Origin of the sequence: Selenomonas sp. AB3002, from assembly GCF_000702545.1 — a bacterium.
GTDB lineage: Bacteria > Bacillota > Negativicutes > Selenomonadales > Selenomonadaceae > Selenomonas_B > Selenomonas_B ruminantium_A.
This window is the reverse complement of the sequence record NZ_JNIO01000008.1, coordinates 52,218-974,963: the sequence shown is the minus strand read 5'-3', so window position 1 is coordinate 974,963 and position 922,746 is coordinate 52,218. Positions and strand designations below refer to the sequence as shown.

884 protein-coding genes, 3 tRNA genes, 2 rRNA genes, 2 other RNA genes, 7 pseudogenes and 2 riboswitches (2 of these 900 running past the window's edge) are annotated in these 922,746 nt (G+C 51.4%); of the genes and pseudogenes, 342 read left to right on the top strand and 556 right to left on the bottom strand.

Annotation, left to right across the window (positions count from 1 at the left end):
- The 12 genes from P159_RS0112425 to P159_RS0112370 all read left to right on the top strand — a co-directional run.
- Positions 1 to 469 carry the 3' portion of a hypothetical protein gene (locus P159_RS0112425; protein ID WP_029544507.1) on the top strand. 29 nt of this gene lie to the left of the window's left edge, so only the last 469 of its 498 coding nucleotides appear in the window; its start codon lies off the left edge, out of view; it ends in the stop codon at positions 467 to 469.
- Between the two features lie 794 nt (positions 470 to 1,263).
- Positions 1,264 to 2,247 (top strand): IS30 family transposase, encoded by a 984-nt coding sequence (locus P159_RS0112420; protein WP_029544505.1) that lies wholly within the window; start codon positions 1,264 to 1,266, stop codon positions 2,245 to 2,247.
- 113 nt (positions 2,248 to 2,360) lie between these two features.
- A complete protein-coding gene (locus P159_RS0112415; protein WP_029544503.1) occupies positions 2,361 to 2,789 on the top strand; it encodes a hypothetical protein in 429 nt (142 codons plus the stop codon).
- A gap of 13 nt (positions 2,790 to 2,802) precedes the next feature.
- A complete protein-coding gene (locus P159_RS0112410) occupies positions 2,803 to 4,104 on the top strand; it encodes a hypothetical protein (protein WP_029544501.1) in 1,302 nt (433 codons plus the stop codon).
- 13 nt (positions 4,105 to 4,117) lie between these two features.
- Positions 4,118 to 4,846 carry a VWA domain-containing protein gene (locus tag P159_RS0112405; RefSeq protein WP_029544499.1) on the top strand — a complete coding sequence of 243 codons (729 nt, stop codon included), beginning with the start codon at positions 4,118 to 4,120 and terminating at the stop codon, positions 4,844 to 4,846.
- 26 nt (positions 4,847 to 4,872) lie between these two features.
- A complete protein-coding gene (locus tag P159_RS0112400) occupies positions 4,873 to 5,823 on the top strand; it encodes a protein phosphatase 2C domain-containing protein (RefSeq protein WP_029544497.1) in 951 nt (316 codons plus the stop codon).
- Positions 5,820 to 6,713, top strand: coding sequence for a hypothetical protein (locus P159_RS0112395; RefSeq protein ID WP_029544495.1), 894 nt, complete (start codon positions 5,820 to 5,822; stop codon positions 6,711 to 6,713). Before P159_RS0112400 ends, P159_RS0112395 begins: the two co-directional genes overlap by 4 nt.
- 10 nt (positions 6,714 to 6,723) lie before the next feature.
- Positions 6,724 to 7,137, top strand: coding sequence for a YkvA family protein (locus P159_RS0112390; protein ID WP_029544493.1), 414 nt, complete (start codon positions 6,724 to 6,726; stop codon positions 7,135 to 7,137).
- Positions 7,138 to 7,207: 70 nt separating this feature from the next.
- Positions 7,208 to 7,837 (top strand): hypothetical protein, encoded by a 630-nt coding sequence (locus tag P159_RS0112385; RefSeq protein WP_029544492.1) that lies wholly within the window; start codon positions 7,208 to 7,210, stop codon positions 7,835 to 7,837.
- A 705-nt stretch (positions 7,838 to 8,542) separates the two neighbouring features.
- Positions 8,543 to 9,853 carry a radical SAM protein gene (locus P159_RS0112380; protein WP_029544490.1) on the top strand — a complete coding sequence of 437 codons (1,311 nt, stop codon included), beginning with the start codon at positions 8,543 to 8,545 and terminating at the stop codon, positions 9,851 to 9,853.
- Between the two features lie 633 nt (positions 9,854 to 10,486).
- On the top strand, positions 10,487 to 11,242 hold the full coding sequence (locus P159_RS0112375) for a DUF4097 family beta strand repeat-containing protein (RefSeq protein ID WP_029544488.1): 756 nt from the start codon (positions 10,487 to 10,489) through the stop codon (positions 11,240 to 11,242).
- Positions 11,229 to 11,864 (top strand): methyltransferase domain-containing protein, encoded by a 636-nt coding sequence (locus P159_RS0112370; RefSeq protein ID WP_072004151.1) that lies wholly within the window; start codon positions 11,229 to 11,231, stop codon positions 11,862 to 11,864. The genes P159_RS0112375 and P159_RS0112370 overlap by 14 nt, the downstream gene beginning before the upstream one ends.
- A gap of 63 nt (positions 11,865 to 11,927) precedes the next feature.
- Here the strand turns inward: P159_RS0112370 and P159_RS0112365 are convergent, their stop codons facing one another.
- Positions 11,928 to 13,613, bottom strand: a complete 1,686-nt coding sequence (locus tag P159_RS0112365) for an NERD domain-containing protein (RefSeq protein WP_037377053.1) — start codon at positions 13,611 to 13,613, stop codon at positions 11,928 to 11,930.
- Positions 13,614 to 13,750: 137 nt separating this feature from the next.
- Between P159_RS0112365 and P159_RS0112360 the strand changes: the two genes are divergently transcribed.
- Positions 13,751 to 13,912 (top strand): HNH endonuclease signature motif containing protein, encoded by a 162-nt coding sequence (locus P159_RS0112360; protein ID WP_080705992.1) that lies wholly within the window; start codon positions 13,751 to 13,753, stop codon positions 13,910 to 13,912.
- 9 nt (positions 13,913 to 13,921) lie between these two features.
- On the opposite strand, the gene P159_RS0112355 is transcribed toward P159_RS0112360, so the two are convergent.
- Together P159_RS0112355 and P159_RS0112350 are read right to left on the bottom strand one after the other, a co-directional pair.
- A complete protein-coding gene (locus P159_RS0112355) occupies positions 13,922 to 14,203 on the bottom strand; it encodes a type II toxin-antitoxin system YafQ family toxin (RefSeq protein ID WP_029544481.1) in 282 nt (93 codons plus the stop codon).
- On the bottom strand, positions 14,200 to 14,472 hold the full coding sequence (locus P159_RS0112350) for a type II toxin-antitoxin system RelB/DinJ family antitoxin (protein WP_029544480.1): 273 nt from the start codon (positions 14,470 to 14,472) through the stop codon (positions 14,200 to 14,202). Before P159_RS0112350 ends, P159_RS0112355 begins: the two co-directional genes overlap by 4 nt.
- A 175-nt stretch (positions 14,473 to 14,647) precedes the next feature.
- Between P159_RS0112350 and P159_RS0112345 the strand changes: the two genes are divergently transcribed.
- Both P159_RS0112345 and P159_RS0112340 read left to right on the top strand, forming a co-directional pair.
- A complete protein-coding gene (locus P159_RS0112345) occupies positions 14,648 to 15,676 on the top strand; it encodes a PilT/PilU family type 4a pilus ATPase (protein WP_029544478.1) in 1,029 nt (342 codons plus the stop codon).
- A gap of 15 nt (positions 15,677 to 15,691) precedes the next feature.
- The gene (locus tag P159_RS0112340; protein WP_029544476.1) at positions 15,692 to 16,942 is read left to right on the top strand and encodes a type II secretion system F family protein; all 1,251 of its coding nucleotides are present in this window, start codon (positions 15,692 to 15,694) and stop codon (positions 16,940 to 16,942) included.
- Between the two features lie 7 nt (positions 16,943 to 16,949).
- Here the strand turns inward: P159_RS0112340 and nadE (P159_RS0112335) are convergent, their stop codons facing one another.
- Positions 16,950 to 18,848 carry an NAD(+) synthase gene (gene nadE / locus P159_RS0112335; protein ID WP_029544474.1) on the bottom strand — a complete coding sequence of 633 codons (1,899 nt, stop codon included), beginning with the start codon at positions 18,846 to 18,848 and terminating at the stop codon, positions 16,950 to 16,952.
- Positions 18,849 to 18,985: 137 nt separating this feature from the next.
- On the opposite strand from nadE (P159_RS0112335), the gene ybaK reads away from it, so the two are divergent.
- The 4 genes from ybaK to P159_RS0112315 all read left to right on the top strand — a co-directional run bounded on the left by ybaK (position 18,986) and on the right by P159_RS0112315 (position 25,477).
- Positions 18,986 to 19,471, top strand: a complete 486-nt coding sequence (gene ybaK, locus P159_RS0112330; protein WP_029544472.1) for a Cys-tRNA(Pro) deacylase — start codon at positions 18,986 to 18,988, stop codon at positions 19,469 to 19,471.
- Positions 19,472 to 19,633: 162 nt separating this feature from the next.
- Positions 19,634 to 20,428 (top strand): 4-hydroxy-tetrahydrodipicolinate reductase, encoded by a 795-nt coding sequence (dapB, locus tag P159_RS0112325; protein WP_029544470.1) that lies wholly within the window; start codon positions 19,634 to 19,636, stop codon positions 20,426 to 20,428.
- A 57-nt stretch (positions 20,429 to 20,485) separates the two neighbouring features.
- Positions 20,486 to 21,517 (top strand): aspartate-semialdehyde dehydrogenase, encoded by a 1,032-nt coding sequence (locus P159_RS0112320; RefSeq protein WP_029544468.1) that lies wholly within the window; start codon positions 20,486 to 20,488, stop codon positions 21,515 to 21,517.
- Between the two features lie 126 nt (positions 21,518 to 21,643).
- Positions 21,644 to 25,477 (top strand): PolC-type DNA polymerase III, encoded by a 3,834-nt coding sequence (locus tag P159_RS0112315; RefSeq protein WP_029544466.1) that lies wholly within the window; start codon positions 21,644 to 21,646, stop codon positions 25,475 to 25,477.
- Between the two features lie 66 nt (positions 25,478 to 25,543).
- Here the strand turns inward: P159_RS0112315 and surE are convergent, their stop codons facing one another.
- Entirely contained in the window at positions 25,544 to 26,296 is a 753-nt protein-coding gene (gene surE, locus P159_RS0112310; RefSeq protein WP_029544465.1) for a 5'/3'-nucleotidase SurE, read from the bottom strand.
- 167 nt (positions 26,297 to 26,463) lie between these two features.
- Between surE and typA the strand changes: the two genes are divergently transcribed.
- From typA to pepD, 3 genes are all read left to right on the top strand, one after another.
- On the top strand, positions 26,464 to 28,281 hold the full coding sequence (gene typA / locus P159_RS0112305) for a translational GTPase TypA (RefSeq protein WP_029544463.1): 1,818 nt from the start codon (positions 26,464 to 26,466) through the stop codon (positions 28,279 to 28,281).
- Between the two features lie 188 nt (positions 28,282 to 28,469).
- Complete coding sequence (locus P159_RS0112295; protein WP_051650483.1) at positions 28,470 to 29,006, top strand: cell division protein SepF; 537 nt, start codon at positions 28,470 to 28,472, stop codon at positions 29,004 to 29,006.
- A gap of 74 nt (positions 29,007 to 29,080) precedes the next feature.
- Positions 29,081 to 30,532 (top strand): beta-Ala-His dipeptidase, encoded by a 1,452-nt coding sequence (gene pepD, locus P159_RS0112290; RefSeq protein WP_029544459.1) that lies wholly within the window; start codon positions 29,081 to 29,083, stop codon positions 30,530 to 30,532.
- A gap of 55 nt (positions 30,533 to 30,587) precedes the next feature.
- Here the strand turns inward: pepD and P159_RS0112285 are convergent, their stop codons facing one another.
- Positions 30,588 to 31,436 (bottom strand): polysaccharide deacetylase family protein, encoded by an 849-nt coding sequence (locus P159_RS0112285; protein WP_029544457.1) that lies wholly within the window; start codon positions 31,434 to 31,436, stop codon positions 30,588 to 30,590.
- 213 nt (positions 31,437 to 31,649) lie between these two features.
- Here P159_RS0112285 and map point away from each other — a divergent pair, with 213 nt between their 5' ends.
- The 3 genes from map to P159_RS0112270 all read left to right on the top strand — a co-directional run bounded on the left by map (position 31,650) and on the right by P159_RS0112270 (position 35,219).
- A complete protein-coding gene (gene map / locus P159_RS0112280; protein WP_029544455.1) occupies positions 31,650 to 32,522 on the top strand; it encodes a type I methionyl aminopeptidase in 873 nt (290 codons plus the stop codon).
- Positions 32,522 to 33,832, top strand: a complete 1,311-nt coding sequence (locus P159_RS0112275) for a DEAD/DEAH box helicase (protein WP_029544453.1) — start codon at positions 32,522 to 32,524, stop codon at positions 33,830 to 33,832. The genes map and P159_RS0112275 overlap by 1 nt, the downstream gene beginning before the upstream one ends.
- Positions 33,833 to 33,893: 61 nt before the next feature.
- Positions 33,894 to 35,219 carry a replication-associated recombination protein A gene (locus tag P159_RS0112270; RefSeq protein ID WP_037377171.1) on the top strand — a complete coding sequence of 442 codons (1,326 nt, stop codon included), beginning with the start codon at positions 33,894 to 33,896 and terminating at the stop codon, positions 35,217 to 35,219.
- A 57-nt stretch (positions 35,220 to 35,276) separates the two neighbouring features.
- Here the strand turns inward: P159_RS0112270 and P159_RS21260 are convergent, their stop codons facing one another.
- A complete protein-coding gene (locus P159_RS21260; RefSeq protein WP_318253574.1) occupies positions 35,277 to 35,693 on the bottom strand; it encodes a hypothetical protein in 417 nt (138 codons plus the stop codon).
- Positions 35,694 to 35,908: 215 nt separating this feature from the next.
- On the opposite strand from P159_RS21260, the gene P159_RS0112255 reads away from it, so the two are divergent.
- From P159_RS0112255 to P159_RS0112100, 32 genes are all read left to right on the top strand, one after another.
- Positions 35,909 to 37,258 carry a nucleoside recognition domain-containing protein gene (locus tag P159_RS0112255; protein WP_029544446.1) on the top strand — a complete coding sequence of 450 codons (1,350 nt, stop codon included), beginning with the start codon at positions 35,909 to 35,911 and terminating at the stop codon, positions 37,256 to 37,258.
- 175 nt (positions 37,259 to 37,433) lie between these two features.
- A complete protein-coding gene (locus P159_RS19545; RefSeq protein WP_051650341.1) occupies positions 37,434 to 39,434 on the top strand; it encodes a PAS domain-containing hybrid sensor histidine kinase/response regulator in 2,001 nt (666 codons plus the stop codon).
- A gap of 164 nt (positions 39,435 to 39,598) precedes the next feature.
- On the top strand, positions 39,599 to 40,312 hold the full coding sequence (gene rpsB / locus P159_RS0112245) for a 30S ribosomal protein S2 (RefSeq protein WP_029544442.1): 714 nt from the start codon (positions 39,599 to 39,601) through the stop codon (positions 40,310 to 40,312).
- Between the two features lie 258 nt (positions 40,313 to 40,570).
- Positions 40,571 to 41,443, top strand: coding sequence for a translation elongation factor Ts (gene tsf, locus P159_RS0112240; RefSeq protein WP_029544441.1), 873 nt, complete (start codon positions 40,571 to 40,573; stop codon positions 41,441 to 41,443).
- Positions 41,444 to 41,566: 123 nt separating this feature from the next.
- The gene (gene pyrH, locus P159_RS0112235; RefSeq protein ID WP_029544439.1) at positions 41,567 to 42,292 is read left to right on the top strand and encodes a UMP kinase; all 726 of its coding nucleotides are present in this window, start codon (positions 41,567 to 41,569) and stop codon (positions 42,290 to 42,292) included.
- Complete coding sequence (gene frr, locus P159_RS0112230) at positions 42,292 to 42,855, top strand: ribosome recycling factor (RefSeq protein WP_029544437.1); 564 nt, start codon at positions 42,292 to 42,294, stop codon at positions 42,853 to 42,855. Before pyrH ends, frr begins: the two co-directional genes overlap by 1 nt.
- Positions 42,855 to 43,085, top strand: a complete 231-nt coding sequence (locus P159_RS0112225; protein WP_029544436.1) for a hypothetical protein — start codon at positions 42,855 to 42,857, stop codon at positions 43,083 to 43,085. Before frr ends, P159_RS0112225 begins: the two co-directional genes overlap by 1 nt.
- Positions 43,086 to 43,089: 4 nt before the next feature.
- Complete coding sequence (locus tag P159_RS0112220) at positions 43,090 to 43,263, top strand: 4Fe-4S binding protein (RefSeq protein ID WP_029544434.1); 174 nt, start codon at positions 43,090 to 43,092, stop codon at positions 43,261 to 43,263.
- A 109-nt stretch (positions 43,264 to 43,372) separates the two neighbouring features.
- Positions 43,373 to 44,164: an isoprenyl transferase gene (locus P159_RS0112215; protein ID WP_029544432.1), complete on the top strand. Its 792-nt coding sequence runs from the start codon at positions 43,373 to 43,375 to the stop codon at positions 44,162 to 44,164.
- A 12-nt stretch (positions 44,165 to 44,176) separates the two neighbouring features.
- Complete coding sequence (locus tag P159_RS0112210) at positions 44,177 to 45,010, top strand: phosphatidate cytidylyltransferase (RefSeq protein WP_029544431.1); 834 nt, start codon at positions 44,177 to 44,179, stop codon at positions 45,008 to 45,010.
- A gap of 14 nt (positions 45,011 to 45,024) precedes the next feature.
- A complete protein-coding gene (locus tag P159_RS0112205) occupies positions 45,025 to 46,176 on the top strand; it encodes a 1-deoxy-D-xylulose-5-phosphate reductoisomerase (RefSeq protein ID WP_029544430.1) in 1,152 nt (383 codons plus the stop codon).
- Between the two features lie 154 nt (positions 46,177 to 46,330).
- Positions 46,331 to 47,371 (top strand): RIP metalloprotease RseP, encoded by a 1,041-nt coding sequence (rseP, locus tag P159_RS0112200; RefSeq protein ID WP_029544428.1) that lies wholly within the window; start codon positions 46,331 to 46,333, stop codon positions 47,369 to 47,371.
- 1 nt (position 47,372) lies between these two features.
- Positions 47,373 to 48,452, top strand: a complete 1,080-nt coding sequence (gene ispG, locus P159_RS0112195) for a flavodoxin-dependent (E)-4-hydroxy-3-methylbut-2-enyl-diphosphate synthase (RefSeq protein ID WP_029544426.1) — start codon at positions 47,373 to 47,375, stop codon at positions 48,450 to 48,452.
- Complete coding sequence (locus P159_RS0112190) at positions 48,449 to 50,164, top strand: proline--tRNA ligase (protein ID WP_029544424.1); 1,716 nt, start codon at positions 48,449 to 48,451, stop codon at positions 50,162 to 50,164. Before ispG ends, P159_RS0112190 begins: the two co-directional genes overlap by 4 nt.
- Positions 50,165 to 50,262: 98 nt before the next feature.
- Positions 50,263 to 51,690 (top strand): hypothetical protein, encoded by a 1,428-nt coding sequence (locus P159_RS0112185; protein ID WP_051650340.1) that lies wholly within the window; start codon positions 50,263 to 50,265, stop codon positions 51,688 to 51,690.
- A 107-nt stretch (positions 51,691 to 51,797) separates the two neighbouring features.
- Entirely contained in the window at positions 51,798 to 52,706 is a 909-nt protein-coding gene (locus tag P159_RS0112180) for a DUF1919 domain-containing protein (protein WP_318253641.1), read from the top strand.
- 273 nt (positions 52,707 to 52,979) lie between these two features.
- On the top strand, positions 52,980 to 53,957 hold the full coding sequence (locus P159_RS0112175; RefSeq protein ID WP_029544419.1) for a radical SAM protein: 978 nt from the start codon (positions 52,980 to 52,982) through the stop codon (positions 53,955 to 53,957).
- A 72-nt stretch (positions 53,958 to 54,029) separates the two neighbouring features.
- Positions 54,030 to 55,181: an N-acetyl sugar amidotransferase gene (locus P159_RS0112170; RefSeq protein ID WP_029544418.1), complete on the top strand. Its 1,152-nt coding sequence runs from the start codon at positions 54,030 to 54,032 to the stop codon at positions 55,179 to 55,181.
- Positions 55,182 to 55,218: 37 nt separating this feature from the next.
- On the top strand, positions 55,219 to 56,217 hold the full coding sequence (locus P159_RS0112165) for an NAD-dependent 4,6-dehydratase LegB (protein WP_029544416.1): 999 nt from the start codon (positions 55,219 to 55,221) through the stop codon (positions 56,215 to 56,217).
- On the top strand, positions 56,214 to 57,386 hold the full coding sequence (locus P159_RS0112160; RefSeq protein WP_029544414.1) for a LegC family aminotransferase: 1,173 nt from the start codon (positions 56,214 to 56,216) through the stop codon (positions 57,384 to 57,386). Before P159_RS0112165 ends, P159_RS0112160 begins: the two co-directional genes overlap by 4 nt.
- A 136-nt stretch (positions 57,387 to 57,522) precedes the next feature.
- Entirely contained in the window at positions 57,523 to 58,020 is a 498-nt protein-coding gene (locus P159_RS18745; protein WP_221174096.1) for an acetyltransferase, read from the top strand.
- Positions 58,021 to 58,064: 44 nt separating this feature from the next.
- A complete protein-coding gene (locus P159_RS0112150; protein ID WP_029544411.1) occupies positions 58,065 to 58,964 on the top strand; it encodes a methionyl-tRNA formyltransferase in 900 nt (299 codons plus the stop codon).
- Positions 58,965 to 58,979: 15 nt separating this feature from the next.
- Positions 58,980 to 60,149, top strand: a complete 1,170-nt coding sequence (gene neuC / locus P159_RS0112145; RefSeq protein ID WP_029544410.1) for a UDP-N-acetylglucosamine 2-epimerase — start codon at positions 58,980 to 58,982, stop codon at positions 60,147 to 60,149.
- Positions 60,146 to 61,228 (top strand): N-acetylneuraminate synthase, encoded by a 1,083-nt coding sequence (neuB, locus tag P159_RS0112140; RefSeq protein WP_029544408.1) that lies wholly within the window; start codon positions 60,146 to 60,148, stop codon positions 61,226 to 61,228. Before neuC ends, neuB begins: the two co-directional genes overlap by 4 nt.
- Before the next feature lie 15 nt (positions 61,229 to 61,243).
- The gene (locus tag P159_RS0112135; RefSeq protein WP_029544406.1) at positions 61,244 to 62,311 is read left to right on the top strand and encodes a nucleotidyltransferase family protein; all 1,068 of its coding nucleotides are present in this window, start codon (positions 61,244 to 61,246) and stop codon (positions 62,309 to 62,311) included.
- Between the two features lie 90 nt (positions 62,312 to 62,401).
- Entirely contained in the window at positions 62,402 to 63,400 is a 999-nt protein-coding gene (locus tag P159_RS0112130) for a Gfo/Idh/MocA family oxidoreductase (RefSeq protein WP_221174095.1), read from the top strand.
- Positions 63,397 to 64,332: a Gfo/Idh/MocA family oxidoreductase gene (locus tag P159_RS0112125; protein WP_029544402.1), complete on the top strand. Its 936-nt coding sequence runs from the start codon at positions 63,397 to 63,399 to the stop codon at positions 64,330 to 64,332. The genes P159_RS0112130 and P159_RS0112125 overlap by 4 nt, the downstream gene beginning before the upstream one ends.
- On the top strand, positions 64,329 to 65,102 hold the full coding sequence (locus P159_RS0112120; protein WP_029544400.1) for a hypothetical protein: 774 nt from the start codon (positions 64,329 to 64,331) through the stop codon (positions 65,100 to 65,102). The genes P159_RS0112125 and P159_RS0112120 overlap by 4 nt, the downstream gene beginning before the upstream one ends.
- 52 nt (positions 65,103 to 65,154) lie before the next feature.
- A complete protein-coding gene (locus tag P159_RS19540) occupies positions 65,155 to 67,179 on the top strand; it encodes an adenylyltransferase/cytidyltransferase family protein (RefSeq protein ID WP_051650339.1) in 2,025 nt (674 codons plus the stop codon).
- Between the two features lie 34 nt (positions 67,180 to 67,213).
- Entirely contained in the window at positions 67,214 to 68,458 is a 1,245-nt protein-coding gene (locus P159_RS0112110) for a hypothetical protein (protein WP_029544396.1), read from the top strand.
- Positions 68,459 to 68,462: 4 nt separating this feature from the next.
- Positions 68,463 to 69,884: a glycosyltransferase family 52 gene (locus P159_RS19535; RefSeq protein WP_051650338.1), complete on the top strand. Its 1,422-nt coding sequence runs from the start codon at positions 68,463 to 68,465 to the stop codon at positions 69,882 to 69,884.
- A gap of 63 nt (positions 69,885 to 69,947) precedes the next feature.
- A complete protein-coding gene (locus tag P159_RS0112100) occupies positions 69,948 to 70,325 on the top strand; it encodes a hypothetical protein (RefSeq protein WP_029544393.1) in 378 nt (125 codons plus the stop codon).
- A gap of 157 nt (positions 70,326 to 70,482) precedes the next feature.
- Here the strand turns inward: P159_RS0112100 and P159_RS0112095 are convergent.
- Positions 70,483 to 71,157, bottom strand: a pseudogene (locus tag P159_RS0112095) (hypothetical protein); the annotation flags it as partial.
- Positions 71,158 to 71,238: 81 nt separating this feature from the next.
- Between P159_RS0112095 and P159_RS0112090 the strand changes: the two are divergent.
- The 16 genes from P159_RS0112090 (at position 71,239) to P159_RS0112015 (ending at position 93,252) form a co-directional block, all read left to right on the top strand.
- Positions 71,239 to 74,427 carry an ATP-binding protein gene (locus P159_RS0112090; RefSeq protein WP_029544389.1) on the top strand — a complete coding sequence of 1,063 codons (3,189 nt, stop codon included), beginning with the start codon at positions 71,239 to 71,241 and terminating at the stop codon, positions 74,425 to 74,427.
- A 127-nt stretch (positions 74,428 to 74,554) separates the two neighbouring features.
- Positions 74,555 to 75,721 (top strand): nucleotide sugar dehydrogenase, encoded by a 1,167-nt coding sequence (locus tag P159_RS0112085; RefSeq protein WP_029544387.1) that lies wholly within the window; start codon positions 74,555 to 74,557, stop codon positions 75,719 to 75,721.
- A 20-nt stretch (positions 75,722 to 75,741) separates the two neighbouring features.
- Positions 75,742 to 77,289 (top strand): glycosyltransferase family 4 protein, encoded by a 1,548-nt coding sequence (locus P159_RS0112080; RefSeq protein ID WP_029544385.1) that lies wholly within the window; start codon positions 75,742 to 75,744, stop codon positions 77,287 to 77,289.
- 81 nt (positions 77,290 to 77,370) lie between these two features.
- Positions 77,371 to 78,933, top strand: a complete 1,563-nt coding sequence (locus P159_RS0112075) for a glycoside hydrolase family 99-like domain-containing protein (protein WP_051650337.1) — start codon at positions 77,371 to 77,373, stop codon at positions 78,931 to 78,933.
- Complete coding sequence (locus tag P159_RS0112070) at positions 78,920 to 80,566, top strand: glycosyltransferase family 9 protein (protein WP_080705987.1); 1,647 nt, start codon at positions 78,920 to 78,922, stop codon at positions 80,564 to 80,566. Before P159_RS0112075 ends, P159_RS0112070 begins: the two co-directional genes overlap by 14 nt.
- A gap of 81 nt (positions 80,567 to 80,647) precedes the next feature.
- Positions 80,648 to 82,507, top strand: a complete 1,860-nt coding sequence (locus P159_RS18740) for a glycosyltransferase (protein ID WP_037377051.1) — start codon at positions 80,648 to 80,650, stop codon at positions 82,505 to 82,507.
- Between the two features lie 25 nt (positions 82,508 to 82,532).
- Positions 82,533 to 83,693, top strand: a complete 1,161-nt coding sequence (locus tag P159_RS19530) for a class I SAM-dependent methyltransferase (RefSeq protein ID WP_185753725.1) — start codon at positions 82,533 to 82,535, stop codon at positions 83,691 to 83,693.
- Positions 83,694 to 83,750: 57 nt separating this feature from the next.
- The gene (locus P159_RS19525; protein ID WP_029544377.1) at positions 83,751 to 85,007 is read left to right on the top strand and encodes a glycosyltransferase family 2 protein; all 1,257 of its coding nucleotides are present in this window, start codon (positions 83,751 to 83,753) and stop codon (positions 85,005 to 85,007) included.
- A gap of 2 nt (positions 85,008 to 85,009) precedes the next feature.
- Positions 85,010 to 85,726 (top strand): IspD/TarI family cytidylyltransferase, encoded by a 717-nt coding sequence (locus tag P159_RS0112050; RefSeq protein ID WP_029544376.1) that lies wholly within the window; start codon positions 85,010 to 85,012, stop codon positions 85,724 to 85,726.
- An 11-nt stretch (positions 85,727 to 85,737) separates the two neighbouring features.
- A complete protein-coding gene (locus P159_RS0112045; RefSeq protein ID WP_029544374.1) occupies positions 85,738 to 86,805 on the top strand; it encodes an NAD-dependent epimerase/dehydratase family protein in 1,068 nt (355 codons plus the stop codon).
- Positions 86,806 to 86,829: 24 nt separating this feature from the next.
- Positions 86,830 to 88,305: a CDP-glycerol glycerophosphotransferase family protein gene (locus P159_RS0112040; RefSeq protein ID WP_029544373.1), complete on the top strand. Its 1,476-nt coding sequence runs from the start codon at positions 86,830 to 86,832 to the stop codon at positions 88,303 to 88,305.
- Positions 88,306 to 88,318: 13 nt separating this feature from the next.
- Positions 88,319 to 89,620, top strand: a complete 1,302-nt coding sequence (locus P159_RS0112035; RefSeq protein ID WP_029544371.1) for a glycosyltransferase — start codon at positions 88,319 to 88,321, stop codon at positions 89,618 to 89,620.
- A 19-nt stretch (positions 89,621 to 89,639) separates the two neighbouring features.
- Entirely contained in the window at positions 89,640 to 90,800 is a 1,161-nt protein-coding gene (locus P159_RS0112030; protein ID WP_029544369.1) for a glycosyltransferase family 2 protein, read from the top strand.
- A 60-nt stretch (positions 90,801 to 90,860) separates the two neighbouring features.
- On the top strand, positions 90,861 to 91,526 hold the full coding sequence (locus tag P159_RS0112025) for a ribulose-phosphate 3-epimerase (RefSeq protein ID WP_029544367.1): 666 nt from the start codon (positions 90,861 to 90,863) through the stop codon (positions 91,524 to 91,526).
- Positions 91,523 to 92,227 carry an IspD/TarI family cytidylyltransferase gene (locus P159_RS0112020; protein ID WP_029544365.1) on the top strand — a complete coding sequence of 235 codons (705 nt, stop codon included), beginning with the start codon at positions 91,523 to 91,525 and terminating at the stop codon, positions 92,225 to 92,227. The genes P159_RS0112025 and P159_RS0112020 overlap by 4 nt, the downstream gene beginning before the upstream one ends.
- Positions 92,224 to 93,252 (top strand): galactitol-1-phosphate 5-dehydrogenase, encoded by a 1,029-nt coding sequence (locus P159_RS0112015; RefSeq protein ID WP_029544364.1) that lies wholly within the window; start codon positions 92,224 to 92,226, stop codon positions 93,250 to 93,252. Before P159_RS0112020 ends, P159_RS0112015 begins: the two co-directional genes overlap by 4 nt.
- A gap of 754 nt (positions 93,253 to 94,006) precedes the next feature.
- Here the strand turns inward: P159_RS0112015 and P159_RS19520 are convergent.
- Positions 94,007 to 94,450 (bottom strand): hypothetical protein, encoded by a 444-nt coding sequence (locus P159_RS19520; RefSeq protein WP_051650335.1) that lies wholly within the window; start codon positions 94,448 to 94,450, stop codon positions 94,007 to 94,009.
- Positions 94,451 to 94,588: a hypothetical protein gene (locus P159_RS20690; RefSeq protein WP_185753723.1), complete on the bottom strand. Its 138-nt coding sequence runs from the start codon at positions 94,586 to 94,588 to the stop codon at positions 94,451 to 94,453. It abuts the gene before it with no gap.
- A 267-nt stretch (positions 94,589 to 94,855) separates the two neighbouring features.
- Here P159_RS20690 and rsmH point away from each other — a divergent pair, with 267 nt between their 5' ends.
- From rsmH to P159_RS19515, 18 genes are all read left to right on the top strand, one after another.
- Positions 94,856 to 95,953, top strand: a complete 1,098-nt coding sequence (gene rsmH / locus P159_RS0112005) for a 16S rRNA (cytosine(1402)-N(4))-methyltransferase RsmH (protein ID WP_029544362.1) — start codon at positions 94,856 to 94,858, stop codon at positions 95,951 to 95,953.
- A gap of 86 nt (positions 95,954 to 96,039) precedes the next feature.
- Complete coding sequence (locus P159_RS0112000) at positions 96,040 to 97,083, top strand: extracellular solute-binding protein (protein WP_029544360.1); 1,044 nt, start codon at positions 96,040 to 96,042, stop codon at positions 97,081 to 97,083.
- Positions 97,084 to 97,158: 75 nt separating this feature from the next.
- Positions 97,159 to 98,490, top strand: a complete 1,332-nt coding sequence (gene rimO, locus P159_RS0111995) for a 30S ribosomal protein S12 methylthiotransferase RimO (protein WP_029544358.1) — start codon at positions 97,159 to 97,161, stop codon at positions 98,488 to 98,490.
- Positions 98,491 to 98,521: 31 nt separating this feature from the next.
- Positions 98,522 to 98,995: a nicotinamide-nucleotide amidohydrolase family protein gene (locus tag P159_RS0111990; RefSeq protein ID WP_029544356.1), complete on the top strand. Its 474-nt coding sequence runs from the start codon at positions 98,522 to 98,524 to the stop codon at positions 98,993 to 98,995.
- 81 nt (positions 98,996 to 99,076) lie between these two features.
- Entirely contained in the window at positions 99,077 to 100,660 is a 1,584-nt protein-coding gene (locus P159_RS0111985; protein ID WP_029544354.1) for a DEAD/DEAH box helicase, read from the top strand.
- Positions 100,661 to 100,709: 49 nt separating this feature from the next.
- Positions 100,710 to 101,387 carry a hypothetical protein gene (locus P159_RS0111980; RefSeq protein WP_029544352.1) on the top strand — a complete coding sequence of 226 codons (678 nt, stop codon included), beginning with the start codon at positions 100,710 to 100,712 and terminating at the stop codon, positions 101,385 to 101,387.
- A gap of 209 nt (positions 101,388 to 101,596) precedes the next feature.
- Positions 101,597 to 101,955, top strand: an RNA gene (rnpB, locus tag P159_RS19730) — RNase P RNA component class A.
- Between the two features lie 122 nt (positions 101,956 to 102,077).
- Positions 102,078 to 102,743 carry an NlpC/P60 family protein gene (locus tag P159_RS0111975; RefSeq protein WP_029544350.1) on the top strand — a complete coding sequence of 222 codons (666 nt, stop codon included), beginning with the start codon at positions 102,078 to 102,080 and terminating at the stop codon, positions 102,741 to 102,743.
- A gap of 236 nt (positions 102,744 to 102,979) precedes the next feature.
- Positions 102,980 to 103,342 carry a dihydroneopterin aldolase gene (folB, locus tag P159_RS0111970; RefSeq protein WP_029544349.1) on the top strand — a complete coding sequence of 121 codons (363 nt, stop codon included), beginning with the start codon at positions 102,980 to 102,982 and terminating at the stop codon, positions 103,340 to 103,342.
- A gap of 149 nt (positions 103,343 to 103,491) precedes the next feature.
- Positions 103,492 to 103,932, top strand: coding sequence for a hypothetical protein (locus P159_RS0111965; protein ID WP_185753722.1), 441 nt, complete (start codon positions 103,492 to 103,494; stop codon positions 103,930 to 103,932).
- A 13-nt stretch (positions 103,933 to 103,945) separates the two neighbouring features.
- Positions 103,946 to 106,858 (top strand): non-ribosomal peptide synthetase, encoded by a 2,913-nt coding sequence (locus tag P159_RS0111960; RefSeq protein WP_029544345.1) that lies wholly within the window; start codon positions 103,946 to 103,948, stop codon positions 106,856 to 106,858.
- A 260-nt stretch (positions 106,859 to 107,118) separates the two neighbouring features.
- Positions 107,119 to 107,346 carry an AMP-binding protein gene (locus tag P159_RS0111955; RefSeq protein ID WP_029544343.1) on the top strand — a complete coding sequence of 76 codons (228 nt, stop codon included), beginning with the start codon at positions 107,119 to 107,121 and terminating at the stop codon, positions 107,344 to 107,346.
- A gap of 48 nt (positions 107,347 to 107,394) precedes the next feature.
- On the top strand, positions 107,395 to 107,571 hold the full coding sequence (locus tag P159_RS0111950; RefSeq protein WP_185753721.1) for a hypothetical protein: 177 nt from the start codon (positions 107,395 to 107,397) through the stop codon (positions 107,569 to 107,571).
- A 2-nt stretch (positions 107,572 to 107,573) separates the two neighbouring features.
- Positions 107,574 to 110,489 (top strand): AMP-binding protein, encoded by a 2,916-nt coding sequence (locus tag P159_RS0111945; protein WP_029544340.1) that lies wholly within the window; start codon positions 107,574 to 107,576, stop codon positions 110,487 to 110,489.
- Positions 110,490 to 110,493: 4 nt separating this feature from the next.
- Entirely contained in the window at positions 110,494 to 111,897 is a 1,404-nt protein-coding gene (locus P159_RS0111940; RefSeq protein ID WP_029544338.1) for a hypothetical protein, read from the top strand.
- Positions 111,898 to 111,909: 12 nt separating this feature from the next.
- Positions 111,910 to 112,983, top strand: coding sequence for an LD-carboxypeptidase (locus tag P159_RS0111935; RefSeq protein WP_221174093.1), 1,074 nt, complete (start codon positions 111,910 to 111,912; stop codon positions 112,981 to 112,983).
- A gap of 7 nt (positions 112,984 to 112,990) precedes the next feature.
- A complete protein-coding gene (locus P159_RS0111930) occupies positions 112,991 to 113,212 on the top strand; it encodes a hypothetical protein (protein ID WP_185753720.1) in 222 nt (73 codons plus the stop codon).
- Between the two features lie 107 nt (positions 113,213 to 113,319).
- Positions 113,320 to 113,853, top strand: coding sequence for an NlpC/P60 family protein (locus P159_RS19515; RefSeq protein ID WP_185753719.1), 534 nt, complete (start codon positions 113,320 to 113,322; stop codon positions 113,851 to 113,853).
- A gap of 57 nt (positions 113,854 to 113,910) precedes the next feature.
- Here P159_RS19515 and P159_RS0111920 read toward each other — a convergent pair whose 3' ends face one another.
- Entirely contained in the window at positions 113,911 to 115,821 is a 1,911-nt protein-coding gene (locus tag P159_RS0111920) for a calcium-binding protein (protein ID WP_185753718.1), read from the bottom strand.
- Positions 115,822 to 116,166: 345 nt separating this feature from the next.
- On the opposite strand from P159_RS0111920, the gene P159_RS0111915 reads away from it, so the two are divergent.
- The 7 genes from P159_RS0111915 to codY all read left to right on the top strand — a co-directional run bounded on the left by P159_RS0111915 (position 116,167) and on the right by codY (position 126,141).
- On the top strand, positions 116,167 to 117,978 hold the full coding sequence (locus tag P159_RS0111915) for an IS1634 family transposase (RefSeq protein ID WP_029540396.1): 1,812 nt from the start codon (positions 116,167 to 116,169) through the stop codon (positions 117,976 to 117,978).
- Positions 117,979 to 118,433: 455 nt separating this feature from the next.
- Positions 118,434 to 119,537 (top strand): DNA-processing protein DprA, encoded by a 1,104-nt coding sequence (dprA, locus tag P159_RS0111910; RefSeq protein WP_029544329.1) that lies wholly within the window; start codon positions 118,434 to 118,436, stop codon positions 119,535 to 119,537.
- The gene (topA, locus tag P159_RS0111905; protein WP_029544327.1) at positions 119,509 to 121,797 is read left to right on the top strand and encodes a type I DNA topoisomerase; all 2,289 of its coding nucleotides are present in this window, start codon (positions 119,509 to 119,511) and stop codon (positions 121,795 to 121,797) included. Before dprA ends, topA begins: the two co-directional genes overlap by 29 nt.
- Positions 121,794 to 123,137 (top strand): methylenetetrahydrofolate--tRNA-(uracil(54)-C(5))-methyltransferase (FADH(2)-oxidizing) TrmFO, encoded by a 1,344-nt coding sequence (trmFO, locus tag P159_RS0111900; RefSeq protein WP_029544325.1) that lies wholly within the window; start codon positions 121,794 to 121,796, stop codon positions 123,135 to 123,137. The genes topA and trmFO overlap by 4 nt, the downstream gene beginning before the upstream one ends.
- 52 nt (positions 123,138 to 123,189) lie before the next feature.
- Positions 123,190 to 123,726, top strand: a complete 537-nt coding sequence (gene hslV / locus P159_RS0111895; RefSeq protein WP_029544324.1) for an ATP-dependent protease subunit HslV — start codon at positions 123,190 to 123,192, stop codon at positions 123,724 to 123,726.
- A 17-nt stretch (positions 123,727 to 123,743) separates the two neighbouring features.
- Positions 123,744 to 125,135 (top strand): ATP-dependent protease ATPase subunit HslU, encoded by a 1,392-nt coding sequence (gene hslU / locus P159_RS0111890; protein WP_029544322.1) that lies wholly within the window; start codon positions 123,744 to 123,746, stop codon positions 125,133 to 125,135.
- Between the two features lie 223 nt (positions 125,136 to 125,358).
- Positions 125,359 to 126,141: a GTP-sensing pleiotropic transcriptional regulator CodY gene (gene codY, locus P159_RS0111885; RefSeq protein ID WP_029544320.1), complete on the top strand. Its 783-nt coding sequence runs from the start codon at positions 125,359 to 125,361 to the stop codon at positions 126,139 to 126,141.
- A gap of 62 nt (positions 126,142 to 126,203) precedes the next feature.
- Here the strand turns inward: codY and serC are convergent, their stop codons facing one another.
- The gene (gene serC / locus P159_RS0111880; RefSeq protein WP_029544319.1) at positions 126,204 to 127,295 is read right to left on the bottom strand and encodes a 3-phosphoserine/phosphohydroxythreonine transaminase; all 1,092 of its coding nucleotides are present in this window, start codon (positions 127,293 to 127,295) and stop codon (positions 126,204 to 126,206) included.
- A gap of 243 nt (positions 127,296 to 127,538) precedes the next feature.
- Between serC and serA the strand changes: the two genes are divergently transcribed.
- The 7 genes from serA to tnpB all read left to right on the top strand — a co-directional run bounded on the left by serA (position 127,539) and on the right by tnpB (position 137,414).
- Positions 127,539 to 129,122 carry a phosphoglycerate dehydrogenase gene (gene serA / locus P159_RS0111875; protein WP_029544317.1) on the top strand — a complete coding sequence of 528 codons (1,584 nt, stop codon included), beginning with the start codon at positions 127,539 to 127,541 and terminating at the stop codon, positions 129,120 to 129,122.
- Positions 129,123 to 129,357: 235 nt separating this feature from the next.
- Entirely contained in the window at positions 129,358 to 129,864 is a 507-nt protein-coding gene (locus P159_RS0111865) for a hypothetical protein (RefSeq protein ID WP_029544315.1), read from the top strand.
- Between the two features lie 87 nt (positions 129,865 to 129,951).
- Positions 129,952 to 131,235: a hypothetical protein gene (locus P159_RS0111860; protein ID WP_185753717.1), complete on the top strand. Its 1,284-nt coding sequence runs from the start codon at positions 129,952 to 129,954 to the stop codon at positions 131,233 to 131,235.
- Positions 131,236 to 131,269: 34 nt separating this feature from the next.
- Entirely contained in the window at positions 131,270 to 134,452 is a 3,183-nt protein-coding gene (locus P159_RS0111855) for a DEAD/DEAH box helicase (RefSeq protein WP_029544312.1), read from the top strand.
- A gap of 36 nt (positions 134,453 to 134,488) precedes the next feature.
- The gene (locus P159_RS0111850) at positions 134,489 to 135,637 is read left to right on the top strand and encodes an aldo/keto reductase (RefSeq protein ID WP_029544311.1); all 1,149 of its coding nucleotides are present in this window, start codon (positions 134,489 to 134,491) and stop codon (positions 135,635 to 135,637) included.
- A gap of 240 nt (positions 135,638 to 135,877) precedes the next feature.
- On the top strand, positions 135,878 to 136,288 hold the full coding sequence (gene tnpA, locus P159_RS0111845; protein ID WP_029544309.1) for an IS200/IS605 family transposase: 411 nt from the start codon (positions 135,878 to 135,880) through the stop codon (positions 136,286 to 136,288).
- A 4-nt stretch (positions 136,289 to 136,292) separates the two neighbouring features.
- Complete coding sequence (gene tnpB / locus P159_RS0111840) at positions 136,293 to 137,414, top strand: IS200/IS605 family element RNA-guided endonuclease TnpB (RefSeq protein ID WP_029544308.1); 1,122 nt, start codon at positions 136,293 to 136,295, stop codon at positions 137,412 to 137,414.
- Between the two features lie 204 nt (positions 137,415 to 137,618).
- Here the strand turns inward: tnpB and P159_RS0111835 are convergent, their stop codons facing one another.
- Entirely contained in the window at positions 137,619 to 138,224 is a 606-nt protein-coding gene (locus P159_RS0111835; RefSeq protein WP_051650333.1) for an NADAR family protein, read from the bottom strand.
- A 219-nt stretch (positions 138,225 to 138,443) separates the two neighbouring features.
- On the opposite strand from P159_RS0111835, the gene P159_RS0111830 reads away from it, so the two are divergent.
- Positions 138,444 to 139,187 carry a DeoR/GlpR family DNA-binding transcription regulator gene (locus tag P159_RS0111830; protein ID WP_029544304.1) on the top strand — a complete coding sequence of 248 codons (744 nt, stop codon included), beginning with the start codon at positions 138,444 to 138,446 and terminating at the stop codon, positions 139,185 to 139,187.
- Between the two features lie 14 nt (positions 139,188 to 139,201).
- Here the strand turns inward: P159_RS0111830 and P159_RS0111825 are convergent, their stop codons facing one another.
- On the bottom strand, positions 139,202 to 139,993 hold the full coding sequence (locus P159_RS0111825) for a glycyl-radical enzyme activating protein (RefSeq protein WP_185753716.1): 792 nt from the start codon (positions 139,991 to 139,993) through the stop codon (positions 139,202 to 139,204).
- 190 nt (positions 139,994 to 140,183) lie between these two features.
- Between P159_RS0111825 and P159_RS0111820 the strand changes: the two genes are divergently transcribed.
- The 4 genes from P159_RS0111820 (at position 140,184) to P159_RS0111805 (ending at position 145,220) form a co-directional block, all read left to right on the top strand.
- A complete protein-coding gene (locus P159_RS0111820) occupies positions 140,184 to 142,598 on the top strand; it encodes a glycyl radical protein (protein ID WP_029544301.1) in 2,415 nt (804 codons plus the stop codon).
- A 17-nt stretch (positions 142,599 to 142,615) separates the two neighbouring features.
- Positions 142,616 to 143,293 carry a transaldolase family protein gene (locus P159_RS0111815; protein WP_029544299.1) on the top strand — a complete coding sequence of 226 codons (678 nt, stop codon included), beginning with the start codon at positions 142,616 to 142,618 and terminating at the stop codon, positions 143,291 to 143,293.
- A 213-nt stretch (positions 143,294 to 143,506) separates the two neighbouring features.
- On the top strand, positions 143,507 to 144,820 hold the full coding sequence (locus tag P159_RS0111810) for an ammonium transporter (protein WP_037377049.1): 1,314 nt from the start codon (positions 143,507 to 143,509) through the stop codon (positions 144,818 to 144,820).
- A 13-nt stretch (positions 144,821 to 144,833) separates the two neighbouring features.
- Positions 144,834 to 145,220 (top strand): P-II family nitrogen regulator, encoded by a 387-nt coding sequence (locus tag P159_RS0111805; protein WP_029544295.1) that lies wholly within the window; start codon positions 144,834 to 144,836, stop codon positions 145,218 to 145,220.
- 76 nt (positions 145,221 to 145,296) lie between these two features.
- On the opposite strand, the gene P159_RS0111800 is transcribed toward P159_RS0111805, so the two are convergent.
- Positions 145,297 to 146,523 carry an RsiV family protein gene (locus tag P159_RS0111800; RefSeq protein WP_029544294.1) on the bottom strand — a complete coding sequence of 409 codons (1,227 nt, stop codon included), beginning with the start codon at positions 146,521 to 146,523 and terminating at the stop codon, positions 145,297 to 145,299.
- A 169-nt stretch (positions 146,524 to 146,692) separates the two neighbouring features.
- A riboswitch (TPP riboswitch) is annotated at positions 146,693 to 146,797 on the top strand.
- A gap of 77 nt (positions 146,798 to 146,874) precedes the next feature.
- Here P159_RS0111800 and thiM point away from each other — a divergent pair.
- Genes thiM through thiD form a run of 3 tightly spaced genes read left to right on the top strand, consistent with a single transcriptional unit; the run spans position 146,875 to position 149,150 of the window.
- The gene (thiM, locus tag P159_RS0111795) at positions 146,875 to 147,702 is read left to right on the top strand and encodes a hydroxyethylthiazole kinase (protein WP_029544292.1); all 828 of its coding nucleotides are present in this window, start codon (positions 146,875 to 146,877) and stop codon (positions 147,700 to 147,702) included.
- Positions 147,689 to 148,330: a thiamine phosphate synthase gene (gene thiE / locus P159_RS0111790; RefSeq protein WP_029544290.1), complete on the top strand. Its 642-nt coding sequence runs from the start codon at positions 147,689 to 147,691 to the stop codon at positions 148,328 to 148,330. The genes thiM and thiE overlap by 14 nt, the downstream gene beginning before the upstream one ends.
- Before the next feature lie 4 nt (positions 148,331 to 148,334).
- Entirely contained in the window at positions 148,335 to 149,150 is an 816-nt protein-coding gene (thiD, locus tag P159_RS0111785; RefSeq protein WP_029544288.1) for a bifunctional hydroxymethylpyrimidine kinase/phosphomethylpyrimidine kinase, read from the top strand.
- 44 nt (positions 149,151 to 149,194) lie between these two features.
- Here thiD and P159_RS0111780 read toward each other — a convergent pair whose 3' ends face one another.
- Positions 149,195 to 149,377: a hypothetical protein gene (locus tag P159_RS0111780; RefSeq protein ID WP_029544286.1), complete on the bottom strand. Its 183-nt coding sequence runs from the start codon at positions 149,375 to 149,377 to the stop codon at positions 149,195 to 149,197.
- A gap of 125 nt (positions 149,378 to 149,502) precedes the next feature.
- Between P159_RS0111780 and P159_RS18720 the strand changes: the two genes are divergently transcribed.
- The 5 genes from P159_RS18720 (at position 149,503) to P159_RS0111755 (ending at position 155,919) form a co-directional block, all read left to right on the top strand.
- Positions 149,503 to 150,030 (top strand): hypothetical protein, encoded by a 528-nt coding sequence (locus P159_RS18720; protein WP_185753715.1) that lies wholly within the window; start codon positions 149,503 to 149,505, stop codon positions 150,028 to 150,030.
- A gap of 187 nt (positions 150,031 to 150,217) precedes the next feature.
- Positions 150,218 to 150,850, top strand: a complete 633-nt coding sequence (locus tag P159_RS0111770) for a TetR/AcrR family transcriptional regulator (protein WP_029544282.1) — start codon at positions 150,218 to 150,220, stop codon at positions 150,848 to 150,850.
- A gap of 340 nt (positions 150,851 to 151,190) precedes the next feature.
- Positions 151,191 to 151,424 (top strand): alpha/beta hydrolase, encoded by a 234-nt coding sequence (locus P159_RS0111765; RefSeq protein ID WP_318253573.1) that lies wholly within the window; start codon positions 151,191 to 151,193, stop codon positions 151,422 to 151,424.
- Positions 151,425 to 151,566: 142 nt separating this feature from the next.
- On the top strand, positions 151,567 to 154,674 hold the full coding sequence (locus P159_RS19510; protein WP_051650332.1) for a response regulator: 3,108 nt from the start codon (positions 151,567 to 151,569) through the stop codon (positions 154,672 to 154,674).
- A gap of 105 nt (positions 154,675 to 154,779) precedes the next feature.
- The gene (locus P159_RS0111755) at positions 154,780 to 155,919 is read left to right on the top strand and encodes a DUF362 domain-containing protein (protein WP_051650331.1); all 1,140 of its coding nucleotides are present in this window, start codon (positions 154,780 to 154,782) and stop codon (positions 155,917 to 155,919) included.
- 387 nt (positions 155,920 to 156,306) lie between these two features.
- Here the strand turns inward: P159_RS0111755 and P159_RS0111745 are convergent, their stop codons facing one another.
- Both P159_RS0111745 and P159_RS0111740 read right to left on the bottom strand, forming a co-directional pair.
- Positions 156,307 to 156,753, bottom strand: a complete 447-nt coding sequence (locus P159_RS0111745) for an Hsp20/alpha crystallin family protein (RefSeq protein ID WP_029544275.1) — start codon at positions 156,751 to 156,753, stop codon at positions 156,307 to 156,309.
- Positions 156,754 to 156,957: 204 nt separating this feature from the next.
- Positions 156,958 to 157,641 (bottom strand): hypothetical protein, encoded by a 684-nt coding sequence (locus tag P159_RS0111740; protein ID WP_029544273.1) that lies wholly within the window; start codon positions 157,639 to 157,641, stop codon positions 156,958 to 156,960.
- Between the two features lie 347 nt (positions 157,642 to 157,988).
- Here P159_RS0111740 and P159_RS0111730 point away from each other — a divergent pair, with 347 nt between their 5' ends.
- The gene (locus tag P159_RS0111730; protein ID WP_029544270.1) at positions 157,989 to 158,921 is read left to right on the top strand and encodes a DMT family transporter; all 933 of its coding nucleotides are present in this window, start codon (positions 157,989 to 157,991) and stop codon (positions 158,919 to 158,921) included.
- A 312-nt stretch (positions 158,922 to 159,233) separates the two neighbouring features.
- On the opposite strand, the gene P159_RS21255 is transcribed toward P159_RS0111730, so the two are convergent.
- Entirely contained in the window at positions 159,234 to 159,611 is a 378-nt protein-coding gene (locus P159_RS21255) for a hypothetical protein (protein WP_318253571.1), read from the bottom strand.
- A 357-nt stretch (positions 159,612 to 159,968) separates the two neighbouring features.
- On the opposite strand from P159_RS21255, the gene P159_RS0111710 reads away from it, so the two are divergent.
- From P159_RS0111710 to P159_RS19500, 8 genes are all read left to right on the top strand, one after another.
- Positions 159,969 to 160,586, top strand: coding sequence for a flavodoxin family protein (locus P159_RS0111710; RefSeq protein WP_029544267.1), 618 nt, complete (start codon positions 159,969 to 159,971; stop codon positions 160,584 to 160,586).
- Between the two features lie 311 nt (positions 160,587 to 160,897).
- The gene (locus P159_RS0111705) at positions 160,898 to 161,434 is read left to right on the top strand and encodes a flavodoxin family protein (RefSeq protein WP_029544265.1); all 537 of its coding nucleotides are present in this window, start codon (positions 160,898 to 160,900) and stop codon (positions 161,432 to 161,434) included.
- 245 nt (positions 161,435 to 161,679) lie between these two features.
- A complete protein-coding gene (locus P159_RS0111700) occupies positions 161,680 to 162,486 on the top strand; it encodes a carboxymuconolactone decarboxylase family protein (protein ID WP_349254363.1) in 807 nt (268 codons plus the stop codon).
- Between the two features lie 290 nt (positions 162,487 to 162,776).
- Positions 162,777 to 163,841, top strand: coding sequence for an amidohydrolase family protein (locus tag P159_RS0111690; protein WP_051650328.1), 1,065 nt, complete (start codon positions 162,777 to 162,779; stop codon positions 163,839 to 163,841).
- A gap of 33 nt (positions 163,842 to 163,874) precedes the next feature.
- Entirely contained in the window at positions 163,875 to 164,075 is a 201-nt protein-coding gene (gene dmpI / locus P159_RS0111685) for a 4-oxalocrotonate tautomerase DmpI (RefSeq protein WP_029544259.1), read from the top strand.
- Between the two features lie 14 nt (positions 164,076 to 164,089).
- A complete protein-coding gene (locus P159_RS0111680) occupies positions 164,090 to 164,644 on the top strand; it encodes a flavin reductase family protein (RefSeq protein WP_029544258.1) in 555 nt (184 codons plus the stop codon).
- 111 nt (positions 164,645 to 164,755) lie between these two features.
- Positions 164,756 to 165,442: an antibiotic biosynthesis monooxygenase gene (locus P159_RS0111675; protein ID WP_080706065.1), complete on the top strand. Its 687-nt coding sequence runs from the start codon at positions 164,756 to 164,758 to the stop codon at positions 165,440 to 165,442.
- 433 nt (positions 165,443 to 165,875) lie between these two features.
- A complete protein-coding gene (locus P159_RS19500) occupies positions 165,876 to 166,901 on the top strand; it encodes a hypothetical protein (RefSeq protein ID WP_051650327.1) in 1,026 nt (341 codons plus the stop codon).
- 145 nt (positions 166,902 to 167,046) lie between these two features.
- Here the strand turns inward: P159_RS19500 and P159_RS0111660 are convergent, their stop codons facing one another.
- From P159_RS0111660 to P159_RS0111635, 6 genes are read right to left on the bottom strand one after another with little or no spacing between them, the layout of a single operon-like run.
- Positions 167,047 to 167,979, bottom strand: coding sequence for a M14 family metallopeptidase (locus P159_RS0111660; RefSeq protein ID WP_029544253.1), 933 nt, complete (start codon positions 167,977 to 167,979; stop codon positions 167,047 to 167,049).
- A complete protein-coding gene (locus tag P159_RS0111655; RefSeq protein WP_029544251.1) occupies positions 167,976 to 168,905 on the bottom strand; it encodes a M14 family metallopeptidase in 930 nt (309 codons plus the stop codon). The genes P159_RS0111660 and P159_RS0111655 overlap by 4 nt, the downstream gene beginning before the upstream one ends.
- 2 nt (positions 168,906 to 168,907) lie before the next feature.
- On the bottom strand, positions 168,908 to 169,684 hold the full coding sequence (locus P159_RS0111650; protein ID WP_029544249.1) for a transglutaminase family protein: 777 nt from the start codon (positions 169,682 to 169,684) through the stop codon (positions 168,908 to 168,910).
- A 31-nt stretch (positions 169,685 to 169,715) separates the two neighbouring features.
- A complete protein-coding gene (locus tag P159_RS0111645) occupies positions 169,716 to 170,387 on the bottom strand; it encodes an alpha-E domain-containing protein (protein ID WP_029544248.1) in 672 nt (223 codons plus the stop codon).
- Positions 170,369 to 171,679: a circularly permuted type 2 ATP-grasp protein gene (locus tag P159_RS0111640; protein WP_029544246.1), complete on the bottom strand. Its 1,311-nt coding sequence runs from the start codon at positions 171,677 to 171,679 to the stop codon at positions 170,369 to 170,371. Before P159_RS0111640 ends, P159_RS0111645 begins: the two co-directional genes overlap by 19 nt.
- Before the next feature lie 28 nt (positions 171,680 to 171,707).
- Positions 171,708 to 172,103 (bottom strand): hypothetical protein, encoded by a 396-nt coding sequence (locus P159_RS0111635; protein WP_029544244.1) that lies wholly within the window; start codon positions 172,101 to 172,103, stop codon positions 171,708 to 171,710.
- Positions 172,104 to 172,507: 404 nt separating this feature from the next.
- On the opposite strand from P159_RS0111635, the gene P159_RS0111630 reads away from it, so the two are divergent.
- The 20 genes from P159_RS0111630 to nadC all read left to right on the top strand — a co-directional run bounded on the left by P159_RS0111630 (position 172,508) and on the right by nadC (position 193,178).
- The gene (locus P159_RS0111630) at positions 172,508 to 173,962 is read left to right on the top strand and encodes an aminotransferase class I/II-fold pyridoxal phosphate-dependent enzyme (protein WP_029544242.1); all 1,455 of its coding nucleotides are present in this window, start codon (positions 172,508 to 172,510) and stop codon (positions 173,960 to 173,962) included.
- 4 nt (positions 173,963 to 173,966) lie between these two features.
- Positions 173,967 to 174,827 carry a polyamine aminopropyltransferase gene (speE, locus tag P159_RS0111625; RefSeq protein WP_029544240.1) on the top strand — a complete coding sequence of 287 codons (861 nt, stop codon included), beginning with the start codon at positions 173,967 to 173,969 and terminating at the stop codon, positions 174,825 to 174,827.
- On the top strand, positions 174,824 to 176,083 hold the full coding sequence (locus P159_RS0111620; RefSeq protein ID WP_029544239.1) for a saccharopine dehydrogenase family protein: 1,260 nt from the start codon (positions 174,824 to 174,826) through the stop codon (positions 176,081 to 176,083). The genes speE and P159_RS0111620 overlap by 4 nt, the downstream gene beginning before the upstream one ends.
- 9 nt (positions 176,084 to 176,092) lie before the next feature.
- Positions 176,093 to 177,262, top strand: a complete 1,170-nt coding sequence (nspC, locus tag P159_RS0111615; RefSeq protein WP_029544237.1) for a carboxynorspermidine decarboxylase — start codon at positions 176,093 to 176,095, stop codon at positions 177,260 to 177,262.
- Positions 177,259 to 178,380 carry an agmatine deiminase gene (aguA, locus tag P159_RS0111610; protein WP_029544235.1) on the top strand — a complete coding sequence of 374 codons (1,122 nt, stop codon included), beginning with the start codon at positions 177,259 to 177,261 and terminating at the stop codon, positions 178,378 to 178,380. The genes nspC and aguA overlap by 4 nt, the downstream gene beginning before the upstream one ends.
- Before the next feature lie 10 nt (positions 178,381 to 178,390).
- Complete coding sequence (gene aguB, locus P159_RS0111605; protein WP_029544234.1) at positions 178,391 to 179,266, top strand: N-carbamoylputrescine amidase; 876 nt, start codon at positions 178,391 to 178,393, stop codon at positions 179,264 to 179,266.
- A 113-nt stretch (positions 179,267 to 179,379) separates the two neighbouring features.
- The gene (locus tag P159_RS0111600; protein ID WP_029544232.1) at positions 179,380 to 180,336 is read left to right on the top strand and encodes an alpha/beta hydrolase; all 957 of its coding nucleotides are present in this window, start codon (positions 179,380 to 179,382) and stop codon (positions 180,334 to 180,336) included.
- Positions 180,337 to 180,339: 3 nt separating this feature from the next.
- Positions 180,340 to 180,798, top strand: a complete 459-nt coding sequence (gene dtd, locus P159_RS0111595; protein ID WP_029544231.1) for a D-aminoacyl-tRNA deacylase — start codon at positions 180,340 to 180,342, stop codon at positions 180,796 to 180,798.
- Positions 180,795 to 181,475, top strand: a complete 681-nt coding sequence (locus P159_RS0111590; RefSeq protein ID WP_051650326.1) for a hypothetical protein — start codon at positions 180,795 to 180,797, stop codon at positions 181,473 to 181,475. Before dtd ends, P159_RS0111590 begins: the two co-directional genes overlap by 4 nt.
- On the top strand, positions 181,472 to 182,407 hold the full coding sequence (locus P159_RS0111585) for a YitT family protein (protein ID WP_029544228.1): 936 nt from the start codon (positions 181,472 to 181,474) through the stop codon (positions 182,405 to 182,407). The genes P159_RS0111590 and P159_RS0111585 overlap by 4 nt, the downstream gene beginning before the upstream one ends.
- The gene (locus P159_RS0111580; protein WP_029544226.1) at positions 182,408 to 183,652 is read left to right on the top strand and encodes an aminopeptidase; all 1,245 of its coding nucleotides are present in this window, start codon (positions 182,408 to 182,410) and stop codon (positions 183,650 to 183,652) included. It abuts the gene before it with no gap.
- Between the two features lie 41 nt (positions 183,653 to 183,693).
- On the top strand, positions 183,694 to 184,260 hold the full coding sequence (locus P159_RS0111575) for a peptidylprolyl isomerase (RefSeq protein WP_029544224.1): 567 nt from the start codon (positions 183,694 to 183,696) through the stop codon (positions 184,258 to 184,260).
- Entirely contained in the window at positions 184,261 to 184,509 is a 249-nt protein-coding gene (locus tag P159_RS0111570; RefSeq protein ID WP_217634593.1) for a GIY-YIG nuclease family protein, read from the top strand.
- 50 nt (positions 184,510 to 184,559) lie between these two features.
- Positions 184,560 to 185,030, top strand: coding sequence for a transcription elongation factor GreA (gene greA, locus P159_RS0111565; RefSeq protein ID WP_029544221.1), 471 nt, complete (start codon positions 184,560 to 184,562; stop codon positions 185,028 to 185,030).
- Positions 185,031 to 185,051: 21 nt separating this feature from the next.
- Positions 185,052 to 186,569, top strand: a complete 1,518-nt coding sequence (lysS, locus tag P159_RS0111560; protein WP_029544219.1) for a lysine--tRNA ligase — start codon at positions 185,052 to 185,054, stop codon at positions 186,567 to 186,569.
- A gap of 151 nt (positions 186,570 to 186,720) precedes the next feature.
- Positions 186,721 to 187,407 carry a Crp/Fnr family transcriptional regulator gene (locus P159_RS0111555; protein WP_029544217.1) on the top strand — a complete coding sequence of 229 codons (687 nt, stop codon included), beginning with the start codon at positions 186,721 to 186,723 and terminating at the stop codon, positions 187,405 to 187,407.
- Between the two features lie 57 nt (positions 187,408 to 187,464).
- Positions 187,465 to 189,576: a cytochrome c biogenesis protein CcsA gene (ccsA, locus tag P159_RS0111550; RefSeq protein WP_029544214.1), complete on the top strand. Its 2,112-nt coding sequence runs from the start codon at positions 187,465 to 187,467 to the stop codon at positions 189,574 to 189,576.
- Between the two features lie 162 nt (positions 189,577 to 189,738).
- On the top strand, positions 189,739 to 190,668 hold the full coding sequence (nadA, locus tag P159_RS0111545) for a quinolinate synthase NadA (RefSeq protein WP_029544212.1): 930 nt from the start codon (positions 189,739 to 189,741) through the stop codon (positions 190,666 to 190,668).
- Entirely contained in the window at positions 190,653 to 192,302 is a 1,650-nt protein-coding gene (gene nadB, locus P159_RS0111540; protein WP_029544210.1) for an L-aspartate oxidase, read from the top strand. Before nadA ends, nadB begins: the two co-directional genes overlap by 16 nt.
- Positions 192,303 to 192,338: 36 nt before the next feature.
- On the top strand, positions 192,339 to 193,178 hold the full coding sequence (gene nadC, locus P159_RS0111535) for a carboxylating nicotinate-nucleotide diphosphorylase (RefSeq protein ID WP_029544208.1): 840 nt from the start codon (positions 192,339 to 192,341) through the stop codon (positions 193,176 to 193,178).
- Positions 193,179 to 193,214: 36 nt separating this feature from the next.
- Here the strand turns inward: nadC and P159_RS0111530 are convergent, their stop codons facing one another.
- Positions 193,215 to 193,838, bottom strand: coding sequence for a transposase (locus P159_RS0111530; protein WP_051650325.1), 624 nt, complete (start codon positions 193,836 to 193,838; stop codon positions 193,215 to 193,217).
- Between the two features lie 34 nt (positions 193,839 to 193,872).
- On the opposite strand from P159_RS0111530, the gene P159_RS19495 reads away from it, so the two are divergent.
- The 8 genes from P159_RS19495 to P159_RS20685 all read left to right on the top strand — a co-directional run bounded on the left by P159_RS19495 (position 193,873) and on the right by P159_RS20685 (position 203,843).
- The gene (locus tag P159_RS19495; protein ID WP_349254358.1) at positions 193,873 to 194,136 is read left to right on the top strand and encodes a hypothetical protein; all 264 of its coding nucleotides are present in this window, start codon (positions 193,873 to 193,875) and stop codon (positions 194,134 to 194,136) included.
- A gap of 161 nt (positions 194,137 to 194,297) precedes the next feature.
- Positions 194,298 to 194,783, top strand: a complete 486-nt coding sequence (locus P159_RS0111520; protein ID WP_029544204.1) for a NapC/NirT family cytochrome c — start codon at positions 194,298 to 194,300, stop codon at positions 194,781 to 194,783.
- On the top strand, positions 194,776 to 196,098 hold the full coding sequence (locus P159_RS0111515; protein WP_029544202.1) for an ammonia-forming cytochrome c nitrite reductase subunit c552: 1,323 nt from the start codon (positions 194,776 to 194,778) through the stop codon (positions 196,096 to 196,098). The genes P159_RS0111520 and P159_RS0111515 overlap by 8 nt, the downstream gene beginning before the upstream one ends.
- 168 nt (positions 196,099 to 196,266) lie before the next feature.
- Positions 196,267 to 199,386 carry a glycoside hydrolase family 2 TIM barrel-domain containing protein gene (locus P159_RS0111510; RefSeq protein ID WP_029544200.1) on the top strand — a complete coding sequence of 1,040 codons (3,120 nt, stop codon included), beginning with the start codon at positions 196,267 to 196,269 and terminating at the stop codon, positions 199,384 to 199,386.
- Between the two features lie 13 nt (positions 199,387 to 199,399).
- Positions 199,400 to 201,655 (top strand): alpha-galactosidase, encoded by a 2,256-nt coding sequence (locus P159_RS0111505; RefSeq protein WP_029544198.1) that lies wholly within the window; start codon positions 199,400 to 199,402, stop codon positions 201,653 to 201,655.
- 151 nt (positions 201,656 to 201,806) lie between these two features.
- Positions 201,807 to 203,327 carry a threonine synthase gene (gene thrC / locus P159_RS0111500; RefSeq protein ID WP_029544196.1) on the top strand — a complete coding sequence of 507 codons (1,521 nt, stop codon included), beginning with the start codon at positions 201,807 to 201,809 and terminating at the stop codon, positions 203,325 to 203,327.
- An 84-nt stretch (positions 203,328 to 203,411) separates the two neighbouring features.
- On the top strand, positions 203,412 to 203,660 hold the full coding sequence (locus tag P159_RS0111495; protein ID WP_029544194.1) for a Uma2 family endonuclease: 249 nt from the start codon (positions 203,412 to 203,414) through the stop codon (positions 203,658 to 203,660).
- Positions 203,661 to 203,693: 33 nt separating this feature from the next.
- Positions 203,694 to 203,843 carry a hypothetical protein gene (locus P159_RS20685; RefSeq protein WP_185753714.1) on the top strand — a complete coding sequence of 50 codons (150 nt, stop codon included), beginning with the start codon at positions 203,694 to 203,696 and terminating at the stop codon, positions 203,841 to 203,843.
- A gap of 69 nt (positions 203,844 to 203,912) precedes the next feature.
- Here P159_RS20685 and P159_RS0111485 read toward each other — a convergent pair whose 3' ends face one another.
- Positions 203,913 to 204,320, bottom strand: coding sequence for a PIN domain-containing protein (locus tag P159_RS0111485; RefSeq protein ID WP_029544192.1), 408 nt, complete (start codon positions 204,318 to 204,320; stop codon positions 203,913 to 203,915).
- Complete coding sequence (locus P159_RS0111480) at positions 204,313 to 204,516, bottom strand: type II toxin-antitoxin system VapB family antitoxin (protein WP_029544190.1); 204 nt, start codon at positions 204,514 to 204,516, stop codon at positions 204,313 to 204,315. Before P159_RS0111480 ends, P159_RS0111485 begins: the two co-directional genes overlap by 8 nt.
- Before the next feature lie 213 nt (positions 204,517 to 204,729).
- Between P159_RS0111480 and P159_RS20680 the strand changes: the two genes are divergently transcribed.
- The 3 genes from P159_RS20680 (at position 204,730) to recG (ending at position 208,944) form a co-directional block, all read left to right on the top strand.
- A complete protein-coding gene (locus P159_RS20680) occupies positions 204,730 to 204,924 on the top strand; it encodes a hypothetical protein (RefSeq protein WP_185753713.1) in 195 nt (64 codons plus the stop codon).
- Between the two features lie 225 nt (positions 204,925 to 205,149).
- Positions 205,150 to 206,766, top strand: coding sequence for a phosphoenolpyruvate carboxykinase (ATP) (gene pckA / locus P159_RS0111470; protein WP_029544187.1), 1,617 nt, complete (start codon positions 205,150 to 205,152; stop codon positions 206,764 to 206,766).
- A 102-nt stretch (positions 206,767 to 206,868) separates the two neighbouring features.
- The gene (gene recG, locus P159_RS0111465) at positions 206,869 to 208,944 is read left to right on the top strand and encodes an ATP-dependent DNA helicase RecG (protein ID WP_029544186.1); all 2,076 of its coding nucleotides are present in this window, start codon (positions 206,869 to 206,871) and stop codon (positions 208,942 to 208,944) included.
- Between the two features lie 431 nt (positions 208,945 to 209,375).
- Here recG and P159_RS0111455 read toward each other — a convergent pair whose 3' ends face one another.
- Positions 209,376 to 210,719 (bottom strand): MFS transporter, encoded by a 1,344-nt coding sequence (locus tag P159_RS0111455; RefSeq protein ID WP_029544182.1) that lies wholly within the window; start codon positions 210,717 to 210,719, stop codon positions 209,376 to 209,378.
- A 182-nt stretch (positions 210,720 to 210,901) separates the two neighbouring features.
- Here P159_RS0111455 and P159_RS0111450 point away from each other — a divergent pair, with 182 nt between their 5' ends.
- The 53 genes from P159_RS0111450 to P159_RS0111190 all read left to right on the top strand — a co-directional run bounded on the left by P159_RS0111450 (position 210,902) and on the right by P159_RS0111190 (position 258,606).
- Positions 210,902 to 211,303 (top strand): thioesterase family protein, encoded by a 402-nt coding sequence (locus tag P159_RS0111450; protein ID WP_029544180.1) that lies wholly within the window; start codon positions 210,902 to 210,904, stop codon positions 211,301 to 211,303.
- A gap of 88 nt (positions 211,304 to 211,391) precedes the next feature.
- On the top strand, positions 211,392 to 212,123 hold the full coding sequence (locus tag P159_RS0111445) for a YebC/PmpR family DNA-binding transcriptional regulator (RefSeq protein WP_029544178.1): 732 nt from the start codon (positions 211,392 to 211,394) through the stop codon (positions 212,121 to 212,123).
- Between the two features lie 67 nt (positions 212,124 to 212,190).
- Positions 212,191 to 212,688 (top strand): crossover junction endodeoxyribonuclease RuvC, encoded by a 498-nt coding sequence (gene ruvC, locus P159_RS0111440; RefSeq protein ID WP_029544176.1) that lies wholly within the window; start codon positions 212,191 to 212,193, stop codon positions 212,686 to 212,688.
- A gap of 35 nt (positions 212,689 to 212,723) precedes the next feature.
- Positions 212,724 to 213,320, top strand: a complete 597-nt coding sequence (ruvA, locus tag P159_RS0111435) for a Holliday junction branch migration protein RuvA (RefSeq protein WP_029544175.1) — start codon at positions 212,724 to 212,726, stop codon at positions 213,318 to 213,320.
- A 29-nt stretch (positions 213,321 to 213,349) separates the two neighbouring features.
- Complete coding sequence (gene ruvB, locus P159_RS0111430) at positions 213,350 to 214,357, top strand: Holliday junction branch migration DNA helicase RuvB (protein ID WP_029544174.1); 1,008 nt, start codon at positions 213,350 to 213,352, stop codon at positions 214,355 to 214,357.
- Between the two features lie 16 nt (positions 214,358 to 214,373).
- Positions 214,374 to 215,000: an epoxyqueuosine reductase QueH gene (locus tag P159_RS0111425; protein WP_029544173.1), complete on the top strand. Its 627-nt coding sequence runs from the start codon at positions 214,374 to 214,376 to the stop codon at positions 214,998 to 215,000.
- A complete protein-coding gene (locus P159_RS0111420; protein WP_029544172.1) occupies positions 214,997 to 216,154 on the top strand; it encodes a SpoIID/LytB domain-containing protein in 1,158 nt (385 codons plus the stop codon). Before P159_RS0111425 ends, P159_RS0111420 begins: the two co-directional genes overlap by 4 nt.
- Before the next feature lie 30 nt (positions 216,155 to 216,184).
- Positions 216,185 to 217,261 carry a tRNA preQ1(34) S-adenosylmethionine ribosyltransferase-isomerase QueA gene (queA, locus tag P159_RS0111415; RefSeq protein WP_029544170.1) on the top strand — a complete coding sequence of 359 codons (1,077 nt, stop codon included), beginning with the start codon at positions 216,185 to 216,187 and terminating at the stop codon, positions 217,259 to 217,261.
- A gap of 62 nt (positions 217,262 to 217,323) precedes the next feature.
- On the top strand, positions 217,324 to 219,183 hold the full coding sequence (uvrC, locus tag P159_RS0111410; RefSeq protein ID WP_029544168.1) for an excinuclease ABC subunit UvrC: 1,860 nt from the start codon (positions 217,324 to 217,326) through the stop codon (positions 219,181 to 219,183).
- Positions 219,167 to 220,030, top strand: coding sequence for a PHP domain-containing protein (locus tag P159_RS0111405; protein WP_029544167.1), 864 nt, complete (start codon positions 219,167 to 219,169; stop codon positions 220,028 to 220,030). Before uvrC ends, P159_RS0111405 begins: the two co-directional genes overlap by 17 nt.
- Before the next feature lie 68 nt (positions 220,031 to 220,098).
- A complete protein-coding gene (locus tag P159_RS0111400; protein WP_029544165.1) occupies positions 220,099 to 220,257 on the top strand; it encodes a rubredoxin in 159 nt (52 codons plus the stop codon).
- A gap of 183 nt (positions 220,258 to 220,440) precedes the next feature.
- Positions 220,441 to 221,313 carry a phosphoribosylaminoimidazolesuccinocarboxamide synthase gene (locus P159_RS0111395; RefSeq protein ID WP_029544163.1) on the top strand — a complete coding sequence of 291 codons (873 nt, stop codon included), beginning with the start codon at positions 220,441 to 220,443 and terminating at the stop codon, positions 221,311 to 221,313.
- A gap of 77 nt (positions 221,314 to 221,390) precedes the next feature.
- On the top strand, positions 221,391 to 221,876 hold the full coding sequence (gene purE, locus P159_RS0111390) for a 5-(carboxyamino)imidazole ribonucleotide mutase (protein WP_029544162.1): 486 nt from the start codon (positions 221,391 to 221,393) through the stop codon (positions 221,874 to 221,876).
- Between the two features lie 53 nt (positions 221,877 to 221,929).
- A complete protein-coding gene (purF, locus tag P159_RS0111385) occupies positions 221,930 to 223,369 on the top strand; it encodes an amidophosphoribosyltransferase (RefSeq protein ID WP_029544160.1) in 1,440 nt (479 codons plus the stop codon).
- A gap of 59 nt (positions 223,370 to 223,428) precedes the next feature.
- Positions 223,429 to 224,481, top strand: coding sequence for a phosphoribosylformylglycinamidine cyclo-ligase (gene purM / locus P159_RS0111380; RefSeq protein ID WP_029544159.1), 1,053 nt, complete (start codon positions 223,429 to 223,431; stop codon positions 224,479 to 224,481).
- Complete coding sequence (purN, locus tag P159_RS0111375) at positions 224,474 to 225,100, top strand: phosphoribosylglycinamide formyltransferase (protein ID WP_029544157.1); 627 nt, start codon at positions 224,474 to 224,476, stop codon at positions 225,098 to 225,100. The genes purM and purN overlap by 8 nt, the downstream gene beginning before the upstream one ends.
- On the top strand, positions 225,101 to 225,706 hold the full coding sequence (locus tag P159_RS0111370) for a hypothetical protein (RefSeq protein WP_029544155.1): 606 nt from the start codon (positions 225,101 to 225,103) through the stop codon (positions 225,704 to 225,706).
- Positions 225,703 to 226,983 (top strand): phosphoribosylamine--glycine ligase, encoded by a 1,281-nt coding sequence (gene purD, locus P159_RS0111365; protein ID WP_029544153.1) that lies wholly within the window; start codon positions 225,703 to 225,705, stop codon positions 226,981 to 226,983. The genes P159_RS0111370 and purD overlap by 4 nt, the downstream gene beginning before the upstream one ends.
- A 245-nt stretch (positions 226,984 to 227,228) precedes the next feature.
- The gene (locus P159_RS0111360) at positions 227,229 to 228,464 is read left to right on the top strand and encodes an OFA family MFS transporter (protein ID WP_051650323.1); all 1,236 of its coding nucleotides are present in this window, start codon (positions 227,229 to 227,231) and stop codon (positions 228,462 to 228,464) included.
- A 119-nt stretch (positions 228,465 to 228,583) separates the two neighbouring features.
- Entirely contained in the window at positions 228,584 to 228,964 is a 381-nt protein-coding gene (locus P159_RS0111355) for a PH domain-containing protein (protein ID WP_029544149.1), read from the top strand.
- 3 nt (positions 228,965 to 228,967) lie between these two features.
- Positions 228,968 to 229,720 carry a nickel pincer cofactor biosynthesis protein LarC gene (gene larC, locus P159_RS0111350; RefSeq protein ID WP_029544147.1) on the top strand — a complete coding sequence of 251 codons (753 nt, stop codon included), beginning with the start codon at positions 228,968 to 228,970 and terminating at the stop codon, positions 229,718 to 229,720.
- A gap of 136 nt (positions 229,721 to 229,856) precedes the next feature.
- The gene (locus tag P159_RS0111345; RefSeq protein ID WP_029544145.1) at positions 229,857 to 230,108 is read left to right on the top strand and encodes an IreB family regulatory phosphoprotein; all 252 of its coding nucleotides are present in this window, start codon (positions 229,857 to 229,859) and stop codon (positions 230,106 to 230,108) included.
- On the top strand, positions 230,105 to 230,533 hold the full coding sequence (ruvX, locus tag P159_RS0111340; RefSeq protein WP_029544142.1) for a Holliday junction resolvase RuvX: 429 nt from the start codon (positions 230,105 to 230,107) through the stop codon (positions 230,531 to 230,533). The genes P159_RS0111345 and ruvX overlap by 4 nt, the downstream gene beginning before the upstream one ends.
- A 62-nt stretch (positions 230,534 to 230,595) precedes the next feature.
- On the top strand, positions 230,596 to 230,919 hold the full coding sequence (locus P159_RS0111335; protein ID WP_029544141.1) for a DUF1292 domain-containing protein: 324 nt from the start codon (positions 230,596 to 230,598) through the stop codon (positions 230,917 to 230,919).
- Positions 230,920 to 230,991: 72 nt separating this feature from the next.
- Positions 230,992 to 232,125, top strand: a complete 1,134-nt coding sequence (gene mltG, locus P159_RS0111330; protein WP_051650322.1) for an endolytic transglycosylase MltG — start codon at positions 230,992 to 230,994, stop codon at positions 232,123 to 232,125.
- Positions 232,126 to 232,143: 18 nt separating this feature from the next.
- Positions 232,144 to 232,758, top strand: a complete 615-nt coding sequence (locus P159_RS0111325) for an O-methyltransferase (protein ID WP_051650321.1) — start codon at positions 232,144 to 232,146, stop codon at positions 232,756 to 232,758.
- Positions 232,758 to 233,984 (top strand): U32 family peptidase C-terminal domain-containing protein, encoded by a 1,227-nt coding sequence (locus tag P159_RS0111320; RefSeq protein WP_029544135.1) that lies wholly within the window; start codon positions 232,758 to 232,760, stop codon positions 233,982 to 233,984. Before P159_RS0111325 ends, P159_RS0111320 begins: the two co-directional genes overlap by 1 nt.
- A 31-nt stretch (positions 233,985 to 234,015) precedes the next feature.
- Complete coding sequence (locus P159_RS0111315; RefSeq protein WP_029544133.1) at positions 234,016 to 234,300, top strand: acylphosphatase; 285 nt, start codon at positions 234,016 to 234,018, stop codon at positions 234,298 to 234,300.
- A gap of 12 nt (positions 234,301 to 234,312) precedes the next feature.
- A complete protein-coding gene (aroQ, locus tag P159_RS0111310) occupies positions 234,313 to 234,750 on the top strand; it encodes a type II 3-dehydroquinate dehydratase (RefSeq protein WP_029544131.1) in 438 nt (145 codons plus the stop codon).
- Positions 234,751 to 235,209: 459 nt separating this feature from the next.
- On the top strand, positions 235,210 to 235,632 hold the full coding sequence (locus tag P159_RS20675) for a 4'-phosphopantetheinyl transferase superfamily protein (RefSeq protein WP_318253639.1): 423 nt from the start codon (positions 235,210 to 235,212) through the stop codon (positions 235,630 to 235,632).
- Between the two features lie 91 nt (positions 235,633 to 235,723).
- Complete coding sequence (locus P159_RS0111300) at positions 235,724 to 237,094, top strand: FAD-dependent oxidoreductase (RefSeq protein WP_318253638.1); 1,371 nt, start codon at positions 235,724 to 235,726, stop codon at positions 237,092 to 237,094.
- Between the two features lie 51 nt (positions 237,095 to 237,145).
- Complete coding sequence (locus P159_RS0111295; RefSeq protein ID WP_051650319.1) at positions 237,146 to 238,750, top strand: C69 family dipeptidase; 1,605 nt, start codon at positions 237,146 to 237,148, stop codon at positions 238,748 to 238,750.
- Positions 238,751 to 238,919: 169 nt separating this feature from the next.
- Positions 238,920 to 239,999: a Xaa-Pro peptidase family protein gene (locus P159_RS0111290; RefSeq protein WP_029544123.1), complete on the top strand. Its 1,080-nt coding sequence runs from the start codon at positions 238,920 to 238,922 to the stop codon at positions 239,997 to 239,999.
- A 69-nt stretch (positions 240,000 to 240,068) separates the two neighbouring features.
- Positions 240,069 to 240,626 carry an elongation factor P gene (gene efp, locus P159_RS0111285; protein ID WP_029544121.1) on the top strand — a complete coding sequence of 186 codons (558 nt, stop codon included), beginning with the start codon at positions 240,069 to 240,071 and terminating at the stop codon, positions 240,624 to 240,626.
- A 193-nt stretch (positions 240,627 to 240,819) separates the two neighbouring features.
- The gene (locus P159_RS0111280) at positions 240,820 to 241,221 is read left to right on the top strand and encodes an Asp23/Gls24 family envelope stress response protein (protein WP_029544120.1); all 402 of its coding nucleotides are present in this window, start codon (positions 240,820 to 240,822) and stop codon (positions 241,219 to 241,221) included.
- A gap of 39 nt (positions 241,222 to 241,260) precedes the next feature.
- Positions 241,261 to 241,830: an alkaline shock response membrane anchor protein AmaP gene (gene amaP, locus P159_RS0111275; protein ID WP_029544118.1), complete on the top strand. Its 570-nt coding sequence runs from the start codon at positions 241,261 to 241,263 to the stop codon at positions 241,828 to 241,830.
- Between the two features lie 14 nt (positions 241,831 to 241,844).
- Positions 241,845 to 242,138 carry a DUF2273 domain-containing protein gene (locus P159_RS0111270; RefSeq protein WP_051650318.1) on the top strand — a complete coding sequence of 98 codons (294 nt, stop codon included), beginning with the start codon at positions 241,845 to 241,847 and terminating at the stop codon, positions 242,136 to 242,138.
- Between the two features lie 11 nt (positions 242,139 to 242,149).
- Positions 242,150 to 242,590 (top strand): transcription antitermination factor NusB, encoded by a 441-nt coding sequence (gene nusB, locus P159_RS0111265; RefSeq protein ID WP_029544115.1) that lies wholly within the window; start codon positions 242,150 to 242,152, stop codon positions 242,588 to 242,590.
- Between the two features lie 79 nt (positions 242,591 to 242,669).
- Positions 242,670 to 243,872 (top strand): exodeoxyribonuclease VII large subunit, encoded by a 1,203-nt coding sequence (gene xseA, locus P159_RS0111260; RefSeq protein WP_029544113.1) that lies wholly within the window; start codon positions 242,670 to 242,672, stop codon positions 243,870 to 243,872.
- 5 nt (positions 243,873 to 243,877) lie between these two features.
- Entirely contained in the window at positions 243,878 to 244,117 is a 240-nt protein-coding gene (gene xseB, locus P159_RS0111255) for an exodeoxyribonuclease VII small subunit (RefSeq protein WP_029544111.1), read from the top strand.
- 1 nt (position 244,118) lies between these two features.
- Positions 244,119 to 244,994, top strand: coding sequence for a polyprenyl synthetase family protein (locus P159_RS0111250; protein WP_029544110.1), 876 nt, complete (start codon positions 244,119 to 244,121; stop codon positions 244,992 to 244,994).
- A 14-nt stretch (positions 244,995 to 245,008) separates the two neighbouring features.
- Positions 245,009 to 246,892 (top strand): 1-deoxy-D-xylulose-5-phosphate synthase, encoded by a 1,884-nt coding sequence (gene dxs, locus P159_RS0111245; RefSeq protein WP_029544108.1) that lies wholly within the window; start codon positions 245,009 to 245,011, stop codon positions 246,890 to 246,892.
- Positions 246,893 to 246,906: 14 nt separating this feature from the next.
- Positions 246,907 to 247,716 (top strand): TlyA family RNA methyltransferase, encoded by an 810-nt coding sequence (locus P159_RS0111240; RefSeq protein ID WP_029544107.1) that lies wholly within the window; start codon positions 246,907 to 246,909, stop codon positions 247,714 to 247,716.
- A 31-nt stretch (positions 247,717 to 247,747) separates the two neighbouring features.
- Positions 247,748 to 248,599 (top strand): NAD(+)/NADH kinase, encoded by an 852-nt coding sequence (locus P159_RS0111235; RefSeq protein WP_029544105.1) that lies wholly within the window; start codon positions 247,748 to 247,750, stop codon positions 248,597 to 248,599.
- A gap of 21 nt (positions 248,600 to 248,620) precedes the next feature.
- Positions 248,621 to 249,070: an arginine repressor gene (gene argR / locus P159_RS0111230; protein ID WP_029544104.1), complete on the top strand. Its 450-nt coding sequence runs from the start codon at positions 248,621 to 248,623 to the stop codon at positions 249,068 to 249,070.
- 47 nt (positions 249,071 to 249,117) lie between these two features.
- A complete protein-coding gene (gene recN / locus P159_RS0111225; protein ID WP_029544102.1) occupies positions 249,118 to 250,830 on the top strand; it encodes a DNA repair protein RecN in 1,713 nt (570 codons plus the stop codon).
- 19 nt (positions 250,831 to 250,849) lie between these two features.
- Positions 250,850 to 251,392: an NUDIX hydrolase gene (locus tag P159_RS0111220; protein ID WP_029544100.1), complete on the top strand. Its 543-nt coding sequence runs from the start codon at positions 250,850 to 250,852 to the stop codon at positions 251,390 to 251,392.
- 16 nt (positions 251,393 to 251,408) lie between these two features.
- A complete protein-coding gene (locus tag P159_RS0111215) occupies positions 251,409 to 252,035 on the top strand; it encodes a site-2 protease family protein (RefSeq protein WP_029544098.1) in 627 nt (208 codons plus the stop codon).
- A 2-nt stretch (positions 252,036 to 252,037) separates the two neighbouring features.
- Complete coding sequence (locus P159_RS0111210; RefSeq protein WP_029544096.1) at positions 252,038 to 252,781, top strand: segregation/condensation protein A; 744 nt, start codon at positions 252,038 to 252,040, stop codon at positions 252,779 to 252,781.
- Positions 252,774 to 253,409, top strand: coding sequence for an SMC-Scp complex subunit ScpB (gene scpB / locus P159_RS0111205; RefSeq protein ID WP_029544095.1), 636 nt, complete (start codon positions 252,774 to 252,776; stop codon positions 253,407 to 253,409). The genes P159_RS0111210 and scpB overlap by 8 nt, the downstream gene beginning before the upstream one ends.
- Before the next feature lie 57 nt (positions 253,410 to 253,466).
- A complete protein-coding gene (locus tag P159_RS0111200) occupies positions 253,467 to 254,708 on the top strand; it encodes an adenosylhomocysteinase (RefSeq protein WP_029544093.1) in 1,242 nt (413 codons plus the stop codon).
- Positions 254,709 to 254,722: 14 nt separating this feature from the next.
- The gene (locus tag P159_RS0111195; RefSeq protein WP_029544091.1) at positions 254,723 to 256,000 is read left to right on the top strand and encodes an amidohydrolase; all 1,278 of its coding nucleotides are present in this window, start codon (positions 254,723 to 254,725) and stop codon (positions 255,998 to 256,000) included.
- 98 nt (positions 256,001 to 256,098) lie between these two features.
- Positions 256,099 to 258,606, top strand: a complete 2,508-nt coding sequence (locus P159_RS0111190) for a DNA translocase FtsK (RefSeq protein ID WP_029544090.1) — start codon at positions 256,099 to 256,101, stop codon at positions 258,604 to 258,606.
- A gap of 71 nt (positions 258,607 to 258,677) precedes the next feature.
- On the opposite strand, the gene P159_RS0111185 is transcribed toward P159_RS0111190, so the two are convergent.
- The 3 genes from P159_RS0111185 to mnmA form a co-directional block, all read right to left on the bottom strand.
- Positions 258,678 to 260,048, bottom strand: a complete 1,371-nt coding sequence (locus tag P159_RS0111185) for an acetyl-CoA carboxylase biotin carboxylase subunit (protein WP_029544088.1) — start codon at positions 260,046 to 260,048, stop codon at positions 258,678 to 258,680.
- Positions 260,049 to 260,315: 267 nt separating this feature from the next.
- A complete protein-coding gene (locus P159_RS0111180; protein WP_185753711.1) occupies positions 260,316 to 260,870 on the bottom strand; it encodes a hypothetical protein in 555 nt (184 codons plus the stop codon).
- 84 nt (positions 260,871 to 260,954) lie between these two features.
- Positions 260,955 to 262,055: a tRNA 2-thiouridine(34) synthase MnmA gene (gene mnmA / locus P159_RS0111175; protein WP_029544084.1), complete on the bottom strand. Its 1,101-nt coding sequence runs from the start codon at positions 262,053 to 262,055 to the stop codon at positions 260,955 to 260,957.
- A gap of 210 nt (positions 262,056 to 262,265) precedes the next feature.
- On the opposite strand from mnmA, the gene P159_RS0111170 reads away from it, so the two are divergent.
- The 8 genes from P159_RS0111170 (at position 262,266) to hisA (ending at position 268,428) form a co-directional block, all read left to right on the top strand.
- Positions 262,266 to 262,565 (top strand): YerC/YecD family TrpR-related protein, encoded by a 300-nt coding sequence (locus P159_RS0111170; protein WP_029544082.1) that lies wholly within the window; start codon positions 262,266 to 262,268, stop codon positions 262,563 to 262,565.
- 149 nt (positions 262,566 to 262,714) lie between these two features.
- Positions 262,715 to 263,893, top strand: coding sequence for an ATP phosphoribosyltransferase regulatory subunit (hisZ, locus tag P159_RS0111165; protein ID WP_029544080.1), 1,179 nt, complete (start codon positions 262,715 to 262,717; stop codon positions 263,891 to 263,893).
- 8 nt (positions 263,894 to 263,901) lie between these two features.
- A complete protein-coding gene (locus P159_RS0111160; protein WP_318253569.1) occupies positions 263,902 to 264,453 on the top strand; it encodes an HD domain-containing protein in 552 nt (183 codons plus the stop codon).
- Positions 264,454 to 264,470: 17 nt separating this feature from the next.
- Entirely contained in the window at positions 264,471 to 265,139 is a 669-nt protein-coding gene (gene hisG, locus P159_RS0111155) for an ATP phosphoribosyltransferase (protein ID WP_029544077.1), read from the top strand.
- Positions 265,136 to 266,482: a histidinol dehydrogenase gene (gene hisD, locus P159_RS0111150; protein ID WP_029544075.1), complete on the top strand. Its 1,347-nt coding sequence runs from the start codon at positions 265,136 to 265,138 to the stop codon at positions 266,480 to 266,482. Before hisG ends, hisD begins: the two co-directional genes overlap by 4 nt.
- A gap of 8 nt (positions 266,483 to 266,490) precedes the next feature.
- Entirely contained in the window at positions 266,491 to 267,081 is a 591-nt protein-coding gene (gene hisB, locus P159_RS0111145) for an imidazoleglycerol-phosphate dehydratase HisB (protein ID WP_029544074.1), read from the top strand.
- Complete coding sequence (gene hisH, locus P159_RS0111140; protein ID WP_029544073.1) at positions 267,081 to 267,689, top strand: imidazole glycerol phosphate synthase subunit HisH; 609 nt, start codon at positions 267,081 to 267,083, stop codon at positions 267,687 to 267,689. The genes hisB and hisH overlap by 1 nt, the downstream gene beginning before the upstream one ends.
- A 13-nt stretch (positions 267,690 to 267,702) precedes the next feature.
- Positions 267,703 to 268,428, top strand: coding sequence for a 1-(5-phosphoribosyl)-5-[(5-phosphoribosylamino)methylideneamino]imidazole-4-carboxamide isomerase (gene hisA, locus P159_RS0111135; protein ID WP_029544071.1), 726 nt, complete (start codon positions 267,703 to 267,705; stop codon positions 268,426 to 268,428).
- 40 nt (positions 268,429 to 268,468) lie between these two features.
- Here the strand turns inward: hisA and P159_RS0111130 are convergent, their stop codons facing one another.
- A complete protein-coding gene (locus P159_RS0111130; protein ID WP_029544070.1) occupies positions 268,469 to 268,786 on the bottom strand; it encodes a helix-turn-helix transcriptional regulator in 318 nt (105 codons plus the stop codon).
- A gap of 400 nt (positions 268,787 to 269,186) precedes the next feature.
- Between P159_RS0111130 and glpA the strand changes: the two genes are divergently transcribed.
- From glpA to P159_RS0111095, 6 genes are all read left to right on the top strand, one after another.
- Positions 269,187 to 270,800 carry an anaerobic glycerol-3-phosphate dehydrogenase subunit GlpA gene (glpA, locus tag P159_RS0111120; RefSeq protein WP_029544068.1) on the top strand — a complete coding sequence of 538 codons (1,614 nt, stop codon included), beginning with the start codon at positions 269,187 to 269,189 and terminating at the stop codon, positions 270,798 to 270,800.
- Positions 270,797 to 272,044: an anaerobic glycerol-3-phosphate dehydrogenase subunit GlpB gene (glpB, locus tag P159_RS0111115; protein ID WP_029544067.1), complete on the top strand. Its 1,248-nt coding sequence runs from the start codon at positions 270,797 to 270,799 to the stop codon at positions 272,042 to 272,044. Before glpA ends, glpB begins: the two co-directional genes overlap by 4 nt.
- A 21-nt stretch (positions 272,045 to 272,065) precedes the next feature.
- The gene (locus P159_RS0111110; RefSeq protein ID WP_029544066.1) at positions 272,066 to 273,292 is read left to right on the top strand and encodes an anaerobic glycerol-3-phosphate dehydrogenase subunit C; all 1,227 of its coding nucleotides are present in this window, start codon (positions 272,066 to 272,068) and stop codon (positions 273,290 to 273,292) included.
- Positions 273,293 to 273,358: 66 nt separating this feature from the next.
- Positions 273,359 to 273,667 (top strand): PTS lactose transporter subunit IIB, encoded by a 309-nt coding sequence (locus P159_RS0111105; protein ID WP_029544064.1) that lies wholly within the window; start codon positions 273,359 to 273,361, stop codon positions 273,665 to 273,667.
- A gap of 110 nt (positions 273,668 to 273,777) precedes the next feature.
- Entirely contained in the window at positions 273,778 to 275,280 is a 1,503-nt protein-coding gene (gene glpK, locus P159_RS0111100; RefSeq protein ID WP_029544063.1) for a glycerol kinase GlpK, read from the top strand.
- A 112-nt stretch (positions 275,281 to 275,392) separates the two neighbouring features.
- Positions 275,393 to 276,160 carry an MIP/aquaporin family protein gene (locus tag P159_RS0111095; protein ID WP_029544061.1) on the top strand — a complete coding sequence of 256 codons (768 nt, stop codon included), beginning with the start codon at positions 275,393 to 275,395 and terminating at the stop codon, positions 276,158 to 276,160.
- A gap of 153 nt (positions 276,161 to 276,313) precedes the next feature.
- Here the strand turns inward: P159_RS0111095 and P159_RS0111085 are convergent, their stop codons facing one another.
- A complete protein-coding gene (locus P159_RS0111085; RefSeq protein ID WP_029544060.1) occupies positions 276,314 to 278,077 on the bottom strand; it encodes a diguanylate cyclase in 1,764 nt (587 codons plus the stop codon).
- Positions 278,078 to 278,526: 449 nt separating this feature from the next.
- On the opposite strand from P159_RS0111085, the gene P159_RS0111080 reads away from it, so the two are divergent.
- From P159_RS0111080 to P159_RS0111025, 12 genes are all read left to right on the top strand, one after another.
- Positions 278,527 to 278,745 (top strand): hypothetical protein, encoded by a 219-nt coding sequence (locus P159_RS0111080; RefSeq protein WP_029544058.1) that lies wholly within the window; start codon positions 278,527 to 278,529, stop codon positions 278,743 to 278,745.
- A 684-nt stretch (positions 278,746 to 279,429) separates the two neighbouring features.
- On the top strand, positions 279,430 to 280,218 hold the full coding sequence (locus tag P159_RS0111070) for a 5-oxoprolinase subunit PxpA (RefSeq protein ID WP_051650317.1): 789 nt from the start codon (positions 279,430 to 279,432) through the stop codon (positions 280,216 to 280,218).
- A gap of 74 nt (positions 280,219 to 280,292) precedes the next feature.
- On the top strand, positions 280,293 to 281,066 hold the full coding sequence (gene pxpB, locus P159_RS0111065) for a 5-oxoprolinase subunit PxpB (RefSeq protein ID WP_072004147.1): 774 nt from the start codon (positions 280,293 to 280,295) through the stop codon (positions 281,064 to 281,066).
- Complete coding sequence (locus P159_RS0111060; protein ID WP_080705980.1) at positions 280,982 to 281,572, top strand: hypothetical protein; 591 nt, start codon at positions 280,982 to 280,984, stop codon at positions 281,570 to 281,572. The genes pxpB and P159_RS0111060 overlap by 85 nt, the downstream gene beginning before the upstream one ends.
- Before the next feature lie 5 nt (positions 281,573 to 281,577).
- Positions 281,578 to 281,997: a biotin/lipoyl-containing protein gene (locus tag P159_RS0111055; protein WP_221174092.1), complete on the top strand. Its 420-nt coding sequence runs from the start codon at positions 281,578 to 281,580 to the stop codon at positions 281,995 to 281,997.
- 6 nt (positions 281,998 to 282,003) lie between these two features.
- Complete coding sequence (locus P159_RS0111050; RefSeq protein ID WP_051650315.1) at positions 282,004 to 283,110, top strand: biotin carboxylase N-terminal domain-containing protein; 1,107 nt, start codon at positions 282,004 to 282,006, stop codon at positions 283,108 to 283,110.
- A complete protein-coding gene (locus tag P159_RS19490; RefSeq protein WP_051650314.1) occupies positions 283,082 to 283,348 on the top strand; it encodes a hypothetical protein in 267 nt (88 codons plus the stop codon). The genes P159_RS0111050 and P159_RS19490 overlap by 29 nt, the downstream gene beginning before the upstream one ends.
- The gene (locus tag P159_RS21350; RefSeq protein WP_349254362.1) at positions 283,332 to 283,418 is read left to right on the top strand and encodes a hypothetical protein; all 87 of its coding nucleotides are present in this window, start codon (positions 283,332 to 283,334) and stop codon (positions 283,416 to 283,418) included. Before P159_RS19490 ends, P159_RS21350 begins: the two co-directional genes overlap by 17 nt.
- Before the next feature lie 120 nt (positions 283,419 to 283,538).
- Positions 283,539 to 284,939 (top strand): sodium:solute symporter family protein, encoded by a 1,401-nt coding sequence (locus P159_RS0111040; RefSeq protein ID WP_029544048.1) that lies wholly within the window; start codon positions 283,539 to 283,541, stop codon positions 284,937 to 284,939.
- A 215-nt stretch (positions 284,940 to 285,154) separates the two neighbouring features.
- A complete protein-coding gene (locus P159_RS0111035; protein ID WP_029544046.1) occupies positions 285,155 to 285,637 on the top strand; it encodes a hypothetical protein in 483 nt (160 codons plus the stop codon).
- A gap of 61 nt (positions 285,638 to 285,698) precedes the next feature.
- Complete coding sequence (locus tag P159_RS0111030; RefSeq protein WP_029544044.1) at positions 285,699 to 286,280, top strand: peptidoglycan recognition family protein; 582 nt, start codon at positions 285,699 to 285,701, stop codon at positions 286,278 to 286,280.
- Between the two features lie 145 nt (positions 286,281 to 286,425).
- Complete coding sequence (locus tag P159_RS0111025; protein WP_029544042.1) at positions 286,426 to 287,409, top strand: YeiH family protein; 984 nt, start codon at positions 286,426 to 286,428, stop codon at positions 287,407 to 287,409.
- A 54-nt stretch (positions 287,410 to 287,463) separates the two neighbouring features.
- On the opposite strand, the gene P159_RS0111020 is transcribed toward P159_RS0111025, so the two are convergent.
- Entirely contained in the window at positions 287,464 to 288,063 is a 600-nt protein-coding gene (locus tag P159_RS0111020; protein WP_029544040.1) for a class I SAM-dependent methyltransferase, read from the bottom strand.
- A gap of 656 nt (positions 288,064 to 288,719) precedes the next feature.
- On the opposite strand from P159_RS0111020, the gene P159_RS0111005 reads away from it, so the two are divergent.
- From P159_RS0111005 to hisIE, 4 genes are all read left to right on the top strand, one after another.
- Positions 288,720 to 289,664: an alpha/beta hydrolase gene (locus tag P159_RS0111005; RefSeq protein WP_051650313.1), complete on the top strand. Its 945-nt coding sequence runs from the start codon at positions 288,720 to 288,722 to the stop codon at positions 289,662 to 289,664.
- Positions 289,665 to 289,997: 333 nt separating this feature from the next.
- The gene (gene glpK / locus P159_RS0111000) at positions 289,998 to 291,491 is read left to right on the top strand and encodes a glycerol kinase GlpK (RefSeq protein WP_029544035.1); all 1,494 of its coding nucleotides are present in this window, start codon (positions 289,998 to 290,000) and stop codon (positions 291,489 to 291,491) included.
- Between the two features lie 36 nt (positions 291,492 to 291,527).
- Positions 291,528 to 292,298 carry an imidazole glycerol phosphate synthase subunit HisF gene (gene hisF / locus P159_RS0110995; RefSeq protein WP_029544033.1) on the top strand — a complete coding sequence of 257 codons (771 nt, stop codon included), beginning with the start codon at positions 291,528 to 291,530 and terminating at the stop codon, positions 292,296 to 292,298.
- Positions 292,295 to 293,011 (top strand): bifunctional phosphoribosyl-AMP cyclohydrolase/phosphoribosyl-ATP diphosphatase HisIE, encoded by a 717-nt coding sequence (hisIE, locus tag P159_RS0110990; protein ID WP_029544031.1) that lies wholly within the window; start codon positions 292,295 to 292,297, stop codon positions 293,009 to 293,011. Before hisF ends, hisIE begins: the two co-directional genes overlap by 4 nt.
- A gap of 84 nt (positions 293,012 to 293,095) precedes the next feature.
- On the opposite strand, the gene P159_RS0110985 is transcribed toward hisIE, so the two are convergent.
- The 4 genes from P159_RS0110985 to P159_RS0110970 form a co-directional block, all read right to left on the bottom strand.
- Entirely contained in the window at positions 293,096 to 294,148 is a 1,053-nt protein-coding gene (locus tag P159_RS0110985; protein ID WP_080705978.1) for a tyrosine-type recombinase/integrase, read from the bottom strand.
- Positions 294,149 to 294,315: 167 nt separating this feature from the next.
- Complete coding sequence (locus P159_RS0110980; RefSeq protein WP_029544027.1) at positions 294,316 to 295,560, bottom strand: methionine gamma-lyase family protein; 1,245 nt, start codon at positions 295,558 to 295,560, stop codon at positions 294,316 to 294,318.
- Between the two features lie 21 nt (positions 295,561 to 295,581).
- The gene (locus P159_RS0110975; RefSeq protein WP_029544025.1) at positions 295,582 to 296,583 is read right to left on the bottom strand and encodes a nucleoid-associated protein; all 1,002 of its coding nucleotides are present in this window, start codon (positions 296,581 to 296,583) and stop codon (positions 295,582 to 295,584) included.
- A gap of 5 nt (positions 296,584 to 296,588) precedes the next feature.
- Complete coding sequence (locus tag P159_RS0110970) at positions 296,589 to 297,290, bottom strand: hypothetical protein (protein ID WP_029544023.1); 702 nt, start codon at positions 297,288 to 297,290, stop codon at positions 296,589 to 296,591.
- A 225-nt stretch (positions 297,291 to 297,515) separates the two neighbouring features.
- On the opposite strand from P159_RS0110970, the gene P159_RS0110965 reads away from it, so the two are divergent.
- Positions 297,516 to 299,534: an alpha amylase C-terminal domain-containing protein gene (locus P159_RS0110965; RefSeq protein ID WP_029544021.1), complete on the top strand. Its 2,019-nt coding sequence runs from the start codon at positions 297,516 to 297,518 to the stop codon at positions 299,532 to 299,534.
- Between the two features lie 78 nt (positions 299,535 to 299,612).
- Here P159_RS0110965 and recO read toward each other — a convergent pair whose 3' ends face one another.
- The 8 genes from recO to P159_RS0110925 all read right to left on the bottom strand — a co-directional run bounded on the left by recO (position 299,613) and on the right by P159_RS0110925 (position 307,576).
- Complete coding sequence (gene recO, locus P159_RS0110960; RefSeq protein ID WP_318253568.1) at positions 299,613 to 300,344, bottom strand: DNA repair protein RecO; 732 nt, start codon at positions 300,342 to 300,344, stop codon at positions 299,613 to 299,615.
- The gene (locus P159_RS0110955; protein ID WP_051650312.1) at positions 300,322 to 300,942 is read right to left on the bottom strand and encodes a DUF502 domain-containing protein; all 621 of its coding nucleotides are present in this window, start codon (positions 300,940 to 300,942) and stop codon (positions 300,322 to 300,324) included. The genes recO and P159_RS0110955 overlap by 23 nt, the downstream gene beginning before the upstream one ends.
- Complete coding sequence (gene era / locus P159_RS0110950) at positions 300,935 to 301,852, bottom strand: GTPase Era (protein WP_029544016.1); 918 nt, start codon at positions 301,850 to 301,852, stop codon at positions 300,935 to 300,937. The genes P159_RS0110955 and era overlap by 8 nt, the downstream gene beginning before the upstream one ends.
- 35 nt (positions 301,853 to 301,887) lie before the next feature.
- On the bottom strand, positions 301,888 to 302,352 hold the full coding sequence (ybeY, locus tag P159_RS0110945; RefSeq protein WP_029544014.1) for an rRNA maturation RNase YbeY: 465 nt from the start codon (positions 302,350 to 302,352) through the stop codon (positions 301,888 to 301,890).
- Complete coding sequence (locus P159_RS0110940; protein ID WP_029544012.1) at positions 302,353 to 303,354, bottom strand: PhoH family protein; 1,002 nt, start codon at positions 303,352 to 303,354, stop codon at positions 302,353 to 302,355.
- Between the two features lie 161 nt (positions 303,355 to 303,515).
- The gene (gene lexA / locus P159_RS0110935) at positions 303,516 to 304,142 is read right to left on the bottom strand and encodes a transcriptional repressor LexA (RefSeq protein WP_029544010.1); all 627 of its coding nucleotides are present in this window, start codon (positions 304,140 to 304,142) and stop codon (positions 303,516 to 303,518) included.
- 218 nt (positions 304,143 to 304,360) lie between these two features.
- Positions 304,361 to 306,433 carry an elongation factor G gene (fusA, locus tag P159_RS0110930; protein WP_029544008.1) on the bottom strand — a complete coding sequence of 691 codons (2,073 nt, stop codon included), beginning with the start codon at positions 306,431 to 306,433 and terminating at the stop codon, positions 304,361 to 304,363.
- Positions 306,434 to 306,631: 198 nt separating this feature from the next.
- On the bottom strand, positions 306,632 to 307,576 hold the full coding sequence (locus P159_RS0110925) for a hypothetical protein (RefSeq protein ID WP_029544007.1): 945 nt from the start codon (positions 307,574 to 307,576) through the stop codon (positions 306,632 to 306,634).
- A gap of 200 nt (positions 307,577 to 307,776) precedes the next feature.
- Here P159_RS0110925 and P159_RS0110920 point away from each other — a divergent pair, with 200 nt between their 5' ends.
- The 7 genes from P159_RS0110920 to P159_RS0110890 all read left to right on the top strand — a co-directional run bounded on the left by P159_RS0110920 (position 307,777) and on the right by P159_RS0110890 (position 316,507).
- Positions 307,777 to 309,297 carry a hypothetical protein gene (locus tag P159_RS0110920; protein WP_029544005.1) on the top strand — a complete coding sequence of 507 codons (1,521 nt, stop codon included), beginning with the start codon at positions 307,777 to 307,779 and terminating at the stop codon, positions 309,295 to 309,297.
- Positions 309,294 to 311,471 carry an RNA degradosome polyphosphate kinase gene (locus P159_RS0110915; RefSeq protein WP_029544003.1) on the top strand — a complete coding sequence of 726 codons (2,178 nt, stop codon included), beginning with the start codon at positions 309,294 to 309,296 and terminating at the stop codon, positions 311,469 to 311,471. The genes P159_RS0110920 and P159_RS0110915 overlap by 4 nt, the downstream gene beginning before the upstream one ends.
- Positions 311,472 to 311,582: 111 nt before the next feature.
- Entirely contained in the window at positions 311,583 to 312,524 is a 942-nt protein-coding gene (nikB, locus tag P159_RS0110910) for a nickel ABC transporter permease (protein WP_029544001.1), read from the top strand.
- Positions 312,521 to 313,375 carry an ABC transporter permease gene (locus tag P159_RS0110905; protein ID WP_029544000.1) on the top strand — a complete coding sequence of 285 codons (855 nt, stop codon included), beginning with the start codon at positions 312,521 to 312,523 and terminating at the stop codon, positions 313,373 to 313,375. The genes nikB and P159_RS0110905 overlap by 4 nt, the downstream gene beginning before the upstream one ends.
- 3 nt (positions 313,376 to 313,378) lie before the next feature.
- The gene (locus P159_RS0110900; protein WP_029543998.1) at positions 313,379 to 314,158 is read left to right on the top strand and encodes an ABC transporter ATP-binding protein; all 780 of its coding nucleotides are present in this window, start codon (positions 313,379 to 313,381) and stop codon (positions 314,156 to 314,158) included.
- Positions 314,159 to 314,162: 4 nt separating this feature from the next.
- Positions 314,163 to 314,918, top strand: coding sequence for an ABC transporter ATP-binding protein (locus P159_RS0110895; protein WP_029543996.1), 756 nt, complete (start codon positions 314,163 to 314,165; stop codon positions 314,916 to 314,918).
- Between the two features lie 32 nt (positions 314,919 to 314,950).
- Positions 314,951 to 316,507, top strand: coding sequence for an ABC transporter substrate-binding protein (locus P159_RS0110890; RefSeq protein WP_029543995.1), 1,557 nt, complete (start codon positions 314,951 to 314,953; stop codon positions 316,505 to 316,507).
- Positions 316,508 to 316,666: 159 nt separating this feature from the next.
- Here the strand turns inward: P159_RS0110890 and P159_RS0110885 are convergent, their stop codons facing one another.
- The 7 genes from P159_RS0110885 to P159_RS0110855 all read right to left on the bottom strand — a co-directional run bounded on the left by P159_RS0110885 (position 316,667) and on the right by P159_RS0110855 (position 325,252).
- On the bottom strand, positions 316,667 to 316,849 hold the full coding sequence (locus P159_RS0110885) for a hypothetical protein (protein WP_029543993.1): 183 nt from the start codon (positions 316,847 to 316,849) through the stop codon (positions 316,667 to 316,669).
- Between the two features lie 158 nt (positions 316,850 to 317,007).
- Positions 317,008 to 319,632: a 3'-5' exonuclease gene (locus P159_RS0110880; protein WP_029543991.1), complete on the bottom strand. Its 2,625-nt coding sequence runs from the start codon at positions 319,630 to 319,632 to the stop codon at positions 317,008 to 317,010.
- Between the two features lie 24 nt (positions 319,633 to 319,656).
- Positions 319,657 to 320,424 (bottom strand): glucosamine-6-phosphate deaminase, encoded by a 768-nt coding sequence (gene nagB / locus P159_RS0110875; protein WP_029543989.1) that lies wholly within the window; start codon positions 320,422 to 320,424, stop codon positions 319,657 to 319,659.
- Between the two features lie 69 nt (positions 320,425 to 320,493).
- Complete coding sequence (locus P159_RS0110870) at positions 320,494 to 321,315, bottom strand: transporter substrate-binding domain-containing protein (RefSeq protein WP_051650311.1); 822 nt, start codon at positions 321,313 to 321,315, stop codon at positions 320,494 to 320,496.
- A gap of 524 nt (positions 321,316 to 321,839) precedes the next feature.
- Positions 321,840 to 323,282 carry a hypothetical protein gene (locus tag P159_RS0110865; protein ID WP_029543985.1) on the bottom strand — a complete coding sequence of 481 codons (1,443 nt, stop codon included), beginning with the start codon at positions 323,280 to 323,282 and terminating at the stop codon, positions 321,840 to 321,842.
- A 32-nt stretch (positions 323,283 to 323,314) separates the two neighbouring features.
- Positions 323,315 to 324,475: a glycerate kinase gene (locus P159_RS0110860; RefSeq protein WP_029543984.1), complete on the bottom strand. Its 1,161-nt coding sequence runs from the start codon at positions 324,473 to 324,475 to the stop codon at positions 323,315 to 323,317.
- A gap of 33 nt (positions 324,476 to 324,508) precedes the next feature.
- Positions 324,509 to 325,252, bottom strand: coding sequence for a class I SAM-dependent methyltransferase (locus P159_RS0110855; RefSeq protein WP_051650310.1), 744 nt, complete (start codon positions 325,250 to 325,252; stop codon positions 324,509 to 324,511).
- 126 nt (positions 325,253 to 325,378) lie between these two features.
- Between P159_RS0110855 and P159_RS0110850 the strand changes: the two genes are divergently transcribed.
- The gene (locus P159_RS0110850) at positions 325,379 to 325,927 is read left to right on the top strand and encodes a hypothetical protein (RefSeq protein ID WP_029543980.1); all 549 of its coding nucleotides are present in this window, start codon (positions 325,379 to 325,381) and stop codon (positions 325,925 to 325,927) included.
- A 220-nt stretch (positions 325,928 to 326,147) separates the two neighbouring features.
- Here P159_RS0110850 and pyrE read toward each other — a convergent pair whose 3' ends face one another.
- The 22 genes from pyrE to P159_RS0110735 form a co-directional block, all read right to left on the bottom strand.
- Positions 326,148 to 326,723 (bottom strand): orotate phosphoribosyltransferase, encoded by a 576-nt coding sequence (pyrE, locus tag P159_RS0110840; protein ID WP_029543979.1) that lies wholly within the window; start codon positions 326,721 to 326,723, stop codon positions 326,148 to 326,150.
- Between the two features lie 2 nt (positions 326,724 to 326,725).
- Positions 326,726 to 327,445, bottom strand: coding sequence for an orotidine-5'-phosphate decarboxylase (gene pyrF / locus P159_RS0110835; RefSeq protein ID WP_029543978.1), 720 nt, complete (start codon positions 327,443 to 327,445; stop codon positions 326,726 to 326,728).
- 19 nt (positions 327,446 to 327,464) lie between these two features.
- Positions 327,465 to 328,385, bottom strand: a complete 921-nt coding sequence (locus P159_RS0110830; RefSeq protein WP_029543976.1) for a dihydroorotate dehydrogenase — start codon at positions 328,383 to 328,385, stop codon at positions 327,465 to 327,467.
- Positions 328,382 to 329,206, bottom strand: coding sequence for a dihydroorotate dehydrogenase electron transfer subunit (locus P159_RS0110825; RefSeq protein ID WP_318253567.1), 825 nt, complete (start codon positions 329,204 to 329,206; stop codon positions 328,382 to 328,384). The genes P159_RS0110830 and P159_RS0110825 overlap by 4 nt, the downstream gene beginning before the upstream one ends.
- Positions 329,193 to 332,420, bottom strand: a complete 3,228-nt coding sequence (carB, locus tag P159_RS0110820) for a carbamoyl-phosphate synthase large subunit (protein WP_029543973.1) — start codon at positions 332,418 to 332,420, stop codon at positions 329,193 to 329,195. Before carB ends, P159_RS0110825 begins: the two co-directional genes overlap by 14 nt.
- A 3-nt stretch (positions 332,421 to 332,423) precedes the next feature.
- The gene (gene carA / locus P159_RS0110815) at positions 332,424 to 333,500 is read right to left on the bottom strand and encodes a glutamine-hydrolyzing carbamoyl-phosphate synthase small subunit (protein ID WP_029543971.1); all 1,077 of its coding nucleotides are present in this window, start codon (positions 333,498 to 333,500) and stop codon (positions 332,424 to 332,426) included.
- 14 nt (positions 333,501 to 333,514) lie between these two features.
- Positions 333,515 to 334,804 carry a dihydroorotase gene (locus tag P159_RS0110810; protein ID WP_029543970.1) on the bottom strand — a complete coding sequence of 430 codons (1,290 nt, stop codon included), beginning with the start codon at positions 334,802 to 334,804 and terminating at the stop codon, positions 333,515 to 333,517.
- Positions 334,801 to 335,748, bottom strand: a complete 948-nt coding sequence (locus P159_RS0110805) for an aspartate carbamoyltransferase catalytic subunit (protein WP_029543969.1) — start codon at positions 335,746 to 335,748, stop codon at positions 334,801 to 334,803. Before P159_RS0110805 ends, P159_RS0110810 begins: the two co-directional genes overlap by 4 nt.
- A 369-nt stretch (positions 335,749 to 336,117) precedes the next feature.
- Positions 336,118 to 337,923, bottom strand: coding sequence for an aspartate--tRNA ligase (aspS, locus tag P159_RS0110800; protein WP_029543967.1), 1,806 nt, complete (start codon positions 337,921 to 337,923; stop codon positions 336,118 to 336,120).
- A gap of 19 nt (positions 337,924 to 337,942) precedes the next feature.
- Complete coding sequence (gene hisS, locus P159_RS0110795) at positions 337,943 to 339,202, bottom strand: histidine--tRNA ligase (RefSeq protein WP_029543965.1); 1,260 nt, start codon at positions 339,200 to 339,202, stop codon at positions 337,943 to 337,945.
- Positions 339,203 to 339,228: 26 nt separating this feature from the next.
- Positions 339,229 to 340,746: a coproporphyrinogen dehydrogenase HemZ gene (gene hemZ / locus P159_RS0110790; RefSeq protein ID WP_029543963.1), complete on the bottom strand. Its 1,518-nt coding sequence runs from the start codon at positions 340,744 to 340,746 to the stop codon at positions 339,229 to 339,231.
- The gene (locus P159_RS0110785; RefSeq protein WP_029543961.1) at positions 340,736 to 341,194 is read right to left on the bottom strand and encodes a Fur family transcriptional regulator; all 459 of its coding nucleotides are present in this window, start codon (positions 341,192 to 341,194) and stop codon (positions 340,736 to 340,738) included. Before P159_RS0110785 ends, hemZ begins: the two co-directional genes overlap by 11 nt.
- 122 nt (positions 341,195 to 341,316) lie before the next feature.
- Positions 341,317 to 342,084, bottom strand: coding sequence for a 23S rRNA (guanosine(2251)-2'-O)-methyltransferase RlmB (gene rlmB, locus P159_RS0110780; RefSeq protein ID WP_029543960.1), 768 nt, complete (start codon positions 342,082 to 342,084; stop codon positions 341,317 to 341,319).
- A gap of 134 nt (positions 342,085 to 342,218) precedes the next feature.
- Entirely contained in the window at positions 342,219 to 342,908 is a 690-nt protein-coding gene (thyX, locus tag P159_RS0110775; protein WP_029543958.1) for an FAD-dependent thymidylate synthase, read from the bottom strand.
- 39 nt (positions 342,909 to 342,947) lie between these two features.
- A complete protein-coding gene (locus tag P159_RS0110770) occupies positions 342,948 to 343,448 on the bottom strand; it encodes a ribonuclease III domain-containing protein (protein WP_029543956.1) in 501 nt (166 codons plus the stop codon).
- Positions 343,445 to 344,872: a cysteine--tRNA ligase gene (gene cysS, locus P159_RS0110765; RefSeq protein WP_029543954.1), complete on the bottom strand. Its 1,428-nt coding sequence runs from the start codon at positions 344,870 to 344,872 to the stop codon at positions 343,445 to 343,447. Before cysS ends, P159_RS0110770 begins: the two co-directional genes overlap by 4 nt.
- A gap of 227 nt (positions 344,873 to 345,099) precedes the next feature.
- Positions 345,100 to 345,963 carry an ROK family protein gene (locus P159_RS0110760; RefSeq protein WP_029543952.1) on the bottom strand — a complete coding sequence of 288 codons (864 nt, stop codon included), beginning with the start codon at positions 345,961 to 345,963 and terminating at the stop codon, positions 345,100 to 345,102.
- Between the two features lie 244 nt (positions 345,964 to 346,207).
- Positions 346,208 to 346,474, bottom strand: a complete 267-nt coding sequence (locus P159_RS0110755; protein WP_029543950.1) for a cell division protein ZapA — start codon at positions 346,472 to 346,474, stop codon at positions 346,208 to 346,210.
- A gap of 14 nt (positions 346,475 to 346,488) precedes the next feature.
- On the bottom strand, positions 346,489 to 348,927 hold the full coding sequence (pheT, locus tag P159_RS0110750) for a phenylalanine--tRNA ligase subunit beta (protein ID WP_029543949.1): 2,439 nt from the start codon (positions 348,925 to 348,927) through the stop codon (positions 346,489 to 346,491).
- A gap of 17 nt (positions 348,928 to 348,944) precedes the next feature.
- Entirely contained in the window at positions 348,945 to 349,985 is a 1,041-nt protein-coding gene (gene pheS / locus P159_RS0110745; protein WP_029543948.1) for a phenylalanine--tRNA ligase subunit alpha, read from the bottom strand.
- Between the two features lie 364 nt (positions 349,986 to 350,349).
- Positions 350,350 to 351,210: a shikimate dehydrogenase gene (locus P159_RS0110740; RefSeq protein ID WP_029543947.1), complete on the bottom strand. Its 861-nt coding sequence runs from the start codon at positions 351,208 to 351,210 to the stop codon at positions 350,350 to 350,352.
- 10 nt (positions 351,211 to 351,220) lie between these two features.
- A complete protein-coding gene (locus tag P159_RS0110735) occupies positions 351,221 to 352,681 on the bottom strand; it encodes a nicotinate phosphoribosyltransferase (RefSeq protein WP_029543945.1) in 1,461 nt (486 codons plus the stop codon).
- 191 nt (positions 352,682 to 352,872) lie between these two features.
- Between P159_RS0110735 and hypF the strand changes: the two genes are divergently transcribed.
- Positions 352,873 to 355,218, top strand: a complete 2,346-nt coding sequence (hypF, locus tag P159_RS0110730; RefSeq protein WP_029543943.1) for a carbamoyltransferase HypF — start codon at positions 352,873 to 352,875, stop codon at positions 355,216 to 355,218.
- Positions 355,219 to 355,315: 97 nt separating this feature from the next.
- Here hypF and ftsY read toward each other — a convergent pair whose 3' ends face one another.
- From ftsY to dapF, 21 genes and pseudogenes are all read right to left on the bottom strand, one after another.
- Positions 355,316 to 356,236 carry a signal recognition particle-docking protein FtsY gene (gene ftsY / locus P159_RS0110725; protein WP_029543941.1) on the bottom strand — a complete coding sequence of 307 codons (921 nt, stop codon included), beginning with the start codon at positions 356,234 to 356,236 and terminating at the stop codon, positions 355,316 to 355,318.
- 1 nt (position 356,237) lies between these two features.
- Positions 356,238 to 359,249, bottom strand: coding sequence for an AAA family ATPase (locus tag P159_RS0110720; RefSeq protein ID WP_029543939.1), 3,012 nt, complete (start codon positions 359,247 to 359,249; stop codon positions 356,238 to 356,240).
- The gene (locus P159_RS0110715; protein WP_029543937.1) at positions 359,250 to 360,179 is read right to left on the bottom strand and encodes a LysR family transcriptional regulator; all 930 of its coding nucleotides are present in this window, start codon (positions 360,177 to 360,179) and stop codon (positions 359,250 to 359,252) included.
- Positions 360,180 to 360,344: 165 nt separating this feature from the next.
- Positions 360,345 to 361,298 (bottom strand): magnesium transporter CorA family protein, encoded by a 954-nt coding sequence (locus P159_RS0110710; RefSeq protein WP_029543935.1) that lies wholly within the window; start codon positions 361,296 to 361,298, stop codon positions 360,345 to 360,347.
- A gap of 310 nt (positions 361,299 to 361,608) precedes the next feature.
- Positions 361,609 to 362,817, bottom strand: a complete 1,209-nt coding sequence (gene tyrS / locus P159_RS0110705) for a tyrosine--tRNA ligase (RefSeq protein ID WP_029543933.1) — start codon at positions 362,815 to 362,817, stop codon at positions 361,609 to 361,611.
- A 70-nt stretch (positions 362,818 to 362,887) separates the two neighbouring features.
- Positions 362,888 to 365,002 (bottom strand): penicillin-binding protein 1A, encoded by a 2,115-nt coding sequence (locus tag P159_RS0110700; protein WP_029543931.1) that lies wholly within the window; start codon positions 365,000 to 365,002, stop codon positions 362,888 to 362,890.
- A 66-nt stretch (positions 365,003 to 365,068) separates the two neighbouring features.
- A complete protein-coding gene (locus P159_RS0110695; protein WP_029543929.1) occupies positions 365,069 to 367,450 on the bottom strand; it encodes an endonuclease MutS2 in 2,382 nt (793 codons plus the stop codon).
- 104 nt (positions 367,451 to 367,554) lie between these two features.
- On the bottom strand, positions 367,555 to 368,421 hold the full coding sequence (locus tag P159_RS0110690; protein ID WP_029543928.1) for a hypothetical protein: 867 nt from the start codon (positions 368,419 to 368,421) through the stop codon (positions 367,555 to 367,557).
- Between the two features lie 508 nt (positions 368,422 to 368,929).
- Positions 368,930 to 369,643: pseudogene (locus tag P159_RS21250) on the bottom strand (amino acid ABC transporter ATP-binding protein); the annotation flags it as partial.
- A gap of 6 nt (positions 369,644 to 369,649) precedes the next feature.
- A complete protein-coding gene (locus P159_RS18705) occupies positions 369,650 to 370,315 on the bottom strand; it encodes an amino acid ABC transporter permease (RefSeq protein WP_051650308.1) in 666 nt (221 codons plus the stop codon).
- A gap of 116 nt (positions 370,316 to 370,431) precedes the next feature.
- A complete protein-coding gene (locus tag P159_RS0110675) occupies positions 370,432 to 371,307 on the bottom strand; it encodes a transporter substrate-binding domain-containing protein (RefSeq protein ID WP_029543923.1) in 876 nt (291 codons plus the stop codon).
- A gap of 142 nt (positions 371,308 to 371,449) precedes the next feature.
- Positions 371,450 to 373,942, bottom strand: coding sequence for a U32 family peptidase (locus tag P159_RS0110670; protein WP_029543922.1), 2,493 nt, complete (start codon positions 373,940 to 373,942; stop codon positions 371,450 to 371,452).
- Positions 373,943 to 374,110: 168 nt separating this feature from the next.
- Complete coding sequence (locus P159_RS0110665) at positions 374,111 to 374,470, bottom strand: VOC family protein (RefSeq protein ID WP_029543920.1); 360 nt, start codon at positions 374,468 to 374,470, stop codon at positions 374,111 to 374,113.
- A gap of 31 nt (positions 374,471 to 374,501) precedes the next feature.
- Complete coding sequence (locus P159_RS0110660) at positions 374,502 to 375,587, bottom strand: HlyD family efflux transporter periplasmic adaptor subunit (protein WP_051650307.1); 1,086 nt, start codon at positions 375,585 to 375,587, stop codon at positions 374,502 to 374,504.
- Positions 375,588 to 375,626: 39 nt separating this feature from the next.
- The gene (gene alaS, locus P159_RS0110655; protein WP_175463327.1) at positions 375,627 to 378,251 is read right to left on the bottom strand and encodes an alanine--tRNA ligase; all 2,625 of its coding nucleotides are present in this window, start codon (positions 378,249 to 378,251) and stop codon (positions 375,627 to 375,629) included.
- Between the two features lie 230 nt (positions 378,252 to 378,481).
- The gene (gene metK, locus P159_RS0110650; protein ID WP_029543915.1) at positions 378,482 to 379,672 is read right to left on the bottom strand and encodes a methionine adenosyltransferase; all 1,191 of its coding nucleotides are present in this window, start codon (positions 379,670 to 379,672) and stop codon (positions 378,482 to 378,484) included.
- Between the two features lie 100 nt (positions 379,673 to 379,772).
- Positions 379,773 to 379,877, bottom strand: a riboswitch (SAM riboswitch).
- A gap of 74 nt (positions 379,878 to 379,951) precedes the next feature.
- Positions 379,952 to 381,190 (bottom strand): bifunctional phosphopantothenoylcysteine decarboxylase/phosphopantothenate--cysteine ligase CoaBC, encoded by a 1,239-nt coding sequence (coaBC, locus tag P159_RS0110645; protein ID WP_051650476.1) that lies wholly within the window; start codon positions 381,188 to 381,190, stop codon positions 379,952 to 379,954.
- 4 nt (positions 381,191 to 381,194) lie between these two features.
- Complete coding sequence (gene rpoZ / locus P159_RS0110640; RefSeq protein WP_029543912.1) at positions 381,195 to 381,431, bottom strand: DNA-directed RNA polymerase subunit omega; 237 nt, start codon at positions 381,429 to 381,431, stop codon at positions 381,195 to 381,197.
- Between the two features lie 25 nt (positions 381,432 to 381,456).
- On the bottom strand, positions 381,457 to 382,050 hold the full coding sequence (gmk, locus tag P159_RS0110635; RefSeq protein ID WP_029543910.1) for a guanylate kinase: 594 nt from the start codon (positions 382,048 to 382,050) through the stop codon (positions 381,457 to 381,459).
- 29 nt (positions 382,051 to 382,079) lie between these two features.
- Positions 382,080 to 382,343 (bottom strand): DUF370 domain-containing protein, encoded by a 264-nt coding sequence (locus P159_RS0110630; RefSeq protein WP_029543909.1) that lies wholly within the window; start codon positions 382,341 to 382,343, stop codon positions 382,080 to 382,082.
- 28 nt (positions 382,344 to 382,371) lie between these two features.
- The gene (gene dapF / locus P159_RS0110625; RefSeq protein ID WP_029543907.1) at positions 382,372 to 383,208 is read right to left on the bottom strand and encodes a diaminopimelate epimerase; all 837 of its coding nucleotides are present in this window, start codon (positions 383,206 to 383,208) and stop codon (positions 382,372 to 382,374) included.
- 177 nt (positions 383,209 to 383,385) lie between these two features.
- On the opposite strand from dapF, the gene P159_RS0110620 reads away from it, so the two are divergent.
- Both P159_RS0110620 and P159_RS0110615 read left to right on the top strand, forming a co-directional pair.
- On the top strand, positions 383,386 to 385,152 hold the full coding sequence (locus tag P159_RS0110620; protein WP_029543906.1) for an NFACT family protein: 1,767 nt from the start codon (positions 383,386 to 383,388) through the stop codon (positions 385,150 to 385,152).
- A 27-nt stretch (positions 385,153 to 385,179) separates the two neighbouring features.
- Positions 385,180 to 385,959 (top strand): tRNA 2-thiocytidine biosynthesis TtcA family protein, encoded by a 780-nt coding sequence (locus P159_RS0110615; RefSeq protein WP_029543904.1) that lies wholly within the window; start codon positions 385,180 to 385,182, stop codon positions 385,957 to 385,959.
- 143 nt (positions 385,960 to 386,102) lie between these two features.
- Here the strand turns inward: P159_RS0110615 and P159_RS0110610 are convergent, their stop codons facing one another.
- The 5 genes from P159_RS0110610 to P159_RS0110590 form a co-directional block, all read right to left on the bottom strand.
- On the bottom strand, positions 386,103 to 386,900 hold the full coding sequence (locus tag P159_RS0110610) for a DUF116 domain-containing protein (RefSeq protein WP_029543902.1): 798 nt from the start codon (positions 386,898 to 386,900) through the stop codon (positions 386,103 to 386,105).
- 26 nt (positions 386,901 to 386,926) lie between these two features.
- Entirely contained in the window at positions 386,927 to 387,877 is a 951-nt protein-coding gene (fmt, locus tag P159_RS0110605; protein ID WP_029543900.1) for a methionyl-tRNA formyltransferase, read from the bottom strand.
- Positions 387,878 to 387,879: 2 nt separating this feature from the next.
- Positions 387,880 to 388,341: a peptide deformylase gene (gene def, locus P159_RS0110600; protein WP_029543896.1), complete on the bottom strand. Its 462-nt coding sequence runs from the start codon at positions 388,339 to 388,341 to the stop codon at positions 387,880 to 387,882.
- A gap of 177 nt (positions 388,342 to 388,518) precedes the next feature.
- Positions 388,519 to 389,769, bottom strand: a complete 1,251-nt coding sequence (pepT, locus tag P159_RS0110595; protein ID WP_029543895.1) for a peptidase T — start codon at positions 389,767 to 389,769, stop codon at positions 388,519 to 388,521.
- A gap of 135 nt (positions 389,770 to 389,904) precedes the next feature.
- On the bottom strand, positions 389,905 to 390,852 hold the full coding sequence (locus P159_RS0110590) for a ribose-phosphate pyrophosphokinase (protein WP_029543894.1): 948 nt from the start codon (positions 390,850 to 390,852) through the stop codon (positions 389,905 to 389,907).
- A gap of 251 nt (positions 390,853 to 391,103) precedes the next feature.
- Here P159_RS0110590 and P159_RS0110585 point away from each other — a divergent pair, with 251 nt between their 5' ends.
- A complete protein-coding gene (locus P159_RS0110585) occupies positions 391,104 to 393,224 on the top strand; it encodes a Crp/Fnr family transcriptional regulator (RefSeq protein ID WP_029543892.1) in 2,121 nt (706 codons plus the stop codon).
- 64 nt (positions 393,225 to 393,288) lie between these two features.
- Here P159_RS0110585 and ribF read toward each other — a convergent pair whose 3' ends face one another.
- The 10 genes from ribF to P159_RS0110535 all read right to left on the bottom strand — a co-directional run bounded on the left by ribF (position 393,289) and on the right by P159_RS0110535 (position 401,979).
- Complete coding sequence (ribF, locus tag P159_RS0110580) at positions 393,289 to 394,227, bottom strand: riboflavin biosynthesis protein RibF (protein WP_029543890.1); 939 nt, start codon at positions 394,225 to 394,227, stop codon at positions 393,289 to 393,291.
- 21 nt (positions 394,228 to 394,248) lie between these two features.
- Positions 394,249 to 395,130, bottom strand: a complete 882-nt coding sequence (gene truB / locus P159_RS0110575; RefSeq protein ID WP_029543888.1) for a tRNA pseudouridine(55) synthase TruB — start codon at positions 395,128 to 395,130, stop codon at positions 394,249 to 394,251.
- Positions 395,130 to 396,119, bottom strand: coding sequence for a bifunctional oligoribonuclease/PAP phosphatase NrnA (locus P159_RS0110570; protein WP_051650306.1), 990 nt, complete (start codon positions 396,117 to 396,119; stop codon positions 395,130 to 395,132). The genes truB and P159_RS0110570 overlap by 1 nt, the downstream gene beginning before the upstream one ends.
- Complete coding sequence (gene rbfA / locus P159_RS0110565; RefSeq protein WP_029543884.1) at positions 396,116 to 396,499, bottom strand: 30S ribosome-binding factor RbfA; 384 nt, start codon at positions 396,497 to 396,499, stop codon at positions 396,116 to 396,118. Before rbfA ends, P159_RS0110570 begins: the two co-directional genes overlap by 4 nt.
- Positions 396,500 to 396,581: 82 nt before the next feature.
- The gene (infB, locus tag P159_RS0110560; protein ID WP_029543882.1) at positions 396,582 to 399,089 is read right to left on the bottom strand and encodes a translation initiation factor IF-2; all 2,508 of its coding nucleotides are present in this window, start codon (positions 399,087 to 399,089) and stop codon (positions 396,582 to 396,584) included.
- Between the two features lie 22 nt (positions 399,090 to 399,111).
- Positions 399,112 to 399,429 carry a ribosomal L7Ae/L30e/S12e/Gadd45 family protein gene (locus tag P159_RS0110555; protein ID WP_029543880.1) on the bottom strand — a complete coding sequence of 106 codons (318 nt, stop codon included), beginning with the start codon at positions 399,427 to 399,429 and terminating at the stop codon, positions 399,112 to 399,114.
- Between the two features lies 1 nt (position 399,430).
- Positions 399,431 to 399,724, bottom strand: a complete 294-nt coding sequence (locus P159_RS0110550; protein WP_029543878.1) for a YlxR family protein — start codon at positions 399,722 to 399,724, stop codon at positions 399,431 to 399,433.
- Between the two features lie 3 nt (positions 399,725 to 399,727).
- Positions 399,728 to 400,870, bottom strand: coding sequence for a transcription termination factor NusA (nusA, locus tag P159_RS0110545; RefSeq protein ID WP_029543876.1), 1,143 nt, complete (start codon positions 400,868 to 400,870; stop codon positions 399,728 to 399,730).
- Positions 400,871 to 400,915: 45 nt separating this feature from the next.
- Positions 400,916 to 401,377 (bottom strand): ribosome maturation factor RimP, encoded by a 462-nt coding sequence (gene rimP / locus P159_RS0110540; protein WP_029543874.1) that lies wholly within the window; start codon positions 401,375 to 401,377, stop codon positions 400,916 to 400,918.
- A gap of 221 nt (positions 401,378 to 401,598) precedes the next feature.
- Positions 401,599 to 401,979, bottom strand: a complete 381-nt coding sequence (locus tag P159_RS0110535; protein ID WP_029543872.1) for a universal stress protein — start codon at positions 401,977 to 401,979, stop codon at positions 401,599 to 401,601.
- A 137-nt stretch (positions 401,980 to 402,116) separates the two neighbouring features.
- On the opposite strand from P159_RS0110535, the gene P159_RS0110530 reads away from it, so the two are divergent.
- Positions 402,117 to 402,193 (top strand) — tRNA-Pro (locus tag P159_RS0110530).
- Between the two features lie 43 nt (positions 402,194 to 402,236).
- Here the strand turns inward: P159_RS0110530 and cobS are convergent.
- The 16 genes from cobS to P159_RS0110450 form a co-directional block, all read right to left on the bottom strand.
- The gene (gene cobS / locus P159_RS0110525; RefSeq protein ID WP_029543871.1) at positions 402,237 to 402,980 is read right to left on the bottom strand and encodes an adenosylcobinamide-GDP ribazoletransferase; all 744 of its coding nucleotides are present in this window, start codon (positions 402,978 to 402,980) and stop codon (positions 402,237 to 402,239) included.
- Positions 402,981 to 402,993: 13 nt separating this feature from the next.
- Positions 402,994 to 403,950, bottom strand: coding sequence for an adenosylcobinamide-phosphate synthase CbiB (gene cbiB / locus P159_RS0110520; protein ID WP_029543869.1), 957 nt, complete (start codon positions 403,948 to 403,950; stop codon positions 402,994 to 402,996).
- The gene (locus P159_RS0110515) at positions 403,944 to 405,494 is read right to left on the bottom strand and encodes a cobyric acid synthase (protein ID WP_029543867.1); all 1,551 of its coding nucleotides are present in this window, start codon (positions 405,492 to 405,494) and stop codon (positions 403,944 to 403,946) included. Before P159_RS0110515 ends, cbiB begins: the two co-directional genes overlap by 7 nt.
- Before the next feature lie 188 nt (positions 405,495 to 405,682).
- Entirely contained in the window at positions 405,683 to 407,011 is a 1,329-nt protein-coding gene (locus P159_RS0110510) for a DUF3298 and DUF4163 domain-containing protein (RefSeq protein WP_029543866.1), read from the bottom strand.
- 58 nt (positions 407,012 to 407,069) lie between these two features.
- On the bottom strand, positions 407,070 to 407,717 hold the full coding sequence (cobU, locus tag P159_RS0110505) for a bifunctional adenosylcobinamide kinase/adenosylcobinamide-phosphate guanylyltransferase (protein ID WP_051650305.1): 648 nt from the start codon (positions 407,715 to 407,717) through the stop codon (positions 407,070 to 407,072).
- A complete protein-coding gene (locus P159_RS0110500) occupies positions 407,699 to 409,090 on the bottom strand; it encodes a cobyrinate a,c-diamide synthase (protein WP_029543862.1) in 1,392 nt (463 codons plus the stop codon). Before P159_RS0110500 ends, cobU begins: the two co-directional genes overlap by 19 nt.
- A 12-nt stretch (positions 409,091 to 409,102) precedes the next feature.
- Positions 409,103 to 409,738 (bottom strand): precorrin-8X methylmutase, encoded by a 636-nt coding sequence (locus P159_RS0110495; protein ID WP_029543861.1) that lies wholly within the window; start codon positions 409,736 to 409,738, stop codon positions 409,103 to 409,105.
- A gap of 3 nt (positions 409,739 to 409,741) precedes the next feature.
- Positions 409,742 to 410,521, bottom strand: coding sequence for a precorrin-6A reductase (cobK, locus tag P159_RS0110490; protein WP_029543859.1), 780 nt, complete (start codon positions 410,519 to 410,521; stop codon positions 409,742 to 409,744).
- Positions 410,522 to 411,280 (bottom strand): precorrin-3B C(17)-methyltransferase, encoded by a 759-nt coding sequence (gene cobJ / locus P159_RS0110485; RefSeq protein ID WP_029543858.1) that lies wholly within the window; start codon positions 411,278 to 411,280, stop codon positions 410,522 to 410,524.
- A gap of 335 nt (positions 411,281 to 411,615) precedes the next feature.
- Positions 411,616 to 413,010 carry a hypothetical protein gene (locus P159_RS0110480; protein WP_185753710.1) on the bottom strand — a complete coding sequence of 465 codons (1,395 nt, stop codon included), beginning with the start codon at positions 413,008 to 413,010 and terminating at the stop codon, positions 411,616 to 411,618.
- A 185-nt stretch (positions 413,011 to 413,195) separates the two neighbouring features.
- Positions 413,196 to 413,960, bottom strand: coding sequence for an NAD(+) synthase (gene nadE / locus P159_RS0110475; protein ID WP_029543855.1), 765 nt, complete (start codon positions 413,958 to 413,960; stop codon positions 413,196 to 413,198).
- 18 nt (positions 413,961 to 413,978) lie between these two features.
- Positions 413,979 to 415,196 carry a nicotinate phosphoribosyltransferase gene (gene pncB, locus P159_RS0110470; protein ID WP_029543854.1) on the bottom strand — a complete coding sequence of 406 codons (1,218 nt, stop codon included), beginning with the start codon at positions 415,194 to 415,196 and terminating at the stop codon, positions 413,979 to 413,981.
- A 39-nt stretch (positions 415,197 to 415,235) separates the two neighbouring features.
- Positions 415,236 to 415,793 carry an isochorismatase family cysteine hydrolase gene (locus P159_RS0110465; RefSeq protein WP_029543852.1) on the bottom strand — a complete coding sequence of 186 codons (558 nt, stop codon included), beginning with the start codon at positions 415,791 to 415,793 and terminating at the stop codon, positions 415,236 to 415,238.
- Entirely contained in the window at positions 415,783 to 416,583 is an 801-nt protein-coding gene (locus P159_RS0110460; RefSeq protein ID WP_029543851.1) for an NUDIX domain-containing protein, read from the bottom strand. The genes P159_RS0110465 and P159_RS0110460 overlap by 11 nt, the downstream gene beginning before the upstream one ends.
- A 365-nt stretch (positions 416,584 to 416,948) precedes the next feature.
- Positions 416,949 to 417,674: a SprT family zinc-dependent metalloprotease gene (locus tag P159_RS0110455; protein ID WP_051650303.1), complete on the bottom strand. Its 726-nt coding sequence runs from the start codon at positions 417,672 to 417,674 to the stop codon at positions 416,949 to 416,951.
- A gap of 12 nt (positions 417,675 to 417,686) precedes the next feature.
- The gene (locus P159_RS0110450) at positions 417,687 to 418,175 is read right to left on the bottom strand and encodes a QueT transporter family protein (RefSeq protein WP_029543848.1); all 489 of its coding nucleotides are present in this window, start codon (positions 418,173 to 418,175) and stop codon (positions 417,687 to 417,689) included.
- Positions 418,176 to 418,308: 133 nt separating this feature from the next.
- Between P159_RS0110450 and P159_RS0110445 the strand changes: the two genes are divergently transcribed.
- Entirely contained in the window at positions 418,309 to 419,124 is an 816-nt protein-coding gene (locus P159_RS0110445) for a YdcF family protein (protein ID WP_029543846.1), read from the top strand.
- 56 nt (positions 419,125 to 419,180) lie between these two features.
- Here the strand turns inward: P159_RS0110445 and P159_RS0110440 are convergent, their stop codons facing one another.
- A complete protein-coding gene (locus tag P159_RS0110440; RefSeq protein ID WP_029543845.1) occupies positions 419,181 to 420,062 on the bottom strand; it encodes a fructosamine kinase family protein in 882 nt (293 codons plus the stop codon).
- A 45-nt stretch (positions 420,063 to 420,107) separates the two neighbouring features.
- On the opposite strand from P159_RS0110440, the gene P159_RS20670 reads away from it, so the two are divergent.
- Entirely contained in the window at positions 420,108 to 420,239 is a 132-nt protein-coding gene (locus P159_RS20670; RefSeq protein ID WP_318253564.1) for a hypothetical protein, read from the top strand.
- A 52-nt stretch (positions 420,240 to 420,291) separates the two neighbouring features.
- Positions 420,292 to 420,420, top strand: a complete 129-nt coding sequence (locus P159_RS21245) for a hypothetical protein (RefSeq protein WP_318253563.1) — start codon at positions 420,292 to 420,294, stop codon at positions 420,418 to 420,420.
- A 3-nt stretch (positions 420,421 to 420,423) separates the two neighbouring features.
- On the opposite strand, the gene P159_RS0110425 is transcribed toward P159_RS21245, so the two are convergent.
- The gene (locus P159_RS0110425) at positions 420,424 to 420,810 is read right to left on the bottom strand and encodes a VOC family protein (RefSeq protein ID WP_029543843.1); all 387 of its coding nucleotides are present in this window, start codon (positions 420,808 to 420,810) and stop codon (positions 420,424 to 420,426) included.
- Between the two features lie 195 nt (positions 420,811 to 421,005).
- On the opposite strand from P159_RS0110425, the gene P159_RS0110420 reads away from it, so the two are divergent.
- Positions 421,006 to 421,428, top strand: a complete 423-nt coding sequence (locus P159_RS0110420) for a hypothetical protein (protein ID WP_029543842.1) — start codon at positions 421,006 to 421,008, stop codon at positions 421,426 to 421,428.
- Between the two features lie 135 nt (positions 421,429 to 421,563).
- Positions 421,564 to 422,007 (top strand): Hsp20/alpha crystallin family protein, encoded by a 444-nt coding sequence (locus P159_RS0110415; protein ID WP_029543840.1) that lies wholly within the window; start codon positions 421,564 to 421,566, stop codon positions 422,005 to 422,007.
- Positions 422,008 to 422,132: 125 nt separating this feature from the next.
- On the opposite strand, the gene P159_RS0110410 is transcribed toward P159_RS0110415, so the two are convergent.
- From P159_RS0110410 to P159_RS20660, 5 genes are all read right to left on the bottom strand, one after another.
- The gene (locus P159_RS0110410; protein WP_029543839.1) at positions 422,133 to 422,633 is read right to left on the bottom strand and encodes a hypothetical protein; all 501 of its coding nucleotides are present in this window, start codon (positions 422,631 to 422,633) and stop codon (positions 422,133 to 422,135) included.
- Between the two features lie 153 nt (positions 422,634 to 422,786).
- Positions 422,787 to 425,252, bottom strand: a complete 2,466-nt coding sequence (locus tag P159_RS0110405) for a hypothetical protein (protein ID WP_029543837.1) — start codon at positions 425,250 to 425,252, stop codon at positions 422,787 to 422,789.
- Positions 425,236 to 425,406, bottom strand: a complete 171-nt coding sequence (locus P159_RS20665) for a hypothetical protein (RefSeq protein ID WP_185753709.1) — start codon at positions 425,404 to 425,406, stop codon at positions 425,236 to 425,238. Before P159_RS20665 ends, P159_RS0110405 begins: the two co-directional genes overlap by 17 nt.
- Position 425,407: 1 nt before the next feature.
- The gene (locus P159_RS0110395; protein ID WP_029543835.1) at positions 425,408 to 426,073 is read right to left on the bottom strand and encodes an ArdC-like ssDNA-binding domain-containing protein; all 666 of its coding nucleotides are present in this window, start codon (positions 426,071 to 426,073) and stop codon (positions 425,408 to 425,410) included.
- Positions 426,057 to 426,212: a hypothetical protein gene (locus P159_RS20660; protein WP_185753708.1), complete on the bottom strand. Its 156-nt coding sequence runs from the start codon at positions 426,210 to 426,212 to the stop codon at positions 426,057 to 426,059. The genes P159_RS0110395 and P159_RS20660 overlap by 17 nt, the downstream gene beginning before the upstream one ends.
- A 267-nt stretch (positions 426,213 to 426,479) precedes the next feature.
- On the opposite strand from P159_RS20660, the gene P159_RS0110385 reads away from it, so the two are divergent.
- The 6 genes from P159_RS0110385 to P159_RS0110360 all read left to right on the top strand — a co-directional run bounded on the left by P159_RS0110385 (position 426,480) and on the right by P159_RS0110360 (position 431,016).
- Positions 426,480 to 426,815 carry a hypothetical protein gene (locus P159_RS0110385; RefSeq protein WP_051650302.1) on the top strand — a complete coding sequence of 112 codons (336 nt, stop codon included), beginning with the start codon at positions 426,480 to 426,482 and terminating at the stop codon, positions 426,813 to 426,815.
- Between the two features lie 13 nt (positions 426,816 to 426,828).
- Complete coding sequence (locus tag P159_RS0110380; RefSeq protein ID WP_029543831.1) at positions 426,829 to 427,176, top strand: single-stranded DNA-binding protein; 348 nt, start codon at positions 426,829 to 426,831, stop codon at positions 427,174 to 427,176.
- 273 nt (positions 427,177 to 427,449) lie between these two features.
- On the top strand, positions 427,450 to 427,920 hold the full coding sequence (locus P159_RS0110375) for a hypothetical protein (RefSeq protein ID WP_029543829.1): 471 nt from the start codon (positions 427,450 to 427,452) through the stop codon (positions 427,918 to 427,920).
- 119 nt (positions 427,921 to 428,039) lie between these two features.
- Positions 428,040 to 429,665, top strand: a complete 1,626-nt coding sequence (locus tag P159_RS0110370) for an IS1182 family transposase (RefSeq protein ID WP_029542724.1) — start codon at positions 428,040 to 428,042, stop codon at positions 429,663 to 429,665.
- A 261-nt stretch (positions 429,666 to 429,926) separates the two neighbouring features.
- Positions 429,927 to 430,532: a sugar O-acetyltransferase gene (locus P159_RS0110365; RefSeq protein WP_029543827.1), complete on the top strand. Its 606-nt coding sequence runs from the start codon at positions 429,927 to 429,929 to the stop codon at positions 430,530 to 430,532.
- 100 nt (positions 430,533 to 430,632) lie between these two features.
- The gene (locus P159_RS0110360) at positions 430,633 to 431,016 is read left to right on the top strand and encodes a hypothetical protein (RefSeq protein ID WP_029543825.1); all 384 of its coding nucleotides are present in this window, start codon (positions 430,633 to 430,635) and stop codon (positions 431,014 to 431,016) included.
- 93 nt (positions 431,017 to 431,109) lie between these two features.
- Here P159_RS0110360 and P159_RS0110355 read toward each other — a convergent pair whose 3' ends face one another.
- The gene (locus P159_RS0110355) at positions 431,110 to 431,517 is read right to left on the bottom strand and encodes a pyridoxamine 5'-phosphate oxidase family protein (protein WP_185753707.1); all 408 of its coding nucleotides are present in this window, start codon (positions 431,515 to 431,517) and stop codon (positions 431,110 to 431,112) included.
- 503 nt (positions 431,518 to 432,020) lie between these two features.
- Here P159_RS0110355 and P159_RS19980 point away from each other — a divergent pair.
- A complete protein-coding gene (locus tag P159_RS19980) occupies positions 432,021 to 432,629 on the top strand; it encodes a transposase (protein ID WP_185753706.1) in 609 nt (202 codons plus the stop codon).
- Between the two features lie 565 nt (positions 432,630 to 433,194).
- On the opposite strand, the gene P159_RS0110335 is transcribed toward P159_RS19980, so the two are convergent.
- From P159_RS0110335 to P159_RS0110260, 16 genes are all read right to left on the bottom strand, one after another.
- Positions 433,195 to 433,440, bottom strand: coding sequence for a DUF2624 family protein (locus P159_RS0110335; RefSeq protein WP_029543819.1), 246 nt, complete (start codon positions 433,438 to 433,440; stop codon positions 433,195 to 433,197).
- Between the two features lie 130 nt (positions 433,441 to 433,570).
- The gene (locus tag P159_RS0110330; protein WP_029543817.1) at positions 433,571 to 433,939 is read right to left on the bottom strand and encodes a hypothetical protein; all 369 of its coding nucleotides are present in this window, start codon (positions 433,937 to 433,939) and stop codon (positions 433,571 to 433,573) included.
- Positions 433,940 to 434,007: 68 nt separating this feature from the next.
- Positions 434,008 to 436,206 (bottom strand): SpoIIE family protein phosphatase, encoded by a 2,199-nt coding sequence (locus P159_RS19485; RefSeq protein ID WP_051650300.1) that lies wholly within the window; start codon positions 436,204 to 436,206, stop codon positions 434,008 to 434,010.
- A gap of 53 nt (positions 436,207 to 436,259) precedes the next feature.
- Positions 436,260 to 436,721, bottom strand: a complete 462-nt coding sequence (locus P159_RS19480) for an ATP-binding protein (protein WP_080705976.1) — start codon at positions 436,719 to 436,721, stop codon at positions 436,260 to 436,262.
- 15 nt (positions 436,722 to 436,736) lie between these two features.
- A complete protein-coding gene (locus P159_RS18690; protein WP_051650298.1) occupies positions 436,737 to 437,072 on the bottom strand; it encodes an STAS domain-containing protein in 336 nt (111 codons plus the stop codon).
- Between the two features lie 147 nt (positions 437,073 to 437,219).
- Positions 437,220 to 437,441: a hypothetical protein gene (locus tag P159_RS19475; RefSeq protein ID WP_029543810.1), complete on the bottom strand. Its 222-nt coding sequence runs from the start codon at positions 437,439 to 437,441 to the stop codon at positions 437,220 to 437,222.
- A 28-nt stretch (positions 437,442 to 437,469) separates the two neighbouring features.
- On the bottom strand, positions 437,470 to 439,323 hold the full coding sequence (locus tag P159_RS19470; protein ID WP_029543808.1) for a hypothetical protein: 1,854 nt from the start codon (positions 439,321 to 439,323) through the stop codon (positions 437,470 to 437,472).
- Between the two features lie 68 nt (positions 439,324 to 439,391).
- Positions 439,392 to 439,577 (bottom strand): hypothetical protein, encoded by a 186-nt coding sequence (locus tag P159_RS0110300; protein WP_029543806.1) that lies wholly within the window; start codon positions 439,575 to 439,577, stop codon positions 439,392 to 439,394.
- 18 nt (positions 439,578 to 439,595) lie between these two features.
- Positions 439,596 to 441,182 carry a radical SAM protein gene (locus P159_RS0110295; RefSeq protein WP_029543804.1) on the bottom strand — a complete coding sequence of 529 codons (1,587 nt, stop codon included), beginning with the start codon at positions 441,180 to 441,182 and terminating at the stop codon, positions 439,596 to 439,598.
- Positions 441,163 to 441,351 carry a hypothetical protein gene (locus P159_RS0110290; protein ID WP_029543802.1) on the bottom strand — a complete coding sequence of 63 codons (189 nt, stop codon included), beginning with the start codon at positions 441,349 to 441,351 and terminating at the stop codon, positions 441,163 to 441,165. Before P159_RS0110290 ends, P159_RS0110295 begins: the two co-directional genes overlap by 20 nt.
- A 26-nt stretch (positions 441,352 to 441,377) precedes the next feature.
- Complete coding sequence (locus P159_RS0110285; protein WP_029543801.1) at positions 441,378 to 441,662, bottom strand: hypothetical protein; 285 nt, start codon at positions 441,660 to 441,662, stop codon at positions 441,378 to 441,380.
- A 93-nt stretch (positions 441,663 to 441,755) separates the two neighbouring features.
- On the bottom strand, positions 441,756 to 442,328 hold the full coding sequence (locus P159_RS0110280; protein ID WP_029543799.1) for a sigma-70 family RNA polymerase sigma factor: 573 nt from the start codon (positions 442,326 to 442,328) through the stop codon (positions 441,756 to 441,758).
- A 40-nt stretch (positions 442,329 to 442,368) separates the two neighbouring features.
- Positions 442,369 to 445,089 carry an NHLP bacteriocin export ABC transporter permease/ATPase subunit gene (locus P159_RS0110275; RefSeq protein ID WP_051650297.1) on the bottom strand — a complete coding sequence of 907 codons (2,721 nt, stop codon included), beginning with the start codon at positions 445,087 to 445,089 and terminating at the stop codon, positions 442,369 to 442,371.
- Positions 445,090 to 445,104: 15 nt separating this feature from the next.
- On the bottom strand, positions 445,105 to 447,309 hold the full coding sequence (locus P159_RS0110270) for an NHLP family bacteriocin export ABC transporter peptidase/permease/ATPase subunit (protein ID WP_051650296.1): 2,205 nt from the start codon (positions 447,307 to 447,309) through the stop codon (positions 445,105 to 445,107).
- A 4-nt stretch (positions 447,310 to 447,313) separates the two neighbouring features.
- Positions 447,314 to 448,270, bottom strand: a complete 957-nt coding sequence (locus P159_RS0110265) for a biotin/lipoyl-binding protein (protein ID WP_029543793.1) — start codon at positions 448,268 to 448,270, stop codon at positions 447,314 to 447,316.
- Positions 448,267 to 449,448, bottom strand: coding sequence for an efflux RND transporter periplasmic adaptor subunit (locus tag P159_RS0110260; protein ID WP_029543792.1), 1,182 nt, complete (start codon positions 449,446 to 449,448; stop codon positions 448,267 to 448,269). The genes P159_RS0110265 and P159_RS0110260 overlap by 4 nt, the downstream gene beginning before the upstream one ends.
- Positions 449,449 to 450,822: 1,374 nt before the next feature.
- Between P159_RS0110260 and P159_RS0110250 the strand changes: the two genes are divergently transcribed.
- A complete protein-coding gene (locus P159_RS0110250; RefSeq protein WP_029543790.1) occupies positions 450,823 to 451,383 on the top strand; it encodes an ArdC-like ssDNA-binding domain-containing protein in 561 nt (186 codons plus the stop codon).
- A complete protein-coding gene (locus P159_RS0110245) occupies positions 451,337 to 451,696 on the top strand; it encodes a zincin-like metallopeptidase domain-containing protein (protein WP_185753705.1) in 360 nt (119 codons plus the stop codon). The genes P159_RS0110250 and P159_RS0110245 overlap by 47 nt, the downstream gene beginning before the upstream one ends.
- Before the next feature lie 160 nt (positions 451,697 to 451,856).
- Here the strand turns inward: P159_RS0110245 and P159_RS0110240 are convergent, their stop codons facing one another.
- The 4 genes and pseudogenes from P159_RS0110240 to P159_RS20300 form a co-directional block, all read right to left on the bottom strand.
- Positions 451,857 to 453,077 (bottom strand): transposase, encoded by a 1,221-nt coding sequence (locus P159_RS0110240; protein WP_029543787.1) that lies wholly within the window; start codon positions 453,075 to 453,077, stop codon positions 451,857 to 451,859.
- 81 nt (positions 453,078 to 453,158) lie between these two features.
- Positions 453,159 to 453,389, bottom strand: coding sequence for a DUF2624 family protein (locus P159_RS0110235; RefSeq protein WP_029543785.1), 231 nt, complete (start codon positions 453,387 to 453,389; stop codon positions 453,159 to 453,161).
- Positions 453,390 to 453,404: 15 nt separating this feature from the next.
- Positions 453,405 to 453,656 (bottom strand): Nif11 family protein, encoded by a 252-nt coding sequence (locus P159_RS0110230; RefSeq protein WP_029543783.1) that lies wholly within the window; start codon positions 453,654 to 453,656, stop codon positions 453,405 to 453,407.
- Positions 453,657 to 453,862: 206 nt separating this feature from the next.
- A pseudogene (locus tag P159_RS20300) lies at positions 453,863 to 454,549 on the bottom strand (IS5 family transposase).
- 297 nt (positions 454,550 to 454,846) lie between these two features.
- Here P159_RS20300 and P159_RS19970 point away from each other — a divergent pair.
- Positions 454,847 to 455,092: a DUF1653 domain-containing protein gene (locus tag P159_RS19970; protein ID WP_072004141.1), complete on the top strand. Its 246-nt coding sequence runs from the start codon at positions 454,847 to 454,849 to the stop codon at positions 455,090 to 455,092.
- A gap of 136 nt (positions 455,093 to 455,228) precedes the next feature.
- Here P159_RS19970 and P159_RS0110215 read toward each other — a convergent pair whose 3' ends face one another.
- From P159_RS0110215 to P159_RS21235, 5 genes and pseudogenes are all read right to left on the bottom strand, one after another.
- Complete coding sequence (locus P159_RS0110215; protein WP_029543781.1) at positions 455,229 to 455,714, bottom strand: DUF3368 domain-containing protein; 486 nt, start codon at positions 455,712 to 455,714, stop codon at positions 455,229 to 455,231.
- Entirely contained in the window at positions 455,695 to 455,961 is a 267-nt protein-coding gene (locus tag P159_RS0110210) for a UPF0175 family protein (RefSeq protein ID WP_029543779.1), read from the bottom strand. The genes P159_RS0110215 and P159_RS0110210 overlap by 20 nt, the downstream gene beginning before the upstream one ends.
- Before the next feature lie 124 nt (positions 455,962 to 456,085).
- Positions 456,086 to 456,850, bottom strand: a complete 765-nt coding sequence (locus P159_RS0110205) for a hypothetical protein (RefSeq protein ID WP_029543778.1) — start codon at positions 456,848 to 456,850, stop codon at positions 456,086 to 456,088.
- Between the two features lie 56 nt (positions 456,851 to 456,906).
- Positions 456,907 to 458,187 (bottom strand): type IV secretion system protein, encoded by a 1,281-nt coding sequence (locus P159_RS21240; protein ID WP_349254361.1) that lies wholly within the window; start codon positions 458,185 to 458,187, stop codon positions 456,907 to 456,909.
- Positions 458,188 to 458,223: 36 nt separating this feature from the next.
- Positions 458,224 to 458,601, bottom strand: a pseudogene (locus P159_RS21235) (M23 family metallopeptidase); the annotation flags it as partial.
- Between the two features lie 262 nt (positions 458,602 to 458,863).
- Here P159_RS21235 and P159_RS0110195 point away from each other — a divergent pair.
- Positions 458,864 to 459,100, top strand: a complete 237-nt coding sequence (locus P159_RS0110195) for a hypothetical protein (protein ID WP_029543774.1) — start codon at positions 458,864 to 458,866, stop codon at positions 459,098 to 459,100.
- A 181-nt stretch (positions 459,101 to 459,281) separates the two neighbouring features.
- Here the strand turns inward: P159_RS0110195 and P159_RS0110190 are convergent, their stop codons facing one another.
- The 12 genes from P159_RS0110190 to P159_RS0110135 all read right to left on the bottom strand — a co-directional run bounded on the left by P159_RS0110190 (position 459,282) and on the right by P159_RS0110135 (position 471,215).
- Positions 459,282 to 460,931 carry a type IV secretion system protein gene (locus P159_RS0110190; protein WP_029543772.1) on the bottom strand — a complete coding sequence of 550 codons (1,650 nt, stop codon included), beginning with the start codon at positions 460,929 to 460,931 and terminating at the stop codon, positions 459,282 to 459,284.
- A gap of 29 nt (positions 460,932 to 460,960) precedes the next feature.
- Entirely contained in the window at positions 460,961 to 461,743 is a 783-nt protein-coding gene (locus tag P159_RS0110185) for a hypothetical protein (RefSeq protein WP_029543771.1), read from the bottom strand.
- Positions 461,744 to 461,810: 67 nt separating this feature from the next.
- Positions 461,811 to 462,356 (bottom strand): lytic transglycosylase domain-containing protein, encoded by a 546-nt coding sequence (locus tag P159_RS0110180; protein WP_185753704.1) that lies wholly within the window; start codon positions 462,354 to 462,356, stop codon positions 461,811 to 461,813.
- Positions 462,346 to 464,865, bottom strand: coding sequence for a conjugal transfer protein TrbE (locus tag P159_RS0110175; RefSeq protein ID WP_185753703.1), 2,520 nt, complete (start codon positions 464,863 to 464,865; stop codon positions 462,346 to 462,348). The genes P159_RS0110180 and P159_RS0110175 overlap by 11 nt, the downstream gene beginning before the upstream one ends.
- A 13-nt stretch (positions 464,866 to 464,878) precedes the next feature.
- Positions 464,879 to 465,874: a hypothetical protein gene (locus P159_RS0110170; RefSeq protein ID WP_029543766.1), complete on the bottom strand. Its 996-nt coding sequence runs from the start codon at positions 465,872 to 465,874 to the stop codon at positions 464,879 to 464,881.
- Positions 465,875 to 465,883: 9 nt separating this feature from the next.
- The gene (locus P159_RS0110165) at positions 465,884 to 466,150 is read right to left on the bottom strand and encodes a VirB3 family type IV secretion system protein (RefSeq protein WP_029543764.1); all 267 of its coding nucleotides are present in this window, start codon (positions 466,148 to 466,150) and stop codon (positions 465,884 to 465,886) included.
- A 12-nt stretch (positions 466,151 to 466,162) separates the two neighbouring features.
- The gene (locus tag P159_RS0110160; RefSeq protein ID WP_029543762.1) at positions 466,163 to 466,519 is read right to left on the bottom strand and encodes a TrbC/VirB2 family protein; all 357 of its coding nucleotides are present in this window, start codon (positions 466,517 to 466,519) and stop codon (positions 466,163 to 466,165) included.
- A gap of 870 nt (positions 466,520 to 467,389) precedes the next feature.
- On the bottom strand, positions 467,390 to 468,478 hold the full coding sequence (locus P159_RS0110155; RefSeq protein WP_029543760.1) for a haloacid dehalogenase-like hydrolase: 1,089 nt from the start codon (positions 468,476 to 468,478) through the stop codon (positions 467,390 to 467,392).
- 2 nt (positions 468,479 to 468,480) lie between these two features.
- Complete coding sequence (gene tsaA / locus P159_RS0110150; protein ID WP_029543759.1) at positions 468,481 to 468,882, bottom strand: tRNA (N6-threonylcarbamoyladenosine(37)-N6)-methyltransferase TrmO; 402 nt, start codon at positions 468,880 to 468,882, stop codon at positions 468,481 to 468,483.
- 11 nt (positions 468,883 to 468,893) lie between these two features.
- Positions 468,894 to 469,736 carry a TIGR02452 family protein gene (locus P159_RS0110145; protein WP_029543757.1) on the bottom strand — a complete coding sequence of 281 codons (843 nt, stop codon included), beginning with the start codon at positions 469,734 to 469,736 and terminating at the stop codon, positions 468,894 to 468,896.
- Between the two features lie 121 nt (positions 469,737 to 469,857).
- Positions 469,858 to 470,430: a cob(I)yrinic acid a,c-diamide adenosyltransferase gene (locus tag P159_RS0110140; RefSeq protein WP_029543756.1), complete on the bottom strand. Its 573-nt coding sequence runs from the start codon at positions 470,428 to 470,430 to the stop codon at positions 469,858 to 469,860.
- A 119-nt stretch (positions 470,431 to 470,549) separates the two neighbouring features.
- A complete protein-coding gene (locus P159_RS0110135; RefSeq protein WP_029543754.1) occupies positions 470,550 to 471,215 on the bottom strand; it encodes a Crp/Fnr family transcriptional regulator in 666 nt (221 codons plus the stop codon).
- A gap of 113 nt (positions 471,216 to 471,328) precedes the next feature.
- On the opposite strand from P159_RS0110135, the gene P159_RS0110130 reads away from it, so the two are divergent.
- Both P159_RS0110130 and P159_RS0110125 read left to right on the top strand, forming a co-directional pair.
- Positions 471,329 to 472,858, top strand: coding sequence for a DUF438 domain-containing protein (locus P159_RS0110130; RefSeq protein ID WP_029543752.1), 1,530 nt, complete (start codon positions 471,329 to 471,331; stop codon positions 472,856 to 472,858).
- Positions 472,855 to 473,058, top strand: coding sequence for a DUF1858 domain-containing protein (locus tag P159_RS0110125; RefSeq protein ID WP_029543750.1), 204 nt, complete (start codon positions 472,855 to 472,857; stop codon positions 473,056 to 473,058). The genes P159_RS0110130 and P159_RS0110125 overlap by 4 nt, the downstream gene beginning before the upstream one ends.
- A gap of 287 nt (positions 473,059 to 473,345) precedes the next feature.
- On the opposite strand, the gene P159_RS0110115 is transcribed toward P159_RS0110125, so the two are convergent.
- The 4 genes from P159_RS0110115 to P159_RS20650 form a co-directional block, all read right to left on the bottom strand.
- Positions 473,346 to 473,534 (bottom strand): hypothetical protein, encoded by a 189-nt coding sequence (locus P159_RS0110115; protein ID WP_029543748.1) that lies wholly within the window; start codon positions 473,532 to 473,534, stop codon positions 473,346 to 473,348.
- A 129-nt stretch (positions 473,535 to 473,663) separates the two neighbouring features.
- Complete coding sequence (locus tag P159_RS0110110) at positions 473,664 to 474,242, bottom strand: hypothetical protein (RefSeq protein WP_029543746.1); 579 nt, start codon at positions 474,240 to 474,242, stop codon at positions 473,664 to 473,666.
- A gap of 181 nt (positions 474,243 to 474,423) precedes the next feature.
- Entirely contained in the window at positions 474,424 to 474,771 is a 348-nt protein-coding gene (locus tag P159_RS0110105; RefSeq protein ID WP_074698284.1) for a hypothetical protein, read from the bottom strand.
- 144 nt (positions 474,772 to 474,915) lie between these two features.
- Positions 474,916 to 475,065, bottom strand: a complete 150-nt coding sequence (locus P159_RS20650) for a hypothetical protein (RefSeq protein ID WP_175463458.1) — start codon at positions 475,063 to 475,065, stop codon at positions 474,916 to 474,918.
- A 202-nt stretch (positions 475,066 to 475,267) separates the two neighbouring features.
- Here P159_RS20650 and P159_RS0110085 point away from each other — a divergent pair, with 202 nt between their 5' ends.
- Entirely contained in the window at positions 475,268 to 475,453 is a 186-nt protein-coding gene (locus tag P159_RS0110085) for a hypothetical protein (RefSeq protein ID WP_029543742.1), read from the top strand.
- A gap of 89 nt (positions 475,454 to 475,542) precedes the next feature.
- Positions 475,543 to 475,896, top strand: a complete 354-nt coding sequence (locus P159_RS0110080) for a hypothetical protein (RefSeq protein WP_029543740.1) — start codon at positions 475,543 to 475,545, stop codon at positions 475,894 to 475,896.
- Between the two features lie 452 nt (positions 475,897 to 476,348).
- Here P159_RS0110080 and P159_RS0110070 read toward each other — a convergent pair whose 3' ends face one another.
- Genes P159_RS0110070 through P159_RS0110060 form a run of 3 tightly spaced genes read right to left on the bottom strand, consistent with a single transcriptional unit; the run spans position 476,349 to position 477,905 of the window.
- Positions 476,349 to 476,588, bottom strand: coding sequence for a hypothetical protein (locus P159_RS0110070; RefSeq protein ID WP_029543736.1), 240 nt, complete (start codon positions 476,586 to 476,588; stop codon positions 476,349 to 476,351).
- A gap of 23 nt (positions 476,589 to 476,611) precedes the next feature.
- Positions 476,612 to 476,872: a hypothetical protein gene (locus P159_RS0110065; RefSeq protein ID WP_051650292.1), complete on the bottom strand. Its 261-nt coding sequence runs from the start codon at positions 476,870 to 476,872 to the stop codon at positions 476,612 to 476,614.
- 10 nt (positions 476,873 to 476,882) lie between these two features.
- A complete protein-coding gene (locus tag P159_RS0110060; RefSeq protein WP_029543733.1) occupies positions 476,883 to 477,905 on the bottom strand; it encodes a hypothetical protein in 1,023 nt (340 codons plus the stop codon).
- Between the two features lie 110 nt (positions 477,906 to 478,015).
- On the opposite strand from P159_RS0110060, the gene P159_RS0110055 reads away from it, so the two are divergent.
- The gene (locus P159_RS0110055; RefSeq protein ID WP_029543731.1) at positions 478,016 to 478,360 is read left to right on the top strand and encodes a hypothetical protein; all 345 of its coding nucleotides are present in this window, start codon (positions 478,016 to 478,018) and stop codon (positions 478,358 to 478,360) included.
- A gap of 16 nt (positions 478,361 to 478,376) precedes the next feature.
- Here P159_RS0110055 and P159_RS0110050 read toward each other — a convergent pair whose 3' ends face one another.
- The 30 genes from P159_RS0110050 to P159_RS0109885 form a co-directional block, all read right to left on the bottom strand.
- Positions 478,377 to 478,703, bottom strand: a complete 327-nt coding sequence (locus P159_RS0110050) for a hypothetical protein (protein WP_029543729.1) — start codon at positions 478,701 to 478,703, stop codon at positions 478,377 to 478,379.
- Positions 478,704 to 478,745: 42 nt separating this feature from the next.
- Positions 478,746 to 479,252, bottom strand: coding sequence for a hypothetical protein (locus P159_RS0110045; RefSeq protein WP_029543727.1), 507 nt, complete (start codon positions 479,250 to 479,252; stop codon positions 478,746 to 478,748).
- A gap of 30 nt (positions 479,253 to 479,282) precedes the next feature.
- Positions 479,283 to 479,762, bottom strand: a complete 480-nt coding sequence (locus P159_RS0110040) for a hypothetical protein (RefSeq protein ID WP_029543725.1) — start codon at positions 479,760 to 479,762, stop codon at positions 479,283 to 479,285.
- 38 nt (positions 479,763 to 479,800) lie between these two features.
- Complete coding sequence (locus P159_RS20295; RefSeq protein WP_074698271.1) at positions 479,801 to 480,025, bottom strand: hypothetical protein; 225 nt, start codon at positions 480,023 to 480,025, stop codon at positions 479,801 to 479,803.
- Positions 480,026 to 480,094: 69 nt separating this feature from the next.
- The gene (locus P159_RS0110030; RefSeq protein WP_029543724.1) at positions 480,095 to 480,595 is read right to left on the bottom strand and encodes a MazG nucleotide pyrophosphohydrolase domain-containing protein; all 501 of its coding nucleotides are present in this window, start codon (positions 480,593 to 480,595) and stop codon (positions 480,095 to 480,097) included.
- A gap of 304 nt (positions 480,596 to 480,899) precedes the next feature.
- Positions 480,900 to 481,982 carry a flavodoxin gene (locus P159_RS19460; protein WP_080705974.1) on the bottom strand — a complete coding sequence of 361 codons (1,083 nt, stop codon included), beginning with the start codon at positions 481,980 to 481,982 and terminating at the stop codon, positions 480,900 to 480,902.
- Between the two features lie 12 nt (positions 481,983 to 481,994).
- The gene (locus P159_RS19965) at positions 481,995 to 482,207 is read right to left on the bottom strand and encodes a hypothetical protein (protein WP_072004140.1); all 213 of its coding nucleotides are present in this window, start codon (positions 482,205 to 482,207) and stop codon (positions 481,995 to 481,997) included.
- 144 nt (positions 482,208 to 482,351) lie between these two features.
- Entirely contained in the window at positions 482,352 to 482,558 is a 207-nt protein-coding gene (locus tag P159_RS0110010) for a hypothetical protein (protein ID WP_029543719.1), read from the bottom strand.
- A gap of 48 nt (positions 482,559 to 482,606) precedes the next feature.
- Complete coding sequence (locus P159_RS0110005) at positions 482,607 to 483,197, bottom strand: DUF1349 domain-containing protein (RefSeq protein WP_029543717.1); 591 nt, start codon at positions 483,195 to 483,197, stop codon at positions 482,607 to 482,609.
- 24 nt (positions 483,198 to 483,221) lie between these two features.
- Positions 483,222 to 484,157, bottom strand: a complete 936-nt coding sequence (locus P159_RS0110000) for an aldo/keto reductase (protein WP_221174091.1) — start codon at positions 484,155 to 484,157, stop codon at positions 483,222 to 483,224.
- A gap of 204 nt (positions 484,158 to 484,361) precedes the next feature.
- Positions 484,362 to 485,438, bottom strand: a complete 1,077-nt coding sequence (locus P159_RS0109995) for an HAD family hydrolase (RefSeq protein WP_029543713.1) — start codon at positions 485,436 to 485,438, stop codon at positions 484,362 to 484,364.
- Between the two features lie 23 nt (positions 485,439 to 485,461).
- Positions 485,462 to 486,040, bottom strand: coding sequence for a peptidoglycan recognition family protein (locus P159_RS0109990; protein WP_029543712.1), 579 nt, complete (start codon positions 486,038 to 486,040; stop codon positions 485,462 to 485,464).
- Positions 486,041 to 486,118: 78 nt separating this feature from the next.
- Entirely contained in the window at positions 486,119 to 486,877 is a 759-nt protein-coding gene (locus tag P159_RS0109985) for a hypothetical protein (protein WP_029543710.1), read from the bottom strand.
- 126 nt (positions 486,878 to 487,003) lie between these two features.
- Entirely contained in the window at positions 487,004 to 487,729 is a 726-nt protein-coding gene (locus tag P159_RS0109980) for an AAA family ATPase (RefSeq protein ID WP_051650474.1), read from the bottom strand.
- 1 nt (position 487,730) lies between these two features.
- Positions 487,731 to 488,321, bottom strand: coding sequence for a hypothetical protein (locus P159_RS0109975; RefSeq protein WP_221174090.1), 591 nt, complete (start codon positions 488,319 to 488,321; stop codon positions 487,731 to 487,733).
- Between the two features lie 223 nt (positions 488,322 to 488,544).
- A protein-coding gene (locus P159_RS0109970; RefSeq protein ID WP_318253476.1) for an IS3 family transposase occupies positions 488,545 to 489,704 on the bottom strand; the annotation gives its coding sequence in 2 pieces (ribosomal slippage) (positions 488,545 to 489,449 and positions 489,449 to 489,704; 1,161 coding nt in all).
- Between the two features lie 30 nt (positions 489,705 to 489,734).
- Positions 489,735 to 490,142 (bottom strand): hotdog fold domain-containing protein, encoded by a 408-nt coding sequence (locus P159_RS18670; protein WP_051650290.1) that lies wholly within the window; start codon positions 490,140 to 490,142, stop codon positions 489,735 to 489,737.
- Between the two features lie 11 nt (positions 490,143 to 490,153).
- Positions 490,154 to 490,636, bottom strand: coding sequence for a hypothetical protein (locus P159_RS0109955; protein ID WP_029543702.1), 483 nt, complete (start codon positions 490,634 to 490,636; stop codon positions 490,154 to 490,156).
- A gap of 20 nt (positions 490,637 to 490,656) precedes the next feature.
- Positions 490,657 to 491,001, bottom strand: coding sequence for a helix-turn-helix transcriptional regulator (locus P159_RS18665; RefSeq protein ID WP_037377044.1), 345 nt, complete (start codon positions 490,999 to 491,001; stop codon positions 490,657 to 490,659).
- A gap of 112 nt (positions 491,002 to 491,113) precedes the next feature.
- Positions 491,114 to 492,628 carry a hypothetical protein gene (locus P159_RS0109945; protein ID WP_029543700.1) on the bottom strand — a complete coding sequence of 505 codons (1,515 nt, stop codon included), beginning with the start codon at positions 492,626 to 492,628 and terminating at the stop codon, positions 491,114 to 491,116.
- Between the two features lie 12 nt (positions 492,629 to 492,640).
- Entirely contained in the window at positions 492,641 to 493,009 is a 369-nt protein-coding gene (locus P159_RS0109940) for a hypothetical protein (RefSeq protein ID WP_185753702.1), read from the bottom strand.
- Positions 493,010 to 493,067: 58 nt separating this feature from the next.
- Positions 493,068 to 493,784, bottom strand: coding sequence for a DUF169 domain-containing protein (locus P159_RS0109935; RefSeq protein ID WP_029543697.1), 717 nt, complete (start codon positions 493,782 to 493,784; stop codon positions 493,068 to 493,070).
- Positions 493,785 to 493,961: 177 nt separating this feature from the next.
- On the bottom strand, positions 493,962 to 494,381 hold the full coding sequence (locus P159_RS0109930) for a GNAT family N-acetyltransferase (RefSeq protein WP_029543696.1): 420 nt from the start codon (positions 494,379 to 494,381) through the stop codon (positions 493,962 to 493,964).
- The gene (locus tag P159_RS0109925; protein ID WP_029543694.1) at positions 494,368 to 494,757 is read right to left on the bottom strand and encodes a DUF488 family protein; all 390 of its coding nucleotides are present in this window, start codon (positions 494,755 to 494,757) and stop codon (positions 494,368 to 494,370) included. Before P159_RS0109925 ends, P159_RS0109930 begins: the two co-directional genes overlap by 14 nt.
- Before the next feature lie 66 nt (positions 494,758 to 494,823).
- Positions 494,824 to 495,573, bottom strand: coding sequence for a signal peptide peptidase SppA (gene sppA / locus P159_RS0109920; RefSeq protein ID WP_318253636.1), 750 nt, complete (start codon positions 495,571 to 495,573; stop codon positions 494,824 to 494,826).
- 117 nt (positions 495,574 to 495,690) lie between these two features.
- A protein-coding gene (locus tag P159_RS0109915; protein WP_318253476.1) for an IS3 family transposase occupies positions 495,691 to 496,850 on the bottom strand; the annotation gives its coding sequence in 2 pieces (ribosomal slippage) (positions 495,691 to 496,595 and positions 496,595 to 496,850; 1,161 coding nt in all).
- 160 nt (positions 496,851 to 497,010) lie between these two features.
- Positions 497,011 to 497,337, bottom strand: a complete 327-nt coding sequence (locus P159_RS0109900) for a hypothetical protein (protein ID WP_029543691.1) — start codon at positions 497,335 to 497,337, stop codon at positions 497,011 to 497,013.
- A 34-nt stretch (positions 497,338 to 497,371) separates the two neighbouring features.
- Entirely contained in the window at positions 497,372 to 497,638 is a 267-nt protein-coding gene (locus tag P159_RS0109895) for a hypothetical protein (RefSeq protein ID WP_029543689.1), read from the bottom strand.
- 23 nt (positions 497,639 to 497,661) lie between these two features.
- Positions 497,662 to 498,105 (bottom strand): EFR1 family ferrodoxin, encoded by a 444-nt coding sequence (locus tag P159_RS19455; protein ID WP_318253635.1) that lies wholly within the window; start codon positions 498,103 to 498,105, stop codon positions 497,662 to 497,664.
- Positions 498,106 to 498,273: 168 nt separating this feature from the next.
- A complete protein-coding gene (locus tag P159_RS0109885) occupies positions 498,274 to 498,678 on the bottom strand; it encodes an Rrf2 family transcriptional regulator (protein ID WP_029543686.1) in 405 nt (134 codons plus the stop codon).
- 165 nt (positions 498,679 to 498,843) lie between these two features.
- Between P159_RS0109885 and P159_RS0109880 the strand changes: the two genes are divergently transcribed.
- From P159_RS0109880 to P159_RS0109845, 8 genes are all read left to right on the top strand, one after another.
- Positions 498,844 to 499,983: an amidohydrolase gene (locus P159_RS0109880; RefSeq protein ID WP_029543685.1), complete on the top strand. Its 1,140-nt coding sequence runs from the start codon at positions 498,844 to 498,846 to the stop codon at positions 499,981 to 499,983.
- The gene (locus P159_RS0109875; protein ID WP_029543683.1) at positions 499,980 to 501,002 is read left to right on the top strand and encodes an ATP-binding cassette domain-containing protein; all 1,023 of its coding nucleotides are present in this window, start codon (positions 499,980 to 499,982) and stop codon (positions 501,000 to 501,002) included. The genes P159_RS0109880 and P159_RS0109875 overlap by 4 nt, the downstream gene beginning before the upstream one ends.
- Positions 500,999 to 501,658: a methionine ABC transporter permease gene (locus P159_RS0109870; protein WP_080705972.1), complete on the top strand. Its 660-nt coding sequence runs from the start codon at positions 500,999 to 501,001 to the stop codon at positions 501,656 to 501,658. The genes P159_RS0109875 and P159_RS0109870 overlap by 4 nt, the downstream gene beginning before the upstream one ends.
- A gap of 51 nt (positions 501,659 to 501,709) precedes the next feature.
- On the top strand, positions 501,710 to 502,534 hold the full coding sequence (locus P159_RS0109865) for a MetQ/NlpA family ABC transporter substrate-binding protein (RefSeq protein WP_029543681.1): 825 nt from the start codon (positions 501,710 to 501,712) through the stop codon (positions 502,532 to 502,534).
- A 1-nt stretch (position 502,535) separates the two neighbouring features.
- Positions 502,536 to 503,675 (top strand): PLP-dependent aspartate aminotransferase family protein, encoded by a 1,140-nt coding sequence (locus P159_RS0109860; RefSeq protein WP_029543679.1) that lies wholly within the window; start codon positions 502,536 to 502,538, stop codon positions 503,673 to 503,675.
- A gap of 3 nt (positions 503,676 to 503,678) precedes the next feature.
- Positions 503,679 to 504,851, top strand: coding sequence for a MalY/PatB family protein (locus P159_RS0109855; protein WP_029543676.1), 1,173 nt, complete (start codon positions 503,679 to 503,681; stop codon positions 504,849 to 504,851).
- Positions 504,852 to 505,150: 299 nt separating this feature from the next.
- Positions 505,151 to 505,594, top strand: a complete 444-nt coding sequence (locus P159_RS0109850) for a hypothetical protein (RefSeq protein ID WP_029543675.1) — start codon at positions 505,151 to 505,153, stop codon at positions 505,592 to 505,594.
- Positions 505,595 to 505,708: 114 nt separating this feature from the next.
- Entirely contained in the window at positions 505,709 to 506,539 is an 831-nt protein-coding gene (locus P159_RS0109845) for an Rpn family recombination-promoting nuclease/putative transposase (protein ID WP_029543673.1), read from the top strand.
- Positions 506,540 to 506,732: 193 nt separating this feature from the next.
- Here P159_RS0109845 and P159_RS0109840 read toward each other — a convergent pair whose 3' ends face one another.
- From P159_RS0109840 to P159_RS20290, 3 genes are all read right to left on the bottom strand, one after another.
- Positions 506,733 to 508,130, bottom strand: coding sequence for a sodium:solute symporter family protein (locus P159_RS0109840; protein WP_029543670.1), 1,398 nt, complete (start codon positions 508,128 to 508,130; stop codon positions 506,733 to 506,735).
- Positions 508,131 to 508,373: 243 nt separating this feature from the next.
- Positions 508,374 to 509,201, bottom strand: coding sequence for a hypothetical protein (locus tag P159_RS0109835; protein WP_185753699.1), 828 nt, complete (start codon positions 509,199 to 509,201; stop codon positions 508,374 to 508,376).
- Between the two features lie 448 nt (positions 509,202 to 509,649).
- Positions 509,650 to 510,066 (bottom strand): hypothetical protein, encoded by a 417-nt coding sequence (locus P159_RS20290; RefSeq protein ID WP_051650288.1) that lies wholly within the window; start codon positions 510,064 to 510,066, stop codon positions 509,650 to 509,652.
- 160 nt (positions 510,067 to 510,226) lie between these two features.
- On the opposite strand from P159_RS20290, the gene P159_RS0109820 reads away from it, so the two are divergent.
- Positions 510,227 to 511,386, top strand: a protein-coding gene (locus tag P159_RS0109820; RefSeq protein ID WP_318253476.1) for an IS3 family transposase whose coding sequence is annotated in 2 segments (ribosomal slippage) — positions 510,227 to 510,482 and positions 510,482 to 511,386 — 1,161 coding nt in all. Because the reading frame shifts where the segments join, the coding sequence is not laid out codon by codon here.
- A gap of 1,013 nt (positions 511,387 to 512,399) precedes the next feature.
- Here P159_RS0109820 and P159_RS0109805 read toward each other — a convergent pair.
- Complete coding sequence (locus P159_RS0109805) at positions 512,400 to 512,648, bottom strand: fructosamine kinase family protein (protein WP_029543660.1); 249 nt, start codon at positions 512,646 to 512,648, stop codon at positions 512,400 to 512,402.
- 45 nt (positions 512,649 to 512,693) lie between these two features.
- Here P159_RS0109805 and P159_RS0109800 point away from each other — a divergent pair, with 45 nt between their 5' ends.
- The 3 genes from P159_RS0109800 to P159_RS21010 are packed head-to-tail and all read left to right on the top strand — an operon-like array spanning position 512,694 to position 514,235.
- Positions 512,694 to 513,533, top strand: a complete 840-nt coding sequence (locus P159_RS0109800) for a deoxyribonuclease IV (protein ID WP_029543657.1) — start codon at positions 512,694 to 512,696, stop codon at positions 513,531 to 513,533.
- Positions 513,534 to 513,554: 21 nt separating this feature from the next.
- Positions 513,555 to 514,070: an RNA 2',3'-cyclic phosphodiesterase gene (gene thpR / locus P159_RS0109795; RefSeq protein WP_029543655.1), complete on the top strand. Its 516-nt coding sequence runs from the start codon at positions 513,555 to 513,557 to the stop codon at positions 514,068 to 514,070.
- Positions 514,071 to 514,079: 9 nt separating this feature from the next.
- Complete coding sequence (locus P159_RS21010) at positions 514,080 to 514,235, top strand: 5'-methylthioadenosine/S-adenosylhomocysteine nucleosidase (protein WP_139283724.1); 156 nt, start codon at positions 514,080 to 514,082, stop codon at positions 514,233 to 514,235.
- Positions 514,236 to 514,523: 288 nt separating this feature from the next.
- On the opposite strand, the gene P159_RS0109785 is transcribed toward P159_RS21010, so the two are convergent.
- The 4 genes and pseudogenes from P159_RS0109785 to P159_RS18655 all read right to left on the bottom strand — a co-directional run bounded on the left by P159_RS0109785 (position 514,524) and on the right by P159_RS18655 (position 516,925).
- Positions 514,524 to 515,600 (bottom strand): HAD family hydrolase, encoded by a 1,077-nt coding sequence (locus P159_RS0109785; RefSeq protein WP_051650287.1) that lies wholly within the window; start codon positions 515,598 to 515,600, stop codon positions 514,524 to 514,526.
- 64 nt (positions 515,601 to 515,664) lie between these two features.
- Positions 515,665 to 516,168: pseudogene (locus P159_RS0109780) on the bottom strand (DUF2284 domain-containing protein); the annotation flags it as partial.
- Positions 516,169 to 516,188: 20 nt separating this feature from the next.
- Positions 516,189 to 516,599 carry a hypothetical protein gene (locus tag P159_RS0109775; RefSeq protein WP_029543649.1) on the bottom strand — a complete coding sequence of 137 codons (411 nt, stop codon included), beginning with the start codon at positions 516,597 to 516,599 and terminating at the stop codon, positions 516,189 to 516,191.
- A 20-nt stretch (positions 516,600 to 516,619) separates the two neighbouring features.
- On the bottom strand, positions 516,620 to 516,925 hold the full coding sequence (locus P159_RS18655; RefSeq protein ID WP_080705970.1) for a DUF169 domain-containing protein: 306 nt from the start codon (positions 516,923 to 516,925) through the stop codon (positions 516,620 to 516,622).
- A 198-nt stretch (positions 516,926 to 517,123) separates the two neighbouring features.
- On the opposite strand from P159_RS18655, the gene P159_RS0109765 reads away from it, so the two are divergent.
- Positions 517,124 to 517,804 (top strand): esterase, encoded by a 681-nt coding sequence (locus P159_RS0109765; RefSeq protein ID WP_029543647.1) that lies wholly within the window; start codon positions 517,124 to 517,126, stop codon positions 517,802 to 517,804.
- Positions 517,805 to 517,941: 137 nt separating this feature from the next.
- Here P159_RS0109765 and P159_RS0109760 read toward each other — a convergent pair whose 3' ends face one another.
- From P159_RS0109760 to treP, 3 genes are all read right to left on the bottom strand, one after another.
- Positions 517,942 to 518,418 (bottom strand): pyridoxamine 5'-phosphate oxidase family protein, encoded by a 477-nt coding sequence (locus tag P159_RS0109760; protein WP_029543645.1) that lies wholly within the window; start codon positions 518,416 to 518,418, stop codon positions 517,942 to 517,944.
- Between the two features lie 293 nt (positions 518,419 to 518,711).
- A complete protein-coding gene (gene treC / locus P159_RS0109755; protein ID WP_029543643.1) occupies positions 518,712 to 520,352 on the bottom strand; it encodes an alpha,alpha-phosphotrehalase in 1,641 nt (546 codons plus the stop codon).
- Between the two features lie 57 nt (positions 520,353 to 520,409).
- Positions 520,410 to 522,353, bottom strand: coding sequence for a PTS system trehalose-specific EIIBC component (gene treP / locus P159_RS0109750; protein WP_072004137.1), 1,944 nt, complete (start codon positions 522,351 to 522,353; stop codon positions 520,410 to 520,412).
- A 182-nt stretch (positions 522,354 to 522,535) separates the two neighbouring features.
- On the opposite strand from treP, the gene treR reads away from it, so the two are divergent.
- On the top strand, positions 522,536 to 523,261 hold the full coding sequence (gene treR / locus P159_RS0109745; RefSeq protein WP_029543640.1) for a trehalose operon repressor: 726 nt from the start codon (positions 522,536 to 522,538) through the stop codon (positions 523,259 to 523,261).
- 75 nt (positions 523,262 to 523,336) lie between these two features.
- Here the strand turns inward: treR and rbsK are convergent, their stop codons facing one another.
- From rbsK to P159_RS0109715, 6 genes are all read right to left on the bottom strand, one after another.
- Positions 523,337 to 524,245 (bottom strand): ribokinase, encoded by a 909-nt coding sequence (rbsK, locus tag P159_RS0109740; protein ID WP_029543639.1) that lies wholly within the window; start codon positions 524,243 to 524,245, stop codon positions 523,337 to 523,339.
- A gap of 50 nt (positions 524,246 to 524,295) precedes the next feature.
- Positions 524,296 to 524,577 (bottom strand): DUF1294 domain-containing protein, encoded by a 282-nt coding sequence (locus P159_RS0109735; RefSeq protein WP_029543637.1) that lies wholly within the window; start codon positions 524,575 to 524,577, stop codon positions 524,296 to 524,298.
- Positions 524,578 to 524,764: 187 nt separating this feature from the next.
- Complete coding sequence (locus P159_RS0109730; protein WP_185753698.1) at positions 524,765 to 525,433, bottom strand: hypothetical protein; 669 nt, start codon at positions 525,431 to 525,433, stop codon at positions 524,765 to 524,767.
- A gap of 75 nt (positions 525,434 to 525,508) precedes the next feature.
- Positions 525,509 to 526,405, bottom strand: a complete 897-nt coding sequence (locus tag P159_RS0109725) for a DUF1848 domain-containing protein (RefSeq protein WP_029543634.1) — start codon at positions 526,403 to 526,405, stop codon at positions 525,509 to 525,511.
- Positions 526,406 to 526,432: 27 nt separating this feature from the next.
- Entirely contained in the window at positions 526,433 to 526,657 is a 225-nt protein-coding gene (locus P159_RS0109720) for a hypothetical protein (RefSeq protein WP_029543631.1), read from the bottom strand.
- A 13-nt stretch (positions 526,658 to 526,670) separates the two neighbouring features.
- A complete protein-coding gene (locus tag P159_RS0109715; RefSeq protein WP_029543630.1) occupies positions 526,671 to 527,132 on the bottom strand; it encodes a YbaK/EbsC family protein in 462 nt (153 codons plus the stop codon).
- A gap of 280 nt (positions 527,133 to 527,412) precedes the next feature.
- On the opposite strand from P159_RS0109715, the gene P159_RS0109710 reads away from it, so the two are divergent.
- Complete coding sequence (locus P159_RS0109710) at positions 527,413 to 528,228, top strand: amidohydrolase (RefSeq protein WP_051650285.1); 816 nt, start codon at positions 527,413 to 527,415, stop codon at positions 528,226 to 528,228.
- 196 nt (positions 528,229 to 528,424) lie between these two features.
- Here the strand turns inward: P159_RS0109710 and P159_RS0109700 are convergent, their stop codons facing one another.
- Together P159_RS0109700 and P159_RS0109695 are read right to left on the bottom strand one after the other, a co-directional pair.
- Entirely contained in the window at positions 528,425 to 529,498 is a 1,074-nt protein-coding gene (locus P159_RS0109700; RefSeq protein ID WP_051650284.1) for an HD domain-containing phosphohydrolase, read from the bottom strand.
- A gap of 107 nt (positions 529,499 to 529,605) precedes the next feature.
- Complete coding sequence (locus P159_RS0109695) at positions 529,606 to 530,145, bottom strand: hypothetical protein (protein WP_029543624.1); 540 nt, start codon at positions 530,143 to 530,145, stop codon at positions 529,606 to 529,608.
- Between the two features lie 130 nt (positions 530,146 to 530,275).
- On the opposite strand from P159_RS0109695, the gene P159_RS20285 reads away from it, so the two are divergent.
- On the top strand, positions 530,276 to 530,590 hold the full coding sequence (locus P159_RS20285) for a TSUP family transporter (protein ID WP_029543622.1): 315 nt from the start codon (positions 530,276 to 530,278) through the stop codon (positions 530,588 to 530,590).
- Between the two features lie 130 nt (positions 530,591 to 530,720).
- On the opposite strand, the gene P159_RS0109685 is transcribed toward P159_RS20285, so the two are convergent.
- Positions 530,721 to 531,215: an SH3 domain-containing protein gene (locus P159_RS0109685; RefSeq protein ID WP_051650283.1), complete on the bottom strand. Its 495-nt coding sequence runs from the start codon at positions 531,213 to 531,215 to the stop codon at positions 530,721 to 530,723.
- Between the two features lie 196 nt (positions 531,216 to 531,411).
- On the opposite strand from P159_RS0109685, the gene P159_RS0109680 reads away from it, so the two are divergent.
- On the top strand, positions 531,412 to 532,020 hold the full coding sequence (locus P159_RS0109680) for a hypothetical protein (RefSeq protein ID WP_029543618.1): 609 nt from the start codon (positions 531,412 to 531,414) through the stop codon (positions 532,018 to 532,020).
- Between the two features lie 84 nt (positions 532,021 to 532,104).
- On the opposite strand, the gene P159_RS0109675 is transcribed toward P159_RS0109680, so the two are convergent.
- The 3 genes from P159_RS0109675 to P159_RS0109665 all read right to left on the bottom strand — a co-directional run bounded on the left by P159_RS0109675 (position 532,105) and on the right by P159_RS0109665 (position 534,380).
- Positions 532,105 to 532,587, bottom strand: a complete 483-nt coding sequence (locus P159_RS0109675) for a MazG nucleotide pyrophosphohydrolase domain-containing protein (protein ID WP_029543617.1) — start codon at positions 532,585 to 532,587, stop codon at positions 532,105 to 532,107.
- 32 nt (positions 532,588 to 532,619) lie between these two features.
- Entirely contained in the window at positions 532,620 to 533,399 is a 780-nt protein-coding gene (locus P159_RS0109670) for an SDR family NAD(P)-dependent oxidoreductase (RefSeq protein WP_318253559.1), read from the bottom strand.
- A gap of 135 nt (positions 533,400 to 533,534) precedes the next feature.
- Positions 533,535 to 534,380 carry an alpha/beta fold hydrolase gene (locus tag P159_RS0109665; protein ID WP_029543615.1) on the bottom strand — a complete coding sequence of 282 codons (846 nt, stop codon included), beginning with the start codon at positions 534,378 to 534,380 and terminating at the stop codon, positions 533,535 to 533,537.
- 232 nt (positions 534,381 to 534,612) lie between these two features.
- Here P159_RS0109665 and P159_RS0109660 point away from each other — a divergent pair, with 232 nt between their 5' ends.
- Complete coding sequence (locus P159_RS0109660; RefSeq protein ID WP_029543613.1) at positions 534,613 to 534,795, top strand: hypothetical protein; 183 nt, start codon at positions 534,613 to 534,615, stop codon at positions 534,793 to 534,795.
- 34 nt (positions 534,796 to 534,829) lie between these two features.
- Here P159_RS0109660 and P159_RS0109655 read toward each other — a convergent pair whose 3' ends face one another.
- The 12 genes from P159_RS0109655 to P159_RS0109595 all read right to left on the bottom strand — a co-directional run bounded on the left by P159_RS0109655 (position 534,830) and on the right by P159_RS0109595 (position 544,547).
- A complete protein-coding gene (locus P159_RS0109655; protein WP_029543612.1) occupies positions 534,830 to 535,813 on the bottom strand; it encodes a P1 family peptidase in 984 nt (327 codons plus the stop codon).
- A gap of 6 nt (positions 535,814 to 535,819) precedes the next feature.
- The gene (locus P159_RS0109650) at positions 535,820 to 536,602 is read right to left on the bottom strand and encodes an EFR1 family ferrodoxin (protein ID WP_318253634.1); all 783 of its coding nucleotides are present in this window, start codon (positions 536,600 to 536,602) and stop codon (positions 535,820 to 535,822) included.
- Between the two features lie 404 nt (positions 536,603 to 537,006).
- Positions 537,007 to 537,177 (bottom strand): hypothetical protein, encoded by a 171-nt coding sequence (locus tag P159_RS20640; protein ID WP_185753696.1) that lies wholly within the window; start codon positions 537,175 to 537,177, stop codon positions 537,007 to 537,009.
- Between the two features lie 38 nt (positions 537,178 to 537,215).
- The gene (locus tag P159_RS0109640; RefSeq protein ID WP_221174089.1) at positions 537,216 to 537,650 is read right to left on the bottom strand and encodes an EamA family transporter; all 435 of its coding nucleotides are present in this window, start codon (positions 537,648 to 537,650) and stop codon (positions 537,216 to 537,218) included.
- 12 nt (positions 537,651 to 537,662) lie between these two features.
- Positions 537,663 to 537,911 (bottom strand): hypothetical protein, encoded by a 249-nt coding sequence (locus P159_RS0109635; protein WP_029543607.1) that lies wholly within the window; start codon positions 537,909 to 537,911, stop codon positions 537,663 to 537,665.
- A gap of 18 nt (positions 537,912 to 537,929) precedes the next feature.
- On the bottom strand, positions 537,930 to 538,256 hold the full coding sequence (locus P159_RS0109630) for a hypothetical protein (protein WP_029543605.1): 327 nt from the start codon (positions 538,254 to 538,256) through the stop codon (positions 537,930 to 537,932).
- A 160-nt stretch (positions 538,257 to 538,416) separates the two neighbouring features.
- Positions 538,417 to 541,311, bottom strand: a complete 2,895-nt coding sequence (locus P159_RS0109625) for a DEAD/DEAH box helicase family protein (protein ID WP_185753695.1) — start codon at positions 541,309 to 541,311, stop codon at positions 538,417 to 538,419.
- A gap of 548 nt (positions 541,312 to 541,859) precedes the next feature.
- On the bottom strand, positions 541,860 to 542,012 hold the full coding sequence (locus tag P159_RS0109615) for a hypothetical protein (protein WP_185753694.1): 153 nt from the start codon (positions 542,010 to 542,012) through the stop codon (positions 541,860 to 541,862).
- Between the two features lie 232 nt (positions 542,013 to 542,244).
- The gene (locus tag P159_RS0109610) at positions 542,245 to 542,607 is read right to left on the bottom strand and encodes a hypothetical protein (RefSeq protein ID WP_029543600.1); all 363 of its coding nucleotides are present in this window, start codon (positions 542,605 to 542,607) and stop codon (positions 542,245 to 542,247) included.
- Between the two features lie 234 nt (positions 542,608 to 542,841).
- Complete coding sequence (locus P159_RS0109605) at positions 542,842 to 543,381, bottom strand: RNA 2'-phosphotransferase (RefSeq protein WP_029543599.1); 540 nt, start codon at positions 543,379 to 543,381, stop codon at positions 542,842 to 542,844.
- A gap of 1 nt (position 543,382) precedes the next feature.
- Positions 543,383 to 544,057, bottom strand: a complete 675-nt coding sequence (gene sfsA, locus P159_RS0109600) for a DNA/RNA nuclease SfsA (protein WP_029543597.1) — start codon at positions 544,055 to 544,057, stop codon at positions 543,383 to 543,385.
- 37 nt (positions 544,058 to 544,094) lie between these two features.
- Positions 544,095 to 544,547 (bottom strand): MarR family transcriptional regulator, encoded by a 453-nt coding sequence (locus tag P159_RS0109595; protein WP_029543595.1) that lies wholly within the window; start codon positions 544,545 to 544,547, stop codon positions 544,095 to 544,097.
- Positions 544,548 to 544,762: 215 nt separating this feature from the next.
- Between P159_RS0109595 and P159_RS0109590 the strand changes: the two genes are divergently transcribed.
- Positions 544,763 to 545,095, top strand: coding sequence for a hypothetical protein (locus P159_RS0109590; RefSeq protein ID WP_029543593.1), 333 nt, complete (start codon positions 544,763 to 544,765; stop codon positions 545,093 to 545,095).
- 84 nt (positions 545,096 to 545,179) lie between these two features.
- Positions 545,180 to 545,722 carry a rubredoxin-like domain-containing protein gene (locus tag P159_RS0109585; protein ID WP_029543591.1) on the top strand — a complete coding sequence of 181 codons (543 nt, stop codon included), beginning with the start codon at positions 545,180 to 545,182 and terminating at the stop codon, positions 545,720 to 545,722.
- A gap of 365 nt (positions 545,723 to 546,087) precedes the next feature.
- Here the strand turns inward: P159_RS0109585 and P159_RS0109575 are convergent, their stop codons facing one another.
- Together P159_RS0109575 and P159_RS0109570 are read right to left on the bottom strand one after the other, a co-directional pair.
- Complete coding sequence (locus P159_RS0109575; RefSeq protein WP_185753692.1) at positions 546,088 to 546,969, bottom strand: 5'-methylthioadenosine/S-adenosylhomocysteine nucleosidase; 882 nt, start codon at positions 546,967 to 546,969, stop codon at positions 546,088 to 546,090.
- Positions 546,970 to 547,031: 62 nt separating this feature from the next.
- On the bottom strand, positions 547,032 to 547,361 hold the full coding sequence (locus P159_RS0109570; protein WP_029543587.1) for a DUF4870 domain-containing protein: 330 nt from the start codon (positions 547,359 to 547,361) through the stop codon (positions 547,032 to 547,034).
- Positions 547,362 to 547,655: 294 nt separating this feature from the next.
- Here P159_RS0109570 and P159_RS0109565 point away from each other — a divergent pair, with 294 nt between their 5' ends.
- A complete protein-coding gene (locus P159_RS0109565; RefSeq protein WP_029543585.1) occupies positions 547,656 to 548,099 on the top strand; it encodes an Hsp20/alpha crystallin family protein in 444 nt (147 codons plus the stop codon).
- A 94-nt stretch (positions 548,100 to 548,193) separates the two neighbouring features.
- On the opposite strand, the gene P159_RS0109560 is transcribed toward P159_RS0109565, so the two are convergent.
- The 51 genes from P159_RS0109560 to P159_RS21230 form a co-directional block, all read right to left on the bottom strand.
- Positions 548,194 to 549,273 (bottom strand): cobalt-precorrin 5A hydrolase, encoded by a 1,080-nt coding sequence (locus tag P159_RS0109560; RefSeq protein ID WP_029543583.1) that lies wholly within the window; start codon positions 549,271 to 549,273, stop codon positions 548,194 to 548,196.
- A gap of 156 nt (positions 549,274 to 549,429) precedes the next feature.
- Positions 549,430 to 550,200 carry a precorrin-4 C(11)-methyltransferase gene (gene cobM, locus P159_RS0109555; RefSeq protein WP_029543581.1) on the bottom strand — a complete coding sequence of 257 codons (771 nt, stop codon included), beginning with the start codon at positions 550,198 to 550,200 and terminating at the stop codon, positions 549,430 to 549,432.
- A 25-nt stretch (positions 550,201 to 550,225) separates the two neighbouring features.
- Complete coding sequence (cbiT, locus tag P159_RS0109550; RefSeq protein ID WP_051650279.1) at positions 550,226 to 550,849, bottom strand: precorrin-6Y C5,15-methyltransferase (decarboxylating) subunit CbiT; 624 nt, start codon at positions 550,847 to 550,849, stop codon at positions 550,226 to 550,228.
- Between the two features lie 13 nt (positions 550,850 to 550,862).
- Entirely contained in the window at positions 550,863 to 551,513 is a 651-nt protein-coding gene (gene cbiE / locus P159_RS0109545) for a precorrin-6y C5,15-methyltransferase (decarboxylating) subunit CbiE (RefSeq protein WP_029543576.1), read from the bottom strand.
- Entirely contained in the window at positions 551,495 to 552,622 is a 1,128-nt protein-coding gene (gene cbiD / locus P159_RS0109540; protein WP_029543574.1) for a cobalt-precorrin-5B (C(1))-methyltransferase CbiD, read from the bottom strand. Before cbiD ends, cbiE begins: the two co-directional genes overlap by 19 nt.
- Before the next feature lie 21 nt (positions 552,623 to 552,643).
- Positions 552,644 to 553,633: a lysylphosphatidylglycerol synthase transmembrane domain-containing protein gene (locus P159_RS0109535; RefSeq protein WP_029543572.1), complete on the bottom strand. Its 990-nt coding sequence runs from the start codon at positions 553,631 to 553,633 to the stop codon at positions 552,644 to 552,646.
- A 23-nt stretch (positions 553,634 to 553,656) separates the two neighbouring features.
- A complete protein-coding gene (folE2, locus tag P159_RS0109530) occupies positions 553,657 to 554,445 on the bottom strand; it encodes a GTP cyclohydrolase FolE2 (RefSeq protein ID WP_029543570.1) in 789 nt (262 codons plus the stop codon).
- Positions 554,445 to 555,134 carry a 7-cyano-7-deazaguanine synthase QueC gene (queC, locus tag P159_RS0109525; RefSeq protein ID WP_029543568.1) on the bottom strand — a complete coding sequence of 230 codons (690 nt, stop codon included), beginning with the start codon at positions 555,132 to 555,134 and terminating at the stop codon, positions 554,445 to 554,447. Before queC ends, folE2 begins: the two co-directional genes overlap by 1 nt.
- Positions 555,135 to 555,148: 14 nt before the next feature.
- The gene (gene rpe / locus P159_RS0109520) at positions 555,149 to 555,811 is read right to left on the bottom strand and encodes a ribulose-phosphate 3-epimerase (RefSeq protein ID WP_029543566.1); all 663 of its coding nucleotides are present in this window, start codon (positions 555,809 to 555,811) and stop codon (positions 555,149 to 555,151) included.
- Positions 555,812 to 555,839: 28 nt separating this feature from the next.
- A complete protein-coding gene (gene rsgA, locus P159_RS0109515; protein ID WP_029543564.1) occupies positions 555,840 to 556,739 on the bottom strand; it encodes a ribosome small subunit-dependent GTPase A in 900 nt (299 codons plus the stop codon).
- A gap of 69 nt (positions 556,740 to 556,808) precedes the next feature.
- A complete protein-coding gene (pknB, locus tag P159_RS0109510) occupies positions 556,809 to 558,569 on the bottom strand; it encodes a Stk1 family PASTA domain-containing Ser/Thr kinase (RefSeq protein WP_037377043.1) in 1,761 nt (586 codons plus the stop codon).
- 52 nt (positions 558,570 to 558,621) lie between these two features.
- Positions 558,622 to 560,019, bottom strand: a complete 1,398-nt coding sequence (locus P159_RS0109505; protein WP_029543560.1) for a penicillin-binding transpeptidase domain-containing protein — start codon at positions 560,017 to 560,019, stop codon at positions 558,622 to 558,624.
- A complete protein-coding gene (locus P159_RS0109500) occupies positions 560,012 to 561,262 on the bottom strand; it encodes an FtsW/RodA/SpoVE family cell cycle protein (RefSeq protein ID WP_029543558.1) in 1,251 nt (416 codons plus the stop codon). The genes P159_RS0109505 and P159_RS0109500 overlap by 8 nt, the downstream gene beginning before the upstream one ends.
- 65 nt (positions 561,263 to 561,327) lie before the next feature.
- Positions 561,328 to 562,050, bottom strand: a complete 723-nt coding sequence (locus tag P159_RS0109495; RefSeq protein WP_029543556.1) for a Stp1/IreP family PP2C-type Ser/Thr phosphatase — start codon at positions 562,048 to 562,050, stop codon at positions 561,328 to 561,330.
- 4 nt (positions 562,051 to 562,054) lie between these two features.
- On the bottom strand, positions 562,055 to 562,513 hold the full coding sequence (locus tag P159_RS0109490; protein WP_029543554.1) for an FHA domain-containing protein: 459 nt from the start codon (positions 562,511 to 562,513) through the stop codon (positions 562,055 to 562,057).
- Position 562,514: 1 nt separating this feature from the next.
- On the bottom strand, positions 562,515 to 563,240 hold the full coding sequence (locus tag P159_RS0109485; RefSeq protein ID WP_029543552.1) for an FhaA domain-containing protein: 726 nt from the start codon (positions 563,238 to 563,240) through the stop codon (positions 562,515 to 562,517).
- Positions 563,241 to 563,413: 173 nt separating this feature from the next.
- Positions 563,414 to 564,565, bottom strand: a complete 1,152-nt coding sequence (locus tag P159_RS19445; protein WP_029543550.1) for a DUF6765 family protein — start codon at positions 564,563 to 564,565, stop codon at positions 563,414 to 563,416.
- A 93-nt stretch (positions 564,566 to 564,658) separates the two neighbouring features.
- Complete coding sequence (gene rlmN / locus P159_RS0109475) at positions 564,659 to 565,702, bottom strand: 23S rRNA (adenine(2503)-C(2))-methyltransferase RlmN (protein ID WP_029543548.1); 1,044 nt, start codon at positions 565,700 to 565,702, stop codon at positions 564,659 to 564,661.
- Positions 565,703 to 565,719: 17 nt separating this feature from the next.
- Positions 565,720 to 567,057, bottom strand: a complete 1,338-nt coding sequence (gene rsmB / locus P159_RS0109470) for a 16S rRNA (cytosine(967)-C(5))-methyltransferase RsmB (protein WP_029543546.1) — start codon at positions 567,055 to 567,057, stop codon at positions 565,720 to 565,722.
- Between the two features lie 108 nt (positions 567,058 to 567,165).
- Positions 567,166 to 568,401: an HD domain-containing protein gene (locus P159_RS0109465; RefSeq protein ID WP_029543544.1), complete on the bottom strand. Its 1,236-nt coding sequence runs from the start codon at positions 568,399 to 568,401 to the stop codon at positions 567,166 to 567,168.
- An 81-nt stretch (positions 568,402 to 568,482) separates the two neighbouring features.
- A complete protein-coding gene (gene thrB, locus P159_RS0109460; RefSeq protein ID WP_029543542.1) occupies positions 568,483 to 569,409 on the bottom strand; it encodes a homoserine kinase in 927 nt (308 codons plus the stop codon).
- A gap of 4 nt (positions 569,410 to 569,413) precedes the next feature.
- Positions 569,414 to 570,715: a homoserine dehydrogenase gene (locus P159_RS0109455; protein WP_029543541.1), complete on the bottom strand. Its 1,302-nt coding sequence runs from the start codon at positions 570,713 to 570,715 to the stop codon at positions 569,414 to 569,416.
- A 30-nt stretch (positions 570,716 to 570,745) separates the two neighbouring features.
- Positions 570,746 to 571,192, bottom strand: a complete 447-nt coding sequence (locus P159_RS0109450) for an ACT domain-containing protein (protein ID WP_029543539.1) — start codon at positions 571,190 to 571,192, stop codon at positions 570,746 to 570,748.
- 180 nt (positions 571,193 to 571,372) lie between these two features.
- Complete coding sequence (gene plsY / locus P159_RS0109445; protein ID WP_029543537.1) at positions 571,373 to 571,969, bottom strand: glycerol-3-phosphate 1-O-acyltransferase PlsY; 597 nt, start codon at positions 571,967 to 571,969, stop codon at positions 571,373 to 571,375.
- Positions 571,969 to 573,291 carry a ribosome biogenesis GTPase Der gene (gene der, locus P159_RS0109440; RefSeq protein ID WP_029543536.1) on the bottom strand — a complete coding sequence of 441 codons (1,323 nt, stop codon included), beginning with the start codon at positions 573,289 to 573,291 and terminating at the stop codon, positions 571,969 to 571,971. The genes plsY and der overlap by 1 nt, the downstream gene beginning before the upstream one ends.
- 30 nt (positions 573,292 to 573,321) lie before the next feature.
- Positions 573,322 to 574,719, bottom strand: coding sequence for a DUF512 domain-containing protein (locus tag P159_RS0109435; protein WP_029543534.1), 1,398 nt, complete (start codon positions 574,717 to 574,719; stop codon positions 573,322 to 573,324).
- Positions 574,720 to 574,829: 110 nt separating this feature from the next.
- Positions 574,830 to 575,933, bottom strand: coding sequence for a 30S ribosomal protein S1 (gene rpsA / locus P159_RS0109430; protein WP_029543532.1), 1,104 nt, complete (start codon positions 575,931 to 575,933; stop codon positions 574,830 to 574,832).
- Positions 575,930 to 576,760: a 4-hydroxy-3-methylbut-2-enyl diphosphate reductase gene (locus P159_RS0109425; RefSeq protein ID WP_029543530.1), complete on the bottom strand. Its 831-nt coding sequence runs from the start codon at positions 576,758 to 576,760 to the stop codon at positions 575,930 to 575,932. The genes rpsA and P159_RS0109425 overlap by 4 nt, the downstream gene beginning before the upstream one ends.
- A gap of 268 nt (positions 576,761 to 577,028) precedes the next feature.
- Positions 577,029 to 577,625 (bottom strand): lysophospholipid acyltransferase family protein, encoded by a 597-nt coding sequence (locus P159_RS0109420; RefSeq protein ID WP_029543528.1) that lies wholly within the window; start codon positions 577,623 to 577,625, stop codon positions 577,029 to 577,031.
- Positions 577,626 to 577,629: 4 nt separating this feature from the next.
- Positions 577,630 to 578,298, bottom strand: coding sequence for a (d)CMP kinase (cmk, locus tag P159_RS0109415; RefSeq protein ID WP_029543526.1), 669 nt, complete (start codon positions 578,296 to 578,298; stop codon positions 577,630 to 577,632).
- Between the two features lie 39 nt (positions 578,299 to 578,337).
- On the bottom strand, positions 578,338 to 579,651 hold the full coding sequence (aroA, locus tag P159_RS0109410; RefSeq protein ID WP_029543525.1) for a 3-phosphoshikimate 1-carboxyvinyltransferase: 1,314 nt from the start codon (positions 579,649 to 579,651) through the stop codon (positions 578,338 to 578,340).
- A gap of 63 nt (positions 579,652 to 579,714) precedes the next feature.
- Complete coding sequence (locus tag P159_RS0109405; protein WP_029543523.1) at positions 579,715 to 580,983, bottom strand: NAD(P)/FAD-dependent oxidoreductase; 1,269 nt, start codon at positions 580,981 to 580,983, stop codon at positions 579,715 to 579,717.
- A complete protein-coding gene (locus P159_RS0109400) occupies positions 580,983 to 581,714 on the bottom strand; it encodes a pseudouridine synthase (protein WP_029543521.1) in 732 nt (243 codons plus the stop codon). The genes P159_RS0109405 and P159_RS0109400 overlap by 1 nt, the downstream gene beginning before the upstream one ends.
- Complete coding sequence (locus P159_RS0109395; protein ID WP_080705966.1) at positions 581,714 to 582,940, bottom strand: D-alanyl-D-alanine carboxypeptidase family protein; 1,227 nt, start codon at positions 582,938 to 582,940, stop codon at positions 581,714 to 581,716. The genes P159_RS0109400 and P159_RS0109395 overlap by 1 nt, the downstream gene beginning before the upstream one ends.
- 123 nt (positions 582,941 to 583,063) lie before the next feature.
- The gene (locus P159_RS0109390; RefSeq protein WP_029543517.1) at positions 583,064 to 586,453 is read right to left on the bottom strand and encodes a DNA polymerase III subunit alpha; all 3,390 of its coding nucleotides are present in this window, start codon (positions 586,451 to 586,453) and stop codon (positions 583,064 to 583,066) included.
- Between the two features lie 157 nt (positions 586,454 to 586,610).
- Entirely contained in the window at positions 586,611 to 587,738 is a 1,128-nt protein-coding gene (gene ald, locus P159_RS0109385) for an alanine dehydrogenase (protein ID WP_029543515.1), read from the bottom strand.
- Positions 587,739 to 587,908: 170 nt separating this feature from the next.
- Positions 587,909 to 589,573, bottom strand: coding sequence for a ribonuclease J (locus P159_RS0109380; RefSeq protein ID WP_029543513.1), 1,665 nt, complete (start codon positions 589,571 to 589,573; stop codon positions 587,909 to 587,911).
- A gap of 303 nt (positions 589,574 to 589,876) precedes the next feature.
- Positions 589,877 to 590,827 carry a malate dehydrogenase gene (gene mdh, locus P159_RS0109375; RefSeq protein WP_029543511.1) on the bottom strand — a complete coding sequence of 317 codons (951 nt, stop codon included), beginning with the start codon at positions 590,825 to 590,827 and terminating at the stop codon, positions 589,877 to 589,879.
- Between the two features lie 208 nt (positions 590,828 to 591,035).
- Complete coding sequence (locus tag P159_RS0109370) at positions 591,036 to 591,650, bottom strand: lytic transglycosylase domain-containing protein (RefSeq protein WP_029543510.1); 615 nt, start codon at positions 591,648 to 591,650, stop codon at positions 591,036 to 591,038.
- The gene (gene coaE / locus P159_RS0109365; RefSeq protein WP_029543508.1) at positions 591,634 to 592,242 is read right to left on the bottom strand and encodes a dephospho-CoA kinase; all 609 of its coding nucleotides are present in this window, start codon (positions 592,240 to 592,242) and stop codon (positions 591,634 to 591,636) included. Before coaE ends, P159_RS0109370 begins: the two co-directional genes overlap by 17 nt.
- Positions 592,239 to 593,078 carry a DNA-formamidopyrimidine glycosylase gene (gene mutM, locus P159_RS0109360; protein ID WP_029543507.1) on the bottom strand — a complete coding sequence of 280 codons (840 nt, stop codon included), beginning with the start codon at positions 593,076 to 593,078 and terminating at the stop codon, positions 592,239 to 592,241. The genes coaE and mutM overlap by 4 nt, the downstream gene beginning before the upstream one ends.
- 18 nt (positions 593,079 to 593,096) lie before the next feature.
- Positions 593,097 to 595,697: a DNA polymerase I gene (polA, locus tag P159_RS0109355; protein WP_029543505.1), complete on the bottom strand. Its 2,601-nt coding sequence runs from the start codon at positions 595,695 to 595,697 to the stop codon at positions 593,097 to 593,099.
- A 31-nt stretch (positions 595,698 to 595,728) separates the two neighbouring features.
- Positions 595,729 to 596,931, bottom strand: a complete 1,203-nt coding sequence (locus P159_RS0109350) for a L,D-transpeptidase (RefSeq protein ID WP_029543503.1) — start codon at positions 596,929 to 596,931, stop codon at positions 595,729 to 595,731.
- Between the two features lie 126 nt (positions 596,932 to 597,057).
- Positions 597,058 to 597,699 (bottom strand): histidine phosphatase family protein, encoded by a 642-nt coding sequence (locus P159_RS0109345; RefSeq protein WP_029543501.1) that lies wholly within the window; start codon positions 597,697 to 597,699, stop codon positions 597,058 to 597,060.
- Position 597,700: 1 nt separating this feature from the next.
- Entirely contained in the window at positions 597,701 to 598,795 is a 1,095-nt protein-coding gene (gene cobD, locus P159_RS0109340) for a threonine-phosphate decarboxylase CobD (protein ID WP_029543499.1), read from the bottom strand.
- 15 nt (positions 598,796 to 598,810) lie between these two features.
- Positions 598,811 to 600,163 (bottom strand): MATE family efflux transporter, encoded by a 1,353-nt coding sequence (locus tag P159_RS0109335; protein WP_029543497.1) that lies wholly within the window; start codon positions 600,161 to 600,163, stop codon positions 598,811 to 598,813.
- A gap of 14 nt (positions 600,164 to 600,177) precedes the next feature.
- Positions 600,178 to 601,086 carry a serine O-acetyltransferase EpsC gene (epsC, locus tag P159_RS0109330; protein ID WP_037377041.1) on the bottom strand — a complete coding sequence of 303 codons (909 nt, stop codon included), beginning with the start codon at positions 601,084 to 601,086 and terminating at the stop codon, positions 600,178 to 600,180.
- 189 nt (positions 601,087 to 601,275) lie between these two features.
- The gene (locus tag P159_RS19440; RefSeq protein ID WP_051650278.1) at positions 601,276 to 601,638 is read right to left on the bottom strand and encodes a helix-turn-helix transcriptional regulator; all 363 of its coding nucleotides are present in this window, start codon (positions 601,636 to 601,638) and stop codon (positions 601,276 to 601,278) included.
- 11 nt (positions 601,639 to 601,649) lie between these two features.
- Positions 601,650 to 602,114: a helix-turn-helix domain-containing protein gene (locus tag P159_RS0109320; RefSeq protein WP_029543492.1), complete on the bottom strand. Its 465-nt coding sequence runs from the start codon at positions 602,112 to 602,114 to the stop codon at positions 601,650 to 601,652.
- Between the two features lie 31 nt (positions 602,115 to 602,145).
- Complete coding sequence (locus P159_RS0109315; protein WP_029543490.1) at positions 602,146 to 602,760, bottom strand: hypothetical protein; 615 nt, start codon at positions 602,758 to 602,760, stop codon at positions 602,146 to 602,148.
- A gap of 8 nt (positions 602,761 to 602,768) precedes the next feature.
- The gene (locus P159_RS21230; RefSeq protein WP_029543488.1) at positions 602,769 to 603,023 is read right to left on the bottom strand and encodes a sugar phosphate nucleotidyltransferase; all 255 of its coding nucleotides are present in this window, start codon (positions 603,021 to 603,023) and stop codon (positions 602,769 to 602,771) included.
- A gap of 150 nt (positions 603,024 to 603,173) precedes the next feature.
- Between P159_RS21230 and P159_RS0109305 the strand changes: the two genes are divergently transcribed.
- Positions 603,174 to 603,542 (top strand): type II toxin-antitoxin system HicB family antitoxin, encoded by a 369-nt coding sequence (locus tag P159_RS0109305; protein ID WP_029543487.1) that lies wholly within the window; start codon positions 603,174 to 603,176, stop codon positions 603,540 to 603,542.
- Between the two features lie 32 nt (positions 603,543 to 603,574).
- Here P159_RS0109305 and gmd read toward each other — a convergent pair whose 3' ends face one another.
- Complete coding sequence (gene gmd / locus P159_RS0109300) at positions 603,575 to 604,597, bottom strand: GDP-mannose 4,6-dehydratase (protein ID WP_029543485.1); 1,023 nt, start codon at positions 604,595 to 604,597, stop codon at positions 603,575 to 603,577.
- Positions 604,598 to 604,763: 166 nt separating this feature from the next.
- Between gmd and P159_RS0109295 the strand changes: the two genes are divergently transcribed.
- Positions 604,764 to 605,738 (top strand): hypothetical protein, encoded by a 975-nt coding sequence (locus P159_RS0109295; RefSeq protein WP_051650277.1) that lies wholly within the window; start codon positions 604,764 to 604,766, stop codon positions 605,736 to 605,738.
- Between the two features lie 474 nt (positions 605,739 to 606,212).
- On the opposite strand, the gene P159_RS19435 is transcribed toward P159_RS0109295, so the two are convergent.
- The 8 genes from P159_RS19435 to P159_RS20630 all read right to left on the bottom strand — a co-directional run bounded on the left by P159_RS19435 (position 606,213) and on the right by P159_RS20630 (position 614,167).
- On the bottom strand, positions 606,213 to 606,572 hold the full coding sequence (locus P159_RS19435; protein WP_051650276.1) for a helix-turn-helix transcriptional regulator: 360 nt from the start codon (positions 606,570 to 606,572) through the stop codon (positions 606,213 to 606,215).
- 16 nt (positions 606,573 to 606,588) lie between these two features.
- Complete coding sequence (locus P159_RS0109285; RefSeq protein WP_029543480.1) at positions 606,589 to 607,053, bottom strand: helix-turn-helix domain-containing protein; 465 nt, start codon at positions 607,051 to 607,053, stop codon at positions 606,589 to 606,591.
- A 362-nt stretch (positions 607,054 to 607,415) separates the two neighbouring features.
- Positions 607,416 to 608,447 (bottom strand): dTDP-glucose 4,6-dehydratase, encoded by a 1,032-nt coding sequence (rfbB, locus tag P159_RS0109275; RefSeq protein ID WP_029543479.1) that lies wholly within the window; start codon positions 608,445 to 608,447, stop codon positions 607,416 to 607,418.
- A complete protein-coding gene (rfbC, locus tag P159_RS0109270) occupies positions 608,447 to 609,022 on the bottom strand; it encodes a dTDP-4-dehydrorhamnose 3,5-epimerase (RefSeq protein WP_029543477.1) in 576 nt (191 codons plus the stop codon). The genes rfbB and rfbC overlap by 1 nt, the downstream gene beginning before the upstream one ends.
- An 18-nt stretch (positions 609,023 to 609,040) precedes the next feature.
- Positions 609,041 to 609,916, bottom strand: coding sequence for a glucose-1-phosphate thymidylyltransferase RfbA (gene rfbA / locus P159_RS0109265; RefSeq protein WP_029543476.1), 876 nt, complete (start codon positions 609,914 to 609,916; stop codon positions 609,041 to 609,043).
- A gap of 332 nt (positions 609,917 to 610,248) precedes the next feature.
- On the bottom strand, positions 610,249 to 611,325 hold the full coding sequence (locus P159_RS0109255; protein ID WP_029543472.1) for an AbiH family protein: 1,077 nt from the start codon (positions 611,323 to 611,325) through the stop codon (positions 610,249 to 610,251).
- A gap of 289 nt (positions 611,326 to 611,614) precedes the next feature.
- A complete protein-coding gene (locus P159_RS19430; RefSeq protein ID WP_051650275.1) occupies positions 611,615 to 613,711 on the bottom strand; it encodes a glycosyltransferase family 92 protein in 2,097 nt (698 codons plus the stop codon).
- Positions 613,712 to 613,897: 186 nt separating this feature from the next.
- Positions 613,898 to 614,167, bottom strand: a complete 270-nt coding sequence (locus tag P159_RS20630; protein ID WP_185753690.1) for a hypothetical protein — start codon at positions 614,165 to 614,167, stop codon at positions 613,898 to 613,900.
- Between the two features lie 266 nt (positions 614,168 to 614,433).
- Between P159_RS20630 and P159_RS0109245 the strand changes: the two genes are divergently transcribed.
- Positions 614,434 to 615,807: a transposase gene (locus P159_RS0109245; protein WP_029540897.1), complete on the top strand. Its 1,374-nt coding sequence runs from the start codon at positions 614,434 to 614,436 to the stop codon at positions 615,805 to 615,807.
- On the opposite strand, the gene P159_RS19425 is transcribed toward P159_RS0109245, so the two are convergent.
- From P159_RS19425 to P159_RS0109205, 9 genes are all read right to left on the bottom strand, one after another.
- Complete coding sequence (locus tag P159_RS19425; protein ID WP_029543468.1) at positions 615,775 to 617,040, bottom strand: glycosyltransferase family A protein; 1,266 nt, start codon at positions 617,038 to 617,040, stop codon at positions 615,775 to 615,777. The two genes, P159_RS0109245 and P159_RS19425, sit on opposite strands and share 33 nt — an antisense overlap.
- A 420-nt stretch (positions 617,041 to 617,460) precedes the next feature.
- On the bottom strand, positions 617,461 to 618,573 hold the full coding sequence (locus P159_RS0109235; RefSeq protein ID WP_185753689.1) for a tetratricopeptide repeat protein: 1,113 nt from the start codon (positions 618,571 to 618,573) through the stop codon (positions 617,461 to 617,463).
- Positions 618,574 to 618,778: 205 nt separating this feature from the next.
- On the bottom strand, positions 618,779 to 619,465 hold the full coding sequence (locus P159_RS0109230) for a hypothetical protein (protein WP_029543464.1): 687 nt from the start codon (positions 619,463 to 619,465) through the stop codon (positions 618,779 to 618,781).
- Between the two features lie 71 nt (positions 619,466 to 619,536).
- A complete protein-coding gene (locus tag P159_RS20625) occupies positions 619,537 to 619,803 on the bottom strand; it encodes a hypothetical protein (protein ID WP_185753688.1) in 267 nt (88 codons plus the stop codon).
- A gap of 59 nt (positions 619,804 to 619,862) precedes the next feature.
- A complete protein-coding gene (locus P159_RS19420; RefSeq protein ID WP_080705963.1) occupies positions 619,863 to 624,653 on the bottom strand; it encodes a glycosyltransferase in 4,791 nt (1,596 codons plus the stop codon).
- Between the two features lie 54 nt (positions 624,654 to 624,707).
- Positions 624,708 to 626,255, bottom strand: coding sequence for a hypothetical protein (locus tag P159_RS0109220; RefSeq protein ID WP_080705962.1), 1,548 nt, complete (start codon positions 626,253 to 626,255; stop codon positions 624,708 to 624,710).
- Positions 626,256 to 626,331: 76 nt separating this feature from the next.
- Positions 626,332 to 627,651: a UDP-glucose/GDP-mannose dehydrogenase family protein gene (locus P159_RS0109215; protein ID WP_029543458.1), complete on the bottom strand. Its 1,320-nt coding sequence runs from the start codon at positions 627,649 to 627,651 to the stop codon at positions 626,332 to 626,334.
- A 101-nt stretch (positions 627,652 to 627,752) separates the two neighbouring features.
- Positions 627,753 to 629,159: a glycosyltransferase family 2 protein gene (locus tag P159_RS19415; RefSeq protein WP_029543457.1), complete on the bottom strand. Its 1,407-nt coding sequence runs from the start codon at positions 629,157 to 629,159 to the stop codon at positions 627,753 to 627,755.
- A 12-nt stretch (positions 629,160 to 629,171) separates the two neighbouring features.
- Complete coding sequence (locus P159_RS0109205) at positions 629,172 to 630,455, bottom strand: DUF4422 domain-containing protein (RefSeq protein ID WP_029543456.1); 1,284 nt, start codon at positions 630,453 to 630,455, stop codon at positions 629,172 to 629,174.
- Positions 630,456 to 630,582: 127 nt separating this feature from the next.
- Between P159_RS0109205 and P159_RS19410 the strand changes: the two genes are divergently transcribed.
- Entirely contained in the window at positions 630,583 to 630,942 is a 360-nt protein-coding gene (locus tag P159_RS19410; protein WP_051650273.1) for a helix-turn-helix transcriptional regulator, read from the top strand.
- A 236-nt stretch (positions 630,943 to 631,178) separates the two neighbouring features.
- Here P159_RS19410 and ndk read toward each other — a convergent pair whose 3' ends face one another.
- The 25 genes from ndk to cobO form a co-directional block, all read right to left on the bottom strand.
- Positions 631,179 to 631,616, bottom strand: a complete 438-nt coding sequence (gene ndk / locus P159_RS0109195; RefSeq protein WP_029543453.1) for a nucleoside-diphosphate kinase — start codon at positions 631,614 to 631,616, stop codon at positions 631,179 to 631,181.
- Positions 631,617 to 631,652: 36 nt separating this feature from the next.
- A complete protein-coding gene (locus P159_RS0109190) occupies positions 631,653 to 632,171 on the bottom strand; it encodes a gamma carbonic anhydrase family protein (protein WP_029543450.1) in 519 nt (172 codons plus the stop codon).
- Between the two features lie 111 nt (positions 632,172 to 632,282).
- On the bottom strand, positions 632,283 to 633,125 hold the full coding sequence (locus tag P159_RS0109185; RefSeq protein ID WP_029543448.1) for a hypothetical protein: 843 nt from the start codon (positions 633,123 to 633,125) through the stop codon (positions 632,283 to 632,285).
- A 3-nt stretch (positions 633,126 to 633,128) separates the two neighbouring features.
- The gene (locus tag P159_RS0109180; RefSeq protein ID WP_029543447.1) at positions 633,129 to 635,198 is read right to left on the bottom strand and encodes a polyribonucleotide nucleotidyltransferase; all 2,070 of its coding nucleotides are present in this window, start codon (positions 635,196 to 635,198) and stop codon (positions 633,129 to 633,131) included.
- Between the two features lie 127 nt (positions 635,199 to 635,325).
- The gene (gene rpsO, locus P159_RS0109175; protein ID WP_029543446.1) at positions 635,326 to 635,592 is read right to left on the bottom strand and encodes a 30S ribosomal protein S15; all 267 of its coding nucleotides are present in this window, start codon (positions 635,590 to 635,592) and stop codon (positions 635,326 to 635,328) included.
- A 151-nt stretch (positions 635,593 to 635,743) separates the two neighbouring features.
- The gene (trmD, locus tag P159_RS0109170; protein WP_029543444.1) at positions 635,744 to 636,487 is read right to left on the bottom strand and encodes a tRNA (guanosine(37)-N1)-methyltransferase TrmD; all 744 of its coding nucleotides are present in this window, start codon (positions 636,485 to 636,487) and stop codon (positions 635,744 to 635,746) included.
- Positions 636,477 to 637,040, bottom strand: a complete 564-nt coding sequence (gene rimM / locus P159_RS0109165) for a ribosome maturation factor RimM (RefSeq protein ID WP_051650272.1) — start codon at positions 637,038 to 637,040, stop codon at positions 636,477 to 636,479. Before rimM ends, trmD begins: the two co-directional genes overlap by 11 nt.
- Positions 637,012 to 637,434, bottom strand: coding sequence for a YlqD family protein (locus P159_RS0109160; RefSeq protein WP_029543441.1), 423 nt, complete (start codon positions 637,432 to 637,434; stop codon positions 637,012 to 637,014). Before P159_RS0109160 ends, rimM begins: the two co-directional genes overlap by 29 nt.
- Before the next feature lie 72 nt (positions 637,435 to 637,506).
- Positions 637,507 to 637,734, bottom strand: coding sequence for a KH domain-containing protein (locus P159_RS0109155; protein WP_029543439.1), 228 nt, complete (start codon positions 637,732 to 637,734; stop codon positions 637,507 to 637,509).
- Between the two features lie 14 nt (positions 637,735 to 637,748).
- The gene (rpsP, locus tag P159_RS0109150; protein ID WP_029543438.1) at positions 637,749 to 638,024 is read right to left on the bottom strand and encodes a 30S ribosomal protein S16; all 276 of its coding nucleotides are present in this window, start codon (positions 638,022 to 638,024) and stop codon (positions 637,749 to 637,751) included.
- 57 nt (positions 638,025 to 638,081) lie between these two features.
- On the bottom strand, positions 638,082 to 639,467 hold the full coding sequence (gene ffh / locus P159_RS0109145; RefSeq protein WP_029543437.1) for a signal recognition particle protein: 1,386 nt from the start codon (positions 639,465 to 639,467) through the stop codon (positions 638,082 to 638,084).
- A 3-nt stretch (positions 639,468 to 639,470) separates the two neighbouring features.
- Complete coding sequence (gene ylxM, locus P159_RS0109140) at positions 639,471 to 639,827, bottom strand: YlxM family DNA-binding protein (RefSeq protein WP_080706059.1); 357 nt, start codon at positions 639,825 to 639,827, stop codon at positions 639,471 to 639,473.
- A gap of 134 nt (positions 639,828 to 639,961) precedes the next feature.
- Complete coding sequence (locus P159_RS0109135; RefSeq protein WP_185753687.1) at positions 639,962 to 641,560, bottom strand: hypothetical protein; 1,599 nt, start codon at positions 641,558 to 641,560, stop codon at positions 639,962 to 639,964.
- 138 nt (positions 641,561 to 641,698) lie between these two features.
- Positions 641,699 to 643,582 carry a glutamine synthetase gene (locus tag P159_RS0109130; protein WP_029543432.1) on the bottom strand — a complete coding sequence of 628 codons (1,884 nt, stop codon included), beginning with the start codon at positions 643,580 to 643,582 and terminating at the stop codon, positions 641,699 to 641,701.
- Positions 643,583 to 644,192: 610 nt separating this feature from the next.
- On the bottom strand, positions 644,193 to 644,924 hold the full coding sequence (locus P159_RS0109125; RefSeq protein WP_029543430.1) for a 7-carboxy-7-deazaguanine synthase QueE: 732 nt from the start codon (positions 644,922 to 644,924) through the stop codon (positions 644,193 to 644,195).
- A gap of 3 nt (positions 644,925 to 644,927) precedes the next feature.
- On the bottom strand, positions 644,928 to 645,305 hold the full coding sequence (gene queD, locus P159_RS0109120; RefSeq protein ID WP_029543428.1) for a 6-carboxytetrahydropterin synthase QueD: 378 nt from the start codon (positions 645,303 to 645,305) through the stop codon (positions 644,928 to 644,930).
- A gap of 56 nt (positions 645,306 to 645,361) precedes the next feature.
- Complete coding sequence (locus P159_RS0109115; protein ID WP_051650470.1) at positions 645,362 to 646,603, bottom strand: glycosyltransferase family 2 protein; 1,242 nt, start codon at positions 646,601 to 646,603, stop codon at positions 645,362 to 645,364.
- A 30-nt stretch (positions 646,604 to 646,633) separates the two neighbouring features.
- Complete coding sequence (gene pssA, locus P159_RS0109110) at positions 646,634 to 647,341, bottom strand: CDP-diacylglycerol--serine O-phosphatidyltransferase (protein ID WP_029543425.1); 708 nt, start codon at positions 647,339 to 647,341, stop codon at positions 646,634 to 646,636.
- A complete protein-coding gene (locus tag P159_RS0109105; protein WP_029543424.1) occupies positions 647,341 to 647,979 on the bottom strand; it encodes a phosphatidylserine decarboxylase family protein in 639 nt (212 codons plus the stop codon). The genes pssA and P159_RS0109105 overlap by 1 nt, the downstream gene beginning before the upstream one ends.
- Positions 647,980 to 648,114: 135 nt before the next feature.
- On the bottom strand, positions 648,115 to 648,840 hold the full coding sequence (locus P159_RS0109100) for a WecB/TagA/CpsF family glycosyltransferase (RefSeq protein ID WP_318253555.1): 726 nt from the start codon (positions 648,838 to 648,840) through the stop codon (positions 648,115 to 648,117).
- Positions 648,841 to 648,954: 114 nt separating this feature from the next.
- Positions 648,955 to 650,571, bottom strand: a complete 1,617-nt coding sequence (locus tag P159_RS0109095; protein WP_029543421.1) for an MBL fold metallo-hydrolase — start codon at positions 650,569 to 650,571, stop codon at positions 648,955 to 648,957.
- A 112-nt stretch (positions 650,572 to 650,683) separates the two neighbouring features.
- Positions 650,684 to 651,601 carry a UDP-N-acetylmuramate dehydrogenase gene (gene murB, locus P159_RS0109090; RefSeq protein ID WP_029543420.1) on the bottom strand — a complete coding sequence of 306 codons (918 nt, stop codon included), beginning with the start codon at positions 651,599 to 651,601 and terminating at the stop codon, positions 650,684 to 650,686.
- 19 nt (positions 651,602 to 651,620) lie between these two features.
- A complete protein-coding gene (locus tag P159_RS0109085; RefSeq protein ID WP_029543419.1) occupies positions 651,621 to 652,103 on the bottom strand; it encodes a tRNA (cytidine(34)-2'-O)-methyltransferase in 483 nt (160 codons plus the stop codon).
- A gap of 136 nt (positions 652,104 to 652,239) precedes the next feature.
- On the bottom strand, positions 652,240 to 653,892 hold the full coding sequence (gene ilvD / locus P159_RS0109080) for a dihydroxy-acid dehydratase (protein ID WP_029543418.1): 1,653 nt from the start codon (positions 653,890 to 653,892) through the stop codon (positions 652,240 to 652,242).
- Positions 653,893 to 654,020: 128 nt separating this feature from the next.
- Entirely contained in the window at positions 654,021 to 654,560 is a 540-nt protein-coding gene (cobO, locus tag P159_RS0109075; RefSeq protein WP_029543416.1) for a cob(I)yrinic acid a,c-diamide adenosyltransferase, read from the bottom strand.
- Between the two features lie 80 nt (positions 654,561 to 654,640).
- On the opposite strand from cobO, the gene P159_RS0109070 reads away from it, so the two are divergent.
- On the top strand, positions 654,641 to 656,263 hold the full coding sequence (locus tag P159_RS0109070; protein WP_029543410.1) for a GDSL-type esterase/lipase family protein: 1,623 nt from the start codon (positions 654,641 to 654,643) through the stop codon (positions 656,261 to 656,263).
- 49 nt (positions 656,264 to 656,312) lie between these two features.
- Here P159_RS0109070 and P159_RS0109065 read toward each other — a convergent pair whose 3' ends face one another.
- From P159_RS0109065 to cpaB, 11 genes are all read right to left on the bottom strand, one after another.
- The gene (locus P159_RS0109065) at positions 656,313 to 658,007 is read right to left on the bottom strand and encodes a Tad domain-containing protein (RefSeq protein ID WP_029543408.1); all 1,695 of its coding nucleotides are present in this window, start codon (positions 658,005 to 658,007) and stop codon (positions 656,313 to 656,315) included.
- A 14-nt stretch (positions 658,008 to 658,021) separates the two neighbouring features.
- Entirely contained in the window at positions 658,022 to 658,819 is a 798-nt protein-coding gene (locus tag P159_RS0109060; protein WP_029543406.1) for a hypothetical protein, read from the bottom strand.
- Positions 658,820 to 658,832: 13 nt separating this feature from the next.
- Complete coding sequence (locus tag P159_RS0109055) at positions 658,833 to 659,813, bottom strand: type II secretion system F family protein (RefSeq protein ID WP_051650271.1); 981 nt, start codon at positions 659,811 to 659,813, stop codon at positions 658,833 to 658,835.
- Positions 659,814 to 659,815: 2 nt separating this feature from the next.
- Entirely contained in the window at positions 659,816 to 661,138 is a 1,323-nt protein-coding gene (locus P159_RS0109050; RefSeq protein WP_051650469.1) for a CpaF family protein, read from the bottom strand.
- Positions 661,139 to 661,389: 251 nt separating this feature from the next.
- The gene (locus tag P159_RS19405; RefSeq protein ID WP_051650270.1) at positions 661,390 to 661,821 is read right to left on the bottom strand and encodes a TadE family protein; all 432 of its coding nucleotides are present in this window, start codon (positions 661,819 to 661,821) and stop codon (positions 661,390 to 661,392) included.
- Positions 661,822 to 661,928: 107 nt separating this feature from the next.
- Complete coding sequence (locus P159_RS0109040) at positions 661,929 to 662,150, bottom strand: hypothetical protein (RefSeq protein WP_029543399.1); 222 nt, start codon at positions 662,148 to 662,150, stop codon at positions 661,929 to 661,931.
- 44 nt (positions 662,151 to 662,194) lie between these two features.
- The gene (locus P159_RS0109035) at positions 662,195 to 663,160 is read right to left on the bottom strand and encodes a type II secretion system F family protein (RefSeq protein ID WP_185753686.1); all 966 of its coding nucleotides are present in this window, start codon (positions 663,158 to 663,160) and stop codon (positions 662,195 to 662,197) included.
- 4 nt (positions 663,161 to 663,164) lie between these two features.
- Positions 663,165 to 664,271 carry a MinD/ParA family protein gene (locus P159_RS0109030; protein ID WP_029543395.1) on the bottom strand — a complete coding sequence of 369 codons (1,107 nt, stop codon included), beginning with the start codon at positions 664,269 to 664,271 and terminating at the stop codon, positions 663,165 to 663,167.
- A gap of 17 nt (positions 664,272 to 664,288) precedes the next feature.
- Positions 664,289 to 665,149 carry an AAA family ATPase gene (locus tag P159_RS0109025; protein ID WP_051650268.1) on the bottom strand — a complete coding sequence of 287 codons (861 nt, stop codon included), beginning with the start codon at positions 665,147 to 665,149 and terminating at the stop codon, positions 664,289 to 664,291.
- A 7-nt stretch (positions 665,150 to 665,156) separates the two neighbouring features.
- Positions 665,157 to 666,659, bottom strand: a complete 1,503-nt coding sequence (locus P159_RS18635) for a pilus assembly protein N-terminal domain-containing protein (RefSeq protein ID WP_037377040.1) — start codon at positions 666,657 to 666,659, stop codon at positions 665,157 to 665,159.
- Positions 666,660 to 666,703: 44 nt separating this feature from the next.
- Positions 666,704 to 667,618 (bottom strand): Flp pilus assembly protein CpaB, encoded by a 915-nt coding sequence (cpaB, locus tag P159_RS0109015; protein WP_051650267.1) that lies wholly within the window; start codon positions 667,616 to 667,618, stop codon positions 666,704 to 666,706.
- A gap of 541 nt (positions 667,619 to 668,159) precedes the next feature.
- Between cpaB and P159_RS0109010 the strand changes: the two genes are divergently transcribed.
- The 3 genes from P159_RS0109010 to P159_RS0109000 are packed head-to-tail and all read left to right on the top strand — an operon-like array spanning position 668,160 to position 673,001.
- Positions 668,160 to 669,740: a GGDEF domain-containing protein gene (locus tag P159_RS0109010; RefSeq protein ID WP_029543382.1), complete on the top strand. Its 1,581-nt coding sequence runs from the start codon at positions 668,160 to 668,162 to the stop codon at positions 669,738 to 669,740.
- A 54-nt stretch (positions 669,741 to 669,794) separates the two neighbouring features.
- Positions 669,795 to 671,375, top strand: a complete 1,581-nt coding sequence (locus P159_RS0109005) for a GGDEF domain-containing protein (RefSeq protein ID WP_029543380.1) — start codon at positions 669,795 to 669,797, stop codon at positions 671,373 to 671,375.
- Between the two features lie 42 nt (positions 671,376 to 671,417).
- Positions 671,418 to 673,001, top strand: a complete 1,584-nt coding sequence (locus P159_RS0109000; RefSeq protein ID WP_029543378.1) for a sensor domain-containing diguanylate cyclase — start codon at positions 671,418 to 671,420, stop codon at positions 672,999 to 673,001.
- A gap of 33 nt (positions 673,002 to 673,034) precedes the next feature.
- Here P159_RS0109000 and P159_RS0108995 read toward each other — a convergent pair whose 3' ends face one another.
- Positions 673,035 to 673,649: an A24 family peptidase gene (locus P159_RS0108995; protein ID WP_029543377.1), complete on the bottom strand. Its 615-nt coding sequence runs from the start codon at positions 673,647 to 673,649 to the stop codon at positions 673,035 to 673,037.
- 58 nt (positions 673,650 to 673,707) lie between these two features.
- Here P159_RS0108995 and P159_RS0108990 point away from each other — a divergent pair, with 58 nt between their 5' ends.
- Positions 673,708 to 674,058, top strand: a complete 351-nt coding sequence (locus P159_RS0108990) for a DUF192 domain-containing protein (RefSeq protein ID WP_029543373.1) — start codon at positions 673,708 to 673,710, stop codon at positions 674,056 to 674,058.
- 69 nt (positions 674,059 to 674,127) lie between these two features.
- Here P159_RS0108990 and P159_RS0108985 read toward each other — a convergent pair whose 3' ends face one another.
- On the bottom strand, positions 674,128 to 674,481 hold the full coding sequence (locus P159_RS0108985) for an ASCH domain-containing protein (RefSeq protein ID WP_029543371.1): 354 nt from the start codon (positions 674,479 to 674,481) through the stop codon (positions 674,128 to 674,130).
- A 237-nt stretch (positions 674,482 to 674,718) separates the two neighbouring features.
- Between P159_RS0108985 and P159_RS0108980 the strand changes: the two genes are divergently transcribed.
- Positions 674,719 to 675,873 (top strand): acyltransferase, encoded by a 1,155-nt coding sequence (locus P159_RS0108980; protein WP_029543370.1) that lies wholly within the window; start codon positions 674,719 to 674,721, stop codon positions 675,871 to 675,873.
- Between the two features lie 73 nt (positions 675,874 to 675,946).
- Here the strand turns inward: P159_RS0108980 and P159_RS0108975 are convergent, their stop codons facing one another.
- The 61 genes from P159_RS0108975 to P159_RS20615 form a co-directional block, all read right to left on the bottom strand.
- On the bottom strand, positions 675,947 to 676,507 hold the full coding sequence (locus P159_RS0108975) for a UbiX family flavin prenyltransferase (RefSeq protein WP_029543366.1): 561 nt from the start codon (positions 676,505 to 676,507) through the stop codon (positions 675,947 to 675,949).
- Between the two features lie 23 nt (positions 676,508 to 676,530).
- Complete coding sequence (locus tag P159_RS0108970) at positions 676,531 to 677,166, bottom strand: MBL fold metallo-hydrolase (RefSeq protein WP_318253550.1); 636 nt, start codon at positions 677,164 to 677,166, stop codon at positions 676,531 to 676,533.
- Positions 677,167 to 679,398: a bifunctional (p)ppGpp synthetase/guanosine-3',5'-bis(diphosphate) 3'-pyrophosphohydrolase gene (locus tag P159_RS0108965; protein ID WP_029543360.1), complete on the bottom strand. Its 2,232-nt coding sequence runs from the start codon at positions 679,396 to 679,398 to the stop codon at positions 677,167 to 677,169.
- Between the two features lie 15 nt (positions 679,399 to 679,413).
- Positions 679,414 to 681,390: a single-stranded-DNA-specific exonuclease RecJ gene (gene recJ, locus P159_RS0108960; RefSeq protein ID WP_029543359.1), complete on the bottom strand. Its 1,977-nt coding sequence runs from the start codon at positions 681,388 to 681,390 to the stop codon at positions 679,414 to 679,416.
- Between the two features lie 160 nt (positions 681,391 to 681,550).
- Positions 681,551 to 682,465 (bottom strand): protein translocase subunit SecF, encoded by a 915-nt coding sequence (secF, locus tag P159_RS0108955; protein ID WP_029543358.1) that lies wholly within the window; start codon positions 682,463 to 682,465, stop codon positions 681,551 to 681,553.
- A complete protein-coding gene (gene secD, locus P159_RS0108950) occupies positions 682,458 to 683,708 on the bottom strand; it encodes a protein translocase subunit SecD (RefSeq protein ID WP_029543357.1) in 1,251 nt (416 codons plus the stop codon). Before secD ends, secF begins: the two co-directional genes overlap by 8 nt.
- Positions 683,709 to 683,759: 51 nt before the next feature.
- Positions 683,760 to 684,128, bottom strand: coding sequence for a hypothetical protein (locus P159_RS0108945; protein WP_029543355.1), 369 nt, complete (start codon positions 684,126 to 684,128; stop codon positions 683,760 to 683,762).
- Positions 684,129 to 684,156: 28 nt separating this feature from the next.
- Positions 684,157 to 684,867 (bottom strand): PP2C family protein-serine/threonine phosphatase, encoded by a 711-nt coding sequence (locus tag P159_RS0108940; protein WP_029543351.1) that lies wholly within the window; start codon positions 684,865 to 684,867, stop codon positions 684,157 to 684,159.
- Between the two features lie 31 nt (positions 684,868 to 684,898).
- Positions 684,899 to 685,480, bottom strand: coding sequence for a 5-formyltetrahydrofolate cyclo-ligase (locus P159_RS0108935; RefSeq protein ID WP_029543350.1), 582 nt, complete (start codon positions 685,478 to 685,480; stop codon positions 684,899 to 684,901).
- Between the two features lies 1 nt (position 685,481).
- Entirely contained in the window at positions 685,482 to 685,763 is a 282-nt protein-coding gene (gene yajC / locus P159_RS0108930; RefSeq protein ID WP_185753685.1) for a preprotein translocase subunit YajC, read from the bottom strand.
- Positions 685,764 to 685,777: 14 nt separating this feature from the next.
- Positions 685,778 to 686,905, bottom strand: a complete 1,128-nt coding sequence (tgt, locus tag P159_RS0108925; protein ID WP_029543341.1) for a tRNA guanosine(34) transglycosylase Tgt — start codon at positions 686,903 to 686,905, stop codon at positions 685,778 to 685,780.
- A gap of 295 nt (positions 686,906 to 687,200) precedes the next feature.
- The gene (locus tag P159_RS0108920; protein WP_318253549.1) at positions 687,201 to 688,787 is read right to left on the bottom strand and encodes a recombinase family protein; all 1,587 of its coding nucleotides are present in this window, start codon (positions 688,785 to 688,787) and stop codon (positions 687,201 to 687,203) included.
- Positions 688,787 to 690,019, bottom strand: coding sequence for a recombinase family protein (locus tag P159_RS0108915; protein WP_051650266.1), 1,233 nt, complete (start codon positions 690,017 to 690,019; stop codon positions 688,787 to 688,789). The genes P159_RS0108920 and P159_RS0108915 overlap by 1 nt, the downstream gene beginning before the upstream one ends.
- 209 nt (positions 690,020 to 690,228) lie before the next feature.
- Entirely contained in the window at positions 690,229 to 690,603 is a 375-nt protein-coding gene (locus P159_RS19945; RefSeq protein ID WP_037377039.1) for a hypothetical protein, read from the bottom strand.
- A 105-nt stretch (positions 690,604 to 690,708) separates the two neighbouring features.
- A complete protein-coding gene (locus P159_RS0108905; RefSeq protein WP_029543335.1) occupies positions 690,709 to 691,092 on the bottom strand; it encodes a phage holin family protein in 384 nt (127 codons plus the stop codon).
- The gene (locus P159_RS0108900; protein WP_029543334.1) at positions 691,079 to 692,254 is read right to left on the bottom strand and encodes a hypothetical protein; all 1,176 of its coding nucleotides are present in this window, start codon (positions 692,252 to 692,254) and stop codon (positions 691,079 to 691,081) included. Before P159_RS0108900 ends, P159_RS0108905 begins: the two co-directional genes overlap by 14 nt.
- Before the next feature lie 4 nt (positions 692,255 to 692,258).
- Complete coding sequence (locus P159_RS0108895) at positions 692,259 to 692,477, bottom strand: hypothetical protein (protein WP_029543332.1); 219 nt, start codon at positions 692,475 to 692,477, stop codon at positions 692,259 to 692,261.
- On the bottom strand, positions 692,474 to 694,657 hold the full coding sequence (locus P159_RS19395) for a hypothetical protein (RefSeq protein ID WP_051650264.1): 2,184 nt from the start codon (positions 694,655 to 694,657) through the stop codon (positions 692,474 to 692,476). The genes P159_RS0108895 and P159_RS19395 overlap by 4 nt, the downstream gene beginning before the upstream one ends.
- Positions 694,654 to 695,541 (bottom strand): hypothetical protein, encoded by an 888-nt coding sequence (locus P159_RS0108885; RefSeq protein ID WP_029543326.1) that lies wholly within the window; start codon positions 695,539 to 695,541, stop codon positions 694,654 to 694,656. Before P159_RS0108885 ends, P159_RS19395 begins: the two co-directional genes overlap by 4 nt.
- A 13-nt stretch (positions 695,542 to 695,554) precedes the next feature.
- Positions 695,555 to 695,971, bottom strand: a complete 417-nt coding sequence (locus P159_RS0108880; RefSeq protein ID WP_029543324.1) for a hypothetical protein — start codon at positions 695,969 to 695,971, stop codon at positions 695,555 to 695,557.
- A gap of 3 nt (positions 695,972 to 695,974) precedes the next feature.
- Positions 695,975 to 696,313, bottom strand: coding sequence for a phosphoribosylformylglycinamidine cyclo-ligase (locus tag P159_RS0108875; RefSeq protein WP_318253633.1), 339 nt, complete (start codon positions 696,311 to 696,313; stop codon positions 695,975 to 695,977).
- Positions 696,297 to 698,900, bottom strand: coding sequence for a hypothetical protein (locus tag P159_RS0108870; protein ID WP_029543321.1), 2,604 nt, complete (start codon positions 698,898 to 698,900; stop codon positions 696,297 to 696,299). Before P159_RS0108870 ends, P159_RS0108875 begins: the two co-directional genes overlap by 17 nt.
- Before the next feature lie 184 nt (positions 698,901 to 699,084).
- A complete protein-coding gene (locus P159_RS0108860) occupies positions 699,085 to 699,399 on the bottom strand; it encodes a hypothetical protein (protein ID WP_029543319.1) in 315 nt (104 codons plus the stop codon).
- Positions 699,400 to 699,413: 14 nt separating this feature from the next.
- Positions 699,414 to 700,001 carry a major tail protein gene (locus tag P159_RS0108855; RefSeq protein ID WP_029543317.1) on the bottom strand — a complete coding sequence of 196 codons (588 nt, stop codon included), beginning with the start codon at positions 699,999 to 700,001 and terminating at the stop codon, positions 699,414 to 699,416.
- Positions 700,001 to 700,372, bottom strand: coding sequence for a DUF3168 domain-containing protein (locus P159_RS0108850; protein WP_029543315.1), 372 nt, complete (start codon positions 700,370 to 700,372; stop codon positions 700,001 to 700,003). The genes P159_RS0108855 and P159_RS0108850 overlap by 1 nt, the downstream gene beginning before the upstream one ends.
- Positions 700,369 to 700,752, bottom strand: coding sequence for an HK97-gp10 family putative phage morphogenesis protein (locus P159_RS0108845; protein ID WP_029543313.1), 384 nt, complete (start codon positions 700,750 to 700,752; stop codon positions 700,369 to 700,371). The genes P159_RS0108850 and P159_RS0108845 overlap by 4 nt, the downstream gene beginning before the upstream one ends.
- Entirely contained in the window at positions 700,745 to 701,083 is a 339-nt protein-coding gene (locus P159_RS0108840) for a head-tail adaptor protein (RefSeq protein WP_029543307.1), read from the bottom strand. Before P159_RS0108840 ends, P159_RS0108845 begins: the two co-directional genes overlap by 8 nt.
- Complete coding sequence (locus P159_RS0108835; protein ID WP_029543306.1) at positions 701,083 to 701,358, bottom strand: head-tail connector protein; 276 nt, start codon at positions 701,356 to 701,358, stop codon at positions 701,083 to 701,085. Before P159_RS0108835 ends, P159_RS0108840 begins: the two co-directional genes overlap by 1 nt.
- A 69-nt stretch (positions 701,359 to 701,427) precedes the next feature.
- Entirely contained in the window at positions 701,428 to 702,660 is a 1,233-nt protein-coding gene (locus P159_RS0108830) for a phage major capsid protein (protein WP_029543305.1), read from the bottom strand.
- Positions 702,661 to 702,682: 22 nt separating this feature from the next.
- On the bottom strand, positions 702,683 to 703,480 hold the full coding sequence (locus P159_RS18620; protein WP_037377038.1) for a head maturation protease, ClpP-related: 798 nt from the start codon (positions 703,478 to 703,480) through the stop codon (positions 702,683 to 702,685).
- A complete protein-coding gene (locus P159_RS0108820) occupies positions 703,392 to 704,729 on the bottom strand; it encodes a phage portal protein (protein ID WP_029543302.1) in 1,338 nt (445 codons plus the stop codon). The genes P159_RS18620 and P159_RS0108820 overlap by 89 nt, the downstream gene beginning before the upstream one ends.
- 68 nt (positions 704,730 to 704,797) lie before the next feature.
- A complete protein-coding gene (locus P159_RS0108815; protein ID WP_029543299.1) occupies positions 704,798 to 705,124 on the bottom strand; it encodes a hypothetical protein in 327 nt (108 codons plus the stop codon).
- 108 nt (positions 705,125 to 705,232) lie between these two features.
- On the bottom strand, positions 705,233 to 706,834 hold the full coding sequence (locus P159_RS0108810; protein ID WP_029543297.1) for a terminase TerL endonuclease subunit: 1,602 nt from the start codon (positions 706,832 to 706,834) through the stop codon (positions 705,233 to 705,235).
- Positions 706,835 to 706,913: 79 nt separating this feature from the next.
- A complete protein-coding gene (locus tag P159_RS0108805) occupies positions 706,914 to 707,123 on the bottom strand; it encodes a hypothetical protein (RefSeq protein WP_029543296.1) in 210 nt (69 codons plus the stop codon).
- A gap of 174 nt (positions 707,124 to 707,297) precedes the next feature.
- The gene (locus P159_RS0108800) at positions 707,298 to 707,480 is read right to left on the bottom strand and encodes a hypothetical protein (protein WP_029543294.1); all 183 of its coding nucleotides are present in this window, start codon (positions 707,478 to 707,480) and stop codon (positions 707,298 to 707,300) included.
- A 150-nt stretch (positions 707,481 to 707,630) separates the two neighbouring features.
- A complete protein-coding gene (locus P159_RS0108795) occupies positions 707,631 to 707,837 on the bottom strand; it encodes a hypothetical protein (protein WP_029543292.1) in 207 nt (68 codons plus the stop codon).
- Positions 707,838 to 707,989: 152 nt separating this feature from the next.
- The gene (locus P159_RS18615; protein ID WP_037377037.1) at positions 707,990 to 708,214 is read right to left on the bottom strand and encodes a hypothetical protein; all 225 of its coding nucleotides are present in this window, start codon (positions 708,212 to 708,214) and stop codon (positions 707,990 to 707,992) included.
- A 149-nt stretch (positions 708,215 to 708,363) separates the two neighbouring features.
- A complete protein-coding gene (locus tag P159_RS0108785) occupies positions 708,364 to 708,801 on the bottom strand; it encodes a hypothetical protein (protein WP_029543290.1) in 438 nt (145 codons plus the stop codon).
- A gap of 155 nt (positions 708,802 to 708,956) precedes the next feature.
- Positions 708,957 to 709,220 carry a hypothetical protein gene (locus P159_RS0108780; RefSeq protein ID WP_029543289.1) on the bottom strand — a complete coding sequence of 88 codons (264 nt, stop codon included), beginning with the start codon at positions 709,218 to 709,220 and terminating at the stop codon, positions 708,957 to 708,959.
- A gap of 109 nt (positions 709,221 to 709,329) precedes the next feature.
- Positions 709,330 to 709,788 carry a gamma-glutamylcyclotransferase family protein gene (locus tag P159_RS0108775; protein ID WP_029543287.1) on the bottom strand — a complete coding sequence of 153 codons (459 nt, stop codon included), beginning with the start codon at positions 709,786 to 709,788 and terminating at the stop codon, positions 709,330 to 709,332.
- Positions 709,789 to 709,875: 87 nt separating this feature from the next.
- Positions 709,876 to 710,835 carry an amidoligase family protein gene (locus P159_RS0108770; RefSeq protein WP_029543282.1) on the bottom strand — a complete coding sequence of 320 codons (960 nt, stop codon included), beginning with the start codon at positions 710,833 to 710,835 and terminating at the stop codon, positions 709,876 to 709,878.
- Between the two features lie 114 nt (positions 710,836 to 710,949).
- Positions 710,950 to 711,198: a DUF4314 domain-containing protein gene (locus tag P159_RS0108765; RefSeq protein ID WP_029543280.1), complete on the bottom strand. Its 249-nt coding sequence runs from the start codon at positions 711,196 to 711,198 to the stop codon at positions 710,950 to 710,952.
- A gap of 4 nt (positions 711,199 to 711,202) precedes the next feature.
- Positions 711,203 to 711,961: a hypothetical protein gene (locus P159_RS0108760; protein WP_029543279.1), complete on the bottom strand. Its 759-nt coding sequence runs from the start codon at positions 711,959 to 711,961 to the stop codon at positions 711,203 to 711,205.
- A 92-nt stretch (positions 711,962 to 712,053) separates the two neighbouring features.
- Positions 712,054 to 712,326, bottom strand: coding sequence for a hypothetical protein (locus P159_RS0108755; protein WP_029543278.1), 273 nt, complete (start codon positions 712,324 to 712,326; stop codon positions 712,054 to 712,056).
- The gene (locus P159_RS0108750) at positions 712,323 to 712,880 is read right to left on the bottom strand and encodes an N-acetylmuramoyl-L-alanine amidase (RefSeq protein ID WP_029543277.1); all 558 of its coding nucleotides are present in this window, start codon (positions 712,878 to 712,880) and stop codon (positions 712,323 to 712,325) included. Before P159_RS0108750 ends, P159_RS0108755 begins: the two co-directional genes overlap by 4 nt.
- A 3-nt stretch (positions 712,881 to 712,883) precedes the next feature.
- Positions 712,884 to 714,146, bottom strand: coding sequence for a DNA methyltransferase (locus P159_RS0108745; RefSeq protein WP_029543276.1), 1,263 nt, complete (start codon positions 714,144 to 714,146; stop codon positions 712,884 to 712,886).
- 3 nt (positions 714,147 to 714,149) lie between these two features.
- Positions 714,150 to 715,130, bottom strand: a complete 981-nt coding sequence (locus tag P159_RS0108740) for a hypothetical protein (protein ID WP_221174088.1) — start codon at positions 715,128 to 715,130, stop codon at positions 714,150 to 714,152.
- 117 nt (positions 715,131 to 715,247) lie between these two features.
- Positions 715,248 to 715,781, bottom strand: a complete 534-nt coding sequence (locus P159_RS0108735; protein ID WP_029543273.1) for a P27 family phage terminase small subunit — start codon at positions 715,779 to 715,781, stop codon at positions 715,248 to 715,250.
- A 243-nt stretch (positions 715,782 to 716,024) separates the two neighbouring features.
- Positions 716,025 to 716,378, bottom strand: coding sequence for an HNH endonuclease signature motif containing protein (locus P159_RS19940; protein WP_029543272.1), 354 nt, complete (start codon positions 716,376 to 716,378; stop codon positions 716,025 to 716,027).
- Positions 716,379 to 716,541: 163 nt separating this feature from the next.
- A complete protein-coding gene (locus tag P159_RS0108725) occupies positions 716,542 to 716,946 on the bottom strand; it encodes a DUF1492 domain-containing protein (protein ID WP_029543271.1) in 405 nt (134 codons plus the stop codon).
- 1 nt (position 716,947) lies between these two features.
- Positions 716,948 to 717,298: a hypothetical protein gene (locus P159_RS0108720; protein ID WP_029543270.1), complete on the bottom strand. Its 351-nt coding sequence runs from the start codon at positions 717,296 to 717,298 to the stop codon at positions 716,948 to 716,950.
- A 27-nt stretch (positions 717,299 to 717,325) separates the two neighbouring features.
- The gene (locus P159_RS0108715) at positions 717,326 to 717,793 is read right to left on the bottom strand and encodes a RusA family crossover junction endodeoxyribonuclease (protein ID WP_029543268.1); all 468 of its coding nucleotides are present in this window, start codon (positions 717,791 to 717,793) and stop codon (positions 717,326 to 717,328) included.
- A 159-nt stretch (positions 717,794 to 717,952) separates the two neighbouring features.
- Positions 717,953 to 719,959, bottom strand: coding sequence for an AAA family ATPase (locus P159_RS0108710; RefSeq protein ID WP_029543267.1), 2,007 nt, complete (start codon positions 719,957 to 719,959; stop codon positions 717,953 to 717,955).
- Positions 719,960 to 719,975: 16 nt separating this feature from the next.
- Positions 719,976 to 721,550, bottom strand: a complete 1,575-nt coding sequence (locus P159_RS0108705; RefSeq protein ID WP_029543266.1) for a DEAD/DEAH box helicase — start codon at positions 721,548 to 721,550, stop codon at positions 719,976 to 719,978.
- Positions 721,551 to 721,564: 14 nt separating this feature from the next.
- Positions 721,565 to 722,065, bottom strand: a complete 501-nt coding sequence (locus P159_RS0108700) for a hypothetical protein (RefSeq protein WP_029543265.1) — start codon at positions 722,063 to 722,065, stop codon at positions 721,565 to 721,567.
- Between the two features lie 15 nt (positions 722,066 to 722,080).
- Positions 722,081 to 723,040: an ATP-binding protein gene (locus P159_RS0108695; RefSeq protein ID WP_029543264.1), complete on the bottom strand. Its 960-nt coding sequence runs from the start codon at positions 723,038 to 723,040 to the stop codon at positions 722,081 to 722,083.
- 15 nt (positions 723,041 to 723,055) lie between these two features.
- Positions 723,056 to 723,565, bottom strand: a complete 510-nt coding sequence (locus P159_RS0108690) for a siphovirus Gp157 family protein (protein ID WP_029543263.1) — start codon at positions 723,563 to 723,565, stop codon at positions 723,056 to 723,058.
- 73 nt (positions 723,566 to 723,638) lie between these two features.
- Complete coding sequence (locus P159_RS19385) at positions 723,639 to 724,190, bottom strand: sigma-70 family RNA polymerase sigma factor (RefSeq protein ID WP_185753684.1); 552 nt, start codon at positions 724,188 to 724,190, stop codon at positions 723,639 to 723,641.
- 1,013 nt (positions 724,191 to 725,203) lie between these two features.
- Positions 725,204 to 725,362: a hypothetical protein gene (locus P159_RS20620; RefSeq protein WP_185753683.1), complete on the bottom strand. Its 159-nt coding sequence runs from the start codon at positions 725,360 to 725,362 to the stop codon at positions 725,204 to 725,206.
- Between the two features lie 180 nt (positions 725,363 to 725,542).
- The gene (locus P159_RS0108665) at positions 725,543 to 726,406 is read right to left on the bottom strand and encodes a hypothetical protein (protein ID WP_029543254.1); all 864 of its coding nucleotides are present in this window, start codon (positions 726,404 to 726,406) and stop codon (positions 725,543 to 725,545) included.
- Positions 726,407 to 726,464: 58 nt separating this feature from the next.
- The gene (locus tag P159_RS20615) at positions 726,465 to 726,656 is read right to left on the bottom strand and encodes a hypothetical protein (protein ID WP_185753682.1); all 192 of its coding nucleotides are present in this window, start codon (positions 726,654 to 726,656) and stop codon (positions 726,465 to 726,467) included.
- 41 nt (positions 726,657 to 726,697) lie between these two features.
- On the opposite strand from P159_RS20615, the gene P159_RS21005 reads away from it, so the two are divergent.
- Positions 726,698 to 727,015, top strand: a complete 318-nt coding sequence (locus P159_RS21005) for a hypothetical protein (RefSeq protein WP_221174087.1) — start codon at positions 726,698 to 726,700, stop codon at positions 727,013 to 727,015.
- Positions 727,016 to 727,280: 265 nt separating this feature from the next.
- On the opposite strand, the gene P159_RS0108655 is transcribed toward P159_RS21005, so the two are convergent.
- Positions 727,281 to 728,513 carry a dicarboxylate/amino acid:cation symporter gene (locus tag P159_RS0108655; protein WP_029543251.1) on the bottom strand — a complete coding sequence of 411 codons (1,233 nt, stop codon included), beginning with the start codon at positions 728,511 to 728,513 and terminating at the stop codon, positions 727,281 to 727,283.
- 671 nt (positions 728,514 to 729,184) lie between these two features.
- Here P159_RS0108655 and budA point away from each other — a divergent pair.
- Positions 729,185 to 730,030: an acetolactate decarboxylase gene (gene budA, locus P159_RS0108650; RefSeq protein WP_029543249.1), complete on the top strand. Its 846-nt coding sequence runs from the start codon at positions 729,185 to 729,187 to the stop codon at positions 730,028 to 730,030.
- A gap of 310 nt (positions 730,031 to 730,340) precedes the next feature.
- Positions 730,341 to 731,780 (top strand): protein O-GlcNAcase, encoded by a 1,440-nt coding sequence (locus P159_RS0108640; RefSeq protein WP_185753681.1) that lies wholly within the window; start codon positions 730,341 to 730,343, stop codon positions 731,778 to 731,780.
- A gap of 70 nt (positions 731,781 to 731,850) precedes the next feature.
- Here the strand turns inward: P159_RS0108640 and P159_RS0108635 are convergent, their stop codons facing one another.
- The 21 genes from P159_RS0108635 to P159_RS0108535 form a co-directional block, all read right to left on the bottom strand.
- Positions 731,851 to 732,414, bottom strand: coding sequence for a sugar O-acetyltransferase (locus P159_RS0108635; protein WP_318253548.1), 564 nt, complete (start codon positions 732,412 to 732,414; stop codon positions 731,851 to 731,853).
- Between the two features lie 53 nt (positions 732,415 to 732,467).
- Positions 732,468 to 732,866, bottom strand: coding sequence for a hypothetical protein (locus P159_RS0108630; protein ID WP_029543240.1), 399 nt, complete (start codon positions 732,864 to 732,866; stop codon positions 732,468 to 732,470).
- A gap of 70 nt (positions 732,867 to 732,936) precedes the next feature.
- The gene (locus tag P159_RS19380) at positions 732,937 to 735,090 is read right to left on the bottom strand and encodes a SpoIIE family protein phosphatase (protein WP_029543239.1); all 2,154 of its coding nucleotides are present in this window, start codon (positions 735,088 to 735,090) and stop codon (positions 732,937 to 732,939) included.
- 18 nt (positions 735,091 to 735,108) lie between these two features.
- A complete protein-coding gene (locus P159_RS0108620) occupies positions 735,109 to 737,307 on the bottom strand; it encodes a SpoIIE family protein phosphatase (protein ID WP_029543238.1) in 2,199 nt (732 codons plus the stop codon).
- 70 nt (positions 737,308 to 737,377) lie between these two features.
- On the bottom strand, positions 737,378 to 739,603 hold the full coding sequence (locus P159_RS19375; protein WP_051650260.1) for a SpoIIE family protein phosphatase: 2,226 nt from the start codon (positions 739,601 to 739,603) through the stop codon (positions 737,378 to 737,380).
- Complete coding sequence (locus P159_RS19370) at positions 739,600 to 740,088, bottom strand: ATP-binding protein (protein WP_051650259.1); 489 nt, start codon at positions 740,086 to 740,088, stop codon at positions 739,600 to 739,602. The genes P159_RS19375 and P159_RS19370 overlap by 4 nt, the downstream gene beginning before the upstream one ends.
- A gap of 13 nt (positions 740,089 to 740,101) precedes the next feature.
- A complete protein-coding gene (locus tag P159_RS0108605; protein ID WP_029543230.1) occupies positions 740,102 to 740,434 on the bottom strand; it encodes an STAS domain-containing protein in 333 nt (110 codons plus the stop codon).
- Between the two features lie 41 nt (positions 740,435 to 740,475).
- Entirely contained in the window at positions 740,476 to 742,488 is a 2,013-nt protein-coding gene (locus tag P159_RS0108600) for a RiPP maturation radical SAM C-methyltransferase (protein WP_029543228.1), read from the bottom strand.
- 60 nt (positions 742,489 to 742,548) lie between these two features.
- Entirely contained in the window at positions 742,549 to 742,863 is a 315-nt protein-coding gene (locus P159_RS0108595; RefSeq protein WP_051650258.1) for an NHLP leader peptide family RiPP precursor, read from the bottom strand.
- 116 nt (positions 742,864 to 742,979) lie between these two features.
- Positions 742,980 to 743,333, bottom strand: coding sequence for an NHLP leader peptide family RiPP precursor (locus P159_RS0108590; RefSeq protein WP_051650257.1), 354 nt, complete (start codon positions 743,331 to 743,333; stop codon positions 742,980 to 742,982).
- A gap of 69 nt (positions 743,334 to 743,402) precedes the next feature.
- On the bottom strand, positions 743,403 to 743,726 hold the full coding sequence (locus tag P159_RS0108585; RefSeq protein WP_029543221.1) for an NHLP leader peptide family RiPP precursor: 324 nt from the start codon (positions 743,724 to 743,726) through the stop codon (positions 743,403 to 743,405).
- A 65-nt stretch (positions 743,727 to 743,791) separates the two neighbouring features.
- Positions 743,792 to 744,739 carry a GNAT family N-acetyltransferase gene (locus tag P159_RS0108580; RefSeq protein ID WP_029543220.1) on the bottom strand — a complete coding sequence of 316 codons (948 nt, stop codon included), beginning with the start codon at positions 744,737 to 744,739 and terminating at the stop codon, positions 743,792 to 743,794.
- Between the two features lie 18 nt (positions 744,740 to 744,757).
- Positions 744,758 to 746,110 (bottom strand): hypothetical protein, encoded by a 1,353-nt coding sequence (locus P159_RS19365; RefSeq protein WP_185753679.1) that lies wholly within the window; start codon positions 746,108 to 746,110, stop codon positions 744,758 to 744,760.
- Entirely contained in the window at positions 746,076 to 747,392 is a 1,317-nt protein-coding gene (locus tag P159_RS0108570) for a radical SAM protein (RefSeq protein WP_080705956.1), read from the bottom strand. The genes P159_RS19365 and P159_RS0108570 overlap by 35 nt, the downstream gene beginning before the upstream one ends.
- A gap of 14 nt (positions 747,393 to 747,406) precedes the next feature.
- Positions 747,407 to 747,616 (bottom strand): hypothetical protein, encoded by a 210-nt coding sequence (locus P159_RS0108565; RefSeq protein WP_029543212.1) that lies wholly within the window; start codon positions 747,614 to 747,616, stop codon positions 747,407 to 747,409.
- Between the two features lie 90 nt (positions 747,617 to 747,706).
- Positions 747,707 to 748,216, bottom strand: a complete 510-nt coding sequence (locus tag P159_RS0108560) for a sigma-70 family RNA polymerase sigma factor (RefSeq protein WP_051650255.1) — start codon at positions 748,214 to 748,216, stop codon at positions 747,707 to 747,709.
- Between the two features lie 40 nt (positions 748,217 to 748,256).
- Positions 748,257 to 750,962, bottom strand: a complete 2,706-nt coding sequence (locus P159_RS0108555) for an NHLP bacteriocin export ABC transporter permease/ATPase subunit (protein ID WP_051650254.1) — start codon at positions 750,960 to 750,962, stop codon at positions 748,257 to 748,259.
- A 16-nt stretch (positions 750,963 to 750,978) separates the two neighbouring features.
- Entirely contained in the window at positions 750,979 to 753,192 is a 2,214-nt protein-coding gene (locus P159_RS0108550; protein ID WP_051650253.1) for an NHLP family bacteriocin export ABC transporter peptidase/permease/ATPase subunit, read from the bottom strand.
- 4 nt (positions 753,193 to 753,196) lie between these two features.
- Complete coding sequence (locus P159_RS0108545) at positions 753,197 to 754,153, bottom strand: hypothetical protein (RefSeq protein ID WP_029543208.1); 957 nt, start codon at positions 754,151 to 754,153, stop codon at positions 753,197 to 753,199.
- 14 nt (positions 754,154 to 754,167) lie between these two features.
- Positions 754,168 to 755,340: an efflux RND transporter periplasmic adaptor subunit gene (locus P159_RS0108540; protein WP_029543206.1), complete on the bottom strand. Its 1,173-nt coding sequence runs from the start codon at positions 755,338 to 755,340 to the stop codon at positions 754,168 to 754,170.
- Positions 755,341 to 755,723: 383 nt separating this feature from the next.
- Entirely contained in the window at positions 755,724 to 756,320 is a 597-nt protein-coding gene (locus tag P159_RS0108535) for a recombinase family protein (RefSeq protein ID WP_029543204.1), read from the bottom strand.
- Between the two features lie 193 nt (positions 756,321 to 756,513).
- Here P159_RS0108535 and P159_RS0108530 point away from each other — a divergent pair, with 193 nt between their 5' ends.
- Both P159_RS0108530 and P159_RS0108525 read left to right on the top strand, forming a co-directional pair.
- Complete coding sequence (locus P159_RS0108530; protein ID WP_029543199.1) at positions 756,514 to 756,771, top strand: helix-turn-helix transcriptional regulator; 258 nt, start codon at positions 756,514 to 756,516, stop codon at positions 756,769 to 756,771.
- A 63-nt stretch (positions 756,772 to 756,834) separates the two neighbouring features.
- The gene (locus P159_RS0108525) at positions 756,835 to 757,674 is read left to right on the top strand and encodes an Rpn family recombination-promoting nuclease/putative transposase (protein ID WP_029543198.1); all 840 of its coding nucleotides are present in this window, start codon (positions 756,835 to 756,837) and stop codon (positions 757,672 to 757,674) included.
- A gap of 210 nt (positions 757,675 to 757,884) precedes the next feature.
- Here the strand turns inward: P159_RS0108525 and P159_RS0108520 are convergent, their stop codons facing one another.
- The 3 genes from P159_RS0108520 to P159_RS0108505 form a co-directional block, all read right to left on the bottom strand.
- Positions 757,885 to 758,448, bottom strand: a complete 564-nt coding sequence (locus P159_RS0108520; protein ID WP_051650252.1) for an O-acetyl-ADP-ribose deacetylase — start codon at positions 758,446 to 758,448, stop codon at positions 757,885 to 757,887.
- 21 nt (positions 758,449 to 758,469) lie between these two features.
- Positions 758,470 to 758,982, bottom strand: coding sequence for an AAA family ATPase (locus tag P159_RS0108515; RefSeq protein ID WP_029543195.1), 513 nt, complete (start codon positions 758,980 to 758,982; stop codon positions 758,470 to 758,472).
- 727 nt (positions 758,983 to 759,709) lie between these two features.
- Positions 759,710 to 760,642, bottom strand: a complete 933-nt coding sequence (locus P159_RS0108505; protein ID WP_029543190.1) for a DUF4268 domain-containing protein — start codon at positions 760,640 to 760,642, stop codon at positions 759,710 to 759,712.
- A gap of 399 nt (positions 760,643 to 761,041) precedes the next feature.
- On the opposite strand from P159_RS0108505, the gene P159_RS0108500 reads away from it, so the two are divergent.
- The gene (locus P159_RS0108500; RefSeq protein WP_029543189.1) at positions 761,042 to 761,920 is read left to right on the top strand and encodes an Rpn family recombination-promoting nuclease/putative transposase; all 879 of its coding nucleotides are present in this window, start codon (positions 761,042 to 761,044) and stop codon (positions 761,918 to 761,920) included.
- Between the two features lie 150 nt (positions 761,921 to 762,070).
- Here P159_RS0108500 and P159_RS0108495 read toward each other — a convergent pair whose 3' ends face one another.
- The 8 genes from P159_RS0108495 to P159_RS0108460 form a co-directional block, all read right to left on the bottom strand.
- Positions 762,071 to 762,430 carry a macro domain-containing protein gene (locus P159_RS0108495; RefSeq protein WP_051650251.1) on the bottom strand — a complete coding sequence of 120 codons (360 nt, stop codon included), beginning with the start codon at positions 762,428 to 762,430 and terminating at the stop codon, positions 762,071 to 762,073.
- Between the two features lie 41 nt (positions 762,431 to 762,471).
- Complete coding sequence (locus P159_RS0108490) at positions 762,472 to 762,849, bottom strand: hypothetical protein (protein WP_029543187.1); 378 nt, start codon at positions 762,847 to 762,849, stop codon at positions 762,472 to 762,474.
- Between the two features lie 18 nt (positions 762,850 to 762,867).
- Positions 762,868 to 763,329 carry a hypothetical protein gene (locus tag P159_RS0108485; RefSeq protein ID WP_029543185.1) on the bottom strand — a complete coding sequence of 154 codons (462 nt, stop codon included), beginning with the start codon at positions 763,327 to 763,329 and terminating at the stop codon, positions 762,868 to 762,870.
- A gap of 71 nt (positions 763,330 to 763,400) precedes the next feature.
- Entirely contained in the window at positions 763,401 to 763,994 is a 594-nt protein-coding gene (locus P159_RS0108480) for a type IV toxin-antitoxin system AbiEi family antitoxin domain-containing protein (protein WP_029543183.1), read from the bottom strand.
- Between the two features lie 500 nt (positions 763,995 to 764,494).
- Entirely contained in the window at positions 764,495 to 764,821 is a 327-nt protein-coding gene (locus P159_RS0108475) for a cytochrome c biogenesis protein (RefSeq protein WP_029543182.1), read from the bottom strand.
- Positions 764,808 to 765,269: a YaiI/YqxD family protein gene (locus P159_RS0108470; protein WP_029543181.1), complete on the bottom strand. Its 462-nt coding sequence runs from the start codon at positions 765,267 to 765,269 to the stop codon at positions 764,808 to 764,810. Before P159_RS0108470 ends, P159_RS0108475 begins: the two co-directional genes overlap by 14 nt.
- Positions 765,269 to 765,682, bottom strand: coding sequence for a peptide deformylase (locus P159_RS0108465; protein ID WP_029543180.1), 414 nt, complete (start codon positions 765,680 to 765,682; stop codon positions 765,269 to 765,271). The genes P159_RS0108470 and P159_RS0108465 overlap by 1 nt, the downstream gene beginning before the upstream one ends.
- A 141-nt stretch (positions 765,683 to 765,823) precedes the next feature.
- Complete coding sequence (locus P159_RS0108460; protein WP_029543178.1) at positions 765,824 to 766,480, bottom strand: vWA domain-containing protein; 657 nt, start codon at positions 766,478 to 766,480, stop codon at positions 765,824 to 765,826.
- A 220-nt stretch (positions 766,481 to 766,700) separates the two neighbouring features.
- Between P159_RS0108460 and P159_RS21000 the strand changes: the two genes are divergently transcribed.
- Both P159_RS21000 and P159_RS0108450 read left to right on the top strand, forming a co-directional pair.
- Positions 766,701 to 766,931: a hypothetical protein gene (locus tag P159_RS21000; RefSeq protein ID WP_029543176.1), complete on the top strand. Its 231-nt coding sequence runs from the start codon at positions 766,701 to 766,703 to the stop codon at positions 766,929 to 766,931.
- A gap of 137 nt (positions 766,932 to 767,068) precedes the next feature.
- Positions 767,069 to 768,553 carry a monomeric [FeFe] hydrogenase gene (locus P159_RS0108450; protein ID WP_029543175.1) on the top strand — a complete coding sequence of 495 codons (1,485 nt, stop codon included), beginning with the start codon at positions 767,069 to 767,071 and terminating at the stop codon, positions 768,551 to 768,553.
- A gap of 3 nt (positions 768,554 to 768,556) precedes the next feature.
- On the opposite strand, the gene ispF is transcribed toward P159_RS0108450, so the two are convergent.
- The 13 genes from ispF to P159_RS0108385 all read right to left on the bottom strand — a co-directional run bounded on the left by ispF (position 768,557) and on the right by P159_RS0108385 (position 782,665).
- On the bottom strand, positions 768,557 to 769,033 hold the full coding sequence (gene ispF, locus P159_RS0108445) for a 2-C-methyl-D-erythritol 2,4-cyclodiphosphate synthase (RefSeq protein WP_029543171.1): 477 nt from the start codon (positions 769,031 to 769,033) through the stop codon (positions 768,557 to 768,559).
- Positions 769,034 to 769,726 (bottom strand): 2-C-methyl-D-erythritol 4-phosphate cytidylyltransferase, encoded by a 693-nt coding sequence (gene ispD, locus P159_RS0108440; protein ID WP_029543169.1) that lies wholly within the window; start codon positions 769,724 to 769,726, stop codon positions 769,034 to 769,036.
- Between the two features lie 58 nt (positions 769,727 to 769,784).
- Entirely contained in the window at positions 769,785 to 770,942 is a 1,158-nt protein-coding gene (locus P159_RS0108435) for a PIN/TRAM domain-containing protein (RefSeq protein ID WP_029543167.1), read from the bottom strand.
- A gap of 109 nt (positions 770,943 to 771,051) precedes the next feature.
- Positions 771,052 to 771,546: a CarD family transcriptional regulator gene (locus P159_RS0108430; protein WP_029543166.1), complete on the bottom strand. Its 495-nt coding sequence runs from the start codon at positions 771,544 to 771,546 to the stop codon at positions 771,052 to 771,054.
- A gap of 200 nt (positions 771,547 to 771,746) precedes the next feature.
- Positions 771,747 to 772,988 (bottom strand): radical SAM protein, encoded by a 1,242-nt coding sequence (locus tag P159_RS0108425; RefSeq protein WP_029543164.1) that lies wholly within the window; start codon positions 772,986 to 772,988, stop codon positions 771,747 to 771,749.
- On the bottom strand, positions 772,985 to 773,623 hold the full coding sequence (gene pth / locus P159_RS0108420; protein WP_029543162.1) for an aminoacyl-tRNA hydrolase: 639 nt from the start codon (positions 773,621 to 773,623) through the stop codon (positions 772,985 to 772,987). The genes P159_RS0108425 and pth overlap by 4 nt, the downstream gene beginning before the upstream one ends.
- Positions 773,624 to 773,681: 58 nt before the next feature.
- Complete coding sequence (locus P159_RS0108415) at positions 773,682 to 774,533, bottom strand: undecaprenyl-diphosphate phosphatase (RefSeq protein ID WP_029543160.1); 852 nt, start codon at positions 774,531 to 774,533, stop codon at positions 773,682 to 773,684.
- Between the two features lie 185 nt (positions 774,534 to 774,718).
- Positions 774,719 to 776,716, bottom strand: coding sequence for a transketolase (gene tkt / locus P159_RS0108410; protein ID WP_029543158.1), 1,998 nt, complete (start codon positions 776,714 to 776,716; stop codon positions 774,719 to 774,721).
- A 108-nt stretch (positions 776,717 to 776,824) separates the two neighbouring features.
- A complete protein-coding gene (gene aroH / locus P159_RS0108405) occupies positions 776,825 to 777,184 on the bottom strand; it encodes a chorismate mutase (protein WP_029543156.1) in 360 nt (119 codons plus the stop codon).
- 32 nt (positions 777,185 to 777,216) lie between these two features.
- A complete protein-coding gene (locus P159_RS0108400; protein ID WP_029543153.1) occupies positions 777,217 to 778,827 on the bottom strand; it encodes an AarF/UbiB family protein in 1,611 nt (536 codons plus the stop codon).
- Positions 778,828 to 778,868: 41 nt separating this feature from the next.
- A complete protein-coding gene (locus P159_RS0108395; RefSeq protein WP_029543152.1) occupies positions 778,869 to 780,491 on the bottom strand; it encodes an ATP-binding cassette domain-containing protein in 1,623 nt (540 codons plus the stop codon).
- Positions 780,492 to 780,539: 48 nt separating this feature from the next.
- Positions 780,540 to 781,181: a glucosaminidase domain-containing protein gene (locus P159_RS0108390; RefSeq protein ID WP_080706056.1), complete on the bottom strand. Its 642-nt coding sequence runs from the start codon at positions 781,179 to 781,181 to the stop codon at positions 780,540 to 780,542.
- 218 nt (positions 781,182 to 781,399) lie between these two features.
- Complete coding sequence (locus P159_RS0108385; RefSeq protein ID WP_029543148.1) at positions 781,400 to 782,665, bottom strand: hypothetical protein; 1,266 nt, start codon at positions 782,663 to 782,665, stop codon at positions 781,400 to 781,402.
- 296 nt (positions 782,666 to 782,961) lie between these two features.
- On the opposite strand from P159_RS0108385, the gene P159_RS0108380 reads away from it, so the two are divergent.
- A complete protein-coding gene (locus tag P159_RS0108380; protein ID WP_029543146.1) occupies positions 782,962 to 783,642 on the top strand; it encodes a TVP38/TMEM64 family protein in 681 nt (226 codons plus the stop codon).
- Between the two features lie 16 nt (positions 783,643 to 783,658).
- Positions 783,659 to 784,678, top strand: coding sequence for a metallophosphoesterase (locus P159_RS0108375; protein WP_051650250.1), 1,020 nt, complete (start codon positions 783,659 to 783,661; stop codon positions 784,676 to 784,678).
- Positions 784,679 to 784,760: 82 nt separating this feature from the next.
- Here the strand turns inward: P159_RS0108375 and P159_RS0108370 are convergent, their stop codons facing one another.
- The 3 genes and pseudogenes from P159_RS0108370 to P159_RS18600 form a co-directional block, all read right to left on the bottom strand.
- On the bottom strand, positions 784,761 to 785,093 hold the full coding sequence (locus P159_RS0108370) for a helix-turn-helix transcriptional regulator (RefSeq protein WP_051650249.1): 333 nt from the start codon (positions 785,091 to 785,093) through the stop codon (positions 784,761 to 784,763).
- A 160-nt stretch (positions 785,094 to 785,253) separates the two neighbouring features.
- Positions 785,254 to 786,600, bottom strand: a pseudogene (locus P159_RS18605) (phosphomannomutase/phosphoglucomutase).
- 50 nt (positions 786,601 to 786,650) lie between these two features.
- Positions 786,651 to 787,007, bottom strand: coding sequence for an NAD-dependent epimerase/dehydratase family protein (locus tag P159_RS18600; RefSeq protein WP_349254357.1), 357 nt, complete (start codon positions 787,005 to 787,007; stop codon positions 786,651 to 786,653).
- 254 nt (positions 787,008 to 787,261) lie between these two features.
- Here P159_RS18600 and P159_RS19360 point away from each other — a divergent pair, with 254 nt between their 5' ends.
- Entirely contained in the window at positions 787,262 to 787,501 is a 240-nt protein-coding gene (locus P159_RS19360; RefSeq protein ID WP_051650248.1) for a hypothetical protein, read from the top strand.
- Complete coding sequence (locus P159_RS18595) at positions 787,467 to 788,036, top strand: hypothetical protein (RefSeq protein ID WP_051650247.1); 570 nt, start codon at positions 787,467 to 787,469, stop codon at positions 788,034 to 788,036. The genes P159_RS19360 and P159_RS18595 overlap by 35 nt, the downstream gene beginning before the upstream one ends.
- A 347-nt stretch (positions 788,037 to 788,383) precedes the next feature.
- Here P159_RS18595 and P159_RS0108350 read toward each other — a convergent pair whose 3' ends face one another.
- From P159_RS0108350 to P159_RS18590, 12 genes are all read right to left on the bottom strand, one after another.
- Positions 788,384 to 789,265 (bottom strand): NAD-dependent epimerase/dehydratase, encoded by an 882-nt coding sequence (locus P159_RS0108350; protein WP_318253546.1) that lies wholly within the window; start codon positions 789,263 to 789,265, stop codon positions 788,384 to 788,386.
- A gap of 57 nt (positions 789,266 to 789,322) precedes the next feature.
- Positions 789,323 to 790,648 carry a lipopolysaccharide biosynthesis protein RfbH gene (rfbH, locus tag P159_RS0108345; protein WP_029543138.1) on the bottom strand — a complete coding sequence of 442 codons (1,326 nt, stop codon included), beginning with the start codon at positions 790,646 to 790,648 and terminating at the stop codon, positions 789,323 to 789,325.
- Positions 790,641 to 791,702: a CDP-glucose 4,6-dehydratase gene (gene rfbG / locus P159_RS0108340; RefSeq protein WP_029543136.1), complete on the bottom strand. Its 1,062-nt coding sequence runs from the start codon at positions 791,700 to 791,702 to the stop codon at positions 790,641 to 790,643. The genes rfbH and rfbG overlap by 8 nt, the downstream gene beginning before the upstream one ends.
- Positions 791,699 to 792,478: a glucose-1-phosphate cytidylyltransferase gene (gene rfbF / locus P159_RS0108335; RefSeq protein WP_029543134.1), complete on the bottom strand. Its 780-nt coding sequence runs from the start codon at positions 792,476 to 792,478 to the stop codon at positions 791,699 to 791,701. Before rfbF ends, rfbG begins: the two co-directional genes overlap by 4 nt.
- A gap of 161 nt (positions 792,479 to 792,639) precedes the next feature.
- The gene (locus P159_RS0108330; RefSeq protein ID WP_185753678.1) at positions 792,640 to 794,820 is read right to left on the bottom strand and encodes a hypothetical protein; all 2,181 of its coding nucleotides are present in this window, start codon (positions 794,818 to 794,820) and stop codon (positions 792,640 to 792,642) included.
- 219 nt (positions 794,821 to 795,039) lie between these two features.
- Positions 795,040 to 797,034, bottom strand: a complete 1,995-nt coding sequence (locus tag P159_RS0108325; RefSeq protein WP_029543131.1) for a glycosyltransferase family 61 protein — start codon at positions 797,032 to 797,034, stop codon at positions 795,040 to 795,042.
- A 348-nt stretch (positions 797,035 to 797,382) separates the two neighbouring features.
- A complete protein-coding gene (locus P159_RS0108315) occupies positions 797,383 to 798,588 on the bottom strand; it encodes a hypothetical protein (protein WP_029543127.1) in 1,206 nt (401 codons plus the stop codon).
- A gap of 241 nt (positions 798,589 to 798,829) precedes the next feature.
- Entirely contained in the window at positions 798,830 to 801,058 is a 2,229-nt protein-coding gene (locus tag P159_RS0108310; protein WP_029543125.1) for a hypothetical protein, read from the bottom strand.
- Positions 801,059 to 801,091: 33 nt separating this feature from the next.
- Positions 801,092 to 801,619: a hypothetical protein gene (locus P159_RS0108305; protein WP_029543123.1), complete on the bottom strand. Its 528-nt coding sequence runs from the start codon at positions 801,617 to 801,619 to the stop codon at positions 801,092 to 801,094.
- Positions 801,609 to 803,339, bottom strand: a complete 1,731-nt coding sequence (locus P159_RS0108300; RefSeq protein WP_029543121.1) for a hypothetical protein — start codon at positions 803,337 to 803,339, stop codon at positions 801,609 to 801,611. The genes P159_RS0108305 and P159_RS0108300 overlap by 11 nt, the downstream gene beginning before the upstream one ends.
- Complete coding sequence (locus tag P159_RS0108295; RefSeq protein WP_221174086.1) at positions 803,336 to 804,022, bottom strand: hypothetical protein; 687 nt, start codon at positions 804,020 to 804,022, stop codon at positions 803,336 to 803,338. The genes P159_RS0108300 and P159_RS0108295 overlap by 4 nt, the downstream gene beginning before the upstream one ends.
- A gap of 75 nt (positions 804,023 to 804,097) precedes the next feature.
- Positions 804,098 to 804,319 (bottom strand): adenylyl-sulfate kinase, encoded by a 222-nt coding sequence (locus tag P159_RS18590; protein WP_029543117.1) that lies wholly within the window; start codon positions 804,317 to 804,319, stop codon positions 804,098 to 804,100.
- Positions 804,320 to 804,458: 139 nt separating this feature from the next.
- Between P159_RS18590 and P159_RS21345 the strand changes: the two are divergent.
- Both P159_RS21345 and P159_RS21340 read left to right on the top strand, forming a co-directional pair.
- Positions 804,459 to 804,574: pseudogene (locus tag P159_RS21345) on the top strand (transposase); the annotation flags it as partial.
- Between the two features lie 117 nt (positions 804,575 to 804,691).
- Positions 804,692 to 804,889, top strand: coding sequence for a PD-(D/E)XK nuclease family transposase (locus P159_RS21340; protein ID WP_029543115.1), 198 nt, complete (start codon positions 804,692 to 804,694; stop codon positions 804,887 to 804,889).
- 67 nt (positions 804,890 to 804,956) lie between these two features.
- On the opposite strand, the gene P159_RS0108280 is transcribed toward P159_RS21340, so the two are convergent.
- A protein-coding gene (locus P159_RS0108280; RefSeq protein WP_318253469.1) for an IS3 family transposase occupies positions 804,957 to 806,116 on the bottom strand; the annotation gives its coding sequence in 2 pieces (ribosomal slippage) (positions 804,957 to 805,861 and positions 805,861 to 806,116; 1,161 coding nt in all).
- A gap of 74 nt (positions 806,117 to 806,190) precedes the next feature.
- On the opposite strand from P159_RS0108280, the gene P159_RS18585 reads away from it, so the two are divergent.
- Positions 806,191 to 806,463 (top strand): hypothetical protein, encoded by a 273-nt coding sequence (locus tag P159_RS18585; RefSeq protein WP_051650246.1) that lies wholly within the window; start codon positions 806,191 to 806,193, stop codon positions 806,461 to 806,463.
- A gap of 23 nt (positions 806,464 to 806,486) precedes the next feature.
- On the opposite strand, the gene P159_RS0108265 is transcribed toward P159_RS18585, so the two are convergent.
- The 15 genes from P159_RS0108265 to argC form a co-directional block, all read right to left on the bottom strand.
- Positions 806,487 to 807,518 carry a hypothetical protein gene (locus P159_RS0108265; protein WP_185753676.1) on the bottom strand — a complete coding sequence of 344 codons (1,032 nt, stop codon included), beginning with the start codon at positions 807,516 to 807,518 and terminating at the stop codon, positions 806,487 to 806,489.
- A 365-nt stretch (positions 807,519 to 807,883) separates the two neighbouring features.
- Positions 807,884 to 810,586, bottom strand: coding sequence for an adenylyltransferase/cytidyltransferase family protein (locus P159_RS19355; protein WP_051650245.1), 2,703 nt, complete (start codon positions 810,584 to 810,586; stop codon positions 807,884 to 807,886).
- 498 nt (positions 810,587 to 811,084) lie between these two features.
- Entirely contained in the window at positions 811,085 to 814,696 is a 3,612-nt protein-coding gene (locus P159_RS19350; RefSeq protein WP_051650244.1) for a glycosyltransferase, read from the bottom strand.
- A 106-nt stretch (positions 814,697 to 814,802) separates the two neighbouring features.
- Entirely contained in the window at positions 814,803 to 818,189 is a 3,387-nt protein-coding gene (locus P159_RS19345) for a glycosyltransferase family 2 protein (protein WP_185753675.1), read from the bottom strand.
- 58 nt (positions 818,190 to 818,247) lie between these two features.
- On the bottom strand, positions 818,248 to 819,564 hold the full coding sequence (locus tag P159_RS0108235; protein WP_029543108.1) for a UDP-glucose/GDP-mannose dehydrogenase family protein: 1,317 nt from the start codon (positions 819,562 to 819,564) through the stop codon (positions 818,248 to 818,250).
- Positions 819,565 to 819,665: 101 nt separating this feature from the next.
- Positions 819,666 to 821,072, bottom strand: a complete 1,407-nt coding sequence (locus P159_RS19340; RefSeq protein ID WP_029543106.1) for a glycosyltransferase family 2 protein — start codon at positions 821,070 to 821,072, stop codon at positions 819,666 to 819,668.
- Between the two features lie 12 nt (positions 821,073 to 821,084).
- A complete protein-coding gene (locus P159_RS0108225; protein ID WP_029543104.1) occupies positions 821,085 to 822,404 on the bottom strand; it encodes a DUF4422 domain-containing protein in 1,320 nt (439 codons plus the stop codon).
- A 239-nt stretch (positions 822,405 to 822,643) separates the two neighbouring features.
- Entirely contained in the window at positions 822,644 to 824,122 is a 1,479-nt protein-coding gene (locus P159_RS0108220; RefSeq protein WP_051650242.1) for a nucleoside kinase, read from the bottom strand.
- A 148-nt stretch (positions 824,123 to 824,270) separates the two neighbouring features.
- A complete protein-coding gene (argH, locus tag P159_RS0108210) occupies positions 824,271 to 825,689 on the bottom strand; it encodes an argininosuccinate lyase (RefSeq protein ID WP_029543100.1) in 1,419 nt (472 codons plus the stop codon).
- Positions 825,686 to 826,903: an argininosuccinate synthase gene (locus P159_RS0108205; RefSeq protein ID WP_029543098.1), complete on the bottom strand. Its 1,218-nt coding sequence runs from the start codon at positions 826,901 to 826,903 to the stop codon at positions 825,686 to 825,688. The genes argH and P159_RS0108205 overlap by 4 nt, the downstream gene beginning before the upstream one ends.
- 53 nt (positions 826,904 to 826,956) lie before the next feature.
- Positions 826,957 to 827,889 (bottom strand): ornithine carbamoyltransferase, encoded by a 933-nt coding sequence (gene argF, locus P159_RS0108200; RefSeq protein ID WP_029543096.1) that lies wholly within the window; start codon positions 827,887 to 827,889, stop codon positions 826,957 to 826,959.
- A gap of 14 nt (positions 827,890 to 827,903) precedes the next feature.
- Positions 827,904 to 829,115, bottom strand: coding sequence for an acetylornithine transaminase (locus tag P159_RS0108195; protein WP_029543095.1), 1,212 nt, complete (start codon positions 829,113 to 829,115; stop codon positions 827,904 to 827,906).
- A gap of 12 nt (positions 829,116 to 829,127) precedes the next feature.
- A complete protein-coding gene (gene argB / locus P159_RS0108190; RefSeq protein ID WP_029543094.1) occupies positions 829,128 to 830,015 on the bottom strand; it encodes an acetylglutamate kinase in 888 nt (295 codons plus the stop codon).
- 14 nt (positions 830,016 to 830,029) lie between these two features.
- A complete protein-coding gene (argJ, locus tag P159_RS0108185) occupies positions 830,030 to 831,241 on the bottom strand; it encodes a bifunctional glutamate N-acetyltransferase/amino-acid acetyltransferase ArgJ (RefSeq protein ID WP_029543092.1) in 1,212 nt (403 codons plus the stop codon).
- A 33-nt stretch (positions 831,242 to 831,274) separates the two neighbouring features.
- Positions 831,275 to 832,309, bottom strand: a complete 1,035-nt coding sequence (gene argC, locus P159_RS0108180) for an N-acetyl-gamma-glutamyl-phosphate reductase (protein WP_029543090.1) — start codon at positions 832,307 to 832,309, stop codon at positions 831,275 to 831,277.
- A gap of 213 nt (positions 832,310 to 832,522) precedes the next feature.
- Between argC and P159_RS0108175 the strand changes: the two genes are divergently transcribed.
- Positions 832,523 to 833,377 carry a biosynthetic peptidoglycan transglycosylase gene (locus P159_RS0108175; RefSeq protein WP_029543088.1) on the top strand — a complete coding sequence of 285 codons (855 nt, stop codon included), beginning with the start codon at positions 832,523 to 832,525 and terminating at the stop codon, positions 833,375 to 833,377.
- 62 nt (positions 833,378 to 833,439) lie between these two features.
- Here P159_RS0108175 and P159_RS0108170 read toward each other — a convergent pair whose 3' ends face one another.
- The 13 genes from P159_RS0108170 to P159_RS0108110 all read right to left on the bottom strand — a co-directional run bounded on the left by P159_RS0108170 (position 833,440) and on the right by P159_RS0108110 (position 854,623).
- On the bottom strand, positions 833,440 to 834,009 hold the full coding sequence (locus P159_RS0108170) for a hypothetical protein (protein WP_029543087.1): 570 nt from the start codon (positions 834,007 to 834,009) through the stop codon (positions 833,440 to 833,442).
- 102 nt (positions 834,010 to 834,111) lie between these two features.
- Positions 834,112 to 834,999: an L-serine ammonia-lyase, iron-sulfur-dependent, subunit alpha gene (gene sdaAA / locus P159_RS0108165; protein WP_029543086.1), complete on the bottom strand. Its 888-nt coding sequence runs from the start codon at positions 834,997 to 834,999 to the stop codon at positions 834,112 to 834,114.
- A gap of 13 nt (positions 835,000 to 835,012) precedes the next feature.
- Complete coding sequence (gene sdaAB, locus P159_RS0108160) at positions 835,013 to 835,675, bottom strand: L-serine ammonia-lyase, iron-sulfur-dependent subunit beta (protein ID WP_029543085.1); 663 nt, start codon at positions 835,673 to 835,675, stop codon at positions 835,013 to 835,015.
- Between the two features lie 72 nt (positions 835,676 to 835,747).
- Positions 835,748 to 836,635, bottom strand: coding sequence for a 4-hydroxy-tetrahydrodipicolinate synthase (gene dapA / locus P159_RS0108155; RefSeq protein ID WP_029543083.1), 888 nt, complete (start codon positions 836,633 to 836,635; stop codon positions 835,748 to 835,750).
- Between the two features lie 126 nt (positions 836,636 to 836,761).
- On the bottom strand, positions 836,762 to 839,677 hold the full coding sequence (locus P159_RS0108150; RefSeq protein WP_029543082.1) for an insulinase family protein: 2,916 nt from the start codon (positions 839,675 to 839,677) through the stop codon (positions 836,762 to 836,764).
- Positions 839,678 to 839,829: 152 nt separating this feature from the next.
- Positions 839,830 to 843,360 carry a pyruvate:ferredoxin (flavodoxin) oxidoreductase gene (nifJ, locus tag P159_RS0108145; protein WP_029543080.1) on the bottom strand — a complete coding sequence of 1,177 codons (3,531 nt, stop codon included), beginning with the start codon at positions 843,358 to 843,360 and terminating at the stop codon, positions 839,830 to 839,832.
- Positions 843,361 to 843,588: 228 nt separating this feature from the next.
- Positions 843,589 to 844,983, bottom strand: a complete 1,395-nt coding sequence (locus P159_RS0108140) for an amino acid permease (protein WP_029543078.1) — start codon at positions 844,981 to 844,983, stop codon at positions 843,589 to 843,591.
- A gap of 51 nt (positions 844,984 to 845,034) precedes the next feature.
- Positions 845,035 to 846,609, bottom strand: a complete 1,575-nt coding sequence (locus P159_RS0108135) for a hypothetical protein (protein ID WP_029543076.1) — start codon at positions 846,607 to 846,609, stop codon at positions 845,035 to 845,037.
- Between the two features lie 8 nt (positions 846,610 to 846,617).
- Entirely contained in the window at positions 846,618 to 846,773 is a 156-nt protein-coding gene (locus P159_RS20610) for a hypothetical protein (protein WP_175463386.1), read from the bottom strand.
- Positions 846,774 to 847,036: 263 nt separating this feature from the next.
- Positions 847,037 to 850,106 (bottom strand): 23S ribosomal RNA (locus P159_RS0108130).
- Positions 850,107 to 850,391: 285 nt separating this feature from the next.
- Positions 850,392 to 852,046 (bottom strand): 16S ribosomal RNA (locus P159_RS18570).
- Together the 16S and 23S rRNA genes form the textbook arrangement of a ribosomal RNA operon.
- A gap of 524 nt (positions 852,047 to 852,570) precedes the next feature.
- On the bottom strand, positions 852,571 to 854,358 hold the full coding sequence (locus tag P159_RS0108115; protein ID WP_029543073.1) for a methyl-accepting chemotaxis protein: 1,788 nt from the start codon (positions 854,356 to 854,358) through the stop codon (positions 852,571 to 852,573).
- Between the two features lie 43 nt (positions 854,359 to 854,401).
- Positions 854,402 to 854,623 carry a hypothetical protein gene (locus tag P159_RS0108110; protein ID WP_029543071.1) on the bottom strand — a complete coding sequence of 74 codons (222 nt, stop codon included), beginning with the start codon at positions 854,621 to 854,623 and terminating at the stop codon, positions 854,402 to 854,404.
- 179 nt (positions 854,624 to 854,802) lie between these two features.
- Here P159_RS0108110 and P159_RS0108105 point away from each other — a divergent pair, with 179 nt between their 5' ends.
- The gene (locus tag P159_RS0108105) at positions 854,803 to 855,363 is read left to right on the top strand and encodes a hypothetical protein (RefSeq protein ID WP_029543069.1); all 561 of its coding nucleotides are present in this window, start codon (positions 854,803 to 854,805) and stop codon (positions 855,361 to 855,363) included.
- 122 nt (positions 855,364 to 855,485) lie between these two features.
- Positions 855,486 to 855,560: transfer RNA gene (locus tag P159_RS0108100), tRNA-Arg, on the top strand.
- Between the two features lie 191 nt (positions 855,561 to 855,751).
- On the opposite strand, the gene groL is transcribed toward P159_RS0108100, so the two are convergent.
- From groL to tsaE, 7 genes are all read right to left on the bottom strand, one after another.
- A complete protein-coding gene (gene groL / locus P159_RS0108095; protein ID WP_029543067.1) occupies positions 855,752 to 857,377 on the bottom strand; it encodes a chaperonin GroEL in 1,626 nt (541 codons plus the stop codon).
- 30 nt (positions 857,378 to 857,407) lie between these two features.
- Entirely contained in the window at positions 857,408 to 857,689 is a 282-nt protein-coding gene (gene groES / locus P159_RS0108090; RefSeq protein WP_029543066.1) for a co-chaperone GroES, read from the bottom strand.
- Between the two features lie 306 nt (positions 857,690 to 857,995).
- Positions 857,996 to 858,589 (bottom strand): ANTAR domain-containing protein, encoded by a 594-nt coding sequence (locus P159_RS0108085; protein WP_051650241.1) that lies wholly within the window; start codon positions 858,587 to 858,589, stop codon positions 857,996 to 857,998.
- Positions 858,590 to 858,621: 32 nt separating this feature from the next.
- Entirely contained in the window at positions 858,622 to 859,656 is a 1,035-nt protein-coding gene (gene tsaD, locus P159_RS0108080; protein WP_029543062.1) for a tRNA (adenosine(37)-N6)-threonylcarbamoyltransferase complex transferase subunit TsaD, read from the bottom strand.
- A gap of 13 nt (positions 859,657 to 859,669) precedes the next feature.
- Positions 859,670 to 860,128: a ribosomal protein S18-alanine N-acetyltransferase gene (gene rimI, locus P159_RS0108075; protein WP_029543061.1), complete on the bottom strand. Its 459-nt coding sequence runs from the start codon at positions 860,126 to 860,128 to the stop codon at positions 859,670 to 859,672.
- Positions 860,125 to 860,847, bottom strand: coding sequence for a tRNA (adenosine(37)-N6)-threonylcarbamoyltransferase complex dimerization subunit type 1 TsaB (gene tsaB, locus P159_RS0108070; protein WP_029543059.1), 723 nt, complete (start codon positions 860,845 to 860,847; stop codon positions 860,125 to 860,127). Before tsaB ends, rimI begins: the two co-directional genes overlap by 4 nt.
- Positions 860,828 to 861,304 (bottom strand): tRNA (adenosine(37)-N6)-threonylcarbamoyltransferase complex ATPase subunit type 1 TsaE, encoded by a 477-nt coding sequence (gene tsaE, locus P159_RS0108065; protein ID WP_029543057.1) that lies wholly within the window; start codon positions 861,302 to 861,304, stop codon positions 860,828 to 860,830. The genes tsaB and tsaE overlap by 20 nt, the downstream gene beginning before the upstream one ends.
- Positions 861,305 to 861,611: 307 nt before the next feature.
- On the opposite strand from tsaE, the gene P159_RS0108060 reads away from it, so the two are divergent.
- Complete coding sequence (locus tag P159_RS0108060; protein WP_029543055.1) at positions 861,612 to 862,157, top strand: NADH peroxidase; 546 nt, start codon at positions 861,612 to 861,614, stop codon at positions 862,155 to 862,157.
- A gap of 58 nt (positions 862,158 to 862,215) precedes the next feature.
- On the opposite strand, the gene P159_RS0108055 is transcribed toward P159_RS0108060, so the two are convergent.
- The 4 genes from P159_RS0108055 to P159_RS0108040 all read right to left on the bottom strand — a co-directional run bounded on the left by P159_RS0108055 (position 862,216) and on the right by P159_RS0108040 (position 865,302).
- Positions 862,216 to 863,340 carry an HD-GYP domain-containing protein gene (locus P159_RS0108055; protein WP_051650240.1) on the bottom strand — a complete coding sequence of 375 codons (1,125 nt, stop codon included), beginning with the start codon at positions 863,338 to 863,340 and terminating at the stop codon, positions 862,216 to 862,218.
- A 62-nt stretch (positions 863,341 to 863,402) separates the two neighbouring features.
- Positions 863,403 to 863,714, bottom strand: a complete 312-nt coding sequence (locus P159_RS0108050; RefSeq protein ID WP_029543051.1) for a hypothetical protein — start codon at positions 863,712 to 863,714, stop codon at positions 863,403 to 863,405.
- A gap of 207 nt (positions 863,715 to 863,921) precedes the next feature.
- Complete coding sequence (locus tag P159_RS0108045; RefSeq protein ID WP_029543049.1) at positions 863,922 to 864,116, bottom strand: hypothetical protein; 195 nt, start codon at positions 864,114 to 864,116, stop codon at positions 863,922 to 863,924.
- 19 nt (positions 864,117 to 864,135) lie between these two features.
- Positions 864,136 to 865,302 (bottom strand): type III PLP-dependent enzyme, encoded by a 1,167-nt coding sequence (locus tag P159_RS0108040; protein WP_029543047.1) that lies wholly within the window; start codon positions 865,300 to 865,302, stop codon positions 864,136 to 864,138.
- Positions 865,303 to 865,633: 331 nt separating this feature from the next.
- Between P159_RS0108040 and P159_RS0108035 the strand changes: the two genes are divergently transcribed.
- Positions 865,634 to 865,720, top strand: a tRNA-Leu gene (locus P159_RS0108035).
- Positions 865,721 to 865,788: 68 nt separating this feature from the next.
- Positions 865,789 to 866,496 carry a hypothetical protein gene (locus P159_RS0108030; RefSeq protein WP_029543046.1) on the top strand — a complete coding sequence of 236 codons (708 nt, stop codon included), beginning with the start codon at positions 865,789 to 865,791 and terminating at the stop codon, positions 866,494 to 866,496.
- A gap of 142 nt (positions 866,497 to 866,638) precedes the next feature.
- Here the strand turns inward: P159_RS0108030 and rpmB are convergent, their stop codons facing one another.
- Both rpmB and thrS read right to left on the bottom strand, forming a co-directional pair.
- Positions 866,639 to 866,830: a 50S ribosomal protein L28 gene (rpmB, locus tag P159_RS0108025; RefSeq protein ID WP_029543043.1), complete on the bottom strand. Its 192-nt coding sequence runs from the start codon at positions 866,828 to 866,830 to the stop codon at positions 866,639 to 866,641.
- A gap of 245 nt (positions 866,831 to 867,075) precedes the next feature.
- Positions 867,076 to 869,001 (bottom strand): threonine--tRNA ligase, encoded by a 1,926-nt coding sequence (thrS, locus tag P159_RS0108020; RefSeq protein WP_029543041.1) that lies wholly within the window; start codon positions 868,999 to 869,001, stop codon positions 867,076 to 867,078.
- 434 nt (positions 869,002 to 869,435) lie between these two features.
- On the opposite strand from thrS, the gene P159_RS0108015 reads away from it, so the two are divergent.
- Positions 869,436 to 869,696, top strand: a complete 261-nt coding sequence (locus tag P159_RS0108015; RefSeq protein WP_029543040.1) for a hypothetical protein — start codon at positions 869,436 to 869,438, stop codon at positions 869,694 to 869,696.
- Positions 869,697 to 869,714: 18 nt separating this feature from the next.
- Entirely contained in the window at positions 869,715 to 871,106 is a 1,392-nt protein-coding gene (locus tag P159_RS0108010; RefSeq protein ID WP_051650239.1) for a protein O-GlcNAcase, read from the top strand.
- Here the strand turns inward: P159_RS0108010 and P159_RS0108005 are convergent.
- The 6 genes from P159_RS0108005 to P159_RS0107980 all read right to left on the bottom strand — a co-directional run bounded on the left by P159_RS0108005 (position 871,103) and on the right by P159_RS0107980 (position 876,862).
- On the bottom strand, positions 871,103 to 871,555 hold the full coding sequence (locus P159_RS0108005) for a hypothetical protein (RefSeq protein WP_185753674.1): 453 nt from the start codon (positions 871,553 to 871,555) through the stop codon (positions 871,103 to 871,105). The two genes, P159_RS0108010 and P159_RS0108005, sit on opposite strands and share 4 nt — an antisense overlap.
- A 44-nt stretch (positions 871,556 to 871,599) precedes the next feature.
- Entirely contained in the window at positions 871,600 to 872,604 is a 1,005-nt protein-coding gene (locus P159_RS0108000) for a hypothetical protein (RefSeq protein WP_029543033.1), read from the bottom strand.
- Between the two features lie 7 nt (positions 872,605 to 872,611).
- Positions 872,612 to 873,094 (bottom strand): hypothetical protein, encoded by a 483-nt coding sequence (locus P159_RS0107995; RefSeq protein WP_029543031.1) that lies wholly within the window; start codon positions 873,092 to 873,094, stop codon positions 872,612 to 872,614.
- An 82-nt stretch (positions 873,095 to 873,176) separates the two neighbouring features.
- Positions 873,177 to 874,196: a macro domain-containing protein gene (locus P159_RS0107990; protein WP_029543028.1), complete on the bottom strand. Its 1,020-nt coding sequence runs from the start codon at positions 874,194 to 874,196 to the stop codon at positions 873,177 to 873,179.
- 257 nt (positions 874,197 to 874,453) lie between these two features.
- On the bottom strand, positions 874,454 to 876,265 hold the full coding sequence (locus P159_RS0107985) for a DUF262 domain-containing protein (protein ID WP_051650238.1): 1,812 nt from the start codon (positions 876,263 to 876,265) through the stop codon (positions 874,454 to 874,456).
- A gap of 72 nt (positions 876,266 to 876,337) precedes the next feature.
- Positions 876,338 to 876,862: a hypothetical protein gene (locus tag P159_RS0107980; protein ID WP_029543025.1), complete on the bottom strand. Its 525-nt coding sequence runs from the start codon at positions 876,860 to 876,862 to the stop codon at positions 876,338 to 876,340.
- 390 nt (positions 876,863 to 877,252) lie between these two features.
- On the opposite strand from P159_RS0107980, the gene P159_RS0107975 reads away from it, so the two are divergent.
- Both P159_RS0107975 and P159_RS0107970 read left to right on the top strand, forming a co-directional pair.
- Positions 877,253 to 877,486 carry a hypothetical protein gene (locus P159_RS0107975; RefSeq protein WP_029543023.1) on the top strand — a complete coding sequence of 78 codons (234 nt, stop codon included), beginning with the start codon at positions 877,253 to 877,255 and terminating at the stop codon, positions 877,484 to 877,486.
- Complete coding sequence (locus P159_RS0107970; protein ID WP_029543021.1) at positions 877,483 to 877,935, top strand: aspartyl protease family protein; 453 nt, start codon at positions 877,483 to 877,485, stop codon at positions 877,933 to 877,935. The genes P159_RS0107975 and P159_RS0107970 overlap by 4 nt, the downstream gene beginning before the upstream one ends.
- Positions 877,936 to 878,010: 75 nt before the next feature.
- On the opposite strand, the gene P159_RS0107965 is transcribed toward P159_RS0107970, so the two are convergent.
- The 7 genes from P159_RS0107965 to dhaM all read right to left on the bottom strand — a co-directional run bounded on the left by P159_RS0107965 (position 878,011) and on the right by dhaM (position 885,786).
- Positions 878,011 to 878,937 carry a SufD family Fe-S cluster assembly protein gene (locus P159_RS0107965; protein WP_029543019.1) on the bottom strand — a complete coding sequence of 309 codons (927 nt, stop codon included), beginning with the start codon at positions 878,935 to 878,937 and terminating at the stop codon, positions 878,011 to 878,013.
- Between the two features lie 12 nt (positions 878,938 to 878,949).
- Entirely contained in the window at positions 878,950 to 879,678 is a 729-nt protein-coding gene (locus P159_RS0107960) for an ATP-binding cassette domain-containing protein (RefSeq protein WP_029543017.1), read from the bottom strand.
- A 252-nt stretch (positions 879,679 to 879,930) separates the two neighbouring features.
- A complete protein-coding gene (locus tag P159_RS0107955) occupies positions 879,931 to 882,327 on the bottom strand; it encodes a DNA internalization-related competence protein ComEC/Rec2 (RefSeq protein ID WP_029543015.1) in 2,397 nt (798 codons plus the stop codon).
- A gap of 60 nt (positions 882,328 to 882,387) precedes the next feature.
- The gene (locus tag P159_RS0107950) at positions 882,388 to 882,963 is read right to left on the bottom strand and encodes a xanthine phosphoribosyltransferase (RefSeq protein ID WP_029543013.1); all 576 of its coding nucleotides are present in this window, start codon (positions 882,961 to 882,963) and stop codon (positions 882,388 to 882,390) included.
- Positions 882,951 to 884,327, bottom strand: a complete 1,377-nt coding sequence (locus P159_RS0107945) for a nucleobase:cation symporter-2 family protein (protein WP_037377035.1) — start codon at positions 884,325 to 884,327, stop codon at positions 882,951 to 882,953. The genes P159_RS0107950 and P159_RS0107945 overlap by 13 nt, the downstream gene beginning before the upstream one ends.
- A gap of 177 nt (positions 884,328 to 884,504) precedes the next feature.
- Positions 884,505 to 885,410: a phosphatidylglycerol lysyltransferase domain-containing protein gene (locus P159_RS0107940; RefSeq protein WP_029543009.1), complete on the bottom strand. Its 906-nt coding sequence runs from the start codon at positions 885,408 to 885,410 to the stop codon at positions 884,505 to 884,507.
- Positions 885,388 to 885,786, bottom strand: a complete 399-nt coding sequence (gene dhaM, locus P159_RS0107935) for a dihydroxyacetone kinase phosphoryl donor subunit DhaM (RefSeq protein WP_029543007.1) — start codon at positions 885,784 to 885,786, stop codon at positions 885,388 to 885,390. Before dhaM ends, P159_RS0107940 begins: the two co-directional genes overlap by 23 nt.
- A 286-nt stretch (positions 885,787 to 886,072) precedes the next feature.
- Between dhaM and P159_RS19335 the strand changes: the two genes are divergently transcribed.
- Genes P159_RS19335 through P159_RS0107910 form a run of 5 tightly spaced genes read left to right on the top strand, consistent with a single transcriptional unit; the run spans position 886,073 to position 892,967 of the window.
- Complete coding sequence (locus P159_RS19335; RefSeq protein ID WP_051650237.1) at positions 886,073 to 887,383, top strand: HAD family hydrolase; 1,311 nt, start codon at positions 886,073 to 886,075, stop codon at positions 887,381 to 887,383.
- A gap of 33 nt (positions 887,384 to 887,416) precedes the next feature.
- The gene (locus tag P159_RS0107925; protein ID WP_029543003.1) at positions 887,417 to 888,787 is read left to right on the top strand and encodes a cytochrome ubiquinol oxidase subunit I; all 1,371 of its coding nucleotides are present in this window, start codon (positions 887,417 to 887,419) and stop codon (positions 888,785 to 888,787) included.
- On the top strand, positions 888,787 to 889,797 hold the full coding sequence (gene cydB, locus P159_RS0107920) for a cytochrome d ubiquinol oxidase subunit II (RefSeq protein WP_029543002.1): 1,011 nt from the start codon (positions 888,787 to 888,789) through the stop codon (positions 889,795 to 889,797). Before P159_RS0107925 ends, cydB begins: the two co-directional genes overlap by 1 nt.
- Before the next feature lie 3 nt (positions 889,798 to 889,800).
- Positions 889,801 to 891,423: a thiol reductant ABC exporter subunit CydD gene (gene cydD, locus P159_RS0107915; RefSeq protein ID WP_029543000.1), complete on the top strand. Its 1,623-nt coding sequence runs from the start codon at positions 889,801 to 889,803 to the stop codon at positions 891,421 to 891,423.
- Positions 891,420 to 892,967 carry an ATP-binding cassette domain-containing protein gene (locus P159_RS0107910; protein ID WP_029542998.1) on the top strand — a complete coding sequence of 516 codons (1,548 nt, stop codon included), beginning with the start codon at positions 891,420 to 891,422 and terminating at the stop codon, positions 892,965 to 892,967. Before cydD ends, P159_RS0107910 begins: the two co-directional genes overlap by 4 nt.
- A gap of 1 nt (position 892,968) precedes the next feature.
- Here P159_RS0107910 and P159_RS0107905 read toward each other — a convergent pair whose 3' ends face one another.
- Positions 892,969 to 894,702, bottom strand: a complete 1,734-nt coding sequence (locus P159_RS0107905; protein ID WP_029542996.1) for a sulfatase-like hydrolase/transferase — start codon at positions 894,700 to 894,702, stop codon at positions 892,969 to 892,971.
- A 175-nt stretch (positions 894,703 to 894,877) separates the two neighbouring features.
- Here P159_RS0107905 and P159_RS0107900 point away from each other — a divergent pair, with 175 nt between their 5' ends.
- From P159_RS0107900 to P159_RS0107880, 5 genes are all read left to right on the top strand, one after another.
- Positions 894,878 to 896,671 (top strand): methyl-accepting chemotaxis protein, encoded by a 1,794-nt coding sequence (locus tag P159_RS0107900; protein WP_029542995.1) that lies wholly within the window; start codon positions 894,878 to 894,880, stop codon positions 896,669 to 896,671.
- Between the two features lie 76 nt (positions 896,672 to 896,747).
- Positions 896,748 to 897,647, top strand: a complete 900-nt coding sequence (locus P159_RS0107895; protein WP_029542993.1) for a LysR family transcriptional regulator — start codon at positions 896,748 to 896,750, stop codon at positions 897,645 to 897,647.
- A gap of 191 nt (positions 897,648 to 897,838) precedes the next feature.
- Positions 897,839 to 899,680, top strand: coding sequence for an FAD-dependent oxidoreductase (locus P159_RS0107890; RefSeq protein ID WP_029542991.1), 1,842 nt, complete (start codon positions 897,839 to 897,841; stop codon positions 899,678 to 899,680).
- Position 899,681: 1 nt separating this feature from the next.
- Positions 899,682 to 900,629: a succinate dehydrogenase/fumarate reductase iron-sulfur subunit gene (locus P159_RS0107885; RefSeq protein ID WP_029542989.1), complete on the top strand. Its 948-nt coding sequence runs from the start codon at positions 899,682 to 899,684 to the stop codon at positions 900,627 to 900,629.
- 1 nt (position 900,630) lies between these two features.
- Positions 900,631 to 901,494, top strand: coding sequence for a CoB--CoM heterodisulfide reductase iron-sulfur subunit B family protein (locus P159_RS0107880; protein WP_029542988.1), 864 nt, complete (start codon positions 900,631 to 900,633; stop codon positions 901,492 to 901,494).
- Positions 901,495 to 901,644: 150 nt separating this feature from the next.
- Here the strand turns inward: P159_RS0107880 and ssrA are convergent.
- From ssrA to P159_RS0107770, 24 genes are all read right to left on the bottom strand, one after another.
- Positions 901,645 to 901,993, bottom strand: a transfer-messenger RNA (tmRNA) gene (ssrA, locus tag P159_RS19925).
- Between the two features lie 92 nt (positions 901,994 to 902,085).
- Positions 902,086 to 902,922, bottom strand: a complete 837-nt coding sequence (nudC, locus tag P159_RS0107875) for an NAD(+) diphosphatase (protein WP_029542986.1) — start codon at positions 902,920 to 902,922, stop codon at positions 902,086 to 902,088.
- A 20-nt stretch (positions 902,923 to 902,942) separates the two neighbouring features.
- Positions 902,943 to 903,422 (bottom strand): hypothetical protein, encoded by a 480-nt coding sequence (locus tag P159_RS0107870; protein ID WP_029542984.1) that lies wholly within the window; start codon positions 903,420 to 903,422, stop codon positions 902,943 to 902,945.
- A 54-nt stretch (positions 903,423 to 903,476) separates the two neighbouring features.
- A complete protein-coding gene (locus tag P159_RS0107865; protein WP_051650236.1) occupies positions 903,477 to 904,616 on the bottom strand; it encodes a HipA domain-containing protein in 1,140 nt (379 codons plus the stop codon).
- 105 nt (positions 904,617 to 904,721) lie between these two features.
- Positions 904,722 to 905,774 carry a tetratricopeptide repeat protein gene (locus P159_RS19330; RefSeq protein WP_051650235.1) on the bottom strand — a complete coding sequence of 351 codons (1,053 nt, stop codon included), beginning with the start codon at positions 905,772 to 905,774 and terminating at the stop codon, positions 904,722 to 904,724.
- A 23-nt stretch (positions 905,775 to 905,797) separates the two neighbouring features.
- Positions 905,798 to 906,262, bottom strand: a complete 465-nt coding sequence (locus tag P159_RS0107855) for a hypothetical protein (RefSeq protein ID WP_029542979.1) — start codon at positions 906,260 to 906,262, stop codon at positions 905,798 to 905,800.
- 34 nt (positions 906,263 to 906,296) lie between these two features.
- Entirely contained in the window at positions 906,297 to 907,241 is a 945-nt protein-coding gene (locus P159_RS0107850) for a hypothetical protein (RefSeq protein ID WP_029542978.1), read from the bottom strand.
- A gap of 18 nt (positions 907,242 to 907,259) precedes the next feature.
- The gene (locus P159_RS0107845) at positions 907,260 to 908,132 is read right to left on the bottom strand and encodes a hypothetical protein (protein WP_029542977.1); all 873 of its coding nucleotides are present in this window, start codon (positions 908,130 to 908,132) and stop codon (positions 907,260 to 907,262) included.
- Positions 908,133 to 908,172: 40 nt separating this feature from the next.
- Positions 908,173 to 909,198 carry a tetratricopeptide repeat protein gene (locus P159_RS0107840; RefSeq protein ID WP_029542975.1) on the bottom strand — a complete coding sequence of 342 codons (1,026 nt, stop codon included), beginning with the start codon at positions 909,196 to 909,198 and terminating at the stop codon, positions 908,173 to 908,175.
- 33 nt (positions 909,199 to 909,231) lie between these two features.
- Positions 909,232 to 909,816: a hypothetical protein gene (locus P159_RS0107835; protein ID WP_185753671.1), complete on the bottom strand. Its 585-nt coding sequence runs from the start codon at positions 909,814 to 909,816 to the stop codon at positions 909,232 to 909,234.
- A 33-nt stretch (positions 909,817 to 909,849) separates the two neighbouring features.
- Positions 909,850 to 910,449 (bottom strand): hypothetical protein, encoded by a 600-nt coding sequence (locus P159_RS0107830; RefSeq protein WP_029542971.1) that lies wholly within the window; start codon positions 910,447 to 910,449, stop codon positions 909,850 to 909,852.
- A gap of 117 nt (positions 910,450 to 910,566) precedes the next feature.
- Complete coding sequence (locus P159_RS0107825; protein ID WP_029542969.1) at positions 910,567 to 911,175, bottom strand: hypothetical protein; 609 nt, start codon at positions 911,173 to 911,175, stop codon at positions 910,567 to 910,569.
- A 123-nt stretch (positions 911,176 to 911,298) separates the two neighbouring features.
- The gene (locus P159_RS0107820) at positions 911,299 to 911,922 is read right to left on the bottom strand and encodes a hypothetical protein (protein WP_029542968.1); all 624 of its coding nucleotides are present in this window, start codon (positions 911,920 to 911,922) and stop codon (positions 911,299 to 911,301) included.
- A gap of 24 nt (positions 911,923 to 911,946) precedes the next feature.
- Entirely contained in the window at positions 911,947 to 912,822 is an 876-nt protein-coding gene (locus P159_RS0107815; protein ID WP_029542967.1) for an LPP20 family lipoprotein, read from the bottom strand.
- 298 nt (positions 912,823 to 913,120) lie between these two features.
- A complete protein-coding gene (locus P159_RS19920) occupies positions 913,121 to 913,339 on the bottom strand; it encodes a DUF1016 N-terminal domain-containing protein (RefSeq protein ID WP_072004131.1) in 219 nt (72 codons plus the stop codon).
- A gap of 25 nt (positions 913,340 to 913,364) precedes the next feature.
- Complete coding sequence (gene clpB / locus P159_RS0107810; RefSeq protein WP_029542965.1) at positions 913,365 to 915,938, bottom strand: ATP-dependent chaperone ClpB; 2,574 nt, start codon at positions 915,936 to 915,938, stop codon at positions 913,365 to 913,367.
- 325 nt (positions 915,939 to 916,263) lie between these two features.
- The gene (locus P159_RS0107805; protein WP_029542963.1) at positions 916,264 to 916,719 is read right to left on the bottom strand and encodes a hypothetical protein; all 456 of its coding nucleotides are present in this window, start codon (positions 916,717 to 916,719) and stop codon (positions 916,264 to 916,266) included.
- 128 nt (positions 916,720 to 916,847) lie between these two features.
- Complete coding sequence (locus P159_RS0107800; RefSeq protein ID WP_029542961.1) at positions 916,848 to 917,423, bottom strand: aminodeoxychorismate/anthranilate synthase component II; 576 nt, start codon at positions 917,421 to 917,423, stop codon at positions 916,848 to 916,850.
- A complete protein-coding gene (trpE, locus tag P159_RS0107795; protein WP_029542959.1) occupies positions 917,404 to 918,900 on the bottom strand; it encodes an anthranilate synthase component I in 1,497 nt (498 codons plus the stop codon). Before trpE ends, P159_RS0107800 begins: the two co-directional genes overlap by 20 nt.
- Positions 918,901 to 918,911: 11 nt before the next feature.
- On the bottom strand, positions 918,912 to 919,214 hold the full coding sequence (locus P159_RS0107790) for a hypothetical protein (protein ID WP_318253543.1): 303 nt from the start codon (positions 919,212 to 919,214) through the stop codon (positions 918,912 to 918,914).
- A 75-nt stretch (positions 919,215 to 919,289) separates the two neighbouring features.
- Positions 919,290 to 920,084 (bottom strand): tryptophan synthase subunit alpha, encoded by a 795-nt coding sequence (trpA, locus tag P159_RS0107785; protein ID WP_029542956.1) that lies wholly within the window; start codon positions 920,082 to 920,084, stop codon positions 919,290 to 919,292.
- Positions 920,084 to 921,268: a tryptophan synthase subunit beta gene (gene trpB, locus P159_RS0107780; RefSeq protein ID WP_029542954.1), complete on the bottom strand. Its 1,185-nt coding sequence runs from the start codon at positions 921,266 to 921,268 to the stop codon at positions 920,084 to 920,086. Before trpB ends, trpA begins: the two co-directional genes overlap by 1 nt.
- Positions 921,269 to 921,294: 26 nt before the next feature.
- Complete coding sequence (gene trpC, locus P159_RS0107775; protein WP_029542953.1) at positions 921,295 to 922,104, bottom strand: indole-3-glycerol phosphate synthase TrpC; 810 nt, start codon at positions 922,102 to 922,104, stop codon at positions 921,295 to 921,297.
- A gap of 85 nt (positions 922,105 to 922,189) precedes the next feature.
- Positions 922,190 to 922,746: the 3' portion of a phosphoribosylanthranilate isomerase gene (locus P159_RS0107770; RefSeq protein ID WP_029542952.1), read on the bottom strand. 58 nt of this gene lie beyond the right edge of the window; 557 of the gene's 615 nt are visible here — the last part of the coding sequence; its start codon lies beyond the right edge, outside the window; the stop codon is at positions 922,190 to 922,192.

Sequence of the window (922,746 nt, the reverse complement as noted above, 5' to 3'; positions counted from 1 at the left end):
GGATAGGGACGCTGAATTTGATTTTACTAGGACACCGTATGACCCTAGTATAACGTCGGATTTGCTATTGTATGACTACGGGTGGATGAACTATAAATTGATTTCCTTTCTTCCAACAAGGAAATATGGAGATTTAGAGTTGTGTTTCAACTATTGTTGTGGAGCCGTATTATATATCAGGCAGACTATGGGCAATAAGGTGCGCTCTCATCGTATCACTTTTGATGATGATATATTTGCAAAATATATCACTATGTATATGGAAAAGCATACCACACAATGGAAGCGAGAATATGCGTTTTTTGGAGGAGAAATTGTAGTAGATTTTTATAATTATGTTCTTATGAACCATATAAAGCATGAAGTGGGACCGATTAGAGCTTTCAAGAAAAAGAGGAGAAATAAACGTTTTCGCAGTCGTAGCAGGGCTGAAAAACTGCAGGACGTGTTTGAATCGGTTTGTTTCTGATATGTGCAGCATATGATAAAAGCGATAATTATAAAAAAGCTATAAGAGGTGCAAGCACTATGCGACGAGCTATCAATATTCGGGTTGATCACCGCTGCGCCTTCTGCCAGCATTGCTATGATTCCACTAACACTGCAATAAAGCCCATACGTCCAAAGAATGCTGTATGGGAATACGATGATACGGTCGTTAACTACTGCTAGAAGATGCGATTGGACAGGAACGCTGATAGGTGCTGCAAAGAATTCATAGGGAAAATCCAGCCATAAAAAAATATTTTGCAAATTGTCCCCGCAGGATAACAATTTCTGCGGGTGTTTTGTTATGCTTTGATAAAGGATAGCTTGCAGAGACGCTTGTCGTGGAAAATAAATCCAAAGGTTTCCTGACAGGCAACCTTTAGCTATAAAATCTGGATTATACTGAACTCAAGCAAGATTGGATGCAGTGCCGCAGATGAACTAATGGTGACTTAGTGAGGAGGAAATTGGCTTCTCCGGCTGTAAATATCATTTTGGGGGCTACAGTGGATAATAACCTAGGTGACACCGTCAAAGCCGTTGTAATTGCTACCGGTTTTGAGGGCGTATAGAAAAGAGAGAAGATTTGATAAGCATGGTTGTGGTATTAAAAATGTGCTATGGGGGAGGGAAGTTCCATGGCTAAAAATCTGCTTGGAACGTATTATAGTGGCGGATTTACAATCTAAGTGCAACAGCACATAGCTCAAAATAAAATAACGCATAGACCTCTGGTATAATGGTGTTTGCGACAACCCATTTCCAGGAGGAGCTATGCGTCATTACAAACATCTTACACTATATGAGAGAGAAAATCTACTATTTCTTAGGGCCAAGGGCTATTCCATTACTGCCATAGCCGAAAGTATGGGGCGCAACAAGGGAACCATATCCCGAGAGCTTCGCAGAAACTCTGTTGGCAGCCAGTATATGCCTGTAGTGGCACAGCACCAGTATCATGCACGCCGTGCATATTGCAAGCCCCATAACAGGCTGGAACACACCAGTCTCTTGGAGCATGTAAAGCACAGGCTGCTCGAATGTCAGTGGTCTCCAGAGGAAATCGCCGGACGGCTGAGAGCCGAATATGGCCAGTGTGTAATAAGCACCACGACCATCTACCGTGCGATATACAGCGGATGGCTTAACGCCCCAAAAGCTTCTACGGCAAGCGTCATAAAAAAATTGAGGCACCGTGGCAAGCGCAGGAGGAAGCGTTCCGCTGAGGAGAAGCGTGGCAAAATCCAAATCAGCCACGATATTACAGAACGCCCGGCAGGAGCCGAAAACCGCTCAGAATTAGGTCACTGGGAAGCTGATACCGTTGTTGGCAAGCAAGGAAAAGCCTGCCTTTTAACCCTTGTCGACCGAAAAAGCCGCTACCTTATGTGTGGCAAAGCTGACAAGAAAAATGCTCAGGCCGTCAGCAGGACAATGATTGACCTGCTTCTTGGTGCCACAGCCCTGTCGGTAACGCCTGACAGGGGCAAAGAATTTGCCCGCCATGCAGATGTGACAGAATACCTGGATGGCCTGCCTTTCTATTTTCCGCAGCCTCACCAGCCGTGGCAAAGGGGTTCCAACGAGAATACTAACGGCCTGCTTAGAGAATATTTCCCAAAGGGCAAGGACATAACAGAAATCCCTGATGACTACATACAGAGAAAAGTCGCTATGATGAACTTGCGCCCAAGGAAATGTCTTAACTACAGAACACCATATGAGGTCCATTTTGAGAAAGTGTTGCACTTAGCTTGACAATCCGTCGTATATTAGCAGAGTATATGGAAATTTGTTTCAAATGTTGAATGCCAGGCAACCTTTTGGAGTTAGATAGGGTATATCATAAGCAAAGATTGGAGGAGATTTATATGACATGGTGGAAAAATGGTTTGCTGCTGGCTGCAGGAGGGGTAGCTGGTCTGGCCCTGGCGGCTTGGCTGGAGTCGGAGTGCGAGAATAGCCGTGAAGGGAAGGATTCTCAGGCAGACGGCATGGAGCTTCTGGTGGAGAAGGTGCGGAAGGAAGCTGAATGGGCTATGGAGGAATGCACTACCGATGAGGAGCGGGAGAAGGTCTATGAAGAAGTGGCAAGTTCTATCCGTGACCTCCAAGCAACGCTGAAGCAACGGGGGGATGAGATTATAGCCGACCTCAAGGAACAGGCTCTCAGCGGCAGTGAGGATGATGAGGAAGAAGATGGGGAAGATGCAGTGCGAAAGTTCAAGAGCAGCATGGAAGATCTGACCAAGGCGCTGGATGAAACTCTGGCCTCTATAAAGCCTGCGCCATCTGTTTGAGGGAGAAAAGCTTATGCAATTGAAAAGAAATCAGCAAGTCATGCTGCGGGACGGCAGAAGCATCACTGTAATGGACAGGCTTGGCATCGGCGGTCAGGGCATTGTCTACAAGGTGCGTCTGGAGTCAGGCGGGACGAGGGCGCTCAAATGGTATTTTGGCGATAAGCTTGGCAACCCCGAGGTATTCTATCGTCATTTGGCCCAGAACATTGAAGCGGGAAGCCCGTCACCTGCTTTTATCTGGCCAGAGGAACTTACGGAGTGGAGCAATGGCACCTTTGGCTATATCATGCCCCTCTATCCCCAGGGTTACGAGGGCTTTTCCAAGTTCATTACGGCAAGGGTGAACTTCAGGAGCATTGACGCCATGCTGGACGCTGCCCTGAACATCGTCACAGCCTTTATGGACCTGCACAACAAGGGCTACAATTACCAAGACCTGAACGATGGCAACTTTTCCATCAATCCTGCCACTGGCCACGTGCTGATCTGTGACAATGACAACGTAGGCGGCCACGGTTTTGAATCCGGGATATTGGGCAAGGCCCGCTACATGGCTCCGGAAGTGGTGCGGAAGGAGAAGAAGCCGGACAAGCTGACGGATAGATTCTCCTTGGCAGTGGTGCTTTTCATCCTTCTCATGGGTGACCATCCCTTGGAGGGGAAACACACCAATGTACCGGCTCTGACCAGCAAATACGAAAAGCGGTTCTTTGGGGAGAATCCCCTGTTCATCTTTGATCCCAAGGATGAAAGCAACCGCCCGGTACCGGGGCTTCATCGCAATGCCATAGCCAAGTGGCCCTATTTCCCCAGCTATGTTCAGGAAGCTTTCACGACCTCCTTCAGCCAGGAAAGCCTGAAGGAAGGGAAGGGCCGTCTGCTGGAAGCCATGTGGAAGCATGTGCTGATGAGGCTGAAAGCGTCACTGGTGAAGTGCCCCCATTGTCATGAGGCAGTTTTTGCCGAGAAAGGCGAGTTTGCATGTCCCGCCTGTGGCCAAGGCATAAAGCCAGCCGGGTATATCAAATTCCCCAAGCGGGCTAATACGGAAGTCCTGGTTCCCGTCATGGGTGGAGCAAGGCTTTTCGAGTATCACCTGGACGAGAACGCCAAGGAGGAGAGCAAGGTGGCGGCCCATGTGCTGGAGAAGCCGGGCAAGATTGGACTCAAGAACGAATCCGGCAGCAAGTGGACGATTACGGCTCCCGATGGCTCACAGGCCGTGAAGAATCCTGAGGAAGTGGCTGTCATCGGTGATGGCTTCAAGCTGGATTTCGGTCATGGTGTAGTCGGCGAAGTAGTGAAAGGTTAAGGAGGACATAATCATGGCAGGTATTTTGGATAAGGTAGAAATGACCAGGCGTATGTGCCCAGTGATTTTTCTGGTGGATACTTCCGGCAGCATGGACGGAGCGCCTATCGGAGCAGTGAATTCGGCCATAGAGGGAGTGCTTCCTGAGCTTTGCGCTATGAATGATGAGAATGCGGATGCGGAAATCAAGACAGCCATCATGAGTTTTTCCGGGGGCGCAGACTGGGTGACAGGGGACAAGCTGGTCTCCCCGCAGAATGTAGCCTGGAACGGCATGGATGCCATGGGCCCCACCGAAATGGGAGCAGCTTTCCGGGAACTGGACAAAAAGCTTTCCATAGAGACAGGCTTCATGCGCCGTGCCAGCGGCTCCGTAGCCCCGGTGCTGTTCCTTCTCTCCGACGGGGCGCCTACCGATGATTATCAGTCGGCGCTGGCCAAGCTGAAGGAAAACAACTGGTACAAGGTGGCAGTCAGAGTAGCTATTGGCTATGGTGATGCAGATGATAATATCCTGGCGGAATTCACGGGGAACAGGGAGACTGTGCTGCACACAAATTCACCTGAGGATCTGAAGAAGATGATTCGCTTCGTTTCCATTACTTCTTCCATGGTGGCCAGCCGCAAGGTGGCAACCAATGCTGCCGAGGAGGCTTCAGATGACAATACAGCCGCGCTGGCTGAAGAACTTGAAGCCCAGGGCGGCGAGATGACTGCAGCTTCTGCTGATGAAGATTGGTAAGGAATAGCAGGAAGGAGGGGCGAAAGGTGCCATATAGAATCTTTTCCCTGTCCAGACCGGGCGAGAAGTATGCCAGGCGAGGCTTCAGATGCCAGGACAGCTCTGGTACCTGCACCAAGAACGGCATACAGATTGTGGCTGTAGCAGACGGCCATGGGGCTGATGACTGTTTCAGAAGTGAAATCGGAGCCAGTATTGCCATTGACACGCTAATAGCTGAGGCCCTTCCTTTATTATATGAAGAAAGCCTTCCTTTCAGCGAGCAGGGCATAAAAAGCTTCAAGTACAAGCTCTGGCAAAGCTGGCGAGAGGTGGTGAGGCGTGACTGGGATAGCAAGCTGGCTATAGGTGCCATAGGCGATAATGAACCCAGGTATGAATTTGTCAGCGAGAAATACAGGCTGCGCTATCAGAACGAGAGTAAGAACTATCTTTATACTGCCTACGGAACCACCCTGCTGGCAGCCATTGCCATAGAAAATGAATTGCTGCTGATTCAGATAGGCGATGGTTCAGCTGTTGTGCTGTGCGCCAATGGACTTTTTGATATGCCGGTGCCACAGGACGAGGAAAACTATCTTAATGTCACCACCAGCCTGTCAGATGAGAACGCCGACCAGAAGATTCGACATGCAGTGCTGTCCCTTGATAAAGGAGCCTGCAATTGCCCGGTGTCAATATTCCTGTCCACCGATGGCGTGGATGATTGTTTTCCTGCTTACAAGAATGAGGAATACCTTTTCAAGTTCTACAAGGTACTGGCAGAAACGGCCATCAGGGAGGGCACAGAGGCACTCTTTGATGAACTGGCTCGGGAGACATTGTCAGAGATGTCCGCCAAGGGAAGCCACGATGACATATCCCTGGGGTTGATGGTGACTGATGACAAGGAACTTTTGCAGAATGCCTTTGAAAGCATAAGCTTGCCCCAGAGCATTATGGATAATGAGGAAACGGAAGCGGGTGAGGAAGAATGATGCTGGCCCTGTCAGATTTGGGAGAGTACCTAAGAAAGAATCCGGCTGTCATGGAAAACCGTACCATGCTGCAGGGCATACTAAGGGATATCTTCCCCCAGGACAAGCTGACGGTGAACCTCCTCCTTATGGGATTCGATGAAGGAATCTTCTCCCTGGTGGGCGAGAATTGTTCAGAGGCAAGGCTGACAAAGTTTGCTAATACCATCGTGGACAACCACGGCATCAGGGAAGAAAATGCCATCTATATCATTGAAACGTGGCTGGGGGAGGTATTCAAGGAGAATCTCCCCCCTGGCTTTGGGACAACTGGCAGACAGCAGGGGTACAGCATGCCCGGACAAAGGACGGGAAAACCTGCAGGCTCCATAATTATGAATATGTCCGTACCGTCTACCAGGCTGCGTAACTCCCGCCTGTCTGTAGCTGATGTAAGGGAAGTTTTCTTTCGGACTAAAGAAAAGCTCATGAAGAAGTGCAAGATTACCAGAAGCCAGGATATGGGCACCTGGGATGTGGTCGACATGCGCAGCAATGAGCACTACAGCAGGAGCCTTGGCCAGAGGGAAAAGAGTCTCATAGTGAAGAAGTTGGGCAAGGGGCACTATCAGGAGGGAGACTTTGCATATATCAGAACCAGCACCGATATGACCCGCTCTTGGGGTGTCACCTATGAAAGCCTCGTCGTATCAGCAGGGGAGGATTGGCTGATTCCCTTTGCTGACATCGACTATGTGGAGTCAGAACGGGGATTTTTCACGGACACCATGACAATCTACTTAAAAAATGGCATGAGCTATGAGACAGATGAAAATAAGATGCTGTCCACCCCGGTGTATGACAATATTTGCGACCTGGCGGGGTTCTTGAACGTTATAAAGGATATGTGAGGGCTAGACTATGAAAATTGTAAGCGAAAACGACTTTCAGGATATTGATATGGGCAAATATGCAGATGAGTACACGGAGGTGGGGCTCTGGGAAAAGATTCGGGACAATGTGACCAGCATTGGGCTTAAGCTTATCTACAAGGCCCTGCAGCTTTACTATGTGGCTCAGTCGCCCAATTGCCCCACGAAGGTCAAGGCTGGCATCTATGCAGTTCTGGGGTACCTCATTTCACCCATTGATATCATCCCTGACTTTACGCCGGTCATGGGATATGCCGATGATGCCACAGCCATTGGCATGGCGCTGTTCCTGGCACAGATGTATATAACCGAGGAGGTCAAGGCCCAGGCCAGGAATAGAATCCATGGCATGTTCGGAGGAGAGGCTGTGGCGAGGCTGGATGAAGAGGAAAAATCTTCATAAAATGCAAAAAAAGGCAGGATTTTCAATGTTTATGTCGAAGATACACACATGATTATGGGGAGGAAACATCATGAATCTGAAAGAAGCCTTTCAAGCACAGAATAAGCTCAACAGTTTAATGGCGTATGTTGTCAGGTACCTAAACGATGAGGATAATGTCATGACTGTCACGGAGAAGCATCTCCGCAGCAAGGCATTGGCAGGGCAGCAGGATGAGTCTGTAGATGTCAGTGAACGGTCAGAGGAAGGGTTCGATGTAGCAGGACTGCTCACTATATGGCAGAAACTGATGAAGGAAAAGGAAAGTCTGGGGGCAGCTATCGGCAAGGCCAAGGCCGGAATGGACTTCAACCTGGATGCAGCTGTGGATGCCAACAAAAGCAAACGCATGTTCCTATCCACTCTCCAGGAGATGGCAGGACGCAAGAGCAGCCACAGGCTTCAGAAAGGTGAAGGCCGGGGCTATGTATTTAATAACGATGGCAACCAGACCTCGTATTGCTATGACATAGACCGCATTATGACTATTGACTACGATAGGAATAAAGTTCGTGACCTAGCCAAGAAGCTCCACAGCGAGGCTGAGGAGATTTCCCTCAAGATTGATGAGGCATTGCTCCATACCCAGGTGGACTATCAGTTGGAGTTCGACCTTTCAGGTGAGGACAGGCTTATCATTGAGGAAATGCTGGAGAGCTAATAAACAAGCGGCATTCGGCCGCTTGAACAGGGACAGAGATCGGAGGGAATCTGGTTCAGGTGCAGATGAACTATGAAGCTGCATGAAAAGAACGGTCGCAGGGCTTGGTTCAATTACATGAAGAGGAAAAACGGCAACGGATCCGTATGTGGCAAAGACCCATGAAATCCGCCGCTAATCGTTTCTTCATGACGTTATGACCATCTTGCGACATACGCTATATCGATAATTCGTCAGACACCAGTTCACCAATACGATTCGGTAAAACAGATATGGCTTTCTGATAGGGAAGCAAGAAAATCTTTAGGCTGGCATGTCTTACAAGGTGAGGCATGCATTGCAGACGGTGGCCTATGGCCATCAGAAGCACAGCAATGGGAGGAACGACGGTGTCTGTCTCTGTTTAAACGTGCTGAGGTCATATATGGAAAAGTGTTTTTCTGTAAGCATAATAATGGGGACATAAGAATAGGATATGTGAATCTGTATAAGCTAAAAAAATTTTTTTTTCAGGAGGAAATAGCTCAGATATGTAGAAACTATCATAAAGAGTTATTTTAGATAACTTAGTATGAAAAAATTCATTTTTTTGTTCAATATGAATATATAGCAGAATATTCATGTGAGATTAGCGGTTTTTTGTGCGAATATTCTCTATTGTAGATTAAAATAAATAATAGGACAACTTGGATTGGGGAGAGAGTATTGAAACTTTCACGTTTTAACTTTCTGGAGGATTATAAAGGAAGAAAAATTTTTTTTAATGCTCGTACATGTGCGCTTGCTGTCGTAAACCAGGATTTTACAAGAATCTACGAATCAGTAAATCAGGGGTGTTATGAACCGATACCTAAAGATGAGGCATTATTGAAGGACATGTTGCGTTCAGGATGCTTAGTGGATGATGAGGTAGATGAATTAAAGTATTTAGAGTATAGAAGGGGGCTTTCTGTATACAGTCCATTAGGGTTGTCGTTGACGATTGCACCGACTTTGGCTTGCAATTTTCGTTGTACCTATTGCTTTGAAAAGCATGTAAATAATAGTATGAACATAGAAACGCAAAATGCTATTATAATGTTTATTGAAAAGAAAGTGCAGTATTTAAAGGAGCTTGCTGTTACTTGGTATGGCGGAGAGCCTTTTCTGGCAAAGGAGACTATAGCTGACCTTTCAGATAAAATTATGGAGCTTTGTAAGAAGCATGGGGTAAATTATCGTTCGGCAATGATTACCAATGGCAGTTTAATTACAGAAGACGCTGTAGATTTCTTGAAAAAGAATAGAATACATTTTATACAAGTCACTCTGGATGGCCCACAGGTTATTCATGATAGCAGAAGAATTTCTTTGAGTGGGAAGAGTACGTTTAAAACAATAGTTAAAAACGTTGACATGCTATTAAAAAATGACATAGAAGTATCGATAAGAGTTAATATAGATCAGAAAAATGAAAATCATATACCAGAATTGTTATCATCTTTAAAAGAAGATATGGAATATTATAAAAAAGTAAAACTTGGTTTTGCTCCAGTTATGCCAATAAATGAAGTTTGTCAATCTGTTCATGAGGCATGTTTTGGAGCGGATCAGTTTTCTGAAAAAATATTGCCTTTATACGAATTGGCATTTGAGGAAGGGTTCTCTAATTGTAAGATGATGCTTTACCCTTCGTTGAAACAGAATTATTGTGGAGCTGATCAAGCAAACTCCTTTGTTATTGATCCAGAAGGAGTTTTATACAAGTGTTGGAGCATTGTAGGTGATAAAACACAAAGCTGTGGAAATGTAAAAACAGGCTGCAATACAAAGCATGATAATTATCTTTCATGGATGGTGCGTAGTCCTTTTGCTATCGAAAAATGCCGTGAATGCAATCTTTTGCCTGTTTGTATGGGAGGATGCCCACAAATGGCACGGCAGAATTCGAAAGATGGGGCAATATGTGACAGCATCAAATATAATATACGGCAAGTGATGAGGTTTTATTACGATCATTTGCAAGGAGGATCTTAAGTTATTGCATGGAGGTGTATGTTTATGGTTTTTCTGATGTTTTCAAATGATTTATTTGAAGATGGTGTATTTTTAGCTGGTTGTAATGGTAGATGTACTTTTAGTTTTTAATAACTATTATTAATGGAGGTGAAAAAAATGGAAATGCTGATTGCTTCTGTTGTTTGTGAGGAAGAGTTTGTAGCAGTTGCTTTTTGTAATGCAAATTGCCGGTTTAGTTTTTAAGTGTAAGGACAATATAATGCGGAGGAACTATGTTAGTTTTAGTATGTCCCATTGATTACGATGAAGATGTTATTATGGAAATTTGCAATTTTGATTGCTCATTTCGATTTTAACTTATTTTGTTGTGTATATTTGTCAGGAGTGTGATTTTATGGAATTCTTGATTCAGCCTGAGGTAAAGAAATATGACTTGATGAGTATTTGCGAATTTTCCATAGGTCTTTGAGAGGAGTGTTTCTTATGGAATATTTGGTATTACCTGAAGTTGAAGTTTGTAGCTATGTGTTCGCATGTAAGTTTCATATAGGTATATAAATTGTAATGTACAACGAAAAGCGACGTAGATGGTAATTTATGCTGGCTGCGTCGCTTTTTGTTGGTAGAATTTTAGGACAGGAGGTAATTGAAGTGAATGATTCCTTAAAAAAAATTGTATCTTCGTTTGCGGAAAAAGCAATTGAGCATATGAATAATCAAAAGTCTATTACCAAATGTATTAATTTGGAAAAAGACTTTCATGAAATAGATTTACTTTCTGAAAATGGAGATATAAATATATTACATAAAAATGATATCGAAAATGCAACATTAAGATTAGAAATTACCACTTGTAATCCTGATAATGATTTGTTTGATTTAAGTTGTGATAATGGAATTTTAAAATTGCGTCCTTTGAAAAATGTAGTTGATGGAATGGATGTTTTTTTATATTTGCCGTTTAGAAAGGCTGATACAGCTACATTAAAAACGGATAATGGAACTGTGGACGTGAAGAATATTGCTGTTAATAAACTTAAGGTTAAAGCGTCTAACTCAAAGATAAAATTACAGGGGGTAGGCATAGAAGATATGAAGATGCGTGGAGATAATGGAAGTGTTTCATTGGAAGATATATATGCTATAGGGAATGAGAATTTGATTGATTGTAAGTGTAGAAATGGTAGAATTAGTTTAAAGCTCAGGCCGGATGATATAGCTTCTCATTATATTAAAGGGGAACTATCAAGTTCAAATGGAAAATGTATAGTAAAATTACCTAATTTAAAATTAAAAAAAGAAAGTGGGCTAGAGTTTGATTATGGTGATAAAACAGGGAAGTGTATTAACGTCAAACTGAGTTCTGAGAATGATAATGTTAAGGTTGGGGTCTATGGTCAAGAATAATGGAATAATAGATTCTAAAGTGTATAGAGAAGGGGAATGTTGGGATAAAATCCTTTCTATTCAAACAACTGGGAAGGAGAAAATTCCTTATATGCATGGGGATGCTCCTTATGAACCTACAAATTATAAAGTGTTGAAACGATTGGCTGACAGTGGATATATTACATCTGGAAATACTCTTTTAGATTACGGTTGCGGAAAAGGGCGTGTATGTTTTTTTTTGTCATACTTAATAAAATGTAAGACTATTGGAATCGAGTATAATCCTACCCTTGTGTCTAAAGCTTATGAGAATCTTTCTAGTAGTGTGATATCAGATAATGTATCTATAGTTCAAGAAGACGCTGCTAATTTTAAAGTTCCAGTTACAGTTGATCGTTTTTATTTTTTTAGACCGTTTTCACTAACTGTATTTAAAAAGACAATACTTAATATTTTTGAATCGTATGAGAAAAGTATGCGTCAAATGTTAATATTCTTATATTATCCGGCGACAAGTTATATAGAGTATTTAAATAGTAGACGTACCTTGGAACAGTTGGATAGCATAGATTGCAATGATTCTATGCTTTTAAAAGATCCTTACAAAGTAATTTCAGTGTTCCAATTCAATAGCAATTAAAGGATGATAACTTGCCACTAAATTTCATTTCTAGCTATTGAAAGAAGTTTTGTGTTTATATCCTCAACGCTTTGTTAGTCTTTTATGCATGCCGAGCTTTTTCATAAGCTCGGCATCTTTTATTTCCTCTGTATCCTTGTATAGCGCCACCTGCAGATGGGCGTTGGCTCTGGAGCAGCCGACGTAGAAAATACGTTTGGACAGTTCACTGTCAACTTCGCTGAACCTGAAATCCACGATAAGCACCGCCTGGGCTTCCAGCCCCTTGAATTTTCGTATGGAGGTGAACCATATTTTGCCTGGTTCCCTTTTCTCGGAAATTGGAATTCCGGCGAGTGTTATTATCTCGTGAAGAGGATTGGTTTCTGTGCGGTGGATGCTGAGGATTACGATGTCTTCAACCTTGATACCGTTTTTCAGCATATCCTTGACGAAGTTGGCAGCAATGGTCTGAAGGTCCTTGCCATCCCTGTAGATGGAGCACTTTGGCATGGTGCCATGGATGTCGTTGATATAGCTTTCCTCCCGCACTGGCACGAGGCCGCTGATGAGCTTGGCTATTTCTGAGGTGTTGCGGCAGTTGCGATAAAGTACCAGGCGGCAGTCGGCGTGCTCGTCAATCCACTTGGAGGGCTCTTTCTTCATAATGGCCTGATTGCGGTCGTAGAAGGTGTAGAATACGCCACCGCTTATTTCCATGAGATAGGCCAGGTGCTCCAGCAGGGTATCGCTCAGATCCTGGGCTTCATCCACGATAATGTTGGGGTAGGGCCACAGGCTGTCATCGTACTCCTCATCCAGATAGCTCTCAAAGGTAGACACTATCTTCTCAATGGGTATATCATCCCGACCCAGAATCTCCTGTCCGAGGGTGCGTACGTTGTGGAAAGTGATGTACTTATCGTTTGGATATGCTTTTCGCAGGGACTCCAGCAGAAACTCGTTGAAGCAGAGATAGAGGGTTTTCTGTCCCGTAGCAGAGAGCATACGGGCTTTTTCTACGGCCAGAAGTGTCTTGCCTGTCCCGGCTGGGCCGTGGATTGAAGCGGTAGGTTGCTCTCCAAGAAATTCCAGTATAGCGGACTGTTGGCCGGTCATGCGCACATATTGCTGACGGTTCTCCCTGATAATGCTGCTGATGGCGGGGGCTATACGGAAACTTGGCATAAGGGTATCGACTACCTGGGTGAATTGAGCAGCAGAAAGGTCTGTCTTGCCTGCCCCAAGGTTTTCTTTCCAGAAGTCAAAGACTTTCTTTAGTCCTTCTTCAGGGGTGTCTAGGTCTGTCTCATCCAGAAGTATAGCCGGGGAGGCCGATGGGGGAAGAGGCAGTTTCCTGTCCAGAATCACCGAGGTGAACCAGACTGCTCGGCCTACGATGGGGCGGGGGGAGAGGTTCGGCAGCTTTTGGCGCAGCAGGTTGATGATGTGGTGCTGGCTCTCCGCTGCCTGCCCCAGAGGGTCAATAATTTTCTCTTCACCTGTATGCCGGTTGATTTGTATCCAGTTCCCTTCCGTGTAAGCAATGCCGCCGGCCTTCACTTCGATGGCAAGGATACCGAGCGTCGGGTGCAGGATGACAAAATCGGCCTCACCTTCGCTTCTCCGCTGTTTTTCATTGCCCAGCCATACGAAGGAGTGGAAGACAGTGTAGCTGTCGGGAAGGTTCTGCCTCAGTGCCTCATAAACTATCTGTTCACCGTCGCTGCCGTGGAAGTTCTGGTCCATAGTGGGGTAGAATTTAGCCATTTTCACCGCTCCTCTGCATATATATGTTTCTACGGTTCAACATTCTATGAGGGCAAGGTGTTTCCTGCTTCAGATGCTATTTTGCAATAGAAAAATCAAGATCCGTAACGCATGGTGCAATAACGAGAATTGTTCCCATGTTTGTGATGCTGTTGTCGACGGTGAGTCTGTTCGCTAAGGTCAGGCTGGTGCATCACATCAAGTTACTGGCAAAAGGGGGCACCCATGACGAGAGCAACCTGCAGATTCTTTGCATCAGTTGCCATGAGAAGATTTACCAAAGAAAAAAGCCGTCCTAAATGGACAGCTTATTCATCGAATAGTTCTGCGTGGGTTCCGGTTTCTACCAGGGTCAGAGTAAGGATATCGTTCTCGACCAGGTAAATCAAAAGCCAATCCGGCTGGATATGGCACTCACGAAAACCGGCCCAATCGCCATGGAGTTCATGGTCGCGGTATTTGGCATCAAGTTTATGTCCCTGCCGGAGTTCCTCGACAACGTCATCAAGCAGCTGAAGGTTTAAGCCACGCTTCTTGGCTCGTTTGTAGCCCTTCTTGTAGGCACTGGTAAATTTTACGTGGTAGGTCATTCTTCAAGTGCCCTCTTCAATTCATCCATGCTGTCATAGCTAGGTACGCTGGGGTCACGGGAGATGCGTCGTGCTTCTTCCATAGCAGCCAAGGTACTTTGCCTGTAGCGGGGCATTTCGATGGAAAATGGAATGCCTCCACGAAGGACGCACTGGTGCAGAAACATATTCACGGCACCGGACATATCTAGTCCCAGGCCAGAGAAAAGAGCACTGGCTTGTTCTTTGATATCACGGTCAATTCGTATCTGAGTAGGTACAGTTGCCATGATAAACACCACCTTTCAACTCAATTATAAACAATCTGGTTTACGATGTAAAGTAAATTGATTATATAGATGGGGAGGAAAAGCACTTCCGGCGGAGGTGCTTATTTTTTTGCAGGTATTAAGCTGTGTATGTAGAAAAAATACACCATCATTAGAAATTTAGAGGTGATGGTGTATGTGTAGTGATGCAGATTGGCAAGGACTCATAGGCAGAGTCATAGAAAACGAAGCCTCAGATATACACATGACAGTGGGGCAGAGGCCGTATATGCGGTGCCAGGGGATACTGAGTTCCATGGATACTGACCCGCTGACAGAGCGATTCATGTCGGATTTTTGTGCGGTCATCTTAAGCGAGGCTCAGCGGGAACGGCTGGCAAGGGACAGGGACATTGACCTTTCCTGGACCTATGCGGGGCGGCGGTTCCGGGTCAATGCTTACTACCAGCAGGGGTTTCCCGCTCTGGCTATCCGCCTGCTGCCGGAGAGGATTCCGAGCCTGGCGGAGTTGGGGGCGCCGAAGGCCTGGCAGAAGCTGAAGGAAGTGGACCATGGGCTGATTCTGGTGACTGGCAGGACAGGTAGCGGCAAAACAACAACGCTTGCAGCCTTTATTGAGGAGCTGAACCGGGAGAAATCGTATCATATCGTCACCTTGGAAGACCCCATAGAGTACGTTTTCACTCCCAGGAAATGCTTTTTCAGCCAACGTGAGCTGGGCAGAGATTTTCTGGATTTTTCGCAGGCTTTGAAAAGTGCACTGCGGGAAGCACCAGATGTGATATTGGTGGGAGAGATTCGCGATGCCCTGACCATGAAAACAGCTATGATGGCGGCTGAAACAGGCATTTTGGTGCTTGCGTCCCTGCATACGCCCTCTGCGGAGGAAACAGCCCTGAGGGTGGAGGGGCTGTTCTCTTTGGCGGAGCAGGAAATCGTAAGGGCGGAGTTCTCTGAAGTGCTGGCAGGGATAGTCAGTCAGCAGCTCTTGCCGGGGAACGGGGGCGGCAGGGTGAATGCCAGCGAGGTCTTGCTCAGAGATCCTGCGGTCAGGAATATCATCAGGCAAGGCAAATATTCTCAGTTGAGCAGTGTCATGCTCAGCCATCAGCAACAGGGCATGCAGACAAAAGACAGGGCGCTGGATAAGCTGCTGCAGGATGGCCGTATCAGCCAGGAGATTTGGAGAAGATACCATTGCTAAGAGGAAGGTAATATTGTGGGGATATTTCATTATCGTGCCAGAAATAATCATGCAGAGCTTTTTACAGGAGAAGTCACTGCCAAAGATATCCATGCGGCGGCTATGCAGATACGGAGCAAGGGCTTGTGGGTGGTTCAGCTTGAAGAGGAGGTGCCCCGGCGTCCCTGGTGGGAAAAAGTGACGGCTTTTCTGATGCAGGACATCAGCATACCTGGGATTTCTGCCAGTTTGGGCAGGGAGGAGGAAGCCCTTTTCCTCAGCCAGCTTTCCTCTATGCTTCAAGCCGGCCTGCCTTTGCCTAAAGCACTTTGTGCCATGGGCAGATATGGGGAGCAGGAATCATATCAGAAACTCAAGAAGCAATTGGAGCATGATGTGTCAGCTGGCAGGAGCCTGTGGGAATCCATGGCCCGCTATCCGCAGGTGTTTTCGGAAACAGTGCGCGCCTGCGTGAAAGCAGGTGAAGCCAGCGGTTCTTTGGGAGAGATACTCCAGCAGCTGTCATGGTACTTGAAGAAAAGTCTCAAGGCCAGGGGAAAGCTGAAGTCAGCTCTTGTATATCCGGCTATCCTGCTTGCCATGATGGTTATCTCAATATCCATTGTGGCAGTGTTTGTCCTGCCTACCTTTGCGAATCTGCTGGAAAACCTTCAGGGGGAATTGCCCTGGTCTACTGCTTTGATGTTGGAAGCTGCGAATTTCCTGGGTGGCTGGCAAGGGAAGGCACTGCTCCTGGGACTGATGCTGGCATTGGTTTGTGGTGTGGCAGCAATGCTTAAGGAACAGCGCTGCCGGCTGCGGATTGACAGGACATTGCTGTCTCTGCCTGCTTTGGGCAGGCTGATTGTGCATTTGGAATGGCTGCAGATCTTGGGAACGCTGGCCGTGCTGTTGAAAAGCGGCATACAACTGGCAGCAGCCTTGAAGATGGTCAGGGCAGTGCCGCAGAATTCATACCTCAGGAACTGCCTGGATAAGATAGGGCGGAAGGTGGAGCAGGGACAGACTTTCATGGACTCCCTGACTCTTTGCCAGTACGTTCCCTGGCAGGTCCAGGAACTCATTGCGGCAGGCGAGGAAGCAGGCCGTTTGGAGGAAATGCTATCAGAGTCAGCGGCCCTCTGCCAGGAACAAGCTGGTCAGGAAGCAGAGAGAATGATAGCTCTGGTTGAGCCGGCGCTGACTCTGGTTATGGGGTTGCTGCTGTTGTTTCTGGTGATGGCAATCATCATGCCGGTTCTGAATGTGATGGATGTGCTGGTATGAGAGGGGGTTATAAGGACAAGAGCCTTGCTTTCAGTTCCCTGTATTTGCGGGTATAGTAAGGTCCGTTCTGTGCTTCCCGGTGGTCAAAGCCATAGGCCCGGCGGCTCACAGCCAGGATGGGGGGAGCCTGTATGCGCTTGGCCACAGCCATGCCGGTGAAGAGGTTCCACCAGCGTTCAAGGTCGGCAATGAACTCAGCCGGGGTGGGGAAGTATTTATCCACCAGTCCTTTTTCGCAGCCCAGTTCTTCTTCCAGCCGTCCTTCGCTGTACCAGGTGAGTATGTCTTCCGGGGCAGCTTTCTGCCAGCGTTCTACGAAGGAGCGGAAGAGATAATCGTGGTAGGGGTACTTGATAGGATCACCCTTGCCCTCGTCTACGTTCTGGGCACTGGAGAGCTCCGCACTGGGCACGATATCGATGATGCCCTGGGGGATGGCTTCCTTATGGAAGACTTCCTCATTGAGGTAATAAGCCAGAGCGTAGACCTGATGCTTCCAGAGGTCGGCCAGAGCTGCCAGGAAGCCGGACTGGTCACCGTAGAGGGTGGAGTAGCCCACGGTGGTCTCCGCCTTGTTGGCATTGCAGGTGAAGCCTGCCCCGAAAGCTGCTGCAGCTCCTGCCAGGACTCTGGCGCTGCGGTCACGGGCCTGGATGTTTTCGGCTACGAAGGAGGAAACTTTCAGGCTGGTCTCCGTGCCTTCCTGCAGGAAGGTCATTGGGGTGCCCTCCAGCTGTTTTATGGTATGATCCACGGAATGCTGGATGGGGACTACCATGTAGCGGCACCCCAGATTATTTGCCAGCTGGGCAGAGAGTCCCTTGGTGGTTTCGGAATTGTAGACGCTGGGCATATTCACCAGCAGCACCTTGTCAGGTCCCAGGATTTCCGTGTAGAGGGCGGCGGCCACGGCAGAGTCGATGCCGCCGGAAATGCCAATGACGACTTTTTCCATGCGGATGTTGCGCAGGAAATGGCTGACGCCGTATTTCAGGGCGCGGTGAATCTGGGCCATTTCCGTGAGTTTTTCTTCTTCCTGCACAGGCATGGCTGCAAGCTGGTCGAAATCCAGCAACGTGAGTTTTTCTTTGTATGCGGGAGTCATGGCAACTACCTGGCCTGCGGCATTGTAGGCGGTGCTTGCTCCGTCAAAGGTATAGATGGTCTTGCCGTTGTTCTGCAGGCCGATGGCGTTCACATAGAAAAGAGGGGCCTGGTTTTCTTCCGCCTGCTTGCCGAAGACTACATTGCGGCGGTGGTTCTTGCCCAGGGTGTAGGGGGAGGCGGAGATATTGACCAGGAAATCCACCTTTTCGCCATTGGTGAGTTCTGAAAGCGGCGTGATTTCGTAATTGTCGCTCCAGCCGTCCTCACAGAGCAGGCAGCCTATCTGGTAATCCCTGCCCTTGAGCTTCAGGCTGATGGGAGACAGCAGCTTGCCCGGGGTGGTGCCCAGCTCACGGGCCAGCTTTTGGAGGCTGAAGAAATGGCGGGTGTCGTCAAACTCACGGTAGTTGGGCATCAGGGTCTTGATTACAAAGGGGTAGGGCATGCTGTCAGGCTGGACAAGCTTGCCGCCCTGGGCAATGAAGAGAGCATTGTATTTCCGCACCCGGCCGTCGTTGTTCTTCTTTTTCCAGTCCACGGCGATATTGCCAAAGATGATCGTAAGCTCCGTGTCTTTGGTGGCGGCGATGATATCTTCTCCGTAACTTTCGCAGTCGGCCAGAAAGGAACTCTGTTCCCAGGTATCTCCCAGGAGGTAGCCGGGGACAGACATTTCCGGGAATATCACAAGGTCGGTGCCCTCCTGGCGGGCATCTTCCATCATCTGCAGGATTTTCCCGGTGTTCAGGTCAGGACGTCCGGGGATGACTTCCATCTGGGCCATGGCGATTTTCAGCACAAAAAACACTCCTTAAAGTATATGAAGACTTAAGGAAACACTGATTAATTCAGTGTTTCCTTTGCTTACGGCGAAATTTGAACAATGGTGCTATAATTATATCAGATAATATATGATTAGAAAGACATGGTGACAAAATGGCAAAGAAAAAACAGCAAAAGACCAACGCTGCCCGTATCCTGGACAGGTTGGGCATTGACTATGAACTGAAGGAATACGAGGTAGACGAGTCAGACCTCTCTGCTGTTCACGTGGCAGCTTCTGTGGGCATGCCCATTGAGCGGGTCTATAAGACCCTGGTGGCCAGGGGAGACAAGCATGGGATTGTCATGGCCGTCATACAGGGAGATCTGGAACTTGACCTGAAAGCTCTGGCAGCAGCCTCTGGCAATAAGCGGGTAGAGATGGTGCATCTGAAGGAGGTTTTTGCCCTTACCGGCTATATCCGAGGCGGCTGTTCTCCTTTGGGGGCCAAGAAGGAATACCCTGTTTACCTTGATGCGAGGGCCCGGGCTCAGGAAACTATAGCTATCAGCGCCGGCAAGCGGGGAGAGCAGATTATCCTGAAACCAGATGATCTGGTTTCAGCTACTGCTGCCACTGTGGCCCAAATTGCCAGATGAGCTTCCTGAATAGTGTACTACTCACCAGCCAGGGCTGTCGAGGTGTTTTCCTATAGAAAGAAAAAGTTGTAGCAAGTATTTATACAAATATAAACAACTTGACACGGAGCGTGGACATAGTATACAATACTTCCAGAAATATTCAGGTGGAGGCGGTTAATTTTGCTTAAAGTATTGGTAAATGGCGCCTGTGGGCGCATGGGGCAGATGGTAGTCAAGACCGTGCTGGCCGATGAGGAAATGGAACTTGTCGCGGCTGTTGACATCAAGGCCCAGGAAGATGTGGGCGCAGTGGTTGGCGCCGGGAAATGCGGTGTGGCTGTCAGCGACAATCTGGATAAGGCTCTGGAGGATTCCGGGGCTGAGGTGATGATTGATTTCACCCGTCCTGATGTGGTGTATGGCAATGTGATGACGGCTTTGAAGCATCATGTGTCTCCTGTGGTGGGCACCACGGGGCTCAGCAAGGAACAGCAGGAGGAAATCAGGCAGGCAGCGGAAAAAGAGAACACGCCTGCCTTTATCGCTCCCAACTTTGCCATCGGTGCAGTGCTGCTGATGGTTCTCTCCGCCCAGGCTGCCAAGTATATGCCGGAGGTGGAGATCATCGAGCTGCATCATGACAAGAAGCTTGATGCTCCTTCCGGCACGGCTGTGCAGACGGCCAATATGATTGCCGAAGTCAGGAAGGCTCATGTGCAGGGCAATCCTGATGAGAAGGAAAAGGAAGGCTATGAGGGGGCCAGAGGTGCTGACCAGGAGGGCATGCACATCCACAGTGTGCGCCTGCCGGGCTATATCGCCAGCCAGGAGGTCATCTTTGGCGGACTGGGCCAGACCCTGACTCTTCGCCACGATACCACCAGCCGCGAGTCTTTCATGCCCGGGGTGGCACTGGCTGCCAAGAAAGTCAGGAGCCTCAAGGGGCTTACCATAGGGCTGGATAAATTGCTCTAAGCAAAAAAGCAGTATTTGTCAGGGAAGTGTATTCATCGTTTAGGGGAGGATCACCGCATGAAAAAGTATAATGTAGCAATCTTGGGCGCAACCGGCGCTGTTGGCAAGGAATTCCTGAATCTCATTGAAGAACGCAATTTTCCTTTTGCAGAGCTGAAGATGCTGGCTTCCAAGCGTTCTGCGGGCAAGGTGATAAACTTCATGGGCAAGGATTACACCGTGGAAGAAACCACGGCTGACTCCTTCAAGGGTGTGGATATTGCTCTCTTTGCCGGCGGTGCTGCCAGCCAGGAATTTGCGCCTGCTGCTGTCAAGGCTGGTGCTGTGGTTATTGACAATTCCAGCGCCTTCCGCATGGATCCTGAGGTGCCTTTGGTAGTGCCCGAGGTGAACCCTGAGGATATTGCCAAGCACAAGGGCATCATTGCCAACCCCAACTGCACCACCGCTATCCTTCTGATGGCCCTGAAGCCCCTTCATGATATCGGCCATGTGAAGCGCCTGATCATCTCCACTTATCAGGCAGCCTCCGGTGCCGGCAAGGAAGGCATGGAGGAACTGGAAATCGAGTCCCAGCAGCTGGCCAAAGGTGAGGCTGTTGAGCCTAAGATTTTCCCCGTGGGCAAGCTGCCCAAGCATTATCAGCTGGCCTTCAATGCCATTCCCCAGGTGGATGTGTTCCTGGAGAATGGCTATACCAAGGAAGAGATGAAGATGGTCAACGAGACCCGCAAGATCCTCCACGAGCCCAACATGCCTGTGACGGCTACCACCGTGCGCATTCCTGTTTACCGTAGCCATGCCGAGTCCATTACGGTAGAGTTTGACAAGAAGGTAACTTTGGAAGCTGCCAGGGCCGCCATCGACAAGTTCCCCGGCGTGATCCTCCGTGACAATACTGCTGAGCAGGTCTATCCCATGCCCCTGGATACTTCCGGCAAGAACGATGTGGAAGTGGGCCGCCTGCGCTATGACGAGTCCGTTGAAAATGGCTTGAACTTCTGGGTTTGCGGTGACCAGATCCGCAAGGGGGCTGCACTCAACGCCCTGCAGATAGCTGAATACATGATTGAGCATGATATGGTGTGATTTCCTCAGGAAATCCTTTTTCGGGCTGCGTCCTTCCGGGCGCAGTCTTTTTATTTTACTTGTTGCTATCCCCCTGCACGTGAGATAAAATAGAGGCACAGTTTTTTTTGGAAAGGAAGGCAGCACATGCAGAAGTATCGGATTGTGCCCAAGCAGGGGAATCTCCTTTGGGAATTGGTCCAGGGAATGAGGCTGGAGCCTGAGCAGAAGGAGCTCTTCAAGAACAGTGCCATACAGCATGTAGAGGTGCAGGGATCCAGCTGGGAGATTGCCATGATTTCCCAGAGCCTGATACCTGAAGGCCTTCTGGCAGACGCTTCGGCCCATATCGCTCAAAAGTGCCAGTTGGGGGAAGTGATCTTCTACCAGGATGTGGTAAACCTGGAAGATGAGCTGAACAAGGTCTGGGGGAAGCTCATCAATATGTCTGCCGATGGCAATGCCACGGTATTCCAGCTCCTGAAGCGCTCCAAACACAGTGTGGACGGCAGCCAGGTGGTGCTGGACGTACCCGGTGAGCTGGCAGGGGAAATCATGCGGGCCCATGCGGTAACCCAGATGATGGGCAAGGCCATCAAGAAGCTGCTGGGCTTCTCCTGCCATGTCATCTGCAATGCCAGCGACGAGGTGCTGCCGGATATAGAGGTGGACTGCGCCTTCAATACCCCTGACTATGTGCAGGCGGTGAGAAATGAGCGGCAGGAGTCTGCTGTGCATGAGAGTGCCACAAACTACAGCCAGCCTGTCAAGGCATCTGAGGCCAGTGCTGCCAAGCCCCAGGAGAAGAAGGAAGCTGCCAAGAAACCTGCACCCAGGGCTGGGCAGCAGAAGCCTGTGGTCATACAGGGGGCGGGCAAGCTCATCTTTGGCCGTGGTGTCATGGGCGAGTCCATGCCCATTGCCGAGCTGGAGGGCGAATCCAAGAACGTCATCCTGGAAGGTACGCTGCTGTCTCTCAAGACCATGGAATTCAAGACCGGCACCAAGATGCTGACCTTTGCCCTGGCAGATAACACCAACGGCATCAGCTGCAAGAAGTTCTTCAAGCCCAAAAAGGGCAACAGCGAGGAGGAGGACTTCGAGCAGATTGCAGCTTCCCTGAAAGAGGGCATGGAGGTGCGTGTCCGGGGCTCTGTCCGCTTTGATACCTACATGAATGAGTATGCCCTTTTCGTGGACAGCCTGGCGAAGAAGGACAAGGCCAAGCGTGAGGATCATGCCGAGGTGAAGCGGGTGGAGCTTCATGCCCATACTACCATGAGCAGCATGGATGCCGTGGTGTCCGTTAAGGATCTCATCAAGACCGCTGCCTCCTGGGGCTGGCCTGCCATTGCCGTTACTGACCACGGCGTGGTGCAGGCTTTTCCTGATGCCGCCAAGACCGTGAAGGAAAACAAGCTGGACATCAAGGTCATCTACGGCATGGAAGGCTATCTGGTAGGTGATGACTTCGAGCAGAAGCGGGCCAACCATATTATCCTTTTGGCCAAAGACCCCAATGGCCTGCGCAACCTCTATCAGCTGGTTTCCCTGTCCCATCTCAAATATTTCCATCGTCAGCCCAGGCTGCCCAAGTCCATCATCCAGGAATACCGGCAGGGGCTGCTCATCGGCTCTGCCTGCGAGGCGGGGGAGCTGATCCGGGCCATTGTGGCGGGCAACAATGATGATGAGCTCATGGAAATCGTGGAGTTCTACGATTATCTGGAAATCCAGCCCATCCACAATAATGACTTCCTGAAGCGCAAAGACGAATTTGCCAATGTGAATACCGATGATGACCTGAGGAAAATCAATCTCAAGGTGGCAGAACTGGCGAAAAAGGCCGGCAAGCTGCTGGTGGCCACCTGCGACGTGCATTTCCTGAATCCTGATGATTCTATTTACCGTGCCATCCTCATGAAGGGCAAGGGCTTTGATGATGCGGAGATGCAGCCGCCCCTTTACCTGCGCACTACGGAAGAAATGCTGGCAGAGTTCTCCTATCTGGGAGAAGAAGAGGCTTATGCGGCGGTGGTGGAGAATCCCCGGAAGATCAGCGAGATGATAGAGAAGTTCAAGCCTATCCCCGATGACCTCTATTCTCCCATGATTCCGGGGGCGGACGAAGAAATCCGCTCCATGTCCTACAACAAGGCCAAATACATGTATGGGGATAATTTGCCAGAAATCGTGGAAGCAAGATTGCAGCAGGAGCTCAAGCCCATCATCGGCCACGGCTTCTCCGTGCTGTATCTCATTGCCCAGCGGCTGGTAAAGAAGTCGAATGATGACGGCTATCTGGTAGGCTCCCGTGGCTCTGTGGGTTCTTCCTTCATAGCCACCATGACGGGCATCACGGAGGTCAATCCTCTGCCGCCGCACTACCGCTGCCCCCACTGCCAGTACAGCCACTTCATCAATGACGGCTCCGTAGGCTGCGGTTACGACCTGCCTGACAAGGAGTGTCCTGTCTGCGGCACCAGGCTCCTGAAGGACGGCCATGATATTCCCTTTGCGGTGTTCCTGGGGTTTGACGGGGACAAGGTGCCTGATATCGACCTGAACTTCTCCGGCGTCTATCAGCCTGTGGCCCATAAGTACACGGAAATCCTCTTCGGCAAGGACAATGTCTACAAGGCAGGCTCTATCCAGACTGTGGCGGACAAGACCGCCTTCGGCTATGTGAAGAAGTTCTTCGAGGAAAAGGGGGAGAGACGTCACATCGCCTATATTGACCGCATGGCCAAGGGCTGCATGGGTGTCAAGAGCACCACCGGGCAGCACCCGGCAGGCATCATGGTTGTGCCCCGCAATATGGACGTGCATTTCTTTACCCCCATCCAGCACCCTGCCAATGATATGAACTGCGGCATCATCACCACCCACTTCGACTATCACTCCATCAGCAGCCGTCTGGTCAAGCTGGATATACTGGGACACGATGATCCCACGGTGATAAAGATGTTGGAGGATCTCACCAACCGGGACCCCAAGACCATACCCTTCGATGACCCGGCCACCATGTCACTCTTCAATTGCACGGATGCCCTGGGGCTTACCCCGGAGGAGCTTGGGGCCACCTCCGGCACCTTCGGCATTCCCGAGTTCCGCACTCCCTTTACCCGGCAGATGATAGATGATACCCATCCGGACTGCTTCTCAGACCTGGTGCGCATCTCCGGTTTCTCCCACGGTACGGACGTGTGGCTTGGCAATGCCCAGGACCTCATACGCAGCGGCCAGTGCACGCTGAAAAACGCCATCTCGGCCCGTGACGATATCATGATGTACCTGATTCACAATGGCATCGAGCCCCTGCTTTCCTTCAAGACCATGGAGAAGGTGCGCAAGGGGAAGGGGATAGCAGAGGATGTGGTGGAAAAACTCAGGGCAGGTGGCATACCCGAGTGGTATATCGAATCCTGCCAGAAAATCAAGTACCTTTTCCCCCGTGCCCATGCTACGGCTTACGTCATGATGGCTTACCGCATAGCTTTCTGCAAGGTGCACTATCCCCTGGCTTACTATGCAGCGTATTTCTCCATTCGCGCAGACGAGTTTGATGCCAACGTGGTGTCCCGGGGCAAGGACTTTGTGAAGCAGCAAATCGATGAACTGGAGGCAATCTCCAAAGAGCAGAAGCTTGATGCCAAGCAGAACGCCACCCTGATTGTGCTGCAGCTGGCCTGGGAACTTTATCTCCGGGGCTTTGACTGCCAGCTGGTGGACATCTACCGCAGCGATGCGGAAAAGTTCATCATCGAGGGTGATTCCCTGCTGCCTCCTCTGGCTTCTTTGGCAGGCATGGGGACCAAGGCAGCTCAGGGCATTGTGGAGGCCAGGAAGAACGGCGTCTTTACTTCCATAGAGAATCTGCGCCGCCGTTCAGGCATTTCCAAGACCAATATCGAAATCCTGCGTGACCACGGGTGCCTGGCAGGCATGAGTGAAAGCGACCAGGTTTCCCTGTTTGGGTGAAATGGCATAGAGAAAAGGCTTGCTTCCTGAAAGAAAGGAGGCAAGCCTTTTCCTTATGTCTGACCCTTATAATGAAAGTCTTTCGTCCAGTATCTGGTAATTTGTCAAATCAGTAATCAGGGGAGTGACGGAGATGAAGCCCTGTTCTGCAGCATAGATGTCTGTGGCTTCGCCCTTGTCCGTGTCGTAGATTTCTCCTGCCACTGAGTAGAAGACCCGGTCGTCACGCTCTTCCCTGATAAAGGCGTTCAGGTAATCACGGCGTCCCTGGCGGCTGAAGAGAAATTGCGGCTGGCGTCCCCGGAAGGATTTGGGGAAGTTGATATTGTAAAGGAAGGGATGAGTCATTCCAGCCATGGTTTTTTCCAGATATGCCTTGAAGATGCCAGCAGCCTCATCAGCTGTGATTTCGCTGTGGACATCAAGGGAAACGGCAAAGGAGGGGATATCGTGCAAAAAGCCCTCCCGGGCAGCTCCCACGGTGCCGGAGTAAAGTATATCCGTGGCGAGGTTTGCGCCGTTGTTGATGCCTGAGAGCACCACATCTATCTGCCTGTCTTTGCCCAGCTCCTCAACGTAGAGCTTGATTCCATCCACGGGAGTGCCACCCACACCCCAGGCCTCAATGCCATAAAGGGATGCAAGCCGCTCATTTCTTACCAGTTCCATGGTATCACCGATGGTCAGGGCATGGGACATGCCGCTCTGCTGGTGCAGGGGGGCAGATACGATCACTTCATGCTCCTTGCACAGGGCTTTCACCAGCGCCTCCAGCCCCGGTGCCTCAACCCCGTCATCATTGCCTATGAGAATGCGCAAAAGGATACCTCCTTGAAGATTTCATATTAGAATACTACTATACTAACATATCCACAATAATATGTGAAATAGTTATTGACATGAAAAACCGCATAAGCTAATATTGTATTTATTGTTGAAAACGAGAGGGATCAACCCGCTATTTTATAGGAGGCATATTAACAAGAATGAGCACGAATGAAAAACTCAGGAACATTGCCATCATCGCCCACGTCGACCACGGCAAGACTACCCTGGTTGACGCTATGCTGAAGCAGAGCCATGTTTTCCGCTCCAACGAGAAGGTGGAGGAGCGCGTCATGGACTCTGGCGATATCGAGCGTGAGCGCGGCATTACCATCCTGTCCAAGAACACGGCTGTCATGTACAACGACATCAAGATCAACATCGTTGATACCCCGGGCCATGCTGATTTTGGCGGCGAGGTGGAGCGTGTCCTGAACATGGTGGACGGCGTGCTCCTGCTGGTAGATGCCTTTGAGGGCCCCATGCCCCAGACCAAGTACGTGCTCCGCAAGGCTCTGGAGCAGGGCCTGAAGCCCATCGTGGTCATCAACAAGATTGACAAGCCCAACCAGCGCGTGGACGATGTCTATGACGAAGTGCTGGAGCTCTTCATGGAGCTGGATGCTGATGATGAGCAGCTGGATTTCCCTGTCATTTACGCTACGGCCCGTGACGGTATTGCCAAGTACAACATGGACGATGACAACGACAATCTGGAGCCCTTGATGGAAACCATCATCAAGGAGATTCCCTGCCCCCAGGGCAACGCTGATGCTCCCCTGCAGATGATGATCACCACCCTTGAGGCTGATGCCTTCGTGGGCCGCGTGGCTATCGGCCGCATCATCCGCGGCAAGGCCCGTGTGAACCAGAATGTGGTCATCACCAACGGCGATCAGGAGTACAAGGCCAAGATCGGCAAGGTCTTCACCTATCAGGGCCTCCAGCGCGTGGAGACTGATGAAGCTATCATGGGCGAGATTGTGGCCCTCACCGGCCTGGGCGATGTGAGCATCGGCTACACTGTGGCTGACGCCGAGAACCCCGAGGCTCTGCCCACCATCAACATCGATGAGCCCACTCTTTCCATGACCTTTGGCGTCAACACCAGCCCCTTTGCCGGCCGCGAGGGCCAGTTCGTCACCTCCCGCCACCTGCGTGACCGTCTCTTCAAGGAAGTGGAGACCAACGTGGCTATGCGTGTGGAGGAGACTGACTCCGCTGATGTATTCAAGGTTTCCGGTCGTGGCGAGCTCCATCTCTCCATCCTCATCGAGCAGATGCGCCGTGAGGGTTACGAGCTGCAGGTAGGCAAGCCGGAGGTTGTGTATAAGACCATCAACGGCCAGCTCTGCGAGCCTATCGAGAACCTCACCGTAGAGGTTCCCCAGGAGTACATGGGCACTGTCATGGAAGCTCTGGGCACCCGCAAGGCTGAGCTGTCCAACATGACCGAGACGGCAGGCTACATGCGCCTTGAGTTCACCATTCCGGCCCGCGGCCTCATCGGTTTCCGTTCCGAGCTGCTCTCCAGCACCAAGGGCAACGGCATCATGAACCACATCTTCCACGGCTATGCGCCTTACAAGGGGGATATCCCGGGTCGTACCCGCGGTTCTTTGGTGGCTTTCGAGCAGGGCGAGACTACCGGCTACGGCATTTACACCCTGCAGGATCGTGGCACCATGTTCATCTCTCCGGGCGAGAATGTCTACGAGGGCATGATTGTGGGCGAGAACTCCCGCGAGATGGATATCGACATCAACCCCTGCAAGAAGAAGAACGTTTCCAACATGCGTACTTCCTCTTCCGATGAGGCCATCCGCCTGGTGCCGCCCCGCATCCTTTCTCTGGAGCAGGCACTGGAGTACATCAACAAGGACGAGCTGGTGGAGGTCACTCCTGAGCACGTGCGCCTGCGCAAGGCTATCCTTGACCGCACCATCCGCGGCCGCGCTGCCAAGAATGCACGCAAGTAAGAACTTGGATAAGTGAATCTGAAAAAATCCTGAGGGAAATTGATTTTCCAGCAGGATTTTTTTTGCTTTTTGCGAATAACTATGGTATCATGAAGAAAGGTTTATGGGTGAACTTAGACTTAGAATTAGAGAATATGTGGAATCATATATGGATACTGTGACAAAAACGTTGGAAGGACGAGATGGCAATGAGTGCATGGGCTAGCGTACAAAAGAAATTTGACGGATTGGTGAACATCCTTATGCCTCCCGAGGCTTATGTCGAGGACGAGGTACAGGAAGAAGAAGAGGTGCAGGCAAAGGCTGAGGAGAAGGTGCAGCCTTTGCAGCAGAGTGCCCGCAAGGTGGTGAACGGTGCCCCCGCCTACAGTGAGGAAAGTGCAGGCAGGATGAGCCGTTATGAGAAGGCTGCCGCCCGCAGCCATGAGGAGCGTCCCAAGCTTACGGTGCACACCACCAAGACCCCCAGCCTCAAGGTGCGCATTTATGCGCCGACCAATTTCGACCAGGTTACCGCCATTGCCGATGACCTGAAGGCTGGCAAGGCTGCTGTGGTGAACTACGAGCGCATTGAGGCAGAGGAGCAGCGCCGTATCTGCGATTTTGTCAACGGTGTCTGCTATGTGCTGGACGGCTGTGCCAAGCGCATTTCAGAGCAGATCGTGCTGTACGTCCCCGAGGGCGTGGATGTGGACGAAGCCATGTCCGTAGCGCTGCCCTATTGATTCTTTGATTTGGTTTTGGTCAGGCAGTCTCATGCAGGCTGCCTGTTTTTATATTGTTTTTTGGAGGTTTCAAAATGGCTAAGAAAAATGAAATCCTTGAAAGTGTGCTTGATGAGTTCAAGCAGCTGGCTGCTATTCCCCGCCAGTCGGGCCACGAGCAGGCAGTCAGCGACTTCTTGAAAAAATACCTCACGGAGGCAGGCTTTTCCGTTCATCAGGATAAGGTGAACAACATCATTGCTGATGCCCCCGCATCTCCCGGTTTTGAAAAAGCCCCTCTCACCATCCTGCAGGGGCACATGGATATGGTCTGCGTAGCAGAAGAAGGCTACAGCTTTGACCCCCAGAAGGATCCCATCAAGCTTGTACGCGATGACAAATATCTTTCTGCCGAGGGCACCAGCCTGGGAGCAGATGATGGCATCGGGGTGGCAGAGGGCATCTACGTGCTGAAAAATGCCAAGGACCATGGCCCCCTGCGCCTTATCATTACCGTGGATGAGGAGAGAGGCATGACAGGTGCCATCAATCTGGAGGAAAAATATCTGAAGGATGCCAGCTTCCTCATCAACTGCGATTCGGAAAACTGGGATGAGCTCACCGTGGGCAGCGCTGGCAGCGTGAATCTTGATTTCTCCCGGAAATTGAAAAAGGCAGCGCCTCAGGGGAAGACTGCCTGGAAGATCACCGTCAGTGGGCTTCTCGGCGGCCACTCTGGCGAGCGCATCGGCGACGGCCGGGGCAATGCCATCCGCACCCTGGCCCTGGCGCTGCAGGCGCTGCAGGATAAGGGTCTGGTGGAAGTAGCAGACTTCAGGGGAGGCAAGGCCCGCAACGCCATCCCTGACAGTGCTGTGGCAGTAGTGGTTACGGATTTGCCGGAAAAAGATATCAGGGAGGTTCTCTCTGCAGAAGAGGAACGCTTCGGGAGGATTTACGGCTCCGTCGATCTCCAGGGGAAGATCCAGGCAGTCAAGGCAGAACTCCCTGGTGAGGTGCTGACCGCAGGGGATGCCAAGCGCCTGCTGACCCTGCTCACTACCCTTCACACGGGTGTCTTTGCTATGTCCACTGTCATTCCAGGGTTGGTGGAAACCTCTGCCAACCTGGGCGTAGTGGAAATGGACGGCGAGGAAGCAGCCATTCAGTATTTCCCCCGTTCTGCCGTGGATCAGAAGCTGGACGAGTTCCGTCATCTGGCTCAGCAGATGGCAGAGCTTACGGGCTTCACTGCTCATATCGGCACCCAGTCCCCTGGCTGGAAAGAGAACAAGGACAGCCGTCTGGCCAAGATCATGGCTGAGACCTTTGAAGCGCAGAATGGCCAGCCCATGAAGGTGGAAACCATCCATGCCGGTCTTGAGTGCGGCTGGCATTTCCGCAAGAATCCCGAGCTGGACATGGTGTCCATTGGCGTCACCACCATGGATATCCACAGCCCCAAGGAGAGACTGGAACTGGCTACCGTGGAGCCTCAGGTGAACCTTATTCTTGAAACCTTGAAAAGAATTGCTGCCCTGAAGTAAGGCAAGCAAAAATCCCTGCAAGCGTAAAAGCTTGCAGGGATTTTTGCTTATGAAGTCAAGGCACCAGCAGCAGGCGTGCCAGGAACTCATGCCCGTCAGCGCGCAGGTTCCTTTGCAGTTCGTCCAAAGGAGCAAAGATAGGAGCGCAGCTCAGGCGCAGCTTGAAGCGCAGCAGGGTGTGGGAGTTGCTGCCGAAGACCGGCACACGGTCAAGCTGCAGCCGGTTCTGGTCAGGTTCTGCCAGGCCGTAGTGGACAGTGAAGGCGCCCTTGTAGCCGGCGGCCAGGGAGCTTTCCTCAATCTCCTCGTTGAAGGCACCGCAGGGGTAGGCGATGAAGCGCACATCCTTTTTCAGATGCCAGTCGATGGCCTGCTTCGATTCCTTCAGCTGCTTGTCCAGTTCAGCCCGGGAGGGCAGCTGGTCAAGCTGGGCATGGGACAGGGTGTGGCTTTCGATATCGATGATGCCGCTGTCGTGCATTTCCTGTGCCATGGCCCAGGTGAGGTAGTTGGGGTAGGTCCCCAGGTAGTCAGAAATGACGAAGATGGTACCTTTGAGGTTATACTTCTTCAGGATGGGATAGGCGTTCTTGTAGTTGTCGGCGTAGCCGTCATCGAAGGTGATGATGACGGGCTTCTCCGGCAGCTCCCTGCCTTCGTCCCAGGCTTCCAGCATTTCTGCCGGGGTGATGGCGTGATAGCCGTTATCCGCCAGATACTTCATCTCGGCCTCGAACTGGTCAGTATGTATGGTCAGGGAATTTTCATCACGGTCATTGATCTGATGATAGTTCAGCACCGGCACGCCGCCTGCGTGCTTGTGCATTTGGTATGCTCCTGTCAGTACAGCCAGCAGCAGGAGCAGGATAGCGGCAAGAATCAGCCGCTTGAACAGTGCTTTCAATGAAGACACTCCTTTGATATATTTCCTTTGTGTTGTTCACATAAAGACAAATATATAACAACTGTTTATGGGTGTCAAGGAATGCTGAAAATTTTATGGGCATTGAGAGATTTTTTCATTGGCAAAAGCACGGCAGCTGGGGTATAATATAGGATACTGTATTGCATGGGACGCGGGAGAGTCGTGTCAATGATAAAGGAGATATTGAGATTCATGTCAAGAAATGACCTTTGCTGGTGTGGCAGCGGCAAGAAGTACAAGAAGTGCCATGAGGCGTTTGATGAGCGTCTTGACGAGATAAAATTTGATTTTTTCAAGGGTCAGGTGCGCCCGCCCAAGAAAATCATCAACAATAAGGAAGATATTGAGGCCATCAGGGCTGCCGGCGTGATCAATGACGGTGCCCTGGATCTGGCGGTGAGCATGGCCAAGCCCGGTGTTTCCACCTATGAGATAGACAAGGCTGTCCATGACTACATCATGGATGCCGGCGGCTATCCTTCCTGCCTGGACTATGAGGGCTTCCCCAAGAGCATCTGCATTTCCATCAATGATGTGGTATGCCACGGCATTCCTTCCAAGAAGACCGTTCTCAAGGAAGGGGATATTGCCAATATCGACATCACCACTACCCTGAACGGCTACTATGCGGATGCTTCCCGCATGGTCATGATTGGCGAGGTAAGTCCTGAGGCAGAGCGCCTGGTGCGTGTGACCAAGGAGTGCATGGAATTGGGCATCGCAGCTGTGAAGCCCTGGCATTTCCTGGGAGATGTGGGGGCTGCCTGTGGCGCCCATGCCCACAAGAACGGTTATTCTGTAGTGACTGACCTGGGGGGCCATGGGGTAGGCAAGGACTTCCATCTGGAGCCCTTCGTTCCCCATGTGGGCCAGGTAGGCACGGGCATGCTGCTGGTGCCGGGCATGACGTTGACGGTGGAGCCCATGATCAATGAGGGCAGCTACCATGTGGTGGTGGACCAGGGCGATGGCTGGACAGTGCGCACCAAGGACCACAAGCTCTCTGCCCAGTGGGAAAAGACGATCCTGGTGACGGAAACAGGTACGGAGGTGCTTTCTTCGTAATGGAATTCAAAGATTTGGGCATATCCCAGAGTATCTGTGAGACTCTGCGCTATCAGGGCATCAAGGAAGCTACGCCTGTGCAGGAGCGGGCCATTCCCGTGGTGCGGGCTGGCAGGGACTGCATTGTGAAGGCTCAGACCGGTACGGGCAAGACGCTGGCCTTTCTCTTGCCCATCATGGAAAAGATCAAGCCCCAGGCTGAAGTGGCCCAGGCTTTGATTGTCACTCCCACCAGGGAGCTGGCTATACAGATTGCCAAGGTGGCTGGCCTCCTTGGAGAGGCAGCCGGCATTTCCTCCCTGGTGATTTACGGCGGGCAGGACATTGAGCGGCAGAAGCAGAAACTCAGGCGCCATCCGCAGATCATCATCGGCACCCCGGGGCGCCTGCTGGACCATCTGCGCCGCGGCACCATCGATATTTCCAAGGTGAACAAGGTGGTGCTGGATGAGGCGGACGAGATGATGAAGCTGGGCTTCATCGAGGATGTGGAGGTGCTGCTGAGGGCTTCTGCTTCCGACCGTCAGTTCATGCTGTTTTCCGCCACCATGCCCGACAGGGTGAAGGCTCTGGCAGCCCAGTACATGAAGGCGCCTGAGCGCATAGAGATCAGGAGCGGGCAGGTGACGCTGGAGACCATCGAGCAGGTCATCATAGACACCACCGAGGATACCAAGGTGGACAAGCTCTGCGAGATCATCAACGGGGAGCAGCCTTACCTCATGATGGTTTTCTGCCATACCAAGGCCCGCGCCCATCAGCTGACCATGGCTCTGGCAGCCCGGGGCTATCTGGTGGATGAGCTCCATGGCGACCTGTCCCAGGTGCAGCGCACGCTGGTGCTGAAGCGTTTCCGCAAGGCAGAGCTGCAGATTCTTTGCGCCACGGATATCGCTGCCCGGGGGCTGGATATCGAGGGTGTCACCCATGTGGTGAGCTACGATATTCCCCATGATACGGAAAGCTACATTCACCGCATTGGCCGCACGGGCCGTGCAGGCCAGCAGGGCAAGGCCATTACCTTCGTGAATGCCCGTCAGTATGAGCTCCTGCGCCGCATCGAGACAGGCATCAAGGAGCGCATCAGGAAGCAGCGTTCAGAGCGCAGCAGCCATAAGGAAAAGCAGGAGAAGATCCTCAAGGAAATCAAGGAACAGAGAGAGGCACAGCAGCCGAAGAAAAAGCCTCTTTCTAAATACGCCAACCGCAAGGGGGCTTCCCACAAGGGACGCAACGGCCGCAGCCGCAGGGCAAAGCCCGGCAAGACCGTTACCAACCTTGGAGGACGTTCCAAGATGGGCAGGCATTAAGTTGTAGAATAAAGGGGCATTAGGCCCCTTTTTCTGTCATAAGGAGGCAGGCATGGAAAATATGGACTTGTTTTCTGCGGCAGCCATGTCGGGGGGAGAGGCCAGGAGTTTTGAGCCTCTGGCTCAGCGCATGCGGCCCAGGAATTTTGATGAGCTGGTGGGCCAGGAGGAAGCAGTGGGCAAGGGCCGCTTCCTGCGGCAGATGATTGAGAAGGACCAGATTCCCTCCCTGATTCTCTACGGTCCTCCCGGCACAGGCAAGACCACCCTGGCCCAAATGATAGCCAGCCTCACAGGCAGCAGCTTCCATCGCCTGAATGCCGTGGCGGCGGGGATACAGGACATACGTGCCATTGTCAAAGAGGCGGAAGAGCAGAGAAAATATTACAGTAAGAGAACCATCATCTTCATCGATGAGATACACCGCTTCAACAAGAGCCAGCAGGATGTGCTGCTGCCCTATGTGGAGGACGGACGGCTGGTGCTCATTGGCGCTACCACGGAAAATCCTTTTTTCGAGGTGAACCATGCCCTGCTTTCCAGGGTGCGCATCGTGCGCCTGCAGGCCCTGGAGGGAGGCCATCTGAAAGATATCCTTCGTCGTGCGCTCACGGACAGGGAAAGAGGGCTGGGAGAGCAGGCTTTGAAGGCCTCTGATGAAGTCCTGCTGGCCCTGGCGGAATTGGGAGGCGGCGATGCCCGCATGTGCCTGAACCTCTTGGAAAATGCCGCCGCCATGCTGCCGGAGGGGGGAGAACTCACCGTAGGACTGCTGGAGCAGATTGTGGGGGAGCGGGTGCAGCGCTATGACAAGAAAGGTGACAATCACTACGATATAGTGTCTGCCTTCATCAAGAGCATGAGGGGCAGCGATCCGGATGCGGCCCTGCACTACTTAGCCCGCATGCTGGCGGCAGGGGAGGATGTGAAGTTCATCGCCCGCCGGGTGGTTATCTGTGCCGCTGAAGATGTGGGCAATGCCGACCCTATGGCCCTGGTGCTGGCCAATTCCGCTGCCCAGGCTGTGCAGTTCCTGGGCATGCCGGAAGCCAGGATTCCCCTGGCCGAGGCCGTGACCTATATCGCCTCTGCTCCTAAGAGCAATGCTGCCTACATGGGCATAGACAGTGCTTTGGCAGATGTGCGCAGCAAAAATTGCGGCGAGGTGCCTGTGCATCTCAGGGATGCACACTACAAGGGTGCTGCCAAACTGGGTCATGGCATAGACTATATCTATCCTCACGACTACCCGGGTCATTTCACCAGGCAGCAATACCTGCCTGGGGAAATGACAGGCATCCGCTATTACCGGCCTACAGAGAATGGTGCCGAGAAGCGCATGGGCGAGTACCTTCGCCGGTGCTGGCCGGAGCGGGAAGATAAATGATCAGACTTTGCAAGGCATATAAAAAACGCCCCGGCTTGGGGCGCTTTTTATATGAAGTCATGACATTATCAAAAGTTCTATGCAGCCATACTCCAGCAGGGGGCTGGCATCAGTGGGGGTGCCGTTCAGGATGGCGTCTCTGATAGCTTCCATATCGGAGGCTTTGATTTTGCCAGCGGCCAGTTCTGTCTCGATTTTTGCCAGCAGGGCTTCCCTGCCGGAGACAGAATCGATGTAGGCTTCATCATTGAACCTTATGTTCATGGAAGCAGGAGCTTTTTCGGCATCACAGTTGAAGAAGATATAGGCATTCTTCGCTTCAGCAGAGGCGGTTGAGCCTGCATCTTCGACAGCCTGAGGCGCAGCTTCCACTTCCTTGGACTTGCCCGTGATGGTCCTGACGGCATCCTGCACGGCCTTCCTGGCAATATCAGCGGCTAATTTCTCTATATATGAAGAATTTTTCCTGGTCAAATTCAATCCCTCCCAGGGGAGATTATATCATGTATTGCCGATTATGACAAAGTTGGGAATTATGATGTCGTCTGGATAAATATTCATTGACAGGCAATAAATATTCAAAAAAATCCTTGACAAAATGATCGTCTCCTCCTATCATGGGAAGGGTGTCTATATACACTATGACAAAATAAAAGAAAACCATAACAAATAAGATGAGGAGTTTTTGCATGGAGAAGGAGATGACATCCTCCGGCCTGAATAGCCGGAGCAGCAGCCTGAAGTTTTTTGGCTGTTCCATTTTCGGCCTCGCCATGTTCCTGTGCCCCATGGGGGGCGGGGAGGGGTTCAATACCCCGTTGAGCGTGCTGACGGATTCGCTGGACAAGTGGATTGGAGCGAATGCGCCCTGGCTGCTGGTGTGCCTGGTTGTGGCGGCGGCGCTGCTGGCCTTGGGTGGGCTTTTTATGAAGCCATCAGAGCGTGGCGGGTATAAATTGCTCAGGGAAATTGCCTGTGTCTCCAAGGTCTATCTCCTGACCCGCCTGGCGGCGGCTGTGATTGCCCTGGGCGTGTTTTTCGGCTTTGGGCCTGAGTGGGTTATCGGCGATGACGTAGGCGGCAGCATGATGGGGCTGGGCCAGACCCTGATTGCCCTGGCAGTGACTTTGAGCTTCATCCTGCCCTTCCTGACGGACTCAGGAATCATGGAGTTTGTGGGCATCTTGCTGAAGCCTTTGGTGCGGCCCCTGTTCCATGTGCCCGGCCGGGCTTCCGTGGATCTCATTGCCTCCTGGCTTTCGTCTTCCAATACTGCCGTGCTGATCACGGCGGGGCAATATCAGGGGGGCTTCTACAGTCGTCGGGAAGCGGCCTGCATCATGACCAATTTCTCACTGGTGTCCATTCCCTTCTGCCTGGTGGTGGCGGAGACCCTGAAGGTGGCTGACCACTTCCTGCTGCTCTATGCTTCCGTCACTGCGATTGGCCTTCTTTTGGCGGTTATCGGGGTCAGGTTGTTTCCGCTGGCTGCAGTGCCAAATGACTATCGGGGAGAGAAACGCCTGGCGGAGGAAGTGCCGCCAGAGGCCACGCTGCTGCGCTGGGCTTTCAGGGCGGCATTGGAGCGGGCCGGTGAATTCAGTTTCAGGAAGGCATTCGAGCAGGCCACGGCCATGACTCTGGGCATAATCTTTGACCTTATCCCTGTGGTGGTCGCCTGGGGAACCATTGGTTCAATCCTGGTGAATGAAACGAGCATTTTCCACTGGCTGGCCTATCCCATGGGCATGTATATGCAGCTTTTGGGAGTAGAGGGAGCCTTCCAGATTGCTCCTGCCACTTTGGTGGGCTTTATCGACATGTTCATCCCTGCCCTGATCACCAGTACCGACCTGCCTTATGCCACACGCTTTGTGGTGGCTGCCCTTTCGCTGGTGCAGATCATTTACCTCACGGAGGTGGGCAGCATCATCGTCAAGAGCGAGGTGGGGCTGGATATGAAACGGCTCTTCCTCATCTTCATCGAAAGAACCTTGATTGCTTTGCCCTTGATTGTCCTGGTGACCAAATTGCTTTAATTCTGTATACATACCGCATCTGTCGTCTGGCAGGTGCGTTTTTTCTTTTGCGCTGGCAGGCATTTTGGCAGTTGAGGCAGAATACTAGTAAGAGAAATATTTTGCCTATCGGGAAGTATTTGGAATAATGGACTTTGAATATAGTTATTGACAGAAGAACAAGGTGGGATGGACGATGGCAATGGAATGGGAGAACATGGCGGCATTGCCGGTGCCGATATTCATTTATTCATATGAGGAGGACGAGGGCAGACAGTGCCTGAAGGTTTCCAAGGGGCTTTGTGATTTCCTCAGGCTGGAGGAAGAGGCAGCTTGCCATTATTTGTCTCAGTCGCTGGATTTGGTGACACACCCTGAGGATACCCAGCGGATCAGACAGGCTACCCAAAGGGCTTTGGATAATGGGGAAGAGCAGTGGCGACTGAGTTTCCGTATGCTTCGACCTGATGGCACTTATGCTTGGGTTATCTGTCATACTGTGCAGGTGAATCTGCCAGAAGGAGGCAGGCTTTTTTACAGCAGTCTCATGGATGTGGCCCAGGAACATGAGCAGAATGAGCGGCGCCGGGCAGAGCAGAAACACATGAACCTGCTTTTGGACAAGATACTGGAGACTACCCAGATCGGCATTTTCTGGAAGGATAAGGACCGCAGGTTCCTGGGGGCGAATAAGGCGTTTCTGGAGTATTACGGTTTTCCCAGTGAGTCCGTCATCATAGGCAAAACCGATGAGGATATGGGTTGGCATGAGGAGGACGGTCCCTACAAGAATGATGAGCTTTGGGTGCTGGAGACAGGCCATTCAACTCACAGGGTACGCGGCAAATGCCTGAGCCACGGGGAAATGCGTGATATCGTTGCCAGCAAGAGCCCCCTGATTGAAAATGGAGAGATCGTGGGGCTGGTGGGCAGCTTTGAGGATGTCACCGAGGAGTACCGCCAGCAGCAGAAGATCGTGGAACTGAATGACAGGCTGCTGGCCTCCCTCAAGCGCACGGAAATGGCAAACCGGGCCAAGACAGCCTTTCTTTCCAATGTGAGCCATGATATGCGCACGCCTCTGAACGGCATCCTGGGCTTTGCCCGGCTGGCGGCGGCTTCCAACAATATGGAGAAGGTGCAGAATTACCTGCAGAAGATACTCAAGTCTGCGGAGCTGCTCCAAAGCCTGATTGATGATACTTTGGAGCTTTCCAGGATTTCCGCTGGCAAGCTGCGGCTGGAACCGGAAATCGTCGAGGCAGAGAACATGTTCGATGCCTTGCTCACCACCATCAGCTCCATGGCGGAAAATAAAGGGTTGCATTTTGAGACGAAGGGAAGCCTGGCTGAGATGGGGACGGTGAAAGTGGATGCCCTGAAGCTCAACAAGGTTTTCCTGAATCTCCTTTCCAATGCAGTCAAGTTCACCCATGTGGGAGGGACGGTGACTTTTGCTGCCGAATGCCTGCCTGAAAGGCAGGGGGGGCGGCGGAAGTGCCGTGTCAGCATCAAGGATACGGGCATAGGCATGGAGGATTCTTTCCTGCCCAAGATGTTCGAGCCTTTTGTCCAGGAGCACAGGCTGCCTGTGCAGGGGACGGGACTGGGGCTGGCTATTGCCAAGCAGCTGGTGGATATGCTGGGGGGCAGCATAAACGTGTCCAGCAGGGTAGGCGAGGGCACGGAGTTCAAGGTGGAGTTCTATATGGAGCAGGTGATGGCTCCTGTGCCGGGCAGAGGGAACGAGGTCATTCCCAAAGACTTCTTTGAGGGGCGGCGGGTGCTGCTCTGTGAGGATAATGCTCTCAATCAGGAACTGGCCAAGACCTTGCTGGAGGATGAGGGCATGGCGGTGATCTTGGCAGAGAATGGGCAGATCGGTATAGAGATTTTCAATGATTCGGATCTGGGCAGCATAGATGCTATCCTGATGGATATCCGCATGCCGGTGATGGATGGGCTGCAGGCTGCCAAGCTCATACGTGCCATGCCCCGCAAGGACAGCAGGGCAGTGCCCATCCTGGCTCTGACCGCCAATGCCTTCAGGGAGGATGCGGAGAAGTCCAAGGCAGCCGGCATGAACAGCCATCTGACCAAGCCCCTGGAGCCGGAAAAGCTCCTGCATGACCTGGCTCACTATATGGAAGCTTATGACGAGGCCAGGACGGGCTGGCCGGAACTTGATAAAAGGTAGCGAAAAAAATTAAAAAACATATTGCCAAGTTTCCAGGGCTTATGATATACTTTTCCACGGTGTAAAAATAAACATGCTGGCCCGATAGCCGTACTGTGCCGCGTAAAAGCGTGGTGACGCGGAGGATGAGGGCAGCAGAAGTACAAAACAGGAGGTGCACCACTATGTCAGTTATTTCTATGAAACAGCTTCTCGAGGCAGGTGTCCACTTCGGTCATCAGACTCGTCGCTGGAACCCGAAAATGGCCCGCTACATCTTCACCGAGCGCAACGGTATCTACATCGTTGATCTCCAGAAGACCGTGAAGAAGATCGATGAGGCATATGCTTTCCTGCGCAGCGTTGCAGAGGAAGGCAAGTCCGTGCTCTTCGTGGGCACGAAGAAGCAGGCTCAGGAAGCTATCCGTGAGGAGTCTGAGCGTGCAGGCCAGTTCTATGTCAACGAGCGTTGGCTGGGCGGCATGATGACCAACTTCCAGACCATCCAGAAGCGTGTTGCACGCCTCAAGGAGCTGGAGGCTATGGAAGAGGACGGCACTTTTGAGGTCCTCACCAAGAAGGAAGTCCAGGTTCTTCGTCATGAGATGAACAAGCTGGAGACTTACCTCGGCGGTATCAAAGAGATGAACAAGCTGCCGGGCGCACTCTTCGTGGTTGATCCCCGCAAGGAGCGCATAGCTGTGGCTGAGGCTCGCAAGCTGAACATCCCCATCGTGGCTATCGTTGACACCAACTGCGATCCTGATGAGATCGATTATGTCATCCCCGGCAACGACGACGCTATCCGCGCCGTGCGCCTGCTGACTGCCAAGATGGCTGACGCTGTGCTGGAAGGCCGTCAGGGCTCCGATGCTAGCGAGGCTCAGGCTGCTGAGTAATATCGCTTGATATTTGACAAATGACCTAGACGGGGTAAGGGAATCGTTATCCCTTGCCCCGTTATTTATTCTAAGGCGTTCGGGTCACAGACACAGCAACGCTTCACTTGGAATTTTACGATCGAGTCTATGCTCCCACTGCGCCTTTCGGCTTGTGTTCGCTAAGACTCATCGTAAAATTCCACACGTTCCGCTTATGCTGTATCTGTGCCCCTCACTCACGCACATTTTATAAAAAGGTTTTAGGAGGAAATATAAATGGCAATTACTGCTGCTATGGTAAAGGAACTGCGCGAGACCACCGGCGCAGGCATGATGGACTGCAAGAAGGCTCTGACTGAGGTAGGCGGCGACATGGCAAAGGCCATCGACTTCCTGCGCGAGAAGGGCATTGCCAAGGCTGAGAAGAAGGCTGGCCGCGTGGCTGCAGAGGGTGCTGTCGGTGCTTATGTTTCCGAGGATGCCAAGAGCGGCTGCGTAGTTGAGATCAACTGCGAGACCGACTTCGCTGCTGGCAACGACCAGTTCAAGGCTCTGGTGGCCAAGGTTGCCAAGCACATCGTGGAGGCCAAGATTGCTTCCGGCGATGTTGATGCTCTGAACAACAGCGAGATCGAGGGCAAGAAGGTTTCCGACCTGCTCATCGAGGCTACTGCTACCATCGGCGAGAAGATTTCCCTCCGTCGTTTCGCTCGCTATGAGAGCGCTGGCCAGGTTGCTTCCTACATCCACATGGGCGGCAAGATTGGCGTGCTGGTTGACCTCACCGGCGGCAGCGAGGAGCTGGCTCACGATGTGGCTATGCAGATTGCAGCTGCCAACCCCACCGCTATCGACCGCAGCGGTGTAGATGCTGCTGACCTCGAGCACGAGAAGGAAGTGCTCCGCAAGCAGGCTCTGGAAGAGGGCAAGCCCGAGAAGATCGTGGACAAGATGGTTGAGGGCCGCATCAACAAGTTCTACAAGGAAGTCTGCCTGAACGAGCAGATTTTCGTGAAGGATTCCGACAAGACCGTTGCTGACGTGCTTGGCAGCGAGAAGGTCAATGCTTTCACCCGCTTCCAGCTGGGCGAGGGCATCGAGAAGAAGGAAGAGGACTTCGCTGCAGAGGTTGCTGCACAGATGAAATAAGAAGGGGCTTCCCTTTTATGAGAGGACATCTTAACTGATGTCCTCTTTATTTTTTTATGGAAAAAGGCTATACATTTATGTTATAATGGCAGATAGTGAAACTTGATAAATGGAGGGTTTGCTTTGGAAACAGCTAAATATAAACGTGTGGTTCTGAAATTGTCCGGCGAGTCCTTGGCTGGTGACCAGGGCTTTGGCATCAATCCTGAAGTGGTAGAGGATATTGCCAGGCAGATCAAGGTCATCCGCGACCATGGCGTGGATGTGGCTATCGTGGTAGGAGGCGGCAATATCTGGCGCGGCCTTTCCGGCAGCGCCAAGGGCATGGACCGTGCCTCTGCTGATTATATGGGCATGCTGGCTACTGTCATGAACTCTTTGGCCCTGCAGGATGCTCTGGAGAAAATCGATGTGGACACTCGTGTCCAGACTGCCATCGAGATGCGCCAGGTGGCAGAGCCTTATATCCGCCGCAAGGCCATCCGTCACATGGAAAAGGGCCGTGTGGTCATCTTTGGTGCAGGTACGGGCAATCCCTACTTCTCTACCGATACTACTGCTGCCCTGCGGGCTGCTGAGGTAGAGGCAGACGTGATCCTCATGGCCAAGAAGGGCACTGACGGCATCTACGATTCTGACCCCAACAAGAACCCCGACGCCAAGAAGTACGACCATCTGGCTTATATCGACATCCTGAACCAGGGTCTGGCTGTGATGGACTCCACGGCTACCAGCCTGTGCATGGACAACAAGATCCAGCTGGTGGTCTTCAACATCGACGACCATGAAAACATCGCCCGTGCGGCTTTGGGCGAGGAGATTGGCACCACCGTAGGAGGGAAAGAGTAATGGCTACCGTAAAAGAAATCCTGGCAAATGAAGAAGAACGCATGAAGAAATCCCTGGAGGCTGTGAAGCGTGAGTTCGGCACCCTCCGTGCAGGCCGCGCTACTCCGTCCCTGCTGGACAAGGTCATGGTGGAGTATTATGGCACGCCTACCCCTGTGAACCAGGTGGCCAAGGTCTCAGTGCCCGAGCCTCACATGATTGTCATCCAGCCTTGGGAGAAGACTATCCTCCACGACATCGAAGTGGCTATCATGAAGTCTGACCTGGGCCTGTCTCCCAACTCTGACGGCACTGCCATCCGCCTGTCCATTCCCCAGCCTACCCAGGAACGCCGCAAGGAAATCGTCAAGACGGTGAACAAGAAGGCCGAGGAGGCCAAGGTGGCTATGCGCAATGTGCGCCGCGATGGCAACGAGGCTATCAAGAAGCTGGAGAAGGCCAAGGAAATCACCGAGGACGAGTCCAAGAAGGGGCAGGAAGATGTCCAGAAGCTGGTGGACAAGTACATCAAGCTGGTGGATTCTGCCCGGGCTGCCAAGGAAAAAGAGGTCATGGAAGTCTGATGGACTGCCAATCGCTTGTCGCCCTGCCCTGGGAGGAGGCAGAAGCTCTCCTGCAGGATTCGGGTGTACCTTATGAACGGGAAATTACACGCCCCGTGCGTGATTTTTTCAAGACAGACGAGCAGCGTCTGTACGTCCTGCGTGTGCAAGAGCATGGGCAGGGCATCAAAGTGACACTGGGGGCCAAGGTAATACCTAGTGTCCAGGGTCACCAAGATAAGGAGGTGTAAGATAATGGCATACAAGATCGGTGATGACTGCATTTCCTGCGGCGCTTGCGCGGCTACTTGCCCCGTGGAGGCTATCAGCGAAGGCAGCGCTCATTACGAGATCGATCCAGATAAGTGCGTCGAGTGCGGCGCCTGCGCAGCAGGCTGCCCTGTATCGGCCATCTCTGCTCCGGAATAATCGTCAAGATTAAGGAGAAGCTGGACGAAATCCTGCAGGGCAGGCCCTTCTCATTCAGAGGGGCCTGCCTTTATGCTATTTAGAGATTAAATCCAAGAGGTTCACATATATGTGGAAAAAAATATTTGGCAGCGCAGATGCCTACAAGGAAATCCCCAAGCGGGATGACCCACTTTTTGCTCCCATTGAATGGGAGAAGCTGCCCCGCCATGTGGCGGTGATCATGGACGGCAACGGCCGCTGGGCCAAGGGCCAGGGGCTTATCCGCACTGCCGGCCACAAGGCCGGGGTCAAGACCCTCAAGGGCATTCTCAGCACCGCCATCGGCCTGGGGCTGGATGCTTTGACGGTGTATGCTTTCTCTACAGAGAACTGGAAGCGCCCCACAACGGAAGTGGACTTCCTCATGAAGCTCTTTGCCGAGTATCTGGAAAAAGAGCTGCAGGAAATGCATGATGACAATGTGCGCATCCGTTTCCTGGGAAAAAAGGAAGGCATGCCCAAGAGCCTGCAGCGTCAGATGAGCGATGCCGAAAGGCTCATGGCAAACAATACAGGCATCCACTTCAATGTGGCGGCCAACTACGGCGGCCAGGACGAACTGCTCCGGGTCATGCAGAGGGTGGCTGCCCAGGCAGCCGCCGGCAGCCTGAAGCAGGAGGAAGTGGATGCTGAGCTGGTGGAGAGCCTGCTGGACACGGCAGGGGACCCGCCAGTGGATCTCATGATCCGCACCAGCGGCGACCAGCGCCTCAGCAATTTCCTGCTGTGGCAGTCTGCCTATGCGGAGTTTTATTTTACGGACAAGAACTGGCCTGAGTTCACCCCGGCGGATTTTGTGGCGGCCATGACGGATTTTGCCCATCGGGACCGCCGCTTCGGGGGACTTAATAAGAAATAAGGAGCTGTTCATTTGTTAGTTAGAATCATCACCGGCGTCATCGGCATTGCCTTGGCGGCTTTGGTCATACAGACGGGAGGGCAGCTCTTTGCCCTGTTTGCGCTGCTGCTGGCCATCCTGGCCTGGGTGGAGTATGTGAGAGCCTTCAGGCAGAAGGGGGAGCACCTTTCCTTCCTGGTGGGCACCCTGGGCCTGGTAGGTCTTTGGGGCTGTGCCTGGCTTGGCAAGGCAGAGGTTATGGGCGCCGTCATAACACTGGCTGTGCTGGCTATCTTTTTGGAAACTGTTCTCCTGCACGGCAAGGTCAGCTTCCCGGCGGCGGGCCTGTCGGCGGCGGGCATCATGTACCTGGGGCTGCCCTTTGCTCATCTTGTTTCCCTGCGGGGGCTGGGAGCAGGTCTGCCGCCTATAGAGACATCACTGGGAGCCTTTGAGCCCGGCTGCGCTCTGGTCTGGGTCATGTTTATTGGCACCTGGTCCAGCGACAGCTTTGCCTATTTCGTGGGCTCTGCCATCGGAAAACACAAGCTCTGCCCTGCCATCAGCCCCAACAAGACCATTGAGGGGGCTGTGGGGGCAGTAGTTGGTACCACCGCCATGACTGTGGCCTTGGGAGCCTTCTTCGGCCTGCCGCTGCCTCTCATGGCTCTACTGGGTGTGCTGATTGCCATTTTCGGCACTTTGGGGGACTTGGTGGAATCCGTGGCCAAGCGCCATACGGGCATCAAGGATTCCGGCAATATCATCCCGGGACACGGCGGCATTTGGGACCGCTTTGACAGCGTGCTCTTCACTGCGCCGCTGGTGTATTTCTTTGCCCAATTTTTCGAGTTGCTCGGCCGCTAAGGAGGAATTCTTTCATGAAGAATATAGCCATACTAGGCTCCACCGGTTCCATCGGCACCCAGACTCTGGATGTGGTGCGGGAGCATCCGGAGCTTTTCCATGTGTCCGTGCTGGCAGCCAATGCCAGCGATGAATTGCTGGAAAAACAGATAGAAGAATTCCAGCCTGAGCTGGCGGTGCTTTCCGATGAAGCTGCCTATCAGAGGCTGAAGGAGAGATACAAGGGCAGGACCCAGCTGGCAGGCGGTCGTCAGGCCTTTGTTGACGCAGCTGCCTACGATGATGTGCAGACGGTGGTCACTTCTATGATGGGCTTTGCCGGCCTGGAACCCACCATGAAGGCTTTGGAAGCGAAAAAGGACATTGCTCTGGCCAACAAGGAAACTCTGGTAGTAGCCGGCGAGCTGGTGACCCGCAAGGTGAAGGAGCAGGGGGTACGCCTCCTGCCCGTAGACAGCGAGCACTGTGCTTTCTTCCAGTGCCTGCAGGGGGAGCAGAGCTCCAAGATTGAGAAGCTCCTGCTCACCTGCTCCGGCGGTCCCTTCCGCGGCAAGAAGCGGGAGGAAATAGGCAATGCGACGGTAGATCAGGTGCTGGCCCATCCCACCTGGAATATGGGCAGGAAGATCACGGTGGATTCCGCCAGCCTGGTGAACAAGGGGCTGGAAGTCATCGAGGCCAAATGGCTTTACGATGTGGACTACGATAAGATTCAGGTAGTGGTGCATCCCCAGAGTATCATCCACTCCATGGTGCAGTTCGTGGATGGTGCGGTGATGGCTCAGCTGGGCAGCACGGATATGCGGCTGCCCATCCAGTACGCCCTGACTTATCCCGAGAGGCAGCCCGCCTCCTGGCCCCGCTTGGACTTCTGGCAGATGAAGGACCTGACCTTCAGTGAGCCTGATATGGAGACCTTCAAGGGGCTGAAATTTGCCTACGAAGCCGGCAAGATCGGCGGCACCATGCCCTGCGTCTTCAACGCTGCCAATGAAGTGGCGGTAGCGGCTTTCCTGGCCGGGGATATTTACTTCCTGGATATCTACGACATCATTGAGGAAACCATGCTGAAGCGGGAAACCATCCTGGAGCCGGAGCTGGAAGAGCTCTTCGAGGAAGACCGCTGGGCCAGGGAGTTTGCAAAGGGGCTTTTGAAAAAGCAGTAATACTAATTCCTGCCTTCCCCTTGAGGGGAAGGGGGACCGCGAAGCGGTGGATGAGGTGTCTCGCTGGGGTTGAGTTTCCATAGGAGGCCACCTCATCCGTCAGCCTTGCGGCTGACACCTTCCCCTCAAGGGGAAGGCAAAGGACGGTGAAACAATGTTAATTACTATAGCGGCCACTATCTTCGTTTTAGGCCTGCTGGTGCTGGTGCATGAGCTGGGCCATTTCATTACGGCCAAGCTGGCGGGCATGCGGGTGGACGAATTTGCCATCGGCTTTGGGCCTAAGCTCTGCTCTTTCAAGAGGGGAGAAACGGTATATTCTATCCGCGTTGTGCCTTTGGGAGGCTTCAACGACATCGCTGGCATGAACCCAGAGGAGAATGATGCGGGGGAGCGGGGCTATTGTGAGCGCCCCGTGGGCCACAGGATGGTAGTCATCCTGGCAGGTGTCTTCATGAACTTCCTGCTGCCTATCTTCCTTTTCTTCGGCATTTTCTTCTTCTCCGGCGTTTCCACGCCGAACCCGGAGCCCATCCTGGGCACGGTGCTGGCGGACAAGCCTGCTTATGAGGCGGGACTGAAGGACGGGGACAGGGTGCTCTCCATAAACGGCGAGGCCATTGCTACCTGGACTGAATTCACCGAGGCTGTTCAGGCCAGTGAGGAGGGAAGGCCTCTCTACCTGACTGTGCAGCGGGGAGGCGAGGAACTGCAGGTTTCCGTTGCACCCACCTATGATGCCAGTTCCAAGCGGAATGTAGTGGGGGTTATGAGCGCCCTTGAGCACAAGGACGTAGGTTTCGTTGATTCCGTGACCATGGCAGTGCAGAAGACGGGCTACCTCATGTACATGATGGTGGATGCCCTCTACAGGCTCCTGCTGGAGCTTTCCGGCAAAGACCTGGCAGGTCCCATCGGCGTGGCTCAGATGGCTGGAGAAGTGGCCCAGATGGGCATTGTGCCCCTGCTTAATTTCACGGCCTTTTTGAGCATCAACCTGGGATTGGTGAACCTTTTCCCCATTCCGGCTCTGGATGGCGGCCACTTCATCACACTTTGCATCGAGGCAGTGAGAGGCAAGCCCCTTTCTCCCAAGGCGCTCTACTATATGCAGAGCGTGGGCGTGGGGCTCTTGATTCTCCTGATGCTCTTTGCTACGGCCAATGACATCATGCGGGTATTCGTGGGAGGCTAAGATGGTGTTTGAAAGAAAGAAAACCAGACAGATACATATAGGCAGCGTGGCCATCGGCGGCGGCGCTCCCATCTCTGTCCAGTCCATGACCAATACCAAGACGGCGGACACGGAAAGCACTGTGCAGCAAATCAAGGCCCTGACGGCTGCAGGCTGCGATATCGTGCGCCTGGCGGTGCCTGATATGGAAGCCGCCGCTAATCTGGGCAATATCATCAAAGAGGTGCAGGTGCCCCTGGTGGCGGATATCCACTTTGACTACAAGCTGGCCTTGGAGGCCATCAGGCAGGGAATTTCCGGCCTGCGCCTGAACCCCGGCAACATCGGCGGGGAGGAAAAGGTCAGGGCCGTGGTGCAGGAGGCCAAGGCCCACGGCATCCCCATCCGCATCGGGGTCAATGCCGGTTCCCTGGACAAGAAGATCCTGGCCAAATACGGAGACAAGGTCACGCCTGAAGGCTTGGTGGAGTCCGCCCTGCAGCATGTGCGCATCCTGGAGGAGCAGGGCTTCTACGATATGAAGATCTCCCTGAAGGCCCATGATGTGCCCATGACCCTGGCGGCCTACCGGCTCATGAGCGAGAAGGTGGATTATCCCCTGCATCTGGGCATCACCGAGGCTGGCACCCCCAATACGGGCATCATCAAGTCAGCTGTGGGCATTGGGGCCCTTTTGGCTGAGGGGATCGGCGACACCTTCCGCATTTCCCTCACCGGGGACCCGGTGGTGGAAGTGAAGGTGGCCAATGAGATACTGAAGGCACTGGGGCTGAAGGAATACGGGCCTACTTTGGTGGCCTGCCCCACCTGCGGCCGCACCAGCATCGATCTGCCCGCCATTGCAGAGCAGGTGGAAAAGAAGCTGGAGGGCATGGCAGAACCCATCGAGGTAGCTGTCATGGGCTGCGTGGTGAACGGCCCCGGGGAGGCCCGTGGTGCCGATGTTGGCATTGCGGGGGGCAAGGGCGAAGGCCTGGTCTTCCGCAAGGGGGAAATCGTCAGGAAGGTCCCCGAAGAACAATTAGTCACTGAGCTTTTCAAGGAAATAGATGCAATACTGGAGGAACGGAAAAAGAAATGAGAGCAAGCAATTTATACGCACCCACCCTGCGCAACACTCCTGCCGAGGCTGAGATTGTCAGCCATCAGCTCATGTACCGCGCAGGCCTGATGAGAAAGTCTGCCGGCGGCATGTACAACTTCCTGCCCCTGGGCTGGCGCACCATCCGCAAGATCGAGGAGATCATCCGTGAGGAAATGGACGCTGCCGGCGGCCAGGAAATCATGATGCCCATCCTGCAGCCCTCTGAGCTGTGGGAGGAGAGCGGCCGCTGGGCAGCTTACGGCGCTGAGATGATGCGCATGAAGGACCGTCATGGCCGTGAGTTCTGCATGGGCCCCACCCATGAGGAGATGATCACCGCTCTGGTGAGGGATGAGGTGCGCTCCTACAAGCAGCTGCCGGTCATGCTCTACCAGATTCAGGACAAGTTCCGGGACGAGCGTCGTCCTCGTTTCGGCCTCATGCGCAGCCGTGAGTTCATCATGAAGGACCTCTATTCCTTTGACAAGGATGTGGAGGGCATGAACGAGTCTTATCAGAAGATGTACGATGCCTACAGCCGCATCTTCACCCGCTGCGGCCTGGAGTTCCGTCCCGTAGAGGCGGACAATGGCGCCATAGGCGGCGGCCATTCCCACGAGTTCACCGTGCTGGCTGAGGCCGGTGAGTCCAGCATTGCCTGCTGCACCAAGTGCGAATACGCTGCCAGCGACGAGAAGGCAGAGCTGAAGGCCATCGTGGCTGAGCAGGAAGAGATGCTGCCTTTGGAGAAGGTGGCCACCCCTGGCACCAACACCATCGAGAAGCTGGCTGAGTTCCTGAAGGTGCCCACGGCCAAGACCATCAAGGCCATTGCCTACCAGACTGACAAGGGCGAGCTGGTGCTGGCCTTTGTGCGTGGCGATCATGAGGTCAATGAGGTGAAGCTCATCAACCTTATCGAGGATGCACAGGAGCTCAACATGGCCGAGGATGAGGCCATCAGCGCTGCAGGCGGCTGCCCGGGCTTCATGAGCCCCATCGGCATCAAGGAGGGCATCAAGGTCATTGTTGACCACACGGTCATGCACATGTACAACGCCGTCACCGGTGCCAACGAGGTGGATGCCCACTACAAGAATGTGACCCCGGAGCGTGACTTCAACATGGAAGCCATCACCGTGGCAGATATCCGCATGGTGGCTGAAGGCGATGCCTGCCCCAAGTGTGGCGCGCCTCTCACCATGAGCCGCGGCATCGAGGCAGGCCAGGTCTTCACTCTGGGCACCAAGTACAGCGAGGCCATGGGGGCCACCTTCCTTGACGAAGCAGGCAAGGAGCAGCCCCTGGTCATGGGTTGCTACGGCATCGGCGTAGGCCGCACCATGGCTGCCGCCATCGAGCAGCACAACGATGAGGACGGCATCATCTGGCCCCGTGCCATTGCTCCCTTCGAGGCAGTGGTGGCCGTGGTCAATGCCAAGAAGGATGACCAGCTTCAGTACGGCGAGGAAATCTACGCCGAGCTGAAGAAAGAGGGTATCGACGTCCTGCTGGATGACCGCAAGGAGCGGGCTGGTGTGAAGTTCAAGGACTGCGACCTCATCGGCTACCCCCTGCGCGTCACCATCGGCCCCAAGGCCGTGGAAGAGGGCGTCATCGAGCTGAAGGTACGCAAGACCGGCGAGGTCATCACCTGCAGCAGGGAGGAGTATCTGGAGAAGGTCAGGGAGATCCTCAAGACCCTCTAAAAACAAATAAAAGCAAAGCTCAGAAGCTGGGAAGGAATCCGGTTTCTGAGCCTTTGTTTTGCCCCACTTGAAACTTTTCTATTTTTAGGGAGGAAATAATGCTCTTGTTGTGGAATATTATTTCAAAAGCTGTATCTTTTGAGATAATTCCTGCGACACAGTTGGTGTGCAGTGATTTCATACCATTTGAGAGGGGTGAGACTATGGCTATAAAAAGCAGACTCTTATCCAAGTTGAGATCCGCATATGCATTTCTGAACATGGCTGGGAATGCGCACCCTCAGAAAATGAATCCTATCCTTCACCAATTGACGGAGGCCAGAGACCTCTGCCAGCAGGGGCTGACGGAGAGCAACTATGCCAGGTATGGGGAAGTGTATGATGGCCTTATCATGGCTATGAAGCAGATTCTCTCAGGGAAGGCTGGGGATGATGCAAAAGAGATAATAGCTCTTTGTAAGGATCTGCTTCAGCACATCGTGCAGGAGACCAGCAAGGAAGAGAAGTTCAAGAAAGAAATGGTGTTCCTGCCCTACAAATATTCCATGTGGGACAGCCTGGAAAGTGTGTGGCGGGCAGCGTATGAGGATAAGGACAACTGCATAGCCTATGTGATTCCGATTCCATACGCTGACAGGAACCCGGATGGCACTGCCAAAGAGTGGCATTGCGAGAGGGAGTTTTTTCCGGCAGATATTCCCACTCTGGACTGGCAGGAAGTGGATTTGAAGACCATGCATCCGGATGTGATATTTATCCATAACCCTTATGATGACTGTAATTCTGTAACATCGGTTGATGAGATTTTTTATAGTAGGAATATAAAACCATGTACGGATAAGCTGGTTTATATTCCTTATTTTGTGCTGGAAGAGCCAGAGTTGGATTATGATGCCCCGGAGAAGGAAGAGGAAGTTCTGGAATATGAGAATAAAAGGGCACATTACATATTGGAGCCAGGGATATTCAATGCTGATCTTTCGATTGTCCAGTCTGAGGCTATGAAGAAGCTTTATGTGGATGTGCTGACCAAGTATACCAATGCACCTCGGGAGTATTGGGAGGAGCATATTCTCGGGCTGGGGAGTCCGAAGTTTGACAAGGTGACTTGTAGCAAAAGAGAGGATTTTGAGTTGCCAGAGGCATGGGCAAGGCTGATAAATGGCAGGAAGGCTGTCCTTTATAATACAAGTCTCAGTGCTATGCTGAAGTATACGGACATGTACATGGATAAAATTCGTTCAGTGTTGAAAGCGTTCAAGAATCAGAATGAGGTGGTGCTTTGGTGGCGTCCCCATCCTCTTTTACGGTCCACGCTCGAGTCAATGCACCCGGAGCTGCTTGCTGAATATGACGATATTGTCAGTAAGTATCGTAGCGAAGGCTGGGGGATTTTTGATGATACCGCAGATATGAACAGATCTGTTGCTTGCACTGATGGGTATTATGGGGATCGGAGTAGTGTGGTAAAACTTTACGAAAAGAGTAAGAAGGCGATGTTGATACAAGATGCACAACTTCTTTGAAATATTACAAGCATTGTATCGGCAGTATTGGGGCTAATGTTTTTTCGGATATGTTATATGCAAGTATGATTGTGCTTGCGTGAATAATTAGGAGGTGTAACCAATTGATGAAAATTTTGCTGTGGGGATCTGGAAGACAATATAATAATATCTCGAATAAAATTGTTAGCCAGTTGTTGGGCGGTGCTGAGATTGTCGGAATAACAACAAATGATTGCATTCATGGAAGCATTGATGGGATTCCAGTCATTCCTAAAGAAGAAATAAAGAATATGACTTTTGACTATATTGTGGTAATGACAGATAACTTCCCATACTCTAAAGTGTGCAAGGAAGCAAACTTATTGGGAATCGATATGGACAAGTTGCTTTCAATAGATGTTCTGTTTTTACCAGGGTTCACCATAGAAAAATATAACAAGTTGAGGAAATCTAAAATCACTATTATAGCACCTTGTTGTTTGGGAGGGTATATTTATCATCGTTTTAGATTGCCATTTTTGTCTCCGACTATTAATTTATGGTTTTCTGAAAGTGATTATATAAGACTTCTCAAGAATTTCAAGAGGATTATAACATCTGATTTAAATTTCTATGGCATAAATTACGACGATAGGCAAGGAAGGGTTTATCCAATATTCTCATTGGATGATGCCGTTTTAGTGCATATGAACCATACATCAGATTCAATCGAAGCAAAAAACAAATGGGATAAGAGAGTAAAAAGAATTAACTATGACAATCTTTTAGTAATGAATTATACGAGTAATGAAGAGGTTTTGAGTGAATTCGATAGTTTGCCATTTTTAAAGAAAGTTTGTTTTGTGCCATTTAAATCAAATATAAGTTCGGCTTGGTATCTTCCGGATAACATTATATCTATTCTTAATTATCCAAAGGATTTGCACTTGGGACATTCAGTTAATAGATGGGCTGATGGTAGATTGTCGGCATATGATATGTGGGATTTATTGTTAAGTTACAAAAAAACTTCTAGGATGAGTGCGTTGGAATAGTGGGGGATATAAACAGAGTGATGATTGATTAGCTGCTTTAGAATAGGAGAATAACAAATGGATTATGTATACCGATATCGTTCGACAGAAAATATACTAGGAAAATATAAAGAGTTGAAGAAATAAGATGTATTTTTTGCAAAATCGTCAACCTTGAATGATCCGTTCGAGGGGGTTATTGTGCCGTTCTATAGAGGCACAGACACACATTGGTTAGCATTAATGAGGTGCAATCAGTCAAATGGAATTTATACACTTCTTGAGGTGTGATAAATGGAACTGTTAAAGCAAAGAATAAATGCAAATGCTAATTTTGAACAATTAGCAACCCCTTTATTTCCTAAAAAGAATTTACTTGTTGAAGTAACAAATTATTGTAATCATGCATGCGTCTTTTGTTATAATTCTAAAATGACAAGAATTAAGCGCTTTATAGAGAAGAAGTTAGCGTATGATGTATTAAGACAAGCATATGATTTGGGGACTAGAGAAGTAGGATTTTACGCAACTGGCGAACCGTTGATGAATAAAAATATTGCTGAATTTGTTAGTTATACAAAATCCCTAGGATTTGAGTATGTATACATTACTACAAATGGCGCGTTGTTATCTAAAGAAAAAACTATTGAACTGACAGCAGCAGGTATTGATAGTATTAAATTTTCAATCAATGCTGGAACTGCGGAGACGTACAAAAAGATTCATGGTCGTGATGATTTTAAAAAGGTTATTGATAATCTTCGTTTCTTTGATGAATATAGAAAGCAAAAGAGAATAAAGGTTAATCTCTTTGTTTCATATATCGTAAATAAATCGAACGTATCGGAAATTGGGAGTCTTCGTGATAAAGTCGGTACGTTTGCTGATGATGTTGTGTTTATTAACATGGTTAATCAAACAGGACTTATGTATGAAGAGACACAAAGAATGAAACTCTCTAATGAACAACTAAAAAAATTTGAGGGTATTAAATCGGCTATACAAATACCATGTGCGCAATTATTTAACGCAGCAACAATATCGTGCGAGGGATACCTTACGGCGTGTTGCGCTGATTTTCAAAATTATCTTGCTGTAGCTGATCTTCATGAGATGACCCTCAAGGAAGCGTGGGAGTCAAAGACATTCGCTGAACTAAGGGAACGTCATTTAAACGGAAATGTTGAAGGAACAATTTGTTATAACTGTGCATATGATAAAAATACACCAATTTATCCTATAGATTGTCGATATGCAACGTTGATAAAGTAATATAAACCTACATGTATAATATGCGTTTTATTAAAAAGTTGGCATAATTAAGTTTAGATAGAGGGGGAAAATATGCGTTATTGTAAGAAATGTACGATGCCAGATACACGGCCGGGGATTGTTTTTGATGAGAATGGTGTGTGTAGTGCATGCAATAATTATGCAAAGAGAAAAGAAATTGACTGGGATAAGCGCTTTAAGGAATTTGAGGAATTCTGTGATAAATATCGGAATTGCAATGGGAAAGGGCAGTATGATTGTGCAGTAGCTGTTTCTGGTGGCAAGGATAGTCATTTTCAGGTGCATATGCTGAAAGAGGTTATGAATATGCACCCTATACTTTTTACTGTTGAAGATAATTTTACAATGACTGAGGCGGGAAAGCATAATCTTAGAAATTTAAGCGAGGAATTTGGATGTACATTGATTTCTTGTAAGCCGAATATTAAGGCACAAAAAGCATTAACGAGAATGTTTTTTGAAAAGTATGGCTCTCCGACATGGTATATAGATAGATTGATTTATACATTTCCACTGTATATGTCTATAAAATTCCATACACCAATGCTTTGCTATGGTGAAAACGTAAGTTTTGAGTATGGCGGTGTAGATGCAGAGGAAACATATAGTGCAAGGAAACAAATAGAAAATGGTGTGGCTGTCAGTTATAGTGATGAAGAACTCCATATTGAAGGAGTGACAGAGGAAGATCTTTCACTAATAAAAGCACCGCCGCAGAAAGATTTAGATATGCTTGACCCTTTTTATTTGAGCTATTATGTTCCATGGAACTCATATGCAAATTATATATTTGCTAAAAAACGAGGATTTCATGACCTTATAGGTGAGTGGGATAGAACACATTGTGCTGAGAATTTTGATCAAGTGGATTCTATGGCATATTTGGTTCATGCATGGTTGAAGTATCCTAAATATGGTCATACATCTGCAACTGATTATACAGCAAGATTTGTTAGATATGGCATGATGTCAAGAGAAGAAGCGATTGATATTGTTCGCAGGAAAGATTCGGCTTTAGATTCACGTTGCGTAAGAGACTTTTGTAGTTTTTGCGGATATCGCGAATCGGAGTTTTATGAAATAATTGACAAGCTTTATAATCGAGATATTTTTGAAAAAAATGAATTTGGTGAATGGGCTTTAAAAAAACCTATTTGGGATGAAAGGACCAATAAAAGAGATGTAAATAGTGTAGAAAAGTAAATTGTGAGAATATATTGTACAGGAGCTAGTATGTGATATGAAGAAGATTTTAGTAACTGGAGCAGATGGCTTCATTGGTTCACACTTAGTGGAGAAGCTAGTTTGTGATGGATATGCAGTGAAAGCATTTGTTCTTTATAACTCTTTCAACTCATGGGGCTGGCTAGATGAGTCACCATTAGATGTAAAAAACGAACTGGAGGTCTTTGCTGGAGATATCCGTGATGCTCATGGGGTAAAGACGGCCATGGAGGGTTGCGATGCAGTGCTAAATCTGGCTGCATTGATTGCTATTCCATACTCATATCACTCTCCTGATACTTATGTTGATACCAATGTGAAGGGTGCTCTTAATGTTGTGCAGGCTGCTAGGGAGTTAGGCATTGAAAAGGTTGTGCAGACTTCTACATCGGAGGTGTATGGCACAGCACGGTTTGTACCCATTACAGAGGAGCATCCTCTGCAGGGACAGTCACCTTATTCAGCCAGCAAAATTGGAGCCGATCAGATTGCCATGTCATTTTATCGCTCCTTTGGCACGCCGGTAGCGCTGATTCGCCCATTTAATACTTATGGCCCTCGTCAGTCAGCACGTGCAGTGATACCGACGATTATCACTCAGTTATTGAATGGGAAAAGGAAGATTAAGTTAGGCGCACTTACTCCAACACGCGATTTCAATTATGTGAAGGACACAGTACAAGGCTTTATTTCAGTTATGAATTCGCATAATTCTATCGGCGAGGTTATCAATATAGGCAGCAACTTTGAAGTATCCATTGGGGACACAGCAAAAATTATCGCTGAGGCTATGAATGTGGATATTGAAATTGAGACTGATGAGATTCGCCTGCGTCCAGAAAAAAGTGAAGTTAACCGCTTGTGGGCAGACAATAGCAAGGCTAAAAGACTTCTTGGATGGGAACCACAGTATGGGGGACGCGAAGGCTTCAAGCGAGGCTTGAAAGAAACCATAGACTGGTTTGCTGATAAAGATAATCTCAAAAAGTATAAAGCGGATGTGTATAACATATGATGGATGAAGTGAATAAACTAAGCAATGTGCTGGATACGTTGCAGGCCGTCCTTCCTACAGAGCATTTTCTGCCTTTGCACGAGCCGTTGTTTAGGGGCAATGAAAACAAATATGTCAAAGAATGTATTGATACGGGATGGGTTTCCTCAGTAGGGAAATTTGTTGACCGCTTTGAAGAAGACCTGGCTGCCTATACTGGTGTAAAAAGAGCAGTGGCGGTGGCGAATGGCACTTCTGCCTTGCATATATGCTTAATCTTGGCGGGGGTAAAGCCTGAAGATGAGGTCTTAGTTCCAGCGCTGACATTTATAGCTACAGCCAATGCCGTGGTTTATTGCCAAGCGGTGCCTCATTTTGTTGATAGCTGCTATGAAACATTAGGGTTGGATCCAGATAAGCTAAGAGACTATTTGCGAGAGATTGCTGAAATAAAGAACGGAGCATGCTACAATAGAAAGACAGGCAGGCGGATATCTGCTGTGGTACCAATGCATACCTTTGGTCATCCTGTGGATATGGATAAGGTAAATGCCCTTGCCGAAGAGTACCATCTGGTGGTAGTAGAGGATTGTGCTGAGTCTATTGGTTCTTTCTACAAGGGCAAACATACGGGAAATTTCGGCCTTGTGAGTGCCATGAGCTTTAATGGCAACAAAACAATCACCACCGGTGGTGGTGGTGCTGTGCTTACTAATGATGATGACATGGGCAAACTGGCCAAGCACTTGACTACTCAAGCTAAGATTCCGCATAAGTGGGAATTCCGTCATGATATGGTAGGATATAACTATCGTATGCCAAATATCAATGCGGCATTGGGATGTGCCCAGCTGGAAGAATTGCCAGAGTTCCTCGCAAAGAAGCGCGCTTTGGCAGAAAAATACAGAAAGGTCTTTGAAGGAAATGAATCCGTTGACTTTTTCATAGAACCGGATTTTGCCAAGAGCAACTATTGGTTTAACGCCTTGCTTTTAAAACCGGAGCTGGCGCACATGCGAGACAGGCTGCTGGCACTTTTGAATGACAGCAACATTATGAGTCGCCCTATCTGGAATCTTATGTACACATTGGAGATGTACAAAGACTGTCCGCGTATGGAATGCAGCACTGCAGAAGATGTTGGACGAAGGTTGGTCAATATCCCGTCTAGTGTAGTATTGGGAGAATAAGTTCAATGGATAAACCTGTAATAATCATCGGTGCTGGAGGCCATGCCAAGGTGCTATACGATAGCTTGAGACTGCTGGGGGTAGAGATGCTGGGTATGCTTGACAAGTGCCCCCCCCCAGTAGACAGAACGGTGATTTGCCCATCATAGGAGATGACAGTGCGATTTCTGCCTACTCCAATGATGCGGTGGAGTTGGTCAATGGGCTGGGATCTGTAGGAGATACAGCCCTTCGTGCAAGCATCTATTACAAGTTCAAAAAGCTTGGCTACGGCTTTCGTCAGGTGATACATCCAGCTGCGATAATTGCATCGGATTGCATCCTTGGGGAAGGTGTACAAGTCATGGCGGGGGCTGTGGTGAACACAGGCACTAGGATTGCCGAGGATTCTATCATCAACACCGGGGCTGTGGTAGACCATGACTGTGTCATTGGCAGTCATGTGCATATTGCATCGGGAGCTATCTTGTCTGGTGGTGTGCAGGTAGGTGATGGAAGCCATATTGGCACTGGGGCAACGGTAATTCAAGGGATATCCATTGGCAGGAATGCGCTTGTGGGAGCTGGAGCTGTTGTCCTGAAGGATGTGCCACCAGGTGCTAAGGTAGTGGGCGTTCCGGCGAAAGCTATGTAACCAGGCATAAAATACCGCATCACAAATTGTGTGAGGTGGTTTACGTGAAGATTGGTTACTTTGCAGATGGCCCTTGGGGCCATAGGTCGTTCGAGAAGATAGTTGCTGACAAAAGCTTGGAAATTGTTTTCGTGACTGTGCGTTACGACAAAAAAGATCCTGTGTTGATAAAGATGGCTGAGGAACAGGGCATACCTGTTGTTCTTCACGAGAATATCAATACACCAGAAGCACGGAAAGAATATGCTGGCTATGGAGCGGATATTTTTGTCTCCATGTCCTTCAATCAGATTTTCAAGAAGGACTTTATTAATATCCCGCCTATGAAAACCATCAACTGCCATGCAGGTAAGTTACCCTTCTATCGGGGGAGGAATATTCTGAACTGGGCTCTCATCAATGATGAGAAGGAATTCGGAATTACCGTCCACTATGTGGACGAGGGCATAGATACAGGGGATATTATCCTGCAAAATACATATCCCATCACAGATGATGACACTTATGCAACCTTGTTGGAAAGAGCTTATGCTGGGTGCGCGGACATTCTCTATGAGGCCATTAAGAGCCTCCAGGAGGGAACGGCTGAGGTTACTCAGCAAAAGGATATCGACCCAGTGGGTTTTTACTGTGGTATGAGGCAGATAGGAGACGAAATCTTGGACTGGAACCAGAGAAGCCGGGATGTGTTCAATTTTGTCAGGGCTATCTGTCCTCCTGGTCCTGCAGCGAGAACCTTTTTGGATGGGGCGGAAATGCGCATCAACAAGGTTCGTGAAATAAAAGGTGCGCATGTTTACAAGAATATTCCTGGACAGGTGCTTGGGAAAACGGAGCAGGGGTTCTTAGTGAAAACGCAGGATACCATGGTGGAAGTAGTAGACTATGATTTTGCTGGGCGCGTACGAGTAGGCGACCGGCTGGGCAAAAGGAAGCAGGTTTGAAGGGACTGGGTGGATATGCGAAAGATATGCGTGGTGACAGCCACCAGAGCGGAATATGGCTTGCTCTCTCCGGTAGTCAGGGCACTGCGTAAGGGAGAAAGCGACACATTTAGGGTGGAACTGATAGTTACCGGCACCCATCTGAGTGAGCAATATGGTATGACTGTACAAGAGATAGAAGCGGCAGGGCAACGGATAGATAAGAGAATTGAAATTTCGGTCAAATCTGATACTGCTTTGGATATATCTTTCAATCAGGCAGATGCATTAGTTAAATTCACAAGATTGTTTGCCACAGAGAGATACAGCGGCGTGGTGTTATTGGGAGATCGCTATGAAATACTGGCAGTGGCTATGGCCGCAGGGAATACGCAAATGCCAATATTTCATATTTGCGGAGGCGACACCACCGAAGGAGCCATGGATGAGTGGATCAGGCATTCCATATCCAAGATGAGCTATCTTCATTTCACGACCAATGAGGAAAGCCGCAGAAGGGTTGTGCAACTGGGAGAAAGCCCAGACAGGGTTTTCAACTATGGCTCCACCAGCATAGACAATATATTGTCAGTGGCAGATATGGAAAAGGCTGAAGCGCTGAAAAGCATTGGGCTGGATGACTGCGAATACGCGCTTTGTACCTATCACCCTGTGACAATGGAAGAGGAGCAGGTCGAGCAGAATATAGATGATTTCTTGGAGGCCATAAAAGCATTTCCACATATGCAATTCATCGTCACTAAGTCAAATGCTGACCAAGGTGGAGCGAAAATCAATGCCTTACTGGATAAGGCAGGCTTGTCTAATCTGCATGTCTATACTTCCTTAGGCGTACGGCGTTACCTATCACTTATGAAACATGCCAAGCTAGTGTTAGGGAATTCTTCCAGTGGTATTATCGAAGCTCCGGCTTTGCATGTTGCTACAGTAAATATTGGTGACCGCCAAAGAGGGAGGCTTCAGTATGCAAGTATTGTAAACTGTGGCTCGTCAGCAGCAGAGATTGTGCATGGTATAAAAAAAGCTATGAGCCCCGCGCATCAGGCGATTTGTCGAGAGGTTATCAGTCCGTACGGAACTGGCCATGCGGGTGAAAGAATTGCCCAAAAGATTATGGAAGCATTGCAAGGCCACATAGATTTGAAAAAGAGATTCTACGATTTGCCGGGAGGCGCGAGGACTTGAGTAAGAAGCATGTATATATCATAGCCGAAGCTGGCGTGAACCATAATGGTGACATGGAACTGGCCAGAAAGCTGGTTAGGGCTGGGGCAGAGGCTGGAGCAGACGCAGTGAAGTTCCAGACTTTTCACCCGGAGAATTTAGTAACCAAGACAGCAGAAAAAGCGGCCTATCAGAAGGTGACTACGGGAATGCAGGAAAGTCAGCTGGAGATGTTGCAGAAACTGACATTGAAGGATGAGGATTACATAGAGCTGGAAAAACTATGCAGAGAGTGCGGCGTGGATTTTATATCCACACCTTTTGATAGTGATAGCCTGCATTTTCTGACTACAGCGCTGAATATGCCATTCATCAAGATTCCTTCGGGCGAGGTAACTAACGCGCCCTTCTTGATAGAGATTGCACATTCCCAAAAGCCCGTAGTGCTGTCCACGGGCATGGCGACTTTGGGAGAGATCGAAAAGGCCTTGGCGATGCTGGCCTACGGATATATAAAGTCAGATTTTCCGGCCAACTACCAGGCTGCTCAGGATGTGTATGTATCAGAGGAAGGCCAGAACATCCTTAGGGAAAAAGTGCAGCTTCTTCATTGCACTACCCAGTACCCCGCACCTGCATCCCAGGCTAATTTGAAGGCTATGGAAACTATGAAAAGAGCTTTCGGCCTGCCGGTAGGGTATTCCGATCATACTAAAGGAATAACTATTCCTGTGGCGGCAACAGCGCTGGGGGCTGTCATTATAGAGAAGCATTTCACTCTGGACAAAGATATGCCTGGCCCTGACCATAAGGCTTCCCTGGAACCAGAGGAGCTGCAGGCCATGGTGCAAGCCATTCGCACGGTGGAGCAGGCCATAGGGTGTGGCGTGAAGATTCCAGCTGCTGATGAGGTTGCAAACATCAATATAGTGCGAAAAAGCATGGTGGCAGCTTCGGAAATTTCAGAAGGAGAAAATATTACTCTGGAAAAATTGACAGCTAAGAGAGCAGGAGCAGGTATCAGCCCTATGAATGTATGGCACATACTGGGTAAGAAAGCTGGTCGTGCTTATGGAATAGATGAGAAGATTGAGTGGTAGAGGGAAGTAATGACTATGAATACATGGAAAAATTGCTGCATATCCAGAGATATGTCAATCATAGATACATTACGGGTTATAGATAGGGCGGCCCTGCAGTTTGCTCTAGTAGTTTCGGAAGGTAATCATCTGCTGGGAGTAGTAACTGATGGCGATATAAGGCGTGGGTTATTGCGTGGTTTAGAGCTTTCTGCTCCTGTGGTTGATGTCATGAATACAAAACCCCTAGTAGCAACTATAAACCAAGAAAAGAGCTATGTAGCCAACATCATGCGCAAATCTACGCTGCACCATATTCCTGTGGTAGATGAGAACAATGTGCTGATTAACCTTTACACACTAGAAGATGTGCTTTATAAAAAGGTGCGGGACAATGTTGTCATACTTATGGCAGGTGGCCTGGGCACCAGGCTTCGACCACTGACAAATAAAGTTCCCAAACCGCTGCTAAAAGTTGGGAATAAGCCCATTTTGGAAACAATCATAGAGAACTTTATTGAGAGCGGTTTCCATCGTTTTTACCTATGTGTAAATTATAAATCGGAAATGATTGAGAAACATTTCGGCGATGGCAGCAGATATGGTGTGGAAATTAATTATATTCACGAAAGAAAACGCATGGGGACGGCTGGTGCTTTATATTTTCTGCCTGAAAAGCTGTTGGAACCTGCCATTGTGATGAATGGAGATTTGCTTACGAAAGTTGATTTTGGTGAGTTTGTAGACTTTCACAAGGAAAAGCAGGCTTTGGCTACAATGGGGGTACGTGAGTACAGCTATCAGGTACCGTATGGTGTTATTGACTACAATGGAACTGAAATAGTGCAAATTCGTGAAAAACCGTCGCAGCAGTATCTTGTAAATGCTGGTATGTATGTTCTTTCGCCTGAGGTGCTGGACTATATTCGAGAGGAAAAGTATCTTGATATGCCAGATTTATTCAATCAGCTGATTGAGGGCAAGGAAAAGACCACTGTGTATCCTATTCGTGAATATTGGATGGATATAGGCAGGATAGATGATTTCGAACAAGCACAGAGGGACTATGAAGATGTCTTTTCCACTTATGAGGAGGCGAATTGATAATTTGAGATTTCTTGGTGGCAGAGTCTATGCTGAAACTGGAGTATATCTCGTTGAATGGTGGGTAACCACTTTGAGGGAGGCTAAACAGTGGAAGAACTGAATGTGGTTATCATTGGCTTGGGATCAATGGGGAAAAGGCGAGCCAGGATTGTGCGTAGGTTGTATCCTGGGTTTCATGTAGCAGGCATCGACATCCAGGAAGAGCGGCGGAAAACTTTTGCAGAAGAATTTTCTGTGCCTGTATTTGCCAGTCTGGCAGATGCATTGGCGAAAATACCTCTGGATGCATCCATAATCTCTACCTCTCCGCTATCCCATGGGGATATAGCGCATGAGTGTCTGTCTGCCGGACTTCATGTCTTTACAGAACTTAATCTGCAGCCTTATAGGTATGAAGAAAATATGCAATTGGCGCAAAGCAAAAATCTGAGGCTGTTCCTTTCTTCAACCTTTTTATATCGTAAAGAGATACAATACACAATTCGCAAGGCCGTCATGACTGAATATCCACTCTCTTATCTGTATCATGTGGGACAGTATTTGCCGGATTGGCATCCTTGGGAGGACTACCGTAATTACTTTGTAGCCAAACGGGAGTCCAATGCTTGTCGGGAATTGTTTGCCATAGAACTCCCATGGCTCACTTCGGCATTTGGTGCCATAGAGGAGGTTCATGTGGTATCAAGTAAGATGACGCAGTTGGAACTGCCATACCATGATAATTATATGGTGACAATTCATCATCAGGGAGGATGCAAGGGTGTGCTGACAGTGGACGTAGTGTCACGGGAGGCAGTACGTGATTTGTGCGTCTATGGTGAAAACTTGTTTATACAATGGGATGGCACTCCTGCTGGCCTTAAAGAGAAGAATCTCGATACGAAGGATTTGGTATCGGTGGAACTATATGGAAGCGAGGCAGTCCGCCATGATGACAATTATAGCCGTAACGTCATCGAGAATGCTTATGAAAATGAAATAGAGGCCTATGTTGCTTGTATTACCAGAGATGAAAAGCCTGTCTATGGTTACAAAGAAGATTTAAAAATTTTGTCCTGGATTGATGAAATAGAGGGGATAAAATGATGAAGGTGCTGTTTTGTGGTCTGGGATCCATGGGTTCTCGTCATTTGCGGAATATGAGTCAGGTTATGGCTGAGAGGCAAGTGGGACTGGTGTGTCATGCTCTGCGCAGCACTAAAAGAGTCTTGGGTGAGACCGAGCAGAAGGCCTTGAGCAAGGAGATATCCTCCTGGGGCGAGGTAGATGCCTGTTATGACTGCATTTTTATCACTAATCCCACAGCCTTCCACTACAAAACGTTGCAACAGGCAGTTACGCACACCAAGAGAATTTTTATTGAAAAACCGGTATTTTTAAGCGGGCAGGAAGATATGTCAAAACTGGGGCTAACCCCGGAGCACATCTGTTATGTGGCGGCTCCCTTGCGTTATACAAGGATTGTGCAGTATCTGAAGGATTATCTGCCTGGCAAAAGAGTTTACAGCCTACGTGCTATCTGTTCCAGCTATCTGCCGGAGTGGAGACCAGGCATGGATTGGAAGAAATGCTACAGTGCTAATGAATCCATGGGAGGTGGAGTGGACATAGACCTCATCCATGAGTGGGACTATATTTCTTATCTCTTTGGTCTGCCGGAGGAGGTATATTCTCTTCATGGCAGATACAGTGATGTTACTGTTGATAGCTGTGATAACGCTCTCTACATAGGAGTGTATCCAAATATGTCCGTGAGCCTTCACCTGGATTACTTCGGGCGCTCGGCTTGCCGTGAAATGGAAATATTTATGGAAGATGATGTCTTGAAGGCCGATTTTATTAAGGGAAGGATATCTTTCTTTAAAAGCGGAACATGCATTGATCTTCCACAGGAGCGGGACGAGATGCAGAAAGCAGAACTCAGGTACTTCCTTTCACTAACAAGCAATCAGGAGAATACCAATAGTATAGAACACGCCATGCGTGTTTTGCGACTGGCAAGGGGGATGAAGCAGTGAATCTTTTGTTTACCGTCTGCGGCAGGGCAGGCTCTAAGGGCATAAAGGGGAAGAACTTTAGAGAATTCTTGGGGCATCCCTTGCTATTCTATACCTTTGCAGCGATTGTCCTTTATCGTGATAAACATCCTGAGCATCATATAGACATAGCACTCAATACCGATAGTTCGGAAATGAAAGATATGATTGAGGGCAATACGCAAATAAATGCGCTGATTGTGCCCCGTAAGGAGGATTTGGCAGGAGACAGAGTGGCCAAGAAACTGGTCATATGGGATACTCTGAACGAAATTGAAAAAATTACAAGAGTAGAATATGACTTAGTAGTGGATTTTGATATCACATCTCCGATTCGGACAGTAGAAGATATTGAAGCCTTAGTTGACAAGGCAAAGACGCTTGAATATGATGTTGTTTTCTCTGTGGTCGATGCTAGACGTAATCCTTATTTTAATATGGTCAAGGAAAATGAGGATGGTACAGTGTCATTGGTGTACCCCAGTGAATGCACAGCTCGACAGCAATGTCCCCCAGTTTATGATATGGATGCTTCTATCTATGCTTATAAGCCTGAGTTTCTTAGAGATGATGCTATGTTGCTGGCAGGTAAGTGTGGGATTATAAAGAGAAAGGATACTGCTGTATTGGATTTGGATCATGAAATGGATTTCGAGTATATGCAGGTTATAGCTAAATATTTGATTTATGAGAAGCAGGATGCTGGTTTAATCGAAGTTATAAATAAGACCGCAGAATTAAATTCAGACTAATTAAGAAATTTTTACGCGTAATCAAATGCATTATCTGAGGAGTGAGTACGGCATGGATGGGGCTGTGAACTCATATGATTTATTCATTAGAAAACTGAAAAAAGAAAAAGATTTTGAAAGATATTTGAATCTGTTAAAAGTAGCAAAAGAGACATTTGTTGTTTTTATTGCAGTGGGGGATACTGGAGCTGGAGTATCGTTCACGCCTGATCTATCCCACCATTTCATGAGATGCCTTGGTACTTCAGTGAATATGGCTGACAAATTTCGCAGACCATATGTGGTTGTTTTGGATAAGGGAACGGTATTGCAGGAAATTTGTTCTGAAGAACTGGATAAACCAATTGTTTTAAGAGGAAATATCGGCAGACATACATTTGAAGTTTATAGTGCAGGATTTGGATGTAATACTGGATTCGGTATGGGCGCTTATTTGCAAATTGATGGTGCAAATTATTTGCATGGAGGTAGAGGCTTTAATTTTCTGGTTTTTGATTTAGAAGGAGATTACTTGATTGATACAAAAACTTTCGATACTTTCGATAACTGTATCTGCCATAGTGAATTGAATCCGGTTGATAATGCACTAAGGCAATATTCAGAAATTGGGGGGGTGACGCTGTGTGTATTGCGTATGCCTCGTCGATTTATATCTAAGCATAATATTGATTTGAGTCTTCACGAGAAATTCATACGTTTACAAGAGAGGGAAAATCCAAAGTGGCTGGATGCGCTGGGGGCGGATACTCAGTTATTAAAAGAGGTGTGGAAGGAAAAAGCATTTCATTTTTGTGGTGATTTCGACTCATTTGATGAGTTTAAGGATTCGTTTATAGTGCCTAATTCGTATTTGAATTTGGATGGGTCAAGAAGATTTGAAGAGTGTGAAAGTGCTTCTGTGAATACTAGAAATGGTATAAGGGTTACCACAAATCAACCAAAGGAAATACAAAGATCTATATTTTTTGTAGGCCCTTCTACGGTTTTTGGTCAATATGTGTCGGATTTTAACACGTTTGAGTCCTTTCTTCAAAGGAAATTAAATGAACTAGTGCCAGATAAACAATTTGCTGTGTGGAATTATGGATTTCCAGGACCTGATTATGTTAGGGACGTGGCTAATTTGAAATCACTGCCTTGCAAACAAGGAGATATCGTTTTTTTTGTTGCACACCCATGCTGGGGATTGCCAAACTACGGTGTGTGGGGGATTCCTTATTGCGACTTGTATCTGAAATCTATTCGTCCACATGATTATGGAGAAATATATACAGATGGTCACTTCTCAAAGAATGGAAATCGCATGGTTTCAGATGGAATATTCGATTTTTTGGATAGAAATAATTTTTTTGGAAAAAATATTGGTGAAGAAGTACCTATCGTTAATGATAAGAATAAACATTGTGGCCTATTAGGTGTTGAATCCGATGATTTAATATATTTCTATAAGAAAAAACTTAAAATAATATATGATGAGTATCTTCGGCCTAAAATAGGATCAGTAGTCATGAATTGTAATCCGTTCACTAAAGGCCATCGTTATTTGGTTGAAACAGCATTGAAACAATGTGATTACTTAATTGTATTTGTTGTTGAGGAGGATAAGTCAGAGTTTTCATTTGTAGACAGATTCAAGATGGTTGAGGATAATCTTGCTGATTTAGATCGTGTACTAATAATGCCAAGTGGCGAATTTGTTATTTCTACTAAGACTTTTTCCGAATACTTTAATAAAGAAAAATTGCAGAACAAAATAATTGATGCATCGAAAGATATAATTGTTTTTGCAAAAGAAATTGCACCTTGTCTTGATATTACAGTTCGTTTTGCTGGAGAAGAGCCTTTGGATAATGTAACACGTCAGTATAATGATGATATGCGTAAAATTCTACCACAGTATGGTATACAGTTTATAGAGATACCTAGATTGAACAATGATGTTGGTGTAATTAGTGCATCAAAAGTTAGAGAGTTGGTGCATAAACAGAAATTCGAAGTGCTGGAAGGGTTTGTAACGGATTTGACATTTAAGTATTTAATTAATAGGTTTAAAAAAGTAGAAACGAGTATGATATGAGTATTCATGTGGTATCAATCGGAGGAAGTTGCAAATGGAGAAAGCTTTACAAATAGATGCTACATGTTTTGCGGTAGATAATGATGACTTATGGTTTGTTCCACAAAAAAATTATTTTTATGGACTTTATAAGATGAGTTTGTCTGATGATAAAGTTGTATGCTTGGCTCAATTGCCTTGTGATGAAGAAGGTTTAAAAAAAGGTCGTCCACAGTATGGGGTGTTGGCAAAAGTCGGTGATAAAGTAATAATTGCTCCTAGATTTATAAAAAAACATAGTGATTTTTTGGAATTTGATACGAACAATGGAACTTTTGATGAGATTTCATTGGATGTGCCATATATAGATTCTCCATTTGTTGATTCAAAGCAAGCATATGATTTAGTGGTTAACTACCATGACAAAGCATTCTTTATTTGTTCATTTAATGGGTATATTGTTGAGTATAATGGTAATTCAAAATCGTATAAAATTCATACACGGTGGAGTGATGATGTAGAAGACATAATTCCTAAGAGAAAATTGTTCTTCAATCGTGATTCGTTTGTTGTAAAAGATCATTATTTATATTTGACTCCGTACGAAACAAATAAAATTGTTATTATTGACCTAGATATAATGCGTAGCGATGTAGTAGAGATGCCATTCGAATTTAAATCATTATCTTTAGTGGCTATGAATGATAATGTTATCGTGCTTAGTGCTGATGGTGATGATATAGTATTTTGGAACCCAGCAATTAATGAATTTAAAAAAATAGAATTACCTACAGATAACAGTTTATATCCTCGTTTTTTTGGGGGGGTCACCTACGGTGATAATCAAGTTTTGTTTCCGTGTTATGGAAATAAAATTTTGACAATTAATCCCCGGAATGGAATTTCTTCTGTGGATATCATGGATTTTTTATCAGAGAATGATGAAACGGGCATAGAGATGCCATCAAAATATTTTAGGTTTCCTGTTATTACTCATGATATATTGAATAACCGTTGCTTTGTACTTCATAGCAGGCAAGGAATACTATACGAAGTGGATTGCGTAAATGGACGAGTTAAGCAGCATAAGAAAAATACAATGGAGGATAATGAAGTCGAATTATATATCAAGTCAGGCATGAGACAAAATGAAATTTTACCAGAGATGTCGCAACGAAGTTTGCCTGTTTTTATTAAGTGTATAATAAATTTAGAATTTGCTTTGGATAAAATAGATAGAGAGCATAGTGAGAATATAGGAGAAAATATATACAGTATGGTATTGGAAGGAGTCAAATAACAATATGGGAATAAGACAAGATATTCAAAGAAAAAATATCCATCATTACTTGCGGACGAAAGTTCATAAACTGGATATAGGTACATTGTTCAATAAGAAGCAACAGATTGTTATATATGGTTGCGGAGACTTAGGGAAATATCTGTGTGATGACATTTTTGAAATCTATGATATACTTTGTTTTATAGATAATGCTTCAAAAGCAGAAATGTATCATAATATTCCAATATATTCTTCATTTTCCTTGGATTTAAGAGAGGTGTTAATTAATTCTGAACATCTTATAGTCATTGTGACGCCTGTATGGGATTTTTCAAATATATATAATTATTTAATGTCAATTTCAGATAAGAATGAAATATTACCCGTTAATCTGCTGTTTACAGCACTTGAAATGGGCATTGATTTTAGCAAGTATAGATTTGGTAGTATTTATGATGAAGCATTGCGAACTATGCTTCATAGTCATGTAACAATTAAGGAGATTATGTGTGCTAGTTCTGCTTATATGTTTCTTCAATACTTGCTTTTGAAAGATGACTGGGAGAATACCTATTTCTTCCTTAGTGATGTCTTTCCCAATAAACTGTATCATCGGATGCAAGCAATAGGAATTAATTGTTGTAAAACAGCATCGTATGATAAAGAGGAAAAAGCTCGTCTGTTTGATTGTATTAGATTGTTGGCTTTGTATGCATCGGTGCGTCGCTTAGAAGTTTACGCACCAGATGGGATGCCAGAAGATGTTTATTTTAGTCGGGATAAATTTACTGTATTGGAAGATGGCACTACAAATTATTTGCCTAAGTATGTAAATAGATTTAGATTTATGTTGCCTGTGCTAGGTGATTGGCAGAATGCTACAGTTTATGGATATAATCAGTATGCAAAAAAAATAATCCTTACTGGAAGATTGAGTATTCCTGAAGTGATAAAGGACAAAGTAGAAGTAAAAAACTTAAAATCTTTGTGGTATGCAAAAAATGAAGGCGTCAAGGAAAAAATCTTGGAACTTTTTGATGTTCCTATTGAAGATATCAGAAAATATGTAAAAGATGGTTTTGATTATATTTTGCTTACACAACCGATGAAAACATTTGTATATTCTTTTACTAATGATGAACAGTTGACAATGTATAAAAAAATATTAAATAAATATGATTGTTCTCGAGTGTTGATAAAACCTCATCCAAGAGATGATTTTGATTATAAAAACGCATTTCCAGAGTGTGAAGTTATTCGTAGTGATTTTCCGTTTGAATTTTTCTATTTTTTAGATGTTCCGCTAGAAAAGATTATAACAATACAATCGAGCGCAGCTATGGGACTATATCCTAAGGAGAAAGTTGATATGCAATTTGAATATATAAAAATGTTTGATGAGGATTTATATGACGAGTTAACTGATATATATAATCGTTCGTAGAAAATGTATGGTTTTGGAAAGCCCTCTGAGAAAGAATGTTTGTAATTATGGGGAGTGTTCACATTGAAGATTACAGTAGCAGGTGCTGGTTATGTAGGGCTTGCAAATGCTTTAGTTTTAGCCCAGAGAAATGAAGTGTCTGTACTGGATATTTCAATTGAAAGAGTTGCCAAGATAGAGAAGGGTGTATCTCCAGTATGCGATGATGGAATGGAGGATTGGTTAGCAAGAGGACGTGTGAAGCTTTCTGCTTTTACGGAGGTTGATAAGTGTATGCAGGGCGCAGATTTGGTGCTCATTGCTACGCCTACTGACTATGATGCGGAGAGAAATTTTTTTGATACGTCTTCTATAGAGTGTGTTATTGAAGAAGTGCTAGAGTTTGCTCCTGCGGCAGACATACTTATTCGATCCACTGTGCCAGTGGGCTATACTATGTGAATTAGAAAACCTCGGCAATCTAAATGAGAATTGGCAATCATCGGTATTGAGGTGATGTGAAATGCCCTTATACAAGGTTGGAATACCGTAGCTTGAAAGTGTATGGAAAAATTGGCGCAGGATACCCAGCCCTGAAAAATTGAATTTTTTTCAGGGTTCATGCACTCTCACATTTGCGCTCATGCCAAGCATCTATGTGAATGACGGACAGTATGGCGAATAATCGAATATACCACATCATGGATGAGCGATGGCGCCCTTCTTCCAGCAGTCCGTCAATCTTTATGCGTTTGTTGGCCCGTTCAGCAGATGTGCGCTTGTTGTAGGCTTGCTTCCATTGAGGCGAACCTCGTGGAGGGTCGCAGAAAAGCCGTGGGTCATCCTTGAGGTTTATATTTACAACACGTCCATAAGTGGATTTTGTGCAGCGATTGTCGCACAGGCACAGCCTTTCAGCGTATTTTGTCTTCGGGCAAATATATTTGGCTCTGTGCCGCTTCTTGTCAGTGCCATTGGGCTTCATGGGAAGTCCCAGAGGGCAGATTGGCACACCGTCATCTCCAATGGTATATCTCTTGTCCTCAGCAGATTTCGTACCGCGAGGGTTCAAGTCTATGAAGGGTGTTATGCTGTTTTTGCTGCACATCTCGTACACAGCTGCTGCATTGTGTGCAGAATCAAGGATCAAAGCGGAAATATTCCAGTCCGTGAAGAATGTCTTGATGCAGGCAAGTCCGTGCAGCATGGCAGGAAGGTCGTGGCGGGAAGCACGCTCCAGGACAGGGAAGACAGGCAGTCCAGAGTTGGTATCTGTGAAGAGATAGAGGTTATAGCCGTAGTAGAAGAAATTTCTGGACGTTACGGGTTGATTAAATGCTTATGATGTAGAATGCTGAATGTGAAGGTGTATATTATGTACTTAGAAGATAGATTAGAATTTCTTAGTCAAACTAACCCTGACGTCCAAGATAAAGTGAATCAGTGGAATGTTATTAAAATGGTGACTGCGAAGAAATTGGAGACTGTTTGTGTTCATTTTCCACATTTTAGTAAACATGATATATCTCATTCAAGAAAAATAGGAGAGCATATAAGTAAACTGTTGGGGGTAGAGAGAATAGAAAAACTATCATGTTCTGATCTTATGATGATGTTATCAAGTTTTTATTTACATGACATAGGAATGGCTTTAAAATATGAGGAAATTTATTTTAAATTAATATCTGAAGAATTTCAAAGATATCTAAATGATTTAGCTAATGATTCTGAGTCTGAATTACAACATATTGCTAGGAGGCTATGTAATTTTACAATTAATGATAATGATTACGAACATTCGATTGAAGTATATAATGATGTGATAGAAGTAATAGAACATGTATATAGATCGGGTCACGCTGAGCGTAGCGCCGGATATATAATAAGTAATGAAGCAATAAAGCATTGCTTCGGGATTCGTAACCAGAAACTGTTAGCATCAATTTGTAAGCAGCATCAAAAATCAATTAAACATATTATGGATATCCCTCATAAGGAAAACGGAATATTTGATGATTATATGCATCCACGTTTCATAGTTGCTATGCTTTGCTTGGGGGATTTATTAGATTTAGACACGGATCGATTTAATGAATACTCTTTGGAATCATCAACGCCTATGCCTCATTTATCAAAATTGCATTTAAAAAAACATGAATCAGTTGAGAGATTTCTGATAGATTATAATGAAATCTATATAAAATCTAATGTTGAAAATGATGAAGTATATAGGATAATGCGGCAATGGATGGATTGGATACAGAATACTTGTGAATACATTGCACTACATTGGAGTGAGATTGCACCGGAAAATTTTGGAAACTCTCCTCGGTTGGTTCAGCGTGAAATTATGTTTAAGGGAAGTAATAAGTGGGCTGAGTTAGCCAATCTTAATTATCATATATCTAGTAAAAGAATGTTTCAGCTATTTGCTGGTGGCGGTATTTATCGAAATAAGTTGGTATGTATACGTGAGATTATACAAAATGCTGTAGATGCTACAATTTTTCGATTATATGATGAGAAGATACTTGATGGAACACCGGAAGATATAATTAAAAAATTAAAAGATAATTATATTGATTGGAAAGCATATCAAATAAAGGGGTATGTAAAAGAAATCGATAATACACATGTGGAAATATGTATACGCGATAATGGAATTGGTATTTCTGTAGAAGATATTCATAGAATTGCAGAGGTCTCTAATAAAAGATCGGCATATTCTAGGAACCTTTTACGCAAAATGCCGGATTGGATGCGTCCATCAGGCGCTTTTGGTATGGGGATGCAATCTATATTCTTGCTAGTTGACCAATTTGTTATTGTAACTAAAACAATAAATGAAGCCCCCAAGAAACTCACATTTCAAAATGCTACGCGTGATGCTGGCTATATAATCGTAGAAGAGTATAAGGAACGTTTTGCGCAAGGGACGGAAGTTAAGTTAATAGTGGATTTGACAAAACTAAATGCAGATGAATTGGGATGTCCTAATTATTATTATTGCCATAAGATATTGAGTCCGTGGTTTCTTAGAAAATTGAGGGCTGAATATGGTGATTTGCATCCGTCACAACATATGCGTGGTCTGGAAATGAAAAAGAAGAAATGGGATGTTGTCCCTATAGATATAAGTATTACTGATCATAGAAATGGCGAAGATATACCTTTGTTAAATATTCCGCCTTTTTTTTCGAATGGTTTAAAAGAAGTAGATATAAAAAATGGTTGCGTGAAAACAAGCGTTTTTTTTCCTGCTTTAAATTGTCACTTAATGTGTAAAATATTATTGCAGAATGAAGTTGATAGGAAACATCAATATGGAACCATTAACGATTCGATAGAACTGCCTTATAATGTAATTTTTTATAGGCATTCTCACGTGTGTGATTGGATGTTTGGACAACAAAATAATATCCCATTTTTGCCTTATGTGACTTGGTGCATTGATTTGATGGGGGAGAATGCTGACAAAGTTGTTAATATTAATCGTAATACGATAAGAGAGGAATATTGTGGTTATATTTGGAGAATACTACTGACATCTCTAGAGGAAACTGCAAAATTACTTATAGATTATTTATTGGATGATAAAATTGGTAGAAATGAACGTCCTCAAATTAAAGATACAATTTTATTAGTATATCAATTTGCTAAGCAATATTCGTATAAATCTGATGAATTATGGCATGAGTATAAGGATTTGCTAAAAGATATTTCAATAGGAAATTATTATTCGTTTGAATCAGAGGAAGAAATATATGTAAAATGTTGTGATCTTCGTAATCAAAAAGTCTTTTTTGTATCAGAAAAATTGGATGAAATAAATTTACCAAATAAACTAGTTAGCAAAATAGAAAAATATAGCAGTAATAGTATGCGTGTATTTAACTTAAATGGAGCATTAAAAAATCATATTTTAAATCATCGTGCTGAAAAAATAATTGTTGCTAAAGTGGACGAAGAATTTGTGGAACTAGTGCAAACTGAGCCTTTTTCCTATGCGGATGTTTTGAAAAATGCACCGAAAATAGATGATTTAGTGCTGCTCAAACAAACTTTACGTATGTTACTTAGGGAAATGAGAGGGTTGCCTGTATTTAATGGGTATGAGATTCTAGCTACGCCGGTTGATAGAGAAAGCCCGTCATTTAACTCTTATATATCGGAAATATCTTATTTGATTGAATCTCCATTTGTTGATTATGTTGATGTTTTTTGTGATATAATCAACAAAAATTATTTCATTAATAATGCAATGGATGAATATTATCAGAAGATAATAGATTCAGATGGGTTTAAGCATAATCTTAAGTATATTTTAGTGTGTCACAATAATGAAAAAAATAAAGTGGAAAAAGCCTATAAAAACCTTGTAGAGAAAATTTTGAGATTGCTTAGCTCGGAAGAATATATAGAGTTAAACAAGTTTTATGTACGTAAGTATATTAATCCTGATGTAGATGGCTATATTTATAATGTTAGAGATATATTGGAGGATAACAGATACTTGTCAACGTTTTCCTTTAAATATGCGCATAAAAAACATAATCCAAAATGAGAATTGTTGATTGTCTTTAATGAGACTATGATAAGGCACTGCGAATTATATTACATAATAACGCAACAGATAAAAAATAATCAAGGAATGACTGTGATTAGATGTTATGTTCTAGGGAGTGTTGGGGTTGAAGATAACGGTAGCAGGTGCTGGATATGTAGGTATGGCCAATGCATTAGTGCTGGCACAGCATCACGAAGTATCAGTTCTGGATATCTCTGCTGAGCGGGTAGCTATGATTAGGCAGGGGAAGTCTCCAGTGCGGGATGAGGGCATGGAGAGGTGGCTATCGGAAGGCCTGGTGAAGATTTCTGCTTTTTCGGAGGCGAGTACGGCTCTGTGTGGAGCCGAATTGGTGCTCATTGCTACACCTACCGACTACGATGCGGAGAAAAATTTCTTTGATACTTCATCAATTGAGTGCGTCATTGATGAGGTGCTGGAGTTTGCGCCTGGGGTGGATATCCTGATACGCTCCACTGTCCCCGTGGGCTACACTTTGCGACTGCGGGAACGGTATGGCAGGGAAAATATCTACTTCGCCCCAGAGTTCCTGCGGGAGGGGCATGCTCTACATGACAGTCTGCATCCGTCACGCATCATACTTGGCGACAAGGGCGAGGCGGGCAGGCGGCTCTCAGGACTTTTCCTGGAGGCAGCAGAGAGTGATGAAGTGCCTGTGTTGCTGATGGGGCCAACGGAGGCCGAGGCAGTGAAGCTTTTTGCCAACACTTATCTGGCCCTACGTGTGGCGTATTTCAATGAGCTTGATTCCTACGCTGCCATCAGGAATTTGTCTACGGAGGAAATCATTCGGGGAGTGTGTATGGATCCTAGAATAGGTGACCACTATAACAATCCATCCTTTGGTTATGGTGGCTATTGTTTGCCCAAAGATTCCAAGCAGCTATTGGCTAACTATGAAGATGTACCACAAAATCTAATTACTGCCATAGTGCAGGCTAACAGGACTCGTAAGGATTTTATAGTCGGAGAAATCATAAAATGGAAACCAAAGACTGTAGGAGTTTATCGCTTGACTATGAAAAAGAACTCGGATAATTTTCGTTCTAGTGCTGTGCTAGATGTAATAGAAAAACTGCAGGAGTATGGAGTTGAGTGCCTTATATATGAACCTACGATTGGAGAACCTAAATTTAGAGGTTGCAGTATTGTGAATGATTTAGTTCTATTTAAGAGATTGAGCGATATCCTTATTGCCAATCGTTGGCATAAGGACTTGGAAGATGAGAGGGATAAAGTTTATACTTGCGATGTGTTTGGTCGAGATTGAGATGAATGGAGAAGATCTAGATGGAAATTCAAGTTGGAATAAATAAAATAGAAGAATGCTTGAATTCATCTGTTCGTGTGTTTGGTTATGGCGCTGGCCATTATGGACATGCTTTGGCATGGATGTCAAGACAAATGGAATGGAATTTAACTGGATTTCTAGTATCGAACGGAGAAAAGCATCCAGATGAAATATCTGATTACCCTGTCATGCAAGTATCAGAAGCAGGAGATTTAAGCGATGTTTCTATTATTTTAGCTGTAAATGAGAAAAATAAATCTGCAATATTATCATCTTTATCTGAAACTGGACTAAAGATAGTAATTTTATCTAGTGCTTTTTTTGACGATTTAATGTATAGATATAGAATTATGGATGATTCCTTTGCGCTGACAGCACAAAAGTTAAGATTTTGGCGGGAGGGGATATCTTATGAATCTATGAGAGTGTTGTTTTTTACTCATGGTTCAGAACTTTTGGGAGCTAATAGGAGTTTGTTACAAAATTTGCTATATTGGCAAGCTATGGGAATGGAATCTTTGATTGTATCTCCTAATGCAGGTGATTTAAATAAGGTTCTTAATAAACATAATATTCCTAGTTTGGTAGCACATTTTTTATGGTGGGTAGGAGATTGTGATGGGGGTAAGATTCCTGATAATACTCTAGTAGTGGATAAACTTGATTCGTTGCTGAAGAATTGCTGCTTTAATCTCGTCTACTCTAATAGCAGTGTGATTAATATCGGTGCCAATATGGCTCGGAAATTAGACCGGCCACATATCTGGCATATTCGGGAATTCGTTGAGGAGGATTTTGGCTGGCATTTTTTTCTAGGCCGAAAGGAAGCTTTAGAATATATTTTGAATAATAGTAATAAGGCTATCTGTATATCAAAAGCGTTAATGTCTAAATGTGAAGATGTTGTAGAACAGAAAAATGTATTTTGCCTAATACCGAATGGAGTTAGTCTTGACTATGCAGGAACACATAAGAAAGATGAATTCTATCAAGATGTTTTACGGATCGGTATGTGTGGCTTTGTTAAAGAGTGTAAAAACCAAAAAGAGGTTCTAGAAGCATTGAGTTTATTACCCAAAGAAGTGTTGAAACATTATGAAGTTGAATTCTATGGTCCGCAGGATCCTATATATCAAGAAGTACTAAATGAATATGCTAATTCGAATTTATTAAAAGATAGAGTTAAATTTTTGGGGTATACGACTGATGTAGCAAGTCATTTATGCAACTGTCAAATTGGTGTGATGGCGTCGCGCATGGAAGCTTTTGGCCGAGTAACTGTTGAGTATATGCTATCAGGGTTGTTGACGATAGCATCTAATACTGGAGCAAATCCTGAATTGCTAGAAAATGGTAAGTATGGATTGTTGTATGAGTTTGGAAATCCCAAAAAACTTGCCGAATGCTTGATATGGTGTGAAAAACATCGTTCAAAAATGCAAAAAATGGCCAGGCAGGCACAGGGAGAGGCATTAAAAAGATTTGATCCTCAAAGAACGGCAATGTCAGTATACGATGTTATCGCTAATGCTATAAATAATAAATAATATATTGAGATAGAAAGTATGATATTAAATTATGTTGGTTCGTTAAGTGACAAATGTTAAAAATCATAGGAGAAATAGAGAATGGACAAGAATGATGAAATTAAGAATATTAACCAATCATCACCACGTGTTATAGCGATGTACTTGCCTCAATTTCATCGTGTGAGGGAGAATGATGATTGGTGGGGAGAGGGATATACCGAATGGACTGCGGTGAAAAAAGCATGTCCTATGTTTAATGGGCATTCACAACCCAAAATTCCACTAAATAGTAATTACTATGACTTAATGGAAAAAGATGTAATGGTTTGGCAAGCTTATTTGGCGAGGAAGTATGGGGTAAATGCATTTTGTTTTTATCATTATTGGTTTAAAGATGGGAGACGCATTTTAGAAAGACCGGCAGAAAATCTGTTAAAATGGAAAGATATAGATATGCCGTTCTGTTTTTGCTGGGCGAATGAGACGTGGGCTAGAACATGGGAGGTTATGAATGTAGAGGTGAATTCGTGGACATCAAAAAATAACAAAATTTTTGATAATGAAATTCTTTTGATGCAAAATTATGGAACGAGAGGTGTGTGGGAAAAACATATTGAATATTTAATTCCGTTCTTTAAAGATTCACGTTATATTAAAATAAATAATAAACCTGTGTTTGTGCTGTATTATCCGCACAATATTCATTGCTTAGTAGATATGATGGAGGTTTGGAATGAGGTTTTGAAACGAGAAGGATTTGATGGGGTTTATTTAATAGGTGATATAAAGGAGTCTATGCCAGTAATAGATATTAATGATATAAATTCATGGATGATACGTTACCCTATAGCAGCTAAACATAAAATCAAAAAGCATGTTGAAGATGTTGCTACGTTGGATTATGATGAAATGTGGGATTCTATACTATCATATGATGATATTCAAGGTATGAATAAGCCTTGCTATTGTTGTGCTTGTGTTAATTACGATGATACTCCTCGTCATGGGGATTTAGGAACTGTATGTATAAATTTTAATGATGAAAAGTTCTACAGATATTTTCGTAAATTATATGGATACTGTAAGTATAAGAAGTTAGATTTTATTTTCCTTAATGCATGGAATGAATGGGGGGAGGGAATGTACTTAGAACCAGATGAACAAAATGGATTCGGCCTTTTAGAAGCTGTAAGGAGAACTGTATACAATGATGAAATAGAAGATAATCCCGGCATAAATAATGGTAGAATATCTGAAAATAGTGGAACTGATGGAAGATATTATCTTGATATGAAAAAACAAGGTCTTGTAATTAATGCGTTGAGTCAATGGTTGAGAATAAACGAGAAGGGAGAGGAGGTAAGGAGTTTTTTTTATAGGAATAAATATAGGAGAATAGCTATTTATGGAGGTGGAAGGCTAGGTAAGCATCTAATTGCAAATTTGGTTGGCAGTGATGTTGAGATAAAATATATTATTGATAAAAATAAATCTTTAAAAATATGTTCTTACCCTACATTTACACTTGAAGATAAGTTGCCTCCAGTAGACGCTGTTGTTATTACTCCGATTGGAATGTATGAAGCATTAAGGAGTGAATTGCGGAAATATGTAGATTATGATACTGTTTCGTTAGAGTATATTCTTTATGAGTTCTGTTAAAGTGATTTATGATAATTATGCCAGTGATGATGTGGTGTTTGTCCATAGCGGGAGGCTTATGATGATAGTTAACCCGAGAAGATTTATAGAAAAAAAAGAAGAGTTGATTAATTCATTGACAACATTCGCTGGCAGTCATGAGGAGGTTTATCTTTGGGGGGCGGGAAAACTTGGCAAATATGTAAAAGATTTTCTAGAAGAAATAAATATTCATCCTAAGGGATTCATAGTGTCTAAAGTGAGTAATGAAAGGTTTTATTTAGATTTACCTATAATGCAATATGATGAGATGAGTATATATGGAGGAATAGGAATAGTTTTATCTTTGGGGAATCAATACCATGAAGAAGTGTTGTCAAATAGTAACCTTGATTTAAGTCATATGTTTATTCCTAGTCAAGAAATGTATGAAATTATGGGGGCTTCTCAGCGTATTATATCAGACTACAGAGTTTCAGCATTAGAAAAGTTATTTCCATATAAAATTAAATTAGAGAATATTTCTTTACGGGATTGGAGGGAAATACTGATAATTTGTATTGAAAATATAGGCGATGTGATAATGTATTTACCGTTTATAAGAGAACTCAGAAAGAATTGCGCTCTTGATGTAAATATTACTGTGGTTGTGCAACCGCAGGTGAAAATATTTATGGAACTATGTCCTTATATTGATACGGTTATTGTTTATGATTATAGGAAATATTTTGCTTCAGATATACATGGAGCTATTGAAATAAGCAAAATGTTTTCTGAAGCACATTTATGTCAAGTGCAATATGATGTTGTTTTTATACAAGGATGGTATAATATACATATAGAATCTCTATTACTTGCGGTCTTTAGTAGTGCAACCGTGAGAGTTGGTTTTTCTGAGACAAATATGCCAGCGAAGGCTATATTAAATAGGAATTTTGATAAATTCTTATCTGTAGCTATCAAATCAACTGCTCCTATGCATGAGGTAGAACGTAATTTATATATTGTAAAATTTTTAAGGGGAAAAGTATATTCTAGTGGATTAGATTTTTGGCATACTGCTGAAGACGAAAGGCTGGCAAGTAAAATTTTAAGCGGTGTAAAACTGGGTGATGAAGGTAAAATGATTGCCATAGTTCCCTATGCCAATGATCCGAGACGGGTTTGGGATAAACATAATTATCTTGAGCTGTTGCTTGCTCTTCATGGAATAAATCAGAAAAATTATTATTTGATTTTAGGAGGTGTTGAAACGGTTAGAATAGGGGATTACCTGATTAAAGAGTCTAATATTAATAATATAATAAATTTGGCTGGCAAGACATCTTTGGGAATAGTATCGGCTGTTATAAAAAGGTGTTCTTTATATATAGGGAGTAATACTGGATTGACACATATAGCCGCTGCATGGAAGGTTCCGGTGATTGAGATTATTTGTCATCCTGTAGGTGGAGATCCATTAGAGTATTCATCACCAATTAGATATCATGCTTGGGAAACAAAATACTCTATAGTGCGTCCTGATCACGCTTTGCCAGGATGCGGAGCTACCTGCTATTCAGAGACGCCACATTGTATAAATCTAATAAAGGCTGATGATGTGTTAAGTACAATAAAATGTGAACATCCTGGAATTATAAATTCCAAGCTATAGATTGGAATTAAGTGGGATGTGTGAATGGAGATTTTTCATGAAATCATATGAAAGGTAATGTTGATTCTTAGGGGGGGTTGCATGCAAAGGGAGTTTATCATATGGGGGACTGGGAGAGAGGCATCAAGACTCATAAAATGGATATCTGAGGCTAACTTTTTAGTTGAGGAAATTTTAGGTGAGAAAGCCTGTGAAGTTCCTTGGTTCTTAGATAGTAACGTAGAAAAAAAAGGAAAGAAGTTTTACGGCAGGGAAATAAAATTGCCAAAAGATATCTGGCATGAAAATAGATATCCTATTGTGATAGCTGTTGCACAAAATGCTGCTATAGTGGCTGAACTGGAGCAGCATAGCTATTGCAAGTTGTCTGATTACTTAACCTTAGTAGATTTTTATGCTTGGCTTTGGCGAGAATCAGGCTTGTTTTGGCAGTTGGCAGAAGCCTTAGGTTTGCGGTCTGAAGGTAGCGTTGGTGATTGGTGGGATTGTAGAGTACCTGAGGAAATTTCTGCTAGATTCCATAGTTTTAGGCAGGATTTGCGTGCTGCGTGTGAGTTGCGGGGGCATGCTGATTGGATTGAACCTATACAAGATATGCTGGCGATGTGTGTACTTTTTGCAGATAATGCATGGACTAACAGTCAAGTTGTTGGCAGTCAACTGCTAGATATGGTAGGTATTTCTAAATACGTTGATTTTTTGGAACTTGTCTTTAGAGAGAATGTGGCCACTGCTACTGAGTGGATGCCTCTTGCTAACAAAAGAACTATGGAAGATAAATTGCCTAGAACAATTGGAATATATTATATGCGTTATTACAACGGTGGCATTGAGAGGGTAATATCAAAACTTTTGCAATTATTTCATGTACATGATTATCAATTAGTGCTGTTCACTGATGAAATCAAGGAGGATATGGAATATTCGTTGCCGGATGAAGTAAAGCGCGTATTGCTGGCGCATGAGTGTGGACGGCAGGGGCGTTGCGAGCAATTGCTTAAGGCACTACAGGATTATCATGTGGATATCTTTTGTAGTCATGCAAGAGGGACAAATGCACTCTATGATTTATTGTGTGTACAACAGGCTGGTGTACCTGTGGTGCTGGAACTGCATAATAATTTCAGCTTTATTGAAAATATGCCGAATGAAAATATTTTATCTATAGGGCGAAGGGTGGATGTTTTGGTTACTCTTTCCAAGGTAGATGAAATGTTTTGGCGTTTGTTGGGCTGTAACAGCGTGTATGTACCTAATCCTATAGATCCTCCAGTAGAAGTAGATACAGAACCTATGCCTTATACTATCCTATGCTTGCAAAGGATAGATCAGACGCAGAAACAAGTGCTTGAGTTACCTGCAATTTTGGAAAATGTTGTTCAGGTATTGCCGGAAGCCAGGTTACAGATAGTAGGAAAGGCTGACAATCCAGAAATTGAAGCACGCCTGCGCAAAATGTTCGAGGAACGTGGCCTATTGGGCAATGTTGACTTCTTAGGATTTCACACTGATGTAGAGAGATACTATCGACAAGCTTCAGTCATGTTGATGACCTCTAAGTTCGAGGGATTCCCCATGAGTGTGGCAGAAAGCAAAAGATACGGCACACCTTTGGTCATGTATGAATTGCCCTACCTAGAGCTTTTAAGAGATGGGCGTGGATATATTGCTGTACCACAGAATGACCAGAAAGGGGCTGCGGATGCTTTGGTGAGAATACTTAGTGACAGTGAGCTTCGAAAGCAACTTTCTAGTGAAGCAAAATCAAGTTTGGAAGTGTTTTCAAAGGTCAACCTTATGAAAGTGTGGGAGAATGTTTTTTCAGTAGCTATTCGTTTAAATCAGCCAGGGTTATTATCAGAAGAAGAAAGGACTTTCAGTGAGATTGAACGCTTGCTTATGCAGCTTGCAAAGAGGGTTAAATCTGAACGATTAACTTAATAGAAGCATGGATGAGGAGAGTATTATGGACGAAGTGTTTTATGGAAATCTAATACATAAGATGAGACAAAACGGGGTAGCAATTTATGGTGCGGGGGATCGTGGTGAACTCTTGTTTGATATATTAAGTGAAAATGGATATGTAGTTAAGTGTGTTGTTGATAGAGTGGTAGGAAAGAAGTTCAAAGGTTTAATGACAATTGGTTTAGGAAGTTTGGAAAAAGGCAATGATTACGTGTGTATTATAAGTCCGAATCTTTCTAAGCAGGAACTTGATGCTATTAGAAATGAGGTGTCAGAGGTTTTTAAAAATGTTTTATATATGAATGAAATAGAGTGGATGTATCATTTTCATCCAGAGTTTACTGATGATATGGATTATAAAGCGGCAAAACCGTTTAACTTTTATGAATCGCCTTATGCAAATAAAATGGAGTGCGAACTATCTAAAAAGTGGAGAGGTAATTCAATAAAGAATGTTGCAATGAATATAGAAGGCCAACTTGCGTTCATGAAAGTGATAGGTGCTTTTGCTAAAGAATTTTATAAACATTATAGTGATAAATTTTTTAGGTATAGACATAATGATATGTTCGAATATGGAGATGCCATTGTATATCACTCTATGATAAGGCATTACAATCCTAAAAGGATAATTGAGATTGGTAGTGGTTATTCTACTGCTGTAGCGCTTGATACTATTGAGTTTTGGGATTGCAGTGCTGATATGACCTGTATAGAACCTTATCCAAATAGATTATATTCAATTATGAAGAAGGGAGATGAGCAGAAATTAAAGATAGTCGATGACTTTGTACAGAACATCGATTTGAGTGTGTTTGATGAACTCGAGAAAGACGATGTGCTATTTATAGATTCCTCACACGTTTTGAGAAGTGGTGGGGATGTTGTGATGGAGTTTTTGCAAATTCTTCCTCGTTTGAAGAAAGGTGTAATTATACACGTTCATGACATCTTCTATCCGTTTGAGTATCCATCAGCATGGATAAAAAGTGGCCGTCCATATACAGAGGCATTTTTGCTACATGCACTGCTAATGGATAATCCGAACTATGAGTTGCTTTTTTGGGAGGATTACATTGGTAAATATCACAAAGATGAATATGAGAAAGAACGCGGTGGGGTTTCTGATGTTGGGAGTAGTTTTTGGATGAGGAAAAATTGAAAGGTGTTATGTTTTATGAAAACATGGTGGATATTTCAAGAGGTTAGGTGATGCTAAATGAACATTTGCATTAGCATAATTATACCTATGTATAATGTGGAAATGTATATAGAAGAATGCTTAGGCAGTATTATAAATCAGACGCTGTATGATATTGAAATTTTGTGCATCGATGATGGTTCTTTTGACAAAACTATCAGTATTGTTGAAGAAGTTATAAAAAAGGATTATAGGATAAAACTGTTGAAACATTCGCATGAAGGCGTATCTTTTGCAAGAAATGCCGGTATAGAAATTGCTTGTGGCAAATATATAATGTTTGTGGATGGAGATGATATATTATGCGATTCGTCTGTTTTAGAAACATTATATGTGAATGCGGAAGTTAATAAAGTCTCCATCTGTGGTGGGAATATAATACAGTTTGAAAAGGAATGGGTAAAGGGGGTGAAGTATCCTTTTAACAAGGTTCCTATATTTATTAGGAATGAGGAGAAGTCGTTTGATACATACGGAAATCCGTATGGTTTTACGCGCTTTATTTACAATAGGTTATTTTTATTAAGGAATAATGTGCGGTTTCCTTATTATGATAATTGGGAAGATCCTGTATTTTTGGCAATCGCTTTGTCAAATGCGGAAAGGTTTTATGTGATTAAACAATATGTATATTGTTATAGAAAAGGAATCCATAAAAAGGATTATCGTGTGAAGGATATTGTTGATTATTTAAGTGCTTCGGTTGATTTGATGAGAATCGGATATGAAAATAATAACGATGCTCTGCAAGAAAATACATTAGATGTTTTACATATGAATGAATTGAAACTTTTGCAAATATATAAATATAATCCATCTATTTTACAAGAAAAATTAGATCGGATGCAGAAGTGGGTTCTTTGTTCGGTTAGTGATAGTGAAAAAAGTGTTTTTTTGAAGGAGGGTTATTACAGGCGTAAAATGGAGGATTTTAATAGTTGTGAAAAAAAATTTATAGATAAATGTGTTAAGAGAAAAATAGTAATATACGGTGCTGGAGATTATGGAAATAGACTTTTTGGATTGTTAAAAAAGTATGAGATAAAAGTGGATGGATTTAGTGTAACTTGTATGGAGAAGAATGTAGAGTACTCATACGATGTACCTGTAAAGAGCATTGATATATGGCTTAGAGATAGTGATATTCATGAAAAATCATTTGTTATAAGTATTTATGATGATATACAAAGAGAAAAAATCAAGAGCAGATTGATGAGTGAGAATTTGAATGTGATTGATATGAACGTTGATCTACTTGAAAAATTAGAGGTGTGAGAATGGCTAATATAGCACTTTTGATAGCCGGCGGCTCTGGTAGCCGCATGAAGCAGGATATACCCAAACAGTTCCTTACTGTCAATGAACGACCTGTCATCGTCTATACGCTGGAAGCTTTTGAGAAGCATCCTGAGATAGACGAGATTGCAGTAGTTTGCGTTGAGAGTTGGGAGAATGTCCTGTGGGCTTATGCGAAGCAGTTCAATATCAATAAGCTAAAATATGTTATGAAAGGTGGGAAAAACGGTCAGGACTCTATACGCAACGGCGTGTTCGAGTTGGAGAAGCATCATGCGGCAGATGATATCGTCCTGATCCATGATGCCATCAGGCCAATGGTCTCGGCGGAAATTATTTCAGATAATATCCGTGTGTGCAGGGAGTATGGTAATGCCATCACAGTCATTCCTTGTGCAGAGGCTATGCTTCGGACTGAAGATGGGATAGAGTCCTCGGCTCTATATCCGCGTGATAATCTGAAGCGGACACAGACGCCGCAAGCCTTCAGGCTTGGTGAGATCTGTGATCTTCACAGGAGGGCCTTGGAGGCGGGGATTACCAATTCTGTGGCTTCATGCACGCTGAAGGTAGAGATGGGAGAGAAAGTGTACTTCTCCAGAGGCTCCGAGAAAAATATCAAGTTGACTACCGTGGAGGATATAGATATCTTCAAGGCCCTCCTGATGGCGAAGCGTTCTGATTGGTTGAAGGGATAATAAGGGATAATATGGAACTTTATAATAATAAGCAATGGATAGCAGATATCGATGAAGTGCTGCAGACTTTGCCGGAACTGGTGGAACTGGCAGGCAGCAGGGTATTGGTGACAGGCAGCACCGGTCTTATCTGTTCGGCACTGATAGAATTGCTGGCCAGGTGGAATGATACCCATGAGACGAAGATAGCCATCATTGCCACAGGCCGGATGGAAGCGGGAGTGAGGGCGAGATTCGCGCCATTGCTTGACAGGTCTTGGTTTGATGTGGTGGTCTTCGATGCGGTATCAGGGGAACTGAAGGGTGATATCACCTGCGACTATATCATCCACGGCGCGGGGAATGCTTCGCCCAATAAGATTGTCAGCGAACCGGTGGAAACCATGCTGGGGAATTTCATGGGCACATATAGCCTGCTGGAATATGCCAGGGCAAATCACATCAAAAGGCTTCTGTATATTTCCAGTTCTGAGGTTTATGGCCGCTCGGAGAGCAATGAGCCTTTCAAGACCACAGACTATGGATATGTAGACCTTTTGCAGCCGCGCAGTTCTTATGCCGTGGGGAAAAGAGCTGCAGAGACGCTGTGTGTGTCTTACGGGGCTGAGTGGGGCGTGGATTCGGTGATAGTAAGACCGGGGCATATTTACGGACCTACGGCTCGGGAATCGGATAACAGGGTTTCTTCTGCCTGGGCTTATGCGGCAGCCAGGGGGGAGAATATCGTCATGAAGAGCGACGGCTCGCAGATCAGGAGCTATTGCTATGTGCTGGACTGTGTGACGGCTATCCTCAAAGTGCTGCTCAGAGGCAAGGCTTTGCAGGCCTACAATATCTCAAACATTGAGTCTGTCATCACCATCAGGCAGATGGCGGAGATTTTGGCCAAAGCCGGGGGGTGCGAGGTTCGTACTGAACTGCCAAGTGAGAAGGAGAAACGGGGGTTCAATCCCATGCTGAATTCTTCCCTGGATGCCTCTGCCTTGATTGCCCTGGGCTGGAGTGGCTGTTTTGATGCTTATAGAGGTTTTGATCATACGGTTAAAATCATTAGGGAAACCAGTTTGAAAAAGCTTTGATTTTCGTTTTGCAAAGGAGAAACCATGACAGTTGAAATTCTTCCAGATAGATTTTATGTATATGGAGCAGGACATTACGCCAGAATCTTTATGAGCTGGCTTCAAATGAACAAAATGGAGAATCGAGTCAAAGGGATTGTTGTAACTGATAAAGCAGAAGGGGAAACGGTATTTTGTGGATGTCGTGTATATGGGCTTCAGGATATAAAAACTTATTTGAATAGGGAAATGGTGTACATTGCTGTATCGCAGGACATTTCGCATGGCATTATAAATGAATTGGATATGCTTGGGGCAGAGAATATTCAATTGACAGATTTGGATTTTGAAGATATGGAAGCTGATTTATTTGCTTTTTTTTCTGAAGAAGGAAAATTGTATAATCAAATTGTTGTGTGGAATTTTTGGGGTATGGGATATTATGATCAGTGCAAATATATCATAGAGGAGGTGCATAAGAGGGATAAGGATATAAAGGTTTATTGGGTGCTAAAAGAAGAAAACACAGCGTTGCCAGAATGGATTGAGCCGATAATAATTGGTTCTTATGAATATTATATGGTGATGAGCAGGTCGAGACTCTTGGTAACAAATGTAAATTCGCCGAGCAGTTGCAAATTTAAGCAAAAAAATCAATATTATATATATACTTGGCATGGCATGGGGCCTTCAAAACGACTTGAGTGGGATAGCCCTCTGCACAGAGCGAAAGCTGGAAATGACAAGGAGGTTGTAAAACGACGGTGGAGTGGTGCTGATGTAATGATAGCAGGCTCAAATTTTTGTCATGAGGTGTATCGAAACTCCTTTTTATATGATGGTGTGATAGAAGATTGGGGATACCCGAGAAATGATATTTTTTTCAAAGGAGTATCATTTGAGGATGCAATTAAGGATAGATATAATATAGGAAAAGAAAAGAAAATCATTCTTTATGCACCTACATTCAGGAATGAGCTTATGGAAAGCAGAGACACTGACAGGTTGCAAGAGATTTATGATATAGATCTTTCACTGATCCGTGAAGCAGCTGAAAAACGATTTGCTTCAGAATTTGTTGTTATGTATAGATTTCATAATTATGTTTATAGATATGTCGATATATCTTCATATCAGCAAAATGGAATTGATGTAACTTATTATCCCGATATGCAGGAATTGCTGTCGGCGATTGATATATTGGTTACAGACTATTCTTCATCTATGTGGGATTTCTCATTAAAACGTAAGCCAGTATTTTTATACTATCACGATGCGGAAGAATATGAAGAGAAGTATCAGGGTTTTTATGTGTTTCCAGATAATTATCCATATCCTAAAGGCCATACTACAGAGGAACTCTGTAATGAAATATTGGCTTTTGATGGTGATGTTTATCAAAAAAGACTTGATGAATGGTTTGGAAAATATGGGACCTATGATGATGGCCATGCTTCGGAGCGTGTTGCAGGCAGAATATTAGATGTCATGAAGAATCCAGCTAAATACGGCAAAGGATAAGGAGGGGGGCGCTATGCCTAAAATTTCAATCTTGATGCCAGTTTATAACACATCAAGATTTCTCAGGCAATGTCTGGATAGTGTCCTGTCTCAAACCTTGTCTGATATTGAAATCATATGCATAAATGATGGCTCCACAGATATGTCTTTGGAAATATTGCGAGAGTACGAAGTAAGATTTGCCAATATGCATATTATAGACAAAAAAAATACTGGCTATGGCAACTCACTGAACAGGGGGATTTCTCTGGCAACAGGTGACTACATAGGTATAGTGGAAAGTGATGACTATGTTGATGCTGGCATGTTTGAGCATCTTTACTCGCTTGCAAGCCAGCATGGTTGTGATGTTGTGAAATCCAACTATTTTGAGAATCTCAATGATACTGACGTGTACATCAACAATCTGCATGGCTGCAAAATGAGGCGACCTCTTAGTCTGTTGGATAATAGTGAGCTGCTCTATTGCTCACCGAGTATTTGGTCGGGAATATATAGAAGAGATTTCTTGATCAAGAATGGCATACTCTTCAACGAAACTTCTGGGGCATCATACCAGGATACAGCGTTTTATTTCAAGTGCATTATGATGGCAAAATCAATTTGTCTGACACCTGAAGCATTCCTGCATTACCGTGTGGATAATGCAGATTCATCTGTGAACAGTAATAATAAAATTTTCTGCGTGTGTGATGAATTTGACAATTTAAATGCATATTTAAAAGATAGGGATTTCCCTGTTTCGATTCTTGCGAAACTATGTGAAGTGAAGCATTCTATTTATTGCTGGAATCTGAGGAGAATTTCATCTGATTATAAGGATGAATTTTATCAGCGATTCATAAAAGATTTCAGCAGTGTGGACGATTCAGTCCTGGCTGACTTTTCCTCGTGGAAAAATGCTGAGGCTTTGATGGAGGTAATTAAAGCAAAACACTTTTCAAAGCAATTCAGTGTAGACACTTTCATCAAGCATAGAAGTAATATTTTCATTGCTGATAAAATTATAGATTACTTGGCTCATAGAGGTTTTTGTATATACGGCGCAGGATTGGTTGCACAAAAAGCTATGAGAATGTTAAAGAAGGAGGGGCTTGTTCCAGATAAGGTGGTTGTTACGCATACGGAACGGCATGAAAGTATCTATGGGGTGGAAATTGTCGCCATAAGTGATGCTGGAATCCAGAAAGATGAAACTATGCTTGTGGCTGTGAGCGACAGATATAAATATGAAATTGCAGATATGTTAATAAATGAAGGGTTTAAAGATGTAATACTGATGGATGAAGATGTTATTGCTTGTATGAATATGTAGGATACATATGGAGGTATTTATGGATATAATTACAGTTATTATTCCTGTATATAATATGAGTAAATATCTGGATAAATGCCTTGAATCATTGATGAACCAAACATATAAGGATTATAAAATCATTATGATAGATGATGGCTCTACTGATAATTCTATGGAAAAATGCATGAAATGGAAGCGGCGGGACGAGCGTATCACCGTGGTAAGCCAAAAAAATATGGGACAAGGAGCTGCGCGTAATCTTGGTGTCAGGATGGCTGCATCAGAATATATTACCTTTTTAGATGCGGATGACTGGTGGCATCCTAAGTATATTGAACTCATGCTCAAAGGGACAGAATATGGCAAGCATGATATAATATTGTGCGATATGGTATTTGCATACGCAGATAACTCAATGATTAGTCAAAAAATATCGAGGATAAGGTTGCCAGCTGGGATTGTAGATATTGCAAATGAAAGAAATGTTTTGGGCAGGATTCGCACATTTATGTGCGGAAAAGTTTATCGCAGAAGCTTGCTTACATCATATGGCGTGGAGCAACCGGACTATCCATATGAAGATCTTGCAACAATTCCTTATGTTGTTTCAAAAGCAAAATCAATTTATTATGTACCTCAAGGGTTGTATTATTATCTAAGGAATAGAACAGACAGTACAATAAACAATTTTAAGGCTTTGTCTTTTTTTCCAGATGCTTTGATGGCACTATATAAAAGATTTGAATTAGACAGGACTCTGGACAAGAATTATAATCACCTTAGGCATTTGTTTTGGGGGCAGCTAGCTTTTATTTTCCATAAGATAGATGGTTCTTTCTCATTTGAAAACGAAGGCAAGGCTATAAAGAATCGTACGGTTGAAGTTGTGTGTGGATGCTTTCCGGAACTAAAGAAGATAATGAATGCAAAGTTTATAGTTCCATCGCATAATCATTATCTTTTGGGTGCACTTAAAAAATTGGCTTTGGCTGATGAGGCAATAATTGCTGATGAAACAATAAACAGTGCTGACTATATTATTCGCTTCCGAGGTGAAGATAGTAGCAATTCAAAATATGAAGGAAGAGAGGTATGTATAGATTCTCCAACTGATTTTGCAGATGATGAAGAAAAAATAATGTGGGATTTGGCTGATGACATTTTTTATAATGTAGCCTTGATGGAGTTTCTTCCTTAATTGTTATTGTTTTTGATTTTATTATTGCGGCCTCTTAGGGGCAAGAAGGGACTGAGGTATATGAGTTTTCAGCTGATGGCCTCTATGATGTGCGCAGATTATCGTAATCTGCAGCGGGAGGTAGAGGCGCTTGATGAGGGAGGGATAGATTCCTTCCATATAGATATCATGGACGGAAGATATGTGCCGAATTATGCCATGTCGCTGAATGACCTGCGGTGCATACGTTCGCTTACGGATAAGCCTTTGGATGTGCATCTCATGGTAGAGCACCCAAGCAATACCATTGATATCTTTATCAACAGTCTTCGTCCTGGGGACACTATTTATATACATCCCGAGGCAGAGTATCATCCATCTACAGCATTGCAAAAAATTATCAATGCGGGTCTGATACCTGGCATAGCCATTAATCCTGGCACCAGTTTTGAGACTGTGCATGAGATGCTGCGGATTGTGAACAGCGTCCTGGTGATGGCTGTGAACCCAGGAAACGCGGGGCAGATGTTCCTACCTTATGTGGGGGATAAGATAGAGACACTTTTGTGTGTGAAAGATGATATGAAGTTTGATTTGTATTGGGATGGCGCTTGCGGGGCTGATAAGATCAAAAAGTTTGCGCCCATGGGAGTGAAAGGATTCGTGCTTGGTACGACCTTGCTTTTTGGGCAGTCAAGGTCTTATGGAGAAACATTGAAGGCTATCAGGGAGATGAACTTTTCATGAATATTGTAGTCTTATTGGCAGGAGGCATGGGGAGCCGCATGGGGCAGGATATACCAAAGCAGTTCATCCATGTGAATAATATACCTATCATTATCTATACCTTGCTGGCTTTGGAGCATCATGCCGAGATTGATGCTGTCCAGGCGGTGTGCATCGAGGGTTGGGAGCAGGTGCTGTCCGGCTATGTGAAGCAGTTCAATATCTCGAAATTAAGAGGCATTGTGCCCGGGGGCGCTACCAGGTTTCTTTCTACCAAGGCAGGCATGATGGCACTGGGAGAAGTGGCGGATGATGATGTGCTTATCGTCCACGATGCAGTGCGACCTCTGGTGGCGGCGGATTCTATCTCAGATATGATTCGTGTATGCCATGAGCATGAAAATGCCATGACGGTGCTGGACTGCGCGGATACTATGTACCTGCGCCAGTCACCTGATTCTACGAGCCAGGTGGTGGAAAGGGCAGGGCTGGTGCGGGGGCAGACTCCGGAATGCGTGTCAGGCAGGCGTATGAAGGAGATGTATGCCCTGGCAGCTGAGCAGGGGGTGGAAATAGATTCCATCTCTGCCCTGCAGGTGGCCCTGGGCTGGCAGATTTACTTTGCCAAAGGCAGCGAGAGGAATATCAAGCTGACCCGCACGGAGGATATAGATATGTTTAAGGCCATGCTGGCTACGGAAAGGGATGAGTGGCTGAAATGATGGCATTGAATCTGCACGGTGTGGGGGATTTGCGCTATGAGGAGGTTCCCCGTCCGGAGCGCAAGCCGGGAGAGGTGCTGCTGAAAGTCAAGGCTGTGGGCATCTGTGGTAGCGATATACCAAGAGTGTTTTCCAAGGGAACTTATCATTTTCCTACCATTATAGGGCATGAGTTCGCTGGGGAGATTGTGGAGGCGGAGGACAGTGCCTTAGTTGGGCGTGGCGCTTCCGTGTTCCCTTTGCTGCCCTGTGGACATTGTGAAGCATGTAATCAGGAGCAGTATGCCCGTTGCGCTAACTATGATTACTACGGCTCTCGCCGGGATGGGGCTATGGCAGAGTATCTGGCGGTGAAGCAGGAGAACCTTTGCCTGCTGCCGGAAGGTGTAAGCTATGAAGAAGCTGCCATGAGCGAACCTGCGGCAGTAGCTCTCCATGCTTTTCGCAAGAGTGGCGTGGGGCAGGGGGACACTCTGCTGATTTACGGCATTGGCGCCATTGGCTTGATAGTGGCACAGTGGGCGAAGGCGGCAGGGGTGAAGAATATCATCCTGGTAGCCAGGACAGATGACAAGGTGGAGTTTGCTAAGAAACTCGGCTTTTCTTTGGCAATCAATGCAAAAAAAGAAGACCTTGGCAAACTTGTAGAGAAAGTCACCGAAGGTCGGGGGGCAGACACTTGCATCGAGGGCACAGGTGCGTCGGAGTCTTGGGCAGAGTGCATCTGCCTTGCCAAGCCTGGCGGCAGGGTAGTTTGCATGGGCAATCCCCTTGGCGGCATGAGTCTTCCCCAGGATACTTATTGGAAAATCCTTAGGAAGGAACTAACATTGGTCGGTACTTGGAACAGCAGCTTCGGCAGCCGGGAAAACGACTGGCGAGAGGCTGTACAGGCCATGCAGGACAAGCGGCTGGATTTGGAGAGTCTCATTACCCATAAGTTTTCTTTGGATGAGTACAAGGAGGCATTTGCCCTCATGCACGAGCGCAGGGATATGTACTGCAAGGTTATGTTTGTTATGTGAATGGCTGGAGATTGACTATCAACTATTGAAAATTGCATCTATTTACGTTATAATACGGAGCATAGTTAAGCCTATGGGCATTACTTACATTATATCGTTATTGGCTTCTTTTACCGTTGAGTTACTAAAATTTATATGGGGATGTTCTCTCTCTGATATAACAGTGAGTTCTTTGGTAGGAGTGGTTATCATGTTACACTTTGCTAAATATGTTTTTGTGTGGGCATATCATGGGGCAGTTGCATTGGCATTAGCCCACACATCTAGGACATTTTTATATGGAGTGGAGCTTTAAGCGATTCTTGTGGTAATGGTTGGATGATATGCCCCACCAGAAGATAATGACCAGCGAAAAGGACAATTTTTTGCTGGTTTTTATTTATAGTAAAGTTAGAATACGATTACAATAGCGTAAGAAGACGCTTATAATTAAGTGAAAAAATTCCCCACTCAGCCGCTTGATAGGGCGGAGGGGGAGATAGCTACTTAAAGCATGCCCAAGTTGTGCGCCAGTTCCTTGATGCGCGGCAACGACAGATGGGAGGCTCTCCACTAGAGACAGGTCCATATGGTCGAGAATCATGTTCGTGGCATGTTCTTTAGTCTCTGCCAAGGCTTTAAGGCTATCTTCTTCGCGTGCATTTTTCTATACCAGCGCTAAAATTGCACATATCAGCCATTACTTTCTCAAGTTCTGGGGTAATTTCAATGTGGAACTAAGCGATGGCAGTTTTAGCAGGAAGAATCTACATTGTCAGGCGATACCGTATTTCTTGTATAGTTCATTGCGTAGCTTTTCGCTTTCGGTAGCTGCCTTGATTTCATCGCTTTTACCTATCGAAAGTAGGTGAGATATAAGCCTGGCGAGGCGGTTCTCACCCTCGACCCGGCCTTTCTCAATCCCTCGTCTCTCTATACCAGCACTAAGATTGCACATATCAGCCACTCCTTTCTCAAGTTCCGGAGTAATCTCAATATGGAACTCATTAGCTAATTTCTCTCGCTTTTCTGCAGCAGTGAGATCGTTATCCTTAAACACAAGATTTAGCATGCCAAGCAGTCCGGTCAGCTCGCTGTACTTCTTCGGCCCCAGGCAGACCATGACAACATCCAGAAGGTCGTAGTTTGCCTTCTTTGCTTTGACCTTGCCTTCGATGTTCTCCTCCGTCATCTTGTAGCGGGTGATGGTGTATTCCATCTACTGGCTGGGATTGGTGCAAATCCAGATGGAGTAGACCTTCTTGATCTTGCCGTAGTCGGACTTGACGAATACCGTGCCGTACTGGCTGGAAATCATACGACTGCAGTAATAGATACCACGTTTCGTATAGGGCACCTTTTGGGTCTTTGGATGTAGGTTCTGCCATTGGAGGCTCCTTTCTTTCCTATAGGGATATTCTACCATAAGAAGAAGGTTCAGACAACGAAATGGTGCACTATGAAGCTGGATAATAACTTATGAAGCAAATAAAGTAAGGGTATAGTGCTTAATGAGATGCCCGATAGCTATGGCCTGCCTTTTATATTGCAAGGTGTCCTTGTATTTTCCTGCATCATGTAGTAATATCTACCAATACATATGAAAGAATCTGGAGGTAAGCAAATGTCCGAGACCCATAAGCGCCGTCCTCACTACAGCGGCAAGTATCCCCGTCGCTTCGAGGAGAAGTACAAGGAACTGCAGCCGGAGAAGTACGGCGGGGAGATAGAGCATGTGATAGCCAAGGGCAATACTCCTGCAGGGATGCATATTCCCATCATGGTGAAGGAGATATTGGAGGTGCTGGCCATCAAGCCCGGGGAGAAGGGCTTTGATGCAACCTTGGGCTATGGCGGCCATACCAGGGCTATGCTGGAGGCCTTGCGGGGGCAGGGACATCTTATCAGTGGGGATATTGACCCCCTTGAGTCGGCCAAGACTGAGAGGCGCCTTCGCGAGGCGGGCTTTGGACCTGAGCTTTGGGAGCTTCGGAATATGAACTTTTGCCAGATTGATGAATTGGCAGAAGAAGCAGGGGCTTTTGATTTCATTCTGGCAGATCTTGGCGTGTCCTCCATGCAGATAGACAATCCGGAGCGGGGCTTCAGCTATAAGGCCGACGGGCCCTTGGACCTGCGGCTGAATCCTGAGGCAGGGCTTACCGCTGCCCAGCGGCTGGCTGAAGTGGGCAGGGAGGAACTGGTGGGCATGCTCTATGAGAATGCTGATGAACCCTATGCTGAGGAAATTGCCCGTCAGATCATAAACAGCAGGAAAAAGGGAAAATGCCCCCGGACAACGAAAGAACTCTACGATGAAGTAGCAATTGCTTTGGCAAAGATTGACCTGCCTAAAGAGGTGTTCGAGCGCACAGGCTACAGCAGCAAGAAACAGGAAGCTGCTCGCAGGGATATGGTAAAGAAGAGTGCCACCCGCGTATTCCAGGCTCTGCGCATAGATATCAACCATGAGTATGAGGTGCTCTATGAGTTCATGGAGAAACTGCCTTATGCCCTGGCTCCGGGAGGAAGGGTGGCTATCCTTACTTTCCATTCCGGAGAAGACCGCATTGTGAAGAAAGCTTTCAAGGCCTTCAGGCAGCAGGGCCTGTACAGCGAGGTGGCAGATGAGGTGGTACGGCCTGGCAGGGAAGAATGCAGAGCCAATCCCCGGGCCCACTCCACCAAGCTGCGCTGGGCCGTGCGGGCTGATGATTTATGACTTTTCCTTGCCTGTCGCTTCTGGCAATGGTACAATGAAATGTACTAGTTATGTAAGTGTTCGTTTTATTGAGAGGTATGTTTAGCATGAGACGCTATACATCACTGCTGGTGACAGCCTTCCTGCTTTTGATAGTGGTGGTGCTGGGCTCCGGCTATCTGGCGGTGGCTGACCATGACGGGGGGAAGAAGCCCCTCAGGGAAATCACTGCCTATACCAATCTGCCTACGGAGACGGCGGTTGTGCTGACCAATGCCTATGAGTCTGCCAGCGGCGTCAGGGTGAATTTCGTGCCTCTGGGCCGGGAGGAGATACTGGACAGGCTCAAGGCTCAGGCAGAGGGAGAAGGGGCTGGACAGGCTGCTTTGGTGCTGGGGGACAGCGAGCTCCTTTACAGGGCGGCTGCTATGGGCTACCTTTTGCCCTACATGTCGGAGCACGGGGATCAGGTGCCGGAAAAGTTCCGCCAGACGGAAGGATACTGGATTGGTGTCTGGTATGACCCCATAGTCTTCTGCGTCAATCAGGATTACCTGAAGGCCAGGCAGCAGGTGCCTGATACCTGGCAAGCTCTGGCTGCGGCGCCCAATGTGCGGGTGGGGGTGACGGATTTCCTGGCGGCAGATGCCTCAGCCAATCTTCTCCTCAGCATGATTGCCCAGTTTGGCGATACGGCAGCCTATGATATCTGGCGGCAGATTCATCCCAAGGTGGTGCAGTATGCCCATTACCTTTCCAATCCTGTGCGCCAGGCAGGCATGGGCGAGGTTGACGTGGCGGTGGCAGTGGAGAGCGAGACTTTGCGCTATATCCATGATGGCTACCCCTTGAAAGTCATCTATCCTGCCGATGGCACGTCTGCCATGGTGACGGGCACGGGCATTGCTTTCAAGACTTCGGCTCAGGATGAGCAGGCTGCCAAGGCCTTTGCTGACTGGCTGCTGTCCGATGAGGCCCAGCTGGCCTTGCAGAGCCAGGGCTTCTATTTCCTGCCCACCAATCCGGGCACTATGGCTTACAAGACCTTTGCGGGAAAGAATCTCCTGCTGTTCAGCGTTCGTCCCCAGTTCAATGCCCAGCAGAGGCATGATTTGCTGGACCGTTGGGTGAAGGAAGTTCGGTTCAATTGACAAGAGGGCTGCTTGCGGGCGGCCTTTTATTTGCATGATAGTTTTATCGATAGTTTTTAGGAGGTTTATCAGAAAGTGAAAGCAGGTTTCATCAGTCTTGGCTGTTCCAAGAACCTGGTAGATACAGAGATGATGCTGGGCATCCTCAAGGAGCACGGCATTGAGATTACGGCAGATCCTTCGGAGGCAGATATTCTCATTGTCAATACCTGCGCCTTTATCCAGTCTGCCAAGGAGGAGTCCATCACCACCATCCTCAATATGGCGGAGTACAAGGAAAGCGGCCGCTGCCGCAGCCTGATTGTGGCAGGATGCCTGGGCCAGCGCTATGGGCAGGAACTGCTGGATGATATGCCTGAGGCAGATGCCATCATCGGCACCGGTGCCTGCAAGGAAATAATGACGGCGGTGGAGGAGTCCCTGAAGGGGCGCCGCCTGGTGATTGCCGGGGAGGACAAGCTCCTCTATGATGCCAAGAATCCCCGCATCCTCACCACTCCCAGTTACACGGCTTATGTGAAGATTGCCGAAGGGTGCGATAATCACTGCGCTTTCTGTGCCATTCCGCTTATCCGCGGCAGATTCCGCAGCCGCCGCATCGAGGATATCAAGGCAGAGGTGGAGCAGCTTTGCGAGAACGGGGTGAAGGAAATCATCCTCATTGCCGAGGACAGCACCCTGTACGGCAAAGACATCTACGGCGCTCCGGCACTGGCTGAGCTTTTGCGCGAGCTGGTGAAGGTGGAGAAGCTCCAGTGGGTGCGTACCCTTTACTGCTACCCCAAGTTCTTCACTGATGAGCTCATTGACCTTTATGCCAAAGAGCCGAAAATCTGCAAGTACATCGACATGCCCCTGCAGCATGCCCATGACGCCATGCTGAAGTCCATGCGCCGCCCGGACACCAGGGCGCAGATTGTGGCACTGGTGAAGAAGATAAGGGAGCGCATTCCAGGGGTTACCATCCGCTCCACTTTCATTGTGGGCTGCCCCGGAGAGACCGATGCCCAGTATCAGTCTCTGCGCAATTTCCTGGAGGAGATGCGCTTTGACAAGGTAGGGGTGTTTACCTACTCCCGGGAAGAGGGGACACCTGCCTACGATATGCCCAACCAGGTGCCGGAAGACGTCATGCAGGAAAGATATCATGACCTCATGAGCCTTCAGAGCAAGATTTCTGAGGAGATCAACCAGGAACTGGAGGGGCAGGTCATCGAGGTCTTGGTTGAGGGGCGTGATGAGGAACAGAATATCATTGCCGTTGGCCGTTCTTACCGTGAGGCTCCGGATGTAGACGGTCAGGTCTACATTGAAGGCGATACTGACAGCCAGCCCGGGGACATCATCAAGGTGCGTGTCCTCCAGGGATTCACTTATGATGTGGTAGGGGAGAAAATCAATGAGTGATTACTATCTTGTCATCAAGAACCTGCAGACCATGAGGGATTTGTCCACAGCTGCGGGCAAGGCTCTCCTTGAGCGGGAGGCTACTATCTCCTGTGCCGAGTCCTGCACAGGAGGGCTCCTTTCCAGCCTGCTGACGGATGTGGAGGGCAGTTCTGCCTACATGCAGGGAGCAGTGGTGGCCTATGCCAACGAAGTGAAGGAAAAGCTCCTGGGCGTGAAGCATGATACTCTGGAGAAGTACGGTGCTGTGTCCGAGGAGACAGCCCGGGAAATGGCCCGGGGGGCGGCAAAGCTCATGGGCACCGATATCGGCGTGGGTATCACGGGCATTGCAGGCCCGGGGGGCGGCACGGAGGAAAAGCCTGTGGGACGGGTTTACATTGCCGTGGCAGGTCCCCAGGGAGAGCAGGTGCGGGCGAATGATTTCTGCGGTGACCGGGACGAAGTGAAACTGCAGGCTGTTTCCACGGCCCTGCGCATGCTGGTGGATTACTACACACTTTAATGGAATTCTAATTTGTTTTTCAGCTTTTTTAGATAAAAGCAAGATATACTTAACATCGTCAACTTATTCAGGAGGATTTATTTGAAACAGGAATTAAAGTCATTCGGAGATATCGAACTCAGCCGCAAGGTGCTCCACGCCATTGCCGACATGGGCTTTGAGGAGCCCTCTCCCATCCAGGCAGGGACTATACCCCTGGTGTTGGAAGGCCATGATGTGGTGGGGCAGGCTCAGACGGGCACTGGCAAGACGGCTGCTTTCGGTATCCCCACGGTGGAAAAGATCGTGGAGGGCGTCCATGAAGTGCAGGCGCTGGTGCTGACTCCCACCCGGGAGCTGGCTATCCAGACGGCAGAGGAGCTCAACAAGATTGGCCACTACAAGCGGGTGCGCACGCTGCCCATCTATGGAGGCCAGTCCATTGACCGCCAGATTCGCGGCCTGAAGCGCGGCGTCCATCTGATTGTGGGCACGCCGGGCCGACTGATCGATCATCTCCACCGGGGCACCATCAGCCTTGACGGTGTCCGTACCCTGATCCTTGACGAAGCAGACGAAATGCTGGATATGGGCTTTATCTCGGATATCGAGGAAATCATTGGGGCTATCTCCAACGAAGAAAGGCAGACCCTGCTTTTCTCCGCCACCATGCCCGCGCCCATTGAAAAGCTTTCCCAGCGGTACATGAATCACCCCCAGCGGGTGAGCATTACCAAAGAAAATCTCACGGTGCCCCTGATTGACCAGGTCTACTATGAGACCAGGGAGAAGTTCGAGGGCCTGTGCCGGGTGCTGGACATTGAGGAGACGGGCAAGCTCATCATCTTCTGCCGCACCAAGCGGGCAGTGGATGACCTGACGGCTTCGCTGGAAGCCCGCGGCTATCTGGCCGGCGGCCTCCACGGTGACCTGTCCCAGGTGCAGCGCGACCGGGTCATGAAAAAGTTCCGTGACGGTCGCATCGACACCCTGGTGGCTACGGATGTGGCTGCAAGGGGCATCGATATCGACGACATCACCCATGTCATCAATTACGATATTCCCCAGGACCATGAATCCTATGTGCACCGCATCGGCCGCACTGGCCGGGCAGGCCGCAAGGGGGTGGCTATGACCTTCATTTCCCCCAGGGAATACCGCCAGCTGCGTCTGATCATGAAGCTGGCCCATACCAAGATCCAGCGCAGGGAGCTTCCCACGGCTTCAGATGTGCTGGAGCGGCAGAAGGAACTGGTGACGGAGCGCCTGCTGAAGGTCTTGAAGCAGGACCGCTATGATGATTACCACACCATTATCTCCGATGTGCTGGAAGAGGGCTATGATCCGGTAGATGTGGCTGCTGCTGCCCTGCAGCTTTCCCTGGAAGGTGAGGCGGGGAGCCGGGAAGAGGAACAGGCGTCCTTTGAGAATACCGGCGGGGCTCCGGGCATGGTGCGCTTCTTCTTCAATATCGGCAGGGCACAGAAAATCCGTCCGGCTGATATTGTGAGAGCCATTGCCAGCGAAGCTGACATTCCCGGTGATACCATCGGGGTTATCAATATCTATGAGAAGTTCTCTTTTGTAGAGGTGCCGGAAAAGGTGGCAGAAAGGGTGCTGAGCACCATGCACCGCAATACGGTGAACGGCTTCAAGGTGAATGTGGAGCCTGCCCGCAAGAGATAAGTTTTTTCTTATTTGGTGATTGCATACTATGTAATAGGAGTTGAAGATTATGTTAAAGAAATCTTTCCAGACCTTCGTAGCAGCTTCGGTGGCAGCCGGCCTGATTTTTGGCGCAGTACAGCCTGCAGATGCCGCCAAGAAGGCAAAGCAGCCCCAGGTTGAAACCCAGTCAGAGAAGTCTGCCAAGAATGTGCAGGCTCCGGCAGAACTTCCCTATACTTATAAGAGCCAGGAGTATGGCTACACCATCCAGTGCCCCAAGAAGCCTCAGGTGATTCCCGCCAGCGCTCTCTATGAGGACAGGCAGGGAGAGGTGCTGATTTTTGACAATGAAGGCTATGATATCAAGAACGCCTGGGTGATTGTGAAGGATGCCTTCGCAGATCAGAGTGTGCCAGACCTCAACAAGATCAGCGATGAGGAGGCAGGCAAGCTTTTGCAGAGCATCATACGCAGCAACGGCTATGAGGCTATTGAGCTGGTGCCGGTAAATGACCACAACAAGGGCATTTACGCCATCACTGCCAAGGTATTGGAAATCGATACCGATGGGGACGGCCAGCCGGACACCACTGCTGAGGCCAACAGCCAGAGTGCAGTGACCTTCTTCCGCGGGGACAATGGGGAGCGCTACAGGATAGAGCTCATTGATAACCCTGAGCTGAGGGATGAAGCTGTGGATCTGTACCAGAAGGGTATAACTACTTTTAATACTGCAAAGAAATAACAAGCAAAATCAGGTGCTCCCGCCTCGGCGGGGGCATTTTTGCTGTGTGTGCGCGCGCATAAAAATGTTTATAACGAGGAATACCTTCCTCGTTGAAACGTTAAGAGGTAGTTTTGCCTTTGGCAAAACTGGAACAACGACGTTATAAGCATATTTAGTACCTGATTTGACATGACATACTAAATGTGTTATAATCGTCAACGTTGGTGTAAGTTGTCAGGATGATCGCGGCTGTGCCTTGTGCACAGATGAGGAAAGTCCGGGCTCCACAGGGCAGTGTGCTGGATAACGTCCAGCGAGGGTGACCTTAGGGAAAGTGCCATAGAGATTTAGACCGCCGGAGGATTCCGGTAAGGGTGGAAAGGTGCGGTAAGAGCGCACCAGCAGTCAGGTGACTGGCTGGCTTTGGTAAACCCCACACGGAGCAAGACTGAATAGGGAAGGGTTGATGCGGCCCGCGGACCTTCCGGGTTAAGTCGCTTGAGCGAGGGAGCAATCCCCCTGCCTAGATAAATGATCATCACCGCCATCCGGCGGCACAGAACTCGGCTTATTGATTGCTTACGCTGACTTATATTTGCTTGAAATATGGACTGGCTGCTCCTTTTGAGGCAGCCTGTTTCTATGTTTGAAGCAAATCTGAAAATTGTCTGAAACAAATGAATGTAGTGTGAGGAAGGGAGAGGTTTTTTGAGTAAGGCGTTTCGCATTATGACTTTATCGGTTGTCCTCATGTGCTGGTTTACAATGGTGGCAGCGGCTTCCGCATTCCGCGTGGGAGATCAGGGCAGCGATGTAGCAGAAATCCAGGGACAGTTGGCTAGTTTAGGGTATGATGTTGCTGCGGATGGTGATTTCGGGCCGGCGACGGCCGAGGCCGTCAAGGCATTCCAGGCTTCACAGGGGCTGGAGGCTGACGGACTGGTTGGTCCTACCACTTATACCGCACTTTTGGGCAAGGCAATGCCTGAGGTAAGCCGTGGTTCTAACTATATTTCCCGCCGTGTAGTGGCGGACTCCATGCAGTATATCGGCGTACCTTATGTCTTTGGCGGTACGACGCCCAGCGGTTTTGACTGCTCCGGCTATGTGCGCTATGTATTTGCCCAGGCAGGCATTTATCTGCCCCGCATGGCGGACGAGCAGTATGAATGCGGCTATCCTGTCTCTACCGATGAACTGGTAGCAGGTGACCTGGTATTCTTCTCTACGTATGACTATGGTGCTTCCCATGTGGGCATCTATCTGGGGGATGGCAGCTTCATCAATGCCTCTTCCAGCCGTGGCGTTGCCATTGACTCTTTGTACAGCTCCTATTGGGGTTCCTGCTACATTGGGGCACGCCGTGTAATGTGATATTGCGTTTTAGGAGAGGCGGTAAGCCTCTCCTTATTTTCTTTTAATCTGAGGAAGGAATAAGCTTATGGGAGACCTCTTTCTTTTGGCACTGGTTGGTCTTATGGCCGCCTATGCTTTTTGGGATAAACTTTTTACGAACTAAGCAGGATTTTTGCCCAATGTAGCGAAATATGCAGGTAGTTAAGCAGGATTCTCAGCTTCCAAAATAATTGCTTGTATAAGGAGTGACCGTAATGGCAAAGATCAGGATTCACAACATGATGTTCTATGGTTTCCATGGTGTTTACGAGTATGAGCGTGAGCAGGGGCAGAAATTCTACATTGATGTAGAGGTTGAGACCAAGGATGACAAGGTGGCTGAGACTGATGCCCTGAGCGATGGTGTGGATACAGCCGCCATCTATGATATTGTAAAGGATGTCACTGAGAACAAGCGCTTCCAGATGCTCCTCACCCTGGCTGCTCATATTGGTGACAGGATCTTGGCTAAGTATGCTCATTTTGCATCGGTGAGGACCACCATCAGGAAACCTTCTGTGCCTATTTCCGGACCTATCGATTATGTAGAGGCAGAGATTACCCGTCATGCCAAATAAATAAGTTTTGTGAAGCTCCGGCAGCTTATGTTGCCGGGGCTTTTTTACTATGAAATCTTAGTGAATCAAGCCCGACAGGGCGCAGATGAACTTAGATTTCGTGTAAGGGCGCAGCGACACGAAGTTAGTCCCTTTAGGGATGCGAAACGTTGTTTCGCACGAAGTTTTGTAGTGCCAGCCAGGAAAAGGAAAAAAGATATTGTTGTCGAAGTAAGGACAAAGAGATACGCTCATCCAGTGAGCCAGAGGTCATTTCCCAGGTTTCGGAGGAGGTTTCCAGGAGGCTGAAAAGGGCTGGCTTGCCGGAGAACAAAGCGAATATTGCGGGTCTGGCCGTGGAGGAAATGGCTGTCTATACCAGCCAGTATCAAAAGCAGGGCCAGCCGCTGGATGTGCTTTTGCGGCTCTATGAAGACAGGGTGGAGATAGATTACCGCAGCCTGGGTGAGTCCGGCAATCCTACGGAGTACAGCGAAAAGGATAATCTGGTGAATCTCTGCCTGCTGCAGAAGCTGGCCAGCCAGATCACTTATGACTATATCATGGGCATGAACAGCACTCATATAGTGCTAGATACCAGGCATTCCTGAAGGAGGAGGCAGCATGGGGGATTTCATGCAGCACGCCGCAGGCGTGATGAAAAAATACGCGGATAAAATTGCCCTGCTTGATGAAAACAGGGCAATGACCTATGGGGAGCTGGACGAGGCTTCCGGCAAGATTTATGGCTGGCTGAAAAAACAGGGCATAGGCCGGGAGGACTTCGTGCAGCTGGTCATGCCCCGGGGGGTGACGGGCCTTGCGGCCATGCTGGGCGTGTGGAAAGCAGGGGCGGCCTTCGTGATTTCGGAGCAGGATTATCCTGCCCACCGCATTGAGTTTATCCGTAAGGATATGGGGGCGAAGGTGGTTATTGACGAAAAGGCCTACCAGCGGATTATGGCGGAAGAAGCCATGCTTGACGGTTTCCAGGAGACTGACTCCCATGATGCGGCCTTGGCCATTTACACCTCTGGTTCTACGGGGAATCCCAAGGGCATCTTGCATGAGTATGGCAATCTGGACCTCATCGCCCTGTACGATGAGCGGCAGCAGGAGTACCACCAGGAGCCGGTGGCTCTGGTGGCACCTTTTTCCTTTATGATCACCATTATTTATACTGTCAACTGCTTCAACCATCTGCGGCCACTGTTGATTGTTTCTGCAGAACTGTTGCGTGATTTTGCCGGTCTGCAGGCCTTCTTCAGGGAAAAGAAGGTTTACAATCTCTTTGTCACCCCGTCATATCTGCGCATGTACAAAGACCCCAGCCCCTATCTGGATTACATTGTCATCGGCGGAGAAAATGCCAGCGGTATCTATTATGAAGGCGGCAAGCCAAGGGTGCGGGTCCTTTACTCCCTTAGCGAAGCAGGGTTCTATGTGCTGCAGAAGGATTTGGACAGGAGCTACGACAACGCACCTCTGGGCAAGCCTGTGATTGCCAGTCTGGACGTGCATCTGGAGGACGAGGAGGGCAACCGCATAGAAGGACCTGGCGAGGGAGAAATCTGCTTCAAAAACATATATATGCGCGAGTATATGCATCTGCCGGAGAAAACCGCCGAAGCTTTCCGGGGGGGATATTTCCATACGGGGGACCTGGCCAGGCGGGATGCGGATGGGATGTACTATTACATTGGCCGCTCTGACGATATGTTCAAGATCAACGGCAACCGGGTGGAGCCGGGAGAAATCGAGTCAGCTTTCCGCAAGGTCACAGGCCTGTCCACCGTGATGGCCAAATGCTTTGAGGAAAAAGGCCGCTCCTATATCTGTATGTATTATCTCCGTGGCGAAGCGGAGACGGCGGGAATCTTCCATGCAGGCGAGCTGACGGTGAGCCTGTCGCAGCTTGCGGATATACTGCCACGCTATATGCTGCCCACTTACTATCTGCCTTTGGAAAAGATGCCAGTGAATGACCACGGCAAGATTGTGCGCCGCCTGCTGGAGCCGCCCAAGGTGGAAGCGGAACAGCAGGCCTATGCAGCCCCGGCCAGCGAAATGGAAAGCATTATCTGCCAGCTTATGTCAGAGGTGCTGGGACTGGATTGTATAGGCGCAACTCACGACTTTTACCTGATGGGTGGGGACTCTTTGCGCACTATCCGTCTGGTGGCCCTGGCAGGGGAGCGGGGCTATGCCCTGAAGGCGGGGGATATCTATGCAGCCCGCACCCCCAGGAAACTTGCCCGGCTGTTGGAAAAGGGCAGCGGTACAAGTCCGGAAACACTGCGGAGGCTGGCGGAAATCCGGCAGCATTTTGCCGGGGACTATCAGCAGTATCTGGCCACCGGGAAATTGGATTCCTATACAGGCAGCTTCTTCACCCGGAACAAGGACGAGGTCATGTCTGCTGCCGCAGGAATCAATTTCAAGTTTACCCTGCGGGAAGAAGTGGACGGAGAAAGGCTGGAGCAGGCTGTGCGGAAGGCTGTGCAGGCCTGCCCATACATTGCCTTTGGACTGGAGTTCCACGAAAATGTGCCCCGTCTGACGTTCAAAAGGCTGGATGACATGATTCCTCTTTTCCATGGTTATCTGCCTCAGCGCTTTGATGAACCAGAGCTGCAGGGACACTTCGCCTTTGCCAGCTATCGGGGAGGTGAACTGACTCTCTGCGTATGTCATGCCATCACCGATGGACATGGCTTTATGAAGTTCGCCCAGGCCCTTTTGGAAGCTTTCAAAGGCAGGGAAATCAGCTTCGGGGACGCTCAGGAAGGCGCGTCGGCTGATGTGATGAAGTACGAATGGCCTCTGCCGGAAGGATTCAAGCTAGAAGATACAGGAGCAGGGGACATCTTCATGGTTTCAGAACCGCAGGAAAACGGGGGCAGTCTTTGCCGGGACTTCCTGATAGACCGCCAGTCCTTCGAGGCCTGCCGGGGGAAAATGGGTTTGTCGCCCCAGAGCTTGTCAGCTTATATTTTGGCCAGAGCTTTGCAGATGGTATCGCCGGACAATGACAAGACCATCAGGATTCGCTGTCCCATTGACACCAGAGATATCCTGGGGGTGAAGGAAACCTTCCAGAATGCCAGCGTGCCCCACATGTATCTGGACTTTTATCCCGATAAGCTGCTGCCCGGCCTGCCCCGGGAAGAAGCTGAGAGAATCAGCGCGTCTTTCTATCGCCAACTGTCCTATGAGCATATCGCCCATGAGACCAATCTTCTGGCCGGAGCGGCCAAGGGTGATGCGGCAGAATTCACGAAGGTAATCCTTGACTATGTAGGAAGAAGCAATCTCTGCGTCAGTTACATCGGCGGTGCAGCAGGGGAGGATATGAGCAAGGCTGTGGTGAAGATGGAGCCAGCCTACAAGGACCAGCCGCCTTTCCCTGTGATGCTTTATTTCTGGGAAATGGGAGAGAAGATAAGCGTCCAGTATGCACAGGGATTTGCTGGTGAAGATTACTTTAGGGCGATTGAAAAGACTTTTGTAGAGTTGGGAATAGCTTTCGAGCAGTGAATTATTACATTTAGGAGAGCTACGTTACTAGCAGATATTACCTCCACCGCTTGCGGGGGAGGGGGACCGGCGAAGCCGGTGGAAGGGGGAATCGAAGCCGTTACGCTCTCTTTCGCCCCTTCCACCGCCTAGCGGCGGTCCCCCTTCCCCGTTTCACGGGGCAGGTAAGGTCTACGATTTACGGGGTAATTCTAAAATCAGCTATACATACTAGCGAGCATAAATTATCTATGAAAATACAGGTCAAAGGAGGACAACCCATGCGGCCCTTTATGGAACAACTTGCCCGCAACTGCACGAAGTTTGCCGGGCGTTTGGCCTTTGCGCTTGATTATAGGGAGGAAACTGATCCTCATGATGCCTGTTTTGCCGTATACACTTCTGGAACCACGGGCAACCCAAAGGGGGATTTGCACGAGTATGGCAAGATTGAGATGGTCATTGACAGCTATCATGTAGAACCTGATTTTGCGTACGATGCAGGGTGAAGTTTTACCAGACTGAGGAAAATTGTTATCTGCTGCTCCATGCCCATCATGCCTATATGGATGGCGGGGGCCTGGCCCTTCTTCGTGGCTTCGGTGGTGGACGATGCGGAGGAGGAGATGCTGCGCCTTTGCGTGATCTGCTCCCCGGAGCGTTTCTCCGAAGCAAAGGTGGAGAAGTTCCAGAAGCTTTACCTGGAAGCAGTGGCTTATTTGAGTGAGGGATAGGCATGGGAGATTTTATGCAGCACGCCGCAGGCGTGATGAAAAAATATGCGGACCGAATAGCCCTGATTGACGATAACAGGGAAATGACTTACGGGGAACTGGATGAGGCCTCAGGGAAAATCTATGCCTGGCTGAAGGGCCAGGGCATAGGACGGGAGGACTTTGTGCAGCTGGTCATGCCCCGGGGCGTGACGGGGCTGGTGGCCATGATGGGGGTGTGGAAAGCCGGGGCGGCCCTGGTGATTTCGGAACAGGACTATCCTGCCCACCGCCTTGAGTTCATACACCAGGATACGGGAGCGAAGGCCCTTGTTGACGAAACAGCTTATAACCGTATCATGTCGGAAGAAAAGGTGCTTGAAGGTTTCGAGGAGACTGCCCCCCATGATGCTGCCCTGGCCATTTACACCTCCGGCTCCACAGGCAATCCCAAGGGCATCCTGCATGAGTATGGCAATCTGGACCTCATCGCCCTGTATGAAGAGCGTCGGCAGGAGTACCATGAGGAGCCTGTGGCCCTGTTGACACCTTTTTCCTTTGTGGCCACCATTATCTATACAGTAAATTTCTTCAACTACCTGCGCCCATTGCTGATCGTTTCTGCAGAACTGTTGCGCGACTTCGCAAGGCTGCAGGCTGTCTTCAAGGAAAAGAAGGTATACAATTTCTTTGTCACCCCCTCCTATCTGCGCATGTATAAAGACCCCAGCCCCTATCTTGATTACATTGTCATCGGCGGGGAAAGTGCCAGCGGCATCTATTATGAGGGTGGCAAACCACAGGTGAGGATTCTGTACTCCCTCAGCGAAGCAGGATTCTGTGTACTGCAAAAGGAGCTGGACAGAAGCTACGACAACGCCCCTCTGGGGAAGCCTGTAATTGACAGCCTGGACTTGCATCTGGAGGACGAGGAGGGCAACCGCATCGAAGGGCCCGGCGAAGGAGAGATTTGCTTCAAAAACGTATATATGCGCGAGTATATGCACCTGCCGGAGAAAACTGCCGAAGCCTTCCGGGGAGGTTATTTCCACACGGGGGACCTGGCCCGGAGGGAGGCAGACGGTATGTACTATTACATGGGCCGCTCTGATGATATGTTCAAAATCAACGGCAACCGGGTGGAGCCGGGGGAAATCGAGTCAGCCTTCCGCAAGCTCACGGGTCTTGATACCGTCATAGCCAGGTGCTTCGAGGAAAAAGGCCGCTCCTATATCTGCCTGTACTACCTTGAGGGCGAAGCGAAAGCGGCGGGTATCTTCAAGGACGCGGACTCAAAACAGTCGCGTCACGCTCCTGGGTCCGCACTAGCGCATCCTTGCGCATCAGGTGCTCTGACGGTGAACCTGGCACCCCTGGCGGATATCCTGCCCCACTATATGCTGCCCACTTATTATGTGCCCTTGGAGAAGATGCCCACCAATGCCCACGGCAAGATTGTGCGCCGTCTGCTGGAGCCGCCCAAGGTGGATGCTGGCAGTCAGAAATATGTTGCGCCTGTAGGTGAGGCAGAACAGGACCTTTGCCAGATCATGGCAGAGGTTTTGGAACTGGGCGTGGAAGACTTTGGCGCAGAGCATGACTTCTATTTGCTGGGGGGAGATTCCCTGGGCACTATCCGCCTGATTGCCCTGGCAGGGGAAAGGGGCTGGACTTTTTCCGCAGCAGATCTCTACAAGGCCAGAACTCCCCGGAAACTGGCTCCGCTGATGAAAAAATCGGCGGCAGATATAGAGGAGAGGGAGAGGAAGGCGCGGCAAAAGGATATGCCCCTGCTGCAGCTGATGTGCCTGTGGCAGGACAGGCTGGGGACGGAGCTGAATTACCCCATTGCCAGAGTTCAGACACTCCTGAAATTGAAGGAGTCTGTGGAAATGAACAGATTCCTTCGGGCAGTGGATCAGGTCTACCGCCATCATCCAATTCTGCTGACCAGGCTGGTCAAAACGGAAGCAGGCAGCTTCGTGCAGCGCTATGACCCGGAACTCTTTGCGCCTACCGAGGTGGAGGAAGTGACGGAGGCAGAGATGTGGGAGCTGGTGCAGGGAGGCAGTTACGCCTTTGATATGGCTAAGGGGTTGCTGCATCACCGGCGCATCTTCAAGACGGAGCAGGGCATTTACTTCTATATGCTGTTCCACCATGTGCTGATGGACGGCACAGGCCTGCAGGTAATCCGGGACAATATCTGCCGTGCCTATGAGGGCGAGGAACTGCCCCCGGACTATTACTACTATCTGCTGGAGCAGGAATTCAGCGAGGACAGGGAGGCTGTGCTGCGGGAATATGAGGAGAAGTATGGCCTGGAAAATTGCAGCGGCCTGCTGGAGCCTGACCTGCCCGGTCCGGATGCAGCGCCCCATGTGCTGACGGAAACATTTTCCCGTTATAATGCTGATGAAAACACCTGCCATCTGGCCGCGGCGGCTATGGCTGTTGCCAGGTGCAACGGGGAGGATAGAGCTGCTGTTTACTGGACTTACAATGGCCGGGACGATTACCTGCGCAGCAATAGCGCCGGGGGCTTTGTGAAGTACTTGCCCCTGCAGCTGGAAGTGGAGCCAGGGGCTTCCCCTGGGGTTATCAAGGGCCGGGTGCAGGCCCAGACTGCCTTCACCCTTTCCCATAACAGGGCCTTCCAGGGAGGGCTTTTCAAGGATAACCCGACGGTCAATAGCCTGATTTACCTCTACCAGAAGGATATCTTTTCCCTGGGGAAAATCGCCGCTTTGGCGGAGGAAGTGACCATCCCGGCTGACCGCTCCCAGCCTATGGGGGTGCTGCTGCTGACTTTGGTGGATACGGAGGGGGAGGAGAAGCTCACCCGCCAGTTCGTCTATTCAGGGGGCTTTTACTCTGAGGAGAAGGCTGAGGCCTTTGTCAGATACCTGCGGGAAAGCCTGGCTTATTTGGGAGGTTGAGACGATGCTCAAAATCGTACCCTATGACAAAAATAAATCCTACCGCATGATTCCTCATAGCCCGCTGGTATTCCATGCGGCTCAGGAGGGCATCATGGATGGGGAAAGATTTTTCCATGTGGAGCGGGAAAACGGCGAAATGTATGACCTGGAGTATGTGGACAATCAAGCCTGGGCTGAGGCCTCTCCTGACTATTCCACTGCTGAGCTTTTCCGCACCTATTACTCCTTCCCCCCATACCACGATTACGATGAACACAGCCACTTGCTATGTTTCACCCTGCTGGAGGGAAAGGACAGGGTATGGTTTGAGGAAGCCAATGAATACACTGTGGCGCTCACGTTGATTTTCCTGCGGGATACGGAAGTGAAGATTTTCTGCCAGGATGAGCGTATGATGTGGTTTTATCCGGCTTCTGACAGGCTGCAGGTGGGAGGGAAGATGCCGGAGAAGGATGAGCCGGGGCTTCTGAGGGTGATAGCCACCTACTTTTCCTCCATGTTCAACAAGAACTATGACACGGTGGATTCCATCACCTGCTTCCACCATGTGATGCTCCATCAGTGGATTGCCAAGGGCAGGCACAGGAGCGCCCGCTATTTGGAACTGAATCTGCCCAGGGATGAGGGCATCGGCTCCATCCTGGGCACCTATACGGATCTGGTGAATTTCATGAAGCCCACGGGGCTGAAGGTCACCGCCCGTCCCGGCACCTCCCGCTACAGCGACAGGCTGCTGTCAAAGTATTTCAATGTGAAAATGACGCCGCTGGATGCCTACAGCAGGAACAGTGTCATCAGCATCGAGAATTTCCTGCCCCTGCTGATTTGCAAGGACTTTGGCGGCAAACGTGTCACCAGCTTCAAGCTCAGCACCTTGAGCCCCACCTTCCTGGAACATCTGCGGGAGTACGAAAGCTTCGTGTTGCAGGGCAGGAGGATGCTTGGAGTGCTCCTGCGTGGCTCGGACTTCTTCAAGGCCAATTTCGAGGGTGGCGCAGCTGCCATTCCTGCCGAAACTGCTATTCCCATTATCAGGAAATTTTTTGAAGAGGGGGGATATGATGGCATTATGCTGGCCACGGAGGACAGGGATCTTCTCCATGCCACGAAGGAAGCATTTCCCGGCAAGGTCATCACCGTAGCCCAGGAGCGTTATAGTGTCTCGGATTTCGAGGTGGCCCAGACCATAAGCGAGCTGGAAACCATGCGCAGAAGCCCGGAGGAATACGAGCGTTATGTGGAAGACACCACGGTGAACTATTTCTACGGCATTTATCTTGTCTCCCGCTGTGATACCTTCATACACTCCAACAACTGCTGTGGGGCACAATTGGTCAAATCCTTCGGGGAAGGGATACTCAAGCGGACCTACTGCATTGCTGAGGAACTGATGAAGAAGAAATAAGAGAGGTCACTTATGAAAAAAATGTTTTTGGCTGCTTCTATGGGAGTGGCTATAACCTTGGCTCCCGTACCTGGCATTTCCTGCCTGCCTCAGTGTCAGACAGCGTTGGCTGCGCCACAGACGGAGAAAATGGAGGTGGTGCGAGGGTGTGCCCTGAGCCCTGGAGACACCATCGGGGTATTGGCCCCGGCTTCCAATACGGATGTAGATGAACTGAAAAATGCTGTCAGGTATTTGGAAAAATTGGGCTACAAGGTGAAGCTGGCTCCTTCCTGCAAGGCCCAGTACGGCTATTTTGCTGGCACAGATTCACAGCGAGCCGCTGACCTCAATCATTTCTTTGCTGATGATGAGGTAAAGGCCATTCTTTGCCTTCGGGGGGGCTACGGTTCCTCCCGGGTGCTGGACAAGCTGGACTATGAAGCCATCCGCCAGCATCCCAAGCAGTTCATAGGTTATAGTGATGTTACGGCTCTGCATATCGCTTTGGGAGAAAAGAGTCGTTTGTCTACGGTGCATGGTCCCATGCTGACTTCTTTTGAAGACAATACTTCCCAAAAGGCTTTCACCAGGGAAATTTTCGCCAAGGGTGTAAGCGGCAGCCTTTATCCCGGAGAAATACCGCTGCCAGCTGGCAAAAGCTTGCAGGCTATAAGCGCAGGGCGGGCTGAAGGGCCTGTCATCGGCGGCAATTTGACCATTGTGCAGTCCCTGATTGGTACTCCTTATGAACTGCAGGGGGAGGGAGCTATCCTGTTCCTGGAGGATGTGGGGGAGGCCACTTATGGCATTGACCGGGCCTTGCAGCAGCTTTGGCAAAGCGGACTGCTCTCACGGGTGAACGGCGTTGTTGTGGGTGATTTCACAGGGGCAGATGATGATTACGAGGAAGGGGATTTCCGTCTGGATGAAGTGCTGGCCTATTATGCCAGACTTTCCGGCAAGCCCTGGCTGAAGGGGGTGCCCGCAGGCCATGACAAGGACAATATTTACCTGCCCTTTGGGGTCAGGGCTGTCATGGAGGCCCATGAGGACGGCACCGCCAGCTTGTGCATAAATGAGATTCCAGTTAGCAGGCAAGAGTGATGAAAATATGCGTGAGGCACTTTACGTCAAAGGAGAGACAATGAGAGTGAAAGCAAAAAGCGTTTTAGCAGCTGCAGTCATAGGTGCCGTGAGCGTGAACATATTTTGTGCTATGCCCGTTACAGCCGCACAGGAAAGTCCGATGGCAGCAGTTGGCAGTGTTATTGACTATGGACTGCTTGTAAACAAGACCCATAAGCTTCCGGATGATTATGAATCAAACAAGTGATGAATATCTGCAGTGGGAAACACCTTATCATAAGATGCACCGCAAGCTGGCAGAGCACGGCTTCATTCTCAGCTCTGAAGGTGAACGGCATCCTTCAGGAGGCGGAAGTGGCTGTGCCGGATGATGAGACGGTTCACAAGGGGTATCTACCCTTTTCCGAAAACAACCTGATTCGTCAGGCTTTCCGTTTCTATATGGACCTTTACGGCTGGGGCGGCCTGGAAGGGGGCGTTGACTGCTCCCTGCTCACGGCTGATGTGTACCGCAGCCTGGGCCTGGATATTCCCGGTGATGCCAACAGACAGCGTGACTTTGTGCCGGCCAAGGTATCTTTTGCCGAGGGAATGAGCAGGAAGGAAAGGCTGCAGGCTTTGGGGCAGCTGCGTCCTGGGGATATGCTGTTCAGCCCGGGGCACGCCATGATGTATTTGGGAACCGATGACAGGGGAGAGCCCTATATCATACAGGCGGGCAGCAGCCGCTGCTTCCCCGGCGAGGGTGATGAAGGAGCGCTGAAATATTATACGCGCCGGGTTACGGTAGATGATTTTTACTTTTACAAAAGGCCGGACAAGCAGCTGATAGATGCAATTGTAAGCGCCAGTGGATTTTTGTCGCATTCAGAAAATACCTTTTTCTAAACTAAAAGAAGCAGACACACATCAAGTATGTCTGCTTTCTTTAATCTTACGGCTGCTTTAGGCTGGCATCCAACCCTTAGACTTGCTGTTATGTTTGAATGACTGTCCGTTGGACAGCACGAAGGTGGCATTGTCATCTACATGGTTCAGCGTAAGGGTGCCGCCGTCAACCATGGTGACGGTCATGCTGGCGCCATGGTCATCGATGCCTGCTATGCCTTCCAGTCCCGTGTTGTAGAGCATAATCTTATCGTTAGCATTGGCAGCGGTGATGACATCCCTGCCGTCGCCCAGGCCATAGTAATAATCGTTGGAGCCACGCCCCCCGGTGAGTGTGTCTGCTGAGCTACCCTGACCGCCCCACAGGCTGCTGGAGGCCGCGCCACCTATGATGGTTTCGTTGACATTGCCATTGCCGGCCAGGAGGACGTTGTTGGCGGCAGAGCCGTCAAGCTTGGTGATGCCGTCAAAGACTTTGCCCTGGGTACCGTTAGCCCAGACCTGGGGGCCGTTGCCGGTCACCTTCAAGGTGCTGTTGCTGCTACCCAGGTAGACATCCACATTATCCTCGTAAGTGATAATGCTACCAGCCTTGCCAAATTTGACATGATGGGTAGTTTGGTTATCTGTGGTGAAATCTACCACATTGGAACCAACTCCTTCTATGGTCAGTTGGTCGCCGCCAAGTTGCAGATCGACATTGTTGCCATTGATGCTGTAGCCAAAGCCGTGGTTGAGGTCAAGATAAAGCTTGTCCTTGCCTGCCCCCCAGTTGCCGTTCCTGATGGTATCATGGCCGTCGCCACTGAGGAAGAAATATTCGGCCTGTCCACTCTTGTTGCCTATCAGAACATCAGAAGAAGCCCCGCCTCCCCAGAGGCTGGTCTGGCCGGTGCCGGCTTGTATGACATCATTGGTAGAGCCGTTGCCGATCAGTTTGCCGCCCTCCTGGATAGGCGTCTGGGAAAACTGTATCAGTTCATTTGAATAATAGACATTCAAGCCGGATATTTTTGAGAGGTTGCCGCCCAAGGCTTGCCAGCTCACCGGGCTGGTGTTTTCCGGCACTACGCTTTCCACTGTCTGCACCGGACCGCCGTAATCAGAGCCGGTAATAGCTCCAGTATCATCATCGTCTAAATTGATACCACAGGTCTGGCGCAAGAAATCATGCCATTCGCGGCGATATGTGTCTCTCATATTTGGGTTGCCAGCAGGGGTATTGCAGGCATCCTGCACAAAATTACCTACGTCATTTTGATTGGTGACCACGCCGTTAGTGATTGTTTTTAGCATGTCATCGACAAGCAGGCCATTGACAGTAGTATGGCTATTGCTAAGGAAGGCAACTGCATCACTCAAAGTCTGCTGGGGTGTTTTACCCCAAAGATGGCTATAATTGAGCAGTGATTTCATGTAGAGATAACCGCCAGCATCTTCTCCTTTGAATGGACGGCCAAAGATGTCATGCTGCACCTGGTCTATAAGAAAAAGCGAAGCGTTCTCCAGCGTGGGACCATCTGCACCTACCAGCATCTCACCGAAACCATCGGCAATGAGGCTCTCCAAATCATTGGGATTGTCGGTGCGGTGCATATTGGCATAGGCAAGAGCCTTGCCAATAGCAACGGTTATATCTTTGTCCAAGGCACGTGTGCGGTCAAAGGTAAGACCGCTGGTTGTGCTTGTATCAATCTTATCCAGATGCGCCGTATTGATGACCAGATGCATGTCCTCATGAATGTAGGAGCTAAGGGGCAAAGTAGCATAATACGGATTGCCGTTTAGATAGGCCAGACGACAATCGTTGGGGTCGTTGGCTGTAGATATGCTGATTCTGTTAAAATTGACTCCACGGTTTTCAAAAGACCAACCGTATACGCTCTTTGCCTTGGCCAAGGCTTGTGGAATCCACTCGTTGTTCAAGCCCCGCAAAATGTAACTCGCGATTTGTTCCATACTTGCCATAGTATCTCTCCTTGAAAATTTTTCCTTTAAAAATGAGCGTTAGCACGCCTGCTCACCTGAAAACATCTATATCCTGGCATATAGAATGTAAAACATCAAGCAGGCTGGCTTCGCACGTGGGCTATTATAGCATAGGCTACTGTAGATGAAAAGGTCGTAAGCGTCAAAGCTGCCAGAATGCCATAAAACTCCGTGCAAAACAAAGTTTTGCACCTACCCGACTTTGCCACGAAATTTAAAATCATACACCTAAAAAAGTAAGGAATTTCAAAGGTTTTCCTTGCTTTTTTATTGCTTTTATGTTATAATTATTTAGTAGGTATATATTTACATAAGGAGAGGACTATGTTTGTCGAGCTGTGCAAGAACAATGGCATCCCTTACCTCCGTCTGATGCAAAGCTGCCGGGTTGAAGACAGCCAGGGGCGCAAGGTCTCCCGCAAGAAGACCGTCATGAACATTGGCCCCTTGTCCCGCTTCGATGACGGCAAGCCGGATTTCGTGCAGCGTCTGAAGGATTCATACAAGAACGGAATCCCCATCATTGATTCTCTGCTTCCTTATGTCGATTCCCCACTGCCGCAAAAGCATGTCGTAACTTACGTCGAAGGAGAGGCTGCCTGTATAGGCGCGCCAAAACTCGTTGCCCAGTTTCTGCTTGACCGACTGTTTGGGCAGCTGGGGCTGGACAAGCTTTGTGCAACTTTGAAGCACTCATTGGGACTTACATATGACCTGGCCGGATTCATACGCCTGCTCATTTTCGGGCGCATACTGCAGCCTGCTTCCAAGTGGGAAACCGCACAGCAGAACGAGCAGTATTTTGCCCCGTTGGCAGATGTTTCCTATCCCTACCATATCTACGATGCACTGGATGTGCTGGCGGAGCACAAGGAACAGTTCATCCGCCGGATGCATTCTTCCATCTGCAAATCCGTAGGACGTTCCACGGCGCATATTTACTATGATGTCACGAACTTCTTCTTTGAGATAGAAGATCCAGATCCTGATGAGCGCGTAAACGGTGATACGCAAAAAGGCCTGCGGCAGAAAGGCGTTTCCAAGGAGAATCGCAGAGAGCCAATCGTGCAGATGGGGCTTTTCCTTGATGACAACGGCATCCCCATAACCATTGAGTCATTCCCCGGCAATACCCTTGACCAGGCTACGCTGCGTCCTGCCCTGAAGAAAAGCATGGGGAGACTTGAGACGGAACGTTTTGTTCTGGTGGCTGACCGAGGCATGCATTCTTTCTACAACCTCTGTCATCTTGTCAGGGATGGACAGGGCTACATAGTAAGCAAGAGCATACGCAAGACCCCGAAGGCTGAGAGACATTGGATTCTGGAGCAGGAAGGCTATACATCCAAGGGCAGTTCCTTCCGTCTGAAATCACGTATTCTGACCCGCAGGGTAAAGGATGAGGACGGCAATACCGTGGAACTCAAAGAGAAAGTTGTTGTCTACTGGAGCGAACGCTTCTACAAGCGCGAGTACCACGAGCATAAGAGATTCCTGGATTTTCTGGAGAAACTGCGCAATAACCCGTCAACATTCCGCGTGACGGCAACACAGTCCCGCCAGCTCAAGAAATATTTCAAGAAAGAGTTTGTCCACAAGGAAACCGGGGAGATGATCGAGTCCGGCAAACTGCTGGGCATGCTGGATGAAGAAAAGCTTGAGGAACTAACGGCATACATGGGTTATTACCAGATTGTGACTTCGGAAACAGACATGGCCGATGAAGATGTTGTGGAGGCTTACCACGGGCTGACGCAGATCGAAGACCAGTTCAGGGAAATGAAAGGAACGCTGGCCACACGCCCAATATATGTCTCAACCAGGGAGCATATACAGGCGCATCTCCTGGTATGCATGATGGCATTGACAATGCTCCGCCTGATTCAGAAAAAAGTTTTATCTGCTACCCCTGGCGGAAATGCTGACAGCCTGTGGAGTTACGGCCTTTCTGGCAGACGTGTCCAGTCAGCCCTGCAAAAGTGGCAAATTGACAAACTGCCCGGAGACCTTTACCGATTCAATAACACAATGGATGATGACCTAAAGAAGATACTGTCTGCGTTCTCACTGGATATTGTCCCGAAGCTTTACACAAGAGGTGATTTACGAAAGATGAAGGCTGATATGGACCTTTGAAGTGTAGGTGTATATTATTTTCGAAAAAATAAGCACGAAGCCATATGTACTGTGGCTTCGTGCATTTTTTACGTGGCAAAGTCGGGTTATAGCATAGGCTACTGTAGATGAAAAGGTCGTAAGCGTCAAAGCTGCCAGAATGCCATAAAACTCCGTGCAAAACAAAGTTTTGCACCTACGCCCTTAAACGAAAACAACCAATCAATCTGCGTCCTGTGGACTTGATTTCTTGGGTTTTCATAATAAAATAAGCCAGTTTTCTAGAATGTCTTGACTTGTCTGCAAGCTGTCTGCATGATATACTGTGAACTTGGAATAATGGGAAATGGCTTCAGACAAAAACATTGAAATATTAAAGGAATTTTTAGACTGAACTGATAGTATCTGATACAGATAGCTAGAGGATTGAAACGTATAGACAAGCATGGAAGGCTGAAGCGGGGATGGTGAGGCAGATGGAGGGAATGGAACCCTTTTACGGCGCAGCGGTATCCCGTTGCCCGGGGGTGGGCGGCAGCAAATTGCAGGCGCTGGTGACGTGCCTGGGATCTGCCCGGGCGGTCTGGGAGGCTGAGCCTGCAGACTGGCAGGTGCCTGGCATGGGTGAGAAGCTCATCAGGCGGCTGGCGGAGTTCCGCAAGGAGGAACCCGGACTGCCAGAGAAGCTGCAGGAAGAGTGCAGCCGCCTTGGCGTCAGGCTGCTCACCATCTGGGATGAGGATTATCCCCCCATGCTGAAGGAGATTTACGAGGCTCCCGCCATCCTCTATGTGAAGGGAACTATCCAGAAGGAGGCTGCCCGCATTGCCATGGTGGGGGCCAGGAAGTTTTCTCCCTATGGGGAGGCCGTGGCCAAGAGTTTTGGCATGGGTCTTGCCAAGGCCGGGCTGACAGTGGTCAGCGGCGGCGCCAGGGGCATTGATACCGCCTCCCACAAGGGGGCGCTGCAGGCTCCAAATGGCAGGACTGTGTCGGTGCTTGGCTGCGGGGTGGATGTGGTCTATCCTCCCGAGAATCGCCGCCTTTTTGAAACCATCGTGGAGCGGGGCGGGGCGATTATTTCGGAATATGAGCCGGGCACTCAGCCTTTGCCAGCTTATTTTCCTGCCAGGAACCGCATCATTGCCGGCCTTTCCAGAGGCACGGTAGTGGTGGAGGCGGCAAAGCGCTCCGGTTCCCTGATTACGGCGGAACTGGCCCTGAGCGAAGGGCGGGAGGTGTTTGCCGTGCCTGGCAGCATTTTTTCCAGCACGAGTGAAGGCTGCCATCATCTGCTGAGAGAAGGGGCCAGCATGGCTGCTTCGGTAGAGGATGTGCTGGAGGGACTGGGGCTGGCTGCAGAGGAAAAGAAGCCCCGCCAGGAGCCAAAGCTCACCCCGGAGCAGCGCCGTGTGTATCAGGTGCTTTCTTTTGAGCACCCTTTGACTATGGATGAAATAATAGAATGCCTGCCGGAAGGGGAGGTTTCCACCTTGTCCTTCCTGCTCCTGCAGATGGAGATGGAAGGCATTGTGGTAGAAAACGAACTGCATGCCTACAGGCGTGCGGAGAGGGAGTGACAGTTTGGCTGCAGCAGTTGCGGAAGCAGAAGAGAAGAAAAAGGTAAGGCCAAAGAAGAAAGCTACGGCCAGCAAAGTGAAGAAGACCCTGGTGGTGGTGGAGTCACCGGCCAAGGCCAAGACTATAGAGAAATACCTGGGCAAGAAGTACATGGTGCGTGCCTCCATGGGACATCTCAGGGATTTGCCCAAGAGCCAGTTCGGCATCGATGTGGAGAACGATTTCGAGCCCAAGTACATCAATATCAGGGGCAAGGGTGACCTCATCAAGGCGTTGAAGAAAGATGCCAAGAACGCCAGCAAAGTCTATCTGGCAAGCGATCCTGACCGCGAAGGTGAGGCCATTGCCTGGCATCTGTCCTATATTCTGGGACTGGACCCTGCCGGGGACTGCCGCATTGTCTTCAACGAAATAACCAAGCCTGCCATCCAGGAGGCAGTCAAGCATCCCCGCTCTATTGACCTTGACCAGGTGGATGCCCAGCAGGCCCGCCGCATGCTGGACCGCATTGTGGGCTACAAGCTGTCTCCTTTGCTTTGGCGCAAGGTAAGGAAGGGGTTGTCTGCGGGCCGCGTCCAGTCTGTGACGGTGAAGTTAATCTGCGACAGGGAAAAGGAAATCCAGGCTTTTGAATCTGTGGAATACTGGACAGTAGGGCTGAAGCTCAGGAAAGCCAAGTCCACCCAGTTTGAAGCGGAACTGGTTCAGGTGGACGGCGAGAAGCTGGAACTCCATACAGAAGCTGAGACTATGGCTTTGGTGTCTGACCTGCAGAAGCAGGACCTTGCCGTGCAGGCCATCAAGAAGAGCGAGCGCCGCAGGAAGCCGTCAGCGCCCTTCACCACCAGCTCACTGCAACAGGATGCTGCCCGCAAGCTGGGCTTCACCTCACGCAAGACCATGATGCTGGCCCAGCAGCTCTATGAAGGTCTGGAACTGGGCCACAAGGGGCCCGTGGGTCTTATCACCTACATGCGTACCGACTCCACCCGCCTTTCCGAGGTGGCACAGAATGAGGCCCGCAGCTACATTGAGGCGAACTTCGGCCAGGATTATCTGCCAGAAAAGCCCAATGTCTATGTGGCGGGCAAGAAGGCCCAGGATGCACATGAGGCCATCCGTCCCACTCAGGCGGAGCTGACTCCTGAGGCGGTGGAAAAGTATCTGAGCAAGGACCAGCTGAAGCTCTACACCCTGATCTGGCAGCGGTTCATTGCCTGCCAGATGGTGCCGGCAGTGTACGATACCATGAGCATTGCCATTCAGGCCGGCAGCCGCTACGGCCTCAGGGCTGCAGGCTCCCGCCTGAAATTCCCGGGCTTCACGGCAGTCTATGCCGGGGCAGATGCCACCAAGAAGGAAAAGGATGTCATCCTGCCGGAGCTGGCGGAAGGGGATGCTCTGGATCTCGTGAAGACACTGCCCCAGCAGCACTTCACGGAGCCGCCTCCCCGCTACAACGATGCTTCCCTGGTCAAGACCCTGGAGGAAAAGGAAATCGGGCGCCCCAGCACCTATGCCCCAATCATTGAGACCATTCAGGCCCGGGGCTATGTGCAGCGCATTGACAAGCACTTCCAGCCCACGGAGCTGGGCTTTGTGGTGGTGGATATGCTGGAGGAGTATTTCCAGGATATCGTTGATGTGAAGTTCACGGCAGACCTGGAGAACGAGCTGGACGGCATTGCCGAGGGCCAGGTGAAGAAGAACGACCTGCTGGGGGGGTTCTACGGCCCCTTTGAGGAGACTTTGGAAAAGGCTGACGAGGCCATAGGTCATGTGGAGCTGCCGGTGGAGGTTTCCGATGTGCAGTGCGATCTCTGCGGCCGCATGATGGTGGTGAAGCAGGGGCGCTTTGGCAAGTTCCTGGCCTGCCCGGGTTTCCCCGAGTGCCGCAATACCAAGCCCCTGCTGAAGGACACCGGTGTGACCTGTCCCAAGTGCGGGGGACGCATCGTGGAGCGCCGCACCCGCAGGGGCCGTACCTTCTACGGTTGCGAGAACTACCCTGAGTGTGATTACAACACCTGGGACCAGCCCTTGCAGGAGAAGTGCGAGAAGTGCGGTGCCTTTATGCTGAAGCATCATTATAAGAACGGCAGGGGCATCACTTATTGCAGCAACGACGATTGCGAGAGTCGCATCAATCACCCCATCAACAAGGAGCTGGAGAAGATTCGCCAGCGGGCCGAGGCCAAGCGGGCCAAGGAATTGGAAAAAGCTGAGGCGGAGGCCGCAGCCGAAGGAGAAAAGGCATGAAGAAAGTTATCATCGTCGGCGCAGGCCTGGCAGGGGCGGAAGCCGCCTGGCAGGCAGCCAAAATGGGCGCTGAGGTGACCTTATATGAGATGCGCCCGGAGAAATCCACTCCGGCCCACAAGACTGCAGGCTTTGCGGAGCTGGTGTGCAGCAACTCTTTGCGTGGGGCTGGCATGGAAAACGCCGTAGGCGTATTGAAAGAAGAAATGCGCCGGCTGGGCTCCATCATCATGGAGGCTGCTGATGCTACCAAGGTGCCCGCTGGGGGCGCCTTGGCGGTGGACCGGCACGGCTTCAGCGATTACATCACCGAAAAGGTAAGCAACCATCCAAACATAACGGTGATTCATGAGGAAGTCACTGCCATCCCCGAAGAAGAGGGGTCGGTGACCATCATTGCCAGCGGCCCCCTTACGGAAGGAGCCTTGGCGGAAGATATTGCCCGCCGCACGGACAGTGATTCCCTGTATTTCTATGATGCGGCAGCGCCCATCGTGAGCCTGGAATCCGTGGACATGACCAAAGCCTACCGTGCTTCCCGCTACGGCAAGGGAGAGGCTGCCTACATCAACTGTCCCATGACTGAGGCAGAGTATCGGGCCTTCTGGCAGGAACTGGTAAATGCCGAGAAAGCTCCCACCAAGGATTTTGAGAAGGAGAAATTCTTCGAGGGCTGCATGCCTGTGGAGGTCATGGCGTCCCGTGGCGAAGATACGCTTCTTTTCGGTCCCTTGAAGCCTGTAGGGCTGGAGCACCCGGAGACCGGGGAACTGCCCTTTGCCGTGGTGCAGCTGCGTCAGGATAATGCGGGAGCCACCCTTTACAATATCGTGGGCTTCCAGACTCACCTGAAGTGGCCTGAGCAGCGCCGTGTCTTTGGCATGATACCCGGCCTGGAGCATGCAGAGTTCCTGCGCTACGGCGTCATGCACCGCAATACCTTCCTGAATTCTCCCCGCCACATGCGCCCTACATATCAGCTGAAGGGCAATGACAATCTCTTCTTTGCCGGGCAGATGACGGGAGTGGAGGGCTATGTGGAAAGCGCTTCCTCAGGACTGGTGGCAGGCATCAATGCCGCCAGGGCAGCCATGGATTTGGAGCCGCTGGTGTTCCCGGAGGAAACCTGCCACGGAGCTCTGGCTCACTATATCACCACCAGCGAAGCCAAGCATTTCCAGCCCATGAATGTGAATTTCGGGCTTTTGCCGGATGCGGGGCTGACCAAGCAGGATTTGAGAGCTATCCCCCGCAGTGAGCGGAAAAAATACAAGAAAGAATGGCTGGCCAAACGAGCTTTGGAAAGCCTGGAGAAGTTCAAGTCCCAGCTTAATATCTGACACATCAATATCTGACACAGCCTTACTAGGAGTTGATCTTATGGAAAGCAGAATGGAATTTCATGCTACTACTATCTGTGCCGTGCGCAAGAATGGCAAGACTGCCATTGCTGGTGACGGCCAGGTGACCTTTGGACAGAGCGCCATCATGAAGGCCAATGCGCGGAAAGTGCGTACTCTCTATCACGGCAAGGTGCTGGCAGGTTTTGCCGGTTCTGTGGCTGATGCCTTCACCCTCTTCGAGAAGTTCGAGGGCAAGCTGGAAAGCTACAATGGCAACCTGCAGCGGGCTGCGGTGGAGCTGGCCAAGGATTGGCGCACGGACAGGGTGCTCAGGAAGCTGGAGGCCCTGCTGCTGGTAGCTGACAAGGAGAAAATCCTCATGCTCTCAGGCAACGGCGAGGTCATTGAGCCGGACGGGGATGCAGCAGCTATCGGTTCCGGCGGCTTCTACGCCCTGGCAGCAGCCCGGGCCATGGTGCAGCATACGGATATGGAAGCCAAAGAGGTGGCCAAAGAGGCTCTTTCCATTGCCGCAGACATCTGCGTCTACACGAACCATAATATCAAGGTGGAGGAACTGGCATGAGCGACATCGAGAAGAAGATAGAAGAAATTGGCGTGAATGAGCAGACTCCCCGGGAAATCGTGGCGGAGCTGGATAAATACGTAGTGGGGCAGGGGGAGGCCAAGCGTTCCGTGGCTATCGCCCTGCGCAACCGCTGGCGTTCCCGCCAGCTTACGGGAGCCATGAAGGAGGATATCATACCCAAGAACATCCTCATGATCGGCTCCACCGGCGTGGGCAAGACGGAGATTGCCCGCCGCCTGGCGAAGCTGGTGAAGGCACCCTTCATCAAGGTAGAAGCCACCAAGTTCACCGAGGTGGGCTATGTGGGCCGTGATGTGGAATCCATTGTCCGTGATTTGGCGGAGACTGCTGTGCGCATGGTGCGCCAGCAGCGCATGGAAGCCGTGCAGGACAAGGCCAAGGAACTGGCAGAAGAGCGCATCCTGGATGTCTTCGTGCCCCAGCCCAAGAAATCCCAGAATCCTCTGGGCAAGCTCTTCGGGGCTGCCGAGGAGGAAGAGGAGAAGCCAGCAGAACCAAAATATCCTGCCGGACGCGAATGGGTGAAGAAGCGCCTGGACAAGGGCGAGCTGGAGGAGGAGACCATCGAGATAGATGTGGAAGAGTCCTCCAAGCCCATGGTGGGCATGTTCGCAGGCTCCAGCCTGGAGGGCATGGGTGACAACCTGCAGGATATGATCGGCAGCCTGATGCCCAAGAACCGCAAGAAGCGCAAGGTCACCGTGGCCCAGGCCCGCAAGATCTTCGCCCAGGAAGAGGCTGCCAAGCTCATCGATATGGAAGCTGTGGCAGAAGAGGCCGTGAAGGTAGCCGAATATACCGGCATCGTGTTCCTGGATGAGATTGACAAGGTGGCAGTGAAGAACGGCACTTCCGGCGGCGCTGATGTGTCCCGGGAGGGCGTGCAGCGTGATATCCTGCCCATCGTGGAAGGCTCTACGGTCATGACCAAGTACGGCCCCGTGAAGACTGACCACATCCTCTTCATCGCTGCCGGCGCTTTCCACACGGCCAAGCCCTCCGACCTGATTCCCGAGCTGCAGGGCCGTTTCCCCATCCGCGTGGAGCTGAAGTCCCTGCGCAAGGAAGACTTTGAGAAAATCCTCACTGAACCCCAGAATGCCCTGCTGAAGCAGTATGAGGCTCTGCTGGCTACTGAGGGCGTGACCATTGAATTCAGGCCTGATGCCATCAGCCGGGTGGCTGAGCTGGCCTGCGATGTGAACGAGCAGGCTGAGGACATCGGTGCCCGCCGTCTCCACACTCTTCTGGAGAAGCTCCTGGAGCAGGTGAGCTTTGACGCTCCCGACCTTACCGAGAAGCATGTGACCATTGACGCATCCTATGTGGATGAGAAGTTATCAGATATTGTGGTGAACAGGGACCTTTCCCAGTTCATACTTTAAGTAACTATTTCAGAAAGTTTATGGCAGACGGCAGCTTCTTTGGCTGTCGTCTTTCCTTTTCTGTCTTTGAAAGTGAGTAAAAGCAGAAAATTTAATTAAAAAAATTTCCTTGCCATCTATGATAATTGTGAAAAATATGATAAAATAACAATGGTATGTAAAAAGTGCGAAAATACAGCTATTGTGTTTTAAAGTTTCAAAAGTCAGAAAGGGAGAGGCTTACATGTCATCATTGCTGGAAAAAACAAGGAAGATCAACCGTCTGCTGCAGCGTTCCGAGAACGTGGAGTACGATGGCATCTCCCGTGTCCTTAGCAACGTGCTCAATGCGAATGTCTATATCACCAATAAGAAGGGCAAGATTTTTGGTTATGCCTTTGTGGACGATTTCGAATGCGACCTGATGGTGGACAAGGTCATCAACCAGGGCGAGTTCCCCAAGCACTATGTGAACTGGCTCATGCGCATGGACGAGACCAATGCCAACTTGCGCTCCAAGACTGGCATGTGCGCATATTCTGAGAACAGCCGCTGCCTGTTCAATGGCAAGAATACCACAGTTGTCCCCATTTATGGCGTAGGAGAGCGCATTGGCACCCTTATCATCGCCAAGTACGATGAAGAGTTCACCGATGATGACCTCCTGCTCTGCGAGTATGGCGCAACCGTGGTGGGCATGGAGATGCTCCGCGACCACGCCCAGAAGATTGAGATCGAGGCACGCAAGAAGGCTACGGTGCAGATTGCCCTGAACACCCTGTCCTTCTCCGAGCGCAAGGCAGCCATCGCCATCCTGTCTGCCCTGGACAGCACCGAGGGCCTGCTGGTGGCTTCCAAGATTGCAGACGAGGTGAAGATCACCCGTTCTGTCATCGTCAATGCCCTGCGCAAGTTCGAGTCCGCCGGTGTCATCGAGTCCAAGTCCCTGGGCATGAAGGGCACCTACATCAAGGTCCTCAACGAGTACCTGCTGGATGAAGTCCAGAAACTGAAGAACGAACAGTAATGATAAAAAGGCATCTGCCGACCATCTCATGATGGTTGCAGATGCCTTTTGCATTGCTTTTTTTACTTGTGAGCCTTGCGGAAGCTCTCCATGAACTCTGCCAGCTTGGCTACGCCCTCATAGGGCATGGCATTGTAGATGGAAGCTCTCATGCCGCCGACGCTGCGGTGGCCCTTGACGCCGCCCAGGCCAACCTTTCCGGCCTCAGCTACGAATTCCTTCTCCAGCTCCTCACTTGGCAGACGGAAGGTGACGTTCATGAAGGAACGGCTGTCCTTGTCTGCATGTCCCTTGTAGAAGCCTTCGGAGCTGTCGATGGCCTCATAGAGCAGGGCTGCCTTCTTGGCATTGCGCTCTGCCATGACGGAGAGACCGCCCTGGGCCTTGATCCAGGCTGCCACCTTGCCTACCATGTAGATGCAGAAGGCAGGGGGGGTGTTGTAGAGGGAGTTCTTTTTATAGAAAGTGTCATAGCGCAGCATGGTGGGCAAAGTTTCAGGGCTCTTTTCCAGCAGGGACTTCTTTGCTACTACCAGCACGGTGCCAGCCGGGCCGAGGTTCTTCTGGACACCGGCGTAGATAAAGGAGAACTTGGAAAAGTCCAGGGGGCGGGAGAGCATGTCAGAGGACATGTCTGCAAAGAGGGGCACGCCATTGGTCTCAGGGATGTAATGGTACTCAGTGCCGTAGATAGTATTATTGTAGCAGAGGTGCACGTAGGCAGCCTCAGGGTTTATCTTCAGCTCATCCTGGGTGGGGATGTGGCGGAAATCCACGTCCTTGCTTGAAGCAGCTACTTCGCCTACGCCAAGGATTTCGGCTTCCTTATATGCCTTGCTGGCAAAGCTGCCGGACAGCACATAAGAACCCTTGTGTTTTTTGGTGGCAAAATTCATGGGAATCATGTCAAACTGCAGGCTGGCGCCGCCCTGGATGAAGAGGACTTCGTAATCATCGCCCAGGCCCATCAGCTCTTTCACATCTGCCTTGGCTTTCTCCAGTACTTCGTCAAACTGCTTGGCGCGGTGGCTGATTTCCAGGATGCTCATGCCGCTGTGGTTGAAATTCAGGAATTCGCCCTGGGCTTCCTTCAGTACTTCCAGGGGCAGCACAGCCGGCCCCGGATTGAAATTATAGATACGATCTGCTTCCAATGATAATACCTCCTAAAACAAAGAGATTCATGGGACTTCTTGCTTTTGGCGACACTGTTTTATTTAGTGTAAACAGCGCCGTTTTTAATATTGTAACTGTAATTTTGACTAAAAGCAAGGATGAAAATAAACTTTGTTTTTCTCAAGAGAACACTTGACGTTCGAAAGAGGATGGCTTATAGTATTGTTAGTCTGAAAAAGAATATTGTATAATCTATAAAAAGGAGAGTCGGAGAGATGGGTATGAAGGTTTTGGCAGCTGATGGCATTTCCCCAAAGGGCATTGAGCTCCTGCAGAAGGAGTTCGAGGTAGTGGTGAAGGACAAGATTTCCGCAGAGGAACTCTTGGAAATTATCCCTGAATTTGACGCCCTGATGGTGCGCTCTGCTTCCAAGGTTACGGCAGAGGTCATTGAGAAGGCAGAGAAGCTGAAGATCATCGGCCGTGCAGGCGTTGGCGTGGATAACATTGATATCCCTGCGGCTACTGCCAAGGGCATAATCGTCATCAATTCCCCGGGTGGCAACACCATTGCCGCTACGGAGCATACTATGGCCATGATGCTCTCCATGTCACGCAATATTCCCGTGGCCAACGAGACCATGCAGAAGGGCGAGTGGAATCGCAAGAAATATGTGGGCGTAGAGCTCAGAGGCAAGACCTTGGGCGTGGTGGGCCTGGGCCGCATCGGCAGCGGCGTGGCCAAGAGGGCTCAGGCCTTCGATATGGATATCATTGCCTATGACCCCTATGTTACCGAGGAGCGTGCCAAGGCGCTGGACGTTAAGGTGGGCACTTTGGAAGATGTCATCAAGGAAGCTGATTTCATCACCGTGCACATGCCCCTGACCCCGGATACCAAGGGCATGATCGGCTATGAGGAAATGAAGAAGATGAAGCCTGGTGTGCGTCTGGTGAACTGCGCCCGGGGCGGCATCATCGATGAAGAGGCTCTGGCCAAGGCTGTGAAGGAGGGCATCGTGGCAGGGGCTGCCATCGACGTCTTCACCAGCGAGCCCATCCCCGCTGACCATCCTCTCATTGGCGTACCGGGCATCGTGCTGACCCCCCATCTTGGTGCTTCCACCGTTGAGGCACAAATTGGCGTGTCAGTGGATGTGGCCGAGGGCATCTGGGCAGCTCTCCACGGCGAGCCGGTGGCTACTGCCGTGAATATGGCTCCTGTATCCCCCCAGGCTATGAAGGTCATAGAACCTTACCTCACGCTGGCAGAGCGCCTGGGCGGCACCCTGTGCCCCCTGGCCGAGGCTCCCATCAAGAGCGTGGAGGTCACCTACAACGGCGAGATCACCGAGGTCAATACCAAGCTCCTCACTACTGCTGTGATGAAGGGCATGCTGAACCCCATCATGGAGAGCGAGGTCAACTATGTCAACGCACCCAGCCTGGCTAAGGAGCGCGGCGTGAAGGTGACGGAAATCAAGGACAAGGAGCCTGTGGACTTTGCCAACCTCATTACGGTGAAAGCCAAAGCAGGGGACAAGGTGCTTTCTGTTCAGGGTACTCTCTTCGGTCAGGAAGGACGCATTGTTTCCATAGGCGACTTCCGCGTAGATGTGGCGCCCCATGCCCGCATCCTGATTTGCCCCCACATCAACCGCCCCGGCATCATCGGCAAGGTGGGCTCCATCATGGGTGGGGATGGCATCAACATCTCTGCCATGCAGGTGGGCAAGACGGATAAGGAAGGAACCAACCTTATGGTGCTCACCATCGACAACGACCTGCCTGCTGCTACCCTTGAAAAGGTCAAGGCCGTGGATGGCATCTTCGATGCCAAGCTGGTCAACTTCTACGCTGTGTAAGGTTTTAACCTCCACCGCTTGCGGGGGGCGCGAAGCGCGGAAGTCCGGTGGACTCCCTGGATGGGGGACCACCGAAGGTGGTGGAAGGGGGAAATGGCAACGATGCCAATATCCCTAACTTAGCTAATTATATTGCAACATTCCAGGCCCGCCAAATTATGGCGGGCCTGTTTAAGTATGGGCAGCTTTCTGACGATAACAAGTATATAGACAGCATTGAGAGGAGGCACCCTTTATGATAAGCAGCGCTGAAACCCTGAAATACCTTCAGCAGCTCCAGAATCTGGCCAATAATGCCGTGTCGTCAGCCACAAGTGCACGAAATGCGCAGAAGCAGACAGATGATGAAGATGATTACCAGAGCATCTTTACCAGGATACAGAAAGAGCAGGAGGACTGGGATGCCAAGATGAAGGAACTGGACATCGCCCAGTACAAGATACAGGCCATGGACAGCTTTTGGACCGGCAGCCACAAATACCAGAACCTGGCCTACAAATACGCCATGCGGGAGCAGCAGAATCAGAACCAGCAGGCCATCAACAGCCTGGTTTTCCACATTTCCGACCTCCAGCGCATGAACTTTGCAGACCTGGCTAACGGCAATATAGATGCCAAGTCTGCCGTGGAATTGCACAAATCCCTGAACACCGCCCTGCAGAGCGCTGTCATGCTGTCCATGATGAACAGCACAGTTATGCAAAGCATGCAGGGAAGCAACAGCGGAGGATTTTACTTTTAAAAGTTCATAAATGCCCTCAAGTTTGTAGCAAAACATCTTAAATGTTATACTATAACAATAAGAGCTACGAAAATGAGGGCATTTTTCATGAAAATACAGTTGGCAGATGTATTTGCACCTGGTTCCATGCCGGACCATACATATATCAACCGTTCCTCAGAAGAGAATGGTGTCACTTATGAGGCGCGGCTTGAGAAAGCCTTGATGAAGAAAGGCAATCTGATTTCCATTACTGGCGGCACCAAGACAGGCAAGCGTGTCCTTTGCATTAAAGTAGTGGGAGCAGGACAGTGCGTAGTTATCAACGGTTCGGAGGTAAATAAGCCTGAGGACTTCTGGCAATATATTGCAGAGGCTTTGGAAATACCTGAGGAAATACAGGTAAGCCTGTCACAGCAGGAGTCGGAAGGAACGAAGTTTGCCGCTTCGGCCAAAGCCGCCTTGTTCAATCTTTTATCCACAAGTATTGCTACCGGACAGGACAGCACCCAGACCAGTGGGCAGAATACGTTGAAAAAGTTAAGGCGCAGCAATGCGCTTATTATGAATGCCCTCATAAAAAGCGGCATTACGCTGGTTATAGATGATTTCCATTACATCGATAAGGAAACTCAGCTTTATCTTGCAAGGGTGCTGAAAGCCCAGATATTCCATGGCCTGCGGGCGGTCCTTTTGTCCCTGCCGCATCGTGCAGACGAGGCTATTCGCCTGAATCCTGATTTGATTGGCAGAGTGTCCTTCATAGAGCTGGCTCCCTGGTCAAAGAGCGACCTTGAGCAGATCGGCAGAAAGGGCTTTGCTCTTTTGGGAATGGAAATAGGCGATGAAGCGCTTGATATGCTTGCCAGCGAAAGTGCCCTGTCACCTCAGCTGATGCAGGAGAATTGCTTCAATCTGGCTTTTGCCATGAGAGGGCAGGAGCGGGCAATAACTCTAGAGGATGTCAGGGCAGCTTTCCATGATACAGTAACGGAATACAAGCATTATCAGGATGTGGTGGCACAAATTCTGGAAGGCCCCAGCAAGGGCCGAAGCCGCCGCAGGTTGTATAAGAACAAAGATGGCAGGGAAGGAGATATCTACGACATCTTCCTGCTGGGCATAAGCGATGACCCGCCTATGCTGAAATTCTCCCTGGAGGAGATTCAAAGGCGGATCAAGAAGGTTATAGCGGAAAATGAAGCAATGCCTGCTCCCTTGAATTTGAGCAAGACGGCCAAGAATGTGGAAAAGATTGTCAAAGAAGCCATGCCCAATGCGGACACTTTGGATTGGAAGGAGGGGGAACTTTATATACTCGACCCGTTTTTGCTGTTTTATCTTAGGTGGAGTAGGGAGTGGAAGAGCGGATTGAGGGATATTTCCTTATAAAGCTAATTGGAGAAGATGTGTAGGGGGCAGGGCAATGGGGAAAGTTTCTGTAGGGCTGTATGAAAAAATTGTCAGCAAAGCATTAAAAGAGAAACTTCAACAATATCCAGAATTGGAACCTACATTTGAAAAATTAGACGTACAGGAAGGTACACGTTACCTGGCAGAGTATGTTCAGAAATTGTTGAAGCTTCATCTTAGTGATTTGACGGAAAAGTCTGATGACGAAGAGGAGAATCGCACTGAGATAGTAAGCTTTGCCAATAGAGTTATAAAAATGATGGCAAGTGAGGATGGGATTGGACAGCAGGATGAGGTGGAAGAACCGGGGCGGATTTTATTGCAGGTTCTGTTCAAGTATAATTCAACCCTGGCCTTGCAGGGAAAAAGCGACATTTCGCGTCCCCTGACGTCTATTACCAGACCATATCTTTTCACCGGCAGCAAGAAGGAACCACAGGTGGCTTCGGAACTAACCAGGGAAATATATTCTTCGGACAGGATAGATTTTCTGGTTTCCTTTATCAGATGGACAGGCTTGCGGATAATTTTGCCGCAACTTCGCCGCTTTACTGGACAGGGTGGCAAGCTTAGAATTATCACCACAACTTATATGGGGGCTACAGAGGCTAAGGCAATTCGTGAGCTTTGCCAACTGCCAAATACGGAAATTCGCATTTCTTACAATGTCAAGGAAACACGTCTGCATGCTAAGGCATATATTTTCCACAGGGATACAGGCTTTTCTACGGCCTATGTGGGTTCGTCAAATCTTTCCAAAGCCGCTATCAGCGAAGGGCTGGAGTGGAATGTAAAGGTGACGGAACAGATGATGCCGGAAATCATGCGTAAGATGTGGGCAACCTTTGAGACATATTGGCATTCAGGCGAGTTTACTCCCTTTATGGGTTCTGAGGAGGAAATAAAAGAACTAACCGAAGAACTTCAGCGGGCCAAGGGGGAGAAATTGGGCCATGAAGTGGTGGGAACCTATAGCTTTGACATTCAGCCGTATCCCTTTCAGCAAGAAATATTGGATGAATTGGCAGCAGAGCGGGAAATCCGTGGTCACATGCGGAACCTGGTGGTGGCAGCTACAGGTACGGGCAAGACAGCCATTTCAGCTTTTGACTATCGCCGCCTCTGCAAGTTGCGCCGCCCTGAGCCTACAAGATTGCTGTTTATTGCGCATCGGGAAGAAATACTGCAGCAAAGTCTGATGGCCTATCGTCAGGTTTTGAAGGACAGAACTTTTGGCGAACTTTGCGTAGGTGGCTCCAAGGTCCGCCAGACTGAACACTTGTTTATGTCTATTCAGACCTTTATGTCGAAACGCTTTTGGGAAGGAATGACACCTGACTACTACCACATGATTGTGGTGGATGAATTTCATCATGCCAGTGCACCGTCTTATCAAAAGTTATTGAATTATTTTCAGCCACAAGTCTTTTTAGGGCTTACGGCCACCCCGGAGCGTATGGATGGCGTGTCTGTACTAAGTTACTTTGACAATCATATTGCGGCTGAGATAAGATTGCCTGATGCTATAGAAAGAAGGCTTCTCTGTCCTTTTCATTATTTTGGTGTGGAAGATGCTGTAGACATAAGTCAGGTGCGGTGGGTAGGTACGGGCAATACAGGGCACTATGATGAAAAGGAACTGAGCAATGTTTATGCCATTGATCAATACACTGCAAAAAAGCGTGCCAATGCCATTTTCAGAGCCGTAGATGAATACACGGCAGACTGGTTAGGGATAAAGGGGCTGGGCTTTTGTGTCAGCAAGGTTCATGCTCATTTTATGGCGGATTACTTTAATGAGATTTACGCCTCACAAGGTTTGCGGGCTATAGCCCTGGATGCAGATAGCAAGGAGCAGGAGCGGAAGTCTGCCCAAAGAAAACTGGAGCAGGGAGAACTTAAATTCATTTTCGTAGTAGACTTATACAATGAAGGTGTTGATATTCCTGCGGTGAATACAGTGTTATTCCTGCGGCCTACGAACAGTTTGACGGTGTTTTTACAGCAGTTGGGCAGGGGGCTGCGGCTGGCTGAGGGGAAAGATGTCCTAACGGTGCTGGATTTCATCAGCCCTGCTAATCGCAACTATGATTTTGTCTCAAAACTTCGGGCACTCTTCACCAGAAAAGATGTGGCAGTAAAGGATGAAATAAAAGCGGGCTTTGTTCATATACCCAAGGGATGCTATATCCATTTGGAGGAAAAACCGCAAAAGGTTATTCTGGATAGTATCAGACAGCAGTTGAGAAATCAGAATTTCTATCTGGAAAGACTTAGGGAATTGTATGCTGTTTCTCATAGGATTCCACGACTTAGTGAGTTCCTTAGTTCTGTAGGGCAATCTGTAAATGAATTTTACAAGGGGAAGAATACCTACACTGAGATATTGATGGATGCAGGTCTCATTGGCAGATGTGATTCTGAAAAGGTACAAGTTTTGCAAAAGGCTATGCCAAGGATTTGTCACATTGATTCAGTTAGCTGGCTTAGGTATCTAAAAGAAGGACTGTCTCAAGGAGACGGCCCTAGAAATGAACTTGAAGAACAGTATTTGCGCATGTGGCAGTACACTGTTTGGCAGAAGGAATATGATGCCATGGGGTTCAAGGAGGAAAGTGAGGCCTTGACATATTGGCGGGATTCACCTTGGCAGACAGAAGTGGAAGATGTAATAGATATTCTTTATGGAAATATCAATCTTGCCACGAAAAAAGTAGCGTTGCCATATCCCTGTGCCTTGGAAGTTTATGCTACCTACTCCCGGGATCAGATATTTGCAGCATTGGGGCTCAATAATCCGCAGGCGGTTCGCGAAGGGGTTAAGTATCTGAAGGATTTACATACGGATGTGTTTTTGGTTACCTTGAATAAATCCAGCAAGGAGTTTTCTGACACAACCAGATATGAGGATTATTCTATCAGTGAATACTTCTTCCACTGGCAAAGTCAGAGTACCACGTCCGTTGAATCAATGACAGGACAGCGCTATATCAATCAGCTGAAAAATGGCAATCATGTCCTTATTTTTGTGCGAGAGCAAAAGAGTTCCAAGGGACAGGCTTTACCCTATACGTTTTTGGGTACGGCTAAATACGTTGAGCATAGGGGAAGCAGGCCCATCAGTATTATCTACAAATTGGACCAGCCAATACCGGCCAGATATCTGCAGACTACTGATAGTAGTGGGGTAATGTGAAGATATGGATATGTGCTTCATAGGAGGGTGGTAGCTGTGAAATATAGAGAGCTTGGAAATACCGGAATTATGGTCAGCGAGATTGGCATGGGCTGTGAAGGGTTCGGAGAAAGCAATTGTGCCATGACCAGGAAGCTCTTTGATTTGGCGGAGGAGCGCGGGGTCAACTACTTTGACCTATATACCAGCAATCCTGCTATCAGAAGGGCTGTAGGGGAGGCCATGAAAGGGCGCAGGGAAAAGTTCATCGTGCAGTCCCATATTTGCTCTGTCTGGCAGGATGGTCAGTACAAGCGCACCCGCAAAATCGCTGAAGTGAAGGCTGGCTTTGCAGAAATGCTGGAGCTTTTGCAGACGGATTACATTGATGTGGGCATGATACACTATTGCGATGCCTTGTCTGACTGGGATGAGATAGTAAGTGGTGGCGTGCTGGACTATGCACGTCAGCTGAAAAAGGAAGGAAAGATACGTCATATAGGACTTTCCAGCCATAATCCTCAAGTGGCTCTCAAGGCTGTGGAAAGTGGCGCCATTGAAGTTTTGATGTTCAGTGTGAATCCCTGCTATGACCTTCAGCCAGCCAATGAGGATGTAGAGGAACTGTGGGCGGCCAAGAACTACAGCGGCACCCTGACAAACATGGATCCGGAGCGGCAGAGGCTCTATGAAACATGCCAGAGGCTGGGGGTAGGCATCACGGTCATGAAATGCTTTGGTGGCGGAGATCTGCTGGATGCCAAGCTGTCTCCCGCCGGTGCTGCGCTTACCGTGAATCAGTGTATACACTATGCCTTGACACGTCCCGGGGTAGCAGTGGTGCTGGCAGGTGCCCATTCCATAGAGCAGCTGAAGACGAGCCTGGCCTATGAAGAGGCCTCAGAGGCAGAAAAAGATTATGCCGAGGCGTTTGCCTCCTTCCCGAAGATCAGCTGGACAGGGCATTGCATGTATTGCAGCCACTGTGCTCCCTGCCCACAGAAGATAGATGTGGCATTTGTCACGAAGTTCTTGAACCTCACTGTAGCCCAGGGAGAGATTCCGGAGACAGTGCGGGAGCATTACAAGGCGCTTGAGCACCATGCGGGGGAGTGCATAAAATGTGGTATCTGCGAAACCAGGTGTCCCTTCGGTGTGAAGGTTCGGGAGAATATGGAGAAGGCTAAGAGCGTGTTTGGATACTAATCAATGAGGGCTGCTGAGGGGCTGGGATACTAAGGGAACAAAGCAGGATACAAAAATAAAAGGGGTTGTCGCATGGTTTGTGCAACAGCCCCTTTTGTTATTCTGTTATTCAAACCGCCGTAAAACCCCTAGCTTCAGCTATGGGGATATAAGGCGGGTCTGGCGAATTTGCGAAAGCAATTGAAGCCAGACAACCTAGATAGTGTTGTATTAGTTTCCTTGGAGTAGTATAATACGAATATGGGAGAAATCAAATACCACTCGAGTCACAATGTAGTATATTCATGCAAATACCATATTGTGTTCTGCCCCAAATACCGCCGAAAAGTCTTGGTCAATGGCGTTGACACCAGACTGAAGGAGCTGGTCAAGTCAATCTGCGAAGAAATCCAGGTCGATGTAATCGAAATGGAAATCATGCCAGACCACGTACACCTTCTGCTGGAGGTTCACCCTCAATTCGGCATACACAAAGCCGTAAAAACTATAAAAGGGAAGACCTCTCGTATCTTGAGGCAGGAATTTCCATGGCTTACTACTAAGTTACCAAGCTTGTGGACAAACAGCTATTTCTGCTCTACTGTCGGCGGTGCTCCGCTTAACATCGTGAAGCAGTATATCGAGAGCCAGAAAACATCGCAAAGGAAGTGAGAAAATGGACAAGTACACAATGGGCTTCAAATTCAGAATATATCCGAACCATGCCCAGCAAGAACTAATTAACCGTACTCTGGGCTGTTGCCGATTTGTGTTCAATCATTTTCTCGCCATCCGTAGAGATGAATGGACTGCAAACCATAAGTCTGTAACCTACAATCAGACAAGTGCTATGCTGACAGACTTGAAAAAGTATGAGGAGTATAGCTGGCTGAAAGAGGTGGACAGCATGGCATTACAGGAGTCCTTGAAAAATCTCGATATAGCATACCAGAATTTCTTCAAGCACCAATCAAGATACCCACGCTTCAAGTCTAAGCATAACCATAGCCAATCCTACCGCACCAGGAATCAGGGAAACGGTATCCGTATCATAAGGAATCGAATCAAACTGCCAAAAATCGGAGCTGTGAAAATCAAGCAAAGCCGTGAATTTGACGGGCGAATCCTCAATGCTACGGTCAGCCGTGCTGCTTCTGGCAAATATTTTGTGTCTTTGTGTGTAGAATTGGACAGGGGAAGTTTGCTCAAGAACAATGACGGCGGAGAAATAGGCATTGATGTAGGTTTGAAAGAGTTCTATTCAGACAGTAATGGAAATACTGTTGCCAATCCCAGAATCTTGCGGTGTTTGACTAGAAAGTTGGTTCGAGAGCAAAGAAAGCTTTCTCGAAAAATGCCAAGGTCTGCAAATCGCGGCAAAGCCAGAATCCGTGTTGCCAGAGTACATGAGCGTATATCCAATATCCGCAGGGACTTCCTGCACAAGACATCAACTGTATTGGTCAGGCAGAATAAAACTATAGCCATAGAGCACTTACAAATCAAGAATATGCTGAAGAACCATAAATTGGCTCGTGCCATATCAGATGTAAGCTGGTCTGAGTTCTTCCGTCAGCTTGAGTATAAGGCAGAATTGCATGGCTCTGAAGTTCTGAAGGTAGATACATTCTACCCGTCTAGCCAAACCTGTTCTGAATGTGGCTATCAGAACACGGAAACTAAAAATCTTGGTATCAGGGATTGGACTTGCCCTGCATGTAGCTCACACCATGATCGAGATACCAATGCCGCAATAAACATACTGCGAAAGGCAATAGAGCAAAAACAGATTGCCTAACATAAATCAGTACCGTGGGACACACGGAAATTCACGCTTGGGGAGAACGTGTAAGTCGGAATAACTACGGTTAGGCCGCAGTGTTCAGCGAACCAAGAATCCCCTGCGTTTACGCATGGGGAGTGTCAATCTTCTAAGAAACTTTCTTTAACGACCTGTAGACAAGCAGAATGGAGCGATTGCGATTATTGATGCAACAGTTCCTTATTCCAGGCTGCGCAGCTTCTCCCTGACCTGCATCAGGGCATAGCCAAAGAGATTTCTGCCCAGCCAGCGCTCCGGGTGGGTGGCGTCCTCGTCAAGTCTGTCCAGGCCAATGCCACCTGTCCTGTCATAGGGACTGGCTTCAGCCAGGGTAGCGTCCCCCGTGCTCAAGAGATATGCCTTCATGTCCGGGTGCTGGCTGAATTTCAGGAAATTGCCTGTACAGGATATGCTATGGCTGAATTCCTGCCAGACTGCATTGTCCACTCCCTGGATGCGCATACTGATGATCCTGAGGTCCTTTGGGTCGGTATTGACCCTGATCTTCCTGAGATTGACGCGATCGCCGAAGAGCATTGCTTTCTGGGCGACAATATACTGTTCCACTAAGGAATATGTCACGCCGTCAGCCTCGAATTTGCGCGCGAACCAGGGCGAAAGGCATTCCTCGGCCAGCTTGCCATCCGAATGGGGGCGGCTGCGCCAGAACATCACGAATTTCTCGCCCTCACCGTGTACAGGTTCCACGAAATCCCAGCGCGGGATGCTGTACCCTTTATGCGTAAGCACTTCCATATCCTCCAGGCCTTTGATTTCCGCAGCCATGCAAATCACCCTCCTCGTAAAGCTCGACAGCATATATTCCACTTTCTTTTACTTCGCTCTGCCCCAGCCGATTTCCTGCTCTATGCTAAAGATGATATAGCGCATTATTCTCCCCAAAATAAGAGGATAAAATAAACGATAAAATACTTTCATACGAAAACATAATGCTTTTGTAAAAGCCCCCTTTATGCTATACTTAACACAAAGGGGGCTTTGGCTATGAATGAGCGTCAAATAAAAATCCTGAATATTGTCAACAAGGAAAAGCGCAGTGCTGTGACTGAGCTGGCGGCAGCTGTTGGCGTGTCGGAGGTCACTATCAGGAAAGACCTGTCCGTTTTGGAGGACAAGGGACTCCTGAAGAGGGAACATGGCTTTGCCACTATGGTGGAGATTGACGATGTAAGCAAGCGCATGGCCATAGGCTACGAGGTCAAGCGCCGTATCGCCAAGTGCGCTGCGGCTTCTGTGGCTGATGGGGAGACTGTGATGATAGAGTCGGGGTCCTCCTGCGCTCTGTTGGCAGAGGAACTGGCAACTGTCAGGAGAGATATCACCATTATCACGAATTCGGTCTTTATTGCGGGCTTTGTCAGAGATAAGCCGGGGGCACGCATCATCCTGATGGGCGGGGAGTTCCAGAAGGAGGCCCAAGTGATGGTAGGGCCGCTGGTCCGGAAGTGTGCCGAGTCCTTTTATGTGGACAAGCTTTTTGTTGGCACGGACGGCTTCAATGAGCGAGGAGCCATGTCCGGTGACCTTATGCGCACCGAGGCGGTGCGGGCCATGGCGGATAATGCCAAGGAAGTGAATATCCTGACTGAGTCTGCGAAATTTTCCCGGACCGGGGTGGTGTCCCTCTTTTCCTATGGAGAGATTTCTGCTGTATATACGGATGAAAATATTGATCAGGTTTATCTGGAGGTCCTGCGGGAAAAGGGAGTAGACGTGCATACGGCTTAGGTTGTTGGGCACCCTCAGAAGAAGGCCTCTATTCCCGCTGCCAGGAACACCTGCCTGTATTCCTCCAGGTCCTCCGGGTACAGGGCCTTGACGTTTTCGAAGGCGTAGTTCCTGCCCAGCATGCGGTATTTGTTCTCACCGAACTGGTGGAAGGGCAGGAGCTGGACTTTGTTTGCTCCTGCTTCCTGCAGGCGGAGGACAAAATTTTTGGCATCCTCCAGGTCTGCATTCACGCCGGGAATCACCGGCAGGCGGGGCAGGACTTCCTTGCCTTGCTGGATGGCGTATTTCATATTGGCCAAAATGGGAAGATTGGATACGCCTGTATATTTCTTGTGTGCCCCTTCGTCCCAGTGCTTGATGTCAAAGAGCAGCAGGTCCAGATAGCCGATGACCTGCTGAAAGACGGCTGGGGAGGCAAAGCCTGTGGTCTCCATGGCAGTATGGAGGCCTTTTTCTTTGCAGGCTTGCAGCAGGGCTATGGCAAAATCCGGTTGCAGCAGGGCTTCGCCTCCGGAAAGGGTGACGCCGCCCCCGCTCTTCTGATAGAAGGGCTCATCCTGCATGACGATGCGGACAATTTCATCTACACTTTTGCGCTCCCCCTTGAACTTCAGAAAATGAGGGGGAGCTTTCTTTTCGTCCCAGGGAATCTGCAGGTCGGCAGACTGGCTCTCAGGGTTGGCGCACCAGGTGCATCTCAAAGGGCAGCCCTTGAAGAACACCACTGTGCGTATGCCTGGCCCGTCGTTGAGGCTGAACTTCTGTATATTGAAGATGGTGCCAAACTTGCCTTTTTTGTCCATTATCATCATTCCTTTTTCGAGAGAGTATCGTTCCTGTCTTCTTTTGTATAATAGCATATAAAAAGAATACTTTCAAATGAAAGTATGAAGACTTCTTATAGAATAAAAATCTTGACATATGGTTAGTATTAATATATTATTAGGTTACAAACGAAAGTAAAAATCTTGTTATCAAAGAGGAGGCTGTGCCATGGAAAACAAGGAACACTTTGGCGCGTTGACAGAGCGCATGCAGGCCTTCCGGGAGGAAGTGCTGGATGAAAAGCCTTATATAGATGCAGAGCGGGCTCTGCTGGCAACGGAGGCTTACAGGGCCAACCAGAACCAGCCCCAGGTGATGAAGCGGGCGCTGATGCTGCAGAAAATACTGGAGAATATGTCCATCTATATCGAGGATAAGACTCTTATAGTGGGCAATCAGGCCACCAAGAACTGCAATGCCCCCATTTTCCCGGAGTATACCATGAAATTTGTCATGGATGAGCTTGATAAGTTCGAGCAGCGGGATGGGGATGTTTTCCATATTACCGAGGAAACCAAGGAGCAGCTGCGCTCTTTGGCGCCTTTCTGGGAAAACAACAACCTGCGGGCCAGAGGAGAGGCTTTGCTGCCGGATGAGGTGGCTGTCTTCATGGAGACCGGGGTCTTCGGCATGGAGGGGAAGCTCAATGCCGGGGATGCCCATATCGTGGTGAACTATGGGCGGCTGCTTTCTGAGGGTTTGCGTGGCTATGAGCAGCGCACCCGGGAAATGAAGGCTGCCCTTGACCTCACTGACCCTGACAGCGTGGATAAGTACGTTTTCTATAAGGCAGTGCTTATTGTCATCGAGGCTGTGAAAGGCTTCACACTGCGTTATTCCCGTCTGGCGGCAGAAATGGCGGACAAGGAGCAGGAGGGGGCACGCAAGGCAGAGCTTGCGGAAATCTCCCGTATCTGCGCCAGGGTTCCCTATGAACCAGCCGCTTCCTTCCGGGAGGCAGTGCAGGCAGTCTGGTTCATCCAGCTGATCCTGCAAATCGAATCCAATGGCCACTCCCTTTCCTATGGGCGCTTTGACCAGTATATGTTCCCCTATTACAAAAAGGATATGGAAGAGGGGAAAATCACCCAGTCAGAGGCCTTGGAACTCCTGACCAATCTTTGGATCAAGACACTGACTATCAACAAGGTGCGCTCCCAGGCTCATACCTTCAGTTCTGCCGGCAGCCCCATGTACCAGAATGTCACCATCGGCGGTCAGACCACTGACAAAAAGGATGCGGTGAACGACCTTTCCTTCCTGGTGCTGAAATCTGTGGCCCAGACCCGGCTGACCCAGCCGAACCTGACAGTGCGCTACCACGAGCATCTGAACAAGGCCTTCTTTGACGAGTGCATCGAGGTCATGAAGCTGGGCTTCGGCATGCCTGCCCTGAACAATGATGAGATCATCATACCGTCCTTCATCAAGTGGGGAGTGAAGGAGGAAGATGCCTACAACTACAGCGCTGTGGGTTGCGTGGAGACGGCAGTGCCCGGCAAGTGGGGCTATCGCTGCACGGGCATGAGCTATATCAACTTCCCCAGAGTGCTGCTCTGCGCCATGAACAATGGCGTGGACATGACCAGCGGCAAGCGCTTCACCAAAGGCTATGGCTATTTCAAGGACATGAAGTCCTATGAGGAACTGCTCTCTGCCTGGGACAAGACGGTACGGGAGATGACCCGCTACAGTGTCATGGTGGAAAATGCCATTGACAAGGCTTCGGAAAGGGATGTGCCGGATATTCTCTGCTCGGCCCTTACGGACGACTGCATTGGTAGGGGCAAGACCATCAAGGAAGGCGGCGCGGTCTACGACTTTATCTCCGGCCTGCAGGTGGGCATTGCCAATATGGCAGATTCCCTGGCGGCCATCAAGAAGCTGGTCTTCGAGGAAAAGAAGGTCACCCCGGCTGAGCTTTGGGAGGCTATAGAGGACGACTTCCAGTCGGAGAAGTCACGCAGGATTCAGGAGATGCTCATAAATGATGTTCCCAAGTACGGCAATGACGATGACTATGTGGACAGCCTGATTGTGGAGGCTTACGACTCCTATCTGGACGAGATCCAAAAATACCCCAATACCCGCCACGGACGCGGGCCCATTGGCGGCATCCGCTACGGCGGCACTTCTTCCATCTCTGCCAATGTAGGGCAGGGCATGGGCACCATGGCCACCCCGGACGGCAGGCATGCTCATGAGCCGTTGGCAGAGGGCTGCTCACCAGCCCACAGCGCCGACAAGAACGGTCCCACGGCTGTCTTCAAGTCTGTGGCCAAGCTGCCCACGGAGAAGATCACCGGTGGGGTGCTGCTGAATCAGAAGATGACGCCCCAGGTGCTTGCCAAAGAGGAGAACAAGCAGAAGCTGGAGATGCTGATTGCCACCTTCTTTGACACCCTTAAGGGCTATCATGTGCAATACAATATCGTCTCCCGGGAGACCCTGATAGATGCCCAGAAGCATCCTGAGAAGCACAAGGACCTCATAGTGCGGGTGGCGGGCTACAGCGCTTTCTTCAACGTGCTTTCCAAGGCTACCCAGGACGATATTATCGGCAGGACGGAACAGAGTATTTGACTTAGGAGGATGAGACCATGAAGCTTATCATCGACGATGCCCATATTGACCAGATCAGGAAGATTTACGAATATTATCCAGTAGATGGTGTCACTACCAATCCCACCATCCTGGCCAAGAGCGGGCGGCAGCCCTATGAGGTGCTGAAGGAAATCCGCGCATTCATCGGCGAAGAGGCGGAGCTTCATGTGCAGGTGACGGCCCGGGAGGCAGAAGGTATGGTGGAGGATGCCCATCGTATTATCAAGGAACTGGGAAAGAGCACCTTTGTGAAGGTTCCCTCTGTCCCCGAAGGGTTCAAGGCCATGATGGCCCTGCACCATGAAGGCGTGAGACTAACTGCCACCGCCATCTACACCCCCATGCAGGCCTTCCTGGCGGCCAAGGCCGGGGCTGACTATGCCGCACCATATATCAACCGCATTGACAATATGGGCTACAATGGCGTGAAGGTGGCCAAGGATATCCACGACATCTTCCGCAACAACGGCCTCCAGACCGAGGTGCTGGCTGCCAGCTTCAAGAACTCCCAGCAGCTCCTGGAACTCTGCGAGTATGGGGTAGGGGCTTCCACCGTGTCCCCGGACGTGATCTTCGCCCTGGTGAAGAACAAGGCCATCACCTCTGCCATAGACGATTTCATTGCAGACTTTGAGGGACTGGTAGGAGCCGGCAAGACCATGAAAGATTGCTGACTAATTGCAGCATTGTCTATTTGCGTATACTTGTATACATGCAAATCTCTGTTGACAACATTACAACTGCTTGCTATAATTTCCACATCGACATGAACTTGAGGCAATGAGGCCCCATGCAGTCAGGTACCGGACTGCGTGGGGCTTTTTCTATTCAAGGGCTTGTTGACGTCATTATTCAAGGGTGAATAATTTTGGAAGGGATTTGATTTTATGCTTAATACAGGAGATACCGCCTGGGTGCTCATAAGTGCAGCCCTGGTGTTCATAATGACTCCCGGCCTGGCGCTGTTCTACGGCGGCATGGTGCGGAGCAAGAATGTACTGACTACCATTATGCAGAGCATGTTTGTGCTTGGACTTATTTCCGTTGAGTGGGTTATCTTAGGTTATGCCATGGCCTTTGGCACGGATATCAATGGCTTTATCGGCAGCCTGGACAAGGTTGGCCTTGAGGGTGTGGGCCTGGCCATCCTGGAAGGCGGCACTATCCCTGAGCTGGCTTTCGTGGCCTTCCAGTGCATGTTTGCCGCTCTTACCCCGGCCCTGATCACCGGTGCTTTTGCCGAGAGGCTCCGCTTCTCCGCTTTCTGCTTCTTCATCCTGCTCTGGGCCATCCTCATTTACAACCCCATGGCTCACTGGGTATGGGGTGGCGGCTTCCTGGCCGAGCTGGGAGCTCTGGATTTCGCTGGCGGCCTGGTCATCCATATCCTTTCCGGTGTGTCCGGTCTGACTATCTGCCTGCTCTTGGGCAAGCGCCACGGCTATGGCAAGCGTGCCATGCTGCCCCATAATCTGCCCATGACGGTGCTTGGTGCCGCGCTCCTCTGGTTCGGCTGGTTCGGCTTCAATGCAGGCAGCGCCCTGGGGGCCAATGAACTGGCTGCCAACGCTTTCGTAGTGACTCAGGCGGCAGCAGCTGCTGCCTTGGTGGCATGGGTGATCCTTGAGTGGAACTTCAACGGCAAGCCTACCCTCCTGGGTGCGGTTTCCGGCTGCGTGGCAGGCCTGGTGGCTATCACTCCTGCAGCAGGTTTTGTAACTCCTTTGGCTTCCCTTATCATCGGTGCTGTAGGCGGTGCTGTTTGCTACTTCGCTGTAGCTGTGCTGAAGCAGAAGCTGGGCTATGATGATTCTCTTGATGCTTTCGGCATCCATGGCATTGGCGGCACCTGGGGCTCCATCGCCACTGGTATCTGGGCAACCACCGCTGTGAACCCTGACGGTGCCAACGGCCTTTTCTATGGCGAGACTCACCTGTTCTTTGCACAGATCATCTCCACGGTGGTTGCCTACGCTTTGGGCATTGCCGGTTCCTATGTGCTTTACAAGATTGTTGACCACTTCATCTCCATGCGTGTGGACGAGGCTGAGGAGATTGCCGGCCTTGACCTGGTGGAGCATGGCGAGCAGGGCTACAGCGGCGGCACCATCGGCGGCAGCCCCATCCTGGGCGCTTTGGAGAATTCTTCCGAGCTTTTGGCCCGTACCGTTATGGCCAGCGGCCACAGTGCAGTGAAGTAAGGGGGCAGGGACTATGAGTGTACAGAAGATAAACAAGGTAGAAATCATCACCCGCTCCAGCAAGCTGGACGAATTGGTGCAGGCTTTGAACGATATCGGTGTGCTGGGCATGACCGTGAGCCAGGTTTTCGGCAGCGGCCTCCAGCGGGGACATAAGGAGGTCTATCGCGGCCAGGAGTACCACATCAATCTGGTGCCCAAGGTGAAGATTGAGACGGTGGTCTGCGAGGTGCCTGTGGAAAAGGTGCTGGAAACCGCCCAGAAGGTGTTGCGCACCGGCCAGTTCGGTGATGGCAAAATCTTCGTCACGGAACTTTCCGATGCAGTGCGCATCCGCACCGGTCATCGCGGCCCTGAGGCCATCAAGGATATTCCGGGAGAGGTGAAGGAGAAGGATTGATAGGTAAAATTTGATACAGAAAATCGCCGCAGGACTTGAAGGTTCTGCGGCGATTTTTTGTGTTTGGTTGTCAGTATCAGCCGTAGGCCAGGGTGCCTTTTTCGTTCACCGAGCAGATATCCGTCTTGGAGTCTCTGGTGAAGCCGGAACTCTGGTCGAAGTAGAAGCCGTTGGGGTTGGTGAGGAAGTTCCAGTATTCCTGTACGGCAGGGGACACGGCGATGGTGTGGCGGAAGGAGTAGGGCAGGGTATCAATATAGCGGACGGAATGGCTGCCAATCTGTACGGCCAGGGTCTTCCTGACGCTGGTGCCAGGCTGCAGGCCATCTATGTAGAGGTAGTTCCTGCCGTCTTCCATGTGGATGAGCACAGGCTCCAGATCCTTGAGAGGGACAGGAATCGCTTCTTCAACGTCATTTACCTTTACATATACAGCCTCATCGGTGAAGCGGAGGCTGATGACATCCCGCTGGCCGTTGTCCTTCAGGGAAGTGACAACGGGATAGTAGCCGATGAAGGGCTGGGCATAGGCGGTGGGAGTTTCGCAATAGGTGCTCTGGAAGAGTGACGGTTTTTCCTTGAACAGGATGGTGGCGGTCAACAGCCCCTCAGCATAGGAAGCGATTTCGTAGGGATTGAAGTAGAAGGTGATTCCCTGAGGGTCAAGTGTCCAGTTCAGGGTACCCTCTGCGGCGCGTTGGGCTATGGTTTCTTCCAGCTTGTCAAAGGGGCTCTGGGGATAGTCCTGGCGGAGACGCTCACAGATGGCTTCAGCAAGGGCGCCCTGATCCGTGATGACTGCTTCCAGAGGCAGCTCCGTGCCGGTGACGGTATTGAGGTTCACCCCATGCCAGGCGTAAATGCCATGGACGCCGCTACCTCCGGTGTAATTGTATTGCAGGAAGCTAACTGCCATGGTATCGGCCCGGCGCATGAGCACGTCAGTATTATACGCAAAGGGGTGATAGTAACTTGGATTTTCCTGGCGGAAGGCGGCTGCTTCTCCCTTCATGCGGGTACGGTTTTCCTGGGCGCACTGCCATTCCTTCTTGTTCATCCTCTCGATGGTCTGGGTGAGCAGTGGGTAGGCTGCGCGAATTTCCTTGTTCACGCCAAGCCCCGCAAAGCTCATGCGGAAGAGTTCGTATTCTCCCCTTCCGTCTCTGTCCATGTCGTTATGATGATGGACCTGCTTGAAGAAACCGCTTATGGCCCTGGGAGCGGCGTCAGCATTGGCGATATAAGCCAATGTGAAGCAGATTGCCCAAAGGAGGCTGGCAACTACCAGCATTATTTTTTTCACGTTTATCCCTCCTAACAATAAATAGATCAGGCTTTATAGTAACCTGACTGCATATTCGTCGCAGACAGGCAAAAATCCTTTAGGTGGGAAAATAAAGGCCGGTTGACGTTTATGCATCCATGTGATAGAATTTCCGCTGTAAGATTGATTTGTTATCACTTTGCGAAAATTGCATACGCAAGGGAGCTCGCAGACGGGCTGAGAGGAAACTGTGCGTTTCGACCTTTGACCTGATTTGGATAATGCCAACGTAGGGAGGGAAAGCTGCAACGAATGTCCTGCATCAGGTTTCGCTGCAGCTTTTTTGTGTGTGATTTTCTTTAAGAGGGCCGGAAACAGGAGGTAATCATCATGCTGGATTTTGAACTTATTCTTGCCAATGTACGCCAAAAAACACCCCTGATACACAACATCACCAACTATGTCACGGTCAATGACTGTGCCAATATCCTGTTGGCTTGTGGCGCTTCGCCTATCATGTCCGATGATGCGGATGAGGTGGAGGAAATCACCTCCATCTGTGGCGGCCTGAACATCAATATCGGTACCCTGAACAGGAACACCATTCCCTCCATGCTTTTGGCGGGTAAACGGGCCAATGAGCTGGGACATCCCGTGCTGCTGGACCCTGTAGGCGCAGGGGCTTCGAAATTGCGCACGGAGACTGCCTGCCAGCTCATAAGGGAGCTGAAACTGGCCGTCATACGCGGCAATGCCTCCGAGATAAAGACACTGGCCGTGGGCACGGGCAGTACCAAGGGGGTGGACGCCGACGAAAGAGACCAGGCTACGGCTGACAATTTGGAGCGCATCATCGCCGAGGCCAGGAAGCTGTCTGTCAGTACTGGTGCAGTGATTGCTATCACCGGTGCAACGGATATCATCGTGGATGGAAAGCAGGCCTGCCTGATTGCCAATGGTCACCCCTTGATGAGCAAGGTCACCGGCACAGGCTGCATGCTTTCCGCTTTGCTGGCGGCTTTTGTGACAGCCAATCAGGAACAGCCCTTTGAAGCCACCTGCGCCGCCGTCATTGCAATGGGGCTCTGCGGCGAAATTGCCCAGCGCCGTCTTTCTTCGCTGGATGGCAACAGCAGCTACCGCAATTACCTTATCGATGCGGTATACAATCTGACCGCAGATCAGCTGCAGGAAGGGGCAAAGTATGAAATGCGCTAAGGAATGGCTTCCTCTCTATGCCGTCACTGACAGGAGCTGGCTGGCTGGCAGGACTCTTTATGAAGTGGCAGAAGCGGCCCTGAAGGGAGGCGTCACCTGCCTTCAGCTGAGGGAAAAAGAGCTGAACCATGAGAGTTTTCTGCGGGAGGCAGGTTCCCTCAAGGAACTTTGCGACAGGTATCAGGTGCCGCTGATCATCAATGATGAAGTGGAAATAGCCATAGAAAGCCAGTCTGCAGGTGTCCATATAGGGCAGCATGATGAACCTGCCGCTGAGGTGCGGCGGCGCCTGGGGCCGGATATGCTGCTGGGGGTCTCGGCCCAGACGGTGGAGCAGGCAGTCAAGGCAGAACGTGATGGCGCAGACTATCTGGGAGTGGGGGCGGTATTTCCCACCGGCACCAAGCTGGATGCGGAGGATGTGAGCTATGACACCCTGAAGGAAATCTGCGCGGCAGTTTCAATTCCTGTGGTGGCCATAGGCGGTATCAAGAGGGAAAATCTGGGCAAGCTGTCAGGCAGCGGCATCCACGGGGCAGCCGTGGTGAGCGCCATCTTTGCCGCCCCTGAGGCAGAGGTGGCGGCCAGGGCGCTGCGCGCAGCGGTGCGGACAGAACTGGGGGTGTGATGCCATGAAAAAAGTATTGACCATAGCTGGCAGCGATTCCGGGGGTGGCGCCGGCATCCAGGCGGATATCAAGACCATGACCATGAACGGGGTCTTCGCCATGAGTGCCATCACGGCCCTGACAGCCCAGAATACTATAGGCGTACAGGGTATCTTTGAGGTACCGCCGGAATTCCTGGCCAGGCAGCTGGACAGCATCTTCACGGATTTGCGGCCGGAGGCAGTGAAGATAGGCATGGTTTCTTCTGCGCCTTTGATTGAAGCCATTGCGGAGCGCCTGGTCTTTTACAAGGCGGAAAACATCGTGGTGGACCCCGTCATGGTGGCCACCAGCGGGGCAAGGCTCATAGCGGAAGAGGCGGTGGAGGCCCTGACATCACGTCTCTTTCCCCTGGCTGCCATACTGACGCCCAATATCCCCGAGGCAGAAGTGCTCTGTGGTGGTCACATTGAGACAGTGCAGGATATGGAAGAGGCTGCCGGAGTCATCGGGGAGAAATTCGGCACATCCGTGCTACTCAAGGGTGGTCATGCGGTAAATGAGGCCAATGACCTGCTGTACAGCCAGGGAGAGCTTGAATGGTTCCAGGGCAAACGCATTGATAACCCCAACACCCACGGCACAGGCTGTACTCTGTCCTCGGCCATTGCCTCCAACCTGGCTAAAGGCTTCACTATGGAGGAGGCCGTAAGGCGGGCCAAAGCATACATCTCCGGCGCTTTGGCTGCCGGACTGGATTTAGGAGCCGGCAGCGGCCCCATGGCACATAATTTTGCCCTGACAGGCTGTTTTGCGGAGGAATGCCATAGCAAGGCCTGAAGACATAAAATTGGGAGACAATATCCTTCAATCTTCCTGCATGTTTAGAACTTCACCATATTTTCCTCATCAATCAGCTCGTGCTCTCTGACGTAGGTTTCCCATCCACTCTGCAAGGCTTGCAGTACATCTGTGGTGTCAGCGGAAAGGGCATCTACGTCTTTTTTCTTGTCAAAAATGCCGCTGTCCTTATACTCGGGCTGCGTTTCCTCTCCTACATGTGCCAATTTCTTGTGCTCTTCCGGGTTGAAGTTGTCATCAGGGGCGCGTGAGGCCAGCTCTGCTGCCGGGAGTGTCCCAGGTATGTGCGTGCAAGAATGACAATAGATTGATTGGGCAGAGGGAAAGCTTTATGAAGAGAAGGACATTTATTTTAGGAGGTCTTGGAGCCTTGGGCATGATGGCGGGGGGCGGGGGGCTTTTTGTGAACCGTCCAGAATTTGGTAGACTGCCGCAGGGGGCGCGGCTGGCGCGCATGGAGGCCTCGCCGCACTATGTGAATGGCCAGTTCCAGAATCTGGTGCCGGTGCAGGTCATGAATGAGGAAAGCGGCGAGAACCGCTTTGTGGCCATGGCTAAATTTCTCTTTGGAGATAAGTCAGAGCTTTCTCCTCAGGAGCCCCTGCTCAGTCATAAGACGGATTTGCATGAGCTGGATCTTTCCCGTGATGCTGCAATATGGATGGGGCACTCGACCTTCTTTATGCAGCTGGGAGGCAGGCGCATTCTCATTCACCCCTGGCAGGAACCATATCAGAGATTGATGCAGGCCAGCCAGGGAAAGGGCTATAAGCTGCTGACGCCGGAAATTGGCGAAGCTGCATACTTGGATGGAGAGCAGCCAAGGCTGTTTGATAACTGGTGGGAGCGCATGCGCTGAGCAGTAAAGCTTGATTGAAAAAGGTCTCAATGTAATTATTTGTCATTGCAGTGAGGCCTTTTTACTAAATGGTGAGGAAATCACAGGGGAGGTATTTTGGATAATTATATTGACGTTGTGTCATTATAGAGACTATAATATGGGTATCTGATGAAGGTAACGTTAGGTCATTCAAAGGAGGAAACAGATGCCCAAAATTTCGGAAGAGGAGATGCAGGCGCGGCGGGAGAGCATTATTGATGCTTGCGCCAAGTTGTATGAGACCATGAGCTTCAAGGATATCACCTTGAAGGAAGTGGGCAAGGTAACCACTTTCAATCGCACAGCCATCTATAATTATTTCAACACCAAGGAAGAAATCTTCCTGGCGTTGCTGCAGAGAGAATATGAGCTGTGGGTGGCAGATCTGAATGGGATGATAGCAGAGCACACCAGCATGAGCCGCAGAGAGCTGGCCGCTGCTCTGTCCCAATCTCTGGAAAAGCGTCAGCGGCTCCTGAAACTGCTGTCCATGAATCACTTCGACATGGAAGAAAACAGCCGTCAAGAGAATCTGGTGGAATTCAAAAGAGCTTATGGCGCTTCCATCAAGGCGGTGCACCACTGTCTGGACAAGTTTTGCCCGGAGATGAGTGAGGAGGAAAAAGTCAGTTTCCTCTATGCCTATTTCCCCTTCATGTATGGGATCTATCCTTATGTGGTGGTGACTGACAAGCAGCGGCAGGCCATGGAGGCAGCAGAGGTGGGATTCAAATATTACTCCATCTATGAGATAAGCTATAACTGTCTGTGCAAACTCCTGGAGGTAGAAAAGCGGTGAACTGCTCCTGGAAAGGGCCAAGACCTGCCTGCAGATGTTGCCGAAAAATTGCACAAAAGTTACCAAAATCCTACTGGAAGGTTGAGTTCTAAAAGAATATTGCACGCAAAAACAGGCCCCGCAGCTTGAGCAGTGCGGGACCTGTTTGCCATTTATGCATCGTATCCATCGGTGGGATGCCGCTAGGGAAGCTGGATTCTTAGAAAAAGTGTAGGCGGAATATGGAGCGTGGCCAAGCGAAGCTAAAATATTGACACAGTGTCATTATTAGAGATATAATAAGGTCATCTGATAGGAATTGCAGGGTGTTGCGCAAAGGCAATTGCTTTGAGTTTTCCCGGTGCATGCTGACCTTACAGGATTGCCGCCCATGCTGATCCGGACTGGCGGCTATGAGCTTTTCCTGGATGAGAACCTGGCCCTGGCCAAAAAGGCTGCTGAGGCAGGAGTGGATATAACCTTGACAGTATATCCCGCCATGTCCCATGATTTTGCCCTGCTGCTGCCGGAATTGCAGGAAAGTGTGGATTCCTTCAAAGAAATCCGTGATTTTGTCAGACGGCATCTTGATTGAGGGCCTTCATGGCAAACAAGGGGCATCCTTGCAGCTCAGGGGGTCTGACTTCTTTTTGTGAGCAGGGGGAAAGGACTTTGGGGCACTGGCCGCGAAGTAGGAAACAGGCATGTTGATGGCGGTATGACAGGAGAGCGCGGTTATGTGGCAGAAAAATTATGCATATGAAGATATCCCTCAGGCGATAGAGGCCTTGCCGGAGCTGCGGCGGGAATTGGAGAGGCATCCGGCCTCTAAGGATGTCCTGCTGCAGATTTTCGTGGCGGGCTATGGCTGGCAGGAGGCGACTGAGCTCCTTGACAGTCTGGACAGGGAACTGCCAGGGCTGAAGCGGACAGGCTGCTCCGAGTACATTTCCGGTGACATGGAGCATCCGTGCGGGGTCAAGCTGAACCTCCTGGGAACTGAAGAGGCAGAGATTTTGGTGGTGGATCTGCCCTGCACTCCCGGAGGAGAGGAAGGGGCAGCCAGTCAGCTGAAGGAGCTTTTGGACAGGCAGGAACATGTCCGGGGACTGGAACTTTTTCCCGTGAACCCTGCCCTGGCAGTCACCAGGTTCATGGACAGGGTGGTCGAGGGACGGGAGGAACTGCCTGTCTTTGGGGCCATGGCCAATACCATCGGCCAGTCCCTGCGGGGAGAGGCACAGGAGAAGGAGGTCTATGCCATAGGCCGGAAACTGCTTTCTTCCGGCTTTGTGGTGGTCATCTATGCCGGGGAGAGTCTGGACATCTACATGGACTATATTCTGGGCTGGCAGCCTGTGGGCCGGGAGTTTGAGGTGACACTGGGTGAGAGGAAGCCCATGGGGGAGGGCTGCGTGAAAGAGATTGACGGCAGGCCCGCCCTGGAGGTGTACAAGAAGTATTTTGGCGTGGAATGGGATGAGTTTTTCGTTGTCAATGTCTGTGAATTTCCCCTGATGGTACAGCGGCGGGGCAAGCCCATCTGCATGGTGCCCTTGGCCAAAAGCGATGCAGGGGCGCTTTATTTCTCTGCTCCTGTCTATGAGGGGGAGAAACTCTGCTTTTCCTATGGCACAGAAGAGGAAGTGCTGGGCTCCACCATGGCGGGCAGTGAGCGCATGAAGGCCTTTGGCCCCGAAGCTGTCTACATGTCCCTCTGCGGCAACCGCCTGCAATTTCTTCAAGAGGAGGCTCATCTGGAGTGGGACTACTACCGCCGCTATTTCCCGGAGCTGGTATACTGTCACGGCCATTTTGAGATTTCCCTGCAAAGGGGACAGGGCGGGGTGCTGAACAGCTCCTTCGTGGCGGTGGGGTTCCGGGAGGGCAAGGCGGGAGAGGGCGCCCCTGCGGAGGTGCATAGCCAGCCCTACCATCATCAAGGCGATGGCATCATCCCCCTGTCCTACCGCATGAGCCGCTTTTTGCACATGGTCACCCATGAGCTTTCGGAAATGGCGGTGGAGGCCGAGGCTGCCAACCGGGCCAAGTCAGCTTTCCTGTCCAGCATGTCCCATGAGATACGCACCCCCATCAATGCAGTGCTGGGCATGGATGAGATGATTCTGCGCAGCACCGGGGAAGATGACACCTACGGCTATGCCAGGGATATTCAGACCGCGGGCCGCAGTCTGCTGGGCCTGGTAAACGATATCCTGGACTTTTCCAAGATCGAGGCGGGCAAACTCTCCATTATTCCCGTGGAATATTCCCCGGCAGACGTCATGCGTGACCTGGTGAACCTGATCCAGAAGCGGGCAGAGGACAAGGGCCTCAGCCTGAAGGTGGAAATGGACCAGGCCATTCCCAAAGTCCTCTACGGGGATGAGGTGCGCCTGAAGCAGGTCATCACCAACCTCCTGACCAATGGGGTGAAATATACGGAAACAGGCACCGTGACTCTGCGGGCAGGCTTCAGGAAGGTGCAGGAGGGGCAGATTGCCCTGGAAGTGGCTGTGGAGGACACGGGCATCGGCATCAAGGCCGAGGATTTGCAGAAGCTCTTTGCTCCCTTTGAGCGCATCGAGGAAAAGCGCAACCGCCATGTGGAGGGCACGGGGCTGGGCATGAACATCACTCGTCAGCTGCTGTCTCTGATGGGAAGCAGCCTTGAGGTGCGAAGCGTCTATGGGGAAGGCTCTGCCTTTTCCTTCAGCCTGCTGCAGGATGTCATCAGCTGGGCTCCTGCCGGAGATTTCCGTCAGGCGGCGCAGGCACCCGGACTGGAGGAAAGGAAGGCTTATAAGGCCCGCTTCACAGCACCTGGGGCCAGGCTGCTGGTGGTGGACGACACCCCCATGAACCTCACGGTGATGAAGGGGCTGCTGAAAGCCACCAAAGTAACCGTGGATACAGCCGGGGGCGGCAGGGAGTGCCTGGAGAAGGTCAGGGAAAATGCCTACGATATCATTTTCCTGGACCACCGCATGCCGGATATGGACGGACAGGAAACCCTGGCAGAGCTGCGCCGTGAGCCGGGCAGATCCCGCCCGGAGGTGCCGGTGATTGCCATGACTGCCAACAATGTCATTGGCGCTAGGGATATGTATCTGCAGCAGGGCTTTGCTGAGTACCTGCTGAAGCCCGTTGACCCGGAACTGCTGGAAGAACTGGTGGAGCGTTTCCTGCCCGCCGGGCTGATAGAAAAAGAGGGGGCGGTGTCCCAAGAAGACAGCCAGCCCCTGCCAAAAATAGAGGGCATAGAGACAGAAAAAGCCGCCCAGGCCATGGGCAGCCCGCAGCTCTACCTGGAAGTGCTGAAGGAATTTGCCAGGGCTGCCGGGGAGAACGCTGACGCCTTGGAGAAGTTTGCAGCTGGCGGCGATATCGCAAACTACACCATCAAGGTACACGCCCTGAAAAGCTCTGCCCGCATCATTGGGGCCGGCAGTCTGTCAGAGATGGCAGCCGGGCTGGAGAGCCTGGGCGACGAGGGTCGGTTGGAGGAGATCAGGCAAAAGACCCCGGCCTTGTTGGCAGATTATCGCAGGCTGGGGGAGAACCTGCATTTTTTGCTGGAGAGTGAGCCTGCAGAAGCAGCTCAGGATAAGCCTCCTCTGGAGGAGGGGCAGCTCACTGAAGCCATGACGGCCTTAGAGGAATTCCTTCGCGTGTTCGACTACGACAGCGCCACCGAAGTCCTGGCTATGCTGAAAGAGTACGCCCTGCCAAAGCAGGTGTCAGAAAACGTGGGGCAGCTCGAGGCCTGCATCGGCAGCTTCAAGCAGGAAGCTGCTCTTGAACTGGTAAAAGAGGTGCTTTCCTGTGGAGAGCATAATGGATAAAGGCGATAAGAAGTGAAATACTGCCTTGACTTGGAGTCCGCTTCAAGTTGTAAAGTAGAAACAGGATAGTACGAAAGTTAAGTAGCAGCTGAGGAGGTCAATGTCATGAACCGGAAGATGACGCGCAGGAAATTTGTGAAGCTGGCAGGGGCGGCGGTGGCTATGGCCGCTCTGCCTGGCTGTGCTACTTTTGCCGCTGATGCGGTGGAGAAAGACAAGGGAGCCAAAGAGCAGGTGGGGAAGGCGAAAGTGGCCGGCACCGGCGGGGAGCATTATATTCCCTACAGCGAAAGGCAGGGGGCAGAGTCCGTGGTGTACTTCACCCGCGATCTGTCGGCAGCGGGGATGCTGAAGCTCTATGACAGGGTGAAGGACAACCTGGGCGGCAAGGTAGCCATCAAGCTGCATACCGGCGAACCTCATGGCCCCAATATCATTCCCCGTCCCTGGGTGAAAGAAATGCTGAATAACCGCCTGCCAGAGGGCACCATTATCGAAACCAACACCTATTATGGCGGCGGGCGTGACACCACGGAAAAGCACAGGCAGACGCTGCAGACCAACGGCTGGACTGATTTCGCTGATGTGGATATCATTGATGCTGACGGCACAGCCATGCTGCCTGTGCCCCATGGCAAGTGGTTCACAGAAATGTCTGTGGGCAAGGATATGCTGAAATACGATTCCTTCCTGGCTCTTACCCACTTCAAAGGCCATGCCATGGGAGGCTTTGGCGGCTCCAACAAGAATATCGGCATTGGCTGTGCCGATGGCAAGATTGGCAAGAAGATGATTCACGCCGGCGATTCAGGCTCCAAGTGGGGTGTGAGCAATGAGGAATTCATGGAGCGCATGACTGAATCCACCCAGGCCACAGTCAGCCATTTCAAGGATAAGATTGCCTTTATCAATGTGATGCGGAATATGAGTGTGGACTGCGACTGCGCCGGAACCTCGGCCCAGCCTGTGGTCACGCCGGATATCGGCATGGTGGCTTCCCTGGACATACTGGCTGCTGACCAGGCTTGCGTAGACTGCGTCTATGCTCTGCCCGAAGAAAGCAAGCATGACCTGGTGGAGCGCATGGAATCCCGCCATAGTATGCGCCAGCTGACTTACATGAAGGAAATGGGTATGGGCAATGACCGCTATCAGTTGGTTGATATTGATAACGGTGACAAGATTATCACGGCAGCCGAGGCCGTGAAGGGTGTCAAAGGCACCTGGGGGCCGGATGGCAACTGATTGATTATCGTACCGCAGAATTGACCGTTATGTTTGACGGTCAATTTTTTGCCCTGACAGGTTGTTTGGCGGCGAAGGAATGGATTTACAGAATGTCATCAGGGATTTTCTTGTTCTTGAAATAATATTGACGGACCACGATAAAGCTTGGGGACATATGTTATTTTTGTCAAAACTTCAACGGACGATTTCTGGTATGTCAATTACAATGGAAAACTGGGATATGTCTTAAGCAGATATTTGGATTGAATTGGTTGGGTTATGCTGTATGGCAGTGTACATGTGGGGAAAATAAATTAAAGGCAAAATCCGCCATTCCAAACGGGAAGGCGGATTTTGCCTTATGAGTATTTACGGATATGTGTGAAAAATAGGGAGAGTTGACTGTCAGCCAGCGCAAGATATAGGAATCTGGTGGAGGGCTTCCGGCTGTGCTTGAGCTTTTGGCAGCTGGACTTTCAGTACGCCGTCCTTGAATTCTGCCGTGGCTTTGGAATCATCAATACCGGCAATGTAGAAGGAACGGGACATCTGGCCGTAGCTGCGCTCCCGACGTAAATATCTGCCTGCCTCATCCTGCTGGTCATTGTTTTCCTCCCTCTGAGCGGAGAGGGTCAGGTAGTCGTGTTCGTAGCTCAGGGTTATATCTTCCTTTTTAAGGCCGGGAAGATCGGCGGTAAGTTCATAGGCTGTGCCGTTGTCTTTGACATCGACTTTGAAGCCAAGGCTGTTTGCGGTGGTTAAGGGGGTATCAAAGGCATCCCACAGGCGATTGAACAAGCTGCCTTCTCTCATGAGCTCATTACTTGATGCAAATGGAACCAGACCAAACATAGTGATCAATCTCCTTTCACGGATGTTTAACTTTGTCTGCTAAGGGGGAACCCTCTATCTGAGTTCCTTTTCCCTTTGCAATTATTATTATACCCCCTAAAGGTCAAAAAGTCAATAGGTCAAAAAGAAGAATATTTTTAGAGATACATCGTAGGTGCTGTGATGAAATGCTTTCACGTTTCATCACAGCACCTTTTTTGTATGCTATATAGTTTTCCAAACTATGTCTCTGGCACCGGGCGGCATTTTTACCTGATTATTGTATGCTATGCTCTGGGCTGTGGCTTCGGCCACTTCTTCGGGGGTGGAGGCAGGATTTTTGCGAATTTCGTAAACTTCGTGGGATGCTTGCTTTATGGCGTAGGAGTTAGGGGTGTGGAACTGCAGCTCAGTCTTTACCCCGGCAGGGCTTAAAAGCTGTACATTGATGCCTTGATAGAATTTGCCTCCCCAGGCATTGTGGAATTTCACCACCTGATAGCCGCTGTCTGTGAGCTTCTGCATGGCCTCAGGTACTTGACGGCTGTAATCCTCATCTCTTATGACCAAAGTGTAGCGCAGTACATCGCTGATGCTGTCAGCAGCCTGTGCCAGATTCACATTGTCCTTTATCGCATCGGCTAATATCTTTTGCATCAGTCTGTCTTCTGCCTTTATGCGATGGGGGAGGCCGGTAAGGTAGGCGCCGTTTACCTCCAGCGCCCTGACATCTCTGGTAACGTCAGGTTCAGCGGCCTGGGCCTCGGCAATCAGGCTCTGGGCTAGAACCGTCATAGTCATGACCGCTACTGTCGTGAGCTTGGTCAGGGAGTGGCGGACGTATTGCAAGTATATGCTGTGTGCAACATTATCGGATATGTTTTTGCTGATCTTCTTTATTTGTTTCATGTCTGCTCCCTCCAGTCTTGGTAGGTCAAGCCCTGTGAACAAGATAAAGTGTACCAGAAGTATATGGAAAGAATATGGTTGACTTTGAAAACTAAATGAAAGTTTATAAGCAGGAATGCAAAGCGAAATATAGAACTATTACATTAGTGATGCGGTGTGGAGGCTTGAGGTTTTGCAGTGCGCACCGCAGTTGGTCACGGAAGAACAGACTATGGAACAGATGCGTATACTGGAAGATGCCGGGCAGGAATTGGTATAGGTGGAGATGTATGAAGATTGCTTTACTTTTTGGGGGGAGGTGTAATAAGATAGGAAGCGAAAGCTTATTTTGAAATGGAGAATACACGTTGCGAAATCTAATTATTGGCTCTATGCTGCTGTCCTTGGCAGGAAGCATCTGGGGAGCTATGTTCATTGCTGTTCGCCTTACGGTGGGGGTAATCACACCTGTGGCGCTGGTGTGGATGAGGTACGGGGTTGCTTTGGTGCCCCTGGTGCTGATCATGCTCCATCAGAGAATTTCATGGAAAATAGAGCGCAAGGACTGGAAATTGATGCTTGTTGCGGCTTTGACTGGGCAGACAATATCCATTGTCACTCAGGAATCCGGCACAATGCTGACTTCAGCGCAGATGGGCTCGGTGATAACAGCAGCGACACCGGCATTCATGGTGGTTTTTGGCTGCCTGATGCTGCATGAGCGGTTCAATTTGAGTCGACTGATGTCTGTTATCCTGGCCACTGCAGGTGTACTGCTCATAGTGGTAGACCCGGAAAATCTTCAGACTGGCAGTTTGCTAGGGGGAATATACCTCTGTATAGCGGCAATCACTTGGGCCTTGATGTCCATACTCTTGAAGATGCTCAGCCACTACTCTGTTTTTGCCCTGACGTTCTATGGCGTGCTGATATCATTTACGGTGCTGACTCCCTATGGGCTTTGGTGGCTTTTTAACGAAGCTGACTTGAATGCGATGGCTATGCCGCAAATATGGGGTTCGGTGCTCTATGTGGGTGTTGTTTCAACTACAGCAGGCTTTGTTCTATGGAGTAAAGGCCTGACTTACATGGATGCTTCCATCGGTGGACTGTTCATGTTTTTCCAGCCGGTGGTTGGAACTATCCTTGGGTACTGGTTACTGGATGAAGCTATGACCAGATACTTCCTGCCTGGTTTTGCGCTTATTTCAATCGGTGTAGTGCTGGCCATGAGAGGCGGCAACACAACAGCAGAAGAAAAACTGGCGCGTAGCCGCAAAAATGGGGTACTGCATGAGTGAAAACAACTTATGCAGCACCCCATTTACTTATGTCCTGTTCTGCGCTTGGGTAGAGATAACTTGCTGATGTCATTGAGGTAGTCTGTGATTTTCTGCCTTGCGGCCGGAATATCGCTGCTGTAGATATCCAGAGATAGCTTTCTGGGAATTTGGCCTGTGTTGCTTTATGGAGGGCCTTGAGGCTCTCGCCTATACCGCTGCCGCCGTGGGTTACGATAGGGATAAGTGTCTTTCCTGTCAAATCATATTGCTTCAAGAAACCTTCTAGGGCCATTGGCAGTGTATTCCACCAAAGCGGATAGACAAGAAAAATCAAATCATTTCGGCGTTGCCGATGATTTCATGTCCATCTTTCATGATGGAGGCACCGGATACAGCATCTACATCGGACGGGAAATTAGTGTTGCCCACACGGCTGAAATATACCGTCAGAATTCGCTCGGACATGGGCACCTTGTCTCCGGCAATGGCGGCTTTCCTGTCTACATTTACCTGATGGTACCAACGGTCAAAGGTAGGGCATGCCGAAAACCCCGGCTGCCGCCAGCATGAACGTAATTCCTGCCAGACCGAAAAACACTCTTCCGCGTATATATAGCCTGGCATGAAGCAGCAGATGGACAAATAACAGAACCATAGCACCGATGGCTGCACCCAGATGAAGGGAACGCCAGTTCCATGTACTCTCAAATCTAAACCACGGAAACAGATCCTGGGACAGTACCATTCCCGATAAGGTGAGGAGGGCGAGGCTCACGGCGAAAAGGATAATGATGATATTTTTCGCCAAGCGCGGGGAAGAGTATGTGCCAGCAAGGAAATGCGCATAGAAATGACGATTCTTGATATTGTGCAGAATCGCCAAGGCTATAACGAGTACAAGATGTCCCCCACTTCCATAATATCGGCGGTTCTGTAGATGAAGAATGGAATATTTAGCTGAAGGTTTATGCAATGCACGGAAAAGCTTTTTCCTGGCGGAAAATTTTGGTAAAATGTTACTGAGGGTAATTCCTAGGAAAATGTGTATTTTAGGGAGTGTTTGCAATGAAAGTCATGATGGTCAACGGTTCTCCCCATCCCCAGGGCAATACGGCAATGGCTTTGCAGGAAATGAAGCAGGTCTTTGAGGGAAATGGTATAGAGGTCGAAATGGTTCAGGTGGGCAATAAGGCTGTTCGTGGCTGCATAGGCTGCCGGGCCTGCGCTCAGAAGGGGAAATGTGTCTTTGATGATATCGTCAATGAAACCGCGCCCCTGTTTGCTGAGTGTGATGGCCTGGTGGTGGGCAGTCCAGTCTACTATGCTTCAGCCAATGCTACCTTGGTCGCTTACCTGACCCGCATGTTCTTCAGCACCAGCTTTGACAAGACCATGAAGGTGGGGGCAAGTGTAGTGGTGGCTCGGCGTGGCGGTTTGTCGGCAACTTTTGATGAGCTCAATAAGTTCTTCACCATCTCGGGTATGCCCATTGCAGCCAGTCAATACTGGAATAGTGCCCATGGGGGAGCGCCGGGCGAGGCTGCGCAGGATGCTGAGGGCATGCAGACCATGCGGACACTGGCGCGTAATATGACATTCCTGATGAAGAGCATCCAGCTGGGCAAGGAGCAGTTTGGCTTGCCGGAAAAAGAGCCGTGGCAAGCCACTAACTTTATTCGCTGATTGGCGGCGAGGCTTCGGCTGCTGGCTTGTGCCATAGGATTGAGGGAAAATGACCGTTATGTAGGCGGTCATTTTTTTACGGATGATATTGACATTGTGTCATTATAAATATATAATAGTCAGCAAGAAAGATTACATGGTGTCATTTATTTACAGGAGTGGTGTGTGTGAATAGACGAGAGTTTTTGAAAGTCACCACTGCGGGCGCTATAACCTTGTTTTTGTCAGGCTGCGGTCTGTCAGCCTTGACCGATGGCGGGCCTAAGAAAAATGTGGTGCCGGAAAAAGGAAGCGTGTCGGGGGGAACAAAAATGAAAATTGTCGTGATTACCAGCAGTCCACATCCCAAAGAAGAATCAACCTCAATTTACCTGGCGGACAGGTTTACCGAGGGGGCCAGAAGTGCTGGCCATGAGGTCTTTACCTTTGATGCAGCCCATGAGGAAACGCATCCCTGCCAGGGGTGTGACAAATGCGGCATGGACGGCCCCTGTATCTTTAAGGATGCCATCGAAAATAAGCTGATGCCCAAGATGCTGGAGGCTGATCTTATTGTGCTGACGACACCTCTTTACTATTTCGGCATGTCGGCGCAGCTGAAAGTCATCGTGGACAGATTCTATTCCCGCACGGGAAAATTGCATGGCAAGAAATCTATCATGATGGCTACGGCCTACAACAGTGCTGACTGGACGATGGAGGCGCTGGTCAATCACTATGAAACACTGGTACGCTACATGGAATGGCAGGATGTGGGCCAGGTGATGGCCACCGGCTGCGGGGCACGTTCCTTGGTGGAGAAATCTTCCTTTGCCGATATGGCGTATAAAATTGGGGCTGCGTTATAACCTGGCAGGGGCTAGGGCGTGTTGATTAAACATATCCTTGCGACAGAAGCGGGCAATCAGCGGGAGGAATATCTGCGCTCTCGAAAATTTTGCTTGACTTGAAGTGAACTTCAAGTGCTAGAGTGGCAGTCAGAGGGGGAAATGAGCAGGAAAAGGAGGCCTGGATGAAGAAGAAAATCATTGCGGCAGGACTAGTAGCCGCAACTTTTATGACAGTGAATTTATTTACCGTGGAGGCAGCAGCAATGGGAGATACGAATAAACGTGCAGCAGTGAAGGTAACACAGACGGCAGGACGGCAGCAGCTCGGTGAGTTTGCCCCGGACTTTGCCCGTTATAATGACGATATCCTCTTTGGCGAGGTCTGGTCGAAGAACGATGTTTTGTCCTTGCATGACCGCAGCATTGTGACGGTATCGGCACTGGTAGCCAGCGGCATGGTGGACAGCTCCTTGAAATATCATTTGCAGTCGGCCAAGAAGAATGGTGTCACCAAAGCAGAAATGGCTGAGGTCATTACCCAGCTGGGCTTCTATGCCGGTTGGCCCAAGGCCTGGGCAGCTTTCAATCTGGCTAAAGAGGTCTATAACGAACCTGCAGCTGAGCATACAGCAGCCCAAGGCAGCGATAATATGGATCTGGCAGCCATCCAGGCAACCAGTATGTTCCCGGTGGGCGGCGAAAATGTCAACTATGCCCAGTATTTTGATGGCAAGAGCTATCTCAATATGATTTCCACCGAGCAGGTGGTCATCGGCAATGTGACCTTTGAGCCGGGCTGCCGCAACCATTGGCATATCCATCATGCCGACAAGGGCGGCGGCCAGATGCTCCTGGTCACCGCCGGACGCGGCTGGTATCAGGAGTGGGGCAAGCCGGCGCAGGAGCTGAAGGCCGGTGATGTGGTGCATATCCCTGCCAATGTCAAGCACTGGCATGGCGCGGCCAAGGATTCCGCTTTCCAGCATCTGGCAATAGAAGTGCCGGGAGAGAATGCTTCCAGCGAATGGTGCGAACCGGTAGAGGAAAAAGAGTATAATAAGTTGCCGTAAGAGGCAAAAGGGAGAGCTTGCTTGAGGCAGGCTCTTTTTGCTTGCGAAGGGCTGTTCTTACTTTGAAGGTTGTTCCAGGTGACAAAAATTGAAGCTGGCTTCATAAATAATATTGACATAGTGTCATTTTAAATATATAATAGTAAACAAGAAAGGTTACATAGTGTCATTTTTATACAGGGGGAGGAATTATATGCCAGGGATTTCGGCCGTGGGGATGCTGGCATGGCGGGTGGAAGGCGTAGAAGCCTGTCCTGGATGCTGGCAGTCAGGAAAGGAGCAGATGAAGCTTGAAACGGCGTGATTTTTTGAAAGTCGGTGCTTTGAGTGCTTTTGCCCTGCTGGGCATAGGGGAAGTTTGGCAGAGCGAAGCCTATGGGGCTTCGGCGGGGGCAGTGAAACTGCCGTCAGGCCGCAAAATAGATATCCATGCTCACGCTATGTTGCCTGCTTACATCGAAGGGCTGAAAAAGCTGGGCATAGATCCTCTGGCGGAGGAGGGCTTTCCCTTGCCCCAGTGGTCGGCGGAAGCTCACCTGGCTTTTATGGCTGAGGCGGGGATTGACTACACCGTCTTATCCTTGGCGACACCGCATATCTATAACGGAGATGAAGCGCTAACCTGTGAGGTGGCCAGGCAGATCAACGAGGAGACGGCAGCCTTGTGCCGTCAGTACCCGGACAAATTCGGCTTTGTGGCCACGGTGCCCTTCCCAAGCATAGATGGTTCCTTGCAGGAAATCGCTTATGCCATGGAGAAACTGGGAGCCTTGGGAGTAAAAGTTCCCAGCAATGCCCGCGGCATTTATCTGGGGGATGAGCGTTGGGAAGAGATCTTTGCAGAGCTCAATCGCCGCAGGGCGCTCACCATCATCCATCCCAGTCCCGCACCGCAGTTGCCGCGGCAGGGGACGGTGACAGGCAAGGTCATGGCCTTGTACGAATATCCTGCCGATACCACCCGGGCCATGGTGAATCTCCTGGCCAGCGGCATGCTGGCACGCTATCCCCAGGTGCGGGTGGTGGTGCCGCATTGCGGTTCCTTCCTGCCCTATATGAAGCAAAGAGCCAAAGCGATGTTCCAGATGCTGGCGGGCATGAAGATGATGGAGCCGGTGGATATGGAACAAAGCATTGGCAACCTGTACTTTGACCTGGCCGGCGATCCCACGCCGGATGCCCTGCCCATGCTGCTGCAGATAACAGACCAGGAGCACATTCTCTACGGCAGTGACTATCCCTATGTGCCCGCCAGGGCCTTGCTGGGCAAAAAGGCCGCCCTGGATCAGGAGCTGGCAAGGCGGGGGTGGCTGGAGCAGGTATATTGCCAAAATTCACAAAGGTTAATTCATTAAGTTAAAGAAGTTTGCCAAAAGGAGTGCATCAAAATGCCATTTATTGCTGTAAAGACCGCCAAAGCAACGACGGAACAGAAAGCCAAATTGATTGCCGACATTACGAGGGTGGCCAGTGAGGACTTGAGCATGCCGCCCCAGGCGTTTTTCGTGCTGGTGGAAGAAAATGAGCCGGAAAACTGGGGCGTGGGGGGCAAGACGTTGCCCCAGATAGCCGCTGAGAAGAACAAGTGAGAGGAGCTTCAGCCATGAAGAAAGACATAGGTTCAGTACTTGGTTTATATCCCACGCCGCTGGTGGTTGTGGGGGCTATGGTGGGAGGCAAGGCCAACTGGCTGCTGGCCGGACATGTGGGCATCATCGGTCATGACCGGGTGATGGTGAGCATGGCCAAGCCCCATTACACCAATAAGGGCGTGAAGGAAAACAGGGCTTTGTCCTTGAATATTGTCAGCGAAGCCATGCTGCCGGCGGCTTCCTATGTGGGCAAGGTCAGCGGTGCCAAGGTGGACAAGTCGGAAGTGTTCGCCTATACCACAGGGGAATCCGGCGCCCCTCTGCTGACCGAATCTCCTCTGACCATGGAATGCAGCGTGGAAGATATTTACGAGACGGAAACCTTTGAAAGCTTCATCCTGAAAATCGACCACACCTTTGTGGAAGAAGATAAGCTCACGGAAAAGGGCAAGATTGACTACCGCAAGCTGCAGCCCATTCTCTTTGAAATGCCTACTTATGAGTATGTGAAAACAGGAGAAGTGCTGGGCAAGTGCCTGGGCTTTGCGGAACAGTATCAGAAATAAGAGAAGGGAGCGTGTTTTGCCGTGAGTGAGAAAAGGAAAGGCGAGAAGAAAATGATGGATTTCAAATTGAATCTGAAAAAGACGATGTTGTTGGCCTTGGGAGGAATTTTTATGGCAAGTTCCCTGTCATTTGCTCAGCCTATCCGCACGCCGGAAGGGAATATGCCCATGGTTCACTGGGCGGTGCTGGAAAGCACTCCCGGCAATATGCAGGCCATGGGTGAAATCGGCGCTCGTACCGTGGCGCCGCAAACTGCCAAGGAGGCTGGCACCTATGCGCTCTATGGTGCTATCGATGCAAAGAATCACGACCTGATGCGCTTGCTGGAAATCTATGAAAGCTACGAGGCTTACCGCATCCATAGCACCAGCGAGGCTTTTCAGGATTATCGTGCGGCACGGCTGCCGATGCTGAAGAGCCTCAAGATATTGGAGGCTAATGGCATCGCTCTGGAACAAAAAACCAGTGGCGTAGCAACGGTGGTCTTTATGCATCGCTATGAGGTCAAGCCGGAAAACCTGGCTCAGTACCAGGCACTGGCAAAGCAGGAGGCAGTCCGTGCCGTCAGAGATGAGGCAGGTGTGCTGGGCATGTTTGTAACGTCAGAGCACGACAGGCCCAATGTGATTCATACCATGGAAATGTACGAAGATCAGGCAGCATATGAAAAATATGCAGGCTCTGCTGCCTACAAGGACTTCCAAAAGCAGGCCAAGGGATTTTTCGTAAATGTTCATGAGGTGGTCAATCTTCCTGCCAAGATTACGTTGAGCCAGAAGGGCTTCCGCCATTTCTGAGACTTGGCACGGTACAATCTGACTGATTCAAGCAGCCCTGCGGAACAAAATAATTCTGCACTAAACCTAACCGTATAATCAATGAAGCCCTCCTATGCGTTAAAATTGAGAAAGAGGATTTTTTCGCGAAGGGGGCTTTGTTCATGATGAAACGCAGAGACTGGCTTCTACAAATTGGGGAGGGAAGATACCCATTTAGCAGAAAATTGAAAAATATTTTGAGCATTATAGGGAATTTCTGCGCTAAATTTCAGATGATGCCAGTGATTAAGCGTTAAATCGGTAGACAACTGGTGAATGAAGGCGATGTAGCTGGGGTGAAAATATTTATTCCGCAGGGCTGGGTTTACTATTAAGCATTTTACCCCATGTGCCGATATATACTATGAATGATTGTCTGACCAGACTTCAGGGAGGAACGGAATAGCTTTTCATGAAGAAAGGGGAACTCATCATGTCCATGATAGGCAAAATCAGGGAGGACAGCAGGAATATTCTCCAAATGGAGAACATTTACCAGAAGATCCAGAAGTCTGCGGGAGGCGCGGAAAATATTTTCCAGAGGCTCCAGCAGCCCGATGGGGAAAAAGACGACGACACCGTTATCGGCAAGGCTGCGGAAGTGCAAATCAGCGCGGCTGGCCGCAAGCTCTCGGAAGAAGCTCTGGACCCCTTGAGGAAAATGGGCCAGACCGACTTCATGACCGAAGGGGAAAAGAATCTACAGGAGCTCAACGACAAGATTGCCGCTCGTGAGGATTACAAGAAGCAGGCGGAAAAGCTCCAGGAGCGCATTGACACGGATACCAGCCTCACGGCGGAGGAAAAAGCCCGCATGCAGGAGGAGGCTGACGAGCTCAAGGAAAAGGGCATGAGCCCCGATGACAAACTCCATGAACTTTATGGCAAGAAGCAGGCCCTGCGGGAAAAGATGGAAGCTGGCTCCCCGGAACTGACCGAAGCGGAGCAGGCTGTGGCCCAGCTGCAGATGCAGCTTGAAATGGCAGAAATCGAGCGCGGCATAACAGAGGCGGATAACCAGATAGCCAATGAAGGCGCCCTCAAGGAACTTTACACCCAGGAAATCATCCAGGAGCGGGGGGATATAACTCTGGCCAAAAGCCGTGCCAAAGACCTGAATGTCACCCTTGACATGCGCAGCAGCGAGCTCTCCATGGCAGTCCGCACCGAGGAGCAGGTGGCCGAGCAGGGCGAAAGGAATGTCACCCGCGACCCCAGGCCCGAAGACGTAGTGCAGGAAGCCATCGAGGAGGGAAAGGAACGGACAGAAGTTTCCTCCTCTCCCGCCCCGGACAAGGGCATGGCCGCTGCCATGGACGTACAGCAGGATATGCAGGCCACCAACGGTACCATCAAGCATGTGAGTCAGGCAGAGGAACAGCTTCAGCAGACAGAGCAGCTTGAAGCCATGCCCCTTGAAGACCTGTTGGAAAGGTGAAGGAATAAATTGCCTCCTATGACAGCAAAATCGCGTTCATCATAGGAGGAGAGTAACAAATCGTGATAAACAATATAGTGTATATGACAAAAGAGGAGCTGCTCAGCAAGCAGCTCCTCTTTTGTCATATATGTGATAGTGAAATTCAGCCGGGAATCAGTCGGAAGACGATGGTCTGGGCGGCTATGATCTGGGCGTGGCGGGCGAAGAAGATGGTGCCCTTCTGGGGGGCGCGTATTTCTTCCAGCACCGTTGCCGTATAGGGATCGACGATGTTGGCAATGATTTCGCCAGCCTGTACCTGGCTTGAAGTGGGGCGGCAGTGCAGCAGGATGCCGCCGCAGGTGTTCCTGATGGTGACGAGGTTTTTCTCACTGACGGCCTGGGTGGCTTCGCCTTCGGGCAGAGGCACGTCTTTCAGGAAGCCGTGCCGGGTGAGGAAGCGCAGGATGCTGTCGGTAGCTTCCTGGGCGCTTTTCTCATCTATGAAATCCGTGGCTTTGGTGTAAAGGGAAAAAGTGCGGGTTTCCCAGACCTGCCAGTTGTAGTTCAAAGTGGTTGTGTCGTAGGGGCGGGGCTTCCTGGTGATGAGGTAGGGCAGCCCGAAGTCCAGTCCTTCTGCATTTTCCTGCCAGCCCGTATCCATGATGCGGATATGGGGGATAAAATCTCCCGACAGGTAAAGGCTGGTCAGGTGGATGCCGTAAGTATAGCCCTTCAGGGCCTCAAAGATTCGCCAGGCCAGCCGCTGGGTAGTTTCGCCCTTGTCATAGCCCGGGAACATGCGGTTGATATCCGTATTGTCCAAGGGCCAGAAACGCCGGCTGACATTCATGGAGAACTGTCCGGCGCAGGGAATGACCAAAAGGCCGCAGTCCCCGATGATTTTCCCCTCTGCTTCCAGGCGGGTGAGTTCCTGCACCAGTTTGGCAGCCGTATACATCTGCTGGAACTCATCGCCCCTGATGGCGCCCATGACCGCTAAGGTCTTTTCCTCTGAGCCGAAGAAATAGCCATAAACCGGGATGGGCTGGCGGTAGGGCTGGGCGTCGATGGTGAATAAGGTTTTTCTCTTCATAGGGCGCCTCCCAGGATCCTGGCAATCAGTGAGCCTTCATTGACCACGGGATATTCCCGCAGGGTGAAGATGAGGCCGCTGGCGGGACTGTGCAATTCCTCCCTGACACCGCCGCTCAAGGGATCGGCGATAAGTCCCAGGAGCTGTCCCTCTTCCACCCGCTCTTCGTGCCGTACCCGGGGAATGAAGATGCCCGAGGCGTTGGCGTTGACAAAGGCCACGTTGCCGTCTGTGCTGACGATGGGAGGCGCTACCGGGGGACAGGGCTCCTCCAGCATGAAAAGCTGGGACATGACAGAGAGGATGCCCGTGATGAGCTGGTCGCCGTAACTTTTGGTGATTCTCATGCCTACCCCCATTTCCACCACGAGAGTGGGGGTGCCAAGGGAGTTGAGACTGTAGGCCAGAGTGCTTTCCAGCACCGTGGCTGCACTGTGTACCCAGAGGAAATTCATGTTCAGGAACTTCGCCAGGGGAAGCAGCATTTCGGCGCTTTGCTCATTGATGCGCACCTGGGGTATCTCCCGCAGGAAGATATTGCTGGCATGGATGTCAATGCAGAGGTCAGCCCCGGCGATATCCTCGATGATGCCGCCAGCGATGTATTCGTACATGGTCTCCTCGCTGCTTCCGGGGAAAATCCTGTTCATGTCCAGGTCAAAGCCCGGCAGTCCCCGGTAAATGGTGCTGATGCCCAGTGGGTTCAAGGCAGGGTAGATGTCCACCGTGCCCCGCAGGAGCGGCTGCCTTTTCTTCAGCACTCTGGCCAGCTGCCAGGCTACATACTGGCCCTCCAACTCATCGCCGTGGGTGCCGGTCACGATAGCCAGGCGGCGCTTTTTGGGTTCTGCGCCCTCGATGCGGTTCTTCTGTATCCTCAGGGTCTCGCCCACAGGCAGGTGGGCAGATACCACTTCCTCTATCATGTTCATGCCACCGTCACTTTCATGAATACAGTCTGCGTCTGGTCGGCTCCGCCTGTGAACATGCCCCGTTCCAGGGGACAGTCACTGTAATCCCGTCCCACGCAGAATTTCAGGTAGCTCTCATTTGCGGGGCAGTCCCGGGTGGGGTCAAGGCCGTACCAGAGGCCGTCTTCCCAGACTTCAGCCCAGGCATGGCTGGCCCCTTCGCCTATGGGCAGGCCGCTGACATACCGGGCGGGAATCTTTGCCAGGCGGCAGAGGGCCAGGAGCACATGCACATAATCCTGGCAGACTCCCAGTCCCAGCCGGAAGGCTTCCCCTGCGGAGGTGGAGACATTGGTATGGCCCGGCACATAGGTGAAATGCTGGTGAACACGGGCAGAGAACAGCTGCGCCGTAGCCAAGGGGCTGCCCTTTTTAGGCAGGGCGGCAAAGAATTCTTCTATTTCCCTGGTGGGCTGGGTGAGGGGAGAAGGATAGAGATAAAAGGGAGAAGCCTCCGACTTCTCCCGCAGGGAATCGTCACGACAGCTCCGGCCTTCCAAAGTGTAGCGGAAGACCTCATGCTTTTCATCTATCCTGCCTGCGCAGTATGCATTGCCAAAAGCATCTTTCCCCCGGCTGGTCACGGCGCAGTGGGGCAGAAGGGTCAGGTTTTGCGTCTCGATTTGCTGCTCCGGGGCTTCGGCAGGGAGGCAGCGCAGGAGGAACTCATGTTCCGCGACAGGCTGGGAAAATTTCAGTTCGGTGTCAAAGTAAAAATCCAGAGAACGCCCCATGGCAGTTCGCCTCCTTTCTTTTGCTACGAAATCATAGTGAGAAAAGCTGCTCTGCAGCTGCCAGCAGCTTCTGCTTGTCTGAGTCATTATAGGGCTCGGACAGGTTTTCCAGCACCTGCAGGCAGCCGGGGAAAGCGGAAAGCCTGGCCCTCCTGGTGCGGTAGAGCAGGCGGCCCACTTCGGTGGGAACCCGCTCCAGATGCCAGCCCAGGCGCAGATACAGGCTCAGCCTTTCTACGCTGGCACCGCATTTGATGATGTTCCGCACTTCGATATCGGCAATGCAGTCATCATAGCAGCCCCGGAAGGCCATGATGTAGTCGATGGTACGCTGCAGGGGCAGGGTGGGGGAGAGGCTGCTGACGCCGCTTTCCATGGCAGTCACAGCCAGCTCCAGGTAGGACAGGGTGCGGCTGCCGATGGTCTCCCGGAGCATCATGCCGTTGCCCAGCATATTGTCTGCGGCGGTGCGCAACGATTCGGGATTGGTTCCGTCAAAGACATAATCCTGCAAGAATTCCTCCGTGCTGAGATAGGGGCAGGAGATTTCCAGGGCCCGGCAGAAGTTCTTGCAGTCCGGCGGCACGCCGTCAATCATCTTGTCGTACCAATCCCATAGATAGGTGAGAGTGGTAGCGACCCGTTCGTAGTAGCGTCCCAGCCAGAAGAGCCGGGAGGCTTTGCTCAGTGGCATAGAATCCATGTATCCTTGAAACCTCCTCCTTGTGACGAGTTGACAACGAAGCTGTCGGGATTGCGGGAAAAACGTGTCAGGCCGCTGGGCCAGACAACGGGGCTTTCTGCCGTGAGCACAAAGGCCCTGAGGTCTGCCTTGCGTTCGACTGTCGTTTCTCCTTCGGAAACCGGCAGGTCCTGGAAGTCCACTACTTCCTGGGCGATGAAGCGGCGGGGCGCAGCCTTGATGGCCTTCTTCAGTTCCTCCAGCTCTTCCTGAGTGAGGTTGCTGCCGAAGATGACGCCATAGCCGCCGGCCTCTGCCACATCCTTGATGACCAGCTGGTGGGCATGGGACATGACATAGGCGAAATCCTCCGGGAAATAGGGCAGGTAAGTGGGGGCGTTATGCAGGATGGGCTCCTCTCCCAGATAATAGGAAATCATGCGGGGGACGAAGTAGTAAATGCCCTTGTCATCTGCCACGCCGTTGCCAGGGGCATTGATGATGGCCACGTTGCCTGCCATATAGGCATCCATGAGGTTTGGTATGCCTATGAGGGAGGAGGCTTCGAAGAACAGCGGGTCGAGATATTCGTCGCTGACCCGGCGGTAAAGGGCTCCCACCTGAGTAGCGCCGCAGCTGGTGCGGCAGTAAAGTCTGCGGTTTTCCACGAACAGGTCGTTGCTCTCTGCCAGCACAGCTCCCGCCTGTTCTGCCAGATAGGCATGCTCGAAGTAGGCGGCGTTGTACCTGCCGAGGGTGAAAATGACATTGATGCCTCCCGTGTTGACATGGTCCATGGTGTGCTTCAGTAGTTTGCCGTAGTCCCGGTTGTCCAGTACCCTGTGCTGCTGGAAGGTGGCGGGGCTGCAGCGGCGGCAGAGAGCCCTGGCTATCAGGGGATAGGAGGCTCCTGAGGGAATGCGCAGATTATCCTCCAGCACATACCACTCGCCATCCTTGCCCAGCACCAGGTCGATGCCGGAAATATGGCTGTAGCAGCCGTGGGGCGGGGTGATGCCCTCGCATTGGGCCAGATACCCCGGGGAACGGTAGACAAATTCCTCCGGCACTACCTGGTCTTTGATGATTTTCTTCTCATGGTAGATGTCGTAGAGAAAATTGTTTAGGGCCACCACCCGTTGGGCCAGTCCCTGCTCCAGCTGCCGGAACTCCTCTGCCCCGATCATGCGGGGATGGGGGTCAAAGGGAAAAAGCCGTTCGTTGAAGCTGCCCTCCTTGTAAATCCCGAATTTCACGCCATAGCGGGCCAGTTGTTCATTTATTTCGTCTTTGTGTGCCAGCAATGCTTCCATGAATCTCCCTCCTCCCGGCGGTATTTTGTCAGGCCCTGGCCTTGGCACGTTCTTCCAGCAGCTGGGCTTTGGTATAGTCGTAAATCACTCCGTACTGCAGCCAGCTGTCGATGGAGTCGATGATGATTTCCATCATGACATGGGCGCTGAGCTCCAGATTGCTGATGGAGCAGATGAGAATCTGCTCACCTGTCTTGACATGCTGGAAGTGTATGTCAAGCTCGTAGGGATGGATGGCCAGGATGTAACAGTTATCAGTGGCTGCCTCAGTCAGCTGCAGGATGCCAGGGGAGGCTTCACTGGCTGGGGCGAAGCCGAACTCCTGCAGGCGTTCCATCAGCACGGGCTTCACATTATGATGAAAGGCCTCATTGGCTTTGTCACGGTGTGCTTCAAGTTCGGAGAATAAAGGGAATGAGCGCATATTACCAATTCCTTTCTGGCGGGAAATTTCGGCAAGAAAAAAGGCGCCAGGCAGCTGGGGATATACCCCTGCTGCTGGACGCCTTTGTCCTGCCTTCGACAGATTTGCATCAATAGCGTGTGCGTGTGAAAACATTTTGTGAAATAACATTGTGAAGGAGAGAAAAAGCCCAAACGAATCATCACAATCCGTTTGGGCTCCTTTGCCTCGCTATTGATGAGATAATTTTATCCAAGAAGTGTAACTTTGTCAACTACTGGTGAGGAAAAATTTTTATGGAGAGATAAAACGCATGTATATTTATGCTTGCTTAATATGTTGAGAAACTGTAAAATTTTAAGAGCGATTAACGCAGTAATGTAAAGAAGTAATGATTGTCAGGGTATTCATCTCTGGAGGGAAAAATGGATCGTATCAAGCAACATACAGCGCCGGTTTACGAGGCGATGCTGGAACTTCGCAAAAGGCGTGTGGTTCCTTTCGATGTGCCCGGGCATAAACGCGGCCGCGGCAATCCCGAACTTGTGGATTTCCTGGGTGAGAAATGCGTGGGCGTGGATGTCAATTCCATGAAGATGCTGGACAACCTGAGCCATCCCGTCTCGGTCATCCGGGAGGCAGAGGAACTGACGGCAGATGCCTTCGGCGCCCAGCATGCCTTTTTCATGGTGCACGGCACCACCTCCGCTGTGCAGGCCATGGTGCTGGCCACTGTGCGGGCAGGGGAGGAAATCCTGCTGCCCCGCAATGTGCATAAGAGCGTTATCAATGCGCTGGTGTTATGCGGCGGCATACCCGTGTATGTGCCGGTGCGGGTCAATCACACCATCGGCATTGCCACTGGTATGGCGCTCTCTGATGTGGAGCGGGCTATCAAAGAGCACCCCAGGGCCAAGGCCATCTTTGTCAACAATCCCACTTACTATGGCATCGCCTCCGATTTGCAGGGCATCGTGAATCTGGCTCACGCAGCCGGCATGAAGGTGCTGGTGGATGAGGCCCATGGCACCCACCTGTATTTCGGGGATAATCTGCCCATCTCTGGCATGGCAGCCGGGGCAGACCTGGCTGCGGTGTCCATGCACAAATCCGGCGGAAGCCTCACCCAGAGCTCCATCATGCTCTGCGGCAAAGGCGTGGATGCGGAATACGTGCAGCAGATTATCAACCTCACCCAGACCACCAGCGCGTCCTATCTCCTGATTTCCAGCCTGGACCTTTCCCGCCGGAATCTGGCTCTACATGGCCGGGAATCTTTTGAAAAGGTCAGCTCCATGGCGGAATATGCCCGTACGGAAATCAATGAGATAGAGGGCTTCTATGCCTATGGCAGGGAGCTTATCGACGGGGATAGCGTCTTTGACTTTGATGTGACCAAGCTGTCCATCTTCACTCAGGGCATCGGCATGACGGGCATCGAGGTCTATGACATGCTCAGGGATGAGTACGATATCCAGATTGAGTTTGGGGATATCGGCAATATCCTGGCATATATTTCCATCGGTGACCGCATCCAGGATATCGAGCGCCTGGTGGGGGCACTGGAGGACATTGCCGACCGCTTCGCCAAGGACAAGCGGGAGCTGTACTGCGGCGAATTCATTGCGCCGGAACTGGTCATGAGTCCCCGGGAGGCCTTTTATGCCCAGGGAGAGAAAATGCCCCTGCAGGAAACCGTGGGGCGCATCGCCGGGGAGATGCTCATGTGCTATCCGCCGGGAATCCCCATCCTGACTCCGGGGGAGCGCATCACAGAGGAGATTCTTGAGTACATCGAATACGCAAGGGAAAAGGGCTGCTCCCTGCAGGGAACCCAGGATCCTGAATGCCGGGAAATGCGCATTTTGACGGAGGTTTGACCTAATGGAAATATGGTTTTCACAGATGGATACGGAAAACGTCAAGACATCTGTGCGAGTGGACAAGCAGCTTTTCTCCAAACAGAGCGAGTATCAGCGCATAGATGTGTTTGAATCCCGGGAGTTTGGCAGGATGATTGTGCTGGACGGCGAAATCATCTTTTCGGAGGCTGACGAATTCATCTATAACGAGATGGTGGTGCATGTGCCCATGGCAGTGCACCCCCAGGTGAAGAATGTGCTGATCATCGGCGGTGGCGATGGGGGCGTGGCGAAAGTTCTCACCCAGTACCCGGAAATCGAGTCCATTGATGTGGTGGAGCCTGATGAGATGTTCATCGAGGTTTCCCGGGAGTATTTCCCTGAGACTGCCAAGGGCTTTGATGACGAGCGGGTCAAGATCACGAATATGGACGGCCTGCGTTTCCTGCGCCGCTGCCGTGACAAGTATGACCTGATCATCAACGACTCCACGGACCCCTTCGGCCATACGGAGGGGCTTTTTACCCGGGAGTTCTATGGCAACTGCTATCGTGCCCTGCATGATGACGGCATCATGGTCTATCAGCATGGCAGCCCCTTTTATGATGAGGATGAGGCAGCCTTCCGGGCCATGCACCGCAAGGCCTATCAGAGCTTTCCCGTGAGCCGCGTCTATCAGGCGGGCATTCCCACCTGTCCTGCAGGGCTCTGGATGTTTGGCTTTGCGTCCAAGAAGTATCACCCGTTGAAGGATTTCAACGCCAAGCGCTGGAATGAGAGGAATCTCACTACCTGGTATTATACGACTCATTTGCATAAGGGAGCCTTCATGCTGCCCAAGTATGTGGAGGATATTCTTTCAGAGGAGGAAATGAAGAAATGAGCAAACTGATGATTATCGGCTGCGGCGGCGTGGCCAGCGTAGCTATCCACAAGGTGTGCCAGAATGACGGTGTCTTCGACGAACTGATGATTGCCAGCCGCACGGTCAGCAAGTGTGACGCTTTGAAAGAGAAGTTACAAGGGCAGACTAAGACCAAGATCACCACGGCCCAGATTGATGCTGACGATGTGGAGGCACTTACCAAACTCATCAAGGAATATCAGCCCGATGCTGTGCTCAATGTGGCTCTGCCCTATCAGGATCTCACCATCATGGATGCCTGCCTGGCTGCCGGGGTGGACTACATCGATACGGCAAACTACGAGCCGGAGGATACGGAAGACCCGGAGTGGCGCAAGATTTATGAGAAGCGCTGCCAGGAGCTGGGGTTCTCCGCTTATTTTGACTATTCCTGGCAGTGGGCTTATGAGGAGAAGTTCAAGCAGGCAGGCCTCACGGCTCTGCTGGGCACGGGCTTTGACCCGGGTGTGACTTCGGTCTTTGCCGCCTATGCCAAGAAGCAGTATTTCGATACCATTGATACCATTGATATCCTGGACTGCAATGGCGGTGACCACGGCTATCCCTTTGCTACGAACTTCAATCCGGAAATCAACCTGCGGGAGGTTTCCGCCCCCGGCTCCTATATGGAAAATGGCAAGTGGATTGAGATTCCTGCCATGAGCATCAAGCGCGAGTACGATTTCGAGGGTGTGGGCAAGAAGGACATGTACCTGCTGCACCATGAGGAAATCGAGGCCCTGGGCCGCAATATGCCGGAAGTCAAGCGCATCCGCTTCTTCATGACCTTCGGGCAGAGTTATTTAGACCATATGCGCTGTCTGGAGAATGTGGGCATGCTCTCCACTACGCCCATCAATTACAACGGCCAGGAAATCGTGCCTATCCAGTTCCTCAAGGCCCTGCTGCCGGATCCGGCTTCCCTCGGTCCCCGTACCAAGGGCAAGACCAATATCGGCTGCATCTTCACGGGCAAGAAGGATGGCAAGGAACGCTCCATCTACATTTACAATGTCTGCGACCATCAGGAGTGTTTCAAGGAAGTTGGTTCCCAGGCTATCTCCTACACCACGGGCGTGCCTGCCATGATTGGCGCCATGCTGGTGGTTACCGGCCAGTGGAAGAAACCCGGTGTCTTCACCACTGACGAGTTCGATCCGGACCCGTACATGGAAGCCCTGAACAAGTGGGGCCTGCCCTGGCAGGTGGATGAAAACCCGGTGCTGGTGGACTGATTTATGGCAATGAAATTAGACAAGGTGCCAACTCCTGCCTATGTGGTGGACGAGCAGGCACTGGAAGCCAACCTGAAAATCCTGCAGGAAGTCAAAGAGGTGGCAGGCTGCAAGATTCTGCTGGCCCAAAAGTGTTTCTCCATGTTTGCCGAGTATCCCTTGATTGCCAGATACCTGGACGGCGCCACCGCCAGCGGTCTCTATGAGGCCCGGCTGGGCCACGAGGAAATGGGGGGGGAGAACCATGTGTTTTCCCCGGCCTATCGTCCAGAGGAAATTGAGGAAATCGCCTCCCTCTGCGATCATGTCATCTTCAATTCCTTTGCCCAGCTGCGCCGCTTTGGGGCCAGGGTAAAAGAAATACAGGCAAAGCGCGGTGTTCAGCAGGGCATTGGCCTGCGCATCAATCCTGAGTGCTCCACCCAGGACCATGCTATCTATGACCCCTGTGCTCCCGGTTCCCGTCTGGGCGTGACGTCAGAGGACTTTGAGAGGGCAGTGGAAGACGAGCCTGAGCTGTTTGAACAACTTGACGGCCTCCATTTCCACACCCTCTGCGAGCAGGACAGCGATGCTCTGGCTGAAACCCTCAAGGCCGTGCAGGAGCGCTTTGGCCGCTGGCTGCAGGCAGATTCTATTCACTGGCTCAATATGGGAGGTGGCCATCATATCACCCGCAAGGATTATGACCGGCAGTTGCTGATTGACCTTATCAGGACAGTGAAGGACAAGTATGCGGTGGAAGTCTATCTGGAGCCCGGGGAGGCGGTGGCTCTCAATGCAGGTTATCTTGTCACCGAGGTGATGGATATAGTTGAGAACCATGATATCAGGACCTTGATTCTTGATGCCTCCGCTGCCTGCCACATGCCCGATGTGCTGGAAATGCCCTATCGCCCGCCCCTGAAGGATTCTGGCGAAGCAGGGGAGAAGGCGTACACCTACAGGCTTTCCTCCTGCACCTGCCTGGCAGGGGATATCATCGGAGACTATTCCTTTGATAAGGCCATTGAACCGGGCGACAGGCTCTATTTTGAGGATATGGCCATTTACTCCATGGTCAAGAACAACACCTTCAACGGCATGGCCCTGCCCGCCATCTGGAAGATGGATGCTGCAGGGGACTGTACCCTGGTGAAGAAGTTTGGCTATGAGGATTTCAAGGGAAGATTGTCATGATGATTACCGATACCACACCAAAGGCAGATGGATTCCATATGCCGGCAGAGTTTGCCCCCCATGAGGGAACCTTCCTGATCTGGCCTGTGCGTCCAGGCTCCTGGACCAATGGTGGCGCAGATGTGCAGCCCGTCTTTGTGGAGCTGATCCGGGAGATTTCCGCTGTGGAGGAGCTTTACCTGCTGGTGGAGGGGGCGCACCGCACCCAGGCAGAGGCCATGCTGAAAGACCTGACTCAGGAGCATATCCATTATCTGGAGATTCCCACCAATGATGCCTGGGCCAGGGATATGGGGCCTACCTATGTGGTCAATGGGCAGGGCCAGCGCCGTGGCATCAACTGGCGCTTCAATGCCTGGGGGGGCGATTTTGACGGCCTTTACCCTGATTATGAGCTGGATGATGCGGCGGCGGCGCAGATGTGCGCGGCCTTGGGCGATGATATTTACGATGCAGGTGGATTCGTGCTGGAGGGCGGCTCCATCCATGTGGACGGGGAAGGCACGGTAGTAGTGACCGAAGCCTGCCTGCTGTCAGAGGGACGCAATCCAGAGCTCACCAGGGCGCAGATTGAAGCGAAGCTGTTGGACTATCTGGGCGCGGAGAAAGTCATCTGGCTGCCCAGGGGCATTTACAACGATGAGACCAATGAGCATGTGGACAATGTCTTTGCCTTTGTGAAGCCGGGCGAAGTTGTATTGGCCTGGACAGATGATAAGTCTGACCCGCAGTATGAGCTGAGCAGGGCAGACTTGGATGTTTTTGAGCAGGCTGTAGATGCCAAAGGGCGCAAGTTCAGGATCCATAAGCTGCCTATCCCTGAAAAGCCTGTCTGCATCACGGAGGAAGAAGCCAATAGCTTTGCCTTTGAGGAAGGCGAGGACAGGCGGGAGCCGGGTGAGCGACTGGCGGCCAGCTATGTGAATTTCTATCTTTGCAATGGCAAGGTCATCGTGCCGCAGTTTGGTGATGTGAGGGACGAAGAAGCTTTGCGTATCCTGCAGGATTGTTTTCCGGAGCGCAGGGTGGTGCCCCTGCAGGCGCGTTCTGTCATAGTGGGGGGCGGCAACTTCCACTGCCTGACCCAGCAGATTCCCTTGGCAGGGCAGAAGGAATAGAGGTGAAACTATGCGAGAGGTAACCGTGGCTGCCATTCAGATGCAGATGGTGGCAGAGGTCAGTGAAAATATCCGCAAGGCTGAAAAGCTGGTGCGGGAAGCCGCAGGGCGGGGGGCGCAGGTAATCCTGTTGCCTGAGCTCTTTGAGCGTCCCTATTTCTGCCAGCAACGACAGTATGAGTTTTACGCTTTTGCCACGGCTTTGGAGGATAATCCTGCTGTGAGGCATTTTCAGCCTATAGCTAAGGAACTTGAAGTTGCTATGCCCATCAGCTTTTACGAGAAGGACGGAACCCGTCTCTTCAACAGCATTGCCATGCTGGATGCGGACGGCTCTGTTTTGGGGGTCTACCGCAAGACACATATTCCCGATGACCATTATTATCAGGAGAAGTTCTACTTCACCCCGGGCAATACGGGATTCAAGGTCTGGGCCACCCGCTATGGCAGGATAGGCGTGGGCATCTGCTGGGACCAGTGGTTCCCAGAGGCCGCCCGGGCAATGGCCCTGCAGGGGGCGGAGATGCTGCTCTATCCTACGGCCATTGGTTCTGAGCCCATCCTGGACACGGACAGCATGCCCCACTGGCGCCGCTGCATGCAGGGGCATGCCGGCAGCAATCTTGTGCCTGTTATTGCGGCCAACCGGGTGGGGATGGAAAAAGTGGAGCCCTGCGAAGAAAATGGCGGGCAGTCCTCCTCCCTGAAGTTCTATGGCTCGTCCTTCATCACAGACAATACCGGTGGTATTATCGCTGAGGCCAACCGCACGGACGAAACGATTCTGACGGCCAGCTTCGACCTGGAGCGTCTGGAGAAAGACCGCCTGAGCTGGGGGCTTTTCCGCGACCGCAGGCCGGAGATGTATCAGGATATAGTGAAGTAGAGAGCAATGAGTAAAGCCTTCCTCTGGCGAGGAAGGCTTTTTAATGCTCGTCTATTTGTTAAACATCCCTATTTGCGTTATAATGTGTACTATCGACGAAAGGGGGCGGATGGATGAAGAAAATATTGATTTCCTGCCTGCTGACAGCCGTGGTCATGACCGTTTCTTTTGTGCTGGGGGCAGGTTATTTTATTGGCAATTATCTGGTTTCTTTTGGCCTGGAACGGGGTACCTTTGGTGGACATACGGAGCCGCCCCGGGCCTTTGCCCTGCTGATGCCGCCGGAGAGCCGCAAGTATGACAGGCCGGATTACCTCAGCGAACCCTGGGAATTGCAGTCTGAGGATGGGCTGCACCTCACCGCCACTCATTTTTCACCGGAGGAAAGTTCCAATAAGTGGGTAATCGTGGCTCATGGCTATGGCTGCAACCAGACTAATTCATATTATATAGCAGAAAACTATCTAATGATGGGGTACCATGTGCTGACGCCTGACCTCAGGGCTTCCGGGGAAAGCCAGGGGCAGTTTCTCACTATGGGGTATAGAGAAAGTGCGGATGTGACTGCCTGGGCAGGGCTGATAGCCATGCGCTATCCTGAGGCCCATATCGTGCTGCATGGCGTTTCTATGGGAGCCGCCACGGTGATGCTGGCCTCTGATGACGAGAACCTGCCGGCTCAGGTAGTGGCCTGTGTGGAGGACAGCGGCTATACCAGCGCCTTTGACCTTCTGGCTCATCAGATGAAGGATTCCTTCGGCCTGCCGCCCTTCCCGGCAATGAACCTCCTGGACTGGCGCTGCAGGGAAGTGGCCGGCTTCAGCCTCAATCAGGCGGTGCCTGTCCAGGCGGTGAAAAATTCCAAGGTGCCCATGCTCTTTATCCACGGGCTGAAGGATACTCTGGTACCTCCTGCCATGGCGCAGGAACTTTATGATGCGGCTGTGGCTCCCCGCAAGGAAATCCTCTTCATCGAGGAGGCTGTCCATGGGGCTGCCAGCCAGACTGGACAGGAGCAGTATTTCAAGACCATCAGGGATTTTGTCAAGCCCTATATGACGAAAGGATAAGAGATGAAAGCAGTAGTTACACGGGTGAAGTCAGCCTCTGTCACCATTGAGGGAAAAGTAGAAGGGGCCATCGGCCAGGGCTATCTGGTGCTGCTGGGGGTAGGCCCGGAGGACTCTGAGGCTGAGGCTGATTATCTGGCAGAGAAAATAGTGCACCTGCGGGTCTTTGAGGATGAGCAGGGGAAGATGAACCTGAACATCGAGCAGGTGGGGGGAGAAATCCTGGTCATTTCCCAGTTCACCCTCTATGCTGACCTCAGCAGCCGTCGCCCGGGCTTTTCTCATGCGGCGCCGCCCTCCTTGGCAGAGCCTTTGTACAATTACTTCATGGCAAAGCTGGAGGAATTGGGGTTCCCACCCCAGCATGGCAGCTTTGGAGCGGATATGCAGGTGGAGTCCATCAATGACGGGCCCGTTACTCTTATCTTTGACACTGAGGAAATGAGGAATAAGAAGAAATGATGAAAAAGTTGGTAGCAATTCTTGCTGTGGCAGCCTGCCTGGGGATAGCTGCACCATCTGAGATTGCCAATCCTGCCTGCTTTGGCGCAGCTGAAGCGGCCAAGTCTTCCCTGCAGGACAGCGACTTTGGCTACAAAGGACTGAAATTGGGGGACGAAATCTCCCAGATGCTTGATATCCTGGGGGAACCTCTGTTTGATAAAGAACAGACGGTACAGGGAGTACCTTTGACCATCTACGAATATCCTGAGGTCAGAGTGGGGATTGTTAAAGCCACAGGCAAAGTGGCAGATATTGCCCTGTCTGGCAAGGATTATACCCTGCGCCATAATGTGCGTCAGGGGGCGACTTCCTACTGGCTGGAGAAAACCTATGGCGAGACGGAGCGTCAGTGGCACGGGGGCGTGCCATATTTCATCTATGAACGGCCTGGTCATGCCCATGAGCATTTGCTCTTTGAACTGGATGTGGAGACGTGGCATCTGGTGAGCGCCCGTATTACGGCTCTGCCGCTTACGGACGAGGAAGCAGACCGCATGGCCATCGAGGGCGCTGACATTGAAGAGGGGCTGGAAGATGCAGCCTTGGCTGAGAAGCTGGGAGCGAAGGAAATTGACATTTCAGCGCTGCCACAGGAGGAAGTCCCTCAACTCAGAATAGGAGGAAAGGCTGAATGATACAGCTGAAGATGCTCGAACACCGGCTTTTGCGGTATCTTGGTATCTCCCTGGGCTGCCTTATTGCCAGCTGTTCCATCAACCTCTTTCTGGTGCCTGCGCACCTGCTGACAGGCGGCGCCACGGGCATTGCCATCATTGTCTACTACCTGAGCCATCTGCCCATAGGCTTGCAGACCTTTCTTTACAATATCCCGCTGCTTCTGGCGGCCTGGAAGACCTTGGGCAGGGGCTATACCTTCGACGTCATCATAGGCACGGCTATCTTTTCCTTCTTCCTGGATTTCACCAAGCCGCTGAATGCCTATGCGCCTGTCAATGACATCATGCTCTCAGCCATTTTCGGCGGTGTCTTCAACGGCATCGGCTACGGCATTGTCTTCCGCATGAACGGCAGCACCGGCGGCTTTGACATCATCGGCGCCATTGTGAAGAAGTATTACTCCCTGAATATGGGAGGCGTGATCTTTGCCTTCAACTGCCTGATCATGGCGGCGGCGGCTTTCCTCTTTGGCGTGGCGCCGGCCATGTTCACCCTGATCTGCATGTACATGAATGCCAATGTGACTGACAAGGTCATAGCGGGCTTCAATAAGCGCAAGGCAGTGCTCATCATCTCCGACCAGGCCCAGCATATAGCCGAGGGCATCATCACGGAGGTGGGCCGGGGGGTCACCTTCCTGCACGGTCAGGGGGCCTTTACCCGCCGGGAACGGAATGTGGTGTTCGTGGTAGTGAATCTTACCCAGGTATCCAAGATAAAGCTGATAGCCAACCTCTTTGACCCCGGGGCCTTCATGATTGTCATTTCTGCCAACGAGGTCATGGGCCGGGGCTTCAGCACGCCGGGGGTGGACATCGAAGAAATGCTGAAGCGCAGGAAGAAGAAAATGGAGCAGGAGGCGCTGAAAAGCGCAGAAAGGAAGCAATAGATGGAACAGGAACTGCTGAAAAAATATGCCAGGCTGGTGGTCAGAGTAGGGGTGAACCTGCAGGATGACCAGATCCTGGTCATCAATTCCCCCCTGGAGTGTGCAGAGTTTGCCCGCCTCATTGCGGCCGAGGCCTTTGCGGCAGGCGCCCATGATGTGGTGGTGAGCTGGGGAGATGAAGAACTGGCCCGCATCCGTTATGCGGGTGGCAGGAAGGAAATCTTCGCGGAGTTCCCTGAGTGGAGAGTGCGCTTCTATCAGGATTACGCAGAGCAGGGAGCGGCCTTTGTGTCCATTGCTGCCCGCAATCCTGAGATTTTCAAGGATATAGAGCAGGAAAAGCTAACTCTTTCCGCCCAGGCGGCGGGGGCTGCGCTCCTGGAGTATCGCGCGCGCCTTATGAACAATGAGAACACCTGGTGCGTGGTGTCCGTGCCTACGGCAGGCTGGGCGAAGAAGGTTTTCCCGGAATTGGGTGAGGAAGAGGCCAAGGCCAGTCTCTGGCAGGAAATCTTCCGCACGGTGCGCATTGAGCCAGAGACAGACCCGGCTGAGGCCTGGAAGGAGCATATCGCTACTTTGCAAAAAGCGGCTGAGTTCCTGAACAAGCAGAACTTCAAGGCCCTGCACTACAAGAACAACCTGGGCACAGACCTTACGGTGGAACTGCCGGAGGGCCATATCTGGGCAGGGGGAGCGGAGAAAGCCGCCACGGGAGTGACTTTTGCCGCCAATATGCCTACGGAGGAAGTCTACTCCCTGCCCCTGCGGGAGGGGGTGAACGGCACGGTTTACGCCTCCAAGCCCTTGATTTACAACGGCAACCGCATTGAGAATTTCCACCTGACCTTCAAGGAGGGTCGTGTGGTGGACTTCGGGGCAGAAGTTGGAGAGGAAACTCTGAAGGAACTTATCAATATGGACGAGGGTTCCCATTATCTTGGCGAAGTGGCCCTGGTGCCATATGATTCACCCATCTCCAACAGCGGCATCCTCTTCTACAACACCCTCTTCGACGAGAACGCCGCCTGCCATCTGGCTCTGGGCAAGGCTTATCCCACCTGCCTGGAGGGCGGGGAGAAGATGGACAGCGTGACACTGCTGCAGCATGGAGTGAACGATTCCCTGGTCCACGAGGACTTCATGATAGGCACCGCTGACCTCTCCATTGTGGGCATTACCCGTGAGGGGGAGAAAGTGGAGATTTTCAGAAACGGCAATTTTGCCCCCGGAGTTCTTGACTAATTTAGGGAAACTATTGAAAAAACCTCAGGAGGTAAGGTAAAATGAAAAAGATAATGATTTTGGCCCTGGCGCTCATGCTCCTGCTGACTGGCGGGTGCCTGGCCCAGGCGGACAATAATGGAGGCACGAAGAAAGTGGCAAACCGCATCGCAGTTTTTGAAACCAATCTGGGAACTTTTGAAATCGAGCTTTTTGAGGACAAGGCACCGAAGACCACCAAGAACTTCATTGACCTGACGGAGAAGGGCTTCTATGACGGCATTATCTTCCACCGCGTCATTGACGGCTTCATGATCCAGGGCGGCGACCCCACGGGCACCGGCATGGGCGGCCCTGGCTACACCATTGATGATGAGTTCGGTGACGGCCTCCGCCACAGCAGCGAGGGTATCCTCTCCATGGCCAATGCAGGCCCCAACACCGGCGGCAGCCAGTTCTTCATCACTTTGGACAAGACTCCCTGGCTGGACGGCCATCATGCAGTCTTCGGCAAGGTCGTGAAGGGCATGGATGTGGTGAAGAAGATTGGCAAGGTCAAGACTGACTTCTCCGACCGCCCCCTGGAGGACGTGGTGATGCAGAAGGTCACCATCAAAGAGGCGGAGTAATTGCCGGCCTTCACTTATATGCTGGAATGCGGGGACGGCAGCCTATATGTGGGCTGGACCAATGACCTGGAAAAACGCATCAGGACCCATCAGGCGGGGCAGGGAGGCAAGTACACCCGGTCCCGCCTGCCTGTCCGTCTGGCATATTTCGAGGAACTGCCGGATAGGCACACGGCCATGAGCAGGGAGTGGCATTTGAAGCGCCTTACCCACAAGCAAAAGCTGGCACTCATTGACAAGGCCAAATAAACTCCGTATACTAAATAAGTTAATCTATATTAGAAAAAGGGGCGTTAAACATGGCAGACAAGAAAGTCATGCTGACCGAAGACGGTTATAATAAACTGGTAGAAAAGCTCAAATACATGAAGGAAGTGCGCCGCATGGAGGTGGCTGACCGCTTGAAGGCAGCTATCGCTCTGGGCGACCTTTCCGAGAACTCCGAGTATGATGATGCGAAAAACGAGCAGGCTTTCCTGGAAGGCGAGATCCAGGAGCTGGAGAACAAGATTCGCAACTCTGAGATCATCAAGGCTGGCAGCGGCGACGTGGTGCAGATGGGCAGCAAGGTCGTGGTGAAGGACCTGGAGTATGACGAGGAGGACACCTTCATGCTGGTGGGCTCCACCGAGGCAGACCCGGATGAGGGCAAGATTTCCAATGAGTCTCCCCTGGGCAGCGCTTTGCTGGGCCAGAAGGTAGGAGCTACCGTGGATGTCCACGCTCCCGCAGGCGTCATCAAGTATCAGATCGTGGAAATCAAGGGCTAATAGATAGGAGCATTTGAGCATATGTCAGACAAGAACCAGCAGGCTCAGGCAAATGAGTCTACTCAGGATATCGGCGCCCTCATGAAGGTGCGCCGTGACAAGATGGAGGCTTTTCGGGAGATGGGGGTGGCCCCCTTCGGCCACCGCTTCGAGGTGAGCGCTTACGCCCAGCCCCTGAAGGATAAGTATGATTACCTCCAGGAGGATGAAGAAGGCGAAGAGGAAGTGACCATCGCCGGCCGTCTTATGGCTATCCGCGGCCATGGCAAGGCTTCCTTCTCCGTGCTGAATGACCGCACCGGCAACATCCAGATTTACTTCAAGCTGGATGTGCTGGGTGAGCAGAAGTACAAGGAAGAGTTCAAGCGCCTTGACATGGGCGACATCATCGGCGTCAAGGGCCATGTGTTCAAGACCCGCCGTGGTGAAGTCACTGTGCGTGTGGAGGACTTCGACCTGCTGTCCAAGTCCCTGCGTCCCCTGCCGGAGAAGTTCCACGGCCTGAAAGATGTGGATGTGCGTTATCGTCAGCGCTATCTGGACCTCATCGTGAATCCCGAGGTCCGGGACACCTTCCGCAAGCGCAGCCAGATCATCAAGTCCATCCGCAGCTACCTGGATGAGCGCGACTTCCTGGAAGTGGAGACCCCGGTGCTCTCCACCATTGCCGGCGGCGCTGCAGCCCGTCCTTTCGTCACCCATCACAATGCCCTGGACATCGATCTCTACCTGCGCATTGCTACGGAGCTCAGCCTGAAGCGCCTGGTGGTGGGCGGCATGGACCGTGTGTACGAAATGGGCCGTGTCTTCCGCAACGAGGGCATGGACGTGCGTCATAACCCTGAGTTTACCTCCATTGAGATCTATCAGGCTTTCGCTGACTATACTGACCTCATGGACATCACTGAGGGCATTGTCTGCAACGCAGCACAGGCTGTATTGGGTACTACCAGGATCAACTATCAGGGCGTGGATATTGACCTTGCCAATGTCAAGCGCATCAGCATGAATGATGCGGTGAAGGAAGCCACGGGCAAGGATTTCATGGCCTGCCAGACTGTGGAAGAAGCCCGCAAGCTGGCTGATGAGATTGGCGTGGCCTACGAGGAGCGCCACGGCATCGGCGGCATCCTCAACGAGGCCTTTGAGGCCAAGGTGGAGGAGAGCCTGATGCAGCCCACATTCATCACCGGCCATCCCACGGAGATCTCTCCTTTGGCCAAGCGCAATCCGGAGGATCCCCGCATTACGGACCGCTTCGAGTTCTTCATCTATGGCCGTGAGCTGGCCAACGGCTTCACGGAGCTCAACGACCCCATCGACCAGGAAGGCCGCTTCCTTGAGCAGCTGAAGCAGCGTGAGGCTGGTGACGATGAGGCCCATGTCATGGACCGCGACTTCATCACCGCCCTGGAGTATGGCCTGCCCCCCACGGGCGGCTTAGGGATAGGCGTGGACCGTCTGGTGATGCTGCTTACCGACGCACCTTCCATCCGCGACGTGCTGCTGTTCCCGACTATGAAGCCGGTGGCAGAGTAAGGCAAATTGCATAAGGCTGACTGAAAGAGAGCCTGCCCTTGACCTGAATGGTCAGGAGCAGGCTTTTACTATGTGCAAATAAATTGCAGGGAATTTTCGGGAATGATAGAAATAGTAACTATGATGAAATTTACGCAAGGGAGAGCTGCCTATGAACATGAAGGATCTGCACTTGGCGGAGCTTTCTGTTTTCTCCGGCCTGACCATGGGGGAAATACAGGAGTTCATCCAGCATACGTCGGCAGTGCTGAAGCATTATGGCAAGAAGGAAAGACTGCTGGAGGCCTACGAGAAAAATGATCAGCTGGGGGTTATCGTGACGGGAAAGGCCCAGATCCTCACGGAAGACTGGCTGGGCAATGAGAACGTGGGGCACAGCCTGGAGCGGGGAGCCCTGGTGGGGGTGACCTCTGCCATCCTGTCTTCGGAGTACAGTGGCAGTGCTGTGGAGGCCATCAATGAGATGAAAGTTCTCTGGATTCCTTACAAGTCCCTGCTGATTGCCGGTCCGCGACTGGGGCGCATCCATGGCATTGTCATGAAGCATATCCTGGAAGCCTTGGCCAGGAAGAACTTCCTCATGGTGGAGAAGATGGAGGTGTTGTCGAAGAAATCCCTGCGGGAGCGCATCATCATCTATCTCCTGCAGAGGGAAAAGCGGCAGAAAAATGAGCAGGTGGCGGTGCCCGGACGGGTGCAGCTGGCCAAAGAACTTGACTGCAACCGCAGCGCCCTGACCCGGGAAATCGGCCTGATGCAGGAAGAAGGGCTGCTGGAAACAGGTCCGGACTGGCTGCGGCTCATAAAGTCCCGGGTACTGGGGCGGGATATCGTTTGAAGCAAGAGCATCAGAAAAATTTCAGCAATATATCAATTCAGCATTGGAGGAATATATATGGCAGGGGCTGCGAGCCTGGGATTTACTTTGGCCTTTTCCTTACTGGCCGTGTTCGTGTGTGCCTTCCGCAGGAAGGCCGGGGAGAAGTGGGGGGCTTATCTGGCCTGTGGGGCCTTGGGAGGAACGGCTGTTGCTAGTGTCCTCCTGATGGCTGCCATCTTCCAAAATGACTTCGGTCTGGAGTATGTGGCAAATTACTCGTCAAAGGATTTGGATCCGCTGTACAAGTTTTCTGTTTTCTGGGCAGGGCAGCAGGGCTCCTTCCTACTGTGGCTGCTGATCCACGCCCTGGTGGGCGGGTATCTGGCCTGCAGGAAGAAGCTGGCGCCCCAGGGCATGGCGGTGTATATGCTGCTGCAGGCCCTGCTGGCTGTACTGGTGCTGGGGAAAAGTCCCTTCCTGCCTGTGGCGGAACTCATGGAAGATGGGGTGGGGCTGAATCCCCTGTTGCAGGACCCCTGGATGGCCATTCATCCGCCCATTATCTTCATTGGCTATGCCCTTTTGGCAGTGCCCTTTGCCTACGGGGCAGGAGCCCTTTGGCAGGACCCGAAGGATGATGGCTGGCTGGAGCCTGCCAGGAAATGGACCCTCATAGCCTGGGCTTTTTTGGGAGCGGGCATTTTCATTGGCGGCTACTGGGCCTACAAAGTGCTGGGCTGGGGAGGATACTGGGGCTGGGACCCGGTGGAGAACTCATCCCTGGTGCCCTGGCTGCTGGCGGCTGTGCTGCTGCATTTGCTGAAGGTGGCCAAGGTTCGTCCCAATGTGCGCGTCATGGCACACCTGGCTGCCATCTTCACTTACTCTTTTGTGCTTTATGGCACATTTTTGACCCGCAGCGGCATCCTGGGGGATTTTTCCGTCCACTCCTTCAGCGGCACCAGCATCGGCCTATTGATTGCGGTGGTGAATGCCCTGGTGCTGATGGCCGCCCTTTGCCAGCTTATTTGGAAGCTGAAGGAACTGCCCCAGGGGGAAATCTATGAGGGCTATGGCAACCGGGAATTCCTGCTTTCCCTTGGCATGCTGCTCCTGGTCTTTATGGCGGTGATCATCTTCCTGGGCATGTCCATGCCCCTGCTCACCCAACTGGCAGGCAAACCTGCGGCGGTGGATACGAATTTCTATGTCAGGACGACCCTGCCTTTGGCCGTGGCCATGCTGGCGGTGCTGACCTGTTGCTCTATGCGGGGCTATGGCGGCAGCCGTCTGCTGCAGGGGCAGAAGGTGAAAATGGTTTTGGCCGGATGCTTCGTGCTGGGAGCGGTCCTGGCCCTGGCAGCAGGTGTCAGGGGAATCCTGCCCTTGCTTCTGGCGGGGACAGCCTTGCTGGGAGTGGGAGCTTCTGTCCTGGGATATCCCCGCAGCGGCCTCAGACTGGGAGGAACCATTGCTCATGTGGGGCTGGGGCTGGGGCTTCTGGCCATCGTGCTTTCCGGCAGCGGCAGCCAGACTCTTTCGGAAGAGTTCCAGGCAGGAGAGACCAGGAGCCTGCTGGGTCATGAAATAACTTATAGGGGACAGGACTTTTCAGAAGATGGCAAAGGGAAGGCCTATGTGTATGAGGTGGACGGGCAGGAAGTCCGCGCCCACACCAAGCTGCACTCAAATGGTTCTGATGCCGCCAGGGAGCCAGCCATCTATAAATCCTTGACAGGGGATATCTATATCGCTCCCACGCCGCCCCAGGAAACGGGGGTGGAGGAACTGACCCTGAAAAAGAAGCAGATTGCCCTGGCAGGAGAGGAGGCATATCTGCTGGAAGATGTGGAGGCCGAGGAGGAGCCCGGGGGACGCCTGAGGCTTACGGCGGAGATTTCCGTGACCGACGGGGATGTGGTTGATACCATAAGGCCCGTTATAGAGGTATCTCAAAACCGCACGGGAAATTCCCAGCCGGTGAGCGTGCTGGAGGGCAGGAAGCGCGTGCGGCTGACAGGCATGACTGAAGATTACAAGAAGGTGCGCCTGGAAATCCTGCCTTCCCTGGAAGAGGCTGAAAAAGCTGCAGTCACCGCTTCCGTCAGCACAAAGCCCTATATCTGGCTGCTCTGGCTTGCCTGCACAGCCGTGACTTGCGGCTGTCTGCTGGCAGCAAAGAAATAAGCAAGAATAGTGTGCCGCCTCGTCCATATATGAACGGGGCGGTACATTATTATGTGCGGAGTTTGTTGTTCGTACTTGCCAGATGGGGAAAATAAAGTTAGAATAGCATTGTCTGCTGTCAAGACAGTAGACAATGCTATTTCTTATGTGAGGAGTTTGTTTATGGAAGATATCATTGAGGAAATCATGGAACTGAAGCGGCAGCGCAAGGCCGTAATCCTGGCCCATGTCTACCAGCCGGAAGAGATTCAGGAAATTGCCGATTTCACAGGGGACTCCTTTGGCTTGTCCCAGCAGGCTGCCGCCACTGATGCGGAAGTCATCGTCTTCTGCGGAGTGCGGTTCATGGCGGAGACCGCCAATATCCTGTCCCCGGACAAGATTACCCTGCTGCCTGCGGTGGATGCCGGCTGCCAGATGTTCACCGATGCTATTACAGGAGAGGTCCGCAGGGCCAAGGCCGAGCGCCCGGAAGCGCTGGTGGTTTCCTATGTGAACACCCCTGCAGCTGTCAAGGCCATGAGTGACATTTGCTGCACCTCATCAAATGCTGCTGCCGTGGTGGCTTCTTTGCCCCGGGAACAGGAGGTCATCTTTGTTCCCGATGCCAACCTTGGCTCCTGGGCCGAGGAGCAGTGCGGCCGGGAACTCCTGAAGTGGCAGGGGGGCTGTCCCATCCATGGACGGCTCACGGTGGAAGATGTGCGCCGGGCCAGGGCAGAGCACCCTGGAGCCCTTGTGCTGATGCACCCGGAATGTCGTCCTGAGGTGCGGGAACTGGCAGATTATATCGGCAGCACCACGGGCATTGTCAATTTTGCGCAAAAAAGCCAGGCAGAGGAATTCATCATCGCCACGGAGGAAGGGGTCATGTACGAATTGACAGAGCGTTGTCCAAGCAAGAAATTCCATCTGGCATCCAGGAAGCTCCTTTGCGTCAATATGAAGAAGACCTCTCTGGAGAAGGTGCGTGACGCCCTGAAGAACATGGAACCCCGGGTGGTGGTGCCGGAGGAAATCCGCCTGAAGTCTGTGGCGGCTTTGGAAAAGATGCTGGCTGTAAAGGGGGAAGCAGCATGCAGCGCTATCTGATGAATTTCGACACCAAACGGATGGAGAACCGCCGGACAGAATGCCTGGTGATCGGCAGCGGCGTGGCCGGCCTCACTGCCGCCTGCCAGCTGGCCCGTCATGGCCATCATGTGCTGCTGGTGGTGCGGGACACTCTGCAGGACAGCAATACCAGCAAGGCTCAGGGGGGCATTGCCGCCGCTTTGGGAAAAGATGACAATCCGCAGCTGCATTTGGAGGATACCCTGGTGGCAGGAGCCGGGCTCAGCAATGAATCCGTCTCCCGCATGGTGGTGACAGAAGGGCCGGAGGAAATCCGCTGGCTGGCAGAAAACGGCGCCGAGTTTGACAGGAATGAAGATGGCAGTCTAGCCTTGGGGCGGGAGGGCTGCCATGGCCGCCAGCGCATTGTACACAGCCATGGTGATGCCACCGGGGCAGAGGTGGCCCGGGCCCTCAATGATATGGCAGCCAAAGAGCCAAACATCAGGACGATGGAGGGCTGCTATGTGGTAGATTTGCTGACCCATCGGGGCCGTTGCTATGGGGTTACAGCCCTCTGGCATGGAAGGAAGATATGTCTGCGGGCAGAGCATACGGTCCTGGCTGCCGGCGGCCTGGGACGCCTCTTTCAGCACACCACCAATCCTGATGGTGCCACCGGCAGCGGCCTGGCCATGGCCTTGCGGGCCGGGGCAGCACTGGCAGATATGGAATTCGTGCAGTTCCACCCCACGGCCCTGGCTCTGCCCGGCTGTCCCAATTTCCTGATTTCCGAGGCGGTGCGTGGGGCTGGCGCCCACCTGCTGGATCTTGAAGGGAGACGCTTCATGCCGGGTTATCATCCCATGGCAGAGCTGGCTCCCAGGGATGTGGTAGCCCGCCGCATCTTCCGGGAGATGACCAGGGCTGAAGCCAGCCATATCTGGCTGGATGCACGCCATATCGAAAAGGTGACGGAAAAATTCCCCATGATTGCTGCCACCTGCCGGGACTATGGGATAGACATGGCCAAAGACCTGATTCCCATTGCCCCTGCTGCCCATTACATGATGGGGGGCATCCACACGGATATTTGGGGGCGCACTGACATTGAAGGCCTGTACGCCTGCGGTGAGGCAGCCTGCACCGGCCTGCAGGGAGCCAACCGCCTGGCCAGCAACAGCCTGCTGGAGGGGCTGGTCTTCGGCCGCCGGGTGGCTGTCATCATAGGCAAGACCAGGCTGCCCCAGGCGGAAGCAGGCCTCAGGTGGCGGGAGGAAAGCCTGGCAGAGGAGAAGCAGGGTGAGGTACAGGCTGACATAGCCCAAAGCAGGCAGCTTATGAGCCGCTATCTGGGCATCGTCCGCAGTGAAGAGGATTTGGCTGCGGGCGAGGAAAAACTGCGCCGTCTGGCAAGTGTCTATGCAGGCTGCAGTGCGGATTCCCCGGCAGAGCTTGACCTGTGTGCCGCCCTAACCTGCGGCGCCATGATGTTCAGGGGGGCCAGGCGCCGCAAGGAAAGCCGCGGCGCCCATTATCGGGCAGATTATCCTGAGAAGGATGAAGCCTTTGCCCAGCATTTCGGTGACCAGTGGAGGGTAAACGAAGAGGCAGGGGAGCAAGAAGAAGAAAATACGGCCACAGCGGCTGTTTTGGCCTGGGGCCTGGCATAACTGAAACATCATCGTCATAAGGAGAAGGATAAGATAATGGATATATTAGGACTGGACAAAAAGATTGCGGATTGGCTGCAGGAGGACATTGGCAGCGGGGATATTACCACCCTGGCCACTGTGCCGGCAGGAGCAAAGACCCATGCTGTCATCCACGCCAAGGAGGCTGGCATTTTGGCCGGTGTGGAAGTGGCCAGGCGGGTATTTGGCCTGCTGGATGAAGAGGTTGAGTTTGCCAGTGTCCTGACAGATGGGGCTAAGCTGGCACCCGGTTCCGTCATTGTCACGCTGGACGGCAATGCCCGGAGCATTCTCACCGGAGAGCGGCTGGCCCTGAATCTCCTGCAGCATTTATCCGGTGTGGCCACCCGCACCCATAAGCTGGCGGCCATCGCCGCGCCTTATGGGGCCAGGCTGGTGGACACCCGCAAGACCACTCCGGGAATGCGGCTGCTTGATAAGTATGCCGTGAAAGTGGGCGGCGGCGCCAACCATCGCCTGGGTCTTTACGATGCCATGCTCATCAAGGATAACCATATCAAAGTGGCTGGTGGCATCAGGGCGGCTTTGGAGCGGGCCAGAGCGTATGCTTCCCACATGACCAAGATCGAGATTGAAGTGGAGGACCTGGCCGGGGTGGAGGAAGCCCTGGCAGGGAAGGCCGATGTCATCATGCTGGACAATATGGCGCCGGACATGATGGCGGAGGCAGTACGCCTCATTGACCACCGGGCCGTGGTGGAAGCTTCCGGAGGCATTGACGAAACCACTCTGGCAGCCGCGGCTGAAAGCGGTGTTGATGTGATTTCCGTGGGGGCCCTGACACACAGCGTCAAGGCCCTGGATATCAGCATGGACATCGGCAGGATAAAATAAGCTACGCATTTCCTGTTCCATAAAAATGTAACAGTCTCAACTTTCCCAGCATAAATTTTGGAACAATCCCTTGATATACCTGCTCTGGCTGGCAATCCAATTGCTCACTTTACTTTTTATGGTTTCTGTATCCTCAGTTCCGTAGCCGTTAATGGTTTCCATGAAGAGACTCATAAGTGACCGTAGTGCATCTGAAAGCTCCATATCCTGCACATCCTCGCAGAGTGCAAAGAACAGGCCTCCATAGGTTTTGGGGTTGTTTTCCTGACGGCGCAGCCATTCGAGAAATGTATAGCGAGCAAAGACAATTGCCATATGTGCCACAGCAGAGTCATAGCTACGGGTCTGGAACTCCATGCCAAGCTTCAGCAGGGATTTGCTTGCCTTAAAGAAGGTTTCAATGTTCCATCGCATCCCATATATGCGAATGATCTCATCCTCTGACAGCGCATTGTCCGTAGACAGGATATATAGCAGCTCGCTCTTTTTGTTGCGGTTCCTGACAAAAACAATGCGAACAGGAAGGTAATGTTTCCTCGTCCTTACCATGAGGGAACGGTACAGCCTGTTATTGCTCCTGTACATGGCGATTTTTGCCAGTTGCGGCAAGGTGTACAAATGCCCATTGTAATAGTAGCGCTGCTTCAGGTCCTTGACCATTCCAATGACATCCTGCCCCAGGTCGGAAAGGCTTTTGACAAAAGTGCCCTGTCTCTTGGTAGGCGGCCCCAACGCTGTCATCGGCGGCGACCCGGACCAGACCAAGTATCTGGAAAGCGGTCATGTTCCCACGGCCAAGTCCTATCTTGATGTGCTTTCCTCCTGGTCCACCAATGAGTATGCCATCGACTATACGGGCACGGCAGCCTATGCCCTCGCCTGGTTTGCCAAGGTGGAGGCTGACATGCAGGCCCAGGACCTGAAGCTTCAGCGTGAGTTTCCAAGTATAACTAAATAAGCCAACAAAACATTTTTCTTGAACCAGCCGATTTTGGCTGGTTTTTTCTTATATGCGTTGCTGGGGCAACATATACATTTGTGTTTAGGTGATATAATCTAGACAAATCGGATTGGTGTGAAAATTTTAGCAATACCGAAGCAGGAGAGGAGGGAAGCGGTTTGGAAGCAAAAGACCTGTTTCAGAAACACACCCTGGCTTGTCTGGCAGGCGGTTTTGCCCTTGGGGTCATTGTCCTGGGGATTGGGGCGGCCTTCAATTCTATTTCTGGGTCCCCTGAGTTCTGCGGCACCTGCCATGCCATGAAGGGAGAAGCGGCCAGCTTCATGGAATCATCCCACAAGAACCAGCAGTGCGTGGAGTGCCACCTGCCTCATGACAACACGGTGGTCTACTTAATGGAGAAGGGACGCACGGGCATGGTGGATATGTACCATGAGCTCATGCGGGATTATCCGGCACATATCAAGCTGTCGCAGGATGCCCACAAGATGGTGAATGACAACTGCCTGCGCTGCCACAGTGCCACCATGGGTGAGGTTCACGCCACCAAAGAGGCCATGGACACCGGCGGCGACTGCCTGAAGTGCCACAGCCGTATTGCACACGGTTCGAATCACCTTGAAGGGGGGATAAAAGTTGAGTAAGATGCAGAAATATCTGATTGGGATTGCAGCCGCATGCGTGCTCTTCTTCGGGTTCGTCATCGTGCGCATCGGCATCGCCCAGCCCAACGACAATAGCGTGAAGCTGGCGCAGATTTCCCATGAGAACTACGCCCATCTGGGCAAAGAGGCCTACAAAGATGCCTATCCTTTGGAATACAATTCTTACATGAAGAACAATCTGGGCGGTGCTTCGCCTACCGGCTACGGCGGCAGCGACCCGGGCAAGTCCTACATAGAGATGCAGCCGGAAATCCTGGAGAATTTCAAGGGCTACAAGTTCTCCGTCCAGTATGATGTGGCCCGGGGCCATACCTGGGCAGGGGTTGACCAGCTCAATTCCCAGCGCATCCCGCCCCAGAAGGGCAACTGCATAGTCTGCAAGGGTTCCTGGATGTATGACAAGTGGTATAAGGAAAGCGGCTGGGATTTCGCCTCCAAGCCCTTTATGGATGCTACGCCTCCCTTCACCAACAAGGACACGGTGGAGGGCACGGACCTCTACTTTGGCTGCTCTTCCTGCCATGATCCTGACACCATGGAACTGCGGGTCTATCAGCAGGGCTTTGTGGAATCCATGGCTATGAAGGGCATCGACATCAGCCAGGCTTCTCACAACGAGATGCGCAGCTATGTCTGCGGCCAGTGCCACAATGAGTATTACTTCATGAAGGAAGACGGCAGGGTCCGCCATCCCTTCATCGGCGGCTGGGAGCCGGAGGAACAGTTCCAGTGGTATCAGAGCGGCCAGGCTGGCGGCTTTACCCAGGACTGGGTGCATCCCGACTCCAAGACCCTCATGCTGAAGGCCCAGCATCCTGATTTCGAGATCTGGAAGACCAGCGTCCATGCAGATGCTGGCGTGACCTGTGTGGACTGCCACATGCCTTACATGCGTGAGAGCGGCAAGAAGTACACTTCTCACTGGATGACCAGCCCATTGAAGACGGTGGAGGAATCCTGCCTCAAGTGCCATGATGAGAGCAAGGAAACCCTTATCGCCCGGGTCAAGACCATCCATGACAACAACTACAAGCTTCAGCGCACTGCAGGCCAGACTGTGGCCCGGGCGCATCTGGCTGTGAAGGCAGCTATGGATGCAGGCGCTACTGATGACCAGCTGGCAGGCATCCGCCTGAAGCTCCGCGAAGCACAGTGGTATTGGGACTGGGTAGCAGCAGAGAACGGCAACGGCTTCCACAACCCCGACAAATGCATGCGCATCAGCGGCGAGGCCATCGACCTTGGCCATCAGGTCATTGAAGAGGCCAATGCTTTGATAAAAGGTTCTTTGTAAGATTAAAGAAGAAAAAGTGAATCAGTCTTTGGCATGTCCCGCCCAGGTTTCAGACTTGGGCGGGATTTTTATGGCAAAAGACTTGCTTTTTATTGTTTCATACCGTATAATGTAAATTACATAAAGAAAACGTTTACAGAATCCTGCATATATTTGGAGGCATGGAGTATGGTTACTGCTAATTTCACTTTAGAAAAATTGGGCGACCCGGCTTTTTTCCAGGAAAATCGTCTGGAGGCTCACAGCGATCATGAGTATTTCCGCAATGGGGAGGAAATGTCCCGGGGCATTTCTGGCTTCTGCCACAGCCTGGACGGCCTGTGGTACTTCCACCATGCCAAGAATCCTGCCCTGCGGCCCGTGGGATTTGAGGCAGAGAGTTATGATTGCCGTGCCTGGGACACCATCAGGGTGCCGGCCCACTGGCAGCTGGAGGGCTATGGCCGCCCCCAGTACACCAACCAGACCTATCCTTGGGACGGCCATGAGGTAGTGAGGCCTGGGGAGATTCCGGAGCGTGAAAACCCTGTAGGTTCTTACGTCAAGTACTTCTCTTTGCCGGCCAATTGGGAAAACGCTTACATTTCCCTTCAGGGCACGGAATCTGCAGTAGCAGTATGGCTAAACGGACACTATGTGGGTTACAGCGAGGATAGCTTCACCCCCGCAGATTTCGACCTGACCCCATATCTGGTACAGGGGGAGAATAAGCTGGCCCTGCAGGTCTACCGCTTCACCTCCGGCAGCTGGATCGAGGATCAGGATTTCTGGCGCTTCTCCGGGATTTTCCGTGAAGTTTTGCTCTACACCAAGCCCCAAGTCCACATTGAAGATGTGGAGGTTAAAGCTGTTCCTGTCCACGAGTACAGAGACGGGGAAATCGAGCTCAAAGTCAAGTGGAACAGCCCTGCTTCTAAAGCCTTGCAGGTGAAGCTCTTCGACCCGCAAGGGGAACTGCTGGCCGAAGAAAGGCAGGCAGTGGAAGGGGCAGAAGAATCAAGCGTCATGTTCTCTGTGAAAGAGGCAAAACTTTGGAGTGCCGAGGCACCGAACCTTTACAGGGCTGTCCTATTCGTTTATGACGGGGCAGGGGAACTGCAGGAAGTGGTGCCCCAGGAAATAGGCATCAGGGAATTCAAGCTGGATCCTGAGGACAAGCTCATGAAGATCAACGGTCAGCGCATTGTCTTCAAGGGCACCAACCGCCATGAGTTCGACTGCTATCGCGGCCGGGCCATGGAGCAGGCTTCCTTTGAGCAGGACATCATCACCATGAAGCGGCACAATATCAACGCCCTGCGCTGCTCCCATTATCCCAATTCCAGCTATATTTACAAGCTCTGTGACAGATACGGCCTTTATGTCATCGATGAGACCAATCTGGAGACCCACGGCAGCTGGCAGAAGAACGGGCAGCTGTCCATTGATGAGTACACACTGCCCAACGACCATGAGGAATGGCTGGAGATCATCCTTGACCGGGCCAAATCCATGCTGGAGCGCGACAAGAATCACGCCAGCATCATCATCTGGTCCTGTGGCAATGAGTCCTGCGGCGGCAGGGACGTCTATGAGATGAGCGAGTATTTTCGCCAGCGCGACCCTTCTCGGCTGGTGCACTATGAGAGCACCTTCTGGGACCGCCGCTACAATGATACCAGCGATATGGAAAGCCAGATGTACCCGAAAGCAGCTGAGATTGAGAAGTTCCTCTCTGAGCATCGTGACAAGCCCTTCCTTTGCTGCGAGTACACCCATTCCATGGGCAACAGCAATGGCGGCATGCACAAGTACACAGAACTGACGGAGACAGAGCCCTTGTATCAGGGGGGCTTTATCTGGGACTTCGTGGACCAGGCTCTCTGGCATAAGGACAGGTATGGCAAGGAAGCCCTGGGCTATGGCGGGGACTTTGGCGACAGGCCCACGGACTATGATTTCAGCGGGGATGGCATTCTCTTTGCTGACCGCCGTCCCACCACCAAACTGCAGGAAGTGAAGTTCAATTATCAGAACTTCACCCTGCTGCCCGGCAAGGAGAGTGTGACCATCGCCAACAAATCACTCTTCACGGATACGAAGGATTTTGACCTGCGCCTTGCCCTGTTGCTGGATGGCAAAGAGGTTTGGACAAGGAAAATGGCAGCTCCTTCCGTCCTGCCAGGAGGGAAGGGCACTGTCGAGCTTGCCCTGCCGGACTTCGGGGCCGGGGAATATGCGCTGACCGCTTCCCTTTGCCTGAAGGAGGAGACTGCCTGGGCACAGGCAGGTTTTGAAATTGCCTTTGGCCAGGGTGTATGGCAGCAGGAGGCAGAAGCTGTGCAGGCACCTGAGAGCCTGCCTGTCCATTTTGTGCCACGCCTGCCTTTGGAGAGCACGGAAAAGCTCAAGGTGGTGCGCGGAGACATCAATCTGGGGGTGCAGGGAGAAGGCTTTGAAATCCTCTTTTCCAGCGCTCAGGGCAATATGACCTCTTACAAAGTAAATGACAGGGAACTGCTGGACCGCATGCCCCAGCCCGGCTTCTGGCGTGCTCCCGTCAACAACGATTACGGCTGCCGCCGTGATTTCGAAGTGGCCCAGTGGAAACTGGCCAGCCTCTATCAGCGCTGCGTGAAGCGTGAAATGCTGGTCAACGGGCAGTGGCAGGAGTTTGATTGGTTTGGCCAGCTGGGGCAGAAGGAATACGAAGCAGAAGAAGTGAGCCTGCGTTTCACCTGGGAAATGGCTACCAAGCCGATTTCCTCCTGCACAGTTGCTTATACGGTCAAAGCCGGCGGCATCGTAAAGGCAGAGCTGGATTACGAGAAGGTGGAAGGCTTGCCGGAAATGCCGGACTTTGCGCTGGTGCTGGCTCTGCCCGCTGACTATGACAGGATCCGCTTCTATGGCTATGGTCCCCTGGACAACTACTGCGACAGGCAGCAGGGCGTGAAGCTGGGCATTTATGAGCAGACGGTGGCAGGACAGATGGAGCCTTATCTAATGCCCCAGGAGTGCGGCAACCATGGCGGCATCCGCTGGTTCGAGGTGCTGGACAACCGGGGCAGGGGCCTCAGGATTTACGGCGACCTGCCCTTTGAGGCTTCGGCTCTGCCTTACACCGCCCACGAATTGGAAAATGCCCGTCATGGCTACGAGCTGCCGGCTGTGCATCACACTTATCTCAGGGCTTCCCTGGGCCAGTGCGGCGTAGGCGGCGATGATACTTGGGGAGCGCCCGTGCTGGAGGAATATCGCCCCCAGAATGAGACAAAGCATTTTGAGTTCTATATCCGCGGCATCTGAAAGGAGCATCGTGATGATTTCATATAATGAAAAGACAGGAGTATTCCATCTCAAGAACAAGAAGATGAGCTATGTCATGCAGGTGGTGAGGGGCAGGTATCTCCTGCACCGTTATTGGGGCAGGCCCATCAGGGAATTCCGGGATGGACGGGCTTTCCAGGCCATTGACCGCGCCTTCTCTCCCCAGCCCGGGGACTATGAGAATGAGCGCACCTTCTCCCTGGATGTGCTGCCTCAGGAATATCCTGCCTACGGGCATCTTGACTACCGTACCCCTGCCTATGAGGTGAAGCTGGCAGACGGCACTGCCGCCACGGAGCTTCGCTATGACAGCTATGAGATAAGGCAGGGCAAGCCTGCCTTGGCGGGCTTGCCGGCAGCTTACGCCGAGGACCAGGAGGCAGAGACGCTTATTATCAGGCTGCGGGATTTGGCAGGCAATCTTGCGGCAGAACTCAGTTATACCATCTTTGCCAGTCTGCCGGTGCTGGCCCGCAGTGCCAGATTGGAAAATACCAGCGACAAGGCCCTGGCCCTCACCGGAGCTGCCAGCTTTGCCCTGGATTTCCCCGACCATGATTTTGACCGCCTTTCTCTTTACGGCGGCCATGCGGCAGAGCGGAGCCTGGAGCGGGTGCGCCTGATGCGGGGGATACAGGAGAACAGCAGCCGCAGGGGGGCCAGCTCCCACCAGCAGTCTCCTTTCCTGGCGCTGGCCCGTCCGGACACGGGGGAGACCAGTGGCGAAATCTACGGTTTCAGCCTGGTTTGGAGCGGAGAGTTCTCCTTCAGGACCGAGGTGGAGCAGTTCGGCACAGTGCGCGTGGTGGGGGGCATCAATCCTCAGGGCTTCAGCTGGCAGCTGGAGCCGGGGGAGAGCTTCCGGACTCCTGAGGCCTGGCTGGCCTACAGCCATGAGGGCATGAACGGCATGAGCCAGTCCTTCCATGAGCTGGTGCGTCACCATATTGTCAGGGGCAAGCACCGCGATGCCCTGCGGCCCATTTTGGTGAACAACTGGGAAGCCACCTACTTCGACTTTGATGATGAGAAGATGGACAAGCTGGCAGAGACTGCCAAAGAGCTGGGCATTGAGCTCTTGGTGCTGGACGATGGCTGGTTTGGCAAGCGGAACGATGACAATTCTTCCCTGGGGGATTGGCAGGTGAATACCGCCAAGCTGAAAAATGGCCTGAAGGGGGTGGCAGATTCTGCCCACAAGCGGGGCCTGAAGTTCGGACTGTGGTTTGAGCCGGAGATGGTGAGCGTGGACTCTGACCTGTATCGCGCTCACCCGGACTGGGCTTTGCAGGCACCGGCTTATCCGCTTACTTATGGTCGCCATCAGCTGGTGCTGGACCTTTCCCGACAGGAGGTGCGGGATTATGTGGTGGAGTCTGTGAGCAGGATTCTCAGGGAAAATCCCATCGATTATGTGAAATGGGATTTCAACCGCCATATTACGGACGCTTACTCTGCCAAGCTGCCGGCTGAAAGGCAGGGAGAGGTGCGCACCCGCTTTGTGCTGGGCCTCTATGAGGTGCTGGAACGCATCACCCAGTCTTTCCCGGAGGTGCTCTTTGAAAGCTGCTCCGGGGGCGGCGGGCGCTTTGATGCGGGCATGCTTTACTATATGCCCCAGACCTGGACCAGTGACGATACTGATGCTGTCCAGCGCCTCTCCATTCAGAGCGGCACCAGCCTGGTGTTCCCGCCCATTACCATGGGTGCCCATGTCTCCGTGGTGCCAAACCACCAGGTGGGCCGCGTCACCAGCCTGCAGATGCGCGGTCTCTGCGCCATGATGGGGGACTTCGGCTATGAGCTGGACATCACCAAATTCACGGCAGAGGAGCGCCGTGAGGTGAAGGCCCAGATCGAGCTGTACAAGAAAATCCGCCCCACCCTGCAGCTGGGCAGTTTCCATCGCCTGCTGACGCCCTTTGCAGGCACGAAGAACGAGACGGCCTGGCAGTTCATCAGCCCCGATGGCAGCCAGGTGGTGCTGCTGTACTTCAAGACCCTGGCTGAGCCGGCCTCTCCTATCCGTCTACTGAAGCTCACGGAGCTGGACCCTGAGGCAGAGTATGAGCTGACTGAGTACCTGCCAGCCCAGCGCACCTCCATGGACTTCGGCGGTGAGCCGGGCATGGATATCAAGGGCAGGAGCTTCTATGGCGATGAGCTGATGTACAGCGGTCTTAATGTGGAAAAGATTGATACTGACTTTGCGGCCTATTGCTGGGTCTTTGATAAGAAACAGAGATAAATGACAGGTGATGTCCCATTTCCTGCGGGAAGTGGGGCATTTTCTTTTCACTTTCGGGCAAAATATATTGCGCTTTTGTGCGCCTGATGTTACAATTTACAGGAGATGTTACATTGTGGTAGAACAATAGTGCTTCAGCACTGTATCTGATATGATGAAAGAGGCGATTGACTTGAAGTATAGCAGCACCAGAGGCAAGGCAGAGATTTGTGATTCCGCAGAGGCTATCATCAAGGGGCTGGCGGCAGATGGGGGCCTTTTCGTCCCCGAGGCATTCCCGCAGGTCTCCCTGCAGGACATTGAGGCCATGGTGCCGCTTAGCTATGAGGAAAGGGCTGTGAAGGTCCTTTCCCTGTTCCTGACGGATTATACCAAGGAAGAAGTGGCAGGCTGTGTCAGCCGCGCCTATGGCTCCGGCAAGTTCGACACGGAGAGGCGCGCCCCTGTGAATTCCATGGGGGATTTCCATGTGCTGGAGCTCTGGCACGGACCCACCAGCGCCTTCAAGGACATGGCCCTGCAGCTGCTGCCTCAGCTTTTGAGCACTGCCCTGCCCAAGTGCCAGGTGCAGGACCAGGTGCTGATCCTGGTGGCTACCTCTGGTGATACGGGCAAGGCAGCGCTGGAGGGCTTTGCCGATGTGGAGCAGACCAGGATCATGGTCTTCTATCCCCAGGATGGTGTCAGCCGCATCCAGCAGTTGCAGATGCTCACTCAGCAGGGGGGCAATGTGAAGGTCATGGCTGTGCAGGGCAATTTTGACGATGCCCAGAGCGGTGTCAAGGCTATCTTCAGTGATGAGGAATTTGCCAGGACTTTGGCGGAGAAGGGGGTGCGCCTGTCCTCTGCCAATTCCATCAACTGGGGCCGTCTGGTGCCGCAGATTGTCTACTACTTCAGCGCTTATGCCGACCTGCTGGCAGAGGGTGCCATCAAGGCTGGGGACGAGATTGACTTCACTGTGCCCACGGGTAATTTCGGTGATATCCTGGCAGCCTACTACGCCAAGCGCATGGGCCTGCCGGTGCACAAGCTCATCTGTGCCTCCAATGCCAACAACGTGCTGACAGAGTTCCTGCGCACGGGCATCTACGACAGGCAGCGTGATTTCTTCAAGACCATTACCCCGTCTATGGATATCCTGATCTCCAGCAATCTGGAACGCCTGCTCTATCATGTTACCGAAGACTCTGCCAAGGTGGCAGGCTGGATGAAGCAGCTTTCTGGGCAGGGCAGCTATGAGGTGGACAAGGAAACTCTTAATGCTATCCAGGAGCTGTTCTGGGCAGACTGGGTCAGCGACACGGAAACCAAGGCAGAGATTGATGCTGTGTACCGCAAGCATAAGTATGTCATGGACACTCATACGGCAGTAGCGGCCAAGGTGGCAGAGAAATACGCCGAAGCCAATCCCCAGGATAAGTGCCCCATGGTGATAGTATCCACCGCCAGCCCCTACAAGTTCAACGGCAGCGTGCTGGAGGCTCTGGGGGCGGAGACTGAGGGGCTGGATGAATTCCAGCTGCTGGACAAGCTCCACGAAGTCAGCGGCCAGGCTATTCCCCAGGGGCTGGCAAAACTCAGGCATGCCGAAGTGCTGCACCAGGGCAGTTGCAGGGCAGGGGAGATGAAGGACACTGTGCTGGAGTTTGCGGCAGGGAAGGTATTCTGACAAATTACATGGAAAAAAGGGCCTCCCTGTGCTAGAGTTTAGGCATAGGGAGGCTTTTTCCAATCATTCAAGGGGGCAGGACGTATGGAAGCATTGGCAGATTATCAGAAGTCTGAGCTGATTGACGGAGTGGTGTATGATATGAGCCCTGCCCATACTAAGCACATATTCATACAGGGGAACTTATTCAACATTATCAGTAACTTTCTCAGAGGCAAGCGCTGCAAAGTGATGTTTGGGGCCGAGGTGCGCTTTGATGAAAGGAATAAGTTCATTCCCGACATTGCCATTGTCTGCAAGCCCGAACAGATAAAGAGCAGCTACAACTGGTGAACAGCAATTGGTGAGTTCTGCGGACAAGATAATATGTGCGGCTCCCTCCGGCAGGTATACACCAAACCCGGCAGTTGGTTCGCCCGCCTGGACTACGCCAGACGCATAGGCTCCGACGAGCTCATGTCCAAAGAGGCAGAGAGCAAGGGCAGGATCTGGTTCATGGCGGGGAAGGTGCTCTGACAGAATTTGAAAAAAATAGCCTATATGAGCCAGGATTTAGGCACATGTAGGCTTTTTGTTTGGTTATTGCTAAGACCGTTCTGTCCAAAGAGAAATGGGGAGAACAGTCTTATAATATTCAAAGTCTTTATCAACCGTGTAGATGGCAAACTCATTTTTGACAGCCACGGCGCATATAAGAAAATCCACAGCCGAGCCTTGTATCCCTTTGCGCCTGCAAATATTGGAATATTGGGCGGCCAATTCATAGTCTGAGGTCAGTATAGGAACGTCTGGCAAAAAGGAAAGTCGGTCTTTCAAGTCCATAAACTTAGTTTCATCAGAGATACCAGACAATATTTCCTGCCGTATAGGTCCTATGATAACAGCTTGCAGGTCACGGAGCATTTTTGTGAGAGTCTCACATATTGTCGGTGAAGGATTCTTTCTCCTTAAAACCTCCGACCAAATACAGGTATCAACTAAAACCTTAGACATGACGATTCCTTTCTGTTTTGTAATCATAGGTTTCATCAAAATCCACGGTGCCGAAAGCAGCAATGAGATTCTCTGCCTGACGGCGCTGAATAAACTCCTTCAGGGCCAAAGTTATGGTTTCATGCTGAGTTTTTAAGCCGCCAACACGCACGGCTTGATTTAACAGGTTGCTGTCAAGCGCTAAATTTGTTGCCATGCCTAAAACGCTCCTTTCAGGATTTTAGCTTTTCCATGTCTGGAAAACGTCCATTTCTATGGAGTTATTTTACCATAAAATGAAGGTTCAGACAATGGAGAGGCGTTGTCCTCCCTGGGTGATGAAGGAGAGTTGAGTGTGCGGTCCCTTCCGGCAGGTATTTGCTTGCCGAAGGTGGGGCTTGCGGTTTTGCTTGTCTTTGGGGTTGACGTTATGATAGAAATAGCCCGCTCCGGTGACGAAGGCAGCATGACCCTCAAAGGCTGGGGCGTAGGCCTAGCCTACACCAAACCGGGCAGCTGGTTCGCCCGCCTGGACTACGCAAGGCGCATCGGCTCTGACGAGCTCATGTCCAGAGAGGCAGAGAGCAAGGGCAGGATCTGGTTCATGGCGGGGAAAGTGTTCTGACAGGATTTAAGCTAAAGGGTCTCGCTGCGTACGAGGCTCTTTATTTTCACATGATATATTCATTGTATTCAGATAAATGGCAACTGCAAGATTTGACCTAAATAATTATTGACATTTATGGAGAAATAAGCTAATATAATAGCCGTGGGCTGAATTGCATGAAAATGTGAAATTTATCTCACAAATAAAGAGTACCTAATATCCAATGAAAGAGGTTGAATGTCAATGGCAAACATCGATCTGAGTCAGTATGGAATCACGGGTGTGAAAGAAATTCTCCACAACCCTTCTTATGAAGTGCTTTTTGAGGAAGAGACCAAAGAGGGCCTCACCGGTTTCGACAAGGGCCAGCTTACTGAGCTTGGCGCAGTAAACGTTATGACCGGCGTCTACACGGGCCGTTCTCCTAAGGACAAGTTCATCGTCATGGACGAGAACTCCAAGGATACCGTTTGGTGGACTTCCGATGAATACAAGAACGACAACCATCCTGCTTCCCAGGAAGCCTGGGCAGCTGTGAAGGAGATTGCCAAGAAAGAGCTCTCCGACAAGAAGCTCTATGTAGTGGATGCTTTCTGCGGTGCCAACAAGGATACCCGCATGGCTGTCCGCTTCATCATGGAAGTGGCTTGGCAGGCTCATTTCGTCACCAACATGTTCATCCAGCCTTCCGCTGAGGAACTGGAGAACTTCAAGCCTGACTTCGTGGTTTACAACGCTTCCAAGGCTAAGGTTGAGAACTACAAGGAACTGGGCCTGAACTCCGAGACTGCTGTGGTGTTCAACATCACCAGCAAGGAGCAGGTCATCATCAACACCTGGTACGGCGGCGAGATGAAGAAGGGCATGTTCTCCATGATGAACTACTTCCTGCCGCTGAAGGGCATTGCTGCTATGCACTGCTCCGCCAACACGGACAAAGAGGGCAAGGATACTGCTATTTTCTTCGGCCTCTCCGGCACCGGCAAGACCACCCTTTCCACCGACCCGAAGCGCCTGCTGATTGGCGACGACGAGCACGGCTGGGATGACGAGGGTGTCTTCAACTTCGAGGGCGGCTGCTATGCCAAGGTCATCAACCTGGACAAAGAGTCTGAGCCGGACATCTACAACGCCATCAAGCGCAACGCTCTCCTGGAGAACGTCACTGTTGACGAGAACGGCAAGATTGATTTCGCTGACAAGAAGGTCACGGAGAATACCCGTGTGTCCTATCCTATCGACCATATCAACGGCATCGTGAAGGGCAAGGTCAATGACCGCAGCGCCGCTCCTGCCGCTAAGAGCGTTATCTTCCTTTCTGCTGATGCTTTCGGCGTGCTGCCCCCGGTTTCCATCCTGACTCCGGAGCAGACTCAGTATTACTTCCTCTCCGGCTTCACTGCCAAGCTGGCAGGCACGGAGCGCGGCATCACTGAGCCCACCCCGACCTTCTCCGCTTGCTTCGGCCAGGCTTTCCTTGAACTCCATCCCACCAAGTACGGCAAGGAACTGGTGAAGAAGATGGAAGCCAACGGCACCAAGGCTTATCTGGTGAACACCGGCTGGAACGGCACCGGCAAGCGCATCTCCATCAAGGATACCCGCGGCATCATCGATGCTATCCACAGCGGCGCTATCAAGAATGCACCCACCAAGAAGATTCCGTACTTCAATCTCGAAGTTCCCACGGAGCTGGAGGGCGTAGATTCCAAGGTTCTCGATCCCCGCGACACTTATGCAGATCCTGCTGAGTGGGAGACGAAGGCCAAGGACCTGGCTGGCCGCTTCATCAAGAACTTCCACAAGTACGAGGGCAACGAGGCAGGCAAGGCTCTGGTGGCTGCTGGCCCGAAGCTCTAAGCTGAATACGACTTTTAGGAAAGAGTCCCAGTCTGGGGCTCTTTTTTTTGTGCGCTTTCTTGGGTATAATATACATAGAACAAAATTACGGAAGTGAAGCCTATGAAATTATCTGATTCTGTGAAATACATCAAGGGCGTGGGGCCCAAGAAGGCAGAAGCCCTGGGCAAGCTGGGCATAAATACTGTCTATGACCTCCTGACCTATTATCCCCGCACCTATGAGGACCAGAGTGTCCTGACTTCCATTGGGAAACTGAAGCCGGGGGTCCAGGCTACGGTGGCGGGGACTATCCTGAACCTGCAGGAAAAGCAGGGAGGCAGGCGGGGCATGAGCATCCTAACTGCCATGGTGGGGGACGGCACAGGTTTCCTTACTGTTACCTGGTTCAATCAGAAATTCCTGAAGAACAAGCTGAAGCCCGGCAAGCGGCTCTTTGTGACGGGCAAGGCCGCCTATGCCTACGGGGGCCGGGGACAGCTGGCTATGAGCCAGGTTCATTCCTTCGAGGTGCTGGAGGGGGAAGAGGACGCTGAGGAAAGGTGCGGGATACTGCCTGTATATCCCTCCACAGAGAAGCTGAACCAGAAGTACTTCCGCAAGATTCTGGGCGAGCTGTTGGAGAAGGATTTGCCGGATTTGCAGCTGCCTGAGCTGATTCCCGCAGGCATACGCAGGCACTATGAGCTGCTGCCCAGAGCAGCAGCGCTGAAGGCTATACATTTTCCCGAGGATTTTGTGCAGCTCAAAGAAGCCAGGAACGCTCTGGCCTTTGAGGAGCTTTACCTGATTCAGTGCGGCCTCATGTTGCTGAAGAAGAAGAATCAGCAGAAGGGGAAGGGCATCAGGCATTTGGTGAACAGCCGCAAGGTGGGAGCTTTGCTGGCAAGCCTGCCCTTCAAGCTGACCCGTGACCAGCACAAGGCCTGGCAGGAAATCTGCAAGGATATGGAAAGCCCCCTGCCCATGCGGCGGCTGGTGCAGGGGGATGTGGGCTCCGGCAAGACCGTGATAGCCATGCTGGCCCTGGTAAAGACGGTGGAAAACGGCTTTCAGGGGGCCATGATGGCCCCCACGGAAATCCTGGCCAGCCAGCATTACGAGAGCTTCAAGGCGCAGCTGGAACCGTTGGGGCTAAGGGTGGGGTTCCTCTCCGGCAGGCTGACGAAAAAGAAGCGGGAGGAAATGTATGCAGCCCTCTCTGCCGGGGAATACGATATCGTCATCGGCACTCATGCTCTGATACAGGAGGGGGTGGACTTTGCCCGGCTGGGGCTGGTGGTAACGGATGAGCAGCACCGTTTTGGCATCGACCAGCGGGCGGCGCTGGAGAAGAAGGGGAATCTTACCCCTGATGTACTGGTCATGACCGCTACCCCCATCCCCCGCACCATGACCCTGACAGTGTATGGGGATCTGGACGTATCCCTTATCAGGGAATTGCCCCCAGGGCGCCAGCCCATCAGGACCTTCCTGCGGCAGCCGGACAGGCGGGAGCTTATCTATCAGTACGTGCGCACCCAGATAGAAGCTGGCCGGCAGGCCTATGTGGTCTGTCCCCTGATAGAGGGCAGCGAGGACAGTGACCTGCCTTCGGCAGAGGAAGTCTATGATGAGCTGCGCTACGGCATCTTTTACGGCATTCCCTGCGGCCTGGTGCATGGCCGCATGAAGGGGACTGACAAGGAAGCCGTGATGGAGGCGTTCTATGAGAACAAGGTGAAGCTGCTGGTGTCCACTACGGTCATAGAAGTGGGGGTGAATGTGCCCAATGCCAGCATGATGGTCATTGAAAATGCAGACCGCTTCGGTCTGGCCCAGCTGCACCAGCTCAGGGGGCGCATCGGGCGCGGGCAGTACAAGTCTTACTGCATATTGGTGTCCGAGGGCAAGACGGAAAATGCCAGGGAGAGGCTGAAAATCATGGAAAGCACCTCCGATGGCTTCCAACTGGCTGAGGAAGACCTGCGGCTGCGCGGCCCCGGCCAGTTCTTCGGCCACATGCAGCATGGCTTGCCGGACCTCAAGATTGCCGATGTGCTGGGGGATATGGATATCCTGCTGCAAGCCAGGGAAGCAGCAGCCGCTACCCTGGAGAACCGGGAAGATATGGACTTCGTGCTGCCTGTGCTGGCTGCCCAGTACAGGGAACAGTTTGCCAGGATAACAGAACTTTAAGGAATAAATGTTCTAAAAAGCATAGACAAGCGAACATAAGTATGGTAGTATATAAGCAGAACATAGGTACGGAAATATAGACAAAGGAGATATTACTGCTATGGATGCTATACTTATCAGCTTGTTTGTTCTTTCCATTCATGTGGTCTTGAAGTTTGGGTTCAGGCTTTGCCATATAGGCAGGTACTTGCTGGTCAGGAGGCGCAGAACCAGCATGAGCCTCCAGGACAGAGAGGTGGCTTTTCCTTGTTTTGAGGACAGGACGGCACAAAGGGCAAGGCATCAGTTTCAATCTTTAAGGGCAGGATGAGCGCAGAGCTGTCATACGCAATAAGCGTGTGGCAGCTTTTTTCTGTTAACATAAAATAATCCCGGCACTTAGACGTGAGCCGGGATTTGGTGAATAGCATTGTTAAGTTGGATTCTGGCTGTCAGTTGTCAAGGACTGTTTCAAGCTCCTCCAGTGACTTCTGCTTGCTCTCATGTCCCAGGGCAATGACTACTGCCGAGATAATGACAAAGACAGAGGCAAACATCAGGAAGATGGTGTTCATGCCGAAGCTGCTGGCAATCATGACGCCTACCAGCATGGGAGCCAGCATGCCGCCGATGCGGCCGAAGCCTGCGGCCCAGCCGCTGCCCAGGGCGCGCATGGAGGTGGGATACTGCTCCGGGGTGTAGGTGTAGATGACGCCCCAAGCCCCCAGGTTGAAGAAGCTCATGGCTGCGCCCCAGGCGAGAAGAGTCTCAGAGGATGAAGCGTTGCCGAAGAAGAAGCTGCAAACACCGCTCATGAGCAGGAAAAGGGACAGGGTATACTTGCGGCCGATCACTTCCACCAGATAGGCGGCGGCAAAGTAACCGGGGAGCTGTGCCAGAGTCATGATCAGCACATATTCGAAGGTCTTCACCACGGCAAAGCCCTGGGCAAAGACGATGGAGGGCAACCACATGAAGATGCCATAGTAGCTGAAGACAATGCCGAACCAGGCCAGCCACAGCATCAGCGTCCGCATGCGGAACTGGCGGTTCCAAAGTTTGGTGAAGCGAGGAGTTTCTTCCTTAACCTGGCCTTTTTCCACGGGGGTAAGTTCGCCTTCAAAGGGCTGGCTCACTACAGAGAGATTCTTCTCCAGGCTGAGGATGATATCCTTGGCTTCTTCTACCCTGTTTTTGGAAAGAAGGTAGCGGACAGACTCAGGCATGTGCAGGCGGATAAGGAAGACGTAAAGAGCGGGGAGGGTGCCGATGACAAAGGCAATCTTCCAGCCGAACATGGGGATCAGCAGATAGGCGATGCAGGCGGCTACCAGCCAGCCCAAAGCCCAGAAGCTTTCCAGCAGCACGATGAAACGTCCCCGCAGGTGGGAGGGGGCGTATTCGCTCATGAGGGTGGCTGCCACCGGCAGTTCGCCTCCCAGGCCGAAGCCCACCAGGAAACGGAAGAAAAGCAAAGACTCATAGCTCCAGGACAGGGCGCACATGCCGGTGGAAAGGCTGTAGAGCAGCACTGTGATGGAGAAGACTTTCTTGCGGCCGATGCGGTCAGCCAGAGTGCCGGCCAGCACCGCCCCCAGGGCCATGCCGATAAGGCCTATGGAACCAATCCAGCCCATCTGGGCAGGCGTCAGGCTCCAGTCTTTGGCCAGCACCGGCAGCACGAAGGCGATAAGCCCCGTATCCATGGAATCAAAAAGCCAGCCCAGTCCGGTCACTGCCAGCAGCTTGTACTGGAAGGACCCCACCGGGAGCTTTTCCAAGCGTTCAAGAATCATGTACCAAGACCTCTTTCTGTTAATAAGGATAATAATGACATTCCTGCTGTCTTGACACTTAGATAAACAGCATGTTTGCATTGTACTTAGACATAAAAAATTTGTCAAGTCATTTCCCCAGGCGTATACTAAGTTCTGTAAGCATGATATCAGTGACTTGACAGAAAGCGGAGGTGCTTTAGATGGAAATAAAGGAAATCAAGCCGGGGATGAAGCATGAAGTGACAGACAGGGTGACAGAAGATAAAACCGCAAGGGTCATGGGCAGCGGCAGCCTGCCGGTTTATGCTACCCCCGCCATGTCGTGCCTGATGGAAAAGGCAGCAGCAGAGCTGGCTGAGACCTTGCTGCCTGAGGGATATACTTCTGTGGGAGGAGCCATCAATATCCTGCATAAAGCACCTACGCCCCTGCGTGGACGTGTCAGGGCTGAGGCTGTGGTTGAGTACGTGGAAGGACCCAAAATAACCTATAGGATTGCGGCTTATGATGAAGTCGGACTGATAGGTGAGGGCACACATGAGCGCTTTGCTGTGAATGAAGAAAAGTTCATGAACAAGGCCGCTGCACGCCTTCAGTCCTGAGAGAAAAGGCCGTCTATACATTGACGGAGTGACGGGTAAATGTTAGAATAAAGAAGTTTAGTAATCAAAGAAGGAGCGGTGTTCTTTTATGTCAGGACATTCTAAATGGGCCAACATCAAGCGGAAGAAGGGCGCAAATGACGCCATCCGCGGCAAGATAACCACGAAGATTGGCCGTGAAATCACTATAGCTGTGCGCATGGGCGGCGGGGATCCCACCGGCAATATGCGCCTGAAGCTGGCCCTTTCCAAGGCCAAGGCTAACAATATTCCCAAGGATAACATCAACCGTGCTATCCAGAAGGGCCTGGGCGCTACTGAGGGCAGCAACTACGAGGAGCTCATGTACGAGGGCTACGGTCCTGGCGGCACGGCTGTCATGCTGGATATCCTCACGGATAACCGCAACCGCACGGCTGCAGATGTGCGCCACCTCTTCTCCAAGTACGGCGGCAACCTGGGCCAGGATGGCTGCGTGGCCTGGATGTTCAAGAAGAAGGCTGTGTTCCTGGTTGAGAAGGAAACCTTCGATGACGAAGACGCTCTGATGGAAATTGTCCTCGAGGCCGGTGCTGATGACATGAAGGTCGATGAGGATGTCTTCGAGATCACGGCTGAGCCGGATGCTTTCGATGCTATCGAAGCAGCTCTGGGTGAGAAGGGCATTGAGACGGCTTCTGCAGAAGTTACCATGGTGCCTGACAACACGGTTCATCTGGAAGGCAAGGATGCAGAGAAGATGCAGACTCTCATCGATGCACTGGAAGACAATGATGATATCCAGAACGTCTACAGCAACCATGAGATTGATGAGGACTGATTGTCCCCATAATATTTGAGAAGGGCGGCCGGTTTGGCCGCCTATCTTGCGTATATACGGAGATTTTATGCTAGCATTAGGAATAGACCCGGGCACCGCTATCTGCGGCTACGGCTTTGTGGAGCAGGTGGGCAGCCGCCTGGTGCCCCGTGCCTACGGCGCCATCACCACCAGTCCCAAGATGCCCATGGAGGAAAGGCTCATGAAGCTCTACGATGAGCTGGATGCCCTCATCAAGGAGCACAAGCCTGATGTGATGGGCGTGGAGCAGCTGTTCTTCAACCGCAATATCACCACGGCGATTCCCGTGGGGCAGGCCAGGGGGATAGTGCTGCTGGCGGCGGCCAAGAATGGCCTGCAGCTGGTGGAGCGCACTCCCCTGCAGGTGAAACAGTCTGTCACGGGGTATGGCAAGGCTACCAAGGAGCAGGTCATCTACATGGTCACCAAGATCCTGAACCTGCGGGAGCCGCCCCATCCCGATGATACGGCAGATGCCCTGGCCATTGCCATCTGTACCACTCACTGCATGAACAGCATCACCTGGCGGAATAAGCTGGGCTGATCTTCTAGCAGGTATTTCAGCAAAGGATATAGATTATGATTGGTTATTTACGAGGCAAAGTTGCATACCTTATGGCAGACCATGCCTTCCTGGATGTACATGGCGTGGGATATCGGCTCTTTATCTCTGAAGCTACCCGCAGGGAATTGCGGCTGAATGAGGAAGCACAGCTTTTCACTTATTTAAGCGTCAGGGAAGATGCTTTGCAGCTTTATGGCTTTGCTACCCAAAGGGAATACGACACCTTTCAGCTCCTGATTTCCGTTTCAGGCATTGGTCCCAAAGTAGCCCTGGGAATACTGTCCCACATTACACTGGACGGCCTCAGCCGGGCTATCCAAAACAAGCAGCTCACCATTCTTACCAAGCTGCCTGGCATCGGCAAGAAATCAGCAGAAAGGCTGGTGCTGGAGCTGAAGGACAAGCTTTCCTTCACGGGCGACGAAGCAGAGGAACTGCTGCTGGTCAGCGAGGATGAGGTGGCGGATGACAAGGTGGCAGAAGCCCAGGCGGCCCTGATTTCTCTGGGTTATACTCAGGCGGAGATCACTCCGGCCCTGAAACAGGCCGCCAGAGGCAAGGATTCTGCCGAGATCATCAAGCTGGCCCTTAAATTCTTGAGCAGAGCCTAAGGAGGGGAACAGTGGAAGATTTCAATGATATGAGCCTGGAGGACAGCCGCATCGTCTCCATGGGGGAGCAGATGGCAGACGACTGGCAGTACAGCCTGCGCCCCCGGAAGCTCAGTGAATACATAGGCCAGGACAAGGCCAAGAACAATCTGGATATTTTCATCAGGGCAGCCCTGAACCGTGGGGATGCCCTGGACCATGTGCTGCTCTATGGCCCCCCGGGACTGGGCAAGACTACCCTGGCCGGCATCATCGCCAATGAGCTGGGGGTCAATTTCCGCCAGACCTCCGGTCCCGCCATCGAGAAACAGGGGGACCTGGCAGCGCTGCTTACCAATCTGCAGGAACGAGATGTGCTTTTTATCGATGAGATCCACAGGCTTTCCCGCAGTGTGGAAGAGGTGTTGTACTCCGCCATGGAGGACTATGCCCTGGATATCATCATCGGCAAGGGGCCAAGTGCCCGCTCTATCCGGCTGGATATTGCCCCCTTCACCCTGATAGGGGCTACCACCAAGGCAGGAGCCCTGGCACCTCCTCTCCGGGACCGCTTCGGTGTCATTTCCCGTTTGGAATACTATACGCCGGATTCACTGGTGCATATTGTGAAGCGGGCCGCTGAGATTTTGGAGATTCCCATCGAGGACCAGGGGGCGCTGGAAATAGCCCGCCGTTCCCGCGGCACCCCCCGCATTGCCAACCGCCTGCTGAAGCGGGTCCGTGATGTGGCGCAGATAGAGGGGCAGGGCATCATCACCGATGAGATTGCGGACAAGGCCCTGCGCATGCTGGAAGTGGATGAGGTGGGACTTGACCACACAGACAGGCGCATGCTGAATACCATGATCAGGAAATTCGCTGGCGGTCCTGTGGGTCTGGATACCCTGGCTGCTGCCATCAGCGAGACTACGGATACCATCGAAGACGTATACGAGCCCTTCCTTATCCAGCTGGGTTTTATCAACCGTACACCCAGGGGGCGTGTAGTCACCCGGGCAGGGTATGAACATTTGGGGATTCCCTATCCCACAGATTAAAGATTGAGGTGAGACGATGAGGCTTCTCCTGCATATGTGCTGCGGTCCCTGTTCCTGCTATCCCGTGAAGAAGCTGCGGGAAGAGGGCATTGAGCCCGTAGGCTATTTCTTCAACCCCAATATCCACCCCTACAAAGAGTGGGAAATGCGCTTGAAGGCCGCCAAAGAGTTTGCGGAAAAAGTGCAGCTGGAAATCCATACAGACGAGGAATACCGCCTGCGTGACTTCCTGAAAAGGGCGCTGATAGCGGAAACGGAGCCCAACGGGCGCTGTACCATGTGCTACACCTGGCGTCTGGAGCAGGCTGCCAAATTTGCCGCAGAGCAGGGCTTTGAAGCCTTTACCTCCACGCTTTTTTACAGCATTTACCAGCAGCATGACCTCATGCGCCGCACAGCAGAGCATTTTGCCGATGTCTACGGCGTGAAATTCTATTATGAGGATTTCCGTCCCGGCTGGCAGGAGGGCATTGACATCAGCCAGGAACTGGAGCTTTACCGCCAGCCCTACTGCGGCTGCATTTTTTCTGAAGAAGAGAGATATTCCAAGGCTATCCGCAAGGCACGGAAAAAGGAAAACAAGGCCAAAAAACGTGCCCGGCTGGAAGCCGCTGCTGCTTTGGGAGAAGGAGGAGCCTTATGAAAAAAAATGTTCTTGCTTTAGCCTGCCTGTTTTCCTGCTTTGCCTTGACGCCTGCAGAGGCGGCCTGGCAGCCACAGCTTTCCATTGGCCTGATAGATGGTCAGGAGGCCCTTACTCTCAAGCTGCCTTGCAAGAGCCAGGTTTTTGAGGGGAATGCGAAAAAACCAGCTTTGACCTTGCCCGCAGGAAGCCAGCTTTCCATTACCCATGGCGGCAGCCATTTTTCAGTCAATGGCAAAAAATTGAAGAATAACGGGGAAGGGCTTTTCATCAAAGCTGCACCTGATGTGAAAGATTATGTTTTTACTTTGAGCCAAAAAGATTACAGAGGAACGGCCAAAATCATGGTCAGGCACGGCAAGCTGGCCCTCATCAATGTGGTGGATACGGAAGATTATCTGAAGGGGGTAGTTCCCGAGGAAATGCCCACTGACTGGCCCGCCGAGGCTTTGAAAGCCCAGGCAATAGCGGCTCGCACTTATGCTTTGGAAAATCGCAAGCGCCATGAGGGGGAGGGCTTTGACCTCTGCGCCAATAACCACTGCCAGCAGTATCTGGGCCGGAAGTCGGAAAAGGCGGCTGCCGATAAGGCCATTGAAGCTACGGTAGGGGAAGTGCTGACTTATCAAGGCCAGCTCATTGATGCTCTTTTCCATACTGATTCCGGCGGCATGACGGAAAACAGCGAAGATGTCTGGGGCAGCAAACTGCCCTATCTCCGGGCAGTGGAGGAGAAGGAGAAGTATACCAAGCCCTGGAAGAATACCTTCACAGCTGAGCGTGTGGCTTCCCTGGCTGGCAAGAGCAGCCATAAGGACATAGGCGACTTGAAGAGAATAGAGCTGTCCAGCCTCAAGATAGGCCAGAGCAGCAAGGACCGCACCGTTTCCGGCAGGGTAAAGCAGGTGGTCTTCGTGGGCAGCAAGGGCAGGGCCGCAGTCAGCGGCAATGACCTGCGCAGCCTGCTGGGGCTGCGCAGCACCATGTTCGATATGAAGATGAGCCACAAGCAGGTCACGGTAGAAGGATATGGCTGGGGCCACGGCCTGGGACTTTCCCAATGGGGAGCAAAGAAATGGGCAGAAGCGGGAAAGGGTTATCGGGATATACTGAAGCATTACTATCAGCATACGGCGCTGAAAAAACTATACTGACTTGATTCACGGAAAAGAAGGATTTTAAGCATGTTATTATCAGATTTTGACTACGACCTGCCGGAAGAGCGCATTGCCCAGACTCCCATAGAGCCACGCAATGCCTCCCGGCTCATGGTACTGAACCCTCAGGATAAATCTATCCAGCATAAGCATTTCTACGACCTCAAGGAATTTTTGGTGCCCGGTGATACCCTTATCTTCAATGACACCCGCGTGCTGCCTGCTCGCCTGATTGGCCATCGTGCCCAGACTGGGGGCAAGGTGGAGGTCTTCCTGCTGCGCCGCATAGATGCCACCCATTGGGAAACTCTGGTGAAGCCCGGCAAGAAGGCCCGCCCCGGCAACGAGATTGAATTCAGTGAGGAACTTTCCTGCGTGGTTACTGACCATACGGACTTCGGCGGCCGCATTGTGGAATTCAAGTTTGACGGCATTTTTGAAGAGATCCTTGACAGGCTGGGAGAGACTCCTCTGCCGCCCTATATCCATGAGAAGCTGGAGGATAAGGAACGCTACCAGACGGTTTACAATCGTGAGGAGGGTTCCGCTGCCGCTCCCACGGCAGGCCTGCACTTCACCAAGGAACAGATGCAGGAACTGAAGGACATGGGCATCAACCTGGGCTTTGTGACCCTTCATGTAGGTCTGGGCACTTTCCGTCCCGTCAGCACGGAAAAAATCGAAGAACATGAGATGCACAAGGAATATTATTCCATTCCCCAGGAGACAGCAGACCTGATCAAGCAGACCAAGGAAGCTGGGCACCGTGTCATCGCCGTGGGCACTACTTCTATCCGCACCCTGGAATCTGCCGCCACGGCCAAAAATGAGATTGCAGGCAAGAGCGGCTGGACCCAGATCTTCATCTATCCCGGCTATGACTTCAAGATCGTAGACGCTATCATCACCAATTTCCACCTGCCCAAGTCCACTTTGATTATGCTGATAAGTGCTTTTGCGAACCGCAAATTTATTTTGGAGGCTTACAAGACGGCAGTGGAAGATAAATACCGGTTCTTCTCTTTTGGTGATGCAATGTTCATATCCGGACCTCAGACTGAAGCAGATCGGGAAAGAGACGTTGCAGAACTAAGGGAAAAGTAAGCTGTTTTGCCCTTGCTTTGCACGTATTTGCTGTTCGTGCCTATGTACTGGAGTAACAGAAAATGACTGAAATAGTGGAAGAAAAACTGAAGCTTTTGCCGGACAGCCCCGGGGTCTACCTTATGAAGAACGAACAGGGCAGGATTATCTATGTAGGCAAGGCCGTGGTGCTGAAGAACAGGGTACGGCAGTATTTCCAGAGCAATAAGAACCACTCTCCCAAGGTGCGGGCCATGGTATCCCATATTGCGGATTTTGAGACCATCATGACCGGCACTGAGGTGGAGGCTCTGATCCTGGAATGCAACCTCATCAAGAAGCACCGCCCCCATTACAATATCAGCCTCAAGGATGACAAAAGCTATCCCTATGTGAAGGTCACGGTGCAGGAGGAGTTTCCCCGTGTTTTCATCACCCGCCGGCTGACCAGGGATGGCTCCCGCTATTTCGGTCCCTATACCAATGCCACGGCTGTGAAGGACAGCCTGAAGCTTTTGCGCAGGCTGTTTCCCCTGCGTACCTGCAAGCACCTGCAGGACAGGCCCTGTTTGGAATTCCATATCAAGCGCTGCCTGGCTCCCTGTGTGGGAAACGTCTCTGAAGAAGACTATCGGGTTATGATCAAGGCGGTGCTGCTGTTTTTGGAAGGCCGCACGGATGAGGTGGAAAAGGAGCTCACTTTCCGCATGGAAAAGGCAGCAGAGGATTATAATTTCGAGCTGGCTGCCAGGCTGCGCGACCAGCTGCTGGCTGTGCAGAAGGTGGCGGAAAAGCAGAATATCATCACGGGGGCGGGGGACCAGGATGCCATCGGACTGGCCCGCTCTGAAATGGGTGTCTGCGTGGAGATTTTCTTCATACGCAGCGGCAAGATGATAGGCCGGGAGCATTTCCTGCTGGGAGGCAGCGAGGAAGAAAAGGATGAAGATATACTGCTGGCTTTCATGCAGCAGTATTATCATAGAGCTGCCTTCGTGCCGCGGGAGATACTGCTTCCTTTGGAGATTCCTGCTGAGGAGCAGCTGCTGCTGGAAGAATGGCTGACGGAGAAGAAGGGCAAGGCCCAGGTGCATCTTATCCGTCCCCAGCGCGGCACCAAGCGGGACATCGTCTCCATGGCCGCCAGCAATGCCGAGAAATACCTGCAGGACGAGGCAGCCAAGCTCAAGCAGGCCAATGAGCAGACCATGGGAGCGGTGCGGGAACTGGGGCAGTACCTGGGATTGTCGAAGCTGCCCAACCGCATGGAATGTTTCGATATTTCCCATATACAGGGCTCCGAAACTGTGGCTTCCATGGTGGTCTTCGAAGGCGGGCTGCCCAAAAAGGAGGACTACCGCCGCTTCAAGATCCAGAGCACCGAAGGCAAGCCTGATGACTTCCTTTCCATGAGGGAGGTCACCACCCGCCGTTATGTGGGGCTGCCAGAGGAAGAACTGCCGGATCTTATCGTCATTGACGGCGGCAAGGGACAGCTTTCCTCTGCTTTGGAAATCATCAGGCAGCAGGCAGGGCATCTGCAGGTGCCGGTGGTAGGTCTGGCCAAGCAGTTTGAACTGGTATTCAGGGAAGGTGAGAGCGAACCCGTGGTGCTGCCGCGGCACAGCCAGGCACTCTACCTTATCCAGCGCATCCGTGATGAAGCTCACCGCTTTGCCATCACTTATCACAGGAAACTTCGAGGCAAGCGCAATATGGTGTCTGTGCTGGACCATATCGTAGGCATCGGCCCCAAGCGCAGGCAGGCCCTTTGGGCTCATTTCGGCAGTTTGGCAAAAATCAAGGCGGCGGGAGTGGAGGAACTGGCCTCTGCTCCCGGCATGAACAGGCCTGCAGCAGAGGCCGTGCATAATTTTTTCCTCATGCAGCAGAAGCTGATAGAGGGCAAGGGAAAGGACAATCAAGTTGGAGAAGATAATTGACCTGCATGTGCATTCCTATATTTCAGATGGCAGCTACAGCCCCGCAGGGCTGGCTGAGCTGGCAAAAGAGCGGGGGGTGGCGGCCTTTGCCCTGACGGACCACGACAGCATGCTGGGGTGCCAGGAGGCGGCTGAGGCTGCTGCTTCCTGCGGTGTGGGCTTTATCAACGGCATGGAGCTCAGCGCTGATTTTGAGAGCCATAAGGTGCATATCGTGTGCCTGGGCTTTGACCCTGAGCACCCTTCCTTCCGAAAACTCTATCAGAAAGTGCGCGGCATCAAGGAAGCCAGGATTCCTGAGATGATAGATTTTGTCCGGGATAAGGGCATTGACATTTCCCTGGAGAAAGTGCGTCCCTTTGCCAGAGGCAATGTGGACAGGTATGCCCTCATGCGCTTCATGGTATCTCTGCACATGTATGAAAGGGCCCAGCCCATCTGGGACAATTTCCTTGACCCTGCTGCCAGGGAACTGGGGATAAATGTCAATATCACTGCTGAGGAAGCCCTGCCTTTGCTTCACGAAGCAGGGGCAGTTACGTCCCTGGCTCATTTCCATAAGGCTATCGGTCTAAAGGGGCTTGAACGCCACGAGCAGGAGCAGGCTATCCTGCGCCTGCATGAGATGGGGCTGGACGGCATGGAGCGTTTTTATCCCAACTACACCGCCGAGGACGAGGCTTTTGCCGCCTATATGATAGACAAGTACAGCCTGCTGCCCACCGGCGGCACGGACTTCCATGGCACGAACCGCCCCGGCATTGAACTGGGAACAGGGATTGAGGGCAGGATGCAGGTGCCTTATAGTTATTTTGAGCAGATAACTGCCCTGACCAGGCAGGAATAAGACCTCTCTATGAAGAAGATACCAATTAAAGAAAGTCTGTTGATGGTATCTGAATAGGAGGGCCTGTTATGAAGGTATGGGTTTGCTCAGTATGCGGCTGGATTTACGATGAGGCAAAGGGAGATGCGGATTACGACCTGGCTCCCGGCGTGAAGTTCGAGGATTTGCCGGAGGATTTTGTCTGCCCCTTGTGCGGCGTAGGCAAGGATCAGTTTGAAGAACAGTAGGAATATCATGATTTTCTGGGGACGCCTGAGGGCGTCCTTTTTTGCTGTAAAGTTTTATTTGTCAGACGATTTTTGAATGCAAGGACATATGTCCCTTTTTATTGACAGAGAATGGATTTGCATATATTATGGGAGAGTAGCCAAGTTAATCACTCATTAGAGAAGGGGAGACGATCTAAGCTCATGAAAGAGTACAAACCGTTCAAATCCGGCAAGGTCCGCGAAATCTATGACCTGGATGATAGCCTGGTATTGGTGGCCACTGACCGCATTTCGGCCTTTGACCATATCCTTGAGAACGATATTACGGACAAGGGTGCTATCCTCACCCAGATGTCCAGGTTCTGGTTTGATTTCACCAGCGATATCCTGCCGAACCATGTGCTTTCCACGGACACGGCAGATTTGCCGGAGTTCTTCCAGAAGGATGAGTTCCAGGGACGCACTACCAAGTGCCGGAAACTCAAGATGATTCCCATGGAATGCATTGTGCGTGGCTACATCACCGGCAGCGGCTGGGAAAGCTATCAGGAAAACGGCACTGTCTGCGGTATCAAGCTGCCTGCCGGTCTCAAAGAGTCCCAGCAGCTTCCTGAGCCCATTTTCACCCCCAGCACCAAGGCTGAACTGGGTGACCATGACGAGAACGTAACCCTGGAGCAGGGCGCAGCCTGCGTAGAGAAAGTCTTCCCCGGCCATGGTCAGGAATATGTGGAGAAAATCCGCGACTACACCATTGCCATCTACAAGAAGTGCGCCGAGTACGCCAAGTCCAAGGGCATCATCATCGCTGATACCAAGTTTGAGTTCGGCGTGGACGAGGAGGGCAACATCGTCATTGGTGACGAGATGCTGACTCCCGACAGCTCCCGTTTCTGGCCTCTTGAAGGCTATGAAGCAGGCCATGGACAGCCTTCCTATGACAAGCAGTTCGTTCGTGACTGGCTGAAGGCTAATCCTGACAAGGGCTATAAGCTTCCCCAGGACATCATTGACAAAACTATTGCCAAGTACAAGGAAGCCTATAAGATGCTGACTGGCAAGGATTTCAACTGAGAAACTTGAGAGAATGACTGTGGGACCGGGGCACCCGGTCCTGCGGTATGTGCATATATTGAAGGAGGCGGAGCGAAGTGAAGACAGCTATTCTGATGGGCAGTGATTCCGACTGGCCAATCCTGAAGCCTGCAGTAGAGGTTCTGAAGCAGTTTGGCATTGAGCCCGTGGTGGAAGTAGCATCTGCCCACCGCACCCCGGACAAGGTCCGCAATTTCGTCACCAAGGCTGTCGAGGACGGCGTAGGTGTGTTCATTGTGGCGGCAGGAGCGGCTGCCCATCTGGCCGGAGTGGTGGCAAGCTATACCACCAGGCCTGTTATTGGTGTGCCCATCAATGCTACTCCTCTGAACGGCATGGATGCCCTGCTTTCCACTGTGCAGATGCCCTCTGGCGTGCCGGTAGCGACTATGGCAGTCAATGGCGCCAAGAATGCAGCTATCCTGGCAGTGGAGATTTTTTCTGTGGCTGATGCCGCCCTCCAGCAGAAGCTGGCTGATTATCGCGAGGAAATGGTACAAGGTGTAGAGAAGAAGGCAGCCCGTGTAGCTGCACAGCTTTAAGCTGCGCGCTGGCGGACTGTTTTTGTATTATTTGAAAGAGAGAACTGTAGAACATGTATGAAAATGACTGCGCATTAAAACCCCAGTGGCATGAGGAATGCGGTGTCTACGGCGTTTATTCACGCACAGAAGACGTATCTACCATGACCTATCTTGGTCTGTATGCCCTGCAGCACCGCGGCCAGGAAAGTGCCGGCATTGCCATTACGGATGGTGCCTGGATGGATGTTTCCCGTGGCATGGGCCTGGTGAACGAAGTTTTCCGCCATCAGGTTCCCCACATGGAGAATCAGACCATTGCCATTGGCCATGTCCGTTATTCCACCACGGGCTCCAGCCTGCTGGCCAACACCCAGCCTTTGCTGGTGAATTACGCCAGAGGCAAGATTGCCCTGGCTCATAACGGCAACCTGACCAATGCTGCTGCTATCCGGGCTGATCTGGAGGAGCAGGGCACCATTTTTCAGACTTCCATTGATTCCGAGGTCTTTGTGAATCTCATTGCCCGCTCCCGTCAGGAGACCATTGAGGAAAAGATCATCGAGAGCCTCAAGCAGATCAAGGGGGCTTACTGCCTTACCATCATGACGGAATCCAAGCTCATCGGGGCTCGTGACCCTCAGGGCTTCCGTCCTCTTTGCCTGGGCAAGACCGAGGAAGGCAGCTATATCCTCTCTTCCGAGAGCTGCGGTCTGGACGTGGTGGGGGCGGAGTTTATCCGCGATATCCTGCCCGGAGAGATGGTGGTAATCGATGATGAAGGGGTGAAATCCTTCCCCTTTGCCACCGAGGAGAAGAAAGCGTCCTGCGTTTTTGAATACATCTACTTTGCCCGTCCTGATTCTGTCATTGACGGCCAGAGCGTACACGAAGCCCGTTTCATGATGGGCAGGCAGCTGGCCAGGGAGTCCGGTTTCAAGGGTGATGTGGTCATCTCCGTGCCCGATTCCGGCACCACGGCTGCCACGGGCTTTGCCTACGAGTCAGGCATTCCCTTCATGGAAGGGCTCATCAAGAACCGCTATATCGGCCGCACCTTTATCCAGCCCACCCAGAAGAAGCGCGATACGGCAGTGAAGCTGAAGCTCAACGCCATCAGCGCTGCTGTGAAGGGCAAGTCCGTCATCATGGTGGACGACAGCATCGTGCGCGGCACCACCAGCGGCAAGATCGTGAAAATGCTGAAGGATGCGGGAGCAAAAGAAGTGCACATGTGCGTTTCCAGTCCTCCCATTGGTTATCCCTGTTACTATGGCATAGATACTTCCATTCGCAAGGAACTCATCGCCGCCACCAAGAGCGTGGAGGAGATCCGCCAGTTCATTGGCGCCGATTCCCTGCATTTCCTTTCCCTGGAGGGGTTGAAGAAGTGCATGATGGATGTGCATCCTGAGGATATGTGCTATGCCTGCTTCAACAAGGCTTATCCCATTGAAGATGGGGAAAAGCCCGCTGGCAACAGCAAATATGTCTTTGAGCATCCCAAGTGCTGAGGATGACGATTTTTCGTGGATAGCTGAAACTTGAGCATTAGAGGAGTTTTTGATTGCCAATGACTGAGAAACTTACATATAAAGATGCAGGCGTGGATATTGATGCTGGTAACCGCAGCGTACAGCTTATCAAAGACAGCGTGAAGGCCACCTATCGTCCTGAGGTGTTGGGGGATTTGGGCGGCTTTGGCGGGCTTTTTGCCCTGCAGGCGGCAAATTACAAGGAGCCTGTGCTGGTATCCGGCACGGACGGTGTGGGCACCAAGCTGCGCCTGGCTTTCATGCTGGACAAGCATGATACCATCGGCCAGGATGCGGTGGCCATGTGCGTGAACGATATCCTGGTGCAGGGGGCCGAGCCACTCTTTTTCCTGGACTACCTGGCTGTGGGCAAGCTTGATCCCGAGCAGGTGGCAGATGTGGTGAAGGGTGTGGCCAGCGCCTGCCGCGAGTCCGGCTGCGCCCTGATTGGCGGTGAGACGGCTGAAATGAACGGCTTCTACCCTGAAGGTGAGTATGACATTGCCGGCTTTGCCGTAGGCGTGGTGGAAAAATCCAAGCTGATTACCTCTGAGAAGGTCAAAGAAGGGGATATCCTGCTGGGACTGCCCAGCTCTGGCGTCCATTCCAACGGCTACTCCCTGGTGCGCAAGATTGTCTTTGAGCACAAGGGCTTCAAGGGCGATGAGTATATTGAGGAACTGGGCAAGACCATCGGCGAGGAGCTACTGACTCCCACCCGCCTCTATCCCCAGTCCTGCCTGCCCCTGCTGAAGGAATTCGACCTGCACGGTTTGGTGCATATCACCGGCGGCGGTTTCTACGACAATATTCCCCGTGCCCTGCCAGAGGGACTGGCTGTGGAAGTCAATGCCGAAGCCTGGCAGGTGCCTCCCATTTTCAAGCTGCTGCAGCAGTGGGGCAATGTGGACTGGCCTGAGATGTACCGTACCTTCAACATGGGCATTGGCATGGTGCTCATTGCCAGCATAGATGAGGCTGAGAAGATTGAAGCTTTCCTGGCTGCCCGGGGCGAGACGGTTTATGAGATTGGCCGGGTAGTGAAGGGCAATCACGATGTGACCATCAAAGGCGGGGTGTTCCGTGGCTGAGAAGGAAAAACTGGGAGTCCTCTGCTCAGGCCGGGGCACGGACCTGCAGTCCATCATTGATGCCATCGGCCGCGGAGAGGTAGAGGCAGAGGTTGCCGTTGTCCTTGCAGACAAGCCTGAGGCCTTTGCGCTGGAAAGGGCCAGGAAGGCCGGCATCAAGGCGGTATGTGTGAATCGCAAGCATTACGAGGGGCGGGAGCCTTTTGAGGAAGCTCTCATCAAGGAGTTGGAGGAAGCCGGAGTCACCCTGGTGGTGCTGGCAGGCTTCATGCGCATCCTGACGCCGCTTTTTGTCAGGCATTTTGCAGGGCGCATCATGAACATACACCCTGCACTCCTGCCAAGTTTCCCGGGGGCCCATGCCCACAGGGATGTGCTGGCCTACGGCGTGAAGGTCAGCGGCTGCACGGTGCACTTTGTGGATGAGGGGACGGATTCGGGTCCCATCATCATGCAGGCCGCTGTGCCGGTGCTGCCGGGGGATACGGAAGAAACTCTGGGGGCACGGGTGCTGGAACAGGAACATATCATCTACCCCAAATGCGTACAGCTTTACTGCGAAGGCAGGCTCAAGGTTGAAGGTCGTCATGTGCATATCATAGAAGGAGAAAAGGCTTAAATGAAAATCAAGCGCGCGCTGATCAGCGTTTCCAATAAGAATGGTGTTGTGGAACTGGCTAAAAGGCTTCATGCTGCAGGGGTGGAAATCATCTCCACCGGCGGCACTATGAAGTCTATCAAGGAAGCGGGCATTCCCGTGACCTATGTGAGCGATGTGACGGGCTTCCCCGAGATCATGGATGGCAGGGTCAAGACCCTGAATCCCTTTATCCACGGCGGCATCCTTTCTGTTCGTGACAATCAGGAGCACCTCAATCAGATGCAGGAGCATGGCATCAAGGGCATCGACCTGGTGGTGGTGAACCTCTATCCCTTCAAGGAGACTATTGCCAAGCCCGGTGTGGAGTTGGCTGAAGCTATTGAAAACATCGATATCGGCGGTCCTGCCATGATCCGTGCAGCTGCCAAGAACTTCAAGTTCGTCACCATTGTCACCAACCCTGCCCGCTATGAGGAGGTGGCAGCTCAGGTGGAAGCCGACGGCGAAGTCAGCGACAGCCTGCGCATGGAACTGGCTCAGGAAGCTTTTGCCCATACTGCCGACTATGATACGGCTATCAAGGATTATCTGGCCAAGGTCATCAAACAGGGGGAGAAGGCATGAATATCCTGGTAATCGGCGGCGGCGGCCGTGAGCACACCCTGGCCTGGAAACTTGCCCAGAGCCCCAGGGTGGAGCAGATTTTCGCTATCCCCGGCAATCCTGGCATGGCGAAGGTAGCCCAGTGCGTAGAGGGCATTTCCCTGGACAACAACGAGATGATCGTGGCCTTTGCCCAGCAGGCAGCTATTGACATGGCAGTGGTAGGGCCGGAGGCGCCACTTACCCGTGGCCTGGTGGATGCTCTGGAGGAAGCTGGCATTCCCGCCTTTGGCCCCAGTCAGGCAGCGGCAGAGCTGGAGGGTTCCAAATCCTTTGCCAAGGCCATGATGGAAAAATATCACATTCCCACGGCCAAATTCAAGGTCTTCACCAAGGCCGAGGAAGCCCGTGACTATGTGAAGGATCAGGGGGCTCCCATTGTCATCAAGGCAGACGGTTTGGCAGCCGGAAAGGGGGTAGTGGTAGCCCAGACGGTGGAGGAAGCTATTTCCGCCGTCAACAATATCATGGAAGGAAATTCCTTCGGCAATGCAGGCAGCCGCGTGGTCATTGAGGAGTGCATGGTGGGAGAGGAAGCTTCGCTGCTGGCCTTCACAGACGGCGAGACCATCGTCCCCATGATCAGCTCCCAGGACCACAAGCGGGCCTATGACGGGGACAAGGGCCCCAACACAGGCGGTATGGGCACCTATGCTCCCGCACCGGTCATGACTCCTGACATGGTGGAGATTGCTGTTGAGAAGGTGCTGAAGCCCATCATCGCAGGCATGAAGGCCGAGGGTCGTCCCTACAAGGGCTGCCTCTATGCCGGCCTGATGATTACGGCAGAAGGTCCCAAGGTGGTGGAGTTCAACGCCCGTTTTGGCGACCCGGAGACCCAGGTGGTGCTGCCGCTCTTGAAGAGCGATCTGGCGGAAATCATGCTGGCCTGCTGCGAGGGAAAACTGGACCAGCAGGAAATCCAGTGGTCCGACGGGGCGGCTGTCTGCATAGTGCTGGCTTCCGGCGGCTATCCCGGCAGCTATATGAAGGGTGCGCCTATCCATGGCCTGGAGGAAGCTGAAGCGGCAGGCACCATGGTTTTCCATGCCGGTACGGCAGAAAAAGACGGCAAGATTGTCACCAGCGGCGGCCGTGTGCTGGGCGTGGTGGCAGAGGCTGAGAATATCAAGGCAGCTGTGGATAAGGCTTATGCAGGAGTGGAGAAGATCCATTTCCAGGGTGTGCAGTACCGCAAAGATATCGCCCACAGGGCCCTGGAAAGAATGCAGGGGTGATTGACCCTTCCAGGCAGCAAAATTTGATTGCTATTTTTTGCCTTTGATGATATACTGATAGCGAAAACAGCATACAGGCTTTCCATGGCTGACGGTTCAGCAGAGTTCACTGCATGCCGTGGGAAGCTTTACAAGCCGACCGTCTGGGCGAGAAGTTCCTGCCCAGGCGGTCTTTTGCGTGTTGGCAGAAATCCTTTGAGTTTTTGGGGCAGAGCTTCTTGAGTTTCGTGAAAGGAAGGTTTCCTATGAGAAATCGCTGGCTCATTGCCCTGTCTGCCATCGGTCTTCACATCTCCATTGGCAGCGTCTATGCCTGGAGTGTGCTCACCAAGCCCATGATGATGGAAATGGGAGCAACCTTGAAGGAAGTCACCTGGGTGTTCTCTATTGCCATCCTCTTCCTTGGCCTTTCTGCAGGATTCCTGGGCAGTTTCGTGGAGAAAATTGGTCCCAGGAAAAGCGGTCTGCTTGCTACTTGCTTCTTTGGTGCTGGCATGCTGGGAACAGCCCTGGCTATTTATCTGCACAGCCTGCCCCTGCTGTATCTTTTTTATGGCTGCATCGGCGGTGTGGGGCTGGGAGTGGGCTATATCACGCCAGTGTCTACGCTGGTGAAGTATTTCCCCGGCCACAGGGGATTTGCTACGGGACTTGCCATCATGGGCTTCGGCTTTGCTGCCCTGTTGGCCGGGCCTTTGATGCAGCACCTTTCCGCAGTTTATGGCCTGGTCAATAATTTCATCATCATGGGGCTTTCTTATATGGTCGTGATGGCGGCTTCCTCCCTTTATCTGAAGCCGCCTGTTCTGGAAGTTCCGAAGCATCAGATAAGCCAGAGACAGCATGGACTTACTGCTCCGGAAGCTGTGAAGACCTGGCAGTTTGGGGCACTTTGGTGGATCTTCTTCGTGAATATCACCTGCGGCATCGGTCTTTTGGCAGTGGCTTCACCCATGGCTCAGGAGGTAGTTGGCATGGAGGCTTCTGAGGCAGCTTCCATGGTAGGCATTATCGGCCTCCTCAATGGAGCAGGGCGCATTTTCTGGTCCAGCATCTCAGATTTCCTGGGCCGCGCTGTTACCTATGCCCTGTTCTTTGCCATAGAGATCCTGGCTTTTGGTCTTTTGGCTCAGACAAATGAGGCACTGATGTTCCAGGCTTTGGTATTTTTGATCATCACCTGCTATGGGGGTGGTTTTTCCTGCATGCCGGCGTATCTTTCTGACCTCTTTGGTACCCGTCAGCTCAGCGCCATACACGGCCGCATCCTCACTGCCTGGGGGATGGCTGGCCTGGCAGGCCCCACGCTTATTGCTGTGTTCAGGGAAAGCACCAGCGGTTATGGTGCAACCTTGTATTTCTTTGCTGGCTGCTTTGTGCTGAACTTGCTCATAGCCCTGCTGCTGAAAGCAAGAGGGCAGTCCGGGGAGGATTTTGTCATTCTTCCTGCCCCGCCTCGTGTTGGCAAGAATAATTGCTGAGAAGGCGGTCCTATCCTGACAGAACCTGCTTCCTGCCGGAGTATTTCGCGGCAGGGAGCAGGTTTTTTGCCTTAGTGAAGCGAATTCATACCATATACACAGAAAGGGAGGCAGATAAGATGGGACTTTTCAGCGGGCTTATGGGCAACGCGGCTAAGACAAGTGTTGAAGAGGTAAAGGAAGACTACGGCAAACTGTTGGGGAAGAATGAGGAAGTCCTCCAGGCATACCAATGGGTCAGGGACCTGATGATCTTTACTGATTTCAGGCTGATTTTGGTAGATATACAGGGAGCCACCGGCAAGAAAGTGGAATACCATTCCATTCCCTATAAGAGCATCCGTCATTTTGCAGTAGAGTCAGCAGGCCACTTCGACCTGGAGGCGGAACTGAAGATCTGGGTAGCCAGCATGGGCACAGAGCCGCTGGTGTATACCTTCAGCAAAGATGCCGATGTTTACAGTGTGCAGGCACTTTTGGCTGAGTGCGTAGGCAGGTGAATCATGAAGGCGATATATTTGGACTGTTTTTCCGGCATCAGCGGCAATATGCTGCTGGGAGCGTTCCTGCAAAGCGGGGTCCCTTTTGAATATCTGAATGATGAGCTGCAGGAATTGGGGCTTCATGATGAATATGAACTAAAGGCGAATACGGTGAGCAAGAACGGCATTGCCGCCGTGTATGTGGAAGTGCTGACGAAAGAACAGCATGGGCGGGACGGATCCCATGAGGATGGGCATCATCACCATTCCTGGGGGGAAATCTGCAAATTGATAAGAGGGTCGGGCTTGACAGAGAAGGTCAGGGACCTCAGTTGCGGGATCTTTGGGACTCTGGCTGCGGCTGAAGGAAAGATCCATGGCATGAATGTCGATGATGTTGTTTTCCATGAAGTGGGGGCTTTGGATTCCATCGTGGATATTGTGGGCAGCGCTATCTGCCTGGAATATCTTGATATTGAAAAAGTCCTGGTATCACGCATCAATACCGGCAGCGGTTTTGTGCGTTGTGCTCACGGCCTGATACCTGTGCCTGCGCCTGCCACGGCAGAATTGCTATTAGGATTGCCAACTTATCACAAGGGGGCTGAGAGAGAACTGACAACTCCTACAGGAGCTGCGTTCCTGAAGAGCCTGGCCTCTTATGAGGAAAGCCTGCCGGTAAATTTCAAGACAGAAAGCATCGCCTATGGTGCCGGGACCTGGGATCTGGAAATCCCAAATGTGCTCAGGATGTATTTTGGAGAACTTCTGTGACAACGTGCTGATGATTTTTGTACCTGTTCTGGCAGGAATTTTCTTTTATAAGATTCTTCAGGCCGCTTTGTCATAAGCGGTCTGTTTGTGGTAAAATACCCATAAGAGTGTTTTTGACAGGAAGGCAGGTATGGATATGGTTAGTCAGGAAACAATGATGTTCAAGTTCGGCAATGATGAAAACAAGGCAGAGACGGTTATCCGCAATGCTTGTGCCGCCATGGAGGAAAAGGGGTACAATCCCATCAATCAGCTGGTAGGCTACCTTCTCTCCGGGGACCCCGCTTATGTTACCAGCCACAATGATGCCCGCAGCAAGATTCGCTCCCTGGAGAGAGATGAGCTGCTGGAAGAGTTGGTGCGCGCTTATCTGGAGAAGAAAGAATGAAGAGATATTTAGGACTTGATATCGGCGACCGTACCATAGGCATTGCAGCCAGTGATCTCTTAGGGCTTACGGCACAGGGCGTGGAGACCATCCGCCGTACGGATATGGAGTCGGATATCAGGCGCCTGGGAGAACTGATGGAGCAGTATGAGACGAAATCCTTGGTTTCAGGCTATCCCAAGAATATGAATGGCACCGAAGGAGAACGGTGTGAATTTGTGAAAGAATTCATGGCAGAGGTACAGAAGACTTACCCCGATACGGAAGTGTTTTTCTGGGATGAACGCCTTTCTACGGTAGCGGCCACCCGTTCCCTGCTTGAGGCAGATGTGTCCCGCAGAAAGCGCAGAAAGGTCATTGACAAGATGGCAGCTGTGTTTATCCTGCAGGGGTTCCTTGACAGTCCCCAGGCCCGCAAGGGTTGACAAGCAGGTTTTGATTACGTTAAAATGCAGGTATTGGATTTAGAATAGGAGAGGTGATTATCATGTCCGATAAAGAAAAAGATATGCAGGAAGAAGAAAAAGTTGTCTGCTTCGAAGATGAAGATGGCAACGAGTACTACTACCAGGAAGAAATGATCATTCCTGTAGGTGACCAGAAATATGCTCTTCTGGTAGGCATCCATGATGATGAGCACGAGCATGGCTGCGGTTGCGGCTGTGGCTGTGAAGATGATGAGGATGTGATTATCGCCAAGATCATCAAAGGCGATGATGGTGAAGATGAATACGTTGAGCCCACTGACGAAGAGTTTGAAGCTGTAGAGAAGGCTTACAACGCATTAGTAGATGAAGCTGAAAAGGAATAAGGGCTAAGACGGTAGGAGAGCTGCCATCCATAAGGATGGCGGCTCTTTCATGTAAAGATGGGAGAGATGGGCATGGAACCAAAGCTGCCTAAGGATGGAGCGGAGGATATCTTTGGCAGAATCATGGGGCATATTGAAGCATTTGGCGGCTGGCTGAAGGACTCTGAGGGGACGAAAAAACTGGAGGAACTGTCAGATAAGCTGACCTGGAAGCGCTGGGCAGTCATTGCCATTGCCCTTCTTTCTTTTTCCATGGTATTCCTGTATCTTATCTTTGGTACGGATGGCAGCAGGCAGGCAGCCTTTGACCCACAGGAAAAGGTTTATATCACGGTGAAGCCAGGTATGGATGCTGATGCCATCGCCAGACAGCTGTTGGAACATGGCATTATAGACAGCAAGTTTTCCTTCTGGTGGCAGGTGAAGACCGGCGGCCTCCAGGACAAATTTAAGGCTGGCACGTATCTTATGCATCCCGGCATGCAGACAGAAGATGCGATTGCCAAGCTGATTTCCGGAGAAACCACCACTATCAAGTTCACCATTCCCGAGGGCTTCGGCATCAAGGAAATCGCCGAGAGGCTTTCCCATGAGGGACTGGCAGATGAGGAAAAATTCCTGAAGCTGGCTAAAGATTATGCTCCTTATGACTATGTAGAACGCAGGGAAAATGCCCGCTATGCGGCAGAGGGGTTCCTCTTTCCTGACACCTACGAAATCCATTCAGATGTGTCGGAAAAGGATATCATGGATATGATGGCCCAGGATTTTGACCAGCGGCTTACGAAAAAACTGCGGGACAGGGCTGAGGAAATGCATCTTTCCATCTATGATTTGGTTACGTTGGCCTCACTGGTAGAAAAAGAAGCCAGATATGACGAAGACAGGCCCATCATTGCCCAAGTGTTTTTCAAGCGGCTGCGCATTGGCATGCCCCTGCAGTCGGATACTACCCTGCAGTATTTGCTTGATGCCCCCAAGGAAGATGTGAGCATTGCCGATACGAAGATAGATTCGCCGTACAACACATACCAGCATGACGGACTGCCCCCGGGGCCCATTGCCAGTCCCGGCATGGCGGCTATTGAAGCGGTGCTCTATCCTGCCGATACGGACTATCTCTATTTCGTGGCAGACCGCCAGGGACATAACCACTACTCGAATACTTATGCGGAGCACCTGGCTATAGTGGATCAGGTGCGATAGGATAAAGGAAGAAAGAATTTGGACGAACTTTTGCGGGAAATGGAGGCTTATGCCCAGAGGGAGCGGGTGCCCATCATCAACGAGAAGGGCAGGGAAGCCTTTATCCGCCTGATTGAAGAAAATAAGCCCCACAGAGTGCTGGAAATAGGCACTGCCATCGGCTACTCAGCCCTGCTGCTGGCATGCCATGGGGCGGAGGATATCCGTATCACCACCCTGGAGCTTTCGGAGGAAAGGGCGGAGGCTGCCAAAAGCTATTGGGGGAAATCGCCCCATCGGGAGCGCATGGAACTGCATATTGGCGATGCGGGAGAAATTCTATCTTGTTTGGTGCCTCCTCAGCAAGGCTTTGATTTCGTCTTCATTGATGCTGCCAAGGGCCAGTATGTGGACTATTTCCGCAAAGTGCAGCCACTGTTGGCTGAAAAGGCGGTAATCGTGGCAGATAATGTGCTCTTTCGCGGCTATGTGCTTGGAAAGGAAAAACCGCCCAGACGCTATAAGACCATTGTGAAAAGATTGCGGGAGTATCTTGACCTGGTACAGCATACCCCGGGCTTCAGAACGGAAATACTGGAAAACGGTGACGGTTTGGCCGTTACCTATATAGATACGACGGAGGAAAGAATTTGATTTTGAAGAAACCGGAGCTTTTAGCCCCAGCCGGCAATATGGAGAAGATGAAGATGGCCCTGCTCTACGGAGCAGACGCTGTGTATTTGGGGGGCAAGTCCTACGGACTCAGAGCCCTGGGGGGGAATTTCACCAGGAATGAGCTCAAGGAAGCTATGGAATTTGCCCACGGTCTGGGCAAAAAGGTCTACGTGACGGTGAATATCTTCCCTCATAATGCGGATTTAGAGGATTTGCCTGACTATCTGCGCTATCTGGCTGAAATAGGCACGGACGCCCTGCTGGTGGCTGATTTGGGACTTTTCCGCCTTTGCCAGCAGGTTATCCCGGAGATGGAACTTCATATCAGCACCCAGGCCAACAATACCAACTGGGCTACCGTCAACGCCTGGCATGAGCTGGGGGCGAAAAGGGTGGTGCTCGCCAGGGAGATGAGCCTTAAGGAAGTCGGCACCATCAGGGAGAAAACCAAGGCAGACCTGGAGATGTTCGTGCATGGTGCCATGTGCATTTCCTACTCAGGACGCTGCCTGCTCAGCAACTATTTCACGGGCAGGGATGCCAACCGGGGCGCCTGTGCCCAGTCCTGCCGCTGGAAGTATGCGCTGGTGGAGGAAACACGTCCCGGCAAGTACTTTCCCATTGAGGAAGACGACAGGGGCAGCTACATCATGAACTCCAAGGATATGTGCCTGCTGCCTCATTTGAAGGATGTCATTGAAAGCGGTGTGGACAGCCTGAAGATTGAGGGGCGCATGAAGAGCGTCCACTATGCTGCCAGCGTCACCAAGGCCTATCGACTGGCCATTGACAGCTATTTTGAGGATCCGGAACATTTTGAGATCAGGCAGGAATGGCTGGATGAATTGGAGAAAGTATCCCATAGGCCTTATACCACAGGTTTTTACTATCATCAGCCTGATGCTGATGACCAGATTTATGGCACTTCTTCCTATATCCAGACCTCTGACTTTGTGGGGCTGGTGCTCTCCTACGACGAAGCCACGGGCTATGCTACGGTGGAGCAGCGCAACAATATGAAGAAGGGGCAGGAACTGGAAATCTTCCAGCCCAGGGGAGAGGGCTTCCGCCAGGAGCTTTCGGATATGCTGGATGAAGAGGGGCAGCCCATAGAGGTGGCGCCTCACCCCCAGCAGATTGTCAGGATTCGCATGGCAAGGCCTGTAGAGCCTTACACCATACTCAGAAGGGATGTGCAGGGGTAACCCTGTAAAAAGAAAAGGGGAGTGTTTGAAAATGGAAGAAACTGTACGTTATTTTGCCAAGGCATCTGGCAGGGTCCAGGGGGTAGGTTTCCGCATGTATGTGCGGGAAAATGCCAGCAAGCTGGGAATCCGTGGCTGGGTCATGAACATGAGCGACGGCACAGTGGACATGGAGGTGCAGGGGCCTTCAGACAAAGTTGACAAGCTCTTTGAGATTATTCAGGCAGGGAACTATTTCATCAAGGTGACGGAATTCCACATAGAAAAGCAGAATCCCGTCCTGCCGCCGGAGAATGGTTTTTCGATAAGATACTGAGGAGGTGTGATGATGGCGAATGTCTTGGTGCTTCACGGACCTAATCTGAATCTTTTGGGAACCCGCGAGCCGGAAATCTATGGTTCCAATACACTGGAGGATATCAATGAACTCTTGAGAAAGCGGGCTGAAGAGGCCGGGCTGGGCATAGATTTCCTGCAGTCAAACCATGAGGGAGTATTGGTGGATGCAGTCCAGGGGGCGCGTGGCAAGTATGACTATATCATCTTCAACGCTGCTGCCTTCACTCACTACAGCATTGCCCTGCGGGATGCCATCGCTGCCGTGGAAGTGCCGGTGATAGAGGTGCATATATCCAATATCCATAAGCGTGAAGAGTTTAGGCACGCTTCTGTATTGGCTCCAGTAGCTTTGGGACAGATTTGCGGCTTGGGCGTTGCCAGTTATCTGGCAGCTTTGGAGGCCATCATCTTCAAGCTCAAGGCATAACAAAAAACATAATGGCAAAGCAGGACATTTTTGGGAGACTTTCTCGAAAATGTCCTTTTTGCTTGATTTTCACTTTGTGGGCAGAAAAGCATAAGCAGCAGGTAAATTAGAATCTTTATAGAATAGACAAGCATGGTGATTGTGGCAATTTTTATGGGGTGAGGAAAAATAAAACCAAAAATACTTTCATCAGAGGAAATTGTGATGGTGACGCTCCTCCCTGTGGGGAAATTGCGGCCTTGGCTGCATCAGGCAAGGGAAATCATTTCCGCTGAAAGGCATCAAAAGATGTTGTCATACAGGCAGGAAGAAGACCGCTTGCGGAGCTTTGGCGCCGCCCTGTTGCTGAGACAAGTGTCTGAGGGGCGGCCGATATACTATACGGCAGCGGGAAAGCCCTATGCCCCTGGCTGCAGTTTCAGTTTGTCACATGGGGGTGATTATGCAGGTTTGGCCGAAGTGAAGCCTGATATATCAGTGGGGCTGGATATTGAGAAGATGATGGGACCGGTTGAAGAATGGGCCGGTGCGGCTCTGGCTGATGAGGAATATCAATATTTATCTTCTTGTGAAACAAATGCTGAAAAAACGAAAATGTTCTACAGGCTTTGGACCAGGAAAGAAAGCTTGCTGAAGTGCGAAGGCCGTGGTTTCATGGTTGAACCTGGACAGATCTGTACGCTGCCCCTGGATCGTGCAAATGGGATTTCTTACTTTGGGGATGTCTATGGTATCAGCAGCCTGGAGTGGCAGGGGCATATCTTGTCAGTAGCTTTGGCAGGGAAGATTCCACGCATATTGGTGCGGGAGATAACAAATATTGGGGGGTACTTACGTGAAAAACATGGAAATGTCTTTGGGAATTCCTGTTTTCATGCGTAATTTAATGAAAATGACTGAACTGGCAGCTGGGGCATTAGCCTGCGGTGCAACAGGTGCAGTCACAGGAAAGGAGGAGGCCGATTTGCTTGCAGTGTCAGGCAAAACTATCAAGTATGCTGGCAAAGACATTCCCTTGCTTTTTTCGGTGGATGTCTGCGTAGCAGGCGGTGGACCCTCTGGCACAGCGGCAGCCGTCAGTGCCGGGAGAAACGGTGCAAGAACCGTATTGATAGAACGTGGCGTTGCCCTGGGGGGCCTGGCAGTGCTGGGGTGCGTATATCCCTTTATGGACACCCATGCACCAGACAGCGATACACCTTATGTGACAGAAGTGAAGGACAGGCTGCGCAGGCACGGCATTGAGCCATTTGATGGGGTGACCAGGCAGACCTGGCACAATCCTGAGACCCTCACCCTTATCTATGATGAAATGTGTGAAGAATCGGGGGTGGAAATTCTCTATCAGACGGTGTTGGTGGATACGATAAGATCCGACCATAGGATCACTGCAGCCGTTGTGCAGACCATCGCGGGTTTGGCTGCTATTCAGGCTAAGACATTCATTGATGCTACCGGAGATGCCTATCTTGCGCGCTCAGCAGGAGTTCCTCATGAGCGGGGATATGAAAAGACAGGCAACAACCAGCCGTTATCTTTCCGCTTTGAAATGGGCGGCATTGACGTGGAGCGGCTATACCGTCATGTGGCGGTGGAGCTTGACGAGGACTGGTGCAAGTCCAAGCCGCCTTACTTTGAGATTGCCGAAGCCATGCACAGGAAGCAGCGCTACAAGCTGGAAGCGCTGATGGCAAAAGGAGTTGAAACTGGGGAAATCACCCAGGAAGAAGCGGAATACATGCAGGCTTACACTATCATTGGCAAGAATGGGGTCATGAGCATGAACTGTCCTGAATTGCCTGTGCGCTTTTCCGCAACAGATCCCGTATCATACAGCAAGGCTGTCTCTTTTGGCCGCAAAATGATGCACCATATTGCCTCCTACCTTATCCGTCATCTGCCAGGCTTTGAACACGCCTTTATCAGCCGTGAGGCTGCCATGCTGGGCGCCAGGGAATCATGGCGTATACGCGGAAAGTATTACTTGGTGGAAGATGATTACCATAGCCAGAGCCGTTTCCATGATGCTGTCTGTCGCACAGCCTGGTTCATTGATGCCCACGGTGAGAAAGTCTCGGAGAAACTGCCCCAGGGCGGCTTCTATGAGATTCCCTATCGTTCACTGGTGACAAATGAGATTGAGAACTTGATTGTGGCAGGGCGCTGCATCAGCGCCAGCTTCATATTGCAGGCATCTATGCGCATTCAGCCCACCTGCATGAGCATTGGGGAGGCTGCGGGCATTGCGGCGGCCTGGGGGATAACGCACAAGTTTGAAGCCAATGAGGTGCGTTGGGAGGATATTCCCGCGACAGATAGAAGTTATGTCAGCGTAGAAGCATAATATGCGGCATATTTCCAAGAGTAGGAGTTAGTTTGCAGGAGGTCAAGGAAAATGAAATCGAAAAGGAGAGTTTTTATTTCCCTGTTGCTGGGCGCCCTCTGCCTGGCGCCTGTGGGGGCCCAGGCTTGCACCACGACTATCGTGACTAAGGGGGCTTCTGCTGATGGCAGCGTCTTTGTCAGCCATTCCAATGATTCCTTTGACAGTGACCCCAATATAGTCTATGTGCCTGCCAAGGACCATGAAGCAGGGGAGATGCGCCAGGTTTATCCGGCTGCCATAGCCTTTGATGAGATGCCGGACTATGCCTGCTATGCCAATCCCCGCCTGGTAGCGCCGGAGAGGGCGGCTGGCTACGACTATCCTGGCAGGGAAAAGACGAAGCCGCTGGGGGAGATACCTGAGATTTCCCACACCTATGCGTATATCGATAGCGACTACGGGGTGATGAATGAGCACGGCCTGATGCTGGGAGAATGCACCAATAACTCTGCTCATCTGGAATATTTGGAGCCAGGAGAAGGCAGGGGAATCTTTTATGCCTCAGAGCTGGGGCGGGTAGCTCTCGAGCGTTGCCGCACGGCACGGGAAGCCATCAACCTCATGGGAGAGATGATAGACGAACACGGCCTTTGGGGCACGGGAGAAACCTTGCTGGTGGCAGATAAAGACGAGGGCTGGGTGCTGGAAATGCAGCCCACTCCTTCGGGCAAGGGAGGTTTCTGGATTGCCCAGAAGGTGCCCGATGGAGAGTTTTTCGTGGCAGCCAATCAGTTCCGTATCCGTGCTATCAGGCCGGGAGCAAGGGACCAGATTTTCAATCCTGGCTTGCCCGAGAAGCTGAAAGAAGCTGGCTGGGCTGCCTATGACAAAGACGGAAATATGGATTGGGTACTCTCCATGCAGGCCGTGGAGGATTTCCATCCCTATTTTGCCCTGCGGCGTGTCTGGCGGGCACTTTCGCTGGCAGCAGCTTCGGCAAATCTTCCTGCCAGGGTGGAGAACTGGGATACGGAAAGCTACCCTTTCTCCATTCGTCCGGACCATCGCCTTACTGTGCAGGAGGTCATGAACCTTCATCGGGATGCCTATGAGGGTACGGAATTTGACCGCCGCAAGGGGGAAAGTGCAGGGCTCTTTGCTTCTCCTTATCGTCATGCCAGCAAGCCCAAGTGGGAACGTTCCATCACTGCCACCAATATCGCTTATGCCTGGATAACCCAGGCTCGTGCTGATTTGCCCTGTCCCCTTTTCTGGCTGGCCATGAATGCCCCGGCTGAAAGCGTGTACCTGCCCTTGGCGGTAGCTCCTTTGCCAGAAGCATACAGCGGCAATGACCGCAAGAATTATGACCAGGATAAGGCCTGGTGGATTTCCGGGCAGGTGACCACTCTGACCCGTGGCTATTACAGTGCCCTTTCCCCACAAGTGCGGGAGGCAGCTTTTCAGGAAGAACAGCGGGGGATAAAGCTGGTAAATGAAGCTGCCGGCATGTCAGCTGAAGCTTTTGCCAGGACTTTGAATAAAAATGCTGTCCGTGCCCTGTCAGACTGGAAGGTGCTTTACGGAAAGCTCTTGAGCAACAGCGATTGCGGCCATTACCTCAAGTATGACGAGTCCTATCAGCCCAAAGATGATAATGTCACAGAGTACTGAGCGGCTTATGGTGGGCAAGCAGGAAAAAGATTGACAACAGGCGGAGGTGCCAAATGGCGCTTCCGCTTATGTATTGTGTGTCAAAGCCAGCGACAAGACTTGAAAGTCTGTGTTATAATATTTTGTATGTCAATATATTGGATGAACTACATGGAAAGAGGTAATTTTTATGATAAAGAGCCGTCTTGAAGCTGTGCGTGCCTTGTTGGCCGAACAGGGAGTGGATGCCGTGGTGGTTACGAAGTACGTGAATCTCCATTACTTCAGCGGCTTTCGTGGTGATGATACTACGCTGGTGATTTCCCGTGACAAGGCGGCCCTTATCACGGATAACCGTTACACCGAGCAGGCCGGCTTGCAGGCACCGCTCTTTGAAATCGTAGAGCAGCAGGACGGCCTGCTGTCCAAGACGGCAGAAGTGGTGAAGTCCTTCGGCTGCAGGAAGGTTGCTTTCGAGGGCAATGCCCTTATTTACGATGATTTCCAGAAACTTACAGAATTGCTGGAAGGAGTAGAGTTCAGGACGGCTCTGCATCTGGATAAACTGCGGGAGATCAAGGATGCGGAGGAGATTTCTTATATCCGCAAGGGCTGTGAGATTGCTGACAAGGCTTTTGCCGAGGTGCTTTCTTTTATCCGTCCCGGTGTCACGGAACTGGCTGTGGCGGCCCGGCTGGAGAATGCCATGCGGGAAAACGGCTCTGAGAAGCCTTCATTCACTACCATTGTGGCCTCCGGACTGCGTGGCAGCCTGCCCCATGGCACTGCTACGGACAAGGTGATAGAGGCAGGGGAGCTTGTCACCATGGATTTCGGCGGCATGTACCAGGGCTATTGCTCTGATATTACCCGTACTATCTGCGTTGGCCCTGCCAGCGAAAAGCAGCGCTTTATCTACAGCAAGGTGCTGGAGGCGCAGAAGATGGCACTGACCCTTATCAAGCCTGGTGCTGCCGGCAAGGCGGTGGACCAGGCCGTACGTGAGGCTCTGGACAAAGACGACCTGGGAAAATACTTCGGCCATGGGCTGGGACACAGCCTGGGGCTGGAAATCCACGAGTCGCCGCGCCTTTCCAAGAAGAGTACCTGCAATGACCTGCGTCCCGGCATGCTGGTTACCGATGAGCCGGGAGTATATATTCCGGGTTGGGGCGGCCTGCGCATTGAGGATACGGTGCTGGTGACTGAGAATGGCAGCGAGGCTTTGACCCGTGCCAATAAGGAATTTATAGAAATACCGTTGAATTAACGGGAAAAATATTTTATAATAGGTAACATCACTGTAGCATATCGCTAAAAATTTGGAGGGCGTAAGTTAATGATTAACAGTACTGATTTCCGCACGGGCCTGACCATCGAGATTGATGGCGGTGTCTGGCAGATTGTAGATTTCCAGCATGTGAAGCCGGGCAAGGGCGCAGCCTTCGTTCGCACCAAGATCAAGAACGTTGAGACTGGCGCTGTGGTTGAGCGCACTTTCAACCCCAACGAGAAGATGCCTGCTGCTCATCTGGAGAACCGCAACATGCAGTTCCTCTATGAGGCTGATGGCATGTATACTTTCATGGACATGGAGTCCTATGAGCAGTCCGAGCTCAACAAGGAGCAGCTGGGCGATGCACTGAACTACCTCATGGAGAACATGGAAGTTACCCTCCAGTCCTTCAAGGGCCGCATCATCGGCATCAGCCTGCCGAACTCTGTCAACCTGAAGGTTGTGGAGTGCGAGCCCAGCGTCAAGGGCAATACTGCCACCGGCGCTACCAAGATGGCCAAAGTTGAGACTGGCTACGAGGTTCGTGTGCCCCTGTTCGTTAACGAGGGTGACACCCTCCGCATTGATACCCGTACGGGCAACTACATCGAGCGCGCTTAAAGAAATCAGCTGCCGTATCATCAGGGCATGGTACGGCAGTTTTTATGTAACAACACGTTTTTTCTGGTGCTCCTGCAACTAGTTTCATGCCATAGAAGGAAATTTTATCAGCTGTATAGAATAGATAGTAAAGTAAGTATTTTTATGCATTAAACATACGAAGCCACTCTAAAGGCTCAAGGAGGTTTTCAACATGGCAAACGAAAAGGAAATTGTGCGGAAAGATAATTCTCTGGGCTCCATTCGCATTGCTGATGAAGTAGTCAGCATCATTGCCGGCCTGGCTGCCACTGAGGTGGAGGGCATTGCCGGCATGAGCGGCGGCATCGCTGGCGGCATTGCCGAGATGCTGGGCCGCAGGAATTTTGCCAAGGGCGTGAAGGTTGAGGTGGGCGAGAAGGAAGCTGCCGTTGACCTCTACATTATCGTGAAATATGGTGTGCGTATACCCGATGTAGCTCTGGCTGCCCAGGAGAATGTGAAACAGGCCATTGAGACCATGACGGGCCTTTCCGTGGTGGAAGTGAACATTCACGTCCAGGGAGTAGGTTTCCCGGAAGATGAGAACAAGCCTGAAGAAGTGCGGGTAAGATAACCGATTAAGGTTTTGACAAACTGAAGAGAGGCCTGATAGATGGGGATAATCAATCGCTTTTTCTTATTTGTTTTCGCGCTTTTTCTGGTCATGCTCTCTTTGGCAGTGCTGGCAATGTGCCTGCAAATTGTGCCTGAACATTACTGGCTCAATGAACTTCGCTTTGCCCTGGGGCGGACTGAAACCATCGCGGTTTCGGCAGCTGCCTTTTTCCTCAGCCTGCATTTGATGTTGCTTTCCTTCAGCCGCCAGGCTCCCAAGACGGTTTCCCAAGGGGAACTGGTAATGGTGGAAAGCTCTATGGGGGAGGTAGGCGTAGCCCTGGATGCCGTGCGCGGTCTGGTGGACAAGCTGGTGCGTGATGTTCGGGGAGTTCGTGATGCCAAGGTGAAAGTCCGCTCTGCCCGGAAGGGGGAAGGGGAGCCTCTGTCTGTTTCCCTGGCTTTGATCATTGGTCAGGAAACCAATGTGGCAGAGGTGTCTGCTGCAGCTTCAGGTCTGGTAAGTGCTCGGCTGGAAAAGATCCTGGGTTACAGCCAGGTGCCAGTGGAAGTGCTGATCACGGACATCACCAATGCTGCCCCTGACAGGAAGCACCGTGTGGTTTAAGGCTGGTGAGGCGGATGAAAGCAAAGATACTTGAGGAGCTCCTGAGCCTGTGGGATAATCATCGTGGCGCCAGCCTGGGGCTTTTGGTGGGAGCAATGCTGGCCGTGGCCATGCTGATTTTTGGCTTTTGGCAGACATTGTTCGTGATTTTCATGGCACTGGCAGGTCTGTGGCTGGGCAATGAATACGACAGCAAGGCAGATGCCTGGCTGGACCTGAAGGAGACTCTGGCCCGCTTCCTGCCCGTGAGATACCAGCGCTTCAGGGGCAAAGATTATACGGATTACAGTTTTAGGAAAGAAAGGTAACGAAAGAAGATATGAGTCGTAGACAAGCAAGGGAAGTTGCTTTGCAAGCGCTTTTCCAGTTAGATTTCAATAGTCCTGATGTGGAAGAGCAGAAAGCAGCTTATGAAACCCTGGCCATTGATACAGCCTTGGGCGAGGCAGAGGGGGAGACCCTGACAAAGAAGGACCGCCAGTATATCGAGATGGTAGTGGCTGGTACCAGAAGCCAGCTGGGGGCCATTGATGAAATGCTCAGTGCCCATGCCAAAGGCTGGAAGCTGGGCCGCATGGCGGCAGTAGACCGCAATCTGGCGCGCCTGGCCGTATTCGAGATGTGCTTCGCAGAGGAAAAGCTGGCTCCCGGCATTGCTATCAATGAGGCAGTTGAGCTGGCCAAGAAGTTCGGCACAGATGAATCGGGACGCTACATCAATGGTATCCTGAATGCCCTGGTGAAAAAGCAGGCGGATTGAGTTTAGACTCCGGGAGGCCAGACCGCAGATTGCAGCCTGGCCTCTCTTTTGCGCTGCAAGTTCTTTAAGGGGGATAGTGATGGCAGTACACAGCGTCAGTGAGATAAACAGGTATATCAAGAACCTTATCGCTGGGGAGCTGCCCCTGCAGCACATGCTGGTAAGGGGAGAGATTTCCAATTTCAAGCAATATCCTTCCGGTCATTGCTACTTCACCCTGAAGGACAAGCTGTCGGCTTTGAAATGCGTCATGTTCAGGAGCTATGCCCAACATCTGCGCTTCCTGCCTGTCAACGGCCTGCAGGTCATTGCAGGAGGAAGCATGGCCGTCTATGAGCGTGACGGGGTCTATCAGCTTTATACTGAATCCCTTGTGCCTGAGGGTACTGGAGATTTGGCACTGGCTTTTGAGCAGCTCAAGGAGAAGCTTTCAGCTGAAGGGCTTTTTGCAGAAGCACATAAAAAGCCTCTGCCCAGATTCCCCAGGAAGATTGGTGTGGTGACCTCATTGGCAGGGGCTGTGCTCAGGGATATATACCATGTATCGTCCCGTCGCTGGCCCATGGTGCAGCTAGTGCTTTACCCTGTGCAGGTGCAGGGGGAGGGGGCAGCTGAGCAGATTGTCCAGGCTATAGAGTTCTTCAACCGCAGCTACCCTGTGGACACCCTGATTGTAGGACGTGGCGGCGGCTCCATGGAGGACTTGCAGGCTTTCAATGAGGAAATCGTAGTCAGGGCTGTCTTCGCCTCCCGGATTCCCGTGATTTCTGCGGTGGGCCATGAGACTGATTTCACCCTGATAGATTTTGTCAGCGACCAACGGGCCGCTACCCCCTCACAGGCGGCAGAACTGGCCGTGCCGGACAGGGAGGAATTGCAGAGATATCTGCTGATGCTTTCAGCCAGGCTCACTCGTGGGGCCGAAAGCGAGCTGGCAGACTGCAGGAAACGGCTTCTGCATCTCATGCAGCGTCCTGCCCTGAAGGAACCGCAGAAACTATTGGCCTCCAGGCGCCAAAGACTGGACATGGCTGTATTGAAACTGCAGCAGGGAACCAGGACGGCTATGACGGAGAAGCAGCATGGCCTGGAAGTGGCTATGGAGAAGCTTGAAATGCTTAGTCCCGTGCAGGTGCTCAGGCGCGGCTACGGCATAGTGGAGCAGGAGGGCAAGGTCCTTTCAAGCGTCAGGGAAGCTGCTGCAGGCAGCCTGATCAAGGTTACTTTGAAGGATGGTTCACTCAGTGCCAGGATTGAATCCCTCACTGGGCAGGAAGGATGATAGTTATGCCGAGAAAAAAAGAATTGCCCTTTGAGGAATCCCTCTCCCGGTTGGAAGAGATTGTAGAGGCTATGGAAAAGGGCGATATGAGCCTCAAGGATCTGATGGCAGCCTATTCCGAAGGAGTTACCCTATCCCAGTCCTGCCTGAAAGCCCTGGATCGGGCCGAGAAGGCCATGGACCTTATGGTGCAGGAAAATCAGGGAGAAATAGCAGAAGAAGAACTGGTCATAGAGGAGAAATAAAATGCTGAAGGAAATCTGGCAGGAACGTCTGCAGTTAGTTGAAGCACAGCTGGAAAAGGAATTGAAGGCCAATCCTTCCCTGGATGCCAAATTAGGAGCTGCCATGGAGTACAGCCTCATGGCAGGCGGCAAGAGGATGCGCCCCATGCTGCTTATGGCAGCTGCTGATGCCGTAGGCGGCAAAGGCACGGATTATCTTACGGCAGGCTGTGCCATGGAAATGATACATACATATTCCCTGATTCACGATGATCTGCCTGCCATGGATAACGATGACTATCGCCGGGGCAAGCTGACCAATCACAAGGTTTATGGAGACGGCATGGCCATTCTGGCAGGGGATGCCCTGCTGACCCTGGCCTTTGAGGTTGTCCTGCGGCAGGAAGCTGAGCCTTCCGTCAAGCTGGCAGTGCTGAAGGAGTTTGCCCTGGCTGCCGGCCAGAGCGGCATGGTGGGAGGCCAGGCCATGGATCTGGAAGCTGAGGGCCAAAAGATAGATATGGACACCCTCAAACGCCTTCACATGGGCAAGACGGGAGCACTCTTCCACGCCGCTATCCGCAGCGGTGCCATGCTGGCTGGGGCCTCGGAGGAGGAGCTTGCCGCCCTCACCACTTATGCAGACAAGTTCGGCCTGGCTTTCCAGATCACGGATGATATACTGGATGTGACCGGGGATGAAGCAGTCATCGGCAAGCCCGTGGGCAGTGATGAGCGCAACGACAAATCAACTTATGTGACCCTGACCTCACTGGATGAGGCCAGAAAGCTGGCTCAAGAAACGGTGGAGGGTGCTGTGGCGGCCCTGGCACCCCTGGGTGAGAAGGCAGGTTTCCTGCGGGAACTTGTAGAATACCTGCTGAAAAGAAATAAATGACAGGAAGTGCTTTTATGTATCCACTGCTTGATAAGCTAGGTCAGCCGGAGGATTTAAAGAAATACTCTCTCTTTGAGCTGGAAAATCTGGCTCAGGAAATCCGCCAGCTCATTACGGAAACCGTAGCTAAAAATGGCGGGCACCTGGCCCCCAGCCTGGGAACGGTGGAACTGACCCTGGCTCTTTACAGCGTCTTCAAATTCCCTCAGGACAAGCTCATTTGGGATGTGGGACACCAGGCCTATACACATAAGATCCTCACTGGCAGGAAGGACAGATTTTCCACCCTGCGGCAAAAGGGGGGCATTACAGGCTTTCCCAACAGGTTTGAATCTCCTTATGATGCCTTTGGCGTGGGTCACGCCAGCACTTCGATTTCCGCTGCCCTGGGCATGGCCATCTCACGTGATTTGAGCGGCCGCCGCAATAAGGTGATTGCGGTGATCGGGGATGGCGCCCTCACGGGGGGGGAGGCCTTCGAGGCCCTGAATCACGCAGGACAGTTGGGGCGGGACCTTATCGTCATCTTGAATGACAATGAAATGTCCATTGACAAGAACGTGGGGGCCATGAGCGAGTACCTTTCCCGCATACGTCTGGCCCCCCAGTACAAGCAGGCCAAGCACGATGTGGAGGAGCTTTTGTCAAGCATTCCCCGCATTGGCAGCAAAGTGCTGAAAACTGCCAACCAGATCAAGGATGGCATACGCTCCGTGCTGGTGCCAGGAGCCCTCTTTGAGGAAATGGGCTTCAGTTATCTGGGGCCTCTGGATGGACATAACATCAGCCTGCTTCAGGATGTGTTCAACAAGGTGCGGGAGATGAATGGTCTCCTGCTGATTCATGTGCATACCATGAAGGGAAAGGGGTACGCTCCTGCTGAAGACAATCCCGGCAAGTTCCACGGGGTGGGAAAATTTGACCTGGCCACGGGAGAAACGGCGAAAAAATCCGGGGGAGCACCTTCTTATACATCGGTATTCAGCAAAGCTCTGCTGGAACTGGCAGAGAAAAGGCCGGAACTGGTAGCCATCACAGCAGCTATGCCTTCCGGCACAGGTCTCAGCGCCTTCAAGGATGAATATCCCCGCAGGTTCCTGGATGTGGGCATAGCCGAGGAACATGCTGTGACTATGGCGGCAGGATTGGCAGCTGATGGCAAGCATCCAGTGGTGGCTCTCTATTCCACCTTTGCCCAGCGTGCCTATGACCAGCTGCTGCATGATGTGTGCCTGCAAAATCTGCCTGTGACCCTCTGCCTGGACAGGGCTGGGCTGGTAGGGGAGGATGGTCCTACTCATCACGGAGTCTTTGACCTTGCCTATCTGCGGCAGATGCCCAATATGACTGTCTTTGTTCCCAAGGATGAAAACGAGCTCAGGCAGATGCTGGGCAAGGCCGTTGCCATGGATACGCCCACGGCAGTACGTTACCCTCGCGGGGCAGGTCTGGGCGTGGAAATCCAGCAGGAATTTTCAGATGTGCCCCTGGGCAGGGCTGAGGTTATCTCTGAGGAGGGTGAGATTGCCTTCCTGGCGGTGGGAACCATGAACGAGGTGGCGGCTAAGGCTGCAGACCTGCTGTCAAAACAGGGGGTAAAGGCCGCACTGGTGAATATGCGGTTCGTCAAGCCTCTTGATGAGGAGCTCTTGTTGCAGCTGGGGCAAAGCAAGCAGCTGCTGGTAACTCTGGAAGAAAATGTGCTGGCCGGGGGCTTTGGCTCTGCTGTGGCCGAATTCCTGCTGGACAAGGATCTTGCCGCAGGTCTTATGCGTTTCGGCCTGCCTGACGCTTTTGTGGAGCAGGGCAGCCGCAAGGAACTCCTGGAGCTGGTGGGATTGACGCCAGAAGCTGTGGCTGAAAAGGTTCTGGCAAGAATACAGACTATTTCAAAGTGAGCAAGGAAAAGAAAATGCCAAAGGAAAGATTAGATATACTGCTGGTGGAAAAAGGCCTGGCGGGCAGCCGGGAACGAGCCAAGCGCATGATCATGGCGGGAGAAGTGCTGGTGGATGGCCAGAAGGTGGACAAAGCCGGTACTACCGTGAAGCGCGAAGCTGAAATAAGGCTTTTGGGAAATGACATTCCTTACGTAAGCCGCGGAGGACTCAAGCTGGCCAAGGCCATGGAGACTTTCGGCCTTTCCCTGACGGGAAAGGTGGCTGCTGATATCGGCGCTTCTACCGGAGGTTTCACGGACTGCATGCTGCAGAACGGCGCTGTGAAGGTCTACGCCATTGACGTGGGCTACGGACAGCTGGCCTGGAAGCTCAGGACGGATGAGCGGGTGGTGAACATGGAGCGCACCAACATCCGCAATGTGACCCTGGAAATGCTGGAAGGTCCTCTGGACTTTGCCTCCATCGATGTGGCCTTCATCTCCCTGACCAAGGTGTTGCCCGTGGCCTATGAGCTGCTTAAAGACGGTGGGGAGATAGCCGCCCTTATCAAGCCGCAGTTTGAAGCTGGCAAGGATAAGGTGGGCAAGAAAGGCGTGGTACGCGATCCTGCCATACATCTTGAAGTCGTGGAAAGGATTGTGACCTTCAGCAAGGAACTGGGTTTTGCCGTCCGGGGGCTTACTTTCTCCCCCGTCAAGGGGCCCGAGGGAAATATCGAGTATCTGGTCTGGCTGTTCAAGGGAGCAGCTGGGGGCCAGGAGATAGAAGAAAACCTGGCAGAGGAAGTCGTAAGGGAGGCTCACGCTGCCCTGGACAAGTAACAGGAACCCTGAAGGGGAGGGATTGGAGCCATTGATGAGAATAGCCGTCTTTCCAAATGTGGATAAGCCCGCTGCCGGTGAGGTACTGAAAAAAATCATTTCCTTTTACAGGGAAAGAGAGGCGGAGCTGATGCTCCCCTTGGACGAATCGAGGTTTTTTGGCCTGGAGGAGTACGGGGTAGCAGAGATAGAAAAGCAGAGGGCAGATATAGCTCTGAGCCTGGGGGGAGACGGCACCTTGCTGGGGGTATGCAGGCGCTATGGCAGCCACCAGGTGCCTGTCTGTGGCATCAATCTTGGCACCCTGGGATTTATGGCAGACATTGAGCTGGGAGAGCTGGAGGTTATGCTTCAGCGCATCCTGGAACGTGATTACCGCATTGAGCACAGACTCCTGCTGGCAGGTTATGTGGAGAGCGAGGGAGAAAGCCGCTTTTTGGGCCATGCCATCAATGACGTGGTGATAACCAAGGGGGGAGTAGCCCGCATGCTGCACCTGGGGCTGGCCATCAACAGGGTGCACCTGATAGACTACAAGGCCGACGGTATCATTGTTTCCTCACCTACGGGCTCCACAGCTTACTCACTGTCAGCAGGAGGACCTATCATGAGTCCCAGCATACCAGCCCTGCTGCTGACGCCCATCTGTGCGCATACCTTCAATATGCGGCCTCTGGTCATAGGCGAGGATGATGTGGTGCATATCAAGATTGCGGCAGTGCATCAGGATATACTGGTGACCTTTGACGGGCAGGAAAGCTTCCGCCTGCTGCCCGGGGATGAGGTCATGGTACGCAAGTCAAAGGTTCAGGCCAGTATAGTGAAGTTCCAAGACAAGGATTATTACCAGATCCTCAGAACCAAGCTCTGGAAGGAAAGCTGAACCAGCAAGAGGTGATTCGATATGAAGAGCAAGCGTCACGCAATAATCAAAGACATTATCGAAGCGCAGGCAGTGGAAACCCAGGAGGAACTGGCCGAAGCCCTGCGCAACAGGAATATACAGGTTACTCAGGCCACGGTGTCCAGGGACATCAAGGAAATGATGCTCATCAAGGTGCCCACGGAAAGCGGCCGCTATCGCTATGCAGCTCCGCCCCAGGAAAATGTGGTCTTCACCAAGGACCGCATGGCCAGGCTTTTCAGGGATAATGTGACGGGGGTTGACTCCAGCGAAAACCTGATTGTGGTCAAGACCCTGCCCGGCAGTGCCAGCATTGTGGCGGCAGGACTTGACCAGTCCCAGTGGCCTGAGGTCATTGGCACCATTGCCGGTGATGACAACATCCTGGTGGTCATCAAGCCCAAGGATGCCGTGCCTCAGGTGGTGAAACGACTGAGCCAGTATTTCTAAGAGCTGCAGAAAAATAGGCAAGAGATGCAAAAGGAGATATGCAGGGCATGCTGAAGACTTTGACAGTTTGGAACTTCGCTTTGCTGGAACACGTGCAGGTGGAATTTGGCGGCGGCCTTAATATCCTCACCGGTGAGACAGGCGCAGGCAAGTCCATTCTCATAGATGCACTGGGAGGAATCCTGGGCCAGAGGCTTTCAGGGGATATGATACGCACAGGATGTGACTGGCTGCGGATTGAGGCGGTGTTTTCCTTTGAGGAAGTTCCCGCAGAACTGAAGGCCTTTTTGGATAGTCAGGCCATAGATGCCGGTGAGGGGCAGGTCATCGTCACCCGCCAGCTGACCCGCGGAGGACGTGGCATGGTGCTGGTAAATGGCTGCCATGTGACCCTGACCGTGCTGAAGCAGCTGGGGACTCTCCTGGTGGATATACACGGACAGAACGAGAATCTGGCCCTCTTGAATGAAGCCAGCCAGTTCAGCCTGGTGGACGCTTTCCTGCCGGAGGTGCAGGAGTCTCTCAGTGATTACCGCGGGATTTACAATGAATGGCACAGCTGCCAGCAGAAGTGCAGGGAAAAGGAACAGGCTGCACGGGAGAATGCCCAGCGTCTGGATATGCTGCGGTGGCAGGATAAGGAAATCAGCGAAGCCCAGCTGAAAGAGGGGGAGGACGAGGAGCTGGAAGCAGAGATCCGCAAGCTCTCCCATGCCGAGAAAATCGCCACCCATGCCGAGGAGGCTTATGACCTCTTTGAGGGAGGCGGCAAATCGGGACTGGGCATACTTACGGCTATTTCCATGGTGAAAAAGCATCTGGCCGACATCAGCCGCTATGATGACAGCCTGGCCAATGCGCAGGGCATTGTGGAGGAAGCGGAAATCTCCCTGCAGGAAGCCGCTTACGAGCTGAGGGATTACGGCGAGTCCCTGGACTACAGCCCTGCAAGGCTTGACAAGCTGCAGTCCCGCATGGACCATATAGACAAACTTTGCCGAAAGTACGGCGCTACCGTAGCTGAGGTGCTTTCCCACCAGCAAAAGGTTCAGCAGGAACTGGCCGAAATCGAAAACTACGATGACGATATGGCGGCCCTGAAAGAACAGCTGGCAAAACTCCATGAGGAAATGGAGCAGAAGGCGGCTGCACTTACCAAGTTGCGCCAGAAATCTGCCGGCGAACTTTCCAGGGCTATAGGGGAGCAGCTGCTTTCCCTGGGCATGCCCAAAGCTATCTTCCGCATTGAGATAGGAGATGCTGGCAAATTCACCTCTTCCGGGGCGGATACAGTTTCTATGTTCTTTTCCGCCAATCCCGGGGAGACGGAAAAGCCCTTGCAGAAGGTGGCTTCCGGTGGCGAGCTGTCCCGCATCGCCCTGGCCATCAAGGCTGTGGCGGCGTCCCGTGACCAGGCTATTGGCAGCATGGTCTTCGATGAGATTGACACGGGCATCGGCGGGCGTACGGCCCAGATGGTGGCAGAGCGCATTGCTCTGGTGGCAAATTTCAAGCAGGTGCTCTGCATCACTCATCTGCCCCAGATTGCCTGCATGGCAGACCAGCACCTTTACATTGCCAAGAGTTCCGTGGGGCAGTCCACAGTTACTCAGGTGCGCCCCCTGTCGGAGCATGAGCGGGTCAGGGAAATTGCCCGCATGGCTTCCGGGGCAGACCTTACCACAGCTTCTCTGGACAATGCCAGGGAAATGGTGAACCACGCCCGGATGAAAAAGCAGCAGCTGGCTCATACAGCTTGAAACAACAGGAGGAAGAAAAATGGACGAAGCATTGATTGAAACAGGCATATCATCAGAGAACATATTTGACGGTAATCTCCTGCATGTGCGCAGGGATACGGTGAAGCTGCCCAATGGCAAGACAGCTACCCGGGAGTGGATCAAGCACCCCGGTGCTTCCTCAGTGATTCCCATGCTGGAGGATGGCTCTGTTATCCTGGTGAAGCAGTACCGCTATCCCGTGGGCAAGATCACTTTGGAAGTGCCTGCAGGCAAGCTGGACGCTCCGGATGAAGATCCGCTGGTCTGCGCCGAGCGTGAGCTTTCCGAGGAGACGGGCTATACTGCCGATAAGATTGAGAAGCTCACCACCATTGCCACCACGGTGGGGTTCTCCAATGAGTACATCCACCTCTACATCGCCACCGGCCTTCATTCCGGCAAGCAGCACACAGATGATGATGAATTCATCAATGTGGTGAAGGTGCCCCTTCAGGAAGCAGTGGCAATGGTTAATGATGGCAGGATTATTGATGCCAAGTCTGTGGTTTCCATTCTGATGGCAGCTGCCAGACAGGCTTGAAGCTAGGAGGTTTTCTATGTTTGATTTTAGCTGGCAGTCTATTGTCGCTGGCTTGCCAGGACTGATTATCGCCCTGGTGATACATGAGTACGCCCATGCAAGGGTGGCGGTAGCCATGGGGGATTTCACTCCCAAGATGATGGGGCGCCTGACCCTGAACCCCAGGGCACATATCGACCCCATTGGTCTCCTGATGCTCTTCCTGGTGCGCTTTGGCTGGGCCAAGCCCGTCATGATCAATCCCAGGAATTTCAAGGACCCCAAAAAGGGGGATATCCTGGTTTCTCTGGCAGGCCCTGGTGCCAATCTGCTGACTGCCTTTGCGGCCCTGGTGGTGTGGCTTCTGCTCATCAAGCTTGGCTACGGCCAGTCTACAGGGGTGAGCATGGTTTTCCAGCTCATAGTCATCTATAATATCAATTTTGCCATCTTCAATATGATACCGCTGCCGCCTTTGGACGGTTCCCATATCCTTAAGTATCTGCTGCCCTCTGACCTGGCTTATAAGTTCGTCCAGCTGGAGCGATACAGCTTCCTGATTCTCATTGTCCTCATTTGGACCCCCATCCTGCACATTATCTTTGTACCGGCGCAGCGCATTATCTGGGATATCTTCATAGCTGTGCTCAGCCCCTTCTTCTGAGCATGGAAGAGACAAAGCCCAAGGGCTATACTGTGCATCTGGAGGCCTTCGAGGGGCCCATGGACCTGCTGATGCACTTGATTGAGAAGGACAAGATAGATATCTACGATATCCCCATCGCCCAGCTGACTGAGCAGTATCTGGCCTATCTGCAGCAGATGAAGGAATTTGACATGGAGGTGGCCAGCTCTTTCCTGGTTATGGCGGCTACCTTGTTGCAGATCAAGTCCCGCATGATGCTGCCCAAGGCTCCTGCACCTCAGGATGAGGAAGAGGAGGATCCCAGGCTGGAACTGGTGCGGCGCATCCTGGAGTACAGGAAGTTCAAGCAGGTGAGCACTGTGCTGGGGGATATGGCGGGCACCTATGAAAAGTACGTGTCCCGTGAACCGCTGCCCTTGCCAGTCCACCATCTGCCCCCGGAAAACCTCAAGCTGTCGCAGCTATTGGAAGCTTTCCAGACGGTGCTGGATGTAAAGGAGGAACTGGCAATCCCCAAGGCCCTGGTAGAGCCGGAAAGCTACAACATCCAGGACAAGATGCAGGACCTGCTGGCCCTGCTTTCCCGCAGCGGAGGGCGGCTGCTCTTTGCGGAAGCTTTTCCCACGGGGAGCCGCGGCGAGCTTATCGTCACGTTTTTGGCCCTTTTGGAGCTGATCAAGCTCAAGGCGGTGGTGGTGAAGCAGCAGCGTCTCTTTGCCGATATCTACATTTGCGTGCTGGGAGAGGAGGAAGGAAATGAGTGAAGGAAAGCCCACTACTGCCACACTGGAGGCAGTGCTGTTTGCTGCCGGTGACCCCATGAGCATGGAAGACCTGGCAGGGGTGCTCCAGACAGACCTCCTGACCACCCAGAACCTTATGACCAGGCTTCAGCGTGAACTGGAAGAGGGGGAGAGGGGACTGACCATCAGGCGGGTGGCAGGCGGTCTTCAGCTGGCCACCCGCCCGGACCTTTACCCTGTAGTGGAGCGGCTTTCCCAGGTGGTGGACAGGAAGATTTCCGCCCCCACCATGGAAACCCTTTCCATCATCGCCTTCAAGCAGCCCATCACCAAGCAGGAAATAGAGCATATCCGCGGGGTGCGCATCGAGCGTGCTCTGGCCAAGCTCCTGGAACTGGAGCTGATTTCCGAAGTGGGCCGCAAGCAGGTGCTGGGGCGTCCTATCCTCTACGGCACCACTGATACCTTTCTCAGGACCTTCGGCCTCAATTCCCTGGAGGACCTGCCCAAGCTGCCCAGTGACAGGGAAGCGGCTGTGGGCATGGACGATGAGCAGCTGGAGCTGCTGGGAGAGCTTGAGGGTCTGATGGAAGATGAAGAAGCTGGTGAAACAGAAGAAACTGATGATAATGACAGCTCCCTGCCGTGACACGGCAGGGGCTTTTGTGTTAGAATAGAACATAGCTTTTAGAAGGAGGGCAATAGCATGGAATCAATGATAAGAGATATTACGCTGGCTCCGTCGGGCCATGACAAAATTGAATGGGTCAAGAACTTCATGCCGGTGATGGCGGCAGTGGATGAGGAGTTCTCCAAGTCCAAGCCCTTTGCCGGCAAGAAGATGGTCATCACCCTGCACCTTGAGGCCAAGACTGCTTATATGGCTGAGATTTTCCATCATGCAGGTGCTGAGGTTGCCCTTACCGGCAGCAATCCCCTTTCTACCCAGGATGATGTGGCAGCAGCGCTGGTGGAGGATGGCGTCCATGTCTTTGCCTGGCATGGCTGCACCGATGAGGAATACAATACATTCATCGACAGGGCGCTGGACATCAAGCCGGATATCGTCATCGATGACGGCGGTGACCTGGTGCACATGCTCCACACCAAGCGCCGCGAGCTCTTGACGGGCATTATCGGCGGCTCCGAGGAAACCACCACAGGCGTGCATCGCCTGCGGGCACTGGCTGACCAGGGCAAGCTGGAGTTCCCCATGATCGCCGCCAATGACGCATACTGCAAGTATCTCTTTGATAACCGCTACGGCACGGGCCAGTCCACCTGGGACGGCATCATGCGCACCACCAACCTGGTGATTGCAGGCAAGACCGTAGTCATTGCCGGCTATGGCTGGTGCGGCAAGGGCGGGGCCATGCGCGCCCGGGGCCTGGGCGCCAATGTCATCATCACGGAAGTTGACCCCATCAAGGCCATCGAAGCTGTCTTTGACGGCTTCCGGGTCATGACCATGGATGAGGCTGCCAGGGAAGGAGACATCTTCCTGACCCTCACCGGTGACAAGGACGTGATTCGTGACCGTCACTTCAAGGTCATGAAGGATGGGGCCATGATGGCCAACTCCGGCCACTTTGACGTGGAAATCAATATTCCAGAGCTGGAAGCCATGTCCAAATCCCGCCGCAAGGTGAGGAACAACATCGAGGAGTTCCTGCAGGAAGACGGCAGGAAGCTCTACCTGCTGGCTGAGGGCCGCCTGGTGAACCTGGCGGCAGGTGACGGCCACCCGGCAGAAATCATGGACCTTTCCTTCGGTGTGCAGTTCTTCTCTGCCCTGCACCTTTTGGAGCATGGCAAGGAACTGGAGAAGGGCGTGCACCTCATGCCGGATTCCATCAACCAGCGCATTGCAGAAATCAAGCTGAAGTCCCTGGGAGTGAGCATTGACAAGCTGACCCCGGAGCAGCAGGCATATCTTAGCATGGCGTAAGGGGAGGATTTTCCTTGAAAACTTTGATCAAAAATGTAAATGCCCTTCTGCCTGACGGCACCACTCCTGTCACCAACATCATGATCGAGGGTGACCGCATTGAAGCCGTGGGCGAGGTGCCTGAGGGCTATCAGGCAGATAAAGTCATAGATGGCAAGGACCATCTGGCTGCTCCCGGCCTGGTGAATGCCCACACCCATGCTTCCATGACCCTGCTGCGCTGCTATGCAGATGACATGGTGCTCATGGACTGGCTGAATAATAAGATCTGGCCCACAGAAGCCAGGATGAATGATGATGATATCTACTGGGGAGCCATGCTGGCAGCGGCAGAGATGATCCGCACCGGCACCACTGCTTTTGCAGATATGTACGGTCCCTATATGGACAAGGTAGCCGAGGTCACCATCGATTCGGGTCTTCGCGGCGTGCTTTCACGCGGCCTGATTGGCGTAGCTCCCGACAGCGAGGAGAAGCTGGCAGAAAATATCGCTCTCTACAAGGATTTCCATGGCGCAGGGGACGGCAGGGTAACAGTGATGTTTGCCCCCCATGCCCTTTATACCTGTCCGCCGGATTACCTGAAGAAGGTCAGCCAGGCAGCAGGAGAGTGCAAGGCTGAAATCCACATCCACATGTCCGAGACTCAGGGCGAGGTGGAAAACTGCCTGAAAGAATACGGCAAGCGACCCTTTGCCCATGTGGAAGCCACTGGTATCTTTGAGCATGGCACCCTGGCGGCTCATTGCGTGCATCTTGACGATGAAGATATCGCCATCATCAAGAAGCATGACATTCGCGTGGCACACAATCCCGGCAGCAACATGAAGCTGGCCAGCGGCGTGGCACCTGTGCCCCGCCTGCTGAAGGAGGGGGTATGCGTGGCTCTGGGCACGGACGGCGCTTCCTCCAACAACAATCTGGATATGCTGGAGGAGGTGCAGCTCGCTGCCCTCCTGCACAAGGCAGATACCCTTGACCCCCTGGCCGTGACGGCTGCGGAGGCAGTTAAGATGGGCACGGAGTACGGCGCCCAGGCCGTAGGCCTCAAGGATGCAGGCAAACTGGCAGCAGGGGCCCTGGCAGATATTGTCCTCTATGACATGAAGAATACCATGTGGTGCCCGCGCCACAATCTGGTGTCCCTGCTGGTGTATTCTGCCCGTTCCTCTTCTGTGGATACGGTGCTGGTGGCTGGCAGGGTGCTTATGGAGAACCATGAGCTCAAGACCCTGGATGAAGAGCGCATCCTCTTCGAAGCCCAGCGCTGCGCTGACAGGCTGACTAAGTGAATGACTGACGAGTGAACTACCTTTATCCGCCCTTGGCAGTTTTGAGGGCGGATTTCTTTTGAAATCATTCTTAAAGAATACAGAAATGAGGTGATGGATTGGCTAAGAAGACAACTGGTACCCGCAAGGGCCGCAAGAGCAATGCAAAAGCAGAAAAGAGCGCTGTTGTCTCAGGCAATCCTGGCCGCCCTTATGAACTTCTGGGACTAGCCTGTGTAGCAGCCGGATTTATCTCTTTGGGAGGGCTTTTTGACCTGAATGTGGGTTTTGTGGGCCTGTACTTTGCCAAATTCCTGCATTATTTCTTTGGCGTGGGGGCAATTTTTGTCTGTGTGCTCATTCTCCTCATGGGATATCAGTACATTACTAAGCACTGCGGCCTGCGCTATTCCCTGCGCTTTTTCGGCCTGGGGCTGCTTTATGTTTCAGTCCTGGCTATCTGGCATCATTTCGTCATACCGCCGGGAGAGGAAATCCTTCCTGCCAGCCTGCCGGAGGGGGGCGGCCTCCTGGGAGGCGGGCTGCTGCTTGTCCTGCGGAATTTCTTCGGAGTGGATGGCGCCATTATCCTGCTGGCAGCATGCCTCATAGGTTCTGTGCTTCTATCCACCACCTGGTCACTGGCCACTGGTGTCAACAAGACCAAAGAAAAAGCCGTGAAGGGGGCCAGTGCCGCAGGCACTGCCCTGGCCGCTACCTCCAGCAAGGTGGCGGAAGTAGGCGGCCGGGTAGAAGAGCGGGTAGTAGAAGCTGTGAAAACCACCGTGAAGAATTCTTTCTACAATCAGGAAAGAGATGACCGTTTCTCCGAGGCTTTGGAAACGGATAGCGAACATGTGCCGTCAGGTGAGCCTGAAGAGGCTGCGTCTGCAGCAGAAGAATATGTTTACACTCAGGAACCAGAGGCACCAGTGCAGGAACCTGTTCCCGCCTTTACCATCGACTATGGGGGGCGTGGGGGAGAAGAAAATGCCGGCGAACCCTGGGGATTGCCTCAGGAGCCTGTAACAGAGCGTGAAGCAGAAGCAGCTGCTTTGGGAGCTATGACTGCCAGGAGCGCTGTGGCGGAGGCAGAGGCTGCTTCTGCAGAAGCTATCACAGCTATGGCCAGGGCGGAAGCTGGCAGCGAGGCCAAGCCTGACGAAAAGCCCAGGAAGCCCTATGAGATTCCCCAGGTGTCCCAGATACTTTCTAAGCATGTGAAGCAGAAGAACGCGGCCCTGGAGATGGAAATTGCGGAAAATGCCCGCACCCTGCAGCAGACTTTGGAAAACTTCCATGTGAAGGCAAAGATACTCAATGCCTGCCATGGTCCTGCCGTCACCCGCTATGAGCTGGAGCCTGCCCCGGGGGTGAAGGTCAGCAAGATTACCAATCTGGCTGATGACATTGCCCTGAGCCTGGCGGCTTTCTCCGTGCGCATCGAGCCCATCCCCGGCAAGGCGGCCATCGGCATCGAGGTGCCCAATAAGGAACTGGAAGGCGTGCAGCTCAGGGAAGTGCTGGAGAGCGAGAAGTTCAGCAGCGCCAAGTCACGGCTTACCGTGGGCCTGGGCATGGACATCGGGGGGCAGGCCATCTTTGCTGATTTGGGCAAGATGCCCCATCTGCTGGTGGCAGGTGCCACCGGCTCAGGCAAGTCCGTCTGCATCAATACCCTGATTACCAGCATTCTCTTCAAGGCCAAGCCTGATGAGGTGAAGTTCATACTGATTGACCCCAAGATGGTAGAGCTGTCCGGCTACAACGGCATTCCCCATCTTATGGTGCCGGTTGTCATTGATGCCAAAAAGGCAGCTTCGGTATTGAATTGGGCCGTGCAGGAAATGGAGAAGCGCTACTCCAGCTTTGCTGACCATGGGGTCCGCAATATGGCCGGCTTCAACGAGCATTTCCCGGAGCAGAAGATGCCGGCTATCGTCATCATCATCGATGAGCTGGCAGACCTGATGATGGTAGCCCCACATGATGTGGAGGACGCCATCTGCCGTCTGGCACAGAAGGCCCGCGCCGCCGGCATCCACATGGTGCTGGCCACCCAGCGTCCTTCTGTGGATGTCATCACCGGCATCATCAAGGCCAACATTCCCTCCCGCATTTCCTTTGCAGTTTCCTCCCAGATTGATTCCCGCACCATCCTGGACAGAAGCGGGGCGGAAAAGCTCCTAGGCAAGGGGGACATGCTCTTCTATCCAGTTGGTTCCTCCAAGCCCCGCCGCGTGCAGGGGGCCTTTATCAGCGATGAGGAAGTTGAGCATCTGCTGGACTTCATCCGCAGCCAGGGACAGGAAGCTGAAACCAATGAGGAACTGGTGAACTTCACGGAACGTGCTGCTGCTGAGGCAGAGGAAGCGGAAAACGGCAAGAAAAGCAAGGAGCCTCAACAGGATGAGCTGCTGGAGGAAGCTGTGAACCTGGTGCTCAGCACCGGCCAGGCTTCCACCAGTTCTGTGCAGCGCCGCTTCCGGGTGGGCTATACCCGGGCTGCCCGACTGATAGATGCCATGGAAGAACTGGGCATCGTAGGGCCAAATGTGGGCAGCAAGCCAAGGGAAATCCTCATGAACAGTGAGGAGGCTTTGGCGGCAGTCCAAGGCGCCCAGTAAGAGATAACACAGTAAAAAAGCTGCGAAGCAACGGCGTATAGCCATTGTTTCGCAGCTTTTTGTTTATGATTTCAAGCGAAATACTTGGTTTGATCCTGGTTTTTATTGGCGTTCTCATAAGCTGGCAGACGTTTTTTGATAAACTGGGTGTCTATATTGCCAGTGCGGAAGCAGATGTCTTTCATGATGTGCTTGTGCAGATCCACCGTGGTCTTGACGCCTTCAATGCGGAATTCATTGAGGGCGCGCTGCATGATCTTGATAGCATCGCCACGGGTCCTGCCATGCACCACCAGCTTGGCAATCATGGAATCGTAATAGGGCTCTATGGCCAGGCCTGCCGTTACGCCGCTGTCAAAACGCACCCGTGGGCCGCTGGGCTCATGCAGGAAAGTGATCTGTCCCGGAGAGGGCATGAAGTTGTTGTCCGGGTCCTCAGCATTGATGCGGCATTCGATGGCATGACCAGCAAAAGTGATATCCTCCTGGGTGAATTCCAGCGGCTCGCCTGCAGCAATGCGAATCTGGGTACGCACCAGGTCAATGCCAGTTACAGCTTCAGTGACGCCGTGTTCCACCTGGATGCGGGGATTGATTTCCATGAAGTAGAATTCATTATTGGAAAGATCCAGCAGGAACTCTACCGTGCCAATATTGGAATAATGCACGCTTTTGGCAGCCTTTACCGCCAAAGCGCCTACCCGGTCACGCATATCCTGTGTGAGGGCGATAGAAGGAGATTCTTCCAACAGTTTCTGGTTGCGGCGCTGCAGGGAGCACTCACGCTCGCCAAGATGCAGGACTTCGCCGTAGTTATCAGCAACAATCTGCACTTCGATGTGGCGGGAACGGCCAATATAGTGCTCAAAGTAGTATTTTGTCTGGGTAATATCAACCAGTTCCAGGATGTTCTTCAGGTCTTCCTCAGACTGGGCTACGCACATACCCTTGCCGCCGCCGCCGGAGACTGGCTTCAGAATGACTGGGTAGCCTACTTCACGGGCAGCAGCGAGGGCTTCCTCATTGTCCTCGAGAGGGTCGCTGCCTTTGGCCATGGGAATCCCGGAAGGAGCAATGGAAGCCCTGGCCACATCTTTGTCACCAACCAGGCGGATGGTTTCCGGCATAGGACCAATCCAGGTAATGCCCGCTTCCGTGACCTGCTCGGCAAAATCCGCGTCTTCGGAGAGGAAGCCATAGCCAGGATGGATGGCATCAGCCTGGGTTTCCCGGGCTGCCCGCAGGATGGCGGCTTTATTGAGATAGCTTTCCACAGCATCAGCAGGGCCAACATTGTAGGCCAGATCAGCCAGCTGCACGTGCAGGGCGTTGGCATCAGCTTCAGAGTAAATAGCTACAGTTTCAATATCAAGCTCTTGACAAGCTCGTATAATGCGTACGGCAATCTCGCCACGGTTGGCAATAAGGACACGTTTGAACATAAGGATTGCCTCCTTGTTTACAATTTTTGTTAACGTAAGATGGTAATAGGTGATAATTGTACGTCAGCAGATTATATAACCTGCTACTAAATGCATCACGGGATTGATTCTAGCACACCTGTCAGGCAAATGCAATGATATTGTTTGGTTATGGACACGATTCTTTAAAAGAATACATGTATACACATTTCGATAAAGCTGCTTATGTAAAAAAATCCCATAAGCCAGATGCTGATCTGACTTATGGGGATAATATATTCAGGATATTTATTTAGCACTATTATTTTTTTCAGCAGAAACTTCTTTCAGCCCGTAAATGGCTCCGGCGAAAGCAGAGGCCATGATGCGGGTCTCAATGTCCGGCTGCTTTTTGATTTCGGCTATATGGGCATGGAAGGTATCTTCCATTTCCATGACGTTCAGATAGATGGAAAGCCCAAGTTTATCACGCAAGTCACTTGATTTCAGGAAATTTGCCACCAGCTGCCCCCGGCGTTTTGGAGTATCAGCAGCGATCAGGGCATCTGCCAGGGATTTGATGATGGGGTCTTTGAACTTGTCAGCGGTCTTCCAGGCGGCCATGCAGGCCTTCTTCATGGGGAGGTTGTCCCGCACCAGGAAGAGGATGATAAGGGAGGCCATGGCCAGGACGCTCTTGTCGGCGGTCACACGCTCCACACATATCTTGTAGATTTCTTCCGGGTCTTCTTCTGTGCGGAGACCTAGTTCAATAGCTTGAGAAATATCTTCTGCTCCGGGTTGGAAAAACATTCCGGCTGCTGTCATGCACCCACGGGCGCGTTCTACTGCATCTCTTTCCACGGTCATCACCTCGAGAGGAGATTTCGCCAAGGGAAGGGGATTTTCCTGCCAGATAGCGCTCCCTAAAAGAGGATTTATGATATTTTAATTGAGGGCTTTTTCGATGGTGCCTCCGCCTACCACATAGCCTTCTCCGTCAGCCGTATAGAGGACGGCGGCCTGTCCCGGTGTGATAGCCCGCTGGGGGTCGCGGAAGGCAAGGCGGATCTTGCCATTTGCTTCGGGATAGATGGTGGCAGGCTGTTCCTTCTGGTTGTAGCGGGTTTTGGCCAGCACTTCCAGCGGCTCCTTCAGCTCAGTAAGGTAGATCCAGTTCATATCTCCTGCGATGAGTTCCCGGTGGAAAAGGGCGGCTTCAGGTCCTACGGTGACGGTGTTCTTTGCCATATCCTTGGCGCAGACGTAGACAGGCTCACCTAAGGCCAGTCCCAGGCCCTTGCGCTGGCCCAGAGTGTAGTGGACGGCCCCACGGTGCTGTCCGATGGTTTGGCCATGCAAATCAAGGAAAGCACCGGGCTGATACTTCTTGCCCTGATACTTTTCCATGAAGCCCACATAGTCACCGTCAGGCACGAAGCAGATGTCCTGGCTCTCCCGCTTGTGTGCATTTATCAGCCCCAGCTTTTCGGCCAGTTGCCGGGTTTCCTCCTTGCTTTCCATTTCTCCCAGGGGGAATTTCACATGTGAAAGTTCCTCCTGGGTCAGCGTATAGAGCACATAGGTCTGGTCCTTGCTGAGGTCTTTGGCTTTTCGCAACAGGAAACGGCCGTCTTTTTCCTCCACCCTGGCATAGTGGCCTGTGGCCACATACTCCATGCCTTTTTCTTTGGCAAAGTCCATGAGGCGGCGGAATTTCAAGCAGCGGTTGCAGTCGATGCAGGGGTTGGGAGTGCCGCCTTCCTCGTAGGTGCGGATGAATTTGTCGATGACTTCCCGCTTGAAGTCTGAGGTGAAGTCTTTCACCTCAAAGGGCATGCCCAGCCTCTGGGCTACGCTGGCAGCATCGTCGATATCCGACTGGGTGCAGCAGGTCTTGAAGATGGAAAGCCCGATATCCTCATTGTGGTAAAGCCTCATATTGGCTCCCATGCAGTCAAAGCCGGCCTCTTTCATCAGGTAGGCAGTGACCGAACTGTCCACCCCACCGCTCATGGCAATCAGGGCGGTTTTATTTTTATTTTCCATAAATATGTCCTCGCTTTCTTATGAGAAAAGTATAGCATATTGATGGGTGAGTGGAAAGAAAACATCAAGCTGGTTTACAAAACTTTACAAGATAACATATTTATGGGGCGAAATTTTTACATAAGGCTTTTATTCTGCATACAGCTGTGCTATAATAGAGAAAATTTCACATACTAAAGGAATAAAGACGGAAAGAAAAGGTGAATTTCTATGATCAACAGCAAGCTGAAGGATGACCTGACTGACCAGCTTTGCGATGCTGTGCTGGCTTTGCATAGCCAGGAGGAATGCTACCAGTTCTTTGAGGATATCTGCACCATCAGCGAGCTGAAGGCCATGTCCCAGAGGCTGGAGGTGGCCCGCATGCTCCGGGAAGGGCACACTTATGAAGATATCGTGGAGCGCACTGGGGCCAGTACGGCTACCATCAGCCGGGTGAAGCGCTGCCTGAACTACGGGGCTGACGGCTACAATATCGTGCTGGAGAGACTGAAGCCCCGGCAGGATTGATCATACTGGAGACCGTTAATATTTGACAAGCGAAGCGCAGACAAATATTTACGGATCCGTATATACAGCGTCCGCAAACTAACCCGTTTTGGTAAAATTCACCGAACGCGAGTATAGAAAATTAATGTCATGGGACAGGGGGATTTGATTTGGAGAAGAAGATACTTGAGATACCTTATGGCACCCGGGATTTCTTGCCTACGGAAGCCACGGAGAAGCGGATCATTGAGACGAAGCTGGCCAGGCTCTTCGGCAGCTGGGGTTATGATGAGGTGGTGACTCCCACCATAGAGTATTTGGAGACTCTGACAAAGGGCAGCAGCCGCACTTTGGAGCCGCACCTTTACAAGCTCTTCAGCAAGGACAACCGCATCATGGCTCTGCGTCATGAAATGACTACGCCCATCGCCCGTCTGATGGGCAGCCGCCTGCAGGGGCGGGAGCTGCCTCTGCGGTGCTCTTATATCAGCAGCGTCTTCCGCTATGAGCAGTCCCAGACGGGCAGGCAGTGCGAATTCTATCAGGCTGGCGTGGAGCTCATGGGCAGCGGCAGTGCGGCGGCAGATGCTGAGGTCATTGCCCTGGCGGTGCGCAGCGTGCTCTCGGCAGGGATTACGGATTTCAAGGTCTGCCTGGGGCAGGTGGAATTCGTCAGCGGGGTCATGGAGCAGTACCAGCTGGCAGAAAAAGACTGCGAGGCCTTGAAGGAGGCCATGGAGAAGCATGACCTGGTGCTGCTGGAGACTTTGGTGGATGACCTGCAGCTAAGCGACAGCGCCAAAAAGGCTTTGAAATCCCTGCCCCTGCTGAACGGCGGGCCGGAAATGCTGGAACAGGCCCGGGAAATGGCCCTGAACGCCAGAAGCCGCCGGGCTTTGGATAACCTGACAGAGATTTATCACCTGCTGGAGGCTTATCAGGTGGCTGACTATGTGCAGTTTGACCTGGGGATTATCCGTGACTTCAGCTATTACACGGGCATGGTCTTTGAGGCCTATACCCCGGAGCTGGGCTTCCCCCTCTGCGGTGGCGGCCGCTATGACAATCTGCTGGCAGATTTCGGCAATCCCTGTCCTGCTACGGGCTTTGCCTTAGGTATAGAGCGTGTGCTTTTGGCTCTGGAACGCCGGGGGGACGGCCTGCCGGAAACTCCCAAGGATGTGTATGTGGGGTATGCTCCCAGCAAGCTGGAGCAGGCCGTGAAGAAGGCTTTGGAACTGCGCCAGCAGGGCAAGGTGGCAGAGCTGTCTGCTTCTCCAGGTACGGAGCAGGAGGCAGAGGCCATGCAGCAAGGGCGTGGTTATAAGGATTTGCTGTTTATTTCTTAAGAGATGGCATGATGAAGATGAGGGAGAAGAAAAACCTGGGCCGGGTGGGGCAGTTCCTGCGGGCCATCAGCGCAAAGGTGACGGCAGAGGATATAGCTTTTATGGAAGCCCATCTGCCAGAGAAGGCACGGCCCTTGTTCCTGGCCATGCATCCGGCTGACCAGTGTCATGTGCTGAATGTGGCGCATACGGCGCTGGCAATGGCAGAGAAAGAGCCTAAGATTGACAGGGAATTTCTCCTGCGGTGCTGCCTGCTGCATGATGTGGGCAGGGTGAAAGGCACGATGGATATCTGGGGCAAGGTTTTTGGAGTGCTGGCAGAGAAGCTCCTGCCGTCTGCTTTGAGGCGGCAGCTGGAATGTTGTCAGGCAGAGCATTTCTGGCAGAGGCCGGGGCTGGCCCTTTATGTCTACCGCTGTCATGCAGAAATTGGGGCAGAGAAGCTGAAAGCATTGGGCTTTCAGAGGGAGGCAGAGCTTGTAAGGCTCCATCATGCCCCTGAAGCTCAGGAAGACCCTGAGGAATTGAAGATACTGAGACGGGCAGATGCCCTGAATTGATATATGGGAGGAATTTGATGCTGGCAAAGAGCAAGGATTATTTGACCATTGCCCTGCCCAAGGGAAAACTCTTTTCCCTGTCGGCAGAGCTGCTGGAGAAGATCGGCTACACGGCAGAGGGCCTTTCGGATAAATCCAGGAAACTGGTCATCACTAATGAAGAAAAGAAGATTCGCTTCATCATCACCAAGACGGCTGATGTGCCCACCTATGTAGAGTACGGAGCAGCGGATTTGGGGGTCATTGGCAAGGATGTGCTGGTGGAATCCGGCAAGGACGTCTATGAGCTCCTTGACCTTGGCTTTGGCAAATGCCATGTGATGATGGCGGTGCCCCGCAAGGAAAAGCGGGAGCGGCTGACGGACTACGCCCAGACCCGCGTGGCTACCAAGTTTCCCCATATTGCCGAGATGTTCTTCACCCGCCACGGCATGCAGATGGAGTATATCAAGCTCAACGGCTCCATCGAGCTGGGTCCTATTGTGGGGCTGTCTGAGAGCATCGTGGATATCGTGGAGACGGGAACCACTCTGAAGGAAAATGATCTGGAGGAAATCGCCTATATCATGGACGCTACAGCCCGTCTCATTGCCAACAGGGTGAGCTTCAAGCTGAAATTCCAGCGCATCCACACCTTGGTGGAGGAACTGAAGAAAGTCATGGCAGCAGGGGAGGCAGGCAAATGAAGATAGTCAGGGCAAAAGAACTGGGAGCGGCCGCCATCGAGGCCATGCTGAAGAAGAAGGCCTTCGATGAGGTGGAGCTGAGCCCCAAGATCCGGGAGGGCAATAAGCAGCTCTTTGGAGAGGACCTTTCCGCTGCCGAGCTGGTGCGCCGCATTGTTGGCGATGTGCGCCGCGAGGGGGATGAGGCGGTTATCCGCTATACCAAGCTTATCGACAGGGTGGAACTTACGCCGGAAGATTTCCTGGTGACGGAGGCAGAGTTTGCAGCAGCAGAAAAGGCTGCAGACCCTCAGGTGGTAGAATCCCTGAAGAAGGCTGCTGCCAATGTGCGCCGCTATCATGAGGAGCAGAAGCCGAATTCCTGGATGACTTACAGGGAGCAGGGCTCTATCCTGGGCCAGTCCCTGATTCCCTTGGACAGGGTGGGCATCTACGTGCCGGGGGGCACGGCAGCTTATCCTTCCTCTGTGCTTATGAACGCAGTTCCCGCCTCCGTAGCAGGGGTGGGGGAAATAATCATGATGGTGCCGCCCAAGAACGGGGAAATCAATCCCTATGTGCTGGTGGCTGCCAGGCTGGCAGGAGTCAGCAAGATTTACAAGATTGGCGGCGCCCAGGCCATTGCGGCCATGGCCTTTGGTACAAATACCATTCCCCGTGTGGATAAAATCACGGGCCCTGGCAATATCTTCGTTACCCTGGCCAAGAAGGAAGTCTACGGCCATGTGGATATTGATATGCTGGCAGGTCCCAGCGAAATCCTCATTGTGGCAGACAAGAGCGCCGACCCGCGCTATACGGCGGCAGATATGCTGAGCCAGGCGGAGCATGACCCCCTGGCCTCCAGCATTGTCATCACTGATGATGAATCACTGGCTGAGAAGGTGGCGGCAGAGGCGGAGAAACAGCTGCAGCAGCTGCCCAGGCAGGAGATTGCCCGGGCTTCCCTTGAACGCAACGGCCTCATTGTCATTGCTGAAGATATGCTTCAGGCTGTCAGCTTTGCCAATGTCTCTGCGCCTGAGCACATGGAGCTCCTGACGGAGCAGCCCTTCCAGTTGCTGCCTTATGTGCGCCATGCAGGGGCGGTGTTCCTGGGAGCTTATTCTCCGGAGCCGCTGGGTGACTACTTTGCGGGACCGAACCATGTGCTGCCTACGGGAGGCACGGCCCGTTATTACTCCGTGCTGAATGTGGAAACCTTCATGAAGCGCATGAGCCTTATTTCCTACACCCAGCCCGCCCTGCAGGCAGTCAGCGAAGACATCATACGACTTGCAGAGACGGAAGGGCTTGATGCCCATGCCAATGCCATCAGGCTGCGCCGGGAGGAGAAGCAATGAGCGAATCGATGAATAAGCGTCAGGCAGAAGTGGCCCGCGATACGGCGGAGACTTCCGTCAAGGTTTCATTGAATCTGGACGGCAAGGGCGAGGGCTGCATAGATACGGGTATTGGCTTCTTTGACCACATGCTGAATCTCTTCCAGGCTCACGGCCTCTTTGATTTGGAGGTGCGCTGTGATGGGGACCTGGAGGTTGATGGTCACCACAGCATAGAGGATATTGGCATTACCCTTGGGCAGGCACTGAAGAAAGCTTTGGGCGACAAGCGCGGCATCAGGCGTTACGGCACCTTCTACCTGCCCATGGACGAGGCGCTGGCCTTTGTGTCCCTGGATATCAGCGGCAGGCCGTTCCTGGTTTACGATGGTGGCGAAATGGCCCCCATGATCGGCGGCTATGATACGGAACTGACAGAGGAATTCCTGCGGGCTTTGGCGGTGAATGCAGGGCTGACCCTGCATGTGAAGGTGCTCTATGGCACCAATTCCCACCACAAGGTGGAAGCCATCTTCAAGGCTCTGGGCCATGCCCTCCGGGAGGCCGTGTCCATAGACCCCCGGGTGCAGGGTGTGCCTTCGACGAAAGGGAGCTTATAATGATAGCAATAGTTGACTACGGTGTGGGTAACCTCTTCAGCGTCCACAAGGCACTGCTGGCTGCAGGGGCAGAAGCAGAAATCACCAGCGACGAGGCGGTGATCCGCCATGCGGAGAAAATAGTGCTGCCGGGAGTGGGCGCCTTCGGGGATTGCATGAAGGATTTGAACCGTTCCGGCCTCATTCCAATTATTAAGGAAAGGATCAGTGCGGGTGTTCCTTTGCTGGGCATCTGCGTAGGGCTGCAGATCCTCTTCGAGGACAGCGAGGAAAGCCCCGGGGTGCCGGGGCTGGGGATTATCAAAGGCCATGTAAAGAAGATCGAGGCTCCGGGACTGAAGGTGCCTCACATGGGCTGGAATGCACTGGCTGAGGAAAAGAACACGGATTTGTATGATGAATTGCCTGCCAACAGCTATGTTTACTTCGTTCACAGTTACCATGCTGTGCCGGAAGATGCTGAGGTGGTGACAGCAATCACCAACTATGGCAGCGAGCTTACAGCTTCTGTGAAGCAGGGCAAGGTGGAGGCTACCCAGTTCCACCCGGAGAAGTCTGGCAGGACTGGCCTGCAGATATTGCGCAATTTCGTGAAGCGCAAGGCGTGAAAGGGGACAGGGCATGAAACTTTTTCCGGCGATAGATATTCGGGGCGGCAAATGTGTGCGGCTCCTGAAGGGAGACTTTGACCAGGAGACGGTGTTCTCTGACAGTCCTGCCGAGATGGCAGCCCAGTGGGAGAGCCAGGGGGCGGAATTCCTGCATCTGGTGGACCTGGACGGCGCCAGGGCGGGCAAGCCCCAAAACCTGGCAACGGTGAAGGCAATTCTTGAGAAGGTGAAGATTCCCGTAGAGCTGGGGGGCGGCATCCGCACCCTGGAGCATATTGAGGAAGTCCTGGACCTGGGAGTCAGGCGGGTTATCCTGGGCTCCGTGGCAGTCCACGATCCGGCCTTGGTCAAGGCTGCCTGTGAGAAGTACGGCGACAAGGTGGTAGTGGGCATTGATGCCAAGGACGGCATGGTGGCAGTGGAGGGCTGGGCTGAGACCAGCAATCTGGAAGCCCCCGTGCTGGGCAAGATGATGGCGGATGCCGGCGTGAAGACCATCATCTACACGGATATCAGCCGCGATGGAACTCTAGCCGGGGTGAATGTGGAAGCCACCGTGGAAATGGCCAGGAGGAGCGGCCTGGAGGTAGTGGCCTCCGGCGGCGTCAAGAGCATTGAGGATATACGCGCTCTGAAGGCATACGAAAAAGAGGGCATTGCCGGAGCTATCCTGGGCAAGTCCCTCTATATGCATACGCTGGATTTGAAAGAAGCTCTGGCTGTGGCCGGAGCCTGACAGGAAAAAACGATAAATCATAAAAATACTGCTGACCGCCTCAATGGCTGGTCAGCAGTATTTTTAATGCGCGTTTCTTGTCTTCGGGAAGATTGTGGATAAGCTTCAACAAATCCTCGTCATTGTCTGCCTGTGTGCTTCCCTTTTCCCTGGGGGGATTGGAGATATCGTTCAGCTCCTCGATGGTGAAGTCCAGGGCCTGGCTGATGCGCAGCACATTGTCCATGGCGGCGCCGCCGATGGAGCCGTTCAGGATGGACAGGAGGGTGGTGTAGGGCATATTTATTTCCTGGGCAAAGGCTTTGAAGGTGTAGCCCCGCGCCTTGATGAGGGACTTTACATAATCTTCTCTTGTCACGGGGATACCTCCTTGTCTTGTTAATTATCGTCCTGCATCTCATTATAGACGTAGATTTGGCAAAAATAAAGGGCAAACTTGACAAAATTAAAAAAAGCTGGACTGAGAGGAATTTTTATGAGTGTTTTATGATAAACACTATCAAGCACGAAAAAACATAATAAAATATGCGTTTTCGTATTGACGAATGAAAGTTGATGTTGTATAGTAATACATGTAAACGAAATATCGTTGTTGGATGCGTTAAGAAATGTCATAACGTGCCCAATATGATAAATTAAGAGCGAAAGCTAAACTCTTTGTATTGAAGCGTAAATTGCGTGTAAATTTTGAAGGGTGCAATGATTGCTCGGTTTATGGCCGCGGCAGTCAGAATGAGCTTAAAAAGGAGAGTTTCACGATGGAGAAAGCAACAGTCGTTGTTATCGGCGGCGGCGCTACCGGCGTAGGCATCCTGAGGGATTTGGCGATGCGTGGCGTGGATGTCATGCTCGTTGAGAAGCAGGACCTGGTGAACGGTGCCAGCTCCCGCTATCATGGGCTCCTGCACAGCGGTGGACGCTATGCAGTGAAGGATCAGGAAGCTGCCAGGGAGTGTATTGAGGAAAATATGATCCTGCGCAAGATTGGCAGATCCTGTGTGGAGGCTTCCGGCGGCATGTTCGTCCGCCTGGACAGCGATGATCCTGACTATGAGCAGCAGTGGGTGCAGGGGTGCAAGGACAGCGGCATTGAGGCTACCCCCATTACGCTGGCCAAGGCGTTTGAACTGGAACCTCTCCTGTCCAAGCATGTGGTTTCCGCTTACCTGGTACCGGATGCAGCCATTGACGGCTTCCGCATGTCCTGGCAGAATGTGGATTCTGCCAAGCGCTACGGCGGCAGGGTGAAGACCTACACGGAAGTTGTGGGCGTCATCAAGGAAAACAACGAGGTTCACGGCATCAAGATCCGTGATTACTTCACCGGGGAAGAGTACGAAATCGGCTGCGATATCCTGGTGAATGCTGCTGGCGGCTGGGCTGGCAAGGTGGCAGAGCTGGCAGAGCTGGAAGTGGGCGTGCAGCCTGACAAGGGCACCCTGATTGCTTTCAACCAGCGCATCACCAATCATGTGGTGAACCGCCTGCACAAGTCTTCCGATGGTGATATCTTCGTGCCTCATGGTTCCATCACCATCTTGGGCACCACTTCCATGAGCGTGCCCAGCGCTGAGGACACCAGCACTTCCCGTGAGGAAGTGGAGCACCTGCTCTCCATTGGTGAGATGACCTTCGAGAATCTGCGCAACTATCGCATGCTGCGTGCCTTTGCCGGTTCCCGTCCTCTTTACATGCCTCCCGGAGGTGCTTCCGGTCGTGGCGCATCACGCGGCTTCGCCATCGTGGATCACGAGAAGCAGGACGGCCTGAAGGGCATGTTCACCATCGTAGGCGGCAAGTTCACCACCTACCGTCTCATGGCAGAGCGCATGGCAGACCAGGTATGCGCCAAACTGGGCAACAAGGAAAAATGCCGTACTGCCGAAGAGCCGCTGGTACCTGAGGTCTCTGAGGAGGCCAAGAAAGCAGCCCGGAAGTATTTCCCGGCTTACGGCACGGATTTGGCCGCTACCCGTCTGGGCCCCGAGCGCTTTGCCAGGGTCACCGAGACTTTGGCCAGGGATCCCGAGAAGCGTGAACTCCTCTGCGAGTGCGAGAACGTCACCCGTGGCGAGGTGGAGGAGATGGCCAAGGAGCTCAGCAGCTTCCGCATCAACGATATCCGCCGCCGTACCCGTTTGGGCATGGGCACCTGCCAGGCTAATTTCTGCGCTCTCAGAAGTGCCAGCGTCTTTGCCAAGGTGGGCAGGGATGAGGCTGCCCGGGATTCCCTAGGGCAGATGAAGGAGTTCCTCCAGGGGCGCTGGAAGGGCATCCGTCCTGTGTTGCTGGGCCGTACCATCCGTGAGATGGAAATGACCAGGGCACTCTACGAATTATCATTTAACGTGAATGGGGGAGAAAAGGAATGAAGCATTCAGATGTCATAGTCATAGGCAGCGGGGTGGCCGGCATGACGGCTGCTCTCGCCAGCGCACAGCAGGGCAAGTCTGTGACGCTTTTGACCTATGGCGCCAGCTCCCTTTCATTGAATAGCGGGCTTATCGATATTTTAGCCTTTGATGATGAGCACAAGGCTGTGAAATCACCCCTTGAGGGAATCAAGAGCCTGCCTGCTGACCATCCGTACAGCAAGATTGGGGCGGATTATGTGGAGAAGGCTGTGGAGTTCTTCTGTGCCTTTGCCAAGAAATATCACCTGCCCTATCATGGCTCACTGAACAGCCAGATGATGGTTCCCACGGCTGTGGGCACTCTGAAGCCCACCTGCCTGGCACCCCATTCCCTGTCCGGCAGCGAGTCCTTTGTGGGCAAGAAGAAGGTAGTGGTTGTGGGCGTGAAAGGCCTCAAGGACTTCTACGCAGATATCATGATCCAGAACCTCAAGAAGGCCATGGGAGAGGAGCTCTCCTATGAATCCGTGGAAATTGATACGGGCATTGAGGGCGGCCGTGACCTGACTATTTTGGACGTAGCTCGCTGGCTGGATACTCCCAAGGGAGTGGATTCCTTTACGGAGCAGCTCAAGAGCTATAAGGGCCAGACTGAGACAGTGCTGATTGTGCCCCAGATCCTGGGCACCAGCGGCCATGCCTGCTACCTCACTGTAGCCAGCCGCATGGAGACCGATGTGGTGGAGACCACGGGCTTGCCGCCTTCCACCAATGGCTTGCGCCTGCAGGCTATATTCCGTCAGGCACTCAAGGACAATGGCGTGGAATTCGTTGAGAACACCAAGGTCATCGGTGCCAGGGAAGAGGGCGGACGCTGCACAGGTGTCATTGCCCAGGCAGGTATCCGCCAGAAGGTCTACACTGCTGACAAGTACATCCTGGCTACTGGCGGCTTCTACAGCGGCGGCATCACCATGCGTGATTTCGAGCAGCCCAGGGAAGAGGTCTTCGGTCTGCCGGTGTTCTTCGTCAAGGGCGAGGAAAACTGGAGCAATGCAGAGCTTTTCTCCAACAAGCCCCAGGGATATGCCAAGACTGGTGTGCTTACGGACGAAAATCTTCGTCCTGTAGATGAAAATGGCAAGCTTGTGCTTGAAAATGTGTATGTTGTCGGACGTGACCTGGGTGGCTACGATCTTTGCTTCGAGCATTCCGGCAATGGCGTGGCTCTGGCTTCCGGCTATAAAGCCGCACAGATGTAAGGGAAGGGAGAGTCCGGAAGAATGAGCGAAGAAAAGATTTTTGAAGAAGAAAAAGCAGTTTATACAGCCGACCACTGCCTGTCCTGCACCTCCTGCATGTCAAGCTGCCCGGTGATGGAAGCTTCCAAGGAGTACCGCGGTCCGAAACTGGTGGGCCCTGCCCATGGCCGCATGCACTTCTCCCAGGATGACTACGAGGACAGCCTTGATTTCTGCTCCAACTGCAAATCCTGTGACCGTGCCTGCCCCTCCGGGGTAGCGGTGTCCACTCTCAATATGCTTCAGCGGGCAGAATATTACAGGCACAATCCCCATTCACAGAGGGATGAGATGCTGGCTCATGGCGAGCGCATGGCCAAGCTTGTGCGCATGATGCCCTTTGGTGCCACTTTTGCCAACCTGGGCATGAAGATCGGCAAGGCCTTGGGCATGTTCGGCATGATGGGCATTGCCGGTGAGCGCAATATGCCAGCCTATGCTGACAAGACTTTCTACCAGCTGTTCAAGGGCATGAGCCAGAAGCCTTCCGACAAGAAGGTGGTCTTCTACCCTGGCTGCTATATCAATGATAACGAGCCCCAGGTGGGGGTGGCTTTCGTGAAAGTCATGCAGGCCAACGGCATCGAAGTGCTCATTGACGAGCAGTTCAACTGTTGCGGTTCTCCCATGGTGGTCACGGGCTACCTTGATGAGGCCCATGAGCATGCCCATAATAATGTAAGCCGCATCCTGGAGTGGAAGAAGAAGGGCATTCCTGTGGTGGCCTGCTGCACCAGCTGCTCACTCATGCTGAAGCAGGAGTATGCAGAGCTCTTCGATGAAGAGGAAATGCACGAGGCAGCCCAGAATGTGTACGATGCCTTTGAGTATCTGGAAATTCTTGAACAGAAGGGCGAGCTCAACACCAGCTTCACGGCTGTGAATGAGGAATTGCTCTATCATGTGCCCTGCCACTTGAAGTCCCAGGGCTTCGGCACTCCTGCCTATGACATCCTTGGCCAGGTGCCTGGGGTGAAGGTGGAGAAGGCCGATGCAGGTTGCTGCGGCATCTCCGGCAACTACGGCTTCAAGAAAGATAAATATGATATTTCCATGAAGATTGGCGAGAAACTCTTTGAACGCATCAAGCTCAGCGGGGCCAATGAGGTCATCTGTGACTGTGGTACCTGCCGTATGCAGATCAATCACGGGACGCAGGCTAAAACCTGCCACCCGATTGAAATATTAGCAAGGGCTTACCAGAAGTAATGCTGGCAGGTCCTGGAAACTTTCCGAAAGGAAGTTTCTAAAGCCACAAGTGAAAGGAGTTTTAAAATGGTTCGTAGAATTGTTTTGCTCTGCTCCGCTGGCGTATCCACCAATATGCTGGTACGCCGTATGGAGAGTGAAGCAGCCCGTCTCGGTTATCCCTGTTCGGTCAGCTTCTATCCGGTGAACGAGGTGAAGCAGGCTGCAGAATTTGCAGACGTGCTCCTCCTGGCTCCTCAGTCTTCCTTTGAGCTTCCCGAGATTCAGGTGAAGTATCCTAATGTGAAGTCTGCGGTGATTCCTAAGGATCTCTATGCCAACATCGATGCAGACAAGATTCTTGACCTCGCTCAGAAAATCGTGGGCGACTATTAAGACTGCTTATCAGGTCCGGGCGTGATTCACGCCCAGGGCTTGGCACCCCGGGGAACACCCAGGTGTACCCGGAATTTTCTTAAAATAATCAATAGAAAGAGGTTTTCAACATGGCAAAACAGTATGTAATGGCTCTGGATGCAGGTACTACTTCCAACCGCGCAATCATCTTTGACCGCAACTCGAAAGTGGTCGGCGTTTCCCAGAAGGAATTCACCCAGTACTTCCCAGAGCCTGGCTGGGTAGAGCATGATGCAGAAGAAATCTGGAGCACCATGGTCACCGTCATGAAAGAAGCTCTTGAGCAGTCCGGCCTTGTGGCCAGCGACATCGCTGCCATCGGTATCACCAACCAGCGCGAGACCACGGTGGTTTGGGATAAGAAGACCAGCCGCCCCATTTATAACGCCATCGTATGGCAGTCCCGTCAGACCGCTCCCATTGCTGAGGAGATGAAGGCAAAGGGCCTCGTGGATGAGGTTAAGGATAAGACGGGTCTCACGATTGATGCTTACTTCTCCGGCACCAAGATTCGCTGGATCCTGGATCATGTAGAGGGCGCACAGAAGAGAGCCGAGAACGGCGAGTTGGCTTTCGGTACTATTGATACCTGGCTTATCTGGAAGCTCACCGGCGGCAAGGCTCATGTCACCGACTACTCCAACGCTTCCCGTACCATGATCTACAACATCAACACCCTTGAGTGGGACAAGCAGCTCATGGAATATCTCAATGTGCCTGCTGCTATGCTGCCTGAGGTTAAGCCCTCCAGCTGCATCTATGGCGAGACTGTTCCCTCTGTCCTCGGCGCTGCTATCCCCGTGGCAGGCGCTGCTGGCGACCAGCAGGCTGCTCTCTTCGGCCAGAACTGCTTCGAGCCGGGCATGGCTAAGAACACCTATGGCACTGGCTGCTTCATGCTCATGAATACTGGTACGGACATAAAGAAATCCAAGAACGGCCTGGTCACCACCATTGCCTGGGGCTTGGATGGCAAAGTTGAGTATGCTCTTGAAGGTTCCATCTTCGTGGCTGGCTCCGCAATCCAGTGGCTCCGCGATGGCATCCGCTTGGTTGACTCTGCTCCGGATTCCGAGTGGGTGGCCAAGAAGGTCAAGGACACCGCTGGTGTGTATGTAGTTCCTGCTTTCGTGGGCCTGGGCGCTCCGTACTGGGATCAGAATGCCCGCGGTACCATCATCGGTATCACCCGCGGCACCACCAAGGCTCATATCGTCCGTGCAACTCTTGACTCCCTGGCTTATCAGACCCGCGATGTGCTGGATGCCATGGAAGCAGATTCCGGCGAGAAGCTGCAGGCTCTGAAGGTTGACGGCGGCGCTTGCGCCAACAACCTCATGATGCAGTTCCAGGCAGACCTGCTGGGCGTTCCTGTTGACCGTCCGCAGATCATTGAGACCACCGCTCTCGGTGCTTGCTATCTGGCAGGCCTGGCTGTGGGTGTCTGGAGCAGCAAGGAAGAAGTCAAGGATGCCTGGAAGCTGGATACCCGCTTCGAGCCCTCCATGGACAAAGAAGAATCCGACCGCCTCTACAAGGGCTGGCGCAAGGCAGTCAAGCATTCCATGCATTGGCTGGATGACGAGGAGTAAGAAAAAACTCCCCGCTTGAGAAGGGATATTTCTCAGAGGGGGAGGAGACTCCTCTCCCTCTGGGATAATATATCAAGTAATCATACTATTATCTAAAGAAAGAGGGATTCACATGGTAACAGGTTCTGAAAACCTTTTAGGCGAGTTCTTGGGGACTATGGTCCTCCTGGTACTGGGCTGCGGCGTTTGCGCCAACCTTACGCTCAACAAGTCCAAAGGTGTAGGCGGCGGGTGGATCTGCATAGCCTTCGGATGGGGCTTCGGCGTTACTTTCGGTGTTTTCACCGCTACTACCTTCGGCGCACCTCAGGCTGACCTGAACCCGGCAGTTACTCTTGCCAAGACCTTTGCAGGTGTTTACACCTTCAGCCAGTTCATCACTACTTCTCTTGTGCAGATCCTGGGCGGCATCGTGGGTGCTACCATTGTATGGCTCACTTACCTTGCTCATTGGGAAGAGACTTCTGATCCTGCAGCCAAGCTCGGTATCTTCAGCACGGCTCCTGCTATCCGCAAGATGGGCCCGGCTCTCCTCACCGAGATCAGCGCTACTTTCTTCCTGATGTTCCTCATCTGGATGACTTTCTCTTCCTGCTTCGGCTACAGCGCAGAGACTGCTGCCAATACCTTCTTGGGCAACGGCTATGGTCCCTACATCGTAGGCATGCTCATCGTGGCTCTTGGCCTCTCTCTCGGCGGCCCCACCGGTTACGCTATGAACCCTGCCCGTGACCTCGGTCCCCGCATCGCTCATGCTATCCTGCCCATCCCGGGCAAGGGCGGCTCTGACTGGGAGTATGCCTGGGTTCCCGTGGTAGGCCCCCTGCTTGGCGCAACCCTTTCCTATGTGGTTTGCAGCGCTCTGGGCTACTTCCACTAAGCCAAACTTAGTTCCAACCAAAACTTCATTGCTCTTTAAGAAAAGCCTGCTCAACGCGAGCAGGCTTTTTGAAATGGTCCACGACAGTTATTTTACTCTCATCTACGGTGTTTTTGATAGTCTCTTTTTGCCCGTCTGTCTCAGCGTACCTCACTAAATTCCTATAACCTGGTTTCTGCCGCCTTCTTTAGCCATATATAGCGCTTTGTCAGCCCTTTTGACTAAGGAATCCATATCATCATCTTTGGCAACGCTGGTGACACCGAAACTCATGGTCACGTGTTTTACCACCCTGTAGCAGTTTTTTTCAACCTGCATTCTGAGGTTTTCTGCAAAGGATTTGGCTTCTTCAAGGCTGGTGTCCGGCAGGGCATAGAGGAATTCCTCACCGCCCCAACGTCCAAAGACATGCTGTGGCTGCAGATTATCCCTGATGAGATCAACCGTTTCCCGCAAAACCATGTCCCCAACATCATGGCCGTAGGTGTCATTGACCAGTTTGAAGTGATCGATATCCATAAAAATCAGGGAAACAGGAGCCAAATCATCTTCATGAAGCTTCAGTATGTCCGTGATCTTGTTTTCCAGTTCCCAGCGATTATAAATGCGGGTCAGACGATCAGTGTAGGCAATCCTGCCCAGTTCTCTGTTGCGCTGGTCGAGTTCGATGGAGGTGGTTTCAAGGAAATGGAGAATCCTATCCACAAAGGGGATGTACTCCCGCTCTTCCTCCTCTGGAGGACTGTCTTTTCCAACGAAGTCTATGCAGATGTGGAACTCATCTTTTGTGGAGGGATTTTCAGCAAGCCCTACTGCTACCAGCGCACTGGTCAGAGATCCTCCTCCCCCGTCCGGGGAATAGAAGAGTTCTGCATAGCCAATGGCAACGGATAGCTCTGGTGAATTTTCTCTGAAGCTGTCGGTTTCACGGCTGGCCTGATCCTTGAGGAATCTTATCCTGTTCCCGCATTCGAACAAGAATACGGCCTCGGGATGAAATCTTTTGAGGCCGTTGACCGACTGGTCAATGATCTGCATAAGATTGTTAGGGTTTCCGTAAGAAAGCCTGAAGGTTTCGCCTTTCACTACATCGGCAGTGAAGTGAATGGAACCATCTTCTCCGAAATTAGAAGGCACTCTGGCCAAGGAACAGTTTTTTCTGTGGAAGATCAGAGGAAACTCACAAACATTGTGGACGAAATAACTGTTAGGGGTTACGTTCAGATATTTGGAATAAACTTCAGTGGCTGGTTTGTGGTCTATTTCTGAAATGATGTGGTCGCCTTCTGTCTTTGTTACCACCATTTGCAAGCCGATTTCCTTGAAGCCGAGGCAGTTGTCCATGTACAGGCGCAGATCATCGCCTGCAAAGATAACAGCAACTATGCCATTGGCACGTGCTTTCCTGCCATATACCAGAGCAGTATTGAGAGCCCTGATGCTGCGGCCAGCTTTTGCTCCAAAAATGGGAAGGTCATGGTGGCTGATTTCATTGATGAAAGCTGTTATAGCTGTGCAGCCGCAGGAATAGCAGATCAGGATGCACCTGGCATCAGGGATGCCCTGAAGTTGATGGTGTGCCAAACGCCCGGCATCAAAACCTGTTTCGGTGTCCATGTCAAAATCAAGTGCCAAGAGCCTGGTAGTCCTGAAGAAGGTAGCATTAAGTTCTACAGGTCTATCCTTGATATCAAATCTTTCATCTGCTATATTGGCGCAGGTAATTCCTACCAGGCAGGCTTTGCTGCATTTTGAACTGATACGCTCGACAATCTGCGTGTCATTAATGTTTATCTTAGGATTATAAAGCTGCAAAAGGACTCCCGAGGCCTTTGTATAGTATTCACTGGCGGTTATCGCAGATATGATTTTTTCCATTTCGTCAAATGAGTGGAAAGTATATTTTCTCTGGATCATAGAATTTGCACCTCTTCAGCAGGTCTGAACTGAGGTAAAATGTAGGCTGTTTGTCCTGTAGTAGTCGTAGAATTTGACCATGGTACTGCCTCCTTATATACTTGTAGGTAGATAGCCTGCTCTGCAGGGCAGAGGTTTGATTTTAAGGTAACAGTGTTTTTCTCCTACTATAGATTTCGACTTGAAGCAGGAATATCCTTCATGTGGGGGAGATTTGACATAGAACTGAATGCTGAACGTCCGTGCATAGATCTGTGTGCGACAGCGATCTTTGAAAAGAATAACTTGTAAATATGACGTTCACCATCATAAAATATTATTTTAATTGCTGAATAGTCTTGATTTTTCCTGATTATATGTGTAAAATTAAAAAGGAAAATCATGATTTAAAAATATCTGTGTTTTGCAAGGTATACCCAAAATCATTTATTATCAGGGAGGAATTTTTAATGGCACGTCAGGTTAATTACGATCAGAAAATCGAGGCAATCAAGGCAAAAATCGAGACTAAGACTGCACAGCTCAAGGCTTTGAAGGACGAATTAGCTAAAGTTGAGAAGGCTGCTGCTGCCAGCAAGAATGAGGAAGTAGCAAACTTCATTGTTGGCAAGGGCTTGAATCCGGCAGAGGTTTTGGCAGTTCTTCAGGAGAGATTCGGCCAGAACTAAGTCTTGGACTACATACGTATAGAAAAGCCGCCTGTTGATGGAAGTCAAAAGGCGGCTTTTTGTGGTATCAGGAAAAGAAAATAAGTCCGCATTTCTTACACAGCCATAGTCCCAAAGGTGATTTTCTTGCCTGATATGCTGATGATGGTTCTGATGATTATCTCAGTGGTCTGTAATGAAATCCCTCCAGAGTCGTATATTATAGTAACTGATGAAAAAATATACGAAACTCAGAAGGAGCGATTGTCATGAAAAATGCAAAGAAAATAGGATTTGACAAGGCAATGAATAAGACTGCTGGCCAAGGACAGGTATTTCCTGTGCTGGTTATGACCCGGCCAAGCTTTCCCTGCATGAAGCCGATTGCTCCATTCAAATGCATCGTAAGATGCTCAATATAAAACAAACAGTGATTACGTACATCTGTGTATACAGTATAAGTGTCGGTATCAGCTTGACAACAGTAAGGATGAAGGATAAAATTAGCCACATAATATTTCAACAAGCAAAGGTGCTTGATGACAGAAGTATCATATTTCTGTTGTCAGGCACTTTTTGTTTGCATAGCCCAGTACAGGTACTGGCAATGAATCTTCAATAGCTGCAAATTATGGCAATGGGGCCGACAGGAGCAGGAATCTATTCTGCACAACCTGTCGGCTTTTTTGAAAGGAGGGGATTTTATTGGTCATAGATTTGAATAGCGATCTTGGGGAAAGCTTTGGAGGGTATACACTGGGGCACGATGAGGAAATACTTCAAGTGGTGAGTTCAGCTAATATTGCCTGCGGCTTTCATGCAGGTGATCCGCTGGTTATGCAGAGGACAGTGGCACTGGCCAGGCAGCATGGGGTGGCGGTGGGGGCTCATCCGGGACTGCCGGATTTAGTCGGCTTTGGCAGACGAAAAATGGCGGTTTCACCTGAGGAGGCATACAGTATAGTGCTTTATCAGGTGGGGGCTTTGGAGGCTTTTGTCTCAGCTCAGGGGCTAAAGCTGCATCACGTCAAACCGAACGGTGCTTTATACAATATGGCGGCCAAGGACAGGGAGCTGTCAGATGCTATAGCGGCTGCGGTTTATGACGCTGACAAGAATCTTATACTATATGGCCTGGCTGGAAGCGAGCTTATCAAGGCTGGAAAGGCCAAGGGACTAAAAACTGCCAGTGAAGTGTTTGCAGACAGAAGCTATCAGGAAGATGGAAGCCTGACTCCCAGAAGTCAGCCAGGTGCTTTGCTGGAGGATGAGGAAGAGGCCGTCGCACAGGCACTGGCTATGGCTGGGGAAGGGCAGGCAAGAACTGCCAGTGGCAAGCTTATCCCTGTCAAGGCCGATACTATCTGTGTTCATGGTGATGGTGCAAAAGCCCTGGCCTTTGCCAAAAGAATACGGGCAGTTTTGGAAACAGCGGGTATCAAGGTGGGAAGTTGTCCTTATGGGAATCATGGCTGTGACTACCCAGCTGCCTAAGCTGTTTGCCTGAATCATGATTTTAGGGGGTTCCCTGCATAGGGAATCTCCTGTTTTAGCTAAGGGAGACTGACATGGAAAACAGTTATCAGATTTTGCCGGTCAGCGAAGGCTGCCTATATGTGAAGTTTGGAGAAAACATAAGCCCTGAAATAAACAGGCAAGCCAGGAAACTATCCAACTATGTGGAGAAACACCCATTTGCTGGTTTTATCGAAACAGTGGTGTCCTATACAGGGCTGGCCGTATTATATGCCCCTGGGGTGGTAAGAAAAGCAGGAAAAAACAAGCTGAATGCTTTTCAGATTGTAGGGGAGTTGATGGAGGAGTACCTGACACAGATGGGCAGTATGCCTGATGAGCCAAGCCGTGTGGTTGAGATTCCTGTCTGCTACGGTGAAGAATATGGACCGGATCTTGAGTATGTGGCAAGTTACCATGGTCTTAGCCAGTATGAAGTGGTTGATATACACATCGGTGGTGAGTATCTGTGCTATATGATTGGTTTCTGTCCAGGTTTTCCCTATCTTGGGGGCATGAATGAACGCATAGCTACGCCGCGCCGGGAAACACCGAGACTGGCTATACCTGCACGCAGCATTGGCATTGCGGGCAGTCAGACAGGAGGCTATCCGATAAGTACCCCGGGAGGCTGGCAGATTATAGGGAGAAGTGCCGTGGATATGTATGATCCTGCAGCAGAGCACCCGTCCTTATTGCAGGCAGGGGACCTGGTAAGATTCAGGAGCATCAGTGTTGAGGAATACAGGGAAATCAGGGCAAGGCGCTTGCCAAGGGAGATGTTCTTGGCAGTGGTCAGGCAGGCAGCTATGCCAGACATCTATTGAAATACTTGCTGTGCAAGGGTGCCAGATCTTTTCGGGCTGCTTCCTGGTATGTGAGCTTGCCCCATCTAAGCGGGAAAGAAATGAGGCGTCCTATAGGTATACTGCAGGGGTTGCAGATGGGGGCATTCAGTGATGAATCATTGCATGATTTATTGACGAAGCAATTCACGATAACCAATGCCTCAGATAGGATGGGCTATCGCCTGGAAGGTCCCAGGCTGCTATTGAAGGAGCAGCTGGAGATGATCAGCGAGATTGCTGTTTTCGGTACCGTGCAGGTGCCTGCCGATGGAAATCCTATAATTCTGATGGCTGATCATCAAAGCATAGCCGGCTATCCCAAGATTGCCCAAGTCATAGGGGCAGATTTGCCCAGACTGGCGCAGATGCGGCCAGGTATGAAGATTTCCTTCAGGGAAGTGCCTTTGAAGGAAGCGGAAGAGCAATTGCTGGAGATGGAACGCTATCTGAGCAGTCTGAAAATCGCATTGAAACATAAAGCGTAGGGGGAATGGCAATGATCAGCATTGAGGAAATAAAAGATTTGATGAAGACTCTGGATGCTTCCAGCTTGCAAAGATTGGAAATCAAAAATGGCGATTGCAGTCTGACCATCGAAAAAGGGAATAGAGGCAAGGCAATGGTGGCTGCACCGTCTGCTCAGAGAGGGAAGCAGGAAATTCGCAGCGGGGCCATGGTAGAAATAAAAGCGCCCATGGTGGGAACTTTCTATGCAGCTGCAGACCCGGAAGCTGAGCCCTTTGTGGAAGTTGGCAGTGCAGTAAATCCCGACACGGTGGTTTGCGTTCTTGAAGCTATGAAACTCTTTACGGAGGTTACGGCAGATTGTGGCGGGGAAATTGCAGAGATATTGGTCAAAAATGGAGATTTTGTGGAGTATGGACAGCCACTTTTCAGGGTTAAGGTGTGAGGCATAATGATTAAAAAGCTGTTGATAGCGAATCGGGGGGAGATTGCCTGCCGAGCAATCAGGGCTTGCCGTGAGCTGGGTATAATTTCCGCTGTAGTTTGCTCTGATATCGATTTGGATGGGTTGGCCGCGCAGCTGGCTGATGAACGCTATTGCATAGGCAGTGCACAAGCTAAGAAATCTTATTTGGATATTGCCAGCATTATAGCGACAGCAAAGGCTGCAGAAGCTGATGCAATCTACCCAGGCTATGGCTTTTTGGCTGAAAATGCGGAATTTGCCGAGGCCTGTCTGAATGAGGGACTGATTTTTGTAGGACCAAGCCCTGAGGCCATCAGGGATATGGGGGACAAGGCCGTGGCCAGGCAGACTATGAAAAAGGCTGGAGTGCCCATCATACCGGGGACGGAAGACGTAATTGAAGATATCGGGCAGGCGTCAGAAGCGGCGCAGGCAATCGGTTATCCTGTGCTAATCAAGGCCTCGGCAGGAGGTGGCGGCAAGGGCATGCGGGTGGTTGACAGACCTGAGGATTTGGAACGTGAAATCCGTCAGGCTATGCAGGAAGCAGAGCGTTCCTTTGGCAATTCAGGCGTTTATCTGGAAAAATATCTGACAAGCGCCCGGCATGTTGAAATACAGATTATGGCTGACCAATATGGCGAGGTGGTACATTTAGGAGAAAGAGATTGCAGCACCCAAAGGCGGCACCAGAAATTGTTGGAGGAGTCACCTTCTCCTGTGGTGGATGAGAATTTGCGGCAACAGATGGGAAAAGCGGCAGTACTGGCAGCCAAAGCCGTAAACTATGCTGGGGCAGATACAGTGGAATTCATAGTTGATCGGGAAAAGAATTTCTATTTTATGGAGATGAATACCCGTATACAGGTGGAGCATCCTGTTACTGAGGCGGTTACGGATACAGACTTGGTCAAAGCACAACTGCTGGTGGCAGGAGGGAGTCATCTGCCTTGGAAGCAGCAGGACATAAGGGTTACCATCAGAAGTCAGGCATCAGATAAGGGCGGGCAGGATTACTGGCCAGACCTCCGGCATGTGCAAGGGATATGCACAGGCGAATCTGGTGACTCTGCCCAAGGATATTGCCTATGATTTCCTGCTTTTTGCTCAAAGAAACCCCAGGCCTTGCCCCTTGCTGGAAGTCAGCGATACGGGGGAAAGGCTCCTCAAGTATATAGCCAGGGAGGCGGACATAGCTACAGATATTCCCAAGTACAGAATTTACGAGCAGGGTGAATTGAAGGGGGAGTACGAAAATGTAGTTGAGAGTACCTGTGTTTTGGCCCTGCGGCGTGACACCTCAGAATATCATCATGAATTCCCGGCCTGATTTCGTGATTACCCATGCACCAGGTCATATGCTGATTACAGACACGAAAAATATAAATTTGAAATTTTAAGGTGAAATAGTTAGAATGAGCACTAGATTATGCCATGCAATAGCGTCAGCTGATAGCGATTGCTGGGCAGCTCTTCAATGATATTGGTGGTTTGCTTTTTGGGGAAGGAAGCGCATAGTATTGGAATTCTCGATTGGTCACCTGGCTATAATGGCTATGACCATTTGTCTGGTTCTTGGTGGCGGTTTGTATGCAGCCAGGTCGGTGCATTCATCTGAAGGCTTCAGCCTGGGAGGCCGCTCGGCAGGTGTTCCCATGATAGCTGGGAGCATTGCTGGTACCTGTGTGGGAGGCGGTGCCACTATCGGCACGGCGCAGCTGGCCGGTTCTGTAGGTCTGTCGGCTGTATGGTTTACTATAGGTGTGGGCTTGTCCTTGCTGTTTATGGGACTCATCTATGCCCGTCCTCTGCGCTATACGGGGTTGGAGACAATATCCCAGTATATTGTTGGCAATTATGGGAAAGGGGCAGGCAGGATTACCAGTTGCGCCACTTCCTTTGGCATACTGTTCAGCGCAGTATCCAGCATCCTCCCTGGGATTGGCTTGCTGGCTGCCTTGACGGGACTTTCACCCGTGATATCGGCGGGGTTGCTATTGCTGTTGGTAATCCTGTACGCTTTTTTCGGTGGAATGAAGACGGCCTCTATAGGTGGGATCCTGAAGATGCTGGTACTCTTTGTGACACTTTTTGCGCTGGGATTTGCGGCCTGGCAGGGGCTGGCGACCTCACCAGAACTGCTGGGAGAGAAACCTGAAGGCTTTCTCAGCATTTGGGGCACCAGCACAAGCGCTATTCTGACCAATGTGGCTTCAGTATTGGTGGGCATGATCTGCACCCAGACATATATTCAGGCAATTTTCTCAGCGGCCACACCCAGAACTGCAGCTGTAGGGCTTATTTTGGCAGCAATGGTTGCCATACCCATAGGGCTGCCCTGTGCCATGATGGGCATATATATGCAGTCTGCACATCCTGAACTTCCAGCCATGCTGGCACTGCCAGCATATCTGCTGCAATATGCCTCGCCATTGATGGGCGGAATGGCCTTGGGAGGCATTGTTCTGGGGGTTATAGGGTCCATTGCGGGTCTTAGCCTGGGTGTGGGCACTATGGTTGCCAGAGATATGCTGGAACCTATGTTGAAGGTGCGGACGGAAGCTGGAAAACTCATGCTTATGAGGCTGTCTGTGGTGGGAGCCATTGCTATAGCTATGGCTATTGCGCTGTCAAATCAGGGGTCGCAGATTTTGTTTTGGAATTACCTGTCCATGTCCCTTAGAGGATGCGGCGTATTTATTCCTCTGACACTGGCTATATTCAGGCCCAAGGCTTTGGATTCCAAGTGGGCAATGGCTTCCATGATACTGTCCATATGCTCCGCTGCAGCAGCTGGTCTGATTCACACGGCCGTGTCTCCCGTATTTGTCGGCTTGGGGGTAAGTCTGGCCGTGGTTCTGCTGGGAATAGTGTGGAAGCGGGTGATGAGACGATGCATTGCGTCACAAGTTCACGCGTGAATTCGCTGGTGATAGTTCTACTGGCAAAAATCATACACATTCAAAAAGGGCTGCCCGCAGCCCTTTTTGAATGTGCAAAGAACGGTTCACATTATGTTCAGACACCAGTGGAAATTAAGGTAATTCTAGACTAGAGTGTTTTTGGGGTAACACATTGGAATGTGGTATACTTTATGGTATACAGACAAATAGAAAAACTAGAATGGGTAGGAAACATGGACATAATTGATTTTGCTAAGGCTCGGGAGGCACGTCTGGCCAAGGCGGCCAAGGAAAAGGCTGGACCATACGCACGGTATAAAGCTATGGTGGAGGCGCTGGACAGAGAAGATCTGACGGCTATGGAGTACATCGCTCAGAACCATGCCTTGCAAATGGCATATAAGATTGTGGAGCACAGCCCTTACTGGGGTGATAAGCCAGGAGATTCTTCCTTGCAGGTCTGGTCAGCACTGGAAGCTGTGGTGCCTGTGATTGGAGATTTGATTATCGCCAACAGCTATGTGGATGGGGCTGTGCGTCTGGCAGGGCATAAATTTATGGCCAATGAGGTGGGGCTGTGGGCAGCCCGGCGGATGATATTGGACTATCTGCTGATCCTGATTGATGACAACAGCCGTCCTGATGACTGGCTGGATATCCGTGATAAGCAGCCGCTGCAAAACGTCTTTGCGCATTTGGGGTACAAACTGGAATAAAGGAGTGTGGAAGGTATTTTAAATCAGAATGGATTTTCGGTTTAAGCAGGAGGCTGGGGACATGGACAGGCGAGAGTTTCTGAGGCAGAGTGCTGTCTGCCTTCTGGGGTTGATGATAGGTGAGTGGAAGCTGTCGGAAGTTGAGGCGGCCTATACGGAGCCTATGATATACAAGAGGTTCTTTGATTTTACGGAGTATAAAGACCGCAAGGCCACGGAGTTCATAGTGATACATCACACGGGCTTTCCGGGAGTGGATAAGGACTCTACTGCTGCAGCTATACACAAGTACCATCAGGAGCACAACGGCTGGGCTGGGATAGGGTATCACTATCTGATCCGCAAAGACGGCATGATTGAGCAGGGCAGACAGCCCGTGAAGGTTGGTGCTCATGCCCAGGACAACAATGAGACCTCTATCGGCGTATGCCTGGCAGGGAATTTCGAGATTGGCAAGCCTACTGAGCAACAGATGGCAGCGGTAAAGGAATTGTGCTATTGGTTGTGCCGGAAGTATGGGCTGGATTCCAGGAAGAAGGGAGTCATCGTGGGGCATCGGGATCTCAACGACACCGCGTGTCCTGGCAAGAATCTCTATAAGAGGCTGGGAGAGATAAGGCGGTTTGCTTACGACAGAGCGTGAGATGGAGGTCAGTCATGTTAGACAAGCGTATATATGATATATATGCAAACACCTATGATAACAATCTGATAATAGTATTTTACATATTACAATCTAAATGCTAAGATAACCCTTGTCAATGAAGATATTGCAAGGGGGATCCTTTATGAAGAAAGAACATCTCCAGGGCATTTTCTTTGCCCTGGTCTTTGCGGTGCCGGCCTGGCTGTTGGGGCAGGAGTTTCCCATTGTAGGCGGGCCGGTATTTGGCATTTTGCTGGGCATGATCTTTGCGGGGCTGCGCCGTCCTCAGGCGGTGGAAGCGGGCATTGCCTTTACGGGGAAGAAAATCCTCCAGTACGCTATTATCCTGCTGGGCTTTGAAATGAATCTGTTCCATGTGCTGGAGGTGGGCTCCCAGTCCCTGTCTGTGATGATTTTCACCCTGCTCACCGCCTTTGCCGTGGCCCTCTCCGTGGGAAAGCTGCTGAAGCTGGAGCGAAGCACTACCACCCTCATCGGCGCAGGTACAGCTATCTGCGGCGGTTCGGCCATTGCGGCAGTGGCGCCTGTTATCGGGGCCAAGGACAAGGACATTGCCTTTTCCATTTCCACCATCTTCCTGTTCAATGTGCTGGCAGTATTCATCTTCCCCTTTTTGGGGCATCTGATGAATATGTCGGACTTCGGCTTCGGCATGTGGGCCGGTACGGCGGTGAATGATACTTCTTCTGTTGTAGCGGCAGGCTATTCCTACAGCGAGGAGGCAGGCGGCTTTGCCACCATCGTTAAGCTGACCCGCGCCCTGATGATTGTGCCCGTATGCCTTATCTTTGCCTTGCTCATGGCTAGGGAAAAGGCAGGCCAGGGACAGGGGTTCAAGTTGGGGAAGATTTTCCCCTGGTTCATTCTCTGGTTCGTGGCAGCTTCCATCGTGAATACCACAGGGGTACTGCCCGCAGAGTTTGCCCATGCCTTGGGCAGCCTGGGCAAGTTTGCCATCGTGCTGGCCATGTGCGCCATCGGCCTCAATACCCGGCTGATGGAACTCGTGCGCCACGGTCTGGCCCCTATCGCCCTGGGCTTTTGCTGCTGGGTGGCAGTGGCTTGCATGTCGTTGTTGGTACAGTATGTGACGGGGATATTGTAAACTGCATAAAGATGCCAAGGTCCGGGGCGCTGCTCCGGGCTTCCTTTTTTCGTGTCAGTATCCTGTTGTTTGGTAGATCAGAAGTTTCTCCCTGGGGTCAGCTTCGCTGCCGAAGCGGCAGTCAATGGCGTCCACCAAGGTTATACGGGGAAGTGTGGCAAGGTACTCCAGATAGAACTCTGATGGATAATAGAAAAAGAGCAGGATTTCTCTGGGGTGCTCTGAACAGGAAATAAGCAGGTTAGCCATTACCCTGCGCAGAATATCTACTGAGAAAGGGTTGAAGAAGAAAGCACGGTCTGCCCTTGGCGGTACGGTGAAATCTGCGGCATCTGCCTGGACGAAGGTCACAAGATGCCCCCGGGGAGCATTTTCCTGATTAAGTTTGGCCCTCTCAAGCAGCCGGGGGTTGTACTCTATGCCAATGGAATGGCATTTGGTCTGGCTGGAGAGGAAGAAACTTACCCGGCCTTTGCCACAGCCGTAGTCCAGAAGAGTATTTTTCTTGCCTATCAGGCCAGTGCTGGCAACCTGCTCCAGGACACGGTAGTCAGTGGGTTCATAGGGGAAGCGGGTCAAGTCGGATATGCTGTCATCACGGCCTGTGGTCTTGATGCCCAGCAGGTTGTCCCACTCCTGCTCATAGTCGGTCATAGATGGTGCTCCTTTTTCTTGTCTTGAAAACATTATACATCAGGAGGGTGGTTGCGGTGAAGATTGTACTCCCTCAATATTCTTTTGAAGGGCAGGAGAATCAGAGCTTTACACGAATCCTTGCAAAAGGATAGCTAGAACACCTATTTGATGTTGCTCAAGAAGACTTGAGAGAAAGGAGATGCAACATGGGGGATATGCAAAAAACAGGAGAACGCCGACCATGAGTCATAAATTTCACTATCTCCTGGCTCTGCTCTTAGGGCTTGCTACCCCTGGCTTTATGGGGGCGGGGACTACGGCATTTCTTGAAGAGGTGTATAGCAAGGAACATATGGGGCACGGCACTCCTGTGGAGTTTATCATAGTATTCCTGTTTATTGGGATTTTGTGCTTGGGGTTGTTCTTGATTCTTGACCTTGTCAGCGCAATCATAATTCTGCCAAAGGATGGCAGACGGAAGCGTCATTTCCTGCTGGCTATGCTGCTATATGTTTCCGTTGTACTTATGGGTTGGATAGTAATTTGCGTTTTGTAAGACAGTGTAAAAAAGGTATATGGTAGATACTACGTACTAAGATGTTTAGGAATTTGACTGAATAACTCATAAAGGTGACCATCTGTTATCAATATATGTTGTTGAGGAAGTGAAGCAGTTGAAGAAGAAAAACATAGCTGCCTGCGCTTTACTGGGGAGCATTGTGGTGTGTCTGACAATTGCCTACTGGATTGGCGCATATTTCGTGGATTATGCCTTGAAGCGTGGCAATGACAATGACCCTATGGCGTTGCCCGCCGCCTGTGAGCGCATTCAGGATAAGGGGCGAACTATTCCGGCACAGCCCGCTATGCCAAGCGAAGACTGGGAAATTGCAGCTAATGATGGCAGGCATTTAGCAGGAACGCATTTCCTGCCAGAAAGATCAGGACACCACTGGGCCATACTGGTGCATGGCTACGGACGTGACCAGCGTTATGCCGGGGACTATGCGACGGAGTATCTGGCTCGAGGATTTCACGTGCTGACTCCTGATTTATGTGCCTCAGGCCAGAGTGAGGGACAGTTCATTACTATGGGAGTCAAGGAGAGTGAGGAAATTGCCCTCTGGACGCAGAAAGTCAGAAATTATGACCCGGATGCCAGGATTGTGCTGCATGGGGTCTCCATGGGAGCTGCTACGGTTTTGATGTCTGCAGCCAGGGAAGATATAATCGATGTTGCGGCAATCATAGAGGATTGTGGTTATACCAGTGCCTATGAGATGTTTTCTGATCAGCTTGGCGTGATATTTGGTCTGCCGCCGTTTCCTATCATGAGTTTTGTGGATGTGGTGAGTGGTATCAAAACGGGGGCCAGGCTGTCTGAGGCTGCTCCCATAACATCAATGAGCAGGATGAAGGTTCCAGTCCTTTTCATACACGGTGAGGAAGACCGGCTTGTTCCTCCCCGTATGATGGATGAGCTGTACGCTGTCTGCCCAACCATGAAGGAGAAATTGCTGATAGGTGGTGCAGGGCATGGCTATGCCATGCAACAGGATAAGGAAAAGTATTGGGACACTATCTTTGGATTCCTGGATGGAGTGGTGGGAGAAAAGTGAAGAAAATGCTGGCAGTTCATTTCTTCATCATTTGCCAAGGTAAGGCAAAGCCTGGCAGTTTCGATTTTTTCCATCATCGTGTCTCCCCTCATAAAAATAAGACGGGGCAGTCTGCTCCGTCTTATCCTTGGTAGTTGCTGTTTGACCCTTGTTATCGGCAGAGTTATAGCACTATTTCTTTGCTTTTGTCAACTGAGTGGTATCTGGAGCATGTGCAAGCAGAAGAAGATTTCTTACCCTTATGTAGCGAAATAAATCAATTTGCGTTATAATATGATGAGTTGTATGTATTCGTCAATCTGTAAACAACCGCCAGCTGAGAGGAAGAATCTGATGCAGAAAAACTACATTTTAGCACTTGATTCAGGCACGGTGAAGAATAGGGCAACCATCTTCGACCAGCAGGGAGAGATGGTGTCCTATGCAGAAAAAAAGATCAGTGTAACTGCCCCTTGTGCTGACTGGGTGGAACAGGATGCTGATGAAATATGGAGTACCCAGCTTTGGACGGCACGTGAAGCTATCCGTCTGGCCAGTATCAGTCATCAGGAGATTGCTGCGGTAGCCATTACCAACCAGCGGGAAACTACGGTAGTCTGGAACCGCTATACCGGGCGCCCCGTTTATTCCGCCATCAGCTGGCAGTCCTGTCAGACGGCACAGATCTGCGAGCAGCTGCGGCAGGAGGGGTTGCAGGAGGAGATACGTCAAAAGACCTCCCTCATCATCAATCCATATTTTTCCGGCACCAAAATACGCTGGATACTGGACAATGTTGCGGGAGCCAGGGATTTGGCGGAAAAGGGTGATTTGGTCTTTGGCACCGTTGATACCTGGCTGATGTGGAAATTGAGTGGCGGCGCCATTTTTGCCACAGACTATTCCAATGCCTCCCGCAGCATGCTATTCCATCTGAAACATTTGCAGTGGGATGAAGAGCTTTTGGAGCATTTTCACATACCCAAATGCATGATGCCGGAGGTACATCCTTCCAGCTATGTCTACGGAATGACAGATCCTGCCTGCTTGGGCTCTGCCATTCCCATTGCTGCCTGCATCGGCAACCAGCAGGCAGACCTTTTCGGCCAGGCTTGCTTTGACAAGGGCCAGGCCAAGAATTCCTACGGCGAGGGATCTTTCTTCCTGATGAATGCCGGCCATAAATTCAATCACTCCCAGAATGGATTGATTACTACCATTGCCTGGGGCATTGGCGATGAGGTGACCTATGCTCTGGAAGGCAGCATCTTTGTTTCTGGAGCCACTTTGGAATGGCTCCACAGGGGACTGGGCATACTTTCTTCCATGTCAGACTCTGAGTGGATTGCCAAACAGGTGCCGGACACGGACAATGTTTACTTCGTGCCTGCCTTCAGGGGGCTCTCAGCTCCCTATTGGGATATGCGTACCACAGGCATGATCATCGGCCTCAAGGAGCGCACTGAAAAGGCCCATATCATTAGGGCCGCGCTTTGTGCTTTGGCCTATCAGGTCAGGGATGTGTACGAGGCTGTCTGTTCAGACATAGATGTGGAAATCCAGGACTTGCGGGTGGACGGCGGAGCCAGCCAGAACAATTTCCTATTGCAGTTCCAGGCGGATATGCTGGGCATACCCATCATCAGGCCCTATATCACGGAAACTACTTCCCTTGGGGCGGCTTATCTGGCAGGCCTTGCCACCAAAGTCTGGAAAGATGTAGACGCCCTGCGCGACCTGTGGCATGAGGGAGTTCGCTTTACCCCTCAGATGGATGAAGAACACCGCCGCGCCCTGTATGATGGCTGGCAGAACGCCGTGGACAAGGTGCTGGGCTGGCCGGATTGAGTCACCAACGATGTTGAAGAAGGAGTGGCAGCATAGATGCAGAAATCTACTTACACCAAACGCATTATCCCCTGTCTGGATGTGAAGGACGGCAGGGTAGTGAAAGGCACTAACTTCGTGGGTTTGCGGGATGCAGGCGACCCTGTGGAACTGGCAGCCAAATACGATGAAGAAGGCGCCGATGAGCTGGTTTTTTTGGATATTACTGCTTCCAGTGACAAGCGCAATACCATGGTGCAGGTGGCCAGCGACTGTGCCTCCCAGGTGTTCATTCCCTTTACCGTAGGGGGGGGCATACGTACTACAGAGGATATGCGGGCTTTGCTGAAAGCCGGAGCGGATAAGATTTCCCTGAACACCGCCGCCATCAAGAGACCAGAGCTTATCAGCGAAGGGGCGGAGCGATTCGGACGGCAGTGCATTGTCCTGGCGGTTGATGCCCGCAGGAATGGCGAAAACAGCTGGGAGGTATATATCAACGGCGGCAGGACGCCTACAGGCCTTGACTGCCTGGAATGGGTCAGGAAAGCCGTAGGACTGGGGGCGGGAGAAATCCTCCTCACCAGCATGGATGCAGACGGCACCAAGGCTGGCTACGATATTCCCCTGACGCGGGCTGTCTCCGAAGCTGTGCAGGTGCCGGTAATCGCTTCCGGCGGAGCAGGGGAATTGTCCCATTTCTACGATGTGTTGACAGAAGGCAAGGCTGATGCGGTGCTGGCTGCTTCTGTGTTCCATTATGGCCAGTTCAGCATCAGGCAGGTCAAAGAATATCTGAGGTCCAGAGGAGTGGAGGTAAGATTATGATAGATGCAGCAAATGTTGATGTTTCCATGGTTAAATTTGACGAGAAAGGCCTGGTGCCTGCAGTAGTGCAGGAAGAAAACGGCCAGGTGCTGATGCTTGCCTACATGAATGAAGAGTCATTGAAGAAAACTCTTGAGACAGGCTATGCCCACTACTTCAGCCGCAGCCGCCAGTCCCTGTGGAAAAAAGGAGAAACTTCCGGCAACGTGCAGAAAGTAAAGGAAATTTCCTACGACTGTGACGGCGATACACTGCTCCTGCGCGTGCACCAGACTGGTGTTGCCTGCCATACGGGTACTTATTCCTGCTTCAGCGGCAGGAAACTGATGGGAACTGAGGAAAAGGGCATTGCTGTAGTTCCGCAAGAACCCCAAGTTGCCCTGGCCAAGGTACTGAATGACCTTTATGATGTTATCCAGGATCGCCGTTTGAATCCTGTGGAGGGTTCCTACACTAACTACCTGTTTGAAAAAGGGCAGGACAAGATTCTCAAGAAGGTAGGCGAAGAAGCAGTTGAAACTGTCATCGCCTCCAAGAACCAGGCCAAAGATGAAATCGTCTACGAAATGGGAGACCTTTGGTACCACTGCCTGGTGCTGCTGGCCTATCACAACATCACCCCGGAGGAGCTTTTCAACGAACTCATGAAGCGCCGCAAGGGTGGCAGCTATCATAAATTTACCGGCAAGACTGGTATCCGTCCTGATATGTAATTATAGTAAAACCCGTGGGCATTTCTCCAGGAAATTACTCACGGGTTTTTTGACTGCCAGGGAAATATATGGATTCGGAAGATTTTATTGCTCGTTGTCTCCACGCAAGGCCAGTCCTGAGGTTACTCTGTTATTCAGCTGCTGATTCACATGGGCATAACGGGCGGTGATTTTTGGGTCTCTATGGCGCAAAGTATCCTGGACTACGCGGAGGTCTTTTGTTTGCTGGTAGAGATTGGTGCCACAGCTGTGACGGAAGATATGGCAGGTCTGGCCGGGCTGCTTGAGGCCGGTTATCTTCAGGGCTTTGTTCATGATATAGCGCAGGCCATTGCGGGAAATGCGGCCCAAATCGTTGTTGTTGGAGTCTGATAAAATAAGGGGGGTGAGGGAGCCCTCCTTTTTGATTGGCTTATCCGAAGGAATGGCATCTATGTAGGCTTTGAGTATATCGAAAGTCTCAGAGCAGGGATAAATGGGGTCCAGACGCCCGGCAGCACCCTTGCCCCGAATCATGATGATCTTGATGTCCCAGCGGATATCCTCGCGGCATAGCCTGTGTACCTCGATATTGCGCAGACCTTCAACGCCCATCAGATAAAGTATCAGGATATTGCGGTTGCGGATGAACGGATCGGGTTCCTGGTCGAAAAACTCGCAGATTTCCCGCATCTGATCCTGACTATAGAAATTCAGCAGATTGTGGGAAGTAGTGCTGGCTACGCTGACATCCTGGCAGGGATTATTATTGATGAGGCCAAGTTGCTGGGCGGCAGAGAAAAAAGCCCTGATTGACATGAAAACTGTGTGATTGGTGCCAGGCTGGTAATTTTCGGCAATGAGGTATTCCCGGAAAAGACGCATCTGGTAGTCCGTGACGGATACAGGATGCAGGCCATTATCCAGGCACCAGCCGATGAAATGGTCAATCCAGGAACAATAAGTTTTCAGTGTGTTGCTGCTGGGATTGCCATTGGCTATGTAGCGTGGCAGGAATTCATGGTAATGAGCGGCAAAATAATCCGGGGTAATGGTTTGGCTGATGGAAATCTGCGCCAGGGGGTTGTCGTTGACAAAGGAAACTGCGGAAAAATCATCTTCAGAAATGTGGTTGACATTGTCATACACTTTTTTCATGTAAAAATCCTCGCTGGAAAATATGCCAAATGTTCTGTTCTGACGTTCAACTGTGTTGTACGGGAATACAACACAGTTGAATTTTGAGGAAAAAACAGGCCAAATTTGGCCTGTCCTATCTGCTGTATTTATTTTAGTATTTTTAGCAAGCCTTGGCAAGACCTTTCTCAGCTCTGCAGATCCTCGATAGCCTGCGCTGCCCCCATGATGCCTATGACTGCATGTTCAAAGGTCAAGCCACCCTGCAGGTAAACATTGTAAGGTGCCCTGAGGGGCCCATCCGCACTGAACTCAATGGAAGCACCCTGCACGAAGGTTCCTGCAGCCATGATTACCTGATCAGCATAACCCGGCATGTCCCAGGGCTCCGGTTTGGCAAAGGAATCCACCGGCGAATACTTCTGGATGCCCCCGCAGAAAGCAATCAGCTTCTCTGCTGAACCCAGCTCAATGGCCTGGATGATATCCCCGCGCACCTCATTGCCCAAGGGCAGCGTCTTGTAGCCCAGCTTCTCAAACATGCCCGCAGCAAAGATTGCCCCTTTGATGGCCTGGGAAACCACATGAGGCGCCAGAAACAGCCCCTGGAACAGCAGTCTGTTATTAGCCAGGCTGGCTCCCAGCTCATCACCCATGCCAGGCGCAGTCAGGCGGTAAGAGGCCAGCTCCACCAGTTTGTCCCTGCCTGCGATATAACCACCAGTTGGCGCAATGCCGCCACCGGGATTCTTGATCAGGGAGCCTGCCATGATATCGGCCCCCACCTGTGTCGGCTCAAGGACATCTACGAATTCCCCATAACAATTATCCACAAAGCAGATGCAATCCGGATTGATGCGATGAACCTCTGCAGTGATTTTCCTGATATTCTCAATGGACAGAGGATTTCTCATGCTGTAGCCACGGGAACGCTGAATCAGGGCTAATTTTGTATCCCGGCTGACAATGTGGTTGATTTTATCAACCACAACTTTTCCCTCTTCCATGGGCAGTTCCTTGTACTGGATGCCAAATTCCTTCAAAGAACCTGGCGACGGATTATCGTAACCAATGACAGTCTGCATGGTATCGTAAGGTTTTCCGGTCAATGATACCAGTTCATCGCCAGGCCGCAGGATGCCAAAGAGCACCGTGGCCAAAGCGTGGGTGCCAGACACGAACTGGGTACGCACCAGAGCTCGTTCTGCTCCAAAAATCTTAGCATAAAGTTCCTCAAGCTTGCCTCTGCCAATATCGTCATAGGCGTAGCCTGAAGTGGTATTGAAATGACTATCCGATACCTTGCACTCACGCATAGCGTCAAGCACCTTCAAAGTATTGGTTTCGGCTATCTCCTCAACTTTCTTGAACAGCGGCGCAGATTCCTGCAGAACTTCTTTTTTCAACGACAACAGCTTATCTGAAAATGCCAAAAGAACTACTTCCTTTCATTTTTAATTACGGCTTACAATATTAGAAATATGTTTCAAGGTTATTGACAAAGTACCGTCTTCATTATTATTGAATTCCACATATTCAATATTGTCCATATAGTCTGTGGGAATGGTTAATTCTATGCCTGTGTCAGTCTTTAATTTATGCTTGCACATCTTTTTCAAAGTGCTTTCCTGATCCATTTTTACCGGTTTTTCAAAACCTTGTTCCTGAATTGCTGCCTCAAAATCAGCCTGCATAGATGGATTATCTTTGAATACTTCCTTGCCCACAGCCTGCAGATCTAATTCATCTGCACTTTGCATAGTTTCGGCTACACAATTCTTGACGGCAGCAGACAAAGAAGCTTCATTCTGCCCGTATGCTTCTGCAACTTTTTTTACTGTTTTATTGAGACTTTTGATTGCCTCCTTAGGCGAAGGGTCCAATGAACATTCCAGCATGATTTCCGGGAAAACAAAAATGCGATTGCCATCAATTGTATAACGTTTTGGGCTGACTGAAACTGTCATATTTTCTGCATCAATAAAGGCAAATTCATCCATTTTCTGGGTTAGATTTGGCATGATGGCATAATGATTGATAATCTCATTCTTGATGCCATTTTCCGTCTGATTCACTTGATGGATATAGCCAATATGACTGTCGCATTTGAAGATGACGATTTGGCGGCGGTCATCTATGCGTACATCTGCCATAATGAGGTCGGCTGAAGTCATCTCTTCAGCATGGCAGAAAGCTTCTTCAAAGGTACGGCCTACATCCTTGCTGAAGGAAATGAAATCTGTCTCTCCCATCATATATGAGTTCAATTTATCTTTGAAGGAGCTGTCCTCATAAAATTCGCCAGGCTTAGCCTCCTGACTATTCCAGGATTTTTCGATATGTTTTAAAAGAAATGTTTCGATACTGTCTTTTATGGAAAGTTCTTCATCTGAATAAACCGTCATGCCAGAATTCAAATCCATGATATGCAGCACAGCTTTATCTATGATAATCATGCCTCTTACCTTCCTTTTGATGCAGCTTCTTTCAAAGCTCTCTGTCTTATTTCCTGCAAGCGCGGCACCATGTAAATACGCAATTTCTCCGCTAGTTCTTCAAGAGAGGACGAATCAAAATCATAATTCACATCTGGTATATCCCAAATGCGGGCTTCGCCAAAAAATTCGTTGCGGTAGATATTGTAGTAGATGGTAAAATCGCTTTCGATAGTAAAATCTACATAATTTATCAGTACATAAGAACCGTTGTTTATTTTCTCTGGTATCTGTGGACGAATGAAAAGATTGAAACCTTCACAGCTTTCCGGCAGAGAACAAGTATCTCCCCATTCTCTTATGCCCATTTTCATTACTATGCTGCTGAGGCTGTCAGGATTGTAAGTCTCCATATCCTTCAGAAGGTCATCGAATTGCATACGCAAAAGTCTTTCAAAATCTTTCAGTTTGGCTGTGATGAATTCTATGCGACAGAACTCAATCAATCCTATATATACGCGTACCTTATATTCATGAGTCTCTTCATGATAGTAGATGACGGCTTTTTTGTGCAGCTGAGGATGAACATAGCTGTAGAGGTCATACATGCTCTCAACGATGCGTTGTTCCCGGCATAGCTGGAACCCGTGGATTATCTCAGGCAGTTCCTTGAGATATTCCCAATCCTTTATTTCAGCTTCTATCTTGGCTTTTGTTTCCTCCTGCATACCATCTTCACCTCAACACCTGATACAGCCTCTGGAAATAATACGGTACCTGCCATTATAACGCCATTGTTTGCCATTTGTCTACAGGACATGGTCTACAAATTTAAAACAAGCATTTCCGAAGAATTTATGCTATAATAAGATTGTAAAAATTTTGCAAGGGATATATTTTCATTGAGATGGGAGGATTGAGTCGTTGCAGGATGGACTGTGGCGACGAATTTTATGGCAAGAAACAAAGACTTGGGTATTATCGTGCATGATGAGTGGCTGCGGCCTTATGAGCATGCTATCCGTGGACGTCATGATCATGCCCTCTGGAAAATCAGTCAGCTGACTCAGAATGGCAAGCGTTCCCTGTCGGATTTTGCTACGGGCCATCTATACTATGGCCTGCATAAGCAGGGTCGTGGCTGGGTATTCCGTGAGTGGGCTCCAAACGCTCTTTCCATTTACTTGGTGGGTGACTTCAACAACTGGCAGGAAAATGAGGATTACAAACTCAAGCATATTCCCGGTACAGGGGATTGGGAACTGGTCATTCCCGCCGGGAAGCTAAAACACGGTGATCTTTACAAGATGAAGGTTCACTGGCGTGGTGGCGAAGGCGAGCGCATTCCTGCCTGGGCACAGCGCGTGGTGCAGGATGAGGAGACGAAGATTTTCTCTGCTCAGGTTTGGAATCCTCGCAAAAAGTTCACCTGGCACGATGAGAAGTTCAAGGCGGATACGGCTCCCCTTCTCATCTATGAATGCCATGTTGGCATGGGACAGGATGCAGAAAAGGTTGGCTCTTACAAGGAATTCAAGGATAATGTCCTGCCCCGCGTAAAGAAGGACGGCTACAACTGCGTGCAGATTATGGCTATCCAGGAGCACCCCTACTACGGCAGCTTCGGCTATCATGTCAGCTCCTTCTTTGCCCCCAGCAGCCGTTTCGGCACGCCTGAGGAGCTGAAGGACCTGATTGACACTGCTCACAGCATGGGTCTGGCAGTTATTATGGATATCGTCCACAGCCATGCCGTGAAAAACGAGGTGGAGGGCTTGGGCAACCTTTGTGGCGACCCCAACCAGTTCTTCTATCCCGGTGACCGTCACGAGCATCCTGCCTGGGACAGCCTTTGCTTCGACTACGGCAAGGACGATGTGCTTCATTTCCTCCTTTCCAACTGCAAGTATTGGTTGGAAGAATTCCATTTCGATGGCTTCCGCTTTGACGGCATAACCTCTATGCTCTACTACAGCCACGGTCTGGGTGAAGCCTTCATGAGCTATGGAGATTATTTCAACGGTCATCAGGATGATAATGCCATCTGCTACCTGACTTTGGCAAACAAGCTCATCCATGAAGTGAAGCCCGGTGCCATCACCATAGCTGAAGACGTCAGCGGCATGCCCGGCCTGGCTGCCAAGTTTGAAGATGGCGGCTATGGCTTCGATTACCGTTTGGCTATGAATGTGCCTGATTACTGGATCAAGACCATCAAGGAACAGAAAGATGAGGACTGGAAGCCTTCCAGCATTTTCTGGGAAGTGACCAACCGCCGTCAGGATGAAAAGACTGTTTCTTATGCAGAAAGCCATGACCAGGCACTGGTGGGAGACAAGACCATCATTTTCCGGCTCATCGATGCTGATATGTACTGGCACTTCAGCAAGCAGGACCGCAACGGTGTAGTAGATCGCGGCATTGCTCTTCACAAGATGATCCGTTTGGTTACTGCTTCCACCATCAATGGCGGCTATCTGAACTTCATGGGCAACGAGTTTGGCCATCCCGAGTGGATTGACTTCCCCCGTGAAGGCAATGGCTGGAGCTACAAGTATGCCCGCCGTCAGTGGCATCTGGTAGACGATAAAGCTCTCTGCTACCATTATTTGGGAGATTTCGACCAGGCTATGCTCTCCTGCATCAAGACCGTAAAGAACTTCCAAAAGCAGCCTGTCATTGAAATCTGGCACAATGACGGCGACCAGGTACTGGCCTATATGCGTGGCGATCTGATTTTCGTCTTTAATTTCTCCCCCACCCGTTCCTTCCCGGATTACGGCTTCCTGGTGCCCAAAGGGAAGTACAAGGTCATGCTGAATACCGATGCAGTGGAATTCGGCGGCAACGGACTGGCTGACGACAGCGTAATCCACGCCACCAACTTTGACCCCCTGTATGAAAAAGACGGCAAGGAATGGCTGAAGATCTATATTCCTGCCCGTAGCGCCGTGGTACTGCGCAAGAAGTGAAATTAATATTGATTCAATAGAATGACCCCCGGGCGGATTGCAACAGCATCCAGCCCGGGGGCAGTCATTTTGTCGATATCAAAGCTGATTGATGAAATCCATGGCTTTCAGGCTATGTCCCAAAAGATTCTGCAGATGACTCAAAGTAATTTGCTCCGCCTGCATGATAAGGCTTCCCTGCAGCTTAAGCGAGCCGTTATCCTGCCAGTTCAAGTCACGCAAGGCGATAATTGTTTTGCGCAGCTTCTCAGGAAAGGGCATCAGTCCGTCAACTTTGCATTCATCGCATAGAATTCCGCCTTCTATGATACTAAAGGCGCCATCACCTTCCACATTTTTGCCGCAATGAAGACAGTGCTCATAGTGAAGCTGCAGCCCCGTAAATTCCATGATCTGCAGGATCGCAGCCAGAGCTGTAACCCTGGGATTGCGCTGCTCAAAGGCTTCCAATACTTCCAGCAGTGTAGCAAAAAGCTTCGGTTCAGGCACGCCTGCAGGCATGAATTCACGCATTACTTCCGCCACCAATGCCCCATAGGCCATGACGGACAAATCCTCGCTGAGCTTCTTGTAATGCCGCTTTAGCTGAATCTGCTTCACGGTATCAAGGCGCCGTCCCTCTGCCAGCTGCAGTTCCAAATAAGAAAACAGCTGCATGCCTGCTGCCAGCGGGCTCCTTGGACGACGACAGCCAAAGGCCGCCGCCTCTACCAGACCACGCTCCCTGGTAAAGAGGGTGACCATCTTGTCTGCCTCCCCCCAGTTCTTGGCGCCTACTACCACTGCCTCAGTCTGGTAAAGAGCCATCATGCACCTTCTTGGGCATAACTGCCCCTGCCGTCAGCATGTACTGCAAGGCTGACTCGCTGCTGATATCCAGATAGATGACATCCTTCTTGGGCACGAAGAGGTTGGTGCCGGAGGTCATATTAAGGCTCCAGGGCACAAACACGCAGACGTAATCCTCTCCCAGTTCCGCCTTCAAGGTCTGGGGCACATCAGCCATGATGAAGCCTAAGGCCTTGGACTGGTGAAAAGGCACCAGCACCACATGTTCGAACATGCTGTTGGACTCAAAGACCGCTGTGGAAAGATGCTTAACTGAGTTGTAAATGAACTTCACCACAGGAATCTTGCCCAACACCCACTCTCCATAGCCGATGAAGCGCTTGGTAAGCCAGTAAGAGGAAAGCCAGCCTGTCAAATAGACAAAGAGCACCAAGGTTATGATGCCCATGCCCGGAAAATAAAAGGGAAGATGCTTGCCCAACACACCCTCTGTGAAGTTCAAGGTTTCCAACACCACGAAGATGGTGATTGCCAAGGGCACCAGCAGTATCAGGCCATTTATGAAGCGGCGTGACACCAGCTTGGAAAGAGGTGTATGGCGCTCGTCATTTTCAGGCATTGTCCTTGCCTCCAAAACCGAAGTTATGGAGGACTCCCGTGCGGTTGCGCCAGTCCTTCTTGACCTTTACCCACAGGTCAAGGAAAACTCTGGAACCCAGCAGGGTTTCAATATCCGTGCGGGCAAGACCGCCAATCTCCTTGAGCATGGCACCCTTGGCACCGATGATAATCCCCTTCTGTGAGTCGCGCTCAACAAAGATAGTGGCGCGAATATAGACATCATCATTGGGGCGGGTAGTCATTTCATCAGTTTCTACCGCAATGGCATGAGGCACTTCGTCACGGGTGAGGTGCAGCACCTTCTCGCGGATAAGCTCAGCCACAATCAACCGCTCCGGCTGGTCCGTCACCATATCATCAGGATAGTACTGAGGTCCCTCAGGCAGATATTTCTTGGCTTCAGCCAGCAGGCCGTCCAGATTGGTTTCCTCTTTGGCGGAAATGGGAACCACACCTGCGAACTGGTATTTCTCCGTGTAGTAGGAAATAATAGGCAGCGCCTGCTCCTTTTCAATGAGGTCAAGCTTGTTCACCACCAGGATGACAGGCCTGTGAGTAGCCTGAAGCCTCTCCAGGATATAATACTCGCCAGGTCCCATTTTCTCAGTGGCATCCACCACAAAGAAGATAGCATCTACTTCTTTCAGCGTGCCTTCGGCAGACTTCACCATATACTCGCCCAGCTTATGCTTAGGCTTGTGAATGCCCGGCGTGTCCAAAAAGACAATCTGGGCATCCGGTTCCGTCAGGATGCAAAGAATGCGGTTGCGGGTAGTCTGGGGCTTATCGCTCATAATGGCTATTTTCTGGCCGATAAGGGTGTTTATCAGAGTGGACTTGCCCACATTGGGCCGTCCGATTACGGCAATAAAGCCGGATTTGTGCTGCTTGTTGGAAAGGTTATCCATTTTTCCTCCTCCATCTATTTGGTAAACGTTCTTGCTCATTCGCGGGGAATGCCCAGCTTCTCCATCACAAAGCGCTGTTCTGCCTCCATCTCTTCCCGTTCTTCATCTTCCATGTGGTCATAGCCCAAAAGATGAAGCATGCCATGCACTGTGAGGAAAGCCACTTCCCGCCGCAGGCTGTGCCCGTAATCCGCAGCCTGTTCCTCTGCCCTCTCTACGGAAATGATCAAATCTCCCAGCATATTGACCTCCGGGCCGTCCACCATCTCCGGCTCCTCACTCTCATTGAGGGCAAAAGAAAGCACATCTGTAGGCCGGTCAATGCCCCGGTACTCTTTGTTAAGGGTGTGGATATACGCATTATTGGTAAGAGTCACGCTGACTTCGCCATTCTCCACCCCATAAAGCTGGCCCACCATTTCTGCCGCCGCTCTGACATTGGCCTCTATTTCCTCTGGAAAGGTCAATTCTTCCGGGTAGTTGCTGATTATTACGTCCATTTATTTTTCCTGCTTTTCTAAAACTTTTTCACTGCTCTTTTTGCCTGCTTCGTAATTGCCGTAAGCCTCTACAATGCGGGCTACCACATCATGGCGTATCACATCCACCGGAGCCATGCGCACAATGCCAATGCCTTTCACTCCTGCCAGCACCTTGCTGGCTTCTCTGAGTCCGGAGCTTACGCCTCGTGACAAATCCACCTGGCTCAGATCCCCTGTCACTACCATGCGGGAACCAAAACCAAGGCGGGTAAGGAACATCTTCATCTGACTGGTGGTGGTGTTCTGAGCCTCATCCAAGATAACAAAGGCATCGGAAAGGGTGCGGCCACGCATATAAGCAAGCGGTGCTATTTCAATCGTCCCCCGCGCCATCAGCTTCTGATAGGCGTCCATGCCCAGTATGTCCTGGAGAGCATCGTAAAGGGGGCGAAGATAGGGATCCACCTTGTCCTGCAAGTCGCCTGGCAGGAACCCCAGCCTCTCCCCTGCTTCCACAGCCGGGCGGGTGAGGATAATGCGCTTGACTTCCTTATTGCGCAGGGCTGCCACTGCCATTACCACAGCCAGATATGTCTTGCCAGTTCCCGCAGGGCCAATTCCCAGCGTTACGGAGTTTTTCCTGATGGTCTCAAGGTACAGCCGCTGGCCTAAAGTCTTGGGTCTCACCTGTTTCCCGCGGGCTGTCACCAGAATGGTCTCTCCGAACATGGCATGCAGCTTTTCTGCTTCCCCACGACGCACCATCATGATACTGTAACTCACTTCATGGCTGGTGATAGCTGTGCCCTGACGATAAAGGTACTGAAGCTCCTCCATGACATGAGCAGCTCCATGCACTTCCACAGCCTCTCCCAGGATTTCCAGCCGGTCTCCCCGGCTGACCATCTGGCAGTCAAACTCCTCAGTCAGCATTTGCAAGAACTCATCCTGAGCCCCTAAGAGCGCATAAGCCTCTGACCTGTCCTGGAAGTATACTATTTTTTCTAAAGCCTGCTGCAAAAGAAATCCTCACCCGCTTTTCTATACAATTCTACAATATATAAGTAACATTTTACCGCAATGGAAGCATTTGTCAATCAAGCTGAACCTAACCATAGCCAAAAATACTGCGGCATACCAAACCAAAACAGGTTCAGCATGCCGCAGTAGAAAAAGCTGTCTCACATTTGCCGGTAAACACCAATGACCTTGCCCAAAATACGCACATCACGCTCATAAAAAGGTTCCATATCATCATTTTCCGGCTGAAGCTTTATGCAGTCAGACTCCAGAAAATACCTTTTGACAGTGGCACTTTCTCCATTTACCAGAGCCACTACAATATCGCCGTTGCAAGCGTCAGCCTGCTGACGGACAATGACAAAGTCATCCTCATAAATGCCAATGTTGATCATGCTGTCGCCATGCACCCTCAGCATGAAAACATCATCAGAATTGCGCACCATGCTTTTAGGAAGCTCAAAAACATCTTCCACATTCTGCTCGGCCAGGATAGGGACTCCGGCAGCTACGGTCCCTACCAGCGGCACGCGTACAAAATCATGCCGGGGCTTTTCTCCCAAAATATCCAATGCGCGCCGCTTATCCGGCTGACGCTCTATGAGGCCGCGCTCCTCCAGGCAGCGCAGGTATCCATGTACAGTAGAGGCAGACTTCAGCCCCACTGCTGCACCTATCTCCCGCACAGAAGGAGGATAACCATGCTCACGCTGGAATTTTTTCAGGTATTCATATATTTGTTCCTGCCTCTCAGCAGATGTTTTGTTCTTCTTTTGCACTTCAAACATCCTTTCGATATCTTGCGCACATATGTTCTCTTAGTATTTTATCACCTTTATTGACTTTTGTCCATCAGATAACGAGAAATACTTCCATCAACTGTCTTGTCAATGATGTCACGATGCAACTGAAAGATTAAAAGGAATTTTTACTGCCAAGCAAAAAATCGCAGGCCGCTAAATGACCTGCGATTCTGTTTGCTTATTCCAGTTTATCCGTTTTTCATTTATTCCTTTGCCGTCGACTCAGCAATGACTTTCTCGGCTGCTTTTTCCGGCATAGGTTCGTAATGGGAGAATTCCAGACTGTAAGAGCCGCGGCCCTGGGTCAGGGAACGGAGATCCGTAGCGAACTTGAAAAGCTCTGCCACGGGAATCCTGGCCTGGATCTCGCTCATGTCCTTGCCCTTGCTGTCTACCCCCATGATCTGTGCCCGCTTGGAATTCAGTTTGCCCATGACATCGCCCATGTAATATTCGGGTGCAGTCACGGTAATCTTGTCAATAGGCTCCAGCAGGATAGGACTTGCCTCCATAATGCCCTTCTTGATGGCCAGGGCTGCCGCGGTCTTGAAGGCCGCCTCGGAGGAATCCACGGCATGATAGGAGCCGTCATAGAGATTGACCTTCACATCCACCACGGGATAGCCTGCCAGTACGCCTCCTGCCAAAGTCTCCTCTGTCCCCTTTTCCACCGCGGGGATATACTGGCGGGGCACACTGCCGCCGAAAATGGTTTCCGTGAAGGCATTTCCCTCGCCGGCAGCCTGGGGGCTGATTTCCAGCCACACATCGCCATACTGGCCGTGGCCGCCGCTCTGTTTCTTGTGCTTGCCCTGTACCTTCACGCTCTTGCGGATGGTCTCGCGGTAAGCTACCCTGGGCTGGGTGAGCTTCAGCTGCACGCCGAACTTGCGCTCCAGCTTCTCTGCCAGGATTTCCAGATGCACTTCGCCAATGCCACGGAGCAGTGTCTCCCTGGTTTCCTTATTCTTGCAGACAATAAGGGTAGCATCTTCCTCCTGCTGCTTGGCCAGGGCGGAGAAGACCTTGTCCTCTTCACCCTTCTTGCCAGCAGATGCCGCCATTTCCAGCATGGCCTCAGGATAAGAGATAGCCTCATACTGGATGGGATCAGACTTGTCACAAAGAGTATCACCGGTCTTTACTTCCTGAAGCTTGGAAGTAACTACAATATCACCTGCTGCAGCCTGAGCCAGATTGAACTGCTGCTTGCCCTGCATGGTGAACAGGGTGCCAATGCGCTCAGACTCATCTTTATTCACATGATAGTAAGTGGCATCGCCCTTCATATCCCCGGACAGGATGCGGATAAAGCTCTGCCTGCCCACAAAGGGATCCACGATGGTCTTGAAGACCTGAGCAGAGAAGGGATCTTCTGTCTTGCGCTCCTTGATTTCCCCGTCTGCAGGGCTGGTGCCGATGGAAACCTTGAAATACGGCGTAGGCATATACTCCACAATGCCGTTCATGAGGTTCTTGACCCCCACATTCTGCTTGGCAGAGCCACAGAACACAGGGAAGATCTTCCCGGCCTGGATGCCTTCGATAAGGGCGGCAGCCACCTCTACTTCGGTGATTTCTGTGCCCTCTATGTATTTCTCCATGAGCTCATTGTTGAACTCAGCCACAGCCTCAATCAGCTGCTGGCGGGCTTCCTCGACCTCGCCCTTGATGTATTCCGGCAATTCTGCCACTATGTATTCATGGTCATTCCTGTTGGGCACGATCTTCATGTGCAGGGTCAAAAGGTCTGCCACGCCCTGGAAGGCCGCTTCCTTGCCGATGGGCACCTGCACAGGCACTACCCCGCTGCCAAAGCGCACCCGCAGTTCCTCCACCACGCTTGTGAAGTCGGCATGTTCCCTGTCCATCTTGTTCACGAAGAAGGCTCTGGGCAATTCGGCTTCCTCGGCATACTGCCAAAGTTTCTCCGTCTCCACCTCAATGCCGGAGGTGGCGGAAATAAGGATCAGGGCGCTGTCGGCTGCTGCCAGGGCCCCCTTCACATCGCCTACAAAATCCGGGTAACCCGGAGTCTCCAGGAAGTTCAGCTTGAACTCTCCCCATTCGCAGGCCACCAGCTTGGTGCTGATAGTCATGCCCCGCTTGCTTTCTTCAGGTTCATAGTCCAATGAGCTGGTGCCCTCCTCGACACTGCCCAGCCTCTTCACTGCCCCGGTATCAAAGAGACAGGCATCCAGCAAGCTGGTCTTGCCTGTCTTACCGTGGCCTACCACTGCAACATTCCTTATGTTCGTGCTCTTGTACATTTTCATCGAATCTTCCTCCTTCTAAAGCTCGATGTCCAGGTGTGATTCTCTGATATGTTTCATATTTTCCTTATTCTCTGAAAAATCCTGGATTCCTCCTGCTTCAAAAAGATTCGTAAAAAATTATGAAATAATAAGGCCCCTGCATGCCATAACCTGCAAACAGGGACCCTATCTAGAAATAAGTATGCGGTGAACTTATGCTTACTCAGTTTTTTGAGCAGCTGCTCCTTCCTTTATTTCTTTCAGCAAATCCAATTCTGCAGCTGTTTTTTTCACCTTGGCGGGTATTTCTACCTTTGCCTTATCCGTGGGATAGGTGGTATAGGAGTGAAGCTCTGCGTAATACCCCAAGGTTTCCCAAAACTCCCGTTCTCCGTCTGAAAGCACAGTCTTGCCATCTGCCGCCTCCTGCAGCACGACCTTGGCATAGGCTCGCATCAATCCCGTAAGGTTTACGCCAGCGGTTATTGTTTGCCAATTTTTCTTGTCAACTACCCAGGTGACTTCCTGATCTACAGACTCAAAAGCCCTGGTGAGACGCTCTACCTGCAGCTGCTGAGTAGCTTTTTCCTCAGGAGTCAGGTTCTTCGAGGTTTCCTGACAGTGCTTTGCTACCAGTGCGGCCAGCTTCCTGCCATCCAGAGTCAGCTTCATGCTACGCTGAGACTCAGTTTCCTTCACTAACTCCACAGATTTGACCAGCGCCATGTTCTCGGCTATTTCTGTTGGCGTGGTTTCCAGGGCATCTGATATTTCATCAGTGCCAGGCAGGGAAAGTTTGTTCCACTCCTCCCCCCACTGGACGTAGAAAGTTGATGCTTTAGAGTTGTGATCAAAGTAGAAAGGAATCTCAAAATTATTTATCTTGCCAGAATCCTGATCTGTAAATATCAATTTCAGATTGCCAGAAAGAAGCAGGGAGCCATTCTTTGCCAGTTGTCCCCGGCTGTCCAGATCCACATGGAACGCTGGCCCGAAGAGGGTCAGATCCTCATCAAAGACCCGGTAATCATCTGATACAGCCTGATATGCTTCTCTAAAGGCCGCCATACCATTCTGGGCTGGTTCTGCTGCCTGGACAGGACTTCCCGCCAGCAGCGTACCTCCCACAACAAAAGCTGCCAAGGCATTCTTCCACTTCTTCATGCTTGCGCCTCCTCGTATACCGCTCCCATGGGCTGAAGTCAGTATGTTCTCAACTCAAGGAGTAAACTTCTCCACTTTATTTAAAAACTCCTTCTACACATGATTGTAATTTCAGACAGATTTTCTTGCAGAAAAATTTCCACAATGGCGTTATAATATATTCAGGGTATCATATTAGATAATGGAAAGGTCGGAGGCCCATGGCAGGCAAGAAATTATTCGGTATCATTTACATGAGCACCACCAGGCTGGAACTCATGATTGTAAACCTCAAGACCCATGAGCTCATAGAGCGGGTATCCTCGGCCAATTTTGTGCAGACGGCGGACAAATCGGAAATATACCAGAATGAGATAACCAAGATAGTCTTTTCCCTCACAGGCTTCCTGCAGCTTATGGCAGACTACGGGGTCAAGTCTTACAAGTTCTGGGCCAGCCAGCAGCTCATAGACGATGTGAGCGCCAGGTATCTCTCCGAGCAAATTCTCCTGCGTTCCGGTGTCAAAGTCAATTGGCTTAATACCAGTCAGATAAACTACTTTCGGGCCCTGTCTCTCATGGGGCATACCAAGGCTTTCCACAGCTTTGCCGGACGCACGGTGTATCTCCTGTACATGGGGTCGGCGGCAGTGACCCTTTTCAAGTTCAGCCAGGAGGAATTCGTGCAGGCCTGGAATATCGGCCTGGGGTATCTGGAGCTGGACCAGCTTTCCCAGGCTCTGCGCAACTCTGCCAACGACCCCAATGAGGTGCTTGACGATTACATCTCCAGCAAGCTGGATTATCTGAAATCAGAACTGGCAGGAGGCGAACCTGACACCTGTCTGATCCTGCAGGATTTTGCCGCCCTCAACAATATCTACCTGCCTCTTAACAAACGACTGACAGAGTTGCCCTATGCGGCCTTCAGCCAGGAGCTCAAACAGGCAGGAGAGGCTTCCAGCCAGTATATCTGCGACCACTTCCATGTAGAAGATAGTCTTTCTGGACGCATCCTGCCCGGCTTTCTTATTGCCAGAAGGCTTCTCAGTTACACCCAGGCGCAGCAGCTTTACCTCACCCGCCTGAACATCATGGATGGACTGGCCATCCAGACAGGAGCAGATTTTGGCTTCACCCATAAAGACTACGGCATTATCACCCAGACCTCGGCAGAAAACATAGCCCAGCTCTATATCAAAGAAGAGGCTCATCGCAGCCTGGTGCGGAAACTGGCCCTGCATATCTTCGACCAGCTGAAAAAACTCCATCGATTGGGCAGCCGGGAAAGACTGCTCCTGAGCATAGCCGCCACCATTTCCGATATCGGCAATGCCATCAGCCAGCACAACCACTATCATCATAGCGCTTACATTATGGAAGCCAATCCCCTGATTGGGCTGTCAGATCAGGAAAACACCATTGTGTCAGAAATTGCCCGCTATCACAGCACGGAGTCTCCGGGAGCTGACCAGCTGCATTTCCACAGCCTGCCCCCGGAGCTGCAAATGACCATTGCCAAGCTGGTGGCCATCCTTCGCCTGGCAGACGCCCTGGACGATTCCCATCAGCAAAAGATCAGCAAGCTCACAGTATCCCTAAAGAATGAACAGCTGATTCTCACAGCCTTTTCACCCCAGGACCTTTCCCTGGAAAAATGGGCCTTCAATCGAAAAGCCCAGCTGTTCAACGAACTCTACGGCATCAAGCCCAGCCTGAAACAGAGGAGGACCGACGCATGACAAAAATCAAGGACAAGATAGATTTCAAGAATACAGCCTACTACACCAATCGGGAGCTCAGCTGGCTGGACTTTAACGACAGGGTGCTGGAAGAAGCCCGCGACCCGGAAAATCCACTGCTGGAACGGCTTAACTTTTTGGGCATCTCCCAAAGCAATGTGGACGAGTTCTTCATGGTGCGGGTTGCCTCCCTCATCAAGCTGGACGCAGTGAACATCGACTCCCTGGATTTGGCTGGTCTCACCCCTATTGACCAAATCCGGGAAATAAACCTCAGAGAGCACCAGGCTGTAGAAAAGCGCTACTCTACCTACAACCGCTCTCTGGTGCCCCAGCTGGCCAAAGAGAATATTCACCTGCTCAAGATGGGTGACTTGTCAGAACATCAGTATGAATTTTTGCGCCGCTACTACAATGACGAACTCTACCCCGTGCTCACCCCCATGGCAGATGACTCCTCACGGCCCTTCCCCTTCCTGCAGAACAATTCCTTGAATATAGCCCTGCATCTGACGGACGAGGAAAGCAATGCTTCGGCCTTTGCCACACTAAGGGTGCCTGACCTCTTTCCACGCTTTATGCGCCTGCCGGATGCCCCCAATGATTTCGTGCTGTTGGAGGATATTATCCGGGAGTTCTTCACCAGTCTTTTCCATGGCTATCAGGTGGACAATGCCAGCACCTACCGGGTTATCCGTGATATGGATCTGGACGTGGCAGAACAGGATACCTCCGACCTCCTGAGGGCGGTGCAGACCCAGCTACGGGAACGTGAGCATGGCTCTGTCATGCGGCTTGAAGTGGAAAGCACCATGGACGAGGAACTGGCTGACCATCTCATCAAGACCTTGCAGGTGCCTGATTCCATGGTCTACCGCATCAATGGCCCCATTGACCTGACTTTTTTGAAGAAGCTGCCCGGAGCCATCGAAGGTCATGAGGAGCTGAGGTACAAACCATTTTCCAGTTTCCACCGCCTGCAGCTGCAGATGCCCAAGGCCAGGGAAAGCGCCGAACTTTCCGTTCATGGCAATATGTTTGACGCCATCCGCCAGCAGGATTTCCTGCTGCATCACCCCTATGACTCCTTTTCATCTGTCATCAACTTCATCCACCAGGCCGCCAACGACGAAAAAGTGCTGGCCATCAAGATGACCCTTTACCGCGTCTCCGCCAGTTCCCCCATTATCCAATACCTGGGCAAGGCGGCCCAGCACGGCAAGCAGGTGACGGTATTGGTGGAAGTCAAGGCCCGCTTTGATGAGCAGAACAACGTGCGCTGGGCCAAGCAGCTGGAGAAAACCGGCTGCCATGTTATCTACGGTCTGGTTGGCCTTAAAACTCATTCCAAGATTGCCCTGGTGATACGCAGGGACGATGATGGCATACGACGTTACCTGCACCTTGGCACCGGCAATTACAATGATGTCACGGCCCATTTCTACACGGATATAGGCTTGCTGACCTGCGACAGGGCCATGGGGGTGGACGCCACCAATATCTTCAACATGCTCTCCGGCTACTCCCGCCCCCCCTACTTCCATAAGCTCCATATCTCCCCCGGAGGCATACGCACCTTTATCTACAAGAAAATAGAAAGGGAGATGGAAGCCGCCAGGAACGGCCGTCCGGCCATAATACGCATGAAAATGAATTCCCTGTCAGATCCGGACGTCATTGCCAGGCTCTACGAGGCTTCGGCAGCAGGCGTGACCATACAGCTCATCGTGCGGGGAATATGCTGCCTGCGCACGGATATCCCGGGAGTCAGCGACCACATTGAGGTGCATTCCATTGTAGGCAGATTCCTGGAACACAGCCGCATCTACTATTTCTACAACGAGGGGCTGGAGGATATTTACCTCTCCTCCGCTGACATGATGACCCGCAATCTGAACCGCCGGGTGGAGCTCTTGTTCCCCGTGCAGCAGGATGATTTGCGTGAGCGGCTCTACAAGATCTTTGACGATATGTGGGCTGACAATATCAAGGGCAGGGTGCTCCGGGATGATACCTTCGTCCGCCAGGACCGCCGGGGCCAGCAGCCCTTCAACTCCCAAGCCCAGTTCATAGACCAGGCAGAACGCCACAGCGCCCGCCTGCGGAAACTTGAAGAAGAAGCCCGGCAGCAGCCGGAGGTTTTTCAGCCGTTGATAGGACACCATGAAGAATAATCACAAGCCTCCCATTGGGCTTCTAACCCCCTGGGGGGCTTAAATTCTGCCCTTTTATTTTGTATACTATTGTTATCATTCCTGACTTTTGAAAAGGAGGCCCTGCCAGCCTTGAATTATGCACTGAAGCGTTTCCTGCAACTGCTCCCCATCCTCTTTGGTATCACCTTCCTGTCCTTCCTGCTCATGTACCTGGCGGGCAGCGATGCGGTGACGGAGATGTATACCAACCGGGGCGTGGAGGTCGCCCAGGAAATCATCGATGAAAAGAAAGCGGAACTAGGGCTGAACCTGCCCTTCCTCCAACAGTATATCAACTGGCTCTGGGCCATGTTCCACGGGGATATGGGCACCAGCTACGTGACGGGAGAAAATGTGCTGGCGGCTTTCCTCAGAAAACTTCCTGCCACACTTCTGCTGACCGTCCTTTCCATCGGGCTGACGGTCATTATTTCCCTGCCCTTGGGCATCTTGGCTGCTGTGAAACATGACCGCATACCTGACCTTTGCCTGCGCTTTTGCTCTTTCCTGGGCAACGCCATGCCCAATTTCTTCGTGGCCATGCTGCTGATGGAATTCCTTGGCATCCAGCTGGGGCTGCTGCCAGTGATTTCCAGCGGCATGGATGTGAAAAGCGCCATCATGCCCACTCTGACTCTCTCCATTGCCATGTCTGCCAAGTACATGCGACAGGTGCGCTCCGCCGTGCTGGAGGAACTGAACAAGGACTATGTGCTGGGAGCCAGGGCCCGGGGAGTGAGCGACAGCATCATCCTCTGGAAGAACGTCATAAAAGCGGCCATGCTCACCATCCTGACCCTGCTGGCCCTGTCCATCGGCAGCCTCCTGGGAGGCACCGCCATTATTGAGAGCATCTTCATGTGGGACGGTGTGGGTAAATTGGCGGTAGATGCCATCAATATGCGTGACTACCCCATCATTCAGGCCTATGTCATGTGGATGGCCATTATATATGTCTTTGTCAATCTGGTGGCAGATCTCCTTTACCACCACCTTGACCCACGCATAAGGCTGGGGGTGAACAGCAAATGAACAAAGGAGCCCCCACCATACGCGTACAGAAAGTACGGCAGAACCAATTGCAAAAGAAGCTCTGCTTTTTCTCTGCCCTGGCCCTGCTGCTGATCATCGCCTCTTTTTTCAGCGAATATCTCTGCCCCTACGATCCTTATTTGCAGGATCTCTCCCTGGCCAAGGCACCTCCCTCCTCTGAGCATCTGCTGGGAGCTGACCGCTATGGACGTGATATGCTCTCCCGGGTCATCGCAGGCAGCAAGACCAGCATCTTATCCACCCTGCTGCTGGTTGGCTTCATCACCGTCTTCGGCAGCCTCATTGGCATTATCTGTGCCTGGGCAGGGAAAAAGGTTGATACCGTCCTCATGCGTCTGTCAGATATGTTCCTAGCTTTCCCGGGGCTGGTATTCGCCCTGGCTGTGGCAGCGGTGCTGGGGGGCGGCGTACACAATGCCATCTTTGCCCTGGCGGCCATCAGCTGGCCCAAATACGCGCGCCTCTCACGCAGCCAGACCCTGGCCCAGCAGTCAGCCGCCTATATGCAGGCAGCCAAAATGGCTGGCAGCAGCACCCTGAAGCTTATCTGCAAGCACGTTCTGCCCAATATCTCCGGCCCCATCCTAGTTACTGCCATGCTGGATATCGGCACCATGATGATGGAACTGGCGGGACTCTCCTTCCTGGGACTTGGAGCCAAGCCTCCTATCCCTGAATGGGGCAGCATGATGAGCGATACCCGCAATCTCTTGCCTACCCAGCCATGGGTGACTTTGGCACCTGGCTTTGCCATCTTCATTTCCGTGATAATCTTCAACCTGCTTGGTGATACCCTGCGGGATTATCTGGATCCGAAAAACAGGAGGTAAGCCGTGGCAGAGATTATTAGCTATGAACACGTGGACGTCAGCTACAACGGCCAGCTCATGGTACAGGACATCAGCTTCTCTCTTGGACAGGGAGAGATTCTGGGCATCGTGGGCGAAAGCGGCAGTGGCAAATCCACCCTGCTGAAAGCCGCCCTGGGCATGCTGGGCAAGGACGGTCTGGTAACCAGGGGGGATATTTATTACGAAGGTCGGGATTTGCCCGACCTCCCGCCTGAGGAACTGCGGGCCATCTCCGGCAGCGGCATCGGCATGATCTTCCAAAATGCCGGAGCCAGCTTCTGCCCCATCCGCACCGTGGGTGTGCAGCTGCAGGAAATGATGGAAGCCAAAGGGCATAAGGATAAGGGACAAACTGAAAAAGCTGCTATGGAACTTTTGGAGAAGTTCGGCTTTACGGAACCAAAGCGCATCCTGCAAAGCTATCCCTTTGAGCTCTCCGGAGGCATGCAGCAAAGGGTAGGCGTGGCAGCTGCCATGCTCCTGAAGCCCAAGCTGCTCTTGGCCGACGAACCCACCTCCGCCCTGGACGTGACTGTGCAGAAACAGGTCATAGAAGAAATGCTGCTGGCCCGTCAGCTCTTCGGTACCGCCATTATTTTAGTGACTCACAATATGGGCGTGGTGCGGGCCATGGCAGACAAGATGCTGGTGATGCAGGGAGGCAGGGCCATGGAGTACGGCAAAACTGCCGAGGTCATGGCCCATCCTTCCTCCCCCTATACCAGGAAACTGCTGGCCGCCATGCCCAGGCTGAGGAGGTGAAGATTTGGCAGAGATACTGAAAGCAGAGCACCTGCGCAAGGTCTTTTCCTCCAAGGATAGGGAAGTCCTTGCAGTGGACGATGTGAATTTTTCACTGAAGCAGGGTGAAAAGCTGGCCATTATCGGGGAAAGCGGCAGCGGCAAGACCACCGTGGCCAGACTTGTCACCCGACTGACAGATGCCAGCAACGGAAAGATTTTCCTGGAGGGCGATGATATCACCCACGCTAGGGGAAAGCGGCTCAAAGAGGCCTACAAGAAAATGCAGATGGTCTTCCAGAGCCCCATTGAAAGCTTTGACCCCCGGCTGACCCTGGGGGACGGCATCATGGAAAGCCTGCTCAACCACGGCCTGAAGAAAGCGGCTGCCCTTGAGGAATGCCTGAAACTGCTCTCCCTCTGTGGCCTGTCCAAAGAGTTTGCCAACCGCTATCCCCATGAGGTCAGCGGCGGGCAATGCCAAAGGGCAGCCATTGCCAGGGCTTTGGCCATCGAGCCGAAGCTGCTGATACTGGACGAGGCCACCTCCGCCCTGGATGTGACTGTGCAGGCAGAGATATTGCAGCTGTTGCAGCAGCTGCAGAAAGAGCACACGATGGCCTATCTGTTTATCTGCCATGACATTGCCCTGGTGCAGGACTTCTGCGACAGAGTGATAGTCATGCATGAAGGCAGGATTGTGGAAGAAGGAACGCCTGACGACGTTATAAGGCAACCTCATGAGGCTTATACAAAGAAGCTGATTGAGAGTGTTCTATGATATAGCTTATTTTTTGAAAGGAAGGGATTATTTTGCACAACTGGAAGAAACTCACAGCCCTGGCTTTGGGCGTCTGCCTGAGCCTGGGAGTCATGGCTGGCTGCGGCAGCGACAAGGCTGCCACTACCGGCGGACAGAAGATGCTCACCATCGGCGACACCACCTTCAACAGCTCCAACGAGGAGCCTGATGTCAATCCCCACAACGCCTATGCCGGCTGGGCCTGCATTCGCTATGGTGTTGGCGAAACGCTTATCAAGTATACGGATAACATGGAAATCCAGCCCTGGCTGGCTGTCAAGTGGGAAAATCTGGATGAGCTCACCTGGAAGTTCACCCTGCGGGATAATGTAACCTTTTCCTCTGGCCGCAAACTTGATGCCGCAGCTGTCAAGCAGTGCTTCGAGCATCTGGTTGCCAGCAACAAGCGGGCAGCACAGGATCTGAAGATTGCCTCCATGGAGGCAAATGGCATGGAACTCATCATCAAGACCACCGAGCCCAAGCCTGCCCTGCTGAATTATCTGGGCGACCCTTACGGCTGCATCATTGATGTGGACGCGGGCTTTGAAAACGGTCTGGTGGCAGGCACCGGCCCCTACATAGCCACGGACATGAAAACCGATGACCACTTGACTCTCAAGAAAAACGAGAACTACTGGGGTGGCACACCAAAACTGGATAAGATCACCATCCGCACCATCACCGATGGCAATACCCTCGCCAATGCACTCCAGTCCGGGGAAGTACAGGCTGCCTACGGCATGGCTTACGAAAGCTATCCCCTGTTCCGCAATGACAAGTACACTATCTCCCAGATTTCCACCTCCCGCTGCTTCTTCGGCAAGATGAACTTCGACCCGGATTCCGTCTGTGCCGACCCGGCAGTGCGCCAGGCCATTTCCATGGGCATCGACAAGGAAAACTTTGTCAATAAGCTTTTGGATGGCAATGGCTTCCCTGCCAACGGTGTCTTCCCTGCTGGGCCTGCCTTTGGTGGCGACAAAGTGAAGGCAGAGAAATTTGACCCGGAGGGAGCCAAAAAGGTACTGGAAAATGCGGGCTGGACAGACACTGATGGAGACGGTATCAGAGAGAAGAACGGCAAGAAACTCGTCGTGAAATGGCTCACCTACCCAAGCCGTCAGGAACTTCCCCTGCTGGCAGAATCTGCCCAGGCCACCCTCAAGGATATCGGCATGGAAGTAGATATCAACAACACCGCTGACAATAACCAGGTAGTAAAGGACCCCAAAGCCTGGGATGTCTACGCCATGGCCAATGTCCAGGCTCCTACGGGTGACCCTGAATATTGGTTCACCGTCTTTGCCACCTCAAATGCTACCAAGAATCAGGGCAAGTACAAAAACGAGAAGCTGGATGCCCTGGAAGCACAGCTTAGCCGCGAGTTCGACCCGGCCAAGCGCGCCCAGCTGGCCCTTGAGATGCAGCAGGTCATCCTGGATGACCACGCCTTTGTCTTCTGCTCCTTCCTGAAGATGAGCATGATTTCCAAGGCCAATGTGAAGAACTACACCTCCCATGCCTGCGATTACTATCAGGTGACTGCTGACCTGGACGTAGAATGAATAAGTTTTGACAATGCAACCTAAAAAACTGCACGGCAAAGATTCTTTGACCGTGCAGTTTTTTATCGTTTTATCTATGCTTGCTCATTTCTCTTTATTCCAAAAGCACCCGCCCGAAGTCTGGACGGGTGCTTTTCTTAAAAACTTCAGATATTTTCTTTACTGGACTTCCCAGACTTCTCCATCCTCGTCCACGAGAATGTCACCGGACTCTACCGGCTCGTCCACTTCCAGGATAACTTCTTCGTCCAGCATGACCATCTGCGGCGTGCTGGCCAAAGCCATACCCTGTACCCCTGCGACAAATGCGGCTGCCAAAGCCAGGCTCATAACCTTTTTCATGAAAATACCCCTTTCAAATCCTTTGTCCCTTACTCCCTCTCTTAAAATGGCTAATCGGTGTGCACGCCTTGAGAAAGCCGCTTTCCGATTCAACCAATTCTATTTTAACATCTCATTTATTATTTTCAATAGATTTATTGAAAATTCTTTATTAATTCTTACATATTCTTCAGGTATTTTCTGGGTATGGCATGGATAAAAGGACTTATATGGCGGCTGTGACCATACTGCCGCTGAGTCCAGGAGAGGAAAAGCTGCTTTTTGGCCCTGGTTATGCCCACATAGAAAAGCCTTTGTTCCTCTGGCAGCTTTCCTTTCTCCTGAGCGTGGAATCCCGGGAAGGTGCCTTCCTGCAGACCTGCCAGAAACACGTAATCAAACTCGCTGCCTTTGGCCTGATGCACCGTGATGATGGGAATCTGAGACCGCTGATTAAGCGCCTCCAGCTCCGTATTGGAAAGGGTTGTATACTGCAGGAACCTTGCCAGAGCATCCAGTGGACAGAGGGAAACATCGTCAAGGTCCCTCGCCTGCAAATAAAGCTCCCGCAGATTCTGGATGCGCTGTTCCTCCTTGTGGCGCTGGTAATATTCTTTTACGCCGCCGCGCAGGACCACCTCCGTGATCAGCTTCCAGGGACGCAGGAGCGGTGCCTGCTGACGGAAACTCGCCATGAGCTCTGCCATTTCTTCGAAGATGCCCTGCCATTGCGCGAAATAAGCCCGCCTATCCTCAGTGCGTGGCACTACATCATGAGCCAGGGCATAATTCAGTATATCTGCCGTAGCCCGTATGTCGTCCATAGCATCATGGGAGGAAGCATGTTCTGTCTGGAAATGTTCAGACAAGAACTCAAGCTTGTGGTTTGGCAGGTTCGGATAAAACCGCCTGAAAATCTCCAACGTATCATAATAACAGGGATAGTCAAGCTGTGGCATTCCCAGCCTTGCCAGCTCGCTGCCTAAAATTCCCAGGTCATAGGTGACATTGTGCCCCACCAGCACGCATCCTCTGGCAAAATGACAGAACTCTTCCAGCACCTGCTGCGGACTTTCTCCATGTTTCTGCAAATAAGCGTCTGTAAGGCCATGCACTCTTACAGACTGGCCCACTCCCTTATCAGGCCGCAAATTCCGATAGAATTCCTCAGCCACACTGCCGTCCGGAGCAAGGCGGATGCCTGCAATCTGAATGATTTCGTCACGGGTGATGTCCACCCCGGTGGACTCCACATCAAAGACCACCACCTGTCCCTGGGACATGGCTTCTATCAAGTCGCTGAAGGGATCTCCAGTGCGCCTTGCCCCCAGTTCCAAAAAGTCAGTAAGCTTCAGCCCTGTCCTTCGTACCTCCTCAGCCCCAATGGCCTTGATGGTGGCGGGACCTATGCCCCTGCCGAAGCGGGAAAGCAGCCTGATGAGGCTGGCTGCATCATGCCTGTTCATCGCCAGATGCAGGAAGGCCAGCACATCTTTGATCTCCTGACGGCGGAAAAAGCGCATTTCATCAATGAGCATAAAGGGCAGGCGCTCGTTTTCCGGCAGATTGCGTCCCAGAGAGCGGAACTGGGAAGACAAATCTTTGTTATAACGGTTGCTGCGGGTAAGAATACATACCCTGGAGTAATTTTTTACAGGCAAATGCTGAATGCGGTAGTAAATCCATTGCGCTTCCTCGGCAAACTCCATGGCTCCTTTGAGTTCGATGAATTCCCCCTCCTCCGGGCTTTCCGCCGTCAGACCTTCGGGATAGAGGGCGGAAACCCGCTCCGGGAAGAATGACTGGAGACAGGCAAAGGAAGCATTCAAAAGCTTTTGGGTGGCTCGATAGTTCTCATGGAGTACAATGCGCCGGGGGTGATAATCCCGCTGATAGCTTCTGAGCACCTTCTCAGGCCTGGAACCACGCCATTCGTAAATGGTCTGAAAATAATCCCCGCACAGGAGCAGCCGGCTCATGCCAAAGATGCGTGATATGACAGCATACTCCAGCTCACTTGTGTCCTGCACCTCGTCAATGCTGATATAGGCAAAGCGCCTGGCCCACCTGCCTGCAATCTCAGGATCCATCAAAAGACGCTGGGCGTTGACGATAAGGTCAGTAAAGTCCAGTCCATGCATATCAAGCAGCCGCTCGTCATAGGCGGCTGTTAGTCCGGGGCCCCATTTCTGCCAGCCTGCGTAAAGCTGGGGATAAAATTCATAGCGATCGTCTATGGCCAGCGCTTTTACCTTCTCAGGTGTTTCCTTCAGCAATCTTTGCAAGACCTGTTCATATTCCTGCCGCCGCCCTGCTGTGCTTTCCTCTCCCCGGGCGGGCATGACTGCACCTTCCGCCAGTCCAAAGACAGCCCGGCTTTCTTTCAGCTGTCCCACCAGGCTTTGCAAAGCGCGCAAAGGCCAGTGTCCTTCACTGACCTCCCGCAGAATGCTCTGGCAGTCCACCTCATCCACAATGGCAAAGTCTGCAAAGAAATCAGCATGCCGCTTGGCCTCAGTCTTGACGAGGTCAAAGCAGAAACCATGAAACGTACGCACCATTACCCGGTTCCCTGCTTCCCCGACCTTTTCCTCAATGCGTTCCCGCATTTCCCTGCAAGCCTTGTTGGTAAAGGTAAGACATAGGATTTCCTCAGGCAAAGCCCTGCTCTGCTCTATGATATTGGCCACCCGGCAGGACAAAGTATCCGTCTTGCCAGTGCCCGCCGGGGCCAGCAGCAGCACGTGCTGTTCCAGCTCCTCTGCCACTTCTCTCTGTTCCTTGTTTAGTTTTGATAAATCCATGCTTTCAGCCAGCTCCCTCTATCCTCATCGACACAAATTCTTTATCTGGATATCGTGAATGTCAGCCGGCAGCAGGGAGGCTGCTTCCTTATCCACGATTACAGTCACATCCCTGTGCAGCTGCAGGATTGAGGCCGGCGCCTCAGGCGTGACATCTCCGCAAAGAGCCTTATACACAGCCCTGGCCTTGTTCTTGCCGTTTGCAAGCATGATGACATGTTCAGCCATCATGATGGTCTTTATACCCATGCTTATGGCATAGCGGGGCACTTCGCTGGCATCATTGAAGAAGCGGGAATTGGCCTGTATGGTTTCCTCATCCAGTTCTACCTTGTGGGTAGTGGCTGCAAACTTCACATCAGGCTCGTTGAAGCCTATGTGCGCGTTCTGGCCAATGCCCAGCACCTGCAAGTCTATGCCGCCCTTGGCCGCTATAAGCTGCTCGTAGCGACGCCCCTCTGCAACGGTATCTTCTGCCATGCCATCAGGAATATAGACATTTTCCTGCCTGATATTGATATGCCTGAAGAAATTTTCCTGCATGAAATAGTGATAGCTCTGAGAATTGTCTGGGCGCATGCCGATATACTCGTCCAAATTGAATGTGGTCACTTCAGAAAAATCCAGTCCCACGGTTCTATGCACCAATACAAGACGCTCATACATAGAAACGGGCGTACTGCCGGTGGCCAGCCCCAGTACGCTATTTGGCTTCAAGTAAATTTGTCCTGCTACAATGTTGGCTGCCTCCAGCCCCATCTGCTCGTAGGAATCTGTAATGACGAGTCGCATTTTCCTCACGCCTCCTCCAGCAACCTGCCTATGATTACAGGCTTATTTTTGCCCACCTCAAATGACATCTCATTTTTCCGCTTGCTGCTTAGATGGTTTGACACGCAAATATTCAGCTTCCAGCCTGGGCAGCGTTCCATCCATGCGCAGCTCCGCCAAAACAAAATTGATGTAATTCAAAAACTCCTGATCTCCCTTGGCCATAAGTATGCCGCAGGAATGTTTTGTAAATGGCTTGCTGATCAGGGGAGCCGCCAGCCTGGCATCCATTTCCACATAGCGGGCCGCTTCCACAGGCTCCGTTATCATGATATCGGCATTCCCCTCAGCAATCTGCCTGGGAATATCGGCATTTTCCTTATGTACGATAAGCTGTGCCTTCTTTAAGTTGGCATTGGCAAATTTCTCATTGGTTCCCCCAGGGTTGATCATGACCCTTACGTCAGCTTTGTCGATGTCAGCGAGGCTGCGGAACTTCCTGGCATCAGCCTTGCGACAGAGTATGGTTTTGCCAAAAGCACCTTCGCCATAGGCATCAGACATGGCCATAGTCCTGGCTCTGGCATAGTTTCTGGAAATACCGCAAATGGCTATATCAAACTTGCCTGCCAAGGTATCTTCTGCCAAAGATGGCCAGGTAGTTGGCACATACTCCAGCTTCACCCCCAGCGAATCTGCAATAATACGTGACAGTTCTGCATCTATTCCCTCATATTCTCCAGTCTGAGGATTCAAATAGGACATAGGAATGTAATCCCCCGTGGTACCTACGCGTATAGTCCCCCTTGCCGAAATATCTTCAAGATGCCCTGCTTCTGCAAGGTTCAGCTGGGTAAGCAGCATAGCAGCAACAATGCTTAACACCATCAGACTCCCAAGTTTCTTCATCATGGCAATTCCTCCCTGCTACTCAAAAGTTTTCCTAAAAAACATTTAAGTTTTCTGTATTTTATCCGATATATAGTTCGTAGTGCCGTTATTCCTGTCCTGGCATAAGCCAAACCTGTGCTTTTTGTTCTCCCACATACAAAACCAAGATATAATATGCAAATGAAAAAAACATTTAAGTTTTCCTAAATATCTACGATATATATTGCAGAATTTAAAAGTTCAAATGCAACAAGATTTATGAAAGAGAGGACTCAATATGAACTACTACGAAAACTCAGAAAAAGTTCCATCTGAATCTGATATTTTTGCTTATCTTGTATATTCAGTTTCACGTGAATGCATAAAAATAAACGTGTTTCTTATCGCCATTTTGTGTATTTCCACATTCGTAATTTAATCATTAAATTGAGGGGCATTATCCATGAATCATTCTCATGGATAATGCTTTTTTTTGTGTTAACGATAACTTGATTTTTCACTTCTTGGAGAATCATAATCGCCCTCTGTTATCATAGTATAAGTGCTTAATAAAGGCTGTCCTCATCCGTGAACCGTGCAAACGTAATTTTACCAGCTGCGTCTAACTGATATATCAGGTAACTCCCAGTTTCCTTGATTGGCAGCCCCAGACTTTCATCGTTGACCTTATCCCCAAGATCCTGGGGCGCAGCCGCATCCAACACCTGCTTCATGGTTTTGAATACACCAATCCTGTGTTCATTATTAGTCATGGCCAGCTGGCGAAGAATGACTTCATCCAGTTCAAAGACCTTTCCGCTGTAATCTTGCTCGCCCCATTCCTCCATGCCCCGAATGATGTTTTCGATGCGCCTGCGACGTTCTTCATCCCTGGCTGCCTGGGCAAATGCATACTCCTCCTCAGCTTCATGGAAAATTTTCGTCATGCTTGCACTTTCTGCCTCAGTTTGCTCTATCAGCTGGCGAATCTCCATTTCCCTTTGGGGAGCATTCTCCAGCGTTGCCAGATTAGTTTCCCGCTCTGCATGGAGGTTAGTAAGCTTTTTCCTTTGCTGTATTATCGCCCGCTTAAGCTTGTTGATAGTGCGGGCTGATTTCCTGGCTTCACTGGCAGCCGACACAAGCTGCCCCTCCAGCACCCCAAGCTCAATCTCCTGGCTCAACCTAAAATTGTCGTAGTTAGCAAGCCATACCCGAATGTCTTCAATATACCTTGTATGGGTCTCCAATTCAGCCTTGGCAGCCTCCTCGCTTCTTCGGGCTTCCAGGAGCTTCCTCTCTGCCACTTCGCGGGCAGTCTGCGCCTCTTTCAGTTCAACTTCCCTTGCCTGATAAGACGCATCCGATTCCTCTATCTCCCGCCTGGTGTCAACCGTCCTGCCTATAATCCAGTCAGGCATGTCGTCATCCTCTGGCGCAAAATTCCTGCCGTAAACAGACCTGGCCATGGAAATCAGTTGGCAGTACACCTCCCCGTCCACTTTGGAGGTACCCGTCATCTGCTGCCACATCCCCAGCATAGCCAGGGCTGGCCATCCCGTTTTCTTTTCCTGCTGTTTCTTGTACTGTTGCAGCACGGCATCAGTCATCTCTGCCGGAGCCAGCACCTCATCAAGCTCCATATACTCAGCCGCATGGTTTACAAGCTCCTTGGCAATTCTCTCGTCCGAAGCTTCATCCTCCAGATCAAGTCTCTCTGCCAAGAGTTTCCGAAGCTCTGCATCCAGCATCCCCCGGCTGTCATTGGCGCACTCCTCAATCTTGTCCTCGATCTGCTCTTCAATGCTGCGGGGTCTCATATCCTTCACAAGACGATTCTTTGCCCCCAAGAGCCGCCCCACAGAGTTCACCATCCCGGCAGCCTTTTCAGCTACCTTTACCCCTTCTGTTCCCATTATGTTTTTGACAGTGACAACTTCAAATATGGCAACCTGGTTTCGTATATCATCATCCATGGCCTTTTCCAAAACGCTCAATACATTTGCCAATAGTTATCCCTCCTATTACGCAAATCTTATCTTTATGTATCAGCAGTGCATGATGGAACTTTGATTCTGATAGCCCGCATCACCTGCGCCACTGTGTCAATCATATTTTGACGAGCCATTTCCCTGTCCATTGCCTCTGCCAGCGTTGCAGGCTGCCTTAGAATGGGGAAATAGGCGTCTATGCCATGCTCATTGCATGCCATGGCTTCCGGGGTTGCACTGCCGCAGAAGGCTATGACGGGCTTTCCATATTTTTTTGCCAGCCTTGCCACTCCGATAGGTGCCTTACCCATTATGGTTTGTCCATCCAGCCTCCCCTCCCCCGTGATGACGAGATCAGCCCTGGCTATATATTTCTCCAGCTTCGTCTCAGCCAATACAATGCCAATCCCGGATTCCAGCCTTGCACCCATGTAGGTCATAAACGCAAAGCCCATTCCCCCGGCTGCCCCGGCACCCGGATATTCAGGATCAGCATGAGGATATTTCAGGCAGGAAATTTCCGCATAATGCTTCATCCATTCGTCCATATCCCTGATCTCTGACAGGCCAGCCCCCTTCTGCGGGGCAAACACTGCACTGCAGCCTTCTCTGCCACACAGTGGGTTGGCAACATCGCAGGCAACGCGGAAGGTACACTCCCTCAGCTCTGGCAATACATTCTTATCCTCAATGATGGCCAGTTTTTTTAGTCCAACAGCTCCCAGAGTTACCTGCTTTCCCTGCCCGTCCTGCATATCAAAGCCCAGTGCCTGAAGCATGCCCACTCCGCCATCGTTGGTGGCACTTCCACCAATGCCCACAATAAAATGACGACATCCCTTGCGTATAGCATCCACCAGTATTTCGCCCACGCCATAAGTAGTCGCATGAAGAGGATTCCTTTCCTCCTGGGGCACCAAAGTTATTCCTGCCGCTGATGACATTTCTACAATAGCTGTTTTTCCATCCGGCAAAATGCCATACTGAGCTTTGACCTTCTTCTTCATAGGCCCGGTAACTTCAAGGTTGTTAAGCGCTCCTCCCATTCCCCGCGTAAGAGCCTCCACCGTCCCTTCCCCGCCATCTGCCAGGGGCATGACTTTAACATCAGCCCCAGGGAATACAGCTGAAACGCCTGCACCAGCAGCCTTTCCTGCTTCAAGTGAAGTCAGGCATCCCTTGAAGGAATCTATTGCCACAACAATATTCATATTATCCTCCAAATCACAAACCATTGCAACCTTCTAAAACTTGGTGGCAAACACTCCGAACAGAGGTGTCTCTCCATACAGAAGCTTTTCTTTGTCATCCCAAAGCCTGTCCGTCAAATCAAAATCACTGTGTACCTCACCGAAGCCCAGGCTGCGCAGCAGTTCCACATCCCAGTAGGGACGTTTGGTACCGCTAAGGGGCAGCGTCATCGGATCAAAGGGTTCCGTGATTTCATCCGAACATTCCAAGGCATCACCGTAACGCTTCAGACATTCCAACCTGCGTTTCTCAGCCCTGTCTGCCATCTTCTCATCATAGAGAGGCATATGCCAGTTGGCATCAAAAAACAGCAGCCTGCCACCGTTTCTAAGCAGCCTAAGACATTCGCCATATACCCGCCACGGGTCAGACAGCGTCCAGGTTACATTCCGGCTGACAATGGCGTCAAAGGAACCATCAGCAAAATCCATATTGTTTATGTCCATCTGGAGCAAAGTTACCTTTGCTCCAGACTTTTCTATCATTGACCCGGCCTGCTCAAGCATTCCTTCAGAGCAGTCCACAGCAGTCACTTCATACCCAAGACTGGACAAGATGATGGAAAAGAATCCCGGACCACAGCCTAAATCCAGCACCTGTTTTGCTCCCTCTGGAATTTTTTCTTTCAATAATCTCTGCCATGCACCTACCCGGAAACTTGACAGTTCCCTTTCTATGATGTTTCCATAGTTCTCCGCATCCTGTGACCAGTAGCGGGCCATGCTCTCAATATCCACTGAAAAACCTCCCCCTGCATCATCCTCTAAGATAATCCTAATCATACTTTGCTATCATAGTATACGATATCACATTATTTAGGAGATAAACCAGATATGAATAAATTTTGCAGGAGATACTTTATAATGCCAAACACTCCAGTGATTATGGCAAAGATAAAAATCTTATCCAGAATAATAGCCAGGCTTATCTACAACATTTTCCGCCTAATGATATGTCTGCAAATAGCACTCGTATTATTTTTATTGTTAGTCGGAACTTATAAGCTGATTATTTCATGGACAATGATGGACTTATCCCAGGAGTATACAAGCATCGACAATTATGAAGGAATCATCCTCAAGGATTATGATACTAATACAGCCTACAAACGCTCATTCTGGGGATTGACAAAAACAGATGAACCAGTCGATTTCTCCTATCATGGCGAAAACTTAAACAGCAATGCACGCAAAACATTGGAACGCCTTGCCCCCGGCAATGCCGGGCATATTGGGCAATGTACGATATCCCCAGACGGCCGGAAAATCCTGTACATGAAAGCCAATCCCTCTGATGAGGCTGACCCCACTGATATTGTGGACTGCAGCTATAACGTGCTGAATCTTGATGATGGCACGGTCACAGAGTTTTTCCGAAATCCAAGAGCAGGACTGGGCGTAGAATGGCACTAGCGCCCCTCAATGCATTTTTATTTTCATTCCACTTTCTCTCCCCCTATTCCTGCCATCTCAATCATAAAATATTTTTCCTTCTTTGTGGTATTTTGAAAAACTTCCCCTTCATACATAATTCATGTAAAACTCTGGACCCTCACCATCTCCATTGAAATAGGCAACGCCCACAAAGGTCAGGCGTTGCCCATAAGGATTCAAATATTATACTCTATACCTGTCACTTTCCAGTGCTGCCTCTCTTGGTCATTGGTACACCCTGCTGGCAGAGAGGGCATTCCTCAGGCTGATATGTTTCCACATCCATGTGCAGCAGTGCCGTGCAGGGCACGTCGCCGAAGTCTGCCTTGCCGCCGCTGCGGTCTACCAGCATGCTCACGGCTACGGGTACGCCGCCGTGGGCCTTTACCACTTCGATGACTTCCTTGATGGAACCGCCGGTGGTGACGATATCTTCCACAATCAGCACGCGCTCACCTTCATGGAGGGAGAAGCCCCTGCGGAAGGTCATCTTGCCGTCCACGCGCTCCGTGAAGATGGCGCGGGTGCCCAATGCCTTGCCTGTCTCATGTGCCAGCAGGATGCCGCCGGTCATGGGACCCACCACCGTCTCGATGTTGGCATCCTTGAATTTCTCGGCCATGGCCTCGCAGAGCTGCTGGGTGTACTGGGGCTGCTGCAGCACATTGAACTTCTCCACATAGTGGGGGCTGTGCAGACCAGAGGTCAGGAGGAAATGACCGTCCATGATGGCACCGGTCTTGATCAAGAGTTCCTTTACTTCTGCTTCAGTCATTATCATACCTGCTCCATTTCTTTGATAATATTCTTTGCCGCCTGTACAGGATCTTCTGCTGACCTGACAGGACGCCCTACCACCAGATGGGTGGCACCATTTTTCAGGGCAGCTGCCGGTGTGGCTATGCGGCTCTGATCATCAACGCTGCTGCCTGCAGGCCGCACCCCGGGAGTCACTATCAGGAAATCCTTTCCGCAGGCTTCGCGAATCAGAGCTGCTTCATGGGGAGAAGCTACTACTCCGTCAAGACCTGCCTTTTTGGCCAGTTTAGCCAGCCGTACGGCAATGCTCTTGATTTTCACATCCTGGGCGAAGCCCAGATCTGCCCATTCTTCTTCACTGATGCTGGTGAGCACCGTCACTGCAATGAGCTTGGGACAGGGCACATTCGCTTCCTCAGCTGCCTTGTGCAGCCTTTCTGCTGCCGTCTTCATCATGGTGTAGCCGCCCTCGGCATGGACGTTCAGCATATCCGCTCCCAAGTCCATCAAAGAGCAGAGACCGCTGGCTACGGTATTGGGAATATCATGCAGCTTCAAATCCAGGAAAACTTTCTTGCCCTCGTCCTTGAGCCATATAACCGCTTCCCTGCCCACGCTGTAGTAAAGTTCCATGCCTACCTTGTAGGCGCTGACGCTGTCTCCGAGTTTGTTTACAAGTTCCCTGACTTCCTCCATGTGGTGGAAATCTAGGGCTACTATCAAGCGGTCATCTGCCATCTTCAAAGCCCCTTTGTATTTATTCAAGCCAGTCCACCAGTTCCGTTATATTCTTCAGGCCGTGGCTTTCCAAGTATTTTTCCAGTCCTTCGCAGATTTCCATGGTCACGGCAGGATTGGCAAAATTAGCTGTCCCCACTGCGATGGCATCAGCCCCGGCCAGGAAGAACTGCACCGCATCCTGCCAGCAGGAAATGCCCCCCATGCCGATGATGGGCACCTTTACTGCCCGTGAGACCTGATAGACCATGCGCAGGGCCACCGGCTTCACGCATGGTCCTGAAAGACCTCCGGTGACATTGCCCAGCACAGGCTGGCGGCGTTCAATGTCGATTTCCATGCCCATCAGGGTATTGATAAGGGAAATGGCATCTGCGCCTGCTGCTTCCACCGCTTTGGCCATCTGCACGATATCAGTGACATTGGGAGAAAGCTTGATGATGACAGGCTTCTTGGTATGGGCCTTGGCTTCCCTGACCACGGCAGAGGCTGCCTCAGGATCAGTGCCAAAGACGATGCCCCCTTCCCTGACGTTGGGACAGGACACATTGAGCTCTATGGCTGCCACTCCCGGCACATCCAGCATTTCAGCCAGTACGCCGTATTCTTCCACGGTGCTGCCGGAAATATTCACAATCACATTCATGCCATACTGGCTGATGCGGGGCAGGGTTTCCCGCAGGAAAAGTTCCACTCCGGGATTTTCCAGGCCGATGCAGTTCAGCATGCCTGCTCCGCCAGCAGTTTCCGTGATGCGCACTCCTTCGTTGCCCCGGCGGGGCTTCAGCGTAGTGCCTTTCACCATGACGCCCCCCAGCAGGGACAGGTCCACGAAATCTGCAAACTCCTCCCCGAAACCGAAGGTACCGGAAGCTGTGAGCACAGGGGTCTTCATATCTATGCCCAGGAGATTGGTGTGAAGGCGTTCAAATTGCTTCAAAAAAACACCTCCTCAGCAGGGAAAACCGGGCCGTCCTTGCAGACCTTGCGCCTGCCAGAGACAGTATCGATCGAACAAGACAGGCAGGCTCCCAGGCCGCAGCCCATGCGGCGCTCCAGGGAAACCTCGCAGGGAACGTCATGCTCCTTGCACACCTTGGCCACATTCTTCATCATGATTTCCGGGCCGCAGGCTATGACCAGGTCATAGCCATTTTCCTTCAGCAGCTCCGGCAGAATGGTAGTGACAAAGCCCTTGGTGCCCAGACTGCCATCATCGGTGGTAAGATGGATATTCTTGGCGCAGTCCTTGAAAAGCTGCTGCCAGAAAAGTTCCTTTTCCGTGCGTCCGCCCATCAGCACATCTGTTTCGGTCTTATGCCCTAAAAGATATTCTGCTGCATAGAGCAGCGGCGAAAGTCCCATGCCACCCCCTACCAGAAGGGGCTTTTCAGCTTTGGTGCTGAAACCGTGGCCCAAAGGACCCAGAAGCTTGATTTCATCGTCAGGCTTCAGCTGTGACAGGGCAAGGGTCCCCTTCCCTGCCACCCGGTAGATAAGGCTCACATGACCTGTAGCAGGATCAGCTTCGGCAATGCCCAGGGGGCGGCGCAGGAGTGTGCCTCCCCTGTTTACTCCCACCTGCACAAACTGGCCGGGCATGGCCCGCAAGGCAATGCTGGGTGCAACTGCCGTCAGCTTGAGCACACCTTCTGTCAGCGCCTCCTGGCTGACCAGGGGAGCCTTGACGTCAACCTTGGCTGGCAGGCTGCCCATGGCGGCAACTTTTTCTGCCGGAGTTGCATGTTCATGCAAGGTCATCGCCACCTCCTACATAGTCCTGCACAGCCAGAGAGTACACCAGGCGACGCTCACGCATGAAGGAGAGCACCCGGAGCACTTCCCAGGCTGTATCCAGGGATGTAAGGCAGGCAATGCCGTGCTCCACTGTAGCTCTGCGGATGCGGAAGCCGTCCTTGGCGGAATGCTTGCCCTGGGTCAGGGTATTGATGACCATGTTGATCTGGCCCTGCTTGATCATCTGAATGATGTCCGTGCTGCGCTCGTGTACCTTGCCCACTACGTCCACATCAATGCCCATGCTCTTGATGGCCTTGGCGGTACCTTCAGTGGCCACCAGGCGGAAATCAAGGTCCGCAAAGGCCTTGGCCAGCTGCTTCATCTCATTCTTGTCCTTGTCGGCTACGGTAAAGAGCACGCAGCCCTTGACGGGGACATTGAGTCCGGAGCCCACCATGGCCTTGTAGAGGGCGCGGGCGTAGTGATAGTCAATGCCCATGACCTCGCCAGTGGACTTCATCTCGGGTCCCAGGGAAATATCCACATCCGTCATCTTGGCGAAGGAGAAGACAGGGGCTTTCACTGCCACATAGGGCTTTGGCGGCACCAGGCCGGACTTGTAGCCCATGTCCTTGAGAGTCTCGCCCATGGCAATGCGGGTGGCCAGGTTCACCATCTTGATATCCGTGACTTTGGAAAGGAAAGGCACGGTTCTGGAGGAGCGGGGATTAACCTCGATTATGTAGACCTCGCCCTCCACCACTACGAACTGGATATTCAGCAGGCCTTTGACATGCAGGGCCGTGCCCAGGCGCTTAGTGTAATCGATGATGGTATAGATGACCTTGGAGGACAGGGTACGGGGCGGATAGACGGCGATGCTGTCGCCGGAGTGAACGCCTGCGCGTTCCACATGCTCCATGATGCCGGGAATCATCACATCCACGCCATCGGAAATGCCGTCCACTTCCACCTCGGTGCCCTGCATGTAGCGGTCCACCAGTACCGGGTGGTCAGGAGTCACCTTCACGGCGCGGCTCATGTAGTCACGCAGCTCCGCCTCGTTGTAGACAATCTCCATGGCCCTGCCACCCAGCACGTAGGAGGGACGCACCATGACAGGGTAGCCGATACTAGCTGCCCCGCTTACCGCATCTTCCAGATTGGTGACGCTGATGCCCTGAGGGCGGGGAATGCCAACCTGGGTGAGGACTTCATCAAAGCGCTCCCTGTCTTCTGCCCTGTCGATATCATCCACTGCCGTGCCGAAGACCTTCACGCCGGCCTTCTGCAGGGAAGCTGCCAGGTTTATGGCGGTCTGGCCGCCGAACTGGACGATGACGCCCTCCGGCTGCTCTTTGTCAATGATATTCAGCACATCTTCCGTGGTGAGAGGCTCGAAATACAGGCGGTCGGAAATATCAAAGTCCGTGCTCACTGTCTCGGGATTGTTGTTGATGATGATGGCCTCGATGCCCATTTCCCTGAGGGCCCAGACAGAATGTACTGAGCAGTAGTCGAACTCCACGCCCTGCCCGATGCGGATGGGACCGGAGCCCAGCACGATGACCTTGCGGGCATGGCTCACCTGCACCTCATCCTGTTCCGCATTGAAGGTGGAGTAGTAGTACGGCGTAGCTGCTTCGAACTCGGCAGCGCAGGTATCAACCATCTTGTAGCAGGGCAGGAGTCCCTGGGTCTTGCGCAGTGTGCGGATTTCGTCCGTAGACTTGCCGGAAATCTCGGCAATGGAGCGGTCAGCCAGACCTACCTTCTTGGCTGCAGACAAGAGGCTGGGGGTCAAAGGCTCGCTGGCCAGTTGCACTTCGATATCCGTGATGTTTTTGATCTTGGACAGGAACCAGCGGTCTACCTTGGTAACAGCATGGATTTCCTCCATGGTGGCGATGCCACGGCGCAGAGCCTCGGCAATGACGAAGATGCGCTCGTCATTGACCCGGGCCAGGTTCTTCTTCACCCGTGCATCATCCCAGGCAGCAATCTTTTCCATGTGCAGGCGGTGCACGCCGATTTCCAAAGAGCGCACTGCCTTCAGGAGAGCCCCCTCGAAGCTGCGGTCAATGCTCATGACCTCGCCGGTGGCCTTCATCTGAGTGCCCAGAGTCTTGTCAGCGTAAACGAACTTGTCAAAGGGCCAGCGGGGGAACTTCACCACGCAGTAGTCCAGGGCAGGCTCGAAGCAGGCCTTGGTCTTCTGGGTTACGGCATTGGTGATTTCGTCCAAAGTGTAACCAATGGCAATCTTGGCAGAAACCTTGGCAATGGGATAGCCTGTGGCCTTGGACGCCAGGGCAGAGGAACGGCTGACACGGGGATTTACCTCAATGACGTAGTAGCGGTTGCTGTTGGGGTCCAGGGCATACTGGGCATTGCAGCCGCCTTCGATGCCCAGCTCGCGGATAATGCGCAGGCTGGCAGAGCGCAGCATCTGGTACTCATGGTCAGACAGGGTCTGGGAAGGTGCCACTACGATGCTGTCGCCGGTATGGACACCTACCGGGTCGAAGTTTTCCATATTGCAGACGGTGATGCAGTTGTCATTGCCGTCACGCATGACCTCGTACTCGATTTCCTTCCAGCCGGCCACGCTGCGCTCGATGAGCACCTGGCCTATCATGGAGTAGTTGAGGCCCTTGATGACAATCTCAATGAGTTCTTCCTCATTCTCTGCAATGCCGCCGCCGGTACCGCCCATGGTGTAGGCAGGACGCACGATTACCGGGTAGCCAATCCCATTGGCAAAGGCCACGGCAGAGGGAACATCCTCCACAATGGTGCTTTCCGGGATAGGCTCCCCCAGCTTCTGCATAGTCTCTTTGAAAAGCTCGCGGTCCTCGGCCTGCTCAATGGCCTTGAGGGGCGTACCCAAAAGCTCCACATTGTATTTCTCCAGCACGCCCTTTTCAGCCAGCTGCACAGCCAGGTTCAGGCCTGCCTGTCCCCCCAGGGTAGCCAGCAAGCCATCCGGTTTCTCCTTGGAGATGATTTCCTCCAGGAAGTCCACCGTCAACGGCTCAATATAGACCCTGTCAGCAATATGGGCATCAGTCATGATGGTAGCCGGGTTGGAGTTTACCAGCACCACTTCCAGCCCTTCTTCCTTCAGGGCGCGGCAAGCCTGGGAGCCTGCATAGTCAAACTCTGCTGCCTGGCCGATGATGATGGGGCCTGAGCCAATAACCATGACTTTTTTGAGATTTTCCTTCTTTGGCAAAGCTTATTCCCCTCTCATCAATTCCAAGAATTCGTCAAACAGGTACATATTGTCATCGGGGCCCGGTGAGGCCTCGGGGTGGTACTGCACGGAGAAGATGGGCAGTTCCGTGTGGCGCATGCCCTCCACTGTGCCATCGTTCACGTTGATATGAGTCACTTCCAGGGGCAGATCCTTCAGGGAATCTTCCCGCACAGCATAGCCGTGGTTCTGGGAGGAGATGGTGACCCTGCCCGTGCGCAGGTCCTTCACCGGCTGGTTGGAGCCACGGTGGCCGAACTTCAGCTTGTAGGTCTCAGCTCCCAGAGCGCGGGCCAGCAACTGATGCCCCAGGCAGATGCCGAAGATGGGCTTCTTGCCCAGGAGTTTTTTCACCTCAGATACAATATCGTCAACATCGGCAGGGTCGCCGGGACCATTGGAGAGGAAGATGCCATCCGGGTTCAGGGCCAGCACTTCCTCTGCCTTGGTATCTGCGGGCATGACCGTCAGGCGGCAGCCTTTGGCAGTCATGGAATTCAGGATATTCTGCTTCACGCCGAAATCCAGGGCCACCACATGGGGAGGATTATCCCCTTCTGCCGCTATCTCGTATGTTTCCCTGGTGGTAACCTCACGCACCACCTGGGTCTCGATGGGCACAGCCATCAATTCGTCCATTTCCTCCTTGGAAGCGTCCTCCGGCACGATGATGCCTTTCATGGTACCGGCAGCGCGGATATGGCGGGTGACAGCCCTGGTATCCACTCCGTAGAGGCAGGGAATCTCCTGTTCCTGCAGGAATTCTGCCAGGGAGTGCTCATAGTGCCAGTTGCTGCCTTCGTTGCAGAGCTCGCCGATGATGAAACCGCCCACGAAAGCCTTGCGGGACTGCATGAAAAGCTCTGCCGTGCCGTAGTTGCCCACCAGGGGATAGGTCAGGGTCAGAAGCTGGCGGCAGTAGGAAGGGTCCGTCAGGCTCTCCTGATAGCCCGTCATGCTGGTGTTGAACACCACCTCCCCTGTGGCCCTAGCCTTTCCCAGCAGCTTGCCGGAAAATACCGTACCGTCCTCCAAGATAAGTTTGCCTTTTTGCTCCAAAGAAGTCACCTCATTTATTCAGTAACCTTGCCATCACGCATGACGACGCGGCCATCCACTATGGTCAGCACAGCCTTGCCCTTCAGTTTGCGTCCTGCAAAGGGGCTGTGGCTTCCTTTTGTATAGAACTTTTCTGCTTCCACTGTCCATTCCAGCTCAGGGTCAATGACCGTCACATCTGCAGCCTTGCCCACTGTCAGGGTGCCTGCTTCTAGTCCGAAGACTTTGGCCGGCTCATAGCTCATCTTGGAAATCACCAGAGGCAGGTCCAGCTTGCCCTCGTGGTAAAGGTCTGTCAGCATGATGCCTACAGAAGTCTCCAGTCCCGGGAAGCCGCTGGGAGCATTGGCGTACTCCTTGTCCTTTTCCTCCTGGGCATGAGGAGAATGGTCAGTGACGATGGCATCAATGGTGCCATCCTTCAGTCCCTCCAGCAAGGCTTCGCAGTCTTCCCTGGCCCGCAGGGGCGGGTTGATTTTCGTGGAGCTGTCGAAAAGCTCCACGCATTCATCCGTCATGGTCAGATGCTGGGGCGTAACCTCGGCAGTGACTTTCACGCCCCGCTTCTTGGCCTCGCGCACCAGTTCCACAGAACGGGCTGAGCTGATGTGGGCCACATGGAGACGCGCGTCAGCGTACTCGGCCAGCAGGATATCACGGGCTACCGCAATATCCTCAGCCACCGTGGGGCGTCCCTTCATGCCCAGCATGGCGCTGCGGTGACCCTCGTTCATGACACCCTCGGCACAGAGGGTAGTTTCTTCCTCGTGGTTGATAATGATTTTGTCAAAGCCGTGAAGGTAGTCAAAGGCGTTCAGCATGACCTTGGCAGATGAATCGAAATGCCCGTCATCGGAGAAGGCCACCGCCCCCGCCTGGAGCATATCACCCATCTCTGCAAGTTCCTCACCCTTCTGGCCTTTGGTTACAGCGCCAATCAGCTCGATATGGATGAGCCCTGCCTCTCTGGCACGCTCTTTCAGGCTGCGGATCAGAGCTGCCGTATCCACTACCGGCCTGGTATTGGGCATGGTGGCAACCCGGGTAAAACCGCCTGCCGCTGCTGCCTTGGAGCCGGAGATGAAATCCTCCTTGGCCTCCTGGCCAGGCTCACGGAAATGCACGTGCATGTCAATGAGGCCCGGAGCCACCACTTTGCCGGAAGCATCATAAACTTCTGCTCCCTCGGCCTTGAGGCCCTTGCCGATAGCTGCAATCCTGCCGTCCTCAATCAGCACATCTGCTATCTGGTCGAATTTATTTTCCGGATTGATGACCCGGCCGCCCTGCAATAAGATTTTCATGCCTGCTTACCTCCCGTGAGTACCAAAGTGAACAGCGCCATGCGCACTGCCACGCCGTTCTGAACCTCTTCCTGAATGGCTGAATTATCGCCGTAGGCCACGAAGGGAGAGATTTCCCAGCCCTTGTTCATGGGCCCCGGGTGCAGGATCAGCACATCATCCTTGGCCAGCTTCAGCCTGTCGTTGTTGAGGCCGAAGATGCGGGCATACTCGCGAGTGGTGGGGAAAAGACCGCCCTGCATGCGCTCCAGCTGTATGCGCAGGACTTCGATGACATCAGCTGCCTCGATGGCTTCTTCCACGCGCTCATGCACCACTACACCGGGTTCCTCGTAAAGGAAGCGGGGCAGCAGGGTTTTGGGGCCTGCAATATGGATTTCCATGCCCATCTTGCGCATGCCCTGGATATCAGAGCGGGCCACGCGACTGTGGAGCACATCTCCCAAGATGGCCACCTTCAGTCCCTCCAGCCTGCCCTTGTGCTGCTGGATGGTAAAGAGGTTCAGCAGAGCCTGGGAGGGATGGGCGTGGGCACCGTCACCTGCGTTGAGGATAACAGGAGTGGCAATCTTTGAGGCGTACTCAGCTGCGCCCTCTGCCTTATGGCGCATGACAATGGCATCTACCCCCATGGCCTCAATGGTGTAGAGGGTATCACGCAGGCTCTCGCCTTTCACGATGCTGCTGGTGCCTGCAGTGATGTTCACCACATCGGCTCCCAGGTACTTGCCAGCCAGCTCAAAGGAAGTGCGTGTACGGGTGCTTGGCTCGTAGAACAGGGTGACAATGGATTTTCCCCTCAGGGCAGGTACTTTCTTGATATCGCGATGGATGATGTTCTTCATTTCCTTCGCCGTGTCCAGCACCAGCCTTATTTCCTCCGTTGAAAAATCCTCCAGCCCCAGGATATTGCGTCCCCGCAGGGAGACAGTGTTCTTATCCAAGCCGCTCACTCCTTCTTTGATATGTAATAATTATACACATAAAATGCATAAACTTACAAGAAAAATATTCCCCGGTGTACCACTTGCCAAAGAAGCTGCAAAAAAGGAGCTCCCTCATGCGTGTATGCATAAGAAAGCTCCTGGCCTTGTATGATCCATAGCGTCAAACTTCCTCTTTCGCGCATCACAGTACGCATTTAAAGGGCGATATTCTCTTGCCGCAGGTCCCGCCTGCTTTTGTGCTATTGTATAACATCTCGTGGACAAATGCAAGGGAAAAGTGGTCAAATGTCCATTTTAATAAATTTTATGGCATCGAAAAGAGCAAGGCACAAATTCATGCCTTGCTCTGATAAAAGGGAGTTACCCTCAGTTATTCTCTTTTTCCTTCTTCTTGGGCACAGCCGTGCGGATGTAGAGCTCGCGAAGCTGCTTCTCATCAACAATGCTGGGAGCCTGGCTCATAACATCTGCAGCGCTCTGGTTCTTCGGGAAAGCGATGACGTCACGGATAGATTTCCTCTTGGCCATAAGCATCACCAGACGGTCCAGGCCGAAGGCCAGACCGCCATGGGGAGGCGTGCCGTACTGGAAGGCATCCATCATGAAGCCAAACTTATTGTGAGCCTCTTCCTTGGACAGGCCCAGAGCCTCGAAGACCTTCTCCTGCAGGTCGGCGTTGTAGATACGGAGGCTGCCGCCGCCGATTTCCACGCCGTTGAGCACCATGTCGTAGGCATCTGCCTTGACGCGGCCCGGGTCGCTGAGGAGATACTGGATATCCTCGTGACGGGGAGAAGTGAACGGATGGTGCATGGCCTTCCAGCGCTTCTCTTCCTCGCTGTACTCGAACATGGGGAAGTCAACTACCCACAGGAAGCTGAGCTTGTTGTCATCAATGAGGCCGCGGCGGCGTCCCATCTCCAGACGGAGCTGGCCCAGGGCCTGTGCTACCACCAGCGGCTTGTCAGCAATGACCAGCAGCAGGTCGCCGGTCTTGGCGCCGGTTGCCTGCTTGATTTCCTCGAAGGTCTCATCGCTATAGAACTTCTTGAAGGGAGACTTGACGCCCTCTTCAGCATACTGAATCCAGGCCAGGCCCTTGGCACCGTAACCCTGGACGTACTGCACAAGACCGTCCAGCTCGCGGCGGGGAATATCAGCGTAGCCTTCCACGTTGATGACCTTCACCTGTCCGCCAGCTTCCAGCACGGAGTTGAAGACCTTGAACTCAGAACCCTTCACATACTCGGAGATGTCCATAAGTTCCATGCCGAAGCGGAGGTCCGGCTTGTCGGAACCAAAGCGGCGCATAGCCTCGTCCCAGGTCATGCGCAGGAAGGGCTTCTCAATCTTGGCGCCAATGGCGCGGTCGAAGAGCTCCACTACCATGTTCTCCATGAGCTGGAGAATGTCTTCCTGATTCAGGAAGGAGGTCTCAATATCCAGCTGGGTGAACTCCGGCTGACGGTCAGCGCGAAGGTCTTCGTCACGGAAGCAGCGGACAATCTGGAAGTATTTCTCAAAGCCAGACACCATGAGGAGCTGCTTGAAAATCTGGGGAGACTGGGGCAGAGCGTAGAACTCGCCGGCATTCAGGCGGCTGGGCACCAGGAAGTCACGGGCGCCCTCAGGGGTGCTCTTGCAGAGCATGGGGGTCTCAATCTCCAGGAAGCCCTCACGGTCAAAGAAGTCGCGCATAATCTTGGTGACCCGGTGGCGCAGGATGATGTTCTGCTGCATCTCCGGACGGCGAAGGTCAAGATAGCGGTACTTCAGGCGCACCATCTCATCGGTGGTGATGCCATCCTGAATCTCGATGGGAGGAGTCTTGGACTTGTTGAGGATGCGCAGCTCCTCGCAGACCACCTCAATCTCACCGGTATCCATGTTGGGGTTCACAGTCTCGCTGCTGCGGGCGCGGACCTTGCCGCGGACAGCCACGACGAACTCGGAACGCAGGGACTCAGCCTTGTGGAAGGTACCCTCCCCCATGGCTGCCTCGTCAAAGACAACCTGCACCAGACCGCTGCGGTCGCGCATATCCACGAAGATAAGACCGCCATGGTCGCGGCGGCGGGAGACCCAGCCGCAGATAACGATTTCCTGATCTACCTCAGACTTGCGGAGCTGGCCGCAGTGATGGGTGCGCTCCATGCCTTTCAGTGTTTCCATTTCCATTTAAACTTTCACCTCAGATTGAATTTTGGATCTGATCTATGACTTCATCAAGGGATACCTTCTGCTGCTCGCTCTTTTCCATATCCTTGAGCATCACAGCATTTTCCTTGATTTCATCCTCACCTAATATCAGGGCAAAACGTGCCCCGGCCTTGCCGGCCTGCTTCATCTGCGCCTTCATGCTGCGGCCCGCGTAGTCCATGAGAGCCTTGAGGCCCGCACCGCGAAGCTGCTGCAGGAGTTTGAAGGCAGGCTTCTGGGCTGCTTCTCCCAGAGCCACTACGAAGGCATCAGCCTGCTTTTTCGTCTCCGGCAGCAGGCCCTGCTTCTCCAGCGCCAGCAGCACGCGCTCCAGGCCCGTGGCGAAGCCGACGGCAGGAGTGGGATTGCCCCCCATCTCCTCAATGAGGCCGTCGTAACGGCCACCGCCTGCCACGGCGCTCTGTGCCCCCAGAGGAGCGTACTTGATTTCAAAAGCGGTCTTGGTGTAGTAGTCAAGGCCGCGCACCAGGCGCGGGTCAAGCTCGAACTCCACGCCGGCTTCCGTCAGCAGGGACTGAACCTGCTCAAAATGATCACGGCACTCGTCGCAGAGGCAGTCCGTGATTTTCGGCGCCCCTGCCATGAATTCCTTGTCCGCATCAGCCTTGCAGTCCAGGATGCGCAGGGGGCTGCGCTCGAAACGGTCCTTGCAGTCCCCGCAAAGCTCCTCCAAATGGGGCTGGAAATAATCCTGCAAAGCCTTGCGGTAAGCGGGGCGGCAGGAAGGGCAGCCCACGGAGTTCAGGCTGAGCTTCAAATCCTTCAGCCCCAGGGACTTCAGGAATTCCATGGCCAGCAGGATAATTTCTGCATCCACGGCCGGATTGGCCTCTCCCAGAGCCTCCACGCCAAACTGGTGGAATTCCCGCATGCGGCCTGCCTGGGGGCGGTCATAGCGGAACATGGAGCCAATGTAGAAGAGTTTCGTCAGGGCACTGTCCCCGTAAAGCTTGTTCTGCAGGTAGGCCCTGACAGCAGAAGCCGTGTTCTCGGGACGCAGGGTGATGCTGCGTCCGCCCCTGTCCTCGAAGGTATACATTTCCTTGTCCACCACGTCCGTGCCCTCGCCGATGCCACGGTGGAAAAGCTCCGTATGCTCGAACATGGGGGTGCGTATCTCCTCATAGCCGAAGCGGGCACAGATGTCGCGAATCTTCTGCTCCACATAATTCCAGCCGGCTACATTCTCCGGCAGTATATCCTTGGTGCCTCTGGGCGCATTAGTAAGCAATGCTCATCTTCCCCTTACCTAAATATTTACCTAGCATTACCGTATATTTCTTCCAGTAATTGCTTTCTCTTCTCTATATACACATCAATATCCCGCAGGTAGGTGGCCAGATCCTTGGCATTGAAAACTGACCTGAGCCTGCTGGTAACAGGATCCACCACCTTGGTGGTAGCCGAACCGCCAATGCCGATGATGGTCTGGTGTTCCTCCATGATCTGGATATTGTACATGCCTTCGGCTCCCGGACGGGCGCAGCCGATGTTCTCCAAATCCCCGGACATATAGCCCTGACGGTAGAGATAATAGGGCTGATAGCCCCCACGCTCCATAAAGCTCAAAGCAACTTCAGACATCTTGCGGGTTTCCGCGTCAGAAGGCAGTTCCACATGACGCTCTTCCATCAGGAGCTTCAGCCGGGAACCTCGCTTGATGGCCAAGGCATGGAGGGTGATGTCATCAGGCTCCAGAGCCGTGACCTTCTCCAGTGTATCACGCACATCCTCCGCCGTCTCCCCGGGCAGACCCAGGATGAGATCCATATTGATGTGAGGAACAGCCCCCCGCAGGGCGTGGAACATCTCCTCCACCGCCTCCGGGGTATGCTGGCGCCCTATAAGCTTTAGCGTGCGCTGCTGCATGGTCTGAGGGTTCACGCTGACCCTGCTGACCCTGAAGCGCTGCATGGCTTCAATCTTGCCAGGGGTTATGCTGTCCGGCCTTCCTGCCTCCACGGTGAATTCTGCCAGTCCCGGCCCATAAAAGGCATTATATACCATTTCCAGCATTTCCGCAAAAAACTCACCCGGCAGGCTGGTAGGGGTGCCCCCTCCCACATAGATGTTCTGTACCTTGAAGCCGTATTGCTCCACAGCCTTCTTCCCTGCCTCCAGGTCCCTGCGGAAGACTTCCATGAACTGCCTGAGCTGCTTCTCCCCCGGCAGGATATTGGCGGGGAAAGAACAGTAAAGGCAACGGGTCAGGCAGAAGGGAATGCCCACATAGATGCTGACTGTCTTGTCATCGGAGGTCTGCAGGAAGGGCAGTTGGCGGAAAGCCATGGGCACGATGATTTCTGCCTTTTCCAGGCTGCAGGCGTAATCCTTTTGAATGCGCTCGATTATTTCCTGCTGCCCTGCCCCGCCCCTGATCCAGCGATGGACAATCTTGGTGGGACGCACCCCGTGGAGGATGCCCCAGGGAGCAGCCTCTGCTCCCAGATATTCCCTGAAGATATGATATAGGTTCAGCTTGATGAGGCGGTGGCGGGCGGCTGCTTCCCGCTCGTCACCCTTGCCCTCATCACGGCGGCAGAATTCCTGCTGATTGCCCTCCTTGTCAAAGAGCAGCAGACGGCTTTCCACCGTCACCCCCCTGCCTGTGCCATCCTCCGAAGGAGTCAGCTGGCGGTTCACCACGGAAAGCTGCAGGAAATCTGCTTCACCTTTGGAACCTGTGATTTCCACCTTGAAGAGGTTCAGGATTTCCCTGACAATCTTGGAAATCACTTCCTGCCGGCTGTTCAGGGTAAAGGTCTTAATCTTCACTGTCTGCCTGACACTCCTTGCAGATACCGAAGAACTTCACCTGATGGTCCTGGATCTTGAAGCCGGACTTGCTGCAAATATCCCGCTCCAAATCATCCAGCAGGTCGTCCTCGAACTCAATGACCTTGTTGCACCTGGTACAGATCAAATGATGATGGTGATGGGCCTTGGGATCGGTGGTATTCACCTCATAGCGGCTGCAGCCGTCACCGAACTCCATTTTTTGGAGGATGCTCAGGCTGGAAAGCAATTCCAGGCTCCTATAAACAGTAGCAAGACCAATTTCAGCCCTTTTATCACGCAGCATCCCATGGACATCCTCGGCGCTAAGATGCTCTCCGGGATGGTCCAGAAAAATCTGCAGTACAATCTGCCGCTGCGGGGTCATCTTATGCTGACGCTCCTGCAGTTTCTTCTTCAAATAATCCATGTCAATATTTTTTGGCATGATCAAAACCTCTTTTCCCGTTGTATTAATCCCTGGAGCTCTCCGCAACACTACAATCAAATAAAAACATTATACATAAAATGCAACAAAAAATCCAGCATAGATGCTGGATTTTCATCATTTTAAAGTCCTGACTTCCTGGCCAGTCTCTGCCGCATGGACTCATACATGAGAATGGAACCTGCCACAGAGGCATTGAGGGAGTTGATGCGGCCCACCATGGGCATGCTGACAATGAAGTCGCAGGCTTCCTTGGTAAGGCGGCTCATGCCACGGCCTTCGCTACCCACCACCAGCACCAGTGCGCCGGTAAGGTCAGCTTCGTTGTAAGCCTGGGCACCGTCCATATCCGCCCCTGCCACCCAGAAGCCCTTTTCCTTCAGGGCTTTCAGGGTCTGGGAGATATTGCCTATGCGGGCCACAGGCACGTACTCGATGGCCCCTGCCGAAGTCTTGGCCACGGTGGCATTCAGGGGCACGCTGCGATGCTTGGGTATCAGCACCCCATGGACACCGGTGGCATCTGCCGTGCGCAGTAGCGCTCCCAGATTGTGGGGGTCCTCCAGTTCATCCAAAAGCAGCAGGAAGGGAGCCTCCCCCCTTTCCTCTGCCGCCTTCAGGATATCCTCCAGTTCAGCATATTCCACTGGAGCCACATAGGCCAGCACCCCCTGATGGCGATGGCCTGCCGCTATGGCTTCTATCTTGCTGCGTTCCACGAACTGGCAGATGATCTTCCGCTCCTTGGCCAGGTTCATGATTTCTGAAGCAAAGGCTTCCTTATCCCCCTCAGCCAGCAGGATCTTGTTGATGCCGCGTCCTGCTTTAAGGGCTTCCGTCACGGCATTGCGGCCCACCAATACGTCATCGGGAAGTTCCTGCGGCTCCATCCGGGACCTCACTTGCTTCTGCACCGGACGCTCCCTGCGGGCCTTTTCCTTCTGGCCGGAGAAGGATTTTTTCTCCTCACCACGGACGGCCTTGCGGCTGCCGCCTCTCTTTTTTTCCTGCTCTTTCATCTGCCTCAGTCCTCACGCAGTTTCATCATTTCGGCAAATTTGCCGCAGGCCAGTTCCCCCTCAGGGCAGCGGCCTGTATTCACGCAGGAAGCACCTGCATTGTGGAAGAGGGTGGGCGCCACCTTCTTCACCTCAGCCAGCATCTTGTAGGCCATGTAACGGATTTCCCACTGGGCCCGGTTGCAGCAGCGCAGGTTGAAGAAATGCAGCAGAGTGCGGGCGTTCATGGTCACCAGGATCTTGGTCTCGGCGGCATTGGCCAGCACATAGCGGGCATCTTCCTTGGGAATGCCCATTTCCACCAGATCATCATATGCGCTGCGAATCTCGGAAAGAAGCTTGTCAAAGCGCTCCTTGGCAGCAGGGTTCTCCTCAATGGTGGGCGGGGTAATGTACTGGAAACCGTGGGCAGCCACATAGCGCTGGGACTGCTGGTCATAGGAAGCAATACGGTGGCGTACCAGCTGATGGGTCAGCACCCGGCTGACGCCCTCAATGCCAAAGGTGAAGGATACATGCTCGATGGTGGAGGCATGGCCCAGAGCCACCATCTTCTTAACCATCTTCTCCACCTGCTCCTCAGAGAGCCTCTCGCTGAGTTCCTCAGCCCCGGCCGCAGAGTAGCAAAGGCGGGCGGCCATAGCCACCACCCGCTCCGGCTCCGGGGTATACTCCAGTAATTTTACTTTAATCATCTATCAAAAAATCTCCTGTCAATCTGTTGGAAACACTTATTAATCAGCGTTTCCTTTCTTTTCCTGTATCTCCTTCATCATGGCCCGGGAGATGATATTGAAAGCTGCCTCAGCTATCTCATGAAGCCTTTCGTGCTGCTCCGTGAGGTAAAGGCTGCCCAGAAGGGCCTCAAAGCCCGTGCTGGCGTGATACTCTGCCACGCTGGCACTGCGGGGAGCATGGCTCTTGGCATTGCGCCCCCGGCGATAGATGCCCTTTTCTTCCTCCGTCAGCATTTTCTCAAGCCCCTGATAGGCCCTGCACTGCCAGACAGCTGAGACTATCTGGGCACTGAAGGAGTGGAGCGCCTGCACCTTGCCCTGCTCATAAGACAGCAGGCGGGTGCGGACGAACAGGTGAAAATAAGCATCCCCCACATAAGCCAGCACCAGGGGACTGAGCTGCTTAACGTCCACGGAATCATATTTCTGGCTGACGCCCCCTGCCCCATCTGGCTGGAACATCATATCCACCAGCAGCTTGAAATGATCGAACTTCATGCCTTCTTCCACCGCACCCCATTCTTGGTATCTTCCAGGACCACGCCAGCTTCCTTCAGCTCGTCGCGGATTCTGTCTGCCATAGCCCAGTTCTTTTCCTTGCGGGCATCCTGACGCAGGCCGATGATGATATTCATGAGCTTGTCAGTCAGGCCGTCGTCCTCTGCAGCTTCTTGCTGCTCGAAAATGCCGATGACAGAGGCCATATCCTCATAAACCTTGACAGCCTTGACAAAGTTCTCCGCGTCAAATTCGGTTCCTGCATTCACTGCCTGGTAGTAGATGTTGATTTCCTTGGACAGGGCAAACATCTGACTGATGGCCAACGCCGTGTTGAAATCGTCCTCCATGGCCTCGTCAAAGACCTGCCAGAGGGACTGTGCCTTCTCAGCAAGTTCTGCGGCGCTTCCGCCCTTGCCGTCCCTGCCCCGCAGCTCCTCCATATACTCACGGGTGTTCTGGAGCCTGCCCAAGCTGGTCTGGGCCTCCTGCAGCCTTTCCTCGCTGAAGTCCAGCGGGCTTCTGTAATGAGTCTGCAAAATAAAGAAACGCACTACCTCACCAGGATACTTCTTCAAGATATCCTTCACCGTGAAGAAGTTGCCCTTGGACTTAGACATCTTCTCATCGTGAATGGTGATGAAGCCGTTGTGGAGCCAATACTGGGCAAAGCTGTGCTCATCATTCAGGCAGGCCTGGGACTGAGCAATCTCGTTCTCGTGGTGGGGGAAAATCAGGTCGCTGCCGCCGCCGTGGAAGTCGAATTTCTCCCCCAGATACTTCAGGGACATGGTGGAGCACTCAATGTGCCAGCCAGGACGTCCCTTGCCCCAGGGGCTGTCCCAGGCAGGCTCGCCGGGCTTGGCAGCCTTCCAGAGGGCAAAGTCCATGGGGTGATGCTTGCGGGTATCCACCTCAATGCGGGCACCTGCCTGCATATCCTCCAGCTTCCTGCCGCTGAGCTTGCCATAACCGGCGAACTTCTCCACACTGTAGAACACATCACCATTGTCCAGGGCATAGGCATAGCCCGTGTCCACCAGCTTCTGCACCATGGCCACGATGTCTGCCATGGTCTCGCTGACCCGTGGATAGACATCAGCATGGCGCACATTCAAGGCATCCATGGACTCAAAGTAGGACTTGATATATCTGTCAGAAATATCCTTCCATGTCACACCTTCCTTGTTGGCAGTGTTGATGATCTTGTCATCCACATCAGTGAAGTTCTGGATATAGTTGACCTTCATGCCATGCAGGGCAAAGTAACGCCTTATCACATCCCAGGTCACGAAGGGGCGGGCGTTGCCTATATGCGGGTCATTATACGGGGTAACACCGCAGCAATAAATGCTGACCTCCCCTTCCTTCAAGGGCTTGAATTCTTCTTTCTGTCTTGTAAGTGTATTATAGACTTTAAGCATAGGGTCCTCCAAATAGTCATATAAACTTGATACCGTGCTAAATCATATAACAATCATTCTACCATAAAATAAGAAAATAAACCAAAAAAATTGGCACGGGGCCTTATTTCCGTGCCAACCTGCCTGCTATGCTCAAGCCTGCCGGTTCAGTCATGAGATCCTTAAACCTTGATTTCATATTTTCAGGGGCAGACGAAATAAGACCGCGCCTCTATAAAAAAATCTGCTTACTTGTGCTTTTGCAGGAAGTGCCTCAAAGCGCCGGTAAAGCCTGCCGCCGTACCCAACTGGGCAAAGGCAATACGTGTATTGGTGAGCAAAGCTGGTGGGAGCATTTCGCGCAAATACTTATCAAGGCGCGGCTCAAAAAACTCTTGCTGGGACATCACTGCTCCCCCCATTATCAATACTTCCGGATTCACAATGCAGCAAATCCCTGCCAGGCCGCAAGCAATCTTCCGGGCCATGTCTTCCAAGGCAGCCAGCGCTTTTTCATCACCATTTCCTGCTTGTTTGAAAACTTCCTCCCCTGTAGCTGCTCCTGTCTTTTTAAGCAAAGCCGTCACACTTGCCATTTCTTCCAGGGAACCTGCAGCCAGAGGCAGAAATCCGATTTCACCTGCCGCAGCCGAAGCACCATGAACCAGCTTGCCATCCAGCACCAGCGCACCGCCTATGCCTGTACCAACAAAGACACAAAATGCACTTCTTGCCCCTTTGCCTGCTCCCAGCCAGCTTTCCCCCAAGCCTGCCGCATTCACATCATTTTCCACTGTGCAGGGCAAATTGGTCAAAGCCTCGATTTCTTCCCGCAGTTTCATGCCGCTGTAACCAGGAAAGTTGGCGCCTGCGAATATGACCTCTCCCCGCTCTGCATCAATCAGACCAGGCGAACATACGGCTACCCCCTCTGCTTTGCCACATTCATCTTGCAGGTCGCACACAATAGCCGCTATTTTCCTCGGAATATCGCCGCTGCCATCCTTTTCTACATTTGTTGGAATCTGGTCCTGCATCAATATTTGGCCATGTTCTGTCAACATTGCATACTTGATTGATGTTCCGCCAATATCTATGCATGCGTATTTCACCGTCAACCCTCATTTCATCTTCAATTCAGCTAATCTCAATCCTTTGCATCACTATTTCGGCTCTTATTTTACCATGAATAAAAATGCTATGCCACTTCAAAGCAAATCCCGGTTGAAAATTTAAACAACGATGTTATGACTAACCATGGACTCTTGTTATACAAAAAGACTGGCAGACGAATCTGCCAGCCAAAAATATTTTTGTTCTCCAGTTGACGGGGAGTGTTTTGATTTCAGGACTTCATTATTTTTCGTTAATCAGCTCTACCAGCTCGTCATAATCCTTCTTGAGCTGGCAGTAGTCATCTGCCAGCTGCAAAGCTGTCAGGATGGCAATCTTGGTGCTGTCGAAACTATGCACCTGATGAGCCACCTTCTTCATCTGCTGGTCTACCAATTTCCCCAAGGTCTCCATATGCTCCGGATCATCGGTCTTCAGGGCAAAACTGTCGCCGAAGATTTCCAGCACCACACGCTGGGGACCTTTTTTCATATCTTTCTCATTTGCCATAGCAGTCACCTCACTCAGGCGCGAAGCTCAGCCTGGAACTCGCGTTCCACAGCCTGCAGGATATTCTTGAAGGCGCTGTCTGCCTCTTCATCCGTCAGAGTCTTGTCCTTGGACTGGAACATGAGATTAAAGGCCATGCTCTTCTTGCCCTCTGCCACCTGCTTGCCAGTGTAGACATCAAAGAGGGTCACGCCCTGGAAGAACTTGCCGCCATTCTTGGAGATAACCTTCTCGATATCAGCAGCCTGCACATCTGCATCCACCAGCATGGCAAGATCACGGCTGATGGCAGGATACTTGGGCAGGGACTCATACTTGAAGGACTTGGCCGTGTACTTCATGAGAGTCTCCACGTCCATCTCGAAGAGGTAGACGGGCTGCTTCACGCCATAGTTCTCTGCTGCTTGGGGATGGAGCTCACCCACGGTGGCAATGACTTCGCGGCCCTTCTTGAAGACTGCGGTCTTGCCCGGGTGCATGGCGTAGTGCTCTCCGGCTTCCACCGTGTACTTGCTGATGGAAAGAGCAGCAAGCAGCTGTTCCACAATGCCCTTCATATCATAGAAGTCCACCATATCATTAGGCTGGTTCCAGAGAGCCTCGTAGCGGCGGCCGGAAATCAGGCCCACCAGCTTCACTACCTCGTTGGGCAGCTCCGTCACAGGCAGGGCCTTGGGGGCAAACACAGGCGCTACATCAAAGAGGCGCAGGTCCAGATTCTTGCGGGAGAAGTTGCGCACGGCATTCTCCATGATGCTGGTGAGCAGCGTGGTGCGCACCAGCGGATATTCATCCGTCAAAGGATTCATGATAGGCACAGCATTACGAAGCTCGCTGTCCTCCGGTACGCAGAGCTTGTCCAGAGCCTCAGGGCTGGTGAAGCTGAAGGACAGCTCCTCCGTCATGCCCAGGGAAACCAGCACGCGCTTGATGCTGTCGATGAAGGTCTGGCGTGCACTCTGGGTGCCCTGCATCATATCACCACGGGGGGCGGTGCTCTCAATGCTGTCAAAGCCCACAATGCGGGCCACTTCCTCGGAAAGGTCTTCCATGAGGCTCACGTCATTGCGCCAGGTGGGCACCAGAGCTTCAAAGCCCTCCCCCTTGGCCCTGACCTCAAAGCCCAGGCTCTCAAGGATTTCCGTCATCTTCTCAGCGGGCAGGTCGGTGCCCAGGCGCTTGTTGATGGCATCGCAAGTGTACTCCACAGTCACCTGTTCCTTGGGCTCGGGATAGACATCCACAATGCCCTTGGTGACGGTGCAGGCACCCATCTCCTGCAGCAGCTGGCAAGCGCGGTCCAGGGCACGGCAGGTCTTGGTCACATCCACACCGCGCTCGAAGCGGCCGGAAGCCTCGGAGTGCAGTCCGCAGGCACGGGAGGTGCGGCGGATGCTGGGGCCGTTGAAAGAAGCTGCCTCGAAGATGACCGTGGTGGTCTTCTCCGTGACCTCGCTCTCCAGGCCGCCCATGATGCCAGCCAGTCCTGCGGGATGCTCTGCATCGGCAATGACCAGTTCCTCACCTTTGGCGGTGCGCTCGGAATCATCCAGGGTGTGGAGGTTCTCCCCAGTCACGGCACGGCGGGCAGTGAGGCTGTGCCCCTTCACCTCATCGTAGTCATAGGCGTGCATGGGCTGCCCCAGCTCCACCATGACGAAGTTGGTGACATCCACAACGTTATTGATGGCGCGGATGCCTGCTCCTTCCAGACGAGCCTGCATCCAGGCCGGAGACGGCCCAATCTTCACGTTCTTCACCACTCGGGCGGAGAAACGGTCGCAAAGGTCATGGGCCTCGATTCCGATTTTCACCATCTCGGCAGCGCTGGCCTCGTCATCTTCGTTGACCTTGATTTCAGGATACTTGGCCGGGAGCCCCGTCAGCACGGAGGCCTCACGCACCAGGCCCCAGACGCTGAAGCAGTCGCCACGGTTGGCGGTGAGCTCGAACTCCAGCACCACATCATCCATGCCCAATACATCTGCCACAGGAACCCCTACAGGAGTATCAGCAGGCAGGATGTAGATGCCGTTCAGCTGCTCCTCGGGCAGGCCCTCAATGTCCAGCTTAAGCTCCCCGGCAGAGCACATCATGCCGTTGGAGGGCACGCCGCGCAGCTTGCCCTTGGAAATCTTCTGGCCGGTGGGCAGCAGCGCTCCCACCATAGCAGCAGGCACAATATGCCCTTCCTTCACATTCTGGGCGCCGGTGACAATCTGCACTCTTTCCTCCTTGCCCACATCCAGGGTGCATACCCAGAGGTGGTCGGAGTCCGGATGGGGCACGATTTTCTCCACCCGGGCCGTCACCACTTTTTCCAGGCCCTCGTCGGCCCGGATGACATTCTCCACGGGCACGCCGGCCATGGTGTATTTATCCGCCAGTTCCTCGGCGGTGACTTTATCTTTCAGGTCAATATAGTCCTGAAGCCATTTCATGGATACCTGCATTTATCTAAACCTCCCAATCAGAACTGGCGCAGGAAGCGCATATCGTTGTCGTAGAACAGGCGCAAATCATCCACGCCATAGGAGAGCATGGCAATGCGCTCCACGCCCATGCCGAAGGCAAAGCCGCTGACCTTCTTGGGGTCATAGCCGCTCATGGCCAGCACATTGGGATGCACCATGCCTGCCCCCAGGATTTCCAGCCAGCCCGTGCCCTTGCACACCCGGCAGCCCTTGCCGTGGCACATGACGCAGGAAATATCCACCTCAGCAGAAGGCTCCGTGAAAGGGAAGAAACTGGGACGGAAGCGCACACCCACCTTCTCGCCGAAAATCTGGCGCAGGAAGGTCTCCAGGGTGCCCTTCAGGTCTGCCAGGCTGATGCCCTCATCAATGACCAGGCCCTCTACCTGAGTGAACATGGGAGAATGGGTGGCATCGTACTCATCACGGCGATAGACCCGGCCGGGAGCAATCATGCGGATAGGCTTGTTGGCCTCACCAGCCTGACTGTAGCGCTGCATGGTGCGGGCCTGCACCGGAGAAGTTTGGGAGCGCATGAGGATTTCTTCAGTGATATAGAAGGAATCCTGCATATCCCGGGCAGGGTGATCCTTGGGCAGGTTCAGGGCCTCGAAGTTGAAGTAGTCCCGCTCAATCTCCGGTCCCTCTTCCACGGAAAAGCCCATGTGGACGAAGATGTCCTTGATACGCTCAAGGGTCAGGGTCAGGGGATGCAGATGTCCCAAAGGCTGGGTGCGGCCCGGCAGGGTCACATCAATCTTCTCGCTGGCGAGACGGTTCTCCATGGCACGGGCCTTGAGCTCCTCATTCTTCTCAGCGATGAGCTTCTCCAGCTCGCTCCTGGCCTCGTTCACAATCTTGCCCAGGCGGGGGCGCTCTTCCTTGGCCACGGCGCCCATGCCCCGCAGAATACTGGTGAGCTCACCTTTCTTGCCCAGGAACTGCACACGGATATCGTCCAGTTCCTCCAGGCTGCCTGCAGCCTTCTTGATGGCCTCCGAGGCCTGAGCCCTGAGTGCCTTGATTCTTTCTTCCATCATCTAACCTCCTACAGATACGGCTTAGGAACTGTTCATTTATTGCCAGTTCCTTAGGGACAACTTTTCAAACAATAGAAAAAGCTCCGCCCCTCAAAGCAAACGCAAAACGAGGGGCGAAGCTGCAAACTTCGCGGTACCACCCTGATTTATCACTCGATGCCTTTAACGCAGGCCTACGTCCGGCTCTCACCGAAGGGCTCCGGAGCGAACTTTCAGCCAGCCGCACCATCCCGCTCCCAGTCTAGGCAGGACTCCCTGAAGATGCCAATCTGACTTACTCTTCTCCATCATCGTCACGATGGTATCAAGTTTAGCATATTCAGGCGCTTTTTGCAATGGCAGATGCACTTGCTGCCACTGTTTATCTCTTGGAAAGTTCCGCTCTCAGTGCATGGCACATACAGGCTGCATCCGGCTCAATGTCCGTCCAAAGGGCCAGGGCTGCCGCCCCCTGCCCTGCCAGCATGGCTTCGCCGTTCTGAATGGCACAGCCATGCTCCCTGGCCTCCCGCAGGAAACGAGTCTCGGCGGGAGTATAGATTATATCGTAGACAAAGGCAGAAGCCTTTACTGAATCCCAGTCCACAGGAGGAGCTTCTTCGACTTTTGGTGTCATGCCCAAAGGGGTTGTGTTCACCAGGATATTCGCTTCAGCTTCAGCCTTGCGGAAGGCTTCACTGCCAAAGGCACAGACAGAAATATCTGCCTCAGTGCGGCTCCTGAATTCCTCTGCCAGAGACTCCCCCTTCTCCGGTGTGCGCACAGCCAAAGTCACAGCAGCCACACCGCTTCTCAGGAGGCCCCAAAGCACTGCCCTGGTAGCGCCCCCCGCCCCCAGGATAAGTGCCCTGGCGCCTGCCAGCTTCACGCCCTTTTCCTGCAAGGGACTCAGGAAACCCAGCATATCAGTGTTATAGCCTTTGAGCTGGCCTTCCCTGTTCACCACGGTATTCACTGCCCCAATGATGACAGCATCCTCATCTATCTCATCCAGCAAAGGCATGATGGCCCGCTTGTGGGGAATGGTCACGTTCCAGCCGGAAAAGTTCAGGGCTTTCAGCCCCTCCACTGCCTGAGGCAGTTTCTCAGGCTCCACGGGCAGGGCCACATAGCTGTAGTCGATGCCAGCCTGCTCAATGGCCGCCTGCTGCATGGCAGGGGAAAGGGAGTGGGCGATGGGCCACCCCATGACCCCAAGATTCTTTGTCTTGCCTGTGTTCATTGCCCTCACCTCAGCCGTGCTGCTTCCTGGTTTCGGACAGCAGTTCCATCTTCATCTCGTAGTAGTCCGGCGTCATATCCAAATAGTGGCGGTGGGGATTCTCAAAGCGCTGCTCTTCCTCCCAGATTTCTTCTTTCAGCTGGGACTTCACATAGTCGCGAATCTCTCCTAAAGTGGGCAGTTCCTGGGTGCGCTTGCCATCCTGCACGTACAGGCGGCGCAGGTTCTTCACAGTGCAGCCCTCGAAATTGCGGTTTTTCCAAGGCTTCTGGGGATCCACATAGCGGAAGGGCTGCTCCATGTCAACCTTCTCCCCGCAGACTGCCAGCATATCCGCCACCGCATGGCCGTCCTTGTCGTAAACGCGGTAGAGGTCCTTGAGGCCGGGGTTGGTGATTTTCTCCACATTCTCAGACACCTTGATGCGGGGGGAGAAATTGCCGTTCTCGCCCACAGCAGCCAGCTTGTAGACCGCACCAAAGACCGGCTCGGACTTGGCGGTGATCAGGCGCTCGCCTACGCCGAAGCTGTCAATGCAGGCCCCCTGGGACAGCAAGGAAGCGATGGTGAACTCGTCCAGGCTGTTGGACACCACAATCATGCAGTCCTCAAGGCCTGCCTCATCCAGCATCTTGCGCACCCGCTTGGAAAGGTAAGCCAGGTCGCCGGAATCTATGCGGATGCCCTTGAGGCGCTTGCCCATAGGCTCCAACACTTCCCTGGCCACGCGAATGGCATTGGGAATGCCGGAGTGGATGACATCATAGGTATCCACCAACAGCACCGTGGCATCGGGATAATTCTCGGCATAGTGCCGGAAGGCCTCGTACTCATCACCATAGAACATGACCCAGCTGTGAGCCATGGTGCCGCTGACGGGAATGTCAAACATCTGGCCAGCAGACACAGTGGCAGTGCCCACCACACCGCCGATGTAGGCAGCCCTGGCCCCGTAGGTGGCTGCATCCATATTGTGGGCGCGGCGGGCGCCGAAATCGGACACAGCCCGCCCCTCACCTGCAGCCTTTACGATGCGGCGGGCCTTAGTGGCAATCAGTGACTGGTGGTTGATTTGGGCGAGGATGGCCGTCTCCACCAGCTGGGCATCAATCAGGGAACCCACCACCGTCAGGATAGGCTCATTAGGGTACATCACCGTACCCTCGGGCATGGCATAGATATCCCCATGGAAACGGAAATCCCTCAAAAAGGCCAGGAATTCCTCAGAGAACATATTCTGCTGGCGGAAATACTCAATGTCATCCTCCGAAAAACGCATATTCTCCACATACTCAATGACCTGCTCCAGTCCGGCAAAAATGGCAAAACCACCCCCATCGGGGTTCTGACGGTAGAACACATCAAAAACCACCTTGGTATCCGTGTCGTGGTCATTGAAATAGCCATAGGACATGGTCATCTCGTAGAAATCCATCATCATGGAAATATTGCGTTTATCAAACTGGGTCATGACAGGCTCCTTTGCTTAGTGCTGATAAAGGAGCCACCATGATGCCTGTGCTCCCTTTATGCATACTCAAACTAAAATTTACATAAAAACCGATACCCTGCTATTATACAACTTATCCGCGCCTTTTGGTAGCCGTTGACTGCAAAACCTAGTATAATCAAGGGAAAGGCAGAATTTAGGAGTGAATGATCATGGCACTTTTTCATAGCAAAATCTACGGCATTGTCCAGGGAGTGGGCTTCCGCCCCTTTGTCAGCCGTCTGGCCGATGAATTCCATATTTGCGGCAACGTATGCAACAAGGGGCCCTATGTGGAAATCTATGCCCAGGGCACAAGGGAAAACCTGGCTGATTTCTTCAGAACCCTGGAAGAACGCCCCCCGGAACGCTCCGCCATCCTGAAGGTCGAAACAGAAGAATGCGCCGGGAAAGAATTCCATGACTTTGAAATCATCGAAAGCGCCAAAGAAGCCGGGGAAATCTTTGTCTCCCCGGATATCGCCACCTGCGACAAGTGCCGGGCTGAGCTCTTTGATCCTGGAGACCGCCGCTACCTGCACCCCTTCATCAATTGCACCGCCTGCGGCCCCCGGCTCACTATCCTTGACTCCATGCCCTATGACAGGGAACGCACCAGCATGGGAGAATTCCCCATGTGCGCCAAATGCGCAGAGGAATACCATAGCCCTGCCACCCGCCGCTACGATGCCCAGCCTGTGTGCTGCAATGACTGCGGTCCGGAACTTTACCTCATAAGCGAGCCACAGGTGCGGGGAACCGAAGCCCTGCAAAGAGCCAGGCAGTGCCTGCGGCAGGGCGGCATTGTGGCCATCAAGGGCATTGGCGGCTTCCACCTCTCCTGCGATGCAAAAAACAGGGAAACCGTGGCCAGGCTCAGGAAGCTCAAGCACCGTCCTGTGAAGCCCTTTGCCCTGATGATGAAGGATATGGCCGCCATAGAAAAGGAATGTGTCATAGAGCCAGGGCAGGAGGAAATCCTCACAGGACACCAGAAGCCCATCCTGCTCCTGAAGCGCAGGGTTGACAGCCAGCTGGCCCAGGAAGTCGCCCCGGGCAATCCCAAGGTAGGAATTATGCTGCCCTACACCCCCCTGCACATGCTGCTCTTTGATTATCCGGACGGAGAGGACTTCCCCGACAGCCTGGTGATGACCAGCGGCAACCCTTCAGGCGCCCCCATCTGCCGCACAGACGAGGACGCTGCAGAAGCCCTTTCCCCTATCTGCAACCTGATGCTTTCCCACAACCGCAAGATAAGATTGCGGGCAGACGATTCAGTAATGGACTGGCTGGAAGGGCAGCCCTACATGATACGCCGCAGCCGCGGCTATGCTCCCCTGCCCTTTATGATGAGCGGAGACTTTTCCCCTGAAGGCGCGGTGCTGGGCATTGGCGGCGAACTGAAGAACACCTTCTGCCTGGGCAAGGGCAGCCTGCTTTATCCCTCCCCCTATATCGGCGATATGAGCGACCTGCGCACAGTGGCAGCTCTGCGGGAGTCAGTCAGGCGCATGGGCGAGCTGTTGGAAACCGAGCCCAAAATCGTTGCCTGCGATCTCCATCCCCGCTACAACACCACTGCCGTGGCCAGGGAACTTGGCCTGCCCCTGCTGCCTGTCCAGCACCACTATGCCCATATCCTCTCCTGCATGGCAGAAAATGACTGGCAGGAGCCGGTGCTTGGCATCTCCTTTGACGGCACGGGCTACGGCACGGACGGCACTGTCTGGGGCGGCGAGATACTGAAAGCAGATTACCATGGCTTTGAACGCCTGGGCCATATCCGCCCCTTCCTGCAGACGGGAGGCGACAAGGCCTCCCGGGAAGGCTGGCGCATAGCCATTGCCATGCTTTACGGCCTCACCAAAGAACAGGACAAAGTGCGGCAGCTCAATGAAAAACTGCAGCTCTGCCCCGCAAAGGAACTTGCCTCCCAGTTCCTCATGGCAGACAAGAAACTCAATGCCATCAAATCCACCAGCGCAGGCAGGCTTTTCGATGGCGTCAGCGCCCTGTTGGGCATCCGCAGCAGTTCCACCTTTGAAGGAGAGGCTTCCATGTATCTGGAATTTGCGGCCGAAGCCTATGAAGACCGCTTCTGTGCAGGCCTGCGCTCAGACATTGCCCTGCTGGAAATGGATAAGGCCGCACTTGCGCCCGAGACCTTCGCTGATGCCCCCTTTGAGCTGCCCACAGAAAAGCTCTTTGCGCTTATGCTGGACGGGCGCTTGCAGGAAGAGGCAGATATAGAGCAGCTGGCCTTCAAATTCCACGCAGGCCTGGCCGCCCAGATCACGGAAGCCTGCAAACTGGCCCGGGAGAAAACAGGCCTCACCACCGTTGCCCTTTCTGGCGGTGTCTTCCAAAACCACCTGCTGATGCGCCTCGTGCTGCAAGCCCTCAGAAAAGAGGAGTTCCAAGTGCTGAAGCACAGCCTGGTGCCCCTCAACGACGGCGGGCTGGCCCTGGGGCAGGCAGCAGCCGCCCTTTACCGGCTGAAAGAGATGAACGGATAGAATATGCCAATAACATATTTCTTTGAAAAACAATAGCAGATAAAACAAAAGGACGTTCCTTGCGAATCGAAACAAGGAACGTCCTTTTTGCATCTATTTAACTTTCAAACAAAGCCTTGGCAAAATCCTCGGCCACGAAGGGGCGCAAGTCTTCGACCCCCTCGCCCACGCCAATCCATTTCACAGGCATGGAAAGCTCGGACTTGATGCCGATGACCACGCCGCCCTTGGCCGTACCGTCCAGCTTGGTGAGCACCACACCGGAAATCGGCGCAGCCTTGGTGAAAAGCTGTGCCTGGCTGATGGCGTTCTGGCCCGTGGTGGCATCCAGCACCAGCAAAGTCTCGTGGGGAGCGCCGGGAATCTCACGACCTATGACGCGGTTGATCTTCTCCAGCTCCTGCATAAGATTGGACTTGGTCTGCAGGCGTCCGGCGGTATCGATGATCAGTACATCAATGCCGCGGGCCTTGGCTGCCTGCACGGCATCATAGGCCACAGCAGCGGGGTCGGAACCTTCCTCATGCTTGATGACCCGCGCGCCGGTACGCTCCCCCCATACCTCCAGCTGGTCGATAGCAGCTGCGCGGAAGGTATCTGCCGCTGCCAGCATGACGCTCTTGCCCTGGCCCTTGTAATAGGCACTGAGCTTGCCGATGGTGGTGGTCTTGCCTGCGCCGTTGACGCCGATGGTCAGCAGCACAGTGGGGCCCTCCTTGGCCGTGCGGGTGGTATCGTTCTCCTCCCCGGCAGTTAGGATAGCGGCAATCTCCTTCTGCAGGAAGGGCTTCAAATCCTCAGGTCCGTTGATTTCCTTTTTCTTGATGCCCTTGCGCACGGCAGTCATGAGCTTGTCAGTGGTCTTCACCCCCACATCAGCCATGATGAGGGTTTCCTCAAGTTCGTCCAGCAGGTCATCGTCGATGTCGGCGTAGCCCAGCACCAGTTTCTCTATCTTGTTGGTCAGATTCTCACGGGTCTTGTTCAGTCCCTTTTTCAGCTTGTCAAAAAATCCCATCTTATGCTCCTTTATCTGCTAAATCATCCAATTTCACCGACAGGATACGGGAAACGCCCGCATCCTCTATGGTCACCCCGTACATGGTATCCACCGCCTCCATGGTGCCTTTGCGGTGAGTCACCACGATGAACTGGGTTTCCTCTGCAAACTCCCGCAGGAAAGCGCCAAAGCGTATGACATTAGCCTCATCCAGGGGCGCGTCTATCTCATCCAGCACCGAGAAGGGCGAAGGCTTGTATCTGAGGAAGGAGAACAGCAGGGCGATGACTGTCAGGGCCCTCTCTCCGCCGGACAGGGCAGACATGTTCTGCCGCTTCTTCTGGGGCAGGGTCACCAGTATCTCCACACCTGAATTCAATACATCCTCAGTGTCCGTAAGACGCAGCTCCGCTTCGCCGCCCCCAAAAAGACGCACGAAAATCTCGCTGAAGTAAAGCTGTATCTGGGAAAAGGCTTCCTTGAACTGCTTGGACATGGCCTCGTCCATCTCAGCCAGTATCTTCTCCAGATTTTCCTTGGCCTCCACCAGGTCCTTGGCCTGCTTTTCCATGAAACCATGACGCTTGGAAAGCTCCTCATGCTCCTGCAGGGCATTGGGGTTTACGGGGCCCAAGGCCTTGATTTTCTCTCCCAGTTCATGGAGCCGTGCCTTGAGGAGAGCAGGCTCCATGTCCAATGCTTCTTCAGCCGCCCTGTCAGGGGTAAGGCCATATTCACTGAAGAGATTTTCTTTCCACTCCTCCAGAGCCATTTCCAGCTTGGTGCTGACAATCTCCAGCTTGTGGACTTCTTCCTGTAGCTGCTGCCTGACCCGGCCCGCCTTGCGGGCGGCCTGCTCCAGTTCCTGGCTTTCTGTGAGTGCATCCATGCGCTGCTTGTAAAGTCCCGCATGGCGCTCCTGGCTCTCATCGTAGGAATCCTGCCATTCACGCTGCTGAGCTTCTATTTCCTTCAGGCGCTGCAGGCTGGCAGCGGCTCCTTCGGCCAGTTCCTTTTCCTCCTGCTCATTGTCCTTGAGGGCCTTCTCTCCCCGGGCCTTTTCCTGACGGGAGTTCTCCAGCCTTTCCCCGGCTCGCAGGGCTTCCTGCTTCAGCACCGCCTGCTTGATTTCCCTCTCATGGATAAGGCTGGCCAGCTCCTCGGCGTCCTGCCTGGCTTCCTCCAAAAGTTTCTGGGCTGAAGCAAGCTTTGCCTCAGCCTCCTCAGCCCGGGCTTTGCCCTGGCTGATTTTTCCCTGCAGCGTCTCAATCTCGGCACTGCGGTTGAGGAAGCCTGCCTCCTGATGGCCTTTGCCGCCACCAGAGAGAGAACCGCCAGGATTTATGAGCTCGCCGGTGAGGGTCACCAGCCGCAGCTTCTGATTATGCTTCCTGGCCAGAGCCAGCGCATGGTCGAGATTATCCACCACCAGGGTCCTGGCCAGCAGGAAATCTGCCACCTTGCTGTATTCAGCAGGCACCTTCACCAGGCGGCTGGCCCAATCCAGCACCCCCGGATCCCCTGCCACCTGCAAGTCAGGCACCGTGCGCTGGACAATGGTGGAAAGGGGCAGGAAGGTAGCCCGGCCCAGATGCTGCTGTTTCAGGAAAGCAATAGCCGCCTTGGCGGTATCCGTATCCCTGGTGACCAGATTCTGCTGGGCAGAACCCAAAGCCACCTCGATGGCAGTGACATATTCAGCAGGCACCTCCATCAGCTCAGCCACGGCGCCTGCAACGCCCTTGCGCCAGGGCTCACGGGCTTTCAGTATCGCCTTGGGCGCCTTGCCAAAGCCCTCATAGGCTTGCTGCATGCGTTCCAGCATGGCGCATTCCTGCTGGACAGAAGTGAGCTTTCTCTGGGCTGTGAGCACTGCCTCACGAGCAGCGTTTACTTCCTGCTGACGGGAAGCAATGGTGCCCTTGTAGGCCGCAGCCCGCTCCCGTTCCTTTTGCAGCAGTTCCCCTGCCAGCTGCCAGTCTGCCTGCTTCTGCTTTTCCTCTGCAGCCAGTCCCGCCAGTTCTGCCACCTTACTGGCTAGCAGGCTGCTGAGCTCCTGACGGCGGGCCAGGATTCTCTCCTTGACAGCCTTGCTCTGTTCCTGCCGTTCCTCCAGGGCCGCCACCTCACGACTGGCAGCTTCGATGTTCTGGCGAAGCCTTTCGCTCTTGCCAGCCTGTTCCTGCATGGTCTTTTCCAGGTCGATGAGCTTTTGGCCCAGTTCCTGGCGGCGGGCCTCTGCCTTGTTGACCTCAGCCTCGGCAATGAGCGCTTCCTCACGTTTTTTCTGGAGGTTCTGCTCATTTTCACTATGGCGCCGGCTTTCCCGCTGGTAATCAACAGCCAGCTGGGTGAGTCGGCATTTCTTCTGCTCCTCTGAGAGGCCGTTGTAGATGCGGGTGCGCTCTGCCTGCTGGGCCAGAGGTTCCAGCTGGTTCTCTATCTCCCGGATGATGTCCTGGACACGCACCAGATTCCCTTCCGTATCCGTCAGGCGGCGCAGGGTTTCCCGCTTGCGGGAACGGTACTTGGTGATGCCTGCCGTTTCCTCAAAGAACAGGCGCCGCTCCTCGGGCTTGCTGTTCAGGATATCATCGATGCGGTTCTGGCCGATGATGCTCATGCCGTCGTGGCCGATGCCCGTGTCCGCGAAGAGGTTGTAGATATCCTTCAGGCGGCAGCGGGAACGGTTGATGTAGAACTCGCTTTCCCCGCTGCGGTAGAGCCTGCGGGTCACCACCACTTCCCGGAAATCCACAGGCAGAGTGCCGTCATTGGCAAAGAACAGGGACACCTCCGCCAGCCCCAAGGGCTTTCTGGCGGCAGAGCCCGTAAAGATGATGTCCTCAGCCCTGGCTCCGCGCAGATTGCGGACATTCTGCTCACCCAGCACCCAGCGGATAGCATCGGTGATATTGCTCTTGCCGCTGCCATTAGGCCCTACGATAGCGGTGATGCCCGAGTCAAAATCTATGGTTATCTTATCGGCAAAGGACTTGAAGCCGTATGCCTCCAATCTTTTAAGCTGCAACTATGCCTTGCTCCCTTCAGGCTTGTGGGTTCCCAAAAACCTTTGCTTGAATTCATCTGTGGCAGCGTACTCCCGCATGAAATCAGTGAGACGGTTGTCCACCTTTGACAGGGAACGCTGCTGTCCCCAATACAGGTATACCATGACCTCCAGTTCCGGAGAAAGAGGACGCCTGACAAAGATGCTCTCCATGCTGGTGACGAAATCCGGCAGGATGGAAATACCCTCCTGATTAGCCACCAGCTGCTTGATGGTCTTGAGCTGGGAAGTGCAGAGCAGCACATCCGGCACGAACCCCGCCTCATTGCAGCGGGCACACACTTCACGGTACTGGTAAGTGCGGGGCTGCTGCATGATGAACTTTTCTCCTGCCAGATCCTCAAAGGTGATTATCCTTTTGCCTGCCAGCGGGTGCTCCGGGTGCAGGCAGACGCTCATGGCATCCTCCATGATGGGCAGCGCATGGTCATTGTCCTCTGTGCCTCCCAGCACGATGCCGAAGTCCAGTTCCTCCAGATCTGCCCTGTTCTTCACCTCATCAGAATCGGCAAACTCCTGCACATCAAGAGTCACATCGGGAAAGGCCCGCCTGAACTTGGTGAAGAAATCTGGGAAGAGATAGGCCTCCACCATAGGTGGAATGCCAAAGCGCAGAGTCTCATGCTTATCCCGCCGGAACCTCTGCATATCCCGCCTGGCACTCTCCGCATCCTGCATGATGCGCTGAGCATGGAGCAGGAACACTTTCCCCTCCTCCGTAAGAGTGGCCCGCTTCTGGCTGCGATCAATGAGCGTCACCCCCAGTTCCGCCTCCAAAGCCTTGATGGCCTTGGTGACAGAGGGCTGGGAAACATGCAGCACCTCAGCCGTGCGCGTAAAATTTTCCAGCTCACTGATGGTGCAAAAATACTCCAGTTGCCGAAACTCCATAGAGAAATCCCCCATACATCTCATGTCTATCATCTATATAAGTGTTGTTCATTCAGTCCGTTCCATTTTATCATAGCTTGAAGTTATTGTCACCCAAAGACGAAGAAAAGCCTTTATACCCAAAAGAAAAATCCCCGCCCAATGCGAGGATTTTCATATTCAGAATCAGAACATATTCCGCCTCCAAAGTATGACGGCAGAGGATATGGAAATGCCAAAGGCAATCACCATGACATACATGAACCCCTTGCCATCTTCCGCAAAGGGCACCGGCACATTCATGCCGAAGAAGCTGGATACTACCGTAGGGATAGCCAGAATGATGGTCATGGCGGCCAGGAATTTCATCACCCGGTTCTGGTTGTTGGAGATAATGGAAGTGAAGGTATCTGCCAGCCGGGCCAGGATCTTGCTGTACATCTCCACCATTTCCCGGGCCTGCTTGTTCTCGATGATGACATCTTCCAGCAGGTCCTCATCTTCTTCATACATCTTCAGGATGGGCTTCATGGCGGGATTGGAGCGCAGGCGCAGGAGCTTGTCCATGACAGCGCCATTGGAACGCAGGGCCGCATTGAAGTAAGTAAGGCCCTTCTGGAGCTCAAGGAGCCGCAGGATTTCCCTGTTGCTCATATTGTGGCGCAGCTGCACCTCTATATCATCGGAAAGCTTGCTTATCTGCCGCAGATAGCGCAAGTAAAGGGTGGCTGACTTATAAAGTATCTGAAAAAGGAATCTTGTCTTCTTATAGGTGCGGAAGAGCTTGGCGGTACGCTCGTTGAACTCCGCCATAACAGGCGTCTCTTCCAGGCAGACGGTAATGATATACTCCGTGGTGACAATGATGGCCAAAGGCAGGGCATCATAGCTTTCCTCGCCACGGCATACAGGCACGTTGGTCAGGACCATGATGGAATTGTCCTCCACGTCCGTATGGGAGCGCTCCTCATCATCCAGTGCGGAACGCAGGAAGTCCGGCTCAACCTCCGTCAGGTTGCTGACCACCTTCAGCTCATAGGGTGTAGGGTCAATGATATTGATCCAGGCTCCCTTCTCCAGAGTCTTCAGGCTCAGTTCCTGCAAGGGGCCGCTTTCAGCGGACTTGTAGATTTGCAGCATGGGCTGTCTCCTTTCTCATAGGAAAGAACCCGCCCCAAACTGCACCAGCGCAAAGCTAAAAGACCACGGCCAGTGTAGGAAGGGCAGACCTCCCCTTATTCGTATGTATGTTCCATCGCTTCGGGTCTGCCGAACTAGGGTGATCATCCATGCTCCTCACCAGCCTTTCAGTGCATCCTTAAAATTTCCGAATTATATTATACAACCTTAATTTATTTTTTTCCAGAAAAAAAGCTGAGACACTTTCCTCCCACAAACAAAGGGTGCTGCACGTTTCGTTGCGCACAGCACCCTTCACCATAAAAAGCCGTCATTTAGTCAGCTTGTAATACTTCTTCTTGCCCTTCTTTACAATAGCAGCACCATCATTGAAGTCCCCAGCCTGCAGCACGTAGTCAATATCCGTAACCTTGCTGTCGTTGAGGCTCAAGCCATTCTGCTGTATCAAGCGCTTGCCTTCCCCTTTGGAAGCGAAGACTCCACCTGCCACCAGGGCATCAAGCAGCTTGTCTCCTGCTTCGGCTGCCACAGTAGGCATATCGGCCACATTTCCTGCACCGCCGAAAAGGGCTTCGGCAGACTGCTTGGCTTTCCTGGCCTCTTCTTCGCCATGAACAATCTTTGTGACTTCATAGGCCAATACAGCCTTGGCTTCATTAGCCTGCTGATCCTTCATGGCACCTAAGCGGCGCACCTCATCCATAGGCAGGAAGGTGAGCAGAGACAGGCATTTCTCCACATCTGCATCATCCACGTTGCGCCAGTACTGATAGAATTCATAGGGAGAAGTCTTCTCCGCATCAAGCCAGAGAGCCCCGCCGGCAGTCTTGCCCATCTTCTTGCCATCACTCTTGGTCAGCAGCTTGTTGGTGAGACCATAAACAGGGGTACTGAGCTTGCGACGGCAGAGCTCAACACCAGCGATGATGTTGGACCACTGGTCATCGCCACCCATTTCCAGCTTGCAGCCATAGCGGCGGTTCAGTTCCAGGAAGTCATAGGCCTGCATGATCATGTAGTTGAATTCCAGGAAGGTCAGGCCTTTCTCCCAGCGCTGCTTATAGCACTCGGCAGACAGCATGCGGTTTACAGTGAAGTCTGCGCCAACTTCGCGCAGGAGCTCGATATAATTGAGCTTCCTGAGCCAGTCGCCGTTGTTCACCATCAGAGCCTTGCCATCAGAGAAATCGATGAAGCGAGCGATCTGCTTTTTGAAGCATTCACAGTTGTGCTCAATGATTTCATCCGTCAACATCTGGCGCATATCCGTACGGCCGGAAGGATCACCCACGGTGCCGGTGCCACCGCCCACCAGGCAGATGGGACGATGACCTGCCCGCTGCATGTGAGCCATGGCCATGAGCGCTATGAAATGACCTGCATGCAGGCTGTCAGCAGTGGGATCAAAACCTATATAAAAAGAAACCTGCTCCTCATCAAACAGTTTCCTCAGTTCCTCCTCATTGGTGCACTGGGCTACAAAGCCGCGTTCTTTCAAAATGTCAAATACGTTAGACAACCAACTCGCTCCTTTATCTTATGATTAACTCCAGCAGTAATTCATTATCCCTGCAAGGGAAACAAAAATTTTAACGGCCTTTGCCTACTCCACCGCCACGCTCAGGGGCGTCTGAAACAGGTTCAGTTTTTTGGGGTTGAGGCTTCGGTTCCTGCTTATCCTGAGCGGGAACATTCTGACCGCCCTTCACTGGAGCTTCTTCAACTTTTTCCTTAGGATTATTATCCTTCTTTAATTCTGACGGCTTCTGCTTGACGGTTATCTTTTCGTCATCTTCAAGCTCTCCCACAGAATCATCTTTCCCAGCGGCGCTGCCATCAAAATTTTTAGCTGGCGTAGTAGCAAGAGCTTTGGACATAAAAGCCTTCCAGATTTCTGCAGGTGTCTGTCCGCCAGTCATGTTGTGGAGGGAAGTGTTATTATCATTTCCCACCCAGACGCCAGCTACCAAATCAGGAGTATAACCTACAAACCAGGCATCATGATAGTCATTGGTTGTGCCTGTCTTTCCTGCAGCAGGACGGCCAATATTGGCATGGGTGCCTGTGCCTTTCTGAATGACCGTCTGGAGCATGCTGGTAAGTTCTGCCGCGCTGTTTTCACTGATGACACTGCGCTGCCGTTCCTCAGCCTGTTCGATGACTTTGCCATTCCTGTCAAGCACTTTGACAATAACCATCGGCTCTACATGAATGCCCTTGTTGGCAAAAGTTCCATAAGCACTGGTGAGTTCCAAAGGCGTGACACCTTTGGTAAGCCCCCCCAATGCCGTAGCCAGATTGCGGTCATTTTGTGCACCTTCAAGCACAAAAGTGGTAATGCCCATTTCCTGTGCATAATAGATAGGTTTGTCAATCCCCAGCTTCTGGGCAATCTTTACCGTGGGCACATTAAGTGAATTGCGGGCTACTTCCCGCAGGGAAACCTTGCCATTGAAAGTGCGGTCATAGTTCTGCGGTTCCCAATCCCCCACTTTTACAGGACTGTCGTTAATGACCGTATTGGGCGTGAAGTTATTCTCCAAGGCCGCTGCAAAGACAAAAGGCTTGAAAGCAGAACCGGGCTGCCTTTCTGCCATAGTAGCGCGATTGAACTGATCCGTACCGCGGCCCCCAACCATAGCCTTCACATGGCCATTGTGGGGATCTATAGCCACCAGAGCCCCCTGAGGCTGCTCTATGCCATTTCCATCCTTGTTATAAAGGGGCAGATTTTTCATGGCTTCTTCCGCCGCCCTCTGCATGTCCATGTCAATGGTAGTATAAATCTTCAAACCATCTTTATAGACTGCATCTGCACCATACTTGTCAATGAGTTTCTGAGTGACATAGTCAATGAAATACGATGCCTCATTGGTGTCGGTATTCTTCGTCGCCTTCACCAGTTTCATTTCCTCTTTTTTGGTTTTTGAAGCCTGGGATGCGTTGATGTAGCCATACTTTTCCATCTGATCCAGCACCACGGATTTACGCTCTTCAGCGGCCTGGAGATTGCTGGTAGGAGAATAGTAATTGGGGCTTTTGGGAATGCCTGCCAGCATGGCACATTCGTTCAGATCCAAATCCTCAACATTCTTGCCAAAATAGGTCTTGGCAGCGGCCTGAACACCATAAGCACCCTGGCCAAAATAAATCTGATTCAGATAAAGCTCCAAAATCTCCTGCTTGGTGTACTGACGCTCAAGCTGCAAAGCCAGGAAAACTTCCTGAACCTTGCGTTTCAGCGTACGGTCCTGGGTAAGATAAGCATTTTTAGCCAACTGCTGGGTAATGGTGGAGCCGCCCTCTGAAATGCTCTGTCCCCGCAAGTTAGACCAGAGTGCCCGCATGATGCCGCGGGGATCCACGCCCATGTGTTCGTAAAAACGGTTATCCTCCACTGCTACAAAGGCATTCTGCAGATCCTTGGGCACCTGGGAAATCTTTACAGGCATGCGGTTTTCCGTAGCATGTACATTGGCAATCTCGTTGCCATTGATGTCGTAAATCTGGGATGACGCCGGCGGCTGGATATCACTGGCCAAATCCGGCTTGGTATTCATGCTAGCGGTAAGGAAACCACAGCCTATTCCGGTTACCATAACCAAGACCACGACTATGAAGCCCAGGAAGATACGCCCGGCAGAGCTGCCTTTTTTCTTGGCAGGCCTGCGCTTCTGCTGTTTTGTATTTGAACTTTTGTCCATAAGCAGCCTCCTTAAACAATATGCCTTTTATTATACACCACTGCATAAGAGAAAAGCTACCTTTATTCATTTCAAATTGACAACTGTTGCCCCTGTACCGCCCTCAGTGATATCCGCAAAGGCATAGGAGAGCACGTTTCTGTGGCCCTTGAGATAAGCCTGGACCCCTTTGCGCAAGGCACCAGTGCCTTTGCCATGTATGATCAGCACCTGGCTCAGGCCAGCCATGACAGCATCATCAAGGAATTTGCCTATGATAAGTTCCGCCTCGTCAACCATCATGCCACGGATATCTATCTCCCTGCCGATATTGGCAGTCTTCTGGAGAAAGCCGGCACTCTGGCGATTCTTGTTCCTGACAATCGGAGCAGATGCCTTTTCCTCCTGGCTGCCATGAGCCACAAAGGTACACTTTGAAGCCTTGACTTTTGTACGCAGACTGCCAAGCTGCACCTCAAGCTCGCTGCCGCTGACTTCCAGCACAGTCCCCTTCTGGTCCAGGCTCTTTACATAGACGGTGTCTCCTGTCCGGATTGTCTTGATGTCTACAGGCTTTCCCACGCCCTTTTGGGCCATGATGCCAGGGTTTGCCTTGGCCGATGCTTCCGTAAGTCTGGCACGAGCCTCCTGGATAGCCTGCTGTCGTTTCTTGATGCCCATATCCTGGAACTGTTCCTTCAGTTCCTTGATGATTTCCTCGGATTCCCGGCGTGTACGGCGTATCATGGCCGCGCTCTGCTCACGTGCCTTGCGTATGATCTCGCCCTTCTGCCTGGAGATTTCCTCCTTGGTGCGTTCCACCTTCAGCTGCAGGGCAGTAACCCGCTGCTGCCCTTCCATGATGTCGGCATTGCGCTGCTCATACATCATCTTTTCCTGTTCCAGCTCATTGACGACTTTCTCGAACTGGGCATGGTCAGCCTCCACCAGCTGCTTGGCCCTGAGAATCAAGGCTTCGGAAAGCCCCAGGCGACGACTGATAGCAAAGGCGTTGCTGGCACCGGGAGTGCCCAGAAGCAGCCTGTATGTCGGCCGCAGGGTCTTCACGTCAAACTCCACACAGGCATTCTCAATGCCAGTACGGCTATAGGCAAAGGTCTTTAGCTCTGAATAATGCGTAGTAGCCACGGTGGTGGTGCCGATTTCCAGCAGCCGCTCCAGAATGGACATGGCCAGGGCAGCCCCCTCCTCCGGGTCCGTACCCGCCCCCAGCTCATCCAACAGCAACAGATCCTCTTTCTCCACCTGCCCCAAGATCTTCACAATATGGGTCATATGGGCGGAGAAGGTAGACAGGCTCTGCTCTATGCTCTGCTCGTCACCGATATCAGCATAGACATTCTGATATATGGCCAGCTCGGAGTCAGGGGCCGTGGGAAGATACAGGCCTGACTGGGCCATCAGCACCAGAAGTCCCAATGTCTTCATGCTGACGGTCTTGCCGCCGGTATTTGGTCCCGTGACCAGCAGCATGCTATAGTCCGTCCCCAGCACAATATCTATGGGCACCACTTTTTCCCTGTCAATCAGCGGATGACGGGCCTGCTTCAGGACAGTGCGCCCCTCATCATTGAGCTTGGGGCGGCTTGCTTCCATCTCCCTGGCCAGCTTGGCCTTGGCAAAGGTAAAATCAATTTCCGCCAAAATCTCGCAGTTGTTCTCCAAATCCTCATGATGACGCAGGATTTCCTGAGAAAGCTGCTTCATCAGGCGGTTCATTTCCTGCTGCCTGGCCAGAGTCAACTGCTTCACATCATTATTCATCTCCACCACAGCCATAGGCTCGATGAAGAGAGTAGCGCCACTGGCAGACTGATCATGGACGATACCTGGGAAGTGGGAACGATATTCCTGCTTCACAGGAATAACATAGCGCTCATCACGGACAGTGACGATGGCATCCTGGAAATACTTCTGATACTCTGCAGAATGCAGGATACCTGACATCCTGTCCTTTATGTGAGCCTGAGTAGCCCTCAGTTCCCTGTTGATGCGCCTGAGTTCCACGCTGGCATCCTCGCGGATATTGCCGTGCTCATCAATGGTATTTTCCAGATGGCGTTCCAGTTCCCCCAGGATTTCCATGCCCCGGGCCAGTTCCTTCAGGGCAGGCACTTCAAGAGAAAGATCCCGGAAGAAGTATTTCACATTGCGCATGGCATACATGGTGCTGCGCACCTCTACCAGTTCGCCCAGGTCTAAAGTAGCGCCCAGCTCCACCTTGCGGAGACTGGAAGTAATATCCCTGATGCCCCCCAGGGGCGGGGCCGTAGTCTCAAATATCTCCACAGCTTCATCTGTCTCTGCCAGCCAGCCGGATACTTCCTCAAAGTCCGAACTTGGCAGCAGGCTCTTCGCCAGCTTCTTGCCCAGATTAGAACTGGCGCAACCGATAAGCATGGCCTTTATCTTGTCATATGCTAATGTTTTGAAGGCTTCTTGTTCCATTTTCCTCTTTACCCCAATAATTTATCAAGATGGTCGATTTGCATAGGCTTCATTGTACCATAAAACATAAAAATAGGCACGGTACTTTAATCCGTGCCTATAAATCATTTTCCTGGGAATCCTTGCGCCAGCCTGTCTGCTATGCTTCTGCCTGCCAGTTCTGCCAGGATTTCCACCTTTTTCGCTTTTCTTGAGAGCAGCGCTTTTATTTCAGCTTCCATCATATCCAATACCTTGTCCACAACTGCGTATACCTTGTCCCTTTCCTCCATGGCAACCTTCTGGGTATAGAAAGAGAGCCTGCCTGTGCAGCAGGTCTCTCCCTTGGTCAGGCCGAAGAAAAGCCTCTGCCTGTCAGCACTGAAATCACCAAAGGCGGCCAGCTGGCCAAAGGAATCGGCCAATATCTCATCCAAAGCATGATTCTTCATGCCACCCAAAAGGCGCAAAGTCTCATAATGGGCACATTCGTACGCCCGTCGCAAGCGATAGGAGCGCTCCTGCCAGTCCCCCGCCCCCAGCCCCAGCCTGGTAGCGGTAATATTGCTGTAGGGAGCGCAGTTCAGCAACAAGAGGCGGTGATGGAAGATATTCTCTGCCTTAGCCTCTATTGTGAAGGCGTTCACCGTCAGAGGCAGTTCCCGTTTTTCCTCCCGTCCGCTCATGAGGGCGTCCATAGCGCGGAAGTCCTCATGGCTGCTGGTGGAGATGACAGGCAGCCGCCCTCCCAGAGTCTGGGCAAAGGAAATACCCAGTCCTTCTTCATCCTCCCAGCTGAAAGCAAAGGCGGGAAGACTTAGTCCGTCTATCAAGAAATCCAGCACGGTCCGACCCGCTGCCTCCTGCCACTTAGAAACGAAAGCTTCATCAGGCATGGGCAAGAAGGGAACCTCCTCCGGGATTTCATAAGCGTGCTGCAGGTATTCTTCTGCGGTCTGCCTTTGAGCCAAGCAAAGCGTGTCAATTTTCATTTGCCATCTCTTCCCTTATCTGTTGTACCGTACGACTAATAATCACTTGTTCACACTGCCTACAGCACTTTACAACTTTTAGACAAACAAAGATCGCTTACCTATTTTCTATGAATTCCACCCGTACCCGATTTTTTCCTTCTTCATAGGCATAGGAAAAACCGGCTGCTCTCTTTTTCAGCAGGGTAATCCCCATGTGCTCCATTTCCTCCGAATCATCTTCGCTCTCCGCTATGAAGGGATCGTAGGCTGCGCCACCGCTGACGACCTCCACCACGATGCGGTCCATGGCTTGGGCATAGGTAATGTCCAACCTAAGTTCCACCACTTCCCCGTCATTGAAGCTCCCTCGCCAAAACTCATATATAAGTTCCTCACCAGAAAGTTGCAACTGATAGGCCATAGACGCGCCTATGCCATATTTCTCTGCGAAATTCCAGATACCGCCCTGCAGCTGCATCAAGTCGAACTCTGACCGCCTGGTAATCTCATAGCTGAAGAACGTATGCTTGCGGATAAAGGAAATCGTCTTATCTCTCCTGGGTTGCTCAAAGATTTCCTCCGGCGTCCCCTGCTCATAGATGCCCCGGTCCGCAAAGAACAGGATGCGGTCTGACACCTCCTGGGCAAACTTCATCTCATGGGTGACGATGAGCATGGTCAGCCCCTGCTTGGCCAGCATGCGGATAACCGCCAGCACCTCTGCCGCCATCGTAGGGTCCAAGGCGCTGGTCGGCTCGTCCAGCAGCAGCACTTTTGGATCCATCATGAGGGAACGACAAATGGCGATACGCTGCTGCTGCCCGCCGGAAAGGACCCCCGGTAAGACCCTGGCCTTAGCGGCAAGGCCCACCTGATTGAGCAGCCCCATGGCCTTCTCCTCCGCCTCCTTGCGCTCCATGCCCAAAAGCATGGTGGGAGCCAGGCAGAGATTGTCCAGCACATTGTAATGGGAAAACAGGTGGAATTTCTGGAAAACCATGCCCATCTGACGACGGATGGTGTCCACATCCGCCCCTGGGGCTGTGATTTCCTGCCCGTCAATAGTGATGCTGCCTGCATCAGGCACCTCCAGCAGATTCAGGCAACGCAGGAAGACACTCTTGCCACAGCCAGAGCCACCGATAATGGCGATGCGCTCACCTTCCCTGACACTTAAATCCACCTTGCTCAGCACCTGCAAATCCCCAAAGGCTTTGGAAAGCCCCTGTACTTCAAGTATCCCCATTTATTCCTCCACCTCTCTTCTCTCACGCCATTCCAGCCAGGCAAATACCCCATATACGCAATAAGACATGACGATATAGATGGCCATGCCGCCCAGCATGGTAATCATGGGCTGCATGGTGCGGGAGGCCGTATTGTATATGACACGGGTAAGATCTGTGATGGTCACATAGCCTACTACGCTGGTCCACTGAATCAGGTTCACAATGGTAGACTGGTAGACAGGCCGGGCAATCTGCACCATCTGCGGCAGTGTCACCAGGCGAAAGGCCTGCACTCTGGAAAACCCCAGCGTGCGCGCTGCCTCTACCTGCCCGTGATCTGTAGCCTGGATGGCGGAGCGCAAAAGCTCTGCCACATGAGCCGCTGTATGAAAAGAAAAAGCCAGGATAGCCACCACCACGGGAGACAAGCCACTCTGAGCCAAGACTCCATAAAAGAGCAACATCAAAAGCATCAGTACCGGACATCCCCGCACCAAAGCAATGTAGCCCATGGCCAATAGACGCAGGAGGCGTCTTTTCCCCATGCGGAAAAAGCAGATCAGCGCTCCCAGGAGCGTTCCTGCCAGCAGGGATACCAGAGAAATCTCCACCGTCACCCCAATGCCCTTGCCAATAGTTATCCAGGCATCATTGGCAATAAAAATCTGATAAAGCTTCTCCATCTTCCATCCTCCCAAGCATAGACGGTTTGCCTACATATGATTGCTGCAACAAACAAAACACCGAACATTCTCGATATAAATCCTCAAAAATGTTCGGTGCTTTTGATAACAACTTCTTACTTCTTCACTGCCAGGTGGACAATCTCATCCTTATAGTAAGGCACGGTGGTTGCTGCCCCTTTGGGAAGATCAAAATCCTTAGGACGAACATTGAACTTATCCTCAGGAATCACAGCCCAAAAGATTACATCCACAGTCTTGCCAGAAAGAGCAGCTGCCCTTGCGCCGCTGTCCACCTGTACGATTTCTATATTTCTCTGCAACCGCTTGCTCACCTCTGAGAGCACTGCCGTATTAAAGCCTGCAGGCTTGCCATCTGCCAATACCAGGTCAATGGGAGGAAGGTCGCCAGTGACTGCTACCTTGAGAATGCGGCGTCCCTCTGCCTTTTCCAGTTCCACAGCGTGTGGTTCCTCGCCTGCCTTCACATCCTTGATATATTCCTGGACCAGCTTGTCCAATGTGCCGTCATCCTTCATGGTGCTGATAGCCTTGTTCATTTCCTCCAGCAGTTCTTTATCCTCTTCCCTCACTGCACAGCAGAAGCCATCTTCCAGTTTCACCTTCTTGAAATCAGTCTGGGCAAACTTGTCATTCCTGGCCAGGAGATAGTCCGACACACACTGATAGGTGCTCATCTCATCAATGCTCCTGGATTCTAGCCCCATCTGCATGGAGTTAAGATTGTCATAGTAAGTTATGTCATACACCATATTATCAGGGAAACCACCTCTTTGCCCTACTTCCTTCATCAGCTCCGCCTGCTGCTGCTCACTGATGTTCATGTTCGTCAGCATGCCCAGCTTTAAAGGCTTGCCTCCGGAGCTCTTATGGGGATCATCAGTAGGACCGCACCCTGCCAGCATGGTTCCAGCCAAGGCACATCCCAAAAGCAGGGAAACAACCTTTTTCATGTTCAGCTTCACATTCATGGTTTTTACATCCTTTCCTGAAAAAGCCAGACCAATCCCTGTATAGTATATTTCTTTGTCTTGGTTTATTTCTCCATGTTTATGGATTTTCCTGCAATGCACAAAAAAGCTCCCGTCAAAGACGAGAGCTCATCATTAGATATTACAGGACACCACGGAAATAATGTCCTCTGGTTATATCCTTTCCCTCCTGCTGCTCAATATAAGCCTGCTGTGCTTCATCCAGGTCTTCGGGCATGCCCATGACCTTCTTGTAAGCCCGGGTGATATTCTTCAGCTCCTGCGGCGCCAGGTACTTGCCCTCAATGCGCAGGGTGACAAGGCCTGCAGGCAGGAATTTCATGGCATGGGGCAGCATGGACAAAGTCTTGCTGTTCAGTACATGCATGTGGCAGTACTGATCCATCACCAGCGGGAACAGGGCTTCCTTGCGGTCCTTCAGGAAGTACCTTCCCTTGGTGCAAGGCTGGCTGCAAGGCTTTTTGCCTGCACCGCCCAGGAAGCTGCCTGTCACGCAGTACTCGGAAACCATCAGTTCCAGCCTGCCATGCACAATAGCAGCCAGCGGTATGGCGCTTTCTTTGGCCAGCTTCTTCATCTGCCCCTCATTAAGCTCCGGTGACAGGGTAGCTTCCACCACGCCCAGCCCCTGCAAGGCGGAAAGGGCTATCTTGTTATAGGAAATAAGAGAGTAATCAGCATGGATGGGGAAATCTGTCATCTTCCTCACCAAGGACAGGGTACCTATATTATGCACATGGACAGCATCAGGGGGGAATTCCTTGCAGCTGTTGAGGAGGTTTTCCACAGATTTTTGGGCATTCATCTTGAGTATCCTGGGAGTGTTGATGTCAAAGCGAACCCCCGCTTTTCTTGCCAAATCCCAGGCTTTTCTGTAGACCTCATCACTCAGATGGCTGTGGTGGTAGCTTTCTCCACCAAAAAGGATGCCATCCGCCCCCCCTTCAATAGCCGCTTCCATCTGTGCCAAAGAATCCACGCTGACCATCAGACGGGACTGGCGAAGATTGCCACGTTGTTCACAGGCAGGCCAGCTTTCCTTGCCGTCCAGGGGCGGGTAATTGTAAGGAGGCAGCTCTGCCAGGCGCTGCTGCTCCAGCGCCTCTGCAGCTTTGCGGCGGGCTTCGTTGATCTCGCTCATGGGCACCATGACAGCGCCCTCTATGTGGCATACAAGTTCCTGCAAGGCAAAGACAGAAGTTCCCAGGCGGTCAACCTGCTTGCGGATAATTTCTTCGGTCAAAGGCCGCTTCAAGGCAGGCTCTGCCAGGAACTCTGTGACGGCAGAAGCCGTATGGCCCTCTCCATCCGTAAAGACAATGGAAAGCGGCTTGCCCTCAGCTGCAAAGACTTCTGCCTTGATGCCTATGCGGCGTATGGGGGCGCCGCTTTTATAGCTTTCCTTGGCCTTCTCCATGAGGGCGGCATCATATACCTTGAAGAGACGGTCATGAGCGTGCACTGCTTTTGACAGGGCAAATCTCACCACATCCCCGGCTTCACCCCTGGCAATAACCTGGCCACTATCTGACCAAAGTTCCTTGATGTCGGCTGTGACCCTGCCTCCCACCTTCACCCAGAAATCCACCTGGTCACCGACGGCCAAAGGCCCGGCAAGCTTGACTGTCACCTGGCCGGACTGGCGGTCATAGCTTTCCACACGCCCCACCATGAGCCCACGATTATTGGGACGGCGGTCGCTCATCATATCCTTGCCGGGACGGTCCAGCAGATAAGCGGTAGTGAAATCACGGTTGAAAATCTGCGCCAGGTTATCCCTTTCCTGCTGGGTCACCAGATAGCCTTCACCTGCATAGTGACGGTCAATGGCTTCACGATAGGTGCTGACCACCGTGGCCACATACTCGGGACGCTTCATGCGGCCTTCTATCTTCAAGGAAGCCACTCCGGCCTCAATCAGTTCCGGGAGAACTTCAATGGTATTCATGTCCCTGGGAGACAGCAGATACTTGCCTGCCTTGTCGCCCAAAACATCATTGCCGTTCTCATCAACCAGATCATAAGGCAGGCGGCAGGGCTGGGCACAGCGGCCACGATTGCCGCTGCGCCCGCCAATCATGCTGCTCATGAGGCACTGGCCGGAATAGCACACGCAGAGAGCCCCGTGCATGAATACTTCTATTTCCACCTGTGAGTGACTGCATATATAGCGGATTTCCTTCAAGGAAAGCTCCCTGGACAACACAACCCGGGTAAACCCCAGCTCCTGCAAGGCCAATACACCTTCCAGGCTGTGCACTGTCATCTGGGTGCTGGCATGCAGGGGCAGTTCAGGCACCGTCTCCCGTGCGATTTTTGCCACGCCCAAATCCTGCACCAGCACCGCGTCTGCTCCTGCCTCATACAGGAATCTCAGATAATCCCGCAGAGCAGGCAATTCCTCGTCCCCTACAATGGTATTGACGGTCACATTGATGAGCACTCCACGCAGATGAGCAAAACGGACAGCATCTTTCAGCCCCTCTTCATCAAAATTACTGGCATAAGCCCTGGCTCCAAACATATTGCCTGCCAGATAGACGGCATTGGCACCGCTTTCCACGGCTGCCACCAGTGCTTCACGGCTGCCTGCCGGCGCTAATAATTCAACCACTTGCTTTCCTCTACTTTCATAAATGGCTATGTCAAAAGCTGCGCTTTCTTGACCAAGGGCAGCTTCCCTGAATCTATACATATAAGTGATATTCTAGCACAAAACTCCCCATAATTACAAAGGGCAGGTACATTTTTCGTACCTGCCCCATATTATTCCCACCTGAAATTATTCCGGCAAAACTTCCAGCCAATACCCATCAGGATCTGAAATGAAGTAAATCCCCATGGCCTCATTTTCATAGCAAATGCAGCCCATTTCCTTGTGCCTGGCATGAGCAGCTTCATAATCATCCGTCGTGAAGGCCAGATGGAACTCATTTTCACCCAGATTGTAAGGCTCAGTACGGTCTTTCAGCCAGGTAAGCTCCAGCAGGTGGTGGCTCTTGTGCTCGTCTCCCAGATAAACCAGGATAAAGCCATCTCCTTCCAGACGACGGACTTCCTTCAGCCCAAGGGCTTCCTCATAGAACTTCATGCTGCGCTCCAAATCCAGCACGTTAAGGTTATTGTGTGCAAATCTGAACATCTTCGCCAGCCTCCTGTTTTACACCTACAATTTATGAATCCAAAGCAAACTTCACAGCAGCCTTGGTGCCCGGCCTGAGGTTGAAGGACAGGTCTGAGGGTATGGAAATTTTCACTACCCGTCTGTCATCTTCGCTGCCATCAGCCTCTTTGGGTTCCGTATTCTGGGCAGCCTCCTCTTTTTCCTCCCCAGTCTCCTGTATTTCCTGCACAGTGCCGGAAAGTTCGTGGCCTTCTACCTCATAACTGGCAAACTGGCCCAGGCGGACCCTTTCCAATTGCTCCGGAGTAAGCCTGGCCTCCAGCCAGATACTGCCAGCATCACCAATTCGGACAATAGTCTGGCCTGCTTTTACCTCGCTGTCTTCTTTGATATCCGTGTAGTAAAGTGTCCCTGCCACCGGCGCCACAATCTCCGTGGCCTGTGAATCCTGCTTTGCATTATTGAGAGCCGCCTGAGCCTGCTTGAGCTGCAGTTCTGCCTGCTCAATGATCTTAGGGTCCGTAGGCTGGGTCATAGTGCGATAGCTGGGAGTCGGTGCTGCGCTCTGTGAGGCTGCTGCCTGAGCCGCAGCGTATTCAGCTGCCGCCTCATCGCGCTTCATAGCACTGATAGCTCCCATCTCAAAGAGCTCGTTCATACGCTGCATGCGGGCAGCGGCGCTGGCCAGGTTCTGCTGGGCAGCGGGATTGTAGCCGCCGCCGCTGTCATAGGTGGGTACAGTAACGGTCTGCCCCTGCTTCAGCTGCTCCAGGTTTTTCTCTGACAGCTCTACTGTCTGCTCCAGCTGCCTGATATCTTCCTCAGTGACGTTCACCGCCACTCTGGCAATGACCTGTCCGGCTTCCACATGGGCTCCATCTTCCACCAGTATTTCCGTCACCTTGCCCGCCGCCTTAGACTTTACCCCCACCAGCTGGCTTTCAACCTTGGCATCATAGACAGTCATGGCAGACCTGCCACTGTGCAGATAGTACATGACTCCGGCACATAGCAACGCCACCAGGATAAGTCCCAGAACGCCGTATTTCAACAGGTATTGAACTTTTTCTGTAATGTCTTCTTCTGATGAGTTTTTTTCAATCAATTTTTCTTCTGCCACTGATGCTTCCCCCATGGGCAAAAAGCCCTCCCCGAGGGGAGGACTTGCCTGATGTTATTCGTTGACACCCAACTGAGCTCTTACTATTTCAGCTGCTTTCACAAAGGCCTTGGGCAGGGATTCCGGATCCTTGCCGCCAGCCTGGGCCATGTCGGGACGGCCGCCGCCGCCGCCGCCGATGACCTTGGCAGCTTCCTTGATGATCTTGCCGGCATGGACGCCCTGCGCCACAGCTTCCTTGGAAGCCTTGACCACCAGGTTGACCTTGTCATCATTCACGCAGGCCAGCACCACCACGGCACGCTCCACCTTGGTGCAGGCAAGGTCAGCCACATTGCGCAGCTCGTCCATATTGGCAGCTTTGGCCACACCGGACATGAAGTTGACCTGGCCGATCTCCCTGAGGCCGGCAAAGAGCTTCTGGGCTGCAGCCTTCTCGCGCATCTCAGCCACCTTGTCAAGCTCTGCCTGCATCTGCTTCTGCTCAGCAAGCAGCTTGTCCACCTGAGCAGAAAGCTCGGTCTCGCTGGTCTTCAGCTTGGCAGCTACCTCGGTGAGGGTTGCCATCTTGCCGTTGGCATAGTCAAGGGCAGCCTTGCCGGTGATGGCCTCGATACGGCGCACGCCGGAAGCCACACCCGTCTCGCTGATGATCTTGAACATGCCGATCTGGCCCACATTCTTCACATGGGAACCGCCGCAGAGTTCCATGGAGAACTCAGGCACCTTCACCACGCGCACCACATCGCCGTACTTCTCGCCAAAGAGGGCCATGGCGCCGGCTTCCTTGGCCTCGTCAAGGCTCATGTGGGAAATCTCCACATCCTGGCCCTTGAGGATCTCGCTATTCACCAGTTCCTCCACATCGGAGAGCTGCTGGGCACTGACAGGCTCGAAGTTGGTGAAGTCGAAGCGCAGGCGGTCAGGAGTTACGGAAGAACCTGCCTGATTGACCTGGTCGCCCACTACCTTCTTCAAAGCTGCCTGCAGCAGATGGGTAGCAGTATGGTTGCGGGCAGAGGAAAGCTTCTTGGCCTGATCCACCTGGATCTTCACCGTCTCGCCCACCTTCAGCTGGCCTTCCTCTACATAGGCCTCATGGTAGACAGTGCCGTCTGGCAGCTTCTTGGCATTCTCAGCCCGGACACGGCCAAACTCGGAAATCAGCAGGCCTTCGTCGCCCACCTGTCCGCCGCCTTCAGCGTAGAAGGGAGTCTTGTCCAGGATGATGCCTGCCTCTTCGCCGTCCTGGAGCTCGTCCACCAGCACGCCGTCCTTCCAGATGGCCACCACCTTGCCTTCAGTGGCAGTTTCATCCACCAAGAGCTTGCTTGTATCCAGCTTGGAAAGGTCGGGCACAGCCACACGCTGGTTCTCGGCCCGGGCATTGCGGGCACGGGTGCGCTGCTCCTCCATGGCCTTGTCAAAGCCATCCTTATCCAGCTTCAAGCCCTGCTCATGGAGAATCTCCTCCGTAAGCTCCCAGGGGAAGCCGTAGGTATCATAAAGACGGAAACCGACCTCGCCGGCCAGCTCCTCCTTCTTATCAGCCTTGACCTTCTCGATCTCCTCAGTGAGAAGCGCCATGCCCTGCGCCAGAGTGGCTGCAAAGCGGTCCTCCTCCAGGCTGATGACCTTCTTGATGTAGTCCTGCTTGGCCACCAGTTCGCCAAAGTCGCTGGCCACACCGTAAATGTCCACCACGGCCTGCACAGCACCTTCCAGGAACTTGTCCTTGATACCCAGCATGCGGCCATGACGGATGGCGCGGCGCAGGATGCGGCGCAGCACATAGCCACGACCTTCATTGGAAGGCAGGATGCCATCCATGATCATGATAGCCATGGAGCGGGCATGGTCGGCAATGACTTTCAGGGAAACGTCCTTGGCCTCATCTTCGCCGTACTTCACGCCGGAAACCTTGGAGGCGTACTCAATGATGGGGAACAACAGGTCAGTCTCGAAGTTGGTCTTCTTGTTCTGCACCACGGAAGCCAGACGCTCCAGACCGCAGCCCGTATCGATGTTCTTATGGGCCAGGGGCTTGTACTCCCCGTCCTCGGTGCGGTCGTACTGGGTGAACACCAGGTTCCAGATTTCAAGGTAACGGTCGCAGTCGCAGCCTACAGCACAGGTAGGCTCGCCGCAGCCGCGCTCCTCGCCCAGGTCGATGTAGATCTCGGAGTCCGGGCCGCAGGGACCGGGGCCGATTTCCCAGAAGTTGTCCTCCATCTTCACGATGTGATCCTGGGGGAAGCCCGGCTGGGACTTCCAGATTTCGATGGCCTCATCGTCATCGGGGTAGACAGTCACCCAGAGCTTCTCCTTGGGCAGTTCCACCACTTCCGTCAGGAACTCCCAGGCCCAGGGAATAGCCTCACCCTTGAAGTAATCACCAAAGGAGAAGTTGCCCAGCATCTCAAAATAAGTCTGATGACGCGCCGTGCGGCCCACGTTCTCGATATCGCCGGTACGCACGCAGCGCTGGCAGGTGGTCACCCGGGTGCGGGGTGGCTTCATCTTGCCCGTGAAGAAGGGCTTCAGAGGCGCCATACCGGCACCAATCAGGAGCAGGGTGGGATCATCCTGCGGAATCAGGGAAAAACTGGGCAGGCGCAGATGGCCTTTTTTCTCAGAAAAGAACTGCAGATAAGCCTCACGCAGTTCATTGCCACTCATGTACTTCAAACAAATCTACCCCCATATAAGGATTTATGTGCTATGCAGAGCATTTAAGCCTGTTAATCGCTAGTTAATTAGTATACCATCTATCCTTAAATCTGTCCAATTCATACAAAAAAATGATGGCAAACAAAAACAGGCTATAAAAGAATCTGTACCATCCTTTACAGCCTGTCCATAGCTTCATCTTTTGCTTGTGGCCTGCCCTGAACTACGGGCAGCCATCATCAAAGTCCTGCTTCTTTTTTCAGGAGTTCTGCCTTATCAGTCTGCTCCCAAGGAAGTTCCACATCGGTGCGCCCAAAGTGGCCATACGCAGCAGTCTGACGATAGATGGGACGGCGAAGGTCCAGCATCTTGATGATGCCTGCAGGACGCAGGTCGAAGTGCTTCCCTACCAGTTCCTCAATCTTCTCCTCTGCCACCTTGTTGGTGCCGAAGGTGTCCACCATGACGGACACGGGACGAGCCACGCCGATGGCGTAAGCCAGCTGGATCTCGCACTTGTCAGCCAGCCCAGCAGCCACGATGTTCTTGGCCACATAGCGGGCAGCGTAGGCAGCACTGCGGTCCACCTTCGTGGGATCCTTGCCGGAGAAAGCTCCGCCGCCATGGCGTGCCCAGCCGCCGTAGGTGTCCACGATAATCTTGCGGCCTGTGAGGCCGGAGTCTCCCTGAGGGCCGCCGATGACGAATTTGCCAGTGGGATTCACGAAGATACGGGTATCATCCTTCAGGAGTTCTGCAGGCACCACAGGCTTGATAACCTGCTCGATAAGGTCCTTCCTGATCTGTTCCAGCGTAACCTCTTCATCGTGCTGAGTGGAAATGACAATGGTCTCCACTGCTACCGGCTTGCCATCTTCGTAGGCCACCGTCACCTGGGTCTTACCGTCCGGACGGAGGTACGGCAAAGTGCCGTTCTTGCGTACCTCGGTGAGGCGACGGGCCAGACGGTGAGCCAGTGCGATAGGCAGAGGCATGAACTCAGGGGTCTCGTTGGTGGCATAACCAAACATCATGCCCTGGTCACCGGCACCGGTTGCCTCCTCCACGGACATCTCACCCTCGCGGGCCTCCAAGGCCGTGTTCACACCCTGAGCGATATCAGGGGACTGCTCATCCAGAGAAACCAGGATGCCGCAGGTTGCATAATCAAAACCGTACTTGGCACGGGTGTAGCCGATATCCTGCACGGTATTGCGGATAATCTTGGGAATATCCACATAACAGCTGGTGGAAATCTCGCCCACCACGTGCACCTGACCCGTGGTCACCAGTGTCTCACAGGCTACGCGGCCCTGAGGGTCCTGAGCAATGATGGCATCAAGGATGGCATCGGAAATCTGGTCAGCCATTTTGTCGGGATGTCCTTCGGTAACGGACTCGGAAGTGAACAGCATGCGTTTCTTGCTCATAATTTTGCCTCCTTTGCAAATGAGCACTGAATAAATCCCCGACTTTTACGAAAGGGCAATAAGAAAAGGGCTCCCTTACATGAGAGCCCTTTTATGCGTACTCTCATCTTCTAGGTCATGCCTAAAGGAATTGGCACCGTTTTGGAAAACTCCAATGGTTGCCGCGACTTCATCGGGCCTTTCCCTCCGTCGCTCTTGATGAGGAAATATTCAGTTCAATAACTTATGGATAAAATCATAAACTATTTTCAGACAGTTGTCAAGCAGGAAAGGAAACTATCATTTCGGGAATAATTCTATCCCCTCAGACATTTCGTCCCAATATCCCCTCAAACTGTCAAGAATCAGTCCCGCCAGTTTCGCTTTGGACATCAAAGGCTGGCTTTCTTCCCTGCCGTCACGGTAGAAAATCTGCACCCTGTTGGTGTCCGTGCCAAAACCTGCATCTTTGGCAGAAACATCATTGGCCACGATGAAGTCAAGATTCTTCTTCTCAAGCTTCTTCCTGGCATAAGTCTCCAAATCGTTGGTCTCAGCAGCAAACCCCACCAAGACCTGATGTTTCTTGCGCTGTCCCAGCTCATAGAGGATATCAGGATTACGCACCAAAGTGAGGGTTAGCTCCCCATCGCTCTTCTTGATTTTCTGGGAAGAAATTTCCTTGGGACGATAGTCCGCCACAGCTGCAGATTTAATCACGGCATCAACACTGTCGTACTCTGACAGCACAGCCTGCTCCATTTCCCTGGCAGAACGCACCTTGATGGCGCGTACACCGGCAGGTACAGGAATGCTTGTTGGGCCGGATACCAATACCACCTCTGCCCCTCGTCTGACGGCTGCCTCTGCTATGGCATAGCCCATGCGCCCCGTGGAACGATTGCCCAGGAAGCGCACAGGATCCAGAGCCTCTTCCGTGCCCCCGGCAGTGACGAGAATTTTCTTTCCCTGCAAGGATTGGGTCTCAAAGAAATAGTCCAGCACCTCCTGCACGATTTCTGCAGGCTCGGGCAGACGACCCTTGCCCTCCACACCGCAGGCCAGATAGCCGGAAGCAGGCTCAATGATATGTATTCCCCTGTCCTTCAGCACAGAAATATTAGCCTTAGTGGCAGGATTCTCATACATGCCCGTATTCATGGCAGGTGCAAAAAACAAAGGGGCTTTGGTTGCCAGAATAGTTGAGGTAAGCAAGTCATCGGCAATGCCAGTCGCTGCCTTGGCCAATACATTGGCAGTGGCAGGAACAATGAGCATCAAATCCGCCAGGGTGGCCAGCGCAATGTGCTCCACCTTGTACTCCTGCACTTTTGCCCACATATCCTGAGCCACGGGATGACCGCTGATTTCCCGGAAGGTGAGTTCGGTGACAAACTCCGTGGCCTCACGGGTCATCATCACATGAACCTCAGCCCCGGCCTTCTTCAGACGGCTCACCACTTCCACTGCTTTGTAGGCAGCGATGCCTCCGGTGACTCCCACCACGATTTTCTTGCCCTGCAAAAGCTTTGTATCCATGGTCTTAGAGCACTGTCTTGTCAATGCTATAGCCGATCTTGCCCTCTACGATTTCCTCCAGAGCATTAGTCACGTTCTTGGTGGAGCGGGCCTGGGTGGCCTTGAGTTCCTCACCGTCCAGCAGCTGGCGTGCGCGCTTGGCTCCGAGCACCACCAGGCCATAGCGGCTCTTGACCCGCTTCATCAGAGCGTCCGTAGACGGATTGACCATGCTCATTACCACTTCTTTGTTTGCTTTCATAAAACTTGCACCTCGTATCAAAAAATCAAATCTCAAACAGGTCTTCATTGCGCTCTGCCTTGCTGTGCTCTGCATCAATGATGGCCTGTATGCGCTTCACCGCTGTTTTAACCGTGGTATTTACCACCACATAAGTATACTGCTTGCCCACGGAAATTTCCTCCCGGGCTGCTCCCAGGCGACGTTCCAGTGACTCCGACGTCTCAGAACCGCGTCCCTTGATTCTCCGCTCCAGCTCTGCCATGGACGGAGGAAGCAGGAAGATGAAAATCCCCTCAGGACACTTCTTCATGACATTCAAAGCTCCCTGAGTGTCTATTTCCAGCAGGATATCCTGTCCCGCCTGAAGCCTTTCCTCCAGCTTTTTCAGGGGCGTACCGTAGTAGTTGCCGTAAACATCAGCGTACTCAAGGAAGCCTCCTGCCGCAATCTCTGACTCAAACTGCTCCCTGGTGAGGAAGTAGTAGTTCTGCCCGTCTACCTCCCCCTCCCGGGGCTGTCTGGTGGTGGCAGAAATGGAATAGGCCAGCTGGGGAGTCTCAGCCAGGAGCTTCCCGCAGACCGTGCCCTTCCCCGTGCCGGAGGGGCCTGATACCACAATCAATAATCCCTGTTTCATAATATTCTTCTACCTCTGCTTAGATAATTTCACTCTTGCCCCTCATCGCTGGCATCGCCTGCCATGCGGTGGGCAATAGTTTCCGGCTGCACAGCTGACAGCACCACATGGTCGCTGTCCATGATGACCACCGAGCGTGTCCTTCTGCCATAGCTGGCATCAATCAGTCTTTCGCTGTCCCGGGCTTCCTGTATGATGCGCTTGATGGGAGCCGAATCAGGGCTGACCACAGCTATGATGCGGCCCGCTGCCACAATGTTGCCGAAGCCTATATTGATCAGTTTTATGTCCATACCCTGACCTCCTTCAACCGACGGCGCTTCATGCCTCCAGACTGCCTGCAAAGACCAGCTCTGCCGGCCCCGTCATGAATACGTGATTATTATCTGCCCATTCCACCATCAGGCAGCCACCGTCAAGCTCTATTTCCGCGGCCCGTTCAGTGCGTCCTGTCAGCACGCCTGCCACCAGAGTTGCACAGGACCCCGTACCGCAGGCCAGAGTCACCGATGCACCACGTTCCCATACTCTCATGCGCAGATGGCTCCTGTCCCGGACAGTGACAAACTCCGTATTGGTCTTGCGGGGGAAAGCCTCATGGTGTTCAAAAAGGGAGCCCAGCTCCTCAATGGGAAAGTTCTCCGCATCCTCCACGAAAATCACGCAGTGGGGATTGCCCATGGAGACACAGGTCATCTTGTAATCCTGCCCCTGTACGGTCAGTTTTTCGTTTACGACCTTGTCCCTGCCAAAGCCCTTGACGGGAATATCATCACCTGCAAGGACTGGCTCACCCATATCAACCCTTACCCCGGTGACTTTGCCGTTCTCAAGGCGCAGGCTGGGTACCAGCACACCCGCTCCAGTCTCCACCGTGAACTCCGTCTTTTCTGTCCGGCCAAAATCGTAGAGATAACGGGCAAAGCATCTGATGCCATTGCCACACATCTCTGCCTCGCTGCCGTCCGCATTGATGATGCGCATGCGGAAATCAGCTGTCTCAGAAGGCTCCACCACCAAAATGCCGTCTGCGCCGATACCGTAATGGCGGTCACAGAGCTCTTTTCCCAGGGAAGCATAGTCACGCTCCAAAGGGCTTTCCAGGCAGTCTATCAACACAAAGTCATTGCCACAGCCCTGCCATTTGGTGAAATTCAACTTCATAGGGAGATTTCCTCCTTTTCGCAAGATGTTTATTTAATTTATTGTACTTGTTTTAGCTTCTATCCGCAACCCTGCCCGGGATAAAATTGACCGTTTTGACCGTAAAATGTTATAATTGACGTTACATTAAAGATATTTTTGCCGACATACATAGAAAGAACGAGGAAGAACATGAGTCTTGACGGCTTTTCCATGCGCCCCCTGGCCAGCGAGCTTGATACCATGCTGGCAGGCGGGCGGATTGATAAAATCACCCAGCCCAACAAACAATCCATCACCCTTTCCATTCGTCAGCCAGGACAAAACCACCTGCTGCATATTTCCATCGCCCCCCAGAATCCCTCGGCCCATATTCTGGAAAAACCTTTGGAGAATCCACCTGAGCCGCCGGTGTTCTGCATGCTGCTCAGGAAGCACCTGGAAACAGGCCGCATTGTTTCCATCAGGCAGCACGGCCTCGACCGCCTGTTCCTGATAGACATCGACTTTTTGGCAGGGGGCGGCAGGATTGTCACCAAAACGCTGGTTTTGGAGCTGATGGGCAAATACAGCAATATCATTCTCATACAGGACGGCATCATCATAGATGCTCTGCGAAAAATAGGCAACAACAGCAGCCGGGTGCGCACTGTACTCCCCGGTGATGCTTATGAACTGCCCCCGGGACAGGACAAGCTTGACCCCTTTGCCCTCCCCCTTGAGGAAATCATGGCCGCTGTGAAATCCCAGCCTGCAGACAGCCGCTTGGATAAGGCCCTGCTGGCTGTCTGCATGGGCTTTGGTCCCGTGTCTGCCAAGGAGGTCTGCTTCTCGGCGGGTCTTGCCCCCAGCATCCGGCTCTCAGCACTTGAAGAAGTGGACTATCAGGCTGTGGGGCAGGGCATAGCTGAACTGCTGGAGCTTGCCAGGGCAGAAAAGCACCATGCCGCCATCCTCATGGACGAGAACAAGAAAATCCTGGCCATGGCCGCTTTCCCCCTGCACTATTTGCCGGAAGCAAAGGCCGTGAGCTTTGACACCCTCAGCGAACTATTAGAAAAAGCCGACCTGCTTTATGGCAGTTATGTGCTGCCGGATAAGGACAGATTCCAGAAGCTGGTGAAAAACGAGCTCCACAAGGCGGAGAACAAGCTGGTGAAGCTGGATGCAGAAATCGAGGAAGCTGAGAATGCCGAACTCTACAGAAGGCGCGGCGACAATCTGCAGACCTACCAGTACCAGTTCCAGGACAGGGTAGATGCAGAGATCACGGTCAATGACATCTACAGCGAAACAGGCGAAACTATCACCATTCCCTTGGACCAGCGTTTTACCTTGGTGGAAAATATGCAGGCCTGCTACAAGAAATACGACAAACTGAAGCGCGGCAAGGAAATGCTTCTGGGACAGCGGCAGGACTGTGAGATGAATATCGAATATCTTGAAAGCATCGAAGCCTCCCTGCTGGCCTCCTCCAGTCTCGCTGAAATCAGCGAGATTCACAACGAGCTGGTGTCTGGCGGCTATCTTCGTGAAAAGCTGAAGAAGAAAAACAACGACAAGCCCGCCCAGCCCTTCCGCTTCACGGCGCCCGACGGCACCATCATCCTGGTGGGCAAGAACAACTACCAGAATGACAAGCTGACCTTCAAGACAGCCAACCACAATGACCTTTGGCTCCATACCAAAGATATCCCCGGTTCCCATGTCATACTGCGCTGCGGCGGCGAGGAGCCCTCGGAGGAAAACCTGCTCCTGGCCGCAGGCCTGGCGGTGCATTTCAGCAAGGCCAGAGGCTCCTCCACCGTGCCTGTGGACTACGTGGAAGTGCGACGGGTGAAGAAGCCTTCCGGCGCCAAGCCCGGCTTTGTCATCTTCACGGAGCAAAGCACGCTCTACATCACTCCCGATGAAGAGAAGCTGGCCCCCATTCTGGCCCAGGACCCGGCAGCCCTCTAATTAAAAGTGTAGAAAGGTACAGCCAAAATGAAAATCAACCTGCCCCAATTGTATTTCAGCAAGCTTATGCGGGCCATTGTAGAATTTGACATGATCCAGGAAGGCGACAAAATCCTCATAGGAGTTTCCGGCGGCAAGGACAGCATCTTTCTGGTCTATGCCCTGGCCATCATGCGGCAGAGATTGAAAAAGAATTTCAGCCTCTCAGCCCTGACCATCAACCCTATGTTCACCTCGTACTTTGATACGGAACGCATCAGGGCTTATTGCGAAAGCCTGGAGATTCCTTACGATACAGTAGACGTGGATATTGCAGGAGCCATCAAGGCCCAGGCCGACAAGCAGCCCTGCTTCACCTGCGCCTTCTTCCGCCGTGGGGCCATGAACCGCTATGCCGTGGAACACGGGCTGAACAAGATTGCCTACGCCCATCACCATGATGACGCGGTGGAAACCTTCCTCATGAGTCTGCTCTACTCAGGCCAGCTCCACACTTTCACCCCCTGCACATACCTGGACCGCACAGAGCTCACCGTCATACGTCCACTGGTGTACTTCAGGGAAGAAGAAATAAAGGAAGCCATACAGTATCATGGCTTCACCCCCGTCCCCTCCCCCTGCCCCCACGATGGCCACACCATCCGGCAGGAGGTAAAGGAGCTCATACAGCGATTGGAGCCGGATATCCCCGATCTCTACGACCATCTTGCCTCCGGCATGCGCAAGGGGGCTTTGGGCGAGCTTTGGCCCGCCAGCAAGACCAGAGATGAGATGCGAGACATTTACTTCAGCTACATGGGCAAATGACAAGCAAAAATAATCGGACAGGAAGCTCGCTCCTGTCCGATTATTTTACTATGAACTTAGATTTCGTGTAAGGGCGTAGCGACACGAAGTTAGTCCCTTTAGGGATGCGAAACACCGTTTCGCACGAAGTTTTATGCCTGTATTTATTTTTCTATCAGCTTCTCCAGTTCCCGCCGCACTTCTTCAATATCCACATGGGTATTATAGCAGGGCCCGTTGGGACGGATATTAAGCACCCCTACTGCCGGCAGGGGATAGACATCCTGTATGCCGCTCATGAGGTCGCGCTCGCAGGCAATGGCCAGCACCGCCTTGGGACGTTTTTCCTTCACCACCTGACGGGCCAGGGTCCCTCCCGTAGCCACAAAGAAATGGAACCCCATTTCCTCGGAAAGAGTCACCAGAGAGCCAATATCGCAGCCGCCGCAGCGTTTGCAATTATGGGGGTCGCGGGTTATCTTGTGAGGGCAGGTAGCAAGCTGCAGGCAATGCGGGGTTATCACCAGCAAACGCTCTGCAGGGACCTTGATATTCATGCGGTCAAACATGAGGTTGCTGACGGTGATGAAGGACCCCTCCAGCTGCCTCTTGCTGATGCCGAACAAGCTGCCAATCCGCACAGCCAGGGGAAAGAGCAGGTTGATCAGGCTATAAGTCTGCCTTTTGAAAAGAGGCAGATAAGGAAGCCCCAGCACCGCAAAGACAATGGTAGCTACCCCCCAGAGCCCCAGCAGCATGACCAGGGCAAAAAGACCTCCCACCAAAGCAGGCAAAGGTTCCCAAATCTGGGACAGCCCCGGCGAGGCTATGTACCAGCAAAGAGCCAGCAAACCTGTGCAAAAGAGTATGGCCAATAGCAGAAAGCCTACAAAAAGTCGCTTCTTGGCCCTGGTCTGCAGGAAGGGGGCTGTTTTGTTTTCTTCAAGGATCTGATTTGCCATAATTCCTCCGAAGAATCTTTCTGACCTCAGGCGAAGCAGCTTCCTGCTGCCAGGCTGTTGCCGCGCAGGTAATCCTGCGCCTGCATTTTCTTCTTGCCGGGAGCCTGCAGCTCGGTGATGGCCAGCACCTGCCCGTCACCTGCAGCAACCTTCAGTCCCTGGCTACTGTCTGCTGCGAGAATTGCGCCTGCAGCTGTGCCAGCGGGAGCATCCTCCCCTGTCAGTACAGTGCGCCAGATCTTGAACTTCTGCCCCTCATGGCCGGTATAGGCCCCGGGCCAGGAGTTCAGTCCCCGCACCAGATTGTGGATTGACTGGGCGCTTTTCTGCCAGTCGATATGCCCCGTTTCCTTGGTCAGCATGGGAGCATAATTGGACTCACCCTCCTGGGGCACCCGCTTCAGCGTGCCGGCACGCAGTTCCCCGATGGTCTTCATGAGGACCTGTGCCCCCATCTCCATCAGTCTGTCATGAACTTCTTCCAACGTCATGTCCGGACCTATGGGAAGCTCTTCCTTCAGCAGCATGTCCCCGGTATCAAGACCGGCATCCATCATCATGGTGGTGATGCCAGTCTTCTCCTCGCCGTTGATGACACACCACTGCATGGGAGCGGCGCCACGATAGCGGGGCAGCAGGGAGCCGTGGACATTGATGCAGCCATGCGGGGGAATATCCAGTATTTCCTGGGAAAGAATCTGGCCAAAGGCCACCACCACCACCAGGTCGGGGCTCAAGCCTTTAAGCTCTGCGGTCGCTTCTGCTGTCTTGATCTTGACAGGCTGATAGACAGGCAGGCCATGTTCCTCTGCCCAGGCCTTGACTGGTGAAGGCAGGAGCTTCTGCCCCCTGCCTCTGGGCTTGTCCGGCTGAGTGTAAACACCGATGACCTCGCAGTGCTCATCTGCCTGGAGAGCTGCAAGGCAGGGCACGGCAAATTCCGGCGTGCCCATAAAAACTACCCGGAGTTTCTCCATTGTCATTCCCCTTTGCGAATACTGGTGGCAATATCGATAAAGAGCTGTCCTTCCAGATGGTCCAGCTCATGCTGGATGCAGCGCGCCAAAAGTCCCGTAGCAGTGATATGCTGCTTCTTGCCCCGGCGGTTCAAAAACTCCACCTTCACCTTGGCATAGCGCTCCACTTCGCCGTAGATGCCAGGCACGGAAAGGCAGCCCTCCGAACCGGTCATGGAGCCTTCCTGGTAGGTGATGACAGGATTGATCAGCTCAATGAGGCCGTGGTCATCCTGGCAGTCAATGACTACCATTCTGAGAGGCAGCCCTATCTGAGGCGCTGCCAGCCCCACCCCGTCATTCTGGTACATGGCATCTGCCATGGCATCAAGGATCTGCTTCAGATTCTTGTCAATCTTCTCCACGGGTTCGCAGTGCTGCTTCAGTACCGGATCTCCGGCTTTTCTTATTTCCAATGTTGCCATACATTACTCCTTGTCAATCTTTCTTTAGGGAAACACTGATTAAATGAAGTCGTTCAGATTGGCGTAGATTGTTTGTTCTTCCCAAGGCGACAAACCGGAGGCATAGCGGTGCTATGTCGAGGATTTGTCAACGCAGGGACGACAAACAAGATGCGTCAAGATGGGCGGCTGAATTAATCAGTGTTTCCTTAGCTTGCCAGCCTCCGTCATGATGGCCAGCACAGTTTCTGCTGCCTTCTGCAGGGACAGCAGGGGCAGGTATTCAAACCTGCCGTGGAAGTTGGTGCCGCCAGTGAAGAGGTTCGGGCAGGGCAGGCCCATAAAGGAAAGCCTTGCGCCATCCGTGCCGCCGCGTATGGGCTTCACCACCGGCTTCACCCCTGCGCTCTCCATAGCTTTTTCCGCCAATTCCACCACATACATGGCTTCTTCCATCTTCTCACGCATGTTGAGGTACATATCCTTGCAGTCCACCGTCACCGTGCCCTCGCCATATTTCTTATTCAGCAGGGCGGCCAGTTCCTCAAGATATGATTTGCGACGGGCAAACTTCGCCTTGTCATGGTCGCGGATCAGCATCATCATGGTGACCTTCTCCACATCGCCACTGACCTTGTGGACATGATAGAATCCCTCATAGCCCTCGGTATATTCGGGACGTTCTCCGGCAGGCAGCATCTGCTGCCATTCGCAGGCCACGGTATTGGCATTGATCATCTTCCCCTTGGCATCTCCCGTGTGGACGCTGCGGCCCTTGAAGGTGATAGCAGCGTTGGCGGCATTGAAATTCTCATACTCCAGGCTGCCCAGCTCATCACCATCAACAGTGTAAGCAAAGTCTGCCCCAAAGGCCTTGACGTCAAAACGGTCAGCACTGCGGCCCGTCTCCTCATCGGGGGTAAAGCCCAGGCGAATCTTGCCGTGCTTGATTTCCGGGTGCTGCAGCAGGTACTCAACGGCACTGACAATGGCCGTCACTCCCGCCTTGTCATCAGCCCCCAACAGGGTGGTGCCATCAGTAGTCATGATGGGCTGTCCCTTGTATTTCAGCAAGCTGGGGAAATCCTTGGGTGAAAGCCTGATATCCTGTTCTTTATTGAGGACAATATCTCCCCCATCGTAATTTTCCACCACCTGGGGCTTGATATCTGCCCCGGAGGCATCAGGGCTGGTATCCATATGAGCGATAAAGCCCACCACGGGAGCGCCCTCACAGCCACTGGCCGGCAGAGTAGCCATGATATAGCCATGGTTGTCAAGGGTGACCTCCTCAAGACCTAGAGCCTTGAGCTCCTCAGCCAGATGCTTGGCCAGTACCATCTGTCCCGGCGTGCTGGGGCAGACCTGGTCATTTTCCTCGCTTGACTGGCTGTCGAAGCTAACATAATCCTTGAACCGTTTGACTAATACATCCATACTAATTTCCATGGTGAACACCTCAATATTTTTATCAAATGACAATATATTATTGTAACACTATCGACGTACTTTTGCTAGGGGCAGAAAACAGCCGGACACAAAAAACCCCGGCCCTGAGGCCGAGGTTGAAAAAACATTGTTTTCTCAGCGGAACAGCTGGCTCACGCTGCGGTGGCTCTGGATGCGCATGATGACATCACCGATGGAAGCAGCCATGGAGAGGGTGACAATCTTGTCAGACTGCTTCTCCGGCGGCAGAGGAATGGTATCAGTGATGACCAGCTTCTCAATGGGAGACTCGTTGATGCGCTGCACAGCAGGGTCGCTGAGGATAGCGTGGGAGCAGGAAGCAAAGATGCGCTTGGCACCGCGCTTCTCAAGGGCCTTGGCACCCTCGCAGAGGGAACCTGCAGTATCCACGATGTCGTCAATGATGACTGCCGTCTTGCCAGCCACATCGCCGATGAGGTTCATGACCTCAGCGCAGCCCGGCTTCGGACGGCGCTTCTCGATGATGGCAATGGGAGCCTGAAGATGGTCAGCCAGGATGCGGGCACGGGTTACACCACCCAGATCAGGGGAAACCACCACTACATCATCCAGCTTCTGGGAACGGAAATAGTTGGCGATGACGGGAGCAGCAGCCAGATGATCCACGGGGATATCAAAGAAGCCCTGAATCTGACCTGCATGGAGATCAACGGTCACGACACGGGTCACGCCGGCAGTGGTCATGAGGTTGGCCACCAGCTTGGCAGAGATGGGCTCACGGCCACGGGTCTTGCGATCCTGGCGAGCGTAAGCGTAGTAAGGCACCACAGCCGTCACGCTATGAGCAGAGGCGCGCTTGCAGGCATCTGCCATGATGAGAAGTTCCATGAGGTTGTCATTGACGGGATAGGACGTAGGCTGGATGATGAAGATATCCTTGCCACGGATGCTCTCGCTGATCATTACCTGGGTCTCACCATTGTTGAAATGACCGACATATGCATCGCAAAGATTCACGCCAATATGGTCAGCAATCTTCTTGGCCAGGTCCGGGTTTGCGTTGCCGGTCAGGATGCATAAGTTTCCAGTGTCTAAAGCCATTTTTTAAAAATCCTCCAAATCATCATATAAAGTTATCTGCCTCGGTCTCAGCGACCATTTATTCTAGTATATGACTATTTGCGTGGCCTGTAAAGGAAAAATCGCAATATATATCCCCCTTGTCTTTTTTCCAAAATGAAGGAATTTTTGCCTTGATGCAGAAGTTATAGAATATATATTTTATTCAGACTCATGTTAAAACATACACGGCAAAATAGAATGCATCAAAATAAAAGGAGGGCCTGTGCACCATGGGCAAGAGAGATATTTCCAAGGGGCAGATACTGCATCACAAGGGTGACACTGTTGAAAGCGTAGCCATCATACTCAGGGGCAGCTTTACCATCCGCCATAGCGATGAACTTGCCCTTACTGTGGGCAACGGCACCATTTTGGGCGCTTTCCATGAAAGCGGCAGTGTCTATGACTATGATTATGTGGCAGCAGAGGACAGCACCCTCTTTGAGTATGAATACAATGGAGAGGAAGATTTGGCCGCCGCCATCAAAGCCACCCCCACTATCGCTCCCGTCATGGTTTCAGGCAGCATCAAAAAGCTGAACAAGCTGCTGGATACCTTGGAAGCCCTCTATGAAAAAGGCCGGAACCTGTGTCTCGACATGAAGGCCAACTACACAGACTACCGGGATGTTTGCTCCAAGCTCATGCTGATGCCCAACCAATATGAGGCTGTCACCTCCCTGGAACCTCCCGAAAGACCGGAAATCCTCACAAGCTGGCAGGCTTCCCTTTGCCGTACCTGCCTGGAAAAAGACGAGCTTTTGCGCAAGGAATGTTACCCCGCTGACATAAATTTCTGCATCGGCACTATCATGCTGGCCTCAAGCCTTGCCCAGGCCATACAACCTCAGATAGACCAGATGGACGATTTCATTCACCAGGCCACAGAAGCTACCCATGATTTTCTCACGGAATATCACACCCAGAAAGCCAAAGTGGACGAAGCCAAGCGGCGGGAAGCTATGGAAGCAGGCAGCGGCAACCTGCCCCAGATAAAGAATGCCCTGAATACTATTTTGGCTTATGCCGGCATCGACAGGGAAACCGGCGACGCCTTCACCAGGGACATCAAGAAATTCATGAAATGTCCGGACAAGACGGAGAAGTCAGACGAGATGCGGCGCCTGAGAATGGGCATCACCCAGGCCTTCTACAAGATTTACGAAGCCGCCTTTTTCAAGAGCCTGGAAACCAGCGACCTGCCTGCCGAAGTGAAGATGTTCTTCCTCTTTGGCTTTGTGGACGAAGAACTGGCCGGGGCAGACAACACCGCCCTGCTGTATAAATATGCCCTGCTTTGGGAAGATGACCCCAACGGCCGCGTGCTGCCTGCCTATGACTGGCTCAAAAAGATTTACTGTGGCGAGGTTCCTCCCTCCAAGGACGAGTTCGAAAATGACTGGCCCGACCATCTGAAGGAAGAAGTGCGTCAGGGTGCCATGAAGCAGGCACAGGCAGATGAACTGCTGAACGACCGCAAGGCTATGGCCAGCTTCGAACTGAACAACATGATGACCAGTGCCAATAAGATGACCTACGGCAGCATTTTCTCCTTTATCCCTGCCTTCTATGCCGAAGCCGTAACCCGTCCGCTGGAAAACTGCCTGGCCTCCACTGAAAGGGTCACCAAGGCCCTTGACCGGGTGCGCTCCATTGACTACAGCTGCTTCTACCGCCCCACCTTCGCTACCTACCCGGAACTGAAAATCAACCGCTTCGAATACGACTTGGAAGTCCTGCCTTACATTGTCCTCATGCCCAACTTCGGCAGCAGGGGCGTCATGTGGCAGGAAATAGAGGGCAGAAAGAGAACTACCCCTTCCCATCTGGTTGTTTCCATCCTTCATTCTGAAGATTTGGATGACACCATGGTGAAGATGTGCGCCCAGTTCCGTTGGGAAATGTGCAAGCGCATCCAAGGTGTCCACTACAGCGACATCTCCGAACCATCCCTGACAGCAGAGTACTGCAACTATCTGCAGTTCTACAAAAAGAACTCCAGCCTTTCTGCTGACATGAAGGAAAAAGTAAAAGCCGCCCTCAAACGCAACGGCAACAACTATCGCAATGTCTTCTCCGCCGAGTACGAACTCTATATCAAAAACGAGTCCGAAGGCCTGCCCAGGCTCAACAAGGTGGCCAGAGAAATCCTCTTCAAGTACTGCACGCTCTCCAAACAGTACAGGGACAACCTGAACATCAATCCCCAGTACAAGCCCCTTATTGAGCGTTGGACTGTCCTGCACGGGGAGAGGAAACGCACCCTGGATCTCTTCACCAGAAAGATACTCACTATGACTGACAAGCTGCCAGAGGAAGTGTGTATGCAAACCGAGTTCCTGAAACTTTGATGTCTCTGACTTCCCGCACACAAATAAGGCACCTTTGCTGAGGTGCCTTATTTGTATGCTCTCTTCAATTGCTCTTATGCTTCAGCCAGACACTCTTTGCCGCTTCCCGGTCTCTGTGCATCTGCTTTATCAGCTGCTCCACAGAGGAGAATTTCTTCTCGGGCCGCAGAAGCTGCAGGAATTGCACCGTTAGCATCTGATCGTAGATATTCCTGTTGAAATCCTGGAGATTGACCTCTATGCGCACAGCCCTCTCCCCTTCAAAGGTGGGATTGTTGCCGATATTGGCCAGCGCTGCATAGGACTTGCCCTCATACATGGCCAGAGCCGCATAGACACCCTTGGGCAGGACAGCGCGATTTGCTCCTATGGCCAGATTGGCTGTGGGAAAGCCCAGCAGCCGTCCGCGCTTGTCACCATGCTGCACCCGCTCAATCATGGTCAAGGGATAGCCCAGGAAGGTATTGGCCGAAGCCAGGTCTCCTGACTGGATAAACTCCCGGATGCGGGTGCTGCTGACAGGTTTGCCATCCTGCAGCACTGTGGGGCAGATTTCTGCCTCAAAGCCATAGTCCTTTCCTGCCCGCAAGAGCAGCCTTTGGGTTCCCCTGCCCCTCTCGCCAAAGGTATAGTTGGCTCCCGTCACCACATAGCGGGGAGCAAAGTGGGCCTGCAGAAGCAGCAGGAAGTCCTCGGGGCTCACCTGAGAGAAAGCCCTGGTAAAGGGAATGTTCATCAGCACATCCACCCCCAGGGCCTCCAGCCTGGCCTGCCGCAGGAAATTATTGCCAATCTGGGGAGGCATCCTGTCTGGTGCCAGCACCGACAGCGGGTGATTGCTGAAGGTAAAGACCAGGGACTTGCCCCCTATTTTCTGTGCCAGTTCCACAGCCCGCTGGATAATGCTCTGATGACCGGTGTGCACCCCGTCGAACATGCCCAGGGCCACCACCAGTTTGGGATATTTGCTTTTCAAGTCTGCCAGTTTATTGTAGATTTCCATGGGATTGTTCCCTCTCCCTGCTTAATTTCTTGCCGTATGCACGACCTTATGGGGCCTGATGCTCTGGTCTTTTCCATTGTATCCCCCAATGCCCAGGAAAATGTTCCCGGCGTAGACCCGCAGGGGACCTGCCTCCCCCTGATAGAACCTGTCTGTGGTGGAAAGACCGTTCAGGAAAGCTTTCATCCTGTCCTGTCGCAGGTCATAGCGGGGCAAATGATGGAGGAAAGGCTCAGGGTCAAGTACTGCCTCTTCGCCTTTGACTTCCAGCTCTTCCAAAGTCAGGGCCTCTTCTAGCTGAAAGCTCCCCACCCGCTGGCGCACCAGGAAGGACATCAGGGCGGGAATCCCCAAGGCGCTGCCAATATCCATGCACAGGCTGCGGATATAGGTGCCCTTGGAGCACTCTACATCAATGCGGAAGCCGCCTTCCCAGAGAGACAGCAGCTCCAGCCTGTGGATAACTATGTCCCGGGCTGGAATATCCACCTCTTTCCCCTGCCGGATAAGGTCGCAGGCTTTTTGGCCATCAATCTTGATGGCAGAATGGGCGGGAGGGACCTGCTTGATGGGACCGCGGAATTTTGCCAGAGCTACTTCTATGGCAGCAGCTTCTGGCATAACAAAATCCTGCTCTTCCAGCACTTCCCCCGTATCATCACCGCTGTCCGTGGAGATGCCCAGGCGAACTTCCGCCCGATAGGCCTTGTCCGTGATTTCCAGATACTCTATGAGCCGGGCAGCCTGCCCCACGGCTATGGGCAAGACCCCTGCTGCCGCAGGGTCCAGGGTTCCTGCATGTCCCACCCGTTTCTCTTTCAATACTTTGCGCACAAAGCCCACCACATCGTGGGAACTCATGCCGGGAGGCTTGAGCAGATTGATAAAACCCGAAACTGCCATCACTTTTCCTCCCCGGCTGATCCAGCGTCCCCTGCCACCGGGTCTGTAGGTGCCAAGGCGGCATCAATGGCCGCCTGCAACATGGCCCTGGCTTCCTCAAAGGGCTTCTCTATGCCGCAGCCTGCCGCCTTGACATGGCCGCCGCCACCGAACTGCAGGGCCACGGCACTGACATCTGCCCCCTTGGAGCGCATGCTTACCCGGGCCTTGCCCTCTTCCTTGTACTTCATGACCACGGCTATTTCCACGCCCTCAATCACGCGAAGCATCTCAATCAGACCGTCCGTGGCTTCGATGCCCTCCATGGTCTCATAGCTCAAAAAAGCCCCGGCAGCCCTGCCACCATGCCAGACTTCGATGTGCTGCAGGGCATCTGCCAGTCCTTTAACATGGGAGTAAGGGCGCTGCTCCAGCGACTCGGAAATCACATGGGGCTCCGCCCCTGCTTCCAGCATGCGGGCTGCCGCCCTCATGGTGAGGGGATTGGTATTGGAGAACCGGAAAAAACCTGTGTCTGTAGCCAGGCCGGTGTAAAGAGCCATGGCTATGTCCTTGTCAAATTCTCCCCCTGCCAGCTCCAGCAGCTGGTATATGATTTCTGCTGTAGCGGCCCTTTCCCCGTCAAGGTAAAGCCTTTCTGCCTTGCCATCATTGGTAGGGTGATGGTCGATGTTGACAACGGGGGCGGAAACAGCCTCCCCCACCTTGCCGATACGGTCAAGGGAAGCATCAAGCACTACCAGAAGGTCTGCCAGATAGTGTTCATTTTCTCCGGGAGCAGTAATCTTTTCCGCTCCGGGCAGCACCAGGAAGCCCTTGGGCACTTCATCGTCAATGAGAACGGAAACGTCTTTCCCCCGGTCTTTCAGATAATGGGCCAGGGCCAGACAGGAACCCAATGCATCACCATCGGGATTCACATGGGAAGTGATGATTACCTTCCCGCTTTCCTGCAGGATGGCCAACGTTTCTTCCAGAGTCAGCCTCATGCTTCCTCACCCTTTGCTTCCTCGTCTTTGGGCCCTTCCTCTGCCTGGATCTTCAGCAGCAGTTCCTGGATATGGGCACTGTAGTCCAGGGACTTGTCCACCACAAAGCTGATTTCCGGGGTGAAGCGCAGGCGTATGCGCTTGCCGATTTCCCGGCGGATGAAACCCAGGGAAGACTGGAGGCCCTGCCAGCAGTCCTTGACCTGCTGCTCGCTGCCCATGAGGCTCACGTAGACCTTTGCCTCCCTCAAATCTCCCGTACACTCCACGGAAGTCACCGTCACAAAGCCAATGCGGGGGTCTTTGAGCTCCCGCAGGATAATGGAGCTAATCTCCTGTTTCATCAGTTCCTGTACTTTTTCCACTCGCAGCTGGCTCATGGAAACACCTCCTCATAAAGAAACAGGAAACGACAGGGCCTGGCTATGTGCCAGCCTGCGTTTCCTGTCAAATATTTACAGCTTATTTATTTTCGTTTTCTGCCTTGGCAGCTTCAGCGGCTTTTGCCTGCTCCTCACGGCGCTTGGCAGCGGCCTTGTTGGCTTCGGTAATGGAAGTAGCAATCTCCTCCATGGTGTAGGCTTCGATGATGTCGCCTTCCTGGAAGTCGCGGAAGTCCACGATGGAGATACCGCACTCGTAGCCTGCGGCCACTTCCTTCACCTCGTCCTTGAAGCGGCGCAGGGAATCAATCTCGCCGTCAAAGATTTCGATATTGTCGCGGATGATGCGGATCTTGGAGTTGTTGAAGATCTTGCCGTCCAGCACGTAGGAACCTGCCACCAGTGCCTTGGAGAACTTCATGACCTTGCGGATTTCCACGCGGCCCTGGATGACCTCCTTATACTTGGGCTTCAGCATGCCGCTCATGGCGTCCTTCACATCGTTCAGGGCGTCGTAAATGACGCGGTAAGTGCGGATATCGATGTTCTCATTGTCCGCCATCTTGCGGGCATTGGCATCGGGACGCACGTTGAAGGCGATGATGAGGGCGTTGGAAGCAGATGCCAGCATGACATCGCTTTCGTTGACGGCGCCAACGCCGGAATGGACAATAGCCACGCGCACTTCGTCGTTCTTGTTGAGGGACAGCAGAGAGCTGTTAAGAGCCTCCACGGAACCCTGCACATCAGCCTTGACCACGATGTTCAGGTCCTTGATCTCGCCTTCCTGAATCTGCTGGAAGAGGTCGTCAAGGGAAACCTTCTTGGCCTTGATAAGCTTGGTGCGCTGACGCTCCACACGAGCCTCGGCAATGGAGCGAGCCTGCTTCTCATCCAGCACGGCGAGGATATCACCGGCAGAGGGAACATCGTTGAGGCCCAGGATCTCCACCGGCACAGAGGGGCCGGCCTTCTTCACGTTGTCGCCGCGGTCGTTGACCATGGCGCGGACCTTGCCGTAGGTGGTGCCGCAAACGATGGAATCACCGATGCGCAGGGTACCGTTCTGCACCAGCACGGTAGCCACAGGACCGCGGCCCTTGTCCAGCTTGGCCTCGACAATGACACCGCGGGCATCGCGGTTCGGGTTGGCCTTGAGCTCCTTGACCTCAGCCACCAGCAGGACCATTTCCAGCAGGTTGTCAAGACCCATGCGCTTCTTGGCAGAAACGGGTACCATGATGGTGTCCCCGCCATATTCCTCGGGCACCAGGCCATGCTCCATGAGTTCCTGCTTCACGCGGTCCGGGTTGGCACCGGGCTTGTCGATCTTGTTGATGGCCACAATGACGGGCACATCAGCAGACTTGGCATGGTTGATAGCCTCTACAGTCTGGGGCATGACGCCGTCGTCTGCCGCCACCACCAGGATAGCGATATCCGTGATCTGGGCACCACGGGCACGCATAGCCGTGAAGGCCTCATGCCCCGGGGTATCCAGGAAGACAATCTTCTTGCCCTGGCACATGACCTGATAAGCACCGATGTGCTGGGTGATGCCGCCAGCCTCATGGGTGGACACGGAAGTATTGCGGATGGCATCCAGCAGGGAGGTCTTGCCGTGGTCAACATGGCCCATGACCGTCACCACAGGAGGACGGAGCTTCAGAGACTTGGGATCGTCCTCAATCTCGGGAATGAGGGTCGGATCTACCTCAGGAGGCAGCTCTTCGCAGGCCACGCCGAACTCGGCTGCCACCAAAGCTGCCGTATCGTAGTCGATTTCCTGGTTGATGGTAGCCATGACGCCCATCATGAAGAGCTTCTTGATGACCTCGGCTGCCGTGTAGCTCATCTTGGAAGCCAGATCCTTGACAGCAATGCTCTCCCCTACCTTGATATGGGTAGGACGGGCAATCTGAGCTTTCGGTGCAGGCTGGGGAGCTCCGCCGCGCTTGTTGCCCTTGTTCTTGCGGCCACCCCGGCGGTCATTGTTGTTGAAACCGTTATTGCCATTGCGGTCATTCTTGTCGCCCTTGCGGCCGCCGCGCTCGTTCTTCTCGCTGCGCCCGCTGCCTTTGCGCCCATCACGGCCATTGCTGTTGCCGCCCTTGCCATCATTCTTGTGGTCACGGCCACCGCCCTGACGGTCTCCACTGCGCTCGCTTCTCTCATTGCGGTCATTGCGGTCGTTATGGTCACGGTGCTCAGAGTGGTTTTCCTTCTTCGGCTCTTCTTTTTTGCGTTCACTATGAACGGGCTGCTGCTCTCGATGCATCTGGCGCTCTTCCTTTTCCTGTGCAGGCTTCTGGGCCTTCTCTGCTGCGGCTTTCTCCTTGGGCTGGTCATGCTTTTCCGTCTTCACACGCCCATCTTGGCTGCTATAGTCCTTTTCAGGCTTCTTCGGTGCCGGAGCTGCGGCTTTGCCGGACTTCTGCAGTTCCTGCTTCACCACCTCGTACTCGGCCTCGCCTACGCCGCTGAAGTTGTTGTTGACTTTATAGTTATGGCGCTTGAGGATATCAAGCACGACCTTGCTATCTGTATTGAATTCCTTGGCCAATTCAAAAACTCTGCGTTTTGACATTGATCCACCCCCGTTTATTTTCTCATGGTTCCTCCATCAGCTTTTTGAGCTGCGCCGCGAAACCGGCGTCTGTCAAGGCCGCCATGGCGCGATATTCCTTGCCCAGGCATGAGCCCAGCATATCGCGGTCCAGGACCTCAATATAGGGAACCTTGTATTTATCGGCTAACTCTAAAAACTTTTTCCTGGATTCTTCTGCCGTATCCTCCGCCAGAATCAGGAGGACTGCCTTGTGAGCCTTCAGGGACTGTTCCACGGCAAAGGCGCCGGAAACAATCCTGCGGGCCCGCTGGGCCATGCTGAGAAGATTCACGATTCTCTGTTCTCTGGTAGCTGCCATATCAGGACTGTGCCTCCGCAGCAGCAGCCTCAAGAGAGGCAACCTGCTCTGCCAGTTTTTCGTATACCTCCTGGGGCACCTTGCCCTTGAAGGAACGCTCCAGCCCCCGGGACTTCTGGGCCTTGGCCAGGCAGTCAGCCTTGGGGCAGATATAAGCCCCGCGCCCAGGCATCTTGCCGGTGACATCCACGGCGAATTCGCCCTCAGGGCTTCTGACGATGCGCACCAGGGCCTTCTTGGGCAGGCTCTGCTGGCAGCCCAAACAGAATCTTTCAGGAAGTTTCTTGGTCTTCATGGCTTATTCAACCTCTGCGGTAAAGGACTCCTCGCCTTCCACCTGGACCTCGCTCATATTCTCGTCCAGTACTTCACCCACGGCCTGGCTCTCGCTCTTGATGTCGATTTTCCAGCCGGTGAGCTTGGCAGCCAGGCGGGCATTCTGCCCTTCCTTGCCAATGGCGAGAGAAAGCTGATAATCGGGCACGATCACCCGGGAAACCTTCTCCTCTTCGTTCACTGCCACGGAAACCACCTTGGCAGGGCTCAGAGCGTTGGCAATGAGCTTGGCGGGATCTTCGTTCCATTTCACGATATCGATTTTCTCATCACCCAGCTCGTCCACCACAGCCTGTACGCGCATGCCACGATAGCCTACGCAGGAACCTACGGGATCCACTGCCTCATCGCTGGAGTACACAGCAATCTTAGAGCGATGGCCAGGCTCCCGGGCCACGGACTTGATTTCCACGATGCCATCCTGAATCTCGGGAACCTCCAGTTCAAAGAGGCGCTTCAAAAGACCGGGATGAGTGCGGGAAACCACAATCTGAGGCCCCTTGTTGGTCTTCTTGACTTCCACCACGAAAGCCTTGATGCGGTCACCATGCTCGTAGCTCTCGCCGGGAATCTGCTCGGCAGGAGTGAGCACCGCTTCGGTCTTGCCCAGGTCAATGAACACATTGCCATTCTCCACACGCTGCACCAGGCCGCTCATGATGTCGCTCTCACGGCTCTGGAACTCGTCGTAGATGATGCCGCGCTCAGCCTCGCGGATGCGCTGCACCACCACCTGCTTGGCAGTCTGGGCAGCAATGCGGCCGAAGTTGGCAGGAGTGACCTCGATTTCGATAACGTCACCCACCTCGTACTCGGGGCGAATGGTGCGGGCCTGAGCCAGGGAAATCTCCGTGATTTCATCCTCAGTCTCATCCACTACAGTCTTGATGGCGTACACATGGTAGTGTCCCGTCTCACGGGAGAGGGTCACGCGCACGTTCTGGGCAGAGGCGAAATTCCGCTTGTAAGCAGAAATCAGGGCTGCCTCAATAGCCTCAAAAAGCACATTCTCATCAATGCCGCGCTCTGCGCCCAACTCACGAAGGGTAGTGAGAAATTCCTGCCCGCTGTCCTTCGCCTTAGCTTTAGTAGCTCTTCTTGCCAAAATAACTTTCCTCCTAAATCAAAGGGCTATGCCCTATATTACCTGTCAAAAATCTATATGCAGACGAATCTGGGCTGTCTTTTCCAAAGGCAGCTTCAGTTCCTCGTCCAGAGTGATGCTCTCTTCATCAAAGCCGGTGAGCACTCCTGTGAGATCCTTCTCCTTGGAGCCCTCCAGGGGAGCATAAAGGGTTACGTCCACCTTCTTGCCCTGCTCACGCTGGAAATCACGCTGCTTCCTGAGTACCCGGTCAATGCCCGGGGAGCTCACTTCCAATATGTAGCTGTCTGTGATGAAGTCTTCTGCATCCAGCCGCTCTTCCAGCTTCTCGCTGAGGGCCTGGCAGTCATCTATCTCGATGCCGCCTTCCTTGTCGATGAAGACGCGCAGGTACCAGTCACGTTCCTTCACGTACTCCACGTCCACCATCTCGATTTCGCTCTGTCCCTCCAGCAGTTCCAGGACGATTTCTTCCACCTGCTGTTCGATATTTTCTTTGCGGGCCATCTTTCCACCTCCATCTGTGAGCTGCCTGAAGAAAGTTCTTTACATAAACATGAAAGAGTGAGCCTAAGCCCACTCTTTCCAAAACGCTTAAATTCAAATGACGTCAAACCTGTCAGTCAAAGCACTCACGATTAAAAATACACTCAAGTACATAATCAACTTCTTAAGTATATCATGTGCCAAAGAGCTTGTAAACCTACAAATTCACAAAATTTATAGGTTTACTTGATGACCATTACAGGTATAGTGGACTCTTCCACTACCTTCTGGCTGACGCTGCCAATGAGGGCCCCTTTGAAAAGCCCCAAACCGCGGCTGCCCATGATGATCATGTCACTCTTCTCCTGTTCTGCCACTCTCAAGATAGCCTTGTGGATGCTGCCGGTTTCCACATGCTTGGCCGCACGCAGGTCAGCAGGAATCTTCTCCCAAATGCGGTCAAAGACGATATGGCTGGGAATATCCTTGTTGATATTGCTGGCCACATATACGAAATCAAGATCCGCCTTGCATTTTTCCGCAAAGAAGATGGCCTCATCAACCGCCTTGCAGCCGTTTACGGAACCGTCCACCGGCACTAATATCTTATTTATCTTGCCCATGATAAAACCTCCTCACGCTTGCATTTGTATTATGATGTGTATTTCGTTAAGAGGCACGAAAATTCCTTTTTCCCGCTAATATTTTCTTGCACTTTGCAAAATCTCTTTGCTTGTGATATAATATTTACACTAGCTAACGGGATGTAGCGCAGTTTGGTAGCGCACTTCGTTCGGGACGAAGGGGCCGCAGGTTCAAATCCTGTCATCCCGACCATAAGAAATTCAACCCGGCTTCTTTTAGGAAGCCGGGTCTTTTACTATGCAAATTTGCCAATTGCCAAAATACTGGCCAGCACTGTCGCTTCCGTCAGCAATTCTGCCGCACCATAGACGTCTCCTGTTACCCCTCCCAGCTTGGAGCTTGCATAGTGGCCGAAGAGATAAGCTGCCGCCAGGCCTGCTGCCAGAGCTGCCATGGCCGCCTGGCCCAAAGGAATGAGGGCTGCCAGGGTGGTGACACCTGCTACCAGCAAGGTACCCCTGTCCGCCATATCGGCAAATGCCTTGCCCAGCCCCTGGGGACGGGCATAAGGGAAGGCGGCGATTACCAGCACCATGCCCATGCGGCCTATCAGGGGCATGGTATAGACAGCCAGAAAGATAAGAGATTCGTCTATCTCCCTCAGCAGGGACCACTGCAGCAGGATGAGGCAGATAGCTGCCAGGGCGCCGTAGGAGCCCACCCGGCTGTCCTTCATTATTTCCAGCATGCGCTCCCGGCTGCGGGCGGAAAGCAGGCCGTCCATGGTATCCATGAAGCCATCATAGTGAAGCCCCCCGGTGATGATGATGGTCAGAATGAGCATCAGGGAAGCAAAGACAGCAGACTGTCCCAAAACAGGCAGCAGCAGCCAGGCAAAGAGCAGGTAGATGACGCCCTGCACCAGCCCCACCAAAGGGAAAAATCTGGTGGAATGACCAAAATCCTCCGCCGTCCAGCTATCTTGTTTCACAATATGGATTCTGGTGAGAAATTGCAAGGCAACAAAAAATAAGCGCAATGAGTTCCCTCCCTCAGTACAGGCTGTGACCCAAACACTGGAATACGATATAGAAACCGATGAGGTAAAGCACCGTAGCTGTATACATCATGCGAATGCATTCCATGATGTGCTTTGGCCCCGTCACCTGGATGGGATCCCCCATATAGGCGCGGAAACTCTCCCTGCCAAAGTAGGAATTGACTCCTCCCAGCCGGATATGCAGAGCTCCTGCCACCGTAGCTTCCGCATAGCCGCCGTTGGGGCTGGGGTGCTTGTCCGCATCCCGCTTCATAGTATTCAGGGCATGGCGGGCATCAAAGCCCAAGAGCCAGGCGCTTACGATAAAGAGCAGGCCTGTCAGACGGGCAGGAATCAGATTCAGGGCATCATCCAGCCTGGCAGCCGCCCGGCCAAAGTAAAGGTACTTCTCATTCTTGTAGCCAATCATGGAATCCATGGTATTGGCAGCCCGGTAGAGCACCGCCAAGGGCACGCCGCCAATTGCGAAGAAAAACAGGGGGGCAATGATTCCGTCCACGGTGTTTTCCGCAATAGTCTCCACCGTAGCCCTGGCAATCTCGGCTTCACTTAATTTATCCGTATCCCGGCCCACTATCCAACCCACCTTCTGGCGGGCTTCCTCAAGATTGCCCAACAAAAGCAGGGCGCAAATGCCTTTGCCGGCTTTGGCCAGACTCTTGGGGGAAATCATGAAGGATAAGATCAGGGCCCCCACCATGGCACTGCCCCAGCCGGGCAGATAGTAGGAAAAATGCATCAGAGCAGCTGCTGCATCATAAGAGATCAGCAGCACTATAATCACCAGCATGGACCCCATGGCAAATTTCTTGCCGTCACTGTCCTCAGGGCGGTAAAAGGCCCTTTCCAAAAAGGATATCAGCTTGCCCATCAGGACAACGGGATGCCATTTGCCATTGGGATCCCCGATAATGGCATCTATGAGGAAGGCGGAGATAGCCGTCAGCATGAGCTGTCCTCACCTCCTGCCATGATTTCTGCCAGTTTTTCCATATCCAGACTCTGAGCTACAACATCTGCCAACCTGTCATAAGCAGCTTCCTTGTCCCGGTGCTGGTTGCGCTGCTCCGGCAAAGCCTCCCAGCCCTTTTGCTGACGCAGCACGTTCAGGAGCTGGCGACGGAAGCCGTCATGGTCAAAGATGCCGTGGATATAAGTGCCCAGCACCCTGCCATCAGTGCTCACCGCCCCATCGCTTCCTGCAGTGTCCTGTCCATTGGAACAATTGATGACAAAGGGGTGCTTCACCTGGGCGGTGAATTCGGTCTGCCCCATGTGTATCTCATAGCCGGGCATATTGTCAGCCGTCATGGCTTTCCGCCCATCAGCAAAGCACAAATCCTTGCAGGAAGCCTTAACCTGGGTCAGCAGCTTCTCTGCGGTGAAAGTGGTCACCATGGGCAGCAGGCCCATCCCCTCCACTTCGTCATGGCCAGATTCCATATGCCTTGGGTCTCGTATCTTCTCACCCAGCATCTGATAACCTCCGCAGATGCCCCAGAGGGGTGTGCCCTGCTGCACCTTCTCCTTGACAGCCAGCTCCAGGCCGCTCTCCCTCAGGTAGAGCAAATCTTCTGTGGTGTTCTTGGAACCAGGCAGGAGAATCAAATCGGGCTCGCCCAGACCGGAGGCTTCCTGCACATAGTAAAGCTCTACATCTGGTTCTGCCGCCAGGCTGGAAAAATCCGTGAAGTTGGAAATCTTTGGCGTCTGTATTACTGCCAGCCGCAGCTTGTCCTTATCCTTGGCGGGGGCGGACTGCTTTTCTTCCAAAGAGACTGAGTCCTCATCGTCGATGCCCATCTCGTCAATATGGGGCACCACTCCCAGCACAGGCTTGCCAGTCTTTTCCTCAAGAAAATCTATAGCTGGCTGCAGGAGGGTTATATCTCCCCTGAACTTATTGATGATAAGCCCCTTGACCAGAGCTCTTTCGTCCTCATCCAAGAGCTCAAGGGTGCCTACCAGGGAAGCCAGGGCACCGCCACGGTCAATGTCTGCAATCAGCAGCACCGGGGCATTCAGATGCTTTGCCACCCGCATATTCACTATATCATTGGCCTTGAGGTTCACCTCAGCAGGACTGCCCGCCCCCTCGATGACCAGCACCTCATAATTCTCCTGCAGACGCAAAAGCGCTTCCTTGACGGCAGAAAAAGCCTTCAGAGAATAGCCTGTATGATATTCACGGGCGCTCATATTGCCCACAGGCTTGCCGTTGATGATGACCTGGGAGCAGGAATGTCCTGTAGGCTTCAAAAGCACGGGATTCATGTCCACCATAGGCTCCAGCCCGGCCGCCTCTGCCTGGGCCACCTGAGCCCGGCCCATCTCCAGCCCTTCACGGGTCACATAGGAATTCAGAGCCATATTCTGCGCCTTGAAGGGCACCACCTTTCTGCCCTGGTGGCGAAAGATACGGCAAAGAGCCGTGGTGATGATGCTCTTGCCCACATGGGAACTGGTCCCCATCAGCATGATGCTCTTAGACATGGAAAAGACCTCCAATAGTAGTGCGGATTTGCTGAAATCAAATACTCATACTTTCTAAGGGAGCAACTTCCCGCTCCCCATGCTCTCGCATAAACTATGATGATTGTACCATAAAACAAGGAAATTGGCACGGGGTCTTCCCCGTGCCAATACTTGCTGATTCGTAACTGTATAGAAGGGTTTATGCCTCATGGCTGCGTTTCCACTATTACTTCCGGAGCACCACTCTTTCCTACACGGCATTCGCGCAGGAGGTCGCCGCCTCCTGCCGACAAGTCGCTCATCTGGAAATGCATGGGATCAGCCATGATATAGAAAACCTTGTCCGGATCACTATCCTCTGTAAAGGAAGCATAGTTTTCCGGAATGTCTGTCCTTCGTGTCATGTGCTTGGGCTGGGGGACAAGGACGGGAACTTTGCCGGATATATCGTATACGCTTGTGGTCTCCCATATATCGCCTGCCTCCAGGGCATCCACATAAAGATACCTGCGCCCGTCAGCAAGGCTCACCACCACAGGACGCAAGCCGCTTGCTTCACCGTAATCATTGAGCTCATTGTCATCCAGCTTAATGAGAATGCCGCTGTCTGACTGGCTCACGCAGATAGTGCCAGTCCTGCCTTTGGCATAAGCCGTGCGCATCTTTTGATATGGCAAAATTTCCATGCAGTAGGAGGCAGGTGCATGGCGGTACTTATCCTTGAAAAGCTCAGGCTGCTCGTCAAAGAGAATAGTGGCTGCAAAAATACCTTCCATGTAGCTGCCAATGAGATAAGGATTGAAATAAAAGGTCACCCCGCAAGGGTCAAGGGTCCAAGAGATGGTGCCATCTCCCACCATCTTTTCTGTCATTTCCCTCACGAGCTCGGTGCCGCCGCTTTCCATGAAAGAAGCCTTGGGGTAATCCTGCTGCAAGCGATTTTCTATAGCAGCCATCAGCTTTTTCTTGTCCACAAACACATCCCCAAGGGTGAGCTCTTTGCCCGTTTGGGTGTCAAAGCTTCGTCCCCATACACCATAGGAGCCGTGGGCACCGCCCTCATAGCTTTCTCCATATTCCAGCAGGCTCACTGCCAGGGTATCGGCGCGGCGCACAAAAACATCTGAGAGTGCCTCGTGTGGCACAAATGAGTATGAACCGTACGCCTTTCTTTCGGCCCGGTCAGCGGCTGCTGTGACCAGCATCCCTTCGCGCAGATGCTGACGTCTTTCCACTGCCTCTTTGCTATACTGCCAAAGTGCCTGTTGCAAGGCCTCTGTGCTCTGGCCGCTGCCAACCAGATTCACAGTGGTGCGTGAGCTGCGCAAAAGGTCTCCTTCAGCATCACTGTCTACCGTAAGGTGGGTATTCACTGCCAGTTGAACAGGCCGAAGGGAGGCATCCACATGACTGGCAGCCTCGCAAGTCATGCAAAAACCTGCATATTCTGATAACATGCCCGGGAAGATGGCCGGAGAAATCGCCAAGGCCGCTCCCAGCGAAAGAGTTGCAATTTTTTTCTTTACGTTCTCCAAGTTATTTCTCCTTCCACTTGTGCAATAGCCCCACTTATCTTATCATTTTCCCGGCTGCTCACAAATAGCCAGGGAGTCCCAAATCCTGTTCTGCGGCTTTCTCTGCTGTGCAGTTCAGCTTCTTGAGATTGACGGCCTGGCCGCAGACTGTCAGATATACGGCTTCTGCCTTTGATGCCAGCTGCTGATTCAGGAGGCCTGACAGGTCACGATATAGCCGGGCCAGATGATTTTCCGGCACAATACCCGCCCCCACCTCATTGGTAACCATGACAACAGCCCGGGCATGCTTCATCTGAGAGACAGTTTCCCAAAGCCTTGCTCCCATTTCCTCTGCCTGCTTGTAGAGCCTGTCTTCCTCATGCAGCTCGCTCTCTGTGCAGCTGCAGAGAAAATTGCTGAGGTAGAGAGTCAGGCAGTCAAAGAGAATTACCTCGCAACTGTCACCTGCTTCTTTAAGAGCAGAAAGCACCTCCTGTTCCGTGGGGGCTTCAAAGGTCTGCCAGTTTGCAGGACGCCTTGCTCTGTGCCTTTTGACCCGGAATTTCATTTCCTCGTCCCATATCTGCGCAGTGGCGATATAGGCTACCTTACCCTCGGGGGCAGCTGCCTGGGCATATTCTTCCGCAAAAGCAGACTTGCCGGAGCGGGCACCGCCGGTCACCAGTATCAGCTTGGTCTTTGCTTTCAGTGTCTCTCTTTCCATGCCGCACATGCCTCCACAAATGCTCTTGCCTGCTCCGGGCAGCCTGCGAAATGCAGGTGCAGATAGCTGCCCAGGGTGTTATTGCGCAGCCGTCCTGCCCCATAGCGCTGGCCGTTCCGCAGGCGGGTGAACTCAAAGGGCCGCTCTGCTGCTTCTCCCTTATCCTCTTCCACTGAGAAGTGGAACTCGTGTCCGTGGATAAAGCTTCCCTTCCTGCCCAGCACCGTATCACTTGCCAGGCGGGCCTCGATATAGCCCACAGTCTGCAATTTGCTGGTCATCACCGCCCTGCCAGGGAAGATGCCTGCCATATCATATACCTGTCCCTCAAAATCCTGCAGGCTTTCCATCAGGTACATATAGCCTCCGCACTCAGCGTAGATGGGCAGGCCTGACAAGGCCTTTTCCCTTATTTCCCGGCGCAGGGAATAATTATTCTCCAGTTGCCTGGCAAACATCTCAGGGAAGCCGCCGCCTATGAGCAGACCGTCAACCTGAGGCAGGGACTCATCAGCCAGGGGACTGAAGGACACCAGTTCTGCGCCCAGATCCTTCAACACCTGCAAGCTGGCGGGATAATAGAAGGAGAAGGCCTCGTCCCTGGCCACGCCTATGCGGCAGACAGGTCTGGCGCTGTTCCCCTTCCCTTCTGCAGTTTCAGCTTGCAAAGGCTCTGCCATCTCAGCCAGTTTCAGTAGAGCGTCCACATCTACCTGTTTTCCCACAGCCCTGCCCATGGCCTCCACGGCTTTCCTGGCAGGTTCATCTGCACCGCTCCGCTCTTCCACCGGCACCAGGCCCAGGTGTCTTTCTGGCATGCCCAGTCCCTCCTGACGCCGCAGCACGCCGAAAACGGACATGCCAATGCCGGCCATGGCTTCACGCAGCATGGCCTCATGGGTATCGGAGCCAACCCGGTTGAGAATCACTCCGGCGATTTTCACTTCTCTGTCATAATCCCGAAATCCCAGGGCAATGGCTGCGGCAGAGGCCCCCATGGACTTGGCATCAATGACCAGAACCACGGGCGCTTGCAAGATTTTCGCAATCTCTGCCGTGGAACTGATGCCCTGCCGTCCTCCGTCATAGAGGCCCATAACCCCCTCGATAAGGGCGATTTCCGCCCCTTCCATTTCCCTTGCCAGAGAAGCAGCGAGTTTTTCTTTCGGAGTCAGCCAGGTGTCCAGATTCATGCCGGGACGCCCGGAGGCCAGTTGATGATAACCGGGGTCAATATAATCCGGCCCTACCTTGAAGGACTGGACAGCCACGCCCCTTTCCCGCAGGGCCGCCAGCAGTCCCGTGACAATGGTGGTCTTGCCCGCCCCGGATTGGGTGGCGGCGATGACCAGACGGGGAATATGCCTTTCCATGGGCAGCCTCCTTCAGGGACGGGTATCATCGATCAGGTACATCATGGCATTGATGGCAGCTGCCGCAATGGGGCTGCCGCCTTTGGTGCCCTCTACAGTGATATAAGGCACCATCTCCTGCTGGCGCAGAGCCTCCTTGGAGTCAGCCGCCCCCACGAAGCCCACGGGAATGCCCACAATGCAGGCAGGGCGCACTCCCTCTTCCTCCATCAGGCGCAGAACTTCAAAGAGTGCCGTAGGGGCATTGCCAATGGCTACAATGTTCTTGTCCAGTGCCTTGCCAAAATGGCGCATGGCAGCCATGGAGCGGGTAATGCCCTCTTTTTTTGCCAGTTCTGCGATGTCCTCATCGGCAATCAGGCAATGGACCCGGCCCCCGAAAGCTGCCAGCTTGCGCTTGTTGATGCCCGTGCGCACCATTTCCACATCTGTGTAGATGTCGCAGCCTGCCTGCAAGGCCTCCTGCGCCTTACTGATGGCTTCAGGGTGAATATGTATCAGGGGAGCATAGTCCACATCTCCTGCTGCATGGATCAGCCGGGAGTAGACTTTGGTTTCTGCTTCGCTGAGGTTCAACCCCGCCAGATGAGGAGCAATGATCTCCATGCTGCGATGTTCGATTTCCATAGGCTTGGTGATGAAATTCATATCTTAGGCATCCTCCTTCAGCAGGTCATGCAAGTTATCTTTTAATTCGTCAAAAGTACTGCACAGGCAGTCATAAGCCAAGGGCGGCCTGTCAATGACAATGAGGGGCAGGCCCAGTTCCGCTGCTGCCTGTACCTTGGTATCCGTGCCACCCAATGTGCCGCTGTTCTTGGTGATGATAACCTCCGCCTCATATCTCAGAAACAGCTCCCTGTTCAGGGCGGCAGAAAAAGGCCCCTGCAGGGCCACAATCTGGTCAGGCGCCAGCCCCAAATCCTCACAAAGGCCAATTACCTCTGCTGTAGGCAGCACCCTGGCTATCAAGCGGCAATCCCGTAGACACTCTGCTGAGGTGAACTTGCTGAGATTACGGCTGCCGGTGGTGAGGAAAATCACCTTGCCCAGCTTAGCCGCTTCTGCCGCCGCTTCCTCATAGCTATGCACTATCACAGTCTTTTCGTAATCCAGCCGGGTAAGATTGCGTTCATAGCGCAGATAAGGGATTTTCACACCGTGACAGGCTGCCATGGCATTCTGGGAGGCATTGACGGCGTAAGGGTGGCTGGCATCTACACAGGCTTCTATGTGATGTGCCAGGAAATATTTCTCCAGTGCCTCACCGTCCATGGGTTCGTCATTTACCACCAGACTGTGACCTTTGTTTTCTTCCAGCAGCTGTTTGCCGTAAGAACTCACCACCGAAGCCGTCACCTGATAGCCAGCTGCCAGCAGCATTTTCACCAGTTCCCTGCCGTCCTTGGTTCCTGCCATGACGAAAATCATTTAGAGCGTCTCCTTTTTCTCATAGCCACGGGGTGTCACCATCCAGCCCTCCTGCACGTAAGTCTGGGAATTGCCGATTATGACCAGGGAGAACATGTTGATTTCTTCCTTGGTAAAGTCCTGCAAGGTAGAGATGACCTTAGACTGCTTCTCCCGGCTTGCTGCGGTGACAATGCCCACGGGGGTGTCGGGGCTGCGGTGCTTCAGCATGATTTCCCGCACTGCCTCGATATTCTGCACCCGTTTCTTGCTCTTGGGGTTATAGAGTGCGGTGACGAAATCCCCCTCCGCCGCCATCTCGATGCGCTTCCTGATAGTCTCCCAGGGCGTCAGGAGATTGGAAAGGCTGATGACCGCAAAATCGTGCATCAGCGGTGCCCCCAGGATGGAAGCAGCTGCGTTAACAGCCGACACACCTGCCACCACGCCGCCCCACTCAGGACGCTTTTCCTCCGGCAGCTTCAGAATCAGTTCCAGCACCAGGCCTGCCATGCCGTAAACCCCGGCATCACCGCTGGAGACAACCACAGTTTCCTTGCCGGAAGCAGCTATTTCCACCGCCATGCGGCAACGGTCAATCTCCTGCATCATGCCAGTGCCAATGACCTCTTTGGAGCCGTCTTCCAAAAGTTCTTCAATGAGCTTGATATAAGTATTATATCCCGCCACCACTTCTGCCTGCTCGATTGCCTGCAAGGCCCGGGGCGTCATGTCCAAAAGACTGCCAGGGCCAAGGCCCACTACCGTTATCTTTGCCATTTTTATCACCTTTTTTGCTCGTATGTGACTTTCAGTCTGTATAAATTAAGATAATTATACCATATTTTACAGGTTAACGCAGTTTCTTCCACACTCTTTCACAAATCCAGATAAATCAAAACGTATGATGCCGGTGGCAACTGGAGGAATCCTGCCTTAAGGTATGGTGCAGAAAGTAACAAAAATGTATTCGATACTGGAAAAGTTAATCTTCAATACCATGTGCAGCCTAGAGCAATGAGGCCAGCTAAAAGGTATAAAAAAGCTAGCCATAAATCAGAGTTATTTCTGATTTATGGCTGGACTTTATGCATATACCATATGTATAAAATATTTCAATGCGCCATCAGCTTGCCGCCGCCGGGAAGCTTGATGGTCTTGCCCCCGGGGCTGTTTTCTGACTTGTCGTAGTATATGTTGTGACCGTGGGATTCAATGTTGCTGAAGTTTATGTCTTCATCTGTGAGGGAAGTGACATACGCATCCCCCGTAAGTTCCCACTTTGCTCCTTGGGCAAGGTTCACGGTCATCTTTTCTGCCTGGTTGTCTGGGTTCACGGCTCCTTTCAGCACAGCTCCCTCTCCAAGGTTCAGTGTCACCTGGCTGATCCTGTTTGCCAGCACATCCCCTTCCAGAAGCTGATCTTCTGCGTCCAAAGTGAAGTCGCCGCCGTTCTTGTCCGTGGTGCCCCAGCGGTCACTGGTGACCTGCACCAGTGTTTTGGAGCCGCCTGCCTGCACCAGTTGGGTGTTTTTCAGGCTGGCTGTGGCGGTAGTATTGGTGATGTAAAACATGGGGCCAGCGGACATATTGGTGAGCTTTGAATCCACAGCGGTGAACTTTGCCACGCCTACACCGGCATCCCCGGAGAAGGACTGATAGAGCATCACGCCGTGCTTCACATGGCCCGTCAGGTCAGCGTTCTTGAGGGTAATGGAGTTTTTCCCTTCCACCACGGCAATCTCGCTGCCGGTGGCTTCTCCCTTGCCGTTGGTGAGCTGGATGTTGCCTGTGGAATAGATGCAGGGGCTGCCCTCGCCGTGGGTGGTGAGACTGACTCCCTCCACCAGCACATTGCCCTCGCCTCTGTCGGTAGCCAAAGCGCCGCAGTGAGCGCCTTCAGTGGTAATGTCCACATCACTAGCTTTGATGGTGCCCCCATAGGTGGCATCAAGGCCACGGGAGGAATTGTTCTTCGTATGGATTTTGATATGCTCTGCCGTGACCACGGACTTTTCCCCCGTGGAGAACACCGCATTGGCCCCATCGGCATCTGATTCCAAAGTGACATTGCTCAGATGTGCCGCGCTGTTGTCGGCGCAGAGGAAAACTGAGTTCTGTCCATTGAAATTGCTGGCATCAGCACTTGAGGAATCCCCAGTCTTTGAAAGGGCAGTGCCGCTAAGGCTCAGACTGCCGCCGCCTCTCACCAGCACAGCGCTTTCATCGGTGCCGCCGGAAGCAAAGTCCTGTCCCTCAAGAGACTGGCTCTCCCCGTCCACCAGGCAGGCAGCGGAAAGCTCGGAGGCTTTCTTCATCTGCCCCTCTGGCATCCCCGGCATACCTTCAGGAGGCGGGCCGGGAGGCAAGCCGTTTGCCTCATGGGCAGGAGGAGTGGGCATAACGCCAGTTGCAGGGGCGGCCATACCCACTGCCCCCGTGCTCAAGGCCAACACACAAGCCAGAGCCAACGATCTGTACTTCGCTTTCGTGAATTTGTTTATCATCATACTATCTGTCCTTTCATTTAAATCTGTTGATATTATAAACAATATACATTAAAGGTTGCTTAAGTATAGATGAAAAATTCATTAAAAATGCAGATCATCAACTGGTTATTTCTACCTGCCTTTGGGCTGCGCCAAGGGGCAGATATTTTGCTTACGGCCTCATCTGTAGAGCCTCTCTGGCAAAATCACCGCTCCACCATGGGCATAAGGCTGACCTTGTGGAGATTCAGCTTGTGGCGGCGCTCAATGTTTGCCCGCACCGCTTCATCTTCGCACAGGCCTGTCTTGATGTACTTGTCCAGAACGGCGTAGGTGAAGCCCAGGTTGTCCTCGTCCGTCTTGCCGCAGAGGCCGTCGGAGGGTGCCTTGTGCACCAGCTCCTGGGGCAGGCCCATGACTTCACCGATGGCAATGACCTCGTCTACTGTATAGGCGGCCAGCGGGGCCACGTCACCGGCGCTGTCGCCGTATTTGGTGCTGTAGCCCACATAGTCCTCGGAGCGGTTGCAGGTGTTGATGACACGGCCTCCTTCCGGCAGGCCCTGGGCTACGGCGTAAAGGGTAGCCATGCGCAGGCGGGGCGCAAGGTTCTGGCGCAGGGGGGCCGTGATGGTGAAGTCTGCACTATCCTCAGTCTGCAAGGCTTCCAGCATGGCCTGGAAGGGCCGGCCGATATTCACCACCCGGTACTTGATGCCAAGGTGGGCAGCGGCGGCTTTGGCATCGTCTATGTCCGGCTGCACCTCATTGGGCATCAGCACACCCACCACCCTGTCACGGCCCAGCGCCTTGACGCAAAGGGCAGCGGCCACCGTGGAATCCTTGCCCCCGGAGAGGCCCACTACGGCCTTGGCAGTGGGGCCGTTTTGGTCAAACCAGCTCTTGATAAAGTCTGCGATTTTCTGCGCATCTGTTTTTGCTTCAAAAGAAGGATATTTTGCTTTGTTCATAAGAAACGCTCCTTTTCTTCAATCATCATTGACCAGCCTGTAATCAATGGCCCGCTGCAAGTAGTCCACATACTCCTGGCTCTTGCACATGCCCTTGCCGGGGGTGTCGGAAATCTTGGCTACGTGCTGGCCGTTGCATCTGGTCACTTTCATGACGATATTCAGCGGCTCCACATAGGTGTCGTTGGAGATATAGGTGCCGATGCCGAAGGCCACCCTGGCCTTGCCTTCAAAGTAGTGGGCAATCTTATCGGCCTTCTCGAAGTTCAAGGAGTCGGAAAACAGCAGGGTCTTGGTTCTCTGGTCAATGCCCAGGCGGGTGTAATGGTCAATCATCTTGTCTCCCCAGACAAAGGGGTCGCCTGAGTCATGCCGCACGCCGCTGAACAGGGTGGCCAGGGTCTTGTCAAAGTCCCGCAGGAAGCAGTCGGTGGTGATGGTGTCGGTGAGGGCAATGCCGTTGTCCACGCCGTATTCCTTCACCCAGGCTTCCAACGCAACCTTGTTGGAGTAGGCGGGATTGTAAAGGTGGTTGCCCTGCCCCATGCACATGATCCACTCGTGGGCCATGGTGCCCACGGGCTTCACGCCGTATTTTTTGGCCAGGTACACATTGGAAGTGCCCACAAAGGTGGAGCGCAAGACATCGAAATTGTCCAGGCTGGAAAACCGCTTGATGGCGTACTCCTGCACCTCTGCGCAAAGGCGCCTGCGCAGGCCGAACTCGGAGAACACAGGCAGCCAGTACTGGCCCATCTGGAGCATTTCTGCCTTGGCTTCGGTGCGGCGCTTGGCATCTGCCACCAGCTTGTCATAATCATCCCGAAAGCGGTAGTAAACCTCGTTCACGATAGCCAGGGTGGGAATCTCGTACATTGAGGTGTCAAGGAGAGTGCCCTCAGCCTCGATAACCAGGCCCTTCTCCCCGCCGGCCTCAATCCTGAAGTCGGCAAAATTGGGCCGCCAGAGACGCAAATGGTTGATATATGACTTTTTCAGCCACTTGATGCCGGAGAGATAGGAAAGCTCCTCCTCCGTGAAGCGCAGTGAGCAGAAGGCCTTGACCTGCTCCCTGATTTCCTCCACCATTTCCGGGGTGAAGCGGACATTCTCATTCCTGCACTTGAAAGTCCAGGTGGTTTCATACTCGCTGGCCTGATGGAAGATGGCCTGGCCCATGCTGAATTTGTAAAGGTCTGTTTCCAAAAGTGAATTGACGATCTGCTTGAACTTCATTGCCTGCCCCTCCTTGCTTCCTGTCTGAGTTTTTCATGCTTACTGCTTGCGCCAAGGCTCGCTACCCTGGTTCACTACTTCCACCTGGATAGCCTTCATGGCGGAAAGAGCCGTGTCATGGGACTCCGGCGTCACGCCCGCACAGCAGGCGGCATCTACTGTGATGTGAGCATTGGGCAAAGCCGCCTTGGCTATCACCGCATTGGACAGCACGCAGATATCCGTGCAAAGACCCACCAGATCCACCCTCTCGGGAGGGAAGGCCAGTTCCTTGAGGAAGGTGCCCATTTCCAGAGAGCCGAAGGTGAACTTGTCAAAGCTGCGGGATTTCTGGGGGTAGGGAATCTTTTCGCTGACCTGCCAGCCCTCAGTGCGCTCTATGCAGTGAGGCACGGGCAGGTTCTTCCCTTCCTCCGTGGTCATGTAATCCTCGCCGTGAGTGTCGCGGGTGAAGAGCACCAGCGTGCCCTCCTCCTCGGCGGCCTTCACCTTCTCCGCCACCTTGTCCACGATGGTCACAGCCTCTTGGGAGCCTAAGGCCCCGTCAATAAAGTCATTCTGCATGTCCACCACAATGAGTACTTTCTTAGCCTTCATCGTAATCCTTCCTTTCCAGATAGCAATACAAAGCGGTCTTGGGCTTGCCGGAGGCATCGTACTTGCCTATCTCCTTCACCCGCTGCCTGTCCACCAGGCTGCGCAGGAACATCTTGCGGAAGTTGGAGCGGTCCAGCTTCTGAAAGAGAATGGCTTCGTGAATCTTCATCAGTTCGTAGATTTCAAACCTTGACTTATCCTGAAGCAGGGCAAAGGCATCGTCTGTATAGCTGAGCCTGCCCTGCAGCCGCTTGATGGCGGTGCTGATGAGGAAAGCATGGTCAAAGGCCAGATGCTTCATGGTGATGGAACAGTCGCTGGTGACAAAGTAGGTGGAAAGCTCCCCATGCTCGTCATAGCCCCGGCGTACCTTGAAGAGCCGGGCTTCCTTGGCATCGTCTCCGGCAGCGATGTCCTTCAGCAATCCTCTGGGCACCAAAGCTGTATAAACCACGCTCACCACATGGGTGCGGGGGTCCCTGTCCGGCGCCCCCACGGTGATGAGCTGCCGCAGTTCAATGCCATCGCTCACCTTCACTCCCGTTTCCTCAAAAAGCTCCCGGGCCGCCGCTTCATCCACGGACTCCTTGCCCGCCTCCAGGAAGCCCCCGGGGATGGCCCAGTAATCCTTGTAGGGATGTCCTCCCCGCTTGATAAGCAGGACGTTGAGCTCATTGTCCTCGTCCATGGTGAAAATCACCACATCTGCCGTCACTGACGGCCTTTCGTATTTGGAAGGGTCATAGTTCTTCAGGAACTCTTGCTCCTCCTGACTTCTTTCCTCTGGCATAACTATCCATCCCCCATCCTGGTCTTTAACTCTCATGTAGTATTTAGTACCACTTATACTGTAGTATATAATACCACTTATGTCAAGCAAAATCTTGCTCCTTTGCATACATATATCCCTCGTCCAGGCAGATGCCGCAGATTTCATCGTACAACCAAAGTCACACCGCGCTTTTCACTATGGTCAACCGGACACGAATGCAAGGAAGGCCTTATCCTCTTTTCCTGGCACCACAAAAGAGCCGCCTCTTGACTCACATCAACAGGCGGCTCCCTTCTATATATACGTATAAGGTGCTCTTTACCGCGGCAATCTTAAATCGTCATACGGTTAACAAATAAAACTCTCAAGGGTAAAAATCCTAATCACTCGAAATCAGCTGCAATATTCATCTGCTTCCTGACTACTCGCCACCCAGGATAGTACCTGTCCATCCTCGCCTTGAACTCCGGGCCGTGATTAGCCTCCCAGAGATGAGTAAGCTCATGTATGGCTACATATCTGAAAACCTCCGGGGACTGCTTGGCCAGGTGTATGGACAGCCAAATGCGGCGGGCACGCACATTGCAAGTGCCCCAGCGGGTATGCATATCCCGGAAGCGCCACTCCGCTGCTGTCTTCCCCACTAAGGATTCCAACCGGCTTTTCTCTGCTGCCACCACTCTTTCAAGCTGGCGGCGGTACCAGTCATTGAGAACCTGCCTCCTTTGATCCCTGGTGGCATATCCCGGCACCAGGAGCAACACCTTGCCATCCTTGCAGGTGACCCTGGCTCTGTTACCTGCCACTTCTCTCACCACCAGTTCATAAGGCTTTCCCCAGACAGGTATCTTTTCCCCTGTCACATACTGGCGCTTGACTGATGCCCTGGCATTTTCCCTGATGAGCTGCTGCCTGGATAGCAGCCATTCCCTGCGGCTATCCAGTACCTCCTCTATTTCCTTCCTGCTATACCCCTTCGGCACCGACAGGAGTATGCTCCCTTCAGGCGGCAGCACTTTCAAGTAAACATTCTTGATGGCCTTTTTCTGCACCGTCACTACCTGCCCGCCCCAAGGCATTATGTTTTCCTCTATCATGTATTTTCCCATCTTCCACACTCTTCACGCCTTAAACACACTGCTTCTATGGGGCTGTAGAGCCCTGTGCAGCAAAAGCCCCAGCATACCGCAGGATATTGCTTCCCCTATGCCTACCGTTGCCATCATCAGTGGTATAGGCAAAGGTACTTCATAGGCATAACGCAGTACGAACGGGATTATCACCATATTGGCTGCAATCGGTGGAATTATAGCTATCACAGGCCTCCTGCTGCGCAGCAGCCTGGTCCCCACTGCTCCAATCAGCGTAGCTGCCGTGCCGAATACCACATCAGGCATTGGTGCCCCGCCTATGATGTTGCCCAGGAGACATCCGATAACCAGTCCCGGCACCGCTGCTACCGTATATACCGGCAGTATGGTCAGCGCCTCAGCTATCCTGACCTGTATCTCGCTGAATGAGATGGGTGCAAACACAATGATCAGTACAACATAGGTGGCTGCAATAATGGCAGCCTGTGCCATAAATCTTGTGGATATCTTTTGCGTCATTGATTTCACTACTTCCTTATCTTACCAACAGTTTGATTGCGCTCATCTTCCAATCTTTACTAACTCCTTGTATCCGTCCATAAAATCAGCTATGCTTTGTACATAAACTTCTTGACAGAGAGGACGCGGTCCAATGCAGATTCAACCTAAAAACAATCACCTGCAGCAGCTTGCCAATGCTGCCAACACACTTACCCGGTTTCTCGGCACCCGTGACCTGCCTAAACTTACTCACAATACTTTGCAAAGCAAATATGGCTTTGACCATGTAGATGTACTGATTCTCTTCGGCGGCACCATCCCCTTCGGCTGTGACGTGGCTGCCGCCACATGGAAGCGTGGTCTGGCCCGCCATCTGATGATAGTTGGCGGCATTGGCCATACTACCCAATCACTCCGGGACAAATTCAAGGCCAGATTCCCTGATATGGACACTGAGGACAAGCCGGAAGCAGAAATGATAGCCGACTACCTGGCCCAGGAGCATGGCATCCACGATATCCTTCTGGAAACAAAGTCTACCAACTGCGGCAACAATGTCACTTATGCCCTGGCCAGGCTCAGAGAAGCAGCCATACCAGCAAAATCCCTCCTCATCATGCAGGATCCCTCCATGCAGCGCCGCATGGCTGCAGTTTTTGCCAAGGAACTGCAGGGACAGGATACCCTCATCATAAACTATGCTCCCTATCGTCCCTACCTTACAGCAAAAAACGGCACGCTCCGTTTCATCCGCCCATATTGGGGCCTCTGGGATATAAGCCATTATGTGACCCTGCTTCTTGGAGATATATCCAGACTCAGGGATGATGAGAACGGCTACGGCCCCAAGGGCAAAGGCTTCATCACTCATGTAGATATTCCACCAGAAGTCGAAACAGCCTTCTGCCTTCTAAACTCCAGTCAGCTTGGCACCGTCCGCACTGCCAATCCTGCTTTCAGCAGCTAAAGCATTGCCCTAAATAATTCTACATATATTCTTCACCATCACCAATGAAAATTTCCTTAAGAATACCGTTTTAAAATACGTCTTACCGAAACTATATACGACCTGCCAAATAAATTCAAATGATTCAGCAGGTGGTACAAATTGTATATCTCCCGCCTGTCCGCATAACCTGGTTCTCTGGGGACCACTTCATGGTAAGCTTCATAAAAGGCCGAAGCAAAGCCGCCAAAGAGTTGCGTCATGGCTAAATCTGCTTCATGATGCCCAACATAAACTGCCGGGTCTATAAGCATTGGCTCCCCCTGGCTGTCCACCATCACATTACCGCTCCAAAGATCACCATGCAGCAAAGAGGGAAACTCAGGCTCTATCAAGAAATCTTCAAGATGGTCAAGTATTCTCCGGCAACACCGCTTATCCTCCTTATCAAAATAATGGTCTGCCATTTTCATCTGTGTGGCCAGCCTGTTTCCCCGGAAAAATTCTATCCAGCCAGCCTTGGGCTTATTGATTTGCCTGGTGGCACCTATGTAGTTGTCCTTGTTCAATCCATACCCATTACCGCCAGTAAACTTAATGGTATCTGCCCTATGCATGCTGCCCAGCATATGACCCAGGCTGACCCAATAATCTGACTTGCGGGATGCACTTCTCACATAGGATAGCAAAAGATAGCCCGTACCATCAGTGAGTTTCCCAACTGCCAGCACTTCAGGTACGTTGGCACCACTTTCCTTCATACACTTCAGCCCATATGCTTCCGCCGGAAAGAAATTCTCCTCTGCTCTGGCATTCAGCTTCAGGAACACCTCTTCTCCACCAGTCAGCAAAAGATGATATGCTTCATTGATATCACCGCCAGAAACCGGCTCTGACCACTCCACACTCGCATCCTGGCCAAAAGATTTCTGCACGGCCTCATTCAAGCTGCTATGCATTTTCCATTCTCCCTCATTTCCGTATCATTGCTAGGAGGAATTATCATGCTCCACATCGGCTGTCATCTTTCTTCTGCCAAAGGTTATCTTGCCATGGGCAAAGATGCCGTTAACATCAAGGCCGACACATTTGCCTTTTTCACCCGCAAACCACCACAGTCTTTTGAAAGACCGTAAGAAATTTGTTCCGCACGTTAATCTGGTACGTAAAGGAGAACCCACGGACACCATGGAGAAAATGCAAATGAACCTGCCTGTCTCCAACATGGAAGTATCCGAAATATCACTAATGCGTTCTGACCGAGGAAAGAACGGCATGATCTACACCCCAATAGGCATCATCGAAGCAGATAAATAGCACCTACTCGTGAAGTTCCAAAGGCAGTCCATCCGGGTCATGGAAGAATGTCATTTTCTCCCCGGTGAATGTATCTTGCCGAATGGGTTCTGTCTCAATGCCCAATGCATTAAGTTCCCTTACCGTATCCTCTACAGAATCCACCCGAAAGGCCAGATGCCTTAGTCCATATGCTTCCTTCCCTGGCCAGCCTGGACGTTGGGGGCAGTCTGCCTTGATAAATAGCTCAAGCTCTATGTCCTGAAGCCGCAGATCAATTTTCCAATCCTGCTGTGCTTCACGGTAATTCTCGCGGATTACTTCAAAACCAAGTATGTCTACATAGAAGTGCTTGCTGCGCTCATAGTCGCTGCCGATGATTGCTACATGATGAATACGACTCAAATCCATAACTTTTACTACCTCAAATCATAATGCCGTCACAGTGTTCAATCTCACGCGGGATTATCTGGCCATAAAGCCGGAAAACTTCTGCCACTGCTTTCTTAACTCAAAATCCTGGTACTTTACTTTAATAGAACATATATTTCATAATTGCCAAAATTATGCTATACTATCCAAGCAGAAAAAGGAGAGCAGCCAAAAATGCCCTATGCAGATATTATACACCACCCCCGGCCAATTTCCACCCGATACTTCCCTATATCCATGGAAAAACGCGCAGTCCAGTTCAATCCCTTTGCAGCCCTTTCAGGCTACGAGGCACTGGCGACCGAAACTGCTCGTCTCACCACTGCTAAAACCAACCTCGGCGAAGATGAAAAGGAGCACCTGAACACCATCATGCAGCAGCTTCTGCGCTTATCCCCTCACCCCCATGTGTCCGTGGAATACTTTGTGCAGGACTCCCATAAGGATGGCGGATCCTATCATATACTAAGCGGCACCATCAAAAGGGTAGATACGACTTTCAAAAAACTTATCTTCAGCGATAAGACAGAACTGGACCTAGACAGCATACGCAGTATCAGCAGCCCCTTGCTTCCCAAAGATATACTCTACGAATAATTTTTTCTTTTTGACCTATTGACTTTTTGACCTTTAGGAGTATAATAATAATTGCCAGAGGGAAAGGACCCCAGGATAAAGGGTTCAGCCCCCTGAAGACAAAGTTTTTATTCCATGAAAGGAGATTGAGCAACCATGTTTGGTCTGGTTCCATTTGCAACAGGTAATGAGATTATGAAGGAAGAAGGACGTTTGTTCAATCACCTGCTGGATGCCTTTGATACTCCCTTCACCAGTGCAACGAGCACATCTGGCTTCAAAGTCGATGTCAAGGACAACGGCACGGCCTATGAACTTACCGCCGACCTTCCCGGCTTCAAAAAGGAGGATATTTCTCTCGGCTACGAGAACAACTATCTTACCCTCTCTGCAAAGAGGGAGGAAAACAATGATGAGCAGGATAGCGAAGGCAACTACATCCGCCGTGAGCGCAACTACGGCCAGATGTCCCGTTCCTTCTACATCAGCGGCATTGACAAAACCAAGGCCACTGCTGATTTCAAGGATGGTGTGCTGAAAGTCCAGCTCCCCAAACTCCAGGAACAGGTTCCTACCTCCCATCAGATTCCCATCAGTTGATAATCACGCTTTCCCTTTTTTCCAAATATAAATCCCTAACACCATTAACGGCAAAAGCCGCCAGCCTTGATTGGACTGGCGGTTTTTGCCGTTAGTATACTAAATCGAATTAAATAGCAACATTATCACCGTTCCATAGACCCGGCCTTGATGTATGCTACCTTACCGTCCTTGGCGGCAAAGGTCAGGTAAATCATATGGTCAGAAGCAGGGAAATACGTGTAATAGTCAAAGCCCGGCATATGATGAGATTTATGTTTCACTGGATTTACAGAGCCATCACCGTAAATCTTAGTCACCTCGTCAATGCTCATGCCCACTGTAATGCCAGCAGGAGTAGCCCAACCATTATTTCCTTCTACCAGAATGGATTTAACGGCATTTCCATCTGCGGTGGGAATGATCTTGACCGTGTCTCCATACCCCAGGGCATTCTTATCATAATGAGTAGTGGTTCCCTTCAAGGGGCCGTAAATATTCCTGACCTCATCCATGGACATCCCAGGCTGTACATAGCCTACGCTCACATCACTTGCAGTCATCCATGCCGTTTCTCCTGCTGAAACGACATTCCCTCCAGCAAACATCATGGCTCCTGCCAATACACCAGCAAGCATTTTTTTCATAAAGCTATTCCTCCCCTAACAACTCAAGGAAACCGAATCCCTAACTTGCCCCGTGAAGTACCATTGTCCGTTATTCTCCATTCAATGCACGATTTCCTTTTGAAGCTCTATGAAAAAGGCTGACCTCAAACAGCCAGCCTTCCAAAATAATATTTACTTCCCCATCTCCATCTTCCTCTCCTGCCCCTTTCCTCCTTCAATTCCCTGCAGCAAGCTCTCCTTCGGCGAGAGCTTTTTCTTTTGGGCTTCTTTAGCCGCAACCTTGATGAGATCCTTCTGCTCCTTCTTTGTTGCCTCCCTGGCCGCCCGGTTTGCCTGCTCCTCCATGGTCAGATTCTGACCAGCATGCTTCCCAGCGTCCCTGGCTGTACTGGCAGACTTCTCGCCGCCAGCACTCTTCGACTTGCTCGCACCGTACACTTTCACCGGCAGCAAATCATTTTTGAATCCCGGATTCGTCCTAGCTATATTGGCTATCTTTACGGGCCTTAGTCCGTCCTTCTCCATGATTTTCACCATGCCAGCCATGACTTCTTCCTTAGTTGCAGCCGTCAGATCCTGCAAAGCCGCCTTTTCATAGTACCTGTACCAGTCTCTGTTAAGGGCATGGCTGTTTGGTTTAGCTGCCAGCACCTTATCCCGGCGTTCCTCGAAACTAGGCAGTGTAACCTGCTCATCATTGACCAGTGCGCGAATTTCCGGGGAATCTGCTCCCCCTTTCATTTTGACTGCACATGATAGCACTGCCTTGATTTCCGGGTTCTCCTCTGCCACTTGCCTAAGCCCCAAAGCCTCTCCTGTAAGTCTGCCACAACCTTCTTCAAAGGTAATCTCAGTCAAATTCTTGCCATCATAACTCAAGACAAGATGTTGCTGCTCCACTACCTTCCTGTCAATGAATCCCCAGTCATTGACCAGCCTGGCTGCTTCCAAGTCCCGTTGCTTGAGCCTGGCCAGCTCGTCTATAGCCGACATGCCCCAGTACTTCATCTTGGATGGCGCATGCCCCTCCATGATAGGCCCGGTATTTGTAACCTCCAGCTTAAGCTTGCCCAGCATATTGACGAAGGCTACCTGATCCTCCACGCCCAAGGCCATGTAGACAGGCATCCTGCTATCCTTCATGGCACTTATTGGCCTTGACGACTCAAAAGCCACTTCATCAGCTTTTATTCCCATGCCCTCTCTAAACACATGATAGTCCCCGGACTTCTCTGCCACCTGCAATTCTGCAGACTCCTCAAGCTGGGCAGAGAGGATATAAGCTGAGGGCATCCTTTTGAAATCTTCCTTCTTTACCACATAAATGAATGTATCCGCTTTTTGGGCATTGATGGCCTGAATCTCTGGATGCATTTCCAGATATAGATTTTCCTCTGCCCGCATCTTCTGCATTTCCCTGCTGCAGAACTCATTTGCTTCCTGGCAGTTCTCAACTATATGCTCGTCTGTCAGCCCCTGATTCTTCCGCAGTAAGCTCTGCCGTAGCTCCGGCATTTCAATCAGCGAAATCCTGTAGGCATTGAAATGCCTCTCCAGCCCCCGGGCCAGGCTGGCTTCATTTTTGAAATTCAGCTTGCCCAGCTCCCTTATGCGATATTCAGTCTCATGGTATTTGCCATAGGAAATAGCCATCTTGACCTTATTATAGCCCATAAAGCCCCGAAGCTTGTCATTGAAAACCTCCTTGTCCAGCGCATTGAAGGCAGCCAGGAATTTATAGGCATCTTCGCCGTTAAGGTGAATACCTTCCTTATAGGGTTCCCCTTTTTCATTGCGGATAGGAGTCTCGCTCCAGGCAAAATCCACATACAAATCCTGAAAGAGGCCATTCCTGGCCACTTCCGGCACCTTCGGCTCAAACTCTTTGCCCCGGGCAGCTTCTGTCACAGCCTGTTCCTGACGCTGAACCTTCTCCTGTATGCTTTCCAGCTTGTCATAGAGATTCTGCGCCCGCTTGATGGCCGCAAAGATAATCTTGGTGTTATACTCGAGCTTCTTAAGCTGGGCCTCAGTATACAGTGGATTCTTCTCATAATCGTAGCTGAGGTAATTGGTCTTCAAAAACAGATGGGCCGTCATGGGAGCGGAGAATTCGTCCTCGCCCCGCTCCTTGGCATATTGCTTGACAGCCGCAAAAATCTGCTCACTGCCCGCCTTCCATGATATATCTATGCCATTGTCCTTGAGGATGCCTATGGCCTGACGGAAATCTTCCGGCCTATCCCCCTTTACCTCCAGAGGCTCATAGGGATAGTTCTTAAAATCTTCCACGTTGTAGAAAGTCCACAGTTCCGGCACCGATTTGCCGTCTTCACCTCTGCGGTACACCTCAAGCTGCGCAGCCCTGGCGGTAGGCTTGAGCTTCCAGCCATTCTTTCTGGCAGTCTCCTGCCACACCCAGCGTGGATCTTTATACCTGTGCTCATCATCCTGCATGGTAACCAGCCGCAGGTAATTGGCTCTGGACAGTGGATATTCCTGTCCATGCTTGGCCCCACCATTGTATGGGCGACCATAAATGCCCGGTGGCTCCAGATTGCCATACTTCCTAAGCCGTTCCACGATCTTGGGATTCAGCCTGTCCCGTGTGTCAAAGATATCACGGTAGGTTGCCATTTTCTGCCACCTCTCCAGACTTTGCTTCTGTCACTGATTTCTCTATCCTGTCAGCCTCTCCCAGCAGACGCTCGTTTTCCTCATAGTCGAAGCCCATTTCCTCGGCTGCTTCCTTCATGAGATAAGCCTCGTCCAAATACTTTTTCTGCTTCATATCATGCTCCTTTGGCCAAACCCTTGAAGGGAGATTTCTCCAATTCTTTCAGAAGCTTCTCCTTGGGGTCAATGGACGTGTTCCTGCCTCCTGCAAGCTCCGCGTTGCACATCGTCTTGTCGCGCTCCCAGGCAGGTATCAACTCATAGTCAGCCACCTGTTTGTCTGTAAGCTTGCCCCTGTAGTAGATAGCCCCGTACCTGCCTCCAAAATCATCTTCATCGAAGCGGATGAACCCCTTGGGTACCGCCCCGGGACTTACAGGCCTCATGTCCATGTAATACTTGTATTCCTTCTGATATACGGTTTCCCATTTCCCGGTCTTGGGATTCTTATGCTTTACGGGCTTATCCCAAACCCAGACCTCTACCAGAGTTGCCTTCTCACCCTTACGAACCTGACCACCTGCGGCAGCTATGGCATTATAAGTACCCCAGCGGCTGTCCTTATATCCTTTAGCAATTGAAATAAATGACAAGATGAATTTATTCTTTCCGTGATAGAGTTTGGTTTCTCTGCCATTCACTATCTGGGAGTCAATGTTCCTGGGCGAATGCCCCAAGTGCTCCGAATCCCAGAAAAAAACCTTTCCCTCCTCCATGTCCTTTATTACCTTGTCCACCAGTTCCTTATGAGCTTCCTTCAGCTTGTCACTCTGCCAGGCCATATGTCATCATCTCCTTTTCCATGTCCCCATCCAGCAAGCTATCCAGCTCATCGCTTGTAAGCCAGTCAAGCTCCGGGCAATAGCTCCCATACAAATCCTCATCAAGCCCCTCCGGCAGTGCCAAATGTCCGTGTCTCATAGTTATCTCCTCCTCACCTCTAATGCAGCTAAATTATTCCTGATTCTTATCTAATTTCAGTTTACTTTCTCCAGCCCCGATAAAATAACACAGAATTGCAAGAGCATTGCTCCCAACCACATTGCAGATAGATTACAAAAACCACAAGAGCCTGTGATTACAGGTTCTTTTTTTGCCTTGCCATGATACCACCTCGCTCATTCCGGGCAAGGAAAGCTGCGCCACCCTGCGGGCGTCCTTGCCCTTCATTCTCTACGGTGGTATTTCATGTCCGTCAAAAAAAGAAAATTGGCAGAGGGGCTGGCAAGGGCCTCCAGAAAGGAGCACACCATGGACGTTGACACCGGATATGAGTTCTACAACTGCAATCTGATGAAAAGTACAAATTCCATCCTGGGAAGCTACAGTGAGGAGGTGTACACCGACACTCAGGCGGGACGGGAAGCACTGCTGGGACACATCATGGAAGAGTATCGACTTGGTGGCGTAGAAATCGAGCCTTATGACCTGGACAAGGTAAGAGACCGCATACTCTTTGAAGATCCAATATCAGCCAACAATCTGATGGAATACGGCATCATACTTGAACGTGCCATCTACTGAGGAGGAAAACACCATGAACAAAGTCAGCCTGATTGGCAACCTGGCCAGTGATATCTCCTTCAACATCTATGACAAAGACGGTGGCAAGAAATCTATCGTTATAGCCTCCTCCGTCCTGGCTGTTGACAAGCAGCGCTCAAAGAAGAACTCTGACCAGAAGCCCACTGCCGACTTCATTCCCATCGTTGGCTTCAGTCAGCTGGCTATCACCATGGCAGACCATCTCGCCAAAGGTTCACGCATTGGCATCACCGGCAAACTTAAAACCAAACGCTGGACTGACAAGAATGGCCACCGCCGTTTCGATATGGAGGTCATTGTGGACAGGATGGATTTTCTCACACCCAAGAAAAAGGATTGAAACACATAGGAATGCGAGATAACCGCATAATTCTCGCTACCCAAGAAGCCAGAGGAGGTTAATTTCATGACGGTTACGGAGTTGACCCACGAACAAATGCTTGAACTGAAACAAAACTACCTCACTGAGCATATGGCTGAGGTCGAGGACAGAACCCCTTCATATGAGGAATTGCCAGAGCAGATAATATTGTTCCCAATTGGATTATCTTTGATATTTATGAGAGCACCGAATTCAGTTCTGATGATTTTTTCTGCACAGGAGGAGACAACAATGAAGAAGAGCACTATTTTTAACAGCTGGGACTACCTTGAAAATCCTGAGGAAGCCATGGAAATCTGGGAGTGCGAGAGAAATCTGCTCACAGACTTCTTCAAAAACAACGCCGTTGACGGGCAGGTTATCATGCAGGGAACCGTAGGACGCTGGGACGGCAAGTACCCTGCTGGCAAGACCGGCATCTTCGATCTCCTGCTCTCTCAGCTCATACAGTGCGCCGATGACGTTGAAATCTACGATGAAGGAGGCCACCTTTTCATCCGTACCACTGACCATGACGGCTCCAGCCTCTTTGAAGTGAAGATATTGACGGAAAAAGCCCTGGACTCCCTGGAGAACTACAGGTATGACGAGGGACGCTGGAGGAACCTCAGCGAACGGGAGGTTCACGATAAGCTGATGCAGGATAGGCGCTACGCAAGGCTCCCACACTACGCCAAGTGGCTGGGGATGAAAGCTGCATAACACCAGGCGATGACGAACGGGGCTGTTGCACGTAATCCAAACGTGCAGCAGCCTCATTTTTTATGCAAAAAGATAATCCCGGGACATTCAAGCCCCGGGATTAGGTGTAGAATTTAGGTATGCAAAAACCAAATTCACAGAAAGAGTATACGTCTTTAGGAGAGAATTATCAACTGTTTCTCCCCTTAAATCTTGAATTTCAGGTTAGCAAAGATGACCCCGTCCGCCTGCTTCGCCACTGCATTGGAGGTATGGATATAAAGTCACTGGAGGAGACCTATCAAAGGATAGATCGAAATCTGGCGTCGCCCAGGCAGATGCTGGCCATCCTTGTTTATGCCGGAATGAACCATATTTTCAGCTCACGCAGGATCGAGACTGCCTGCCGAAGGGACATCAACTTCATGTACCTGCTGGAAGGCAAGCCGGCCCCTGACCATGTTACCATCTCAAGATTCCGTTCCAAACATCTGGCCCCCTGCATCAAGGAACTGTTTGCCCAGATGGACTTCCTGCTTGAACAGTTCGGTGTCATTTCCCTTAAAGACATCTTCATTGACGGAACAAAGATTGAGTCTTTCTCCAACAAGTATAAATTTGTCTGGAAGAAGGCTGTCCTTAAAAACAAAGCCAAGCTCATGGCAAAGCTTCCTGCCTTTGTCAGCAAAGCCAGGGAAGCGTTCACGCTTTCTCTGCATTACGGCGATGAAATCCATGTCAGGCACCTCAAAAAGCTCCGCCGCAAGCTCAAGGCATGCCAGAAGGCGCAGGACATCATCTTCGTCAAGGGAACGGGCAAGCGCAAGACTGCCCTGCAGAAAACAATGGAGCAGCTGGACGAGTTCATTGCCCGGCTCAAAAAATACAATACATATCTGCACATTCTAGGCAACCGCAATAGCTTTGCCAAGACAGACACGGATGCCACCTTCATGCGCATGAAGGAAGATGCCATGAAGAACGGCCAGCTTAAGCCCGCCTACAACATCCAGTGCGGTACGGACTCTGAATTCATCACATGGGCATCGGTCGGTCCCCAGCCTACAGATACAACCACACTCATTCCTTTCCTTCAGGATATGGAGAAACATCTGCAGCGCCGCTATCCCAATGTGGTTGCGGATGCAGGATACGAAAGCGAAGAGAACTACCTCTATCTTGAGACCAACGGGCAGCGCGCCTTCATAAAGCCCAGCAATTATGAGAAGAGCAAGACAAGAAAATGGAAAAAGGATATCGGGCGCAGGGAGAATATGACCTATCTGCCAGAAGAAGATGCCTATTTATGCGCCCAGGGCAGGAAGCTTGCAGCTGCAAAGGAATTCGTACGCAGCAGCCGGACAGGATTCAAAAGAAATATAACCCTTTACAGTTCTGCGGATTGCGGCAATTGCCCGCTGAAGAGCCAGTGCATACACGGAAACCATTGCAAGACCCCGCTGGAGGAGAGAACCAAGCACTTTGAAGTATCCAAACAGTTTCTGCGCCAACGTCAGGAAGATTTGGAACGTATAACCTCAAAAGAAGGAGTACAACTGCGCATAAACCGAAGCATACAGGCAGAAGGTGCATTTGCAATGATGAAGGCGGACATGAATTTCCGAAGGTTCCTGAGCCGCGGCACAGCAAATGTCCTTGTTGAGATCATGCTGGTGGCTATGGCTTACAATATTCAAAAGCTGCACTGCAAAATCCAGTCAGACAGAGCAGGCCAGCACCTGTTCCCTGTGAATAACGCAGCCTGAATACAAAATAAGAGCACAAGAAAAAAGGCGATTTTTAGACCGCCTGGTATCTTGTGCTCATTTTTAGTGGATTTTACAACGAATAGGAACTTCTTATACATCAACAAGGAAAAGGGGCTGTGCATAAGTGGAATTACACTCATGCAACAGCCCCGAAAACTGCGCTACGATATTACAAATCATTACATAAGCATTGCTATTATTTTCAGCTGACTTTATAATAGTATTTAGGAAAACGTGTTCTAATAGGAGGTATCCACCATGAGGGACAAGCTGCACACAGAAGAACTCTACCTGCCTACTGACCCGGATATCATGCGGGAGCAGGAACGCTGCCTGGAATTACAATACGATTACAACAACACCCGCCCCTCAGAAGGCACGAAACGTGCAGAGCTTCTGAGCATGATGTTTGCAGAAATCGGCGAAGGCTGTTATATAGAGCCTCCCCTCCACGCCAACTGGGGTGGCCACCATGTACATTTTGGCAAGAATGTCTACGCCAACTTCAATCTGACTATGGTAGATGACACCCACATCTACGTGGGCGACAATACTCTGTTCGGCCCCAACGTGGTGCTGGCAACGGGGGGACATCCCTTGCTGCCGGAGCTGAGGGCTAAGGGGTATCAGTTCAACGCCCCCATCCACATTGGCAAAAATTGCTGGCTGGGTGCCGGAGTCATGGTCATGCCCGGCATAACCATTGGCGATAATACTGTTGTTGGTGCAGGGAGCGTCGTGACCAAGGATCTGCCCTCCGGCGTTCTGGCCGTAGGCAACCCCTGCAAGGTACTGCGCACGATTGGCGAACATGAGCGTCAATATTACTTCAGGGACAAGCGAATCCCTGCAGAACTTCTGTAAATCTTTTGTCTGGTCTCTTGCCACTCCCCCCAACTTCCGATACAATTAACCCAACGGATTTTAGGATATTACCTTTGCTACCACAGAAAGGATGTTTCACATGCCCATAAGCATCAGCTCTGCCGGGCAGTACTGGCAGACACAGCCTTTCCCTCCTCACAATGATTTGAAACAGAAGCTGATTCTGGAAAAGAGCCATTATGAGCAGGACATTGCCAGCCTCACCTCTTCAGATGACCCAGCCGACCTTGGAAAACTCTATCAGGATTACCAGAAGCTTTCCCAGGCAGAAGTAAAGCTGGCCCAGATAAACTCTGAGCCTGATAGGCCTCAGACCTTTCAGAAGCCACAGACACCGCCTCCCACAGATGAGGAAATGAACCTTCGCTTTGGCAGTGCTTATAATGTGGACATTTCAAGCCTGCAAACAAGCAAGACCATGACCTCCGCTACCCCGGAACTGGAAGTTCCTTCCCACCTCTAAGAGCACACAAACAAAGAGACTTTGAAGTCCAACGCCTATCGCACAAGCATTGGCACACTCCAAAGTCTCTTTTCTTTTGCCCGCATTAACAATCTATGCCAAATTTCTCTTTCCTGTAATTTCCTGAAGTGCAATCCTGCCAATCCTCAAGTGAGCAAGTCCCCTGCATCTATCCAACGGATAGTCATTGTAGCCATAATGGTCATTGATAAGCCGCAGACACCGCTTAATCTCATCCAGCTCCGTCAGGAACTCACATCGACCTTGACCAACTATGCTCTCGTAACGGGTAGTTATCCCCTGTTCCGTCTGCTCCACCTTATAGAAGATATCTCCCTCCACGCATACCTCCGGGTGTTTTTCCAGCAGATCAATCTTCAGGCCCTGCTTTGCGCAGTGGAAATAGACCACGGGCACCTCATCCATAACTTCCACCCCGAATGAAACCGGGACAACATAGGGATGGATTTCTCCCTGTATGCCAATGCGTTCCCAACACATTAGTAACAAGCGCTTCAAACGCTTCAAGAAAAAAATGCGCAAACTCGCCACCAAACTCCAATCTCTTGACCTTTCGCCAGTTGACGATATCATGCGTCCCTTTCTACTCAGAGGAAGGCCGTCCCGCATGGCTGCCTTCCTCTATGCTGCGTTCCTACCTCCTTTCCATATGGCTCAAATCAACTTCACTCGTTGGCTGGGCCGAACGCCTTCACACAGATGAATGCGTTGCAGTACTGTCTGGCTTCACTCCTGGACATATACCAACTTATGCTTCTTTTTACGACTTTTTCCACCGCTTGTGGCCGGGATCTAACAATTTCTAGCCTCATCAACGTTACCGTAAAAGCAAACCACCAAAAGGTAAATCTACTGGCGACAAGTCTCCAAATTTTAACAAAGATCACGCTGCCGCCATCATTAAGTATTTCGAAGAGCATAAAGCCGGCGGCCTCCTAAATCCCAAGCTGCATGTTATATTTGAAATCTTCAATATAGTTTTCATGGCTGGCTCGGTGCACAGACAAATCATTGATATCAACAATATGTTGCTGAGCGGTGACGGCACGCCCGTCAAAGTTTCAAATCGTGAACGTAGCCACTCGACCTGCGATTGTCATAAAAATGGCTTCGCTAATTGCAACCATAAACGCTGGTTCTCTCAGCCCGATGTTAACTGGGGATGGGATTCGTCCAGAAACTTATTTTTCTACGGTTACAATCTTTACCTCTTCACAGATGCTGAATCCGGTTTGCCTGTATTCCCCATTCTAGAACATGCCTCCCGCCATGACCTTCCTGCTATGTTGCATGGACTTGCCTGCCTCAAGACATTTTTTGCTGACTGGAACATTTCTGCTTTAATCCTCGATGCCGCACACGATGCAGGTGCCATCTACACAATGTGTAAAAAACACAACATAACTCCCTTCATTGACCTGAATCCTCGTGGCGTCCAAACTCCAGAAGACAAAGGGTATACCATCGGCCCTGATGGTGTACCAATTTGTCCATTGGGACTCCCTATGAGGCCTAACGGTACTGATAAGAAACGGTACAGAGCCAAGTATATTTGTCCCATGACAAAATATGCTGAAAGACTCTGTATGTGACTCAATCCTTGTACCAAATCCAATTATGGACGTGTTGTAAACATAAGCCTGAAAGATGATCCACGACTTTTCTGCGATCCTCCACGGGGTTCGCCTCAATGGAAGGTGCTTTACAATAAACGCACCTCTGCTGAAAGGGCAAACAAACGCATAAAAATTGACGGGCTTCTGGAAGAAGGCCATCACCATTCTTCCATGATGTGGTATATCCGATTATTCGCCATAATATCCGTTATCCACGTAGATGCCTGGCATGACAACAACTGAACCTTGAAAAAAAATAGTATTTCAAGGGCTGGGAATTCTGCGCCCATTTTTAGCCACATCCTCCAATATTACGTTTTTCCAGTCCTATATGAAGGCATCAAAGTCTTTAAGGCAAAAAACAGCTCCCTGCTTATTATTGAGATAAGCAGGGAACCGTGAATTTCTATTTATGTTTAGGATTCGTTTTCCAAAAGGTTTTTTTGCTCTATGTTTGCCCCCGTCGACGCGCTGAAAAATTTTGAGGTAAGAATTTCTTACCAGTGGTCGCCGCTGGGGCTCGTTCTCGAATTGCATTCATTCACTGCGTTAATATCGGCTTAGTGTTGCTCCAGCAGAGGTCAGCGTAGCCGCCACCACCCGCTGCCCGTTTCAGCATATCACCGTCCAACTCGAAGTCTTCCAGCTCCGCCAAATATGATTCAGCTTCTTCCTTCGTCAGTTCAATACCTTCCGCTTTCGCCAGCGCCATGAGTTCCTCTACTGTCTCGCAGTCCATCGCCTTTTTAATCATTTCCATTGTGACTTCATTTTTGTTAATTGACATTTCAGTACCCCCTCTTTTTTTTAAATAAAAACTATCATTTCGACGATTAAACGGACGGTATTTAATTATATTATAACATATTAGCCGCAGAAAATCTACGGCTGTAAGTAAATTGACTTGCTGATATCTCTCATGGAGTGACAAGAGCCTGATCTTCTGTCGCCGCCGGAACCGGTGTCCTCCCATAGCCCTCCGGGTCAGCCCAAATCCGCTCCATCTCCAGCTGCAGCAGCCTTACGTCACGGCGTACTTCGTCGGTGAAATCCCCAATCTCTTCAGCATTTTTTTCCACTGTCAGCAGAAGTTCATTCTGCCGCATGGAAACAATGACACCGGCGCTGTTGTCTATGGCGGCGTTGCTGACATCTGTCACATAGCTGGAAGCGAATTCCTTGCTTTGCTCCATGCCGTAAAGCGACCCTAATCCTAAAATCACGAGAATGGCGGCCACAAAAGCAAACAGCATGCGCAAAACTCGTGCCTTGATGGAATTCTTCATAATCTTAACTCCGTTTCCAGATAGCCAATCCCTTACAAATCTAAGGTTGAAGTTTAACTTGAGAAAAGCTATTTTTTGCCCAGAAATCTCACTCCCAGCATGGTAATGTCATCAGATTGCTCTGCGCCCTCTGCATAAACTTCTATATCCTTTCGCACTTCTGCCAGGATTTCCTCCACGGAGAGGCTGCCATCGATGTTATTCAATGTTTCTTCCAGCCGCTCCTCCGAATAGAGATTCTTTTCCTTGTCCATGGCCTCCGTCACGCCATCCGTGTAGAGAAAGAGCATATCATCGGGACGGAGGGTGAGGCGATAGGCTTCATACATGACATCCTCCTCCACCCCCAGCATCATGCGATTTTTCTTTTGCGTCAGATAGCGGAACTTGCCATTTTCACGCAGGCAAGGAGCGTTATGTCCGGCGCTCACATAGATAAGCTCGCCCGTAACCAAATCCAGCTGGGCGATAAATACCGTGACGAACATCATGGTCTCGTTGTCCCGGCACAGTTCCTGATTGGCCAGGGTCATGACAGCGCCGAAATCATCGGGGCTACCCACCATGAGCACCAGATTCTTCAGTGTCGTTTTGGCCCGCATCATGAACAGCGCCGCCGGCACGCCCTTGCCGGACACATCGGCAATGGTCACCACCAGATGGTTCTCATCCGTCATGTAGAAGTCGTAAAAGTCGCCGCCCACACCCTTGGCGGCATCCATGGTCGCATAGATTTGAAATTCTTCCCGGTCTGTCATAAAATCCTGGGGCAGCGCCCCCACCTGGATATTTCTCGCAATGTTTAGCTCGGCGGCGGCTTTTTCCTTCTCTGCCGTCACCCGGGACAGGTTATCGATGTACGCCTTGAGTTCATCCGTCATAGCATTGAAGCAGATTGCCAAATGCTCGATTTCATCCCCCGTCGTTATCTCAAGTTTCTTGTCAAAGTTGCCGCTGGTGATTTCGCGCACACCGTCCGACAGTTCCCTTATCGGTCTTACAAAACGATCGGACAACCTGCGGCCTATATATATCACTACGGTCAGCAACGCAAAAATAATGAATGCCATCATCAGTATGGTATTTTTTATGTGGGCATTCATCACATCAACATTTTCAGCCGCTATATCTTTTATGATTTTGTCATTTTTCTCTACCGGCCCCAAAACTTCATCAACACTTATCGCTTCTGCGCATGACCAGTTAACGTCTGTTACCGGCGCATAGGCTACATAATGTTCTGCTCCGTTAATGGTTACTTGCTTCAATCCTGTTTCTCCGGCTGTCATTGCTTTTGCAAGTTCCGCCAGGTCCTCATTTGCACTTTCTCTTAAATCTTTCATTGTCACTGCCAATTCATCATCAGCCGTATTGCTGTTTGAATTATCCAGTAACACATGCCCATTTTTATCAACTACAAAATAAAATCCCATTTCCTGTGTATCGGCTTCGTAAACGACTTTGTTTACCGTACCAATATTTTCTTCACACTCTATTACTCCAGCTATCTCTCCCCTTGCGTCATAGTAGGGTGCAGAGTAATGAAAAACGATATTTCCGAAGCCATCCAACGCATTCATGCGTGCGTCTGAAAACACAACCTCCCCTGCTTGCAAAGCATTTTTATACCAGTCTAATTTGAAATAATTGAAATACCGTGGCATTGACCAGCTCTTGCCCGTACTATTATCAAATTGATTGAAATCCTGTGCGCTGATTTCAAAACCTGCTTTTGATGCTAGGCATGCTTCGCTTATCATGGGGTTATATTCTATGGTCTGCACCATTACTTTTTGTATGCTTGAGAGCCTTTCTACTTCTTCCGGATTTACCTCTTTTCCGGGATCGGCATACTGCAAATAAGTAACTAATCCCTCTAATTTGATTTGATCCGGATAAAACAAAGGCTCCGCTGCATATTCATTGGGGCGCTGCAGCATTGTTGTCGCTACTTTTGCTATTCGCTGGGTATTGCGCCCAAGATCCTTCATCATGTAATTGATAAAATCGGCACGATCTTTAGCAGTAGCTAATAATTCATGTTCCTTTTGCTCTCTTAATATTTCTGAGCTGTCATTTGAAGCCTGCTTGCCGATCTTTTGACCGCTTTCTATCGCCATGTCCCTTATGCCAAAGGTACTGAACAGGGTTATCAACGACAATACAACCAAGCTGATTACACTTGTGGAAATTACGATAAACATCATTCTTTGTCGGATTTGCATTTTATTGAGTCTTGTTACGATTTTTTCTGTCAAGCTATTCATATTCAATTTCCTCAAAGAAACCGTGATTACCCCTTGGGAACTGCTGCCGGCACTTATGACAAAGGCAGCTCCATGATAAGATGATTGGCCATGGCATCGAACATTTCCTCATGCCGGTATACAACGGAGGAAAAATTCTTTTTCACCAGGAAAATGCCGTAGCCTCCCTCATCTTGGTCATCTGTAGGTACCTCCCCATGCTTCATCTTTTGGGCCAGGGGGTCAAAAGGAAAACCGTGATCTACGAACTCCAGACGGAAGTTCCCACCGTCGGAATCAGTCCGTACAAACATATAGCCGGGGTCTTTGTAAGCATATCTGATGATATTGACCGCTATTTCCTCAATGCCAAGCTCCAGCCTGAATTCCTGCTGCGGGGACATGCCCGCAGCCTCGGCCTCCCGCAGGATATCATTCTTGATGTGCTCATAAAATTTCAGTTCGGCATCATAGCGCCGCCAGTTTCCGTCAGTCTGGCTGACAGTTTGTGCTGCCATGCCGGGATTTGTCATCATGTTCCCCTCCCCCCGTCAGGAAAGCTCGTCCAAAGATTCCTTCGCCGCCAGGAGCACATCCATGCCACTGTCCTTCAGGACTGATTTCACCATGCCATACGCACCGCAGACGGTGAGCTTGTGTCCGGATTTCTTGGCCAGTTTATTGAGGCGCAGGATCACCCGTAGTCCTGCGCTGGAGATATACTCAAGCGTGGACAAGTCAATGGCAATTTTCTCATTGCCTTTCACGATTTCCTCACCACTGGCATAGGCTTCATCAGCGGTGGACACATCAATCCGGCCAATTACCTGCCAAATAGTCCAGCCATTAGGGCCTTCGGAAGTTGCGTATGTGAATTCTTCTGACATGAAAATCTCTCCTTTTTCTTCTACTGTTCTACATTTATTCTACATTGCCAACGGGGCAGGAAGGAACTGCCGGGCAGGGCAGGCAGCGCCGCCTGTAGGTGCAGTCGCCACCGTCCCGCAATTTTTTCAGCCTAGAGTTGCACAGCGTTAGTGCCAGACATGGATACCACCCCCACCCCCAGCCACACTCTTCAACGTTGTCTCGTCCAGCTCGCATTCAGCTGTCCTCGCCAAATACGCCTCTGCTTCCTCCCGGGTCAGCTCAACCCCCTCGGCCTTCGCTGCCGCCATCAGTTCTTCGGCGGTCTCGCAAACCATTGCCTTCTCAATTTGCTCTTTTGTCAGGTCCTTCAGATTGATGTTTGCCATGGTAAATTACTCCTTGATTTCATTGAAATCATTCTGCCCTGACGGGGCAGAATGCGATTTTCTCCTGCACTGCCGGACAGGGCAAGCAGCGCCGCCTGTAGACACAAGCCTTGCATCCTTCAGCACAGCCGCTGTTATCCCGCAGCTTTTTCAGGGCAGGTGACTCCTCCCAATACGTGGCCAGGCTGCCCCATTCCTCCAGGCAGTTCAAATACAGGCAGGGCGTGACCTTGCCCGAGGGCAGGAGGCAGAAGTGGTCCCGTCCCGCCGTGCAGCCTCGCTCTATGCCCCGGTTTCCGTTTTTTTTGGGGTCGCGCCCCTCCATAAAAGCACGTAGCTGGGAAAAGCAACTGTCAACCGTCAGTTCCATTATCTCCTGCCCAACCGGAAGCTCGGCAGATTCTTCTCTGCCTTCCCCAACATGATGCCCTGACCGCCATTTTTTTATTATTGCCGCCGCCTGCGTCAGCTGTTCGCGGGTCGGTGCTTTAACCTCCTGCCCCGGTTTCATGCCGGTAACAATCAATTCCCTAAGGCCTAATTCTTCCGTGCATTGTATCACCTTCAGAAGTTTATCGGCGTTGCCGGAGTGCATCAGCCATCTTGCCACCACCTTCTTAACTCCAATGTCACGGAGATTTTTCAGCGTCAGAACAGCTTTATCATCATCATCTCCCTGGATGTCAATGATAAAACTGTCCGCCCCCGCCTCTATGGCCTTTTCCAGCCACGCCGCCGACGCTCCCCCGGCAAGCTCCACCACGGCGCGGATTTTCTTCCCTTCGTCACAGCTCTGGACTTTGCATTCCTCCAGAATACGGTCAAGGTGTCTGTATTTCGTCACATCCCCGGTGATACGCACCTGCCCCACCCGGTTTGCCTCACACTCATAGAGCCATTGCAGGGCCGTGCCTATGGGGAGGGTATGCTGCTTATCCTTCACCATGATTTCCACATAGACTGGTCTTTCATAGGCATCAAAATAATGGTGGTGTATATAGGGCGACTGCTCAAGGTAGGCTTTCGCCTCGGTGATTTCCCCGTCCTTGTAGTTCAGCTTGAAATAAGCAATCAGTGTCTGTATGAAGGGGTCGCCATCCGGGCGGATGCGGATCCAGCGGCGCAGGGCCTCGGCCTTGGAGGGCAGGCACAGCCCCGCCGCTTCCAGCCTGGCGATGGCTTTATCCACAATCAGTGGATGCCGCCAGCGGGAAAAGACTTCGATGCCGATTTTCGGCAGTACCCCCTTTTCCCCCAGGTCGATATTCACGGCAATGCTATTCGTCTCCCGCCAGGGCAGGAGCGCCTTCCTGAGGGCATCGGGATCCCCCTGCCAGCCGATGGCGACAAGCCCTTCGGGGATAGAGTCCCAGTCGGGGAACAAAATCACCAAACGCATAATGTGGAGTTCCCCCCGGCCAGTCATGGTGCCCACCTGCTTGGGGTACGCCCCCTCGGGCAAGTTCCTAAGCACCCGGTCAAAGGCGGGGCGCAGGCACCTGGCCCGCTCCTCGCCCAAGAAAGCCGGCAGAAACTCATCCCATTTCTCCCTGCTGCCCTCGCCAAAATCTGTGTTGGCAAACAGGCAGGGCGTGATCTTCGTTCCTGTCTCCTGGGCCTTCCTGATTTCCCCGTAATCAAGCTCGAACCACAGGAAATGAATATGGGGAATATCGTCATGGTCTATGGCCATGATATAGTCAACATACCGCGCCTCCTCCCCCAGGCGCACCTCAAGTCCCGCACCGTGAGTAATGGTGTCGCCGTATTCTTTTAGAACGGCGGACAAGGCGGCCTCACACGCTTCGTCCATAATCTCAGGGATTGGGTGCCGGCGCAGATGGGAGAGAAATGCTTTGGCCGGAAGTTCCTGTACATTCATAAAATAAACCCTCAAATAAGTGAACCTTCAGCTCCTCATCATCCAGCTCGATCAATTACACAGCATTGTCACCAGCCCGCAAACCATTCTCGTTCGCTACAGGGGCGGTGTTTTGGGCACGGAGGCATCCGACCACCCGCCGCATTTTTCAGCCCCTCGGCCTTCGTCGCCGCCAGCAGCTCCTCAGCGGTTTCGCAGGCCACCAGCTTCTGGATTTGCTCCTTCGTCAGTTCTTTCATGTTGATGTTTGCCATTGGTAACACATCCTCTCATCATGAATTTTCTTGCTCACTCTCCCCCCACAGCCCCGCCGCCTTGAGGCAAGTGAAGATTTCCTTCTGGCTGCGGGACTCCGTGAGGGTTTTGCGCTCCGCCTCTGTCAGGCGCGAGAGGGGTCCTGCCAGGGAGAGGGAAAGCTCGCTCTCATGGTTCTTCGCCCATGCCTCCCCGGCCACCCTGGAGGCCACAAAGGCGAAGATTTCCTTTGCCTCGCCGCAGTGCTCCCGGAAATAGCTCCCGTGCTCTGCGAAAGCCCGGGAGGCGCAGCCGCCCCGGCAGATGAAGACGTAGGGGCAAGACTGGCAGGCGGGCAGGATATCCGAGGTGCGGGTGCGCCACTTAGCCTTCGTGAGGCTCATCAGGAAACGCCCGGACTGCTCATCGGTGAAGCCCACGGCAGTGTCCTCCTTCGCCACGACATCCCAGCAGGGATAGAGCTTGCCAAAGGGGTCGATGACCAGCATCCCCGCCTCCGAGCCGCAAAATGTGGGAGAGGGCTGTGGCAGCGCTTTCTTCGCAAAAATCTGCCCGAGCACCTGCTCCGGGCCGCTGTACTGGCTCTGCAGCCCGATGGCTTCCATGGCGGTGAAGCCGTTTTTCATCAGTTCGTCAATGATGTCCTGCTCAGTGATATTGTTTTCGGGATGCCGGTCATTGTTGGTGGCCTTGAAATAATAGGAAAATCTCCCCCGCTCAGGCTTCCCGCCGGTTTCCCGCAATTTTTCCTCCTCGGCGACACGCTCTTTTTCCCTGTCCATGAAGCCCCGCCCCCGCAGGTCTTCGATAAGCGCCCCCATGCCGGAAATGTTTTCGCGCCCCACATTCACCCTCAGGCTGATGGATATGCCCCGTTGCAGGGCCAGCTCTACATTGCTTAAAATACGGTCATAGGTGGGCAGGCCCTCCTTGTGGATGCGCCGCCGGTCATTGACCTCCCCTACGCCGTCCACCGTCACCTGCAGCTGCTTGCAGTCGTACTCCTCCATAAAGTCCAGGTAGGCCTCCAGGTCATAGCCGTTGGTGATGGCGTCCAATGTGAGGCCCAGCTTTTTGGCGTGCCCGGCGATTTCCCGCAGGACATGGATGTTTTCCGCCAGGAATGGCTCCCCGCCGTAGAGGGTGCAGTACCCCAGGGAGTACCCCCTGGCTTTGTAGCTCTCAATGGCGGCAAATACCGCCTCCACCATTTCATGGCTCATGGTGCTTGAGAGCCACTCCTGCCCCTTTTTGAGGCGGTGCTGCTCGAAGCAATAGGGACAGCGGAAATTGCAGTCGTAGGTGGGTATGATGACAACGCCCAGACCTGCCCGGGCCGGAATCATGCGATGGATACGGCCAAGGAGCTTCATGTCGGCGATTTCCTCCGCCTCGCTCTTGCGCGTGAGATGCCCCCTCCCGAGCAGCCACTCCCGCAGGGCGATGGGGAGAGCGGCGAAGTCCCCTGCCACGAATTTGTCTGCCTCCTCCTTTGCCACCACGTCAAAGGAGAAATAGAGGCCGTTCACCAGCAGGGCTTTATCCTCGATTTTTTTTTCGCCCTCCACCAGTGGCAAAATGATTTCATAGGTGCTTATTCTCATAGTGTTGCTCCCACCAAAATTCCTCCTTCATTGTGTTTTTTTCACCAGACAAACAACCCGTCCAGTTCGAAAAACCGCCCCCCGCCGCCATCAGCTCCTCAGCGGTTTCGCAGGCCACCAGCTTCTGGATTTGCTCCTTCGTCAATTCCTTCATGTCGAATTTTGCCATGATGAAAACCTTCTCAATATATCTGTCTATATAGAGAGCCAAGATTTCGCAATTTCCAGCATCCGCGCCTTCTTCGCTGCGGCATCTGCGCCTGTCCCTGCCGCCACAAAAACAGAAAACTCCTCACGTCCCAGTTCCCGCTCCTCCTCTGATTCTATGGACGCATACGGACGCGCTCCTGCGTCCGCCAGCCGTCCCAGTATGCGCTCCCGCAGACGCTCCTCCAGCCCTTCGTTTTCGGCGGCAAAATCGGCTCCGCCAAAAAGCCTGTCCATGACCTCGCTTCCGCTTCTCTCATCCCTTTGAGACACGGTTCTTCACCTCCCTAATATGACCCCTTCGCTTATATATACGAAACACCCCGCCCCAAAATGCCGCTTTGGCAATTTTTTCTTGAAAATTTTTCATGTTTCCCCGTCTATCCGGTGGCACTTTGCCAGCAGGCGGCTGTAGCGATGGCTGACTGCGTTCACGCTCAGCCCCATGTGCTCGGCGATTTCCTCGTTGGTCAGCTCCATTTCATAGCGCAGAGCCAAAAGCTCCCGCTCTCCCTCGGATAATTTTTTCAGGATGCGATAAACCCGCTGATTGACAGGATTCCTGAGGGTTCTCCCCTCGTCAAAAGTGTCCTCGAAGGCCGCCTCCGGCACTTCCCCCACGCTGACTTCGCGGTAGCTATAGGCCCGTTTCTGCAAGTCCGTCACGCGATTGGCCGCAATCTTCGAGAGCCACGCCCCGCCGCTGCCCACGGCCATGGATGGTCTGTTGTCGGCGGGGAGACAGTATGTCCCGCCTTCCCGCAGGCCCCGCGTGGGGGCAAACCTGTCCAGAGCCGCAAAAGCCGCCAGAAACACATCCTGCACAGCGTCCTCCGCCGCCTCCCGGCTCAGGAGCCGCATATAGGCGTAGTTGTAGATGCGCCGGAAATATTTTTGGTACATGTCCTCAAACAGCGTCAAGCTGGAATCACAGGGCACTTAGCATCATCCTTTGCAGAATCTGTATTGTCGCTTTTATTCATGCCACCTGCCGCTTCACGAAGGAAGCGAACAGCCCGCCCTTTGCCGTCAGCTCCTCGAAGGTGCCGCTTTCGGCGATGCGGCCGCCCTCCAAGACGATGATGCGGTCGGCGTGGCGAATGGTGGAGAGACGGTGGGCTACTACGATGCGGGTGGTTTTCAGGCGATCCAGGCTCTTGGTCACGATGGCCTGGGTGCGGTTGTCCAGGGCGCTGGTGGCCTCGTCGCAGATGATGATGGCAGGCTTCATGGCCAGGGCCCTGGCAATCAGGATGCGCTGGCGCTGCCCGCCGGAAATATTCGTGCTGCCCTCGCTGACCACCGTATTCATCTGCATGGGCATCTCGCGGATATCATCTGCCACCCCCGCCGCCTCTGCCGCTGCCCAGGCATCGTCCAGGGTGAGGTCGTTGGTACCGATGATGTTGTGGAAGATGTCCCCAGTCATGAGCTGGCCATTCTGCAGCACCACCCCCAGCTGGCAGCGCACCGAAGGGAGATCCAGCTCAGAAAGATCCTGCCCGTCGTAATACACCGCGCCGCTTTTAGGGGATTCAAAGCCCAAGAGGAGGCGGATGAGGGTGGACTTTCCGCAGCCGGATCTGCCCACGATGGCCACGTGTTCCCCCGCCGCAATGCGAAAGCTCACATCATTTAAGACATTGGGGGTATCCTCCCGGTAGGCGAAAGTCAGGTTCTTCACCTCCAGTGCCCCGGAGAGCACATCGGCCTCCACCTTTTCCTCGCCGCTCTCCGGTGCGGTTTCAAGGATTGGCTTCAGATTCTCCAGCAGGGGAAGGATGACGGACATCTGCTCGATCACGGGAATCACGGCGGCAAGGGAGGTATTGAAGGCCGTATAGGCGGACTGGAAGGCGAGGAACTTCGCCACCGTCATAGGCTCATCAGCGGCGAAAAGGCTTGCCGCCGCCCCGGCCGCCGTACTGCCCGACCCGGCAGCCAGTTCCTTCAGTGCCACATAGTAAACGAGCAGAGCAAGCAGGATGGGCTGCACGGCGGCCAGGATGGTGCCGTAGTTTTTCTGCCAGCGGGCTGCATAGTTTGCCCGCCATTCCTCGGCGAATTTTCTCCCCCAGAGCCGGTAGGCCTGGGACTCCGCCCCCTTCACCCGGAATTTCACCAGCCCCGTGAAGATCTGGGCCAGGATGCCGGAGGTCTGGTTGGTGGCGGTGGTCTTGAGCCGCTCCGCCCTGACGAGCTTTGACAGGATGAGGAAGCTGAGGAGGAGATACACCAGCCACACTGCCACCGCCACGGCGGTGAGCTTCAGGCTGTACCAGCACATGAGGCCCAGGCTCCAAAAGGAGCAGAGAAAGGAAAAGATGACTCCCACGGTTTCTCCGGTCAAAAAGGTCTGTATCAGGGACAGCCCCGTCACCCGCGCTACCATCTCCCCCGAGGAAAGCTTACGGAAAAAGCCCACGGGCAGGGAGAGGAGCCTTGAGAGCATCGCCGCCTCCGCCGCCATGCTCCCCTTCTGGGCAAAGCGCAGGATGGCCACGGAGCGCACCGCTGTGAGGGCCGCCGTGGTGAAGCCTGCCACCATGGCCACCTGGGTGACAGTGGCCAGCCCCTTGCGGTCGAGAATGGGGATGATGTCCGAGAACATGGTCTCAGTGATAATCGGGGTGATGATGGGAATCAGCCCCGCCAAAAGGCTCACGGCTACGATGGTCTTGGCATCCGTGCGCCAGTTCTGGCGCAGCATGAATTTAAAGAGGTCAAGGCGGGAGAGGACCCTGGCGGGCAGTCCCGCGTAGAAAAGCATGGCATCCTGGGAAAGGCGGGCGGCCACTTCCTCCGTGACGGGAATGCCGCCGGGATTTTCCCGAGTGACGAGCAGGTAGCTTTCCGGCGTGACTGGCTTCAGCAGCACAGGCTCAGCCTTGTCACCATAGTAGCCGATCATCACGCCGCTGTCGCCGGTGTGCCAGTCTTTCTGCAATTTCACCAGCCGCAGTTCCATGCCCCCCTTTTTCGTCAAACGGCGGATAAGGGAAAGCTGATCCAGCCTTTGGACCATTTCCGGCGCGATGTGGATGTCCGCCGCCGACATGCCCAGGGCTTTGGCGGCGGCACGCACCAGAAACACCGCCGTTTCGAACTTGACGCTGCCGCTCTCCTCCGCCTCCGGCACTACTTCTTCATCCAGGAGGTCGGCTATGGTCTCATCCACAATACGTCGCTCTTTTTGGGCGCGGCGTTCCATCCTCTGGGAGAGCAGCTCGTCCTGAGCCTGGAAGCGGGTGCCCAGCAGCATGGAAAAGATGCTTTCGTTTTCCTCAAAGTCCTCGATGAGTTCTCCGTGGTTATGCTCCTTGCCGGATAGCACCGAGCCATCAGACCAGGTTTTCAGTATCTCGTCGCCCCGGTCGGCCATCAGGCGCACCCAGGAGAGCAGCAGCAGATGTGAAAACCACACTTTCATTAGGGGATGAAGTTCCTCTGCCGTCATATTATCAAAGGGAATTTCTTCTAGCGAGGTATCTTCTGCCCCATAGAGCAGGAAGTCGATTTCCCCAAATTCGTCCAGGGGCGGAAAGGCTGCTTCCCCTGTACTGAGTTCTGTCAAAAATATTTGCCGAAAAGAAATGTTTTTGCGGGTAACGGCGTAGACTTCCACCTTCCCCGCCGCCACCCGCCAAAGCTTCGGCTCATCCGGCAGGCGGAAACGCTCTCCCGCAACAAGATTTATCAATATTCTCACCTTCTTTTAGTCCAGTGTCGGCTCGCCTGTATCTTCCTGTTCCCGTTCCTCAATCAGGCGGCGGTAAGCCCCCTCATGCTGCATAAGCTCCCTGTGGGTGCCCCGCTCCGCCACCTTGCCATGCTCCAGCACGATGATTTCATCCGTGTCCCGGATGGTGGAAAGGCGATGGGCCACGATGAGGCAGGAACAGCCCCGTCTCCTGATGTTCTCCAGGATTTTCTGCTCCGTCATGGGGTCGATAGCACTGGTGGCCTCGTCCAATATCAGCAGGGAGGGATTCGTGGCCAGGGCCCGGGCAATCTCCATGCGCTGCCGCTGACCCCCGGAGAAGTTCAGACCTCCCTCGGAAACCTTCGCCTCGTAGCCACCCTGGAGGCGCAGGATATCCTCCTCGATGCAGGCATCCCGGGCCGCCTGTATGATGTCAGCCTTGGGCAGGCCGCTGTCAAAGAGGGAGATGTTTTCCCGTATGGTGCCCTCGATCTGGAAAATGTCCTGATCCACCGTGGAGATGGAGTTCACAATCACAGCCCGGGGAATCTCCCGGCGCGGCACCCCGTCAAAGCGCACCTGCCCCGACCACTCCTCATACAGTCCCGCCGTGAGCTTGGCCAGGGTGGATTTGCCACTGCCGGAGGAGCCTACCACCGCCGCCCAGCGACCGGGCAAGAGGTGCAGGTTGAAATGCTCCAGCAGGGGTGGATCCAAAGGGCTGTAGCCGAAGGACACGTCCTGCAGCGTAAGCTCCCCGGAGAGGCGGGTGCCCTTGAAGGTTATCTGCTGACCTTCATCGGGATAATTCAGCTGGTCGATTTGGTAGCGCCGCACATCATCCAGACGCTGCATCTGCATTTCCGTGTTCTGGAGGGTGGCACCGAAGGTGAGGAGCTTCTGCATGGGCTCCTGGAATTTCGCGAGCAGGGTGTTCACCGCCGTATAGATGCCGGCGGTCATGACCCCTTCCATGATGGAGAAGCCCCCCACCGTCATGATGATGGCGCTGTTCACCCCCACAAGGATGCTGGGCAGGAGCTTCACTTTGAGTGACCACATATCCCGCTCCTGAGTCGCCATCAGGACTTTGGCCCGATAGCCTGCCCATTTATTGAAGAGATCGCTTTCGCTGCCATTGGCCTTGATGCTCTCAATCATCATGATGCCGCTCATCAGGACGCCGTAAGCCTTGCCTGTATCTTGCTGCATCCGCATGGTGAGATCCGTCAGGCGGCGGCGCATATAGAGGAAGACGCCCACATTCACCAGGCTCACGGACACGCCGATAAGGGTCAGAGGCACGCTGTACTGGAAGAGCAGGCCCAGATAAAAGACGGCTACCAGCATATCCAGGAGGGATGTGGCGGCCTGGTTCGACAGCACCTCGGCATTCATCTCGTTATACTGGATGCGGGAGGCCACATCTGCCGCGAAACGCTGCTGGAAAAAGGCCACGGGCAGGCGCAGGACATGCCAGAAGAAGCCAGAAGAATCGGCCAGGGTCAGCTTTTTCTGCCAGTAGGTCAGCACCATGGATCGCATGGTGGTCATGATGCCCAGGAGCACCATGGTGATGACCATGGCCCCAATGAATTTATTCACCCAGTCCACATGCTTCAGGGAGAAAATATCATCGAGAAAAATCTGGTTCAGCACTGGCACAGCCAGCCCCGGCAGGATCATGGCCAGCCCCAGAAGGGACACAAAGAGCACTGCCCAGTTGTCCTCCCTGAGCCTCCCGGCAATTGCCTGCACCACGCTGTAGCGATGCCCTTCTTTTTTGAAGCCCTGGCCTGGTCGGATGGCAAGGTAGACGCCGGTATAAGAGCCCACAAACTCTTCCCAGGCCACGGTGCGCCGCCCCATGGCTGGGTCATTGAGATACACCGTATCCCCCTTGATGCCCTCCAGCACCACAAAATGATTGAATTCCCAGAAGAGTATCAGGGGATATTCCTTCTTCCTGAGTACGTTTGGACGGCCTGCAAAGCCCTTGGCGGTGCAGCCGTGATTTTTCGCGGCCCGGAGGATATTCTGGGCGTTGCTGCCGTCCCTGGTCACACCGCAGTCCTGCCTGAGCTTCTCCAGGGGCAGCCACTTGCCATAATGGGCCAGCACCATGGCCAGGGATGCCGCGCCGCACTCCGTGGCCTCCATCTGGAGGACGGTGGGGACTTTGGTACGGTATTTGTTTTGAAAGAAATTTATGCCCATGCGCTCACCGACTTCTCAAGAATTGGCTGATTTTGTAAAACACCTTCTCAATGGGCGGCTCCCGCTCGATGACGATGTAGCCCGTGCAGAAGCTGCCAGGGGTGATGGGCTTGTGCCGTCCCACCACGGAAGTCCAAAGGTAGCCTGATTCGGAAGTGGCGTCCTTCACCAGATCAAAACGCACCTCCACCATGGCACCGCCCCCCTTGGCCATGACATGCTGGGCCAGCTGACTGCTGCCCAGGCCCTTTTTCACGCCTTCGGAAGAAACAGGATACTGGGACACCTGCTTCACCACCCCCAGGAGGCTGCCCGTCTGGGAGACATCCACGCCATTGGGGGCCAGCTGTATGCTCATGCCCGGCTCGATGCGCTTGCCCTTGTCCACAGGGACGTAAAACACCCCCGTCAGTTCGTCTCTATTCTGAGTGAGGCGCACAGTGCAGATGGGACTGCCCGCCGATACCAGCTCCCCTTCGGAGACCATGACCTCGTCCACGACACCGTCATATTCCGAGATAGCATCCTCCTGAGCCGTCTGCCGGTACCGCTTGGCATCGTATTCATAGACGCGCCCCTGGGCGTCTCGTTCGTTTGCTGCCAATTTCGCGCCATACTGCGCCATGCGTGTGTCCGCCGCTTCGGTAGGCTGCTCCATATGAGCGATAAGCTGCCCTTTATGCACCGGGCTTCCGGTCTGCACATAAAGCTCCGTAATCTTGCCCGTAGCTGCATGGGTGACGCTCACCACACCTGCTGAATCCATGATGAGACCATATCCCTCAGCCTTTTCCGTGAAGGAACCGTAAACCGACCACAGCACGATGGCAAAGCACAGCACCAGGACAGAAACCAGCGCCATCCACCCCACGGGGCCGGTGATGCGGATCATGGTATCCAACTGCTCCGGGGAGCGGAGCTTGTCAAGGGCAGACTGATTGAAAATTTTCTGCTCGCTCACCTCACCGCACCTCCACCATTCGTTTCACTTAGCTCGATCTCTGCCTTCATGCCCTCCATGAGCCCTTCCATGCCGTTGGTCACGACGATCTCTCCCTCAGAAAGCCCGGAGAGGATGCTGATGTATTCCCCGTCGTTGGCCCCGGTTTCCACACTGCGGCGGGAGACCGTGCCATCAGCAGCCAGCACGAATACCGCGCTTCTGCTGTTGTCCGTCATGGCCGCCAGCGGCACGGCCAGCACAGAGTAGCCTTTCAGCGCCGTAAGGCTCACGCCGCCGTAGGTCTGCGGCTCCAAGACCTTCGCGCTGTTATCTATCTGCCAGGTGACACTGCGCATGGCAGCAGGCTCGGAAAGGGACGGCGTGATCTTCGTAAGGCGTGCGATGAACTCCTGATTCGTACCCATGTTCCCGGCCGCGTACTCCGTGCCGTACACCTTCTGCAAATCCTTGTTGCGGAATAAGAGCCGAGCCTCGTCCCCCAAGGCCAGGCGACGGGCATACATGTCCTCCAGGGGGATTGTAAAGGTGAGCAGCCCAAAGTCCCCCACCAGCGCCAAAGGAGTGCCGCTTGCTACGTAACCACCATTTTCACGGTAAAGGGTCAGCACCGTGCCATCAATGGGAGCAGTGACCTCACGGCGGGACTGCTGCACTAGGAGCTTTTCTTTCCGCGCCTTGGCAGCCTCCAGATTTGCCACGGCGGCAGTATAGGCTGTCTCCGCCTCGTCATAGCGCTCCGCCGAGGTGGCATCATTCTCCCTGAGCATGCGGTAACGGGAAAAATTGTTGGTGGAACGTTTCAGCTCCGCCTCTGCCTTCAGGACAGCTGCATCTGCTTCCTTGATCTGCAGGGGGATGTCCTCGTTCTCGATGATGAAGATGACATCTCCCTTGTGGACAAAGCTCCCCTTCGGCGCCAGGCACTCCGTAATGCGCCCTTCTATGAGCGCCACGGCATCGGTCTTGGCCGAGGAGGTCAGGCTTACGGTGCTCAGCGTGATGCGGGGATGCATTTCTCTTACCTCTGCCCTAGCACCGGGCAGGGCCAGCCGCCGCTCCTCCATGCGCTCGGCGATTTTATACTCCCCCTGCTCATTGAGCCAGGCACCGTAAAAAATGGCGGAAAGAGCCAGCAGCAGCACCAGCGCCAGCCCGGTCAAAAAATATCTTTTCATAAACACTCCTTCTCTCATTTGTGTAAAATCCGGAGAACAAAGTACCTACCAATATCTGTACGAAGAAAATTGAAAGGTTGCCTATTTTCCGCCAAATAAAAATATATTCAGAACAGACGCTAAACAAGGTTTGCCGTAAAATACGAGTGAACAACTTGCAGGATATATGGCTCTTAGTCGGCGAATAACAGTGTAAAACCTCGTTCACATCTGTATGAATCGCTCGATATGCAGTCATCTGCGTTGTCATTGGTCAGAGAATTCTTCGCTATTTGCTAAGAATTCTCGCTGACGTGCCATTGGCATATCAGCCGGTTGGCGTAACCCCCGATGCGCCGCCTTCCTCTTTCTAGCATATGCAATATCTTTTGACTTCATTTATCGAACCTAAACGAACACTTCCTATGTCTATATATTCAATATAGTCATATTCATAATCTGATGGGATACTATCAGCATTTATACTGCAAACTTCATTCAACTTTGCAGTTCTCCACCCCTTCGGCACACCGTCCACAATCTCTACCTTCTCACAGCCCGGGAAACGCAAGTCCACAAACCACTCCTTGTATAACCGCTGTGCAGCTTCTTCAAGGAGCTTAATCTGCTGTTGGTGGTTGGCAATAAGGTCATCATAGCAAGAGAGAACCCTTACTATCTCGTCTTGAACTTGCACTGGTGGCAATGGCAACTTAACAGACTTCAATGACGATATAGTTAAGGCCTTTTGAGAGCTTCCTATCGTCATATTATATAGGACACTCTGACCTTAATAGCTAAGTATCCAATAATACAGATATCTAGGATTCAACTCATTTGAGAATTCTCTAAACCATGTATGATTTTCCTTATATTTTCGATGTGTTGGCGTGGCTTTCCTGCAATTTCCTGCATTTTCTGGGCGTTCCCCTTCGGGTCGGGCTTTCGTGAATGGAGCCAGCAAGCTGTCTCCACCCTTCGGGCTTCAATCCCTAACGCGGGGTTCGGGGGGCAGCACCCCTGACAGCGCAAGGCAGGCGGCAGACCTTGCGCTTCACGTTGGCAGCCGGACGGAGCCGGAGAGAGGCTAGTCTATCGCCCATCCGGCTCATAGGCCGGGAGCCGGATGGGCTAAGTTACTTTTGTTTGCGCCTCGATCAGCAGGAGGCGCAAACGTGGTAGCTTTCCCTTACAGGAAAGCCAAAAGCATCTAATCTATTCTTTTTTTTGCCGGGGCAAGCCTATCACACCCTCCTCCCTTCCGCAAGGCCAAGCCGCTGCGCGGTGCTTTGCAGCCCTGCGGATTCCTTCCGGGCGCGATACCTTACGGCCATCAAAAAAAAGAAAAATTGCAGCAGGGGGAACGAAAAAACACACCCAAGGGAGGAAATAGTCATGAAGAAGGACATTAAAGCAGAACTCATCAAAATGGTCACCGAAAAGATGGCAACGAGTAAGCGGCTGCCGTGGGATAGCGGTCTTCTCAATAAGGTGCTCATGCCTGTAAATGCCAAGACCATGAAAGCATACAAGGGCATCAATATGCTGATTCTCTCCTTCTTGGGAGCCGGGGAAACCAGCGAGTATGTCACTTTCAACCAATGCCAGGAGCTAGGCGGGAAAATCAAGAAAGGCGCGAAGTCCCTGCCCATCGTCTATTGGAACCGTTGGAACAAGGTTGAGAAACGCCCTGCCGAGGAAGGGGATAATCCTGATGACTGCTATGCTTTCTTGAAGTTTTACAACGTGTTTGAGGTCATGGCACAGACCGAAGGACTGGAGCGCAAGCGGCAGGTAATCACCCGCGACAATCAGCCCTTAGAGGAGGCCGAGGCATTTATAACGGCCTTTGCCGAAAAGACCGGGGTCACGATGGAGCACGAAAGCACCACCAAGCCGGGAAAAGGTAGTGCCTACTACATCCCCCGCCGTCATCTTGTCCAAGTTCCCCCGTGAGGAGTTCAAAAATACCGAGGCTTATGTGGCTACCTGCTTTCATGAATTGGTGCATAGCACGGCCAAGGAAATGGGCAGAAAGGCCAGTGAGGAAGACACGGCGCGGGTCAGCTATTCCAAGGAGGAAATCGTGGCCGAGTTTGGCGCGGCTCTCCTTTGCCGTCAGTTTGGCATCACTTCCGAAGATGACAACACGGCAGCCTACCTGCAGGGCTGGAGCGAAGCCATCAAGGAAAATCCTAACTGGCTCATAAATGGAGCCAATGCAGCACAGAAAGCCGTTGATTATATGAATGAGGTTGTAGCAGGATAAAGGAAAGGGGCTGTTGCATGAGTGTAATTCCACTTATGCACAGCCCCTTTTCCTTGTTGCTGTATAAGAAGTTCCTATTCGTTGTAAAATCCACTAAAAATGAGCACAAGATACCAGGCGGTATAAAAATCGCCTTTTTTCTTGTGCTCTTATTTTGTATTCAGGCTGCGTTATTCACAGGGAACAGGTGCTGGCCTGCTCTGTCTGACTGGATTTTGCAGTGCAGCTTTTGAATATTGTAAGCCATAGCCACCAGCATGATCTCAACAAGGACATTTGCTGTGCCGCGGCTCAGGAACCTTCGGAAATTCATGTCCGCCTTCATCATTGCAAATGCACCTTCTGCCTGTATGCTTCGGTTTATGCGCAGTTGTACTCCTTCTTTTGAGGTTATACGTTCCAAATCTTCCTGACGTTGGCGCAAAAACTGTTTGGATACTTCAAAGTGCTTGGTTCTCTCCTCCAGCGGGGTCTTGCAATGGTTTCCGTGTATGCACTGGCTCTTCAGCGGGCAGTTGCCGCAATCCGCGGAACTGTAAAGGGTTATATTTCTTTTGAATCCTGTCCGGCTGCTGCGTACGGATTCCTTTGCAGCTGCAAGCTTCCTGCCCTGGGCGCATAAATAGGCATCTTCTTCTGGCAGATAGGTCATATTCTCCCTGCGCCCGATATCCTTTTTCCATTTTCTTGTCTTGCTCTTCTCATAATTGCTGGGCTTTATGAAGGCGCGCTGCCCGTTGGTCTCAAGATAGAGGTAGTTCTCTTCGCTTTCGTATCCTGCATCCGCAACCACATTGGGATAGCGGCGCTGCAGATGTTTCTCCATATCCTGAAGGAAAGGAATGAGTGTGGTTGTATCTGTAGGCTGGGGACCGACCGATGCCCATGTGATGAATTCAGAGTCCGTGCCGCACTGGATGTTGTAGGCCGGCTTGAGCTGGCCGTTCTTCATGGCGTCTTCTTTCATCCGCATGAAGGTCGCGTCCTTGTCCGTCTTGGAGTAGCTGTTCCGTCTCCCCGCGATGAAGAGTTTCTTTGTGTAGTCCTTGATGCGCCGGATCGCTTCGTCCAGCTTTTCCGTCAGTCTCTGCAGCGCCGTCTTCCGTTTCCCGCTCCCGTGCACGAATTCGATGCCCATGCTTTCCTGGTACGCCTTCAGCCTGCGGCGCAGCCGCTTCATGTGGCGGAGCCTGAGCCCGTCCGGAAAGTCCAGCCGGACGCCGAAGTCTTCCGCAGCCTCGAAGAACAGGTCCGGTATCTTTTCCATGAGCTTTCCCATCTGCTTCGTCACGGATTTCTTCCATACGAAGGTGTACTTGTTGGCGCAGGATTCGATCTTGGTCCCGTCGATGAAGATCTGCTCGCCCGAGAGTTCGCCCATCCCGTCCAGCGAAAGGCCAGTAAAATCAAGCTTAACTTAATGACATTGACTCCACCCGCCACTTTTTTCAGTGCGTCGCTGTCAATATCTCAGGCTTTGACATTTTATGCCCTGAAGTCCACCAGCCACATTTTTCATCGTAGCCTCATCAAGCTCATAGTCTTCCAGCTCCGCCATGTACGCCTCGGCTTCTTCTTTCGTCAATTCAATACCTTCCGCTTTTGCCAACGCCATGAGTTCCTCTACTGTCTCGCAGGCCATCGCCTTTTCGATTTGTTCCCTCGAGAGTTCGTTTACGTTGATCTTTGCCATGATAAAACCTCCTAATTAAGGAAACATCAAGATCGCCGTTGTACTCTTTAATATATCTTTGATCGTTACCTTTCCACCCGCCACCTGTCGCAGCGTGGCCTCGTCCAGCTCGATGTCAGCCAGCTCCGCCATGCAGGCCTCGGCTTCTTCCTTCGTGATTTCGTGGCCATTGGCCTTCACCAGCGCCATCAGTTCCTCGGCTGTCTCGCAGGCCAGCACCTTTTCGATTTGTTCCCTCGTCGGTTCGTTTTTGTTTGTGTTTGCCATGATAAAACCTCCTTAAAATGATGAAAATTCTTCGCGCTTAAGGGCCGCCGCCCGCTTTCTTTTCCATCACTTCCTCTATCACATATTCTTATGCGCATAGCGAATGATTGCTTTGGTCATTAAATATCGCCATGACGCACAGTCTCATTTGTTATACTAGGGCGTGTTGATTAATTAGATATTGATGAATATTCATTATTTCAGTGTTATTTTAGCCAAATCAAGGCACAGCACATATGCACGAATCCAAGGAAACGTACAGCTAATTTTTCATAGCGTGTTGCAATGCGGCGGGATACAGTGTGTGCACCCCATATCCTCTATCTTGGTGCGGTTGTTTTCACCACGGTACGCCTTATCAGCCATGATTACAGATCTATTCACAGGTGTATTCTCCAGTAATTCTATTGCCACGGAGGAATCGTGCACATTTCCTCCTGAAAGTACGACATGCAAAGGATAGCCCAACGCATCTACTGCGGCATGTACCTTGGTGTTCTTTCCTCCACGGCTGATTCCAATATGTTCGCTCACATCGCTGTTAGGCCCCCTTTTTTTGCACCAGCACTATGCTGGTGGGCCTTGCAGGATGTGCTGTCAATGCTGATGTCTTGCAAGTCAGTCTCTATTCTGAGCTCATGGAACACCTTTTCGAAAACGCCCTACTCCTGCCATTTTGCAAAGCATTTGTATACCGTGTTCCATTTGCCGTAACGTTCGGGACGGTCTCGCCAGGGAGCACCACTGCGGGCAATCCATATTATGCCGTTAACAGTTGTTCTAACATCGTTGTAAGGACGGCCTTTGATTCCTGCTTTTCTAACAGGAAAATAAGAGGAAATGCGTTTCCACTCATTATCACTCATCTCGTATCGTCTCTGCGGTGCTTTCATGACAGCCACCTCCCCTCATGAATGATTATACAAAAGAATGCTGAAAATTTACATTAATCAACACGCCCTAAGCCTATATTTTCTTCATCAGGCAGCTAATCTCCTGCCTCAGATGAAGGCCTTGACTGTGTTTTTCTTTATATCATAATATACGTGCTAAACTGGATGATATTACAAAAAATTAAAGGTTTTATTTGTAGAGGCGTTCTTCTGTTCATTGACAGGGAGTTTAGGGCGTGTTGATTAATTCACTCAGCCCATCTTCACGGGTCTTGACTGTCCCTGCGTCGTTGACAAATCCTCGACATAGTCCCCCGGCACGGTGAAATCTACCGCCATTTCAAAAATAAGCTTTATGAGATTGTCGAATGTCCCGTCCTGCACACAGAAACCGGCGTGCAAATGGTAGTATACCGGGCTCTTTACGGCGATTATGGCGTCTACTGCCGTCCCTTGGAGATGTTCATGAGCGAGGTTGATCGCCATAAATACCCTGAGGTCACTCAGAAATACCGTTTTGAACTTATTGAACGCCAGGAATAGTCAGCCGGAGAAGGCCCCATTAGAATAAAAGAGACTTTGACCCCCACCCCGCCTATATGGCAGAATGGAACGTCAAAGTCTCTTTTTTCATTCATTCGCTAAAAAATCGGCATAATGCAGGAGTGCCGAATTTCGATTAAATTTCGCCAGCTGCTTTTAGTGCCATAGCCTCTATTCTCTCACTGACAAAAAAACCGTGACTTTTCATCAAGTCAATGACTGCCTTGACACTATCAATATGGCCTCTTCTTTTTGCTATGAGCAGTACCCCTAATGTTCCTGTCACCTTCAAACCCAGATACTTGGCAGTTTTCTTGGCTGTATTGTCATCAATTATGACAAGCACATCACCATTCTCCTCTTGTGCCAAGATCATTACTTCTACCTCTCCATCATGGAGCTTTGATTTATACATGCTCCTATCAGCCGTATCACTGATATTTGCCACCTTTATCCAATCAGTCTCCTTGACAACCCGACAAGCATCATCGGACTTATAAGTAATTTCATCATATACTGCCTGTGGAATGATGATTTCACCAAACAAAGTATGCAAAACATCTATCTGTCCTATTTTGCTTAGAATTATCATAGGGGTTGAATTAACAATGACTTTCTGCATTTTCCAGCTCCTGCAAGAACTCTTCTTCATCATCAAAATTGAACACGGAAACTTTATTCTCACCTAAAAAACGCAGGAACTCTTCTTCTGTCATCCCAGCTATTTCTGAGCAATAACCTATAGAAACATCCATATTTACATAGCAATAAAGAGCTACCGCCTTTTTTGCCATCTGTTCAGCTTTCACCTGTGTGAGACATTTATCAAACAATACTGCTTCTGGTATATTTATGGCTACCTGGCACATGGTACCCCACTCCTTATCAAGCAATCAACCTTTGTAAAATAGCCTCCCTATGTTTAAATTCTAGCACAGGGAGGCTATTTTTTCCACCCAGTTCTGTCCTAGCCACAAAATCAGCTTAGACCACTCAGAAATCCTTGAAGCCCTGCCCCTCCTTTACTCCCACAGCCCTGTCCTGCTCCGTCATGTTGTTCCTGTTCCTCACTCTGAAGGTCATGACCCGCTCTTCAGCTACCATGGCCCGCCTGTCCTCATCCAGCTTCGATCTTTCCCTGGCTGACTGCACCAGTCCCAGGTTGGCGAGCATGCGGTTGCGCCTCTCCAGCTCATTATTCATCAGCCCCTGCATTTCTGTGTCTGACTGCATGGCCTCCATATTCCCCTCTGCCTCCTGGCAGTTTTCCAGCACTGTTTCTATAAGCTCCATTCGCTTCTCCATGTCATCCTGATTCAGTCTGGCATTTTCTACGCCCTCCCTGTAAGTGTCGGACAGCCAGGAAAATCTCTCACCACCATCCTTTTTCGTCCTTATCCACTGGCTGCCATCGCTTAGAAAGATACTATTGCCTCCAGCCCAATCCAACGGGCCAAAATCCTTCTGGTTGATTCCCCCCAACTCAGCCAAGACAGACGCTCCCTTATCTCCCAGCCCAAGCATATCTATGAGCCATTTCATATTCTCGTCCACCAGAGTTGCCAACCATTTCTCAAAATCTCCGCCGAAATCTATGCTCTTCAGATGCCGTTTGTAATCATAGACCGTCCCCTGCATCAGATCCCGCAGGGCAAATACAGAAGGCTTGCTGTCAGCATAGGAAATGCTCTCCTTGCTGTAGTAATTCGCCGGGTCATAAGGCTCATCCACCCCGGGAACCGTGCGGGCCTCAGCCACTTAAGCAAACAGCAGCGACAAAATCACCCCACAGGAAACAGCTAATCTCTTGTACCTCATATTCTAAACCCCCTTATCATGCCTTGATTCTTGAACCTAAAACCAATACCTGCAAACAGCTCCATGATTGTCTTCACTATGCCATGAGCAAATATCATGGCAAAGACTGCCACCAACATCAGCTTCAGCAGCACCACCAGCTTGATAGTCTTCTCCACTCTGGTGCCTCCGTTGCTGTTTGCCACCTTCTGCCAGTAGTCCTCATCCCAGGACACCACAGAGCCAGCATTCCAAACAATAGCAACATCGTGCCAGCTGCCATACTGTTCGTATAGAGTCTGCATTTTATGCTTGGCCACAATGTCCTGCACCTCAGGAGGCCAGGGCATATCCGGGGCTGGGCTGATGCCAGCCTCCTTGCACCAACTCTCCCAGTTGCTGTAGCTGATCTGATAGGCTCCATAACCATAGCCATCTGCCGATGGCGTGTTATAGGGATCTTCACACCCTCCCGTTTCCACCTGCCGGATGGCTGCGGCAAATTCCTCCACAGAGTGGAAATCTCCCCCAGAGGCAACCACTTCTTTCGATGTGTCAAAGTAGTCCTCGGGCACCGAATCCTGCAAAGCCATCACCAGCAGCAAGGCTGTAATGGTCATCACCATGAGCTTCACAGTGCTCATGACTAGACCTGTTACAGCATTGCCGCCAAAGCTCCGTGTCCCCTGAAAGGGAGTAAAGCTGAAGCTGATCAGGCTAAACAGTGCCGTGCAGTAAAACTCTATATAGCTGAGACCAATCTCAATGCCCAGATAAAAGAAGCAAACCAGCACACAGATAATGGTCAACAGACACAGCAGTACAGTAGGCAGATGGTAAATAAGGCTGATGCCCCACATAGTACCCAGATATTCAAAGACCGGGCCTACATATCTTGCCCCAATTTCTACAATGGCCGAAGGGTCAGAGAGAATCTTCCCGGCTTCATCATAGCTGCTCCCTGCCCCAAAGGCTCCCATAGTCACAAAGTAATCCCGCAGGATATTGGCCAGGTCACCCCAATGCCAGAATATGTAGGTCAGGAAGCCATAAAACAGGCACTTGGCAGCCAGCCACCTGCTGATATATATGCCGCTCCTGTCTTCTCCCAAAAGCATCCCCAGTCCCAGCAGAGCAATATCTATAGTCATCAGTGCCCAGAACAGCCACCTTAAACTATCCTGTATGATAGACAGCCCCTTGGTGCAGACCTCAGCAATCTTTTCTTCCATTTCACGGATTGGCTTGCAGAAATCATAGTAGGCATCATAATTCACAGCCACCGTGTCCCCGTCCATCATCATTCCGTCAGCCCCGAAGGGAGGTGAGCCGGAGAGATAATCCCATGGATTCACAGGCTCCCCATTGAGCCGTACTTCGAAGTGACAATGTGGCCCTGTAGAATTGCCCGTTGAACCGGCATAGGCGATAACCTGCCCTATCTTCACCGTTTGTCCTGGGGTTACTGCCAGCATCTCATTGTGGCCATAGAGAGTTTCAAGACTGCCACCGTGGTCAATGGCCACCAGATACCCATAACCACTGACCCAGCCCGCCGTGGTGACCACACCTTCAGCAGCCGCATGGACGGGCATGCCATAGTCATAGCCAAAGTCTATGCCGGAATGAAACTTCTGAGCGCCGTAAATAGGATGAGTACGCCAGCCAAAGTACGAGGTTACCTCCAGCTCCCCCTCCACGGGATTCATCATGCTGTGATAGCCCGCAGCCTCTGCCAGTCCCATTCCCATTGCTATCTCAATAGAAAAGCAGACCGCAAAAATTAACCACTTTATTAACATCATAAGCCAGACTTTTCCCTCCACCTATGCTAAGATATAGAATATACGTTCTTTTAAGTCAAAACCCAATGCGGACTTGCATAATACATTGACCCTCATAACAGCACAATTCATGCGTGTAGTTTTGAGGGCGCAGTCACACCTTTGCTCATCATTTCACAGGAGGTGCCCCATGAAAATCATACTTCTCTCCCTTTTTGCTATAGCAGCCCTGGCCCTGCTATTCTTCGGCGGCATGTTCCTTTTCTTCCTTGTTCGCCTAGCCTTCTGCGACATCATAGACTTCCTTTTCTACGATATCTGGGGCCGTCATCCCTTCAGCCGTCACTGCACCCGTGGGCAGGGCTACGGCCACACCTGGGATGAGCACGGCAACTACCTGGGCTTTGACACCAGATACGTCCGCTGACCCCAAATCCAGCATCAAGTCTATCAAAGTCCTTAAAACTACATTTATCCCTTCCCAATTCCATATCCCCCTACAAAAGAAGTGATGCATCCCTGCACCACTTCTTTTTGCATGCTCAATGCCTATTCTTGTTGAATTTGCCATTGAAGCTGTCATAGATGGCATTGATTTTCTCTGCTTCCTACCTGTCCCTCTGCTCTTCCGTCTTGGGAGCAGGAGTCCAGCCATGAGTAAGGTTGGTGCCCCGGCGGTCCTGCACAGTGCTGCCATCCCTGTTCTTCGCGCCATAATTCTGATTGGTTGCAGCATACAGGTGGTCATGGGAGAGATTTCCTTGCTCATCGTACTTGTCATTCCTGCCATGAGCAGTATCGTCTATATCCTTGCTGTTGGCCATCATGCTATACATATACCGCACACCCTGCTCTGACTCTCGTTCCTGAGCCAGGAAGGGATTTCGACTGTTCCATTGAATAGAGGCCATATTCTTCAATGTTCCTGCCGACTGGGACAGCCAAGATGTATTCCCGTCAGCTTTCAGAGCCGTACCGCCGCCCTGCATATTGGTGGCCATCTTATAGGTGCCGTAAGCTGCTCCAGCCGTAGCCAGCACCCTGGAGGCAAGCCGCATAGGACTAGGCGCAGTGTCGTAGAAATCACCTGATGTCAGGGACGGACTGCCAGAGATAAGCCCCTGAGCAAGCTGGGGGATACGCTTCACCATGATGCAGACCACGATACAGGCAAGCATCAGCTGCAGCAGAGCACTAAGCTCCAATAAATCCTCATTGGCAGCTGCCTGGTCACTAATCTGCTTGGAAAAAGTCGCCAGGAGCGGGCAGGTCACTGCCGTCAAAAAGGCAATGACCGCCACCTTGATCCCCAGCGAAAATACCGCTCCTATGGCCTTCTCCGCCAGGAAACTGGTACGTTCATGCATGGCAAATGGCAGCAGAATCACGGTAATAAGGGAAACCACCCAGAATTCAATCCTGGCCATAAACATTTCCACGCCGGTGAGGAAAGTTGTGATCAGCACAGTGAAAGCAATGACCAGATCCCCAATCAATGCCCCAAGACTGGACATGCCCAACAAGGAAATATTGCCCCAGATGGCGCTGAATGAAGTCATGCCATTCTGGATGATGCTGTCAGGCAGATACATATTGCCAGTGCCTGAAGCAAGGAACCCAAGCTTTTCAAAGCTTGACATGATAGCATGGGTAATCTGGTAGCTGCCCCCAACCCAGTTTTCAATGAGGAACATGAAAAAGCCAACTTTCAGCACCATCACTACGATATAACGAATCTTATCCTCATTGGCCAGTCCCAGCACCAAAGCAATGGCCACATCTATGACCACCAGAAAGCCCATCAGTTCCAGGGCATAGCCCACCAGTACAGTGGAACCTCTGTCAATAATCTTGATGAACTCACGCATGAAGCCACTGAGAGGATTAAAATCCTCAACATTGTCCGTTATCTGGATGGAGGTCAGATCCACAGGGCTTACCACCACAGACACCGCCGGATTCAAGATGCTGCCAAGACCGAAAGCCTGCAGTGCGTAGAAGATCTGTGCCGCCATGGCTGTCCCCAGCACAACGTTCAGAAACCGCTTGTGATTTGAATCCCCAAACACAACCATGAGACCCGTGACAGCAATCATGATATTTAGTACCGCGGGGACAAAGGTATCCGTAATGTTATCCCGCAATGCTTGCAAAGGAGTCCGCCAGGCCAGAGCACTGGAATCCGCAGCCATGGCCGCATCCGGCAGCATCAGCCATGCAGCCATGGCCAGCAAAGGAATCAGGCTATATTTTCTCATCCATACTCACCTATCTTCACACCCCACTATCAATAGCCCATCTTCCGCCGAAAATCCTCATAGCTCATAGGCTGCATCCTGCAATTCTTCACCCGCTCTGCCAGTTTCTCAGCCGTACTCTCATTGATACGCTTGGCTGTGACCTCTTCCTGCAATTCCCTTTGGTACTTCACCGCCTGGGCTGCGGTCATGCTGCCCAGCAGGTTATTGCTCTGTATCAGGGACATAACTCCTGCCCCCAACACCTGTGTATTGGCCTGTACAGCCTGCAGATTACCCTCTGCCTTCTGTGAGCTTTCCAAGGCTTCCATGGTCTGCTCAGACAGCTTGTCTGCCATATCCTGAGTCAGCCTGGCCGACCTTACAGTATCGTTGTTGGTATCAGCTTCTGCCTTGTAAGCAGCCTGCCCCGCATAATATGCATCCATAACTGTCATCCTGCCATTGATGACAGACTCGATATTCCTGAAGTTCTGCTGCCAGAAAGAATCTGTGGTGCCCTTGGTGGAGAGCACGCCTATTTGCGCTTCCTTCTCATCCAAAGGATAACGCTCAATTGAGGCCATATTGGAGAGATACTTCAGGAGACTGTTGGCATCCAGCTTCTTCATGTTGAGTATCATCAAGAGCAGCTGCTTTTCCTCGTTGGTGAGAATATTAACCGTAGTGATGGCCGTCTTGATAGCCTGAGCCACATTTTCTGCATCATATACCAGCACTGCAGCCTCAGCCCTGGGTGTCACGCACAGGAAAGACAGCGCCGCCATCAAAGCCACACTGCCCTTTTTTAATTTGCCTTTCAGTTCAAGCACAATCAACCCTCCCCACATTATGTTTAATCAGTCATCTGCCTTGCACCTGCAGTGCTATCCAGCCAACTTATTCTTCTGCCAGGACCAGCAGCCAGCTATAGATTTCGCTAATCCTGCCCACGTAGCTAATCGTCTCACCGTAGGGAGGCACACCGCCGTACTTCTCTATGGCTCCTCCCCCGGCATTGTAAGCAGCCACGGCTTCCGTCAGGCCATAGTCTCCATCCCCGGCAAAGCGCTCCATCTGGGTGCGCAAATATGATGCTCCTCCCAGAACATTCTCCAAGGGATTATAGCGGTCAACCCCGAGGCTGGCCGCAGTTCCTGGCATCAGCTGCATATAGCCGCAAGCTCCTGCAGGAGAAAAACTGCTCATGGAAAAACCGCTTTCTGCTTCCATAACCGCTGTCAGCAGAAGCGGATCCACGCCATACAAATCCCCAGCGTAGAGGATGGCGTCCGTCAGCCAGGCAGCCTCATCAGACTGCCCCAGCTTTCCTGCCACTTCGCTATAGACGATCTCAGAATCCTCATAGGCCAGCACCTGCTGAGGCCTGGCCAGCCCCATCAGCATCACAAAACCGAACATGACAGCAAATATCCTAAACGCCAATTTTCTCCTCCTTCCTGTCCGCCAGTTCTTCCAGCCGCTTGGCATAGCCATCCAGTCCTTTGTATCTCAGCCATCTGACTGCAAAATTCTGATGTCCATCTTCTCTTATCATGGCCTCACACGTCCTTAAATCCTCAGTCCTTACTCCCACAAGAGCCAGTTCCAAGGGGCTTAAATCCAGAGAGTAGATACGGTTTCCCAGGGGCGATGTATAGTAGTATTCCCGCTTTGGGATGGCCTTGGCCAGCATCATAATCTGTTGTTCGTTGAGGCCAAAGGACATATACATTTCCCTCATACTGGGCTTGTCAGCTCCGGTTCTGGTATCGTCCATAGCATCCTTATTAGGCAGGAAAATCCTCGTGGGACAAGATTCCAAAATAGTTGCCACAATGGGACTGGCTACAATGTCTGCCAGGCTTTGGGTGGCAAACACCACGGAGGTATTGGACTTTCTAAGCACCTTCAGCCACTCCCGGATTTTGGAGGCAAATTGAGGATTATCCAGAAACACCCAGCTTTCATCCAACACCAATAGGCAAGGCCTCTCGTCCTTTTTAATCTCTCCCTCAATGCGGTGGAAGATATACAGCAGCGTAGTGCCAACAATCTTTGGCGTGTTGTTCATGAGACTTTCCATCTCAAAGACCTGCCAGGAGGAAAAGTCCAGATCATCGGCAGAGGCATCAAAGATGCTGCCATAGTCCCCCTCGATAGTGAGCGGCCTGAGGGCCGTCTTCAGTTCCTGATTCTGAATGCTGGTACATAACGTCAGCATTGTCCTGTGCTGCTTGGGCAAGGCCCGCATAGAAGCCAGTGCTTCCGAGATATACTTGGTAAGTTCCGGCGTGACTTCAATGTGAACAGACTCCAGGTAATCTGTTATCCAACCCACGGCCCACATACGCTCATCATCGTCATCAATGTCAGCAAGTGGCTGGAATGACAATCCATTGCGACTGCTGGCCAGGTCAAAATACCTGCCACCAACTGCTTCTGTGAGAATTCTGCTGGAGCCGCCTTTGTCAAAGATGAAGATCTGCGCTCCCTTATACTTCCGAAACTGCGCCGCCATCATGTTGAGCTGGACAGATTTGCCCGCACCCGTAGGCCCCACCACCAGAGTATGACCTACGTCCCCATCATGGAGATTCAGCCTGAATGGCGTTGCTCCATCACTTCTGGTATAGAGCAGGGACGGGCCAGAAAGATGCTCGCACCGCTTCTGTCCCGGCCAGATATCCGACAGGGGCATCATGTGAATGAGGTTGCCAGTGGAAGCATATATCCGGCGACAGTAGTGGTGGAAGTTTCCCGGCAAGCTGCCCAGCCAGGCATCTACAGAACCAACATTTTCAACTTGAGGCTTCATAGCCTGCCCCTTGAAAACATCCTCTACGGCTTTGGCATATAGACAAGCTTTCTCGTACTCCTCTTCAGCAATAATAACTTCGGTGGAATAGAAACCATAGCCCACATCCCCTGCATCCACACTGCGGAGAGCTGCCTGAACCTCATCCACCTTTTCCACCGCATTTTCGTTGATGTCGCTGGGCTGTGGAGGCGTGTTGAAAATAAGACGCTTGACTGTGGATGAGAAGTACTCCATCTTTCCTTTCCACCTGGTCTTTCTGGTATCCAGCTTGGAGACCGCCTCAGACTTGTCCAGCAGGAAATATCTCGTAACCCACCGATAGGGGAAGTTCAGCCTGTTGAGGCCATTGAGCATACCAAACAGACTGGACTTAGGATAAGCCTTGGGTACAACCACTTTCAGATACTTCCTGCCCAGCTTTGGAGAGTTGCCCCCTACCAAGTCAGCGTCATAGAGATAACTGTCGCAGAAAGCATCCCCAGGCGGCCTGATATTTCTACCTGAATCTGACACACAGCTGTGGAGATAGGTGGCCAGCCCATTCTTGTCCAAGAGCTTGGCAGGAATCTCCAATTCCCGGAAGATCCGGCACAGCCCATCTGCCATTTCCATGAAATCTTCCAGATTTTCTTCCACAGAGGCAGTATGCTCCTCGTGACCCTCCATGAGCATGGACTTGATTCTGCCCTCGTTGTCACTGGGTGGCAGCCAGCATAGGGAGAAGTAATATTCCGAGCGAAAGAATCTGCCGGAGGTGAAGTTCTCCCTGCGCACCTCGTCAATAAGCCCGGTGACAGCATCGGGAAAACACACATCCCGGTCATAATTGGCATCCGGCAAACGCTGGGCTTCCATGTAAATGACCCAGCCAGACCCCAGCACCATCAGAGCACTGTTAAGCTGGGCAGTAATGACAGCCAGATGTTCCTGCAGAGCACTGTCAAGATCCGGCCCACGGTATTTCCAAACCGTCATAAGGGAGCCATTCTTGTTGATAGACACACCTGCGCCCCCAATTTCCGTGAGCATGCCATAGGGCATTAGATGAGATAGCTTGCTGCTCCCTCTGCCAAAGCCAAAGGGTAGGCTAGAGCCAGCACTGCCCTTCGTCTCAAATAAATCAAGTTTATACACTCAGTTCCCCCCTTCAGCTCAGGCAGAGGAAATCTTCCCAGGAAGAAACCTTCCTGGGCCAGATTTTCCCACCAGCACGGAACATTCCCGGCAGACTTCCCCACCAGCATGACTTGCGGTTGTAGTCCTCTAGCACATAGGGAAGCTCCACTGCCTCCAGAATTTGCCTGATATAATCCTGACGGACTGTCAGCTCCTCAGCATCAATGGCAAAGATGAGCATTTCACTTACCAGCCCGCCAGTCCCCTTTTGTTTGGACAACATATAATCAGCCATGCTCTTTCTCTGGCTGCACCACTCCCGAGTCAGCCCCCTAAGTTCCATTTCCAACCTGTCCTCAGACATGAGCAGAACACGGCGGCAAAATCTGTAATCCATCTCACGAAAAGCCCCCAGCACCAGATCAAGACGACTCTCCCGCAAGGTATCCTTGAGGCTTGCCACTACAATCTCCCTGCCTCTAATAGTGAGTCTATTCTTGTCCTTGCTGGCAGGGGGATAGAGCTTCATTTCCATGTCCCTTGATAGGATTGCATCAAGATACAAGGGCACCTCAGGCATGGGCACCTCAGAGATTTCCATCTGCAAGGCAGTTTTGAGATAGGACAACACTTCCTCCAGCCTCAGCACACGACTTCCCGGTCTGAAACCGACAATCTGCCTGGCCAATCCAGTAAGCACTCCCTGAAAATACTCAGGCGCTGTCTCAATAGCCACCGACTCCCCCTTGAGGCCCTTGGCCTTCTTATGATTCTTGCCCTGCCAAATTGGATTCCACAAGAGGCAAAGGGTCTTGGACTCTTCTCCACGTAGATGATGGACATCCAGCCAGACTGACCAGCTCTCCGGGAAATCCAGTTCCAGCTTCCCCTCGCGCCTCTCCCTGCCATATCTGATGAACCCCATGAGGGAGCCGTCCTTGTTTCTCACCACCTCAGGTAGGATAAGCCCGCCCCAGCAAAGCCAGGTATGGGGCTTACCGAAATCCAGCCTGTAATCTTCCAGCATAGCTACCTCCTAAGTATTGTAGTTCCTCTTTTGCTGCATATAGCTGCGGAGACAGTAGAAAGCATCCGCATCCTGCTTGGTCACGTAGATAACCGCTCCATGTATGGCAATATTCAAGGGGATGACCCAAAAGAAATGAAAAGAAAGGACAAAAATCCCCGCTAGACAAAGGTTGAACACTATCATGGCAGGTGGAGCACCCATGAGCAGCACCGGCTCCGTCAGTGCCGCAAACAAGGGCAGTTTGAACTCCATCTGCCGTTTTTCCTCAGTCACTCCAGCCACCTCTTAAAAGAAAAGGCAGCCGCTGACGCTATCCGCACCGAACAGCCCTGCCAAGGTAGCTGCACCACAGGCGATGGCAGTGCCGAAAGCCCCCTTCATGGCAAGACGGGACACATCGCTCTGCCCCAGAGCGTAGAGGGTGCCCCCGGCAGCAATAGAAATGACCGCCCCGGCCCGGGGCAGTGGCCCTGTGAGATTGGACTTCAGACTCTCAATGCCGCTGTCCCAGGGCATAGTAGTTGAGGCAAAACACTGGCTGGAAACCATCATTAGCCCCAAACACATGAATGTCCCCTTGTTCTCCCTAATAAGCTGCCACCCGTTCCGAAGCGCCGTTACTGCCATCTTTTTCCCGTTCATGGTGAATCCTCCTTATACAATTCTGAAAATATTCCTCTGCTTCTCATTGTAGATTGGTGAGCACAAAAAAATGCCACAAACTTGCAAGTTGCAGGTTTGTGGCATCAAAAAAATATTCTTTCTACCAAAAAAGCGTTTAAGTTTTCTATATTTTATCCGATATATATTTCGTAGTGTCTTAGTTCTTGCCCTAGCATAAGTATAATCTCCGCTTTTTTCTCCCGTATTCAAATCAAGAATATAATTTAAAAATGATAAAAAACATTTAAGTTTCCCTAAATATCTACGATATATATTGCAGAATTTAGAGTTCAAATGTAATACGAGTTATGAAAGTGAGGACACAATATGAACTACCACGAAAACTACGTAAAAGTTCCATCTGAATCTGACGTTTTTGCTTACCTTGTATATTCAACCTCACGTGAATGCATAAAAATAAACGTGTTTCTTATCGTCATTTTATGTGTTTCCACATTTGTATTTTAATCAGTAAATAAAAGGGTATTATCCATGAATCAACGCCCATGGATAATACCCTTTTATTTTATCAAAACCAACGTATTTTTTACACGTCTAAGATAATACTAATCATACTCTAATATCATAGCATATGCAATCTTATTTATAGTACACTCCGGCAGAGGTTACCGAAGACACGGCTAGGAGCATTGCTTTCTTCGATATGGTGAATGTGCCATCAAGCAAGCGCCAAAGACATTTCATAGAATCATGTATAGACCCTCTACCACAAAGGAGGCTGCATTTGCGCAGCCTCCTTTGTTTTCCGTTTAATTAATCTTGAGCCTGCACAGCCTTCTGGCAGATTCGATCCATCTGCCAATCCATTGCCTAGGCTTAGTTCCTGGGTTATCTTGTCCTTTCTACATTTTCCCCATAAATAGTCTTAAACTCTTCCTTCATCGAGATAGTATTCCAACCACGCTCCATAGCGAACGCTTTTAGCTTGCTGGATTTTTCCGTATTTCCTAGCTCGCGCTCCGTATCGTCACAGAGTACGAAGAATGCCTCGCTGTTATAGGGATTATCCTGCAAGGTGTATTCCAACATACCACTGTCACCCATTGAATTTCCAAACGACAAAACCGGCTTCTTGCCAATTTGGTTCAGTAGTGAGAATATCTTCATAGTCTTGGCATTATCAACGAGAGGTTTGCCTGAAATGACTATCTTCTCATGATGTCGGTCAAAGAAGTGATCACCGGCCTTATCTTTACCCATTTTCGTAGAGGTAAACACAAAGTCTGAAGCAATAATTCGGTCTGGTTGAATAGGTATAACGCCTTCCACTAATTCTCGCGTGGTGAGGTATCCACAAGCCGAATCAATATACACGGCAAAGCCATTGTTCGCCAAATAAGAAATAATCTCTACCATGGGCAGATAAAAAGCCTCGCCACGTTTGAGATTTGATAAGCCTGTTTCATTGGTCTCCATAAACTCGCGAACATACTTGCTGTATTCTTCAGGCGTCATGCCCTCATAGGCCTTAGTCAATCCTTTAAAATACAGTTTATCCTCCGCAGGTGTGAGTTTTTCCTTATTGTACACTTTAGGCTTAATCTTTTTTGCGAGAGCTAACAAATCCTTGGGCGGGGTATACGAATTATCTTCAAGGACACGATGGAGGAACATGACTTCCTGGAAATACAGTGGTGCAGTTTCGCAGTAAAATGTACCATCCATATCAAAAGTGGCAATACGATAGGCTGGAGGGATGAAGTTCTTGCTGGTAGGATTGGTGGCCTCTTCTACAAATTTAACAATCTTCGCTTTAGTGGGCGAATCCTCATTCCAATACTTGAAGTCACTGGCATCCACAACATTTATCGCTGCGATTTCGGCGCGGCTGGCCGCTTCTCCCTGGGGCTGCCATAGTAGACATCCAAGACCAACAGCAGCTGCCATCAGCGTAACGCAGATTCTTCCGTGTCTCATGTTTAATCCTCCATTTCCTTCTGCAACTTCAAATCCAGCACTGGCGTACCATCCAGCACATCCACACCCAGAAACTCGATTGAATTCCCCTCCACCTTCACCACCTCGATGACCGAAGCCCCTATCAGGTTAGGACGCCTGGGGCTACGGGTGGCAAACACCCCCGTCACAGGGCCTGTATCCCGCTTCCTCACTTGGAGGCTGTGCTCAGTTGCCTCATGGAAATGAAACAGCATCAATAACTTCATGCCCGGCTTTACTCCCAGCAAGGCCTCCCTGTACTCAGGCAGAATCTCCAACTTAGCTGTAACGTCCCCGCTGTCTGTGTAATATCTGGGCATATCTTCTCCGCAGGTGTAAGGCGATTTCACATAGCCAATTGGCGTATATACAATGCTCTCCATGCCCTTTCTCCCTACCCCAGCACTTTCTTGAACGTATCATAATTAGCCATATCCCTGGGGCTGCAGTAAACCGCAAAATGCACTTCCCGAAATACTCCCTGGAAATCTTCCAGTACCTTCTTATAAGCCGCTGCCACTACCTTAGGGTCATTCTGGAAGGCTCCGCAACCGAATGCGCCCAGTATCATGATTTCCGCCTTCTGCTCCGCTGCCGCCGCCAACAGATGCCTTCCCCTCTTCTCGTGGAGAGCCAACAGTTCCTTATCAGACAAGTGAACTTGCCCCCCTGTACTGGGATTCATAGCATTGCCAGGTCGTTCTCTGAGATTTGGGGCCGCACAGGTTATCACATCCACCTTGCACCACTTATCTTCCGGCAATCTTCTAGGGGCATCCGTATCGCTCTTGATGATCAGAATATCAGGGGTGTAGATACATGCATCCGTATACTTGGCATCATGCCTGTCCTGGTGGAACTTATAGAACCGTCTCCAGTTCTCTTTGGTGTCCAGCACAGGATACAGGGTAGAGCATCGGCAGATGGCTTCTTCTTGTGCCCTGCTCCCTTTCTTCACACCTCCACCAGGATTGGTCGCCGAGGCGAAGTTATGGACGCATATCCTGGCCTCAGGGAATTTCCTGTGGTAGAACATGGCTGATTCCAGACTGCGATACTTGCTGACAGATACTACAGTATCCTCAAATCTCTTCCCAGGTATTTTCGGCTTATCCACTTCCTCATAAAACTGAGTTGCTGTTATGGATTCCTTGATAGATGCTTCCAGCTTCTCATCATGCTTGTACCAGTATGCCGTGTCCACAAATATTTCCACTAAATCTTCCCTGCTTGCCATGATTCTTCACCTCACATATTATCTGTATATTCCTCAAGCCCAACTAGCCCTATACTTCTACATTCTCCATTCTATCCTCCGTACGAACATGTAACTATTCTACCTTTTAGATGAACCTGCATCAGTATTCAAAGCCCTTACGGGCCTCGACACCTTTAGCATAGTAGTGCTTGACTTCCTTCATCTCTGTCACCAAATCAGCACGCTCGATTAACCAGTCAGGAGCACATCTTCCAGTCAGAACTAATTCAACATTACCCGGAACCTTATCCAGCAGCTCTTCGACAGTGTATCTTCCTATCAGTCCAAAATGCAAGGCCACATTGAGCTCATCCAGGATTACCAAATCGTATTTTCCTGAAGTTATTATCTCAGCTACCACTTTAAAGTCATTTCGAATTAGATCAACATAGTCCTGAGGCGGCTCTCCCTTTGGGAATATTACTACGCTGTCACCCAGCTTATCCTGCAGCGACTTGCTCAATATACCTTCTTCTGCAATAAAAAACGGTTTTCCGCTGGTTCTTAATGCAAGCTCAGGGAATCGACCTTTCAGCACCTCCTGCTCACTATAGGCAAGGCTCTTCATGAATTGCATAATATAAACTTTCAGGCCTGCCCCCAGAGACCTAATAGCCATCCCTATAGCCGCTGTAGTCTTCCCTTTGCCGCTTCCTGTATAAACCTGAAGCATATCGATTACCTCCTGATAAGTAGTACTGACACAGGATGGTTTTGTAAACAGATGTGCCTCCTCCCCTATACTTCTACACGCCCCTGCCCTATCCTCCAAATCAACAGCCATTTTCAAACCTATTTCCCTATTTCAATCAAACGAAAATGATTTTTCCTGCACTTGATAAGCCCTTCCCTTTGCATCTTCCCCAGCTCCTTGGATAGAGCCGTCCTCTCGAGATTCAGATAATCCGCCAGCTGCTGCCTGTCAAATGGGATATCAAATTCAGTGCTCTTTTTCTGCAGCGACACTGAATTCAAGTAGGACAGTACTCTGCCGCGTATGGTCTTTGGTGCCGTATGGAAACTCCTGCCGGACAAGATGAGATTCTTCCTGGTGGCCACAGTCAGCAGATTACTCACCAGCTTCAGCCGCCATGCTTCTGCCCCGGCCTCCCCATGCTTTGCCCCTTCCAGCGACAGGAGAGCCACCCGGCAGTCCTCATTGGCTGTCACGTCCACCAGCATCGGCGTATCTTTCAAATACGCATAGGTCTCAGCGAAGAACTGTCCCATACCCACATGACTGAGGATGGTACGGTTCCCCCACATATCGTTGCTCTCTATGGTCACGCTGCCTGACAGCACCATGCCCATGCAGCTCGTCTTTGTTCCGCCCCGGAGTATGGTCTCCCCTTTGCCATACTCCCTCTCTTTCACATCCATGCTTGCATAGGCCGCCAGCTTTTCCTCTTCGTTCATCCCGACGAAGAGTATGCTTTTCCTTATAAGTTCAGCTTTCATGATTCTCACCCAAATATATTTTTAAAAATGTGGTTATAACCACATACATCTTGCTTGAAGCATACTATAATAGCCTCATGAAATCAATAATAACCGTCAGGAGAGATACCATCATGACAAAGACAATAGACCTTAGCAAAAGCGTTTACCAGCTGGTACAGCAGTACCCGGAGCTGATTGAAATCATGGACACTCTGGGCTTCCATGAAATCACTAAAAAGGCTATGCTGCATTCCGTAGGAAAGATTATGACCATCCCTAAGGGAGCCTCCATGAAACATATTCCCATGGAGACCATCATCAGTACCCTCACAGCCCAAGGATTCATCCTTGAGGACGCCACTCCCGATGCCAATTCCACAGAGAGCGCTTCTTCCCCTGCCACGTCAGTCAGTGCCCCCTCTGCCAGTGACAGCCGCACTGAGAAACTGAAGGGATACCTAAAGCGGCTTGGCTCCGGGGAAACTCTGGAAACCGTCCGCACAGACTTTGCAGGAGAGTTCAGCAATGTAGAGGCTTCCGAGATTATGAAAGCAGAGCAGGAACTAATGAAAGAAGGTACTCCCCTCACAGAAGTACAGAAGCTCTGTGACCTGCACTCTGCCCTTTTCCACGGAGCCACCCGTGAGGAACGGATAGCCAATGCGGAAAAGGCCGTCAATGCCTCCCTGATAAAGGAGCAGCAGACCCAAATCGCCAATCCTCAGGCCTACAAAATGGAGCGGACTGCCGAACTCATCCGCATTCCCGGCCATCCTCTCCATACCTTTACCCGAGAAAACGAAGCCCTTGATAGATTACTTACCCAAGCACGGGCTGCCGATGGCACCTATACCGACATCAACCTGGCTAAGATCCGTGAGATTGCCATACACTATGCCAAGAAAGGCGACCTGCTTTACCCCCTGCTGAAAGTCCGCTACAACGTCACCGGCCCTGCCGATGTCATGTGGACTGTAGACGACGAGATCCGTGACGAGATGTCTGCCCTTCTGCGCCAGCAGCCCAATGACAACTATCGTGAGCGTGTGAATGCCGTCCTGAGAAGGGCAGAAGAGATGATCTACAAGGAAACCAACATACTCTTTCCCATCTGCGCCGTTCATTTCTCAGAGGACGAGTGGCAGGGAATCTATCAGGATGCCAAAGACTATGCTGTCTGCCTGGAGGTGACAAGCGAAACCTGGCCCACAGGTGAAGCATATCGTTCTGCCCCCAGCGTAGATGCCACAGGTGAAATTGTCATGGCTGGCGGCCATATGACCCTGCCACAGCTCACAGCCCTTCTCAACACTATCCCTCTGGAAATCTCCTTTGTTGATGCAGACAACATCAACCGCTACTTCAATGAGGGGCCAAAGGTCTTCAAGCGTCCTACAATGGCCATAGACCGCGAGGTATTCTCCTGTCATCCTCCCAAGGTTGAGCCTATGGTACGCCAGATTATACAGGACTTCCGAACCGGCCTGCGTGACGAGGTACCAGTCTGGATGAACAAGGGAGGCAGGACATTCCTTGTTAAATACATGGCCGTCCGGGATAGGGCTGGCACCTACCTGGGCACTTTGGAGATAGTCCAGGACATGGAATTCGCCAAGGAACACTTTGCAGAGCAGAATAGTCGTACTGGAGGAAAAGCATGAGCAACGAAACAATCACCAAGGATATGCTGGTAGGAACCATCGTAGCAGAACACCCAGAGGTCATAGACCCCCTCACCAGTCTTGGCATGCACTGCCTAGGCTGCCCCGCTTCCCAGATGGAATCCCTGCACGATGCTTGCTTGGTACATGGCCTCAACCTTGATGAGGTACTGGCCAAGGTCAATGCTGAATTGCAGTGACCAGCATTCCACATGATCTTCAAAACTACATTTATCCCTAAAACTACACTTAAAGACATTGGTTCAACACCGATGCCCTTAAAATGTAGTTTAGTGGACTAACTGACCTCTTATCAACCGACCTCAGCAATACCCTGCCATTCCTAGTGCCTCCTTGCATGCTTAGCCAGTTCATCAGCAAAGCAGTTGGGAGTATACAAATAGAAGCCCTGCTTCTCATATTCCTGCTTCATGCTAATCAAATCGCATGATGGTTTTGATGGGATACTCTATGTCGTGTTGCTTCTTCATCTTGATAACCTGATCTCGGAAGCTTGGGGCCAGCCGTACATGCACGATATCTGCTCTTCCTTGGCAATACATACCTTGTCAAAGACACCGAAGCTCTTTTCCATGGTGTTTTCTTCAGAGTTCAGCATCATAGGCGGATTATATTTCAGATTGAGGTCATCAATGGTGTCAACTACCCGCTTCATGTTGTAAAACCCGTTGCAACCACGAGCAGTGTCTGCAACGGACTTTAGCCATTCAGGAATTCAATACTTCTTCCAATTCATTTTTGATAACGTCATCCTGTGACCCATAGTGGCCTTTTCGTATGCCATTCAGACTAAAGTATAATCTCCGAATATCTTCCTGAGCAATTCATCAAAGAATTCGTCAGAAGGCATCTTCTTCAGTCCTGAGAGCTCATCTTCGAGATTGACAGTAAACTCTTTCATATCACGCCCGCTGACAAGGACGAAGTAGTATGGCATCTTCATGATTGATTCCATAGCTTGTGCGTAGTCCTTTCTGGCAGAGCCAAGACCGTTCAGAAGTGTTGTTGCAATCCCAAGTTCGTTCTTCAGAATGAACTCCTGGTTGCGGTTTATCGTCAGGCAACTTACTTTTTCTTTGTTTTGTTGCAGTCCATTTGCTTCAAAGAATTTTTGAGCATCTTCACTATTCATTAGTTCATCTATTTCTTCTTGGGTGATAAGCCCTGTGGGTCCGTCAACTAATTGGATTGACTCGAATGTATCTTCTAGTGACACCCCAACATAAGCATTGTCCTTCAACACCCTGCGGAGAGCCAATTCGTTCACGCCTTTTGCCAAGTTCAAATTTTTGAGTACAGAAAAATTCTTTGTTTCCATAGCCAGCTTCATTTTCTTGTAGTCTTCCTTGTTGATTCTTACCATTCGTATCTCCCCCCTTGTTGTCATCAGGCTCATTTATGCGCCACTCAGCAAAACCTAGGCTTATTCTTCTGCTTACTTTCATAATGCTCCCCTTTTTCAATAAAACCAATTACCTGTACTGGTATTTTTCAACAGTGCCTTGATCGTATCCACAATAAGGAAACCAATGTATTACAATGTCTTACAAAACAACAATTACTCCCCAGCCCATAAGTACAACGGAAATATATAGCAGTAGAGCCAGCAAGAAATGCCGCTTCCTCCTTCCATTCTTTGGCAGTATAACGATTGCGCTGACAAGATCAAGAATCAAGAACAGTCCAAAGCACAACAGCCCAATAAGCAGGAATGCCATGATAAACTCAACAGGAGTGCCGTGTCCCATATGTTCCTTACTATACACCTCTTCAAGAAATGCCGTAGTCCCCACACCCATAAAGCCAATGGTAGCAAGCCCCAAGAGCAGAGACATGAGATAGTGTATTTTATACCTCATGGTCGGTATTCTCCTGTTTTTCATATATACCATGTTGCATCTCCTTTCTCTCATAGCTTCCTAAACAACAGCAAATAGACGTTCGAACTTCCCCTCTGCAAGAGTTCGTCCAAAACACTGTTTCTCCTGCCCACCAAAAGAAAAAGCCCCTATCCAGGGCTTCTTTCTTCTTGGTCATTATGCACCCTTCCCTCCGGCAAACTGCCTGTTATGCACCTTGTCATCCTTTTTACCTGTGAGCACCCGCATGCCCTTTTCCTGCATTTTGCTCTTAAGGGCCGCCAGCTTTCGTTCTTTATGCATTCTGCCCCGCACCAGCAACTCCATTCTTACCCTTCCCTTAAACCATTTCAGGTACCTTTGCCAAAGGTTCTGCATCCTGTTCCCTGGCCAGTCTCACCTTTTCCTGGGCCTCCCACATCTCTGTCATGATGGGCCTGATCATAACCTTCAAATAGATACCGGCATATTCCTATACGGAGAAAATGAACTGGCAGAACGGAATGACACTTACGAATGTGAGGAATACATGCCCTCCCATTTCATCATAGGCGATGATAGTGGTGACACGCTCTATGTCATGAAAAAAGATCAGAACTCACAGGCTGTCTTCTCCACTGACATGGGATACATGAACGAGGATGAACTCGCCAAAGAAACCGATAACTTCCTGGACTGGGTAGAAAACATCAACATGCTTCAAGCTGATAACTAAAATTTTATGAAATTTTAATGCTATCCACCAGAAATTTTAATGTTTAATCTATAGAATTAAAGCATCAAATTAAGAAAGAGGTTGATAGCATGAGTAGGAAATTTTTGCTGACAGGAACTGTTGCTCTTATGTTGCTGGGGGCAGTCCCTGCATTTGCTGCCACCAACAATACCCCCACCCAACATCAGGCCCAGATGAATAACAGAGAGCAGCCGCCTGAGCCCCCCAAGGATGCCAATGGCAATCCTCTTCCCCCTCCAGATATGAAACAGGGACAGAATGGTAATCAGCCCCCGGAGCCGCCCAAGGATGCCAACGGCAATCCCCTTCCCCCTCCTGATATGAAGCAGGGACAAAATGGTAATCAGCCCCCCGAGCCGCCCAAGGATGCCAACGGTAATCCTCTTCCATCATCTGATTACCAGCAACAAGCAAATAAGTGATTTACGGCAGAGCCAGAATTGGCTCTGCTTTTCCACGCCTACAATAAAGGAGCCTTAAATTAACAGTATTTGCAACACTTCAAGAAAACATTTTATGCAGGAGGAATTTAATACTATGGATTTATTGAAAGATGTTATGCCATTCTTATTTTTAATCGCAGTCTATTTCATAGCTCCGCACACAGGAGGCACCAATTCAGACGATTGTTACAGTGACGACTCAGACGGATCTGATAGCTGCGATGATACGGATTGAACTTTTTATCCCGCAACACGCCCTAAAATTCTGGCATTTTCAGGCTCACCAGATCAATGTCGCTGCCTATCTTTACAGCCCATTTCACTCTGACCTGAACTATGTCCCGCAATGCCATCCCCATAGTATGCCCATTGCGCCGTATTCACTCACTCTTGCAGATGAAGGTAATGGCAAAGTCTTGCGATACGGATAGTCAGTCAAATAGCCCGCTAATAAAATCGCCTACATGCTCAACAGCGCCTTCTGCTATATTTCCAACTGACTCTGCTATTTCGGAGGCAGAATCAGATATGCTATCACTTGTCTCCTTGCCGCTATTTAATGCGGAAGAAGCCAAGTCAGAAACATTTTCCAATATGTCACTGTCCATCAGTCCAGCAAGAATATTTTCTTGACTGCTATCCTGTTTGTTCTGCTTTCCAGGGTCAACCATTTATGTTGCCTCACTTTCTTTACTCATTGAATTTCATTCAAAAAATCCGCCGGTGATATTACTGGCACTTCACACTTCACGAAATCCTTAATATTGTCTGTCACAATATAATCGCAGCCAGTAGCCTTAGCACATTTATCCTGCAGGCAGTCTTCAAAATCCATGAATTCACGGTTATATACAACCTTGACAATTTCTTCCTGAGTTGCGCCGATAACTGTCAGTAAGCCACATACTGCCTCAAGCATGGCTCTGCCAATATCTTCACCAGCTTTTCTACCCATGTACCATATATCACAGCTCTAAAACAAAGAACATGGCCCTTTTATAGTATCCACAGACCAGCACCCTGTCACCATCCAGAGTATACATACATTTTACATGCAAGTCCTTCAATGTCCCGGCAAATAGCTTCTTCCCGGTAGTAAGCTTGTAGATGCTCAGATTATCCCCGGAGGACTGCAGGACATAGTTCTCTGTCACGGCCCAGTCGGTCTTGTTGCTGTAGTCCCCCTCATAGCAAGCAAGCAGATCCCCCTCACGGTCAAAGCAGCACAGCTTTTCGCCCGTACCATCCCCCTGTGACACGCTCACAAATAACTCATCCTCATTCAGACGAACCGGGCGCAGAGCGGCCTGAGATAGTTGCAGCTCATCCAAGGCATGGGGAACAACGTCCCGCACTTCACTTATTGTAGCTCCAGCAAGTTTGCCTATGCAAATAGTGTCAGGAGAACGCACCATCAGCAGCTCTCCTCCAGCCGTGCCAACCATACCACTGTACTCTTTTTGCCACGGCACAGTCCCGACATAGCTCCTTTTACCGTCATACAGCCCAAGCATACCGTCCTTTGAACGTTCAAAGAGGACATATCCTCCACAAGAAGCCAGGTTGTAGCCGCTCTCTGCTCCTGAACCTTTGCTGGCCTCTATTCCAAAACGCCCCTTGATTTTCCTTTCCTTCACCGGCAGCTTATAAAGTTCCTGCCAGTCATCCGTATCTTGCTTTCCATCCTTAGGCGGCCTGTATCCTTCACCATGGCGGTAAATTGCCCCATGCGCATAGACAATACGCTCTCCCAAGAACACAAAATCCCTATCTGCCGCCGGGCCGTCAATGGTGTATATACTTCCCTGTCCCCCGTCAAAAGAGAAGGTCATGTCAGGCTCCCCCTCTGTCTCAAGCGTAGCAGCTGCTTGCACCAACGGTTCCTGATTGACATTCAAACCGCTGGCATCGCCCTGTTCCTGACAACCTGCCACGAAAAAAGTGAGTCCTCCTACCAATAGCCCAAGTATCGACTTTTTCCAGACCATAAGCATGCCCTCCCCTGTCTTTTCATGTTTAATGTATAGAATATTCATCACAGGATCAGACTTCCCTGCTTTGTAAGCACCATGATACGTACAGAAGGGAGATTTTCACCATGGCAATCGTATTTCGCCCTCAAAGGAGCAATCTTGATAAGGCAATTGCTGAGGCAGCCGCATTTGACACTGAGGAAGAATTGCTTGCCCATGTAAAGAAGCTATGGCTGGCTACCTATCCTGATGCGAAATCCAAAGTCAAGCTAAGGACATTGAACGAGGAACGCACTGGCTGGGAGTCCACCAGGTATGTCTGCATGACCGACAACGGTATAGATGCCCCCTACAGGCACCCCAAGGTCGTTGGCATGTGCGATACAGATACCTTCAAAGCCATTTCAAAGGAAGAAGCCCTGGATCAGGCCAAAAAACTGTTTTCAGAATGGTCTGCAAAGCAAGCGTGACAGGCTCATTGATTGATTATCTCTTATCAAACTCAATAACTATGCATTCGCAATCTCCAATATCCATACAAAACTCGCTTCTGAATACATAAGTAGTATCAAATCCAATTACATGAGCTTTGCCATCCTTTGCACAAGATGCTTCAATCACATATCCTTTTACGCTGTTATGGCAATGCAAAGCCAAAAATTCCTTCCATATGGAATCTAGGTTTGTTCCGTCCGCCATATGTTCTTTGCAGAAATCCTCGAATTTCTCAGCTCCATAGCAACGAAAAATCCCCCTTCTCCTGTATTCAGATGTTGGGAACTCATAATTTCTTAACAGAACCGCTTTATTCAAATACTGTTTCCTTCTCTCATGATTTTCTCATACCCTATTTCATCAAACATGCGTAGCAATACTATAGATGATATTCAGGATAATGATAAACAGAGCCACGTTCCCAACTAAAGCAGAAACTTTATGCTCTTTCTCATACTTCTCTTCAAACAACTTGTGCTGCTCAATATACAAATCCACTGCCATTACAGTAACCTGATGCTCGAAAGTCAGATTATGTTCGACCTCATTATACTGCCTGTGAATCTCAGCTTCCTTCTCTGAAAGGGATGTCGGGTCACAGAGCAGTATTTTTTGCATCTTGTAATAGGCTTCTCCCCATATATATTTATACATCTTTGATTCAGTTCCATATGCTCTGACAGCCATGAAGCCAAGAAATAGTCCCATCAGAAGGTCAAGCATTATTTCATGCTCTCCTCTGCCATCAGTATATCCCAGAAAAGCGCTTACCAGCATAAATACGCCAACAAATCCTACGTTCCCTCTGAAGAACGCATTCTTAGCCAGCAAAAAAAATGGTGTCCGATTAACAATTACAACTCCCAAATATAATCCTCCTGTTTGTGTTACATAAAATCAGCCATACAGCGGAATCAGCATAGCGTATGGCGCAGTGAATAGGGATAGTGCCAAGCTCAATTTCTGGACTAGGCCCATTTCTATGTTGCATTTCTTGAATGCATACCGTCTGTTAAGCCTGTATATGAGCACACCTGACAGCAACACACCCGGAATGGCGATAATTGTCGCTCCCGGAAAATAAAAGGTGTTTATTGCTGGAAGCATATAGCCTCTTAGAAACTCTATAGCCAGTATCAGGAGTGCTCCCGCCAAATCACAGATGAATCCTATCCCCCATATACGCAAGATGCTCTTTCGCCAAACATCAGCAAATCCGTTAGCGGCATAGTGCTTAATGGCAATGTAAAGCACCAAGCTGTCAATGATGAAATTGGCAGGAAAGATTATCAGCCAAATGCCGGTGGGAATCAGATAGAACAGCCAAATTGGAAACAGGATATTGTATAAACGTGAATCTCCGTGTAGCTTTTTCATATTATCTCCAATTACTGCTAAATATTACTCTCCTGAAATCACTTGTTCCTGGCATTCTCCTTCTCGGTAGTCACCACAATCACCGTATCATCATCATCTATTTCCGCACCACACCGAGGGCAACAGGCATATTCCGTTCCATCAGGCAGTTGTCTCTTTCCTTGGCACTTGGTGCAAAAATCAGTATTGCACCGCTTGCAATGCAGTATCTCTCCAAAATCTCTCCTGCCGCACCTTGGGCAGCCATCATAATATTTAGCCATAGGACATGCCTCCTTTATCACTTACTTACACCGATGCTCTCTTAACCCTTCAAATCAACAGTGCCATATCTATAACTTTTCTTCTGACGGCAATGTGATCCCTTTACGCCTGGCAGCACGCTCAATAAGCCTTTTTCCCTCTTCCAGTGCGTCCGGCAGGTAATCCTCCTCCCATTCCCGGCCAGCTTTCTCTATCTTCTTGATCTCCGACCAATCAGTGATAGGCTCTCCCTCAGATGTACGCAGTGGTTCATGGAACACATGCGGATGCCGCCTAATCATCTTGTCAGCGGCAGAACGCGCCACCTCCTGCAGGTCAAACAGCCCTTCTTTCTCTGCCAGACAAGCATGGAAAATCACCTGCAACAGCAGGTCTCCCAGTTCCTCCTTCAGATTCTCAGCCTTGCCAGTCTCTCTGAGGATATTGATTCCTGCCAGTACCTCACAGGCTTCTTCAATACATCCGGGCTTTACACTTTCATGTGTCTGAACCTTGTCCCAGGGGCAGCCCTCCTCAGATTGCAGCCTTCTCACTATGGCATGTAATCTCCCAACCTCATCCTGCTTCATGTATGAAAATCCTTTCCAGACCTGATGAACGCTTGCTCTAATAAAATTGTACCACATATCCCATTGTCATCCCATAAGCTATCTTTAAAACGAACTGCTATTTACTGTCACAACGAAATAATGTATACATTATCCATGGGACAAATGTCCTATGTCTCCTCAATTTGCCGTGCTATACTTCCTACACAAGAGAAAGGCCTCGCCGGATCCCCATTTCCGGCGAGGCTATTTTTCTGCCCTTGCAATATCGGCTCAAGACAATGCCCGTGAAATCGCAGTCAGCGAGAGTTATACCTTTCAAATACTAATCAAGCTTCATTCGCTTCAAATATGCAGCTATATCCTGTCTGGCAGAGGGGATATCGCTGCTATAGATGTCAAGAATTTCCCCTGGGAGATGTGCCCCGGTGGTTTTTTTTATTTTCTCGATGCTCTCACCTATCCCGCCATCACCGTGGGTTACCACTGGAATGATACTTTTTCCATGCAAGTCATAATGCTCCAAAAAACCTTGGACAGCCATAGGCAGGGTGTGCCACCAAAGCGGGTACACTACAAAGACCACATCATAATCTGCCAGCTCAGGCAACGGCCCCACCAGTGCCGGAGCCAGATTCTCATCCAGTTCCTTCCTGCCCACCCTAGTGGTAGCACCATAGTCAGCAGGATACTTTTCCTTGGTGCGAATGGCATAAATATCGCCCCCGGCAGCATCATGAATCATGGCCGCAATCATTTCAGCATTGCCGATAAGAGTCTCCTTGTCCTTCATAATGGAAGCCCCGGATACCGCATCCACCCCAGGTGGAAAATCCGTATTGCCTACCCGGCTGAAATACACCGTCAATACTCGCCCGGATACTTGGGCCTTCTCCCCTTGTATGATGGCTTCTTTCTCCACCTTTACCTGATGAAACCAACGATCAAGATATGGCAAGCCAAAAATCCCCACGGTAGCCAGGACAAAGGCCGCTCCCGAAGCAATGAAGAACCCTCGTCCGCGTATATACCTTCTGGCATGGCACAGCAGATGGACGAAAAGCAAGACCAGCGCACTTATAGCTGCCAGCAAATGCAATGAACGCCAGTTCCACGCCTCCCCCAATTGCACCCACGAAAAGAGGTTGCGTGACAAAGCCATGCCAGATACCGCCAGCATGATGAGACTTGCGGCAAAAAGGCATATGCTGGCCTTGTTCACCAATCTATGAGGTGAGTTCCTTCCTTCATGGAAATGCTGGTAGAAACTGCGGTTTGCTGCATTATGAAGAACAACCAGCAAAAGAAAAATACACCCCAGCAGTTCATGAGCAAGACCAGGCAGGAACATGCCGCCTAACTCCAGGAAAAACAACAGCAGCAATACAATGTCCAGTGATTTCTTCACGTTTCTCTCCCTTCAGCACGAACTTGTGCCCAGCACAGGATGCTTGGCATGCCTTAGTGCCCGCACCCGGATAAGCCGCAGCGCTTCATACAGATTCACATCCAATCGCCTGCCATCACTCTCGTAGACGCACATGGGACTATCCACGCCGATCTCGCTGCCAGGCATATAGACATATTCCTGATTTTCATTATCACCAAAGATAACGCCGGATTCGTACCTAATGGCCTGGGAATGAAGCCCGCTTCCTCGTTGCCCTCAGCAGCTTCTAGCTTTGCTATTATTTCTCTGAATTCTGCGTTCTTTTCACGTATGTTTTTAGGTATGGTTTTGGATTTCATATGCGTCACCTGCTAGTCTTCTTGTCTATTAGTATGCCCGTACAAATTCCTGCAGCAGCTCGGTCAACCCGTCCCGTGCTTCTTTTATCCTTTTCAGATGCTTAAACAGTTCCTCATTGTTATCTATGCTCTCATATTCGTCTGCGCATTTTTTGGCAGTATCGATTGCAATCTGCCCCTTTGCCATCACCTGCTCCGATAGTCCAAATTCCCCGTCTTTAATTTCTTCTGCCAAGAGTAAGCTCAGGATACGTGTATTAATCTTCCTTTGCCAAGCCTGTTTTTAGTCTGGCTGTTGTCCATCATGAGCCTTCCAGGCACAATCCGTAACCTTCATGCCAGTAAACACTGCTCTGAAGCTGGATTCCTCAGGACTACAGGCATAAATTCCGAATCTGATTCTTCCTGCCCCTTCCCACATATGGCACACCCGCATCTGAGAAAATAACCTGCCATCAGCAGAGCATTCTATGCAATAGTCATCCTCTCGTCGGCTGAATCTATACCACATGGTTTTAATGTCGGCAGATATCGCTGTTGTAGCCCAATCAGAATATCCATGGTTTGTAACTACAGAACCAAGATGCTGGAATTGCTCATTCTCATATTCCACCGAAGCTTTGAGCCAGTTCTCCGAATCGAGATACATAACAATGCCGCACTGGTCAAATCGCTTATGACTCTCAGCAAAGTCTGTCTTCACAATGAATGAGAAGAACTTTTCTTCTGTTTCTGTCTGCAGTACAGGCGCATTATCATTGCGGAAGTGATAGTATGTCCTCTGCCACAAATCAGTATGTGGCATTGTTGTGATTTCTATCCTATCCGACTCAATCAAGTATTTGCCAGGTTCTCTGACCCATTTCCAGTCCATACCAATTGTCTCCTTGTGCTTATTTCACCAATTCTCAAACCGTTCATTTTTGTTTAGTTCCGCTATGCGAGCCATTTCTTCCTCGCTAAGCTGTAAATCATAAATATCATTGTTTTCACGGATATGCAATGGATTTTCTGATCCTGGGATAACTATATAGCCTGCTTGGATATGCCAGCGCAGAACTATCTGTGCTGGTGTTTTGCCGTATTTATGAGATATTTCCTCTATGGTCTTGTTGGACAAAACTTTTTGGGTATTTCCCCGTCCTCCCAAAGGGTACCAGGATTCGACAACAGTGCCATACTGCCTCAGATACTCTTTCAGAGCCGTATTCTGATAGTAAAGATGATTTTCATTCTGCACCACAGCAGGAGTTATCTCCGCAATCCTGTTTATGCGTTCGAAATCTTGTGGCGTGTAATAATTCGAAATGCCTATCGACCTGATTTTACCTGCCCTCACGCCACGCTCCAGGGCTTTGTATACTTCCTCATCGTTAGAGCCCGGCTGGTGTATCAGCATCAAATCAATGTAATCCACTCCAAGGGCAGACAGGGAATCATCAATGGCAGCATCAGCCCGCCGATAGTCTTCCGGCATTATTTTGCTGGTGATGAACAACTCTTCCCGGCTAACTATCCCCTTCCGTATTGCTTCCTTCACCCCCTTGCCTACTGCCTCCTCGTTGCCATAATACCTGGCCGTGTCAATCAGGCGATAGCCACACTCTATTGCAGTCTCCACAGCCCTCTCAGCCGTTTCTCCTCGCAGTGTCCACGTTCCAAGTCCCAGCACAGGCATCTCATAGCCACTGTTCAGCTTTACCATGGGACTGACTTTAACCGTCATGGCAGTCTTCTCCTTTCCTTCTTCCGGCACAGCAGTTCTTGCAGATGTACATCCCATGCACAGGAAAATTACCAGCAGGCATGATGCCCAGCACATTTTTTCCAGCATCAATCTCCCCCCATCCTGAAGCCAGCTTTCGAACCCCCATAACTGTAGAAGGTTTTCCACTAAATACTCATTTATAAGGCGGGAGGTATATGTTCACCGCCTGCATTGTGCCCTTTAGGGTATTAGTAAATTAGGAACTCGCCACCTATAGAGGTGGGAGACATCTTCTTCCGAGTTATATACAACAGTCAACCTCTCATCGGTTCAATCTAATCTTTGCACCCTGTCCCCGTATATGGTTTTCCACTCATCACGCATGGAGACAGGCACCCAGCCATACTTCTCGCAGTTCTTCAGCATCTTTTCTGCCGAGGCTGGCTTGCCAAATTCCCTCTCTGTATCATCGCAGAGCAGCGAGAATACTATCGTCTTGTAATTAGGATTCGTGGCTGTGTAGTTGTACATGCTGAAATCGCCGCTGGAATTGCCGAATGCCAGAACAGGCTGCTTGCCAATCTCTCTTGCCATGACAGAGACCTTGTTCATATTGATATTCTTGACCTCGAACTCACCCCGCACCACCTTGTCCTCTGGGGCAAATACATACACCATGCCATCCTGACCCTTCTGGGCAGCTGCAACATAGCGGTAATCAGTCCCAAGGATATTGTCACTGTCCACAGGCAGCACTTCTGCCATGACACGAGTATACTGCCTGTCTGCACCTGACACCAAGAATACTTTGAATCCATTCGCCCGAAGATAGGACAGCACTTCTACCATAGGCAGGAAATAAGCCTCACCTATTTTGAGATTATTGAACCCTTCAACAGGCTTCCTCAGATACTTTTCCGTGTAAGCATTATACTCGTCCATAGTCATACCACCAAAGACAGAGGCGTGGGATTCGCAGGTCTTCAGCCTTGTGTCATTGGTCACCTTATGAGCATATATATCCCTTTCCACATCCTTGGCATTGGCTCTATCTCTGGCTGAGGCATTGTATTCTGAATCATACAGTGCCCTGTCCACCATCATGAGGAAGTCAAAGCAGAAGGGAGCTGTTTCACAGGCCAGCGTGCCATCTACATCAAACACAGCAATGCGGTCACGCTGTGGTATGAAATCCGAACTTTTAGTATTTGTCACCTCTTTCACATAGCTGCGTAGCCTGGCTAATGCCTGAGAATCTTTTTGCCAGTATTGGAAGTTGCTCCCCCTGGCATTGACCTGGATACTGGCAATATCTTCTCTCGTAGCACCCTGAGCAGTACCAGCCCATCCGGCTCCGATAGCTGCAGCAACACAAAGAGATGCAATGGTTTTGATATGCTTATTCATAAGAACCTCCATTTCTCTCTATTTCATGCTCCATCGTAGGCAAACCGCCGTATATCGCCCAGCTTCCTGTATAGATTCTTGCCGGGACAGGCAGTGTCATTGAGGTCGCGATGCCCCACAATGACTCCCTTCTTCCTTGGATCCAGCCCATACTTCCGGCACAGCCACCTGCATAGCTCCTTCACCGATGCCATCTGCTTCTCGGTAGGCTGGCCAACATCGAAGTTCCCTGCCAGGCATACGCCTACGGAGGTTTGATTATGCTCATATGCATGTCTGCCCACCATTTCCGGCAGTCTGCCTTGCTCTATGGTGCCGTCCTTTCGAATCAGATAATGATAACCTATCCCTGACCAGCCGTTGTGCTCCTGATGGTACTTGTGAATGGCTGTAGCAGCAGAGTCCTTGTCTACATCAGGAATGCCCACATGATGTATCACAATGTACTCCGTCGCCTTTCTGTACTCGTACTCTGTGAACCGCAGGAACCCCTTGTATATCATAGGTTCCCTGCAAGCCTCAGCCTCCGGCCAATTCGCATCCCATGCCATCATCCCCAGGAGGCACAAAACACTCTTTCGCACAAATTCCCGCCGGTTCAAGCTCCCCACCTCCTGCCTATACCATAAATCTATTCTGCGCCTTGACAATACTTTTGCTCACATCAACCATTTTCCCCATCATAGCCGCCTCAGGAACTCCTGATGCACTTCCTTCCTGAGAGCAGGCTGTCTATCCAGTATATCTCGCAGGAACTTCTGCGGCACAAAGACATTCAGCCAGCTGCGTCCCCCCATGGCTCTTAGGCTTCCTGGCGGCGGAATCCACAAAGGATTGGCTCTCTTATGCAGTGCCATGAATTCGTCAAAAGTCAGCTCCAGCTTTCTCCTGGCAGACTCCTTGCGCTTCTTCTCCTTCATCCGCCATTTAGCTTCCTCCGCAGACTGTTCCCAGCTTGCCAGTGCTGTCTTGTGCCCGTCAACCCACTGATTCTCGCCATAATAGGCATACCGACCTTCAGCAAAAGAGAAGAAATCCACATACCTGCTCTTGTCTACCGTCCCGATAATTTCTCTGCTTTCGGGGTAGCCGGAAGTAATAACAGGCGGTATACCCAGTTCCTCCGTCAGCACTATCCCTCCCCGAATATCTCCGTTGGCATCCGAGTAAGTTACGGCACGACAGACCAAATAATCCTTTGTATAATTCACTTCCGGCCTCACCGCTATGTATTTGCTTAGGTCAGGTAGCATCACATTCACATGATCGCAGATCATGTTCGTGGAAGCCCCTGCTGGCACATAGGGACGGATATCTGTATATGTCAGATAGTCCAGGTGAGGATTGGCAAAATACCGGCCTCTGATGATGAACGGCTTGTCGAGCCTTGCCAGAGCCAGCAGCGTATTTCTGAAATAATTCCGACCATTCTTGCCCATATCCTCACCCCCATATCTATTTTATCGCACTTATGTCCCTTCGACAAACTACACCCCCATGGTATCCCAAGCCGCCTCAGGAACCTCTTCTGCCGCCAGCAGCCCATAATCACCACGCCTTGACAGCTATTCATCTTCTAGCAACTGCGCCAGTATCCTATCCCTCTGATTAAGAAACAACGATGTTACCTGATAACTCTCTGTCTCCTCATAAGACAATGAACCAATACCATTTTTGCTAAATCCCAAAATCTCTGCATATGGCATCCCCAACAGAATCGGCGAGTGTGTCACAATGAAGAACTGCGCTCCCCTCTTGGCATACATGCAGATCATACGAAGCAGGGCAAGCTGTCTCTGAGGTGACAACGCTGCCTCAGGCTCATCCAGGAAATATAACCCATTCCCCTTGAATTGGCCCTCTGCAATCCTATAGAAACTTTCTCCATGTGATTTCTCGTGAAAATGCTCCGGCCTTCCTCCCGGCCCCCTGCTGTATTCATTTTCCTGTGTAGCCACATTGTAAAAACTCTCCGCCCGTAGAAAATACCCCCACTTAGGCTTCCTGATTCCCCGTACCAAACTTATGCAGCCAAATAGCTCCGAGTGAGAATCATAGGTTGAGAAAGCATAATTCCTTGTCCCCCCCTCAGGATTGAATCCTGAGGCCACCGCCAAAGCTTCAAGCAGGGTGGATTTTCCTGTACCATTTTCCCCAGCTAGGAGCGTTATAGGCATGTGGAAATCCAGCTCTGAAATCTGAGCGATAGCCGGAATATCCCTGAGGTAGCTGTCTTTCTCTATCTCGTCCCATCTTATTCTGGCTTTTGCTATATACAGAGGTATCTCCATTTCAATCGTCATCCCCGCGCCGTTCCGTACATACATCATCCAGCCAGCCCTCATCATATGAGGGAGTATCACCCTTGTAGGGTACTGGCCTGGGCTTGCCCATCTTATACAGCTTACAGTTCTTAGGTCCATAGCAGAAGCTCTCAAAACGGAACTTCTGCTGTACGCCCCAGTCATATTCAATGGCTACATTCGCCATACAGGCCCACTTGCATTTGAAGCACTTACTTCTGTATGTTCTGCCATCCAGCATACGGCAGCCACGCCAGTCATACACATCAAGCCCCGGCACTTCTCCAGTCCAGGGAGAGGCTGTCTCTTCCTCTGACATATGCGCCTCAGTGTTTTTCTTCAAGGCACCAGCCCTATAGTAATCCGCATATTCCAGCTTAGTATACTTCTTCGTCCAAGCAGTGCCGCTTATCTCGTCCCCAATATGAAGCCGCATCTTTTCCTGCTGCTTCTCAGATATAGCCACCGCAAAGGTCTTCTCCTCATCATCAGCTACACCCGTTAGGAATATGTTGTACCCTGTCGTACTGTGATTGCGGTTATCCAGTCGATACCGCCACACATTAGACCGTGGCTGCACAGATTGAACTACTCCAGAGAACTTTATTTTCCTTTGCTCCGCCATAGAACTCATTCCTCTCACAGCACTTCCGGCTTTTGCCTACTTCAGAAAACTACTCAGCCTGTTCCACTATAGCCAGCTTTCTGGCCTTCCCCCATGCGCTTAGACACCTAAAATGAAAGATTCCTAACGCATCCTCAAAATTGCTTTATTTTCCGCAGTTTTGGCCATCTTCACCAATTTAGGCAGCAATTTTTTCAACGGGCATTCGCTCCATGTAGTATTCTTCCGGAGTCTGGTAATCGTTGCTGGAATGTATTCGCTGGCGGTTGTAGAAAATCCAAATATACTCAAATACAGCCGCCTTAGCTTCAGCGCGAGTGCGGAAATGCTTCTCGTTCAGCCATTCCTGTTTTAATGTACCCCAGAAGCTTTCCATGGGAGCGTTATCCCAACAGTTGCCTTTCCGGCTCATGCTCATCGTAAAACCATTCTGCTTTGCCATTTGGCAGTAGTCTTTGGAACAATACTGGCTTCCACGGTCAGAATGGAGGATGCAGCCGTTTACATCGCTGGTATGATTTATGGCATCCTGTAAAGCTGACATAACTAGCTGTTTGGTCATACGGCTGTCCATGGCCACTCCTACCATTTTACGGCCGCATAAATCCATCACCCCAGCTAGATAAAGCCAGCCTTCGTCTGTAGGGATATAGGTTATATCACTGACCATCTTTTCCCCAGGATGTTCCGCAGAAAAATTGCGGTTGAGAACATTTTCGGCAACAGGCATATCATGGTCTGAATATGTTGTAGCCTTATATTTACGACGTGCCTTGCCATGTATGCCGTTTGCCTTCATGATACGTTCTACACGCTTGTGGTTGACCTTAATCCCCTTTTTACGTAGCTTTCTGAAAATGCGCACGGAACCATAGGTCTTATTGGATTTTTCGTGAATTTGCTTAATGATACGTAAAAGCTCATCATTGCTTTTGTCACGTGGGCTTGGCTTGCGGGAAAGCCAAGCGTAAAAACCGCTTCTGGATACATTAGCCCATCGCACCATCTTTGCAATCGGATATTTGCCGCGGTTAGCTTCGATGTAGTAATATCGGATCACTTCAGGTTCTTGGCAAAGAAGGCGCTCGCTTTTTTTAGGAATTCATTCTCCTGTTCAAGGTCTTTAATACGCCGCTGTAGCCTTCTTAGCTCGGCATCCTCATCACGGAGCTTGCCACTGCCGACAAAGGGCTGCTCCGGATGTTTTATGTATCTTGCCTTCCAAGTGTATAGGGAACTTACGTTGACTCCTATCTCTCGGGCTACCTGGCTGGCCGGAACACCGCTCAAGACTCTTTTTACGGCTTCTTCCTTAAATTCATTACTGTATCTGTTCAATCGTATCACCTCATGAATGTATTGTACCATTCATTTCGGGTGTCCAGCAAAGCGGGTATGGGGCATTCCGCTGCCTTCCACCGCAATAGTGCCATCCGGCAAGGCAATGCTGCCCTTCATGCTCACAAAACTGCCCTTGCGTGATTCCACCCAGCTGGATATCACCAGTTCCTCTCCTATGGGAACAGGCTTCCTATAGCGTATATCCAGCCTTGCCGTAACAGCTTTCTCTCCCAGCTCCTTGTTCAGATACCCAGCCATAGCCTCGTCCAACATGGTCGTCAGTATCCCGCCGTGCGCAATGCCATCATAGCCCTGGTACTCCTTGGCCAAAACCTTCCTTGCCACATATTTATCATCCTGCACCACAAAATCCAGTTTCAAGCCAATAGGATTCTCCTTGCCACAGGCAAAGCAGTAATTATCACTCAAAGACATGTTTTTCTCTCCTATTCCAACTTATACCCCAAATATTCAAAGGCGTTTTTTAGCGGCTGCTTATCACGGATATCCAGCCAATCATCGGGTAGGCTGTTGTCATCAATCAGAATCAGCAGATAGTCAAGTATCATCCGCCGGGCTGCCCACCGGCCTACTTCATTGGCCATAAACTTCTGCCCTGCCAGACGCACTGCTCCATCCACATAGCTATTGGCTATAATCAAATCTCCAAGCACAGGCACCACAGCTTCCAGTGATGACCAGACCTGCAAGGAAAAATCTCCATGCTTATCTCCCCAGCAAGGGCTGTGCTCCACAATCTTATGTGCCATTTGCAGGGCATGATTCTGGGCAATGTACTCCATCACTGTCAAATCTTCTTTGCTCAGAGCCTCCACCATAGCCGTATACCGTGAGTAAGGTTCCGCCTTCTCCTTGGCTGCCTTTGCCAGCCGTGCTTCCCGGACTTTAGCAAAATCAATTATATCCATGTTTCCTGCCTTTGGGTGCCTCAGAACACATCAGGGAATAACTCAGGATGGCCGTCCCTCATCACTCTCAGCACATTTTTTCGTTGCTCTGGCGGCAGTTGCTCCGCATCCGCAATGATCTGCCTGTTGATAGCAGCACTCTCCTCCGGCGTGATCTCCAGCATCTCATCTATGCTGATGCCATAGTACTCCGCCAGCCTGTCCACGTCCCCGGCCTTAGGCAGTGCTTTACCAGTCTCCCACTTGTCATATTTTCCCAAGGTAACTCCTACTCCCTGGGCTACTTCCTTGCGGGTAACATCCCGCTTCCGCCTAAGCTCCGGCAGCTTACGCATATAAAACTGCGCTAACGTTTCTCCAGTCATTGATATCTCCTTTTTTATCCACGGCAGATTCCCCTCTATGAGTATTCATCTCATCTAATACATAATCCTGCCCCTTTAGCAAGAACGCGGAGCCATTGGCTCCGCAGTTCCTCTATGCCATTTCTTCTATCATCTGGCCTTCATCATGCTCAAGCCGCTGTTTCTCTTCTTTCTCCCGCTGCAGTTCTGATAGACTATCCCCATCCGTGAACCGTACAAACTTAATCTTACCAACCTCATCTGCTTCGTACACCAGGAACATCCCCGTTCCCTTGATGGGCAGCCGCAAGCTCTCATCGCTGACCTTATTTCCCAAATCTTTTGGCGTATCTGCATCCAACACCTGCTTTATGGCCTTGAATACGCCTATCCTGTGCTCATTGTTGGTCATAGCCAGCTGGTTTAGAATCACCTCATAAAGTTCATAGGCTTTCCCGCCATACTCCTGCTCGAACCATTCCTCCATGCTACGACTGATGTTTTCTATACGTCTGCGGCGTTCTTCGTCTCTGGCAGCTCGGGCAAATTCATACTCATCCTCAGCTTCATGGCAAGCTTCCAGCGCACTTGCACTCTCTGCCTCAGCCTGCTCTATCAGCTTGCGAAGCTCCATTTCCCTTTGCGGTGCATTTCCCAGTGTTGCCAGATTGGATTCCCTCTCTGCATGGAGGCTGGCCAACTTTTTCCTCTGCTGTACTATAGCCCGCTTCAGCTTGTTGATAGTACGGGCCGATCTCTTGGCATCACTGGCAGCCGACACCAGCTGGCCCTGCAGCACACCAAGCTCAATCTCCTGGCTCACCCTCATATTGTCGTAGTTATCCAGCCATACCTGGATCTCCTCAATATGCTTTCTATGCATCTCCAGTTCAGCCCTGGCAGCCTCCTCGCTTCTTCGGGCTTCCCGGAGATTCCTCTCTGCCACCTCACGGGCAAATCGTGCCTCTTTCAGTTCCTCTTCCCTTGCCAGATATGAGGCATCCGATTCCTCTATCTCCTGCCTGGTGTCAGCCTCCCTGCCCATAATCCAGTCAGGCAAGTCATCATCCTCCGGCGCGAAGTTTCTGCCGTAGACAGACCCGGCCATTGAAATCAGCTGGCAGTAGACCTCCCCGTCCACTTTGGAGGTGCCCGTCATCTGCTGCCACACGCCTAGCATGGCCAGGGCTGGCCAGCCCGTTTTCTTTTCCTGCTGATTCTTGTACTGCTGCAGCACGGCATCAGTCATCTCCGCCGAAGTCAGTACCTCATCAATCTCCATGTACTCAGCTGCACGTTTCACAAGCTCCTTGGCAATTCTCTCATCCGAAGCTTCATCTTCCAGCTCCAGTCGCTCCACCAAAAGGCCCCGAAGCTCTGCATCCAGCATTCCCCGGCTGTCATGGGCGCACTCCTCGATCTTGTCATCAATCTGCTCATCAATGCTTCGGGGCCTTAAATCCTTCACAAGTCGATTCTTTGCGCCCAAGAGCCTCCCCACAGAATTCACCATCCCGGCAGCCTTTTCTGCTACCTTCAGCCCCTCCGTCTCCATTATATTCTTGACGGTGACAACCTCAAATATGGCCACCTGGTTTCGTATGTCATCATCCATGGCCTCTTTCAAGACGCTCAATACGTTTGCCAAAACCTACACCCCTTATTCTGTTTCCCTGTTCCCCTCTAATACCTGTATCCCGGCATCTACAAATGCGCTGCAGATATCCCTCAATCTGTATTGCGCATGGAAAAGCTCCTCATTGCTGGAAGCATCCCTTATCTGCTCCATGGCGTATTTTGCCTCATGCAGCATATGCCCTATTTCGCCACGCTTCTCCCTGCTCATACCTAGTCCATGAGGCAGGTACTTCGTCCTCTCTTCAAGTTCTTCCACATATCTGACGAAAACATAATCTGATACCAGCGATGCAAATATCATGATCTTGTTTTTGTTGACCTTGAATGAAATCTTGCAGAATTCTTCCTGGCCCAGGTATCTTGAACCGTTCCAGTCCTTCAGGTATTTCACAACCTTCTTTTTGCTTTGCTTCCCACGTCCCATAAGGTTTCATCCCCTTCCTGTCTTGCTAAATCCTGCGCTGTATAGTGTCCCATGTGCCAGTAGCAAAGAAGCTTCCCTCTGCTTCCTGCTCCAGTTCCAGGAATCTGCTATAAGGTATGCTAAAGGAAAGCTGTTCCTTATCAATCACCTTCCTGGCCGATGGATCTGTCAGCCCGATATAGCAAGCCTTATCGCCCTTCTCTTCGGCAGACAAGGGATATAGCACCGCCTGACCGCAGCCAGAGGCAAAACGCACCTTCACATTGTCCTGACTCTCCATGTCATAATTAGCCAGCGTCACCAGTCCCGAGAGCTGGTCTGCATTGACCAGGAATATCACGCACTCAGGCCTCTCGTCATCAGACACCATATCCAGAGGTTTGAAAACCAGGCACTCCTTTGGACTTACCCTTGGAATAGTATCCGTAAAAACCCTGGCCAGTTCCGGCGTTTTCTTGTAATGTTCGCTGTTGGCAATATTTTCATTGCCGGTGGACAAGAAATACTCTATCCAGCCATGCTCATATCCCTGGAACCCCAGACCAGCCCTGCCTCCCATGCAGACAGTTGTGGCCCTTGTCGCACAAGCCACTTTACCCTTAGAGGCTGCCTTGATAAGCGCCACCACACACCCCCATTTCCCTTCCTGGAAGTGTATGGCCTCCTCCGGCATTTCGCCTTTCCACAACACAGCTACAGGATGATTACCAAGCTTAAGATATTTGCCAATCTTGCTCTCCATATCTTGCGCCTCCCCGATACATGCCATGTTCAAGTTTTTCTATAAATTATTGTATTCCAAAGGTTATACTATTTCAACCGTTCCTAAGTTCACCTTATATCTGCTTATAGGTAAGGGGCTGCCGCATAAGTGACTTCACTCATGCAGCAACCCCTCTTTCTATGACATCAATTCTGTCTACAGACACTTCTCCATATGTACATGTGGGCAATGCTCGTCCAAATACACATCTCCCTTTGCCCGGAAGCCCAGCGCCTCATAGAAGCCTTTAGCCTGAACCTGAGCTGATAGAGATACTTTAGATGCTCCTGTGTCTTTGATGTGCTGAAGGGCCATTTCAACAATGCGCTTCCCCATAGACTGGCCCCGGTAGGCTTTTCGCACAGCAATACGGCCAATTATATACTCACCGGGAGCTTCCCCCGGAAAGAACCGACAGCAGCCTACGGCATCATCATCACTATAGAGCATCATGTGCGTTGAATTATTGTCTATATCATCAAATTCAATCTCAAAGCCCTGCTCTGACACAAACACTTCCTGACGAATCTGTTTCTCATCATCCAGCAGTTGATTCGAGAATTCAGCGTGCAACATATTGCCCTCCTGCTATCTTGCGCTTCAACCATTCCCTAAGCACCATCGCATGATTTTCCTGCTCATTCTTCGCCCCATATACCAGCGTGACATTTTGCGATTTCAGCTGCTCACTGCAGTTGCTGACAAAAGTTTCAGAAGCCTCATTAGACTCCAGCTCTTCAAGATATGCCTGAGAGAAACCCTCAAAAGGCATATCCCCCTGGTGATACAGGCGGCGGATTTCCGTACTGGGGGTGATTTCCTTTGCCCATTCATCCAGCTGAGCGGCTTCCTTCTTTATCCCCCTGGGCCAAAGCCTGTCTACAAGTATCCTGTAGCCATCTTGTGGTTCGCAGGGTTCATACACACGTTTCAACAGCAATTCATGCTCCATTCGCCAGACCTCTTTCCTTGCTTGACCAGTTGCCCAAGCTTTTCCATTACCACTCCGCACAGGATTTCATCGTGATGACAACGACTTCCCTGCCAGATAATCAGCCAGTGCGTTGACAAGAGAGTTATCTACCTCCATGGAAAAAAGCTTTGATAATATTCCCTTCTTCTCCACGTTCTGCTGAAGCTTGATGTCCTTTTCTTCCACACCTGCCTTGCTCAGCAAATAGTCCAGAGCATCATAGAAGGTGCCTATTTCATCAATCAGATGATTCTGCAGGGCAAAATCTGCCGAGAAGGGACGCCCGTCAAAGATTTCCGGCACATCAGCTGGTATTTCTTTGCGGTTCTTCCTGACCGCTTCTTTGAATATTTCATGAGTTTCTTCGGCGTGTTCCTGCAAGAACTCACGCTCTTCCTCCGTAAGCTCCCTGAATGGGTTGCCTATGTCCTTCATCCTTCCAGCCTTAACCGTTACCTGTTTCACTCCCAGTTTCTCGGACAGCCCGTTGATATTGGGCAGCTGCATGATAACACCTATGCTGCCAGTCATGGATGTGCGGTTGGCAAAGATGTAATCACAGGCAGAGGCAATCCAGTAGCCCCCGGAACAGCATATGTCTGCAATAGAAGCCACTACAGGGATCCCCTTCTCCCGGACTTTCTCTATCATCATGGCCGCTTCCTCGGAGGTACCCGTGGTGCCGCCGGGTGTATTCAGGTGAATGATGACACCTGCAACCTCTTCCTTGTCTTTTCCGGCAATCTTATGCAGGGTCTTGATCACTTTCTGCATGTTGGTATTCTTTTTGCTCAGGGAAATGGATGACGAAGCAGTGGCCTTCCCCCATGCGCTTAGACACCTAAAATGAAAGATTCCTAACGCATCCTCAAAATTGCTTTATTTTCCGCAGTTTTGGCCATCTTCACCAATTTAGGCAGCAATTTTTTCAACGGGCATTCGCTCCATGTAGTATTCTTCCGGAGTCTGGTAATCGTTGCTGGAATGTATTCGCTGGCGGTTGTAGAAAATCCAAATATACTCAAATACAGCCGCCTTAGCTTCAGCGCGAGTGCGGAAATGCTTCTCGTTCAGCCATTCCTGTTTTAATGTACCCCAGAAGCTTTCCATGGGAGCGTTATCCCAACAGTTGCCTTTCCGGCTCATGCTCATCGTAAAACCATTCTGCTTTGCCATTTGGCAGTAGTCTTTGGAACAATACTGGCTTCCACGGTCAGAATGGAGGATGCAGCCGTTTACATCGCTGGTATGATTTATGGCATCCTGTAAAGCTGACATAACTAGCTGTTTGGTCATACGGCTGTCCATGGCCACTCCTACCATTTTACGGCCGCATAAATCCATCACCCCAGCTAGATAAAGCCAGCCTTCGTCTGTAGGGATATAGGTTATATCACTGACCATCTTTTCCCCAGGATGTTCCGCAGAAAAATTGCGGTTGAGAACATTTTCGGCAACAGGCATATCATGGTCTGAATATGTTGTAGCCTTATATTTACGACGTGCCTTGCCATGTATGCCGTTTGCCTTCATGATACGTTCTACACGCTTGTGGTTGACCTTAATCCCCTTTTTACGTAGCTTTCTGAAAATGCGCACGGAACCATAGGTCTTATTGGATTTTTCGTGAATTTGCTTAATGATACGTAAAAGCTCATCATTGCTTTTGTCACGTGGGCTTGGCTTGCGGGAAAGCCAAGCGTAAAAACCGCTTCTGGATACATTAGCCCATCGCACCATCTTTGCAATCGGATATTTGCCGCGGTTAGCTTCGATGTAGTAATATCGGATCACTTCAGGTTCTTGGCAAAGAAGGCGCTCGCTTTTTTTAGGAATTCATTCTCCTGTTCAAGGTCTTTAATACGCCGCTGTAGCCTTCTTAGCTCGGCATCCTCATCACGGAGCTTGCCACTGCCGACAAAGGGCTGCTCCGGATGTTTTATGTATCTTGCCTTCCAAGTGTATAGGGAACTTACGTTGACTCCTATCTCTCGGGCTACCTGGCTGGCCGGAACACCGCTCAAGACTCTTTTTACGGCTTCTTCCTTAAATTCATTACTGTATCTGTTCAATCGTATCACCTCATGAATGTATTGTACCATTCATTTCGGGTGTCCAGCAAAGCGGGTATGGGGCACAGCCTCGATAACTCCAAAGATGTCAATCACATATACTTTTTTCTTTTTGCTTCTGGAAAACATATCTTAATCCTGCCTTTCCCCTTAGTGAGTGTTACCGCCTGTACAAGAATTCCAGCCGTTCCCTGAGACCTTCGCTGAAATCTGTCAGGTCGACCAGCGTTATAACCTTTTCATCCAGTAGCTGCATGATGATGAATATCATATTTGACCGGCTCATATCTGTTATGAGTACACCAGCCTTTTTCTTATCCTTCTTCATGCGCTTGTCCAGTTCCCAGAATTTATCCGAGGCATTGCCCTCCCCAGACAAAAGGTCAATATATACTCTGGTCAGCTTCTCAATGTAGTTCTCCTGCCAGTCTGCAACCTTCTTGCGAAACAGCTTCCAATCCTTCTCCACAAATATGTCTTTATGCATAATCCCTCAACCTATATCAGTCATACAGCTCCGTCTAAATCGTATCAGTATCCACCGTCACCAAATACCGCCGCTTATTGCCTTCACTGTAATCCTTGTCCAGTCCCCAGGAAGCAATCTTCCCCTGCCTCTTCAAAAGCCCCAGTGCTTTTTCCTTGGTCCAGGGTAGCACTATAGAAACAGTAACATCCCCTGGTGGCAACAAGCAGCCATATTCCTCAAGGACAGCATCTTCAACAAGCTTCCACACTTCCTGCCGATGTTTCTCCAATTCATCTGTTCTATGCTTCTTCTCAGCCATCACTTATCACGCCCTGGTCATATTCAGAAAACAAACTTTGCCATCTTGCGGATTTTTCGCTCCGCCAGCCAGGCCCTGATGCTTATGCGCCAGTCAGCAGCAATATCCCTATAGGGTATGTAGTTGGATACCAGCCGCACATACCATTTGCCATGAAGCTTCCTGTTCTTCTTGGCCAGTATTGCCTCAGCATCCAGGAAGGGCCTGCCCCAGTAGGGCACACCGCAGGTGGCTATGGCAAAGGTATAGGGAGATTCATAGATGGTCAGCTTCTCCAGGAACTCTTCCATCTGTAGCGGCAGACCAAAATAATGCATGGGAAACACAAAGCCCACGCATTCCGCATTGACAGCCAATCTACCCTCCGCCATTGCCTCAGGAATAGACCGCAGCTCCGCCTCCGGCAGCAACTCCTGCAAAGCCCTGGCCGTATAAAGTGAATTGCCTGTTGCTGAATAGTAATAGATTACCGTGCTGATATCCGTATCCCCCTTAGATTTTCATACGTACATTATAACGCCATTGTCCAAGTTTTGTCGAAGGCAGCCCCCTCTCAGCTACCATCTGCAGAGAAAGCAAAAGCCCCGGTTAATCCAACCAGGGATTCCATTTTACTGATCTATTACTTTTCTCTCTTACGGTTTGCCCAGCAGGTCTGCCAGCGTGATGCCAAAAAAATAATCATGCGTCATCTTATTGAACTCCTGCCACATAGGCAGGGTACGGCAGAAAGCCTTCCTGTCACATTGCTTTGCGCAATTTCCAGTACAGGATACTATGGCAAATTTCCCCTCCGTCAGTTCCAGTATCTCCCCCACTGTATAATCTTCTGGCGAACGGGTCAGCATATATCCTCCCCGTTTGCCGCGCAATCCCCTCAGCAGCTTGTGTTTCACCAGTTCCCTTATGACAATCTCCAGATACTTCTGGGAGATGCCCTGCCGTTTGGCAATATCTGCCAAAGGAATGAATCGGTCAGATTCCTGCTCAGCCAGGTCAAGCATGACCCTGAGAGCATATCTGCCTCTCGTAGATACCATAATATCACCTGCCTATTTTTTGTATTACCTATTATAGCAATAGGTAAATTTCTTATCAAGTTTTATTTTCCTATTGACATACTAGGTTAATAAGTTTATTATAGGCATACATTCTTTTTTTCCAAAGTTACAAGCAAATAAACACTTAACAAACGAGGTGAGCACATGGACGAAACAACCGTAAAAAGTTACATAGAAGAGGTTTTTGCCTGGCTTCACGCACACCCGGAGCTTTCCTATGAGGAACATGAGACAACAACCAAGCTTAAAGAGCTGTTGAGCCGTAACAAAATCAAGCTCCTGGAACTGCCCCTGCCTACAGGTGCAGCTGCTGAAATCGGCAGTCAGGACGGGCCACTGGTTGCTCTTAGAGCAGACATAGATGCACTGCCCATCACAGAAGAAACAGGCCTTCCTTATGTTTCAAAGATTGAAGGCAGGATGCACGCCTGCGGACATGACTTTCACACTGCTGCGGTACTGGGAGCAGCTTTGCTCCTGAAGGAAAAAGAATCAGCACTTCCCGGCAAGGTACGGATTATTTTCCAGCCAGCTGAGGAAGCCCCCGGCGGAGCAAAGAAGGTGCTGGAGACAGGCATCCTTGATGAGGTTCAAGCCATCTTCGGAATACACACCTCTCCCCTTTTCCCAGTAGGAACCCTGGGATTGAGCTCCGGGCCTGTAATGGCAGCTGTAGACAGATTCGTCCTTCGTTTCCAAGGCACAGGCACTCATGCAGCCCACCCTGACCGGGGAGTAGATGTTATCCCTCTGGCTGCTCACTTCATCAGTGCTTTGCAGACCATCGTAAGTCGCAACTCTGACCCCTTTGCTGCAAATCTTGTCAGCATCACCAGAATCACGGCTGGCAATACCTGGAATGTACTGCCGGAAACAGCCGAACTTGAGGGAACAGTCCGCAGCCTGACCCCGGAAAACAGGCAACTCATAAAAGACAGGCTGTATGCATTGGCGCAGAACGAAGCCGAGGCTTTTGGAGCCAAGGTTGCGATTGACTGGATTCAGGGGCCGCCTCCCACTATAAACGATAAAGCATGGACGAATCTCTTCCTGGATATTGCCCGAAAACAAGGTTTTACCTTGCAGGAGGCGCCAAAATCATTAGGTGGAGAGGATTTCGCCTATTATCAGGAAAAACTGCCCGGCGTGTTTGCCTCCATCGGCACGGGACTGTCAGCTCCCAATCACAACCCAAAATTCAAAGTTGACCCTGCTGCCCTGCTGCCCGCTGCCAAACTTCTGGCAGCTCTTGCCGAAGGAGCACTAAGGAGGCTTGCCAAATGATCAGATTCGAAAACGTCAGCAAAGATTTCATCAGTGGCGACAAGCAGGTCAAAGCCCTTGAGCAGGTGAACCTCACCATTCCCGATGGAGACATATTCGGCATCATCGGTTTCAGCGGGGCAGGAAAATCCACTCTGCTGCGCATGGTAAATGCCCTGGAAGTGCCCACCTCCGGCCATGTGGAAATCAATGGCCAGGATATAGCTTCCCTTAACTACCGTGACCTCAGGCATGTCCGTCAAAAAATAGGCATGATTTTTCAGCAGTTCAACCTGCTGGAGTCAAAAAACGTTTTTGACAACATAGCTATCCCTTTGCTGCTGCAAAAGCACTCAAGAGAGGAAATAAATGCCAGAGTGAACGAACTGCTGGATTTCGTAGAGCTTTCCGACAAGGCTGAAGCCTATCCCTGGCAGCTATCCGGTGGACAAAAGCAGCGCGTAGGAATCGCCAGAGCACTGGCCACCAAGCCTGATATACTGCTCTGCGATGAAGCCACCAGTGCCCTTGACCCGGAAACCACGGATTCCATCCTGCAACTTTTGGCAAAGATTAATTCCTCTCTCGGTCTTACCATACTGTTCGTCACCCATCAGATACAGGTGATACAGAAGCTTTGCAAGCACGTAGCTGTCATGGAAAAAGGCCGGGTGGTGGAAACCGGCACCGTATTAGATGTTTTCAGTGCGCCCCAAGAACCCATGACCGAACGCTTTGTACAAACAGTCATTCCCGACCATCTGCCAGAGCCGTTGTGCCAGGCATTGAAAACTGACAGTCGTCCTTTCAAACTGCTGAAGCTGAGATTTCTGGGAGACAATACCCGGGAGAACCTGCTCTACAGTCTAAATACCCGGCTGGGGCTTGAAACCAGCGTCCTCTTCGCTTCTGTGACTGAGATACAGCGGGAGGTTTTAGGAATCTTCATCATACAGATCTTTGGCCCTGAGAAACGGCTGCAGGAAGCCGCAGCTTACATGCAGTCCCGGGGCGTTAAATGGCAGGAGGTGGCTCTTTGATGGATTTAGGTGTACCTTACTCACAAATTGGGCTGGCAGCAGAACAGACTCTGTACATGGTTTTTGTTTCCCTGGCCATCGGCACAGCCATTGCTATGGTTCTGGCCGTTTTGCTGGTGCTGACAGCTTCCGGGGGAATCCTTCCCCACCGAACTTCTTTTGTGGCTCTGAATACGGGCATAAACATCATCCGCAGTGTTCCCTTCATCATCTTGATGGTTTTTATTCTGCCCCTGACCAAGCTGCTGGTGGGCACACGAGTGGGAACTACGGCTGCGCTGGTGCCTCTGGTGGTCTTCATTGTACCCTATCTCACCCGGCTCTTTGAAAACTCCCTGCTGGAAGTCAACAAGGGTATCATTGAGGCCGCCCAGGCCATGGGAGCCTCATACTACGAGATAGTCCGTTATTTCCTTCTGCCTGAGGCCAAGGGTTCCCTGATTCTTTCAGTCACTACTGGAACTATCGGTCTCTTGGGAGCCACAGCCATGGCCGGTGCCATCGGCGCTGGTGGTGTGGGAGATCTGGCATTGACTTACGGCTATGAACGGTTGAATTTTCCCTTGATGCTGTTCACCGTCATTGTACTTATTGTTTTCGTTCAGATAATCCAAAGCATCGGCAATCACTTTGCCGCAAAATCAAGAGGTCATTGACCATTGAAATAAATGAAGAGATATGATTCACAAATCTAGGAGGCGTTCATTATGAGATTCATCAATTTCAAAAAAACAGGAATAATTGCCTTGGCACTGGCTGTGGGTGTTTTTGCCGCCGGCTGCGGCAGTGAAAATGCCCAGGGCAAGCAGGATCTGGTTTTCAGTAAATCCCAGGGGCCTTACTCAGAACTCTTTGAAAACGGCGTGAAGCCCATCCTGGAGAAAAAGGGTTACAAGATTGTAGGCAAGGATATGTCAGATCTCCTGCAGGCAGATGTGGCACTCAGCGAAGGTGAAGTGGACTTCAACGTTGAGCAGCATACCGCCTACATGGAAAACTTCAACAACAAGCAGGACGGACATCTTGCTGCCCTCACTCCCATTCCCACTGTACCAGCAGGCATCTATCCGGGAGCAAAGAACTCCCTGGGCGATATCTCCGATGGTGCAAAAGTCGCAGTTCCCAATGACGCATCAAATACCGCCAGAGCCTATGCACTCTTACAGAAAGCTGGCTGGATCAAGCTTGACCCCAATAAGGACTTATCCACGGTCACCCAGCAGGACATCATAGAAAATCCTCATCACATCCAGTTCACGGAAATGAAATCCCTCAACATCCCTGCTGTGCGCGAGGACTTTGATTTCATCGTCATTACCGGCTCCATCGTCTACAATGCCAAGATCGACCCCTCTACTGCTCTCCTGACCGAGGATATTCTCCCCCACCTTCTCCTGCAGCTTGTGGTAAACGAAAAAGACAAGGACAGCCAGTGGGCCAAGGATATTGTAGCTGCCTACCACTCAGAGGAATTTGCCGAGTACATGAAGAAAAACAACAACGGGCTTTGGTATGTGCCGGAGGTAAAATAAAATGCATGACCATACATTGGAAGTCCATGGTGCCCATGCCTATGACAGCACGGGTGCAATCAGCCAGCCTATTTATCTGTCTTCTACTTTCCGCCATCCTGGCTTTGGCAAAAGCACTGGCTATGACTACGGACGTGTTGGCAACCCTACCCGGGATGCCCTGGAGAAAACTATTGCCCGCCTGGAAAAGGGAGACCGTTCCTGGGCTGTCTCATCTGGCATGGCTGCCATAAACCTCGTACTCATTCTTTTCGACCCAGGCGATCATGTCCTTCTTTCAGAAGATCTATACGGTGGCACTGTGAGACTGGCCAATGAAATCTATGGTCACTATGGTATAGATTTTGAGTATGTGGACACTACGGACCTTGCCCTGTTGGAATCCAGGGTGCGTCCAAACACCAGGGCTATCTTTATCGAGACACCTTCCAATCCCATGATGTTCATCACTGACATAGAAGCAGTCAGCGAAATAGCCCATAAAACAGGAGCGTTCCTGGTAGTTGACAATACATTTCTGTCGCCCCACTTCCAGAAGCCGTTGACCCTAGGCGCAGATATGGTTGTTCATAGTGGCACCAAATATCTCTGCGGGCACAACGATGTCATTGCAGGTTTTTTGGTAGTAAAGGACGGGTCCTCAAAAGAAGCGCAACGCCTGGAGATGCTGGTAAAATCCGAAGGTCCCAATATGTCCAGCATGGATGCCTGGCTCATGCTCCGCAGTCTCAAGACTCTTGGGATACGTGTAGAACGTCAGGCACAGACTGCTCTATCTATAGCCCATTGGCTTCGGGAGCACCCTCAGGTTACAGAGGTGCATTATCCCGGTCTGCCAGATTCTCCTGGCTACGAGGTGCAAAAGAAGCAAGCTTCCGGCAACGGCGGCATGCTCTCGTTCAAAGTGACTTCAGCAGAGCTGGCTAAGTCCATGCTTGAGCGGCTTAAGCTCATTGCTTTCGCTGAGAGCCTGGGAGGCGTAGAAAGCCTGCTTACTTATCCAATTGCCCAGACCCATGCAGAAATGCCAAAAGAACTATTGGTACGTACCGGCCTCGATGACAAGCTGCTGCGCTTCTCCGTGGGGCTTGAGGATAAGGAAGACCTGATAGAAGACCTGAAACAAGCATTAGAGGTGTAGAACATGGAAAAATTTGATGAAGTGATCAATCGCCGGGGAACGTCCTGCATCAAATATGATTTTGCCGAAGAGCGAGGACTTCCAGCGGATGTGCTGCCCCTTTGGGTAGCCGACATGGATTTCCGTTCCCCGGAGCCTGTTATCACAGAGCTTGCTAAACGCAGTCAGCATGGCATTTTCGGCTACTCAGGCATCAGGGATGACTACCGTGAGGTGCTGTCAGACTGGTTCCGCCAGCAACATGGCTGGAACCCTGATATGAAGAGCCTCATCATCACCCCGGGGGTTGTATTTGCAATATGCACAGCCATCCGAGCCTTTACTCAGGAAGATGACGGAGTGCTCATCTGCCCGCCTGTCTATTATCCTTTCTCCGCGTCCATACGAGACAACCACCGCAGACTGGTGGAAAGCCCGCTGGTTGAGAACAATGGACACTATGAAATTGACTTTGTAGACTTTGAGCAGAAAATCATCGATGAGCAGGTAAAGATGTTTATCCTCTGCAGTCCCCACAATCCGGTGGGACGAGTCTGGACAAAAGACGAACTGTCACGCCTTGCTGAAATCTGCCAGCGCCATCATGTGCTAGTAGTAGCAGATGAAATCCATCACGATTTCATTCGCCCAGGGCATCAGCATACAGTCTTCTCCACACTCTCTGATGCAGTAGCCAATAACACCATAACCTGCACCAGCCCCAGCAAGACCTTCAACCTTGCGGGCTTGCAGCTTTCCAATATCTTCATACCAAATGAATCCCTGCGCAGGAAATTTAAGCAGGAGCTGCTTGCCACAGGCTATGGCGAACCGAATATTTTCGGCATGACAGCAGCCAAGGCAGCCTATGGGCAGGGACTCCCCTGGCTTACAGAGCTGAAATCCTACCTAGAGAAAAACCTCCAACGCACCAAGAATTACCTTGCCGCCAACTTGCCAAAAGCCCGCCTTATAGAGCCAGAGGGAACTTATCTCATCTGGATCGATTTCTCGGCCTATAATCTCTCTGATGAAGTACTTGATGACCTTATCATCAACAAAGGGAGAGTCTGGCTGGACAGTGGTCACATCTTCGGTGCAGGCGGGCAAGGCTTCCAGCGCATCAACATAGCCTGTCCCTGGCAAGTGCTATCTGACGGCTTATCCAGGCTTGACAAGGCTTTTGCCACAATATGACATAAAAAGCGAAGTATCCTTTCAACAGATACTCCGCTTTTTTCTTGCTCCCTTGGCTCAAGAACTTATTGCCAATCATCACAAACCATCACAGAAAAACCGCCTTCATCCCAACCCTGTTATATTACAGGGGTATTTTTTGCCCGCCTCAGTCTACCGCAGGTGGAGGCTTCCGGCAAGGGAAGCTACGCCGTCCCTGCGGGCCGCCCTTGCCTACAGCCCCCTCCTGCGGTAACGCCTGTGCGTCAAAAAATAAAATGCGGCGTGGGGGCAGAGGCTCCCGGAAAGGAGTTTTTCTCATGAACCAGTTAGAGCAGAAGGACATCAGCATCTTGGCAGTGCATAAATTCAATGACCCAAAGGGTATTGGCTTCAAGGCCACTGTACAGAAGGCATCCATGGCAGATTTTCTAAAGGAAGCACGGGAAATCATAGGCTGCAACACTCTCGCACAATTCCCCTTCCAGCATGAGGGCACCAGTTTCATGGTCTGGTTTGATGGGGATATAGCGGACAAGCCTGAGCTTCCCCTTCCCTCCCTGTTAGTTGGCACGATTGGCGTCGATGAAACCTGTATTCTGGTTTTCGGTGATTATATCATCACCCGCACCAACGAAGAACATGATTTCATAGGCATAGAACCCACTGACGCGGAAAAGCTCAGGGATTACACCATAAACAGAAGCCATGCGGCTGTATTAGGCGTACAGATGGGGCTCTTCCGTCGCAAGAAGTCTGCCTAACCTTCTCTCTTGCTCAGGCAGGGATGGCTGAAAATTTCAGTCATCCCTGCCCCTACAAAATAACATGACCATTACAAAAATATGGTATAATTACAGCAAAGGAGAGATTACACCATGCCTTACACCATCAAGCCCTGGGAAGAGCTTACTATCCAGGATGACTATATGTTCAAGCTCATTATGCGCCGTGAACGCATCTGCAAGCGCATGCTTGAGAAAATCCTCAAAATCAAAATCCATCACATAAAGTATCTTGAAGAAGAAAAGACCATCAACGCCACCTACGAGAGCAAGGGCATCAGGCTCGACGTCTATGTTCAAGACGATAAAAATTCCGTATACAGCATTGAGATGCAGGTACGCAAGCCGGACGGCGAAGGCCTTTTCCGCCGTACTCGCTATTATCAGTCCCTCATAGACACTGACCTGCTCATGGCGGGCATGGATTACGATGAACTGACTGACACCTATATCATCTTCATCTGCCCCTTCCCTGTTTTGGACGGTCAGCGTCACATATACACTTTCCGCCACCGGTGTGATGAAGATTTCTCCGTAGTTATGCCTGATGGTGCCACTAAGGTATTCCTAAGCACCAAGGGGGCGCTTGAAGATGTCTCCCCAGATGTAATGGCTTTTCTTAACTACGTTGATGGCATCATCAGCAATGACGACTTCGTTCAGGAAATCGACCAGGAAATCAAGATGGTCAAGACCATCGAGAAAGAGAGGCGAAGCTATATGACCTACGCTATGAAATTGCAGGAAGAACGCAAGGAAGGCATCAAGGAGGGCATCAAGGAAGGTATCAAAGAGGGAATTCTTACCACCGTAAGAAGCATGCTTGAAGACGGCCTCTCTGTTGAGCGGGTTGCTAAAATTGCCAAGCTCCCTGAAGAACAGGTCATGGAAATAAGGGCACAGATTCCCAATCTACAATCATAATCGTGTATCTTATCAAGCGGAGCCACACTGGTTCCGCTTGTTTGCACCTACATCACAGACCATCACAAAGACATTACTGACGTGCAAAGGAGCCACACCATGGGAAAGATTTGCCTGTGACATTTTCATATATCAAATAGGGGTCTGCTGCTTAACTGCAACAGGCCCCTTTTAGTTTAACCATAACCAGGCATCAATGGAATCGCGCAGACACATGCCGACACCGTACCCGTTTCCACACTATCCCCATCAAAACCACTACCAGGCTTACGCCCAAGCCGATAAATACGTGAGACATGACCGTATGGATTAGACCGGCCACTGCAGCGGAGCATATGGATAGTATCATGGAAGCCATTGCCCATTTGGGCTCCAGAGCCTTGGGCCTGAATATAGCCAGTGTCAGCGGAATAAATACGCCGCATCCTCTAAGGGACATGGACAGATAATTCCAGAACAGAATCTGTGACCCCTGATTTGCCAGTGCAATGGCCATAGCCACAACAATGGCTCCCACCACAGACATCCTCATAAGCATGAGTTTTCCAGCTTCCGTCCGCACCTTCAACAGAGGTTCCAGCATATCCCTGGCCACCATAGTGCCCACTCCCAGGCTAAGGCCTGCAATGGACCCTATAACCCCCAGAACAATGCCCCCCAGAGCCATGCCGCCCATCAATGGCGAGGCGTAGTGAAGCAAATATGCTGGCAGTGCCAGCATGGCTGGAAGTTCAGGATGTACAGACTGCATGTATATGCCCATCATCGCACAGGGCAAACCTATGGGTATAGCAACCATTGCTGCCAGAATAAGTCCTACTGCTGCAGTTCTGGGGGTGGCTGCTGAGAAAACTGCCTGAATATATGTCTGCGTACAGATCATGCCCACCAATACCGAAGCCACATTGGTCAGGATAGAACCTGCGCTGATGCCCCAAAGGCTGAGGAAGCCCTCTGGTTTTTCTCTCAGTAGTTCTGGTGAGGCAGCAAGCCCCTGCCAGGCCACAAATCCCAACGCAAACAGCGTCACAAAGAGTACCAGCATCTTCAGGATTCCACCTATAGAAGCCGTCTTCATTCCTCCGAAGAAAGCGTACAGGATCACTAACAGCAACAGTATTCCCGCCGATACTAAAGGGGAAAGTCCAGTCAAGGCAGCCAGCAAGCCAATCCCGGGAAGAATGCTGGATACTGCGCTGAACAATATGCCAAAGGAAGTGGCGCAGCTGGTGATCCTGCCTGCCCCTTTCCCATAATTGCCAACTATATACTGGGATATTGTCTCCAGCCCCGTATATCGCAGAGGACGGGCATAGATAAGTCCCATAACCAACAGGGACAATCCCACGCCTATAGTAAACCATACAGCTGACAGGCCTACAGAACCGGCCAGCTGTGCTGTGCCGATAGTGGCACCGCCTCCTACACAGGTACCGGCAATGCTTCCCGTTATCATGGGGACACCTGCTGAGCGGCCTCCCAGGCTGAAGCCATCAGATGAATGCACCGACCTGGCTGCATACAAACCGCCACCCAAAACCAGACAGATTGTCACGGCCATTACCGCCAAGTGGCCAATCGAGAATTCCAAAGCTATGCGCTTCCTTCCAGAATCATAAATGATTTGCCCAGTAATCGCTATTAACCAACGCCATTGCGTGAAACTATCGTAGTGCCCATTCTAACATTATCGGATATTACGGTCAACGCATAAGCCAGCTGCCACCACGCAAAAACTGGCTGCGCAGCCAGCACAGCCAGTTTCCATCTCTTCCCAAAGTAACTGTAACCATTTCATGTCTCGCGTAATCAAGGATCTCATTTCCTACATACTTTAATCATATACAATTTCAAGCCACGGCTGATTAAACAACCCTGGATGCACTCTCATCAGCATTGTCTTTTCCCCTGTCATATTGTCATATTTCTCATATTCCTCTTTTGAAAGCTTAATCTTTTCTTTTTCATATCCCCCATAATCCTTCAAATCAATGTACGCAGAATATGTATGCCGTAGGTGACCGTTATCCCTTCGACTGTAGTGGGAGATCTTGTATATAATAATTTCCTTATATTCTCCAGGACTCCTGTCAAATACCACATTTGACCCACATAGCAGCAATACGGCATAAGAAGCGATTGCTATCCCAAAGGGCATAAAGGCGAATCCTTTCTTGATATATCTATGAAAAATTGCAACATATAAAGACAACACTCCGATAAAGCATAGCAGACATTCGCCTATCCACGACAACCTTTCCATCCCAAACACTTCGTTTGCATATATGAAAGGAAATACCATCGGCGCCAGCATTAGATAAAACCCAGCTACAGCATACCACTTTCCCATTTCCAACGACTTAGCTTTCCACATCACCGGAAAAATCTTATATCCTATCCAGATTGCAAGCACAAGACTATATAAAACTAGCCATGAGGCCCAGAAAACGGAATACCCGTAAAGAAAAAATGCACTGGCACCAAAATACAAGCTGTACTTGACGCATCGGCTGGTACAGAATAAGTCAGTTGGGAAACTATCCCAGAATTTTGGTCTCTTTTTCTTCTCTTCAACGTTCTCTGCTGCTTCTTCTCCTGCCATCTCATCACCGCTTTCACAACAACAAAACAAGGCCCATGCCGGAGATAATTCCCATGGCATGGTGCCCCCATCGGTTTATTTACTTCCCTTTTTCCAGCGGTATGATTCCCGCTTAACTATGATGATACTCTCTCTCGATTAGATTTTCCTTATAAAATGATTAGCGAAACATTAATATTTACACAAATTACCCCATATTTTTCATCAATTCGTAATCTCTCGTATATCCGTACCAAAAAGCGGCCGTATGAGCAGTACGGCCGCTTTTTGGCTGTGTATTGTATTTAGGAGAGCTTAACGAAAGCCTGTAATTATATTAGCATAATTGATAATGATATTCAATACCTAAATGAAAAATATTTTCAACTACAGCAAGAACCCCCAAGGCCAATACACCTAGCCTTGGGGGTTCCTTCACGTATCTAACGCTCTCCTGCGATTATTCTATCACGTTCAAGCGTATTTGTCCAAATATTTCTCCGAATAAGTCCACCCAGAGAAGATTCTCTTAAGCCACAACCACCAGACGCTCAATATCACCATACTGGAGCTTCGCACTGGCATCCGTAGGTTCGCCCTTCAGAATTTCATTCTTCACAGCCTCTGCATCGGACACATTCACACGCCCGGCAGCAGCTTCATCTTCAACTTTCTTCAGCAGAGCCTTCCTGCCAGCGACAGTATCAGCAAATGCCTCATTGTTGTAACGGATATTCATGCTGGCAGCATCTTTGTTATCGTTGCAGTTGAAGAACACATACATATACTTCTTGCTTGCAGTCGTCTTTTTAGCAGCAGTGGTCTTCGTAGCTGGAGCAGATGCCTCAGCCTTCACTGCCTTAGTTTCAGCAGCCTTTACGGTTTTCTTGGCAGCTGCGGTAGTCTTCTTTGCTGCAGTGGTAGTAGTTTTCTTAGTAGTAGCCAAAATATACCCTCCCAAAATTTTATTGTTCCATGTAATCCCTGACAAATTCTACCACAAAAAACGCATCATTGCTAAATCAAGTCCTTTACAGCCTTTGCCCCATACCCGCTTTGCTGGACACCCGAAATGAATGGTACAATACATTCATGAGGTGATACGATTGAACAGATACAGTAATGAATTTAAGGAAGAAGCCGTAAAAAGAGTCTTGAGCGGTGTTCCGGCCAGCCAGGTAGCCCGAGAGATAGGAGTCAACGTAAGTTCCCTATACACTTGGAAGGCAAGATACATAAAACATCCGGAGCAGCCCTTTGTCGGCAGTGGCAAGCTCCGTGATGAGGATGCCGAGCTAAGAAGGCTACAGCGGCGTATTAAAGACCTTGAACAGGAGAATGAATTCCTAAAAAAAGCGAGCGCCTTCTTTGCCAAGAACCTGAAGTGATCCGATATTACTACATCGAAGCTAACCGCGGCAAATATCCGATTGCAAAGATGGTGCGATGGGCTAATGTATCCAGAAGCGGTTTTTACGCTTGGCTTTCCCGCAAGCCAAGCCCACGTGACAAAAGCAATGATGAGCTTTTACGTATCATTAAGCAAATTCACGAAAAATCCAATAAGACCTATGGTTCCGTGCGCATTTTCAGAAAGCTACGTAAAAAGGGGATTAAGGTCAACCACAAGCGTGTAGAACGTATCATGAAGGCAAACGGCATACATGGCAAGGCACGTCGTAAATATAAGGCTACAACATATTCAGACCATGATATGCCTGTTGCCGAAAATGTTCTCAACCGCAATTTTTCTGCGGAACATCCTGGGGAAAAGATGGTCAGTGATATAACCTATATCCCTACAGACGAAGGCTGGCTTTATCTAGCTGGGGTGATGGATTTATGCGGCCGTAAAATGGTAGGAGTGGCCATGGACAGCCGTATGACCAAACAGCTAGTTATGTCAGCTTTACAGGATGCCATAAATCATACCAGCGATGTAAACGGCTGCATCCTCCATTCTGACCGTGGAAGCCAGTATTGTTCCAAAGACTACTGCCAAATGGCAAAGCAGAATGGTTTTACGATGAGCATGAGCCGGAAAGGCAACTGTTGGGATAACGCTCCCATGGAAAGCTTCTGGGGTACATTAAAACAGGAATGGCTGAACGAGAAGCATTTCCGCACTCGCGCTGAAGCTAAGGCGGCTGTATTTGAGTATATTTGGATTTTCTACAACCGCCAGCGAATACATTCCAGCAACGATTACCAGACTCCGGAAGAATACTACATGGAGCGAATGCCCGTTGAAAAAATTGCTGCCTAAATTGGTGAAGATGGCCAAAACTGCGGAAAATAAAGCAATTTTGAGGATGCGTTAGGAATCTTTCATTTTAGGTGTCTAAGCGCATGGGGGAAGGCCACCTTATCAACACTTGTAACCTGTCAGAACGGCAATTCATACTCGTCCATTTTTACCCTCGACTTTCCACAATATTAAAAACATCGTGCATTCCGAGGATTATTGTGCTAGAATAGCAATTAACTTCATGTTGCTTTTTAACCAGCAATTAATCCTCGAAGACCTGACTTGACCTCCATCAAGCCAGGATTTTTCTACGGGAAAAAATCCTTGTACAAGTACGTAGTCATCCAAACAACCTCCCCGTATTAACTTTCGCTCACATTTATCACATGCTATAACAAATGAGCATGAAAAAAGCCGATACCGAATTCTAAATTCAGTATCGGCTTATCCGTAACAATATTACGTTGCCATCCAATCGACCTATCAGAGGGGGCAGAAACACCATTACTCGAATCTTGTCGAAAATCTTGTATTTGTTCTCGGACTCATTATCTGGAAAATACCGCTTATGCTTAATAAACATATCAAATTCCAGCAAACAGACGAAATCCCCTAACAGCTCCATTTTGTAGAGCAAATAGCTATTGACTTGACACATGGCGCGGTCTTCTGTACCAACCTTTTCTCTATACCCGTAAACACCAGATATACCACCACCTGAAAGACTTTTACCATTTGTAGTCATATTAGCAAGTGAATATGCGTCATGGCTAAATCTGCTTCATGATGCCCAACATAAACTGCCGGGTCTATAAGCATTGGCTCCCCCTGGCTGTCCACCATTACATTGCCGCTCCAAAGATCACCATGCAGCAAAGAGTGAAACTCAGGCTCTATCAAGAAATCTTCAAGATGGTCAAGTATTCTCCGGCAACGCCGCTTATCCTCCTTATCAAAAATAATGGTCTGCCATTTTCATCTGTGTGGCCAGCCTGTTTTCCCGGAAAAAATCTATCCAGCCAGCCTTGGGCTTATTGATTTGCCTGGTGGCACCTATGTAGGTTGGCACCACATTCCCTCATGCACTTCAGCCCATAGGCTTCTGCAGTAAAGAAATTCTCCTCTGCCCTGGCATTCAGCTTCAGGAACACCTCTTCTCCACCAGTCAGCAAAAGATGATAGGCTTCATTGATATCGCCGCCGGAAACCGGCTCTGACCACTCCACACTCACATCCTGTCCAAAAGATTCCTGCACGGCCTCATTCAAGCTGCTACGCATTTTCCATTCTCCCTCATTTCCATATCATTGCTAGGAGGAACTATCATGCTCCACATCGGCTGTCATCTTTCTTCTGCCAAAGGTTATCTTGCCATGGGCAAAGATGCCGTTAACATCAAGGCCGACACATTTGCTTTTTTTACTCGCAATCCCCGTGGTGGCAAAGCTAAAGATATTGACCCGAATGACGTCCAAGCCTTTCTAGAATTTGCTTCAAAACATAAATTCGCCAAACTGGTGGCACATGCCCCCTACACCATGAATATCTGCGCCGCCAAAGAAAATATCCGTGCCTTTGCCCATGATATACTCTTGGATGACCTAAAGCGCATGGAAGCCACTCCCGGAAACTACTACAACTTCCACCCCGGCAGCCCTGTTGGCCAGGGCAGCCAGCAGGGCATCGAAATGATTGCCACAGAGCTGAACCGTGTCCTGCAACCTAACCAAACCACCACAGTCCTTTTAGAGACCATGGCCGGAAAAGGCTCAGAAATTGGCCGTTCCTTCGAAGAAATCAAGAGCATCATTGACCAGGTAGTGCTTCAGGACAAGCTTGGGGTATGCCTTGACACCTGCCACGTATGGGACGGTGGATATGACATTGTGCACAACCTAGATGGCGTACTTACAGAATTCGATAACATAATAGGACTTAACCGCCTCAAGGCCATCCATCTCAATGACAGCCTGAATCCTTGCGGCTCCCACAAAGACCGTCATGCCTGCATTGGTGAAGGATGCATCGGACTTGAAGCATTGACAAGAGTAATCAACCATCCACAGCTGCAGGAACTGCCCTTTATACTGGAAACACCAAACGACCTTGATGGATATGCCCGGGAAATTGCCCTTTTACGTAAAAATTCATGTACATCCTATTGAAATGTATAGGAGGAAGGATATATGCGACTGTTTATAGCAATCCCCCTCGAAGGAGCAATCAAAGAATCCCTTCTTAGTCTTCAGAAGCAATGGTACCAGCTTGGCATGAGAGGCCACTTCATACCACCTGAGAAGCTGCATCTGACTCTTGCTTTTATCGGTGAATACGGCAATCCTGATGATATCATGGGTGCCATTTCAGCTGTCTCCTTCCAGCCATTCACCATCCAGCTTGATGGAGCCGGTAACTTCCACGATGCATACTGGGCGGGGATAGCACCAAACGAATCTCTTGTTAGTTGTGTTCGCAGGATAAGACATGCACTTGCCGAAAATAAAATTCCTTACGACCGTAAGAAATTTGCTCCACACGTTACTTTGGTACGTAAAGGAGATTCCCCGGAAACCATGAAGAAAATGCTGATGAACCTGCCTGTCTCCACCATGGAAGTCTCCGAAATATCACTGATGCGTTCTGACCGGGGAAAGAACGGCATGATCTACACCCCAATAGGCATCCTCGAAGCAGATAAATAGCACCTACTCGTGAAGTTCCAAAGGCAGCCCATCAAGGTCATGGAAAAATGTCATTGGCGCTTCGTAGAGGGGCAGTACCATGACGTTCCACTGGTGATAGCTGTAACCTCTGTCGGCATGAGCAATGCAGCAGCCGCCACTGCCCTGGGCATTGACCAGCGATAGTTCTTGTCATCATCACCTTAAATTGTCCAAGTCTGTCTACAGACCCATTCAGCGAGTTAAGGAATCTTGTATCATCGGCAGTTTCGTAACACATGCCTCCTGCAACTTTTGAGAGCTATTCATCGGAGAGTTTGGTTTCATTTTTGAGTTTCATGAAAATCATCCTCCTTGTTATTGCACCTATCGACTATTTATTTCCTACTTATATTTATATACGCTTGAAACTGCAAAGTATTACATATTTTTTATGCTGTGTTTTCTTGATTCCAAGTCTGCACAACCCATTTCTTAGTTACGATGCACTTTATTTCCATAGATAGTCTTGAAATCATCCCGCATGGAAATGCCGTACCAACCATTTTCCTCGGCAAGCTTTCGGCACTTCTCTGCCTTGGCTGTATCTCCAATTTCCCTCTCCAGGTCATCACATAGAACGAAGAAGGCGGTACTTTTATACTTGTTTCCAGTGATGGTATAATTTAGCATACTGGCATCATCCTTGGAATTCCCAAAGGCCAGCACAGGCTGCCTGCCTATCTCCCTGAAGATATTCACCACCTTGTTCATCTGCAGATTTTTGCCAATAAACTGCCCACGTACCAGATGATCATCACGATGGTAGATATACTTCAGCCCATCAACGCCGTTCTGCTGAGCCGCTAAAATTTCATTGTCCATACCGATAATGTGTTCCCTGGGGATGTCTAGCAAATCAGAAACTATATGCCGCACCAGCTGGCGCTCACTGCCGGAGACAATATAAACCTGAAAATCATTAGCCTGCAGGTATTTGATTACCTCCACCATTGGCAGGTAAAAAGCCTCCCCCCAGACCATGTTACTCAGGCCATCAACCGGCTTTTGCATGAATTTTTCCACATAAGCATCGAACTCGGGATAAGTCATACCTGAAAAAATCGATGCAAAATGAGGACTACTGCTGCCCGTGGGCTTGTCCCCTGTTTTATTATTCTTAAGCCAGCTTTCCAACTCCGTGGCAAACTGTTTGTCCTCCTCGGAAGGTGTATAGCTGTCATCATGAAGAGTGCGGTCGATAATCAGCATTTGTCCGAAATAATATGGGGCTGTCTCACAGAGGATTGTGCCATCCATATCAAAGACGGCAATTCTATCCACCTTTGGAATATAGCTTGCACTCTTTTTGTTTGTAACATCCTTCACATAGCTAATCAAAGCCTGATAAGAAGTAGCGTCTTTCTGCCAGTATTTGAAATTACTTCCCTGTTTGTTCACAGAAATCTGACTGATCTCAGTGCGGGAGGCCGCCTCTGTTCCATATACGCAGCCAAAGCTGAGTGCTAAAGACAGCGCACATGCCAAGATTTTCTTGCGCATAAATTTCATAGCATTATCTCCTCTCTGCCGTTTTAGGTGACGGCCAATAACAATGGACACAACGGGTGTTCCTTTATATATCCAGCTCGGTTCGTGTCATGGTCCCTTCGACAAACGACAGCCCCATGCTATCCCAAGTCGCTTCCGGTACCTCTTCTTTCGATAGCAGCCCATGTATCAGGGTGAAGTACTCTGGCAGCCTGTCCCTGCACCACAGGATGTCAATACCCAGCATATCTTTGGTGATGGCACTCAGATCAAAGCCAAATGCATCCAGTGAATACCGCATCTTCTCTGGCATCCTGCATGATTTCCCTTCCTTCCGGATGCACTCTTTACATAGATTGCATCCGCCAGATGACAAGGATACGCCTCCTGATATTTGTCGCTCCATCTGTCTCATCTTTTCTTCCAGTACCAGCTTAACAGCAGACACAATCTCCCAGCCTACGGTCATGACCTTTTCCGCTGTATCCGCTTCCTCAATAACCTTCGTGTTCAGTATTACCTTGGCCCCTAAAACATTAACCCATGCGAACTTTTCCAGATACTCATCCGCATCAAAGTCCAACGGAGGGCAAGACCATTTGCCAAAGCTTACCCTCCTTGTTCTGCTTCCCTATTCCCCTCTAGTACCTGTATTCCGGCATCTACAAATGCGCTGCATATATCTCTCAGTCTGTACTGTGCATGGAATAGCTCCTCATTGCTGGAAGCATCCCTTATCTGCTCCATGGCATATTTGGCCTCATGTAGCATATGACCCATTTCGCCACGCTTCTCCCTGCTCATACCTAGTCCATGAGGCAGGTACTTCGTCCTCTCTTCAAGTTCTTCCACATATCTGGCGAAGACATAATCTGATACCAACGATGCAAATATCATGACCTTATTCTTGTTGACTTTAAATGAAATCTTGCAGAATTCTTCCTGGTCCAGATATCTTGAACCGTTCCAGTCCTTCAGGTATTTCACAACCTTCTTTTTGCTTTGCTTCCCGCGTCCCATAAAGTACTGCCCCTTCCTTGCTAAATTCTGCGCTGTATAATGTCCCATGTGCCGGTAGCAAAGAAGCTTCCCTCTGCTTCCTGCTCCAGTTCCAGGAATCTGCTGTAGGGTATGCTGAAGGATAGCTGCTCCTTATCAATCACCTTCCTGGCCGATGGATCTGTCAGGCCGATATAGCAAGCCTTTTCACCTTTCTCTTCGTCTGATAAGGGATATAACACCGCCTGCCCGCAGCCAGAGGCAAAACGCACCTTCACATTGTCCTGGCTCTCCATGTCATAATTAGCAAGCGTCACCAGTCCCGACAACTGGTCTGCATTGACCAGGTATACATGCCATGTTCAAATTTTTCTATAGATCATTGTATGCCAAAGGTTATACTATTTCAACCGTTCCTAAATCCTCCTTATACATTTCTCCATTTCTCCGATATACATATAGAGCCATATAACAGCTGCAAAGGAGGCGATCTCATGGAAATAGACCATCTCAAAGACATTACAGACATGCAAAGGAGCCACACCATGGAAAAATTTTTTCTGCAAGATAGGCAGTGCCTCTGCTCTGCTGGCACATCGCCTCAGGCTATCCTCATCCAGCCCATAGACGAACATGAAGCAAACACTCTGGAGCAAAAGCTTGCACTCCTGTCCTCCCCTCCCTGCCCGCCATTTCTTTATGCTGCCTTTCAGGTTAAGGACTGGAACCAGGAGCTTTCTCCCTGGGAGGCGCCTCCCGTATTTGGCAAGGAATCCTTCGGCCACGGCGCACCGGCAACGCTGGGCTTTATTTTGGATTACCTGATCCCTCACCTTTGCCAACGATATTCCCTTCCAAGTGATATCCCAGTAATCCTAGGAGGCTACTCCCTGGCCGCTCTATTTTCCCTCTGGGCTGCATATAACACAGATACTTTCACAGCCATAGCTGCCGCCTCCCCTTCTGTATGGTTCCCCAACTGGCTGGAATATGCCCGGCAGAATACTCTGCTGACAGATTCTGTCTACCTGAGTATGGGAGACAAGGAAGCCAAATCCCGGAACCCCGTTCTGGCAAGCGTTGAGCAGTGCATTACAGAAGAGTACCAGATATTACAAGAGATTCCAGCTATCTCCAGTACTCTGGAATGGAATCAGGGGAATCACTTCAAGGAGCCGGAGCTCCGCACCGCCAAAGCCTTCCGCTGGTGCCTGAAGAGAATATGAGCCGTTCTTCCCCCAGAGTGCTTGCTACCTTGGGGGATTTTTAGTGTTCCCATTGACATCTAAAGAGATAAATATATCACATCTGTTATGACATTTTCAGATATCAAACAGGGGGCTACCGCAACCCCCCCCTATTTTCACGATTCATTGACCAGCTTCCCTGTGATATGCTCCGGCACCAAGGCCAGGCACTGCACTCTGGGCAAGGCGTGCTTCAGTTCTTTTTCCAGGTATGCTTCATCATCCGTGAATTTTCTCACCAGCGCAGTGCCAATCTCCCTGGCCTTTGCCTCATCTGTCACCAGGCTTATCCTACCAAAGACCACCACGCTCCTGATATTCAGCGCCCATTCACCGGGCTTTCGCCAGCCCTCGTCATACACGCAAAAACTGACCTTATCACAGGCCTTGATGGCATCCAGTTTATGTCCCTCTTTGGCACTGTGGAAATAGATGGTCCCATCTTCCTCTGAATACCAATGATTCATGGGAATGCCGTAAGGATACCCGCCATCTCCCAGCAGGGACAATACACCCCGATTCTGCTGCCGCAGGACCTCCCTGCATTCTTCCTCCTCAAGCTGTTGCTTGAATCTGCGCATCTTCCTGAACATAAATTCTTCCTCCCAATCAAAACAGCGCCACTTCCTTATCTTCCAAGATCTAACGATAAGAAAATGACGCTTTTCCTGCTACCCGGTGGCAGCAGGCGCCAGTTGAAATTGTCTGCTTTCAGCATACGGCAAACACGCGGGCATGTCAATACCTAGCAGCCATAAATCGAAAGCTCTCCTCATAGGGAATGCCCATAATGATACTCATGCTCTGCAAAGGCTTCATTCGCCTGAATTCACTACCGACAATGTATAATCAGTTTTCGATAGGATGAATGTCCTGACTGGATAACTTATTGCTTTATGAATACCACCACCTCAAAGGGCCGCAACTCTTTTCCCAGCCCCTCATAGTTACCCAGCAATTTGACATAACCTGCCTCTGTGTATTCCTGAAGGGATCTTTCCTTCAGAGGGACCGAACCGTGTCGGAAATTGCACAGGACTACAAGTTTTTCCCCATCCAATTCCCGCTTATAAGCAATTACATCCTTGTTTTCTCTCTCCAGAAAAACTATCGAGCCTTCTGCAATGATAGGCATTTCATGGCGCAGACTTATGAGCTGCCGGTAGAAGGAAAAAATAGAATCCTGCTCCTGTATTTCTGACGCCACATTGATCTGACGATAGCTGTCAGGAGGCAATATCCAGGGTTCCACAGCAGAAAAGCCTGCATATTTTTCTGCTGACCACTGCATGGGAGTGCGGCCATTGTCCCTGGAACGCGCTGCAAGAATATCCAAAGCCTCTTCAGAAGATTTCCCCTGCTGCTGCAGTATTTCGTAGTAATTTAGGCTTTCCACGTCACGATACTGCTCTATGGAGCTGTAGTGCGCATTGGTCATGCCGATTTCTTCCCCTTGGTAAATATAAGGAGTTCCCCTCATGAGATGGATGCAAGCTGCCAACATTTTAGCAGATTCCTTCCGCAAGGTGCCGCCATCACCGAAACGGGAAACAGCCCGGGGCTGGTCATGGTTGCACCAGAAAGTGGCATTCCACCCCTCCCCTTCCTGCATGCCTTCCTGCCATTTGGCAAAAAGTTGCTTGAGCTCTGCTATATCCGGTTCCATCAACTGCCATTTATCCCCCTCCTTGTAATCAACCTTCAGATGATGGAAGCTGAAAACCATGGCCAGTTCCCTATCCTGAGGCCGGGAGTAGCGGATGCAGTTTTTCAGGCTGGTAGAGGACATCTCCCCCACCGTCACCATGCCCTCAATGCCGCTTTCCCGCACCATTTCCTGCAAAAACTCATGCACATGGCGGCCATCGGTGTAGAATCTACGCCCATCCCCCTCGTGGTCGTCTTCAAAGACTTCCGGCTTGGATATAAGGTTTACCACGTCGAAGCGGAAGCCCTTGATTCCCTTTTCCTTCCAAAAGCGCAGGATATCCTGAAGTTCACGCCGCACAGCCGGATTCTCCCAGTTAAGATCTGCCTGAGTCTTGTCGAAAAGGTGCAGGTACCACTTGCCAAGTTCTGATATATACTCCCAAGCAGAGCCTCCGAATTTGGAGACCCAGTTAGTAGGAGGCTTGTCAGGCTCACCATCCCGAAAAATGTAGTAGTCCTGATATTCCTTATCTCCCGCTAGGGCACGCTGGAACCATTCATGCTCCGTGGAAGTATGGTTGAACACCATATCAAACATGAGGCCTATGCCACGAGCCTCTGCCTCGGTAATAAGACGCTCAACATCTGCCATGGTGCCGAAACGCGGGTCAATGCGGCGATAATCCGCCACATCATAACCATTGTCCCTTTGGGGAGATACGAAGAACGGCGTAATCCAAAGGTAATCCACCCCAAGCTCGGCCAGATAATCCAGTTTCTCAATGATGCCCGGCAAATCCCCCAGACCATCGCCGTTGGCATCCCGAAAGGATTTTGGATATATCTGATAAACAACTTTATCATGGAAACCAGCCATGAGAAACACTCCTTCTCTATATTTGCAAAGCTTCTGTCTTGCAGAAGCTATTTCTTTTCAATATGCAGCTATGACAGTCTCACCGGCCTTGCCCTGTATGCCAGTTTTGAAAGCAAAGCTGTCCACACCATTTTTGTTGGTGATAATACACACAGTCACATCTTCATGGCCTGCCTTCTTGATCTTCTCACGGTCAAACTTCAGCAGAGGCGTACCAGCCTGCACTTCATCCCCAGCTTTCACCAAATACTCGAAACCGTCGCCCTGCATATCTACCGTGTCGAGACCCACGTGCAGCAGAATCTCCACTCCATCTGGCAGCACCAGCCCCACTGCGTGACGGGAGTCCTCCATAAGCACCGCCACTCTGGCAGAAACAGGGGAAAACAGGGTCTCGCTGCAGGGACGGATAGCCAAGCCTTCTCCCACCATTCCTGCCGAGAACACCCCATCATTCACTTCCACCAGGGAGATAACCTCGCCGTCTAAAAAAGCCAGTAATTCATGCTCGCATGCAGCTGCCTGTACAGGTACAACACTGCCTTCTACATGGTCAACAGATGCCATTTCCAGAACATTTTCTTTATCCACCCCCTTCTTTTTGCCTACAATGACAGTAAGGATAAAGGGCACAACGATTGCCGCCACCATGCTCAGTGCAAAGCTGGGCATATACTGGGGCTGTATGGAAAGAATGCCGGGAACGCCACCCACACCGATAGCATTAGCCGTAGTAGAGGTGGACACGCATACCACTGCCGCACAAGCTGAACCGGTCATGCCGCAAATGAAGGGGAAGAAATATTTCAGATTCACACCAAAGATGGCCGGTTCCGTAACGCCAAGGTAGCAGGAAATCCAGGCAGGCACATTGATTTCCTGGGCAGCTGCATTTTTCCGCTGCAGGTAAATCATGGCCAAAACTGCAGAACCCTGGGCTATATTGGAAAGAGCAATCATAGGCCAGAGCATTGTGCCATGGTAATCGGCAATCAGCTGCAAATCAATGGCATTGGTCATATGGTGCAAGCCTGTGATAACCAACGGCGCATAGATGAAGCCAAAGATGGCTCCGAAAATCACCCTGAAATCACCCGTAATCCCCGAGAAGACTACGGCAGAAATGGCCGAACCAATCTTCCAGCCGATTGGACCAAGCACGAAATGGGCTGCGCATACTGTCAGCACCAGACTGCAGAAAGGCACCACTATCATGGAAATCACGGCAGGAGTAATCTTCCGGAAGAATCTCTCCAGATAGACCAGGGTCAAAGCAGCCAGGATTGCCGGCAACACCTGGGCCTGATAGCCAATCATATCCACAGTAAACCCGCCGAAATCCCAGAAGGGAATCTTGTCTGCCGGAGTAGTGGCCACGGCATAAGCATTCAGCAGCTGACTGGAGACCAGTGTCAGCCCCAGCACGATGCCCAAGATGGGTGTACCTCCCATCTTCCTCACCACTGACCAACAGATACCCACAGGAATCCCCAGGTGGAAGACAGCTTCGCCTATCAGCCAGAGGAAGTGATCCATGCCTGCCCAGAACTGACTGAGTTCAACCAAAGTTTGGGTGCCGTTTTCAAAAATATACAGGGAATCAATGCAGTTGCGGAATCCTAAAATCAGACCACCGGTGATGATAGCTGGAATCAACGGAGCAAAAATCTCTGCAGCTATGGCTGCTCCACGCTGGAAAATATTCTGATTAGCCCCGGCTGCTGCCTTGACTGCCTCCTTGGAAACGCCCTCAATTCCGGCCACCGCCGTGAAATCCTTATAGAACTCACTCACCGTATTGCCGATGATAACCTGGAACTGTCCAGCCTGTGTAAAGCTGCCCTTCACCACCTTCATAGCCTCGATGGCCTCGACGTTCGCTTTCTTGGGATCCCCCAGCACAAAGCGCATCCGCGTGATGCAATGAGACACAGCGGCTATATTATCCTTGCCACCTACCAGACGCAAAAGCTCCTTTGAGTCCTCTGTGTACTGACCCATGTTCATGCTCCTTTCGGAAACTTGTTTAAACAACTCTGTAGTTATATACTGCCACACTTGTTTAAACAAGTCAAGAGTAAATATTATTTTTTAAGAAGTAAAAAAAATCAGTAAACTTCCGCTGGCAATAGACATGAATCTATACTATAATGAAATCGACAATAAAGACCAGAGGTGAGTTTATGCCTAAAGCAAAATTCGAATCAATTTTCCATGATCTCAAGCAGCGCATCGAGGCGGGGCAATATACCTTCCAAAGCCTGCTGCCCTCAGAGAATCAGCTGACGGAACTCTATAGCTGCTCCCGTAACACCATCCGCCGCGCCATAGGTGGACTGGCAGAACTTGGCTATGTGCAGTCCCTCCATGGTCGTGGGGTCCGCGTCATCTATCAGCCCATTGCCAAAAACGAATTCACCATCGGCGGCATCGAATCCTTTAAAGAATCCGCTGCCAGGAATCATATGAAGGCCTCCACTGTAGTGCTGCGCTTTGAGGAAATCGAAGCGGACGAGCGCCTCTCACGCAAAACCGGCTTCCCCATAGGCAGTACTCTGTACGATATCCGGCGGGTGCGCTGCCTGGACGGCAAGGCCTTGATTATGGATATCAATCTGTTCCGCAAAGATCTTGTTCCCGGCCTTACCAAAGCCATCGCCGCAACTTCCATCTACGAGTACATTGAAGGTACTTTGGGCATGACCATCGTCACTAGCAAACGACGCATGACAGTAGAGCGGGCCACCCGGGAAGACGAAGCCTTCCTAGCTTTGGGCGAGTACAACTGCCTGGCCGTGATTACAGGGCAAACCTACAATGCCGATGGCGTACAGTTCGAATACACGCAATCCCGCCACCAGCCAGATTACTTTTGCTTCGAGGATACCGCCATTCGCAAGAAAAAATGACAACTCGGTATAATTCTCCTGTCATCCCCCAAAAATTGAGTCTATGGTACGCCAGATCATTCAAAACCGCTTACATCAAGTAAATTTCTCGACCTCGTCCATCATGGGAATCGAGGTTTGTGCCCCCTGCCTGGTTACAGCAATGGCAGCTGCTCTGGCACCGAAATCTATGGCCTCGGCAAAATTGCAGCCAGTGAATCGGCTTACGAAGGCAGCCAGGAAGCAGTCTCCAGCAGCAGTGGTATCTACGGCCTTAACCTTGTAAGCGGGGAATTTCTCCACTTTATCTGCCGTTACCAGCAGAGTGCCATCGCCCCCCAGAGTCACCAACACAGTCTTTGCGCCTTTGGTCAACAAGGACTTGGCTGCCGTCACAATTTCATCCCCGGTACCAGTTGGCAGCCCCGTGAGCAGGGCCAATTCTGTCTCATTTGGCTTGGTGATGTCCACCAATGACCAGAGTTCATCAGGCAGGTCAGACCTTGCCGGAGCAGGGTCAAACACCACAATCTTGCCGTGTTTCCTGGCAAGTTTTGCAGCAGCAACAACAGAAGTCACAGGAATTTCCAACTGCATGACCACAGCATCAGCCTTGGCAAACAGGTTCTCCTGCCCCTGTACCACAGCTTCATCAACGGCAGCATTTGCCCCGGCAATCACACTGATGCTGTTTTGCCCACTGCTTTCGATTTCGATAAAAGCCTTGCCTGTTTCCACCTCTGCCATCTTTTGAATGCCTGTTGTATTCACGGAAACGCTTTCCAGACTTTCCAACAGCTGCTCACCAGAGCTATCAGTACCAACAGCGCCAATCATAGATGTTCTGACACCAAGCTTCCCAAGTGCATAAGCCTGATTTGCGCCCTTTCCCCCTGGCACAAGCTTCATGCCACGAGCCATAACCGTTTCCCCGGCCAGTGGCCTTCTATCCATGTAAACGGCAAAGTCCATATTCAGGCTGCCAACAACTAATACCTTATTCATGGAAGTCCCCCTCCCTCTACTCTGAGAGATATATGCAAATCTTTATGATTTTACTGGGGCCAATGCAGATAAGCGATTCCGGCAACCTGCAAAACCAATATCAGTGGTATGCCATACTTGAACTTGAAATGCATGGTCTTATGCCGGAACACCTTCATAGCCAATAATGCTCCCAGACTCCCTCCCAGCAAGGCCAGCAGCATAAGTCGCAGCTCCGGCACCCGCCACCTATCATTCTTGGCACATAGCTTATCCCAACCAAAGACCAGCACAGCCAATACATTGACTATGAGCAAATACCAGCCAATGATTCTATGGTAATCAAAATCCATGTAATTCTCTCCTCAGTTGTGTCTCCCAATAATCTTCTCCATCCAGATTATGTTATATCGTTTTTTCCATAACCTCACCTGCCATAGGTTTCATTATACAGCAACATCAGGGTGGCCGGGTGTGCAAGGGAGACATGCCCCCTGCTTTTAGTCAGATACAGCTACTTTTTCTGACTCCACATCTTCTTTATTTCCACAGGTTATAACGAACCGTAACAGTGGCAAGGGCGGTGTATTCCAGCTTCAAGCTCTTCTCGACCAGAAATGCGGGCAAAGGGAGTGCCCGCTCCAGCTTCACGGCATAAGCATAGCAGTCAATCTCATCGGTCACGGCCTGGCTCTTCTCCCCCTCTTCTCCGAGGGTGACGAACGCCCTTCTGCCAGCCCATGCAGACTGCATGCCAGTGCACAGTTCCCCGGCGCAAAAGGAGGCTTCCCGTTCTGCCTGCTGCACTTCCTCCCAGGAAAGTTCCATGTTTTCCCCGGAGGACGCATGGAACTTTCCTACTTCCTCCCCGGCAATTTTGGCCTGTTGCTGCCTCTTCTCACGCTGGAAGTTCGTCCGGAAATGCACGGATTCTCCCAAAGCAGCTTCCATCCTGCCGGATAAAGCATCGCCCCACTCCGGTGTCGGTTCCAAGTGGACCACCATATCGCCGTACTTTGCTGCCGCCAGCCGCTCTGCGCCCGCCATAGCGGCATTTTCTGCGGCCTGACGCCATTGGCAATGGGAGCCGTACATCAAAACTCCCACCCCTAAAATCAGGAGCGCCAGCACTATTTTCAAAGGAACGAGGCTCATCCCCGTTTCACTTCCCTGCTGCTGCCACATGGAGAAATCCCCCCCTTCCATCATCTACCGAAACACTCATAATATATTCTTAGTTTTCGTGGTCTTGCCGTCAATGATTTCGAACAATCCCCCATATCTTTACTCATGAACGGTAATTTTCTCATCCCCCAGCAGTCTGCCTGTGATGACAGTGCCCTTGGGATCGTGTCCATCAAATCCCAATCGTGCCTTCTCCGGACTGGCATTGGCATAGCAGTACCTACAACCATGGATACATGTGTCATACTGCCCAATATCAAAACTCTCCACACAATTGCATAGCGGCCGCTGGCTCTTAGCCTTGCCCGCCTTGATGGGCTTGCCCGTAATGCGTTCAATCAGATCTCCATCCACGCAGGCTCCATGCCTGATTCCATAAGGTTCCAAATCAACAGCTTCTGCGCAGGTCTGCAGTCCTACGCCGCTCCCCCTGGCTACATGCGCCAGCCCCGAAGCAATCTCACGCATTTCCGTCTCAGCCAGTTCCCGTAGGTTCAGCCCAACTGTATTCTTCTTTGCTTTGGCATACATATCTATGAAACTGATGACACATCTATTCACATAGGGAGCCAATGCCTCAAGCGACTTTTCGAACCACATCAAATGGCCATCGATGGTATATCTGTCATTCAACAGTATGGGATCATACCGCCATACCACTCGCTCCGGGCCAATTTGTTTTGACAGCTCTTGCACTGTCCTGATTATGTCATCTTTGGGACGCAGATTTGTTTCTATGTCCCTGTCGTAAGGAGTAATAGATACCTGCACATAGTAAGAGTAACCATACAGCTCATCCAGACACTCCAGCATAGGTGACGGATCCTTCGTCCAGAACACAATGCAGTCTACTGCCTCAGGCCGCAGAGATATGCGGCTCACCTGCTTGCGGTTAAACTGATTCACTACATCTACATGGCCTTCTCTCAGCCTCCGGCAAAACCAGTCGAAATAGATTGCAGGTATGTCCGTCCGGCGGCTTGCACTAATAATCATGGTACAAAAGCCTCTTCCTTCTTCACCTTAGCACGAACTCGTCCCCAGCTTTGGATGTCTCCCTGGCCTCAGTGCCCGCACACCTATCAGTCTCAGCGCCTCGTGCATATCAACATCACTGCATTTTCCTTCATTTTCATAAACGAGCAAGGGATTATCCAGGCCAATTTCACTGGCTGGCATATATACGTATTCTTCGGATTCGTTGTCTGCAAAGATAACGCCCCGCTTTAGTTCCTCTTCAAAAATCATATTGCCTCATCCTTTACTTGCAAACATCCACCCAGCCAGCAGCCCCGGATAGCCTCTCCAGTTCCTCTGGCGATAGCTCAATTGCGCTGTTGCTGCTGCCACAGGCAGGAAATACTGTGCCAAAACGCTTCATGGAGACATCCAAATACACCGTCACCCCATCCTTCAAGGCAAAGGGACATACTCCTCCCACCGCATGGCCTGTACGGTCTTCCACCTCAGCGGCTGGCAGCATCTTGGGCTTGCCGTGAAATTCTGCTTTGAATTTGCTCCCGGCAATACGCATATCTCCTGCCGTCACCACCACAATGGTTTTCCCAGCCAAATCAAAGGACAGCGTCTTGGCAATGCGGGCAGGTTCACACCCAACCGCATGTGCAGCCAACTCTACCGTTGCACTGGATTCATCAAACTCCAAAATTGCCTCTTCCATTCCCTCAGAACGAAAAAATTCTCTGACCAAATCTATAGACATTTATGCCCTGCCTCCCTTTGGCAAAAGATCTGCCACCTTCACATCCCTATCTCCCTTAGAATTTCATACGTCCATTATAACGCCATTGTTCAAGTTTTGTCGAAGGCAGAATTCCCTCAGCTATCATCTGCAGAGAAAGCAAAAGCCCCGGTTAATCCAACTTTCTTATCAAGCTTTATTTTCCTATTGACACACTAGGTTAATAAATTTATGTATAGGCATACATTCTTTTTTTCCAAAGTTGCAAGCAAAGAAACACTTAACAAAACGAGGTGAGCACATGGACGAAACAACCGCAAAAAGTTACATAGAAGAGGTTTTTGCCTGGCTTCACGCACACCCGGAGCTTTCCTATGAAGAACATGAGACAACAACCAAGCTTAAAGAGCTGTTGAGCCGTAACAAAATCAAGCTCCTGGAACTGCCCCTGCCTACAGGTGCAGCTGCTGAAATCGGCAGTCAGGACGGGCCACTGGTTGCTCTTAGAGCAGACATAGATGCACTGCCCATCACAGAAGAAACAGGCCTTCCTTATGTTTCAAAGATTGAAGACAGGATGCACGCCTGCGGACATGACTTTCACACTGCTGCGGTACTGGGAGCAGCTTTGCTCCTGAAGGAAAAAGAATCAGCACTTCCCGGCAAGGCACGTATCATTTTCCAGCCTGCTGAGGAAGCCCCCGGCGGAGCACAGCAGGTGCTGGAGACAGGCATCCTTGATGAGGTTCAAGCCATCTTCGGAATACACACCTCTCCCCTTTTCCCAGTAGGAACCCTGGGATTGAGCTCCGGGCCTGTAATGGCAGCAGTAGACAGATTCGTCCTTCGTTTCCAAGGCACAGGCACTCATGCAGCCCACCCTGACCGGGGAGTAGATGTCATCCCTCTGGCTGCTCACTTCATCAGTGCTTTGCAGATCATCGTAAGTCGCAACTCTGACCCCTTTGCTGCAAATCTTGTCAGCATCACCAGAATCACGGCTGGCAATACCTGGAATGTACTGCCGGAAACAGCCGAACTTGAGGGAACAGTCCGCAGCCTGACCCCGGAAAACAGGCAACTCATAACAACAACTTGCCAAAAGCCCGCCTTATAGAGCCAGAGGGAACTTATCTCATCTGGATTGATTTCTCAGCCTATAATCTCCCAGATGAAGTACTTGATGATCTTATCATCAACAAAGGGAAAAAGGAGCCACACCATGGAAAGATATACATTTTCCCAAGCCAATTTGCTGATAATATAATAGGGGAACTGCTCCGAGCAGCCCCCCCAATTTGCCATTCAGGATGTTAATTATTAACCTCCTGAACTGATTCTTTGATACTGTCTTTCTCTTTTCTCAGATATTCTAACATAATTCCCGCAAACTCAGGGTCAAACTGGCTTCCGCTGTTTCTGGCTATCTCATTGTACACCTTTTCCGTGGTAAGCCCCTTTCTATAGCTGCGGTTCGATGTCATGGCATCATAAGCATCAACAACAGCAATAATCCTGGCCGCACGTGGGATGTCGTTACCTGACAGCTTATCTGGATAGCCATGGCCATCAAACCTTTCATGATGATGCCGCGCCCCTATCATAAGTTCCGGGCTTATCCTGATGGGCTTCAACACCTCCGCGCCAATTACAGAATGAGACTTGATGATTGCATACTCCTCATCCGTAAGATTTCCCGGCTTGTTGATGATTTCCACTGGGATGCCAATTTTCCCGATATCATGGAGCAGACCCATGTAATAGATTTGCCGTACCTGTTTAGGGTCGTCCCCAAGCAAATAAGACAGTTGAGCTGAATACTCTGCCACCCTCTGGGAATGACCATGGGTATAGTGATCCTTGGCATCAATGGCTTGCGCCAGAGCCATGATCATTTCTTCAAAAAGCTGTTCCGCTTCTTCCTTGCGCTTATCTGCCAGCTTAGTCTGTCTCTCCACTTCATCTTGAAGGCTATGCTGCAAGTATGTATAGTTTAGGATATTCAGTACTCTCTGCCGCATCACAGCAACCGCTACAGGCTTGTGAATAAAATCAACAGCCCCTGCCTCCAATGCCTGCAATTCCAGACTGCCATCCTCTTCACCTGTAAGCATGAGAACAGGAATATCTTCTAAAGCGGTCATGCTCTTCATATGCTTCAGGAATTCCAACCCTGTCATTCCATGCATAAGGTAATCCAGCAGTATCAGTGCTGTCTCCCTACCAGACTTCAGGTATGACAAACCATCTTCACCGGAAATAACCGTATCCACATGAGCAAGATCATTTAAATTATTCTTGATAAGTCCCCGGATTACCTCATCGTCATCAATAACCAAGATATGAGGCTTTTTCTCCCCATATAGCGTTGCCTGCTTAAATTCCATAAGCCTCAGTTCCTCTCATGCATACCTCAATGCATCATTCCATCTGCGGGAGCAAGCAGCATATCCAAATACACTGTCAGTTGCCTGAGCTGCCTCCTCTCCTAAATTCAAATCCCCAATCTGAGATACAGCTGTTCGTCAATGACCCGCTGAGGCTTCTTCAGCACCGGGCTGTACCCCAGCTGGTCATCAAAGAATCTCATATTGTATGCACTTACAAAGGCCACCTCTGCAGCGTAGGGAATCATGGGATCACCTTCTGCATGGCAGTAGTCACGGTTGACATCCCAATCCAGCCAGGTCTCTCCCCGTTGGTAAGAAATGACCTTCCTGTCCCAATTGTAGCGAAACTTAAGCGTGATTATATCTCCCATGGTATATGGCCCACCAATATAGGTTTCGTGGCTTCGCCAATACTCATCAGAAAACGTCACTCCCACAACATTGATAGACAGCTGATACCTTGGCGGCGCATACTGCTCCACCTGCACCGATGACCTGTCTGCATAATAACCCACACCCATGCCGCCATCCACCAGCACCAGATTCCCGCTATCCAGCGTACCGGGATAATTGGCCAGTGCCGTTGCCACCATGGCAAGCAACAGGATCAGTGTAAACCATGCAATCCTCATACACCTTTTCATGACTATTCCTCCTCACTCATGCTACTTTTCTGCCGCTTTGAAATTGTAAACTGGCCTCATTATGTCAATGACATCCCCTCATCATGCTAAATTAACGTATCTATTCTCTCCCAACAAGGCAAACACCTCCATGGGGATGTTAATTATTAACCTCCTGCCTCCTACGCCTTATGACCGCCAACCTGGCCATTCCGCTCAATACTTCCTGCGAGCAACAGGCAACGCCCGCACTCTGAATTTTGCCAGCAATCTCTCGGCAGCATTGTTCTTCGCTTTTCTAGGGCAGATTGACTATGCATACGCCCTCCCCATGGGTGCTGCTATGATTCTCGGTGCCTACTGTGGCGCCCGCATGGCGCTAACCAAGGGAGTAGGCTATGTAAAGCCACTTTTTATCGGGGTGACTGCCATCCTAATAGGGAAGCTGATTTATCAGCTGATTTGACAAACTCATCGCTTGCGGGAAACTGACCTCTGATAGATATTTCGTTTAATAACTAAACCACAAAGGCCCCCGCTTCTTCAGCGGGAGCCGATTCAGGATATAATGGGTCTCAGTTTCATTGGCAATTTAGTCAATCCAAATATTTATTGAGAACATATCCTAAATTACCCCTATAATTGACGTACCAAAAATCGTTGGTCGAGTTTTTGACAAATATAACATATGCTCCAAGCGGTATGCGCGCTATTGTATCGCTGTCTGTAGAAGGAGCAGCTCTTAGACTGATCCATTCTTCACACCGTGCAACTTTATATATTGTGGCACGATGCGAAAGATACATCCATAAAGCATATCCTTCAATCCCCTTATAGCTCACATGCGCGAATTCCGGGTTATCATAGTCATCTATGTGGCGCACTAATTGTCCCAGGGGAATCTGTGCCAGCACCTCTCCTTCCATCATTGACGGCACAGAACGCAAACTTATCCACTCTTCACATCCCACAACATGCAGATTTCCTTCCTGGTTATCTATAATTTCCATGGCGCTTGCAGAAGAAGTCATCAATATCGCCGCAGACATAACCAGAGCAGTTTTCCTCAGAATATCTTTCACTGAAAGCATATTGCAATCCCCCCTCTCGATATGACAAGCCAATACTTGTCAAACAATTCCAATTATTCTTATGGTATCATTTCATCATTCCATTGTCAAGAAATCAATCCATGAATAGCAGGATAATCCTCTCACTCTGCCGAAGTCCTTGAAAAATGAAACAAAGAAACCATCGTAAAAAAGCCACGGAGGAGTGAATAGTGGTATGAACAATGTAACAAAAAACATTACCTTTGATTCGGACGGGGTCTACCGTTGGGTCTACGAGCTGAACCTATACAAGAATCCTACCATCCTCTTCCTGATTTGGAAGATTTTTGGTTTTGTCCTGCTGGGCATATGGCTTTTCATGGTAATGCTGGAAATAATTGACGATAATCTATCCCTGGACACGCTCATGGATATCACAAGTGTATTCCTGCTCTTAGCCCTGGGCTTTGGCCTGCTGTGCCTGATTGGATACCTGCTTTACGCCCTGATGATGGGCGGCAAGTACTGCGTGCTCTTTGAAATGGATGACAGGGGCGTCCATCACATCCAGATGGAGTCCCAGATCAAGAAGGTTGAAGCCATCAGTATTTTGACCAGGCTGGTGGGAGCCATGGCTGGACGCCCCGGTGCAGTAGGTACAGGTATGCTGGCTGGTGCCCGCACCAGTATGTACACTGCCTTTGCCGATGTCAGGAGCGTGGAGTCCTGCCCTGGCAGTGATCTCATCAAGGTCAATGAGCTGCTTAACAAGAATCAGGTTTATGCGGAAAAAGAAGATTTTGATTTCGTGCTTAACTTCATCCTCGCCCATACCAAGACATAATATACTTTCTTTACCACAATTGACAGGGAGAATCTACTATGAAAAAGATTTGCCTGCTTACCTTCCTGCTCCTTTAATTTTTTTCTAAACAGACAGCCCCTTGCGCTTCGCAGCCTGTTCAATAAGTGCTCGACCTTCTTCCAGTGCTGCAGGGAGATATTCCTCCTCCCATTCACGCCCCGCCTTTTCCATCCTCTTGATTTCAGTCCAATCGGTAACAGGCTGACCATCCTTATCCACTATTGGTTCATGGAAAACATGCGGGTGCCGCCTGATCATCTTTTCATTGACAGCGCGAGCCACATCTTGCAAATCAAACAGCCCTTCTTTTTCGGCCAGATTGGCATGGAAAATCACTTGGAGCAACAGATCCCCCAGCTCTTCCTTCAGGTTTTCTGCCTTCCCTGTTTCCGCAAGGATATTGATACCTGCCAACACTTCACAGGCTTCCTCGATACAACCGGCCTTTATGCTTTCATGGGTCTGAACCTTATCCCATGGGCACCCCTCATCTGATTGGAGCTTGCGGACGATGTCCTGCAAGCGCTTTACTTCATCCCGGCTCATAGTCAAATTCTCCTCTGAATATAATTGCACAACTACTTGCAAATCCTGGCCAGCAACCCATGCGGCAACAAGGATGCCACGATACGATGCAAACTGCTCACCGGGTCAGGTGTACATACCACCTTGCCTCTACTGGCTGCCAGCAGAGACTTCTGCACTACCCTGTCCACAGTTGTAGCGCCAGGCATGTCAAAGTAGGCACCACGCTTGTCTGTTTCCCTGGCCTTAGCCACAAATTCCGTATCCTTGATCCAGAAGGGGCATACTGCTGTGACCATTATCCCCAAGTCCTTAAGTTCCACACTAATCGACCGGCTATACGACAGCAGGAAAGCCTTGCTGGCAGCATATACAGCTAAATTAGGGATAGGCTGGAATGCAGAACAGGAAACAATCTGCAAAATATGGCTCCCGCTTGCCATGTAAGGAACGCACATCTCTGTCAAAGCCACGGCTGCCCGGCAGTTGAGGTCCACCATCTGCTGGAGTTTTTCCCTGGGACACTCCCGGCTGAGGCCAATGCAGCCAAAACCTGCAGCATTTATCAGATACGATATCTGAACCTTACTGCCCTCTGCCGACAAATTTCGTCCCAAATCCTCCAAATCCTCTTTATCCGTCAGGTCTAACGACAGACACCTGCAAGCGGTGCCCAGACTGTCTGCCAGTGCCACAAGCTTGTCCTCCCGCCTGGCTATAAGCCATATCTCAGACAGCCCCTCCTCGTCAAGCTGCCGGGCATATCCTGCCCCCAAACCGCTGGAAGCGCCGGTAATAATAGCAATCTGCTTCGTGTTCATAAAATATGCCATACCTTCCTTGTCAAAAACTGATTATCAAGGCTTCCAATCCCACCATCATTACAATCCCATCAAAAACGGCAGGTTTACCTCCCCTGCCGTTCCGCTTATTCAAATAACAACGCCGCTATTATGTGACCTAATCCATCACTTCTTCAACTGCCCGCAAAAGAAATCCGCCACTGCCTTAGCTGCCCCCTTGGTATCCTTGGAGAACCCGTGGTCTTCACCTTCCACTAACTTCACCTGTCCGTTAAAGTAGATTCTCTGATACCTCAGGCTGTAGGTATATGGCACCACAATATCCCCGGTACCATGAATCATAAAAGCCGACCCCTGATACTGCGATGCCGTTTCGTATATAGGCAGATTCCTGGCTGTCCGTACATAATCAGCTCCCAGTTTCAGACCCTTGAAAATATCAATAGCAGCAGGAGGATTCAGTGAATCATAGTGTTTATCGAAGATTTGGCCACGGATAGCATCCTCCCTCAGCACTGCTGCCGGTGCCATGAGAGCTATACTCTTCACCTTGGCCGTCCCCAGTATACCAGCAGTCATGCTGGTAACTACGCCTCCCTGTGAATGACCGGCCATAGATACGGAAGTAACACCAGGCAGTTTGCTGGCATACTCGTATACATGCTTGGCATCCTCAATCTCATTAGGCACCGTCATATCCTGGAAACGGCCTTCGCTTTTGCCGTGACCGTTGAAATCAAAGCGCAGAGAGGCAATTCCATCTTTCTCCAGATCATCAGCCAGAGTAGTCAACAAAGCCTCATCTTTGTTGCCAGTGAAACCGTGCATGATAATCACCAGGGGGTACTCCTTATATCCCTCTGGTGTCTGGAGCGTTGCAGAGAGCTTGCCATGATCGCCATCAATGGTTATGTCCCGGCTCTGCGCCATCCCAGTACTAACTCCACAGCCCATAATTCCCATGGCCATCAGTCCGGCCACAGCTATTTTCTTAAACATGGATTTTTTCATACCGCGCTTCCTCCTGTCATCTGTTCTTCTATTTCTTATGATATACCCTGTATCTCCCTATTTCAACCATCTGACCTTATCCCTGACTCACATTACAAGGAGTACATTCATGTTTTCAATATATTATTTCATTTAGTTTTCATAAGCAACCATCTTGTTTTCATTTACTCCTCCTATGCTTCATATTGTTCGCAACACTTGATAACACAAGACTGGAGGGAACAAGACGGAATTGCAGTTCCATCCCCCCAATTCTTACGCCATCAAGCAAGCCTCCCATGAAGTATATGAGATCCGCCGCAACCCGGCTTCCACTCCGGCAGAGGCAGCCGAAGCCACGGCCAAGAGCATTGCTTTCAACGATATGGTAAATGTACCATCAGGCGCCAAAAACATTTCCTGGAATCATGGCTGACCATTCTGTCACAAAGGAGGCTATTCCATGAAGGTCACTGACATACTGGCAGATTCAGGCAGCATTTCAGATACTCCGCATCCTCCATCTTTGAGGACTCTATGGCATTTTTGATGGCGTTGGCCATCACCTCTGCCGCCATAGTTCCTGCCATGTTCACATCGGCCTCCACAGGCTCCCCACATGACGAAGCATATATTGTGTCCCCATCCGCCAAGGTACCTACAGGATTTATGCACCGCGCATAGGCATTTCCTGCCTGAGCTGCAATGCGGGTCAGCTGCGACTTGTCAAACTTGCCGTTAGTTACAATGGCTCCTATGGTTGTATTGGTACGGGACAGCAAATCTTTTGGGGCAGCTATGCGATACAGCTCTTGTACACTGTCAATGAAGCCGGTACGTTCTTCATTCATGAGACCGGCTGCTTTTTGCCCCTCGACGTATATATCACCCAGGGCATTCACCACTACCACAGCTCCCAGTTTCAAGTTTCCCGCCTGCACAGCATAGTATCCGATACCACTTTTCTGAGACTGCCTCATGCCCTTGAGCTTTCCTACGGTAGCGCCTTTGCCCGCACCAACAGAGCCGCTTATGGGCTGGCTTTTCAGCAAGGCGTTTTGGCAAGCCTCATACCCCATCCTGCTGTTCGGCCTGATTTTCGCACTACCATAGGACAGGTCATAAATGCTGCTCTGTACTACCAAGGGAACCAGGGCAAAGCCCGTATCATAGCCTATGCCATTATCTTCCAAGCACTTCATAACCCCATCAGCAGCAGCCAGACCGTAGGCACTGCCCCCAGACAGTACTATGGCATGAATGCCAATATCTTCTCTGGTGGGATCCAGGACAGGTGTCTCTCTGGAGGCCGGACCACCGCCGCTTATATCTACACCGGTCTTTGCTCCCTTCTTGAAGCACAAGACAGTAACCCCTGTCTTGCCCTCTTCGCTCTGGGCATTGCCCACCATAACCCCATCTATTGCATCAAAGGGTATTTCCATGAGATTCATTCACCTTCACCCCCTGGATTTTCCTGACTTAATCAACTCTGTCACTTTTATTTCCTTATGTCTGTAGCGCTTCCTCCCCTTGGTGACTTCTCCGAAATCTACGGCCTTCACCGGGCAGATATGGAGGCACCCCAGGCATTCCACGCACCTATGCTGCCACACCGGAAATCCCTCCGGCCTCTCTATATTTCCTCTGGGGCAGATTTTCTCACACAGGCCGCATGACGTGCATTTCTCCTTGTCACACAGGAATGCCTCGTCAATCCTTTCCTGACGTGCCCGCCAATCCTCGTGATACCTCTGGCAAAACTTCCGCAAAAGCTGCCATGTATCATGGGGTTCCTTGTTTTTTACAGCATCTGCAATCTTGCGGATTTTTCGCTTCGCCAGCCAAGCTCTGATGCTTATGCGCCAGTCAGCGGCAATATCCCGGTAGGGAATATAATTGGATACCAGCCGCACATACCACTTGCCATGAAGTTTCCTGTTTTTCTTAGCCAGTATTGCCTCGGCATCCAGGAAAGGCCTCCCCCAGTAGGGCACACCGCAGGTGGCTATGGCAAAGGTATAGGGAGATTCATAGATGGTCAGCTTCTCCAGGAACTCCTCCACCTGAAGCGGCAGACCAAAGTAATGCATGGGAAACACAAAGCCCACGCATTCCGCATTGACAGAAGGGCTGTCCTCTGCCAGCGCCTCAGGAATATACCGAAGCTCCGCCTCCGGCAGCAACTCTTGCAAAGCCCTCGCTGTATATAGTGAATTCCCTGTTGCTGAATAGTAATAAATTACCGTGTTGATATCCGTATCCCCCTTGTAAGCGCATATATTTCATTATACTGCCGCAGTTATGGTTTTGCCATCTATGAATAGCACAAAAGCCCCAGCCTATGACTCTGAGAGCAGATCTGCCTCTCGTAGATACCATAATATCGTCTGCTAATTTCTATATTACCTATTATAACAATATGTAAATTTCTATCAAGCTTTATCCCTTCCCACTGAAACACTAGGTTAATTAGCTTATTATCCACCATTCCTTTACGCTGCCTTTCAGGTTCAATACTAGAATCAGGACAATAACTTCAAGGAGCCGGGGGTTTGTGTGGCATGAAAAACTCCCCCTATGGTGACAGTTTTGTTTTTTTTACTGTCTCTCAAGGGGGAGCATATCACGCACGCGGAGCCTTTTTTCAAAACTTCCCGCCGCATATAGGACAAGACTCGCTTTTAAACAAGAAATAGTATGGCACATACACAAACAGCCATCCCCCGCCGGTAATCAGGCACATCAGGGCCAGTATGAACCAGTTGATATGCTTCCGTGGCTGCACCTGCTGGTTGCAGTATTGACAGAACTTCATGGTCATCCCCCTTACTTATCAGCTGGCACCCGATGCCATTACCTGTAGTTGATGACCACCAGCCCAATCAGGCAGATGGCTACCCCCACAACCTTATTCCACGCCAGAGGCTCCTGATACAGCCAGTATCCCACCAGCAAAAGCGCCGCTGCCAGTACTGAACTTTGCACAATGAAGCCAGTGCTCACCGGCCAGCCAGCTTTATATGCATATATCCAGCCAGCTTCCAGACCCACTATAACAGCCCCCAACACAAATGGCGCCCAGTTCAGTTTCCGATACTCTCCCAGGAAATCTACGCTCTCTCCCAGCCACAAATAAAGCAGCCCGGACATAATCGCTGCCACCAGATATGTTACCGTCAACGAAGCCAGCGGATTGATTTCCACCGGCACCGACTTGGCACACACCTGATAAACTGTATTGCAGATAATCACCAGCGCAATAGGCCAAATATAAGAAAACAACAACATCGTCCTTTCCTGCTACATCTGCATCTCAAATAGAGCTAGACTGATGGGGTGGTCCGGGTGTCTCTCGTTGTACGCTGCTATCTCCTGCCTGTTGTAAGCCTCCATATCCTCGCGCTTCGGCAACAACCCTGCTGCCACATACAGCTTCTCCAGCATTCTGGAATCAGGATAGTCTGAGGGCAGGACTACCCTCACATAATCATCATTATCAGCGAACGTCTCAGAACCACGGTCATATAAGAAATCCAGAAACCTATTCATATCCTGTCAGCACCATCCTTACTCAACTCCGGGGAAGCTGTTCACATACTTTATCTTGATATCCGGGAAGCTCTCCACGAACTGCACCGTGAAGTCCTCACCGTACTCCACAAACTGCCATTCCCCCACGTCATCCGGGAAGGAACTTACAACTTTTACCCTCAAATCAGGAAAGGAATCCACTACCTTCACCTTGATATCTGCAAAGTGCTCCACAACCTTCACCCTGCCGCATAGCTTAATGCCCTTGTAATAGCCGTCAGCATTGACAGTCGAGGCGGCCATAGCCACCGTGCCACACAGCATCACAATCAAAAAGCACAGCAAGCTCGTTGCCCTGCGCATCAATATCCCTCCTACAATCTTGTTCCTTTTGTATATCCATATCTAGTTAATTTCGCCTCCGTCCTAATTTTTCCTGCTTGTCAGCATCAATCCCCCATCCGTCCCCTGATGAAAAAAGCCGGGGCATCAGCCCCGACCCTTTGTGCTTCCTATTAACATGTCATTTTCTAACTGTTCCTGATGATTTCTCCTGATTGCTTATCGCCAATAACTCCTTCACTATAGACTCGCTGTTGATTCGCATCAGGATATCATCCTCGTGTTCACGTGAGAGGAAGTTCATGCTGCCATACCACACCAGATCATCATCCATAACAGCAAAGTGGCAGTTTAGGCTTTCAAATTCACGCACATCTGCCCCCGCCTCCCGCATTGCCTTCTTCATGTTCTCAACAGCTGCCTGCTGCTGAGGAGAGTATTTCCCTGTTGTTAAAGTCAGAATGATGCAATCTATCTGAGAGCGTTTGTCCTGCTTAAGCTTCTTGATCAATTCCCATACCCGCCGGTGACTCAGCCTTGGGCTGCATATACATATCCTGCTCGTTGCCATTTGGAAATCCTGCCAGTACGTTTCCTGATAATCCCTTACCGTATGTATCACATTGGCTCCATCATTCCCAGTAGGGGCATAAACCGTATACCCCATGGCAGCATACGCAGACAACCTCTTTTGATACATACGCTCCAGCATTTTCACATGCACGTCCACGTAATCATATATGATTACATTTTCCTTGCCCTCAAAGTCCCTGTGCAACCTTCCGGCATATTGGGCAATATTGCCCTTCCAGGACACCGGCACTGCCAAAAAGAGCGTATCCAGCCTGGGGAAGTTGAAACCTTCGCCTATATACTTCCCTGTGGCGACAATCACTAGCCGTTCATCGTCAGTGGCAGCCTGCAAAACATCACGCCGAGCCTTGCGCTCGCTTGTTGAACCTCCTCCAAGAGCCAGTACTGAATTAAAGCCCTTTTTCTGCAGTGCTTCATGAATGAGTTTCGCATGCTCCTTAAATTTTGTAAGCACCAGCGGTGTACGTCCATCGTCAACAGCAGCTGCGATATCATCCACCAGCATCTGATTGCGCAGTTTATCCTGAATTAGCAGCTTATACAATTCGTTTATCGATGGTTTCTCTCTGGTTACTGGAGCAAAGCTCGTGAATCGCGGGCAAATCTCATGCCTGAAGTCCTGCATGGCAGCCCTGTCTTTCTCGGACAGGCGATAACGCACGTCTCCAAACTGCATAAAGACAATCTTTTCATGGCCATCCTCCCTCACAGGAGTAGCTGTCAGTCCATAGACATATTTAGCCTTCACCTTCCACAACACATTTTCAAAAGTGTAGGCTCCGGCGTGATGGCACTCATCCATGATAACCATGCCATAATCTGCCACACGCTCATCCACAGCGTCATCTCTTCCCAGAGACGAGATCATAGCCACGTCTACGATACCATGCAATGAATCATGCCCGGCATAAAGCGTCCCAACTATGCTCTTTGGCTTTCTTCTGCGTTTCCCTTCCTCTATCGGCACCTCCTCATTGATTTGCAGGAACTTTGCTATATCCTCCTGCCAGCCCCGCATAATCTCGCGATTGTGCACCAATACCAGTGTATTGACCTTGCGACTGGCAATAAGATAAGTCCCCAGCACCGTCTTTCCGAAGCCTGTTGCTGCCCCCAGGATACCAATATCATGGGCCAACATAGCTTCTATCGCCTTTTCCTGCTCTGGTTGCAACATCCCTTGAAAATTGACATCTATAGCCCTGCCTGTCGTACGGCAATCCTCTATTTCATAAGCGATGCCCGCCGTCTCCAGCTGCTCCTTCAGCTTTTTCAGGCACCCGCGAGGCAAGGCGACAAAATCTTCTGTATCACGGAAGCATTGTATTCGGCGAGGAATCTGCTTGGTGGAATAGCGCATAGCCCGCATCTTATAAAACTGTGGGTTACTGAAGGTGGCCATCTTGCGAATAAGGTTCATAGTACGCGGCTTAACAGACTGCTGGGGAATATAGATGCAGTCTGCCAGTGTAAGCCTCAGGGGGCCCCTTACGTCAGACCGCTCCAATATCACTTTAGACTTAGGCTCCCAAGGCTTTAAATCCAGCTCAGTCTCATTTTCCTCCAGGAGGGCTGGCAAATCCTGCGGTCCCCATTCTGTGAGCTTGTTTCCCACAAATTCTCTGGACAGCAATTTCTTTTGCTCCAGATATCCCCATTGGTCTGGTATAACCTCCCAGTTCTCATCGACAAATACAGAATTATTCTGTTTGCGAGGGAGACCTTGCAAGGGCAATGCAATGAGATTCCCCATACCACCGGCGGGCATCTCGTCCTGATTAGGCATCATGCGGTCAAAAGTGTTGAAATCCCTCTGATGTACTTTTTCTGCTCCCTTAGCCAGAAGTGCTGCACCGAATCTCCGTGCCAACTTTGCCTCCAGCGGCTCGTCAAAGAAAATCCAGACATGAGCACCCTTGCCAGAACGTGACCGTTCCAGGGCTGTGTCAATACCATAGCTCTGGCATATCTCTCTTAAGAGACGTGCCTCCTCCTGCCATGCCACATGAGACCCATCATGGTCATCAAAATCGAACACCAGAAATTTGCAGGTGGAATCCTCTAAAAGAGCATACGTTCCAATTACATAGGGCCTTCCACGCTCATCCTGCCCTACAAGATGCTTGTATGCCACACTCTCAGTAAAAGGAACCCAGGCTTGTTTATCGCATTCATGGCATTTGATTCCCCGTGTCTTCTTTGGGCACATGGGTGTCCAGCGATTGCTGCAAACGGGACTATAGCCAGCTCTGCCGCCTTTGCTCTCCCAACGCTCTGCATAAAAATCTCTTCTGGCGCAAAAAAGCTTCATAAAAAGATTTACACGGCGTTTCGCCTCTGCCGCCGAATCAACATGTCTGGGAGGCTCAGGCTTGGGCTCATATGGGATACCATGACTTTTCAATAGGCTTCTCAGCCGTTCAACCTCGGCCACCAACCGCTCATTCTCCTGCCGCAATGATTCTATTTCCTTCAGAGCCACCTTATCCCCCGTTCTCTACAAAGCTGTTTCAGCTAGCTTCTTGCTCTTCAATGTCTTCTAAAATGAGCCCTCTTCAAGGCTGTACTAATGTCTACCTGTTCCACTGCAACTACCTGCCTCCCCTCAAAATAGCTTTCTATCCTCTATTTTACACCCCAACCCCATTTCAGCCAAACCATTACATAAAACCATTACAACAACACCTTCAGGACATTAGTTGACGGCCATCAGAACCGTTTCTCATTACAGATTTTTCGTTTTTGGCCGCCACATTGTACATGTTCCACAGGGGAGGTACAAGCCAATCCCCCTGACCCCACTCCTGTGGAGCGGGAAGCCATTGATAAGGACTACAAGTTCTGGAAGCATGTCACAGCTGCCTTCTTCGCCCTGTCCCTGCTCTTGTACCTCATACTTTCCGTTTTCTGACCCATACACAAAAAGGGCTGTCGCATTTAAGCATTTTGCCACGATATCTATCAGCCAAGAGAATTATCTCAAGCTAGGTATCGTAGTGAAATAGCTTAGTGCGACAGCCTTTTTTTATCTCAGGTGCTCTCGATGCTCACCGTACCACCGGGACGGATGGTGATATTGAAGATGCGGTAAAGGTCAAGATCCTCCCAAACATCTTCTTTGCCATTGTCATATACCACCTTGATATCCCAGTAACGCACATCATCCCTGGGCGAGAAGGTCAAGAAGATCGACTCGCCGGGGCGCAGCACATCATTGGGACCTAACTCATCCTGATAACCCCATGCGTTCTCATCGCTTTCTTCTTCCTCGTTATATCTCTTGATATCTCGTTACCTTGCTTATCATGTTCAGGCTTCCCAACTAAGAGGGCCAACACACAAGCATGTGCGTCAGCCCCTTTTCTTGATAAGGCATCAAGATAAAGCCTGATATGCTGTAACTGTTTTGAATATCTTAGGCAACTTTCGCTGCATCAATCATCTTGAGTACATCAGCATGGGAAATGCTCTTGCCATTGTAAGAATACTTGTTGTCCTTTGACATGAAGCCAGTACCAAGGACGCCGACGCTCAAGTCATGGGAGATGCCAAGCTGGCTCAGCCCCTTGCCTACAGCCTCCCGTAGCAGGATGTTGACCGGCCCGGCCACGCCGCTCTTGTCGCTCAATGCGCTGTGGATCTCGGCCACAACTTCTCCGAAGATGCCGCCCTTCTTGGCGAAGGCATCTGCCAGCTGATTGACCTCTGTAAGAGTCCCACCGGCTACTAAATCCAGTTCAAAATCATTCAGCTTCTTGTTGGTCATTGCGTTCTTCATTTTCATCTACTCCCTTCGGTGGTTGTCTATGTTTTTGTTTTCTGCCTATACATACGGAGCGGTGGAAAAAGTATTACAGATAAATTTACATTTTTTTATTTTCCCAAGAAAAGATATCCCCTCCAACGTATCTATCAGGCAAAGCACCATCGAAGAAACCTTGTCCAATCGTTTGCTTTGCGCAAACAAACCGGGGCTGTTGCAATCTGCAACAGCCCCGGTTGACGTATGTTCTTATAGCAGCGTGAGATATTTGCACGGCACCTTATCTGTCAGCCAGACGCCATTGACAGACAGATAGAACTTGAAGCCATCCCTGGACATATCTCCTGCTGCCACTTCATAGATAAGCTTCTCGCCCTTTCGCCTCCCGGCCACTTTCATGGCTGTATCCACATCAGCAGATAGATGCACATATAGCCTGGTACCCTTTATAAGCCCCTGGACTTCAATTGATGCCTTATTCTTCTCCACCGTCCCATGATAGAGCACTTCTGGCGGTTCCATGGGCTTCAGTTCCACATCCACGTTCACCGAATGCCCCTGATTGGCCCGAATCTTCTTGCCATCGGGGGTGAGTGCAAAACGTTGCTTGTCATTCTCCGCCACGATTCTCTCCAGCGTTGAATAGTCAATGCACCTGCCGGATTGGCGGATTCCCCTCAGCAGCTCCTCCACATTAGCCCAGCCGTGCTCATCCAGAGTTATCCCCACCGTCTCAGGCTTATGGCGAAGTATCAAGGACAGGAATTTGCTCAACTGTTTATCCTGCATGTCATTCTTCCGCACATACCCGGCTATCATCTATGCTCAGGGCATCTTTTTTCACATCGCATCCCAGGAACCAAATCCTGACTCCAGCCTCCAGTGCTTCCTGCCAGGCATCTCCAAAAGCAGGATGCGTAACTATGTTGGGACGCACCTCTCGAACCTTCGGCATCTGAATCACAAAGGCCAGCCCGCACCAATAGCCATTTCTTTTTGCCTCAATCAACTCGTGGATATGCTTGATGCCCCGTTCCGTAGGTGCATCAGGGAAATACCCTATGCCATCTTGCTCCAGAGTGCAGCCCTTGACCTCCAGCAGGTACTTCTGATCTCCCCGCTCCATGTAGAAATCTATGCGGGAACTGCCATACTTGTACTCCGGCTTCACCACGTCATAGCCTCTTCCAGCCAGCCACTCTCCCATCACCTTATTGGGTGCCTGGCTGTCTATGTTTATAAGTCCCAGACCAGTTTTCTCCACTGCTATGAGATCATACCTGGTTTTCCGGGCAGGGTTGTCTGCTTCTGCCAGTATCACAGGTACATGCGGGAGTAAAAGCTCCTTGCACCTCCCAGTGTTCTTAACATGGACGGTTTCTACCTGCCCCGCCACCTCCACCTGGGCTTCAAAGCGGTTAGGCCGGGCCAGAAATCCCGCCTCAATGACCTTGTTATACTTCATTCTTTCTTCTCCGCGATGTTAATAATTAACATCCTGCCTATTCCAAGGCACGGATAATTGCATAAAGCTGATCTTTGAGCTTCTGTACTTCTTCCATGGTAAACAGTTCACCCTTTTGAGCAAGGCAGCCAGCCAGCTCTCCTGGAATCTTCTCAGCTTCTTCACGCAGGGCAAGACCATCCTCTGTGATAGCCACTACCAGCAGGCGCTCATCCTCAGGCTTGCGATAACGTTTCAGATAACCAGCAGCCTCCAGCTTCTTCAGCACCGGGGTCAATGTGCCGGAATCCAGATAGAGCTTTTTCCCCAGGTCATGCATGGTGATGGCCTTTTCCTCCCACAGCACCATCATGGTGATGTACTGGGCATAAGTCAGCCCAATCTTCTTCAGGTAAGGATTGTAGGCCGCTACTATTTTCCTGGCACTGGCATATATGGGGAAGCATAGCTGATTCTCCAGCAACAACGGGTCAAATGCTTTCTTTTTCATGTTCTTTCTCCTATCTGCTTGCGAACTTTTCTTCATTCTATCATTATATAGCTGTTAAATCAAATATAAATTTATAAAATTATATTTGACAAAATATAATTTAGGCGTATAATAAGCCCTGTAAGATGAACTAAAAGGAAGCGGAGCTGACATGATTTACGCTTTCGCCCTTAACGCCAACGATGGAGCAAAGTTTTCTTAAAGGAGAGATAACGATGGACGAGCAGAAAGTAATTGAGTCATTTCACATGATGTGGGACAATTTCCCCGACCCCGTCATGCTCATCAAGAAGAGCCGTGACATATATGCTGTGAACAAGAAAGCCGCCTCCCTCGGCCTCACTACCGGCATCAAGTGCTCCAGCATTGGCGCACCGGAGAAACACAAGGGCTGTCTCTGCAATCAGGCTGCCGACAACAAGGAGGCCGCTTACAAAGCTTACGAAGGACCCTTCGGCAAGGCTTACGGCTTCTGGATTCCCGTGGCCGGTGCCGAGGAATACATCATCCACTTCGGCGTAGGGTCTACCTTTGAGTATCCTATGTGAACATCACAAATAAAATTTTGAATATGTGTTAAAAGGAACCCTGGACACCCACCCATTTTATTCGTTAATCAGGAGGAATGCATTATGAGCATATATGGACTTACTAAGGGAACCGAACTTGAGCAGATGATCAAGGCCATCATGACGGCTGAGGCAAATGGCACCATGATGTACTATGCCCTGGCCCGGCTGGCCAAGGAACAGGGTTACGATGATATAGTTGACGATCTCATTGAGGCTGCCAACCAGGAAGCAGTCCACGCAGGTTTCTATTCTGTGCTGAACGGCAAGTATCCCCAGGACTTCTGGGGCCTTCTGCGCACTGTGCAGAAGGCTGAAGTCAATGGCGAAGCGCAGGTCATGGCCATGGCTGAAAAAGTCAGGGCCGCAGGTTTTGCCGAGGCTGCTGATGAAATGGAAGTCTTCGCCAAGCAGGAAGGCCATCACGGCGTTGTCCTGGCCAAAATCCTGGAGAAACACCAGCCAGAGCAAAAAGCACCTGCTGGCCAGGTTTACATCTGCCCTGTCTGTGGTTTTGAGCACGTGGGCGACATCAACAATGAGCCAGAAGATTACGTCTGCCCCCTTTGCGGCCAGCCTAAGTCAGCCTTCAAACCTGCCAATTGAGATTCTAGTTTCTTTTTCAGCAACATAGAGAATGTCTTCCATCCCCTTCCAAACCAAAAAGACATTGAAAGCCATACTTCGGCTCTCAATGTCTTTTTGGTTTTACATATTGAAATCTATCCACAGTATATCATGAAGCACATAAAGAATCAGCAATCATTGTCCGGCCCCCTATACGCCCCCCTTTTCTGCCACTTCCAAAAGGGCACGGGCTTTCTCACGATAACGCTCTTGGTCAGCACCCAAATAGGCACCTGCAAGATACACCCGAGTATCTCTCTATTCAAGATGTTAATTATAAAAATCCTAAAACATAAAAGCTCCCACTTCTTCAGCGGGAGCCGTTGCAAGATTCCAGTCAGCCATTAAGCTCGTTTCCCTTTCTCAGCTACGCCACTCTTCAATACTTTACGTTCGGCGTAAGACTTAATCACAGCCAGGACATACTGCTGGCATGCTGTGCCAGCAGCCTGATTGAAGTCCTCACCATGCCACTCCGTATTTGAGAGAATGCGGATGCCCAAAAACGGCACTTTGTAATTCTGGCACACTAAGGCTGCTGAGTGCGTTTCCATTTCTTCGCAAGAGGAACCATGCTCCTTGTTGAAGAATCGGATTCTATCCAACTGTCGATTCCAGTTATTGCTGCTGGAAATCTTCCCGATAACCACCTGCCCAGCCTGATAATTTGCACCTTCTGCTGCAGCAATCTCCAGCAACTCTGAATCAGCCTCCAGTTCTAATACTTTTTTCTCTTCGCCGCTGTCTGCATCATAATAAAACGTGGGCATCATCTCTATATGACGTCCATCTGCCCCCCGCCGTTCCCTCTTGCTTAACCAGGCACTGGAATCAATGGTCTTTCCACCTAAAACAATGTCAAAGGTGTGCAGCGACGGATCATGTCCCCCTGCAGTTCCCTGATTGATGACCGCTGCCGGATGGAAGCACTCAATTCCCAACACAGTGGCGGCTGCAGCGTTAGTCATACCAATTGACGTAACCGATACAACAACAGGTATCCCCTGATACTCACCGCTGACAAAGCGCCAGCCGCCAATGCGCTGGTCCTTGGGATTCTCCAGTGCATTGATAAGCAAGTCAGTTTCACATTCCATAGCGCCTTCCACCATTATGGGAGCAGCAGCTTCCGCCATAAGCGGCACAACCAAAAGCGCCAGAACCATCAACAATGACAGAACATATTTCTTAAACACTTTTTGCATGTCCTCCACCTCGCTATTCATGGAATTCTCAGCTATATGCGAAACAGGGGACCGCATTAGGCCCCTTCCCTAAATACGATTTCTTACAGCAACGGGTAATGATACTCCTCCCCATTGATAACCTTGAAACAGGCATAGATGGAACAGCAGAACCAGAGCAATCCCAGAATCACAATTATTGGCCAAAAGAAAACACCAACCACCAGGAATGTCAGCACCATGGTTACTGCCCCAAGGACTCCCAGAATAGCCTGAACCTTAAGTGCCTGCTTGGCATGACCTGCAACGAAGTCATTCTTGCCATCATTGAGCAAATAGATAACCAATGGAATGCCTATATATCCAATCCCGAAAAACATGTAGCTTATGTGGGCAGCCAGTGCCAATACCTTTTCTTTTCCTTCTACTGCCATGAGTATCTTCCTCCCCATCATTTCTAACTTATATATTTATTCTACCTCAGCAGAGCTAACACCTCCCCAAGGTATACACCTTTCTGGCTTATTTCTACCAAATACCTCCCTATATCAAAGGTAAAGCACAATTATGCACTGCCAAAAAATATATTCCTCTTTTTCTTTTTGACCTATTGACATTTTGACTTTTATGGGTATAATAATAATTGCAAGGGGTTGAGGGAACAAAGAAGGGTTCCCAAGGGCCCCGGAAAGATTGGTTTTTATATCCATGAAAGGAGATTGAGCACCATGTTTGGTCTGGTTCCATTTGCAACAGGTAATGAGCTGATGAAGGAAGAAGGACGTTTGTTCAATCGCCTGCTGGATGCCTTTGATTCCCCCTTTACCAGTGCAATGAGCACTTCTGGCTTCAAAGTCGATGTCAAAGACAACGGCACGGCCTACGAACTTACCGCCGACCTTCCTGGCTTCAAAAAGGAGGATATTTCTCTCGGCTACGAAAACAACTATCTCACCCTCTCTGCCAAGAGGGAGGAAAACAATGATCAGCAGGACAGTGAAGGCAACTACATCCGCCGTGAGCGCAGCTACGGCCAGATGTCCCGTTCCTTCTACATCACCGGCATTGACAAAGCCAGGGCAACTGCTGATTTCAAGGACGGCGTGCTGAAAGTACAGCTCCCCAAACTCCAGGAACAGGTTCCCACCTCCCATCAGATTCCCATCAGTTGATAATCACGCATTCCCCTTATTTCCAGGATAAGTCCCACACGTTATTAAAGACAACAGCCGCCAGCCTTGATTAGGCTGGCGGCTGTTTTGCTATTTACCAATGCCATAACAATGACACCGTTACTTGTTCATACTTGGTCTTCAGCAGAGCAAAACGCACGCCCTTGCTGGTACCCATGGCTTCACGCAGGGCTGCAGCCTCGCAGACATTGCCTGCTCCCACCCTGCTCTTCACGAATTCAGACTGCATGAGGTGGAAGGCATCTATCTGCTGCTCCAGTACTTTGGGCTCGTAGAAATGGATGGGAACATTCAGCTCCCGGGCTGTAGCCAGCAGGCCTTCCTCGTGGGCTTTGATGGAAACGCTGGCCATGGCATCTATGAAGGACACATCCCTGCCGATGGATTTGCAAGCCTGCTCCAGAGCTGACTGCACCAGAGACTTGTCCACTCCCTTGCGGCAGCCTACCCCGGCTATCAGCTGGTTTGGCACCAGATACAAAGTATGTGGTGGAACGGCTGTTTCCTCTGGCAGTTCTTCCCTGGAGCAGAGAATCACCTTGTATGAAGCCTTCTGCTCCTGCTGGCCCAGCAGTTTGTATTCTGCCAGTTTTTCCAGATAAAAATCCCTGTGGGGCAGGCCAGGACTAGCCTCATATTCAATTTCTTCCCCATCCAGCAAGGCGGAATTCAGCACCTTGATCCGTGATTTTGGCCAGGGGTGCAGAGCCGTCTGTCCCGCGAAAGCATCGGGGGCCACCTTGCCTGCTATATCCGTTGCCGTGGTAATGACAGGCTGGGCACCGATAACCTCTGCCAATTGACGGGTGAGGAAGTTAGCCCCTCCCACATGACCTGACAGGAGGCTGATGGCAAACCTGCCCTGCTCATCGCAGACAATCACCGCCGGGTCCGTCAATTTATCCTTCAGCAGGGGGGCCATGGTGCGCACTACAATGCCCGCAGCCATCACGCATATCAGCACATCATAATGAGTGAAGCACTCTTTGAAAGACTCCCCAAACTTCGCGAAGGCAAAAAAATGCTTGGGCTCGAAACCTTCAGACTCAATTTTCTCCGGCACATAGACATCCGGCATCTCGGGCAGGAGCCTCTGCACCTGCCGCGCCAGATCAGCCCCCCGGGCTGTCAAGGCAAAAACAGCGATTCTCATGACTACTCCTCTTGTTCAGAAACTGTTCATAAATAAATTTTAGATTTGACTTGTCTAAATCTCCATATGCATCGTTGTCGTCAGTCGACATAGCACCGCTATGCCTCCTTCCTCCGCCTTGCCTATGAAGATTTATCCTGCATCCTATCTTAAAATTTATTTATTGCCAGTTCCTTTAGAAGCTTCCCGGAACATATGGGAAAAAGTTGGGGCATAGAGCTGGGACAGCTCATAGTTTCCTGCCAGGCAGGGACTTACCACAATCATGGCTGTGCGGTCGATATCCTTGCCCTTGATTTCCTCGCAGATGGTGGAAAGCGTCGCCCTCACGATTTTCTGCTGGGGCCAGGAAGCGCGCTGCACGATGGCAATAGGCGTTTCCTCTGTATAACCGCCTGCTATAAGCTCTTCCACCACCTTGTCCAGCATGGTGATGGACAGGAAAATGCACATGGTGGAGCCATGCTGGGCAAGAGAACGCAGCTTTTCCCTGTCAGGTACGGGAGTGCGGCCTTCCTGGCGGGTTACAATCACCGTCTGGGACACGCCGGGGAGAGTATATTCCTGCTTCAGGGCCGCTGCCGTGGCCAGGAAAGAACTGACACCGGGAGTCACATCATAATCAATATCCCTTGCCTTGAAAGCATCCATCTGCTCCTGTATAGCCCCGTAAATGGCGGGATCTCCCGTATGGAGACGCACGGTCATCTTGCCTTCTGCCTCTGCTTTTGCAATGGTCTGCACCACTTCGTCCAGAGTCATGGAAGCAGAATTGTGGATTTCAGCCTCTTCCTTGCAAAGGGAAAGAAGCGCCGGGTTCACCAAAGAACCAGCATATATCACCACATCTGCTTCCTGCAGATATTTCTGTCCCTTGACCGTGATCAGCTCCGGGTCCCCCGGGCCTGCTCCTACTATATGTACCATCTTGCCAGCCTCCAATAATAGTATTTCAAACAGCCTTTTCGTTCATGTCAGCCAGTCCGTTCTGGTCCTTGTCCCACTTTTTGGCAGTGAGGATATAAACCGGGTTCACAGCCTTGGCCATGTCATAGGGACCAATCTGCTGCAGATGGGTGACCTGCACCTGGATAGTCTCATAGCTGAATTCCGCATCACGGCTACGGAAGTATTCTATAGCCTGCATCAGGCTCTGCACCGTGATGCAGTTCACCACGATACGCCCCCCGGACTTCAGCTTCATAGCCACCGCATCCAGGATAGGCACCAGCCTGCCGCCGCTGCCTCCCACAAAGACCGCATCGCACTTGGGCAGGGCAGCAATGCCTGCTGGTGCCTCCTCATTGATGACCGTGATATTGCGCAGGGCGAAATTGGCAGCATTGGCCCGAATCAGGGCAATGGCCTCAGGATTCCGCTCCAGTGCATAGACCCTGCCATCGGGCACCAGACGGGCTGCCTCTACAGAAATAGCCCCCGTGCCTGCGCCGATATCGTAAACCAGTGAATCCGGGGCCAGCCGGGCATTTACCAGGGAAAGGATACGGATTTCCTTTTTGGTCATGGGAACTTTGCCGCGAATGAATTCTTCATCATCTATGCCTAAATAATCCATGTATCTGCTCCTTTCAACCTTGGATAATCAAAATGCCATGGGACTTCTCAGCCATCTTACTGGCCTCACTCAAAGTAGTTGTTATGATCTCTTCATCGGGATAAGAAAGCCTCAGGAGAACAGACAGCCTTGTTTCCCCTGGCCAACCTGCCTCCATCAGGATTTCCGCAATGCTTCGGGAATTATATTTGCCATCGGTGAGCATGCCCAGTATTCTGCCAGGCCTGTAGCATAACTCCTCCTGCTCAGGTCTTCTGCCGTGAAAACTCAGGAAGCACGCCCCATGCCAGGGCAAGGCAAGGCGGGCAAAGGCCAGCTGCATAGAACTAAGACCGGGAATCACCTCAATCTGTTCTGCAGGATATTCCCTGCGCAAGGCATCAAGCAGAGAATAATACCCCGGGTCGCCTGAGACCAGCACCCCCACATCACTGACAGCCAGCTCATGCTTGATAAAATCCATGACAGCCGGGATATCATTGGTGATAGGAAAGGTATGCTGGGAGACATCAGGCCTGGCGTACTGTCCCAGGGCCCGCCTGCCTCCTACCAGAACTTTGGCGCTCTCAATGGCTTTGGCTGCAGCGGGCAGGAGGTAATCTGGACTGCCAGGGCCTATGCCTATGACCCTTATCTTATGTTCCTTCACACTGGCAGTTTCCATCTGTAAGCCTCCCCAATTTCCCGCGCCTTGTCATCAAGGCCCAATAACGACCTGTCCATGGCAGTCATCACCGTGCCCACCTGCACCTGGCCGAAAAGATAGCGCTCTGCCCGCAGGCTGGCCCTGGCTGCGATGATATCACAGACATGGCGGCAGAAATCCTGACCCTGGGCTGCCAGGACTGTCAATGCATCTTCTGTGGTATTGGCAGAGAGCAGTCTTTCCACCCCTTCCCGGGGCAGACCTTCTACTGCGGCATAGGCGGCCATAGTTTCCAGCCTGGCATCACCTATGCGGTTGTGAGTGTAGAAAATTCCCGCCGCTACCTTGGCCATCTTGCCGATATGGCCAAAGAGCAGGATGCTTTTTATCTTCCTCTTGGCCGCCGCCTCAAGCATAAAGCCGATGAAATTGCTGGTCTGCACCAGCGCCCCCTGGGGCAGGCCCCACGCAAGGGCCGCTTCCTCGCCAATCTTGCCAGGTACGAAAACCAGGCTCTCAAAGCCCGCAGCTTTGGCCACATCTATCTGGGGAACCAGGGAATTCTTGAACCCCTCCTCGGACATGGGGCGAAGCACACCGGTGGTGCCAATGACAGAGATGCCCCCCTCAACCCCCAACACAGGATTGAGGGTCTTTTTGGCCAGCTCCACCCCTGCGGGAATCGAGATGGTAATCTCCCAGCCCAGGCTGCTGCCTGTCATCTCATCCAGAACCTGCCGAATGAGTTTCCTTGGCCCCGGATTGATGGAAGGTTCCCCCATGGGCACGGTGAGTCCCGACTTGGTAACTGTCCCCACCCCGGTGCCCGCTTTGAAGACCAGTTCCTGACTATCGATGGGGCGAATTGCTGCAAATACTGAGACACCATTGGTGATATCCGGGTCGTCTCCGGAGAATTTCACTACCTCTGCCTGCCCACAGCCATCCTCACCCAAGGACACTGACTTGACAGGAATCAGTAGTTCAGTTCCATCCAAAGCCGCAAGCTTCACCTGTTCATGCTCTAACCCTCTTTGAGCCAGCAGGACAGCCTTCACTCCCGCCGCCGCACAGGCGCCTGTAGTATAGCCAAAGCGCAGGCTCTCGTCCTCCGTCAGGATTGCCATAGTATCTCCTTCTTGTTGTACCTACTTGCTAAGCTGCCTGTTCAGGAAGTCCCTGCCGAATACTGTCAGTGTGTAGTAAAAGCCTATCAGGAAGGGAATGTACTCTGCAATGAGCCGCCAGCACACAGCGATGATGCCCACGGTGCCCGCAGGTACGCTGCTGCTGAAAAGCAACACGAAACCGCCCTCGGCAATGCCGGAGCCCCCCGGAGTAGGCATGAAATACAGCAGCATATTGAGGAAAATCATGCGGCCCATGACCGTGTACCAGTCAGCATCGAAGACGCCAAGTCCCAACAACAAGCAGGGAACAATAGCGTAGATGCAGAGCAGATTCAGCCCGGACTCCAGGAAAACCAGGAGCATGCTGCGGGGAGATTCTGCCAGCAGGCCAATGGCGCATTTGGTGTCCCGGTAAAAGGCAAATATCTTGCGCCGCCGCTGATTCTTCACATTCCTGGTGGCCCAGATGATGAAGCCGTCCAGATTGCCCATTCTGGCTCCAAGCACCATGGCTACTATTACCGCAAAGGCCGTCAGGGTTATGGCCATGAGCCAGTCATTGGAAATCCCCGGCACAATCCCCTCATCGTGGAGCAGGATAAAGGGCATGCAAAGCGCCAGAAAGAAGATAGACAGCAAGGTCCTCACAATAACCAGCACCGCTGCCTTCCCCGTGGGCACTCCCGCATGGCGCAAGAACATGAGCTGGGCCACCGCCCCGCCTGTGGCCCCGGGGGTCAGAAGCGCCAGGAAATAGTTGCCAAAGACTACCTGCACAGCCTGGTAAAGGGTTATTTTCTCATGGGAGATCTTCACCAGATGCATCAGCCTGCTGCCATCAAAGAACATGCCCAAAGCCACGGCACCTACTGCCAAAGCAATGGACCAGGACTGAAATTGATCCAGGTTCTTCAGTGTATTTATATCTATGGTGGTGTAAATGACCACACCGGAAATTACCAAAACCAGCAAAATGAGGGCGAAGAGCCGGCGGTAAAATTTATTCATGCAAAATCTCCATCCTGCCTGTATCAGTCAAGAAATTCCTCATGGCTGGCATAGGCACTGTGATTATGTATGGATTCGTAGTTCTCACATTCCAGGGAAAACCAGGACAGTCCCGGGATCTCCCGCAGGGACAGCACCGTATCCCGCAGGATATCCTCCACAAACTTGGGATTCTCATAGGCCTTTTCCGTGACGGCCTTCTCATCCTCCCGCTTAAGCAGGGGGTAGATGGGAGATGACCCCTGCTGCTCCACCAGTTCTGCCAAATCCTCGATGAAAATGCATTCCGTGTCCTGCCGGAACTCCACCTGCACCCGTGCCACAGAACGCTGGTTATGAGCGCCATAGGCGGAGATTTCCTTGCTGCAAGGGCAGAGGGAAGTAAAGGGCACCTCTACTCCCAGGCGGAACTGCATGGGCTTGCCTCTTTCCTTGCGTCCCGTGAAACTGCAGTCCAAATCCAGCACAGAGTGCTTCTGGCTCACTGGCGCGAACTTATCCACAAAATACTTGAAGGAAAGCTCTACTTCCGCTGATTGGGCTTCCAGATGTTCCAAAGCCTCTGAAAGCATGACCTCCATCTCTGCCTCTGCCAGGGGCTTCTGGCTCCAGGGCATGAGAATTTCCAGGAAGCGGCTCATGTGAGTGCCCTTGTACTCCATGGGCAGGGAAACAGTGAAACGGATGCGGGCCAATACCTGCTGATAGCCCCCCTCTTTGGTCTTGATGAGGAAGGGCAAGTGGGCTTCCTTGATGCCCACCTTTTGAATGGCTATGCCCCGGGAATCCTGCCTGTTCTGTACGTCCTGCATCAGAGGGACCTCGTTTCATACTCAATGGGATCTTCCACGCCCGCTTCGGCAAAGCCCCGCAGGCGCAGCTTGCAACTGTCGCAGACGCCGCAGGCTTTCTCCCCGCCATTGTAGCAGCTGTGAGTGAACTGCAGGGGTGCCCCCAGCTTTGAGCCCAGCTTCACAATATCGCTCTTGGAGAGATCCTGCAGGGGAGTCTCAATCTTTATTTTCTTGCCCTCCACTGCTGTAGCTGTGGTAGCGTAGTCAGAAAGAGCCTGGAACTTTTGAATGAATTCAGGACGGCAGTCGGGGTAGCCAGAGTAGTCCACGGAGTTCACGCCGATATAAACGTGACTGGCCCCTACCACTTCAGCATAACCCATAGCGTAAGAAAGGAAAATCAGGTTGCGGGCAGGCACATAGGTAGGAGGTACATCCTTGCGCTCCACATCTCCTTCCGGAACCTCAATCTTTTCATCCGTAAGGGCAGAGCCGCCGATAGCTTCCATGTTGGTTTCAATGATAAGATGCTTCTTGACTCCATAGAAGGAGGCAATCTTCTTGGCTCCCTCCAGCTCCACGCTGTGGCGCTGATGGTAATTGAAGCTGATAGGATAAAGCTCATAGCCTGCCTCTTTGGCCACCGCCATGCAGGTGCAGCTGTCCAGCCCTCCGGAAAGGAGGATTACTGCCTTTTCTTTTGTCATTGCTCTCTTCCCCCTTAGCCGCGGATATCCTTGATGGCCTGGGCAGCATCAGGAGCGCAATAGATGGCAGAACCTGCCACCAGTATGTTGGCGCCAGCTTCCCTCACCAGTTCGCTGGTTTCGGCATTGATGCCGCCATCTACTTCGATATCGCACTCAAAGCCCATATCCTGAATGGTATGACGCAGCATGTGGATTTTCTCCAGCATGCCCTCAATGAACTTCTGACCGCCAAAACCGGGATTCACGGTCATGATCAGCACCATGTCCACATAGGGCAGCAACTCTTCGATAAGGGCCAGCGAAGTACCAGGATTCACAGCGATGCCCGCCTTGCAGCCAGCAGCTTTGATTTGCTGGATAATGCGATGAGCATGAGGTGCAACCTCCACATGGAAGGTGATGATATCAGCACCGGCCTCAGCAAAGGCCTGAATCTGGTTCTCCGGGTGCTCCACCATGAGATGAACGTCAAAGACGGGAGCTTCTTTGCCCGGCTGCTTGATGGCCTTGGCAAGGCTCTTCACCACTGGAGAACCCAGGGTGATATTGGGGACGAACTGACCGTCCATGACGTCAATGTGAATGTATTCGGCACCTGCTGCCGCTGCCTTTTCGACCTCGGCGGCCAGGTTGGCAAAATCTGCCGACAGAATGGAGGGTGCAATCTTGATCATATCTGTTCTCCTTCTAGTTCTAACTAAATTATCTGTAAAGCTTCTTCTGGGAAAGCTTCTGTGCTTCCTGTATTTCCGTACGAATAGCCAGGTAGGCTTCATAGCGCTCCCGGGCAATGGCTCCCCCTTCAGCTGCCTCCTTCACGGTGCAGCCTGGCTCATGGCTGTGACTGCAGGGAGAAAAACGGCACTTGCCCAATAGCGGCGCAAAATCAGGGAAATAACGGGGCAGTTCCTCAATCTCCAGCCCGGAAAGGTCCATGGCACTGAAGCCAGGGGTGTCCACTATGTAGCCGCCCCCGTTGTAAGGCAGGAGTTCCGCAACTCTGGTGGTATGTTTGCCCCGCTTGATCTTCTCGCTGATGCTGCCCGTTTGCAAGGCCAGACCGGAATCTATGGCGTTCAGCAGGGAGGATTTACCCACCCCTGAGGGACCTGCAAAGACGGTGGTCTCACCGCTGAGCTTTTCCCTCAAAGCCTCCAGCCCCCTGCCCTCCCGGGCAGATACCAGCAACACCTCATAGCCAATCTCGCGGTAAGCCTGCAGAAAAGCCCCCTCATCACCTTCGTACAAGTCCATCTTGTTGACGCAGATGACGATTTTTTCCACCCCGGACCACTCTGCCAGTACCAGGAACCTGTTGAGGAGCAAGGGGTGCAGATCAGGCTGGGCTGCCGCGAAGGTCAGCACCACCTGAGTGAGGTTAGCTACTGCGGGGCGCTTCAAAAGCTGCGCCCTGGGCAGCACTTCCTCAATGACCCCTGTGCCATCAGGCAGGGTATCCAGGCTCACCCAATCCCCGGGCACCACGCCCAGCTCCCGCCGGGACTTTTTGAACTTGCCCCGGAGCTTGCAGGTGACAAGCCCCAGGTCAGTCTGCACGTAAAAGAAACTGTTATAGGCTTTGATAACACGGCCTTGCAGCATAAAGTTTTCCTCTCACAATATTTACCAGTACTTGTTATTATACCACATCAGCGCCATTGCTCAAATCCGTCACTGACGCTTGCCTGTCTCCCCCTGTTTGGAGGGGGCGGTGGTGTCACTGTCGGACTTGCTGGTTTTCTTATCGCTGCCCTTGTCCTCGGAAGTTTCCTTCCTGGCAGCAGCTTCTTCCGCCACCACCAAAGTCACTGTAGAGCCGGCCTCCACTTCACTGTCGGCAGAAGGCGACTGGCTGATGACCGTACCGGGAGCCTGGGAGCTGGCCTGCTTCTCCACATGGACAGAAAGGCCCTTACCCTTCAAAGTGCCCTCAGCAGCAGACAGTGTACCGCCCTTCACGTTGGGCACGGTGACCTTCTTCACCTTCTTGCCCTTGCTGATGGTGATATCTACAGTCTGGCCCTTGCTGATTTTCGTGCCAGAGCGCGGCTCCTGGCCGATGACTGTGCCTTCCTCCTCATCGGAGAATTTCTCATAGACACTGCCCAGCTTCAGGCCCATCTTCTTCAGCTTGATTTCCGCATCCGACCGGTCAAGCCCCATGAGGTCCGGCATTTCCAGTTCCTCACCGCCCCGGCTCACGTTGATGGTCACCACGCGTTCTTCCTTGACCTTGGTGCCGGCTTCAGGTGTCTGGGAAACCACCGTGCCAGCCGGAACCGCAGCATCATAGACCTCTGCCACATTCACCCTGAGCTTCTGGTCCTCCAGAATCTGCCGGGCCAGAGCCATGGGCTTGCCCTTCACATCCGGCACTGTCACCTCAGCTGTGCTCCAGAACTTGCCAAAGCTCATGAAAGCTCCTGCAAAGAAGCCTACCATCAGGACCATGACAAGACCTGCGATGAATTTCTTGGACTTGAAGATGGAGCCTTCCTCCTCGGAACCCTCCTCGTACTCTTCCTCCTGCTGCACTCGCTCTGCCTCAGCCTGGCTCACACGGGGCAGGACCTGAGTAGCATACGGATCAGGAACCGTCATGGCTCCTCCTGCAGAGACCATGTGCTCTGCCTGACGCAGCTCCTCCACCAGCTCAGCACTGCTGGGACGGGCCTCGGGTGCCTTGTTCATGGTGCGGCTGACAATGGCCTCCACCACGGGAGGCAGGCTGGGGTCAAGCTCCCTCACGGGACGGGGCGCATCCTGCAAGTGCTGCACCGCAATGCTCACAGGTGTTTCACCAGTGAAGGGCAGCGCACCAGTAAGCATTTCATAGAGCACCACTCCCAGAGCATACACGTCTGACTTGGGAGTGATCATGGTACCCTTGGCCTGCTCCGGGGAAAAGTAATGAACAGAACCCACGATATTCCCCGTATAGGTCATGGTGGACTCGGTGACAGCCCTGGCAATGCCGAAATCCGCCACCTTGGCACTGCCGTCCGGCATCATGAGGATATTGTGAGGCTTGATATCACAGTGCACCAGATTATTGGCATGGGCGTGAGCCAGAGCCCTGGCAATATCCTCAGCTACCCGCAGGGCCTGAGCCACAGGCAGATGGCCCTGCTGTTTGATAAGGTCCTTCAGAGTGCTGCCAGGCACATATTCCATGACAATATAATGGTCATTCCCCTCCACGCCCACGTCGAAGATATTGACAATATTGGCGTGGGACAGGCGGGCTGCCGCCTGAGCTTCCCGATGGAACTTATTGATGAATTCACTGTCGCTCTTGAACTGATCATGGAGTATCTTCACTGCCACGGGACGATCCAGCAGCTTGTCCCGGGCCCGGTAGACATCTGCCATGCCGCCCCCTCCTATGAGCTCCTGGAGCTCATAGCGCTGGTGTAATATCCGCTGTACCATATACTTTCCTCCTATATCCAGCCCCGAAAAGACCTGTTCTGCAATCTTTATCTCATCTGTTCATGCTTTCTATTATGCGCCGGGCGATGGGGGCTGCTGCCCTGCCGCCGCTGCCGCCGTTTTCCACAATGATGGCAAAGGCAATCTTCCTGCCAGGAAGCTCAGCCGAGCCGATGAACCAGGCATGGTCTGCCCCGCTGGCATTTTCCGCCGTGCCGGTCTTGCCCGTCACGCGAAGGCCTCTTACAGCAGCCCCCGTGCCAGTGCCATGCTGCACCACCTGCTCCATATAGCTATCTATTTTGGCTGCCAGAGCCGCATCAAGGCAAGTGCGCCATTTCTCCGGCCTGGTGTTCTCCAGTGCAACCCCCTTGGGACTGATGACCTTCTGCACCAGATATGGCTTCATGGCTGTGCCGCCATTGGCAAGGGCCGAAGCCATAAGAGCCATGTGCATGGGAGTGACCAAAAGGCTGGCCTGTCCTATGGCAGTCTGGGCCAGATCCCCCTGGCCCAAAGTGTCAAACCTGGGCAAATGGGAACCTGTCATGAGGACTTCTCCCCCTATTTCCTGGGGGAAACCGAAGTCTTCAAAGTACCTGCCCAGTTTCCTGCCTCCCAGGCGCAGTCCCAAAGCGCCAAAGGCCACATTGCAGGACTCAGCCAGAGCTTCTTCAAGGTTCACCTGGCCGTGGACCTCCCCCTGATATTCCCCGATGAAGGAACCATCGTCAAGTTCCAGACGTCCCGTACAGGCAAAGACCTCCCGCTCATCCGTGACGCCTTCTCCCAGAGCCGCAGCCGCAGTCAGGGGCTTGATGGTGGAACCAGGGGGATAGAGGCCCTGTACCACTCTGTTCAGCAGGGGGCTTTCTTCTGCCCCTTTCAGGCTTTGCCATTCGGCCTCCACCACATTAGGGTCATAAGCCGGCGTGCTGACCATGGCCAGGATCGCTCCTGTCTTTGCATCCAGCACCACAGCCGCTCCCCGGCTGCCGGCAAGCGCTTCATAAGCTGCCTCCTGGGCCCGGGAATCAATGGTGGTTTCAAGGTCATTGCCCTGGTCAGCCTGCAAAAGCTGGGAAACAGGTCCCAGGCTGGAAAAATCCCTGGACATGCCCATGAGCTCCATATTGCGGTGGGCTTCCAGCCCCGCGCCGCCAATATTCTCGCCATTATAGCCCGTGACAGCAGCTGCAGCCTCCCCCCAGGGGTAGGTGCGCCCGCCATCAGGCCGGGTCTCTGCCAGCACCTTGCCGTCAGAGGTCAGGATCCTGCCCCGCGCAATCTCCCTCTGCAGGGCGGCGGTGCGCTGATTAAGGGGATTTTCCACCGTTTCCTCTGCCTTGAAAACAGATATATAGACAATATGCAGAGCCAATATACCGCAGAAAATGAGCAGCAGTGACATGGCCCGCAGCATATTGCGTTTCATCTTCCAGTCAGCCATGGGCCCGCCTCCCTTCCTGCCGGCTCCGGGAAAGGGCCAGGAGAATGCCCAGCTCCATGAAGCCGGACACCAGGGAACTGCCGCCGTAGCTCACAAAGGGCAGGGTAATACCCGTCAGAGGCAGGAACTTGGTAACACCGGCAATGATGACAAAGGCCTGAAGCAGGAGCAGCATACTGCAGCCTGCAGCCAGCAATAGTTCCTTTTCGCCTTCGCACTGCAGGGCCAGACTGATGCCCCTGAAAGAGAGCAGTACATAGCAGAAAAGCACCGCCAGGGACCCTATCAGCCCCCATTCCTCTCCTATGGCCGCGTAGATGAAATCCGTATGCACCTCCGGGATAAAGCCAGGATGCCCAAAGCCAAAGCCTGTGCCCCAGACACCACCTGTCCCAAAGGAAAAGAGGGACTGCACCACCTGATAGGCCATGCCGTTAGGGTCCTGCCAGGGGTCAAGCCAGATATCAAAGCGCACCCGCACATGGCCAAAAGCCAGGTAGCTGACCCCCGCCGCCAGGCTGATAAACATCAGCGCCAGAAAGACATACGTCTTGCTGCCGGTGGCCATGTAGGTCATGAGCACCGCCATGCCAAAAAACAGCAGGGCCGAGCCCAAATCCCGCTCCACCACGAACATCAGCACTGCCGCCCCCCAAATGCACACCAGGGGCGCGATGAAGCGCAGCGGCGGCAGGCATAGCGGTCCCAGCCTCATGCTGGGCAGGGAAAGCATATTGCGATGGTCAGAAAGATAAGCCGCCAAGAAGAACAAGATCAGGATTTTCCCAAACTCCGAAGGCTGCACTGAAAAAGGCCCCAGTACCAGCCAGTTGCGGCTGCCGCCAATCTCCGTGCCAAAGAGCATGGGCAGCCCCAGCACCACCACGCAGGTGAGCCCCAAAAGATAGGGATAGGAAAGCATTTCCCTGCTGCGCTTCCAAAAGCGCAGCACCAGCATCAGCACCACCTGGGCCACGCAGAGCCAGCGCAGCTGCGGCACCAGGAGTTCCGGCTTCAGCCGGGCTATTTCCACCAGCCCCACGCTGGCAAGGGCCAGCACTATAGGAAGCAGGATAAAGTCATATTTTTTCTTCCACAGGAGGAACTGCAGGATAAAGGCCTCAGCCAGGCAGGCAAGCAGGTATGGCCAGACCGCAGGCTCCAGAGCCTTGCTCACCGTCCCTGCTGCATAGCTTTTCAGGTACAGCACACCAAGCCCTGCCAGCAAGATGCCCAAAGGCATGAGCAGGAAGCCTCCAGCCCTGCCAAAGCCGAAGGAATGTTCCTCCTGAATAGAACTTCTTTCCATCAGCTATGCACCACCACAATCACCGTCACGTTATCTGAGCCACCGGCTGCCAGAGCTTCCTGCACCAGCTCCCGGGCAGGGTCTTCAATCTCCCCGGACCGGGCTTTGGCCTCTTCCAGTGCTGTGGCAATATCCCTGTCCTCCACCATATTCATCAGGCCGTCAGTGGCCAGCAGCAGCACATCTTCCGGCTGCAGGACAAAGGAACCGGTATCAACTGCCAGGTCTTTTTCCACACCAACAGCCCGCAAAAGCATATTCTTCTGCGGGTGGTTCCTGGCCTCCTCTTCCGTAAGGCTGCCCTGGCTCACCAGGCTTTCCACATAAGAATGGTCCTGGGTCACCTGCCCGAGGCTACCCTCACGGTAAAGATAAAGCCGGCTGTCCCCCACATGAGCCCAGAGGGCGCGGCCCTCATGGATCTTCAGCACTGTAACAGTAGTGCCCATGCCTTTTTTCCCGGGGTTTGTCTCAGCCTCCCAGAGTATGCGTTCGTTGGCGTGCATCACAGCCCGACGGAGATCCTCCTCCCCAAAGCTGTCCAAAGCTGACAGATCATCCCGAAGCACTTCTGTCATCAGAGAGCTTGCCACCTCTCCTGCTGCCTGGCCTCCCATGCCGTCAGCCACAGCATAGAGCTGCCTTTCCGGAAGGGACAGGCAGCTGTCCTCATTATGGGCGCGTACGCAGCCAACGTCGCTGGCCCAATAAGCTCGTGTCATGGGTTCACCTCTCAAATCTCATGGTTACCAAACCAATCCTGATGGTATCTCCCGGCTTGATATACGCCTTGCCCGTCAGGAGCTGGTCATTCACATAAGTGTGGTTGCGGCTGCCTAAGTCTTCGATGACATACTGGCTGCCACGCCGGAAGAGCACGGCATGATGATGGGACACAAAACTTTCGGGAATGACCACATCATTATCCTCACCCCGTCCCACCGTAATCTGCTCGCTGAAGGCAAAGCGGCGCTTCACCATGCCTTCTTCACCGGCTTCGCTGCCCAGCACAGCCAGCACCGCTTCATCATGCTTGAGTTCCGGCTGTCTCTCCTCCGCCAGCATTTTCTTCATGTCCAGGAAAATCCATCTGGAAATCCTGCCTACGAACATCAGCAGCCAAAAGAGCATGCCGTACTCCAAAAGCACCCGCAGGCCCTTCAGGAGCATTGCTGTATCTGGCAAATCAAATCACCTCGTATTTCAGCAGGGTTGAGCCTATCCTCACCCTGTCCCCGTTGCTAAGCTGACAACTTTTGATGGACTTGTCATTGACAAAGGTGCCATTGGTACTGCGTGCATCATAGAGCACGTGACGATGGCGCTCGTAAGCCACCCAGGCATGAAGCCGGGAAGCATTGCCATCCGTCAGGATAAACTCATTCTTATCCTGGCGCCCAATGTAAATCTTTTCCTCGCCAAACTCCAGGTACGCCTCCTGATCAGGCCCCTCTATTACAGACAGGGAAGCCAGCTTATGCTGCCGTGGCAAAGGCGCAGCTTTCTCCAGCAGCGCAGGGCTCTTGAGCACAATGGTGCTCTCCTGCACCCCGCTTTCACCTTCCTGCTCCAGCTTCAAATCAAAAAGCCCCCGCTGAAGCTCAGGCGAGGACAGGAACCGCAGCACCAGTTCCCCTTCCATGAAAGCTTCTGCCCTGATGATTTCCTTCTCTATCTCGGCATAAAGCTCCGACTGCACCCGCTTAGCGCAAAGCCTGCTGTAGTCGTCAGGGCTCAGGGTGAACACTGCCACATTGGGCACACCGCCATCCTCGCTGTCAGAAGAAGCCTGCCTGATTTCCTTCTTCACTCCGTTAGCCAGCTCCACCAGCTCCAAATCACTGGCAAACCGCTTATTGAAAAAACCTTCGATATGGCTTCCCAAAAAGGATTCTATTTTCTCCAGTCCCATACCAAAGCCCCCTTTCCAGGATTCTTTTTATTATAACGCAATTGTTCAGGTTTTGCCACAGGCGAAATATCCTAATTGGCATTATGACAAATCCGGATGACTTTCCATAACAAAATAGTCCCCGTTTTTGCCACAGGCAAACGGGGACTATTGCATTCACTTGTTTATGATGATCAATATACTGGCTCGCTCTCCAGCACATCAAGGCCGGCTTCTATCAGCTCTTTCCTCACCCAGTCAAAGTGATCATTGAGTTCTTTGTAGAACTGGCCGCGGAAGTTTTCATCACCCAGAATGGTACCAGGCCTGTACTCAACGCTGGCATCGTTGTCATCAAAATCCTCTATCTCAAAGAAATTCTCATGGATGCGCTTCAGCCATTCGTTGTAGCGCTCCTCAGCATCTTCAGACTGGATGCTCTCAAAGCAGTCAAGCAGAAGCTCCTTCTGCCTGTCCGTAAGGCCCGTCACCGGCTCACAGCTTACAGACTGGATTATGCGATATGTCTTGTCCGAAGCCTCCAGGAACTCTTCCCAGTTCTTGGTGCCATCCTTGCTCCGCCACCAAAGACGCTTGGCATCAAAGCCCGCGGCAGCCTCGCCCACGGTACCTGCCACCTTGCTCAGAGTCTCATTGCCCTCTACCATCTCTCCTACTGCCTTGCCCAGCTTATCCTTCTGGGCATTGACGGTGTCGGCCAGGTTCCCCAGGGTTTCATTGCCCTGCACGAAGTCACCGATGGCTTTGCTCAGATTGGAAGCCTGTGCAGACACAGTGCTGGCGATGTTCTTCAGGGTCTCATTGCCCTCTACGAAATCACCCACAGCCTTGCCCATGCGGGCACCTTCCTTCATCAGCAGCTGACGCTGACCAGTGTTGATGGAATCCTTGAGGCCGGAGAAGCCCTGATAAGCCCAGGTATCAGCATAAGCATGAAGGCCAATGCCAATCCTGAAGCCAAAATCTGAGTTATCCAAAGTAGTCTCCAGGATACGGTCAGCCAGCTTCTGAGCCAGTACGCTGTTCTTCCTGCAGGTCAGCTTCTCCTCATCGGTTTCACCCTCCAGCCCCGGCAGGAAGTGGAAGGGCATCCAGATTTCCTTGTTGCCTTTGCCAGTCACATTGCCCACCACATTCTGGCTGGAGTAACGGACAGTGATGCCGCGAGCCAGCTCTTCATCTTCGCTGGCATCAGAAAGGGGATTCTCGTCAAAATTGTCATCCACCAGCTGGCAGCTGGTAGCGATGATCTGGGCATTGGCACTGCCAAACTTTCCCCAGCGCGAGAGCACATACATGGTACCATAGTGATAATCTAAATCCATACTAACCCTCCTAGATGTGAAACACAAATATCAGACTTCTCTGGAGGACTAGTTCGACGTGAAAGGATATTCTCCTGCCTGAATAGCCAACAATCATTTATCCTGCAAATGCTTGTTCCGCAGCTGCCCACAGGCAGCCTGGATATCCGTGCCCATTTCCTTCCGCACCGTCACATTGATATGCCTAGCCTTGAGATAATTCTCAAAAGCCTCAATACGGGCCTGGCTGGGACGCAGGAGATTGCGCTCCTTGACAGGATTGATGGGTATGAGATTCACACTGGCCAGCTGTCCCTTGAGCAGCCCTGCCAGTTCTTCCGCTTCTTTCTCATTATCGTTGAGCTGGTCGATGAGGATATACTCATAAGTGACCCTGCGCTTGGTGACCTCAGCATAATTCGCCGCTGCCGTCACAGCTTCTTTCATGGAATACTTGCGGTTGATAGGCATGATTTGGGAGCGCAGCTCCTCATTGGGGGCATGCAGGGAAAGGGACAGGGATATGGGCAGCCCCTCCTCTGCCAAGCGGTACATCTGAGGCACAATACCTGAGGTGGACAGAGTAAAATTGCGATAGCCCAGCCCCAGCACATAGTCCTCATGCAGCAGGCGGATAAAGCCCAGCACATTGTCGTAATTCATCAAAGGCTCCCCGGAACCCATGATGACCACCGTATCCACCTTGCCCCCGTCTTCTTTTTTGAGCATATCATTGATATACACAGCCTGTCCTGCAATCTCCCCTACCGTCAGGTTCCTGGCCATGCCGTGGAGAGTGGACGCGCAAAAGGCGCACCCCATATTGCAGCCGGCCTGAGTGGACACGCAAATGCTGTTGCCATAGGGCTGGCGCATGAGCACCGTCTCCACCGCAGTGCCATCGGCAAATTCCAGCAGGAACTTGCTGGTGCGGCCATCAGCGGAGTCCAGCCTTGTTTTCAGCCGGGGGCGGCCAATGATGAGGCTGGCTGCCAGCTCCGCCCTTGCCCCCTTGGGCAGGTTGGTCATATCTTCAAAGGAAGCAGCCCCCCGCACATAGAGCCACTCTGCCACCTGTTTTGCCCTGAACTTCGGCAGCCTGAATTCGGCCAAAACCTGCTGAAGCTCTTCCAGTCTCATGCCAAAAATATCTTTCAAAACCATATCCCTTTCGTTCAAAGTCGTTTTATGCGAGCAATGAAAAAGCCATCCGTTCCGTCCTGCTGAGGATAAAGCTGCACCATTTCATCCTCACTATGGCTGCCAGGGCAGGGCAGGAAACTGCCAGTCTTTTCCAGTTTGAATTCCTTGTTCTCAGACAGGAAGGCCTCAACCACTGCCTGGTTTTCGGCCCTTTCAATGGTGCAGGTGCTATAGACCAACACACCACCTGGCTTTACTGCCTGAGCAGCACTTTTGAGGATTTCAAGCTGCAGGGAAGGCAGCTCTTTCAGCTCCTCCTGTTTCTTATGCCAGCGGGCATCGGGCTTGCGGCGCAGGACACCCAAGCCAGAACAGGGAGCATCTACCAGTACCCGGTCAGCCTGTCCAGGGAACTTGTCTCCTGCCTCGCGGGCATCAAGCAGCATAGTTTCAATGATACCGATGCCAAGGCGCTCAGCATTCTCCTCTATGCGGGCAAGCTTGTGCTCGTAGATGTCTCCCGCCACAATGCGGCCCTTGTTCCCCATCAGGGCCGCCATATGCGTGGTCTTGCCCCCGGGAGCGCTGCAGCAGTCCAGGATAAACTCTCCGGGTTTTGGTGCCACCACATGGGCCACCAGCATGGAGCTTTCGTCCTGCACCTGTGCCCTGCCCTCCTGCAAGGGAGCCAGCGCATCAAGTGCACCATGAGACTTCACCGTCACGCCTTCCGGTGTCCAGTCAGAGATCTCAGCTTCCGCACCGCATGCAGTCAGTTCCTTCAACAGGTCCTCACGGTTCCCCTTCAGGGTGTTGGTCCGCAGGCAGAGCTTTGCACTTTCGTTGTCAAAGTTGCAGAGCCTCTCAGCCTCCTCGAAGCCAAAAGCCTTCACCCAATGCTTCACCAGCCAGAGGGGATGCTGGCTCTTCAAAGCCAGTTCTTCCGTAGCATGGCCCTTGCCCTGTGGGAAAGCAGCCTTCTCCGGCTCCCGCACTGCCGTGCGCAACACCGCATTGACAAAACCTGCCACCCCTTTATGACCGTATTTCTTGGCCAAATCCACAGAGGTGTTGCAGGCCGCCGAAGGCGGCACCTTGTCCAGGTAGAATATCTGGTAGAGCCCCAGCCGCAGAATTTCCCTGATAACCGGAGGGATCTTGCTGATAGGGCGATTGATATACCGCCGCAGGATCCAGTCAAGGGTATCCCCTGCCTTTACTGCCCCATAAACCAGTTCCGTCACAAAACGGCGGTCCTGGTCTGTAAGCTCAGTCCGCCGCAAAGCCTGGGCCAGTGCCACATTGGCATAGGCCCCCTTCTCATGCACTTCCTGCAAGACCTTCATGGCCGTCTCGCGAGCCTTGTCCATTGCTTTTCTCCATTCTTAAAACTCAGTAACACAATACCATATATAATAGCGTATCTATCTTGAAATTTCCAGAAAAAGAACCGGGCTGACCAGCTTTTTCAACATTTTTCAATGGATAGTCTCCTTCAAAGCCCGCTGGAAAAGCCGCACCTGCTGGCTGAAAAGCCAGCTGCCAATATCCTGACCAGTTATTCCTTCGGGAGCCTCCTTGCCGGAAACCATGCCCATGGCCTTGATAAGCTGCTCTGCCTCCTCAAGATAGACAGGCAGGCCGCCGTGATCAGCCCTGATGACTGCCTGGAACTCTGGCACAGTCAGCCCCGACCTGGCAAGACTCAGCAGGAGTTTCGCCATCTTTCCCTGCTTCTCGATCCGTGGGGCTCGCATGTGCTCCCTGATGACAAAGGAAGCGGCCTTCAGCCACTCTCTGGGCAAAGTCATACGGCGGTTCCAGTCCTCCAGCACCTCCAGCCCCCGCTGTTCGTGTCCATAGTGATGTGGCAGCATTTCCGCAGGAGTCCTGCCCTTGCCAAGATCATGGGCCAGGCCTGCAAATCTGGCAATAAGGCTTTTTGTGTCCCCTGCCACCTTGTCCACTATCAACATGGTGTGTTCAAAGGCATCCCCTTCGGGGTGGAAAGCCTCTGGCTGAGTCTTGCCTATGAGTGCGGCTATTTCCGGGAAAACTGTCTCGAGAAGTCCCGCCCTCTGCAAAGCTCTGAAAAAAACAGACGGTTTTGATGACGCCAAAGCCTTTTTCATTTCCTCCAGCAGGCGCTCCTGCGGTTCTCCTGCCAGCTCCTTGCCGCAGTCAGCCATATAGCCATAGGTCTCCTCAGTGATGTCAAAGCCCAGCTCTGCCGCCTGGCGGGCCGCCCGCAAAGCCCGCACGGGGTCATCCCGGAAGTGGTGAGACACGGCCCGTATGCGGCCTGCCCCGATATCTGCCCTGCCGTCATAAGGGTCAATTATTGCCCCATCCCTAAGGCGCAGGGCAATGCTGTTCATAGTGCTGTCCCGACGGTAGAGATCTTCCTCCAGGGTTACCTCCGGGCCAAATTCCACCGCAAAGCCCCGGTAACCCTGCCCCTGCTTCTTTTCCCTGCGGGCAAAGGCCACTTCGCATTTCTCCCCGCCTATTTCCAGCAAATAGACAGGAAATGACCTGCCCACCTTCGAAGCTTCTGGAAAGAGATTCGCAAAATCCTCCTCCCGGCAGCCGCATAACATATAATCCCTGTCTTTGGGCTCTGCCCCCCGCAGGTAATCCCGCACCCAGCCGCCTACGATATAGGCTTCGGCACCAATGGATTTTATTTTTGCCGCAAATTCAGCTTCTGTCATTTGGCGTTCCCTCACTTATGCCTTCCCCTCAAAGGGAAGGCTAAAAGGGCTCTGCTTTCGCAGAGCCCCTTAAATTTTCACTTAATGATTTATGATATGTGCACCACGGGTGTCCAGAGCCAGTATCTTGGCCTCGGCATTCACTCCGTGTTCCTTGAAGGCAGCGCACATGGCCTCCCCCACCTTTTCTGCCGAGCGCAGGCGCTCCGGCACATAGGCTATGAGGCAGGGACCTGCTCCGCTGAGATTGGCACCGATGGCGCCTGCTTCCCTGGCGGCACGGAATACTTCATACATGCCGGGAATCAAGGCAGCGCGGTAGGGCTGATGCAGAGCATCATCGAAGGCGTTCTTGAGGAAGCGCTCATTGCCCCGCACCAGAGCCGCAGCCAGCATGGCGGCGCGGCTGATGTTGTAGACCGCCTCCTGCCTGGTGATCTTTTCCGGCAGCACCTCCCTGGCTTTCCGCGTAGAAAGCGGAAAATCCGGCACTGCCACCACCAATTCCAGACGCAGCTTGGGCATCAGGGAGAAGCACTCCACATGGCCCTCTGTTACCGTATTGATGGTAAAGCCACCATAAATGGCCGGAGCCACGTTGTCCGGATGGCCTTCTATCTCATTGGCAAATTGCAGCAGCTCGTGGCGGTTGTAGCGGTTTCCGATAATCACATTGGCAGCTTTTAGTCCCGCTACTATGGCGGTAGCGCTGCTACCCAAACCACGTGACAATGGCACACGATTCAGCATGTGGAGGCGGGCTCCCTTGAACTCCGTCACCCCTGCCTTGTCCAGCAGGAGCTGCACAGACTGCCAGCAGATATTCCTCTCATCACAGGGAATATTCTCTGCCCCCTCCCCGGACATCCTGATTTCCAGCCCAGGTTCCGTGGTGAGGGTCAATTCCAAATCATTGTATATATCACAAGCCAAACCAAGGGAATCAAAGCCTGGTCCGCAGTTCGCACTTGTACCGGGCACTCTTACCCGTATCGTGCGCTCTCCCATGGCATTACCCCCGATCGTTTTCTACTCTGATAACATTCCTTATCTCATCTACCACCGGCAGTCCTTCAAAGACCCGCAGGGCCTCCTGCACGCAGGCATGCTCCACCGGATGAGTGACAGCCACGATTTCCGCATGGTCCTTGACATTGAGGGGCGTCTGGATAACGGACTTCAGGCTCACCTTTGCGTTGCCAAAAGCTGTGGCAATAGAGCCAAGCACGCCAGGCTTGTCATCCACCAGCAGGCGCACGTAATAGGAGGAAACCGTCTTCTCCAGCGGGCAGAATTTCTTCTGGCTGTAGCAGGTGCAAAGATTCCTGCTGGAATCATCGGACTTGATGCTGCGTGCAGCTTCAATGATATCTGCCGTCACCGCTGAAGCTGTGGGCAGTGAGCCTGCCCCCTGCCCGTAAAACATGGCCTCCCCAATGGCATTGCCCCGCACGAAGATGGCGTTGAACACGCCGTTCACAGAGGCCAGGGGATGTGATTTGGGCAGGAACACGGGATGTACCCTCACATCCACGCCGTCCTCTTCTGAATCCTTGCCCACTGCCAGCAGCTTGATGACATAGCCCAGACCTTTGGCATAGGAAATATCCTCTGCCGTAATCTTGGTGATGCCCTCCACGGACACATTATCCAGCTGCACCCGGGTGTTGAAAGCCAGGGAAGCCAGGATGGCGGCCTTGCGGGCAGCATCCAGGCCGTCTACATCAGCGGAAGGGTTGGCCTCGGCATAGCCCTTTTCCTGAGCTTCCTTCAGCACGCTGTCATAGTCGCAGCCATCCTCGCTCATCTTGGTGAGCATATAGTTGGTGGTGCCGTTGACAATGCCCATGACCTCAGTGATGTGGTTAGCCGTGAGGCTCTGCTTCATGGCAGCGATGATGGGAATGCCGCCCCCCACGCTGGCCTCAAAGAGGAAGTTCACCTTGTGCTTCTCTGCCGCCTCGAACATATCCTTGCCAAACTGGGCCACCACATCCTTGTTGGCAGTGACCACATGCTTGCCTGCCTCCAGGGCGCGGAGCATGTATTCTCTGGAAGGATGCAGCCCTCCCATAAGCTCCACCACAATCTCAATCTCGGGATCGTTCAGTATATCCTCAGCATTGTCAGTCAGCTCCACACTGGCGGGAAAATCCGGACGTTTCTTGCTCTTGTCACGAACCAGGACTTTCTTCAAGACAAGGGGCACCCCTGTGCGCTGCTCTATCTCATGGGCGTTCATGCCCAATACCTTGATGACCCCGGAGCCCACCGTGCCTGCTCCCAAAAGGCCAATTTTTATCTCCTGCCCCATTTCGCACCTGCCTTCCTTATCAACAGTGACTTAAGCCTGCCCCAGAACTTCCAGACGCTTCACGCCGTCAACCATGCGCAGCTTGTCCAGCAGGGCCTCCAAGTCCACAGACAGATTCATAGTCTCGATGGAAATGGTAGCGTTGGCCACTCCCTGGAGGGGAATGCCCTGATTGATGGTAAGCACACTGCCTGAATCCGAAGAGATGGTATTCAGCACACTGGAAAGCACTCCCTTCTTATGCTCAAGGAGGAAGGTCAGAGTGACAATCTTATTCTTGCTGGCCTCATAGAAGGGGAAGACATAATCCTTGTACTTATAATAAGCAGAACGGGAAAGTTCCATCTTTTCTACTGCCTCGTTGATGGTGCGGGCGTCCCCACGCTTCAGCATTTCCTTGACTCTGATGGTCTTTTTGATTGCTTCCGGCAAGATTTCCTCCTTAACCAGGAAAAAACCATTTTCTTCCTTTGACATCACAGCACCTCCGAATGTTTATCTTTAATAATATCATTGTCCTTTTACAAAGGATAGTATAACACACAGAGCGCTTTCTTGCCAATAGCTTTAGGCAAAATATAACAAAAAGCCCAAGGAAATGCATATTCCTCGGGCAATTGTCGATATTTGTGTAAAATGCTGTTCTTTAGGAAAATCTCAGCGATGACCCGCCTTGATCTTGGATTCGGTGCCATTGAGCAGCCTGCCAATGTTCGCCTTGTGTCTCACCACAATCAGCACAGCAGCAGCCACGCCAAAGACAATGTACTCCATGGGCGCATGGAAGGCAAAAGCCAGCATCGGCACGCAGACCGCTGCTGCCATGCTGCCTAAGGAAACATAGCCCGTAAGCTTTACAATCACCAGCCAGATGAGAAAGACGATGCCGGTAACCTGGGGCATCAGCATGGAGAGCACCCCAAGGCCCGTAGCCACCCCCTTGCCCCCCTTGAATCCCATGAACAGGGAGGCAGAATGGCCTACGATGGCAAAGATGGCCGCCAGCACCATGGAAAGAGGCGTGCCCACTAAAGCGGAAGCGATGTACACGCTCAAAAAGCCCTTCAAGAAGTCCAGCAGGAAAATCAGGAAGCCAGGGCCTTTGCCCAGGGTACGCCAGGCATTGGTAGCACCGATATTGTGGCTGCCGTGTTCCCTGAGGTCCGTGTGCCAGAGAGCTTTTCCCAGCCAGAGGCCATTTGGAATGGAGCCCAGCACATAGGCTATGAGACAAGCCAGAAGAGTCATGGACATTACTCTTCCTCCTCCCTGGAACGCACAATCAGTTTCAGCGGCGTACCCTCAAAGCCGAAGCTCTCACGCAGCCTGTTCTCGATGAAGCGCAGGTAGGAGAAATGCATAAGCTCCGGGTCATTCACGAAGATGATGAAGGTAGGCGGCTGGATATCCACCTGGGTCATGTACATGATCTTCAGGCGGCGGCCCTTGTGCATGGGGGGCGGATTGATGGAAACCGCATCCCGGATGAGCTCGTTGAGCACGCTGGTCTTGATGCGCATGGACTGCTGCTCAGCCACGTACTTCACCAGCTCCGTCACCCGGCCCACCCTCTGGCCTGTAAGAGCAGAGGCATAGAGCACCGGCGCATACTGCAGGAAGCCCAGCTGCTCGCGCAGGTCTTCAGTGAAGCGCAGGGTGGACTTGTCATCCTTGTCGGGATAGATATCCCACTTGTTGACGACAATGATGACACCCTTGCCGGATTCATGGGCATAGCCTGCAATCTTCTTGTCCTGCTCGGTGATGCCCTCTTCAGCGTTGATCATCATGAGCACCACGTCAGCGCGGTCAACGGCCCGCAGAGAACGCATGACGCTGTAGCGCTCCACGGCCTCCTCAATCTTGCCCCGGCGGCGCATGCCTGCGGTATCAATCAGGATAAACTTGATGCCGTCTTTCATGAAATGAGTGTCGATGGCATCACGGGTGGTGCCAGCCACGTCACTGACAATAACCCGCTCCTCCCCCAGCATCTTGTTCACCAGAGAAGACTTGCCCACATTGGGCCGCCCGATGACCGCAATAGCCAGCTCATCAGTCTCCTCGTCTTCCTCAGCTTCCTTGGGGAATGCCCCCACTACAGCATCCAGCAGGTCACCGATGTTCATGGAGTTGGAAGCAGACAGGGCAATGGGATCGCCCAGCCCCAGGTTGTAGAACTCATAAATATTCATAGCCTGCTGAGGGCTGTCAATCTTGTTCACACCCAGGATGACAGGCTTCTTGGCATGGCGCAGGAGCTTTGCCACTTCCTCATCAGAGTTGGTGAGGCCGCTGCGTCCGTCCACCAGAAAGAGAATCACATCTGCCTCCTCCATAGCCAGCTCTGCCTGCTGGCGCATGGACTTCAGGATATGGTCGCTTTCGTCAAATTCAATGCCGCCGGTGTCGATCATGGTGAACTCATGATTCAGCCACTCCGCATCCATGTAGATGCGGTCACGGGTAACACCGGGCATATCGTCCACAATGGAAACACGCTTCTTGCCAATCTGGTTGAAAAGTGTGGACTTGCCTACATTAGGCCGGCCCACAATGGCCACTATGGGTTTCATGTGCTATTACCTTCTTCCTTATTAATAATGTCATTCTGATATAGTCTTGGTATAAGCAGCATTGCTCTGCCACATATAGGCAGTTTCGCCACTGCGATTCTTATGATATTCGTGCCAGCTGGTCAGCGCCTCACGATAATCCGCGCCTGACTGCACCGGCTCCACTCTCACGCCGGGGAATTCCTTGGCGAAATCAGTCAGGGGCACATCATCAAGGAAAACATCCTCCCCCGCCCTGAGGGCAGATTCCGGCAGCAGGATGCCAGTGCGCCTGCCCGGCAATTCCTTCAAGGCCCTGATTATATCCCTGGCCGTCAGCAACCCGGATACGTTGACAGTGGAACCAAAGTATTCATTGACCACCGGCACCAGCCGCACATGGAGATTCTTATTCTCTGCTCTATCCGCCAGTTCCTGCAGCATGGGGGCCACGGAGGTACCGGAAACCACATCCAGATACACCGGCTCCTCATAATCTGCTGCCTCTGTCTCGCACTCTTCCCATTCGTTGATGAAGTTTCTCGTCAGGCCTATGCCGTTATCAAGCTGAGGGAAGCCATCGTAGAACTCGGTGCCAGGCACCTGACGACCAGCCAGGAAGTAGAACTCATCGCCAAGATAAATGAAGGTACGCCCTTCCTCCTGCTGGATTTTCCGCTGCCACTTCTCCACCTGGTCGATGACCCTGGCAGCGCTTTCCCTGTCAAACTGCTGCAGGGGATAAGGGTCGGTGCGGTGCTTAGTGATGCCCACGGGCACGATGGCCAGAGAGAGGGCATGAGGACGCCGCTCCACTATTTCCCTGATGGTGCGCTCCAGTTCCTCACCGTCATTGAGCCCTGCGCACAGTACCACCTGAGTGTGGTATTCAGCTCCGGCCTTTTCCAAGTTATCCAGCTGGGAAGCAATGCGGGCTGCCCCCGGGCAGCGTAGCATCTGGGCCCTCAGTTCAGGATTCATGCACTGGACTGAGACGAAGAGCGGCGAAAGATGGTATTTCTCCACCCGCTCAAAATCCTTCGGCCCCATATTGGTCATAGTGACGAAGTTGCCATAGAGGAAGGACAGGCGGTAGTCATCATCCTTGATGGACAGGCTGCTTCTCATATTGGGAGCAATCATATCCACGAAGCAGAAATAGCAGTGATTGGCGCAGCTCCTGATGCCGTCAAAGACAGCACTCTCGAACTCCACCCCCAGTTCTTCATCAAAGTCCTTGTCAAACTCGATGATTTCCTGCTCGCCGTCTGCGTGCTCTACCAGCAGTTCAATCTCCTCGTCTGCCATGGCAAAGGAAAGTTCAATGATATCCCTTACTTCTTCCCCATTGATGGCCACAATCTTGTCCCCGGGCACAAGCTCCAATTCCTCAGCCAGACTGCCGGGATAGACTCTGAGGATAACACCGGGGTGTGCAGCTTTGCTCATATCTTTCTTGCTCATACTTTCTTTCTCAACAGTCCAAAACCAAAGAACAAGGGAGCGATGTGAAAACATCACTCCCCTGTAAATTTCCTATCTAATTGCGGAAGCAGGAATTACTCCTGACCTTCCTCAGCGCCCTCGTACTTCTTGAACACAGCGTTGTCTGCGTCCTTCTTAGCCTTGGTGATGCTGAGGGAGATGCGCTTGCGCTTCATGTCGATGCGGAGGACCTTGACCTTCACAACATCGCCAACATGCACAGCCTCATCGGCGCGCTCAATGCGACGGTCAGCCAGCTCGCCCATGGGAATCAGGCCATCGAAGCCCGGCTCGATTTCCATGAAAGCACCGAAGTCAGTCAGCTTGATGACCTTGCCTTCGATGAAGTCGCCCTCTGCATAACGCTCAGCCTTGTCCAGCCAGGGATCACGCATGGTGTCCTTCACAGACAGGGAGATGCGCTTAGCATCAACATCAACGCTCTTCACGAACACATCCAGCTCCTGGCCAACCTCAAGCACATCGGAAGGATGCTTCACGCGGTGCCAAGCCAGGTCGGAGATATGAGCAAGACCGTCTACGCCGCCGATATCGATGAAAGCACCGTAGTCCACGAGACGCTTGACAGTACCGCGCACGGTCTGGCCAGCCTCGAGAGTGGAGAAAATCTCGCCTTCCTTCTCGGAACGCTCCTTCTCAAGGAGATTGCGGCGGGAGAGCACCAGACGCTGCTTGTGGACATCGATCTCGATGATCTCAGCCTCAACAGTCTGGCCAACATAGACGGAGAGATCCTTCACGAAGTGAAGCTCCATCTGGGAAGCGGGGATAAAGCCACGGAGACCGTTGACAGAAGCCACCAGGCCGCCCTTGACCACCTGATTCACCTGAGCCTCGACAGTCTCGCCGCGCTCCTGAACAGCCTCCATCTCCTTCCAGGCAACCATGCGGTCAGCCTTGACCTTGGAGAGGATGCCGCCGTTGTCGCCACCGAGGGAAACGATGTAAACATCGATCTTGTCGCCGACCTTCACAACATCCTCAGCAGACTCCGGAGTCGGGTAAGCGAGCTCACGCTTCGGCACAGCGATTTCCTGCTTGTAGCCGATATCGATATAAGCCTCATCACGGGAAACCTGGATTACCTCGCCGGTAACAACCGTACGCTCCTGGATATCCGGCATAGAGTTCTCTGCTTCTTCCAATAATTCCTTCATGCTCTGTTCTGACACTTTTTATATACCTCCTTGATAATCCAGTCAGGTGTAGAAGCACCCGCTGTAATACCAATTTTTTCTATTTTGTCAAACCACTCGTCACGGAGCTCTGCTGCCGTCTCGATGTGATAAGTCAGACAATACTCGTTGCACAACTGGGCAAGGCGCGTGGTATTGGCACTGTTCTTGCCGCCAATGACCAGCATCAGGTCAACCTGCTGAGCCAAATCAATGGCTGCCGCCTGTCTTTGGTCCGTAGCTGTGCAGATGGTGCGCAGGATTCGCACATCCCGGGATTTTTCCAATAGATGCATGGCAATCTGCCGGAACTTAGCCCCCGAGAAAGTAGTCTGGCACACTATCCCCAGCTTGGCACAAGAATCCAATTCCTTAGCCTCTGCCTCCGTCTCCAGCACCCTGGCCTTGCGGCCCGACCACTCGAAGATGCTCTTGACCTCCGGGTGTTGCTTCTCCCCGATGATGACTACATTATACCCCTCATCAACCAATTCCTTGGCGGAAAGCTGGGCTTTCTTCACGTGGGGACAAGTGGCATCAACCACCCTGAGCCCTCGTTCCTCAGCTTCCTGATAGACCTCCGGGCCTACCCCATGAGAACGGATGATGATGGTGCCCTCAGGCAATTCCTCCAGCCTGTCTACCGTACCTACGCCCTCAGCTTTCAGGCGCTCCACCATCTGGGGATTGTGGATAATAGGTCCTAATGTGCAGGAGGTGCCATCCTCGGAAGCATTTTCCCTGGCTATCTTGATGGCGCGTTTCACGCCATAGCAGAATCCCAGGTAATCTGCCAAGATTACTTCCATACATCTACCACCATATCTTTTTAGTCATGCATGACCTTCAAAACACAGGTTCTATGCAATCTAAGACATAGTATAACATGAGTATGGGGGCTAGGCAAATAGTTTTTCGCGGGTTTTTTATTTTTTTACTACAAAATATTAGCAAATCAAGCCCGCAGGGCGCAGATGCGCTTAGATTTTGTGTAAGGGCGAAGGGCGGAACACTATTCCGCCCGAAGTTTTACATTATCTTTCCATCTTTAGGTCTATAGGACTGCCTAAAGGAGAATTACTCATTCTCAGCCTTCAGTTCTCCAATCCTGTCCATGATGGACTGGGAGAATTCTGCCAGCTGTTCCTTGTCCTTGCGGTCGCCAGTAAAACTCATGGGCTCACCGTAGATGACCTTGAGCTTGGGGAAGAAACTGCCGCTTTTGAAAATCTTGTCAGTGCCAATAAGCGCTGCAGGCACCACCGGCGCCCCTGTCATGGCAGCAATGAGTCCCACCCCCGCTTCGGCCTTGTGCAGCTTGCCATCCTTGCTGCGAGTACCTTCCGGGAAAAGTCCCAGGCAGTGCCCGCCCTTCAGCACCTGCACCGCAGTCTTGATAGCCCCGCGGTCTGCCGCCCCCCGCTTTACGGGGAAAGCATGGCAGTGACGGATAGCCGTACCGAAGACGGGAGGCTCGAAAAGTTCTTCCTTAGCCATGTAGCCCACCGGCCTGGTGGCAAAGCAGGCCAGGAGTGGCGGATCCCAGTTGCTCATGTGGTTGGCGGCCAGAATAAAGGCCCCTTCCTTTGGTAACCTGTCCGCATTCTTGATTTCCGCACGGAAGAAAATCTTGAAGAACAAACAAAAAATGACTTTCAGCAATGAGTACAGCATTTCATCACCTGCACATTCCCAGGATGCGCTGCACCACTTCCTCAATGGAAAGGCCCGTGGTATCCAAAAGCTGCGCATCCTCAGCCTGAACCAAGGGAGAAATCTCACGCTCGGAGTCTGCTTTATCTCTGGCAGCAATATCCTTCTGGAGCTGTTCCAGATTCACATCATAACCCTTTTCCTTCATTTCAAGATAACGGCGTTTGGCCCGTTCCTCAATGGAAGCTGTGAGGAAAATCTTCACATCGGCCCCGGGCAGCACGTTGGTGGCGATATCACGGCCATCCATGAGCACGCCGCCCTCATCTGCCATCTTGCGCTGCAGGTCTACCATCTTTTCCCTGACAGGGCCCAGACGGGCCACCTGGGAAACAATGGCATTGATCTCAGGGGTGCGGATTTCGCCGGTCACATCAGTGCCGTCAACCTTCACCACGGTCTTGCCGTCAACATAGCGAAGATTCACGTCAATGTCCGGCATCAGTGACACGATAAGCTCATCCGTCACCTCTTTTTTCTGCTGCAAGGTCTTCCAGGCCACAGCCCGATACATAGCCCCCGTATCGATATAGGTATAGCCAAGGGCCTTGGCTGCCAGCTGGGCCACCGTGCTCTTGCCTGCACCGGCAGGGCCGTCAATGGCTACAACAAGTTTTTTCTTCGAATCCTGCATGGGAATCCCCCCGTAAAATTTATTTTTTACCAGGAAGGCTTAAGCCTTCCTCAATCTTTCCAGCTCACCATAGAAGGCAGGATAGGAAATATTCACGCAGCCGGGATTTTCCAGTTCCACTCCTTCTCCTGCTGCCCCCAGGATAGCCAGGGACATGGCTATGCGATGGTCATCATAGGTGAAGCAGCGCGCTTTCTTCAAGGTGCGGCCGCCGTGGATCACCAGACCATCTTCAGAGGCCTCCACGGCACCGGGAGCCAGTTTGTTGAACTCCTGCTCAATGGCAGCCAGCCTGTCCGTTTCCTTGACCCTGAGCTCCCCTGCCCCGGTGATGACAGTATCCCCCTCTGCCAGCAGGGCTGCCACGGCAATGATGGGAATCTCATCTATGAGCCTGGGCATAATCTCTGCCCCAAAGGTCGTGCCATGGAGAGGTCCTGCTTCCACGCAGATATCCGCCGCTGCCTCGCCGCCAGATACGCGCTCATTCCTAAGCTCAAGCTTCGCCCCCATATTTTGTAGCACTTCCAAGATGCCGGTGCGGGTCTCGTTGATGCCCACATTGCGCAGCAGGAGCTTGCTGCCCGGCAGGATTGCCCCTGCTACCAGCCAGTAGGCTGCAGAGCTGATATCCCCCGGTACCTCTATGGCTTCAGGAGCCTTGTAATCCTCATCTTTCACAGGGTTGATGGTCACTGCCGTGCCCTCACGCTTCACCGGCACTCCGAAAGCCGCCAGCATGCGCTCCGTATGGTCGCGGGAAACAAAGGGCTCCGTCACCGTAGTGGGGCCGTCAGCATACATGCCAGCCAGGAGCAGAGCTGATTTCACCTGGGCGCTGGCCACAGGGCTCTGATAGGAAATGCCCTTGAGGCCGCCTTCAACAGGCACAACAGCCAGCGGCAGCTTGGTATTGCCCTCCCTGCCGTAAATCTGCGCTCCCATCTGGGAAAGGGGTTTCGCCACCCGGCCCATGGGCCGACGATGCAAAGAAGCATCCCCGGTAAAGGCAGAGAAGAAAGGCTGTGCAGAAAGCAGTCCCATCATAAGCCGCAAGGTAGTGCCAGAGTTGCCCGCATCAATGATGGTGCCAGGTTCCCTGAGACCGTGGAAGCCATTGCCTGTCACCGTCAGCTCCGTCTCGCTCTGAAACTCAATCTTTGCTCCCAGAGCGCGCAGGCAGGCCACCGTAGAAAGGCAGTCTTGGGCATGGAGGAAATTCGTGATGCGCACTGGGGTGCTGCCCAGACCAGACAACATCACGCTGCGGTGAGAAATGGATTTATCTCCAGGAATTGCCACCTCGCCCCTAAGGCCATCGGAAATCTTGCTGATTGTCATAAGTTCTGCCATGCCCAATCCCCTTTCAAAATGCCTGCTTTATCTAATAATTAATTGCTTCTTCTGCTTCTTTGCTTATTCCAGATTCCAGACGCTCCAGCAGCCTGCAGCTGCTCCCATGGAAAAGGCTGCCTGCAGGTTGTAGCCGCCTGTGAAGGCATCCACATCCACTACCTCGCCAGCCAGGAAAAGTCCCTTTACTAGCTTGGACTCCATGCTGCGCGGGTCTATCTCCTTCACGGACACGCCCCCCACCGTCACGATGGCCTCCGCCAGAGGGCGGGTGCCACTCACGGTCAGCACCAGGTGTTGCAAGGTATGCACCAGCCTCTTGCGCTCTTCCACCGTCACCTGATGCACAGGCTTGTCAGGCGCCAGATAGGCAGCATCCAGCACCGGCTCTATCAATTTGTGGGGCAGGAGGTCTGCCATACCGTTCTTCAGTTCCTTGCGCTGGTACTTCTCAAAGTCCCGCTGAATGCGGGCTTCCAGTTTCTCCTCGGAAAGGGCAGGTTTCAGGTTCAGGGAAAGCTCTACAAAGTGCCCGCCTTCCGTCAGATACCCGGAAGCCTCCCGGCTCATGGAAAGAATCACCGGGCCAGTCACCCCATAGTGGGTGAACATCATCTCCCCAAAGAGGGAAAGCTCAGTCTTGCCATCCACCAGCAGCTCTGCCCGCACATTGCGGAGAGAAAGCCCCTGCACCTCCTGCACCCAGTCCTCTTCTGTGGTGAGAGGAACCAGGGAAGGCCTGATGGGAATGATATGATGGCCCAGATTCCCGGCCATCTCATAGCCATCCCCGGAGGAACCTGTCCCGGGATAAGAAGCGCCTCCCACAGCCAGGATCACAGCCTCCGCCTTATAGATGGCCCCGGATTTAAGGCGCACGCCTTTGACCCGCCCTTCTTCCGTGAGAATGTCCTTGACCGCAGCTTCGGTTTCAATCTTCACTTCCAGCTCATGCAGGCGGCTCACCATGGCATCTACCACATCCTGGGCCTTATCGGATACGGGAAAAACCCGCTGTCCCCGCTCCACCTTGGTAGCCACGCCCTGCTCTTCAAAGAAATCTATGACTGCCCGATTGTCGAAGGCCTTCATGGAGCTGAAAAGGAAGCGTCCATTGCCCTGGATATTCTTGATGATTTCCGGCACATCCGCCGCATTGGTGATATTGCAGCGGCCCTTGCCCGTGATCATCATCTTGCGCCCGGGCTTCTTCATCTTCTCCAGCAGCAGGATTTCTGCAGGACTGCCCATAGTCTCATTGGTCTCAGCAGCCTTGATGGCGGCCATCATGCCTGCGGGACCTGCACCTATGATGATGATTCGCCTCTCCATCAGCCCTGCTGCCTCCCTGCTTTCTCATACAATGATCTGATCTCTTCTTCCGTAAGGGCACGATGCTCTCCCCGCCTGACGCCCTCCAGGGAAAGCCCTGCAAAAGCTGTCCGTTTCAAGGCCAGCACTTCGTGCCCCACAGCCTTGAACATGCGCCGCACCTGCCGGTTCCGGCCTTCATGGATGGTGATTTCCACACGGGTACGGCCCGGTGCAGTCTCAAGGACACTGACCCTGGCAGGAGCCGTGAGGCCGTCCTCCAGCTTCACACCTTCCCTCAGCGCCCTGAGTGCCGCTTCAGAAAGCCCCGTGGCAATCCTAGCCACATAAGTCTTCTGCACCTCATAGCGGGGATGCAGGAGGGCGTTCATCAACTCACCGTCATTGGTGAGCAGCAGCAGGCCTTCAGTATTCATATCCAGCCGGCCGATGGGATAGATGCGCTCCTTTATCTCAGGCAGCAGATCAAGCACCGTACGCCTGCCCCGCTCATCGCTAGCAGTGGACACATATCCCTTAGGCTTGTTCAGCAGGTAGTACACATGAGCTTCGGGGGCACTGATGATTTTCCCATCCACTCTGATCTCCACCAGTTCCGGGTCATACTTGCCCCCCAGCTCGCGGATCACCTGACCGTCCACTTCCACTCTGCCTTCAAGAATAATGCTCTCGGCTGCCCGCCGTGAAGCAATGCCTGCCTGGCTGATGATCTTCTGCAATCTGGCTTCCATCAGAAAAGTCCTTTCCATAAAGATTGGAACCAGGCCATGAGGCGGGAGAAAAAGCCCTGCTCCTCCGGCTCCAGGCTTGCGGCCGCCAGAACCTCAACGGCCCCCACTTCCCTGCCCTCCTGCATGAGGACCAGCCTGCCAACCCGCTCTCCCTCTTTGACAGGCGCAGTGAGTGAGTCGGGCACCTCAAGCTTCTGGTCATATTTGACCCTTGAACCATCCTTCAGCCTGGCAATGGCCAGATCCTTGGCAGCCTTCACTTCCAGCTCACCCTGGAAAAGCCCCACGGACACGGAACCAACTACCTGCCCCTTGCTGATGATCTTCTCCGGCTCCACCTGATCAAAACCGTAATCCAGGAGGGCAATGGAGTCATTCCACATGTAAACGCTGTCAAAAACCACAGATACCAGCTGCAAGCCGTCCTCCCTGGCCCCGGACACCAGGCAGCGCCCGGCAGCATCCGTATAACCGGTCTTGACGCCGTTGCCGCCCTTGTAGAGCCAGAGCATCTGATTCTCATTGCGCAGGCGGTGGGTGTCATCTTTGACCCAAGGGAAAGTTATCTCCCTGGTGCCCACAATCTCCTCGAACTCAGGCAGACGGTAGCCATAAGCAGCAATCAGCGCCATATCCCGGGCAGTGGTATAGTGGTTCTCATCGGGCAGGCCATTGGGATTGACAAAATGCGTGTCAGAAGCACCAATCTCCCGTGCCTTCTCGTTCATCATCCTGGCGAAAGCAGGCACAGATCCTGCAATATGCTCAGCCACGGCAATGGTAGCATCATTGCCGGAAGCCATCATCATACCGTAGAGAAGTTCCTTCAGAGGCACCTTATCCCCCTGCTCCAGCCACAGGGTTGACCCCTCCATGCCTTCAGCATTCTTGCTGACAGTGACAATATCATCGAGGTTTCCCTGCTCCAGGGCCAAAATCAGGGTCATGATCTTGGTGGTGCTGGCAGGATAACGCCGGGTATCCATATCACGGGAATAAATAACTGTACCAGTAGCAGCATCCATGACCACTGCCGACCTCGCCGTCAAATTCGGCAGCTTATCCGAAGGGCTGATGACAAGGCCAGGAATATCAGGCCGTTCCAAAGGCGTTATATCATAAAGCGAACGGCTGGCTGGCGCGGCCGGGGCTGAAGCAGCAGGAACAAACACAATACAAGCTGAAAGGCCTGCTGCTGCAAGCCTGGTATATATTCTTTTCCACAAAATGGATGTGCAACTCCTTACAATTTGAAACTTTACTCACCAGCGGAAAAACCGCATTGGCAATATTTTATCATTACCGAACTGTCCTTGCAAGCAGACCAACGGCTCAAAAGTCCCAGTTCATCAACGTTTTTTTACAGCACCTTCTCCCAGCAAAGCTATGAGAGCTTCCTTGGTTTCCTCATCATCTGAAAGGCCCTGTCCTTCCGGCAAGGTCTGCCAGCGGCCTCCCATCTGCACATGGACAGGATCTTCTCCCGGGCGCTCGGCCAGAATCTTTCTCAGTCCCTCCCGCGCTGCCGCATAAGCTTCTCCTGCAGGCAGGGAGAGGTAGTATTCCGGAACATATTCTTCCAGGGACCAGAACTTATCCGCCAGGACGCTGATGCGCTCATCCCCTATGTCCAGCTTACCCTGCAAGACCACCGGCATATCCGGCAGCAACAGGTTGACATTCTGATAAAAGGTTCTGGGGAACACTGTCACTTCAATCTTTTCCGAGAAGTCCTCCAGCACTGCAAAGCACATGGTGTCACCCTTCTTGGTGGTATGGCGCTTGGTTTCCGTCAGGATACCTCCCAGCCGTACCACCTGCTTGTCGCGGACTGCACCGCTCTGCACGTCCAGAATGGCAGGCAGGTTAGCCAGCTTCTTTTGGAAACGATTCAGGGGATGTCCCGTGATGTAGAAGCCCGTGATCTCCTTTTCCCAATTCAGACGTTCCAGCTCAGGCACTTCCTCCATCTCAGGCAGGGGAATATCCATAGCTCCGCCCAGAGTGTCATCAGCAAAAAGGCCGATCTGTCCGCTAAGACGGTCTTTCTGGGCTGTATTGGCCTCACTGACAGCCCTGTCCAGAATGGCCAGCAACTGGCTGCGCTTCGCTCCCAGGCTGTCAAAAGCCCCGCATTTCACCAGGCTCTCCATCACCCGCTTATTGAGGATGCGGGAATCAACCCTGGTGCAGAAATCCACCAAAGAGGTGAAGGGGCCATGATTGTCCCGTTCTGCCACCACGTTCTCAATGGCACCCTCACCCACATTCTTGACTGCGGCCAGACCGAAGCGAATAGCCTCCCCATCCACGCTGAACGTACCGTGGCTTGCGTTTATGTCAGGCGGCAGGATTTTCAGCTTCATGCGGCGGCACATATCAATATAGAAGGGCACCTTCTTGGCATCATCCATGATGCTGGTAAGCATGGCCGCCATGAACTCCTGGGGATAGTGCGCCTTGAGATAAGCTGTCTGCCAGGCCACCAAAGCATAGGCAGCGCTGTGGGATTTATTGAAGCCGTAATCCGCGAAATGGGTCAGCAGATCAAAGATATGTTCCGCCAGCTGCGGCTCGATGTTGTTGGCGGCACACCCCTTCAGGAAGTTCTCCTTCTGGGCCATCAGTATCTCGTGCTTCTTCTTGCCCATGGCACGGCGCAAAAGATCTGCCTGTCCCAAGGTGAAGCCCGCCAGCACCTGCACAATCTGCATGACCTGCTCCTGATAGAGCACCACCCCAAAAGTCTCCTTCAGGATTGGCTCCAGCAAGGGATGCATGTACTCAGGCTGCTTCCTGCCATGACGGCCATTGATGAAATCCTCTACCATGCCGCTGCCCAGGGGCCCCGGACGATAGAGCGCCACCGTGGGGATAAGGTCCTCGAATCCCTCCGGAGCCAAATCCACCACCAGTTTGGTCATGCCAGCCGACTCCATCTGGAACACCGCCCCGGTGCGGCCCTCACAAAGCATTTTGGCTGTGAGCTCATCCTTCAGGGGTATGTGGTCTATATCCACAGTCTCCCCGCGCTGCTCCTTGATATTCAGCAGGGTATCCGCTATGACCGTCAAGGTGCGGAGGCCCAAAAAGTCCATTTTCAGAAGCCCCAGTTCCTCCACGTGGTCCTTGTCAAATTCAGTGACCAGAGTGCCTTCGGATATGGAAACAGGCACATAATCCGTCAGGGGGTGGCGGGCGATCACCACCCCTGCCGCATGGGTGGAGGAATTGCGGGGCAAGCCCTCAAGCTTCCGGGCCAGGTCAATAAGCCGCTTCACCTCAGGCCTTGTGTCGTACATGGCCTTGAGATCAGCCACATTCTTCAAAGCCTTGTCTATCGTGATGTGCAGTTCCTCCGGGATGAACTTGACGATATCGGAAACCTCTGCAAAGGACATGCCCAGCACCCGCCCCACGTTGCGGATGGCATTCTTGGCCGCCATGGTGCCAAAGGTGGCAATCTGCGCCACATGGTCATAGCCATAGCGCTCCTTGACGTAATCTATGACTTCCTTGCGGCGGATATAGCAGAAATCCACGTCAATATCAGGCATGGTGACACGCTCAGGGTTCAGGAAGCGCTCAAAGAGGAGATCGTATTTCAGCGGATCAAGATTGGTTATCCCCAGGATATAAGACACGATGCTGCCTGCTGCCGAACCTCGCCCAGGCCCCACGGCAATGCCCTGCTCCCGGGAATGGTTGATGAAGTCCCAGACAATGAGGAAATAGCTGTCATAGCCCATGCGGTGGATAATACCCAGCTCATAGTCCAGCCGCTCACGCACTTCCTTGGTTACTTCTGCATAATGACTGGGCAGCCTTTCCTCGCAGAGATGGTGCAGATATGCCTCATCATCGGCAAAGGGGGCGGGAATGGGATAATAGGGCAGCTGCAGCTGGCCAAACTCAAATTCCACCTGGCAGCGAGCAGCAATCTTTTCCGTATTTTCCAATGCTCCCGGATAGGCCTTGAAAAGTTCCTCCATCTCCGCAGGAGACTTCAGGTAATAATCATCGCTGTTGAAGCGCATGCGCTCAGGATCATCAAAGTTCTTATTCATCTGCACGCAAAGGAGGATATCGTGAAACTCACTGTCCTCCCTGCGCACATAATGCAGGTCATTGGTAGCCACCAGTCCCAGGCCGTGCTTCTGGGAAAGCTCCAGCAGCCCTGCATTTGTTATGCGCTCTTCCTTCAGGCCATGGTCCTGTATCTCCAAGAAGAAATTATCCTTGCCGAAGATATCGATATACTCCTGCACCAAAGACTCTGCCTTTTCCTTGTTGCCTGCAATAAGGGCCCTGGGAATCTCGCCCGCCACGCAGGCGCTGAGGCAGATAAGGCCCTCATGGTACTTTCTCAGCAACTCTTTGTCCACCCGCGGCTTGTAGTACATGCCTTCGATATGAGCCAGGGAAACGAGCTGCACCAGATTGCGGTAGCCCTGCTGATTCTCCGCCAGCAATATCAGGTGATAGTACTTGACACCGTTCACTTCCTCGCGACCCTGGCGGGGCCCGGGAGCCAGATAAACCTCGCAGCCTATGATGGGCTTTACCCCTTGCTTCTTTGCTTCTTTATAAAAATCCAGCACACCGTACATCACGCCGTGATCGGTGATGGCGACAGAGTCCATGCCCAGGTCCTTGACAGCCCCAATCAGGTCGCCAATACGGCTGGCCCCGTCCAGCAGGCTGTATTCCGTATGCACATGGAGGTGAGTGAAAGGCATATCTAATATCTCCCTTGTTAAATCAAAAACTTTAGGGCGTGTCGATTAAAATTCATTTAATCAACACGCCCTTGCCGGAGAAAGAACTTCTCCAGCTTAATCGTATGGCCTGACGAAATATATCTACAGTATATAGTACACAAAACTCACCAGAGAATCAACTCTTTTTCAGCCAGCCCTCCTTATCCACATACTCCAGTCCCAGGGCCTCTGACACAGGGAGATTGGTGATCCTGCCTTCGATGGTATTGAGCCCCTGAGCCAGCCCCGGATCCATGCAACAAGCCTCACGCCAGCCCTTTGCTGCCAGTTTCAGGGCATAAGGAAGAGTAGCGTTAGTGAGAGCCAGGGTAGATGTTCTGGCTACAGCCCCGGGGATATTGGCCACTGAGTAATGCAGCACCCCATGCTTCACAAAGGTAGGTTCCTCATGGGTAGTCACATGGTCGCAGGTGGCAATGCTCCCCCCCTGGTCAATGGCCACATCCACAATGACAGATCCTGCCTTCATGGTCTTTACCATCTCTTCCGTCACCAGCTGCGGCGTTTTGGCTCCCGGCACCAGCACAGCCCCAATAAGGAGATCCGCCTCCCGCACCCACTGGGCAATATTATAGCTGTTTGAACTCACCGTAGCTACGCGTCCACCGAAAATATCGTCCAGATAGCGCAGCCGCTCCATAGACAGGTCAATGATGGTCACTCTGGCCCCCAGGCCCACAGCCATCTTGGCAGCATTGGTGCCCACAACGCCTCCACCCAGGATCACTACCTGAGCCGGTGCCACACCACTGACGCCTCCCAGGAGGATGCCCGCCCCGCCGTAGCGGCTCTCCAGGAACTGGGCGCCAATCTGCACTGACATGCGGCCTGCAATCTCACTCATAGGAGCCAGGAGAGGCAGCGACCTGCCATCCCTGCCCACCACCGTCTCATAAGCTACAGACGTGACCTTGTGTCTCAGCAAAGCTTCCGTAAGCTCCGGCTCTGCCGCCAGATGCAGATAGGTGAAGAGCAGCTGCCCCTCGTGGAACAAATCATACTCCGAAGGCAGAGGTTCCTTCACCTTGACAATCATCTCCGCCTCGTCAAAGAGCTGCTTCTTGTCAGACAGAAGCTCTGCCCCCACAGCAGCATAGCTTTCATCGTCAAAACCGCTGCCCAGACCGCTGCCTGTCTCCACCAACACTCTGTGCCCTGCCTTCACCAGGGCCTCCGCCCCCGCCGGAGTCAGTCCCACACGATTTTCATTGTTCTTGATTTCTTTGGACACACCGATAATCATAACCATGCCTCCTCATAAAATCATAATCAAATATGTTCAGACCTTCCTATCCAAACACATTTGAACCAATAAATCTCATTATGGAGAATTCGGACTTAAAGTTCCAAAAACCTGCCACAGAGACAAAAAACCTCCGCCATCCCTGAAAAAGGATCAACGGAGGTTCTGAATCAGATTTCCATGATGATTGGCAGGATCATCGGCCTGCGGCGGGTCTTGTCGAAGAGATACCTGCCCAGAGCGTCGCGAACGTTGGCCTTGATGGCAGCCCATTCCTTCACGCCTTCGTCCTCGCAGCGGTCAAGAGCCTGCTGGACACGGGCACGGGCCTCGTCCATCAGGGCTTCAGACTCACGGACATACACGAAGCCGCGGGACACGATATCCGGACCTGCCACCACGCGGTTGCTGGCCTTGTCCATGGTCACCACTACGATGAGGATGCCGTCCTGGGACAGCTGGCGGCGGTCCCTGAGGACGATGTTGCCTACATCGCCTACGCCAAGGCCGTCCACCATCACCATGCCGGCAGTGACCTTGCCAGCCTGGGTGCCCTTGTCACGGGTGAACTCCATGATCTGGCCGTTCTCGCCGATGAAGATGTTCTCCTTGGGCATGCCCAAATCTCTTGCCAGACGGGCATGCTGCACCAGCATGTGGTACTCGCCATGCACGGGAATGAAGAACTTGGGGCGCACCAGATTGTGCATGAGCTTCAATTCCTCACGGCTGGCATGACCGGACACGTGGATGCCCTGGTTGCGGCCATAGATGACGTTAGCCCCCAGCTTCATGAGATTGTCGATGGTCCTGGTCACCAGTTTCTCATTGCCCGGAATGGGAGTAGCGGAAATGATTACCGTATCACCGGGCACCACCGTCACCTTGCGGTGGTCGGACATGGACATGCGGGTCAGAGCCGACATAGGCTCGCCCTGGCTGCCAGTCGTGCAGATGACAATCTGGTCAGAACGGAAGCGATTGATTTCATCAATGTCGATGATGGTCCCCTCAGGCGCGTGGATATAGCCCAGCTCCATGGAGATGCCCACCACGTTCACCATGCTGCGGCCCAGAATGGCCACCCGGCGCTTGTAGCGCACGGCGGTATCGATGACCTGCTGGATGCGATGGACATTGGAGGAGAAGGTGGCCACGATGATGCGGCCCTTGGCCCCGTGGAAAGCCTTGTCAAAGGCAGCCCCCACCGTGCTCTCGCTCATGGTGTGACCCTCGCGCTCAGCGTTGGTGCTGTCTGCCATCATCACCAGCACGCCCTTGTTGCCCAGCTCTGCGAAGCGGCGGAAGTCCGTCATCTTGCCATCTACAGGCGTATAATCCAGCTTGAAGTCACCGGTATGGACAATCATGCCCACGGGAGTCTTGATGGAGAGGCCTACGGCATCAGGAATGGAATGATTGACACGGATGAAGCCCACGCTGAAACAACCAACGTTGATGATGTCCCCCTGCATGACAGAATGCAGGTTGCTGGAATCCACCCCATTTTCCTGAAGACGCCCCTCCAGGATGCCCAGGGTCAGGCGGGTGCCGTACACAGGCACGTTGATTTGCTTCAGCAAGTAAGGCAGGGCGCCGATATGATCCTCATGGCCGTGAGTCAGCACCACAGCCTTGATCATATCCCTGTTCTCGATAAGGTAGGAAATATCCGGGATGACGAGATCTATGCCCAGCATATCCTCCTCCGGGAACATAAGGCCGGAATCGATGACCAGAATCTCATCATCTACACGGATAACGGTCATGTTCTTGCCGATTTCCCCAAGTCCGCCCAGGGGAATGATTTGTAATTTTTGTGCTCCTTTAGACAAAAACTCACACCTCCGAAGTGTTTATATAGCTATCAATGACAATAAAAATACAACGCTCTTGTGCAAAAAGCCAATAAGCCTCCTATCCGCAGGCACAGCTCCTTGGATATTTTTGCAAACGAAAAAAGCCTATTCAGTTTTGTCCGCTCAACTCATTCCCTTACATTTTAACATTCCGAGCACAAGAATGCAAACAGAAAAGATAAAATACGCTAATGGTTCACATAACAAAGATAAACCAGGACACGAAAAAAGCACTGCAGCCCCCTAAGGAACTGCAGTGCCTGCAGATTTCAGCAAAGCTTATTTCAGTGCATCGCCAATCTTGGAGTTGGTGTCGCGGGCTGCAGCTACGCTCTCATCGAACTTAGCCTTCTCCTCGCCTTCCAGCTTGACTTCCACGACCTTCTCCATGCCGTCCTTGCCAAGGATGACAGGAACGCCGATGCAGAGGTCCTTCTCGCCATACTCGCCGTCGAGATATACGCAGCAAGGCATGAGCTTCTTGGCATCGAGGGCAATAGCCTCAACCATGGCAGCAGCTGCTGCACCAGGAGCATACCAGGCGGAAGTGCCCAGGAGCTTGGTGAGAGTTGCGCCGCCCACCTTGGTAGCCTCTACAGCCTCAGTGAGCTGCTCCTCGGTGAGGAGTTCCTTCACGGGAATGCCGCGATAGGTAGCCAGGCTCACGAGAGGAACCATGGTCTTGTCGCTGTGGCCGCCGATAACGGTGCCGTCCACATCAGTCGGGGTGGCAGGATAGCCAGCCTTCTGCAGAGCCTTGGACAGGAAATAACGGAAACGGCTGCTGTCCAGCATGCCGCCCTGGCCGATGACGCGGTTGCGGGGCAGCTTGGAATCCTTGAAAGTAAGGTAGGTCATTGCATCCATGGGGTTGGAGATGATGATGAAGATGGCATCGGGAGAATACTCGAGAGCCTGATCCACCACACTCTTCACAATCTTGGCATTGGTGCCGATGAGGTCTTCACGGCTCATGCCCGGCTTGCGGGGGATACCGGAAGTGACAACCACAACCTGGGAACCAGCAGTTGCAGCATAATCATTGGTCACACCAGTCACAGTGGTATCGAAGTTCAGAAGATGGGCCGTCTGCATGATGTCCATGGCCTTGCCTTCGGACACGCCCTCTTTGATATCAATGAGCACAACCTCGCTGCAAATGTTCTTCGTAGCCAGCACGTTTGCTACGGTTGCACCAACGTTACCTGCACCAACAACTGTTACCTTCATAATGAAATGCCTCCTTGAGATATGGCCGGGCACATATTTTTCCCGGCGGAATGGCTTTTATGAATCATGAATCACACTTATGATTCATTACGTTCTGATTATAACAAAGTAAACGTCCACCGTCAAGAAAAAAGACAATAGTCGTAAAATTGAATTTAGTTTTTACATCAAAATACAAAAATAACCGCTGAACGAATCCCAAGGGAATTCATTCAGCGGCATAAAGTTTTCGATATTTGCCCTGCAGGGACAGCACCTGCCTCACATAGGCCCGTGTTTCCTTGTACGGTATGGCCTGCACGTCGGAAAAATCGTCTTTCCAGCCATATTCCTCCATCCAGCCCCGCACATTGCCGCGGCCTGCATTGTAGGCCGCCAGAGCCAGCACATCATTGCCCTGGAACTCCTCTTCCAGGTCAGCCAAATACCAAATTCCGTAGCGGAGATTCCTGTCCGGATCATGCAGCTCTGTGTCCTTATAATCCCTCTCCCCCAGACGCTGGGCTATCCACCCGGCAGTATCCGGCATCAGCTGCATGAGCCCCACCGCTCCCCGATGGGAATGGACATCATGCTGGAACTTGCTCTCCACCTTGATGACCGCTGCCACCAGATAGCAGTCCACCTTATAGCGCCCGGCATAGCGCTCCACTGTCTCGCGGTAAGGGAAGGGATAGAGATAACTTCGCTGCACCTGTGAGTTCTGGGACAGGAAGTAGATGGTAAAGCAGGATATAAAGACCAGGAGTCCCAGCAGGAAAGCGCAGCCTGTGCGCCGTCTGGCCTCACGGGCCTTTTCCACCTTTTCAGGCAAACTGCTCATGTACCCTTTCCTTCCATAAATCCTTCACAATACTTCTCGTCGCTTCTATGGTGCCGCTGTTGTCTATGGCTACATCTGCCCGGGAGAGCTTCTCCGCCAAAGGCATCTGCGCCCTTATGCGCCCCAGGGCCTGCTCTGCTGTACAATTGTCCCGCAGGCAAAGCCGCCTCAGCTGCTCGCTTTCCGGCACATACACCAGCCAGCTCTCATCTGCCAGGCTGTCCCAGCCAGCTTCAAAGAGCAACGGCACATCCAGTACAATCAGCGGCCCCCCGGAAGCCTTTGCCTCTGCCAGCTGCCGCCTGACTTCTGCCAGAATCAGGGGAAAAGCCGTCCTGTCCATCCACTGCTTTTCTTCCGGACAGGAAAAGACCTGCTCTGCCACCGCCCTGCGGTCCAAACGCCCTTCCGCCGTCAGCACCCCGGAGCCAAAATGCGCCAGATAAGCCTCAAAAATGGCCTTGCCCGGCTCAGCCAGCTCATGGGCTATGGCGTCTGCATCTATGATGCAGGCGCCCAGCTTTTTCAGCATGCCGGACACGGTGCTCTTGCCGGAGGCTATGCCCCCGGTCAGGCCTATTACCCGCGTCATGGCTCCCACCTCTGGCACATGGGGCAGTAATGGGTGCCCCTGCCTGCCACCTTCGTATATTCGATCAGCACGCCGCACTCACGGCAGGGCTCCCCCTGACGATGGTAAACATAGAGATGTTCCTGATGGGAGCCCTTGCCCCCCTCGCCGTTGCGGTAGTCCCGGAAGGTGGTGCCACCGTCCCTGATGCCTGCCTCGATAACCTGATTGACCGCCCGCCAAAGTTTTTGGCATTCCTCATGACTGAGGCTGCCTGCCAGTCTTTTGGGGTGGACATGAGCCAGGAAAAGGGCTTCGTCTGCATAGATATTGCCTATGCCGCCAATCTTACGCTGATCCAGCAGGAGGTTCTTGATGGGAGCCTTGCCCTTGCGGGCAATGCCCTCAAGGTACTCTGCTGTAAACTCTGGTGACAAAGGCTCCGGCCCCATTTCCCTGAGGCCTTTCACCATGTCCAGTTCCCCGGGCTTCAGACCATAGATCACACCGAAAGTGCGAATGTCGGCAAAGCACAGGCGGGAACCATCCTCCAGATAGAAGACCGCCCGCAGATGGGCGTTCTCATACTCCTGCCCTGCCTCCACGTAAACCAGGCTGCCGGTCATGCGCAGATGGAAAACGATCCGCATTTCCCCTGCCAGCCGCAGCAGCAGGTACTTGCCCCTGCGCTCCATGGCCTCAATCTCAGGCCCGCAGCAAAGACGGCTGAACTGCTCCACAGTGGCAGGCCATTTCAGCTGCCTGGGCAGCAGGATCTCCACAGACTTGATCCTCTTCCCCGCCAGTCTGCTGTCCAAATGCTGGCGGATGATTTCTACTTCCGGCATTTCAGGCATAGGGATGCTCCTTATCTCTTACTTAGCTTCTGCCCAGTTGGGGCCATAATTGATGTCTATGCTCAACGGCACGGAAAGGCTCACCACCTGCTCCATGGCCTCCCGCAGGATGGAGCTCACCTGCTCCACTTCCTCTTTTGGCACTTCCAGCACCAGCTCATCGTGTACCTGCAGAAGGATGCGGCTCCTGACTTTGGCTTCCTTCAGCGCCTTGTGGGCTGCAATCATGGCCAGCTTGATGATATCCGCCGCAGTGCCCTGTATAGGAGTATTCATGGCCATGCGCTCCGCCAGGGAACGCTGATTGAAGTTGCTGCTGCTGATAGCAGGCAGTTCACGCCTTCTGCCAAAAACAGTTTTCACGCTGCCAGTTTCCCTGGCCTCCTGCACCATGCGGTCCAGATAAGCCTTGACCCCGGGATAGCGGTCAAAGTAGCTTTCGATATAGCCTGCAGCCTCCTGACGGGAGATATGCAGGTCACGGGAAAGGCCGAAATCGCTGATGCCGTAGACAATGCCAAAGTTCACCGCTTTGGCCTTGCGGCGCATATCTGATGTAACCTCTTCCAAAGGCACGCCAAAGACCTCCGCCGCCGTCCTGGCGTGAATGTCCTGCCCCTCACGGAAGGCCTCCAGGAAACTCTCGTCCCCGGACATGTGAGCCAGTATCCTGAGCTCAATCTGAGAGTAATCCGCAGACAAGATGTAATCATATCCTTCCCCCGGCTCAAAGAAGGCGCGGATGGTCTTGCCCTCCTCCCGGCGCACGGGAATGTTCTGGAGGTTGGGGTCAGAGCTGGAGAGCCTGCCCGTAGCCGTCACCGTCTGATTGAAGGTGGTATGCACCCGCCCCGTCTCCGGGTCGATAAGCCCCTCTATGCCGTCCAGATAGGTGGACTTCAGCTTGCTCCACATGCGGAAGGAAAGCACCAGCTCCACGATGGGATGCTGATAGCGCAAGGTTTCCAGCACCTCTGCATTGGTGGAATAGCCCGTCTTGGTCTTCTTCACTGGCGGCAGCCCCAGACGGTCAAAGAGCACTTCCCCCAGCTGTTTGGGAGAATTTATCTTGAACTCTCCCCCTGCCAGGGTGTAAATGTCAGCCTGCAAGGCTGCAATCCTCTGCCCCACTTCCTCTGCCTTTTCCAGCAGGCGCTGGCGGTTCACGAAAATGCCCTGCTGCTCCATGTCTGCCAGCACTGCCACCAGGGGCAGCTCCATCTCGCCATAAAGCTTTTCCTGCCCCCGCTCTTCCAGCTCCTGCCAAAGGGGCTGCTGCAGCCTGGCCAGCAGGACTGCCTGCCAGACAGCCTCTTCCTTCTCATCGGCAAAGGACTCAGGCACTGCCTCATGGGGGAAATAATCGCCGGAGAGCCTTGCCAGTTCGTAATCCGAAAGCTCTGGGCGCAGAAGATAGTCCACCAGCTGGACATCGAAGAACTGCACACTGCCCATGCCTGCCTGATAATAGCGCTTGGCATCGAATACTGCCGCCTGACGGCCATCTGCCAGTGCTTGCAGAAGGATTTCCCAGGCAGGCGTGCCAAAAGGCACAAAGAGCCTGGCACTGCCACAGGCTGCTGCCGCCCCCTCCAGCTTTTCAAAGGGGTGCCTGCCGGAAAATACCCCGGCCAGTCCCAAAGGAGCCTCCTCCCTCAGGCAGGCTACCATAGAATCAGCACTTTCCCCCACCTGATAGCCCAGGTCAGGCAAAGACTCCTCCTGTTCAGGGAAAAGACTTGTCTCCCGCACATTCAGCCGCTGGAAATTATGCCAGACCTTGTTCAGCTCATGCACCTTGCAAAAAGACTCCATCTCTTCGAATACAGGCTCGATGGCAAAATCCTCTGCTTTGAAGGTCATATCAGGCACCGCCAGCTCAATGGTGGCCAGTTCCTTGGAGAGCATTGCCTGCTCCTTATGGGCCAGGAGATTCTCCTTCAGCTTCTTGCCGGAAATCTTGTCTGCATTTTCCAGCACTTCTTCCAGGCTGCCGTACTCAAGGAGCAGTTTGGAAGCTGTCCTGGGTCCCACCCCGGGCACTCCGGGAATATTGTCAGAGGTATCCCCCATCAGGCCCTTGAGGTCAATGAGCTTGATGGGCTCGAAGCCGTATTCCTCCTTGAAAGCCGCCTCATCATATAGTTTGGTCTCGGAAATGCCCTTCTTGGTGAGCATGACCCTGAGATTAGGCCGCACCAGCTGCAGGGCATCCCTGTCCCCGGTGACCACCATGGTATCAAAGCCCTCTGCCGCCGCCTGGGTGGACAAGGTGCCGATAATATCATCAGCCTCGTAGTTGTCCTTTTCCAGGAAGGCTATGCCATAGACTCTGGCATATTCTTTCAGCAGGGGAATCTGGGACTTCAGTTCTGCAGGAGTTTCCTTGCGGGTTCCTTTATAGTCAGCATAGCGTTCCGTACGGAAGGTGTGACGGCTGCGGTCAAAAGCGATAGCCAGCAGATCCGGTTTCACTTCCACCAGGAGCTTGGTCAGCATATTGTCAAAGCCCACCATGGCTCCCGTAGACTCCCCCTTGGAATCCGTCAGAGGAGGCATGGCATAAAAAGCCCTGAAAATAAGGCTGCTTCCATCCAGGATGACGAACTTCTTTGACACGGGGGTACCCTCCTAAATCTCAAAAAATAATTTATCTGCGGACAACGACTTTCTCAGTCTTGCTTACCTTTTCGGACTTGCTGTCAGCAGTCTGCCTGGCAGCCTCTTTTTTGGCTGCTTCCCTGGCCTCGGCCTTTTCCAGCTCCCTGGCGGCTTCCTGCTGGGCATTCAGCTCAACCTGACGGGTCTGCTCCTCTACACTGGCCTCAGGGTCCACAGGATTGCCGTCCTTCACCAGAGGCACGATGGCCTTGGAGGTGGATTTCAGGGCGTAGATGCCCTGCTTGTTGATGCCGCCATCTACCTTGAAGAGAGCTGCCACATCATCGGCATTGCAATAGAGCTTCTCCTTCTTCTCAATGCCCACTGCCTCACCCAAAGAACTCACCAGGATTTCCTCGGAGGGCTTCCAGCCTAAAGAGATTTTCAGCGCCTGGGCAATGTCTGCTGCCGGCAGATAGGTCACATCATCCTTCACAATGGCCTTGCCCTTCACCTTTTCTCCATTCACCGTCAGCGGATAAGCCTTGGCAATGAAAGTAGGCTGCCCATCGGAGGCCTTGATCTTTTTTTCAATAGAAGCATCAGACTCGAAGTTTTCCACCCCGTAGCCTGCCAGCCAGTTATTTACCTCTTCCACCGTCAGGGACTGGCGGTCATAGCCATCGGGATAGATATAGTACACAATCGTACCAGTATCATCCTTCTCCACCACAATCCTGTTGTAGGTAATCTCCACAGGAGTGCCAATCTCCACCAGATCAAAGAGGGCTTCCACATCCTTCTCATTCATACGGATGCAGCCATTGGAAACGTAATGACCGATAGACTCCGGCTTGTTGGTGCCATGGATGCCATAATTGCCATAGAACTCCATCCAGCGATAGCCCAAAGGATTGGCTGCCCCGGAGGGAATGGAGAACTCAGGGTCAGAGGGGTCAATCCAGGTGGGATTGATATCCTTGGACCTGATGCTGTAGTAACCCACAGGAGTAGGTGTGGATTCCTTGCCCGGGCCAATGGGATACAACCTGATTTTCTTGTCCTTCTCAAAAAGAGCCAGGCTGCGGGCAGCCAGATTGATGACAATCTTGCGCTCGTCACCAGACTGCTCAGCAGCAGCCGCCTCACCAGCACTGCCGGCACACTCAGCCACAGAAGCAGCCCCCCCTGCCATCAGCAGGGCTCCCAAAACACCGGCACAGAGCCGCTTCCAACGCTTCCGCTCAAACATTCCCATATACTCCTTATCTCTTTTCCCTATCAAATTTACGCCCAAATGACGCACATAAACAAAATCATTACCTATGATAACCCATTTTCATGTCATTTTCAATGAAACCAGAAAAATTGGCAGGTCTCAAATCTTTCCCTTGCCAGAAAGCCCTTCCATAGCCAGATGTGCCGTGCTGTTGAGGAGTTCCACCGTAGGCCGGCCTTCATCGAAGCGCACGATATTCACCGCCGTATTGTACTGGCTGAGGGTCCAGACCTGGCTTAGGGGCATCTGCATGATGCCCGTCAGGATGGTTCTCAGCACCGCCCCGTGGGCAAAGATGCCCACGGTATGGTCGTGAGGCTCATGTTCTGCCACGATTTCCTTCAGCCTGGCCATGGCGCGCTGCTGCACCTGAGGAAAGGATTCCCCCTGGGGAATCTCCATGATATCCGGGTGAGTAAGGAAGTTGGCCATAGCCTCTGGCCAGCCTGCCACTATCTCCGCGTAGGTAAGGCCTTCCCATTTTCCAAAGCTGAGTTCCCGGAAGGCAGGCTCCGGCCTGACTTCCAGGCCAAATTTCTGCGCCACGGTCTCCGCCGTCACCATGGCCCGGGAAAGGTCGCTGGCATAAACGGCATCCAGCTTCTCCACCGGAAAATGCTCTGCCAGGCACCGGGCCTGCTCAAGCCCTTCCTCTGAAAGGGCCACATCGGACTGCCCCTGATACTTGCCGGACTTATTCCACGCCGTCTGTCCGTGACGGATAAGCACTAATCTTGTCACTTCAACTGCACACCTTTGCTATTGCTGCCAATAATCTCTCGTTTTCTCTGCGTCTTCTCACCGCCACCCGCACATGGTATTCATCAAGGCCTGGGTAGTTGCTGCAATCCCGCACCAGGATTCCCTGCTCTCTCATGGCCGCAGTGAATTCACGGCTTGTCAGCTGCTCCAGCCGCAGGAGCATGAAATTCACCGTGGGGTGATAGGGCCTTATGCCCCTTACTTTCGCCAGTTCCTCCCAGAGGAATTTCCTCTCCTCTGCCACCAGCTCAACAGTCTGCCTGGCATAGTCCCTCAAGCCCAGCGCGGCAGCTCCCGCCTTCTGGGCCAGCAGGTTCACATTCCAGACATCCTTGCCCAGTTCCAGCCTTTGGATAAGGTCCCTGTCTCCCAGGCCAAAGCCAAGGCGAAGTCCCGGGATGGCATAGAATTTGGTCAGCGACTGTACGATAAAGAGCCTGCCATATTCCTTCAGCAGCTCCTTGGCCCTGTACTTCTCGCTATCCCTGCGGAAATCAAGGAAGGATTCATCCACCAGCAGCCAGGGAGGATTGCTCAGCTTTCCCACCACCTGCAGGAAAACTTCTATTTCTTCTGTAGCTATCAGCTGACCTGTAGGATTATTGGGATTGCCAATTATAACAACTTCCACGCCTTTTTCAACAGCGCTCTCTGCCAGAGCCATCATGTCCAGCCTCAGTCCTGAGGCAAGGTCCAAAGGGAAATATTCTACCTTGGCCCCTGCCGCCAGAGAAGCCCTCTCATACTCGCTGAATGAAGGCACAGGCAGCAGGACAGAAGCCGGCCGCACAGTCTGCAAGAACAGGTAGAACAATTCTGCCGCCCCGTTGCCCGGCACCAGGCGTTCCAGCGGGACACCGTAATGCTCCCCCAGGGCAGCTTTCAGCTCCCTGGCCTCCGGGTCAGGGTAATTCACTATGCCGTCAATATTATCCGCAATGGCCCTCCGCACTTCAGGTGCCAGCCCCATGGGATTGATATTGGCGGAAAAGTCCAGCCAGGCGCCGGAAGGAGACGGGGCGTAAACATTGCCCCCATGTACGAATTTTTCTATGGCAATCCCCTCCTCTTGCAAGACAACAGAAAAACTTTAGGCAGCCTTTGCCAATTTCTTTTTCAGCATGCTCAGCCTGACCATCAGCAGCACTGCACCAAACAGCACCCCGGCAATGAGCCCCAGCCAGTAGCCGTAAGGCCCCATGCCCCCCTGATGAGCCAGCAGCCAGCCTCCGGGCAGCCCCACTACCCAGAAGGAAACCACTGCCATCAGGAAGGTGGCCCGCACATCCTTGCAGCCTCTGAGGGTACCCTGCAAAGGCGCATTGATGCAGTCGGCATACTGCATGGCGGTGGCATAGACGATGAACACCAGCAGCAGCTCATGCACATCGGCGTCACGGGTGTAGAGAGAAGCCACCATCTCCCGCTCAGTGTAGAGGACTGCCACTATCACACCCACCGCCAGCAGGGAAACCAGACGGCCCAGATTGCTGTACTGCCAGGCATCCTGAGGACGTTTGGCCCCCAGCTCAAAGCCCACCAGGATAGCCAGGGCCATGCTGATGCTCATGGGAATCACATAGACCACGCTGCTGTAGTTGAAGGCCGCCTGATGGGCCGCCATGACGCTGGTGCCATAGGCAGACATCAAAAGCCCCACCAGACCGAAGATACTGCTCTCGCAGAAGATGGTAGCTCCTATGGGAATCCCCAGGGAAAGCTGCATCTTCCACTCCCGGAAATCCGGGGCAGGGAAATGTCTGAACAAGTGATAATGGTCAAAAGAGCCTATCCTGCATACCGCAGTTACAGTAAGAAGCAATCCCACCGTCCAGGTGATGGCAGAACCAACGCCCGCTCCCACTCCGCCTAAAGCAGGCAGCCCCCAGACGCCGTACATAAGCAGGTAGTTCAGCCCAATATTCAAAGGCACGGTGACTAATGTGATGAGCATGGTCAGACGGGTCATGCCATGGGCATCGATGAAATTCCTCAGCACCGCCGTCAGGAACACGGGCACGATGCCAAAGGACACCGCCACCAGATACCCTTCCATGACCTGCGCCACCTTCGGCTCCAGCTCCATCAGTTCTATGATGGAAGGGACGAAAAGATACCCTGCCCCTATCAGAAGCAGGGACAGCAAAAGGGACCAGTAAAAAGCCTGCCTGACGATGTTGGGTATCTTCTTCACCTTGTCCGCCCCATAAAGCTGGGAGATGGTGGGAGTAAGCCCTGAAACAATCCCCAGGAGAGCCACGAACACAGGATAGAAAAGATTCACACCTGCCGCCACACCTGCCAAATCCTGCTCACTGACCTGCCCGGCCATCACCGTATTGAAAAAACCTGTGGAAACAATAGCCAGCTGGGTCACGCAAATAGGCAGAAGCACTATGCTCAGCTGCCGTAGTTTTTGCCATTTACTGTAAGTCCTCTTCATTTAATCTCCTAGTGTTATTCGTGAAAGCGCGCCTCCGTAATGGCCAGCTCCTGGTTCTGGACGCTGACTCTGGTAAAGGGAGCCACGGACTTGGTCAAAAACACGTTGCCGCCAATGACGGAATCGTGGCCAATCACCGTCTCGCCTCCCAGGATGGAAGCACCGCTGTAAATCGTCACATTGTCCTCGATAGTCGGGTGCCGCTTCTTGCCCCGCAGGGACTGTCCCCCACGGGTGGAAAGCCCCCCCAGGGTCACTCCCTGATAAATCTTCACATGGTCGCCAATCACCGTAGTCTCACCGATGACGATGCCCGTGCCATGGTCGATGAAGAAGTACTTGCCAATCTGCGCCCCAGGGTGAATGTCTATGCCCGTCTGGGCATGGGCATACTCAGACATGATGCGGGGCAGCACCGGCACCCCCAGAATGAAGAGCTCATGGGCAAAGCGGTAGACTGTGACCGCACGAAGCCCCGGGTAGGACACAATGATCTCATCCGTATTCTCCGCTGCAGGATCTCCCTCGTAAAAGGCCTCTATATCCAGCAGCAGATGCTCTCTCACGCGGGGGATAGCGTTGATAAAGGACTTGGTTATCTCCACGGCCTTATCCTGCCTCTCCGCCTCAGTCATATCCCCGTGACGGTACCGCAAGGCCAGCTGCACCTGCTGCTGCACATGATAAGCCACATCTTCCATCAATGTGGTAAGGAAGTGCCTGATATTATAGAACTTCAGGGAGCGGTCACGGAAGTAGCCAGGATAGACCAGCTGAAAGAGCTTGTCCACCATGTCCTCCACCTTTTCCCTATTGGGCAGCTGCAGGAACTTCATCTGCTCTGCAATGCCGCAGGCCCCCCCGGAGCACCCTAAAATCTCCTCAGTAATCCGCTCGAACTCCGTAAATCTCAAATCATCCATGCCGTCCCGCCACCTCTGCACTATAGAATGTCATAGTCAGTATACTACCTGCCATAATGACTGCTGTCAAGGTATGTCTTCTACATTAAAAAGCCTTACCTTATTTCTTTCTTCCAAGGACTGAAAATTGAAGACTGGGCAACTTAAAGAATGCCTGCATGCGGCGTCCCGTCACATGCAGGCATTCTTTTATTTAGCAGCACTTTCTCCGGCCTCTTTCCATCGTTTAGCCAGCCACAACAAATGCTCTTTGTACTCCGGACTTATGTCCCGGAATAAGGTAAGCATAGTCTGCTCGTCCTGAAGCAATTCGTTCTCAGCTTTAGGCCGTTCATCTCCCATCAGCCAGGATAGGCTGACATTCTCTGTACTGGCGATGCGGACCAGACCGTCCACATCAGGCTGCCCGGAACCTCGCAGCCATCCCAGGAAAGCATTTCTGGTTACACCGAGCCGTCTGGCATACTCCACCTGTGTCATTTTGTGGTTTTGGTCTTTGGCCCGTTTCCACAATTCGTTTATCAGTTCATGAAACTTATTCTTCCAAACCATAGCACATTTACCTACTCCGCAGTATCTTCCCGGGCCTGCTTCCACCGCTTCACCAGCCGGGCGGCCAAGTTCACCGAAGCATCGATGCCGAATTTCTCCTTCAGCATATCCGCCACGGCCTTATTGGTACGATAGTTACCGGTATCCAACTCCCCACAAACCTGCTCCTCTATGCCCTCGGTCTTTCTCTTCCTCCCGCTGCCACGCTTGATGGCGAAAAGCTCAGAGGTTGGCTCCTGTTCTTCCATGGTCTTTCGCAGGGCACGGACACTGCGAATGCACATCCCAGTCAAGGAAACTATCTCCTCATTGCCCATGCCCGCCACCAGTAGCAGCATAGCAGCCGCCCGCTTGGAGAGGGTAGGCGGCATCAGAGTGCCGAGGAACTGCATGGTGGCAGGTACCCAGGCATCGAATTCACCGGTGTAACTATAGGCGATTTTATGCCTTCCTGCTCTGCTTTTGTATTCCTGCATAGCTACCTCCACTCCTATAAATAAATTACAGCTAATCATCCTTTACAATTCTGAGGATTTCTTCTGCCTTGTCCATGCATAGCTTCCTGTTTCCACGGCTCTCCACATTCAGCCTCAGAAGCGGCTCTGTATTGGAAGCACGCAGGTTGAAGCGCCAGCTTCCCATGTCTACAGACAGGCCATCAAGATTCGAGATTTCTCCCTTGTTGATATAAGCCTCCTCTACCCTCTTCAGAGCAGAATGGCCTTCTTCCACTTTGAAGTTTCTCTCCCCGCCATCCCGCAAGACCGTACCTTCCCCACTGACAACAGTCCATACCTCATGCCTATGCGCGTGGCTGTGGTAATTCATGCCATGCCCCGCATTAAGAGTGACTTTGATAGTAAGGCTCTCATCCTCCACGTCGATAATCTGGAAGCTACCCCAGGATTTTTCTGCAAACATAATCTGCTGGGTGAGATTCTCCACATAAGGCTTGATGTGGCTGGAGGACTCCTTGTCGGACACCAGTATCCCCTCCGGGCTGGCGGCTACCACCAGGCTCTTTCCTCCCATCACCAGCACAGGCATGTCCATCTCATTCACCACATGGGTATCCCGGCAGCTGTCATCCAAGATGACATTGCCGATAGACGGCTCCTGCATGATTTCCGTCAGGGTATTCCAGGTGCCCAGGTCTTTCTATTCCCCAGCTGATTCTTCAGGGTGGAAACCTGGGACTTGGAGGTTGCGACAGTGATATCTGCTCCTTTATCCACCTTGCGGATCTGGCGAAACACTCTCTGTACCATGGAGAGATACGAACCATCCACCTGCGGGAACAGTGGGATGAACTGCTTCGAGCGTATGTCATTGGACAACGGCCACAGGCGCTTGCCGGAGCCGCCGGATAGTAGAACTATGTGCAAAACATTCTTCCTCCAAAATAAGACGTAAATTGACGAAATAATTATAAAATGATATAATGTAACCAAAATCAAGTTACAAAAAAATGATCATGTCCCCTTCTTCTACTCGCGACTTGCATGACACTCTGAAAAGCAAAGGAGATATCTAATATGAACAGCACACTGGAATACAAAGGTTACTGCACCCGCATAGAGTTTGATGCAGACGCGATGCTCTTGCATGGCAAGATTGAAGGCATCAACGACCTTGTCACTTTTGAAAGCGAGGATTCATCCCGCATAGAGGCTGAATTCCATGCTGCCGTTGATGACTATCTGGATTTTTGCAAAGAAGTCGGCAAAGAGCCGGAGAAAGAGTACCGTGGATTATTCAATGTCCGCATCCGTCCCGATTTGCACAAACGTATTGCTGCAGAGGCAGTGAAGAAGAACATCTCTATGAATGCGCTTGTCGAACAGGCTATATCCTCCTATGTGGATATTATTGATAACCAAAGCGCTTCACCTGTCGCTCCTTAACTCCAGCCGCCCACAGGGGCGGCTTTTACTTTTTACTGTATCCTGTCTGCTCCTACCATCATCTTCACAAGCTGCGGGAAGCTGACCTTGCGCTGCCAGCCCAGTTCCTTTTCTGCCTTGGTGCAGTCGCCCCAGAGCAGCTCAACTTCGGCAGGACGGAAGAACTGCGGGTCTACATCTACCAAGAGCTTGCCTGTCTTCTTGCAGTAGCCTTTTTCCTCCACACCGGCACCACGCCATTCGATTTCCACGCCAGCTTCCTTGAAAGCCAGTTCCACGAATTCGCGGACGGTATGAGTCTCATTGGTAGCGAGGACAAAATCATCCGGTTTCTCCTGCTGCAGCATGAGCCACATGCCTTCCACATAATCCCCGGCAAAGCCCCAGTCACGCTTGGCATCCATATTGCCCAGACTCAGCTTCTCCTGCTTGCCAGTCATAATCCTTCCCACTGCCAAGGTAATCTTGCGGGTGACGAAAGTCTCGCCCTGGCGAGGTGATTCATGGTTGAAAAGAATGCCGTTGCAGGCAAACATGCCATAGGCCTCACGGTAATTCTTGGTGATCCAATAGCTGTAGAGCTTCGCCGCCCCATAGGGAGACTTGGGATAGAAAGGCGTAGCCTCACTCTGTGGAGCCGTCCCCGGAATGCCGCCGAAAAGCTCCGAAGTGGAAGCCTGATAGAACCTGATGGGCAGTCCCGACTGCCTAATAGCCTCCAGCATCTTCACCGTCCCCACCCCGGTAGCCTCAGCCGTATACTCTGGCACCTCAAAGGACACTCCCACATGGGACTGAGCCGCCAAGTTGTAAACCTCATCAGGCTTTATCTCCGTGAGCAGACGATGAAAGTTAGAGGAATCCGTCAGGTCGCCATAGTGGAGGAAAAGACGCTCCCTGTTGGCAGGGTCTGACAGGAGATGATCAATGCGATCTGTGCAAGGTGTGCTATGACGGCGGATAATGCCGTGAACTTCGTAGCCTTTAGCGAGCAGAAGCTCGGTGAGATAGGAACCATCCTGGCCGGTGATGCTGGTGATTAGTGCAATTTTCAATAGAAACACTCCTTCATATTAGTGAGAAAATTTACAAGAGATATATACAATCATCATGCAAGATGTTATAATTAACCTAAAACAGAACATATATTCCGTTGAAGTAACAGGGAAAACATTTTGTGGCAACTTAATTTGTGCTATACTGAGAGAAAGGAGCGGCACCATGGGTAAAATTGATACCGAGGCAAAGGCCTACCTATCCAACAAAGAACGATTCTGCGACATTTTCAACTTCTGGATATATGACGGCAAAAACGTCATCAAGCCTGAATACTTGAATGAACTGGATACCACAGCCCTCGCCATCCCCTATGGCAACAAGGCCAGAAAACATGTGCAAAAATACCGCGATATCCTAAGGCTCTACGCTGCCCAACATGATGACCAGGCTATCTACCTGATCCTTGGTCTGGAAATTGAGTCAAAAGTCAATTACGCTATGGCCGTCCGGGCAATGCTATATGATGCCCTGAGCTACACTGAGCAGGTGGAACTCATCACCGAGCAGCGCCGCAAAGACAAGCCAAAGCAAACCTACCATGAATTTCTCTCCGGCCTTGGCAAAGGTGACCGCCTGAAGCCCGTAATTACCATTGTGCTGAACCTAAGCGGCAAATACTGGGATGGCTGCCAGAGCATCCATGACCTGCTGGCGGTGAAGGACAAGCAAATCCTGCGGTTCGTACCCGACTACAAGTTGAACCTCTTGTCCCCTGATTTGCTGGATGAGCAAGACTTCGACAAATTTCGCACCAGCCTGGGGGCTGCCATGCAATTCCTCAAACATCAGCATGATGACAACATGGACTGGATACAGAATAACAAGCGTATGCAAGCCATCGACAGAAATACTGCCGATTTTATCCAAACCACTACGGGAACCGACTTACATTTGAAAAATGACGATGAGGTGATCAATATGTGCAGAGCATGGGAAAATTCTATAAAAGAGGCAGAGTCAAGAGGTGAAGCAAGAGGTGAAGCAAGAGGTGAAGCAAGAGGCGAGGCAAGAGGTGAAGACAGGCTCTCCCGCCTAATTGCCCACCTTTTGGCACTTGGAAAAACAGACGAGATACTTTCGGCCACCAAGAATGCGGTACTTAGAAATCAGCTTTACGAAAAATACAGCATCACCTGACCACTAACACGGCTCCCGCTACGGCGGGAGCTTTTATTTTCCTCCTAAGCCTCCCTACAATTTACCCAATAATAATCGGCTACCACGTTGCTTATGTCCATAAAGAAAAGCTTAGGAAAGCTCCGTTTTCCCTACACTTTTGAGGAAATGGCCAGTATATGCAAAGAAGAATCAATACAATTTTTAGGAATAGATTACCCAGACCTGGACATAGTAGAAAAGCTACCATTCATACATCGAGACCCATTTGACAGACTACTCGTGGCTCAGGCACAACCCAGGAATCTAACAATCATTACCAGAGACACCATCATACCCAAATACGATATAACTGTTCTACGGTAACCCCCGCCCCAACGGAAGGCTCTTGTATTCCATGGTCTGATTTTCTCATACAGCCCCTTTTCTCTTTCAGTTATCAGATAGCCAAAAACGGACTTGCATGGGAAATAATCATCACATGCAAGTCCGTTTTTATGACAGTTTTCTATCATGTATTTGAAATTTTTTTGCCAGCTCCATCAAGATCTCCTTATGCTCCGGGCTGATGCTTCGATAAATATGAAGTATCTCCTGCTCATCCCAGGGAGATTCGTCCTTGCCACCGGAGCACTCAGCTCCCAGCAGCCAGGACAAGCTGACGTTTTCTGTGCTGGCGATACGGACCAGGCCGTCTGTATCAGGCTGCCCTGAGCCTCGCAGCCAGCCCAGCAGAGCATTTCTGGTCACACCGAAGCAACCGGCATACTCAGCCTGTGTCAATTTGCGATTTCGGACTTTGGCCCGCTTCCACAATTCGTTTATCCGCTCATGGAACTTATTCTTCCAAACCACAGAAGCTGCCCCCCTATCACTTCGAGATTTCTTCACGAGCCGCCTTCCACCGCTTCATCACCCGGGCAGCCAGATTAACCGAGGCATCTATGCCAAACTTCTCTTTCAGCATATCCGCCACATCCTTATGTGTTTGATAGTTGCCTGTGTCCAACTCAGCCCACACCTGCTCCTCTATGCCCTCGGTCTTTCTCTTTCGCCCGCTGCCGGGCTTGATGGCAAAGAGCTCGGAGGTCGGCTCCTGCTCCTCCATGGTTTTCCTGAGTGCACGGACGCTGCGGATACACATGCCCGTGAGCTCCACAATCTCCTCATTGCCCATGCCAGCCACCAGGAGCAGCATGGCAGCCGCCCGCTTGGAGAGAGTGGGTGGCATCAGCGTGCCGAGGAATTCCATGGTGGCAGGCACCCAGGCATCGAATTCACCCGTGTGGCTATAGACGATTTTATGCCGTCCAACTTTATTTTTATACTTTTCCATATACTCCTCCTTACCATGGATAAAGACTTTTTGTATTGCCATTGTCACACACAAGCTATATAACGTATAAAAAGGAGTGATATATATGGCACAATCTACCCTCAGCGTCAGAATTGACCATGATGACAAGAAATACTTTGAAGAATTCTGCAGCAATGCAGGTCTAAACGTGTCTGTTGCCATCAACATAAGACAGGGCTGATGGATAGGATAAGCTTTCACGGCTCATTGCTCGTCTGCTGGAGATGGGAAGAAATGATGAAATATTGTCTGCTACGAAGAATGCTACATTAAGAAATCAGCTATATGAAAAATATAGCATCGTGTGAGTCATCCCCCCGCCTAGCGAGGGGATTTATGATTCATTCAATAACCTGCCGATTGCCGTACATATTATCGTAGTAATTCTGATACTCACCAGAGACAATACGCTGCCACCAGTCCTCATGCTCCTGATACCATTTGACCGTAGCCTTGATGCCAGCCTCTGGGCTAGTAGTAGGTTCCCAGCCCAGCTCCTCGCGGATCTTGGTGGGGTCGATGGCATAGCGGCGGTCGTGGCCCTTGCGGTCGGTGACGTGCTCGATCAGCTCCTCGCCTTTCCCAAGTTCCTTGAGGATAGCCTTCACCACCTGGATATTTTGGCGTTCATTGTGGCCACCGATGTTGTAGACCTCGCCTACCTTGCCCTTGCGCAGGATGATCTCGATGGCCGCGCAGTGATCCTTCACGAAAAGCCAGTCGCGCACATTGAGGCCGTCGCCATAGACGGGCAGCTTCTTATCGTGCATGGCGTTTATGATCATGAGGGGAATGAGCTTCTCGGGGAAGTGGAAAGGCCCATAGTTGTTGGAGCAGCGGGAAATAGTCACGGGCAGTCCGTAGGTGCGGTGGTAGGCCATGACCAGCAAATCTGCAGAGGCCTTGGAAGCAGAATACGGGCTAGAGGTATGCAGCGGCGTCTCCTCCGTGAAGAAGAGGTCGGGACGGTCAAGGGGCAGGTCGCCGTAAACCTCATCAGTGGATACCTGATGGTAGCGCTTGATGCCGTATTTGCGGCAAGCATCCATCAGCACGCTGGTGCCGATGACATTGGTCTGCAGGAAGATCTCAGGGTTCTCGATGGAGCGATCCACATGGGACTCGGCAGCGAAGTTCACAATGACGTCAGGCTTTTCTTCCTCGAACAGCTTGTAAACTGCCTCGCAGTCAGCAATATCGCCCTTGATAAACTTGAACTGCTTGTTCTTCTGAGCCTCTGCCAGCGTAGCCAGATTGCCCGCATAGGTCAGCTTGTCATAGCAGATGATCTTGTCCTCGGGACGGTTCTCCAGCATATAGTAGACGAAATTGGCACCAATGAAGCCGGCGCCGCCGGTTACAACAATATTCATTACTTCATCTCCTCATAGACAAAGTTGATTTCCTTCTTCTCCATGCGCTCAGCCAGGGTCGGCGCCTTCTCGTCCTTGTCGGAGAGAATCACCGGCTGGATGGGCCACTCCACGCCAATCTCAGGATCATCCCAGCGCACATTGCCATCGCACTCGGGAGCGTAGTAATTGTCAGCCTTGTACTGCACTTCCACCTCATCCGTGAGGGTGATGAAGCCGTGGGCAAAGCCACGGGGGATAAAGAGCTGCTTCTTGTTCTCGGCGGAGAGTTCCACCCCTACCCACTGGGCGTACTGGGGGGAACCCTGGCGGATATCTACCGCCACATCGAAGATCTTGCCCCTGGTGCAGCGCACCATCTTGGCCTGGCACATGGGATTCTGCTGATAGTGCAGGCCACGCAGGATGCCCTTCTGAGAGGAGTAAGACTGGTTGTCCTGCACGAACTCCACTTTCAGGCCAGCTTCCTCCAGCTTGCGCTTGGACCAGCTCTCCATGAACCAGCCCCGCGCATCGCCAAAGACCTGCGGCTCCACGACATAAACGCCTTTCAGCTTAGTTTCCGTTACTTTCATTCTCTCTGCGACCTTTCCTTATTTTTCTCTAGCCAGCTGCTGCAAATACTTGCCATAGGCATTCTTCTTCATAGGCTCCGCCAGCTTCAGCAGCTGCTCAGGCCCGATATAGCCCATGCGATAAGCGATTTCCTCGATGCAGGCTACCTTGAGCCCCTGGCGGGCCTGGATAGTCTGGACGAACTGGGCTGCCTGCAGCAGGGATTCATGAGTTCCCGTATCCAGCCAGGCATAGCCGCGGCGCATCTTCTCCACCCTGAGCTTGCCCGCTGCCAGATAAGCCTTGTTCACATCGGTGATTTCCAGTTCCCCACGGGGCGAGGGCTTCACTTCCTTGGCAATATCCACGATATCCTTATCATAGAAATAAAGACCAGTCACCGCATAATTTGACTTTGGCTCCTTCGGCTTCTCCTCCAGGCTGGTGGCGCGGCCTTCCTTGTCAAAAGCCACTACGCCGTAGCGCTCAGGGTCAGACACATAATAGGCAAAGACCGTAGCGCCATCATCACAGACAGCAGCCTTCTGCATGGATTTAGCAAGATCCGAACCATAAAAGATGTTGTCCCCCAGCACCAAAGCGCAGGCATCCCCATTGATAAACTCCTCACCAATCAAGAACGCCTGGGCTAAACCCTCAGGTCGTGGCTGCACAGCATAACTGATGCTAATCCCCAACTGGCTGCCATTCCCCAGAAGCTGTCTGAAAGCTTCCTGGTCATGGGGCGTGGTGATAACCAAAATATCATTGATGCCCGCTAATAGCAACGTGCTCAAAGGATAATATATCATAGGCTTGTCGTACACCGGCATAAGCTGCTTGGAAACCACCTCCGTCAAAGGATACAATCTGGTGCCAGAACCACCTGCTAAGATAATGCCTTTCTTAATCAAAAATATACCTCCCATTTTCACAACAACAACCAGCAACACTTAAACAAGACACGCCTCAAACCGCCAACCGAGCTCTCAAATACTCATTTTCTTTGTGGAAGGAAAAACATCATGCTCATAAAGCTGTATCCCGACTTGACCGCTGAACATTCCATCGTAGCTGTAGTCAGAGAGCACCTCCATGTCCAGTCGTCCCTGCCAAACATCCCAAAAGGCCTTCAGCAAAGGACTATTCAACGAAGATACAACTAGCTTCTCTTGAGGCAGTTTCTGGGGCCAATTCTCCAAAGACTTATAATCAGCTCACGCATCGACACAATAGCCTCACAAAGCTACTGCCTTCTAAATTCTATTTTCCATCTGGCATTTTCATAGCCTTCCTTACTCATAATACGAACAAGATTTTGAGCTTTATTAATCACATCATCAACATTCCAATAAAAAATAACAACTTTATCACTTTTATCAATCATGTATTTGATAATATCTCCATCATTTATATCAAGCGAATGGCCAAAAATATACAAAACGTTTTTCTCGCTCTTACCTTCTCTATAATAATTCCTATAATTACGTCCAGTCCCCTTTACATCCCTCTGTAAATACTTTTTAAAATATCCGCACTGTGTAACAATACTCCTCCAATCTCCCTTCAAGGTTTCTTCACAACCTAACACCAAGTTACTTATATCTCCTTTATCCGCTTCTCCTGCCTTGCCATGTGCGTAATCAATGCAATCTCTCTCAATATTTTTATATAGTTTAGAATAAGTTTCTGTATAATTAAAACTTACCAGTTTATCAACATCAATATTTTCAACACAGCTTATTTTTTCGCTTTCCGACAATTTAATTTTATCAACTATCGTTATATACTTATCTAAGCACTTGATAAACAGGTCTAAGTCTTTGCGAATATACTCTATATATTCATTCTCATTTTCAAAACCACTAATTGTTCCATTAGCCAGTAATGTTAAAATTGAAGCTTTATCATTATTTCTATATTTCGCCACCTTTTCACCTTGAATTATTCCTTCTAAGCATCTCACAACAACGGCAATTTTTGCCTCAAAATCAACCCAGTTTTTCTTTGCAAATTTGTTGTGTTTTATCTCGTAATCAAAATATTTATACCAACAATTATCTTGGTTCATAAGCTCTATAATACTAGGTGGTAAAAGCTCCTCACTTTTTTCTACATTTAAATGATTTAAAATCAATGTTTTAAGTTTTGGGTTTAAAGTTTGCCATATCCTATTTTCATCATCACCATGACTTATATATTTAAGAATATCTCGATTTATATTAACAGCATTACAAAAATCCAAATAGTTCATGAAATCTACATAAGATGTAGGTAATTTATGTGCCAAATCAAATCCATTGCCTATAACCAAAACATTCATAGGTATAAAGCTACCCTCCTTCTCTACTGAAAATGTAAATTAGAAAACTCAAAGCCGTATATTCGCCTGCCTTGAGCCACGGCACATTATTCAATGTGCCCCCACAATTTGCAGCAAAGGCTGTTGCGAATGAGTATCCCCATCTCAGTTTGATGTTTCACATGTACAATAGTACTTGATAAAGAAGGTGAACATCATGCTGGAGTTGCCTGAAATCGACTCCCACGCTACTTACGAACAGCTACTCTCCCAACGCATTTACAACAATCGTAATCTAAATGTAAAAATTTTATTCCACTAACATAAGATCTTTTACAGATTTCATGCAAGGTTGCCAATTTATATCTAATATTAACGTCTCTCCATCTTGTACTTCTTTTTTTAATATTATTGGACTATCATAACATACGTCCATCGCTCTAGGTAAGATGCTATTATCATTTGCACGCACAGATGTATAAGTAATCCAGTAAGGAAGACTTTTTCCATCTTTATTAAGACGTAATAGCCCTCTAAGTTCTATGTTCAAAATCCCTGCACCGATGCAACCAACTGATAGTTTCATCACGCCTATAATACTTTGTACCACCACAGTTTTACTATCTATATTTACAGGCGTTTGTTTTTCCAGATTCAAAGTGACATCTGTCAACATATTTTTTACTTCCACTCCACAGTTTCTACCACAACTTTTTATATCTACTCTAGCTGTGCATAAATCACGAAAAACTTTATGTTCAATCCTTTCTTTTTTTCTCCTGCAAAAAAGTCCATTATTAACCATCTCTTTTTGGGGACCTAATTTTAGGATTTCCCTAAAACCAAAACGCCCGATATTAATGTTCATAACTGAAGGTTCTAAAAAAAACTGCTCCCATTCTCGATTGTGTGGTTGAATGCGAAACCATCCATTACTAATAGCAGATACAAAACCATTATTCTGATGTATTGAAATTGTTCCATTTTTATTTTCTTCTACTCGAAAAAGCTGTGGTAATATAGATAGCTTTGCACTCCCGCCTTTATCGAATTCACTTATATACATCATACAATCTTCCAATTCAACAAAAAAAATATACATACCGTGAGCTACCAGGGAAGCATATACTGGCAATCCATGATCAAATTTCTCGTCATCGTTTATCCCATTATGATAAAGTTTACCTTTGGCATTAATATAAACCCTTGTGTCATGATATGTTTTTAGTAAATTTACATTTTTCTTTGTAGCTATTTTTGCAATATCTCCCCCTAATTTCCACAATATATATTGCATTGCATTTCTTTTATCTATATCCTTTTTGATAAAACTAAAGAAATCAGGCAGACAGTTCTGCAACAATCTAAATTCCCACTCATTTACTTCCCCAACATCCCTGCATTCCAAAATTCCAACAAAAAACTCTATTATTTCTTCTTCATCATACTCTAGTAACTTTAAATAATACTTTTTACACAAATACCAATAAGACAAAATCACTTCCGCATTTACATTTTCAGAAAAAACAGATTCCCCTTCTAAATAATCTCGTATTTTATTCAAAGCCAAGGAAACTACCTGTTTAGAATTGCCATGTTTCCTTTTGTCGACTTTCCGCAATTTATAATAGTTTAAAATGCCATCGTCATAAACATCATTTTTATCATGATTTTCAAAGTCTTTCATAGAACGTACTCTGCCAGTATCAGCCGTACCTCTAGATCTCTTTTGTAACCACTCCTCCCTTGATTTAACAAAATAATGATTTATACATATACGATCAACCGTATTTTTTCCATTAAATGCAGACAACACCACTTTATTGCCATGCTCATCAATTGCATACATTCCCGTAAGATAATCAGCATAATGTACATGCACTACATTTTCAACACGTCTTGGATTTACAATACTTTTAATATGTGTATTAGGACCAAAATCATCTTTTGCGCGAAACCTAAATCTTTCTATAACACCTAAATCTAAATTCTTTTTTTCCTGACCAGAAGAACCAAATACACGCCAATTTATTACCACTCCTCCCGCAAGAGGATCCAGTGACATTATTGAGCCAATTACTTCAGGTATTGTTCTTCTATCTTTAGGAAATATAAACTCATCAGCATCTATAAACGCCATATAACGACAGTCAAAGCGATGTTTTTTGAGAGCATCATTATAAACCTTTAGCTGCATACAAGTGCCAGGCCAATACATGTAATCCACAATCTGTGCATCAATATAAGGTTGTAAAACATTCTTAAGATTATCCTCGCTCTCGTTATCATATAAATAAAATTTGGTAACCCCAGCTGACATATGATAGTCAAGCCACTCCTTTATATAATTCCCTTCATTTTTTAGAATAGCAACCACTGCCATCTCATGTTCAAAGACAGCTTCCATAATTATTAAAACCTCCTCAGAGCACATTCCCCTTTACTCTATTACGATGAAATGTTCCCACTCTCTATTATTTATGTAAATTAGAAAACTCAAAGCCATTTATTTGCCAGCCTCGAGCCATGGCACAATATTCAATGTGCCCCCACAATTTGTAGCAAAAGCTTTTGCAAATGAGTATCACCCATCTCAGTTTGATGTTTCACATGTACAATAGTACTTGGAAAACTCAGCCTCACCATCACTAAATGGTGCCCCTAGATCAAGAAATGGTGAAGTTGTCACCATAAATGGATGATTATCAAGCACTGAAACTCCATTGGCAATAGAGCAAAAGCTACCAATGGATTTACAGTTAAATCCAAAGGGCTTCAAGAAAGCTTCATATCCATAAGAACATCTACCGATAGATGTATTGCCTATCTTCCCTTTTTCCCACTTGAATTCTGTATTTGCCAAGAGCATTCACCTACCAAAAAACACCAGTGCTCGTATTTTACCTGCAACTCATAATCTGTCCTAAATCCATAAAATCAACATTTTCAACATAACCTAATGATTCAATGTATTTTTTGTGTTCATTATAATTACCTAACTCAAACTTCGCAGTTGTGAAACTGCCAAATTATTCGACTTGTACCATTTCCTAAAAAAATAGCATAAGCTCTCTCCGTTTTGTATAATGAAAGTGACAGCAATCATAACATAAACGGAGGGCTTATGCCATGAACATTGTATCACAGAATCATATCTTTGGTGAACAACTTTCTTCAAAAATATCTTGTTTCCTGGAAGAATTCCATGTTGGCAAGATACTCAAGGCCTGCAATGCCTATAAGGTTCGCGGTTTCTCTGTAAGCAATGTGTTTAAGGTTGCGTTCGAGAATGCCTTTCGCAACAAGTCCTTTTATCAGCAGGAAAAGATGGATTCATCTGTTATTCCCTTTGCTAAAGATACCTTTTACCGTTTCATGAATTCCAGTTGTGTCAACTGGCGCAAATTCACTCTGCAGCTTGGTAAATCCATCATTCAAAAAATTGTACCTCTTACCAATGAAAACCGGCGCAACGTGCTTATCATCGATGACTCCTTGTTAAGCAGGGCACGTTCCAAGAATGTGGAGCTGCTTGCCAAGGTGTTTGACCACGTCGAGCACAAGTATACGCGGGGGTTCCGCATGCTGACTCTCGGCTGGAGTGATGGGAATTCGTTTCTGCCACTCAGCCACTGTCTGCTTTCATCTGCCAATCGTGTCAATCGGCTGCAGGAGTCTTCGGATAAGATCGACTCGCGTAGCAACGGCGGGAAACAGCGCAAGCTGGCACAGACTAAGGCTACCGTTGTTATGCAGAAGCTCTTGGCTGAGGCAAAATCTATGGAGATTCCAGCCCGCTACGTTCTTTTTGACACCTGGTTCTGTTCACCGTCTTCCCTTGTTCAAGTCAAGGAACTCGGCTTCGATGCCATTGCTATGGTAAAAAAGTCTGAAAACAGTCATTTCCTTCATGACGAACGCATGAAGAGTGTAATGGCAATCTTTCGCCAGTCTAAAAAGCGTCCTGGTTGCTCAAAGTATCTGCTTTCAGTAGAGGCGGCGGTGGTAAAGGAAGGAAAAACTCTGCCAGTCAAACTCGTTTTCGTTAGGAACAGAAGCAACCCCAAGGACTATCTAATCTTGGTATCCACAGATACCTGTTTGTCTGAGGAAGACATCATCCAGACTTATGGAAAGCGCTGGAATATCGAGGTTTTCTTCAAGATATGCAAGTCATTCCTGAAACTTGGGAAAGAAAGCCACGCTCTGTCTTATGATGCAATGACATCACATGTATCCGTTGTATTTGCAAGGTATATGATGTTGTCACTAGAGCAGCGCCGGAATGTCGATAAACGGAGCATAGGTGAGCTATTCTATCTCGCTTATGACGAATTGCAGGATCTGCGTTATCTCGATGCCTTGGTGTTGCTCTTGAAAGAACTTATTGCTACGGTAAAGGGAAAGACGTTTTTTATGGAAAAGGAACTGGACATGATGCTCGATTTGTTCTTGGAAAATCTGCCGAATTTATGGAACAAGTGTTTGAAACGCTGTGCATGAGGCAGACTTTCTAGGAGTCATGGCTCTACACCGCACATAGGTGCTGGCCTGTTTCTCTTGTGCGAAGTTTGAGTTACCTAAAATCATGATAAACATTTTAGAAATTCCCTCCTCTAAATATGACGAGTGAATAACTGGTATACCATTCTCCACCCCTTTAACATTTTCTATATCATCACACGCAATAAAGTTTACGTGATTCAAAAACATCTTATCTACTGCTGGAAGTTTTGATTGCAAAGAATCATCATCAGTATAAATAATCAAGTTTTTACCCTCGATAATACTAAGAATAGATTGATATTGCCCAATGCATACAGAATTGCATACGATTTTTTTAGCTTTCTCAAGATTATATGACTTCAGTTTAAGTTTCTTAATAGCACGCTTAATAGTATCCTCTGATACCAGTCTTAATAACCCCACCAAAGCATCCTGCCTGGCTATCTTTCTTTTGGAATCCATACTAAGACGGATAATTCTTTCACACTGAGCATCCACCATATCATGTGCTTTATATAAATCCATCCATAGCTCAAACACATAAAGAAAACCTGCTATAAAATCATATTTATATCTTATGCTGTCCTTTTGAATAAAGCTGTGAACCATCACTTCTGGTATAAATGCTACTTTATATTTCTGTGGCAATATTACCCGGCAGAAAAACTCCCAATCCTGCAATCGTCTCAATTTTTCATTAAATCCTTGGTTTTCATCAATACACCTACGTCTCATGCATGCAATATTAGTATCTATCTGGTTGCCCCCCAGCATTGCACGCACCAGTTTTGCATTATCTAATAATCTTTCCGAATGGAATAATTCATTAGCTTCTGATGGGACAATCTGCGTTTTATGTTCTTCATGTATAGCTAATCTACAAAAACAAAAATCAGCCTTTAACCTGTTCAATGTTTCAATCTGTTTTGTTAAAAAGGAGCTTTCCCATTTATTATCTGTATCTAGGAAAGCTATGTATTCTCCTTTAGATAATCTCAATCCAACATTTCTGGCATGATTCCCCCCTTGATTAGGATGATATGCATGATATATAATTCGCTCATCTTTAAACTGCCTCACCACTAATTCCGTATTATCTTTTGAACCATCATCTACAATAATGAGTTCAAAATCACCATACTCTTGCGATAAAACAGATTTTATAGCATCACTTATAATCCTTGCTCTATTATAAGTTGGCATAATAATTGAAACTAACCCCGATACCAACTACATCTCTCCTTTTTCATTTCACATGAGAAAAATATTCTGACACAGAGAATTCAACATCTGTCTCTTTTCAAATAAATCTTTAATATCTTTGGACGTAAGTTTTCTATCTCCATGTAATCCATTCCAATGTTGTTTGCAGTCATTATGAACAGATAGTATCATATTAAAATATTTTCTAAAACTTAATCTGGAATCAATATACTCATCTATCGATTCACCAAAAGTAGTTACTGGTTTATAATGATCAAAAATATACCTCTTGTCTGGAATACAGAGATAGTACGCCCCCGGGGATTCAGAATATTTGATACATTGTCAAGGTGACGGATAAAATTTTCCTGATGTTCTATGCAATGTGACGAGAAAGCTGCATCAAATTATTCTCCTATTCATAACATTAGCACCTCGCAAAAATGATTATTTTATAAACATTTCCTTCTTGTTTAACTCAAACATTTCACCATACCATGACGGGTACATCTTTATGCCTCTAGACTTAACATAAATTTCATATTTTTTCCTGTAGAACATTACATCGTTTTCTTTTGCTGACACTATTGCAAATAAGTCTTTCCATATTTCTGCTTGTTCTGGATATCCATGTATAAGCAACAGTTTATCAGTATTTATTTCAAAGCATTTTTTTGCATATGTATATGCCTTCTCATCATTCAATCTTGCGTACGATTTAGCCAACATGACATAATCCATCTCTGCACCACGCTTTACTGAGAAAATATATTCTATACATTTTTCATATTCACCTCCCATATACAAATAGCAGCACTTCTCTCTCACAAACCATGGATTATGATTATATACAGGATTTAACTTTATAGCCGCATCCATAAACTGTACAGCCTTTTCGAAATCTTTCTTCCAATAATAACACCTTGCCAGTTCTCTATATGCCATAAAAGGTTTCTCTTGCATCATAGTTTTGCTATTAAGTAACATTATTGCGTCGTCCAAAAATCTTCTATCTATCAATAATTTTATCCTTTTAAGCAACCTTTCCCTTTTATCTGCACCAATCACAGAATCAGAATCCAACACCATATTATAAATACAGCTTTGCACACGTTCTACAAACGGCCTAGACTGTAATATATCCATAACTTTTCTATTATTATACAACGAAATACTATTCATAAAAGCTGCTTCAAAATCGATACAAGTTTGCCCATTCCACATCCCCATGCGTCTCTCATTGTAGAATAAATCCAATTCATCGTAACCAAGATTTTTTATATCATCATAGTTAAGTATGGACAGAAATTCTCTAGCCTTTTTGTATAAACTCTCATTTTGATCTAATAAGATTGCTTCAATTAAATCCTTGTTTTTTCTTTGAACATGCACCAATTCTGCATGAACAAGTCTCATATCTCCCATATAGTCATACGAAGGTATATACGCTCTACCTATTTCAGAAATTCTTGAATAAATTCGTATAGCATTTTTATCATGAAATTTTTCTGCTAAGAAATAGGCTAATTGTGGTATATGTTGTGGTATATCATTATTCATACAAGTGATTTCTCTAAAGCACCAATAGTTATTATATGTTTCATAGGAACTTGTAGGAATATCATACATTATGTAGTTCAACTTGTATCTATCTACAATCCGTTTTACTGAAGTGATATCATCTTTAAAAAAACCATTAATATCATAAGTATAGAATCTTATTTGATTTGCAAACTTACTACACATAATTAGAGCAAATCTAGAATCAACCCCCCCCTGTAATCTCCATGACTATATTACTACAAATACTTTTTAAAAAGTGTATCTGTTTTTGCATATTTTTTTGTATTTCTAAAACACATTCGCCTATACTCAATCCCATAAAAGGATTTTTATGATTCGGGAAAAATCTAACTAATCTTTTCTGCAACATATTTAAATAAAAATTAGGAATTCCCCAAAAAACATCCTTGTAAGATGTTTCATTTGTAATATATCCAAACCCTTTAGTTAGTCCCAATTGTTGATAAATCCTATCAATATCAGACTTCTCCATATCATTTGATAAAAAGGCGCATAGTTTTGACGAACTTGCCACTACATCACTCTTTATGGAATAACAATATGACATTGAATTTGATGGATCGCCATATATTCTTATCTCTTTATCACATAAAACTACGATTATATAACGCCCACATGTATTGTAAAGAATCCCTTCTAAGTCCTCAAATCGCTTTACATCTTCTAATTGAAATCCATCTAGGTTGTAAAATATTCCTATAACCCATAATTTCATTTTATCATTTTTGACTTCTTTTATCGTTTGCTCACAGTGTACAAAAAGACTATACTCACCATCTATGTTATACCTATCAAAATTTGGCAACACTACATCATTTTTAACAATATAGAATCCCCTATAATACAGATATCTCCCAGCTGAAAACATTTCTCTATGCACTCCTCTGCATCAAAATGACCAATTACACTCCCGTTTTACAATTCTGGCAGGAATACAGGCTAAAACGCAATTATTCTCCTCGAAAGGTTTATTTTCTGCCATTCATTTGCAGCCTCTTTAAATTTTAACGACAGCATTAAACATTCTGCCAAGCATCTTCTAGCCTCATAAGAATTTGGTTTTAATATGATTAATTTTCTAAACAAACTTTCACATGATAATCTATTTTTACCAGTTATAATCCGAGCATATAACCTTGCTATATCCTTATCAGATAGCAACTCCATACTTACTAATACTTCAAGTAATTCTTCACCTAATAGCAAAGCTTTCACCCCTTACCACACCGTATAATCCTATATAACATAACATTTATTTAAATCAATCATACTTTATTGGCACAACCTGCTAATCCGAGGCAAAAATCACATATACTTTTTTCACTCAATATGAAATTCTCCAAAATCAAACTGCCAGATGTACCTTTCTCAAAGAACGGTCTGCTAAAATAATCATCTGACGTAGTTCCTCCAAATATTTCAATCAAAGGCATGTCCAGCACAGTGGCCAGATGTGCAGTCCAGGAATCAGCGCTGACAATTAAATCCACCTGCATAAATACCGTGTACCAGAAGCCTGCCGTACCCGCTTCAAACAGGCAGGCATCAACTCCCTTTGCCAATTCAGTCTCGTTCATGCCAATCTGCACCACGCGGAATCCCGTCTTGTGCAACAGATTCACCATTTTCTCTGCCACTTCTTGTGGCAAATCTGACTGCTTCTGATCACCTGTCACCTGTAACAAGGCAATCTTTCCAGACAGTAGTTCTTTGACCTCCTTGCCAAGCTCTTTGGCCTCAGGCAAAAAGCGCTCCAACCTCTCACCGATAGGAAGTCGCAACTGGCTCAGAAGATATTCAACGATATTAAGCCTGTGATCCCTTTCAAAAGAATCTTTGGGACAAGTTCCTACAACAAGGCCAGATGAATCCGGCAGAGCAGCCACCTGCTCACAAGCCTTTCGATAAGCTGCCTCACTCTTTCCCTCAGCAGGAACAGCAATGAACAAAGGAAGTACCGCGAATGGCAACTGGAAATCTGACAACCACGGCAGATACTCTGCCGCCACATGCAATCTCAATTTCACTCCCTGTCTGTAAGCATGACAGGCCGCCTGAACTCCCACCAAAATCTCTCCAAGCGGGAATGGACATACCAACTCTATCCAAGGGCGCCAAGGTTTCGACACTGCAGGAAATTTTGCTATTCTGTAGGTCGGTTCATCCCAGCTCAAATTCGGGTTATAAAATGGATCATTAAAAAGTTCTCTGCCATGGCGATCCAGCATGACATGACGTGCTTTTCTCTCCATCTCCTGCCTTGCTATATCTCTGGGTTTATTCCAAGAATGACCTCTAGAAATTGACTCCAAATGGTAAAGAACTGCATGAGCATCAAAAACTACCTTCCAGCCATTTTTTCTAGCTCTCAAGCAAAGATCTACATCATTGAAGCTTTCCGGCAGGTTATCTTCATCCCAGCCCTGTACATTCTCAAAAGCTTCGCGCCTCATAAGCAAGCAAGCTCCAGTAACTGCAGAGCATTGTCTTGTAACCTTCAAAGCACCACAATATCCTGCAAGATCTCCCATGGTCCCCAAGCCAGGATGATGGGCTATTCTTACACCACGAAGTCCGATTCCGCCATGCTGCAATTTGCCGTTTCCATACAGCAGTTTCGCCCCTACAATACCTACCTTTTCCCTATTCAACTCCCTCACCATGCTTGCCAGCCACCCTGGCTCCATCATCTTGGTATCATTGTTAAGGAAGAGATAACAGTCTCCCTTAGATTTCTTTACACCAAAATTGCATATGCCAGAATGATTGAATGGATGGTCGTAGCGACAAACGCGCACATTTTTCCTTTTGCGCAATTCTTTAAAATATGTTTTAGTCTCCTGTTCTTCACTTCGGTTATCTATAATAATAATTTCGTAATTAGGATAATCTGTCACTGCCAGAATGCTTTCTACGCAGTCCTTTAAGATATCAACTTTGTCCTTAGTAGGTATTATTATGGAGACCATTGGTTCTGACACAGGCTTATCAGGCTTTACACATATATCACTTACCTTGAAAGGCTCTATGCTTTCATCACCTGCCAACTTTCTACAACTATAGCAGACATGGGGAATGTGATGTATCCTCTCCAGCTTCGTATGCTTCAGGAAACGCAGCGTCATATCGTGATCCTGACTGCCCTCATAACCAGGGCGGAATCCTCCCATATCCTTCAAAATTGAAGTCCTATAGACATCAAGATGAGCCACATTATTCCAGGAAGCAAAAATGATGGGATCAAAATCTCCTCCAAAACGGGGATTTGACCTGTGCCCCTCACCATCTATGTAATCCATGTCCGTATAGATCATATCCACTTCGCCATGAGATGTATTTATCTCCCTTGCCACGCAATAAATCGCTTCCGGCTGTAGGATATCATCATGATCCATCAGAGCAGTGAACTCTCCGATTGCCATTTCCAAGGCACTGTTCTCAGCCTTGCAGATATGCCCATTTTCGCTACGATAAACCACCTTGATACGGGCATCTTTCTTCCTGTACTCCTCTATGACTTTCCTCACATGAGGTTCACTGGATGCATCATCTGCCATGCACAATTCCCAACGAGGATAAGTCTGAGCCAAAACAGAGTCCAAGGCCAGACGGAAAAACTTTTCCTTGGGATTATAGACCGGCATGATAATGGATATGAGCGGCAGGTTTGCAAAACTTGCAATATCCTTGGCCATATCCGACCTGTCAAGCTCAGTAACCTGACCATAATTGCGAAGAAATTCATCATAAGGATTTTGCTTCACGGGCGCAGTCGGCTGAGGCTTGGCGGCTGATTGAGACTTGGCGGCTGGCTGAGGCTTGGCAGCTGGCTGAGGCTTGGTAGCTGGCTTTTTTAAAGGTGCTAGCACAGGTGTCTTTTCGGGTTCTGAAATTTTTTCCTTTGCCATAGACACAAGAGGAGCCACTTTCTGCTCTGAGCTATTGGTAGCTTTTTCTTCCGTTTTTGTCCTGGCCTGCAAATCAGAAGAAGATATGAAATCTGTTCCCTCCACATAACCATGGGCAAGGAGCCTTTTCCTAGCGGCACTGCCATCTTTCAACAACAACACCACCACTGGCTTATCTTCCATGCTTCGCAGAACTTCGGGACTGCAGACCGGCGAACCGTGCAGGAAACTACCACAATCGGAGCCATTATCGGCAATGAAAAAATCTCCGTCTCTCAACAGTTCCGGTTTCTTGAGATGCGCCAGATTTCCCTCCACCCATAGTGCTCTGCGCCTGTCACTGAGCAGTGCCTGAGAGTTTAGAACTGCAGCAGGCGCCGCCGCACTAGGCAGTGCTTCCTTTTTCGCATCTTCCTTTTTAGGCGCTTCTGCCTTAGGCGCTGCCGGAACTGCCTTCTGGGGCTCCTTCCTGACAGAAACAGGCAGTGCTTCTCCATCTTTTACAATCCTGGCCAGTCCATATTTGCCTGCATTCCACCGCAGGACCTGCCTGTATGTACCATTATCCATGGAAGAAATCAGGTCATCGCAAACAACCAAGCATTTCAAGGCAGTCAGATAGAGTTTTGCCAGTTCAAGCCCTGCCACTTTCTTATCCTTGAAAAGTACATCCGTAGTGATTCGCTTGCCCAGAGACAAATCAAGATGTACCCGTGGCTGGTCTACATACAAGAGCTTGTCACCAGAGAAGTTATCTTTAAACAACTGGAAATAATCTTCATCTTCCGTAGCCAGGAACAAATAGTCATATCCACCTGTGTTCATCAGATCTTTGCACCAGCCAAGCATCTGTTCTACGCTGGCATTATTGGCATTCTTTTCGTTACCAGCATTGGCTTCTTTCCTGTAATCCGTACCACGGATGATCACCCCAAGTATGCGTTGGCCGTCAGCTGCACATGAAACAGGCTTTACCTTATCCACCTCATTTTGAGCAGCTATTTCTATGCGCGCTTTTAGCTGCTCGGGGGCATGTTCCCTGACGAATTTCCAGGTTTTATCACTCAGGCAAGGCTGGCTGCTCCACCTGCCTGTAGCCAGACCTCTATAGTCAGCCTCACGCCACAAGGGATTTGAGCGCCAGTCGCTGACCAGCCAGCCACGTTCCTCCTGACGGGCACTGATGAGATTGGCACAATCTTCCGTTTCCTCAGGCCTTATATCGCTCAATGGTCTGAAAAGTTCTTCCCAGACATTGATCCCCGGCTCCCAATACTGACAGCAACCGGGCTGGGTAAGGTCTGCCACAGGCACATAGCCTTGCAGCTCTGCCTGATAAGCAAAGTTCATGACAATCTTGATGATATCTACCAGTCCCACACTGGCAAATTTATTGTCAAGTCGCACCACTACCTTATCATGATGCTTTTTGCCCGGATGTGAAAGGGACTTGCCCCACAGCATGCTATACATGATATTTATAGAATTATAAACAAGATTCTTTGATTCAGGCGCATGATCGCTATAGGCATTGTACTCTGAGGTCGTAATCTGCATAGAGGTGTGCCTGCAATTTTCTGGCAAATCATAGAAAGAACCGATTACTTTCACGCGTTCCTGCTCCTTGCCCCAGACAGCCAATTCTGCCAAAGGGTCAAGGAAATAGACCGACTTCTCTGGGAACTTGCTTAAAATATGCCTGGCTATGGCATACGTGTATTCCTCCAATTGCAAAAAGACATAACTGTCTGCCCAATCAAGCACAAAATCATTAGCATACTTTTCAAAGTCATATTCCCAGAAATCTACAGCAGGAATCCCCTGATAAATGCTGTTATCCCTGAGGCGATTGCGTGTCCAGTAAAGATAACCTGCCGTATTCCCCTCCACATCCAGTACGGGTACAATATCTTCCCGATGATTGACTTCAGCATGGAAATAGTCCCTTGCCTCCACAAACATGGAAGATGACAGGCTAAAACTTCTTTCGGAGCGAAAACGCTTGAACACTTCCTGTTTTTTTGTGCCATGTTCCAAAACCTGGCCCGTTTTCTCGCAAAACACGCAAATCCCTTTGCCATCTTTCTTGGTTGACTTGCCTGCAAACATTGCCTCTATCTGAGGATTAGTCCCAATAATCCTAATCATGTCATCGCTCCTAGAAAAATATATCTACCAGACCGCAATCACGGTCAGGAAATATCAAACATACTCACGCCATACATCATCAATTTTTTTGCAAATAACGCCAGGTTGCAACTCGAGCATATCCTTTTTGGCAGCCTGGAAATTTTCGATATCAGCTACAACTATCTCCGTACCCACAGGCACATCACGCAGCACTTCCAGTGGCTCCACCGATACGCCAACATCCTTGACCAGGGTGCCGACCTTTTTCTTATCCTTGTCAATAACACGAGAGATTGCCCAAGCCAGTTCTGGATGCGCCTTCAACATATCTGCCAGATGCGTGCACTCAGCATAGACAATCATACCTTCCCTGGTCTTGTCCACACAGGGGACATCAATACAACCGTTCTCGTCTTCCCCCAAAAGCTGCCTGCCCTCAACAAAATCAACATTCTCTATATAACCATAATCCCTGAGTTTCTCGCTAATCTTGGCATAATCACGGGACAGGATTATGATTTTGAATCTGCCACGTATATCCTTCAGCACATCTGGCACACAAATTGGCAGCCCTGCCTTGATGTGCCCACGCAGATTCACATCCTCATCAATAAAGAAATCCGTCTTCCCCATGAAGGGACGGTATTCCTGTATAAGATAATTGGCCCGCACACCCTTGGTACCCCAAAATACTTTACGCATATTGGCGCATTCAATAAGAAATTTGCGTCGCCATCTTTCGGCAGACTCCTTTCCTCTAAGCCTCTGCTTCTGCAAGACACTCATTTCATTACGCACCTTTACCACCGGCTTTGGTGCAGCAACAGTCGTGGCAGGCTTCTGTTTTGCCACAACTGTTTTTGCTGCAGCTGGTTTCGCTGGAGTTTTTATTACAGGCATAGCGGCATAGGCTTCATCAATATCCAAGCAGACCAGACCTGGATTCAACGCATATATTTCCTCAGCAATTTCTTCATAGTAGCGTATGGCAGAAATGGCAATCTTTGTTCCTGGTGCTATGCGCTTCAATACCTCAGGACTCTCTATGGTTCTCCCTGTACCCTGTTCCTTCTGCCCCCACCTCTTCTGGTCCTTGTCAAATACTCTGGCAATCCTTCCCTTAAGGTCAGGATGCCAGGCGAGCATATCCTCTAAGTGCGCTCCCACACCATACACTAGCATACCCCTGGCTTCAAATTGGCACATAAACGAGTATGCCTGATCAATATCTGGGCAAACCAAGCCGGCATTGATCTCATGCAGTTCTTTGACAATCTCACCATAATAGCGCAAAGCAGAAATAGCGACTTGCGTACCTGCAGGAAGCTCCTTCAGAACCTTGGGAGCCTCTACTTTGCAATCAAGGCCGTACACTTTTTGACCGATCTTTGCTTCATTCTTATCTACGACCCTGGCAATTCTACTGGCTAAGTCTTTATGCCAGGCAAGCATATCCTTAAGATGATCCCCTGCACCGTATATAATCAAGCCACCTTTTGGCATCTCTTTTGCTTTGGTCTTTTCATCTTCTCTGACGATTGTTTCTTTTGTTTCTTTTACTTCTTTTGCTTCCGCAGCTGCGCTATTGCCTGTTTCTGTCACTTTTTTTTCTTCAATCAAAGCTTTTCTCGCAACTTGCCTGTTCTTCTTCCTGGTACGCCTGCTCATTTATTTCTTCCTCCAAATCAGCTGTCATTCATTCCATTGATTTTGACACAATGGCCTTTCGACCCATAGACTCATACGTCATGCCAGCAGACTCTGCCTCTGCCAAACTATAACAGTTCCTGCCATCCAGCACGATGGCCCTCTCCATATTCTTCTTAAATCCTTCCAGCGGGTACTCCTTGACCTGAGGCCAGTCTGTCAGTATCAGGCAAAGTTTCGCACCTTTTAAGACCGTATCTATATCCTTGCAATACTTCACCTGAGTAGGATAAAGTTCCTTGAACCGCTCCATACCAATGGGGTCATAAACCCTCACTATAGCCCCTTCCTCCAGCAACATAGGTACATTGGTGAGAGACGGTGCCTCTCTCAAATCATCTGTGCCAGGCTTGAAGGTAAGCCCTAGCACAGCCACTGTGACACCTTCCAAATCCTCATAGTACTTATGAGCCTTGCGAATCAGCTTCAACTTCTGGTGGTCATTGATCTCAATGGCCGCCTTGACAGTCTTCAGCTCCTGCTCATGATAGTCAGATAGCCAGTGCAAAGCTTTGGTATCTTTTGGAAAACAAGACCCGCCATAACCTATCCCTGCCCGCAGGAACTTGCTGCCAATGCGCTTGTCGTAGCCCATGCCTTTGGCTACGTCCTCGATATCTGCCCCGATTTCCTCGCAAAGGTTAGCGATTTCGTTGATGTAGCTTATCTTGAGCGCCAGGAAATCATTGGAAGCATACTTGATCATCTCTGCACTGCGGCGGTTGGTGATGATCTTCGGGGCAGCGAAATCCTTGTAGAGTTCCGTGAGCTTTGCTTTGGAGTAGTCATCCTCCACCCCCATGACGATGCGTGAGGCATGGAGAGTATCGTGCACCGCCGTACCCTGCGACAAAAACTCCGGGTTAGATGCTACATGGAGTGGGGCTGCCCCCTCCACTCTATGCTCTTTGATAAGCTTTTCGATTCGTTCATTGGTGCCGATGGGGACAGTGGATTTCACTACCACCACGCACTCACGTTCTGCGGTCTCCGCTATCTGCATGGCCACGGCGTAGACGTAGTTCAGATTGGCGGAGCCATCCCTTTTCTCCGGGGTACCCACGCCGATAAAGATGATTTCTGCATCCTTGTAGGCACTGGCATAATCCGTGGTGTAGGTCAGGCGCTCCTTGTTCTTTTCCATCAGGGCATCCAGGTCTTTTTCGTAGATCAGGGCCTTGCCGTAGCGGTTCAGGCTGTCGATTTTCTGCTTGTCCACATCCACACAGGTTACCTGGTGGCCGTGCTCGGCCAGGCAAACGGCGGTGACGAAACCGACATAGCCGGTGCCAGCGATTGCTATTTTCATGGTGTATTGCTCCTTTTTGCCTTTAAGGAGAGGGTGCGACGACTAGTCCCCCCTTCCACCGGCTTCGCCGGTCCCCCTTCCCCGTTTCACGGGGCAGGCTTTTAGTTTTGTCTTGCTTGATGGTTTTCTCTCAGTAAGGGAAAATAGTAGTTGTTGTAATAGTCATCTTCTGTGTAGGCATTTCCTTGCCAGCGAATCCTGTTTTCTGCTATACCCATTTGAATGAGCATGGCCTTGATTTCCCTGGCTGCTTTTTCATTGATGACGGCAATCAGAAGGGCATCGAAGTCCATCTTTTTTAGGTCTTCAACTAGTTGCACGGGGAAGTCCGGGGTTTTAAGTTCCTTGGCTCTTTTGTCCACTATACCTACGGGCTTGAGGTAGTTTTGCCGCTGCAACTGGCGGTAGAAGGACTGGCCGGATTCTCCGGCGCCGTAGATGACGGTTCTCTCTCCCTCTTGGAAAAGATGATAGGGGAAGATGTATGACTGGCCCTCATTGGTTCCTCCCGCGCCTGCCTTCAGCAGATGATAGTGATGGAAATACCAATAGGCAAAATAGCCTTGCTCACCGTAAATATCCTTGAAGGCTTGGCGGATTTCTTCCTCACTGCCCTCCAGCAGGCCCTGGCTGTGGTAGCCTTGCTGAATGAAGGAGGGGTCAGTGTCGATAATGGCAAACTCCCGAACTTTGTCCTGTACTTCCGGTTTGTCACTGAACCACGGGATGTCACCCATATAGGTATCCAGTGCCTTTATCTTCGCTGCAATATTTTTGGCCTGCATTGCGATAAATTTGGCATCCCGCTTTTTTCTGGTCACAGATGTGACAGGACGGCGGTAGATGTAGAAGATGTCCGGAATCCATAGGTAGATTCTGGCATAGAAGATACAACGGAACAGGAAGATGGCATCCTGCCCCGGCACTAAGTTTTCCTCGAAGCGTATGTGATGCTTGTCCAGGAAATCCTTTCTGAAAAGCTTGTTCCAGATGGTGCCGTAAAGTTTCCGTCTGCCCCAAAGCTCCACGCGATAGGCCTTGTCTTCGTTTATCAGCACTGGCTTTTCTGAGGCTGACATATCGTCAAAGAGAATGGTGCGGAATTCGTCTGTTGTCCTTATCTGCTCCTGATCTCCCTGGGGTATCAAACAACCTGGGGAATGAACTACCTCCGCGCCGTACTTTTCGGCCGCCTTATGCATGATTTCCAATGTCTCCGGCATATAGAGATCATCACTGTCCAAAAAGGCAATGTATTTGCCCTTAGCGTGCTCAAGGCCCGTGTTTCTGGCGCCACCTGCTGTCTTGTTGTTTTCATGGCGATACAGGCAGACATTGTCATTTTCTCCATAAAGCCTGTTTACCAGTTCCCAGCTGCCATCCGTTGAACAGTCATCTACCACTATGATTTCGAAATCCTGAAAAGTCTGAGCTAGTACGCTATCAATAGCCTCCTGCAGATACTTCCTTGTATTGTACAGGGGCACAATTACGGATATTTCCGGCATATGACCTCTCCCTCATACTTCTTTCAGCAGTCGATAATCTATAAATCCTGTCCGCCATCTCCCACGATGATAGGCGAAGTACACGGTAGTCAGCAGTTCCCCCACATAGCCAAGGTACCTGTCCGGGCGGGGAGTCCCTTTCCCCTTGTAATGCTCCTGCATCCCCTGCAGCACCTTGAACATGAATTTACAATAGTCAAGATAAATATCTCTCTTTGCGATAACCATGTTATTGGGAAAATGAATCTGCCCCTCCAAGAAATCCCTTGAAAACTTTGCCAGCTCAGAATCTTCACTCTCTATCAATCTGAGCATTGTTTCATAGTCCAGCTCATCCATGGTGGTGACTGGTAGGTTCGCAAAGTATTCCCGCACGCTTGGAAAAGTAAGGCGTGGGCGGGTAAGAAGGACGTCTATCTCCCCTTTGGCTATAGCCCCCTGCACTTCCGCAGGCAGCACAAAATGCCTGCGGTAATGGCATAACCCCAGGTACTTAGTCTGCGGTGCTTTCTGCCACAGCCAGTATGCAACTGTCAGTTCCGAGTAAAGGTTATTATAAAGAGAGATATTTCTCCCTTCATCATCATATGCCAGTTCTCCAGAGCGCTGCCCCTCATAGGCCGCGGCTCCTCCCAGCACGGTGTGTACATAGCCCGGCAGGCCCTCACGGCTGACCAGGGCATCCTTGGCAGAAGTGGCCATGGCTATGTAAAGGACATTTTCCTCAAGCCTTGAAGCAGACTTTGCCAAATCTTTTATGCCACCCCAGCCCTCGAAAAAATTTCCCTGCACATAACTACGCACCTTTGCCATATCCTCTGGTGATAAAGGCACTTGAGTCATGGGGTAAAAAGTGAACTTTTCTTCCGGATGCTCACTAGCAGCGATTTCCAGCATGGAATAGTCATGGGGATTGCGCCTTACCGTTAATTCCGAACAAGCGGTGCTGATTTCCCTTATTCCCTGCTCTCCCAATAATTCCGTCATGCGATGGAGGCCAATAACCCGTTCCGGCCTTCTCCCCAGCTTCTCCAGCAGGGAAACGACTTCCCCATGATATTTTTCCTGCAAAGCCAGATGTACCTCTGCCTGCGGGAATTTTGCCAAAGCCGGCTCAATTTCCAGACAAGGCCTTCCGCAGTAAGTGTCTCCCTGGCCGTTCATGGTGGTCACAGCAAAACACATGACCTCTCCCGCCTGTTCCTTTCGGGACAGGTAGCGGAAGTACTCCTCTGCAATCAGACCTCTGCCATAGAGAATGAGTTCATGCTTAAGCTGATTTTCCGGGTTCTCCATATCCACCGCTCCTTTTATCTCACTATGAGATTATATAAAGATTTTCTGCTTCTGTCAACTCATGTTGAGATATCAGATGAAAGTCCTATCCCTAAATGAGATAATGTACTCAAGGGAGGTGTTGGACTTGCAGAATAAGCTCGCAGAGCTGCGAAAAGAGCGGAATATGAGCCAAAAAGAATTCAGCAAGATTTTCAACGTAGCACAGAATACTATCTCCCAATGGGAACAGGGCAAGCGGAACATGGATACGGAAATCCTCCTGAAGCTGGCGGATTTCTTCCAGGTTACTACTGACTATCTGCTGGGTAGGAGCGGAGCTGTCTCGCGTCCTGCGGGGACCTTTGCACTCTCGGCTTCTGAGGAACTGCTGGTCAAGAAATACCGCACCCTGCCACCCTTGAGCCGGGAAACCGTGGACACCGTGCTTGATTCCCTGTATGTCAAAGAACAAGCTTGCAGACAAAAAAAGAGCACGGCTTCATAATCCGCCGTGTCAAATAAAGAATGGCCATCAGCAAATCTTTTAGACTTGCCGATGGCCATTTTGCTATGCTTTTTAGGGCTCGTTGATTAAATGAGCTTGGCCCAGATTTGCGGGGATTGGCTGTCCATTGCAAGGCGACAAACCGGAGGCATAGCGGGGCTATGTCGAGGATTTGTCAACGAAGCAGGGACAGTCAAGACCCGTGAAGATGGGCTGAGTGAATTAATCAACACGCCCTAATCTTTCGGATGATACTCCCCATCAAGGATTTCAGTTTCATTGAAGAAGATATGAATCTCCCTCTGGGCGTTCTCCGGGCTGTCAGAGGCGTGGACAGCATTGCGGCTGCCGCTGGAAGCGTAGAGCTTCCTGATGGTTCCCTCCTCAGCATCCTTGGGGTTGGTCTTGCCATGGAGCTGCCGCACCCGGGCAATGGCATCTTCTCCCTCCAGCACGATGGCGATAAGGGGAGCAGAAGTCATGAAGCCCACCAGATCCTCATAATAATACTGGCCGATATGCTCAGCATAATGGATGGAAGCCAGGCGCTCGTCCATCTTCATGAGCTTCATGGCCACAATGCGGAAGCCTTCCTCCTCGTAGCGCTTGATAATGTCACCGCTGTAATGCTTGGCAAAGGCATCGGGCTTGATCAGGACTAAAGTTTTCTCCATTAGTACAACTCCTTACTTTTCAAATTGCTGCTTCTATTACAAGATTTCAGCCTTGTATTTTTGCGCCATCTTGGCATAATTATCGGCAGACTCCTTCAGGGCTTCTATTTCATCCTCACGCAAGCCGCGTATGATCTTGGCTGGATTGCCAAAGACCAGGGAATTGGAAGGAATCTTCTTGTGCTGGGTAATGAGGCTGGCGGCACCGATGATGACATTATCCCCAATATCAGTGTACCCCAGAACAATGGTCCCCATGCCCACCAGGCAGTTGCTGCCTATGCGCCCGCAATGGATGATAGCACCGTGGCCGATGGTGACCCCATCGCCAATAATTGTAGGCTTGTCCCCCATGACATGGACGATGGCATTATCCTGCACATTGGTGCCCTTGCCGATGATGACAGGCTGGAAGTCTCCACGCACCACAGCACCGAACCAAACGCTGCTGTCATCTCCTATGGTAACATCCCCTGCCACGGTGGCTGTGGGGGCTACGAAGACATTCTCGCCCAGTTTCGGCATGATGGAATTGTATGGTAAAATGTTGCCCATATGCTCCGCCTCCTAGTGCTTAGAAGTTGAATTCCATTTCTTGTTTTTTCTTCTTTCTTATTATACCTGCTTTTTTGAAATTTTTCAAGCCCGCCCCAAAGAGCGGAGACATTATTCATAGAAAATCCCGCCAGAGGAAAGTCTGGTCTGTCCCCAGAACTTCAGCTTGGGAAGCTCCTCAGCTATAGCAGCAGAAGCCTTGGCTATAGCTTCCGCCCCCATGGTTTCAGGCCAGAGCACTCCCAGAACCGTGCCGCTGTGGGCAGCATTGACCCCCAGTGCCCCCTTGTTCAGCGCTGTCTCCAGCAACTCCCTTAAGCAGGGTTTTGGCAAACCAGCCTCATTGGCCAGAGCACTTTTGGTAGCAGCCTCTGCCAGTTGTTTTTCCGCCCTCTGCCGTGACCCTGATATAAAGACAGGTGGCGGCATTTCTGCCCCCACCTGTCTGGCATGGTCATGGAAACTGACGGTATCCACCCTGCCGCCTGTGTCAAAAATGCTTATCCACAGGCGTGGGAAAGTATGATACTGGGCAAAAATCCTGCCCTCCATCTGGTTGGCACATACCAGCCCTGGGAAAAAGATGGGATCAGTGGGCTCAATAGCCACCGCCAGCCTCAGGATTTCCTCAGGAGATAACTTCCTGCCCAGGGCAGCGGCAGCTGCCCCACAGACGGCGGCTATATCTGCACTGGAGGAAGCCATACCCTTGCCATGGGGCAATTGGCTCTTTAATCTCATGCCGTAAGGAAAGGACTCTTCCCCCAGATACTTCAGCGTAAGCCCCAGGGCCTGCCGGGATTTCTCCCCCAGCCCCTCAAGGCCCTGCCAGCTGTCTGAAACTACCACTTCGGTATAGGCCTCAATAGGGCAGGTGATGAGATAAGGCTCCCCCTGATAGATACCCTGCACCAGCTCCCCGCAGGAGCCGGGCACACGCACTTTTATTTCCATGGATTACAGCAGAACCTTGTGGCTGACGTTCACACGGCCTTTATCGTCAATCTCCACTACCTTCACCTGGAGCTGATCGCCTTCCTGCACCACGTCCTCCACCTTCTCAACACGGCGCTTGGCCAGCTGGGAGATGTGGCAGAGACCCTCGCGACCAGGCAGAAGCTCCACAAAGGCACCGAACTTCATGAGGCGGGTGACCTTACCGGTGTAGACCTCGCCCACTTCAATTTCATGGACGATTTCCTCAATCATTTCCTTGGCACGCTTCATGCCCTCTGCATCGTTGGAAGTGATGAAGATGTTGCCATCCTCGTGGATATCCATCTGCACACCGGTTTCCTCGGTAATCTTGCGCACCACCTTACCACCGGTGCCGATGACATCGCGAATCTTGTCCACCTTGATGGTGACAGTCTCCACCCGGGGAGCATAGGGAGAAAGGTCCTTGGCAGGCTCGGGGATGCACTCCAGCATCTTGCCCAGGATGAAAGCACGGCCACGCTTGGCCTGCTCCAGAGCAGCATGGAGAATCTCACGGGTGATGCCTGCAATCTTGATGTCCATCTGGATGGCGGTGACACCCTTTTCCGTACCTGCCACCTTGAAGTCCATATCGCCAAGAGCATCTTCCATGCCCTGGATATCCGTCAGGATGGTATAAGCATCCCCATCCTTCACCAGGCCCATGGCCACACCGGACACGGGGCGCTTGATGGGCACGCCGGCATTCATGAGGGACAGGGTGCTGCCGCAGACGCTGCCCATGGAGCTGGAGCCGTTGGACTCCAAGACCTCGGACACCAGACGGATGGTGTAGGGGAACTCTTCCAGAGAGGGAATGACCGGCACCAGAGCGCGCTCTGCCAGAGCGCCGTGGCCAATCTCACGACGGCCCGGGCTGCGGATGGGCCTGGCCTCGCCTACGCTGTAGCCGGGGAAGTTGTAATGATGGATATAGTGCTTGGTGGTCTCAGGGCCAAGGCCGTCAATGATCTGCTCATCCCCGATGGCACCAAGGGTAGTCACGTTCAGAATCTGGGTCTGGCCGCGGGTGAAGAGGCCGGAACCATGCGTGCGGGGCAGCAGGCCCACTTCGCAGGACACGGGGCGCACCTCGTCCAAAGCACGTCCATCAGGACGGATCTTCTCATGGGTGATCATGTGGCGGACTATGTCCTTCTCCAACTTGTAGAGGATATAGGAAATCTCCTTGTCAGACTCAGGCCAGTCAGCCAGGAAATGCTCCATGGTATCGGCCTTGATTTCCGCAATATTGGCATCACGCTCCAGCTTGTCCGGATTGCGGGTTGCCTCATCCAGGCGGGCCTTGGCATAGTCGCTGATAGCGGCAGAGAGCTCCTCAGACACAGAGAAAAGCTTGGCTTCCTTCTTCTCCTTGCCGCACTCCTTCTGGATATCCTGCTGGAACTCCACCAGACGCTGGATTTCCTTGTGGCCGAAGAGGATGGCATCCAGCACCACGTCCTCAGGCAGCTCGTTGGCGCCTGCCTCTACCATCATCACCGCATCATGGGAACCAGCTACTGTCAGGTTCAGGGTGGAAACCTCCCGCTGGGCCTCTGTGGGGTTGATGACGAACTCGTCATTCACCCGGCCCACGCGCACACCGGCAATGGGACCCATAAAGGGAATATCGGATACGGTGAGGGCGCAGGAAGCGCCAATCATGGCTGCCAATTCCGGGGCATTGTCCTGCTCCACGGACATGACGGTAGCCACAATCTGCACATCATTGCGGAAGCCCTCAGGGAAGAGAGGACGGATAGGACGGTCAATGAGACGGGCGCAGAGGATGGCATCGCTGGAAGGACGCCCCTCACGCTTGATGAAGCCGCCAGGAATCTTGCCTGCTGCATACATCTTCTCCTCATAGTCCACCGTCAAGGGGAAGAAATCCACGCCCTCCCGGGGCTCTGCTGAGGCGGTAGCCGTCACCAGCACCACCGTGTCGCCGTAGCGCACCAGCACTGCACCGTTAGCCTGCTTGGCCATCTTGCCATTTTCAATGATGAGCTTGCGTCCGCCCAGCTCCATTTCGAAACTATGCATCTAGTTTCCCTCCTGAATCTTGATACTTTTTACATAACAGTTGTATATATTCTAGAAAAAATCAAAGAATCCTCCATACAAAGAAAAAAGCGGGATAAAATCCCGCTTTCCCAAAGCTGAGGGGCAATTACTTGCGCAGGTTCAGCTTGTTGATGATGGAGCGATAACGCTCGATATCCGTCTTGTAGAGGTAGCTGAGGAGACGACGGCGATGGCCGACCATCTTCAGCAGGCCGCGACGGGAATGATGATCCTTCTTGTGCTCCTTCAGGTGATCAGTGAGGTACTGGATGCGAGCGGTGAGCACAGCGATCTGCACCTCTGCAGAACCGGTGTCGCCCTCGTGCACAGCGTACTTCTTGATGATTTCCTGTTTTGCTTCCTGAGTCAGCATGAAAAATTCCTCCTAAAATCTAATAAGTTTCAGCGCCTGCAGCCAAGAACGCGTTGGAGAATCGCCATCTGGGCTGTGGCTCCCTGATGTCTTTGACATCTCTAGCAGTATACCATAGGAAACGCCGGCTTGTAAAGAAAAACTGGCGATTTTACAGGTTTTCTTTAAGCCTTGCCAGATACTCCCTGTCCTTGTCCGTCAAGGGAGCTTTTTCCAAAAGATCCGGGCGGTTCTTCAAGGTAATCCGCAGTGACTCCTGCCGCCGCCACTGGCGAATCTTGCCGTGGTCACCGGAAAGCAGGATTTCAGGCACTTCCATGCCCTCGAACTCCCTGGGGCGGGTGTACTGGGGAAACTCCAGCAGACCTTCGTAGAAGGAATCCGTAGGAGCGGAATCTTCGTCCCCCAGCACTCCCGGCAGCATGCGGGACACGGCATCGGTGATGACCATGGCAGGCAGTTCCCCGCCTGTGAGCACATAATCCCCGATGGAAATGGCCTCATCTGCCAGATTCTCCGTAATGCGGGCATCAAAGCCCTCATAGTGGCCGCAGATAAAGATAAGCTGGTCGTACCCCGCCAGTTCCTTGGCCTTGGCCTGGGTGAAGGTAGGACCAGAAGGGTCCATGAGCAGCACCCGGCGATTGCCTTCAAACTCCTTGGTTTCTTCCTTCAAAGCCCTGACTGCCCTAAATAACGGCTCGGGCTTCAGCACCATGCCAGCCCCTCCCCCAAAGGGAGAATCGTCCACATGATGATGCTTGTCAAAGGAATAATCACGGAAATTCAGATAGTGGATATCCAGAATGCCGCTTTCAATAGCCCGCTTGGTGATGCTGTCACCAAAGGGGCCCAGGAACATCTCCGGGAAAAGGGTCACCATGTCAATGCGCATGGCTGTCTCCTTCGGCCTTTTTGCCGCCTGCCGTGATTTCCTCGGGCATTTCCACCGTCATGGTGCCTCCGGGGATATTGATTTCCTTCACCACTGCCTTGAGGGCAGGAATCAGGAGCTCTCCCCCATCAGGCTTTCTGGCCTGGTACACGTCATTGCTGCCCGTGCGCAGGACATTTTCCACCGTGCCCAGCTCCTGCCCCGCAGGGTCAAGCACCTTGAGGCCGATGATGTCAAAGGTGTAGAACTCGCCCTCTGCCAAAGGAGCGGCCTCCTGGCGGTCTACAGTCAGCATCTTGCCCGTCAGGGCCTCGGCCTGCTCCCGCTGAGGATATTCCCTGAACTTCAGGAGCACGTACTGCTTGTGGTACTTGCAGCTTTCAATGTGCAGCAGCTCATTTCCCACCATGACTTCCTTCATGGTGCTGAAGCGCTCCGTGAAGTCTGTCAGGGGAATGATGCGCATCTCCCCCTTGATGCCGTGGGCAGCCCCCACCTTGCCAATGGTGATGCGGTCTTTGGACTTAGCCTCTGATGGCAACGATCTTATCATCTTCCACCAGCACTTCCACGTTCATGAGCTCGCGCATATCGTCGCCTACATGAATCTCCACCTGGCGCTCCAGAGTGCCCTGGACAATCTCGGCACCAAGCACCAGCTTCTGGGCATCCTCGCGGCGCTGCTGGGACTCAGCGATGAAGTCCAGACGCTTCTGGCGCTCTTCGCCAAAGTGCTGCTTGATCATGTTCAGGCGCTGGATATCCGTCACCGTAGGCTCAGGCACTTCATTCTCCTGAATAGCGCGCTTGGCCTGGATCTCAATCTGCTGGACCTCCAGCTGGGCGCGGCTGATGCCTTCATCCAAATCCTTGATCATCTTCTCGCGGAGTTTCTCGGTGAGCTTTGCCTTGATGGTCACAGGCATTTTAAGGGAAATAGAATCCATGTCCATACCTCTTTCTTTTATTTTGATAGCAAAGAAAGCGGCCAAGCCTCAAAGGGGCCCTGCCGCTTTTCTTTAGATAATCTCAACCGTGACTTTCTTGTTCTCCCGGGTGGCTGCAGCCTTGACCACGGTGCGCAAAGCTTTCGCGATGCGCCCCTGACGGCCAATAACCTTGCCCATATCATCCTCGGCAACACGGAGTTCCAGCACCAGCTGGTCCCCGTCCTGCTTCTCAGAGACCTCTACGGACTCGGGATGATCCACTAAGGACTTAGCGATAACTTCAACAATTTCTTTCATGTTTAAGCTCTCCCTTAGTTCTTAGCCTTCTTGCTCTCAGCAAACTTAGCCATGATGCCCTGCTTGCTCAGGAGATTCTTGACGGTGTCGGTCGGCTGAGCGCCCTTGTTCATCCAATCGAGAACCTTGTCCTCGTCAACGCTGACTGCAGCGGGCTGCTTGGACGGATCGTAGTTACCGAGGATCTCGATGAAACGACCGTCGCGAGGAGCGCGGGAATCAGCTACCACGATGCGATAGAAGGGGTTCTTCTTAGCACCCATGCGGTTCAAACGAATCTTTACTGCCATGTATTTCACCACCTTTCGTTGGTTCTTTATGTCATCCACAAAGGGATAAAATCAATTTTACTTCATGAAGGGCATCTTGGGAAGTCCCATGCTGCCAAGGGCGCCAAGACCGGGGAAGCCGCCCTTTTTACCCTTCTGCATTTTCTTCATCTTCTTCATCATCTTGCGCATTTCGCCGAACTGCTTCAAAAGCCTGTTCACGTCCTGCACCCTGGTGCCGCTGCCCATAGCAATGCGCTTGCGGCGGCTGCCGTTGATGATGGTGATGTCTGCCCGCTCCTTAGGGGTCATGGACTTGATGATGGCCTCAATCTGGCGCATCTCCTTGCCGTCCAGGTCGATATCCTGACCTTCCAGCTGCTTCTTGAGCCCGCCCATGCCGGGAATCATGCCCAGAATGCTCTCCAGGGAGCCCAGCTTCTTGACCTGCTGCATCTGGGAGAGGAAGTCGTCAAGGGTGAATTCATCCTTGCGCAGCTTCTTCTCCATGGCCTTGGCTTCCTCCATGTCGAAGGTAGCCTGCGCCTTCTCCACCAGAGAAAGCACATCACCCATGCCCAGGATGCGTGAAGCCATGCGGTCCGGGTGGAAGGGCTCAAGAGCCTCCAGCTTCTCACCCATGCCGATGAACTTGATGGGCACGCCGGTCACTGCCTTGACAGACAGAGCCGCGCCGCCGCGGGCATCGCCGTCCAGCTTGGTCATGACCACGCCGTCCAGGCCCAGGCTCTCATTGAAGGTCTGAGCCACATTCACGGACTCCTGACCGGTCATGGCATCTACTACCAGCAGGATCTCATGGGGCTTCACATTGCCCTTGATATCCCTCAGCTCCTGCATGAGCTTTTCGTCAATCTGCAGGCGGCCTGCCGTATCGATGATGACGACATCGTTGGCATGACTCTGGGAATAAGGCAGAGCCTCTTTGGCGATAGTCACGGCATCCGTGCCCTGGGGCATGGTGAAAACCGGCAGCCCCAGCTGCTCGCCCACCACCTGCAGCTGCTTGATAGCAGCCGGGCGGTAGATATCTGCTGCCACCAGCAGAGGACGCTTGCCCTGCTTTTTCAGGGACAGGCCCAGCTTGCCGGCAGAAGTAGTCTTGCCTGCGCCCTGCAGGCCCACCATCATGATGACAGTAGGCGGATTGGGGCTCATGTTGATGCGGCTCTGGGTACCTCCCATGAGGTTGGTGAGCTCCTCATCAACAATCTTCACCACTACCTGGGCAGGGGTGAGGGTCTCCAGGATATCCTGGCCCACCGCCCGCTCCTTCACGGTCTTGATGAAGTCCTTGACCACCTTGAAGTTCACATCGGCCTCAAGGAGTGCCATGCGCACTTCACGCATGGCTTCATTGACATCGTCCTCCGTCAATTTGCCATGGCCCCGCAGCTTCTTGAAAGTCTGCTGCAGGCGGTCCGATAAAGATTCAAAAATCAAAGGTTACGCCTCCTGGCTGGTGCGGCCCAAAAGCGGAGTCAGCCGCCCTAGTATATCATCCACAGCCGCTTCGTTCCCCGGCTGCCTCAGTCTCTCTATCTTTCCGGCAAGCTCAGTAAGTTCCTGCCGCTCCAGGTGATAACGCCTGGCCAGTTCCAACTTTTCCTCATAGCTCTCCATGGCTTTCTGGGCACGGTGGATATTGTCATACACCGCCTGCCTGGAAATCCCCAGGCTCTCCCCAATCTCTGCCAGGGAAAAATCCTCGAAGAGATGGAGCCTCAGGCATTCCTGCTGCTTTTCTGTCAGCAGGGGACCATAGAGGTCAAAGAGCGTAGATAAGTATAAAAGCTGTTCCAGCATATCCTCACCTGTCATTGATATCTGCCAAGGTTATCTCCTTGACATTGGCTATTATACGCACTCTCCAGACTGCTGTCAAGTATTTTTCCTTGTCACCATGGATTTTTTATATGAAAATTTTATCCATGCTCTTATTTGCCATAAATACTTCTAAAAGCGCGTCCTCCATCCTTGCTTTTGGCCGTTTCCTGCAAATACCTTGCAAAGCTGCTCCAGCCGTGGGAACGCACCAGTTCATAGACCGCCAGTTCCGTCAGGGAAGCGATTTCCTTCTCCCCATACTTCTCCACTGCCCGGTTATAATCCGCCTCGCTTTGCAAATCCCTGGCCCGGGGCAGGTTCCTGCCCCGCACATTTTCCCTGGCCGTCCTGATATAATCCTCCACTTCGTAGCCGCTTACCTCTGCCTGACGGCTGACTCCCGCCAGATAAGCCGCCCCGTGCAGCAGCCAGGCCTGGCCAGTCTCACGGGAATTCCCCAGCACCTGCCGCTCGTATGTGCGCATGACAAGAAGCCCCAGACTGAAGGCCCGTTGCTGGGATTCCTGCAGATGGCTTGCATTCAGCACCAAGAGCCCCCCATTTTCAATGCAAAGGCTTCTTTCTGACATTTTCCTGGCCTCTCCCAAGGGAATTTCCGTATATTGGACAAGAGACTCTGTCATGGATTCTTCATCTGGCGCCAGCACGACTCCGTATTCCCCCCGCAGCTGGCTGCCCAGATTCCTGGCCAGCCAGTCCCCGGCCGCCTCCATCTCTCTCATGACGGCTCTGTCCTCAGCCGTTTCCTGCCCGGACTGATGCCAGGCAAAAACCACCGGCTGCCGGACAAAAGCCTGCCACCAAGTCCTGTATTCCTCCAGAAAGGCAGAAAGCTCCAGCCCAAAAACCTGCTGAAAGGCCGTCTCGCCATCTTCAGTTTTCCCCAAAGCGCGGAAATACTCTGCCAGCAGGGGCAGGCGCCTTTCCTCAGGAAAGCGGCTCAGCAGGTAATCAGTCATCAAATCTGCCACCTGATAGGTATGATACTCCTTGCCCATGAGTTTCTTGCGGGTCTCAAAGCTGCAATGCTGCAGTGATTCCGGCTTCACAGTGGATTCTGCCCGCACCAGAGCGGCCTTCACATCAAGCTGCCACTTCCAGAGGGGCTTGCCCCCAAGATGCTCTGCCAGGGCCGCTCCCACATAGTCCGCCGTCCCCTCCTCCAACCAGAAAAGAGAGCTCTCCTCCACATCCCTGCCATTGCTCAACTCATGCTGAAGCTGATGAAAAAGCTCATGGCCCGTAGTGTTGTACCTGTCCCCGTAAGTGGACATCACTCCTGCTCCGGCATTGATGGCAGTGATATGGCTGCTTCCCCCGGACCACCCCCCGGAAATGGAGGCCACCTGGGCTGCTTCCTCAGCTGAGAGACCAAACTCCCTCTCCAGCACTTTACGATAGGCAGTTTCCTCCCCTGCCACATAAAGCTCCACCTGGTGCCGCAGATGGGCCCCCAGCTGTTCCTGCAGGAAGGGGTTGAAGGCATCGGCCGCCTTCTCCACATCTTTCAGGCTGGTCTCAGCCAGTTCTCCCTCTCCCTGCACCAGTATCCTGCCGTCCTTTTCGGATACCATTCCCAGCTGATTTCCTATCTGCCAGAGGGCATCCTGCCGGGCAGACTTGTAGCCCAGCAAGGCCCCCGCCCCCAAGAGCACCAACGTCATGAGCAATAACGCTATCTTCTTCATCTTCGCTTCTCCGTAATCTGATATTTATCAGGCTTAGTATACTATCAGTGCCATATTTAGTCAAAAACGCCCCGGCTCCAAAGCAGGAACCGGGGCATTCTGTTCTTTTAACGGAAAAGATGATGTTGTATGGGAATCTTACAGCATGTTCTTGCTGTAGCTGTCATAGAGAGCCTTGAGCTCTTCCATCTTGTCGTACATCTCCACCTGCAGGCCGGAAGCGGTTGCGTAGTCCTTCTCGTTCAGGGCATTGATCAACAGGGTGAAGAGAGACTTCTCATCAATGCTGTCCTTGGCCAGGTAGTTGCGCAGGATGGCAATCTTGTTCCAGTTGTAAGCATCCTGGTCGGTCACCCAGTCGGACTCAATCTCACGGGCCTTGCGCACGATATCGCGGTTCTCCGGGATGATGCGGGCCACCAGCTCAGTCTTCCAGCGCAGCAGGGCACCGGCGCGGAAAGCGTCGATGATCTGGTCGCGGAGAGCGCCGCCAGCGGTTATGACAGCCTTCTTCTCAGGATAAGCCTCGAAGTTCTGCATGTTCTCCCAGACAGTGGCAGGAGGTGCACCGAAGAGACGGTCGCGCTCCTCATCCGTGTAATCCTCGAACACATCCTCCTCGCTGCGGTAAGCGCGGTCCTTCTCCAGATAGAAGCCTTCCTCACCAGCATTCTTGGAGAGCTCCTTCAGGAGTTCCACGGTGGTGTGCTTCACTGCCATCTGAATGCCGTCCAGGCAAGCGGAGTAGATGGCTGCCAGGACCAGATAGGTGTTGGTGTAGGGGTTGCAGGCACGGAGCTCGAAGCGGGTGGCCATGGGGTTCTCCAGGTCACGGATCAGGCCGGCCAGGATGGTACGGTTGCGGGAAGGAACCTCCGGGCTGTGGCCCAGGGAGGTGACGATGCAGACCGGAGCCTCGAAGCCGGGCTTCAAACGGTTCAGGGAGTCATTGGTAGCGGAAACGAAGGGGTTGATGACCTCGTAGTTCTTCAGCATGCCCATGATAGCGCCATAGCCCACAGCGCTCATGAAGTCCTTCTTGGCCTCAGCAGGAGCAAAGAGGTTATGGAACTTGCCGTCCTTGGTGACAGCAGCCATGCCGATATGGGTGTGCTCGCCGTTGCCGGCCAGGCCGATCATGGGCTTAGCCTTGAAGCTGACTTCCAGGCCGTTGGCACGGAAGATCTCCTTTACCACGGTGCGCACCAGGATCTCGTTATCTGCAGCCTGCAGGGCATTATCGAAGCGCCAGTCAACCTCAATCTGCTCGCAGACGTGGGCAATCTTGCCGCTCTCGTCAATCTGAGCCTTGAGGCCGCCCACTTCCTTATGGCCCATCTCTACATTCAGGCCGTAGCGGTCCAGTTCCAGCACGCAGCCCTCAAGAGCCGTGCGCACAGCACCGTGGGTACGCTCCCAGTACTGCTCCTGCATGACCTGGGAAGCTTCCATCTCTTCAATGGAGGCCTCATCCAGCGGAGTCTTGACCCAGAACTCCAGCTCCGTAGCGGAGGTGAAGGAGATATCCTCCACCTGGCTGCCGTCCAAATCCAGGCCAGAAATTTGCGGATTGGCATGGAGCAGGTCCAGCATGTTCTTCTTCACATATTCAAGGGTATCTGCCAGCACGGCACGGGAGTCAACGCGCTTGCCCTCATGCACCAGGAAGGCAGGGATGCGCAGGGTGCCTACAGGCTTGCCCAGGCTCTCGTCATAATGCTCGTAGTTGTAATCCACGAACCAGTTCACCGTGGGGTCGATAGGCATATCAACCTTGGCGTTGTTCAGGGTGGCGATGCCGGTGAGCACAACGGAAGAACCGTCGGTCTGCACAGCAGAACCTGCATAGAAATCATCTATATCCTTAACGAAGATGCGCATGGGAATCTTCTCATCGGTATCATTGCCGGCCATGTCGATGCCCACCAGGGAAACGAACTTGATTTCCGGATGCTCGCTTACATACTTGAGCACTTCTTCCTTGCTGGAATTAGCGGGAATTACATACAGAAGTTCATCCATCTTTTACCACCCTTTTTAAAATAAATATCAACTTCATGATACAGGCAAATGGGCACATAAAAAGCCATGCCAGAAGAAACCACCTTCGCGGGCGGGAAACTCTCCTTGCATGGCGCCTTTGCCATATATGACTTTCTACGGGAATTATAGTAACACAGTTACAATGCTTTGTAAAGACATTCCTCCATGTATACAAAAATAGACACCGGCAATACACAGAAGGCTCAAGGTATGGCCTCAGTGACTCCTCCCTCAGTACCAGGAGCGTCGTCTATAGTAGTGATGGACGCCGTGCCGCCTGAACCAGCAGGCCGCAGTCGCCTATGAACCGTCCGGCATAAGTCCATCAGGACCGTAGCGCGTAGCGCTCAATGAATCCCCTCATCGTCCCTTAGGAGGAGACGCTTACAGCTCATACCCGCAGGGTGCGTTCCCTGCTACGGATCCGCTTCTGTTTTCTATAGGACCATTGTACTACGCATTTGATAGAAAGTCAATTATTTTCTGATAAATCTATATGTATACATTCCACTGCTTTGCAACAGTGAAATGCATGTCTAAAACTCCCTATTTGCCCGGCTCATGAACCGCCTTCTACAGACGAAGAGCCTTAAATCTGCCCAATCATCTTATGTGTCTGAGGAATAACCCTTACATCTTTTAGTTTGGTCAGAGCATAGTTCTGGCATATAAGGATTTTCTCCGGGCTGGCAGCCTTGACGCCGCCATAAGGAGTCACGGGCTGGATGATGAAGAGGGTTTCCGGGGCGGTCTCTGCCACCAGGTCGATGGCCTGACGGAATTCTGCTTCCGTGGTTTCCTCAGCCACCACCAGCTTGATATAGAGGTCTTTGGCCCTGGCTATCTCGATAAAGCGCCTGTGGGCCTCCCACTGGGGCTGGGTGACAATGCTGGGGAGCTTGATGTCCATGCTGATGATGTCCGTGATATCTATGATGCTCTCCAGCTGCTTATAGAGGGTGCCATTGGTCTCTAGGAAGACAGGCACCTCTATTTCTTTGGCAACCTCACGGATGAAGTCAGCGTGCAGCAAGGGCTCTCCCCCGGTGAAGCTCACAGCCTGATGGGGCACTTCCTGGCACAGGCGGTTTATTTCCATAGCCACCTGACTGGCAGCGCGGGGATTAGGCACCCTGGCGAATTCACGGCTGCCAGCATAGGTTTCTATATCGCAGGTCTTGTGGCTGCCCGGCTCATTTTCCGTATCGCAGTAGCGGCAGTCCAGGTTGCAGCCCTCGAAGCGCACGAAGACCTGACGGCAGCCCACGTATTTTCCCTCTCCCTGGATGGAAGAAAAAATTTCGATAAGATTTTCTTTCATGGCTCAGTCCTTTGTATAAGTGACGCTGGATTTCGGTGATTCAAAGACAGTGACAGCCGCCAGCTGGCTGTCCCGCTGGAAGACCTCGCTTTCCTCCAGCTCCTCAAAGATGATACGGGACAAATTCTCCGCTGTGGGATTAAGCCCCTCCTTGAAGGGTGCCAGTTCATTCAGGTAACGGTGGTCGAAACGCTCCAGAGTGTTTTTCAAGGCTTTCTTGATGACCTTGAAGTCCACCAGCATCCCCAGCTCGTCCAGCTCAGTCCCCTTCACTGTGGCTTCCACCACCCAGTTGTGGCCATGGAGCCTGTCGCACTTGCCCGGATAGCCCGCCACCCGGTGGGCGGCCTCAAAAGCCCCCTCTACTTTCAGTGTATACATTCTTTATTTCCTCCTTTAGAGAGAAAAGCACCCCGCTGCTGCGAAGTGCTAGATGGTCAATTCAATTTGTCGAAGCCCTTGGTGTTCTTCACGTTGCCCACCAGGTCTGCCATGTTCATGGCCCGGGTGTGCTGAGTGTGGCTCCACTCGTGCTCATTCCTGTGGATGAAACCCAGGAAGATGATTGGAATCCAGGAGTAGATGAACACGGGATAGAGCAGCATGTAGAGCCAGGCCTTCCACTTTGCCCTGATCTTGAAGAGAATGATCATGGGCAGGATGTACTGGCCCATCATGATGGCCGTCATCATCTGCGAAGGCAGCAGAGTGTAGATATTGGTGTAGAAAGGCTCAAAGCCCAGCTGCACGTAGCTGATGATGATGAAGAAGGTGGATATCATCAGGAAGTGGGGCTGCAGAAGATAGATGCAGCCATCCCAGATGCGGATATCCTTCTGCCGCCAGCCCTCAATGAGCATCTTGGGGATGAAGCGGTGCGCCACATCGAACTGTCCCTGGGCCCAGCGCTTGCGCTGATTCCAGGACTGCTTGAAGGTCAAGGGCTTCTCGTCATAGACGATAGCATCATGGGCCCAGGTGGTCTTGATGCCCTCAGCCAGGGACTTCATGGTGAACTCCATGTCCTCCGTCAGACAGGTGGCGCGCCAACCATGCTTCTTCAGCACATCCGTGGTGATGCACATGCCCGTGCCGCCCAGTACGGCAGAAAGACCGATATTGGTCTTGGCCAGATGGGAAATGTGGTCGATGACCCAGAAGGCGATGGCAAAGGTGCCTGCCACCCAGGTATCGTAGGGGTTCTTGGCATCCAGATAGCCCTGGATTATCTTGTCTCCCTTGCAAAGGCGGTTGTTCATCTCCATCAGGAACTGGGGATGAACAAGATTGTCCGCGTCAAAGATGACTACGGCATCATACTGTTTTTCCATCTCAAAGAGCTTCTCGAACATCCACTCCAGAGCAAAGCCCTTGCTCTTTTTGGTAGGATGAGTGCGCTCGCAGACGATGGCACCAGCCTTGCCAGCAATCTCAGCCGTATTGTCATTGCAGTTATCCGCAATGACGAAGACATCAAACAGCTCCTTGGGATAATTGAGGTGCTGCAGATTCTCCACCAGCTGCCCAATAACCGCCTGCTCGTTATGCGCGGCCACAATGACAGCAAAGGTCTTTTTCGGTGTCATGATTTTCTGTTCCCTGCGGCGCCAAAGACCGCAGAAGCCTATGACAAAGAAGTACAGGGTAAAGAGGAAAATCAGAATCTGCATGGGAACCATGACTATATCAAAAGGGTATGCCACTTACTATCAGCCTTTCCTTGCTATTGCAATGATTGAATTAAGTATGCCGCTGGCCGCATAGGTGCCAAAGACAGCTGCCAGAATGGCAGGCACGATAGCCCCAGACCCCAGATAGAGAATGGCGGCAAAGAACAGGGCAGCGAAAATCTTGGTGGGCAGATAGATGGGCTCGGCACCGTCTCCCTTGAAATTGGGATAGTGCACATGACTCACCATGAGATAAGCCACCACTGCCATGAGCAGAGGATAGCTATAGCCCAGTGCATGAGGGTCAAAGCCCGTCTCCACGAAGAGCAGGGTGGACATAGCCACAATATTGCCCCCGGCAGGGATAGCCAGCCCCATGAAATAGCCGTGCACCACGTCAGCGTTCACATTGAAGCGGGCCAGCCGCCACATGCCGCAGATGGCAAAGAAGATAGCCACAGCCATGCCCAGGAAGCCAAAATCCTTCAGCACCAAAGACCAGGCCAGAATGGCCGGGGCTATGCCGAAAGAGCCTAGGTCGCAAAGTGAATCCATCTCCTTGCCCATCTCACTGGACACCCCGAAGAAACGGGCCGTACGTCCGTCCAAACCATCAGCCACCAGGGCCAGCAGAATGAAAATTGAGCCCCAAACGAAATCATGGTTGATTGTTGCTATGATTGAACACATGCCGAACACCAGGTTCATGGATGTGCACGTATTCGGAATGATCTTGCGGTAATCCATCAGTCCTTCAGCCTCCCGATAACAGTCTGTCCCCCTGTAACCTTTTCGCCCTTCCTGACGCATACCTCCACCTCGGCAGGCATGACGATTTCCAGGCAGGAACCGAAGCGGATCATGCCGTACAGGTCACCCTGCTTCAGCTTGTCCTCCAAGGTCACCCAGGACACAATGCGCCGTGCCAGAATGCCCGCAATCTGCTTCACCGTAATGCGCAGACGATCATTTTCCAGACCGATAAGGTGATGCTCATTCACAAAGCCCACCTCATCCTTGTAGGCAGGACGAAAACGGCCACAAAAGTACTTCTGCAGCTTGATTTCCCCGTCCATAGGGCTGCGATTCACATGGACATTGAAGACAGACATGAAAATCGTGACCTTCTTGCAGGGCCCCTGCACAAAGTCATCCTCATCATGCTTCAGCTCCGCAATGTCCTGCACCGTGCCGTCGGCAGGGGAAAGGATATGCTGGGAGTCTTTCGCAATCTCCCGCCGGGGATTGCGGAAAAAGTACATGAAATACAGGGCCAGCACAGCGGGAACCACCGCCACATAAGGGCTGACCGAGAAACCCAAAATTATTGCCAAGGCCAGGCAGAAACCTATGAAAGGATAGCCTTCCCTTACGATATGGAGCAAGACTCCACCTCCTGAGCAGAATTATTGTTGTTAGTTATATGAGGAAATCCACTCCCCCATGAACCACCTAATGATTATAACGCAGTTGTTCAGATTTTGCCATAGGCAAAATCTGAATAACTGCGTTTAGTTTTATTACCTTTTCGATGCGTGCACCTTGAGCACGAACTTCGGCAGGGCCATAAGCCTGCCTGCCCGCTTGGGCTGGAGCATGCCGCGGAAAAGCCACTCCAGCTTGGCCTTCTGCATCCAGCGGGGTGCCCGCTTCATGACTCCCGCCATGACATCCAGGGTGCCGCCCACGCCAATGGACACAGGTACGCCCAGCTCATCCTTGTATTTCCAGAGCCACTTCTCCTGCTTGGGCACGCCGAGAGCTGCCAGAAGGATATCCGGCTTGGCCGCCTTGATTTCTTCAATGATGGCCGGCTCGTCAGCTTCCTTGAAGTAGCCGTTCCTTACCCCGCAGATCTCGATGCCGGGATAAAGCTGCTCTGCCTTGGCCTTGGCCTTTTCCGCCACCCCCGGGGCAGAGCCGAAGAAAAACACCTTCTGCCCACGCTGGGAGGCTTCTGCCATGAGATTCTGAGCCAGGTCGTAGCCTGCCACCCGCTCAGGCATGGCAAAGCCCAGATGATGGGCAGCCCATACGGTGCCTGCCCCATCCGGGGTCACCATAGCTGCCCCGTTGAGGATTTCCTTCAGTTCCTCGTCGTAAGTAGCCCGCATGAGCATTTCCGCATTGGCAGTGGCAATAAGCACCGGCGTCCCTGCCTCAATGAATTTTTCCACCTGCTCTACTGCTTCCTGCATGGTGAGCGAATCCACGTTCACTCCCAATATATCTACCTTGTTAGGCACTTTATTCCCTCCCATAGCATACTGTCAATTATCCGTATGATTGTAACATTTTTTTATTTTGCAGGCAAGACAAAAACAAGGACAGCTCCCGATTTTAGGGAGCTGCCCGACAGTTCAGCCAATATTGTAAGAAGCCATCAGCTTCTTCATGTAGTTCCTGAGTTTCTGCAATACCTTCACCATGCCGTCCATGGTCTTGGGCTGGCGAATGACATACTGGAGCACCTTGTGCCGCATCTGGCGGTAATCTTCGTCGAAGGTCTTCAGCACTTCCTCCATTTCCATCTCTGTAGAAACTTCCGGTATATTGGAATACTGGATTTCCGAAGCCCTGCCGCTGATCTTGGCCACATCCCCCCGGAAGGGAATATAGACCTCTTCCCCGCACTCCTTCTGTATGCGCGTCTTCAATGCCTCCTGGGCAGTAGCCTCGCCGTGGACAATAAAGACCTTGGCAGGCTTGGGATTCTGAATGGCCGCAATCCAGTTCATGAGCTGGTTGGAGTCCGCATGGGCCGAGAAGCCATTCATGATTTCAATCTTGGCCCTGACCACCACTTCCTCTCCCATGACCCTGACACGCTTCAGCCCTTCCACCAGCCGGCGGCCCAGGCTCCCTTCTGCCTGATAGCCCGCAAAGAGCACTGTGGACTCAGGGCGCCAGAGATTGTGCTTCAGATGATGGAGCACGCGGCCTGCATCGGCCATGCCCGAAGCAGAAAGTATGATGGCCGAACCTTCGGAAGAATTCAGAGCCCGCGATTCCTCAGGAGTCACGCAGAGGTGCAGCTGGGGGAACTCCGGCACACTGCCGTCCGGACCAATCAATTGCAGTGATTCCTCATCAAAGTTCTCGTAATTCTGGAAGAAAATCCTCGTGGCATTGATGGCCAGCGGACTATCCAGCACAATGGGAATATCGCTGTCCAGCCGCCCCGCCCTCCACAAATTGTATAAGTAGTACAAAAGAGTCTGGGTACGCCCCACGGCAAAGGCAGGGATAATCAGGTTGCCTCCCCTGTCCATGGTGTCATTGATGATTTCCAGCAGCCTGGTCTCTTTGTCGTAAATGGGATGTAGCCTGTCGCCATAGGTGGATTCTACCATGAGGAAATCGGCCCCGTCTATGATAGAAGGGTCACGCAGAATAGGCTGGTCATTCTGCCCCAGATCACCGGAAAATACCAGCTTGGTGGTCTTATCCCCTTCGGTCACCCACATCTCCACCAGGGCAGAACCAATGATATGCCCAGCATCACGGAATTTCACCTTGATATTGTCTGCCAGGTCCCACTCTGCATCATAAGGACACGGAGAAAAATGCTTCAGCGCCTCTGCTGCATCATCAAGGGTATAGAGAGGTTCCATTGGCTCCAGGCCCCGCCGGGCGTTCTTGCGGTTCATGAGCAGCGAATCAGACTCCTGGATATGGGCTGAATCCGGCAACATTATCTTGGCCAGGTCACAGGTGGCCTTGGTGGCATACACCGTGCCCTTGAAGCCCTGCCGCACCAGCTTTGGTATCAGGCCGCTGTGGTCCACGTGGGCATGGGTCAGCACCACGGCATCTATGTCTGCCGGATTGAAGGCAAAATCATTGTAGTTCAGCAGCCTGACCCGCCGCGCTCCCTGGAACATGCCGCAATCAATCAGGTATCTCCTGTCACTGCTCTCCAAAAGATAGCAGGACCCCGTCACCGTATGGGCCGCTCCCCAGAATTCCAAACGCATAGCCGCCACTCCCTTCTGCAATCAGAGTGTTTTCTATGTTGTTTTAATTCTTGGCAAACAGAAAAAGTCCTCCCACTTGGGAAGGACTTTCAACTCTAAAGGAATTAAATCCTCAATCTTCACCTATCATACGCACCTCGGGATAAAGCTTTACCCCGTGCTTCTCAAAGACCAGGCGCTGCACTTCCTTGATGAGGTTCTGCACATCGGCAGCAGTGGCTCCGCCGGCATTCACCACGAAGCCTGCATGCTTGGTAGATACCTGGGCACCGCCTACCTGCAAGCCCTTGAGACCCGTCTGGTCTATGAGGGTGCCTGCAAAGTACCCCTCAGGGCGCTTGAAGGTGGAACCTGCACTTGGCATTTCCAAAGGCTGCTTGGCTTCACGTCGCTGGGTATAGTCTGCCATGACCTGGCGGATCTCCCCCTCGTCACCAGATTCCAGAGCCAGCTCCACTTCACAGATGAGCTCCCCGTTCTCCTGGAAGACGCTGTGGCGGTAGCCCAGGTCAAGCTCCTCCTTGCTATAGGTCTTCATCGTGCCATCCTTGGCCACGGCCTTGACGCTGTACGCCACATCCTTGGTCTCCCCGCCATAGGCCCCGGCGTTCATGAAGATAGCACCGCCAATGCTGCCGGGAATGCCGCAGGCATACTCCAGTCCCGTGAGGCCGCTCTTGGCAGCGAACTCGCTGACATCCTTCAGATGGGCTCCGGCTCCGGCAATGATATGATTGCCTTCCAGATGCATCTCAGACATGGGACCGTTGAACTTCAGCACCACGCCGCGGATGCCCCCATCCCGCACCAGCAGGTTGGAACCGTTCCCTAAAACAGTCAAAGGCAGGTCATATTCCCGCACCAAGGCAACCACCCGGCAGACTTCCTCTATGGTCTGAGGAAAAATCAGGCAGTCGGCAGGGCCGCCAATCTCAAAGGTAGTCTGACGGCTCATAGGTTCCTCTAAAAGCAGCTGGTCTGCCTGCAGGAAAGCGCGGCAGTCCCTGATAAATTCTTCGCTGATTCTCATTTGCTAAAACTTCCCCTTATCAAATATGAAGTCCCGGACCTGTCTCAGAAAGTCCCGGAAAACCAAGCTGGCGCAAGGCCTCATAAGCTACAATGGCGGCAGAATTGCCCAAGTTCAAGGAGCGGGCATCTGCTATCATGGGTATGCGCACACATTCTTCCCAATGCTCCTGCAGGATTTCCTCAGGAATCCCCGCCGTTTCCTTGCCCAGGATAATCAAATCATCCTCTGCATAGCTGGCTTCGCTATGGGCACGTGGTGCCTTGGTGGAACAGTAGTGGAAATTATGCCCCGCATATTTTTCCAGCACCTCGTCAAAGTTCTCATGGACATGGACCTTCACTAGATGCCAGTAATCAAGTCCCGCCCTTTTCAGATGCTTGTCATCTATCTCAAAGCCCAGGGGCTTCACCAGATGCAGCTCAATGCCGGTAGCGGCACAAAGGCGGGCGATATTGCCCGTATTGCCGGGAATCTCCGGCTCTATAAGTACGATATGCACAAATGTCACCTCTAGTTTTCGTCTGACTTTGTCATTATAGCTAATGACATAAATAAAAACAAGGTTTGGTGTGCTTCAAAGCACAAAAAAATCAGCAGCCAGCTGAATTTGCTGACTGCCGAGTCCAATATAAAAATTATTCTACCACTGCCCCGGTGCTGGCGGAAGTGGTGAGCTTGGCGTAGCGTGCCAGGTAGCCGGTCTTGATCTTCGGCTCGGGCTGCTTCCACTCAGCTTTCCTCTTGGCCAGTTCTTCTTCGCTGACCTTCAGTTCCAGCTTGCGACCCGGAATATCAATGGAGATGACATCCCCGTCCTCGATGAGGGCGATGGGACCGCCTGCCATGGCTTCCGGGGAAATATGGCCGATGCAGGCCCCCTGGCTGGCGCCGCTGAAGCGGCCGTCGGTGATGAGACCCACCTTGAGCCCCATGCCCGTGATGACTGCCGTGGGGTTCAGCATTTCCTGCATACCCGGGCCGCCCTTGGGGCCTTCGTAGCGGATGACCACCACATTGCCGTCCTTGATCTCGCCTTCCATGATGGCCTTGCAGGCAGATTCCTCGGAGTTGTAGCACTTGGCAGTGCCCTCATACACCAGCATATCCTCTGCCACAGCAGAAGCCTTCACCACTGCATAGTCAGGAGCCAGGTTGCCCTGCAGGATGGCAATGCCGCCTTCCTTGCGGTAAGGCTCCTCCACGGAATGGATCACATTCCTGTCGAGGACTTCCGCATGCTTGATGCGGTCTGCCACAGTACCCGTGACTGTAAGCGCCTCTTCATGGATAAGGCCCTTCTTGGACAGCTCATGCATGACAGCAGGAATGCCGCCAGCCTCGTTGAGGTCGGTCATGTGGTGCGTGCCTGCCGGGCTCAGCTTGGCGATATAGGGAGTGCGGCGGCTGATTTCGTCAAAGAGGGGCGCAGGAATCTCGATGCCTGCCTCATGGGCAATGGCCGTGAGGTGCAGCACCGTGTTGGAAGAACCGCCGATAGCCATATCCACAGTGATGGCATTCTCAAAGGCTTCCTTAGTGAGGATATCACGGGGGCAGACATTCTTCTTGATCATTTCCATCACCGCAGCCCCGGCCCGTTTAGCCAGGAGGCGGCGCTGGCCGCTGTAGGCGGCGGGAATGGTGCCGTTGCCCGGCAGGCCCATGCCCAGCACTTCTGTAAGGCTGTTCATGGTGTTGGCGGTGAAGAGACCGGCGCAGGAACCGCAGCCAGGGCAGGCATGAGCTTCCAAATCAGTCATGGCAGCCTCATCCATTTCCCCGGCAGCGAACTTGCCTGCTGCCTCAAAGGACTGGCTGACGCTGATATCCCGTCCCTTGTAGCGTCCCGGCAGCATGGGGCCGCCAGATACCACTACGGCAGGAATGTTCAGGCGGGCAGCCGCCATCAGCATGCCCGGCACCACCTTGTCGCAGTTGGGAATGAGCACCAGGCCGTCAAAGCCCGAAGCCATAGCCACAGCCTCGATGGAGTCAGCGATAAGCTCGCGGCTGGCCAGAGAATACTTCATGCCCGTGTGGCCCATGGCAATGCCGTCACAAACACCGATAGCTGGGAATTCCATGGGAGTGCCGCCAGCAGCGGCCACCCCCAGCTTGGCCGCCTCAGTGATCTCCTTCAGCCCCATGTGACCGGGAATCACCTCATTGAAGGAATTGCAGACACCAATCAAAGGTTTCTGCAGGTCCTCAGGACCGAAGCCCAAAGCATTGAACAGGGAACGGTGGGCACAGCGGGTGGCCCCTTTCTTGACAACGTCGCTTCTCATAAAGTATCAGCTCTCCTAACCGGGCAGGAACTCATGGTTCCTCCTTCTGAAATAGTACACAAATGTACAGCAAGATGTTACAAGTTTACAACTTTATGGACAAAAATGCAAGGGCAAAAGCCCCCTGCTCAGAACTCAATGCCCTTCTGAGCCTTCACCCCCTGGTCATAAGGATGCTTCACCAGATGCATCTCCGTCACCAGATCAGCCCGCTCAATCAGCTTCTCACAGGCATCCCGGCCTGTCAGCACCACATGGAGGTCGGCTGGCTTCTTGTCCAGGAGAGCCATCATCTCCTCCTCGGTCACCAGCTCATACTTCACCGCATAATTCATCTCATCGAGGATGACCAGATCCCACTGGCCATTAGTCAAGGCGTCCTCAGCCTTTGCCAGGGCTTCATGGGCAGCAGCCTTATGTTCCTCCATACTGACCTTGCCCGTATTGGTGAAGCCCTTGCCGCACTGCTCTACCCGGATGCGTCCCTCAGAGAGTTTGCCAAGTTCCTCGATAGTCTTCAGCTCCCCATAGTTCCAGCCACCCTTGATGAACTGCAGGATAAGGACTCTCAGCCCATCCCCCCAGGCTCTCATGGCCAGCCCCAGAGCCGCCGTAGTCTTGCCTTTGCCATCACCGGTATGTACCATTATCAAACCATGCTTTTCCATTTCGCAACACCTCTGTTTTATGATATACTATTAACTATTCCCTACAATTCAGGGAAAATCCTTTAAGAGCCGGTAGGTTTATGAAGAAATTTTTGCTTTTTGCCATCATTATACTCTCATTTACCCTTTTGTCTATTTTCGTAGCGGAAAAGACTGACGTTTTGGGACTGCAGCAGAAGACCCTTGTTGCTGCCTTCAAGGAGACGGACGGACATCTGGTGCTGTCCTGGGAGCGCCTGCCTTATCCCTGCTTCTACCGCATCGAGACATATTCCAAGACCACGGGACTGGTAGCCAATGAGCCTGACCTGCACTTCTTCCTGGGAGAATTCACCTTCAATGATTCCTACGAAGTGCCACGCTCTGCTATCCCCATGTACTACCGTGTGACGGCTTACGGCATGTTCGGCCAGCTGACAGAGCCTTCCGCTCCCATTGCCAACCCTAACTATGCCGCCACCCGTCCGGAGTCTGCCCCCGTCCCCATCTTCCATTATACCAAGGAAAAACCAGCCAGCCTCATGCCCTTCCTGGTCTGGCACACAGTCCCGGATGCGGTGTGCTACGAGGTAGAGCTGCTGTCTGCCCCTCCCGCCCAGGAAGGAGGCATACAGCCGGACAAAGCTTCCCAGCTTTACATAACACGCAAGGTCTATACCAATGGCTGGCAGGCAGACCTCAGGCCCTATGCCAACAGGCAGGTGATTTACTGGCGGGCCAGGGCTCTTGATCTCCATCTGCAGCCCATCGGAGTCTTTTCCAAGTCAGAACCCATCTATATCGACTCCTCCCTGCCCATGCCCCAGGCACCTCTCTTGAATACCTTTGACCAGATGCCCGACTTCCAGCAGCCCATCTACCCCGTGTACCAGTGGATTCCCCTCCACGACATCATGCACTATGAGGTGGAGCTTATGACCGCCCCTCCGGCAGAGGAGCATGGCACCCAGCCGGACAAAGGACGGGTATGGAGCCGCATTGTGGACTCTGCCAACACCTGCTACGACGAATACGCCCGCCCCTATGCAGGAGAATACTACTGGCGGGTACGGGCCCTGGATGCCAACAACAATATCATCGGCACCTGGTCAGACACCGCCAAGTTCACCATGCCCCAGCGGGATAAGCGGGTACAGACCGCTGTCCTGGGTGACAGCATCACCCACGGGGGCGGGGCCATCTCCTACTCCCCCGCTTCCCTGGAGTACAGCTACACCACCTATCTGGACTTCCCCTGCCTGAACCTTGGCAGAAGCGGAGACACCTCCACTACCACCAAGGAGCGTTTCGATACAGACGTATTGCCCCTGCATCCCCTGAATCTCCTGGTGCTCACCGGCTCCAACAGTCTGAGAGCCCCAGAAATCTCACCGCAGGATATTATCAATGACCTTGAGGAAATCAAGCGGAAATGCCGCTCCCACGACATCCGTCCCATCTTCATGACCCTCATGCCCATCAATCCCGGCAACATCAAGTACGCCTTCCACACGGACACCGACCCCCAATGGCGTATGAAGCTCACCCAGGTCAACAGCTGGATCCGCCAGCAGGATTACTACATAGACCTGGAGCCATACTTCTACGATGCCGCAGGCCAGCAAATGGACACCGGCTTCGCCATCGACGGGCTGCACCCGGATATACGGGGTAAGATGCTCATGGGTGAGATTATCAATATGAATAAGAAATTATTCCGCTAAAAATCCGGTGCTATTTGATATAAGTTATCAAATAGCACCGGATTTTTGTTTAAATAGTTATGCTCGCCCTGCTTGTCAGGTAGAAGATATCCTTCTCAGGCTTATACACATTGAGTTTCACTACGCCAAAATCATCATACACTGCCTCCGACAGGTTAAGTGTATTATGATAAAAATCTTGGAAATCCGCGGCGTTGCCCGTAGTAACTTCATCTGCCGGCGTGGCTATTTCATTGCCAAATTCATCCACCAGGGACTTGGCAATGATGTAACCTCGAAATTTCCTATTTTCACCTGTGACTTTGATATGGACAGGACTATTGGGAGCGTAAATAATGCCCTTGAAATCTGCATTAAGGTTCAACACAACTGTATTTGACTTTCTACCCACCCCGCGATTGCCGTCTGCATCTACAGGTCCCTCGTAGAAAAATACCAATGGCCGAAAATCATATCCTTCATCTGTTTTACCAGTATTATCCGCATTGATGTTGATAGAAATGTCGCGAACAGAGTTAGTAACACCACCAGAAGCAGAGTTGGCAGTTCTACCATTGTCACCGGAATTGAATTCTTCACTTTCAATCCTCACAAAAAGTGGATCTTGACGATTAATCTCATCTGTATTGTATACGAAAGAAACCTCACTTTTACTGTCTAAATCCTTCCTTACAGGATAAGCTTCATTCACATTTATAACATCTTTGACAGCAGATGTGAGCATTTCCAGTGCTTTACCTACATTTTCATATTTATTGAAATCCTTCCCCGTTAGGTCATTAAGGTTGGTAATATGATCGACTGCTTCTGCGTAATTTCGTATAAATTGATCCAAAGTAATAGTATTTAAACCTAATGTACCATCATTTTTAGGATAAGTTAACCATACTCTCTCTTTTTTCTTATCATATGAAAGATCATAGAAAAAAGCATTTATCTCGTCATAGCTCTTGCCTCTGAAATCAGAAAGGTCCCAATTGTCTGCAAATGCACTTTTAGCCGAGATATCCTGTCTAAGGTTAATAAAGAGATCTTTTCTTTCTGAATCACTATTATTCATGTTAAAGACTTCTCTACGAGTTCCATTTTCATAATCATATTCAATATTAGTAGTAAAGCTTAGTTGCTGAGCCGTAGTATCATCTATCCCAACATCTTTTTTCCATTCATAATAGTTAGAGGCTATTTCATTACTTATAGCATCCCTCGTCATATCGTTGAGATTTTTTCCATCATTTATCCTAGCCTTGGCCCAAGCCTTAACCGATACTTTCACATTCCAGTCATTAGGGATAAGGCTCTGAGGCAGGAAAAGTTGTGCGAAGACCATCTTCACTTCATCGGTCAGTTCCACCATATAGTAATAAGTGTCAGCATCGACTTCGGGGTCATTTCCTTCCTTGGTCATGCGAAGTTTAGTATTGGATTCATTGGCGCTTGCTGCTCCCGTATCTTTGACCAAAATGACATTAGCTGCGTTTTTCGCCACAACCAGCTTATCCGCTTCACCATTCTTCAAAAAACCAGAAGGGGTAGTGTCTACCAGACGGGCAGAACCGCTTCCTGATGCCGCAGTAACCCCTGCCAACGCCGCCGCATCTGCTGCATTCTGAAGGTCTGATTTATACAGATAAGCTCGTCCGAAATCTATGGCCATGCCCCCAAAGAAAACCAGCATGGGCAACAGGAAGGCCACAAAGACCAGGACGGCCCCCTTCTGTGAACTGTTTCCCAGTCTTCTCATTACTCACACCTCCCTCATTTGCTTACAACAACATCAGTCAACCCCTCACAATTTGTACGCTTCCATGCTCCAGAATTTCCATTTTCTTGATAGCTCCTGGTCATACTTAACTTAACAGATGTTACATCCCCACCACTATCAAAAGTAAAAGCAGCCCACAATGTAGCTGACTGTTCTCCCTTTGTTAAATGTGCTTGCGGTCTGGGGTTTATAGCATCATTCGAGTAAAAGAAGCGATTAGAAACAATCTCGCTTTTATTACCTTTATAGGGCTCCGTATTTTTATCATAATTACCTTGCAGCCACTGTATCGCTTGCTGATTACTAAGGTATCCCACATCATTGTGACGGAGCTTGACCTTCAATGCTTCACCATTATCACCTGCATTTTCAATGCAGTAGTCAAACAAGGCTACACCAGGCTTACCACTGCCATCTGTACCTGTCCAGCGAGACTCCTTAGTTCCAGGAAACAGATTCGCAATATCACTTTTGTTCAATGTCAGCAGAAACTCTCCCAAAGCAGTCATGGTAGCCTTGTCAGCAGCAATACGCTCTTCATTATTCACCAATTGCAGTTCAGACGTAGGCATAGTGGCATAAGCAGAAATATCTACAGGGTTTGTAGTAGAAGTATTCATCCCTACACGTTTTGCCATCCTCAGATAAGGGATTCCCATACTTTCTTTGAAGCTATCCCAATTTACCCCCACCACCACTGCCACTGCAAAGCACATAAGGAGAGCCATCTCCACCATGCCCTGCCCCCGCTGATGATTCAACAGATGTTGGAGTTTACGTATAGACAACATTGCCTGCACCCCCTCACTTGCCCAAGGATTTCACCAATGCTAAAATCGCCGGCATAATCACCATGACGAAAATCGAAGGAAAAATGAAGACAATCATGGGGAAAATAATCTTGATCGGAGCTTTCAGAGCCGCCGCCTTCACAGCCTGACGATGCCTGTCCCTCATATTCTCTGCCTGCACCTGCAAAGTCTTTGACATACTGGTGCCCAGATGCTCCGCCTGTATTACGGAAGAAGTAAAAAGATACATCTCCTCCACATCACATCTTTTGCCCAACTGGGTCAGGGATCTCCGCTTGGTCATGCCCAGACTTGTATCCCTTAGCATCCTGCGGAATTCATCTGTCAGCGGCCCCTTCATGCGGCTGACGATTTTTGCCACGGCACCATCAAAGGAAAGACCAGCCTGCACGCTGACGCAGAGGAAATCCAGAAAATCCGGCAGCTGTCTCTTAATAGCGGCCTGACGCCGCTTGATGGCAGACTGCAAAAGCATAAAGGGCAGAACCGCTCCCGCCACCATTCCCAAAATCACAAAGGTTATCTTCTGAATAAGTGCCAGGCCGGTAATGACATATCCTGTCAGAAAGGCTAAAAATCCCCCCAGCAGCACGGAAAGCACCCAGCCTGCTGCCAGATGATTGACCGTCCATCTCTCCTGCCCTCCCAGGCGAAAGAGCATCATTTCCATCATGTTCTTTAGCTCCCGGGGAGCAAACTGATTAAGATTATCTTCTATGGTTTTCAGAAAGGGCAGTATGACACGCTCGCTGAAGGGCATTTCTGCCAGACTGCGGACTGGAGATTTGTCTTCCGCTTCTTCTGCACCCTTTTGCTTTTGGCGTTTAAGAAGTTTGCGCTCCTGCTCTGCTTCTGCAATCATCTTGGACATACGGTGCTGAATCCGCACTTGGGACATGTGCCCGGAACAGAATATCAGCAATAACATCAGCATGAAAAGCGCTGTCACTACTAAAGCCGTCAAGAATACCATAATCAATGTCCTCCGGCAAACAGGTTTCTGGGAAGTTTCACGCCATTCATGCGGAATTTTTCCATGAAGGCTGGCTGCATCCCTGTGGATTCGAAATGCCCCACTGACTTCCCGCTTTCGTCAATATAATCCTGCACATAGCGGAAAAGTTCCTGGAGGATGATGGTGTCCCCCTCCATGCCCTGCACCTCTGTAATATGGGTAATCTTGCGCGTACCATCCTTGATGCGGGACTGTTGCAGGATAAGGTCGATAGCAGAGGAAATCTGGGTACGCACAGCCCGCACAGGCAGTTCCATACCTGCCATCAATGTCATAGTCTCCAAACGTGACAACACATCGCGGGGACTGTTGGCATGAGCCGTGGTAAGTGAGCCATCATGCCCCGTATTCATGGCCTGAAGCATATCCAGGGCCTCACCAGAGCGAACCTCACCAACGATAATGCGGTCAGGGCGCATACGCAAAGCATTGCGTACCAGGTCGCGGATGGTAATGGCACCTGTGCCCTCGATATTGGCAGGCCGGGATTCCAAAGTCACTACATGGCGCTGCTGCAGCCTTAGCTCGGCTGCATCCTCGATGGTCACAATGCGGTCAGTGGCAGGGATGAAGGAAGACAGCACATTCAGCGTGGTTGTCTTGCCGGAGCCTGTACCTCCGGATACCAGAATGTTCAGCCGCGCCCTGACACAGGCCTCCAAAAAGTCTGCCATATCCTCATTCAGAGTACCATAGTTCATCAGATCTTCCACCGATAATGCCTTCTGTGAGAACTTGCGGATGGTCACCGCTGGTCCCACCAGAGACAGGGGAGGAATGATGATATTCACGCGTGAGCCATCAGCCAGACGGGCATCCACAAGAGGTGACGACTCATCAACTCTCCTGCCCAGAGGAGCCAGAATGCGCTCGATGATATTCATCAGGTGAGCTTCATCATAAAAACGCGACTCCGTAAGGAGCAGCTTGCCTGCCCGCTCCACGAAGATATCACGCGGACCATTGACCATGATTTCTGTGATGGTGTTATCTTTCAGCAAGGGTTCCAGAGGACCAAGACCAAGGATTTCGTCACAGATATCCTCTATCAGCGCCAGCCTGTCTGCCCTGGACAGAGCATAGGAATGATTGGACATCTCCCTGTCAAAATAAGTGGAAATCAGATTTTGAATCTGTTCCTTGGCCACTGAGCCTTGCAATAGCAGCTGATGCTCTGCCACCGTCATTTCGTCCACGATGCGACGATGAACCGCCAGTCTCAGTTCCTGAATCTGGTCTACCTCCACAGCAGCATTTCGCCTGGCTGCGAAGGCAGAAGCCATCTGCGGACGCGCCTGATGGCTATTGTCAGTCAGATGAGGATAGGCCTGCTTTTCCACCTCTCTGCCTGCAGGAGCTTGCTCCCTGGCAGGTTGTTTCCCAAATTCTCCCAGAGGATTCTCCCGTTTCCCCACTTCCTCTATGGCATTTTCTTTCGTCTTTCCCAAGCGCTTTAAGAGTGACATCTTCCCACCGCCTCATCTACATACCGTCGCAAGCCTCATCATATTATGGCTGATTTTGCTGCTGCACATTATCTTTCCACAGGCATAGTGCATTGCACAGCCTTGAGTGTCGCAGGCAGGACACTTATGTTTGTATTATTCAGAACAAACTCCGCCTTCACCGTCACAAAATCTGCGCTGTTGATATCTGTCACAGTTTCAGATCCATCCTGATTGCGCACAAAAGGACGCACGGAAAAAGTGGCTTTATACAGCTTTGTCAGAGGGTCAGCATACTCCTGCACTGTAGCGGCATTGTTACTGTTAAGCCCTGCCACAGTGGCACTGCGCTTTGCACTGTCCTTCACTGAAATATCCCTGGCAGCCTCCCGCACCGCTGTACTGTATTGCAGATAATCTGCATAGGCCAAACCACCATACACCACGCCTAATATTATCAGGAGGAATATCGGCAATACCAGAGCAAATTCCACCACTGACTGCCCTTTTTGTCCTTTCATTACCGTCACCTCCTGTAAGATTAACAAAACGAAATAGGTAAGAAAGAGCCTCCCGAAAACAGGAAGCTCTTTCCTCAGATACAAATTGAACATAACTCTTTTACGAATTAGGTACCAGCACCACCAGCACCACCAGCACCACCAGTACCTCCCTGGCTGTTCAGCTGCGTCACTGTATTATTGAAAATATTCTGTACGGCAGTTCTTATTCCGCCAGCATTCCCCAATACTACAGCAACAGCCACAACAAAGGCCAGAATCAGGGCGTACTCCACTATGCCCTGCCCAATCTGAGACTTCCTGAAGAAATTGTTGATACGCTGTAACATGACATCCACTCCCCTCTCAAATATTAAATTCTAAACAGTAAATATTATACATCTACATGGACAATCCGCTGGATTACCACATAGCCGATAATCTCAAGGAAGAACGACACCAACAGAGCCATACGTCCTAGCGGTTCTGTTATAAGCAACATCAGACTTTCCCTATTGAACAGGTACATAATAAGAGCCAAACCAAAAGGCATCAGTATCAACACCCAGGCCGAAAGCCTGCCCTGTGCTGTCAGAGCGTAAATCTCGCGCTTCATGCGGATACGCTCATGGATAGTATCGCTGATGGTATCGAGAATCTGAGCCAGATTGCCACCTACCTCTCGCTGAATCAGCACCGCTGTCACCACCAGGTCGAAATCAGCACTGCCTACCCGATTGTTCATGCCTTCCAAAGCTGATTCCAGGGGCACGCTCATGGCAACTTCTCGGGTGACCTGGGCAAACTCATCGCTGATGGGAGGCTCCATCTCCTTGGCCACCACCTCCATAGCCTGCTGGAAGCTGTAGCCAGCCCTAAGGGCGTTGGCCACGGTAATCAGACAGTCACCCAACTGCTCGGTAAAAGCAGTGCGGCGACGGCTGATCCTTATGGTCACCATGCCCCAGATAAGGCCTGCCGTCAAAAGACCAATGAGGAATGCATTACTGCCATCCAGGGTCAGCAACCAGGTAACCAGAGCAGCTATACCAGTACTGCCAAAGAGGAAAATCATGAACTCTCCTCCCAACAGGGGAATGCCTGCCTGACGCATTTTCAGGTCGAGAGCCTGTATGGGACGCAACTCCGCCAAGGGAGCTGCCGCCCTTTTCAGCCAAAATCTGATTCTGTCACCCAGAGGAGTCTGCTCGTCAATTGTCACTCCGGCTTCCACTATGTTGTAGCGACGCAGGCGGTAGAAGATATTCATACGCCTTTGCTGCCGTACATAGATGATGAGCAATGTCATCAGCAAGAACGTCAGCATCGCTGCCATCAAAGCTACAATAGCAACAACCACATTCTCACCTCCTGCCCACGACAATGTCATTGGCCAGGCTCGCGACGGTACTCACATAAGGCATGTCTTCCGGCAAATCCTTCATCAGTCGTCCGCTGCCTGTGATAGAGGTAAGTCTTTTCTCCTCTGGTAATATTTTCGTCACATGCCGGCCAAATTCCTCCTCAATTTTTCTTTTTTGCTCAGAAGTGCAATTTTTCACTCCGGCAAACAGAGGATAAATTCTCTTGCCATAGGCATCCCAGGTATGGAACATCTTCATGGAACGCTTCATGTGACGGACTTCCTGGCCGCTGCTGATCATGGACACCAGAATATCCGTATCTGCAAACTCCGCCAGAGCCAGCGAAATGGGATTGAAGCCAGAGGGAAGATCCAGCAGTACATAGCGGAAAAGGCTCCCCGCCATGCGCACCACATCTATCAGCTGATTGGCTTCTACCAATTCTGCGTGCTCAGGCCTGGTGGGTCCCCCCATGATCCAAATGCCATTTCCTACGGGCTGGAAGTAAGGCTCCAGCGCGGCAGGAGTCAGCAGCCGTATATCATGGGACGCTTCCACCACGTTATGCTGGGGCACTGCATCGAAGAAAATAGACACATCTCCGAACTGCAAATCCGCATCTATGATGGCCACTGCCTCTCCGCTCTTTTTGGCCAACTCAATGGCCATCACCGAAGCGAGGGTAGTCCGGCCTGAATGTCCCTTGGGACTGAAGAACGCCATGGTGCGGGTGGGACGCTTCTGCCCCCGCCGTGTATATAGTCTTATGGCTTCCAGGATATCCCTGGCACGGAAGGGCTTCTGTACGCACCCCAGGGCACCTGCCTGTATTACTCTCTCAGCCCTGTCTGCCTTCCACGCTTCCATGGTTCCCAGAAAAGCAGCATTGGGGAACAAGCTGATGAAATTCGGCAACATACTCAGAGCCTCATTGTCATCCACATCAATGATGAAGAGGTTTGGCAAAAACACGCTGCTCTGTCCCAAAGCCTGGCTGGCAGAGTGATAAGTCGATGCCAGGTCAAAAGTGCTGTCTGCCTTCAGGGCACCTGCCAAATGAGAAAGCATGCTTGATTCATGCTCAACCAGCACTGTACGATATTTCATAGCACCTCACCCCCCCTTCACTTGCTGCCGTGAGCCGCAAAGCCGCCCAACCCCAGCAGCCAGGACAAGCCACGGGACTTCTTGCCCTCCTGGGCAGAAGCTGGATGATTCTGCGCCTGCGCAGAATCATCACGGTTGGTATAGCGGCCCACCAGCTGCCAGTAGCTCTGGGTGAGGGGAGACAAGGGAGCAGCGAACATCAGGGGCCTGCCCATGCGGATGGACTGAGTCACAGCCCCCGTGTCACTGGGGAGCCTGTGATAGAATTTCGCTCCCAGGAGACGCTCCACATCCCTTGAGCTGATGTATTTCTCCTCATCTGCCTTGTTTTCCACCAGGCGGATCTTTCGTTCCTCATACTCGAAACGCAGGAGAGTATCATAGCCCACCTTGTAGTTTTTCACTGCTGGCAGGAAATCCACCACGCCCACAAAATTGATGACTGTGCTCATGTCCAGCATCACGAGGTTCAATGTACTGAAGACAGACGTCATATCCAGCACGATGAAATTGAAACTGCCCATGCGGCGGATGATTTCTGCCACTGTGTCTACATTCACCATGTAGGCATCGTTTATCTCCCTGGGAGGGGGCAGCACCGAAAAGGAAACGCCGCCACAGCTGTATTCCGTCAGGTAATCCTCCACCCGAAAGGAAGCTGCATTCCGCTCCAAAGCCCTTTGGGCATCTGCCAGGGTCGTATCGCTGACCATGTCAAGATAGCCCATCACATCACCGAATTGCAGATCAAGGTCCACCAGGCAGGTCTGATAGCCCTCTTTGGCCAGACCTGCCGCCAGATTGATGGCTGTTATGGTTTTGCCGCTGCCGGCAGAGGTGCTGAAGACAGCAATGACGATACTTCTATGTCCCTCCATATAAGTATCACTCCTTCTGCTTGCTGTCCTGCTCTGTACCGTTGTGAAGGACATCCTTATTCAGATACTTGCCTAACAGGGAATCTTCTCTTGTTATGTCGTTCCTTTTTTCTGGCATTTCCTCATCTAAGTCATCCGTGTCCTGGAGTTCCGGAGCGTTAAGGTCTACATCCTTCCTGGCAGCATCTTCATGACGTCCCTGTTTGTACAGTTCTTCCATATCTGGGGTCATTTTGGCGTAGCCCGTATCATACTCATCCACCAGACGAGGTGTCACAAGTATGATAAGTTCCTGCTTATCCTTGCTATGAGACGTATATTTGAAAAACTCTCCAATAACAGGAATGTCACCCAAAAATGGGAACTTCTTCACACTCTTGGAATCTCTGGAATCCATCAAACCACCAATGACCATAGTAGAACCAGAAGATATGGTCACCACAGAATCTGCCCGTTTTATTTCTATGATAGGCTGACCATTCACCGCTTCACCGTTCGGCATGCTTACTTCAGTGTGTACAGATGAAACAATGCGGTTCTCTTCATCCACTACTGGTTTAAACTGAAGTATGATACCGTAGTCCTCCATCTTTGTGTTTGAACCATTGCTGTCGCGGCTCACATATGGAATTCTTCCACCTACCTGTATAATGGCTTCCTCTCCACTCATTGTTGTAATGCTTGGACGAGAAAGTATCTTGGCCTTGCCCTGGGTCACCAGAGCGCGGATGCCCATATTGATACCGCCCCACCTGTCCGTCAGCCATTGCCATGGATTATGCGCAAAGGTGGTAGTCCCTGAGCCATAGGAGTCACCATCGTAGAATATTCCCGGTGAAGTTAACAGCTCTGTGCCAGAACCAGCACCATAAACAATCCCCAAATCCTTGCTGTCAGAAGGATTGATGGCTATAACCTGCGCCTCCAGACGAATCTGGGAAGGATGGGTCATATGCAGCAGATCAATGACGGAGCCGTCATCCGAAATCTCGTTTGTTCCCAAAGTTTGTCCAGCCTCTCTGTTCAAGGAACTCTGAGTTTTCAGCTGGACATTAGCATTACTGCCTACGCTGAGACCGCCCTTGTCCTCATTTTTGGCAAAGAGCTGTGCCGTCCGCACAGCATAATTTCTTTCATACTGATTTTCCACCGTGCCTGTAAGCATGATCTTGCCGTCCACCATCTTCACATGGACATCCGGCAGATTGATGACATGCTCTATGACCTTGGCCTGTCCTGCATCCTCTGGAGACACACCCACTATATACTCATAGCGATTGCCGGAAGCCGTCCAGACAAAGAGCGAGGTGGTGCCAGCCTTGTGGGCTACCAACAGGAACTCATTGTCTGTAGCAGGCACCTCCACTACCGTGGCAATCTCCGGGTCACCTACAGCAATCTGCGTGATGCTGTCAGGCATGGAGATGCAACGCGAGCTATGCATATCTATAGAAATAAGTTCAGAAGCAAACACTGGCGATGGTGCCATGAGGCAGCAACTGGCTGCCATTATTCCCAAACTGCTAAATATTCCCTTCTTCAAGACGGATACCCTCACTTCCCAAGTATTTTATCTCCCTGTATGATCCGGATGCCGGACGAGACTGCAGGAGCCTCAGGCTGCGGTGCAGCTGCCACAGGCGGCTGATACACCGGAGCAGCCTGGGCAGGCATCGTGCTGGCAGCAGGCGCTACCGTCTCCACTTGTGAGGATTTCAAGTTGAACTCCCCAAAGCCTGTGTAAATATCTTTGGAGTGGAAAGGCCTGAGGGCCAGATATATCTCCCCCACTGCCGAAGCAGATACCAGCTCCAGCATATCATCAGGAGTCAGAGCCAAGGTAGCGATAGCAGGCTTGGCTGCCGCTTTCTTCGTTTCTTCCCCCTGAGAAGATTCCTTGGCTGCCGCATTCTGGTTCACCGCCAGCAGAAGCACATTCTGCAGCAGGAAACGGCTGGAAGCTCCCGTCTTGCTTTTTTCTACCAGGATTACGTCCACATAATCCCCGGGCTTGGCAAATCCTGCCACCCCCGTAATCTCGCTTACTCCCACGGACACTGCCCGGCAGTTGTCCGGGATGGAGCCGGAAAAGCCTGTATGACTCTTGTCCATGAAGACCTTGGACATGGTGAGGATATCACCAGCGTAGATAGTGGAAGCAGCCGGCTGTCCCAGGATGTCCTTCATGACCATGATGGAACCCTTGGGTACGACGTTAGCCGGCATCTCCTTTATCTCCAGCATATCCTCCTGAATGAGGGTATTGGGCTGTATGTCATCCCTGGCCACCACTACGGAGCGGGTGATTCCCTGGGGCACAGCAGGTGTTACAGGAGCCGCCCCCTTCTCCGTGAGTCCAGATAAAGCAAAATAGACCACTGCAAACATGAGTAACGCCGTGGTCCCCGCCAGCATCAATAAGTGCTTTGGTTTCAAATCGTTCAAAACATCCAATATCTTGGAAAACATTGGCATCCCCTCGATTTTCATTTTATTTACATCTTATGTGTTTATTATAACGCAATTATTCTGATTTTTCCAGTAGGAAATCTCCCAAGTGTAAACTATTTTTTTACCTTCCCTTTACCATTTTCTCTATATTATTATAACATAAGAGTCCCCCCCCGCAATATTTCTGTATATCAGTAGTGTACTTATGTATGCGCACCTCTCCCTTATTATCACTATTTGCTTTTTCCTTACAAATTAGGGCGTGTTGATTAAATGAACTTGGCACAGATTTATGGGGATTGGCTGTCCATTGCTAGGCGACAGACCGCAGGCATAGCGGTGCTATGTCGAGGATTTGTCAACGACGCAGGGACAGTCAAGACCCGTGAAGATGGGCTGAGTGAATTAATCAACACGCCCTAGATTCCCTCGTGGAAAATATCTGAAATTTGTTTTATTAAGGCAGGAGATTTGCTTTATAAACAGAATTGAAACAAATAAAATGGCTCGCCTATAAGACAAAGGAAAAGTGTCGAATTTTTTTGAGAGGTGTACACGGATGAGCACTAAACGCGTCAAAACAAAACTATTTTTGATCCTGGCTCTTCTGGGAGCTATCCCCTTCATTGCCGCCATTGCCTTCATCGGCTGGCGCGGTGTGAACCACATGGAGCAGCACACCATGACAGACAACTGGAACAAGAACCTTGCCATCAAGGAACACTTGAGCCAGGAACTGGACAAAAATTTCTATGTACTCCGCTCCTTGTCAGTATCTCCTGCCATGAAGATATATCTCACCGACCCTGCCAACCATCACGTTGAGGAAATCCTGACCAAACTGCTCATGGGTTCCAACTACACTTTCCAGGACACCAATCCCATAGCCGTCACGGACCTCAACGGCCTGCAGCTTATCCGCACCGACAATGCCCCCCATGTGAACACCTCCTCGCGCAAGTATTTCCAGGAGGCTGCAGCCGGGCACGAATACGTTTCGGATGCCATGATTGCCATGTCCACCGGTGAACAGATATTTGTGCAGATAGTCCCTGTCTACAATGACAGCCATCGTGTCATAGGCACGGTTCAAAGGAATTTAAGCCTTGAAAGGATACAGAATTTCCTCGATACCCAAAATACCGATGATCTCGACATCATCATCATGGACCGTGAAGACAATGTCATCATCAGCACTGAGGACGAAACCTACGCCAAGGGCAAGAGCATGTCCGGGGAAGTCAGGCAGATTTCCGAAACCCTGAACTGGGAAGATGGCATGACCAGACTCAATCTGAACGGAGAAGACTGCGTAGCCACCTTCTCCCGCGGTCAGCGCACAGGCTGGAGCATCGTCACGATCTCACCCTACAGCCGCATCTTTTCGACCATCAATGATGTCATAGCCAGAGGTGCCATCCTGGGGCTCCTGCTCATGCTATTGGTGAACCTGGTTGCTTATATGCTGGCCAGCCGCATCACCAGGCCCTTGCAGAATATTAACAAAGTAGTCAGCAATATGGCCACTGGCGATGCCCACGCCCATACGAGCCAGACCAACGATTACTCCGATGACGAGCTGGGAGAGATTTCCCAGGCCATCAATGAAATGCGCCATATACACGAAGCTCTCAGCAGAGAGGCAAAAACAGACAAACTCACAGGCCTTTTCAATCAGTACGCCGTAGAGGAGATTTGCCGCAGGAAACTCAGGGAATATGAAGAAGTTGCAAATCCCGGGCTCATAGCTATCTGCATCGTGGACATCGACCACTTCAAGCAGGCCAACCGTGAGGAAGGTCGTAACTACGGTGACAGGATTTTGCAGGAATTTGCCAGATGTCTCAAGTCCAGTTTCTCCGAGCAGGACTGCATCGGCCGTCTGGAGGCTGACGAGTTTATCGTTGTCCTCGCCAACCAGCCCGACAGGGAAACTATCATGAAGAAAGCAGCGCAAATCAACGAAATCGCCCGCAATATCATCATAAACGGAGAAAAAGCAGGCCTTACGGCCAGCATAGGCGTAGCCATCGCCCCCTATAATGGCAAGACCTACAACCACCTCTTCCACGCAGCTGACCTGGCTCTGTACGATGTGAAGGAAAATGCCCGGGACAGCTACAAAATTGCCGACGAATAATAACAACTCAACTTTGCCACGAAATACAGAATCTTTTTTGAGAGGTGTAAGCGAATGAGCGCAAGAAGCGTCAAGACCAAACTATTCTTTATACTAGCCCTGCTGGGAGCCATCCCTTTCATTGTCACCATCGCCTTCATTGGCTGGCGCAATGTGATTCATTTGGAACAGTACGCCAGGATAAACAACTGGAACAAGAATATTGCCATCAAGGAGCATCTGGCGCAGGAACTGGACAAGAATTTCTACGTACTGCGTTCCCTGTCAGTGGCCCCTGCTCTGAAACAATATCTTGAAACCAGGGACCCCATGATGGAAGGCATCTTGAAAGAGTTGATGAGCAATTCCAGCGAAGTCTTCCATGACCCCAATCCCCTGGCCGTCACGGACGATAACGGCATACAGCTTATCCGCACCGATGGAGCTCCCAAGGTGAATATCTCACAACGCAAGCCTTTCCAGGAGGCCATGGCAGGTCACGAGTACATCTCCGATGCCATGATCAGCATGTCCACTGGCGGCACCATGATAACCATGGTAGTCCCCGTCTTCAATCGCCAGCATAAGGTCATGGGCCTGGTGCAGCGTAATTTCGACCTGGATACGGTGCAAAGCTTTATCCAGACCCAGAAAACCGAACAGACATCCATCATCATCGCAGACCGGGAAAACAACATCATCTCCCATACCGAAGACGAAAGATACACCAAGGGCATGGATGTTTCTCTAGAAGTCCGGCAAATCTCCGAAGCCCTGGACTGGGGCGATGGCGTCATCCGCTTGAATCTCAACGGAGAGGACTGCCTGGCCACACTCTCCCGGGGCCAGCGCTCAGGCTGGAGCATTATCACCATCACGCCTTACAAATACATCTGGTCAGATGTGCATGAAGCCATCTCCAGAGGAATCATCCTGGGTCTGCTGCTCCTGCTGCTGGTGACCACCATAGCCTATCTGATTGCCTCCCGCGTCACCAGACCCCTGCAGGAAATCAACAACGTTGTTTCCAATCTTGCCAGCGGCAATGCCGACATAGACATGGTCCATCTCTACTCCGATGACGAGCTGGGAGAAATTTCCCATGCCATCAACGAAATGCGCAACAGACACGAAATACTGAACAAAGAAGCCAAGACAGACAAGCTCACAGGCCTGCTCAATCAGATGTCCATAGAGGAGATATGCCGCAGGAAACTGCACAACTACGAAGAAACCGTCACCCCTGGCCTGATAGCTATCTGCATCGTGGATATCGACCACTTCCAGAGAGCTAACCGCGAGGAGGGACGTCAGTACGGTGACAAGGTCCTGCAGGAATTTGCCAGAGGGCTCAAGGATACCTTCTCTGAGAGAGATTCCATCGGACGCCTGGAGGCTGATGAGTTCGTCGTCGTCCTGGACAATCAGCCCGACAAGGAAACCATCAAGAAGAAGGTCGCCCGCATCAATGAGGTTGCCCGGAACATTGTTGTCAACGGAGAGAACGCAGGTCTCACCGCCAGCATCGGCGTGGCCATCGCCCCCCACAATGGCAAAACCTACAACCACCTCTTCCACGCTGCTGACCTGGCCCTCTTCGATGTAAAAGAGCATGGCAGGGACAGCTACAAGCTGGCAGATGAGATGGAAGGATAACCCTAAAAGCGCTAAAAGGCAGATAACGCGAGGTACAGAGTAATGAGCAGCAAGAGCATCAAGAACAAGTTATTCCTGCTTCTGGCAATGATGGGGGCTATCCCCTTCATTGCCACCATCATCTTCATCGGCTGGCATAATATCATGGACCTTGACCAGCATGCCCGGGAGGATAACTGGTCAAGGAATGTGACCATAGGCGAACACCTGACCCAACTGGAAGACAGGAATCTCTATGTGCTGCGCACCCTGGCCAGCACTCCCGTGGTAAAGAGATACCTGCAGAATCCCAACCCCGAAGACGAAGCCACTATCCGAAAGATACTGGACAACATCAATGATATCTTCCAGGACAACAACCTCACCGCCGTAACCGATGGCAACGGCCAGCAACGCATACGCACGGACAACAATACCAAGATCAATATGTCCAGCCGCAAGCACTTCCAGGAAGTCATGGCAGGACATGACTACATTTCCGATATCATGGTCAGCATGTCCAACGGCCAGCTGGTAGTAGTCATAGCCACGCCTGTCCTGGATGACCAGAACCGCCCCATCGGTCTGGTACACAGGAATTTCTACCTGAACAAGGTGCAGAAGTTCATCCATGACCAGAACACCAACGGCAGCACCATCATCCTCACAGACCGTGACAACCATGTCATCGCCAGCACGGACGAAGACGGCGCTTATGCCAGCGGTACGGACCTTTCACAGGAGGTAGCGCAGATTTCCGAGAAACTGGACGGCGACAGAGGCATAGTCCGCCTTGACCTCAAAGACGAAGACTGCATAGCTGCTTATTCCAGGGATAAAGTCACCGGCTGGGGCATCCTCACCATCACCCCTTACAGTGTCATCAATTCTGCCGTGAGCAGCGTCCTGTCCAAGGGCTTTATCCTGGGACTGGTCATCATGCTCTTCGTGAATCTGATAGCCTATATGCTGGCTGCCAGGATTTCCCGCCCCCTGCTGGAAATCAACAAGATGGCCTCCAACATCGTCAAGGGCAAGACAAATAACGATATCCTCCCTGAGATTTCCAATGATGAACTGGGAGATATCTCCCAGGCCCTCACGGAAATCCAGAGCATCCATGAGAGCCTGCTCAACGAGGGCAAGAGAGATGACCTGACGGGGCTTTACAACCGGATTTCCATGGAGGAGTTCTGCCGCAGGAAGCTCAGGGAATACGACGAACCCGAATCTCTGGGGCTCATCTCCATCTACCTTGTCGACCTGGATAACTTCCATGAAGTCAATAAGGATAAAGGACAGGAATACGGTGACAGGCTCCTGCATGAATATGCCAGGAAGCTCAAAGACTGCTTCCGCTCCAATGACTGCGTGGGCCGCCTGGAAGCAGATAAATTCATCGTCATCCTAGACCGGCAGCCTCACATGGATATCGTCGTCAAGAAGGCCAAACTCATCAACGAGATGACGAGGAACTTCACTATGGACGACAAAAACATAGGCCTCACCGCCAGCGTGGGCGTAGCTGTAGCCCCCCACAACGGCAAGACCTACCACCACCTCTTCCACGCCGCCGACCTGGCCCTCCGCAGTGTAAAAGAACAAGGCAGAGACGGGTACAAACTGGCTGATGAATTAGAAGCATAATCAAAAAGCCTTCCCAACATGCGGGAAGGCTTTTCAATTCAACAGCAGCGCCAGGGCAATCAAAGAGAAGTACGGACTATAGGCGAAGCGCTCATCGCGCTTCCACCGCCTTGAAAGCAGCATTGCCATAGCCACAAGGCCAGATAACAGGAATCCACCTATGGCAATCCTCGTCAAGTTTTCGGTTCCCAGCCAAAGTCCCAGCACAGACATCAGCTTTATATCTCCCCCGCCTATGGCTCCTTTGGTTATCAGCGATAAAATGAGAAAACTCCCGCCGCCTGCCAGAGCCGCCAGCAGATGGTCGGCAAACTGCCCCCCCAGCAAAATAAAGGGCAGGGCAAGAACTGCAAAGGGCATCTGCATCCTGTCAAAGATAAGATGCTGCTCAAAATCCGTTACCATGGTCATCAGCAGGAACCAGGCAAGAAGCAATCGCTTGGCAGCTTCAGTCACCTGCATAGCTTCTCCCGAGAGAATGATTGCCATCCCTCCCAATCCCAGGACAAGCAGCGGCAGGCGAAAAGCAGACGCCCTCACCTTCTCTGGGAATGTCAGTATTTCCCTCTCGCGCTGATATAATGAATCTATCCACTCTGAAGCCCAGAGGGCCAATACCAGAGCCAGACACATGATTGCTGCATACATATACCCACCCGCCTTTCTCCTGCTGAACAACTATCTCACATACCTGGAGGAACCTTCTATGAAAACCATGATACTCTCTGCAGAAAACAACTCTATAGAAGCCAAAGTGGCAGATAATTTCCTAGCCAGATTCCTGGGGCTGATGGGAAAAAAATCCCTTCCAGAGGGACAAGGCCTGCTCCTTTCCCCTTGCAGCAGCATTCACATGATGTTCATGAACTTTCCCATAGATGCTGTTTTCCTTGACAATGACTACCAAATCATAAAGATTGTCCCCCACCTCAGACCCTGGCTGGGCTTCACCTATTGCTTCACCGCCCAAGCCTGCCTGGAACTCCCCTCAGGTACCGCCAACATGCTGGGCTGGCGGGAAGGAATAAAGCTCACCCCGCTATACAACAACAGCTGAATAGCCCATGCCGTAAAATACCCCCGACAGAGCCCACTGCTCCGATCGGGGGTTTTGACTGCGATGGGATCACATATCCTCATGTACCTCGGTAAAATAAATAACCGTCACTGTATCTTCAGGCAGTATGCGGCGTTTGTAGATGCGCTCGAAGTCAGCTATCAGTTCTTCCCTGGAATTTATCTCCGGGTTTTGATGCCCCAGGTCATTGGAAGTCAGGGTGCCCATGGTCTTGACTCTGACCTTGTCCAGATAAGCCGAGTAGAGCTTATGCTTGGGTTCGCCCTTCTTGCCCACGGTAATCCAGACCACGGCTCCCTCAGGGTAAAGGTTGCTAACATCTCCAAGACGAACGGTACAGGTCTTGGTGCGTTCCATCAGCATCTTCTTGTGCTTTGATGCCTGGAAGTTGAGTGCCATCATAATTATGCAGCTCCATTCTAAATACAGTACTGTGTCATTCTTCCTTGCAGCCATAGTTAGTTTCAGGTCTATATACCTGCCCGCCGCCCCTCCTTGGTCAGCTCACATGTATACTTGTTACATTCTATTTTACACCACAAAGCCCTTCTAGTGAAGCTATTTGTCTTCATTTATTCCTTATCCCGGCAATTTATGATAGAATTAGCAGGTATCACATATAGATGGGAGTTTTATTTCATGCAAGAAAATAATCCTGCCGCGTCCCCCAGGAAGCCGCGGCTGCCGGCCATCGAGTATATCCGGGGCATTTCCATGATGGGAGTCATCGGCATTCATGTGGGCTCGCAGTATATAGGGAATCCTGCCTCCAATGCACATCTGACGGCTCTTTTTGAGATTTTCACCCGCTTCAGCGTGCCAATCTTCTTCTTCATCTCCGCCTTCGGGCTGTTCTACAACCTGAACCTTGACAACTGGAGCTACAGCCAGTTCCTCAAGAAGCGCTGGAAAACCGTACTCATACCTTATCTGGTCTGGTCAGTCTTTTACCTTGTCCATGACAGCTGGCTTTACGGCTCGGCACTGCCCAGCCCCCTGTATTTCTGCGGCATCCTTTTCTTCGGGGTGGCAAAGTACCAGCTTTACTTCCTGGTGCTGCTCTTATGGTTCTACCTGCTCATGCCCCTTTGGGTAAAAATGGTGAAGAAGCTTGACATGCTCTGGCTGATCTTCCTCCTGGGCTTGCAGGTGATGTTCGACTACTGGTCCAGCTTCTCGGAGCCTTTGAACCTCTTTGTCTACAGTCTGCCCGATGACTCGCTCCTGAAGCCTTTCTTCATGTACCGGCTCAATTACTGGGTCATGCACTACATCTTCATCTTTGTGCTGGGCGGCTGGCTGGCTGTGCATATAGAAGCCTTCCAATCCTTCATGCAGAGGCGCCGCGCCCTGGTGACAGCGGGCTTCTTCCTCAGCATGGCTTCCCTGCTGGCCTATTATTACTATCTGCTTGGCCCTCAGGGCTATACCCAGCTTGAGGCCATCAACACCGCCCATCAGCTGTGCCCGGCAGGCATTGCCTACACCATCTGCGCCTCCCTGTTCTTCTTCACCATCTTCACTTACAACAATTATCCCCAGTGGCTGAAGAACCTGCTGCACATTTTAGGAAAACATTCCTACTTTGCCTATCTGGTCCACCCCCTCTTTATTGGGTACCTGGCACTTGTCCTGTCAAAGAGCGGGCACCTCATGACAGCAGGCATTGCCCTGGCCTTCTACTGTGCAGTCCTTTGCCTTTCTGTTGCCACAGCAGCCATCATGCGCAAAGCAGGCGATAAACTGCCTTTCATCAATGCCCTGACTATTGGCGTATACAAAAAAAATAAATGAACTGACTGGTGACTCAAAAAGCCCCAAGGCTGCCGCACATAATAGATGCGGCCTCCTTGGGGCCTTGCTTTATCTATTTTCCCTGCCAGGGCACGAATCTGCCGTAGCTAAGACCGAATCTTGCCAGCACTTTGCCCACAATATGATCCATCTGCCGTTCCAGAGTATCTGCCCCATTGTAAAAAGTCAGCATGGGCGGAACTATTGTGCAGCCGTAGTCTGCCGCCTCCTTGAGGTTGCGCAGGTGGATGCGGGACAGGGGCATTTCCCGTGGCACCAGCACCAGCTTGCGCTCCTCCTTGAGGCACACATCTGCGGCTCTTAGCAGCAGATTATCTGCAAAGCCTGCCACGATACCAGCCACGGTCTTCATGCTGCAGGGCACGATGATCATGCCGTCCGTGGGATAGGAACCGCTGGAAATGCTGGCGGCCAGATTTTTATTATCGTAGACCACGTCGGCCAAAGCCGTGAAGTCCTCCACCTTGAGGTTCGTTTCCCAGGCCAGGGTTTCCCTGGCACCTTCCGTGATGATGAGCTGGGTTTCCACTTGAGGAAACTCCCTGAGAGACTTGAGCAGATGATAGCCCAACAACGAGCCGCTGGCTCCGGAAATGCCTACAACCAGACGCATAGAATCAGTTTTCTCCATTCCAATCAACTAAGATACGGGTTATGCACACGTTCCCAGCCTACCGTGGTAGCAGGGCCGTGTCCCGGATAGACCTTGGTCTCCTCCGGCAGGGGCAGGATTTTTTCCTTGAGACTGCCCACCAGGCTTCTGAGGGAGCCGCCGGGGAAGTCACAGCGTCCGATTTCCTCAGCAAAGAGGGAGTCCCCGGAAAAGAGCACTCCCGCCTCCTCAGAGTAGAAACAACAGCCGCCAGGGGTGTGTCCCGGGGTATGGATAACCTTGAAGCTGAAGCTGCCACAAGTGAAAACCGCGCCCTCACGGAACACCTTGTCCGCAGGCTCTCCCTCCATAGTGCCCCCTGCCATGTAGGCAAAGAGGTTCTGACGGCTGTCCGTCAGCATGGCGGCATCATCACCGTGGATATGCACCTGCACTCCCAGCTTCTGCCGCAACTCCTCCACAGCGCCGATATGGTCCCAATGACCGTGGGTGAGCAGGATGGCCTGCACCTTGATGCCTTCCCCTTGAATGCGGGAGAAAATCTTCTCTGCCTCATTGCCAGGGTCCACGATGAAGCCCTCTTTGCTTTCCTCGTCGAAAGCCACGTAGCAGTTTTCTTCAATGGGTGCCGTAGGAATGGTATATATCTTCAGAGCCACTTACTCTCCTCCTTTATTTGCCCCGCCAATCTTGCGGGTGACGCTGTAGACGTCTTTCACCCGGCGCAGGCGGGTCATGATCTGCCCCACTTGGCTGGAGTTCTTCACATCCAGCCCCAGAATCACCGTGGACGTCTTGTTGTTGCGGTTGGGATTGGCATTGACGCTGCGGATATTCATGCGCATCTCAGAGGGCACAGCCAGCAGCTCAGCCAGCATGCCGCTGCGGTCATTGCAGATAATCTCCAGCTCTACTGTGTAGACCTTGTCAAGGCCAATATCCCAGGCCACCTCGATCATGCGGGAAAAATCCGCATCATTCATGACGTTGGGACAATCTGAGCGGTGTACGGATACGCCGCGGCCGCGGGTGATATAGCCCGTGATGGGGTCACCAGGAATGGGGTTGCAGCAGCGGGCCAGACGCACCAGGAGGCCGCTTTCCCCCTCCACCAGCACTCCGTGGCTGGATTTCCTGTTCCTGTCTCCACTGCCGGGCGGCTGCTTGAGCTCAGACAGCAGCTTGGACACATCAGGCGAAGTGGCCTCCTTCACATCTTTCTTATAAAGCTCGATGAGCTTCATCATGATGCCGTGGAGAGCCACCCCGCCGTAGCCCAAAGCCGCCAGCAGGTCATCTTCCGTCAGGATATTGAGCTTCTGGGCCACCTGCTCCAGCCGGTCTTCCTTCATGAGCTCCTTGGGCACATAGCCCAGACGCTTGGCTTCTTCCTTCACCAGTTCCCGGCCACGCTCGATATTCTCCTCCCGCTTCTCCTTCTTGAAGAAGGTGCGGATCTTGCTGCGGGTCTCGGAAGATGCCACGATGTTCAGCCAGTCACGGCTGGGACCGCCATTGGCCTTGTTGGTAAGGACGGAAACAATATCGCCGTTGCGAAGCTTCGTTTCCAAAGGCACCAGCTTGCCATTGATCTTGGCCCCCACGCAGTGATGGCCCACTTCCGTATGGATGCGGTAGGCAAAGTCAATGGGAATGGAACCCTTGGGCAGGTCAATGACGTCGCCTTTAGGCGTAAAGACAAACACCTCGTCGGAGAAGATGTCAACCTTCATGGCCTCGAAGTATTCCTTGGGGTCTGTATACTCCTGCTGCAGGTTCACCATCTGCCTGAGCCAGGACATCTTCTGGTCAGTCTCGCTGCCGGCCCCCACACTCTTGCCGGTTTCCTTATACTTCCAGTGAGCCGCTACACCGAACTCCGACACCTGATGCATGGCAAAGGTGCGGATCTGGATTTCCAACGGATACCCCCTGGTCATCACCGTAGTATGCAGGGACTGGTAGCCGTTGGACTTGGGCATGGCTATGTAGTCCTTGAAACGGCCCGGAATAGGCTTCCACATGGCATGGATAACCCCCAGGACGCCATAGCAGTCCTTGACGCTCTCTACCAGTACGCGCACGGCGGAAAGGTCGTAGATTTCGCTGATATCCTTGCGGTCACGCTTCATCTTCTTGTAGATGCTGTAGAAATGCTTGGCACGGCCGCTGATATCCGCCTTGATATTGCTCTCTGAAAGCTTTTCCTTGATCTGCTCAATGGAGTCGTCAATGAAGGTCTGGCGCTCCTTGCGCTTCTGCTTGACGCTTTCCACCAGGTCATAATAGGTCTCCGGGTCAAGGTAGCGCAGGCAAAGGTCCTCCAGCTCCCACTTCACATTGGAAATGCCCAGGCGGTTGGCCAGAGGCGCGTAGATCTCTATGGTCTCCTTGGCAATGCGCTTCTGCTTGTCCTCCCGCATGTACTTGAGAGTGCGCATATTGTGCAGGCGGTCCGCCAGCTTTATCATGATGACCCGGATATCCTTGGCCATGGCCAGGAACATCTTGCGATAGTTCTCCAGCTGCACCTCTTCCTTGGACTTGTACTGGATGCGTCCCAGCTTGGTCACGCCGTCTATGAGCATGGCCACTTCCTCGCCGAACATTTCCTGCATCTGCTCGTTGGTATAGATGGTGTCCTCCACCACATCATGCAGGAGAGCCGCACTGACAGTCTCATCATCAAGGTGCAATTCCGTGAGAATCTGGGCTACATGCAGGGGGTGGATAATATAGGCCTCACCGGAAACGCGGGTCTGGCCCCTATGGGCAGACTCTGCCAGTTCATAAGCCCGCTGGATGAGGTCAATATCCGCCTGGGGCTGGTATTCCTGAACAGAGGCAATGATGCCCTCTATGGTTACGGGTTTCTTCCCTTTATCGTTCATCCTTGCTCACTCCTCTCAGCGGTGACGCCTGAAGGTGGGCGACGCCTCCAGATCCATCTTCCCTGCCACCGGGGGCAGATAATAGCCCTTTTCCTCTAAATCCTGATGCAGTATGCCCAATTCCTGGAAAATCCGCAAGGCCCGTTCAAAGGTATAAAGGGAGATATGCTCTCCTCTGGCAGCAAAGCCCGCAGCCAGCACCTCAGCCCCGCCGGGAATCCTGCCCTGCTGCTTCTGCAGCTCCATGAGATAGCGGTAAATCCCCGCCAAAGTCTCCCTTTCCGGGAAACGGCGTTCTTTTTGGGCCGGAGCCAGCGACTCTACGAAGCACTGAAGGCTCCTGCGCCCGTTCCACTCATTGATGGCAGGGGTGTAGACCATGTCCAGCTCCTCGGCATTGACAATGGGAGCCAGGTCACTGTGGTTCCAGTAAAGGGCCGTGACGGGCTGCCCCTCAATCCCCGCCTGGAAGCGCAAATGCTGCTTCTGGGCGCCGATAGCCTGAGCCTCGGTACCGCGCATATCCCGGCAGCCAAAGGCAGGCTTGGGATTGCCCATGCCGTAGGGCTCCAAAAGGGACAGTTCCTCTATCATCTGGAAGGTCACTTCATGGGGAGGCATCTCAAATTCCACTGTGACCTTGGGCACGTAGTCCTCTTCCCTTAAAGTCCTGCCTGCATAAGCCTGCAGGGCGCGGCGGAAATCATCTATCTTTTCCTCCTTGAGGGAAAGGCCAGCCGCCATCTCGTGACCGCCAAACTGCAGCAGCTCCTCCTTGCAGGCAGTGAGGGCTTCATACATGTGAAGCCCCTCAATGCTGCGGCAGGAGCCCTTGCAGACTCCATCCTCCTGAATGGAAAGCACCACTGTGGGCTTGTAATAAGCCTCCACCAGCCGGGAAGCCACAATGCCTATGACACCGGGATTCCACCCCCTGCCTGCCACCACAATGGCAGCCATATCCTCCGGGTCTTCCTCCCCTGCCTTAAGCTCTGCCATGGCAGCTGACAGGATCTCTGCCTCAATGGACTGGCGCTGACCGTTGAGGGCATCCAGTTCCTGAGCTAATTTCTCCGACATCTCCACATCTCTGGACAGAAGCAGCCGCACTCCATCCAGACCGCTGCCCAGCCGCCCGGCTGCATTGAGCCGGGGAGCCAGCATGAAGCCAATGTGGCCAGCAGTTATTTCCTTATCCTCAAGACCTGCAACTTCCACCAAAGCCCGCACGCCTAAGAAATCCGAATCCTGCAGTTTGGCCAGGCCTGCTTTGACAATCTTGCGGTTCTCCCCTACCAGTGGCACTATATCCGCCACGGTTCCCAGGGCAGCCAATTCCAGGTCCCCCTGAAAATCTTCCCCCTTCAGCCTCTGCCATAGTCCCTGACAGAGCTTGAAGGCCACACCTACCCCGGCCAGATTCTTGTCAGGATAGGGACAGTCAGCCCTATGGGGATTGACCACCGCCAAAGCAGGAGGCAGGACTTCCCCTGGCAGATGGTGGTCAGTGATGACAATATCCAGTATGCCTCCCATAGCCTTCACATCTTCCACGGAAGCAATGCCGCAATCCACAGAGACCAGGAGACCTGCCCCATTGTCGGCAATTTTCTCCAGAGCTTTCAGATTGAAGCCATAGCCTTCCTTTTTCCTGTCCGGTATATAATAGGCTGTCACAGCCCCCAGAGCACGAAGATTGTGCACCAAAAGAGAAGTGGCGGTCATACCATCCACATCATAGTCCCCATAAACCACGATTTTCTCTCTATCCCTGATAGCCCTGGCAATGCGCTCCACTGCCGCCTCCATGTCCTTCATCAGGAAGGGGTCGTGAAAGGGCATCTTCTCCGGGTGCAGGAAAGTCTCTGCCTCCGCCGCCGTCCTGAAGCCTCTGTGCCAGAGGGCCTGAGCAGTGAGCTCCGTCACATCCAGCTCCCGGGCCAGCTTTTGGGCCTCAGGCACCGCCTCGTATCTTTTCCATTCTTTCAGCATATCTTACTCCTAAATTTTTCTTTACCATTACAAAATTCGTGAGAAATGCAAAAAATCCTTTTCTTTCCCTGGGCTGAAACCAAAGAAAATGAAAATTAGTTTCAGCCTATGGAAAGAAAAGGAGCCCGCCCTCAAGGGCATGGGCTCCGTGGATAACTTATTATTTAGCCTCGGCAGGCTGGGCTACGCGCTTCTTCTCAGCCCTGTTGCGCAGGGTGATCCAGATGGGGCTGGCAATGAAGATGGAAGAATAGCAGCCGGAAGCAAAGCCCACCAGCAGGGCAAAGGCAAAGTCCTTGGTGGTCTCGCCGCCGAAGAAATACAGAGCCGCCGTGGTGAACATGACCGTGAACACGGTATAAAGGGAACGGGTCAGGGTCTGGTAGACAGAGGTGTTCACCAGCTGGTTCACATCCCCGCCCCGGCGGAAGTGCAGGCGCAGGTTCTCGCGGATGCGGTCGAAGATAACGATGGTATCGTTGATGGAATAACCCACGATGGTCAAAAGCGCCGCAATAAAGGAAGAGTCAATCTGCCGCTGGGTGAAGGAGAACACCGCCAGCACGATGAGGATATCGTGTACCAGGGCCAGCACTGCGGCAATACCGAAGCGGAACTCGAAGCGGTAAGCCACATAGGCAATGATCAGGGCCCAGGAAACCACCAGGGCCATGACGGCATTGGTGATGAGCTCGCCACCGATGGTGGCGCCCACCTTTTCCTCCCGAAGCACCGTATAGGAACCAACCTGCTCCTTGACGCTGGCCATGACAGCCTTGCGCTCCTCTTCCTCCATGTCGGAGGTGCGGATCATGACATTCTCACCCTCGGTGACACCGCTCTCAGCCCCGGAGAGCTGGATGGTGCTGCCCTCCAGGCCGTAGGGCGTCAGGCTCTGGCGCACCTGGGCGATGGTCACGGGCTGGTCGAATTTCAAATCGATGATGGTACCGCCAGTGAAGTCGATACCGAAGTTGAAGCCTCTCACAGCCATGCAGAAGAGGCCGGGGATGATTACCAGGGCAGAGATGAGGAACCAGATTTTCCTATGCCCTGCAATATCAAACTTAGGCATTGGCAGTATCCTCCTTCTGTCCGGGACGTTTATCCATCAGCATGTAGCCGTTGGCGCCATAGGCGTTGGCATTGGTGGAAATCTTGGAATCAATCATGAGCTTCAGCATGTAGCGGGTCAGGGTGATAGCCGTCAGCATGGACAGCAGGGTACCAAGGCCCAAAGTGATGGCGAAGCCGCGAATGGTGCCTGTGCCAAGGAAGAACAGCACCATGGCTGCAATGATCGTGGTGATATTGGAGTCGAAGATGGTGGTGAAGGCACGCTCAAAACCGGCCTGCATGGACAGGCGCAGGGTCTTGCCGTTCAGCCTGTACTCCTCCTTGAAGTGCTCGAAAATCAGCACGTTGGCGTCAACTGCCATACCAATGGAGAGGATGATACCGGCCACACCGGGCAGAGTAAGGGTTGCATCCAAAAGGTAGAGCAGGCCCAGCAGCATCATGGTATAAGCCATCAGGGCAATGTCAGCAATGAAGCCGGAAAGACGATAAAACAGGATCATGAACACCAGCACCGCCCCCAGGCCTACAGCAAAGGCGAAGGCGGACTTGTCCTTGGAATCCTGTCCCAGGGACGGGCCCACCGTGCGGGTCTCTATGATATTGACCTTAACGGGCAGGGCACCGCTGCGGAGCACCACAGCCAGGTTCTGTGCCTCTTCCAGGGTCTTCTGGCCGGTGATCTCAGCCTTGCCCCCCAGGATGGGCTCGCGGACATTGGGCGCCGTCAGCACCTCGCCGTCCAGCAGGATGGCAATGGTGCGGCCCACGTTCTTCATGGTGAGGTCAGCGAACTTCTTGGCACCCTCGTCAGAGAAGGTGAGGTTGACCACATTCTGCCCCGTCTGCTGGTTGGTGGCAGCCTGGGCATCCTGCAGATCGGTACCGTTCAGCACCGTATTGCCTTCCTCATCCTTGAATTCCAGCATGGCGGTCTTGCCGATGGTCTTGATGGCCGCATCCGGGTCATTGACGCCGGGCAGCTCGATGATGACGCGGCGCTCGCCCTCACGCTGGATGATGGGCTCAGTGAGGCCCAGCGCATTGACGCGCTTCTCCATGATGGTGATGACGCGGTTCATAGCATCGTCATTTACCTGGGCAATGTCTGTGTCCTCAGCCTCCAGCACCACATGGGTGCCGCCCTGGAGGTCAAGGCCCTGGCGGATGGAGAAGGCCAGGGGCTTCACGAAAGCCAGGAACAGCGCCACTATAGCTATGACGCAGCCCAAGAGCTTCATAAGGCTTTCTTTCTGCAAAAGATTTCAATCCCTTCTAAGTTATTTCGGCTTTTAGGCCGAAGCCTTGCAGGAAGCGTGTTCCTGCTGGTAGTTCTCGACAAACTCTATGACTTTCTGCCTGACGGCAGCGGCATCAAGTTCATCGGTCTGTATGTAAAGGTCCGCATGGGCCTTGGCATCAGCCAGGCGCTTGTGCTGGGTGACCAGGCGGTCCTCCCCCCAGTAAACCAGCCGCCGCTTGTGAATGGCAGGCAGGGTGGCATCAATCATGACCAGGATATCAGGATTCTTCTTGGCCCAGAAGTTATGGACACAGGAATGCTCCTGAGCTACGTTGTAAGCATCGTAACCAGCCTCTTTAAGGCCCGCCACCAGGGTGGTCTTGCCGCTGGCACACACTCCGACAATGGCAATCTTCATATCCGGCACCTCTTTCAAAAAGGAGACCTCAATACGGATAGGTCACTTCAAACTGCTCAATCTTCGGCTCACTTGGAGAGCCGCCTGTAATGCCCATGACCACCACAGTCATATCGTCCGAGGCCTTTTCCTGATCTAAGGACAGGGCATATTCCATGATGCTCTTGGCAATGTAGGCTGCATCCTCCGGACCGTTCTTGCGGACAATCTCCAGGATCTTCTCAAAGTCAGCCGCCTGGCCTGTGCGCTTGCGGCCCGCATGGGCAATGCCATCGGTGTAGCTCACTACCACCAGCCCCGGAGTCAGGGGAAGCTCGTACATGAGGGGCTTCATGTGGCGGTTCACGCCAATGGGGCTCACGTCCTCATCATACACCGTCTCATATTCCTCAGTCTTTACGATGACAGGACAGTTGGAGTTCCGGCTGATGACCAGAGTCTCCGTATCCAAGTCTGCGCTGAGGACTGTCAGGGTACAGGACACCTTCTTGTCCTTCATGGCGTAGAGGTAGTCATGCACGGCCCTGGCCACAGCCCCGTCCCGGGCTCCGTCAGAAATCAGGGACACGGCCTTGTTCACCACCCAGCTGCTGGTATGGTGAGCCGCCAGTCCGTTGCCCTGGCCATCAGCGATGATGGCAGAAATGCCCCCGTGGGGACGCTCCGCAATATCGCAGGAATCACCGCAGATGCCCGTGGCATACTTGGCGGTCTTGGCAAGTCCAATTTTTACTTCCATAAAAATCACACCCTATCCTCCGCGGGGTCATTCACTGCCCCCTGCGGCAATCTATGAAGCGGGTCTCGGTGATGATGGCCTCCACCCGCTGGTCATGCGCTTCCATGGGTATTTCCTCTGCCAGCTGGCAGTCAAAGCAAAGAGCGATGCGGCGGGCCTGTGGCTCCCTTTCGGACAGGAACCTGTCATAGAAGCCCGCTCCCATTCCCAGTCTTGAGCCATCGCGGCCGAAGGCTGCTCCTGGCACCACTATCAGGTCCAAAGAGCCGGGAGGAAGCATCTCCCTTCCCTCCTCCGCCACGGTAAGAATGCCATAGGCACCTTCCGTCAGGTCTTCCAGAGCTTTCAGCCTCACGGCCCCCATCAGCCCCTTGGAGATAACGTAGGGAAGAGCCAAAAGCTTGCCTACATTCAAGCTGTGCTCAAGCAGGCCCTGCAGCTGCACCTCATCTGCCATGGAGGCATACGCCATCACAGCACGAGCCTGTTGATAAGCTTCAAGCTCAAACAGCCTGGCTATAATAGCCTCAGAAGCCTTTTGCCGATATTCAGCGGACAGGCTACGCCGGGCCTTGAGGATTCCTTTTCTCAGCGCCCCCTTGTCCACTGCCATCTCAGGCCTCGCTCTCCGTCACAGAAGCAATGGCTGACCTGGCCGCCTTGATCTCCACCTGATTGGCAATCTTCAGGCGGACACTCTTTTCATTCAGGGCCGTGATCACTCCGTAGATGCCACCGATAGTAACTACCTCATCGCCAGCCTTCAGGCTGTCAAGCATAGCCTGACGGCGCTTCTGTTCATTCTTCTGGGGCCTGTACAGGAGGAAGTAAAACACCGCCACCATAACGAAGATAGGCCCCCAGGTGCCAATGGCCGCCAACATATCAGGACTCAATAGAAACACTCCTTTTATTTATTCCCCCGCGGATTATAATTCTCCAGGAACTCTGCTCTGAAGGCCGGGAACCTGTCCTCCAGGATGGCTGTGCGCATGCGGCGCACGAACTCTTCCAGGAAGTAGAGATTGTGCAGGGACAGGAGCCGCAGGCCGAAGATCTCCCCTGCCCTCACCAGATGGCGGATATAGGCCCGGGTGTAGCCATTGCGGCAGGCATAGCAGCCGCAACCCTCTTCCAGCACATTGTGGTCATGGGTGAAGTTGGAGTTCTTCATCACCAGGCGGCCGTGCCAGGTCATGGCCATGCCGTTGCGTGCCACCCGGGTGGGATAGACGCAGTCAAACATGTCAATGCCCCGGGCCACGCCCTCCACCAGATGATCAGGCGTGCCCACACCCATGAGGTAGCGGGCCTTGTCCTTGGGCAGATGGGCCGTGGAATACTCCAGCATCTCATACATGAGTTCCTTGGGCTCGCCTACAGAAAGGCCGCCCACGGCATAGCCGGGGAAGTCAAGGGCCGTCATTTCCTTGGCGTGCCACTCACGCAGGTCCTTGTACATGCCCCCCTGGACAATGCCGAAAAGCCCCTGATTTGGAGCTGTCATGGCAGCCTGGCAACGCTTGGCCCAGCGCAGGGTGCGCTCCGTGGAGCGCTTGGCATACTCATAGTCCGCCGGATAAGGCACACATTCGTCAAAGGCCATGACAATGTCAGAGCCCAGGCACATCTGCACCTCCATGGACACCTCAGGCGAGAGGAACTTCCTGGAACCATCCAGATGGGAACGGAAGGTTACACCTTCTTCAGTGATTTTCCGAAGCTCACCCAAGCTGAAGACCTGGAAGCCGCCGCTATCCGTAAGGATAGCCCCATCCCAGTGCATGAACTTGTGCAGCCCCCCGGCCTCCTTAACCAGCTCCATGCCAGGGCGCAGGAAGAGGTGGTAGGTATTGGAAAGGATAATCCCCGCCCCCAGGTCCTTCAGTTCCTCGGGAGAAACCCCCTTCACCGTAGCCTGAGTGCCCACAGGCATGAAGATAGGCGTAGGAAAAGAGCCATGGGGAGTATGGATGATACCCGCACGGGCACCAGTGGTCTCATCCTGCTTGATGAGCTCATAGGTAATCGCAGCCAAATAAAAACCTCCATTAGTCGTATGAAATTGATACAATCACATTTTACCCCCATTTTCAAACGTTTCAGGGGTTGCAAATGCCTCTTCCAAAAAGGAAGGGGGTTGCATCGTTTGCGAGTATCGTGAAGCCTTGTAACGACTAGGTTTCCAGCCATATATGGTATGCCATCTAAGCAGCAGTCGCTCACACCTTCTCTTACCTGAGACTCCGCTTGAACTCACATAGCTATCATTTTACCATAAAATAAGAAAGTAAGACAAGAAAATTGGCACGGGAACAAAGCCCGTGCCATCATCATCCACCTATATGTATTTCTGCCCCATCCTTGAAAGTCACGCTGATATCGTCCTTGTTATAAACAGTCATGAAGTCTACCAGCGTTCCCCATAGACCTTCATCAAACTCAGTCAGCCGTTTTGACTGCGATTCCAGAGCTTTTGCAAAAGCATCCAGCCGTTCTGCCTTGGCATGCCGTTCCTTGATGGATTTTTCCGCTGCTGTGTGTCTGGCTTTGACGGCGTCGTAGCGGCTGACCAGTTCATTGTACCGCTTTTGGTAGTCCGTTTGATCCTGGACAATGCGGGCATTTTCGCTGATGATTTTTTGCATCATATCGGAGAGCATCTGGAGTTCCTCCATCAGATTCTGGCTTTCACCTTCCAATTCTGACGTATCGCAAATCTGCTCCTGAACCAGACGGAGGTTGCCCAGTATATCATCCTTGCCCTTCAGCAACCGATTCACCGCCTTGATGAAGGCCTCCTTGATTTCTGCCTCAACCAAGTGTGGCGTGGAGCATTTCTTTCCGCCGTCAAACTTGTGGTTGCACTGATAGACCACCTTCCGATACTTATCTGTGCTGTGCCAAACCTTGGTACCAAACCAATGCCCACACTCGCCGCATTTGATTCTGTTGGAGAAGATGGTCACGCCGCTATATCTCCTGCTACTCTTACGCCGCTCAATCTCTGCCTGTACAAGGTCAAAGGTAGCTGGCGGTATGATAGGCTCATGGTTGCCCGTCACGTAATACTGGGGAATTTCTCCCTCATTCCTTTTTCTTTTCTTGGCAAGGAAGTCTATGGTAAAACTCTTCTGAAGCAGTGCATCTCCTTTCATTTTTTCACTGGTTAGGATATGCTTCACACTACCTGGATGCCAGATTTCCTTCCCCCCTGGCGATTTTATGCCTTTATCCATCAATATCTTCGCTATAGCCTGGTAGGACAATCCTGTAAGAAACAGCTTATATATGAACTTGACCGTCTTGGCCTGCTCTGGATTAATGACCAGATTGCCATCTTCCCCCCTGTCATAGCCAAGGAAATGCTTGAATGGGATGCTTACCTTGCCATCGGCAAAACGTTTCCGATGCCCCCAAGTTGTATTTTCGGATATGCTCCGTGCCTCTTCCTGACTTATGGATGAGAGGACAGTGATGAGCAGTTCCCCGGCTGAATCAAGCGTCCAGATTCCCTCTTTTTCAAAGTACACCTCCACCCCACTTGCCTTCAGCTTTCGTATCGTTGTAAGGCAGTCCACGGTGTTTCTGGCAAAACGAGACACAGATTTTGTGATTATCAGCTGGATTTTGCCAGCCAGGGCATCCTTAATCATCTGGGTGAATCCCTCACGCTTCTTGGTGGAGGTGCCTGTCACGCCTTCGTCCGTGTATATCCCAACAAACTCCCAGTCCTCTCGCTCCCTGATATATTTAGTGTAGTAATCCACCTGTGCGGCATAGCTGGATATCTGGTCTTCATTATCCGTGCTGACACGAGCATAACCTGCTACCTTCCGCTTTGCATGGCTTGCTATGGGCGCAGAGGTGAATTTGTTGATTGTCGCAGGTATGGTCGTTACTTTTCTTGCCACCATCATCACCCTCTCTTTTCCTTCCGTCCTGGGTTTCGGCATGATTTTGTAAGGACTTGTCCATCCTTGATGTGGAATTCCAACCTCTCCCGCTGGGGCACGTTGATGAAATCCACCTGCTTAAGAAACGTTTCCTCATCAAACTCTGCTCCCCCCAGCACTTCAGCACATATCCTTTTTATTTCAGCCTGATTGATAATCCATCTGACGGGGCATTTTCTTTTCTTGGGCTGGTGTACCCAATATTCGTTCTTTGTGCTTCTGTAGGTATGGTAAACATAGTTATGCCCGCAGAACGGACACTTAATTTTCATAGTGAAGCAGGATTTGTGGGTAGAACTCCTCCCTCTCCGTCTGCCAAGTTCTCTTTGCACAAGGTCAAATGTTTCTTTGTCCACAAGGGCTTCATGGGTATTTTCTACCCAGTACCGGTTGCACTCCCCATTGTTCTTCCTGACCTTGTGTGTAAGGGGATTCTCTACATAGTATTTTTGCAAGAGCAAATTGCCTGTGTAGATGACGTTTTGGAGAATATACCTAAGGCTGGGAGCGCTCCAACGGTATCCTTCTCTGGTGGTTATTCCGTCATCAGAGAGTTCCTTGCCAATCTCTGCCACGGATTTGCCAACAAGAACCTCTTGAAATATACGCTTCACCACAGCGGCTTCTTCTGGAACCACCAGCAGCTGGTCCCCTTCCCATTTGTATCCGTAGAGATTGAAACGTGCATGGGGCAGTCCTTGTTCAAACCGCTTTCTTTTAGCCCACTTCACATTTTCCGAGTTATTGACACTCTCCTCCTGTGCGAAACTTGCCAAAATGGACAGCATGACCTCGCCGGATGAGGTCAAAGAGCTTATATGCTCCTTCTCAAACCGCACTTCTACGCCAAGGACCTTAAGATGTCGCACTGTGGAAAGCAGGTCAACCGTGTTTCTGGCAAAGCGGCTGATGGATTTTGTAAGGATGATTTCCACCTTACCCACCTCGCAGTCGGCAAGCAGGCGCTGAAACTCATCACGCTTGTCAATGCTGGTGCCGGAGATGAAGCTGTCAGCGTACACCCCGGCGTACTCCCATTCAGGATTCTTCTGTATAAGCTGGCTGTAATAACTGACCTGTGCAGACAAGGAATGGTTCAGTCTATCTGATTCAGCAGATACTCGTGCATAGGCAGCTACCAGCTTCTTCCGCTTAATCTGCGGTACCTTTGGCTCTATCCGCTCTATCTTCTTCATTGGCGCCCCTCCTTTCCCTACTATATATCACTCTACTCGGAACTTAAGTCAACGCTATGTCAGCGAATAATGTGCCCAGCAACGGATGATATTTCTCACGCATCAAATGCTCTGCCTCAGCATAGTCCCCTTGGTTGATGATGCCTTTATCCAAGAGGGATCGGAACATTCTCATGGAAGACTGGTACCGCGCCTCCCTAAGAAGCAGCTCATGAGACATTGGCTTTACCGAACCTTTCTGCGATGTAGCAGTCATGAGAGCAATACTTCTGACTGCCCCTGCCATGAAAGGACTTCCCGCAATGAGCACAGACTGCGTTGGCCTTCATCAGCCCAGTGTGATGGTTCCACCATTTGATGCGGCAGGCATCAGAGCAGAACTTCTTTACCTTCCGACCATATGACTGAACAATCGGCTTACCACATTCAAGGCAGACAATCTGAGATTTTCTGACCACCAGCTTATTCCTTATGCAATAAGATTTGACTGTGTTGATGGAAAGCGACATACGCTCTGCTATACTTCCATAACCCAGACCACTTGCCCGTAGTTCAGCCACAGTTTCTTTTTCTATATCTGTCATAAACTCCGACCTCCTCATATTCCAGTCAAAGAATTTACACTTTTTTTAACCCCTAAAACAAAAAATCCACCGCAGATAATCCGCAGTGGATGATAACTTCCCTATTCACTTGTCCTTAAGCTGCCTCATCACTGCAGTCAGCTTATCCGGTACCGGCAACCCGATCTGGGCAGCATTCTCCACGATGGAGATGCCCTCGTTGGCACAGTAGAAGAAGATGACTGCCGTCCTCAGCATACTGCCTGCGTCCAGTACATTGGCATCAAGAAGATTGGCTATGCCCACCAGGCAGAATATCATCACCTTTTGGCAGATGCCTCTGAACCCCACGGAGCTTGAAAGCCGCTTTTCCACTATGGCGCAAAGCACACCCGTAATGTAATCCACCACCACGAAGGTGATGAGGACGGTCACCAGCCCATCCATGTTGCCTAAGAAATCCCCCAGGACAGCACCAACACCCGCTGCCCAGCATCTAATATGTTCCATCTAGTTCTTCCCCCTTAACCCATTTTGCTCGATTCTTCATGGTATGCAGACGGCTGTTATGCACGTTGTAAGATAGGAATTCCTTCTTGCCGCCTTTCAGCAGGTAAAGATAATCCCCCATCGTCATCAGCCATGATTTCTTTTTTATCTGCCCAAGCCTTATAGGCCGCCCTACAGAGAAATCGGACTCATATATCAGCTTCTTTTTCGGAGAATACAGCTTACCTGGAAACGGATTCATCCATTCATCCCGCAGTACCTTGGTTTTTGGCACCACCTTGGTTCCTTCTATGTAGTAACCATCAGGCAATGGCAGAGTAAACTCACCTGCATAAACACGGTAGCGATAACGTTCAGGAACGAAGTCAACGTCCAATCCCCTCACCGTCATGGCCCATAGTGGCTGGCTGCCCTCCGGCGTGACCATCACCCACATATATGAGGTAAACTCCACAAGGTAGCCTATGTCAGCCTCACCATCTTCTCGCCAGTTTATGCCGTCCATGTGGCAGCCGTGGGCATAGCAGTTCAGCAAGTAACAATAGGCATCTTTTGATTCGTACCAGCCATTTTCCAAAGTGCAGTAGTTCCAATAAATTTCATCCATTGTTTCTCCTACACCAGATAGGGGCGTTTCAATGACTGCAGCCTCCTCGTAAGCGTAGTCATAGCAATAGCTACTATATTCACTAAGGTTGACAGGTTGCTCCATAAGACCATTCTTCGTGATGCCAGGCTGGCCGTCCAGATTCTCATAGGTATCACCTTCTCCGTGGTCGGTAAAGCTATATTCCCCCCACAGCAGAGCATACTTATCGCCTTGTTCATCCAGATACACGTCCAACACATTGCCATCAGCGAAAGAGAAATTACTGCCCTGGCTTGCCATCAGTGAATGCCGCTGCCCTTTCTCATGCTCGGTTATCTTGCCCTTATGATAAAGCGCTCTGGTGCCATTACCCATAAGAAGCGGCACATACGGCTCACTAGCACTTATGATGGGAGCCGCCTCACCGCCCTCGTAGACATTGCCATAAATACATCTGCCGTCAGTCCAGACAAAATCCCCCACCACAACATCCTTGTTGCCGATGATATTCAGCCACTTACCATTGGCCTGTGCCCTAAGACCGCTGACTGCTGTCACTCTCGCCCTGCGCATTCCATCACGCTCCCACGATAACAGCACGGCCTGTTTTCGTCATCTGCACCCAAACAACACTGCCCGGTTCCGTATGGCACTCCACTGCCGTCGTGAAGGGATAGGCACGGTTACCGATGCACACTTTATCTCCCCGGATAATCCCTCGCTGCGCCTGCCCCATGCCCTTATTGGCTTTGGCTGCTCTACCGACCACTCTGGCCAGCCCCTCTACACCATTCATCCGTACCACCTCACAAGTCTTATGCTCTGCCGAAGGCTTCTGGGCGTGATCTTTACCTGATTGCTCACCAGAAAATACTCATTGCCATCCAGCCGTATTCTCTCCGTAAAATCCAGAATATGTCTTATTGTGGCATGTCCCTTTACCACGGGGCTGACAATATCCAGGCTGACTTCTTCCTGCCGCTTGCGGTTCAGCCACTCAATCTCATGGGTGAGCTTACGCAGGAAGTCATCGCCTGTCACGGGAAATTCGGTATCGAAAAGCGCCTGTCCCTTGAATTTGTTATCATCGTCGTCATCAAAACCATAATCGCTGCCAAGGCTTCTGTTACATGCATTGATGGTAAACTGGCTGGATTTGCCGCCGGGCTTGCCCTGGGAAATATTGCTCCCCTGAAACTCACCATCTTCATACACCGTGGTGGAGTACCAGCCGTAGCCTATAGGGGCGTGATATGTTATCCTCGTGGTGAAGTTCTGATTGAGCCAATCCTTCCAGTCATTGCGATCATGGGGCGCTTCCCCCTCTTTTTGCGTGGCGTCCGTGGTTTTCTCCGTTTCTTTGAACAGATAGATGTCATTAGATGTCTTGGCGTATGTATATATTGTCTGCACCGTGGAGCCATCCGGGTTATGCGTCCGCTTTTCCGTAAGGTACAAGTCATTGTCATAGGTGTACTCCGTAAAGCTACCATTTGTTTCTTCCTCCGTAAGCAGGCCGCTCAAATAGTGGCGGGTAATACCCTCGATGCCAATGGTGCCGGTAAAGGGCATAGGTTTGTAATCCTCATCACTCCTTGCCCTGTCCCAGCCTTCCGTAGTGGCGCTGTCCCAAATCGAGCGGATGAGTTTACGATTGATGGTGGGCATGGTATGGGGCCAGTCAGAGATGTCTGTTACCGTTCCTTCATGACCACGCTGGATAATATGGAGCGTCCTGCCACGGATAAACACGTTAATCTGCCGCTGGGGCAGTTTGCTTGTCCAGGAAAAAAGCGACGAGATAAAGTCCTGATAGGTCATGCCGGACAGGCTGTAGTTCTGTGATGGCGTGAAATTCTCGATGCGCAAATCCAGGTTCAACCCCAATGCACCTGCAATTCTGCTGGCATAATAGGAACAGTCTGCCTCCGTCACCTCAATATTGATGGGCATATAGAGAAGGCGGTCTAAGGGGTACATCCCCTTCACTGTCTGCGATCTGCCTTGCTGGCTGGTTTCCTCAACCTGAAAATCACAGTCAAAGTCCAGGAGCCGTCCCTGCACAGCCGATTCGATATCTAGTGGGCTGATGGTCTCCATTTGAAAAGTGTCAGCCAGCGTCCGTTCATTGAGCGAAAGCGTTACGGATTGGATACCGGAGATACTCTGCTGTGGAATATCGTCTATGCCACCAGTGTCCTCCGCCCCCTTATTGGCATCTATGGCAAATTGGTATGGCAGGATAATAACGGTATCTGCCTTGGCTATTTCCCACTTGTACAGGTCACGCTCCACACCAGCTTCAGCTTGGGATATACGGGCAACTTGCCTTGCTGTATCTGCGATTGCTGCCTGCAGAGGAGAATTTACTGTACGCTCGGTCATGGCAAGGACAACTTCGGACTTGACCACATGTCTCAGGGCACTCAGCATGGCAGATTCGGCTTTAGAAACACACCTCTCCGCTTTTGCTCTTGCCACCTGTGATGCCTGCAAGTTTCGCTCTGCATCTGCCAACAGAGAATTCACCCTTGACAGTCTTCGGATAGCATCTGCCGAAGCTTTCTCATCAGCGTAGATTTCACGTATTGTGCCGGTGCTTGCCCCCTGCAGAGCAGAAATGATCTGCCTACAGGCATCTGCAACCACCTCGTTGGTACACATCGTCTCTCTCGATGAATCAGCTACGCCATGAACAGATACACCAAGGCAACGACAGGTTTCAGCATTAACCGTTTCATAGCTGCATTCCCAGCGCTTGGTATCAGCCATGACACAAGTTTCTCTGATGACATTCCTCCTGCCATCAGCCCTGGCTATATTTTCTGCGGCCAGTTTACGCTCCGCATCGGCAGAAGCTGTCACTATATGTTCCGGCTGTATAATGCTGACAAGCATTTTCTGTGGCTTAAACGCTATGCTGCCAGTAATTATGGCTGAGGCAACAGGACGCAAGCCTTTTAGTTCAATACTCATAATGACCTGTACCCCAGCTTTTTCCCTGCCATATCTGCCAGCGTGATGTTCTCTATCGGTAGCCCCAAAATGGTCTGACCATCACCTGTGGGCAGTGAAAAACTGCCAATGTTCTGCTCCGTTCCATCCTCTGCTTGCAGATACTCTTCAAGTTTTGTCAGTAAATCACCGTTCGTGTACGCCTTTTCTGCCTGAAAGCCAATTCCTGTAACCAGCGAATCTCCGCCATATTTCTTTATCAGAGTATCCGCATTTAGAGCATACTGCAAAACCTGCCCCGCCTTTGTTGACGAGTAGCCGCCGGATTCCATTTCGTCCATGGTCACATCTGCCAGCGTCACAGGAAGTTCGATAACGTGCTCACGAATATCTATCGGCTCATCGGATATAATCAAGTTCGACCAGTGTCCCTTGCCATCTGCGGCATAAATGACCAGTTCTATGGTCTTGTTAGTCCAACTGGTATTAAGGACACTTGTGCCATTAATGATGGCTTCACATTTTTTACCGTCAAAATGGAGCAGAACTTCATTTAGGGCATTTGTCTTTACTATTGCATCATTTTTAACTCTGCATGAGATATTCCAAGAGCCGTCAGCATAGCCCCCCTTCCATGTAGTAGAATCATTGGTGCTAAAGACTGCTCCCGTAAAATATCCTGTCCCTGCCCCTATATAACAAGTCGTGTAGGTTTGTGAAGCACTGTAAAGCCAAAGAGAAGCTTTGATGTACAGTTCCTTATCCAAGGTCAGAAGATAAACGCATGTCTTCCCCTTATTTACATAAAAAGAAGCATTTGCATAAGGATTGCCAGTTTCTTCCTGTACAGCCAAGTCAGTATTTCTCTCCAACCAGGATACATAGCCAGGATTCATGTATCTCATCAGTCTGCCCCCTTTATGCCACCACAACCTTCCCCACTGCTTCGATGCTGACGCTGGTATCCTTCTGCGGTGGCTCATCCTCTGAACTCATGGCCTTTGCCCAGAAAATAACATTCCCGTTAGACACGTCTGCCAGAGTGATTTTATCCTTCCAGGTTGCACCATCTAAAGCCGCTTTGCTGTCGGCAAAATTGCCGTCCGCTGCCAGTTTCCACTTAGCTGAACTCGTCCCCTTAAGACTGACTGTCACCTCGCCGTCAATCTTGTAGCCCTCGTCACATCTGACAGCGCATTTCACCGCCGCTGATTCTGCTTTGCTGGCATCGAGGGTGACGGAGATAGGCGTAAGTCCCGTGCCGCTTGAAGCCTCCGTACCATCTGTTTTCCCTGCCGTGGGATTGTTCGTATAGATATGCAGCTGATTTGCCATTTGCTAAACCCTCCAAAATTCAAGATTCACTTTATAGCAACGTGGAAAGTGATTCACATAGCTGTAACCCTTCACCACCACTCGCATCTTCGTATGAATGATACCTGCCTCGTCCTTGACGCTGACGAGAGTACGGTCATTCCATAGCTTTTTCACAACGTCCCAATCTTCCTTAAGAAAATCTGCCGTACAACTGTATTTGTCACCACTCTCCAAATGCCCAAAGTCCTGTACCACCGTGCCACCCACGACCTCAACAGTCTGCTGGCGGTCATCCGGGAGCACGCTCCAACTCTCTACGGACAGCGAACGGTGGCCGTCAACCTCAATATGCAAGTTCACCACTCCCCAATGCCTGCTCCACCACAGGCGTTATCTTATCTGCTACCTGGTCAGCAAGCCGGCTCATGCTCTCGCTGTCCTGAGTGACAGCAGTATCGATATTCACCTGAATTTCCAAATGCGGCGAATTCGTGACATTCTGCTGGGGAGCCAGATTGGCTTCATTCTGAATGGCAGCCGATGAACCGAGCTTGTCCATCTGCTCCCGCATGCCCTGCATTTCTGTCTGCATATTGCCCATAACCTCATCGTATGAATAATCTCGACCTCCCATGCTCATATGAAAACTCTGGCGCATCTGCTCCTGCTCGGCAGCTATAGCAACCGGATCACGAAAGTTTGGCAGCAGGTTTTCCAGCATATCCTTCCGCGCACGTTGAAATCCCTCCAACTGCTGCGGTGTCATCTGCAAATCTTCCATAGTGAAGCCGTGTGCTCGTTTGTAATACTCGGCTAAACCTTGCTGACCGCCCTCCAGATACGCCTTAAATTCCTCTTTCTGCGCCTGCAGTACCTGTAGTGCCGCATTCCTTTTGGCATCAAGCTTTTCTTTTTCAGCCCATTGCGTCGCCTTGACTTCATCCAGCCCTTTTTGTATCCAAGCCTGTTTCTCTCGCTCGATATCGTCAAGGCGGTTTTGTAGCTCCGTCTTCCATACGGAGTTGATTTTTGAAGAAATTTCATTTTCCCACTGCTCCCTAACCTTGGCCTTGCTGGCCTCTGCCCACTGGACTGCACTGACCTCGTCCAGCCCCTTCTGCCGATAAGCTGCCGCTTCTCGGTCGATATTAGCCAGCTGATTCTGTAAATCGGTACGATAGACCGCCTGGGTGCTGTCCACCACATTCCGCTGGAAGTCCTCATAGACTTTGGCCTGCTTTGCCAGCTTGTACTCATCCAGCAGCTTGGCATCGACACCCTTCTCCTGCAATTCCTTAATCTCACGATTGACGGAATGCAGGGAGTTTTCCAGTTCGTTATGAGTAAGTTCATACAGAGATTCCGTCAGCTGGGCATTTGCCTTGGTGGCTTCTTCCGTAGCCTTGGCAGCTTTCTTCTCTGCAGCGGCGCGGGAAAGGCTGGCCTTGGTGTTCTTGTCCTGGGCATCCTTGTTTTTCTCTGCCTCTACAGCCGCCTGTTTCTCAGCCTGGGCTTTTTCCTGCAAAGCCTTCTGCTCTTCCAAGTATGCCTTGTACTCATCGCCATAGATTTGGTCGAGGATGGCACCGCCGATGAAAGGTACACCAGCTAATGGCGCGGCTGCGGTGTGATTCTCTATCAGCCACTTATTGGCCTTGATATGCTCAGAAACCTTATGAAACTGCTCACCAACGAACACCAAGGCTTCTGCCACGGTCTTCAATGCCCAGGCCCAGCCGGAGATTGCGTCCTTGATGGTGTCCTTGTTGGACTGGATTTCCTCTACCAGCCCTTTGAAGCCCTCAGTGACCTCTGGCAGAAGTTCCGTAGACAGGGGAAGCAACGCCGTCCCGATGGCAGATTTAAGCTGACCGACCTCCATTTCCATGGCCTTCCACTGGAGCCAGGTCTTGTGGCTCTCCTCAGGGTTCAATAATCCTGTGGTTTTTACTTTCCCCGCCACTTCCATCAGCTCGTCATACTGCTCCAGAAGCGGAATCAGCGCCGCACCTCTGGCACCAAGGACTTCAGCGGTAAAGGCTTCTTCCTGCCCTGCCTCCATGGCATTTTTGTAGCCCTTTGCCAACTGCTCCAACTGCTCATTCAGCGGTAGCAGATTCCCGGACTGGTCGAGGATGGACATCCCAAACCGTTCCATGGCCTGGGTGGTGGCATTCCCAGTTACCCCAGCAAGTTCCACCTGCTTGTCCAGTCTGGCAATAAGAGGGATGATAGCTGACACATCCATCCCTGCCAGTTGGAAGGTACGGTTCAGCTTGCCCGCCTCAGCAGCCGTGGTATGGAGCCTTTTGGTCAGTCGGTATAGATTCTCGCCTGACTCCATGGCACCTTTGGTAAGGCTGAACAAACCTGCACCCGTTGAAAATATAGCCAGCACCGCAGCCGCCTTGCTGGACAACATTGTGAAACCGTTGGACAGGCTGGTAATACCACCCTGTGCTCTGGCAAGCCCCGCCGTCATAGCCGAGCCAAAAGTTCCTGCCTTGCCAGAGGTCTGCGTGATGGTGCCCCCCAGCTTATTCATCTCCGCATTGAGTTTGCGGACTTCTGCCTCGGTCTGAGCAACTATTTTTTGCTGTCTCAGCAGATTGGTCTGAGCACGCTGAGCCACCTCGCTGTCATTGCCGTTGGTCTTTTGCGCATCTTTCAGAACTGCAGCCAGGATCTCTTCCTTCTGCCGCTGTATATCTAACTGCCTGTTGATGGCCTCATGCTTGACCTTCAGCTTGTCCAGTTCCGAGCCCACACCCTCCAGCTTTGCCAGGTCAACGTCCATCTTCAGCTTTATCTGGTTAGTCTTGGTATTCAGCCTGGACACTGCCTGGGATACAGTCTTCCCAGCCGTGTCAAAGTCCAGTTGGAGCCGGGCAATATCCAGGCCAAGGCTTATATACAGTTCATCTATCTGCTGTCCACGCTTTGCCATCTGCCCACCTCCTACAGGACATCATCAATGTATTTCTGACTGCGTCTGCCATCCGTCAGGCTCAAAACTGCCAGCTGATCAAGAAGGAAATCTATGTCATGGCCATCAACCTCCTGCATCGTCCAGCCATAAGCACTCTGTAACCTTTCATAGTAGAGCAATAAATTCTGGTACGGAGACAGGTCTACTCCCCTGTCTCCGTTTCCCCGTTTGGGAGATTCACCAGCTTGGCAAAGGTCTGTGCCTGTAGCCACTGGAAAAGCTCCCGTGCCATTGGGACCACATCGGCGATTTCAAGATTATCCTCCACAGACTCTGTGGTGACCTCCGGCTGATTGAAGGCCAAAACAATAAGGGCAACATGAGCCGCGAGGAAATCCTCCACGGTCATCTTGCCCTTGTCCTTGTCGAAGAAAGCCAGGAACTCCCGCCACACCTTCATCTTTGGCGGGGCTGGCTGGATGATTTTGCCGTTGATTTTAAGCTGTGGTGTATCCATCTAAACCGCCCCCCTCAGACACCTGAATACCAGTTGGCAGCAGTCTCAGCCTCAAAGCCTGTGCTCTCAGTGTCAGCAAAAGTATAAGCATTGCCATCCGACAGGCGATAGATTGCCTTGGCGGTGAGTGTCGGCGTCTGATAGGAAATATTTGCTTCCTTGGTAGCTCCCTTCACAGAAGGCTCGGCGAATACAACTTTGAAAAATTTTGTGTACCTCCGGCTGCCGTTCCGCTTATCTGACTGGAACATCACGGCAAAGTAGGGAGCCACATCGTCCTTATTGGCTACCATTACGCCGTTCTCGCACTTATGCCCCAGAAGATAAGCTACATACTCCAAGGGCAGAGCCGATGTGTCAAAGGTCAGCTCGTAGGAAGCCGTATTATTTGCCGTATCGATGGACTGCCCATCCGCATACAATTCGGCACTGCTATTGGACGGCTTGATGTCTATACTGCGGAGTACCTTGCCCAAATCCACGGGAGTGTCATAGGCAGCCTCACCCCCAGCTTCATCCGTAAGCAGCTTGGCCACATGAAGCCGCTGTACATTGATAAACTGCCCGCTTGCCAGCCGACTGGCCGGTTTCAACTCTGCCATTACTCATCAACTCCTGTTCCTGCTACAAAATCTACACAATAAACAAAAACATCCTTCTCTGCCGTTTCCAGCGACTGTTTGCGCATAAAGCCCAATCCCACCATGACTTTGCGGACAGCATCGTAGATGTGCTCATAATGCCCATCCTTGGTGAGAATATGAATCCTCACAGTCACCCGCCGCTCCATCTCCTCGCCATCTGCAACCAGAGCTGGGACATCCGAAATGACGTTGTAAACGATGATAGGATAGCTGCCAGCATTGGGACTTACTCCGGGATAAATACACCTGCGGAGCCTGTCCTTCACAAGCAACGACGTCAACTCCTTGTTTGTTGCCAACGCCTTATACACTTTTTCCTTGATATTCATCTTTTCCGCACCGCCTCTCGTACTGCTTCGATTATCAGCTTCTTGACCGTTTCCCGCTGGGCATCCAATGCCGGATACATAAAGGGCTTGTTGATGGCCGGGCTGAACTCCACCAGCTTGCCATAGAAAATGCCATCATGAGATAGAGCATCTGCGATGATTTTGTACTTGGCACCGCCCTTCATCTTTTCCGCATGAATTGAATTCTTCAACGCCCCCTTGACCACTCGCCTATCGTTACCAGTATAGACAGGGCACCTCTCCTTGGCCTCTTTCATGACCAACTCCACGCCCTCTGCCAGGGCAGACTTGGCAGCCTTAGTGGCCTCATCCCCTAATTCCCGCAGAATCTCCTCTGAGGATTGCCAGCCTTTAGCCATCCTCCACCAGCTCCCTCGCTTCTATAACGGTGTATTTACGCAAACCGTCCATCCCATAAGGTGGAGCCGACAGTACAAGTGTTTTGCCCAGCCACCGAAGGACATCTGTTACCTGGATATCTTCCCGGTACCGAATTACCACTCGGTAACTCACCTCATCCACCTTCTCAGCATAGCCGTCCGAGATTTTCGTGGCATAGGGCAGCACCTTGGCCCAGACAGCAGCTATCTCTGTCCAGCCCTGCTCGATAAGATTTCCTTCTTCGTCTACCGTAGTCAAAGGTCGCAGGATTCTTATCCGGTGCCTAAGTTCGCTCAGAGATACATACATCAGAACCCCTCCCGGCGTATGCCCATCAGCAGGGAACGGAGCGTCATGGTCAATGCCTTGTGGTCAGCCTCGTCCCGGTGCTCGTAAAGATAACCCAAAGCATAAAGAACTGCTATCTTGGCAACTGCTCCACAGGCCTTGTATTCCTCCGGCTCCAGCCTTGCCACGTCAATGCATATTTGCTCCGCTGACCGCAGGAGTTTGCGGACTATATCATCCTCGTCATTAGTGTCAATGCGAAGGTATTTCTTTGCCTTCGGCAGAGTAACAATCAATTGAACCGCCCCCCATCGCAGGTAAATAGAAAAGAGAGATGCATCATAGAGATACACCCCTCCACACTGTCAGCCCTTATTGCTATTACCGGAGTTTGTCCCCTTCACCTGCATGACCTTGATAGCCTCGGAAAGCGTCAGCTTGCCGTCCACACGCTGGGTGGTCATAAATCCTACCTGTCCCGTGGTAGCGAAGAGTTCGTTCAGGCGCTTGAAGCTCCTGCCCTGGCGGTCCACTACCCAGTAGTATTTCAGGTCTCCGAACATCATCACCTTGTTGCCGTTGGCGATTTCCGGTACATAGGGCGAGGTGTAGATGGGACGATTCAGAATCGTATCCGGGGTCCCAGCCGTGAGAGCCGTCTGCCAGAGGTACTGGTCGTTCTTGTCCTTCAGCTTGCGGATGGCCTTCACGGTGGAATCGTTCATAATCCACACAGCGTTCCTGCGGTAAGGGGCACGGAGGCTGTAAAACAAATCAATGAGCGAATCTGCTGTGATGGCAGCACTCCCCAGAGTGACCCCAACATCAGCACCGCCCTCATCGGCAAAAATGCCTGTGGGCTTCTTCACGCCATCACCTACGAAGAAGGCTTCCTCCTCCCTTGCACCCATGCGGCGGGCAAACTCGGTGGCGATGTAATTGGGGATATCAAAGGCGGCATCGTTCAGAAGCTCATCGGAAACCTTGATAAAAGTCCCCAGCTTGTAAGCGCTGACGCTCATCTGAGCGAACTTGTCATCGCTTTCGGGCACCAGCGCATTTTCGTCCATCCACTCAGCCTTGCCATGACTGGACACCACAGGGATAAGACGGTCACCACTGTTAGTCTGCAGGGTGCGGGCAAACTTGCGGAAGATATTTTCCTCTTCCAGCGCGCTGATGAGGGTGTGCTCGAATTCATCCGGTGCCAGATAGCCGCCATCGGCATCTGTGCCAATCTGGAGCACGTTCAAGACCTCCGGCGTTACAGCCTTGGAACGAATCATGTTCCAAAAGGCAACCTTATACTCATCAGATTTCCTGCCCTGCTTGGTATCGGCAATCCCTGTTGTGGCAGCAGGCTTTTCTTTTATAGGCTGGCTGGTGGGACGGTTCAGTTCTGCATCGATTTCCTGCTGACGCTCCAACCGCTTGATTTCCTTGCCCAGGGCATCGATATCCTGCTCCATGCGGGTATAAGCGGCATCGTCCTCAGCAGAGAGGATTCCCTTCTCGTTTCGGTGAGATTCCAGGAAAGCCTTGGCACCTTCCCATGCCTGGGCGCGCTTTGCACGAAGTTCGTTGATAGTTGTAGCCATAAATAATTCCTCCTCAAAAATGTCAGATATGATTTTTTATAAGTGACAGGCGTTCCATAAGCATATCCACGGAGCGTCCTTGCGGCCTAGCTTCTTCTGGCGGTACAGGTGGTTCATCAGTCTCCATATTTCCCTCATCTGCCTCAGGATTTTCAGTTCCAGGAGCAAGCCCGCAAACTGCTGTCAGCTTATTGATGATGGCATTGGACACCGCCCTCCGGGAGAACAGCATAGACACATCAGCCTCCTCCGCATCCTCTGCCCCCTCACGCTGAAGGATAGTATCCGCAAAGCCCAGTTCCACTGCCTTGTAGGCGCTGAGATAGCTTTCGGCTTCCATCAGGTGAGAAATCTTTGCTCTCGCCAGTTTGGTTTTGGCAGCGTATGCATTGACAATAGATTCCTTCACCTCCGCCAGCATGGCAATGGCCCGCTCCATTTCATTGTGATCGCCCGCTGCCATGGTGGCGGGATTATGCACCATCAGAAGCGAAGTGGGATACATCTGCACCTCATCCCCAGCCATGGCAATGACACTGGCCGCCGAGGCCGCCAGACCATCAATGCGAACAGTTACCTTGCCAGGATAATCCACCAGCATAGAGTAAATCTGCGCCGCCGCAAAGCAGTCTCCCCCTGGAGAGCAAATCTGCACCACTATATTGCCGTCCTCCGCATAAAGTTCGTCGCGAAAGGCCGCCGGTGTCACCTCATCACCAAACCAGCTGTCCTCAGCGATGACGCCGTTTAGCACCAACGTTCGTTCCTTCGTTTCCGGGCTGTTCTTTTTCCACGCCCAGAATTTCTTCGTCTTCGCCATCTGTGTTTTTCTCCTTTCCCTTGCTGGAATAAACCGCCCCCGCATCTTCCAGTTTGGCCATGTTACCATTTACCAAGTACAAGTCCCCGCCTTTCTCCTCTGGGATAAGGTCAAGACTCTCAAGCTGTCGGATGTCGTTGGCTGACATCCAGCCGTTCTGTCTGCCAATGGCATATCCTTGCATACGGCTTTGGTAATCGCCACGGAGCAGACCGTCCACATTGAACTTAATGGTGTAGTCCTTCTTCTCATCTGGCAGCAGCAGAACCCTAGCCATGGACTGCTCGAACCTGCAAATCCACGGTGCCAGGGTGTATTTCACGTACTCAAGGGACTGGTGCTCTATGTTTGAGAAGGTGGCTTTCTCAAGGTCGCCAATCATGTGGGGTGGAACACGAAAGATGCGGGCAATCTCATTGATTTGGAACTTCCGCGTTTCCAAGAACTGAGCCTGTTCAGGCGGGATGCCAATAGGCGTGTATTTCATGCCCTCCTCCAGCACTCCTATGCGGTGGGAGTTCCGCCCCCCGTGAGCCAGTTCCCAGCTTTCTCTTACCTTGGCTGGATCTTTGAGGGTACCTGGGTATTCCAGAACAGCACTCGGGGTGGCACCGTTGGCAAAGAAGGAGGCTCCATAATCCTCGCAGGCCATGGCCATGCCAATGGCATTTTTGGCCATGGCGATGGGCGAATACCCCACAATGCCATCAAAGCCCAGCCCTGGAACATGCAATACTTCGCTCGGATTCAGCCTCACGGTAGTCCCCTTCATGGTAGGGGCTTCATCGTCCATACGCAGGTACTCGTAGTAAATCCGCCCCGCCTTGTCCCTGTCCACCGTCATGCGGTTAGGCATAAGCGGATACAGTGCAACCACCGCCCCCTTGCCATTGCGGATAACCTGGGCAAAGGCATTACCCCAAAGGAGCAGGTGCGTCATCAGGGTTTCCCGAAAGGCAAATGAGGTCATCTCTGGATTTGGCTCATCATGCAAGAGGAAATACAGCGGGTGGTCTGTAGCCCGCGCCTTGCCCCCGTTTCCATCATAGTGGAACAGATGCAGTGGCAGTCCGGCGATGGACTCTGCCAGGATGCGGACACAGGCATACACGGCAGTCATCTGCATGGCAGATTTCTCACTGACCGCCTTGCCCGCCGTGGAGCCGCCAAAAAAGAAGCTGTATGCACTGCCAGCTGTACTGTTGGTGGGCTTGTCCCTAGAATGGAAAAGCCAGGATAAAATGCTCATGGATGGTCACTCCCTTCAACTCAAAAGCACCGCCCTTTCGAGCGGTGCCCTGCTTGTTTAGTTTTCCTTCAGTAGATTTCGATGTAGGAAAGGTTCATATTTTCAAGTTCGGCTACCAGCTTGGTGCCCCTTGCAATCTCCTCAGCGATTTTCTGAAGTTCCTCCGCCCCCCTGCGGTCGCCCATCCGGCAAATGCATCCGGTGACCTTGAGGTTTATCGCTACCCTGCGGTCTTCCCAATTGCTTTTGTCGTAGTCGGTTTCCTTGAAAAGCTCGATGCGGATGTAGCTTTCGCTGGTCTGTTCGCTCGTCCAAGCCACTCCCATGTCCCGCATCTTGAATCCGTACTCGTTGCCCTTGCTCTCGATAATCTCGGCGATTTCCTGCTTGGTCATTTTGTTTGCCTCCCTTTCGGTTGTCCAGGTGTTTTCCCTTTCGGTATGTGTATATTCGCTCTTTATGGGAGGTATAGCAAGTCATTTATCTCAATTATCTGTGTATACTTAAAGCCAGAAAATCCCTCGACTGTCGTAGACGCTTTCGGTGGAAACATTGCCACAACGCACTGCCCTGTCAAGGGCCATGATGAGGGCAATCGCCCCATCAATCTTCTCCGTGCTTTTTGCCTTGTCTGCCTTGATGTTCCCTGCTGGGTCGGTGCGAATGAAGATGTTATCCATGTTCCACCGCAGCACTGGATGGCCGCCGTGGGCAATCCGCTCCTCCAGCACCAACTTCATCAGTTCTTTGGTGGGTGGGCTCATACTGGCAAAGCCCTGCCCAAAGGGCACCACAGTGAAGCCCATGCCCTCAAGGTTCTGCACCATCTGCACCGCCCCCCAGCGGTCAAAAGCAATCTCACGGATATTGAACCTCTCCCCCAACCGCTCGATGAATTTCTCGATGAAGCCATAATGCACCACATTGCCTTCCGTGGTTTCCAGCTTACCTTGCCGCTGCCAAACATCGTAGGGCACATGATCGCGACGCACTCGAAGGTCTACATTGTCCTCTGGAATCCAGAAGTAAGGAAGCACCATGTATTTATCGGCTTCATCGACCGGCGGGAAAACCAGAACAAAGGCCGTGATGTCCGTGGTGCTGGAAAGGTCAAGCCCGCCGTAGCAGATGCGCCCTTCCAGTTCATCCTCGTCAACAGGAAAGGCGCAGGCATCCCATTTGTGCATCGGCATCCAGCGGATGGACTGCTTCACCCATTGGTTGAGGCGGAGCTGTCGGAAGGAGTTCTCCTCCCCCGGATTCTGCTTGGCAGAGTCACAAGCAGCCTGCACCTTGTCCAGCCCCACGGTGATGCCCAAGGAGGGATTGGCTTTCTTCCAAACCTCCGGGCTGGTCCAATCTTCGTCTTCTTTGGCTCCGTAAATCACTGGGTAGAAAGTGTGGTCGATTTTCCTGCCCTCCAGGATGTCCAAGGCCTTCTGGTGCGTCTCGTAGCATATGGACTGGGTATCCGTCCCTGCCGTGGTGATGAGGAAATACAGCGGCTGCATGCGGGCATCGCCGGAGCCTTTGGTCATGACATCGAAAAGTTTCCGATTGGGCTGGGTGTGCAGTTCGTCAAAAACCACGCCGTGTATGTTGAAGCCGTGCTTCGAGTAAGCCTCGGCAGAGAGCACCTGGTAGAAGCTGTTGGTTGGCTGGAAAACCATCCGTTTCTGGGAGGCGAGAATTTTCACCCGCTTGTTGAGGGCCGGGCACATCCGCACCATGTCTGCAGCCACCTCGAAAACAATGGAGGCCTGCTGGCGGTCGGCGGCACAGCCGTAAACCTCCGCCCTCTCCTCCCCATCGCCACAGCAAAGCAGGAGCGCCACAGCCGCCGCCAGTTCGCTCTTGCCTTGTTTCTTCGGAATCTCCACGTAGGCGGTGTTGAACTGCCTATAGCCGTTTTTCTTTAGGATGCCGAACAGGTCACGGATGATTCGTTCCTGCCAGTCAATGAGCTCGAAGGGCTTGCCCGCCCAGGTGCCTTTGGTGTGACACAGGCTCTCGATGAAGGCCACAGCAAAATCTGCCGCCCCCTTGTCGTAGTGGGAATCCTTGTCCATGAATTCAGTCGGCTTGTAGCCGGTAAGTTTTCGCAATCAATCACCCCCATAGGAAATCGAGGAAATGTTGTTGTATATTCAAAAGCAGGCGGTCGTAACCGCCCGCCCTATTCTCTTAATGCTTCTTTTGGCCTAATTCTTCCAAGCACCGTTTCTCCCATTTTCCCCAGCGCCTGTCCATTTCCATTCTCATATCGTGTGCTTCATTAATCAGCTGCTGTTTCTTTCCTCTGTCATTCATTGTCCGGATATAGCAATCGGCCTTTATCACTGCATTTTCCAATTCTTTGTAAGTCATTCTTTTAATTTCTTCCTGAGTTCTCATTTGTTTTTCCTCCTTCGCTTGTCCAGTTTTCCTTTCGGTATGTGTATATTCGCTCTAAACACGAATAATATCAAGCGATTTTCGGAAAATTTCTGTGTATACATTAGGCTTGTAGCCGGTAAGTTTTCGCAATCAATCCCCCACGAAAAAAGGAGCCTTGCGGCTCCCCTCTCCTTATCCCTCGAAGGAAATGTTCAGCATCCCAGACCCAATCCAGAAGTCATTGCTAATCCAGGGGTCTTCCATGGTGGTTTCCCAAGCCTCTTCGGTCATCTTCTTGACCCGTTCGGCTCCCATTTTCTCGAGCAGGGCCTTCTTGCTGATTTTCTTTCCATCGAGTTTGTAAATCGTCTTCATTTTGTCTTCCTCCTTCGCTTGTTCGGTGTTCTCTTTCGGTATGTGTATATTCGCTCTAAACGCGATTTATAGCAAGCGATTTTCGGAGAATTTCTGTGTATACTTCAACGAGAAACAGCCCCGAAGGGCTGTCCCGATTGTTGGCTTCTTTCATGCCTTTGTGGCATTCTTCTGGCCCAGGCGGTAGGCCTCGGTCATGGCTGCCTCAAGGCTCCAAATCGCGATGTCGGGGAAATCCTCTTCATCGTTCCACCGCCGTTCGAAGGGCTTTCTTCCTTCGAATCCGTAGATTGTTTTCTGGGCAATCTTCCAAAGGGCGTTCAGTTCCTTGCGGGTCAATTCTTCTTGCTTTTTCATCTTGTTTTTCCTCCTTCGCTTGTCTAGGTGGTTCCCTTTCGGTATGTGTATATTCGCTCTAAACACGAATTATATCAAGCGAATTACGGAGAATTTCTGTGTATACTTTGACAAGAAACAGCCCCGAAGGGCTGCTGACTTTGATGCCGTTTTCAGTTGAATTTTTCAGTGAGGATTGCATAGGCTTGGTAGCCAATTTCCGTTTCCGGTTCCATGTCCCAGCCCCTCTCGTAATGAAGAATTGTCTTTCCGTTTGCCCGGCATTCCAGCTTGGAAATCCTTCCGCCTTCAATTCCGAATTCCGAACCTTCCTCGTAGTGCTTTACCCAATACTGAACCTCGGTGCCTTCAATCTCGATTTTGCCTTTGCTCCACATGCTTGCATCCTCCTTCGCTTGTCTAAGTGATTCCCTTTCGGTATGTGTATGTTCGCTCTAAAAGCAAATTATAGCAAGCGGTTTTCTGAGGAATTCTGTGTATACTTCAAAAGGAGCCTTGCGGCTCCCCTTGGCGTTTCCCCTTGGCTTCAGCTCACCTTGAATTTGAAAGCCGGAACCTTTTCGTAATCCCCAGTTTTGAAGTCCCGGCTAGTTCCGCTGATCTCCTCCATCCCTTCGAGGATGCAGCCGTTCTGCTGGAAGCCCCAGGCAACCTTAACCGAGCCGCTCCAAGTTGAGGAAAGGGTGAATTCTTCAATCCCGTAGGCTTTGAGGTCTGTCACCAGCTGGGGGATTTCCTTTTCCCAAATACACTCGCTGAAGTCGATGCAGGCGTTGCTCCGGTTCTGTGCTTCGGCGTAGGCTCTGTAGAATCTGTTGTATGCTATTCCCTTGTCTTCAAGCTCTACTCTGAATTCCCTGTAGGCTTCCCTTGCCGCCTGCTCCTCTTCCGGGGTTTCAGCCGCATCGATGGCCTTACGCAGTTCCCGTGCCTTTTTGAAGTCCTCTGCAAATGCTTTTGTCATCTTGTTTTCCTCCTTTGCTTGTTCAGGTTGTTCCCTTTTGGTATGTGTATATTCGCTCTTAATGGGAGGAATAGCAAGTCATTTATCTCATTTATCTGTGTATACATTTGCTAGGAAAAAACAGCCCCGAAGGGCTGTTCTCGCTGGGTTGTTACTCAAAGGTGCTCGATGCACCAAGCTATCGCATGGCCTCCGTCCTCGAAGTATTCCGGTGCTACCGCTGTGAGGTTAAGTCTGCATTCAGTTTCTGCCAGCCCGGTTTCCTCCGGGGTTTCAACGAATTCGTAAATCGCTGCTCGGTAACCGAATCTATCCAATCTGACCGCCAGGACCCTATAATTGTACTTTAGCACTGCTCCTCCACCTGCGTAGGCTTCCTTTGCAAGGTGCTCCATGTTGGTAACCTGTTTCCATGTCATTTTTGTTTCCTCCTTCGCTTGTCTGGTTGTCCCTTTCGGTATGTGTATATTCGCTCTAAAGGGGATTTATAGCAAGCGATTTTCGTAGGATTTTTGTGTATACTTTTCTTCAATCCGGCCAGCTGTATTCGTAGGCTTCTCCGAGGATTTCTTCGTCAAATCCGAACTTCAGATAGGCTCTGTCCAGCGTTTCAAAGTAATGGCTGGAGGGAATCCCCAGCTTGCGTTCTTCGTGCATGATGTAGGCCATCCCGCGGGTCAGCCCACAGCGGTTGCCGTGCTCGTCCGTTTTCACGGCTTGAATGACCCGCTTGTAGTAGAAGGTTGGAAAGCCCTCGTAGTGGTCGAGGCTGGCCTCGTCCTCCTCGGTAATCCTCCACAGGAGCACCGGCACCGTCTGCCCTTTTTCCTTTTCGATGGTGGCGTAGGCCCCGGTCTTGCTCCCCTTGAACATCAGCCTCCAGCTCTCCAGCAGCCCCGTCCCCAACAGCGTAGCCTCGGGGCAGCGGAACTTCATCTGGCCTAAATCCATGTTGCTTCCATAGGCAATATAAATCTTCGTTTTCATTTTTCTGCCGTCCTTTCTGCTTCCGAAGGAACATCCCTTCTACCACCCCAAGCCCGCCTTGCGGCGGGTTCTGGGGGGCGGTGGCCCTCAGTTTGAAGGGGTGCTCCTGCCGAAGCGGAAGGCGGCGTCGCCTTCAAGGTTCCTTGTGAGGATTTCCCTCGCGGTGGCGAATTCCTCGCCGATGAATCCGAGGCGCATCAGCCAAGTCCTCATTGCGAATTTGGGGTTCTCCCTCTGTGGTTCCTTGGGGCTGGCGGTCTTCACTTCCTTGGCCATCTCGGAAAGGGCAAGGCAAAGCTGGATGTAGCTCTTGATTTCCCCTGCGTGAATCCCGCCCTTGCGGTCTGCCGTTGGGTTGGCAAACTGGAAAAGTCGGAACTCGATGGTGCCCTTGGTGAAGGTTGCGTGGAGGTTGAGGCAATGGTAGCGGCTTTCGTTGTAGTGCATGTTCCTGCCGTGGTCGGCTCCGTTGCCTTCGTACCAAATGTCTGCCAAGGCCTGCATGGTCTGGGGCTTTTTCTTGTTCAGCCTGTCGAGGAAGCGCCTGTTGACTGTCCGGCAGTAGCGTCCGAGGCGGCTCTGGTCAATCCGCATGGCGGCGACCAGCAGGCTTTCGTGGCTTGCCATGATGTTGGCGAGGTTCCGCAGGGTCTGCGCCGTGTGGCTGCCCTTGCCGATGTGGATGTGTACTCCGCACATGTGGTGGGGGTTGCTCTTTGCTCCAGCGTGGCGGAGGCGGCGAAGAAGCTCCTGCAGGGCTTCGATGTCTTCGTAGGTCAGGATGGGGGTTACCAGTTCGGTCTGCTCGTTGCTGGTTTCTGCGTCGATGCTGACGTCCCGCTGGAATTTCCATTCCCTGCCCTGCTCGTCCCATGCGCTCCAGGTGTAGTAGCCGTTGCGGTCTGCCGTGTCCTCGTGGTGCCCGGTGCCGAAGAAGTCGGCGGCAACCTTGGCTGCCTTCTGGCGGCTGATGCCGTACATCTCGACCTCCACCCCGATGGTCTGCTTCTTCAAGGCCTCAATCTGCTTTGCGGTGCTTGCCTTCATTTTGAAAATCCCCTTTCTGCCTTTCGGCTTGCTGTGTTTTTCCTTACTGTATATATCACTCTAATGAGAGTGATTATCAAGTAAATCTTTGTGTATACACAGCGGACAAAGGGGTTATTTTTCAAGGTCGGCTGGGCGGTGCTCGAGCAGGTAGAATTTGTCCACAGAGGGGATGAGGCTGAGGGTAGAACCGTTGTCCCAGCGGACCAGAATGCTCCCTGCGTCATCCACGCCCCGGATTTCCCCACAGGTCCCCCTTGTGGGAGCCTGCGGTTCATCGTACATTTCTGCCAGCATCACAATCCTGCCCGGCGGGTAGAGGTACCGCAAATGCCGTACCTCCTCCCTGCTTGGAAAGCCCATCTCGTTATGCTTCCGTAGCATCATGCTCGGCCTCCTTCTTGTGGCCGGACTTGAAGCTGGCGTTGCCGGAAAGGTTCTCCATGAGGATTTTCCGGGTGGTCTTGTACTCGGCTCCAATCAGCCCAAGGCGCAGGAGGAAACAGCGGAAGGCGTACTTCTCGTTGTCCACCGCCTTGGCCTTGGTCGTGACCCTTTTCTGCGTCCTTGCCATCTCGCAGAGCTTGCCGATGAAGTCCTGTGCAGCCCTGGCCTTCTCCGGCGTGACTTCGCCGTTTAACCAGTTGAACGTCACTTTATCTTCGGCAAGGGTGTAGGTGGCTTCTTCGATTCCGAAGGCCTTACTGATGAGGTTGCCCTTGCCTTCCAGCAGATGGTCGAGATTTTCTAAGGCGGCATCCGTGAAGGAATCCTTCGGCATGCTGATGGAAAGGTTGACGGGCTCTGCCTCGGCGTGGGGGGCGGTTGCCTCCTCTGCGGGGGCGGTTCCTTCTTTCTCAGCCTGTTCCTCTCCCTCCGGCAAGTCCTCATGCGTTTCGCATTCAAAGCCCCTCTGCTCCAACCCTTCCAGCACATCCTCCACCATCTTACTGTCAGTGCGGTCGGAGAAAACCAGGGTGCCATCCCTTGTAATCTCGAAGTCCCCCACCCGGTAGGAAAAGCTCGGTGCCCCCAGATACTCAATACTCCAGCCCTCTAGAGCTTCGCTGACTGCCTGCACCATTTCCTTGCGGCGCTCGCCGCTGACGTTGTACCTGACTTCCATTTTCGTGACCTCCTTTGTTTCATGCTTATCTTTTGGTAGTCACATGTTCGCTCTAAGCGTAGGAAATAGCAAGGGTTTTGTGTTGTATACAATTACTGCTTGGCAGCCATTGCCTCCAAAGCCTTGCCCGCAAACCACAGCGCACCATCTACCACGCAGGGCAGAAATACACGGTCGCGGAACTTGCACCAGCCGATTTCCTTCTCAGAGGATTCGCGGAGGGCGGTTGTATATGCCTCAGCCACTTCCCTGGCAGCAGGCAGGGCTTTATCCTTCAGCCAGACAATGGTGGCCTCCTTGGCCTCCGCTTTGACAAAATCCCCCACATGATTTTTCAGTTCGTTTTTGATTAAATCCAGTTTCATAAACTGTCAGCCTCCTGTTCAAAATCCGTGATCCCACGGGCAATGGCGCGGGCAAACTCATCCTGCTTGGTGCGGAGCAAAACCTCGTCATCGGGATTGTCGATAAAGGCAGTCTCCACCAGTACCGCCACGGCATCGGTGTTGTTCAACACGTAGAGGCTGTTGTCGGTATGGGGAACCGCCCCCTTAATGCCACGGTCTGTCGTGCCCAGGGCATCCACAATCTGTCGCTGAATGCAACCCGCCAGCAGCTTGCCGTACTTGCTGGAGTGGTAATGCCAGGTTTCAGTTCCGTGAGCCACGCCGTTAAATGCATTGCAGTGAATTGATACAAACACATCCGCATCTATATTGTTGGAGGCACTGACCACCTCAAAAAGGCTGTCCGACTGCAAGTTGCCTGAAACAGAAACGCCGACCTTAGTGAGATACTTCTCTACCAAGACGGCGATGTTTTTGGCAACGTCACATTCACGCAGGCCGGTGCCGCTGTTGACGGCTCCGGGGTCAGGGCAGCCACAGGGGGCATGTCCGGGGTTCAGAAATACACGCATAAGTCAGACCTCCTCTGGTTTCGGAACATCAGCATAGGGAATCTTCTCCCCATCCCGCTCCACATACACATCAGCAAAACTGCCATCATGGGCAGCCGCATAGCGCTGTACCGCTACATCCACAAACTTAGGCTCCAGTTCCACACCATAGCAAATGCGTCCCAGCTGGTCGCAAGCGATGAGCGTTGAAGCTGAGCCAAGGAAACCATCCAGCACCAAGCCGTTGGTCTGAGTGCATTGCTTGACCAGATAGACGATGAGAGGCACCGGCTTGCTTGATGGATGACCGCAGCCATCTTCCTTCGAGTTCTTGATGCGGTCAAACTCAAACACCGTGGTCTGCTTCTGATCGCCATACCAGGTGTGCTTGCCATCCTTGCGCCATCCCCAGATGATTGGCTCGTGGATGTACTTCCAGTCTGTGCGGGTCAGCACTAGGCGGTTCTTCTTCCAGACCAACCCCGCTCCAACTTTAAAGCCCGCATCTTCATAAGCGTCATGAAAGATGCGGGCTTTTGCCGTTGCGTAGAAAACATAGATGGAAGCATCCTTGGCCATGGCCTCGTGGAAACATCCGAAGGCTTTAGTCAGAAATTCGTAGGCCTCCTTGTCGGACAGGTCATCGTTCTTAATTTTCCCGGAGGTGCTCTCCAGATTCACCATGTACGGCGGGTCGGTGCAGACCAGATTCACTTTCTCTTCCCCCAGCAAACGCTGGTAGGTTTCCGGCAGAGTGGAATCTCCACAGATAACCCGGTGCTTGCCCAGGTGCCACACATCCCCTGCCTTGGAGATACACGGCTTTTCCATCTCGGCATCCACATCGAAGCCATCGTCCTTGCCCTCGCCATCATCCGTATCGAAGAGGTCAGCAATTTCCTTCTCGTCAAAACCGGTCAGTCCCAGGTCGAAGTCCATGCTCTGCAAGGCTTCAATCTCGACACGGAGCATTTCCTCGTCCCAGCCTGCGTCCATCGCATAACGGTTGTCGGCAAGGATGTACGCTTTCTTCTGAGCCTCGGTGAGATAGTCGGCAAAGACACAGGGCACCTCGCTGATGTTCTCAGCCTTGGCTGCCACCAGCCGTCCATGCCCAGCCAGCACATTGAAGTCTCGGTCAATGATAACTGGATTCACAAAGCCGAACTCCCTCAGCGATGAGCGCAGCTTGGTTATCTGCTCCGGTGAATGCGTCCTGGCGTTATTCACATAAGGCACCAGCTTGTCGATGGAGACAAGCTGCATGTCCGTTGTCATTTTCCCCAAAAATTACACCTCCTCAAATTTCAAGTCCAAAAAATAATCAGCTTCAGGAAAAGCCCTCTCAAAGCCGCTCAGATACCGATAACTGGCGCTCCCCTCACCATTACAGCATACAAATTCTCGCAGGCTTTTCTTTTTGAAAAAGGCGGGCTGGTTACACCACCTGGCCAGGGTAATATACATCCCCCTGTAGGGACTTTCTCCGTACCGCTGATATCTCATAACATATGGCAGACAGCGCTGCCTCATCAGAATCTCAATTCGATACAATAGCTCCAGCAGATCCCGCCTCCAAAAGTCTGCCTCCCAGCGGCCTTCTCGGTCATAGCCAGTGAAGCAGTAGAATTTAGGAACTGCTTTGGTATACTTCCTAAGCAGCTGTATCTTCTGTTGGATAACGTCAGCGTCTGCATAGTTGTCGAAGGCAAAGATATAATCGCCATCATACTTGGAGGAAAAAAGAAGCGCACATCGCTCGTCAGTAAGCAACCGCTCGTCTAGCCCTTGCTTAAACTGGAACGGCAGATTTGTCTGACGCAATTCCTGGAGCAAGTATTTCCACTCCGCACAGCCGAAGAAGTTATCATCCAGGAGGCAGATTTTCTTTCTGCCTGTATCCATGAATTCTTCCAGAGGGCTGTGTACCCGAACATGGTCATAATTTCGATTTACGCAGAAACCACAATGCCGGAAGCACCCCCTGGTCAAGTAGCCAATCGCATAATCTGTGTAGTATCGGAATTCCTGCCTGCGCTTTCCAGCAGCTATTTGCCCTTCTACCCAGTCATCGTACAAATGATAATCTGGCTTGTGGTGCTCTATAGCCTCTGGCAACGGTGGCGCTTTGTCATAAAAAAATCCCGTACCGCCGTGCTCCACATTTGGAAGTGATAGCACAGCAGACGGGATTGGAGTGTCTGTGAACACCTTAGCTATATACACTTTGTCGAAAGTCTCAAGACCAGCATAGTCTGTTTTCAGCAGCACTTGATTGCCCATGGCTTTATGATAACCAGACAGCTTCATGCATACGAGATTCGGAAATCGGTGACGCTTCCGGCCAATGAGATCCCCATCAATAATGGCAATCCGCACACAACATCACTATCCCTTCCTTGAACGAAGCAGACGCTCCATCACATCTTCCTGCGGGTTGGCCCCACGATAATCATCCGAGCAGTTTTCCTTAACCACCTGGTAAATCTGGTACCATAGCTGATTGGCCTGCTTCATGTACTGCAGGCTGATGTTAACATAGGGCGATACGATAGCAGCCCCGGTGGTTGGATGCTTGGCCAGGAAGCCGTAGTTGGAAATAGCGTCCTGGCACTGAATCCAGCGAGATACGCTCATGGCGTAATGCTCAATGAGCTCCTGACTCACCAGCTCGGCACAGCCCTTCTTGTTCAGCCAATTCCAGGTTTCCTCGTAAATCTCCACGGCGTAATTTTCCTGCCCGTTCTTCTGTGGTGCCTTCATGTACTCCTTGGGAGCGGGCATTTCTATGCCCTGGAGGTTGGCCGTTGGCAGCACCGTCACCTTGACAGCCTTGCCTTCGCTGATTTTATCGGTGAGGGCTTTCTTCTTGCGTCCGGCACCTGCCCTAGCGCCGCCGCGATTAGTTCCATCTTTGGCCATCTTCCATCCCTCCCTTCGGCCTTTGATTTCTGTATTTTTTCAAAGGTTTTTCAAACGATATCGGCGTTTTTCAAAGCATATCCTTCATTGCATAAATTTTGTTTATCCCCGCCACCGCAAGGGATAACACCTCTTTAAGGCCGCCCTCCTATTCCCCTGTTTGAAATCCCATTTTTTCGTGTGAGAGCAAGGCCCGGACGGACATTGGCCCCCTTGTAGAGATTTCGACCGCCCCTAGGGGTGTCACTCGCTTTTCCTCCGCTGGTGAATCTTCTCATGACAACTGATGCAAAGGCTCTGCAAGTTACTCTCGTCATGGTCCCCCCCTTCTGCCAACGGCTTAATGTGATGCACCAGCCTGGCCTCGGTGAATCTCCCCTGACTTTGGCACCGCTCGCACAGCGGATGACTGGCAATGTAGCGTTTCCGAATCCTGCGCCACTTCTCATCGTAGCGTTTGTGATGGTCATAGCCACGGGCAAAATGCTCGTAGTGCTGTTGCATCATCTTCCGATGGTCTTCGCAGTAACCGCTCTTGTGGTCAGTCAGCTTAGGGCAGCCGCTGTATCTGCATGGCCTCTTAGGTTTCCTTGGCATTAGATTAACCTCAATTCCGGGCAATAAAAAACCTCCGCAGGGATTGCTCCCGTTGGAGGTCAGTATCTCATTCACACTTTTCTAGGTTACACTATACCATGTCAACCCCCACCTCTCAATGTGCCAAGTAGTGCCAAACAGTGCCAAATAGTGTCAAACAGTGTCATTCCCCAAGATTTTTTAGGATTTTTTTGTGAAGTCGATGAACAGTTCTAAGACTGCACCCCATATTCACGGCAACATCCGGCCAGGACTTGCAGAGGACATACCGATGGCGCAAGAGACTCTGCCACTGAGGATTGTCGATGCCATCAATGAAGTCGCTGATTTCCAGCTTGACATCCACCAGTTTGTCAATCTCAGCGTTGATTTCCCTCTCCTTATCCACAATGCGTTCCACCCATTTGGCAAAGGGTGCTTCCCTGGTGACACTGTGGGTGACACGCTCCTCCAGTTTGCTAGTGCCAATTTTCAGGGACAGTTCCCGCAAGTGAGTCAATTCGGCCACCTGAGCATCGATTGCCCCGTCCAAATGAAGTGCCCGTTCAAGGAATTCCTTCACATCCATCTCAACCTGCCTCCTGTTCACGTCTCAAACGCTCCAATAGCCACTGCCCATTTATATCTGTCAGACTGCCAAACCACCGAGAACGAAAGAACCGCTCTATATCTGCCAGCATGCATTCATTGCTGTAGATCCTGTCCAGGAGCCGTTCTTCCTTGCTACGCCTTTCCAATCCATTAGGCAGATTGAGTTTTCGCCGTTTTTCAATCCTATGTCTCCGCTCAGCAAGCTGTTTCTCCACTGTATCCTCGAGTTCCTTAGTACGGGGATGCTTGACCAGGAACTTCGCAGCCCGCCGATAATCTTTTACGGCCAGCTCTATGATGCCATTGGCTAGTTTCTCATACGAATCCATCCCTTCCACCTCCCCCTGCACTATTTCTCACTGACAGTTTCTGAGTGCTGCCATAGCCGTTGGGTCGCTGTATCCCTCACCATTAATCTGAGGTTCCCTATAGGATGTCAGACTCTTTATTTCAATGTGTATCCCAGGTTCTTCGGCCCACTGCTTTTCCACCACCTCACGCACCACTTGGGCATCATCTTTCCAGTAACCACACTTCGTCATGCAGTCCTTCAGCATCTTCTGCAGGTTGTCTGTGTCCGGACGAGTGATGCGCCACTCACCGCCTTTGTGGGATTTGCCTGTGGGAAACAGCCATGTGGTGCGAAGTTCCAAGGCCCCCAGCATTGGTTCCTTAGGGCCGTATTTCCTTAGACCTGTCATCAACGTGGCTTTGGCTTTCTTTAGAGGTGCAGGCTCGTAAAATATAGGCCTGCCATTTACCATGCGCACTGCCTTTTCCTGTGCTGTAGCTGTTGGGGGATTTATGTCCATGAAAAATCTCATTTTCTATACCTGCCTTTCCTTTTTGTATTCTTTGCTGTTTGAGTTACGTTGCGCTCCTCGAAGGGGAAGGGCGGGCTATTTAGCCCTTCCCACTTCGGGAGTGTAACGACCATTCTTCTTTATATATCTATATATAAACAGTGTAGAAGAAGAATTTCGTCAAACGCCCTGTGAAGCCCCGTCATTCCTAATGATACGGCCTTTTTTGAGCGTAAACTCGTCTCCCATCTTTTTTATCCGCGCATAGACGGTTTTATCGGTAACATTGAGGTATTCCATCATATCCTTGACTGTGACATTCCCATCCATGTTGAGAGCCTGATAGGCATACCTGAATTCTTCGGCACACACCTCAGAGGACTTGGAATGGCTGTTCTTCATCCGGCCTGCTTCCGATGTTCCCTCAGCTGGCATTTCATCGAGATAACCCCTGTCGTCTGTCCTATGGATTGGATATTCAAACCAAAAGTTCACAGGCTCAATATTCTCGAATTCACGAAGATTGGATTCCAGCCTCCAGGCAGTGGCATGGCCATCACGCACATTATTCTCGATGTCTTCTGAAAGCTCCAGCCGTATCATGTCCAGTTGCGCATCCGGATCACGGGCAAATACACCAGAGCCGGATGCCCTGTCCATAGCCCGCTTGCCCCCCTGGGCACCCTTGCTATGGTGATGGCAGTAAATAGTGGAGCAGCCAGTCTCTGCACAGATCTTGTCAAACTGGTTGCAAAACTGTCCCATTTCAGAGGCGTTGTTCTCATCACCGGTGATGACCTTGTAGATAGGGTCAATGATGATGGCCTCCAATTGCTGGTCACGCACCCTGCGGATTAGTTTAGGCACCAGCTGATCAAGGGGCACCGCATGGCCACGCAGATTCCAGATGATGATGTTCTCCGAAGCTTTCATGGGGAGCCCCAGAGCTTCATAAATCTTCAGGAAGCGGTTGATGCAGCTGGCAGGATCAATCTCCAGGTTCACGTACAGCACGCGACCCTTACGGCAGGGAAAGCCAAGCCAGGGAGTTCCTTCTGCAATGGCTACGCAGAGCTCCATCAGCAGGAAGGACTTGCCGGCTTTCGACGAGCCGGAGATTATCATCTTGTGGCCACGGCGCAGGATGCCCTTGATGATCTCCTCCGGCAGTTTAGGCGGGTTGTCCTTGTACTTTGCCAGGGTTTCCATGGCGGGCAGTTCGTCCGTCACACCCTCCACAAAATCCATCCATTCTGTCCAAGTCTTGCGACCCATTTCTGTAGCTACCAAATACTGACGGTTGCCATTCCTGGTAAGTCCCGGCATCCTAGAGAGCCTTGAAGGATTACGGTTCTGCTTGTCGATGGGCACTCCCTGCTTTTCCAGGAAGTCATAGAGGAATTCCACCCGCTTCCTGTATTCCTCATAGGTACCCGCTTCTACCTTGACGATGGCATGCAGGCTCTTGCCACCACTGTGTACCAGTGCTGCAATGGGTAGTTCCAGCTTGCGGAAGAGAATATCCTGCTCGGCTATGGGCAGAGTATCAGATTCTACCAGAGCATACTTGAATCTGGTGACATTCTCGTTCTTAACGCCCTCCCCGTCCAAAGGATTGAAGCGTATCCAGCCACCAGCTTCCGTCTTCCAATCTCCTACAGTTGCGCCTATGTCATCCGGGTGCTTTCTGAGGGATTCGATAAGTTCTCCCGCAGTACGGTCATACACGCCTTTGCTGGGGAGCCACTTTCCTTCGCTGTCCTGCCAGACATCTCCCGTGACGTAACCTACACGTTCCCCAGGCTCAAAGATGATGCTAAGGTAATCTATCAGGTCTTGCACAGGGTTCCAGGCATCCGGCGGAGCAAAACCATTGAAGCCTTCGTTGCCATCGTATTCTATGGTGTCGTCCCATGCCATAGGCCCCTCTGGGCATGGCACCCAGCCACGCTCCTTGGCCAGCTGGATGATGGTGCCTCCCTTCACAGGTTTTGCAGTACCGTTGAAGCCCTCCCACTTCTTTTCACACTCACCGGCATGGTAACGGGAATCGTTGCGGCTCCAGTCATCCCAAATAGAGCAGGGATATCCTTCTTCCTTAAGGGCCATTCCTACAGACACCCAGGTGGCTCTGTCTACATCAGCCACGTTGATGTATTGGAGCGCGGACAAAATATTGCTGTCCATCAAATCACACTTCCTTTCACGGTACATAAACGGCTGGATTCATTCCGCCAGGAATGCGCCAATGATTCACGGCCAATCTCGAAATGAGTTTACTGGCTGCGTCAAACTGCCAGGTTCCCACCTGCCGAAATCCGAAACGCTCCAGGCAACGTATCTGCTTGGGAGTGGCAAGACCTTCTTCCTGGCGGCGTTTCAATCTGTCTATGAGCAGTGCTGCAAGACCGGCATTCCCCACCGTGTCCGGCAGTATCCCCCGACGCTCCAGAAAGGAAAGCTGCTTCTCTGACGGCGGTCCCATCTCCCAGGGGAAAGTAGGCTCATAACCTGCCAGGTCTTCTGCTGCGATGGACAGAGCATACTGGATGGGATCTACCAGCTTTTTCTTCTTGCTGCGCATCTCGGCCAGTTCCCGCGCCAAGGCTTCCTCACGTTCTTTGAGCACATCCCGTTCGGCTTCTTCCTCGGCATCCAGAATGTCTGCCACGCCCTCTGTTTCTATTTTTTCATCCATAGCCTCAGCTATTTTCTCGTCCTTGGCGATAAGGGACGAGGGCTTACACAAGTCATGTCTTTCCGTGAGCCAGAGGAAGTCCAGGAGCAGAAGATTCTCTTTCCCCGGATACAATCTCATGCCCCTACCCACCATCTGCTGGTAAAGGCTTCTGACTTTGGTTGGACGCAGTACCACCACGCAGTCCACTGCAGGACAATCCCAGCCCTCGGTTAGGAGCATGGAGTTACAGAGGACGCTGTATTTCCCTTGCTCAAAATCTCTCAGAATCTCCGACCTGTTTTCGCTTTCTCCATTGACCTCTACCGCAGAGAGCCCTCGGTCATTCAACAGCCGACAAAATTTCTTGGAGATGGCCACCAAGGGCAGAAACACCACAGTCTTTCTGCCCCGGCAGTGCTCTGCCATGACTTCTGCTATCTGCTGTAGATATGGCTCCAATGCATAGCCTATGTCTGATGCGCTATAGTCACCTCCCGTGATGCTCGCCTTACTTATATCCAGTTTCAGAGGAATCATCCTGGCTTTCACGGGTGAAAGATAGCCTTCTCTGATAGCCCGGCTCATGGAATATTCGTATGCCTGTGAATCAAAGAACTGCCCTAATGTCTGCTTGTCACCACGGTCAGGGGTAGCTGTCACTCCCAGGATATTGGCCTCCGGGAAATGCTCCAGCACCCGCTGGTAGCTATCCGACAGGCAATGGTGCGCCTCGTCTACGATGATGTCCTGAAAGTAATTCTGCGGGAAAGCCGCCAACCGCTTCTCCTGGCAAAGTGACTGCACCGAGCCTACTGTCACCGGGAACAGGCTGCCTAAACTGTGACTTTCTCCCTGCTCAAAAGCAGCATCAATTCCTGTCACCAGCTTCAGCTTCTCTGCTGCCTGGGTGAGCAGTTCACCCCTGTGTGCCATGATCAGCACCCTATGCCCTAAATTCACTTGATGTTCCGTCACCGAGGAAAACACAATCGTCTTGCCAAGACCTGTGCAGAGCACAAGGAGCGTCTTGCGACGCCCCTCGCTCCACTCAGTCAGGATTGCTTGTTTCGCCTCGGCCTGATAAGGTCTAAGCTCCACTTGCCTCCCCTCCCTCAGAACGGAATATTAGAACCGCGCTCAGGGATGCCGCCAAAACCTGTAGTATCCTTGGGGAAGAACTTCTCATCGTAGTCATAGAAGCGGTCCACATCATTGGCCTGCTTCTTGTTGCCATCCTTGTCTACGTAATCACGAGGCTTGAAACGTGCCCTGCCCTTGGCTCCTATGAGATTATTCCAATCCATAGCCAGCTTCTCACCGTGCTTCTTCCTGCCGATACAACGGAAAAAAGCCGAGATACGGAACTCAAGCATCCTGTTAAGAAGCAGGTCCGTGCGGATGCTGGCAGGCCCCTTATCCGTTTCCACCTGCAGGGTTAGCACGGCTTTATTGCAAGCCTGCAGCTTGGCGCTACCAGGGAAACGTCCCCGCTCGAAGTTGGTGATTACAAAGTTGTAGTCCCCCTCCGGCAGGATAATGAACTCCTGACCATCATTCTCGATAGTGTCATTCCAGTCCATGCCTACGTTGTTATCTGCAAAATTATCTACCATAAAGTTTTGCCTCCTTTAATCCTTGCGGTTTTCTTCTATGATGTCCATGATCTGGTCCCAGTATTTGATGACATAGCCAAAGATAAAATCATCTGGATAGTCATCTATAGGCATATCCTCGCTGTATTTCCCTCTGGCAGCTACCACCTGCCGGACTTCTGCTTCCGTCACCCCCTTCTCTTTCAGCAGGTTCCGCAGCACCTCGGCTGAAGGCAACTCCTCCGGAGCAGGCTCGTTTTTGACCGAAGTCCTTCCCTTCTCCTGCGATGTGAACAGATGAGCAATATGCTTGTAATCCAGTTCCAATACCTCAGGCAGGTCTGCCCTGGTCTTGGCATCCCAGGCAGGGTGATGGGCTGTGTACATGACACGCCTGCCGCCCTGGGCTTTCTGCTTATTGGTATCAGAGGTGACCACATAAGTCTGATAGTTGCAGAACAGCAGGAGGTCACACCATTCCTTGAGCAACGGTGCCACCTGCTTGCTGAGCTTCATTTCCCAGCGGTCATAGGCACCCATCTCGTCTGGCTGCTCGAACTTCCTCATCTTGGCATGGGCAGTAATCACCACATGAATACCGGCTTCCAGTACCTTGTCAAAGGCCTCCAGCAGTCTGGTGAATTCCTCTCCCAGATAGATGTAGCCCTTGCCGTAGCCGAAGGATTCGATGCTATTCTGCTTGTATTTAGCGCAGAGGTAGCTGACGATAAGCTGCTCTGCCCAGTCTGCCGTGTCCAAAACAAGGGTTTGACAAACATCTGGGGTAACAGCCACTTCTTTCACAATAGCCAACAGTTCCTCCCAGCTTTCCGGTCGCTCTATGCGGCGCACGTCCATATGGGAGGTGCCACCCTCAGTGTCAATAAAGAGCGGATCCGGAAAGCAGGCTGCGAGACTGGATTTTCCTATGCCCTCCGCTCCATAAATGACCACCTTCTGGGCACGTTGGATTTTGCCTTTGGTGATATTGAGCATTTGATTTCCCCCTTTCTACTTGATACGCAGGCTTCTGCCGCGAGGCTCCAGATGGGCACCGGGAACTTCTGTCCCATCCTTGAGTGCCTTGTAGAGCGCCTCGTTATCCACTACCTTGCGTTCCGGCACGATAGTGAGATAGTCCTCGGGAATAAGGCTCTCATCATCAATTCTCAGCGGAGCCCTGCCGCCGTTATTTTGCACCGACATCACACCGTACTTGGTGGGCACCTTGGTTTTGCCCATGGCATCCAAATTCGTGCGGTACCATTCCTTGATGCGGCGAATGCGGTTCTCCAGAGCCTGGCGCTCCATCTCGAAGCGCTTCTGCTCCTTGGCATAGGCCTCTGTGTATGCCTCCAGGGACTTGATAAGGGCAATCCCTCCGGCACACTTCTCCTCCAGCTCACCCTCAACAGATCTCAGTCCCGACTCCAGTTCATCCATATCCATGGACTCATCCATAGCCAGGTCAAAGATGGCATTGAAGGCCGCTGTCAGTTCATAAAGCGGTCTTGCTGACATGTAAATCCTCCTTCCTGCAATGATTGGAAGTAAAAATCTCCCTCATGTTCCAGTCAAAGGATTTCAGATGTTTTTAACCCTCCGGCAAGATTTTTTTATAGATGATGTTCTTAAGACGTTTTTCTATCCTTTTCAGCCTGTGATGGATAGCTGCCACGCTGACAGAATCCTCCCTGGCCAGTTCAGTCTCGCTCATGCCCTCGATATAACGGTGAAAGAACAGCTCCTGCTGGCGTTCGTCCAGTTCCTGCACCGCCTCATAGAGCAGTTCCCTACCAGTATCCCTGTGGCGTTCAGCTTCATGACGGGAAGCCTCTTCCAAAAGCTCCCGATTTTCCTTGAAGTCCTTCTCCTCCTCATCCCGCATCCTGTCCAGAGAAAGCAGCCAGCGTGACGGCTCCTGCCAGCCTATGGAAACCTCCAGACCGCTGTCCTGCCTGGAGGCATGATTCTTGATATTGTTGTAGACCTCCGCATCGTCCATGCTGTGCAGGAGTTTGATATGTATGGCCTCCACATGCTGCTCCTTGTCCGGCCTGATGGTGACGGTCAAATTGTCGTTTGCATCATAGTACTTGTAGGTGTTCCTCTGGTTCTGCGGTGTTTTCTTGAATTTCAGTTTCATGGCTATGTCCTTTCCCCCGAGCAGGGCAAAGGACATAAAAGCAGGTCAGTGTCCATTGGGAATACACAGACCAGTTGATTCAGCCATAAAAAAGAGCGCAACAAGGTGAGGGTACCCCAATCCGATTGTCATGTACGCCATCGGTATACACGTCAGACCATATGAGAATATCCTTTGCCCTATTGCAACTCAGGCACGATATTGATTTTTTTGACTTCTCTTTGGACTTTTTTTTTGCAAACAAAAAAGCCCGGCAAAACATTTAGTCTTACCGGGAAATCCCTATCAGGAAACACAGGGATACAGTTCAACTGTCTCCTGTCTTCTCGGTAAATAAATGTTTTGCCGGGCTCTTCTCTCACTTCTATGAGTACAGCCTCGTTGACAAACTCTTGGCTAGAGATGCTGTCCGTCCGCTCATCCGGCATGGCTGCCACCGGCGGTTCGACTAGTCCATCAAAAGCCTCACTGCTATTTAGTTTTCAAAACATGAAAGATAGGCACTATCCAGCAATTTTTTGTCCTGTCAAAGCCTCACAAGCCTTAGCATACAGCTTATCCATGCCCTTCGTGGCAGGGACAAGCAGGACTATGCCTTTCTCCACAAACGCATAGTATTTATTATGACAATGGTTGCACACAATCACGGAATTGGTCGAAATGCAATGATGTTGCACCTTGCCGCACTTCGAACAGCCAAACCAGGTGCATTCCACCCCATTTATCATCCACGCACTATCCTTTCTCTTTTTTGTTTCACGGGCACATGTGCCTGATACATTTGTCTTTCAACGAATGTTCAGGAAATGTCCACGAACAATGTACATAATACATTGCAAATGTGCTCCTGTCAAGCACAATTTTCACATTTGTTCACACAAAAAAATTTTTTCTCATCTGTCTTTCATTTTTAGAAAATTTCCTCTCCAACAAATCCCCAATCTATAGTAAACGACATTAATTTTTGTACTTAAAAGAACAGTACTTTACAACATTTAGGCTTTATGCCAACTCTATTCATTCAGTTCAGCCAATGGGACCCCAAAAAACTTCAGTCCCAGCATGGTGATGTCGTCGGATTGTTCTGCCTCACCGAAATAGGCGCTTACATCCTTCCGCTTGATCCTGGAAATATTTTCAGTATACAGGCTGCCCCGTCTCATGGCTGCCATCAGTTAAAACCTTGTCATCATCGGACTCGATGTGATGGCAAAAAATCACTCTTCCCTGCTCGTCCAGCATGAAATCGAAACCGTTAGGATTGACCTCCTTAATCCTTCGTCCGAATTGACCCCCTCATCTCAGCAGACCTCCGCTACCGGCAGGTGGCCTGCGTCCGCTTGATTGTTGTTTCAATGACTGCCTGCAGTTGCCAGCCTTGACGCGATGCTCTTTCCAGCTATTCCTGTCAGCAGTTCCCAATTGCCAGCCTTTTGGGAAAGCAACTCCTTCACATCAGCTTCTATGATATCCAGCACCTGATCCACGGCCTGGTAGACCTGTCCCCGCTCCTCTGGCAGGACCTTTTTCGTGTAGAAAGAAAGCCGTCCCGTGCAGCTTTCCTCTCCCTTGGTCAGGCCAAAGAAAAGCCTCTGTCGGTCGGCACTGAAATCACCAAATGCGGCCAACTGCCCCATGGCATCTGCCAGAATTTCATCCAGAGCATTGTTCTTCATGCTGCCAAAAAGGCGCAAAGTTTCATAATGGGCACATTCATGGGCAGCACGCAGACGATAGGAGCGATCCAGCCATTCCTCCTCCCCAAGACCCAATCGGGTGGCAGGAATATTGCTGTAGGGAGCACGATTCAGGAGCAGGACACATTGACGGGAAATCTTCTCCGCCTTCGCTTTGATGGTAAAAGCATTGACTGTCAGGGGCAGATTGCTCCTCTCCTCCCGACCATTCAACAAGGCCTCCATCACGCGGAAATCCTCATGACTTCCCGTGGCAATCACTGGCAATCTCCCTCCCAATGTCTGGACAAAGGAAATCTTGAGAAAATCCTCCTGCTCCCACGGGAAAGCAGCAACCGGCAGAGAAAAAATTTCCCCCATAAAATCAAGCACTGCCTTTCCCCTGGCCTCCTGCCACTGAGTAACGAAAGACTCATCGGGCAGAGGAAGCTGCGGCAAAGTTTGCGGAATCTCATAACAATGCTGCAAATATTCAGCCGCGCTTTGCAACTGCACCAAAAGTGACAGATCTAATTTCATAGTCAAAGCCCCCTCATCAGTCCTAGTGTAGCATCTTGTTGATAACGATACTTTATTCTCAATTTTCTTCCGTTACATGCGGATACAGCAATTCCTTGGTTTCCGAAAGACTTTTCCCCGCCAGAGAACAGCCAAACAATGCTTTTGATAATACGAAAATGTATTCAGCATCACCAGAATCGATGATATTCAGCATTTCGGTACGAATATCCTGATAAGTTTGGGATAGTTTTTCGGTAGCTTCATCCATGGCAGTCTGGGAAAGGGCGCAACCCAGCGAACTGATACGGTGTGCCTTTTCGTATTTTAAGAGTGCATGATATAATAACCGAACAAAATGGAGGTCATATTCATGCCAAGAAAAAAGTACACAGCCGAATTCAAGACCAAGGTCGTCCTGTCGATACTGCAAGGCGACAAAGAATCAGAACCACCCGTCCAACGGGTGGTTCTGATTTCCTTATCAACGAGAAATATACGGCTTCAGGAGCGCAGCCGACAGCCATACTGAAGGAAGCCATCGAGAAAATCCTTGCGGAAGAAAAAACAGCAACGGGATCCCTAAATGGCATGGTCTGCGGACCTGGTGGCTGTGAATTTGCAGGATAAATTCGAACCTGACTTCGAGAAGATTCGGTGAAGAATTTCAATATCTGCTCTCTAAAATATCCTGTAAGAAGGTCGTTCCATCAGCATTGCATAAGCTGCTCCGTTCACAATCACTATCTGCGAATCCTTTTGATTGGGAAGTGTCTTATAAGCCGTATGCTTTCACTGACCAGCAAATCCCGCCTTCCGCCATTAGGACTCGTATCCCTGTCGTAGTGCCAATCTAATCGCCACTCCTCGTAATTTACTGTCGTTTACCATAAATTCATGGCATAATCTCCCGCCTGTTCTCATTTTCGTTTATGACGGCGGCTACGGTAGCGTCGCCTGTTATATTAAGGCAGGTGGCAAACATATCCGTGAAGCGATCCACGCCGGCAATAATGGCAATCGCTTCAAGAGGCAACCCCACCGACTGCAAAACAGTAGCCAGCATGATAACGGCTGCCCCAGGTACGCCGGCAGCGCCAATGGAACCTAGGGTGCCGGTTAAAACTATGATAAGCATTTGCCCCCAAGAAAAATCTACTCCATATAAGTTTGCCGCAAAAATCGTACTTACTCCGATGTATATCGCTGTGCCGTCCATATTGATATTGGCGCCCAGAGGCAAAACGAAGCTGACGATTTCGGGACGAAGCTTCAAATTGTCCTGACAGTTTTTCATATTGATTGGAAGCGTGGCTGCACTGGACACGGTGGTAAAGGCAACCGTCATGGCTTCAAATATGTTTCTGAAAAATCTAAGCGGACTCATTTTACCCAAAAATTTGAGCAACGCTCCGTAAGTAACGAGTCCATGCAAAAGACAGCCAAGCGCTACGGAGCCGATAAGCGATATAAGCGGCAGGACAATGTCAACGCCGCTTTGCACAATGATGGGAAAAAGCAGAGCGAAAACTCCTATAGGTGTAAATTTCATTATAATCCCTATCAATGTATAGGATGTTTCGGCGCAAGCCGCAAAGAAATTTGCAAGGAGCTTCCCCTTCTCGCCTCCCATTTTTAAGATACTCATACCTAAAAACAACGAAAAAACGATGAGTGGCAATATTTCCCCGTTTGCCATAGCCGCCACCGGATTTGCCGGGATAAGACCTACCAATGTATCCATAAGGGCAGGCGCTGATTTTTCGGATATTTGCGCATCTCCCGGGAGTGAAACGCCGATTCCCGGTTTTATGATATTTGCCACGAATAGACCTATAGCGATGGCTGCGAGTGTTGTAAGAAGGTAAAGACCGATTGTGGAGAGTCCTATGCGTTTTAATTTTTGCGGCTCATGCAAACTGGTCACAGCGGCTATGATAGATGAAAATATCAAGGGAACAATCATCATTTTGATGAGATTTATAAACATAATTCCCAAAGGAGCGATCCACTGATTTACGAAAGGCAGACAAGCGGGATCCGCTATAAAGCCCAATATCAAGGCCAGTAGTAACGAAAGCAAAATTTTGGTAGATAAACTATATTTGGGTTGTTGTTTGTCTTGCAAGCAAAATTCCTCCTTTCAGCATAACGATGATATATCCCTCATATTCGAAGGTTCCTCCAATACCCCATCTTGAAAATTATAGGAAATGCCGTTTTCGTCCAGTCCCTTCAGAAAAGCGTTCACACAAATGGGGCTATGAAATTTTTGTATAAAATCAAAAGTGAATTTTCTGCTCATAATACGCTCACCCAGCTTTACATCATATCTTCTTAAAGCTATTTATATTCTTCGCTCATAGCCGTAATTCCTGCTAAACTAAAAATGCTCTATCCCCAGGAAACGGTGATGGAAGTCTTTGAGATGACGAACTTTGACCGCATCATCCACATTGTGGAGGGTTCAAAAACCTGACCCTTTCCATCATAACGAGTACAAGAGGTCCCTCGCTTCTATAAGTGAGGGCGGCAAAATACAACAATTTTGAGCGCAAGGAATCAGGCGGTCTGCCAATCGCCTTTTTCCTTGCGCTCTTTTATTTTATGATGCCATGAACAAACTGCATGGCGGCAGGGAAATGGGGCGCAGACAGGATTTTACTTCATCAAAGTCGAATATGTGGGCATGATACAGCTTTTGAGGTTTGCTATGCAAGGAGGATTTTACTTCATCAAAGTCGAATATGTGGGCGTGATACAGCTTTTGAGGTTTGCTATGCAAGGAGAATGATAGACATGAAATTTGACTTCAAAAAGAAACTTATGGCAGCTGTTTTGGCCGGTACGGTGGCAATCGGCGCAGGGATGGGGGCCTCGTCTGCTTATGCTGCTAGGGCAGACCGGGAGAGCATTGCCCAGGTGGCGCTCTTGCAGTCTCTGGCGCAGGGATACTTCGGCGGCACGGTTACGGCCGGGCAGCTCCGCACCTTTGGCGATACGGGGATTGGAACTTTCGAGGGGCTAAACGGCGAGATGATCGTGCTAGACGGCACTGTTTATCAGGCCTTGGGGGATGGGCGCGTGATTGTGTGCCCCGACGAAACGATTATCCCCTTTTCCAATGTGACTTTTTTTGATAAGGATATTGCCGTCAAGCTGGAAAATGTCAAGGATAAGGCGGCTTTGGAGAACGCCTTGAACGAGGCTGTTCGGCAGCACGGCGCCAACAGCTTTTACATGGTGAAACTCCCCGCCGAATTCTCCTCTATCCTGTTTCGCAGCGAATACGGCAGCCAGGAACCTTATCCCACCCTGGTAGAGGCGCTGAAAGGCAAGCAGACGGAGTTTACCGAGCAAAACATCAAGGGCACCTTGGTGGGCCTGTACTGCCCCAGCTATATGGGAGAACTCAACTCTGTCGGCTGGCATTTCCATTTCCTTTCGGCTGACAAAAAGAAGGGCGGACATATCCTGGAGCTTTCTCTGCAAAACGCCACGGCATATCTTGACCAGACGGACAAGTTCACCCTGATCCTGCATGATGACAAGAAGTTCCATGAACTCAATCTGGCCAAGGACATGAAGGAAGACATCAGAAGCGCAGAGCAGGATACCAAGGGAAAATTGCAGGGAGATAATTGAAAACAGGTGGATTTTCCCTGGGATAATTCTCTGCCGCTTTGACGGTGTGAAGGCTGAAGGTTGGAGGAACGAATGATGCACAGGAAAAACTGACGAAAAGATTGCTTTGCGGCCTGCTGACAGGCTGGCTGCTCTTGTCCGGGGCCCGGCCCCTGGCGAGGCTGCAGAGGTGACCGGCACCTTTGACTCCCGGGTGTATCAAAGCCGGCTCGATACATACGCCACCTGAAGGTGAGGAGTCCTTTGAAATGGAGGAAGGGTGTGTACATGGAGATTGAACGGCAATTCTTGGTAGAAAGGGTGGAGAGAAGTGGCTTGGAAAAAAGCAATGACGGGTCTTTTGCTCGCAGGGTTGATGGCGTCTCCTGCGGCAGCATTTGCGGAAGCAATTCCCCTCAGGGGGATCGTGGAGGGTTTTTACGGGACTCCCTGGACAACGACCGACCGCATGGACATCCTCGGATTTTGCGGGGAACATGGGCTCAATGCCTACATCTACGCCCCCAAAGATGATCCGTACCATCGAGATAAGTGGAGAGAGCCCTATCCGAAAAAGAAACTGAAAGAGCTTGCCTCACTGGTGGAAAAAGCACGGGAAAACCGGGTGAAGTTTATCTTTGCCGTATCACCGGGACTGGACTTCCATTATACGATTCTTCGCGGACAGCACGACAAGAAGGTGCTGCTGGAAAAACTTGAGTCCGTTTATGCGATCGGCGTGCGGGATTTTGCCATCTTTTTTGATGACATTGATCTCAAGGAATCCGATGGCAAAGGGCAGGCAGAGCTTCTGAACTGGCTTGATGAGCATTTCGTCAAGCGGCATGATGGAGTTTCGCCTCTTATTACGGTGCCGACGGAGTATTATCGGGAGAATATGGTGGACAAAGGCGGCCGGGTGAAACCCTATACCGAGGAGTTTTCCCAAAACATCCGCAAGGACGTTTTGGTGTTGTATACCGGGGATGGCGTTGTTTGCCCCGGGATATCGGAAGAGCAGCTTGCACAGGCAGACAATGTCTACGGAAGACATCTCGGCATCTGGTGGAACTACCCCGTGACGGACTATATGGAGCAGAAACTCGCTTTGGGGCCTGTGGAGCGTCTTCCCCGAAGCTCAGAAATCCCGGCGATTTTTTTCAATCCCATGAAATATGAGGAACTCTCAAAAATCGCCCTAGCGACCGGTGCCGACTACGCAAATGACCCAGATCATTATGAGCCGCAAGCCTCCTGGGAACGAGCAATTAAGGCTCAATACGGCAAACTGTCCGAGGATATGATGTGTTTTGCCGGACAGTCCCAACACCTCGAAAACAGTTGGGCAAACGTCGGAAGACCGGACGGGGGGAAGTTGCGCGCCGCAATGGACGCCCTATGGAAATCTTGGCCGGAAGGGGCATCCGCAGACAAGGATTGGGATGATGTGCAAAAACAGATTTCGGAATTGCAGCAGGCTTCCCGGCGATTGCTGCAGGAACTCCCGGAAAATCAACTCAGCGAATGCCGTCCGCAGCTGCAGCAGATGGAGCGGATTGCCAAGGCGGATCAAATCGCGCTTCATCTGATGAAAAGCATCCGTGATGGTGATGGGAAAGAGGCAAAAAAACAGCTTTCTGCCTTGAAAAAAAGACACCGTGCCATACTGAAAGCGGAAAAAAAGGCATTGATTTCCGATAAGGCGGCAAAAGCATTTCTGGATGAGGTCATAAAATACGCGGACAGTGTATACGAGAACGGAAAAAAATAACGCACAGAAGAAATCTTTTGAAAAACGCGGCCATGCCCTAGATATGTTCCAGGGCATGGCCGATTCTCATCTAAACGTCATTTTCCAAGTCACGGATTTTTTGGGCTGGGACTCCAGCCACCAATGAATTATTCGGCACATCTTTAGTGACGACAGCCCCAGCCGCGATAACCACGTTATTCCCAATAGTAAGCCCCGGCATAATCGTCACATTACCGCCAATCCACACATCATTGCCTATACGAATAGGCTTTGCTATGGCACAGTGCATACGACGCTTTGCCGGGGACAACGGGTGCCCCACTGTGGCAATAAGCGTATGCGGTCCTATCATCACATTATCTCCGATTCGTACTTCTCTATTGTCGAGGATAGTCACATTATAATTGGCAAAGAAATTGTTCCCGACATGAATGTTTCCCCCATTGTCGCAATGAAAGGTGGGAAGAACCACCGGGCTTTTTCCCGCACTTCCGAAAAGTTCCCGAATTGCAGCCTCCCTTGCCGCCGTTTCTGTCATGTCTATGCCGTTGAGCTTCTGGCACCCCTTGACAGCACGGAACTTTCGTCCGCGCACTTCCCGCTCCGTGAAATCGTATTCAAGCCCCGCATCCAGTTTTTCCGCTTCTGTCACAAAAATCCCTCCTAATCCATCGATTCCAGTAAAAACTTATCGAGCAAAAGCCTTCATCTCTCCTTTCGCTCATAGAGAAGATACGGCTTGCTTTTTTCGATAAATGATGCTACATCGCGGCGCCACATGTAACGTATTTCTCGGGCGCTCTTACCGGCGCGAATGGCCTCACGGACATAGGGAATGCCATGCTCCGGAGTGTAGAGAACCGTCACATGCTCCCCATTCCTCAGGAGCAATTCCAGAAGGTGTTCGCCTTTCACCATGGCTGAATGATTGGCAAAGAGAGCAATACGCTTGCCATCCAGCAAAGGCATGTATTCATCCGTGCGCTCATCCCCAAGAACAATGGCTTCTGCCGCCGCAGCCGGAGAGCAATGAGCGAATATGAGGATCGCTGCTGCGAGAAACACCAGCAGCATGCCTCGGCAGTCTATATTTTTCTTTTTCATCAATGTCTGCCACTCCATTTCGCCGCATACGCGGTGCGTTGCCCATCCATAATATCGGCGAGCAGAGCGTTCATACTCCCAAGAACCTCACCCCCAGCATGGTGATGTCGTCGGACTGCTCCGCCTCCCCAACGTGGGCTGCCATGTCCTCACGCACACAGGCCAGGATTTCCTTCACATTCTTTTCCTTGCAAGCGTTCAGCGTTTCGCAAAGCCGCCTTTCCGAATACTGTTTCCCTTGGGCATCCATCGCCTCCGTCACCCCGTCCGTGTATAGGAAGAGCATATCCCCCGGCGCCAGGGTCAAACGGTGCTCGAGGTAGACCTCATCTTCCACCGCCCCCAGCATGCTGCTCTTTTGCTCCATGCGCAGATAGGTAAACTCTCCCCCATGGCACAGGAGGGGCGGATTGTGGCCGGCGTTCACGTAGGCAAGCTCCCCCGTTTCAAGATCCAGCACCCCGAAGAACACCGTCACGAACATCATCTCATCATTGTCCTCGCAAAGCTGCCTGTTAGCCAGGTTCATGACAGCGTCATAACCCATTGCCCCGACACCTGTCAGGGCAATGTTTTTGAGGATGGTCTTGCTGCACATCATGAACAGGGCCGCAGGTATGCCCTTGTCGGACACATCGGCAATGGTAACGGCCAGATGCTGTTCGTCCAGCAGGTAGAAGTCATAAAAATCCCCGCCCACTATCTTGGCAGCCTCCATGGTGGCGAAAAGCTCAAAGCGGTTGCTGTCCGAAGCTTGGGGAAACACCCTCGGCAGCAGCCCTTCCTGAATTTCCTGCGCCAGGGAAAGCTCCGTCGCGATGCTCTGCTTTTCCGCCGCAGCTGCGGAAACAGCTGCCATGTATTCCTTGAGGTCTGCCGTCATGCGGTTGACGGAGTCCGAAAACGCCTCGATCTCGTCCCCCGTCCGAATCTCAAGCCTATGGTCGAGATTGCCCTCTGCTATGGTTTTGACGCCATCCGTCAGCGCAAGGACGGGCCTTGAAAATCGCTTGGCCTCCATCCTGCTGAGCAGTGCCAGGATTGCCAGAATCACGGGCAGCAGCAGCGCCATTTCCCACAGCTTGTCCCGGAAAAAGGCATCCATTGCCGAGGCAAAGGCTTCCTTCTGCGCCTCCACCCTGCTTCGTGCCTCCCTTGCCGCAGATGCGGTCTGTGCCTCCTTGACCAGCGTGACAAATTTCCAGCCTACAGAAGGAAGCGGCACAGAAGCAAGATAATAGTTTTCTCCGTTCAGGCTTGTCTTGACTGCCTGGCTCTTGCTGCTGAGCACGCTGCGTGCCGCTGCCGCAAGCATGGCTTCCCGGTCTTGGGGGGAATCCTGTCTGCCGGAGAGGGAGGAAAGCATCACATCGCCTTTGCCATTGACGGCAAAACTGATGCCGGATCCACCCCTGGTGCTATTCACGATGAACTCGTACATGGACTGGACGCTGAGGCTGATGGTCGCTACTCCGGCAAATCCCTCTCCATCGCGATATGGCATGGAAATCGAAAGGAACGGCAAGCCTCTGTTCTTGTCCACAAAGGCATCGCTGATGGCAAGCTTGCCCGTTCCGGCAGCGTCCCGATACCAGGGAGCATCTTTCGGAACGTAACCAGCAAGAAATTCCGGGCTGAATTCCACATATTCCCGGTACCTGGGCGAGATATTGACGGTGATATAATATCCCTTTTCCGAAGCCACGGCAAACCATCCTTCACATCCCTCCGCCGCATAGAATCCTGCCGTGTTCTCCAAAATATCGGCAATGCCGGAGGCGATGCCGATTTCGCCCCGAAGCGCGTTTTCTGCCTCCTGGCTGCGTATCTCCGGCGAGTAGTAGATGCACGCTTCTCCCGGCATGACCGGCTGGGTTCCCGCACGTTTCAGCTCTCTTGGCCTGTACTGTCCCGCAGCGGACAGGAGCCGCTCCATTTCCATGGCGATATGCTGCGTATCTGCCCCAAAAGTACGAAGCTCGGAATCCATGAACTGCGCCTTGCCCTGAGCGAAAAGGAGCAGCTGCTGCTTGGCAAAATAGGCATCCATGCCCGCTATGGTGGTTTCGACGGCAGTTCCCATATCCCTGCCGTTTTGTACCGCTTTTTGATTGGCATCGTACAGGCTCCAAAGGAAAACAGCGCTCAAGGCAAGGAAAGAGAGAAGCCCTGCCGATAACAAATACAGCAAAAAGCGGCGATAGATATTCATCTTCTTCAGCACTGATTGATCCACTCCCACTCACCCCAGGAAACGGATGGCCAGCATCGTGAGGTCATCCCGCTGCCCGGCGCCTCCCACATGACGGTCGATATCTGCCTGCACAGAAGCAAGCAGCTTTTCCATGCTGATATCCGCCGTACCTGTGCGGCACAGGGTTTCCTGCAGACGTTTTTTTGTATAGGGGCTTCCGTCCGCGCCCATGGCCCCGGCTACTCCCTCCGTGCAGAGAAACAGCAGGTCGCCCGGGTGCAGCCTCAGCCGCTTTTCCGCATATTCCGCCTCTTCGAAGATGCCTACAACGTATTTCTTTCCCTCATCCCGGAGCGGCTGCCATTCGGTATTTCCTGCCGATGCGCGCCCAAGGAAGGGCGGAGTGTGGCCTCCATTCACGCAGATGAGCTCCCCCGTCGCCAGGTTCAGCACAGCGAAGAAAACGGTCATGAACATCGTGTAATCGTTGTTCTCGCATATCTGGCAGTTCACCCGGCTCATGACCTTCGCCCAATCAGCTTTGCCCGGGCCGCGTTCCATCGCTGCCGCCAGGGCATCGTTTTTCAGCATGGCCTTTGCCGCCACCATGAACAGGGCTGCCGGAACGCCCTTTCCGGATACCCCCGCCACCGTCAGCGCCATGTGCTCATCATCTATCATATAAAAGTCGTAAAAATTCCCGCCCACTTCTTCGGCAGCCTTCATGCTGGCCGAAAGGTCATAGTGGGGATTGCCCGAGAACTTTGGGAAAATCTTTGGCAGCATGCTTTCCTGGATGCCCTGCGCCAGAGAAAGCTCCGTAGCGACCCGCTGCTTCTCCGCCGTGACCGTCTCCAGGTTTGCCGCATGTTCCTTGAGCTTTGCCGCCATGCCATGGATGGCATCCGCAAGCATCTCGATTTCATCGCCGGTTTTTATGTCTATCTTCTTGTCAAAGTTTCCCTTGGCAATCTCCCCTACGCCCTCTGCCAATGCCAAAAAGGGACGGGCGAAATGCTGTGCTGCAAGGCGGCTTTTATAGACAAACAGGGCGCACATGACCATGAGAACAGGGATGATTTTCAAAAGGTTCGCTATGAACAGCGAGCGCATGGATTCGTCGAAGCCCTCCGCCCGTGCCGACAGCTCGCTTTCCATGTCCGTCACTGGCTCCAGCACCTCCGACTTTTTCAGCATGGTGCCGAGACTCCAGCCTTCGGAGGGTATGGGGGCATAGGCAAGATAATATTCCTCCCCATCGAGTTCCACCAGGGCCGTGCCGCTTGCCCCCTTTGCCATGTCCGCTGCCGCCCGTGCCAGGCCCTCGTCCGATGCCTTGCACAGATTCCGCCGGCCATCGCCGACGGCCAGCGCTCCCTCCTTCTCCGAGGAGAACAAGATTTCCCCTTTGGAAGTGAGGGCAAAATTGATGTTCGACCGGCCAAGGGTGGTATCTGAAACAATGTCATACAGCGCATCCAGACTTATGTCAATCCCAGCAACCCCGGCCAGGCCATTTGCATCGTAATACGGGGCGGAGCAGGTGATTTCCGGGAAGCCATCCACCGCCATGTACACATCGGTGAACCCCGGTGCTCTGGTCTCGACAACGCGCTGATACCACGGGCGCTGCCTGGGATTGTAATCATCGCCGTATGTGACCAAAGGAGCATATTCTTCACCCTCCGCCAGCATCATCATGCCAATGAAATGGCCATATTTCGAGGCATAATATATGGATGTCTGGTAGCCAGCATAAAAATACCCCATCTCTTCCAATGTATCGACGCCATTGGCAGAGAGGAGGACGGCTTCTCTGGCTTCCTCGCTGCCGCAATCCTCCCTGACTGCGGGGGTGACAAGAAGGTATGCCCGGCCGGAGGCCATAAGTTCTGGGGTATACATGGGGAGCTGCCTTGGCTTATGCCTCTCCGGATGGGTCAGGATGCTTGTCATGGCATCGGCCATGTACTGGGTGTCCTCACGGAGAACCTCCAGAGCCAGTTCCACCTGCTGCGCCTTATCGGCTGCAGTCTTTTCGAGCAGCTCCCGCGTTCGACTCATCGCCATGTCCTCTGCAAAGGCCAGGGAGGCTTCCGAAAGATGTGCACCGTCCTCTTGCGTATTCTCCCATATCGCCCAAAAACCGCGAAGGAAAAGCAAGCCGATGAAAAAAAGTGCCAGGAATGCCACTGCCAGAAACGTGAGCAGCATGCGTCTGCCGATATCCATTTTCCCCGTCTTCATCAATGTCAGCCACTCCATTCCGCCGCATACGCGGTGCGTTGCCCATCCATAATATCGGCGAGCAGAGCGTTCATACTCCCAAGAACCTCACCCCCAGCATGGTGATGTCATCGGACTGCTCCGCGTCTTGCACAAATTCCTTCATATCTGCCCGGAGTGTCAAAATAATATCCTCGGAGGATTTTCCACCTTGAGCGATCCGGGTCAAAACCTCATGCAGACGGCGTTCGGAATATTGCTCCTGCTTTTCGTTCATGGCCTCGGTCACGCCGTCCGTGTAGAGATAAAGCATATCTCCCGGCGAAAGGGTGAGCCTCACGGTATCATATTCCGATTCTTCGATTGCCCCCAGCATATTGTTCCTCTTTTCCTGCCGCAGATACTCCCAAACCATTCTTTCGCCCAGGCCATGCCCCCAAAGGGGAGGATTGTGCCCGCCGTTCACATATGAAAATTCTCCCGTTTCCAAATCCAGCACCCCGAAGAACACCGTCACAAACTGCATCTCGTCGTTGTCCTCGCACAGCTGGTTGTTGGCCTGGGCCACAACCAGCCCCCAGTCGGTTTCTGCGCCGGCTGCCAGGCGCCTGGCTGACAGTGCGCCGTTTTTGAGGATGGTCTTGGCTCTAGCCATAAAAAGCGCGGCGGCTACGCCTTTGTCGGATACATCTGCAATGGTAATGGCAAAATGATTCTCATCCAGAAAATAAAAATCGTAAAAATCTCCCCCCACCGACTTGGCCGCTTCCATGGAGGCGAAGATGTCAAAGGCTGTATGTCTGGGAAAGACATGGGGAAGCATCCCCACCTGTATGCCTTTGGCTGTGTCCAGTTCCGCTTGGATGCGTTCCTCCTCGGCAGTGATTTTCTTCAATTTCTCTATATAGGCTTTGAGCTCGACGGTCATGGAGTTGACAGCATCCGCCACTTCCTCGATTTCATCCCCGGTAGCAATCTCAATCCTATGGTCAAAATCTCCTGTGGCGATGGAGTTGATGCCATTGCGAAGATTCAGCAACGGTCTGACCAGGCGGTCGGAGAGCCTCCTTCCCCCGTACAATCCCCAAGCGGCCAGCAGCAGGATTATCAGCGCGAACCACAGGTTGCGCTGCCCCATGGTCGCTTCCAGTTCCTGAATATGTTCATTCGTAAGAGCGAGGATTTGCTGACGGTTCTTTTCGGCCAGAACCTCCACCGTCGGCATGGGAATAACGGCCCCCACAGACCAGCCCATACCCTTTACCGGCACATAGGCAAAGGTATAGCCCTTGCCGTCTTGCTCAAAGCTGACAACGCCCTTGGCCCCGTTTCTCATTTCATCCACGGCATCCATAAAAACAGTGTTTTCAATCTTGGGAAAGTCCGCTGACCTTACTGCCTGGGAGGAAAAATCCGCCAAAAATTCATCCTGGCTGCCTTCCTCATATTGGCAGAAGATAACCTTCCCCCGCTCATCCAGCAAAAAATTGATGCCGTCCTGATTGGCCTCTATGATGGTGTCCAGGTCATCCCGCATGAGCTTTGACAGCTCCTCCAGTCCCATGCCAAAGCCTATGACGCCCATGACCTCCCCGTCCTTGCTGTATGGCTCTGTGCAGGCTATGGCTGCTTCGATTTTCCTGCCCTGGGTACGATATACGGGAGTGAAAGCAAGCTCTCCCTTTTCCATGGCGGCACGGTACCAGGCGCTTTGTCTGAATTCCAGATTGAGAGGAGAGGCTCCCACATCAGCCTTCATGAGAAAACCGGATTTTGCCCCCAGCACGCCGGTCTGATGAGCTCCCCGCTGCACCGCCCGTTCAGAAAAAGCAATCAGGAAATCCTGGATGTTTGAAGTCACGGCAATCTCTTCTTGGAGGGAGGCAGGATCTATCCCCGGAGCATAGGTGATGAAGGAAAATACCCTATCGCCGTATTCCTCTATAGGTATGTTCTCATCGAGGACCTGCTCCGGCCTAGCCGCCGGTACGGGTGTTCTCTTATAGCCCTCCGGGTCTGCCAGGATACGCTCCATCTCAAGTTTCAGTAGGTGAACGTCACGGCGGACATCGGTGGTGAATTCGTCAATGCCGGCGGCAGTCTGCTCAACAAGGGTGAGCAGTTCATTCCGCCGCATGGAGACAATGGTATCGGAGCTGTTGTGGATGGAGCTGTTGCTGATTTCTTTGGCATAATGGGTGGCGAAATCCCTGCCCCAGGCCATGCCGTAGAGCGCTGCCGCAAAAGCGAGCATGAGAATCACACCCGCAAAGCCAATCAGCACCAGGGATACGCGTGTCCTGATGGATACCTTCATGAATCCTCCCCTTCCGCAAGGGACGCTTCGTCGTCGCCGGAACTTAGGGATGAACCCCCGAGGACTTTCAGCATAAGGGAAAGAATATTGGCCTTTTTCCCTTGAAAGTCGCGGTAGTCGTACTCCATCCTATCAAAGTATTTCCGCACGAAGTAAATGCCGAAGCCCCCTTCCTCCATCTCCTCCACGGGCAGGCCCTCTTCATGCCGCATATCCTTGGCTAGGGGATTGAAGGGATGGCCGTGGTCGGCGAAATCCAGCCGGAAAAAATCGCCTTCCAGCCCAGCTCTGATCCAGATAGGGCCGTGCCCCTCATAGGCATAATCTACGATATTGCCCAGCATTTCCTCGACGCCCAGCGTCAGCCTGGTTTCCTGGGTCTTGGGGATTCCGGCTTTTTGGGCAGCAGACATGATGTCCTCCAGCATGCTGACGTACATTTCATCGGTTGCCTCATATTGCTTCCAGTCACCGCTCGGCCGCATTTCATCGTCCCCTTCACAAATCGTCCCGGGTATCGCGCATATGCAAAAGCGTTGCCATATTGCTGTCCTCCAGCACGCTTTTCACATCCCCCGCTGCCCCCACTGCCGTAAACTCCTTGCCTTCCTTCTTCGCCTTTTTGAGCAGCCTCAAGAACACCCGGATGCCGGCGCTGGACAAATAGTCCACACCGCTCAGGTCAATGGCTGTCCGCGCCTCCCTGGACACGACTTCCTCCCCCTTTTGATAAACCCCGTCGGCAGTAAGGCGATTCACCTGTCCCTGCACGCCCAGGATGAACCATCCGTTTGCCAATTTTTCTTCTTTGTAGGCAACTTCATTTCTCATAGCACTCAAACTCCTTCACAAAACTCCGTGCGAAACTTCGGTCAGTTGTTCCTTTTCGCGAGCTGGCAAGACGTTGCACCGTCTTCCCCTCTGTCTATTGCTAAAGTTAAATACTCTTCGTTTATACCAATGAGAAGATTTTGCGAGGTCAGCTCGCTCAGGCAAATATCTATCGCTTCCGGCGTGGCATCCAAAGAGGCGGCGAGCTTTTTGCGGGATATGGGCGCACGGCAAAGAAGGCAGATTTCCTTGGCCAGTCCCGTCAGCACATGGCGCGGTTTCTTGTGGCACTCCCGCAAATCAGTTATCTCAATGGCTCCGTCAGCCAAGCGCATCTCCAGGCGATCAGCAAATCCTCCGCCGGAAGAGAGAAGCTTCCACCTGCGAATCCGATTCTCCAGCTCGTCATAGAGTGGCTGCAGGGGAGATGCTTTGCCGAGTTCGGCAGTGTTTTCATATGTGTAGGCGATGTCTCTGATGTACTCGTCATCATCCGGCGCGAGGAAATCATACCACCGGGCCGGGATCAGCTGCAGGCCATATTGCTCCGGATGCGTGCAATAGATGCTGTTCTTGTGATATACGAGAGGCGAGAAGCTTCCCGGGGGCTGCAAGTGGGTGAGGAGGGGCAACAGATTGATGAGCTCCTCATAGTCGGCCCTTGTCTCACCGGGGAAACCGTACAGGAGATTCCAGAAAAGATACACGCCAAAACGGCGCGCATATTTCAGCAGGGCGATATGGCGGATGGCCGTATTCCCCTTGCCCATCAATTGCAGTATATGGTCGGAGAAGCTCTCGATGCCGGGCTGCAGCTTCGTGAAACCGATTTCTGCCAGAGATTTTATTTCCTCCTCCGTCAGATTGGATTTTATCTCGGTGAACTGGCACGGCTGACCGGAGCCGGAGGCATCTATAGGCAAGGGGTGATGCTCCACAAGGCGGGGCAGTTCTTTCTGCGCCTCACGGCTCATGATGCTATCCGTGAAAGCAATCGTATGCTGTCCGTATAGTTCCCGGATTTCCCTCATTTCCCAGGCGATACGCTCCGGGCGTTTCCGGCGATAGCGGTTCATGCTGCCGTTCAGCCCGCAGAAGGTGCAGGGATGCTTCTCTCCCCACCAGCAGCCGCGGGAACCTTCGAGATAAAGAAGCACATTGTCCTCCGAGGCCAGAATGGAAGCGTGGAACTTTGCCAGCTCAGGGAAAGAATCATTCCACGAAGCAAAGAAATCATGGTAATCCGGAAGCGGCAGACTGTCCAGATCCCGGGTCAGACGATGGGGCCATTTGCCGTCCCTCGGCAGGTTGCTGCCCTGGCGCAGCACCCCGTAGGGCAGAGGGAACTCCCCTCCCGCCAGCGCCCCCCTCACCACCTCGGCTATGATCTCATCAGCCTCGCCGAAAAAGACGAAATCAACGAAGGGGAAATGCCGCAGGGTTCTCCCCCCTGCGCTGCCCATGCAGTTCGGGCCGCCCATGGCGGTGGCAATCTCCGGACGGCGTTCCTTCAGCCGCCGCAGGAGGGCAAGAGCAGCATTGTGCTGCTGGAACATGGAGCAGGCTCCCACAAAACGCGGGTTCATGGCGAGAATGCGTTCTGCAGTCTCCTCCAGCCAGACCTTTGCCACCCGGATGGAGTCATAAAGAATCTGCCGGTTTTCCTCTGCCGAAAAGGCGGGGTGGCTGGCACCGCTGGCCAGCCACCCCGCCAGATCATCCAGGTTCCGGCGGGGTGCAATGCCCGCAAGGGGTGCGAACACGGCATCTGCCACATCAAAATAGTCTGCCAGCGTCATGAGCTTTCGCCTGAGGGGCATTCCCAAAAGGCGGTGAAAGCCCATGTTGGCATAGTCCACCCGGCAGGGAATCCCTTCCCGCAAGAGGCATGCCTGCAAAAGTCCCAGGGCCAATGAGGGGGAAATATCATTCGAAAACGGAGGCATGACCAAGCAGACCGATGTATCCTTGCGCAAATCCACCACTCCCTGTCCCACAAACATAAAGCCCCCAAGGATGAGGGGCTTTATGTTCCAGTATGTTGTTTCGGCCATCAGCAAGCTCCTGCCGCCGTACAGACCGGCGGAAGAACCTTGCGAAGCTAATCGAAATCATTACTTGCCGCGTACGCCACAGCCCTGCGCCCCGCATATATCCACATCCTGCACACAGTCACCGCCGGCCACAGCCTCCAGATCCTCATCGCTGACATCCTCCGGCAGCATGGGGGGCAGCAGGAAAGTGGCCTGATAGGAAGGATCCTGCTCAACGATGCAGATGCGGAAATCAGCCGGCACGGGAATGCCTGCTACCTTGCCGATGGCCTCGTTGGGATTGGCAAGAAGCTCCTTGCGGAATTCCTCATCGGTCACAGCCTTTTTGACCACCTGCTGATAAGTCTCTTCCATTTGTTCTTTTGTCCATTCCATTTTTCATTCTCCTTTAGAAAAATAAATTATAAGGCCATTGTTCCAGTTTTGCCGTAGGCAAAACTTCATCTCGGCCTTTCATCAACTTATAGAAGTCGGGGACATTTCTTGCCTCGTCATAACCTGACACCGCAAATGTCAGCTTCGCATATATCATGAGTGGGGTCAGCGGGAAGGGCAGCGCCGCAGATCGTCAGGACAAGCGCAAAGGAAATACCGCCGGCGGCCTTGTCCAGTTCCTCCATATCCACTTCCTCCGATGCAAGATCCGGCAGCACGAAGGTGGCGGTATAGGCAGGATCCTGCTCGATGACCTTGATCTTCATGCCCTCGGGCAGTTCCTTCCCCGCCAGCTTCGCCAATGCCTTGTTGGCATCCGCTAGGATCTCCTTGCGGAAATCCTCATCGGTCATGGCCTTCTTCTGCATGCTGGCATACAGGGCCTCCATCTCTTCTTTGGTCCATTCCATTTTTCATCATCCTTTCGTAAAAAGCGCCATATATATCCATACCCGCAAAATGCGGATAAAAGGAGCATGTCATAAACCGGCATAGGCAAAGCATCCTTTGTTGCTGCATATACCGGGAGCCTCCATCAAACAGATTCCTCCGCCGGCGGCCTTGTCAAGATCCTCCATATCCACTTCTTCCGACAGCAAATTCGGCAATACGAAAGTGGCGGTATAGGCGGGATCCTGCTCGACGACCTTGATCTTCACGCCCTCGGGCAGTTCCTTCCCCGCCAGCTTCGCCAATGCCTTGTTGGCATCCGCCAGGATCTCCTTGCGGAACTCCTCATCGGTCATGGCCTTCTTCTGCATGCTGGCATACAGGGATTCCATCTCCTCTTTGGTCCATTCCATTTTTCATTCTCCTTTCTTAGAAAATGCCATATATATCCATACCCGCAAAAGGCAGACAAAGCGGCCTATCCGGATTCTTTCATCTCCAGACGATACAGGGGAATCTCCTCGACGATGGCTCCCCCCAGGTAGCCTTTGGCAAATCGCAGCATGGATTTGCTGTGCTCCAGAACCTTAAAATAAACGGCCTTGTATCTTTCCTGTATGACCTGCAGCATATAGGCGCCCAGGAATTGGCCGGCCCGGTTGCGGCGGGCATCTCTGACGATGTACCAGCGCCGGATTTCCACACCGTCATTGAACTTGGCGCAAATCACCCAGCCGCAGACCGAATCTTCATGGGCAAGGACAAAACTAGTATCCAGGTCATACTCGTCACCCACGAAGGGGGACAGGCCCTCGGTGTTTTCCTCCGGCAAAGCCAGCATAGCACGGATTTTTCCTTTTATCTCCTCGCCGCAGGTCTCCCAAGGAAGGAAAGCATAGCCCAGGCTCGCCACATGCTCCGGTGACCAGTAGGAGCGATTGTGCCTCATCTTGCTGCCTGACTCCTGCAAGATGGCCGTGTCCAGCTTCATCAGGGCACCGGCACGACGGCGAACCGCAGGAGACAGCCAGGGCAGATCCAGCCCCTTCACGAGGGAGAGGCGCGGGTCGCGGCCTTCCTCTTTTTGCTTATACACCCATTCGTAGCGATCGGGATGGAACTGCTGTCGCGCCCGTCCCAGCAGCTCACGCAGAACTGCACGAACCAGTTCCTTGCTCCTGTCCTCCCGCCGGATATGGAGTCCCAAAATCAGGAACCGCTTCTCTTTTTGGGAATAAACGCCGCTGGCGATACCGCAGGTTTCACCCGCCACAGAATGGATCCCCAAGGCAAGCAGCTGCTGATTTTTCTGCAGGAGCGATGACGCAGCGAACTTTATTCCGAAGGAGGCATAGGTTTCCCTCAGCTCCTCATAGCTATCGATGGGAAGGAATGCATATTTTTCCCGGCCTTTCGTATCACACATGATCTTGTCCTTTCCCAGTCAGGGCAGCCGCACATATCCTTTTTGGTACAGCAGCTCCAATTTCTGCCGCACCCCGGCTCCCACCAATGGGCTGATGCCCAGTTCCCGGAAGATTTCCGGCAAGGCAGCCGCCCCCTCCATAAGCCGGCGCACCGCCCTCCGGAAATGAATATTGCCGCCGAGGCGCAGGCTCACGCCGTCGCCGTGGAATACCATGACATTCTCCAGTTCCTCCACCCTGACCTGGGGATTCAGCCGCAGGGGCGCATCCTCCGGCAGAGTGTCCCTTGCGAACCGGGCGGAAAAATCCCGCAGGATGCGGCGGTACTCCCCTACATCGGCAAAATACTGCTCCTCATGGATGCGCACGCCGGTGGGGCAGGCCTCGTCAGGCAGCTCCGGCTCCATAAAAGCCACACAGCGGCGCGCCATGTTCACGCGAAAACCGGCGACACAGGAAATGCTGTAGCAAAGGCGCCTTTTCCCCGGCGGCAAGTCCAGTCCCCTGGCACGCCCCGAGTCGCTGTATGTGGTGCCGGATTCTGCGTTGTTCAAAAGCAGCTCCACATCGGCCAGTTCCTCCGGAGTGTATTCGGCCATAATGCGGTGAAACTCCCTCAAGGACCTCACGGAGAAGCGCAGCGCCGCAAGCCCCATGCGCTCCTTGCCCATCTGTCCCATGAGGGAGCGAATGCGCATGGGATATTGGGCCGCCAGCACCGTGGTGGTCTGGGGATACCTCCCGACCAGATCGTAAAAATCCGCCAGCAGTTTCTCATAGTCGTGATTGTCCAGCGGCTCGGTGGCAAAGTAGCACCCACCCTCCCCCACAACCTCTCCCAGAAGCTCGCAGCTTGCGACCAGCACCTCACGCCACAGCGCCCGGTTTTCCGGCGTGGCGAGAAAGTCCCCCTTATGAGGCGGCGCAGCCAGCCCGCAGAAGGGACACTGCTCCCGGCAGCCGTCGGACAGCTCGAATACGATGGGGAAAAAACGCACATGCTCCTGAAGGATCAGCTCGCGCCGCTCCACCCGCGCCCGCCGGAGCACCATCCGGTTCCAGCGGAAAAGCCGCTTGTCGGCGAACCGTTCCTCCCCCAGGCCTGCTTCCACAGCTGCACCGATTTCCTCGTAGCGGCGCATAAATTCATCATAATAAGGATTTGACCTGTCCCTCGCCTTTCCCTGGCACACCATGCCCAGGGCCTTGAAGGCAGCGTACACATCCGATATGGCGAAAAAACCTGACAAGCTCTTTGCCGGATTCGCCAGAAAATCCTCCCGCCACTTGGGGTCGGCGCTATAGCATTCCCATGCACGTTTCCAGGCGCCGTACTCAGCCGGCGACATCCGCGCTTGTTTTTTGCTCATAATGAAGCTCCAGCAGTTCATCCAGATGATGCTTGAAATAGGTGCACACATCGTGCTTCGCACCCTCTGTGATATTTTCCATACGCATCTTGTGGCAGCCGCCATCGCAGATGGGGAAGCAGAAGCACTGGCGGCACTCGGCGGAATCGAGATAGGATGCCGCCACCATGCCCTTCGCCACCAGGGGCATATTCCAGTCCGTCAGGGAGTCGATGTGCCCCACCACCATCTTCTCCAGCCCCACATCATTCCAGCATTTGTAAAGCTCCCCCTCCGGCCCCACCACATAGGCGTTGCGCTTTGTGAGGGTACAGCCCCCGGGCGGCCTGCGGGGGAAGAGGGAAAGGGGCGCCTCACCGTATTTTTCGCTCATCTCGGCCACGAAGCGTCCCTTGTCGTCGGAGTTGAAAAAGCAGGAGGCATCGGGATGGGCAGCCCCCGTCACAAAGCCGGGATAAACGGAAATACGCTTGCCGTAATCCTCCGGGAATTTCTCTTGGACGGAGCGGTACACCTCCATGAATTCCTCGGCATTGCGCCCGTCCACATTCACACGCACATATACCTTCCCATTGTAGTCCGAAGCCATGAGGGCTTCCAGATTCCGGAAGATGCGGTCGTAGGTCTTGCCGCCGCCCTTGAGGCAGCGGCGGGAATCGTGAGTTTCCCGCTTCCCGTCCAAGGTGATCTGGATAATCTTGATATTCAGCCGATTGAGCTCACAGATGACCCGTTCCTCCAGCAGATAGCCATTCGTCACCATCATGGAATGATAGGGAAGCTCCTCTGCCTTGAGCTTTTCATCGATGCTCAGGATGCGGTCAAAGGCCAGAAGCGGCTCCCCGCCATACCAAGTGATGAAGAGCTTCATGTTCTTGTGGCCTTTGATGAAGGCAACGAGCTTTTCCGCCATTTCTTCGCTCATGGGTTTCCCTGTGCGGTTGCCCTCAAAGCAATAGGAGCAGTCGAAATTGCAAGCGCGGGTAATGGCGACGGTCAAAAGGAGCGTGCCTGGCGCGTACTGATTGGTCAGACGGCGCATCTTGAGTATATTGTAAAAATCCTCATCCTGCCCCTCCGTCACCAGATGCCCCGCCGAACGCAGCAAGATATAAAGCTGGGGAGAGCGGGAAAAATCATAATGATCCGGGTTCTCGCTAATGTTCCGGATGATGGTCTCCTGCCCTTCCTCAAGCTTCAAGAAGGAATTGGCTGCACTGTTGTAGAGAAGCCAGCCGTTTCGCTTGGATAAAAAGAGATGACTGTATCGTGACCATTTCATTGTTCTGATAACACCTACCTGTAAATTTTGTCCGACTTCTGTGGGAGACAGGCAGCAGCGACCACATCATCGAGCTCGTCATCCTGCAGTTCGTCGCTTACTGAGAGCCGCTTCAGCATGGTTTCCAAAAAGTGGCTTTCGGAGGAAAAATCGGCCATCCGCAACAACGCATCCATCTCCCGCATATCCTGCGTGATGGCTCCAAAGCATTCCCCGGCTTCCATGCGCAACCACCTCCTCAATCCAACCACCCTATTATCTATACGCAACAGTTCACCGTAAATCCACGCTGCGAAAATATTTCCAGAAAAATTTTATCCTTCTTTTTGTATCCTGCAACATTTGGCCAAAAGGCGACGATAACGTTCGCTTACCGCTTTCTCGCTGATGCCCAGGAGAGCCGCGATTTCCGGGTTCGACAGCTCCATGCCGTAGCGAAGGCTCAGGAACTCACGTTCTTTGTCCGTAAGCCGCTGCAAAATATTTTCCACCTGCCGGTTGACGGGATTTTTCAGCGTGTCGTCCCCGGCCGGGGGAAATGCCGCTGCAGCTCCGTCGGCGATTTCCAGAACATCCTCTGCCGGCACCTCCCGTTGCAAATAGGCTTTGCGGAAATGGTCTGCCAGGCGGCTGGCAGCAATACGGTACAGATAAGCAAGGTGGCTGCCGCGAGCTGCATCGTAATTTCCCCAGTGAGCCAGCGCATAAGCAAAGCTGTCTTGAGTGATGTCTTCTGCCGTTTCGCGCCTCAGTACCCTGGCGTAAACGTAGTTGTATATAGGGCGGAAACAAGTTCGGCAAACCTCAGAAAATTCGTTGTTCACTAGAAATCCCTTCCTCACGCATACCACAAACCATCTGTTGTTACACCACCTGACGCTTGACCAGTTTGGCGAAGATACCGTCTTTTTTCACCAGCTCGTCAAAGGTGCCGCTTTCGGCGATGCGACCTTGCTCCAGAACCAGAATACGGTTGCACTCCCTTATGGTCGATAGACGATGGGCTACTACCAAGCGTGTGGCTTTCAGTCGATTCAGGCTCTCGGTCACGATGGCTTGTGCGCGGTTGTCCAGAGCACTGGTGGCCTCGTCAAAGATGACGATGGCAGGTTTTGCCGCCAGGGCTCTCGCAATCAAGAGCCGCTGGCGCTGTCCTCCAGATATGTTGCCGCTCCCCTCGCTGATGACGGTCTGCATGCCCATGGGCATCTGCCGGATATCATCTGCGATGCCCGCTGCCTCGGCAGCCGCCCAAGCATCCTTGATGGTCAGCGCTGACTGGCCCACGATATTCGTAAAGATATCGCCGGTCATGAGCTGCCCATTTTGCAGCACAATACCCATTTGCGAGCGCACGGAGGTGGGATTGAGGTCGGCCATGTCCTGCCCATCGAAAAGCACCGATCCCATCTTCGGCTGCTCAAAGCCCAGCAACAGGCGCAGCAGCGTCGATTTGCCGCATCCGCTTTTGCCGACGATGGCAATATTTTCCCCCGCCGCCACGCGGAAACTCAGATCATGCAGGATCTCCGGCGCCCCTTCCCCATAGGAAAAGCTAAGATGGCTCACCTCGATGGCGCCGGAAAGGACACCGGCATCCACACGGTCGTCCGCCCCCTCCGGCTGTTCGGCGAGAATGGGCTGCAGATTTTCCAGGAGTGGCTGCAGGGAAAAGATCTGGCTGGCCAGGGGAACCGCCTTGGCCAGCATCGTATTGTAGCCGGTATAGGCAGCAGAAAAGGCCATGAAGGTTGCGCTGCTGATGACATCCTCCAGCTTCCCGTCAAGAATCGCCTTCGCGCTGTCGGTGTATGCAACGTAGTAGAGTACAAGAGCCAGCAGGAGCGGCTGCACATCCGTCAGAATGGTACTGTAATTATTTTGCCAGCGCAGTTTCAAGTTCCAGCCCCATTCTTCGCCGAAAAACTTGCTCCACAGATAATAGGCTTGGGTTTCGGAGCCTTGGATGCGGAATTTTGCGAGGCCGGCAAAAATCTGCTGCACAATGCCCGCCGTCTTGTTCTTGGCCGTTACCAGATTTCGCTGTATCCTCTTGACATTTCGGAAAATAGCGATCTGCAAGACCAGATAAATTGCCCAAATGACAAGAGCCAGAGCCGTGAGCTTCAGGCTGTAATAGCACATGAGCAGGAGACTCCAAAAGGAAAACACAAATCCCATGACTGTCTCCACAAAGCTGCCGGAGAGCAGGGTCTTGGCCGACTCCAGCCCCATCATGCGGCTGGCCAGCTCGCCAGAGGTAAATCGCCGAAAGAATTGCGTGGGGAGAGCCAGGAGCCTCCCCCAGAGAGCCGTCTCAACGGCCATGTCGAGCCCCGTGGTGATGCGCAGCATAGCAAGGGCCCGGCAAAGGGAAAAAGCTGCCAGCGTAAAGCTGGAAACCACCGATACCTGAGTGACAGTTGCCAAGCCTCGACGATCCAGAATGGGAATAATATCCTGAAAAATAGTCTCGGTGATAATCGGTGTCACCAAGGGGATCAGACCGGCCAAAATGCTGACAAGAATAAGAAAGCGTCTGTCTGTCTGCCAGCTATGGCGCAACATGAAGCGAAACAAATCCCTGAGACTCAAGGGACGGGCTGCCAGTCCTGCGTAGCAGGCCAAGGCGCTTGGCTCGATGTGGCTCGCCGTATCTTCCGTGACAGGAATGCCCCCATTATTGTCCCCCGTACAGATGATGTACCGGCCCGGAGCTTCAGGCAGGATGGCGATCAGTCTCCGTTTTTTGCCGGAAGCAGCGGAGTACCAGCCTATCATCACCCCGCTGTCTTTCCTGTACCAGCCACGTTCCAGCGTAACAAGTCGCATCTGCATGCCGCCTTTCTGTATGAGGCGGCGAAGAAGTCCCACCTGATCAAGTTTCCTGCTCAGTTCCGGTGCCAGCTTGATATTATCGACGGGCATACCAAAATGGTGAGCTACCTGGCGCACAATCCCTGTGACTTCTTCCAGATTTTTGCTGCCGATGGGTGCAGCCTCGCTGTGCATGACATCCTGACGCAAAAGGTGGCCGAGCGCCTCATCCATGAGCCTGCTCTGATACTTGGCACGCACTTCCATGCGTTGCTCCAAAAGATCATCCCGTGAGTCAAAATATACCCCCACCAGCGCGGACAGAATCTCCTCGTTGCGGCGGAAACCATCGAGGATTTCTTCCCTGCTTTCCGCTGTGCCCAAGACGCTCCTGTCAACCCACTGGGCGAGCACATCGTCTCCGCGATCTGCCATCATGCGCAGATAAGGTATGCCGTCTGCCAGATGGCAAAACCAATCCTGCATGAGTGCTTTGATTTTCTCCGGCGGAGGCATCTCAAAGGAGATGAGTTCCACTTCTGCATCTTCTACCGCATACAGCAGTGTTTCAACCTGCTCAAGATCATCCAGCGTCGGAAAAGCGGCCTCCCCAACGGCCAGTTCCAACAGGAACATCTGCCGGAAAGAATCCTTGTCTTTTGTCACGGCATAGACCTCGATACGGCCGGATACCGCCAAGGCATATTTATCTTCATCCGTCAGGCGCAATCGTTCGCCGGCAATCAACCTCATAGGAACTCTCCTTCATTCATGACTCTTTTGCTTGTTCTTCGATGAGGCGGCGATACGGGCCATCATGGGCCATCATCTCAGAATGGGTGCCGCGCTCCACTACCTTGCCCCTCTCCAGAACGATAATTTCGTCGGCATCGCGGATGGTGGAGAGACGATGGGCTATGATGAAGCAGGAGCATCCGCGGCGCCGTATGTTCTGCAGGACGGTTTGTTCCGTCACCGGATCCAGCGCGCTGGTGGCCTCGTCAAGAACAAGCAGGGAGGGGTTCACGGCAAGGGCGCGGGCGATTTCCAGGCGCTGGCGCTGACCGCCGGAAAAATTCGCGCCTCCCTCGCTGACCTGTGCCTCATAGCCGCCGTCCAGCTTCAATATGTCATCATGTATGCATGCATCCTTCGCCGCCTGCATGATATCGGCGCGCCCCAGAGAACTGTCGAAAAGGGAAATATTTTCCCGTACTGTTCCCGTAATCTGGAAAATATCCTGATCCACTGAGGCCAGGGAGGACACGATGGCCTGTCTGGATAGATCGCGCCGTTTGATGCCATCGAAACGTACCTCTCCCGACCATTCCTCATAGAGGCCGGTGACAATCTTCGCGAGAGTGCTCTTTCCGCTGCCGCTGCCCCCCACGATGGCGACCCAATACCCCGGCTCCAGGTGCAAACTGAAATTGTCCAGCAGCGGCGGCTCCAACGGGCTGTAACCGAAGCTCACGTCCACCAGTTCCAGTTCCCCCGTCAGGCGGGTTTTTGCGGGTTTCTCCCCGGCCTTTGCCGGCTGCCTGTCCTCCGGATAGTTCAGGCTGTCGATGGCATAGCGGCGCACATCGTCCAATCGCTTCATCTGCATTTCCGTCGTCTGGAGCGTATTCCCCAAACCCACCAAGTTGTTCACCGGTTCCTGAAATTTACCCATGAGATTTTGGAAGGCCAGGAAAATGCCGGCCGTCATCACTCCATCCATGATGGAAAAGCCTCCCAGCGTCATGATCAGCGCCGTATTGATGCCGCCGAAAAAGACCGGCAGCACAATGCTCGTCAGCGACCAGAGATCCCTCGTCTGAGTGGCAGCGAGGACCTTGGTGCGATAGCCTGCCCACTTGGCGAAGAAATCAGCTTCGCCACCGTTGGCCTTGATGGTCTCTATCATCATGAGACCGTTCATGGCCGTGCCATATTCCTTGCCCTGGTCCTGCTGGATGCCTTGGTTCATGTCGGTGATTTTTTTTCGCAGGAATAAGAACACCGCAAGATTGATGAGACTGAAGGTCACCCCGATGACCGTAAGGGGCACGCTGTACTGCAGGAGCAGCATGAGGAAAAAAAGCCCTACAAAAAAATCCAGAACGGCGGTGGCTGCGCTGCCGGACAGAACACCGGCAATTGCCTCGTTGAAGGCGATACGCGAGGCCACTTCTGCGGCAAAGCGTTGCTGGAAAAACTGCATGGGTAGTCTCAGCACATGCCAGAAAAAATCCGAAGAATCGGCAACCGTCAGTTTGTTTTGCCAACGGGTAAGTACCAACAGCCTGAGAGCGGTCATGACCATGAGCAGGCAGACGGCCACAAGCATAGCGATGACGAGATTGAACATCCACTCCTCATCATGCTTCATGGAGAGTATGTCATCGATGAAGATTCTGTGGAATACCGGCGTAGCCAATCCCGGGAAAATCAACCCCAGATTGATGAGAATGAGAAAGAGCATAGCCGATCGATCGGCCAGAAGTTTTTTCGCCATTGCTCTCACGATGCTGTACGGCTTGCCCGCTCGCCGAAACTCGCTTCCCGGCTTGATTTCCAGAGCAATGCCGGTATAAGATGTGCGAAAATCCTCCCACGGTACTTCCCGCCGCCCATGGGCCGGATCATTGAGGCAAGCGGTATCTTCCTTGAACCCTTCCAGAACAACGAAATGGTTGAATTCCCAGTGGAGAATCAGCGGGAAACTCTTTTGCCTGAGCTTCTCGGCCGACCAGCGATACCCCTTGGCCTCGCATCCCATTCTCCTTGCCGCCTTTACGATGTTCGATGCTTTTGAGCCGTCACGGCTGACGCCGCATTCCTCGCGCAGTTTCTCCAAGGGCATCCACAGCCCGTAGTAGGCGAGCACCATGGCAAGAGATGCCGCGCCGCACTCAGTAGCTTCCATCTGCAGCACCGTCGGCACCTTGATGCGGAGCGACTTTGGGAAGATGGATTTTATCCTGTCCGTAAAACTCATACCCTCACCTTGACCTTACCCACTGGCTTATTTTGTAGAAAACTTTTTCGATGGGCGGCATACGCTCGATGATGATGTTGCCACGGCAAAAACTGCCGGGGGTTATGGGGCTGTGATCCCCCACTGAGGATGTCCAGAGATATCCTGACTCTGACGATTCGTCACGCACCAAATCAAAGCGTACCTCAATCAGGGCTCTGCCCTTCTGCTCGAAAATCCATTGGGCCAGTTCCACATTCCCCAGCCCCATTTTTACCCCCTGCCCCGAAATTGGATATTGGGAAACGGAGCGCACCACGCCAATCAGGCTGCCGGTCTCGCTTACATCTACGCCGTTCGGCGCAAGCTGTATGGTCATGCCGGGTTCCACCCGCTTGCCTTTCTCCACGGGAATGTAGAGTATGCCGGACAGTTCGTCGCGGTTTTGCGTGATACGAACCGAGCATATGGGCATCCCACTGGTCAGGTACATTCCCTTTTCCACCATTACCTCATCCACAATGCCTTCGTAATCGCTGTAAACATCCATGTTCACGCCCTGCTGGTATTGTTTCATGTCATATTCGTAGGCATAGCGCACCGTATCGCGGCCATTATCGGCCAAATCAACACTGTAACGTGCCATGTTCGTATTGGCAGTCTCGTTCGCCTGTTCCAGAGTAACGATGCGGTCTCCTTTATGCACATAGCTGCCCGTGCTGATATAGATGCCGGACACCTTTCCCCCTGCAATGTGGGAGACATTGATCACGCCGGCTGAATCCATGATCAGCCCCATTCCTTCCGTCTTTTCGGTGAAAGCACCGAAAATTGACCACAGCAACACGGCAAGCAATAAAACACCGATTGCAGCAGCGGCCACCCAATTGACCGGCGTGGTGATAGGAAGCATCTTGTCAAGCCGCTCCGGCGTGCGGAGCTTGTCCAGCGCCTCCTGGCTAAATAGCTGTTTGTCGGCCATCCATCAGCACCTCCTCAATCACCGGATATCAGTATGGGCGATACTTTCATGTTTTCCTTCACCCCTTGGGGAACGGATGTGACCACCGTCTCCCCTTCTTCCAGCCCCGACAAAATTTCGACATACGTTCCATCGTTCAAACCTGTCTTCACTCTGCGCCGTTCCAACGTGCCATCATCTCGAAAGACAAAAACTGCCGCTTGGGAAGAGCCAATGACAGCGGAAACCGGAACCGATAAAGATCTGCGGGAATCAAGGAATGTGAGGCTGACGCTTCCGTGGCTTCCGTAGGTTTTCGGCTCGAGGAGACCGGCCCTGTTGTCGATTTCCCAAAGCACCTTGCGTATGGCCGCCGGCTCGGAGAGATCCGGAGAAATCTCAATTACGCGGGCGATGATATTTTCTTCCCTGCCACGATTGTCCGCACTGTATTCCGTGCCGTACACCTTTTCGAAGTCCTCATAGCTAAAGGAAACAACGGCTTCCTGCCCAAAAGCAAGATAGCTGGCTTCTTTCTCGTCTACAGACGTATAGAAATGAAGCTGCTCAAAATTGCCGATCAGCGCCAGAGGAGTCCCTGCCGAAATGTAAGTACCCATCGGATGATACAGCTTGATCACCTCTCCGTCGATGGGAGCCAGCACCTGCTGCTCCTCCTGCTGCACCAGAAGCTCATCCCGCGCCGCGATTGCGGCATCCAGACTCGCCTGCGCCGCATGGTAAGCACTCTCTGTCTCATCGTACTTTTCTGCCGATACGGCTTCCTCTTTCCGCAGTTCGGTATAGCGATTATAGGTGTTGCGAGCGCGAAGGAGTTCTGTCTCGGCCTTGAACACACTGCTATCAGCCTGTTTGAGTCGCGAAGAAAGTTCGGGCATGTGCACGACAAAGAGAACGTCGCCCATTCTGACACGGTCATTTTTCTTAACTTTGACCTCGACGATTTGCCCTTTGGTCAGCGCAACCGCGTCTGCCATCTGTCCAGAGGAAAGATGCACCGGTGCAATCTCCAAGCGAGGCCTTATGTCGCGTATCTTCGCTTTTTCCCCTGCCAGGGGAAGAACCTGCTGGGCAAGACGCTCCGTGATCTGATTTTCGTCATGGTAATTGAGATAGGCGCCGTATGATATCAGCCCCACCGCCAACAGGAACACCACAGCCAGCCCCGCCAAAAAATATTTCTTCATGACTCACTCCCCGTTTCTTCCAACGTGCCTGGATGTGGCATGAATCACCCATCCTCTCATGCATATTGCCGAAAAACCATAGTATTTCGGCCGCTCAGCCTGGGGCATAGAGCACGCTTTATGCCCCACTAGCCAGAAACAGTATGCAAGCATAGAAACGTCGGCGATTATACGAATATACAAAAAAAAGTGAGCAATTATGCAGGATTTTTATAGACCTTGAGCGAAATGTGAGACAAAGTAAGAGATATTATGCGATTTTAGGTCAGGTTCAACTCAATAGTTCAAGCACAAACAGGGTTCCAATAGTGGGGAATAAAGCGTGCTTTATTCCCCACTCCTGCCTTCCCCGCCACCTCAAGCATCAAGCCAGGTGGCGGCTTTTATCTTTCCTCCCTGGCCCAGCGCAGGAAGGTCTTGTGGTCAATGGCAAGTTTCTCCGCCGCCTGCCGTGCAGAAACCTGATGTTTCTGCCATTGTTCCCTAAGCGCATAGAACTCCTCCGTGCGCTCCTTCGGCACCCTGCCAAACCGAACGCCACGCAGCCTGGCAGCTGAAATGCCCTCGGCCTGGCGCTGATGATTCATTTCACGCTCCGCTTGGGCAAAATATGAGAGCAGATACAAAATGAGGTCTGCCAGCAGCCGTCCCAGCAGTGTCCCCGTGGGCAGGGAACACATGACAGGCAGGTCAAGCACCACAATCTCTATCCCCTTCTCCCTGGTTATCCTACGCCACTCCTCAATCGTCTCATCATAACTGCGCCCCAGCCTGTCAATGCTCTTGATGACCAAAACGCCCCCACTAGAGATCTCCTTCATCATCCGCTGATAAGAAGGCCGCTCAAAGTCCTTGCCAGACTGCTTGTCTACAAAGATGTTTTCCTGTGGCACCCCGTACTCCCGCATAGCAATGAGCTGCCGGTCAAGGTTCTGCTCCTTCGTCGATACACGGACATATCCATAGATACTCTTGCTCATGTCGATTCCTCCCAACTACTTTGCTTATGAAACATATCAAAATATCAGAGGAATCCCTGAATGTGCTAAGTATTCACCGTTTCTTAGTGAATTATCACTGATATTACCATAAAAAAAGAGTCTAGTGAACTCTCACTAGACATCAATCAAAATATGCAGTATGCTATTGGAAATAGCACAAGGAGGCTCCATCATGGACACACAAGAAGCAATCGCCCACCGCATCCGCCAGCTCTGCCAGGAAAATAATGTCACCCCCAACAAAATGAGCAAAATCTCCGGCATCCCCCAGGCCACCATCAAGAGCATCCTGCTGGGGGAAAGCAAGAATCCGGGGTGCAACAACATCAAGAAGCTCTGCGACGGCTTCGGCATCACACTGGGAGAATTCTTCAGCACAAAAGGGTTCGATGCCCTGCTCATTGACAGAAGCGAGAAAATCTCGCATTAAAGGTCCTCAATCTTCCTTCCCTACTAGTTTCATGGTATAATCACCATAGAAGGGAGACATCATATGAAGGCCAAACGTACATACAAGGATTCGCTCTTCAGAAACATCTTCAACGACAAGCGCCGCCTGCAGCGCATCTACAAGGCACTGACCGGGAAGCTCATACCACTGAGCGACATCAAGATCACCACCCTGCGGGGCACCTTTTTCGAGGACATCAAGAATGACATCAGCTTCATGGCTGACAACCAGCACATCATCCTTATGGAGCACCAGTCAACCCTCTCGGAGAATATGCCATTGCGGATGCTATGGTATATTGCCAAGCTGTACAGGCAGCAGGTAAATCCAGATGCCCCTTACAAGAAGACTCGCATCCCTCTACCAGCACCACATTTCTACATGTTCTACAACGGCAAAGACGATGCCCCAGAAAAGTGGACGATGCGGCTTTCCGATGCCTTCGAGGAGAATGAGAATACCCTGGAACTCGTGGTCACGGTGTTCAATATCAACTACGCCAAGAACAGCGAGCTCCTGCAGAAATGCCACGACCTAAAGTGCTACAGCATCTTCGTTGACCAGGTACGCACCGAAGTGGCCGCTGGCAAGACTCTCCACCAGGCCATCGCCTCAGCTATCAAATACTGCAAAGAACACGGCCTTTTGGCTGACTACTTTGCCAAGAAGGAACAGGAGGTTTTCGATATGGTTAGCTTCAAATGGGATTGGAACAGGGCTATGGAAGTCAGGGCTGAAGAGGTCGCTGATGCAAAGACTACAGAGTTTGTTCTAAATATGCTGCGCGAGCATGAGCCATATGAAAAAATATCTCGTCTCGCATCAACTTCCATGGAAAATGTCAAAAAAATTGCCCATATGAACAATATTGCTTACAATTGACCCCTACCTTCAGCCACTCTCGCACAAAACGCCCTGTTTGCCATTAAATGTCATGGTAAACAGGGCGTTTTGTATACATTTGTCTTCTATAGTCGGAAGGTGGCAAGATGGCAAGGAGAAAAATGGTACTCTTGCAGCATCATTTTCTATTAAGCCATAATTCCTAAAAATCACTCCATACATTGTCACCATTAGTTTCAGCCACGTCTCTCACTCGCAAGGTGGCAAATTTTTCCCGAATTCTTGCCACCTTGAAAAACATCTATCATGTAGTGCCCCGTCATACATAAGTTTCGTCCGTTCATCGAACAGCACCCACAGAATTTCATCAAACGCCTCTGGGTGCTCCTTCACCACTTCCTTGACCGTCTGCACAGCAATCTCCGCTGCTTGCTGCACAGGATAGGAGTACACGCCCGTGGAAATAGACGGAAATGCCACGCTGCGGATACCATGCTCCATGGCAAGTTCCAGCGAATGCCGATAGCATCCAGCCAGCAGTTCTGCCTCACCATCGCTCCCTCCATGCCAAACTGGCCCTACCGTATGGATAACATAATCACATGGCAGCCTGTATGCCTTGGTGATTTTCGCCTGCCCTGTCCTGCAACCATGAAGTGTCCGGCACTCTGCCAGAAGTTCCGGCCCTGCCGCCCGGTGTATAGCACCATCAACACCACCGCCCCCTAGCAGGCTCTCATTGGCGGCATTGACAATGGCATCAGCATAATGCTTGGCAGTGATGTCCCCCAGTTCTGTCCTTATAATAGTCATTGTGCTTACCTCCCCATGTGTTCATTTCACCTTCAAGTCCAGCAACACCTTATCCGTCTCCCAAGGAGAAATGACCGTATAGCCAATGCCAGCTCCGTCCAGGACTGCCTTGATTTCCTCGTCCTTCACCTTGGCCCGCTCCAGATTGGTTTCCTTGCGACCATCAATGCTGATGAACTCATCATTGCGCCGCAAAAGATACTCCACATTGTCAAACTTGGCATGCTCATGCATCACTAGCTGGTCAAAGAGCTCATCAGGCGTGTTGTTGTAGATGATGTTCAGCGGCAGAGGAGAGTCGCAGACCGCATACTCCACTCCATAGCGTTCCAGCGTCTTCAGCCGATGCACCTGCTCAGCAAAGAGATACAGCTGATCCTGCACAATATCCGTGGCATTCTGATACCAGAGCCACTTGGCGTATTCACCCACCAGTTCCGTCTTATATCCCTTGCGCTTCAGCTTCGAAAAAATATCCGCGGCAATGGTGCTCTTGCCAATGCCTGCACCACCATAAAAATTCAGTACCTTCAATCTATCATCTCCAAACATATCTATAACCATAGTATACCCTACAAACGGTTATCTGCAAAAGAGCCATATCCTGCAAACGGCTGATTTTATCTCTGCAACCACCTCTGTTCCACAAATTTATCCATCCTACCATGCCAACGCCCTGATAACCGCTAAGGCATTGCTCCACAATGCAAGAAACCCGCGAAACCCCTTATATCATAGGTTTTCGCGGGTTTTATATGCCCGTTTGCTTGTATCAGTTAAGCTATTATTTTGTCCAATTGTCGTATAAAATTGATACAATCACATTATTTACCGTTTGAGGGGTTGCAAATCTTCTCCTCAAAAACACAGGGGGTTGCATCCCGTTTGCGAGTACCGTGAAGCCTTGTAACGACTAGGTTCCGAGCTTTATTGGTTGCATGTGGCTTGCCAAAGCGCAGAGCGCACCTTGTCTTGCCTGAGCCTCTTTGAACTCGCATAACAGTTATTTTACCATAAAATAAGAAGAGAAGACAAGAAAATTGGCACGGGAACAAGCCCGTGCCATCCTTTATCCTATATGAATTTCTGTGCCGTCCTTGAAGGTAACACTGATGTCATCCTTGCTGTATACGGTCATGAAGTCTACCAGCGTCCCCCACAGGCCTTCATCAAACTCAGTCAGCCGTTTGACTGCGATTCCATAGCCGTTGCAAACTCCTCCAACCCCAAGATATCCCGTGGGATTAGCTGACATCACTAATTATTTGGATTTGAACATCTCCGCAACCTTTTTTAGAGATATTGCCTTGTCCATGAACCAGCGGTAATCTCCATCCCATTCTTTGCTATCAATACCCTTGGAAGTCTTACGGTACACCAACATACGACAATCCATGTCTGCTTCACTCCACTCTATCGTTGCCCCAAGAATCTGCTCAATGTCGGCCTGACGCTCCTGCATAGAATGGTACAGATCCTTATCATTGGTAATGTAAATACCCGCTGTAAGAAGGCCTTTGGACACGTTGATAGTAAATTCCAAAATCAGGGGTTGTACACCACAGCTTAGATTGTACCAATTTGTCGCATATGGCTTTCTCTTTTTGAAAATTTTACTGAACTCCGCATCCTTAAAGGCAAAGGTACAGAAATTCTGCCAAAATTCGAGCTGGAAACGCTTCAAGGGCGTCAAGGACTCCACTACCTTGACACTCTTAGCCCACTCATTCGGTCTTTCTACCACGTTAAAGCGTGGGGCCGGCAACGAGTCACCTATCTTCCAAAGTTCAACCTCTATCAAGAAGACCCCAATCTTTTCATCTGTATGTTGGTTCAGCCAAGCAACAGCCTGCTTGTGCTCATCCCGAGCATGCTTTACAACCCAAATAATCACCTGGGCTTCCTTGCCTGCTGCATAAGTTATTATCTTGCCAAGATGGTCGTGATTTGTATCTTCCAGTTGGTTCTCAATGATAATCCCTCTTGATGTCCCCACTTCTTTGGCGTAGATGTCAACGCTAAAACTACCTACTGACGATTCTGTTTCTTCCAACTCCAGGTCAATACCAACCGCTTCAGCCAACTGTGCAAGGTTTTCATCTTTGGCCAGCCACTGTGAAAAATCATGTTCCTCATGCGGCCATACCGACCGTAAATCAACTACACGCTGCATCTTGCCTAATTTTATTCCCATATCTTCACCCGCCCTGAAAGAAAATTTGAATAATATATATCCCAATCATTGGTTGCTTGTCCCAGTTTATATTCTGCATATGATTCATCTCCCCTGCCTATATTGTGCAAAACATAATATTTAGCGTCACCGACAACACAACAATAGCTTCACAAGTTTCATCAAGCAACCAGAATCGGCTCATATATATGTACTCACTCTATAAGACTCCGTCATACACCAGCTTAGTCCGTTCATCGAACAGCACCCACAGAATTTCATCAAACGCCTCTAAGTGCTCCCCCCTCCATGGGCCTGACTCCTCTAAACAACCAATCGTTCAAGGCGGTACAATTGTTAGCAACAATCTTCCTTCCCCACTGGTTTCATGGTATAATCACCGTAGAAGGGGGACATCAGATGAAGGCCAAACGTACATACAAAGATTCACTCTTCAGAGACATCTTCAACAACAAGCGCCGCCTGCAACGAATCTATGAGGCACTAACAGGTAAGCACATTTCCCTGAGCGATATAACGATTACTACGCTGAGGGGCACCTTTTTTGAAGACATAAAGAATGACATCAGCTTCATGGCTGGCAACCAGCACATCATACTCATGGAGCACCAGTCTACCCTCTCGGAAAATATGCCGCTACGTATGCTGTGGTATATTGCCAAGCTCTACAGGCAGAGAGTTGATCCAGATGCTCCCTACAAGAAAACCCGTATAGCGCTTCCCGCACCGCATTTCTATATGTTCTACAATGGCAAGGACGATGCTCCTGCAAAATGGACTATGCGGCTCTCTGATGCCTTCGAGGAAAATGGCAATACCCTGGAACTTGTCGTCACGGTGTTCAATATCAACTACGCCAAGAACAGCGAGCTCCTGCAGAAATGCCACGACCTCAAGTGCTACAGCATCTTCGTTGACCAGGTACGTAAAGAAGTAGCTGCCGGCAAAACACTGCGCCAGGCCATCAGCCAAGCCATCAAATACTGTCAAGAACACGACCTTCTGGCTGACTACTTCGCCAAGAAGGAACAAGAGGAGGTTTTCGATATGGTTAGCTTCAAATGGGATTGGAACAGGGCTATGGAAGTCAGGGCTGAAGAGGCTGCTGAACAGGCAGCTGCCAAAGCCTCTGCAGAAACTGCTGATGCTAAAACCACTGAATTTGTAATTAGGATGCTGAAGAAAAATTACAGCTGCGATGAAATTGTTGAGCTTGCTGGAACCACCAAAGATAATATAATCCGCATTGCCCAAATGAATAAGCTCGCTTACAACTGAACTTCTCCAAAACTGACCGCTTTGCAAAACATCCTGTTTCCATTTAATCATAATGGCAAGCAGGATGTTTTAATATACATTTGTCTAAAAACTGGAGTGTCTCATTTTTACTGAACTCTCGCCACCTTACCTATCATGCCATGTTTTTCTTTAGCCCTGTAGTGCCCCGTCATACATAAGTTTCGTCCGTTCATCGAACAGCACCCACAGTATTTCATCAAACGCCTTCGGGTGCTCCTTCACTACTTCCCTGACCATCCGCACAGCAATCTCCGCTGCCTGCTGGACGGGATAGGAATACACCCCCGTGGAAATAGAAGGAAAGGCCACACTACGAATACCATGTTCCATGGCAAGTTCCAGCGAATGCCGACAGCAGCCAGCCAACAGTTCCGCCTCGCCCTGGCTGCCTCCATGCCAGATTGGCCCAACCGTATGAATCACATAGTCACAGGGGTATGTGTACCGCCGACTGGCATTTTCCATGCCATCGGTGGTGATGATGAACATGGTCTTCTCCGGCCTGTCCTCATCACGAGCATACTTGTGAATTATCCTTCCGACTCGGACTTCAAAAAGTCCAACACCGTCCACTCCATTCGTTTTATATGTTCCCGAATGTTAGGCTGTTCAAGGAACACGCCGTCTATTTCCTGCTGCTTTGCTGGTGGCAAGGACTCATAAAGCTCAGGAATCTCTTTGAAGAACTCAGCCGAGAAGATGCCGTGTCCCATGCTCTTGCCCCAGTCCATGTGCCTATATATGCTGTTTAGTCCGTTCATCAGATTCTCCCTGTTCTCCGGCCAGGCATCCGTCCCCACGCTAGAAAAGATTTTCTTCACGATGGCGTTGTTCCTCTGCCCTTCCTTTATGGTGGCAAGTCTGGCGCTCTCCATATCGTCCAGCAATTCAACCAATGATTTGCCCATGCTTATGCCTCCTAAACCTCAGTCCCAAAATGCACCGATGTACTTGACGAAGAGCTGCTTGCCTTCCTCTATGCGTGCCTTATAAGCATCATACGCCTTTGCCGTTTCTTCTTCACGGGCATCGAGAAACGCCTGCGCATCCTTCGACAGCCAGGACTTACAGGAGCCGTCCTCAAGCCTCTCATCTTCCCAGGCGTTCGGGAAAGCATCCAGCATCTCACCCATCACTGCCAATCGTGGGTCATTGGGCTCGTCGCCTGCAATCTCTTCAAAAGCCCAGATAATCTTATCGAGTACGGCGTTCCACTCTTCCTCTGTCATCGGGCAGCCTGTCCTGCCCAGAAAGTGTGAGCGGAATATATCCACGAACTGGATAGTGAAGTCCTCCCTGCTTTCCACAAACTTCCACTCGCCAATATCATCCAGGAAGGACTCCACCACCCGAATCCAAAACTGTACCCCATGACACATCAAGAGCATAGGAGAACTTCTTTTGATAAGCCCCCCATAGCTTCACCATATCAGGTCTTTGAGCTGCCAAGCCGTCTTTATCATAGAAGTACCTCCAAGTACTGTCGAAGAATTTTTTCCACATGAAACAGCTTTGCATTGCGCATCAGCTTGCGTAAATCTTTCTCCCTGCTTCTTGCATACTGCTTGATTGCATCCTGAAAGGTCTGCATTTCAATGCTGCTGCGGCTGCGAATCAAGTCGCATATGGTGCGCTCTGCATCATAGACAGGGACAGCATTGCCAAAGGGTGTATCCATCGTGATAAGTCCTACATCATGCAGTTCTTTTTTGATGGTATAGACTTTGATTCCATCAGCCTTCAGGCTGGCAGGATTATAGCCTGTTTTTACAGTGATCGAATATGGACTTGGTTCCCGGTCAGTCAGGTCATGGAAGAACAATGCGCTTTCGTGAGAGAATACGGCCTGACTGCAGCGCAGGTGCAGCATATACATGCCATCTGTCCAGGCATCAGGCAAAACATAGATTCCATGTGCTGCCTGCTCTATACCACGCTGTTTGGCATAGGCATAAAAAGATGTTTTTGTGATGCCATTTTCCAGGACCTGAGCAGTTTTGACAATCCCGTTATTTTGCTCAAAAAGCAAATCGAGCTTTTCTGATGCTTTCACGCTACCACTCCTTTCTTGCTAATATCATAACTAAAATTAGCAAGAAAGTAAATACGCTATTACGATTACCTACTGCCTTCTAGGCTATTTTGCTCACCCTGCAAACGGCAATCTGCCGAACACTTACACTCTAAAAACGGGGCACCTTCAACCATGCAACCCCCCGGAGTAAAAAAGTAGCAATTTTGCTCATAGCTCCCCACCGCCCAATTACAAGCCCCACCCCACAACGACAAAAGACCTCGACGCCCCTTATTTCATGGGGGTTCGAGGTCTTTCTACCTTCGTATACTTGTATTAGTTAAGCTATAATTTTGTCCAATTCAGCCGGTCTATGTCACCTCGACCAAGCATTCCAAATCGATAATCTTACACAGTTCATTATGATAGCACAAAACGCCCCCTTATTCAACGAAACATAAGGCATTGGCCAGGTGGCGTTTCGCGATTTTCCAAGGGAGCGTTTTCATTCTGACTGTAAGCATTCTTGCAATGTTCCATCATCTCGCCCCGAATGCATAAAGGGGAATGACATTTATGACAGGTTCTTTATAGGGGTGGACATTCCTTATAGCCCGCAAAGTGCTATCCAGCTTGTCTATGCGGACATTTACCTCTACCTTGAGCTCCTCTGCCTCACTCACAGTACCTTCCTCTCCAATATATGGTCTGGCTCCCTGAAGCGGCCTCCAGGTGCCTTTGACGCGGGAGTAAGACAGACAACTATCATAATTGCCTATATGCCCGGCATCTGCTGATTGCAATGCCTTTTGCAAAGCCGGGAAATGAGATTCTGGTATGTATATCTCCAGTTTAAGCCAATCCATCGCTATTCCTCACCACCTCCAGCAGACGGGCAAGCCCCTCCACAAATTTCTCGTTATCTGCCCCGGTACGCCTGGCAGGACCTTTTAGATGCACCTTTTTCTTGACGCGCCGGGCTTTTTTGGCCATGTGCCGCTCCATCAGCAGGCGGTCGATATTTTCGGCCGTATACCACCAGCCATTCTGATGTATGGCATAGGCACGCTTTCCCAAGGCCATAGCTGCCACACCATAGTCCTGAGTCACTACAATATCTCCAGCCTGACAAAGATTTATCAATGCCAGATCTACAGCATCTGCCCCGGCACCTATGATGCGTACCTCACTGTAATCAGAAGTCATCACATGATTGGTGTCACATAGAAGCGTCACAGGCACACCATATCTTTTGGCCACCTGCTCCGTCTGCCGTACCACTGGGCAGGCATCAGCATCAACATAAATCCGCATCAGATGAGCTTCCCTTCCAGATGCTCAAGCTCGTGCTGCACGATTTCTGCCTCAAAGCCTGTGAACTTCCGCTTTTCCTTGCGCCAAGCCATATCCCTGTATTTGACCTCAATCCAGTCGTGACGCTCCACTTCACGCTCCCCGGGGATGGAAAGGCAGCCTTCCGTGGCCTTATAAGTCTTGGGAGATTTCTTCACTGCCTCCGGATTCAGCATAGCTGTGAACCTGTTTCCCTCGGCTATGGCAATGATGGCTTTTCGCTCCCCAATCATGTTAGCGGCCATGCCGACACAGTGTTCTCTATGGAAACGGAGAGTGTCCAGCAAGTCCTCAGCTATAGATATATCTTCTTTAGTGGCCGCCTCGGCCTTCTGCCCCAAGAACAGCACATCTCTCATTATCTCTTTTACCATAGTTCCTCCGCCCCTTCAATCTCATGCCCTTATTCATTCTAAGAATTTTAACACAACTATTATACAACACCACATAACAGTTCTCTACCACCAAAGAAAGTGGCTCCCCGGCAAGTAACCAGGCAGCCCAGGCACAGCTTTTCAATTTTTTCTGCTGCGCCGCTTTGCATCCTCATCAATCCTGCGCTTCCAACTGGCTCCCAATGGCTCAGAGCAACACCTCACATGATGTATTGCCTCTTCCATGACCTCGTAGTTCAGTGCTGTTCCTGCTTCATCATTCTGATAGGTCACAGCCCGGTCAGCGTGAATGCCAATATGCCCGGCAGCTTCAATGGCATCTATATTTGCCCCCAGGAACAGGAACTCCCAGCCGAACCTTTCCTTTTGCCTCTCCACCATAGCCTTGACCTTATTGAAGGTATACTGGTGGCTGGCATTTTCCATGCCATCCGTGGTGATGATGAAGATTGTCTTCTCCGGCCTGTCCTCATCACGGGCATACTTGTGGATGTTGCCAATGTGGTGAATAGCACCACCCACAGCATCCAGAAGTGCCGTGCAACCACGGACGAAGTAGGTCTCCTCTGTCATCTCCTGCACCTTGTCCATCGGCACCCGGTCATGGAGCACTTCGCACTTGTCATCAAACAGCACAGTGGAAACAATGGCCTCCCCTTGTTCCTTCCGCTGCTTCCTGATGAGCGAGTTGAAGCCGCCAATGGTATCTGCCTCCAGGCCGCTCATAGAGCCACTCCTGTCCAGAATGAACACGATTTCAGTTAACCCCTTCTTCATTGCAAACGCCCCCTTTTCTTTGATAGCTTTATTCTACCGAAGATGAGGGGGCGTCGGGTCGCCTGCCATGCGACAATTTCAATAACTCTAAAGAGGTGGTTAAACGACCAGCTTCCCCGATTGAATCCACCTTCAAAAATTGATAAGATAAACGCATAGAGAAATCTTGGACGCCAATCGGCACCTCAAACTAAAATGCAAAAATCAAGGATTTACGAATATGGATAAAACCTACATCGCCATCGACCTCAAGTCCTTCTATGCCTCCGTGGAATGTGTGGAACGCGGTCTTGACCCTCTTACTACCGCCCTTGTGGTCGCAGATGAGAGCCGGTCGGATGAAGATACCAGCCGCTACAACGACATCATGCCAGCCACGGAACATACTGCCAGACTGGAAGCACAGCGACATGACTGCGAGATAATCTCAGCTTATGATGACAGCATTTAAGGTGTTGGGCGATATTGCTATGTCGGAAAACAAGAGGAAAATCTTGTAGCTACAGCAAATAGAGATATGTTAAAATAAAATTATGTTGTATTTAGCAATATGAATATAATACCTGTATTGCATTTTAGGAGGATTTTATGGAAACCACACAGGTAGCCAATTTCCGGCGCAATGTCCTGCGCCAGATTGCCAGATATGTCTGGGACGGGACGCTGGAAGAAAAGGTCTACGATATCCTGAACATCGTGAAAGAGGACACCCCCCGGGTGCGCTGCTGCGTGCATAAGGAGCGGGCAGTGCTCAAGAACCGCATCCAGATGGCACTGTGGCAGGAGACTGGCATCCACATCGTAGAGGCTGCCAAGCGGGCACTTTCTGGGAATTTCGAGAAAAACCTGCCTGTCATGGATGTGCTGCCCGATGCCTGCGACGCCTGCCCCATCGACAAGTATTATGTGACTGACCTCTGCCGCCACTGCATCCAGCACAAGTGCATGGAGCATTGCCCCAAGCACGCCATCAGCATCCAGAATGGCCGGGCAGACATCGACAGGGATATCTGCATCGAGTGCGGACGCTGTGCCAAGTCCTGCCCCTACGGCGCCATCATCGAGATTACCCGCCCCTGCATCAAATCCTGCGCCCTGGATGCCATGAGCTCGGGACCGGACAAGCGCACCTTCATCCACTATGACAAATGCGTCAGCTGCGGCAACTGCCGTGAGGGCTGTCCCTTCGGCGCTTTGGACGAGCGCAGCATGATTGCCCAGATTCTCCTTGCCATCAAGGCAGGTAAAAAGGTAACAGCCATGCTGGCGCCTTCCTTTGTGGGACAGTTCGGAGCCAAAGTACAGCCGGGGCAGATCATTGCAGGCATAAAAAAAATCGGCTTTGCCGAAGTGGTGGAAGTCGCCGTTGGCGCGGATATCACCACCATTCGCGAAGCCGAAGAGTTCAAAGAAAAAGTACCGGGGAAGATTGATTTCATGACCAGCTCCTGCTGCCCTGCTTTTGTGGAGCAGGTGAAGAAGCACTTCCCGGAATTCAAGGAAAACATTTCCGAAACCGCCTCTCCCATGGTCGCCTGCGGACACTGGGTAAAGGATAAAGATCCTGAAGCCCTGACCTGCTTCATCGGTCCCTGCATTGCCAAGAAATCTGAAGCTCTCCATCACCCCGAGTGCATGGATTTCGCCATGACCTACGAGGAACTGGCCTGCATCTTCGACGGGCTGGATATCGACCTGGACAATTTGCAGGCAGAGCCTTACCAGACCACGGCCACAGCCGGCGGCATCGGCTTCCCCCTCAACCGGGGCGTACAGTCCTCCATGAAAGCCCTGCTGACCAAGCAGGATGGCAAAGCAGACACCATCATGGAGTACGCTGACGGCCTCAGGAACTGCCAGGACAAGCTGACCCTGGTGAAGCAGGGGACGCTGCCCATAGAGTACTTCGAGGGCATGGCCTGTGTAAACGGCTGTGTGGACGGTCCCGGTACTCTGGCCCAGCAAGGCCTGACCCGTGTCATGGTAACCAAATTCGCCCAGACGGCAGAAAAGAAAATCAGCGACGAAAACGAGGAAGCCGCACAGGCTGCCTCAAAAACAGGCCAGTCCTGATTTTCAGGCTTTCTCCAATCCTGCCACAGCGTAAGCAGAAATCCCCTGTTCCGTGCCGGTGAAGCCAAGCTTTTCCTCAGTAGTGGCCTTGACATTCACCTGGTCAGGCTCCACTTCCAGCACGCGGGCAATATTATCGTTCATAGTCTGAATATAATCCTTGAGCTTTGGTCTCTGGGCTACAATGGTGGCATCTACATTGCCCACCTTGTAGCCCTTTTCCTTTATCAGCTCCACCACGTGAGCCAGCAGTTTCATGCTGTCTGCCCCTTTATACTTGGGGTCGGTATCCGGGAAATGGCGGCCAATGTCTCCTAAAGCCGCCGCCCCTAAGAGAGCATCGCTGATAGCGTGAAGGAGCACATCTGCATCGGAGTGGCCCAGGAGCCCCAGGGTATGGGGCACTTCCACGCCGCCCAGGATCAGCTTCCTGCCTTCAACCAGCTTATGCACATCATAGCCCATGCCAAAACGCGTCATCTATTCTTCCTCCTTCATCTGCTGCAGAAATGCTTCTGCCGTCACCATATCCTCAGGGGTAGTGAGCTTGATATTGCGGTAGTCCCCCTCCACCACCTTGACAGGCCTGCCCAGCCTTTCCACCAGACTGGCATCATCTGTGCCCAGGAACCCCTCCGCTTCAGCTCTGTCGTTAGCCTCCAGCAGTATGTCCTTCCTGAATCCCTGGGGGGTCTGCACAGCCCAGAGGGACTTGCGGGGCGGGGTGCTGACCACCAGCCCGTTATCATCTACGATTTTCACCGTGTTCTTCTCCGGCACGGCAGCAATGGCCCCGCCGAACTCCTTCGCACCCTCTATAACACGTCTGATGACCTCAGCGGTAATCAGAGGGCGGGCCGCATCATGCACCAGCACCAGACCTGCCTCCTCAGACACGCAGTTCAGGCCGTTCCTGATGGAATACTGCCGCTCTGTGCTGCCTTCCACCAGCTGCCAGGGCTTCAAGCCCCTGGCCCCTTCCAGGATGGCCCTCACTTCCTCCATCTCCTGACGGCCAGTAACCACAATCAGCTCCCTCACCTCGTCCAGGCGGGAAAAACTCTCCAGCGTGCGCAGGAGAATGGGCTTGCCGCCAAGTTCCAGCAACACCTTGTTCTTGCCCGCCTTCATACGGGAGCCCTGTCCCGCAGCGGGAAAAATCACACTTACCATAGTAACTCCTTAAAAAGGGGCTGTCCCATGGACAGCCCCTAACTAACCTTGAGAAAAATCAATGTTTAGGTTTGGCAAAAATCATGCGACCTGCCGCCGTCTGAAGGGCGGAAGTGACCTCCACTTCCAAAGTCTCACCTATATGGCGCTGGCCATTTTCCACCACAATCATGGTGCCATCATCCAGGTAGGCCACTCCTTGGCCCTGCTCCTTGCCGGATTTCACGATGGAAACCACCATCGTCTCCCCGGGAATGACCACAGGCTTCACGGCATTGGAGAGCTCGTTGATATTGAGCACCTCCACGCCTCTGAGCTGGGCTACCTTGTTCAGGTTGAAGTCGTTGGTGATGATCTTGCCGCCCACTTCCTGCCCCAGACGCACCAGCTTGGAGTCCACCTCTGTGATGTCATCATAGTCCACATTGGTGACCTCTACCTTGAGCTTCTTGGACTCGCCGCGAATCTTGGCCAGGATATCCAATCCCCGGCGTCCCCGCACCCGCTTGAGCTGGTCAGCGGAATCGGCAATATGCTGCAGTTCCTCCAGCACAAACACGGGAATCAGCAGCGTTCCTTCAATGAAGCCGGTTTCACAGATATCGGCAATGCGGCCGTCAATGATGACAGAGGTGTCAAGGAGCTTGTAATCCTTGCCCGCTGGCAGCTCTGCCGGCACTGCTGCAGGCTTGGCAGCATTTTGCTTGGCCTCCCGGTTCTTGGCCAGCTCCTTCAAGAGCTTGGGGAAGAAGTCGAAAAGCCCCGCCAGTTCCTGACGCTTTTTGATGGTGATATGGATGCCAAGATAGCCCAGCACAATGCTGAAGATTACCGGGATATAATCACCGATAAGGGGAATCTTGGCAAAGGAATAACCTAGGAGATTAGCAATAATGAGTCCGATAGAAAGTCCCACAGCCCCGGCAATCACATCGTGGATGGGCATCTTGCTAAGCTGCTGCTCCACCCAGGTAGAAAACCTTTTGAGCTGCCGGATAAGGTACGGAGAGAACAGGAAACCTATGATGCCGCCCAGAATAGCACCTGTGAGCAGGCACAGGAGACTTGCCAGCGTCAGCTTGAAGATTCCCAAGTCAGTCTTCAGTACCTCTGTGCTTAGAAAATCCGTCAGAACGGGAGCCAAAAGATGAAACAGCGCCCCGCCTGCTATAGCCAGGAAAGACACAATGAAGAACCTGAGTACCCTGTCTAGCATCTTCTCACCTCCTTTCAGTGAGGAATTGATAAATCCATCTAAAAATGAGAAAAAGTCAGACAGACCATCTCTATAAGTATAGCAGGTCTGTCTGACTTTGTCCAAAGATTCAATGCGTGTAGACGTTCTTATCCAAGATGTCGTCCACCCAGCCCTCTACTTCATCTGGTGTCTTGTCACAAGCATAAACGAGTTCGCTGATGAGGATTTGCCTGGCTAGATCCATCAGGCGGCGTTCGCCGCTTGATACTTTGCGCTGGCGGTCTTGCAGTATGAGGTTGCGTGCCACTGCGGCCACATCACAGATATTGCCGGTTTTCATGCGGTCGAGGTTCGCGTGGAAACGTCTGTTCCAGCTGCCTGAGGCCTTCTCCGGCTTGTCCTCCAGCACGTCTTTGACCTCACCTACCTTATCCTCTGAAATAATGTCTCGCAGACCGATGTTGTCCACATTATCGGTTGGAATCATCACTTTCATGTTGCCTAATGGCATTTGGAGGACATAATAAGATTTTCCTTCGCCGAGGACCTCGCAATTCTCAATGCCTGCAATAACCCCCGCGCCGTGCATCGGGTAGACCACCTTGTCACCTACATGCAACAAACAACCACCTCCCCGAAAAGCAGTTCATCGCTAGCCTGTTTACATTATAACACACGCTTTCCAAAAAAGCAAAATAATAAAAATATTTTATTTTAACACGCAGTATTAACTTCGTCAACCTGTGCACATAATGAAAGCAGGCGCACGCCGCCTCTAAAAGGCAGCTGTGCGCCTGCTTTCATATTTCATGATAACCTGTCTTAACCTTCCACGTAATGACTGAAGCTGCCAATAACCAGCTGGGGGAACTCGGCTTTGAGGGTTTCCAGGAATTTCCTGGTACCCACAGCCTTGCCTTTGGCCTCAGGCATGATAGCCAGGAAAGCGTCCGGGTCTATGTTGAGGTTCCTCACCTGTATCATCTGCACTGGCAGCTCACGGAAGAACTCCTGCCAGGCGGCCAGTTCCTCTTCCCTGTCGTTGTAGCCGGGGAAGTAGAGGAGATTCAGGGAGACATAGACGCCCTTCTCCAGAGCGTAGGCAATGGACTCCTTGACATTTTCCAGATGGTAGCTGGCCCGGTAGTAGGCATCGTAGCCTTCGGGGCGGGCGCTGATGATGGAAACCCGCAGGCTGTCGAGGCCTGCATCAATGATTTTCTTCACGCCCTCAGTCCAGCCTACGTTGGAATTCATATTGATCTGACCCTTGGTGGTCTTGGCGCGAATCAGCTTGATGCCTGCAGCGATATTATCTGCTGCCAGGCTGGGCTCTCCCTCACAGCCCTGGCCGAAGCTGATGATGCCGTCCGGGGCCACTGTCAGGTGGTAGATGCCTACCTCTGCTATCTCCTCCGGGGTAGGCCGGAAGGTGATGCGGCTCTGGGGAGAAGGGCAGCACTCTGCAGGCTGCAGGGAAATGCAGCCAAAGCAGTTGGCATTGCATACAGGAGAGGTGGGAATGCCGCACTCCCAGCGACGGTAGAAAAGATTCTGGGCAGTACAGCAGTGCCAGTTGAGGGAGCACCCTGCCACCTGCTCCACAATGCGATTGTTGGGCAGGTCCTTTTTGGTGCGCTTCACCAGTTTCTTAAGCTCTGCCGTATTGTAATGCACCGGGTCCCACTTATCATTTTCATCGGTGTAGAAGGCGGCGCAGTAAAGCTCATCCTTGTAAACCACCACCGCTGTATAGCCATAGAGGGGCAGGCGCTCTGCCCCCTCTTCCCTCTCGTACGCGGGCAGGAACAGGCGGGTGAAGCCTGCAGGCAGGATGGCAGACACCGCCTGTCCCGCAATGGGCAGCACTTCCCCTTCAGCCGTCATGCCCACGGCCTGATGGCCGGGCAGGAGCATCAGGTCAGCACTCTCCGGCAGAGGTATCAAATCCTCAGGCTTCAGCTCCACATTGGTGCTGCCAGTACGCCCCATGCCCCTCAGTCCCGGTGCATCCAGGATATTTCCTTCCTCGTCAGCGTACACCGCCGTGATGATATCACTCATGCTGCTCCCCCTTCCTGTGCTTCCTTGCTTTCCTGCTTCTCCGGCTCAGCCTTTTGCTTCTGCTTCTTCACCTTCTTGGGATTGTAAAGGTTCATGGCCTTGTCAGTATCCTCTGTGACTATGCACTCCACCGCAGGCAGCAGGTACTGGATAGCTTCCTTGATCTTCGGCACATCTTCCTCCTGGAAGGGCGCCAGCACATGGTTTATCACCGTCCAGCCGGGCAGAGGCCTGCCGATGCCAATCCTCACCCGGCTGAAATTTTCATCCCCCAGATGGGCAAGTACAGACTTGATGCCATTGTGCCCCCCGGCACTGCCCTTCTTGCGGATGCGAATGGTACCAGCGGGGATATCCATATCGTCGTGGGCCACAATAAGCTGTTCCGGCATGAGCTTGTACCAGTTCATCAAGGGGCCTACTGCCCTGCCGCTTTCGTTCATATAGGTCTGGGGCTTCACCAGCAGGATTTTCTCCGTACCCATGCGCCCCTCGGCAATCAGGGCATCAAACTTTGACTGCCAATCGGTAATGCCCATTTTTTCTGCCAGGGCATCCAACAGCATGAAGCCCACATTATGCTTGGTCTGGGCATACTCCCGGCCGGGATTGCCAAGGCCTACGATAACTTTCATGATTTCCTCCTAAACAAACTGACAGTTGAAGGATATACCCCCAACTGTCAAAAACACATCAAATATTGTCTGCGGTAGGATCCCCCACCAGGAACAGGTACGCCAGCACTACAATGCCAAGGGCAATGCGGTACCAGCCAAAGGCCTTGAAGTCATTGGTCTTGATATACTGAAGCAGGAACTTGATGGAAGCGATGGACACCACGAAGGCCGTGGCCATGCCCAGCACCAAGATCAGCATTTCTGCACCGGTATAGTGAAAGCCGAACTTCACCAGCTTCAGGAAGCTGGCCCCGAACATCACGGGAATGGCCAGGAAGAAAGTGAACTCCGTGGCCACATAGCGGCTGGTACCAAAGAGGATGCCGCCGATGATGGTGGAACCGCTGCGGCTGGTGCCCGGCACCAGGGAAAGCACCTGGAACATGCCGATGATCAGCGCCGTCTTGTAATCAAGGCGTTCCAGCCTGTTCACCCGGGGACGGCGGCGCTTGTTGTAATTCTCGATGACAATGAAGAGCACGCCGTAAAAGATCAGGGTAAAGGCCACCACAGGGGCATTCATGAAATGCTCTTCCATGTAGTCATTGAAAGCCAGGCCGATGACAGCGGCGGGCACGCAGGCCACAACCACCTTCATCCACAGGTCGATGGTCTCACGCTTCTCCTGCCTGGTCTTCCAGGAAGAAAAGGGATTCAGCCGTTCAAAGTTCAGCACCACTACCGCCAGGATTGCCCCCAGCTGGATCACCACCAGGAACATATCCATGAACTTCTTATCCACATCCAGCTTGATGAACTCATCCACCAGGATCATGTGGCCCGTGCTGGACACCGGCAGCCACTCCGTCAGGCCCTCCACGACGCCGAGGATGACTACCTTGACAAGCTCTATGATACTTAAATCCAAAGTCTAACTCCTCCTAAATAAGTTGCTTACAAAAAACTTTTTCCATTATAACGCAACTGTTCAAATTTTGCTATAGGCAAAATATACCTAATGGCGTTTCAACAAGAAGATTTTCTTTGTCATAACGTAGTTAAAAAAAGCCCCGAAGCTATAAAGCCTCGGAGCCTTGAGTATTAATCTTTATCTTACTTCTTCAATACTTCCTTCATCACATCAGCCACATGCTCCTTGGTGAAGCCGAACTTCTCGAAGAGCAGGTTAGCAGGAGCGGAAGCGCCGAAGCCGTGCATGCAGACAGTAGCGCCGTCCAGGCCTACATAGCGGCCCCAGCCGAAGTCGGAGAGAGCCTCCACGGCCACGCGGGCGCGCACAGCCTTGGGCAGGATTTCCTCCTTGTAGCTGGGAGTCTGCTGCTCGAAGAGATCCATGCAGGGCATGGAAACCACGCGGACGTCGATGTTGTCCTTGGCAAGCTCTGCCTGAGCATCGATGGCCAGGCTGACCTCGGAGCCGGTAGCGATGAGGATGCCGTCCATCTTCTCGGGGTTCTTGGCCTCGGAAATGACGTAAGCGCCGCGGAGAGCTGCCTTGCCGGAGCCAGCCAGCTGGGGCAGGTTCTGACGGGTCAGCACCAGAGCCGTGGGAGTGCTCTCGGCGGTGACAGCCAGGCACCAGCCGGCAGCGGTCTCAGCCATATCAGCGGGACGGAACACATTCACGTTGGGCAGGGAGCGCAACATAGCCAGCTGCTCGATGGGCTCATGGGTGGGGCCATCCTCGCCTACGCCGATGCTGTCGTGGGTGAAGACATAGGTCACAGGGATGTTCATCAGAGCTGCCAGGCGCATCATGGGCTTGGTGTAATCGCTGAACACGAAGAAGGTGCCGATATAGGTGCGCAGGCCGCCGTGGAGGGTGATGCCGTTGGCAATGGCTGCCATGGCGAACTCACGGACACCGAAGTGCAGGTTGCGTCCATCGTAGCTGCCCTTGGCAAAGTCGCCGGCGCCCTTCATTTCCGTCTTGTTGGAAGGAGCCAGGTCAGCGCTGCCGCCGATGAGGTTGGGCAGCAGGTCCTTCAGGCGGTTGATCATGGTGCCGGAGCAAGCGCGGGTAGCCACCGGCTTGTCTTCCACAGCCCAGAAATCCTTGTCGTTCAGCAGGGACATAGCATCCACCGGTGCGTGGAACTTATCCCAAAGCTCCTTCATCTCGGGGAACTTGGCGCAGTAGTCAGCGAAGAGCTTGTTCCAGGCAGCCTCAGCCTCCTCGCCCTTCTTTGCCACTTCCTTGTAGTGATCATAGACCTCCTGGGGAATGTTGAAGGTCTTGTCCGGCTCAGGCCAGCCAAGAGTTTCCTTCAGAGCCTTCACGTTCTCATCGCCCAGGGGCTCGCCGTGAGCGCTGGCCTTGCCCTGCTTGGCGGGGCAGCCATAGCCGATCTGAGTCTTCACGGTAATGAAGGAAGGATGCTCCTTGTCAGCCTTGGCCTCCTCGATGGCCTTGCCGATGGCTTCAAGGTCATTGCCGTCTTCCACAGTGATGGTCTGGAAGCCGAAAGCAGCCATGCGTGCCTGGACATTCTCAGTGAAGGCGATATCCGTGGAACCCTCGATGGAGATGTTGTTGCTATCATAGAGCACAATCAGCTTGGACAGGCCCAGGGTGCCAGCCAGGGAGAAAGCCTCGGAGGAGATGCCCTCCATCATGCAGCCGTCGCCGCCCAGCACAAAGGTGTAGTGGTCAACCACGGGGAAGCCGGGCTTGTTGAACTTGGCAGACAGATGTGCCTCAGCCATAGCCATGCCCACAGCCATGCCCATGCCAGCACCCAGAGGACCGGTGGTAGCTTCAACGCCTACGGTATGGCCATACTCGGGATGGCCCGGAGTCAAAGAGCCGTCCTGACGGAAGTTGCGCATATCCTCCATGGTGAGGCCGTAGCCGAAGAAATGCAGCAGGGAGTAGAGCAGCGTGGAGCCATGGCCGCCAGACAGGATGAAACGGTCACGATTGGCCCACTTGGGGTTCTTGCCGTTATGATTCATGTGCTTTGCCCACAGCTCATAAGCCATGGCAGCGCTGCCCAGAGGCAGGCCCGGGTGACCGGAATTTGCCCTCTGCACAGCATCAGCTGCCAGCACACGGATTGCATTGACGCAGGTGGTGTCGAGATTAGCCAAGGTAAATCTCCTCCTAAAACTAAAAATACTTAAAAGATAGAATATTATACATATCAATCTCAGAGGGGTGTCCCCCTCCGAGTATCAATATCAAAAAACTTTTTACGCTTATTTCGCCAGATCAGGACGCAGGGCTACTGCGCCTTCCTGATAAACATGGCAGAGCTCTTGCTGACCCTTGTCAGTGTCTATGAGCAGGAGCACCCTGATGCACCTTGGGAGGCTGCCCTCAATGGCACACTGGCGTGCATCAAAGAGCGGCACCAGGTCAAAGCCCGGCAGGCTCCGCACCCCCGTGGAAGGGAATGCCGCCGTCAGATCTTCCGTCATGGAAAAGATAGCCGCCCCGATAGCCTCCGCAGAAATATCATTCTTCTTCAGGAGTTCCTCCATCAGGACTTTGGCGGCATGCCAGATTGCTTCCTTGTCATCAACAGGAGCAGTTGTCGCTCCCCGCAGGCCACGCATTGCCATGGCCTCACCTTCCCTTCCATACTTGTTTACAGACCCTTGCTGCCTTTGTGGATATCCCAGATCAGCCTGAGACTCAGGATGAAGGCCAGGAAATAGCCAGCCAGCCCCAGGAGAGGTATCTCCATTATCTTAGGCGTCATATTGGTAGTGCAGATGGTGCTGGAGGCCAGCAGGATAGCTGCACAGAGCAGGGCCAGGATCAGCTTGTTGATCATCTGGTCCAGCCGCCTGAGAGGCTCCTCTGAGCCAGTCACATCAAGGTTCACCTTGGTCTGGCCGCTCATGGTCATCTTCAGGATATCCGAGATCTGCTCCGGCAGCTGCACGGATTTTTGCAGAAGCTGCAGCCCCTGCCGCTTCGCCTTGTCAAATTCATCATGCCAGTTGAAATTCTTCTTGAAATCCACCGCCAGGCTCTTGGCGAAGATTTCCACAAAGCTCACCTTGGGGCAGCAAAGCCGCATGACTCCCTCGATGGTCAGCACCCCACGGGCAAACATGGCCAGCCCCTGAGGACAGGCCAGATGATGCACCCGCAGGATATTGATAATCTGCCGTGTCAGCACCCCCATCTGCAAAGAGCTGAAATCAAGGCTGCTGTACTGCCCCAACAGGGCATCAATGTCCTGATAGAGAGCAGTGTGGTTGATGCGCCCCTTGGCCACCCCCAGCTGCAGGACAGCCTCCTTCATCTCAAAGGTATCGTGGCGGGCCAGGGCTATGACGGCCTTGCGGATAGCCAGCCTGTCCTTGGTGGAAAGACGTCCCATCATGCCCAGATCCAGCCACACGATGCGGCTGTTGCGTATCCAGATATTGCCCGGGTGAGGGTCGGCGTGGAAGTACCCGTCTTCAATGATCTGCTTGACGTAATTCTCCCCCAGCCTGCGGCCCAGGATGCTCACATCGTAGCCCCGGGCCTTCAGCCCTTCCAGGTCATCCATGCAGATGCCTTCCACGAATTCCATCACCAGGATATGCTGGGTGGAAAGGTTCTTGTAGACCTTGGGGCAGGAAATATACTCATTGTCGCTGTTCAAATGAGTGAATTCTTCTATGTGGGAAGCTTCCATGAGGAAATCCATTTCCTGCTGGGCAATGAGCCACATCTCATCCAGCACCTGGCCGAAATCCACCACTTCCTGGGCACCGCTGATGACCTTCACCAGGGTAGCAGCCCGCTTCAGCAGCACAATGTCCTGGCTCATGATCTCATAGATGCCGGGACGCTGGACCTTGATGGCCACCTTTTCGCCGCTCACCAGAGTTCCGCGATGAACCTGGGCAATGCTGGCAGACCCCAGAGCCTTTTCGTCAATGTAGCTGAAGACCTTCTGCCAGCGGCAGTTGTACTCCTGCTCTATGACCTCGGTAATGGTTTCAAAAGGCAAAGGCAGCGCCTCTGTCTGGAGCTTCATGAGCTCCTCGCAGTATTCGGGAGGCAGGAAGTCGGGACGCATGCTCATGACCTGGCCCAGCTTCACGAAAGTGGGCCCCAGATCCTCCAGCACTGCCCGCAGCTTCTCGGGGGTCATGCCCCCCATGACTTCCCGCTTGCGCAAGACGTTCACCATTTCCTTGAGGCGCGTCGTGGTACTGGTATCCTCTACACGCCCCTGGAAAAATCTCTTGAGCATTGCCACGCCTCCGGTTCTTAGAAAATTTAGCTGCTAAAGTCTTACTTCTTGCCGTATTTCTCTGCCAGCTGCTGCTTCACCGTTTCATTGGCAAGGAACTCGTCATAAGTGGTGACGCGGTCCACCACCCCATCGGGAGTGATGTCGATGATGCGGTTGGCAATGGTCTGGACGAACTGATGGTCGTGGGACACGAAGAGCTCCGTGCCCTTGAAGTCCATGAGGCCGTTGTTGAGGGCCGTAATGGATTCCAGATCCAGATGGTTGGTAGGCTCGTCCAAGAGCAGCACATTGGCACCGGAGAGCATCATGCGGGACAGCATGCAGCGCACCCGCTCGCCGCCGGAGAGCACCTGCGCCTTCTTCTGGCTTTCCTCGCCGGAGAAGAGCATACGGCCCAGGAAGCCGCGTACGAAGGTCTCATCCGGGTCCTTGCTGTACTGGCGCAGCCAGTCCACCAGGTTCAGGTCGATATCGTCAAAGTAAGCGGAGTTGTCAGCAGGCAGATATGCCTGGGTGGTGGTGATACCCCACTTGAAGGAACCCTCGTCCGGCTCCTCCTCGCCCATGAGAATCTTGAAGAGCATGGTCTTGCCGATGCTGTTGGGACCCACAAAGGCCACCTTGTCGCCGCGCTTCAGGGTGAAGCTCACATTCTTCAGCACCTGCTCCCCATCCACAGTCTTGGAAATGCCCTCCACCGTCAGCAGCTGGTCGCCAGCCTCACGATCGGGAGTGAAGGCAATGTAGGGATAGCGGCGGGAGGACGGCTTGATGTCGTCCAGGGTGATCTTGTCCAGCATCTTCTTGCGGGAAGTAGCCTGCTTGGACTTGGCAGCGTTGGCTGCAAACCGCTGGATAAAGGTCTGCAGCTCCTTGATCTTCTCTTCCTTCTTCTTGTTGGCATCCTTGGCCATCTGCAGAGCCAGCTGGCTGGACTCATACCAGAAGTCGTAGTTGCCGGCATACTGCTTGATTTCCCCGAAGTCCACATCACAGATATAGGTGCAGACCTGGTTCAGGAAATGACGGTCATGGGAAACCACGATGACCGTGTTCTCAAAGCCAGCCAGGAAGTCCTCCAGCCAGTTGATGGACTCCACATCCAGGTGGTTGGTAGGCTCGTCCAGCAGCAGGATATCGGGATTGCCGAAGAGAGCCTGGGCCAGCAGCACACGCACCTTCTCCTTGGCAGTGAGCTCTGCCATCTGCATGGTGTGCTCATTCTCGGGAATGCCCAGACCGTTCAGCAGGCGGGCAGCCTCGGACTCGGCATCCCAGCCGTTCATCTCCGCGAACTCGGCTTCCAGCTCGGACGCCTTCATACCGTCCTCATCGGAGAAATCCGGCTTGGCATAGAGGGCATCCTTCTCGTCCATGATTTCCACCAGACGCTTGTTGCCCATCATGACCGTGCGCAGCACCTCAAATTCATCAAAGGCATAATGGTCCTGCTTCAGCACAGACAGGCGCTCACCCGGAGTAATCTCGATGTTGCCGCCAGTAGGCTCGATGTCACCGGAGAGAAGCTTCAGGAAGGTGGACTTGCCCGCACCGTTGGCACCGATGATGCCATAGCAGTTGCCCGGAGTGAACTTCAGGTTCACATCTTTGTAAAGCACGCGCTTGCCGAACTGCAGACTCACATTGTTGGTTGTAATCATTGGCTGTTATTCATCCTTTTCTTTATCTACACCCATACGGGCTGAAATTTACTTGCGCAGCATGTCCTTGAACATGGAGAGAATACTCTGGCCGTAAGAATAGCCAGGGACTGCCCAGCGGCCGTTCAAATCTTCCCAACGGCCCAGAGTACGCTTGCCATAGGAGGAACGCACCAGCTGGTAACGGGGATCCACCACCGCTTCCACGGGCTTCCTGGTAGAGGCATAAGCGAGCAGATGCTGGATATGGGCACGCACGCCCAGCTGGGAGGAAGGGAAGTAGGCCCCCTTCACTTCGGCGCTGGTAGTGCCCAGACCGCAATAGTTGTTCTGGTCAGCGGTTACCGTGCCGCCATAGCGGAAAAAGCCGGTTTCCTTCAGTGCCTGGGCAAAAGCCACATCGGGGCGCACACCCTCACGGGCTCCCTCTTCGTAATAGTACGAAACCAGCGTTTCGGGAGAAACAGAAATTGCCGGACGGGGATTCACGCTCAGAAGGTAATTCACGCACTGCTGCTGGCTGGCCAGCGGCGTGCCCAGAATCTCATCGTCATCAGCAGAAAGCGTCTGCCGCACATTGAAGCTTTCCTGCTGTGCCTTTTTTTCCTTCTCATTCTGCTCCAGAATGGCGTGGATGCGGGCCTGAAAATCCCCACGGCTGGTGGCGTCCTGCACCTTCCTGTCCGTCATGCTTTTCACATCACTTGCAATCTGCCTGTCCAGCACCTTCGTCTCCCCAGGGCTGCTGTGATGACGGGCAGAAACCTCAGAAGCAGGGGCAGAAACTGCCAGAACTCCCAGCAGTGAACAAGCAATGGCTTTACCGTACCAAAACGAAACTTTCACGAAAAGAACACTCCCTAAAAACTTTACCTTGAACTTGCGGAAAAATATATTTCTCTCTTGAATCAGAGATATATAACCAGAAAATATACGGCAAAGAGAATCGCCAGACCTGTTTCAGCAGGACACAATTCCCTGCTCCTGCCTGCGGCAGCAAAGAGCAGCGCACGGGCAATCAGCCCCGCTCCCACTCCGGCCGACACATTGAAGGAAACCGCCATGATCACAGCAGCTGTGAGTCCCGGCAGGAACTCTTCAAAAGCCAGGCGGTGAGGGCTGAAATCCTCCAGCTGCCGCCAGATGAGCAACACCCCTGGCAGGACCAGAAGCGGCACCGTCATGGCAGGAAAGCTTGACAGCTCTGCTATAACCGGCTCCATGAACCAAATGGCAGCCAGCGCCAACAGGGCAAAAGCCGCCGTTCTGCCTCTCCTGCCGCCTGACTCCCAGCCTGCGGCTGAAAGCGGTGAAAGAGAAAGGGGCAGGCACCCCAGAAATGCTCCTATCAGGCTAAAGCCAGCCAGTCCTCTGAGGACAGGCCGCAGATTTCCTTCCTCCCTTGGCATTCCCTGCCATAGGCACCAGGATTCCGAGCTCACTGCCAGCAGCATGACCAGCCCCATGAGAAAGAAGTCCAACGTATGTGCCCCGGCCCAATCGCCGCCAAAGGCAGCCTGCCCCAGGACCTTTTCCAGCCCCTCAGGCAAAAGCCCCGGAGTGGCAGGGAGAATCCAGAAGCCTTCCATAAAGGTCAGTCCCGCAATGAGCAGAAAGACCGCCCCCAGCGCCCAGTCAAACCTGGCCGCCAGCAGCACCGCACCCACTATCAGCCCCATGAAACTCCACCAGGCCAGCGGATCCTGAAGATTTCCCAGCATCACAGCCGACCAGGGAGAGGCAATGAGCAAGCGCCCCTGCACCAGCCCCTGCATGATGAGCATCAGGCCCAGTCCTATAACCAGCGACTTCCTAAGCCACACAGGAACAGCAGAAAACAGCCTTGGCCCTTGGGCAAAGCTGAACAGGACAACACCTGCACAGGAAACCAGCGCCGAAAGTCCCAGCACTTCCTGCCAGCTGCAGCCCTTGGAGATGATCACCACATAGGCCAGCCAGGCAACCATAGGCACCGAGGGCATGGCTATGAGGGGCAGCCCCTTGTAGGCCAGCCAGGCAGACGCCGCAATGCTCACGGCTCCCATGGACATAAAAGCTGCCGTGAAGTCCATGCCCGCCTGGAAAAGCAAGCCCGGCACTGTAATAAGGCTCGTAAGCAGAGCCGCGACCATGGTCAGGCCAGCAGACAATTCCCTGCCCTTTACCTGCTTCACCCTCGATCATTCTCCTCAAAATTCTCTTTCCTGCATACACACCCTAATATAATACCACAGCCCGGGCGAAATTGACAGCACCCCCACCCTTTTTTCAGCCAGACTTTGTTAAATAATGTGCATCTCGACAAAATCTGAATCATGGCGTTATAACTCGTGCCTCGTGCGACGCGAAGCTAGTCCCCGTGGGAAAACGCTAATTAGTATATTTTGTCTGTCGACAAAATCTGAACAATGGCGTTATAATTAAGCCAGCAAATTTATTAGGAGGAATGGCTTTGGCTATCAGGAAATCCATGGGGTGGGTGAAGTTTGCCGCCCTCTTTGCCATCATCATTCAATTCGCCGCCATCCATCTGGCTGACCCGGAGTTTTTGCCCAACCTTTTGGCTCTGCTGGGCCGGGGCGATATACAGGAGACAGCTGAATATATCCAATCCTTCGGCACCTGGGCCGTTTTCTTCGCCTTTTGGCTCACCCTCTGCGTCAATGCCATCGGCTTTCCTCCCGCCATCATCTTCTCCACTGCCAACACCCTGATTTTCGGCATCATCCCCGGCATTGTGCTGTCCTGCGTGGCAGAGACCGTGGGGGTCACCATCAGCTTCCTCTTGCTGCGCTTCTTCTTCCGGGAAAGTGCCGAGAAAATCATCCAGAAGCACAAATCCCTCTCAAATATCGACAAGTACAGCGGGGAGCGGGGCTTCGTGGTCATGCTGATTGCCCGCATGGTGCCTTACCTGCCCTCAGCCCTCCTGAATGCCGTAGGCGCCCTGTCTGCCATTTCCCTGCGCGACTATGTGATAGCTTCTTTTATCGGCAAATTCCCCTCCACGGGCATCGAGGCCATCATCGGCCACGACACCATCACAGCTCAGGAGGACCCCACCAGACTGATTCTGGTGATCATCGCCGCTGTAGTTCTGATTGCAGGTGCCTGGATTTACGAACGAAAAGCTGCCAAGGTACAAAACTAAGAAAGAAGGCTTTCTTATGACCCGCAGAACATTCTTGCAAAAAACAGGACAGGTTATGCTCTCCCTGGGCCTTCTCCCCCTGCTGCCCCACAGCTGGCAAAGGGCTATGGCCAGCCCCATGGATACCCCCGTGCCAGGAGCCTACTTTCCCCCGGGTACCAAGCCTCCTGCTACGGCTTCTTTCAAAGCCCTGATCTTCACTGACTCCCAATGCACAAACGTCTCCTATGAGGTATGGCAGGACACTTTGGCTGCCGGCTGGGGCCGCTGTCCCGAAGCGGCCTTCTTTGCTGACTTGGGTGATCTGGCAGACAATGGCGAAGCCGAATGGCAGTGGGAAGGCTTTCTCTCTGCTATGGCGCCCTATGCAAACCACCCCTTCGTCCCCATCATGGGCAATCATGAATGCTACGGCTTGGACTGGAAAAACTGCCTGCCCAGGAAGTATCTCAGCACCTTCACCTTCCCCGGCAATGGCACGGCCACCTTCCACGGCTATTTCTACAGCTTCACTTACGGTCCCGTGGAATTCATCGTGCTGAACACCCAAATGCTGGAACTGGACGGCTTCTTCGGCAAAGACCACCTGCTGAATGCCCAGCTGAACTGGCTGAAAGAGCGCGAAAAAAAAGACCTGCCCTGGCGGGTGGTACTCATGCACAAGGACGTACTGGCCTACGATGAATACCAGCCGGGGCAGGACAGCGCCTACGGCTTCAGCGATGCAGGCCGCGCCCTGCTGCCCGCCCTTGAAGAGACCGGCGCTGACCTTATCCTCACGGGCCACATGCACACCTACCGCCGCCGGGGGCCGCTGTCAAACTTCCAGACCTCAGACAAAGGCCCCGTCTGCATCATGAGCGGCCCTGCCGGCGACCAGCAATACCAGGTGCCTGCCGACCCGCTTGATATAGCTGCCATCTCACAGCCTACGGAACCAAATTATCTGGTTCTGTCAGTCACCCCGGAAAAGCTGTCAGTGGAATGCTTCACCGTAAGCGGCCAAAAGGTGGACAGCATAACCCTGGAAAAGTAAAACGTACAAGAGCAGTGAGCCTCCCCTTGCGGAATTGCTCACTGCTCTTTTTTTAAGGAAACGCTGAATTAAGCAACATGCCCTAGCTATCTTGTTTAAATTTCTCCGCCAAAAACAGCAGGTGCGATTTGTATTCCGAACTAAGGCTTTTGAAAAGCTGAAGCATGACCTGCTCATCTTTGTCTTCATGACGTTCATCCCCCAGCAGCCAGTACAAGCTGACGTTCTCTATGCTGGCTATGCGGACAAGGCCGTCTGTATCCGGCTGACCGGAGCCACGCAGCCAGCCCATGAGCGTATTTCTTGTTACGCCCAGCCGTTTGGCATACTCCACCTGTGTCATTTTGTGGTTTTGGTCTTTGGCACGTTTCCACAATTCGTTGATCCGTTCATGGAACTTATTCTTCCAAACCATAATAGCCCCTACTCAACTACCCTTTCCCGGGCCTCTTTCCAACGCTTCACCAGTCGTGAAGCCAAGTTATTCCATAGTGGCAGCCCCCCCAGCCATCGAACTCGCATTGTGGCTGTATTGGATTCTTTGATGTCCGGCTTTGGATTTGTATTTTTGCATATCAATCACAACCTAAAATCTTTCCAATTAGTTGTTCAACTTTGACTATGCACAGCTGTCTGTCTCCCCGGCTCTCCACATTCAGCCTCAGCAAAGGCTCTGTATTTGAGGCTCGGAGATTGAACCGCCAATTCCCCATATCTACCGAAAGCCCGTCAATTTTCGAAACCTGTCCTTCGCCACTGTAGACTTTTTCAATCTTCTCCATCACAGACGGGGCATCCGCCATCTGCAGATTCCTCTCCCCGGACACAGGGAACCGCTCTATCCGCTCATCTAGCAGCTGTGACAGCCTCTTTCCTGACTTGGAGAGGAGTTCCGCCACCAGCAGCCATGGGAGCATGCCGCTGTCGCAGTAGTGGAAGTCCCGAAAGTAATGGTGGGCGCTCATTTCCCCTCCATATACTGCGCCTGTCTCCCGCATTTTCCGTTTGAAGAACACATGGCCGCCTTTGGAAATAATGGACCTGCCGCCACCGCTGGTAATGGCATCTTCTATGTTGAACACCGCCCTGGGGTCGTAGACTATCCCCGCCCCTTTTTCCCTGGCAAGGAAGGCCTGAGCCAGAAAGCCCACCATATAGCAGGAGTCAATGAACCTGCCCTGCTCGTCATAGATAAAGCATCTATCAAAGTCTCCGTCCCAGGCCACGCCAAAGTCTGCGCCGTATTTCTTCACTGCCTCTGCCGTAGCCGCCTGATTCTCCGGCAACAGGGGATTAGGTACACCCTGAGGGAAATTCCCGTCCGGAATGCAGCCCAGTTTCACCAGTTCAAAGGGCAGCTGTTTTTCCATTGCATCCAGCACCGGCCCCGCCGCCCCATTGCCAGCATTCACTACTACTTTATATGGCTTCAGGCTGCCCAAATCAACATAAGAAAGCATGGCCTCCACATAATCAGCCAGTATATCCGTCTACCACAGAACACCGCCGCTCTCCACAGGCGGAAAGTTTCCCTCCCTCACCTGCACTTCCAAGGCCTTGAATAGTTCCTTGGACAAGGGCACTGAATCCCGCCCCACGAACTTCATGCCGTTGTATTCCTTGGGATTGTGGCTGGCGGTGATCATAATGCCGCCGTCCAGATTCAGGTGAGGCACAGCAAAGTAAATCATCTCCGTGCCCACCACACCAATATCCGCAACCTCTGCACCAGCCTCTATCAAGCCTCTAACCAAAGCCTCCTGCAAAGAAGCCCCGAAAAGCCGCACATCCCGTCCCACGGCTATTTTCTTTCCTTTTATCAAGGCAGGAAAGGCGCGGCCTATGCCATAGGCCAGCTGCTCATTGACCTGAGCAGGGTAAATGCCTCTTATATCGTAAGCACCAAAACAAGATTTGCTCATCAGATTCCTCCCCTCCTAAACTTCATTTATCAATCCGTCACTCATTATTTTTATCTCTCAGCCCTAACAGGATTGTGCAAGAAATCCTCATAGGCCAACCTGATACCGTCCCGCAGTTCTGTCTTATATTTCCAACCGAGCTTTTCAGCCTTGGAAACGTCAAGAAGTTTTCTTGGAGTGCCGTTAGGCTTGCTTGTATCCCAGGCAATCTCACCTTCATAGCCGATAACCTCTGCCACCAGCTCAGTCAATTCCTTTATGGAAAGCTCCTTACCAGTACCGGCATTAACCGTCTCATCACCGCTGTAGTTATTCATCAGAAACACGCAAAGGTTAGCCAAATCATCCACATAGAGGAATTCCCTGAGAGGCGATCCATCGCCCCAGCAGATAACGCTTTGTTGCATTGCAGGCTGCAACGATTTAGGAACAGTGTCCGTTTTGACCGAAGTGCTTAAAAGAGAAAACAGTTTGGCTATGTCCTCCCCCTTATACCCATGTAAATTAGAAAACTCAAAGCCATTTATTTGCCAGTCTCGAACCATGGCATAATATTCAATGTGCCCCCACAATTTGTAGCAAAAGCTGTTGCGAATGAGTATCACCCATCTCAGTTTGATGTTTCACATGTACAATAGTACTTGGAAAGAAAGTGAACATCATGCTGAGATTGCCTAAAGACGGCTCCCACACTGCTTATAAGCAGCTCCTCTCCCAACGCATTCACAACAGCCACCTCAAGCGGTTCGACAAGAAGAAGTGCAAGCTGACAGCCAGGCTCCTGGCTTTTGATCTTTCACCCATTGACGAAATCATGCGCCCCTTTCTACTCAGAGGAAGGTCGTCCTGCATGGCTCCCTTCCTCGATGCTGCGTTCCTACTTGCTTTCCATCTGCCTTAAGTCTACTTCCCTTGTTGACTGGGCCGAGCGTCTGCGGTCCGATGAGTCTCTGGCCATAATTTCGGGCTTTTCACCCGACCATACACCTTCCTTCGCCTCTTTTTATGACTTCTTCCACCGCTTATGGCCAGGCTGCAACAATTTCTTGCCTCACCTGCGCTATCGCAGGAAAAAACCGCCTAAAGGTAAAGGCAATGGTGAAAAGTCTCCGTCCTTCGACAAAGATCATGCTGCCACCATCATCAAATATTTCGATGGGCATGGTGCAGGAGGCATCCTCAAGAGCAAGCTTTCCATCATCGGTAAAATCTTCAGCCGTATCTTCTTGGCCGGCTCAATGCACAAAGGTCTTCTGAATACCAAGAAGTTGGTTCTGGCTGGTGACGGCACTCCCGTTGTGGTCTCAAACCGTGAGCGCAGCCACTCGACCTGTGACTGCCATAAGCAGGGCATAGACAAGTGCTGCCACAAGCGCTGGTTCTCCCAGCCCAATGCCAATTGGGGCTTGGATTCGTCCAGAAATTTCTTCTACTGACTGCCTGTCTTCCCTGTCCTGGAGCGTGCTTCCCGCCATGACCTTCCTGCCATGCTGCACGGACTGGCCTGCATCAAGGCGTTTTCTCTGACTGGAATATTTCCGCTTTGATTCTTGATTCTGCACACGATGCAGCCGCCGTGTACAAGATGTGCAGCAAAAACCCTAAAAAAAATTCGATTTTTCAGGGCTGGGTATCCTGCGCCAATTTTTCCATACACTTTCAAGCTACGGTATTCCAACATTGTATAAGGGCATTTCACATCACCTCAATACCGATGATTGCCAATTCTCATTTAGATTGCCGAGGTTTTCTAATTCACATCTATGTTGTGTCCGCACTTAACTTAGCAATCTTTCATAAATTCAACCATTTTCAACATACCTGTTTCTATATCAATGCTTGGGCTCCATCCCAAATCTTTTAACTTGAATATATCAGCCTTTGACTCCATTATTTCCCCTTCTCGATACGGTATTGCGCCAAAATTCAGCTGTGTTTTGCTATCTAGGATTTTTTTAGCCTGCAAGGCAAGATCTTTTATACGTATTGGCTTTCCCGTTCCGACTTCGTAGCGTTGATACGGTTCTGCATTATCCTGTTGTATCATTATTTTCCAGTATGCATCTATCACATCTTCAACGTATATAAAATCTCGCTTCTGTTCTCCTGCTGTTAACTTCAATTCTGGTACATTATCCTGCAAAGATTTCAAGAGAAAGGGAATAAATTTCGAATTACTGTCCCCTTCTCCATACATATGCTCTAAAACCACATCTATATATTTTATTTTCCCAACATGTGCAAATTGTTTTCCAATTTCAGAGAACTGTTTTTTTGACAATGCGTACCAGTTTAGATATTTTGATAAAATTGTATCCGTATTAAAGAATGTATCCGTATTAAAGAATGTGGCTGTTTCTAACAATGACAAAGGAAACACTATGTTCGTTTCAAAAACCTGCTGAACAGTCTCCCTATTCCTCCCATAGCATGTAGCTGTATGAATCACCACATCTATATGTTGTTCTTGGAACACCTGTGCTACATTGGAAATCTCGTCAAGATTGTAGGCTTTTAGCTGCTTCATTTCTCTCGCAATGCGAGAAATGTCTGAGAAGCTACGTTTCAGAATAACAACTTCCTGCCCCTCACGAAGCAATCGTTTTATCAAATGACTACCTAAAAATCCAGTCGCTCCCGTAACCAAAATACGTTTTTTCATCATATGACCGCCATCTCTATTTGGAATCAATTTTCGAAGTATCCTGACCTTGAAAATATCTTACAGACATACAGCTTCTTTGATTGCCTTGGCCATATAGTCTATCTTTTCATCCGTCATGCCAGGATAAACACCAACCCAAAAGGTATCCCTCATAATGCGGTCTGTGTTGGCCAGGTCGCCCACTACGCGATATCCCTCACCACTTTTCCGCATTTCATCAAAGCAGGGGTGCTTTATAAGGTTTCCCGCAAAGAGCATTCTGGTCTGCACACCCTTGCTTTCGATGTAGGGCACTATCTCATCCCGAGCTACACCGTTGCAGGTCATCATAAAGCCAAACCAACTTGGCTTGCTGTTTTCCACTGGCTCTGGCAGAATCAGCTTATCGCTGACTTCCTGCAAACCTTTGTACAACCTGTCAAAGTTGTAACGACGGCGTTCCACGAACTGCGGGAACTTTTTCAGCTGCGCCACACCTATCGCCGCCTGCATGTCCGTAATGTTGAGGTTCAGGCCAAAATGAGAATAGACGTATTTGTGGTCGTAGCCTTTGGGCAGTTCCCCGTACTGGCCATCAAAGCGATGGCCGCAGAAGTTGTCCTGGCCGGAGGCGCAGACACAGTCACGACCCCAGTCACGGAAAGAGCGCATGATTTTGTTCAACAGAGGGTTAGAGGTGTAGACAGCTCCCCCCTGGCCCATGGTCATATGATGGGGCGGGTAGAAACTGGAGGTACCCAAGTCACCGATGGTGCCTGTCAGCTTCTCCTCCCCGTTGATGGTGTAAAGGGAACCCAGCGCATCGCAGTTATCTTCTATCAGCCACAGGTTGTGCTTGTCGCAGAAGTCTTTTACTGCCTGCAGATCGAAGGGGTTGCCCAAGGTATGGGCGATCATCACCGCCTTGGTCTTTGCGGACAATGCTGCTTCAAGCATGGTAACATCAAGGTTGTACTGGGGTATGGTCACATCCACAAACACCGGCACTGCCCCGTAGTTGATAATAGGAGAGACCGTGGTGGGGAAACCTGCCGCCACCGTGATAACCTCATCCCCCCGGCAGATGCGGCGGTCTTTGAGAAGCGGAGATGTCAGGGTCATAAAGGCCAGAAGATTAGCAGAGGAACCAGAGTTTACCACAGCTACATACTTTGTCCCCAGGTATTCTGCCATGCCCTTTTCAAACTCCAGCACATAGCGGCCAGAGGTAAGCCAGAACTCCAGAGCGCTGTCCACGAGGTTTTCCATTTCTTCATGGTCATAGACCCGAGAGGCATAGGGAATGCGATCCCCTTTCCTATATGCTACATCCTGATTATGGTAAGTATCGCAATACTCCCGCACCATGGCCAGAATCTTGTCATGCATTTCCTGCTTATTCATTGCATCCTCCTAAAAAATCTTCAATCTGCTTATCCATTACTTTGGCCATGTCTTCACCACGTTGCCAAGCCTTGGTCCAGGCCACCGTTTCCCGCAGGGCATCTTTAATATGCCAGTTTGGCCGCCACTTCAAGCGGCTTTTTATTTTGGAGCAATCAAGCTTCAGAAAGTTGGCCTCATGTGGCCCCTCTACACTGATGTTTTGCCAATTGACCCCATCTCCCCACTGGCGGCAGAAAATATCCACAAGCTCGCCGGTGGTAACGCAATCGCATTCGTCGGGGCCCACGTTGTACCAATCTGCACATGTGCTGTCCTCATATTGGGCCTGGGCAATCAGTAGGTAAGCAAAGAGAGGTTCCAGCACATGCTGGTATGGACGTGTGGAATAGGGATTGCGCACCTCAATGGTGTTCCCGGCACAGGCGGCATGGATGCAGTCTGGCACGATACGGTTTGCGGAAAAATCCCCGCCACCGATGACATTGCCTGCCCTAGCGGTGGAAATGGCACAGCGGGCATCGGTGAAAAAGCTCTTTTTATAGCAGTGGGTGACCAGTTCCGAGCAGCTTTTGCTGTTGGAATAGGGGTCATAGCCATCCAAAGGCTCATTTTCCCTATAGCCCCAGGCCCATTCCTTATTTTCATAGACCTTGTCCGTGGTGACATTGAGGAAAGATTTTACGCTTTCCGTCTGCCGCACACACTCCAGCACATTCACCGTGCCCATGACGTTGGTTTCGTATGTCAGCACCGGCTCCTCGTAGCTTTTGATAACAAGGGGCTGGGCTGCCAGATGCAGCACAATCTCCGGCTGCGCCTTGGCAAATACATCCCGCAAAATCGCGAAGTCACGCACATCCCCTATGACGCTGGTCATACCTTCTGCAACGCCTGCAATTTGAAAAAGGTTCGGTTCCGTTACAGGCTCCAAGGCATACCCTGTCACCTCCGCCCCAGCCTGCTTCAGAATCTGACAGAGCCAGCTTCCCTTGAAGCCCGTGTGGCCGGTGACGAGGATCCGTTTGCCGCGATAAAATGACAAATCCATCATTTATCCCACACTTTCCAGGGAGCCTTGCCCTCTGCCCACATTTTCTCCAGCTTCTGCTTGTCCCTAAGGGTGTCCATGCACTGCCAGAAGCCGTTATGCCTGTAGGCCATAAGCTGTCCTTCATCGGCTATGCGCTCCAGGGGTTCCCTCTCAAAAGTCGTGCCATCTCCCTCGATGTAGTCAAAGATTTCCGGCTGCAGTACCATGAAGCCACCATTGATATAGCCCACATCCTGCCGACTCTTTTCCCGGAAGGATTTTATCTTGTCACCCTCCAGATCCAGGATACCGAAACGCCCCTCGGGCTTTACAGCCGTCATGGTGCAAATTTTTCCGTGGCTTTTATGGAATTCTAGCAGTTTATCAATAGGCACATCGCTGACACCATCACCATAGGTAAGCATAAATGGTTCATTGCCCACATATGAAGCAATGCGCTTGATTCGCCCGCCAGTCATGGTATTAAGCCCCGTATCCACCACCGTTACTTCCCATGGCTCAGATTTATCCGTGTGGATATCACGATGGTTTTCACTGCCACGGAAGTCAAAGGTGATATCGCTGGTCTGCAGGAAGTAATGGGCAAAATAGTTTTTGATGTATTCCTGACGATAGCCAGCACAAATGATGAATTCGTTGTAACCATAATGGAGATATGTTTTCATAATGTGCCAAAGAATTGGCTTGCCATCTATCTCAATCATGGGCTTGGGACGGCTCTGGGACTCCTCGCTGATACGGGTGCCGAAACCGCCGGCTAAGAGAACTACCTTCAAGTGTAAAACCTCCTTAAAAATCATTCAGATTCACACGAAGCAAATACTATATTATCCCATTTAAAATTTATTGCACTTGGAAGATAATATAGTGATTATCGTTTTAACTTATCTTATCACCTATAAATTTTACTAAATAAAAGAAAGTGTTTTTGGTTATATCAAAGCATCTGTTGTAGAAGAAAGGACATCTCTTGGGATGTATAGTCATATGCCTGCCAGTGTATCTCCACATCTAATTCATCGCCGTCCTGAACATCAATTTTATAGACGAACGGCTTGTCATGCCATACATTTACTGGTTCAGAAAGCAATTCCTTACCATTAATAATGATGGAAGTATATTTAACCCATAATTTCAATCTTCTAATGCTATGCAAATGAAAATCTATAGCACGACATGTCAAGTTTAATGCTCCATTACCATAGCACTTAAGATGTAGTTTCATTTCTTTGCAACAATCATGAACAATACTTACAACGGACCCTACGCCATCATTATTATTAAACCAACCAGGGTTTTCGACTTTTAGAGTGTCTTCTTTTCCTAAATTCATTACATGAACCTTATTGATATTTTGCCCAATATTTTTTATATCGACTCTCACAACACGATCAGATAAAGGAGTAATATCACCATCCCTTACAATATGACATAAACCGAATCTCCCTTTGCTCCAGCGAACAACTTGATAATAAGAACCTGATAGCATTGAAGAAAGGAAATCATCACAGACAGCCATGCATTTCAAATCAGTTGTATAAATTCGTGCTGTATCAATCGGTGAGTCTGAGGCTTCTTTAAACATATTCATGGTCGTTTGATAGCCATCTTTATTGTAATTATGATACACGCGTATACGTTCCAAATAGATCAGTTCGTTACCAAATTCTTTGCGGAACTCATCAAGACATTTTTGATCTTCAGTAGCTAAGAAAATATAGCTATATTCACCAGTTGCAAATAAGCTTCGCGTATAAGCAACCATAGCAGACATGCTCGCATTAGCCACTCTTCTCCCCGCAAGTTTATTAGCCTCAGGTGAATAATCCGTACCTCGAATACTAACACCTAAAATCCGTTTGTCATCCCTGTCAGGCTTTATCGGACCAGGTATTCCCTCTAACTCTAGCCGTGCTTCCTTTTCAAGACGCGCTTTCAGAAAATCTGGTGCATGATTCAGCACATAATCCCATGTTTTTTTGTTGAGTCTGGTTTTTCTATTGAAATACTCCATTCTTTCATCGTAAAAATTAGCGTAGCAGTATGTATGCATATTTGCTTCGCGCCAATAAGGACTAACCGCCCCTGTACCCACATCCCATTTAGATTCTTCCAAACTCGCACGATACACGTTCTGACATTTATTTGCTTCATCCAGAGACAACTCATTTAAGGGGTAGAACAGTTCCTCCCAAACATTCAACCCTTCTTCCCAATACTGAATACAGTTAGGAGCCGATAAATCAGCGACAGGAATATAGCCCTGTTGTTCTGCCTGCCAAGCACAACTACATGTAATCTTAATCATATCTACGAGGCCACCATGCGTGAAATCATTATCAAGAATTAATACCTTATCATAAGGATGTAGATTTCCCGGATGTGTCACATGCGTGCCCCATATCATGCTGAACATAACACTCTGAGAGTTATATACTAACGTAGCTAACTCGGGGAAGGATACGGAATCTATATTATAGGTCTCGGAAGTCACCAGCATGCAGCGTTTTTTACTTGATAATTGTCTCCAATCCTTCAAATGTGTTATTCTATCTGCATATTTTCCCCAAATATTCAATTCAGCATCCCTATCAAAAAAACAAACCTCCCATTCAGGATGATTTTTGAGAATATACATAGCAATAGCATGCGTATATTCTTCCAGCCTTGTAAAGATAAAACAGGATGCACGCTGTAATAGATATTCATTTACATCATGTCCTAAAAAATTATACTCCCATAAATCTGCACATCTAAGTCCGTTTGGCTCTCTAGCACTTGTATGACGATTAACATACCAATGAATACTGCCAACCGCTTTATCATGCTCATCCAATACTAAGAAGCTTTGATTTCTCTCCTTTTCATGAGTACGATAGTATTCTCGCGCATTAATAAATAAATCCTTGTCTAAGGTAAACCATTTTTTTGTCAATGAAGCACCATATCTAACCTGGCTTTCGGTAGCCGTGCCTACGACTTTACCATCTTGTCTAAAAACATAGAAAATGCCCCGTGGACGATCCAGATATTGCCCAATACTTACAGAGGATAAAATGTCCTGCATATCTTCATTGAACTCGTGTACTTCAGAAGTACAAAACTCAAATGTAATCACTATTACACACCCTTTTTTATTCAATCTCCTTGAGCTTTTTGCTTAAATACTACAATGTTGTTTTGGTCAAATATCCGTTACATTTTCGTAACTATTCAATACTCTTCATTTCCTCCGGCATCCTGCATATCTCTGCCTCACAAAAATCAACCTTGACCATGTTGTCACCCTCCTCAGTAAAAAAAATAAAAATTCACGAACAAATTTTCACTGTATCCATCAATACATTGCCCCCTTAGGAACCAGAGCAGTATCCAGCAGCCAATGCCAACGCTCGGCAGCCAAGATGCAAGTAGTGCGATTCATGTCTCCCGCATACTGTTGTTTGACATAAGCAATATGATGCTCCCGGAGGACATCTTCCGCCTCCTGCACTGCATTCATTTCATCCCCGTTTTCCCTGCCGTTAATAAGCATAAAGAAATCTTCGTCCAGAACGTCGGGCAGATAAGGCAACAGTTCGCGAATGTAAGGATTGCCGTCATCGGCAGAAGAGCGGGGCATCAAAATCAAGGAAAATTTCTTGCCTTGCACCACATTTTTCAAGCTGTTATCCGCTCTCTGTGATTCCCCGCCACTGTCTGCAAGGCCAGTATGCGGCAGCAAATGAACTTTGCCCGCCCTATGCTCGTGCGACCAGTTCCCCAAAAAGAACTCCGCCCAAGTCCGGTCATGTTCCACAATTGCCAACTGTGCCTTAGCCCAATAAGCATACTGGCAGGTCAGCTTCGTTGATTCACCAAGCCCCAGTTCCAAAATGCAATTGGGGCGCAATTCTTCCATTGCCCGATATAGAATGTAAAAAAAGTCATACCCAACGCCATCCGACCTAAGTGTTACCGACTTATCTATGAGCCATTTGCTGTCTGCAACAGCACTACTAAAAAATTGTCCCCAGCGCAATCCCTGCACATTGGCACTCAGTTGTAATAGTTGCGCCGTAACCGCAGCCGAGTCCGACAATGCATTTGTCTGCTTGTCATGTATTTGTAGCGATCTTGATTCAATAGTTGCAATAGCATTCTTAAGCGTAAATTCCAACAATTGGGGCGCCAAACTATAGTCCGCATATAATCCATCTGTAGCATTACTTTTCGGGCAATTCCCCACCAACATCCTATAATCCACTCCACCGGCATCCAATGTGAATAAGCAGCAAGGATAGCGATAATTATTTCCGAAACATTCAATAAAAATTGTCTTTGGACGCATAAACAGCGAATTCGCTGATGCAGCTCCAAACGGACAGACAACGATATCCGCCATATAGAAATACGCCATCTCCTGTAGCACCGTGTGCTCCTCCGGAATGATAGTTTCAAATCCATACTTAGCTAATATTTCATCTGCTCCCGTCAACCTTCGCGTATGAATTCTTTGTATATAGATTCTCTTAGGAAATTTTTCCCTGTTGAGATTGGTAAAATGTTCATTTATTATAGACCTAGCCATCCTAATCAGAACTTTAGAACTGTTATCGGAAATGTTAGGATACGTGATGCCAACATGATGCATTTCTTTGATGCGATAGGTTACATTCCCTAGCTGGTCGTCAGCTTCAATCCATACAATCCTATCTTTGCTCACACCAAGAATATCCATGAACTGTGCTACGTCCTTATTCTTGAATAGCACGTATTTGCCATCGAAACCAGTCTCCTCCAAAGCATAAAGCCGACACATATTTTGGAACATACTGTGCCAATAGTTCCAAGTAGTATGCACTTCGGCCAAAACGGAAGCCTTGTCAATCTCGACGACATTCTGATTGGCCGAAGCCATCGGCCTGACCACATCCCATCGGGGTGCGTCAAACGTTGGCGGCATATTGGTGTGCGTAAAAAAAATCATCCTGCCAAATTCATCAAAAGCTGAAACCATCGGAAAGTCGGTATCCATTGTGGGCAAGATGCAAACATTTCTGAGTATAAAAACATCGTACTTATCCTCATTGATCTTGAACCTATCGGTCGCTGGGATCTGATTGGGGTTCAAAACATTTTTATAGCCATGCCACAAGTGGACTACAGGAATGCCGGCTTTGTCCAGTAAGCCTTTCACACGATCAAAAGCATGCAGCCCCACTAGGCATCCTTCTATCTCATTCGACTCATACAACAGTTTCACATCATCCAGGGCAAAGGAAGAATCACCTTCCACCACTACCCCCTTGACTTGATACTCTGGCCAATTCTGTGCCAAATTCTCCCGCATGTAACTGTCTGCCGGTGTTCCCTGCCAAAAGACGATATTGTGTCGGTGCTTCCCACCGGATACGTTTGTATCCGGGGGGGGGCAATTTTCTGTTCTCGAGATTGTTCCATTTTCTCTTGCCTCCTATCAAAGTTAGTTAGCCACAAGCATTACTGTTTTTTCATTAAATAAACATCCTCTTATAATTATTTCCATCTGCCCCCATATTTTTGATATCTATACGCGCTTCCACAAGTCTAGTAAAGAAATCACATGTCATCTTAGATAGTCTTGTTCTACTCAATGCTTTACCCTTCTTGCTGATATCGCTTATCATGTCAATTCTTGCGTTAATTAGGATTTTGGCATTCACATAGAAGTGAAAAACCTCCACTTCCTGCAAGCTATAACCCCCACATGACAGTTGCCGCTGGATTTATACAGCCCTTCTTCATAATCTATACTACCATCTGTCAGTATCTCTTTGATTTCCTTCAAAAGATTTGCTTCGCCATCTCTCCCGCAATCATCCACCATGATTACAAAATCCTCTGCCAAGATACTAGGAAGGAAAGGAATAATATCCCTACGAGAACGCTCACTACGATTGCCGAAGGGGCCATCTATCAAAATCAGTCCACAAGGCACTGTGAGAGATTTTATCACACTGGCGAAATCATCATAAGCATAGTATCTTGCTTTGTTATATTCTCGTTCTATAAGATTTCTTCGCTCCACACGAGTGGCTGGTGACAGAATAAAACTTCTTCGAAAAAATTTTTCCCATTCCACATCATGCTCCACAACCACATGTTCCGCATTATAATATCCGACATACTGACTAGTGAGTTTTGTGCTTTGCCCGAGGCCCAATTCGAGAATACAACGAGGCTTCATTTCTTCTAGCACCCGGTATAGGACGTAGAGAAAATTGTACCCTACCGCCCATCCTCGCTTACCACCGGGAGAAATTGCCTTGTCAAGCAGCCACTTGCTGCTGATAATTGTGTCATGATAAATTTGTGCCCAGAGAATATCCGGAGTATATGATGCCGCCTCCATACCTATTTCCTCCCGAGGATGCGCAGCGAGCACCATTACTGGATCAACAAGCCATAAGGAAAGCAATTGCAAGAGTTCTGCCTCCTTATAAACGTGAGTCTTCCATTCAATCTTCACCCCTATCTTCTCCCCATCAGTCACCTGACGTGTACAGCTATAGGATTTATCATGCCATAAAGGCTGCACCTCTTTAATGAGCTCTTCACCATTTATCACTAATTTTGTATAATCAACCCACAAAGGAAGCCTATCTCTCCCCAGGACATGTCTGTCGATGCCCTGTAGCCGGATTATCAGATTCCCGGCCCTCTGACACTCCAACTCAAACACAATATGCTTATCACTTGTCTCCACCACATATCCAGTTCCACCTTTGGCAAACCATTGTGGCCTGGTGACATTGCAATTCTCCCCCTCCACTACTACTATCTTCACATCATTTCCCTCGCCCTGGTTCTTGATGTCTATACGGGCCAGATCGAGCCATTTCAACATAGCCGCTTCCACCCTCATCAGTCCTTTCCATTATTCTCGTAGTCAAGTCTTGTAATTTAATTTCCTATTGACTTCATTATTCAATTTGCTACAATAATAGTAAGAAAATTGCCACATCTACCTCGCAGTGAAAAGGAGATGGTGAACTACATGACTTACCAGATTAAGATTGCGGAAGTACAGAGTGAGGCCGAGGCAAAAGGCCGAAGCCAAGTCAACTGGTGATTCAAAGCTCCTGCTCCGGCGGGAGCTTTTATTTTCAGGCATTCCCCAGGATTCTATCCATCAGCTGCAGTAATTCCATATTGGTATAGCCATGCGGCCCCCATTTTACCGTTATTACATGTTCTTCCCCGTCTTTCACAGCGCTCTTATACTCATAGGGCTTGTCGTGCCAGATTTCTTCCAGACCATCAAAGATCACTTCATCGTCTATCGCTAAATACTGATAATCAATATAGACAGGAATCTTGACATTTTCATCATCACGAATGTCGAGACCGCGCAAGAATAAGATAAGTTCGCCATCATGAACACAATTTACCTTTATCCTTATCTCCTGTGCCAGACTCTCAATCTGATAGCCCTTACCATCCTTCCCGAACCACTGGGGATTAGATATCTTGCAGCTACTATCCGAGCACTCTATTTTTAGATCATTGCCCGAGGACTTCATGTTTTTGATATCAATCCTTGCAGTCATGAGATTCTTGACAAAAGAGCGAATCATAGCGCCTCTATAGAGAACATCACGAACCCTCTTAGCATCTTCTTCCTGTCCGAATGAACCAAAGTATCCAAAGACGGAATCCTGGGTCAGCCTCTGGCTTTCCGTCACATCAGAAATTGCTTTGGTAATGGCCAGCACTGCGTTTACATGCCGCATGGGGTAGTAATCAAACTGGTTTGCGTACAATTTTGCTTTGGAATATATTTCTTTTGAAAAATATCTAGTGAATATTTGTTGGCAATCTCTGGAAGAAAATGACTTCCACAAATATTCTTCAGCCTTTTCACGAATATTTTCTATTGGCCTACTCGTCATGCTTACTGTTTTATTCGTGTTATCCTGTTCCTCTAGACGAGCAATCTCCCTATTTCTTTTCTGAAATGGATATTTTTCATTCAAATATCTCGCATACTCTATGGTTTCTTTCTTATATTTTCTACCTCCATTTATTCTTACATCCAACAGACTCTTGCAGTATCTATCCAATATAAGGACAAAAATTAGTTCCATATCCTTATTTTTCTCATTAATTGTATTCAGCTTATAAAGCAAGGAATCCATCAACGGCATCATAGTTACAATATTTGCAGATAAAGATTCCACTGTAGCCTTGCCAAAATGATGTCGGCTATATGTTTCTTCATAAAGTTTCGCAACAACTTTAAATGAGGTCTCATCAGGACAATTAATTTGTTTCGCTATCATTTTACAAGAATCTTTGATGATTTTTTCCGTCGATTGACTAAGATCTGGAGTAGTATACCATTCTGCTATTTTCCTTGATCTCTCAAGAAATGCCGGCAGCTCCATGCTCCAATCTCCTCTAAGAGCTTCACCGCCACTCCCCGTAAATTTATACAATGTTTTTTCATAACTTGCATCCTTAAAGTGCATCTCTTTATGAAATCCCAGCATCGTCATTGCAGAAATATCCATACTTTCTTCCAATGTGTAAGGACTAAGATTTCTTGATATTGTATTGACATTCAATGGAAAATCGTATTGCTTTGACATATCAGTTGCTATTTCAAGATCTTCTTTATGTGTATGAAGTCCATCTTTCAAACTTTTTATCGTCAACTCTCTCAAGTCAGCATCTGAAGTCAAAAATAAACAAAATGTTATACGGGAATCCTTCCCCCCACTCAGGCCAACCTCAATGTTATTCGTTTTCTTCTTCAGATTACGAATGATATTTACCCATTTATCATACCATTGATCCAATAACTCAATACCTTCTTTGGAATCAATGGGAACTGACAATTCATGTTCATCAAACTCCTCTATTTTCATCACAGAGTTTGCCACATCTATCCTTATCCTGGTATTCTTAGGAAGCAGTCTAATCTCATTTATCAATGTTCCTTCCATGGACACAGAGGAAACCGTCCTCACCAGCAGATGGTTAGCATAATCCCGATTCAAGGTCAAAGGGAACAGCTTTTTCAGCTTATTGGCCATCAGCTGGAATGAGTTTGAAACAGCAAAATAACCTTCCTTCTGGAAAACATATATGCCATAACATCCCATGAAGTCCTGGGTAATGGTAATCTCATTCCCTTGGCGATTCACATAAACAAATGCCCCGTCCTTCCCAGAATACCCCGCAGAGTCACTTGCCGAATTCCCCATGGAAACTTGGTCACCATCTATCACATAGCCATATAACTTCGATTCAACCTTATCCAATGCCGTGGAATCAAGGAAAAAGAAATTCTCCTTGATAAATTCGCACTGAGTTGCATTTCCACTCATCATCAAACCGCCTCCATAGGAATCACAAATAGTTCATCATAATTTTGCCAGATTCACAACACCAAAATGTGCTTCATGGTCAACCAGAAGTTTCTCTATCATTTCCAAAAGCTCGGCCTTGCTGCAGCCATGAGGTTCCCAACGGATTTCCATAGTATACTCATCGCCGTCTCGCACAGCCCTGCTGACCACAAACGGCTTGTCGTGCCAGATGGGAGTTGATTTATTAAGTAAAACCTCTCCGTTGAGAGCAAAATATGTATAGTCAACATACAGGGGAATGGATGACCTGTGGCTGTCACGCACATCAAGTCCCCGCAACCAAATATTCAACGTACCCTTGCCCTGGCATCTGAAAGTCAGCTTCAGCGACTGCTCGGAACTTTCCAATTGATAGCCGGTGCCATCTTGCTGGAACCATTGGGGCATCTTTATCTTGCAGCCATCTGTTTTCTCAAAGAGCAAACCATTGGCATCATGTCCTGAATTCTTCAAATCTATCCTGGCCAGGAAAAACAGTGACAAGAAGGATTTAAGCACAGCGCTCCTGTAATCAAGCTGCAAAGAAGGTATGTTCCCCCCCCCGCGTCACATAGTCCTCCGTCAATGTACCATCTAGCAATTTCTCCCCGGCCTGCGCAACCTGCAGCGCATAGTCTGCCGCCAGGATGCCGTAGATGTATTTCAGTGGAAAAAATTTCTGTTTTCTCTCGAATTGCCGAGCAAAGGCATATATATCTTCCGAAAAAATATGCATGAACCTGTGCCTGAATTCTTCCGACAGGAAACTACCCAGTATTTCGTTATGTATGTCTTCATACTTCACATATGCAACTGATTGCTCTACATTTTTCCTATCTGGAGCAACAGACACTTCCAAGGACACAATCTCATGCTCAGCATCCTTGCGAGGGTATTTCCGGGAGATTTCCCTGGCTACTTCCAGTGTCCCCAAAGCAAAGGAACGATTGCCCTCCAGCTTGAAGTCCAGCAGTTCGTTTGCATATCTGGCCAAAATCAGCAGGAATAGGAAATTCTTATCCCCGCCATCTCTTTCATCCGTGCGCAGCATATGCAGATTTTTATCCAACAGAGGCATTAATTTACATACATTAGAAACGTAGCTTTCCACCGCAGCTTTACCAAAATGATTCCTAGACCTGGACTCCATATACAAGCGCATGGCAGCCTTAGGGTCATCCTTCGCATAGCCGTAGTCATGGCATAAGCTTTGAAAACCGCGTTCCAGAATTCTCTCTGCCGCTTTCCTTACCTCATCAACTACATAGACATTTCCCAAATCACTTTGCCACTTGATTAATTCTTCGGGAGTCATATTCCAGTAATCACGAAGCGTATCTCCGCCAGATCCGCCAAAAGCAAAGATGGGCTGTTCATGCTCTCTGTATTGGAAATACATCTCCTTATGGAAGCCCAGTTTTGTATAAAAGGAAATATCCTTGACCTCTTCCAGGGTATAGCTCCTGCTATTTCCGGCAAAAGAATTCTGATTAAGCCTTGTATGATAAAAAGCAGCTATTTCTGAAGCGATTTCATAATCTTCTTTATGGGTATGCAAATCATCGTGGATAGAATCAATCCTCACCTCATCAAGATTGATGCCTGCAGCAGCAAAGAGGGCAAACGTAATACGCGAATCAAAACCACCACTAAGGTCTACGCTGATGTTGTTAGTCCTGCGTTTAAGTTTCCTGATGAGGCTTGTCCATTTCTCATACCACGCATCAAGGATCCTCATACCCTGCTCGCTGTCAATAGGCACAGATTCTTCCTGATAGTCAAGCCGTTCTATGGACAGAGCCTTCTTCTCAATGTCAATGAACACTCTGGCATTCCTGGGCAGCATCTTGATTTCCTGCAGCGGTGTTTCCTCCACAGAAAGGGAGCACAGGTCAAAGGCGAACATGGACATGACATAGTCCATATTCACATGAAGCTTTTCCTTTGATTTCAACCACTCTGCCAAATACATGAAAGAATTCGAGAGGGCAAAATATCCTTCTCTTTGATACAGGTACAAACCAAAACTTCCGCTGTAGTCCTGGGAGATAATCAGTTTTGAACCCTTTCTGCAGATATGGACATAGACCCCATCCGGGCTAACCTGCTCAGGATTCTCATCTCTGCCATCACATATCTTCCCATCCTGGATGCAGTATCCATAGAGGCAGGTTTTTGTCTCATGCATATTTTCACTGTCCAGTACAAAGAAATTTTCCTTTATCACCGGACTTATATTCATAACTTTTTCATAAGGCCTCATGCCTTCATCTCCTTGCTCACATCCTCCATAAGCTTAGCTTTCAAAGAACCTTCAAGACTGCCTATAAAATAATCATCGACACTGTCAAAAGCTATTTTACCAATTTCAGCTTCAGGGACACGATAGAGCTTATCTCCCGTCAAAACTAAGCTATTCAAGCTATTTCTAGCAGCAGCTTCTTCCACGCGGATATCCGGGAAAACACACTTGACCGCAATATTATTGTCCTTCAGGACTTCAAATAAATCGCGATGATATACTTCACCCTCAACATGAATTAAACTGACAGAAACATCATTAGCCTGCAACAAGCTCATAACTTTTAACCCTGGCATGGTTTTTCCACAGTTCAAAAGCTCAATCTCCAATATCTTTTCATCTAAAAGCACAGTTCTTAAAAGCTCTTCTAGGCAAGCGCAGGCAAAAATATCTCGCGATAGCAGTTGCAGTTTCACCACACAATTTGCCTGAAAAAACACCTTGCCAAGATTTTCTATTATAGCCAAGATCGGCAGAGCCTTACCATTTTCTTCCAGAGCTACAGTAAGCTGTGGCAAAACCAATGACTCAGCATAATCCATCTTCTTACTGAGAGTATTTAACTCTTTAAGCTCCTTCTCCATCTTCTGCTTCATGTCATCCATACACTGCTGGTTCAAATACAAACTTGCTTCTTTCAGCAAAATACTTTTAGCCTTAGTGAAATTCTCCCCAATAGTTGCTCCTGCCGCATCTTTATGCCCACCGCCACCTAAAATCTACATCAATGCCCTGGTGCATACCCGAGCATTACGGCACCCATACAGACTTCCCTCCCTGCTGTAGCCGTACTTGTCATTAAAAACTATCCTCCCGGCATCACTGTCCAAGAAGAATACATTGGGCTTCTTTGCACAGATTCTCTCATAAAGAATTTTCCCCACCGTAGTCTTCCCTGCCCCGGAAAGGCCGGTGATCCAGTATACTTTTCCTTTGGTCATATAAGTATCTTCAACTCCTGTTCGATTATCATTTGTTATTATTCATCACATATTCATCCCAATATTGACATCCCTGCCCCATTTGTTAAAATAATAGTAAGAATATTCCCATCTGCTCACTTTGAAGGAGGCAGGAAACATGACACTCCCTTATCCCGTTTTAAAGCACAAAATCGAGCAGGACATTGAGCGCAAGCTGTATAACCCGCTAAATGATGTCCTCTTCAAATTCATCTTCGGCAGCGAAGAGCGAAAGCAGGTCACAATTTCCTTCTTGAACGCAGTCCTGGCGGCAAATACCAAGACCTCAAGCCAGCCATCACCATCAATATCCTTCGCTACACCATCTTTCCCGAAGAACCCATGCACTCCATGTACAGCATCTACAACATCGATACCAAGCGAAGGCTCAACAACGACATGGAATTGCACTTCCTGGAAGTGCCGAAGTTCACAAAGAAGCCCGTCAAAGAAATGACCCGCATGGAACGCTGGCTGGCCTACTTTTCCAACAAACTCGACGAAAAAGAAATGGAGGAATGGCCTTCCCCCATGCGCTTAGACACCTAAAATGAAAGATTCCTAACGCATCCTCAAAATTGCTTTATTTTCCGCAGTTTTGGCCATCTTCACCAATTTAGGCAGCAATTTTTTCAACGGGCATTCGCTCCATGTAGTATTCTTCCGGAGTCTGGTAATCGTTGCTGGAATGTATTCGCTGGCGGTTGTAGAAAATCCAAATATACTCAAATACAGCCGCCTTAGCTTCAGCGCGAGTGCGGAAATGCTTCTCGTTCAGCCATTCCTGTTTTAATGTACCCCAGAAGCTTTCCATGGGAGCGTTATCCCAACAGTTGCCTTTCCGGCTCATGCTCATCGTAAAACCATTCTGCTTTGCCATTTGGCAGTAGTCTTTGGAACAATACTGGCTTCCACGGTCAGAATGGAGGATGCAGCCGTTTACATCGCTGGTATGATTTATGGCATCCTGTAAAGCTGACATAACTAGCTGTTTGGTCATACGGCTGTCCATGGCCACTCCTACCATTTTACGGCCGCATAAATCCATCACCCCAGCTAGATAAAGCCAGCCTTCGTCTGTAGGGATATAGGTTATATCACTGACCATCTTTTCCCCAGGATGTTCCGCAGAAAAATTGCGGTTGAGAACATTTTCGGCAACAGGCATATCATGGTCTGAATATGTTGTAGCCTTATATTTACGACGTGCCTTGCCATGTATGCCGTTTGCCTTCATGATACGTTCTACACGCTTGTGGTTGACCTTAATCCCCTTTTTACGTAGCTTTCTGAAAATGCGCACGGAACCATAGGTCTTATTGGATTTTTCGTGAATTTGCTTAATGATACGTAAAAGCTCATCATTGCTTTTGTCACGTGGGCTTGGCTTGCGGGAAAGCCAAGCGTAAAAACCGCTTCTGGATACATTAGCCCATCGCACCATCTTTTCAATCGGATATTTGCCGCGGTTAGCTTCGATGTAGTAATATCGGATCACTTCAGGTTCTTGGCAAAGAAGGCGCTCGCTTTTTTTAGGAATTCATTCTCCTGTTCAAGGTCTTTAATACGCCGCTGTAGCCTTCTTAGCTCGGCATCCTCATCACGGAGCTTGCCACTGCCGACAAAGGGCTGCTCCGGATGTTTTATGTATCTTGCCTTCCAAGTGTATAGGGAACTTACGTTGACTCCTATCTCTCGGGCTACCTGGCTGGCCGGAACACCGCTCAAGACTCTTTTTACGGCTTCTTCCTTAAATTCATTACTGTATCTGTTCAATCGTATCACCTCATGAATGTATTGTACCATTCATTTCGGGTGTCCAGCAAAGCGGGTATGGGGCAGAACTCACCATGAAAGAAACAGCTATAAATACTGCCCTAGATGCGACATCCATCTTCATGCAGAACGAAAATGAACGGCTAGCCTATCTCAATCGTGAAATGGCTATCATGGACTATGAATCGGATAAAGATTCTTGGACTGAGGAAGGCCGCAGAGAAGGCCACAGGGAAGGAGTGCTAGACATGGTGAAATCCATGATTGCCAACGGCTTTGATGATGAAACCATCGAACGCATTTCTTCTTTGCCTGCAAAAGAGATTGAAAAATTACGCAACCAGTGAACCTCACCTAGGGCGACAGTTGGCTATACAGATGGCTTTAAGAACTTAGCAAATTCAATAAAAGCCATATCTGCGGTTATACTAGACAAACACCTGGGCACACTATCTCCCAAGATACAAGCTTGTGACCAATTTTTTGTCAACCAGCAACAGCATACGGGACAAGCTTTCGAAAAAAGATTGATATTCTCTGCATGCCCATACACCCTAGAATCAGTAGGGCCAAAGAACACAAGTGACTTTCCAGCTAAGAAATGACGTAAGTGCACAAGTCCGCCTTCACTTCCTATATGCAACAAAGCGTATTTTAGTATAGCTGTAGTCTCGCCTAAAGTAGTCTTACCTGTCAAATTTTTATCAACATATCTTCCTAGTTCATCATCATAATTTCTTCCAATTAATACTATACATATTTTGGGATATTGTATTTTTATCTTCTTTAAAAAATGTACATATTGAGATATTGGATATATTTTAACGGCTTGTCCATTCATATTGTCAGTATCTCTATTAACCGTAACATATTCCTTACCGCGTAATCCGAACAAATCTAACGATTGTAATTCATCTTTCGTCAACGGTATTTCAATTTCATCCGACCTGCTTACACCTAATACATTATGGATATCTGATTGTTCAACCCAACTTCTTCCCATTAACAGCGCGTAATAGTTGATGTTATATAAATTATTATTGCCAAATAACTCTCGCCATGAACGTTGACAATCCATGCAAAAATCATACAGTTTTGTGGACTGCTTTCTAACAAGCTCTCCCCTAATAAATACGACTCTAGGAATTCGAACCATATGAAGTATCAAGTCGTACTCTGGCACCTCATTTTTTTCACAATGAAAAATTAAATCTCTAACTTCTTCACAAGAAACCGTCTTTTTAATTATGGTTCCGATAAAACGATGAAAAAAAAGGTAGTGACGAGATGCATGGGTAATATCACATTCGCCAAACAAAACATCTTTAATCTTTTGGCAAAGTAGCATATCCTTAAGTGCATCTCCGACACCCCCACCATTATAAACCAATATCCTCAACATATACACCACATTTCATTTCGTACAAAACATTTAGTGGATGATTTTCCTTTTTTGATGAATACGAAAACAAATCACCATCCGACGTTACAGTTCCCTGTCTTTTTTGATATTCATAATACCACGCAACGATATCGTCAAGATTTAAAGGAATCAAATTATCTTTAGGTAACTTATGCTTTATTCTAAGACTCTTTTCAACCCTCGCAGTAACCGCTTCCTTCGCCATGATGGACGAGGCAAAAGCACTAAGCGTAGACAGAGAGTGCATAATAGCCACAATGCATAAGCATGAGTCCGTTTGTCCTCGTTATTTACTGTAGAGCAGAAGCCGATACTTCCTGAATGGTCGCAGGAAGCAATGTGTATTAGTTATTGTGAGAATATACAGGTTCCATATGGTTTTGCTTCATACGGAATTTTTCATTCCATCCCTTGGAAATAATCGCACAGACCTTGCGATCTTCATCTAAAAATTCTTCAATACTAAACTCCCTGCCCTTCCCCTTTAGGATATCAGTCATTCCATAGAAAACAGCCTTTCCACCCCTATCTTCGATATGGTCCATCAGAACAACAAAATCTTCCTCCAGAAGCTCAGGCAGCCTTGTTAATAAATCCATATGTATACATCTGCCCCCCCCGAACGGACATTTGATGAGGATTAAATCATACTGCTCATCAGCAGTGAATCGCTCAAAACCTTGATAGACAATTCCATTGAAATCGCCACTCTTGGCTTCTAATAATGCGGAACCAAAAATACTTGTTTTTGTGAAATGCATTTCCCATTTAGCAATTTTACTATCCACTCTTTGCTGGTCAAAATCTAAAACCTTATGCCTCTCCCCTGCTTTTTCTGTATATTGAGCAACCAATCTAGTCACTTCATCAAAATTGAATTCAAGTATGTGACGCGGAAAGCAAGTGGAAAGTATTCTAAAAAGAGGATTCAAATAACTGCTTCCAACTACATCTATAGGAATTGGAACTGCATTTTCCGCTATATGCTTTCCTGCCTCTTGCAAAAACAAATGTTCACGGCTAGAATTTGGCAACATATCTGCTGCTTTCTCACCATTCCCTGCCTCCAGACTATGACGAACTCTGGAAGCACTAATAAGAGTGTTATCCTGCGAAATGCGCGGTATTTCTATCAAACGGATATCGTATTTAGGCAGAATTCTATTCATAGCAGCATTATACTCTGCAGTAACAGGATCCTCCTTCTCTTCTCCCACAAACCTATAAGTAATACCAAGAGGTTTGGCAATAAATTCCGCAAAGAGAGATACATCGTATTCCACATTCATACGAATATCCTCATCCTTTATTTTGATGAAATACTCAGGAAACGTAGTCTGAGACAGGATAAATGCTCCCCCTGGCACCACTATTACTTTCTTTAAATCCTTGACGCCTTTCTGAACCATCTGAAACCGCTCTGTGAAAGAAAACAATGATTTGTCTTCCTCCACCACAAAGATAATGAGACAGTCTACCAACTTTATGCTTTCTTCAATCAAATATCTGTGTCCCTTAGTGAATGGGTTACAGTTCATGACAATAGCACCCACTCTAGCATATTTTAAAAGCTTGGTATCATAAAAATACTTGCAAAGATACGTATATCTCAGATACATGCCTTTGCTGAATTGGAACGGCTTCCTCACCTTTGGCTTCTTATCCAAAGAATTTTTCATCAACGACAATAATTCTTTAGCTAAAATAGTATTTGCCTTGTGATTGCAATGAATCAGGCTATCAGTGAACCAACCATATGGCATGCTATACCGCTCTGCAATCTCAGGCAAGTTTATGGCAGGAAAACCGTACCGTCCATTGGCATCAAAAATAACCAGTATATCACCTGATACAAAACGAGTGCTAAGAATACGTCCCAGCATCCCGCCCCAAGCCCCTTCATTACGTACACGCACAGAGTACCCCATCTCATTAAGCTGCTTTTGCAGCAAACTTTCAATAGTATGAGCATCATCTACCAAAGATCCAACCATGATACAAGGACCAAAAAACCATATAGTGCGGTCATATTTCTTAGGCACACCGCAAGTACTACGCTCACCATTTCTAACATGGAACAGCGGGTGCTCCGAATCCTTCAATCGATTCACGCCATTCATCCGTATATGTGCAGCAGGCATAATAGATTTTAGAGATTGGACGTACTCTGGACTATATAGCTCTTCAAAAAATCCCTGGCAAGCTTGGTCTGATGGAAAACCAGCGGATGACCTTTGCTCCTTATATCCTTTTAAATATGAACTGTCTCCATGCTCAGAATTACTGAGAACAAAAATCTCTACCTCAGCAGAAGTCGACAACATATCCTTCAACAGACGATAATCCAAATTATCGCTCTGCATACGCTCCACTTCATCGAAGAAAGACCGGTAAAACGTATATGTGGCTTTTCTCCTCAACGAATTCCTACACACAGCCTGCATGGTATGGTATTCCTGTTTGTCAGGAAAAACCAGAGATGTCTGTTTGTCCAAGAAATCCATAATATTTCTCTCATCTGCCTTATCAAATGGAACATTGCTTTCTCGAAGCAAACTAACCATGCGTTCGTAAAGAGAAATATTCTTTTTTTGGAATGGTTTTACCAGAGTTATTCCATATCCACGTCGCTTAAATAAACGATAGGTTTCATTGATACCTGTTTTATCAATACCATAAAAAGTCAAAACTTTAGCAGCGCAATAGCTGTAGTCATCATCTTTATTGAATTCTCCCAGCAGAATTCCCTTGCTGTCTACCACAGGCAAAAATTCAACACTATTTTCTTGCATCATTTTTTTCGCTAATAAGAAGTTATTCTCTCGCAAGAGAATAGTATTGTGACGAAATTGCACATAAGGCTCTGACGTGTCCAAGAGTTCCTTCCATGACACCACCCCAGCATAATGACCATTCTCTGGCTTCACAATATAAACCCTGCATGTCCCAACTTTCTTCATGAGTTGCTTTACAGCATAAACAGGTACATATGTCTCTTCACCGTCCAGCACCATTATTGCCATTTCCCTGGTCTCTTTTTTCTCCATCTTGACAAACTCCTTCCCCCATAGGCACCATGTAAATAAAAAAAATCAAAGTCATCTATTTGCCTGCCTTGAGCCATGGCACACTATTCAATGTTCCCCCAAAATTTATGGCAAAATAATGTTGCAAATGAGTATCACCTATCTCAGTATCCAGAATTGTTCATCATTCAAATTCATCACAAAAAAAATCTGTAGGTTGCTTTTCGAACCGACTCAAAAGATTCTTCTCACAATTCCATTACACCATCCTATCAGAATAACCTTCGGATAAGTTGATTTTTTTGTAGTCAACTTGGGTAAACAAAAAATTAAATTTCGAGCTACATACACTCATATCTGAAATATATCGCTATCAGAAACACTCCTTTTCCTTTCCCAAAATGTAAGATCTTGCATTAATTATTAGAATTTGATGTGCGATAGTATTTCAATTCAAGTTTAGCGAATATCCCTAGCGCACTCAAATTCTCTTTAATCACTGAGTATCCCCTAACTATTTCATTTTACTTCAAGACCATCAAATATCTTCTGGTCTACTACTATTATTTTTTCCTTGTTTACATTGCAGGAAAGAAGTTGTGCATATATCTCAGCAGCATACTTCGTGGTTGCTACAAGATAGATACTATTTTCAGCCACAGCACCAAGCACCTCAGGCAAAGACTTCACAATCTTGCCTTCTACCATTGTCCCCTGCAAAGACTCACTATTATCACATAAAATCAGATTGTCAGCTGGAAGGATTTTTTTTATCTTTCCACAAAGTTTCTTGCCAAAATCGCCACATCCGAACAAGACAACAGATGAGCATTTTTTTAGCAGCTCAATAAAAGTATCACTATTGGTGTCAATTAATTTCCGCCAGGGTTCATATACATTTAATCTGGACTGTAATTCTTTTATTTCTAAGCCACGCTCTGCCTTTTCTTGATATGTCTGTTTCAGCTTTGCATTGATTTCAGATTTCTCTGCATATGTCTGCTGCAACTTTGCATTAAGTTCAGATTTCTCCTCATACGTCTGTTTTAGTTTGGCATTTATCTCCGATTTCTCCGCATATGTCTGCTGCAACTTTGCATTAATCTCCGATTTCTCTGCATATGTCTGTTGAAGCTTTGCATTAATCTCCGATTTCTCTGCATATGTCTGTTGAAGCTTTGCATTAATCTCCGATTTCTCTGCATATGCCTGTTGAAGTTTTGCATTCAATCTCGATTTTTCATCATAGGTTTTTTTTAGCTTTGCTTGCACCTGAGATACTCCATCCCGTCTTGCACTTCTTATTTTTGACCACAGCCAGCTTTTCTTGTTTTTGAAATAGTCCAGCATCACCTCTATACGCTCTGAAGGAAGTGATGCCCACGCTTCACTTAAAGTGGCAGATACACAATCATATCCCCTGCTCTCTATAACGTAGTCAATAATTTTTCTTAACTGTACATCATTGCCATCTTCCTTTACATTTGTGCGCCACAATGCATTTTCCTGGGAATTTTCCACATAAGAAAGCTCCCTGAACTTATCCGCTTGAACAACCTTCACTCCTGAAAGTATCTCCATAGCCTTGAGCCAAAGGTCATCCGCATGCAATGCTGTAACTTCAATGTTCGATTCCTCGAACATATCTGAGGTGCTCAATAAGTGTGGCGGATATAATGCTCCAGCTCCCCCTGTTGCCAATAGGGCGTGGGTGGGGACCCCTTTAACTACCTCCTGCTCATGAAGCCACATTTGATAAGGCAGGATTTCATTCTTTTCTTCATTCATCATGATAAGGTGAGTCCGCGTTGCTGACACAGCCTCTGGGAATTCCAGATAAGATCTATACAAAGACCTAAGCGTTTCTCGTGGATATTTCAAATCATCGTCAACGGTCACAATCACAGCCTCAGGATGCTTCTGCATAGCATAATAATATTTTTTATGTGGTTTCAGATTTCCATCACACCAGCAAATATCTATAATACCTTCCTTCTGATATTCCTTTAGTTCCTCCGGAAGGCTTTCATCTTCCTCAGGGAATTCATCTCTGCTCAACCACAACTCTATCCTGTCTGCAGAAATTTTCTGCTTCATAAGAGAATCAACAACAGCTGACACACAGCCAATTCTTGCTGGATATGATGTCATAGAAACAATGAACTCACGCTCTACCAACACCTCTATCTGCCCACAATCCAGTCTCCGAACTATGCATAAATCACGATACAATTCCTCGCTGTGCAGTGATTCTACATCCAAAGTTGCATATATCTCGCTGCCAAAAACGTTGTGCAGGAACTTATAATACTCTCTCACAGCCTCAGCTTCTGCACCAGTTTTATGCCGAAAATCTCTAATATGTTTCCATAATACATCCATATAGTTTGTAATAGCAAAACGGCATATGCTGTTCCTTATGGAATCCTGACGAGATGTTTTCATTGCATAGCTTGTAGCGCCTGATATCTGATCTACTATGTCTTTCAATGACATTTCCTGCTCTGGACGATGATATTCCACCAATGATTCCTTTAAGCAGGTTATACCATCTGCCATGATGGCAGTCAAGGCAGAAAATACCATATCATCATTCATGGGTTTTTCTTTGAGTTTTAATTCTTCCTTCAAAAGAAAATCCTTGCGATACAATCTCGGACCTGGTATTGCAGGAAACATACTCATGATTCGATCTGGACAGTCCTGATAATCAAACAAATCATTATCTGCTTCATCCGTCAGCCAATTCAAATGAAAGCCATTCTCTCTTCTCTTTATCCCCTCGTTATCCACTTCATAATAATTAGCTGCCACAATATCTGCCTGAGTCATCTCTGCCCGCACATAAAGATTCTTCAATAAAGAACGATCGGCAATGCAGCGACTATCCAGGAACAATACATAGTCACCTCTGGCAGCACAAGTTCCTTGGTATTTTGCGTTTTCTGCCCAATCTTTCCCCTGTTTCAGAAGCACAACTATATCATCTGAATACAGGTATTTTTCAAGGATATCCTTTTCTGCTTCCATTACCTCATCTGCAATGATAAGCACCTCATAGGATTTCCAGGTCTGCCCCCTAAGAGCGGCCAAGCTTTTCTCTAACAGGTCTATATCATGAGATAATCTCATTACCACAGTTATCCACGGTCTGTTCTGTTCCATATTCAGTGGTAAGGATGAGTTCCTCTCACCTGCAGAAATTGATTTTCTAATTCTTCCCAATCCATTCTTTGCAAGGCCAGAACTAAGATACAGCAGTTCCGGATGTTCAAGCAGCATTTCATAGAACATCTTTCGCCATTCATCTCCTCCAGGAACCTCAGAAAATTTCCAAGGTTTATCCTTAGAAGAATAATGTACTATAAACGCAGATTGATAAACCTCATCGAGATTTGAAAACTTTGTTCCATACAAAACATTCAACTGCTCTATGCTATATTTTTCTTTAGCGCGTACCAAATTAACATAAAGAAAATTATGTAACAAAGAAACATATCTTACATGGCCATCAAATACAATATTGAATATATTTTGATCCATCAAATTGCTATCTTTTTGTCGTTTTTTTGTAGCTAGCAATTTTTCAGTGCAAGAATCATTCCTCATCTTAGCTAAGTTCAAAAGCATAACGCCAGAATTGAAATAACCCTGAACCATCTTATGGAATCGATTCTTGGAATACATTGTACCGCTGTCGATAGCTGCCGCAACATAACAATCGTCCAACTCAATGTCCCACAGTTCTCTAAGGTCATGACGAACAATCAAATCACCATCAAGGTATATCACCTTATCCAAGGAACTGAGGAGTTGGGGAAGTGAAAATTTTAACAACGCAGCAGTGGAAGCAACACAATAGCTATGAGGATTGAATTTATGCAGGTCTCTATAAAGTTCCGCTGAAGTGCATATAATATCTATGGACACATCATCTGCCTCAAAGCATTTCAATCTATCAGCCAAAGATGACTCAACATCATCCATAATCAAATGCACAGCAAGCTTAGTATTTGTTTCCTTATTTTTTATCAGAGAAAAAATACTGGTGGAAGCTGGCGTAATATAATTTTCGTCTAATATAAAAGCTACATGTATTATCTCATCAATTTGATTATTTACATCAAACATTTTTCTTTCCTTTCCCACAACATATATTTCATCTACGCAATTTCATAATCTATTGATCATAATATCTTTTCCATTATTTTCTTAAATGCGGCCTATATATGCACTTTTAAACAGTTCCTACATGACTCAGCTCCACGGCCTCCATAAGCTTAGCTTTCAAAGAACCTTCAAGACTGCCTATAAAATAATCATCGACACTGTCAAAAGCTATTTTACCAATTTCAGCTTCAGGGACACGATAGAGCTTATCTCCCGTCAAAACTAAGCTATTCAAGCTATTTCTAGTAGCAGCTTCTTCCACGCGGATATCCGGGAAAACACACTTGACCGCAATATTATTGTCCTTCAGGACTTCAAATAAATCGCGATGATATACTTCACCCTCAACATGAATCAAACTGACAGAAACATCATTAGCCTGCAACAAGCTCATAACTTTTAACCCTGGCATGGTTTTTCCACAGTTCAAAAGCTCAATCTCCAATATCTTTTCATCTAAAAGCACAGTTCTTAAAAGTTCTTCTAGGCAAGCGCAGGCAAAAATATCTCGCGATAGCAGTTGCAGTTTCACCACACAATCTGCCTGAGAAAACACCTTGCCAAGATTTTCTATTATAGCCAAGATGGGCAGAGCCTTACCATTTTCTTCCAGAGCTACAGTAAGCTGTGGCAAAACCAATGACTCAGCATAATCCATCTTCTTACTGAGAGTATTTAACTCTTTAAGCTTCTTCTCCATCTTCTGCTTCATGTCATCCATACACTTACGCAGATTATTTTTTGACTTTGAAAGAATACCTTTCTTATACGTCTCAAGCCATGTATTATTTTTCTTGTCCATCCAGACAATCTTTTCCAGAGGCACGCCATTAGACAGCATCTTCAACCCTATTTCGCGCACATTTTTCTGATTTCCCATAGCAATGACTACCGCATCAAAATCCACCTTGCCCAGCTGATCCGGTGCCGATACAGGCATGCCCATCTTCAGGTGACGCTCATACTTGTCATCCAGCCACTGCACTACCTGTGCATAGCCTGTAATCTCCAGCTGTTTATAGTAGGACTGCCCTACTTCATGAGCACCATAAAGCACCACCCGGCTGCCCTTTTTGACACAACCAAAGGGGAAGACATAGTTCTGCTTGAGATTGCCATTAAAGGTGTCTTTGTAGAACTCAAATTCCGTCAAACGGATAAACGAACCATCCGGATAAGGGTGATTCTTGTTGAAACCGTGGCAGACCAAGTTTTTGTACACATCGTTTTTATAGGCAGGCTTCACGGCGATGATGACTTCTGCATCTTCCTCTCCTGCCCAGTCTTCCAGGCTCCTGACAGGAACATCCTTAAAGCTGTCAAGCTCCGGTGCTCCGGTCACAGCAAAACCTATGATTTTCTCCTGCAACCCCTCTTTGACCAAATCTTCATAGCAGGACTTGCCCATCAGGCCAGCGCCATAGATGAGGATTTTATCAGCCTCTGCCACAGCAGTTATGACATCCCGCCTCATGCCAAAAAGACGTTCAAAAAACTTCTCCGGTTCATGGACAATAGCATAGAAATCCATAGCCAGCATTTCACTCTGCTCAAAGAGAAATTCATAGTCCACCAGCCTGCGCCGGGTAAATTCCTGGCAAAGAGCTTTCAGGCGCTCATAGAAGACAGCTTTATCCTTCATCGGAATGCGGTCGAGAGTCCAGCGATAGTTGCGGAATGCCGCACAAGCGTATACTCCCTTGAACTCATCGAAAAGCAGAGCATCCTTGGACAGCAACTCGCCCAAGTAGTCATATTCATCACATATGCAATAAACCTTGCTTGCATTGTACACCGAAGAATTTGGATTGTCCCTGCGGTTCATATAGTAAGCCTTATCCACAAAGTAAGCCCTGCGGGCATGCATTATAGTCTGGAACCAGAAACCATTGTCCTGGAAAGAGGCCCCGGGGGTCTCGTTGTGACGGATATGGTTATTTTCCAAGAAGCTTCTCAGATAGATACCGCTCCAAGTGTTCATCTCGAAGGTAAAGCATTTCTTTTCCTTGGCTGCATCTATCACACGACCGCAATAACTCTTGTCCCCCTTGGTGATATGGAACAGGGTCTTGTGCAGATTTCCCTCGCTGTCCCTGGTAAAACGATAGAAACTGGCTTTTACAAGCTCAGCCTCGTTTTGTATGGCGGTATTGTAAAGCTCCTCATACATTTCTGCAGGTGCGAAATCATCTGTCTCCAAAATGCCGATGTACTCGCCCTGAGCACTGTCAATGGCTATATTCATCTGATAGCCATAACTCTTTTTGTCAGACTTGATAAGCTTCACACGACTGTCACGGCTCATATAGTCCTGAATGATTTCCAAAGTGCCATCTGTAGAGCCGGCATCCACGCAGATGATCTCGATATCCTGCAAAGTCTGATTCACAGCGCTTTCCAGGCACTCTGCCATGTATTCATGGACGTTCAAAGAGGGCAATATCAACGAAACCTTGATGGGGAAATCACTGTGCATTTCCTGTGCCTCGATGAGATCTCTGGCTTCTGTACGGATCAGGCCGCGAAGCTTGTCGTATTCCCCGGGATGATAGAAATATGTTCTGTTTTTCCCGGCTATCCCCAATTCCTGCCAGCCTTTATTATACAGATGGACCGCCAGCTGTCGCCTGCTTTCTCCCTTCATGTTTTCCAGCTGCCACAGACAGAAATGGACACAGTAATTGACAAAATCCTGCTCCCTGACTGCAAACAGATTTTCCTTCTCCATGAAATCTCGCACGGCTTTCAGCGCCTTGTAGAAGCAGTCCCAGGATTTTTCTCTGGTCACGGACAGCGAGCCACCCATGTTCACCCTGTGATGCACCAGTACATTGCCCACATAGGAGATACAACCAGCCTTCAGCATAGAAGCTGCCACAAAGAAGAGATCATTGGTTGTACGAAGTCCCTGAAAGCCAATGCCTAAACCTTGCACAAAAGAGCGACGATAAAGCTTGTCCCAAGGCCACCAGATAAAGGCTTTGAAGAAGTCCCTGCCAATGGCGGCAGAGGGAAACGACTTGGCTGTAGGCAGAAGATTCTCTCTGATGCTCCAGGGGTAGGGCGTGTATTCGCCGGTAGCATCATCATAGCGGTCGCAACGGCAGACCAGCACATCAGCCCGCTCAGACTCTGCCGCCTGATACATTTTTTCCAGCATGTCCGGCTCGAAGATATCATCGCTGTCCAGGAATATCACATAGCGGCCTGCTGCCTTGCTAAGGCCAAGATTTCTGGCTATGCCTGCGCCCTGATTTTCCTGCTGCAAAATCTTAAAACGCCTGTCGCGGGCAGCGTATTCCTGCAAAATGGCCACGGAACTGTCCGTAGAACCATCATCCACACAGATGACCTCAATATCCTTCAAAGTCTGGCCCACCAGTCCGTCCAGACATTCCCTCAAATAGTTTTCTTCGTTATAAACCGGCATGACAACAGATACTAAAATATCCACTTGTTTTCTCCTCTCAAACCCAGCAAATGAATTTCCCTTGTTTGCCAAAACTACTCCCTTAGAAATCTGCGGGATTTATTGCGCTCCGCCCCATAGAATCATAAGCCACTCCTGCCTCTCTGGCTTCAGCCAGCTCATAGCAATTCCGACCATCAAGTATAACCGGACGTGCCATAAGCTCTGCATAGCGCTGCAGGGGCAGTTCCTTTATCTTCGGCCAATCTGTCAAAATAAGGCAAAGCTCTGCTCCCTGCAAAGCCTCCTCCACACTCTTGCAATACTTCACCTGTGTAGGATAAAGTTCCTTGAACCGCTCCATGCCGATGGGGTCATAAACCCTCACTATAGCCCCTTCCTCCAGCAGCATGGGTACATTGGTGAGAGACGGGGCCTCTCTCAAATCATCTGTGCCAGGCTTAAAGGTCAACCCCAGCACAGCCACGGTGACACCTTCCAGATCCTCATAATACTTATGGGCCTTCCTTATCAACTTCAGCTTCTGATGGTCATTGACCTCAATGGCCGCCTTGACAGTCTTCAGCTCCTGCTCATGGTAGTCAGACAGCCAGTGCAGGGCCTTGGTGTCCTTGGGGAAGCAGGAACCGCCGTAGCCGATGCCAGCACGCAGGAACTTGCTGCCAATGCGCTTGTCGTAGCCCATGCCTTTGGCTACATCCTCTATATCTGCCCCGATTTCCTCGCAAAGGTTAGCGATTTCGTTGATGTAGCTTATCTTGAGCGCCAGGAAATCATTGGAAGCATACTTGATCATCTCCGCACTGCGACGATTGGTAATAATCTTCGGTGCGGCAAAGTCCTTGTAGAGTTCCGTGAGCTTTGCTTTGGAGTATTCATCCTCCACCCCCATGACGATGCGTGAGGCATGGAGAGTATCGTGCACCGCCGTACCCTGCGACAAAAACTCCGGATTGGAGGCCACATGGAGGGGGGCTACCCCCTCTGCTCTATGCTCTTTGATTAGCTTTTCGATTCGTTCATTGGTGCCAATGGGGACGGTGGATTTCACTACCACTACGCACTCCCGCTCTGCGGTCTCCGCTATCTGCATGGCCACGGCGTAGACGTAGTTCAGATTGGCAGATCCATCCCGCTTCTCCGGGGTGCCCACGCCGATGAAGATGATTTCTGCATCCTTGTAGGCACTGGCATAATCCGTGGTGTAGGTCAGGCGCTCCTTGTTCTTTTCCATCAGGGCATCCAGGTCTTTTTCGTAGATCAGGGCCTTGCCGTAGCGGTTCAGACTATCGATTTTCTGCTTGTCCACATCCACACAGGTGACTTGGTGGCCGTGCTCGGCCAGGCAGACAGCGGTGACGAAACCGACATAGCCTGTGCCTGCGATTGCTATTTTCATGGTGTATTGCTCCTTTTTGCCTTTAAGGAGAGGGCGTGACGGCTAGTCCCCCCTTCCACCGGCTTCGCCGGTCCCCCTTCCCCGTTTCACGGGGCAGGCTTTTAGTTTTGTCTTGCTTGATGGTTTTCTCTCAGTAAGGGAAAATAGTAGTTGTTGTAATAGTCATCTGTTGTGTAGGCATTGCCCTGCCAGCGAATCCTGTTTTCCGCTATTCCCATTTGAATGAGCATAGCCTTGATTTCCTTGGCTGCTTTTTCATTGATGACGGCAATCAGGATGGCATCGAAGTCCATCTTTTTCAAGTCTTCAACAGGCTGCACAGGTAAGTCCGGAGTTTTAAGTTCCTTGGCTCTTTTGTCCACTATACCTACGGGCTTGAGGTAGTTTTGCCTTTGCAGTTGTCGATAGAAAGACTGACCTGACTCTCCGGCGCCGTAGATGACAGTTCTCTCTCCCTCTTGGAAAAGATGATAGGGGAAGATGTATGACTGGCCCTCATTGGTTGCTCCCGCTCCTGCTTTCAGCAGATGATAGTGGTGGAAATACCAGTAGGCGAAATAGCCTTGCTCTCCGTAAAGATCCCTAAATGCTTGGCGGATTTCTTCCTCACTACCCTCCAGCAGGCCCTGGCTGTGGTAGCCTTGCTGAATGAAGGAGGGGTCAGTGTCGATAATGGCAAACTCCCGCACTTTGTCCTGTACTTCCGGTTTGTCACTGAACCACGGGATGTCACCCATATAGGTATCCAGTGCCTTTATCTTCGCTGCAATATTTTTGGCCTGCATTGCGATAAATTTGGCATCCCGCTTTTTTCTGGTCACAGATGTGACAGGACGGCGGTAGATGTAGAAGATGTCCGGAATCCATAGGTAGCCTCTGGCATAGAAGACACAACGGAACAGGAAGATGGCATCCTGCCCCGGCACCAAATTTTCCTCAAAGCGTATGTGGTGCTCGTCCAGAAAATCCTTTCTGAAAAGCTTGTTCCAGATGGTGCCATAAAGTTTCCGCCTGGCCCAAAGCTCCACGCGATAGGCCTTATCTTCGTTTATCAGCACTGGCTTCTCTGAGGCTGGCATATCGTCAAAGAGAATGGTGCGGAATTCATCTGTTGTCCTTACCTGTTCCTGATCTCCCTGGGGTACCAGGCAACCTGGGGAATGAACTACCTCCGCGCCGTACTTTTCGGCCGCCTTATGCATGATTTCCAATGACTCTGGCAAATAGAGATCATCACTGTCCAAGAAAGCAATGTATTTGCCCTTGGCGTGCTCAAGGCCCGTGTTTCTGGCGCCACCTGCGGTCTTGTTGCCTTCATGGCGATACAGGCTGACCTTATCATTTTCTCCATAAAGCCTGTTTACCAGTTCCCAGCTGCCATCCGTTGAGCAGTCATCTACCACTATGATTTCGAAATCCTGAAAAGTCTGAGCTAGTACGCTATCAATAGCCTCCTGCAGATACTTCCTTGCATTGTAAAGGGGCACTATCACGGATATTTCCGGCATACGACCTCTCCTTCAGACTTCTCTTAGCAGCTTGTAATCTATATAAGCGACACGGTATTTTTCGCAATACCAGGCAAAGTAAACCGTGGTCAAGAGCTCTCCTACATAACCCAAATACCTGTCGGGACGAGCAATCCCATGCTTCTTGTAATGCTCCTGCATGCCATGCAGCACCTTGAACATAAAGCGGCAATAGGCCAGGTAAATCTCTCTCTTAGCGATAACCATGTTGTTTGGGTAATGAATCTGCCCTTCCAGGAATTCCTTGGAAAAATTTGCCAGCTCAGAATCTTCATGCTCAATCAATCTCAGCATGAGGCTGTAATCCTGCTCGTCCATGGTCGTAACGGGGAGACCTGCAAAATATGCATGAACTGTAGGAAAGGTCAATCTTGGGGTAGTCAGCAAGACATCCACCTTTCCCTCGGCCATTGCCTTCTTTATTTCTTCTGTCAGAACAAAATGGCGCCGATAGTGGCAAAGTCCCAGATATTTGGCCCAGGGAGCTTTCTTCCATAGCCAGTGGGCAACTGTCAGTTCGGAATATAGGCTGTTATAACTGGAAAGGGTGTCGGATTCCTCATCGTCATACGCCATTTCTGCTGTGCGGGGGCCATCATAACCTGCTGTGCCTCCCATGACGGGATGGACGTAATCTGGCAGGTTTTCCATGCTGACTCTGGCATCTTTTAGTGATGTTGCCATTGCCAAATAGAGTTGGCTCTGCCCCCCTTCCATCAGCCCTTCGGGTTGCCACCCACGGGAAGTCCACTGGACTTCCACGCTTCGCGCTCCCCGCGCGCGGTGGAGGTAAGGACTACTTGTTACGCTACCATTGCTAAATTTACTTACGGTTTGGTGTAAGTATCTGATCTCCGGTTGTGACAGGGGCACCTGGGTCATGGGGTAGAAAGTAAACCTGGCTTCCGGGTGCTCCTTGGGGGAGATTTCCAGCATGGAGTAGTCGTAGGGGTTGCGATTTACTATCAGGTCGGAGCATGCCTCACTGATTTCTTTAATGCCCTGCTCCCCCAGCAGCTGCGTCATGCGGTGGAGGCCGATGATTTCCTTTGGCTCTCTGCCCAATTCTGCCAGCAAGCCAATAACTTCTTCGTGATACTTTTCCTGCAGGGTCAGGTGTATCTCAGCTTTTGGGAATATCTTTATGGCTTCTTCTATCTCCAAGCAGGGGCGGCCGCAGTATGTATTTCCCTGACCGTTCATTTTCGTGACGGCAAAGGCTTCTATGTCCTCACCCCTGCCCTGAGCTTCCAGATATCTGCAGTATTCCTCTGCTATGAGGCCTCTGCCGTAAAGTATCAATTTGCCCACCTGATGTCTCCACTCCCTGCAACGCTTTTTGTTTATTTATTAAGCAACATATTTATTATAGTGATTATTTTTTACTCAGTCAATGTAATTTTATGACACACAGAGCTGTCTTCACGAACATATATGCTATGCTTTCCAAAAAGGGGCATAGATACGATATGATTTGGAAAAATAAGTTCCATGAACGCATAAAAAAAGAGCCTGTTTGCAAAACCGTACTGGTCGCAAACAGGCTCTCTCTATTTGAAGAACACCGACTTTCCTATGAACTCCCTCAGAATGGAATTATTTGGTACCTCGTCCTCCACAGTTATGGGGTCAAAATACTGACAGAAGTCCAGCAAACGCCGGGCCATTCCGTACTCGGGCACCTCTGGAGAAACACTTTCCAGCAAAGGTTCAGCGTAATGCTTCAAGATGCCCAGCTCATAGATTAGGGCAGAGTTGAACATGAAGTCTGCCTCCTCCTGGAAGGGGAAGATGTACTTTTCCTCCCCCTCCCGCACAGCAGGCCACTGATGCAGGGTCTTGAGGGCACGAGCGCCGCGGAACTGGTAGTCACGCACCAGCCGGCGCAGGAGCCGGGCACTGGTGGTGGGAATCCTGTTGTGGGCATCTATGTTCAGCTGAGTCAGGGCGCTGATATAGATTTTGTACTTTTGTTCCCTGGGCACCAGTTCGCTGAGCTTTTCATTGAGGCCGTGAATCCCCTCCACGATGATGGGCTGGTCATGAGCCACCAGCAGATGCCGCCCCCCGCCCCTTTCGCTCAGGCCCGTGAGGAAATTGTAATGGGGCAGGTCTACAGCCTCTCCCTTCAGCAGGGATACCATCTGCTCATTGAAAAGCTCCGTGTCTAGAGCTCCCAGGCATTCGTAGTCGTACTCTCCTGCCTCATTCTTGGGCGTGTCCACACGGTTCTTGAAATAATCATCCAGCGAAATAGATACAGGCCGCAGCCCGTTCACCAGCAGCTGCACCCGCAGGCGCTGGGCAAAAGAGGTCTTGCCTGAGGACGAAGGCCCCGCTATGAGTATCAGCCGTAGCCTGCCCCTGTGCTCGGCAATGTGGTCGGCAATCCTGGCAATGGTCTTTTCCTGCAGCGCCTCAGAAACGCGGATAACCTCCCCCATCCTGCCCTGTTTGTTGGCCCGGTTGAGATCCGCCACATAGCGGCACTGGAGGATTTTGGCCCACTCTTTGGACTCAGACAAGATCTGATGGAACTTGGGCTGGGAAACCCGGCGGGGAATCTCCATAGTTTCATAGGTATACTGGGTGGGCATGCGCAGGAGAATCCCCGGTGGCTCATAGTCAAGCTCAAAATGCCCCAGCTCTCCGGTAGAGGAACGCAATTTCCCATAGAGGTAGTCATGGTAATTGCCACAGCTGTAGATGCTCACCATTTCCCTGGGCAGCGCGCTGATAAGGTTCGCCTTTTCAATCTGTCCGCTGCTCTTGAAAAGCTGCACTGCCTCCTCCCGCAACATGGACTTCTTGACCAAAGGCCTGTCCTCTGCCACAATCTGGCGCATCTTCATCTCAATGGCCCGCACCACTCCTTCGTTAAGCGGCACAGGCAGATGATTCAGCTCGCAAAACAGTCCTTTATTGGCTGTGAACTGCACAACCACCTCTGCCCCGTAATAAAGCTCCTGCACTGCTGTAATGAGCACGAACACCACGGACCTGCCGTAGATTCTCCATTCCATGGACATAAACTCCACCTCCGTTTCAGTCCTGGCCCTTTAGTTGATATAGATTTCTGCACCCTTCAGGAAAAATCCTCTTTCTCCATGGGCAGACAAAAAAGACACAGCCATCATGCCTTGCACCAATGGCTGTGTCCTGCTTTGCGTTATTGACTTAAATCTGCTTCTGCGCCAGTTCTTCCTGCAGCTTGTTCTCTGCCGCCAGCAGTTCCTCTGCTGCCGCCAGCTGCCTTGCTGCCTGTGCGTAGGAAGTCCCACCCAGGGAATTCCTGTTTGCCACACAGGTCTCGGGGCTGATGGCCTCGTAGATATCCTCCTCGAAGAGTTCAGAGAGCTTCTTGTACTCCTCCAGGCTCATATCCTGCAGGTAGCAGCCCTTTTCCAGGCAGGTGTGTACAGCGGTGCCGGAGACGGCATGGGCCTGGCGGAAGGGCATGCCCTTCTTCACCAGATAATCAGCCAGGTCCGTGGCATTGGAGAAGTCCTCTGCCACAGCTCTGCGCATGACCTCTTTCTTCACCTTCATGCCACGGATCAGCTGGGCATAGACACCCAGGCTGAACTTCACCGTGTCGATGGCATCGAAGATGCCCTCCTTGTCCTCCTGCAAATCCTTGTTATAGGCCAGGGGCAGGCCCTTGACCGTAGTCAGCATAGCCATGAGGTGGCCCACCACCCTGCCGGTCTTGCCCCGCACCAATTCGGACACATCGGGATTTTTCTTCTGGGGCATCATGGAGGAGCCCGTGCAATGGGCATCATCCAGCTCCACAAAGGAGAACTCACGGCTGCACCAGAGAATGGTCTCCTCGGACAGGCGGGACAGGTGCACCATGAGTATGGAGGCAGCAGACAGGAATTCCATGATGTAGTCGCGGTCGCTGACTGCATCCAGGCTGTTGCCGTAAATCTGCTGGAAGTTCAGCTGCCTGGCCACCAGTTCCCTGTCAATGGGGAAGGTGGTGCCAGCCAAAGCGCCTGCTCCCAAAGGCATGATGTCCGCCCTCTGGTAGACCCCCTCAAAGCGGGCGAAATCACGGGAGAGCATGCCGAAGTAGGCCAGCAGATGATGGGCAAAAAGGATGGGCTGTGCCCGCTGCAGGTGGGTGTAGCCGGGCATGATCACATCCTGATTGGCCTTGGCTGTCTCCACCAGGGCGGCCTGCAGATTGAGGATCTCCCTCAGCACGGCTACGGTCTCACGGCGGACATACATGTGAGTGTCCAAAGCCACCTGGTCATTGCGGCTGCGGGCGGTATGGAGCCGCCCCCCTGCCTCTCCTATGGCTTCCGTCAGCCGCTTTTCGATATTCATGTGGATATCCTCAAGGTCCACGGAGAAGTCAAACTCCCCCGCCTCAATCTGCCCCTCGATGTCCTTCAGCCCCGCCAGGATTGCCCCGCAGTCATCCTCGGAGATGATCCCGCATTTGGAAAGCATGATGGCATGGGCGATAGACCCTGCAATATCCTCATGATACATGCGCTTGTCAAAGTTTATGGACGCCTGGAACTCATTGACCATTTCATCAACAGTCTTGGTGAAGCGTCCTCCCCACATGGCCTCGCTCATTTCTCATTCTTCTCCTGCATGAGGGCACGGACCTTCAAGGGCAGGCCAAAGAGGTTGATGAAGCCCGTAGCATCAGCCTGATCGTACACATCGTCATGCTCGAAGGTGACGAACTCCTGGCTGTAGAGGGAATAGGGAGAAGTGGAGCCAGCGGAGATGATGTTGCCCTTGTAGAGCTTCAGGGTCACGGTACCGGTGACAGTCTGCTGGGTGCTCTCCACGAAGGCAGCCAGGGCCTCACGCAGCTGGCAGAACCACATGCCGTCATAGACCAGCTCGCCGTAGCGGATAGCCAGGCCCTCTTTGTAATGATAGGTAGCACGGTCGAGGCAGAGGTACTCCAGCTCGCGATGTGCGTAGTAAAGCAGGGCTCCGCCGGGATTCTCATAGACGCCGCGGGACTTCATGCCCACCAGGCGGTTCTCGCAGATATCCACGATGCCCACGCCGTTGCGGGCGCCGATCTCGTTGAGCTTGGTGAGGAGCTCCACGGCCCCCAGCTTCTCGCCGTTGACAGCTACAGGCTTGCCCTTCTCGAAGCAGATCTTCACATACTCGGGCTTGTCCGGAGCATCCTCAGGAGCTTTGGAAATAAGGAACATGCTGTTCTTGGGCTCGTTGGCAGGATCCTCCAGGTCAGAACCCTCATGGGAGAGATGCCAGATATTGCGGTCCATGCTGTAGGTCTTGTTTTCCGTAGCCACGGGGATATCATGCTTCTTGGCATACTCGATTTCAGCGCTGCGGGAATCAAGGTCCCACTCACGCCAGGGAGCGATGATGGTGAGGTTGGGAGCCAGAGCCTTGACGGTCAGCTCGAAACGCACCTGGTCGTTGCCCTTGCCGGTAGCGCCATGAGCAATGGCATCCGCGCCTTCCTTCTTGGCCACATCCACCAGCCACTTGGCGATCAGGGGACGGGCGAAGGAGGTGCCAAGCAGGTACTTGCCCTCATAGACAGCCCCGGCCTGCAGGGTGGGCCAGACGTAATCAGTCAGGAACTCCTCGGTGAGGTCTTCCACATAGACCTTGGAAGCGCCGGACTTCAGGGCCTTGTCATGGACCACATCCAGCTCATCACCCTGTCCGATATCGCAGCAGCAGGCGATGACTTCGCAGCCGTCATAGTTCTCCTTGAGCCAGGGAATGATGACGGAAGTGTCCAGTCCTCCGGAATATGCCAGAACAACTTTGCTAACCTTTGCTTTTGCCATAGTAAGCATCTCCTTTTATCATGATGTCTATGTAAATCTTAGTGAAACCTGATTCAGTTGCCCATCAAGAGCGCCATGATGGCCTTCTGGGTATGCAGGCGGTTCTCTGCCTCATCAAAGATGACATCTGCATTGGCCTCCAGCACTTCCTCGGTGATTTCCTCACCGCGATATGCAGGCAGGCAGTGCATGACGATGGCCCGCTTGTCAGCGTGAGCCATGAGCTCTTTGTTCACCTGATAGGGAGCGAAGATTTTCTTGCGCTCATCATGTTCCTCTTCCTGTCCCATGCTGGCCCAGGTGTCGGTCACCACGATGTCGGCCCCCTTGACAGCTTCTACAGGATCAGTCACCAGGCTGATGGAAGCTCCCGTAGCCTTGGCATCCTCCATGGCCTGCTTCGTCACCGTCTCATCAGGGCGATAATTCTCAGGCGTAGCCGCCACGAACTCCATGCCCGCCTTGGCACAGCCGTACATGTAGGAATTGGTCATGTTGTTGCCATCACCCACATAGGCCATCTTCAGACCCTTGAGGTTCTTGCCCTTATGCTCCCTGATGGTAAGCAGGTCGGTAAGCACCTGGCAGGGGTGCAGGAGATCCGTCAGCGCATTGATGACGGGGATATCTGCATACTCTGCCAGCTCCACTACCCGCTCATGGCCGTAGGTGCGGATCATGATGCCGTCCAGATAGCGGGACAGCACCCTGGCCGTATCCTTGATGGGCTCGCCGCGGCCCAGCTGCAGGTCGCGGTTGGACAGGAACAGGGCCTGTCCTCCCAGCTGATACATGCCGGTTTCAAAGGAAACCCTGGTGCGGGTGGAGGACTTCTCGAAAATCATGCCCAAAGTCTTGCCAGAGAGCAGCTTATGCTCAATGCCGGCTTTCTGCTTGGCCTTAAGCTCTGCTGCCAGAGCCAGTATCTCCTCCACTTCCCCTACTGTAAGTTCGTGGATAGAGAGCAAATCCCTGCCTTTTAACATAAAAATCCCCCAAATCAGTTGTATTTGGGCAACACTTTCTCAAGTGCCCCGATAACTTCGTCCACATGTTCCTCCGTGATGATCAAAGGAGGAATGAAGCGCAGCACCTTGCCTACGGTGCAGTTGATGATAACGCCTTCGGCCAGGCAGTCGTTCACGATATCCCTGCCGATATTATCCTTGGAGAGCTCCGCCCCCAGGATCAGCCCCTCGCCCCTCACTTCTTTGATAAGGGAGGGGAACTTCTCCTGCAGCTTGACCAGCTGTTGCTTGAAATAGCCGCCCACCTTCTCAATCTGCCCCAGGAACTCCGCCTTGGGCACTGTATCCAGCACCACATTGGCTGCGGCACAGGCCAGAGGATTGCCACCGAAGGTGGTGCCATGATCGCCGGGTTTCATGGCCTTGGCCACTTCCCCCCGGGCCACAAAGGCACCGATGGGCACGCCGCCAGCCAATCCCTTGGCCAGGGTCACGATATCCGGCTTCACCCCGTACTTGTCATAGGCGAAGAATTTGCCGCTTCTGCCGATACCAGCCTGTATCTCGTCAAAGATCAGCAGGGCGCCGTGCTTGTCGCAAAGCTCCCGCACCTTCTGCAGGTAGCCGGGATTCGGAGGATAGACACCGCCCTCACCCTGAATGGTCTCCAGCATGACGGCGCAGGTCTTGTCACTCATCATGCTCTCAAGCTCAGCTATATCGTTGTAATGCACATAGTCAAAGCCCTCCGGCAGAGGCCCTACCCCCTCCTGATAGTGGGGCTGGCCTGTAGCTGTAAGGGTAGCCAGGGTCCTGCCATGGAAGCTCATCCAGGCTGTGATGATCTGGCTCTTCTCAGGGTCCTTGGCATGGGCGAATTTCCTGGCCAGCTTGATGGCCCCTTCGTTGGCCTCAGCACCGGAGTTGCCAAAGAACACCTTGGCTTCCTCAAGGCCGCTGAGCCTGGCTAGCTTGTCTGCCGCATCAGCCTGGGGCTGGGTGTAGTAAAGGTTGGAGCAGTGCAGCATCTTGCCAGCCTGTTCTGACACTGCCTTTACCAGCGCCGGGTGATTATGTCCCAGCACATTGACTGCAATCCCCCCCAGGAAATCCAAATATTTCTTGCCGTTATGGTCCCAGACATAAGCGCCTTCGCCGTGGTCCAGCACTATTTCATAGCGGTTGAACACCGGCAGGTAACCTGCCTTGTCCTTGGCCATTATCTCTTGATCAGTTTCCCGCATAATCTGCTCCTCTCAGCGTACCACCTGGGTACCAATACCCTTGGCAGTGAACATTTCCAGAATGGGAGAATGTCCCAGACGCCCGTCGATGATATGGGTCTTGCCTGTGCCCATGGAGAGGGACTTGAGGCAGGCTTCCACCTTCGGTATCATGCCTCCGGCAATAATGCCCTCTCTTATATATGCCTTGGCTTCTTCCATGTGCAGGGTAGAGATGAAGGAAGACTTGTCGTTGAAATCCTTGTAAATCCCTTCCACATCTGTCAGCAGCAGCAATTTCTCCGCCTGCAGGGCTCCTGCCATCTCCGCCGCCACATAGTCGGCGTTGATATTGTAGCTCTCGCCATTCTCCCCTACGCCGATGGGGGCCACCACAGGCACATAACCGCGGTCCAGGAGGTCTTCGATAATGCCAGTCTGGATTTCTTCAACCTCGCCCACATAGCCGATATCTACCTGCTTCTCAGCCTCGCCCTCGTAGACGGTGGCCATTTTCTTCCTGGCTTTGATAAGGCCCGCATCCTTGCCGGACAGGCCCACAGCCTTGACTCCCCGGCGGTTCAGCAGGTTCACGATCTCGGAGTTGATCTTGCCGTCCAGCACCATTTCCGCGATTTCCACGGTTTCCTCATCGGTGACCCGGAGGCCTGCCACAAAGGAGCTTTCCTTGCCCACCTTCTTGAGGAAGCCCGTGATTTCCGGGCCGCCCCCGTGGACAATCACCGGACGGATGCCCACGTATTTCATCAGGGCAATGTCCTGCATGACCTTTTCCTTCAGCTCCTCGCTGACCATGGCATTGCCACCGTACTTGATGACGATGGTCTTGCCATAAAATTCCTGTATATAGGGCAGGGCCTCCACCAGGACCCCTGCCTTATCCTCTGCAGAAAAATCCATGGTTCCAGCCTCCCTCAGGTGTGATACTCGCCGTTGATCTTCACATACTCATAGGAGAAATCGCAGGTCCAGACCGTAGCCTCAGCCTCGCCCAGGCCCATGTCAATGTCGATGACGATATCCTTCTGGCTCATGACCTGCTTCAGGGCCTCCTCGTCATGCTCCGCACCCACGCCGTAAGCATAGACAGGAATGCCGCCGAACTTCACCACGGTCTTCTCAGGCACCATCTCAACTCCGGCATAGCCCACAGCGCAGATGACCCGGCCCCAGTTGGGGTCTTCCCCGAAGAAAGCCGTCTTCACCAGAGGGCTCTTGGCCACGCTCATGGCAATGGTCTTGCCGTCAGCAAAGTTCTTGACACCGGAAACGTGCACCGTCAGGAACTTGGTAGCACCCTCACCGTCAGCGGCAATGCGCTGGGCCAGGCCCTGGCAGAGCTCCTGCAAGGTAGCCTTGAACTTCTCGTAGTCGGCACCCTCAACCTTGATCTCTTCGTTGCCTGCCTCACCATTGGCCAGCACAATCACCATGTCATTGGTGCTCATGTCGCCGTCAATGGAAATCATATTGAAGGAAACCTCGGTGATTTCCGACAGGGCTTTCTGCAAAAGTTTCGAATCGATAGCCGCATCCGTGGTGATGAAGCAGAGCATGGTAGCCATATTGGGCTGGATCATGCCGGAGCCCTTGGCGATGGCGCCGAAGCGCACCTTCTTGCCCCCCAGCTCAATCTCAGCAGCACAGGACTTGGAATAAGTGTCCGTGGTGATGATGGCCTTGCCTGCAGTCTCGCTGCCATGCTCGGAAAGTTCGCTGACAGCCTGCTTGATGCCGGCTTCCATCTTCTCCATGGGCAAATTCACACCGATGATGCCCGTAGATGCTACCACCACATCCAAAGGCTCGCAGCCCAGCACCTCAGCGGTGATAGACTGCATGGCAGCGGCATCCTTCGTGCCCTGCTCGCCGGTGCAGGCATTGGCGCAGCCTGCATTGGCGGTGATGGCATGTGCCTTGCCCGTAGCCACTACTTTCTTGGAAGCGAAAACCGGCGCTGCTGCCACCGCATTCTGGGTGAAGACACCGGCCACGCTGGCCTCCTTCTCCGTATAGATGACAGCCACATCAAGGTTGCCGCTCTTCTTGACGCCGGCCTTGACACCAGCGGCCTTGAACCCCTGAGGATAAGTGACACCGGCCTTGCACATTGCTTCGCTGAACATATCTGACATATCTTGAACCTCCATAATTATCTATCAAGGATACATGGGCACCATATCCAGGCCCGTCTTCTCATCAAAACCGCAGGCAATATTGAAATTCTGCACTGCCTGCCCTGCGGCTCCCTTCACCAGATTGTCAATGGCAGACATGACGATTACCCGCTTCGTGCGCTCGTCTACATGCCAGCCCAGGTCGCAGTAGTTGGAACCGCGCACCTCCTTGGTGGAAGGATAGGCCCCCAGGCCCCGCAGCCTGATGAAGTGTTCCTCACCGTAAAGCTTATCGAAAGCCTCATTGACCATTTCAGTCGTGACACCGGGCTTCAGGGTTGCATAGCAAGTGGAAAGAATGCCCCTGGACATAGGAACCAGATGCGGCGTGAAGTTTATGATAGTCTCCTCACCGGAAAGATCCGTCATGGCCTGCTCGATTTCCGGCGTATGCCTGTGCTTGCAGGCATTGTAAGCCCGGAAATTATCGTAAAGCTCCGGGAAGTGATTGGGCACCTTGGCCCCACGGCCTGCCCCGGAGACGCCGGACTTGGCATCCACGATGATGGTGTTCACCTCAATCAGGTGTTCCTTGGCCAACGGTGCCAAAGCCAGGATGCTGGCAGTGGTGAAGCAGCCCGCATTGCCGATGATCTTGGCATCCTTGATCTTGTCCCGGTAGAGCTCCGCCAGTCCGTAGACCCTGGGCGCATCCTTATGCGTATGGGGTACGTGATACCAGGCTTCATAGACCTCTGTATCATCGAACCTGTAATCTGCCCCCAGGTCGATAATCCTTACGGGCAGGTTTTCCAGCTCCTGCCCCACCTTCATGGCATGGCCATGGGGAAGGCCGATAAAGACGAAATCGCTGTCCCTGCCGATGGACTCAATATCCTTCATGCTCTCAAGCTGCATATTATACAGTCCTGAAAGATGTGGATAAAGGCTGTCAATCTTCTCTCCCGTGTGGCTTTCAGAAGTGATGTGCACCACCTGAGCCTCAGGGTGGCTGTAGAGCAATCGCAAGAGCTCTGCCCCTGCATAGCCCGTGGCCCCCAATACGCTTACCTTCATAAACTCTCCCCCTGACCTGTACGCCTTGAAAGGACTTGCGGTATTGCCGCTCCCTCTCTCAAGTGTACCCTGTAAACTTATGAGCATAATTATACAACCAGAATGTATATTTTTGCAATAGTCCCCTGAGAATTTTTTTCTTTCTGCGAAAATTCTCCTCTAAAATGAACAGATTGGAGTATAATAGGAGAGAATCTTCCTAAGGAGGGGACTATGAAAAAAACAACCAAACGCAAGGGAACCGGGAAAAAAGTCATCAGGCGGCGCGTGAAGCCCCTGCGCTTCCTGGCCCTGCTTGCCATCCTATTTTTTATCGCCTTTGCCTTTTCCGGCGGGCTGATGGTTTTCTCTCCCCGCACCTGGCAGGGCGTAGGTGATTTCCTGCCGAAGCTGGAGAAGCGCCTGCCCGCCATTGCCTCAGATACTGCCGAGGAACTGAGCGGCAGCGACAGGCTCTCCCGCTTCTTCTTCCTGCACCGGGCAGTGGAGGCCAGGCTGGACAAGGAAAACTACGTGCGCCTGAAAGATGTGCCGGAAAATATGCAGCACGCCATCCTGGCGGTAGAGGACCGCCGCTTCTACACCCACCACGGGGTGGACTTTGAAAGCGTGGCCCGGGCCTCCCTGGTAAATCTGCAGTACGGAGAAATCCAGGAAGGTGCAAGCACCATCACCCAGCAGCTGGTGAAAAACCTCTTCCTTTCCCATGAGCAGACCTTCGGCCGCAAGGGCGAGGAACTGCTGCTGGCCCTTGATATGGAAGCCAGCTATGAAAAAGACGAAATCCTGGAGCTCTACCTCAACACCATCTACTACGGCTCCAACTTCTACGGCCTCCAGGCCGCCAGCCTGGGCTATTTCGACAAGCAGCCCAGAGAGCTGAATCTCTCAGAAGCAGCCATGCTGGCAGGCCTGCCCAACGCCCCCTCCCTTTACTCCCCCTACGTGGATTTCAAGATGGCCAAGAAGCGGCAGATCGTAGTGCTGGACGCCATGGTGCGCAACGGCTACATAGATGAAAAGACCGCAGAAGATGCCAAGATAAAGCCCCTTTACTTTGCCCGCTAAGCTGCCGGGCTCCATAAATGCACAAAAGAGACAGCGCCCTGATGACGCTGTCTCTCTTGCATTTAATATTTTCCCTTGAGTTCTTTCTTGAGCTGTTTCTCTACAGCACGATCAAAGTGCTTGTAGAACTGCTCGCAGAAATTGGCATAGGTTTTCTCAGTATCGCCTTCATTCTTGTTGGCACGGATTTCATAGCTGTAAAGAAGCTCATTGGTGCCAACCTTGAACACATCAAAAAAGAAGCTGGTGCGGCTGTTGTTGGCCACAGTCAAAATAACATAGGCATCAGCCAGATCGCCAAGGCTCTCCTTGAAAATCTTGCCAGCCTGACGGCGCTCCAGAACCCTGACATCCACACCCTTGGTTGCCCTGATGTTATCTGCCACCGTGTCATAGGACACCACATGATTGCGGGTCACACGGCTGGCATCATAGACAATCTTGGTGAGCATATCCTTGCTGGGCGCATTGGCAGCAACAGGCTGATAAAGAGGAGCTCCCACGGCAATGCGATGGATCGAGGTAATATCTGCTCCCTCAATAAGGGTTTCCTTCTCTGCATTTGCAAACGCTACCTGAGTGCTAAGCACTACCATGCAAACGATGACCAGCATTTGGATAATTTTTCTCATAAATTGCTTCCTCCTGCGTATATAGATTTCCTGCTTGCGCCGGTGTCTTGCCCCCGGCTAGCACTGTCTATTATTTTACTACACTTCCCCAAATACCGCCAGTTATTTTTCTTGACCGTAAAGGCTCCGCTCAATCCTCCTGGCCGTAGGCGTAACCGCCAATCCCCCCTGGCTTGTTTCCCTCAGGGATTTGGGCAGGGCCCGCCCAATCTTATCCATGGCTTCGATGACCTCATCCACGGGAATGACAGACTTGATGCCGGCAAGAGCCATATCTGCCGCCAGCATGGCCTCGATCACCGCAAAGCCGTTGCGCTTCACGCAGGGCACCTCTACCAGGCCGGCTACGGGATCGCAGACCAGTCCCAGGAGATTCTTGATAGACAAGGCCACCGCCTCCCCCACTTCCTCCGGGCTTCCTCCGGCAATTTCCACCAGGGCGCCTGCTGCCATAGCTGCCGCCGTACCGCACTCAGCCTGGCACCCCCCGGAAGCTCCGGCAATAGAGGCATTCTGGTCTATGACCATGCCTATGCCTGCCGCAGTGAAAAGCGACAGCACCAGCTTTTCCTCAGAAGCTCCCCTTTCTCTGGCTGCATAAAGGGCTGCAGGCACTATGCCGCAGGAACCCGCCGTGGGGCAGGCCACAATGCGGCCCATCACTGCGTTGACCTCATTTACGCCTATGGCGGCAGCAGCCGCCTGCAGGGCTGCCCGCCCCAGGTAAGGAGCCCGCACCTTTCCCTCACTGTAGAGAGAAAGGCGCCGGGCGTCGCCGCCTGTGAGACCGCTGAGGGATTTTTCCGTATTGCTGATGCCCCGTTCAATGGATTCCTGCATAACCGCCCAGCTGGCAGTCATTTCCTTGATGATGTTTTCCCTGTTGCGCAGGCTGGTGTGCATCTCCCGGGCAATAACTATCTCATGCATGGGCATAGACTTGTCCGTGGCCATGGCTATAAGCTCAGCCAAATTGTTGAAATTTATCATCTTTCTCTCCTGCTCACACGGCGGGCACGGCCCTGGCCATTTCCACATCCGGCACCTGGCCGCATTCCTCTACTACATCTGCTGCCGGTTCGTCATCCAGCTCCATGATCATCATGGCAGTCTCCCCCCGGCTCTGGCGTGACACCCGCATAAAAGCGATATTCATCTCATAACGGGCCAATATCTGTGTCACCTTGGTGATGATGCCGGGACGGTCGTGGTGAATGGTCAGAAGCGCCGGATACTGGCCGCTCAGCTCCACCTCATAGCCGTCAATATTGGTGACCAGTATATTGCCGCCCCCTACAGAGGCACCCCTGACCCTGGCCACCCGCCCAGTCTCACCTACAAGATAGATGACTGCCGTATTAGGGTGGGCATCCTGAAGCTCCACCTGCTTGAAATCGTAAGAAAGGCCATTCCTGCCTGCCAGTTCCAACGCCTCGCGCAGGCGCATATCATCAGGCTCCATGCCCATGATGCCGGCAATGAGCGCCTTGTCCGTGCCGTGTCCCTTATAGGTCTGGGCAAAGGAGCCATGCAGGTTTATCTCCGCCCTCACGGCCCTTTCGCCCAGGATCTTCCGCGCCATGAGCCCCAGCCTGGCAGCCCCTGCCGTATGGGAGCTGGAGGGGCCTATCATCACCGGCCCCACAATATCAAACACACCATGCATAATCTTTCACCTCATGCAGAAAAGAGGAGGCTGACAAACAGCCTCCTCCTTCTCTTGCCAACTAAAACAAAATTACTTGATCAGCCCATGGTTTCTCAAAGCCTTTTCCAGCTGTGCCTCATGGGCAGGCTCCATCTCGCAGAGGGGCATCCTCAGCGGGCCGGCATTCCAGCCCATCTTGCGCATAGCCACCTTCACGGGAATGGGGTTCACCTCACAGAAGAGTGCATCAATAAGGTCAGTGTACTCAATCTGCAGTTTCATGGATTCCTCCACCTTGCCGTCAAAGTAGAGCTGGCACATATCATGGGTGACCTTGGGTGCCACATTGGACAGCACGGAGATAACTCCCTGGCCGCCCAAAGAGAGAATGGGCACAATCTGATCATCGTTGCCGGAATAGACCACCAGGTCATCGCCACAGGCTGCCCTGAGGCGCAGGATCTTGGAAAGGTCGCCGTTAGCTTCCTTCACTGCCACGATGTTGGGGTGCTTGGCCAGCTCAGCATAGGTGGAAGTCTGGATAGAAACCCCCGTGCGGGAAGGCACATCGTAAAGGATAATGGGGATATTCACGCTGTCTGCAATCATGGTATAGTGCTGGATCAGCCCCTTCTGGGTGCACTTGTTGTAGTAAGGAGTCACTACCAGCAGGGCATCAGCCCCCACTTCCTCAGCATACTTGGAGAATTCCACCGCTATGCGGGTCTCATTGGAGCCGGTGCCGGCAATCACAGGCACACGTCCCTTGGTATGCTCCACCGCAAACTTGATGGCCTCTTTATGCTCCTCAACGGACATGGTAGCAGACTCGCCAGTGGTGCCGGTGATGACGATGGCGTCCGTATGATTCTCAATCTGGTCGTCGATGATGCGGCCCAGTTCCTCAAAATTAACGCCATCCTCAGTGTAAGGGGTGATGATTGCTACGCCTGCGCCTCTGAAAATCGGTTTCTTCATCAGGAAGCCTCCTTGAATATCCACATTTGCCTTTATTCATTCATGTTTACAATTCTACGACATAGTGCAGTTTTTGTCTACGCCGTAAACTGCAAACTTTCAGGAAAAACCTGCCCTTGCCAACTCTCAGAGCGCCGGTGCCACAGCACCGAAAAGTTTCTTGTTTTCCTTGATTTTCTGCTCCCCGCCGAAGACGCAGAGCACATTTTCCTTCATGCAGGCTCTCACCAGCGGAGCCAATGCCTTGATATCCCCCTGGCGGGTAGTGAGGATTTCCGTGCGCATCTGCTGGCGGTCAAGATAGGAAATGCCACGCAGGTAACAGTTATCCGCCATCTCCCCCTTCATCTGGGGAGTGAGGGGCGTATCCACGCCGCTGATGGTGCCGATGATGGCCTTGGTCATTTCCCTGTCGGAGGCAGCGAAGTTCTCAAGGTAATCAGCTGTGCTATCAAAGACCTCTATAGTCTCCTTGAGGTTCGGGTCGCGATAGGAGCCGAAGTTCATCATGCCGTTGCGGTTGAAGCTGGTGAAAGCACCGTAGGCACCGCCCTGCACGCGGATCTTGGTCCAGAAGTAATCATAGCGCAGCAGGGTTTCCAGCACCCGCATGGAGCCGGTGTACTTGTAGCCCAGTTTCAGGAAGTTAGCCCCCTTGCCCACATACTGCACCCGGCTGGAGGAGGTAAGCCCCTCATTGCGGCGGGCCAGCTTCCAGCGATAGCGCTGCTTGGGGAAAGTCAGGCGTGAAAGTGACTGGCGCAGGGGGGCAAAGGCAGCTTCAAAGCTCCTGTAATCCGCCTCCGGCACCGTGATACTCACCAAAAGGTCCTTCTGGTTGAAGACCTGGCGCAGCACCTCGCCAAAAATCTCCGGGAGCTTGGCAAAATGATTGTCAAAGTCTGCCAGGAAGTCCTTCACAAAATGATAGAAGGGCAGGCCCCCCTGGTCAGCATAAGCCCCCGCAGGGGTGAGATAGGCGGCAATGCGTCCGGACACCACCTGATGGGCAGAGCGCTGCAGGCTCAGCTCCACTTCTGTCTGCACCTGCAGCAGAAGTTCCCTGATGCGCTTGGCATCCGTAAAGACACTGCGGGTAATGATTTCCTGCAGCAGCTGGCAGAGGTGAGGCAGCTTCTTCACCAGGGCCTTGGCCTTGATGCGGAACTTGGGCTGGCAGGAATCCGGCTCACCCTTGCGGGTATAGGACACCACATCATAGCTGATGCCGCCGGTGTGGAGATTCTTGAGGTTGGCCAGTTCTGCATAGCTGTGCTCTGCCGTATCCACTTCACCCATAAGCTCTGCCAGCAGGTAGAGATAAGGCAGATGCTCCTGGGACACGCAGCCTGCATCAAAGTAAAGGTTCAGGTAGCCAATGCCGTGGGTGTCCACCTTGCTGTGGAGCACCTTCGTCCCCATGAGCTCTTTTTCCACCACAGGCAGCTCATAGGCTTCCTTGCGGATATCTGCCACATCCAGCACGGGAATGTAAGCCAGGGCTTCGGGGCTGTCCTCTGCCTGCTGTCGCTCCTTCAGCGCCTTGCAGGCCTCGATGATTTCCTTTATCTGCTGCTCAGACATCTGCGCTTTCTTCTCAGCCAGCAGCTTTTCCTGGGCAGCTTCCCGCTCTGCTGCCAGGGTCTTGCTGGGGGTCAGGGTCACCATGGTCACATGGTTGTTGTCCAGGAAGAACTTCTGGATAAGCTCCTCAAAATACCTGCCCTCCAGTCCTTCTTTCATGCGGGCCAGCAGTTTCTCATAGTAAAGGGCATCCTCAGGCTGCCCATCGTAAAGCCAGGTCTTCATGGCGGCAATGCCGTAAATCAAACCCTTGGGGGCAGAGCCGAAGTCAGCCTCACGCAGGCGAAATTCCAACAGGTTGATGGAAGCTTCCAACAGGGTCTTGTCCAGCCCCTCCTCCACCAGCTTCTTCAGAGTATCCATGGTCAGCTGATAGAACTTATCCGCCCTGTCAGCCTCGGAATTGGCCACCACAATGCTCAGGAAAGGCTGCAGCACGCTTTCCTCGAAGCTGGAGTCCACATCGCTGCCCAGCTCTGCATCAATCAAAGCTTTCCGCAAAGGAGCAGCCGGTGTCTTCAAGAGGGCATGGTTGAGGATTTCCAGTCCCATGATAGTTTCCGTGTCTAGGGAATCACCCATGAGCCAGTTCAGGGAGAGGAAGGTCTTTTCCTCCGTGCTCTCCTCAGTACCCACAGGGTATGACTCAGTGCGGCGCTTCATCTCCGTGAAGAGTTCCTGCTTCTCAATGACAGAAGGCACGGGAATGCGGTCGTAATGGGACAGATATTCCCTGTCCAGATAAGCCAGCTTCTCTTCTATATCCATATCGCCATAGAGATAGATATAGCTGTTGGAAGGATGGTAATACTTGCCGTGGAACTCGGTGAACATTTCCTGAGTCAGCTCGGGGATATGCTCAGGATCACCGCCGGACTCCCAGCCGTAGGTGGTATCGGGATAAAGGGAGTTCATGATGCGGCTCTCCAGCAGATCATCAGGAGAGGACAGGGCCCCCTTCATCTCATTGTAAACCACGCCGCTGTAGCGCAGTGGCTCCTCCGGGGACTCTATCTCATAGTGCCAGCCCTCCTGCATGAGCACCTGGGGATTTTCCCGCATCTGGGGATAGAAGACCGCATCAAGGTACACGTCCATGAGGTTCTGGAAATCCTTGTCATTGCGGCTGGCCACAGGATAGATGGTCTTGTCCGGATAGGTCATGGCATTGAGGAAGGTATTGAGAGAGCCCTTCACCAGTTCCACAAAGGGCTCCTTCAAGGGATACTTGCGGGAGCCGCAGAGCACGGAGTGCTCCACAATATGGGCCACACCCGTATCATCCACCGGCGGCGTACGGAAAGCGATGGAGAAGACCTTGTTGTCATCATCGTTCTGCAAGAAAAACAGCCGGGCGCCGCTCTTCTCATGCTCAAAGACATAGGCCTCGGAGCTGACCTCTTTGATGGAAGTTTTCCTCAGCAGCCTGAAGCCGCTGACTACATCATTTATATTCAAAGCAATGACCTCCCTGCAAAATAATTCAGTCGTATTAAATATTATAACATATCCTGCGAAAACTCGAAACCTTCCCGCAAAGACAAAAAGGAGAGACAACCCACGCTTGGTCGTCTCTCCTTAAACTATGCAATTAACTGAAAGCTGCCGTCTTACTTGCCTGCCAGCTTCTTGTAGTTCTCATAGCGGGTCATGGCATCCTTCTGGGTCTTCTCGAAGAGCGCATCTGCTGCCTCCGGGAAGGAACGCTTGAGGTTGATGTAGCGGTTCTCGCCCATGAGGAATTCCTGGAACTTGCCGAAGTCAGGCTCCTTGGAATCCAGGCTGAAGGGGTTCTTGTCGCTGCCAACCAGCTGCGGGTTGTAGCGGAAGTTTGCCCAGTAGCCGCACTCCACAGCCAGCTTGGCTTCCAGCTGGCTGTTGCCCATGCCCTTGCGGATGCCGTGGTTGATGCAGGGAGCATAAGCGATAATGAGGGACGGGCCATGATAAGCCTCTGCCTCGGCAATGGCCTTCAGGACCTGGTTGTGGTCAGCACCCATGTCAACCTGAGCCACATACACGTAGCCATAGGACATAGCCATCATGCCCAGATCCTTCTTCTTGGTCTTCTTGCCGGAAGCTGCGAACTGAGCGATAGCAGCAGCAGGCGTTGCTTTGGAAGACTGGCCGCCGGTATTGGAGTAAACCTCGGTATCAAAGACGAAGACATTAACGTCCTCGCCGGATGCCAGCACATGGTCCACACCGCCGTAGCCGATATCGTAAGCCCAGCCGTCACCGCCGAAGATCCACTGGGAGCGCTTCACGAAGTACTGCTTCTGGTCATAGATCTTGCCCAGAAGTTCGTCGCTGCCCTTCTCAGCAGCCAGCAATGCCTTCAGCTTCTCGGCGCGCTCGCGGGTGCCCTCGCCCTCATTCAGATGGTCAGCCCAGTCAGTGAGAGCTGCCTGCAGGTCTGCACTGCCCTTGCCTGCCTCGACGGCAGCACGGGCATCTGCCTCCAGAGCCTCACGCACAGCCTTGGTGCCCAGGAACATGCCCAGACCAAACTCTGCATTGTCCTCGAAGAGGGAGTTTGCCCAAGCGGGGCCGTGGCCCTTGGCGTTCTTGGTATAAGGCATAGCCGGTGCGCTGCCGCCCCAGATGGAGGAGCAGCCCGTAGCATTGGCCACCATCATGCGGTCGCCGAAGAGCTGGGTGATGAGCTTGGCGTACGGAGTCTCGCCGCAACCTGCGCAGGCACCGGAGAACTCCAGGAGCGGCTGCTCGAACTGGGAGCCGATGACCGTTTCCTTCTTCATGGTGATGGTCTTGGGAGCCACCTTCTTGGTGTCCACCGCATAGTCGAAGTACTTCTGCTTTGCCTTGAGCTCGTCATCCAGAGGCTGCATATCCAGAGCCTTCACCGGGCAGACCTGAGCGCAGTTGCCGCAGCCCAGGCAGTCCAGGGTGGACACAGCCATGGTGAAGTTGTATTCCTTCAGAGCCGGAGCCTTGGGATTCTTGGAAAGCATGCCCTCGGGAGCAGCAGCCTTTTCCTCGTCCGTCATGAGCACAGGGCGGATAGCAGCGTGGGGGCAGACAAAGGAGCACTGGTTGCAGCTGATGCACTTGTCCACATTCCACACAGGCACCTTGATGGCCGTGCCACGCTTTTCGTAAGCAGCGCCGCCCACAGGAAAGGTGCCGTCTGCCATGTCGCTGGCAAACTTGGAAACTGCCAGCTTGTCGCCTTCCTGGCGGTTCATGACCCGCTGGATCTCGGTGATGAAAGCAGGCTCATCCCGCTTCACTTCGGCCTCATCCTGTGCCTCAGCCCAGGAAGCAGGCACCTCAACCCTGTGGAGAGCCTCTACGCCCTGATCCACAGCGCCGTTGTTCATATCCACGATGTTCTGGCCCTTCTTGCCATAGGCCTTCACAATGGAATCCTTCAGCAGGTCAACAGCCTTGTCAATGGGAATGATGTTTGCCAGCTTGAAGAAGCCTGCCTGCATGACCATGTTGAAGCGGCCGCCGAGACCCAGATCCTGGGCAATCTTCACGGCGTTGACCGTATAGAACTCAATCTCGTTCTTGGCAATGTAGCGCTTCATGTAAGAGGGCAAATGCTCAGTCAGCTCCTCATCGCTCCAGACGGTGTTCAGCAGGAACTTGCCGCCCTTGCGGAGACCTGCCAGCAGGTCATAATTATAGACATAGGACTGCTGGGAGCAGGAAATGAAGTCAGCCCTGTTGATGAGATAGGGGCTGGTGATGGGCAGCTTGCCGAAGCGCAGATGGCTCATGGTGATGCCGCCGGACTTCTTGGAGTCATAGGCAAAGTATGCCTGGGCATACATATCCGTGTTGTCGCCAATGATCTTGATGGCCTGCTTGTTGGCGCCTACAGTACCGTCAGAGCCAAGGCCCCAGAATTTGCAGGCGGTGGTGCCTTCCGGCGTGAGGTTCACATCGGAGTTCACGGGAGCCAGGCTCTTCTCCGTCACGTCATCCTCGATGCCGATGGTGAAACCGTCAAGAGGCGCATCTTTCTTCAGGTTCTCGAACACGGCGAAAATCTGGTCCGGAGTGGTGTCCTTGCCGCCCAGACCATAACGACCGCCTACGATGACGGGGTTCAGGTCGGAGCTGTAGAAAGCGCTCTTCACATCCAGATACAGAGGCTCGCCGATGGCGCCCGGCTCCTTGGTGCGGTCAAGCACTGCCACCTTCTTCACGGTCTTGGGCAGGAACTTGAAGAAATGCTCCAGGGAGAAAGGACGATAGAGGTGCACGGACAGGAGGCCTACCTTCTCACCGTTCTTGTTCAGGTAATCCACCGTCTCCTGCACAGCCTGGCAGACGGAACCCATGGCGATGATGATGCGGTCTGCATCCTCGGCACCATAGTAATCAAAGAGGTGGTGCTCACGGCCGGTGACCTTGGCCAGCTCTGCCATGCACTCCTCTACCAGAGCCGGGATAGCATCATAGTACTTGTTGACAGCTTCCCTCTCCTGGAAATAGATATCCGGGTTCTGGGCAGTGCCGCGGATCACCGGAGCATCCGGATTGAGAGCCCTCTCGCGGAAAGCCTTCACAGCCTCCCAGTCAAGGATCTTGCTGAGGTCATCGTAATCAATAAGCTCGATTTTCTGGATCTCATGGGAAGTGCGGAAGCCATCAAAGAAGTTGATGAACGGCACGCGGCCCTTGATAGCTACAAGATGAGCCACAGCTGACATATCCATGACTTCCTGGACACTGTTCTCGCAGAGCATAGCGCAGCCAGCCTGGCGGGCAGCCATGACATCCTGATGATCACCAAAGATATTCAGGGAGGAAGCAGCCAGGGCACGGGCGCTCACGTGGAACACGCCCGGCAGCAGCTCGCCTGCCACCTTGTAAAGATTCGGAATCATGAGGAGGAAACCCTGGGAAGCCGTATAGGTGGTAGTCAGGGCACCTGCCTGCAAGGAACCATGGACCGCGCCTGCGGCACCAGCCTCTGACTGCATCTCAATCACGCGCACCTTCTGGCCGAACAGGTTCTTCTGTCCCTTGGCAGCCATTTCATCCACGTGCTCAGCCATGGGTGAAGACGGCGTGATAGGATAGATAGCCGCTACATCCGTAAAGGCGTAGGACACGTAGGCGGCAGCTGTATTGCCGTCCATGGTTTTCATTTTTTTGCTCATGTGTTTTGCTCCCCTCTGTGTATGACTTGAAGCCTAACATACGTTTTCGGTGAAAATTACACAATTTCACTTATCCGCTGACATCAATTATACACCCTGCAAAAACCATTGTAAATAAGATAAAACCCGCCTGCACACAGCCAAAAGGCCCGTACCATGCGGTTCCGGGCCTTTGCATAAATCATGCTTATCTTGTCATATTCATTTTTTTGCTTTTTCGATGAAAATTCATGCCTGCTTATCCTGCTCTGCTGCTTCACGGCTATGATTGCGGCCATAAAGGAAATACAGAGCCACCCCCAGAGCGCTCCAGATCCAGAACCTCTCCCAGGTCATAGAAGACAGGTTGTACATGATGTAGCCGCAGCTCACGATGGAAAGGGTGCCCACCAGATAAACCGCAGGGCAGCGGAAAGGACGCTTGGTGACAGGATACTTCCTGCGCAGCACCATCACCGCCACGGAAGAAACCAGGAAGGCAAAGAGCGTGCCCACGCTGCACATCTCAGCCACCACATTGATGGGGGTGAAGCCGCTGACGATAGCCACCGCCACCCCCACCACGATGGTGATGCGGTGCGGGGTCTTGAAGCGGGGGTGAACCTGGCAGATGAATTTCGGAATCAGCCCGTCACGGCTCATGGCAAAGAACTCACGGGTCTGGGCATAAATCATCACCAGCAGCACCGTGGTCAGGCCAGCAATAGCTCCCGTGCCCACCAAAGCAGAACCGAAGCGGTAGCCCAGCTCACGCAGCACAAAAGCCACCGGCTCGGCATTATCCAGCTGGGTATAGCTCATATTGCCCGTCATCACCGCCGTGACCCCCACGTAAAGCAAGGTGCAGATAAGCAGGGAACCGATAATGCCCATGGGCATATCCCGGGCAGGATTCTTCGTTTCCTCTGCCGCTGTGGCAATGGAATCAACGCCCAGGTAAGCAAAGAAAATCACGGCCGCTCCTGCAGACACGCCAGCCCACCCAAAGGGCATAAAGGGCTCCCAATTCATAGTATCCACAGATGGCCCGGCCAGGAACAAGAAGATGAAAATAGCCAGCAGCTTCACGCCCACCAGCACCTTATTCACCGTGACGCTGGCATGTATGCCCCGTATCAGCAGCGCTGTCAGGAAAAGAGTAATCAGCACCGCCGGCAGATTCACCAGGCCCCCTTCCGCAGGAACCTTGGTCAGAGCCTCGGGTATGGCAAAGCCCATGGACTTCAGAAGTCCCGTCACATAGGCCGACCAGCCCCCCGCCACAGCGCTGGCGCCTACGGAATACTCCAGCACAAGATTCCAGCCCACCAGCCAGGCCCAGAGCTCCCCCACGGAGGTATAGGCATAAGCGTAAGCACTGCCAGCCACAGAAACCATGGAGGCAAGCTCTGAGTAAACCAAACTTACAAAACCACAGGTAATGCCAGCCATCAGAAAGGATACCATGAGGGCAGGCCCGGCGTACTTGGCCGCCGCCACCCCTGTCAGCACAAAAATTCCCGTCCCCACAATGACGCCTATGCCCAGCATAGTAACGTCCAGGGCTCCCATTTCCCGCCTGAGGCGGGTGCGTTTCACATCAGACTGGTATTCCTCAATGCTCTTGGTGCGAAAGATACCCACCAACATCACTCCTTTATCATATCAGGGCAAGCCTTTCCTTGACTTTCCCCTTTAATCCTGCTTGTTTTCCTGTACCAGCAGGTACAAGCTCAAAACGACTCCATCCTCCGTAAGATAACGGGGGTCAAAGACCCGCACATCAAGCTTTTCCCGGAGCATCCTGCCAAGTGCCTCCGTCTCCTTCTCCTTGGAACCGAAAAGCATATACAGATCCGGGGTAGCAGTGTAATCATAGCCGTTGATTTTGATGAACATCAGAAGCACTGCCGTCATCAGAGCCGGCATCTTATCCCGGCAGCTTTTCTCATCCCCCAGCACCGACACGGCATCAGCAAAGAGCGCACGAATCAGCAGACGGGCATAGGCACTGAAGCCTATGCGCCGCACTATTTCCTCCAGGGCCCTTGCTTCGTCTTTGAAAGAGTCTGCCAGCTTCTCCAGGCGCTGCACCTTGGGAGGCAGCTCCCTCAAAGACACCACATTGAGCTGGGCGTAATCGGACATCACGTGAAGGATATGCCTCACCGCCGCCGCCTCACGCACAAAGAACTGTTCCAGATTAGCCTGTGGGCTCTGCAGCTTGAAGAGCTCATACTGGCGCAGCACAACCTCCTTCATGCGGGAACGCAGCTTGAGGCTGGCAGGCACAGAGGTGATGTAATTGAGCATCAGTATGCCCCTGGTCCTGATATGGCCGAAGAAAACGAAATTCTCTATGCCATTGAGCCCTACCTCGGGCATGGGCAGGTCCATATACTCCTCGGTGAAGATGTCACGGCATTTCACCATGCCCTCCTGCATTTCCACTACTTCAAAGACGGAAAAGCGGGCATGGAGAAGGTCCCGGAGAATATCCTGAGCCGTGGTGCTGAGATTGTCCTTTTCCCGCTCATAATAATGCCGCAGCGGAGTGCGGTCATCCTCCAGCAGATGATAGTCAAACATGAAGTAATCCCAGTAGCTCAGCCAAAAGGCACTGTCTTCCTCGACCTCGCTTTCGTCCTTGATAAAAGGCGGCATTTCATGGGCAGGACCGCAGAAAATCCGCATGGCCCGCTCTGAGTCCCTGGCGTACTTCTTCTGCTTGAAGTACTTGCCCACATTCTTGAGCACCGCATCCAGTTCTGCGTTGAGCCTCTCCACCTCCACCGCCGACTCTTCCGTTTCCGGGTCCAGACGGTGATAGACATCCCCATTCGTATGCCTGGGCGGCATGGAGAATACTTCATCCAAATACAAGGATTCCTCCACATCCTGGATAAAGTAAGAAAAATCCTCCTGCCAACCATTCTCAGCAAGGTAATCATAGAACGTCTGCAAACGCTTCAGCCATTCCCTGACTGACTCTTCCTCCAGCCTGAACTCCTTATGCACCTCATTGTAGCGGTAGAGAAGCTCCTGGTAATCGAAGATGGAAAGCGCTGCAAAAGAATCAAGCTGCTGCTCGTCCAGATAGGTCAGCAGCAGTTCAATCAGGCTCCATTCCTGCCTGAGTTCCGCATCCCCTCTGCCCCGCCAGGCCAGACGACGGAGATACTTGTCCAGCAATGTGCGAGGCAGCAGAGAACCGGCTCTGCCATTCTCTCTGTAAAATTCATTGACTAATGCATATACATTATTACTCATTGACTAAATTACTCCTTGGGCGTGTTGATTAATTCACTCAGCCCATCTTCACGGGTCTTGACTGCCCCTGCTGCGTTGACAAATCCTCGACATAGCACCGCTATGCCTCCGGTTTGCCGCCTTGCAATGGGCAGCCAATCCCCGCAAATCTGTGCCAAGTTCATTTAATCAACACACCCTAGCCATATTTTGCACAACTATACAAGTATACCATAATATATCAGTTAACACAAAAAAAGAGCGCCTCACGGCGCTCCCTCAAACTTTCAAAACTATACAGAAGAAATCATGTATTGAACATTTTAGATTTGCAGTAAACGTCAACCAATCATCTGCGCCCTTTGGGCTTGATTCTTGGGACGTTCTTGCGGACGGCCTGTTACCCAATCATCCTGCGCTTTCGCTTGGATTCTTGGACAGGCCAGTCTAAGTTAAGCCCTCGACATATTAGTAGTAGTTAGCTTCATACCTCACGGTACTTCCACACCTACCCTATCAACCTTGTCTTCTTCAAGGTGTCTTACTAGCTTATGCTATGAGATACTTCATCTCGGGACGGGCTTCACGCTTAGATGCTTTCAGCGTTTATCCCTTCCGGACGCAGCTGCCCAGCTGCACACCTGGCGGCATGACTGGTTCACCGGCGGTCCGTCCACTCCGGTCCTCTCGTACTAGGAGCAGTCTCCCTCATGTATCTTACGCCCGCGATGGATATGGACCGAACTGTCTCACGACGTTCTGAACCCAGCTCACGTACCACTTTAATGGGCGAACAGCCCAACCCTTGGGACCTGCTTCAGCCCCAGGATGTGATGAGCCGACATCGAGGTGCCAAACCTCCCCGTCGATATGGACTCTTGGGAGAGATTAGCCTGTTATCCCCAGGGTAGCTTTTATCCGTTGAGCGATGGCAATTCCACTCTCATTCCACCGGATCACTAAGCCCTACTTTCGTACCTGCTCGACCTGTATGTCTCGCAGTCAAGCTCCCTTCTGCCTTTATACTCTTCGCGCGATTTCTGTCCGCGCTGAGGGAACCTTTGGACGCCTCCGTTACTCTTTCGGAGGCGACCGCCCCAGTCAAACTGCCCACCTGATACTGTCCTCGGTTTTGTTAATCCCGGAGTTAGATTCCTAACACGCAAAGGCTGGTATCCCAACAATGACTCCCCCTAATCTGGCGATCAGGGTTCTCCGTCTCCCAGCTATCCTGTACGTTACATGCCAAAAATCAATGTCAGGCTGCAGTAAAGCTCCATGGGGTCTTTCTGTCCAGTCGCGGGTAACCTGCATCTTCACAGGTATTTCAATTTCACCGGGTCCCTCGTTGAGACAGTGCCCAAATCGTTACACCTTTCGTGCGGGTCGGAACTTACCCGACAAGGAATTTCGCTACCTTAGGACCGTTATAGTTACGGCCGCCGTTTACTGGGGCTTCAATTCAGAGCTTCAGCTTGCGCCTGACCCTTCCTCTTAACCTTCCAGCACCGGGCAGGTGTCAGCACCTATACGTCAGATTTCTCTTTAGCAGGCACCTGTGTTTGTGGTAAACAGTCGCTTGGGCTTCTCTTCTGTCGCCGGCTCCAGCTCCATGAGCAAGTCACTTCACCAGCTCCGGCCATCCTTCTCCCGAAGTTACGGATGCATTTTGCCGAGTTCCTTAACGAGGGTTCTCCCGCGCACCTTAGGATTCTCTCCCCGCCTACCTGTGTCGGTTTTGGTACGGGCGCATTTCACCTCGTTAGAAGCTTTTCTCGGCAGTGTAGTACGCTTGAATTCGTTCATCCCGTAGGAATCCCTATCTGTCAGTTCTCGGCCTTGCAGTGAGGGGATTTGCCTCCTCACCAGCCTACCGCCTTCGACCGGCATTTCCAATCGCCGACTCAAGCTCCTTGCTGCGTCACTCCATCCTCAAACGGTTCCATGCGGTACAGGAATTTTTGCCTGTTGTCCATCGCCTATGCTTGCTGCCTCGGCTTAGGTCCCGACTTACCCTGGGACGACGAGCGTTGCCCAGGATCCCTTAGGCTTTCGGTGGGTCAGATTCTCACTGACCGTTTCGCTACTCATACCAGCATTCTCACTTCCAAGCGCTCCAGCTGTCCTTGCGGTCAACCTTCAACGCCCTTGGAACGCTCCCCTACCCAGTGGGGCATAATCTACAGGATATCTGAGGCCATCTGCTTGTCTATGCTGTCATCTGCTTCGTCATCGTCGCTCGCCATAGCAACCGCTATGACTCGTTCCTCTTCCTTGCATATGCCAGCATATCCTGCGCATCTGTCTCTCAGCTACTCTGTAGATTATACCCCGCTGCCGCGACTTCGGTTCTGTACTTGAGCCCCGGATATTTTCGGCGCAGGGCCTCTCGACCAGTGAGCTATTACGCACTCTTTGAATGGTGGCTGCTTCTGAGCCAACATCCTGGTTGTTTATGAAGTCCTACATCCTTTTCCACTTAGTACAGCATTGGGGACCTTAGTCGGCGGTCTGGGCTGTTTCCCTCTTGAGTACGGGTCTTATCACTCGCACTCTGACTCCCAGGTTCTTCTCATACAGCCATTCGCAGTTTGACTGGAGTTGGTATCCATTACAGACCCGCGTCCGATCAGTGCTCTACCATCTGTATGTGTCGCCTGAGGCTAGCCCTAAAGCTATTTCGGGGAGAACCAGCTATCTCCACGTTCGATTGGCATTTCACCCCTATGCACAGCTCATCCCAAAGTTTTTCAACACTCACGGGTTCGGTCCTCCACTCATTTTTACCTGAGCTTCAACCTGGCCATGCATAGATCACTGTGGTTTCGGGTCTAATCCATGTGACTTGCGCCCTGTTAAGACTCGCTTTCGCTTCGGCTCCGCGTCTTCCGCTTAACCTTGCCACATAGATTAACTCGCCGGTTCATTCTTCAATAGGCACGCCGTCGCACATATAAAGTGCTTCGACTGCTTGTAGACATACGGTTTCAGGTTCTATTTCACTCCCCTCCCGGGGTCCTTTTCACCTTTCCCTCACGGTACTATGCGCTATCGGTCGTTCCGTAGTATTTTGCCTTGGATGGTGGTCCACCCTGCTTCCCACAAGGTTTCACGTGTCTCGTGGTACTCTGGATACCGGCCCATTGGAGGTTCTTTCGCTTACGGGGGTTTCACCTTCTGCGCCGCTCCTTCCCAGAAGCTTCAGCTAGAATCTCTTCCTTTTATGCCGGTCCTCAACCCCGGGTGACCGAAGTCTCCCGGTTTGGGCTCTTCCCTTTTCGCTCGCCGCTACTGGGGGAATCTCTTTTGATTACTTTTCCTCTGGCTACTTAGATGTTTCAGTTCACCAGGTGTGTCCTCCTTTCGGATAGTGCAACATAACTCGCACTGGGTTGCCCCATTCGGAAATCTGAGGGTCAAAGCTTACTTGCAGCTCGCCTCAGCTTATCGCAGCTTATCGCGTCCTTCATCGACTCGGAACGCCTAGGCATCCACCATATGCCCTTGGTAGCTTAACTTAATGTTCACAAGCTTTCGCTTGCGTAAGTGATTCGCACACATTTGCGTGTCGCTTTCGCTCCTTCAAATGTGGCTCTCTACTTAAAAAGCAACTAAGTTCATCTGTTTCAGATGTCTATGCTTTTGAATCCTAAAATGTTCGTTCAAACCAATTGTTACCTTGGTTGAAATTGATACATTTCATTCTTCTGTGTAGTTTTCAAAGATCAATTTGAAGGTGTTGTACCTTCAAAACTAGACAATGCAAAAGCCAAATGCCACGACCTAGGAATTGTAATCCTTAGAAAGGAGGTGATCCAGCCGCACCTTCCGATACGGCTACCTTGTTACGACTTCACCCCAGTCATCGCCCCCACCTTAGACGGCTGTTTCCTTGCGGTTAACCCACCGGCTTCGGGTGTGAATGACTTCCGTGGTGTGACGGGCGGTGTGTACAAGGCCCGGGAACGTATTCACCGCTGTATGCTGACCAGCGATTACTAGCGATTCCGACTTCATGCAGGCGGGTTGCAGCCTGCAATCCGAACTGGGAGACGGTTTATGGGGTTCGCTTGCCCTCGCGGGTTCGCTGCTCTCTGTCCGTCCCATTGTAGTACGTGTGTAGCCCAGGACATAAGGGGCATGATGACTTGACGTCATCCCCGCCTTCCTCCGCGTTGTCCGCGGCAGTCTCATTTGAGTTCCCACCATAACGTGCTGGCAACAAATGATAGGGGTTGCGCTCGTTGCGGGACTTAACCCAACATCTCACGACACGAGCTGACGACAGCCATGCACCACCTGTTTTCGTGTCTCCGAAGAGAGGCATCCATCTCTGGATGTTTCACTCAATGTCAAGCCCTGGTAAGGTTCTTCGCGTTGCGTCGAATTAAACCACATACTCCACCGCTTGTGCGGGCCCCCGTCAATTCCTTTGAGTTTCAGCCTTGCGGCCGTACTCCCCAGGCGGAGTGCTTATTGCGTTAACTCCGGCACAGGAGGGGTCGATACCTCCTACACCTAGCACTCATCGTTTACGGCGTGGACTACCAGGGTATCTAATCCTGTTCGCTCCCCACGCTTTCGAGCCTCAGCGTCAGTTACAGTCCAGAAAGCCGCCTTCGCCACTGGTGTTCCTCCTAATATCTACGCATTTCACCGCTACACTAGGAATTCCGCTTTCCTCTCCTGCACTCAAGAAAACCAGTTTCCATCCCATCACGGGGTTGAGCCCCGAACTTTTAAGATGGACTTGATTTCCCGCCTGCGCTCCCTTTACGCCCAATGATTCCGGACAACGCTCGCCACCTACGTATTACCGCGGCTGCTGGCACGTAGTTAGCCGTGGCTTTCTTGAAAGGTACCGTCATTAGGTTCCGTTGTTGATAGAACCCACGTTCGTCCCCTTCGACAGAGCTTTACGATCCGAAGACCTTCTTCACTCACGCGGCGTTGCTCCGTCAGGCTTTCGCCCATTGCGGAAGATTCCCCACTGCTGCCTCCCGTAGGAGTCTGGGCCGTGTCTCAGTCCCAATGTGGCCGTTCATCCTCTCAGACCGGCTACTGATCGTCGCCTTGGTGGGCCGTTACCCCGCCAACCAGCTAATCAGACGCAGGCCCATCTCTAAGTGATAGCTTACAAGTAGAGGCCATCTTTAATGAGCTTCCCATGCGGAAAACTCACAACATTCGGTATTAGCAGTCCTTTCGGACTGTTGTCCCCATCTTAGAGGCAGGTTGCCTACGCGTTACTCACCCGTTTGCCACTAGCTTCCGGCTTCACCGTTCAACCCTAAGTTGTGTTAGCACTTTTATATAGTGTGGTGAATGCTTCGCATTCACGACGCTCGAAGTGCATCTACCCTTAAAGCTCAACGGTGAATCCGTAAGCCCGTTCGACTTGCATGTGTTAAGCACGCCGCCAGCGTTCGTCCTGAGCCAGGATCAAACTCTCCAATAAAGTATTGAAGAACTTAATCAAGCTCTCATTTGTTAAAGAAATTGCCGATTGCTATGTTGTTCATACCAATCGATGTTTTATTTCAAACCAAAAGGTTTGACTAACATCTGGCTTGAATCATGTTGCATGATTCATTTTGCATTGTTTAGTTTTCAAGGAACAACTTGATTTCTCAAGGGCCGCTCGCTTGAAGCGACTTGTTTATTTTATCTTGTCTCTTTCGGAGTGTCAAGCACTTTTTTGAATTTCTTTTTCAATATTTTTTGCTGGCCAATCAAAGCTCTCTTTTATATTGTAGGAAACTCTTTCGTGCTTGCCGCTCCCGCTAGCGACTTGTATTATGATACACGTCTCGAAGGTGTTTGTCAACAACTTTTTTAAAAAAGTTACAGGATTATTTTTAAGCATTGCCAGCCTATTCACCCTAAAGTATATCCCATTATGAATCCACGCCTTTTGCAAAAAGACGGCGGCCGAAACTCGATGGTCGCGGCCGCCACTTTTTGATTATATCATTTTAGCTGTCAAATCTTGAACTTAGCCACAGCTTCTTCCATGGAATTTGCCATCTCCGTCAGCTTGCGGCTGGCAGCGGCAATCTCATGCATGGTGGCAGTCTGCTCCTCTGTAGCAGCAGATACAGTCTCTGCCTCGCCGGACACATTGCGGCTCATCTTGCTGATCTTTTCAATCGCACTGGTAATAAGGTTGGTATTCTCCGACAACCGCCTGATGGCCAGTTCCATTTCTCTGGAATCATGAGCCACCTTGTCTACCATGCCTGCTATGCTATGGAAAGTAGCTCCCGCACCGTCTACAGCTGCGGTACCGCTCTGTACCTGGCGTACCCCCTCCTCCATGACAGTAACAGCCTGCTTGGACTTATTCTGGATGGAAGTGATGAGAGAAGCAATTTCTCCTGCAGACTGGCTGGACTGCTCTGCCAGCTTCCTAACTTCATCAGCTACCACAGCAAAGCCACGGCCATGCTCACCAGCACGGGCAGCCTCGATGGCAGCGTTCAGGGCCAGCAGGTTGGTCTGCTCGGCAATCTGGGAAATAGCATCAACAATGGCGCCAATTTTGTCTGACTCATGGCCCAAATCTTCAATAACCTTGCCAGACTCGCTGACCGTCTGCTCGATGAGCTTCATCTGCTGCACAGCAGTGCTGACGCTCTTTTCACCGTCATCAGCATGTGATTTGGTCTCCCCTACCACCTCGGCAGCGTGTTTAACTGTCTCAGCAAAGTCATTCATGTGCTTAGCCAGTTCTTCAGTCTGAATGCCTGCATTCTCCACCTCAGTGAACTGCTCACTGCAGGAACCTGCCACATTGACGATAGAATCGGCAATCTGACCGCTGACGGTAGCCGACTGGCTGGAGTTCTCCGTCAGGTGAGCAGCAGACTGAGCTACCTGCTGGGCATCTTCTGCCACCTGTTTGATCATGGCATCAACATTATCCTGGAGTTTCTGCAGGGCCCTGGTCATGGCGCCGATTTCATCAGACCTGGCTGCATCCTCTTCCTCCTTATGGACCGGACGGAAATCACCGGTTGCAAGGACTGTAAGTCTGTCAGTAACCCTGCCAATAGGCGCCACAATCGTCTTGCCTGCCCAGATGGCCAGAGCCACGAAGACGGCTTCCATCACCAGTACAAAAACAAGCAGTTTGATAAGGCTGGACCAGAAAGCAGAATCTGCCTTTTCCTGCTCCTCCGCCACTTTGACATCAATATCATCAATCCAAACGCCAGTTCCCAGCACCCATTTGTAAGGCTCATACGTAGCAGTGTAGTTACGCTTAGGCAACGGCTCCGTCTCATTAGGCTTGGCAAACATCAGATCCGTGAAGCCGCCCCCAGGCTTGCGGCCATTCTCAATCATTTCCTTGATAAAATAACGTCCGGAAGGATCAACGGAATTGATACGGGATTTTCCCTCGGTGTCACGCCCCAAAAGCACCACATTGACACCCTCATAAGTGTCAATCCAGAAATACCCCTTGCCTTCATCGTAGCGAAGCTCCCTAACCCTGTCAGCCGCTTCTTTCTTGGCCTGCTCCTCTGTCAGTTCTCCTTTCTGCTGCTTTTTATGGACTTCTTCAATCACCGAGATAGCCAATTGAGTCTCGTTCCTCAGGGAAGATTCCACATCTGCAGTCAGCGTCTGGCGGTAGTTTTCCACCTGACGGTCAGACTCACTCATCATGTTCTGCAGGAACACGATGCTGACACAGACCATGGTCAGCAATGATGTCCCTACCATCATGGCAATAATCTTAGCTCTCAAAGATAATACAGATTGCATGAAGTCTTCATCCTTTCTCGGGGCACCCGGGCCCGGGCCTGACTTATAGGTCAGCCTTGTCAAAATACTCCTTCAGCACATCTTCCTTATGGCACCCCTCCACTTCGGCCAGGGCTGCCGCCATAAGATCGCAGACCCGCTCCAGCTGAGCAAAACGGTTTACCACTTGGTGGAACTTATTGATTTGCGCATAGCTTGATTCATATCTCTGCATTTCCTTCAAGGTCTCCAAAGCTTCCCGTATAGGTTTCTTCACATCTTCCATAGCTCACCCTCCCCAAAAATGCCCTGTATAATCCTAGTGTATATATACTACTTATTCCTCAAAATCCCTGCCTGCGTACAGAAATTTCAGTATTGCATTAAACTTTCTATTCTCAAGCAGTATACAAGTAGGTTATAATAGATATCGTACAATATTATGTAGAGTATATGGAGGAAAAAATGAACCAGTCACAGAAACCAAAGAGCATGCAGGAACTCATGACTTACTATGACAACACCATCGATATGCTAAATATCGACATCGAAGTTCTAAAAGAAGAAAATGAACGCCTTCAAAAAATAATAGATGAACGAGCCCGGGGCCAAACCGTAAGCCTCAACGACGGACTGATTTCCCGTGGCCAGGAAGCTGACCTCTACCCCAACGAAGTCAGAGAAATCCTCATGGATGTGCTGAAAGCCGCCAGAGCCAACATCGTCAAAGATGGCACCCGCCGGGCAGACGTCGTGGACGACATCCTGAAAGCCAACCCCGTGGAAGGCGCTCCCAACACCCGTGCCAAAGCACTGCAGGCTGCTTTCAAAGGCTACGTAACCATGGACGCTTCCGTCAGGAAAAAACTCAGCGACCTGGGCATAACCTCCTCTTCAAAGATAAGCAGCCATCACAAGGCTGTCTACTACGGCGATGACCGCTACAAAGTCTCCGTCTCCGCCTCCTGCTCAGACAGGCGCGGCGGCGACAACACCGCAGCTGAAATGATAAGGAAGTTTCTGTAAATAACCGTATGACGTTCGAAATTTACAGCTATAAGATATCCCCAAATCCCCATTTGGGAGATGAATTCAGTCAAAATCCTTGACACAATTAAGCAAAACATGATATTATTACAGAGTTGATTGCGCTCGTAGTCCAGTGGATAGGACGTTAGCCTCCGGAGCTGAAAGCGTGGGTTCGACTCCCGCCGAGCGCACCAAAATGAGTGTTTCGTGGCGTTGAGTATTCAGTCACGAAGGTAATATATAAATCCCGAAAGCGATATCAAAATTGCTTTCGGGATTTTTCATTGGCTAAATGAGCTTTGATAAAGCATATTAAAAAGCACCACTCGCTCAACCAGAACGAGTGGTGCTTTCTTTCCTATACGGACAGTACTCTTATGCCTTATTACATCATGCCGGGCATGCCGCCGCCCATGCCGGGAGCCGGAGCCGGGGGCTCCTTCTCGGGCTTATCAGCCACCAGGGTCTCGGTGGTGAGAACCATGGCAGCGATGGAAGCAGCGTTCTGCAGAGCGGAACGGGTGACCTTGGCAGGATCTACGATACCAGCCTGGATCATGTCAACGTAAGTGTTGTCCACAGCGTTGAAGCCGATGCCGTCACCAGCCTTCTTCACGTTCTCAACTACCACGGAACCCTCGAGGCCTGCGTTGTCAGCGATCTGGCGGACAGGCTCCTCGATAGCGCGGCGAACGATGTTCACACCTACCTTCACATCGCCCTCAGCCTCAATCTTGTCGAGAGCCGGGAGGATGTCGATGAAGGTGGTGCCGCCGCCTGCTACGATGCCTTCCTCACGGGCAGCACGGGTAGCATTGAGGGCATCCTCGATGCGGTACTTCTTGTCCTTCATCTCAACTTCGGTGGCAGCACCGATCTCGATGACAGCTACGCCGCCAGCCAGCTTGGCAAGGCGCTCCTGGAGCTTCTCCTTGTCGAAGTCGGAAGTAGTAGCCTCAATCTGCTTCTTGATCTGCTCCACGCGGGACTTGATGGCTTCCTTATCGCCATAGCCGTCCACGATGGTGGTGTTGTCCTTGGTAGAACGAACCTGGTTGGCACGACCGAGGTCTTCGAGAGTCACGCTGTCCAGCTTGCGGCCCAGCTCCTCGCTGATGACCTGGCCGCCGGTAAGGATAGCGATATCCTCCAGCATAGCCTTGCGGCGGTCGCCGAAGCCCGGAGCCTTCACAGCCAGAGCCTTGAAGGTGCCGCGGAGCTTGTTCACCACGATAGTAGCGAGAGCCTCGCCATCAAGGTCCTCAGAAATGACCATGAGCTGCTTGCCCTGCTTCACAACCTGCTCCAGGATGGGCAGGATATCAGCGATAGCGGAAATCTTGCGGTCGGTGATGAGGATGTAAGGATCATCCAGGACAGCTTCCATCTTGTCCGTATCGGTAACCATGTACGGAGAGATGTAGCCACGGTCGAACTGCATGCCCTCTACCACTTTCAGGTTGGTATCCATGGACTTGGACTCCTCAACGGTGATGACGCCGTCCTGGCCCACTTTCTCCATGGCATCAGCAATCAGCTGGCCAACTTCCTCATCAGCGGAGGAGATGGTAGCAACCTGTGCGGTAGCAGCCTTGCTCTCAATGGGCTTAGCCTTGGTCTGGATTTCCTCTACCAGAGCCTTCACAGCCTTCTCGATGCCCTTCTTCACGATCATGGGGTTGGCACCGGCAACCACGTTTCGCATGCCCTCATGAATCATAGCCTGTGCCAGCAGGGTTGCAGTAGTGGTACCGTCACCAGCGATATCGTTGGTCTTGGTAGCAACTTCCTTTACCAGCTGGGCGCCCATGTTCTCAAAGGGATCTTCCAGCTCGATGTCACGGGCAATGGTCACGCCATCATTGGTGATGGTGGGAGCGCCAAACTTCTTGTCCAACACTACGTTGCGGCCCTTGGGCCCAAGGGTGACCTTCACAGCGTTAGCCAGTGCGTCAACGCCGCGGCCAAGAGCACGGCGTGCTTCTTCGTCAAACAAAATCTGCTTTGCCATTTATATTACCTCCAAAAGGTTCTGATTCAATTAGAGAACTGCCAGGATGTCGCTCTCGCGGATGACCAGGTAATCCTTGTCATCAACCTTGACCTCAGTCCCGGAATATTTAGAGAAGAGGATGTCGTCGCCAACCTTGACTTCCATCTCAGCGCGCTGGCCATTGTCCAGAAGCTTGCCTGCGCCTACAGCCACAACCTTGCCCTTCTGGGGCTTCTCTTTGGCAGTGTCCGGCAGCACAATGCCGCTGGCAGTCTTGACATCGCCCTCGGAAACTTCAATGACAACTCTTTCGCCCAATGGCTTAATCATATTTATCTTCCTCCCATATAGAAATATACAAGATTCAATCTGTTAGCACTCACTCACGTCGAGTGCTAATCACAGGTATTATGATAACGCTTGAACATCAAAAAGTCAATAAATAAAATTAAAAAAGTCAAAAAAACAAAGCACCCGCCCCCTCCTAACATCAGGGTCGAATGCTTTGTTTAATCATATCAAGGTAAGCGAAGGCCACAGGTGCAGCATAAGCGGAACGTGTGAAATTTTGCCACAGGCAAAATTTCAAGTGAAGCGTTGCTGTACCTGTGGCCTGAACGCCTTAACGTGCAGGTCTCACACTTTACCACCCGTGGCTTTGATAATGGCCTCGGCCACGGACTTCACCGTCAGCCGCTTGTACATGGCATAACGCTGGATGCGACGGTGTGCCTCCTGCTCGCTCATGTGATGCTTCTTCATAAGGATGCCCTTGGCCTGATCCAGAATCTTCCGCAGAGCCAGGAGGTCGCGCAGCTCCTCAGCCTCCTGGCGGAGACTTTTTGCTTCCTGCCATCTGGCAGAAGCTATAGCAAGAGATGTGAGGATTTCCTCATCCTCCGCTCCCTCAGGCAGGCAGCCGTAAATGCCCAGCAAGGCCAGTTCAGGAGCAGCCTTTCCCAATACCAGGACGGGAGCCAGCTTCGCCAGCCTTGCCAGGCTTTCTGTACCTTCCGGCTCTGTCCCCAGGTGAAATAACACGGCTCCCGGTTTCTTTTCTATAGCAAGCTCAAGGGCTCTGGCAGGTTCCCCTGCCTCTCCCGAGAGCTCAAAACCGGCTTTCTTGAAAATACTCTTGTACTGGAGACGCAAGCGGTACTCCGGCTCGACTAACAAAACGCTGGGCAATCCCTGGGGCATAAATTCATCCCTGTCCTTTACTGGTACCAAAAAGCTGCTTCATATCATCTCACAAACTAAATTTATTTATCTGTCAGGGTAAGTCCCGGCACGGCATTCAGATAATGGTCGCTGTAAAGCCCGGCCTGTGCCTGATAGTACCCACGGCAGGCAATCATGGCGGCGTTGTCCGTGCAGAGGATTTTGCTGGGATAGGAGAACTTCACTCCGCGCCTGCCTGCCTCTTCCCTGAGCCTTGCCTCCAGGCCGCTGTTAGCGGCCACGCCACCTGCCAGTACCAGTGTATCTCTGCCTGCTTCTGCCACTGCCTCAAAGGCCTTGTGGGTCAGCACCTCGATGACGGAATGCTGGAAGGAAGCGGCAATATCAGCCTTGTTCAGCTCATGCCCCTTCATCTTCTCGCTATTGATGTAGTTCAGCACCGCCGATTTCAAACCGCTGAAGCTGAACTCGTAATTGCCCTTTTCCTCCAGAGCGCGGGGGAAATCAATAGCCAGGGGGTTGCCCTCCTTGGCCAGGGCGTCTATGCGGGGACCGCCGGGATAAGGCAGCCCCATGACCCGGGCAATCTTGTCAAAGGCTTCCCCTGCCGCATCATCACGGGTCTGGCCCATCATGCGGAACTCATTATAGCCCCGCACATCCACCAAAGCCGTATGTCCACCTGATACCACCAGAGCCATAAAAGGCGGCTCAAGGGAAGTATCAGAAAGGAAATTGGCAAAGATATGCCCCTCCAGATGGTTCACCCCAATCAGGGGCACATCCAGGGCATAAGCCAAAGACTTGCCTGCCGACACTCCCACCAGCAGAGCTCCCACCAGCCCGGGACCATAAGTCACTGCCACCTGGTCGATATCGCCAAGTTCCACTCCGGCCTCGCGGACTGCCTCATCAATAACAGGCATGATGTTCACAATGTGTTTCCGGGAAGCAATCTCCGGCACCACCCCTCCAAATTTCTGATGAATGGGTATCTGGGTGGAAATGATATTGGAAAGGATTTCCCGCCCCCCCTTGAGCACCGCTGCCGAAGTCTCGTCACAGCTGGACTCAATGCCAAGGGTCAGGATTTCCTGCTGGTCTTTCTGTTCCATTAAAGCTCCTATTTCAAATCTTCGTATTCCACATGATGATGGCGTCTTCCCCATTGTCCTGATAATAGCGGGGACGACGTCCGGCCTCCTTGAAGCCGAAATTCTTGTAAAGGGCCAGCGCAGGATCATTTGAAGGCCGCACTTCCAGGGTAAGGGCAGTTACGCCTTTCTCCTTCACCCTTTGGATCAGCTCTGCCATCATTTCCGTGCCCACGTGCTTCCCCCGGTAATCAGGAGACACTGCCACATTGGTGATCTGGGCCTCCTCAAAGGAGATCCAGCACCCCACATAGCCTATGACCTGCTCCTCTGCAGGAGTCTCCTCATCCAGCGCCAGCAGGTAAAGGGTGTTCTCATTGGCAGCTTCCCGCCAAAAGGACTCCCTGGACCAGGGCATGGCAAAGCAGGCCTTCTCCACCTTTTCAACAGCTGCCGCATCATCCGGCACCATTTCGCGGAAAGTAAGCTTCACTTGGCACCGCCCTCCGCTGCCTCGGGATGACGCTTCTCCCACAGAACCTCCGCCTCGCTGCGGCGAATATAGACAGGCTCCATATCCATGACATTGCCCACTTCACCTGCAGCCAGCTTCTTCAATCCCACCATAGCCACACAAGCGGCCCGGGGCATGACCAGATGAGCAGGGGCCAGGCTGACATTAGCGGGAAGTTCCAGCTTGCCCGCAATCTTCTTGGGCACCACATCCCCCAGGAGCACCACTGGCTCCTTCATCTCCCCGCAAGAAGAGATAACCTCAAGCAGGCCGGAGACGGTGATTTCTTCCTGTGCCTCCATGCGTCCCTCATGGAAGCGGAAACTCTGGCGGTAAGCATTGCCTTTCTGGGCATCCAGCAGGGTCACGATGCGCACCCCCGGCACAGGATAGTGCCAGGCCATAGCTTCCAGGGTAGGCACGCCTATAAGAGGCAGCTTCAGGGCATAGCAGACAGCCTTGGCTGCCGCCAGACCGATGCGAAGCCCTGTAAAGGAGCCCGGCCCAATGCTCACGGCGATGCCATCCAAATCTTCTTTTTTCACATTTGCCATTTTGAGCACCTGCTCCATATGTGGGAGCAAAGTCTCAGAATGGGTCAGGCGGGCCTGCATGGTAAGTTCAGCAGAAAGCCGCGCCTCTGAGGCCACAGCCACGCTTGAAACCTGGGTGGCTGTATCAATGGCCAGTATTGACAAAGGTCTCCAACTCCTTCAAAAATTCCTTGTTCTCTTCACCAATGGAGGAAAAAGTGAGCTTGCGGCCAGTCTCGCTGATGCGCTCAATGGACACTTCCACATAGTCATCCGGCATGGACTGGGGGAACTTGTCGGGCCACTCAATGACCACGATGCCCTCCGGCTCCTCCAGATATTCATAGAAGCCGATTTCCTCCAGTTCCTCTTCCGTCTCCAGGCGATAGAGGTCGAAATGGTAGATTGGGCAGATGCCCTCATATATGTTCATCAGATTGAAGGTAGGGCTGGTGACTTCCCCCTCCACGCCCAAAGTCTTTGCCAGGCTCTGGACAAAAAGGGTCTTGCCTGCGCCCAAATCACCTTCCAAGCACAGCACGGTTCCCTCGCGGATCTTCTGTCCCAGTTTATCAGCTAGGTCAGCAGTTTCCTCAGGGGAATTGGTTGTACACGTAAACATAATTTTTTATCTCTCCTATTTTGATAGACAGTTACATCAGTCTCCATTCAATTTTCTATTATAACGCTATATTTCAGATTTTGTCGATAGACAAAATTACACAAATCAGCGTTTCGGCGATAAGCCATAGCGCCTTTTTTCAGATTCTGTCGATAGACAAAATTATACAAAACCGCCCCATACATGCCTTTTTGCTTATTTTTATGTTGAAATTTTCTGACCTTTATTATATAATAGGTGGCGTAGCGATAAGCCACAAAATATGGGAGCAAGTTGTCATTCTGTGTATTTTTTAGGAGGATGCCAAATGAAAAAATTTGTCTGCACCGTCTGTGGTTACGTACATGAGGGAGATGCCCCTCCGGCTCAGTGCCCCATCTGCAAGGCACCAGCTGACAAATTCGTTGAGCAGACCGGTGATTTGGTGTTCGCAGATGAGCACCGCATTGGCGTGGCCAAAGGTGTTGATGAGCGCATCATCGAAGGCCTGCGCATGAACTTCACGGGTGAATGCTCCGAAGTAGGCATGTATCTTGCCATGAGCCGTCAGGCTGACCGTGAAGGCTATCCTGAGGTTGCCGAAGCCTATAAGCGCTACGCCTGGGAAGAAGCTGAGCATGCTGCCAAGTTCGCTGAGCTCTTGGGCGAAGTCCTCACGAACAGCACCAAGAAGAACCTTGAAATGCGCATAGACGCTGAGCATGGCGCCTGCGCCGGCAAGAAGGAGCTCGCTACCCTTGCCAAGCAGCTCAACCTTGATGCCATCCATGACACGGTTCATGAGATGTGCAAGGACGAAGCCCGCCATGGCTGCGGCTTCAAGGGGCTCTATGACCGTTATTTCGGCAAATAAGCATTAACAAGCACTCTAAAAGGGGCGCCAACGTATGGTGCCCCTTATTTTCGTGCAATTACAGCAAAGATGCAGGATCAAAACCAGAGTTCCTTATTCTTGTCAGGAGCACCTTATCATCCACCACTGAGTCTATCTCATGTTCCGGACTCTCACGAAGATGTTCTTCATATGGCTCCGGCAGAATATGCTCATACTGGTCTGCAAACATCATAAGCGTAGGCCTGTCCGTCAAGCCAAACTCAACTTTCTTCACAATGCCAAAGCCCCTGGTAGTCTTAACCACGGTTCCCACAGGGTAGATGGCCACATTGCTGAAAAACAGCTTCAAGAGCCTTTTATCAAATTGTCCCTCTGAGCAGTTCACCATGATATTGTAAGCCACAGCAGGAGAGTATGCCTTCTTGTAAGGCCTTCTGCTGGTGAGAGCATCGTACACATCTGCAATAGCGCAAATACGCCCGTAAAGATGTATGTCCGTCCCTTGCCGCCCTCCTGGATAGCCCTTCCCATTCATATGCTCATGATGCTGCAAAGCCACTATCCCCAGTATAGGGGCATCCGGCAATGACATGGCCCGTATCTTGCTGAAACCGGCCTCCGGGTGATGCTTGATGATATCAAACTCGTTCTGCGTAAGCCTGCCACGCTTGTTCAGGATTTCCGGGGGCACGATGATTTTCCCCAGATCATGCAGCAGCCCTCCCATAGTCAGCTCCTGCACTCCCCCCTCCGGCAGATTAGCCAAACGCCCCAGCATGCCAGAAAGCATGGCTACATTGACACTATGGGCAAAGGTATATTCATCGTGTACGCGTATATCCGTCAGCTGTACCAAATTCCCGCTGCGGGTGGCGATATCTGCCACCATGGCAGAAGCAGCTTTGGCCAATGGCTCAAACTCAAAAGTCCCCGTCCGCTCAATCTGGGCAAACACATCGCACACGCGCTGTATGGCCATGACCCTGGTCCTTTCCGAAAGGATATCCTCCGGCGGCATTGGCTTTATTTCCGAAGAATAGTTCAATACATGCAGGCCAATGACTCCCAGGTCACGCAGCTTGTCTATATAATGCTCGGTAAGTTCTGTGCCTTTGGTAAGGTAGCTGGCACCGCTGGAATTGTATATGCTCTGGGCCGTCACCATGCCGGGACGCAATTTTTTCAGCGGTAAATCTATCATAGTTGTTCCTTCCCATATAATAAAGTACATCCCCTGCCAAAATTCCCTGCAGGAACCTCCCCTTACTTAGAAGCTTTCTCCACCAGATCCCTGACACTGTCGGAAATGCGGTTATCGCTCATAGACCCCTTCACCACATTCATCTGTTCCTCGGAAAGTTCCGGTTCAACTGAAGCCTGTGCCACTAGATCCTTCACGCTGTCGGATATGCGGTTGTCGCTCATGGAGCCCTTCACCACGTCCATCTGTTCCTCAGTAAGCCCCGTGTCTTCCTTGGCCTCCACGGACTCTTCCTTCTCCTCATCCTGCTGGATTTCTCCAGTGTTGTAAAGGATATGCTTGCCCTTGTACCTGAAAATCTGCTTTATCGTCATTTGAACCGCGGGACGCCCTGCCCGCTTCACCTCCCGTTTGCACAGATGGCTCTCCTCATCACGTCATATACAGAAGTTCGTACACTCACTCTTGCTTGGATAATTCTACATCCATGGCCTTTTTCCTGCTGGCTTTTGAACTGCTCTTCAAGCCCCAAATGGCCCTCGAAAAAAACCGTCAGGGAAAAGCTCCCCGACGGATTTTTCTTATTCCGCGTCTTTTGACTGCAAAGCTATGATCCCCGCCTGGAATTCCTCCAGGCTGAGGTCAAAGTAGGGCAGTTCCTTCATCAAGTCGTAAACTTCCAGCTGGGAAACAGCCTGCTCAATGCGCTCTGATATACTGTCCTCTGTCAGGGCATGCATGAGCATGTGCTCTATTTCCTCTATATTTCTTTCCATATATATCCTGCTTTCAGCCTTACACAGCCTCTGTATTGTCCAGCTCGTACTCAGCAGCCTGAGCTTCCTTCTGCTCCTCCCAGATAATGGTGGGAGCCAGCTCGAAGCCATTGAAGCGGGTGGCGCTCACTGTGGAGTAGGCACCGATTTCCGTTACCAGCACCTTGTCCCCAATCTTCAAAGCAGGCGCCTCAAAATCGCTGTAGAGCACATCAATGCCATCGCAGCTAGGACCGCCAAAAAAGGAAGGACGCTTCTTCCCCTTGCCGAAGCAGTGAAGAGGATAGGTCCAGTGGTCATAGATAATGCCGGAGAAAGCACCATAAATGCTTTCATCCAGGATATACCAAGGCTTCTCCCCCCGGAACTTGGTGCCGATGACAGAAGCCACCAGATTCACCGCCGTGCCGCACATATAGCGGCCTGGCTCCGTCCACACAGCCACATCGGGGAAGAGGCGCTCAATCTGCCTGTTGATGGCCTCCATCATAGCTGCCAGATCCACGGAAAGACCTTCCGCAGAGGGCACCGGGAAGCCGCCGCCTATATCCAGGTCAGTCAGCTCCATGCCCATCCTCTTTGCCTCGTCAAAGAGCCCCCTGCACACCAGCAGAGCCTCTTCATAAGCCGCCGTAGAAAGGGACTGGCTGCCCACATGGAAGCAGATGCCAATGGGGTTAAGCCCCGCTGCCTTGGCCTTCTGCAGCAGAGGCAGCGCCTCAGCCAAAGGAGCACCGAATTTGGTGTTGAGATCCACCAGAGCCTTATTGTTACGCACACTGACCCTGACCAAGACATCCGCGCCCGGCACAGCAGCAGCCATTTTTCCAATCTCAGACTCATCATCAAAAGTCATGCGGCGCACATTGCACTCTGCCGCCGCCAAAAGGCCGCGCTGGTCTTTCACAGGATTGGCATAAATCATGCGGGAACCGTCAACTCCCAGCTCATGAAGCGTCCTTATCTCACCAGCAGAAGCCACATCGAAGCAGGAGCCCAAAGAAGCCAGCCGCTTCAGTATTCCCGGTGTGGGATTTGCCTTCATGGCATAGTAGATGCCCGCCCGGGGCATATGCTTCCGCATAAAGCGATAATTCTCCTCCACCTGGTCCAGTGAAGCCACCAGAAACGGCGTAGGAATACGCGCTGCCAATTCATTCATCTCTTGTTCGGTCAGTCGAAACATAACACAACCCTTCCTTTTTACATGATGTACAGTGGTGCACTAAGCTCATACTGCGCCCTATGGGCTTGCATTCGCTAAGTGCCCTGTGTATACGCAGAACTAACCGCTCACCTTCCCCCTTCGGGTTCGTTTCACGGAGTTCTGCAGTAAAAATCTTTCCTTATGTTAGCAGATAACGCCCCCCTTGTAAACAAGAAAATTCCCCTGTCTATCCTCTGTAAACAACGGCTCACATAATCCTCTCCCAGAAAATTTTCTCACAAAAATATTGACGTACATATAAATAAATGATATACTTTTATTCGTTAGCGACACAAGCAGTTACTATCTTGCCGGAATGGCGGAATTGGCAGACGCACCAGACTCAAAATCTGGCGTTGGCAACAACGTATCGGTTCAAGTCCGATTTCCGGCACCACTTGAAAATGCAAGCCCTGAGGTTCAGCCTCGGGGCTTTTTCATTGATGTTTATTACGGAGGTTTGCAATGACTCAAGAAGAATTCCACAAGCTCGTTCATCTGGTAATGGACTCCCCCGCCCATCCCCCCGAGACGCTCTTCACCGGCGGCATGGACAACTGGCGGGCCAGAGCCCATCTGGCCCATTTCCTGGCCATGAAGGGCATTGACAAGGAAAAGGAAGCGTTAGAACTCTTCCGCAGCATCGTAGAGGAAGAGATTGACGAGGAGAATGCTGAAGAAGTTGAGGAAAAGGCCTTTGCCCTCCAGAAGCTCTGCAGCCTGGAAAAGAGCCTCAATCAGGACGAGAAGGCCCTTAACCATATCAACCTGGCCATCGAGCTGGCGGAGAACACGGACTTCCTCTACAAATACCTGCTGCGCGGCGAGCTCTGGGCTGACCGCTGGAACCTCATGCACAAGATGAAGATGACAGAGCAGGCCGAGGCTGAAGTGGACGAGCGCCTGGAAGCATACAAGGACCTGCCCATCCCCCACAACAGCTACGTCTACTACGGCTACCGCTTCAAGGCCCACCTGGCCGCCGCCCGGGGATCCGGCACCCTCATTGCCAAGGACTACATGCACATGGCCCTCCACGCCATGGAGATTCCCGAACGAAACAAGGCTGCCCTGGAGCACGCCTTTGCCGCCACCCACGACAACACTCCCTTTATCCTGGCCGAGATTGACAAAGCAACCCCGAACCCGGATATGCTGCACTGGGATATCTAAGCCCTGCCACCTCCCCCATACGCGGGGAGGTTTTATTATTATGGGATGCTTTCTACCAGAACAAATAAAAGAAGCTGTCTAGCACCAAGGCTAGGCAGCTTCTTTTATGATATATCAGCTTTTACCAATCTATGCGCATAGATTAAAGGGCACGCTGAACCTTACCTGAACGCAGGCAACGGGTGCAGACGTTAACACGCTTGACCTCACCCTCGACCACAGCACGGACGCGCTGAATGTTGGGCTTCCAGGAGCGCTTCGTCTTCAGATGGGAATGGCTGACGTTGTTACCGGACAGCTCACCCTTTGCACAAATCTCGCAAACATTTGCCATATCGCTACACCTCCTTACTGGATGTTGAAAACCGTTGAGTGGTATGGCTTCCAAACAGAACGGATATATTTTACCACAAAGAAAAAGCCTTAGCAAGGAAAACTTTCAGCAAACTTTGAAAGCATTTCCCTGCTAAGGCGTTTGGGACATAGGCATAGCAACGCAACACTTGGAATTTTGCCTATGGCAAAATCCCACACGTTCCGCTTATGCTACACCTATCCCCCTTTCTCACTAACTATTTCTTACTCCTCGCTGGCAGACTTCTTGCTGGCAATCTTCTCCTGCACCAGCTTGATGAAGTCCTCAGCGCCCATGGACTGGGTTTCCTTCTCGCCATAGCGGCGGACAGTGACAGTACCGTTCTCCACTTCCTGGTCGCCTACTACGAGAGCGTAAGGAATCTTCTTGACCTGGGCTTCGCGGATCTTGTAGCCCGTCTTCTCGTTGCGGTCATCCACCTCAACGCGGAGGCCAAGGTCGAACATCTTCTTCTTCAGCTCATAAGCGTAGTCGGCATGCTTGTCCGTGATGGGCAGGATCTTCACCTGCACAGGAGCCAGCCATACCGGGAAGGCACCGGCATAGTTCTCGATGAGGATGCCAATGAAGCGCTCGATGGAGCCGTACACCACACGGTGGAGCATGACAGGGCGGTGCTTCTCGCCGTCCTCACCCACATAGGTCAGGTCGAACTTCTCAGGCATGAGCATATCCAGCTGGATGGTGCCGCACTGCCAGGTACGACCGATGGAATCACGGAGGTGGAAGTCAATCTTCGGGCCGTAGAAAGCGCCGTCACCCTCGTTGATGATGTACTCAAGGCCGCGGTGCTCCAAGGCATTGCGGAGAGCGTTGGTAGCATTCTCCCAGATCTCATCAGAACCCATGGAGTCCTCAGGACGGGTAGACAGCTCTGCCGTGTAGGACAGGCCGAAGGTGCTGTAGACCTCATCGAACAGGTCGATGGTGTGCTGGATTTCCTCCTCAATCTGGCTGGGAGTGATGAAGAGATGGGCATCGTCCTGGGTGAAGTTGCGGACGCGGAACAGACCGTGGAGAGCACCGGAGAGCTCATGGCGGTGTACCAGGCCCAGCTCGCCCATGCGCAGGGGCAGGTCACGATAGCTGTGCTGATGGGACTTGTAAACCAGCATGCCGCCGGGGCAGTTCATGGGCTTCACTGCATAATCTTCCTCATCAATCTTCGTGAAGTACATGTTCTCCTTATAATGATCCCAATGGCCGGAAGTCTCCCAGAGCTTGCGGTTCATAATCATGGGAGTCTTGATTTCCTGATAGCCGTAGCGGCGGTGCACTTCACGCCAGTAATTGATGAGTTCGTTGCGAATCACCATGCCATTGGGGTGGAAGAAGGGGAAGCCGGGACCTTCCTCGTGGAGGCTGAAGAGATCAAGTTCCTTGCCCAGCTTGCGGTGATCGCGCTTGGCAGCCTCCTCCAGCATATGCAGGTACTCGTCAAGATCTGCCTGCTTCTCGAAAGCCGTGCCGTAGATACGCTGGAGCATCTTGTTCTTCTCGCTGCCGCGCCAGTAAGCACCTGCCACACTCTGAAGCTTGATGGCCTTCACCTTGCCCGTGGAAAGCACATGGGGACCGGCGCAGAGGTCGGTGAACTCGCCCTGGGAGTACATGGAAATAGTTGCATCCTCAGGCAGATCTTCGATGAGCTCCACCTTGTAGTTCTCGCCCTTTTCCTTGAAGAAGGCGATGGCATCAGCACGGCTGACTTCTTTCCTCTCCAACTTCAGGTTCTCCTTGACGATCTTCTTCATTTCCTTCTCAATGTCCCGCAAGTCGCTTTCCGTAAGCTGGCGGTCCATGTCGAAGTCATAGTAGAAGCCGTTGTCGATAGCAGGGCCGATGGCCAGCTGCACATTGTTGTCCTTGTAGAGGCGCTTCACGGCCTGTGCCAGGATATGGGAAGCCGTATGGCGCAGAGCCCAGCGGCCGTCCTCTTCCTCAAAGGTCAGGAAATCCACCTGGCAATCCTTGTCCAGGACGCGGGTAAGGTCTACAGTCTCGCCGTCCACCTTGGCAGCCAGCACCTTCTTGGCCAGGCTGTTGCTCACCTGCTTCACAAAATCAAGTACGGACGTACCCTCGGCCACTTCGCGCACCGCACCGTCTTTCAGCGTGATTTTCAGCATGAAAATTCCTCCTAAACACCGCCCCGGACACCCGCAGGAAAGCGCATCCAAAGACGTAAAACTAAAAAGACCCGTCCCTTCAATCTAATGAAGGGACGAGTCACAAACTCGCGGTTCCACCCTGCTTGCCCCGAAAACTCAGAGCCACTTTGGACATTTTTAACGGAGATTGCTCCGGCAAGACCTACCCACCAAAAGGCTTCAGCCTTGCAGCTTGGAAGGGGTAACGCACTGCTTTCTCTCCGCAGGGCTTGCAGCCAGGGCCCCGCTCTCTGTAGGAGCAACCACAGTCGTCATGTCTTCCGCATCGCCTTTGTTCTTATGTAAGGATTATTATAGGAGCTGCCCCCTGCCCTGTCAAGGAGTTTTTCTTGTTCCCGCCTGCCTTCTCTGATAAAATGAAAACAAAGAAACTCGCAAAGGAGAGGACTATCATGACCATACACGGAGCCGTAATCATAGAGCAGGGAGTGACCTTCGCTGTCGTAGCCGTAAGGCCGGAAGTCACCCGCTACACCGCCCGACTGGTACACACGCGCCGGGCCCTCTCCCGCTTCTTTCCCAACATGCCCATCATCCTCATGAGCCAGGATAATAATGGTACGCCCCATTACTATGGGCGCAAGGACATCGTGGAATTCCTGAAATCCATCCGACTGGACCAAATTCCCTGGAAGGAATATCATATTTACTGAAAACAGAGGAGCAAGCCCATGAAAAAGAAACTTCTTGCCAGCCTGGCAGCCCTGCTGCTCACCGGCAGCCTCACTGCCTCAGCCTCCCCCATTCCCCTGCGGGGCATCGTAGAAGGCTTCTACGGCACCCCCTGGTCCCAGTCTGACAGATTGGACATGATAGACTTCTGCCAGCAGGAAAAACTCAACGCCTACATCTACGCCCCCAAAGATGATCCCTATCATCGCTCCAAGTGGCGCGAACCATATCCCCAGGACAAACTGACTGAACTGTCTGACCTCATCGCTGCAGCCAAACGCCAGCAAGTGAAGTTCATCTTTGCAGTTTCTCCTGGCCTTGACATCAGCTTTGCAGGGGAGCAAGGGCAGAACGACCGCCTGGCCATGCAAAACAAACTCAATGCCATGTATGACCTTGGCGTGAGGGATTTTGCCATCTTCTTTGACGACATAGAAAACAAGGACGGCCAGGGGCAGGCAGAATTCCTGAACTGGCTGGAGGAAAACTTCGTCAAAAGCCACCCCAGCGTCTCCCCTCTCATCACCGTGCCCACAGAATATTTCCATCTGGACATGACGGAAAAAGGCGCAGTGAAAGAATACACAAAATCTTTTTCAGACACCCTGAACAAGGACATCCTGGTGCTCTACACCGGGGAGAAGGTAGTACCCGACGGGCTGCAGGACAAGGACTACGCAGAAGCCAACAAGCTCTACAGCAGGCGGCTTGGCCTGTGGTGGAACTATCCCGTCAGCGATTATCTGGAAGCAAAGCTGGCTCTCGGCCCCATAGAGAAGCTTCCCCGCAAGAAGCTCCCTGCCATCTTTTTCAACCCCATGAAATATGCCCAACTGTCAAAGCTCAGCCTCACCACCGGGGCGGCCTATGCCAAATACCCCAGAGGCTACAAGCCCGCCAAAGCCTGGCGCAAAGCCCTGAAAAAAGAATACGGTCCCTTGGCAGCTGACATGGAAAGATTTGCTGACCATTCCCAGCACATGAAGGTAAGCTGGGCAGAAATCGGCCCCGCAGACGGCAAAAAACTCCGCCAGCTGGCAGATTCCTACTGGGCAGCCAAGACTCCCAGGAAACGCCAAACCGCTGAAAAGAAACTGACCAAAGAGCTTCTTGCCCTGGACAAGTCCATCGGCAATCTCCTCACTGACCTCCCGCCGGAAGTCCTCGCCGAATGCCGCCCCCAGCTGGAACAGCTGCAGCGCATAGCCAGGGCCGACCTGCTGGGCCTCGACCTGCTGGCAGGCAGCCAGGACAAAGCAGCAAACTTTGCCCAAGCCCTGCAGGAAGTGAAAGCCCACGACCAGGAAGCCCTGGTTTCAGAGCAAAGCGCCCGCGCCCTGCTGACGGAAATAGAAAAAAACTGCCTTAAAACACCTTCCTGCCCTTCCTAGAAAAAGATGTAATAAATGACCCCCACCAAAAAACTGGCCAGGTTCGTGAGCAGGAGGGTACGAAACAGATTTTTGCCCTCAGTGCGGAGTCCATATAGGCATAATGCGAATTCCAGTGCCACCACCATGCACTCCCCCACCACCAGCAGGCACAGATACCAGGTATCGTCCGTGGCAAATTGCAAGCATTCGTTCAGCAGGAGATTGGTGATGATGTTGACTCCTGCAAAGTAGGCGCAGTCATAGAGCCTTCGATAGCCTAGCAAGTAAAACAGAGGCACCTCAATGATCACAGTCAGCAGGGCATTCTCCAGCAACTCAGGCTGGGCAATATAATCAAGGTACCTTGAGCCAGGCAAAGGATTCGCTACATCTGCATAAGCGACAGTGGAATTGAAGAGAAACAAAAGAATCCCTATGACCGCAACTATCCTTCCCTTCTTCAGCAAACCATCACACCTCACCTCAAGAAGATAGTCAAAAAACTGCATTCTCACGGCCGTTCCTTACTGAACCTCCGAAAAAGCTCAAAAGATGCAAAAAGGCATAGGAACTGAATCACAAGCATGGCGTGAGGCGGCATCCGTAAGCTGTCATAAAAGAAGGCACCCGGCAACAGGCAGCCGGCAGCCAGCCCGAACATCAGGCCGGGATGGGACGGGCTGCACCAATGCGCCAGGCGCAGTGTCAAAGGCATCGTCATGTTAAAGGCCAAGGCCAGCAGCACCGCAGACCACAGTCCGCCTCCCTGCAGCGCCAAAAATCCCAGCAGGAAAATCAGCACAATCGTGTGCTGGAAACCGATGCGGTCGCTGCACCATCCTCCCAGAGCCTTGCCTAGCGCAAAGACACAGGGGAAGAGCATCACGTACTCCTCTGAACCGCCGCCACCGCCAAAACCACGCAGGACCACGCACCCCAGGAGCAGGAAGAGGCAGGCCATCCCTGCCAGCGGAGCAATCCCCTTCACTCCGGCTGCATCCTGCGTGCTTGTTTTGCATACGCAGGGAGCCTGCCCGCCCTCCTTTTGCAGATTGTAAAATACCACCAGGGTCAATACAGCATACAACGACAGGAACAAGTACTCCCCGCAAAGCTGGTTCAGCCCCAGGGCCAGCCCGATAGCACCACTGGACACAAAAAGCCCCAGCTCCTTGTAGGTGGAATACCCACGCAGGACAATGCTTCCCGCCGCCACATGGAAGATACAGTTGCCCAGCCCCAGGCAGATGACCTTTGCAAAAATGTCCAAGGTTTCCACCGTGCCAAGCCCCAGAGCCGCCAAGGACAACAGAAGCCCGTAGGAAGTCCAGGTGGGGCGGCGATCCAGCAGATAGCCAGCCAGCCATTGGCCGCCAAAGGCTATCAGGTTATACATCCCGAAATAGTAGAGAATCGGTTCATAATACAACTCCCGCAGGGCATACGCCGCCAAAGCAGCGCCGCAAACACCATCCACGGCAAAGTGTTGCAGCGTATACAGAAGCAACCTGCTCATTCTCTCCCTACAGAAAAACACTTACCTTGTCCTCTCCGTCAACTTTCTGGATGAAGATATGCTTTTCCAGCCAATTGTTGGACAGCTTATTGCCAAAACGCGTCTGGCGCTGGAAAGTTGCGTCGATTCTCAGCACATAATGTAGTGTCACGCCCTCTTCCGGCGATCCGTAGAAAAAGACATCCCTCTCCGTACTATCCCTGCTGCCTGCCCCCTTGCCGTAAGTGACCATTTCATCAGAATCCGCTCTCCGAATGGCATATTGATACTGGCATGGAGCGTTGAAATGGAAATACATCGCCATTACCCCATTCTCCTCTATGCCGAAGTTGACATCCGGCATGGCAGCATCAGCTTCCCGCCCCTCATGGGCATAAGGCCGCGGCCCTGGCCAGGGCTCAGCCACATCTGCATAGGCCGCCACCGAACCGCAGAGAATCAACGAAGCCCCGATAATAGCCACAGCTTTGACATGCTTTCCAAAATACATCTTTCTTCACCTCGCAAAAAAACTAAAAATCCTCGTTTTTTCATTCTTCCCCGTCTTACCATTTTCCTGCCAGAAACCATCTTCAGCACCCTAAAAGCGGCTGCTGGAAGGCAAACAACGTCTCATTGATGGTAAAGATATCGTACTCCTTCCGCTCGATGAAATACTCCACGATTATATCTGCCTTGCTGCTGTGAGACAGGGCATACCCCGCCCTGCCGATAAAATCCTTGGTTTCATCAAGATTCAGCTCCAGGGCCACCGCAAATGCTATAGCTGTGGACTTGCTGGGCTTATAGGCCGGGTTGTTGCGTATCTTCGAAAACAGCTTTCGGTCAACATTAGCCCTTTTATACACCTCAGGGTCGGTCTTCCCCTTTGTATCTATCAGGCGCAGCAGCGCTTCGGAGAAAGTATCGTCTATTTCCTTGAGCAAATCGTCCAGAGAGCGGGCTTTGGCTGGAGCAGCCATAGCTGCCTCCTCCACGGGCGCTTCATCTCCCAAATATGCAGGCTTTTCAAACATCCTGCGTCTTTCCCTGAGATCACCAAAGTATTCCTCGCCCAGCAGTTCCTCAATATACCTCTCATCCAGGAAACTCTGCACCTCTTCAAACAAGCTGCTGGATATCCTGAAGGACTTCTGGTCAAAAACTACCAGATAGACTTTCATATCATGGTCAGACAAAAATCCGCGTATAGCCTGGGTCGCCACGGCTATAGCAATCTCTGAGGGACAGCCATACACCCCCGCAGAGATAAGCGGGAAAGCTACAGAAGTGCAGCCGTTCTCCTCTGCCAGTCGCAGGGAGTTTGCATAACAATCTGCCAGCAGTTCCCTCTCCCCCTGCCCGCCATCATGCCACACAGGACCTGCCGTGTGGATTACGAATTTGGCATTGAGGCTGAATGCAGGGGTAATAACGGCCTTACCTGTGGCAATGTCACCGATTTCCTTCCGTGCTGCCAATAACCCAGTCCCTGCGGCCTTATGTATAGCCCGGTCAACACCCCCGCCCACCACAGGACGGGGATTTGCTGTGTTGACGATGGCATCAACCTGCATCTTCGTTATATCGTTGCGTACTATTTCCAAAGGCATTATTTACGCCCCCCGTAAAGCTAAATGACATTTATGGCAGACTATCCATAAAAGGTGAACGCTTCGTATAGCATGCAAAATGCGGTTCCGATTTGTGTAGACCAAGCTTGAAATACTCTATTATTTTTCTCCTCACAAATCAACAAACTACTATTCAATATATAAAATTAGAGCTCATCTTCCAAATTCTCTTTCTGTTGACATTACGCATATAAATAATCGTCAACCAACCACAACTAAAATTAGTTGTCTATTATTCATAATCCTTTATAATACATTTCAATAAATTTTGCCATCATTTTACGTCTTAATAACAAAAAATAATCGTAGTCACTATAATTCATATCAAAGATAGTCTCGGGAATCGCATTTTCACTAAGATTAACCATCATAGCTTCTCTATCCGTGATATTGCCTATTTTTATTTCCCTAGAATCGCACTGTTGACAGACCGTCGCAAAGTATTCACTAGGAGCACTATCACTTATAGCCGTATTAACATGAGTGTCAAGATAAATATAATTTGCAACTTGATTATATTTTGATTTGTTATCTATTCCATTCTTCTTTAAATACGCCTTAGGAAATATATGATGGATATCGCCAACGACCTCTACTAGATCAGATACCATAGTTCCAGTTTGAAAAAGCGAATTGCTATTTTGGTTAATTTGTGCAGCTAAAAACGTATTAAATGCGGGGCTGTTAGCTGATGAAGTTTCTAGATTTTGAGGAAGTGTTACATTCCAAAAAGTATCTGAAAGTGTAGAATCTTCCACCTCCCTAAAATAATCAATGTATCCTTTTTCTCTTATAAGTCGTATGTCACGACTCATCACAGATTCTGGTGATCCAACATAACGCCCCGTAAGAGTTGACAACACAAACCACTTCTGCACATAACGCTTCACTTGAACAGCGGAAGTTTCCTTATCCTTTAGCAAATTGAGATAGAGCATATATGCAAAATCCAATGTCATTTTTGAATTCAAAAGCTTATTAGATCTAAACCCTGCACTTCTAATTGCCAATATGAAATTCTTAAAGTTATTTTCATTTATAAAATCATTTATCCCCTGCTCTAGTCTAGTATAAGAATCTTCAATAATTTCTTCCCTAAATTCTTTTGTTTCAAAGTCACGCCCCGATAGCAAACTAACTAAATCTGCCAATTTAGCACGATCAAATTTATGCATAAATGCAACCCGAAGCATATCACTATAAGTCGGGATATAAAGCTCTTCATTATCATGATAAAGCCATCTTATTTTCTCAGCATACGGAGTCAATACAAACGCTTCATCCTTAGTCATTTGTTCATAAAAATCAGGTTTTACCGCCAAATGACAGAAATAGTCTACAACCTTACGCAATTTATTACCACCATGATTCACATCAGCAGCCATCTTTGACATTACAAAATCAGACTGACTGAGTGCAGTACCCTTAGAGTTGATACGTATGAATATTTCTGTTACCTCATCTATATCCAGGCTATGGGCAAGTTCAATAACACCTATCTGTCGATATGATATATCCTTAAGCTTATTAATCACACTATTTATCATACTAGGCGTCACATCTGGATTATTATTACTATATTCTTGAGAAAACGTAAAAGAATCAAAATCACTTCTAAATATCAATGAAATATCGGGAATCCAACGTTTATCTTTCAAATGAGAAGCATCCTGCACTGCAAAACGTTTCGATTTGTCTTCAGTTAACGGATTAAATGCAATCTTTATTCTATCTTTATTAAAATCTTCATCTAAAACTTCCAGTCCCGAGATTGCCGCCATGATCGCTGTAATTCTCTGCTGCCCATCAATAAGAACATGATTACCATTAGCTACAGTTCCATCTTTTATCTGCACATCAGGGTTTTTCCATGTGATAATATACCCAGTTGGATATCCATTATAAAGCGAATCGATTAAATCCCTGACTTGACTACGTTTCCATACAAAAGGACGCTGAATCTCCGGTATAACAAACTGTCCAGCCTCAATCATACCTAGTATGGAACTTATTTGATACTGCTTCAATTCAAATTTTACTGTCTCCATTTAAAATTCTCCATCTCACATGATTACATGCGCCACTACAATATTCGATTACCGTTCCTCTTATTTTCCCTATTAACACTCCGCAGGAATATCGAATGTCGAAGAATCTGCAGGATTCCAACATACAATATGTATACTCCCACCCATTTTAATAATTTTCCTAGCTACATCTTCACTATGTACATACCTATTTAATAAATGAAATTTATCTGTCAAACCTGTAAGTCTTGCACTACATAAATGCGACGATAATGGTTTATTAAGAGAATCAACCGCTAACATCACACCTATCTTTCCTCTCAACAACCCCAATATATCCTTCTTCATTTCCTCGTAATCATTATCAAACGCAAAGTAATGTGCGTGCCAATCAGAGAAGAAAACTGTAAAATCTCCTCTTAGTTCTATATCTAACGTTTTATTACAATATGGGTTCTTTATAACCAACACAAAATCATCAGCCTCCAGGTACTCATAACCCTTATTTCCTCTTGAATAAACCTCAACTTCATAATCACCAAAATATCTCAGCAAATCTTCTTTTAACTGAACTCTATTCCTGTTAACAAAATCAAGCATTTTGTACTCCGTTCCCACACATTTCCCCTCCCTATCAAATAGCTATCTCCAAACCTGTCCACAGTGCTATTGGGAGGCAAAGCATCATGAACAGCTTTAGACGCACGATATTACAACAATTATTTTAATAAACGATCAACCTCTACCTATTAGTCTTCGTTAACACCAGCCTGATTTCCTGCCTTTAAAAGTCGTATTCCCAATATGCGAAACATTACATCACCACTTGCACCATGACGGCCTGTTGTTGCCCTAATATAGATTAAGTATTTTTATAATCAGATCCACATCCATATACTTTATCTATAGATCATATTATTAAAAAATACTTTTCTGAAAACATCTTCAATATATCCACAAAGATGATATAATTAAGACAACACATAATTTCTGCTAGGAGGTGTTAGTATGAGCAAGCGTCTGACCTGGGAGGAGATAAAAAAAATCTACCCTGGCAAATGGGTAGGTCTCTCCAATGTGGAATGGAAAGACGAAGCAAATGTAAGTTCTGCCATCGTTGAATATGCGGGCGAATCCGATGAGGAACCATTGAAACGGCAGCTCGCTGGGGAAGATATGTATACAATCTATACTACACCAGATGATTTGTGCCCATTAGGAATGCTGGTGAGTGGAAAATGAATCAGTTTACCTTACGCTTGCGTGAAGATGTACAACGCCCTACTGCAATACTAACAAACTTTTCTCATCTACACGCTATGCTGGATACTGGTGCTGTACTGCCTGTATGGGTAAGCAACGAAACACTGCTAAAGTCTCTAGGCGGTGTTCCTATTGCACCAGATCAGCCATTTGGCGGCTTTGGAGGTATGACCACAGGAACAATTTACAGATTGCCGACTTTTCAGATTGGCGAATTGATATTTCCTGAATTCCCCATCATAGCTTCTCGTATTGACTTGCCCTGCCAGATGATTTTAAGTGCTACCATGTTTAATGGCCTCATTTACGAAATTGATGACTGGAATCACAAATTCAACGTAACTATCCCTGACCACGAATCCCATGTACGAAAATTAACTATCGAAGACAAAAACGGAACCCTGCATATCCTCTGTACCGGAGAATAGCAACTCAAAAAGTCCGATCAAATCAGCATCGCAATGTTGATTTAATCGGACTTTTTATGTTTGCTATTACAAAACTTACTTCAGGAACCCGTTGACAATCTGTTCCTCAGCCTCTTTCTCTGTGAGCCCCAGGGTCATCAGCTTGATGAGCTGGTCGCCGGCAATCTTGCCGATGGCGGCTTCATGCACCAGCATGGCGTCCACGTTATTGGCTTCCAAAGAAGGCACGGCCAGAATCCTGCCCTCGTCCATGATGATGGAATCGCACTCCGTATGGCCGTGGCAGGCGGCGTTGCCTACGATGCGGAGGTCCAGCTTCTGATAGGACTTGTCCTTGGCTACGCCTCTGGATACCACATCGGCGCTGGAGTTTTCACCGTCCAGATTCACCTCATATTCGCTGTAGGCGTACTGGGTGCCATGGGTCATCAGGCGCTCCCTCACGATGAGGCTGGCGTCAGCCTTGAGATTGGCTTTGGTAGTGCGGCTGGTGGAGTCCACGCCCTTGATCTGCACCATTTCCATTTCCATGGAGCTGCCTGCCTCCATGGTCACCTCGGTGACGGGGTTCAGGATGCGCTGGCCGTCCCCCTGGCCGGAACCGTAATGCTTTTCCACATACTTGACCTTGGCATTTTCCCCTACGAAGAAGCGGTGCACGCCGTCATGCTCCGAATCCTGCTTGCCGCAGTTATCGATGCCGCAACCTGCCACGATGACCACGTCGGCCCCCTCACCGATGTAGAAATCGTTGTAAACCGTTTCCTTCAGGCCGCTCTCGCTCATAACCACGGGGATATGCACGCTCTCATTCTTGGTGCCCGGCTTGATGCGGATATCAATGCCGGAGCCGTCCTCCTTGGAGGTTATCTCAATATTGGCAGAGCTGCCGCGGCCCACGGACTTGCCGTTGGCACGCAGGTTATAGGCCCCGATGGGCACATCATGGAGGTCAGCCACCTCCAGCAGCAGTCTTTTCTGTATCTCATCCATCTGTAGCATTGGGCGGCCTCCTTACTGAAACTTCCTGCACATGGGCATGCTGACCTCGGTATCCATAATCTTGGGCAGGATGTCCTTGCCGGGCCCATGTTCCTGCACCCTGCCGTCTGCCAGCACGATAATCTCATCAGCAATCTGCAGGATGCGCTCCTGATGGGAAATGATGATGATGGAGCTTTCCTCGATTTCCTCCCGCATTTTCTCAAAGATGCGGATAAGGTTCTGGAAACTCCAGAGGTCGATGCCCGCCTCCGGCTCATCAAAGATGGAAAGGCTGGTCTTGCGGGCCAGGATAGTGGCAATCTCAATACGCTTCAGCTCGCCGCCGGACAGGGAGCTGTTCACTTCGCGGTTGAGATAGTCGTTGGCGCAGAGCCCCACCTCTGAAAGGTAGTCACAGGCTTTGATATGAGAAATCTTCTTGCCCGCCGCCAGGCGCAGCAGGTCTATGACCTGCAGGCCCCGGAAACGCACAGGCTGCTGGAAGGCAAAACTGATGCCCAGCTTCGCCCTCTCCGTGATGCTCTTGTCAGTGATATCCTCACCGTCCAAATAAATCCTGCCAGAAGTGGGCTGCTCAATGCCCGCAATGATCTTGGCCAGGGTGGACTTGCCGCTGCCGTTAGGCCCTGTGATGACCACAAATTTCCTGTTGTCCACAGTAAGACTCAGGTCCTGGATGATATCCACCTGGCTATTGCCCTCGGTGACATGGAAGGAAATGTTCTTCAGTTCCAACATGTATATCTAGCTCTCCCTTCCGATTTACGAAATTTATGCTTTAGCTTTCTTTTTATATTATAACACAATTGTTCAAATTTTGCCGTGGGCAAAATCTTCCAATTAGTGTTTCAACGAGGCGGGCTACATATGCTTATAACCCGTTATTATATTCGTCATCGTCAACTATGGAAGTGAAGGACATCTTGTTCCGAGTTATAACGCTATTGTTATGGTTTTGTCATGAAATAAATTAGAACACAATCAAGCTCTTCATTCTTTTGCATAACTTTCCACCCACATCTTCTTCCCATCGGTATGGAATACCACTTCCCCTTCCAAATCCGTACGGTGAATTTCGGCCCCTGCCTGCTGCAGTCTCTCCAACACTTTGGCCTTTGGGTGGCCGAAGCTGTTGTCTGCGCCCACACAGATAATGGCAAAATTTGGAGAAACTGCCCTGAGAAATTCTTCCGAGCTGGAAGTATCTGAACCGTGATGGCCTACCTTCAGTACTGTGCTGTGAAGCTTCCCCTGATCTTGCTGGGACAGAATGACCGCCTCATTTTCCTTGGTCAAATCTCCCGTAATAAGGAAGCTCGCCTCCCCGTATGTAATCTTATACACATTGGAAGCCTCATTGCCGCTGCCTGGAGCCACAACTTCCGGGGCATAGAGCACCTCCACCCGCACTCCGTCAACCTCCATAGCCGCCCCCTGCCTGGCCGGTTCCAGTTTATTCAGCAACGGGTCTGCCTGGCTCAGATGGAAGCTCCTGGCATATTCTCCCCGCCCCTCCCAGGCAGTATAAACCTTCCCTACCGGCAGTTTCTTCAGTACCGCCCCAGTGCCGCCAGCATGGTCATCGTGGGCATGAGTGAGAAAAACCGCCTCCACGCGGTTCATGCCATAGTGCCTCAAATAAGGAACCAGGACCTTCTCCCCCACATCAAAGTCCCCCCGCGTGCCTCCACTGTCGAAAAGCAGCACTCTACCCTTGGGACTGCAAAGGACCAGCGCGTCTCCCTGCCCTACATCCACTGCCACCAGAGTCATTTCGCCTGTGTGGGCAAAATAACGTCCGCCCAGGAACATGAGCAAGACCAGCCCTGCCAGCAAAAGGTATTGCCGCCTGGACTTCATGAAATCCCATGCCTTTTCCTGCCAGGGCTTATCTGCCACCATAAAGCACAGTATGGCATAGTAAACAGCCCCTGCCCAACCGTTCAAGGTTGGGATCCAGATCATGCTGCCGGGCAGCTTTGACATCCATCTCGCCATTTCGTAAACGATGCCCAACAGCAAACTGTCCCCGACATAGATTATCCTGCCCAGGAAAGGCAAAAGAAAGGCAATTATTCCTCCAAACAAGCCAATGACAATGATCAGCTCAACTATAGGCACAATAGTCAGATTGGCAAGCAGGGAGGATATAGAAAGCTGGTTAAAATACCAGGCTAAAATAGGCAAGGTTGACAATTGCGCCGCCATAGTGATGGCAAAACCTGCAGAAACGAACTCACCCAAACGACATTTCTTGAGCCACTCCCTCATCACAGGAGCAAGATACAACAACCCCGCCGTAGCCAGGAAGGACAGTTGGAAGCTGATATGAAATAGAAGCAGTGGAGAAACTGTCAGCATCACCAACCCAGTTATCAGCAGAATCCGCCTTGCATCCCTCTCCCTGTCCAGCGACAAGGCCAGGAACGCCAGCCCGCCCATAATGGCGCTGCGTATAACAGGCGGGACACAGCCGGACAGCAGGGAATAAACCACTATAGTTCCAATTACCAAAATTGCCCGCAAACCTTTGGAAAGGCGCAAAGCCATGCCCAGCCACGCCATCACCGCTGCAATCAGGCTGATATGAGCGCCGGAAACCGAAAGTATGTGTACTATGCCGGTGGCGGTGAAGGCATCCAACAATTCCGGCTGCAGCCCGCCATAGCCGCCAAAGAGCATGGCGAAGATAGCAGCAGCGTCCTCCTTGGGCATTACTTCCTCCATAGCGCTGAGATAATGACTCCGCACTGAGGATAGCCAACGCTTGAAGGATGCTCCCTCCCGTTCCTCCACCTTCAGGCTTTCTCCCCGGGCAGAAAGGGTAGCGGTGATGCCCTGACTTTTCAGAAGCAGAGCCGTATCAAGCTGACCTGGGTTCCTGTAGCCATGAGGCAGGCGTACTTTCCCCGTGACAGCAACACCATCACCAATACGGGGCAATGCCTTGGGCGCTTCATTGAACCTGGCATAGACATACAAGCCGCCTTCAGCCGTAACCGTTTCCGCTTTTCCCTTCTTTATTCGTTCAGCCTCCAAATGGAGGCGTAGCCTGTAAGAGCCATCAGAAGCCAGCCTGAGGAATGGCTCCTCCAGCAGCTTACCCGTCACCCGCACTTCCTCATGGGCAAAGTGTGAGATATCATCAGCTGGCAGCATCTCCGCACTCCAAAGCCTGGCAGCCCCCAGTACAAAAGCCGCCAGTATAAAAGGCACCCAGGTCCACTCCCGACTTTTCCAGATGCCAAAAGCCGCTGCCCCCAGCAGCCCGCAGAGAAGCAGGCATACCGGCAGCAGCGGCAATACAGTCACACTATGGGCGCAGAAGATACCAAAACTCAAGGCAAAGAGCAGCCCTAAGAGGAATGGTTCCTGATGCTGTCCCATGATCACACCTTCTTGAATTCCGGCAGGTTCAAGCTGCCGGTCAGCAGAGAGGATGGCACTTTATTCTTCTACGAACTCAATCTTGCAGTCAGACAGGGATTTGATGCGGGCCAGAGACTCCAGCCTGTAGCCAGCCTCACGGATTCTCTCGGCTCCCCGCTGGAAGGACTTCTCGATGGCGATGCCAATGCCCACCACCTCGCAGCCTCCCTGCTCCACGATATTGCAGAGGCCCAGGGCCGCATTGCCGTCTGCCAGGAAGTCATCGATAATGAGGACCTTCTCACCGGCGGTCAGGAATTTCTTCAGGATATAGACATTCTTGGTTTCCTTCTTGGTGAAAGAAGTGATGGGGCAAGCGTAACGGTCCTCTTCCATCAGCGCTGACTGATGCTTGCGGGCAAAAACCAGTTTCGTGCCCAGCTCTGCCGCCACGGCCAGGGCAATGGCGATACCGGAGGACTCCACCGTCACTACCTTGTCTACCTTCACATCAGCAAAGAGCCTGGCAAATTCCTTTCCCATGGCCAGAGACAGCTGGGGATCGATCTGATGGTTCAGGAAGGAATCCACCTTCAGGATATTCCCCGGCAGGCAGAAGCCCTCTTCCCTGATTCTCTGCTTCAGTAATTCCATGCCTTTTCTCCTTCTTCCTGCTCAGCCTCTTCTTTTTTCTCCTCGCCCAAAGCAGCAATTTCCATATCCTTGGGCAACAGGGCGCTCAGAAGCACGGAAATCACGAAGACCACAGCCACGCAGTTGGCACCGAAGACATCCTGCACCAGCTGGGGCATGGCCTGCCAGATGCCAGCCTCGCTGGCCTGGGTGGCGCCGATGCCGAAGGACAGGGAAATGGCGGCAATGGTCACATTGCGCTGGGTAAAGCCTGCGGCAGCCATCATCTGAATGCCGCTGACCATGATAGCACCGAACATCATGACGGTGCAGCCCCCCAGCACCGGATCAGGCAGGGAAGCGAAGAAAGCGCCGATGGGAGGGAACATGCTGGCCAGTATCATGCAGGCCGCACCAGTCATGATGGTGAAGCGGTTCACTACTTTCGTCATGGCAATGAGGCCCACGTTCTGGCTGAAAGAAGTGATGGGCGTGCAGCCGAAGAGAGAGGAAATAGAGCTGGCAAAGCCGTCGCAGGCCAGAGACCCAGAAATCTCCTTTTCCTTGATCTCACGCTTCAGGCCTGCCATGGTCATGGCAGAAGTGTCACCGATAGTCTCAGCAGCAGACACCAGGAAGATGATAGCTACAGACACGATAGCCCCCGCATGGAACTCCGGCGTGAAGGGCAGGAAGGTGGGGAAAGAGATGATGCCGCTGTTGAAAATCCTGGAAAGATCCACAATCCCCGCAAAGATGGAAATGACATAACCCACAATCAGACCGAAAAGCACGGAAAGCTGTTTCCAGTAGCCCTTGGCAAAGACATTGAACAGCAGGCAGGACACCAGGGTAATGGCGGCAATGCCCAGATTGCCTACGGCACCGTAGCCCTCATTGTAGCCGCCGCCAAAGGAGCGAATGCCCACCCCCAGCAATGAATAGCCGATGGTAGTCACCACGATAGCCGCCACCACGGGAGTGATGATGCGGCGCCAGTATTTGGCCATGAGACCCAGCGTACCCTCAAAGATACCCCCCACCAGCACAGCACCCACGGCAGCGCCGTAACCATAGCTGGCAGAGACATAGCAGAGAATGCTGACGAAGGTGAAGCTCACGCCCATGACAATGGGGAGACGCGCCCCCACCCGGCCCAGGGGGTAAAGCTGAATCAGGGTAGCAATACCTGCTACGAACATGGCATTCTGCAAGAGCATGGCCACGCTGCTCTTATCCATTCCCGCAGCCCCCGCCACGATGATGATGGGGGCAAGATTCGCCACAAACATAGCCAGCACATGCTGAAGGCCAAAGGGTACCGCCTTCCCCAGAGGAACCTTGCCATCCAACTGGTAGATATTCTCGATTTTCGGCTCTGACATACTTTCTAAAACACTCCTTCTACACAGATACATCACGATTTTTTTATTCTACCACATCTCCGACAATTTGTGTGCAAAAAGTACACAAGTCCCAATGTTTTTATTTTCAGTCATCTCGCATTCAAAATCACAAAAAAAAGGAGAGCCGCAGTATGCTCTCCTATAGTCAATGTCTCATCAAATCATACGGGCCGTGAATTTCTCGATCATTTTCTCCGGCTTATAAGATTCCTTGGCCTTCCGCAGACCCTCATGCCCCATATCTTCCTCCCGGTTGATATAGGTCATGTGGCTCCAGGCGTGAGCCACGAAGCCCTGATTGATGGCGGGATAGGCACCGCGAATATCCGGGTCGGCCTTTTCCACATGGATGACCGCCGTATCCTTGTTCAGCTGCTCGCCGAAGGTAAAGGCGATAATCCTGCCGTCCAGGCGGATTGCGCCGCCCTTCAGGTCAAAGTAACGGAAATCGTTCAAGATTTCCATGATGGCCTTGCGTTCCCAGCCGATAAAAGGGTCATCCGGCTCATCAGCCAGACGCAGCTTATACCAGTTATTCAACTCTATCTTGCAAAGGGTGATGATATCATCATCGATGGGCAGACATTCCGCCTGGGGATAGAGTTTCCTGAAAGCGTTCAGGTGATTCTTCTTGGAATGAAGCTTCCTGCCCGAGAGGTTGATCAGCTTCTCTGCCAGATACACATAATCAAAGTTGTCTCTGTCTGACTTGATGTCAAATTTAGCACCAGGATAGAACTCCAGTTCCCTGACGAAAAACTTTTCGATGCCGCTGAAAACCAAAGGCTTCCCCTGCTCCTTGAAATACTCTGCGAGCTTGCCAATAGCCTCCTGCATCTTGTCCTCTGCTCCCAAGGGCTGAAGGGCCATGAGTTCGTCCTGCCAGGTGCTGATCATGTAGAGCACATCATTTTCTTCACAAATCTTTATCTGATAGGGTTCCCTCCACATGAAGAGGTTCGTAAAGTTCAAATGTGAATTCTCGTAATACTGGCTATGGCAGTAGCGGTCCAAAAGAGGCTTATCCTCTTTTACAAGGTCACGAAATACTATAGCAATCACCCTCCTGCCTTTTCCATTCTGCTTCTACCCGCTGAACGATGGTTTCCACATCGGCCCCGCCGGAGGCCAGAGCTGCCGCCCTCACTACCCCCTCTACCAGAGGAGCGTTCACCAGATGCAGCTTGTCATCCTTCATTTCCTCCAGTACCAGTTCGCTGGTGAGCATAGCGCTGCCCATATCGCCGAAAATCACGGCACCATCACGGCCGCAGACTTCTTCCACTGCATTTGTGATGCGCTCATAGCTGACGCCGCTGATGCCTTCTTCCAATCCGCCAGCGCAGGCAATCTTCACTTCACGGGCCATCATCTCCGCCAGTTCTCTAACGCCCTCAGCCAAAGTATGGCTATGGGAGACTATCACAATTCCAACCAAACTGATTTCTCTCCTTTATCAAAGTTGTCACACAAATCAATTCTATTACACTTGTATATCTACTATTTGACATGCCCTGCGGCTTTTCCTGCCTGTTTATTGATAACTTATCCGTAAAACTGTCCCTGTATTATAACACAAACGGCATAGCTATGGCTATAAAAAATAGATAGCTCGGAAAAGCTTCAAAAGAAAAAGGCAGCTGGCAAATGACACAACAGGCAGGATAAACAGGCATAAAAGTTGAATAACTACCCCAAACCTAGTAAGAATCGAGGTCATAAACATGGGACATAGTCTTATCATCAAACTTTGGCAGGCCTTTGTCATCCTCATTGCCTTTGGAGCAGGCTACTGGCAACAGATGCAGCAGGCACCTCTGGTGATGGTGATAGCCACCGCCCTCTCTGTACTGCTGGCAGGGCTTCCCCTGCCCCTGATTGCCTCCCGCCCTCTGGTCATGTACCGCATTGGCTGCCGGGCTGAGGAACTGGGCATCAATGTACATAAGAAAGGCAGTCTCTCAGAGCTGGCTTCTGCCTCTACGCTGGTACTCACCCACAGCCGCTTCCTCACCAGCGGCGCGGCCTTCATCACGGAGCTCATTCCCCAGGGCGTTTCCCAGGGAACACTGCTGTCCATGGCTGCCAGTGTGGAATCAGGCTCCACTCACCCCATTGCCCAACTCATCTGCCAGACTGCTTCCGACCGCCGTCTGCGGCTCCAGCCGGTGACGAATTTCAACGAGCTTCCCGGGCAGGGGGCGGAGGCCATCATCAGCCGCATTCCCGTACGGGTGGGCAATGCTGCCTGGCTGAAAAGCGAGGAAGCTGATATCAGCGCAGAATTTCTCACCAGGGCAGACCAGCTTTCCCTCAAGGGCATGATTCCCGTCTTTGTCTGCTCAGGCAAATACTCCCGGGGACTTATCGCCGTTCAGAGGGAAATCAGCTTCGACACCATCGCAGCCCTGCACAGGCTGCAAAAGCTGGGACTGAAGCTCATGTTGCTGACAGGGCTGAACAAGCGCAATGCCAGCTATATCAAGAAGCAGACCAACATTGACGACATACGCTTCGAGATTTTCCCGGAGCAAAAAACACGGGAACTGCACCTTATGCGCACCAGAAAAGACGTCATCGCCGTGCTGGGGGACTGTGAACTGGACAAAGAACTTATGGAAGCAGCAGATGTGCGCATTGCCTGGCTGCCCTCTGCCCAGGATAAAAAAGGCGAAACTCCCCCTGCCGAAGGCAAAGCAGAGGAAGAAACTCCCGGCCCCGACCCGGATTTCCCCGATGAGCCTCCCCAGCCGGAGGTGAAGGACAGCTTTGCTGCCAAGACACCAGTCAAGCCCCATATCAGCATTCCCCAAGGCAATTTCCTGGCACTGGCCAGGCTGCGCAACAGGGCGGCGGTGGGCATGAAACTGGTGAAGCAGCAACGGATGATTGCCATGGTGCTCTGCCTGGCACTTATGCTTCCTGCTACCAACACCCTGACGCCTTTCGGAGTTCCCTTCGTTGACCCTGTAGTTTCAATACTTGGCAATCTATTGATTGCCGTGTTCATTCTCCTTATTTCCTTCAGGGCGTGACTTATTCATATATATCTATGAGGAGGGTTGTTTATGGAAGCCTTGCTGCTATCCAGATGGCAGTTTGCCATCACCACGGTTTACCATTTTCTCTTCGTCCCCATTACCCTGGGGCTTTCCATCTTCACGGCTCTGCTGGAGACCTGCTATGTGCGGACTCAGCACCCGGAGTGGAAGCCCGTATGCAAGAAGCTCACGAAATTCTTCGGCACTATTTTCCTCATCAATTTTGCCATGGGCGTAGTCACAGGCATCGTGCAGGAGTTCCACTTCGGCATGAACTGGTCAGAGTATTCCCGCTTCATGGGGGATATCTTCGGCGCGCCTCTGGCCCTGGAAGCTCTCACCGCCTTCTTCCTGGAGTCCACCTTCCTGGGCATCTGGATGTTCGGCTGGGACAAGCTGTCGGAGAAAGCCCACTGCGCCTGCATCTGGCTGGTGGCCATCGGCAGCAACCTGTCCGCCTTCTGGATCCTGGTGGCCAACTCCTTCATGCAGCACCCTGTGGGCTATGCCGTGAACAACGGCCGGGCTGAGATGACAGATTTCTTCGCCCTGGTGACCAATCCCTATGTGGTTGGCGAGTACACCCACGCCCTTTGCGCAGGCCTGGCCACAGGCGGCTTCGTGGTGCTGGCGGTATCCGCCTGGAAGATTGCCCATGACTATGATTCCAAAGAAGCCTTCAAGCAGACCCTGAAAGCCGGGGCTGTCTATATGCTGGTGGGCACCCTTGGCGTCATGGGCACTGGCCATCTCCATGCCCAGTACCTGCGGGAAGCCAACCCCATGAAGCTCTCCTCCATGGAAGCACTCTGGGAGACGGAAAATCCCGCCCCCTTCGCCATCATGGCGGATATCAACCAGGAACAGGGCAAGAATGACTTTGAGATTGCAGTCCCCGCCCTCTTCTCCTTCATGCTCTACAATGCGCCTGAGGGCGAAGTCAAAGGCATCAACGATTTGCAGAAAGAAGCTGTAGCCAAGTACGGGGCCGGCGACTACCGTCCCGATGTGACAGGCCTCTTCTGGAGCTTCCGCATCATGGTAGGTGTGGGCGGCCTCATGGCTTTCATCGCCGGTGCCATGGGCTTTTTAGCCTGGACTGGCAGGCTGGATAACTTCAGCTGCGCGCTGAAGCTGCTGCCCTGGCTGCTTCCCCTGCCCTTCATAGCCAATTCCGTGGGCTGGTTCATCGCCGAGGGAGGGCGCCAGCCCTGGATAGTGGTAGGCCTGCAGAAAACTGCCGATGCCGTTTCTCCCAATATCACGGGAGGCGAGGTGTGGCTTACCATGATTGGCTTCACTGTAATCTATCTCCTGCTGGCCATGGCCGCCCTCTATGCGGCCTTCCGCTTCATCAACCGCACCAAAGTCCTGCAGACAGAAGGGAGGAATGGATGATGGAACTGAACGTCTTATGGTTCGTGCTGATTACCGTGCTCTTCACGGGCTTCTTCTTCCTGGAGGGCTTTGACTACGGCGTGGGCGGCCTTGCCCCCTTCATGGGACGCACCGATGAGGAACGGGGCATGATTATCCGCACCATCGGCCCCGTCTGGGACGGCAATGAAGTGTGGATGATCACCGCCGGCGGCGCCCTCTTTGCCGCTTTTCCCCACGTTTATTCCACCATGTTCTCCACTTTCTACCTGGCCCTGTTCCTGATGCTGGTGGCCCTGATTCTCCGGGGGGTAGCCTTCGAGCTGCGGGGCAAGGCTGACTGCCTCTGCTGGCGCAGGTTCTGGGAAGGCTGCATCGCCTTCGGCAGCATCGTGCCCGCATTCCTCTGGGGTGTGGCGGTCACCAATCTCATCGCAGGACTGCCCATCAACAATGAAATGCATTACCTGGGCAGTTTCTACGATCTGCTTTCCGCCTATACCATCGTGGGAGGTTTCACCTTCCTGACAGTATTCCTCTTCCACGGGGCCGCCTTCCTCACCCAGCGGCTGGGTGACTACGGGCTGGTGCTAAGGGCCAGGGATTTTGCCTTGAAAACCGGGGCTGCGGCCATCTTCTTCTTTGTGCTGTGCTTCGTGCTCACGGCTACCAAGACCGACCTTTTCCACAGCTTCCCCGCCGCCCTGCTGCTGGTGCTGACAGGAGTGCTCTTCATTGCCGGCTACATTTCCATGGGGCAAGGCAAGTTCAGGGGCAGCTTCATCTGCTCCTCCCTGGCCATCGTAGCTGTCTCCTGCTCCTTCTTCACGGGACTTTTCCCCAGGCTGATGGTATCTTCCATCAACCCGGCTTTCAGCCTCACCATTGAGAACGCCTCTTCCACTCCCTACACCCTGTCCATCATGACCGTGGCAGCCCTGGTGCTGGTGCCCATCGTGCTGATCTATCAGGGCTGGTGCTACTGGGTGTTCAGGCACAGGGTTACGGGCAAGGATTTAGGAAACCACTGAACCATGAAAAACAATCTGCTCTACCAGACCTGCCATAAACACAAAAACATAACCTTCCGCCTTTTCGCTCTTGAAGCTGTGGGCAGTCTGCTGCTGCTTGGAGCCTCAGGAACACTGGCACATTTGATGGAATCTGCCAGACAGCTTTCCCTGGGAGCTGGCAATATGGAAGCAGCACCGGCTTTGCTGGTGCTGCTTTTTGTGCTGTGCCTGCGAAGCCCTGCACGATGGCAGCAAAGGAAATATCTGAATGCGTTAAGCCACCATTGCCGCATGGACTGCCGCCAGAAACTACACGAAAGTCTCTTTTCCCCCGCTGAGAACACGCAGGAGATTTCAGCCGCTGCCTTGGAAACCACAGAAGCCCTGGGCAGGTATTTCTCCGCTGTGCTGCCTAACATACTTAGCCTCCTAATCCTTATGCCCATCATGCTGGCTTCTGCCCTGGCCCTTGATTATGTAACAGCAGGACTGTTCCTCCTGACCCTGCCCATCGCCCCTTTCCTGCTCTACCTGATTGGCACAGTCACCAGGGAGCGGACTGCCAGGCAATGGCAGGAACTGCTACGGCTGACCAGTGAATTCCGCGAACTATTGGCAGGCATGATTTCCATCAAGCTCTTCCGGCAGGGTGAAGGACAAAAGTCGCGGCTGGCAGAATTGAGCCGTGATTTTTCTGCCGCTTCCCTGCAGGTACTGCAGACTGCCTTTATCTCCAGCTTTGCCCTGGAGCTCATCACCACCCTTTCCATCGCCATTGTGGCCGTCAGCATCGGCTTCCGCCTGCTGGGAGGCGGCCTGGAGTTCGAGCCGGCCTTCTTCCTGCTGCTTATCACGCCCTTATATTATCAGCCCCTGAGGCAGGCTGGCGCCTCCTTCCATGCGGCTATGGAAGCCCGGACTGCCGAAAAGAAGCTGGAAAAGTATCTGGCAGAACCTCCCGAACTTGCAGGTCACAAGGGGCAGCTGCAGATTCCCCCCGCCCTGCGCATAAGCCATCTCTCCCTTGGCTATGAGGGACGTCAGCAGCCTGTATTCAAGGGACTAAGTCTTGCTATCCCCGCAGGCTGCAAAGCTCTCCTCACCGGCCCCAGCGGCTGCGGCAAGAGCACTCTGCTAAAGGCCATAGCAGGACTGAGCCTGCCCCTAACTGGAGAAGTCCTGCTGAATGACAGCGATGTGCTGAAGCTGGCTCCCGTCAGCCGTCAGAAAATCATCAGCTATCTGCCCCAGGAGCCAAAGATTTTCTCTGGCACTTTGTCAGAAAATCTGGCCCTATTTCAGGACGTTCCCAAGGAAAGAATGGTGCAGGCCCTGCGTCTGGCCTCCCTGGAAAACTGGCATAAGTCTTTGCCTGAGGGGCTTGATACCAGGCTGGGCGCAGAAGGCATCAGCCTGTCACAGGGGGAACGGAAACGGCTGGGACTTGCCCGCCTTATCCTGCAAAACCGACCATTGGTGCTCCTGGACGAGCCTACCAACGGACTGGACAGCCAGACAGAAGCAGCCGTAATACGTGCTCTTGAAGCCTTCAGCCACCGACGCACTCTGCTGATAGTTTCCCACCGCCCTGCCCTAAGGGAGTGGGCTGAAAAAATCTTCAACTGGGAGGAGCTATTGCCATGACAGAAACCTTGAAACTCTTGCTCTCCCATACGGAAAAGAAGACTCTGCTCCCTCCCCTGCTGGCAGGGCTGATGGCAAGTCTCACAGGACTGGGCCTTATGGGCGCCGGAGCCTGGCTTATCGCCAAGGCTGCTCTCCAGCCTCCCCTCTACACCCTTGCCCTGGGCGTTACCTGTGTCAGAGCCTGCGGCATCTTCCGGGCGGTGTTCCGCTATCTGGAAAGGTATTCAGGCCATAAGCTAGCCTTCAACGCTTATTGCCAGCTTCAGGAATCTGTTTATGCCCTTGCCTTGTCAATGCTTCCCCTGAAATCAGGCACCCTGTCCCAAGGGCTGTGGCTGGAACGGCTTATCAGGGACTGCAGCCTGCTGCGGGATGCCTATGTGCGCGCCCTGCTGCCCCTGGCATTGAATCTTGTCATAACCATTGCCTTCTGTTGGATATTGTATGACTGTCACCCCTTGCTGTCCCTGACCCTGCTCCTAACCTTCGAAGTCATGGCAGCCCTTGGCTGGCTTCTGACCAGGGAACCAAGGTCATCCCCTGCCAAGTCAGCCTATCGGCAGGAACTGCTGGAAATGGCAGAAGGCAGGGAAGAACTGCTGACGGCAGGTTCTGCTCCGCCTTCCTTGATTCGCTTGCAGGAGCGTGCTGAACGCTGGCAGCTGCAACAGGCAAAGGAACAAGCACGAAACTGCTGGCTGGAGCTTCTGCTCTCCCTTGTCAAATACTCCGGCTTCACCTTGCTATTCTATCAGCTCTGCCTGCTGGTACCCGCCAGGATGGATTACATTGAACTGGCCGTCTGGCTGCTGCTCCTGCTGACCCTCTGCCAGGATTACAATGTGCTGCTCCCTGCACTTGAACAAATGAAAGAAGCCAGGGCAGCAGGCAAGTCTCTTGCAGTCGCTGCTTCAACTTCCGCCTCAACTGCAGCCTGCAAAGGCGATTTATTGCAGGTTGATAACCTGACCTTTGGTTACAATGACCAGCCCCTTTTCCATAACCTCTCCTTCACCATCGCCCCCCATCAGCACACAGCCATCATGGGCGAAAGCGGCAGGGGGAAGACCACCCTGGCTTATCTGCTGGCAGGACTTTACCAGCCAGAGGACGGGACAATCAAGCTTTCCGCCCCGCCCGCCGGGAATCTGCAAGGGTGCTTCATTTTCAGCGGGTCCATCAGGGAGAACTTCCTGCGGCTGCATCCGGAACTGCCAGAGGAAGAAATGATGGCCTGCCTGGAAACAGCACAACTTACAGACTGCCTGACCAGCCTCCCCCAGGGACTTGATACCCCCTTGGGCTTTGACGGCAGCAGCCTGTCAGGCGGGGAACGCAACCGCCTGCTCACCGCCCTGGCCCTTGCCGCCCCTTCTCCCCTGCTGCTCCTTGACGAACCCACCGCAGGACTGGACAAAAAAACAGCGTCCCGGCTGCTTGAGGCACTCTTTGAAAGAGTGCAGGAACAGAGCAGGACGCTGATAATTATTACACATGAATTGAATATATTGGATAGGTTTAGGCAGGTTATCGAACTTTAATTCACTTCCCCAATATCTCCTTGTCAAAATCCCGGCCCTGCACCATGCGGGGCCTTTTTTCATTGAAAGCAGGATTCACAATGCTCTTGGCAGGGTCATACTCTGCCGTGGCAATGTCCAGCAGATCCAATACAGTATGAATCATATCGTCTGTCATATAGGGACGGTTCACTGCTGCCTGGAGCTGTTCCCATTTATCACTGTGCTTGCTGCGGAACTCAGGTGAGCCCCAGAACACCATCGGCACCTCCAGCATTTCCTGGGTGGGGTTCTCCTCCACATGGCCGCTGCGGTAACCGTGGTCGTAAACTGCCTCCCCGTGGTCTGGCAGATAGATGATGAGAGCATCCTTATCCCGAAACTTGCCAATGAGGGAGCTGACCACAAAGTCATTGTAGAACAGGGCATTCTCATACTGGGCGATTTCCGTGCGCTTTTCTTCAGAAAGCCCATCCTGGGGCGGAGGTACATCTTCCGCCCTGAATTTTGTGAAGAGATAGGGAAAGCGCAGATAGTAGAGGCTGTGGCCCCCCATCAGATGCAGCACCATGAACTGCTTCTGCCCGGGCTGAGCCTCTGCCAGAGCTTCATCCACCAAAGGGAAAAGCTCCTCATCCAGCCTGCCGCTTTCTTCGTGAGACTCTCTTATCTGGGTATAGCGGCTCAAATCACTGCGCTGGCTGTAGAACTGGCTGACATTGCCCCAGATGCCAGAACTTTCCTGATTGGAAAGCCAGGAAGTCTTATACCCCGCTGCCTTCATGATATCTATGAGATTGTTGTATTTGTACCAGGTGTCCGTGTTCTCCGCATCTGCAAAGGTGAAAAGTTCCCTGAGCACCGCCGCTGTGGCCCCCTGGGGAGCGATGACCTCGCGAAAGACTGCCAGTTCCCCCTTGCCATAAAGGTCATCTAGATTGGGCGTATTCTCCAGCGGGTAGCCATAAAGATGCAGACGGCGGCGGTTGGTGGACTCTCCCACAATGAAAACCACATAGGGCACAGAACTGTCATTGCGAATAAGCTCAGGCTCCGTGGCGGCCTGAGTGATGATTTCCTCATAGGAACGCATATTGGTCATGGCCGTATCAAGGGAAAGTCCCACTCTCACCACAGGAATGTCCAGGTCATTGTTGACGATGAAATTGTGGTACTGCTGGAAAAGCACACCTCCCGCCCCGGCTCCCGCCAGTAGCAGGACCAGCAGCAAACGGCTGCGCCAGTGCCCCGAGGGATAGTTCCAGCGCAATTCCTGCATATAGTGCCAAATGCCCACACAGAGGGCAAGGAAGCCAAAGGCCAGGACAATACCAAAAATCCCCACATAGCGGGCAAAGAACTCCCCCGCCTCCTGTGGATTGGTCTGCATCACCGCCGTGATGATGCCCGCCCCAATCTGGGCGCGGTAATTCCAGAGGGCAAAGCACTCCAGCCCTCCCAAGAGCGCCGCGACAAAAAAGGACAGGCCGGCCAGCGCGCGCCTGACAGGTCTTGCAGGTACCAGTCCCAGCAGCCCCACATACAGAGCTGCCCCCGCCAGCACGAAGACGCCATCCACCAGCAGCACTCCCAGCTGCTGGTCTTTGTAATGCTGCAGGTTCAGATAGCAGATGGTGAACCAATTCAACAGGAACAAGGCCATGATCAGCCCCAGATTTTTTTCTGCGAAACGCTTGCCCCTGGCCCAAAGGCGTAAAAGCTGCGCTTTGATTTTCCTAAGTCTTTCGGAGAGCATTTCTCCACCTCCATGGCATCTATGATACCACATACGATTCCCAACATAAAATCCCTTAAAATTCTGCCTAATTTACCATTTTTCTTTGTCTGGTGAAGGATTTTCTCCCATCTGAAACGAATTATTCCATATTACCACGGAATCGTTTTTCATTTTCAATACTAGGAGGATGGCTATGTTTAACTTCAAATCCGTCCGGGACAGGCTGACTGTGCTGTTCGTGCTGCTGAGTGCAGCATCGACCCTGACCGTCGGCGCCTTCTTCATTGTGTCCCAGATACGCAGCAACAATGAGCAGGTGGAAACCTACAGGGTCGAGCTTGCCCAGCAGTATGACCGGGAACTGAAGATGCAGACTGAAGGCATCATCTCCGCCATCGAAGGCATCTACAAGGAACAGCAGGCCGGCCGCATACAGGAGGCCGAGGCCAAGAAGCTGGCCATGGAAGCTATCCGCAACACCCGCTTCGATGAGGGCAAGGGCTACTTCTCAGTAGATGAGCGCCGCACAGGCATCTGCGTGGTGCACCCCATCCAGGGAGCCAAGGTAGAGGGCAAGGACCGCTCCCAGAACAAGGACAGCCAGGGCGTCATGTACATGCAGGACATGTTCAAGGCAGCTGACGCAGGCGGCGGCTTCGTAAACTACTCCTTCCCCAAGCCCGGCGAGAGCACTGACTCTCCCAAGCGCACCTATGTAGGCTATTTCAAACCCTATGACTGGGTCATCGATACCGGCTCCTACATCGACTACATCGATGCCAGAGCCAATGAATACGCTGACGAGATGCAGAGCAAGCTGAACAGCCAGATCATCATTTCCATCATCCTGCTGGCTGTCATCGAAGTGCTGGTAGTCATCATCAGCATGCGCCTGGCCCAGGCCTTTGCTGACCCCATTGTCTTCGTCACCCGCCGTCTGGGGCAGTTTGCCGAAGGCGACTACCGCAAGGAACCCATCCGTGAAGACTGGGTGAGCCGCAATGACGAAATCGGCGGCATGATGCATTCCATAGGCAATCTTGCTGGCAGCATGCGCGGTCTTCTCAACACCATCACCAGTTCTGCCGAGCAGGTAGCCTCCGATGCTGCTGACCTGACAGAGCGCACCGAGCAGTCCTCCCAGGCCAGCCACAGCGTAGCCGTGTCCATCACCGATGTGGCCGGAGCCGCCAACAACCAGCTGAACGCCGTCAATGACGCCACCCAATCCATCGACCGGCTGGCAGAGACCATGAACCGTGTCTCCAGCAGCGCCGAAGACACCGCTGCCAATACCCGCCGGGCTGCCCAGGCCGCCCAGAACGGCCAGCAGGTGGTCTCCCGCACCGTCAGCGACATGGAACATCTTAGCCAGGCCGTGGAGAGTTCCGCCGCCCGCATCCGGGAGCTGGGGGCTCGCTCCGACACCATCGGCCAGATTACGGATACCATCTCCAGCATCGCCGAGCAGACGAACCTCCTGGCTCTCAACGCCGCCATCGAGGCAGCCAGGGCTGGCGAGCAGGGCCGAGGTTTCGCCGTAGTAGCTGAGGAAATCAGGAAACTGGCTGCCCAGTCCGAAGAAGCAGCTTCCCAGATTGCCCAGCTCATCGGGCAGATCCAGGAAGACACCAAGCACGCTGTGTCCAGCATGAACGACGGCACCCAGCAGCTGGTCACCACCAAGGAAAGCGTCAGCCAGACCGGCTCCGAATTCCAGGATATTGCCCAGCTCATCGAGAGCATCTCCAAACAGTCTGACCGCATTGCCCAGGCTTCCCGCTCCGCTACGGAAGATGCCACGGGCTGCCAGCAGTCCATCCAGGAGATTGACAATATGAGCAAGAACGTGGTGGCAGAATCCGAGAACGTCTCCGCCGCTACGGAAGAACAGTCAGCCTCCATGCAGGATATGGCTCACTCCTGCCGGGAGCTGGCCAATATGTCTGAGAAACTCCGCCAGGCCGTCACCAAGTTCAAGGTCTGAAACCGAATCGCTCCCCCATCGGCTGGCGGCCTTGTCTGCCAGCCGATTTTAAATCAAGAAAACAGGAAGGGATATTATGATAGATGAACACGAATGGCGCAGCGTATTGCAAGTGGCCAAGGACGGGACTTTCTCCCTGGCCGCCAAACACCTCTTCATCTCCCAGCCCTCCCTTTCCCAATGCATCAAGAAAATCGAGGGAGAGCTGGGCATGCAGATCTTTGACCGCAGCAAGAGCCCTTTGCAGCTGACAGAGGCGGGACGCATCTATATAGAAGCCGCCCACCAAATGAAAGACCTGCGCAAGAATCTCCTGAGCCGGGTGGACGACCTCTCGGAGCTCCGCTCCGGGCAGGTGCGCATAGGCAGTTCCCGCACCCGCTCTGTATGTGTTCTGGCAGATGCCATGGTAGCCTTCCACCAGCGCTATCCCAATATCCAACTATCCGTAGTCGAAGGCTCAACTTCCAGGCTCCAGGAGCATATCCTCCAGGGGCACGTGGACTTTTCCCTGCTCTACACTCCTCTGCCGGATACTTTCCGCACCATTCCCCTCATGGAGGAGCGCGTGTTCGTAGCAGTGCCGCAGCACCACCCCATGGTAAGCCAGTACAACGGGGTACAGCCCCTGCCCTATCCGGTCATTTCCTTCAAGGCTTTCCAGGACGAGCCTTTCATCATCCTGAAACCCAGCCGGTGCATGAGGACCATTTATGACAATCTCTGCAAGACCACCGGCGTGAAGCCCCGTGAGGTCTTCGAGGGAGACAGCGTCCTGAGCGCCGCAGAGCTTTGCTCCCGTGGCATGGGAGCCACCCTCATCACGGATATGCTCATCAGGCTTGGTGCCCGCAAGGAGCCTCCTTTCTTCTTCGCACTGAAGGAAAATATAGAGGCCAGGCAACTGGTAGCAGCCTACGGAGCAAACCAGCAGCTGTCCAAAGCTGCCCAGGTATTCCTGCAGTTCATACGGTAAGACCGCCTTCCTCTCAGAGGAAGGCTTTTTAATTTCCAATAGCCCCTTCCCAAACCTATTGAAAAATCAAATACCTCATATAAGAAAGATGTATTTTACCATAGACAATAGTAAATGCTACAATAAAGCCGATTTATTTTGTATTGTTATTTTGAGTTGCATGATTTTTTCGCAACAGGAGGGCTTGTACTATGTCAACTACCATCTCACGCCGCACATTCATAAAAGGTGCGGCAGCTGCAGGCGTAGCTTTGGCTGCAGGGTCATACTTCACCTGGAATGGGCAGAACATTCCCAAATCTGTGCAAAAAGGTGAAGTCACCTACGATGTGCTGATTATCGGCAGCGGCGGCGCTGGCATGCGCGCAGCCCTGGCAGCAGCCGAGAACAAGGACCTGAAAGTGGCCGTCATGACCAAGCTGGTGCCCACCCGCTCCGCTTCCACCATGGCCCAGGGCGGCATGAACGGCGTCACCGGCGTCACTGACCCGGAGGACAGCGTGGACTCCCACATGTTCGACACCATCAAGGGCGGCGACTACCTCTGCGACCAGGATGCAGTGGAATACTTCGCCCAGCGGGCCGGCGAGAACATCTATGAGATGGATTTCATGGGTTATCCCTACAACCGTCAGAAGGACGGCGCTTTCCATCAGCGCAAGATGGGCGGTTCCTCCCACCCCAGGGCTGCTTACTTCGAGGACCGCGCAGGCCACGCCATGGTACACGCCCTCTTCGAGCAGTGCCTGAAGAACAACATCGACTTCATCTCCGAGTGCCAGATGCTGGAAATCAGCATGGACGGCGACAAACTCAACGGCGTCATCGCCATGGATATGCGCAGCGGCAACCTCCTGGGCGTGGCTGCCAAGACCGTCATCATAGCTACCGGCGGCTATGGGCGGGTCTACTGGATCCGCACCTCCAATCCCTACAGCTCCACCGGCGACGGCATCGTGGCCGGCATGAACATCGGCATCCCCTTCAAGGATCCCGAAATGGTGCAGTTCCACCCCACTGGCCTTTCCGCCAACGGCGTGCTGCTCTCCGAGTCCAGCCGCGCTGAGGGTGCTCTCCTCATCAACAAGGACGGCGAGCGCTTCATGGGCAAGTATGCTCCTGAGAAGAAAGAGCTGGCCACCCGCGATATCGTGGCCCGTGCCATTGCCACGGAAATGCTGGAAGGCCGCGGCATCGGCGAAGGCATCCATGCAGGCGTCTACATGGACTTCCGCCACATTCCTCCCGAGCGCATCGACGAGCGCCTGGGCCAGGTCTGGGATCTCTCCAAGCGCTTTGCCGGCGTGGACATCAAGAAGGAAATGGTGCCCATCGCTCCCACCTGCCACTACTCCATGGGCGGCCTGGAAATGGCCGACTTCCACACCGGCGCCTCCCGTGTGCCCGGCGTCTTCGTAGCAGGTGAGTGCAGCTGCGTTTCCATCCATGGCGCCAACCGCCTGGGTGCCAACTCCCTCTCCGAGGTGCTGGTCTTCGGCCACACCGCAGGCGACGGTGCCGCAGCCTATGCCAAGGAGCACAAATACGAGGGCAATCAGGAGAAGATGGCCCAGGACTGCGCCAAGTGGCAGGACAAGTTCACGGAAGTCACCACCCGTGACCGCTCCGCAGGCAAGACTGTGCCCGAGATCCGTGATGCCATGGTCAACACCATGTGGTACAAGGTGGGCGTCTTCCGTGAGGAGAACCAGCTGCTGGAAGCAGCCCAGGAACTCACTGCCCTAGAGAAAGAATACGAGCACTGCTACGTGGGAGATACCTCCCATGTGTACAATACCGCCTTCGAGCAGTACATCGAGCTGGGGAACCTCCTGCAGGTGTCCCACAGCATCGTGCAGGGAGCCATTGCCCGCAAGGAGAGCCGTGGCGGCCATTCCCGCCGGGATTATCCGAAGCGCGATGATGTGAATTTCCTCAAGCACACACTGATTTTCAAGAAGGATGGCGGCTACCACACCGAGTACAAGGACGTTGTCATCACGAAGTATCAGCCGAAGGAAAGGAAGTACTAAAATGGACGTAACGCTGAATATACACCGCTCCGTAGAGGGCAAGCAGTGGGTGCAGAAGTACAAGCTGCCTGTGACTGTGGGCATGACTGTCCTGGAAGCCCTGACCGTGGTGAAAGAGACCCAGGACCCCACCCTCTCCTTCACCTGCTCCTGCCGCTCCAGCATCTGCGGCGCCTGCGCCGTGAAGGTCAATGGCAATGCCGAGCTGGCCTGCGAGATTCTCGTGGAGAACCTGCTGAAGCGCTATGACACCGATACCCTCACCATCGAGCCTCTGGGCAATTTCCGTGTCATCCGCGACCTGATTGTGGACTGGGATCCCAAGTATGCCCGACTCAAGAAGATCAAGCCCGCTCTGGAGCCGAAGCCCGAATTCACGGCAGAGACCGGCTGCAAGCAGAGCCCTGAGGAATTCAACAAATTCAAGAAATACGCAGGCTGCATCCTCTGCGGCTCCTGCGTTTCCGAATGCAACAAGAACACCCTGAACCAGGATGACTTCCTGGATCCCTTCGTATTCGTGAAGGCAGAACGCCTGGTAGCAGACAGCCGCAACCGCGACCCCAAGCAGCATCTCCAGGCTGTGCAGGATTCCGGTCTCTGGCGCTGCTTCAACTGCCAGGAATGCACCGCCAAGTGCCCCAAGGGCCTGGACCCCGCCGGTGCCATCGAGAAGCTCAAGGAAGCTACCTTCAAGATGGGCCTCAGCCAGGGAGTTGGCGGCAAGCACGCCAAGGCCATCTACGATGACATCTCCGATTCCGGCATGCTGGACGAGTCCAAGCTCAACATCAAGTCCGAGGGCTTCCTCATGGCCGGCCTGCGCCTGCCCATGGCCCTGCGCCTCATGAACACGGGCAAGATGAATCCGCTGGAATCCCATCCCGTGAACCCCGATATCAAGACCATCCAAGCCGTTGTAAAGGCCGCGGAAAAGGAGGCAGAATAATATGAAGTACGCATTTTTCCCCGGCTGTGTCCTGAAAGGAGCGGCTGCCGAGGCCTATACTTCCATGAGCAAAGTCTGCGAGAAGCTGGGCATCGAATTGGTGGAAATCGAGAACTGGACCTGTTGCGGCGCGTCCCACGCTCAGGGCGTCAATGATCTGGCAGCCCTGGCAGTCAATGCCCGCAACATCTCCATCGCCGAGCATATGGGCCTGCCCATCATGACGGTCTGCAACACCTGCACCCTGCAACTGCGCACAGCCAAGCACCGCCTGGACAGCGACCCCAAGCTCAAAGAAAAGGTCAATGGCATCCTCAAAGAAGGCGGCCATCCCTACGAGTACAAGGGCACTTCCGAAATCACCCACTTCCTCTGGGTGCTGGACAAGAACCTTGACCTCCTGAAGGGCAAGATCACCAAGCCCTTGAGCGACCTGCGGGTGGCAGGCTATTACGGCTGCCACATCCTCCGTCCCCAGGAAATCATGAATCACGAGGACGGCAAGCATCCCCAGTCCCTGGAGCGCCTCATCGAGGCCCTGGGTGCCAAGAGCGTGGAATTCGATGCCAAGCGCAAGTGCTGCGGCTTCCACGCCCAGCTGGCAGCAGAGCACGACGTGCTCACGGTGACTGGCCAGATTGTGGACAGCGCCAACAAGGCAGAGGCCGATGCCATCGTCACCCCCTGCCCCCTCTGTCAGATGCAGCTTGATATGTACGAGCCGGAAGGCCGCGAGGCCGTCCACAGCCAGGCTGAAGTCCCCATCCTGCACATGCAGCAGCTGGTAGGCTTCGCCTTGGGCCTCAGCAAGGAAGATGTAGGCTTCAACCGCCACGTTTCCGCCCAGGCCAAGCTCAAGATCTAAGGTGCTTCTCTAACATTTGCTTGCCCCATATATACATATACACATCTCAAAACGGCCCCCGGAGTGTAGATCCGGGGGCCGCTTTGACGTCCGCAAATTTTTCCATAGTCAAAGAGCCGCCCCTGCCGGGACGGCTCTGTACTATTCTTTTGGTGGAGATGAGGAGAATCGAACTCCTGTCCGAAAATATTGCTACACCGACTTCTCCGAGCGCAGTTTGTGGATTAGTTTAAGGAATCAGCCCCCCACAAACAAGGAACCTCATCCCGATTCCGATAAAAAGTTCCCCAGCAGGCCCTCGGACAAAACCTGCCAAGTATCCCACATTTGGCCTCTCTTCTGTCTTAGTGGGAGTCAGTCAGAGAGAGGTGGCTTTAAGCAGCCAGTGCGTAATCTTCGTTAGCTTTTATATTTAAGCTAGTTGCCAATTTTAACGAGATCAGGCGTCTCGGCTCGCTATCGACATACCATCTATCCCCGTCGAGACCATTACATCCCCACAAGATAAAGACACACCAAGCGATTACGCTATCTTCATTATAGAGCAGCCTGTATCAGCTGTCAACAGGCACACTCTGTTTCTGCGTATATTCAGCGCACGCCTGGCTCTCTGCCTTCCTTGAACACCATCATCATCTCATTTGTCAGGCTCAAATCATCTGTCTGCCCCTCGATTTCTGCCCGTGGCACCCAGCGGCCTTCTTTAAGCTCATTTCTCTCCAGCTTTATTTCCGTATCCCCGTCCACATCACAGTAGAACCCCATCAGGAGATCCTGTACGCTGCCCCAGGGCTGGGACTTGTAATAGCGCAGGTTCTTCACCTTCAGCCCTGCTTCCTCCATGACCTCCCGGGCCACACACTCCTCCAGGGTCTCGCCGATTTCCGTGAAGCCTGCAATCAGGGCGTAAAAGGACATGGGGCGGTTGGCGTATTTCGTCATGAGAATGCTGTCGCCATTGATAACCCCCACAATCACCGCAGGCATCAGCCGGGGATAAATCACATGGCCGCAATCTGGGCATTTCAGGGCCCGTTCACTTTCTGAATGAACTGTCCTGCTGCCGCAGCGCCCACAGAATTTGTTGTCCCGGTACCATACAGCCAGATGGAAGGCTGTATAAGCTGCATACATCAGAAAACGCGGTCCCTTCAGCTTGTAACGTATATCCCTCAGGCTCAGGTAATGATACCCGGGCAATTCTGCCACACTCTCTGCCAGATAGAAGTCTCTTTCGTCTATGGAAAACAAATAGCGGCAGGACGCATCTGCCGGTAGTTCCTCACGCAGGGGGAAACATATCTCTGCTACCCCCTCGCACACCAGCAAGCTGCCTCCCTGAACGCATATTACCGTATCCTTCGGTCCGCACGCCTTTTCCGGCCTGTACTCGTTCCTGAGTTTCATGGGTGATATATCCTGTATCATCTCAGCAAGATCTCCTTCCTTTATCCTACGTCATACTTTCTCGATATTTCCATGCAGCGGTATAAAAACAGCTTGGAATTAGCAAAATCATCCAGCCTGCCAATTTCCTCAAAGATGCGCCTATCTGCTATCTCCCCCCTGGTTCTGGCAAAGACCCGCGCATCTATTTCCGTGGGAGAAAAGAGATACCAGGCCATATCCCGCTTCAGCCTGTTGCACCGCCTGATATACCCCTCCTCCAGCATCTCATGCTGCATGAGGTGGCGGAACTCATGGTAAACGGAATTTTCCACATCCTCCTGGGAAGTGTGCTCACCAAGGTCAATGACTATGCGGTAAGAGCCGTCATCATCAAAAAATGTATACGCCTTCTGCCCGGGATAGCCTGTAGGCGCGTAGTATATCTTGCCAGCAAGGACGAGTGGGAACCTCTTAAATAATGCTGCAAAAAGCCCGTCGGCCCTGTGCTTCCATAGCATCTGCTTAATACCCTGAAACAAATTCCTCCCCTCCTAAAGAAGCGCAGCCTATAATAGTATATCTAGGCCGATTCATCACGCCAGCCTGTCCTGACGTCCTGCAATCTGCTCCGCAATTGTTTTGACATTATAGAGCAGATTGTCCATACGCTCTCTGTCAAAAAGATCATTTTGGCTGTATATATCTTCTATCAGCCGCCAAAGCAGTGCTTCATCCAGCCTTGCCACTTGCAGGTCTGTCCTGCCCAGCAGCTTTACCTGCTCTGCATGTGTATCGCGGAAGGGCTTGGAGGGCTGGTCTTTGAACTTCATCCTTTTGTTGAGCTGCAAATACCAAAGGCTGTTGCCATTGTCAAAAATAGGCGCCATACCAACAAATTGGCGGGTTTCTACATTCCTGACAAAGCCGAAATTGCCATAATGGCGATCTGCATTGTTGATGAGGTAATCAAACATGAGCATTTCATCTATCTCCTGCCTGACCACAGGAATAGAAAGCTCCTCCATGCAGCGAAAGAAGTGCTGATAACTGTTTTCATGGTTCAGTTTTGGCACAGTTCCCAGAATCTCCAACGCCGGGATATACTCCGTCTCGGTTGTGGCAAATGTTTCACAGGCACTATATGCCTTTTCTCCGCTCTCATCCTGCACCAAACTATAGCTGACATGTGGCAACCCCAGGATTTCCAGCAACCGTGCGGCAAAGACTTCATTGTAGGGCTGCTGGTCAAAGGGGGCAGAGCCTTCTTTGTAAAGGATTCTCCTGCCCTGCTCAATTTTCCAGTACTTTGGCAGGTCACCATTTGAACTGCTGTCCGGCGTATAGCTTGAGCCGTCCTGTCCGGATATTGATCTGAAGGACTGCTCCGCAAAGTCATGCTCAAACAAATTCACATCGTGCCAGCCGAAATCTGCCCCTTCCGGCTTGAACCAATACTGGTCTGACAAGTTAAGTCCCAAGCTCTTGAAGGACAAGGCACTGGGAGTCTCCACCTGATAAGCTGCCAGCATGGCTGCTACATCCTGACGATTGGCAGAAACACTGCGATTATCTATCCACTTCTGCAATGCCCCCCGATAATCGCTGCTATAAAAAACCGACAAGGGCAGATATTCCCGATTCTCCACCCGCACCTCACCGGCAATGCGCCCTGACTGCTCATTCACTTCAAAGCTGCCCACGACGACATCTTTGCACATAAGCTGAAACTTCATCGCCACACAACCTTCCCAAGCTTTTTTTACATTATACCAAAAAAGCCCCGACTGTTGCCAGCCAGAGCCAATTTTGCAGTCAAATATGCACTTATAACCTATAACCTAATGCTCCTCCATAACCCCTACAATCATATCCCGGTTCAGACGGGCAGCCTCCATCCCCGGGTTCAAGGCTAAGGACTTATTATAATCCCGCAAAGCTTCTGAGTAGTGTCCCAGCTGCATATAAGCATTGCCACGGATATAGAACGCATCTGCATAGTCAGGCTTCAGAGTTATTGCTCTGCTCAGATCAGCAACCGCCTGCTCATAATTTCCCATGCTATATAGTACAAAGCCCCGCCCTCCGTAGGCGGTGGCATAGCTACCGTCAAGGGCAATGGCACGGGAAAAATCTGCCACGGCCCTGCCATAGTCCTTCATCTTTCCATAGGCAATACCTCTATTATGATAGGCATAAGCAAAATCTGGATTTTTGGCAAGCGCCTCAGAAAATAGCCCAGCCGCTTCAGCGAATTGCCCCTCGCCCAACAGCCTTGCACCTTGCTCGTTCAGGCCCGCAGCCACAAAACCTTCGTCATTGCGCCTAACCTCCTGACGGATTTCCTGTCTTTCACTCTCAGTAGAAGCATTGGCAAAGCGCTGCTTCAAAGTCTCCATTTCCTGGTTCAGCCTTACCACTTCCTCCGTCAGTTCTTTATTCTGCCGGACGGCATCAGACAGGGCAGCCTTATCCTTCACCATGGAGGCATTGATATTATCCGTATCCACCAACACCGTCACATGGCATTCATAGCGAAGCACATCCTCTGTGATTGGCACCGCCCTGAACTTTGGCGTACCCTGCAGCTGCATGACCTGGGCAGAAATGACCATGACCTCATCATGGGTAAGCTGCCCCTCCTTCACAAAGGAAAGGCTCTCCACGAACACCCCCGCCTTCTCCCCGGCGTTTCGCATGGCTTCATTCTTGGCCCTTTCCTTGGCCACGGATATGTTCTCATCCAGCCCGTCACCTATGGTGTAGAAGCCGTCTCCCTCGATGATTCGGTGCTCGGCAGCAACCAAAGGCACAGCCGCTATCCCCCAGAGCCAAGCCATCAAAAAAAACATCCCTGCCCCAAGGTGCCAAGACCAGCTCTTTTTCCTTATCATCTAATCCGCTCCTCACTCTCCCGCTACCCTTGTACTTTTATTTCCCTAATGCGTGCCCTGTTATCCGTAGTTATCCACATACGTTTTTTACCATTGTTCGCATAAAATGTTCTTGCACCATTGGAAACTATAGCACCATAGCCAAATTTATCAAACACGCTTGACATGGGTATTCCAACCCTAATACCGGAAGGCGTTCCTATTCCATTTGCTTGCGATACTACCATACTATAAACTACACCATCATAAAAATCCAGACGGAAGGCATCGCCATACATCAAATATGCCAGCTGTCCTTGAGAACCTATAACCCGCTGAGTTGGCGGACCATAGATACCTACCACATATTCTTCATCTGCACCTATATGAATATCTCCTAGCATAAATTCTGTTTCAGGCAGACTAGCTGCAGAGCAATGCGCTGAAATCGAAACCACTAACAAAAATAACGTCATTTGAAATAACTTGGACAATGACTTCATGTTCATCTTTCTCCCTTCTGATTGTAGAACATATTCGACCTTAAATCGCTAATCCCACTTCAAATTTCTTCATACATTCTACCAACGTTTTAATGCGGTAATTCACACTATATCGCTTTATAAACGGCGAAAGAAGCACAGGGTGTTCTTTAAGATGAAGTAAGTAAAAGTTCTGACCATTATTATCTGGCAGTTTAATATTTCTAATATCCTCAGAACTAGTAAATTCAGGGTATTCATGTTCTAAAATTGTAAGAATTTCATCAGGCGCACCAAAGAAAACAATCCATGATGTTGGTACAGAGATAGCATCTATAAACTCCATCAAATTCTTAAAATATGCCATGTATTTTTTGTTGTCCAACAACTCCTTTGCCGTAAACTGCATACGTTTTGACTTATAAGGAATCATTTCTGCCGTAAGAACAGGCTTTTCCGTGAAGCGGTTGAGGAACAATTTTGCAGTTGTATCTTCCTTATCATAACCATTCTTCTTGTTTTTAGCGCACATGGCCTGGACTTCCGGCCATGTGTCATAAATTTCATCCTTTCCCATCAGTGCCATATGCATACGAAGTACATAGCGATAATAGTCTGTTTCCAATTCAATTTTATTCTTGCTTAAGAAAGTGTCATATGTAGTATCTGTGCTGTCTTCACGAATGTCTTTTTGTGGAACGCAATAATCTATGATATCTTGCCAACGAACATCTTCCCATTTCCATTTCTTGCATCTATCTAACGGAGCTCCTGGATTCAGCCCTATCCATACAAGTTCAGCCTTGCGATTACCTCCGCTGTAGCAAAAGGGGAAGGGCTCATTGCCATTCTCTATATCCACAGTCAATGTAGGCATCAATAGTTTTTGGATTTCCTGACAGCTTTTCTCTAGTGCCTCTCTTGATTCTTTCTCCCCTATATAGTCATCCAGTGACTGCCCTGCAATACTCTCCATAAGTTCCTTGAATTTCTTTTGAGTATCCACCACGGACCCTCCTTTACATCAAAACCATTTTTCCAAATCAAAAATTTTCTTCAATACAATCGGAATTTCCACATCGTACTCCAAAATATCAGCATACTCCACGAACAACCTGTACTCCCTAACTGCACTTTTAGCATCACCTCCTCTTTCCAAAAGTATAGCCTTACCATAATGCCAACCTGCTTCATTTGCATCAAGAGAAGCTGCTTTATCATAGTCTTTTTTAGCTAGATCAAACTGTCCCTGCGCCCTATATATATGTCCCCTATGACTATATACAGATGCAATATCAGCACCTTCAGCTATAATCTCATTATATCGAGCAAGTGCTTCATCCTTTTTTTGCTCTCTCTCCATCTTGATTGCTTCATAGAAGCTCTTAATATTAATCTGATACGCAATCAAAGGATTATCTTTTTTCAACTCACTGTACTGATTTTTTATTCGCTTATACTCTTCATTTAATTTATCCTTATCTTTTTCGATACGTTTTGCCTCTACAATTTCGTGTATCATTTTTTCAGCAATATCTACATCCAATTCGCCTTTTACCGAAGCCGTTATTATGATATTACCGTTAGGAGCGATGTTTTTATTATAATTCTTTGATTTTACTTTTATTATCGTAGCAGTAACCATTTCAATTTCATCAGCTGACAACTGATTATCCACACTTGTTGAGCTACTTGTAATTGCTACTGCTGCTTGTTGTGAAATACTGCGCACTGCTTCTGTAAAGGCACATTCCTCCCCATATTTGACAGAATCTTTTCCTGTCATCATATATTCACCTTTGCCATCAGTCACCATTATTTCAGCTTTTACTACCCCAAACTGCATTGTTAAACACATCATCAAAACCAAAAGCACTTGCCATAATTTTTTTGCCATAAAATCTTACACCCCAATAACTAATAAACTGTTATTTGATTCACCACAATCTTTCAGCAGTAAATTTCCCGTCCCTTTTTGCTTTTGCTATAATTAAATTATATCGGTGATCCTTATCCCTACCATCAAGTTCCATGGCTTTCTCCAAATATTGTATAGCTTTATCATACTGACCAATCTCTATATAAGCTATACCTAAATTCCCATAAGCCTTGGCATAATTCTGATCTATTGCAATTGCTTTTTGATATTCATTTATCGCTTTGTCATATTCCTCGAGTTTATAATAAATATTCCCCAGATTATAATGAGGTTCTGTGTATGCTGAATCAATAATTGTTGCAAAAACATATCCTTCGTTAGCTTTTGCAAAATCTCCATAAGCCTCATAAGCAACAGCACGGTTATTATATGCAAAAGCATATTTAGGATTAAGTGCCAACGCCTGATTATTATTCACTATCATACCTTCATAATCCGCATTCTTCCAATTTCTCCCCCCTTCTTCAAGCATAAGCAATGCTTTATACTCCCTATCTTGTCTCATCTTTTCTCTTTCTGCTTCCAAATCATCAATCGTACCATTATTGATTTTGTTCCTTAGTTCGCTTAGCTCAATTTCCAACTTTTTCTTATCCCTCTCTAATGTATAGTACTGCTCTTTTATACGATTTCTTACCTCTTCTCGTATTTTCATATAATCATCTATATCTGAGGTGTCAACTGACGCAACTATTTCAACACGTATTTTAATCTCTCCACTTGAAAGCATGATTTTTTTAACATCTTTATTTATGACTTTTATTTGTTGACTCGTAATAACTTTTATATCATCCTCCACCACTTGCATTTTCTCTGCATGAGTATAATTTTCCACATATACTCCAGCCTGTTCCGCTGCTGCCTGCTTTGCATAATCTAAGGCGTGAGCTTCACTTATTTCCATCGTGTCCACATTGCTCATAACATATTCACCAACAGAAGAAAATTTCGCAACAGATGCGTTAGCTTCATTTATGTACACCAGCATACCCAGTACACATATTATAAATATTTTATATTTCACACTACCGCCCCTTTATAAAAAATTTAACGCAATCTACTTTGCGTATATTTTTATCTTCGTTGCCCACAACAGTCTATCAAAAGTTTTCACACCATAATATATCCTATTGTTTCCGTAGAATTCAAAATCTTGTTCCTTGTTATTCCATACACTTAGATTATCCAGCGCTTTATGGATTTGAGCTAAATCTTTTTCTGCAAACATTTTTGATGAAACAAGCGTCTGCTCCAGCAACACAAAAGCTAAATCATCATTCACTTTAGGATACTGACGAGACACAATTGGTGAATCTTGCTTCAGTATCATTTCTATTGCCAGCACCTCACCTTTTCCGTTTACACAGAAACGAACTCTTTGATCACCTCTCCCTCCCAAACGATACTCATAAACTGTTCCGTCTCCTGTTTCATCTATCAACTTTTTATTTTTAGCCACACAATAACCACTAAAATCTCCATATTTCAGTTCCTGCTTTTGTATAATTGCTTCATTATACTCCTCCACTATATAGTCTAAAGATAAATCGTCAAACATTGGCATGTTACAGGCAGAACATATATTCACTCCCAGTACACATATAAAATAAGCCATTATTAAAAATGTTTTCTTATAAACCAAGTACAACACCACTCTTCTATTACATACATAATTTCATTTGTATTCATATTTATAAACAGATGTAAATATTACTTTTCCATCTTCTACAATTCCTGCAGATGTTGCAAATCTTACATCTCCTGTTTCTTCCAGAAATTTTAGTTTACCTCCATCTAAAGCAGATTCCAACGGTTTTTTCCAAAGATTAAACCACCCTTCTTTTGTCAGCCCCCCCATATCACGCAAGAGGAATCCAAAATATCCCATTATATCATTGTTATAATCTACATTAATACCTAAATATTCTTCAACTGATGCTGCTACAACCCTACCTTTCTCAACAGTAATTGTCAACGATGAATTATATGGATCCGAAAAATGTGCTAAATATGTATAGCGCCCATCCTCATTGTCATTTTTATATAAATCAACCAATTTCACTTTCAGGTTTCCTTTTTTTTCCACATTTTCATTAAATGCTTTCAAATAATCAGAAACATCTTCATCTGTTATATTTGAGATTGGCACTCTCCGCCATGTCTTTGCATAACTTGTTGCATGAAACGAAAGTACGACCGCTATAATACATAATATGACTAACATATATCTTGGTAGTATAGCATTACTTAAAAATCTTTCCCATCTCGATAACATAAGTAGTCATCTCCTTCTCTACCAATGCACATAATACATCATATTATATGTATGTTAACCATCAATCTATGCTGTTTCTTTAACTTCAAGGTTTAGGTTATATATCCTAAATCTAAATCACTCTACATATACAGCAACTTTCATGCAGTCTGTACTTTGATCAAAGGATTTTTCTACGAAATATTTCTTGTTATTATTGAAGAATCTAAATTCTTCTTTATCATATGTGAAATATTTCAAATCAAGCAATTTGTTATGAACTTTTTCTTTCTCAACCTCATCTATATTCTCCCAGCAACCTGCTGCTCTAAACACACACTCAACAAGCATAGAAATAATCTGTGGATTTCTATCTTTATATGCACTTAACATAAGAAATGAATTTTTATGCAATAACACATCAACTCCATACACTTCATGCTTAAAACTTGCATAAAATCGAAGCATTTGATTTCCTTTAGGGCCTATATCATATCCCCACATTTCTCCTGCCGGATATTCAGCCAACAACACTCTATTAGCGGAAAAACACTCCTTACCAAAGCCTTTATAATCATTCTCATATTCCTTGGTTATTAAATCATTGTAACGCTTCACTACATCTTCCATATATATTCCACTACACAATAATTTATCTTCTGCTGAACAGATACCGGGTAATGGTACACACAGGAAAGCAAACATTACCAACACCATGAAGCTCTTCTTCAATACATAGTAAACCATAACTTGGTCCCTCCTAATCTTTATCTTTTTGCTCTTTAACAAACCTTATTGTCTCAAAAATATCATAAAACAATCCCCATATATGCTTTAAAAATCATTTCCTCCGATTGACTTTTTCCGACTCTATCGTTCCGCACTTATCTCAACTCTCACCGCTCTTATATTTTCATCAAAATATTTTTCCACAAAGTATTTCCTGTTATTGTTAACAAATTTAATACTAGTTTTACCAGTATTAAAAAATTCCATTCCCTTCACGCCTTCAACGATTGCGTTATAATCAGCTTTTGGTAAATCAAACATAGCACCCGACACCAAAAGCAAAAACATTATCATATCACTAGCAAATGCAGGATTATTGTTATTCTTAACATTCTGCATGATCGGAGATTGTATATGCAATGCTACATCTATTACCAACACTTCATTACGTTCATTGGTCAGGAATCTGACTATTTGATTTTTTCTCCCTCCCAACTCATAGTTATACAGGCTTCCGTTTGCATCACCTCCAACTTTCTTCTTGTTCTTTGCCACATATGTGCCACTAACCTCACCACTTTCGAATATCTTATCGTAAAATGATACTATACTTTGATTATATTGATACACAATTTCATCAAAAGTTACATTATCATACAAGGGAGTTCTCGCTGCTGAACAAATATTTATTTCAGATATACATAAAAGGAAAGTACTGCAAATCAATAATACAAACCATCTCATTTTTATCTTTTCTAAAAACATAAAGCATGACCTCTTTTCTCAAATTTACCTCACAAATACCACCGCACAATTATCCAGAAAATGGCACTTCTGATTCTCTGCCAGTACCTTATCCGCATCTGCCGTGGAAATCACGGGGTAGCTGTTGTGGCTCTCCAGTCTCACGGCCTTCACCACCAGGGGATTGCTCCCGGCGCGGCTCTTGTTGCCGTTCATGCCGTTTGCATAACTAGCCATACCCTTGGCTATCACTTTGTCATAGTCCAGATTCTTGTAGCCATAGATAGGTTGGCTGTCGGCGTTCCTTATGACCGGGGACATTACAGGACTTAACCCCAGTCCGCTGCAGTCTACCACCAGCCCCGTATAACCTCCCGTGGCAGCGATATTGCCACTAGGGGCAGGAGCCGTCGGAGTGCCACTTGTCTCCACCGACACAGATACATTTACGGAGGGCGCGGGGAAAGCTTCTTTTTCCACGGGCTTCAGGGCTACCTTGGCAAGGGAATTAGTCACGCCGTAGAGGGGGACTTCCAATACCACCGTGCAGTTGCCATACTCGTCATAGTTTTCTGAAATAACTTTTGCCCGCTTCACCACTGCATCCACCTGCCCGGCTACAATATCCCCAGTGGATATATTGTCTTCGATGGTGCTTTCTGCCGTGATGTGAATTCCATTGGCCTGTTCTGCCAAGCGTCTGTAGGCATCCAGCATGGCTGCCTGATGGGCGAGAATCCTGGCGTGTCCTGGATTCTTCGCCCTGTCTGGTGGGGCACCATAGCCCGTGCCAGTAACAATATCATTCTCCCAGTCCGTGACGGCGCTGCCTTGAGCCAGCACTTGCAATAGCCCTATGCACATCATGAAGCAAACCATCACCAGCCCTGCCAGGAATCTCCGAACTTTGATCCTCTCCATCTGTAAAACCTCCCTGTTAAAAACAACACAAATCACCCTCCGGCATTGCCGCAGGGCTGCAAATCTTGATATGATTTTTTCCACAACTTAATAAACCATCTATTCTGTATCTCTCTAACGGACATTCGTTTCCTATGGGGGGATGAAGGCAGGCACACGAAGAACTTCACTGCCGTACATGATGAAAGCCTCCTTTCCACTATCGGTCTACAAACGTCCTAGTTTGTGTTTACTTCTACATCAGCTCCCCTTTCTCCTGCCAGCAACGACAAAATCAAATATCCCTTTCCTCAATCCTCTACCGTTCCAACTGACGAGTGCTCCAACCTGATTTAGCACACTCCTGAGCATAAAAATCCCGTTCCTGCTCATTTTCGACCTTCAGTAGCATACGATAATGTGTCCAACTCAATTGGTCACTCACTGCGTGACCAATTGGAAAAGCAAGGTAAATGTCACCCCTGAGACAAAAAATACTGGTTTGTTCCAGTATAATAGAACAAACCAGCGAAATCAACCTTCATTCTATTGTAATGGCGGTCTCAGCTTTTCCTGAACACGAACTCGCCGTTTTCTGCCTCGATCCTTACCGTATCCCCTTCCTGCACTTCGCCTTTGATGATTTCCTTGGAAAGCTCTGTCTCCACCGTATGGGTCAGGAGCCTCCTCAGGGGGCGGGCACCGAAGTTGGGGTCGAAGCCCTTGTCTGCCAGAGTGTCCAGAGCCTCTTCGCTCCAGGTGAGGGTGATTCCCACCTGCTTCTCCAGGCGCTTGTCCAGGGCTTTCAAGAGGATGGCAGCGATGCCCTTTACCTGCTCCTTTTCCAGGGCCTTGAAGACGATGGTGTCATCCACCCGGTTCAGGAACTCGGGACGGAAGTATTCCTTCAGCAGTTCCTTCACCGCCCCCTTGGCCTCCTCGTAATCCTTGTTGAGGATTTCATGGGAACCCAGATTGCTGGTCATGATGATGACTGTGTTCTTGAAGTTCACCACCCGGCCCTTGCCATCAGTGAGGCGACCATCGTCCAGGATCTGCAGGAGCACGTTGAACACATCACGATGTGCTTTCTCTATCTCGTCCAACAGGATGACGCTATAGGGACGACGACGCACAGCTTCCGTCAGCTGACCACCCTCATCGTAACCCACATAGCCCGGAGGCGCACCGATGAGCCTTGCCACAGAGTGCTTCTCCATGTACTCGGACATATCAATGCGGATCATGCTGCGCTCATCGTCAAAAAGAGCCTCTGCCAAAGTCTTGGCCAGTTCCGTCTTGCCCACCCCCGTGGGGCCCAGGAAGATGAAGGAACCGATGGGACGGTTGGGGTCCTTGATGCCGGCCCGGGCCCGCAGGATAGCTTCACTGACAGCCTTCACTGCCTCGTCCTGGCCCACCACCCGCTCATGGAGCACATCTTCCAGATGAATCAGCTTCTCCCTCTCGCCCGTGAGCATCTTGGACACGGGAATGCCCGTCCAGCGGCTCACCACCTTGGCGATATCTTCCTCCCCCACTTCTTCCTTCAAGAGCTGCTCACCCTGGGCGCGGGCGGCAATAGCAGCTTCCTCCTCCTGCAGGGTCTTCTGCAGCTGGGGCAGCTTGCCGTATTTCAGCTCCGATAAGCGGTTCAGGTCATAGGCCCGCTCGGCGGCCTCCATCTGGCCGTTTACCTCGTCGATCTCCTTCTTGATGGCCCTGACCCGCAGGATAGCCTGTTTCTCGCTTTCCCACTTGGCCTGCAGTTCCTTCTCCTGCTGCTGGAGCTGGGCCTTTTCCTCACGGATGCCCTGCAGTTTCTCCTTGGAAGCCTCGTCAGTCTCCTTGTTCAAAGCCTGTTCCTCGATTTCCAGCTGCATGATCTTGCGGCGCAGTTCATCCAGGGGACCGGGCATGGACTCGATTTCCGTGCGCATCTTGGCAGCAGCTTCATCCACCAGGTCGATGGCCTTATCCGGCAGGAACCTGTCGGAAATATACCTGTCAGACAAAGTGGCTGCCGCCACCAGAGCCGCATCACGGATGCGCACCCCATGATGCACCTCATAGCGCTCCTTGAGCCCGCGCAAGATGGAGATGGTGTCCTCCACGCTGGGCTGGCCCACCAGCACAGGCTGGAAGCGGCGCTCCAGTGCGGTATCCTTCTCGATATACTTCCTGTACTCATTGAGGGTGGTGGCACCAATGCAGCGCAGCTCGCCCCGGGCCAGCATGGGCTTCAGGATATTGCCTGCGTCCATAGCCCCCTCGGCAGCACCTGCCCCCACTACCGTATGCACTTCATCGATGAAAAGGAGAATCTGCCCGTCGGACTTGGCAATCTCATTCAGCACGCCCTTGAGCCTTTCCTCGAATTCCCCGCGGAACTTGGCTCCTGCCACCAAAGCGCCCATATCCAGGGAATAAAGGGTCTTGTTCTTCAGGGATTCCGGCACGTCCCCTGCCACAATGCGGCGGGCCAGCCCCTCTACAATGGCGGTCTTGCCCACGCCAGGCTCACCGATGAGCACCGGGTTGTTCTTGGTGCGGCGGGAGAGGATTTCGATAGTCCTCCTGATTTCCTCATCACGGCCAATCACCGGGTCCAGCTTGCCATGGCGGGCCAGGTCTGTTAGATCCCGGCCGTATTTCTCCAGAGACTTGTAGCCCTCCTCAGGGTTATCGCTGGTGACATTCTGCTTGCGGTTCTTCTTGATGGAGTCCTGAATGCGGCTCTTGGTGAGCTTGAACTCCCGACAGACAGACTGCACTTCTTCTGAGCCGTCCGTCACCAGAGCCAGCAGCAGATGCTCGGTGGAAACATACTCGTCCTTCATGGACTTGGAAAGTTCCTCCGCCCTGCCCAGCACTCGCACCATATCCATGCCCATAGAGAGGCGGTCCGTGCCCTTCACCCCGGGAATCTTGCTGAGCACCTGCTCCAGCTTGGCCTTCAGCAAAGGCAGATCCGTCTGGCAGTCCTCAAAGATAGTGGCCAAAAGCCCCTCCGGCTCCTTGGCCAGCGCCAGCAGCACATGGGCCGAAGTGATTTCCTGATGATATTTCATGGCAGCCAGCTGCTGTGCCGACTGCAAGGCCGCCAAAGTGCGGGCCGTGAATTTTTCCTGTCCCATATATATGCCTCCAATCTTGATTGCAAGAGTGATTTCAATTCCTTATGTACTCATTAAAACACAATAAGGTCAAAAAGTCAAATGATTTTCTTGACTTTTTGACCTTATTGATAAAGAAAATGTGCCGAAGGTCTCCTCCGGCACATCTTATGGTCAGCGCATTAGGGCGTGTTGATTAAATGAACTTGGCCTAGATTTGCGGGGATTGGCTGTCCATTGCAAGGCGACAAACCGGAGGCATAGCGGTGCTATGTCGAGGATTTGTCAACGAAGCAGGGACAGTCAAGACCCGTGAAGATGGGCTTAGTGAATTAATCAACACGCCCTAGGCCATGGCAGTCATCTGATAGCGGCTGCGCACGCGCTCCATCATCGCTTCATAACAGTTGAACAGGCTTTCCAGAACTGATTTATTCTCATCAAGGTCTTTCCGCACGAAATACTGGCGGATTTCCTGCTGAGCTGCCTTATCATCCTCGTCGTAAATATCCATCAACAGTTTCATGGTGAAACGGTGATGCTTGCTCTGCTCCTCAGACAGGGGCCTTATCAGCACTTCATAGAGCCTGACGATCCGCTCTGAAAAATCCAATACGCTCTCAGCGGGATACTTCTTGAAATGTATGGAGAGTATCTGGCCCACCAGCATCTTCATATCATTCCATTTGTCATCATTCAGGACATAACAATCCCGAAGCCGCAAATCCGTTTCGATGTAAGCATAAGCCTTCAAACGCTCCGACCATTCGCTAGACAGCAGCCATCGGTAGAATTTCTCCAAGCCTATCTCCTCGCTTTCGTCACTGAATCATCCCTCGTTACCCCGATTCTCTATGATTATATTATTCCGCGAGAATCTGAAAAATTCCTGCATGGAATATTCAGAAAGGCAAAAATTATGTTACAAAGTTACATTTTCTTAAGTTGCCCAAGGAAGTTCTGCAGCATCCTGTGCCCCTCTGGTGTGAGGATGGATTCCGGGTGGAACTGGATGCCCTCCACCGGATATTCCCTGTGCCTGAGCCCCATGATGATGCCATCAGAGAGCTCGCTGGTGACTTCCAGGCAGTCCGGCAGGCTTTCCCTCTCCACTATCAGAGAATGATAGCGGGCCACAGGCGTATCCTGGGGCAGACCTTCATAGAGGCCCTTGCCATTATGATGGATGGGAGACGGCTTGCCATGGACGATCTCGCCAGCCCGCACCACCTTGCCGCCGTATACCTCGCCAATGGCCTGATGACCCAGGCAGATGCCCAGGATGGGCAAGTCCTTCCCCAGCTCACGGACAGCCTCCTCGCTGATGCCTGCGTCCTTTGGCACCCCGGGACCGGGGGAGATGACCATGGCCTCATAGCCTTTCCTGCGGATTTCATCCACCGTGATCTTGTCGTGGCGGATGACCTCTACCTCCGCCCCCAGTTCCGAAAGCAGCTGATATACATTGTAAGTGAAGGAATCGTAGTTATCTAAAAGCAATATCACCGTTTTCCACCTCCTCCACTACTTCAAAGAGCGCCCTGGACTTCTGCAGGATTTCCTGATATTCCTTCTCCGGCACGGAATCAGCCACAATGCCCGCACCGGACTGAATGACCGCTTCCCTGTCCTTTTCGATGCGCATGGTGCGCAAAGTGATGCACATGTCCATATTCCCGGCAAAGTCCATATAGCCCACAGTGCCGGAATAGGACCCACGCCGCACAGGCTCCAGTTCATTGATGATCTCCATGGCCCGGAGCTTCGGCGCCCCGCTGACGGTGCCTGCAGGAAAGGTAGCCCGCAGCACATCCATGGGAGCGTACTCCTGCCTGAGCTTTCCCTGCACTTCTGATACCATGTGCATGACATGGCTGAAGTATTCCACTTCCTTCAGCTTCGTCACCCGCACAGTGCCAGCCTCGCTGATGCGGCCCAGATCGTTGCGGGCCAGGTCCACCAGCATGGAATGCTCAGCACATTCCTTTTCGTCGGCCTTCAGCTCAACAGAAAGCGCCTCGTCCTCCCTGAGGCTGCCTCCCCTGCGCCTGGTACCTGCAATTGGATACGTATAGACCGTCCTCCCCGCCACCTTCACCAGCATCTCTGGAGACGCTCCCACCAGCTTCACCGGGCCGAAGTCCAGATAGAACATATAGGGAGAGGGATTCACCTGACGCAGCCTGCGGTAGAAATGGAAGCAGGGCTTGGTGATGGACGCCCGGAACTGCCGGGAAGGCACTACCTGAAAGATATCCCCGGCAAAGATATGCTCCTTGGCCTTGCCGATAGCCTCCAGGAAATCCTTTGGTGCCTGACCATAGAGAGCCTGGAAGTCCAGCTTCTGCTCCCTCTGCTTTTCTTCTGCAGCAGTACGGGGCACAGGCCCCTCCAGGCATTTCACCACCTCTTCCATGCGAGCGACAGCTTCGTCGTAGGCCTCCGCCGCTTCCCTGCCCTGGGACTCTGCCAGATACACTAACCTGGCAGAGTTCTTCAGAGCATCAAAGACCACCAGCAGGCGGCAGATCATGAACTGGCCCAGAATCTCATTTTCCCCAATGGAGAGGCCCCGCACCCGGTCAAAGACAGCGGCTATCTCGTAGTTGAAATAGCCTACCAGTCCCCCGTTCACCAAGGGCAGTTCATCTGTCAGCAGGGGACGGAACTCCCTCATATACTCCTTCAGAGCCGCCACCGGCTCCCCCTGTATGCAGCGCATGACATCGTCCTGCTGCACCATGAGGTGGTCCTTGAAGACCTGGAGACGCACGAAGGGCTCCGCTCCTATGAAGGAGTACCTGCCGAACTGCTGGTGGGTGGTATCCACCGACTCCAGGATATATCCCCGGCTGCCCTCCACCAGCTTGGCATAGACCGATACCGGGGTATCCATATCCATATTTATTTCCGTAGAAAGGGCAATGAGATTTGCCCTTTCAGACATGCTTACGAATTCTTCTCTTGAAGGCTTCAGCTCCATAGACATCGCCCCTAAACTTTGGCAGTATTGATATCCTTGATGATATCCTTCTCAGGCTTGCCCAGCACCCACCCCAGGGTCTTGATCTCGGAGTACAGCATAACCCGCTGCTCCCTGTTGTCATCGTGACTGCGCATATATTCCTGATACTGGATAATAGACTGATTGTACTTTGCCAGGATTTCCTGGGTGTGGCGGCCATGGCGGCGGGTGATGAGGTTGCCATCCTTGACCCTTACTTTCTTCAAAAGCTCCACCGGGTCATCCTGCATATTTATTTTCTTCTTGTTCTCAAAATCCTCAAAAATGCTCATCTTGCTGCCTCCTGTCTGTCAAAAATCCACATGCAGGAGTATTCGTCATGAGAGCAGGATTTTCCTGTCAGGACCTCAGCCAAAAGCCTTGTCCAGAGCCTTGCGCATATTGCCGATTAGCTCCATGGCCTCGTCCTGCCGGCCGTCCAGCAAGCGCTTCACCACGGCACTGCCCACGATGACCCCGTCTGCATGGGCAGCAGCCGCCGCAGCCGCCTCCGGGGTGCCGATGCCAAAGCCGATGGCCAGAGGAACCTTTGTATGCTTGCGGGCCTCGGCGCAGACTCTGCCAATGACGCTGTAGTCAATCTCCTTCACCCCGGTGACACCGTAGTTGGACACACAGTACACGAAGCCGGTGGCTTCGGTGCAGGTGGCGCTCATGCGCTCCCCTGTGGTGCCGGGAGTGACGAACTCCATGAAGTGGAAGCTGTGAGCAGCAGCTATCTTCCTCATGTCCCCGGCCTCCTCATGGGGCACATCAGGGGCAATGAGGCCGTCCATGCCTGCTGCCATGGCATCTTCCACGAAGCGTTCAAAGCCGTAGTGGTGCATCTGGTTGATGTAGCCCATGGCCACCAGGGGAACCTCGGAGAACTTGCGGATCTCCCTCACGATTTCAAAAACCTTGGGCAGGGTCATACCATGCTTCAATGCCTCCACAGAAGCAGTCTGGATGACAGGACCGTCTGCCATGGGGTCAGAGAAGGGCACTCCCAGCTCGATGATGTCCGCCCCGGCTTCCACAGCCCGGCGCACTGCCTCGATGGTGCCGGCTGCATCGGGCATGCCGGCGGTGATATAGATGATCAGCGCCTTGCGGCCCTGGTCTTTCAGCTCTGCGAATTTATTTTCCAGCCTCGTAGCCATCATGCTTCCTCCCCCAATACCTTTGCCACCATCTGCACATCCTTGTCCCCACGTCCTGAAAGAGTCACCACTACGGTTTCCTCCGGGCTGGTCTCAGGCATCAGCTTCTCCAGATATGCCAGGGCATGGGAGCTCTCCACCGCAGGGATGATGCCCTCGATGCCGGAGAGGCGCTGGAAGGCCGCCAATGCCTCCTCATCGGTGACAGATACATACTGGGCCACGCCGCTGTCCTTGTAGAAGGAATGCTCCGGGCCTACCCCGGGATAATCCAGGCCGGCAGAAATGCTGTAGGCCTCCACCACCTGGCCGTCGTCGTCCTGCAGGAGATAACTGAAAGCCCCGTGCAGGATGCCCGGCTCACCGGTGCCGGACAGGGTCTTGGCGTTGTCCCCGGCAGCCTCACCCCGGCCGCCGGCCTCTACGCCGATTTTCTTCACTGACTTATCATCACGGAAGTCATAGAAGGTTCCGATGGCATTGCTGCCGCCGCCCACGCAGGCCACCACATAATCCGGCAGCCCCCCCAGCTTCTCCACGGACTGCTGGCGGATTTCCTCGCCAATGCATTTCTGGAAATCCCTGACCATGGCCGGATAAGGATGGGGCCCCACGGCAGAACCGATGATGTAGTGGGTGTCCTGGATATTGGTAGCCCAGTAGCGGATGGCCTCACTGGTGGCATCCTTCAGAGTGCCGGTGCCAGAGGAAACGGGAATGACCTTGGCTCCCAGGAGCTTCATGCGGAACACATTGAGCTTCTGGCGTTCCACATCCACCGCCCCCATGAATACGTGGCATTCCATACCGAAAAGGGCTGCCACGGTAGCCGTGGCCACGCCGTGCTGGCCTGCGCCTGTCTCAGCCACCACCCGCTTCTTGCCCATGCGCTTGGCCAGAAGAGCCTGGCCCAGGGCGTTGTTGATCTTGTGGGCGCCTGTATGCAGCAGGTCTTCCCGCTTGAGGAAAATCCTGGCCCTGCCATAGTGCTTTGTCAGCCGCTCTGCATAGTAGAGATTGGTGGGACGTCCTGCATACTCCCGCAGGTAGCTCCTGAACTCCTCCTGGAACTCAGGATCCTCTTTGTATTTGAGATAAGCTTCCTCCAGCTCATTCAGAGCCGGCATCACGATTTCCGGCACGTACTGTCCGCCAAACTTGCCAAATCTGCCCTTGGTATTCATCAGATATTCCTCATTTCCTAATATAGTCAAGCCGAAGCCTCGGCCTTTTCTCCAACCTTTGCCATCAGGCGGGTCTGGCGGGCTATATCATTGGCCCTCACCAGTCCCTCCCCCACCAGGATGCCCTTGCAGCCTGCCTGCTGCAGGATTTCCGCATCCTCCCGGGTGAAGACGCCGCTTTCGCTGATAAGTCTGCGCTCCCCCGTCACATAGGGCAGCAGCTCCAGCGTATTCTGGATATCTGTCTCAAAGGTCACCAGATTGCGGTTGTTGATGCCGATGTACTCAGCAGGAGTGGACAGAGCCGCCTCCATATCCTCTTCGTCATGGACCTCCACCAAGGCATCCATGCCCAGGCTCCAGGTGGTGTAAAGGTACTCCTTGAGCTGGGCGGGAGAAAGGATGCGGGCTATCAGCAGCACCGCATCCGCCCCCAGGAGCCTGGCCTCATAGAGCTGATACTCGTCAATGACGAAATCCTTCCGCAGCAGGGGAAGCTCCACCGCCTGGCGCACTTCCCTGAAGGATTCATTGCTGCCCAGGAAGTGCGGGTCAGTGTGGACGGACAGCATGGCCGCCCCGTTGGCCTCATAGATATGGGCCATCTCCACCACGGAGTGGGTCTTGTTCAGCCTCCCCTTGGCCGGGGACTGGAGCTTGCACTCGGCAATCAGATTCCAATCCCGCTGGCGGAAGCTGTGGGACATGCGGAAATGTCCGAACTGCCCCTTGCCCTCATTCAGCCTGGCCTTGATTTCCGTCAAAGGCATTTCCCTGCGGGCGTCATTTACAATCTCTTTTTTCTTTGCCACAATCTCGGCTAATATATCTTTCATGGTCTTGTACCTCTCTGTCTTTAATTTAGCCTCCACCGTTTACGGGGGAGGGGGACCACGCTAGTGGTGGAAGGGGGAACGGCCTTCAGCCCCGCCATCGCTCTGCCTCCCGCAGGAAGGAAGTTATCAGCCTCACTGATTTCTCTCCCTGCTCCTCCAGGCTGCCGGACACATCCACGCCGTAGGGATGAAAGGTTTCCGCCACCTCGGAAAGATTCTCCTCAGAAATCCCCCCTGCCACCAGCAAGGGCTTCCCAAGGCTGGCCACCTCCCGGCTGGCTTCCTGCCAGGCGAAGGTCATGCCCGTGCCTCCCGCCTCACCTTTCACAAAGCTGTCCAGCAGTATGATTTCTGCCGGATAATGCCCGGCCTCATCAGCGTTGAAGTTATCTCCATAACGGTAAGCTTTGATGACCGGCCTTGCTACCCGTCTGGCATAAGCCTCATCTTCATGGCCATGCAGCTGTACGTAATCAAGGCTGCAGAACTCTGCAATCTCATTGACTTCGGATAAGGGAGCATCCACGAAGACGCCCACTCTCTTGCTATGCCTGATCCCGGTGGAAATCTCTTTCACAATCTCCGGCGCCACATAGCGGCGGCTGCCCTTGTAGAAGATAAAGCCCAAAAGATCAGCCCCGG

Excerpts from the sequence above, each read along its gene's own strand:
- P159_RS0111450 (WP_029544180.1), top strand. The coding sequence starts at position 210,902 with ATGGAAATAAAGGAAATCAAGCCGGGGATGAAGCATGAAGTGACAGAC.
- P159_RS0109985 (WP_029543710.1), bottom strand. The coding sequence starts at position 486,877 with ATGGGCAAGAATGGTCGGAATTATTTCAGAAATACGCTGCTGGCTCTG.
- P159_RS19330 (WP_051650235.1), bottom strand. The coding sequence starts at position 905,774 with ATGATAAGGAAAAAGAGCTGGTCTTGGCACCTTGGGGCAGGGATGTTT.
- dtd (WP_029544231.1), top strand. The coding sequence starts at position 180,340 with ATGAAAGCAGTAGTTACACGGGTGAAGTCAGCCTCTGTCACCATTGAG.
- P159_RS0112220 (WP_029544434.1), top strand. The coding sequence starts at position 43,090 with ATGGCATACAAGATCGGTGATGACTGCATTTCCTGCGGCGCTTGCGCG.
- P159_RS0108775 (WP_029543287.1), bottom strand. The coding sequence starts at position 709,788 with ATGAAAACGAAGATTTATATTGCCTATGGAAGCAACATGGATTTAGGC.
- P159_RS0110535 (WP_029543872.1), bottom strand. The coding sequence starts at position 401,979 with ATGGGCAAGATAAATAAGATATTAGTGCCGGTGGACGGTTCCGTAAAC.
- P159_RS0107790 (WP_318253543.1), bottom strand. The coding sequence starts at position 919,214 with ATGAGCATTTTTGAGGATTTTGAGAACAAGAAGAAAATAAATATGCAG.
- argH (WP_029543100.1), bottom strand. The coding sequence starts at position 825,689 with ATGAGCGAGGCCATGTGGGGAGGACGCTTCACCAAGACTGTTGATGAA.
- P159_RS0108485 (WP_029543185.1), bottom strand. The coding sequence starts at position 763,329 with ATGCTCTTGATGTGTCATGGGGTACAGTTTTGGATTCGGGTGGTGGAG.
- rseP (WP_029544428.1), top strand. The coding sequence starts at position 46,331 with ATGTTAATTACTATAGCGGCCACTATCTTCGTTTTAGGCCTGCTGGTG.
- P159_RS0107820 (WP_029542968.1), bottom strand. The coding sequence starts at position 911,922 with ATGTTTTTAGAAAAGATAAAAATGAGATGGTTTGTATTATTGATTTGC.
- thpR (WP_029543655.1), top strand. The coding sequence starts at position 513,555 with ATGCGACTGTTTATAGCAATCCCCCTCGAAGGAGCAATCAAAGAATCC.
- hisB (WP_029544074.1), top strand. The coding sequence starts at position 266,491 with ATGAATAAGCGTCAGGCAGAAGTGGCCCGCGATACGGCGGAGACTTCC.
- P159_RS18585 (WP_051650246.1), top strand. The coding sequence starts at position 806,191 with ATGAAAGAAACAGCTATAAATACTGCCCTAGATGCGACATCCATCTTC.
- P159_RS0107970 (WP_029543021.1), top strand. The coding sequence starts at position 877,483 with ATGAATCAGTTTACCTTACGCTTGCGTGAAGATGTACAACGCCCTACT.
- aguB (WP_029544234.1), top strand. The coding sequence starts at position 178,391 with ATGCGAGAGGTAACCGTGGCTGCCATTCAGATGCAGATGGTGGCAGAG.
- P159_RS0110195 (WP_029543774.1), top strand. The coding sequence starts at position 458,864 with ATGAAAATCATACTTCTCTCCCTTTTTGCTATAGCAGCCCTGGCCCTG.
- P159_RS0108220 (WP_051650242.1), bottom strand. The coding sequence starts at position 824,122 with ATGTCCATGGAATGGAGAATCTACGGCAGGTCCGTGGTGTTCGTGCTC.
- P159_RS18620 (WP_037377038.1), bottom strand. The coding sequence starts at position 703,480 with ATGGCGAAGACGAAGAAATTCTGGGCGTGGAAAAAGAACAGCCCGGAA.
- P159_RS0108995 (WP_029543377.1), bottom strand. The coding sequence starts at position 673,649 with ATGTATGCAGCAATCATGTGTCTGGCTCTGGTATTGGCCCTCTGGGCT.
- pepD (WP_029544459.1), top strand. The coding sequence starts at position 29,081 with ATGGCTAAGAAAAATGAAATCCTTGAAAGTGTGCTTGATGAGTTCAAG.
- P159_RS19430 (WP_051650275.1), bottom strand. The coding sequence starts at position 613,711 with ATGGAAGCTGTCTTTGAACATGAGATGGCAGTGGTTGCTATTCTAAAA.
- P159_RS18590 (WP_029543117.1), bottom strand. The coding sequence starts at position 804,319 with ATGACCAAAGGAAAAGTATACTGGATCACCGGCCTTTCCGGGGCAGGG.
- P159_RS0109955 (WP_029543702.1), bottom strand. The coding sequence starts at position 490,636 with ATGGATATAATTGATTTTGCTAAAGTCCGGGAAGCACGGCTGGCAAAG.
- P159_RS0110660 (WP_051650307.1), bottom strand. The coding sequence starts at position 375,587 with ATGGGGGAAGCATCAGTGGCAGAAGAAAAATTGATTGAAAAAAACTCA.
- P159_RS0110070 (WP_029543736.1), bottom strand. The coding sequence starts at position 476,588 with ATGGTTGACCCTGGAAAGCAGAACAAACAGGATAGCAGTCAAGAAAAT.
- queD (WP_029543428.1), bottom strand. The coding sequence starts at position 645,305 with ATGTATACACTGAAAGTAGAGGGGGCTTTTGAGGCCGCCCACCGGGTG.
- rlmB (WP_029543960.1), bottom strand. The coding sequence starts at position 342,084 with ATGGAGCCGCAGGAACTTCCCGATGACGTATTGGTGGGCCGCAATGCC.
- P159_RS0108175 (WP_029543088.1), top strand. The coding sequence starts at position 832,523 with ATGAAAAAAACAACCAAACGCAAGGGAACCGGGAAAAAAGTCATCAGG.
- P159_RS0111080 (WP_029544058.1), top strand. The coding sequence starts at position 278,527 with ATGGCACGTCAGGTTAATTACGATCAGAAAATCGAGGCAATCAAGGCA.
- P159_RS0108695 (WP_029543264.1), bottom strand. The coding sequence starts at position 723,040 with ATGCTCAATATCACCAAAGGCAAAATCCAACGTGCCCAGAAGGTGGTC.
- P159_RS0110770 (WP_029543956.1), bottom strand. The coding sequence starts at position 343,448 with ATGAAGTTCGATCATTTCAAGCTGCTGGTGGATATGATGTTCCAGCCA.
- P159_RS0108300 (WP_029543121.1), bottom strand. The coding sequence starts at position 803,339 with ATGAGGCCTTATGAAAAAGTTATGAATATAAGTCCGGTGATAAAGGAA.
- P159_RS0107825 (WP_029542969.1), bottom strand. The coding sequence starts at position 911,175 with ATGGTTTACTATGTATTGAAGAAGAGCTTCATGGTGTTGGTAATGTTT.
- rbsK (WP_029543639.1), bottom strand. The coding sequence starts at position 524,245 with ATGAATAAGGTATTAGTTGTTGGCAGCCTGAATATGGACTTTGCCGTT.
- queA (WP_029544170.1), top strand. The coding sequence starts at position 216,185 with ATGTTATTATCAGATTTTGACTACGACCTGCCGGAAGAGCGCATTGCC.
- pyrF (WP_029543978.1), bottom strand. The coding sequence starts at position 327,445 with ATGGCAGATGACCGCTTGATAGTAGCCCTAGATTTCCACCACATGGAG.
- P159_RS0109235 (WP_185753689.1), bottom strand. The coding sequence starts at position 618,573 with ATGAATAATGATATACCACAACATATACCACAATTAGCCTATTTCTTA.
- P159_RS0108915 (WP_051650266.1), bottom strand. The coding sequence starts at position 690,019 with ATGAAGAAGATAGAGCGGATAGAGCCAAAGGTACCGCAGATTAAGCGG.
- P159_RS0111865 (WP_029544315.1), top strand. The coding sequence starts at position 129,358 with ATGATAAGCAGCGCTGAAACCCTGAAATACCTTCAGCAGCTCCAGAAT.
- P159_RS0110410 (WP_029543839.1), bottom strand. The coding sequence starts at position 422,633 with ATGAAAAAAATGCTTGCTGGTGTATTGGCAGGAGCCATGATGTTTGCT.
- P159_RS0111825 (WP_185753716.1), bottom strand. The coding sequence starts at position 139,993 with ATGGACAAAAAAGGCAAGTTTGGCACCATCTTCAATATACAGAAGTTC.
- P159_RS0108820 (WP_029543302.1), bottom strand. The coding sequence starts at position 704,729 with ATGAGCATTTTATCCTGGCTTTTCCATTCTAGGGACAAGCCCACCAAC.
- P159_RS0108060 (WP_029543055.1), top strand. The coding sequence starts at position 861,612 with ATGAAAAAATTTGTCTGCACCGTCTGTGGTTACGTACATGAGGGAGAT.
- P159_RS0108530 (WP_029543199.1), top strand. The coding sequence starts at position 756,514 with ATGGACACACAAGAAGCAATCGCCCACCGCATCCGCCAGCTCTGCCAG.
- P159_RS0108795 (WP_029543292.1), bottom strand. The coding sequence starts at position 707,837 with ATGAAAAAGCAAGAAGAATTGACCCGCAAGGAACTGAACGCCCTTTGG.
- P159_RS0109775 (WP_029543649.1), bottom strand. The coding sequence starts at position 516,599 with ATGGGACGCGGGAAGCAAAGCAAAAAGAAGGTTGTGAAATACCTGAAG.
- P159_RS0110360 (WP_029543825.1), top strand. The coding sequence starts at position 430,633 with ATGCCCATAAGCATCAGCTCTGCCGGGCAGTACTGGCAGACACAGCCT.
- P159_RS0109205 (WP_029543456.1), bottom strand. The coding sequence starts at position 630,455 with ATGGAGAACCCGGAAAATCAGCTTAAGCATGAACTCATTCTCTATGGC.
- P159_RS0109710 (WP_051650285.1), top strand. The coding sequence starts at position 527,413 with ATGGACGAAACAACCGCAAAAAGTTACATAGAAGAGGTTTTTGCCTGG.
- groL (WP_029543067.1), bottom strand. The coding sequence starts at position 857,377 with ATGGCAAAGCAGATTTTGTTTGACGAAGAAGCACGCCGTGCTCTTGGC.
- P159_RS0111215 (WP_029544098.1), top strand. The coding sequence starts at position 251,409 with ATGTTTGATTTTAGCTGGCAGTCTATTGTCGCTGGCTTGCCAGGACTG.
- hisG (WP_029544077.1), top strand. The coding sequence starts at position 264,471 with ATGCTGGCAAAGAGCAAGGATTATTTGACCATTGCCCTGCCCAAGGGA.
- P159_RS0110555 (WP_029543880.1), bottom strand. The coding sequence starts at position 399,429 with ATGGCAGCTACCAGAGAACAGAGAATCGTGAATCTTCTCAGCATGGCC.
- metK (WP_029543915.1), bottom strand. The coding sequence starts at position 379,672 with ATGAGCAAGAAACGCATGCTGTTCACTTCCGAGTCCGTTACCGAAGGA.
- P159_RS0110295 (WP_029543804.1), bottom strand. The coding sequence starts at position 441,182 with ATGAGAATAAGCACCTATGAAATCATTTTGCCACTGGTGGAGGGCGAA.
- P159_RS0109885 (WP_029543686.1), bottom strand. The coding sequence starts at position 498,678 with ATGGTATCTACGAGAGGCAGATATGCTCTCAGGGTCATGCTTGACCTG.
- P159_RS0112205 (WP_029544430.1), top strand. The coding sequence starts at position 45,025 with ATGAAGAATATAGCCATACTAGGCTCCACCGGTTCCATCGGCACCCAG.
- cmk (WP_029543526.1), bottom strand. The coding sequence starts at position 578,298 with ATGCAGGATTCGAAGAAAAAACTTGTTGTAGCCATTGACGGCCCTGCC.
- P159_RS0108595 (WP_051650258.1), bottom strand. The coding sequence starts at position 742,863 with ATGGAATGGACAAAAGAACAAATGGAAGAGACTTATCAGCAGGTGGTC.
- P159_RS0110455 (WP_051650303.1), bottom strand. The coding sequence starts at position 417,674 with ATGGGAAAATACATGATAGAGGAAAACATAATGCCTTGGGGCGGGCAG.
- P159_RS0112360 (WP_080705992.1), top strand. The coding sequence starts at position 13,751 with ATGTTTGTGATGCTGTTGTCGACGGTGAGTCTGTTCGCTAAGGTCAGG.
- P159_RS0107985 (WP_051650238.1), bottom strand. The coding sequence starts at position 876,265 with ATGGAGACAGTAAAATTTGAATTGAAGCAGTATCAAATAAGTTCCATA.
- P159_RS0111270 (WP_051650318.1), top strand. The coding sequence starts at position 241,845 with ATGAAAGCAAAGATACTTGAGGAGCTCCTGAGCCTGTGGGATAATCAT.
- P159_RS0108500 (WP_029543189.1), top strand. The coding sequence starts at position 761,042 with ATGAAGGCCAAACGTACATACAAAGATTCACTCTTCAGAGACATCTTC.
- pth (WP_029543162.1), bottom strand. The coding sequence starts at position 773,623 with ATGAAAGTTATCGTAGGCCTTGGCAATCCCGGCCGGGAGTATGCCCAG.
- hypF (WP_029543943.1), top strand. The coding sequence starts at position 352,873 with ATGGCACTTTTTCATAGCAAAATCTACGGCATTGTCCAGGGAGTGGGC.
- P159_RS19375 (WP_051650260.1), bottom strand. The coding sequence starts at position 739,603 with ATGAAGGTATCCATCAGGACACGCGTATCCCTGGTGCTGATTGGCTTT.
- P159_RS0108710 (WP_029543267.1), bottom strand. The coding sequence starts at position 719,959 with ATGGACAGCAATATTTTGTCCGCGCTCCAATACATCAACGTGGCTGAT.
- P159_RS0110270 (WP_051650296.1), bottom strand. The coding sequence starts at position 447,309 with ATGGGCATAAATTTCTTTCAAAACAAATACCGTACCAAAGTCCCCACC.
- P159_RS0109495 (WP_029543556.1), bottom strand. The coding sequence starts at position 562,050 with ATGACACGAGCTTATTGGGCCAGCGACGTTGGCTGCGTACGCGCCCAT.
- P159_RS0109900 (WP_029543691.1), bottom strand. The coding sequence starts at position 497,337 with ATGCATAAAGACATATTTGTGGAGAAGGATTGGAAGCTGTTTCGCAAG.
- P159_RS0112110 (WP_029544396.1), top strand. The coding sequence starts at position 67,214 with ATGGAGAAAGCTTTACAAATAGATGCTACATGTTTTGCGGTAGATAAT.
- P159_RS0108600 (WP_029543228.1), bottom strand. The coding sequence starts at position 742,488 with ATGGCCGAAACAACATACTGGAACATAAAGCCCCTCATCCTTGGGGGC.
- P159_RS0109730 (WP_185753698.1), bottom strand. The coding sequence starts at position 525,433 with ATGATGGAAGGGGGGGATTTCTCCATGTGGCAGCAGCAGGGAAGTGAA.
- P159_RS0111505 (WP_029544198.1), top strand. The coding sequence starts at position 199,400 with ATGATTTCATATAATGAAAAGACAGGAGTATTCCATCTCAAGAACAAG.
- P159_RS0112315 (WP_029544466.1), top strand. The coding sequence starts at position 21,644 with ATGCAGAAGTATCGGATTGTGCCCAAGCAGGGGAATCTCCTTTGGGAA.
- P159_RS0110260 (WP_029543792.1), bottom strand. The coding sequence starts at position 449,448 with ATGAAAAGATATTTTTTGACCGGGCTGGCGCTGGTGCTGCTGCTGGCT.
- P159_RS0111955 (WP_029544343.1), top strand. The coding sequence starts at position 107,119 with ATGCGGCCCTTTATGGAACAACTTGCCCGCAACTGCACGAAGTTTGCC.
- P159_RS0112180 (WP_318253641.1), top strand. The coding sequence starts at position 51,798 with ATGAAAATTTTGCTGTGGGGATCTGGAAGACAATATAATAATATCTCG.
- P159_RS0111620 (WP_029544239.1), top strand. The coding sequence starts at position 174,824 with ATGAGCAAACTGATGATTATCGGCTGCGGCGGCGTGGCCAGCGTAGCT.
- P159_RS0107995 (WP_029543031.1), bottom strand. The coding sequence starts at position 873,094 with ATGTATTTTGGAAAGCATGTCAAAGCTGTGGCTATTATCGGGGCTTCG.
- topA (WP_029544327.1), top strand. The coding sequence starts at position 119,509 with ATGCCTACAGGCGTGCGGAGAGGGAGTGACAGTTTGGCTGCAGCAGTT.
- P159_RS0110920 (WP_029544005.1), top strand. The coding sequence starts at position 307,777 with ATGGCAGGCAAGAAATTATTCGGTATCATTTACATGAGCACCACCAGG.
- P159_RS0109640 (WP_221174089.1), bottom strand. The coding sequence starts at position 537,650 with ATGTTGTTGTTTTCTTATATTTGGCCTATTGCGCTGGTGATTATCTGC.
- P159_RS0112365 (WP_037377053.1), bottom strand. The coding sequence starts at position 13,613 with ATGGCTAAATTCTACCCCACTATGGACCAGAACTTCCACGGCAGCGAC.
- P159_RS19365 (WP_185753679.1), bottom strand. The coding sequence starts at position 746,110 with ATGAGCAAAAAACAAGCGCGGATGTCGCCGGCTGAGTACGGCGCCTGG.
- P159_RS0107945 (WP_037377035.1), bottom strand. The coding sequence starts at position 884,327 with ATGTCAGAGCCGAAAATCGAGAATATCTACCAGTTGGATGGCAAGGTT.
- P159_RS0109065 (WP_029543408.1), bottom strand. The coding sequence starts at position 658,007 with ATGAGAAGACTGGGAAACAGTTCACAGAAGGGGGCCGTCCTGGTCTTT.
- cydD (WP_029543000.1), top strand. The coding sequence starts at position 889,801 with ATGAAAAACAATCTGCTCTACCAGACCTGCCATAAACACAAAAACATA.
- P159_RS20670 (WP_318253564.1), top strand. The coding sequence starts at position 420,108 with ATGCTCCACATCGGCTGTCATCTTTCTTCTGCCAAAGGTTATCTTGCC.
- P159_RS0108350 (WP_318253546.1), bottom strand. The coding sequence starts at position 789,265 with ATGATGAAAAAACGTATTTTGGTTACGGGAGCGACTGGATTTTTAGGT.
- P159_RS19945 (WP_037377039.1), bottom strand. The coding sequence starts at position 690,603 with ATGACAGATATAGAAAAAGAAACTGTGGCTGAACTACGGGCAAGTGGT.
- P159_RS0109350 (WP_029543503.1), bottom strand. The coding sequence starts at position 596,931 with ATGTTTGAGCGGAAGCGTTGGAAGCGGCTCTGTGCCGGTGTTTTGGGA.
- ruvB (WP_029544174.1), top strand. The coding sequence starts at position 213,350 with ATGAGCCTGGAGGACAGCCGCATCGTCTCCATGGGGGAGCAGATGGCA.
- P159_RS0108990 (WP_029543373.1), top strand. The coding sequence starts at position 673,708 with ATGAAAACCATGATACTCTCTGCAGAAAACAACTCTATAGAAGCCAAA.
- rpoZ (WP_029543912.1), bottom strand. The coding sequence starts at position 381,431 with ATGAAAGCAAACAAAGAAGTGGTAATGAGCATGGTCAATCCGTCTACG.
- P159_RS0111170 (WP_029544082.1), top strand. The coding sequence starts at position 262,266 with ATGATCAACAGCAAGCTGAAGGATGACCTGACTGACCAGCTTTGCGAT.
- P159_RS0110480 (WP_185753710.1), bottom strand. The coding sequence starts at position 413,010 with ATGATGATAAACAAATTCACGAAAGCGAAGTACAGATCGTTGGCTCTG.
- thrB (WP_029543542.1), bottom strand. The coding sequence starts at position 569,409 with ATGGGAGAGCGCACGATACGGGTAAGAGTGCCCGGTACAAGTGCGAAC.
- P159_RS0110005 (WP_029543717.1), bottom strand. The coding sequence starts at position 483,197 with ATGGACTGGAAATGGGTCAGAGAACCTGGCAAATACTTGATTGAGTCG.
- P159_RS18720 (WP_185753715.1), top strand. The coding sequence starts at position 149,503 with ATGAAGAGAAGGACATTTATTTTAGGAGGTCTTGGAGCCTTGGGCATG.
- P159_RS0110355 (WP_185753707.1), bottom strand. The coding sequence starts at position 431,517 with ATGTGTTGGGAACGCATTGGCATACAGGGAGAAATCCATCCCTATGTT.
- P159_RS0108735 (WP_029543273.1), bottom strand. The coding sequence starts at position 715,781 with ATGGCCAAAGATGGAACTAATCGCGGCGGCGCTAGGGCAGGTGCCGGA.
- P159_RS0110190 (WP_029543772.1), bottom strand. The coding sequence starts at position 460,931 with ATGAGAAAATATAGCCTGATTCCTTTGCTGGCCATGGCTGCATGGCTG.
- P159_RS0109935 (WP_029543697.1), bottom strand. The coding sequence starts at position 493,784 with ATGGAGAGCAAGATTGGCAAATATCTTAAGCTTGGTAATCATCCTGTA.
- P159_RS0109760 (WP_029543645.1), bottom strand. The coding sequence starts at position 518,418 with ATGTTCAGGAAGATGCGCAGATTCAAGCAACAGCTTGAGGAGGAAGAA.
- P159_RS0112415 (WP_029544503.1), top strand. The coding sequence starts at position 2,361 with ATGACATGGTGGAAAAATGGTTTGCTGCTGGCTGCAGGAGGGGTAGCT.
- P159_RS0110085 (WP_029543742.1), top strand. The coding sequence starts at position 475,268 with ATGCCCTCCCATTTCATCATAGGCGATGATAGTGGTGACACGCTCTAT.
- P159_RS0112045 (WP_029544374.1), top strand. The coding sequence starts at position 85,738 with ATGGAACTTTATAATAATAAGCAATGGATAGCAGATATCGATGAAGTG.
- P159_RS0112270 (WP_037377171.1), top strand. The coding sequence starts at position 33,894 with ATGGACTTGTTTTCTGCGGCAGCCATGTCGGGGGGAGAGGCCAGGAGT.
- argB (WP_029543094.1), bottom strand. The coding sequence starts at position 830,015 with ATGGATTTTTCTGCAGAGGATAAGGCAGGGGTCCTGGTGGAGGCCCTG.
- P159_RS0108895 (WP_029543332.1), bottom strand. The coding sequence starts at position 692,477 with ATGAATGGTGTAGAGGGGCTGGCCAGAGTGGTCGGTAGAGCAGCCAAA.
- P159_RS0109180 (WP_029543447.1), bottom strand. The coding sequence starts at position 635,198 with ATGCATAGTTTCGAAATGGAGCTGGGCGGACGCAAGCTCATCATTGAA.
- larC (WP_029544147.1), top strand. The coding sequence starts at position 228,968 with ATGAAGGCGATATATTTGGACTGTTTTTCCGGCATCAGCGGCAATATG.
- trmFO (WP_029544325.1), top strand. The coding sequence starts at position 121,794 with ATGAAGAAAGTTATCATCGTCGGCGCAGGCCTGGCAGGGGCGGAAGCC.
- pssA (WP_029543425.1), bottom strand. The coding sequence starts at position 647,341 with ATGGATTACCGCAAGATCATTCCGAATACGTGCACATCCATGAACCTG.
- P159_RS0110885 (WP_029543993.1), bottom strand. The coding sequence starts at position 316,849 with ATGAAAAAGGTTATGAGCCTGGCTTTGGCAGCCGCATTTGTCGCAGGG.
- P159_RS0111920 (WP_185753718.1), bottom strand. The coding sequence starts at position 115,821 with ATGGCAAGTATGGAACAAATCGCGAGTTACATTTTGCGGGGCTTGAAC.
- thiD (WP_029544288.1), top strand. The coding sequence starts at position 148,335 with ATGAAAAAAGTATTGACCATAGCTGGCAGCGATTCCGGGGGTGGCGCC.
- P159_RS0109695 (WP_029543624.1), bottom strand. The coding sequence starts at position 530,145 with ATGAAAAGGTGTATGAGGATTGCATGGTTTACACTGATCCTGTTGCTT.
- alaS (WP_175463327.1), bottom strand. The coding sequence starts at position 378,251 with ATGAGTGGCAATGAACTGCGTGAGGCTTATCTGCAGTTCTTTTCTGAG.
- P159_RS0109635 (WP_029543607.1), bottom strand. The coding sequence starts at position 537,911 with ATGAATAGGTTTCTGGATTTCTTATATGACCGTGGTTCTGAGACGTTC.
- P159_RS0108235 (WP_029543108.1), bottom strand. The coding sequence starts at position 819,564 with ATGAAAATAGCAATCGCAGGCACAGGCTATGTCGGTTTCGTCACCGCT.
- P159_RS0109605 (WP_029543599.1), bottom strand. The coding sequence starts at position 543,381 with ATGCAGGATAAACAGTTGAGCAAATTCCTGTCCTTGATACTTCGCCAT.
- amaP (WP_029544118.1), top strand. The coding sequence starts at position 241,261 with ATGGGGATAATCAATCGCTTTTTCTTATTTGTTTTCGCGCTTTTTCTG.
- P159_RS0108975 (WP_029543366.1), bottom strand. The coding sequence starts at position 676,507 with ATGCGTCTGGTTGTAGGCATTTCCGGAGCCAGCGGCTCGTTGTTGGGC.
- P159_RS19440 (WP_051650278.1), bottom strand. The coding sequence starts at position 601,638 with ATGGTTTGGAAGAATAAGTTTCATGAACTGATAAACGAATTGTGGAAA.
- P159_RS0110675 (WP_029543923.1), bottom strand. The coding sequence starts at position 371,307 with ATGAATGTGAAGCTGAACATGAAAAAGGTTGTTTCCCTGCTTTTGGGA.
- P159_RS0108605 (WP_029543230.1), bottom strand. The coding sequence starts at position 740,434 with ATGAGAAATGAAGTTGCCTACAAAGAAGAAAAATTGGCAAACGGATGG.
- nusB (WP_029544115.1), top strand. The coding sequence starts at position 242,150 with ATGAGTCGTAGACAAGCAAGGGAAGTTGCTTTGCAAGCGCTTTTCCAG.
- P159_RS0108465 (WP_029543180.1), bottom strand. The coding sequence starts at position 765,682 with ATGGTAAAAGAGATAATGAGAGATGTGCTGTTCTTGGGGCAGAAGGCC.
- P159_RS0110450 (WP_029543848.1), bottom strand. The coding sequence starts at position 418,175 with ATGACGCAAAAGATATCCACAAGATTTATGGCACAGGCTGCCATTATT.
- pheS (WP_029543948.1), bottom strand. The coding sequence starts at position 349,985 with ATGGAAGAAAGAATCAAGGCACTCAGGGCTCAGGCCTCGGAGGCCATC.
- trpE (WP_029542959.1), bottom strand. The coding sequence starts at position 918,900 with ATGGAGCTGAAGCCTTCAAGAGAAGAATTCGTAAGCATGTCTGAAAGG.
- P159_RS0109130 (WP_029543432.1), bottom strand. The coding sequence starts at position 643,582 with ATGGATGAACTTCTGTATGTAATTCCCGCTAATTCCAGCAAGGAAGAA.
- P159_RS18595 (WP_051650247.1), top strand. The coding sequence starts at position 787,467 with ATGCTGCGTTCCTACTTGCTTTCCATCTGCCTTAAGTCTACTTCCCTT.
- P159_RS0110755 (WP_029543950.1), bottom strand. The coding sequence starts at position 346,474 with ATGGCAAATGAGAAAGATATGAAAAAAGGTCCCCAGCGTGTGGTGCTG.
- P159_RS0108720 (WP_029543270.1), bottom strand. The coding sequence starts at position 717,298 with ATGGATTCGTATGAGAAACTAGCCAATGGCATCATAGAGCTGGCCGTA.
- P159_RS0108030 (WP_029543046.1), top strand. The coding sequence starts at position 865,789 with ATGACTCAAGAAGAATTCCACAAGCTCGTTCATCTGGTAATGGACTCC.
- P159_RS0107855 (WP_029542979.1), bottom strand. The coding sequence starts at position 906,262 with ATGAACATGAAGTCATTGTCCAAGTTATTTCAAATGACGTTATTTTTG.
- P159_RS0108425 (WP_029543164.1), bottom strand. The coding sequence starts at position 772,988 with ATGAGTGATATCATCACGGCGGTGTACGCTGACGAGGAAGGAAATATC.
- P159_RS0110160 (WP_029543762.1), bottom strand. The coding sequence starts at position 466,519 with ATGAACGGGAAAAAGATGGCAGTAACGGCGCTTCGGAACGGGTGGCAG.
- P159_RS0111950 (WP_185753721.1), top strand. The coding sequence starts at position 107,395 with ATGCCTATATGGATGGCGGGGGCCTGGCCCTTCTTCGTGGCTTCGGTG.
- argJ (WP_029543092.1), bottom strand. The coding sequence starts at position 831,241 with ATGTTCAGCGAAGCAATGTGCAAGGCCGGTGTCACTTATCCTCAGGGG.
- P159_RS0108115 (WP_029543073.1), bottom strand. The coding sequence starts at position 854,358 with ATGCAATCTGTATTATCTTTGAGAGCTAAGATTATTGCCATGATGGTA.
- P159_RS0108195 (WP_029543095.1), bottom strand. The coding sequence starts at position 829,115 with ATGCGGGAAACTGATCAAGAGATAATGGCCAAGGACAAGGCAGGTTAC.
- P159_RS0109535 (WP_029543572.1), bottom strand. The coding sequence starts at position 553,633 with ATGAATAAATTTTACCGCCGGCTCTTCGCCCTCATTTTGCTGGTTTTG.
- P159_RS0110585 (WP_029543892.1), top strand. The coding sequence starts at position 391,104 with ATGGGCAAGAGAGATATTTCCAAGGGGCAGATACTGCATCACAAGGGT.
- P159_RS0108045 (WP_029543049.1), bottom strand. The coding sequence starts at position 864,116 with ATGGAAAGAAATATAGAGGAAATAGAGCACATGCTCATGCATGCCCTG.
- P159_RS0108815 (WP_029543299.1), bottom strand. The coding sequence starts at position 705,124 with ATGACCAAGCAGGAAATCGCCGAGATTATCGAGAGCAAGGGCAACGAG.
- coaE (WP_029543508.1), bottom strand. The coding sequence starts at position 592,242 with ATGACGCGGGTAATAGGCCTGACCGGGGGCATAGCCTCCGGCAAGAGC.
- P159_RS0108965 (WP_029543360.1), bottom strand. The coding sequence starts at position 679,398 with ATGAACGATAAAGGGAAGAAACCCGTAACCATAGAGGGCATCATTGCC.
- greA (WP_029544221.1), top strand. The coding sequence starts at position 184,560 with ATGGCAGACAAGAAAGTCATGCTGACCGAAGACGGTTATAATAAACTG.
- P159_RS19355 (WP_051650245.1), bottom strand. The coding sequence starts at position 810,586 with ATGGAGAAAAAAGAGACCAGGGAAATGGCAATAATGGTGCTGGACGGT.
- P159_RS0109850 (WP_029543675.1), top strand. The coding sequence starts at position 505,151 with ATGAACCAGTTAGAGCAGAAGGACATCAGCATCTTGGCAGTGCATAAA.
- P159_RS0109685 (WP_051650283.1), bottom strand. The coding sequence starts at position 531,215 with ATGCTTTCAGTGAAAGATATTCTGAGGAAAACTGCTCTGGTTATGTCT.
- P159_RS0110395 (WP_029543835.1), bottom strand. The coding sequence starts at position 426,073 with ATGGCCTGGCAGAGTGACAAGCTGAAGGAAGCTCATAAGGAACTGGTG.
- P159_RS0109050 (WP_051650469.1), bottom strand. The coding sequence starts at position 661,138 with ATGGCTTCTGCCTTCGCAGCCAGGCGAAATGCTGCTGTGGAGGTAGAC.
- P159_RS0111655 (WP_029544251.1), bottom strand. The coding sequence starts at position 168,905 with ATGATAGAGGAAGTGGTATCTGCCCACCTGCCTGTGGGCGAGACCCTG.
- cobU (WP_051650305.1), bottom strand. The coding sequence starts at position 407,717 with ATGGAAAGAGAGACACTGAAAGCAAAGACCAAGCTGATACTGGTGACC.
- P159_RS0109190 (WP_029543450.1), bottom strand. The coding sequence starts at position 632,171 with ATGGGCAACATTTTACCATACAATTCCATCATGCCGAAACTGGGCGAG.
- P159_RS0111650 (WP_029544249.1), bottom strand. The coding sequence starts at position 169,684 with ATGGGGCGTTCTCTGGATTTTTACTTTGACACCGAACTGAAATTTTCC.
- P159_RS18670 (WP_051650290.1), bottom strand. The coding sequence starts at position 490,142 with ATGTCTTTGAGTGATAATTACTGCTTTGCCTGTGGCAAGGAGAATCCT.
- glpB (WP_029544067.1), top strand. The coding sequence starts at position 270,797 with ATGAAGCATTCAGATGTCATAGTCATAGGCAGCGGGGTGGCCGGCATG.
- ispD (WP_029543169.1), bottom strand. The coding sequence starts at position 769,726 with ATGGTAAGTGTGATTTTTCCCGCTGCGGGACAGGGCTCCCGTATGAAG.
- P159_RS0109455 (WP_029543541.1), bottom strand. The coding sequence starts at position 570,715 with ATGGGGCAGGAGATAAAAATTGGCCTTTTGGGAGCAGGCACGGTGGGC.
- P159_RS0111590 (WP_051650326.1), top strand. The coding sequence starts at position 180,795 with ATGATGAAAAAGTTGGTAGCAATTCTTGCTGTGGCAGCCTGCCTGGGG.
- P159_RS0111425 (WP_029544173.1), top strand. The coding sequence starts at position 214,374 with ATGAGGCTTCTCCTGCATATGTGCTGCGGTCCCTGTTCCTGCTATCCC.
- P159_RS0110690 (WP_029543928.1), bottom strand. The coding sequence starts at position 368,421 with ATGAAAATTGACACGCTTTGCTTGGCTCAAAGGCAGACCGCAGAAGAA.
- P159_RS18615 (WP_037377037.1), bottom strand. The coding sequence starts at position 708,214 with ATGTGGAGCAAAGGCAAAATCGAGATTGAAGGCACCGAGGTTCAGTAT.
- ruvA (WP_029544175.1), top strand. The coding sequence starts at position 212,724 with ATGATTGGTTATTTACGAGGCAAAGTTGCATACCTTATGGCAGACCAT.
- cobM (WP_029543581.1), bottom strand. The coding sequence starts at position 550,200 with ATGGTACATATAGTAGGAGCAGGCCCGGGGGACCCGGAGCTGATCACG.
- P159_RS0110405 (WP_029543837.1), bottom strand. The coding sequence starts at position 425,252 with ATGGCAACCTACCGTGATATCTTTGACACACGGGACAGGCTGAATCCC.
- argR (WP_029544104.1), top strand. The coding sequence starts at position 248,621 with ATGAAGAGCAAGCGTCACGCAATAATCAAAGACATTATCGAAGCGCAG.
- P159_RS0109060 (WP_029543406.1), bottom strand. The coding sequence starts at position 658,819 with ATGTTGTCTATACGTAAACTCCAACATCTGTTGAATCATCAGCGGGGG.
- ruvX (WP_029544142.1), top strand. The coding sequence starts at position 230,105 with ATGAAGAGATATTTAGGACTTGATATCGGCGACCGTACCATAGGCATT.
- P159_RS0110370 (WP_029542724.1), top strand. The coding sequence starts at position 428,040 with ATGCAAAAACCAAATTCACAGAAAGAGTATACGTCTTTAGGAGAGAAT.
- P159_RS0112350 (WP_029544480.1), bottom strand. The coding sequence starts at position 14,472 with ATGGCAACTGTACCTACTCAGATACGAATTGACCGTGATATCAAAGAA.
- P159_RS0111700 (WP_349254363.1), top strand. The coding sequence starts at position 161,680 with ATGGGAGATACGAATAAACGTGCAGCAGTGAAGGTAACACAGACGGCA.
- P159_RS0107815 (WP_029542967.1), bottom strand. The coding sequence starts at position 912,822 with ATGGAGAGGATCAAAGTTCGGAGATTCCTGGCAGGGCTGGTGATGGTT.
- P159_RS19420 (WP_080705963.1), bottom strand. The coding sequence starts at position 624,653 with ATGATTAGGATTATTGGGACTAATCCTCAGATAGAGGCAATGTTTGCA.
- aroA (WP_029543525.1), bottom strand. The coding sequence starts at position 579,651 with ATGGCAGAACTTATGACAATCAGCAAGATTTCCGATGGCCTTAGGGGC.
- glpK (WP_029544063.1), top strand. The coding sequence starts at position 273,778 with ATGGCAAAACAGTATGTAATGGCTCTGGATGCAGGTACTACTTCCAAC.
- P159_RS0111635 (WP_029544244.1), bottom strand. The coding sequence starts at position 172,103 with ATGCGCTCATTCCCTTTATTCTCCGAACTTGAAGCACACCGTGACAAA.
- hisF (WP_029544033.1), top strand. The coding sequence starts at position 291,528 with ATGCAGAAATCTACTTACACCAAACGCATTATCCCCTGTCTGGATGTG.
- P159_RS0111585 (WP_029544228.1), top strand. The coding sequence starts at position 181,472 with ATGATACAGCTGAAGATGCTCGAACACCGGCTTTTGCGGTATCTTGGT.
- P159_RS0108535 (WP_029543204.1), bottom strand. The coding sequence starts at position 756,320 with ATGAGCAAGAGTATCTATGGATATGTCCGTGTATCGACGAAGGAGCAG.
- P159_RS0108880 (WP_029543324.1), bottom strand. The coding sequence starts at position 695,971 with ATGGCAAATCAGCTGCATATCTATACGAACAATCCCACGGCAGGGAAA.
- P159_RS0111030 (WP_029544044.1), top strand. The coding sequence starts at position 285,699 with ATGGACAGGCGAGAGTTTCTGAGGCAGAGTGCTGTCTGCCTTCTGGGG.
- P159_RS20660 (WP_185753708.1), bottom strand. The coding sequence starts at position 426,212 with ATGAGACACGGACATTTGGCACTGCCGGAGGGGCTTGATGAGGATTTG.
- P159_RS0111680 (WP_029544258.1), top strand. The coding sequence starts at position 164,090 with ATGAAGAAAGACATAGGTTCAGTACTTGGTTTATATCCCACGCCGCTG.
- P159_RS0107910 (WP_029542998.1), top strand. The coding sequence starts at position 891,420 with ATGACAGAAACCTTGAAACTCTTGCTCTCCCATACGGAAAAGAAGACT.
- P159_RS0108265 (WP_185753676.1), bottom strand. The coding sequence starts at position 807,518 with ATGTTGAGGATATTGGTTTATAATGGTGGGGGTGTCGGAGATGCACTT.
- rsgA (WP_029543564.1), bottom strand. The coding sequence starts at position 556,739 with ATGCTGCAAGGCCGTGTTATCAAAGCCTATAACAGTTTCTTTTACGTG.
- rfbH (WP_029543138.1), bottom strand. The coding sequence starts at position 790,648 with ATGAATAAGCAGGAAATGCATGACAAGATTCTGGCCATGGTGCGGGAG.
- P159_RS18690 (WP_051650298.1), bottom strand. The coding sequence starts at position 437,072 with ATGTCAGAAGAATTCACATACGCAACTTCCGAAGGCCCTAATGGCTGG.
- P159_RS0109715 (WP_029543630.1), bottom strand. The coding sequence starts at position 527,132 with ATGTCTATAGATTTGGTCAGAGAATTTTTTCGTTCTGAGGGAATGGAA.
- P159_RS0110590 (WP_029543894.1), bottom strand. The coding sequence starts at position 390,852 with ATGGCTTTAGACACTGGAAACTTATGCATCCTGACCGGCAACGCAAAC.
- aroH (WP_029543156.1), bottom strand. The coding sequence starts at position 777,184 with ATGCGTGGCCTGCGGGGAGCGACAACTGCTCCTGTTGATGACAAGGAA.
- P159_RS0110445 (WP_029543846.1), top strand. The coding sequence starts at position 418,309 with ATGCAGATTCAACCTAAAAACAATCACCTGCAGCAGCTTGCCAATGCT.
- P159_RS0112320 (WP_029544468.1), top strand. The coding sequence starts at position 20,486 with ATGAAAAAGTATAATGTAGCAATCTTGGGCGCAACCGGCGCTGTTGGC.
- fusA (WP_029544008.1), bottom strand. The coding sequence starts at position 306,433 with ATGAAAATGTACAAGAGCACGAACATAAGGAATGTTGCAGTGGTAGGC.
- hisH (WP_029544073.1), top strand. The coding sequence starts at position 267,081 with ATGATAGCAATAGTTGACTACGGTGTGGGTAACCTCTTCAGCGTCCAC.
- P159_RS0109670 (WP_318253559.1), bottom strand. The coding sequence starts at position 533,399 with ATGGCATATTTTATGAACACGAAGCAGATTGCTATTATTACCGGCGCT.
- tnpB (WP_029544308.1), top strand. The coding sequence starts at position 136,293 with ATGGACAAGTACACAATGGGCTTCAAATTCAGAATATATCCGAACCAT.
- pxpB (WP_072004147.1), top strand. The coding sequence starts at position 280,293 with ATGGAAAACAGTTATCAGATTTTGCCGGTCAGCGAAGGCTGCCTATAT.
- ndk (WP_029543453.1), bottom strand. The coding sequence starts at position 631,616 with ATGGAGAAAACTTTAGTCCTGATCAAGCCCGATGCCTTTGCCAAGCAT.
- P159_RS0110215 (WP_029543781.1), bottom strand. The coding sequence starts at position 455,714 with ATGCAGAAAGTCATTGTTAATTCAACCCCTATGATAATTCTAAGCAAA.
- rpsP (WP_029543438.1), bottom strand. The coding sequence starts at position 638,024 with ATGGCAGTAAAGATTCGTTTGAACCGCATGGGTGCTAAGAAGAACCCC.
- treC (WP_029543643.1), bottom strand. The coding sequence starts at position 520,352 with ATGGCTGGTTTCCATGATAAAGTTGTTTATCAGATATATCCAAAATCC.
- P159_RS0108550 (WP_051650253.1), bottom strand. The coding sequence starts at position 753,192 with ATGAGTTTTACGGACAGGATAAAATCCATCTTCCCAAAGTCGCTCCGC.
- P159_RS0109400 (WP_029543521.1), bottom strand. The coding sequence starts at position 581,714 with ATGGAAGCCAGATTGCAGAAGATCATCAGCCAGGCAGGCATTGCTTCA.
- P159_RS0107895 (WP_029542993.1), top strand. The coding sequence starts at position 896,748 with ATGATAGATGAACACGAATGGCGCAGCGTATTGCAAGTGGCCAAGGAC.
- folB (WP_029544349.1), top strand. The coding sequence starts at position 102,980 with ATGGCAAAGATCAGGATTCACAACATGATGTTCTATGGTTTCCATGGT.
- P159_RS0108315 (WP_029543127.1), bottom strand. The coding sequence starts at position 798,588 with ATGAGGGTGGAAGCGGCTATGTTGAAATGGCTCGATCTGGCCCGTATA.
- P159_RS0111960 (WP_029544345.1), top strand. The coding sequence starts at position 103,946 with ATGGGGGATTTCATGCAGCACGCCGCAGGCGTGATGAAAAAATACGCG.
- P159_RS0107990 (WP_029543028.1), bottom strand. The coding sequence starts at position 874,196 with ATGCCTTTGGAAATAGTACGCAACGATATAACGAAGATGCAGGTTGAT.
- P159_RS0111580 (WP_029544226.1), top strand. The coding sequence starts at position 182,408 with ATGGAACAGGAACTGCTGAAAAAATATGCCAGGCTGGTGGTCAGAGTA.
- mdh (WP_029543511.1), bottom strand. The coding sequence starts at position 590,827 with ATGAAGGTAACAGTTGTTGGTGCAGGTAACGTTGGTGCAACCGTAGCA.
- P159_RS0109215 (WP_029543458.1), bottom strand. The coding sequence starts at position 627,651 with ATGAAAATAGCAATCGCTGGCACCGGCTATGTCGGTTTCGTCACCGCC.
- cydB (WP_029543002.1), top strand. The coding sequence starts at position 888,787 with ATGGAACTGAACGTCTTATGGTTCGTGCTGATTACCGTGCTCTTCACG.
- P159_RS0109000 (WP_029543378.1), top strand. The coding sequence starts at position 671,418 with ATGAGCAGCAAGAGCATCAAGAACAAGTTATTCCTGCTTCTGGCAATG.
- glpA (WP_029544068.1), top strand. The coding sequence starts at position 269,187 with ATGGAGAAAGCAACAGTCGTTGTTATCGGCGGCGGCGCTACCGGCGTA.
- P159_RS0112410 (WP_029544501.1), top strand. The coding sequence starts at position 2,803 with ATGCAATTGAAAAGAAATCAGCAAGTCATGCTGCGGGACGGCAGAAGC.
- P159_RS19370 (WP_051650259.1), bottom strand. The coding sequence starts at position 740,088 with ATGCGGCCGAGCGGTGACTGGAAGCAATATGAGGCAACCGATGAAATG.
- P159_RS0109010 (WP_029543382.1), top strand. The coding sequence starts at position 668,160 with ATGAGCACTAAACGCGTCAAAACAAAACTATTTTTGATCCTGGCTCTT.
- P159_RS0107830 (WP_029542971.1), bottom strand. The coding sequence starts at position 910,449 with ATGTTATCGAGATGGGAAAGATTTTTAAGTAATGCTATACTACCAAGA.
- cobK (WP_029543859.1), bottom strand. The coding sequence starts at position 410,521 with ATGATTTTCGTCATGGCAGGAACCAAGGACGGCAGGGAACTGGTGAAA.
- P159_RS0111745 (WP_029544275.1), bottom strand. The coding sequence starts at position 156,753 with ATGTTTGGTCTGGTTCCATTTGCATCAAGTAATGAGCTCATGAGAGAA.
- P159_RS0108980 (WP_029543370.1), top strand. The coding sequence starts at position 674,719 with ATGCAAGAAAATAATCCTGCCGCGTCCCCCAGGAAGCCGCGGCTGCCG.
- P159_RS0108800 (WP_029543294.1), bottom strand. The coding sequence starts at position 707,480 with ATGAAGACGATTTACAAACTCGATGGAAAGAAAATCAGCAAGAAGGCC.
- P159_RS0107955 (WP_029543015.1), bottom strand. The coding sequence starts at position 882,327 with ATGGGACAGCATCAGGAACCATTCCTCTTAGGGCTGCTCTTTGCCTTG.
- P159_RS0108435 (WP_029543167.1), bottom strand. The coding sequence starts at position 770,942 with ATGCTAGACAGGGTACTCAGGTTCTTCATTGTGTCTTTCCTGGCTATA.
- murB (WP_029543420.1), bottom strand. The coding sequence starts at position 651,601 with ATGAGAATCAGCGAAGAATTTATCAGGGACTGCCGCGCTTTCCTGCAG.
- P159_RS0112030 (WP_029544369.1), top strand. The coding sequence starts at position 89,640 with ATGGATATAATTACAGTTATTATTCCTGTATATAATATGAGTAAATAT.
- P159_RS0110915 (WP_029544003.1), top strand. The coding sequence starts at position 309,294 with ATGACAAAAATCAAGGACAAGATAGATTTCAAGAATACAGCCTACTAC.
- P159_RS0112015 (WP_029544364.1), top strand. The coding sequence starts at position 92,224 with ATGATGGCATTGAATCTGCACGGTGTGGGGGATTTGCGCTATGAGGAG.
- xseA (WP_029544113.1), top strand. The coding sequence starts at position 242,670 with ATGGCAGTACACAGCGTCAGTGAGATAAACAGGTATATCAAGAACCTT.
- P159_RS0110210 (WP_029543779.1), bottom strand. The coding sequence starts at position 455,961 with ATGTGCCAGGTAGCCATAAATATACCAGAAGCAGTATTGTTTGATAAA.
- P159_RS0110080 (WP_029543740.1), top strand. The coding sequence starts at position 475,543 with ATGAGTAGGAAATTTTTGCTGACAGGAACTGTTGCTCTTATGTTGCTG.
- P159_RS0108870 (WP_029543321.1), bottom strand. The coding sequence starts at position 698,900 with ATGGCAAAGCGTGGACAGCAGATAGATGAACTGTATATAAGCCTTGGC.
- rpe (WP_029543566.1), bottom strand. The coding sequence starts at position 555,811 with ATGATCAAGATTGCACCCTCCATTCTGTCGGCAGATTTTGCCAACCTG.
- P159_RS0110740 (WP_029543947.1), bottom strand. The coding sequence starts at position 351,210 with ATGAACACAGGCAAGACAAAGAATCTTGGGGTCATGGGGTGGCCCATC.
- recN (WP_029544102.1), top strand. The coding sequence starts at position 249,118 with ATGCTGAAGACTTTGACAGTTTGGAACTTCGCTTTGCTGGAACACGTG.
- P159_RS0112405 (WP_029544499.1), top strand. The coding sequence starts at position 4,118 with ATGGCAGGTATTTTGGATAAGGTAGAAATGACCAGGCGTATGTGCCCA.
- P159_RS0110460 (WP_029543851.1), bottom strand. The coding sequence starts at position 416,583 with ATGCCAGAGGAAAGAAGTCAGGAGGAGCAAGAGTTCCTGAAGAACTAT.
- nadC (WP_029544208.1), top strand. The coding sequence starts at position 192,339 with ATGGATATATTAGGACTGGACAAAAAGATTGCGGATTGGCTGCAGGAG.
- P159_RS0111055 (WP_221174092.1), top strand. The coding sequence starts at position 281,578 with ATGGCAATGATCAGCATTGAGGAAATAAAAGATTTGATGAAGACTCTG.
- P159_RS0111945 (WP_029544340.1), top strand. The coding sequence starts at position 107,574 with ATGGGAGATTTTATGCAGCACGCCGCAGGCGTGATGAAAAAATATGCG.
- cobJ (WP_029543858.1), bottom strand. The coding sequence starts at position 411,280 with ATGGCAAAGATAACGGTAGTGGGCCTTGGCCCTGGCAGTCTTTTGGAC.
- P159_RS0111395 (WP_029544163.1), top strand. The coding sequence starts at position 220,441 with ATGAAAGAGTACAAACCGTTCAAATCCGGCAAGGTCCGCGAAATCTAT.
- P159_RS0111640 (WP_029544246.1), bottom strand. The coding sequence starts at position 171,679 with ATGGAAGCATTGCTGGCACACAAAGACGAAATAAATGAACAACTGGCC.
- P159_RS19350 (WP_051650244.1), bottom strand. The coding sequence starts at position 814,696 with ATGTTTGATGTAAATAATCAAATTGATGAGATAATACATGTAGCTTTT.
- P159_RS0112370 (WP_072004151.1), top strand. The coding sequence starts at position 11,229 with ATGGTCAAGAATAATGGAATAATAGATTCTAAAGTGTATAGAGAAGGG.
- recG (WP_029544186.1), top strand. The coding sequence starts at position 206,869 with ATGAAATTATCTGATTCTGTGAAATACATCAAGGGCGTGGGGCCCAAG.
- P159_RS0110145 (WP_029543757.1), bottom strand. The coding sequence starts at position 469,736 with ATGGCAAGCAGGGAAGATTTAGTGGAAATATTTGTGGACACGGCATAC.
- P159_RS0111095 (WP_029544061.1), top strand. The coding sequence starts at position 275,393 with ATGGTAACAGGTTCTGAAAACCTTTTAGGCGAGTTCTTGGGGACTATG.
- P159_RS19415 (WP_029543457.1), bottom strand. The coding sequence starts at position 629,159 with ATGCCGGAAATATCCGTAATTGTGCCCCTGTACAATACAAGGAAGTAT.
- P159_RS0108700 (WP_029543265.1), bottom strand. The coding sequence starts at position 722,065 with ATGGTAGATAATTTTGCAGATAACAACGTAGGCATGGACTGGAATGAC.
- P159_RS0108940 (WP_029543351.1), bottom strand. The coding sequence starts at position 684,867 with ATGGAAGTAAAAATTGGACTTGCCAAGACCGCCAAGTATGCCACGGGC.
- P159_RS0108860 (WP_029543319.1), bottom strand. The coding sequence starts at position 699,399 with ATGGATACACCACAGCTTAAAATCAACGGCAAAATCATCCAGCCAGCC.
- sdaAA (WP_029543086.1), bottom strand. The coding sequence starts at position 834,999 with ATGATAAATTTCAACAATTTGGCTGAGCTTATAGCCATGGCCACGGAC.
- recJ (WP_029543359.1), bottom strand. The coding sequence starts at position 681,390 with ATGCTGAAAGAATGGAAAAGATACGAGGCGGTGCCTGAGGCCCAAAAG.
- P159_RS0108885 (WP_029543326.1), bottom strand. The coding sequence starts at position 695,541 with ATGAGATACATGAATCCTGGCTATGTATCCTGGTTGGAGAGAAATACT.
- P159_RS18705 (WP_051650308.1), bottom strand. The coding sequence starts at position 370,315 with ATGGAGAAGCTTTATCAGATTTTTATTGCCAATGATGCCTGGATAACT.
- P159_RS19485 (WP_051650300.1), bottom strand. The coding sequence starts at position 436,206 with ATGAATAGCTTGACAGAAAAAATCGTAACAAGACTCAATAAAATGCAA.
- P159_RS0111710 (WP_029544267.1), top strand. The coding sequence starts at position 159,969 with ATGAAAGTCATGATGGTCAACGGTTCTCCCCATCCCCAGGGCAATACG.
- P159_RS0109005 (WP_029543380.1), top strand. The coding sequence starts at position 669,795 with ATGAGCGCAAGAAGCGTCAAGACCAAACTATTCTTTATACTAGCCCTG.
- P159_RS0110115 (WP_029543748.1), bottom strand. The coding sequence starts at position 473,534 with ATGAAGCGGGTAGTTGACACCATTGATGACCTCAATCTGAAATATAAT.
- P159_RS19445 (WP_029543550.1), bottom strand. The coding sequence starts at position 564,565 with ATGGATTTAGATTATCACTATGGTACCATGTATGTGCTCTCGCGCTGG.
- P159_RS0110170 (WP_029543766.1), bottom strand. The coding sequence starts at position 465,874 with ATGCTGGAAGATTACAGGCTGGATTTCGGTAAGCCCCATACCTGGCTT.
- P159_RS0108830 (WP_029543305.1), bottom strand. The coding sequence starts at position 702,660 with ATGGCTACAACTATCAACGAACTTCGTGCAAAGCGCGCCCAGGCATGG.
- P159_RS0110970 (WP_029544023.1), bottom strand. The coding sequence starts at position 297,290 with ATGCAGGAGGAAACAAAAGCCAAGATAGAAGCTGAAATAAAGGATTGG.
- P159_RS0111860 (WP_185753717.1), top strand. The coding sequence starts at position 129,952 with ATGAAAATACAGTTGGCAGATGTATTTGCACCTGGTTCCATGCCGGAC.
- P159_RS0111240 (WP_029544107.1), top strand. The coding sequence starts at position 246,907 with ATGCCAAAGGAAAGATTAGATATACTGCTGGTGGAAAAAGGCCTGGCG.
- P159_RS0109115 (WP_051650470.1), bottom strand. The coding sequence starts at position 646,603 with ATGGTTCCCATGCAGATTCTGATTTTCCTCTTTACCCTGTACTTCTTT.
- P159_RS0110700 (WP_029543931.1), bottom strand. The coding sequence starts at position 365,002 with ATGGACAAAAGTTCAAATACAAAACAGCAGAAGCGCAGGCCTGCCAAG.
- P159_RS18740 (WP_037377051.1), top strand. The coding sequence starts at position 80,648 with ATGCAAAGGGAGTTTATCATATGGGGGACTGGGAGAGAGGCATCAAGA.
- P159_RS0112090 (WP_029544389.1), top strand. The coding sequence starts at position 71,239 with ATGTACTTAGAAGATAGATTAGAATTTCTTAGTCAAACTAACCCTGAC.
- P159_RS0108855 (WP_029543317.1), bottom strand. The coding sequence starts at position 700,001 with ATGGCAGAGTTGAAACCGGCCAGTCGGCTGGCAAGCGGGCAGTTTATC.
- P159_RS0108170 (WP_029543087.1), bottom strand. The coding sequence starts at position 834,009 with ATGAGAAAAATTATCCAAATGCTGGTCATCGTTTGCATGGTAGTGCTT.
- P159_RS0112185 (WP_051650340.1), top strand. The coding sequence starts at position 50,263 with ATGCTCTTGTTGTGGAATATTATTTCAAAAGCTGTATCTTTTGAGATA.
- P159_RS0109320 (WP_029543492.1), bottom strand. The coding sequence starts at position 602,114 with ATGCAGGAATACAAAAGCAGAGCAGGAAGGCATAAAATCGCCTATAGT.
- P159_RS0109875 (WP_029543683.1), top strand. The coding sequence starts at position 499,980 with ATGATCAGATTCGAAAACGTCAGCAAAGATTTCATCAGTGGCGACAAG.
- P159_RS0108630 (WP_029543240.1), bottom strand. The coding sequence starts at position 732,866 with ATGAAAAAGAAAAATATAGACTGCCGAGGCATGCTGCTGGTGTTTCTC.
- P159_RS0111290 (WP_029544123.1), top strand. The coding sequence starts at position 238,920 with ATGATAAAGAGCCGTCTTGAAGCTGTGCGTGCCTTGTTGGCCGAACAG.
- nudC (WP_029542986.1), bottom strand. The coding sequence starts at position 902,922 with ATGATACAGGATATATCACCCATGAAACTCAGGAACGAGTACAGGCCG.
- P159_RS19480 (WP_080705976.1), bottom strand. The coding sequence starts at position 436,721 with ATGATGACAAATCCCGGCATGGCAGCACAAACTGTCAGCCAGACTGAC.
- sdaAB (WP_029543085.1), bottom strand. The coding sequence starts at position 835,675 with ATGCATGGTGTGTTTGATATTGTGGGGCCGGTGATGATAGGCCCCTCC.
- P159_RS0110860 (WP_029543984.1), bottom strand. The coding sequence starts at position 324,475 with ATGAATATTGTTGTGGCAATAGATTCCTTCAAGGGATGCCTGACTTCA.
- P159_RS0107880 (WP_029542988.1), top strand. The coding sequence starts at position 900,631 with ATGAAGTACGCATTTTTCCCCGGCTGTGTCCTGAAAGGAGCGGCTGCC.
- P159_RS0111835 (WP_051650333.1), bottom strand. The coding sequence starts at position 138,224 with ATGGCTGCGGAAATCAAAGGCCTGGAGGATATGGAAGTGCTTACGCAT.
- P159_RS0109675 (WP_029543617.1), bottom strand. The coding sequence starts at position 532,587 with ATGAGCCGGGATGAAGTAAAGCGCTTGCAGGACATCGTCCGCAAGCTC.
- P159_RS0108715 (WP_029543268.1), bottom strand. The coding sequence starts at position 717,793 with ATGAGATTTTTCATGGACATAAATCCCCCAACAGCTACAGCACAGGAA.
- P159_RS0111445 (WP_029544178.1), top strand. The coding sequence starts at position 211,392 with ATGTCAGGACATTCTAAATGGGCCAACATCAAGCGGAAGAAGGGCGCA.
- P159_RS0111660 (WP_029544253.1), bottom strand. The coding sequence starts at position 167,979 with ATGAAGAGAAAAACCTTATTCACCATCGACGCCCAGCCCTACCGCCAG.
- queC (WP_029543568.1), bottom strand. The coding sequence starts at position 555,134 with ATGACAAAAGAAAAGGCAGTAATCCTCCTTTCCGGAGGGCTGGACAGC.
- P159_RS19535 (WP_051650338.1), top strand. The coding sequence starts at position 68,463 with ATGGGAATAAGACAAGATATTCAAAGAAAAAATATCCATCATTACTTG.
- P159_RS0110870 (WP_051650311.1), bottom strand. The coding sequence starts at position 321,315 with ATGATGAAGAAACTTGGGAGTCTGATGGTGTTAAGCATTGTTGCTGCT.
- P159_RS0112345 (WP_029544478.1), top strand. The coding sequence starts at position 14,648 with ATGTGTAGTGATGCAGATTGGCAAGGACTCATAGGCAGAGTCATAGAA.
- P159_RS0109595 (WP_029543595.1), bottom strand. The coding sequence starts at position 544,547 with ATGAAAAAGAAAGCATTTGACCCGTTGTTGCTGGAGAATCAGCTATGC.
- pepT (WP_029543895.1), bottom strand. The coding sequence starts at position 389,769 with ATGGAAATTAGTATGGATGTATTAGTCAAACGGTTCAAGGATTATGTT.
- P159_RS0110420 (WP_029543842.1), top strand. The coding sequence starts at position 421,006 with ATGCCCTATGCAGATATTATACACCACCCCCGGCCAATTTCCACCCGA.
- P159_RS0108105 (WP_029543069.1), top strand. The coding sequence starts at position 854,803 with ATGAACCAGTCACAGAAACCAAAGAGCATGCAGGAACTCATGACTTAC.
- tsaE (WP_029543057.1), bottom strand. The coding sequence starts at position 861,304 with ATGTTTACGTGTACAACCAATTCCCCTGAGGAAACTGCTGACCTAGCT.
- P159_RS0111935 (WP_221174093.1), top strand. The coding sequence starts at position 111,910 with ATGAAAAAAATGTTTTTGGCTGCTTCTATGGGAGTGGCTATAACCTTG.
- P159_RS0109285 (WP_029543480.1), bottom strand. The coding sequence starts at position 607,053 with ATGGAAAAGTATAAAAATAAAGTTGGACGGCATAAAATCGTCTATAGC.
- P159_RS0110825 (WP_318253567.1), bottom strand. The coding sequence starts at position 329,206 with ATGACCTTGCATGAACATGCAACTCCGGCAGAAAAAGTTGCCGCCATG.
- purD (WP_029544153.1), top strand. The coding sequence starts at position 225,703 with ATGAATATCCTGGTAATCGGCGGCGGCGGCCGTGAGCACACCCTGGCC.
- P159_RS0108380 (WP_029543146.1), top strand. The coding sequence starts at position 782,962 with ATGGGGTGGGTGAAGTTTGCCGCCCTCTTTGCCATCATCATTCAATTC.
- P159_RS0111705 (WP_029544265.1), top strand. The coding sequence starts at position 160,898 with ATGAAAATTGTCGTGATTACCAGCAGTCCACATCCCAAAGAAGAATCA.
- uvrC (WP_029544168.1), top strand. The coding sequence starts at position 217,324 with ATGACTGAAATAGTGGAAGAAAAACTGAAGCTTTTGCCGGACAGCCCC.
- mutM (WP_029543507.1), bottom strand. The coding sequence starts at position 593,078 with ATGCCTGAAATGCCGGAAGTAGAAATCATCCGCCAGCATTTGGACAGC.
- P159_RS0109070 (WP_029543410.1), top strand. The coding sequence starts at position 654,641 with ATGAAGAAATTTTTGCTTTTTGCCATCATTATACTCTCATTTACCCTT.
- P159_RS0108580 (WP_029543220.1), bottom strand. The coding sequence starts at position 744,739 with ATGTGTGATACGAAAGGCCGGGAAAAATATGCATTCCTTCCCATCGAT.
- P159_RS0109160 (WP_029543441.1), bottom strand. The coding sequence starts at position 637,434 with ATGGATTCTATTTCCCTTAAAATGCCTGTGACCATCAAGGCAAAGCTC.
- P159_RS0111495 (WP_029544194.1), top strand. The coding sequence starts at position 203,412 with ATGGAAGCATTGGCAGATTATCAGAAGTCTGAGCTGATTGACGGAGTG.
- P159_RS0112125 (WP_029544402.1), top strand. The coding sequence starts at position 63,397 with ATGATGAAGGTGCTGTTTTGTGGTCTGGGATCCATGGGTTCTCGTCAT.
- rfbG (WP_029543136.1), bottom strand. The coding sequence starts at position 791,702 with ATGATGGATTTGTCATTTTATCGCGGCAAACGGATCCTCGTCACCGGC.
- P159_RS0109700 (WP_051650284.1), bottom strand. The coding sequence starts at position 529,498 with ATGGAATTTAAGCAGGCAACGCTATATGGGGAGAAAAAGCCTCATATC.
- P159_RS0111510 (WP_029544200.1), top strand. The coding sequence starts at position 196,267 with ATGGTTACTGCTAATTTCACTTTAGAAAAATTGGGCGACCCGGCTTTT.
- tsaD (WP_029543062.1), bottom strand. The coding sequence starts at position 859,656 with ATGGAACAGAAAGACCAGCAGGAAATCCTGACCCTTGGCATTGAGTCC.
- P159_RS0109590 (WP_029543593.1), top strand. The coding sequence starts at position 544,763 with ATGGACGAGCAGAAAGTAATTGAGTCATTTCACATGATGTGGGACAAT.
- P159_RS0111555 (WP_029544217.1), top strand. The coding sequence starts at position 186,721 with ATGAACATGAAGGATCTGCACTTGGCGGAGCTTTCTGTTTTCTCCGGC.
- P159_RS20620 (WP_185753683.1), bottom strand. The coding sequence starts at position 725,362 with ATGGCAGCCATGAGACGGGGCAGCCTGTATACTGAAAATATTTCCAGG.
- ruvC (WP_029544176.1), top strand. The coding sequence starts at position 212,191 with ATGCTAGCATTAGGAATAGACCCGGGCACCGCTATCTGCGGCTACGGC.
- P159_RS0110055 (WP_029543731.1), top strand. The coding sequence starts at position 478,016 with ATGGCAATCGTATTTCGCCCTCAAAGGAGCAATCTTGATAAGGCAATT.
- P159_RS0108010 (WP_051650239.1), top strand. The coding sequence starts at position 869,715 with ATGAAAAAGAAACTTCTTGCCAGCCTGGCAGCCCTGCTGCTCACCGGC.
- P159_RS0108850 (WP_029543315.1), bottom strand. The coding sequence starts at position 700,372 with ATGAATATCAAGGAAAAAGTGTATAAGGCGTTGGCAACAAACAAGGAG.
- P159_RS0112025 (WP_029544367.1), top strand. The coding sequence starts at position 90,861 with ATGAGTTTTCAGCTGATGGCCTCTATGATGTGCGCAGATTATCGTAAT.
- clpB (WP_029542965.1), bottom strand. The coding sequence starts at position 915,938 with ATGGGACAGGAAAAATTCACGGCCCGCACTTTGGCGGCCTTGCAGTCG.
- P159_RS0107905 (WP_029542996.1), bottom strand. The coding sequence starts at position 894,702 with ATGCTCTCCGAAAGACTTAGGAAAATCAAAGCGCAGCTTTTACGCCTT.
- P159_RS0111105 (WP_029544064.1), top strand. The coding sequence starts at position 273,359 with ATGGTTCGTAGAATTGTTTTGCTCTGCTCCGCTGGCGTATCCACCAAT.
- P159_RS0110785 (WP_029543961.1), bottom strand. The coding sequence starts at position 341,194 with ATGCCAAAAAATATTGACATGGATTATTTGAAGAAGAAACTGCAGGAG.
- P159_RS0111485 (WP_029544192.1), bottom strand. The coding sequence starts at position 204,320 with ATGTCTAAGGTTTTAGTTGATACCTGTATTTGGTCGGAGGTTTTAAGG.
- P159_RS0107865 (WP_051650236.1), bottom strand. The coding sequence starts at position 904,616 with ATGAAGTTTCAGCTTATGTGCAAAGATGTCGTCGTGGGCAGCTTTGAA.
- P159_RS0109865 (WP_029543681.1), top strand. The coding sequence starts at position 501,710 with ATGAGATTCATCAATTTCAAAAAAACAGGAATAATTGCCTTGGCACTG.
- P159_RS0110880 (WP_029543991.1), bottom strand. The coding sequence starts at position 319,632 with ATGGATTTATCAAAACTAAACAAGGAACAGAGAGAAGTGGCAGAGGAG.
- dprA (WP_029544329.1), top strand. The coding sequence starts at position 118,434 with ATGGAGGGAATGGAACCCTTTTACGGCGCAGCGGTATCCCGTTGCCCG.
- P159_RS0108945 (WP_029543355.1), bottom strand. The coding sequence starts at position 684,128 with ATGAAGATTGCCATTGTCGGAGTGTGTGCCAGCGGCAAGACCACCCTG.
- P159_RS0110065 (WP_051650292.1), bottom strand. The coding sequence starts at position 476,872 with ATGGGTAGAAAAGCTGGTGAAGATATTGGCAGAGCCATGCTTGAGGCA.
- hisD (WP_029544075.1), top strand. The coding sequence starts at position 265,136 with ATGAAGATAGTCAGGGCAAAAGAACTGGGAGCGGCCGCCATCGAGGCC.
- P159_RS0108520 (WP_051650252.1), bottom strand. The coding sequence starts at position 758,448 with ATGACTATTATAAGGACAGAACTGGGGGACATCACTGCCAAGCATTAT.
- P159_RS0111280 (WP_029544120.1), top strand. The coding sequence starts at position 240,820 with ATGGCAAACGAAAAGGAAATTGTGCGGAAAGATAATTCTCTGGGCTCC.
- P159_RS0112040 (WP_029544373.1), top strand. The coding sequence starts at position 86,830 with ATGACAGTTGAAATTCTTCCAGATAGATTTTATGTATATGGAGCAGGA.
- P159_RS0111200 (WP_029544093.1), top strand. The coding sequence starts at position 253,467 with ATGGAATCAATGATAAGAGATATTACGCTGGCTCCGTCGGGCCATGAC.
- P159_RS0108525 (WP_029543198.1), top strand. The coding sequence starts at position 756,835 with ATGAAGGCCAAACGTACATACAAGGATTCGCTCTTCAGAAACATCTTC.
- P159_RS0112255 (WP_029544446.1), top strand. The coding sequence starts at position 35,909 with ATGGAGAAGGAGATGACATCCTCCGGCCTGAATAGCCGGAGCAGCAGC.
- P159_RS0108750 (WP_029543277.1), bottom strand. The coding sequence starts at position 712,880 with ATGCGTGTATTTCTGAACCCCGGACATGCCCCCTGTGGCTGCCCTGAC.
- P159_RS0110240 (WP_029543787.1), bottom strand. The coding sequence starts at position 453,077 with ATGGGCGAACTCTCGGGCGAGCAGATCTTCATCGACGGGACCAAGATC.
- P159_RS0108495 (WP_051650251.1), bottom strand. The coding sequence starts at position 762,430 with ATGTTCATCATCACCACCGATGGCATGGAAAATGCCAGTCGGCGGTAC.
- P159_RS0111770 (WP_029544282.1), top strand. The coding sequence starts at position 150,218 with ATGCCCAAAATTTCGGAAGAGGAGATGCAGGCGCGGCGGGAGAGCATT.
- P159_RS0112050 (WP_029544376.1), top strand. The coding sequence starts at position 85,010 with ATGGCTAATATAGCACTTTTGATAGCCGGCGGCTCTGGTAGCCGCATG.
- P159_RS0108725 (WP_029543271.1), bottom strand. The coding sequence starts at position 716,946 with ATGGATGTGAAGGAATTCCTTGAACGGGCACTTCATTTGGACGGGGCA.
- P159_RS0109420 (WP_029543528.1), bottom strand. The coding sequence starts at position 577,625 with ATGCTGTACTCATTGCTGAAAGTCATTTTTTGTTTGTTCTTCAAGATT.
- P159_RS0110425 (WP_029543843.1), bottom strand. The coding sequence starts at position 420,810 with ATGGATTTGAGTCGTATTCATCATGTAGCAATCATCGGCAGCGACTAT.
- map (WP_029544455.1), top strand. The coding sequence starts at position 31,650 with ATGTCAAGAAATGACCTTTGCTGGTGTGGCAGCGGCAAGAAGTACAAG.
- nadA (WP_029544212.1), top strand. The coding sequence starts at position 189,739 with ATGGAAGATATCATTGAGGAAATCATGGAACTGAAGCGGCAGCGCAAG.
- pknB (WP_037377043.1), bottom strand. The coding sequence starts at position 558,569 with ATGGTACAGCGGATATTACACCAGCGCTATGAGCTCCAGGAGCTCATA.
- tnpA (WP_029544309.1), top strand. The coding sequence starts at position 135,878 with ATGGGAGAAATCAAATACCACTCGAGTCACAATGTAGTATATTCATGC.
- P159_RS0110040 (WP_029543725.1), bottom strand. The coding sequence starts at position 479,762 with ATGAAAAAGCTACACGGAGATTCACGTTTATACAATATCCTGTTTCCA.
- P159_RS20665 (WP_185753709.1), bottom strand. The coding sequence starts at position 425,406 with ATGAAGCAGAAAAAGTATTTGGACGAGGCTTATCTCATGAAGGAAGCA.
- P159_RS0110440 (WP_029543845.1), bottom strand. The coding sequence starts at position 420,062 with ATGCATAGCAGCTTGAATGAGGCCGTGCAGAAATCTTTTGGCCAGGAT.
- trpC (WP_029542953.1), bottom strand. The coding sequence starts at position 922,104 with ATGAAAGATATATTAGCCGAGATTGTGGCAAAGAAAAAAGAGATTGTA.
- P159_RS0110230 (WP_029543783.1), bottom strand. The coding sequence starts at position 453,656 with ATGGCAAACACAAACAAAAACGAACCGACGAGGGAACAAATCGAAAAG.
- P159_RS0110130 (WP_029543752.1), top strand. The coding sequence starts at position 471,329 with ATGACAAAGACAATAGACCTTAGCAAAAGCGTTTACCAGCTGGTACAG.
- aspS (WP_029543967.1), bottom strand. The coding sequence starts at position 337,923 with ATGGAAACACTGAAAGGCATGGAGCGCACCCATCACTGCGGCCAGCTC.
- P159_RS0110030 (WP_029543724.1), bottom strand. The coding sequence starts at position 480,595 with ATGAAGCAGGATGAGGTTGGGAGATTACATGCCATAGTGAGAAGGCTG.
- P159_RS0110570 (WP_051650306.1), bottom strand. The coding sequence starts at position 396,119 with ATGAGGCTGACTCTGGAAGAAACGTTGGCCATCCTGCAGGAAAGCGGG.
- P159_RS0109305 (WP_029543487.1), top strand. The coding sequence starts at position 603,174 with ATGAACAGCACACTGGAATACAAAGGTTACTGCACCCGCATAGAGTTT.
- P159_RS0110735 (WP_029543945.1), bottom strand. The coding sequence starts at position 352,681 with ATGACCCAGTTTGATAAACGCAATATTTCCATGATGATGGATTTCTAC.
- lysS (WP_029544219.1), top strand. The coding sequence starts at position 185,052 with ATGTCAGACAAGAACCAGCAGGCTCAGGCAAATGAGTCTACTCAGGAT.
- P159_RS0108470 (WP_029543181.1), bottom strand. The coding sequence starts at position 765,269 with ATGCGGATTTATGTTGATGCTGATGCCTGCCCAGTGGTACGGCAGACG.
- P159_RS0110515 (WP_029543867.1), bottom strand. The coding sequence starts at position 405,494 with ATGTCTAAGAGCATCATGCTGATGGGGACCAGTTCCCATGTGGGCAAG.
- ispF (WP_029543171.1), bottom strand. The coding sequence starts at position 769,033 with ATGACGCGTTTTGGCATGGGCTATGATGTGCATAAGCTGGTTGAAGGC.
- fmt (WP_029543900.1), bottom strand. The coding sequence starts at position 387,877 with ATGGAGAAACTCCGGGTAGTTTTTATGGGCACGCCGGAATTTGCCGTG.
- P159_RS0112075 (WP_051650337.1), top strand. The coding sequence starts at position 77,371 with ATGGACAAGAATGATGAAATTAAGAATATTAACCAATCATCACCACGT.
- P159_RS0110235 (WP_029543785.1), bottom strand. The coding sequence starts at position 453,389 with ATGGCAAAGATCAACGTAAACGAACTCTCGAGGGAACAAATCGAAAAG.
- P159_RS0111980 (WP_029544352.1), top strand. The coding sequence starts at position 100,710 with ATGTTAAAGAAATCTTTCCAGACCTTCGTAGCAGCTTCGGTGGCAGCC.
- rimM (WP_051650272.1), bottom strand. The coding sequence starts at position 637,040 with ATGATAAGATCGTTGCCATCAGAGGCTAAGTCCAAAGACCGCATCACC.
- P159_RS0109995 (WP_029543713.1), bottom strand. The coding sequence starts at position 485,438 with ATGAATAAGCATATCAAAACCATTGCATCTCTTTGTGTTGCTGCAGCT.
- hisA (WP_029544071.1), top strand. The coding sequence starts at position 267,703 with ATGAAACTTTTTCCGGCGATAGATATTCGGGGCGGCAAATGTGTGCGG.
- mltG (WP_051650322.1), top strand. The coding sequence starts at position 230,992 with ATGGAACCAAAGCTGCCTAAGGATGGAGCGGAGGATATCTTTGGCAGA.
- cpaB (WP_051650267.1), bottom strand. The coding sequence starts at position 667,618 with ATGTTTTCCAAGATATTGGATGTTTTGAACGATTTGAAACCAAAGCAC.
- P159_RS0110630 (WP_029543909.1), bottom strand. The coding sequence starts at position 382,343 with ATGGACATAAAACTGATCAATATAGGCTTCGGCAACATTGTGGCAGCG.
- P159_RS0111335 (WP_029544141.1), top strand. The coding sequence starts at position 230,596 with ATGTCCGATAAAGAAAAAGATATGCAGGAAGAAGAAAAAGTTGTCTGC.
- trmD (WP_029543444.1), bottom strand. The coding sequence starts at position 636,487 with ATGCGCATTGACATGGTGACCCTTTTCCCGGAGATGTTCCTGGGCCCC.
- P159_RS0109450 (WP_029543539.1), bottom strand. The coding sequence starts at position 571,192 with ATGTCAAAGGAAGAAAATGGTTTTTTCCTGGTTAAGGAGGAAATCTTG.
- P159_RS0108780 (WP_029543289.1), bottom strand. The coding sequence starts at position 709,220 with ATGACATGGAAACAGGTTACCAACATGGAGCACCTTGCAAAGGAAGCC.
- P159_RS0111480 (WP_029544190.1), bottom strand. The coding sequence starts at position 204,516 with ATGGCAACAAATTTAGCGCTTGACAGCAACCTGTTAAATCAAGCCGTG.
- serA (WP_029544317.1), top strand. The coding sequence starts at position 127,539 with ATGAAGGTTTTGGCAGCTGATGGCATTTCCCCAAAGGGCATTGAGCTC.
- P159_RS19395 (WP_051650264.1), bottom strand. The coding sequence starts at position 694,657 with ATGAGTATTGAACTAAAAGGCTTGCGTCCTGTTGCCTCAGCCATAATT.
- P159_RS0112385 (WP_029544492.1), top strand. The coding sequence starts at position 7,208 with ATGAATCTGAAAGAAGCCTTTCAAGCACAGAATAAGCTCAACAGTTTA.
- P159_RS0109680 (WP_029543618.1), top strand. The coding sequence starts at position 531,412 with ATGAACAATGTAACAAAAAACATTACCTTTGATTCGGACGGGGTCTAC.
- P159_RS0108390 (WP_080706056.1), bottom strand. The coding sequence starts at position 781,181 with ATGACGGACAGGAAGGTGCAGGACGCCACCAGCCGTGGGGATTTTCAG.
- P159_RS0107885 (WP_029542989.1), top strand. The coding sequence starts at position 899,682 with ATGGACGTAACGCTGAATATACACCGCTCCGTAGAGGGCAAGCAGTGG.
- P159_RS0112390 (WP_029544493.1), top strand. The coding sequence starts at position 6,724 with ATGAAAATTGTAAGCGAAAACGACTTTCAGGATATTGATATGGGCAAA.
- P159_RS0109230 (WP_029543464.1), bottom strand. The coding sequence starts at position 619,465 with ATGTTTTCAGCTGGGAGATATCTGTATTATAGGGGATTCTATATTGTT.
- P159_RS0109655 (WP_029543612.1), bottom strand. The coding sequence starts at position 535,813 with ATGAATCTCATGGAAATACCCTTTGATGCAATAGATGGGGTTATGGTG.
- P159_RS0112175 (WP_029544419.1), top strand. The coding sequence starts at position 52,980 with ATGGAACTGTTAAAGCAAAGAATAAATGCAAATGCTAATTTTGAACAA.
- P159_RS0108785 (WP_029543290.1), bottom strand. The coding sequence starts at position 708,801 with ATGACAAAAGCATTTGCAGAGGACTTCAAAAAGGCACGGGAACTGCGT.
- P159_RS0110375 (WP_029543829.1), top strand. The coding sequence starts at position 427,450 with ATGAAGAAGAGCACTATTTTTAACAGCTGGGACTACCTTGAAAATCCT.
- P159_RS0109565 (WP_029543585.1), top strand. The coding sequence starts at position 547,656 with ATGTTTGGTCTGGTTCCATTTGCAACAGGTAATGAGCTGATGAAGGAA.
- P159_RS0110335 (WP_029543819.1), bottom strand. The coding sequence starts at position 433,440 with ATGTCAATTAACAAAAATGAAGTCACAATGGAAATGATTAAAAAGGCG.
- P159_RS0111600 (WP_029544232.1), top strand. The coding sequence starts at position 179,380 with ATGAAGAAAATATTGATTTCCTGCCTGCTGACAGCCGTGGTCATGACC.
- P159_RS0108985 (WP_029543371.1), bottom strand. The coding sequence starts at position 674,481 with ATGATGGCACTCAACTTCCAGGCATCAAAGCACAAGAAGATGCTGATG.
- P159_RS0111530 (WP_051650325.1), bottom strand. The coding sequence starts at position 193,838 with ATGGTCAAGGACCTGAAGCAGCGCTACTATTACAATGGGCATTTGTAC.
- typA (WP_029544463.1), top strand. The coding sequence starts at position 26,464 with ATGAGCACGAATGAAAAACTCAGGAACATTGCCATCATCGCCCACGTC.
- treR (WP_029543640.1), top strand. The coding sequence starts at position 522,536 with ATGCCTAAAGCAAAATTCGAATCAATTTTCCATGATCTCAAGCAGCGC.
- P159_RS21350 (WP_349254362.1), top strand. The coding sequence starts at position 283,332 with ATGAATTCCCGGCCTGATTTCGTGATTACCCATGCACCAGGTCATATG.
- P159_RS0110250 (WP_029543790.1), top strand. The coding sequence starts at position 450,823 with ATGAAGAAGGACATTAAAGCAGAACTCATCAAAATGGTCACCGAAAAG.
- rpsA (WP_029543532.1), bottom strand. The coding sequence starts at position 575,933 with ATGAAGGAATTATTGGAAGAAGCAGAGAACTCTATGCCGGATATCCAG.
- P159_RS0110110 (WP_029543746.1), bottom strand. The coding sequence starts at position 474,242 with ATGGTAAGAATCAACAAGGAAGACTACAAGAAAATGAAGCTGGCTATG.
- ispG (WP_029544426.1), top strand. The coding sequence starts at position 47,373 with ATGGTGTTTGAAAGAAAGAAAACCAGACAGATACATATAGGCAGCGTG.
- P159_RS0110850 (WP_029543980.1), top strand. The coding sequence starts at position 325,379 with ATGCCAAACACTCCAGTGATTATGGCAAAGATAAAAATCTTATCCAGA.
- P159_RS0112295 (WP_051650483.1), top strand. The coding sequence starts at position 28,470 with ATGAGTGCATGGGCTAGCGTACAAAAGAAATTTGACGGATTGGTGAAC.
- infB (WP_029543882.1), bottom strand. The coding sequence starts at position 399,089 with ATGTCAAAACGCAGAGTTTTTGAATTGGCCAAGGAATTCAATACAGAT.
- P159_RS0110060 (WP_029543733.1), bottom strand. The coding sequence starts at position 477,905 with ATGGTCTGGAAAAAGTCGATACTTGGGCTATTGGTAGGAGGACTCACT.
- P159_RS0108450 (WP_029543175.1), top strand. The coding sequence starts at position 767,069 with ATGGAAACCACACAGGTAGCCAATTTCCGGCGCAATGTCCTGCGCCAG.
- hisIE (WP_029544031.1), top strand. The coding sequence starts at position 292,295 with ATGATAGATGCAGCAAATGTTGATGTTTCCATGGTTAAATTTGACGAG.
- P159_RS0108545 (WP_029543208.1), bottom strand. The coding sequence starts at position 754,153 with ATGGCCGACAAACAGCTATTTAGCCAGGAGGCGCTGGACAAGCTCCGC.
- P159_RS0109800 (WP_029543657.1), top strand. The coding sequence starts at position 512,694 with ATGCTCCACATCGGCTGTCATCTTTCTTCTGCCAAAGGTTATCTTGCC.
- P159_RS0108845 (WP_029543313.1), bottom strand. The coding sequence starts at position 700,752 with ATGGCTAAAGGCTGGCAATCCTCAGAGGAGATTCTGCGGGAATTAGGG.
- P159_RS21000 (WP_029543176.1), top strand. The coding sequence starts at position 766,701 with ATGGATAAAACCTACATCGCCATCGACCTCAAGTCCTTCTATGCCTCC.
- P159_RS0110365 (WP_029543827.1), top strand. The coding sequence starts at position 429,927 with ATGAGGGACAAGCTGCACACAGAAGAACTCTACCTGCCTACTGACCCG.
- truB (WP_029543888.1), bottom strand. The coding sequence starts at position 395,130 with ATGGCAGTTTCGGGTTTTATCAATCTGCTCAAGCCTCCCGGCATGAGT.
- P159_RS0110330 (WP_029543817.1), bottom strand. The coding sequence starts at position 433,939 with ATGAAGAATTCCATCAAGGCACGAGTTTTGCGCATGCTGTTTGCTTTT.
- P159_RS0109055 (WP_051650271.1), bottom strand. The coding sequence starts at position 659,813 with ATGGTATTCTTGACGGCTTTAGTAGTGACAGCGCTTTTCATGCTGATG.
- thrS (WP_029543041.1), bottom strand. The coding sequence starts at position 869,001 with ATGCTGAAAATCACGCTGAAAGACGGTGCGGTGCGCGAAGTGGCCGAG.
- P159_RS0108590 (WP_051650257.1), bottom strand. The coding sequence starts at position 743,333 with ATGGAATGGACCAAAGAAGAGATGGAGGCCCTGTATGCCAGCATGCAG.
- P159_RS0110380 (WP_029543831.1), top strand. The coding sequence starts at position 426,829 with ATGAACAAAGTCAGCCTGATTGGCAACCTGGCCAGTGATATCTCCTTC.
- ftsY (WP_029543941.1), bottom strand. The coding sequence starts at position 356,236 with ATGGGATTTTTTGACAAGCTGAAAAAGGGACTGAACAAGACCCGTGAG.
- P159_RS19520 (WP_051650335.1), bottom strand. The coding sequence starts at position 94,450 with ATGGAATACACCATCACCCGCTACAAGATGACGGAGGAGAACATCGAA.
- P159_RS0109255 (WP_029543472.1), bottom strand. The coding sequence starts at position 611,325 with ATGAATGTTTTGGTTATAGGCAATGGATTTGATTTGGCACATAAATTA.
- P159_RS0109665 (WP_029543615.1), bottom strand. The coding sequence starts at position 534,380 with ATGAAAAAATCCATGTTTAAGAAAATAGCTGTGGCCGGACTGATGGCC.
- epsC (WP_037377041.1), bottom strand. The coding sequence starts at position 601,086 with ATGGATGATTTGAGATTTACGGAGTTCGAGCGGATTACTGAGGAGATT.
- P159_RS19335 (WP_051650237.1), top strand. The coding sequence starts at position 886,073 with ATGGGACATAGTCTTATCATCAAACTTTGGCAGGCCTTTGTCATCCTC.
- ribF (WP_029543890.1), bottom strand. The coding sequence starts at position 394,227 with ATGGAAATCTACAATAAACTGGCAGACTTGAAAAGCAAATATCCCAAA.
- P159_RS0108490 (WP_029543187.1), bottom strand. The coding sequence starts at position 762,849 with ATGGGCAAATCATTGGTTGAATTGCTGGACGATATGGAGAGCGCCAGA.
- P159_RS0109895 (WP_029543689.1), bottom strand. The coding sequence starts at position 497,638 with ATGGCTGAGAAGAAGCATAGAACAGATGAATTGGAGAAACATCGGCAG.
- gmk (WP_029543910.1), bottom strand. The coding sequence starts at position 382,050 with ATGAAACAGGGATTATTGATTGTGGTATCAGGCCCCTCCGGCACGGGG.
- P159_RS0109585 (WP_029543591.1), top strand. The coding sequence starts at position 545,180 with ATGAGCATATATGGACTTACTAAGGGAACCGAACTTGAGCAGATGATC.
- P159_RS0111455 (WP_029544182.1), bottom strand. The coding sequence starts at position 210,719 with ATGATTCTTGAACGCTTGGAAAAGCTCCCGGTGGGGTCCTTCCAGTAC.
- P159_RS0112000 (WP_029544360.1), top strand. The coding sequence starts at position 96,040 with ATGAGACGCTATACATCACTGCTGGTGACAGCCTTCCTGCTTTTGATA.
- argF (WP_029543096.1), bottom strand. The coding sequence starts at position 827,889 with ATGTTAAAAGGCAGGGATTTGCTCTCTATCCACGAACTTACAGTAGGG.
- rsmH (WP_029544362.1), top strand. The coding sequence starts at position 94,856 with ATGTCCGAGACCCATAAGCGCCGTCCTCACTACAGCGGCAAGTATCCC.
- P159_RS0110925 (WP_029544007.1), bottom strand. The coding sequence starts at position 307,576 with ATGAAGAAGTGGAAGAATGCCTTGGCAGCTTTTGTTGTGGGAGGTACG.
- cobO (WP_029543416.1), bottom strand. The coding sequence starts at position 654,560 with ATGGAAAAGCATGGTTTGATAATGGTACATACCGGTGATGGCAAAGGC.
- P159_RS0107925 (WP_029543003.1), top strand. The coding sequence starts at position 887,417 with ATGGAAGCCTTGCTGCTATCCAGATGGCAGTTTGCCATCACCACGGTT.
- P159_RS0107965 (WP_029543019.1), bottom strand. The coding sequence starts at position 878,937 with ATGCTACAGATGGATGAGATACAGAAAAGACTGCTGCTGGAGGTGGCT.
- P159_RS0109505 (WP_029543560.1), bottom strand. The coding sequence starts at position 560,019 with ATGGCTGACTGGAAGATGAAACGCAATATGCTGCGGGCCATGTCACTG.
- P159_RS0111805 (WP_029544295.1), top strand. The coding sequence starts at position 144,834 with ATGAGTGTACAGAAGATAAACAAGGTAGAAATCATCACCCGCTCCAGC.
- P159_RS19510 (WP_051650332.1), top strand. The coding sequence starts at position 151,567 with ATGTGGCAGAAAAATTATGCATATGAAGATATCCCTCAGGCGATAGAG.
- P159_RS0111355 (WP_029544149.1), top strand. The coding sequence starts at position 228,584 with ATGGGACTTTTCAGCGGGCTTATGGGCAACGCGGCTAAGACAAGTGTT.
- P159_RS0109465 (WP_029543544.1), bottom strand. The coding sequence starts at position 568,401 with ATGACAGAAGCTGAATTTGCGGCAAAAATAAAATCCATTGGTGCCGAA.
- P159_RS0111020 (WP_029544040.1), bottom strand. The coding sequence starts at position 288,063 with ATGACCGACTATGAGCAGGAGTGGGACAACCTGCTGGGCATCAAGACC.
- P159_RS20640 (WP_185753696.1), bottom strand. The coding sequence starts at position 537,177 with ATGAAGTTCTGTCAATACTGCAACCAGCAGGTGCAGCCACGGAAGCAT.
- nadE (WP_029543855.1), bottom strand. The coding sequence starts at position 413,960 with ATGAACAAAGCAAAATATCCTTCTTTTGAAGCAAAAACAGATGCGCAG.
- trpB (WP_029542954.1), bottom strand. The coding sequence starts at position 921,268 with ATGAATACCAAGGGCAGATTTGGCAAGTTTGGCGGACAGTACGTGCCG.
- xseB (WP_029544111.1), top strand. The coding sequence starts at position 243,878 with ATGCCGAGAAAAAAAGAATTGCCCTTTGAGGAATCCCTCTCCCGGTTG.
- purM (WP_029544159.1), top strand. The coding sequence starts at position 223,429 with ATGACTGAGAAACTTACATATAAAGATGCAGGCGTGGATATTGATGCT.
- P159_RS0109370 (WP_029543510.1), bottom strand. The coding sequence starts at position 591,650 with ATGAGCAGTTTGCCTGAAAAGGTGGAAAAGGCCCGTGAGGCCAGACGG.
- tsf (WP_029544441.1), top strand. The coding sequence starts at position 40,571 with ATGGCAATTACTGCTGCTATGGTAAAGGAACTGCGCGAGACCACCGGC.
- P159_RS21240 (WP_349254361.1), bottom strand. The coding sequence starts at position 458,187 with ATGGACGGGGACACGGTGGCTGTGAATTATGATGCCTACTATGATTTC.
- P159_RS0111575 (WP_029544224.1), top strand. The coding sequence starts at position 183,694 with ATGAAAAAGATAATGATTTTGGCCCTGGCGCTCATGCTCCTGCTGACT.
- P159_RS0110300 (WP_029543806.1), bottom strand. The coding sequence starts at position 439,577 with ATGGCAAACATCAACATGAAAGAACTGACGAAGGAGCAAATCCAGAAG.
- P159_RS0108505 (WP_029543190.1), bottom strand. The coding sequence starts at position 760,642 with ATGGGAATAAAATTAGGCAAGATGCAGCGTGTAGTTGATTTACGGTCG.
- P159_RS0109155 (WP_029543439.1), bottom strand. The coding sequence starts at position 637,734 with ATGAAAGAAATTGTTGAAGTTATCGCTAAGTCCTTAGTGGATCATCCC.
- P159_RS0109030 (WP_029543395.1), bottom strand. The coding sequence starts at position 664,271 with ATGAAATATCGTACAGTGCTGGTTGAGCATGAATCAAGCATGCTTTCT.
- purF (WP_029544160.1), top strand. The coding sequence starts at position 221,930 with ATGTATGAAAATGACTGCGCATTAAAACCCCAGTGGCATGAGGAATGC.
- P159_RS0108055 (WP_051650240.1), bottom strand. The coding sequence starts at position 863,340 with ATGATAGATTTACCGCTGAAAAAATTGCGTCCCGGCATGGTGACGGCC.
- P159_RS0111820 (WP_029544301.1), top strand. The coding sequence starts at position 140,184 with ATGGAAAACAAGGAACACTTTGGCGCGTTGACAGAGCGCATGCAGGCC.
- P159_RS0111360 (WP_051650323.1), top strand. The coding sequence starts at position 227,229 with ATGAGAAATCGCTGGCTCATTGCCCTGTCTGCCATCGGTCTTCACATC.
- P159_RS19405 (WP_051650270.1), bottom strand. The coding sequence starts at position 661,821 with ATGAAAGGACAAAAAGGGCAGTCAGTGGTGGAATTTGCTCTGGTATTG.
- thrC (WP_029544196.1), top strand. The coding sequence starts at position 201,807 with ATGATGAAAGAGGCGATTGACTTGAAGTATAGCAGCACCAGAGGCAAG.
- cbiE (WP_029543576.1), bottom strand. The coding sequence starts at position 551,513 with ATGGAAACTGCCAGTGTGAAGGAACATAAGATAAGGGTCATAGGCATA.
- P159_RS0107950 (WP_029543013.1), bottom strand. The coding sequence starts at position 882,963 with ATGGAATTACTGAAGCAGAGAATCAGGGAAGAGGGCTTCTGCCTGCCG.
- tsaA (WP_029543759.1), bottom strand. The coding sequence starts at position 468,882 with ATGGAGAGCATTGTATATACGCCAATTGGCTATGTGAAATCGCCTTAC.
- P159_RS0110610 (WP_029543902.1), bottom strand. The coding sequence starts at position 386,900 with ATGGCAAATCAGATCCTTGAAGAAAACAAAACAGCCCCCTTCCTGCAG.
- P159_RS0110550 (WP_029543878.1), bottom strand. The coding sequence starts at position 399,724 with ATGAAGACCAAGAAACTTCCTGAAAGATTCTGTTTGGGCTGCCAGCAG.
- P159_RS0110965 (WP_029544021.1), top strand. The coding sequence starts at position 297,516 with ATGGCAAGAAACAAAGACTTGGGTATTATCGTGCATGATGAGTGGCTG.
- glpK (WP_029544035.1), top strand. The coding sequence starts at position 289,998 with ATGCAGAAAAACTACATTTTAGCACTTGATTCAGGCACGGTGAAGAAT.
- P159_RS0111370 (WP_029544155.1), top strand. The coding sequence starts at position 225,101 with ATGAAAATCAAGCGCGCGCTGATCAGCGTTTCCAATAAGAATGGTGTT.
- P159_RS19525 (WP_029544377.1), top strand. The coding sequence starts at position 83,751 with ATGAACATTTGCATTAGCATAATTATACCTATGTATAATGTGGAAATG.
- P159_RS20610 (WP_175463386.1), bottom strand. The coding sequence starts at position 846,773 with ATGAACTTGGCACAGATTTGCGGGGATTGGCTGCCCATTGCAAGGCGG.
- neuC (WP_029544410.1), top strand. The coding sequence starts at position 58,980 with ATGCGAAAGATATGCGTGGTGACAGCCACCAGAGCGGAATATGGCTTG.
- treP (WP_072004137.1), bottom strand. The coding sequence starts at position 522,353 with ATGGGTCAGTACACAGAGGACTCAAAGGAGCTTTTGCGTCTGGTAGGT.
- P159_RS0108475 (WP_029543182.1), bottom strand. The coding sequence starts at position 764,821 with ATGGATTGGCTTAAACTGGAGATATACATACCAGAATCTCATTTCCCG.
- P159_RS0109025 (WP_051650268.1), bottom strand. The coding sequence starts at position 665,149 with ATGGAGGGACATAGAAGTATCGTCATTGCTGTCTTCAGCACCTCTGCC.
- pckA (WP_029544187.1), top strand. The coding sequence starts at position 205,150 with ATGGCAAACATCGATCTGAGTCAGTATGGAATCACGGGTGTGAAAGAA.
- P159_RS0111645 (WP_029544248.1), bottom strand. The coding sequence starts at position 170,387 with ATGGATTCTATGCCACTGAGCAAAGCCTCCCGGCTCTTCTGGCTGGGA.
- P159_RS0112165 (WP_029544416.1), top strand. The coding sequence starts at position 55,219 with ATGAAGAAGATTTTAGTAACTGGAGCAGATGGCTTCATTGGTTCACAC.
- P159_RS0110975 (WP_029544025.1), bottom strand. The coding sequence starts at position 296,583 with ATGATTATCATAGATAAAGCTGTGCTGCATATCATGGATTTGAATTCT.
- P159_RS0110385 (WP_051650302.1), top strand. The coding sequence starts at position 426,480 with ATGTCCGTCAAAAAAAGAAAATTGGCAGAGGGGCTGGCAAGGGCCTCC.
- P159_RS0108620 (WP_029543238.1), bottom strand. The coding sequence starts at position 737,307 with ATGAAGACGGGGAAAATGGATATCGGCAGACGCATGCTGCTCACGTTT.
- P159_RS0109720 (WP_029543631.1), bottom strand. The coding sequence starts at position 526,657 with ATGATTTTTGAAGAGGAACTAAAGCGGGGCGTTATCTTTGCAGACAAC.
- P159_RS0109295 (WP_051650277.1), top strand. The coding sequence starts at position 604,764 with ATGGGTAAAATTGATACCGAGGCAAAGGCCTACCTATCCAACAAAGAA.
- aguA (WP_029544235.1), top strand. The coding sequence starts at position 177,259 with ATGATGATTACCGATACCACACCAAAGGCAGATGGATTCCATATGCCG.
- P159_RS0109485 (WP_029543552.1), bottom strand. The coding sequence starts at position 563,240 with ATGGGACTGGAGAAAATAGAATCCTTTTTGGGAAGCCATATCGAAGGT.
- P159_RS0108805 (WP_029543296.1), bottom strand. The coding sequence starts at position 707,123 with ATGAGAACTCAGGAAGAAATTAAAAGAATGACTTACAAAGAATTGGAA.
- P159_RS0110000 (WP_221174091.1), bottom strand. The coding sequence starts at position 484,157 with ATGCTGGAAAAAATGTGCTGGGCATCATGCCTGCTGGTAATTTTCCTG.
- P159_RS0108565 (WP_029543212.1), bottom strand. The coding sequence starts at position 747,616 with ATGGAAGCCGGGGAATGCTTTGGAGCCATCACGCAGGATATGCGGGAG.
- P159_RS0111755 (WP_051650331.1), top strand. The coding sequence starts at position 154,780 with ATGAACCGGAAGATGACGCGCAGGAAATTTGTGAAGCTGGCAGGGGCG.
- P159_RS0112215 (WP_029544432.1), top strand. The coding sequence starts at position 43,373 with ATGTGGAAAAAAATATTTGGCAGCGCAGATGCCTACAAGGAAATCCCC.
- P159_RS0108015 (WP_029543040.1), top strand. The coding sequence starts at position 869,436 with ATGACCATACACGGAGCCGTAATCATAGAGCAGGGAGTGACCTTCGCT.
- P159_RS0108905 (WP_029543335.1), bottom strand. The coding sequence starts at position 691,092 with ATGGAACATATTAGATGCTGGGCAGCGGGTGTTGGTGCTGTCCTGGGG.
- P159_RS0110135 (WP_029543754.1), bottom strand. The coding sequence starts at position 471,215 with ATGAAAGCTGAACTTATAAGGAAAAGCATACTCTTCGTCGGGATGAAC.
- P159_RS0112355 (WP_029544481.1), bottom strand. The coding sequence starts at position 14,203 with ATGACCTACCACGTAAAATTTACCAGTGCCTACAAGAAGGGCTACAAA.
- P159_RS20615 (WP_185753682.1), bottom strand. The coding sequence starts at position 726,656 with ATGGATGAAGCTACCGAAAAACTATCCCAAACTTATCAGGATATTCGT.
- P159_RS0112225 (WP_029544436.1), top strand. The coding sequence starts at position 42,855 with ATGGACTGCCAATCGCTTGTCGCCCTGCCCTGGGAGGAGGCAGAAGCT.
- P159_RS0111295 (WP_051650319.1), top strand. The coding sequence starts at position 237,146 with ATGAAATCGAAAAGGAGAGTTTTTATTTCCCTGTTGCTGGGCGCCCTC.
- P159_RS0107890 (WP_029542991.1), top strand. The coding sequence starts at position 897,839 with ATGTCAACTACCATCTCACGCCGCACATTCATAAAAGGTGCGGCAGCT.
- nspC (WP_029544237.1), top strand. The coding sequence starts at position 176,093 with ATGAAATTAGACAAGGTGCCAACTCCTGCCTATGTGGTGGACGAGCAG.
- P159_RS19500 (WP_051650327.1), top strand. The coding sequence starts at position 165,876 with ATGAAGAAAGGGGAACTCATCATGTCCATGATAGGCAAAATCAGGGAG.
- P159_RS0110620 (WP_029543906.1), top strand. The coding sequence starts at position 383,386 with ATGAGTCTTGACGGCTTTTCCATGCGCCCCCTGGCCAGCGAGCTTGAT.
- P159_RS0108555 (WP_051650254.1), bottom strand. The coding sequence starts at position 750,962 with ATGAGGTTGATTGCCGGCGAACGATTGCGCCTGACGGATGAAGATAAA.
- P159_RS0109185 (WP_029543448.1), bottom strand. The coding sequence starts at position 633,125 with ATGGAAATAAAAGTGCGTGTGCCCGGCTCCTGCGGGGAGCTGGTGCAG.
- P159_RS0112420 (WP_029544505.1), top strand. The coding sequence starts at position 1,264 with ATGCGTCATTACAAACATCTTACACTATATGAGAGAGAAAATCTACTA.
- P159_RS20285 (WP_029543622.1), top strand. The coding sequence starts at position 530,276 with ATGGGGATGTTAATTATTAACCTCCTGCCTCCTACGCCTTATGACCGC.
- ybaK (WP_029544472.1), top strand. The coding sequence starts at position 18,986 with ATGGCAAAGAAAAAACAGCAAAAGACCAACGCTGCCCGTATCCTGGAC.
- def (WP_029543896.1), bottom strand. The coding sequence starts at position 388,341 with ATGGCAACATTGGAAATAAGAAAAGCCGGAGATCCGGTACTGAAGCAG.
- P159_RS0110985 (WP_080705978.1), bottom strand. The coding sequence starts at position 294,148 with ATGAAAAAAGTGTATGACAATGTCAACCACATTTCTGAAGATGATTTT.
- P159_RS0108570 (WP_080705956.1), bottom strand. The coding sequence starts at position 747,392 with ATGAAATGGTCACGATACAGTCATCTCTTTTTATCCAAGCGAAACGGC.
- P159_RS0110500 (WP_029543862.1), bottom strand. The coding sequence starts at position 409,090 with ATGGAAAGGCATATTCCCCGTCTGGTCATCGCCGCCACCCAATCCGGG.
- P159_RS0111185 (WP_029544088.1), bottom strand. The coding sequence starts at position 260,048 with ATGTTCAAACGTGTCCTTATTGCCAACCGTGGCGAGATTGCCGTACGC.
- P159_RS0107975 (WP_029543023.1), top strand. The coding sequence starts at position 877,253 with ATGAGCAAGCGTCTGACCTGGGAGGAGATAAAAAAAATCTACCCTGGC.
- der (WP_029543536.1), bottom strand. The coding sequence starts at position 573,291 with ATGAAACCCATAGTGGCCATTGTGGGCCGGCCTAATGTAGGCAAGTCC.
- P159_RS19545 (WP_051650341.1), top strand. The coding sequence starts at position 37,434 with ATGGCAATGGAATGGGAGAACATGGCGGCATTGCCGGTGCCGATATTC.
- P159_RS0109860 (WP_029543679.1), top strand. The coding sequence starts at position 502,536 with ATGCATGACCATACATTGGAAGTCCATGGTGCCCATGCCTATGACAGC.
- P159_RS0112035 (WP_029544371.1), top strand. The coding sequence starts at position 88,319 with ATGCCTAAAATTTCAATCTTGATGCCAGTTTATAACACATCAAGATTT.
- P159_RS0112135 (WP_029544406.1), top strand. The coding sequence starts at position 61,244 with ATGAATACATGGAAAAATTGCTGCATATCCAGAGATATGTCAATCATA.
- nifJ (WP_029543080.1), bottom strand. The coding sequence starts at position 843,360 with ATGAGCAAAAAAATGAAAACCATGGACGGCAATACAGCTGCCGCCTAC.
- ybeY (WP_029544014.1), bottom strand. The coding sequence starts at position 302,352 with ATGGACGTAATAATCAGCAACTACCCGGAAGAATTGACCTTTCCAGAG.
- P159_RS20685 (WP_185753714.1), top strand. The coding sequence starts at position 203,694 with ATGTGCGGCTCCCTCCGGCAGGTATACACCAAACCCGGCAGTTGGTTC.
- P159_RS0112395 (WP_029544495.1), top strand. The coding sequence starts at position 5,820 with ATGATGCTGGCCCTGTCAGATTTGGGAGAGTACCTAAGAAAGAATCCG.
- P159_RS0109925 (WP_029543694.1), bottom strand. The coding sequence starts at position 494,757 with ATGGAGCATGAATTGCTGTTGAAACGTGTGTATGAACCCTGCGAACCA.
- P159_RS0111250 (WP_029544110.1), top strand. The coding sequence starts at position 244,119 with ATGCTGAAGGAAATCTGGCAGGAACGTCTGCAGTTAGTTGAAGCACAG.
- frr (WP_029544437.1), top strand. The coding sequence starts at position 42,292 with ATGGCTACCGTAAAAGAAATCCTGGCAAATGAAGAAGAACGCATGAAG.
- P159_RS0108370 (WP_051650249.1), bottom strand. The coding sequence starts at position 785,093 with ATGGTTTGGAAGAATAAGTTCCATGAACGGATCAACGAATTGTGGAAA.
- budA (WP_029543249.1), top strand. The coding sequence starts at position 729,185 with ATGAAATTTGACTTCAAAAAGAAACTTATGGCAGCTGTTTTGGCCGGT.
- P159_RS0110665 (WP_029543920.1), bottom strand. The coding sequence starts at position 374,470 with ATGTTCAGATTTGCACACAATAACCTTAACGTGCTGGATTTGGAGCGC.
- P159_RS19470 (WP_029543808.1), bottom strand. The coding sequence starts at position 439,323 with ATGAATGTACAGGAACTTCCGGCCAAAGCATTTCTCTCCCATCTGCGC.
- P159_RS0109315 (WP_029543490.1), bottom strand. The coding sequence starts at position 602,760 with ATGCAGGAGCCGTCTATCGGCAATGTCATCTTGGATGACAGCTGCCGG.
- speE (WP_029544240.1), top strand. The coding sequence starts at position 173,967 with ATGGAAATATGGTTTTCACAGATGGATACGGAAAACGTCAAGACATCT.
- P159_RS0109560 (WP_029543583.1), bottom strand. The coding sequence starts at position 549,273 with ATGAGAATCGCTGTTTTTGCCTTGACAGCCCGGGGGGCTGATCTGGCG.
- P159_RS19340 (WP_029543106.1), bottom strand. The coding sequence starts at position 821,072 with ATGCCGGAAATATCCGTGATAGTGCCCCTTTACAATGCAAGGAAGTAT.
- P159_RS0109245 (WP_029540897.1), top strand. The coding sequence starts at position 614,434 with ATGAACATTGTATCACAGAATCATATCTTTGGTGAACAACTTTCTTCA.
- P159_RS0108755 (WP_029543278.1), bottom strand. The coding sequence starts at position 712,326 with ATGAAACTGGATTTAATCAAAAACGAACTGAAAAATCATGTGGGGGAT.
- P159_RS0111915 (WP_029540396.1), top strand. The coding sequence starts at position 116,167 with ATGTTTGTCGAGCTGTGCAAGAACAATGGCATCCCTTACCTCCGTCTG.
- P159_RS0111110 (WP_029544066.1), top strand. The coding sequence starts at position 272,066 with ATGAGCGAAGAAAAGATTTTTGAAGAAGAAAAAGCAGTTTATACAGCC.
- P159_RS0109765 (WP_029543647.1), top strand. The coding sequence starts at position 517,124 with ATGGAAAAATTTTTTCTGCAAGATAGGCAGTGCCTCTGCTCTGCTGGC.
- P159_RS0112070 (WP_080705987.1), top strand. The coding sequence starts at position 78,920 with ATGAGTTCTGTTAAAGTGATTTATGATAATTATGCCAGTGATGATGTG.
- P159_RS18665 (WP_037377044.1), bottom strand. The coding sequence starts at position 491,001 with ATGACTGGAGAAACGTTAGCGCAGTTTTATATGCGTAAGCTGCCGGAG.
- P159_RS0109835 (WP_185753699.1), bottom strand. The coding sequence starts at position 509,201 with ATGCCATGGGAATTATCTCCGGCATGGGCCTTGTTTTGTTGTTGTGAA.
- pncB (WP_029543854.1), bottom strand. The coding sequence starts at position 415,196 with ATGAAGTTCAAGCAGATCGTCAATTCACTTTTGGAAACAGACCTTTAC.
- lexA (WP_029544010.1), bottom strand. The coding sequence starts at position 304,142 with ATGTTTGAAGTGCAAAAGAAGAACAAAACATCTGCTGAGAGGCAGGAA.
- rfbB (WP_029543479.1), bottom strand. The coding sequence starts at position 608,447 with ATGAATATTGTTGTAACCGGCGGCGCCGGCTTCATTGGTGCCAATTTC.
- P159_RS0109980 (WP_051650474.1), bottom strand. The coding sequence starts at position 487,729 with ATGGAGATACCTCTGTATATAGCAAAAGCCAGAATAAGATGGGACGAG.
- P159_RS0111085 (WP_029544060.1), bottom strand. The coding sequence starts at position 278,077 with ATGATCCAGAGAAAATATACTTTCCACTCATTTGACGAAATGGAAAAA.
- P159_RS0109425 (WP_029543530.1), bottom strand. The coding sequence starts at position 576,760 with ATGGAAGTAATCTTGGCAGATTACCTGGGATTCTGCTATGGCGTGAAA.
- P159_RS0108000 (WP_029543033.1), bottom strand. The coding sequence starts at position 872,604 with ATGAGCAGGTTGCTTCTGTATACGCTGCAACACTTTGCCGTGGATGGT.
- thiM (WP_029544292.1), top strand. The coding sequence starts at position 146,875 with ATGCTGGATTTTGAACTTATTCTTGCCAATGTACGCCAAAAAACACCC.
- P159_RS0109095 (WP_029543421.1), bottom strand. The coding sequence starts at position 650,571 with ATGCGTTTGGAATTCTGGGGAGCGGCCCATACGGTGACGGGGTCCTGC.
- P159_RS0108110 (WP_029543071.1), bottom strand. The coding sequence starts at position 854,623 with ATGGAAGATGTGAAGAAACCTATACGGGAAGCTTTGGAGACCTTGAAG.
- P159_RS0108935 (WP_029543350.1), bottom strand. The coding sequence starts at position 685,480 with ATGGCAGTGGACAAGGGGGCGCTGAGAAAAGGAATCCTCAAGGCCCGG.
- nadB (WP_029544210.1), top strand. The coding sequence starts at position 190,653 with ATGCAGCGCTATCTGATGAATTTCGACACCAAACGGATGGAGAACCGC.
- P159_RS0109855 (WP_029543676.1), top strand. The coding sequence starts at position 503,679 with ATGGAAAAATTTGATGAAGTGATCAATCGCCGGGGAACGTCCTGCATC.
- era (WP_029544016.1), bottom strand. The coding sequence starts at position 301,852 with ATGGATAACCTTTCCAACAAGCAGCACAAATCCGGCTTTATTGCCGTA.
- P159_RS0109630 (WP_029543605.1), bottom strand. The coding sequence starts at position 538,256 with ATGCGCAGGGCAACGAGCTTGCTGTGCTTTTTGATTGTGATGCTGTGT.
- P159_RS0112190 (WP_029544424.1), top strand. The coding sequence starts at position 48,449 with ATGAGAGCAAGCAATTTATACGCACCCACCCTGCGCAACACTCCTGCC.
- P159_RS0111630 (WP_029544242.1), top strand. The coding sequence starts at position 172,508 with ATGGATCGTATCAAGCAACATACAGCGCCGGTTTACGAGGCGATGCTG.
- P159_RS0108135 (WP_029543076.1), bottom strand. The coding sequence starts at position 846,609 with ATGAGTAATAATGTATATGCATTAGTCAATGAATTTTACAGAGAGAAT.
- P159_RS0111675 (WP_080706065.1), top strand. The coding sequence starts at position 164,756 with ATGGCAAGTTCCCTGTCATTTGCTCAGCCTATCCGCACGCCGGAAGGG.
- thyX (WP_029543958.1), bottom strand. The coding sequence starts at position 342,908 with ATGATTAAAGTAAAATTACTGGAGTATACCCCGGAGCCGGAGCGGGTG.
- P159_RS0108765 (WP_029543280.1), bottom strand. The coding sequence starts at position 711,198 with ATGGGCTTTCCAAGCAGGGAGGAGGTACGGCATTTGCGGTACCTCTAC.
- P159_RS0109570 (WP_029543587.1), bottom strand. The coding sequence starts at position 547,361 with ATGGCAGTAGAAGGAAAAGAAAAGGTATTGGCACTGGCTGCCCACATA.
- P159_RS20680 (WP_185753713.1), top strand. The coding sequence starts at position 204,730 with ATGATAGAAATAGCCCGCTCCGGTGACGAAGGCAGCATGACCCTCAAA.
- P159_RS0111810 (WP_037377049.1), top strand. The coding sequence starts at position 143,507 with ATGCTTAATACAGGAGATACCGCCTGGGTGCTCATAAGTGCAGCCCTG.
- ccsA (WP_029544214.1), top strand. The coding sequence starts at position 187,465 with ATGGCAGGGGCTGCGAGCCTGGGATTTACTTTGGCCTTTTCCTTACTG.
- P159_RS0110140 (WP_029543756.1), bottom strand. The coding sequence starts at position 470,430 with ATGCTTCAGGTTTATACAGGAAGCGGCAAAGGGAAGACTACAGCGGCT.
- P159_RS0108770 (WP_029543282.1), bottom strand. The coding sequence starts at position 710,835 with ATGAAGGCAAGCACCGCAAAGCAGATTGAGGCCTTGAAGAAGCAGACC.
- P159_RS19940 (WP_029543272.1), bottom strand. The coding sequence starts at position 716,378 with ATGCCAAGGAAACCTAAGAGGCCATGCAGATACAGCGGCTGCCCTAAG.
- P159_RS0109135 (WP_185753687.1), bottom strand. The coding sequence starts at position 641,560 with ATGAAGAAGATAGCGTTATTGCTCATGACGTTGGTGCTCTTGGGGGCG.
- P159_RS0111035 (WP_029544046.1), top strand. The coding sequence starts at position 285,155 with ATGGACATAATTGATTTTGCTAAGGCTCGGGAGGCACGTCTGGCCAAG.
- P159_RS0110155 (WP_029543760.1), bottom strand. The coding sequence starts at position 468,478 with ATGAGACACGGAAGAATCTGCGTTACGCTGATGGCAGCTGCTGTTGGT.
- dmpI (WP_029544259.1), top strand. The coding sequence starts at position 163,875 with ATGCCATTTATTGCTGTAAAGACCGCCAAAGCAACGACGGAACAGAAA.
- P159_RS0108205 (WP_029543098.1), bottom strand. The coding sequence starts at position 826,903 with ATGGCAAAAGCAAAGGTTAGCAAAGTTGTTCTGGCATATTCCGGAGGA.
- P159_RS0111210 (WP_029544096.1), top strand. The coding sequence starts at position 252,038 with ATGGAAGAGACAAAGCCCAAGGGCTATACTGTGCATCTGGAGGCCTTC.
- P159_RS0112275 (WP_029544453.1), top strand. The coding sequence starts at position 32,522 with ATGGAATTCAAAGATTTGGGCATATCCCAGAGTATCTGTGAGACTCTG.
- P159_RS0111855 (WP_029544312.1), top strand. The coding sequence starts at position 131,270 with ATGGGGAAAGTTTCTGTAGGGCTGTATGAAAAAATTGTCAGCAAAGCA.
- P159_RS0110615 (WP_029543904.1), top strand. The coding sequence starts at position 385,180 with ATGAAAATCAACCTGCCCCAATTGTATTTCAGCAAGCTTATGCGGGCC.
- mnmA (WP_029544084.1), bottom strand. The coding sequence starts at position 262,055 with ATGGAAAATAAAAATAAAACCGCCCTGATTGCCATGAGCGGTGGGGTG.
- nagB (WP_029543989.1), bottom strand. The coding sequence starts at position 320,424 with ATGCGACTCGTCATTACAGATTCCTACGAGCAGATGGGGCTGGAGGCA.
- plsY (WP_029543537.1), bottom strand. The coding sequence starts at position 571,969 with ATGTCCATGACTCTTCTGGCTTGTCTCATAGCCTATGTGCTGGGCTCC.
- P159_RS0109040 (WP_029543399.1), bottom strand. The coding sequence starts at position 662,150 with ATGTTACAGCGTATCAACAATTTCTTCAGGAAGTCTCAGATTGGGCAG.
- secF (WP_029543358.1), bottom strand. The coding sequence starts at position 682,465 with ATGCCTAAGTTTGATATTGCAGGGCATAGGAAAATCTGGTTCCTCATC.
- P159_RS0110415 (WP_029543840.1), top strand. The coding sequence starts at position 421,564 with ATGTTTGGTCTGGTTCCATTTGCAACAGGTAATGAGATTATGAAGGAA.
- cysS (WP_029543954.1), bottom strand. The coding sequence starts at position 344,872 with ATGCTTAAAGTCTATAATACACTTACAAGACAGAAAGAAGAATTCAAG.
- groES (WP_029543066.1), bottom strand. The coding sequence starts at position 857,689 with ATGATTAAGCCATTGGGCGAAAGAGTTGTCATTGAAGTTTCCGAGGGC.
- trpA (WP_029542956.1), bottom strand. The coding sequence starts at position 920,084 with ATGGCTACGAGGCTGGAAAATAAATTCGCAGAGCTGAAAGACCAGGGC.
- thiE (WP_029544290.1), top strand. The coding sequence starts at position 147,689 with ATGAAATGCGCTAAGGAATGGCTTCCTCTCTATGCCGTCACTGACAGG.
- cbiD (WP_029543574.1), bottom strand. The coding sequence starts at position 552,622 with ATGGCAATCCTGACGGAGGACGAGAGCCTGCGCTTTGGCTATACTACA.
- P159_RS0108840 (WP_029543307.1), bottom strand. The coding sequence starts at position 701,083 with ATGTATGTATCTCTGAGCGAACTTAGGCACCGGATAAGAATCCTGCGA.
- P159_RS0110715 (WP_029543937.1), bottom strand. The coding sequence starts at position 360,179 with ATGGAGTTTCGGCAACTGGAGTATTTTTGCACCATCAGTGAGCTGGAA.
- pyrE (WP_029543979.1), bottom strand. The coding sequence starts at position 326,723 with ATGACTGAAGCAGAAGTAAAGGAACTCTTGATCAAGACCGGTGCCATC.
- P159_RS0109725 (WP_029543634.1), bottom strand. The coding sequence starts at position 526,405 with ATGATTATTAGTGCAAGCCGCCGGACGGACATACCTGCAATCTATTTC.
- P159_RS18600 (WP_349254357.1), bottom strand. The coding sequence starts at position 787,007 with ATGCAACAAAGCGTTATCTGCTGGGGCGATGGATCGCCTCTCAGGGAA.
- hslV (WP_029544324.1), top strand. The coding sequence starts at position 123,190 with ATGGAATTTCATGCTACTACTATCTGTGCCGTGCGCAAGAATGGCAAG.
- P159_RS0111160 (WP_318253569.1), top strand. The coding sequence starts at position 263,902 with ATGATGAAGATGAGGGAGAAGAAAAACCTGGGCCGGGTGGGGCAGTTC.
- P159_RS0110955 (WP_051650312.1), bottom strand. The coding sequence starts at position 300,942 with ATGCCTGAAAATGACGAGCGCCATACACCTCTTTCCAAGCTGGTGTCA.
- P159_RS0108050 (WP_029543051.1), bottom strand. The coding sequence starts at position 863,714 with ATGACGATAAAGCAGATTTTCAGGTACAAGGGCAAGCATATCCTTTAC.
- P159_RS0108040 (WP_029543047.1), bottom strand. The coding sequence starts at position 865,302 with ATGTTTCGACTGACCGAACAAGAGATGAATGAATTGGCAGCGCGTATT.
- P159_RS19385 (WP_185753684.1), bottom strand. The coding sequence starts at position 724,190 with ATGAAACTGAAATTCAAGAAAACACCGCAGAACCAGAGGAACACCTAC.
- P159_RS19360 (WP_051650248.1), top strand. The coding sequence starts at position 787,262 with ATGCTGAGATTGCCTAAAGACGGCTCCCACACTGCTTATAAGCAGCTC.
- P159_RS19530 (WP_185753725.1), top strand. The coding sequence starts at position 82,533 with ATGGACGAAGTGTTTTATGGAAATCTAATACATAAGATGAGACAAAAC.
- P159_RS0109500 (WP_029543558.1), bottom strand. The coding sequence starts at position 561,262 with ATGCCTTTGGGCATCTTGCTGGCAGGGCTTGGTGTGCTGTACCTGAAA.
- P159_RS0111740 (WP_029544273.1), bottom strand. The coding sequence starts at position 157,641 with ATGAAACAAATAAAGAAGATCAGCAAAAACATATCCGATAATGTTGCA.
- rsmB (WP_029543546.1), bottom strand. The coding sequence starts at position 567,057 with ATGGACAAGGCTCGCGAGACGGCCATGAAGGTCTTGCAGGAAGTGCAT.
- P159_RS0111815 (WP_029544299.1), top strand. The coding sequence starts at position 142,616 with ATGAAGCTTATCATCGACGATGCCCATATTGACCAGATCAGGAAGATT.
- dapA (WP_029543083.1), bottom strand. The coding sequence starts at position 836,635 with ATGAAGAAACCGATTTTCAGAGGCGCAGGCGTAGCAATCATCACCCCT.
- P159_RS0112020 (WP_029544365.1), top strand. The coding sequence starts at position 91,523 with ATGAATATTGTAGTCTTATTGGCAGGAGGCATGGGGAGCCGCATGGGG.
- P159_RS0112160 (WP_029544414.1), top strand. The coding sequence starts at position 56,214 with ATGATGGATGAAGTGAATAAACTAAGCAATGTGCTGGATACGTTGCAG.
- P159_RS0109405 (WP_029543523.1), bottom strand. The coding sequence starts at position 580,983 with ATGGAGAGGCGAATCATCATCATAGGTGCAGGTCCCGCAGGCATGATG.
- P159_RS20650 (WP_175463458.1), bottom strand. The coding sequence starts at position 475,065 with ATGGAGTTGCTGGTGCGGGGCAGAATGCATAAAGAACGAAAGCTGGCG.
- P159_RS0109845 (WP_029543673.1), top strand. The coding sequence starts at position 505,709 with ATGCCTTACACCATCAAGCCCTGGGAAGAGCTTACTATCCAGGATGAC.
- rbfA (WP_029543884.1), bottom strand. The coding sequence starts at position 396,499 with ATGAGCCAGCTGCGAGTGGAAAAAGTACAGGAACTGATGAAACAGGAG.
- scpB (WP_029544095.1), top strand. The coding sequence starts at position 252,774 with ATGAGTGAAGGAAAGCCCACTACTGCCACACTGGAGGCAGTGCTGTTT.
- P159_RS0111050 (WP_051650315.1), top strand. The coding sequence starts at position 282,004 with ATGATTAAAAAGCTGTTGATAGCGAATCGGGGGGAGATTGCCTGCCGA.
- P159_RS0111940 (WP_029544338.1), top strand. The coding sequence starts at position 110,494 with ATGCTCAAAATCGTACCCTATGACAAAAATAAATCCTACCGCATGATT.
- P159_RS19540 (WP_051650339.1), top strand. The coding sequence starts at position 65,155 with ATGGATGGGGCTGTGAACTCATATGATTTATTCATTAGAAAACTGAAA.
- P159_RS0108375 (WP_051650250.1), top strand. The coding sequence starts at position 783,659 with ATGACCCGCAGAACATTCTTGCAAAAAACAGGACAGGTTATGCTCTCC.
- P159_RS0112170 (WP_029544418.1), top strand. The coding sequence starts at position 54,030 with ATGCGTTATTGTAAGAAATGTACGATGCCAGATACACGGCCGGGGATT.
- ald (WP_029543515.1), bottom strand. The coding sequence starts at position 587,738 with ATGATTATCGGTGTGTCCAAAGAAATCAAGAACAATGAAAATCGTGTG.
- P159_RS0108690 (WP_029543263.1), bottom strand. The coding sequence starts at position 723,565 with ATGTCAGCAAGACCGCTTTATGAACTGACAGCGGCCTTCAATGCCATC.
- pheT (WP_029543949.1), bottom strand. The coding sequence starts at position 348,927 with ATGCAGGTATCCATGAAATGGCTTCAGGACTATATTGACCTGAAAGAT.
- P159_RS0108400 (WP_029543153.1), bottom strand. The coding sequence starts at position 778,827 with ATGCTCAAGAGATTTTTCCAGGGGCGTGTAGAGGATACCAGTACCACG.
- P159_RS0107900 (WP_029542995.1), top strand. The coding sequence starts at position 894,878 with ATGTTTAACTTCAAATCCGTCCGGGACAGGCTGACTGTGCTGTTCGTG.
- P159_RS0110290 (WP_029543802.1), bottom strand. The coding sequence starts at position 441,351 with ATGGCAAAATTCGACATGAAGGAATTGACGAAGGAGCAAATCCAGAAG.
- P159_RS0111400 (WP_029544165.1), top strand. The coding sequence starts at position 220,099 with ATGAAGGTATGGGTTTGCTCAGTATGCGGCTGGATTTACGATGAGGCA.
- cbiT (WP_051650279.1), bottom strand. The coding sequence starts at position 550,849 with ATGGATTATTTAGGCATAGATGATGAAGAATTCATTCGCGGCAAAGTT.
- P159_RS0108325 (WP_029543131.1), bottom strand. The coding sequence starts at position 797,034 with ATGCGGGAGAATTTGGCACAGAATTGGCCAGAGTATCAAGTCAAGGGG.
- P159_RS0107845 (WP_029542977.1), bottom strand. The coding sequence starts at position 908,132 with ATGGCAAAAAAATTATGGCAAGTGCTTTTGGTTTTGATGATGTGTTTA.
- P159_RS0108460 (WP_029543178.1), bottom strand. The coding sequence starts at position 766,480 with ATGAAGAAGGGGTTAACTGAAATCGTGTTCATTCTGGACAGGAGTGGC.
- P159_RS0111830 (WP_029544304.1), top strand. The coding sequence starts at position 138,444 with ATGAATGAGCGTCAAATAAAAATCCTGAATATTGTCAACAAGGAAAAG.
- P159_RS0109610 (WP_029543600.1), bottom strand. The coding sequence starts at position 542,607 with ATGAAGAACGCAATGACCAACAAGAAGCTGAATGATTTTGAACTGGAT.
- P159_RS0109805 (WP_029543660.1), bottom strand. The coding sequence starts at position 512,648 with ATGCGTAGCAGCTTGAATGAGGCCGTGCAGGAATCTTTTGGACAGGAT.
- P159_RS0111025 (WP_029544042.1), top strand. The coding sequence starts at position 286,426 with ATGAAGAAAGAACATCTCCAGGGCATTTTCTTTGCCCTGGTCTTTGCG.
- P159_RS0110810 (WP_029543970.1), bottom strand. The coding sequence starts at position 334,804 with ATGAAAATCTTATTGCAGGGCGGCCGGGTCATCAATCCGGAAAATAAA.
- P159_RS0110465 (WP_029543852.1), bottom strand. The coding sequence starts at position 415,793 with ATGAAGGCTAAGAAAGTACTCATTGTGGTGGACATGCAGAATGACTTT.
- P159_RS0111345 (WP_029544145.1), top strand. The coding sequence starts at position 229,857 with ATGGTTAGTCAGGAAACAATGATGTTCAAGTTCGGCAATGATGAAAAC.
- rpsB (WP_029544442.1), top strand. The coding sequence starts at position 39,599 with ATGTCAGTTATTTCTATGAAACAGCTTCTCGAGGCAGGTGTCCACTTC.
- rpmB (WP_029543043.1), bottom strand. The coding sequence starts at position 866,830 with ATGGCAAATGTTTGCGAGATTTGTGCAAAGGGTGAGCTGTCCGGTAAC.
- P159_RS0110905 (WP_029544000.1), top strand. The coding sequence starts at position 312,521 with ATGAACAAAGGAGCCCCCACCATACGCGTACAGAAAGTACGGCAGAAC.
- P159_RS19980 (WP_185753706.1), top strand. The coding sequence starts at position 432,021 with ATGGCTGGCTCGGTGCACAGACAAATCATTGATATCAACAATATGTTG.
- rimP (WP_029543874.1), bottom strand. The coding sequence starts at position 401,377 with ATGGCCCGCAAAGAAAATATCGAACAGCAGGTGGAAGAAATCGTCCTG.
- P159_RS0111420 (WP_029544172.1), top strand. The coding sequence starts at position 214,997 with ATGAAAAAAAATGTTCTTGCTTTAGCCTGCCTGTTTTCCTGCTTTGCC.
- P159_RS0109735 (WP_029543637.1), bottom strand. The coding sequence starts at position 524,577 with ATGGATTTTGATTACCATAGAATCATTGGCTGGTATTTGCTCATAGTC.
- P159_RS0107960 (WP_029543017.1), bottom strand. The coding sequence starts at position 879,678 with ATGTTGGAACTGAAGAACATTTCCTTCCATGTCACCGAGGGCAATAGC.
- P159_RS0109125 (WP_029543430.1), bottom strand. The coding sequence starts at position 644,924 with ATGAAAGAAAATCTTATCGAAATTTTTTCTTCCATCCAGGGAGAGGGA.
- P159_RS0111220 (WP_029544100.1), top strand. The coding sequence starts at position 250,850 with ATGGACGAAGCATTGATTGAAACAGGCATATCATCAGAGAACATATTT.
- P159_RS0108760 (WP_029543279.1), bottom strand. The coding sequence starts at position 711,961 with ATGGAAGTCAGGTACAACGTCAGCGGCGAGCGCCGCAAGGAAATGGTG.
- P159_RS0110695 (WP_029543929.1), bottom strand. The coding sequence starts at position 367,450 with ATGGAACAAGAAGCCTTCAAAACATTAGCATATGACAAGATAAAGGCC.
- P159_RS0108585 (WP_029543221.1), bottom strand. The coding sequence starts at position 743,726 with ATGGAATGGACCAAAGAGGAGATGGAATCCCTGTATGCCAGCATGCAG.
- P159_RS21340 (WP_029543115.1), top strand. The coding sequence starts at position 804,692 with ATGTACAGCATCTACAACATCGATACCAAGCGAAGGCTCAACAACGAC.
- P159_RS0109785 (WP_051650287.1), bottom strand. The coding sequence starts at position 515,600 with ATGAAATTTATGCGCAAGAAAATCTTGGCATGTGCGCTGTCTTTAGCA.
- codY (WP_029544320.1), top strand. The coding sequence starts at position 125,359 with ATGTCATCATTGCTGGAAAAAACAAGGAAGATCAACCGTCTGCTGCAG.
- argC (WP_029543090.1), bottom strand. The coding sequence starts at position 832,309 with ATGAAGGTAAGCGTATTGGGGGCCACGGGCTATGCAGGGGCAGAGCTC.
- P159_RS0111315 (WP_029544133.1), top strand. The coding sequence starts at position 234,016 with ATGGAAGAAACTGTACGTTATTTTGCCAAGGCATCTGGCAGGGTCCAG.
- rfbC (WP_029543477.1), bottom strand. The coding sequence starts at position 609,022 with ATGAAAGTAACGGAAACTAAGCTGAAAGGCGTTTATGTCGTGGAGCCG.
- sfsA (WP_029543597.1), bottom strand. The coding sequence starts at position 544,057 with ATGAAGTATAACAAGGTCATTGAGGCGGGATTTCTGGCCCGGCCTAAC.
- P159_RS0109575 (WP_185753692.1), bottom strand. The coding sequence starts at position 546,969 with ATGAATAGCGAGGTGGAGGACATGCAAAAAGTGTTTAAGAAATATGTT.
- P159_RS0109930 (WP_029543696.1), bottom strand. The coding sequence starts at position 494,381 with ATGTTGCACGCTGAATTCTCGAATCAACTGCTGGATGATGAGAAACAG.
- P159_RS0109335 (WP_029543497.1), bottom strand. The coding sequence starts at position 600,163 with ATGAAGAGGACTTACAGTAAATGGCAAAAACTACGGCAGCTGAGCATA.
- P159_RS0108310 (WP_029543125.1), bottom strand. The coding sequence starts at position 801,058 with ATGATGAGTGGAAATGCAACTCAGTGCGAATTTATCAAGGAGAATTTC.
- rpsO (WP_029543446.1), bottom strand. The coding sequence starts at position 635,592 with ATGCTGACTCAGGAAGCAAAACAGGAAATCATCAAGAAGTACGCTGTG.
- P159_RS18635 (WP_037377040.1), bottom strand. The coding sequence starts at position 666,659 with ATGGCAGCCAGTTGCTGCCTCATGGCACCATCGCCAGTGTTTGCTTCT.
- aroQ (WP_029544131.1), top strand. The coding sequence starts at position 234,313 with ATGGCGAATGTCTTGGTGCTTCACGGACCTAATCTGAATCTTTTGGGA.
- P159_RS0110125 (WP_029543750.1), top strand. The coding sequence starts at position 472,855 with ATGAGCAACGAAACAATCACCAAGGATATGCTGGTAGGAACCATCGTA.
- P159_RS19475 (WP_029543810.1), bottom strand. The coding sequence starts at position 437,441 with ATGGCAAACATCAATCTGAAGGACCTGACAAAAGAGCAAATTGAGAAG.
- P159_RS0108920 (WP_318253549.1), bottom strand. The coding sequence starts at position 688,787 with ATGATGGTGGCAAGAAAAGTAACGACCATACCTGCGACAATCAACAAA.
- P159_RS0108540 (WP_029543206.1), bottom strand. The coding sequence starts at position 755,340 with ATGAAGAAATATTTTTTGGCGGGGCTGGCTGTGGTGTTCCTGTTGGCG.
- P159_RS0109880 (WP_029543685.1), top strand. The coding sequence starts at position 498,844 with ATGGACGAAACAACCGTAAAAAGTTACATAGAAGAGGTTTTTGCCTGG.
- folE2 (WP_029543570.1), bottom strand. The coding sequence starts at position 554,445 with ATGCAGGACGTACAGAACAGGCAGGATTCCCGGGGCATAGCCATTCAA.
- P159_RS21245 (WP_318253563.1), top strand. The coding sequence starts at position 420,292 with ATGGAGAAAATGCAAATGAACCTGCCTGTCTCCAACATGGAAGTATCC.
- P159_RS20295 (WP_074698271.1), bottom strand. The coding sequence starts at position 480,025 with ATGGCTAAATATTATGATGGCTGCCCAAGGTGCGGCAGGAGAGATTTT.
- P159_RS0111990 (WP_029544356.1), top strand. The coding sequence starts at position 98,522 with ATGAGGGATTTGTCCACAGCTGCGGGCAAGGCTCTCCTTGAGCGGGAG.
- cbiB (WP_029543869.1), bottom strand. The coding sequence starts at position 403,950 with ATGCTGACGGCTATCTCCGCCTTCCTCATAGATGCCATTATCGGGGAT.
- P159_RS0108395 (WP_029543152.1), bottom strand. The coding sequence starts at position 780,491 with ATGATTACAACCAACAATGTGAGTCTGCAGTTCGGCAAGCGCGTGCTT.
- ilvD (WP_029543418.1), bottom strand. The coding sequence starts at position 653,892 with ATGAGAAGCGACGTTGTCAAGAAAGGGGCCACCCGCTGTGCCCACCGT.
- coaBC (WP_051650476.1), bottom strand. The coding sequence starts at position 381,190 with ATGGATACAAAGCTTTTGCAGGGCAAGAAAATCGTGGTGGGAGTCACC.
- P159_RS0108665 (WP_029543254.1), bottom strand. The coding sequence starts at position 726,406 with ATGAAATTAGATCTGTCACTTTTGGTGCAGTTGCAAAGCGCGGCTGAA.
- P159_RS0111930 (WP_185753720.1), top strand. The coding sequence starts at position 112,991 with ATGCGTGAGGCACTTTACGTCAAAGGAGAGACAATGAGAGTGAAAGCA.
- P159_RS0109435 (WP_029543534.1), bottom strand. The coding sequence starts at position 574,719 with ATGAGCAAAGCTGCACACCCCGGTGTTATCCTCAGAGTCTATCCCGGC.
- P159_RS0109390 (WP_029543517.1), bottom strand. The coding sequence starts at position 586,453 with ATGCCTTTCACTCACCTCCATGTGCATACGGAATACAGCCTGCTGGAC.
- P159_RS0110105 (WP_074698284.1), bottom strand. The coding sequence starts at position 474,771 with ATGGTATATATGAAAAACAGGAGAATACCGACCATGAGGTATAAAATA.
- secD (WP_029543357.1), bottom strand. The coding sequence starts at position 683,708 with ATGAAGCTCTTGGGCTGCGTCATAGCTATAGTGGCGCTGTTCCTGGCT.
- efp (WP_029544121.1), top strand. The coding sequence starts at position 240,069 with ATGATTAACAGTACTGATTTCCGCACGGGCCTGACCATCGAGATTGAT.
- P159_RS0112080 (WP_029544385.1), top strand. The coding sequence starts at position 75,742 with ATGGAAATTCAAGTTGGAATAAATAAAATAGAAGAATGCTTGAATTCA.
- P159_RS0110710 (WP_029543935.1), bottom strand. The coding sequence starts at position 361,298 with ATGCTGCAAATCTACAAGTCCGCTGAAAGCGGCCCCTTGCAGGAACTG.
- P159_RS0108900 (WP_029543334.1), bottom strand. The coding sequence starts at position 692,254 with ATGCGCAGGGCGAGAGTGACAGCAGTCAGCGGTCTTAGGGCACAGGCC.
- dxs (WP_029544108.1), top strand. The coding sequence starts at position 245,009 with ATGTATCCACTGCTTGATAAGCTAGGTCAGCCGGAGGATTTAAAGAAA.
- recO (WP_318253568.1), bottom strand. The coding sequence starts at position 300,344 with ATGATGGCTCTTTACCAGACTGAGGCAGTGGTAGTAGGCGCCAAGAAC.
- P159_RS0110495 (WP_029543861.1), bottom strand. The coding sequence starts at position 409,738 with ATGAATTTCATCACCAAGCCTATGGAAATCGAACATCGCAGCATGGAG.